Raw genomic sequence first — 909339 nt, 5'->3', positions numbered from 1 at the left:
TGAGCGAGATCGAGCTTCTGACCGGCCGCGCGCTCTCGAGGGCAAAAAGCGATTGGCGCGCGGGCGACCAATTGTACTTCGTCGCCGATACGCGCGCGATCGCCGATGCGCTTGGCTGGAAGGCCGCAATGCCCTGGCGCGAGGGCTTGCGCGACCTCTACGCCTGGCTTCACGACGATCGGGGTGCGGTCAGCAGGATCCGGCGCCAACCGCGGAGGGTCACCGCATGAGCCTTCCCGCCGTTTCCGCCGCTCGATTTGACGGCCGCCGCAGGGCCCCGGGCCCACTGCCGCGGCGGGTGTTGATGACCGTCGATGCCGTCGGCGGCGTCTGGCGCTATGCGATGGATCTCGCCGCGGCCATGCGCGATTGCGGCGTGGAGCCGCTGATCGTCGGCCTCGGCCCGCAACCTTCCCCGGAGCAACGGCGCGAGGCGAACAGCATCGGCCGGCTCGAATGGACGGCTCAGCCGCTCGACTGGATGGTCGAAGACGAGAGCGAGCTCGACCGCGTGCCGCACCTCCTGTCCGAACTTGCGCTCCGGCATTCCGTCGATCTCCTCCATCTCAACCTGCCGTCCCAGGCGGCTCGGATAACGGCGGAACTACCGCTCGTCACCATGTCGCATTCCTGCGTCGCCTCCTGGTTCGCTGCGGTGCGCGGGTCTGGTTTGCCGGAAGCCTGGGCCTGGCAGAAGCGATTGAACCGGTTGGGATTCGACCGCGCCGACCTGGTGCTCGCGCCGAGCCGAAGCCATGCCGCGACCCTGACGCGCACTTACGGCCCAATCCCCGATCTCGCAGTCGTCTACAATGCGAGCCGGAACGCATGCTCCGTCAGCACCAAGGAAAACTTCGTCTTTGCCGCCGGTCGCTGGTGGGACGAAGGCAAGAACGGCGCCGTGCTCGACAGGGCCGCCGCCGACATAGGCTGGCCGGTCGTGATGGCCGGCGCCTGCGACGGCCCTACCGGGCAGCACCTGGTGATCATGCATGCCGATCACGAAGGCGAACTCAGCCACGACCGGACGATGACGCTGATGTCGAAGGCCGCGATCGTCGTCTCTCCATCGGTCTACGAACCCTTCGGGCTGGTGGCGCTGGAAGCCGCGCGTGCAGGCGCTGCACTGGTCCTCGCCGACATCGAGACCTATCGCGAGCTCTGGGAGGGCGTTGCCCTTTTCGCCGACCCCCGTGATCCCGCCGCCTTTGCCGAAGCCGTCAACCGGCTGACGGAGGATGAAGGGCTCAGGGCCGACCTCGGGCGGCGGGCGCAGCTGCGCTCAGGCGATTTCACGGTCGAGGCTCAGCGCGACGCGGTGCTCGCCGCCTACCGGCGCGTGATGAGCGGGTCCGATCGATTGACGGCAGCGGAGTGAGCGGATGCGATTTCTCTTCTACACCCACTCATTGGTGTCCGACTGGAACCACGGCAATGCGCATTTTCTACGCGGCGTCATGCGCGAACTCATCCGGCGCGGCCACGAGGCCGTAGCGCTCGAGCCCGGCGATTCCTGGAGCCGGCGCAATCTCGTCGCAGATCAGGGTAACGCAGCGATCGCTGCCTTCCACAAGACCTTCCCCGATTTGAGCGTCGGGATCTACGGGACCGATTTCGAGCATGAAGCGGCGGCCCGCGAGGCCGATATGGTTATCGTGCATGAGTGGACCGATCCCGCTCTCGTGGCCGAGCTCGGCCGTATTCGCCTGAACGGCGGCCGCTTCACGCTCGCTTTCCACGATACCCATCACCGCGCCGTCAGCGCCGAGCGGGACATCGCCCGGCTCGACCTTTCCGGATACGACTTCGTTCTGGCCTTCGGTGAGGCGCTGCGGGAGCGTTATCTGCAGGCGGGCTGGGGAAGGCATGTCCATACCTGGCACGAGGCTGCGGATACCTCGCTGTTCCACCCGATGCCGGACGTGGAAAAGCGGGGCGAACTCATCTGGATCGGCAATTGGGGCGACGACGAGCGCAGCAGCGAGATCATGTCCTTCCTGGTCGAACCGGCGAAAAAGCTGAAGCTCAGGACCACCGTCCGCGGCGTGCGATATCCCGAGACCGCGCTCAGGGCTTTACGGTCCGCGAAAGCCGACTATGGCGGCTGGCTCGCCAATGCCGCCGTTCCGCGGGCTTTCGCCGAGCATCGGGTCACCGTGCACATTCCGCGCCGGCCTTATGTCGAGGCCCTTCCGGGCATACCGACGATCCGCGTCTTCGAGGCGCTTGCCTGCGGCATTCCGCTGATTTCGGCGCCTTGGACCGATGCCGAAGGGCTTTTCCGGCCGGGCAGGGATTTTTGCCTGGCCAAGGACGGCAAGGAAATGACGCGCCTTTTGCGCCAGTTGCTCGCCGAACCGGACTTCGCCGCGGAGATGACCGCCTCTGGGTTGGAGACGATCCGGGCGCGCCACACATGCAGCCATCGCGTCGACGAGCTTCTCGCCATCGTGGCCTCCTACAGGCCACGCTCCGGCGCGCGACAGATCATTTCGGAGGAGGTCGAGGTATGAGGCTGGCATTTTACGGATCGAGTCTCGTTTCGGCCTACTGGAACGGCGCGGCCACCTACTATCGCGGCCTGCTCCGGGCGCTTGCCGAACGGGGATATCAAATCACGTTCTACGAGCCCGATGTCTACGATCGGCAAAAGCACCGCGATATCGATCCGCCCTCCTGGTGCAGGGTCGTCGTCTATGACGGGACCGTCGAGGCGTTGAAGCGAGTGGCGCGGGAAGCAGCCAAGGCGGACATCGTCGTCAAGGCAAGCGGCGTCGGCTTCGAGGACGAACTGCTGCTCGCCGAGGTGATGGCCGCGGCAGGCCCGGCGGCGCTGAAAATCTTCTGGGATGTCGATGCACCCGCCACTCTGGCCGATCTCAGGGCCGCGCCCGACCACCCGCTTCGCCACGCGCTTTCCTCCCTGGATCTCGTGCTGACCTATGGCGGCGGCGATCCCGTGGTCGAAGCCTATCGCGCGCTGGGCGCCCGCGATTGCGTTCCGATCTACAATGCCGTCGATCCCGAGACACACCACCCGGTGCCGCCGGATCCGCGCTTTGCCGCCGATCTCGCCTTTCTCGGCAACCGCCTGCCGGACCGGGAGGAGCGCGTGGAGGCCTTCTTCCTCGAGCCGGCGCAAAAGCTCTGGCAACGGCGTTTCCTGCTCGGCGGATCCGGATGGCACGATAAGTCTCTGTCCCCGAATGTCGCCTATATCGGGCACGTACCGACCGCCGACCACAATGCCTTCAACACGACGCCGAATGCCGTCCTGAATATTTCACGCGCCAGCATGGCCGAAAACGGCTTCTCGCCGGCAACCCGCGTCTTCGAGGCCGCGGGCGCCGGCGCCTGCCTGATCACCGACTACTGGGAGGGCATCGAGCTCTTCCTGAAACCCGGAGAAGAAGTGCTGGTCGCCAGAGACGGCCGCGACGTCGCCGAACTGATGCAGCAGCTGACGGCGGCCGGCGCCCGGGAGATCGGCGAGCGGGCGCTCCGCCGCGTTCTCGCCGAGCATACCTATGCGCACCGTGCCGAGGAGGTGGACCGCGTCCTGCGGCAGGCGCGCCGCATGGAGGCTGCCGAATGAAGCGACCGCTCGACATCGTCATTCTCGGTCTCTCGCTGTCCTCCTCGTGGGGCAACGGTCATGCGACCACCTATCGCGCTTTGCTTCGCGCGCTCGACGCTGCCGGGCACAAGGTGACGTTCCTGGAACGGGACGTGCCCTGGTATGCGAGCAACCGCGATCTGGCCGCGCCGGATTTCTGCGACCTCCTGTTCTACGCGAACCCGGACGAACTCGTCTCCAGGCATGCGCACAGGCTGGCCGGCGCGGATGCCGTCGTCATCGGCTCCTACGTGCCTGATGGCGTGGAGGTCATCGACGCGGTCGCGGATCTCGCACCGAAACGCCTGTGCTTCTACGACATCGACACGCCCGTGACGCTCGCCAAGCTCGAGCGCGGCGACGAGGAGTTTCTCGCGCGAAGACAGGTTGCGGACTTCGACATTTATTTTTCCTTCTCCGGCGGCAGAACGCTCGACCGGCTGCGGGACGAGTTCTCGGCGCGGCGGCCGGTGCCCCTCTATTGCGCCGTCGACCTCGACGCCTATCGCGATACCGGTGCGGCCACCGAGTGGGACCTCGGCTATCTCGGCACCTTCAGCCCCGACAGGCAACCCGCGCTCGAACGCCTGTTGATCGAGCCGGCGCGGCGCTTGCCGCACATGCGCTTCGTCGTGGCCGGACCGAGCTATCCTGAGGACATCGACTGGCCGGAAAACGTCGCGCGCATCGAACATCTGCCGCCCGGCCAACATGCCGAATTCTACAGCCGCCAGCGATTCACCCTGAACGTAACACGGGCCGACATGGTGGCCGCCGGCTGGTCCCCGAGCGTTCGCCTCTTCGAGGCCGCCGCGTGCCGCACGCCGCTCATCAGCGACTGGTGGGAGGGAATCGAAAGCTTCTTCCCGGCCGGCGAGGCCGTGATCATCGCGCGAAACAGCAGCGATGTCGTCACGGCATTGACCCGGCTCGACGAAGAACAACGCAAAGCACTTGCCGATTGCGCCTATCGACGCGTCGCCGCCGCGCACAGTTCCGCGGCGCGCGCACGGACCTTTGTCGAGGCAATCGAAAGCGTCGCCGCCAGGACCGGTCTCGCCACAAGGCGTTCCGAGCGGCGGCTTCCGGTTTAACCCGAAAGGAGAACGGCCGATGGCTAAAAGAAACAAAGCAAGCCGAGGAAAGATCATCCTGGTTGCCGGCGGCGCCGGCTTTGTCGGGTCGCACCTCTGTACAGCACTTCTAGGCTCCGGCAACCGGGTGATCTGCCTCGACAGCTATCTCACCGGCTCCCCTGCCAATCTCGTCGGTCTGCAGGACGACCCCTATTTCGCAATGGTGGAACAGGACGTCTGCGACGAGATCGACATCGATGAACCGCTCGACCAGATCTACAATCTGGCCTGCCCCGCCTCGCCGCCCTCCTACCAGGCCGATCCCATTCACACGATGATGACAAGCGTGACCGGGACGGGAAACCTCCTCCGGCTTGCCGAAAGGCACGGGGCCACGCTGTTGCAGGCCTCCACAAGCGAGATCTACGGCGATCCCGAGGAGCATCCGCAGCAGGAGAACTACTGGGGCCACGTCAATTGCACCGGGCCGCGGGCCTGCTACGACGAAGGCAAACGCGCGGCCGAAGCCCTGTGCTTCGACAGTCTGAGGGCGGGAAGCGTCGACACGCGGGTCGCCCGCATCTTCAATACCTACGGTCCGCATATGCGCCCCAATGACGGCCGCATCGTGTCGAACTTCATCGTCCAGGCGCTGAGAAACGAGCCGCTCACCGTTTACGGCAGTGGCGAGCAGACGCGCTCCTTCTGCTACGTATCCGATCTCGTGGACGGACTGATCCGGCTGATGAACCGCGAGGAGAACCCTGCCGTGCCGGTGAACCTCGGCAATCCCGGAGAATTCACCGTCATCGAACTTGCGGAGCTGGTCCTCTCCAGGATCGAGACGGCCTCGACGATCGTCCATGAGCCGCTGCCGGCGGACGATCCGCAGCGTCGCCGTCCCGATATCGCGCGCGCCAGGAAGCTTCTCGGCTGGGAGCCGAAAGTTCCTCTGGAGGACGGGTTGGCCCATACGATCGCCTGGTTCCAGAGCGCACTTGCCGAAAGCCGCGCTGAACGCCGGTCCGGCCGCACCCGGCGCCAGCCGCAACTTTCCGTCGTCACTCAGGATCTGTGATCATGGTTCAGCAGACGAAAGACCGAACGGTCATCGCGCAAGAGATTGCGGCGCTCGGTCCCTGGTTCCACAACATGCGGATCGGAGGCATCGAGACGGCACCCGGTCACTTCCTCGGCGACTATCCCGCGGTGAAATGGAAGGCCTTCAGGCATGTGGTGCCGGAGGACCTCGAAGGAAGGAGCGTCCTCGACATCGGCTGCAATGCAGGGTTCTACGCGCAGGAGATGAAACGCCGCAATGCCGGACGTGTACTCGGCATCGACTCGGACCCGCACTATCTGCGGCAGGCGAAGTTTGCCGCGGAGCAGGCGGGGGTCGACATCGAGTACAGGCTGATGTCGGTCTACGACGCGGCACGGCTGCGCGAGAGGTTCGATCTGGTCATCTTCATGGGCGTTCTCTATCACCTGCGCCATCCGCTGCTGGCACTCGACCTCCTCTACGAGCATGTCGTCGGCGACCAGATGCTCTTCCAGTGTATGCAGCGCGGGTCGGAATCCGTGGCAACTCTCAAGGGTGATTACGATTTCCGGGAATGGGAGATCTTCGACCGGCCCGACTATCCGAAGCTGTTCTTCGTCGAACACCGCTTCGCGGATGACCCCACCAACTGGTTCATCCCCAACCGCGCCGGCGTCGAAGCGATGCTGCGAAGCGCCGGCTTCGTCATCGAAGCCAATCCCGAGCGGGAAGTCTATCTCCTGCGGCGCGGCGAGCGCCCGTATCTGGACGAGCCCACCTTGAGGATCCTCGGAAATTCAGAAGATATCGGGAACTAGTGGCTGCGGCGAACCTCCGGCCTGCAGGCCAGAGGGGCAATTCACCGTCGCCTTGGCGTTGACGGTCCGTCGCTCACGGACCTCATCCGAAGCGGCGAAGCTGCGCAGCTTCCTTCTCGAGCAGGTCGGCGACTTCCTGAAGCGTCATGTGCGTCACGCAGAGATGAATCGCACATTCGAGAAAGCGCGTCGACGAGCGCCGCAAATACATGGCTTCCTCGCGAGCGGCCAGTTCCGATAGAGGATCTTTCGATGGGCGTCGACGGTCAGGCATTTGGAGACTCCTTCGATTCGCTTGTTTGAAGAACCGCTTTCACGGCGAGAGAAGCCCGCCGGCGTAGATCAAGGCGCCTATCACGACGGCCATGGCTATGATGGCCAGGCTCAGCCCCAGCCGTTGCCTGGTCGGTGCGGCGGTTTCCGCCGCTGCAAGCGGCCGCATCGCGTCGTTGTACTCGGTAGAGGTATCGGCCGGCCTCCCCGCGGCCTGCCCGGCCCTGGCGTTTCGGACCGCTTCACTGCCGGGCGGCATACCGCCTGCTTCGTCATCGGTCTCGAGCGGCGCCGCCGCGGGGTCGAAGCCGCGCCTCTTGTCGCCCGTCCTTCCATGCTGGATGTCGCCGCGCACCTGCGCAGAATTGCTTGCCGGCTTGGACATGGTCGCTCCTTTCCGCTTCGCGACTCAACCGGCTTTCAGGATATTTGTTCCCTGCTCCTCCGCGGCGTCGGGGCTGACGTGATCGTCGCCTTCCGCTACGGCGATGTGAAGCGTTCCGGACGAAATGTGGCGAGCATCGGATGCTCAACACCCGTTGCGATCTCATAAGCCAGAAGCTCACCAACGATAAGGCCAAGCGTCGCACCGCTGTGGCTGAAGGCGACGTAGTAGCCGGGAATGGCCTTGAGCGCTCCCAACACCGGTTCGCCGTCTCCTGGAATGGGTTTGCCGCCGACGCCGATGGAGGCGATCTCGAGCTTCGGATTGCCCTCCATTACCTTTGACGCCTCGGTTAGGAGCGCATCTACGACGGCCGCATCGATGTCGCGACAACCGTCCTCATGCATCTTCACGCCTTCATCCGCCGCCCAATCGGCATCCAGCGAGAAGGTGCCGCCCGGCGCGGGGCGGACGGCGACACGCGGCGTGTTCAAGACGGCGCGCAAAGGATGGGCAAGCGGCTTCGTTCGCACCAGAAGCGCGACCGGCGTTGCATCGTCGATGGTCTCGCCGGCTTGCTCCACCATCTTCGGCACGGCTGAGCCGGTGGCCAGCAGGACGGCATCCCCCAGGAAGCGATTGCCCGCGGCCGTTTCGGTGCCAACCGCCCTACCGCCTTCGACAACGACCCTTGCCGCACCCTCATCGGTCACGAGCGTGCCGCCGAGCTTGGCAAACTCTTCGATAAGCAGGTTGATCAGGATCGGCAGATCGACCCACCCTTCACCCGGATTGAAGATCGCGCCCTGAGGCGTGATCGCGCGCGCGTTGAGACCCGGCGTCACTGCCGCGACTTCGCCCGGCGCGAGGCGCTTTGCATCATAGCCGAGCGAGACTTCATGGCGATAGGCTGCGTCGATGCCGTTGCTCGAGTCATCGGCATCCCAGGTCAGGCCACCGTCGAAGCGAAGCCAGTCCGCATCGGGGAAGCGCGCCGAGAGCGTGCGGTAGCGATCGATGCCCGCCATGCGCAGCCGGTGATAGGGTTCGGAGCGAATACGCGACGAGTTCAACCAGGAGAGCGAGCGGCCGGAAGCGCCGCCGGCCGGCGGGCCATCGTTCAGGATGGTCACGCGAATGCCCCGCCGGGCAAGCTGCACGCCCGTTGAGACGCCGAAAATGCCGGCGCCGATGATGACCGCCGAAGTGATGATGTTATCCGTCATGGTCAATTGTCTTTCGATCGGTTGGACAGGTCAGGTGATGCGAGGATGGGCCCTCATCGTCGTCTTCTCCCCTTGCCTTCAGAGCACTTCGGCGAGGAAACGCTGAAGGCGTGGGCTCTGCGGATAGTCGAAGATCGCCTCGGGCGTGCCTGCCTCGACGATGCGCCCCTCGTCCATGAAAACGACCTGGTCGGCGACACGTCGGGCAAAGCCCATCTCGTGCGTGACGACGACCATGGTCATGCCGCCTTTACCGAGATCGGCCATGAGGTTGAGCACACCCTTAACGAGCTCGGGGTCCAGCGCGCTCGTCACCTCGTCGAATAGGATGACTTCGGGTTCCATGGCCAGCGCGCGGGCTATCGCGACGCGCTGCTGCTGTCCGCCGGAGAGACCACCGGGGCGATGATGCTGGCGGCTGGCGAGACCGACATCGGCAAGCCGCACCTTTGCGATGCGTTCCGCTTCGGCCCTCGGCAGACCCTTTATCTTCGTCAGCGACAGCATGACGTTTTCGAGAGCCGTGTGATCCGGAAAGAGGTTGAAGTGCTGGAAGACCATACCCACCCGGCGGCGGAGCCGCTCCGGCTTCATTGTGAGAATGCTGTCGCCGTCGAGCAGGATGTCGCCGCACTTCGGCTCCACCAGACGGTTGAGGCAGCGCAGAAGTGTCGACTTACCCGAACCGGAAGGGCCGATAATGCAGGTGACGCTGCCGGGCCTCACCGAGAGGTCGACGCCCTTCAGCACGTCGAGCTCGCCATAGGCCATGCCGAGATCGCGGACTTCCAAACTGCCGCCCTTGAAGGCGATCTGCGAGGCGTGATCGGCGCGATCGAGTTCGCTAACCTCCTCCAGCCCGCTTGTAATGGCCGCCGATTGCTGCTTGCCAAGCCTGAGACGGCTGTCGATGGCGTTGACGAAATGCGTGAGCGGCACCGTGACGAAGAGATAGAAGACGCCCGCGAGAAGGAGCGGCGAGAGATTGCCGGTCACCACGGCCTGATCCTGGCCAACGCGGAAAATCTCGCGTTCGGAAGCCAGCAGGCCGAGGAAATAGACGAGGCTCGAATCTTTCACATTGCCGATGAACTGGTTTACCAGTGCCGGGAGGACCCTACGCACGCCCTGCGGCACGACGATAAGGCGCATGCCCTGGCCGTAGCTCATACTGAGCGCCCGGCACGCCTCCATCTGGCCGCGTTCGACGCTCTGGATGCCTGAACGGAAGATCTCGCCGATATAGGCGCCCGCTATGAGGCTGAGCGCGAGAACGCCGAGAGGATAGGGCGACGGGCCGAACAGTTCGCGGCCGATGCGCGCAAAGCCCTGACCGATCAGCAGGATGGTGACGATGGCCGGCAGACCGCGGAAGATGTCCGTATAGATGCGGGCCGGGATACGCAGCCAGGGCGACCGCGAAATGCCCATGATGGCGAGCACCATGCCGATGACGATGCCGAGTACTGTCGAGGCGGCCGCCAGGATCAACGTGTTTTTCAGACCGACCGTGATCATGGTCGGCAGGACTTCGGCCATCGCGCCCCAATCGAAGAAGCTGCGGCGAAGGTTTTCAAGCCAGTTCATCAGGCGGCCCCCTGAAGGAAAGGCCGGTCCGACCCACGACGATCGGACCGGAAAGCGGGATTTAGGGCTTCGGGAGATAATCGGCTGGCATCGGCGTGCCGGGGAACCATTTTTCGTGCAGGGTCTTCCAGGTTCCATCCTGCATGGCGGCCTGCAAAGCCTTGTTCAGGGCCTCCCGCAGGGCATCGTTGCCCTTGCGGATGACGAAACCGGCCGGCGCGTCGAAGCTCGGAATGTTCACCGCCACTTTCAGGTCCTCATACCGGCCGGCATAGTCTTTTGCCGCCTCGTAATCGAGGAAATGCGCATCGATCGTGCCGTTGTTCAGTCCGGATACGGCAGAGTTATTGTCCGGGAATTTGACGAGATCGGTGCCCGTGAAGTTCTTCTGTGCATAAATTTCCTGGAGGGTGCCTTGCACGACCCCAAGCCGCTTGCCCTTTAAGCCTTCGGCGCCGGTGATATCCGCGTCCGCGGTGAGCACGGAAAGGTAGCCTGCAAGATAGCCGTCGGAAAAGTCGACTGTTTCCTTGCGCTTCTCTGTCGTTCCGATCGCGGCCGCCGCCACGTCGAATCGGCCGTTGGCGACCGAGGGCATGAGGGCCGAGAAATCCTGCCCGGTGAAGATCACCTGTTCCCTCTCGAAGCCGATCCGCTTGGCCACGTCGAGCAGGAGTTCGATGTCGAAGCCGGTGAAATTGCCGTCAGCAGTTGAGAACGCGTATGGCTTGGCATCACCCATCGTACCGACGCTGATGGTTGTGGGGTCGATCAGACCAAAGGGATTGTCCTGAGCGGCGGCCGGTGCCAGGGCACCTGCCGCAAGGCCAAAGACTATTGCAGCGATGGCCGCGCCCAATCTGGCGAGCGGCACATGCAAGACTTGGAATGAGTTCATCGGTTTTTCTCCTCTGGTGGTGTTTTTGCAATGTTGAAAGGACAAGGCCCTCCCCGGTCGGCCGGATCACCCGCGCGTCCGGTAGCATGCCATCGCATGCCCCTATTAGAAGCTTTTGTTCTTGGAGACCGGTCTCACCCCCGTTGAGACCGGTCTCATTTCTTGTTGCAATTGTTATCTTCGTGTTTGCCAGTCGTCAATATGTCTTGTAAGGCTAGCAATTATGGACCAGAATCCGTCCCGACCCACCTCCGTCACCGTTGCCGACGTCGCGCGTCGGGCCGGCGTCTCGAAGGCGACGGCAGCACGCGTTCTGGGCGGCTACGGAACGGTTAGCGATCGGGTGCGCGAAGCCGTGACCGCCGCCGCCCGTTCGCTCGATTACCGGCCAAACGAGCTTGCCCGAAGCATGACGACGGGCCGATCAGGCACGATCGGCGTCGTGGTCGGCGACATCGAAAACCCGTTCTTCAGCCTGGCCGTGCGGGGCATCACCGACGTCGCCCGGCAAGCGGGCTTTACCGTCATCCTAATAAATTCGGGCGAGGACGTCGTCGCGGAGAAGGCGGCGATCCGTACGCTGCTTGCCAAACGGGTGGACGGCCTGATCGTCTCACCCGCCAAGGAAAGTGAACTTGACCACCTGCAGGAAGTGGCCCGCTCGGGGCGGCCGCTGGCGCTACTCGACCGCGGCAGCGAGGCACTCGACGTCGATACCGTTATCGCCGACGACAGAGACGCTGCCGAGGGCGTCACGCGTAGGCTTCTTGCGCTCGGCCACCGACGCATCGCCTATCTCACCGCCTGCGACACGCCCGATCATCTATTCCGCACGCCGGCCGATATCAATACGGGCTCGGTACGCCGACGTATCGAAGGATTTCTGGCTGTTTGCCGAGAGGCGAGCCTGGCCGAGATGGAAAGGTGGGTGCATGTCGGCGCGTCCTCGCCGGCGCATACGCACCGTATCGCCACCGACATTTTGCGGGCGAGCATGCGTCCGACTGCGATCATAGCCTCCGATAGCTTGATCGGACTCGAGGTCTTCAAGGCAAGCCGCGCGATCGGCCTTGCTATTCCCAGCGACCTGTCGCTCGTCTCGTTTCATGACGCTGACTGGACGTCCGTGACATCGCCGCCTGTCACGGTGGTTAGGCAACCGGTTTACCGATTGGGCGAAAGGGCCGCCCAATTGCTTGTTGAACGCCTCAGCGGGAACGACATGGAAGCCCGCCGGGTCGTTCTGCAAACGGAAATCGTCGAACGCGCCTCGGTCGCTGAAGCGCCGGCGTAATCCTTTCGACGCTTGGCTGGGGAAGTTCCGCTTTCAACGAAGCGCGGAACTCCCCCGGGAGGTTACTCCCGGACCGACTGCTGCAGGCGATCCTTGGCCGCGTCATGCACTTCCAGCGCCGCATCACCGGCCTTGTCGAGGATTTCCTGCCCGGCCTCCATGGCTTGCGCCACGCCGGCATTCGCCCTGGCCGCGAGATTGGACCGCACATCTTCCGCCATTTCGCCTAGTGCCTCGTCCTCGGCCTCGCTGTGGGGCAGCGCCGCCCCGATTGCCGCACCGACGGCAAAGGCGAGCGCTCCGCCGACAAGCGGCTGGTCGCGGAAATGCCTCAAGATAGCGGCGTTGAGCTGCGCGCCCTGTTCTTCGAGTGACCGGCCGGCACCCTGCATGCTGCCGGCGAGAGACCTGCCGGCTCCCGTCACCGAATCGGACATACGGCCCGCTGCGGCGCTCACCTGTCTCCACGTCCGGGACGCCCAGCCGGACGCTTCGTCGAACAGGGCGCCGGTCTCGTCCCTGATATCTTCGATCTGCTTGCCTGCCGCGTCGGTAAAGCCGCGATAGATCTTCCCGGCCGGGTCGACGAAGTGGCCGGCCCGCCGGCCGGCATCGTCCGTCAGGGCGCGGAAGCGGCTGCCGCTTTCATCCGTGAAGTGACTGTAGCGCTCGCCGAAGCTCGCCTCCACCGGCCCCACTCTCCGGACGGAGCCCCTTACGGGTGCAAGCGGGTAATCATCCGCATCGTCATTCCCCTCCCCGTGTCGCGGCGCGCGCGAGGCGGGGTTGGCGATCAGCCAGGCGAGGCTTACCCCCATCAGGGCAACCGGGATCGGGTTTGACTTGAGCGCCACGCCGAGATTGCTCAGATATTCGGATCCGCCGCTCGTTTTTGCATATTCGAGCAGTTCGTCCATTAGTTCTCCCGGCGACATGCGCTCCTGAATTTCGTGGAGCTTTTCCTCGATTCGCTGGCGATCGGCCTCTATTTCGCGCTGCAGTTCGGCAGCGGAGTGGGTGTGTGCGGAATCGTTCATTGCAGTCTCTCCTTCACCACGTTCGCGTCGCGCTGCAGGGAGGCGGCCGTCCGATCGAACTGGATGCTGCTGCCCTTGAGCGCCGAGAGGCCGCGCGAAATCATCACCCAGGCAAGCAAGGCGACAACCACGCCGACGATGGCCGCCGACAACGCATCGGCATTCGCTTCGGTCATGCCCTGAGCCACGAGGAAGGCGCCCAGACCCTGGACGACGGCACTCAGCAGCACGCCGACTGCGCCTATGGCAAAGATCAGCCCGACGAGGAGCGTCTCGAGGCTGCCGACCGCTCGATTGAGGTTCTCGGATGCCTCGGCTTTCGCGAGGTCGATTTCCTTCCGGAAAAGACCGGATATATCCGCCACCAGTCCGGTCATCAGTTCCGTCAGGGGGCGCTCGTCCCGATGATTAGCCATTATAGCGTTCCTTCTCGCTTGATTGACGGGTCCGTCCCGAAGCATCCCGTCCGTCGCGGCGTGGAGGCGAAGCGGTGAGGAACCGACTTGCGGCCAGTCCTGCGATCGCGGCCATGCCGAGGAAGGCGAGTGGCTGCTTTCGGCCGAAATCTTCGACCATTCCGGCGATCTCGCCGAGATTGCGGCCCTCTGCCTTGCGTGCGAAGCCCTGGAGCGACGTGCCGATCTGCTTTGCATAGCGGCCGATGGCCCGTTGATCCGATTGTTCGAGTTCGTTTCCGACCTTCTCGAGTGCGTCAGCAACACCGCTCAACTGGCGTGCTGCCACGTTTTTCTCATCCTCCACGGCGCGGCCGACCGCCGCCTTTGCCTGTTCCGTCTGTTCACTGGCGAACTCTTTGAACTCGTTCATGTCTTCACGCACGGCGTTCTCGAGGCTGCGGTCACCCGCCCCCCCCTGTCCGCGGGTGTCACCGGCTTGCACGCCGCTCACGCGCTCGATGCCTTGCGCGGACGTCAAAGGCCTGCCCAAGGGATCGCCGGACCCGCTTCCGCTTGTGTCATTGGTCATTGTCAATTCCTCCCATGCATAACGGGGATCGTTATCGTCTACGCAATCAAACGAGCCATTTGGAGCCTTGTTCCCTGCAAAGCGCCGCAGGCCTTCCCCTGGCGTGCTTCGCTCGTTCAGGAAGCCTCCCGTTGCAGCCATCTCGCCGCCCGGCGATCAGCGGGGCCGGTTCTCCGGCGACTGTTCGTAAAGTTCCTCGACCTTGCGCTTCTGCGCCTGCTTTTCGGCGCGCGAGAGCGGCCTCTGCTTCAAGATGGCATAGGCGATCGCAGCGCCGAGTATGAAGGCGCCACCGCCGGTGACAAAAAGCCAGAAATAGTTCGTCAACATCGTCGTATCTCCTCAATGCAGCCAACCGTGTCGGCCGCCGAAGGTTCCGGGCGGTCCTGTTTCCGCGGCATGCCCGGGCCCGTGCCGCAGCGCTCATTGCGCCGGAACCGAGTGTCTGCTCGCGGGTTTGACCGACGTCGACGAACCAAGCCAAGGAGGAGATCATGGCCAGGAACAGGAGCTGGAGCCGCGACGTCTACGAGAGCTATCCCGAATCGGACCGGCGCCGGCGCGGCCAAACCTACGAGGACGAGAGGCGCCGCGCCTTGACTGCCGGTCCGCGGCTTACGGACTACGAGAGCTCGGAGTATTTTGCCGGTAACGAGCCGGGCCGCTCCGGCACATATCGCGGCCGCGATGACAGCTGGGAACGGGAACGCGCATACGGTCCAGGTCACTTCGGCGGTGGAGGCTTTTACCGCGACGACGACTATGGCGAGGACTATCCCCGCCTCGGCAGGGGCTACGGGGAGCGCGGCTTTCTCGAACGCGCCAGCGACGAAGTCGCGTCGTGGTTGGGCGACAAGGGCGCCGAGCGTAGACGCGAGATGGACCAGCATCGCGGCAAAGGTCCTAAGGGCTACATCCGTTCGGACACCCGCATCCAGGAAGATGTGAGCGATCGCCTGAGCGACGACGGAATGCTCGACGCCTCCGATATCGCGGTCTCGGTCACCAATGGCGAAGTCCAACTGAGCGGTTTGGTCGATTCCAAATGGGCCAAACGCCGCGCCGAGGACTGCGCCGAGGCCGTCTCCGGCGTGAAGCAAGTCCAGAACAGCCTTCGCATCCGCCCGTCGGGAGGATCACCCGGCTGGAATGCCGGCAACACCGACCGCAACATCGCTTGAGAGGCAGGCATCCAGGGGAACGGCTCTTCCGGGAAAGTGTGCATCGGTCTTCCGTCCAGGAGGGCGCTGGATCAATGGCTAAAGCGGCAGCGACCGGAGGTGGGATCAACGAACAAGGCGCGCCCGACAGTTCATGGCGTGAAAAGTTCCCCATCTGCTCGCATCGAAGACTTCGCAGCCGCCCCGGCGAGCATGTGCACTGCAAGGAACTTTCTTAGGACCATCCGGTTGTAAGAATCGAGAGGCCGCACAACGGCCGATAGGAGCGGTTACCCCCGCGTGACCGACAAAGCTTATGCAAACGGCATTGTTCATCGCGATCCCCGCCCTCCCGCTGGGAGCGGCGCTCGTGCTTCTGTGGTTCGGTCCTCTGTGGCGCCAGCAAGCGAGCCCATGGAACCGCTCGTCCACCTGGTGCCCCGGATCCACCATCCTCGACCGCCAGGCGCCCTGGCGGAGCCTCGATCGGATTTGATGCAGGCGGGCCGGCGAATAAGCGTGGCCATCGTCGGCGTCGTGCGGCGAAGGCCGACGCCTTCGCCGCAGACACATGCCGTTACAAAAGTCCCGCCCGGCCGACACATCGTCAATACACGCGGTCGTTCAAATAACCGCACTGGCATCGAGGACGAGCCTCTGCCAAAGCGGAAAGGATGACCTCTATGAAGAAGACGTCTCGGATCTTGGCGGCCGCGCTGCTGGTCGTTGGAAGCGGATTGGCATTGCAAGCGGCCAATGCGCAACATGCGGGACTTCACCGCACCGATCTCTTGCAGCACGATCTCGGCCAGTCGGGCCGCGAAACGATCCAGGTGCGCGTCGATTTCGATCCCGGTGCCGTCTCCATCAAGCACTCCCATCCGGGCGAAGAGGTGGCCTATGTGCTCGAAGGCTCGTTGGAATATCAGCTCGAGGGGAGAGCGCCGGTCACGCTTCATGCCGGCGATGCCCTGTTCATTCCGGCCGGGGTGGCTCACCTCGCGAAGAATGTCGGAAGCGGCAAGGCATCGGAACTCGCGACATACATCGTCGAAAAAGGCTCCCCGCTTGTCGTTCCGGCCAAGTGAGCGTCCGTCATGGATGCCGAGAACCGCGGCGCGACAACAAACCGGCGGCTCCATGCTCCCGCCGGTCTCAACCGCGTGGACAGAGGCAGACATTTCGCCGCGTGGGAAGGGCCGGATCTCTTCAGCGCCGAGCTGCGTGCCGCTTTCCGGTCCTTGCGTTGACCCCCGCATTACGGCACAGGCATGAGCCGGTGAATACTGCTGTCACGGTATTCTCGTTCTGATAAGAAATGGCGGTCAAAGGGGTGTCTTGCCATGGAGCATATCGATCACATCCTGATCGTCGATGACGATCGGGAAATCCGCGAGCTTGTGTCGGCTTACCTGAAGAAGAACGGTTTGCGGGTGACCGCCGTCGCCGACGGGCGGCAGATGCGGACCTTCCTGGAGGCGAATACGGTCGATCTGATCGTTCTCGATCTGATGATGCCGGGCGACGACGGCCTCGTCTTGAGCCGCGAGCTGCGTGTCGGCAGACACAAGGCGACGCCCATCGTCATGCTGACCGCCCGCTCGGACGAGATGGACCGCATCATCGGGCTGGAAATGGGCGCCGACGACTATATCGCCAAACCGTTCTCGGCGCGCGAACTGCTCGCCCGCATCAAGGCGGTCCTGCGGCGCGCGCGAATGCTGCCGGCGAACCTGCAGGTCTCGGAGGCGGGTCAGCTGTTGCGTTTCGGCCAATGGAGGCTCGACACGACGGCAAGGCATCTCATCGATGCGGACGGTACTGCGATCGCGCTCAGCGGCGCCGAATACCGGCTGCTGCGCGTCTTCGTCGATCACCCCCAGCGCGTTCTCAACCGCGACCAGCTCCTCAACCTCACACAGGGGCGCGAGGCCGAACTCTTCGACAGATCTATTGATCTCCTGGTCAGCCGGGTTCGTCAGCGGCTTGGCGACGATGCCCGGGAGCCGACCTATATCAAGACCGTCCGCAGCGAAGGCTATGTTTTTTCGGTGCCGGTCGAGATCGTGGAGCCCCGCTGATGGCGGCGCGGTCGATTCTCCATGGTATTCACCTGTGGCCGCGCACACTCAGGGCGCGGCTTTTCGTTATCCTTCTCACCGGTTTGGCGGTCGCCCACGCCATGTCCTTTGCGGTTCTGTTCTCGGAACGCTACATCGCCGCCAGGTCGGTGATGTTCAATACGCTCGAAACCGACGTCGCGACGTCGATCGCCATTCTCGACCGGCTGCCCGCGAGCGAACGCGCCGCCTGGCTGGGCCGGCTCGCTCGCGGATCCTACCGCTTCGTCCTGGGGCCGGGCATGCCCGGCAGTCCCGTGCTCAATGAGGCCGACGCCGAGGTCGCCGACAAGGTCCGGGCTGCCATCGGTGCGAAATATTCGATCGAGGTCGAATCCATCCCCGGCGGCGTCCGCCGTCTTCAGGCACATCTTCGCTTGAGCGACGGCGAGCCGCTGACGATCGACGTCACGCCAAGGGGCGTCATGCCGGTTGCCGACTGGCTGCCTTACGTTCTCGTCGCTCAGCTCTCCCTTCTGGTCCTGTGCAGCTGGTTAGCAGTGCGGCAGGCCACCCGCCCGCTCGCGGATCTGGCGAAGGCCGCCGACACGCTCGATCCGAACAGCAAGACGCCGCGCCTCAGCGAGACCGGACCGAGGGAAGTCGCCTATGCGGCGACGGCATTCAATGCGATGCGGGATCGCATCGCGCAGTATCTGGAGGAGCGCGTGCAGATATTGGCCGCGATCTCGCATGACCTGCAAACACCGATCACACGGATGAAACTCCGAGCGGAAATGGCCGAAGCGTCCATCGAGAGAGACAAGCTGATGAGGGATCTGGACGAGGTCGAACGTCTCGTCCGGGAAGGTGTCGCCTATGCACGCAGCGCTCACGGCAAGGACGAAAAGGCTACCCGCATCGATCTCGCCTCGTTCATCGAGAGTTTGGCCTATGATTATCAGGATACCGGCAAGGCCGTCACTTTCGGCAAATTGGCGGACGGCGCAATCGTGACCCGGCCGCATGCCTTGAGACGGATTCTCACCAACCTGATCGACAATGCGCTGAAGTTCGGGGGCAGCGCCGAGATCGAGGTTCAGCGCCGTCCCGAGGGCACAGTGACCATAAACGTCCTCGATCGCGGTCCCGGCATTCCGGAAGACCAGCTCGAAGCGGTTCTGCAGCCCTTCTTCCGCCTGGAGCAATCACGCAGCCGGGATACGGGCGGGACCGGGCTCGGCCTCGCAATCGCCCAACAGCTCGCAACGGTCATCGGCGGCTCCCTGACCTTGCGCAACCGCGACGGCGGCGGCCTTGCCGCGGAGCTTTCCCTGGAGCGTTTCACTGTTTCATCAGAACAGTGAAACGCTCACCTTTAAAACGACGCACTTCCCGGAAGTGCTCCAAGGGCTGCCTGAGGAGCTATCGACCCCGTCTGATCCGCGAGACGGGCAGCTTACCAAAGGAACGGGGCGGTCTCGACCGCCCCGTTACACATGATCGTTTCAGGCTGCAGTGTCTCAGGCTGGCTGCGGCTCGCCGGACTGCTCCCGGACAATGTAATCGGCGTACCAGATGGGCCAGTCCTCGTCCCGGTGTCCGAGCTGCTTTTCGTACTCGCCGTGGGCTGCTTCGGCGCGGCGGAACGCGGCTGCGAGATCGGCGGCCGAACCGAACGCCGTCGCGTCCGCGTCGACGCGGCCGGGCAATCGCGTGGTGACCTCCTGGAAAAGCCAGCCATTGCCGTCCGGATCGCGGAACGAAGCGTAGGAGCGATAGCTGCGGCGCTCGGGATCAGGGCCGTCGACACGATGCGTTCCGAACAGATACGGTTCGTCGCTCCCGGCATTCACGTCGCCCGCATGGAACACCTCGCTGATATCGACGCCGCGGCCGCGCAACTCCTCGCGGGCGGCCTCGATGTCGGAAACGATGAGGTACAATCCCTGCGCAGAACCCGGTTCCGCATCGGTCACATGCCTTCCGAAGATGACCGAGGCACCCGATCCGGGCGGGGTAAACTGTATCACGCGGTAGTCGTCGGCACCGGCAAAGTCGGCGTCGAGCCTCCAGCCGAGGCTCGCGTAGAATTCCTTTGCGCGATCGACATCCGACACGGGTACGACGATAACTTCGAGCTTCATATCGACCGGCCGGGCTCTTTCGCTATTGATTGCGGTGGTCATGTCATTCTCCTCTTGTCTGGGAGGCGCAAGGCGCCATGTGCCTTCTTGGTTGACGATGCGGGACGGAAGCTGCATGCCTCGTCCGACTGTCGAGACACATATGCCGCCCCGCACGTGTATGGGATGTTTCGCAAGGGGCGGAATTTGTAAGCCAATCCGCACGGGACCGCCGGCGGATACAGTTCGATACGAGGACATTGCTCCGCAGGCGAAAGCGATCAGAAACGATCGACGTCGACGACCGCCTGGGCAAAAGCCTGTGGGGCTTCCTGCGGCAGGTTGTGACCGATACCGCCCGAGATCAGCCGGTGTTCGTACTTGCCGGAGAACTTCTTGGCATAGGCCGCGGGCTCCGGATGCGGAGCGCCATTGGCATCGCCTTCCAGGGTGATCGTCGGAACACCTATCACCGGCAGTTCGGCAAGCCGGGCTTCCAGCCCATCATATTTGCGCTCGCCGTCGGCAAGGCCGATCCGCCAGCGGTAATTATTGATGGTAATGTCGACATGATCCGGGTTGTCCAAGGCCTCAGCGCTTCGATTGAAGGTGGCGTCGTCAAAACCCCATTTCGGCGATGCGAGCTGCCAGATGAGCTTCGCGAAGTCCTTCCGGTACTGTTCGTAGCCCGCGCGCCCGCGCTCCGTGGCGAAGTAGAACTGGTACCACCAGGCAAGCTCCGCCTTCGGCGGCAAAGGCTTTCTATTGGTTTCACGGCTGCCGATCAGATAGCCGCTCACCGAAACCAATGCCTTGCAGCGCTCCGGCCAGAGTGCGGCGACGATATTGGCGGTGCGTGCGCCCCAATCGCAGCCGGCGATGACGGCCTTCTCGATGCCGAGCGCATCCATCAGGGCGACGATGTCGGCGGCGATCGCCGCCTGCTGACCGTTGCGCGGTGTGTCGGGGGATAAAAATCGCGTCGTGCCGTAGCCACGCAGATAAGGAACGACCACCCGGTAGCCCGCATTGGCGAGCAGGGGCGCCACATCGACATAGGTGTGGATGTCATAGGGCCAGCCATGCAGCAGGATGACCACGGGGCCATCGCTCGCGCCCGCCTCGGCATACCCGATGTTGAGGACACCCGCGTCGATCTGCCTGATCTTAGCGAAAGATGTATTGGTCCCCGGCGTTGTCGCCGGAATGCGAGCCTCGCTCGTTGATTTTGCGAGGGCGCCGCGTCCAACGCCGAAATGCGCCGCAGCGACGGTCAATGCCGCCATTCCCATGAACCGCCGCCGCCGCAGATTGAATTCCCCTGTCATCGAACTTCTCCGGATAGTGTGAACCACAGCCGTGAAATGCGATGGTGATGTATCTCGAATGTGAGCCCGCCCGACCGCAATTGAAAGCCCGTGTACCGTTTCACGGCCGCCGATACAGTAGGCTACAATTCACGCGCGCCAGACCTCACGGCACCGACGCGCGCTCTCCTCTCTTCTTTCATCCGAATGTAAAAACGAAGGCTTCAACGCCGGGATCGAGAAAGCGTATCTCGAACGTCCGTTCGCGCACTTCTCCCGACTGCCTTACGAGCTGATAGAGGCGCGTCTCGCCCACCGTTCCATTGCCGTCGGAATTGATGTCCGAACCGTGATCCGGGCCCGGTGCTACACCGTCGACTTTCACCTGAAAGCGCACCTTGCCGCCGTTTTTCCCAGGGCCGAGGACAAGGTGCAGATCGCGCGCGCTGAACTTGTAGGTGATTGCGCCCCCGGCCCGATTGAGTGTCGCCTGCTCTGCACCAACCGTCCAGTTGCCGGCGAGACTCCATTGATTGAGCCGAGGCTTGCCGGCGGTATAGTCGCGCGCCGCATCGGCTGCGACACGCTCCGGCGACACGAAGTTCGAAGCGCGCATGTAGCCGACATAATCCTCGCCCGACTGGAGGTGGGCGAGATCGGGCGCGGCTTCTGCACCCGTCGCATCCGGCTGCACGAAACCACTGTCGCTCCGGCTATTCCCTGCCGCTTCCGCGAGCAGCTCCTGTATAACGCGCTCCGACCGCGCATAATCGCCCTCACCGAAGTGATGGTGTCTGATCCGCCCTTCTGCATCGATGAAATAGTGCGCCGGCCAGTAGCTGTTGCCGAAGGCCCGCCAGATCGCGAAATCGTTGTCGATCGCAACGGGATAGCGGATATCGAAATCCGTCACTGCGCTCTTGACGTTGTCGATGCGCTTTTCGAAGGCGAATTCGGGCGCATGCACGCCGATCACCACCAGCCCCTGGTCCCGGTACTTCTCGGCCCAGGCGCGGACATAGGGGATCGTACGGATGCAATTGATGCAGGAGTAGGTCCAGAAATCGACGAGCACGACCTTGCCGCGCAGCTGTTCCACGCTCAAAGGCTTCGAGTTGACCCACTCGACGGCACCGTCCAGCGGCGGGAACATGCCTTCCACCGGCAAGTCGCTTCGGTAGGCCGGTCGCTCGCCGTCGGCGGCCGTTGACGCGCTCGCCCTCTCCTCGACGGGTTCGTCCCGTACACGGTCGAGGAGCGACTGCTCCAGGGCTGCGGTGCTTGCATAGGAGAGGCGCGCAAGCTGCCCCGTATCGAGCCCCAGCGCGATTGCGGCAACGCCGGCAAGGACGGCAATGCCGAGGCCCTGCCGGAGCCGCTCGCCAAGGCCGAGTGAGCGCTTCATCGCCGCAAACACTCTCCCCCCGGCAAGAACGGCCAAGGCGAGCGAAGTCGCCGCGCCGGCAGCATAGGCCGCCAGCAGAAGCGTGGTCTCGACATTCGCACCATGGAGGGCGGCGCCGGTCAGCACCAGGCCCAGAACTGGGCCTGCGCAGGGCGCCCAAAGAAGTCCGGTTGCAACACCGAGAAGGAGAGACGCTCCGACGCTCGGCTGCTGACCGGCCACCCTTTGTGAGAGCCGGCTGCCGAGTGCGACAGCCGGACGAGTGAACAGGGCCGCGGCCCGCGCCGAAAGCAGGGTCACGCCGAAACCGGCGAGCACTGCGATCGCCGCATACCGCCCGGCCACATTCGCGTTCACCGCCCAGTCCCCGCCGAGCGCGGCGAGTGTTGCCACGCCAGAGAATGTGAGAACCATGCCGACGAGCATCGGTAGAACGCTCCTGGCGAAGGGCTGGCCGGCCCGCGAAAACACGAAGGGCAAGACCGGGAGGATGCAGGGGCTGAGGATGGTCAGCACACCTGCAAGATAAGCTATCGTGAAAAGGATCATTTTCGTCCCTCTGCATTGGACCTGCGCCTCTCGCGGCGGCGGTCGCGCTTGACACGCGGAGCATGGGACCAGAGCGAGGTATCCCGATTGTGTCTCGTAACGAGGGGATCTGTATCGAAGTGCAGAAAGCCTCACGGGCCTTCTGCAGCATCAGGCCAGCCGGCAAGGATGACTACTGTAGAAGCTTCAGCAGTTCTCTGGCGGCGGATGTGGACGACGACGGGTTCTGGCCGGTGACCAGCCTGCCGTCCACAACCGTGAAGTCGGCCCAATCCTCAGCCTTCTCGTAGCGCCCGCCGAGGCGCTTCAATTCGTCTTCGACCAGGAAGGGCACGACATCGGTCAGTTGAACGGCCTCCTCTTCGGAATTGGTGAAGCCCGTGACGCGCCTTCCCTTGACGATGGGCTCGCCGCGATGCGTGACCTGCGTCAGGACGGCCGGGCCGTGGCAGACGGCGGCGACCGGCTTGCCCGCGTCGTAGAAGCCTTCGATAAGGGCGATGGAATTCCTGTCGTTGACGAGGTCCCACATCGGACCGTGTCCGCCCGGATAGAACACCGCGTCGTAGTCCTCCTGGTTGACTTCACCGAGCTTCAGAGTATTTGCCAATGCTTCCCTGGCTGCAGGGTCCTCCTTGAAGCGCTCCATCGCTGCAGTCCGGCTGGCTGGCTCATCGCTCTTGGGATCGATCGGCGGCTGGCCGCCCTTGGGCGACGCGATCGTGACCTCCGCCCCGGCGTCCTTGAACACGTAATAGGGCGCAGCAAACTCCTCCAGCCAGAAGCCGGTCGGCTTGCCTGTATTGCCGAGCCGGTCATGCGAAGTCAGAACCATCAGGATCTTCATGGTCATTCTCCTTCGTTGAAGCGCTTCCAAGCGCAGGATCGCGCGGATACGCAGCCTATTCTCGAGCCGTGACCGTATGTTGGCGAGGCTCTCGCAGGTCTGCCGGCCAGTGCAGCCTTGCCACCATCATTTGCGTATTGCCGTCTTCGGGTGAATACTCGCTTTGTGGCAGTCACTGTACCGAGGAACGGCAGAATAATGGACCGCATTGATGCAATGAAAGTTTTCGTCGCCGCGATCGACGAAGGCAGCCTCGCCGGGGCGGCCCGCCGGCTGAAGCGCTCGCCCACAGCGGTGAGTCGCGCCTTGAGCTTCCTCGAAGCGCATGTCGGCGTCGAGCTTCTGCATCGAACCACCCGCACCCTCAAACTGAGTGAAGCAGGCCAACGCTATGCGGCTGCCTGCCGAAGGGTACTAACCGACCTCGAGGAAGCCGACATGCTCGCAGGAGGCGAGCGCTCCGCACCCCGCGGGATGTTGACGATTTCGTCGCCGCCAATCCTCGGGGAGGAAATACTTCGCCCCATCCTGGATGATTTTCTCGATCTCTACCCGACCGTTTCTGTCCGGCTTCTTCTCCTCGATCGCTTCGTCAACCTGGTGGACGAAGGCGTCGACATAGCGCTGCGCATCGGCCAACTGGCAGACTCGTCGCTCATCTCCACCCGGCTTGGCGGCGATGTGCGGCGCGTCGTGGTCGCCTCGCCTCGGTACCTCGCCAATCACCCCCGCATCGAAGAACCGGCCGATCTCGCCAAGCACCAGATACTGGCCTTCACCAATTTCGGTCTGGAATCCTGGAGCTTCACACCGGCGAAAGGCTCATCCCTCCCCAGGACGATCCAGTTTAAGCCCAGGTGCATCGTCAACAGCGTGCGCGCTGCCGCCGCTTCGGCGGCTGCCGGGCGCGGCCTGACGAGGCTTTATTCCTATCACGTCGCGGAATATGTGAAGGACGGGCGCCTGGAGATCGTGCTCTCCGATGCCGAGCATCCGCCCCTGCCGGCGCATTTGCTCGCACCGCAGGGCCGAATGTCGGTCCCCAAGGTCCGCGCCTTTGTCGACTTTGCGGCGCCGCGCCTGCGCTCCGAATTTGCGCGCATGGCAGCGGAGGCGGGCACGCTTACCTGATTATGCCGAAATCCGGTCGAGTGTCTGTCAAGTGCCGGCAATTCTCCCAAAGATCGCACCGATCTAATTTCGATCGCACCAACGCCGAGGGCGGAGGGCGGACGCAGGAGGCGGCCGCTGCGATCGAGAAAGGATCACATCAATGCGTAACGAACAGAAAGTCGCCGTCATCACCGGCGCCTCGCAAGGCATCGGCGCCGGACTGGTTCGCGCCTATCGTGACCGGAACTACCGCGTCGTCGCGACCTCCCGGTCCATCAAGCCGAGCGCCGATCCGGATATCCATACAGTCGCCGGCGACATCAGTCAGCCGGAGACCGCCGACCGGATCGTGCGCGAGGGGATCGAGCGCTTCGGCCGCATCGACTCTCTGGTGAACAATGCCGGCGTTTTCCTCGCCAAGCCGTTCGTCGAAATGACCCAGGAGGATTACGACCACAATCTCGGGGTGAATGTCGCCGGCTTCTTCCACATCACCCAGCGTGCCGCAGCGGAAATGCTGAAGCAGAGTTCGGGCCATATTGTCAGCATCACCACCAGCCTGGTCGATCAGCCGATGGTCGGCATGCCCTCCGCACTCGCGTCGCTCACCAAAGGTGGCCTGAACGCGGTGACCCGATCGCTGGCGATGGAGTTTTCCAGGAGCGGCGTCCGCGTCAACGCGGTCTCCCCAGGAGTAATCAAGACCTCGATGCATCCGGCTGAGACGCATTCGACGCTCGCCGGCCTGCACCCGGTCGGCCGGATGGGCGAAATTCGCGACGTCGTGGATGCCGTCCTCTATCTCGAAAATGCGGGATTCATCACCGGCGAGATCCTTCATGTCGACGGCGGTCAGAACGCGGGACGCTGGTAAACGGCATATCGCCCTGCGACGACACACGAACCAGATCCGCAAAGGAGACTGCAATGCCTATCGTCACCGTACAGGTTACCCGCGAGGGAAGCGCATCCGGCCGCAACTCGGTCACCGCCGAGGAGAAGGCCGCGATCATCAGGGGCGTCAGCGAAGTGCTGCTCGATGTCCTGAACAAACCGCTTGAATCCACCTATGTGGTTATCGAGGAAGTCGATCTCGATAACTGGGGCTGGGGTGGCCTCCCGACGGTGCAATACCGCCGGCAGCGAGCGGAGGCGGCACAATTCTGAAACCGGCTCATCTGCCCCGCCGCTCGTGGCACGCTTCACTTTAGAAGCGTGCCGACACATTTAACGGTCATGCCCGGCCGCGATAATTCATGGCGACGACCGGCGGCGCCGAAAGCTGTTCGACTTCAAGCGTCAGGCGATCGCGAAGCGGAGACCGGGTGCAAACCGGGTCCGTTGCGCTCGCGTCGCCGGCAAGCGCCATCGCCTGGCAGCGGCACCCACCGAAATCCACCTTCTTGCGCTCGCAGCTCCGACAGAGCTCCGGCATCCAGTCCTCGCCGCGATAGGCATTGAACGCATTGCTCTCGTACCAGATGCTGGAAAGTGATTTTTCGCGCACGTTCTCGAAGGAGAGGCTCGGAATGGTTTCCGCGGCATGGCATGGAAGCACCCGCCCCGACGGAGTGACGTTCAAGCCGACCCGGCCCCAGCCGCCCATGCAGGCCTTTGGATACTTCGAATAATAATCGGCGGGCACATAGTCGATCACCAATATGCCTTGATACTTCTCGCGTGCTTCGGCGACGGTTCGCGTAGCGCGCTCGACCTGCTCGCGGGTTGGCATGAGAACCTCTTTGTTGCGCTCGGCCCAGCCGTGGAACTGCACCGTGGCGACTTCGATGCGTCGCGCCTTCAGCCGGATCGCCAGCTCGATCATCTCATCGATCTCGCCCATGTTCTGCCTGTGGCAGACGGCGTTCAGCGTCAGCGGTATAGCGGCATCTGCCGCCCAGCCCGCAACCGCCATTTTCCGTTCATAGCCGCCTTTGTACCCGCCGATCCGATCGGCGCTTTCGGGAGAAACGCCCTGGATGGAAAGTTGAATATGGTCGAGCCCTACCTCGGCGAGACTGTTCATCCTCGCCTCCGTCAGTCCCACGCCCGAGGTGATCAGGTTGGTGTAAAGGCCCAGCGAACTCGCCGCCTGCGTCAATTCGACGAGGTCCCGGCGCGCGGCAGGCTCCCCGCCGGACAGGTGCAGATGCAGAACGCCGAGATCGGCGGCTTGCGCGAAGACGCCTGTCCATTCCTCGGTCGACAGTTCTTCCTTGGCTTGCGTCAGGGCGATCGGGTTGGAGCAATAGGGACAGGCGAGCGGGCAGCGATGCGTCAGTTCGGCCAGCATGGCCATCGGCGGGGGAACACGCGGGATGGCGCGCACAATATCGGCTGGTCGGGCGATGGTATCGCTCATTGGACGATCTCCAGCATGCGGCGGACCGAGAGCTCCTGGACGAAAGTCCTGACATCCTCCGCGATCTCTTCGACCGGGGCGTCGAACTTCTCGGCAAAATCGGCGGCGATCCGGTCAAGGTTTCGTTCGCCATCGAGAGCCTGAACGATGGCGACGGCGATGTCGTCCACGGCCATGGCACGCTCCGGAGCCAGAAGCACCGTCTGGCCGCGGACCGGATCCTCATGCAGCCGGACCCCTCGTGCCAGCTTGACGACGCTCGACCCTGAAATCTCGGGCGCGTCGGCCGTCATTCCGCCGCCTCCCGTGCTCTCGGCTCGCGGATCACCCCCTCCCGGCCGTCCCAGGCACCCGGCGGAATGCGCCCCGGCGTGACATAGGCCGAATAAAGTGCATCGAGCTGGGCCCAAAGAACATCCGTCTTGAAGGTGAGAGCCTGAGCGGCAGCGTCCTGCTTTTCCCGCGTGTCGGCATGGTCGAGGACATAAGCGAGGCCGAACTCGACATCCCGGGGCGCCTCCGCCAGCCTCTGGCGGAAGTAGGCGAGCGCCGCGTCATCGGCGAAGGCGTAGTGCTCCAGCAGCCCGGTAATGCGCTCCGAGTGGATCTTCGGCGCAAAAAGCTCCGTCAGCGAGGAGGCCACCGCCTCGAGGAGCGGCTTCTCACGCACGAAGGAGACATAGGCGTCCACGGCAAACCGGGTCGATGGCAGAACGCCCCTTGCCGAGCCGACATAGGCTGGATCGAGTCCGACGGCCTCGGCCAGACGCAGCCAGCGCCGGATGCCGCCGCCCTCTTCGATGCCACCGTCGTGATCTTCGATGCGGGAGCGCCAGGCCCGGCGCATATCCGGGTCGTCGCAACGCGACAGAAAGGCCGCATCCTTCATGGGGATGCGGCTCTGGTAATAATAGCGGTTGATCACCCAGGCGCGGACCTGCGTCGTCGTGCAACCGCCGCCATGGAGCATCGCATGAAACGGATGCTTGTCATGATAGCGCTCCTTGCCGATCTCCAGCAGGCGGGCATGGAAAGCTTGTCTGTCAGTTGCCGTCGTCACAGCCGGACCTCCATGCCGTCATAGCCGATCTCGAAACCGCGGGCCTCGACGCGCTCGCGCTCGGTGCCGGCCCGCCAGATCGGGTTGGTGTTGTTGATATGGACATAGATCTTTCTGCCGATGTTCAAGAGATCGAGCGCCTCGAGACTGCCGCCCTCCCCGTCGATCGGCATGTGGCCCATGCGACGGCCTGTCTTGCGGCCGGTCCCGGTCAGGATCATCTCGTCATCGGAATAGAGCGTGCCGTCGAAGAAGACGGCATCGGCATCGCGCAGGCGCGCGGCGAGGCTGTCCGTCATCACGGCGCAGCCCGGAACATAATAGACCCGCCTGTCGCCGGCCTTCAGTTCGACACCGACCGTGTGCTCGCCCTCGATGCCCAGATCGGGCTCGCCGTCCTCGAGAAAGAGCGGCACCTTGCCCGGAACGGCGAAGAGCCGTGCATCGAGGCCCGACAGCGGAGAGAACGCCTCATCGATTTCAATGGTTTCTCTTGAAACCAGTTCCGGATCGAGGACCTGGAAGACCGGATTGTCGGCGACGATTCGGCCGACCGCGCCGGTCGAAAACAGGGTGAATGCCTGCTTCTCCCGCAAGACGAGAAGTCCTGCCAGATGGTCGATGTCGCCATTCGTCAGCACCACGCTCTCGATGGGGCTGTGACGAAGGCGGCGCGGCTGAAGCGGCCTATTGTTTTGAACCTGCTGGCGGATGTCGGGGGAGGCGTTGAAGACGGCCCAGCTCTCACCGTCGAGACTCACCGCGAGCGACGACTGCGTTTGCGGTCTGAGGCCGGAGGCCGGATCGCGCGCCATCGCGCAGTTGCGACAGCCGCAATTCCATTGCGGGAGACCGCCGCCGGCGGCGGCCCCCAAGACGATGATGCGAAGATCGGACGTTTTATTCACCGGGATACCTGATGCCTTACCGATCCTCGTCAAGCTGGCCTTCAGAAGAGGATCGGTTCATCCCCGTCCGCAGGAGCATAGCGGGTGATTTCCATAGCGCAGCTGACTTCGATGAATTTCGGTTTATGCCAGGCCATACTTCCTCCATTCGCCCGTGGGGTCGTTGTGCTCGCTCCCGTTCCGGCAGGCGCCCTTGCGGTCGGGGCGGGCATGAAACCAGGCAGGACCTATAGCAGTCGCTGCCCGGGTCAAGGGCCGGAACGGCAGTCCGCTGCTCCGGCAGAGCCCGGCGGCGCCGTAGCCGGGCTTTTAGGCATCGTAAAGTCTCCTCTTGGGGCGCATGGTAGCAAGCGATGTGGTGCCCCACAATTACGACCTAGGTGTCGGTCGCCGCCGCCTTCCGCCCACATGAAGCTCACCTCTAGCCGAATGCGTTGGCTGGATAAGGCTTGCTGACCACAGGAAGATAGCGCGCTCCGGACGCCAGCACGAACCGCTCGAAAGCCTGCATGGCCGGGGTGGCGGCACGATCCAGGCGCGACACGGTAAACCACTGCCGGCGGATCGGCGTGTCGACCACGTCGAGGATCACGAGCCTGCCGAGCTTTACCTCCTGTTCTATCGTATGGGCCGAGATGAAGGCGATTCCGAGACCGGCGATTACGGCCTGCTTGATCGTCTCGTTCGAGGCGATCTCGGTGCCGAGCTCCTCGAGCTCGTGCGGCGTGTCGCTCAGGAAGATCTCGAGGGAGATACGCGTTCCCGATCCTTTTTCGCGCACCAGGAACTGTTCCTGGGCGATCCGCTCCCGTGAAATCTCCAGCACGCCCGCGAGCGGGTGACCGGCGGGGGCGATGAAGACCAGTGGATGATCGCCGAACACCTGCGCCCGCACCTCGAAATCGCGCGGCGGCCGCCCCATCAGAGCGATGTCGATCTCGTGGTCCCGCAGCTTGGCGATGATCTCGGCCCGGTTGCCGATGAAGAGATTTATCTCCACGGCAGGAACCTGATCGCGAAAGGCGGCAATGAGCTGCGGCGCGAAATATTTCCCGGTCGACACGACGCCGAGGCGCAACCGTCCGGTTCTGAGCCCCTTGATGGCATCTATCGAGTCCTCGAGGGCAATGAGGCTGTCCTCGATCGCCCGCGCCGCTTCGAGAAAGGCAAGGCCGTAAGCCGTCGGCACCATGCCGCCACGCGTGCGGTCGAAGAGCGCAATGCCCGCATCCCGTTCCAGATGCTGGATCTGCAGGGTGAGCGCCGGTCCGGTCAGTCCCAAGGCTTCGGCGGCGAGGTTGATCTTCCCCAACCGGCAAACGGCTTCGACGGTGCGGAGCTGGCGAAAGGTCACGTTGCGCATGGATCAAAGTAAGTAAATTTAACTTATGAAGTCAAACGAATAAATTTTACAAACTCCCCTTTTACGCCATCCTTCCCTCGACAGCGTGCGGAGGAGACATCATGTCAGGCGCAACTCTCGAAGCATACCTCGCTTCATGCACGGCCCGCGGCGACGACCTTACGCGGGACGTGGCCGCCGTGATCCAGAGGCTGGCTAAGGCCGCTCTCGACATCCGCAAGCTCGTCGGCCAGGGAGCGCTCGGCACCGCTTTCAACGGCACCCACGGCAGCAGCAACACGGATGGCGATCTGCAGAAGGACCTCGACATCCTGTGCGACGACCAGTTCCTGTCGTCGCTGCAAGGCGCCCCCGTCGCATGCTACGCCTCGGAAGAACTGGAAAATCCCGTTCTGCTCGACCCGGCTGCGCGCCTCGCGGTTGCCATCGACCCGCTCGACGGCTCTTCGAACATCGATAACAACGTTTCCATCGGCACGATCTTCTCGGTGCTTCCCGCCGCCAAGGGGCCGGATGTGGACCCCTCCCAGTCCTTCCTGCAACCTGGAAACCGGCAACTGGCGGCGGGCTTCTTCATCTACGGGCCGCAGACCGCTCTGGTGCTGTCGCTCGGCAAGGGGACGGAGATCTTCGTCTTCTCCAGCAGGCTCGGATGTTTCGTCGAGGCCTGCAAGTCGGCCAGCATCCCGGAGCGCGCGCACGAATTTGCCATCAACATGTCGAACTACCGGCACTGGGAAGAAGCCATCCGGCTCTATGTCGACGACTGCCTGGCAGGCTCCGAGGGGCCTCGCGAGCGGGATTTCAACATGCGCTGGATCGCCTCGCTCGTCGCGGAAACCTATCGCATCCTCATCCGCGGCGGGATCTTTCTCTATCCCGCCGACGGCCGGAAGGGATATAGCCAGGGCCGGCTGCGGCTGGTCTACGAGGCGAACCCCATCGCCTTCATCATCGAGAATGCCGGCGGCGCGGCCACCACGTCCATCGACCGCATTCTCGATCTCGTTCCGGAAAATCTGCACCAGCGCGTGCCTCTGGTTTTCGGCTCCCGCCGCGAGGTGGCGCGCATCACCCGCTATCACGTCGACCCGAACATGATTGGCGAACGCGCTCCGCTCTTCGGCAAGCGCGGTCTGTTCCGGGCCTGAGGAGAAAAAATATGTCGGCCAAATACCCCATCATCTCCATCACAGGTTCGTCCGGCGCCGGCACCACGACCGTCAAGGACACTTTCGAGAAGATATTCAAGCGCGAGAACATCTCGGCGTCCTTCATCGAAGGCGATGCCTTTCATCGCTTCGACCGGGAAACCATGCGCAGCAAGATCGCGGAGGAGAAAGCCCGAGGCGTCGACTTCACGCATTTCTCCGCCGAGGCGAACGAACTGGAGATCCTCGAAAGCGTCTTTGCCGAATATGGCCGGCGCGGGGTCGGGCGCACCCGTCACTACGTGCACGACGAGGCCGAGGCCGCGAAATTCGGCTCGGACCCAGGCACGTTCACCGACTGGGAAGAATTCCGCGACAGCGATCTTCTCTTCTACGAGGGGCTGCATGGCTGCGCCGTCACCGACACGGTCAATCTCGCCCAGCATTGCGACCTGAAGATCGGCGTCGTGCCCGTCATCAATCTCGAATGGATCCAGAAGATTCATCGCGACAAGGCGACCCGCGGCTACTCCACCGAGGCCGTGACCGACACCATCCTGCGGCGCATGCCCGACTATGTGAACTATATCTGCCCGCAGTTCTCCCTGACGGACATCAATTTCCAGCGCGTGCCGATCGTCGACACGTCCAATCCCTTCATCGCCCGCTGGATACCGACGCCGGCCGAATCCATCCTGGTCATCCGCTTCGCCAAGCCGCAAAGCATCGATTTCCCCTACCTGCTGTCGATGCTTCACAACAGCTACATGTCGCGCGCCAATTCCATCGTGGTGCCGGGCGACAAGCTCGATCTCGCCATGCAGCTGATCTTCACCCCGCTCATCCACAAGCTGCTCGAGCGCAAGCACCGCATGTCGTGAGGAGGACATCATGAATGTTTCGCAGCAGATCGGACCCCGCGCCGCCTCGGAGCGCAGCATGGCCGATGCCATCCGGTTTCTTTCCATGGACGCCGTCGAGAAGGCCAACTCCGGCCACCCCGGCATGCCGATGGGAATGGCCGACGCGGTGACGGTCCTCTTCAACCGCTTCATCAGGATCGATCCGTCACGCCCCAACTGGCCGGACCGCGACCGTTTCGTGCTTTCGGCCGGCCATGGCTCGATGCTGCTCTATTCGCTCCATCACCTCATCGGCTTCGCCGATATGCCGATGGCCGAGCTTTCATCCTTCCGCCAGCTCGGCTCGAAAACGGCCGGCCACCCCGAATACGGCCATGCCCTCGGTATCGAGACCACCACCGGACCGCTGGGCCAGGGGATCTCGACCGCTGTCGGCATGGCGATTGCCGAACAAATGATGGCCGCCCGCTTCGGCAGTGCGCTCTGCAACCACTTCACCTACGTGGTCGCCGGAGACGGCTGTCTGCAGGAGGGGATCAGCCACGAGGCGATCGACCTTGCCGGACATTTGAAATTGCGCAAGCTCATCGTGCTGTGGGACGACAACCGGATATCGATCGACGGCTCCACCGATCTCTCCACCTCGATGAACCAGCTTGCGCGTTTCCGCGCCGCCGGCTGGGATGCGCAAGCCGTCGACGGCCACGACCCCGGCGCGGTGGCAAAAGCGATCGAGCGGGCGCGCCGGACCCGAAAGCCGTCGCTGATCGCCTGCCGCACCCGCATCGGCAAGGGTGCCGCCAGCATGGAGGGCTCGCACAAGACCCACGGCGCGGCGCTCGGCGAAAAGGAGATCGCTACCACACGCGAAAACCTCGCCTGGCCGCATCCGCCCTTCTTCGTTCCATCTGAGATCAAGGCTGCCTGGGAAAAGGTGGCGGCGCGGGGCCGCTCGGCCCGCGAGGCCTGGGAAATCCGCCTCGACTCTTCGCGCTCGAAAAAGCGCTACGAGCAGACCATAGGGCGGCAGCTCGACGGCGAGGTCGGCGATCTGCTTGCAAGATTCCGGGACGCGCATCGTACAAGGGCTACGAAGGTCGCGACGCGTCAGGCCTCGCAGATGGCTCTGGAAGTCATCAACGGCGCCACCGCGTTGACGATCGGCGGCTCGGCGGACCTGACCGGCTCCAACCTGACGCTGACCTCGCAGACCCAGCCCATTTCGTCGGGCAATTTCAAGGGCCGCTACCTGCATTACGGCATCCGCGAGCACGGCATGGCGGCCGCCATGAACGGCATCGCGCTCCATGGCGGCTTCATCCCCTATGGGGGCACTTTCCTGGTCTTTTCCGACTATGCTCGCGGTGCGATGCGCCTTTCGGCCCTCATGGGCCTGCCCGTCATCTATGTGCTGACGCATGATTCCATCGGGCTCGGCGAAGACGGACCGACGCACCAGCCGGTCGAGCATCTGGCCATGCTGCGCGCCACGCCCAACCTCAATGTCTTCCGGCCGGCCGACATCATCGAGACGGCAGAATGCTGGGAGATCGCGCTTGGCGAGAAGAACACGCCGAGCGTCCTCGCCCTTTCGCGGCAGGCCCTGCCGATGCTGCGCCGGACGGACGGGAACGAGAACCTGTCGGCGCTCGGGGCCTATGTCCTGAGGGAAGCGCGCGGCGACCGGGACATCACGCTTCTTGCCACGGGATCCGAAGTCGAGATCGCCGTAGCCGCGGCGGAGCGCCTGCAGGCCGAAGAAGGCATAGCAGCGGCGGTGGTCTCCATGCCGTGCTGGGAGAAGTTCGAGGCTCAGGACGCGGCCTATCACAGGCAGGTCCTCGGAGATGAACCGCGCATCGCCATCGAGGCCGCGGGTCGCCTCGGCTGGGACCGTTGGATGGGCCCGGACAGTGCCTTCGTCGGCATGACGGGCTTTGGTGCCTCGGCACCGGCCGGAGACCTCTACCGCCATTTCGGCCTCACCGCCGACCATGTCGTCGCAGAAGCCCTGGAGCTTCTCCGCCGGGCATACCCGGAAACGCCGCCAACAGATGCCCGGACCGGCAATCCGGTCGCCCACATCGTCAGATCATCCGAGGAGGCATGACAATGGCCCGCATCACGCTTCGCCAATTGCTCGATCACGCCGCCGAACGCAGCTACGGCGTGCCGGCATTCAACATCAACAACATGGAGCAGGGGCTTGCGATCATGGAGGCGGCGCGCGCCTGCGACGCTCCCGTGATCCTCCAGGTCTCGCGTGGTGCCCGCTCCTACGCGAACGACGTCATGCTCGCCAAGATGATGGAAGCTTTGGAAGAGATGTATCCGGACATTCCGCTCTGCATTCACCAGGATCACGGCAACAATGTCGCGACCTGCCTCACGGCGATCCAGCACGGCTTCACCTCGGTGATGATGGACGGCTCGCTGAAGGAGGATGCCAAGACCCCTGCCGATTACGACTATAACGTCTCGATCACGGCAGAGGTGAGCCGCCTCGCGCACATGGTCGGCGCCTCGGTCGAAGGCGAACTCGGCTGTCTCGGTTCGCTCGAGACCGGCCATGGCGAGGCCGAGGACGGCCACGGCTTCGAAGGCGCGCTCGACCGTTCGCAACTGCTTACCGATCCGGACGAAGCCGCCCGCTTCGTCGCCGAGACCGGCGTCGATGCGCTGGCCGTCGCCATCGGCACCTCGCACGGGGCCTATAAGTTTACCCGCAAGCCGACCGGCGAAGTCCTCGCTATGGACGTGATCGAGAAGATCCATGAGCGGCTGCCGAACACCCATATCGTCATGCACGGCTCCTCCTCCGTACCGCAGGAATGGCAGGACGTTTTCAACGCCCATGGCGGCCAGATGCGCGAGACCTACGGCGTCCCCGTCGAGGAGATCGTCCGTGGCATCCGCTTCGGCGTGCGCAAGGTCAATATCGACACCGACCTGCGCCTTGCCGCAGCCGCCGCCTTTCGCCGCGTCGCCGACACGAGCCGCACCGAATTCGATCCCCGCAAATTCCTGAAAGCCGCCATGGAAGCCATGTCGTCGGTCTGCAAGGCGCGTTTCGAGGCCTTCGGCACCGCCGGAAACGCATCCCGCATCAAGGTCGTGCCGATGTCGGAGATGGCCCGCCGCTACGCAAGCGGCTCCCTGAAACCCCAGCCTGCGCGGTCGGAAGCCGCCTGATCGCATCCATTCAGAGGAAAGGACCCCAACCATGAACGCCGACGCAAAGACAGAGATCAAGGGCCGCGAACGTTACAAGGCCGGCGTGTTGAAATACGCCCAGATGGGCTATTGGAACGGAGACTACGAGCCGAAGGACACCGATCTGATCGCGCTCTTCCGCATCACGCCGCAGGACGGCGTCGATCCGATCGAAGCGGCCGCCGCCGTCGCCGGCGAAAGCTCGACGGCCACATGGACAGTCGTCTGGACCGATCGCCTGACGGCCTGCGATCAATACCGCGCCAAGGCCTACCGGGTCGATCCGGTGCCGGGAACGCCGGGGCAGTATTTCTGCTATGTCGCCTACGACCTCATCCTCTTCGAGGAGGGCTCTATCGCGAACCTGACCGCATCGATCATCGGCAACGTCTTCTCGTTCAAGCCGCTGAAGGCGGCAAGGCTCGAGGACATGCGCCTGCCCGTCGCCTATGTGAAGACCTTTAGGGGCCCGCCGACCGGCATCGTCGTGGAGCGCGAACGGCTCGACAAGTTCGGCAAGCCGCTGCTGGGTGCCACGACCAAACCGAAGCTCGGCCTGTCGGGCAAGAACTATGGCCGCGTCGTCTATGAGGGGCTGAAGGGTGGCCTCGACTTCATGAAGGACGACGAGAACATCAATTCGCAGCCCTTCATGCATTGGCGCGACCGGTATCTCTACTGCATGGAGGCCGTCAACCACGCTTCCGCCGTCACCGGCGAGGTAAAGGGGCACTATCTCAACATCACTGCCGGCACGATGGAGGAAATGTACCGCCGAGCCGAATTCGCCAAGGAGCTCGGCTCGGTCATCGTCATGGTCGATCTCATCGTCGGCTGGACTGCAATCCAGTCCATATCGGAATGGTGCCGGCAGAACGACATGATCCTGCACATGCACCGGGCCGGTCACGGCACCTATACGCGGCAGAAGAACCACGGCATCTCCTTCCGCGTGATCGCCAAATGGCTGCGGCTCGCCGGCGTCGACCACCTGCATGCGGGCACGGCCGTGGGCAAGCTCGAGGGCGACCCGCCGACGGTGCAGGGCTACTACAATGTCTGCCGCGAAATGAAGAACGAGGTCGACCTTCCGCGTGGTCTGTTCTTCGACCAGGACTGGGCGGACCTCAAGAAGGTCATGCCCGTCGCCTCGGGCGGCATCCATGCCGGCCAGATGCACCAGCTGCTCGATCTTTTCGGCGACGATGTCGTACTGCAATTCGGCGGCGGCACGATCGGTCATCCGCTGGGCATCCAGGCAGGGGCCACCGCCAACCGCGTCGCCCTGGAAGCCATGGTGCTTGCCCGCAACGAGGGGCGCGACATCGCCCACGAAGGTCCCGAGATCCTGCGGGCGGCGGCGAAGTGGTGCAAGCCGCTGGAAGCGGCCCTCGATATCTGGGGCAATATCAGCTTCAACTACACCCCGACCGATACGTCGGATTTCGTGCCGAGCGTAACCGCGGCCTGACAGACACGAGGGCCTGACGGACCCGAACTGACGGACAAGAAGAGAAGGAGAGACGACATGCGTATCACCCAGGGATGCTTCTCGTTCCTGCCGGACCTGACCGATGAGCAGATCACGGCACAGGTGGAATATTGCCTCGGAAAGGCTTGGGCTATCGGCGTCGAATATACCGACGACCCGCACCCCAGAAACACCTATTGGGAAATGTGGGGCAATCCGATGTTCGACCTCAAGGACGCCAAAGGCGTGATGATGGAGCTCGAGGATTGCCGCAAGGCCCACCCGCAGGACTATATCCGCCTCAACGCTTTCGATTCCAGCCGCGGCCTGGAGACGGTGACAATGTCGTTCATCGTCAACCGCCCCGAAAACGAGCCGAGCCTCAGAATGACCCGGACGGAGAGCAACGGCCGCAGCCAGCATTATATGTGGGAAACGCAGCGATAGGAGGAGCGACAATGCTGATGCCGGATGCTCCATCGAACACCGAAAGCCTGCCGACTTCGGTCGACCTCGCTGAGGAATACCAAGCCTCCGGCGTCGCCGAGATCCTTGACGAACTGGACCGGGAACTCGTGGGCTTGAAACCCGTGAAGCAGCGTATCCGCGAGACGGCGGCGCTGCTTCTCGTCGAGCGGGCGCGCCGTGCAATGGGCCTCAGCCATGAGCCGCCGTCGCTGCATATGAGCTTCACCGGCAATCCCGGCACCGGCAAGACCACGGTGGCGCTGCGCATGGCCAACCTGCTGCACAGGCTCGGCTATATCCGCAAGGGCCATCTGGTCTCGGTGACGCGCGACGACCTGGTCGGGCAATATATCGGCCACACCGCACCCAAGACCAAGGAGATCCTGAAGAAAGCAATGGGGGGCGTGCTTTTCATCGACGAGGCCTATTACCTCTACCGTCCCGACAACGAACGCGATTACGGCCAGGAGGCAATCGAGATCCTGCTGCAGGTGATGGAGAACAATCGTGACGACCTGGTCGTGATCCTCGCCGGCTACGCCGACCGCATGGACCGGTTTTTCGAGAGCAACCCCGGCTTTCGATCCCGGATCGCCCATCACATAGACTTCCCCGACTATGATAACGGGGAGCTTCTATCGATCGCCGAGAGCATGCTCAGCCGGCAGGGGTACCGCTTCGACAGCAAGGCGTCTGCGGTGATGAGCGACTACATCGCGCGCCGCCGGCGACAACCGCATTTCGCCAATGCGCGCTCCATCCGAAACGCGCTCGACCGGGCCCGGCTGCGGCAGGCGAACCGCCTTTTCGAGGAAAGCGCCGGACCGGTCGATGCGGAACAGCTGTCGACCATCACGGCTCGTGACATCGCCGCGAGCCGGGTGTTCACCACAGTCGAACCCAGTCATACGGAGACATCGCCATGAATGAGAAGACCATCATAGCGCCTTCGGTTCTGTCGGCCGATTTCTCACGGCTCGGCGAAGAGGTCGAGGCCGTGTGCCGGGCCGGTGCGGACTGGATCCATCTCGACGTGATGGACGGCCATTTCGTGCCCAACATCACCTTCGGTCCCCCGGTCATCAAGGCGCTGCGGGACCGCACGGACAAGGTGTTCGACTGCCATCTGATGATCGCACCGCCCACGCCCTATCTCGGCGCCTTCGCCTGTGCCGGCTGCGACATCATCACCGTGCATGCGGAGGCGACGACGCATCTGGATCGCTCGCTGCAGGCCATCCGCGACGTCGGCTGCAAGGCGGGCGTATCGCTCAATCCCTCCACGCCGGAGAGCGTCATCGAATATGTGCTGGACCGGCTGGACCTCGTCCTCCTGATGACGGTCAATCCGGGCTTCGGCGGCCAGGATTTCATTCCGGCCGTGGTCGACAAGGTGCGGCGGGTGAAGGCGATGATCGGCGGCCGTCCGATCCACATAGAGATCGACGGCGGCGTGACGCCGGAGACCGCATCGCTGGTTGCCGCCGCAGGCGCAGATGTGCTGGTTGCCGGCTCGGCGGTATTCAAAGGCGGCAGCGAGGAGCACTACGCCAGGAACATCGCGGCCATCCGCGCCGCCTCCGATGGCGCCATCAGGAAGGCAGCGTGAGCCATGGCCGCTACACCACCCCTTTGTGATTTCGGCTGGCCAGCGATCGACGCCACGCTTCCCGGCGTCGATGGCTTCACCCGCACCATATTCGGCCAGGCCGGCCCGAAAGGGCTGGTCGTTGCCTTCATATGCAATCACTGCCCCTATGTGAAAGCGGTCATCGGCCGGATCGTCCGGGACGCCATCGACCTCAGGGCTCACGGGATCGGCTTCGTGGCTGTTAACTCCAACGACGCCGGCAATTACCCGCAGGACTCGTTCGAAAACATGAAGCGCTTCGCTTCGCAAAACGCCCTGCCCTTTCCCTACCTCCACGACGAGGACCAATCCGTCGCCAAAGCCTACCGCGCCGTCTGCACGCCCGACTTCTTCGGCTTCAACAAGGACATGAAGCTGCAATATCGCGGGCGGCTGGACGCATCGCGCAAGGAGATCGGCCCCGCCGATCTGCGACGCGATCTCTACGAGGCCATGGTCATGGTCGCGCTGTTCGGCAAGGGCCCGGCCGAGCAGCAGCCTTCCATAGGGTGTACCATCAAATGGAAGATTTCGGCTTTTCAGGTTTGATGGAACCACCCACCATCGCGCCACGCGCCTTCTGACATGCCCCGAAGCACGGACAGCCAACCAAAGGCTTGCCGCTCGTCTTCACTGACCGCACGAACCCTGGCAAGGAACTGCATCGGTCCCTCCTTTCACCTCATCCTGTGCTCGTCACGGAGATCCAGCAGCGCCGCGTCTGCGGCGCGCGGGAAGAGTTCTTTCAGCCCAAGGACTTGGTCTGGCTGGATTCCTGTGACAAGCACAGGAATGAGGAGCCGGGGATGTGCGGCAAATGCGGACGCGGAAACGCCTCAGCCCCCGCCCGTCGAAATGCCTCTGCAATAAGAGGCGACGGGCGGGGTCCGAGGGAGGAGACGGTCGGCTGGTGGAGCGGAGTCCCCAATGTTCAACAGGTCAGGCCGGCAGGGCGCCGGTCTGTTTGGCGATATGCGTGGCGATCGCGTCCATCAGCGGCGGAGACAGACAATCATAGGGCTGCAGGCCGAGCTCGGTCAGCCTTGCGCGTATCTCCGGCATGCTCTCCGGGTTCACACCGCTTTCGATGATCGAAGAAACGAAGGCCGCGAATTCGGGCGGCGACCAGCCCGTTTCGTCGCTGAGTTCGGTATGGACGAAATCGAGGCCGTAGAAGGGATGCTTGGTGTTTTCGATCCGGCCATACATGTGCGTGCCGCAATCGCGGCAGGCGTAACGCTGGATCGTCGCGCTCGGATCGACGACCTGCAGTTTCTCCGCACCTGAGGTGACGTTCACGTTGTCGCGGCCGACGACGGCGATCTGGGCGAAGATCGCACCCTCGGGCTTCCAGCATTTGGTGCAGCCGCAAGCATGATTGTGCGCCGTCTGCGAGCCGATCCGCACGGTCACCGGATTTGTGGCGCATTTGCATTTCAGCGTACCGCCGGCAAAGCCCGGACTGGCAGGCGGAAAGCCGTTGTCGATGGACGGATGTAGCTTGAGCATTGGTTCCTCCTCGGCTTTGAACGTCCTTCGTTCACAAGCAGGATCAGTTGAAATGCGGCTCGCGGCAATATAGCGGAAAGTGTCGGTTTTCGGCGCCGAACACCCCAGCAAGGGCAGGGCTCAGCCTTTCGACCGGAGCATGGCGCGGGCCGGATTATAGCCCCAAAGGGCGGCGAGCATGAACAGGACGAAGCACGCGCCGACCCAGACGAGCGCCGTCAGGTTGAGTTCGCCGTAAAGCGCGAAGCGTATCAGTTCGACCGCGTAGGTAAACGGATTGAGGGCGCAGATGTCGCGCAGCAGCGGCGAACTTTCGGCCATCTTCCAGAGCGGATAAAGTGCCGAGGAAAGGAAGAACATCGGAAAGATCACGAAGTTCATGACGCCGGCAAAGTTCTCGAGTTGCCGGACGGTCGAGGATATCAGCAGGCCGAAGGCACCGAGCATCAATCCGCTGATGAGGAGGGCGGGCAGCACCGCGACATAGCCGACGGGCGGCACGGTGATGCCGGTCAGCGCAGCGATGGCCAGGAACACCGCCACCTGCAGGATGGAGACGATCACACCGGCGAGAAGCTTCGAGAACAGCAGCCACCAGCGCGGCAGGGGCGAGGTCAGCAGGAGGCGCATGGATCCCATCTCCTGGTCATAGACCAGCGCCAGCGACGATTGCATGCCGTTGAAGAGCTGGATCATGCCGCAGAGCCCCGGAAGGATATAGACCTCATAGGTGATATAGGTCTGGTAGGGCGGGATGATCGACACGCCGAGCGCCGCGCGGAAGCCGGCGGCAAAGACGATCAGCCAGACGAGCGGGCGGACGAGTGCCGCCAGAAACCGCCCGCGCTGGCGGACGAAGCGCAGGTTTTCGCGGGTGACGATTGCGCAAAGCGCGACCAGCCATGCCTTCATGCCGAAACCTCCCGGCTCTCGGCCGTCATCGACAGGAACGCCTTGGCGAGCCCCTGCCCGCCCGCGAGTTCCGCGGCGGTGCCGTCGCTCAGCACCTTGCCGCGATGCAGAACGACGACCTGATCCTCCGGCCGGATCTCGTCGACCAGATGCGTCGCCCAGAGAACCGCAAGGCCGCTCGCGGCAAGCAGATGCACATGATCGGTGATCGCCTGCCGGGAGGCAGCGTCCAGTCCGACGGTCGGCTCGTCGAGCAGCAATATCTGCGGCTTGTGGATCAAGGCCCGCGCGATCTCCATGCGCCGCCGGTGACCGCCGTTGAGCGCACGTACCTCCTCGTCGGCCCGCTCGGCCATGCCGAGCTGTGTCAGCGCCGCTTCGATCGCCACAGCGGCCTGCCGCCCCGACAAACCATGAAGCCCGGCGAAATAGCGCAGGTTTCGGCGCACCGACATGTCGAGATCGAGCGTGGGCTGCTGGAACACCACCCCGATGCGCGCGAGCGCCGCACGCGGCTCGCGCGCAATGTCGAAGCCGGCCACGCCGATCGTGCCGGCCCTTGTCGCGAGCAGCCGCGTCAGAAGAGCGAACAGCGTCGATTTGCCGGCGCCGTTCGGCCCGAGCAGCGCGCAGAACCGACCGGTCGTGACGGAGAAGCTGACATCGTCCAGCGCCCGTGATTTTCCGTAGCTGTAGCTGACATGGCTGATGTCGAGCCCGATCATGATGCCCTTCCCGGCGCGGCCGCAAACTCTTCTATAATCGTCGCCGGTTTCCCGGCAAGGCGGAGGCAGCGCCGGGCAAGCCGCCGCGCCTCGGCTTCCGAATGGGTCACGAGAATGACGGCAGGTGCGGTTTCCGCGATCAGCGCCTCGGTCAGGGCCAGCATGTCCTCGGCCATCGCAGGATCGAGCGACACATAGGGCTCGTCCAGGACGAGAAGCTCCGGCCGACCGGCAAAGGCGCGCGCCAGCGCCAGCCGCCGCTGCTGGCCGAGCGACAGCTGGCCGGGAAAGAGCGCGGCCCTGTCGGCGATGCCGGTCCGCTCCAGCGCTGAGAGTGCAGCTTGCATCCCGAGTTGCGGATGCACCAATGTCAGGTTCTCGATGACGCTTCTCCACGGCAGAAGAACAGGCTCCTGAAAAACCATGGCAATGTTTTCCGGCCGGGTGATCTCGCCGTCGAAAGCGGTGTCGATGCCGGCGACGAGCCGAAGCAGCGTCGATTTGCCGATGCCCGACGGACCGAGGATGGCGACCGTCTCGCCGATCTCCATCTCGAAGCGGATGTCGCGCAGGACCTCCTCTTCGCCGAATGCCTTTCGTCTGACATCGATCCTGATCACGCCGTCCTCCAGCGCCGCACCCGGCGTTCGGCCGGCTGCAGGAAGAAAGCCTCCACCAGCAGCATCACGCCGATGAAGGAAAGCGCATAGACCAGCACCATGGCAACGTTGAAAAGCTGGAAATAGAAATGGATCTGGAACCCTATCCCGCTGGAGCGGCCGAGAAACTCGACCACCAGCACGATCTTCCATATCACCGCAATGCCGGATCGGGCGGCAGCGGCAATGAAAGGCGCAAGCTGCGGCATGATCACGTGTCGCAGCCGCGCCAGCGGACGCATGCGGTAAACCGCCGCCATGGAGTCGAGATCAGGGTCAAGCGCCCGCGCGCCCTCGCGCAGAAGCGTTGCGACATTCGGGATCTTGTTGAGCACGACCGCGGTGATGGCGGCCGTCTCGTTGAGACCGATCCAGATGTAGCACAACACGATGAGCACCAGTGCCGGCAGATTGAGAAACACGACAAGCCATGGGTCGAGCCATCGATCGACCGCGGCAACGCGCCCCATCAGAAAGCCGATCGCCACACCGATCACCATGGCCGGCACGAATGCGCAGATCACGCGCCAGAGCGTCATGCCCAGGTGATAGGGCAAGGCGCCGGAACTGACCGCTTGCACGAAGGGTGCCCAAAGCGTCCAGGGCTGGGGCAGGACCGACGCGTCGTCCGTGAAGCCGGCGGCCGCTATCCACAAGAGCAACAGCAGCCCCAGCGACAATGCGCGCACCAAGGCAGGATGTTGCAGCGTTCTATTCAAGGTGCAGGAACAATCCACTGGGCAGGCTTGTCGCCTTGCCGACGAGCTCTTCTCCACCAAGTTCCGCCATCAGCCGCAGAAAACGGTCGGCGGCCGCCTCGTCGATCGGCTTGCCGCTTGGAATGCCGGCGCGATAGCCGTCGCGTAGCGCAATGAATTCAGCGTCGTCGGCCGCATTCATCTTGTCCCGCAATTCCTCCCACACCTCATCGTTCTCGCGCAGCAGATCCTTGGCTGCGCGCGAGGCCTTGTAAAGCCCCTTCACGATTTCCGGATGCGTCGCGGCATATTCGCCCTTCAACACGTAGCCGAGGAGCGGCGTATCGGGATCGAGCTTGAGCGCCGCCGCCGCATCCGAGACGGAGACTAGTTCATGCATGCCCTTGGCCCGCATCTTCGCGAGGAAATGCCAGAAATTGATGGTACCCGCCGTCTCGCCGGAAAGCGCCGACTTGAAGATCAATGGCGGAGCGCCGAACACCTGCTCGGTTTCGGCTGCGAGATCCATGCCATGCTGCTGCTTGGCATAGGCGCGCAGGATCAGCCAGCTCTTGTCGAGCGGACCTCCGGCAATGCCGATCTTCTCGCCGGCAAGGTCCGGCAGCGCCTTGATGCCGCTTTCATCCTTGACCATCAGGCCGCCGACCGCGCGCGAATAGGGGATGAAGACATAATCCTTGCCGGAGGCACGCTGGTTGGCCACCCAGATCCAGTCGGCCACCATCGTGTCGGCCTCGCCGCCCTCGAAGGCGACGCGCGTCGCGCCGTTGTCCGCATAGTCCTGCACGGCCAGTTCGAAGCCGTTCTTGCGGTCGAATTCGTGGGTCTTGATGGTCGAGATTTCCCAGTTGACGGTTCCCGATGCCAGCATGGCCGCCCGCAATTGCGGCAACTCGTCGGCCGAGGCCGCAGCCGGTCCGAATGCGAACAGGCAAGCGGCCATGAACAGTCGAATAACTTTCATCTCTTCCTCCCCGGAACCGCCGCCTTCGGGCACCCTGTCCCGCGGACTTTCTCGGGCACCGTTTCACTGTATGGAAATCGATACTTTCTGGCTGTCGCCGGAGGATTCCGGAATCTTCACTTCGTAGCTGCCCGGCTTGACGGCGATGAAAGACAGCGTTGCAGTCCCGGCCTCATCGAATTCCAGGCTGTCGATCGCCATTGGGCGCACCTCGATGCCGTTGACGACGATCTCGTTCATCCAGATCGCACGGAAGAACGGCGCACCGGTGATCGCCAGCTCCGCCGATCCGTCCGCCGTGATCTGCATTTCGTAGTATGCGCCTGACTGGAGCGTAATGGCACCCTTACCGAGCGGCTTTCCGGACGCAAGCGTGATCTCGATCGGCTCTCCCCGATTGCATTTGGCCAGCAGCCCGGCAAAGCCGAGGTCGCTGCAAAGCGGCGCGGCAACGGCCGGACTCGCCAGAAAGAGCGCGGCGAGCGCCGCAAGAACCGATTTATGCACGATGAATCCTCCCCATTGGTATTTGCCCATTGCTCCGCTTCAATCCGGCGCGACTACGACGCCCCAGGGCTGCTCGCCCACCTGAACCGAGCGGATCACCTTTTCCGCCTTCACGTCGATTATGCTGATGTCATTGGAATTGCCATTGGTGGTGATCAGGAATTCCTCGCCCGGCGTGAATGCCATCTGCCAGACCCGCTGCCCGACGAGCAGATAGTCGAGCACTTCGTCCGTCGCTCCGTCGATCACTGCAACCCGGTTTGCGGGTCCAAGCGCCACAAAGATGCGCGAGCCGTCCTTGGTGGCCTTGACGCCGACCGGCTGCAGCCATTCCGGCAGGACGCCCGGGACTTCGAACGTGATCTTCTTGGTGATTTTCGGCTCGGCCGCCGACACGTCGATCACCGAAACGGTACCCCCGATCTCGGCGCTGACGTAGAGCTTCTTGCCGTCTGCCGTGAACTCCGCATAACGCGGCCTCTGATCCACCAGCACGTTGTGCACGATCTTGTAGGTCGAGGCGTCGATGAAATGCGCCATATTGGTGGTTTCGGACGTATTGATGATCGTCTTGGCATCCGGGCTGACCGCGACGCCTTCCGGCTCGACCCCGACCGGCACCTCAGCCAGTACCTGGTGCGTCTTGACATCCACGACGGTCACGAGATTGTCGTCCTCATTGGCGATGTAGAGCGGATTGCCGGAAGGATCGAGGGCGAAGAGTTCCGGATCCGGACCCGACGGCAGCGTGTGCAGTTCCCTATAGGTCTCGGGATCGAAGACCCTGACGGTGTCGTCATCCGACGCGCAGACGTAAAGTTCCTTGCCGTCCGGACTGATGGTGATGCCGCGCGGCCTGTTTCCGGCCGGAAACGTGGCGATCACTTCCCAGCTTTCACTGTCGAGCACGGTTATGTTGTTACCGCGCTCGTTGCTCACGAAGACCTTGTTGGCCTCGGCCGAACCGGCAGACAGCAGAACGGCGGACACAATCGCCAGTGCGGGTCTGAGCATCTTATCCTCCAAATGCGTGACAGGCTGTCTCGGGCGCATCGATGCCCAGCGTGTCGAGCGGCGAATGCTGGTGCAGGTAGCCGTCCTGCGGCGATACGGAAACGGTCACCCGGCCCTCGGTCAAAAGCACCGGCTGCCGCAACTGCCCGTTCCAGGTGCGGAAGGTCAATTTCTGGCCCTTGAACGCGGCAAGTTCGAAATCCTTGGAAAGGGCATAGGCCCGCACGCTCCCCGGGTCGGCCTTGCCGGACCGCGTCACCGCCTCTCCGATCACGCGCATTGCAAGCCATGCCTGGTAATCTTCCTCGCGCATGTAGCGGCCGGTGAGTTTTTCGAAGCGGCGCTGGAACTGGGTCGCACCCCAAGCCTCGTGGGCGGGATGCCAGGAGACCGGACGCAGGCCCGCAGAGCCCGCAACCGGCCTCGGATCCCAGCTGTGATAGGGCAGATAGGGCGCGAAAACGCCAGCCTCGTCGGCCGCGACGATCACGTCATATTCCTCGGCCTCCTGGGTGAAGACGGGAATCTGCTTTTGCACCAAGACATGACCGGTATCCGTGCGCCGGCTGCCGCCGGTGTCGACGAACTCCCGCTCCTCGACGATCTCAGCACCGAACTTGGCGGCCGATTTGCGGTAGCTGTCGGCAAGCAGCTTGTCTTCGGGATGCGAGCCGTGGATCAGCAGGATACGCGGCCATTTCTTCCACATGAGAAACTGAACGATGCTGTCGCTGAGCATCGAACGGCTCGGCGAGACGTGCAGCACATTGGCCCGGCAATCGGCATCGCGCAGCCCGTCGTCGCGAGCGCCCGCATTGAAAAGCAGCACGTCCGGCCCGGATTTGTCGGAGAGCGCCTTCAGTACGTCGCCTTCTGCGATCACCGCGATGAGGCCGATGCCTTCCGCCTTCAGCCCATCGAGCGCCGCCTCCGCCTCTTCCGGCGGAACCGCCTGCGTTTTCACGGTGTAGTCCATGCCGGTGAAGGCGCCGGTGGTCCGGTTGTCCTCGTTGCCAAGCATGGCGCCGGCAAAGCCAAGATCGGCGGGCGGCGCATCGAGCCGCGAGATCGGCGGACCGACGACACGATCGATCCGCAGCACAGCCGTCTTCACCTCCGCCGCCTGCACGGGAGACGTAACAAACACCGTCACCCAGAAAACGACAAGCAAAAGCGATGGGTTAGGCATTGCCGGAACGACCTCCCAATCTCCCTGACACTCCCTCGGAGATGGAGACTAACAGCGCAGTAGGTGTGGCAAAACCGATACTTAAGGAGCGTAGTTTAGCGACATGCGTGTGCTAGGCTGGATGTCATGCGGCACATCCTGACAGTCGTTGTCTCGATCCTTGTTCTGGCCCTGTCGCCGGCGCTCGCTCGTGCTGCGCTGGACAAGCCGCTGGCGCCGGGGGCCAAGGTCGCATTCCTCGGCATGACATTCATCGATCTGTCGACGGAGGGGGCCTATAACGGGGTGCGCGCCGACGAGACCGCGCGGCTCGAGCTCATGGAAAACGCGGCGCGCGACCGCTTCGTTCAGGAAGGCTTCGTCGTTCTCACGAACGAGCCAGTGGCAGCAGAACTCGCGAGCACGGTCAATCCGGCCGACTGCAACGGCTGCGACCTGAGTATGGGCAAGCGGCTTGGCGCCGACTATGTGCTGGTCGGCGAAGTGCGTAAGATCTCCAACCTTATCCTGTCGGTGGAGCTCGTACTGCGCGACGTGGACTCCGGCGAGATGCTGCGCGGCCTTGCCGTCGACATCCGCTCGAACACCGACGACAGCTGGCTGCGCGGCATCCGCTACATCCTGAAAAACCACTTCTTCAAATCCTGAAGGATGCCCGATTAAGGCCTTTTGAGATTCGGGATACCCGCCGCCTTGTTTGAGCGCTCGTCACAGGGATGACGCGAAGAGGAGAGATTGCAGTCCTCCGATACGTTCCCTCGTTTCACCGGCCGCCGGGCTCCGGCTCGATGCGCTCCGTGGGGTAGCCGGCCGCCGTCCAGCCATCGGTGCCCTGCGGATACCAGAAGACGTGGGTGTAGCCGTATTCGAGGGCGCGCTTTCCGGCATTCCAGGACATCCAGCAGCCGTCGAGGCAAAAGAACAGCACCGGCCGGCTTTTGTCGCCACCGGTCGCCTTTTCCAGGCCGGCGCGAAAATAGGCGTGCATGACGTCGGCCAGCCGGCCATAGCCGACATTCGGCAGCCATAAGGCAGATGGAATGGACAGCCGCGGCTTCTCGTTCCAGACCGTTCCCTCGGGCAGGTTGGCGGGCTTCGGCGGCTGCGGCAGGACGTCGATGAAGGCCACCTGACCGGTTTTCCACAATGCATGGGCGGCTTCGGTCGACACGACGGTCGCGCCGGAAAGCGTCGCCGGCACCTCGGCGCGGTATTCGCTCTCCCGGTAGCCCGCAGGCTCCTCGGCCGCCGCCGCCGGGAAGGCGGCAAACAAGAGCAGGACCAGCGAATGGAGCCACTGGCGGGTCATTGCTGCGCCTCGAGCGGGCCGGTTCCCATGTCGTTCAGGAGCGGCACGCCGGCCTCGGCGAGGATCGCGTTGATCTCGGACTGATTGCGACGAATGAGGGAATTGAGCTTGCGCTCCCAGACCTTCTCGCCTTGCCGCACGCCCATGGTGATGCGGTAGAAGAGCCTTGGCGGGGTGGTCTCCGACAGGAGCGGGGTCGCCTTCAGCTTCGGGTGGCTTGCCTTGACGAGCGGCCCGCCGATCGGCCCCCAGAGGATGGCTGCGTCGAGCGCGCCGGATTCCAGGTCGGCGAGCATGTCGTCGGCCGGATCCTCATAGCGCCGGTCGACCATCAGATGATATCCCTTCGCCTTGGGCAGCAGTCCGTTTCTCGCCATATGGGTCGCCGGCGGCGTTCCAGCGACGATGCCGATCCGCTTGTCCTTGAGAAGAGGGTCGGCAAGCGTCGTGACGCCGCCCAGCGGACCTTCCGAGGCAACGATCAGCACATAGGACGAGGTATAATAATGGTTGGTGTTCAGGACCAGCTCGTCGCCCTGGGCGAAACCGATGACCACATCGCAGGCATTGGCCTGCAGGGTCTTGCGCACGAATCCGGTCGCCATCGGAAACCAGGTGTACTCCACCGGCAACCCGAGCTTGGACGCCATCAGCTCGGCGATCCTGTTCTCGTATCCCTTACCCGACCGATCGGACATCGGCAGATTGGCCGGATCGGCACAGACCCGAAAAGCCGTCTTCGACACCAGGTCCGATGTCTGCGCTACCGCCGGCTGAGAGCCGGCGGCCGCCAGCAACAGAGCGCCGGCGCCTGCCAGAAGGCTACTCGTGACCGAGACAAGCCGTTTCAGCTTCCTTGATCGCATCGGATTTCGCTTCCTTCTTGGCCGGACGTCCGCGCGGCAGCGCATCGGCTCCGCGCGCTTTCAGATAGACGTAGATGTCGTCGAGATAACACATCACGTTGACGTTCTCGCCGAAGGCAGGCATCACCGAGTTCTCGGCAGCGTTCACCTTCTTGCGCCCGTTCGTGACGACATCGACGAAAGCGTAGTAGTCCATGTTTATCGCGGAGGTCTTCAAGGCCGGCGCATAGCTCGACCCCTCGCCCTCCGGGCCATGACAGACGTGACATTCCGAGTGATAGCGGCGAAAGCCCGAATAGGTGAGCCAGTCGACCGTGCCGTCCTCGGCGATCTTGAAAGTGGGAACGTCGTCGGCGGTGTAGTAGCGCCCGTTTTCGTCGCGCACAGCGGTGATGTTGTCCTTTGGCGCATCTTCTGCGCCTGCGGCGCTCGCCATAAACGTCAAAAAGGCGAGGATCATCGGTACGGCTGGTCTTGATCTGGTCATCTTGCGTCCTTTTGGGGGCTGATATGAGTTGGCGCGGGCTTGTGAGCCCGCGCCAACTCCCGGGCGAAGATTGCCTCTTATTCCGGCAGCTTGAACACGGTAAGCGTGCCGCCGAGTGCGGTGTAGTTGCTGAGGGCCGAGTAGCCGCCGACGGCTCCGAGACCTTCAGTCGGGTTGGTCAGGCCCGCTGCCAGACCGATACCGGCCCAGCCGCCGACACCCGAAAGCACGGCCACGTACTGCTTGCCGTCACGGGCATAGGTCATCACGTTGCCGATCACCCCGGAAGGTGTCTTGAAGCGATAGAGCTCCTTGCCGGTCGCCGCGTCGATCGCCTTCAGATAACCCTCGAGCGTTCCGTAGAAGACCACGTCGCCGGCTGTTGCCAGAGCGCCGGACCAGACCGAGAACGGCTCCGGCAGAGACCACTTGATCTTGCCTTCCTTGTTGTCCCAGGCAATGAAATTGCCCATGCCGCCGTGGCTGTCCTTCGGCGGGTACATCGACAGCGTGGCCCCGACATAGGGCTGGCCGGCGGTGTAGCTTACCCGGAACGGCTCGTAGTCCATGCAGACGTGGTTGGTCGGCACGTAAAACAGCTCGGTCTTCGGCGAATAGGCCGCAGGCTGCTGGTCCTTGGTGCCGAGTGCCGCCGGGCATACGCCGGTGGTGTTGGTGTCTTCGCCGTTTTGCTCCGTCGAATACTGTGCCACGACCTGAGGCCGACCGTATTTGTCGGACTTCGGATCCATGACCACTTCAGTCGCCCAGTTGACCGTGGGATCGTATTTCTCGGCCACGAGCAGCTCGCCGGTGACGCGGTCCATCGTATAGCCGAAGCCGTTCCGGTCGAAGTGGGTCAGCAGCTTGCGGTCCTTGCCGTCGATCTGCTGTTCGGTCAGGATCATCTCGTTGACGCCATCATAGTCCCATTCGTCATGGGGCGTCATCTGATAGAGCCATTTGGCCATGCCGGTATCGACATCACGCGCAAAGATGGTCATCGACCACCGATTGTCGCCCGGCCGCTGGGTCGGGTTCCAGGTCGAAGGGTTACCGGATCCGTAATATACCAGATTTTCTTCCGGATCGTAGGAGTACCAGCCCCAGGTCGTGCCGCCGCCGATCTTCCACTGATCGCCTTCCCAGGTGGTGAGGCCGGAATCCTTGCCGACCGGCTTGCCCAGATGGGTGGTCTTTTCAGGATCGATCAGCGTATCGCTGTCAGGCCCCATGGAGTAACCGCGCCACAGGAGTTTCCCGTCTGCCATCGAATAGGCCGTCACGTGACCGCGGACGCCGAACTCGCCGCCGGATATGCCGACGAGAATCTTGTCCTTCACCGGCATGACGGTGGCGGTATTCGTCTCGCCCTTGGTGGCATCGCCGTTCTTGACGCTCCAGATGACCTTGCCGGTCTTGGCGTCGAGTGCCACGACCGTCGTATCGGCCTGATGCAGGAAGATCTTGTTATCCGCATAGGCCACGCCGCGATTGACGGTGTCGCAACACATCACCGGGATTACGTTCGGATCCTGCTTCGGCTCGTATTTCCAGACGATCTGGCCATCCTTGCTGAGATCCAACGCGTAGACCGTGTTCGGGAACGGCGTGTGGACGTACATCAGGTCGCCGATGACGAGCGGCGAACCTTCGTGACCACGCAGAACGCCGGTCGAGAAGGTCCAGGCAACCTGAAGTTTGCCTACGTTGTCCTTGTTGATCTGGTCGAGCTTGGAGTAGCGCAGGTTGGCATAGTCGCCGGTCTGGATAGCCCATTGATTGGGGTCATCGATGAGCTTCTGTAAATCATCGTTGGCGAAAGCGACCTGTGCACCGCCGCCTATCGACATAATGGCAAGCATTGTAAGAAGTCGTTTCATTTCATCCTCCTCTTGGGTGCTGCCGATAGGGCCGTTGAACCCGCTCGCTCCGGGAAAACCTCGCGGTCTCCTCATCTCCCGGTATCGGCTTGCGACTCTGCCCCTGCTGCTGGAGAAAGCTCCGTCTGCTTCAGGGGTAACTTGCTACTGTCCTTGTTTTCGCTTCCTCCTCTTCGGTCAGGGAAAGGTTGCCAGATATGCGATTATATCGGCGCGCTCCTGATCCTTGCGCAGACCCGCAAAGGTCATCTTGGTGCCGGGTAGGAAGCCCTTCGGACTGGTCAGAAACTCAGCGATCTTCTCCGGCGTCCAGGTAAGCCCTGCCTCGGCCGCCTTGCTCATTGCCGGCGAGTAGGCGTAGCCTTCGGCTTTGCCGGCCGACCGGCCGATTATCCCGTTCAGCAAGGGTCCGGTCTTCGACTTGGCATCCGGACCGACGGCATGACAGGCCTGACACTTGCGGAAGACTTTCTCGCCTGCACCGGGATCTCCGACCGAAGGATCCAGAGCAAGAGCCGGCGCAGCAGCGCCAAGAATTCCACCGAACAGGACGAACGCGGTCAGTCGGGTACCAAGTCTAAAAGCCATTCTTTCCTCTCCCTTACGCGGCGTTCAGCCGCTCTGCATGCCAGCGCACGTGGTCCTCGCCGAAGCTCGCCACGAAATAATAGCTGTGATCGTAACCCGCCTGCAGCCGGACGACGCCGGCCTGTCGCCGCTCCGCCAGCAAGCGGGCCATCGCCTCGGGCTGCAGCTCGTCCAGAAACTGGTCCGCCGCGCCCTGATCGATCAGGATATCGCCATGCCAGCCGAGCTCGCCGAGAAGCAGGCAGGCGTCATAGCTGCCCCAGTCGGCCTCGTCGTCGCCGAGATACGCGGAGAACTGCTTGCGGCCCCAGTCCGACCGGGTCGGATTGACGATCGGCGCGAAGGCCGAAACGGAGCGGAAAAGTTTCGGGTTGCGGAAGGCGATCGTCAGCGCGCCGTGGCCGCCCATCGAATGCCCGGTGATCCCGTTGACGCCGTTCAGCGGCAACTGATCCTGCAGAAGAGCGGGCAATTCGGTGACGATGTAATCATACATGCGATAGTGCGGCGACCAGGGCTTCTGCGTCGCATTGACATAGAAGCCCGCACCCTGACCGAGATCGTAGGCCTCGTCGTCGGCCACGCCCTCGCCGCGCGGCGAGGTGTCGGGGAAAACCAGCGCCAGCCCCTGCTCGGCCGCGTGCCGCTGCAGACCCGCCTTGATCATGGCATTCTCATGCGTGCATGTCAGGCCCGAGAGATACCACAACAGCGGCACCGAACGCGTCCGCGCCTGCGGCGGCATGTAGAGGCCGAATGTCATCTCGACACCGCAAACCTCGGAGGCGTGGCGGTACACGGACTGGGTCCCGCCGAAACATTGGCTTTGCGTTACGAGTTCCATCTTCGCGCTCAATAGAGGACCACGCTCCGAATGCTCTCGCCGGAATGCATGAGCTCGAACCCCTTGTTGATGTCCTCGAGCGGCATGGTGTGGGTGATCATCGGATCGATCTCGATCTTGCCCTCCATGTACCAGTCGACGATCTTCGGCACGTCGGTGCGCCCGCGCGCGCCGCCGAAGGCGGTGCCCATCCAGGTGCGGCCGGTGACGAGCTGGAACGGCCTGGTGGCAATCTCCTGGCCGGCGCCGGCGACGCCGATGATCACCGACTTGCCCCAGCCGCGATGCGAGGCTTCGAGCGCCTGGCGCATGACCTTGGTGTTGCCGGTGCAGTCGAAGGTGTAGTCGGCGCCGCCGATCTGGTCGGCACCGCGCTTCGTCAGGTTGACGAGATAGGGCACGATGTCGTCGCCGACCTCCTTCGGATTGACGAAGTGGGTCATGCCGAACTTTTCGCCCCAGGACTTCTTGTCGTTGTTGAGGTCGACGCCGATGATCATGTCGGCGCCGGCAAGGCGAAGCCCCTGGATGACGTTGAGCCCGATGCCGCCGAGACCGAAGACGATGGCGGTGGCGCCGATCTCGACCTTGGCGGTGTTGATCACCGCGCCGATGCCGGTGGTGACGCCGCAGCCGATATAGCAGATCTTGTCGAAGGGAGCGTCCGGATTGACCTTGGCGAGCGCGATCTCCGGCAGCACGGTGAAGTTCGAAAAGGTCGAGCAGCCCATATAATGGTGGACCTTGTCGCCGTTGATCGAGAACCGCGAGCTACCGTCCGGCATCAGCCCTTGCCCCTGGGTGGCGCGGATGGCGGTGCAGAGATTGGTCTTGCGGCTGAGGCAGGAGGGGCAGGAGCGGCATTCCGGCGTATAGAGCGGGATGACGTGGTCGCCCTTCTTCACCGAGGTGACGCCGGGGCCGACATCGACGACGATGCCGGCGCCCTCATGACCGAGGATCGCCGGGAACAGCCCCTCCGGATCGGCCCCCGACAGCGTGAAATCGTCGGTATGGCAGATGCCGGTCGCCTTCACCTCGACCAACACCTCGCCGGCCCGGGGGCCTTCGAGCTCGACTTCGGTCACGACAAGGGGTTTTCCGGCCTGAACGGCCAGAGCAGCGCGAGTGCGCATGGATTCCTCCGGTACTACGTTATGTAAGGGCCCCTTATGAGGGCTTGTACACAGATTACAGACGGGCCAAAGCACAAAGACAATTGCGACCTTAGTGTGTAAAACGCGACCTTTGGCTTCGTCCCCGGTCACCCTATACTGGCGCCCGTGAGAACACGGAGACATCAAGAATGAGAGTCGCCTGTCACGCGCTTCGCCGGATGCGCGGTTTGCCGCTCAAGCTGGCGATCGGTCTGGCGCTTTGCCTGACGCAAGCCCCCGGCATCGCAGCAGCAATGGATTTTTCCGATCCCGACTGGCCCTGTATCCAGCGCAAGGTCGAGAACCTGTCGGCGAGCCTGATGTGGCCCGCGCCGGTGACCCGCACGCCTCTTTCGCCCGAAGCAAACGATCTCGTGGAAGCATTATCGCTTCGCCGGGTCAGCCTGGAAGAGGCCGACGCGCATGTCAGGGCCTTTGTGGAGCGGAACAAGCAGGTCGACGGTCAACTGCTCGGCAACATCTTCTACGGCGTGTTCGACAATATCGCCGCGACCCGCCAGCGGCTGATCACGGGGATAGCCCGCTATTCCCGCAGCCAGATCGCGCTCTCGTCCCGCATCGAGGAGGCGCGCGTCGAGATGGCGAAGCTTTCGCGGGAGAAAAGCCCCGACTTCGACCGTATCGACAAGCTGGAGGAACAGATCGACTGGGATGAGCGCATCTATCGCGATCGCTCGCAGGCGCTCACCTATGTGTGCGAAACACCGGTGCTTTTGGAAAAACGCGCCTATGCCATTGCACAGATGCTGCTGAAGCATATGCCGGACTGACGCCTGAACGCATCGGATCCGCCCATCGTGCCTCACGAGAAGCGATTCCGCTTTTCTCACCCCATGCTTTGAATCTGGTCACTTCCGCACGGAAGGCCCTACGCACTTTTCCTGAGAGTGCTCTAAGGATCCCACTCCATCTCCGTATAGGCGGACGTGGCGTTTTGCGGGTTCAAGAGGTCGAACAGGCGCCATCGGTCCGCTTCCCTTCGACCGATGACCTCGCTTGCTTCCCCGAGCGCCAGGCCGTCGTCGAGCGCTTTCCTGGTATCAGACTCCAGAACACGGAGGTAGCGTTCGAGCGGCGCGGCGGCCTCAGGCCAGTCGAGCAGCGGCCCTCCATGGCCCGGTACGACCTTCCGCGCGCCCAGCCCCTTCATTTCGGAAAGAGCGGCGAGCCAGCCGCGCAGCGATCCGTCGAGGGCCGGCGTGTGCCTGTCGAACAGCAGATCGCCGGCGAAAAGGATACCGGACGTCCGGTCGAAGACGGTGAGGTCGGTAGAGGTGTGCGCCGTCGGCCAGGCGCGCAGCTCCAGCACCCTGCCGCCGAGGTCGATCGCCTCCTGCTGCGCTATCGCCCGATCCGGTGCGACTATGCGGCTGCCCAGGAAAGCCGCCTCGCCGATCCGCCGGGCGTAGCTTGCGCGATAGTTTTCGGCGCGGTCGGCGAGCGCACGCGGCAAATTGGCCTGGCCGATCACTGCCGCTCCTGCTTCGCGGAGCGGCTCGGCGCCGAAGACGTGGTCCGGATGCATGTGCGTCAGGATCAGGTGACTGATCGGCAGGCGACTTCGTTCGCGGATCGCCAGATAGATCTCTTCTCCGAGCTTGCGCGCGCCGCCGGAATCGATCACGGCGACGCTGCGCGACCCCACGACGAAGCCGAAGTTGGACATGTCGCCGCCGTTTTCCGCATCCGGCTCCGCCACCCGGCCGCGATGCAGGAAGACCCCTGGGGCCGCCTCGCTGAAGGAGAGGACCGAGCTGGGCCTCGGGGCACAAAATGGCGGCTTCTCGGTCCAGTCGCCCGGCTTGCGCGTGACGGAATGCAGCGCATGCTCGCACCCCGCTTTCGTCTCCGCCGCAAAGCCGGGCAGCAGTGCCACCCGGCAGATCTCGCTCGGCGGCGCGTCAGGTGCTGCTGCAGCAAGGATGCACATCGTCACGAATGCTTCGAACACCTTGAGCCCCCGGCATTTTCGAAAAAGTGAGCGTTACCCAAACCCGGCAATCAACAAGATTGCGGCCGCCGGTCGCGTCAGACAACATATCCGAAAGGCTCGCTTCTGCTCCCGGGCATCTCGTTCTATGCTATAAGATACTCGCAGCCTGTCCAAAAAGGGGGCTTTGAACCATGAAGCTCATTCTCGCGCTTGTTCCCGCCATGCTATCGGCAAGCCTCGCACTTGCCGAGCCAGAGAAGCCGAACAACCCGCTAGCAGACGGCGCGACATGGCAAGATTTGAAGGGCGACGTCGTCGGCGAAGCGCCCATTCTCGACGGCGCCGCCCTGTTCTCCGTCACCGCGCCCTACCGCGCCAACGACGCCGCGACGGTGCCGATCACGATCGAGCAGACGGACGCCGCGGCGGATCCGATCGAATCCCTCAAGCTGGTGATCGACGAGAACCCGGCGCCGGTGGCCGCCGAAATCCGCTTCGGCCCCGCGATGGCACCGCTGAAATTCGAAACCCGCGTGCGCGTCAACCAATATTCCAACGTCCGGGCGATCGCCGAAACGCCGCGGGGCATTTTCATGAATCGCCGCTTCGTCAAGGCATCCGGCGGCTGCTCGGCGCCCGCCACAAAGGACCCGGTCGCGGCGCTGAAGGATATGGGAGAGATGCGGCTGAAGCTCTTCGACGGCAAGGGGGACGGACAGAAAGCCCGCCGCGAGGCGCAGATCATGATCCGCCATCCGAACTATTCCGGTCTCCAGCGCGACCAGATCACCCAGCTCTTCGTCGGTGCGAAATTCATCACGGAATTGGTCGTGAAGCAGGGTGACGAGCTTCTGTTCTCGCTCGACGGCGGGATATCGATCAGTGAAAATCCGGTGTTCCGCTTCAGCTATACCGATAATGGTGCCCCGGACTTCACGGTCCATGCGGTCGATACGGACGGCAATGTCTTCGACCGCGTCCTGCCGAAGACGCCGCCTGCCTGATCACGCACTTCCGGACGGAAAACCGTTACACACTTTTCCTGGAAGTGCTCTAGAAGCACAGCATCTCCGCCTCCGCCTGGGCGCGTCTCAGATCCGCGACCATGGTGCGTGGCACGACCGCCGACTTGAACATGGCCAGCTGTTCGCCGCTCCCCTGCTGGAGAGACAGCACCGTTTCAGCCTGGACATATTTGTCATAGGGCAGGATCGATGCGATCACATCGATCGAGCAGGCGCATTTGCTCAAGACGTCCCGGCTCTGGCCGTTGGCGGCCATGCAGCCGAACACATAGTCGGCCCGGACCTCGGTGGGGTAATCGTTGAGGCGCTCGGACATGCTCTGTCCGCGTGCGGGGATTGCCGCCGTCGCGATTGCGAGCGCTGTCAGGGCGGCGCGCATCATGGCCGGCCGCCCTCCTCAGCGTCTTTCAAGGTGATCGCGTGGGAATAGCCGGCCTCGGCCCCGCCCGCCGCCGAAGGAACGGTGGCCACCAGCGCATAATACCAGCCGGGAATCTCTTCCGACACGGTGACGGCGAGCGACAACTGCGAGATCCGCCCCATTTGCGCGCGCGCCTTGTCGTGTTCGAACGGCCGGATCGTCACCTCGCGCGCGGCGATTTCGCGGTCGTGATAGCGCACCGATACCGGCTCGATCTGCGCATCCCGCAGCAGGGCTTCCTTGACGCGGTTGCGCATGTAGAAGGGACTGCCGCCGGATTGTGCCGCAAGATCGGAAAGCACGCTTTCGAGAAAATACATGATCAGCGGATTGCCGACCGAGGCTGGATAGTTGCCGAGCCCCCGGGACTGGCTGCCCTGATGGAGCGTCATCGCGACATTGTCGCCAACCTTGAGGCCGATCGTGAAGCTGCCGGCTCTCTGCCCTGCATCGGCCCCCGACACGACCTTGTCGTAGAGGAGCGAACTCTGCTCGTCTCCGGAACCGTCCTTCGCCGCGGCGAGCCCTTTCAACGCCGCCGAATGGAAGAGGAGCTCGTAGGTCTCCGCAGCAGCCGCGGGTCCGTGCCCCTGCCCCAGCAGGAATAGAGCGATCAGGAGAAAAATACGCATCGCAGATCCACCGTCCGATTGTGGCCCGTTCCGAGGCTCCGTTTACCGGCTTCGAGCCTAGCAGCGGCCCCGGCAATGTCATCGGATACCTTTGTCTGTGTTTGTCTCACGCCACGCGGGCCCGGGTCTTCCAGTCGATCAGCGCCCTGAGCCGCACCAGCTGCACCGGCTTGGTGAGCACGGCGAAGGACATTTCGTTACAGAGCTGCAAGAATTGCCGCTGCCGGTTGGCGGAAATGATGATCGCCGGTATTTCGGCTCCTGCGAGCGCGCGCAGCGTATGGATGGTTTCTATGCCGTTGTCCTCTTCGTCCAGCTGATAATCGACCAGCAAGATGTCGGGGGCCGTGCCGATTTCCTGCATCAGCGCCGCCGCATCTGCAGTCGAGTCCGCCGCCAGAACGCTGGCTCCCCAGCTTTCCAAAACCTGAGTCATCGCGTGCAGCTCGTCTGCATCGTTCTCGACGATCATCACGATCAGATCGAGGCTGCCGTCGAGCATCGGCTCCATCCTCGGATCCTCGCTGACGCTGGCATGGCCGGGCGCGGCCAGCGGCACTTCGATCGAGAAGACGGAGCCCCGGCCCGGCTGCGATGCCAGCCGGATGGGGTGATCGAGATGCCGGCATGCCCGCTCGACGATCGACAGACCAAGTCCCATGCCCGGACCCTTTGCCGCGCCGCTTGCCCGGGTGAACTCCTTGAATATCCGTGTCCGGTCTTCCTCGGATATTCCGACGCCGGTATCCCACACTTCTATTCGCACGGCATCGCCCGTCAGCCGGCAACCGACCAGGACACGGCCGCGCTCCGTATATTGAATGGCGTTCACGACAAGGTTCTGGACGCAGCGCATCAGGTAGCGCTGATCGCTGCTGATCCAGCGTGAGGAAGGCACGATCCGAAGGTCGATCCCCCTTTCCGTTGCCAGGGGCGCCAGATCCTCGGCCACGCCCTGCAGCAGATTGCCGAGATTGAACGAGGTGACGTTGAATTCGGCTCCCGAGCTGTCGAGTCGCGAAATGTCGAGAAGCGCCTGCAGGAGCGATTCGATCGAGGTGAAGGATCGCTTCAGGCGCCTGACCACCTCCTCCGTGCCCGGCTGCCCCACCTTGTCCGTCAGCATCGACAGATAGAGTTTGGCGGCGTTGATCGGCTGAAGGAGATCATGACTGGCAGCCGCCAGAAAGCGGGTCTTGGATGTGTGGGCCGCCTCGGCAGCCTCCTTGGCGTGCCGAAGCGCCGCCTCGATCTTGGTCTGCTCGTCGGCGTGTATCTGCAGCAGGCGATTGGCCTCGGTCAATTCGGCCGTGCGCTCCTGCACCCGTTGCTCCAGAAGCGCCGAGGCCTGCGTCTCTGCCGTCACGTCCATGATCGAAACGATGAAACCGTCATCGGGCAGGGAATGGATGCGGATGTCGAGGCTCATGCCGTCGCGCCGGCGGAAGCGCTCCTGCACCGCCTCGCCGCGGCGCACCGCCTTGAACCAGCCGGCGACCCTGGACCGGCGCCCTTCCCGGTCGAGAATCTCGTGGCGCTCGACATGTTCGACGATGCGCTGAAAGGGACTTCCCTTTTTCAGAAGCGCAAGCGGCACGCCGAGAAGCTCACCGAAGCGCTCGTTGCGTACCAGCAATTCGCCGCCTGACGAAAACGTGCAGACGCCGAGCGACATGTGATCGAAGGCCGCCTGCAGCAGATGGGACTGCTGGTCGATCAGGCGGTTCTTCTCGCGCCGGTTCTCCCGCACGATGTCGGTGATTTCGGTCTGCAGGACCGTGATATTGCCGGAACTGGTCTGCCGATAGGAAATCTGGAACCAGCGATCGTTCCGCAGCACCATCACGAAGGACGAAAAGCGCTGGCCGGATCCCTGCCCCTTCGCCACCGGCTGAGGCCGGCCCGCCAGGCCATTCTCCTCCCGGTTCAGATACTTGCTTGCGTTGACCGCTGCGAGATAGTCGTCGAAACCGAGGCCGGGCTTGATCAGCGGCTCCACGTCGGGCAGCAAATTGCGGAACTGGGCGTTGCAGGCCTGCAGTCGTTCCTCGGAAAAAAGTGCGAAGCCGTCCTCCATCGCCACCATGGCATCGGCGAGATTTCTCTGAATCCGCTCCTGCGCCTGGTAGGCGACCTCGAGCTCGCTCGACGCCCGGTCGAGCGTATCGAGAGCCTTTTCGAGATCCTTGGTCTTTTCCCAGACCTCCGCCTGAAGGGCGATGGCGGATTCGAACAGCGAATAGGCGGAGCCCCCGACTTCGTGGCCGCGCTCGGCCCGGTTGACCAGCGCCTCGATGATCCTTGCCTGCTTGGCGATCTGAAGTTCGTAGGGCTCGTTCGGATCGATCATAGCGGCGCTCCCGCCTTCGGCCGGAAAAAGGCGACGCCGACAAAGGTCTGGTTCACGTGCACGCCGAGATGCTGTTCTCCATAGGTGTTGAAGCCGACGACCCGGCGCTGCCGCAACTGCTCGGAAACCTCGCTGTCCAGACCCTTGCGCTCGATCTCGAGCTTGCGCAGATAACAATCGAAACCGAGGATGAAATCCGGGGCCTCACCGTCATGGCCGCTGACCGCCAGCCCCGTCTCGAGCGTTCGGATGATTTCCTTGCCGCGGCCGAGGCGCAACAGCAGACCATCGTCGATCGCCGACAAGAAGGTGAGCCCGTGCTCGCCTTGAATCTGCTGGATCGCCCGCACGTGATAGAGATTGCCGTTGCGCACCAGTACCGGATTCTCGGCGAAGACCATCGGCGACAATTCGCCGACCGGCACCTTGACCAGCCGGGCATATTCCTCCGCCGCCGGCGAACCGTTGATTTCCAGGACCAGCCGTTCCTCGGGGACCGCGCGGGTAACCACCATGCGTTTGTCGGTGGGCTGAAAATGATCGAAGCCGAGACCGCTGAACTCCAGATCGGTTTCGAGCAGCAGGAGGAGCGCGGCATTGCTGTGGAATTCACCGTTGCGAAGCACCTGGGTGCGCTGGAACCGCAGCCCGTCGCCGGCCGAACCGCCAAAGACGGGAATGTCCTTCAGCCCTGCCTCCAGGGCCGCCACCAGAATATCCTCCTGCTTGGACAGTCCGTCGGCGAAGATCAGCGCCAGCCGCTTGCGGCCCGGCGTCACGCGGAACTGTGTGGCGAGCCGCTCGGTCTGCGAAACGACATCGGCAATCGAGACCGGCGAAATCGGTTGGAACAGGATCGACGCCACCCGAAAATGATGCCGCTGGAAGGCGACCGCCAGCAGAGTATCGTTTTCATAGCCGCGCGGCGTGATCTGGCCGGCTGTCGTGCAGCCGAAGACGACCGTATTCGGCAGCGACTTTCTGAGCGCAGCGGCAAGGTCTTCCGGCTGCAGCCGGTCAGGCACGAACAGAAAGATGAAGCTCGGCCTCGCCGTGGCGAGCTGCCGTCTGATTTCGGCGAGGGCGGTGAACGCATCATCGGCGCGTGATGTCGCGAGCCGCACCGCCTCGGCGGGTTTGCGGTCAAGATCGTCGACAGCCGTCATGCACCGTCACCTTCCAACTCCATCCCGGCAGGCCGGGCACACCTCACTGCAGGCTGTGGCGGATCGATACTTCGCGTACCAGCATCGCCGCCTGGGTGCGATTGTGGACGCCCAGCCGGCGCAGAAGCGCCGTGATATGCGCCTTGACGGTCGCCTCGGCCAGTTGCATCTCGTAGGCGATCAGCTTGTTCGGCATGCCTTCGCAGATCAGGCTCAGAATGCGGGTCTGCTGCTGCGACAGATGCGCGATCTTGCGCGAGATCGTCTCCACAGACTGGTCCGTCGCCGTCGCGCGCGCCGGCACCGCATAGCCCGGCGGCACATAGGTCTTGCCGTTCCAGATATCCTGCATCGCTTCCTGGAAATTATGACGGTCGATGTCCTTGGGGATGAACCCCGCGGCACCGGCGGCGATGACCGATTGAACCACGTCCTTCGACGTGAAGGCGGAGATCACGATGACCGGAATATCGGGCATCTTCTCCTTGATTTTCAGAAAACCGCTCAAGCCGGATGCATCGGGCAGGTTCAGATCCAGCATGATCAGATCGGGCGAGAAGCGCATCCTGAGCTGCTGCAACGCTTCGCTCAGCGACGTCGCCGTTCTGATGCGGCGCGTATTGAAGGTGCTTTCCATCGTCGCGGCCAGAGCATCGCAATAGAGCGGATGATCATCGATCACCAGGGCCGACTTTATCGAAAGCGAATGAACGGGCAAGGCTGTCCGCGGCATGGCTCTCCTCCCGAGATACTTCCAAGCCAACAGAGCGACTCAAGGCCACTCCGAATTCACCGAGAATATCTCTCTCCCAGGCCGTCGTACTCTCCCCAGCACGACGCGACTCGTTGTCGCACAGTTTTCCACCCCGGGCAATTCCGAGATTTGCCATGCGACGCTACACTGTCGGCGATACGCTTGCGAGATTCAAGCGCCTCGTTCAGGGGCCCAGGTATTCAGACAGGGCGGCTCGCATCCGCAACCCTGCATCGCCACTTCTTCACGCGAAGCGCCGGATGCTGCTCGGACCATTCGGCGATGTACACCGCGGACTGGAACATGCATTGATTCAACGACCTCAGGTCCTGAAACTGCAGCGTTTCCTCCCGGCATTTTTCGGGTGCCATTGCAAGGCATACGGTCAGTACGAGCGTCACCGGGTCCATGACTTCTCCCGTTTCGGATGAAGCTTACGCACGGACTAATATAACCGCCCGCGCGGGAATGCGCCAGCCGCCGGCCGAAAGCGGTGGGCATGCGCGGCCGGGGATCATCATCATCGGGGAGGCGAGCGGAGCATCCGTTGCGGGAAGGCGCGCGTTTCTTTCAGATGATCGCAAAACAGATTCTTGAAATCGCGGAATTTCCTGAAACCGAGGTGACCCGCCAGACGCACGACCGTGGCCGTGGACACGCCGCACTCATCCGCTATCGAAGTCGCCGTGCCGAAGGCGATGATGTCGGGATGGTCGAGTATGGCGCGCATGACGCGCTTGCGTTCGCCGGCAAAGACCACCTCCTTCTTCGCGATCATGGTCTTGAGTTCGCGAAGGTTGGAGGGAGGCATTCTCCCGGATCGGCAGCGCATTGCCTTGCGATCGGTTTCTTTCTCCTCGGCCGTTGCGGACAGCAAAGCCATCAACGGACATCCTCGATCAGCCGCACCCACTCCGCCGCACGGGCTGCTGCCTCGATGAGAACGGGTTTCGGGGCCTTGTACCACTCTGCGCGCGCGAGTTGGCGGCGCTCGCGAATGTGCGCGATCGCGCCGGCAAGCGTCGAGAATTCCGTAGGAAGCGTCAGGTGCAGAAACAGCGCCATGACGATCACCGAACGCGATCGTCCTCCCCGGCAATTGACAAGCACGTTGCCACGTTCCCGCCTCGGATAGGACGGCTTCTCCGGCAAGATCTGCTCCAGGGCAGCGCGCAGAATGTAATAAGCCGCGACCATCTGCGTGTCCGGGTTGCCGGAACCGTCGATCAAGCCGATCTTGTAATAGCGGATCTCCCCGGGTCCGTAGGCGCTGCCTTGGTGATCCGCTACCAAGTCAGCCTGCCGCACATAGTTGAAATCGAGGTTGACCGCACAATTGACCACGGTGGTGACGCCGTTCCGGCGCAGCAGATCGAGATCGCTCGCGCCTTCCTTGCCGCTGATGAAGAGATCGACGCCGTAGAGCGGATGCTTCTCGTAGACCAGGCTGAGCTTCGGAAGTTCGGCGTCGATCGATTGCGGGTCTGTTTCCAAGTGCTGCATGCTTTTCTCCGGCGCCGACATAAGGTCGTCGCGCTGTGTCTGAGTGCGTCGATGCGCCTGCTAATGTCCGGCCTTTGCGATCCGTGACGCCGAGATCGATCGGGCGACCCGCTCGAGGGTCGGATAATCCGCCCCTCTTCCGGTGGCGATATAGCCCGGGCACATGAAATCCGCGGCATCGACCGCCACCTTGCCGAGGGTTAGCGGCTCGTATCGCCCGCCGGCATTCCTGAGGATGAGCGTTGCGGCGGCGACGTCCCAGGCGTTGACGCCGAAGCCGGCTGCGGCGTCCGCCCATCCGGCCGCCACATGGGCGATGCTGAGCGCCGCGCTTCCGGGCCGGCGCAGTGTCGAGAAGGTTTCCGTCAATGCTCCGAAATTGGCAAGCGCCGCCTCGCGGCCGTCGAGCCGGAAATCACGCGCAACCGGGTAGCCCGTGATCAGAGTGGCGCGCTTTTCATCACCGGCGGCACGCGAAGCGAGTGCCTTGCCGTTCAGCTCCGCCTTTTCGAGATCGGCCGAGAACATGAGGTCCGCCACCGGGTCGTAGACGGCGCCGGCGAGCACGGCCCCATCCTTGACCACGGCGACCGATACGCACCAGAAGGCAATTCCGCGCGCGAAATTCGCCGTCCCGTCGATCGGGTCGACATACCACTGGAACTCGCCGTCGCCCGTCTGGCCGCCCTCCTCGCCCATGACCGCCGAGTTCGGCTCATGCTCGAATATATAAGCTCGAATGATCGCCTCCGCCCGCCGGTCGTGGACAGTCACGATGTCGTGCAGATCGGCCTTGTAGTCCACCGCCATTTCGAAACGGAACGCCTCGAGAAGGGGCGCTCGGACCGCAAGGGCTGCTCCCCGCGCGGTCTCCGCAAGGCGCTGCGAGAGAGCAACGGCATGGCGATCGGCGATCATCGGTCCGGAAGGCGGACTTTGCTGCATTGGATATCCCAGTCTGTTGGAGGAAAGCCCGGCGCGACGCCCGCGCCGGAACGCGGTCACTTGCTGTAATTGCTGCGCCAGAAGTCCTGCCACTCCTCGCGCCGGTCGAAGTCGCGGAGGCCGGTGGATGAATCGTAGCCGAAGAGCCGATCGGACACGGCCATCAATCCGGACGGCTCGTCGGCGGGCATCTTGATGTCGATGTTGGTCGGCAGCTTGCCGTCCTTCATCTGCGGGCCGATGCCTTCTTCCGTAAGGATATAGTGGACGAAGAGCCTGGCGGCGTTCGGGCTCGCTGTCTTGGAGGCGATTAGCCCGAGCTTGACGTAGGTCCAGCCGATCCAGGGGTCGAGGTCCTTGCAGATGCCGAGCTTGTATCCCTTGGCTTCGTTGTCGCGGAACTTGGCCGAGCTCAGGAGGCCGAAGAACGGCGCCTTCTGCCCCGGCGCGCCCACGGCCTCAGCCACGGGATCGTCGCCGTCCGTCGCTAGCGGCGCATTCTCCGCCAGCGCCTTGATCCAGGCGGCGGATGCGCTTTTCTCCTCCGTCTGCAAATCCTTGCCGAAATGCGCCTTGTAGGCGGCGGCGACCTTGTCGTCGCCATGCGCCTCCATCTGGTTGAACCAGTCGGTATAGGTGCTCTTCGTCAACGGGTCGACGAGCGCGACCTTGCCCTTCCACTTCGGCTCCGTCAGTTCCCATATGTTGGAAACCGGGCATTTGTCATAGGCTTCGGTGTTGTAGGCCCAGACATTGGCATTGGTCGAAATCGCCAGCGGATTTCGAAACTGCGCCGGTATCTTGGCAGTCATGTCCTCCGGCAGATAACTCTGCACGAATTCCTCCGGCAGGAGCTGCGCCAAGGCTGCCGGCGCGTCGGTGATCAGGACAACGTCGCCCTGCACATTGTCCGCCTGCGCCTCGCGGATGATCATTTCGAGCTGGCTGTTCGCCGACACCTTCATGCCGGTCGCCTTCAGCCCGTATTTGGCGCTGAAATTTTCCGCCATCTCGACGATCTTGCCGGTGCTGTCATAGATGGTGATCGGTTTTTCGTTCCTTGCCGCCGCGATCACGCGATCGAGGTCGAACCCCTCGGCCGCAACAGCCGTGGCCGAAATCGCTCCGGCTGCGAGTACGAGGGCGGCCACCGCCGTCCGCCCTATCCTGTGAATATGCGCCTTCATCATCTCCTCCCGCTTCCGGCTTCTATTTTTGATAGTGCACGCGCCAGAAATCCTGCCACGTCTCACGCGCGTCCCAGTCGTCGAGGCTGGTCGCCATGCTGTAGGGCAGAAGCTGGTCGAGAACGGTCGCTATCCCCGACGGTTCGTCCGCCGGCGGAGCCACTTCCCTGTTGGTCGACATCTTGCCGTCCACGGCCTGCGGAGCGATCCCTTCGGCCGTCATGACGTAGTGGATGAAGAGTCGCGCAGCATTTGGGCTGTCCGTGCCCTTGGTGATCAGCCCGACGCCCGGATAGAGCCAGCCGACCCATGGCTTCAGGTCCTTGCAGAGGCCGAGCTTCATGCCCTTTTCCGCATTGTCGCGGAACTTCGCGGAGCTCATCAGTCCCATGAAGGGTTCGGATTGCCCGGGCGCCCCGACCGCCTCGGCCGCCGCGGCGTCCGCATCGGTCAGGAGCGGCGCGTTGGCTGCAAGCGCCTTGACCCAGGCCGCAGTCGCGCTTGCCTCCTCGGTCTGGATATCCTTGCCGTAGAGCGCCTTATAGGCGGCAGCGACCTCTTCGTCGCCGTGCTTCGCCATCTGGTTGAACCAGTCGACATAGGATGCCTTCCCGAGCGGATCCTGCATGGCGACCTTGCCCTTCCATTCGGGCTCGGTCAGCTGCCAGATATTCGTGCCCGGGCATTTGTCGAAGAGCTCGGTATTGTAGGCCCAGACATTGGCGCTGGTGACCACCGTCAACGGGTCCTGGTACTCCGCCGGAATGTTCGCTGCGAGATCCGGGGGCAGCCAGCTCTCGGCAAATCCCTGCGGGATGAGCTGCGCCATGGCGGCCGGAGCGTCGCTGATGATGGAGACGTCGCCCTGGATGTTGTTGGCCCGGGCCTCACGGATGATCATCTCGAGCTGGGCCGATGCCTTGACCTTCGAGCCCTCCGCGCCGACGTCGTATTTGTCGGCGAAATTCTTCGCCATCTCGACGATTTTGCCGGTGCTGTCATAGACCGTAATCGGCTTTTCCTTGCGGGCCGCCTCGACAAGGGCGTCGATATCGAAAGGTTCCTCCGCCCGTGCTCCCGTGCCAAGCACGGTCAGCATCGCCGTCGCGCAAAGCAAAAATCTGCCGCTTCTCACATTCCGCTTCATATTTTTTCTCCCTCCGCAGGTTTTTCCGGTTTGTCGGTTATCAGTTGTAGGCGAGGCTTCTCAGTCGCGCGTCCGCCTCCGCGATCCGGCGGCCGTCCGTATCGAAGACATGCAGGGCCTCCGGCGGCGCGAAGAAAAACACCCTGGCGCCCTGCTCGATCCGCGGCAGAACATGGGTCGTCAGGAACAGGGTGTGGCTCTCGCTCCTGAGCTCCAGGATCCAGTTGCCTCCGGTCGGCAGAACGCCGGTCACGGTTGTCTCGCCGGAGAAGCTGCCCTTCGGCACATCCTCGATCCGCGTTGCATAGCCGATCGCCTCCGGGCGGATGCCGACGGAGCCTACCCCCGTGAGGTGCGGATAACGCGTGGCAAGATAGGCCTCCGCCTTGTCGGCCACGTCAGACGTGCCGGGCTCGCCGAAGGTCAATATGTTGATCGGGGGACTGCCGACGAACTCTGCGACGAAACGGTTCGCCGGGCGATCGTAGATGTCGTTCGGCGTGCCCATCTGCTGCAGAGTGCCTTCGTTCATGACGGCGATCGTCGTCGCGAGCGTCATCGCCTCCCATTGATCATGGGTGACGAAGACGATGGTGGTCTTGAATTCCTTATGCAGCCGCTTGAGCTCCGCCCGCATTTCCAGGCGCAACCGCGCATCCAGATTGGAGAGCGGCTCGTCGAGGAGCAGCACGCCGGGGTTGATGGCCAGCATGCGGGCAAGGGCCACTCGCTGCTGCTGGCCGCCGGACAGTTGCGACGGATAGCGGTCCCGGTATTTGGCGATATCGAGCGCCTGCATGACGCGCTCGACGCGCTCCTCCCTTTCCGCTTTGGGGAGCTTCCGCAGTCTGAGGCCGAAATCCGTGTTGCGCTCGATCGTCAGATGCGGCCACAAGGCATAGCTTTGGAAGACGAGGCCCATCTCCCGCTTCTCCGGCGGTACGAAGACCCCGCCGGCCACGCAGTCGACCACACGATCGCCGACCCTGATTTCGCCGCCCGACAGGTTCTCGAGGCCGGCAATCATCCGGAGCGTCGTGGTTTTCCCACAGCCCGATGGCCCGAGGAGGCACATGAATTCGCCATCTCGGATCTCGAGATCGAGATTGGACACGGCGTTTGCGGAATTCACGCCGTAGTTCTTCTGCGCACCGCGCAGGTTGATCGTTGGCATCAGCTTCCAAGTCCTTCTGCAAGATTTGTGCGGGTCAGCTTCTGGGCGATGAGCGTGCCGCCATAGGCGATGGCGGCGATGATGAGCACCACGGCATTCGCGGCCTGCGTGTAGTGGTAGTCGACCAGCCGCAACGAATAGGTGGTCAGCACATCCGTGCTCGGCACCGCCAGGATGACGAAAAGGCTGAGGCCCTTGATCCCGGAGATGAACGGCAGCAGCACCCCCGTCACGAGCGAGCCCTTCTGGATCGGAATGACGATCGAGATCATCCGCCTGAGCCAGCCGGCTCCGGCGACCTGGGCCGCCTCCTCCGGGTCCTTGCCGAGCTGCGTCATGGCCGAGATGCCGGCGCGCGAGGCGTAGGGCATCTGGTCGGCGATGAGCGCGAGAATGAGGATGATGACCGTGCCATAGAGCGCCGGCAATGGGCCGCGGGGAACCGCGAAAAGCGACAGATAGGCAGCGGCAAAGGCGATGCCGGGCACCAGATAGGGCAGGAAGGTCACCTGCCGAAGATAGACCGACAGGAGGCGCACCGGCGTGCGGATGACCACGTAGCCGACCAGCAGGCCGAGAATGCCGGAGGTTACCGAGGCGAGGCCGACGATCGTCAGCGTGTTCTTTGCAGCGTCCCAGAGATCGGGGCTCAAGAGGATGCCGGTCTTCAGGGCAATCGTGTCGAGATCCCGACCGATCCAGTAGTCCAGCGTGAAGTTGTCGAGCGTGAACCTCGCAGGCATCTTCATGATCGTCGACAGCAACAAGGTGAGGAGCGGCAAGCCTACGCTCAACAGAAAGACCGTGGCGGCGAATCCCGCCGCCGGCAGACGCATGCGGCCAAGGCGACTCTGCCGGTTCATCGACCCCTTCGAACCGATCGTGACGAACCGCCGTGCCTCGCGCACCAGCCGTGCATCGATCCACAGAGTGATGATGCCTATCAGCATGATCGAGCCGGCGATCACCCCGGCGACGCCCGTCTGGCGCGAGGCGATGCTGCGGAAGAGCGACGTCGAGAGAACTTCGAACTTGACCGGCAGACCGAGCACATAGGGCACGCCGAATTCGCCCAGGCACTTGGCGAAGATGAGCACCATCGAGGAGAGCAATGCCGGGCGCATCAGGGGCAGGATGATCTGCAGCGCCACCTGGTGGCGCCTGGCGCCGAGAATGCGTGCCGAATCTTCGAGCTGGGAATCGAAGCGCCTCAGCGCCGAGCCGAACAGGAGAATGACGAAGGGCGTATAGTGCAGCGCGAGGATGATGGTGATCGGAATCCGGCCATAGGCAAGCCAGTCGGGCGGCGTCAGCCCCATCGCTTCCAGCCATCCGGGCTGGCCGCCGACCGTACGGTTCTTGAAGAGCGTCGTCCAGGCGAGCGCGAAGGTCCAGGCCGGCAGCATGTAGGGCACGATCAGCGCGGTCGCGAACCAGCGGCGCCCGAACATGTCCGTCCGGCTGATGAGCCAGGCAAGCACAGTGCCGATCAGCAGCGACAGCGATATGGCGCCCACGGCTACCGAGAGCGTATTGAAGAGCGGTCGCCAGAACAGGTCCGCCGACACCGGCGAGAACAGCGCTCTGTCGAGATAGTAGAGCGTGAGATCGCCGACATCCTTGCTCAGACGCCGCTCGTGCCCGAACTGCACGCGAACGGCGTCGAGCACGATGGAAATGATCGGAACGACGATCAGGTATGTGAACAGCAACGCCGTCAGAACACCGATCAGGGTCGTGGGTTCACGCAGGGCAACCTTCAACCGATAGCGCCATGCCTGCCAGGCCGAAGGCGTGGCAGACCGGTTTTCGGCTGCCGCCTTTGCCGGTTCACTTAGAAGAGCCATTGTTCCTCCCATGGCCGCTTATGCTTGCTTCGCCGGCATCGATGTCCGTCACCGCGCGCTGAAGTCGTTTGCGGAAAGCTCGCTTCTGCTGCACCGCACCGGCAGCCCGCCTCCGTTCCTCCCGGCCATGCCGTTGCTGCGACGTCGCCGCCAACAGCTTCGCGGCGTCTCCTCCCCCTGAGACGAACGCGCCGTCGTCCGGCGCGCTGACGGAATGAAAATTCCAAATTCCGTGTCTTTATGGAACGTATGATCGATTCAGTCCGCCCGTTTGTCAATAGAAAAATGCACACGTGATCAGTCATCTATCATTTTGTATTTGTTGTATATTTTTGATAAGCACACGTGTTCATTTGCATTCCCGCTCCGCAATGGGCTCCATGTGCCTGTCGGGCCCGGGAAAGGCAGCAGGGATTGAAAGCCGGCCGGCCGCGGCCCGAGCAATTTTCCGCTTGGAACTTTTCGCGGTTCATGGCCTCTGATAGAGGGCTGATCGATGCCGAAAGGAGGACGGATGGCGAGGACTTTTGTGACGGCCGAGGAGGTCGCAAAACGTGCGGGCGTCTCGCGCTCGGCAGTATCGCGTACCTTCACTCCCGGTGCCAGCGTCTCGAAGACCGTCCGGCGCAAGGTCCTGAAGGCTGCCCGCGAGCTCGGCTATCGCGTCAATCGGCTCGCCCAGGTCTTGAACAATGACCGCTCCAACCTGATCGGCGTCGTCGGCGCCAATCTCTCCTCGCCCTTCATTTCCAAGCAGCTGGACCTGCTGAGCATCGGGCTCTTGCGCCAGGGTAAGCAATGCCTCCTTCTGAATGCCGCCGACGCCCGCCAGGACATAGCCCCTTTGATCGAGCTTCTGTTCGAGTTTCGCGCCCAGGCGATCGTCGTTCTCTCCGGCGAGCCGCCCGCCTCGATCGTCGATGAATGCATCGCCAATGGCGTGCGTCTCATCCTCATCAACCAGCGTCTCGACCGCACGGACACGAACATGGTGCTGAGCGACGACTCCCACGGCGCCGACCTCGCGGCACTGCGGCTGATTGAGGCGAAGTGCAAAAAAGTCGCCGTCGTCACGAGCGGCAGCCAGACCCCCGCCCAGCTGCGGCGCGCGAAGGCCTTCACGCAACGAATGCAGGCCGAGGGCGTGGACGTCGTCGCCTGGTCGGGCGGTCCGACGAGTTACGAGTCCGGGCTGCAGGCGGGGCGTGAGCTTCTGGTCGACAAGGCGATCGACGGTGCCTTCTGCGTGACCGATCTTCTGGCGCTCGGCTTCCTCGACGCGGCGCGGCTGGAAATGAACCGGCGGGTACCGCAGGACGTCTCTATCGTCGGCTTCGACGACATTCCGCAAGCCGGTTGGAAAAGCTACGGGCTCACGACGGTTGCCCAATCCTTCCAGGCCCTGACGGAAAAGGTGCTTTCAGCCCTGGACAGCGACGAACCGGAAACGCGGATGCAGGTCGTGCCGGTAGCCCTGGTGGAGCGGCAGACGGCGCGCTAAGGCCTGTTGATTCGGGCACGTCCGGATGGAAGACGCTGCGCACTCTTGCTGGAAGTGCTTCAGCTTCAGACGGCCTGGCGGATGCGGCTCTCGATCAGGAGGCCGCTGCCGTCGAGGATCGGGTGGGCAACCGAGGCGACATGGGCGTTGATCCGCTTCAGGTCGCGCAGCATGTCCAGATGCAGCGAACTCGTCTGCATGCTGTCCAGCCTCCCTTCGCGCAGGCGCTGCAGGTGGCATTCCGCCGATTGCTTCTCGAGCCGGCGCACCTCCTCCTTCACCTCCACGAGACGGCGTGCCAGCTCAGCGTCGCCGGTCGCGAAGACAGCCTGGGCCATGCGCAGGTTGTCGAGCGTGATCGCGAAGAGCCTTGCGAGTTCCCCCTGGCCGTCCTCGGAAAAGCGCAGGCCGAGGCTGATCTTCTTTGCGATCTCGGGATGCAGCCCCTTCTCGATGATATCGCCGATATGTTCGAGGTTGATGGCATAGTCGACGATATGCCGGGCCCGGCGGTGATCGTCTTCCGTCATATCGTCCTTGCCCACCCTCGACACGTAGAGCTTGATCTCATGCTGGATCCGGTCCACCCGCCCTTCGAGCATGCTGATATCCGCAAGCATCGAGAGGTCGTTCGTCTTGAGCGCGTCCAGGGCCCGCACCAGCATGCTCTCGATCAGGTCGCCCACCGCCATGACCTCGCGACCGGCACCGGCAAGTGCGGCGACGGGTCTCGCGAGGGCCTTCATGTCCAGGTAGCGTGGTCCGTTGTCGCTCTCCGCCTCCTGCGGGATGAGGCCGGCCGTCAGCCGATAAAGGAGAGGCGACACTGGAAAGGCGATCAGCGCCACGGCCAGGTTGAACAGAAGATGGGCATCGACGGCGAGCTTTTGCGGCGAAAGCCCTGCCAACTCCATGAATTCCGCACAATAGCCGGCCAGCGGCAGGGCGATGGCGCAGCCGGTTGCCCTGACGATGAGGTTGCCGATCGTTACGCGCCGCGCGCCTGCGGAAGCGCCGAGCGTCGCAAGCACCGGCGGCACGGCCCCGCCGAGGTTGGCACCGAGGACAAGAACGACGACGAGCGCGGTCGAGATGCCGCCCGCGGAGGCCAGCGACAGGATGAGCACCACGATGGCGAGACTGGAGGAGGCGAGAATGGCGAGTGCGGCGGCGAAGATCAAAGCCACCGGCCAGGCATTGTCGAGCATCGCCAGGAAGGCGCGGAGTGCCGGCGACTGCAGAAGCGGATCGGTCGCCGCTGAGAGCAGATGCAATGACAACAGCATGAGGCCGATGCCGACGACGGCGCTGCCGGCGCCGTTGCGCGCGCCGGACCGCGCTCGGGCGAGGGCAACCCCGGCGAGAATGAGCAGCGGCGACAGCCAGCCGAGACCGAGCGCCACGATCCACGCCGTGGCGGCCGTCCCGACATTGGCGCCCAGCAACACGAGCTGTGCCATCGCCGGCGCAATCAGGTCCTTTTCCACGAAAGAGGCGACCATGAGTGCGGTCGCAGTCGAACTCTGAAGGGCCACTGTGGCGACGAATCCTGCAGCGAACGAACGCAGCCCGCCGCGCGTGCCGGCGGCGAGGCCGGTCCTCAGCCGCGCGCCCCAGGCCCGCGACATGCCGTCCTTGACCTGTGCCAGTCCGTAGAGCAGCAGCGCGACCGCGCCGAAGAGATTGATGCCGACAATGGCCGATTCCATGAGCCCACCCTAACCTGCCTGCCAACGGGTTGACGCGACGGTGCCCTCTCTTCCAGCGCCGCATAGGCCATCCGACCACTCATGCCGGAGCGTCTTGCTGCACGGGATTCGACGCAACGACGATCTGCGTCTCGCCATTTTCCGCGCGGTCCAGAAACAGACTCAACGCTCCAAGGAATATGGCCAGAAAGCCTTTCACCGAACTGTCGTGTCGGCTCCTCGCCTCGCATCCGAACCTTTCGGCGAGAAAGCGATAGACGGGCAGCCGCGATTTTTCGATATGCGGCAAAGCGAGCGATGCCCCCTGCCGAAGGCAGTACCAATCGGCGACGAGCTCGATCATCGGCAGGCTTCTCAGCTCGGCGATGTCGATCGCCGAAGCGTGCACCAAAGCGGACAGAATCGGAGCGCCGCCGGCGCTCTCTTCGGTGAAGAGACACGCGATCTCCTCGAGCGTGACGTCTGCCACGCGCTCGACGACTGCCGGCGGCCATTCCTCGGGAAAATAGCGGTGGCTCACCAGTGCCCGCTTGTGTGCCCTGAGAAAGGCTCCGTAAGTGGAGCTTGAAAAGGCGGCCTCCGGCTCTTCGCCGAGCAGCGCGACTTCTCGTTCATAGGCGCTGCGGAGCCGCTGGTCGGCAGGCAGTCCGGACAGCTCAACCGTCTCCATGACGACGCTCCCCTCTCCCGGATGCGCGATCTTGAAGGCCGGCGGAAAGGCTACGAGCGACGGGACCGCAATATTGGTGAGCGACCGGTCGCCGTTGCCGCGGCGCGTGACGCCCTCCACATGAAGGTGCCCGCTGAAATGGAGCGACAGTCCGGCCGCAAGCAGCGCCCGCTCGACATCCTTTCGGGGTGTGCGCCTGGCGATGTTGGTCTCGCCGAACAGCGCTGCCTCGGCGCCGGTCGCGCCATCGAAAGGGTCGAGCACCGGATAGTGCGAAAATGCAAGCAGAGTCTTCCCGAGCCTCCGTGCCCGTGCGCAGACGTCGGCGATCCAAGAGACGACAAAAGGCTTGCAGCGGATCATCGCATTCCAGCCGCCCGAGGTGCTGTCTATGAAAGCCGCTTCCTCACCCCATTCAAACGTCCCGTTCACGGGTTCGAAGACATTGGCATCGATCATCAGCAGCCAGAGGCCGGGCTCGGGTTCGACCAGATAGGACGCGTCCATCAACTCGTAGCGATTGCTGCCGTCCGGTGAGGCCACCCCGTATCGGCGGTCTTCGACCGCATCGGAGGTGCCGAACGGGGTCTCCCAATGGAGATATTCGGGCCTGCGGAAATAGCCGAAGGCCGCCATCGGATCGAGGCCCGCCGGATAGCCTTCGCAATACATCCGGTCACTGACGGTGACGCCGCTGCCCGCGCCGTTCGCATCGCTGGTGACGAGAATGCCCCGGCCGTCGCGGCCGAGGAATTGTTTTGTGTGATGCCTGCCCCGCGGCCCGAAGATGTCGTGATTGCCGGGAAGCGCATAGAACGAGATGTCGAACGCATCGGCGTGCTCATGGAGAATGTCCCGCAGAGCGCTCGTGGTCGCGCGTTGGCCGTCGTCCGTATAGTCCCCGAGCAGCACGACGTGACGGATGCCGCGCCGGCGTACCTCGGCAAGGGCCGCCAGAAACGCTTCCGCGCTTTCATTGAAGACGCGTGTGGATTGCCGGGTGTCCGCCCAGCTGCGCATGGTGATTTCCCGACCCTCGACGGCCACTCTCGCAAAGCCGAAATCCGTTTCGACATCGTGGAAATGGGCATCGGCTATTACGGCGACGGCCGGCAGGGTACGCTTCAGCATGGCCTCTCCTTCTGCCGTTCGCGCTCGATCATGTCGATCCAGGCGGAGGCCCTCCTTGCTGCCTCGTAGAGCATCGGCTTCGGCGTCTCGAACCATTCATCCGGCATCAATTGCCTGCGCGTGCGGATCGCCGCCACGGCATCTTCAAGCGTCGGGTAAAGGTTCGGTTGCTGCTTGTGGAGGAAAAGCGCGACGAGCGAGACGGAACGGCTTCGTCCGCCGCGGCAGTTGACGAGAATGTTTCCGCCGTCCCGGAACGGATAGGTGGGCCGCTTCGGCATCGACTGGCGAAGCGCACCGTCGAGGATGTAATAGGCTCCCAGCATCATGGTTTCGGGGCTGCCCTCGTCATCGATCATGCCGATCTTGTAGTAGCGTATTGCCGCGAAGCCGGACGCCCTGCGCTCGCCATCTGCCTCGTCGGAAGGCCCCTCGACATAGTTGATGTCGAGGTTGATGGCACAATTGACGACGGCCGTGATGCCGTTTTGTCGCAGAAGCCCCAGATCGCGCGCGCCTTCGCTGCCGCCGATGTAGAGAGCGGAGCCGTGCGGCCCCAGTCCCTCGGCAATCAGGCTGATAGCCGGTCGGGTATGGACAGGTGCATCCATGCAGTCTCCTCTTCGCGGCCACGCCGCGTCAGCCTCCAATACGCCAATCGGCCGGTCCGCGCGCTGCTCAGGCCGGAGCCGTCTGCCGGTCCGTCGGCATCGCATATGCGGCCAGGGGTATGTTCGAGGCGCGGCTCGTGTCCGATGCGAGGCCGGGCGCCACGGCAAGAGCCGGGCCACCGGCATCCAGGCTGCCGATCTCGAGGTATGGGCAGACGACTCCGCCCGCCTCGCTCACGAGCAGAAGGCCGGCAAGGCAATCCCAGGAATTCATGTGCAGTTCAATATAGCCGTCCGAGCGGCCATCAGCGACGTAAGCGAGCGCCAATGCGCCGGAACCGGCGCGGCGAACATTGGCGCCCATCCCGAGCAGCGCTTCCATGACGCCGAGATAGGCCGTGTTCGGCACGCGCATCGACCAACCCATTTCCAGCGACGCAGCGTCGAAGCGGGCGGTTTGGGCGACCCGGATGGGAACGCCGTTCCGCGTCGCGCCCGCCCCTCGGCGCGCGAAGTAGAGCTCGTCCAGCGCCGGATTGTAGATCGCGGCGATCTCGGTCGCCCCGTTTTGGACAAAGGCGATCGAGATGCAGAAATGCGGGATGCCCCGCGCGAAATTCGCGGTGCCGTCGATGGGATCGACCACCCAGACCCGGTCGCTTATCGCTCCCCCGCCCTCTTCGCCAAAGAAGCTGTCGCCCGGAAAATGCGCGGCAAGCGCGTGGCGGATATAGGCCTCGGAGGCGGCATCCACTTCGGTCAGGAAGTCCTGAGGCCCTTTCATCGAAACGTTCTGCCTGGCCTCGCCATGAAACCCTTTGAGGGTCAATGCGCCGGCTGAGCGAATGATCTCGCGACAAAGTTCTGCACGACTATCGAGGTCATCGGAATAGGGCTGTCGACTCACCGGCGCTTCCACTTCATTGCACACGCGCGCAATATTGCACACGTGTTCATCGCATTCAAGCCCGATCGGCCAAAGTTCGCGCTCAGGATCTCGGCCTGCCTTTTTGCGGACCTACTGGACCCAACAACGCCATTACCGACGTGGAAGGCGGGGCCGTAGGCTTCCGGACCACATAGCCTGCATCCCCGAAGCAATCAGCAGCTCACGCAACGGATCATTGTTGGACGTTTTCCCGCAAAGCAAGCTCTGTTCCAAGTCCGACTAGAATGGTGCCGCCAGCGCGGGAGACGGGGCTAATTTTGCGGCATATTTGTAAATTTAAATTTGCAAATCCTTGCAATACATGTAGAAAATACGGCACGTAAGATAACAACAATCGGATTTGCAGCGTCTCCCCATGCTTGTCATTCTCGCCGATGATCTGACGGGTGCCCTCGATTCAGCGGCCCCGTTTGCGGGCCGCGGCCTTCATACGGAAGTCGCTCTCGCCCTGAACTCCGTGAATGCTGCACTGGCGGACGGACCGGACATCCTCGTCGTCAACGTGAAGTCGCGCGAGGTTTCCCCGGATGAGGCGCGCCAGGCAACATCTGACGTCCTGAAGCACGTCCCCGAAGATGCGCGGATTTTCAAGAAGGTCGACTCGCGACTGAAGGGCAATATCGAGGCCGAACTCGACGCTACTCCTTTTTCGCGCGCCCTTGTCGCGCCGGCCATCCCCGATTTCGGCCGTATCGTGGTCGGCGGCCAGGTCCGGGGGTTCGGTGTGGAGGCGCCTATCCCGGTCGCCCAAAGGCTCGGCCGGCATGCGGCTCGGGCATTGGTCCCCGATACCATGTCGCGCAAGGACATGCTCGCCGCATTGGCAACCGCCGAGACGGCCGGCTGCGATCTCATGATCGGTGCGAGAGGTCTTGCCGATGCACTTGCCCACCGGATGACGGATAGCGAAACGCTGCCGCTGATCCCGCTGCCCCGCAAGCCGATATTGATCGTCGTCGGATCGCGCGACCCGATCACCGTCGAGCAGGTCGACGTGCTGCGCGATAACCGCCCCGCCGAGTATATCCCGGCGGTCGGAGGCAGGGTGCTGAAGCCTGGCACCCCGGCAACCGGGCCGGTGACGATCATTCAGGCGGTCGAAGGCGAGACGCCGCTCAGCCCGGCCGAGGTCTCCGCCAACTTGGCCGACAGCGTCGTTCCGGCGTTCACCGGCGCGGCCACGACCCTGCTTCTTACCGGTGGCGCAACGGCCGAGGCCGTGCTGGCAAGAATGGGCGTTTCCCGTTTCCGCCTCCTCGGCGAATGCATGCCCGGAATGGCGCTGGCCTTCGCCGACGGCCGCTATATCATCACCAAGTCCGGCGGCTTCGGCGGGCCGGATACGCTGAGCCACATCGCAAGGCAAATCACGGGGGAGGCGAGATAGACGATGGGACTGCAGGAAGGGACCCCCCGCAAGGGCCTGCCCGACATCGTGTTCGAAAGAATGCACCGCGCGATCAAGTCCGGCGCCTATAAGCCGGACGAGCGTCTGCCGACGGAGCACGAGCTGGCGACGGAGTTCGAGGTATCCCGGCCGATCGTCCGGGAGGCGCTGAAGCGCCTCAGGGACCAGGGGCTCATCTATTCCCGGCGTGGCGCGGGCAGTTTCGTGAGAGCCGTGGGCCTTCGCGAGCCGCTCGGTTTCGGCCAGCTCGAAAACGTCGCCGATCTCCTGAACTGCTATGAATTCCGGCTGACGCTGGAGCCTGCGGCTGCGGCCGCGGCAGCGCTCCGGCACGACGAGACGAGCCTCGCATCGATCCGCCGGGCACTCGAACTGCTGCGCGACGCCACCAACCGGCAGTCCCACCGGGAGGATGCCGACTTCCAGTTCCATCTTGCGATCGCCCGTGCTGCCCAGAACAGCTACTTCTCGACGGCCATGGAGGCGCTGAAAGAGCACATCGCCGTGGGCATGAAGTTCCATGGCATCTCGGTGAAGCGAGAGGCCAGCGGCCTCTCCAGGGTTTTCGCCGAGCACGAGGCGATTGCCGATGCCATCGCCGCCGGCAGTGCGGAGGAGGCCCGCATGCTGATGCTGAAGCATCTGACCGGATCGCGCGACCGCCTGTTCCTGGCCTCACAGTAGAGGCAGAACCGGCCGGGGAAGGCGAAGGGAAGGAAGCATCTCCCCAATCGCAACAGGCCTTAGAACGCCGCCCGATAGATCTCCAGCACATCCGCCTCCCTCATGTCGACCGGATTGTTGTCCATCAGCCGCCGGATCGCATGCGCATCGGCGGCAAAGCGCGGCAGGTCGGACTCCTTCGCGCCATTGGCGGCCAGAGACATCTCTATTCCGAGGCTGGCGCAGAAACCTTTCGCGGCCGACAGCAGATCACGTTGCGAGAGATCTTTGCCAAGCCCCAGGGCATCCGCGACTTCCGCCGTCTTTGCCGCGACGGCCGGCTGGTTGAAGGCGAGCACATGCGGAAAGATGATCGCATTGGCGAGGCCGTGCGGCAGATGCAGCAGCGTGCCGAGCGGATAGGATATGGCGTGCCCGGCCGCCGTGTTGACGGGACCGAGGCATATGCCGCCGTAATAGGATGCCAGCATCATCCCCTCGCGCGCTTCGGTATCTTCGCCGTCGCGCACGGCACGGGCGAGATATTTGCCGACGAGGTTGAACCCCATGCGGGCGAAGCCGTCGATCATCGTATGGGCCTTGCGGTTGGTGAAGGCCTCGACGCAGTGGGCCATGGCATCCACGCCGGTCGCCGCGGTGACGGCAGGCGGCACGCTGTAGGTGAGTTGCGGATCGAGCACGGCGAGATCGGCGATCATGTGCGGACTTTCGACCGCGATCTTGCTGCCCTTGCCCGGGTCGGTGATCAGCGAACGGATTCCGGCCTCAGAACCCGTGCCGGCGGTCGTCGCGACCTGCGCAAGACGCGTGTTGCGGCCGGCCACGCGATTGGGCCCGGCGACATCGGCGAGCGATTGCCCGGAGTCCCAGAGCGACGCGACCAGCTTGGCGACATCCATCACCGAGCCGCCGCCAAGACCCACGATCAGGTCCGGGCGAGCTTTCCGCGCGGCATCCAGCGCCGCCTCGAGTGTCGCGATATCCGGTTCGCCGGGGATCGCGTCGAATAAATCGACCTTGCCCGAGAGCTTCAGGCTGTCGGCAAATCCAGACGTGACCGGCGTCGCGATGACCAGGGTGGAGCCGACCTGACCGGCCCAGGCGCCGACTTCCCCGATGCTTCCGGCGCCGACGACGAGTCGGCGCGGCTGATGGATCGTGATCATGACGCTGCCTTTCTGCTTGCCTTGCCGTCCACGAGTTTGCGCGCATAGGCGATCGCGGAATTCAGGTTGCCGTGATTGGCGATACCCTTTCCGGCAATATCGAAGGCAGTCCCGTGATCGACGGAGGTGCGGTCGATCGGAAGATCTACGGAAACATTGACCGCCGTATCGAAGGCGACCAGTTTGATCGGGATATGACCCTGGTCGTGATATTGCGCGACCACCAGATCGAAGCCTCCCGAATAGGCGCGATGGAACACGGTATCGGCGGAGATCGGGCCCTGCACATCGATGCCTTCTTCACGCGCGGCCGCCACCGCAGGCCCGATCTGATCATCGTCTTCCGTGCCGAACAAGCCGTTCTCGCCGCAATGGGGATTGATGCCGGCGACCGCGATGCGCGGGTGCTCGTAGCCGATGCGCTTCAGATGCGCGTTGCCGGCGCGGATCGTGGCAAGAACCCGCTCGGTGGTGGCGCGGCCGATCGCCTCCTTGAGCGACACATGGGTGGAGACGTGAATGACCTTGAGTCGCTCGGAGGCAAGCAGCATATAGGCGGCGCTCGATCCGGTCAGGCTGCGCAGCATCCCGGTATGGCCGTCGTAATGATGGCCCGCCCTGTTGAGTGCTTCCTTGTTGATCGGCGCCGTGACGATGCAGCCGATGTTGCCTGCCTGGGCATCGCGGACCGCGCGCTCGATGAACCGGAAGGCTGCGTCGCCTGCCACTGCCGAAAGGCTGCCCCAGGCGAGCGGCGCGCCCTCGACCGGAAGGTCGACGACATAGGGCTGAAGCTCGACCGAGAGGCCAAGTGCCTCCCTTGCAGCCTCAAGCGTCGCAAGGTTGCCGTAGATGCGGGTCGCCTCCCGGTCCGCAGCCGACATCTCAGCAAGCGACCGGACCGTGATCTCCGGTCCGACGCCACAGGGATCGCCCATGGTGATGCCGATAATCTTGCTCATCTGTTTCTCCCCTCGTCGGCCCACCCGGGCGGCAGACGGACATATTTGATTGCGCGCCGATGGTAGGTGTAGGCGACGTGCAGACTGCCGTCGTCCCCTTCCAGGAGCCACGGATAGGACATTTCCTTGTTGTGTCCGTCGGTCGAATTGTTGGAAAGGCAGGTCCCCGGACCGTCCTCGATCACGATACGGTCGGGGAAGGTGCGCCCGCCGTCGGCCGACAGGCAGACGCTCACCGGCGCCCGCGGCACGCCCCAGATCGGCACACATCCGCCTGAAGGATCGGCGTCGGGCCGGCCGTCGTCGTCTCCGAGCTCGTCGTAAAGCGATGCGCGCCGGTCGGCCGAAAGGGCCGCATTCACCGGATTGCAGATCATCGCCAACCGGCCGTCCCCGAGCCTGCCGACGGCAATCGAGGAATTGTTGTTGGGCACGTCGGTCGGCGCCGGGAGGCTCCACGTCCGCCCGCCGTCGACGCTCTCGACGCGGTAGACCTGGTCCGCCTGGCGGCGGCGGAAGAAAGCCGCGTAGCGGGTGTCGCCGACAGCCACCGGGCTCATGTGCACGCAACCGATCGAACCGGCGAGGTCGGCGAGCTGCCAGCTTCGGCCGCCATCGGTCGAAATGCCGACGGCCGCATTGTCGTGACTGCCGTTCCACTTCTGACCGGGGCGCTGGATGCAGCGAAAGATCGGCAGCAGCCATGCCCCGTCATCTCTGATGACGAGCGGCGCGCGGATGAAGCAGCCGCGCGGCAGGTCGAGATAGCGCCCCTCGGAAGCGGCAAGCCTGGTCGGATCAGCGGCATCCCTCTCGATTGCGGCCATGCGAATGCGGCATTCGTCCTGGTTGCCCGAGGGCTGCGACGTGTGGAAAAGCCAGAGCCGCCCGTCGGGCGCCGTGAACAGCACCGGGTTCTGCTCGGAGTGCTCGGCATCGAAACTCAGCCGCTGCGGCTCGCCCCATTGCGCGGCGCCGGGGGCGAGCACCGACGCGAAGATCGAAATGTCGGATTTTCCCTCGAGCGTCCCACCGAACCAGGCACAGACGAGACTTCCGTCCTCGAGCCTGTGCAGAAAGGCTGCGTGGTTCTGCACCATGGGCGAGGGCAGGAGCGATTCCAATCGCCCTCCCCCGGTCTCCCGGAGCTTGCCGGTCATTGCGTTTGCGATTTCGTCAGGCGTCATGAAAGCCTCCTCATAGATCGGACAATCGCGGAATTTCGAAAGTTGTCAAGTTTTCTATTTTTAGACGGCGCATTCTTACTCGCGTTTGACTGTCTACATGTTGCTGTTTTTACGCTATTTTTTCTGTTTCAAAATTTTTCATTCCAGACTGACGGCGAAAATAATTTGACAAACTTGATAAGAAATCGGATGGTCTGGGCAATTCGGGCGGCAGAAGGGCGCTTAGCGGCGAGGAGGCTGATTGCCGCAGCCCGCATGGAGAGAGGCGAACGAAGTCGCCGCGCCACACACAAGATCCTAGAGGGAGGAGAATGCAAATGAAAAGAACACTGATTATGGGAGCCCTGATGCTGGGCTCCGCGCTCGCCCCGGCCTTCGCGGCATCCGGGCCGGTCAAGATCGTTCTGCCGGAAGAGGCGGACCTGCTCGAACCCTGCATGGCCACGCGCTCCAATATCGGCCGCATCATCATGCAAAACGTCAGCGAGACCCTGACCGAGCTCGACCTTCGCGAGGGCAAGGGCCTGATGCCACGCCTTGCCGAGAGCTGGGAGCAGAAGGAGGATGGCAGCTGGCGCTTTCACTTGCGCAAGGGCGTGAAGTTCTCCGACGGCACCGACTTCAACGCCAAGGACGTCAAGTACAGCTTCGACCGCGTGATGAGCGACAAGAATGCCTGTGAGTCGCGCCGCTATTTCGGCGGCATGAACATCAAGATCGACGTCGTCGACGACACGACCGTCGATTTCACGGTCGATCCGGTTCAGCCGATCCTGCCGCTGCTCCTGTCGCTGCTGACGATCGTGCCGGAAGAGACGCCGATGGAATTCGTGCGCGAACCCGTCGGCACCGGCCCCTACAAGCTGACCGACTGGACGCCCGGACAGCAGATCGTGCTTTCCGCCCGCGACGACTACTGGGGCGAAAAGCCCGAGGTCACCGAGGCGACCTATCTGTTCCGCGCCGATCCTGCGGTCCGCGCCGCCATGGTCCAGACCGGTGAGGCCGATCTGTCGCCGTCCATCTCGCAGACCGAGGCGACCAACCCGGCCACCGACTTCTCCTATCTCGACAGCGAAACCGTCTATCTGCGCATCGACCATAATATCGAGCCGTTGAACGACGTCCGCATCCGTCGCGCTCTGAACCTTGCAATCGACCGCGAAGCCTTCCTCGGTACGCTGGTGCCCGACAGCGCCGTCCTCGCCACCGCGATCGTTCCGCCGCCGACGCTCGGCTGGAACCCCGACGTGAAGGTCTTCCCCTACGATCCGGAGCAGGCCAAGAAGCTCATCGAAAAGGCCAAGGCCGATGGCGTCAAGGTAGACACGCCGATCACCATTATCGCGCGTACCGCGAACTTCCCGAACGTGACCGAGATCATGGAGGCCATCCAGGCGCAGCTGCAGGAGGTCGGGCTCAAGGTCGAGCTCAAATTCGTAGAAGTCGCCGAGCACGAAGTCTATTATTCGAAGCCCTTCAAGGAAGGACGCGGTCCGCAGCTGGTTGCCGCGATGCACGACAACTCGAAGGGCGACCCCTCCTTCTCGATGTTCTTCAAATACGACTCCGAAGGCACGCAGTCGGGCTTTTCCGATCCGAAGGTCGACGACCTGATCGCCCGTGCCTCGGCTGCCGTCGGAGACGAACGCGCCAAGCTCTGGTCCGAGCTCATCGCCTATGTCCATGACGACGTGGTGGCAGATGTGCTGTTGTTCCACATGGTCGGTTTCTCGCGGGTGTCCGAGCGACTGGACTTCAAGCCCACGATGGCGACGAATTCCATGCTGCAGCTCTCCGAGATCAAGATCAAATGATCTGAACCGCGGACGAGCGGCCATTCGAAATGAAACTTCCGGCGGCGGGACCCCCGCCGCCTCATGCAAAATCGAGGGCTGCCATGCTCAGATTCATCCGCCAACGTGCGCTCGCAAGCCTGATCTCGCTCATCGGCCTGATCGTCATGGTATTCTTCCTGTCCCGGATGACCGGCGACCCGGCGGCGCTGTTTCTGCCCGTCGAAGCCTCCGCCGAGATGAAGGAGCAGTTCCGCGAGCTGCACGGACTGAACGATCCGATCCTCGTCCAGTTCGCCCGCTATGTGGGAGATGTCGTCACCGGTGATCTCGGCGAATCCCTGCGCAAGGCCCGCCCTGCGCTCGATGTCGTCCTCGAAGCCTTCACCTGGACCCTCTGGCTTGCCGTCATCACGATGACGCTCGTCACGGGAGCGGCGATCGTCGTCGGCTCGCTGGGTGCCTTCCGCTCCGGCGGTTTCTTCGACCGGCTGTCGTCGATGGTCTCGCTCATCGGCGCGTCGGTTCCGGATTTCTGGCTGGCGATCGTCGCCATCGTCATCTTCTCGATCAACTTCGCGATCCTGCCGACATCCGGCACCGGATCGGTCGTGCACTGGATCCTGCCGATCGCGGTTCTCTTCGTCCGCCCCTTCGGCATCATCGTCCAGGTGGTGCGCGGCTCCATGGTCAGCGCACTGTCCTCGGCCTACGTGAAGACCGCACGGGCAAAGGGCGTGAAGTCCGGGCCGATCATCTTCATCCACGCTCTGCGCAATGCGATGCTGCCCGTCATCACCGTAGTCGGAGACCAGGCGGCAAGCTTGCTTAACGGCGCGGTCGTGGTCGAGACGATCTTCGGCTTTCCCGGCGTCGGCAAGCTCATGATCGATTCCATCCTGCAGCGCGATTTCAACGTGGTGCTGGCGGCGATCCTCGTCACGGCCATTGCGATCTTCCTCATGAACGTGCTGATCGATCTCGCCTATGCGCTGCTCGATCCTCGCATCCGGCACTGAGGAGGCGACGGACCATGACCCTGGCAACCACCAACAATGTCATCGCCGCAGAGCCGTCCTTTCCGATACGCATGTTGCGCATGCTGCTGGCGGACAAGTTCGCGCTTTGCGCCGCGATCTTCCTTCTCGTCATCCTCGTCATAGCCGTCATCGGCCCGGCCTGGCTGGGCGACCTGGCGACGAAGCAGAACCTGCGCGGCCGCAATCTGCCGCCATTCGACTGGACACGCGCCTGGGTCTGGTGGATGGGCGCCGACGCGCTCGGCCGTCCGCTCTTCGCCCGCATCATCGTTGCGGCCCAGAACACCCTGATGGTCGCCGCCGGCGCCGTGATCCTGTCCTCGGTGATCGGCACCGTTCTCGGCCTCATCGCCGGCTTTTCCTCGCCGCGCATGAGCCAGATCATCATGCGTCTCGCCGACGTGATCATGTCCTTCCCGTCTCTGCTGATCGCGGTGATCGTGCTCTATGTGCTCGGCTCCTCGATCCTCAACCTCATGCTGGTGCTCGCCATCACCCGCATTCCGGTCTATCTGCGCACCACGCGGGCCGAAGTGCTGGAGATCCGCGAACGCATGTTCGTGCAGGCGGCCCGGGTCATGGGCGCCTCCAGCAAGCGCATCCTCTTCCGCCACATCCTGCCGGTCGTGCTGCCGACGCTGACGACGCTCGCCACCCTCGATTTCGCCTATGTCATGCTGGCGGAAAGCGCGCTGTCCTTCCTCGGCATCGGCATTCAGCCGCCGGAAATCACCTGGGGCCTGATGATCTCGCAGGGCCGGCAATATCTCACCAATGCCTGGTGGCTCTCCTTCTGGCCCGGCCTTGCCATCATTCTCACCACCATGTCGCTCAACCTGCTGTCCAACTGGATGCGGATCGCGCTCGATCCGGTACAGCGCTGGCGTCTCGAAATGAAGGGCGGCAAAAATGGCTGAACATCTGCTCGAGGTCCGTAACCTCTCCGTCGAGTTCCACACCGCGACCGGCGTGGTCCATGCGGTGAAGTCGATCTCCTATCACCTCGACAAGGGAGAGACCCTCGCGATCCTCGGTGAAAGCGGTTCCGGCAAGTCCGTCTCCTCCTCGGCGATCATGAACCTCATCGACATGCCGCCTGGCCGCATCAGCGCCGGCGAAATCCTGCTCGACGGCAGGGACCTGCTGACAATGCCTGCCGAGGAACGGCGCGAGGTCAACGGCCGCCGGGTCGCCATGATCTTTCAGGATCCGCTCAGCCATCTCAATCCGGTCTACAGCGTCGGCTGGCAGATCTCGGAAGCCATGACCACGCACGGGCTCGCCGGCAGCAAGGCGCGCGAAGAGGCGCTGCGGCTCCTTCGCCGCGTCGGGATTCCCGAGCCCGAGCGGGCAATGCGCAAATATCCGCACGAATTCTCCGGCGGTCAGCGCCAGCGCGTCATGATCGCCATGGCGCTGGCGCTCCGGCCGGACCTCCTGATCGCCGACGAACCGACCACCGCGCTCGACGTGACCGTGCAGGCGGAAGTGCTGAAGCTTCTGAAGGAGCTTCAGCGCGAAACGGGCATGGCGGTGCTCATCATCACCCACGATCTCGGCGTCGTCTCCGAGATCGCCGACCGGGTCGTCGTGATGGAAAAGGGCGCCATCGTCGAAGCGGGAACCGTGCGCGAGATCTACAAGAACCCGCAGCATCCCTACACGCAGAAGCTCATCGCCGCCGCGCCCGGCAAGGGCGTGATGCACGAACCCGGCGCGCGCGCCGAACCCCTGCTCAGCGTGCGCGACGTGCGCAAGACCTACGGCTCCTTCGAAGCGCTGAAGGGCATCTCCTTCGATCTCATGCCCGGCGAGACAATGGCTGTCGTCGGAGAAAGCGGCTCCGGCAAATCGACGCTTGCCCGGGCCCTTTTGCGTCTCGACGAGCCGGATGGCGGCACGGCGCTCTGGAAGGGCCGCGACCTGTTCGCGCTTTCGCCGGCTGAGCTCTACAAGCTCAGGCGCGACCTCCAGATGGTGTTCCAGGACCCGACCCAATCGCTCAACCCGCGCATGACGGTCTACCAGCTGATCTCCGAGGCCTGGGTCATCCATCCGGACATCCTGCCCAAGGCGAAATGGCGTGAACGCGTGGCGGAGCTCCTGGTGCAGGTCGGCCTTTCGGCCGAACACATGAGCCGCTATCCGCACCAGTTTTCAGGCGGCCAGCGCCAGCGAATCGCCATTGCCCGGGCGCTTGCGCTCGAGCCGCAGCTGATCATCTGCGACGAGGCCGTTTCCGCGCTCGACGTCTCCGTCCAGGCGCAGGTGATCGAGCTTCTCGACAGGCTGCGCCGCGAGATGGGGATCGCCTTCATCTTCATCGCCCATGACCTGCCGGTCGTTCGCGATTTCGCCGATTACGTCATGGTCATGCAGCAGGGAGAGGTCGTCGAGCTCGGCACCGTCCGCGAGGTCTTCGATACCCCGCGCCAGGCCTATACCCGCGCCCTTCTCGCGGCCAGCCTCGATCCCGATCCGGATGCAAAGGCCGGCCACCTCGCATCGGTGCCGGCCGAGGCTGCCGGCATTCCCGTCCCAAAGCGGAGTCACTGATGTCCAAGAAAGCGTTCGTCGCCCTCGTCACCTGCTTCAACGAGGACGAGACCATCAATTACGAGGCGACCCGCGCCCAGGTGCGCCGTCAGGTCGCCGCCGGCAACAATATCATGTGCGCCGGCACCAATGGCGATTTCACTGCGCTCACGCACGAGGAGAAGATCCGGCTCACCGAGGAAGTGGTCGACGAGGTCGGCGGTCGCGTCGATGTCATCGTCAATGCCGGCATGCCCGCGACCTTCGAGACGCTGCAGCTCGCGCGCGCCTTCGACCGCATCGGCGTCAGCGGCATCGCCGTCATCACGCCCTTCTTCATCGCCTGTACGCAGGACGGCCTGATCCGGCACTTCTCGACGGTCGCCGATGCCGTAGAGACCCCCGTCTATCTCTATGACATTCCCTCTCGCACCCAGAACCATATCGAGCCGGAGACGGCTCTGAAGCTTGCCTCGCACGGCAATATCGCCGGGATCAAGGATTCCGGCGGTGCGCAGGATACGCTCGAGGCCTATCTGCAGGTGGCGCGCGACGTCCCGGGCTTCGAAGTCTATTCCGGGCCCGACCATCTGGTTCTCTGGTCGCTGCAGAACGGTGCGGCCGGCTGCATTTCCGGCCTCGGCAATGCAATGCCGGAGGTCCTCGCCGGCATTCTCAGCGCGTTCAACAACGGGAACATTGCCGAGGCGGAACGCCAGCAGGCACTCTACACCGCCTTCCGCACCGAACTTTACGCCCTCGGCTTCCCGCCGGCCTTGGTCAAGCGCTCACTTTACCTGCAGGATCCCTCCGTCGGGGCCTCCCGCCAGCCGGCGCTGCTCCCGAGCGAGGAGCAGGACGCAAGCATTCGGGAGATTCTGGTGCGGCACCGGCTGTTGTGAGGCGCCCCGAGCCGTTCATCTCGAACGCTCTCGTTTTCCGGATCGGTACAGGACCCATCCGGTAATCAGCATTGAGGCTCCCCAGAGCAGAAAGCCTGTGTCCCAGTAGAGCCACTGGTCGCGCGGCACGGTTTCGTTGACGTGATGCAGGCCGAGAATCTGGTGGTTGACGGTGCCTTCGATCAGGTTGAAGGCACCAAACCCGATGAGGAAGGTACCGGCAACAAGCTTTGCCGACCAAAGCAGGGGCGTCCGCCGCCCACGGCGCCACAGGACGATCAGACCCAGCACGACGAAGACGTATGTGGCCACATGGAAGAGGCCGTCGAAAAACGTATTCAGCCTCAGATTTTCCAGGCTGTCGGGGGGAAAGCCTGCGCTGCTCAGCATGTGATGCCACTGCAGCACCTGATGCAGAATGATGCCGTCGAAGAAGCCCCCGAGCCCCAGGCCGAGGAGGATCCCGGCCGCAGCGGGAAATTCTCCGTTTTCTTTTGCGGTGTCGTCCAATATTTGTACTCCGCTCAGCAACCACTCACAGAATGCATTCTTTCGAAATATTTATTAATTGATCAGTTTGATGAAATGTACTTTTCATTCCACCTAAGCTGTCTTAGTATTCTCCACGTCAGTAGAAGCGGTCAGCCGCGTTAGTATCTCACGATACAACATCCGGTCGGGAATTGCTGGCATGCGATCGCGCAGACCGCAGCCCGACGGATCTTTCTGACCTCGCCTTCAGCAAAGTTGACGTCGAACTCCGGGGCGCTTCGCTCACGGACAATCCGTGAATTGGATTGACGGCAACTTTGGAGAGACTGATGATTATCGACATTAGCTGCTACCCGACCAAGATTGTGGATCTGGCCTGGCGGCACGATGGCGAGCCTTTTACAGGTGAGCGCCTCCTCAAGATGATGGACGGCCCTTATTATGTGAACGGGAAGCCGCGCCGCATCGACAAAGCTTTCATCCAGCCCCCGCAGGGCAACACCATTTACACCGACGGCTACGGCGATCTGACCGGCAAGGCGGCGATCCGGGACTACATGTCCTACACCGTCGAGCTCGTTCAGAAATATCCGGACCGCTTCCTCGGCTGTTTCGTCTACAATCCGCGCTACGGCACCCAGAACGGCGCCGAAGAAATCGAGCACCACGCCAAGGAATACGGCTTCAGGATGGTGCAGCTTCAGGCGAACATGCACGCCTACCGCCCCGACCGGGCGCTCGACTGGCTGCGACCCGCGATGCGGAAATGCGCCGATCTCGGCCTCATCGTAAAGGTGCATACCGGCGACGGCCCCTACAGCATCCCGACCGAATTCTATCCGATCATTCGAGAGTTTCCGTCGGTCAATTTCGTCCTCGGGCACTTCGGCGTGCAGACGGGTGGCGTCTATGTCTTCGAGCCGTTCCAGATGGCGATGGATGCGCCGAACATCTATGTCGAATCCGGCTGGTGCCTGCAGTCGCGCATCGTCGAATTCGCCAAGGAACTGCCGAAGCACAAGATCCTGTTCGGCACCGACACACCCCCGAACGAGCCGGGAATGTGGCTGCGCCTTCTCGAGGTGCTGTGCCACGAGCCGCCCCAGGGGCTGAACCTCGACGAGGATACGCTTGAGGACTACCTCGGCAACAACATCGCCCGGATGATCGGTCTCGATCCGACGCCGCCGCCGCGCAGCCTGGAGGAGGCACAGGCCCGCCTCAAGGGCACCCATGCCAGCCTTCAGCCGGCATGAGCCTTCCGCACGCGCGTTTCATGAAATCGGAGAAATAGCATGATCATCGATACCCACCTCCACCCGACCAATCTGGTCGACGAGGCATGGCGCCACACCGGCACGCCCTTCAACGGCGAGCGCATGCTGAAACTGATGGACGGACCCTATATGATCAACGGCAAGCCTCGCCGGATCGACATGGGCTTCATCCAGCCGCCGCCCGGCAATACAGGCTATCGCGACGGCAACCGCATGGGCCGCGAAGGCATCCGCGATTACATGGCGTATATCGCCGAACTTTGCCAAAAATACCCGGACCGCTTCATCGGCAACTTCAACTACAATCCCCGCTGGGGGCCGGAAAACGGCGCGGCCGAGCTCGAATTCCATGTCAAGGAATACGGCTTCAAGATGCTGAAGCTGCATGCCAACATGCATGGTTACCGGCCCGACCGGGCCCTCGACTGGCTTCGCCCGGCGATGAAGAAGTGCGCGGAACTCGGAGTGGTCGTGCTCATCCACACCGGTGACGGGCCCTACACCATTCCGACGATGTTCTATCCGATCATTCGCGAGTTCCCGATGGTCAATTTCATCATCGGGCATTTCGGGATCCAGACCGGGGGCAACTACTCGTTCGAGTCTTTCTGGATGGCGATGGATACACCCAACGTCTACTGCGAGTCCGGTTGGTGCTTCCAATCCCGCATCGTCGAATTCGCGAAAGAGCTGCCGAAACACAAGATCGTCTTCGGTACGGACTCGCCGCCGAACGAACCCGGCATGTGGCTGCGCGAGCTCGAGGTTCTCTGCCACGAACCGCCCCACGGCCTCGGGCTTTCCGAGGACGATCTCGAGGGCTATCTCGGCAACAACATCGCCAAGCTCGTCGGCATCGACCCGACCCCTCCGCCACGCAATCTCGAGGAAGCTCAGGCGCGCCTGACCGATACCTATGCGGGTCTGAGGCGAGAGGAGCGCCAGCCTACTCCTGCCTGATCGGCCCCGGTCGATCCCCAGTCAGAGCGGGATTCGGGCGGAACATCGCTCGCATTTTTCCTCATCCCGCTCCAGGGCAGCGGCTCCCTCCAAGGCCGCTGCCCGCTCATGTGAAGTAACGACACCGCGAAGGGCAGTATTATGGAGTTCGGCAGCCAGGACCTCCGCTACTTTCTCCGGGAATACCAGAAGGCGCATCCCGAAGACGTACTCACCATCGAAGACCGTATCACGGACGACCAGGACGCATCGGCGTTCATCTGGAAGCTCAACCAGCAAGGCCGGGCGCCGCTCCTGCATTTTCGCAACGTCGAGGGCGTCGGCGGCGAAGTGATTGCCAACACCTTCGGATCGCGCGAGCGGATCGCCCGGATGTTCGGTACCTCCCAGGACCGGCTGCACGAAGCCTATCAGGCACGCTCGCGGCAAGCCCTGCCGCCGCGGCTGGTCGACAGCGGACCGGTCACCGAATGCGTGGAAGAGCACGACATCGATCTAGGCACGCTGCCGATGCTGAAGCACTTCGCGACGGACAGAGCGAAATACATCACCAGCGGCATAATTATCGCCGAGCACCCCGAAACCGGCGCCGGCAATCTCAGCTATCACCGCGCCATGATCCATTCGAAGAACGAGCTGGCGACGAGCCTGCATTCGCGCGGACATCTGTGGCGGCTGCTCAACATGGCCAAGGACCGCGGCGAGAACCTGAAGGTCGCCATGGTCATCGGCGCGCACCCTCTCTTCATGATCGCAGCCTCGGCGCGCCTTGCGTTCGGTGAGGACGAGCGCGACGTCGCCGGCGGCCTCATGGGCGAGCCGCTCGAGGTGGTACGGACGCCGAAATACGGCATCCGGGTTCCGGCCTATGCCGAAATCGTACTGGAAGGGGTGATCGAGCCCGAAACGCAGGTTGCCGAAGGGCCCTTCGGAGAGTTCACGGGCTACTCGTCCGACCGATCGACGAACAATCTGTTTCGCGTCGAGACGTTGCTGCGCCGCAAGGACGCGATCCTTGTCAGCGTCGCCGGCGGCAACTCGTCCGAACATCTCAATCTCGGCCGTGTTCCGCGCGAGGCGGAGATGGTGGAAAAGCTGAAGCAACGCTTCCCGAGCGTGACGGCGGTCCACTATCCGGCATCCGGCACGCATTTTCACGCCTATGTCGCCCTCAACCAGACGAGACCCGGCGAGGCCCGCCAGATCATGCTCGGCCTGCTCGGCTGGGATGCTTATCTGAAGACCGTGATCGCCGTCGATGCCGACGTGGACATAACGCGGGATTCCGACGTCCTTTGGGCCATGTCTGCCCATTTCCAGCCGCACAAGGATGTCGTCATCATCGAAGGGCTGCCCGGGAACGCGCTCGACCCTTCGGCATCCGGTATCGGTACGACGTCCCGCATGGGCCTCGACGCGACCCGCGGGCCTGATTTTCACGGCGTGCTCGCCAGGATCGACGAGGCTGCCTTCGACCGCGCTTCGGCGATTCTCGCGAAATTCGGCCGTCCTTAGAGAAAATGGCGACGCTTGGAGGTGAAAGCGATGAAGGCGGACCGGGAACAGAGAAAGCGGATCATCGTCGGCATCAGCGGCGCCTCCGGCGTGATATACGGCATCCGGCTCCTGGAGATCCTGCGGGATCTGGACATCGAGACGCACCTCGTGATGAGCCGTGCCGCCCAGATCACGCTGGCGATGGAAACGGACTTCAAGGTCGCCGACGTCGAAGCCCTCGCCTGCTGCGTCCATTCCAACAAGGACATCGGCGCCTCGTGCTCCAGCGGTTCTTTCCGCACGCTGGGGATGATCGTTGCACCCTGCTCGATCAAGACCCTCTCGGAAATCGCGACCGGCGTAACTTCCGGCTTACTGTCCCGGGCGGCGGATGTAACGCTGAAGGAACGCCGTCGGCTGGTTCTCATGCTGCGCGAAACGCCATTGCACATCGGCCATATTCGTTCGATGGCCCAGGCGACGGAGGCGGGGGCGATCATCTGTCCCCCCGTCCCGGCCTTCTATGCCCGTCCGCAGACGCTGGACGAGATGGTCAATCATACCGTGGCACGCGTCCTTGATCTGTTCGATATCGATACCGGGCTCGCACATCGCTGGAGCGGGCGGCGCGCTGCCGTCCCTTCCCGCCCACGTGAAGATATCGAGGTGAAGATGAGGTGAGGAATACCGCCCGTTCGCCGGCCGGAGGAGGGTCGGGGTTCGGCGCTAGGCTCTTGGAAAAATAATGGGAGGAGCGAAATGAATACGGACTCGAAGTGCGATGCTATCGAAGAAATGTTTCCCGCGCCGAAACTGGCGGCGCTCGGCCTGCAGCATGTCCTGGTGATGTATGCCGGTGCCATCGCGGTTCCCCTGATCATCGGCAGCGCGCTGAATCTCTCCAAGGATCAGATCGCCATGCTGATCAGCGCGGATCTTTTCTGCTGCGGCATCGTCACCCTCATCCAGTGTCTCGGCATCTGGAACGTCGGCGCGCGTCTGCCGATCATGATGGGCATCGGCTTTACCGCGGTTCCCCCGATCATCGCCACGGGCACGGATCCGGACCTCGGAATGCCCGGCGTTCTCGGTGCGGTCATCGCATCCGGCGTGTTCACGCTTCTGGCCGCCCCCTATTTCAGCCGCTGGGTTCGCTTCTTCCCGGCGGTGGTCACCGGAACGGTGATGCTGGTCATCGGCCTGTCCCTGATGCGGGTCGGAGTAAACTGGGCGGCGGGTGGTCAACCCATGATAAAAGGCCCGGACGGGCTCATTCCCAATCCGGCCTACGGTCAGCCCTTCGCTCTTGCGGTCGCTGCCATCGTGCTGGTTTCCATTCTCCTGATGACCCGCTTTCTCAAGGGATTTCTCGCGAACCTGGCCGTCCTGTTCGGCATAGGGATCGGATTTGCCATCGCTGTCGCTTTCGGAAAGGTGGATTTCCAAGGGGTCGCCGATGCGAGCTGGATCACGGTCGTGACGCCGTTCGCCTTCGGCATGCCGATATTCGACCTGTGGGCGACGGTTGCGCTCTGCACCGTCATGATCGTCATGATGATCGAAGCGACCGGCCAGATCCTCGCCGTCGGCGACATGGCAGGCCGCACGATCAGCGAAGCCGACCTGGCGCGCGGGCTGCGCACGGATGGTCTCGGCAACATTATCGGCGGGATATTCAACACCTTCACATACACCACATATGCCCAGAATGTGGGCCTGCTCCAGATCACCGGTGTGATGAGCCGCTGGGCGGTTGCCGCGGGCGGCGTGGTGCTGATCCTTCTCGGCTGCCTGCCGAAGATCGCATTCATCACCGCGTCGATACCGAGCTATGTCGTCGGGGGCGCCGCGATCGTGATGTTCGGCATGGTCTCGGCGACGGGCGTCAAGATTCTCGCCCGGGTCAACTTCGTGGACAACCGCCGCAACCTCTACATCGTCGCCGTCAGCGTCGGCCTCGCGATGATCCCGGTGGTCGCCGACAAGATCTTCGCCCAGCTGCCGGAGTTCATCGACCGGTTCTTCCACAGCGGCGTTCTCGTCGGAACCTTCTCGGCGGTGCTGCTCAACCTGCTCTTCAACGGCGTTCCTCCGCGCGAGGAGGTGCAGCCGGATTTGGTCGGTGAGGGGGCCATGCGGCATCCCGGCTAGGCGCACCCGCAAGCGAATGCACGGCATGCACTGCCCCCGGCCATGGCCGGGGGCAGTGCGGTTTTATGCAATCAACAGCGGGTGAGGTGACCCCCTTCTGCCCTCGCCTTTTCCGGCCGGCTGCGGCAAGTGGGATCCGCTGTTCGCGCTCAAACATGACAAATCCGCCGAAGCCTCCCGGCCTCGGCGGATTGGCGTCATTCCCCCGGATCAATTATCCGTATTGCCCGCCGAGGCAAGGCAAAGCTCCAGTCCTTTTTCCAGCGCCGCCCGGTCGAGGTTGCGGCCGATGAAGACCAGCTTCGTGTAAGGCATGTCCTTCCCCCAGACATGGTCCGGACGGAAGTCCATCAGCTTGTGCACCGCCTGCAGCACGAAGAAACGAGCATCGCCGGCAATCGCTATGATGCCTTTGGTCCGGAAGATGTCGTCGCCTTCCTCCCGAAGCAGGCCCGAGAGATAGTCCGTCAGGCGGCGCTGGTCGAAAGGCCGGTCGAAGACGAAGGATTCCGAGCTGACCGTCGCGTCATGCAGATGATGGTTATGGTGGTGATGATCGTGGTGGTGATCGAGGTCGAGCAGCTTGGCACGTTCGGCGACGTAGGACGGCACGAAGCCTGAAATGCCGAGAATGCTTGACAGCTCCACCTTGCCGTAGCTCGAGCGTACGATTTCGGCGGTCTGGTTGAGCTTGCGCATGCCGCGCTCGAGCGGAGCGATCTCTCCTTCCGATACGAGGTCGATCTTGTTGATGATGATGCGGTCGGCGGCGACGATCTGGTCGACGGCCTGGTTGTCGCGTCCGTCCAGGACGGGATCGTCGATATGCTGCCCTATGTGCTTGGCATCGACCAGCGTCACGATGCCGTCCAGCGTTACGTGCTTGCCGATTTCATCATCGATGAAGAAAGCCGTCGCGACGGGGGTCGGATCGGCAAGCCCGCTGGTCTCGACCAGGATGTGGTCGAACTTGTCCTTTCGGGCAAGCAGCTTCTGCAGCACCTCTATCAAATCGTTGCGCACATCGACGAAGCAGCAAATGCAGCCGTTCTTCATCTGGTAGATCTCTTCCTCGGAGGCGAGCACGAGATCCGAGTCCACATCCACCTCGCCGAATTCGTTTTCGATCACCGCGATGCGGTGACCGTGTCGTTCCGTCAATATGTGGTTCAAAAGCGTTGTCTTTCCGGCACCGAGGAAGCCGGTCAGGATGGTGACGGGAATTTTGCTGTCCTGAAGATGGTTGGTCTGCATCACTGCCTCGTTTCGTTGACTTTGGACTTGAGGGCGTTCAACACTTGCTCCGGCGTAATCGGATAGTGGTGGAAGCGGACGCCGATGGCGTCGTAGATAGCGTTGGCGATGGACGGTCCGATCGCGATGATCGGATCCTCCCCGACGCCCTTGGCACCGTAGGGACCGCCGGGATCCGGCGCCGTCTCGAGGATGATGGTGCGGATCGACGGCATGTCCATCGACAAGGGCATCTTGTAATCGACGAAGCTCGGATTGAGGGAACGGCCATCGGTAAGGTCGATGACATAATCCTCGCTGAGGGTGTGGCCGATGCCCTGCTGAATGCCGCCCTCGATCTGTCCGGCCGCGGCGATCGGATGGATGACCCTGCCGATCTCGTGTACCGGCACGACCTCGATAACGGCGACCTCGCCGGTTTCGGTATCCACCTCGACTTCGGCGAAATGGGCGGCGAAGGAGTAGGACTTGGTCGGCATGTAGGTGCCTACGCCGACCAGTTGCACCGCCGGCATTCCCCGTTGCGGCCCGACGGCCTCGCAAAGCCGGATGCTGCGGTTCGAGCCGTTGGTGACGACGACGAAACCGTCCCGGATCGCGAGATCCTCGGGCTCGGCCTTGAGCAGGGGCGCGGCGTGTTCGAGCACTTGTCTGCGCACGTCGGCGGCTGCGAGCTGAGCCGCCCGTCCGCCGAGATAGGTCGTGTGGCTGGCGAAGGCACCGATATCCCAAGGGACGATATCGGTATCCCCTTGGACGACCGAGACGGCTTCGAAGGGCACGCCGAGTTCCTCGGCGACGATCTGCGACAACGCCGTGTGCGCGCCGGTGCCGAGCCCAGCGGTGCCGGTGATCAGCGTCACCGTTCCGTCCTCGTTCATCTTCACGATTGCGTTGCCCTGTTCCTTGATACCCGGATAGGCACTGGATCCATGCATTTCGCAGCCGATCCCGATCCCGCGGCGCCTGACGCCTTCCGGCTTCTCTCGCATGCGCAAGTCGTGCCAGTTCGTCTCCTGCATGACGCGGCGGATGCAATCCCCGAGGCCATGTCCGACGATCGGGTGCCCGGAGGGTGCCATGTCGCCCTCGCGTACGGCGTTCATCAGCTTGAACTCGGCCGGATCGAAGCCGAGCTTCTCGGCCGCCTCGTCCATCATGAGGTCGAGCGCATAATATGTCTGAACGACGCCGTAGCCGCGAAAGGCGCCGGCAATCGGCGAATTGGTATAGATGCAGCGGCCTTCCAGCCGCACATTCTCGCAGCGGTAGAGCGAGGTCAGCGCTGCAGTGCCGACATTGGTGACGCCGGGACCGTGCGAGCCGTAGGCGCCGGAGTTGAAGGTGACCCTGGCTTCGCGTGCGACGATCCGGCCGTCTTTGGTGAAGCCCTGCTTCAGCCATATCTTGCCGGGGTGACGCGAGCGGCCGCCGAGGAAGGTTTCCTTGCGGCTGAACTCCATCTTGACCGGACGCCCCGTCTGCCGCGCAAGCAGGGCGCAGAGGAATTCGTTCTGGAAAAGATCCTGCTTCGCGCCGAAGCCGCCGCCCATGTGATCGACGATAACGCGTACCTTGTTCAGCGGTACACCGAGCACTTCGGCAAGCGTGCCGCGGACCATGAATGCGCTCTGGGTCGAGGTCCACATGGTGAGTTTGCCGTTGCCGTCCCACTGGCTCACACAGACATTGGGCTCCATATAGGCCGGTGTCGGGCGGCCGAGATCGTATTCGCGCTCGAGGATCAGATCCGCCTCGGCGAAACCCCTGTCGACGTCGCCGCGGGTGACGAAGACCGGCGGCAGCACTTGGTTCCGGTCGAGACCGTTCTCATGGATCGGCGGAGCGCCGGGCTCCGATGCGGCTTCGATGGTGAAAAGGCCAGGCAAGGGCTCGTACTCGACCTCGATGAGCGCGACTGCGCGCTCGGCGATTTCCTCGCTGACGGCAGCGACGGCGGCGACGCCCTCGCCCCAATATCGCACCCTGTCATCGAGAATGTACTGGTCCTTGGTAACGGATGCCGAGCGCGGATGCGGCGAGCCCGCATGCAGGACGCGCGGGACGTCCCGGTGCGTCAGCACCGCCTTGACCCCCTCGAGCGCCAGCGCCTTGCTCGTGTCGATGCTCCTGATGCGCGCATGCGCGATGTTGCTGCGCTTCATCTTGGCATGGAGCATGCCGGGCAAGGCGACGTCGCCTGCATATCTGGCCGTCCCCGTGACCTTCTCCAGCGTATCGGACCGCTTGACGCTCTTGCCCACGACGGTGAAGTCCCGGTCGGACAGGTCTCTGTCGATCCTTTCATAGGTGTTCATAGTGTCTCCGCCTTTCTCAGTTCCTCGGCCGTGGCCCGAACAGCGTCGATGATCTTGGTGTAGCCGGTGCATCGGCAGATATTGCCGGCTAGAGCGAAGCGGATTTCGTCCTCGCTCGGGTCCGGGTTTTCGTCGAGCAGCGCCTTGGCCATCATGATGATGCCCGGTGTGCAGAAGCCGCACTGGGCACCGCCGTGCTCCATGAATTTCTGCTGCAGCAGGTGCGGCCGGTCGTAAGCCGGCTGCAGGCCTTCGATGGTCTCGATCGTCGCGCCTTCGGCCTCGACGGCGAGCACCAGACAGGCATTGACCGGCCTTCCGTCCATGATGACCGTGCAGGCGCCGCAGTCTCCGACGTCGCAGCCTTTCTTGGTTCCGGTGAGACTGCCCTCGTTGCGTAGCGCGTCGAGCAGCGTACGGTTGGGAGCAACCGCGAGTTCACGGGCCTCGCCGTTGACCGTCATCGAAACGAGCCGGTTCATTGTGCACCTCCCATGGCGTAGCCGATCGCCCGGCGCGTAAGCACGCCGACCATGTCGCGGCGGTAGGCCGCGCTTGCGCGCACATTGCCGATGGGAGTGGCTTCCTGCATTGCGCTTTCCGCAGCCTCGGCCAGCAGCGCCGCGTCGATCGTCCGTCCCCTGAGAAGGTCCTCGGTCCTGCGGGCGCGGATCACGGTCGGCGCCACGGCGCCGAGCGCGATGCGGATGTCCGAGCAGTGCCCGGCCGCGTGTTCGATACTGACGGCAACGCCGACGGTCGCGAGTTCCATCGCCTTGCGGCGGCCGTGCTTGATGTAGGCGCGGCCGCTCGTCGGGCGGGGCGCCGGCAGGGATATGCCGGTGACGATATCTCCGGGCGAAAGAACAGTCCGGCCGGGACCGGTGAAGAAGTCCTCCAGCAGAACGGTCCGCTCGGTGCCTCCATTATAGACGGTCAGGCTGGCGCCGTCGGCGATCAGGGGCGGGATCGTATCCGCCGAGGGCGAGGCGCGACAGATGTTGCCGACCACGGTCGCCCGGTTGCGCACCTGCACCGAGCCGAGGAGGCTTACCGCCTTGGCGAGGTTCGGATAGTTGCCGATGACATGCGGCGAGGTCTCTATCTCCCGGACCGTCACCAGCGCGCCAAAGCGAAGCCCGGCGGCCGGATCATAGGTAAAATCCCTCAGGTTCTGGATCTTCTTGATGTTGACGACGTGAAGGACGCTGCGAAGCTCCTCCTTCATCTCGACCAGCAGATCGGTGCCGCCCGCGATGATGCTGGCATCCTTGCCCAGCCGCCTCAGCAGATCGCTGGCCTCCGCCAGGCTTGCCGGCTCGTAATATTCGAACGGTTTCATGCATTCCTCCTCCCAAAAAACAGCGGTCGCCGCCGCGTGCCGCACTGATTCAATCGAAACCGGGGTCGCCATCCTCCCCTCGTTCGGTTTCGCCGGACCCCGCGTTAGCCTGAACGGAGCGAAACGCCTGCATGGCCGCTGCTCGATCGGCCACCAGTTCACGTTCCAGGGCCCGCAGGTGCTCCGTGTTGAGGCGGGCGGCCCTTTCGCCATCTCCGCTTGCTATCGCTTCGACGATCTCGGAATGCGCGTGATTGCCGCAGAAGCGCGGCTCGGTGTCCGGCCTTGACCAGGAGAGCAGCGGCTGGCGGTTGATGAGATCGCGTATCACCCCGGTCAGCACGTCGTTGCCGGCCATTTCCGCCAGAAGCAGATGGAACCGCCGGGACAGATGCCGGGCTTCTTCCATGCGGCCCTCTTCATAGGCGTTGCGTTCGTCCTCCACGAACGACCGCAGGCGCGCACGCTCCGCCTCGCCGATCGTGCCGGCGAGCTTCTCGACCGTCGCTGTCTCGATCACGATGCGCGCGTCGAATATCTGCCGCGCTTCGTCGGGCGAGCACATGGCGATGGACGCTCCCTTGTTGGGACTGAGTTCCACCAGCCCGGCATGCGCCAGGCGCATGAGCCCGTTGCGTATGGCCGACCTGTTGGCGCCGGAGGCGATGGCCAGCTCGCGCTCGATCAGCCTGGCGCCGGGGGCCACCCGATGATGCATGATCGCCTCGACGATGACCTGGACGACACGCTGCTCGGCCTCAGGCCCGCTCATCGCGGCCCCGGCAGGGGGACGGTATCTTGCACTCCTGGGAAAGGGCGACGCGGCCATCCGAAACACTCCAGATTAGATTGTCAACAATCTATACTTGGATGACCGGATGTCAACGTTATGTATTATTCGGCAATGTCGACACCTATATTCATGACGCCAGCGTATTTACAGCGTACGCCTTGCAGATTGCTCGCATTTCCGCCGGATTACCACGCATAAATTTGGCTGAATGAAATCACTTGCGGAATTTCATCGGTTCCAACTCCGGTGAAAAACCCGTTTTTATCCCGTTGCAACTGATTTTTCAGGGGATGGAATGGCGACTTGCATGCCATTATCTTATTTTATTTCTTTCGCAGCCGTACGCTGCACTGGGCGATGCGGAGCTGCCGGACAATTCATAAGCAAACCGAAACAATATATATCTATTATGAAATTGCCTCAATAATCGCCGCTTCTTAGTCTCCATACAGATGGAATGGGCCGGACGGAATGGGCCAGACGGAATGGAATGGAGTCACTCGATGCATACGGTTCTCGGAACCCGTCATGGCGGTGCCCGCCGTGCACTTCTCCTGCGTGGCTGCCGCATCGCCGGTGAAGCCGCGGCAGGCGCTGAACGCGACATTCTCATAGGGGAAGACGGGCGCATCGCCAGCATCGGCCATCGCCTGGAAGCAGGCCCGGATGTGATCGGCGTCGATCTCCGCGGCGCGCTCGTCTCGCCGGGCTTCGTCGACGTCCACCAGCATCTGGACAAGACTGGCGTCCTCAAATTCACGCCCAATCCCTCGGGAACCTTGCAGGGAGCGCGGGAGGCATTCGCCAGATATGCCCGCCAGGCGCCGGAAGAAGACGTGACGCGACGTGCGGCACGAACCATGGAACGCTGCCTTGCCCGCGGCACCACGGCGATCCGCAGCCACATCAATGTCGACAAGGATGCCGGCTTCAACGGCATCAATGCCTTGGCACGGCTGAGATCGGAATGGGCGGACCGGCTGACGCTGCAACTCGTCGCGTTCATGACGCCGCATCCCAACCAGGATATCGAATGGCTGGAGAAGAACATCGATGCCGCAGTCGAACAGGCCGACGCGGTCGGGGGCACCCCGGCGGTCGCCGAGGACCCGATGCGGTATCTCGACATCCTCTTCGCCGCGGCCGAGCGGCATGGCCGGCCCATCGATCTGCACCTTGACGAACACCTGAACCCCGAACGGCCGCTTTTCGACGCCGTGTTCGAGCGGGTCCGGAGATTTGGCCTGCAGGGTCGCACTCTCCTCGGGCACGCATCCGTCCTGAGCGCGCTGCCGAGGAAGGAATTCGAGCGCATACGCGACCAGATGGTCGATCTCGACATCGCCGTCGTGACACTGCCTGCGGCCAATCTCTACCTGCAGGGCCGCAGCCACGACATGTTGCCGCCCCGCGGTCTGACGCGCGTCGCCGAACTGATCCGTTCGGGGGTCGCCATCGCGACCGCATCCGACAATATCCAGGATCCGTTCGTGCCGACCGGCTCGGGCGACATGCTCGAGATCGCGCGCTGGACGCTGCTTGCCGGGCACCTGCGGGGCGACGAGCTTGCCACCGCCTATGACATGATCACCGCAATACCGGCACGCATGATGAATCTCGGCACCGATTACGGCATCCGCGAGGGCGCCTGGGCGGACCTCGTCGTCACCGATTGCGAGGATGTCAACGCGCTCGTCAGCGGGGGTCCCGACTGCATGCAGGTCCTCGTGAAAGGCCGGCCGGTTGCAGCACCCGCATCGCCTGCCATGGAGGCCATACGCGCATTGGAAGATGTCCCCTGAACGGCAACAAGCCGTCGGACGGGCATGATGAGGAGAGGAAGGGAGGAGCATCATGATGATTACGAGAAGAGGCTGTTTGGCGTCGGCGGTCGCAATGGCCGCGCTCATTGCCGCCGGGCCGGCTTTCGCCGGGGGCGCATCGTTCAAGATGGGACTGCTGGTTCCCGGCAGCATTTCGGAAGAAGGATGGAACAGGATAGGCTTCAACGCGCTCAAGGGCGTGGAGAAGGAACTTGGTGCCGAGGTCAGCTATGTCGAGCTGCAGCAGAACCCTGCATCCTTCGAGAAAGCCTTCCGCGACTTCGCCAGCCAGGGCTACAACGTCATTCTCGGGCACGGCTTCGAGTTTCAGGATGCCGCTCTCGAGGTCGCGCCGGAATATCCCGATACGGTCTTTCTCATTTCCTCGAGCTACATATCCGAGGGAAATGTCATCGGCCTCAACACGGATACGAGCCAACCTTTCTACCTGATGGGCGTGATCGCGGCCAAGACGGGGAAGAAGGCGGGTCTCGTCGGAGGGATGGAGATCCCGCCGATAAAGGAGGCCTTCGAGGGTTTCACCAACGGCGTGCGAAGCGTCGCGCCGGACTTCCCCGTCAGTGAAGTCTATATCGGCAACTTCACCGACGCGACCGCGACCAAGGAGGCAAGCCTCAGCCTGATTTCGCAAGGGGCCGACTTCGTGCTGCCGAATGCTTCAGGGGCGACGGTGGGGGGATTCCAGGCAGCCGCGGAATCCGGTGCCGACGTCAAGACGTTCAGCATCTTCAGCGACTACACCTCGGTCGCTCCCAAGAACATTCTCGGGCTTTACGTCGCCGACTATGCCCGGGGCGTCATCCGCATCGTCGGGGACATCAAGAACGGCAAAAAGCCGACGACCAATGTCGAGTTCGGCCTGAAAGATGCCGACGTCATGAGGTTCACCTACAATGATCAGGCTGCAAATCCGGTGACGGAGGACGTGCGCAAATACGTCGATGAGGTGAAGGGCAAGATCGCAGCCGGTGAAATCAAGACCCGGCAGAGATAACGTCCGCAGGTACAAGAAGGATGGGGCACTGCCCGAAGGATCGGGCCGGCCCGGCCGTTCGCATGCGCCCCATCCGGCCACGATAACCGCTTCGATCGATCGTTCGATGGAAAGCTTCAGGCTTTTCCTAATCCGAAGGCAGCAAACTCATGGCAAACAGTGAAAGCGGACAGCCGCTGGCGGTTGTCCCCCAGGCCTATGGCGCCCTCTGGCGAGGCCTGCTCGGTCCTTTACGCACGATCATCCAGCCGGTCGCCGCTGTCGTTGTGGCTCTCGCATGCGGGGCGGCGCTTCTTGCCTTCAACGGCTACGAAGCACGCGCCGTGATCGACGTGATGGTACTTGGCGTCTTCCAGGACACCCGCTCGATCGCCGAAATTCTCCTGAAGGCGACGCCGTTGATCCTGATCGGCGTCGGCCTTTGCGTCGCCTTCCGCTGCAGCATCTGGAACATTGGCGCCGAGGGGCAATTCTATGCCGGCGCCATCGCCGCAACCGCCGTGGGCGTTTCCTTCGACGGATTGAGCGCATGGGTCTATGTGCCGCTCGTCATGCTTGCAGGCGCTCTTGCCGGTGCGGCATGGGCGGCGATCGCCGGACTTCTGAAGGTCTATTTCCGGGCGAGCGAGATCGTGACGACGATCATGCTGAATTACATCGCCATCATCATGACGAGCTATCTCGTGACCGGCCCGTTGCGGGATGCGGCTGCGGCCTATCCGCAATCCGCCCGGCTGGTCCAGGAGGCGTGGATGCCGCGCATCCTGCCGAAGACCCGCCTCCACATCGGCATCCTCGTCGCCCTGGCGCTTGCCGTCGTGATGTATGTTTTCCTGTTTCGCAGCACCCGGGGCTATGCGCTGAGGGTGGTCGGCATCAGCCCGGACGCCGCGCGCTATGCCGGGATCAGCGTTCCCAGGAACATCATGCTGTCGATCTGCCTGAGCGGCAGCATGGCCGGGCTCGCAGGTGCCTTCGAGATCGCCGGCGTCACCCGGCGGCTCTTTCAGTCGATCTCTCCGGGCTACGGCTTCGAAGGGATCGCCGTCGCTCTTCTCGCAAACAACAATCCGATCGGAGCGGTCTTCTCGGGCCTCTTGTTTGCAATCCTGCGAAGCGGCTCCGAGCTCATGCAGATCACGGCGCAGGTGCCTCAGGTTCTCGTGCTCGTGATTCAGGGCATCGTCATTCTCTCGGTCGTGGGATTTGCCGTGTTGCGGATCCCGTCGATGCGCCCTTCCGAATAGGTGGACCCATGGAAGATGTAGCAAGCCTGAGCTTTCTCGCCGCGACCATCGCAGCCTCGTGGCGGCTGGCAGCGCCGCTGATGTTCGCATCAATCGGCGAAGTGTTTTCCGAGCGCGCCGGCGTCCTCAATATCGGCCTCGAAGGCGTGATGCTGGCGGGTGCCTTTGCCGGTTTCGCCGCCGCCTTCACCAGCGGAAGCATCCTGCTCGGAGTCGCCGCGGCGATCGCGGCAGGTGTTCTCGTCGGCCTGTTGTTTGCGTTCTTCACCATCACGATCAAGGCGGACCAGATCGTGGTGGGCGCTGCCATCAACCTGCTCGGTCTCGGCCTGACGGCTTTTCTGTTCCGCGCCTATTTTTCCTCGGCCGGCAAGGGCATCGAGATCGCCAAGCCAATCAATCTGCCGTGGCTGAGCGATCTGCCGTTCTTCGGCGAAGCCTTCTTCCGGCAGAACGCCTTTGTCTACAGCACGCTTCCGGTGGCCGCGCTTGCCGTGTTCGTGCTCTACAGGACGTCGTTCGGCCTGACGCTTCGCGCTGTCGGCGAGCATCCCAGGGCTGTCGACGTTTCGGGCCGCAGCGTAGCGCTCTATCGCTATGGCGCGGTGCTCATCTGCTCGGCGCTCGCGGCGCTCGGCGGCGCCTTTCTGACGCTCGCCCACTCCAACCAGTTCGTCGAAGGCATTTCCTCGGGCCGCGGCTTCATCGCCCTTGCGGTGGTGGTCTTTGCGAGATGGTCGCCGATCGGCGCCTTCATCGTCTCGCTGCTCTTCGGGGTGTTCTATGCGTTGCAGCTGCAATTGCAGGCGCAGCCGGTGCTCTTCCTCCCCTATCAGCTCTTCCAGGCGCTGCCCTACGTCATGACGATCGCGGCGCTGATATTCGTCCGAAACCGGGTCGACACACCGAGCATGCTCGGCGTCGCCTACAAGAAAAGCTGAGGGGGAGAAATGACGGGCAAGCAACTGCTTTTGATGGATGGCATCCATAAACGGTTCGGACCGCTCATCGTCAGCGCCGGCGTGACCCTCGACGTCGAAGAGAACGAAATTCACGCGCTGCTCGGCGAAAACGGCGCCGGCAAGACCGTTCTGATGAGCATTCTTTGCGGCGTTCTCTCACCCAATGAAGGGCGGATCGTCTTCAAGGGCCGGCCGCTCAAGTTGGGCTCTCCCCGCGAAGCGATCAAACATCGTATCGGCATGGTGCACCAGCACTTCATGCTGGTCCCCAACCTCACGGTCGCGGAAAACTACGTGCTGGGCCAGGGCTCGCCTTTCAGGGTGATCCGCGACATGAAGGCGGTCCATGCGCGTATTCTGGAGCTCAGCGACCGCTACGGTCTCGACGTCGCGCCCGACGCGCTCGTCTCCAGCCTGTCGGTTGGCGAACAGCAGCGGGTCGAGATCCTCAAGGTGCTCTACCACGGCATCGAACTGTTGATCCTGGACGAGCCGACCGCGGTCCTGACGCCTCAGGAAACGGACCGTCTGCTGCATCTGCTTCGCCAACTCGTCGCGGACGGTAAGACGGTCATCTTCATTTCGCACAAGCTGGACGAGGTGATGCGCGTCAGCGATCGCGTCAGCGTCATGCGCGATGCCGAGGTGGTACGTACCGTGAAAACGTCCGAGACGAACGCGCGCGAACTGGCGCGCATGATGGTCGGCAGAGACGTCCTGATGGATTTGCCGCGCGCACCTCTCGAGCCCGGTCGTGTCGTGCTGTCGGTCGAGCATCTCAGCTGCGACGGCGAAGCCGGGCTTCCGGCACTGCGAGACGTATCTTTCGAGGTCAGAGCCAATGAAATCGTCGGGATCGCAGGCGTCTCCGGCAATGGCCAGAGCGAGCTGGCGCTGGCCCTGACGGGGCTCCTTCCGGTGGCGTCCGGCAGCGTCACGCTCGACGGGACCCAACTGGCGGGCCTGTCGTCCCACGAGATCAATCAATTGCCCATGGCGCATATCCCCGAGGACCGCCACAGGATGGGCATCGTGTTGCCGCTGCCACTGACGGAGAATCTGATCCTCCAGCGGTTCGACAAGCCGCCCTTCTCCTCTCGTGGATTGCTCGACCTGAACGAGATCACGAAGCAGACCCGTGATCTCATGCGGCGCTTCAAGGTCAAGGCGTCGGGACCGGGGGACCGCATCCGGAATTTGTCGGGCGGCAATCAGCAGAAGCTCGTCGTCGGGCGGGAGCTGGACCGCCGGTTCGATTTCCTGCTGATCAATCAGCTTACGCGCGGCATCGACATCGGCGCGACCGAGCTGGTGATGCACAAGATTCTCGAGCAGCGCAGCGCCGGCAAGGCCATTCTGCTGATATCCACGGAGCTCGAGGAACTGTTCACGCTCTCAGACCGCATCCTCGTCATGTATGAAGGCCGCCTCGTCGGCGAAATTCCGCCCGACCGCAGCCGTCTGGAAGAGATCGGGTTGCTGATGGCCGGCAAATCTCCGCTGTCGGCAGCTTGACGAACCGGTCCAAGGCGATCGCGGGTACATCCATTGTTTTTGCGCCAGAAAAAGGGGAACTTGGCTCAAGCGGAACGGGAACAGGCAGCGCTGCTGCCTGGCGCGAGACAGAGAAGTACCGATGAATGTGACACTTCGCCAGTTGCAGGCCTTCATTGCCGTGGCCGAACTCGGGCGTTTCCATCTGGCGGCCGACCACCTGGGACTGACGCAGTCGGCGATCAGCATCCTGATCAAGGATCTGGAGGTTGCCCTCAAGCACCGGCTGTTCGACCGGCACACACGCATGGTCAGCCTTACGACGGCCGGAGCGGAATTTTTGCCCCAGGCCCGCAAGGTCATGTCGGATCTCGAGATCGCGGTTGCGAATGTGCACGAACTGGCAAGCCTGCAACGCGGCCGGGTCACGATCGCCGCGGCAATCGTGCTGGCCGCGACCTTGCTGCCGCCGGTCATTGCGCGCTTCGTCAAGCGTTATCCCGACATATCGGTACAGGTGCGGGACATGCCGGAGGAGGAGATCCGTTCCGCATTGAAGCGGAACGAGGCGGATCTCGGCATCGGCACCGTTTCCGCCGACGATCCGGAGATCCAGGCCAGCGTGCTGATGCGTGACCAGCTCACCTTGATCTGCCGCTCCGACCACAGGTTCGCGAAGGCGCGGCAGGTGAGCTGGGCAAGCCTCGCAGGCGAAGGCCTGATCGGACTGGCAAAGGACAACCCCCTGCGCGGGCTCGTCGATCGCGCGCTGATCGCCTCCGGTGTCGAGGTCAAGACGAGATACGAGGTGCGATTCTCGACGACGGCGATCAGCATGGTGGCGGAAGGCCTGGGTATAGCGATCCTTCCGGAAAACTCCCGCCAGCTCACGACCAATGTGGACGTCCGAATCGTCGAGCTGGTGGATCCGGTCATCAGCCGCAACATCTCCATTCTGCAATACCGCCAACCCATGCTCTCGCCGGCGGCGGCGAAAATGAAGGAATTTCTCATGGGAGCGAGCCGCAAACTCTCGTGATGCAGGCCACTTCCAGGAAAAGTGCTGAGCGACCTTCCGACCGGACGTGCGTGTGTGAGATCAACTGCCGACCGGTGCGGGGCGAAGACCTCGTCGAAGGTCGGCATGACGAGCCCGGCCGCGCGCCGGCCCGAGCCCCACGTCCATAAAGAACAGATCGGCGTCATCCGGCCGCGTCGGTTCGCCGTTGCTCTTGAAGCGCCCGGCGCATCGACTAGATCATAGATGTTGTCCGCCCCGGAGGTTCCCAACGGAGGCTCACAACGCTTCATGACATCCCGATCCAAGGAGCGTCGCTCATGAAGATAGCCCAGATCGCACCGCTGTTCGAACGTGTACCGCCGAAGCTCTACGGCGGGACCGAGCGCGTCGTTCACCACCTGACGGAAGAGCTCGTCCGGCAGGGCCATGAGGTCACCCTCTTTGCGAGCGGCGACTCGATGACCTCGGCAAAGCTCGTTCCCTGCTCGGATATGGCGCTGAGACTGAACCCTGCGGTTCTGGACCCGATTCCCTATCACATGCTGATGCTGGAGGAAGTGCGCCGGCAGGCGAACGGCTTCGACGTCCTGCACTTCCACATCGATCTCCTGCATTTTCCCCTCGTTCGCAACCTCGCCGGAAAGACGGTGACGACGCTGCACGGCCGCCTCGATCTGCCCGACCTCCAGCCCTTCTATGCCGCATTCCCGGATGTTCCCCTGATTTCGATCTCCGACGACCAGCGAAAGCCGATGCCGCCGGTCAATTGGGTCGCCACGGTCCATCATGGTCTGGCTCCGGACGTCCTTCCCTTCACCGGCCAGCCGAGGGGCGACTATCTCGCCTTCCTTGGCCGCATCTCGCCCGAAAAGCGGCCCGACCGCGCGATCGAAATCGCTGCCCGGGTCGGCATGCCGCTGAAGATCGCCGCCAAGGTCGACAAAGCGGACGCGGCCTATTGGCTGAACGAGATCGAGCCGCTTGTCCGGCGCTATCCGAACGTCGAATTCATCGGCGAAATAGACGAAGGTCAGAAGGGCGAATTCCTTGGCAACGCACGTGCCCTTCTCTTCCCGATCGACTGGCCCGAACCGTTCGGGCTGGTGATGATCGAGGCGATGGCCTGCGGCACGCCGGTGGTCGCCTTCCGCTGCGGCTCGGTGCCGGAGGTCATCGACCACGGCGTGTCGGGCTTCATCGTCGACAGCATGGAGGAGGCCGTGAAGGCGGTCCACGAACTCGACCGGCTCGATCGCCACACGGTCCGGGCGACCTTCGACAGACGCTTCACCGCCCGACGCATGGCAGATGACTATCTGGATCTCTATCGCGCCCTGGCAGGCGGCGCCCAAAGGGTCCTGCCGATCCATGCGGCGAACGAAAGCGGGGCAGGCCCCGGCTCTACCAGGGTCGCCTGATACCGGATCACGGATGAGTTCTGATCGACCTGAACGCATCGTGATCTACTCGAGGAGCGAAGCGGGATGCGCGTGGAAAACGGCACGCACCTCCCTCATTCTGCTCGCACGCAACGGAGACCGATCCGATGGGAAGCAATCTCTCCGGGGGGCCGGCCCAAGCCGCTCCCGACGTGACATCTGCGGACGACCTGGGGCCTGCAGCGGTTTCGCGTTACGAGCGAAGCTCCAGATCCCTGAAGCACGGCGATACCTTCGCCGTGTTCGATCACAACGGCGACGCATTTTCCTCTCCTTCCAATCCGGAGGGGATCTTCCACCGCGACACCCGCCATCTGTCGCAGTTCGTGCTGACGTTGAACGGCGCCCGGTCGCTGTTGCTGAGTTCCACGCTCAGGGACGACAATGCCACGCTCGACTGCGATCTCACCAATCCGGCTCTCGTGCTCGATCCCGGTGGCGAGGTGTTGAAGCATGACCTCATTCACGTGCGCCGTACCCGGTTCCTCTGGCAGGAGGCCTGCTACGAGCGCCTGGTCTTCCGAAACTTCGATGAAGTGCCGAGAAGGCTGCAGGTCGAATTGTCCTTCGCCGCCGACTTCGCCGACCTTTTCGAGGTGCGGGGCACCCCCAGGCGGCGCCGCGGCACCCATCACAGCGCGCTGGTCGGCAACGCCCGGGTCGTTCTGGCCTATGACGGCCTCGACGGCCAGACCCGCAGCACGACGCTCCGCTTCGATCCGGAGCCGGAGAGGCTCACCGGACAGGAGGCGAGCTTTGTCGTCGAGCTCGCGCCGCACCAGGCGCAATCGATCTTCATCGAGATCGTCTGCAACAGTGTCCGGGACAACCCGCACCCGCCGTCCTTCACCTTCTTTCTGGCGTTGCGGGATGCCAGGAGAGCGCTTCGCTACTCGGCCTCGCGCGCCGCTGCGGTGGTCACCTCCAATGCCGTCTTCAACGAAGCCGTCAGGCGCAGCGTCGCCGATCTCTACATGCTGCTCACGGAAACACCCGAAGGTCCCTACCCTTACGCCGGAATTCCCTGGTTCAGCACCGTCTTCGGCCGCGACGCGCTCATCACCGCGCTCGAAACACTGTGGCTCGACCCGGCAATCGCGAAAGGCGTGCTCAGGCATCTGGCCGCCAACCAGGCGACCGATTTCGACCCCGCCGCCGATGCGGAGCCGGGCAAGATCCTGCATGAGATGCGCTACGGCGAAATGGCGGAACTCGGCGAGGTGCCCTTCCGGCGCTATTACGGCAGCATCGACTCGACCCCTCTCTTCATCATGCTTGCCGGCGCCTATCTCGATCGCACCGGCGATCTCGATACCGTGCGGAGCCTCTGGCCGAACGTGGTGGCGGCACTTGACTGGATCGACCGTTTCGGCGACCGCGACGGCGACGGCTTCGTCGAATATGGAAGCCGCACCGCAAAGGGCCTGGTGAACCAGTGCTGGAAGGACAGCCACGATTCGATCTTCCATGCCGGGGGCAATCTGGCCTCGGGGCCGATCGCGGCCGCCGAGGTACAGGCCTATGTCTTCGGCGCCTGGCAGGCGGCCGCCCGATTGTCGCGCAAGCTCGGCCATGCCGAGGATGCGCTGCGGCTCGAACGACGGGCCGAAGACCTGCGCATCCGGTTCGACACGGCCTTCTACGATGATGAGCTTGGGACCTATTCGCTGGCCCTCGACGGGGACAAGAACCCCTGCCGCGTCCGCTCTTCCAATGCGGGCCATGCCCTCTTCACCGGCATCGCCCTGCCGGAGCGCGCCGGCAGGGTGGTGTCAACGCTGATGGCGCAATCCTCCTTCTGCGGCTGGGGCGTGCGCACGATCGCCGCCTCGGAAGCGCGCTACAATCCGATGAGCTACCACAACGGCTCCGTCTGGCCACACGACAATGCGCTGATCGCGGCAGGCTTCGTGCGCTACGGCTTTCAAGCAGAGGCGGCGAGCATCTTCGAAGGGCTGTTCGCGGCCTCCACCTACACCGACCTCAGACGTCTGCCGGAGCTATTTTGCGGCTTCGCGCGCCAGCGCGCCCGCGGGCCCACCTTCTATCCGGTTTCCTGCGTGCCGCAGGCTTGGGCGGCGGCGGCGCCCCTCTATCTGCTCCAGTCGATGATCGGCCTCGGCTTCGATGCCGGGAGGATGCATGTGACCTTGCACGAACCGACGCTCCCGCCCTTCCTGGACGAAGTCGTGCTGAAACGGCTGCGGGTCGGTTCGGGGATGGTTGACATAGCCCTAAGACGGTCGAGATCCCAGGTCGTGGTCGACGTCCTGGACCGGAGAGGCGGAGTGAAGGTGCTGACGACGCATTGAGTTGAAACGTCGCGGGAGCACCGCAGGCTGCTCCCGCGCCGCCGGACCTACACTAATGCATTAGTGTATTGCGCCATGTTTCCCGCCATGCTACATCGGCGTGGAAGATCCACCTGTCGGGAATATCCAAGCCAATGACATCCACACTTCGAAGCGCACGGTGGTTTGCCCCCGATGACCTGCGCTCTTCCGGTCACCGCTCCCGCCTGATGCAGATGGGCTATGACGCCAAGGACTGGGGCGAGAAGCCGATCATAGCGATCCTGAACACATGGTCGGATCTCAATCCGTGCCACGCTCATTTCAAGCACCGGATCGAGGACGTGAAACGCGGCGTGCTGCAGGCCGGCGGCTTTCCCGTCGAACTGCCGGTGCAGTCGCTCTCGGAAAGCTCGCTCAAGCCGACGACTATGCTCTATCGGAATTTCCTCGCCATGGAGGCCGAGGAATTGCTGCGCGGCCATCCGATCGACGGCGCCGTGCTGATGGGCGGGTGCGACAAGACCACGCCTGCCCTCGTCATGGGGGCCATCAGTGCCGGCCTCCCGATGATCTTCCTGCCGGCCGGCCCGATGCTGCGCGGGCACTACAAGGGCGAGCATCTCGGCTCCGGCTCGGATGCTTGGAAGTACTGGGACGAGCGCCGTGCGGGAACGATAACGGATGAGCAATGGATCGGCGTGGAGGAGGGGATCGCCCGCTCCTACGGCCACTGCATGACCTTCGGAACGGCAAGCACGATGACGGCGATCGCCGAGTCGCTCGGTTTGACGCTTCCCGGCGCAAGCTCCATCCCCGCCGCCGACGCCAACCACATCCGCATGAGCACGCGATGCGGCAGGCGGATCGTCGAGATGGTGCACGAGAAGCTGGGACCTGAGCAGATCATCACTGAAAAATCGGTCGCAAATGCGAGTGCAGTGGCGATGGCGACGGGCTGTTCGACCAATGCCGTGGTGCATCTCATCGCCATGGCGCGACGCGCCGGGGTGCCGCTGACGCTCGAAGATCTAGACCGGGTCAGCCGTACGACGCCGGTGATCGCCAATATCAGGCCCTCCGGCAAGCAGTACCTGATGGAGGACTTCTACTATGCCGGCGGGCTTCGCGCACTGATGGCCGAAATGAAGGAGCTCCTGCATCTCGACGCGATGACGGTGAGCGGATTTCCCCTGGGGGCGACGCTGGAAGGGGCGGAGGTGTACAATTCCGACGTCATCCGGCCGCTTTCGAACCCGATCTATCATGAAGGCTCGCTCGCCGTCCTGAAGGGCAATCTGGCGCCGGATGGCTGCGTCGTGAAGCCGTCCGCTTGCGAGGAGCGGCTGCGGGTCCATAAGGGGCCGGCGCTCGTCTTCGACAGCTATCCGGAGATGAAGGCCGCCATCGACGACGAGGATCTCGACGTCACGCCCGACCACGTGCTCATCCTCAGAAATGCGGGGCCCAAGGGCGGGCCCGGCATGCCCGAATGGGGCATGCTGCCGATCCCGAAAAAAATCCTGAAGCAGGGCTGCCGCGATATGCTGCGCATCTCCGACGCCCGCATGAGCGGGACGAGCTACGGCGCCTGCATCCTGCACGTGGCGCCGGAGTCCCATGTCGGCGGCCCCCTTTCGCTCGTCAGGACCGGAGACATCATCCGCGTCGACGTCCCCAACCGGACGATCGACATGCTGGTCGACGAAGCGACCTTGGCGAAACGCCGCGCCGAATGGACGCGGCCCGCCGACAGATACGAACGAGGCTATGGCTGGATGTTCTCGAAGCACATCAAGCAGGCCAATGAGGGCTGCGATTTCGACTTTCTCGAAACTGCCTTCGGCGCCCCCGTGGGCGAGCCCGACATTTTCTGATTTCACGAAATTCCAGGGAGGAAACATGACCACCTATGTTCTGTCCGACGAGACACGCAGGAAATTCGAAGGCGTAAGCTGCGCCACTTTATGCACCGCCCTCTTCAAGCGCGGCCTGCGCAACCAGTTCATCCAGGACGTTCGTCCGGTCTCGCCGAAGGCGAAGAACATGGTCGGCCAGGCCTTTACCCTTCGATACATCCCGGCCCGCGAAGACCTGAACCAGCTTTCCGTCTTTCAAAATCCCGAACACCCGCAACGCGCGGCCGTGGAGAAGTGCCCACCCGGTTTCGTCATGGTGATGGATAGCCGGAAGGATCCGCGGGCGGCTTCCGCGGGCTCGATCCTGGTTTCGCGGCTGATGGTGCGCGGCGTCGCGGGTGTCGTCACCGACGGCGGCTTCCGGGACAGCCCGGAAATCGGCGAACTCGACATCCCCGCCTATCACAGCCGTCCTTCCGCGCCGACGAACCTGACGCTGCACCAGGCGCTCGACATCAACGTTCCGATCGGCTGCGGCGACGTCGCCGTCTGGCCGGGAGACGTCGTCGTCGGGGATCGCGAAGGCGTGGTCATCGTCCCCGCCCATCTCGCCGATGAGATCGCCGCCGAAGCCGTCGAGATGACGGCCTTCGAAGACTTCGTCACCGAGGAGGTCCTGAAGGGCCGCTCCATCATCGGCCTCTATCCCGCCACCAAGGATGAGACGAAGACGGAATTTGCCGCCTGGCGCCGGGCCAAGGGACGCTAGGCATGACGATGCTTAGGGACATCACCATCCTTCAGGCCGCCGAACTGCCGGAAAAGACCGATCTGGAACTGAAGGAAACCTTCAATACCGTCCGGCTGCCGAAGGATGCCTCGGCGATCGGGCCGTTTCTTTCCGAATACGGAGCGCGGGTTCGCGGCATCGCCGTCAGGCACGCCCATATCGATGCGGCCATGCTCGACCGCCTGCCGGCGCTGGAGATCATCTCCAGCTACAGTGCCGGTCTCGACGGCATTGATGTCGAGACCGCGCATGCCCGTGGCGTCGTCGTCCGCAATACCTCGAAGATCCTTGCCGAGGATGTCGCCGATCTTGCGCTTGCACTAAGCATTTCGGCCACGCGCGGCCTCATGCGCGGCCACGATTTCGTGCGCGAGGGCAAGTGGGGCGAGAGCGCCTTCCCGCTCGGCCGCTCGCTGAGATCGATGAAGACGGGGATCGTCGGGCTTGGACATATCGGCTCGGCGGTCGCCGCCCGGCTGAGCGTGATGGGAGCGCCGACCGCCTATTACGGCCCGAGACGAAAGCCTGTCGATCTTCCCTATTTCGACGGCATCGAGGCTCTCGCGGCCTGGGCCGATCTTCTGATCGTCACCTGTCCCGCCACTCCCGAGACGATCGGCCTCGTCGACGGCGCCGTGCTCGCGAGCCTCGGCCCGGAAGGCTATCTGGTAAACGTCTCGCGCGGCACGATCGTCGACGAACAGGCGCTCATCACGGCGCTCGCCGGAAACGGGATCGCCGGCGCGGCGCTCGACGTCTTCGAGAAGGAGCCCTTCGTCCCGGAAGCGCTCCGCGCCGATCCGCGCGTCGTCCTCTCGCCGCACATGGGCAGCGGTACGCGCGAGACGCGGCAGCAGATGGGCGACAGCATGGTTGCCGCATTGGTGGAGCATTTCGAGAGCCGCCACGCGTGATCGTTCGCAAGAACCCCTCCCCACCCCCGCCCCACCTGTGAATGGGGTTGGGGAGGGGTTCGTTCCTTGCATTGCACGCTCGCGGCCCCGTCTCTATCCTCGCCTCCTCCCCTCGCGGTGAAAGAGCAACGCGATCGCCCCAAGGATGATCGCTCCGCCGATCACGACCTCCAGCCGGATCGGCTCGCCGAAAAGCACCAGGCCAAGAACGAGGGCGATCGGCAGCCGGATGAAGTCCACGATAACCAGCAGCGAAGCGTCGGCGAGCTTCATTGCCCTCGCGAAGGAGAGCTGGGCGAAAAGGCCGCCGATACCCTGCAGCGCCATGAGGGCGAGGCTGAACAGCGAAGGCGTCTGCCAGTAGGGCAGAGCCATGACGAAAGCCACGGGCACCGTCACGAGCAGGTTCAGCCAGGCGATGCTGAGCGGGTCCTCGCGCTCGGCCGAAACCTTCATCAACAGCGCGACGATGGCGAGACCGACCGCCGACCCCAGCGCCCAGGCCGCGCCTGACTGGAAGGTTGCGGCGCCCGGCCTGACGACGATCAGAATGCCGGCGAAGCCGGCAACGAGGCTGAGGACCCGGGCGACCGAGAACCGCTCCCCGAGGAAAAGTACCGACCCGAGCGCAACGAAGAGGGGCATGGTGAAGGCGATCGCGGTCGCGGAGGCCAAAGGTATCTCGGTGACGGCAATGAAGGCCGCGACGAGCGCCAGAAGCTTGACGACGGCCCTGATCGCATGGACGGAGAAATGCATCGACCGGCCGCTGAATTGCGCGATGCCGAGCGGAAATCCGCGGCGGCACAGCATCAGATAGAGCGCGATCAGGCTGGCAAGGTTACGGAAGAAGACGATGCCGATCGGGTGGACCTCCCCGGCCACGAAGCGCACGATGACGCCGTCCATCGCCGCGACCAGGGAATTTGCCCCCATCAGCAGGGCTCCGGCGACGGCCGCAGGCAGGGCGATCTTCTTCATGCCGCGTCGGCGGCTGTCTGCCACTTCGGCTTCGGAGTCGCATTGATGAGCTGGCGCGTATAGGCATGTTGCGGGTTGCGGAAGATCTCTTCCGTCGTCGCGTGCTCGACGATCTCGCCGCTCTTCATGACGACGATGCGATCGGCAAAGTGACGAACGATCGGCAGATCATGGGTTATGAAGATGTAGGCAAGGCCCAGCCGGTCACGCAATTCCGCCAGAAGGTCGATGACCTGCACCTGCACCGAGACGTCGAGCGCCGAGACGGCTTCGTCGCAGACGACGAGCTCCGGATCGCAGGCAAGCGCTCGGGCAATGGCGATGCGTTGCCGCTGGCCCCCTGAGAACTGGTGCGGATAGCGTTTGGCGTGCTCTGGGTTTAAGCCGACGAGCCCCAGCAATTCGGTGACCCGGTCGCGCCAGCGCGCCTTCTCCAGAATGTCCTTGTGGATGCGCCACGGTTCCGAGACGATGTCGAACACCGTCATGCGCGGGTTCATCGAACTGTAGGGGTCCTGGAACACCATCTGCACCTTCCGGCGGAAGGCCAGCAGTTGCTTGCGGTCCATCTTCAGCACGTCGCGTCCGTGAAACAGCGCCTGGCCGCCGGAAGCCTCGTTCAGGCCCAGAAGCACGCGCGCGACGGTCGATTTGCCGGAGCCGCTCTCGCCGACGATCCCGATCGTCTCGCCGGCTGCGACGTCGAAGCTCAGGTTCTTGACTGCATGCAAGCGCGCCGGCTTCGCAAAAAACCCGGACGAGAGCGTGTAGAACTTGTCGATGTTCTTCACTTCCAGGATCGGTTTCCCGGCCGGCCGCGGCGGCCTCGCCTTCGCTCCATCGTCGGCATGCGGGAGGGCATTGATCAGCGTCCGCGTGTAGCTGTGGGCGGGATTTTCGAAGACGGCGCGGGCTTCGCCCTCCTCCACGATGCGGCCGGCCTTCATGACGATCACCCGGTCGGCCATATTGGCGGCGACCTCGAGGTCATGGGTGATCATGATGATGGCAAGGCCCTCTTCGGCCTGCAGCTTCTTCAGAAGCTCGAGGATCTGCGCCTGCACGCTCACGTCGAGTGCCGTCGTCGGCTCGTCGGCAATCAGGATTTCCGGCCTGAGCGCGATCGCCATGCCGATCATGATGCGCTGGCGCTGGCCGCCGGAAAACTGGTGCGGATACTGGTCGATGCGCTTCTCCGGCTCCGGGATGCCCACGCGCCTCAATATGTCGACCGCCCTTTGCCGAGCCTCGGCACCGGTCGCAACGCCGTGGACACTGAACACCTCCTCCAGCTGCCAGCCGATCGTATAGACGGGGTTCAGATGGGAGAGCGGGTCCTGGAAGATCATCGCGATCCTCCGGCCGTTGAGGTCCCGCCGCTCACCCTCCGAAAACGAGGAGAGATCGCGCCCGCGATAGGCGACCGAACCCGCGCAGATATCGCCCGGAGGCGTGTCGATGAGCCCCATGATCGCACTCGCGCTGACCGACTTGCCGGAGCCGGACTCGCCCAGGATCACCAGCGTCTCGCCGGCGTCGACATGAAAGCTGACCCCGCTCGTCGCACGGAAGGCACCTCCAAGCGACAGGAAATCCACGGTCAGATCCTTGACCTCGAGGAGGTGTGGGCCGGTCATTTGCGTTTCTCCGGAATGCCCTTCTTCGAGCGGGCGAGTTCGATCCGCCACCGCTGCTGCGGATCGGCATAGGTGCGCCACCAGCTCGACAGGATATTGAGCGAAAGCGTCGTCAAAAGGATCGCCAGCCCCGGCCAGAAGGCGATCCACCAGGCGGTCGAGAGATAGCCGCGGCCGGTCGCGACCATGGCCCCCCAGGTGAATTCAGGCGCCTGGATGCCGAGGCCGAGGAAGCTCAGCGACGACTCGGCGAGAACGACGGTCGCGAAGTCGATGGCTCCGATCGTGACCAGCGTCGGCAGCACGATCGGGGCGATGTGACGGAAAAGGATGCGCGTGTGGTTGGCGCCGAGCGCGACGGCGGCGCTGACGAACATCCGCTCTCTCACCTCGAGCACTTCCGCACGCGTGGTGCGCAGATAGATCGGCACGCGGGTGATCGCCAGCACCAGGATGAGGTTGGTGACGGAAGGGCCCAGGCTGAAGAGGACGATCAGCGCCAGCAGCAGCGAAGGAAAGCTCATCACGATGTCAGCACCGCGCATGATCATCGTGCCGGCGGCGCCTCGCGAATAGCCGGCAATCAAGCCGAGCATGCCGCCGATGACGACCGAGCAGAGCACCGCAAAAAACGCAATGCCGATCGTGTTCTGCGCACCCACCACGAGGCGCGCGAGCAGGCTGCGGCCGAGCGTGTCGGCGCCGAGCACATAGGTCCAACCTTGAGACAGGCTGAACGGCGCCATGTTTCGTGCGCGGAAATTCGGTTTGTCGATGAGGTCGCCCATCAGCCACGGACCGAAAACGGCGCATGCGACCACGACCAGCAGGAAGATCACGGCGGCGAGCGCAAGCCAGTCCCGGCTGACGAGACGCAGTATCTGAAAACGCGAGACTTTCGTCTCGGGGGTATCGGCGGAAGTCGTCATGGCCGTCGCACTCATCTCGTTTCAAACCTTATGCGTGGATCGAGCCGCGCATAGACGAGGTCTATCGCGATGTTCAGGACGAAGATGGCAATCGCCGTCACCAGCACCGTCGCCTGGATGAGCGCGAAGTCGCGCCGTACGATCGCGTCGATCATGAGCTTGCCGATCCCCGGCCAGCCGAAGATGGTTTCCACGACGACGGCGCCGTTGACGAGGCTTGCGGCGAGGTCGCCGGCGACGGTGATGACCGGGAGGAGCGAGTTGCGCAGGGCGTGCCGGAAGACGATCCGGGACCGGTTCACGCCCTTGGCCCGCGCGGTCTTCACATAGGGCGAGGCAAGCGCACCCATCATCGTGCCGCGAACGACCTGGACCAGCAGGCCGAAGGGTCTGAGGGTCAGCACGAAGATCGGCATGATCCAATGCAGCGCCGTTCCCGTCCCGGAGGTCGGAAGCAGGCCCAGTCCGACGGAGAAGACAAGGATCGCCACGATCGCAACCCAGAAATCCGGGGCGCTGGCGCCCGCCAGCGACGCGGTGCTCGCGATCTTGTCGAACAGGCTGTTCGGGCGCGCCGCGGCAAGCGACCCGACGACGACGGCGAGACAGAGAGAAAGAACGATCGCGATCACGGCGAGCTTCAGCGTTTGCGGAAAGGCCTCGAGCGCTACTTCCATGGCCGGCCGGTTGCGGCTCAGCGCGTCCCCGAAATCGAAGCGCGCGAGATCGACCAGGTAACGGCCGAATTGCACGACCAGGGGATCGTTGAAGCCGTGCGCTTCCGAGAAGGCCTGACGCTGCGCTTCGGAAGAATCGAGCGGCAGATAGAGATAGGCCGGATCGCCGGTAAGCCTCGAGAGGAAGAAGACGAGCACCAGAAGTCCGATCACCGCGATCAGGCTCTGGCCGGCGCGTCTGAGAATGAAAGCGAACACGGCGTTTCCTTTCCACCGTAATCAAGGAGGGCGCCGCGACGTGAGACACGCCGCGGCGGCAGGTCGGGTTCGTCAGTCCTTGAAATGGATCTCGGAGAGCGCGATTTCGCTGTTCGTCTTGAGGTCCGGCTTCCAGTCGAGGCGCGAGCCGACGCGGACATAGCCGATCATGTGGTACATCGGCACGTCTGCGACGATCTCGTCGTGCACCTTCGCGAAGACCTCCTGAAACAGCTTTTCACGCTCGTCGCCGGTCGCAGCCATCGCCTTTTTCAGCACGACGTCGAGGTCGGGATCGGCGATCGTCGAATATTGTCCCTCGCTCAGATACATGACCGGAGCGGTAAACCCGGCGTCGCCCGTGTTGTTGTCGTGCTGCTGCTGGAAGAGCGTCGGCCCCCGTCCCTCCGGGAAGGGCTTGTCGAGATAGCGCACCCAGTCGGCCGCTTCGAGCTGGCGTATGGAGACGTTGAGCCCGATTTCCTGCCACATGGACCGCATCGCTTCGAGGCTTTCGGCCGAGTTCGGGAAGAAACCGTTGCGCCCGATCAGCACGATCTCCTTGTCGACCGGAGCACCCTCGGCCTTGGCTTGCTCGACCAGCTTCATCGCCTCTTCGGGATTGTAGGTCCATGGCTTGATATCGGGGTTATGACCGCGAACGCCCGGGACGACCATTTGCGAAGCCCGCAGAACGTCCTTGCCGAACAGCGCTTCGCCCATGCCGTCCCAATCGATGGCCATGTTGAGCGCCTTGCGGATGCGGACATCGTCGAGCGGCGGAATCTGCGCATCGATGCGCATGCGCGTCGTCTCTGAGTTCAGATAGGCAAAGTCCGACTCGGCATTGGTCGCGTCCTGCACGGCGATGGATGGGGTCATGTCCGCTTCGCCGGATTCGACCATGGCCGCCCGGATGGCCGACTCGCTGCGCCAGACATAGGTCGCGCGCGTGACGTCCGGCTTGGCGCCCCAGTAGGCATCGTGACGCTTCAGGACGATCTGCTCGTTGGACTTGCTTTCGACGACATAGGGTCCCGTGCCCACGGGATCGTTGCTTTCCTTGTCGAACGGCATGTTGGGGGAGACGATCTGCACGGTGCCGAGCAGCGTCGGCATGATCGGCACCGGGCTGTCGGAGGAGATCTCCACCGTCTGCGCATCGATCGCCTTCGGCGTCAGTTTGACGTCGCCGAATTTCGAGCGGCTGTCGCAGGTGAGGTCGGGGTTCATCAGGCGATTGATGGACTTGACCACCGCTTCGGCGTCGAATGCCGCGCCGTCCTGAAACTTGACGCCGCTCTTGAGATGCACACGCCAGGTCAGGTCGTCCACCTGCTCCCATTTTTCCGCTAGCCAGGGGCCGACGGTGCCCTTCTCCGTGTCGATGACAGTCAGGGTCTCGGTAATGTTTGAATTGATGATGCGGCCGATATCCGACCTGATGGAGCGACAGGGATCGAGATTGGCCGGCTGCTCCGGCAACACGATCTTCACCTCGCCTTCGGCCGCCATCGCGACGCCCGAAAAGAGCGTCGCGGTCAAGAGCGCCACGGCGCGGGTACAATAGCGGATGGTCATTTCTTTCTCCTCCTCGATAAAGACCAGGACGTTGCGGCGGGCCGTTTTCGGCCTCGTAGTCCTCCGGCACCGCATCCGCACTAGCGCACTAATGTATTAGTGTGTCCACACGAAAGTGTCAACTCAGGCTGAAGCGGTCGCGGCTGCCTTTCCGGAGCGCCCCATGCAGGCGGCTTCAGCCGCCTTCAAGCGCTCAACCGCTACACCGACGGGGCCAAGCTTCGCAGCGCTCAGATTGGAGATCATCGGCATCAGCGGGCCCGTGTCGGCGATCCCCGCCAGCCGCATGCCGTCATGAAGCACCTGCAAACCGCCAAGGTCTGTGCGAACTCTCTCGAACTCCAGAAACGGCCGGCTGAGCTCCAATGCCTCGGCTCCGCGCCCGGCCTTGTAGAGCGTAAGGAGTTCCATCGCGGCCGAAGGGGCAATGCAGACCGCGCCCGAAGTATAGGTCGTCATTGCGCGGCGGCCGAGATGGTCGTGGATCGGCGTTTCGCCCATGCCACTCGCCATCCGGTCTTTCCCGATCGCCGCCATGACGGCGTCGAGATAGGCGTCCTGCGCCGGATCGGCCCGCTCCACCGCATATTTGACGAAATCGACCGCGCCTTCGGAGACGAGGCGGGCAAGCTCGTCCGGATCGACATAATTCTCCCGCTTCAGATAGAGCACCAGGCCATGGCCAAGGACCGCCGCGAGGCGGCGCACGCCATTGGCGACACCGGCGGAATCTGCCGGAAACTGCGTCGGGAGCAGCATCACGTTCTTGAAACCCAGATCGCGGGCGATCGGCACCTGCGCCAGGGCCTTGCCGAAGTCCGGACCGATCGACGTGACGAGAGCGGTCTGCGGTGCAGCGCCCGCAATCACCGCCTCCATGCCCGCGCGATAGTCGTCCAGGCCGAAATGATAAAGGTTGGCATTTCCGCCATAGAGGAGAATACGCACCCCGCCTGCCTCGATATGGCGAATGATCGCCACGTTGGCGTCGGCGTTCACCGTCAGGTCCGCATTCAACGCGATGGGCGGGACCGCCACCACGGAAGCTGCGTAATCACGGGCGTCAAGTCGAGTTTGCATGAGAACCTCCTCCATAAGTCGGTTTTCATTACAACATGACCGATGATTTGTAAAATATATTTACCTATCAGGAGTCGATCGTTCCGTCCGTCATCCTTCGGCGCGCCTTGATGATGTGCGTTTCCATCGCCACCCGTGCCCATACGGCATCTTTCGTGCGGATCGCTTCGACGATCTCGGCATGTTCGGCAATGACCCGACGGGCGCGTGCCTGCGATCCGGACCGGGTGAGAGCAAGCGAGACATTCATGAAGCTGGTCAGCGAAACCTCCGAACCTTCCAGCGCCTTGGCGAAAAACTCGTTTCCTGTTCCCTCGCAGATCGCAAGATGGAAACGCCGGTCGCTTTCGGGAAGGAAAGCCCCGCGGCCGACCTCATGGGCGAAGGCCTCATGGGCTTCGAGGATGGCGGCAAGCTGCTTTTCCGTGCGCCGCTCCGCTGCCAGTGCTGCCGCTTGGCCTTCCACGTAGAAGCGAAGCTCCTGATAGCGCAGGAAACGCGAAATGTCCTCCAGGTCGGCCAGGTTCGGCAGATGTTGCGAGGGCCTGCTCAAGACATAGGTGCCGCTGCCACGCCGCGCTTCCACGAGGCCGTCGACCCGCAGGCGCGCAAGCGCCTCGCGGACGACCGGGCGCGAGACGCCGAAGCGTTCGGCAAGTTCGTTCTCCGTCGGCAGCCGCGCGCCCGGTTGAAAGATGCCGTTCAATATGTCGTGCAGGATGCGCCCGTAGACCTGATCGGCATAGCTCGACGGGCGGGTTTCGGCTAGGCTTTCGAGGATGGGCGACTTCGCGGGCACGGCGATCCTTCCTGTCCTGCCGGGCCGGCCGGCGAGATCCACTTCACACTAACACATTAATGCATTATTACAGGATCTGGAACCGTCCTGGAGGATTGGATTTTTGATATCGGAAGCTCCGGCTGCCAAGCACCGCAGCGGCCTTGACCGCACCCGGCAGATCGCGCCGCAAATCGTGGAATATCTGCGCGAGAGGATCCTCGCACTCGACCTTGCCCCCGGTACGGCGCTCTCGCGCGTCGAGTTGCAGAAACAGTTCGGTCTCAGCCAGACGCCGGTGCGTGACGCGCTGATGCGCCTGGAGGAGGAAGGCCTCGTCACCGTCTATCCGCAATATGCGACGCTGGTGTCGAAAATCGATATCAATCTGGCACGCCAGACCCACCTCATGCGCCGCGCCGTCGAGCAGGAAGCCGTCTTCAATCTGGCGGAAAAGCCCGGCAGGCGGCAGATCGCAGACCGGCTGCGAGCGGCGAACACCAGGCTGAAAGCCCTCGCCTCCAAGGAACATGCGGAGTTTCTGGCGGCCGACCGTGCGTTCCACTTCATCATCTTCGAGGAAGCGGGGCTGGAGCATATCTGGCCGATCATCCGCCGCCACAGCGGCCATATCGATCGTCTGCGGCGTCTCAATCTCGTTAATGTCGGCACCAAACGTGTGGTGGACACGCACGACATGATCATCGAAAGCATCGAAAAGGGTGCGCCGGTCGAGGCAGCGCAGGCGATGAAGACCCACCTCTCCGGCACGTTGTCGATGATCGACGACATCGCGGCGCGTTATCCGGACTACATAGAACTCGGCTAACATGCCGGGAGCCACGCGCGGCCACCTCATCGATAGGTTCGCGGACGACGGTCCCGCGGATCTCCTTGTCTGATCCGGCTCGCCTGAGGGCAAGTTCGACATGATGGATTATCTGCTCCTCGCCGCCTCGGGTTTCATCGCCTGGATCGTTTCGACGATCGGCGGCGGAGGCGGAGCCATGCTTCTCGTGCCGCTCATCGGCTTCATCGCCGGTGCTCAGGCCGTCGCTCCCGTGGCCGCGGTCGCCACCGTCATTGCGGGAGGCGGGCGCATCCTGGTGTTTTTCCGGGATATCGAATGGCGCGTCGTCGCCTGGGGTCTCCCCGGCGCGGCCCTCGGCGGCGTCCTCGGCGCCGCCGCCTTCTCCAACACCTCGGCGGAATGGCTTCAGATCGTCGTCGGTCTGTTCCTGATCTCGACAATATTCCAGTACGGCTTCGGCCGGCGGGAAAGGACCTTCGCGGCTGCAACCTGGTGGTTTTTCCCGGCACAATTCATCGTCGGATTTCTGTCCGGCCTGATCGGAGCCATGGGGCCGATCCTCAACACGCTCTATCTCAATGCCGGCATCACCAAGGAAAAGATGGTGGGGACCAAAACAGCAATCTCCCTACCCATGCATCTCGCCAAGATCGGCACCTATACGGCGTTCGGAGCATTGACAGGCAAGCTGCTGCTGTTCGGCATCGCAGCCGGGCTGGGTGCGCTTGTCTCCAACTGGCTCGCCAAGCGCGTGCTGACGAACATGAGCGAGCTGAATTTCCGCGCAATCGTGATCGGCTTCATGGCGCTGAGCGGAGCGTTGATGATCTGGGAGCAAAGGGAGACGCTCCTGCGGATTTTGCCGGGGAGCACTTGATCCCGCCGATCGAGTGCGCACGGGTTCCACTCAGGATCTGGCCCGCCTACCGGGCCGCCGGGTGCCAGCCGGACTTCTCCGGCTGGCACTGCCGATCAGGATAGATGGTGGCGTTCCTGAAGGCCATAGACCGGCGTCGATATGCCTTCGCAGCGCGCTTTCAACTGCAGCGAAAGATATTGCGAATAATGCCGCGACTGATGCAGGTTGCCGCCGTGGAACCAGAGCGCCTCCTGCTGTGTCGGCTTCCACATGTTGCGCTGCTCACCCTCCCATGGACCCGGGTCTTTCGGCGTATCGGAGCCCAGGCCCCAGACCTTGCCGACCTTATCGGCGACCTCCTTCGAGATGAGGTCCGCTGCCCAGCCGTTCATCGAACCGTAGCCCGTGGCGTAGACGACGAGTTCGGCCGGAAGCACGGTGCCGTCCTTCAGCACCACGGCATCCTCGGTCAGGTGGCTGACGTCGGAACCGGACTTCAGTTTGATGCTGCCGTCGATGACGAGGTCGCAGGCGCCGACGTCGATATAATAGCCGGAGCCTCGGCGCAGATATTTCATGAACAGGCCGGAGCCGTCAGCGCCCCAGTCGAGCATGAAGCCGGCCTTTTCGAGATCGGCATAGAACCTGGCGTCCCGCTCGCGCATTTTCTCGTAAAGCGGAATCTGGAACTCGTGCATGATTCGGTAGGGCAGCGAGGCGAAGATCAGGTCGGCCTTGCGCGTCGTCACGCCCGCGGCAAGCGCCCGCTCGGAATAAAGATCGCCGAGCCCGATCTCCATCAGCGTGTCCGATCTGACGATGTGGGTCGACGATCGCTGCACCATGGTCACATCGGCGCCGCCTTCCCAAAGTGCGGCGCAGATATCATGCGCGGAATTGTTGGAGCCGATGACCACCACCTTCTTGCCGCGATAGGCGTCCGGACCGGGATGCTGCGACGAATGTTGCTGCTCGCCCTTGAATATGTCCTGGCCTTCGAGCTTCGGCACGTTTGGCTTGCCGGACATGCCGGTTGCGAGAACGAGCTGCTTCGGCCTGAGGACGACCTCCTCGCCATTGCGCTCGACGACCACCGTCCATTCCCTGGTCGCTTCGTCGTATCGGGCCGACTTGCAGGTTGTGGAACTCCAATAATTGAGTTCCATCACCCTGGTATACATCTCCAGCCAGTCGCCGATCTTGTCCTTCGGCGCAAAGACCGGCCAGTTTTCGGGGAAGGGGATATAGGGCAGATGGTCGTACCAGACCGGATCGTGCAGGCAGAGCGACTTGTAGCGCTTGCGCCAGCTGTCGCCCGGTCGTTCGTTCTTCTCGATGATGATCGTCGGCACGCCGAGCTGCCGCAAGCGCGCGCCGAGCGCGATCCCGCCCTGGCCGCCGCCGATGATGACGGCATAGGGCTGCGTCGTGTAGCCGAGTTCGGCTGCTTCCGCTTCGCGCTTTTCCTTCCAGGTCCTGCGGTTCGGGTCATGACCGTGTTCGGCGCCGAGCGGCCGCCTGAGCCCCTTCGGCTCCTCGTGCCCCTTGAGCTCCGTCATCGTCGTCAGGAGCGTCCAGATCAGTCCGTTCTTCAGGCGGATATGGCCGTGGCCGCGCGCCACCTCGGTCTCGAACTCGAACCACCCTTCGGTGACGCCGTCGCCGGCGCTTGCCGGTTCGTTCTCGTCCTGGCGCAGGCGCGCCGGCTTGATCGCCGCGAGCTGCGTCGTCAGCATGTCGCGGATCTGGTCCTGCCCCTCCATCGTTTTGAGATTCCAGGTGAAGGCAACGAGGTCGCGCCAATAGCAGTCGGCTTGAAACAGATTGACGGCCGTATCGATGTCGCCCTGCTCAAGGGCTTTTCCGAGTTTGGCAAGCGCGGTATCGATGCGGGTGCCGGGACTTTCTTCAAGCATGGGTATCCTCCTCTTCGCTTGGATAGCACACGGGCGGCTCCTCAACCGCCCGCAGACGCCAATCGTCGAACCACCTTCTGCAATGACCGTGCCAGGGCAGAAAACCACGTATTTTCAAGGAGCAGAGAGCGTGGAGGTGTCGCATGAAGCGACGCGGCTGCAACATGTGTGGCGCCGCGCCTGTTGCACGGCAGCCACCGGGATTACGCCTCCCAACGGATATACGCGTCGAGGACTGCGGTGAGGTGTGACCGCCTCTGGCCGGCAGGCCAGGGGATATCCCGGCTGCAGGGGGCGCCGCGCCTCAATGGCGGTGCGGCTTGAGGCGGTAGCGCTTGATCTGCCGGTGCACCGTCGAGCGATCGAGCCCCAGCCGGCGGGCAGCCTCGGAAATGTTCCAGTCGCAAGCGGCGAGCGTCAGGCTCAAGGCAGCGCTCGCCTCGCTTCCGCCGACAGTGCCCGCATTCGCCAGGAGGTGGTCCGGCAGGTCGCCGGGCTCCACGACGCCGTTCTCGGCAAGTGCCGCGGCGACGGCGATGACGTTGTCGAGTTCGCGGATGTTTCCCGGCCAATCATGAGCCTTGAGCGCAGCCAGGGCCGCCGCGGATAATATCAATTCGCCGTCACTGTGCCGCTTCAGGAGCCGCTCCAGCACCCAGTCGAAGTCCGGCCTGTCCCTGAGGGCCGGGAGCGAGAGGGTAGCGGCATTGAGCCGGTAATACAGATCCTCGCGGAATGCGCCTTGCGAGACGAGTTTCTGCAGCGGCCGATGCGACGCCGAGACGACCCGGATACGCACCTTCCGCGGCGCCGTCCCGCCCACCGGCAGCACCTCGCCTTCGGCAAGCACGCGTAACAGCCGGCTTTGCAGGGAAAGCGGCATGTCGCCGATTTCGTCGAGGAAGAGCGTTCCGCCGTCCGCCTGCTCGATCAGACCCTTGCGGCCCTTGGCCGAAGCACCGGTGAAAGCTCCCGGTAAGTAGCCGAAAAGCTCGCTTTCGATCAGCTGCTCCGGAATCGCGGCACAATTGATGGCGACGAACTGGCCCTTGAGACCGCTGCCCTCGTGGATGGCGCGCGCGAGATGTTCCTTGCCCGTCCCGGTCTCGCCCTGAATGAGGATCGGCAATCGCGTCCGTGCAAGCTTTGCCGCCTTTGCCTGGAGCGCCGCGATCACGGGCGCTTCGCCGCCGAGCCGCCGCAAGGCCGGTGGAATCTGTTCGTGCGAAGCGAGCGGTGCGCGGACCTTCGAGTGCGGCTCGATCGCATGGGCGAAGAGCGCATTTCCGTCCCGGGCAAAGACGAGCCGCTCCTGGGTCGGGCGCCGGCGGGTAAGGTCGGACAGATCATCGATCTCGATGTCCAAGAAGCGCGACACCGGCTCGCCGATCAGTTGCCGTGGATCGCGCCAGTCGAGGCCCGTCGAGCGCGCTAGGATTTTCGCCCCAGCATGGGTCATGCCGGCGATCCGGCCAAGACCGTCGATTGAGATCGCCGCCTCCGGATCGACGTCGAGGAATTCGGGAGAGCGCGAGAATCGCAGGACCCATTGGTTGCGCGCTTGCGCCATGAGATTGGCAAGCTCGATGCGCCTTACGGTCGCCGTCACCAGATGCAGTGCAAGATTCTGGCTCGCCTTTAGGATTGGCGAACTCAGAAGCGAGATGTCGAGGACGGCGGAGAGTTCGCCCTGGATATCGTAGATCGGCGCGGCCGTGCAGGAGAGCGGCGTGTGGGTGTTGTCGAAATGGTCGGTCTGGTGGATCGTCAGCGCCTCTCCCGTTTCCAGGCACGCGCCCACCGCACAGGTCCCGGCGCGCCATTCGGACCACTCCGAACCCAAATAGAGCCCCGCCTTGCGCAGGCTGTTGCCGAAGAGGGGATCGCCGAGGAACTCGACCGTCACGCCTTCGCGGTCGGAAAGCAGCAGCACGTAGTTCTGCCCCGCCACCTGGCGGAACAGGTTTTCGAGCCCCGAACGGGCGATGGCGATCAGATCCTCCGATTGCTGGCGGTGTTCCCTAAGTCGCGTTTCCGGGACGATATAGGCTTCACAACTCTGCGCCGGATCGAGCCGGTGATGCTCCAGGCAGCGCAGCCACGATTTCACGACGGTCTTGTCGCGGCGCACGGGAAGACCACGGCTGACGCGTTCGATTTCGCGGATATGCTCGGAATGTGAAACCATCGCCGCCTCCCAACGGACCGCGCTTGCTCCTCCGGCAGAGTTTGCGCATGGCAGGGGCGAAAGTAAAGGAAGCGGCGGCTCGATGCACTACCGATAAAGTTGCGGATGAGCCCCATGAAGCGATTGTGACCGTTCCGTCTTGGGAGGAGCCCCCTCGAGCAGGCGGTCCACGATCATGCGGCCGATCGGAATGGCAGAGGTCGCAGCCGGCGACGGCGCGTTGCAGACGTGAAGCATCCTTTCGGTCTGTTTGAAGAGGAAGTCGTGGACGAGGCTGCCATCGGCCATGACCGCCTGCGCCCGGATGCCCGTCTGCGGGACCGCGAGGTCGTCTATCGTGAGCGACGGGCAGTATTTCCGGCACTCCCGCAGATAGCGGAACCGCGATGCCGAATTGGCGAATTCCGTGATCGCCGACCGCCAGTTCTTCGCCGCCATTTTCCAGAAGCCGGGAAACGCCGCCATGTTCGCGACATCGGCCGCTTTGAAGCTGCCCTTCGGGTAGCCCTCGCGGGCAAAGCCCAGCACCGCATTGGGGCCGACGGTCATGCCTCCGTAGATCGTTCGGGTCAGGTGAATTCCGAGGAAAGGCAGGTCCGGGTCAGGAATGGGGTAGATGAGGCGCCGGGTCACGCCGACCTTCGACGGCGGCAACACGTAATATTCGCCCCGGAACGGCACGATGCGGTGGTCAATATTAAGCCCGGCCATCAAGGCGATGCGGTCGGACTGCAGGCCGGCGCAGGCGATCAGCTTGCGCGCCTCGATGCGGCCGGATGCACTTGCGATCCGCACGCCGCCATCCTCTTCGGCAATAGCAGTGGCCTCGACCCCGCAGCGGATTTCGCCGCCTCGGGCTCCGATGCGCTCGGCCATCGCCCGGCAAACTGCCGAATAATCGACAATCCCCGTCGTATGGACGAGAAGCGCGCCGAGGCCGGCGATGTTAGGCTCTTCCGATCGAAGTTGCGACGTCGACAGGCGAGAGTATTCGATCCCATTCTGCTGCGCTCTTTCCTCCAGGCTCTCCATGCGCTCGACCTCGGCCTCGGTGGTCGCCACCAGCAATTTGCCGCAGGTCTCGAAGGGGATGCCGTTCCCGGTGCAGAATTCCTTGGTCGCCTCCGCTCCCTCGCGGCACAGCTTCGCTTTCAGGGATCCCGGTGCATAGTAAATTCCGGCGTGGATCACGCCGCTGTTGTGGCCCGTCTGGTGGCGCGCAAGCTCCCGCTCCTTTTCCAGAAGCACGATGCTGGCGCCCGGCACCCGTTCCTGCAGCGCCATGGCCGTAGCGAGGCCGACGATGCCGCCCCCGATGATGCAATAGTCGTACAAACTCGCAACCTTCCCGGCTCGTACATGTTATGCGTCCTTTGCCATGCATAGCGTTCTTGCAGGCATCGGGGAAGCACGGTGCCTGGAGCCAGGTGGGAGCCATACGATAACGAACCGCCCCGACAGAGGCGCACGCCACAACAATGCTGCTCCTGGAACAAATCACGGTTGAAAGGGATTCATTTCCAGTCGCCACGCACGGGATAGGAAGCTTGGACTGGAAAAGCGCGTTCACTGGAAATCCGGCCGGCCGACGGCGTCGGACAAGCCGGCCGATAATAAAGGAGGCGGAGAATGTCTGGCGCAGCGCGCCCGCACGGCATTTGTCCTTCCTGGTGGACGCAGCCGCCTATTATGCTTGTCTCGACAGCACGTTCGATCAGGCGGAAGAGCAGATCTGGATCACCGGATGGGACTTCGATCCGCGCATCAAGCTCAGACCCGACGACCCCCAAGCGGAATCGCTCGGCAGCAGGCTCGAGCGCCTCGCTGCACAAAAGCCGAAACTGAAGATCCGCATTCTCGTCTGGGCGATGGGACCGATCTATTCGGGAAAGTCGCTCAGGCTGTTTCGCAAGCAGCAATGGGCGGCCCATCCGCAGATCGAACTTCGTTTCGCAAGCCATCGGGCGCTGCGCGGATCGCATCATCAGAAGCTCGTCTGCATAGACGACAGCATCGCCTTTGCCGGGGGCATCGACCTGACGGCGCGCCGCTGGGACACGCCGGAGCACGCGGCCGAGAACGAGTTGAGGCGCGATCCGGACGGAAAACCCTATGATCCGGTGCATGACATACAGGTGGTGCTCGAAGGCGGGGCGAGCCGTGCCATCGGCGATCTCTGCAGATCTCGCTGGAAAGCCTCTACGGGCGACGAAATCGAGGCGCCGCCCGCGCGGGCGCTTGCATGGCCGAACGGCACGGTGCCGGTGCTCGAGGATTGCCCGGTCGCAATCGCCCGCACGGAGCCGGGCTCCGGCAAACGACGCGGCCGACAGGAGGCGCTGCGGTTGACGCTCGATGCTTTGCGCAGTGCGCGAAGTCACATCTACATCGAAAACCAGTATTTCGCATCGGGAAGAATCGGACAGTTGCTCTGCGACCGGCTGCAGGAGCCTGATGGCCCGGAAGTGGTGGTCATCACCACCCGCAGCTCGCATGGGCTTCTGGAACGCATCGTCATGGGAGGAAACCGCGACCGCCTCGTTCGGCGGCTCAAGCGGGCCGACCGCTACGGCAGGCTCAGGGTCGCCTATCCGGTCGTTCCCGCCGCCGACGGATCCGAGCAGGAGGTGATTATCCATTCCAAAGTGGTCGCGATCGACGATCGTTTTTTCCGCGTCGGCTCGTCGAACTTCAACCACCGCTCGGCAAGCCTCGACACCGAATGCGACGTCGCCGTAGAAGCCGCCAACGAAGGGCAGCGCGCCGCCATTGCCAGAGTCCGCAACGGCCTGATTGCAGAACATCTCGACGTTGAAGCGGACGCCGTTGAGAAGGCACTGAGGGAAACGAACTCTCTCGTCGCCACCCTGGACATGTTGAATACGCGCCGGCGCGGCATACGCGCCTTCGACGGAATCGATGACGACGGCGCGACCAGTCTCATCTGGGGCACGGAGATCGTCGATCCGCAGAGGCCGATCCGACCCTTTTACCGCACGCACAAGCTCGTGAGGCGCTGGATCGGTCAGCTTTTCGCCTTGCTCGCCAGGCTTTTTTCCTCATCTCGACGGGCGACGAGCTCCGTGACCGAAAGCAAGATCAAGCCGAGCGGTAGCGGCAGGAAGAAATAGATCGCCCGAAAGGCGATCAGAGCGCCCAGGCTCGCCGAACTGCCAAGCAGAAATGCGATCGTCGCCTCGAGTACGCCGATGCCGCCGGGGACATGGCTGACGATCGCGGTCACGCCGGCCCCGACATAGGCCATGGCCGTATCGATGAAACTCACCTCCTGGAAGGCGCTCAGCAACTGATGCAACGCTGCGCTGACGCAGAGGAAGTTGGCGACTCCGACGACGACCTGCAAGGCCGCAATCCCCACCGAGGGCATTTCGAAAGTCCAGCGAAAAATGCGAACCGAGCCCCGTAGAAAATAAGCGAGCAGCACGTAACCGCCCGCGGCCGCAATGCAGGCAGTGCCTAACAGAAAAGCGCCGGTCGTGGAAAATCCGGTAAGGCGCGCGGCACCCGCCGGCACGACCAGAAAACAAAGCCCGGCCAATGTGACAAGGCCGAGGCCGACGGTGACACCGCAGAAGAGAATGACCTTCGCCACCTCTTCGGCGCTCAGCCCCCAGCGCGAGTAGAAGCGGTAGCGGACGGCACCGCTGCTCAAGGCCGCACCGCCGACATTGTGGCCGATCGAAAGGCTGGTGAAGGAGGCGATGGCGATTTGCGGATAGGCGAGCTTCCGCCCGACATAGCGGATGGCGAGGGTGTCGAAGAGGGTCAGGCAGAAATAGGAAAGAAAGACGAAACCGATGCCCAGCAAGAGATTCCGGGCCGGAATCCGCATGATCGAGCCGACGATATCATGAAAGCTGTGTTGGCTGAGGGTCCGATAGATCAACCAGCCCGCCACGCAGATACCGGCAGCGATGAACAATCTCGCTAGAATTTTTCTGGACATCGGCCCTCCCTTGCGCACCCACCGGAACGAAAAGCAGGTGCTGCGTGTTCCGAAGGCGATGCGACAGCGGATACGTTTCCTCACCTACAACGTTCACAGCTGCTTCGGCACCGACCGCAGGCTCGATCCCGCGCGCATCGCCGCCGTCATCGCCGAGTGCCAGCCCGACGTCATCGCATTGCAGGAGGTCGACGTCGGCCGCGCCCGTACCGGCGGAATAGACCAGGCCCATATGATCGCCACGCATCTCAACATGGAAGCCGAGTTCCATCCGGCTCTCCACCTGGAGGACGAGAAATACGGAGACGCCGTTCTGACGGCCTTGCCTATGCGGCTGATCAAGGCAGCACCCCTCCCCTCGTCCGGCGAGCCGCGAGGCGCGCTCTGGGTGGAGATCGACGTCGCCGAAATCAAGCTTCAGGTGATCGTGACGCATCTCGGATTGCGCGGCGCCGAGCGCCTGCGCCAGGCGACCGCCCTTCTAGGTCCCGGCTGGCTCGGAGGAATGGCCAAGGGGGACGCTCACGTGGTCCTGGCAGGCGATCTCAACGCCACGGGGCGCTCGACCGCCTACAGGCTCCTGGCCCGACAGCTCAGCGACGCGCAGCTGTTGACCGGCGCCAAGCCGCGGCCGACCTTTCCATCGCGATTGCCGCTGCTGCGCATCGATCACGTGCTGATCGGCAAAGGCATAGAAGTGGCTTCCTGCAGAGTACACGGCAGCACGCTGGCGCGAAGCGCTTCGGATCATCTTCCGCTGCTTGCCGAACTGGATGTCGTCAAGCGAGACGAAAAGCAGGAGGCCTGAAAACGACAGCGCCGCGCATCTTGTTCGAGGCGCGGCGCTGCCCGCAGGTCTCGCAGGTTTCTGGTCTGAAGCGGTTTCAGTGTTTGGCCGTCACGTCCCGCTGGTCTCGCTCCAGGAATCTGCGCGTGATCTCACCGGCGTTCTCAGCCAGCCACTCGGCCATCGCGATTTCCTGCTGCAGGATGCTCTCGCAGACCCGCTTCGTCTCCTGATCGCCCGCCTGTTCGGCTGCGGCGATGAGAATCCTGTAGCTGGCGATTTCCATATGCTCGAATGTATAGCTGGCCAGCGTGCCCTTGACGACTTCGTCACTGACGAAGAGGCCGCTCAGGCCTTGCCCGAAGGCAACGATCTTGCCGCTGATATCCTTGATGCTCGAGGTTCCGCCGTCGAGCCGTTCGAGGCAGCGCTCGAGCATGGCCGCCTGGTCTTTCGTCTCCTGCAAGTGGCGGTCGATCCTGGTCTTGAGTTCTGGATAGTTTTCCAGCCGGCTCGATTGGCTGGTGAGCATCGTGATCGCCTGCTCTTCCATCGCATGTGCATCCCTGAGCCAAGCCACAAGGTGTTCGTTCGCAGTAGCCATCGGATATCCCTTTCTTTTCGCGCGCCCTCCAACCGGCGGTTTCCCGAAATGTTCCTGCAGAACGGCGCGTGACCGCGTCACCCTGCGGCTTCGGAACAATTCGACGCCTTGGTGATTGGAGACCGGAAAACCGCAGGTTTCGCGGTTCGGTCTCGACAATCGTCGGAAGGTTCACATGTCCAAGATCCTGGCTGCAGCAGTGATCGTCGTCCTGGTGGTGATTGCGGCGCTCTGGATGATGTTCCCTCTCGACCAGTCGGCCGAATCGGGGCAACCGCCGCCGCATGCTATCGACCAGTCGGAGTAGCACATGCACGAAGAGCTCAAAATATACCGTCTGTCGCCGCTCGCGGAGCCCGACGATCCTAACTGGCAGAATGCCAGCTACCAGGGCGAGGTCGTAGTGGCGGCAAGATCGAGCGGCGATGCCCGCATCGTCGCAAGCGAGGCGGAGCTCGATTTCCTCGAAATCGACGCCAAGCCGGCGGAAGGGGTGACAACCGACATGGCCAGCGCGTTTCGCAGCGAGAAGCTCTACACCGTGGTCGAGGAGGGGCCGGCCCCGGACGGCACGCAACGCGGCGTGCTCCGCGGGGAGGTGAGCGTCGACAACATCATCTCGACGCAGCTTTAACGCACCGATTCACGAGCCTCACAAACCGAACGGGAACGTATCCGGCACGCCCGCTTTTATGTGTTCCGCGCCGAGCGGTTCGACCGGCGTCGTCTGATCGAACCAGACGAAGGCGTCGAACTGCCGGGGCAGCGAGGCGTGGGCATAGTGGCTGAAGCGTTCCGTGTCCGGCCGGTAGATCACGCCGATGAAGCGCTCGAGCATCGGCTTGAGGAGACCGTCACGCAGCCGCGCGTGGCGTTCGAAGTCGATGAGGAAGCGCTCGACCCCTGAGTCGTGCATCACGCGCTCGTAGCTTCCTTCGAGCGACGGCCGGATCGGCTTCACCTCCATTTCGCCGTCCCAATCGCTTGCGGCAGCCACATGACCGCCATGCGTGCCGAAGCCGATCAGCGCTGCCTTGTCGCCAAACCGCTCGCGGCAGAGCTGACCGATGTTCAACTCCTCGCGTGCCGTGCCCATGTCGGTATGGCGAGCATCGCCGATATGGGAATTGTGCGCCCACACCACCGCCTTCGAGCGAGTGCCGCGTGCATTCAACAGGTGCTCGAGCGTCGCGAACATATGGGTGTCGCGCATGTTCCAGGACTCGGCCCCGGCATAATACATGATGCGGTAATACCGCTCGGCCGAGGCGACGAGGCGCGCGTTCTGCACCGCGTCGAGAAGCTCGTCGCCGCTGTCGCGCCCGGCTTCGAGCTGCCTCTCCAGGAGTTCGCGGCATTGCTTGACGACGGCCTCTTCGCATTTGCGGAAGCCCGCGGTCATGGCCGCACGGCCATAGGTCGACGGCTCGTTCTGCCAGGGGGTCAGGCAACCGTAGCGCTCGCGGGCAACCGTAGCGGCCTCGGGATCGGTCTCATCGAGATACCGGAGAACCGCGGCAATGGAGCCGCGCATATTATAGATGTCCAGGCCGTAGAAGCCGGCCCGGCCGGACAAGCCCCTGCGGCCGTTATGTTCGCGCATCCACTCGACGAAATCCATGACTTCGCGGTTGCGCCACATCCAGGTCGGGAACCGCTGGAAAGGCGCGTCGAGACGCATGCGTTGCATTCGATGTCGGACATAGCGGTCGACCGCCGCCGCATCCGGCCAATCCGCTTCGACCGCCACGATCGTGAACCCATGTTCCTCGATCAGGCGACGCGTGATGGATGCGCGGGCGCGGTAGAATTCCGACGTGCCGTGGCTCGCCTCTCCGAGCAACACGACCCGCCGCCCGGCAAAGCGATCGAAAAGCCGCCCGAAGGCAGGATCGTCGAAATCGGGCAGCGGCTCGGCCGACTCTGCAACCATCTCGGGCAGCGTGGGCGCCGGTCTGAGCCCCGCCCGGGACTGAACCCGCTCCTCATGCCAGCCATATTCGCCGACGAGCGGCACGAATCTGACCCCGCCGAGGTCCTGCTCCTCGAATGTTGTGGCGTTGACGCGCGTGACCTTCAGCAGCCGCTGCTCCTCCGGGGGGCCGACGGGTATGACGAGATGGCCGCCGAGGTCGAGCTGCTCCTTGAGCGCATGCGGTACCTCGGGACCTCCGGCAGCGACCAATATGGCGGTGAACGGTCCTGCCTCGGGCCAGCCGGCCGTGCCGTCGCCGACACGCACATCGATATTCCCGTAACGGAGCTCGGCAAATCGTCTCCGGGCGACCTCGGCGAGGCCGGCATGGCGCTCGATCGTATAGACATGTGCCGCGATCCGGCTCAGCACCGCCGCCGCATAACCGGATCCGGTCCCGATTTCGAGCACCGTATCGCCCGGCTGGACTTCGGCGCGTTCGATCATCAGCGCCACGATATAGGGCTGCGAGATGGTCTGGCCATGGCTGATCGAGAGGGCCGAATCCTCATAGGCGAATTCCTCGAAGCCTGGATCGACGAATGCCTCCCGCGGGACGACGCCCATCGCCTCCACGACATATCTGTCCCTTATCCCCCGTCGCGAGAGATGCGACGTGATCATCCGTTCGCGGGCGCGCGAAAAATCAATCATGGCGGAAGCCTTCCTTGCGTTTCATCGCAACCCGCCGCGCCAGATCGTGTCATTGTTTCGCCAAGGGTGGTGACCTGGCTCCTTTCGGGCGGCCGGGTTGCTTTTGCGGACCCTGACGGCAGTGTCAGCCATGCCGCGGCAGCGGTACCTGCCTGTCGCTACAGCGCCGGGCGGCTGAGGCGTTCGCGTTCGCGCTCGATCTCGTCGAGGCTATAGGGACCGGAGGCGGTGTCGAACCGGGTCCAGCCATCCTCCGTATAGGCGCGGCGCCGGACCGATATGTCGACGGCATCGCGATTTCTTAAAATCCCGTCCGCCTGTGCGACCAGAGGCTCCTCGGTCCTGACCACCACCAACGCACCGCCTCGGCGCACTCCCTCGGCGTAAAGATGCGCATCCTCCTCCTCAATCCCGGAATCGGTGAGCGAGCCGATGATGCCGCCGGCCGCACCTCCGGCGAGAGCGCCGGCCGCCGCGCCTGCGGCGGCCGACGCCAGCCACCCAGCCGCGACCACGGGTCCGACCCCAGGTATGGCCATCAGGCCCAGGCCGGTCAAAAGCCCCAGCGTGCCGCCGCCCACGGCGCCCAGACCGGCACCTGCTCCGGCACCGCTCGCCGCACCGGACCCGTCGCCCGAATAGCGGTCCCCCGCATTGTTGGCGACGATGCTTATATCTTCGGAAGGAAACCCTGCCGCCTCCAGATCGCTCACGGCCCCTCGGGCTTCCCCGTAATCGTCAAACAGCCCTGCCACGGTTCTCATCGTCTTCTTCCTTGATCTCTAAAGCGCGACTACGTTGCCCTGAAAATCGAGAGCGACGGAAACGGATTTGCCGTCCTTCATCGCGGTTGCCCGCCAGATACCCTTGTCGTCGAGCTTCAGCTCCTTGACGTCCGTGTAGCCCGCCTCCTGCATCCGTTCCCGTGCCTGGGCTTCGGTGAAGCTGTTCTTGCCGGGGACAGGTGCCGTCGGGTTCTGCGTGTCGGGAGTGGCAATGGCCGGGGTGTTGCCGGCCGTCTGCGCGAAGGCCGGTCCTGCGGCAGCGCTCAACAGTACCGCAACGCCGAAGACGATGTTCTTCATGGCCTTTCCTCTCTCGATCCTCAATCGGCCAACCAAACCGTCCGGGCCGGATTTGGTTCCGCCGGCAGTCGCCGGCACGATGGGAAGGAAAGCGGGCCGGCGCCCCGGCTTTGAAGGCCCGGAAGGAACTTTATCGCCCTTCCCCGGTTGCATCCGCTCTGCTGCTGGTTTCGGTACAGCGCTGGAGGATGCGAAATGGCTACGAACGCAAAGGACGGCAAGGCCGCCAAGAGCTCGAAAGGGACGCATGGCGGGAATCGTGCAGGCGATCAAGCGAAGAAGGACGACGTCAAGAAAAGCAGCCAGCCGGCCGGCAAGGACCCGAACCGGGACAGCCGCTGAACGGCTGGGCACGACGACCGCGAGGCAGGAACTGAACGGAAGGAGCGATTATGCTGAAGTGGGCACTGATTTTCTTCGTTATTTCACTGATAGCCGGGTTCCTCGGATTTTCCGGCGTCTCGGCCGCGACGGCGGGGATCGCGAAGATACTCTTCTACATTGCGGTTATAATCTTCCTCGTATTCCTCGTACTGGCACTGGCCGTCGGAGGTGCCGTGACCTAAGTCCTGTTGGGACTCGGGGCGGTCCCGGCGGCTTGTTTGATCGCCTCATCCTGTGCTTGTCACAGGGGTGAGGATGAAGATGAAGAGATTGCAGTCCTCCGGTCCTCCGGCCTGTTGAGATTCGGGCCACCGGCCGCGCTTGTTTGATTTCCTCATTCCTGTGCTTGTCACAGGAATCCAGCCAGACCAAGTCCTTGGGCTGAAACAACGCTTCCCACGCCGCAGACGCGGCGCTGCTTTCATCTCTGTGACAAGCACAGAGAGAGGATTAGGAGAGATTGCAGTCGTCCGAAAAGTTCCTGCAGCGCGGCGCGTCTTCAGAGGTCGCTGTAGCACTCCGTCTGACAGCCGTCCGGAATGCGCAGTCTCAATTAAAAGGCGTTTCACTGCTTCAATGAAACAGCGAAACGCCTCGGGCGAACACAATACTGCTGCGGTCAGTGCAAGCTCTTGGAGTGACTGCGCAACATTGATCTTGCCTCCATCGCCGAACTCGGCCGCATGGCTGCAACATATTGCTCGGTCAACTCCAACATGGCGAGCGCGATTTCCTGCCATGACCAGCCCGCTTCCTCGGCCAGCGCGGTAAAGACCAGGAACTCGTCCTCCATTGCGCGCTGACACTCAAGCTCCCGGCTGTTTTGCTGGGTATGGATGTTGGGGCTGATGACAGGCATATGCTCCTCCCTCAGCGGCGCGTCAACAGACGCGCGCAGTCGCTGTAGCGCTTTGTTTTACCTAATGTTTCCGCCCTTCGCTTCGGCTCCGGGCGCTCATGCGGTAGCTGCCAGACAAACGCCATGACGTGGCCGGCGGTTCCATCACGTTCGCGCCTTGGTGCTTCCCGGATAAAATGGCGGACCCAAAGTGCGTGGGCGCGAGGGGACGCAATCCCACACCATAGGGCAAGCGGAACTTCCGAAAGACTGGCGTGTTGTCAGGGAAGTCTCGTTCACTTGGATGACCAGCATGACGTCAATGCCCCCGCGCTCCCCTTCGGAACACCCGTCCGAGCCGCTCGCGCTGCCGCGTCTCGTCGACGAGGAGGCCGAAGCATTCGTTGCCGAGGCGATTGCCGAGCTGGGCCGGTCGCAAATTCCGTTCCTGATCGCTGGCACCTTCGCCGTCAGCGCCCATACCGGGATTTCGAGGCCGACCAAGGATCTCGACGTCTTCTGCAAGCCCGGCGATTACACCCGCATCCTCAATCATTTCAAGTCGCTCGGATACGCCGTCGAAATCGAGGACGATCGATGGCTGGGCAAGGTCTTCAAGGGGAAATCCTTCTTCGACGTAATCTTCTCCTCGCCGAACGGAACCATGATGGTCACCGACGCCTGGTTCGCCAATGCTCTGTTGACAGAGATCGGTGCCTCCACCTGTGCGATCGTCGCGCCTACGGAACTCGTCTGGTCCAAGGCCTTCATCCAGCTTCGCCACCGCTACGACGGCGCCGACGTCGCGCACCTGATCCTGAAGGCACATGACCGAATCGATTGGGCAAGATTGCTCGGATACATGGAAGCGCACTGGGAGGTCCTGCTCATCCACCTCCTGAACTTCCGATGGATCTATCCCTCCGAACGCGACAAGGTCCCGCTCTGGCTGATGGACGAGCTGTTGAGCAGGCTGGCGGCGCAGAGAGACCTTCCACTGCCCCTGACGAAGATCTGTCGCGGCCGAATGTACTCGCGCCCCGACTACGAAATCGATGTGAAGGAATGGGGTTTCGCCGATGTCGGAGGCGACGCCGACGTCAGCGCAGAAACTGAGGATACGGAGTCATGAGCAAGTTGAAGGTGGCCGCCGTGGCGGACCTGCATGTGAAGGAGGACCGATCGGTCTCCTATACCGACCTCTTTGCGGAAATCTCGCGCGCCGCGGACGTACTCGTGATCGCCGGCGATCTGACGGATCTCGGCAAGCCTGCGGAGGCGGAGCTTCTCGCCGCCGACCTGAAGTCCTGCACGATCCCGGTCGTCGCCGTGCTCGGAAACCATGATCATCAATGCGATGCCGTGGAGGAGGTTTCGTCGATCCTCGTCAGGGCGGGTGTGCATCTTCTCGACGGTCAGAGCGTCGAAATTTCAGGCGTCGGCTTCTGCGGAACCAAGGGTTTCATCGGCGGCTTCGGCCGGTATATGCTGGGCGCCTTTGGCGAAGCGGCGATTAAGACCATGGTCGGAACCAGCGTCGACGAAGCCATTAGGCTGGAAAACGCCTTGAGGGCTACCAGGGCGGAGCGCGCGCTCGTCGTTCTGCATTACGCGCCGATCCCTGAAACCGTTGCCGGTGAACCGAAGGAAATCTATCCGTTTCTCGGGTCGTCGCGGCTCGCGGAGACGATCGACCGCTTCAAGGTGAGCGCCGTCGTTCACGGGCATGCGCACAAGGGCGCCTATCAGGGGCAGACGCCCGGCGGCGCCCCCGTCTTCAACGTCGCCGCCCATGTGGAGAAACCGACGGGCAGGCCTTACGCCATGCTCGAACTCTGAGGCCTTTCGGACATTTTCAGGATAAACGTGTAGCGGTTTTCGTCCGGAAGCGCGCAGCTTCAAAGGAGTCCTGTCACGGCCTCAGGACGACCTTGATGCAGCCATCCTTTCTTTCGGCGAAGGTCTTGTAGAGTTCGGGGCCGTCGTCGAGCGCGCCGCGGTGGGTCACCACGAAGGACGGATCGATCTCGCCCTTCCGGATGCGGTCCAGGAGCAAAGGCAGATAACGCTGAACGGGGGTCTGGGCCATCCGAAGCGTCAGGCCGCGGTTGATCGCCGAACCGAGCGGCACCTTGTCGAGATAGCCGCCATAAACGCCGACGACGGAGACCGTGCCGAAATTCCTGCAGCAATGGATCGCCTGCCGCAATACATGCGGCCGGTCCGTTCCCATGAAGGTCGCCACCTTCACGCGGTCGACGAGCGAATCCAGGCTTGCGCGGCTGTCCGCCTCCGTTCCCACGGCGTCGATGCAGGCATCTGCGCCCCGGCCGTGGGTGATCTCCATGATCCGGTCATAGATATCCTCCGCCATGTAGTCGAGGGTCATGGCGCCGGCGGACTCCGCAAGCCTCAGGCGCTCCGCGATCGTATCGATGGCGATGACCCGTTCGGCGCCGAGCAGAAAGGCCGACCGGATCGCCATCTGCCCGACTGGGCCGCAGCCCCAGATCGCAATCGTCTGCCCGGGTTCGATGTTGCAGAACTCCGCCGCCATGTACCCGGTGGGGAAAATATCGGAGAGGAAGAGCGCCTGCTCGTCCGTAAGTTCGTCGGGAACCTTGATCGGCCCGACATCGGCGTGCGGCACGCGCAGATACTCCGCCTGTCCGCCGCTATAGCCACCGAGGAGATGGGAATAGCCAAAGAGGCCCGCGGGTGAATTGCCCCAGAGCTTCGCCGCCTTTTCCCGGTCGGGATTGGTTCGCTCGCAGGCGGAATAGAAGCCCTTCCGGCAGAAGAAGCACTCGCCGCAGGCGATGGTGAACGGAACGACCACCCGGTCGCCGACCTGCAGGCCGGCCGCGCCCTTGCCGACCTCCACGACCTCGCCCATGGTTTCATGGCCGAGGATGTCGCCATTCTCCATGGATGGAATAAGGCCGTGAAAAATATGAACGTCCGATCCGCAAATCGCACAGGCGGTGACCTTGATGACGGCGTCGCGGTCATCCTCGATCTTCGGATCGGGCACGCTCTCGCACCGGATATCGCCTTTGCCGTGCCATGTCAGGGCTTTCACGTCGGAGCTCCTTTTCGATCGCTGGAAGAAAAAGAAAAGGACGGGCGCTGCTCGTCCTTTCACATTTTTCCAAACACGGAGCCTAGGCGGGTGTTCCCTGGAGCCGGGCAGATCACACGACGAGCACGAAATCGCCCGCCGTCAGACCCGGTTGCGTCGAAAGCACGGCGAACTGCACGGCCGTATGACCGGAAAGGCTGCCGTCGGCGTCGTAGTAGAGCGCACCGCTCGTCGTGTCGTAGATGATTTTCTGGTTCACGTTCTGCGCATCCGTTGCACCGGCCGCCGCGTAGAACTGCGTCGCGGCCAGTGTCCCGCCACTCAGCGTGGTGAAGACACTCTTCGACAGGAAGAGCCTGTCTCCGGCGGTGAAATCGACGACCGTGTCAACATTCCCAGCGCCGAGAGCGAAGTCGAACTGGAAAATGTCCGCACCCGCACCACCGAAGAGGGTGTCGCTTCCGCCGCCGCCCGAAAGGAGGTTCGCGTTCGCGTCGCCGCTCAGGCTGTCGTTGCCGGTCCCGCCCCAGATGTTTTCGATGTTGCGGATCGTGTCCTCGGCTACGCCGCCGACCGTGACGGTCGTATAGCTGGCGCCGTCGAGTGCGACGGAGACGGATGCGCTCTTGTCGCGGTAGCTCGCAGTATCGGAGCCCGCCCCGCCGTCGAGAATGTCCGCTCCGCCTCCGCCCGTGAGGAGGTCCTTGCCGTCATTGCCGTTAAGGGTGTTGGCGAAGCCATCGCCGGTGAGCGTATCGTTGCCCTTGCCGCCGAACACATTCTCGATATTGCGGATCGTGTCTTCGGCGACGCCGCCGACGAAGACGAAGCTATCGCTGGCGCCGAAGAGGGTCACATCGACCGACGCCGTCTTCTCCCGGTAATCCGCAGTATCCGCGCCTGCGCCGCCGTCTATGAAATCGGCGCCGAGAGCTCCCCGGAACATATTGCTCGCGGCGTCGCCGACAAGCGTGTCGTCACCGGAACCCGAGAGAACATTCTCCACACCGCGGATAATGTCTTCGGCGACTCCGCCGACGAGGACGGTCGCGTTCGTCGCGCCGTTCAGCGTAACAGTGATCGCGTCGGTCTTCTCGAGATAATCCGCGGTATCGATACCGTTGCCTCCGTCCAGCACGTCGTTGCCGAGGCCCCCTTTCAGCGTGTCGGCGCCGTCATTGCCGATAAGGACATTGGCCAGACTGTCTCCGGTGAGCGTATCGGCGGCCGAGCCGCCGGCGATGTTCTCGAAGTTGCGGATCGTATCTTCGATCACGCCGCCCACCTTGACGGTCACAGGGTTGGCGCCGTCAAGGGTCACGACGACCGATTGCGTCTTGTCCCGGTAATCGGCCGTGTCTGCCCCGCCGCCGCCGTCCAGACTGTCGGCGCCCGCACCGCCACGTATCGTATTGTTGCCGGCGTCGCCCGTCAGCACGTCGGCACCGGCACCGCTGAAGATGTTCTCGATATTGCGAATCGTATCCTCGGCAACGCCGCCGACCGTCGCAATAGCATCGGCTGCGCCCGCCAGCGTCAGGACGACACCTACCGTCTTGTCGCTGAAGTCGGCCGTATCGGACCCCGCGCCGCCGTCGATGGTATCCTGCCCACCGCCGCCCTTGAGAATGTCGCCGCCGCCGCCGCCCAGGAGGACGTTGGCCTGTGAGTCGCCGGTCAGCACGTCCGCGACGGCGCTGCCTGTGACATTCTCGATATTGCGCAGCGTGTCCTCCGCAGCGTTGCCAACGATCACCTTGGCGTCGTTAGCGCCGTTGAGCGTCACCGCTATCCCCTTGGCTGACGCCGAATAGTCGACAGTGTCGTTGCCCGCCCCGCCGTCGAAGACGTTTTGGAACCCGTCGCCTGCGAACACGTCATTGCCCGAGCCGCCGATGACGTTCTCGATGTTGCGCAGAGTATCCTCCGCGACGCCGCCGACGAAGACCGTCACCGCGTTCGACCCGGCCAGTGTCACGACGAGCGATGCCGTCTTGTCACTGTAGTCGGCCGTGTCGCTGCCGGCACCTCCGTCCAGAAGGTCGGCGCCAAGGCCGCCGCGGAACGTATTCGCGGCGGCGTCACCGGTGAGCTGGTCGTTGCCGGATCCGCCGTTGATGTTCTCGATGTTGCGAACCGTATCCTCGGCCGTCCCGCCGACCGTTGCAACGGCATAGGTCGCCCCATTGAGGGCCAGCACGACGGATTGCGTCTTATCGCTAAAGTCTGCGGTGTCGCTGCCGGCTCCGCCGTCCAGCACGTCGGCACCGAGGCCTCCGCGAAACGTATTGGCGGCTGCATCGCCGATGATCGTGTCGGCACCCGAGCCGCCGACGATGTTCTCGATCTTCGCGATCAGATCCTCGGCAACGCCGCCAACCGTTACAGTAACAGGGTTGCCGCCATTCAGCGACACGGCGATCGCCGCTGCCTTGTCGCTGTAGTCGGCGGTGTCGCTGTCTTCGCCGCCGTCAAGGGTGTCTGCGCCGCCTCCTCCCTTGAGCCAGTCGTTGCCGCGCGCACCCGAGAGCTTGTTCGCCGCCGCATCGCCGATGAGCATGTCGTCCGCCGACCCGCCGACGAGGTTCTCGATATTGCGGATCGTGTCCTCCGCGACGCCACCGACGAAGACCGTAGCCGCGTTCGCGCCGTTGAGCTGTACGACGACTGAAGAGGTCTTTTCGCGGAGATCGAAGGTATCGATCCCGGTGCCACCGTCGGCCGTGTCGTTGCCGGCGCCGCCGGACAGGGAGTCGTCGTCGGCACCGCCGTTGAGAATGTCGTCGCCTGCTTCGCCGCGCAGGATATTGCTTCGGTCGTCACCGGTCAGCACGTCGTTGCCCGAGCCGCCATAGACGTTTTCGAAGTTGCTGATCGTGTCCTCGGCGATTCCGTTCACGAAGACGGTGGCGGGTGTCGCCCCCGTCAGAGTGACAACGACGGACTGGGTCTTATCGGTATAGTCGGCCGTATCGTTCCCAGCGGCTCCGTCGAGGACGTCGTTTCCGCCGCCGCCTCGGAACAGGTTGTTTTGAGCGTCGCCCGTAATAGTGTCGTTGCCGGAGCCCCCGTAAACGTTCTCGATGTTGCTGAGAGTGTCCTCGGCCGCGCCATTGACGAAGACCGTCGCGGCGGTCGCACCGGTCAGGGTGACTATGACTGAAGTCGTCTTTTCGCGATAGTCAACCGTGTCGACGCCCGCGCCGCCGTTGATCACGTCGGCGCCTCCAAGTCCCTGAATGAAATCGTCACCGCCGAACCCGCTAATCACGTCGTCTAGATCAGTGCCGATGAGGACATTGTTTCCGGCTGTGCCGTTAATGACTGCCATGGGAATTCCTCCCTAAAAATCTCCAGTCGGGGGCCTGGATATTGCGCCCGACGCTTGGAGAATTGCTGACGTAAAAGCCGGGCACTGGTGATGTTGCGCGTCCCCTGAGTGCAAGCGGCTCGCGCGATCATTCATTTGGTACCGGCGCGGGCTGAGAAATATGTGCGTCGCCCGTCTTACCCGTCTAGATCAATATCGATTACGTGCTGAACTTGGGGCCTCGACCGTGAACACCGTGATTTCCACGGCTCTTTTCTGGGCATGCCGTCTTCTAGGCAAGACAATAGTACGGGATAATCGCACCGCCGGCTGCGGTTGGGAATATAAAGAACCATATAGTGCAGGGGGAACCGGGAGCAGGGACAAGGCCCTGGATCTCGATGATTAAGGTTGAGCCTACCGAAAATTATGAACGTGACGGACTCCGACAGGCTGAGACGCGGGCTACCGGCGGAAGACCGCAAACACTTTTCCTTATCCCACTCTAGGTGTAGCTGCAGCTCTAGAAAGCGGCCGCCGATCGGGAACCCTGCAGCAGGGCGTAGCCCCGGAAAACGAAGCATATAAGTTTCACTATATTTCGGCATCAATGATTTGGTGTGAATATGCGTTCAGTGACGTCTGGACACTCACGGACGACACGACAAAAAACCTCGGAAAAATATCACCTTTTATAGGAAAGGGGCTACCTATGCTTACACGTAGGAGAATTGTTTCCGTATGCGCGCTGGGAGTATCCTTCCTGCTGTTGCTCCCGCTTATATCGATCACTGTATTCGACGGGTCTTCCGACAAGGCCTTTGCAGACAGCCGCGATATCGGCCACAAGAAGGGCGACAAAGGAAAACAGGATAGCGGCGGTTAGTCTACGCCGACGCGTAACAAGCTCCATGCCAGCTCGGAGGCTCAAATGCCTCCGTTTTTTTCGACTTCAAGCGGCTCAAGATCTCAAGGGATTGGTGTACTGCACATGAAGCGCAGCAAGCGTGGCGCGATTGCCGATGTCCAATTTGCGGAAGATGTTGTGCAGGTGGATGCCCACCGTACCTTCGGAGGTTCCGAGTCTCGCGGCGATCATGCGGTTGGAAAGACCGCCGCAGATCAGCGCTGCGATTTCGCGTTCGCGCGGCGTAAGCAGACTGAACCTCTCCAGCGTCGCGTCGTTACCGACCTGAGACGCATTTGCCAGCAGATCGGCCGGCAGCCACTTCCCGCCCATGGCGACCTGCCGCATGCAGTCGAGCAGCGCTTCGGGCGCATATTCCTTCAGGAGAAGACCGGAGAGCCCCATCTTCAGCGCTTCCGCGACCTGCGGGCCGCTGATCGTCGCAGTCAGGAAGATCACCCTCGGCAGACGCCGCGTGCCGCGGATCGCCCTCAGGATTTCCAATCCGCCCATGCCGGGCATGGCCACGTCGAGGACGGCAATGTCCGGCTGGAGGCGGGATATGAGCGAAATCGCTTCGACGCCGCTTGCCGTTGCGCCGACGACGTCGAAGTCCGGCGCTGCGGCGATGATGTCCTGCAATCCTCGCAGGAGCAACGGGTGATCGTCGACGAGCAGCACCGAATGCATCACCTGACCTCCAGCTTCAGCGGTAGCGCGATCTTGAGCCCTAGGCCAGGAGAATTCCGGCAGACCGCCAGCTTTCCGCCAAGCTCCGCCACCCGCTGCGACAGCGAGAGGGGCTTCATCTCGAGTTCACCCGATATTCCCGTGCCGTTATCGATGATCTCCAGGTTCAGGAGCTCCGCGCTCCTGACAAAAGCTATCCGCAACAGCGTCGCTCGTCCGTGGCGCACCGCATTGCTCGCGGCTTCGGAGATCAACTGCATTATCTCGTAAAGCATCCATTTGGGCACCACGAGCGGCGCGGGTCCGTGTGACACGTCGATTGCGCAATTCCACTGCGTTCTCAACAGGTCGAGAAATTCCGGAAGTTCCTGCTCGAGCCTGGCGAGATTACCTTCCTCTCCCGGTCGGTTCTCATCCACGAATTTGCGGACGCATTGCTGCTGTTCGAGGATGAGCGAGCCCACCTCCGTCAGCTGCGTCTTTGCGCCATCCGGGATTCCTTCTCCGATCAGTTTCAATTTGAGACGCGCCGCAGTGAGGTTCTGAAGCACGCTGTCATGCAAATCGCGGGCAAGGCGCATGCGCCCCTCGGAACGGGCGGCCTGGATAAGAGCGACACGCTCGAGCTCCGTCCCGACGCGGGTGGCGATGATCTGAGACAGATCTTTCGTGTCGTCGGCGGCGTTGGCGAAGCTGACCACGAAAACGAAACCGCGATATCGAACACTGGAGAAGGCGGCGGAAAATACCTTGCGGTCCGATTGGTCGGTGTTTGCGCGGATCTGGGGCAGATCGGCGAAGAGGCCATTCAGCGCCTCGCCGCTCTTGCGATCGCGTCCGTCGTAGTGATCGGGATCGTGACGACGCCAGAAGTCGGTGTCCCTGAGATCGGCCAGTTGGAGCGTGCCGTTAGCCCAGTATGCGACGCATCCCGATTCGAATTCCTGCTCACGCCAGATGACGAGCAGATGCGCATCGCCGAGAACGCCGGATGCATGTTCCAACAGGATACTCAGCCAGGACACCCGGTCCTCGCCGATTGCGCCCGGCGGCCACTGCGCGAGTTGCGCCAGGCGCTGCCGGCTTCGTTCGCGATAGGCTCCGAAATAGCCGAGCGTCGCCGCGATGAGCACGAAATAGGTGGACCGCATGATGAAGACGTTGAGTTCCGCGTCGCCGTCGAGAAGGTCGGGAAGGCCGACCACGAGCTGGACGAGAAGGGCGATCAGTGCTCCGAGCGCTGCACCCTTCAAACCCCAGCGCATCGTCATCGCCAGGATGACGAACGGAAGAATCGAAAAGAACGGGCTCACCAGTTCGTTCGTCAGGAACGTCAGCCAGCCGACGACCGCCGCGTCGACACCATGGATCAAGAGGTGCACCGGACTGACGAACGAGTACCGCAGCGGAAAGATCACCAGCGCAGTTGCGAGGAGAAGGTAGAGGCAAAGAACGACGCGAGAACTCGTATAGAAGCGAGTTCGGCCGAGTGGGATCGAGATAGATCGCCAGAATTGCGAAAGCGGCCGTGATCACGCGACCGAGGCAGATCAGGCGTTCCGGATCGGTGCGCAACAGCCACTCGCGCGCCCCCCCGGCGAATTCCTTGGCGGGGCGGTGAGCGCGCACAGGCGCTTCATTCCGGGTCGGCTGCGTGATCGCCATGCGCAACTCTGCCTTCGCGCGATCGCGGAAGTGAAAATTTATATTAGTATGTCGCGATCTTCACTGCGAATGGCGCGAAAGTCAACGATCCTGTACCGCCTAAGCGCGCCTGAAGAGACGCGCGACGCCGGAGCGGCTTCGGCCGACCGTCGCGCGCGGCTTGCCGAGGACAAGCGCGGCGACGGCAATGCCCAGCACGCAGACAGCGGCCGTCGTTGCGACCGGGACGCGGCGGGAGGAGCGCAGCCCGCCGTCGATGCCCCCTGGCTCGGCCGGTGCCCTGAACAGATTGCCATGGCTCCTCGCCACGCGCGGCGCGCGGCTCAGATAACGCGATGTCAGCTTCGCCATGAGCCGCGGGGTCATGTTCGGCGCGACGAAATGCGCGAACCGCGTCAGGTCGGCGACGAGGCCGACGGTCAGCGACTTGCGGGGGCGCTCCGCCAGGCGCACGATCGCCCGGGCAGCGCGGCGCGCATTGTAGACGGGCGGGGGAACACTCAGCCTGCGGCCGGTGTAATTGGCGCCGTGCCCGATCCCGGGTGTGTCCATGAAGGTCGGATAGACGTCGCAGATGTGAATGTCGCGCTCGTCCGCAAGCTCCGCCCGCAGAGCTTCCGAAAAGCCCCTCAGGCCGAATTTGCTGGCGCTGTAGGCCGCAGCAAAGGGTGCAGAGGCGAAGCCGCCGAGCGAGATCATATTGATGAAAATGCCATGCCCCTGTTTGCGGAAGATCGGGATCGCCGCGTGCGCGTCGTTTAGATGGCCGATCAGGTTGGTGCGGATGACCTGTTCATGCGCTTCGATCGGCGTTTCCTCGAAGCGGCCGACGGCGCCGACGCCGACATTGCTGAACCAGACGTCTATCTTGCCGAAGCTGATCGCCTTCCTGGCCAGGTCCTTGACCGCATCCGCGTCCGTCACGTCGGTGGGGGCCACGAGAACCTCCGCCCCGAGTTTACGGCAGGTTCTGGCGACCTCGTGAAGCGCGGCCGCATCGCGCGCCGCAAGCACGAGCTTCGACCCGCGCCGGGCAAAGGCCTCGGCGGTGGCCTGTCCAACCCCCGACGACGCCCCGGTGATGACGACCACTGCATCTTCGAGAGAATTCAACATATCGCTCCTCCATCTGCCGTCCGCACGCCGGCCGCAATCACATTACAAGCATGCCCCCGCCGCCTGTGGAACCGCGAGGGAGCGAAGATGTTCCGGCAGCGCCGGCCCTTTAACGCTTCGTCTTGCCGGCGTCCGAAACCTTGCCGCGATGCGGATCCTTCAGGTTCTCGCCGACGGCGTCCCGATCGCGTTCCGGATCATCCTTGGCGGGGAGATATCCTCTCGGGCGCGTCTCCTTCGGTCCTTCCCACCGCGGCGACTGCTCGGTGGTGCCGGGCGCACCTTCCTTTGGCGTTTTCATCGTCATTCTCCATCAAGCTGCAAGGCGAACCGAACACTGTGCATCCGGAACGCACTCATTCCTGGTCTTTCATGTCGGGCAGGGGATTGCGCTGGTCGGCATCCTCCAGGTCGGACCTGACGATGTATTCATCCCTCTTCAAACGCGCCGCCTCCCGCGCGGCCTTGGCGTTCGGGATCTCGTCCGGTTCGATCGGGGGTTTGTCGGCCTCCGGGCGCAGGTCGCTGTCATTCTCGACGGGCGGTTGCACGGTCTTCACATCAAGGGGGGCCGCGGATGGGCGCTTGGCTCTCTCCATCTTACTCTCCTGCTGTTTCATTGGGTCAGGAGGGCAACGTGAAGCCGTAGGCGAAGTTCCATCGGCGGTCCTCTCAAGGCCGCCATGGCCCGGAACAAAGCCAGTCTGCCCGAGTTAGGGTCGCGTACTCGCCGGAGGCAGCGCAGCGATGCCGATCGCCATTCCAGAAGGAGCCTTGCGAAGGAGTTCGTGACCATGGAAAAATTTCCGCACCCTCCCTTTCCCCGCCAAACCCAGGAAATGCCCGGCACCACCGATCGGATGCAGCCGCTGCCCGATCACGGGGAAAACTCCTACCAGGGTTCCGGACGCCTGAAGGACAAGAGAGCCATCATCACCGGCGGGGACAGCGGCATCGGCAGGGCCGTGGCGGTCGCTTATGCGCGCGAGGGAGCGGACGTTCTCATCAGCTATCTGAGCGAGCATGACGACGCGATGGCCACCAAGGCTTTGGTGGAGGAAGCAGGCCGCAAGGCCGTGCTTGCCGCCGGCGACATCCAGTCGTCCGACCATTGCCGCAGGATTGTCGAAACGGCCGTTCGGGAGCTCGGCGGCATCGACATCCTCGTCAACAATGCGGCCCATCAGGCGACCTTCAAGAACATCGAAGACATCAGCGACGAGGAATGGGAGCTGACGTTCCGAGTCAACATGCACGCGATGTTCTACCTGACCAAGGCAGCGGTGCCGCACATGAAGAAGGGCAGCGCCATCATCAACACCGCCTCCATCAATGCCGATGCTCCCAATCCGATCCTGCTTGCCTATGCGACCACCAAGGGCGCGATTCACAATTTCAGTGCCGGTCTCGCTCAGATGCTGGCCGAGCGGGGAATAAGGGTGAACGTCGTGGCTCCGGGACCGATCTGGACGCCGCTTATTCCCTCCACCATGCCCGAGGATACGGTCACGAATTTCGGCAAGCAGGTGCCGATGAAGCGTCCGGGGCAGCCCGTGGAGCTCGCCTCGGCCTATGTCATGCTCGCAGACCCCATGTCGAGCTACGTGTCCGGTGCGACGATCGCCGTGACCGGCGGCAAGCCGTTCCTCTGAGCGGCCGGCGGTCGGCGAACGGCTCGTCGATTGCACCCGAATGAAATGTACATTTCATCTTGATTTTCTTCAGAATTCGTATTCCATTTCCTCCCGGCTTCGCAGTCGCCCGAGGGAGGTACTTTTCATGAAACGCATATTGTCCGCTGCCGCACTGGCTCTCTTCGCCAGCGCGGCCAACGCCGAAAACATCGGCATCACCATCGCCCGCTCCGACAGCGCATTCCTGACCATCCTGCGCGACGGCATGCAGGACCAGGCCGCCAAGCTCGACGGCATCACCGTCCAGGTCGAGGATGCGCAGAACGATCCGAGCCGGCAGCTCGATCAGGTGCAGAACTTCGTCTCCTCCGGCGTCGACGCGATCATCGTCATCGCCGTCGATGGGGACAGCACACCTGCGCTGACCAAGATGGCGAGCGACGCGGGCATCCCGATCGTCTACGCGAACCACCCGCCGGCCGATGTCGACAAGCTACCCGAAACGGCTGCTTTCGTCGGCTCCAACGAGGTCGATTCCGGCACGCTGGAAACGAAGGAAGTGTGCCGGCTGCTCGGTGGCAAGGGCGCGGCCTATGTTCTCATGGGACCGCTCAACAATCACTCCTCGCTCGTCCGAACGAAGGACATCCATGACGTGATCGCCACGGACGAGTGCAAGGGCATGAGCGTCATCGAGGAGCAGAGCGCCAATTGGGATCGTCTCGAAGCCGCCAACATCATGACCAACTGGCTTTCGACCGGACGGGAGTTCGACGCCGTGATCGCCAATAACGACGAGATGGCCATCGGCGCTATCCAGGCCATGAAGGCGGCGGGCGTCGACATGTCCAAGGTCGTCGTAGGGGGCATTGACGCAACGCCGGACGGCCTGGCCGCCATGGCTGCCGGCGATCTGGACGTCACCGTCTTTCAGAATGCGATCGCCCAAGGGGCTGCCGCCATGGACGCCGCCGTCGCCCTTTCGCGCGGCCAGAAGACCGAACGGCAGATCTGGGTTCCCTTCGAACTGGTGACGCCGCAGAACATGCAGGACTACGCCACGGCCAACCAGTAGGCCCTGGTTCCCGGGACCTCATCCAGTTCTCGTCCGCCGGCCGCTTTTCCCCTCGCACCGCCTGCAGGGAAAGCGGCCGGCAGGTCGGACGACTGTTTCGCCCGGCCTCGTCGCACCGTTTGACAGCGACGAGAGTCACTTCGGGGAAAACCGGCAACCATTCGTGAATTTCATTCACAGGCATTGCGACTGGCGAGGTGCTTCTCGCGGCCGGGCGGCTGCAGCATATTGCACTGCGAAACGTCAACCATCGCCAACGTCTTCGAGTCCCGCTTCGCGACCGCGAATGGCGGGCGGAAAGGATTTGCCATGCCTTTGGCCATCTTCGCATTGACGATCGCGGCCTATGCGATTGGAACCACCGAATTCGTGATCGTCGGTCTGCTGCCGACGGTCGCGACCGACCTCGCAATTACGCTGCCGCTTGCCGGCCTCATCGTCAGCGTCTACGCGCTCGGCGTCACCTTCGGCGCGCCGGTCCTGACGGCGCTGACCGGGCGGATCGAACGCAAGCCGCTGCTTCTCGGGCTGATGGCGCTCTTCATTGCCGGGAACACGGCCGCGGCGCTCGCACCGAACTATGAAGTGCTGCTCGTCGCACGGGTGCTTTCGGCCTTCGCCCACGGCGTCTTCTTCTCGGTCGGCTCGACGATCGCCGCCGATCTCGTACCGGAGAACCGCCGCGCTTCCGCGATAGCCATGATGTTCATGGGATTGACGGTCGCGATCGTCACCGGCGTTCCTATCGGCACCTATATCGGCCAAATCTTCGGGTGGCGGGCGACGTTCTGGGGCGTTGCGGCGCTCGGTGTCGTCGCCTTTGCCGGCATCGCCGCCCTCCTTCCGGGCACGCTCACCAAAGCCGCGCCGGCGAGCCTTCTCGATCAAGTGCGGGTGCTCGGTTCCGGCCGTCTGCTCATCGTCTTCGCCATGACAGCGCTCGGCTATGGCGGCACCTTCGTCGCCTTCACCTTCCTGGCGCCGATCCTGCAAGAGGTCACCGGCTTTTCCGAACGGAGCGTCAGCCTGATCCTCGTGCTCTACGGCGTCGCCATTGCCATCGGCAACATCGCCGGCGGGCGGATCGCCAACACCAATCCGGTCAAGGCGCTCGTCGGGCTCTTCCTGCTCCAGGCGCTGGTGCTGGTGATCTTCTCGTTCACCGCCATCTCGCCGGTGCTGACGCTCGTGACGCTCGCCGCGCTCGGCTTCCTGTCCTTCGCAAACGTACCGGGTCTGCAGCTCTACGTGGTTCAGCTTGCCAAGGAGCACCGGCCCGGTGCCGTCGACGTCGCCTCGGCGCTGAACATCGCCGCCTTCAATCTGGGTATCGCGCTCGGCGCGTGGCTCGGCGGCTTGGTGGTCGCCTCTCCGCTCGGCCTCGCTGCCACGCCATGGGTCGGTGCCATTCTCGTTTCGGGCGCGCTCCTGCTCACGCTTTGGAGCGGCGTTCTCGACCGCCGCGAAACGGTGTGCGGCGAGCCCGCCACCGTCAGCGGCTGAGATTGCGAAACATCGCGCTGCCGCCGGAATTGCGGCAGCGCACAATTCATCATTGCATCGGCAGCAGCCGGTCCGTATAAAGCCGGTACTCACCCCGGACCCGGTGAAACCCCGGGTGGCTCTTCTGGCCGCCGATCCGCCAGACAACGCAACAGCATCAAACCATGACGAGCCGGCCTCCCGCCGGCCTGGTGTGCTACTCTTGCGAAGAAAATCATGAAACTGACACTTGCCAGCTATAAACGCGAATGGTTCTCCAATATCCGCGCCGACGTCCTATCGGGCATCGTCGTGGCGCTTGCACTGATCCCGGAGGCCATCGGCTTCTCGGTCATCGCCGGCGTCGATCCGAAGGTCGGCCTCTTCGCCTCCTTCGCCATCGCCTGCGTCTCCGCATTTACCGGCGGCCGGCCGGGGATGATCTCGGCGGCAACGGCCGCCACCGCCGTCCTGATGGTGACGCTCGTCAGGGATCACGGCCTCCAATATCTCTTTGCCGCCACCCTGCTGATGGGGCTCATCCAGATCGCAGCCGGCTTCCTGAAGCTCGGCCGGGTGATGCGCTTCGTCTCCCGTTCGGTTATCACCGGCTTCGTCAATGCGCTTGCGATTCTGATCTTCATGGCGCAGCTTCCGGAACTCATCGGCGTGCCGCACGTGACCTATGCGATGATCGCGGCGGGGCTCGCGATCATTTACCTGTTTCCTTACGTCACCAGGGCGGTTCCCTCGCCGCTCGTCGCCATTGCCGTTCTGACCGCGGTGGCCCTATGGACCGGCATGGACATCCGCACGGTCGGCGATCTCGGCGAACTGCCGTCGACCCTGCCGATCTTCGCGCTGCCGCAGGTGCCGCTCACCTTCGAAACGCTGCAGATCATCTTCCCCTATTCCGTGGCGCTTGCCGCCGTCGGGCTGCTCGAATCCCTTCTGACCGCTCAGATCGTCGACGACATGACGGACACGACGAGCAACAAGAGCCAGGAATGCATCGGCCAGGGCGCCAGCAACATCGCCTCCGGTCTCATAGGCGGGATGGGCGGCTGCGCCATGATCGGCCAGTCGGTGATCAACGTCACCTCCGGCGGGCGCGGGCGGCTCTCGACCTTTGTCGCCGGCGCCTTCCTTCTCTTCCTTATCCTCGTCCTCGACGACCTCGTCCGCATCATTCCGATGGCCGCACTCGTGGCTGTCATGATCATGGTCTCGGTCGGCACCTTCTCGTGGCGCTCCATCCTCGACCTGCGCCGCAATCCCCTGCCCTCCTCCGTCGTGATGCTGGCAACCGTCGTCACCACGGTCGGCACCCATGATCTCGCAAAGGGCGTTCTGGTCGGGGTGCTTCTGTCGGGGGTGTTCTTCGCCGGAAAGGTCGCCCGCCTCTTCCATGTCCGCTCGATGCTCGACGAGAGCGGCACGGTACGCACCTACCATGTCGACGGCCAGATCTTCTTCGCCTCGACCGAGGGTTTCATCGGCGCCTTCGACTTCGCCGAGCCGTTGGAAAAGGTCGTCATCGACGTCGGCGAGGCGCATCTGTGGGACATCACCGCAGTCGGCGCACTGGACAAGGTGGTGCTTAAATATCGCCGCCACGGCGTAACCGTCGAGGTGATCGGCCTCAACGAGGCCAGCGCTCATATGCTCGACCGCTTCGCCGTGCACGACAAGAGCGAAGGCGCGGCGCTCACCGCAACACATTGAATTCACGAGACCCCGGGTCGGACAGGATCAGCCCGGGGTCTCGTCCACAAGGACACGGGTTGCCCTTCCGGCGAGCACGGCCGCCTGCGGCTTTTCATTTAAAGTAAGACGGAACGATACCGAAAAAGTACCCTGCGGCTCACGACTACAGCAGCGTACCGCCGAGACACTCCCGCAGGTTCTCTACTATCTCCGCGATCCAGACATCGTTCATCAGCTCCAGCGGCGCATTGAATGAAATCGCAACATTCACTTCGTATTGGCCACGTCGCGGGACCGGTAGGCCGATGCCGCCCTCGCCGGGCAAATAATAGCCCATATTGACCGCATAGCCGCGACCGCGCGCCTCGCTTACCAGTTTCGTCACGACACCGGCATCGACGTGTCGCAGCGCCGGGTGCGTTGCATAGCGCTCGGAATTCGCTTCGATGATCTGTGCCGCATTGTCCTCGGGCAGCATCGAAAGCAAGGCCACGCTTCCCGCGGCAACGCCCATGGGCACGCGCGCGCCCACGCCCATCGTGAACTGCCTGCGCGTGGATCGGCTGACCATTTCGGCGCAAACGGCATCCACGCCTGCCTGCACCATCAGGTAGACAGTGAACCCGGTGCGCCGCGCGAATTCGGTCATGCCGGGCCGGATCAGTTGGATCTGGGACTCCAGCCGCTCCTGCCGTTTGGCGAGCATATGGATGGCCGGGCCCAGCCGGTAGTGCCCGTAGCGCCCCGCCGCCTCGGCAAAGCCTTTCTGCAGCAGCGCGGCGACACTGCGGTGGGCGGCCGACTTCGCGCTCCCCGTCCTTCGGGCAATTTCGGCCAGACTCAAGCCGTCCGGCCCTGCATCCCCGAGGACGATCAGTATCTCCAGTGCCCTCTCGGCGTTGAGGGAGGAGGCGACGCTTCCAGACATGATGTTACTTTCATTACATTCCTATAATCGGAACGATATAGGCGTTTTCGTCTCGATTAAAGGAATTTGTTTGACATGATGGACGATTGCCAGCATCGTGACCACCAAGGAAACGGAGATTTCCGGACAGGAGAGGAGGCTGTCGCTCACCGGTTTCCTGCGCCCGATCGTCGGCGCAGGCGTCGGCCGGGTATGCTTTGTCAGGCGCCTCCATCCTGCCCGGGGTCTGACAAAGGGCGAGTGTATGCTGCCATTTCTGATCAAGCGCCTGGGGTTCGCGATCCTGACCCTGTTCAGCGTGCTTACCCTGGTTTTTCTGATCGTCAGGGTTCTGCCGGGGGACCCGGCTCTCGTCATTCTCGGAGACCAGGCGAGTCCGGCCAGCATCGCTGCCCTGCATGCCCGGCTCGGCCTCGACCAGCCCGTCCTCGTGCAATACGGCCAGTTTCTCCTGCAAGCGGTGCAGGGCGACCTCGGCAAGTCGATGGTGACCGGCCGGCCGGTTTCGGAAGAAATCCTCGCAGTTCTGCCCTATACGATGGAGCTGACTATCGCGGCACTCGCCCTAGGCGTGGTGCTGGGCGTTCCCGCCGGCGTCTGGGCTGCCGTAAGGCGCAATCGCCTCCCGGACTACCTTCTGCGGTTCATTTCACTGCTCGGCCTTTCGCTTCCGGCCTTTGTCGCGGCAATCGTACTGCTGATGGTTTTTGCGATCCAGTTCCGCTGGTTTCCCGTCATCAGCGCAGGCAGCGGTGAAACGATAGCCGACCGGCTTCGGCAAATGGCGCTGCCTACACTGGCGCTTGCACTGATCATGATGGCCTACATCACCCGCGTGACCCGCTCGGCGATGCTGGAGGTGCTCAATCAGGATTTCGTGCGCACGGCACGCGCAAAGGGTGCCACCCCCGCCGCCGTGATCTGGAGGCATGCTCTCGGAAACTGCATGATCCCGATCACCACGGTCGTCGGGCTCTACCTTGGCATTCTGATCGGCAATTCGGTTCTGACTGAGATCGTGTTTTCGCGCCCCGGCCTGGGCAAGCTGATCCTCACGGCACTCACGCAGCGGGACTACACACTGCTTCAAGGCATGATCGTCATCTACACGCTGATGGTCGTCGTCGTGAACCTGCTGACCGACCTGACCTATGGCTTTCTCGATCCGAGGGTGCAGTACAAATGACCGACGCCAGCATCACACCCTCACGGCCGATCAGCCGCAGAAGCGCCTTTCGTGATTTTGCCGCACAATTGAACGCATCGACCTGGATCGGCATGCTCATCGTTCTGGCGCTGGTCCTGGCCGCGATCTTCGCGCCGCAGCTGGCGACGCACGATCCTGCAAGTCAGAACATCATGGACCAGCTGGCCGAGCCCGGCGCAAACTTCTGGCTGGGCGCTGACCAGTTCGGTCGAGACATCTGGTCGCGGATCCTCTACGGAGCACGATACTCGCTGACCATCGGGTTCTTCGCCATCCTGACGGCGCTGATCGTCGGCACGTTGATCGGCATGATCGCCGGCTATGTCGGCGGCCGCATAGACATCGTCTTCATGCAGATCATGGATGTGGTGCTGGCTTTTCCCTCGCTCATTCTCGGCCTCGCGCTCGTGGCGTTGATGGGCGCCACGCTGACCAACATCATCATCGCGATCGCATTCACGGCAACGCCCGCTTTCGCACGCATCGCCCGTGCCGGCGTCATCACACAGCGCGACCGCGAATATGTGCAGGCGTGCCAGGCAATGGGGTTCTCGGGCACGAGAATTCTCTTCAGGCACATCATGCCGGCGATCCTTCCCGAGGTGATGGTCATGGCCTCGCTGTGGATGGCCACTGCCGTGCGCACCGAAGCGTCTTTGGCGTTCATCGGTCTGGGGCTGGCGCCGCCGACGCCGACCTGGGGCGGCATGGTGCGCGACGGGTTCGACAACATACTGAGCTCTTTCCATCTCGCACTCGTCCCCAGCTTGGCGATCCTGCTTCTGGTCCTTGCCTTCAACCTGATCGGCGATGGCCTGCGCGATGCCATCGACCCCCGCCTTAAGGATGCCTCGTGATGGAGAAGAAGCCTGTCATCTCGGTCCGCAATCTCAGCGTCTCCTTCGGTCGCACCACGGTTGTTCATGATCTCAGCTTCGACATCGCTGCGGGGAGCACTCTCGCGCTGGTCGGAGAATCCGGCTCCGGAAAATCGGTTACCTCGCTTGCCATCATGCGGCTCCTGCCCGAGCGCGTCGCACGAGCCGGAGGCTCGATCACGCTTGATGATCGTGACCTCCTGACACTGGCCGAACCGGAAATGCGGCAGGTGCGCGGCGGACGGATCAGCATGATCTTCCAGGAGCCGATGACGTCGCTGAACCCAGTCCAGCGCGTGGGCGACCAGCTCGCCGAGGTGATCCGCATCCATAGGGGGCTCAAAGGTGCGGCGCTGAGGGAAGCCGTACTGGAGATGCTGCGGAAGGTGCGTATCCCCGACCCGGAAGCGCGCATGCACCAGTACCCGCACACCTTCTCCGGCGGAATGCGGCAGCGCGTGATGATCGCCATGGCTCTCGCCTGCGATCCCGCGCTGATCATCGCCGACGAACCGACGACCGCACTCGACGTGACGGTTCAGGCTCAGACGCTGGCCCTGCTGAAAGACCTTCAGCGTGAGACCGGCGCTGCGGTTCTGTTCATCACGCACGACATGGGCGTCGTCGCCGAGCTGGCCGACAATGTGCTGGTCATGCGCCGGGGACGCGAAATCGAGAGCGGCACCGTCCATGAGGTCTTCTCCAATCCGAAGGACGCCTATACCCGCAGCCTGATAGAAGCCGCTCCCAGCCTCGTGGGAAAACTCAGCGAGATCAGCGTTCCTGCTCAGCCGGTGCAAGGCGTGCCGGCCTCGATCACCGGCGAAACGCCTGTACTCGACGTTACCGACCTCACCGTGCGCTTTCCCGTACGCAGTGGATTCTTCGGTCGCCTGACGGGAATGGTTCACGCGGTCGAACGTGCATCGCTTGCCATAACGAAAGGCGAAACGCTCGGTCTGGTGGGGGAGTCCGGCTCCGGCAAGTCGACGATCGGCAAGGCCGTCATAAACCTCGCACCGATCGGTTCCGGCGATGTGCGGGTGTGCGGGCAGCGCGTGGACTATGACGACCCGCAGAGCCTCGCCCGTATGCGGCGCGACGTGCAGATGATATTCCAGGATCCCTACGGGTCGCTCGATGCCCGGCAGACGATCGGCTCTGCGATCATGGAGCCCATGCAGGTCCATGGGCTCGCCAGGGGCGCCGAAGCCTTCGAGAAGATGCAATGGCTGATGGAGCGGGTCGGCCTCGACCCTGCGCGCGCCTCGAGCCTGCCGCACGAATTCTCGGGCGGCCAACGGCAGCGCATCTGCATCGCGCGCGCACTGGCGATGTCGCCGAAGCTCATCATCGCCGACGAAGCGGTCTCCGCGCTCGATGTGGCGATCAAAGGCCAGATCATCGACCTGATGATCGATCTGCAGAAGGAGTTCGGCGTCTCCTATCTGTTCATCAGCCACGATATGGCCGCGGTAGAACGGATCTGCGATCGCGTGGCGGTCATGTATTTCGGCGAGATCGTCGAGATCGGCAAGACCGAGGACGTTATCGGCCGGCCGGGCCACGAATATACCAGGCGCCTGCTTTCGGCCATCCCGATCACCCATCCCGACCAGCGCGGCCGGCGCCCGCCCCAGGGCGTGGCCGTCACCCAGCCGCGCAGTCCCATCAAGCCTCTCGCATACCAGGCCCCGGCCCCCCGCTGGTCCATGGCCTCCGAAGGGCACTTCATCCGCAGTGCGACCTGACCTCCAACGCAGAAGGACTACCGACTTGCACACGATCGAAGAGCTTGCAGCCTTTGTCGCCGGTTGCCCGGCGGCAGACATAGGCGGACAGGCGCGTGAAGCCGCGTCGCTTCTCTTGGCCGACCTGATGGCTGCGACGGCCGCCGGCCTGCACTCGCCTCTTGCGACGGCCGCCCGCGAAGCCGCCGTCGATCTGTACGGAGCCGGACCGGCGGCAGTCTGGCTGACCGACATCAACCTTTCGCCTGCCGGTGCGGCCATGACCAATGCCGCGGCCGCCAGCGCCCTCGACATCGACGACGGCCACCGCGGTGCCGCCGGTCACGCCGGAGCAGGCGTCATCCCCGCGGCCTTGGCCGTGGGGCAGGCGTCGGGCTCGAGCGACGAGCAGATCATGAGCGCGATCGTACTCGGTTACGACGTCGCGCTGCGCGTGGCGTCGTCTCGTCCCACCTCGACCATCGACACCTACAGCAGTGGCCGCTGGGTGGGCTACGGAGCTGCCGCTGCTGCCGGACGACTGCTCGGCTTGACCGCCGGACAGCTTGCAAATGCAATGGCCATTACCGGCGCCGAGGGGCCCATAAGCTTTCCGACCGGCAGCTCGAAATATCAGGGAACCACCGTGAAGGAGGCGATCCCGCCGGCGGTGACGGCGGGGCTGACCGGCGCCTATCGCGCACGCGCCGGAGCGACCGGCCCCCTCGACCTTCTGGACAGGCCCTCGCATTTCAACCGCGAAATCCTGACCGGCGGCCTCGGGCAAAGCTGGTGGCTGCAGCAGTGTTATCTCAAACCCTATGCCTGCTGCCGGTACATGCACGCTGCAATCGACGCGGTTCTCCAATTGCGCCAGCCCGGCAAGGCGATCCGCAGCCTTCGGATCGAGACGTTCCCGCAGGGACTGAGGCTTTCGAACGCCCGCACGCCGAAATCGCTCGAAGCGGGGCAATACAGCTTCTACTTCAGCTGCGCTCTGGCTGCCTTGTACGGACCATCGGCCCTGCAACCCGTCGATCCGGACCGGTTGCAGGATCCGGAAGTGCTCGATCTCGCCGGCCGCATCGAGCTGGTAGCGCATGAGGACTTTGCCGGCTCGTTCCCCGGGGGCACGCCCTGCCGCGTGATCATCGATCAAGGCGAAGGTCCGCAGACCGCCACCGTCCTCCACCCGCTCGGCGACGTCGCCAATCCGATGTCGCGCGAACAGGTGAAGGAGAAATTCCGCAGGATCGGCGCGGCAAGCGTCGAATCCGGCTGGCTGAACGACATTCTCCCGGCACTCGACGGGATTCTGGACCATGGCTTTGGGCCGCTTTTCTCCGTGCTGAACCCTCGCCAATACAATCTGAACAAACGCAACATCATGCTAATCAAGGAGGTAGCGCAATGATGCAATTCAAGTTCCCGAGGGCTCTGGTCCTGGCGGCGATTATGGCTGGCAGCGCGCTCGCTCCCTTGCCGGCAATGGCCGCAAAGACGAAGCTCACTCTCGGCGCGGCAGCAGCCGACATCGGCAATCTCGATCCTCATTATTCGGCGAGCACCACTGACCGCACCCTGGTCGCCTGGATATTCGGCGGCCTGGTCCGCTTCGCTCCCGGCACGACCGACCCCGCCTCGATCGAACCGGACCTTGCCGAAAGCTGGGAATCCAGCCCCGACAAGCTGGTCTGGACCTTCAAACTGCGCAAGGGTGTCCAGTTCCACCACAACTATGGTGAAGTGACCGCCGAGGACGTCGTCTTCAGCCTGCAGAAGGCAGCGGATCCCGAGCGTTCGGCCTTCGCCACCGACTACGCCTCCTTCGACAAGATCGAGGCAGTCGATCCCTATACCGTGCGCATCACCCTGAAGAACGCCATTCCGAGCGTGCTGGGTCCGTTGGCGAACTATGCCGGCGGCTTCATCGTCAGCAAGAAGGCCTACGAAGAACGGGCGGAGAGCTTCTCGCGCCGTCCGGTCGGTTTCGGTCCGTTCCAGCTCGACTCGATCGAGCCCGGCGTGGCCGTGCATTTCAGTGCCCACAAGGATTATTTCCGCGGCGCGCCGAAATTGACGAAGGTGACATATCGCTTCCTCAATGCTGCGGCTGCACGCGATCTGGCGTTCCTCGCCGGTGAGGTCGACGCGGCCACAGGGCTTGCCGACCCGAATTGGCTGAAACGCACCCTGGCGGTCGACGGCACCACCGTGGACATCTTCGATCCAGCCGAATTGACCGTGCTGCACATCAACACCAAGAAAGCGCCGTTCGACGACATCCGGGTCCGTCGTGCCTTGGCCTACGCCGTGGATCCGAGCCGTGTCGCCGCCTATCGCGGAACCGAATTCACCCGCGTGGGAAAGTCGGTCATTCCCTCGAACAATCTCGGCTACACCGAGGACAACGGCCTGGTAACCTTCGATGCGGAAAAAGCCAAGGCACTGCTTGCCGAGGCAGGCCATCCGGACGGCATCACGGTCAAGATGATCTCGAGCCAGCTGCCGAGCTATGAATCCTCGAACCAGATCCTTCAGGCTCAGCTTCGAGAGGCAGGCTTCAATCTCGAGCTGCAACCGGTCGAGCACGCCACCTGGCACCAGATGATCCGCCAGGACCTGAGCCCGCTCGTGACCTACGGTGCAGCCCGCTTCCCGGTAGCGGATGTCTATCTCAGCCAGTTCTTCCATTCGAACAGCGCCATCGGATCGCCCGCTGCGGTGACGAACTTCAGCCATTGCGACGTGGCCGACAAGCAGATCGAGGCAGCCCGTGTCGAAACCGATCCGGAAAAGCAGCTGGAGCTGTGGCACGAAGCACAGCGGCTGATCATCGAGGCGGTCTGCGGGGTTCCGATAACCGAGACAGCAGGTGTGTGGGCGCGGCGCAAGAACCTCGACTGGGGCTTCGATTTCAAGGGCTCGATGTCGCTCGGGCCGCTGGTGACCGAACTCACTCATTTCACGGAATAACAATCCACGGGCTGCGGGAAACCGCAGCCCAATTCATTGTGTGATGAACCCATTATGTCCAAAGAGATTTTTCCGATCTATTCCAGCCCATGCGGCTGGAACGCAATGCTCCCGAAGCGTACACCCCGCTCACCGTTGCAGAGCGACCTTACCGTCGATTATGCCATCGTGGGTGCCGGCTACACCGGCCTGGCGATCGCGCGCCGACTCCGTGAACTCGATCCGCAGGCAAGCATTGCCGTGTTCGAGGCATCATCCGTCGGAGAAGGATCTTCGGCCCGCAATTCCGGTTTCACCGGGTCCGAAGTGCTGCCTCGCACCGCCACCCTTGCCGGCGCCGAGAAAGCGCGGCGTCAAACGGCTCTGATGAGTGAATCCTTCGACTGGCTCAAAGGCATGATTGCAGATGCCGGTATCGAATGCGAGCTGCAGAAAGTCGGATCGATCCGTGCTGCGGCGACGGAAGCCGGGGAGGCCTCGCTGAGGCAGGTCGTCGAAGTCGCGAAGGCCAACGGAATAAGCCACACGGTGCTGGGGCGGAACGAAATAGCCGAGCGCATCGGATCGGATTATTACCGCTTCGGCATTTATCTGAACGACACCTATTTGCTGCAACCGGCAGCCCTCATTCGCGGCCTTGCCGACTCCCTGCCGGACGGCATCGATCTTTACGAAAATACGGCGGTCCAACGATTGAAGCGGAACGGTGGGGGCTGGGAGCTCCTGACCGATGGCGGCGTCGTGCGCGCGCGAAGCGTCGCTCTCGCAAACAACGGGTTCATCCGGCGTTTCGGCTATCTCAAGCTCCGCATGACCACGATCTTTACCTATGCCGCGGTGACGTGCCCGGTCCCCGAGGCAGACCTCGGCCATCTCGGCCAGTCGCCGGCATGGGGTCTCCTGCCCTCTCATCGGCTTGGGACGACTTTGCGGCGCATCGGGCGCGACCGTCTCATGGTGCGCTCCCTTTATGCCCACGAGCACGAAGTGCCCGTGGAGGAGGCGTCCGCGAAGTTGCGCGACCGCTTTGTCCGGCGGTGGCCGGGTTTGGGCCATGTGGACCTGGAATATGTCTGGGGCGGCGCGACGGCGTTCACCATGAATGGCGCGCCGTGGTGGGGCAAGCTCGACGACGGCCTTTTCGCCTCCGGCGGCTGTAATGGCAGCGGGATAGCAAAAGGCACGATGCTCGGCCGGCATCTCGCCGAACTGATGCTCGGCACCGGCGATCCGGCAAGGGTCAGCGGCGCGATGGGAACGGCCAGCCTGATCGCCCCCGAACCCTTCCGCAGCATCGGCTTCCAGATCGTCTCGGCGATCGAAAGCCGCAAAGCGGGCCTGGAAGCCTAGAGAGTTTGAACGACGCACTTCCGGACGGAAAGCCGATACGCACTTTTCCTGGAAGTCCTCTAAGGGAAGAACCGATCATGAAAGTGGAACGCTTTGACGTGAACGCACGCAGAAGCCGCCTCGTGAAATACAACGGCGTCTGTTACCTCTCCGGCCAGTTTTCCGACAATGCCGGTGACGTCGCCACACAGACGCGGGAAACGCTGGCGAAAATCGACGAGTTGCTTGCACGCGCAGGCACGGACAAGTCACGCCTGCTGACCGCCGAAGTCTGGATTACCAGCATGGCCGATTTTGCCGCGATGGATGCGGTCTGGAAGGAATGGGTGGCACCGCAGAACCCGCCAACCCGATGCTGCTGCGCCGTCGAGCTCGGCGACCCGGACATGCGGGTAGAAATCATGGTGACCGCGGCCTTCGGCGATGCGGAGGTGATGGAGCTTTAGAGCGATTCAGCGCCTAAGATCGCAAACCAGCGCGAGTGCGGGAACGCTCTGCGAACCTTCCCGCACGCACGCTTGGCCAGCTAGCTCCGGCTGCGCGACGGCACTCCGGTGACGGCGCGTTCTTCGGCAAAGTAGTCGCGCGTCAGTTGGGCGATGACCGGGGACAGGAGCAGCAACGAGATAAGGTTGGGGATAGCCATCAGTGCGTTCAGCGTGTCGGCCACCAGCCAGGCAAAGTCGAGGCTGAGGGTGGCGCCGAAGAACACCGCGACGGTCCACACGATGCGGAACGGTATCGCGCTCACGGTTCCGATCAGGTATTCCCAGCACTTCTCGGCATAATAGGCCCAGCCGAGGATCGTCGTGAAGGCGAACAATGCCAGCGAGATGGTCACGAGATAATTCCCATAGCCGGGCAGCGCCGCTTCGAAGGCCGCAGAACTCAGCACCGCTCCGGTTTCGCCCGAGGCCCAGACGCCCGACACCATGATCGCCAGACCGGTCAGGGTGCAGACGATGATCGTGTCGATGAACGTCCCCATCATGCCGATGACGCCGGAGAAAACGGGATTGGCGGTCGAGCCGGCAGCCTGTGCGATACCGGCGGTGCCGAGGCCCGCCTCGTTCGAGAAGATCCCGCGCGCCACACCCATGCGGATCGCCATCAGTACAGTGGAGCCGAGGAAGCCGCCGGTGGCTGCCGTCGGACTGAATGCCTGGGTGAAGATGGTGGCGATCGCCTCGGGGATGTTGCCGGCAAAGACGATCAGGACGACGACCACACAGGTGAGATAGAAGATCGCCATGAAGGGCACGACCTTCTCGGCCACGGCGCCGATTCGCTTGATGCCGCCGAGAATCACCGCACCCGTCAAGACGGTCATCACGATGCCGCTGATCCAGGTCTCGATGCCGAAGGCGTTCTCGACCGCACTGGCGATACCGTTGGCCTGAACCATGTTTCCGATACCGAAACCCGCCAGTCCGCCGAAGATGGCAAAGGCGGTGCCCAGCCACTGCCAGTGCTTCCCGAGCCCATTTTTGATGGCGAACATCGGTCCGCCGGCGTGTTCGCCTTTGTCGTCGACCTCGCGGTATTTCACCGCTACGACGACCTCGGCGTATTTCGTCGCCATTCCGACGAAGGCGGTAATCCACATCCAGAACAGCGCACCGGGTCCACCCACCGCGATAGCGGTAGCGACGCCGGCGATGTTGCCCGTGCCGATGGTGGCCGAGAGCGCCGTCATCAGCGCGGCGTACGGCGTAATCTCGCCTTCGGCGGCCCTCCCCGGCCTGCGGCTTTTCAAGATCATGCGGAAGCCGTAGCCCACTTTGCGGATCGGCATGAAGCCCAGGCGAAGCTGAAGATACAGACCGGTGCCAATGATCAGCACGATCATGGGCACGCCCCAAACGATGCCGTTGAGCCAGTTAAAGAATTGGTTGAGTGCTTCCACGAGACTGCTCTCCTCCCTGGTGCCTGTCTTTCCGCGAGCCTGCGCACGCCTGCGGCCTGACTAACTTCACCGGCGAATATTGCAAGCCCGTCTTGTTCATGGGCCACGGGCACCTTGATTCATTTCGATCGAGGACGCCTGGGTGTCCCCCGTCTGCGAACACGCAGGCGGTACCCGTGGAGCCGATTCGTCAGGCGCGATAGGTACATGCGGGCCCCTCGGGAGCCGCGATCATACATAGAAGTCGAGGTTGGTGAATTTCATAGTTCGAATGCTTCTATTTATGAAATTGATGATGGCCGAGAGATCGGCATGGGAAAGCGGCGCGGCCGGCACGAGATTGTCAGTACTCGGCGCGCGAACATACATACCCATCCGGTTCATCCGGCCTTCGCAACGGGCCACCACCCGGCATCGCCGGCTTCCTCATCGGTGCCGGCGTCTCCTCTCCAATCGCAGGCGGTTGAAACCCGCAGAACAAGTCAGGGCGGAATGTCGAATCCCGCTCGGCGCCGCGCGCACTTCAATCGTCGATGCGGAAGCCCACCTTCATCACCACCTGGTAATGCGCGACCTTGCCATTCACGATCTGGCCGCGAATCTGGTCCACCTCGAACCAGTCGAGATTCCGGGTCGTTTTCGAAGCACGCGAAATCGCGCCTTCGATGGCCTCGTCTATCGAGTTTGGCGAACTGCCGATCAGCTCGATCTTCTTGTAGACGTGCTCGCTCACGGTTTCCTCCTGAAGCTTCTAGGTTGATTCCAGGCTCGCCGGGTCTCCTTGTGGGAGCGGCAAGGGACGGCAGCGCGATCGCCGCCAGGGACAATCATGCCCTCGTTCGGCGCGAACCGCCAGCGTTAGGGGAAAATCGGCCTGTGCCGCGCCAGGCGGCCGGCTGCCCTCGGGTTTAAAATGCTCTATGCTCGTATCACTGGCCATGTCCGAACGCGACGCCCCGCCAAGGACGCGCGAACGCTCCACGAAGGAGGCGACCATGCTGCCGACCCGACGTTCCCTGCTGAGGGCGTTTCTGGCCTTGCCCGCCCTGCCCGTCGCCGATCGCGCCGCGGCGCAGCGACCCGCATTGCCGCTCACGCCCGCCTGCGACGACGATGACGACCTGACGCCCGCGCTGACGGCGGGCCCTTTCTACAAGCCCGATGCGCCGCTCAGGCACGAACTTTCCGGCGACGCCCCGAACGGCGAACGCATCACCATTGCCGGCTACGTGCTCGACGGCAATTGCCGGCCGATCGCCGGCAGTCTCGTCGAAATCTGGCATGCGGACGAAACCGGCGCCTACGATACACGCGGCTACAGGCTGCGGGGTCACCACATGACCGACGAACGCGGGCGATGGTGGTTCAGCACCATCGTCCCGGAACTCTATCCCGGCCGCACCCGCCACTATCATTTTCGGGTGCGCCCTCCCGGCGCCGCGGTCCTGACAACGCAGCTCTTCTTCCCGAACGAACCTCAGAACAACCGTGATCACCTTTATACGCCGTCGCTGCAGCTTGACATTCGCGACACGGAGGACGGCAAGTTCGGGCGTTTCGATTTTGTAGCCTGACGCGCTCGCGGAGGTGACCGGCACGGGATGAACGATCCGGCGCTTCGCTGAATCCGGAACAGATCGCCGTCGTACAGGTTCGGGCTGAGACGAGGACGAATTGATGAAGCAGAAACTTTTGGCGCAAGACGCGAGCGAACGCACCTTCATTCTCGTACTCGAGGAGGGCGAGGAAGCATTCTCGGCCATTTCGGCCTTCGCAGCGCAGGCGGGCATCGCCGGCGCATCGGTGACGGCGATCGGCGCCTTCAGCAGCGCGACGGTGGGCTTCTTCCGTGTCGAAAGCAGAAATTACAGGAAGATCCCCGTAGCCGAGCAATCGGAAGTTCTGAGCGCGATCGGCGACATTGCCCGCGACGAAGCCGGCCGCCCGAGCCTGCATTTGCATGCGGTTCTGGGGTTGGAAGACGGGTCGACCCGTGGCGGGCACCTTCTGGAGGGTCGCGTCCGTCCGACCCTGGAGGTCATCATTCGCGAAAGCCCGACTGGATTGCGCCGGCGCAAGCGACCGGAACTCGGGATAGCGCTCATCGACCTCGACGCCGAATGAGGTTCAGCTTTTCGCGCTCGAACTCGGGTTGCGCTTGTTTCTGGCCGGCACGCGCCGGCGACCTCACGGCGACCGAAGGAGCGAGAAACCGACCGGTTCCTCGCAAACCATGCCGCCGATCTCCCGATGGCGGCAGCGCGCCCTTCCATGGACCGCACATTGTCTCCGGCAGGACGGGTCCAATTTTCACCAGGGCCGCCAGCCGCTTGACCAATAACGGCCCTTCAGATCGCTCAGCCGATCCTCGATATCGGCGATCAGGTCCTCGATGCGCGAGGAGCTTCGCGAATGCCAATAGGGCCGGCTGGTTCCTGCAATGAGCAGCCCCAGAAGACCGACTACGGCGAGCGCCGTCCAGGCGGGATGTTCCCTTGCCATCTCGCCGGCCCTGCGGCCCGTATCCGCGATGGCCCTGCCGGAATAGATGCCGAGATCGGAGAGCTTTTCGGTCAGCGCATTGACCTGCTCGCGCAACGATCTGACTTCCTCTTCCATGCTTGCCTGGTCCGGAACGCCTACCGATCCGTTCTTCGTATCGACCACGCCGCGCGGTATGGTGGATCCGAGTCGCTTTTCCTGTGCCATATGCTCATCCTCCGTGTCTGGGTCCCAACTTGTCAGAGACAGCAACCCGGAAACGGCGGCCGGGGGCCGGGAGTTCCTTTCGAGGGTGAAATTGGCCGCACATCCCCGGCCCCCTCATTCCTGTGCATGTCACAGGAATCCAGCCAGACCAAGTCCTTGGGCTGAAAGAACGCTTCCCGCGCCGCGGACGCGGCGCTGCTCTCATCCCTGTGACGAGCACAGGCATGAGGAAAAAAGAGAGATTGCAGCCCTCCGATAGGCCTCCTACAGCGCCGCGCGTCATATGAGACGCGCAAATGTCGCTGTAGCACTTTGCAGCGGACGCACGGTCGGTACTCATGGAATTCAAGCGCATCACCATGCGTGCCGACAAACCGACCAGAGCTTCAACGCCATTGTCCATCCCGCGGCAGCCGTCATAAACTCAAAGTGAATCTCCCGAAGGCCGCGAGCAGACGAGGAAGAACCTGCGGTAGAAGAATGTCCTCAGCCTGTTTCTGAGATCGGCATTCCTGCGCTGGGCCGCCGCGATCGGGCGGCGGGACGGCAACTCTATGTTCTGGAATCCCGCCTCTTCGATCAAGGGAAGAAGTCTTTCGACGGTGAGGCCATCGCCAAAGGGCAGACGCTCCATGATCTTTGCGTGGCGTTCGCTCATGGCGCCGTCGTAATGCGGGTCATGGCCGATGATCCGCTCGAGGGCAGCCACCGCGAAAGACGCCAGACGGCCGAGCGGCGTCGGCTTCGACCAGTCCCCGTCGAAGACGAGCAGCCTTCCGCCCGGTTTCAGCAGGCGGAACCATTCGGCGAAAGCCTGCTCCGGCTCCGTCAGCGTCCAGACGAGATGCCGGCAGACCACGGCATCATAGGTCTCGTCCGGCTCCAGCGTGTGCTCGGCATCGGCCAGAATGAAACGAACCCTGTCGTTCCCTGCGTGCTTGCGCCGCGCCACCGCGAGCATGGCCTCGGAGAAATCCAGCGCCGTCACTTCGTGGCCGAGCGAAAGGAGCACGTTGGTCACCTCCCCCGTCCCGCAGGCGAGTTCGAGAACCTTCAGCGGCCTCGCCCCGAGTGCGCTGCGCATCGCTGCCGCCCAGGCGTCGAGCTCCGGTCCCGGCGGGATGCGGTGGCCGAAGGCGAGGTCGAACGTTTCCGACCGCTTCGACCAGTATTCGCGGATATCTTCCTTCAGGTGGTGGTTGCGCATGTCCATGGGTCAGGTTCCGACGGCGGAGATTGCGGCAAGCGGACGCGGGCGTCTGGCGCGATAGCGGATGGAGCAGCTTCCGTCGAAGTCGTGCTCGACCTCGACCTCGATCCCGAACACCGCGCGGATGCGCTCGACCGTCAGTACCTCCCGCGGGGGCCCGAGCGCCACCAGCCGGCCGGCCTGCATCACCGCAATCCGATCGCAGAACATAGCGGCGTGGTTGAGGTCGTGGAGCGCTGCGACCACCGTCAGGTCCTGGCGGCGAACGAGGTCGAGCAGGCTGATCTGATGGCCGATGTCGAGATGGTTGGTCGGCTCGTCGAGAAGCAGGATCTTCGATTGCTGCGCCAGCGCCCGAGCAATGTGCAGCCTTTGCCGCTCGCCGCCGGAGAGCGTGTGCCACAGGCGATCGGCAAGATGCGCCATATCCACGTTTTCGAGCGCCGCCTCGACGATCGCATCGTCCTCCGGCGACCAGGGCGAAAGCGGCCCGAGATAGGGTGTGCGGCCGAGCTCTACCGCCTGGCGCGCGGTGATCCTCTCGCCGGTCTCGGCCTGCTGCTCGACCAGAGCGAGCCTTTGCGCGACCGTGCGGCGGCCGAGCGTCCCGATCGGAGAACCGTCCAGAAGCACCTCCCCCTTCTTCGGCTTGCGGATGCCCGATATGAGCGACATCAGGCTCGTCTTGCCGGAACCGTTCGGGCCGATGATGCCGAGGAACTCTCCCGTCTCGACCGTGAGGGAGACCTCCTTCAGGATGTCCACCCCGCCGGCCGACCATGAAACCCCGCGCGCCGAAAGCGTCATGCGCGGTCCCTCCTTTGTCCGAGTATCAACGCGAAGGCCGGAGCGCCGACGAGCGCCGTGATCACGCCGATCGGCAGGACCTGGCCGGGAATGAGAACGCGCGACAGTATGTCCGCGAGGATCATGAACACGGCGCCGATGAGCGCCGCTGCCGGCAGCAGGACACCGTGGCGGACGCCGACGAGCATGCGGGCCGCATGGGGGATGACGAGGCCGACGAAACCGATCGACCCGACGATGGATACCATCACCGCAGTCATCATCGCCGAGACGCCGACAAGCGCGAAATAGGTTCGCCTGACCGAGATGCCGAGCGAGGCAGCCGATTCCGACCCGAAGGTAAACGCGTCGAGGGGACGGGCATGCCAGAGACAGACGACGAGACCGAGAAGCGTCGCCGGCACGGCGAGCCAGGCATCCGGCCAGCGCACGCCCGAAAGATTGCCGAGCAGCCAGAACATGATGCCACGCGCCTGCTCGGCCGTGGCCGCCTTGGTGACGATGAAGGAGGTCAGTGCGTTGAAGAGCTGTGACCCCGCCACACCCGCCAGGATGATCGCCGCGGTGCCGCGGCCGGCCTTCACCGCCAGCAGGCTCACCAGGACGAAAGCGACCAGCGCGCCGATGAAGGCGCCGAGCGGCAGCGTCAGCATCCCGGCACCCACACCGAGGATGGCGACGCTGACCGCCCCCGTCGAGGCTCCGGCGGAGATGCCGAGAATATAGGGATCGGCGAGCGGATTGCGCAGCAGCGATTGCAGCACGGCGCCGGAGAGCGCAAGCGCCGCCCCGCAGGAAGCGGCCACGACCGCCCGGCTCAGTCGGTAGCTCCAGATGATGCCCTCGTCGATCGGGGCCAGCGGATAGCCGGCGTTCCACAGCCGATTCGCGACTGTCTGCGCAACCGTCCTGAACGGGATCGCCGTTTCGCCGATCGCAGCGCCCATCCAGAGTGCCGCGAACAGGATCACGAGCGCGGCGATGGCCGCGCCGACGCGTCCCGTCCCCGTTCGCCCGGCCAGGGTCAGCACGCGGCTCACTTGCCGAACCCACCCTTGGAAGCCGGCCCAGCCTTGGGCGCAAGTCCGGCCTCGGCGATGGCATCCGCCAGCGCTTCGATTCCTTCGATCGTGCGGATCGTCGGGTTCATCGCCTGCGCATCCATGTCGAACACATAGCCTTTGGCGACTGCCGGCATGAGGCTCGCCACGGGATCGGTCTTCAGGAATTCGAGTTTGGCGTCGAGGCTGTCGAGCGGGTAGCGTCGACGCTCCATGGAACCGGCAACGATCATGGTCGGCTCGGCCTTGGCGATGGTTTCCCAGCCGACCGTCGGCCATTCGTCTTCTGTGTCGATGATGTTTTCGATGCCGAGCGCCGCCATGATGTAGCCGGGTGCGCCGTTCCTGCCGGCGACATAGGGGTCGGCATCGGCAGCGCTGGAGAACCAGAAGACCGCCGAGAGTTTGCCCCCGGCCGAGGCGACCTTGGCGCGCGCCGCCTCTTCTCGGCTTTTCAGCTCGGCCACGACCTTCTCGCCCTTGTCCTGAACATCGTAAATCTGCGCCAGCTCGCGAATTTCCCGATAGACGAGATCCATGGTGAAGACCTGCCGGCGCACGCCGTCGCTCGCCGCCGAATTCTCCTTGCCGGTGCAATCCGAAGGCGATGTGTAGACCGGAATGCCGAGCTCCTCGAACTGCTCCGGCCGCGCAACCACGCCTTCCGGGCCGACCTGCCACTGAAATTGCACCGCCACCATGTCCGGTTTCTTGGCAAGCACGCTTTCGAAGCTCGGATCGTTGTCTGCCAGGCGCTCGACCTTGGCGTTGACCTCCTCGTAACCTTCAAGGACGGGGCCGACCCAGAGGGCGGTGCCGGCGACCTTGTCCGCAAGGCCGAGCAGATAGAGGATCTCGGTGCTGCTCTGGCCGATCGAGACGGTGCGCGTCGGCGTCTTGTCGAAGGTGATCTGCCGTCCGCAGTTCTCGAGTGTCAACGGATAGATCGTCTCGGCAGCGAAGGCGGGACGGTCAAGAGCCGCTGCGCCTGCGGAAAAGGTGATGAGACCCGCAATGAGCGGTCGTTTCCAAAAGCTGTTCATGAATAGTCCCCGAATGTGAGGCCGCTATACGGCCGTGATCGTCAGTCTGCCGATCGGGTTCGATCGGACGTGTGACGGCTGGATCTCGGGGAAACTGACGAAAGCGTGCGCCGCAAGGCGCGAAAGATGGTCATGGCTTGCTCCTGTTCCGGGCATCCCCGCCCGTGACGTTGGATCTGATTTGACGGCAGGTCTCCTGGCTCGCGGACAGAAATCGCTCATCTGCCTTCCCGCGCAACGCGCAGTGGCTGGCGCCTGGGCGCCACGAGGATGAACGACGATCCGCTTACAGTTGCGGGGGCAGCCACGGTTTTGGTCCCTTTTGGGTCGTCCGCACCGTGTTCCCTATTAATCCCCTCCACCTCACGGGTAGGGGAACCGTCAGGCTCAGTTAATTTAGAATGCAGCCTCCGGTCAAGGTGAAACGCGACGCCGCTGCATAGGGGTTCAATATGTTATGTTATTACGCTCGTCAACAAAAAGTTATGTAATAACATTTCATAAGCGCGCCGGACTTTTCCGATGAGCCTTCAACCGGTGCCGCCAGATCGGCATCGGCCATTATGGCTTTGGGCCATCGCATGGCCGCAGGACGATTGGTTCCCGGCTTTGCGCCGCGAGTTCGCGGCAGCCGCCGGCGTCGCAAAGCGTCCAGCCGGAGACGGTCGCTCCGGAGGCGGCCAGGACCAGCTCGGGAAGCGGCGGCAGGTCGGGCGTCCAGACCCACCAGCGGCCCTGGCGACGGGCATTGTCTCCCGGCTCCATTCCCGCACCCGAACCCTGCACGCGCGCCTCCTCGAGAACGAGACCCTCGGCCGTGACGGCCCAACGCTCCTGCCATTCGGTCTTCTCGACCGAATGGGTCCAGCCGAGGGTGAAGACACCCGCAGCAACGGCGACAGCCTTGCCGCCGATGATGCAGGCAAGCGCGCTCATGCCGGTTTCGCCGTCTGCCGGCCAGCCTGGCGGGCGCGCCGCCAGATCACGAAGGCGAAGAGCGCGGAGAGTGCAAAGCCGACTTCATCGGTGATCGGCAGCGCCGCCAGCAACGTGAAGGCGGCCGCGGCCGCGAGCACCCGCTCGAAAACCCCGAGCCGGACTGCGGCGAAGCCCACCACGGCGGCACCCCAGAGCGCGATCGCCAGACCGGTCTTGACGACGATATAGGCGACGGCAGCCGGATAGCCCACCGATGCGGCCATCGCGCCGCCATCCTGCAGCATCAGCGCCGGCGAATAAACGGCCATGAACGGGATGACGAAACCGGCCGCCGCCACCTTGATCGCCTGGATCGAGATCTTCAGCCCGCTTTCCCGCGCGATCGGTGCTGCCGCGAAGCAGGCAAGCGCCACCGGTGGCGTCAGATCGGCAAGAATCCCGAAATAGAAGACGAACATGTGGCTGACGATAAGCGGTACCCCGAGTTCCAGAAGCGCGGGCCCGGCGATCGACGAGGTGATGATGTAGTTCGGGATCGTCGGTATGCCCATGCCGAGCACGAGGCAGGTGACCATGGTCAGAAGCAGCGACAGAAACAGGCTTTTGCCTCCGACTGAGACGATGAACTGGCCGAAGGTATTGGCCGCTCCGGTCAGCGTCATCGTACCGATGATCACGCCGACGAGCGCGCAGGCGATCGCCACCGGAAGGGCCGTCTTGGCCCCTTCGGCAAGGGCGTCGCGACATATCACCAGGGTCTCCCGGCCGCCTTTCAGCAAGGCGTTGGCGGCAATCAGCAGCGCCAGCGCTGCGACGATCACGCCGATGCCGAACTGGAAGAAGGCGGCCGCCACGAGGCCGAGGCCGACCCAGAAGATGATGCGTATGACACCGGCGGGAAGGCCGAGCGCGAGCGAACTGCCCAGGATCAGAAGGCCGGTGAAGGCCAGGCCGACCGTACCGGCAAAAAGCGGCGTATAGCCGGAGAACAGCAGCCAGACGAGCGCGGCGAGCGGCAGGATCAGATGCCATTGTTCGAGGATTGCCGCCTTGGCCGAAGGCAGCTGGTCCTTGGGCAGGCCGAGCAGCCCGTACTTGCCGGCTTCGAGATGGACCATCCAGAAGGCGGAAGCGAAATAGAGGATCGCCGGTATGACCGCCGCCTTGACGATCTCGTAATATTCGACGCCGAGCGTCTCGGCCATGATGAAGGCGACCGCGCCCATGACAGGCGGCATGATCTGCCCGCCCATCGAGGCCGTTGCCTCGACGCCGCCTGCAAAGGCCGCTCGATAGCCGAACTTTTTCATCAGCGGGATGGTGAACTGCCCGGTCGTGACCACATTCGCGACGCCGGAACCCGAAATGGTGCCCATCAGGCCCGAAGAAATGATCGCGACCTTCGCGGGTCCGCCGCGCCTGTCGCCGACGAAACTCAACGAGACATCGTTGAAGAGCCGGATCATGCCGGCTTTTTCGAGGAAGGCGCCAAACAGGATGAAAAGGAAAATATAGGTCGAGGAGACGAAGGTCGGGATGCCGTAGATGCCTTCCGTGCCATAGGCCATATGGTCGATCACCTGCGAAAAGTCGTAGCCGCGGTGATCGAACGGCGGCGGCAGATACTCACCCAAAAGGCAATAGGCCAGGAACACGCCGGAAATGATCGGCAGAGCCGGCCCCATCAGCGCCCAGGCTGCGGCAAAGACGACGGCGAGCGCGACGACCCCGAAGACGATGTCGCGCGGCAGTGGATCGCCGGCACGCACCAAGAGTTCCGCATATTCGTAACACTGGTAAAAGGCGACCGCCGCGCCAAGGAAAGCAAGACTCCAGGCGATGATTTTTGCAACCGTGCCGTGGCCTGCGAGCGTCGCCAACAGGGGAAAGACGAGAACCGTGACAAAGCCGACATGCACCACGCGCACGATCTGGCTCGCGAAATCGACGAGATGCGCCGCGGTGGCGATCTGGAACACTGAAAAGGCAAGCGCGATGGCAAACAGGATCCGTCCGTCCCATGTCGCCGGAAACGCCCGGGTCAACGCGTCGTGCCGGTGCAGTTCGGCCGACGCAGTTGCGCTTTGTTCATTGGTATTGTGGATCATGATTCCTCCCCTGAATTCCTGAAGCCCGTCGCATTCAACCGAATTCCGCGACGCGCTTCAGGGTGTCTGCCTGTCGCTTTGAAACCGCTTTACGGTTTCGGGCGACATGGGTCAGAGCAGACCCTTTTCCTTGTAGTAACGCTCCGCCCCCGGATGCAGAGGAATAGGCATTCCCTTGAGCGCATCCTCGATGCGGATATTCTCCGCCGCCTTGTGAGCCGCCGTCAGGGCGGGGATGTTCTCGAAGAGCTGCTTCGTCATCTGATAGGCGGTTTCGTCGGAAACCTCCGAATGGGTGACGAGAAAGTTGACGACGGCGACCGTCTGCACATCGCTGTCCTGCCCCTGGTAGGTGCCGGCGGGGACGGTCGCGGCGATGTAGGGCGCGCCGAGCTTGGTGGCGATCTCTTCGGGGACTGCGACCATCTGCACGTCGAGCGACGTCGCCAGATCCTTGAACGAAGAGACGCCGAGGCCGGCCGACTGCAGCGTCGCATCGAGCTGCCGGTTCTTCATCAGCTCCACCGATTCGGCGAAGGGCAGGTATTCGGTCTTGCCGAGGTCGTCATAACTCATGCCTGCGGCGCCGAGGATCGCCCTGGCATTCAATTCCGTGCCCGACTTCGGTGCGCCGACGGAAAGGCTCTTGCCCTTGAGATCGGCGACGGTCTTGATGCCCGACTCCTTCGACGCCATGATCTGGATATAGTTCGGATAGATGGCGGCGATACCGCGCAGCTTGTCGAGCGGTGCCTTGAAACCGGCATCCGTATTGCCTTCCCAGGCAAGCTTGACCGAATCGCCGAGCGAAAAGGCGATCTCGCCGCGCCCCTGCTGCAAGAGGTTGAGGTTCTCGACCGAAGCCTTGGTCGCCTGCACCTGCGTGCGTACGCCCTCGATCTCATCGCCATATATCTTCGAAAGCGCGACGCCGAGCGGGTAGTACACCCCGGAAGTGCCGCCAGTCAGGACGTTGATGAACTCGGCTGCGCCTGTCGAAGCCGCGGAAAGGGCGAGGGACGCACTTGCGATCGCCGCGATGGCGGCGCGTTTCAATGTTCGATTCACAGAGATTCCTCCCAATCATTCAAATCTGGCGCGGAAGACCGTTCCTCCGGAAAGGGGCCGCGGCGTTACACTAGCAAGAGTTCGGCTAACTCTAAATGATTGATTTTGTGGAAGCGCAATCGACAACTTCGCCGATGCAGGCGGATCTTGCCGGTGCCCCGCAGCAATCGGCGACAATCCGCCTTCCGCTGGCTTCGGACAAATTCCTGCGCAAGCGCCGCGCGTCCGGCGACGCGCGGCGCTTGGCGTTTAGGTAGGATTTCAGCGGCGGCAGCTATCGGCCGCGCGTCCCCTTGCAGCGGCGGCGATATTCGACCGAGCCGCTCCTCTCGTCAGGCCGTGTTTGCGTTGGAATGTCAGGCTCCAACCGTCTCCCCTGGCCTGCCAGCCTCCGGCGGCCGATTCCGAGCGGCCAACCGTGGCGTCCCGTCTTGCGGAGCGCGCCTTCAATCTAGATGCAATTTCTGCAGGGTCGATCAGGATCACCAGCATGAAGCCGATCGGCGCGAGCACGTATGGGGGAATGCCTGTCGGTACGCTCGCGAAAACGGCGATCGACACGGCCACGATAATGCAGATCAGGTTCGTCAACGGGTGGGTGAGCGTCCTGAAACAGGTTTCAGAGACAGTGTTGTTCCGTCCGTAGTTCGACAATGCCATGGGAGAGATCCATCGTTGAGTTGTTCCCCTGCCGAGATCACGATGACTTTAGGCCCCGTCGACCCAAAATCATGGAACGTGATCGTGCAAGGAGCCAGAGCAGACATGGCGGCGGCAGACCGCACACTGTTCCGCTCCGGGCTCCCGCGGCGCGAATGCTGCAATATGTACCCTGAGACTCAGCTGGCAACGGGCCTAGGACCTTTGCCCTTAGGGGGTCGGACCAAGGTCCTATAGATGGGCGCGGATGGCACTCTAGCTTCCTGGCTTCCCACCTATACAAGGACCTAGATCTTTTCAGCGACACTTGAGGCGGGGCCTCGCCGCTTTGCGGGGTCCCGCTTGCGTCGTCAACCGAGGGCGGGCGGGGAATAGTTTCGCAGACATGCGAGTGCCCGCGCAGGGGATGACGCGGGCACTGCAACAGGTTGGGGTCCTGAATGTCGCTGGGGGACAGAAGCGACACCTGTTAATTCTTCAGACGAAAATTTGTTCCGCAGCCGCGGGCGCGAAAGAAGCGACGCCGTCCTCCGCGCAGTTTATCCGGCAGCCGCTACGGCGAAACGGTGCCGGTAGTCGCCCGGCGACAGCCCGACGATGCGATGGAACAGCTTGCGGAAAGCCGCAGCATCCTCATAGCCGACGGTCCAGGCAATTTGTTCGACCGAGCGTTTGGTGAACTCCAGGAGCTCACGCGCCTTGCCGACGCGCAAATGCTGCGCATATTCGATCGGCTTCATACCGGTCGCCGCCTTGAAACGGCGCAGGAACGTGCGCTCCTCCATCGCCACCACTTTGGCCATCTCCGCGACGCTGACGGCGCGGGCCTCGCGCGCCTGCAGCCAATGCTGCACCTTGAGGATCGCCTCGTCACCGTGATTGAGACGCGGCGAAAAGCTGGAATAGTGCCGCTGCTCGCGTCCGGCCGGATCGATGAGCAGGAAGCGCCCGGTCTCGACCGTCACCGTCGGACCGAACAGGCGGTCCACGAGGCGCATGCCGAGGTCCGTCCACGCCATGAGGCCGCCGGCTGTGATGAGGTCCCCGTCCTCGATGACGATCTTGTCCGGATCGAGCCGGACGTCGGGGAAACGATCGCGGAAGGCATTGGCGAACAGCCAGTGCGTCGTCGCCGGGCGACCCTTGAGCAGGCCCGTCGCCGCAAGCACGAAAGTCCCGCCGCAAGTCGATGCCAGCGTCGCCCCCTGGGCATGCCGGTCGAGCAGCCAGCGCGCATAGGGCGCTGCCTCCTCTGCTTCCATCGGTCCCGTCAGCCGGCCTGGGACAAGCAGGATCTCCGGCGCCTGCCGGGACCCGAGTTCGGGATGGGTGTCGAAACATCGTGCAAGACAGTCGTCGTCCTGAAGCCGCCAATGACTGACTCGCGCCACCGGTCCGCCGCGCTCGGCGGAGAATTGACCGGCTATGCCGATGAGATCCGTCATGCCGTGGACCATCGCCATCTGGCAACCCGGATAAAGCATGAGGCCGATCTCGGCTCTCGCTGGCAGTGCTCGTCCATTCGCCATGTCGCCCCTCTTTGTCGGTTTCGGCCCGCCTAATGTCCGATCCGCCAATCCCGATCATTTCGCAATCGGCCTAAATCTTCAAGCACGGGGCGCGGCAAGTACGGCACCCCACCCGGCAGTCTTCCAACCCGCTGAAAGGATGAAGAAAATGGCTACGATCACCACCAGGGACGGCACCCGCATCTTCTACAAGGACTGGGGCTCGCGCAATGCTCAACCCATCCTCTTCTCCCATGGCTGGCCGCTCACGGCCGACGTATGGGATGCGCAGATGGTCTTCTTTGCAAACAAGGGCTACCGCGTCATCGCCCACGACCGCCGCAGCCACGGCCGCTCGGACCAGGTGTGGGACAACAACACCATGGACCAGTACGCCGACGACCTTGCCGAACTGATCGAGGCGCTGGACTTGCGGAACGTGATCCTTGTCGGGCATTCGACAGGCGGCGGCGAGGTTACCCGCTACGTCGGCCGGCACGCCACCGGGCGCGTGGCGAAGGTGGCGCTGATCGGCGCGGTGCCGCCGCTCATGCTGAAAACCGAGGCCAACCCCGGCGGCCTGCCGATCGACGTCTTCGATGGCATTCGCAAGGGCACCTACGACGACCGCTCGCAATTCTTCAGGGATCTGACGATCCCCTTTTACGGCTACAACCGCGAGGGTGCCGTCATCTCGGAGGGAATCCGCGAGAGCTTCTGGCTGCAGGGCATGAAGGGCGGCCTCAAGGGCCAGCTCGACAGCATCCGCGCCTTCTCGGAAAGCGACTTCAATGCCGACCTGGCGAAGTTCGACAAGCCGACCCTGGTCCTCCACGGCGACGACGACCAGATCGTGCCGATCGGCGCCTCGGCGCTTTCGACCGTCAAGATCGTCAAACATGCCGTGCTGAAGGTTTACGAGGGTGCCGACCATGGCCTGACGCAGACCTATCAGGACCGCTTCAACGCCGACCTGCTCGAATTCATCGAAGCTTGATTTCAACGCCGGCGGGGCGGCGGCGGTGCCGTCGCCCTCCCCCCAGCTTCGTCCCCCTGCCTCCAGGAGATGCGCCATGATCCCCGGAATGTCCATCGAGACCCTTCTCGCCGTGCACGTCGCCGTCAGTCTGATCGGAATCGGAACCGGCCTCGTCGCCCTGCCGGCGCTCGCCGCCGGCCGCTGGCTCGGCCATTGGCACGCAGTTTTCCTCGTCACCACCGCGGCCACCAGCATCACCGGCTTCCTCTTTCCCTTCAGCGGGATCACGCCCGCACTGGTGGTCGGAGCGATTTCCGTCCTCACCCTCGTCATCGCCTTTGCCGCGCTTTATGCCTTGACGCTCCGCGGCTGGGCGCGGCCGGCCTATGTGGTGAGCGCGACATTCGCGCTCTATCTCAACCTCTTCGTTCTTATCGTGCAGAGCTTCCTCAAGGTTCCGGTGCTGCAGCCGCTGGCGCCGACGCAAACCGAGGCGCCCTTCGTCGCTGCGCAAGCCCTGTTGCTGACGGCAGGCATGGTGCTCGGCGCAACTGCGGTCATCGGGTCGCGACGGGCGGCATTGCCGCTGCCCGTGCGCCCGAGATCCAGGAAAAGTGCGTAGCGGTTTTCCGTCGGCAGGCGTAGTTTCAGTTGGAGCGTTCGGTGTTTCAAGGAAACGCTGAACGCTCCAGGCCGGGGATGACCCAACAAGCGCCGTATCGATACGGCGCGCTTCGTGCTGTCGGTCAATGCTCGTTGGCCGGCGCTCCGTGAGCGGTGACGATCGCCTGGGCTTCCTTGCCGTAGAGTTCCTCGAAATGATCGAAACTCTTGGAAAAATAGCCGATGCCCTGGGTGGCGGATCTGAGCGAGCGCGCCAGGTCGTCGAGCGCGCTGCCGGGTAGAAGGGCGCGGAAGATATCCCAGCCTTTCGCCGCTTCGTCCCGATCGAAGCCCAGCACCTGGCCCTTCAACGAGGCAACGATCGGCACGAGACTGCCCGAATAGACCGACGGGACATGGATTTCGACGCGAAAGACCGGCTGCATCAGGACGGAGGCGGCCTGCGACAGCGCCTGCCGGACGCCAAGCTTGCCGGCCGTGCGGAACGCATATTCCGAGCTGTCGACCGAATGGTGCTGGCCGTCGGTGAGCAGCACGCCGACATCGATGACCTTGAAGCCGAGGGGTCCCTTCTCCATCGCCTCGCGTGCGCCCGCCTCGACCGCAGGGATGTAATTGCGCGGCACGGCACCGCCCTTGACTGTCTCGGCAAAGGAAAATCCGTCGCCTCGCCCGTTCGGATGGACGCTGAGCTTCACATCCGCGAATTGCCCGGCCCCGCCGGTCTGCTTGCGATGGCGGTAATGAACGTCCGAGGACTTCGAAACGGTCTCCCGGTAGATCGGGCTCGGGGGCCGGTCGCTCACCTCGACATGGAAGACGTCCGACAACGTCCTGCAGACTTCGCGCAGATGCACCGGGCCTTGGGCGCAAACGAGCTGCGCCCCTGTCCCCTCCTCCTGCATCACCTTCAGGCCGCGATCTGTCTCGGCGAGTTTCGCAAGGGTCTCGGAGAGCTTGGTCTCGTCGCGTTCGCTCGCCGGCACCAGTATCCGCTCGAGCATGGGGTTCGGAGGGTTCGTCCAGTCGGGCGGAGCGAGGGCCGCACCGGCCGTCAACAGCGAGGGGACCGGCAGGTGGTCGGATTTGACCGCTCCGAAGAGCTGGCCCGCCTCGGTCACGCCCGAACCGATGGGCCGGCCGCTTGCGGGATCCTGCAGAGCGCCGAGACTTCCGCCGCCGAGCGTCGCCCCCTGCTTCACTCCGTTCTGGAGAGCGCGGGCAAGAACCGTCTTGCCGACGCTCTGGCGATAATGGGCATGGAAACTGACTGCGAGGAGCGTCGCCTCGTCGACGCCGGCACCCGCGGCAAGGCGCTTTCTCAGCGCCTCAGCGCGCGGCGCCTCGTGGCGGAGCGCCTTCATCAGCCGCATCAGACCGTTGCCGTGGCCGGCGGAGCCGAGGAGCACCGGAATGATCTTGTTTTCGTTCAGAACCCGTGTCGAGATCGAATAGATCGCGTCGCTGGCCGGCTCGCGGTCCTCGATGAGCTCTTCCAGCAGCCAATCGTCGAATTCCGAGAGGTGCTCGAGAAGCTCCGCGCGTGCCTCGTGTTCGCGCTCCACCGCGCTTTCGGGGATCTCGAAGAGAGAGGACGGCTGTCCCTCGCGATAGCGCCAGGCCCGCTCCGAAATCAGATCGCAGCTGCCGATGATCCTGTCGCCGTCGCGGATGGGAATCTGCCGCAGGATGAGCGGGCGGCTGCAGAAATCCTGCAGGGCGGCGACGATGTCCCTTATGCGCCCTCGCGGCTCGTCCATGCGGTTGATGAAGAGGATGCAAGGCGTGCCGGACGCCTCGATCATGCGCAAGTAAGGGGCGGCGAGAACCGCCTCGTCCAGTATCGGCGAAACACAGAGAACACATGCGTCGCTCGCGAGCAGCGCATGCTGCGCATGCGCCAGGGCCTCGTTATTGCCGGGAACGTCGAGGGCACACCAAGCCTCGCCGCCAAATTCGAATTCGGTGAGGCCCAGTCCATATGGCGTAACTGATTTTTTCGGCTCGCCTCCCAGCGAGCCCACCCTCTCCACGAGCGTGGATTTTCCGATCTGCGAAGGACCGAGTACAGTAAAGCAGCGCATCGGCGTTCCTCCCTCTGCCAGGATGACACTGCAGACAGGATGCCCTTCGACGAGCCAAAGCGCCAGAGATTGGTGCTTTTTCTTGCAAAAATTGCGCGTTAGCAGGAATTGACGCGGTCTATGCGGGCGCGCTCGGCGCGAACTCCGCAATGAGCTCGTGGCGATCTCCGGGATAGGTGAGCAGCACGCTGGTGACCGGTACGCCGCCGCTCCAGGTCCGTCGCTCGATGACGAGACAGGCCGCGCCGACCGCCACTTCGAGCGCCTGGGCCGTCGGGCGGCTCGCCGCGACGGCCCTGATGCGATGTTCCGCGGTGCTCCAGGGCACCTTACCGAGCAGCCACGAGCCCGGGGCAGCGGTCTCGAAGGTCTCGGTCTCGGCTTCCGGCACCGCCGAAAGATTGATCAACCGCTCCTCGAGGCAGAAAACCCGGCCGCCGGCAAAATGGCGGCAGGTGACATCGAGAAGCCGGGACGAGAGAGGCAGATCGATGCGCCCCTCATCGCCGGCACGCATCTTGCGCACCGCTCGCTCGCCGAGACGGTAGGCGTAGTCGAGTCCGAGGGACTGCACCTCTCGCTTGACGTCGTGAATCTCCATCACCGCGGATTGGACCTGCGGAAAGCTGACATAGCTTCCGGACTTGCGCCGCCGCTCGATCAGTCCCCGCTTCACGAGTTCGCTCAGGGCCTTGTTCACGGTCATTCGCGAACAGCCGTATTGCTCCGTGAGTTCGTGCTCGAAAGGAATGCGGTACCCCGGCGGCCAGTCGCCGGAAAGAATGTGGCCCTCGACCTCGCTCAGAATTTTCTGATGCAGTGACTGAGGCTGTTCCTGACGTTTTTCTTCGGTGTAGGCACGATTGCTGGAAATGGCGGGACCCTCGCTCGTAAACGACCCCGTACCTTACCCATTTCGCGCCAAGACGACAGCCCTCCCGCATGTTTCCCGACGCATCGTCTCTTCAAGAGAAGGACTTGCGACAGAGGCGTTTCAATAGAAGAGGTGCCACGGCGCCAGGAAGGCTCGAGCCCACTCCCGATCCACTTCGCCGTCACACAGCGCGTTCTCCCGGTCGGGACGGTCGTTCGCCGGCTCCTTGCTGGCCGCGGGTTTGCGGGCCACGCCGGTGCGCCGAGGTGGAACGAGGTAGCCGAGGGTCATTCCGCCGAGATAGAACATGCCTTATCCTTCTCTTATCCGACCTGCCGCGCTCGATCCTGTCACAATCCGGTCCGCTGTCAATAGTCTACTAAAATTATGATCTATAGCGACCCCGTGGCGGTTGCACCGTCAGGAGGAGATTTGCGCGACCGCTCGGATGCGCGACGCTTCGCCAACGCCAATGTCGGCCGGATCGGTCCGGCTGGACTGCTTGCGAGTTGTCCGCGGACAACCAATGAACTGCCGGATGACAAAACTGCAGCGCTCCGGCAGCACAACCGAGCTTTTTGTTAAGCGTTTGTAAAATGGCAACGAATCGGCGCATAGTATAACTGCGCAGATCAGCTCCCATTGGGGAATTTTGCGCAGTTTTTGGAGAATAGGAATGTTGCAACAGAGAATCCAGAGTCTTGAGGAGCAGGAGCATTTGCCGTCGCTCTTGTCTGCCGACGCTCAGGAACTCGCACACCAGTTGCAGGAACATCAGAAGAAGATCTTTTCTCCGTCGGCGCAAAAGACGATGCGGCTCTTCAGTCCGGCAGAGGCAGCGGCCTTCATCGGAATCGGCGAAGGCTATCTGCGCCAGATCGCCTCAGAAGGCCATGGCCCGCAGCCGCTGTCAAACGGCCGCCGCATGTATGCGATGGAGGACATCGACCGTATCCGCCGGGTTCTCGACGAAGGCAGCAAGACCGGCAAATATATTCCGCATCGCCGACCAGGCGAAAAGCTGCAAGTCATCTCCGTCATGAATTTCAAAGGCGGTTCAGGCAAGACGACGACATCCGCTCACCTCGCGCAGTATCTCGCCTTGCGCGGCTATCGGGTGCTGGCGATCGATCTCGATCCACAGGCCTCCCTCTCCGCCCTCTTCGGTCATCAGCCGGAACTCGACGTCGGCGAAGGGGAGACACTTTACGGCGCCATACGCTATGAGGCCCCCCGGCCGGTCGCGGAGGTGGTTCGATCGACCTATACCGCCAATCTTCACCTCATTCCGGGCAATCTCGAACTCATGGAATTCGAGCACGAGACTCCGAAGGCGATGATCGCGGGCTCCACCGAGACCATGTTCTTCGCGCGGATCGGCGAGGTGCTTTCCGAGATCGAGAGCTTCTACGACATCGTCGTCATCGACTGCCCGCCGCAGCTCGGCTTCCTGACCATGTCGGCGCTTTGCGCGGCGACCTCCGTGCTCATCACCGTGCACCCGCAGATGCTCGACGTCATGTCGATGTCCCAGTTCCTGTCGATGACGAGCGAGCTCATGGCCGTTGTCGAGAACGCCGGCGGGCGCACCAGCTATGACTGGATGCGCTATCTGGTCACGCGTTTCGAGCCGAACGACGGACCGCAGAGTCAGATGACCGGTTTCATGCGCGCGATCTTCGGTAACCGCATGCTGCAGAACGCGATGGTGAAATCGACCGCGATTTCCGACGCCGGCGTGACCAAGCAGACGCTCTATGAGGTGGAGCGCTCGCAATTCATACGCGGTACCTACGATCGGGCGATGGATTCGCTCTCCCTCGTCAATGCAGAGATCGAAGAGATGATCCGCAGGGTCTGGGGGAGGAAGTAACCGATGGCCCGCAAGAACCTGATCGGCATTTCCGACAGCCCCCTCACCTCCGAAGACGGGGAGCGTCCGGCCGTCGGTCGTCCGATCGCGGGCCTTGCGCCCGCCCAGCGCTCCAATGGCCTCGTCGGCGGCATCACCAGATCCCTTTCGAACATCACCCAGAAGGTCGAACGGGCGGAGGAATTGGAGCGCCAGCTTGCCGAGGGGCACGCGATCGTCGAACTGGACCCGGAGCTGATCGATTCCTCTTTCATCATCGATAGGCTGGGTGTCGCCCCCGAGGTTCAGGCCATGCTGGTTCAGCAGATCCGGGACCACGGACAACAGGTTCCGATCCTCGTACGGCCGCATCCGGCGGAGAGCGGCCGATATCAGGTCGCCTACGGCCACAGGCGGCTTGCGGCGTTGCGGGAGATCGGCACCAAGGTCAAGGCGGTCATCCGGAACCTGAACGACGAGCAGCTCGTCATCTCCCAGGGGCAGGAAAACAACGCCCGCACCGACCTCTCCTTCATAGAGCGGGCCTTATTCGCAACGCGTCTTGAAGATCGCGGCTTCTCGCGGGACACGATCATGTCGGCCCTCGGAGTCGACAAGGCGGCGCTCTCCAAGATGATCGCCGTCGTCCGCCGATTGCCGTTGGAGATCATCGAAGCCATCGGTGCCGCGCCGGGTTTCGGCAGGAGGCGATGGATCGAACTCGCCGATCTCATCGATCGCGATGACTGGCGTCCGAAGGCATTGGATTTCATCGATGCGCCCGAGTTCAAGGCGCTGGAGAGCGATCAGCGTTTCGAAAAGCTGTTCGCCTTGCTGAGCCTCGCCAGAAAGCCTTCAAGGGCGGAAACCTGGATCGCTCCGGACAAGAGCCGCGCCGTGCGAATTCGTGAAACGGATGCGGAAACGACGCTGGCCTTCAGCAAGAAGGCGGCTCCGGGCTTTGCAGAATTCGTGAGGAAGAGGCTTGAAGCGCTCTACCTCGAATATCAACGGGAAACAGGAGACTAAACAGAGCAAAAGAAAAAGGCTTCCGAACGACTAGCGCTGCGGAAACCCTTCTCTCGTGTAGCAACTAGAGAATCCCATTTCCGCGAATCAGTGTCAAGCATTTTTGACGTCGTTTCGGCGAACGAATTTCTTTTGCCTTGGAAAAGGTGAAGAAAATGGAACGTGGAAGTGTGACGACGCCCTTTGGGCGGCGGGCGATGACGCTTGGCATGCTCGCAAGTCAGATCGCCGCCGGCAACGTCCCGCCGGACCGGTCGGTGGACAAGTGGAAATTGTTCCGTTCTCTCTGTGAAGCGAAGACGGTGATCGGCGTGTCCGATCGTTCGCTTGCAGTGTTGAACGCCCTTTTGAGCTTCTACCCAGGAGCCGAGCTCTCGGGCGAAAATGGACTCGTCGTTTTCCCCTCCAATGCGCAGCTCTCGCTCCGAACCCACGGAATGGCGGGCACCACGCTCCGCCGGCATCTTGCATGCCTCGTGGAATCGGGTCTGATCCTGCGGCGCGACAGCCCGAATGGTAAGCGTTACGCTCGAAGGAGCCGCAGTGGTGCGGTAGACGAAGCCTTCGGATTCGACCTCTCCCCACTGGTGGCCCGGGCCGATGAGTTCAAAACCGCCGCTGCCGAACTTGCCGCGGCCAAACAGCATCACCGTCAGATGCGCGAAAGGCTGAGCCTCTGCCGGCGCGACATCGCCAAGCTGCTCGAGCTCCTTCGTGAATCAGGCGTGCCAGCCGGCTGGGAGCAGCAGCAGCGGCGATATGAAGAATTGTCCGCGCCTCTCTCGCGCAAGGCATCGGTCAGCGACGTCGAGGCCCTGCACGACGCTATGGCGGAAATTCGCGCCGATCTGTCCAATCGATTGGAAAAACTACTTAATTCGGAAAAAATGGATGCCAATGATCGCCATAATGGGCAGCACATACAGAATTCACATCCAGACTCTCAATTTGAATCTGAACCTGGCTTGGGAAAAGGGTCGGGGAAATTTTCGGCAAGCGCCCGAAGCTGCAATGTAGTTCCTGTAACATCGAAGGCGAAGCTCTCGGAGGTCTCGACCTATGTCGATGCGCAGACCCCTGTCGGCCCGGCGCCTCCATCTCTGCCGATCTTCCGCCTCGACCGGGAAATTCCCCTGCCCGTCCTCCTATCCGCTTGCCCGCAGATCACCGATTACGGACCACAGGGCCGTATAACGACCTGGAAGGAACTGCTGACCGCTGCAATCGTCGTCAGGACCATGCTGAACGTGAGCACGGATGCCTATGACGATGCGTGCACGGTCCTCGGCCAGGAAAATGCTGCGACCGTCATCGCCTGTATCCTGGAGAGAGCCGATTGCATAAGTTCGCCCGGCGGCTATCTTCGGGTTCTTACCGCGAGAGCGCGGCGCCAGTCTTTCTCGGTTGCTCCGATGGTCGCTGCACTGAGGCGCGCGCGAGGGCCAAACATGCCGCTTGCTCGTTGACGCCTCTCGCTCAGCGAACTCAGGCTTGCGACGCCGGCCACTGGCGGTTGCCTTGACGCTCCAGATAGGGGAAACTCTCCTCAGCTCGGGATTCGCATGCGTTTTGATTTCCGCTTTGGTGTCTGTTTCTTAACAATTTTGCTTTTATCGTAAGGCATTGGCGAAAAAGGCGATAAACCGGCAATGCGGAAGCTAAACCGCCAATCAGTTCCGTCACGCGGACACCCTTATTTCGAGGTTTGGTGACCGCTACGACGGCGGCCAACCACCTCCCCTATTCTCCGGTCGATTGAACGTCGTGCGGGCGGCCAACCAATTCGGAAGCATCGCAACCGACGATATTCAGGTGTCGATCCCTGCTGCCGTTTCCGCAGTTGACAGCTGTCAACAGTATGAACTTTGCCGCTCACTCGCGCCAGTGTTCCGCGACCCACGGGCTCGGGAGAATATAGTGCCGGAGGTAGCGGAACGGGCTCTTTTCTCTTCTGTCTGGAGAGAAGAGCCCCCGAATATGATCGATCGGCGTCGCCACCCGCCCCTTGTAGCCGAACTGACCGTCTATCGCATGTTGCGGCAGCAGACCACGCGGAAAAATAACCACGCGTGCATCCGCCGGCAGCTGTGGCGGCAGGAAGTAGTTCAAGGGGAATGGCCGCCGACAATCCTGGCGGAAATGCAGAACGAAACGCCGCGGGAAGAATTTCGCCCCTCCTGGCGCGTTGCGCGTCACGAAGCGTTGCTCGAATTCATATTCGTCCGCCACCTGTTGCGGGTCGGCGCGGAACTTCTCCTGCAATGGGACCAGCTTTCCGACAGGGAAGCGGAACAGCGACGTCTGCCCGAGACGCTCAAGCGGCGTCGTCTGATTGCGGGTCATCACGATATCGTTGGGACCGCCGATCTCGAAAAACGCGTCGAGTGATCCGACGACCACCAGATCGAGGTCGAGAAAGAGTACCGGTCCCTTGAGGCTGCCGAGTTCCGGCCCCCACAGGCGCGCTTTGGGCCAAATTCCCTTGGTATTCACCGGCATCTCGACATCGAGCAGCGGAAGGTCCTCGCAGAGTATTTCCGACCGAAGGCCTTCCCTATTGTCGGTAAAACAGGTGAAGGTGAAAGGCGGCGTGATGTTGCGGGCGACCATCGCGAAGAGGCGGTTCACGAAAGGTGCGCCGTATTTCGTTCCCCAATTTATACAGATTACCTGCTTGACGCCGCCGGAAGCGGCGAGAATATCGGATACCATAGACGCTTGCCTTTTCCTTGTGTCTAACGGCGCATCCGCACAGCTGAGCTTTGCCGAGGGGCGACTTGCTCCAGTCGGGAACTCTCCCGCTGTGCAGACAGCCGTTACGTTCTGGAGTTCCGGGAGGCGTCGGTCGCCCCGAGATCAAGGGCGCTCCGCCATGCCGGCCCGGAGTTGACAGCTGTCAACTCCATCAAGTTGGTTGGTCTTAGGCCGGTCTTAAGATCAACGCCGCCGGCGCGCAAGCGTCCTCGTGGACGGCGTGCGGGGAACAGATGTGAGCGGAGCACAATAGGGGTGGAAAACCTTCGAATAGCTGTGCCGGAACGAAGGCGCGTGTTACCTTCCGTTTCACCGCCAACGCTTTGCTTTCAAAATGAGATATGAGATCCCTGATCCGCTCGATCCGGCGCTGCTGCCGGTCCTGATTGCCGCCGAAGACGGGCTCGCCCGGCTCGACGAGCGGGCAGGGCGTCATGCCGTCGCCGAGGGCTTTCGGGAGCGCGGTCAGTTTTTCGACGCGGCGGCGGCCCTTTGGGTCGCCGGTGAACTGGTCCATGTCGAGGACCTGGTTCTACACGATTCGCATATGGACGCGCGCGCTCCGTCGCACGAGCTGACCATCGCGCACGCGGTTGTGAGGGCGCGGCGACGATTGGATTTGGCCGATGCCGACTGGGCCTTGTCGCCGCCCGGGCTGAGCGCGTTGCGCGGCGAGGCGGGTCCGGCCGTCAGGCATGACTCCCCCGACACTTCGGCTTTCCGGGACGATCCGGGCGAAACGGATGCGCCCGACATGGCGGACGGTCCGATGGACAGCTCCCTTTCCGACGCATTCGCCGAGATCGATGCGGCGATTGCCCGGTCCGCGCGGCTGCTGGACATTCATGCTGGAAGCGCGGCCATGGCGGAACAGCCCGCAATCGAAACGCAGTCGCCGAGAGTGGAGCCGACGGGCCAACTCGGCCTGCTTTTCGATGACGACTGGGATGAGGCCGCCCGGCTCGACGCGTGGCGCGCCGTGCTGCCGGTTGCCGACCAACTGCCCGCCGCGCTTGGGGCTGCCGTTCTTTTCGATGCATGGGAGCGCATCGAGCCGTTGCGTCGGCAACACTGGCTCGGCTCGCTTCTGGTCGGCGCCTATCTTCGATTTCGCGGCAAGGTCGGTTCGCACGTGCTCGCCTATAATACGGGCTTGAAGACGATCCGCCACGAGCGTCGACGCTCAAAGGACCGGCTGACGCGTCTCACCGGTTTTCTGGAGGCGATGTCCGCGGCGGCCGAACTCGGCATGAAGGAACTCGACCGTCTGTCGCTCGCCAGGACGCAGATGGAAATGCGGATCAAAGACCGCCGATCGAACAGCAATCTCCCGGGCCTGATCGATCTTGTTCTGTCGCGACCGATCGTCTCCGCACCTCTGATCGCGCGCCATCTCGGGGTCACGCCGCGCGGCGCCCTCAATCTTGTGCGCGAACTCGGGGTGCGCGAAATGACGGGCAGGGGGCGCTATCGCGGCTGGGGCGTGCTCTGAAAGAGCGAGGGGAAACGGCCGCTTCAGCTCCGCCGCAGATTGAGCTCGCTCGTCACCACGCGTTTTCCTGTCGCCGGATCCACGTCGACAGTACTGAGGCGCATTCCGTTCTCGCCGCGTTTCTGCACGATGAGCGTCGCCTTGCGATCGCCGTTGACTTCCCTTGCCCAGGTGACGCTGAGATTGATGGCGTTGCCGCGGCGGCTCCCGGACAAGGCGGACCGCCCGCCTCTCGGGCCGACATAGATGCCGGTATAGCGGGTGCCGTCGGATCGCAGATCCGCGCTGATCGAGCGTGACACCACGAGCAGGCCGCGGCAGGTTCCTCTCATGGCGAGGACGGTACCGGTCGCATCCGAGCTGAAATTGCACGAAACATTGATCGGTCCTCGGTCGATGCGAAGCAGCACCGTGCCGCCGCCGGTCCATCGGCCCTCGAGCGAATTGAGAAAGGCGACCTCGTCGGCCGGGGCAGCGCTCGTCTCCAAGGGAAGTATCCCCCCGACGAGCACGAGCCCCGCAAGCACGAATTGGGATATCGTCCGCCGCATCATCGTCATAAGCCTCCCGTTCTGGAGCGGAGTGAGGAAAGGCACGCGGTCTCCCGCAGACGCGTGGAGCGACCGGTCCGAATGAAACGGCGGATGGCTGCGAAGGTTCCGGCGGGCCGTTATCGCAACAGTATCACCGATCGGTCGCGGCGGGCAGACGCCGGCTGACTTGAGGAACGGTCGCCGGAGGTCAGGCGAATTTTCTTGCGCCGGCAACGCAGGCGACGATGGCGACCGTCGCGGCGAGCATGCCCCAGCTCACGGATTCGCCGAGCAATGTCGAAGCCAACGCAAGACCGAAGAAGGGCTGCAGCAATTGCAACTGGCCGACCGCCACTATCCCTCCCAGCGCCAGGCCGCGATACCAGAAGATGAAGCCGATGAGCATGCTGAAGACGGAGACGTATCCGAAGCCGAGCCAGGAAGCGGCGCTCAGGCCCGCAAGACTCGACGGCATGGTGGCGAGCATCAGGGCCGTCATGATCGGAAGGGAGAGGACGAGGGCCCAGGAAATGACCTGCCAGCCGCCGAGCCTGCGCGACAGCTTCGCACCCTCCGCGTAACCGAGCCCGCACGCGACAATGGCAGCGAGCATCAGGAGATCCCCGATCGGCGAGGCGGAAAAGCCCTGCCGTGCCGCGAAGCCGACGACGATCGCGCTGCCGAGGCCGGAGAACACCCAGAAGGTGGGGCGTGGACGCTCGCCGCCGCGAAGCACGCCGAAAATCGCCGTCGCAAGCGGCAGAAGGCCGATGAAGACGATGGAATGGGCGGAGGTCACGTGACGCAGCGCAAGCGCCGTCAGAAGCGGGAAACCGACGACGACGCCGAGCGAGATCACGGCCAGCGATGCGAGGTCTCCGCGGGCAGGCCGTCTTTCTCGGAACGCGAAGAGCAGGCAGAAGGCGAGAATTCCAGCGATCGTCGCCCGTGCCACGGTCAGGAAGATGGGGTCGAAGTCCATCACTGCGACGCGGGTCGCCGGCAACGAGCCGCTGAAGATCACGACGCCGATCAAACCGCTCATCCAGCCGTTCGCTGCCTTGTTCATACCTATGCTCCTTTTTCTCCGGTATCGGGCTGGATCGCTGGCCGTTCCAGAGACAGTAGGGTACAGTTGAGAAGAACTGTCATGGAGAAAGGCCCAGTACGGATGCAGCTGAAAGCGACGAGTGCCGCTGGCGAAAGCCTGATCGCCAGGGTGATGGGCACGGTGAAGCACCGGATAGCGGCGCGGAGTTTGACGCCCGGCGCGAGGCTCCCATCCATCCGTTCCTTCGCTTTGACGATGAAAGTCTCCAAGTCCACGGTGGTCGAGGCCTATGAGCGCCTTCAGGCCGAAGGTGTGATCCGCTCGCGGCCGGGCTCGGGCTTCTTCGTAGCGGCGCCGCTCGCGCCGCTCACGCTTGCCGAGATCGGCCCGCGCGTGGACCGGGCCGTCGATCCCCTGTGGATCTCGCGCCAGGCCCTTGAGCCGGGGGAGGGGGTACTCAGGCCCGGCTGCGGCTGGCTGCCGCCGCACTGGATGCCGGAGGAAGGACTACGGCGGGCGTTGCGGGGCATCGCCCGCGGCGGCGCCGCCACGCTCGTCGACTATGGTTCGCCACTCGGATTGCTGCCGCTGCGTCAGCTTCTGGCACGGCGCGTGGCGCAGCACGGCATAGAGGCGTCGCCCGATCAGATATTGCTCACCGAATCCGGCACGCAGGCGATCGATCTGCTTTGCCGTTTCCTGCTGAAGCCGGGGGATGCAGTGCTCGTCGACGATCCGTGTTATTTCAATTTCCACGCACTCCTCAGGGCGCATCAGGCAAAAATCGTCGGTGTTCCCTATACGCCCGGCGGGCCGGACATCGGCCGCTTCGCCGAAGCGCTCGCAGAACACAAACCGCGGCTCTACATCACCAATTCCGCCATTCACAACCCGACCGGCGCAATGCTGTCGCCGCTCGTCGGCCATCGTCTGCTCAAGCTTGCGGAGCAGGCCGGGCTGACGATCATCGAGGACGATATCTTCGCCGATTTCGAAGAGACGCCGGCGCCGCGCCTTGCGGCTTTCGACGGGCTCGAAAGGGTGGTGCACATAGGCAGCTTCTCGAAAACGCTTTCGGCGGCGGTGCGCTGCGGCTTCATCGTGGCACCTCGCGAATGGGTGGAGGCGTTGACCGACCTCAAGATCGCCACGTGCTTCGGCGCCGCCGGCTTCTCCTCCGAACTGGTGCTGACGCTCCTGAAAGACGGCAGCTATCGCAAGCACATGGAGACGGTGCGTCAGCGCCTGGCAGGGGCGCTGGCCGAGACTGCCCGAAGACTCGCCCGGATCGGCATCACGCCCTGGATCGAGCCGCAGGCGGGCATGTTCCTCTGGTGCCGGCTGCCCGATGGCATCGATGCCGCCAAGCTCGCGAGGCAAGCGCTCGCCAGAGGCATCGTGCTCGCACCGGGCAATGTCTTCAGTCATACGCAGACGGCCAGCGGCTTTTTGCGCTTCAATGTCGCCCAGTCGGAAGACGAGCGGCTTTTTCGCGAGCTTGCAGCACTCATGGCCGCTGCGTAGATCACGATCATTCCAGGCCCGTTCTAAGGCCTGTTGCGTCTCGTAAGACGCGCGGCGCTGTAGGAAACTTTTCGGGGGCCTGCAACCTTTCCTCGTTCCTGTGACAAGCACAGGAATGAGGAAATCAAACAAGCCGCTGGGGTGGCCAGATCTCAACAGGCCTTAGCCCGCCACCCCGATGCCTGCACCGGAGAAACCGTGGAGGCCCCTGTCAGAAACGCGTGGTCAGGCTCGTGAGCCAGGCCGGGGAAGCCTCGACCAGCGCGGCCTCCAGCTGCTTGTCCACGCCTGTCAGGATGGCGATCCCGATCACCAGCAACACGGCGCCGAATACGGCTTTTGCGACCTTGCCAAAGCCCAGCATCCGGTCCCGCCAGCGGTTGAGGACCTCACGCGACAGCTGGCCGAGGAGCAATAGCGGCGCGGCGGCCCCAAGACCGAAGGCGGCCATGGTCAGGAAGACCTGAGTGAGGTTCTCGCCCCGCGCTGCCATCAGTGACGCGGCGCCGAGGGTCGGACCGACGCAGGGGCTCCAGACGGTGCCGAGCAAAAGGCCGACGACGAATTGGCCTCTCCAGCCATCGCCCTGTTGACCACCGAAGCGGCGCTCGGTCCAATTGCCGATCGGTCCCGCTGCCGTAGCGAACCGGACCTGCATCGAGGGAAGGATGAGGACGACGCCAAGGCCGATCATCAGCAATGCGCCGAACGAGCGGAAAAAGTCGAGGTCGAGCCCGATACCGAAGCCGAGCAAGGCGACGAACATCCCGATCGCCACGAAGGAGCCGGCCAGCCCTGCCGCAAGTGCAAGATGGCCGTAGCGGTGCTTGCCGATGGCGGTCGCGAGCACGATAGGTACCAGTGGAAGAACGCAGGGCGACAGGATGGAAAGCACCCCTGCGATCGTCGCGAAAATCAGCGTTGAAATCATAGTTCAGTTCGTGAATGCCGATCTGAACAATGTCTCGATCGAGGCCGGGTCGGTATCGCCGACCGAGCGGGCCGTCTCGGAAGCTCCCTTGAAGGCGATCAGCGTCGACTGGCGCTGTGCACCGAGCGCCTGCACGACGTCCTTCTGCTTGTCGAAATCCACCTTGAAGACCGTTACTTCCGAGAAATCGGGCGATGCGGCGAGCTTTTCGACAATTGGTTCCTGGGCGGCGCAGGTCGGGCACCAGCTCGCCCAGATATCGACGACGATCGGGTTACCCGCCTGCTGCGCCGCCTCGAAAGCCGTGGTTTCGAAGGGTTTCAGTTCGCCCGCGAATGCGGTCGCCGCGATAAGGGTGACGAATGCGGTACCGGCAAACGCTGCCATGCGTGTGAAAGCTCTCATCTTTGAACTCCTCTCATGAGCCGCTACCCACGAAGCGGCCGCTGCCGAGCGACGGCTCGGGAGGGGGGTGCCCCGAAGCGCCGTTCGGTGGATTCGACAGGCCATGGCGGGGAAACGTTACGCTTTGGAGGAACACAAGATCGTGATCGGCGGCGGCGAAACGGCAAGCGGCTTTCGTTGGTCTCATCCTCGGAATTTCAGGAGGATACGCATGACAAATTCCCACTGCACGCGCGCCTTTGCCGCCGCCTGCCTGTCGCTCGCCCTTGCCGCTACTCCCGCAGCGGCCGGGGAAATCTTCGAGCTGAACGGCGTGGCCATCTCGGGCTACGATCCGGTCAGCTACTTCTCATCCGGCGGGCCAACCAAGGGCTCGCCCGAAATCAACGCTGCCTACAAGGGTGCGACTTTCCATTTCGCGACGGCGGGCAACCGCACGCTCTTCATAGCGGAACCGGAGAAGTACCTGCCGCAATACGGCGGCTACTGCGCCTACGGCACCGCGCGCGGCTATAAGGCGCCCACCGAGCCACATGCATTCACGATCGTCGGTGGGAAACTCTACCTGAACTACGACGCGGCTATTCAGGATACCTGGCGTCAGGACAAGGCGGGCTATATCTCCAAGGCGGACCAGAACTGGCCCGCGGTCAAGGATCAATAGGCTGGAGGAGAGCTTTCAGGAGCCCGTTCGCCGATCCGGACCGATATCGCGGGGATGCGGGCACGGCCTCGCTTCGCGGATCACGCCCCCATCGCGGTGGGCCACGTCGCTGCCTTCGACCAGTCCGATGATTTCGGCGCGATGCTGGTCGAGATGCGGCGGAGGGTGCTGGTAGGCAACCGGGGTCGCGGAAAGCTTCAGCGGATTGCCGAGGAGACGCACCGGCCGCCCGTCCTCCTGCTCCATGGTGATGACCATGTCCCGTGCCAATGTGTGCGGGTCGGCGAGCACTTCGTCGACACCGGCGACCTGCCCCGCGGGAACGCCCGCCTTCAGAAGGCGCTCGACCCAGACGTCCGCACCATCCGCCCGGAGCGCTTCAGTTATGATCTTCGCCAGGTCGTTCCGGTTTTCGACACGGTCGCAGTTGGCGCGGAAGCGGGCGTCGCAGCCCAGTTCCGGCAGGCCGATGGCGCGGCAGAAGCGCTTGAACTGCTCGTCGTTGCCGACGGCCACCGCGAGGTCACGATCGGCCGTGGGAAATGTCTGATAGGGGGCGATGTTCGGGTGGGCATTTCCGATCCGCTCGGGTCGCTTGCCCGATACGAGATGGTTGGTGGCGGCGTTGATGAGCCAGGCGACCTGGGTGTCGTAGAGGGAAAGATCGATATATTGCCCCTCTCCCGTCGTCTCCTTATGCCGGAGCGCCGCCAGAATTCCGATCGTGGCGTACATTCCGCACATGACGTCGGCGATGCCCACGCCGACCTTCGTGGGCTGCCCTCCCTCTTCGTCCGGGTGCCCGGTAATGCTCATCATCCCGCCCATTGCCTGGATCAGGAAGTCGTATCCGGTCCTGTCCCGATAGGGGCCGGTCTGGCCGAAACCGGATATGGAGCACCATACGAGGTCGGGTTTGATGCGCGCCATATCCTCGTAGCCGATGCCGCGGCGGGCGAGGTCTCCCGGCTTGTAGTTCTCGATCACGACGTCCGAGATCGCCACGAGCTTTTTCACGAGTTCGACCTGGGCCTTGTCGGTAATGTCGATGGCAATCGATTTCTTGTTGCGGTTGGCGGAAAGGAAATAGGCGCTGAGGTCGCTATCCGCTCCCTCCGCGCCGGGCACGAAGGGAGGCCCCCAGCGCCGGGTATCGTCGCCGAAAACCGGCCTCTCCACCTTGATGACCTCGGCGCCGAGATCGCCCAGCAACTGCGTCGCCGTAGGCCCGGCGAGAATCCGCGAGAGATCGAGGACCCGAATACCGGCGAGTGCGCCTTTTTTGCTCTGTTCCACCATAAAACTCCTTCACGCCGTCCACGGCGCCCGCTTGAACCATGCCGCCACGTAGGCTGTCGCCACCAGAATTGCGAAACCGGCGAGATTGGCAGTCGCGACCGCCAAGGCGCCCCGCCCGGAATGGTCAAGAGCGATGCCGATGAGTTGGGCGACCACCATGCCCGTCATGAAGACCGGAAGGGATTGCTGGCCGACCCTGATCAGGATCGCTGTCAGCGGCCGGACCGCCGGATGATGAAGCCGCGCGCCTTTTTCGCCGACGACCAGCATGGCGATCTGCGCAAGGGCCAGAAAATGGACCAGCCGCAGGATACCGAAATCGGTCTTGCTCGTGAGCGGGCCGATCGCCTGCGCTACCTCCCGGAAGAAGGGCGAAGCCGAAAGGATCACATGCCAGGCGAAGGGAACGGTGACGACGACAAAGGCGAGCGAAGCGATCAACAGCGGGCGGCTCCCGACCGGCCGCTTCACCGTCCCGCGCATGAGGAAAAAGCCGAGAAAGAAAATGAGCTGCCAGCCGAACGGGTCGAAGAACCAGGGACGGTCGCTCCAGGGCTCCGCCTGGAGATGAGCGAGGCCGAACTGAGCAGATAGCCACAGCGCCGCCATCAGGAAGAAGGGCAGCCACGCGGCGATGCGCTCGGCGATGAGCATGACCGGCATCAGCGCCAGGATCACCATGTACATCGGCAGGATGTCGAAGTAGTTCGGCACATAGGTGAGCGTCATCAGGCCGATGAGCAGCGGTCCGGGATCTTCGAAGAAGCGGACGAGGTTGAGGCTCTGGATATAGGAGGTGCCGTCAGGCTTGTGCCCCGCCGCCGCCATGATGGTTGCAACCGTCAGGAAGACGGCGATATGCGCCCAATAGATCTGCCAGCACCGGTGAACCACGCGCGCGGTCAGGAGCCCGAAACCTTGCCGGTCGAACAATCTGCCGAAGGCGATCGCCGAGGCCATGCCCGAGAGGAAGACGAACATCTCGGTCGCGTCGGAAAAGCCGAAGCGCGCCGGTATCCAGAGCGCCCAGGGATCGTTCGGCACATGCGCAAGAAGGATGATCAGCATGCCGATGCCACGGAAGACATCGAGCCGCGGATCGCGGGCGCGCTTGCCCGCAATGCCTGAAGCCGGCAGCGTCAGTTCAGAAGGCGTCTTGGTAAGCATCCGCATCAAACCGGCAACTGATGAGAGTGAAGGTGGAACGGCTTTCGGCCGCCCCGAGTTCGCGCTGCAGGGCAGGGGCATCGGCGACATTGACGCCGTAACCGCCGAACCCCTCGGCAATCCTCGCAAAGTCGGTCTGGCCGAGCGCGACGCCGGCGGGCGCGAGCCCGCTTGCCCGCTGCTTCAGGGCTATCAGGGCAAGGCTGCAGTCCTGGAAGACGACGACCGTCAGGGGAAACGCCAGATCCCGGAGCGTTGCCAGCTCGCCGAGCCCCATCTCCAGGCCGCCGTCTCCCATGACCGCTATGACGCGTTGCGACGGGTCGGCCACCTTCGCGCCGATCGCCAGCGGCAGCGCGGCGGCCATGGTGCAGAACCCCGCCGACTGCAGGAGCGAGAGCGGGCGCCGGCAGACCCATTTCTGGGAAAGGAGTATGCGGTGGGCGCCGCTGTCCACCGTCACGAGGGCGTCTGATCCGGCCACTTCGTTCAGCGTTTTGATGATCGCATGCGGCCCCCATGCGTGAGGAGCGCGAAAGATTCGCTTCAGTTCGTTCGCGGCCCTTGCGGGTTCCTGTTCAGGCCATGACGGATGGCCGACAACCGTGTCCGCGAGCACTTGCACCGTTGCTGCCGTATCCGCAACAAAACGGGAGCCGCAGTGATGCATGGCATGGTCGGGGGCCGCTGCCGTCAGCTCGACGATGCGGGCGGAATCAGCTGCATCGAGCCAGCCGAGACGCATTTCGATCGGATCGTAGCCGACCATCAGGACGAGGTCGGCCTCGTTGAAAAGGGCGAGCAGGACCCGGTCCGCGGCGGGCGAGAGCCCGGCCGCACCGAGCGAAAGCGGGTGCGTTTCATCGATCAGGCCCTTGCCCTTGTAGGTTGTGACCACAGGGGCCTCGATCTTCTCCGCCAGAAGGCGGATGGCCTCTCCGGCTCCCTCGCGGGCGGCTTCGAAGCCGGCGAGGATGATCGGTCTGCGGGCCGCATCCAGGCATCCGGCAAGGCTTGCGACAGCCCCGTCGTCGGCGCCGACCGAGGGGCGACGGACGGTCGGCGGCCCGACCATGCGAGGGGCTGGATCGTCCATCGCCGCTACCGCCGGCGAGAGGTCGAGATGCACGGGTCCCATCGGTTCCGCCCTTGCGATGGCGAGTGCACGCGCAACCGTGGAAGCGGCGCTCTCCGGCTCGACTTCGAAGCTCGCCTTGACGATCGGTCGGAGGAGAGCGGCGTGGTCTATCACCTGATGGGTGTAGCGCGCCCGCGTCGAGCGATCGACGACCCCCGAGAGGACGACCAGCGGAACGCGTTCCTGCAGGGCGTCCGCAATGCCGTTGACTGCATTCGCAAGGCCCGGTCCGACCGTGGTGACCAGGATGCCGGGCGCGCCGCTCGAAAGGCTGGCGCCGGCAGCCATCGAGGCTGCGGCCGTCTCGTGGCGCGCCAGTTGAAAGCGAATGCCGGCCCTTTCGAGCGCATCGACAAGCGTCACCACCTCGCCGCCCGGCATGCCGAAAGCATGCCGGGCGCCATGCGCTTGCAGGGTTGCGGCAATGGTGTCGGCTACTCTCGGAACAGGTCTTTCGCGGCTTTCATTCATGGGGTCGAATACCTTTCGCGACGACGTGAGCGGACGTGAAATTGTTGGCTCGCGGAAAAGGCGCTATGTCTACGGTTGTCCCGCCGACGGAGATCAACGCATGCGCATCGCTCCCCCGGCCGTTCTGGCCGCAATCTGCCTTCTTACGACGGGAACCGGCGCCGTCGCCTGCGGAGGCTCCGTCCCATGCCCCGTCGAAGGCGGTTCTTACCGGATCGAAATGCCCGAGGGGAGCGAGCCCAAGGGGGCCTACGTCTTCTTCCACGGCTATCGCAGCTCCGCGGAACTGCAGATGCGGCATCGGGCGCTGGTCGACACCGCGCGCCGGCACGGCCTGGCCTTCGTCGCGGTGGACGGGCTGCGGGGAACCTGGTCGCATCCGAATGCGCCGGGGCACTATCGCAATGAAGCAGCCTTCGTGCGCCGGGTTCTCGACGACCTCGACAAGCGTTTCGGTTTCGACCGTTCCAACACGCTGGTCGGTGGCTTCTCGCAAGGTGCCTCCATGGCCTGGTACAGCGTCTGCCGTTCCGGCGACCGGCTCGCAGGTGCCGTCACCTTTTCCGGCGTCTTCTGGAACCCGCTTCCGAAACCTGAGGACTGCGTACCGGACCTGCCGCCGATCATCCACTTCCATGGCCGGCAGGATGGAACCTTCCCTCTCGCCGGAAGGGCGATCGGGAGCAGGTTCCATCAGGGAGATACGTTCAAAAGCGTCGCTTTCGCGCGTGAGGCCGCCCGGTGCGAGGGAGATGTCGAGACTATCGAAGCCGCCGACCTTTCCTGCACCGTGACCGTCGGCTGCGTTCGCGGAGAGGTGACGCTCTGCCTCTACGACGGGGGACATCAGGTGAGGCCGGAATATCTCGACAGGGGCCTGACACGACTCGGATTCTGAACGTTGGGCGCTGCTGGTGGTCATTTCCCGCTCTCGCGCCAGTCGACCACAAAGGCGACGACGACGCCGAAGAGGAGGTGGCCGGCGAGCGACACCCAGGTCAGCGGTATGAAGCCGAGGAAGGCGGGAAGTCCGGCGATGAGGTGCGCCATCACGTAGAGCGCGAATATCCAGAGGCCGGTCCCGAAGCCGAGCGCGGTCAGGATCAGGGGCAGTCCGGGCAGAATGAGCCGCTGAAGCGGACGCGCGATGAAGAGATAGCCGATCGGATAGAAGACGACGCCGACGACCGCATGGATGGCTTCCGCTAGGAAACGGTTCTGGAAGCCGAAGACGCTCTGGACGAGAGCCGCCGGCTCGAGCGGGCCGCCGACCAGCATCGGCGTGATGACGCGCGCCCAGAACTCCCAGGCGAGATCGGCGGCAAGGCCGGCGAGAACGATGGTGGCGAGCAATCCTGCGGAAATTGTCGGGAAAAGCGCCTCCCGCCGGGCAGTCATCGTGTGCATGTCGGTATCTCCGATACTGGTGGGGTGAACAGACGTCCTGTGTCACGGCTCTCGTTTCACAGGGAAGCATGGGTCTCGATGGAGCCCAGCAGCCGGTCCTCGACTTTGAGGTGGCGGCGCACGCTGCAGATGCGCGAGAATGCGGCTCTGTCGCCATTGGCACCGGCGGCCTTGGCAAGGGCGAGAACGAAGAAGTCGCGTTGCGCATTGCTGCCGCCGATCTTGGGCAGGTCGGCGAGGATCGCGTCGAGCGAGCGGCGATCCCTGCCCGTCGACAACCCCGCGATGATGCGGGCAAGGGGCAGCCCGACATCGGCCGCGACGCGCGCCTGCTCGCCGGTGCCTCCGGCCTTCAGGGCGAGTTCCTCGACCATCTCTCGCACGCTGTCGGTTTCGCCGAGGGCGACCAGAGCGGCGAGCGTGTGCAGGGCGGCAAAGACGAGAGTCGTGTCGCGGCGCCGGCTCAGCGCCGTCTCCGCCAGATCCGACCAGCGCGATCCGACATCGACACCCGTCTGGCCGAGGCGCCAAAGAAGCGAAACGGCATTGGCCATGTCGCGGAAATCGTCGGTCTGCCGCGGGCGAACCTCGTCGTCGTAGATTCTCACGACCTGATCATGGTCGCCTTGCTCCAGATGCAGAAGCGCCAGATGCCAGGCCATGTGGAAGGAGAAATTGTTGCACCGGGTCCAGGACGCCCGGCCGTGTTCCAGCCAGTTTATCCCCTTCGCCGCCTCTCCGCGCATCTCGTAGACGTGCGACACGGCGTGGCGACCCCAGGCATCATCGGGCTCCAGTCCGACCGCTTGCCGGCCGACCTCCTCGGCCGCATCGTAGAAGCCGAGCTCTTCGAGCGCGAAAGCGTGGCAGCCGAGCATGAATCCGGCAGCCGGCGTGTCCGTGCTCCACTGTTCCATGACCCGGGAACTGGCCGACAGCATGCCGGCAGCATCCCCCAGCATGAACCGCAGCGCATGGGAGATCTTGAACGGCAGAAAAGTTGTCGCCCGCTCGGAAAACCCGTCATCGAGCAGTCTCGCCGCTTCGGAGAAGGAGCCGCCGACCGCTCTGTCCAGAGACTCGACGAGAATTCGCTCGTCACGCGTGCCGCCGTCACGGCTGGTCATCGCGCGCCTTGCGGCGATCAGCGCCTGCCCGGCCGGGGCGACGAGTTCCGATCGGGCAAGGATCAGGCTTGCAAATCCCTTGAGCGCGAGCGCCGCCACGTGCCCGGGATCCGCCTGCAGTGCCGCATCGAGGGCTGCACCCGTCGTCGGACGGTGGGCAGCCAGGCCGTAGACGGCTTGCTCGAATGCGGTCTGCGCCTCTTCGCTCGTCGTGCTGGTGGAAAGGTTGAAGGCATCCAGTCTCATCGCTTCGGCTCCTGTGCAGGACCTTCGCGATCAGGTGCAGTCAGGCCGAGCTTCGCATAGAGATCGCCTGGAACGTCGTCGTCCAGGCTGGCTGCGGCAAGCCTCGTGGCGATCTTCATGCCCCGCACATAAGTGCGGCAATTTCGGCACTGCAGGAGATGCAGGGCGACCAGCAGATTGGTTCGCTTCGAGCCGTCCCGGCTGACGAAGTCGCTGGCAAGATCCGGTATTTCCCTGCACTTCAGCATATTGCTCGTCTCACGATGAAGAACCTGATCGGGTCCTTCCCGTGAGACCGCCGAACTGACAGGACGTTACAGGACAGGGGGTCACGCTTTCGTGAGCGCTGTCCGGTCGCCGGTCAATTGCGTCTCGATCTCGTCGCGGATGCGCGTACGTGCCCGATGCAAAAGGGTCCGCTGGTTCTCGGGAGTAAGGTCCAGGAGGCGGCAGGTTTCCGCAGCGTCTGCCCCTTCGACGTCGCGCATCACCAGGACCGCCTTCTGAGCAGGCGGCAAGCGATCGATCATCTGCCGCACATGCTCCCAGAGATGGCGCCCGGCGACGATCCGCTCCGGCGTGAGACCATCGAAGGAGACCGGCGCCTCGCTCCAATGGCCGCTTTCGTCGAATCGGCTGCGCAGCGTCTGCTCCGGATCCCGCCCCGGGTCTTCCCCCTTTCCCAATGCGGCATAGCGGCTCTCGCGCTTCGCGTGGTTCTTCGCCTTGTTCAGGAGGATGGAAATGATCCAGGTGGAAAGGGCCGATCTGCCTTCGAAGGACCCCAGGTTGGCGATGACGGCGAGCCAGGTTTCCTGGGCCACTTCCTCCGCGACGGCCCGGTTCCTGACGATGCTGTCCGCCAGCCTGACCAAAGCACCGTGGTGCCGTGCAATCAGCTCACTCATCGCCTTCTGGTCTCCCCTGCGGAGGAGGCTCAGAAAATGCTCGTCTATGCTGAACTTGACGGCGAACGCCGCCGCCGATAACCAGAATGTAAGCCCCATCACAACCGCCCGTTGCCCCGTGCCTCCTTGAATGACACGCTACACAAGCCGGTCGTCAAATGAAACCTGCGTGACCGGGCGCCTTCAGGCGGTCATCGCCCTGAAGTGGCCGAGCATCCGCGCCGCGTCGGGTTCGAGCCCGGTGAACAGCCGAAACGCGCCGACCGCCTGGAACACCGCCATGCCGCCGCCGTCGAGCGTTTTGCAGCCACGCCGCCGGGCCTCCCCGAGAAGCGCCGTTTCCAGCGGAAAATAGACGATCTCGGCGACCCAATGGCTTCGCGAAAGAAGCTCCGCGTCGAGCGGCAATCCGGGATATTTCGCCATGCCGGTCGGCGTCGCGTGGATGAGGCCGGCGGCATTTCCCATTTCCGAGGGGAGATCGGTGCCGGCCGCCACCTCGGCTTTCGGAAAGAGAGGGGAGAGCATCCGGGCAAGCGCCTGCGCGCGGCCGGCTTCGCGGTCGAACACGACCAGCCGCTGCAAGCCGAGCGAGAGCGCGGCATAGGCCGTGGCGACGCCTGCTCCGCCGGCGCCGAGCTGGACAGCGCAGGAGAGGTCGGCATCCGGCAGGCCGCGCCGGAAGCCTTCGGCAAAACCCCACCAGTCCGTATTGTGGCCGTAGCGCCGTCCGCTTCTGAGGACCACCGTGTTGACGGCGCCGAGTTGCCGTGCCTCGGGGGCGAGCTCGTCGAGATAGGGAATGATCGCCTGCTTGCAGGGATGGGTGATATTGAGCCCGGCAACCCCCCGCCGCTCGGCGTCGGCGAGCAGGCGCGGCAGGTCCTTCTCGCTCGCCCCCAGCACGTTGAGATCGATCAGCTCATAATCGTAGCGAATGCCCTGCGCCGCACCTTCCGCCATGTGCATCGCCGGCGTCAGCGAAGCCTGGATACCCGCGCCGATCAGGCCCGCCTTCAAGGATTTTACAAGCGTTTCGGTCATGCGTCGGGTTCCGGTTGTTTCGTTTTCGGCTGCGGCCACGGCGCGCCGGCCCGCCCGGTTGCGGGCGGACCGGCATGACGATCACTGGCCGCGGGCGGTGCCGATTTCCTTGAAGAGCGCCTCGACCGTCTCCTGGCCGATATCGGCACTGAACTTCTCGATCATCGGCTTGACGGCATCGCGCAGTTTCTGCGTTTCCTCGGGGCTCAGTTCGCTGACCTCCATCCCCGTCTTGCGGATCTCTTCGAGTGCTGCGGCATCCTGCTCGCGCGAGACCTTGCGCTGGAAGTCGCGCGCTTCGACGGCTGCCTGTTGCAGTACGGCCTTCTCCTCTTCATTGAGGCCGTCCCAGAACTTCTTGCTGACGAGCACGATCTGCGGATTGTACTGATGACGGGTGAGCGTCATGTACTTCTGCACCTCGTAGAATTTTGCGTTGATGATGTTGGCGGAGGGATTCTCCTGGCCGTCGACCGTTCCCGTCTCGAGCGCGGTATAGAGCTCGGTATAGGGGAGCGGCACCGCATTGGCGCCGAGCGCGTTGAAAAGCTCGACCGGGATCGGCGACTGAATGGTGCGGATCTTCAGGCCCTTGATGTCTTCGAGCTTGGTCACCGGATGCCGGTTGTTGGTCAGGTTGCGGAAACCGAGCTCCCAATAGGCGAGGCCTACGAGCCCGGTGTCGGGCAGGCGTTCCATCAGGCCGGTACCGAAGGGACCGTCCATCACCTTGTCCGCCTCCTCGCCGCTGTCGAACAGGAAGGGGAGGTCGACCGCGCCGAACTCCTTGACGTTGCTCGCCAGAATGCCGGCGTTTAGTACCGTCATCTCGATGACGCCGCCCTGCAGCGCCGAAACGGTCTGCACGTCACCGCCGAGCGTCCCGCCCGGGAAGAGCTTCACCTCGATTTTGCCGCCGCTCTTCTCCTTCACGAGCTCGGCGAATTTCTCCATGCCGGTCACCTGCGGATGACCCTTGTTGTTCGCCGAGGCGAATTTGACCGTCTGATCGCGGATTTCTGCCAGTGCCGGCCCCGCCGTCATGAGTGCCAGTGGCACGGCTAGGCCCAGTGCCATTTTGGTCAGTCTGTCGAACATGTTTTCCTCCCAGGTTGGGCCGGTATCGTGCCGGCCTTGTTGACAGTCGAAAATCGCGCGTCAGCGCCCGAACCAGGAGACCGGAACGGTCACCAGTTCAGGGAACAGGACGAGCAGGAAAAGAACGATCAGTTCCGCGAAGAGGAAGGGCATCACGCCCTTTATGAGATTCTCCATCGAAAGCCTCGACACGCCGCAGATGACGTTCAGGACGGTGCCGACCGGAGGGGTGATCAGGCCGATCGAGTTGTTGATGATGAAGAGCACGCCGAAATAGACCGGATCGATGCCCGCCTGTTTGATGACCGGCATCAGCACCGGCGTCATGATCAGGATTGTCGGCGTCATGTCCATCGCGGTGCCGACGATCACGATCAACACCATGATCGCGATAAGCAGAGCCGTCTGGTTGCCCATCAGGGGCTCGAGGAGTGCGGCGAGCGCGCCGGGAACGTCGGCAACGGTGATCAGCCAGGCCGAAACCGCCGCGCAGGCGACGAGGAACATCACCACGGCGCTGATCTTGGCGGCCGAGACGAAGACGTGGAAGAGTTGCGCCGGCGCCAGTTCGCGATAGACGACCATCGAAACGAAGAGCGAATAGACGGCGGCGATGACACCCGCCTCCGTCGGCGTGAAGACGCCGAACTTCAGACCGACGATGATGATGACGGGCAGGAAAAGCGCCCAGAGGCTGTTGACGAAGGCCCTGAGCCGCAGCCTGCCGCTCTGCCGCGGCGGCAGGTCGAATTGCTCCTTGCGGGCGACGATCAGCCAGGTGATCGAAAGCGCCGCGGCGATCATCAGTCCCGGGAATATGCCGGCGAGGAAGAGTTTGGTGATGGAGACGCCGCCGACCACGCCGAATAGGATGAAGCCGATCGAGGGCGGTATGATCGGGCCGATTATCGAGGCGGAGGCGATGAGCCCGCCGGCACGCGCCGGGTCGTGGCCGCTTTTCAGCATCATCGGCAGAAGCAGCGCGCCGAGTGCGGCCGCATCGGCGACCGCCGAACCGGAAAGACTGGAGAGAATGCAGGCCGCGAAGATCGCGACGAAGCCGAGCCCGCCGCGGATATGGCCGACCATGGCCATGGCCAGTGCGACGATGCGGCGGGAGAGGCCGCCCGTATTCATGACCTCGCCGGCAAGCAGGAAGAAGGGAACGGCCATCAGCGGGAAGCTGTCGGCACCGTTCAGCACGTTCTGCGCCACGATCTGGGCGTCGAAGAGGCCGAGATAGAGCATCAGCGCCACGCCGCTCAGGATGAGGGCGAAGGCGATCGGCACGCCGAGAGCCATAGGTCCGAGAAGGGCGCCGAGGAAGATGGATACGGTCATCGCCGCCTCCTCAATGCTTCGCCGAAAGCGGACCGAGTGCGGGGGCAGAAAGGTCGTCGAGTGCTGCTTCGTCCTCGCTGTCGCGTACGAGATCGGTCGTGGTCACGTCGATGCGGCCGGTCGCGATCGCGAAGGCATCGGCGAGCAGGATCAGGAAGGCCGGAATGCCGAAGGCGAGGCCCGCACCGTAGAAGAAGGCCATGGAGATGCCGGTCGCCGGCGCGCCGACATGGAGGTTGATCAACGTCTGGGTCCAACTGCCGCTGATCACCAGCCAGATTGCAAAGAGCATCAGCGCGTGGCCGCAGAGCACGGCCGCCTTCGCGGCGCGCGGCGGCAGGCGCTTGATGAGCGAGTCGACGCCGAGATGGCCGTGCTCGCGCATGGCGACCACGGCGCCGAGAAAGGTGAGCCAGACGAAAAACATCCGCGACAGCTCCTCCGACACCGTTATTCCCTGGTTGAAGGCATAGCGCAGCACGACATTGCCGAAGACGAGAACGACCATGCCGGCAAGCAGCAGCGCGATCGTCACCTTCAACGCGAAGAAATAGAAATCGATGATGCGGCTCATCCGCTCCTCCCAAGCGACAGGCGAGCGACAGCCCAAGGCGCAGACCTGTCGCAGGCTTCTCCTCCCAACCAGGCGGTCGCCCGGAGCCCTCCACCACGCTCCTTCGTGGCGTTCGGCATGTCTCGTTGCAAAATGTACTAACTAGTTCGGAAAATCAATCCCGCGAGGTTGAAAGGGTTCGGCAAGGTGATATGTCTTGATCCATCGTTCGGGAGGTCCGTGGTTCGACCGCCGCCTTGCTTCGGCAAATTGGATCGGTAAACGGCTTGAGGGAGAGCGGGGGAGCAGCGCGGTGAAAATGGCGGAGCGGCAGGCAAACGGCAGGAAGAACGATCCGCAGCGGACGCAGGACGACATCCTCGAAGTCGCGACGGAGGAGTTCTCCACCCATGGCCTCGCAGGCGCGCGCGTCGATCAGATCGCCGAGCGCACCCGCACGTCGAAGCGGATGATCTATTATTACTTCGGCAGCAAGGAAGCGCTGTATCTCGCCGTCCTCGAGCGGTCCTATCGCAAGATCCGCACGCTGGAGGCCGACCTGGAGCTTGCGAACCTGCCTCCGGAAGAGGCACTTCGCACGCTGATCGCGACCACCTTCGACCATGACGAGGCCAATCCGGACTTCGTCCGTCTGGTCAGCATCGAAAACATTCATCGCGCCGCGCACATGCTGCGCTCTGATGCGATCCGCGACCTCAACGTCTCGGTGATCCAGATGATCGACGCGATCATCGAGCGCGGCCTTGGCGACGGGACCTTCCGCCGCAAGGCCGACCCGATCGACGTGCACATGCTGATCAGCGCCTTCTGCTTCTTCCGCGTGTCGAACCGCTACACCTTCGGCACGATCTTCCGTCGGGACCTGTCGGAGCCCGAGACGATCGCGCGGCATCGCACGATGATCGCCGATGCCGTGGTGAGCTATCTGAAGGGCGACGAGCCCAGCGCGGCGCTTCGCTAGATCCTCTCCGTTTTCATTTCTGCGACCAGCAGGGGAGCGAGGGCGAAAAGCATTCGCTTGTAACGTTCTCGGGATTGACAGGCATGGCTTCGGTAATGTTATTACGTCGCTATCGAGTAATGTAATAACATAGCGACTTCGGGAAGATCCGCTGCGCGAGGACTTTTCGATAGCCCGGCCGTGCCGACGGATTGCGCGGACGAAAACTGTTTCAACACAAAGAAAGGACCCCCCATGATATTGTCTCTCACCCGGGCCCGCCTGATGGCAGCAGTGGCGACCGCTTTCGTCCTGGCCGCACCCGGCGCACGCGCGGATGATCATGAGACGAAGGAGGCGTGGCGCCTGTTCGTCGCCGATCACACGCAGCCGGTGGTACGCGCCATCGACTTTTCGGACGGCAACGAATTGGGCCGCTACGACACCAACGGATATGCAGCCCTGACGGTCAGCGCATCCGGTCAGACGGTCTTCGCCGCGCAGTCGGAAGAAGACATCGTACACGTCATCAAGACCGGCATCGGGTTCTCGGATCATGGGGAGCATCGCGATCTGGAAGTCTCCGATGTGGCGCTTCTTCCGGTGGCGCTCGAGGGCAAGCGCCCCGCCCATGTGGTGCCGCATGACGATCACGCGATCATTTTCTACGATCGCGGCGGCAAGGCGGACATCGTCGATGAAGCCGCACTTCTCGAAGGCAAGGCGCAGGTCAGGACGATCGATACGACCAGGCCGCACCATGGTGTCGCCGTGAGCATGGGGCGCCACGTCCTCGTCTCGGTGCCGGACACGGAAATCGAGCCGAAGCCGGACGAACTGCCGCCGCGCGTCGGCGTGCGTGTGATCGACGAGAAGGGCGGGCAGATCGGCGAGATCAGCAAATGCACCGACCTGCATGGCGAGGCCACATCAGCCCGTCTCGTCGCCTTCGGCTGCAAGGAAGGGGTGCTCGTCGCCCGCCCCGGCGGTATCGACGGGCCGAAGCTCACAATGCTTCCCTACCCCTCGGATTTCCCGAAGGGTCACACCGGCACCCTGCTCGGAGGCAAGGCGATGCAGTTTTTCCTCGGCAATTACGGCGACGATAAAGTCGTGCTCATCGATCCCGACAGCAGCGAACCGTATCGGCTGATCACGCTGCCGACTCGGCGTGTCGACTTCCTCCTGGATCCTGCAATGCCGGCCAATGCCTACATTCTGACGGAAGACGGCGACCTTCATGTGCTGGACGTGATCAAGGGGGAAATCCTCCGCAAGGGCAGGGTCACCGAGCCATACAGCAAGGACGGCCATTGGCGTGATCCGCGCCCGCGCCTGGCGGCAGCCGACGGCCAGATCGTGATCACCGACCCGCGACACGCTCTCCTCCGGGTGACCGATGCAGAGACTCTCAAGGAGACCCGCACGATCCCCATCGAAGGTCAGCCCTTTGCGATCGTCGCCGTCGGCGGTTCGGGCGCCTCGCACTAATTTCGAGCGGCTTTCACGTCGGGCTCAGTGCAGGTGCCTCAGCTTGTCGGGGTTCCTTACGACATAGATCGCAGCGATTTTGCCGCCCTCGATGTCGAGGGCGGTGGTCTGGATTTCGCCGTCGGCTTCCATCGTGATGAAGCCGGGCAGCCCGTTGACGAAACCGATGCGCAGCAGTTTCGAGCCGTTCGCCCGAAAAAGCGCAGCCAGCTTCTCATGGACCTTCATAACGGCATCAAAGCCGACGATCGGCATGATCGCTGCCGAGCGCTTGCCGCCGCCGTCCGCATGGATGCTGACATCGGCCGCGAGCATCGCGCCGAACGCGTTCATGTCCCCGCTACGCGAGGCCTTGAAGAAGGCCTCCGCAAGCTGGAGGCCGCGCTCCTTCTCGACGTGAAAGCGAGGCCTTGCCTCCCGGACATGCGAGCGTGCGCGGGCGGCAAGCTGCCGGCAGGCGGCGGCGTCGCGCTGGATGGTCGCCGCGACCTCCTCGAAACCTAGCCCGAACACGTCGTGCAACAGGAACGCTGCCCGCTCGAGAGGGGACAACCGCTCCAGCGCCAGCATCAGCGGCAATGTGACGTCTTCCTCTTCCTCCTCCTCCACGACGGGATCGGGAAGCCAAGGCCCCACATAGGTCTCGCGCTGGCGCCGAGCCGATTTTAGCTGATCGAGGCAGAGCCGGGTGACGGTGCGGCGCAGGAAGGCCTCCGGTTCGCGCACCGCGGCGCGGTCGGCCCCCATCCAGCGGATAACGGCCTCCTGCACCATATCCTCGGCGTCGGCAACCGAGCCGAGCATGCGATAGGCGACGCGCATCAGCTTTGGACGCAGCGGGTCGAAACTCGCTGCCGCATCCGCTTGCGTAGCCTGTGTCATCAGGCGACCGCCTTCTCGGCGATTGTCTTTGCGGCTGCCGGTTCGACCCACAGGCCGAAGCCCACGGCGAGGCGGTTCCACCCGTTGATGACATTGATCATGAGCGTGAGCTTCACCTGCTCCTCCTGCGTGAACTCGGCCTTCAGCGCCTCATAGGCGGCGACGTGAGTGTGGCCCTCCGACAGCCGCGTCAAAGCTTCCGTCCAGGCGAGCGCAGCGCGCTCGCGGTCGGTATAGCACGGCGCCTCGCGCCATGCCGAGAGCAGGTAGATCCGCTGCTCGCTCTCGCCCTTGGCACGCGCCTCCGCCGTATGCATGTTGATGCAGTTTGCGCAACCGTTGATCTGCGAAGCGCGGATCTTGACGAGCTCGATAAGGCTCGACTCGAGGCTCGAAGCGATCGTGGTCGAGATGCTGAACCAGCTCTTCATCAGCGAAGGGGCGGCGGCAAAGGGATCAAGTCTGGCAGTCATGGTCGGTCTCCTTTTGTTGGTTCCGACACCATGACGAGACAGAGTTCGCCGGTGTGACATCGATGCGAATTTTTTTGCGTGGATCAACTTTTACTGTTCCAGCGAACCGCCGGAATTCCTCGGATCGTCCGCCCCGGGAGCCATCACGCCGATCCCGAAGGGGTCGAAGTGCTTCGGATTCCTAGTGACCACGACCAGGTCATGGACTTTCGCGGTGCCGGCAATCAGCGCATCGGCCATGCCGGGACTGTGACCGGCCACCACTGCGATTGCTCCCAGTTGGCCCGATCTTGTGGAAACGGTCGTGTCTATCGACAGGATCCTGTCGTCGTAGGTCGACACAAGGCCGGAAAGCCAGAGCCGAAGACTTGCTCCTCTCGCCGTGGCTCCCTTCCGCTCGAGCAGGGCGACGCCCTTTTCGATTTCGTGAACTGTCAACACGGAGAGGAATCTCGTGCCTTCCGCATCGGCCGCCTCCAGCCAGCGGATAAAACCCTCCGGCACTGTCGGTTTGGACGGCGAGAACATCGAAATGACGGTCGTGTTGAGGGATAACCGCTTACAGATCGACATCCCGGGATGGTGAACTGTTGCGTTCGAACTCACCGCCGGGGAACTTCTGCAGATGCGAGGTCAGGCTGGGCCGGATCCTGTTTAGGGCCTTGCGTGCAATCTCCGCTGCCGCAAGCGGAACCAGCGCTGCGACGGGCTTTCCGTGGCGGGTGATCGTTACGAACTCGCCGGCGATCGCCTCGTCTACATAGGCCGACAGGCGGGCCTTGGCATCTTTAAGACTCACGGTCGACATGGTTTCATCCCAGGCATGTAGTCACATGTGACTACATGAATGCGCCTGCGGGCGGAGGAATTCAAGGCTCGATCTCGGGCTCGGCCCCGCGGCGGGAAGACGACGACGAGGGCGGCAACCGCGATCCTGATGGCCGAGAGGATAACACAGGTACGATCGCGGCCGCCGAGCGGGGTGCCATAGGCGACGCGGAAGAACCGTCGCCGGTGCTTCGCTGGATGTCCCCGCGGGCGGAAAGCGGGCAACAAGGCTGCGTTGCAAAGCCGCTCACTCCGTCCTTATACTCCTCGGGCTATGGAGAAGACCTTCGTCGCGGCGCAAGAGGAACGGCCTGGGGAAGCTTGGCTTTCGCGGTTTGCCGCCGGTCGAGCCGAGGCGGAGAGCTGGTATTTCGGGCGGGCCCGACGAGCATCGGGTCCGAGCGTCAAAGAATGTCGCGAGGCCTTACGGCAGTACATGCCGGAACTCGTTCCTCACTATGAGCACGCCTGCGCTCTCGTTGGAGATGATGAGGTTGCTCATCGGATGCTCAGTCACTTTCGACCCGCGCCGGATGCTTACGGCTGCAGTCAATCTGTCTGGCTCGGGGAAGGGGGCCCGGCACTGATCCGCAATTTCGACTATCCGCCGAGTGTGGCCTCCGATCGTTTCGAAATGACCCGGTGGTCCGGGATGAAGGTGATCGCGAAGGCGCAACGCCCTTGGGGAGGCTGCGTGGACGGGATGAATGAGGAAGGACTGGTCGCAAGTGTTACTCTTGGGGGCGGACGTTCTCAGGGCAGAGGGTTCTCGATCATCCTCGTGATCCGCTACGTGCTGGAGACCTGTCACCAGGTCGAGCAGGCTGTCAAAGCTCTATGCCGAATACCTGTGGCGCTCGCGCAGAACGTCACCGTACTGGATAGTGCCGGCAATTATGCCACTCTGTTCCTCGGGCCGGGCCAGCGCCCGATCATTACGCGCCTGAAGGCATGCGCAAATCATCAGCGGGCGGCGCGACCGTCATCATTCTCGGTGGCTCGACAGCAATTTATTCTGCAAGCACTAGAGGATCCTTCCATGTCGCTGGAGAAGCTGACGGATGGCTTCCTTCGGCCGCCGCTTTATTCCGTGAGCGGCCCCCATCCCACCCTCTACACAGCCGTCTATCGACCTGCAAAAGGCAGAGTAGACTATATCTGGCCGGGGAAACGCTGGTCTCAGCGTTTCGAAGATTTCCAGACAGGCGAATACACGCACACCTTCACCGATCGATTTCCCGGTCAGTGAGGGGGCGCACGGGGCCATGCGCCCGGTGCACCAGACCGATCCGGTTCAATCCTCCTCGACGAAGACCTGCTCGCGCTTTTTCTTGATGCTCGGCAGGAAGACGACGACGAGCACGGCGAAGGCAATGAGGAGCAGGGTCGCACTGATCGGCCGGGTGACGAAGGTCGTCGGGTCGCCGCGCGAGAGGATCATGGCGCGCCTGAGGTTTTCCTCGAGCAGCGGGCCGAGCACGAAGCCGAGGAGCAGCGGCGCCGGTTCGCAGCGCAGCTTCAGGAGCAGGTAGCCGACAAGGCCGAAGAAGGCGACGGCGTAGAGGTCGTAGACATTGGAGTTGACGCTGTAGACCCCGATCGAGCAGAAGGCCATGATGATCGGGAAGAGCACGAAATAGGGGATCTTCAGGAGCTTCACCCAGAGACCGATCAAGGGCAGGTTCAGGACCACCAGCATCAGGTTGCCGATCCACATCGAGGCGATGATGCCCCAGAAAAGCGCCGGCTGCTCCACCGCCACGTTCGGGCCGGGTACGATGCCCTGGATGATCATCGCACCGATCATAAGCGCCATCACCGGATTTGCCGGAATGCCGAGGGTGAGCAATGGAATGAACGAGGTTTGCGCGCCGGCATTGTTGGCGCTTTCAGGTCCGGCGACACCCGCGACCGCGCCGCGGCCGAATTCCTCCGGCCGGTCGGAGAGGCGCTTCTCCACCGTGTAGGAGGCGAAGGCGGCGAGGATCGCGCCGCCGCCGGGCAATACGCCGAGCGCCGAGCCGATGGCCGTGCCGCGCAGGACCGGAGCGACCATCTGCCTAAAGTCCTCGCGCGTCGGCATCAGATCGGTGACCTTCGCCATCAGCACTTCGCGCGTCTTCTCGCTTTCGAGATTGCGGAGGATTTCGGCGATACCGAAGACGCCGACCGCCAGCGCCACGAAATTGAGGCCGTCCGAATATTCCCGGATGCCGAGGGTGAAGCGCGGCGTGCCGGTATAGATATCCGTGCCCACGAGGCCGAGAAGCAGGCCGAGCGCCACCATGGCAAGCGCCTTGATGACCGATCCGTGCGCAAGCGCGACCGAGGAGACGAGGCCGACGATCATCAGCGAGAAATATTCCGCCGCGCCGAACTCGAGCGCGATCTCCGTCAAAGGCGGCGCGAAGAGCGCGACCAGGAATGTCGAGACCGTGCCGGCGAAGAACGAGCCGAGCGCCGCGATCGCGAGCGCTGTGCCGGCGCGGCCCTTGCGCGCCATCTGATAGCCGTCGATGGCGGTGACGGCAGAAGAGGATTCGCCGGGCATGTTGATCAGGATCGCGGTGGTCGATCCGCCATATTGAGCGCCGTAATAGATGCCGGCGAGCATGATCAGCGAAGAGACCGGCTCAAGCTGGAAGGTGATCGGCAGCAGCATGGCGATGGTCGCAGTGGCGCCGATGCCGGGCAGCACGCCGATCAGGGTTCCGAGGAGTACGCCGATCAGACAGAAGAGCAGGTTCGCCGGCGAGGCGGCTGTGGCAAAGCCGAGGGCAAGATTGCTGAAGAGTTCCATCGTCGCCGACTCCTAGAACCGGGTCCACGGGCCGAACCGCTCGAATGGCAGGTTGAGGCCGTAGCTGAAGACGCCGACCGAAAAGATGGTCAAGGCAAGCGAGAGAGCGATCGCCCAGAGCGGCTTCATCCGGCTGGAGGCGAAACAGGCGATCAGCGCCGTGAAGAAGAGTGAGGGGACGAAGCCGAGGCCGCGCACGGTCAGCCCGAAGAAGATCGGCGCCGGAAGGATGAAGACGATGCCGCGGATGGCGATCGGCCCCATCGGCTCGCCGTGAACGCGCGCCGATTGCACCAGGATGATCAGACCGAGCAGGATCAGCACGGCGGAGAGAACCAGCGGGAAATAGCCCGGGCCCATGCGGAAGGCGGTGCCGAGCTCGAGCCCGAGCGACTGCCAGGCGAAGAACAGCCCGACGGCCGTCAGAATGCCGCCGCACAGCGCGTTGGTCGTGTCGAAAGAGATGGATTTCATCGTTTCCCCATTATTTCCGTGAGTGCCGATCCCTTTTCCGAGGAGCGTGCCGCACCGGTTTTTGGCGAATATCTTCGCATGTTCTGCTGGCTGATGCATGTCGCCCGAAAGTGGGAAGCCGAGGCATCGCCTGTTGACAGCTGTCAACGCCGGTGCGGGCGCATTCTCGCTAGGCGCCCGCACGGATTGAAGGCCTGACGCGCGATCAGTCGGCGTACTGGCCGGCGGCCTCGATCACCGGCTTCCAGCGGGCGATCTCGCTTTCGAGCTTGGCCTTCAGCGCCGCTGGGGTTGCGTCGGCTTCGCTCGACGGCTCGGTGCCGAGTTCGCCGAAGCGGGCAACCACGTTCTCGTCCTTGAGTGCCTTCTGCAGCGACTTGGAGAGGCGGTCGGTGACTTCGGCCGGCGTGCCCTTCGGCGCATAGATGCCGTGCCAGATGCCGACCTGGAAGCCCGCAAGGCCCGCTTCCTCGGCGGTCGGCAGATCGGGGAAGATCTTGAGGCGCTGCGGCGAGGTCACCGCATAGGCCTTGATCGTGCCGCCCTGGATCTGCTTCGTCGTGTTCGTCGTCTGGTCGCACATGATGTCGACCTGGCCGCCGAGCAGGTCGGTCATCGCCGGGCCGGTCCCTTTGTAGGGCACGGTCGTCAGCGGCGTTTCGATCGCGCTCATGAACATCATGCCGCAAAGATGCGACGCCGCGCCGATGCCGGCATTGGCGACCGTCACCGTGTCCTTGTTCGCCTTGACGTGTTCGATCAGGCCCTTGAGGTCGGTCGGCTCGAAATCCTTGCGGGCAACGATGGTCATCGGAACTTCGGTGACGAGGCCGACATATTCGAAGGCATTCAGCGTGTCATAGGCGAGCTTGCGATAGAGCGTCGCGCTGGTGGCCATGCCGATGTGATGCAGAAGCAGCGTGTAGCCGTCCGGATCGGCCTGAGCGACGCGGCCGGCACCGAGCGTCCCGCCGGCGCCGCCGACATTCTCGACGATGATCTGCTGGCCGAGATCCTTCGACATGGACTCGGCGACGAGGCGGGCCACCGTATCGGTCGGGCCGCCGGCCGAGAACGGCACCACCATGGTGATCGTGCGCTCCGGATAGGTTTGGGCGTTCGCCGAAGCGGCAAAAAGGGAAACGGCGGCGGCTGCGCCCAGAAGCGCGTTAAGGATTTTCATCTTTTCCTCCCGGATGAAATTATCGACCAGCCGGCATGGTTCCTCCCGCCGGTTCTGGGTTCACCCATTAGCAGGCCGGATTTTAGCACAGACAACCGCTGCCCGACGCCGTTTCATGCATTTACCGCGGATAGGCGCGTCAAATGGGTGGATTTGGAAACAAAAGCGCCTGTCGATGGGTGGACTTCGGGACATCGGGCTTGTCGCGCCGGCAAGCCGGGGAAAGCCCTCGTCAGAGCCCGGTGCGGTGTCTGAGATAAACTATCTCCGCCTCCGTCAGCGGCCGGCTTGCTCCCTTCGGCAGGTCGCCGAGGCTTATGTCGCCGATCGAGACGCGAAGGAGACGCAGGCACTCGAAGCCGAGCGTGTCGAGCATGCGGCGGATCTGACGGTTGCGTCCTTCGTCAAGCTCCACCTCGATCCAACTGTTCCTGTCTCCGCTTTTCAGGAGTTCGACCCGCACGGCGCGCAGCAGTTCGCCACCCTCCGTAACGCCTTCCAGCATCCGTGCGGCCATGGCCTCGCCGAAAATGCCGCGCAACTGAACATGGTATATCTTGCCGAGATGGGTCTCCGGATCGAGCAGACGCTGCGCCAGCACCGTGTCGTTGGTGAAGAGCAGAAGCCCCTCGCTGGCCTTGTCGAGCCTGCCGACCGGCGAGAGGGACGGAACGTCGACATTGTCGAGGCAGCTGAAGACAGTCGGCCGGCCCTCGGGATCGTCGCGGGTGGTCACGAGGCCGCGCGGCTTGTTCAGCATGAGATAGACTCTGTCTTGCGCGGCGATGACGGTTCCGTCGACGGCGATCCTGTCCGCTTCGATATCGACCCAGTGGGAGAGATCCGTGATCTTCCGGCCGGCGACGCTGACACGCCCCTCGGCGATCAGCTTTTCGGCCTGCGTCCTCGAGCAGTAGCCGAGCTTGGAGAGCGCCCGGGCGAGCGTCACCCGCTTGCCGGGCAGTTCGCCGGCTTTCGCGCCTCCGATCCGCCTTTTCGCCGTAGGGTGGCGCTGTTTCACCTTATCCGCCTCCGCGCTGTTGGATCGTGCCTCCTCTGACATAAATGGCGGTGCGAGGCCAGAGATCCGGCAGAGGTATCGGCGCCCTTTTCGATGGTGGCGCGCCTCTTCTTCCCTTGCCCGCCGATCGTCGCCGGCCCATAAAAGCGCCCATGGAAGCGGCGGGCGGAATTGTGGAGGAACTGGAGATGAGCGTGACGGGAGCTTGGGATTTCTGGGTGGATCGCGGCGGTACCTTCACCGACGTGGTCGGCCGCGATCCGGCGGGCGCCTTGCACGCGCTGAAGGTCCTCTCGGAAAATCCCGGCGCCTATCGCGATGCGGCGGTCCACGGCATCCGGCAGCATCTCGGTCTCGGCCCCCGCGATCCGGTTCCGGCGGGCGTGGTCGGCGAGGTCAGGATGGGCACGACGGTTGCCACCAATGCTTTGCTGGAGCGCAAGGGCGAGCGGCTGGCGCTCGTCACGACGCGCGGCTTCTGCGATGCGCTCAGGATCGGCTATCAGGAACGCAAGAAGATCTTCGCCACCGAGATCATCAAGCCCGAGGCACTCTATTCGGAGATCGTCGAGCTCGACGAGCGGGTGCTCGCCGACGGCACGGTCGAGCGGCCGCTCGACGAGGCGGCAGCGCGCCAGGCGCTCGAAGGCTTGAAGGCCAATGGCTACGGGGCGGTCGCCATCGTCCTGATGCACGCCTACAGATATCCCGCCCACGAGGCGATCGTCGCCCGCATCGCACGATCGATGGGATTCGAGCAGGTATCCGTCAGCCACGAGGTCTCGCCGCTCGTCAAATATGTCGGCCGTGGCGATACGACCGTGATCGACGCCTATCTCTCGCCCGTGCTCGGCCGCTACGTGGCGCAGGTTTCGGAAGAGCTGGACGTCGCCCGATCCGGCGCCCGGCTCATGTTCATGATGTCGTCCGGCGGGCTTACGGCGGCGAAGATGTTCCAGGGGAAGGATGCGATCCTCTCCGGACCTGCGGGCGGTGTCGTCGGTCTGGCGCGGACGGGCGAGGCGGCCGGATTCGGCCGCGTGATCGGCTTCGACATGGGCGGAACCTCGACCGACGTCGCCCATTTCGACGGCGAGTACGAGCGCGCCTTCGAGACCGAGGTTGCCGGCGTGCGGGTGCGAGCGCCGATGATGCTGATCCACACGGTTGCCGCTGGCGGCGGCTCGGTCCTCCATTTCGACGGCGAGCGCTTTCGTGTCGGTCCGGATTCGGCCGGCGCCAATCCCGGTCCCGCCTGTTACCGCAACGGCGGACCGCTCGCCGTCACCGATGCCAATGTCATGCTCGGCAAGCTATTGCCGGAACACTTTCCGGCGATCTTCGGGCCGGAACAGAATCTGCCGCTCGACGTGGAGACCGTGCGCGAGGGTTTCGTCGCGCTAGCGGCCGAGATCGGCGACGGGCGGAGCCCCGAGGACGTCGCCGACGGCTTCATCCGCATCGCGGTCGCCAATATGGTCGAGGCGATCAAGAAGATTTCCGTAAGCCGCGGCTATGACGTGACGCGCTATGCGCTCAACTGCTTCGGCGGCGCCGGCGGGCAACACGCTTGCCTGGTCGCCGACGCGCTCGGCATGAAGAGTATTCTCCTGCACCCGATGTCGGGGCTGCTCTCGGCCTATGGAATGGGCCTTGCCGACATTCGCGCGACGCGGCAGAAGGCGCTCGCGGCCGGTCTCGACGAGGCCGCGCCGAGGGCGCTTGCCGCACTTGCCCGGGCACTGCAATCGGAATGCCTGACGGAACTCGAGGCGCAGGGGATTTCCCGTGAGCGGATACGCACACATTTGCGCGCGCATATCCGCTATGCCGGAACCGACACGGTGCTGCCGGTGGAAGCGACCTTCCCGGATGAGGACGACCAGGCGCGGCTCCGCGCTGAATTCGAGCGTCTGCACAGGCGCCGCTTCGGATTCGTCGCCGAAAACAAGGCTCTGGTGATCGATGCGGTCGAGGTCGAAACGGTCGGCGGCGGGGCTGCGGAAATGGAAGCGGAAGGTCTTGCCGTGACGGTCGGAGATGTCGCCCCGAACCGGCGGACCCGCTTCTATTCGCAGGGTGCGTTTCACGACGCTCCGGTGGCGCTGCGTTCCCAAATCAGGCCCGGCCAGAAGCTCACCGGGCCCGCAATCATCATCGAAGCCAACCAGACGATCGTCGTCGAGGACGGCTGGCAGGCGGAACTGACGGCGAAAGACCATATCGTCCTGAGGCGGATCAGGGCGCTGCCCGAACGCACTGCGATCGGCACGAAGGCCGATCCGGTCATGCTGGAGATCTTCAACAATCTCTTCATGTCGATTGCCGAGCAGATGGGCGTGACGCTGCAGAACACCGCCTATTCGGTCAATATCAAGGAGCGGCTCGATTTCTCCTGCGCGGTCTTCGACAACAGGGGAAATCTGGTCGCCAATGCGCCGCACATGCCGGTGCATCTGGGCTCCATGGACGCTTCGGTCGCGACCGCCATCCGTGAGAACCCGGTCATCCATCCGGGCGATGTGTTCCTGATCAATGCGCCCTACAACGGCGGCACGCATCTGCCGGACCTGACGGTCTGCACGCCGGTCTTCGACAAGAAGGGCCACGAGATCCGCTTCTGGGTCGCAAGCCGCGGTCACCATGCGGATATCGGCGGTATCTCGCCGGGCTCGATGTCGCCGCTGGCCACCAATATCGAAGAGGAAGGCGTCTATATCGACAACTTCAAGCTCATCGACCGCGGCCGCTTCTGCGAGAAGGAACTGGAGAAGCTCTTGAACGGAGCGCGCTATCCGGTGCGCAACATCCTCCAGAACGTCAACGATCTCAAGGCACAGGTCGCGGCCAACGAGAAGGGCGTGGCGGAACTCACGAAGATGATCGCGCAATTCGGAGAGGATGTGGTCGAGGCCTATATGGGTCACGTCCAGGATAATGCGGCCGAAAGCGTGCGCCGCGTGCTCGACCGATTGCCGGACGGCGAATTCTCCTACGAGATGGACCAGGGCTGCCGGATCGTCGTGAAGATATCCATCGACCGCGAGAGCCGGGAAGCAACGGTCGACTTCACCGGAACGTCGCAACAGCGCTCGGATAACTTCAACGCGCCGGAGCCGGTGACGCGTGCTGCCGTGCTCTATGTCTTCCGGGTACTGGTCGAGGCCGACATCCCGATGAATGCCGGTTGCCTGAGGCCTATCCGCATCGTCATCCCGCAAGGCACCATGCTTTCGCCGCGCTACCCGGCGGCGGTGGTCGCCGGCAATGTAGAGGTCAGTCAGGCGGTCACCAATTGCCTCTTCGGCGCCGTCGAGGCGCAGGCCGCCGCGCAGGGAACAATGAACAACCTGACTTTCGGAAACGCCGACTACCAGTATTACGAGACGATCTGCTCCGGCGCGCCGGCCGGCCCCGGCTATGACGGCGCCGATGCGGTTCACACGCACATGACCAATTCGCGCCTCACCGACCCGGAAATCCTGGAGACGCGCTTCCCGGTCGTGCTCGAAGACTTCCACATCCGCAAGGGCTCGGGCGGGCGCGGCAAGTGGTCGGCGGGCGACGGTACACAGAGGACGATCCGCGCGCGCGAGCGGCTGGACTTCGCGATCCTTTCCGGCCACCGCCGCATCCGGCCCTTCGGCCTGAAGGGCGGCGAGGCGGGGGAAACCGGCCGCAATTTTGTCCGCCGCAATGACGGCCGCATCGAAGAGCTGCCGGGCTCGGCTCATACGGTGCTCGAGGCGGGCGAGACTTTCACCGTCGTGACGCCGACGGGCGGAGGTTATGGGAAGGCTTCGTAACGTCAAAGCTTCACGGATCGCCCCTCTCTCCCGGTTATGACGGAAAGGGGATCCAAGAACGTGCGGCTTGCTCCTTTCTCCCCGCCTGCGGGGAGAAAGTGGCGGTAGCCGGATGAGGGGCAGACTTCGAGTGTCCGCTCAAAGTGCTGCAAGGCAACGTTCGATGCGGCTCCAGGTGAGCCGGGCCGCCTCGGAGTCGTAATCGGCAAGCGTGGCGTCGGTATAAAGATGCCCGGCACCGGGATATATGAAGACTTCCAGTGCCACCGGCGTCCGTTCGGCATCAGCACGCCAGACGGCGACCTCGTCTGCAGGCTCGAAGATATCCGGGTCGGCGAGATGGACCTGCACCGGCAGCCCGCGACGTGCATTTGCCGGAATTTCGGCGATGCTGTGCAGAAAGAGAATTCCGGCCGCCTCGGGCCGCTTCGGCCACAGGCTGGCGGCGACAGCAGCGCCCATGGAAAAACCGCCGAGAACGGCATCGGCAGGCAGATCCGCGACCGCCCGCTCGGCGCGCTCGCAAAGGGTGCCCCAGCCGATCTCTTCCTTCAGGGCAAAGCCCTCCTCCATCGAGGAAGCAACCCGGCCTTCGTAGAGGTCGGGCGTGAACACCTCGTGGCCTGCGACAGTGAGGCGCTCGGCGACGCCCCTCTCGAACGGGCGCAGTCCATAGACGGAATGGAAAAGGATCACAGTCGTCACGGCACGGTTCCCTGGGCTGTTGGCGCAGGATGCACTTGATCACGCGGAGCCAGCGACGGCAACGGTGCATCCATGACCTGCAGGCCGTTTCGAAGAAGTGATGGCGGCGCCCCCGAGGGAGGAGAAAGGGCGCCGCCGCCTGTCGGTCGACTCTTCGGGGAGGGGGGAGGGAATGACGAGCCGACCCTCTTACGCTTCCAGTCGCTTCGGGCAAAAGCGACCGCGTCTAACGTCTCGGCCGGCGGATGGTTCCGAGAAAATCGCGACATGTGAGGGGGCGTTCGGTGCCGTAGACGGGAAAATGGGCGGGAATGCTCGAGGCGAGGGTCGCAGAGCGATACAGTTGGGGCTGGGGCGTCTTCGCTCTGCGACCCTCGCGCGCCCGGGCGGCAGTTGGGGCTTTCCGTTATCCCGAGAACGCGCAACCACTGGCATAGGTTATGGGAACTCGGCACGCAACGGTCCTAGGACCTATGGCCGGAAGCGTCGGACTAAGGTCTTAGAGCATTTCCAGGAAAAGGGCGCAGCTTCAATGATCTAGACGGGAACGGCAGTGGAGTATTTGACGCTCTTCAGCGCGAAGTGAGACGACGAGTTCGCCACTGCCTCGTGGGTGAGGATGCCGCGCATCAGCAGGCGCTCGTAGTCGGCGACATCGGCAACGAGGACCCGTAGCAGGTAATCCCAATCACCCGACATGGAATAGCATTCGAGAACTTCCTCGTGGCTTTCCACGAAGCGTTCGAAATTTCGGCGCGCAACCGGATCATGGGACTTCATGCGCACCTGGCAGAAGACGTTCAATCCGCGTCCGACCAGGTCGGGATTGACGAGGCTCACGGTCTTGACCAGCACCCCCGCCGTCTCGAGCGCCTTGATGCGCCGCCAGCAGGACGCCGGCGAGGCACCGACCGCCTCCGCCAAGGCTGCATGGCTGATGTCGCCCCGGTCCTGGAGGATTCCTAGAATCTTTCGGTCGATCGCGTCGAGATTGAATGAATTCATCATAAACTCCTCAAAACCGAAACATTCTCATCAAAGCCTAGCTAAAAAACGACCAGATTGAAACCGTTTTGCGCGTCGAGCGGCGTAGTCTTGATCTCGGAGGACCGGAGGAGACCCTGATGGCTCAGGCCGCACTCAAAAAGGACCGGCGCAACGCACCGGACGAGAGCATCGACTGGAAGAAGGTCGTGCAACTTCTGCTCCTGTCGCGCGCCCTGGACGAGATGGAAGAGCAGCGGCTGGTCCCGGAGAAAAAGGTCCTCTACCAATTTTCGGCCCGCGGCCATGACATGGCGCAGATTCTCCTGGGGCTTCACCTCACGGGCAGGCATGACGCGGCATGCGGCTATTATCGCTCGCGCCCGCTGCTGCTCGCGCTCGGCGTCGATCCGGCGGACGCGCTCGGCTCGGCGATGGGGCGCGCGGGCGGATATTCCGACGGCCGGGATATCGGTGTCGTCTTCAACTATCCCAACCCGCACGGCGCCTCGGCCCTGCCGATGTGCGGCGGCGTGGGCACCCAGTACACGCCGACGGCCGGCTGGGCGCAGGCGATCACCTATTTCAGCGAAGTTCTCGGAAAGGAGGAATATCGGAAGGATGTTGCCGTCGTGCTGGGCGGTGACGGTTCCGTTGCCTCCAACGGCTTCTGGTCCGCTCTGACGATCGCGACGACGCAGGGCCTGCCGCTGCTCTTCTATATCGAAGACAACGGCTTCGGCATCTCCGTTCCGTCGAGCTTCCAGACACCCGAGGGCAATATTGCCGGCAATCTCGCCGGCTGGAAAAACTTGACCGTTCTCGACGGCGACGGCTCGGATCCCGAAGAGGCCGCCCGGCTTACGAAGGGCGCCGTGGAACTGGTGCGCGAAGGGCGGATGCCGGTGCTGCTCAGGCTCGAGGTGCCGCGCCTCGAAGGGCACAGCTTCCAGGATACCCAGACCTACAAGAGCGAGGAGCTCGTCAGGAGCGAATGGGCACACGATCCCCTGCCGCGGCTGAGGGACTACCTCGTCCCCGCCCTGTTGAGCGCAGAGGAATGGAACGAAGCTGCGAGAGACGCGAAGGCTGCCGCCGAACGGGCGCGCATGGAGGCCGAATCCCGGCCGGTCGCCGACCCCGAAACAGTGACCAGCAATGTCTTCTTCGAAGGCCAGATGCAGGTCATGGGCGGACAGCACTCTGCCGGCTACCGTCCGCCGGAAACGACGGAAACCGTGACGGGCGACGGCCAGAGGATCAACATGGTGACGGCGATCCGCCGCACGCTCGATCACGAGATGTCGGTGAACGAGAGGGTCGTCCTCTTCGGCGAGGATATCGGCCCGAAGGGCGGCGTCCATGCCGTGACCCTCGGGCTGCAGGAGAAATACGGTACCGCCCGCGTCTTCGACACGTCGCTCTCGGAGGAAGGCATCATCGGCCGGGCGGTGGGCATGGCGCTCGCGGGGCTCGTGCCGGTGCCGGAAATCCAGTTCCGCAAATATGCCGAGCCCGCGATCGAGCAGCTCAACGATTGCGGCACGATCCGCTGGCGGACCAGCAACCGCTTCGCCGCGCCGATCGTCGTGCGGATGGCGGGGGGATTCTTCAAATGCGGCGATCCGTGGCACAGCCAGACGAACGAGGTCGCCTTCGTCCACCAGCCCGGCTGGAAGATCGCCGTACCCTCCAATGCCGAGGACGCCGTCGGGCTCCTGCGCACCGCCTTGCGCGGGAACGACCCGGTGATCTTCTTCGAGCACCGGGCCATGCTCGATCATCCCTGGGCGCGGCGGCCCTATCCCGGCGATGCCTTCGCCCTGCCTTTCGGCAAGGCGAAGTTCGCGCGTGAAGGTCGCGACATCACCATCGTCACCTGGGGCGCCATGGTGCCGCGTTGCGAAGAGGCGGCCGAGGGGATCTCCGCCGATGTGATCGATCTGAGAACCCTGATGCCCTGGGACAGGAAAGCGGTCATCGCTTCCGTGCGCCGCACCCGCCGGTGCCTCATCGTCCACGAGGACCTCGCAACGGCGGGTTTCGGCGCGGAGATTGCCGCAGCGGTCGCCGACGAAGCCTTCATCGATCTCGACGCGCCGATCTCGCGTCTCACCATGCCGGATATTCCCAGCCCCCATAATCCCGTCCTGCTCGACTGGGCGGTTCCATCGACGGAACGCATACGCCAGAAGATCACCGACCTTCTGGAGTTCTGAGAATGGGCGATCTCATCGACATTCAGGCTCCGCTGGAGCAGGAGGGGACCAAAGCGGTCGTCCGCAATTGGCTAAGGAAGATCGGCGAGACGGTCAAATCGGGCGATCCGCTGGTCGAGCTCGAGACCGACAAGGTGACCCAGGAGGTGTCGGCGCCCGCCGACGGGGTGCTCGCGGAAATCCTGATGCGAAATGGCGACGATGCCCCGCCCGGCGCCGTTCTCGGCCGGATCGGCAGCGAGGCTGCCGGGGCGGGACACGCGCCGCGTTATTCGCCGGCCGTGCGGCATGCAGCGGAAGAATATGGCCTGGATCCGGCCACCGTCACCGGCACCGGCAGGGGTGGTCGCGTCACGCGCGCCGACATGGACAGGGCGTTTACGGCCCGGCAGGAAGGCACTGCTTCGGTCGCGGCCGAGGCTGGCGGCAGGGGAGCGGCACCCAAGTCGCGCAGGATACCCCATAGCGCCATGCGCGCCGCGATCGCCGAACATATGCTCACCTCCGTCACGACGGCGCCGCATGTGACGGCGGTGTTCGAGGCCGATTTCTCGGCGGTGATGCGCCATCGGGACGAACATGGGAAGAGGCTTGCCGCTGACGGCGCCAAGCTCTCCTATACGGCTTATGTGGTTTCGGCCTGCGTGGCGGCGATGCGCGCGGTCCCCGAGGTCAACAGCCGCTGGCACGAGGATGCGCTCGAAACATTCGACGACATCAATATCGGCGTGGGTATTTCCCTCGGGGACAAGGGCCTGGTCGTGCCGGTCCTCCATCGGGCGCAGGACCTGTCGCTTGCCGAGATTGCGGCCCGGCTACAGGAGCTGACGACGCGCGCGCGTTCGAACGCGCTCTCCCGCGCGGACGTGACGGGCGGCACCTTCACTATTTCCAATCATGGCGTCTCCGGATCGCTGCTCGCGGCGCCGATCATTATCAACCAGCCGCAATCGGCGATCCTGGGCGTGGGCAAGCTCGACAAGCGGGTGGTCGTCCGCGAGGTGGATGGCGCCGACACGATCCAGATACGCCCGATGGCCTATGTGTCGCTGACGATCGACCATCGTGCGCTGGACGGCCACCAGACCAATGCGTGGCTGACGCATTTCGTCCGCGTGATCGAGACCTGGCCTACTGATCAGGGGCGATTACAGGCCCCAGATTAAAGATCTTTGCGCGTCTGATAAGACGCGCGGCTGTAAATGACCCTCCCGGCCCCTGATCGTCGCCCAAAACGGCGATTGAAATCGATTACATTTTCTGGCTTCATGTGCCGGCAAGATTTGGGAGGATCTTATGAAGAAACTTATCGCATTTGCGCTGGGCACCGTCGCGTCCATCGTCCTGTCGGCATCCGCTCACGCCGAGACCTTTAAAATAGGTCTCTCCAACGGCTGGGTCGGCAGCGAGTGGCGCACCCAGATGATCGACGAGGCGAAGGCCGCCGCTGCGGAATGGAAGGAAAAAGGCGTCGACGTCGAGGTCTCCGTCCAGAGCGCCAATGTCGACGTGCCCGGGCAGATCGCGCATATCCGCAACTTCATCGCGGAAGGGGTGAACGCCATCATCGTCAACCCCAACAGCCCGACCGCCTTCGATCCGATCTTCGCCCAGGCGAAGGAAGCCGGCATCCTGGTGATCGCCACCGACGCGGAAGTCTCTTCGCCCGATGCCATCTATGTCGGCATCGACCAGACCGCCTGGGGTGCCGCGGGCGCCAAGTGGCTCGCCGAAACGCTCGGCGGCAAGGGCAAGGTGGTTGCGATCAACGGCGTCGCCGGCCATCCGGCGAACGAGATGCGCGTCGCCGGCTACAAGAGTGTCTTCAAGGATTATCCGGATATCCAGGTCGTCAACGAGGTCAATGCCAACTGGGACCAGGCGCAGGGCCAGCAGGCGATGCAGAACATTCTTGCCACCTATCCGGACATCAACGGCGTGCTGGTGCAGGACGGCATGGCGGCCGGTGCCTGGAAATCGATCATGGACGCCGGCAAGGCCGGCGAGATCGCGGCAACCGGCGAAATCCGCAAGGACTTCATCGACCTCTGGATCAAGGAAAAACTGAACTCGGGAGCGACCGTGAATCCGCCCGGCGTCATGGCGAGTGCCCTCAACGTCGCCGTTTTGATGCTGCAGGGCAAGGAACTGAAGGAGCCGGCAAAGGCCGGACAATACGGCAACGCGCTCTACCTGCCGATTCCCTTCATCGACTCCAAGAACGTGGCGGAAGCCGCAAAGCAGCTCGAGGGCAAGCCCGGCTATTATTCCTATACGAGCTCGCTTTCGATCGAGGAGGCGGAAGCGCTGTTCAAGTGAGCCTTCGGCGGGGCGCTGAGGCATTGCGCGTCCCGTTGGGCGCGCATGCTCCCGGTAACACTTTGTCTTGCTGCATGTTTCTATCCCTAAATCCGCCAGGATTTGAGGAAACATAAAGTAGCCGATCCCGGCCAGCGCCCGCCAAACCGAAGCGAACGGACGAGTTTCCATGTCGAAATTGAAACTGAGCGGCGTGAGCAAGGCTTACGGCGCGACCCTGGCGGTCCGCCGAGGCGATCTTGAGCTCATGGCCGGCGAGGTCCATGTCCTGATGGGTTCCAACGGCTCGGGAAAAAGCACCCTCTGCAAGATCATTGCGGGCAGCGTGCGGCCCGACGGCGGCAGGATCCTGGTCGACGACCAGCCTGTGACGATCAGCGGACCGCGCTCGGCGCGAGCCCACGGCATCGGCATCTTCTATCAGGAACTCAGCCTCGCCGCGCACCGCTCGGTCGAGGAAAACATCTCGCTCGGCAAGCTGCCGGTCAAATCGCGGGTCTTCATCGACCGCTGGGAACTCAGGCAACGCGCGGCGCGCTATATCGGCCTTTTCGAAGGCGTCTGCGGCGAAGGGTTTTCCGCCGACACACTCGTCGGCAACCTGCGCCCCGACCAGCGTCAGCTCGTCGAGATCATGAAGGCGCTGGCCAGCGAGGCGCCGCTCCTCATCTTCGACGAGCCGACCTCGGCGCTCGACCGAGCCCAGGTGGAGCGCTTCTTCGAAATCCTGCGCGATCTCAAGCGTCGCGGGCGGGGCATCATCTTCATTTCGCACCGCATGGACGAGATCAAGGCGATCGGCGACCGCGTCACTATCATTCGCGACGGCGAGACCATCACCACGCTCAACCTGGGCGACACGGACCCGGCAACCGTGATCCGGCTGATGGTCGGCGGTGCCGGCGACATGCCGGCAACGCAATCCTCAGTGCCGGCGTTGGTGGAGGGTGAAGGAGGCGCCGCGCTGACGGTGCGCGATTTTTCCGGCCGCGGTTTCCGCAATGTAAGTTTCGAGGTTGGCCGCGGCGAGATTCTCGGCTTCGGCGGGCTGCACGGCCAGGGCCAATCGGCGGTGCTCAGAGCGATCTTCGGCGCCGGCTCGATCGCCTCGGGCGAAATCCTCATCGGCGACAGCCGCTTCGACGCTTCGAACCCGCGTGACGCGATCCGGCGCGGCTGCGCCTATGTCTCCGGCGACCGCATCCGCGACGGCGTCATCAGCGGAAGACCGATCATCGAGAACGTCACGCCGATCCATTATCTGCGCGACCGGCTGATGATCGCTCGGCCGGGCAAGCTGCGCGACAGGGTGGCGCCGGCGCTGGAAAGCATGCACACCAAATTCGCGAGCCTCTTCCACCCGATCGGTTCGCTTTCGGGCGGCAATCAGCAGAAGGTGATCATCGCCCGCTGGCTGATCGACCGCCCCGACGTGCTGCTGCTCGACGACCCGACCAAGGGCATCGACCTGTCCGCCAAGGCGGACCTCTTCGCGCTGATCCGGCAACTGGCGGCGGAGGGGCTCGGCATTGTCCTCTATTCTTCCGAGGATGCCGAACTGCTCGGCAACGCCAACCGCATTCTCGTCTTCAACGGCGGATCGGTCAGCCGGGAGCTTACGGGGGCGGACCGCACCCGCTACAATCTATATCAAGCCGCTTACGAGGCCGCGTGATGGCAGAGACCGCAACCGTCCCGACATACCGGCGCGCCGGCGGCATCGGCAGGCTGCTGGAGCGCTATCCTTTCCTGCCCGCGCTCGTGATCGTCGCCGTACTCCTTCTCCTCAACGGCTTCTTTTCGCCGAACAGCCTGACATTTCGGGCTCTGACCGGGCTGCTCAGCACCTATATGGCGCTGATCCTGCTCGCGATCGCACAGACCTACGTCGTCTATGCCGGCGATATCGACCTCTCTGCCGGCGCGATCCTCTCGCTGGTCAATGTCGCGATCGTGGTTCTGATGGAACGCTGGGGAGGCGGTGCCGGCGCGGTGTTCCTGGCACTGGCCATCGGTCTCCTGCTCGGGCTGGCCTGCGGGCTCGTGAACGGCCTCGTCGTCGCGGCTCTGCGGCTGCAGGCGATCGTCGCGACCTTCGCGACCAGCATCTTCTTCACGGGCCTTGCGCTTTACATCCTGCCCGTTGCCGGCACGCCGGCGCCGGCGCTCTTCTGGCGCACCTATGGCGGCCGGCTTTTCGGCGTTCCCTTCGTCTTCTACATCCTGGCGGCCCTCGTCATCCTCCTCGCGGTGATGCGCCGCACCAGGCTGGTCACGCAACTGCTTGCCGTTGGCGACGACCAGCAGGCGGCCTACCAGACCGGGCTGCCTGTCATAGCGACCCGGATCAAGGGCTATGTGCTCTGCGGCCTCTTTTCCGCGCTCGCCGCCTTCTGCATCACCGGCGATACCGCAAGCGGCGATCCGCTGGTCGGGGGCAAGATGACGCTCTACAGCGTCGCGGCGGTCGTGCTCGGCGGCAGCGCCCTCTCCGGCGGCTGGGGCACCGTCGTCGGCTCGCTGCTCGGGGCGCTGACGATAGGGCTCATCAACTCGGTCGTCTTTTTCATGGGCACGCCGTCCGAGTGGCAGAACTTCGTGCAGGGCCTCGCGATCCTCCTCGTCCTGATGGCGGGCGTGCTTGCCGGCAGGAGGGCGCGCTCATGAGCCGAGTGGTGTCCTTCGTCCGGCAGCCGATCGTCGTCGCGCTCGCGCTCATCGTGCTGCTCCTCTATCTCGGCGAGGCGCTGTCGCCGGGCTTTGCGACCGGCGGTCAGATCCTGCGGCTCCTGATCGTCGCCTCGCTGCTCGGCATCGTCGCGGCCGGTCAGAACGTCGTCATCCTCGGCGGACGCGAAGGAATCGATCTCTCGGTCGGCGGCGTCGTCTCGCTCTCGGCGATCCTCGCGGGCAACGTCATGAACGGCGCCGATGGCGGCATCTTGCCGGCCGTCGCCGCCTGCCTTGCGGCCGGCGCCTTCTTCGGCCTCCTGAACGGGCTCGGCGTCACGCTTCTCAGAATCCCGCCGCTGGTGATGACGCTCGGAATGCTGGGCGTGCTGCAGGGGCTTCTCGTCGTCATCCGGATGGGAATTCCCTCCGGCCAGGCCGCGCCGGCGCTCTCGCGCTTCGTCACGCAACCGCTCGCCTACGGCATTCCCGGCATCATCTGGCTCTGGATCGTGATCGGCATCCTAATGGCGCTCATGCTCAACCGCACCGTCTTCGGCCATCGCATCTATGCGATCGGCTCCAACGAGCACGCGGCCTACATGGCCGGCGTGCCGGTCAAGCTGGTCCGCATCGCGCTCTTCATGATCTCCGGCATGTTCGCCGCGATCGCCGGCCTCTGCCTGCTCGGCTATTCCGGCACGTCTTTCGCCAATGTCGGCGAGCAGTACATGCTCCCCTCGATCATCGCGGTCGTCTTCGGCGGCACATCGCTTGCCGGGGGCAAGGGCGGCTACACCGGCACCATGGCGGGCGCGGTCCTGCTGGTCATCCTGCAGAGCATCCTGACGACCATCAACATCGAGGAGTCCGGACGCCAGATGGTGTTCGGCGCGACGCTGCTCCTGTTGATGATGTTCTACGGACGGGGCCGGGCGATGCGCGCATGAGGGACCGGCCGAAGATCAAGGACATCGCCGAGAAGGCGGGCGTGTCGGTGGCCACCGTCTCGCGCGCCCTCGCCGCTTCGACGCTGGTGACCGCCGAGACGCGCCAGCGCGTGCTCGACCTAGCGCGCGAGCTCGATTACCGCCCGAATGTCAGCGCCCGGAACCTGCGCACCCGCAGGTCCATGACGGTGCTGATGGTCGTACGCGACGTCGGCAATCCCTTCTATCTCGACATCCTCAAGGGCGTCGAGGCGACGGCGCGCGAAGCCGGCTATGCCGTGCTGATGGGCAATACCGAGGACGACCCGGCGCGCGAGACCGAATATTTCAACATGCTGCGCGACGGGCATGCCGACGGCATGATCCTGATGACCGGCAAGCTGCCGCCAGCGGGCGGCTGGAACCATCTGCCCGTGGTGGTGGCGTTGGAAATGATCGAGGGCTCTGGCCTGCCGCATGTGCAGGTCGACAATGTCGCCGCGGCCCGCGGTGCCGTCGAGCACCTGATTTCACTCGGCCATCGGAGGATCGCTCATATATCCGGGCCGGTTCCCGAGCCGATGAGCGTCTATCGGCGGGAGGGGTTTCGCCTGGCGATGCGCGCTGCCGGGCTGCCGATTCCAGCCGGCTACGAGGTGCGGGGCGACTTCCTGATCGAAAGCGGCGAGGAATGCTGCCGCTCGCTCTTCTCTCTTTCCGATCCGCCGACCGCGCTCTTCGTCGCCAATGACGAAATGGCCTATGGTGCCGTCCACGAGCTGAGACGGATCGGACGCGACGTGCCGGGCGACGTTTCGGTCGTGGGCTTCGACGATCTTTATCTGAGCAAGGCCTTCTATCCGCCGCTGACGACGGTCGTCCAGCCTCGCTCCGAGATCGGCCGCACCGCCATGGCGGTGCTCCTTGGAATTCTGGCGGGCGGCTCGGAGGGGGCCGAACCGATCGTGCTGCCCACGGTCCTGAAGGTACGCGGCAGCACGGCGCCGCCACTTATCTGAAAGCGCATGTGAGGGCGGCTCGAGGCGGTCGCCGCTGGATGTCGGGGAGGAAGGAATGATCACATTACCGAAACAGACCTTGCGAGTAGGCTTCGTCGGCACCGGCTTTATCGCGCATTTCCACCTGAAATCGCTCATCGGGGTACGCAATGTCGAGGTGACCGGCGTCTACAGCCGCAATCCCGAAAACCGCGCGCGCTTCGCGAGCGAAGTCGGGGCGCTTGATCTCGGCGAGTGCCGCGCGCATGAGAGTCTCGAATCGCTCCTGTCCGCCGGCGACGTCGACGCGGTCTGGATTCTGTCGCCGAACTACACGCGGCTCGACGTCATGCGGACGCTCCACGGGGAGATCAAGGCGGGACGCAGCAAGATCTTCGCTGTCGCCTGCGAGAAGCCGCTTGCGCGCACCGTAGCGGAGGCACGCGAGATGCTGCACCTGGCCGAGGATGCAGGTCTCAACCATGGCTATCTCGAAAACCAGGTCTTCTGCACGCCGGTGCTGCGAGGCAAGGAGATCATTTGGCGGCGCGCCGCCTCGACCACCGGCCGGCCCTATCTCGCACGCGCCGCGGAAGAACATGCCGGTCCGCACGAGCCCTGGTTCTGGCAGGGCGACAAGCAGGGCGGCGGGGTGCTTTCCGATATGATGTGCCACAGCGTCGAGGTGGCGCGCCATCTGCTCACGGCGCCCGGCGCACCTCGCAATTCGTTGAAGGTCAAATCGGTGAACGGCACGGTCGCGAACCTCAAATGGACGCGGGCCGGCTATGCCGATGAGCTGCGCCGCCGCTTCGGTGAGGATGTCGACTACCGTCGGCGCCCATCGGAGGATTTCGCCCGGGCGACCGTGACGCTGGAGGACGAGGAGGGCAACGAGCTGATGATCGAGGCAACGACCTCCTGGGCCTATGTCGGCGCCGGCCTGCGCATTCAGCTCGAGCTCCTCGGCCCCGAATATGCGCTGGAGTATAATTCGCTCGGCACCGGCTTGAAGATCTTCCTGTCGCGGGCCGTGCAGGGCACAGAGGGCGAGGACCTCGTCGAAAAGCAGAATGCCGAGCAGGGCCTGATGCCGGTGCTGGAGGACGAAGCCGGCGTCTACGGCTATACGGACGAAAACCGCCACATGGTCGGATGCTTCCGCAAGGGGATAAAGCCGCTCGAAACCTTCGAGGACGGCCTGGCGGTCGTCGAAATCCTGATGGGCCTCTACCGCTCCGCCGAGATCGGCGCGACGCTGCATTTCCCGGCGCCGGAGCTCGAAAACTATATTCCCGTCGTGGCGCGCGTGGGGGCGTAGTTCGTGCGCTTCAACCCAGTCGGGAACCTTCCTGCCGGAGCGCGGTTTGCTTCGGCATGCCGAAAGATGCAAATCAGCCGACCGTTCTCATTACCGGCTCGAGCGGCTTTCTGGGCCAGGCGATCGCGCATCGCCTGAGGGACCGGTATCGCGTCATCGGGCTCGACCTGTCCCCGCCGAAAGGCAAGTCCGAGACCGAAGAGACGATCAAATTCGACATCACCTCCGACGAAAGCGTGAGAGAGGCGATCGAGACGGCGGGCAAGCGCAGCGGCGGGCGCCTTGCCTCCGTCATTCATCTCGCCGCCTATTACGACACCACCGGCAAGGACAATCCCAAATACGATGCCGTCAATGTCGAGGGCACGCGCCGGCTATTGGAGGCGCTGCAGGGTCTTCCCACCGAACAGTTCATCTATGCAAGCACGCTGCTGGTGCAGGCGCCCAGTCCGGCCAGGGGTGCGCGGATCAACGAGGATGATCCGCTGGACCCCGCCTGGGCCTATCCCAAATCGAAGGCCGAGACCGAGGCGGCGATTGCCAGACATCGCGGCGCAATCAGGACCGCGACCCTCCGTCTCGCTGGCGTCTATGACGAGGACTGCCGAGCCGCTTTCATCGCTCAGCAGATCGCCCGCATCTTCGAGCGGCTCCCGACCGCCTATCTGTTCAGCGGCGATCTGGATGCAGGCCAGCCCTATCTGCACAAGGACGATCTGGTCGAGGCTTTCGCGCGCACGGTCGACCGTCGCAACGACTTGCCCGATGATTGCGTGTTGCTGATCGGCGAGGAGGAAACGCTCTCCTATGGCGACTTGCAGAAGCGCATCGGCCGGCTGATCCACGGCGAGGACTGGCGCACGCTCGCTCTGCCCAAGAGCCTCGCCAAGCCGGGGGCTTGGATGCAGACCGAGGTGCTCGACCAGGACTCGGAGATCAAGCCGTGGATGGTCGAGAACTCGGACGATCATTACGAGATCGACATCTCCCGTGCCCGCAACAAGCTCGGCTGGGAGCCGAGGCACAGCCTAGCTGCGACGTTGCCGGAAATGATCCGGCGGCTCAAGCAAGACCCGACCGACTGGTACGCGAAGAACAAGCTGGAGCCCTCTGTGGTCGCCGCCTCGGATCCCGAGATCGAGCAGGCGGAGAAAAGGCTGGCGGAGCCGCTGGAACGCAGTGACGCCGAAGTCGAAGCTGCCGTGGAAGCGCACCGGTTGCGCACGCTATGGGCGCCGCTGGCAAATGTCGCTCTCGGCCTGTGGCTCGTCTCCTCGCCGGCGACGCTCGGCCTTTTCGACCCCGTCAGCGTGCCGCTGCCGCCGGCGCTCGGCCACGAGATCGACGAACCCGCCATACGCAATGCCCGTCTCGGGACAAGCGAGATCCTGTCCGGACTGCTCGTTGCCGCATTCGCGCTTTTCGGCATGTACCGGCGCTGGTCTCATGCGCAATGGATCACGGCCGCGCTCGGCGTCTGGATCATGCTGGCCCCGCTTGTCTTCTGGACGACGAGTGCCGCGGCCTACGCCATCGATACGCTTGCCGGCATGCTGATCGTGGCCTTTGCGGTGATGATTCCGCCGACGCCCGGAATAAGGCTGCGGGCGCTCGCGGCCGACGACGACCGGCCCCTCGGCTGGAGCTATTCGCCGTCCTCCTTCACGCAGCGCATGCCGATCGTCGCGCTCGCCTTTGTCGGCCTCTTCGTCTCGCGCTATCTCGCCGCCTATCAGATGGGCCATGTCGACGGGCTGTGGGACCCGTTCTTCGGGCCGGGCGAGGCACCCGTCCGCAACGGCAGCGAGGCGGTCGTGACGTCCTGGGTGTCCAAGGGCTTTCCGATCGCCGATGCCGGCCTCGGCGCCTTCGCCTATTCGCTGGACATTCTGGCCGGCGCGATCGGAGACAGCCGGCGCTGGCGCACCATGCCCTGGATGGTGCTCCTCTTCGGCCTGCTGATCGTGCCCCTCGGCGTCGTCAGCGTCTCCTTCATCATCATCCAGCCGCCGCTTATCGGGGCGCTCTGTACGCTCTGCATCATCCAGGCGGGCGTCACCGTCGTGCTCATCCCCTATTCGATAGACGAGGTGCTCGCCACCATCCAGTACCTCTGGCGCGTAAGGAAGGCGGGCGAGCCGTTCTGGCGGACGTTCTGGATGGGCGGCCCGGCCATTTCGGAGGACCAGACGCCGGCGCCCGACCTCAACCGTCCGGCGACCGAGCTGTTGAAGGAATTCATCGTCGGCGGCGTCAACTTTCCCTGGACGCTGGTCGCCAGCGCATTGCTCGGCGCGGTCCTGATGACGACGCCCTTGATTTTCGGCAGCCTCCCGCCGCTCTATCACAGCGACCACGTTCTCGGCTGCCTCGTGATCCTGGTTGCCGTCACCGCCATGGCGGAGGTCGTCCGGCCGGTGCGCTTCCTGAATGTGCTGCTCGGCGCCTGGGTGGCGGCCTCGCCCTTCCTGTTTGCCGGCGGCAGCACGGTCGCGACCCTTGCCGACGTCGCGATCGGCTTGGCACTGATCGCGCTCAGCCTGCCGCGCGGGAGGCGCAGCGAAGAACATTATGGCGGCTGGGGCCGGGCGATCGTCTGACGGACGCGCCTCAAGACAGTCAGCTCATCTGCGCAAGCACCATGACGAGCAGGAAGCCGGCGGCGTTGGCGATCGCCGAAGACTGCTGAAATTGATGCGACTCCGCTTCCGGCACGAGGTCGGTAATCGTCAGGTAGAACATCCCGCCCGCTCCCGTCGCGAAGAGAAAACCGGTGACCGGCTGGACCAGGCCTTTCAGCAGGAACCACCCTGCAACGGCGGACACGAAAAGGGAGAGGCCGATGAGGGAGGTCCATCCGAGTATCCGGCGCTTCGCGTTCTTCCGCTCCTCGTCGAGCGTCAATTCGCCGATGCTCATTCCTTCGCTGAAATTATCGATGCAGATCGCAAGACCCACGATAAGCGCCACTTTCGGCTCGAAGGTGGCGCCGACGCCGATCGTCATGCCTTCGATCAGCTCTTCCGCACTCGTGCCGCCGGCGAGCACCGCGACATTGCTCCCGCGCGGCTTGCGCCTCCGGTGCAACTGATCGACCTCGGTCTTTTGATCCGCTTCCGGCCCGGCCATTTTCCAGCGGTTGACGTAGAGGTCGAGAATATAGACGAGTCCCAGCCCGAGCAGAAATCCGGCAACGGCAAGCGGAAGACCTGCAAGTTCCATGGAGGTGGGCATCATCTCGAAAGCGAAGGTGCCCATGAGGACGCCGGCCGCGAAGCCGACCGCGATCGAGAGCACGAGGCTCGACGGCCTGAGCGAGATCGCCGCCAGGCCGCCCAGGGGCGATGCGACGGCCGCCGCTGCCGCGATTCCCAGGATGATCAGGAGATCATTGCTCATCGCTGCCCGGATCCTCGGTTTTCAAGGCGAGCCTTCAGGACGTACGATCTGCTCATAGGTACATTGGCGCGGGTCCTTGTCCGGCCGCCAGCGCATGAGTTTCGTACCGTGGCGGAAGCGCCGGTTGCTGACATGGTCGAACCGGACTTCGACGACCAGTTCCGGCCGAACCGGCTGCCATTCGCCGCTGCGTTCGCTGCTCCAGCGGCTGGGCCCGCCCGGGGCCTTGCCGGTGAAGCCCGGCGGCTCCTGCAAAGCTTCGAGCTGGCGCGTCAGGGCAGGCCGCTCCTTGTCCGAGATCGTCGCGGTAAAGCCCACATGGTTCAGCAGTCCCTCGGTGTCGTAAAGGCCGAGCAGAAGCGAGCCGACCAAAGAGCTGTCGCTCTCGTAGCGGAAGCCGCCGACGACGCAGTCGGCCGTCTTCAGCCGCTTGACCTTCACCATTGCCCTTTCGCCGCATTCATACGCGCCGTCGCGCCGCTTTGCGACGACCCCGTCGGTGGCACCCGCCTGCCATGAGGTGAGCCACCTCTCGGCCTCCTTAACGTCGAGCGTGAAGGGCGAAAGCTCGAGCATCTCCGCGACCGCGTTCTCTTTGGCGAATGTTTCGAGCCGGGCGCGCCGTGCTGTCAGGGACTGGTCGGTCAGGACCGTTCCGTCGGTGCCGGCCAGCATGTCGAACAGGATGAGTTTGGCCGGCGTCTCCTGCGAGAGCTTCTGTACGCGGCTTGCCGCCGGATGCAGGCGCATCTGAAGGGCGTCGAAGGAAAGGCGCCCGTCGACCTCGATCACCAGTTCGCCGTCGAGGACGAACATGTCCGGCTCCAGTCGGCGCAGCAGGGCGAGGATCTCGGGGAAGAAGCGCCCGAGCGGCTTGCCGGATTTCGCCCTTATGTCGACGTCCTCGCCGGACTTGAACGCAAGGCAGCGAAAGCCGTCCCACTTCGGCTCGTACTGCCATGCGTCGCCGCCCGGAAGCCCGGTCGCGGAACGGGCTTCCATCGGCGCCGTGCTGACGGGCAGGGGAAAGCTCCCCGCCTTCTTCGCCGCGCTTGACGGAGCGGCCTTCTTCGTCGGCTTTCCATGTGCGGGCGACGCCATCGTCCACTCCGTCTAAACCGTCGGCCTATTTCAGCTTGACCGAGGGCTCTCTTCCCCAGACGCGCAGCTTGCCGAGCTCCTTGAGGAAGGCGGCCGCACTCGCAGCGTCGGTGAGTTCGATCGTTCCCTCATCGAGCAGCTCCGCAATGCCGGCCCTCTCGAGAAGGGGAACGGCGGCGCCGGCATAGCCTATATATTTGCAATGGGCGAAGGCGTCGGCCACGAAATCGCGCGCGGTGGCGACGTCGATCAGATCCGCGACGGCCTCTGCGGAAGGAAGCAGGACCACCGCGTCGTAGAGTACCGACGGGCCGCCGTCGAGCATCTGGTGAGCGGCGATGCGTTTTCCGTCGGAGGCGGTAAAGCCGCCGACCTTCGGCGCGATCAGCTCGAAGACCGCCTTCTCCTTCTCGACAGCCGCTATCAGGGCGTCGAGAAGCGCGGCGTCCGCGCCGTCCGTCGCCAATATTCCGAGCTTGCGGCCCTCGAAACGCTTCGGCCCACGCTGGATGATGCTGAGGGCCGGCGAGGGGTCGAGGTCCTGGCGGGTGGCAACGGCCGCATCCGCCGGTTTCGGCATCGTCTCCAGGCCGAGGGCGTGGCCGACCTTTTTCCCCAACGTTTCATCGATATTGAGAAGATGCGCGACCATCCGTTCGCGGATCACCTGCGTCTCCACCTTGCTCAATTCGAAGGTCAGGGCATCGGCGATGTGGCGCTGCTCGGGCGGCGTCTGGCTGATGAAGAACTGACGGGCCTGGCTGTAATGGTCGGCAAAGCTCTCGGCGCGGATGCGCAGCTTCGGGCCCTGCTCCTCGGAAGGAAAATGGCGGAAGCCTTTCATGGGCGACTCGCGCGGACCCTCGCCCCAGGAATTGGGCTGGTAGTTCACGCGTCCGACCGGGTTGCGCATGGCCATGTGGCCGTCCTGCTGAAAGTGCTGGAAGGGACATTTCGGCGCGTTGATCGGAAGATGGGTGAAGTTCGGGCTGCCGAGCCGCTTCAGCTGCGTGTCGAGATAGGAGAAGTTGCGCCCCTGCAGCAACGGATCGTCGCTGAAGTCGATGCCGGGCGGCACGTTCTGCGTCATGAAGGCGACCTGCTCGGTTTCGGCGAAGAAATTCTCCGGCATGCGATCGAGTACCAGCCGGCCGACAGGCTTCGTCGGCAGCACTTCCTCCGGGATGATCTTGGTCGGATCGAGAATGTCGAAATCGAACTTGTCGGCGAAGTCCTGATCGAAAAGCTGCACATGCAGTTCCCATTCCGGGAAGTTGCCGGACTGGATGGCTTGCCACATATCGCGCCGGTGGAAATCAGGATCGGCTCCATTGATCTTCACGGCCTCGTTCCAGACGACCGACTGGAGCCCGAGCTTGGGCTTCCAATGGAATTTGACAAAGGTGGACTCGTCCTTGGCATTGACGAAACGGAAGGTGTGGACGCCGAAGCCTTCCATGAACCGGAAGGAGCGCGGGATCGCCCGGTCCGACATGACCCACATGACCATGTGCATGCTTTCCGGCGTCAGGCTGATGAAGTCCCAGAAATTGTCATGCGCGGACTGCGCCTGGGGAAACTCCCGGTCCGGTTCGGGCTTTACCGAGTGTATGACGTCGGGGAACTTGATCGCGTCCTGGATGAAGAACACCGGGATGTTGTTGCCGACGAGGTCCCAATTGCCCTCGTTTGTGTAGATTTTGACCGCGAAACCGCGAACGTCGCGGGCGAGGTCGAACGAGCCCTTGCTTCCGGCCACCGTCGAGAACCGCACGAAGGCAGGGGTTCGTTCGCCCGGTCGCTGGAACAGATCCGCCCGGGTGTAGGCTGCAAGCAACTCGTAGGTTTCGAAGAAGCCGTGCACGCCGTAGCCGCGGGCATGCACGACGCGCTCGGGAATGCGTTCGTGATCGAAGTGGAAGATCTTCTCGCGGAAGTGGAAATCCTCGATGAGCGTCGGGCCGCGTTCGCCGGCGCGCAGACTGTTCTGGTCGTCGGCGACGGGGCCGCCCTGAGCCGTCGTCAGGACGGGCGTGTCGCCTTCGGCGATCTGGTGAAGTTCTCCACCGTTGCCGCGTGTCGCTTTCTGGTCATGAATGGTGGCCGGTTTCGTATTGTTCGGCGCAGAGGGTTTCTTGGCCATGGCAGCACTCCTTGGTCGGGGGCGGATGGGCACGAAACCTTGGCGAGGGAGGTTGGTTCCCCTGCACGCAAAAATTACCCGGACATCCGGCCTGCTGCTGCCGCCGATTCCAAGAGGTGGAGCGGGATGCGATCGGAAAACCGCACGCACTTTCCTCATCCCGCTCCGGCAAGGTCGTAGCGAACAGGTATTGCGTCGGCCCGCCATACGCTGCGGCGCGGACGGAAACGCCAGTAGCGCTCGGCGCCGTCGAGAGGCACGCCGTCCGGAGCTTCGGACAGGAGCTCGGCCTCGCCGGTCATCTGCAGGAGGCCGCCCGTGGAGAAGTCCGGGAAAGTGAGCCCGGCGCGCGGATTGAGCGCGATGTTGCCGAGCGTGTTGAAGAAGCGGTTGCCGACGAAATCCGGGATCACCAGCCAGCCGTCTTCGCCGACATGCACGAATCCGGCGTGGCCGCCGCGATGGGAGACGTCGATCTGCCGGCCGCCGGCGAGATCGGCATAGGTTGCGACGAAGAACGTGTCCGCCTGCGCCACCAGAGCACGCGCGGCGGCGTTGAGCCCGAAGCTGGAAACGGGCGGTACCGAAGGCGGCACGGAAGGGTCGCGCACGAAACGGACCTGGCGGAGCTGGATGTATTTCGGACAGTTACCGAAGCTCTGGTCGACGCCGAGATCGAAACCGCGGGCATGCCGCTTAAGCGTGCCGTTCAGCCGGTTGCGCCGGCGGGTGCCGAGATCGATTCCGAGCAGGGCGAGGGGAGCGCCGTCCTCCATGCCCGCCTCGGCGGGGTCCGTCGACTCCCGCGGGAGCTCGACGGTAAGCCTTTTTTCGTCCGGCGCGTGGAGGAAGCCGGGTTCGCCCGCCCTGAGCGTCGCCCAGGCGTCGCCGTCGCGATCGACCGAGCCCAGCACGACCATCGGCAGAAGGGGATAGAATTCCCGGTGCTGGTCGATCAGGTGGTCGCGCATGACGCGGCGTCCGATCTCGTCCATGCGCGTATCCACACCCAGCCTCTTCTGCAGGGCGATTTCACCCTCATGCCAGGGCGAATGTGCGAGGATGGGAGCCTCCATGACGATTGTTTCCTTGGTTGCGTGAATGTTGGGTATCTCTGGGCTTGTTCGCGGCGATAACATCCGCCCCCGGCCCAAACTCCCTCATTCCTGTGTCTGTCACAGGAACCCAGCAGGCCAAGTCACCGGTCTGAAGGACTCCTCGCACCGCAGACGCGGCGCTGCTCTCATCCCTGCGACAAGCACAGGGAAGAGGGTGGTTGCAGTCCTTCGATACGCTTAAAAGCACGTGCCGTGCGAGATGGCTTCCCGCAAGCGGACGTCGTCATAACGCTCGCTAAGCCGCCAACCCCACCGGCGTCTTTGCGAACTCGACGAAGCCCGGCAATGCCTCGATGCGGGCGAGCCAGCCGCGGATCTCCGGATAGGGCTGGAGATCGACGTCGCCTTCGGGGGCGCGCGCCACGTAGCTGTAGAGCGCGACATCGGCGATCGTCGGCCGGTCGGCGGCAATCCAGCCTCTGCCTTTGAGCTCCTGCTCGATCAGCGCCAGGATCGCATGCGAACGAGGGATCACCTCTTCCGGTCGGTAGGGCGCCTTGAACACGTTGATGAGCCGCGCCTGGGCCGGACCATGGGCGATCTGGCCGGCAGCCACCGAAAGCCAGCGCTGAACGGCAGCCGCCCCCGCGGCGTCTTCCGGCAGCCAGTCCGTGCGGCCGGTCTTCTTTGCCAGATAGACGAGAATTGCGCTTGAGTCCGAGATGATCGTGCCGCCGTCGTCGAGCACCGGGACCTGACCGAAGGAATTGAGCTTCAGGAAATCCGCTTGCTTGTGCTCTCTCCTGGCGAAATCGACGACCACCAGCTCATGCTCGATACCGAGCAGCGAGAGGAACAAGCGGGCGCGGTGCGCGTGGCCGGAGAGGGGATGGTGATAGAGTTTCATGTCGGCCTCGTTGAATGATGGAACGACACCAAGATGATTGTTATCCGCGGAGTTGATAAGCTCCGATAGAGGCACTAGACCGTTTCACTTGATGAAATAATCGAGGAGCATTCGATGGATCGCTGGCAGGCGATGCGGATCTTCGTGGAGGTGGTGGAAAGCGGCGGCTTCGCGGCGGCCGCCAAGGTGCTGCATATGAGCCCGCCATCGGTCACCCGGGCGGTGGCGAAGCTGGAGGACCTGATCGGGACACGGCTTCTGGTGCGTACCACGCGCTCGCTGAAACTGACTGCGGCGGGCGAAGGTTACGTGGCCGATTGCCGGCGTATCCTCGGGGAGATCGCAGAGGCGGAAGCCAATGCGGCGGGCAGCTTCACCGCACCTGCGGGGTTGCTCACGGTAACGGCGCCCGCGCTCTTCGGGCGCATCCACGTGCTCCCCGTCATCCTCGACTTCCTCGATCACTATCCGGCAATGCAGGTCAAGACCGTCTTCGTCGACCGCGTGACCAATCTGGTCGACGAGGGCCTGGATGTGGCGATCCGCATTGCCTCGCTCCCGCCCTCCGGGCTCGTTGCGCGCCGGATCGGCTCGGTTCGGCAAGTGCTTTGCGGCTCGCCGGATTATTTCACCCGCTTCGGCGAGCCGGGCAGCCCGCAGGAGCTTGCCCGTCATCGCATCATCGGGCGAGAGGGCCTCTTCGGCCACTCGGAATGGCTCTTCGGACGCGACAACAGCATCCGCGTTCCGATCAGCCCTCGTCTCATCTGCAACACCAATGACGCTGTCCTCTCCGCCGCTTTGGCGGGCTGGGGATTGTCGCGGTTTCAGTCCTACCAGGTGGCACCCGACGTGAGAGCCGGCAGGCTCAAGGTCGTCCTTGCCGACCACGAGCGCGAGCCGGTGCCGATCCACATCGTGCATGCGGAAGGCCGCATGGTCTCTGCAAGGGTGCGCGCCTTCGTGGACTTCGCCGCCGGGCGTTTTCGTCGCCACGCGGGTCTTGGCACCGAGCTTTGAATACCTCTACCGGTCGTCGCCGCGCACCCGCAGCAGCACGCGTTCGAGCGCATCCGTCAGCGCCCGGTGGCCGCCGCCGCGGTCGAAGTCCGTCAAAACCTGCTCGTTCAATCCGCCGGCGGTCGAAAATTCGCGGGCGAGTTCTTCGAGCGGCGTCCCCTCGTCCCTGGCCGCCCTCTGGGAGAGACTGGCGAAGAGCGGCGCGATATAGGCGCGTGCCTTGTCGCGGTCGAGACCCTTTTCGGCGAACCAGCCGGTCGTCCGGTCGAGAATGCCGAGATAGGTCGCCATCAGAGCGCTTCCGACGGCAAGCAGGTCATATTCCTCCTTGGTCTCGCATTCGACCGCCGTTCCGAGTGCCGCAAAGATCACGGCAACGGCGCGGTTCGGTGGATAGATCGCCGTCACGCCCTCGCGCTCGGCGACGAAGGGCAGGGGGATTGCCTGGGTGAGCTCCACCTCCTCGCTGATCCAGCCGAGAAGCGTGGAACGATCGGTAGCGGCAATGACGCTGACGACCTTCTGACCCTTGCGGAATTTGAGCTTGGGGATCACGTCCTCGGCGATTTGAGGACGGACGGCGAGGAACAGCACGTCGGCCGCGTCCACCGTTTCCTGATTGTCCTTGGCGATCCGCACGAGCGGGAAGCGGCCGGCAAGCCGGGCAGCAATTTCCCGGTTGCGCGGGGAGACGAGGATCCCGGCGGCGTCGAGCCCGGAACCGACGATGCCCGTCACCATCGCTTCGGTGATGGCGCCGGTGCCGATGAAGCCAATACGCATCGCTGTTCACTCCCTTGATTCGTACCGGCGACATTAGAACAATTCCGGGAAATTGCGTCACTAACGCAGCCGTTTTCCCTCTCCGTCGAACACCAGAACCGAAACCGGATCGAAGCGGGCCGTCAGGCGGTCACCGGCCTTGAGCCCGCGGCCGTTCTTCGTTTCGACCACGATGAGCTCGCCGCTGCCGTGGCGGGCATAGGCGAAGGTCTCTCCGCCGAGATGTTCCAGCATGTCGATCGTGAGGGCTAGCCCTGCAGGACCGTCTTCATTGAAATGCTCGGGCCGGATGCCGATCGTCACCGCAGTTCCCGCCGCCGCCTGCAGGGTGACGGGGATCTTCGCGTCTCCATGATCCGGCAGGCGCGCATAGGCTCGGTCCTGGTCGATTTCGATCACGCCCTTCAGGAAATTCATCTTCGGCGACCCGATGAAGCCGGCGACGAAGAGGTTGGCCGGGTCGTCATAGAGATCGAGGGGCGAGCCCACCTGTTCGACCACGCCGGCGCGCATGACGACGATCTTGTCGGCGAGCGTCATGGCCTCGACCTGATCATGCGTCACGTAGACGATGGTGGTGGCGAGCTGCTTGTGCAGCCGTGCGATCTCGATGCGCATATGCACGCGCAGCTCCGCATCGAGGTTGGAAAGCGGCTCGTCGAACAGGAAGATCTTCGGATGGCGGACGATCGCCCGGCCGATCGCCACGCGCTGGCGCTGGCCGCCCGAAAGCTGCTTCGGTTTGCGGTCGAGCAGCGCCCCGAGTTCCAGGATATGGGCGGCCTCGTTCACCCTCTTCTCGATCTCGGCCCTGGGGACACCGGCGAAGCGGAGCGCAAAACCCATATTCTCGCGCACCGTCATATGCGGATAAAGCGCATAGGACTGGAACACCATGGCGATCCCGCGCTTGGACGGATCGACATCGTTCATTCGGCTATCGTCGATCGTCAGGTCGCCGGAGGTGATCTCCTCAAGCCCGGCGATCATCCGGAGCAGCGTGGACTTGCCGCAGCCGGAAGGTCCGACGAAAACGACGAACTCGCCGGATTTTATGTCGAGATCGACACCCTTGATGACCTCGAGGCCACCATAGGATTTACGGACATCGCTGAGTTGGAGTTGGCTCATGCGCTCGCCGCTCCTTCCGCCAGGGCGACGAGCTCGAGCTTCGCCGCGCCGAGCCGCGTCGAAGCGACCGAGACGACGACGGCGCCGGCGGGGCCCGTGGACTCCAGCCAGAAACCGGCGGAACCGCCCTGAAGGACGAGGCGGGCCGGTCCGACCAGCCGCGCCGGACCATGAACCTCGACGTCGACTGCATCGTTCAGGAAGGGCAGGACGTTGCCGGCCTGGTCGAGCGCGCGCAGGATGACGCGAACGCTGTCGCGGCCCTCCGCACGCAGCGTCTTGCTATCCGCCTCGACGTGAAGCGTCGTAGGCACGGGATCGGCGGCCATGCGGAGATCGGCGACCGGCTTGCCGGCGACGAAGCCGGTAAATTCCGCGCTTTCCCACTTCATGCCCCAGACTCCGAGCTCGTCCTTGGTGAAGTGGCGGTGGTCGATGACGACCGGCGGATGCGGCAGGTGCGGGAAATTCTCGCGATCCGGGCCGACGCGCTTGGAAAGCGAGCCGTATTTCAATTCGACCTCGTCGCAATTCGTCAGCACGATCAAGGGCAGCACGCCGCCGATATTGCGCTCGCCGCGCGCCCAGAAGGTCACCGGCTTCATCACGACTTCCTCGGAGGGATCGCACTGGCTGGCATAGACATAAGCCGCGAATTTCGGTTCGCGGAACATGTCCATGACGCCGTGATAGCAGATCCGGTCCCCGGAGCCGAAATCCTTGTGGGTGTTGTAGTCGAACATGCACCAGCCGATCGCACCGGAAATGCCGGGATCGCCATAAGCCGCATTCAGCACTTCCAGATGCCGGCGAACATGTTCGGCCTGGCGCTGCTCCTGGTCATAGATCTTCGTCGGATACATGTGCCCGCCGAATTCGGTGATGAGATAGGGCACCTTGCGGGCAAGCCCGGTGCATTCCTGCTGCGGGCGAAGCGCCGTGCGCGGCCGGTTCGAGCCGGGCAGCTCCTCGTTGCCGAGGATGAAGTCGTTCATCGTGTAGACGTCTTCCAGAAATTCGCTGTCGGTAATGTATCGCACGCCGCCCGTCTGCCGTGTCGGGTCGAGCTCGCGGGCGAGGCGATTGGTCTCGGCATAGAAGTCGTGCGAATCCTGCGACTCGTTGATGCGCACACCCCAGATGACGATCGACGGGTGGTTCCAGTCGCGCTCGATCATGCGGCGGACATTGCGGATCGCCTCCTGTTTCCATTCCTCCCCGCCGATGTGCTGCCAGCCGGGAATCTCCTCGAAGACGAGGAGCCCGATGCGGTCGCAATGGTCGAGGAACCATTTCGACTGCGGGTAATGCGAGGTGCGCACGAGATTGCAGTGAAGCCTGTGCTTCATGATCTCGGCGTCGCGCTCCTGGGCGGTGCGCCCCATGGCGTAGCCGACATAGGGGAAGGCTTGATGACGGTTCAGCCCGCGGATCTTCAGCGGGCGGCCGTTGAGCCGGAAGCCTGCGGTCGTGAACTCCGCGGTGCGGAAACCGAAATACGAGGCCAGGCGGTCGGAGCCCTGGCGGGTCCGGAGCTCGGCTTCGATCTCGTACAGCACCGGATCGTCGATGTCCCAGAGCGATAGGCCTTTCAGGCCTTCCATCTCAAGAGTGAGGCTCTCGCCGGCCGTTTCGCCGGCGACCTCGGCCAGCACTTCGCCCGCCGCATTCTTGAGGAGCGCCGAGACCGTACCCGAGAAGGGCAACCCTTGCGGATTGGAAAGGTCGCACCGGACGGAAACGGCCTTGTCGTCGGAGAGCACGTCGCGGGTTTCGATCTTGATATTGGCGATCGAAACCGGATCGGTGACCTTCAGCCAGACGTCGCGATAGATACCGGCATAGGTCAGATAGTCGATCCGGCCGCCGAATGGCGGGATCTCCGGATTCTCGCTGCCGTCGATCTTCACCGTGATGAGATTGTCGCCTTCCAGGAGCCTGTCCGTCAGGCGTGCCTCGAAAGGCGTGTAGCCGTCCTTATGCGCCAAGATCTCTTCGCCGTTGAGATACACGACCGCATCGGCCATTGCCGCGTCGAAGACGAGCGAGACCTCCCGGCCGGAGAAGTCCGGGCGCCAGGCAAGCACCTTCTGGTAGGTGAAGGCGCGCTGGTAGCATGTCTCGTCGAAATAGTTGAACGGCAGTTCGACGGCGTTGTGCGGCAGGCTGATCGACTGACCCGCCCGGAGCGTTCCGGCGTCGGCGGCGTCGAAGCCTTCGGAGAAGATCCACGAATTATTGAAGGAAGTAACAGAGCGCATCATCGTTCCTATTTGACTGAGCCCAGCATGCCCTGGACGAACTGGCGTTGCATGAAGAAGAAAACGGCTAGCGTCGGCAGTGTCGCGAGAATCGTCCCGACCATGACCACGCCGTAATCGGGGTAGTAGGCGGAGGCGAGCGACGAGATGACCAGCGTGATCGTCTTGGTCTCGTTGGTCTGGAGCACGATCAGCGGCCAGAGATAGTTGTTCCACGCGGTCATGAAGACGATGACGAAGGCGGCCGCATAGGTCGAACGCATGACCGGTACGTAGATGAAGAGGAAGATCTGCCACTCCTTGAGCCCGTCGACCTTGGCTGCGTCGCGGAGCTCGGAGGGGAAGGCCTTGGTGCTCTGCCGGAAGTAGAAGATGACGAAGGCCGAGCCGATCGTCGGCAGGACGACGGCGAGATGCGTGTTGATGAGACCCGCCTTCCCCATGATGACGAAGAGCGGGATCATCAGCGCGGCGAAGGGGATCATAAGGGTGAGCAGCATCGCCCGGTAGACGCGCTCGCGTCTTCGCGAGCGGAACATCTCGAAGCCGTAACCGGCGAGCGAGGAGACCGCGAGCGTGAGCACGGTCGCAAGGATCGCGATCTTCGCCGAGTTCCAGAAGACGAGCGGCACGTTTACCAGCGTGAAGAAGTTGCCGACATTGGTGGCAAAGGCTGCGCCCGGCAGGAATTTGCCCTTGATGATGTCTATCGATGAATTGGTTGCGCCGAGCACCATCCAAATGAACGGAAAGACGGAGAGGAAGGCCATCAGGCCGAGGAAGCCATAGGTGGCCGCCATTGCCGCGAAACGTCCAAATCCGTTCATCGGTCACGCTCCCTTGCTGCGAAGAACTGCACGAAGGCGAGGAGCGCGACGAGGACGACGATGACGTAGGAGACCGTCGCCGCATAACCGAGATTCGGCATGAAGCGGAAGGTCAGGTTGTAGATGTAGAGCGACAAGGTGAGCGTGGCATTGGACGGGCCGCCCTTGCCCTCGGTCAGGTTGTAGACCTCGTCGAAAAGCTGCAGCGTGCCGATCGTCGAAATGACTGTCGTGAAGAGGATGACCGGCTTCAGCAGAGGGATGGTGAGGTGGGTGAAGCGCGCCCAGGCCGGAACGCCGTCGATGCGCGCCACCTCGTAGATCGACTTGTCGATGTTCTGAAGTGCCGCAAGATAGAAGATCATGTTGTAGCCGGTCCAGCGCCAGGTGATGGCAAGAATGACGAGAACCTTCGCCCAGAAGGGATGCGTCAGCCACGGAATGGGCGAGGCGGCGAGACCGATCGCCTGGAGTGTCGAATTGACGATCCCGTCGGTTGCGAACATGCCCTTGAAGAGCACCGAATAGGCGACCAGCGAACTGACGCAGGGCAGGAAGATCGCCGTGCGGAAAACCCCTCGGCCGACGAGCCGCGGGTTGTTGAGGAGCGACGCCAGGATCAGCGCGAGCAGGATCATGATCGGCACCTGCACGACGAAATAGGTCATCGTGTTGGTGAGGGCCTTGATGAAGACCGGATCGTTCCAGAGCCGAACGATGTTCGCGAAGCCCGCGAACTTCATGGTCATGCCGCGGCCGGACTGGAACGACATCCAGAGGGACCACGCGATGGGATAGACCATGAACAGGGCGATCAGCCCGAGGGCCGGCGCGACGAACAGCCAGCCATTGACGTCGTAATATCGGCCGATACCGCGGCGCGCTCGAACCATGTTCCCCTCCTGGAAGGCCGGACAGCCGGAAAGTTGGCCGCGGCAAGAGCCGCGGCCGGAAACAGCGGGCGCATGCCCGCCGCCATTCACCGCATCACTGGATCTGTGCGCTGACCTCGGCCTCGATCGCCTGCAGCACTTCGTCGACCGGTGTGCCCTGCGTCACGGCCGGGAGTTGCGCAGTGACGGCAAGGTCGGCCTCGTTGGTGAAGACGCCGTAATTGACCGAGGGGACCTTCGCCAGCCAGTCGGAGAAGTTCTGCCAGACCTTCTCGCCGCCGAAGAAGGGGTCTGCCGCCTCATAGGCCGCGCCGCCGCGGGCGGCGAGCAGCGAGCCGACCGCACCGCGGTCCTGGAGGATCTTCTGATAGAAATCAATGTCCTTGGCGTAGATCTCGTTCAGGAAGTCGATGGCCTCCGCCTTCTCCTCGGAGCTTTCGAGCACGTACCAGCTGGAGCCGCCGAGATTGGAGGCATGCGTCGCGCCTTCGATCGAGAGCGCCGGAATGGGGGCGACGCCCCAGTTGCCGGACTGGTCCGGCTGCGCCTTGACGGTGCCGGTGATCCAGACGCCCGTGACGACGGTCGCGACGTCGCCGGAGGTGAAGGTGCCCACCCAGTCGGACCAGCCGTTGGCAGGCTTGTAGATATTCGCCTGCATGATCTTGCCGATGGTTTCGAGGGCCGCCTTCAGCGCCGCATTGCCGGTGATGTTCGGTTTGCCTTCCTTGTCGAAATACCATTGCCCGGCCGACTGCATGATGATGCGCACGAGACCGGCGTCGTTCGGGTCGAGGCCCATCATCTTCTTGCCGGTCTTCTCTTCGACCTGCTTTCCGATCTCGATGAAGCGGTCCCAGGTGAGATCCTGCATGTCCTGCGGCTTGAAGCCGGCGGCTTCCAGATAATCCTTGCGGTAATAAAGACCCGTGACGCCGGAATCGAAGGGCATTCCGTAGACTTGCCCGTCGAGCGTCATGAGCTCGACCTTGTAGGGGGCGAAACCGGAATAATCGACGGTGCCGGACAAGGGCGCGAAGGCGCCCGGGAAGGATTGAAGGTATTTCTGAGCGCCGTAATCCTCGATGAGCACGATGTCGGGGAGCGCGTCGGCAGTGCCGGACGAAAGCCCGGTCTGCAGCTTCTGCTCGACGTCGAGCTTGGCGAAATCGACGATGTTGAAGGTGATGTCCGGATGCGTTTTCGTATAGCGGGCGCCCGCCTCCTTCATGATCGCGACATTGAAATTCGGGTCCCAGCACCAGATGGTGATTTCCTTGGCCTGCGCCGCGGTAACCCCCAGGAAGCTTGCGCCCGCGAGAGCCAGACCGGCGATACGCGGCAGATAGGCACGCGCCTGAATGTCCATTGTTTCCTCCCGAAATCGTGTTCCCCGAGACAGTCCTATCTGTCCCGGCGGGGAGTATTTCTCAAAACTCGAGTGGGCGCAATTATTTTCAGTAAATTTTTACTTGGCACTTGCGACGCGTGCTTTGAAGGCACGTTAGCCGTCACGACCGTGCGCCAGTCGGCGCCTGATGGCATGATTGCCGCTATGGCCAGAGTGAACGCGGGCGATTGGCTACACGCGCTTTGCGGATATCGCCACGACGGGGTCGAGTCGATATCGCCCGGGATTTTTAGAACCGGCCCGCCATGTCATCTTCCTTGTTCGCTGTGTCGGCCGGTGCCGGCGTGCTGCCGCGCCAGACGATTTCCGTGCCGAAAACCACCTTCTTGGCGACCTCTCGGCCCGAAAGGCGCTCCAGCAGCAGGTCGACGGCGGTCTCTCCGATGAGCTCCGCCGGAATCTTCACCGTGGAAAGCGGCGGCCCGAGAAACTGCGCGACCGGAATGTCGTTGAAGCTCGCGACCGCGATATCCTCGGGAATCCTGAGCCCCATCTCGTGGATGGCCCTGTAGGCGCCCAGCGCCATATTGTCGTTGCAGGTGATGAGGATCTTCGGTGGATTGGGCTTCGATAGCATCGCCCTGGCAAGCTTGTAGCCGCTGTCGGGCGTCATCGGCTCCACCATGCACAATTCCGGATCATAAAGGCCGGCCTTGGTCATCCAGTCGATATAGGTGCGGCAACGGCGCTCCGAATGGATGTTGTCGGGCCCGTAGAAAGCGTCGATCCAGCCGATGAAGCCGATGCGCCGGTAGCCCATGGCATGCACCGCCTCCAGGAGCCGGGTCATCGCCAGCGAGACGTCGCTGAGCACGGTGTCCTCCATGTCTCCGGCCGGTGCGTAATCGGCAAAGACGAGGTGGCGGCTGTGGCGGCGCAGCCATTCGAGCTCGTCGCCGTAATAATGGCCGACGGCCACCACGCCGGAGGCGCCCTCCAGGATCGTCGCTTCCGGAGGATTGCCGGTGAGGAAGACCTTGACGACTTCGCTCTTCAGCGCCTGGCAGCGGCTTTCGATGCCGAGGCGGACACCGACATAGTAGGGATCGGCGAGTTCCTGGGCGGGGTCGAGAAAATGCACGAGCGCGATCTTCAGCCCGACGCCGACGCCATGCGCTGCGGCGCGGCTGCGATTGCGCGGCGTCGCATAGTTGAGCGCCTCCGCCGTTTCGATGATCGCCTGGCGTTTCCTGTTCGAGATCGACAGCGTCGGGTCATAGTTGAGGACGCGTGAGACGGTTGCCGACGATACGCCGACGGCCGACGCGATTTCCTTGATTGTGACCATTCGGTTCCGCCTGTCCTTCTGCCGTGCCGCGCTGGAGTATCCTGTTTAGTAAATTTTTATCGCAGCTTTTTCAATCGCAAGCCGCAGCCAACGTGGTCACGGATTCGTTGGTCCTCGCATTGCGGCCCGTGGCAGATACGCTCGCATACATGCCTGTGGTGCGGAACTCGGTCGGGCTCGCGCCGAAGACGCGGCGGAATACCTTGGCGAAGTAGTTGGGGTCCTCGAAGCCGGACAGGATGGCGACTTCCTTGACCGGCAGGTCCGCGGTCTTGGTCAGCAGCTTTACCGCCCTTTGCAGGCGCTTCTGCAGCACGAATTCCGCCGGCGGCATGCCTTCGCTGGCGGCGAAGACTCGGGAGAAATGGGCGCGGCTCAGCCCCGAAATGCGCGCGAGCTCCTCGACCGGAAGGGGCTTGTCGAGATTGCCCAGCACATGATCGATCACGTGCTGCATCTTCCGGTATTCGTCACTGAGAACCGGATGCGATCCGAACACGTCGTCATAAAGCGCCATCGCCGCCTCATAGGCGATCGCCGAGGCGCTGCCCGGGGTGTCGCCACCGGCCATGAGGCGCAGGCTGCAGTCGGCAAGATGTTCGACGGTATCCGGCTGCAACCTTATGATGGGACCGGTGACGGCGAGAATGGCGCGGTGGATCCTCAGCGCCTCCTCGCCGTTCATGGAGATCCAGAAGAACTCCCAGCGCCCGCCTTCCTCAAGCCAGTAGCGATGATTGTGGGGCACGAGCAGGAGCAGCGTCTCGCCCGGACGCACGCGGTGACTGCGGTTTTCATATCGCAGGTTGCCGGCCCCGCCGATCGTGTACTGCAGCACGGTGAACGGGGTTTGGCCGCGCTTGCGACCGTCCCAATCGTAGCTTGCATCGGTCCTGATCTCGTAGCCGGTGCTCGTCGGCATGGTGTGCAGGTTCTGGCGTCCCCGCGGCAGCGAGACCGTCCGCATCGCGGGTCCCCGGGCGATCAGTTGCTGCAGCATAGAATTACCCATGAAAGCACAATACCTCTCTAGTCGTGCATCCGATTATACACATAATGCCCCCAGATCGCGCAAGACATGCGGTTGCCACGGCGTTTGACGAGGGTTTGCCGAGGAGGGCACCGCTTCGCCGATCCCGGCCAGTTCAATGAATTGATTTTACCCTTTTAGCGCGAAGGTCGCAGTCTGAGGAGGAATAGCACGGCCATGGCCAGCTTTAAGATCGCCATCATCGGCGCCGGCAGCATCGGCTTCACCAAGAAGCTCTTCACCGACATCGTTTCCGTGCCGGAGCTCCGGGACGTCGAGTTCGCGTTGACGGATCTGAGCGAGCACAACCTCGCCATGATCAAGTCCATCCTCGACCGGATCGTCGAGGCGAACAAACTGCCCACGCGGGTAACCGCGACGATCGACCGCCGCAAGGCGCTGGAGGGCGCGCGCTACATCATCAGCTGCGTGCGCGTCGGCGGCCTCGAGGCCTATGCCGACGATATCCGCATACCGCTGAAATACGGCGTCGACCAATGCGTCGGCGACACGATCTGCGCCGGCGGCATTCTCTACGGTCAGCGCAACATTCCGGTGATCCTCGATTTCTGCAAGGACATCCGCGAAGTGGCCGAGCCCGGCGCCAAGTTCCTCAACTATGCGAACCCGATGGCGATGAACACCTGGGCGGCGATCGAATACGGCAAGGTCGACACGGTCGGTCTCTGCCACGGCGTCCAGCACGGGGCCGAGCAGATCGCCGAGATTCTCGGCGCCGGGGAAGGCGAGCTCGACTACATCTGCTCCGGCATCAACCACCAGACATGGTTCGTCGATATCCGCCTCAACGGCCGCAAGGTCGGCAAGGACGAACTCGTCGCCGCCTTCGAGGCGCATCCCGTCTTTTCAAAGCAGGAGAAGCTTCGGATCGACGTGTTGAAGCGCTTCGGCGTCTATTCGACCGAAAGCAACGGACACCTGTCCGAATACCTGCCCTGGTATCGCAAGCGTCCGGACGAGATCTCCAGATGGATCGACATGTCGGACTGGATTCATGGAGAGACCGGCGGGTATCTCCGCTATTCGACCGAGACCCGCAACTGGTTCGAGACCGAATATCCGCGCTTCCTCGAAGAGGCGGGCCGGCCGCTGGAAACGATCAGGCGCTCAAACGAACATGCGAGCCGCATCCTCGAAGCGCTGGAGACGGGTCGGGTCTATCGCGGCCACTTCAACGTCAAGAACAACGGCGTGATCACCAACCTTCCGGCGGATGCGATCATCGAATCGCCCGGCTTCGTCGATCGTTTCGGCATCAACATGGTGGCAGGCATCACATTGCCTGAGGCCTGTGCGGCCACCTGCATCTCGTCGGTCAACGTCCAGCGCATGTCCGTTCATGCGGCGATCACCGGCGACATCGATCTTCTGAAGCTCGCCGTGCTGCACGACCCGCTGGTCGGCGCCATCTGCACGCCGGAGGAAGTCTGGCAGATGGTCGACGAAATGGTCGTCGCGCAGGCCAAATGGCTGCCGCAATATGCCCATGCGATCGACGCTGCCAAGGAAAGGCTCGCCCGCGCTACGGTCGCCACCCGGGAGTGGGAGGGCGCTGCTCGGCGCGAAGTGCGCTCGATCGAGGAGATCCGCGCGGAGAAGGAAGCGGCGAAGCTGCGCGTGGCTGGGTAGAAGAGTGGCTACCTCTGCCCGGAATTGCCCCTCACCCTAACCCTCTCCCCGCAGGCGGGGAGAGGGGACTTCGGCGAGCGCTGCTAGTCCCCTTCTCCCCACTCGCGGGGAGAAGGTGGCCGGCGGGCCGGATGAGGGGCAATCCCCGGTCGGGGCGGATGGCAGGGCAAAGCGCCCGCAATTGAGGTAATGCGCGAGGTCACCTGCGTGAGGAGACGCGAGTGCCACGAAGGAAGAGGAGCGCCGGCCGCCCCGGCCCGGCGAAGACAGGAGGGAGAACCTGGGACATGAAAACGCATCGACTGAATATGACCGCGAGCCTGCTGATCGGCATATCCGCCTTTGCCGTGCAGGCCTTCGCATCCGAGCCGACCGTGGTGCCGGAGCAGCCGCCCTTTCCGGCGCAGGGCAAGGTCACCTATGTGTCGCGCGACTCCATTCTCGAGTTCAAGGCGCTGCCCGAATACAGGGAGCCCGAATGGGTCACCGAGAAATTCGTCAAGGCCGGCAAGCTGCCGCCGGTGGCCGAGCGGCTTCCGACGGAACCGATGGTTTACAAGACCGGCAACATGCCCGACGGCATGGGCGTCTATGGCGACGTCATGCGCCACGTCATCGGCGGCCGGCCGGAAGGCTGGAATTACAGCGCAGGCCAGACTCAAGGGTGGGGCGGTATCGACATCGGCATGTTCGAGTGCCTGACGCGCACCGCGCCGCTCTTCCAGGTCGAGGCGGACGATATGGAGCCGCTGCCGAATCTCGCGAAAAGCTGGGATTGGTCGGAGGACGGACGCAAGCTGACCATGCATCTGATCGAAGGCGCGAAATGGTCGGACGGCGATCCCTTCGATGCCGATGACGTCATGTTCTACTGGGAGGACAATGTCCTCGACTCGAGCGTTTCACCCTTGAACGGGGCGACGCCCGAAACCTTCGGCGAGGGCACGACGCTCAAGAAGATCGACCAGTATACGGTCGAATGGTCCTTTAAGGAGGCCTTCCCGCGCCAGCATCTTTTCGCGATGGCCTACGGTACCTTCTGCCCCGGCCCGTCGCATATCCTCAAGACCAAGCATCCGAAATATGCCGGCACGACCTACAACGAATACAAGAACGGCTTCCCCGCCGAATATATGAACCTTCCGGTGATGGGTGCATGGGTGCCGGTCGCCTATCGTCCTGACGACATCATCGTGCTGCGCCGCAATCCCTATTACTGGAAGGTCGACGAGGCCGGCAATCAGCTCCCCTATCTGAACGAAGTCCATTACAAGCTGTCGACCTGGGCCGACCGCGACGTGCAGGCGATCGCGGGTTCGGGCGACATTTCGAACCTCGAACAGCCGGAAAACTTCGTGGAATCGCTGAAGCGCGCCGCCAATGAGAGCGCGCCGGCGCGGCTTGCCTTCGGTCCGCGCGTCATCGGCTATAACATGCACATGAACTTCTCCGGCAATGGCTGGGGAGACCCGGACGAACGCGCTAAGGCGGTGCGAGAGCTCAACCGCAACCTGGACTTCCGCAAGGCCGTCACCATGGCGGTCGACCGCAAGAAGCTTGGCGAAGCCCTGGTGAAGGGCCCCTTCACGGCGATCTATCCGGGCGGGCTTTCCTCCGGCACGAGCTTCTACGACCGGAACTCCACCATCTACTACCCCCACGATCTCGAAGGCGCCAAGGCGCTTCTCGAAAAGGTGGGGCTCAAGGACACGGACGGCAACGGCTTCGTCAATTTCCCGGCCGACAACCTTGGCGGCCGCGACGTCGAAATCGTTCTGCTCGTCAATTCCGACTACAGCACCGACCGTAATCTTGCCGAAGGGATGGTCGGGCAGATGGAGAAGCTCGGGCTCCGGGTCGTCCTCAATGCACTCGACGGCAAGCAGCGGGACGCCGCCAATTATGCCGGCCGCTTCGATTGGATGATTCATCGCAACACGGCCGAATTTGCTTCCGTGGTGCAGAACACGCCTCAGCTCGCCCCGACCGGCCCGCGCACGAGCTGGCATCACCGCGCTCCGGAAGGCGGCGAAGTCGATGTCATGCCCCACGAGCAGGAGCTCGTCGACATCGTCAACAAGTTCATCGCCAGCAACGACAATGACGAGCGAACCGAGCTGATGAAGCAATACCAGAAGGTAGCCACCACCAATGTCGATACCGTCGGCCTGACGGAGTATCCGGGCGCGCTGATCATCAACAAGCGCTTCTCGAACATTCCTCCGGGCGCGCCGATCTTCATGTTCAACTGGGCGGAAGACACGATCATCCGCGAACGGGTCTTCGTTGCCGCCGACAAGCAGGGCGACTACGAACTCTATCCCGAGCAGCTTCCCGGCAAGCCGGGCGAAAGCGGCCCGATCAACTGAAGCTGAACCGCCTCCGCCGGCTCCGAGGAAAGGAGCCGGCGGAGGTGCAAGCCCTTCACACCGCCGCGAGCCGATGCAGGCATGGCTCTCGCGGAACTCGAGACAGAAGGAAACGGCATGTTCAGATTTCTGCTTGTCCGAATCGCCTCTGCCATTCCGGTGCTGCTCGTCCTGAGCGTGGTGACCTTCGGCATCATCCAGGCACCGCCGGGAGATTACAGCGACTACATCCGCTCGCAGCTCATCAATCAGGGCGGCGCTTCTTTCGAGGAGGCGGATGCCCAGGCGCAGGCCTACCGCAAGGAGCACGGCCTCGATAAGCCGCTGCCGATCCAGTACGTCGACTGGATAACGGGCATCGTGACGCGAGGCGATTTCGGCCACAGCCTCTACTACAACAAGCCCGTCGCTGACGTGGTCGGCGAGCGCCTGCCGCGAACGCTGGCGCTGGCGCTCGTCTGCCACATCCTGGCGTCGGTGATCGGCATCGCCTTCGGCATCATCGCGGCGACGCGGCAATATTCCTGGATAGACAGCCTGCTTTCGACCGTATCGTTCCTCGGCATGACGGTGCCGCGCTTCCTCATGGCGCTGATCATCGTCTATATCCTCGTCTTTCATTTCAATGTGAGCGAGATCAACAGCTTCCATTCCGCCCGCTACGGCGGGGCGCCCTGGTCCTTGGACAAGTTCGTCGACCTGGTCAAACATGTCTGGCCGGTCGTGGCGATCGCCACCTTCGGCGGGCTCGCCTACAATATGCGGGTGATGCGGGGCAATCTCCTCGATACGCTGAACGCGCAATATGTCGAAACGGCACGCGCCAAGGGCCTGAGCGAGGGTGCGGTCGTCATGCGCCATGCGGTGCCGAACGCTTTGCACCCGCTGATCATGTACCAGGGCGTCGTGCTTCCCTACATGCTGACCGGCGAGATCGAGACGGCGATCATCTTCGCGCTGCCGACCGTCGGGCCGGCGATCGTCGGTTCCATGTGGGTGGGCGACGTCTATGTGACGGCGACATTCATGCTGGTCCTCTCCGCAACGCTGATCGTCGGCAACATCATCGCCGACATGATGCTCGCCGCGCTCGATCCGCGCGTGCGCATGGGAGGGGGGGTATACGCATGACCGTCGAAGCCGAAGGAACTCTTCCGGTGGCGATCGAGCCCGGGGAAAAACACCACCACGAGAGCTACTCCGCCCTCGTCTGGCGGCGGCTGAAGCGTTCGTGGACCGGCCTGCTCGGCCTTGTCCTCGTCTGCCTCCTGATCCTGATGGCGGTCTTCGCCGAGTTCCTGTCGCCCGTCGATCCGAAGGCGACGGATGTGGCCTTCGCGCAGCCGCAGACGATCAGCTTCCGGGACAAGGAGGGCAATTTCGTCTTTCCGCCGAGGAGCTATCCGGTGCGGGAGACGGAGGAGCTCGATCCGGTCACCTTCCAGCCGATCATCGGACCGGATTACGACAACCCGCAGGTCCTCGGCTTCTTCGTCAAGGGCGCACCCTACAGGCTCTTCGGGCTGATCCCGGCCGAGCGGCATCTGTTCGGCGCCGTCGACGGTACGCCGGTGCATCTGCTCGGCACCGACAAGTTCGGCCGCGACGTGCTGTCCCGCATCCTCTACGGCTCGCGCATCTCGCTGATGATTGCCCTCACCGTCGTCTTCATCGTCACCGTGGTCGGGACGACCGTCGGCATGGTGTCCGGCTATTTCGGCGGGCGCTTCGATGCCTGGGTGCAGCGTTTCGTCGAGCTGGTGCTCGCCTTCCCGCAATTGCCGCTCTATCTGGCGCTCGCTTCGCTGATCCCGGTCACCGCGCCGACCAATGTCTTTCTCGCCTTCGTCATCATCGTGATGTCCGCGCTCGGCTGGGCGCAGATGTCGCGCGAGGTGCGCGGCAAGACCCTGGCGCTTGCCCGGATCGAATATGTGCGGGCGGCGATCGCCATCGGCGCCACGGACCGGCGCATCATATTCCAGCACATCTTCCCGAACGTGATGAGCCACGTCATCGTCGCGGTGACGCTCGCCATCCCGCATGTGGTGCTGCTCGAATCGTTCCTCGGTTTCCTCGGCTTTGCGGTCAAGCCGCCGCTGATCTCCTGGGGGCTGATGCTGCAGGACACGGCGAATTATTCCGCGATCGGTTCCTATCCCTGGATCCTCTCGCCCGTCGCCTTCGTGCTCGTCACCGTTTTCGCCTTCAATGCGCTGGGCGACGGCCTGCGCGACGCAATCGACCCCTATTGAGGAGCATGCCGATGGTAACGATCGAAAGTGTTGTCCCGGCACCCGAGGAACGGCGCGACCGCGATACGAAAGATGCGAGGCCGGTGATCGATGCCCGAAAGGTGGCTGTATCCTTCAAGGTCGAGAACGGCACGGTCGAGGCGGTGAAGGACGTCTCCTTTCAGCTTTACCGCGGCGAGACGGTGGCGATCGTCGGCGAATCCGGCTCCGGCAAGTCGGTGACGGCGCGCACCGTCATGGGGCTCTTGTCGAAGCGCGCTACGATCGCGCCGCAGGCGCGCATCGAATATGACGGCAGGGACGTGTTGAAATTCTCGAAGAGAGAGCGCCGGGCGCTGCGCGGCGATCGTATCTCGATGATCTTCCAGGAGCCGATGAGCTCGCTGAACCCGGTCTACACGATCGGCAGCCAGATCATCGAAGCGATCCGGGCGCATCGCCGCGTCAGCCGGCGCGCCGCCGCCGAGCGGGCGCTGGAGCTCTTGCGTCATGTCCAGATCCCCGACCCGGAAGCACGGCTCAACCAGTATCCGCATCAGCTTTCCGGCGGTCAGCGCCAGCGCGTGATGATCGCCATGGCGCTTGCCAACGATCCGGACGTGCTGATTGCCGACGAGCCGACCACGGCGCTCGACGTGACGGTGCAGGCGCAAATTCTCAACCTCATCCGCAAGCTGCAGCAGGAGCTCGGCATGGCGGTGATCCTGATCACCCATGACCTGACGGTGGTCCGCCAATTCTCCGATTACGTCTATGTCATGCAGCTCGGCGAGGTGAAGGAACACAATACGACGGAGGCGCTGTTTGCCGATCCGCAGCACGCCTATACGCGGCGGCTGCTTTCCTCCGAACCCTCCGGTTCTGCCAATCCGTTGCCGGACGACGCGCCGATCCTGCTCGACGGCCGCAATGTCCGTGTGTCCTTCACTTTGAAGAAGGGTGGGTTCTTCAGGCCGGATTTCAAAGAGCTCGTCGCGGTCGACGGGCTCAGCCTCAATCTTCGCCGGCACGAAACGCTCGGCCTGGTGGGCGAGTCCGGTTCCGGCAAGACCACTTTCGGTCAGGCGCTGATCCGGCTTCTCAACACCGATGGCGGCGAGATCTATTTCGAAGGCGAGCCGATCCACGACAAGGACCGCAAGGGCATGCGGCCGCTTCGCTCGAAGATCCAGATCGTCTTTCAGGATCCCTTCTCCTCGCTCAACCCGCGAATGTCGGTCGGCCAGATCATAGAGGAGGGCCTGATCGTCAACGGCATCGGCGAAGACCGCAAGGACAGGCTGAAGCGCGTCGAGGACGCGCTCGTCAGCGCCGGCATGCCCTCGAACATCCTTTCGCGCTTCCCGCACGAATTCTCCGGCGGCCAGCGCCAGCGCATCGCGATCGCCCGCGCCGTCGCGCTGGAACCGGAATTCATCCTGCTGGACGAGCCGACTTCGGCGCTCGACCTCTCGGTGCAGGCGCAGATCATCGAACTCCTGCGCCGGCTGCAGGACGAGCGCGGCCTGAGCTATCTCTTCATCTCCCACGACCTGAAGGTCGTGCGCGCTCTCTGCCACCGCGTGGTCGTCATGCAGGAAGGCAAGATCGTCGAAGAGGGGCCGGTGAGCGAAATCCTCAACAATCCCAAGACTGCCTACACGAAGCGGCTGGTTAAGGCCGCCTTCGAAGTGGCCGCGTGAAATCAAACAGAGGCTATCCCATGACGAGACGACCCAGGATTACTTTCATCGGCGCCGGTTCCACCGTTTTCATGAAGAACATCATCGGCGACATTTTGCAGCGGCCGGCGCTTTCGGCCGCGACCATCGCCTTGATGGACGTCAACCCCGAGCGGCTCGCCGAAAGCGAGATCGTCGCCGGCAAACTCGCGCGCACTCTTGGCGCCGATGCCAGGATCGAAACCCATTCGAACCAGCGCAAGGCTCTGGAAGGAGCGGACTTCGTCGTCGTCGCCTTCCAGATCGGCGGCTACGAACCCTGCACCGTCACCGATTTCGAAGTGCCCAAGAAATACGGGCTGCGTCAGACGATCGCCGACACGCTGGGCGTCGGCGGCATCATGCGCGGGCTCCGCACCGTGCCGCATCTGTGGAAGATCTGCGAGGACATGCTCGAGGTCTGCCCCGAGGCGATCCTTCTGCAATATGTGAATCCGATGGCGATAAACACCTGGGCGATCGCCGAGAAATATCCGGCGATCAAACAGGTGGGCCTCTGCCATTCGGTGCAGGGCACGGCCTTCGAGCTTGCCCGGGACCTCGACATTCCAGTCGAAGAAATCCGCTACCGCGCCGCCGGCATCAATCACATGGCGTTTTATCTCAAGTTCGAGCACCGTCAGAAGGACGGCAGCTATCGCGATCTCTATCCGGACCTGATCCGCGGCTACCGCGAGGGCCGCTTCCCGAAGCCCAGCCACTGGAATCCGCGGTGCCCGAACAAGGTGCGCTACGAAATGCTGACGCGGCTCGGCTACTTCGTCACCGAGAGTTCGGAGCATTTCGCCGAGTACACGCCCTACTTCATCAAGGACGGTCGCCCCGATCTGATCGAGAAATTCGGCATTCCGCTCGATGAATATCCAAAGCGCTGCGTCGAGCAGATCGAGCGCTGGAAGGGACAGGCGGCCGCCTTCAAGGAAGCCGAGACGATCGAAGTCGCGGAGAGCCGTGAATATGCCTCCTCGATCATGAATTCGGTCTGGACCGGCGAACCTTCGGTCATCTACGGCAACCTCAGGAACAATGGCTGCATCACCTCGCTGCCGGAAAACTGTGCGGCGGAAGTGCCCTGCCTCGTCGATTCCTCCGGTATCCAGCCGACCTATATCGGCGCCTTGCCGCCGCAGCTCACGGCCCTGATCCGCACCAACATCAACGTCCAGGAGTTGACTGTCCAGGCGCTCGTCACCGAGAACCGCGAGCACCTCTATCACGCCGCGATGATGGATCCGCATACCGCCGCCGAGCTCGATCTCGACCAGATCTGGTCGCTCGTGGACGATCTGCTGGCGGCGCACCGCGACTGGATTCCCGAATGGGCGCGTGTGACGAAGAAGGTAGCGGCCGCCTGATTTCTTCTCCCGGTCAGGCGCCCAGACGGCCCCGGAACCGATCGGTTCCGGGGCCGCATCGTTATGCGGACTGGCGCAGCCGCGCACTCGAGATTTCTGGGTTTTCAGGGTGAAGACCTAAGACCGGGCGCAAGCCCGTAGTCCAATAGACGTGGTCTGGGAGATGTGGGACAGCGGCTATACGGAGCGCACGCAGGCAAAATGTTTTGCGACAGGCAGCGCTTTCCGAAACTGGTCTTGGCGGCTTCAAGCCTGCTTTCGACAATGCCTGACTCAAAGGCCGTAACCCACAGTAAGGAAGCTTTAATGATTGAACGATTCCGTAACGTCCTGATCCGCGCGACAGTTGGCGGCCTCGCTTTCAGCGCTATCGCAGTGTCCGGCGCGATGGCCGAGGAGGCCAAGGGGCAGGCTCAGGCCGAGTTCGTAAAACGCGGCACACTCTCCTGCGACATTGCGGCAGGTATCGGCCTGGTCGTGGGTTCGTCGAAAGCGCTGACGTGCGTTTTCGAAGCAGACGGACAAAAGTCGCCTTACAAATATAGCGGCACGATCGACAAGCTGGGCCTCGATATCGGCGTAACGGCGGAGAGCCGCGTCGTGTGGTCGGTCTACGCGAAGCCGAAAACCAAGCTCAAGGGCGCTCTTGCCGGCAACTATTCCGGCCTTTCTGCCGAATTCGCGGCCGGGCTCGGGCTGGGCGCGAAATCCCTGGTCGGCTCGAAAAAGGAAATCGCGCTGCAGCCGGTGAAGATTGACGGCCAGACCGGACTGAATGTCGCTGTTGGAATTGCCAGCGTGAAGTTGACCCTGGTGAAATAAACGGCGCGAGGCCACCCGCCGCATTGGCCCCGCCGGTTGCGAACACCGCAACAGGCTAGGCACCGTTCACGCCAGCGCCGCGCATCTGATCAGACGCGCGGCGCTGGCTTGCTTTGATCTGCTGCATGTTTTTGTTCTTTAATCGACTACGGTTTAAAAACACGCAGCGGGTGGGGCTCGGAAGGCGGTCGGATGCAGGCGAATGGCGAAAGTTCGGCAGAGCAGGGCTCTAGGATCATCCGGGCAATTCTGGATGAAACGCCGCTCAGGGCCGCAAGCTTCATCGTTACCATCTATGGCGACGTGGTGGAGCCGCGCGGCGGCGCGATCTGGATCGGCAACCTGATCGAGATCTGCGCCGGGGTCGGCATCAGCGAGACGCTTGTGAGAACCGCCGTATCCCGTCTTGTCGCCGCCGGCCAGCTCGCCGGAGAACGGGAGGGTCGGCGCAGCTTCTATCGGCTGACGGATGCCGCACGCGCGGAATTCGCCGCGGCGGCGCAGGTGATCTTCGGACCTCCGGAGGAAGCGAGCTGGCACTTCGTGCAGCTGATGGGTTCGTCGGCCGAGGAGCGGATGCAGGTGCTCGAGCGCTCCGGTCATGCGCGCCTTGGCCCCCGGCTCGCGGTCGGCGTGCGGCCGTTCCCGAGTGCGATCATGCCCGCCGTGGTCTTCCGCGCGGAGCCTGCCCAGGGCGCGAGCGAGTTGAAGGTCTTTGCCTCGGGCTGTTGGGACCTCGCACCTCACGCGCAGGCCTACCGGCGGTTCCTTGCCTGCTTCGGCAGGCTCGCCGATCTTCCGGATACCGCTACGGCGATTGCTCCCGCTGAGTGCCTTTCTGCACGCCTACTCATGGTACACCAGTTCCGCTTCGTGACGCTCCGCGAGCCGCGCCTGCCAGCCGAAATTCTGCCCGCCGATTGGCCGGGCGACGAAGCCCGCCGCCTGTTCGCCCGGCTGTATCGCAGCCTGTCTCCCCAGGCGGACCTGCATGTCGGGCGGAACTGCGTCACGCTCACCGGTCCGCTGCCGAAGGCGACCGGCGCGACGGAGCATCGGCTTCAAATGCTGAGCGGCGAAGCTGCGCCTGGGAAAGCCGACGGCCCCGGTTAACCTGCCGCGCTCCTTCGTTCCTCATTCTGCGACGCGTACGAAGACGGACGAAAATTCCCGCCCCATCTCATTCATTAAATGTCACAGAAAAATGTGTAAATGACGTTGAAGTGTGACATGTCCTGCGCTAAATTCTAACCGATCGGTCAAAAGGAACTGCATCGACATCACTCCCGAACGCCTCCGGCGGAGGAGAGAGCAGCATGTATGCTCAAATGGTGAAGACGGATGCCCCTCGGGTCAAAAGCCGCGACGACATGGACCCGCAAGAGCGCGCTTTCCAGGAGCGGATCGACGCGGGTCAGAAGATCGAGCCGAAGGAATGGATGCCCGAAGGCTATCGCAAGACGCTCATCCGCCAGATCAGCCAGCACGCCCATTCCGAGATCGTCGGCCAGCTTCCCGAAGGCAACTGGATCACCCGTGCGCCGACGCTGGAGCGCAAGGCGATCCTGCTCGCCAAGGTTCAGGACGAGGCGGGGCATGGTCTCTATCTCTACTGCGCCGCCGAAACGCTGGGGGTGAGCCGCGACGCGCTTTACGAGCAGCTCCATTCCGGCAAGGCCAAGTATTCGTCGATCTTCAATTATCCGACGCTCAGCTGGGCGGATATCGGTGCCATCGGTTGGCTCGTCGACGGCGCGGCGATCATGAATCAGGTGCCGCTGCAGCGCTGTTCCTACGGCCCCTATTCGCGCGCGATGATCCGCATCTGCAAGGAAGAGAGCTTCCATCAGCGGCAGGGCTACGACATCCTGATCAAGATGATGAAGGGCACGCCTGCCCAGAAGGCCATGGTGCAGGACGCACTGAACCGCTGGTGGTGGCCGTCGCTGATGATGTTCGGCCCGTCGGACGACGCCTCGGTCCACTCGGCCCAGTCGATGGCCTGGAAGATCAAGCAGAACTCCAACGACGAACTCAGACGGAAATTCGTCGACCAGACGGTACCACAGGCCGAATATCTCGGACTGACTGTCCCCGATCCGGATCTGAAGTGGAACGAGGAAAAAGGCGGCTACGATTTCGGCGAGCCGGACTGGAACGAATTCTTCGAGGTGATCGCCGGCAATGGCCCCTGTAATGCCGAGCGCCTCGGCGCGCGCAGGACGGCCTGGGAGGACGGCGCCTGGTTCCGGGACGGCCTGACGGCACATGCCGAAAAGGCCGCACGTCGCGCGCAGCCGGTCGCCGCCGAATGAACATCGGGAGCGAAACGTTATGTCCAGCGAATGGCCCCTCTGGGAAGTCTTCATCCGCGGCCAGCACGGCCTGAGCCATCGCCATGTCGGCAGCCTGCACGCGCCGGATGCCGAAATGGCGATCAACAACGCCCGCGACGTCTACACCCGCCGCAACGAGGGCGTCAGCATCTGGGTGGTGCGTTCAAGCGACATAACGGCAAGCGCGCCCTCGGAAAAGGGTCCGTTGTTCGAGCCTGCGAATGCGAAGGTCTACCGGCACCCGACTTTCTTCGACATTCCGGACGAGGCAGGGCATATGTGATGGTTCAGGCAACCGCGATGCAGGCGGCCGTCGACCGGGCCGCGCTTTTCGATTTCCTGCTCGGCATGGGCGACAATACGCTGATCCTCGGCCATCGCCTTTCGGAATGGTGCGGCCACGCCCCGGCTCTCGAAGAGGACATCGCGCTCGCCAACACGGCACTCGACCTCATCGGCCAGACGCAGCTCTGGCTCGGCCTTGCAGGCGAGGTCGAGGGAAGGGGCCGCAGCGCGGACGATCTTGCCTATCTCCGCGACGTGCGAGACTTCCGCAACCTGCTGCTTACCGAGCGGCCAAACGGCGGTTACGGCGAGACGCTGATGCGCCAGTTCCTGTTCGATGCATGGCACTATCTCGCACTGAAAGGCCTTCGCAGCTCCCGCGAGCCGCGCATTGCCGGGATAGCCGAGAAGGCGTCGAAGGAGGTGGCCTATCATTTCGAACGGAGCCGCGATCTCGTGATCCGCCTCGGCGACGGAACGGCGGAAAGCCACGCCCGCATGCAGGAGGCGCTGGACGATCTCTGGCCCTATACCGGCGAGATGTTCGTGAGCGAGGCGCACGACCTCGCCCTTGCGGCTGCCGGCGTCGCGCCGGAACCGGAGAGCTTGAGGGCCGATTGGGAGGCGCTGGCCGCCGAGACACTTCGCGCGGCGACGCTCGAAAAACCGGAGGACCGCTATATGCACGGGGGCGGCAAGCGCGGCCTCCATACGGAGCATCTCGGCTATGTGCTCGCCGAGATGCAGTTCCTGCAGCGCGCCTATCCCGGCGCCAGCTGGTAGGAGGCTCATATGGCAACGGCGATACGCCCTTCGATCGCGGATGTGTGGCACTGGCTCTCGCAAGTGCCGGACCCGGAAATTCCGGTCATCTCCGTGACCGACCTCGGCATCGTCCGCAACGTCGGCTGGGATGGCGAAACGCTGGTGGTGACGGTGACGCCGACCTATTCGGGCTGTCCCGCCACGGCGGTCATCAATCTCGATATCGAGCGGCAGCTCAAGGAGAACGGCATCGAGAGTGTCAGGCTCGAACGCCAGCTCTCGCCCGCCTGGACCACCGACTGGATCAGCGCCGAGGGCCGCGAAAAGCTTGAAAGCTACGGCATTGCGGCTCCCGTCGACGGCACCGGAGCCGAGGGCAGGCTGTTGAAACGGATCGAAGGCCTCTCGGGCGGCGCGGCGCAGACGGTCTCCTGTCCGCGTTGCGGCTCCGCCCGGACCGAAAAGGTCAGCCAGTTCGGATCGACGCCCTGCAAGGCGAGCTATCGCTGCCGGGACTGTCTGGAGCCCTTCGATTATTTCAAATGCATCTGAATGCGAGGCGGGAAGAACGCTCACATGGCACGCTTTTATCCTCTTCAGGTCATCGAGGTCCGGCGCGATACGCGCGATGCCGTGGTCGTGACGCTCGAGCCGCGCGAGGAGGACCGCGCTGCCTTCGATTTCAAGCAGGGGCAATATCTGACGTTCCGCCGCCTCTTCGGCGGCGAGGAACTGCGCCGTTCGTATTCGATTTGCGCCGGTCTCGACGAAGGCGCCCTGAAGGTGGGCATCAAGCGCGTCGATGACGGCTGCTTCTCCAGCTGGGCGAATGAGGAGCTCGAGCCCGGCGACACGCTGGAAGCCATGCCGCCGATGGGGGCCTTCTTCACGCCTATCGAGCCGGAGGCCGCCAGACACTATCTCGGCTTTGCGGGCGGCAGCGGCATCACGCCGGTGCTCTCGCTCATCAAGACGGTGCTCGCGCGGGAGCCGCGGTCCGCATTCACGCTTGTCTATGCCAACCGCCACTTCAGCTCGATCATGTTCCGCGAGGAACTGGACGACCTCAAGAACCTCTATCTGGGGCGGCTTTCCGTCCTGCACGTCCTCGAGAACGAAGCCCAGGAGGTCGACCTGTTCAGTGGGCGGCTCGATCAGGAAAAATGCACTGCCCTCTTCCGCAGCTGGATCGATGTGAGGTCGGCCGATACCGCCTTCATCTGCGGGCCTGAGCCGATGATGCTCGCGGTTGCCGCAGCACTTCGCGCGCATGGCCTTGGCGACGATCGGATCAAGTTCGAGCTGTTCGCCGCCTCCCAGCCCGGCCGTGCCCGGCGCAAGGTCGAAAGCGCCGCCGGCGCCGATAGCCGGGCGCGCTGCGAGGCGACCGTGACACTCGACGGCGCCACGCGCAGCTTCACCTTTCCGAAAGAGGGGCTGAGCCTGCTCGAAGCGGCGCTCGAAAACAGAATGGACGCGCCATTCGCCTGCAAGGCGGGGGTCTGCTCCTCATGCCGCGCCAAGGTGCTGGAAGGCGAGGTGGAGATGGAGAGCAACAACGCGCTCGAAGACTACGAGGTAGAGCAGGGCTATGTGCTGACCTGCCAATCCTATCCGCTCAGCGACCGGATCGTTGTCAGCTACGATCAGTGACCGCCGATGCCGAGCCGACGCTGAAGCTGAACTGACGGGAGGACCATTCGATGAACGCAGTGGCGGACCGGCCGCGCCGGCTCGAAAGCTATATCGCCGGCACCTGGATGCGCGGAGCGAAGGACGGCGTGACCCTTTGCGACGCCGCGACCGGCGCGCCGGTGGCGCTCGTCGATTCCGGCGGCGTCGATTTCGCCGCCGCGCTTGCCTATGGACGCGAAAAGGGCGGGCCGGCGCTTCGCCGGATGTCGTTCCACGAGCGGGCGATGATGCTGAAGGCGCTTGCCCAGGCACTGATGGAGCGCAAGGAGGAATTCTATGCGCTCTCCACCGCCACCGGCGCCACGCGTGCGGACAGCTGGATCGACATCGAAGGCGGCATCGGGACACTTTTCTCCTATGCCTCGAAGGGCAGGCGGGAGCTACCGAACAGCCGCGTCCTCCTCGATGGCGGCGTCGAGGCGCTGTCACGCGACGATACGTTTTCCGCCCAACATATCCTGACGCCGTTTCAGGGCATCGCGGTGCACATCAATGCCTTCAACTTTCCCTCCTGGGGCATGCTCGAAAAGCTCGCGCCGACGCTGCTGGCGGGGATGCCTGCGATCGTCAAGCCTGCGAGCCAGACCGCCTATCTCGCCGAGCTGGTGGTGCGGCGGATCGTCGACACCGGTTTGCTTCCGGAAGGCGCGCTCCAGCTCGTCTGCGGCTCCTCGGGCGATCTTCTGGATCATGTCGGCGACCAGGACGTGGTGACCTTCACCGGTTCGGCCACGACCGGGCGCAAGCTCAAGACCCATCCCGCGATCGTCGGCAATTCGGTGCGCTTCACCATGGAAGCCGATAGCCTCAATGCGGCTGTCCTCGGGCTCGATGCGGCCCCTGGAACGGAGGAATTCGATCTTTTCGTTCGCGAAGTCGCCCGCGAGATGACGTCCAAGGCCGGGCAGAAATGCACGGCCATTCGCCGGGTGATGGCGCCGCGGGCCCATTGCGACGCGCTGGTTGCCGCTCTCGGCGAGCGGCTTGCCAAGGTTCCGCTCGGCGATCCCGCCGACGAGAACGTGCGGATGGGGCCGCTCGCAAGCCTCGGCCAGCGCGAAGAGGTGAGGGCGCGCATCCGCGATCTCACAACGGATGCAGAGATCGTTGCGGGCGATCCGGCCAGGCCGCAGCTCGTCTCCGGCGATGCGGAGGCGGGGGCTTTCCTCAATCCCGTTCTTCTCTATTGCGATCGTCCCGGCGCAGCGCGGTCGGTTCACGACGTCGAGGCCTTCGGCCCCGTGAGCACGATCATGCCCTATGATACGGCGGAAGAGGCGGCTGAACTCGTCCGGCGCGGAAGGGGGAGTCTCGTCACCTCCGTCTTCACCAATGATCCCGATATTGCGCAGGAGCTGGTGATCGGCATGGCGCCGTTCCATGGCCGCGTGATGATCGGCAACCGCCTGAGCGCGAAATCCTCGACCGGGCACGGCTCGCCCTTGCCGGGTCTCGTCCATTGCGGCCCGGGCCGGGCGGGCGGCGGCGAGGAACTGGGTGGGATGCGGGGCGTCAGGCACTACATGCAGCGCACGGCCGTTCAGGGCGCGCCAGGCCTCGTCTCGGCGGTCACCGGCCGCTGGATGGAGGGTGCGCCGGCGCGAGCCGGGGGCGAGCACCCCTTCCGCAAGTCGCTGGCAGAGCTGCGGGTCGGCGACCAGATCGTCACGGCGACGCGCACCGTCAGGCTCGAGGACATCGAGCATTTCGCCGAGTTCACCGGCGATACGTTCTACGCGCATATGGACGAGGAGACCGCCCGCGCCAATCCGTTCTTCGACGGCCGCGTCGCGCATGGTTATCTCGTCGTTTCCCTGGCCGCCGGTCTCTTCGTCGATCCCGCCCCGGGGCCGGTGCTCGCAAATTACGGCGTCGACGGACTGCGCTTCCTGGCTCCCGTCTATCCCGGCGACACGCTTCGGGTCCGCCTCACCTGCAAGGAGATCAGTCCGCGAATGAATGCCGACTATGGGGAGGTGCGATGGGACTGCCGCGTCTCCAACCAGACTGGCGCAACCGTCGCGCAATATGATGTATTGACCATGGTGGCGAAGACCGGAAGCGGGGAAGAATGATGACGGAGCAGGAGACGCGGCATCTGGTGATGACCGTCCTGATGACGCCGGACATGGCGAATTTCAGCGGCAAGGTGCATGGCGGTGCGCTATTGAACCTGCTCGACCGAGTGGCCTTCTCCTGCGCGTCGCGCTTTTCCAAGCAATATGCGGTGACGCTCTCCGTCGACCAGGTGATCTTCAAGGAGCCGATCCATGTCGGCGAACTCGTCACCTTCCGCGCGGCGATCAACTATGCCGGCCGTACCTCGATGGAGGTCGGAATAAGGGTGGAGGCGGAAAACATCCGGGCGGGCACGCGGCGGCACACCAATTCCTGCTATTTCACCATGGTCGCCGTCGACGAAGCGGGCCGTCCCGTCACGGTCCCGGAGTACCATCCGGAGACGGCAACCGAAAAACGCCGCCACCAGGCGGCCGAGCTGCGCCGCACGCTTCGGCGGGAATTCGCCCATCGGCTGAAGACGGTCGCGGAAACGGGGCGGGATGTTGGGGAGTAGACGGACTCCGATCGGATGGCGTCGATACCCTCTCCGCCCTGCCGATCCAATTCAGAGGGGGTGCCCGGCGTCAAGGTCCGCCGCATCGGTCAGCGACCCCTGAATTCCGGGTTGCGCTTCTCCAGGAAGGCTGCCACGCCCTCTGCATAGTCGGCGCTGCGGCCGGCTTCGCGCTGCAGGTCGCGTTCGAGGTCGAGTTGTTCGTCGAAGGAATGGGTGGCGGCGGCGTGGATCGCGCGCTTGGTCAGACCGAGCCCCCTGGTCGGCCCGGCAGCGAGCCGCACGGCAAGTGCGGAGGCCTCGTCCATCAGCGCCGCGTCGTCGACGGCGCGCCAGATCAGGCCCCAGCTCGCCGCCGTCTCTGCGTCCAGCGGTTCGGCCGTCATCGCCAGCGCCTTGGCTCGCGCTTCGCCGACGAGCCGCGGCAGGCTCCAGGTTCCGCCGGAATCGGGCACCAGTCCTATTTTCGCGAAGGCCTGGATGAAGCGGGCGGAGCGGGCCGCAAGCGTGATGTCGCAGGCGAAGGCGATGTTGGCGCCGGCCCCGGCGGCAACCCCGTTGACGGCGCAGACGACGGGCTTTTCCAGGCTTCGGATCAGCTTCAGGAGCGGATTGTAGAAGGTCTCGATCGTGTGGCCGAGGTCCGGCGTGCCGCCCTTGCGGGGATCGCGGTCGCCGAGATCCTGCCCCGCGGAAAAGCCGCGTCCCGCTCCCGTCAGCATCACGGCACGCACATCGTCGTCCGATCCGGCGCGCTCGAAGCCGGCGCGCAGTGCGAGATGCATTTCCTCGTTGAAGGCATTGAGCTTGTCGGGCCGGTTGAGCGTCAGGCGCAGGACGCCGGCTTCAAGCGCCGACAGCACGGTGTCGGAATCGGACATGTTTCCTCCCTGCACCCTCTGGTCCCGCCCCATAAAAGCCTTGCATGGACCGACCCGCCGGTCAATCATGACGCACGGAGGACGAGCATCGTGCCCCTCAGCATCGTGCATAGAGACGGGGTCGCCGTCGTCGCCACCGGCAACCCGCTGCGCCACGTTTTTCATGCCGAGCGCGCCGCACGCCGTCCGCCGGCGCTAGCCGGCATCGAGCCGCACCCGATCCGTTCGGCGGCGGTGATCGGCGGCGGCACTATGGGAACCGGCATCGCCGCGGCCCTGCTCAACGCCGGACTTCCGCTCGTCCTGGTCGAGCGCGACGAGGCCGCGGTAAAACGGGCGCTTGCCAGGCTGCGCGCAATCTTCGACGGCGCGGTGAAGCGCGGGCGCATCTCCGTGAGGCTTGCGGCCGAGCGCCTGGCAACCGCTACCGGTACGACGCATTATACGGCGCTGGCGGAGGCGGACCTGATCATCGAGGCGGTCTTCGAGGATCTGGACGTGAAGCGCGATGTCTTTCGAAAGCTCGCCGCCGACTGTCGCGCTGACGCCATTCTTGCGACGAACACGTCCTATCTCGATCCCGAACGGATCGCCTCGGACATCGGGAGCCCGGAGCGGTTTCTCGGGCTGCATTTCTTCAGCCCCGCGCAGGTGATGAAGCTTCTTGAAATCGTGCCCACGCAAGCGACGGCGCCCGAGGTGCTGGCGACCGCTTTCGCGCTGGCGCGGATGCTGAACAAAATCCCCGTGCGCGCGGGTATCTCGGACGGTTTCATCGGCAATCGGATTCTCAAGGTGATGCGGGCCCAGGCCGAGCGGCTGCTTCTCGGCGGCGCGACACCTGCCGCCGTCGATGCCGCCATGCACGCCTTCGGGCTGCCGATGGGGCCGTTCGAGGCGCAGGACCTCGGCGGGCTCGACATCGCCGCCTTCCAGCGCCGTGCCGCCCGCGCCCGCGGCGAGAGGACTTTTGCGCCGGTCGCCGAACGCCTTTCGGAGATCGGTCGCTTCGGCCAGAAGAGCGGCGGCGGCTGGTACGACTACGCGCCCGGCGACCGCACGCCACGGCCCTCCGCGACGGTCGCCCGCATCATCGCGGAGGAGGCTCGGGGCCGGCCCCGAAGAGCTTGGGACGAGGCCTCCATCGCCGACTGCATCCTTTGGCCGATGGTCAACGAGGCTACGCGGATTCTCGAAGACGGAACGGCTCTGAGGGCCTCCGATATCGATCTCGTGGAGATCCATGGCTACGGCTTTCCGCGCTGGCGGGGCGGGCTGATGCATCATGCCCAGGCGCACGGCCTTCACAAGGTCGCGGAGGCGCTGAGTGCGCTTGCGGAGGGCGAATTCGCCGATCCCCCTTGCGACCCGCTGCTCCAGGCTGCCGCGCGAGGCAGCTTCCTTTGACGGGCGCGCCCCGCAAGGGCCACGGGGCGGGCATTTTGTCTCGGCCGGCCGAGCCGGGTTGCGCAAACGGCCACGTTTTCCTAGGAGGACCGTTTCGGATTTAAGAACAGCAGGTCCTGCCTTGATCGAGACCCCATACTACCTCATCGACAAAGCCAAGCTTACTCGCAACATGGAAAGGATCGCCCATGTGCGCGAGAAATCCGGCGCCAAGGCTTTGCTGGCGCTGAAGTGCTTCGCCACCTGGTCGGTTTTCGACCTCATGCGCGACCACATGGACGGCACCACGTCTTCCTCGCTCTTCGAGGTGAGGCTCGGCCGCGAGCGGTTCGGCAAGGAAACCCATGCCTATAGTGTCGCCTATGGCGACAACGAGATCGACGAAGTGGTCTCTCACGCCGACAAGATCATCTTCAACTCGATCTCGCAATTGAAGCGTTTTGCCGACCAGGCGGCGGGCATCGCGCGCGGACTGCGGCTCAACCCTCAGGTCAGTTCCTCGAGCTTCGACCTGGCCGATCCGGCGCGTCCCTTCAGCCGGCTCGGCGAGTGGGACGTGGCGAAGGTCGAGCGCGTCATGGACCGGATCAACGGCTTCATGATCCACAACAATTGCGAGAACAAGGATTTCGGTCTCTTCGACCGGATGCTCGCGCGGATCGAGGAAAGGTTCGGCTCGCTCATCGCCCGCGTCGATTGGGTAAGCCTCGGCGGCGGCATTCACTTCACCGGGGACGACTATCCCGTCGAGGCCTTTTCGGCGCGCCTCAGGGCATTTTCCGACCGTTACGGCGTTCAGGTCTATCTGGAGCCGGGCGAAGCGTCGATTACCAAGAGCACGACGCTCGAAGTGACGGTGCTCGACACGCTCTATAACGGCAAGAATCTCGCCATCGTCGACAGTTCGATCGAGGCGCACATGCTTGACCTGCTGATCTATCGCGAGGCGGCCAAGGTTTCGCCGAACGAGGGGCCGCATAGCTACATGATCTGCGGCAAGTCCTGCCTCGCCGGCGACGTCTTCGGCGAGTTCCGCTTCGCCGAAGAGCTGAAGGTCGGCGACCGCATCTCGTTTCAGGACGCCGCCGGCTACACCATGGTCAAGAAGAACTGGTTCAACGGCGTGAAGATGCCGGCGATCGCCATCAGGGAACTTGACGGAAGCGTCAGGACCGTCCGCGAATTCACCTACGCGGACTACGAGCAGAGCCTCTCCTGAGGCTTCGCGCAAGCAAGACGGGTAGAAGGAGATATCCCCCGAAATGAAAAAGAACGTTCTCATCATCGGCGCCGGTGGCGTGGCACAGGTCGTGGCGCACAAATGCGCCCAGAACAGCGATGTATTGGGAGATATTCATGTTGCCTCACGCACGGTCGACAAGTGCCGCAAGATCATCGACTCCGTACGCGAAAAGAACAGCCTGAAGACCGAGGTGAAGCTCGAGGCGCATGCGCTCGACGCGCTCGACGTCGAGGCGACGAAGGCGCTCATCGTGAGCACCGGCTCTCAGATCGTGATCAATGTCGGCTCCGCCTTCGTCAACATGTCGGTGCTGCGCGCATGCATGGACACGGGTGTGGCCTATATGGACACGGCGATCCACGAAGAGCCGAACAAGATCTGCGAGACGCCGCCGTGGTACGGGAACTATGAATGGAAGCGCGCCGCCGAATGCAGGGAAAAGGGCATCACCGCCATTCTCGGCGTCGGCTTCGACCCGGGCGTGGTCAATGCCTATGCGCGCCTCGCCAAGGACGAATATTTCGACAAGATCACGGATGTTGACATCGTCGATATCAATGCCGGTAACCACGGCAAATATTTCGCCACCAATTTCGATCCGGAGATCAACTTCCGGGAATTTACCGGCGTCGTCTATTCCTGGCAAAAGGGCGCCTGGCAGACGAACCGGATGTTCGAGGTCGGCAAGGAGTTCGACCTGCCCGTCGTCGGCAAGCGCAAGGCTTATATGACCGGCCATGATGAGGTTCACTCGCTGTCGAAGAACATGGACGGGGCCGACGTGCGCTTCTGGATGGGCTTCGGCGACCATTACATCAACGTCTTCACGGTTCTGAAGAACCTGGGCCTCCTTTCAGAGCAGCCGGTCAAGACGGCCGAGGGCCTCGAGGTGGTGCCGCTGAAGGTGGTCAAGGCAGTCCTGCCGGACCCGGCGTCGCTCGCGCCCGGCTACGAGGGCAAGACCTGCATCGGCGATTTCGTGAAGGGCCTCAAGGACGGCAGGGAACACGAGGTGTTCATCTACAACGTCGCCGACCACAGGCAAGCCTATGAGGAAGTGGGCTCGCAGGGTATCTCCTATACGGCCGGCGTTCCGCCGGTGGCCGCCGCGATGCTGATCGCCAGCGGCGAGTGGGATGTGAAGCAGATGGCAAATGTCGAAGAACTGCCGCCCCGGCCCTTCCTCGACATCCTGAACCGCATCGGCCTGCCGACGCGCATCAGGGACGAGCAGGGGGATCGGGCACTCAGCTTTTCCTGAAAGACGCCGGGGCCCGAACGGGAGTCCGATTGCAGCCCGACCGTCATATGACGGCCGGGCTGCAATCGCCGCGACGCCCCCTCATTCCCGGCCCAGGAAATGCAGGATGTGATCGGCAAATTGCTCCGGATCCTGAAGCAGCGAAAAATGGCTGACTTCCGGCTGGATCAATAAACCCGCTGCGGGAATGCTGTCCGCGATGAACAGCGTGTCTTCTCGCCTGACGACCTCCTCATGGTCACCATCCACGACCCAAACGGGAACGGCGATGCTGCCGAGAGCCTCTGCGGTGAGGTTCGGTTGCGATTCCCACATCAGGTCCATCTGCTCACGGAAGTCGCCGTAGGCGCCGGGTGTGGGAGACAGTTTCACATATTCTTCGCGCGCCCTGTCGAGATAGGCTTTGAACAACACGTTTTGGTCCAGTGGGTAGAGGCCTGACGGCTTGCTGTTCGCTGCGAAAGCGAACACCCTGCTTATGCGTTCCGCATGGTCTATCGCGAGCTTCAGTCCGATGATCGCACCGTCGCTCCAGCCGACGATGGCGGCTTTCTGCAGGCCGAGGAAATCCATCAGCGCCACCACATCGGTTGCCATGAGGTCATAGCTCAAGGGTCGTTCATCCCGGGTGCTGCGGCCATGGCCGCGGCTGTCCATGACGATGACCTGATAGGAGCCGGCGAGCGTGGAAATCTGGTTTCCCCAATAGTTCGAATTGCCGAGTCCGCCGTGGAGCATGATGACGGGCTCGCCGCTGCCGTAGACCGCATGCCAGATCTTGATGCCGTTCACCGGCGCCTCTCCCTCGCGCCCTGCTGCGGGAAGGTCCGGCGTTTCCGGCAGCATCTCCCATCTCGGCTCCGCCATCGCCGTGCCAAGCGAGGCAGCGCCCGCAATCAAAGAGTACATGATTTTCGTTCCCCAGCGCTTCCCACGACCCGACTGGGTCGGGCTCTCTATTGTCGCCATCGTTTCCCCCGCCAGCGATTGTCAGTTTTCCATTCGCAGCAGCCCGCTTATTCGAAGAAGCTCCATCTGGCTTCTGACGCCTAGCTTGCCGTAGAGGCTCTTCACCTGGGTCCTGACCGTCTCCCGCGAGATGCCGGCGGCATCGGCGATCCGCGCCGCGTTCTGCCCCGAGATCAGACCCTGCATTGCCCGCAACTCCGCGGCCGTCAGACCATTCGCGCTTGCAAATCCCCTGAGATCCAGGGGCGGCTCCTTTGCTTGGGATTCGATCAGCACGATCACGGAAGGGCCTTCGAAATAGGCAGACTCGCAGTCCTTGCACGTGCGAATGAGCGTGAGCCTCGTCGAACCGAGGACGAAGGTCGTGGCCGTGTCTCCGTCGAAGCCGCGGCGGAGCATCCCATGGAGCGCCGCGTCAGCATCGCTGTCCCGGATATGCAGTTTTCCCCCGGGGGTCAGCCTCAGGACCCGTCCCGCTTCGACCATCGCCTGGCCCTGGGCGCCGAAATTGATCGCGCGAGCGCCTTCGTCGACGACGACGACGCCCAGCTCACTCTTCTGACATACGGAACGGCCAATTTCGGACGCGACGGCGCTCCGCCGGTTGGCGTACCGGAAGGCCCGCCGCAGATGCAGCGCCAACCGCGTCAGGAGATCGGCCACGTCCCGGTTCTTCTCGGGATCGGCTCTCGAGGTGGTAATCGACAGCAGCATTGACTGTCCGCGCTCTCTGGCGAGCGTCACGCCGACCGCGCTTTCCCCGACCATCGGTCGAAAGAAGTCGTTGTAGAAGGGTGTTTTCACGAATTGCTCGCGTGGCAGCATCTGCTCGGCGACGACACCGATCCCGATCTTCCGCCGAGAGGCTGCGGGCATCCACGGATTGAGCTTCGCATAGTGGCTGGCGTAGTCCGAGACGACGTCGGCCGGCAGACCCGATGTAAGCTCCCATGCCCCAGCCCCACTGTCGACGTCGTGATAGAACAAGGTCGATCGGCCGTCCGGAAGCGTAGCGGCCAAGCCGTCGAGAAAACTTTGCCACGTCGTCTCGTGAAGCAATGCGGAATAGATCCGGTCGGCAAGCCTGCTCTCGACTGCAGCTTCGATGCTCATGGCGGCCCCTCCTGCATAGTGGGCAGACCTGCTCCGGACTGCAGGTCCCCCGCCTGCAGTTCCTGAGCAGCCCAGGCTCTTACTATAGGCGATCAACCTCGAACTGGCATCACCCCGCGGGGTGAGCGTCTCGGCCGCTCGTCTGCGGCGCTCTCGGGGGAGCGTATCGTCCCGCGAAGGCCGGCCTCGCTCGTGCCGCGGGATGAGCCAGCCGATCGCTAACGCGGAACGGGAAAAATCATACTTTTTCGTGAGAAAACCTTTTCTCATCTTGACGGGCTCGCTGAGAAAAGGTTTTCTCACCTTGAGTTATATCAGGGAGGCGAAGCTGAGTTCGCAGCGCGGCAAGGGACATCGGGTCACGATTCACGATCTGGCAAGGGTTGCCGGCGTGAGCGTTTCGACCGTGTCCAAGGCCCTCAACGACAACGGCCGCATGGCCGCCGGAACGCGCGAGCGTATCAAGAATCTCGCGGCGGAAATCGGCTTTCGTCCGAACGCACTGGCGCGCGGCCTGCTCAGCAACCGCAGCTTTACAGTCGGCCTTCTGACCAACGATACCTATGGCCGCTTCACCCTTCCGGTAATGGCCGGCATTTCCGAGGCGCTGGTGGATCATGGGGTTTCGGTCTTCCTCTGCGCAATCGAGGACGACCCGGCGCTCGGGAAAATCCATGTCGACGCCATGCTGGACAAGCAGGTGGACGGCATCATCGCGACAGGCAAGCGGGTCGACAGGTCTCTCCCGGTCGATCTCGCCGGCCTGCCGGTGCCGGTCGTCTATGCTTTCACCAAGGGCGAGCCCGGCAGCGTGACGCTGACCTCCGATGACGGTCATGGCGCAAGACTGGCGGCAGAACGGCTGAAGAAGATGGGCCGCAAGCGGCTGTTGCACATCACAGGCCCGCTGGAATTTACCTCCGCGGTCGAGCGCGCCGAGGCATTTCGGGCCGTCGCCGGCGGTGGGGCGCCGGTCCTGCATGGGGTCTGGTCGGAGGCCTGGGGTCACGAGGCGATCGGCCGCATCTGGGATGCGGGCGGTGAGAGGCCCGATGGCGTCTTCTGCGGCAACGACCAAATCGCCCGCGGCGTGGTCGATGCGCTGCGCGAGCGCGGCGTCAAGGTGCCGGAGGATGTCTCCGTCATCGGCTTCGACAATTGGGAGATCATGGCGGCTCAGACGCGGCCGCCGCTGACGACCGTCGACATGAACCTGAAGGAGCTTGGGCGGGAGGCCGGGCTGATGGTGCTTGCACTTGCAGAGGGGCGGACGATCGAGCCCGGCCTGCGCAAGCTGCCCTGCCGGCTTGTCGTACGGGACTCCTGCGGAGGCGGGGGAAGACAGATCTGATTGAGGAGATGGGGTCACCCGGAGTGGCCCCGCATTTGGGAGGAATGCGAAATGTTCACGAAACTGATGGCAGCGACGGCCCTCATATCGGCCAGCATGATCTCGGTCGCATCGGCCGAGACGATCAGCATGTGGGTCCGCTCGGGTATCGGCGACTCGTTCAAGGAAGTCGTCAAGGCTTACAATGCAGGTCACGAGCACAAGGTGGAGCTCACGGAGGTGCCCTTTGCCGAGCTCGTGCAGAAATATGCTACTGCGATCGCCGGCGGCCAGGCGCCGGACGCGCTTTCGCTCGACCTGATCTACACACCGGCATTCGCTGCCGCCGGTCAGCTGGAAGACCTCACCGACTGGGCGAAGGCGCTGCCCTACTTCAATTCGCTCTCGCCCTCGCATGTGAAGCTTGGCACCTATGAGGACAAGATCTACGGCCTGCCGCTCACGGTCGAGACCTCGATCTTCGCCTGGAACAAGGACCTCTACAAAAAGGCCGGCCTCGACCCCGAAAAGGCACCGGAGACCTGGGAGGAGATCACCGCCAATGCCGAGAAAATCCGCGCGCTCGGTGGCGACACCTACGGCTTCTATTTCTCCGGGGGCGGCTGCGGCGGCTGCATGATCTTCACCTTCACGCCGCTGACCTGGGGCGCGGGCGCCGATATCCTTTCAGCCGACGGCAAGACCGCGACGCTCGACACGCCGCAAATGCGCAAGGCCGTGGACATCTACCGCAACATGGTCGAGAAGGATCTCGTTCCCGCGGGCGCCGCGAGCGACAACGGCGTGAATTTCCTCAGCTTCACCAATGGCAAGATCGGCCAGCAGAGCCTCGGCGCCTTCGCCATAGGCACGCTGGTGACGCAGCATCCGGAGATCGATTTCGGCGTGACGCTGATCCCGGGCGTCGACGGCAAGCCGTCCTCCTTCGCCGGCGGCGACAACTTCGTCGTCACCAAGGGCACGCCGAAGCTCGAAGAGGTGAAGGAATTCCTCGAATATACCTATTCGCCGGAAGGCCAGAAGATCATGGCGAAATTCGGCAGCCTGCCCACCCGCGGCGACATCGCCAATGAGGTGCTCGAAGGCCTCGACCCGCGCCTCAAGGTCGGGATGGAGGCGATCGCCGTTGCCCAGACGCCTTATACGCTGCAATTCAACGACCTGATCAACAGCGCCAACGGGCCGTGGGCGACCTTCACCAATGCTGCGATCTATGGCGACGACGTCGACGGGGCGTTCTCGAACGCACAAGACGAGATGCAGTCGATCATCGACGCCGGGCAGTAAGGCGGACACGAGGAAACTGCCGCTTCGCGGATGGCGGGTGGGGATAACCCCCTCCGCCACCAGTGCCCCGAAACTCTCGAAAGTGCATACATGACGACGTCAGCGCTCACATCCGCCAGGCACCGACGCCGCCCGAAGCGGCAACCCGGCTGGCGCGGGCTCATCTATATCGCGCCGGCGATGGCGCTCGTCACGCTCTTCTTCGTGCTGCCCGTGCTGTTCACCCTGTGGATGAGCCTGCACAAATGGCCGCTGCTCGGCGAGCCGGCCTGGATCGGCCTGCGCAACTATACGCGGATGTTCACCGATGCGCGGTTCTTCAACGCGCTCGGTTTCACCGCTCACTATACTCTGATCGTCACGATAGCGATTTTCGCGGTCGCCTTTCCGCTGGCGATTTTCGTGGAGAAACAAAGGCCGTTGGTCTCGCTCTACCGGACCATCGTCTTTCTGCCTGTCGTGGTGGGGCTCGCATCCGCCTCGCTGCTCTGGGTGTGGCTCGCCAATGTCGACAGCGGGCTTTTCGCGCCACTCTTCGATATGCTGGGCCTCACCTCCGGACGGATCAACCTGCTCGCCAAGTTCGATACCGCGTTTCTGACCATCATCGTCATGGTGGTCTGGAAGATCGCCGGCTTCACCATGATCATCCTGCTGACGGGGCTGCAGGGCATCCCGGCCGAACTGACCGAGGCCGCGCGCATCGACGGCGCCGGCCGCTGGCAACGCTTCCGCCACCTGACGCTGCCCCTGATGCGCCGGACCATGGCGCTGGCGCTCATCCTTTCGGTCACCGGCTCGATCCTCGCCTTCGACCAGTTCTACATCATGACCAGCGGCGGCCCGCAGAACAAGATGATCTCCGTCGTCTACTATATCTTCAACCAGTCCTTCGTGTCCTTCAATCTCGGCTACGGCGCGGCACTGTCGATCGCGCTCCTCCTGATCCTGGTGACGCTCAGCGTCGTCCAGCTCTGGCTGCTCAAGGTGGGGGACGAACGCCCATGAGGACGCGCCGCGAAATCCGCGCCCGCAAGGCACTCCGGGACAGGATCGTCTATCACGGCATCGGCATCGGCACGGCCTTCTTCTTCCTGGCGCCCTTTGCCGTTTCCTTTCTTGCCTCCTTCCGGCCGAACAGCGAGTCCGGCAGGCCGCCGCTGCCGCCATGGCCGATCTCGGGGCTGAGTTTCGACGCCTACCGGGCGCTCGACAGCTTCGGTGCCGGCATCTGGCAGCACATGTTCAATTCGCTCCTCGTGTCGATCGGAACGGTCGCTCTGACGGTCGCCGTCAGCGTGCTCGCCGGCTACGGCTTCTCCCGCTACCGCTTTCCCTTCAAGAACGCGCTCTTCGTGCTGATCATCGCGACGCTGATGATCCCGTTCCAGTCGATCCTGACGCCGCTCTTCATCATCCTGGCGCGGCTCGGGCTCAACAATTCGCTCATCGGGCTGATGCTCGTCTATGTGACGCTGCAGCTTCCCTTCTCCGTCTTCATGATGCGCAACGCCTTCGATGCCGTGCCGAAGGAAATCGAGGAGGCGGCGCGCATCGACGGCGCCCGCGATCTGAAACTGCTCGTGCGGGTGTTGCTGCCGCTGGTCATGCCCGGAATTGCGACCGTGTCGATCTTCGCCTTCCTCAATGCCTGGAACGAATTCTTCGCCGCGCTCGTCCTTCTGTCCAGCAACGACAATTACACGCTTCCCGTTCTGATGACCGCCGTGCGCGCCGGCCGTCTCGGCGCGATCAACTGGGGCGCGGTGCAGGCCGGCGTCGCGGTGATGGTCGTTCCCTGCCTGTTCGTCTTCCTTCTTCTGCAACGCTATTACATGCGCGGGCTGATGGCCGGCGCGGTGAAATGATCCGAGAGAAAGAAACCTCATGACAAAGACCGTGAAAGACCGCCAGTTCCGCCCCGTTGCCGTTCCCGATGTCGAACTCGGCGGATTCTGGGGCAAATGGCAGGATGCCGTCTGCCAATCCACCGCCGAAACCCTGCTCGACCGCTGCGTCGAGGCTGGCATGATCAAGGCGATCGACGTCAGTGAGCCAAGCCCCGGTATCGTCATCCCCATCCAACCCTGGGGCGGTACCACCCAGATGTTCTGGGACTCCGACCTGGGCAAGTCGATCGAGACGATCGCCTATTCGCTCTACCGCCGCCCCAATCCGGAACTCGAGGCGCGTGCCGACCGGATCATCGACATGTACGAGAAGCTGCAGGACCGGGACGGATATCTCAATGCCTGGTTCCAGCGCGTGCAGCCCGACAGGCGCTGGACCAACCTGCGCGACCACCACGAGCTCTATTGCGCCGGCCATCTGATCGAGGCTGCCGTCGCCTATTACCAGGCGACCGGCAAGCGCAAGCTTCTCGACATCATGTGCCGCTTTGCGGACTATATGATTACGGTCTTCGGGCACGGCGAAGGGCAGATTCCGGGTTATTGCGGCCATGAGGAGATCGAGCTCGCGCTCGTCAAGCTTGCGCGCGTGACGGGCGAAAAGAAGTATCTCGACCTTTCGAAGTTCTTCATCGACGAGCGCGGCACGGAGCCGCATTTCTTCACCGAAGAGGCCAAAAGGGATGGCCGCGATCCGGAGAGTTTCATCCAGAAGACCTATGAATACGGTCAGGCGCATCAGCCGGTGCGCGAGCAGAAAAAGGTCGTCGGCCACGCCGTGCGCGCGATGTATCTCTATTCCGGCATGGCCGACATCGCGACCGAATACAGGGACGACAGCCTGACGGCGGCCTTGGAAACGTTGTGGGACGACCTCACCACGAAGCAGATGTACATTACCGGCGGCATCGGTCCGGCAGCCTCGAACGAGGGTTTCACCTGCTATTACGACCTGCCCAACGACACGGCCTATGCCGAGACCTGTGCCTCCGTCGGCCTTGTCTTCTGGGCGAGCCGCATGCTCGGCCGCGGCCCGAACCGCCGCTATGCCGACGTCATGGAGCAGGCGCTTTACAACGGCGCCTTGCCGGGTCTTTCGATCGACGGCAAGACCTTCTTCTACGACAACCCGCTCGAAAGCACTGGCGGGCACCACCGATGGAAGTGGCATCATTGCCCCTGCTGCCCGCCCAATATCGCGCGGCTCGTGACCTCGATCGGTTCCTTTATGTATGCGGTCGCGGAGGACGAGATCGCAGTCCATCTCTACGGAGAAAGTACGGCGCGGCTGAAACTCGCGAACGGCGCAGAGGTCGAGCTCAGGCAGGAGACCAGCTACCCCTGGGAGGGGGCGATCGCCTTCACGACGAGGCTCGCCAGGCCGGCGAAGTTCGCGCTGTCCTTGCGCATACCGGAATGGGCGGTCGGCGCGACGTTAAGCGTCAACGGTAGGATGCTCGATCTCTCGGCTCATTTGACCGGCGGCTATGCCCGCATCGAACGCGAATGGTCGGACGGCGACCGGGTGGCGCTTTATCTGCCGCTGGCGCTTCGGCCGCAATATGCCAATCCGAAGGTCCGGCAGGATGTCGGCCGCGTGGCGCTGATGCGCGGCCCGCTGGTCTATTGCGTCGAAGCCACGGACAATGGCGAGGATCTGAACGCAATTGTGCTTCCCCGTGAACTGCCGGCTGCCGAAACGGTCGTGCTCGATGATCTGAACGGTGCGATTGCCATCGACATTTCCGTCGAGCGCGAGGAGACGGAGGACTGGGGAAAGGCGCTTTACCGACAGACGAGGCCTGAGCGCCGCCCGCACAAAGCGCGCTTCGTGCCCTATCATCTCTGGGACAACCGGGCGCCGGGAGAGATGCTCGTCTGGGTCCAGTCGGAAAAGTAGGCGACCTCCAGGATGGCGAACGGCATCAGCAACAAGAGCGTCGTGCTCAGCGACATACGCAAGAGTTATGGCGGCCTGGAGGTTATCCATGGCATCGACCTGACGATCGAGGAAGGCGATTTCGTCGTCTTCGTCGGCCCGTCGGGCTGCGGAAAATCGACCCTGCTGCGAATGATCGCGGGGCTCGAAGAGGTGACCGAGGGGGAGATCGCAATCAAGGGCAGGGACGTGACAGACCTCGACCCCTCCGAGCGCGGCATCGCCATGGTCTTCCAGTCCTACGCGCTCTACCCGCATATGAGCGTCAGCGACAATCTCGGCTTCGGGCTCAAGATGGCGCGAACGGATTCGGCCGAAATCGAGCGCCGCGTCGCACAGGTCTCGGCCATTCTCAAGATCGACCATCTGCTCGACCGAAGACCCGGGCAGCTTTCCGGAGGCCAGCGCCAGCGCGTGGCGATCGGCCGGGCGATCGTGCGCAAGCCCGACGTCTTCCTGTTCGATGAGCCGCTTTCCAACCTCGATGCGGAACTGCGCGTCTCGATGCGCATCGAGATTGCCCGCCTGCACCGCGAGCTCGGCAACACGATGGTCTATGTCACACACGATCAGACGGAAGCGATGACGCTGGCCGATCAGATCGTCGTGCTTAGGGACGGCCGGATCGAGCAGGCCGGCAGCCCCCGCGACGTTTACGAGGATCCGGCCAACATGTTCGTGGCAGGCTTCATCGGTTCGCCACGGATGAATTTTCTCGATGCGGAATGGCAGGGGGACGGGACGATCCGGGTGGGCGAGACCACACTCGAGGCAGCGATCGACGGCGGCAGCCTGAGGCACGGCGAGCGCCTGCTTTTCGGCATAAGGCCCGAACATATCGCCGTGGCGGAGCCGGGACCGGAACGGATCACTGCCCAGGTCGAGTTCTCGGAATATCTCGGTGGAACGCGCTACCTCTACTGCCAGCTCGAAGACGGCCAGAGCCTCGTCGTCGAACAGCGCGAGGGTCCGAACTGGCAGGCAGGGGAAAGACTTTCTTTCGCCGTACCGGAGGACCGAAGGCGGTTCTTTGCCGAAGACGGGCGGCGCTTGCGGTAGCGAGCCGGCGCCCCGCTCAACTGCCGCATGGCCGTGCTTGGTTATGCAGATGCAGGGGGCTACATTTAAAGAAGCGATCCACATGGAGGGCCGGCGTGCCGATCAATGTCAACAACCCCGAGGCGGATGCCCTGAGACGCGAAAGGCGTACCGATCCTGGTCACCGACGACGAGTTTCGGCAGACCGCGCTGATTAAGTGCAGCCGGAGTGTCTTCCATCGGAAAGCACCGCAAGGGGGCCTGAAGTTCCCGCCCTTGGGGGGCTCCTTCTACGAAGTATTTTCAATAGCAGCCGGCTTCCACACCAGATCCCTGTCGGCCATGCCTGAAAGATCCAAGGTTACCCGAATACCGTTCCTGATTCGCCGTCGTAAGAGATCGGTGCGATCAGGTGTCGTCCGAAGCAAAGCGCTCCGATGGAGTGCGCTCAACTGAGAGCGCGAGATTCTTAGCTCCAAGGCAAGTAAGCGATCGAGGCGCGTACTGCTCGGGAATGGAACTGAAAGCTCGATCTCCAAGTGCTCCCAATCAGCAACCTCGTGCAGCAGCTCCTTTTGAACCTCGAATTCGGAAAACTCATCGATCCTTTGCGACTTCCGCCTGAGTGCTTCGAGATTGAAAGTCTCCGCTTGAATCCAAGAGGGATCGTTGGACTGTAGTGCGTCGAGGACAGCGGGACGGATGTCGCGAACATTTCGGCGTTCGAATATTGGGCGGTTCCAGGTCCTGTCGCACGTCGAGCATTTGTAGATAAGCCATGCATCAAGCTTCCGACCATTGGCATTAAGCCTGATCTTGTTGCTGCTTTCGAAGGCTCTAACGCCGCCGCATCCGCTGCATGCTACCCAAGGCTGAGGGGGGATTAGGGGAATGATGGTCCAACGGACCTGAAGTGTATTGCACATACCGTCTTGGCCTTCCTTTCGGAAGTCCACCAAGATGGGAGCGTGAGAAAGCCCTTAGGGCACGGCATGGCGGCGTTCGGGGGGTGAAGAGCTGAGACAGCGGGGCTGCACTTGGCACATTTAAACGATGCCAGACCGGTCTCATGCCACCACCCGATGAACACATTCATACCCCACCGACTCTCGTCGGCCGGCGGCAGTACGGGTGAGAAATGGATTGAGACCGGTTTTTACTTAGGCAAAGTGGACCTCTGCATGCCAACGCTCTTCACCAAAGCGATAACAAATGATCCGCTTGAGATGGAGTCCTCATTACGGCAGAACCGACAAACATGTCGCGTGCTGCATTTTTGCAACTCTGCGATGTGGTCGGGTCGTGTAGACCACTCGTTTTCCGCGTCTGATGGCTGCGTCCACGGCGGCCGTGTTCACACGTCTTAGGAAGGTAGATTGGACGGTTTCGCTACCTTGTGTTAGCGTGTACACAACCGAATACAGGATAATGTCATGCCCGTCAGCACCACCATGACCATTCGGGTCAGCCCCGAGTTAAAGAAAAAGCTCGATCGGATCGCTAGCGCCACTTCGCGCAGCCGCTCCTTCCTCGCGGGCGAAGCCCTGGCTGCCTATGTGGACCGGGAGCTTGAAATCATCGACGGGATCAAGCGCGGCATGGCTGATGCCGAAGCTGGCCGCCTCGTTCCGCATGAAGAGGCCATGGTTGAAATTTTCGGCTTGATCCGGAAGGCCGAGACCGGCAAGGGCGATAAAGTTTGAGGCGGCCTGTTCAGTGGTCGCGTGCAGCTCTGGATGACCTCAAGGATCAGGTTTTCTTTATTGCACGGGAAGACCCGGATGCAGCGGCAAGAGTGGCGGGCCGGGTTCGCGATACGGCCGCAGCACTCGGCGAGATGGCGACCGGGAGGCCGGGGCGGGTGATCGGCACGTACGAGAAGTCCATCAACCGCTTGCCCTATGTAATCGCATATGCACTGATGAGCCACGGCGACCGCGAAAGCGTCATGATCCTGCGCGTCATCCACACCGCGCGGGAATGGACAGCCGAGGAGTGGCCGCCTTAAAGCACGTCCAGGAAAAGTGTGTAACGGTTCTCCGGCCGGAAGTGCGTTGGGTCAAATGCTCTACAGCGCCGCGTGTCAGACACGCAAAAGTCCTGCAGCACTTTGATCTGCTGCATGTCTTTGCCCTTCAATCGATTACGATTAAGGAAACGTGCCGTAGGCCTACTTTGCCTCTCGTTCAGCCCTCGCCGATGGTAAATGTCGGTGCTTCTGGCGGTTCGGATCCGCGATAGTGGCTCGGCGGCAGGCCGATCACACGCTTGAAGGCGCGGCTGAACGAGGCTTCCGAGTCATAGCCCAGGCGGCGCGCGACGACGGAGATGCGCATGCGGTCGCGGGTCAGCCATTGCCGTGCCTGATGCATGCGCACCTGCGTGAGGTAGCGGGCCGGCGTCTCGCCGACCACGGCGGCGAACTGCTGCGCGAAGCCGGAGCGCGAGGCGCCCATGAGCCTGGCGAGGGAATCCACGGTCCAGCTCTTTTCCGGATCGAGGTGCATGGCCGCGATTACGCGGCCCAGCCCGGGATGGCGGACCGCCGCCACCCAGCCATTGGTATTGCCGCATCCGTGCTCCACCCAGGAACGGATGATGAGCGCCGCGAGCACGTCGGCCAGCCGCGCCAGCACGCCGCCGGAGCCGACGCGACTGGCGCCGACTTCCCGCGCCATGGCGTCGAGCATGTGCGGGATCGCCGGCTCGCTTGCCGTCAGGGCGTCGATGCGCATCACGTCGGGCATCATGCGCAACAACGGATGCATGGCATCCATGTTGAACCGCAGACTGCCGCAGAAAAGGATGGTGGTCTTGCCGCGCCCGCCCCCGCAGACGTCGTAGACGCAATGGCATACCTCCTGGACCGAATAGGCTTCGAGCGGCGACAGCTTCTCGCCGGGCGCACTCGCCAGCGCATGCGCGCCGCCACGCGGCAGAAGCACGGCATCGCCGCGCTTCAGTTCGATCCAGTCTCCGTCGGCCACCCGCAGCCAGCAGTCTCCGCAGATGAAGTGGAAGCGTGCCGCCTCCTGCGCCGGAAATGAAATTCCCCAGGGCGCGGTCAATTCGCAACGGACGTAATCGACGCCGTCGAGGCGCAGGCCGCGCAGAAGTTCGCTGAGAAAATCCTCCGAAGCGAAAGAGAATGTTTTGGACGAATGATCAAGCATTGCGGAATTTCTAGCATGGAATGTCCAGGGCGTCACGCCTTATCTAAGCCGGACCCTCTCAAGGAGACCGCTCTTATGACAGATACAGCGACCACTTTGGACGCCACGTTCATACCGGAAAGCGAGGAGCGAATCGATCCGGCATGGGCCGGGGTCGGCTCCCTCGCGCTCGGCGTGTTCGGCCTCGTCACCGCAGAATTCCTCCCCGTCAGCATTCTCACGCCGATGGCCGCCGATCTCGGTATCAGCACGGGCACGGCCGGCCAGGCGGTGACGGCGACCGCCGTCGTCGGCGCGGTCGCCGGGCTGACGATCGCCATCGCCACGCGCCGGTTCGACCGCCGGCTCGTGCTTTGGGGCTTCACCCTGGCGCTGATCGCCTCCAGCCTGCTTGCGGCTTTCGCCACCAATCTCGCCATGCTCCTTGCCGCACGCGTCGTCCTCGGCATCGGGCTCGGCGGCTTCTGGTCGATGATGGCGGCGATCGCCTTGCGACTCGTGCCGATGTCGCTCGTGCCTCGTGCCATGTCGATCGTCTTCACCGGCGTCTCGGTGGCGACGGTCTGTGCGGCGCCTTTAGGCGCCTATATCGGCGATCTCTGGGGCTGGCGAGCTGCATTCCTGATGGCTGCGGCGGTCGGTGCCGTAACGCTGATCGTACAGATGGCGACCATACCGCGGCTGCCGCCGCAATCGGCGCCGAGCATGAAGCTTCTGTTCGACCTCATGCGCATGCCGAGCATCCGAATCGGGATCATCACCGTCCTGCTTTTCGTCTCCGGCCACTTCGCCGGCTTCACCTATGTGCGCCCGTTCCTCGAAAACGTCCCGGAGTTCGGCATCGAGGCGATCTCCCTGATCCTGCTGGCTTACGGCATCGGCGGCTTCTTCGGCAATCTCGCCGGCGGGCTCATCATCGAACGCAGCATCACGGCGGCCGTGAGCCTCGGAACGCTGCTCATCGCGGCGATGGCGTTCGCCCTCGTGACCTTCGGTTCGCTCGATGTCGTGTCGGCCGTGGCGGTGACCCTATGGGGCTTCGCATTCGGGGCGCTGCCCGTCGCCGTCCAGACCTGGATGGTGCGAGCCGCACCCGACCATGCGGAAAGCACCGGCGGTCTCATCGTTGCGACCTTCCAGGTCGGCATCGCCAGCGGAGCTGTTCTCGGGGGGCTCTTCGTGGACAGCTTCGGCCCGCTCGGTGCCATCACCTATTGCGCCGTCGCGACGCTCGCGAGCGGGCTCTATGTCATGGCCTCGCGGCGCAGCATAGAGGTCTGACTTCCGTCCGGTCGCGGCATCGTATCAGCGCCGTTCCGGGAAGAGCGCTTTAAGCCCTTCCGGCGACGGCGCGGCGATGCCGCGCTCGGTGATGAGTCCAGTGATCAGGCGCGCGGGCGTCACGTCGAAGGCGGGATTTGCCGCGGGACTGCCCTCCGGCGAGATGCGAACGCTGGCGATGGAGCCGTCGGACGCGCGTCCCTGCACGAAGCTCACCTCGTCGCCGGGCCGTTCCTCGATCGGAATTTCCTTGACCCCGTCATGGACCGTCCAGTCGATCGTGGGCGACGGCAGAGCGACATAGAAGGGCACGTCGTTATCCCGTGCGGCGAGGGCCTTGAGGTAGGTGCCGATCTTGTTGCAGACGTCGCCATTGGCCGTGGTGCGGTCGGTGCCGACGATCACCATGTCCACGTCGCCGTGCTGCATGAGATGGCCGCCGGCATTGTCGACGATCAGCGTGTGTGGCACGCCATGGCTGCTCATCTCCCAGGCGGTGAGATAGGCGCCCTGATTGCGCGGCCGCGTCTCGTCGACATAGACGTGCACCGGTATGCCTTCCTCGACCGCCATGTAGATCGGCGCCGTCGCGGTGCCGTAATCGACGGTTGCCAGCCAGCCGGCATTGCAATGGGTGAGGATGCGAACCGGCTCGCCCGGCCTCTTCTTTGCGGCGATTTCGCGGATGACGTTGAGGCCGTTCGCACCGATGGCGCGGTTGAGTTCGACGTCCTCTTCGGCGATTTCCGCGGCGCGCTCGTAGGCGGCGTCCGCGCGTCCTGCTTCCGGCAGCGGGCGGAGATGATCCCGCATCGCGTCGAGGGCCCAACGCAGGTTGATGGCGGTCGGTCGCGTTTCGTGAAGCTCGTCCCGGACGGCATCAAGATGCACATCCGATGGGTCCTCCGCCATGGCAATGGCAACGCCGTAGGCGGCGGTGACGCCGATCAGCGGCGCGCCGCGCACCCACATGTCGCGAATGGCGACGGCCACGTCGGCAACAGTCTTCAGCGTCACGACACGCAAGTCGTGCGGCAGCCACCGCTGGTCGATGATGTCGACGGAGCGGCCATCCTCGTTGAGCCAGATCGTGTGGTAATGACGTTCTCCGATTTTCACGCGAGTGTCTCCTTCTGAAGCCGCTCCGCCGTGGCGCGGATGTCCCTGAGGCTGTGGATGCGATGCCGGTTGACGGCGAGATGACGTCCAAGCTTCAACGCCTTGCTTTCGCAGGCGGCGCGGCGGTCGGGATCGGCAATCGTTTCGAAATCGGCATTGTGGGCGAGGCCGAGAATGCGGCGGTGGATCTCAATTCCGGCAAAGCCCAGCATCTCGCGCCAGATTTCCTCGATGACGATGTTGAGCGCCTGCTCGGCGCCGAGCGCGTCGTTCCTGTCCTCGAAAACGCGCGCCTGGTAAAGCATGCCCATGCGCTCGGTCCGCCAGAGTCGGGCAAATTCGGAGCGGAACGTTTCCCAGATCGTTTCGATCGTCTCGAGCAGATAGGTGCGCATGCTGTCGCGCGCGCCGGTCGTGCTCTCCTGGCCGCTCTGCGAGAAGTAGCTCATCCAGAAATTGGCGAGAAGCATCCCGACGTCGAAGCTGATCGGTCCGTAGAAGGCGAATTCCGGGTCTATGACGCGGGTCTCGGCGTCCGTGACCATCACCGAACCGGTATGCAGGTCGCCGTGGCAGAGCGTTTCGGCCTTGGCGGAGAAGAGATGCTTCAGCCGCTGCGCCTCGACCTTGAGGTCACGGTCGGAACGGAGCTCCGTCACGATCGGGTCGAGCTGCGGCGCGGTGTGGCGGTTGAGTTCGGCTTCGAAATAGGGATCGGAAAAAACGAGATTTTCGGTGATGTCGCACAGTTCGACATTGTCTGCAAATAGCGCCAGGTCCGCTTTCTTGTCGCGCGTCGCCATGGAAAGGTCCGAGCCGCGGAAAAGCGTGCGAGCGGCAAAGAGCCCGAGATCGCAGCCTATATTGGGCAATTCGCGTCCATCGATCAGCGCGCGGCGCAGGATGACGTGCGGCGTCAGATACTCCATGACGATCAGCGCCTGCGTCTCGTCGAAGAAGAAGATCGCCGGCACCATGCCGGGAGCACGCGCGGCCTGACGCACCAGCGCGTGGTATTCGAAGAAGGAGCGTTTCAGAGGCAGTGGCCAGCTCTCGCCGACAAGGCGCACATAAGGCAACGCCTGCTTCACGACCGCCGTGCCTTTGCTGCCGGTGACGATGAAGACGAGGTTGAGATTGCCGTCACCGACCTCCTTGACGGTCCAGTGCGAGACGTCCTCGCCGATCTTCTCCCTGAGAGCGGAATTGCCGCCGAGCCGATGCGGCAATGTTTCGGCGCTGAGCGCCTCGAAGACTTGCTTGTCCATATCGTCCTCCTCCTGCGCATGGCGCGGCCTCCACCACCCGCCGCCACGGCACAGCTAAGGCGCCATTCTGGCAAATGTCAATGACCTTGACATTTGATGAATGGCTATCCTAACGTGCAGCGTCGGGAGGAGACAATGAGCGGACAGGCTGTGTTTCGCATCGAGGGCGTGCGCAAATCCTTTGGACCCGTGCAGGTCCTTCAGGGGGTGGATCTCGATCTGAAGGCCGGCGCGGTAACGATTTTGATGGGCGCCAACGGCGCCGGAAAATCCACCCTCGTGCGCATTCTCTCCGGCGTCTATGCGCGCGACGCCGGCGCGATAACGCTTGCGGATGCAGCTTTCGAGCCGGTGACGCCCGCCGAGGCGATCCGCGCCGGCGTCGTCACCGTGCACCAGAACATCAACGACGGGGTCGTCGCCGACCTCGATGTCGCAACCAATCTGACGTTCGACCGGCTGAACGGGCGTGGCTCGCGGTTCTTCTTCAATCCCCGGCGCGTCCGGCGCGAGGCGGCCGCGGTCGCCGCCCATATGGGGCTCTCCATCGATCTTGCCGCCAACGTCAACGACCTGACGCTTGCCGACCGGCAGATGGTGGCGATTGCCCGGGCGATGTCGCATGAGCCGAAGGTGCTTATCCTCGACGAGCCGACCTCCTCCCTCTCGAGCGCCGAAGCGGACCGCCTCTTCGATCTGGTCGACCGGCTGAAGGCACGCGGCGTCGCCATTCTCTATATCTCGCACCGCATGTCGGATATCCGCCGTCTCGCCGACCGCATCGTCTCGCTTCGCGATGGCCGGATCACGGGCCGTTTCGACGGGCCCGACCTCGACTATGAGGGCGCCGTCGACGCGATGCTGGGCCGCAAGGTTTCGGCCGGCAAAATCGCGGTGCACAAGGCCGGCGGGCCGATCTTCAAGGTGCGCGGCCTGAAGCTCTCCGACCATGCGCGGCCTTTCGATTTCGATCTCCTCGACGGCGAGATCGTCGCGGTCACCGGCCTGGTTGGGGTCGGCAAGACGGCGCTTGCCGAAACGCTGTTTGGTGCGCGCTCCCCGCTGGCCGGCGAAATGACCCTTGACGGCTTGCGCTATGCGCCGAAGACAACCGGGCAGGCGATTGCGCGCGGCGTTTTCCTCGTTGCGAAGGACCGCGCCGAAAGCGGCATCGTGCCCGAATTCAACATCTACGAGAACATCAGCCTGCCGTTTCTGAGCAGGCTCTCCCGCTTCGGCATATCGAGCCGCAGGGCTGAAAGAGAGAAGGCGCGCGGGCAGATCACCTCGCTCGGCGTCATCTGCCGAAACGAACGCGACGAGATGCAGACACTTTCGGGCGGAAACCAGCAGAAGGTGATGGTCGGGCGCTGGCTTTGCGAGCCTTCCCGATTGCTCATCCTCGACGAGCCGTTCCAGGGCGTCGACATCGCCGCGCGCCGGGACATCGGCAACAAGCTGCGCATCTCGGCCGCGGGCCGTTCCACCATCCTCTTCCTGACCGAACTCGACGAAGCGTTCGAGGTCGCCGACCGCATCCTCGTCATGTCGGAGCAGACCATCGTCGGCGAACATCGGAACACTGAAGTCGATGTCGAGCGCCTGCTGTCGGAGATCGCCGGTCAATCCCATCAGCAGGTCATGCATTATGAGCAGTGAACAGAGCAAATCCGCCGCGGCCCCCGTACTTCCAGGCCCGTGGAGCATCAGGGAAACCGCGATCAAGTACGGCTTCCTCATGCTGCTCGCCGGCATGGTTCTTTATTTCTCGCTCGTAACCGGAGGTTTTGCCTCCCCTCAAAGCGCCGTCTTCATTTTGCAATCGGTGTCGATCACCGGCATTCTGGCCCTCGGCGTGACGGCGACGCTTGTCGTCGGGGGGTTCGACCTGTCCATAGGCTCGGTCGCCACCACGGCGATGATGGCTTCGTCCTATGTCATGGTGGTGATGGGGGGTGACGCGCTTACGGCGGCGCTCGTCTGCCTTGCCGTCGGCGCGCTCGTCGGCCTGGTCAACGGCTTCATCATCGTCTACATGCGCGTTCCGGACCTTCTGGCTACCCTCGGCATGATGTTCCTGCTGCTCGGCCTTCAGCGCATCCCGACCGAGGGCCGCTCGATTGCCGCGGGCATGACGCTGCCCGACGGTTCGGTCGCGACCGGCACTTTCAGTCCGGCTTTCCTTGCGCTCGGGCGCCACCGCTTCGATCTGGTCCTGCCGAACCTCGTGCCGGTCTCGGTCGTGGTGCTCGTGGTGCTCGCCGTGGCGATCTGGTTCTTCCTCGAATACACCCGCTTCGGCCGCATAATGTATGCGGTCGGATCCAACGAGCGCGCGGCCGCGCTCGCGGGGGCGCCGGTCAATGCCTACAAGATCTCGGCCTACGTCATTTCCGGCGTCTTCGCCTCTATCGGCGGCATTCTGCTCGCAGCACGCCTCGGCCGCGGCGATATCGCTTCCGGAAACAACCTGCTGCTCGACGCCGTCGCCGCCGCGCTGATCGGTTTTGCCGTGCTGGGAGCGGCCAAGCCGAATGCTTTCGGTACCGCCGTCGGCGCGCTTTTCGTCGGCATCCTCCTGCAGGGCCTGACGATGATGAATGCGCCGTACTACACGCAGGATTTCATCAAGGGCGCGGTACTCGTCGTCGCCCTGATCTTTACCTTTGCGCTCTCGAAAAGAGGCAAACGCTGAGGAGACCTCGGCGGACCGTCAAAGTTCATCAGTGGAGGAGACTGACATGGACATAACTCGTAGAACCCTGGGCAGATGGACGCTCGCGCTTATCGGCGCGGCTGCCTTCGCAGTGCCGTCCCTTGCGTCCGACATGCCGAAGCCGTTCGACAAGCCCGGCGACGTGAAGATCGCGCTCGTGCGTTACCTTTCGACCGGCGATTTCTTTCAGTCCTATCTCGCAGGCGTCGAAGCGCAGGCCAAGGCGCTCGGGGTGCAGCTTCAGATCTTCGACAGCCGTCAGGACGCCGCGCTCCAGGCCGATATGGTCGATCAGGCGATAGCGCTCGGAGTGGATGGCATCATCATCCAGCACGGCCTGACCGAATCCATGAAGGAAGCTGCACAGCGCGCGGTCGATGCCGGCATCAAGGTCGTCGCCTTCGACGTGAATGTCGAGAACGAGAAGATCCCGCAGATCGAACAGTCCGACCGCGACCTCGCCCGCCTCGCCCTCGAACAGGCGATCAAGGATAACGGCGAGAGCTTCAAGGCGGGTTACGTCTACGTCGCCGGGATCGCGCCGCTCGACCGCCGCGACGAGACCTGGAAGGAATTCAAGACGAAATATTCCGGCATCGAGGAAGCTGCCCAGTTCGGCACGATGGACAACCCGATCGCAAATTCCGTCGCCAACCAGGCCCGTTCCGTGATTTCAGCCAACCCGGACATCACGGTGATGTTCGCCCCCTATGACGAATTCGCCAAGGGTGTGAAGATCGCGGTCGACGAGGCGGGCCTCTCCTCCAGCGTGAAGATCTACTCGGCCGACATCTCGACCTCGGACATCGCCGCCATGCGGGAGGCGGGCTCGGCCTGGGTGGCGACCGCCGCGACGAATCCCGCCGTCGTCGGCCAGGTCTCGGTGCGTTCGCTCGCCATGCTGCTTGCCGGCGAGGATCCCGGCCGTCAGGTGATCGTGCCGCCGACGCTGATCACCCAGAAGGACCTGAGCGATCAGGACATCAAGAACATGGAAGAACTCGGCGTGAAGCTGCCGCAATTCGCTCATGCCGACGTCGCCATGCCGGCCTGGATGCCGAAGCCCTGATTGCGTGCGCCGCGCGTCCCGATGGACGCTCGGCGCGCATTTCAACGATCGCGGCTCCAGCGGTCCATGATCCGTCGCGCCATCGAGGCGGTGACGACCAGATGCGAAGCAAACCCGCCCTTCAGAGCCGCCACCAGCGGCTCGAACTTGCTGTCCTCCTGCACCACCAGCATGCGCTTCCGGATCGCGCGGATGGAGTCGAGGTCTGCCGAGATGCAGCGTCGATTATGCGCGCAGTCCATCCACTGACCGTCGAGATCGATCAGTTGTCCGGCGATGACGCCGGCTGCTCCCCTTTTGCCCATGGCATGCATGTCTTTCGCCGAAAGGGCACCGCATTTGACGAGGTGGCTGTCCTCCTCGATCCCCCCGACGGAGTAGAGTGCGAGCTTGCAGTCCGAAATCGTGGCAAGTTGCTCCCGGATGACGGGCTCGCGGCGCAACTCCTCTGCAAGCCGCCCGGATGAGAGGACGAGGGGCGCATAGAAATTGATGCCTTCGGCATTGAGACGACGGGCGATTTCCGTCGTGCACTGATCCGGGCGGTAGGAGTAGGGAGCGCCGAGATTGCCGCAGAGCTGCACGACCGACACGCCCCGAAGATCGGCGAACGGCATGACGTCCGCTATGTGATACACGGTGCGGCCCCAGGCGACCCCTATCCGGTCCCCCTTGTTGATGAGCTCCAGGAAAACCGAGGCCGCCACCACGGGCATCTCGACGGCCGGGTCCATGGCCTGCCGGTCCTCGGGGACGATCCAGACGCTCGTCAGTCCCGCGGCGTCCTCCAGCTCGCGGGCAAGGACGTCGTCGGAGAAGAGCTCCGTCGATGTGGTGATGGTGACGATGCCCATCTCGCGCGCCTTGCGCAGATACATGGCGATGGAAGCACGCGAGATTTCCAGCCGCTGGGCGACTTCATCCTGGCGCAGGCCGTGCGTATAGTAGAGCCAGGCGGCCTTGTGGATGATCTGGTCGTTGGCGCGGATCGGCATGGAGCTCTTTCGGACGGAGATGCTGACATAATTCATCACGTGTGACAAATGTCAAGTGTCGCGGCTTCGACCCGGAATAGGATGCGGCCGCGGCGACGCACCGGTTGCCAGCTGTCCAGCTCCGTTGGCGATGCCGGCGCTCTCTGGACACCCACCGGCACAAAGACATATGATCGCAATCCCGATTAAAGCGATACTCACATCATGAACATGGTCAAGCCGCCGTTGCCGCCAGAGAGCAGCCAGGGGGATAGAATCCAGTCCAATCCAGTGCGGCTAGGTGCGCGCTTGAGGCTCGCCCGCCAGACGCGAGGGCTCACGTTGAAGGGGCTGGCGCAGGCCGCCGAATGTTCGGAGAGCCTGCTTTCCAAGATCGAGAACGGCAAGGCTTCCCCCTCTCTCCCTATGCTGCACCGCCTAGTGAGGGCGCTCGATTCCAATATTGGCTGGATGTTCGAAGAGACCGACGGCGAGGAGGGGGTGGTGTTTCGCGCCGGCACCCGTCCGTTGATTGCACTCGACCCGCTACGGCGCGGCGAAGGCATATCGCTCGAACGTGTCATCCCCTATTCGACCGGTCACTTGCTCCAGTGCAACATTCATCACATCGATGCTGGAGGGCAGAGCGCCGGCCCCATCCAGCACCTCGGCGAGGAAGTGGGCTATGTTCTGGTCGGGGAAATCGAGCTGATGCTCGGTGAGCAGACGTACCGGTTGTCGGCTGGCGACAGTTTCGTGTTTAATTCCGAGCTTTCTCATTGGTACCGGAACGTAGGGAAAGAACGCGCCTCGATCTTCTGGGTCAATACCCCACCGACCTTCTGATATCTCCTGGAAACCTTTTCTCGCCCGCTTTCGCGAGGTTTATTCAAGCTACTTGACATGAATTCAAGTGGCTTGAATAATGCCTTCGTAAACGCCGTTCGAGGCTACAATCAAGGGGAACAAAAATGGGTCGAACCAGATACTTGCTCGGCTGCGCCGCAGCCGTCGTCATGACGCTATCGGCGAGCGCTTCCAGCGCCTTCGCCGATACATTCGCCGTCGTCACCATCAACCAGCAGGCACTCTTCTTCAACCAGATAAACGAGGGTGCGAACGAGGCGGCTAAGGCGGCCGGAGTCGATCTCGTCGTCTTCAACGCCAACAATGTCCCCTCTGCCCAAAATGACGCCATCGAGACCTACATTACCCAGAAGGTGGATGGCATCATCTTGATCGCCATCGACGTCAACGGGGTGAAGCCGGCGATCACCGCGGCCAAGAACGCGGGCATTCCCGTTATAGCCATCGACGCGCAGATTCCGGAGGGCGACAACGTCTCCTTCGTAGGCGTAGACAACACCAAGGCGGGTGGCGAAATTGGCAAATTCTTTGCAGACTACGTCAAGAACGAGATGGGTGGTACAGCGAAGGTCGGCGTGATTGGCGCGCTGAACTCTTTTATCCAGAACCAGCGTCTCGACGGCTTCAAGGCTGCGGTTGAGGAAAGCGGACAGAAGATTGAATTCCTCAACACCGTCGATGGCCAGAATGTGCAGGACGTGGCGCTCTCGGCTGCCGAGAACCTGATGACCGCTAATCCGGATATGACCGCGCTTTATGCCACGGGCGAACCGGCGCTGCTGGGCGCAGTCTCCGCCGTTGCCAGCCAGGGCCGTGGCGACTCCATCAAGGTGTTCGGCTGGGACCTGACCAAGTCCGCGATCGATGGTATCGATCAGGGCTTCGTGACGGCCGTGATCCAACAGGATCCGGCGGGGGAAGGCAAAGCAGCCGTCGAGGCGCTCGTCAAGCTGAAGAAAGGCGAGAAGATCGATCCGATCATCAACGTGCCGGTCACGATCGTCACCAAGGAGAACGTCGACGATTATCGCGACATGTTCAAATAAGCCGTCTGCCGCCGCTGCCCGGTCTTCAACCTGGACCGGGCGGCCGGGTTCACCGCAAGGGCCAGGGAACATGATCGAAACGCAAGTCAGCCGCGTCAGAATGACCGGCATATCGAAACGCTACGGCGCGCTGCAATCACTCGACAATGCGTCACTGAATCTTATGCCGGGAGAAGTACTGGGCCTGGTCGGCGATAACGGTGCCGGCAAATCCACCATGAGTAAGGTGCTTTCAGGCGCCGTCATTCCAGACACGGGCACGATCGAGATCGACGGCAATCCCGTATCCTTCACCTCTCCGGCGGATGCCCGCGCCGCGCGCATCGAGATGGTCTATCAGGACCTCGCGCTTTGCGACACCGTTGACGTCGCCGGCAATCTCTTTCTCGGCCGCGAGCCGAAGAGGCGGATGGCCGGCGTGCCGCTGCTCGACAAGAAGGTCATGCATGAGCGCGCGCGCGACATGCTCTCCAATTTGGGTATCGTCATTCCCGATACGCGCATGAAAGTGGAGAATCTCTCCGGCGGGCAGCGTCAGTCGATCGCGATCGGCCGCGCCGCGTCTTTCGACCCTTCCGTGCTGATCATGGACGAGCCGACGGCCGCTCTTGCGGTTGCCGAAGTCGAAGCCGTGTTGGAACTGATCCGCACGGTTTCGCAACGCGGTGTGTCCGTGATCCTGATTACGCACCGGCTACAGGATCTCTTTCTCGTATGCGACCGCATACAGGTGATGTACGAGGGCCGCAACGTCGCCGAACGGCGCATCGAAGAAACCGATATCGAGGAAGTCGTCAGCCTCATCGTCGGGCGAAAGTTCTCCGCCCGATCCGCTGGCCGCACCCAGGAGCGAGGCCTTCCCGCATGAGCTCGTCCGAAAGCAACACCTATGCCAGCCATCCGCCGCGCATGCGCGAGGCGACGATCCTCGACAAGCTTGTGGCGAATGGCGGCGTCATGTCGATTGCGCTGTTCTTCGTCGCCTGCTGCGTCTTCTTCTCGGCGACGACCGACGCTTTTCTGACTGCACCGAATCTTCTCAACGTCGTCCGTCAGTCCGCGCCGCTGCTCGTCGTCGCTGCGGCGATGACCTTTGTCATCACCACGGGCGGCATCGACCTGTCGGTGGGTTCGGTTCTCGCGCTTACCGCCACGCTCTCGGCAGCTGCACTCCAGGCCGGGGTTCCCTGGCCGCTGGCCATTCTGCTCATGCTCATGCTTGGCGGTATAGTGGGCGTGATCCAGGGCTATTTCATCGCCTATGAGCGTATCCCTGCGTTCATCGTCACGCTCGCCGGCCTTTCGGTCATCCGCGGCTTCGCGCTGCTGATCACCGGCGGCTATTCGATCCCAATCGACCCAGCAAGCCCGTTCGTGGCGATCGGTCGAGCCTGGGTATTCGGAATTCCCGCGCCTGCACTGATCGCGGTCGCCGTGCTCGCCGCCGCCTATGTCGCCTTTAACGAAACCCATTTTGGGCGCTACGTGACCGGGGTGGGGGCCAATGCCGAAGCGACGCGGCGGGCCGGCGTCAACACGCGCCGGGTCATCCTGTGGGTCTATACGCTTTCCGGCACGTCAGCGGCGGCGGCAGGCGTGATCCTTTCCGCCCGCCTCGGCTCCGGCTCCTCGAATGCAGGGCAGGGATTCGAACTCGACGTCATCGCCGCGGTCGTGCTCGGCGGCACCAGCCTCTTCGGCGGGCGCGGCTCTCTGGTCGGTACGATCCTCGGCGCGCTTACGGTCGCGGTCCTGGCGAATGGCCTCATCCTGTCGCATCTCTCGCCCTTTTTCACACCGATTGTGACCGGCTTAATCATTCTCGTGGCGATCTGGCTCAATTTCCGGCTGTTCAGGGGCGAGGCGAAGGGACGCTGATGCTGGAGGAACTCTTTACCGACCAGCCGAAGAAGAGCCATCCGATCGGCGTCTTTTCCGGCACCGCCATGACTGTGACCGGCCCCGTTCCGGTCGAGGATCTCGGCGTGACGCTGATGCATGAGCACATCTTACTCGACGGAACACGGAGCTGGATCTGCCCGTGCCATCCGGACGAAAAGGCGATTGCCGAGCAGAAGGTCGACATCGGGATCATCGGTGAACTCCGGATGAATCCCTATATAAACCGGGACAACGTCTCGCTGGACGACGGGGACTTGGCGCTATCCGAACTCAAGCGGTTCCAGACGCTCGGCGGCTGCACCGTGGTGGAGACCACGAATTTCGGCATCGGCCGCGACGCGGCGGGGCTTGCACGCATCGCCCGCATGTCCGGTCTGCGGATCATCATGGGCACCGGATTCTATCTGGAGCACACCCATCCCGAATGGCTGAGGGAGATGGATGTCGAGGAGGTGACCCAGTTCATCGTCGAGGATGTCGGTGGCGGCGAGAGTCAGCCCGAGATCATGGCCGGGATCATCGGCGAGATCGGAGTCAGCCGCCATTTCACGGCCGAGGAGGAGAAGTCGTTGCGCGCTTCGGCGCGGGCAGCCAGGATTACCGGCCTGCCGCTGTCGATACATCTCCCCGGTTGGGAGCGCTTGGCGCTCCGCGTTCTCGACGTGGTGGAGGAAGAAGGGGCCGATCCAGCCCACACCGTATTGTGCCATATGAATCCGAGTCATGGCGATCTCGACTACCAGACCTCGCTCGCCCGGCGCGGTGCCTTTTTGGAATACGACATGATCGGCATGGATTACTACTACGCCGATCAGGACGCCCAGTCGCCTTCGGACGAGGAAAATGCCCGCGCCATAGCCACGCTGATCGACAAGGGCCATGTCGGCAAACTCCTGCTGTCGCAGGACGTCTTCCTCAAGATCATGCTCACCCGCTATGGCGGTTTCGGTTACGGCTACATCCTGAAACACTTCCTGCCGCGGCTGACGAGGCACGGCGTCGATCAAGCGGCTTTCGACCGCATGCTCATAGACAATCCGAAATCCGTTTTTTCCGCCGTGCGCTGAGCCCGTCGGCCAATCGTCCAAGGAGTTCCCATGACCAAGAAGAAAGTCCTGCTCGCCGGCGAATCCTGGGTCTCGACCGCGACCCATATCAAGGGCTTCGACCAGTTCCCGACCGTGACCTATCACACGGGCGCCGACGAATTGCTGAAAGCGTTGAAGGGCAGCGACTTCGATGTCTCCTTCATGCCGGCGCACGAGGCGCAGCGGGACTTTCCGAGCACGCTCGACGGCCTTCAAGCCTACGACGCCGTTGTGCTCTCCGATATCGGCGCCAACACGCTCCTGCTTCATCCCGATACCTGGATCCATTCCCGGCGGACGCCGAACCGGCTGAAGCTCCTGCGCGACTATGTCGCCAGGGGAGGCGCACTGCTGATGTTTGGCGGCTATTATTCGTTCCAGGGGATCAACGGCGGCGCGCGGTTCCGCAATACCGCCGTCGAGGAGGTTTTGCCTGTAACGTGTTTGCCGATCGATGACCGTGTGGAAGTGCCGGAAGGCTTCACGCCCGTGGTATCTGGCGACGCGTCGCACCCAATCCTTGCCGGCCTGTCCGGCGAGTTTCCCTATCTGCTCGGTTTTAACGAGGTAACGCTGAAGGAAGGCGCCAATCAGTTGATGACCGTTTCCTCTGAATACGGATCGTTGCCTCTGCTCGTCACAGGTACCTACGGAGAGGGCAGGACAGTGGTCTGGACCTCCGACGTAGGGCCGCACTGGCTGCCGCCGGAGTTCATCGCGTGGCCCGGCTATAAGACGCTGTTTGAGCAGATGCTCGCCTGGGCAACCGCCTGACGAACCCTGCGGGAACGCGCTCATGACCATCCATATCGTCGGCAATGTCTGCGTCGATACGAGCTTTCGTCTGGAGCGGCTTCCGCGGCCGGGCGAAACGCTGAATGCGACGGTTGCAGGGGAGGGCGTGGGCGGCAAGGGCGCAAATCAGGCTGTCGCCGCCGCCCGAACCGGCGCATCCGTGATGCTGTGGGCAGCGGCCGGACGCGACGCGGCGAGCGAGTGGGTCGAGGCGCGGATCGCGGCCGAGGTCCCGGCGCTCCGGTTATGCCGCCTCGATTTTCCCTGCGACCGCTCTGTGATTTGGGTCGATAGGTCCGGTGAGAATGTCATCGTCACCGCTGCCGCCTGCGCCGCCGCCTTCGATCCGCTTGCCATGACCACGCTAGGAGAGACCTGGACCGACAGCGACATGCTGCTGATGCAGGGAAACCTTCGGCCGGAGGCAACGATGGCCTGTCTCAGTGCCGCAAGGGCTTCAGGGATTTATTCCGTCTTCAACCCCAGCCCGCTGCCGACGCAATCCCTTGACTTCTCCGCGGTGTCGCTCATCGTCGTCAACCGGCCCGAGGCCGAGGCTCTCACCGGCGAAGCCGATGACGAGCGGGCAGCGCGTCGGATGCTGGCCTCTGGGGCCGGCAGTGCGATCGTGACGCTCGGTGACGCGGGCGCCCTGCTTCTCGAAACTGCGCACGCCCCGGCGATCCGCCTTCCAGCCGCGAAGATCGATGCCATTGACGCCAGCGGTGCCGGCGATTGTTTCGCGGGAACGCTGGCCGGGCTTCTGGCGCAAGGCGCATCGCTCACCTCCGCTGCAGAAGTTGCGACGGCTGCCGCGGGACTTGCGGTGGCCCGCCCTGGCACGCTGGCTTCCTTCCCGTCGCGCGCTGAAATTGCCTCCCTGAAAAAGACAACCAAGCTGGAAGATGTGTGACCGATATGAACAACCCAATTGGACGGCAGGACAAGAATACGCTGAAGACGCTGTTTGGACGGGACAATCCGGTGATCGGCGTAGTGCATCTGCTCCCGCTACCCGGCGCTCCGCGCTATGCCGACGAGGGCGCGGAAGCGATCTATGCACGCGGCCTTTCGGACGCCCGAGCCTATCTTGCTGGCGGTTGCGACGCGCTGATAATCGAGAATCACGGTGACGTGCCATTCTCGAAGCCAGACCAGATTGGCCACGAGACTTCCGCCCACATGGCGGTGATCGCCGATCGCCTCCGCCGGGAACTCGGCCGGCCGATCGGTATCAACGTGCTCGCCAACGCGGCAATTCCCGCACTCGCCATCGCCTCCGCCGCCTCCGCCTCCTTCATCCGCGTCAACCAGTGGGCCAACGCCTATATAGCCAATGAAGGCTTCGTGGAGGGCGAGGCTGCTCGCGCGATGCGCTATCGGGCACAGCTTCGCGCGAAGGGTATCCGCATTTTCGCGGATGCGCATGTCAAGCACGGCGCGCATGCGATCGTCGCGGATCGGCCGGTGGAGGAACAAGTCAAGGACCTGGTTTTTTTTGACGCCGACGTGGTCATCGCTACGGGGCAGCGAACAGGGCATGCCGCCGGACTCGATTATATCGGCATGATCAAGGAGGCGGCCAAGCTGCCGACACTGGTCGGCAGCGGCGTGACACATGAAAATGTCAAGGACATCCTCTCCGTCGCCGACGGGGTGATCATCGCAAGCGATCTCAAATACGACGGGGTTTGGTGGAATGCCGTCGATCCCCAGCGGGTCATGCGCTTGTTCGCGAGCCTCGGACGATGAGCCAGGAACGGCTTGAGGTCATCGCCGGGCGCTTGCTGCAATCCATTTCCGATTTCGCGGCCATCGGCGCCACGCCGGCCGGCGGCGTGAACCGTCAGGCATTGAGCATCGAGGACCGCACCGCCCGCCGATTGCTCGCGGAGCGTGCGTTGGCGCGCGGTTTTACCGTGTTTCAGGACGATGCCGCGAATCTCTTCATCAGACGCGAAGGCAGGGATGCAACGCTTGCGCCACTGCTCATCGGCAGCCATCTTGACAGCCAGCCGACAGGTGGCCGCTTTGATGGCGCTCTCGGCACGCTCTGCGCTTTCGAGGTTCTGGAAGCGTTCTCCGATGCCGGCGTCGAGACGATTCGGCCGATCGAAATCGTTGCCTTCACCAACGAGGAGGGAAGCCGCTTTTCGCCAGGTTGCATGGGCTCTATGGCGTTTTGCGGCGCCGGACGCGTCGAGGACTGGCAAGCGGACGATCCCGTCTTTGCTGACGAGCTGAAAGCCACCCTGCAGGCACTGCCGGAGGCCGAGATACGCCCACCCGGTCACCTCATCTCCGCCTTTATCGAGCTGCACATCGAGCAAGGCCCGGTCCTCGAACGTGAGAACGTCCCGATCGGCATCGTTACCGGCATCCAGGGTACCAAGTGGCTCGAAGTGACCTTTTCCGGCGAGGCTGCCCATGCCGGGACTACGCCGCTCGCATTCCGCAAGGACCCGATGGCGGCGGCCGCCGTTGCCATCGCGCGCATGCAGGAGGAAATCATGCCAGCCGACGAAGAGGCACGGCTGACAATCGGTCGTATTTCCACCGAACCCGGTTCCATCAACGTCATCCCTGGCCGGGTCTCGTTCACCATCGATATTCGCCATCCGGACGCCGCCGCCCTTGCTGCCATCGAGCGACGCGTGAAGGAGCAATGTCATGCAGCCGGTAGGCGATGGGGATGCGATGCGGCAATCCGGTTGCGCGTGGACATGCCGCCCGCGCGCTTTGCGCCGTCGGTGACGGCGGTGATAGCGGACACGTGCAGATCACTTGACATCCGCAGTCGCACGATGGTTTCCGGCGCCTTCCACGACGCCCTGTTCGTCGGACGTGTCGCGCCTTCGGCGATGCTCTTCGTGCCTTGCAGGAACGGCATCAGCCACAACGAGGCGGAATTCGTATCCGACGAGCATATCGTGACCGGTGCCCGTGTTCTCCTGGGCGTTGCCCAGCGGCTGTCACAAGACCAATGTCCCAGGTCAGGATGATCGGGCGACTTCATCTCCACGCCTCCGTCTTCCGTATCCACTCCCTTGTCCTTCCCTCCGGATCGGCATTCAGCGTGATGTCCGTCACCACGGCGGCGCTGTCGGCGCCGTGTGCGAAGACGCCCTCGATCCGCTCCGTATTGAGGCCGCCGATGGCGACGAGCGGGAGCGGGTGAACGCGCTCGCGCCACCATGAAAGCCGCTCCAGCCCCTGGGGCGCCCACTTCATCTTCTTGAGGATCGTCGGATAGATGGGTCCGAGCGCGACGTAGTCCGGTTCGGCTGCGAGCGCGTTTGCCAGTTCCGCCTCGTCATGGGTGCTGACGCCGAGCTTGAGCCCTGCGGCACGGATGGCGGCAAGATCGGCCTCCGCCAGATCCTCCTGACCCAGATGGATGAAATCGCAACCTTCCGCTATCGCCAGCTGCCAGTAGTCGTTGACGATCAGCTGGCATTCATGGGCGGCGCAGACTGCCCTGGCGACCCGTAGCTGGCGGCGGATGTCTTCCGCGTTCCGGTCCTTGATGCGGAGCTGGACGAGCCTGACGCCGAGCGGCACCAGCCGTTCGATCCATTGGGCGCTGTCGACGATGAGATAAAAGGGATCGAGCTTCACGAGAAGACTGCCTTTCCGATGACGGGGGTGGACGGGACGGCCATGTCGCGCGGCTCGAGCATGCCGGCGCCGTGAGCCGCGTGCCCGGCATCGATTGCCTTGGCGAAGGCTTCGGCCATGGCGGCGGGATCGGCAGCGCCGGCAACGGCGGTGTTGAGCAGGACCGCGTCGTAGCCGAGCTCCATCACGGTTGTCGCATGTGACGGGCGGCCGATGCCGGCGTCGACGATCAGCGGCACGTCGGAAAATTCCGCGCGCATGGCGCGCAAGCCCTGAACGTTCTGCGGTCCCATGGCGCTGCCGATCGGCGCGCACCAGGGCATCAGCACCCGGCAGCCCGCCTCCAGCAGCCTTTCGGCGACGACGAGGTCGTCCGTCGTATAGGGGAAGACCTGGAAACCTTCCCCGGTGAGGATGCGGGCCCCCTCGACGAGGCCGAAGACGTCCGGCTGCAATGTGTCCTGGTGGCCGATCACTTCCAGCTTGATCCAGCTCGTGCCGAAAACCTCGCGTGCCATCTTCGCGGTCAGCACCGCCTCCGAGACCGAATGGCAGCCGGCCGTGTTCGGCAGCACGCGCACGCCGAGTTCGCGGATCAGCTCGAAGAAGGCGCCGCCCTGGCGCCCGCCGGCCGTCTCGCGGCGGAGCGAGACCGTGACGATATCGGTGCCCGACCGCCGCACCGCCTCGGCGAGCACGGCCGGCGAGGGATAGCGGGCGGTTCCGAGCAGCAGTCTCGACCGGATTTCTGTTCCATAGAATAGCGGCATGTCAGCCTCCCTGCATCGGCGACAGAATCTCGATCCGGTCGCTGTCCTGCAGCCGGTAGCTGGATCGGTCTGCCTTCTGGACCAGTTCGCCGTTGACGGCGGTCGCCAGCCAGTCGCCTTCGAAATCGAGGCGCTGCAAGACCTCGGCGAGTGTAACGGCCAGAAGGTCGTGTTCCTCGCCATTGACGGTCAGCTTCATCGGAAATCTCCTTTGCGTGTCTCGTCGCCCAGGGCCAGCGCCGCCACTTCCCGGGCCGTGGCCGGGGAGAGCAGGAAGCCATGACGATAGAGGCCGTTGACGGTAATCCTGTTTTCGCGCCGCGAGGCCCGCGGCAGGTTGTCGGCAAAGGCGGGGCGTACGCCCGTGCCGGTCTCGATCAGGCGCGCTTCGGCGAAAGCCGGATGGAGCGCATATGCGGCGTTCAGCAGTTCCATCAGCGAGCGGGTGGTGATCGGGCGGGCGTCGTCGCTCTCGATCATCGTCGCGCCGCACATGAAGAGCCCTCCGCCGCGCGGCACGATATAGAGCGGAATGCGGGGATGCAGCATGCGCACCGGACGCGAGAGCGTCACCTCGTCCGTCTGCAGATAGGCCATCTCGCCGCGCACCCCGCGTAGCCCGTCGATCTCGCCGATCCTGGACGCGCCGGTGCAATCGACGGTGAGCGCGAAATCGCGATCGTCCATGTCCTCGCCGGCGAATACCGCGCCGCGTGCCGTCAGCCCTTGCCGGAGCGCCGAGAGTGCCCGGCGCGGGTCGAGATGCGCCTCCTGCGGAAAGAACAGCGCCTGCCGGAAACGGCCGGCGAGAGCCGGCTCCAGCGCTGTGATCTCCTCTGCATCGAGCGAGCGGAAGCCGGAGGTGCGGGAGGCGAAGCGCTTGAGTTCGGCTCCGTCTCGGGGTTGCGCGACGACGAGCGTGCCGTTGCGATGCACGGAACCGGCAGGGAGCGCGGCTTCCCACCAGTCGGCGGCGCCGATCCCCAGCCTCAGGACGGTTTCCTCGGCACTTTCGCGCTCGCACCAGGGAGCGAGCATGCCGCCCGCATACCAGGAAGCGGCCCCGGTAAAGCCGGCGGCATTTTCCATGATCGTCACTGCGGCGCCGCGCCCGAGAAGTTCATGGGCGGCGGTGAGGCCGGCGACGCCGGCCCCTCTGATCAGCACGCGCATTTCATTCTCCAGCGGGCGCGGCATTGCTTTCATCGACCGGCATATAGAGGTCGCCGCCGTCGCGATATCTGGCGGCCATCGCCTCGAGGCCCTCCTTCTGCGCCTCGGCGCGGATATCGTGGGAAATCCGCATCGAACAGAATTTCGGTCCGCACATGGAGCAGAAATGCGCGACCTTGTGCGCCTCCTTGGGCAGCGTCTCGTCGTGGAAATTGCGCGCGGTCTCGGGGTCGAGCGAGAGGTTGAACTGATCCTCCCAGCGGAACTCGAAGCGGGCGCGCGACAGCGCGTCGTCGCGGATTCGGGCGGCCGGGTGTCCTTTGGCGAGATCGGCGGCATGGGCGGCGATCTTGTAGGTGATCACGCCGGTCTTGACGTCGTTGCGGTCGGGCAGGCCCAGATGTTCCTTCGGCGTCACGTAGCAAAGCATGGCGGTGCCGAACCAGCCGATCATCGCCGCGCCAATGCCTGACGTGATGTGGTCGTAGCCGGGCGCGATATCGGTGGTGAGCGGCCCGAGCGTATAGAAGGGCGCTTCTCCGCAGACGGCGAGCTGCTTGTCCATGTTCTCCTTGATCTTGTGCATGGGCACATGGCCCGGCCCTTCGATCATCACCTGGCAATCCTTGGCCCAGGCGATCTTCGTCAGCTCGCCGAGCGTTTCGAGCTCCGCGAACTGGGCCCGGTCGTTGGCGTCGGCGATGGAGCCGGGACGCAGGCCGTCGCCGAGCGAGAAGGAAACGTCATAGGCGCGGCAGATGTCGCAGATCTCCTCGAAATGCTCGTAGAGGAAGCTCTCGCGGTGGTGATGCAGGCACCACTTCGCCATGATCGAGCCGCCGCGCGAAACGATGCCCGTGACGCGATCCACGGTGAGCGGGATATAATGAAGCCTGACCCCGGCATGGATGGTGAAATAGTCGACGCCCTGTTCCGCCTGCTCGATCAGCGTGTCGCGGAAGACCTCCCAGGAAAGATCCTCGGCGATGCCGTTTACCTTTTCCAGCGCCTGGTAGAGCGGCACGGTGCCGATCGGTACCGGCGAATTGCGGATGATCCATTCGCGGATGTTGTGAATGTTGCGGCCGGTGGAAAGGTCCATGACCGTGTCGGCGCCCCAGCGGGTCGCCCAGACCATCTTCTCGACCTCCTCGGCCATCGATGAGGTGACGGCGGAGTTGCCGATATTCGCGTTGATCTTCACCAGGAAGTTGCGGCCGATGATCATCGGCTCGGCTTCCGGGTGGTTGATATTGGCCGGAATGATGGCGCGGCCGCTCGCCACTTCCTGGCGCACGAATTCCGGCGTCACGAAATCGGGGACCGAAGCACCGAAGCTTTCGCCGTCTCGGGCGAGCGCCTCCTTCGCGGCCTTCCGGCCGAGATTTTCGCGGATGGCGATGAACTCCATTTCCGGCGTGACGATGCCGGCGCGGGCATAGGCGAGCTGGGTTACCGCTTTTCCCGGCTTAGCCTTGAGCGGTTGGTGACGAATCGGGAATTCCGGCGTCAGCCTTTCACCGGTCGCAAAGCCGTTGTCTTCGGCCTTCACCGCACGGCCGTCGTAGCTCTCGACATCGCCGCGCTTGAGAACCCAGTCGCTGCGAAGGCGCGGCAGGCCCGCGTCGATGCGGATATCGGCGTTTTCGACCGTGTAGGGGCCGGAGGAATCGTAAACGGTCACCGGCGGCTCGCCGGAGGTCGGATGCAGCGCGATCTCGCGCATCGGCACGCGGATGTCGGGATGGATCTCGCCCGGCTTGTAGACCTTGCGGGATGCCGGGAGCGGTCCTTGCGTGACCGAGGGCGCCGCGGCGAGAGGCTTGATTAGATTCATCTTGAGGCTCCAATGTTTTCGCGTTGGAGACCCAGTTCTGAAGCCGGAAGGATGAAAAGACGTATCGCCGATGAATTGCCGGTAAACGGAATCCTGGCTGCTGCACGTCTGCACCGTCCCTACGCCAGTATGAACTGGATCAGGTTCAACGGGTCACTGCGCGCGCTAGCAGTATCTCAGCCCCTTGCCGGGACCCCCCTGGTGAATGGTGCAATTAGGGACGGTTATCGCCGCGGCGTCAAGATGGTTTTTGCACCGGCCAAATCCCGTGCGCAGGGCTCGCGGCATGCTTGCAAATGCAAGGTTCTAAATCTACTTACCGTCCGAGTCTGAAGCGCCATGATGCGCATAGCGAAAAGGGGTGAAGGTCTTGGGGCAGGCGGAGACGGGGACCAGGAAAAGGGGACGCAAGGCGCTTTGGGCGGCTGTTGCGGTCATCGCAATCGCGGCCGCAGGCGCGACCGGTTACAAGATTGCTGTCGAAAAGAGCGTGAACAGGCTGATCGCCGAACGGGGCGGCAGAGTGGGCACGGTCGAAGCGGACTTCTTCGGGCGCATTCACCTGCGCGACGTGACGCTGCCGCTGAAGGAAGGGTCCGAACTTCGCGTCGCCGCAATCGACGGGCGGCCCAGGATCCTTTTCCTGGACGGCATGCTCGAGGTCAGCGGCGTGGACCTCGATATGCGCCCGGGCAAGATCGCCGTGCCGAAGGTGATCGTCGAGCAGGCGGAGTTCGGTCGCGACACGCTGGCGCAAATGTTCGGCGCGGGAAGCGATCTTTCGCTGCCGAAACAGTTGGCGCTTTTTACGGCAAAGAGCGTCGCCGCCCCTGAGGTGATCATCACGCAGACGGTTGCCGGTAGCGAGCAGAAGCTGGTCTACAAGAACGTGGTCTCGGAAGGTATCGTGGATGGCCGCATCGCGCGCTATTCGGCGAGTGGTGCGAGCTTCGAAGCCGGCATAGGCGCCTCCGATGGAGAGGGCGGCGAGAAGAGGCGGCTGACGGGCTCCTTTGGAGCCATGACGGGGCAGGACGTCGATGCCGCCTATCTGGCCCGCATCTATACTGAAAAAGCCGGGCCGGGCGACGAGCAGGCAAGGCCTGTCTATGGGCCATTCTCGATCAAGGATATCGCCTTTTCGGATGGCGAGGCGAGCTTCGGCTATGACGAGGTTCGCAGCAGCGGCGTAAGCATGCGGATGCTGGACGAGCCACTTCGCGAAACTCTGGAGAAGCTCAACTCGGTCTCGTCGCCCGAGGATCTGCCCGTGGCGGAGCGTCAAGACTATTTCGCCCGGATTCTGTCGGTCGCCGATTTGACGAGGAAGGCCGACATGGAAATGCTGGGTCTGAAGATCAACGCGCCGGACAAGGATGGTGAAGAGGGCGAGAGGATCAAGCTGGCGATGGATCGCCTCGCGCTCCGGCTCGATGGCCGGAAGCTCGACGCGTCGGTGAATGGCTTCTCGATGGCGGAGGGCGCGGACTACGTCAAAGTCTCCGAAGCAAGCATTTCGGGCTTTTCCTGGGATCCCAGCGTCGAAGCGCTGAAGAAGTTCGTCGCTCTGCAGGATGGGCAGCATGAGAACTTCCCTTTCACGACGCTGCTGCCGGAGTTCGGAACGTTCCGCGTGGCGGGAATCGATGCGGATCTGCCTGACTCGGGCACCGGCGTGGAAGACTGGGACGAATACAACGACACTCCGGATGCTGGAGAGGGCGCTCGGCCGCAACGCATCCGCTTCACGATGAAGGGATACGAGCTGGCGCTCGCAAAACCGCGAAACGGCATTCCGACTGACGTCCGCGCCGGATACCAGGACTTCGCCCTTCAAATCCCGGAGCATACGCAGGACGAGACTCTCGCCAAGCTTCGCAAGCTGGGCTTCAACGAGTTGGTCCTCTCCTCCAACCTCGAAGCCGCCTGGGACGAAGCGACCGAGACTCTGGTCATCAAGGATATCTCCACGAGCGGAAAGGATATTGGCCGCTTTTCCCTCTCCGGCCTTCTGGGAGGCGTGAGCGGCGACTTCTTTTCGGGCGACGCGGCCAAGGCGCAGGCGGCGTTGTTCGGCCTCACCGCGCGGGAAGCAAGCCTGAAGATCGAGGACAAGGGCTTCACCGCCAAAGGGATACAGGTCTATGCCGAACAAAACGGCATGACGGAGGATCAGGCACGGGGCATGCTGGAAATGACGGCGTCGGTGATGCTGCAGCAATTTGCCGCGCAGGAGCCTCGGCTGCGGAACGTGATGGATGCAGTTTCGCGGTTCATCGCGAAACCGGGGACATTCACGCTGACGGCCAAGTCCAAATCCGCCAGCGGCATCGGTGCGCTCGAATTCGCGGTTGCTTCGCAAAATCCGCTCCTGCTTCTCGACAGGGTCGACTTCGAGGCGACGGCGGAATAGCGGCCCTCTCACCGCAAGCGGGGCGAAGAGGGCTCGCAGCGCCGCCTCAACTCTCTCCGGTCGAACGGGGAGAGAGTTAGAGTGGGGGCAAACTATCCACCTACGCGTCGCCACTCTTCGCGCCTGCCCGGTCGATAAAATCCGCCCGGTTGATCCCATGTCGCTGCAGCTTGTCGTAAAAAGTCTTGCGGGGGATGCCGAGGGCTTGCAGGGTCTCCTTGACGTCGCCGCGGTGCGCCGTGAGGGCCTGCTTGAGGATATCGGCCTCGTAGCGTTCCAATCTCTCCGGCAGGGTTGCTCCGCTTGGGGCGGGCGCTGCGGCCGGAGCTCCCAGGTTGCCCTCCACCCCCAGCGCGACCCGTTCGGCGAAGTGCGAAAGCTCGCGCACATTGCCCGGCCAGGAATGCGTGGCCAGGTAGGCGCGCATGGCAGCCGAGATCGCGGGCACGTCGCGGCCGAAGCGCTCCGAGGCGCGGGCCAGGAAATGGGAGAAGAGGAGGGGGATGTCGTCGCGCCGTTCGCGCAAGGGCGGGATAGAGAGCGTCACGACATTCAGCCGGTAATAGAGATCCTCGCGGAAATCGCCGCGCGCGGCCGGATCGCCGAGGTCGACCTTGGCTGCGGCGACGACGCGGATGTCGACGGGACGGGTCAGGTTGGTGCCGAGCGGGGTGATCTCGCGTGCTTCCAGCACGCGCAGCATCTTCACCTGGGTTGCCGGCGGCATCGCCTCGATCTCGTCGAGGAAGAGGGTGCCGCCGTTCGCGTGCTCGATCCTGCCGACCCGCTTCTTGACGGCGCCGGTAAAGGCGCCGGGCTCGTGGCCGAAGAGCTCGCTTTCGATGACCGTTTCCGGCAGAGCGCCGCAATTCAGTGCGACGAAGTTGCCGGTTCTGCGCCGGCTCCATTGGTGCAGCAGCGTGGCGACGACCTCCTTGCCGCTGCCCGTCTCGCCGGCGACCAGCACATCGACATCGGTGTCGGCGATGTGTTTCAAGGTCTGGCGAAGCCTCTCCATGGCCGGCGTCTGGCCGATCAGCGGCAGGCCTTCGGAGGCGGCTTCGGCCGCGCGGCGCAGCGCCCGGTTCTCCATGACGAGCCGCCGTTTCTCCTCTGCGCGCCGGGCGCTCTGGACAAGACGGTCGGCGGCAAACGGCTTGGCGATGAAGTCATAGACGCCGTCCTGGATCGCCTGCACCGCCATCGGTATGTCGCCGTGTCCCGTGACAAGGATCATCGGCAGGTCCGGATCGAGCGACAGAACCTTGCGGAAAAGGGCGAGCCCGTCCATGCCCGGCATGCGGATATCGCTGATGACGACGCCCGCGAAGTCGGCGGAAAGTTCGGAGAGCGCCTCCGTCGCGCTGGCAAAGGACGAGACGGTGAAGCCCGCAAGCTCGAGCGTCTGCTGCATCGCCTTGCGCAGATCGCGGTCGTCATCGATCAGGAACACGGATGGGGCGGCGCTCATCGCTCAGGCCTTCTTGAGATTGACGGTAAATGTCGTTCCGGAGGGACTGCTCTCGACCTCGATCGTGCCGCCATAGTCGGAGACGATCTCCTTGGAGATCGCGAGACCGAGGCCCAGCCCGTCTTCCTTCGAAGTGTTGAACGGCGTGAACAGCTCTTCGCGGACATCGGCCGCAATCCCCGGGCCATTGTCGGCGACGGTCAGCGCGATACCGCCGGCCACGTGCTCGCAGCGCACCCGGATCGCGCCGTTCTCGCTGTCGCCGATCGCTTCCAGCGCATTCTGCAGAAGGTTGATCAAGACCTGCTCCAGCCGGATGCGGTTGCCGAGTGCCTGGAGGTCATCGGGCGGCAGATCGATGCGTATTGCGTCCATCCGTCCGGCAAAACGGCTTCGGAGCAGCATGAGCGCACCCTCGACGACCTCCCTCATCGCGGTCGGCCCGGCCGCGAAATGGCCCTTGCGGGCGAAGCGGCGCAGTTCGTCGGTGATGGCGCCGACCCGGTCGGTAAGTTCGGCGATGCTTTCCATGTTCTCGGCGGCGGTGGAGCTCTGGCCACGGTCGAGAAAGGTGCGGGCATTATCCGCATAGGCGCGGATGGTGGCGACCGGCTGGTTGATCTCATGGGCAACCCCGGCCGCGACCTGGCCGAGGATCGCCAGTCGGTTCGCCTGGACGAGGTCCTGCTGCACGGCCTGGAGCTTCTCGGTGGTCTGCCGGTGGTCGGCGATCTCGGTTTCGAGACGGTCGCGCGCCATGCGCAGGTCGCGCGTCCGCTCCTCGACGCTCGCCTCAAGCGCATTGCGGGCCAGCCGCTCCTCGGCGCTGCGCATGGCGACGACCTGGCGACGGCGCAGGAGCAATGCGGCAAGTGCGAGAAGCGGTACGAGCGTGGCAAGGGTGAGGAGCTGCGCTTCCCGCGCACCCGCGGCAAGCGGCGCCTTAAGCGGCGACAACTGCTCGAGCCGCCAGTTCGTCGACGGCACCATGGTTTCCACGCGCAGGAAGGCTGCGTTGGAGTCGCCCGGCAGCAGGGCGTCCAGCGTGGAGGAGCCATCGGGCCGCGCCTCGATCTTCCGGAAAGGCAGCGGCAGCAGCGGTGCATCGCCGAACTGCAGGCTTTCGCGGATGGGTGCGAGGCGGTCTTCGGGGATCGGCTTCGTCGTCATGAAGCGCCAGGAGGGCAGGCTGGTGATGAGGACGATGCCGCGCCGGTCGGTGACATAGGCCGGCTTGCCGGAGACCTGCCAATCCGCCTCGACCCCGTCGAATTCGAGCTTGGCGACGATCACCCCCAGCGGACCGCCAGGCCCGTCGACGCGCCGGGAAATATAAAGCCCGGGCCGCTTGCTGACCGTGCCCATGGCGAAGTGTTCGGCCATGCCGTCGCGCACGGCGAGCCGAAAATAATCGCGGAAGGCATAGTCGTTGCCGACGAAGCTCGTCGGCTCCTGCCAATTGCTGGCCGCGACGGCCACGCCGCTCCGGTCGATCAGATAGGTGACCGCGGCTTCGGCGCTTGTCGCCAGCGCCTCGAGCTTGCGGTTGATACGGTCGAGCGACGGCCTGTCCGGCGAAAGCAATGCCCCACGAATGGCTGCGTCGTCGGCGAGGACAAGCGGCAGGGCGCGCTGCCGTTCCACGACTGCCCGAAGAAGCGAGGCTTTCAGGCTGGCGTCGATCCGGCTCTGACCGGCAAGGCCGGCGAGCGCCTGCGACCGGCCGTAGTCTCGCGCAAGAAGAAGGCCGGCCGCCAGAAGGGCGAGCGCGACTGCCGCGAAAATCAGCCAGGACCGTCGGGCCCGGCTGCGAAGCGCATGCGGATCGCTCGCATCTGCAGGAAGTCTGACCATGCGAGCATTGTGCATGATTTCGCCCAGCGCGCCAGCGCGTCTGTGCGGAAATCCGCACATATCCACGAACAGAAAGCGTGCGCCGCTCCCAAAAATCTCATGAATTCAATCGCATCGGCCTCCGCGGCAAACTGGCACGCATGTTGCTCACCAGCTCCACAAGGCAGCCATTGCTGTCGATCTTCGGAAAGCGGCCCGGGAGGCCCGGCATGTTGCCGGACTGGGCCTGCCACGTGGAGGACATCATGATCATCGAACATTCCGCGGAGGTCCGCGGCAAGACACCCCTTTACCGCCATCTCTATGTCCAGGTGCTGGCCGCGATCGCCGCGGGCATCCTGCTCGGGCATTTCTATCCGGACATCGGCACGGAGCTCAAACCGCTCGGCGACGCCTTCATCAGGCTCGTGAAGATGATCATCGCGCCGGTGATCTTCCTGACGGTCGCGACAGGCATTGCCGGCATGACCGATCTCGCCAAGGTCGGCCGCGTGGCCGGCAAGGCGATGATCTACTTTCTCGCCTTCTCCACCCTTGCCCTTCTCGTCGGCCTCGTCGTCGCAAACGTGGTCCAGCCGGGCGCGGGAATGCATATCGATCCGGCCTCGCTGGATGCCAAGGCGGTCGCGACCTATGCCGAGAAGGCGCACGAGCAGTCGATCACCGGCTTCCTGATGAACATCATCCCGACGACGCTCGTCGGCGCCTTCGCCGAGGGCGACATCCTGCAGGTCCTGTTCATCTCGGTGCTCTTCGGTATTTCGCTGGCGATCGTCGGCAAGAAAGCCGAGCCCGTAGTCGATTTTCTGCAGGCGCTGACGCTTCCGATCTTCCGGCTCGTTGCGATCCTCATGAAGGCCGCCCCAATCGGCGCCTTCGGCGCCATGGCCTTCACCATCGGCAAGTACGGCATCGCCTCGATCGCCAATCTCGCCATGCTGATCGGTACCTTCTATCTGACGTCGTTTCTCTTCGTCTTCATCGTGCTCGGCGCGGTCGCACGCTATAACGGCTTCTCGATCCTCTCGCTCATCCGCTACATCAAGGAGGAGCTGCTTCTGGTGCTCGGGACGTCTTCCTCGGAGGCGGCGCTTCCGGGCCTCATGAACAAGATGGAGAAGGCCGGCTGCAAGCGCTCGGTCGTCGGTCTCGTCATTCCGACCGGCTATTCCTTCAATCTGGACGGCACCAACATCTACATGACGCTTGCGGCCCTGTTCATCGCCCAGGCGACCGATACGCCGCTCTCATACGGCGACCAGATCCTGCTGCTCCTCGTCGCCATGCTGAGCTCGAAGGGTGCGGCCGGCATTACGGGCGCCGGCTTCATCACGCTTGCCGCAACGCTCTCGGTCGTTCCCTCCGTGCCGGTCGCCGGCATGGCGCTGATCCTCGGCATCGACCGATTCATGTCGGAATGCCGCGCCCTGACCAATTTCGTCGGCAACGCGGTTGCGACGATCGTCGTGGCGAAGTGGGAAGGCGAGCTCGACCAGGCGCAGCTTTCCGCAGCTCTCGGCGGCGGGGCGTCTGCCGAGGCCATCCCGGCGCTCGTCCAGCCCGCCGAATAAGCTAGCCTCCCAAGGCGAGACCGCACGCCGGTGCGGTTGGCGCGGTCCGGTTTTCCGGGCCGCGCTTTTTTGCGATGGCGTGCGGCATCCGCAACCCTCTCGGGGCTTTTCGAGAAGGTCCCCCGCCGCACGGGCCGATCAGATCCCGTGCAGCACCTGCGTCGCCTTCACTGCCGCCGAGGCCCGGTTTTCGACGCCGAGCTTCACATAGATCTGTTCGAGATGCTTGGTGACGGTGCGCGCGCTCAAGCCCAGGATCTCGCCGATGTCGCGGTTGGATTTCCCTTTGGCGATCCACAGCAGCACCTCGGACTCCCGCTGGGTCAGCCGGAAGTGCTGGCGCAGCGTTTCGTCGTCGCTCAAGCCGTTCTCGGCCGTCAGCCGGAAGAGGTATTCATTGGCGCCGACCGCGCCGAGATAGGAGATCTGCAGGCCAGTCTGGCTGGCGCGCTGCAGGGTGAAGGTCCCTTGCCTTTCGCCGGGACTGGTTTCCCGCTCCCGCATCCACTCGGCAATGCGCCCGGCGACGAAGGCGAGACCGTCGTCGCTGCCGGTGGCCGCGTTGACGAGACGGGTCGCCTGCGGCGTCGACCAGCGGACCGTTCCATCGCCTCGCACCGCCAGCAGATGCCGCCCCGCCGCGTCCAGTGCGACGCGGGCGCTCTGGGCGGAGCGCGCATTGGAGAGATGGACGCGGATGCGGGCGCGCAGCTCGTCGATATTGATCGGCTTGGTCAGGTAATCGACGCCGCCGGCTTCGAGCGCCCGCACCACATGCTCCGTCTCGGTGAGGCCGGTCATGAAGACCACGGGCACCTGGGCGACGGAAGCATTCGACTTCAGCCGGGTGCAGGTGTCGAAACCGTCCATGCCGGGCATGACCGCATCGAGCAGGATGATGTCCGGCGTGATGCGCTCGGCGATGTTGAGCGCCGCGTTGCCGGAGGTCGCGATCAATACGGAAAAGCCGGACTGTTCCAGCGCTTCGGTTAAAAAGCCGAGCGCCTCCGGTGAATCGTCGACGAGGAGTACGATATCTCGCACGTTCGCTGCCTCAGGCACGGGCATTCGCCTCCCCGGCGAGCAGGCGTTTGAGGAAGGCGTCATAGCCCGCGAGGTCGAATGCCCCGACATAGGCGCGCGCCGCCTCGGCGAAGGCTCGGTTGTCCGGGTTCAGGGCGATCTCCGTCAATTTTGCTTCGATGCCCCTCACGTACCCGATTTCGCCGAGCTCGATCAATTCCTTCAAATGATGATGGCCGGGGCTCGCCACCGCAGGGGTCATGCCGGTGCCGGACGTTTCCTGCGGGCCGTCGTCGTAGATCCATTCGAGTTTCAGGTGGATCGCGAGCTTGTCGGTGAGCTGGCGCAGGCCGAAGGGCTTGGCAAGCGCATCGTTGTGGCCGATGGCGCCGGCGGCCGAGCCGTCGCCGATATTGGCCGAAAGCATGATCGCCGGCGCGCTCTGGCCGCCTTCCCTCAGACGCATCACCAGATCCCAGCCGCTCATGCCGGGCATGGAGATGTCGATCAGGAACAGGTCCGGTTTCGTATGTTTGACGAGCGCCAGGCAGGCCGCCCCGCTCGCCGCCGCAAGAACGGTGAAACCGAGCGGCGCGAGCAGCTCGCCCATCAGGTCGCGGTGGTCCGCATTGTCGTCGACGACGACGATCGTCCGACGTGGTCCTCGATAGGACTTGATCCTGCGGACCGGGTCCTTGAGCGCGGCGGGCCGGTCGACGGCAGAGAGCATCAGCCGGACCTTGAAGGCCGTGCCCTTGTCCTTCTCGCTGGTGACGGAGATTTCGCCGCCGAGCGTCTGGGTGAGCAGGCGGGTGATGGTCAGGCCGAGGCCGAGGCCCGGCATGCGATATTCCGCCTCTCCGCGCTGAAAGGGCTCGAAGATCCTGGGCAGGTCCTTCTCGCCGATGCCGCGGCCGCTGTCCTCGATGGTGAAACTTGCAACCTGGCTGCGATAGGCGACGTCGAAGCGGATATGCCCCCGTTCCGTGAACTTCAGGGCATTGGAGAGCAGGTTGACGAGGATTTGCCGCAGGCGCTTGTCGTCGGTCCGCACATATTGCGGCAGCGAGGCTGCGCGGTTGTGCTCGAAGGCGATGCCCTTGGCCTGCGCCTGCGGGCGGAACATGTCGACGATCTGATCCAAAAAGTCCTGAATGTTGATCTCGTTGGAATAGACCTGCAGCTTGCCGGCTTCGATCTTGGAAATGTCGAGGAGGCCGTCGATCAGTCCGGAGAGATGGTCGGCGCTGCGCCTGATCGCCTTGATCGCGCCCTGCCGCGGCGGCGGTATGGTCTCGTCGCGCTCGAGGATCTGGGCGTAGCCGAGCACCGCATTGAGCGGCGTGCGCAGTTCGTGACTCAGGCCCACGACATAGCGGCTCTTGGCGCGATTGGCCGACTCCGCCCTTTCCTTCGCGTCCTGCAGCGCCGCGTCCGTCTTCTTGTGGGCGGCGATCTCCTTCAGAAGAGCCGTGTTCTGCCGGGAGGATTCCTCTTCCGCAACGACCCGGCTGTCATGGGCAAGCACGTAGAACCAGGACACGACGCCGGCAAGAATGGCGAAGACGAAAAAGACGATGGCGATGGTCCGCTGGACGACGTCGGCGGTCTCGGGAGAGGCGGCCGTGGTCTGGTGAGCGATCATCGCCAGGATGACCCCGATGCCGGTAATAGAGATCACCGCCGAAATCGCGTAACGGCCGAGCCTTGTCGCGAGCTTTGCGACGACCGTTTCCGGCAGCACTGCCTTGGCCACGGTCGCGACCTGCGCGTTCAGACGCGCCTTCGGCTTGCACATGTCGTGGCAGCGGCTGTCGAGCGAACAGCAGAGCGAGCAGATCGCCGCCGCATAGGCCGGGCACCAGGCCATGTCCTCCGGTTCGAACGGGTGCTCGCAGATCGAGCAAGTGATCTCGTTTTCGCGGAGCCAGCTCTTGCGCGGCTTGCGGGCGAGATAGAATTTCCCCTCCGTCCACCAGGCGATCAGCGGCGAGACGACGAAAGCCGTGACGAGCGCGATATAGGGTGCGAGCGAGGCGGCGATTTCGCCCGCCGCGCCGAAATGCGCGACGAGGGCGAAGAGCGTCGACACGCCCATGGTGCCGAGACCGACGGGATTGATGTCGTAAAGATGGGCGCGTTTGAACTCGATTCCGGGCGGGGCGAGACCGAGCGGCTTGTTGACGAAGAGATCGGCCGAGATCGTCGAGAGCCAGGCCATGGCGACGATCGAAAAGATACCGAGCGTTTCCTCCAGCAGACGATAGATGCCGAGCTCCATCAGGAGGAGCGCGATCGCCACATTGAAGACCAGCCAGATGACGCGGCCCGGATGGCTGTGGGTGAGCCGCGAGAAGAAGTTCGACCAGGCGAGCGAGCCCGCATAGGCGTTCATCACGTTGATCTTGAGCTGCGAGACGACGACGAAGGCTGCCATCAGCAGGAGCGCGGCCGTGTCCGATGGGAAGATGTAGCCGAAGGCCGTGTAATACATCTGCGCCGGGTCGGCGGCCCTGGTCGAGGGAACGCCGGTACTGAGCGCCAGGACGACGAGAAAGGAGCCGGCCAGCAGCTTCGGCGCGCCGACGATCACCCAGCCGGAGCCGGCAAGAAAGACGGCGATTCGGTGGCGGAGCTTGCGCTCGCCGTCAGGCGGCAGGAAGCGCAGGAAGTCCACCTGCTCGCCGATCTGCGCCATCAGAGCGAAGATGACCGCCGAGGCAGCGCCGAATTCGACGAGATGGAACGGCGCGAGCGTGCCGGGGGGGCCCGATGTGTGATGGATGCCCGCATAGGCGAGCCACAGGCCGACCTTCTCCCAGTCCGCAAACGCGATGAAGACGAAGGGAAGAATGTTCAGGACGATCCAGAAGGGCTGCGTGAGGAGCTGGAACCGGCTGATCAGCTTCACGCCATGGGTAACCAGCGGGATCACCATGACGGCGCTGACGATGTAGCCGATCCAGAGCGGTATGCCGAGCGCAAGCTCCAGCGCCCCGGACATGATCGAGGCTTCGATCGCGAAGAGGATGAAGGTGAAGCTCGCATAGATCAGCGAGGTGATCGTCGAGCCGATATAGCCGAAGCTCGCGCCGCGCGTGAGAAGGTCGATGTCGACGCCGTGACGAATGGCATAGCGGCTGATCGGCAGGCCGACGAGAAGGATCATCAGGCTCGCGACGAGGATCGCGACGATGGCGTTGGTCGTGCCGTAGGACATGGTAATGGCACCGCCGATGGCTTCCAGCGCCAGGAAGGAGATGGCGCCGATCGCCGTCTGCGAAATGCGCGCCGAGGAGAAGCGCCGCGCGCTCTTGGCGGTGAAGCGCAGCGCATAGTCTTCGAGCGTCTGGTTGGCGACCCAGCGGTTATATTCTCGCCGAACGGGAATGATGCGCTGGCGTGCCGCCATGGTCCCTCGTCATCTCAACGCCGGCCGAATGTGCCAGCCGTCCATGTCGTAACACGGACGCGCGCCCCGGGAAATTGCTGCATTGCGGAAAACGTCGACGCTCTACGAGGTCGCTTGATCAGTTTTGATCGTTTCGTATCGAATGCTCTCTTTCTTTAAACGGATTTGCTCTGCGTTCCCTTGAGGCGGACCAAGCGAATGGGCAATCCTGCCAGCCAGAGGAGATCAAATGATCAAAGAACAGCGACATGCGAGGATTCTTTCGATACTCCGCCGACAGGGCGTTGTGAGTGTGGAAGAGTTGCGCCGCTGCATGCCGGGCGTCGCGGCCGTGACGCTCCGGCGGGACCTCGCTCAACTGGATGAACTTGGGGCCGTCCGGCGTCGCCACGGGGGAGCAGTGCTCTCCGACGAGGCGCTCGTGCGCTCGAAGGGCTCGCTGCCCGGGGCGGAGGCAAGCCCGCTCGCATCCGATCTCGACTCGCTTGATGCCGTCATTCTGCCACCGATTTCCGGTCGGGGAAGCGACGCGCTCCGGCGGGAAATCATTCGCCGCGGAATACCTTTCATCGCCGAGAGTGCGGCCCAGCCGGACGGCGTCTACCTGGGTCCCGACAACTTCACTGCCGGCGTGGAACTGGGACGACTGGCGGCGTCGGGGGTGGGCGGCAGTCCCGTCACGATGCTTGTGATCGGTGTCGCCGAGTTGCCCAATACCCGCGAGCGCGTGGCGGGCTTCGAGGCAGGTCTTGCCGAAGCGGGCGTCAAACCGGCGACCGTCTATCGGGTCAATGGCCAGGGCAGCTACAGGGTCGGGCTTCGTGTCGCCCATGACGCCTTCGTCGCGAACGACGCGATCAACCTCGTCTTCGCTGTCAATGATCATGCGGCCATTGCGGGAATCGAGGCGGCGGAGCGCCTGGACAGACGGGTCGCGGTCTATTCCATGGGCGGCGAGAGCGCCGGCTTCATGGCGCGCCTTGCCGAGAACGGCCCCCTTCGCGCCGTGGGCGCTCTGTTTCCGGAGGTGGTCGGGCGCCTGGGCATCGATATGGCCGTACTGGGGGTGTTAGGGCAATCCTTGTCCGACACCATCACGCCGCACGCCATCATCACGCCCGAAACGCTCGACGACTATTTCGAGAACGGTCCGCAAGGCTGGCACCTCAAGGAGGAGGTGCTCGAACGGCTTAGCAGCGGTCGGCTCGGCTTCAAGGCGAACCTTCTGCGGTCGCGGCGGATCGGGTTCCTGCCGCACTATCCCGCGCATGACTGGTACAGGAGCATGGCGAGCGCCATGCAGACCCGTTGCCTCGTTTACGGGGCTACGCTCGTCATTTCGCCGCCGCATCATGGCATCTCGGCCGAGATCGCCAGGCTGCGGCGAGAGATTGCCCAAAGCGCGGTTCAGCTTTTCCGGCCCGGAATGGTGGCTGCGCTCAACGAGGGGCAGGCAAACGTCCTTCTGGCCGAAGAACTTCGAAGCCTCGCGGCAAACAAGCCGGAACGTCTGCAGGGCGTTACAGTCCTGACCAATTCCTTCGACGTGCTGCATGTGCTGGAGGACACCTCCGGGATCAAGGTGATCCTGACGGCCGGGGAATACCAGAAGGCCGACCGCTGCCTGGTAGGGCCGAGTCTCGGGGCGATATTCGAGCGCGTGCGCCCGCATCTCGCCTTCGTCGCTGTGGACGGGGCTACATCCGGCTTCGGCCTTTCCTCGCTTGACGAGCGGCGCGCCCTTGCGGCTCAGCGGTTCATCGATGCGGCGCAGACCACCATCGTCCTCGTCGACAGCGTCGCGCTCGGTTCCGATGCCAATCATCGCATCGCCGGAATTTCCCAGATCCGCTCGGTGCTCACCGACGATGGTGCGCTGCCCGAGGACCGTCAGCGTTTCCGCTCGGCGGGCGTCGACGTGCTGATCGCCGGGGAAGCGCTTCCCGAGCCGAGCTTCGAGACGGGCGCAAACTACCGAAGTCATTCCTGAAACAAACATATCGCGAGGGAGGAAACCATGAAGCGATCACTTTTGACGACTGTATTCCTGGGAGCGGCGTTGCTTTCCACGGGGCCGGCGCTTGCCGCCGAGGTGACGCTGCAGTTCTGGGATAACCAGCAGACCGAAAGCGGCCTTTCGGATGTGCAGAAGGCCGCCGTCGAGCGGTTCATGAAGGAAAATCCCGACATCAAGATCGAGGTCACGACCGTACCCTATCCGGAATATCAGCAACGGCTGCTGACGGCGGTGCAGGGCGGCAATGCGCCGGATATCGCCACGCTCGACCAGATCTGGGTCGGCGCCTTCGCCAAGGCCGGCGCGATCGCCGACCTGACGGATGGGGCCGCTTCCGCCGGTCTCACCCGTGACGGCTTCTTCGGCGGGGCTTGGGATTCGGCAGTGCTGGGCGGCAAGCTCTACGGCATTCCGTTCAACGTGGACGTATGGCAGTTCAGCTACTACAACAAAGACTTGCTCGCCGCTGCCAAGATCGACCCGGCGAGCCTCGGCACCTTCGACGGATTGAAAGCCGCCGCCGAAAAGCTGACTGCCGACGGCAAGTTCGGCGTCGGTCTGTTCGGCCACAAGGGCGAGGATACGGTCGTCGTCGGCGACTCTTTCATATTCTCCAATGGCGGCAAGATCCTGAACGACGACGGCAGTTGCGCCCTGACGGAGGCGCCTGCGGTCGAGGCCCTCACCTACCTTCAGGCGCTATCCAAGTTCGCCCCCGCCGGCATTCTCAATGCCTCGTCCGGCGACATGCGCGAATTGTTCCTGAACGGCTCGCTCGCCATCGAGTTCTGGCCGGCCCTCGAACAGCCGACCTTGCAGAAGAGCAGCCTCAGCTGGGGTTTCGTGAATGGAACCGCGCCGCAGGGCAAGATGCCGGTCGGAACCTTCGGCGGCTGGAACCTGGCCGTTTTCGAATCATCCGAGAACAAGGAGGCGGCTTGGAAATTCATCCAGTTCATGGTGCGTGAAGACGTGAACGGCGATGTCGTCGACCTCATTCCTGCCAACAAGAAGGCCGCCGAGGCCTTCCTCGAGGAGAACCGTCAGGATCCGCAGACGATCATGACGCATCTCGACAATGCGAAGGCCCGTCCGCTGTCGCCGCGTTATCTCGAGCTTGCTGATGCGCAGGTCGCCATGTTCCAGGACATCTATGCGGGCGGCGATCCGGCTGCGGCAGCGGCCAAGGCCTGCGACGTCATCAACACCCTCAAGTAATTCCATCTCCAGCCGCATCCCGGAGACGGGGTGCGGCCCAGGATAAGGCTTTTCCGATGCGCCAAGATCGCCGGCTCCACTGGCTGCTTCTTGCACCCGCTCTCATTCTGATGGCGGTCATGCTGTACTATCCGATGTTCGCTACGGTCTATGAAAGCTTCCACGAAACGAGCTTCCTGAACCCCGATCCCAAGTTTGCGGGGCTCGCGCTGTACCGGCGTGTCCTGGAAGGCGGCACCTTCACGCAAGTGCTGGTGAATTCGGTCGTCTGGACGCTCGGCGTCGTGCTGCTGCAGAATATGCTTGGCTTCCTCACCGCGCTTCTGCTCAATCAAAACCTGCCGATGCAGGGCGCGCTTCGCGCCGTCGTCCTCCTGCCCTTCATTCTGCCCGGAGTCGTCGCCGCCATCCTCTGGCGCTTCATGTACGATCCGCAACTGGGTCTCGTGAACTCACTGCTGCTTCAGGCGGGGCTGATCGAAAACAGTGTCGCCTGGCTTGCGGACAGCCGCATGGCCATGGCCTCCGTGATCGTCGCTGCGGTCTGGAAAGGCTTTCCCTTTTCCATGCTGATCTACCTCGCGGCCCTGCAAAACGTCGACCGAAGCCAGATCGAGGCAGCGACGCTGGACGGTGCGGGGCCTGTGCGCCGGCTCATCGATGTCACACTGCCCGCGATCCGTGACGTGATCGTCGTCAATATCGTGCTGACTCTGATCCTGACCTTCAACTACTTCGACATCATCTGGGTCCTGACCAAGGGTGGTCCGCAATCGGCGACCCACATATTCCCGACCAAAATCTTCGAGACCGGCTTTGGTCAGTTCCGCTTCGGCGAGGCTGCGACCTACGGCGTGTTTTCGATCCTCGTGCTCGCTGTCCTCGTGGCGCTCTATGCGATCGTTCAGGGCAGGGCCAATCGCCGGAGGGTTGCCGCATGAAGCAGACCCGATCGACCCGCCTCGCATTGATGCTGCTCCAGCTTCTCCTGGCCGTGCTTGTCCTGCTGCCTTTCTTCTGGATGCTTTCCGTCAGCCTGAAGCCGCCGGCCGAACCCTTTGCGATCCCGGCCCGGCTCTGGCCGGACCATCCGACGATCGACAATTACGTCACGGCGTTCCGGCCGGAATTCCGCACCTATTTCCTGAACTCGCTGGTGGTATCGCTTTCCACCGTCGTCATCAGCGTGAGCCTTGGCCTGCTTGCCGCCTACAGTTTCACGCGGGCGCAGCTTGCCGTGATGTCCGCGCTGGTCGGGATGGTGGTTCTGGCGCAGATGTTCCCGCACTCGGCGATCATCATCCCGATCTACAAGATGATGCGCGGCGCAAATCTGCTCAACACCTACTGGTCGCTTATCCTCGCCTATGTATCGGTGACGCTGCCGGTGGCGATCTGGATGCTCAGGGGTTTCCTGCTGAAGCTTCCGGCCGCACTCGAGGAATCGGCCGCGATCGACGGTGCGACGCCGCTACGCGTGTTCTGGGACATCGTCGTGCCGCTGTCGCGCCCCGGCCTGATTGCCACATCGGTCTATGTGCTCATCGTCACCTGGCAGGAGTTCCTCTTCGCGCTTTCCTTTACCTCGACAAAGGAGATGCGGACGCTGCCGGTCGGCCTCAACGATTTCATCGGCCAGTACGGAATCCGCTACGGCGAACTCATGGCCTCCTCGGTGATGGTGTCGCTGCCGGTCATGGCCGTCTTCTTCTTCCTGCAACGCTACTTCGTCGCCGGCATCACCGCCGGTGCCGTGAAAGGCTAAGCCATGGCACTGATCGAAGCGTCGGATCTCCTTCCGGGTATCCGCCAGATTCTCTTCAACCGGCCGGAAAAGCTGAATGCGCTCTCCACGCCCCTGATGCGCGAATTCGAAGCTGCGCTCGACGAGGCGGCTGCGGATACGGACGTGCGCGTCGTCGTGCTGCGCGGCGCCGGCGGCAAGGCTTTCGTCGCGGGCGCGGACATCGCCGAATACCAGGGAAACAAGCGGGCGGAATTCATTGCCTACCAGTTCAATTCCCGCCGGGTTTTCGACCGGCTCGAACGTGTCGCCAAGCCCGTGATCTGCGCCATCGACGGCTTTGCCCTCGGCGGCGGTTTCGAGATCGCGCTCTGCTGCGACATCCTGATCCTGTCCGAAACCGCGCAGCTCGGTCTGCCGGAGGGGCGGCTCGGCCTGTGCCCGGGAGGCGGGGGCACGCAGAGGCTCTTGAGAGCGATCGGGAAGTATGCGGCATCCGATCTTCTGCTCGCCGGGTGGCGGATGTCGGCGGAGCGGGCTCTCGCACTCGGGATCGCCGCGGACGTCGTTCCGCCGCAGGAGATGGAAGAGGCGATCCTGCGCCGGGCGCGCGCCTGCCTGAAGATCGCGCCGCTCGCGGCGGCCGAGATCAAACGGCTGCTCAGGGAGGGTGCTGACGCCTGCACCGAGACGGCGAAGAGCCTGGAGCAGGAGGTTCTGTTCCGCCTCTATTCGACCGCCGACGGCCAGGAGGGCATCGACGCCTTCCTTGAGAAACGCGATCCCCAGTTCAGGATGGAATAGATCATGGAATTCAAGGACAAAGTCATCGTCGTGACCGGCGGTGCCAAGGGCATCGGCCGCTCCTGCGTCGAGCTGTTCGCGGCGCGCGGGGGGCAGGTCGTCTTTTCGGACATCGACGTCGCGAGCGGAGAGGCGCTGGCTGCACGGCTCGGGGATTGCGTCGCGTTTCTGCGCGGCGATGTTCGCCGGCTTGCCGACATGCAGGCCATGGCTTCCCTCGCCGAGACCCGTTTCGGGGGCCTCGACGTGATCGTCAACAATGCAGCCGTCGCGCTCGACGGCGTGATCGACGAGATCGACGAAGAACGCTGGACGACGGTGATCGACACCAACCTGACCGGTTTCTGGCGAACGATGAAGGCCTGCGTGCCGCTCCTGCGCAGGCGCGGCGGCGGCGCGGTGGTCAATCTCTCCTCCGTCCAGGGCCTGATCGGCTTTCAGGGCTGGCCGGCCTACGCTGCCGCGAAGGGCGCGATCATCTCGCTGACGCGGCAATGCGCCATCGATCTGGCCAAGGCGGGTATCCGCGTCAACGCCGTCGCGCCAGGCACCATCATGACTCCGATGAACGAGAAGATCTTCGACGAGACCGAAGACGCACAGGCCCTGATCGACACCTGGAACCGGGCGCATCCGATCGGTCGTTTTGGCCAGCCGATGGAGGTCGCCGAACTCGTCGCCTTCCTGGCATCAGACAGGGCGAGCTTCATCACCGGCGAGATTGTGCGTTGCGACGGCGGGCTCGCCATCCGGGGCGAGTAATGCAGGATCTGTTTTCCATAGGTACGCCCTGCGGCGCGTTGCAGTTCGATCCGGCCGTCGGCAACATTCCCCTGCTGCGCTTCCACTGGGCGGGGCGCTCGATCGAGCCCCTCTATGCAGCTCCGTGGCGCGACGAACCGGAGGCGCAGGCCAATCCGGACCTTTCGCCAGCCGAGCGCCGGCTGGCGGGAGACTTCTTCTGCGCCCCCTTTGCCGAGGCGGCGGATCCGGATGTACCTGCTCACGGCTGGACCGCCAACAGCGCGTGGCAGTTGCGGGAGCATGGGGCCAGCCGGCTGCGCCTGGCGCTCGCTCGCGACGTCTCCGGGGCGCGGATCGCGAAGATCCTCGAAATTTCCGCGGACGCGCCTCTGCTCTACCAGGAGCACCGGATCGACGGAGGGGAGGGCATTCTGCCCGTCGCCCATCATCCGATGCTGCATCTTGAGGGACGCGGACGCTTCTTCACCTCGAAAAAGCGCGCAGTCCTCACGCCGGGCCAGGTCTTCGAACCGGGGCGCTCCTGCCTCGCCTATCCGACGCGCGCCGCCGAGCCGGAGCAAGTGGAAGGCGCGAACGGCGGAACGGTGGATCTGACGCGCTGGCCGATCGGCAGCCGCAACGAGGATTTCGCGATCCTGGTCGAAGCATCCGGTTCGCCACTCGGCTGGTCCGCGGTGATCCGGGAGAAGGAAGACGATATCGTCTTCTTCCTCAAGGACCCCTCCGTCCTGCCCGTCACCATGCTGTGGTTCTCGAACGGCGGGCGCGACCATGCACCGTGGAACGGGCGGTTCGTAGGGGTAACGGGCATCGAGGACGGATGCTGCGCCGGGCTGGGCGGCGAGGCGGAAGCCCGTTCGGGGAGCCCGGTTGCGGCCGAAGGCGTCGCGACCGGGCTGCCGCTGGCCGAAGGGCGCAGCCATATCGTTCGCCATGTGATTGGCGCGGTGCCGCGCCCGGCAGGATGGACCCGCATCTCGGATATCTCCATCGCAGGGAACCTGCTCACGATCTTGGACGGTGCCGGACGGCAATTGGATCTGCCGTGGCGACGCGACTTCCTGAAAGGACACGAATGATATGGCTGCAATCGAGCTGCGCAAACTGACCAAGAGCTTCGGCACCTATACCGCGCTCGGCGGACTGGATCTCTCCATCTGTGACGGCGAGTTCCTGGTCCTGCTCGGTCCGTCGGGCTGCGGCAAGTCGACCACCATGCGGATCGTGGCAGGCCTCGAGGAACCGACGTCAGGCGAGATCCTGATCGACGGGCGCCGGGTCAACGACGTCCCCGCTCGGGACCGGGACCTCGCCATGGTGTTCCAGAACTATGCGCTCTATCCCCACATGACCGTCGGCGAGAACATCGCCTATCCGCTGAAGATACGGAAAGTCGTCAGGCCCGAACGCGAGGAACTGGTGCGCGCTGCGGCCCAAAGGGTGGACATGGAACATCTCCTGACCCGCCGTCCGGCCGAGCTTTCCGGTGGCCAGCGGCAGCGCGTGGCGCTCGCCCGCGCCATCGTGCGGCGCCCGCAGGTGTTTCTGATGGACGAGCCGCTTTCCAATCTCGATGCAAAGCTGCGCACGGTGATGCGCGGCGAGTTGAAAAACCTGCAACGCGACCTCGGTGTCACGACCATCTACGTGACCCATGACCAGGTCGAGGCCATGACGCTGGCCGACCGCATCGTGGTGCTGAACAAGGCGGTCATTCAGCAGATCGGGACACCTGCGGAGATCTACGCCCGTCCCGCGAACACCTTCGTCGCGAGCTTCATAGGCTCACCCCCAATGAATCTGCTGCCCGGCCATCTGCGGGACGGTTGGTTTGCAAGCCAAGGCGGGCGCTTTCCGCTGGACCAGGCGCCGGGTGAGATAGCGCTGGGCATCCGGCCGGAACACGTGCGGATCGCGCCGGAGGGGAGCGGCCATTTCAAGGGTGCGGTGTTCTCCTCCGAACTGCTCGGCGACTGCACCATCCTGACCGTCAAGGCCGGTGATGTGTCGATCGCCGCCAAACTGCCGCCGGAGGCGGGGCTCGAGCGAGGCACGCCCGTCAGCCTGAGCTTCGCAGCAGGACGAATGCATTTGTTCGATGCCGCGACGGGCGGGCGACGGGGAGAGGCGTGATGGCTGCCCCCGTTCTCTCAGAAAACCGCGTGCGGGTCTTTTTCGACGGTATTTGGAGCGAGCCGCGCCTGAGCCACCCGGAGGGTGTCGCCATCGGGCCTGACGGCTGGGTCTGGTGCGGCAACCAGGACGGCGACATATGTCGCATCGCCCCTGATGGCAGCCGCATCGAGCGCGTAGCAGGAACCGGCGGCTTCATTCTCGGCCTCGCCTTCGACGGGGATCGGGGGCTCTACGCCTGCGACCTGAAATACGCGTCCGTATGCCGGCTGGATCTTGCGGCCGGCACGCTGGAACGACTCGACGCACCGGGTATGCGCATACCGAACTATCCGGTCATCGACCGTCGCCGCCGTCGCCTCCTCGTCTCGGACAGTCATGCTTCCGACCGGCCGGGCCCGGGCATCTGGGCCTTTGATCTTGCCGGCCGAACGGGGCATCTCTGGTGCAATTCCGACTTCACCTTCGCCAACGGGCTCGCAATGCGGCCCGGCGAAGACGCGCTCTATGTCTGCGAAACCTTCGCCAGGCGCGTATCGCGCATCGGCATCGAGCCCGATGGCGGTGCAGGGGAGATTGCTTCATTCGCAGCCGGACTACCCGGCTATCCGGACGGTCTCGCCTTCGACGAGGTCGGCAACCTCCTGATCTCTCTTTACGAACCATCGCGCATACTGAGGGTCGATGCCGGGGGCGGCGTATGTGTGCTTGCCGAGGATCCGACAGCGCATGTGCTTTGCCATCCGACCAACATCGCCTTCGACGGTAAGACGCTCTACGCAGCCAATCTCGGCCGTTGGCACATTGCAGCGATCGATTGCGACGTCGGTGCGCCTCCGCTCTGGAGGGCCACGGCATGACCTTTGAGGGCCTCACATGGGATCATCCGCGCGGCTATGACGCGCTTGCGGAGACCGCGCGGCGCGTGAACGCCCGCCGTGCGCAGCCGTTGATCCGCTGGAACAAGCAACCGCTGGAAGGTTTCGAAAGTGCCCCCATCGGCTCGCTTGCGGAGAGCAACGACCTCCTGGTCATGGATCATCCGCATATCGGCGAGGCGATCGCGGAAGGGTGTTTCCTGCCGCTCGAAGACCTCTATTCCGCAGAACAGCTGCAGGCCTGGCGCCGCGACAGCGTCGGCCCTTCTGCCGAGAGCTACCACTGGGATGGCAGAACCTGGGCGCTGCCGCTGGATGTGGCGACGCAGGTCATGGCTCGCCGGGCGGACCGGCTCGCTGCGGCGCCGAAAGGCTGGGATGACGTGCTTGCAATCGGGCAACGCCTGCCCGTGGCGCAGTCACTCGCCGGACCCCACGCGCTCCTGACCCTCATGTCCATGGCAGCCGGGGCCGGCGGCTGTGTCGGCGGGACGGAATTCCTGTCGGACACCGAGGGCGCCCCAGCGCTCGAAACCATGCAGCGTCTCTACGCGCGGCGGCCCCGGGGAAGCGAAGCGCTCAATCCGATAGCGCTTCTGGAAGCTATGGCCCGGGGCGAAGATATCGCGCTGGTGCCGCTGGTCTTCGGTTACGTCACCTATGCCGTGGCGGGTCATGCGCCCCATGCCGTTCGCTTTTCGGATACGATCCGGGTCGCCGGCGGCAGGGGCGGGGTCATCGGCGGCACGGGAATCGCATTCTCCCGCCGGTGCAAGCCGACGCCGGAGCTGCTTGCGCACATTGCGTCGCTCTTGTCCTCCGAGACGCAGATAGAGACGTTCCCGGCCTTTGGCGGGCAACCCTCCGCGCGTGCCGCCTGGCAGGACGCTAAGGTCAACCATGGCTGGAGCGATTTCTATCGCAACACGCTCGCCACCGCAGAGGCGGCACTGCTGCGCCCCCGTTTCGACGGTTACATCGCCTTTCAGGCGGCTGCCGCGGAACGAATCCGCTCGGCGCTGGAGCGGCGGGAAGAACCCGAAACCACTCTCGCTGCCCTTCGCACTCTCTGGCTGCGCGCGCGCCAGGGGGCGAGGGGACATCTCGACGACAAAAGAGGCTGATTATGACCGACACCCGGAACTCCACCCCTGCCGCCCTGGCGGGCATCCGCATCCTCGATTTTTCGCATCTGCTGCAAGGTCCGTTCGCAACGCAGCTTCTTGCCGATATGGGGGCGGACGTCATCAAGATCGAACGCCCCGGCACGGGTGACCTGTTCCGCTCGCTGACCTTTCGAAATAAATGGGTCGGTGGCAGCGAAAGCCCCAATTTCCTCGCCTGGAACCGCAACAAACGCTCGGTTGCACTCAATCTCAAATCGCCGGAGGTCAAGGCCATTCTCATGGAGATGGCGCGGAGCGCCGATATCGTCGTCCAGAACTTCCGCCCCGGAGTGATGAAGGCGATGGGCTATGGTTACGAGGATTTCCGCGCCGTCAATCCGCGGATCATCTATTGCTCCGGTTCCGGCTACGGCGAAGACGGCCCCTATGTCGACCGGCCCGGCCAGGACATGCTGGTCCAGGGGCTCACCGGCATCATGGCCGCGACGGGACAGGCGGATTCTCCTCCTACGCCGGTAGGCGCGGGCTTCTCGGACCAGATCGGCGCGATGAATATGGTCTACGGCATCCTTTCCGCGCTCTACTGGCGCGAGAAGTCGGGGCTCGGACAGGAGGTCAAGGTGAACCTTCTTGCCGGCATGCTTGCGCACCAGAACCAGGAGATGGTCATGGCGCTGAACTTCAATGAGGATTTCCAGCGTCCGCGAACGGGCATCGGGCATCCCGGCATGGATGCGCCGTTTGGCACCTATCCGACGAAGGACGGTTGGGTCACGATCGCGATGAGCCCATACCGCACACTGGTGAGAGTGCTCGGCAACGACGATCTCCTCGACTACGACGATCCCGAAAAGCTCTTCGATCAGCGGGACGAGATCTGGCGCAAGCTGGCGGCGGAGACCGGGAAATGGACGACGGCCGCGCTACTGGATGCATTGCTGGAAGCCGACATCTGGTGCGGCGAGGTAAAAACCCATCTTCAGGCGGCCGAGGATCCGCAGGTGCGCCACATGGAACTGGTGACGAGCTACGAGCATCCGCGCGCCGGCACGGTGAAGGTTGTTGCACCCGCGGTGCGCCATTCCGAAACGCCTGCGGCGGTACGCCGGCCGGCGCCGCTGGTCGGCCAGCACACCCGCGAAGTCCTGGGGCAGTTCGGCTATTCGGAAGATCAGATCAGCGCCTGGCTCGCTTCGGGCATTGCCTATGCCGACGAGGGAACAGGAAAGTGAACGGCTGGCTGTAGCGCGGGTCAAATCGGCACCCGCCCATTGCAGATCGCAGCTCTTGACAGAACGCCACGCTACTGCAATAAACCATCAAGTTAATTAACCTGATGGTTTATCAATGTTGGACCAACTCAGCAGCACCCTCTCGGCATTGGCCGACCCGACCCGCCGCGCCATCGTTGCGCGCCTCGCCGCCGGCGAGGCGACGGTGAACGAACTTGCTGCTCCGTTCGATATGAGCCTGCCGGCGGTTTCCAAACATCTGAAGGTCTTGGAACGTGCGGGGCTGATATCCCGGGGCCGCAACGCCCAATGGCGGCCCTGCCGGCTGGAGGCGGCGCCGCTCAAGGAAATCGCCGATTGGGTCGAGCGCTACCGCCACTTCTGGGAAGGCAGTTTCGACCGGCTCGACAGCTATCTTCACGAGTTGCAGCGCAACGAAAAATCGGATCACGACTGAACCGGGTTCGCCCGACCGCAAGGGAGAAGATCATGAATGCCCCGTCTCCGAAGGAAGAGATCGCGCTCACCATCAAGCGTGTCTTCGACGCGCCCGCCAAACTCGTCTTCAAAGCCTGGACCACACCCGAACACCTGGTGCGCTGGTGGGGCCCGAAGGACTTCACGGTGCCCGCGATCACTGTGGATTTCCGTGAAGGCGGCGCCTGGCGCGGCTGTATCCGCTCGCCTGAGGGCCAGGACTACTGGGCGCACGGCATCTATCGCGAGATCGTGGACCCGAGCCGTATCGTCCTCAGCTTCGCCTGGGAAGAGGAGGGCGCCATCGACACGCTGATCACGGTCACCCTTGAGGACGTGGCGGGCGGCACGCGTCTCACCTTCCGCCAGGCGCCGTTCACGAGCGCCGAGAGCCGCGATTCTCATGCGGAAGGATGGGGCGAGTGCATGGACCGGCTCGTTTCCTATGTCGCTGCCCGGAAGGAGGAAATGCAATGAAGAAGACCTATCACGGGAGCTGCCACTGCGGCGCGGTGCGCTTTTCCGCAAAACTCGACCTAGCACCGGAGGGAAAACGCTCCCCAGCGCCGCGGCCTGGCGTGTGGTGGACGACGACCTTCCGCTGCAACTGTTCCTCCTGCCTCAAGACGCGATTCTGGAAGGTGTTCGTCACGCCCGAGGATTTCTCCTTGCTTTCCGGCGAAGAGGCCTTGGCGGAGTACCGCTTCGGCGAGCGCATGATCCGCCACGTGTTCTGCCGGCACTGCGGCGTCCACCCCTTAGGCAGCGCCGACTTCGAGATCATGGGCGGGCCGTTCCATGCGGTGAATATCGCCTGTCTCGACGACGCGACCGACGAGGAGCTGGCGAATGCCCCGATCGTCTATGAGGACGGGCGCCATGATGCATGGGACCGGCCACCCGCGGTGACGGCCTATTTGTAAGGAGCGTACCGCTCCTTCGCGTCTGCCGCGGTAACGACCTGGATCCGCGGCAGAAAACCCCGGGCGGTAAGCCCAAGCTTCCTGCTTCCCCCCGGCACCTACGTAGAATGACGTATGTGCAGTGCAGCGCGGCTGCCCGATGATCCCCGAGCAAAGGCCATGGAGAACGGCCACTTGCCTTGCGGCGATCAGAACAAGGGGGTTCAATTAGATGACTATCAGGGCACGCGTCACCGGCGCATTTCTCGCTGCCGTCCTTTCGACGACGGCGTTCAACGGCGCCTTTGCCGCCGACGACACGATCAAGGTCGGCATCCTGCATTCGCTTTCCGGCACCATGGCGATCTCCGAAACGACGCTCAAGGACGCCATGCTGATGCTGATCGAGGAGCAGAACAAGAAGGGCGGCCTGCTCGGCAAGAAGCTGGAAGCGGTCGTCGTCGACCCGGCCTCGGACTGGCCGCTCTTTGCCGAAAAGGCGCGCGAGCTCGTCTCCGTCGACAAGGTGTCCGCCGTCTTCGGCTGCTGGACGTCGGTGTCGCGCAAATCCGTGCTGCCGGTCTTCGAAGAGCTGAATTCCATCCTCTTCTATCCGGTCCAGTACGAGGGCGAGGAAAGCCAGCGCAACGTCTTCTATACGGGCGCCGCTCCCAATCAGCAGGCTATTCCCGCCGTCGACTATCTGATGGAAAACGAGGAAGTCGAGCGCTGGGTGCTCGCCGGCACCGATTACGTCTATCCGCGCACGACCAACAAGATCCTCGAGGCCTACCTGATCTCCAAGGGCGTCGCTCCCGAGGACATCATGATCAACTACACGCCTTTCGGCCATTCCGACTGGCAGACGATCGTTTCCGACATCAAGAAGTTCGGCTCGGCCGGCAAGAAGACCGCGGTCGTCTCGACAATCAACGGCGACGCCAACGTGCCGTTCTACAAGGAGCTTGCCAACCAGGGGATCAAGGCCGAGGACATCCCGGTCGTCGCCTTCTCTGTCGGCGAGGAGGAACTTGCCGGCCTCGATACCGGACCGCTCGTCGGACACCTCGCTGCCTGGAACTATTTCCAGTCGGTCGACAACCCGGCCAATGCCGAGTTCATCGAGACCTGGCAGGCCTACACCAAGAACGACAAGCGGGTGACCAACGACCCGATGGAAGCCCATTATATCGGCTTCAACATGTGGCTGAAGGCGGTCGAGAAGGCCGGCACCACGGATACCGATGCCGTGCTCGACGCCATGATCGGGGTCTCGGTACCGAACCTTTCGGGCGGCTATTCGACGATGATGCCGAACCACCACATCACCAAGCCCGTGCTGATCGGCGAGATCCAGTCCGACGGCCAGTTCGAAACTGTCTGGGAAACGCCCGGCCTCGTCGTCGGCGACGAATGGTCGGACTACCTGCCGGACTCGAAGGACCTGATCTCCGATTGGCGCGCGCCCATGTCCTGCGGCAACTTCAATGTGGCCACCGGCAAGTGCGGCGGCAAGGGTTCCTGATTTCATGACGAAAGACTTGCTAAGGAAGCGGCCCGGGTCGGGTCGCTCCCCCAGACGCCTCTTTTCATGACGCACCGCTAGCTCGAAATCCCCTCCGTCCGAATGCGTCCCTTCGGACGGAGGACTGCAAGGCGAGAGACGAATGTACCGCATCATCCAAACCGTGCTGGCTGCCCTGTTCCTCTTCATTGCGATGGCTCCGGGGCTTCGCGCGGAAGAGGGACTGCGCGATCTGGTGAACGCGCTCGGCGAGGCGAAGCTGTCCGAGATGGACGAACACATCGCGGCACTGGCAAGAACCGGAAAGCCCGAAGCCGTCGCCATCCTCGAGGCGCTCGGTGAAGGCGGGCTCTATGCCCGCAAGGCGGACGGCCAGGTCTTCCTGACGAAGGAGAGCGGTTCGAACCTGACCCTCACGGATCCGATCTCCGGCGACAGCGCCGGCGAAGCGCCGAAGGCGGCACTTTCGAAGATCAGGGTGAACAACAGCGTGCGGCGCGCCGTGCGCACCGCCCTCGGCAGCCTGACGCTCCTCAGTCCCGATCGAAATCAGCGGCTCAGGGCTGCGCAGTCGGTGCTGCAATCGCCCGATCCCGACGCGCTTGGCGCCATCGAGAATGCGCTTGCTGCCGAGAAGGACGGAGCCGTTCGTGCGGTCCTCGAACAGGCGCGCGCCACGATGCTTCTTCTCTCCGACCGGCCGGTCGAGGAGAAGAAGGAGGCGGTGCGGCTGCTGGAGGAAAGCGGCGACCGCGAGGCGCTGCCGATCCTTTCTGCCGCGCTCGGCTCCGCCGACGAAAGCCTGAAGCCGGACATCGAGGCGGCGCTCGCCAGCATCGAACAGGCGCAAGCCTTCTGGAATGCGGGCCAGAACATATCGTACGGCCTGTCGCTGGGCTCGGTGCTGCTGCTTGCGGCGATCGGCCTCGCCATCACCTTCGGAGTCATGGGCATCATCAACATGGCGCATGGCGAGACGGTGATGCTCGGCGCCTATACGACATTCCTCGTTCAAGATGTCGTGCGCACCTCCTTTCCTCATCTTTTCGATTGGTCCCTGGCGATCGCGCTGCCGCTCGCCTTTCTTGTCACAGGCGCCGTGGGCCTCGCGCTGGAACGCGGCGTCATCCGCTTCCTCTACGGTCGCCCGCTCGAAACGCTGCTTGCCACCTGGGGCATATCGCTCATCCTGCAGCAGACGGTGCGGACGATCTTCGGCCCCACCAACCGCGAAGTCGGCAACCCGTCCTGGATGTCCGGCGCCTTCGAGATCGGCGGACTGGCGATCACCTGGAACCGCCTCTGGATCATCGTCTTTGCGCTTGCCGTGTTTGCAGCACTTCTCTTTCTGCTCAAGAAGACGCCGATGGGCCTGCAGATGCGCGCCGTAACGCAAAACCGGCGCATGGCCTCCTCCATGGGCATCCGCACGCCCTGGGTCGATGCGCTGACCTTCGCGCTCGGCTCCGGCATTGCAGGCATTGCGGGTGTGGCGCTTTCGCAGATCGACAACGTCTCGCCGAACCTCGGGCAGGGTTACATCATCGACAGCTTCATGGTCGTGGTCTTCGGCGGCGTCGGCAATCTCTGGGGAACGCTTGTCGGCGCCTTCTCGCTCGGCATCCTCAACAAGTTTCTCGAGCCCTACGCCGGCGCCGTGCTCGGCAAGATCCTCGTGCTCGTGCTGATCATCCTCTTCATCCAGAAGCGGCCGCGGGGGCTCTTCGCACTCAAGGGCCGGGCGGTGGAAGCATGATCACCTCGTTTCTCGTCAAATCGCTGGATCGGACCATCGTCACGGCCGTCGCGATCCTGCTGGCGCTGGCCGTCACCGTTCCCGCGCTCAACCTCCTGACCGCGCCGGACCACCCGCTGCATGTGCCGACCTATCTGGTTTCACTCTTCGGCAAGTACCTGACCTATGCGCTGCTGGCTCTGGCGCTCGATCTCGTCTGGGGTTTCTGCGGCATTCTCTCGCTCGGGCACGCTGCCTTCTTCGCGCTCGGGGGCTATGCCATGGGCATGTATCTGATGCGCCAGATCGGCTCACGTGGCTCCTACGGCAATCCGCTGCTGCCGGACTTCATGGTCTTTCTCAACTGGAAGGAGCTGCCCTGGTTCTGGCACGGCTTCGACATGTTCTGGTTCGCAGCGCTGATGGTGGTGCTGGTGCCGGGCCTCCTTGCCTTCGTCTTCGGCTGGTTCGCCTTCCGCTCGCGCGTCAACGGGGTCTATCTCTCGATCATCACCCAGGCGATGACCTATGCGCTGCTGCTCGCCTTCTTCCGCAACGACATGGGTTTCGGCGGCAATAACGGGCTCACGGATTTCAAGGACATCCTGGGCTTCAACATCCAGGCAGACGGAACGCGTGCGGCGCTTTTCGCCGCCTCCGCGCTGGCGCTCGCCGTTTCGCTCGTCGTCACCTCGGGCATCGTCCGCTCGAAATTCGGAAAGGTGCTGGTGGCGCTGCGCGACGCGGAAAGCCGCACCCGCTTCCTCGGCTATCGCGTCGAGCACATGAAGCTCTTCGCCTTCACGGTCTCGGCCATGATGGCAGGCGCCGCCGGCGCGCTCTACGTACCGCAGGTCGGCATCATCAATCCGGGCGAGTTCGCCCCCGCCAATTCGATCGAGGTGGTCATATGGACGGCGGTCGGCGGGCGCGGCACGCTGATCGGACCGATCGTCGGCGCGATCCTCGTCAACGGCGGAAAAAGCATCTTCACCGCCGCCTTCCCCGAATTCTGGCTCTTTGCGCTCGGCGGGCTCTTCGTCCTCGTCACGCTTTTCCTGCCGAAGGGGGTGGTCGGCACGGCGCAGAACTATCTGGCAAGCCGGCGCGCTTCCCACGCGGCGGCCCGGAAGGAAAGCGAGAGCGAAAAAGCGGCGACCCTTGCGGCCGCCGAAACGATGGCCGCGGAGTGATCGCCATGACCGGAAAGAAGCCCAGGAACCTGCTCTATCTCGATGGCGTCTCCGTCTCCTTCGACGGCTTCAAGGCGCTGAACTCGCTCTCCTTCGTCGTGGAGCCGGGGGAATTGCGCGCGATCATCGGCCCCAATGGCGCCGGCAAGACGACGATGATGGACATCATCACCGGCAAGACGCGGCCGGATGAGGGCGAGGTCTTCTTCAAGGGCGACATCGACCTCACCAGGAGGGACGAAGCGGCAATCGCCGAACTCGGCATCGGCCGCAAGTTCCAGAAGCCGACCGTCTTCGAGAACCATACCGTCTGGGACAATCTGGAGCTGGCGCTGAACCGCAGCCGCGGCGTCTTCGCGACGCTGTTCTATCGGCTGACGAGAGAGGACGAGAGCCGCATCGAGGAGATCCTTTCGACGGTGAGGCTCACGGCGCGCCGGGACGAACTCGCCGCCAATCTTTCGCATGGGCAGAAGCAATGGCTGGAGATCGGCATGCTGCTCGCCCAGGAACCGGAACTCCTGCTCGTCGACGAGCCGGTCGCCGGGATGACCGATGCGGAGACGGCGGAGACCGCGATCCTCCTGAAGGAGATCGCCAGGACGCGCTCGGTGATCGTCGTCGAGCACGACATGGGCTTCATCCGCGATCTCGGCGTCAAGGTGACCTGCCTTGCGGAAGGTTCGGTGCTGGCGGAAGGCTCGATCGATTTCGTCAGCAACGATCCGAAGGTGATCGAGAACTATCTCGGCCGATGAGCGGGAGGAATTGAACCGATGCTGAACGTCGAAAACGTCAGCCTGCATTACGGCGCCGCCCAGGCGCTTCGCGACGTCTCGTTCAAGGCGGAGATGGGCAAGATCACCTGCGTGCTCGGCCGCAACGGCGTCGGCAAGTCGAGCCTGCTCAGGGCCGTCACCGGCCAGCATGCGGTGACGAGCGGCACGATCTCTTTCAACGGCACGCCGCTCGACGGCATGGCGCCCTTCCGACGCGCCAAGCAGGGCGTCGGCTACGTGCCGCAGGGCCGCGAGATATTTCCCCTGCTGACGGTGAAGGAGAATCTCGAAACCGGATTCGCCCCGCTGAGGCGGGCTCAACGCTCGATCCCCGACGACATCTTCAGCCTGTTTCCGGTACTTCAAACCATGCTCGGCCGGCGGGGCGGTGACCTTTCGGGCGGCCAGCAGCAGCAGCTCGCGATCGCCCGCGCTCTCGTGACACGCCCGAAAATCCTGGTGCTGGACGAGCCGACCGAGGGCATCCAGCCGTCGATCATCAAGGACATCGGCCGCGCGATCAAATATTTGCGGGATTCGACCGGCATGGCGATCCTGCTCGTGGAGCAATATCTCGATTTCTGTCGCGAGCTTGCCGACCACGTCTATATCATGGACCGCGGGGCTTTCGTGCATGAGGGGCCGCCGGAGACGCTCGACACGCCGCAAGCGCGCCGGCATCTAACCGTTTGAACCCGCATAACGAGCCTGCGCGCGGTTTTCCACAGACCCGCAAATAGCCGGCAAAGTCAATGGTTTGGACCGAAGACCTGATCTCAGCGTCGCCTGCGGGCGACAGAAAAATCCACTTCTTTTGTGGATTGCGTTTGCCCGCTCAAGCGCTTTGACCCATACTGCACATGCATGTTCGATGATTGCTCCTGCGTGGTTCTTCGACCGGAACCGGTCGAAGGGTTAGCCCATGCAGCAGTTCAAAGTGTCACGGCGCGTTCCATGTCTCCGGACGAAACATGGTGCCGTGGCGAGTTTCGCAATCACACCCCGCTGACAGAATTGGCCATTTCGCGTTTCCGGCCTATCCAATCGGAGGAGACCCTAATGACGAATTTCCTGCCCGCCCTTCACGAAGGGCACGCCCCCATTACGCTCCAGACGCTCTTCAAGGACGCCCTCGAAGCCTATGACGATTGGGAGGAGGGCATGCCCGAACCCATCGTTTCCTTCGAGGACAAGGTACTTCCGGTCAGTGCCGTTTTCGAATGGATGAGACCCTGCACGGACCTCATGCCGGCCAATATGATCGGTATAGTCACCGATCGGCTGACGAAGCCCTGGAGCGGCGCCGGACCGCTGGACGCAATGACCTTCTCGACCGCCGCCCGGGTCATGTCCATTCTGGTGCGGCGGCGCTTGAGACGCTTCGGGCGCGGCTCCATCGAGGCCTTTGCCGACCGCTTCAGCCATCCGATGCATTCCGTTCCGTCGCCATCGCCGGATTCGGCGGGATCTCGATCGGCACGCTTATAAAGCCACCGCCCACGACCGTGGCGATGCCCGATATGGTCATCGTTGCGGCCGAGCTGCACAATCCCCCGCCGGTCGCGCCTGCCGTCGCCGCTGCCGGCCTCGGCTATCCGGGTGCCTTTGGCGCCATTCCCGTCGGTGTGCTTCGTTCGTGCCGCTCGCAGGCTGTGCGTCCGAGGCGGCCCAGGCGATGGGGACGCATATCACCTGCCGTCGATTGCGGCGGTCGTGCTCGAAGGCACGTCGATCCCTGGCGGCGGGACTCCTATCTCGGCACGGTAGCAGGCGTCTCCTGATCACGTTCCTGCTTACGGCCGCGCGCCGCCGAGCCGCTAGAGCCCTTTCATAAACCGGCACCTTCAATCCGCTGTCATGAAACCGCGATAGGGCGTCGGCGGATGGCGACGCTGCAACAGATAGCTTTTCATGCCGGCTGCTCGCTGGCGACGGTCTCACGCGTCTTGCGGGGCGAGGGGCCGGCGAGCGGCGAAATGGTGCGCCGCGTGCGCCGCGCAGCTGCCGAACTCGGCTACAGACCGGTGCCTTCCGCGGGCGCAAATAGCGGGCGCAGCCGCCCGGTCGTCGGCGTGCTGGTGCCGAGCGTGACCAACCCGGTCTTCGCGGCGTCGCTGGCGGGCATACAGCACCGCATGCAGACCGCGTCGCATGGCGTTCTGATCGCCCAATCGAACTACGATTCTTCGGCGGAAGTCCGCGCCGTCGCTGCACTTCTGGAGCAGCGCCCGACCGGGCTCATTCTGACCCTCTGCAACGCCGAGACCAGCGAGGCGCTCTCGGCCGCGCTGCCGCCGACGATCCTTCTCAACAATCGGCCGGTCCCGCGTTTTCCAGCCGCCGTGACCGTCGACAATTACCGGGCAGGATACGAGATCACCAAACACATTCTCGCCCATCGCCACCGCCGCATCCAGTTCGTCTCAGGCTATTTCGCCTCGTCCGACCGCGCGCACCTGCGCTACGCCGGCCATTCAGCGGCGATGCGGGACGGCGGGTATTCGGCACTTCCGGCGCTCCAAATCCCCTTCGTCGACGGCTACCAAGATCTGGAGCTTTCCCAGGCCATCGAAAAGCATGCGCCAACGGCGATTGTCGCATCCAACGACCTCCTGGCGCTGGGGGTAATCGCCGCGCTCCGGCGCGAAGGCCTCTCCGTTCCCGAAGACGTTTCCGTCGCCGGTTTCGACGGAATCGCGATCGGCCGGCTGATGAAGCCGTCGCTCACGACCGTGGCGATGCCGGATGCGGACATGGGTGTCGCCGCGGCCGCCATGCTGCTCGACATCGCTGAAAACAGCGTGCAATGCCGCCACCTTTGCCTCGACTACCGGCTTTATCCCGGCGAGACGGTGAGGATGGCGGGCTAAGTCTTCTGATTCTCGACGAAGGCAGCATGCCACTTGGCGAGCATCGACACGGCTTCCTGGACGACGGCCGGATGGGTGCCGGGCAGGAACTCGATCCTCGGTGCTTTGCCGTCACGCTTCAGCCGCGCGAAGACCCGCCCCTTAGCATCTTTCAGCTCCTCCGGCTTTTCCGGTTCCGGCTTGTCGCTTTGCGACAGGCGATTGAAGACGAGCTGAAAGCGCTGGTCTGAATCGACGGCGCGGAAGCGTGGCGAAGCGATCTCGTCCTGGGCTCTGGCGCGCGCCTCTTGCCTTTCAAGCAGCGTCCCGATCGCCATCCAGCGCTCGCGTCCGGCCTTCGGCGCCGGGCCGATGGCGCGGGCGACTTCGTGCGGCACGCCGTCCGCCACCTGCAGGAGGCGCGAAAGCTCGCTTTTCTGCACCGCGAGCGCATCGCCGATCACCTTGCGGTCGAAGCCGCGCGCTACGAGCGCAGCGGCGAAAAGCGCCCGTTCGATGAAAGAAAGGTTGCGTCGCTCGGCATTTTCCTTGCCTTGGGCAAGCACGAGCTCGTCGTCGGTCAGCGTCCGGACGATCGCCTTTACCTGGAGCTCGAGCCGGCGCACCGCCTTCAGGCGCCGGTGGCCGTAGGCGGTCTGGTAATGGCCCCGCTTTTCCGGGTGCGGCCGCACGAGGATCGGCGATTGCTGGCCGTTCTCGCGAATGCTCTCGACGAGCGCGAGGAAATCCGCATCGTCTACCTCGCCATCGGTCAGCCGATCCTCGACGAAGGAGCTTTCGACCAGAGCCGGATCGAGCGAAACGACGCGTTCTCCCTGGGTCAACGCCTCCCTGAGCACCCGTGCTTCCTCGGCCTCGCGGGTGATGCTGCCGAGAGAAAGCCCCATGGCCTTCACTGCGCCGGAAGCCGCACGGGGCGCATCGAGCGGGGCGGCGGGCCTGGCGTTGACAGGTGTCAACTCGGCCGGCGCCGCTTCGGCGGGGGCTTGCTGATCGCCGGCAGGCGCGCTTCCCGAAAACAGTGCCCGCAATTCGTTTTTCCGGTTGTTGCCAGCCATGACTTAGCGCCCCCATGCCGCGTGAATGAGAGCCTCGATCTCGCCGTTGACCGCGTTCAGCGATTCGATCGCGCGATCATAGGTCGCGCGGGTGAAATTCTCCCGGCCGACCTCGTAGAGCGTCTGCTTGGTGAGACCTGCATCCGAGATCGCGGTCGATTTTACCATGGCGGAGGTCAGCACCCGGTCGCCGAAGAGCGAGCGCATGAAGCCGACGATCTGCGCCTGCGGTCCGTCATTCGGCTCGAAGCGGGTGACGAGATAGCGCAGGAAATCGAAATTGAGCTCGCCGCCGGCCTCGCGCACCACGCTGAGCAGGTCCGAAGTCATGTAGAGGAACTGGTTCATCGATGCGACGTCGAGCATCTGCGGATGCACGGTGACGATGACCGACGTCGAAGCGCAGAGCGCCGAGAGCGTCAGGTAGCCGAGCTGCGGCGGGCAGTCGATGACGACGACGTCGTAGTCGTCGGCGACGCTTGCCAGCGCCGCCTGCACCCGTGCGAAGAAGAGCGGCCCCGCATCGGCACCGCTCTGCCGCGCACTGAGCGCCTGCGGCGTCGTGTGTTCGAACTCCTGCAGTTCGAGGTTGCCCGGCACCAGGTCGAGCCCGTCGAAATAGGTCTTGCGGATGATGTCCTTCAGTGGCCGCGCCTCAGCGTCGTAACGGATTGCGCCGTAGAGCGTGTCGTTGCCGGTCAGGTCCAGTTCCGGCTGGTAGCCGAACAGCGCCGAAAGCGATGCCTGTGGGTCGAGGTCGACCGCGAGCACCCGGTGACCGGTCAGAGCGAGATATTGTGCGAGATGGACCGATGAGGTCGTCTTGCCGGAGCCGCCCTTGAAGTTGGTGACCGAGATTACTTGCAGATGCTCGCTTCTCGCGGCATCGCGCCATTTGAGATAACCGCGCGCCTTGGCGCCATTGCCTTTGGCAATCGCCTGTTCGGCCAGATGCCGACGCAGCGCGTTGATATCGGAGAGCGAATAGGAGCGTCGTCCGCCGGCTCCGGTGTCGGGCTGCGGTCCCTCGCCAGCCAGCGACAGCTGGCGCAAGTATCCGTCGGAAACCCCGATGAGCTTGGCTGCCTCGCCGGAGGTGAAGCTCCGGAGCGTCTTCCTCGCTGTCGGCGCAAAGAGCCGGTCTCGCATCGCCTTCAGCTGTTCGGAAAGCGCCCGCGCGTCGGCGGCGATAGCCTCGTCTGCCGGTTTGCGCAATGCCCCGCCGGTCGCTCCTGCCGTCATCATATCCATGGTCTAAACTCCTCGTGCCCGCATGGCGCCTCGCCGCCGTGCAGATGCGCCTGCCGCATTTCCTAACAGGTAATCACTGAGCTACGCCGAAATGCGAAATATGCGGTCTATTCCGTTAGAGGAATGATTCATCCTCTGATTCGCGTCAACCATTTTTCGGAGCGCGCGCTCGGCAAAGCGATAGGCTGAAGATTGAAACTTTCATGGAGAAACTGAAAAATAACTGAGAAGGCCTGTTACCAAACTGACATGGGAGCCCCTTAAAGAGAGCGCCAAAGCGGCGCTGAGCGGGGTACGGCCTCTCATGCATGTCGCCCCTGTCAACACGCGCCGGAGGCCATGCTCCCATGAGGATCGTGCAGATCAGCGATACCCATTTCAGCCCGACAAAATCCCATTTCAACGACAATTGGGAACCCGTTGTCCGCTGGATCGAGACGATCGGCGCCGACTTCGTCGTGCATACGGGCGACCTTACGGTCGACGGCGCGGACCAGGAGGAAGACATCGTCTTCGCGATGGACCTCCTCCGCAGGCTGCCGGTACCGGTGCTGATCGTGCCCGGCAATCACGATGTCGGCCATCTGCCGGGCTCGGATCAGCAGGTCAACGCCTTGCGCCTCGCTCGCTGGCGCAGGCTCGTCGGCCCGGATTTCTGGTTCTCCGACCACGGCGGCTGGCGGCTCATCGGCCTCGACAGCCTTCTTCTCGGCTTCGACGACGCGGAAGAGGAGAGGCAGTTCCGCTGGCTGGCGGAGGCACTTGAGAGCCGCGACGGCCGCCCCGTCGCGATCTTCGCCCATAAGCCGCTTTTCGTCGACGATCCGGCGGAAGGCGATACCGGCTATTGGAGCGTGCGGCCGAAACAGCGGCAGCGGCTTTACGGGCTGATGGCGGAGAACGATGTCAAGCTCCATGCGAGCGGTCATCTACACTGGGCCTGGCAAGGCCATCATGCCGGCACCGACCTCGTATGGGCGCCGCCGACCTCCTTCATCATCGACAAGCTGGAGCGGGAAATGCCCGGCGAGCGCCTCGTAGGCGCGGTTGTCCACCACCTGGGCGAAGGACGCATCGACAGCGAGATCGTCGCGGTGCCCGGGCTGAAGCCTTACGTCCTGGATCACATGGTGGAAGAGGTCTATCCGCAGGCCGCGAAGAAGCTCGTGGGAGCGGCGCGATGAGCATTCTTTCGCTCCGCGGCATCGCCAAGTCCTTCGCCGGCAATGCGATCCTCAAGGGCGTGAGCCTCGAAGCGGAGGAGGGCGAATTCGTCGCGCTCGTCGGACCCTCCGGCTGCGGCAAGAGCACGCTTCTCCGCATCGTCGCGGGATTGGATCATGCGGATCGCGGCGAGATCGTCATCGGCGGCCGCGAGGTCTCCCCGGTCGCAGCCGCCGACCGCAACGTCGCCATGGTGTTCCAGTCCTACGCCCTTTATCCGCATCTGACCGCCGGCCAGAACATCGCAGTGCCCCTCGCCATGCGGCGGCTTTCGGCGGCTGAGCGATTTCCGTTCGTCGGCAATCTTCTTCCCGGTCAGCGCCAGATCCGCGCCGACATCCAGCGGCAGGTTCGCGAGATGGCGTCCTCCCTCAAGATCGACCATCTGCTCGATCGCAAACCCGGACAGATGTCGGGCGGCCAGCGCCAGCGTGTGGCGCTCGCCCGCGCCATGGTCCGCCGCCCTAGCGTCTTCCTGATGGATGAGCCGCTCTCCAACCTCGACGCGAATCTGCGGGTTCATGCCCGCAGCGAGATCGTCGAGTTGCACCGGCGCGCCGGGGTGCCGACGCTCTATGTCACGCACGACCAGTCCGAGGCCCTGTCCATGGCCGACAGGGTGGCGGTGATGATCGGGGGCACGCTCCTGCAACTGGCGTCGCCCAGGGAAATCTACGACGATCCCGCCCATGTCGAGGTCGCCCGCTTCCTGGGCCAGCCGCGTATCAACGTGGTGGAAACGCGGATGGATCCGTCGGGCATCGTGCGTTTCGGACCGCTCACGCTGGCTGGCGAGAAGCCGGCTTCGGGCGAGGCGTCGGTGATGCTGGCCGTGCGCCCCGAATTCGTCCGTTTTAGCGGAAATCCGGACGGCATCCTCACGGCGCGCGTAGAGCGGACGGAATTTCTCGGCTCCGAAGTGATCGTGCATGCCCGTCTCGGCGCCATTGGCGAAACGATCGTCGCCAAGATCAGCCCGGCCGAAGCTTCCTCCCTTACCACCGGCATGCCGGTGTCGGTCGAGATCGAACCGGATCGGGCGATGCTCTTCGCCGCCTCGGGCGAGCGGCTGCGGGCAAAGACAGTTGCCGCCGCCGCGGCGCTGGAGAAGGCTCATGGTTAGCATGGCGTCCGATATGCCCATGGCGAGGGCCGACCGGCGCGAAGCGCGGGTCGCCTGGTTGCTCGCCGCTCCCGCGATCGTGCTCTTGTTCCTCTTCATTCTGCTGCCGACATTCGCGGTCGTGCTCCTCGGCTTTACCGATTTCGAGCTCGGCTATGGCGGCTTCCGTTTCGTCGGGTTGGAAAACTACGCGGAACTGATCGGCGACCGCACCTTCCGCCGTTCGCTCTGGAACACGGCCGTCTATACGGCGATCGTCACGCCGGTATCGATCGTGCTGGCGCTGGGCGTCGCGCTCCTGATCGAGGCGGAGACCCGCGCAAAGGCGTTCTTCCGGACCGTCTATTTCCTGCCCGTCGCCTCGCTTCTGGTCGCAATGGCGACGGTCTGGCAATTCCTGTTCCATCCCTCAATCGGGCCGATCAACACCTTCCTGGCACAGCTCGGCATCCCCGGACCGAACTGGCTCGGCGCCTCCGGCACCGTGCTTTACGGGCTTTCGATCATCGGCATCTGGCAGTCGGTGGGCTTCAACATGGTGCTGTTTCTCGCCGGGCTGACCGCGATCCCGGGCGAGCTCTATGCCGCCGCGCAGGTGGACGGCGCGAAATCCCGGCTGGACCGGTTCCGGCTCGTCACCTGGCCGATGCTCGCGCCGACGACGCTCTTCGTCACCACCATCAGCATCATCAATTCCGTCAAGGTCTTCGAGACGGTGAAGACGCTCACCGAAGGCGGGCCGAACAAGGCTTCCGAAGTGCTGCTTTTCACCATCTACCAGGAAGGCTTCGTCTATCTCCGGGTCGGCTATGCCTCGGCGATGACGGTGATCTTTCTCGCGATCCTCGTCGTCCTGATGTTCCTGCAATACCGCGTTCTCGACCGGAAGGTGCATTACGCATGACCGTAAACAGCCTTTCTCCCGGCCGCATCCTGCGGTTCACGCTCCTGTCGCTCGGCGCTCTCATCTTCCTTGCGCCTTACATCTTCATGATCTCGACGGCCGGCAAGGCGCAGAGCGAGATCTTTTCCTCCTCGCTGTCGCTGATCCCGCAGCAATGGTCCTATGTCGAGAACTTCACCAAGGCGCTGTCGCGCGTCTCGATGCCGATCCTGCTTCTGAACGGCGTGATCGTCTGCGCGATGATCTTTATTGTTCAGGTCGTGGTCGCCATTCCCTGCGCCTATGCCATGGCGAAACTCAAGTTCCGCGCCGCACGCCTGATGATGGTGCTGGTGATGCTGGGGCTGCTCGTGCCGATCCATGCGACCGCGCTGCCGCTCTATGTCGCCTTCGACCGGCTGGCAGTGCTCAACAGCTACACGGCACTCGTCGCGCCCTTCTCGATCTCGGTCTTCGCGATCTTCCTGTTCCTGCAGTTCTTCCGCGCCATTCCCGATGACCTGATCCATGCCGCCCGGCTCGACGGCATGTCGGAGATCGGCATCGTCGCACGCGTCGTCGTGCCCAATGCCTGGCCGGCGATCACCGCCTTCGCAATCTTTTCGGTGGTGGCGCACTGGAACGACCTGTTCTGGCCGCTGGTGGTCGTCACCAACCAGAACTACGCCACCCCTCCGCTCGGCCTTCTCTATTTCCGCGCTGCGGAAGCCGGCGACGACTACGGCGCGCTGATGGCGGCCACGCTGATCATTACCCTTCCCCTCGTCGCCGCGTTCCTCGTCGCACAGAAGCGCTTCGTCGAGGGCATAACCATGACCGGTCTCAAGGGCTGATCGGTCGAACCAGGAGAACATCATGAAACATTTCACGCAACTTCTCACCGCCGCGGCGGTGTCGATGACCCTTGCCCTACCGGCCCGGGCCGAAACAGTGCTGACTGTGCATTATCCGATGCCCGGCTTCTTCAAGGACGTGATGGACACGATCTCCAAGAAGTTCATGGAGGAAAATCCGGATATCAAGATCGCCTTCGCCAATCCTTCCGCAACTTACGAGGAGGGGATCCAGACGATCATGCGCCAGGCCGGAACGGCCGAAATGCCCGACATCACCTTCATCGGGCTCAACCGTCTGCGCATGCTCAACGAACGCGACGTCCCGGTCGACCTCGGAGCCTTCATCGCCAAGGACGGCGACATGGCCGAACAGGGCTTCTCGGAGAACATCCTGAAGCTCGCCCAGGTCAACGGCAAGCAGGTGGGCCTTGCCTTCGCGACCTCCAATCCGATCATGTATTACAATGCCGATCTCGTGCGCAAAGCGGGCGGGGATCCGGATACTCCGCCGAAGACCTGGGACGAGGTGATTGCGCTCGGCGGCAAGATCAAGGCGCTCGGCGACGGCGTCGAGGGGATAGACTTCCGCTGGCAGGGCGACGACTGGATGTTCTCCGCTCTTCTCTTCGGCGCGGGCGGCCGCATGCTGACCGAGGACGAGAGCAAGGTCGCTTTCAACGGTCCGGAAGGCAAAAAGGCGATCGAAGTTCTCGACCGAATGGTCAAGGAAGGCGGCCTGCCGGTGCTCACCAAGCAGGCCGGCGAGCAGGCCTTCGTCGCGGGCAAGGTCGGTTTCGCCTTCCAGACGACCGGGGCGCTCCGCAACACGATCAAGAATGTCGGCGAAAAGTTCGACCTGCGCACCGCGGCCATTCCGCGGATCGACCCGGTGAACGGCAAGCTGCCGACCGGCGGCAACGCGGTCGTGATCCTCACGCGCGACGCCGACAAGCAGGACGCTGCGTGGAAGTTCGCCAAGTTCGCGGCCGGCCCCTATGGCGCTTCGGTCGTCGTTCCGGGTACCGGCTACGTCCCGAACAACGAGCTCGCGGCGAAGTCGCCGGAATATCTCGCAAACTTCTACAGGGAAAATCCGCTCTTCCGCGCCGGCCTCGAGCAGATGCCGGTTATGATCCCGTGGTATGCCTTCCCGGGCACGAACGGCGTCAAGGTCACGCAGACGATCGTCGAGAACCTGTCGCGCGTCGTCGAGCAGGCGGCAACCCCCGAGGAGGCGCTGAACGACGCAGCCGCGGAAGTCGAAAGCCTGCTGCCGCGCAGCTGAGCCTTGAATCCGTCATTCATAAGCCCGCCTGCGGATCATTATCCTCCGCAGGCGGACCCGTTCAGGCCGGGGCGGTACGTCCGTCCAGGCTGAAGGCACCCGCGCCGAAGGCGGCGATCTGAAGGAAGCCGCCGGTGATCGCCAGGTTCTTCATGAAGTGGATCATCTGGTTCTGGTCGGCGAAGTCGGTGTGAAAGCCGATCGCCGAGGCCAGGGTGAAGGCTGCAAGGATCAGCGCCACCCACCGGGCCCGATAGCCGAGGACGAGGAGGATGCCTGCGCCGATCTCCACGACAAGAGCAATCGCGTAGGCGACCGGAGGCAGGGGCAGCCCCGCCGAGGCGATGTAGCCGATCGTGCCGGATGGATCACCCAGTTTCCCGAAGCCGGAAAGAATAAACATGGCGGCGAGAAGCAGGCGGCCGATGAGGGCCAAGGAGCCTTGAAGTGCGGGATTGTCGCTCATGTGACGTGCCTTTCTTCACTATGGCCTGATCGCGAACGCATACCCGCTCCGGACCTTCGGAACGGCGGCAGGCGTTCGCTGCTCCATGATTGTAAATGCAGAGCCCGCGGATCGGAAATTTTCCACGGCTGAAACAGAAATTGAACGGAACGGAATTGCATCGTCAAAGCGCGGGAAAGCCTTGCGCCGCGAGCACGGAACAGCACTCGGGAGGGGTTTTCAAGGCGGCCCGGCGCCCTTCCGGCGAGGCTCCCGGAAGGAAGTTGTTAACCTTCATTTCCTATTCCGTAGGGCAGCCCCTTCGATGATGAATTTCGAGTTTTCAGGCCATGCGCATTCCCCGGACAAATTTCTCGCCTGCAGCTTTGTATGACGCAAATCACGCGGTTGATTTCGAGGAGCCGCATCCGGTTGCGCAAGGTTCCGCGGACGCTTCGGCGCCTGAGGCGGCCGCTCACGACCATCTGTTCGAAGCACCGGAAGCGCCGCGGCGCGCGCCCGGCCATCGGGACCAGGAGACAGGCTATGCGGGACGCGCCGCGCGCCTCTACGGTCATGGCTCCGCCTATGCTCCGGCCGAGGTTACCGTCTCTACGCGCGATCCGCTTCCCACGCTTGCCGAGATCACCGGCCTATCCGGCGAGCCGAGCTGGGAGAGCCATTTCTTCCTGTCGCCGAACGTGCGCTTCACGCGCACGCCCGAGCGCGAACTCATGAAGCGTCACCCGCCGGCGCCCGAAGAAAGCCGGACTGAGGCCGACGAAGCCGCGGCGGAAGCATCCGATCCCGAAACGGTGATGGACGCAGTACCGGCCGAACCCGCTCCGTCCGTGGTCGAAACGGAACTGCCGTCCTACAGTCCGTCCGAGCTCCTCCGGGTGCTGACGCAGCAACTGCCCTCCTGGAGCGCTGCACGCTCGCCGGCGCCGGAAGCGAGCACGACCGAACCGGCAATCACCGAAAGCGCGGCCGTGACGGAGGAAGAGCCCACCACTCCTGAAACGTCATCGGCCCTGCCGGTAGCGGACGAGGTGCCTGTGGTTCCGCATGCACCGCCCGTTGCGAACCTTGCGCCCCGGAGTGCCGGAGTGGAGGAGGATGTGCCCCGGCAGGCAGGCGCGCATCTGGCCTATCTGTCCGATTTTGCGTTTTTCGAGTTCATGCCGCTCGAAGCGGCGGCTGTTCCGCCGACTGCCGCGGAACCTGTGAAGGAAGCCGCGCACCTTCGCGCGCCGGTCGCAGCCGCGCCGAGGGTTTCGCCACTAAAGATCGCCGCCGCGACGCCTGTCGAGATCCGGCCGCAGCCGCCCACGGCGATAAGCTCGCTGTTCCGGGTGGTGGAATGCCGGCGGCCCGAGCCCGCCGCTGCCGAACCGGCTCCGGCCGCGCCGCAGGATGTTGCCGCTGAGCCGGCCGTCGTCGAGACAGCCGCCCCGGTTATAGCCGAAGCACCCGCTTCGGGCCCGGCCGCCGAACCCATCGTGCCCGCCGTCGTGCCCGCAAGCGAACCGCCTCCCGAAGTGCCGGTGACTAGGGCGGCGATCACCATGCCGGCCGTGATACAGCGTTCGTCGCCGTCTCTGCCGCCGATCGGCGCCATCGAGCCGCTGCAGGGCGGCGACGCCTACGAGTTTCCTTCGAAGGAACTTCTGCAGGAGCCGCCGCAAGGCCAGGGTTTCTTCATGACGCAGGAGCAGCTCGAGCAGAATGCCGGACTGCTCGAAAGCGTGCTCGAGGATTTCGGCGTCAAGGGCGAGATCATCCATGTCCGCCCCGGCCCTGTCGTCACCCTTTACGAATTCGAGCCCGCGCCGGGCGTCAAGTCCTCGCGCGTCATCGGTTTGGCCGACGATATCGCCCGCTCGATGTCGGCGCTCTCTGCCCGCGTCGCGGTGGTGCCCGGCCGCAACGTCATCGGCATCGAGCTGCCGAATGCCACGCGCGAAACCGTCTATTTCCGCGAGCTGATCGAATCCGGCGATTTCCAGAAGACCGGCTGCAAGCTTGCGCTCTGCCTCGGCAAGACGATCGGCGGCGAACCGGTGATCGCCGAACTCGCAAAGATGCCGCATCTGCTCGTCGCCGGCACCACCGGCTCGGGCAAATCGGTGGCGATCAACACCATGATCCTGTCGCTGCTCTACCGGTTAAAGCCGGAAGAATGCCGGCTCATCATGGTCGATCCGAAGATGCTCGAACTCTCCGTCTATGACGGCATCCCGCATCTGCTGACGCCCGTCGTCACGGATCCGAAGAAGGCCGTAATGGCGCTGAAATGGGCGGTGCGCGAGATGGAGGACCGCTATCGCAAGATGTCGCGGCTCGGTGTGCGCAACATCGACGGCTACAACCAGCGCGCGGCGGCCGCGCGGGAAAAAGGCGAGCCGATCCTCGCGACGGTGCAGACCGGTTTCGAGAAGGGCACCGGCGAGCCGCTCTTCGAGCAGCAGGAAATGGACCTTTCGCCGATGCCCTATATCGTCGTCATCGTCGACGAGATGGCCGACCTGATGATGGTCGCCGGCAAGGAGATCGAAGGGGCGATCCAGCGGCTTGCGCAGATGGCGCGTGCCGCCGGCATCCACCTGATCATGGCGACCCAGCGTCCCTCGGTCGACGTCATCACCGGCACGATCAAGGCGAACTTCCCGACCCGCATCTCCTTCCAGGTGACCTCAAAGATCGACAGCCGCACCATCCTCGGCGAGCAGGGGGCCGAACAGCTCCTCGGCCAGGGCGACATGCTGCACATGGCCGGCGGCGGCCGCATTGCCCGCGTCCACGGTCCGTTCGTTTCCGATCAGGAAGTCGAGCATGTGGTCGCGCATCTGAAGACGCAGGGGCGTCCGGAATATCTCGAGACGGTGACGGCGGACGAAGAGGAGGAAGAGGTCGAGGAGGATCAGGGCGCCGTGTTCGACAAGAGCGCGATCGCCGCCGAAGACGGCAACGAGCTCTACGATCAGGCGGTGAAAGTGGTGCTGCGGGACAAGAAGTGCTCGACCTCCTATATCCAGCGCCGCCTCGGCATCGGCTATAACCGCGCCGCCTCGCTGGTCGAACGGATGGAGAAGGACGGTCTCGTCGGCCCGGCGAACCATGTCGGCAAGCGCGAGATCATCTACGGCAACCGCGACAATGCGCCGAAGCCGGAAAGCGACGATCTGGACTGAGTTGTCGGTTGCTTCAGCTCCCTCCGCCTACGGGCGGGAGGGAGCTGCGGGTCACGGCCGCACGGTGATGTGGCCCTTCATGTTGGGATGGTAGCGGCAGATATAATCGAAGCTGCCCGCCTCCTGAAGCACCAGCCGGCCGGATTTCTTCGCCGGCAGAAGCACGTCCGCGCCGCCTTTGACGGTCGCCGTGTGGACGAGCGCATCCTTGTTGATCCACTCGACCTCGTCGCCCACCTTTGCCTCGATCTCCACGGGCAGGTAGACGAGGCGATCGATCGTCACACGGATGGTTTCGGCCTGAGAAGGAGTGGCCACGACGGCCGCTCCCATCGAAAATAAGACAGTTGCCGCTCGCGTCATGAACATCGCGGTCTCACTTCAATTCGGCCGCGACGTGTTCGGCATGCTGCTGATGTCCCTGGAACAGCTTAAGCCCGGTCTCGAGCAGCGATTTGAGTTCTGCATTCTGAGCCGACGGTATCAGCAGCGTTTCCAGCGCGCCGTTGACCTGCTTGTGGTAGGCGACCTCATGCGCGATATAGGCCTTGTCGAATTCCTCGCCCTTGAGCTTCGCAAGCTCCTGCCGCTTCGCCTCGGCCGCTTGCGAGAGGGTCTTGCTCGTATCGTTGTCCTCAGGCGTGACGTTGAGCTTCTTGACGAGATCGAGGGCTTGCTTGTTAACCGACTCGTGGTCGCGCAGCATGCTCTCGGCGAATTCGACGACGGTCTCGTTCTTCGACGTCGCGATCGCCTGTTTGGCGGCTTCGATGTCGAGCACGCCGGCAGTGTAGGCGATATGGGCGATCTGCGGGTCGGTCGGCTTGTCGTTGCCGAGTGCCCCGCCGGTGCCGAAAAGGAGGGCGATCACGGCCGTTGCGGTCGTCAGTCTGATGGTCATGGGATGTTCCTTTCCTCGAAGATCAAAGCGTGTTTGAACGCCACGCTTTGGATGCTTCGCGGCTCGAAGCGTTCCCGCTATTTTCCGTCTGTTTCCGGCGACCGAGGCGAAATGCGGGCAAGAACGGACTCGGTCAGACGCTCGCAGCGCTTTCCCGCGAAAGGAAAGGCATCCAGCAGAACCGGGCCGATCTGCCGCTCCAACTGCTCTTTCAGGATGCGGCGCGCCCGGTGCAGCCTTGTGCGTGCCGTTTCAGGCTTGAGACCAAGCAGGGCGGCCGCCTCGTCGTTGTCGAGCCCTTCGATGACGCGCAGCACGAATACGGTACGGTAGGTGTCCGGGAGATCGTCCGTCAGCCTTTCGACGAGATCGAGGATTTGTCGCTGTGCCATCGTCTTTTCCGGATCGCCGATGCCTGAGTTGAGGGGAAAGGCGATGATCTCCGCCTCTTGCGACTGCCGCATATCTTCGGCAAGTTTCATCAGCCGCCGTCTTTTCCGCAGGCGGCCGAGCGCCTCGTTGATGACGATCCGGGCGAGCCAGGTCGTGATCGCCGCATCGCCGCGAAAACCCTCAAAGCGCGTGAAGGCACGGACATAGGCCTCCTGCAGCACGTCTTCCGCATCGCTGTCGTTGCGCAGGATGCTCCGGGCGATCCGGTAGAGCTTGCGGTTATGTGCCTGCATGATCGCGCGGAAACGGGAGAGGTCCTGCGCAGGTGGCGGCGCATTCAGGCAAAGCTCGGTTTCAGCGATAGGCATGGTCGGGCTCCTTCTCGGATATTGGATGCCCCATCTCCGGAAATGTTCCCAGCTATGTGCCGGCCATGTTTCGGATCTTATCGCGGTCTAGTCTTGCAGGAATAACGGAATTCGGGATCGCGCTGGCTCGACGCCTCGGTGAAAGAGAAAGCCCGGCGCGGGAGGAGGTGCGCCGGGCTTTCGATCCTGACCGGCAACTGGGAGGAGGAGTGTTGCCGATCCCGCGATGGAACTGGGAGGAGGAGTGTTCCATCGACAGTTATATAATAATGCTGCAGTGCAGCATCTTCAAGGCCGAAAATGAAATTTTTTCCGGCTGATAAAAGAAAGGACCGAGGTCCCGCGCCGGAAGCGTCAGGAAGACGCTTGCCTTAGCCGCCATTTGCGCCAGATTCGAAGCGGAAAGGAGGGCAACGCCATGACGAAGGACCGCAGGGCCGCTTTGGTCAGAATTACCGGACGGGTACAGGGCGTGTGCTTTCGCGACTGGACACGCGAGGAGGCCGAAAGGCTCGGCCTTGACGGCTGGGTTCGCAACGAGAGCGACGGCTCGGTGACCGCCCTCATCGCCGGGCCGGACGGCGCCGTCAGCAGAATGCTGGATCACTTCTGGAAAGGGCCGCCCGGCGCTTCCGTCGCCGATGTCGCAAGCGAGGAGGCTTCTTCCGTCGAAGCGCCGGCGGGATTTCGCATTACACGATAACTACACCCGCTCCAGCGCCACCGCGATGCCCTGACCGACGCCGATGCACATGGTGGCGAGCGCGGCGCGGCCACCCGTCTCGGCGAGCTCCAGCGCTGCCGTTCCGGTGATGCGCGCACCCGACATGCCGAGCGGATGGCCGAGTGCGATGGCGCCGCCGTTGCGGTTGACGCGGGGATCGTCGTCGGCGATTCCCAGCGCGCGCAGGACCGCAAGTGCCTGGCTGGCAAAAGCCTCGTTGAGTTCGATGACGTCGAACCGCTCCTGCGTCACGCCGAGCCGTGTCATGAGCCTCTGCGAGGCGGGCACCGGTCCCATGCCCATGATGCGCGGCGGCACGCCTGCCGAAGCGCCGCCGAGGATGCGGGCCATGGGTCGCAGCCCATATTTTCTGGCAGCCTCCTCCGAGGCGATGATGAGCGCCGCAGCGCCGTCATTGACGCCCGAAGCGTTGCCGGCGGTGACGGTGCCGCCCTCCCGGAAGGGTGCCTTGAGTTTGGCGAGCGCTTCGATCGTCGTGGCGCGCGGATGCTCGTCGCGGTCGACGACGACGGGTTCGCCTTTCCTTTGGGGGATGGTGACGGGGACGAGCTCGCTCGCAAGGCGGCCGTTCGTCTGGGCGGCCGCGGCCTTTGCCTGGCTGCGCAGGGCGAAAGCGTCCTGGTCCTCGCGCGAGACCTTATAGTCTTCGGCGACGTTCTCGCCGGTCTCCGGCATTGCGTCGACCCCATATTGTGCCTTCATCAGCGGATTGACGAAGCGCCAGCCGATCGTCGTGTCGTGAATTTCGGCATTGCGCGAAAAGGCGCTCTCGGCCTTCGGCAGCACGAAAGGCGCCCGCGACATGGATTCGACCCCGCCGGCGATCATCAGTTCGGCCTCGCCGCATTTGATCGCCCGGGCGGCCGCAATCACGGCATCCATGCCGGATCCGCAGAGCCGGTTGATCGTCGTGCCGGGAAGGGCGACGGGCAGCCCCGCAAGTAGCAGCGACATGCGCGCGACGTTGCGGTTGTCCTCGCCCGCCTGGTTGGCGCAGCCGAAGATCACGTCATCGACCGCTTCCCAGTCGACCGACCTGTTGCGCGCCATCAGCGCCTTCAGCGCAATGGCGCCGAGGTCGTCGGCGCGCACCGAAGCGAGCGAGCCGCCGAAGCGGCCGATCGGAGTGCGGATATAGTCGCAGATATAGGCTTCGCGCATCAGGTGGCCTCTCTTCCCGCGGCCTCGTGGGCTTTTTTGGTGCGGGCGTTGATGTCGCGCAGAACGACAAGCTCGGTCTCGGTCGGTGCCGGTGTTTCGATGACGGTCTCCGCGAATTTGATCGGCCAGCCGCAATTTCCGGCGATCTGATCCCGGCTGACGCCGGGGTGCAGGGAAACGACGGTCAATTCCTTCGTCTCCGCATCCGGCTCCAGAATGCAGAGATCGGTGACGACGCGGGTCGGGCCGCTGGTCGTCAATCCAAGCCGCTCCCGATGATTGCCGCCTTCGCCGTGTCCCATGGAGGTTACGAAGGGCAGCCTTTCCACGAAGCCGCGCTTCGTCAGCGCCATGGTGATGAAGATGCGGCCGCAATTGGAGGCGATTTCCGGCGCGCCGCCGCCTCCCGGCAGGCGCACCTTGGGATGGTCATAGGGGCCGACGACGGTCGTGTTGAGATTGGCGAAACGATCGATCTGCGCGCCGCCGAGAAAGCCCGTGGTTATCCGGCCGCCCTGGAGCCAGTAGCGGAACATTTCCGGCACCGAGACGGTGAAAAGCGCGGTATCGCAGAGCTCTCCGTCGCCGATCGAGAGCGGCAGTACGTCGGGCCTGGTGCCGACGGTGCCGCTCTCATAGATCAGCGTGATATCCGGCGCATGCGTCAGCCGCGCCACATTGCAGGCGGCTGACGGAGCGCCGATGCCGACGAAGCAGACGTCGTCGTTGGAGAGCGCGCGCGCCGCGGCGACCGTCATCATCTCGGTGGGGGTGAAATCAGTCATTTTTCGCTTTCCCCTCAAGCAACCTTGGCCGCGGTCTTCGCGGCGTGGCGGGCGAAGTCCTCGGGCTTGGCGGCAAGGACGTTCTCCCTGATCCATGCGTTGAAGGTTTCCCGTTCGCGCGCAATCTCGTCCCAACGGATGTAGAAGGCGTTGGAGCGGGGATAGTAACCATGCGCATAGGACGGGAAGGCGCCCCCCGGCACATGCGCGACGGCGGTCACCGCCCACTCCGGCAGCACCACCGAATTGGGGGAGGGCGGGTCGAGTTCGTCGACGATCTCCTCCACCGTTACGATCGAGCGCCTGGCGGCGAGCACCGCTTCCTTCTGCACGCCGACGATCCCCTCGATCAGGACGTTGCCCTTGCGGTCGGCGCGTTGGGCATGGATGATCGTGATGTCCGGGCGGATTGCAGGCACCGCGGCGAGCACCTCGCCGGTGAAGGGGCAGGTCACGCTTCTGATATTGAGGTTCACCTTGGGCAGGTCGGCGCCGATATAGCCGCGGAAGGACGCAAAAGGCAGGTTCGCGGCACCCGCCTCATAAGCATTGGCCATGGCCGCATGCGAATGTTCCTCGATCTCGATCGGCCGCGGCCATTGGTTCTCGACCGCATCCCGGAAGCGGTGCAGCGAGCCGACGCCCGGATTGCCGCCCCAGGAAAACTTCATGCCCCGCGCCGCACCGACGCCGATCAACTGGTCGTAGAGGATGTCGGGCGTCATGCGCACGAGGAACAGGTCCTTCCGGCCCTGGCGAATCACCTCGTGTCCCGCGGCATAGGGGATCAGGTGCGTGAAGCCTTCCATCGCCACCGTATCGCCATCCCTGACATTCTCCGCCACCGCCTCGGCGAGAGACACTATCCGCGCCATCGTTTTCCTCCAGTGATGTTCGAGCCGAATAAGCGCCTGTTCCTCCCAGGCGTCAATTTCTTTTGTGCGAAATTTGACATTTGTTCGTATGTCGCACAAAATCGCAGGCCAGAAACCGGCGGGAGACACGATGCGGGAAACGGATTTCGTCAGCGGCTTTGCGCGCGGTCTGAGGGTGATCGAAGCCTTCGGCGAGGCGCAGCCGCGGCTTTCGATCGCCGACGCCGCGAAGATCACCGGGCTCGACCGGGCGACCGCCAGGCGATCCCTGCTGACGCTGTCGCAGCTTGGTTATGCCAATTACGACGGCAAGTTCTTCACGCTCACACCGAAGATCCTGAGGCTCGGCCATGCCTATCTTTCGGCGACGCCGCTGCCGGCCATTGTCCAGCCTTACCTGGACCAGCTCGCGGAAAGAGCCGGGCAGAGCGCTTCCGCCTCGGTGCTCGACGGGACCGAGATCGTCTATGTGGCACGCGCGTCGCAGCGCCGGGTGATGTCGATCAACCTGACGCCCGGCTCGCGTCTTCCCGCCTATTGCGCCTCGATGGGGCGGGTGTTGCTGGCCGCACTACCCGAGACCGAGGCACGCGAAATACTCGGACGTTCCGACTTGAAGGCGAACACACCGCTGACGAGAACCGACCCGGAAGAGCTGGTGGCGGAATTGCGGCGGGTTCGCGACGAGGGCTATGCGATTATCGACCAGGAACTGGAGCTCGGCCTCTGCTCGATCGCGGTACCGGTCGCCAATGATCGCGGGCAGGTGCTCGCGGCCGTGAACATCGGCGCATCCGCCGCCCATGTGCCGGCCCGCGAGATGGCCGAGCGCTTTCTGCCGCTGCTCAGGGAAACACAAGCCGCATTGCGGCTTGTATTGCGCTAGGCGTGTTGAGATCGGATACCCGCGGCGGCTTGTTTGATTTCCTCATTCCTGTGACGAGCACAGGAATGAGGGTGGAGAGGGTGCGGTTCCTCGGCGCGCTTCATAATCCGTGAAGATAGCGAGGCGGCGCGGGTCCCGCCCGTATATAGCGTCCCGCTTCGCTTCGATGCGAGAATGTAGACGTAACCTTTCATTGCGTGACGTATCCCCGGTCCCTCATTCCTGTGCTTGTCACAGGAATCCAGCCAGCCCAAGTCTTTGGGCTGGAAAGGCTCTTCCGCGCCGCAGACGCGGCGCTGCTGGATCTCTGTGACAAGCACAGAGATGAGGATGAGGAGAGATTGCAGCCCTCCGAAAAGTTTCCTGCAGCGCCGCGCGTCTTATGAGACGAGCAAAGGTCACTGTAGCCCTTTGAGCTGCTGCATGTTTTGTCCATTGACCGGCTACGAGCGGGATGGGGGCGGAAAAGCGCACGCATTTTTCCTCATCCCGCTTTAGCCATCGGCCTCAATATCCTCGCGCCGCACCTGCGCCGATGCGGCTGTCGACGGCGCCGTTGTAGCGGGCGCCGCCGCCCGCCTCGATCTCGGCAACGTTCTCGCCGCCGACGAGGATGCCCGCTGCCTGACCCCAGATCATCCAGTTCTCGTCGAGCTGAACGTCATGGCCCATGGCGGAAAGCAGTTTGCGCGTATCGGGCGAGAGAGCATAGGGCTCCATGAAGACCTTGTCCGGAAGCCACTGATGGTGGACGCGCGGCGCGTCGACGGCCTCCTGAATGTTCATGCCGTGGTCGATCACGTTGATGATCGCTTCCAGCGTGATGGTGATGATGCGGGCGCCGCCGGGGCTGCCGATCACCATGAAGGGCTTGCCGTCTTTCGAGATGATCGTAGGGCTCATCGATGAGAGCGGCGTCTTGCCGGCTTCGATCGCATTCGCCTCGCCCTGCACGAGGCCATAGAGATTGGGGGTGCCCGGCTTGGCGGTGAAATCGTCCATCTCGTTGTTGAGGAGGATACCCGTGCCGGGCGCGACGACGCCCGCGCCGAAGGAGCCGTTCAGCGTGTAGGTCACCGCAACCGCATTCCCCTCGTCGTCGATGATGGAATAATGGGTCGTCTCCTTGCTTTCGGTAAAGCCCGCCGGCATCAGCTCCTGGGAAACGCCGGCCTTGAAGGGGTCGATCTTGGCGCGGATTTCTTTCGCGTAGCTCTTGTCGACGAGCTTTGCGACCGGGTTTTCGACAAAGGCCGGATCGCCGAGCGCGGTGTTGCGATCGACATAGGCATGGCGCATCGCCTCGATCATCGCATGCACCGTCTCGGCCGAGCCGTAACCGAGATAGGAGAGCGGGTAGCCCTCGAGGATGTTGAGAATCTCGCAGATGATCAATCCGCCTGACGATGGCGGCGGCGAGGAGACGATGTCATAGCCTCGGTAGTTGCACTTGACCGGCTCGAGCTCGCGAACCTGATAGCGCTCGAAATCCTCCTTGGCGAGAATGCCGCCCTTATCCGTGCTCGCCTTGACGATCGCGTCGGCGATCGCGCCCTTATAGAAGGCGTCCGTGCCTTTTTCGGCAATGCTCGAAAGCGAAGCGGCAAGATCGGTCTGGACCAGCCGGTCACCGGCTGCAAAAGGCTTGCCGTCCGGCTTCAGGAAGATGGCGGCGGCGGCCGGATCCTTGGCGAGCCGCTCGGTCTCCCCGTCGAAAGACTCGATGTCACCCTGTTCGAGCACGAATCCATCGCGCGCGAGCTTGATCGCCGGATCGATCAGCTCCTTCAGCGGCCTTGTGCCGTAACGGCTGCGGGCGAACTCGAAGCCCATGACCGGTCCGGGCACGCCGACGGCGAGATAGCCTTCGGTGCTCAATCCCTCGACGAGATCGCCCTTGTCGTCGAGATACATGGTCTTGGTGGCGGCGAGAGGCGCGCGCTCGCGAAAATCGAGGAAGGTCGTCTTGCCGTCCTTGAAGCGGATGGTCATGAAGCCGCCGCCGCCGATGTTGCCGGCCGTCGGGTAGACGACGGCGAGGGCATAGCCGACCGCAACCGCCGCATCGATCGCATTGCCGCCCTTCTTCAGGACCTCGACGCCGATGTCGGATGCAAGATGCTGGGCGGTCACGACCATGCCGTGCTCGGCCTTGACCGGCTCTGGCGAGGCCGCCAGGACCGGCCGCGGCGAGAACGTACTCAGCGCGACGATCAGGGTAATGGACAGGGATTTCAGGCAGGGACTGCGCATGCTTTCCTCCCGGACAGGAATGTTGGCTTCAAGTTCGGCGCGGGGATGCGTTACCGCCCCCCTCAACCGGGGACTGTAGCATCAAAAATCACGAGTTGCAGTCGAAGACGAGAGCGTCAGAGCATTTCCGTTTTTCTCCGAATCGCGGACACTCTCTAATGCTTTTCCGCAATCCCGGACGGAAAACCACACTCATCCCGCGCTGGCGTCAATCGCCGGAATAGCGCTCCTCGAGCCACGGATCGCCCCGCATGTGGTAGCCGTTCCGCTCCCAGAAACCCGCCGAATCGGCTGCGCGAAAATCGATGCGCTGCAGCCATTTGGCGCTTTTCCAGAAATAGAGATGCGGGACCACCAGGCGCACCGGCCCGCCATGGGCCCGCGTAATCGGCGCGCCCTCCCAGGCGGTCGCGAGGATCGCATCCTCGGCGGCAAAGTCGGCGAGCGGCAGGTTGGTGGTGTAGCCGTCAAAGCTCGTCAGCATGACAAAGGCGGCCTCCGGCTTCGGCATGACGCGATCGAGAAGATCGCGCGTGGATACGCCACGCCAATTGTTGTCATAGCGCGACCAGGTCGTCACGCAATGGATGTCGGAGAGGCTGTCGCTCTGAGGCAACGCCTGGAAGGCGTTCCAGTCGAGCGAGAGCGGGTTCTCGACGAGGCCGGTGACGTCGAGCCGCCACGTCTCGTGGGTCAGGTGCGGCTGCTGCCCGAGATCGAGAACCGGCCAGTCCCTGACGAGATGCTGACCGGGCGGCAGGCGGTCCGTCTCCGGACGGGCAATGCGGCCGGTGAGAAACTTGCCGTCGGCCGCCCAGCGGCGCTTCGTGGAAGTCAACTTGGTTTCCGGCGCCTGTGTTTCGTCGGCCACGACTGCTCTCCCCTCATGTTTCCTTCGATCGTATCGCGATTGACGGAAAAAAGCATGCAGCAGATCAAAGCGCTACAGCCGAGCCGCCGGCGATGTACGATAGCGGAAAGAATTCGCGTGCCGATACCGGCCGGTCAACTGCAATTTCCCGGGGGAAGTGGGAGGACAATCATGCGCACTCAGGTCGTCATTATCGGCTCCGGGCCTTCGGGGCTCCTGCTCGGGCAATTGCTGACGGGAGCGGGGATTGCCAATGTGATCCTCGATCGCGCGACCAAGGATCACATTCTCGGCCGTGTGCGCGCCGGCGTTCTGGAGGAAGGCACGGTGCGGCTGATGGAGGAGGCGGGCTGCGGCGCCCGCATGCATGCCGAGGGCCTCCCGCATGACGGCTTCTCACTCGCCTTCGACGGGCGCGACCATCGCATCGACCTCTTCGGCCTGACTGGCGGAAGGAGGGTGATGATCTACGGGCAGACGGAACTCACCCGCGACCTGATGGACCATCGGGAACGGGTCGGGGCGCTCTCGATTTACGAAGCGGCGAACGTCATGCCGCGGGATTTCGACGGGCGGACACCGCATGTCGCCTATGAGAAGGACGGGATTGCGCAGCGCATCGACTGCGACTTCATTGCCGGCTGCGACGGCTTTCACGGGGTGAGCCGACGTTGCCTGCCGGAAAGGGCCATCCGCAATTTCGAGAAGATCTATCCCTTCGGCTGGCTCGGCATCCTTGCCGACGTGCCGCCGGTCGATCACGAACTGGTCTATGCCAACCACCCGCGCGGCTTCGCGCTCTGTTCGATGCGCTCGCACACGCGCAGCCGCTATTACATCCAGTGCCCGCTGGAGGAGAAGATCGAGGACTGGGACGATCAGCGCTTCTGGGACGAATTGCGCCGCCGCCTGCCCGCCCATCACGCCGAGCGCGTGGTGACGGGTCCCTCCTTCGAGAAGTCCATCGCGCCGCTCCGCTCCTTCGTCGCCGAGCCGATGCGGTTCAACCGGCTGTTCCTGGCGGGTGATGCCGCCCATATCGTTCCGCCGACCGGCGCCAAGGGCCTGAACCTTGCGGCGAGCGACGTGCACTATCTGTTCGAGGGATTGCTCGAACACTATCGGGACCGCTCGAATGCCGGCATCGACGCCTATTCGGCCCGCGCACTCGCCCGCGTGTGGAAGGCGGTGCGCTTCTCCTGGTGGATGACCACGATGCTGCACCGCTTTCCGGAGACCAGCGATTTCGACCAGCGAATCCAGGAGGCGGAACTCGATTATCTCACCCACTCGCGCGCGGCGGCGACCGCGCTCGCGGAGAACTATGTGGGGCTGCCGTTTTGAGGCCGCGCGCAAACTCCCTGGACGCTACTTGCGCGCGGATACCGGCTCTGCTCGACTGCCGCCGGTGAGGCAGCCGCCAGGGAGGGTGCGATGGGGCTTACGCTACGCCAGATCGAAGTGATCCGGGCGGTGATGATCGCCGGCACGATCGCCGGCGCGGCGCGTCTGATGAATGTCGCCCAGCCGGGCGTCAGCCGGACGATGAAGCATATCGAAAGCGCGCTGGGGATAAAGCTCTTCGTCAAGAAAGCCGGGCGTTACGTGCCGACCGACGAAGCGCGCGACATCTTCGCCCAGCTCCAGGAGGTCCATCGCAAGGTCGACGACCTGCAATTTTCCATCCGTCAGTTGGAGCGAGGACGAGGTGTGGAACTCGCGCTCGGCTCGGTGCCGAGCATTGCGAATGCGATGATGCCGCAGGCCATCGCCGGGCTTATGCGGCGCTACCCGGACATCCGCATCAATTTCGATATTCTGAGGATAGAGGAGGCGATCGATTACCTGTTGCTCGGCAAGGGAGAGCTGGTCGCGATGAGCTATCATCTCACCCATCCCTCGATCACGTTCGAGCCCCTGTCCAAAGGGCACCTCGTCTGCATCGCCGCCAGGGAGCATCCGATTGCCGGCCGGACCGAAATTTCCGCCCGCGAGATCGCCGCGCATCCGCTCATCGGTATCGACCCACGCGATCCCTACGGGGCGATCATGGCGGGCATATTCGAGAGGGAGAAGCTCGAATATCGCACCCCGATCAGGGCGCGTTTCGGCACGACGGTTTGTGCGCTGGTCAAGCGGAATCTCGGCATTGCGGTCATCGACGCCTTTACCGTGGGCGGTATCGCCGACCAGGAAATGGCCGTCATTCCGATCAGCGAGGATACGGAGTTCCAGACCTATGTCGCCTATCGCGCCGACGCCGCGCTCTCCAGCTATGCCGAGCGGCTGGTCACGACGCTGCGCCGCGTCATGGATGATTCGACGCGCCGTTCGCGCGGCGGCCGAGATACATAACAACAGGGTATGGAGGACGAAAGAAACGGTATTTGCGGTATAGATAGGAAGTGACCATCATCCTTCGGCGCGTCGCCTTTTTGCGGACGCAAGCCGGCCCTGCCACGCGGACCGGCAAAGGACGAGGCCGGCGAGAGGAGATCGGCATGAAGACCTCGATCGCGACCGTTTCCATCAGCGGCACTCTTTCGGAGAAGCTCGCCGCCGTCGCTGCGTCAGGCTTCGATGGCGTGGAGATATTCGAGAACGATTTCCTGACCTTCGACGGCTCGCCGGCGGAGGTCGGCCGCATGGTCGGCGATCACGGCCTGGAGGTGACGCTTTTTCAGCCGTTCCGCGATTTCGAAGGTCTGCCGGAACCGCACCGGTCGCGTGCTTTCGACCGGGCGGAGCGCAAGTTCGACGTGATGCAGGAGCTTGGAACGGAATTGATGCTCGTCTGTTCCAGCGTTTCCCCGCTCGCATTGGGCGGCATCGATCGCGCTGCCGACGACCTTCGGGAACTGGGCGAGAGGGCGGCCAAGCGCGGCTTGCGCGTCGGCTACGAGGCGCTTGCCTGGGGCCGCCATGTCAACGATCATCGGGATGCTTGGGAAATCGTGCGGCGGGCGGACCACCCGAATATCGGGCTGATCCTCGACAGTTTCCACACCCTGTCGCGCAATATCGACCTGCGGTCGATCCGCTCCATTCCGGGGGACCGCATCTTCATCGTTCAGCTCGCGGACGCGCCGCGAATCGACATGGATCTGCTTTATCTCAGCCGCCATTTCCGCAACATGCCCGGCGAAGGCGATCTTCCGGTCGTCGATTTCATGCAGGCTGTCGCCGCGACCGGCTATGACGGCGCCCTATCGCTCGAAATCTTCAACGACCAGTTCCGGGGCGGATCACCCAGGGCGATCGCCGAGGACGGACATCGTTCCCTGGTCTACCTGATGGATCGGGTGAAGCGGCGCGAACCGGTCGCGAAGAGCGCGGAGGCAATGCCCGACCGCGTCGAGGTGCTGGGCGTCGAATTCGTGGAGTTCACCGCCGATCGGGCAGAGGCGGAGGCGCTCGGGTCGCTTCTGGGAACCATGGGTTTTCACGCGGTTGCCTCACATCGCGAGAAATCGGTGGCGCTATGGCGCCAGGCTCGCGATCGTGGAGGCGTAAATATCGTCATCAACACCGAGCAGCATGGCTTCGCTCATTCGAGCTACCTGGTGCACGGGGCATCGGCCTATGCGATCGGCCTGAAAGTGCCCGATGCCGCGGCCGCCGTCAAACGCTCGGGCGCGCTCGGGGCCGAAATATTCCGGCCCGAGGCAAACGAAGGCGAGGGGGCGATGGCCGCAATCCGCGGCATCGGCGGCGGCTTGATCTATTTCCTGAACGAGGCCGACGACGTCTGGTCGCGCGAGTTCGTGCGGTCGGGAAAGGCGCCTCAGGGATCATCGCCCCTCGTCGCCATCGACCATGTGGCGCAATCCATGCAGGCGGAGGAGCTCCCGAGCTGGCTGCTTTTCTACACGTCTATCCTCGATGCCGACAAATCGGCAGAGGTCGATATCGTCGATCCTGCCGGTCTGATCCGCAGCCAGGTCGTGGAGAATGCGAGCGGGACGCTCCGGCTGACATTGAACGGAGCGGACAACCACCGCACGCTGGCAGGCCACTTCATAGCAGAGAGCTTTGGCTCGGGTGTCCAGCATGTGGCCTTCCGCACCGACGATATCTTTGCAGCCGCCGACCATATGCGCCGGAGCGGCTTTCGCCCATTGGCAATCTCGCGCAACTACTATGACGACATCGAGGTGCGGTTCGGGCTCGAACCTGACTTCGTCGATCGACTGAGGGAGGAGAGCATCCTCTATGATCGCGATGAGGAAGGCGAGTATTTCCAGATCTACGGCCCGACTTATGGAGAAGGCTTCTTCTTCGAAATTGTCGAGCGGCGCGCCGGCTATCGCGGCTACGGCGCAGCCAACGCGCCCTTCCGCATCGCCGCTCAGAAGCGCTCGCTTCGACCCGCCGGAATGCCGGCTCTTTAGGGTTGGCGAGGGGTTCAATTCCCCGGGTGCTACGCCGTCCTCTTTGCTTCCGCAGCCATCGCCGTCCCCGCCGCCTCGCGCAGCGTCTGCATCAGGATCGAGAGCGGCAGCGACGGGATAGCGTCGGTCCGCATGGTAAGCCCGACGGGTCCCCTCGTCTCGCTCGTGTCGACCGGCAGCGCCGCCAACACGCCATCCGCGATATCCGTGGCGACGACGCCCGCCGATATGATCCAGATGGCGTCGCTGGAGCGAACGAACGCCCGGCCGAAGGAGTCGGAAACGGTCTCGATCTGGTTCGCAAGGCCGGCGATGCCGTTGGCGATCAGGAAATGCTCGACGAAGGGGCGGATGATCGAGGCGCGGGTAGGCATCAGCACCGGATAGTCGCTCAGATGCGCGAACACAGACTGCTTGCCGGAGATGAGCGGATGTCCGGCGCGCACCGCGAAGACCACCTGTTCCGAGTAGAGATGCTCGAACGAGAAGCCGGTCATCTTGTCCGGAGCGGCGAGCCTGCCGACGACGAGGTCGAGATCGCCCACGCGCAATTGTTCGAGAAGCACTGCGTTTTCACCGGTGACGATCTTGATGCGTGCGCCGGTCTTCTCTTTCAGGAAGAGTGCGATGGCGCGCGGCATGATGCGGGTCGAAACGGTCGGAAGCGCACCGACGCGGATCGGCGGGCCTTCGCCGGACCGCTCCTGCGAGACGGAATCCAGGCCTTGGCGCAACGCCGTCAGCGCGGCGCCTGCATGGCGCAGAAAGACCTCGCCGTAGCGCGTGATCTTGATGCCGCGCCCCTCGCGCTCGAAAACCGCGACGCCCAGAACCACCTCGAGTTCCCGGATCGTCTTGGTGACCGCCGGCTGCGTGACATGCAGGAGTTCGGCCGCCTTCACCACGCTCTTCTGGCGCGCGACCTCGACAAATGTCTGCAGATGGCGAAACTTAACGCGAGCGTCGATCACGGATCGCATAACCCTCTGGTTAAGGGAAAGCCACGAAATATCATTTTACCTAACCAGATGAAACATCCAATTTGACGACGGAGGAGAGCTGCCGTGCAATTCACCCGCATCAACGACGTCACGATTCACTATCGCGTGGTCGGCGCGGTCACGGAAAGGCCCGCGCTCGTCTTCATCAACTCGCTCGGCACGGATTTCCGTATCTGGCGCGATGTCGTCCTCCGACTGGCCGGCGATTTTACCATCGTGCTCTATGACAAGCGTGGTCATGGGCTGTCCGATATCGGCCAGGTTCCCTATTCCATCGAGGACCATGCGACCGATCTCGCCGGGCTCCTCGATCGCCTCGCCGTGAAACAGGCGATTGTTTGCGGACTTTCGGTCGGCGGTCTCATCGCGCAATCGCTCTACGGCCGCCGCCCCGACCTCGTGCGGGCGCTCGTGCTTTCCGACACCGCCCACAAGATCGGCACCGCCGAGTTCTGGGACGCCCGCATCGCGGCGATCGAGGCGCATGGCATCGAGGCGGTCGCCGACGGCGTGCTCGAACGCTGGTTCACCCCGGCCTTCCGGCGACCCGAAAACCTCGCCTTCACCGGCTACCGCAACATGCTGGTCCGCCAGCCGGTGCCGGGCTATGTCGGCACCTGCGCCGCCATTCGTGACGCCGATTTCACGGAAGCCGCGGGCAGGATCGCGGTTCCGGTGCTCTGCGTCGTCGGTGACCAGGACGGTTCGACGCCGCCCGACCTGGTCCGCTCGACGGCCGATCTCATTGCGGGCGCGCGCTTCGAAGTGATCCGCGGAGCGGGACATATCCCCTGCGTCGAGCAGCCGGAAGCCTTGACGTCGGTGCTGAAACGCTTCTTCCGATCCGTGTTGTCTGGAGGCAAACCATGAGCGATGCCCTTGCGCCTTCCGGGCGCTACCGACAGGGAATGGCGACGCGACGCGCCGTTCTAGGCGACGATCACGTCGACCGGGCGGAGTCGGCATCGACCGATTTCGACCGTCCTTTCCAGGAGCTGATCACCGAGGCGGCATGGGGGCATGTCTGGTCGCGTCCCGGCTGGACGAAGCGGGAGCGGTCGATCGTCACCATCGCCCTGCTCGCCGCCCTCGGACAGGACGAGGAGGTGGCCATGCATGTCCGCGCCACGGCCAATACCGGGGCGACGCGCGAGGATATTTGCGAGGCACTGCTGCATGTTGCCATCTATGCAGGCGTTCCGGCGGCCAATCACGCGATCAAGATCGTCAAGCAGGTTTTTGCGGAAATGGATGCCGGCACGGCTGCTCGATAAGGGCGAGGGAGAAGGACGATGTCCGACAATCAAAATGGCAGACGGAAGGGCCAGCCCGAAACGGGCGCCTTTTTCGCCCGCGACCGCGCCTGGCACCCGCCGGCCTTCGCGCCCGGTTACAAGACCTCCGTGCTGCGTTCGCCGCAGAAGGCGCTGCTGTCGCTCGACGGGACCATATCCGAGATCACCGGCCCGGCCTTCGGCCATTCGATGCTTGGCGAGCTCGACAACGACCTGATCCATAACTTCGCCAGTCCCGGTGAAAGCGCGATCGGCGAACGCATCATCGTCCATGGCCGCGTCCTCGACGAACGCGGCCATCCGGTTCGGGGTGTGCTCGTCGAGTTCTGGCAGGCGAATGCCGGCGGACGCTACCGTCACAAGAAGGAAAGCTATCTCGCGCCGCTGGATCCGAATTTCGGCGGCTGCGGCAGAACGATCACCGACGAGGAAGGCCGGTACTGGTTCCGCACGGTCAGGCCCGGAGCCTATCCCTGGCCGAACGGCGTCAACGACTGGCGGCCCGCCCATATCCATTTCTCGGTCTTCGGCCACGGTTTCGCCCAGCGCCTGATCACGCAGATGTATTTCGAGGGCGATCCGATGATCTGGAAATGTCCGATCGTCGGCACGATCCCCGACCGCCGGGCGATCGAGCAACTGATCGCGGCTCTCGACTGGGGTAACACGGTGCCCATGGATGCGCGCGCCTACAGGTTCGACATCGTGCTGCGTGGCCGCCGCTCGACCTTCTTCGAAAACAGGCCGGAAGGGAATTGAGGAGGCACCGATGGTTCAGGATCCAGGCACCCTCAAGGAAACGGCGTCGCAGACCGCCGGGCCCTATGTCCATATCGGCCTGACGCCGAATTTCTGCGGCATCGGCGGCGTATATGATGGCGACCTCGGCGCTTCGATGGTCAACGACAAGACGCTCGGGCAGCGCATCACCGTGACCGGTCGCGTCATCGACGGCGCCGGAATGCCGCTCAGGGACGCACTTCTCGAAATCTGGCAGGCGGACGCAGCCGGGCTCTACAATTCCCCGTCGGAGCTGCGCGGTACGGCGGACCCGAACTTTACCGGCTGGGGACGCTCACCGACGAGCGACGAGGACGGCGTCTTCGCTTTCGAGACGGTGAAGCCGGGCCGCGTTCCATTCCACGACGGCCGGCTGATGGCCCCCCATGTCAGCTTCTGGATCGTCGCGCGCGGCATCAATATCGGCCTTCACACGCGCATGTATTTCCCAGACGAGGCGGCGGCGAATGCCGAAGATCCGTTGCTTGCCCGCATCGAGCACCACCACCGGGCCAAGACGCTTGTCGCGGCGGGTCAGGCGCCTAATTATGTCTTCGACATTCATCTCCAGGGCGAGAAGGAAACGGTCTTCCTGGATATATGATCGTTCGGCAGCCCGCCCCCCGCGTTGCCGCATGCGTGTGAGGCTCCCTTCGAATCGAAGGGCGCGAGAGCTGGAGATGCGGCATGACCTATTCGGCCTTCGATCACCCCTATCTTTCCGGTCTTCTGGGAGACGAAGCAGTGGCGGCGGAATTCTCCGTCGTCGCCGATGTTCGCGCCATGCTGGCCTTCGAGGCGGCGCTTGCGCGTGCCGAGGCGCGCCACGGCGTCATCCCCGAGGCGGCCGCCAATCGCATTGCCGAGGCATGCCGTGGCTTCTCTCCGGACGTCGGCGCCATGCGCCGGGCAACTGCCATCGACGGTGTCGTCGTTCCCGAGCTCGTGCGGCAATTGCGCCGGGCGGTCGGCGAAGAGGCGGCGGAACATGTCCATTTCGGAGCCAGCAGCCAGGACGTGGTCGATACCAGCCTCATGCTGAGGCTGAAGGCGATCGCGGAACTTTTCTCCGGCCGGATCGGCGACGTCGTGACGGCGCTCGAAGCTTGCGGGAGGCACTGGGGCGAGCGTACGCTGACCGCCCATACGCGGATGCAGCCGGCGATCCCGATTACAGTGGCCGACCGCCTGCGGAGCTGGATCGAACCGCTGTTCGACCATCAGGACAGGCTGGATGCCACGGGAACGGACATTTTTACGGTGCAGTTCGGAGGAGCCGCCGGCACGCTCGAAAAGCTCAAGGGCAAGGCCGACATCGTCCGCGCGACGCTGGCGGAGGAACTCGCGCTGGTCGACTGCCCGCAATGGCACAGCCAGCGCCTGCCGATCGCTGATTTCGCCCACCTCCTGTCGCTCGTCACCGGCAGCCTCGGCAAGTTCGGTCAGGACGTGGCGCTGATGGCGCAGGCGGGAGACGAGATCGTGCTTGCCGGCGGCGGCGGCTCCTCGGCCATGCCGCACAAGCAGAACCCGGTCGCCGCGGAGGTGCTGGTGACGCTCGCCCGCTTCAACGCGACGCAGATTTCCGCCATCCACCAGTCGCTGGTGCACGAGCAGGAGCGGTCGGGCTCCGCCTGGACGCTCGAATGGCTGGTCCTGCCGCAGATGGTCGGCGCTACGGCGGCCGCATTGAGGCTCGCCGCCGAGCTCGCCGGCAATGTCCGGCGGCTGGGGCGGGTGTGAGGTAGATTCCTCACGCCTCGACCAGCAAGGCGACAGGGAAGTCCCGCAGGATGTCCGCCAAGGCGAGAAGAGGCCGAGGCTCGGTGACGCCGCCGGTCAGGAGATTGCACATGGGCTTGAACTGGCAGCCCTCGGGCAAGGCGAGGAAGGCGTTTCGCCACAGTTCCGGACGGATGGACAGGCGGCCGTCGACCGTCTGGCCGAAGACAAGCCGCGGAACGACTGTGAGCGCAAAGCCATTCCTGCCGCGACGTATGAAAGCGGCGGCGTGACGGGCGCCCGGTCCTTCGACGCGCACCGCGCGATAGTCGCCTCTTCCAAGACAATCCGCGCCGCGCCCCCGGCGATAGTTCAGGCCTATGGAGATCAGCGTCTGCTTGCAGTCCTCGAAATCGCCGATCGCCGGCGCTTGCGGCAGCCGGGAAGGCGAGGGGCGCGGTGAAAAGCCGCGGCGGTTGTCGGGATCGACGAGGGAAAGGTCGACGCGTTCGCTGCCCTGATAGATATCGGGAATGCCGGGCGCGGTGAGCTTCACCAGCGTTTGCGAGAGGCTGTTGATCAGGCCGGCATGGATGAACGGTGCGGCCGTTTTCTCGAAATCGCCGAGGAAGGACCGGTTCCGGCGATCCAGGAGATCGCCGAGAAAGGCCTTGATCGCTGCTTCATAGCGCTCGTTCGGATCGTCCCAGCTTGTCCTGAGCTTTGCCTCCCGCAGCGCCTTCACGGCGAAATCGACCATCCGCTCCTGCAGAAAGATCAGGTCGTCTTCGTCCCCAAGCGGCGCGATGGGCCAGGCACCGAGGAGGCTCTGATAGAGGAATTGCTCGACCGAAACGTCCGGTTCCTCGCCGGCCGGGAGTCGGCCCATGTTTTCCGCACTCATCCCCTGCCAGCGGTCCACCGCTGCGGCCCAGACGTCCGGTGCCTCGCTGATGACGTGCAGCCGGGCGCGCGCATCTTCACCCCGCTTGGTGTCGTGCGTGGAAGTCGCCGACAGGCCGTGCGGCATCCGGCTTGCGCGATCCTGCATCGTCGCATGAAAGCGGCCGACGCCGCCGGGCGTCCATAAGGGGGAGGCACCCACCTCGTTCGCCGCGAGGTAATCGCCTCTCCGATAGAAGAAGGTATCCTCGACCGCCTTGGCCATGACCGCGCCGCTCAACTGCTGAAAGCGCGTACGGAATTCAGACCGCAGCTTGCCGTCGGCCGAGTCGATCGGCAGCCTGAGTGCGGGAACGATCGCTGCGATCTCGGCGCCGACGGCGGGCGCGCGCGCCGCTGCCTTCGCTGCGGCTGCGTCGAGGATGTGGCTGTCGCGCGCTCCGGCCCCCCGGTCGCCGACATAGGTCCGATAGACGGGCAGTGCGGCCATCAGCTGGGAAATGGCCTCACCGGTCCGCTCGTTCTGGTCCGGATCCCCATCGCCTGCGAAGCGAGCGGCCAGTCCGGTCAGCCGCCGGACTTCCGTTTTGAAATTGCGGCTCAGGACCTGGAGCTTGCATCCCGTGACCGCCTCTTCGGCCGCCGATCGCCTTTCCTCGCTCGAAAGCCACGAAGAGGGAGTGTCGTCGGAAAGGAGATCCGCGAGGGCCGATATGAACTCGTAGCCCGTGGTTCCGTCGACCGGCCAGTCGGACGGCAGCGTTTCGTTCTCGCCGAGTATTTTCTCGACGACGATATAGGTGCCGTCGCCGGCCTCCCGGCGGAGCCGGTCGAGATAGCCCTTGGGATCGGCCAGGCCGTCGATGTGGTCGATCCTGAGCCCATCGATCAGGCCTTCCCGGACCAGGGCGAGCGCAAGCCGGTGGGTATCCGTGAAGACCGCGTCATCTTCTACGCGCATGCCGATGAGGCCGGCGACCTCGAAAAACCGCCGGTAGCTGAGCTTGTCCCGGGCCGTCTGCCAGCTCATCAGTCGCCAGGATTGCCTCCGATGCAGCCGGTCGAGTGTGTCTGCGGAGAACCGGGCGAGACATTGGTCGAGCTCGGCAGCGAGCGATGGCGTCGCGACGACAGAGGCGATTTCCGCGTGGAATTGTGCGGCGGTGTTCCGTTCGGCCGTGCCGGCGACAGCCGCGAGCCTTTCGAGCACGGCATTGCCGTTGCGCGGGATCGCCGCATAACTGGCGGGATTGAGCGGATAGAGAGCCTCGTAATAGCGGAGCGCCAGGCAGCGGCGCTCGTGGTCGTATGCAAGGCGCAGATTGCCGGCTGCGACCTCTTCCTCAAACGAGCGCCCGAGGAAGGGGAGCGTAAGCGGCTCCCGCCAGTCGACGTCGAAATAGTGGGCAAATTCGCTAAGGCGGCCCCATTCGATCGCGCTGTGCCACCGGTCATTCTCGAGATGCGCGGCCATGTGGTTCGGGACGATGTCCAGAATGAGACCGAGTCCTTCGGCTTTCAGCGCATGAGCGAGCCGCACGAATCCGTCGTAGCCGCCCAGGGCCGGGTCGATCTCGTTGTAGTCGACGATGTCGTAGCCATGGGTTGACCCGCGGACCGCGGTGAAAACGGGCGAGGCGTAGAGGTGAGATATGCCGAGCCCGACGAGGTGCGGGATCAACTCCACGGCTTTTGCGAAGTCCATCCCGTTGCGGAATTGGAGACGGTAGGTTGCGTCGGGCAGATGCATGGCGGTCTTGCACTTGTCTGGCGGTAACACCGCGGCCGGTGCTTTGTTCCCCCAGGGAAGCCTCGAAAGCAAAGTCTTCTTGTTCGCGCATCGGGAATAGAACGGCGTTCCTTTAGTCTACTAAGATTATAGATTTTGATGAGTATCACAAAAGCACGGATCTCACGAGGAGCTAAAGCGATGCCGCAGACACGAGTGGTGGGTATTTCAGGCAATATCACGCGTCCGTCCAGGACACGCGCATTCGTGGACCATATCGTCCACCGGCTGGCGGTTGATGCAGGGGCGTCGGCGCAGACCTTCGATATCGAAGACTTCGGGGCGTCGCTGCCTCCTGCGAGAAGGCTCGACGAACTCGCACCGGAAGCGCGCTATGTCGTCGGCCAGATGCTTGCAGCCGACATTCTGGTGGTGGGGTCGCCGACCTTCAAGGGAAGCTATACCGGCCTCTTCAAGCACGTCTTCGACCTGCTCGATCCCTCCTCGCTTCGCGGCAAGCCCGTCATCCTCGCCGCCACCGGGGGCGGGGAACGCCACTCGCTGATGGTGGAGCATCAGTTGAGGCCACTGTTCGGCTTCTTCGAGGCATTGGCGATCCCGACCGCGATCTACGCTTCCGACAAGGACTTTGCCGACGGCTCTCTCGCCTCCGAGGCGATCCATGAACGCGTCGGCAGGGCGGTCGGCGAGGCAACGCAGGCGCTCGCGCGCACCGCCAGGGCAAGCCTGGCGGCTTAACCGCAATTTCAACCCAACCCGGTTTGCGTCGGCAATCGAGGCGAGTGACGCCGGCCGGCGAAGCAAATCCAACGGAGGCAGCGATGACCAGACAGATCAAGCTTGGAGCCTTTCTTCCCGGCGGCGGCCAGCATATTGCCGCCTGGAGGCATCCGGGCGCTCCGGCAGATGGTGCCACCAATTTCGAATTCCACAGAAGGCTCGCCGAGACCGCGGAGCGCGGCCTGTTCGACGCCTATTTTCTCGCCGACAACCTCTCCGTCGGGCTTGGCGGCCGCGAAGGCGGCAATGCGAAGATCGCCGGTTTCGAGCCTGTCACTCTCTTTGCAGCACTCGCGCCGCTGACGAGCCATCTGGGCTTCATCGCCACGGCATCGACGACCTATGAGGAGCCCTACACGCTCGCCCGCAAGTTCGCCTCGCTGGACCTTCTGTCCAACGGGCGGGCAGGCTGGAACGTGGTCACCTCCGCCGGGGACGAGACCGCGCGCAACTTCAACAGAGAGACGCAGCCGAGCCACGCCGACCGATACGAGCGCGCGCACGAGCACGTCGAGACCGTCAAGGCTCTATGGGACAGCTGGGAAGATGATGCCTTCATCCGCGACAAGGCGACCGGCCGCTTCTTCGATGCCGGCCGGGTTCACGACATCGACCACAAGGGCAAGCATTTCAGCGTCAAAGGACCGCTGAACGCGCCGCGTCCCGTCCAAGGACATCCGGTCGTGGTGCAGGCGGGGCAATCCGAGGACGGACGCAGGCTTGCGGCGGCCAGTGCCGAGGTGATCTTCACCGCCCATCAGAACCTCGCTTCGGCGCAGGAATTCTACCGCGACATAAAGGCACGCGTGAAGCACGCCGGGCGCAACCCCGACCATGTGCTGATCATGCCGGGGGTGGCCCCCTTTGTCGGCCGGACCGAAGAGGAGGCGCGCTCCAAATATGAAGAGCTGAATGCGTTGATCGTGCCGGAGGACGGCGTGGCGCTGTTGAATGGCCTGACCGGCGGCACGCTCGACCTGACGGGATTTCCGCTCGATGGGCCCTTGCCCGTCAGCAATGAGACAGAAGGAATGAAAAGCCGGCAGGCGCTGATCCGAAAGATCGCGGACGAGCATGGCTTCACCATCCGCCAGCTCTATCAGTGGATCGCGACCGCACGCGGTCACTGCACCGTCGTCGGCAGCGCCGAGCAGGTCGCCGATCAGCTCGAGGAGTGGTTCCTGAGCGAAGCGGCCGACGGTTTCAACATCCTGCCACCATGGCTTCCGGGCGCGCTCGACGATTTCGTCGATCTGGTCGTCCCCATACTGCAGAGACGCGGCCTGTTCCGCACCGCCTACGAGGGGCGGACGCTGCGGGAAAATCTCGGACTTCCCCGTCCGGCGAACCCGTGGACTTTGGCCCGCGCGGCCGTTCAGGCGGCCGAGTAAGAGGGGAGACACGAAAATGAGCTTGCAGGAACTCGACAGGTCGATCATCCACGAAGGCGGCAGCGTCAGCGCAAAAGCGGACGAGTATCTCCGCCGGTCAGGCGCCGCCGCCGGCAGCTGGCTGTCGCGCTACGGACTGCTCATCGCCTTTCTTGCGCTCTGGCAGGCGGCCAGCACCGCCGGCTGGATCAATCCGGCCGTGTTTCCGTCCGTCGGTGCCATCCTTTCCGCCCTGTGGACGGGAATTTCCGGCGGAGCCTTGCTCGACGACATCGCGATCAGTCTTCAGCGCTCCGGAACCGCCTTCGTCGGGGCGGTGGTCCTGGCCATACCGCTCGGTCTCTTGATGGGGGAGGTGCGTCCGATCGAGAACGCGCTCGATCCCGTCCTCCAGCTTTTCCGCCAGACGTCCGCGCTCGCTCTCTATCCGGTTTTCATTCTGCTTCTCGGACTCGGCGAGGCGTCGAAAGTCTTCGTCATCTTCTGGGCGACGCTCTTCCCGTTGCTTCTGAATACCATCAACGGGGTCAAGGAAGTGGATTCGAAGCTGATCGAGATGGCGCGCGTCTATGGCGCGTCGCGTCTCACTGTGTTCCGTCGCGTGGTTCTTCCGGGCGCCGTTCCTTCGATCTTCGTCGGCCTGCGCCTGAGTGCGACGACTGCCCTGCTGCTGCTCATCGCATCCGAGATGATCGGGGCCAATAAGGGCATCGGGTTCCAGGTCATGAACGCCCAGTACAATTTCCAGATTCCCCTGATGTTCGCGGCGATCTTCATTCTCGCCGGGCTGGGGCTCGTCTCCAACTACGCGCTGGTCTTTGCGCAGCGCCGCCTCTGCCGCTGGAGCGACGCCTCGAACTAGAGCAATTCCAGAAAAAGTGCGCAGCGGCCTTCCGCCCGGAACTGGGGCAAAACGGCCTCGACATTCGAAACTTCCAGATCATGGAAAAGGTGACATATGACGATTTCCATTCGCGCCCTCGCATTCGGCAGCCTGTTCTCGATCGGGCTTTCCAGCCTTGCAGCAGCAGAAGCTCCGGAACCGGTGACGCTGCGGTTCCTCGCGAGCCAGGGCAGCCTGTCGCCGCACGAACTCGCCTATGAGCTCGGCTATTTCGACAGCCTCGGCATCAGGCTCGAGAATGTCGGTTATGCGGGAGGCGGGCCCGCATCCCTGTTCGCGCTTGCCTCCGGCAGCGTCGACATCGGCTCGGCGGCGACCGCAGCCGTCATCAACTCGATCGCCGGCGGAAACGATTTCGTCGCGGCCTTTCCGACCAACGGCATCAACGAGCAGGTCAAGAGCATATTCTACGTGCTCGACGACAGCCCGATCAGGTCCATCGAGGACATCGCAGGTAAGACGATTGCGGTGAATACGCTCGGGGCGCATCTCGACTATGCGGTACGCGAGGCGCTGCACAGCAAGGGTTTGCCCGAAAACGCAGCAAACCTCGTCGTCGTACCCGGGCCGCAGCTCGAACAGACGCTCCGGTCGAACCAGGTCGACATCGCCGCCGTGGGATACTGGCAGGCGACCTTCAACGGCCAGATCTTGGATCACGGCGGGGTGCGCGCGGTCTTCGACGACACGGATGTGCTCGGCGAAATTGCCGGCGGTTTTGCGGTTCTCAGGCGGGATTTCGTCGAAAAGAATCCGGAGGCCGCCAAAAACTTCGTTGAACAATCCGCGCGCGCCGCCGACTGGTCACGCGAGCATCCGGAAGAAGCGCGCGCCGTGCTCGCCCGTATTCTGACCGAGCGCGGCGAAAACGGCGATCTCGCGAGGCATTGGACGGGATTCGGTCTACGAAAGGGCGCGCAAGCGACCGAGCGCGATCTGGATTTCTGGATCGGCGTTCTCGAACGCGAGGGCAGCCTGCCGCAGGGCAAATATAAGGCTTCCGATCTTCTGTTCCGGCCGGACGCGACGTCCGCCGCGGCGAATTGAGGGGGTGAAAATGGCTGAAGTCAGAAGCCTGCGCAAAGGGGAGGTGGCGTTGCGCGATCTCTCGAAATCCTTCCGGATCAACGGGCGGCGGCTCAGCGTCCTCAGGAACCTCAATCTGGACATCCGGTCCGGGGAATGCCTTGCAATCGTCGGGGCGAGCGGATCTGGCAAGACGACATTGCTGCGGGTTCTCGCGGGTCTCGAAACGGCCGATGCGGGCCGGGTATTGATCGACGGCCGGCCGGTTGCCGGTGTCGGCAAGGAGCGCGCGGTCATATTCCAGGAGCCGCGGCTGCTTCCCTGGCTGACGGTTCTCGGCAATGTGGCCTTCGGCCTGAAGGTGCGAGGCGAGGATTCCGGACGCGCCGAGGAGCTTGCACGTCACTACATTTCGCTTGTCGGCCTTGCCGATTTCCAGGATGCCTATCCGAAGCAGCTTTCCGGTGGAATGGCGCAGCGGGTCGGGCTTGCACGAGCGCTGACGGTAAAGCCCGAGATCCTGCTGCTGGACGAGCCGCTGGGCGCCCTCGATGCGATGACGAAACTGACGATGCAGCAGGAGCTCGAGCGCATCTGGCGGGAGGAGAACGTGACGATGGTTCTGGTCACGCATGATCTCGAGGAGGCCATCTATCTGGCGGATCGTGTCCTGGTACTGCCGAAGCAACAGGACGGAGCGCCGAGAGTGATCGACATCGACTTGCCCCGGCCGCGCGATCGCAGCGGCGCACGCTTCGTGCGCTACAGGCAGGAACTGCTTCGGGAATTCGGGCTGCACTGACGCACGCGCGCTTCCTCCATAACCCCCGGACAAAACAATAACCGGGGGATTATGGATTTCCGCCCATATTTCATTTTTGCATCACCGTTTGACATGGCAGACTGCCCGCTGTCGATTGCGATTGATGTAAAAGGAAGCGATGCCGGCCGGGAGTAGCGGCGTCGCGGGGGAGGAAATATGACAAGGCTCATTCTGGCCGCGCTCGCGGCTCTGGCAACGAGCGTCGCGGCGCAGGCGGATACGATCAAGGTCGGCGTCGTCGGACCGTTTTCCGGTCCCTTTGCGCTGCAGGGCAAGAACTTCAAGGCGGGCATCGACGCCTATATGGCGGTGAACGGCGCCAAGGTCGGCGACGACGATATCGAAATCCTATACCGCGACGTGCCGCAGGCGGACCCGGCCCAGTCCAAGGCGCTGGCGCAGGAGCTGGTCGTAAAGGAAGGCGTGCAATATCTCGCCGGCTTCTATTTCACGCCCGACGCGATGGCCGTCACGCCGCTGCTCGAGCAGGCGAACGTGCCGCTGGTGATCATGAATGCCGCCACGTCGGCGATCGTCACCAAGAGCCCGCTCGTGGTGCGCACCTCCTTCACGCTCTGGCAGACATCCACGCCGATCGCCAAGGTGGCGAAGGATGCCGGCGTCTCGAAGATCATCTCCGTGGTCAGCGATTACGGTCCGGGTGTCGATGCGGAGAACGCATTCAAGGCCGGCTTCGAGGCGGTGGGCGGCGAGATCGTGGAGGCGATCCGCATGCCGCTGTCGACCAACGATTTCTCGCCGATCATGCAGCGCATCAAGGATTCCGGTGCCGAAGGCGTCTTCGCCTTCCTGCCGTCCGGCCCGACGACGCTCGGCTTCGTCAAGGCGTTCAACGAAAACGGCCTCAAGGATGGCGGCATCAAGTTCTTCGCGCCGGGCGACCTCACCCAGGAGTCCGACCTGCCGGCGCTGGGCGACGCCGCGCTCGGCCTGCAGACGACCTTTCACTACGCCGTTTCGCATGACTCGCCGGAAAACAAGGCCTTCGTCGAGGCGGCCGCCAAGGCGATCGGCAATCCGGCCGAGCTCTCCTTCCCCGCGGTCGGGGCCTATGACGGCTTGCATGTCATCTACAAGATGATAGAGGCGACGGGCGGCGAGCAGGATGCTCAGAAGGCGGTCGATGCCGTGAAGGGGCTCTCCTGGACAAGCCCGCGCGGGCCGGTGTCGATCGATCCCGAATCGCGCCATATCACTCAGAACATCTATCTGCGCGAGGTCGCCAAGGCCGATGACGGCACCTATTACAACAAGGAGATCCAGACCTTCGAGAAACAGGGCGATCCGGGTCTTGCCGCGGTGAAATGATCGGCGGCCATCATCTCGACCGGTTCATAGGAGCCGCCGTATGCGACGGCTGCACTGCTGGTTTGGCGGAAGCCTTCCGGAATGAGGACCGAGGGTGAAGCCTTGCCACACCGTTAGGATGCGCTCATGCAAACCATCTCCAGCATAGCCGTCGATGCGCTCGCCTATGGCATGGTGCTGTTCGTGATCTCGATCGGCCTTTCGGTCACGCTCGGCCTCATGCGCGTCGTCAATCTTGCCCACGGCGCCTTTGCGATGATCGGCGGCTATATCGCATCCTATGCGGCGCGTGATCTCGGGCTCGGCTACGGGGTCGCGGTGCTGATCGCGGTCTTCGGCACGATCGTCATCGCCATCCCGATCGAGCGCCTGCTCTATCGCCGCATCTACGGTCAGCCGGAGCTGACTCAGGTGCTGATGACGATCGGTATCACCTTCTGCATCATCGGCATTGCCAACTACGTCTTCGGCCCGACTCTCAAGACGATCCCGCTGCCGCCGAGCCTCGAGGGCTCCGCCGATCTCGGCTTCCGCTCGATCGCCGTGCACCGGATCTTCGCCATCGTCTGCGGCCTCACCGTTGCCGGAGCCCTCTGGTTTGCCATCGAGAAAACCGCTTTCGGGGTCAAGCTCCGCGCCGCCGTCGACAATGCGGCGATGGCGGCGGCACTCGGAGTGCGCACGGAGGTCGTCTATGCCGTGAGTTTCGCCGTGGCTGTGGGGCTTGCCGCGTTCGGCGGCGTCGTCGGCGCGGAACTGCTGCCGGTCGAGCCCTATTATGCGCTCAGATACATGGTCACCTTCCTGGTGGTCGTTTCCGTCGGCGGTGCGGGGTCGATCCCGGGTGCACTTGCCGCCTGCCTCCTGCTTGGCGGCATCGATACGACGGGGCGGTATCTGATGCCGGAATTCGGAGAGTTCTTCTTCTATCTCGCCGTCATCGCCATCGTCTGCGTGTTTCCGCGCGGCCTTGCCGGGAGGATGAAGTAGGTGACCATGGCAACGATGAACGAAGCAGCCACGGCACTTTCTGCGGGCAGGCGGGGGCTCGGCCGCGATCTTGCCGGCCTCGCCGTGATCCTCGTGCTGGCCGCCATCGGCTACCTCCTCTTTCCGAACAATCTCGCGCTGCTCACCCGCATCATAGCGATCGCGCTGCTGGTCCTCTCGCTCGATCTCGTCACCGGCTATTGCGGCGTCGCGACCCTCGGCCATGCCGCGCTGTTCGGCAGCGGCGCCTATGCCGCCGGGATCGCGGCCGTGCATTTCGGCATTACCGATCCGCTCCTCATGGTCGGCGCCGGTATCCTCGGCGGTGCGGTGGCGGGGCTCGCCTGCGGGGTCGTGATCCTTCGGGCGCACGGTCTCCCGCAGCTCGTGCTCTCGATCGCGCTCATCCATCTGTTCCATGAATTCGCCAACAAGGCATCGTCCTGGACGGGGGGAAGCGACGGACTGGCCGGCATCGTGCCCGATCCGCTCATCGGCCTTTTCGCCTTCGACCTCTGGGGCCGCACGGCCTATGTCTTCGGCGTCGTGCTGCTCGCAATCGTCTTCGTGCTCCTGCGCCTCGTCGTGCGCTCGCCCTTCGGCATGCTCTGCCGCGGCATCAAGGAGGACCCGATCCGCATTCGGGCGATGGGCGCGTCGCCGACGATCGCCATCCTCAAGATGTATGTGATTTCCGGCGCCGTCGCCGGCGTCGGCGGGGCGCTCAACGCCGTCTCGACCCAGGTCGTCGGTCTCGACAGCCTCTCCTTCACGCTCTCGGCCGAAAGTCTGGTCATGCTCGTGCTCGGCGGTACCGGCTCGCTCTTCGGGGCGCTTACCGGCACGATCGTCTTCATGTTCTTCGAAGATCTCGTCTCGGCGGCCAACCCGTTCCATTGGCTGACCATGGTCGGGGCCTTGTTGATCGCGGTCGTGCTCTTTGCGCCGAAAGGGCTTTACGGCACGGTCGCAGAAATCCTCGCGCGGCGACGGGGCGCGGGCCGATGAGCGCCATATTCGAAGCCAGAAATCTCAAGCGCTCCTTCGGCGGTCTCGCCGTCACCAACAATGTCAGCCTTTCCATGGCACCGGGCGACCGCGTCGCCCTGATCGGCCCGAACGGTGCCGGCAAGACGACCTTCGTCAATCTCGTCACCGGTAATCTGAAGCCGGATGCCGGAGAGGTGCGGATCGGCGGCGAAACCGTCACCCATATCGAAGCGATCGGCCGCGTCCGCCGCGGTCTCGTGCGTTCGTTCCAGGTGACGCGCCTTTTCCAGGACATGACGCCCGCCGAGCACGTGGCGCTCGCGATCCTGCAGCGCGACGGCCGGGCGGGCCGCATGTTCGGCAATTTCCTGGCGATGCCCGGGGTGATGGCAGAGGCCGGTAGCCTGCTTGGCAAGCTTGGCCTGCGCGATCTGGCGCACCGGCCGGTGCGCCAGATCGCCTACGGCCAACAGCGGCTGCTGGAGATCGCGGTGGCGCTGGCGCTCAAACCTAAGGTGCTGCTGCTCGACGAGCCGGCAGCCGGCGTGCCGCAGAGCGACACGGGCCGCATCGAGCAGGCGCTCGCCGAACTTCCCGATGACCTTGCCGTCCTGATGATCGAGCACGACATGGATCTCGTCTTCCGCTTCGCCAAGCGCGTGATCGTGCTTGCTGCCGGCATGGTCATCTTCGACGGCTCTCCAGCCGACGTCACCAAAGATCCGCGTGTGCGCGAAGCCTATCTCGGGAGCTATGCCGATGCCGGCAGCGCCGCTTGAGGTTGACAATCTCTCCGCCGGCTATGGGCCGACGCGGGTGCTGGAGGGGATTTCCTTTTCGGTGCCTGCCGGCGCGCGGCTTGCGGTTCTCGGCCGCAACGGCATGGGAAAGACGACGCTGCTCGCTACGCTCGCCGGCCAGACGCGCCGTTACGACGGACGCATCCGTATCGGCGAGGCCGACGTCACCACGCTGTCGAGCGCATCACGCGCGTTGAAAGGCCTCGGCTTCGTGCCGCAGGCGCGCTGCGTCTTCCCGTCCCTGACGGTTGAGGAAAATCTCTTCGTCGGTCTCAAGGGCCGGCCGAAGACGGCGCTAAGCGAGGCCTATGAGATGTTCCCGCGCCTCTACGAGCGGCGCCGAAACCTCGGCTTGCAGCTTTCCGGCGGCGAGCAGCAGATGTTGTCAACCGCCCGCTCGATCCTCGGCCGCCCCTCGGTCCTGCTGCTCGACGAGCCGCTCGAAGGACTGGCGCCGGTCATCTGCGAGGAACTGATGAAGGCTTTCGCCGAGCTCGCGAAGACCGGCGACATGACCATCCTGCTGGTGGAGCAGCGCATCCAGAGCGCCCTCGATTTCGCCGACCGGGTGATCATCCTGGAGCGCGGCAGGCTCGCCTGGAGCGGAACGCCGGAGGCGCTGGCGAAGGAGCAGGCCACGGTCGAGCGGCTGCTGGGGGTCTCTTGATCTCGGCTCCGGCGCTCGTTTCGAGTTGTCCGTGAGCACCTACACGGGGAGATGGCCCGCAAGGGCCTGATCGAATATGGAAACGCCGGCAGCGTCTTTGATGATTACCGGGGTGGCAGGGTAGGCGGCAAGCGCATGGGTCGTGATCCACGCGGACGCGACCGGAGACATCCATGCGGTGAGGTTCAGGATGTCTTGGTGCAATATCGGAATCGGTTGAGCGAGAATGGGCTCATAGTGGGCGATCCGATTACGCAGCCGGCGAAGGTCGCGCAGCTTTTGCGCAATGATCGCGCGCTTGAGGCCGGCGGTCTGAAAGATCGGGCGAAGCGTTCCCCAGAGGTGGTTCGAGGAGCGACCGAACACTGAACTCCAGAACCCGAAACTCAGTTCCGCGATCATCTGGCTGTGGGTGGCCGCCTTGCCGTCGCGGAGAAGCGTCTGCTCGGCCTTCGCCACGCAATCCTGCTGGTACTTATCAGTCAATACGGCGGGGTCATGGAGCCACGCTGCACCATGGATAGCGGTCAAGGCACCGTCCACCTTGTTCCGCAAGGCAACCTCCATCATATGAAGAGAGGCGTAGAAGTCGGCGGATAGTCGAACGTTATAGCTATACAGGCGCTCGCCCAAGACCACGTCACCCTGAGCCCACCCCAAGTAGGTGGAGAAGCGATCCGCAGAGAGAATGTCGGCAAGGGGCATGTGGAGGGATTGCGGTCTGGTTGCTGAAGGATAGCTGCTAAACTAGTGCCTGTCCATAAACGCCTGTTTTTCGGCGGTTTTGAAAGGTAGTTTGCCGGCTGACACCGTTTCTTGGGACGCGCGATGGCACAAGGCGGCGCAGGTTATGTCCCGAAGAGCGATCTGGCGGCAATAGGTCATAGGGTATGGGCCGACGCTCGCCGGACTTACTCTGAACGCCACCGGATCAGGAGCGTCAGGTCGGCCTGAGGCGGGCGAAGAGGGCGAGATTGTAAGCGACCACCGAGGACCAGACATAAGCCTTGAAGTGGTCGAGCCCACGCCAGGTGCAGCGCCCCAAGCCATAAGCGCGTTTCAGGCAAGAGATGCCGGCCTCGATGCCGGCGCGGAAGTTGCGCAGCTTGCGATAGATCCGCCGGCTGCTGACCATGTCTTCGATGCTGAGGCCGCGCTTCTTGTGGAAGGCCATGTCGCGGATGCCGCGAGCTTTGGCTCCGCTCAGATTTTCGCGGCTGGCATAGCCGCCGTCGGCCGCCGCCTGACGCGGCGGCTCGCCGTAAAAGGCGATGTGGCGTTCCAGCATCGGCAGCAAGCGCTCGCTGTCGGTCGGGTTGCCGGCTTCGATGACGAGGTCGAGGATCAGTCCGCTTCTGCCGGTGGTCAGATTGAGTTTGTGGCCGTAGTCGACGTCGCGGCTGCCCTTGACGATGATGTTGGCATGCGGCTCGAACAGGCTCACCAGCTTCTCGCCGGCCGGAACCGGCTCCCCGGCCAGGACCCGCCGTTCGGTCTGGGCGATGATCCGCTCGATCAGCGGCCGGTAGTGGCGGAGTTGGGCCTGCCACAGTTCGCCGGCCGGGCCCGCCGTCAGCGGCAACTGTTCACTGGCCTGCTGCAGATAACTCAAGGTCGTGCGCGTGATCTTGAGCAGTTCGCGGTAGTGCTTGATCCGTTTAGGGCGGCCGCGGATATATTCGATCGCCCGGGCCCGCTTCTTTGCCGCGCGGCGATGGTCGTGCCATGGAATGGCGCTACCCAGTGCCTCGGCCTGCTGCAACAGCCGCACCGTCACCCGGACAGCGTCCCATAACAGGCTGCTGTCGCTCGGTTCATGGATCAGTGCGGCGGTAACGGTGCTGTCCACGCGCACGACCTTGCCACTTTCCAGCTTCTCCTGCCGGGCGCTCGCCAGCAGCACCCCGTTGATCTCTTCAAAGGTTTGCGCCCGGATCGCGCTGATCGTCTTGTGCAAAACCGACTTCTTCGGGTTCCAGCCCCACGGCAGCCGGGCAAACGCCCGGAACGAGGCGGAGTCTTCGAGGTGGAAGGCCAGTTCCTGGTAACTCAACTGGCGATGCTGCTTGAGCAGCGCGCAGCGCAGCACAGCCTCGGCTGGTAGCCCCTCGCGGCCAGTCTGTCTGAGACCATGCCGGCGCAGGTCCCGCGCCACCAGCCCGAGCAAATCGCCATGCTCATCCAGCCATTCCGACATCGCCTTCAGTTCACGACCGATCTCGTGTTCGGCGAAAAGATCAAATATGCTGGCTTGGACGGTGCGTTCTTGGCGCATTGTCGGCTCCGGCGGTGACGGGTTTGTCTTTAGAATCAGTAGCTTGATCTAAAGTATACCTGAAACCGCCGGGCTTTGCCCACGCAGATATCGCGATTCACTCAATAAATTCAGCAGTTTACCGTTTATGGACGGGCACTAAACTAGGTGTGGGTCTTGTAACGAGACGGTCTCCGTGCCATATAGAGCACGTATCCCCCGGCTGGTCACTGCTCCGCACACCGCCGGGGCAAGTTTTTTCTGGGGTAGACAGCAGGTCATAGCGTCCCCAAGTAGAGAACATTCTACTTACCACAAGGCTCGCTTCCCGCTCGATGAAAGCGTCCCCGCGGAGGTGCATGGCATGAGCATCGCCGCGCTCTTCACCACCGAAAAGCCTTTGAGACGCGACGACGCCTTTCTGCGGGCGCTGAGCCGCATCAGTAAAGCCCCTTCTTTTTCAGTTGATCCTTCTGACCTGGAGGGTTTTCGCGGCCGGCTTCGGCGGCTTGCATTGAGCGCCAAGCCCGTGATTTGCCCCTCATCCGCTATTTCAGCAGCCGTTCCCGCTCGCGCTCGTAATAGCGCGCGAGCGGCGGCAGCGCCGCCTTGAGTTCATCGAACAAACCGTCATCGGAAGCGATCTCGCCGCTGTATTTCCCGGCGAGGTAGGCGCGGTGGCGCGCGAGCGCCTGTTCCGAAGCGCCGTCGACCAGGGTGAAGACGGGGGAGACCGTGCTGCGTCCCTTGACGGTGATGCGGTCGAGCTCGGCAACCGCAAATTTCCGGGCGGCGAGTGTTGCAGTACTTTCGCCGAGGAGCAGCGGCACACCGTAGTCCTTGGAGGCACCTTCGAGGCGGGAGGCGAGATTCACCGCATCGCCCAGCGCCGAATAATCGAAGCGGCGTGCCGAGCCCATATTGCCGACGACGCATTCGCCCGTGTTGATGCCGATGCCGATCCTCAGCGCCTTCGGCGGACGCCCCGCCGCTTTCGCCTCGGCTTCGAGCTCTGCGTTGAGACCGCGGAGGGCGGCAAGCATGTCGCGCGCCGCCTGAACCGCATGGACGGCATGGTCCGGATCGTCGAGTGGAGCGTTCCAGAAGGCCATCAGGCAGTCGCCGATATATTTGTCGATCGTGCCTCGTCGGTTGAGCACCGCCTCCGAAAGAGGGGTCAGGAGCCGGTTGATGAGCGTCGTCAGTCCCTCCGGATCGTCCTTCATGTCCTCCGATATGGTGGTGAAGCCGCGAACGTCGCAGAAGAGGACGGTGAGTGTCCGCCTTTCGCCGCCGAGCTTCAGCTGGGATGGGTCGCTTGCCAGCCGCTCGACGAGGGCCGGCGAGAGATACTGCGCGAAGGCACGGGTGATTTCGCGCCGCCGCCGCCGTTCGTCCGCGTAGTCGAGGCCCGCCTGCCCCACCGCCACGGCGAGAAAGGCAAGTGCCGGGGCGAGGGGCGAGACGAGCGCATGGCCGAGGCGCATCAGGCCGTAGCTTGCAAGAAAGATCAGAGTAAGGGCGAGGGCGCCGTAACCGAGCGTTTTCCAGCTCGTCGACCTGAGGACAGCAAGGGCTGCGGCCAGGCTGGCGAGGATGATCGCCGCGATGGCAATGCCCGCGCCCGCCTGCCTGACGAACAGCCGGTGCACGAGATTGTCGTAAATGGTCGCCTGGATTTCGGCACCGGCGACGCGGCCGCGGGAGAAGACCGTGTCGGAGGTGGGGAAGGCATCGACGCCACCGCCCGCGATGGTGGGCGCGTTCTGCAGGCTCAGGCCCACGATGACGACCCTGTCGCGGAAGGTGCCCTCCGGCAGGAAATTCTCGGGGTCGAGCGCCTGATAATAGGAAACGGTCGGATAGGTCCGGGCCGGGCCGAAGGTCTGCATCAGCGCCCTTCTCGGCGGCACCGCCAGCTCGGCGCCGGCGACGGTCGCGAGCGTTGCGGCGAAACCGTCCGGATAGGCGGGGATCTGCCGGAGCGCTCCGTCGCCGCTGAGGCCGACCGAGGCGATGCCGACCTTCGCGCCCCGTGCCAGAAAGGCGGGAAGGGGCTCGGTCCTGACGAACTGCTCTGCCTGCGGTGTCCGGATCAGCGTCTCGTCGCCGGCAAGCACCACATCGGGCCCGAGAACTTCGGCGAGCGCCTGATCGTTCTCCGGCGCGGCGGCCGGTTCGGCGAAGATCACGTCGAGGCCGATCGCCCGGGCGCCGGCGGCCCTCAGGGCTTCGATCAGGCGGGCGTGCAGCGCGCGCGGCCAGGGCCATTGACTGCCGATCTCCGCCATCGAGGGTTCGTCGATAGCGACGATGACCGGGCCGTCTTCCGGTAGCGATGGCCGGCCGACGATCGAAAGATAGTCATAGGCGCGCAGGTCCACCAGCGACCACGTACCGGTCAGCGAGACAGCCGAGACGAGGGCGGCCACGACGGTCGTCAGGGCGGCAAGCTTTACCCGCCGGGAGGAAAGGCGAAGCTCGCGAAAGTCGTTCATCAGAACCGCACTTTGACGGTGCCCTTGACCGTGGGACCCCAGCCGGGCAGCCCGTCGCGCACCTCGAACTCCTCGTCCAGAAGGTTGAAGCCGGCGAGCTCGACTTCGAACCGCTTGTCGAAGGGCTCCCATTGGAGAGCGGCGTCGAGCGTCCAGAAGTCGTCGAGTGTCGTGGTGCCGTCGGTACGCTCGCCTATATAGTTGGCGGCGACGGTCGTTTTGACATTGGCTGTGCTGACAAAGGTGAGTGCTACCTGGCCTGAATATTCAGGCAGAAAGGGTAGATCGCCGCCGGCGCCGGTCGAGAGGTCCTCGCTTTCGATCCGGGCCACCGTCGCCGACAGGCCGAATCCATGTCCGAGCGCCATGTTGGCGGTTACTGCCACGCGGTCGAGACGGCCCTTGTCGAAGTGGAAATCCGTCAGTGGGAGGAAGGGGCTGGTAACTGGGGTGGCAATCGAACCGTCGCGGATTTCCTGGTGCTGGTAGTCGACAGCGGTGAAGAGCCAGTCGCTCCACTCGGCATCCCAGCGCAAGGCCAGCGTGTCGGCATAGCCTTCCGTGCCGATAAGGAACTGGTTGGGCTGCAGCCCGACGATGCCGACCGGCGCAAGCGTGGCAGAGCCGAAATTATAGCCTTCGCGCTGGAGAGCCGCGCGCAGCCAATGGCCTTCGGCTGGTGCCCAGGCGATCCCGAGCTTCGGTTCGAGCCGGATATCGTTGTCGTTGACATCCTCGATATAGCGGGCGAACAGAGCACCTTCGACCTTGAGGTCGGGGGTGATTTCGTACAGGCCGTCGATATAGGCTTTAGCCACGGCGTAGGTGTCAGAATCGAAGATAGGCGATGGTGGCACAGGCGGCGGCGGAACGGAGGTGAACGCCGTCCTGCTATCCGACCGTATTTTTCCTCCCTCCAGGCCGTAGCGCCACGTTAGATCTCCATCGCCATACATGTGGTTCATGGCGGCAATATAGGTTCGCTCCTTTGCCTCTATCTCGAGGTTTCCAGTGCCGGTGACATCCCGAACAGCAAGACTATCGACGGTGCGAAGTTCTTTGAAGAAGAGCGCGGCGTTTCCGACGTTGCGGTATCCGAATGTATGGCTCCATGCGAGCCCGGAAATGAGGCCGGAAAACTCGTCTCCTATCTCAAGGTCAGGCGGAACGGGCAGAAATTGCTGGGTCTCCTCGATATCGGAATAGTTCGCGAAGGCTACAATGCGGTCATCGGGCGTCGGACTGGCCGTAACGTAGCCGTTGCCTCCGATTATCCGCAGGTCACGTTCCAGGCGCGCGCCTCCGGATTCGACCGTATCCCGCGGCTCCTCCCACTGGAACGTACCGTAGACGCTGATGGGGAACGGCGAGACCGTAAATCCCCGAACCGCAGCTTCCCCGACCCATCCGGTATGGTCCTCATTGACGAGGAACCCGCCGCCGAGCTCCGTCTCGAAAAAGGGCGAACGCAGCAGATTGACCGTTCGCTCGCGGCTGGCGAGCATATGCGGCTCGATCAGAAGCCCCTGGATGAGAGCGGAAAAGCTTGTGGTATTGACCGTGTTCGCGACGGCGTTGGCGGTGAAATCGTAAGCGTTGAAGAAGGGATTGACGCTGCCGCGCACCGCCTGGTCGACATAGCTGGCGCCGGTGAAGGGATCGAAGACGGCGTCGCCGTAATATTGACCCCAGGCATCCAACCCCTGCAGCCGGAAGGCGTCGTTGAGCGTCGAACCTTGCTCCTGGTTGGCGCCCAGTGCCGCCGTGTCGCCGCCCTTGGCGCGGGTGCGGCGCAGGGCTTCCTGAGCATTGCGAATGGCCGCGTCGGCATCATAGGCATCGATCGCGATCGCGGTTCTGACCGTCGCCACGACGGGATCGTTCGGGTCGAGCCGGTCGGCATTGTCGAGCGCCTGAGCTGCCGGAACGCGGTCGCCCTTCTCGTAATGCGCGGCTGCGAGCAGCAGCTGTGCGTTCGAATAGGCCGGGTTGGCCGTCGAGCCGGCGAGCAGGTCTTCCACCGCCTTGTCGGCCTCGCCGTTCTGCATGTGGTAGCGGCCGCGCGCCACGAGCGCCACGTCGAAGGAGGGATCGACGGAAAGCGCGGCGTCGATCTCGCGCTTCGCCTCGGCCATCCGCATCTCGTCCATGTATTGTATTGCAAGGTTTGCGTGCGAGACGGGATCGAGCGGATCGAGCGCGATCGCCTGGTTGAAGGCGGCCTCCGCTGCACGGTTGTCGCCGCGCGCGCCCTGGACCAGCCCGAGGGCGTTCCAGATCGACGAGGAGCCTGGGGCAGTCTCGAGCGCCCTGTTCAGGTCGGCAAGGGCGGCATCGAGATCGTTCTCGATGTAAGAGCGGTAATGTGCGCGCGCCTCGAGCGCCGTCGGGTCTTCAGGGTCGATCGCAAGCGCCCGCTCGACGCCGTCGCGAAGCTCGTCGCGATCGTCCAGCAGCAGGGCGAGCTGCGCGCGTGCCGCAGGCAGGGTCGGGTCGTCGGGATATTGCTGCTCGGCCCTCTTGATCACTGCGATCGCCGCCGGAATGTCTTCGCGGAAGCCGGCGGTCCAGGCCCTGACCATGCCCGCATAGCGGCCGCTGGCATTGCGCGGCGGCTCCTCGACGCGTTCGGGGTTCGCGAGCCCGCGCGAGAAATAGCCGCCATAGGCCGCGATCGTGCGGCGGCTCGGGTCGAGGCCGCGTTCGGCCCTGGCGAACAAGCGCGCCGCCTCTTCATACCGGTTGGACGAGCCGGCGATCAATGCGCGCACGAGATCGGCACGCGCTGCCTGGGATCGGCTCAGGCCCCGTCCCGCCGCTTCCGCGAGCGCGGCCTGAGCCTTGTGGCGGCCATCGAGCGAAAGATAAATTTCCGCAAGCGTCAGCCACTCCTCGGTCGTGCGCGAGCCTGCGGGTTTCGCTTCGACGCGCGCGCGCTCCCGACGCATTTCGGGAACGCTGAAGGGCGTGGCCGGCATCCAGACGAAGGCGTTGCGGAGCGACAGATGAAAGAGCATCTGCTCGCGGTCCTTCGGGGTGACGATCACGATCTTCGTCGGTGCGCTGCCGATCGCCGCAACGGCGCCTTCGCCCTGCTTCACAGTCACGCTGCCATAGGCATTGCTGAGTTCGACGACACCTTCGAGGACGACGAGCGAGGTCTTGCCGTCGGGGCCGACCGTCAGCGTCCAATCGGTGCCGCGAATGGCGGCGGCCGCGGCCGGCGTGTCGATGACCAGGCCCTCGCCGCCGCGCTCGGCCCGGGCCCAGATCGTCCCTGATTCCAGCCCGAATTTCGTGTCGCCCGCGCCGATTTCCTTAACGCGCAGCGCGGTATTGCGCCCCAGTCTTATCTGCGTGTGATCTCTGAAGAGGACCGCGAGCGCGCCGGTGGCATTGGTGCGCAGCACATCGCCGGGAATGAGATCCTGAGCGAGGTCGACGACCCGCCAGTTGGAAACGTCGACGAAACGCACCTCCTCGCCGGACTTGCGGGCGATAACGGAGCCGGCGGCCGGCGAGGGGCGCGGAACGGGCTCGGCTTGCGCAGACAAGGGCGCAAAAAACGTCGCCGCGGCAAGCAATGCTCCCGTTCTTCTTCCCCGCATTCTCGTGTCACCCCTCGTTATACTGAATCCAGTGAATTTAGAGGGGAGAAATGTCAAGAGCCCAGTTTTGGGCGGATGTTTTTACTCGTCGAGTGTAATAAAGAGGAGACGACTAAAGGGGAGTGGCGAATGGAAGCCGGGGGTAATCTGTACAAACTCGATCTGCCAAGTGAAGGAGCCGGGCCGGAAGTGGCACTCGGCGCCTATTACGATCACATCAGGAAGATCAACGATGTCTTCGCCGATCAGATAAAGACGTCGGACCAGAAGGCGGCCTATATCTTCACCTTCATGTTCGCCTTTCTCGTCACTTCGCAAGAAGGACGGAGCGTCTTTTCCTGGCAGCGTTACGCCGAAGGCGGCGGCATGGCGCTGGCCCTGTCGGCAATGCTTGCGCTTGCTTCGGTCTTCTCCATCGTGTCGGCTATACTCGTGGTGCTGCCGAGGAAGAGCACCACCTCCACAACGCTGTTCTGGGGCGCCTGGTCCCGTCATCGCGACAGCTTCATCCGAGCGGCGGAGACCGGCGATCAGGCCTATCTCTTCCGCCAATATGCCGAGAATGCGGACGCGCTTGCGGCGATCGCCTGCGGCAAATACCGCTGTGTCAGCTTTGCTTTCCGCGGCCTGCTGGTAACGGTGCTTTCCTATATCTGCCTGCTGGCGGTGAAATGATGGCGCCGAGCGGTGATGCCCCTCTGGCCGGCAGGCCAGAGGGGGTATTTCGCTTTTGCGTCGACGCTCTAGACCGCGTCGCGCACCCGTTCCCAGGCCTTCCTCAGATGAAGCCCCAGCACTTTCGATAGCCTGGCCTTGTCGCGCGCTTCGAGTGCGGCGATCATTTCCTGATGTTCGGCGACCGCGGCGGCCCATTTCTCCGGGCCTTCATGGCCGATGAAGCGGATGCGCTTCAGTCGCGTCTGCAGCATGGCATGCATGTCGGCGAGGGCCGCATTGCCCGAAAGCCGGGCGATGGCGGTGTGAATGTCCTGGTTGAGCTTGTAATATTGCATCCGGTCGCCCGCCTCGTAGCGGCGCACCATTTCGTCGTGGAGCGCCCGCACTTCGGCAATCTCCGCATCCGTCGCGGCCTCGCAGGCAAGCCTGCCAGCGAGCTCCTCCAGGGTCTGCAGCACGGTGAGCATGTCCTGAACGTCCTTGGCGCTGAAGCGCTTGACGACGGCGCCGCGGCTCGGGACGAGCTCCACCAGGCCTTCGCTCGCAAGATACTTGATCGCCTCGCGCAGCGGCGTGCGCGATACGCCGAGCTGCTCGCCCAGTTGCCCCTCGTGCAGACGGGTTCCGGGCGGAAGGTCGCCCTCGATGATCATGTCGCGCAGATGACTGACCAGCGTGTCGTGCAGTGCGGTGCGTCGGATGGGGCCCGGGCCGCCTATGGGTCGCTGCTCCAGTGATTTGAGTTCGTTCATTTTCTCGTCTGAACCTTGGGCCCGCCGCGCGGCCCTTCCCCTTGAGTGTGCGCGATTAAATCAGCGCCGTTCATTCAAGCATGGAGACTGCCCCGGAAGTCGTCAACAGAAAATGCTGCATACAGAATACAAAAGACTTGATGCAGAATTTTGAATGACGTATGAGACATTCAAGCATGAAGCGGAGGACATCTCGAATGACGACATCTGGAGCGGACGGAACGAAGGAGCGGCGCCCTGTGATTGCGCTGGCCATGGGCGACCCCGCGGGAATCAGCCCGGAACTGACGGCGCAGCTTCTGGCCCTTTCCGACATCCGCGACGCGGCGCACATCATCGCCATCGGCGATCGCCGCATCCTCGACGAGGGCGCCCGGGTGGCCGGCGTCACGCTGGATCTGGAAGCCGCTTCGCTCGATGCGCTCGACGACGCCGGCACCGTCCGCCACGTCTTCGTGGATCTCGCCCATCTCGATCCGGCCGATGTGGTTCGCGGCGAGGCGACGCTTGCCGGCGGCACCTTCGCCACGCGTAATTTCCGCACCGCCCTCGAACTCGCCCATGCGGGCAAGGCCGATGCCGTCTGCTTCACCCCCTTCAACAAGAAGGCGATGCGCTTTGCCTATCCCGGCTATGACGACGAGATCCGCTTCGTCGCCGATGTGCTTTCCTTCACCGGAAAAGTTCGTGAATTCAATGTTCTCGAAAAGGTGTGGAACGCGCGGGTGACGTCGCATATCCCGCTCAAGGACGTGGCGTCCCACCTGTCGGTGGAGGCGATCCTGGCCGAACTCAAACTGACTCAGGCCTGCCTCAAGGATGCCGGCTACGAGGAGGCGAAGATCGCGGTTGCGGGACTCAATCCGCATGCCGGCGACGGCGGCAGCTTCGGCATGGAAGAGATCGACATTATCGAGCCGGCGGTCGAGAAGGCCAAGGCGCTCGGCTTCAACGTCGAGGGGCCGTTCCCGGCCGATACGGTCTTCCTCCGGGCGCTGAAGGAAGGCTTCAACGCGGTGATGACCATGTATCACGACCAGGGTCAGATCGCCATGAAGATCATCGGCTTCGACAAGGGTGTGACGATGATGGGCGGACTGCCGTTCCCGCTCTGCACGCCCGCCCATGGCACCGCCTACGACATCGCCGGCAAGGGGATCGCCGATATAGGCGCAACACGCGAGGCGATCCTGCTTGCTGCCCGCATGGCGAAGAAAAAGAGGACGCTTTCGGCTGCTGCCTGAATTCGCACGCTTTCGATGAATACCGGCGTGAGGGGAGGTCTCGCGCCGCAATCCAGCTCAAAGGGAGGACCACGCATGAAAAAATCCGTCTCCATCGCAGTAATCGCGGCCGCCGCTTTCGGCCTTGCCGCGCCGGCATCGGCCTTCGAGCCGAACCGCCCGGTCGAATTCGTCGTCACCGCCGGCCCCGGCGGCGGCACCGATATCTTCGCGCGCACAATCCAGGCGATCATCGGCAAGTACGAGCTGATGAAGGCACCGGTCGTCGTCACCAACAAGGGCAGCGCCGGCGGCGCGGAAGGCTTCGTCTACACGGCCGGCTACAAGGGTGATCCCTACAAGCTCGCCTTCGGTACCAACAATGCCTATCTGCTGCCGGTCCGCGCCAAGGTGCCCTATACGTCCGAGGACCTGACGCCGGTCGCCTCGCTCGCGTCCGACGAGTTCGTGCTCTGGGTCAATGGCAAGGCGGACTACGCGACGGCTGCCGATTTCGTGGCTAAAGCGAAGGAAGGCGGCCTGAAGATCGGCGGCAGCCAGTCCAAGGACGCCGACCAGATCCTGACTTCGATGATCAACGACGCAACCGGCGCCAAGATCAACTACATCCCCTTCAAGAGCGGCGGCGAGGCGGCCGTTCAGCTTGCCGGCGAGCACCTCGACGCCAATGTCAACAATCCGAGCGAGAACCTCGGTCAATGGCAGGCCGGCATGATCAAGCCACTCTGCGTCTTCAAGAGCGCGAAGTTCACGAGCGACGCCAAGGTCGCCGGCGACAAGGCCTGGAGCGATATCCCGACCTGCAAGGAAGCCGGCATTCCGATCGAGAACTACTCGATGCCGCGCACCGTCTGGCTGCCGGCCGACGTCGAGCCTGAGGTCGTCCAGTTCTATGCGGATGTCCTGCGCAAGGTCTCCGAGACCCCGGAATGGGCGAAATATCTCGCCGACAGCTCGCAGTCTCCCGGCTATATGACCGGCGACGAACTCAAAGCCGTCATCGAAAAGGATGGCGCGACGATCGGCGAAGTGCTGAAGCGCGAAGGCTGGCTCGCCAACTAAGGACCGGTCGATGGGCGCCTAGGCCCGGGGGATGAGGATGCGGGCAGAACCGCATCCTCATCCCGGCCTCTCGGACGCCCGTTCTCCGCTTGGAAAGGTCACGATCATGAGTGAGAACAGTGCGAATGGGATCAGCCGCTTTGCGGTGGAACTCGGCGTTGCCGCGCTGACGGGTGCCTTCGGCATCGCTGTCTGCTACGGCTCCCTCGACATCGGTGCGGGCTGGACCGACATGGGTCCGGATGCGGGCTATTTCCCCTTCTATATCGGTCTGCTCATCGTTCTCGGCAGCCTCGCCAATATCGCGCATGCATTCTTCAAGCATCGCGGTACAGGCGAGATCTTCCTCGACGGCGCCCGCGCCAGGGTGGTCGCCTCTTTCCTGCTGCCGGTTGCGGCCTTCGCCGCCGTTTCCGCCTGGCTGGGACTCTATGTCGGGACGGCACTCTACATCGCCGCGACCATGCTCTTCCAGGGGCGTTACAAATGGTGGATCGCGATCCCCGCAGGACTCGGCGTCTCGATCTTCTTTTTCATCGTTTTCGAAATCGGCTTCCAGGTTCCGTTGCTGAAGGGACCGGTCGAAGCCTGGTTCGGAATTTACTGACCCGCAAGGGTGCAGTGCTTGCGGGAGGAATGACATGGAAAATATCGGTCTTCTGATCGATGGCTTCGGCCACATCCTCAGCTGGAACCACATCCTGCTGATGATCGTCGGCGTGACGCTCGGCATCCTCGTCGGCGTGCTGCCGGGCCTCGGTGCGCCGAACGGCGTGTCGCTACTTCTGCCGCTTACCTTTTCCATGGACCCGATCTCGGCGATCATCCTCTTGTCCTGCATGTATTGGGGCGCGCTTTTCGGCGGCTCGACGACGTCGATCCTCTTCAACATTCCGGGCGAGCCCTCCTCGGTCGCCACGACATTCGACGGCTATCCCATGGCGAAAGCCGGTCATGCGAGCCGGGCGCTCACGCTTGCCTTCGTTTCGGCCGGCCTCGGCGCGCTTGCGGGCGTCGTCATGATCACGCTGCTTTCGGGCTGGGTGGCGAACTTTGCGCTCAAATTCTCCTCGCCCGAATATTTCGCCGTCTATTTCCTCGCCTTTGCGAGCTTCATCTCCATGGGCGCGCAGTCACCCTTCAAGACGCTCGTCTCGATGATGCTCGGCTTCGCGCTCGCCTCGATCGGCATGGATACGATCTCGGGCAATCTGAGGCTCACCTTCGACATCCCCGAACTGATCAAGGGCGTGAGCTTCCTGATTGCCGTCATGGGACTCTTCGGCATCGGCGAACTTCTGCTGACGACGGAAGAGGGGCTGCGCTTCGAAGGCATCAAGGCGCGGGTGCGTCTCTCCGAGATCGGCAGGACGCTGATCGAGATCCCGCGTTACTGGCTGACGATCGCCCGCTCGACGATCATCGGCATCTGGATGGGGATCACGCCGGCCGGCCCGACCGCCGCCTCCTTCATGAGCTATGGCGTTGCCCGGCGTTCGGCACGCGACAAATCGATGTTCGGCAAGGGCGATCCGCGCGGCATCGTCGCGCCCGAGACGGCCGATCATTCCGCCGGCACATCGGCCCTGCTGCCGATGCTGGCGCTCGGCGTCCCGGGTTCCGCCACCGCCGCGGTGATGATGGGCGGGTTGATGATCTGGGGCCTGACGCCCGGCCCGATGCTCTTCACCGATCGCCCGGACTTCGTCTGGGGTCTGATCGCCTCCATGTATCTCGGCAATGTCGTCGCCGTCTTCCTCGTGATCGCGACGGTGCCGCTTTACGCCTCGATCCTGCGCGTGCCGTTCTCGATCATCGGACCGATCATCGTCGCGGTCATCTTCTCGGGGGCCTACCAGGTCGCGAACTCCGTCTCGGACATCTTCATGGTGATCGGCTTCGGTCTCCTGGGTTATATCTTCAAGAAGCTGGACTATCCGCTGGCGCCGCTGGTTCTCGCCATGGTGCTCGGCGACAAGGCGGAAGACGCCTTCCGCCAGTCGATGCTGATGTCGGGCGGCAGCCTCAACATCTTCTGGTCGAACGGCCTTGTCTCTGCCCTGATGGCCGTTGCCCTTGCGCTGCTTCTCTCCCCGCTCTTCTTCTGGCTGATCGGCACGTTGCGCAGGCGCAAGAACGAGGTTGCCGCTTCGAGCGGCGACGGCAACGCGGCGGCCTGACCGGCCGCCTCGTCCCGTACCCCTAGATCCAATTTCTTCAAATCCCGAGGAGTCCGCCATGGCGCCGCGCAAATGGAACCGTGACAACTGGCCGATTGCGGCCGCGATGATCCAGTATCCCAACCTTTTGCCGGACGGCCGTTCGGTGCAGGACCAGCCGGTCGAGGAGTGGGCGGCGACGCTCGCCGACGTGGTGGATGCCGGCTTCACCGAACTGGATCCGACCGACAGCTGGATACGGCTGGCGGACCTTTCGGCGGAGCGTCTTGATCAGTTCGTGGGCCTGACACGGTCTCTCGGCCTCACGATACCGGCGATCTCCACCTCGCGGCGCAGCCTCATAGACCCGGAACATGGCGAGGAATACCTCGCTTACGGACACCGGGTCGTCGAGGCGGCTGCCGCCGTAGGCGCCGGCTCCGTGTCCTTCGGCTTCTTCGGCCCGCTGACGGAGGCGCAGAAGAAAGTCCTCTGGTTCTGGACGGTTGACGGCGTGAAGAACCCCGACGATGCGGGAACCTGGCAGTTGGCGGTTTCGCGTGTTCGCGAACTCGGCCGCCATGCCGAAGAACTCGGCATCGAAGTCTCGCTGGAGATGTACGAGGATACCTATCTGGGCACGGCCGACAGTTCCGTGCGCTTCGTTCAGGAGGTAGGCCTCGCCAATGTCGGCATCAATGCCGATCTCGGCAATCTCATCCGCCTGCACCGGCCCGTGGAACATTGGCAGGAAATGATGGCGAAGGTTGCGCCTTTTGCCAAATACTGGCACGTCAAGAACTACAACCGCACGGAAGATCCGGCATCCGGCGTCATCGTCACCCATCCGGCCCCGCTCGAATTCGGCCTCATCAACTATCGGGCGGCAATTCGCATGGCGCTGGCGCATGGCTTCGACAGTCCCTTCCTCTGCGAGCATTACGGCGGTGACGGCCTTTCCGTCAGCGCCGCCAATCGTGACTATCTGAGGCGCATCCTGCCTCGACAAGAAGGACATTGAAGGGGACATTGAAGCGATGACCACGATCTTTGACGCTCCGGAAGATTTCGCCACGACCGCACTCGCAGGTTTTGCAGCGATCTATCAGCGCAACGTCCGCCTGGTGAAGGGCGGCGTCGTGCGCTCGACCAAGGTGCCGAAGGGCAAGGTCGCCGTCGTGGTCGGCGGCGGCTCGGGACACTACCCGGCCTTCGCTGGCTATGTCGGACCGGGGCTCGCCGACGCGGCGGTCGCCGGCGATGTCTTTGCCTCGCCCTCGACGGCCGCGGTAGCCCGCGTCTGCCGCCATGCCGACCAGGGCGGCGGTGTATTGCTCGGCTTCGGCAACTATGCGGGCGACGTTCTGAACTTCGGGGTTGCGGCCGAACGGCTTCGCTCCGAAGGCATCGACGTGCGCATCCTGCCCGTGACCGATGACGTGGCGAGTGCGCCCGCGGAGACGTCGGCCAAGCGCCGCGGGATTGCCGGCGACCTCGTCGTCTTCAAGATCGCCGGCGCGGCAGCGGAAGCTGGCAAATCGCTCGACGAGGTCGAGCGGCTCGCGCGTCACGCCAATGAGCGGACGGTATCCTTCGGCGTCGCCTTCGGCGGCTGCACGCTTCCGGGCGCCACCGGTCCGCTTTTCACCGTGCCGAAAGGCCAGATGGCGCTCGGCCTCGGCATTCACGGGGAACCGGGCGTCAGCGAAGAGACGATTGCGACGGCGAGCGATCTCGCGAAGCTTCTAACCGGCAAGCTTCTTGCCGAGCGCCCCGCAGGCTCCAGGAAGGTGGCGGCCGTGCTGAACGGTCTCGGCTCGACCAAATATGAAGAACTTTTCGTGCTTTGGACGGCGATCGCCAGACAGCTCAGCGATGCGGGCCTCGAAATCGTCGACCCCGAATGCGGCGAATTCGTCACCAGCCTCGACATGCAGGGCTGCTCGCTCACCCTTCTCTGGCTGGACGAAGAGTTGGAGGCGCTCTGGCGCGCGCCCACGGATGCGCCGGTGCTGCGAAAGGGTGTGATCATTGCCGCCGAACCCGCGACCGACGAGATCGTAGACGCCGACGGCCCGCAGTCTTTCGGCCCCGCAGCGGAAGCCTCGAAGGAAAGCGGCAAATGCATAGCCCGGCTGATCGGCAACATTGCCGAGGCGCTGAAGGACGCGGAGGAGGAACTTGGCCGCATCGACGCCTTTGCCGGCGACGGCGATCACGGCCAGGGGATGCGCCGCGGTTCGGCCGCCGCATTCGACGCAGCAAAGGCGGCGGTCGCGGCGGGGGCAGGGGCCGCAAGCGTGCTTGCTGCCGCGGGCGACGCCTGGGCGGACCGCGCCGGCGGCACCTCGGGCGCGATCTGGGGCCTGGCCCTGCGCTCCTGGAGCAACGCCTTCAGTGATGAGGATAAGGTGAGCGACGCGGCGATCGCGAAGGGCTCCCGCCTCGCACTCGACGGCGTCACGCGTCTCGGCCGCGCGCGCGTGGGCGACAAGACGCTGGTCGACGCGCTGGTGCCTTTCGTGGAGACGCTGGAAAGGGAATCCGCCGCCGGCAGGCCACTTGTGGAAGCCTGGAACGCGGCGGCCAAGGCTGCTCAAGAGGCCGCCGATGCGACCTCCGCGCTGACCCCGAAACTCGGCCGCGCCCGGCCGCTGGCCGAAAAGAGCATCGGCCACCCGGATGCGGGGGCGGTTTCGCTGGCGCTGGTGGCTCGGGTCGCGGGTGCGTTTTTGATGGAAGCTGCGGCCGCCTGATACGCTTGCGGCGGCGGATTTGCCCCTCTCCCCGGCTTGTCCCTTCTCCCCGTCGAAACGGGGAGAAGATCGCGGCAGCGGGATGAGGGCATCATACGCGCGGCGCCTAGCTATACCGCACAAGAAACTCCTCCGCCGTCAGTTCCCGGAAATCGTCCAGCGCATGGCGTAGCTTGGTGTGGTCCCAGTCCCACCAGGCGAGCTGATCCATGGCTTCGCCGACCCGGGCCGTGAAGCGATCTCGGATGAGTCTCGCAGGTACCCCGCCGACGATCGTGTACGGTGCGACGTCCTTGGAGACGACGGCGCCGGCGCCGATCACGGCTCCATTGCCGACACTCACGCCGGGCAGGATCGTCGCGCCATGGCCGATCCAGACGTCATGGCCGATCGTCACCCGGTTCTGCCGGCGCCAGGCGAAGAGATCGTGGTCGGGCTCCGCATCGTCCCAATACATCGGTGCGCGATAGGTGAAGTGATGCAGCGTCGCCCGCCAGGTGGGATGGTTGGTGGCGTTGATGCGCACGGCTGCGGCGATGTTGACAAATTTGCCGACCGTCGCGCACCAGATCGAACCATCCTGCATGATGTAGGAATAATCACCGAACTCCACCTCGTCGAGGCGCGAGCGTTCCCGGATTTCGGTGTAGCGGCCGAGCGTCGAGTTCACGACGCTCGCTGTCGGATGGATGGTGGGTTCGAGGTCGAGTTTCTGGCTCATGCGGCGTATTTCCTCGGCGAGAATTCCGATACGTCGATGATGCGGTCGGCGACCGCCTCGCGTACCTCCTCGTCATGAAAAATACCGATCAGGGCCGTGCCGGCCGCCTTCTTCCCGGCGATCATTTCCACCACCACTGCGCGGTTCTTCGCATCGAGCGAGGCCGTCGGTTCGTCGAGGAGCAGGATCTGATGGTCGGTGATGAAGCCGCGCGCGATATTGACCCGCTGCTGTTCGCCGCCGGAGAAGGTGGCCGGCGGCAGGGCCCAGAGTTCCCTCGGCAGGTTGAGCCTCGAAAGTAGTTCGGCCGCACGCTCCCGCGCTTCGGCCGCCGTCACACCGCGCGCCTGCAAGGGCTCGGCGACGATGTCGAGGGCGGAGACGCGCGGCACGACACGCAGAAACTGGCTAACATAGCCGAGCGTCGTGCGGCGCACTTCGAGCACAGTGCGCGGCTCGGCCGTTGCGAGGTTCACCAGGCGGCCGTCATGTTCCACCAGGATCTGGCCTTCGTCGACGCCGTAATTTCCGTAGAGCATCTTGAGGATCGAGCTCTTGCCGACGCCGGAGGGGCCGCCGAGCACGACGCATTCGCCGGCCTTCACCGAGAAGGAGACGTTCGCGACCACCGGCAGGCGCACGCCGTCGCGAAGGTGCATGGTGAAGCTTTTCGCGACTTCCGAGACAACGAGGGGAGTTGGCATGGTCTTTACTTTCCGTTGCGCATTGTCAATGCGTCACACCTGAAGAATCGAGGAAACGAGGAGTTGCGTGTAGGGCTCGCGCGGATCGTCGAGCACCCGGTCGGTCAGACCCTGTTCGATGACGGCGCCGTCCTTCATCACCATCATCCGGTGCGAAAGGAGGCGCGCCACGGCGAGGTCGTGGGTGACGATGACCGCCGCAAGGCCGAGGTCGTGGACGAGGCCGCGAACCAGATCGAGCAGGCGTGCCTGCACCGAGACGTCGAGGCCGCCGGTCGGCTCGTCCATAAAGACGAGGCGGGGCGAGGTGACCAGATTGCGGGCGATCTGCAGGCGCTGGCGCATGCCGCCGGAGAAGGCGCGCGGCTGATCGTCGATCCGGTCCTCTTCGATTTCCACGCGCCTCAGCCAGTCGCCTGCCGCCGCGCGGATATTTCCGTAGTGCCGGTCGCCGACCGCCATCAAGCGCTCGCCGACATTGGCACCGGCCGACACCGTCATCCTCAGCCCGTCTGCCGGGTTCTGATGCACGAAGCCCCAGTCGGTGCGCATCAGAAAGCGACGCTCGGCCTCGCTCATGCGCGCAAGATCCCGGTACTGGCCGTCGCGCATGTGATATTCGACGATGCCGGATGTCGGCATCAGCCGGGTCGAGAGGCAGGAGAGCAGCGTGGTCTTCCCCGAGCCGGATTCGCCGACGATGGCGAGCACCTCGCCCGGATAGAGCTCGAAGGAGACGTTGCGGCAGCCGATGCGACTTCCATAAAATTTCGAAACGTCACTGACTTTCAGAAGCGGCACGGCGCTCATACTGCAGCCTCCTGGCTTTCTTTCGCGGCGGGGGCGAGCATGGCACCGGCATGGCCGTGCGCCCGGCGATCCTCGCAATGGTCGGTGTCGGAGCAGACGAACATGCGCCCGCCCTTGTCGTCGAGCACGACCTCGTCGAGATAGACGTTCTCGGCGCCGCAAAGGGCGCAGGGCTTGTCGAATTTCTGGACCTCGAAGGGGTGATCCTCGAAATCGAGGCTGACGACCTCGGTATGGGGTGGCACCGCATAGATGCGCTTCTCCCGGCCGGCGCCGAAGAGCTGGAGGGCCTCCGACATATGCATCTTCGGATTGTCGAATTTCGGCGTCGGCGAGGGGTCCATCACGTAACGGTCCTCGACCTTCACAGGATAGGCGTAGGTCGTGGCGATATGGCCGTTGCGGGCGATGTCCTCGTAGAGCTTCACATGCATGAGCCCGTATTCCTCGAGCGCATGCATCTTGCGCGTCTCGGTTTCGCGCGGTTCGAGGAAGCGCAGCGGTTCCGGAATGGGCACCTGGTAGACGAGCGTCTGCCCCTCTCTCAGTTGCTCCTCGGGAATACGGTGCCGCGTCTGGATGATCGTCGCCTCCGTCGTCCTCGTGGTGACGGCGACATCGGCGACCTTCTGGAAGAAGGCGCGGATCGAAACGGCGTTCGTCGTGTCGTCGGCGCCCTGATCGATCACCTTGAGCACGTCGTCGGGCCCGAGGATGGAGGCGGTCACCTGCACGCCGCCGGTGCCCCAGCCATAGGGCATGGGCATTTCGCGGGAGGCGAAGGGCACCTGATAGCCCGGGATGGCGATCGCCTTCAGGATCGCGCGGCGGATCATCCGCTTCGTCTGCTCGTCCAGATAGGCGAAGTTGTAAGTTGCGAGGTCGTTCATTCGGCGGCCTCCTTCATGCCGTCCCTGCCGCCGGCCTGGGCGGCGTCGTGTTCCCGGCGCATGCGCCTGACCAGGTCGAGCTCGGCCTGGAAATCGACGTAATGCGGCAGCTTCAGATGTTCGACGAAGCCGGTCGCCTGGACGTTGTCGGCATGCGAGATGACGAATTCCTGATCCTGGGCGGGGGCGACGATGTCCTCGTCGAATTCGTCGGTCCGGAGAGCCCGATCGACCAGCGACATCGACATCGCCTTGCGCTCGCTCTGGCCGAAGACGAGTCCGTAGCCGCGGGTGAATTGCGGCGGCTGCTTGGCCGAGCCTTTGAACTGGTTGACCATCTGGCATTCGGTAACGCGGATGACCCCAAGTGAAACGGCAAAGCCCAGCTCCGGCAGCTCCAGTTCGACCTCGACCTCGCCTATCCTGACCTCGCCGACGAAGGGATGCGTGCGGCCATAGCCGCGCTGCGTGGAGTAGGCGAGCGCCAGCAGGAATCCCTCGTCGCCACGGGCAAGCGCCTGCAGGCGGAGATCGCGCGCCATCGGAAATTCCATCGGCTCGCGCGTCAGGTCCCCCGCCACGTGAGCTTCCGGCATCTGGCCGTCGCCCTCGATCAGGCCTTCGCCGTCGAGAATGTCGGAGACGCGCATGACATGTTCGCCCGGCTCCTTGAGCGCCGGCTCATCGACCGGCTGTTCGCCGATGAGCGACGGGTCGAGAAGCCGGTGCGTATAGTCGAAGGTGGGGCCGAGCAGCTGGCCGCCGGGGAGGTCCTTGTAGGTGGCCGAGACGCGCCGTTCGACCTTCATTTTTGCGGTGTCGACCGGTTCGGAATAGCCGAAGCGCGGAAGGGTCGTGCGGTAGGCGCGCAGGATGAAGATCGCCTCGATCATGTCGCCGCGCGCCTGGCGCACGGCAAGCGCCGCAAGCGCACGGTCGTAAAGCGAGGCCTCGGCCGTCACGCGGTCGACCGCGAGCCCGAGCTGCTCGACGACCTGTTCTATGGTGATCGCGGGCAGCGCCCGGTCGCCACGCCGGCGGTCGGCCAGCAGCCGGTGAGCATTGGCAATGGCGGCTTCTCCGCCCTTGACGGCTACATACATGCGCTTACTCCCGCTCGAGTTTGGTGGTGCGCGGCAGGCAAAGCACTGCCTCGCGCGCCGTCAGGACGAGATCGATGCCGCGTGGAAAGATCGCCCGGTTGGCGGCCCAGAGGTCGAGGAACACGTCGGGCAGGCCCTTCGGTGCGATGACGATCCCGTTCTTGATTCCCGGTCCCCGGCCGATCAGCGGCTGCCCGCCCTCGAGCGCTTCCACCTCGACGACGAGCGTGGTGGAACGGTCGGGATATTCCTGCGTGCCGAGGGAGAACTGGTCGAAGCCCGGCACAGCCGCGTCCTTCTCGAAGAAGGCAAAGCGGGCTTCGTCCTTCGCCTCGGTGACGCCCGCGCCGGTGTGAAACGCGATCCACTTCGGCGCGGAGGATTTGGAGAGCGCCGGCGATAGCCAGACCGGCGTGTCGTGGTCGCAGAGCGTGAGCGCGACAGCTCCGCTTGCCTCTCCGAGTGGCGCCGGAGGGGCTGCAGCAGTGGAAAGCCGGCCGACGGTACCCGGGCGGGCGAAGCAGTCCATCAGGCTGCGGAACACGGACTGCGCCTCGAAGACAGGATCGGCGAAGGCGCCGCTATAGATTTGCGATTTGGCCTTCATCAATCCTCTCCGCGGACCATGGTGAAGAAGTCGACGCGGGTCGCAGCCGTTTCCTCGGCCTTGCGACGGTCTTCCGCATCAAGGCGAGCGGCCACCTGCTCGTGCAGCGCCTCGACGCTTGCGCGATGCGCAGCGCTCTGAAAAAGCGCGTCGAAGATCGCGGCAAAGCGGGCGCGTGCCTTGTCGGTGCCGAGCAGCTGCCCATGGCCGATCTCTCCGGTCGAAAGCCGCACGGTGGCGCGCGAAACGGTGGCCTCGCCGAGGTTGAAAGGATCGCCGCCGCCGCCGATCTTGCCGCGCACCATGACGAGCCCGGTTTCCGGACCGCGCACCGGCGCGACCTCCGGCTTGTCCTCGATCGCGTCCCAGGCCATGGAAAGTTCGCCGAGCGTGGCGCGCGCCAGAAGCCGCATGCCTTCCCGGCGCTGAGCGATGCCTTCATCACTTGTCTTCGCTGCGTCCATCATCTCACTCCAAAATGTCTATTGATCTAGACAACTATACATCTTATACCTTTCCATAGCCTTCGCAAATGACAGGCTTGTGACATTTGCCAAGAAACCGGCGGCGAAGAAGTGGGGCGAAGAAGATGGTGGCGAAGGTCGTCGAACGGCAGATGGGCGTGGCGCTATGGCGGCAGATTGCCGACAGGATACGGCTGGCGATCAGCAACGGCGACTATGACGCGACCGGCATGGTGCCGCCGGAGACGGCCCTTGCAGCGGAATTCGGCGTCAATCGCCACACCGTGCGCAGCGCGCTGGCAGCACTCGCGGAAGAAGGTCTGGTGCGCGCGGTGCAGGGGCGCGGCACGATGATCGAGCGCAAGGATCGTGTGAGCTATCCGATCTCGCGGCGCACTCGCTTCTCGCAAGGCCTCGGCCGCCAGGTGAAGGAAATCGGAACCGAGCTCCGGGGGCATCGCCAAGTGTCGGCAAGCGGCGAAATCGCCGCTGCGCTTGGCGTTCCCCCGGGCACCCCTCTCATCGAGCTCAGCACCGTCAGCAGCGGCGACGGGCGGCCGCTTTCGACGGCGGTCAGCTACTACCCCGCCGAGCGCTTTGCGAGGATGGCGGAGGAATATGGGCGGCTCGGATCGGTCACCAAGGCCTTTGCCGTGCATGGGCTCGACGACTACGTCCGGGTCTCGACGGAGATCGTCGCGCGGCACGCGGACGCAGAGGAACTCTCGCTTCTGAAACTCTCGCCGGGGGCGATCGTCATGGAGACGCAATCGATCAATGCGGATCTCGGAGGCCGCCCGGTCGAATATTCGCGAACGCGCTTTGCCGCCGACCGGATGAAGCTCCGGATCGAGACTTGAACTCGGCCGGACGGCGCGGACTACACGTTTCGCCGCCTGCCTTCGATCAGATCCAGCACGGCGCGCGCGGCGTCGAGCACCTGGGTGCCGGGTCCGAAGACGGCGGCGACGCCGTTCTCCATCAGATAATCATAGTCCTGCCGGGGAATGACACCGCCGCAGACGACGATAATGTCCTCGCCGCCGCGCTTCTTCAGTGCCTCTGCGAGTTGCGGCATCAGCGTCCTGTGGCCGGCGGCAAGCGATGAAACGCCGATTACGGTGACCTCTTCGGCGAGCGCCAGATCGGCGGCTTCTTCCGGCGTCTGGAACAAGGGGCCTGCGACGACATCGAAGCCGATATCGCCGAAGGCGGATGCGATCACCTTGGCGCCGCGGTCGTGTCCGTCCTGGCCGAGCTTGGCTACCATGATCTTCGGCTTGTGGCCGAGCCGCTTCGTCGCTTCCCCGAGCCGTCCGGCGAGTACGCCGAGTTCCGGATCTCCTTCATAAGCCTTGCCGTAGATGTCGGTGACGACTTCCGGAATGGCGGTGTAATCGCCGAAAGCCTCCCGCATGGCATCGGTGATTTCGCCGACGGTGGCGCGCGCCCGGGCGGCCTCGACGGCGGCGGCGAGCAGATTGCCCTTGCCGCTGCGCGCCACGTCGGCCAGCGCGTCCAGCGCTTCCTTCATCTTCCGTGAGTCCCGCCGGCGCCTCGTCTCCTCGATCCGCTTGATCTGAGCCGCCCGAACTGCGGCATTGTCGATCTGGAGGATGTCGATCGGCTGCTCGTTCTCGAGCCGGTACCGGTTGACGCCGACGATGACCTCCTCGCCCCGGTCTACGGCCGCCTGGCGCCGGGTCGCGGCCTCTTCGATCAGCCGCTTCGGCAGGCCGGCATTGACGGCCTTCGTCATGCCGCCCAGCGCCTCCACTTCCTCGATCAGGGCCCAGGCCTTTTCGGCAAGCTCGTTCGTCAGGCTCTCGACGTAATAGGAGCCGGCAAGCGGGTCGACGACCTTCGTCACGCCGGTCTCGTGCTGCAGGATCAATTGCGTGTTGCGGGCGATGCGGGCGGAGAAATCCGTCGGAAGCGCCATCGCCTCGTCGAAGGAATTGGTGTGAAGCGATTGTGTGCCGCCGAGCACGGCCGACATCGCCTCGAAGGCGGTGCGGACGATGTTGTTATAGGGGTCCTGTTCCTGAAGCGACACGCCCGACGTCTGGCAATGAGTGCGCAGCATCAGGGAGGACGTCTTCTCGGGCTTGAACTCCTTCATGATCCGCGTCCAGAGGAGCCGTGCCGCGCGCAACTTCGCCGCCTCCATGAAGAAGTTCATGCCGATTGCGAAGAAGAAGGAGAGCCGGCCGGCGAAGTCGTCGACGTTGAGCCCCTTGGCGAGTGCCGCGCGTACATATTCGCGCCCGTCGGCAAGGGTGAAGGCGAGTTCCTGCACGAGCGTCGCGCCGGCCTCCTGCATGTGATAGCCGGAGATCGAGATCGAATTGAACTTCGGCATCTCCTTCGCCGTATATTCGATGATGTCGGCGACGATCCGCATCGAGGGTTCCGGCGGATAGATGTAGGTGTTGCGGACCATGAACTCCTTGAGGATGTCGTTCTGAATGGTCCCGGAGAGCTTGTCGCGGCTGACGCCCTGTTCCTCGCCGGCAACGATGAAGGAGGCGAGGATCGGGATCACCGCACCGTTCATGGTCATGGACACGGAAATCCTGTCGAGCGGGATGCCGTCGAACAGGATCTTCATGTCCTCCACCGAGTCGATCGCGACCCCGGCCTTGCCGACATCCCCTTCGACGCGCGGGTGGTCGCTGTCATAGCCGCGGTGCGTGGCGAGATCGAAGGCGACAGAGACGCCCTGCTGGCCGGCGGCGAGGTTCCTGCGATAGAAGGCGTTGGACGCCTCGGCCGTCGAGAAGCCGGCATATTGCCGGATCGTCCAGGGCCGCCCTGCATACATGGTGGCCCGCGGGCCGCGCACGAAGGGTTCGAAGCCGGGGAGCGCGTTCAGATGACCGATGCCGGAGATGTCGTCGTTCGTATAGAGCGGCTTGACGTCGATGCCCTCGGGCGTGTGCCAGACGAGGCTTTCGGGGGAGGCCTTGAGTTCTTTTTCGGCAAGGGCTTCCCAGTCCTTGATGGTCTTGTCGGTCATTGTTTCACTCCGAATAGCTTTGGCCGGGGCTTGGCCCTCATCGGTACCGATGAAGCCGCAAGCCCCTCATCCGCCTGCCGGCACCTTCTCCCCGCAAGCGGGGCGAAGGAGACCCGCGGCGCAGTCTTAAATCCGCTCTCCCCGCGTGCGGGGAGAGGGCTAGGGTGAGGGGCAAAGCTGCCGCTCCTCACGGCGGCATCTCAGCGCCTCCTCAACGCTGCACCATCACTCGAACTCCATGATCAACTCGTCCACCGCGAGGCTCGCGCCGGCTTCGATCGCCACGCGCTTCACGATCGCACGCTTTTCCGCCCGCAGAATATTCTCCATCTTCATCGCCTCGACGACGGCAATCGCCTGTCCGGCCTCGACCGTGTCGCCGGGCTTGACGCTGATCGAGGTCACCACCCCGGGCATTGGGCAGAGCAGCATCTTGGACGTGTCGGGCGGAAGCTTCTTCGGCATCAGGCGGGCGAGCTCGGCGACGCGAGGGCTTCTGACCCTTGCGACGACGTCGATCCCTCGCCAACGCAACCTTATGCCCGGGCCGGCGAGCTCGACCTTTACGCTCATGGGCTGATTGTCGATGTTGAAAGCGGCGCGGGTGCGGCCGGGGGCCCAGTCGGTTGCGACGGAAACGGATGTCCCGTCGGCAAAGCGGACATAGGTGCCGTCGGCGGAAGCCTCGCATGTGATCTGAATGTCGTGCCCGTCGAGGCTCGCCACCCATTCATGGCCGACGATCCGGCGGTGGTTGCCGATGGTGCCGGAGATCCGGCTGGCGCGCTCCTGGAGCGTCTGGTTGACCGTAGCCGCGACGGCGGCGAGCTTGCGTGCCGAAGTCTCGTCCGGCGCCACCCCTTGAAACCCGTCCTTGAATTCCTCGGCGATATAGGCGGTGGTCAGCCGTCCCTCGCGGAAACGGTCCTGCTGCATCACGGCCGAGAGGAAGGGCAGGTTATGGCCGATCCCTTCGACTTCGAACGCGTCGAGTGCATCCGCCATCGCGCGCACGGCCGTCGGCCGGTCCGGTCCCCAGGTGCAGAGCTTGGCGATCATCGGATCGTAATACATCGAGATCTCGCCGCCCTCGCAGACGCCGGTGTCGTTGCGGATGACGGTACCGTCGGCCTGTACGCCTTCCTCCGGCGGACGATAGCGCGTCAGCCGGCCGATCGAGGGGAGGAAGTTGCGATAGGGGTCTTCGGCATAGAGCCGGCTTTCAATTGCCCAGCCGTCGAGCTTCACGTCTTTCTGGGTGAAAGCCAACTTCTCGCCGGCCGCGACGCGGATCATCTGCTCGACCAAATCGAGGCCGGTAACGAGTTCCGTCACGGGATGCTCGACCTGCAGCCGGGTGTTCATCTCGAGAAAGTAGAAGTTGCGGCCGGCGTCCACGATGAACTCTACCGTGCCGGCCGAGTGATAGCTGACGGCCTTTGCCAGCGCGACCGCCTGCTCGCCCATGGCGCGGCGTGTCTTCTCGTCGAGGAAGGGCGAGGGCGCCTCCTCGATGACCTTCTGGTTCCGCCGCTGGATCGAGCATTCGCGCTCACCGAGATAGACGATATTGCCATGTTTGTCGCCGAGCACCTGGATCTCGATGTGGCGGGGCTCGGTCACGAATTTCTCGATGAAGATGCGGTCGTCGCCGAAGGAGCTTTTCGCCTCGTTCTTCGACGACTGGAAACCCTCCCGTGCCTCGCGCTCGTTCCAGGCGATCCGCATGCCCTTGCCGCCGCCGCCGGCGGAAGCCTTGATCATCACCGGAAAGCCGATCTCAGCGGCGATGCGCGCGGCCTCGTCCGCATCCTCGATCAGCCCCATATGGCCGGGAACGGTGGAAACGCCCGCTTTCGCGGCGAGCTTCTTCGAGGTGATCTTGTCGCCCATCGCCTCGATCGCCCCGACCGGCGGACCGATGAAGGTCACGCCTTCCTTCTCCAGAGCCTCGGCGAAGGCGGCGTTTTCGGAGAGGAAGCCGTAGCCGGGGTGAACGGCATCGGCCCCGGTCCTGCGGATCGCCGCGAGGATATTCTCGATGACGATGTAGGACTGGCTGGAGGGGGAGGGGCCGATATAGACGGCCTCGTCCGCCATGCGTACATGCATTGCGTCGCGGTCGGCATCCGAATAGACGGCAGCTGTCGCTATGCCGAGCTTCTTCGCGGTCCGGATGACGCGGCAGGCGATTTCACCACGATTGGCGATGAGGATCTTCTTGAACATGTTTCCCATCGGGTTCTCCCGTCAAAGCGGGATGGTGTCGTGCTTGCGCCAGCGGGTCTCGACCTGCTTGTTGCGCAAGGAGGCGAAGGCGCGGGCGATGCGGCGGCGGGAGGAGTGCGGCATGATCACCTCGTCGATGAAGCCTCTCTCGGCGGCGACGAAGGGATTGGCGAAGCGCTCTTCGTATTCCTTCGTCCGGGCTGCGATCTTCTCGGGATCGCCGAGTTCGGAACGGTAGAGGATTTCGGTCGCGCCCTTGGCACCCATCACGGCGATCTCGGCCGTCGGCCAGGCGTAGTTCACGTCGGCGCCGATGTGCTTGGAGGCCATGACGTCATAGGCGCCGCCATAGGCCTTGCGCGTGATCAGCGTCACCATCGGCACGGTGGCCTGGCTATAGGCGAAGAGCAGCTTGGCGCCGTGCTTGATGACGCCGCCATATTCCTGGGCGGTGCCGGGCAGGAAGCCGGGCACGTCGACGAGCGTCAGAATCGGGATCGAGAAGGCGTCGCAGAAGCGGACGAAACGCGCCGCCTTGCGCGAGGAGTCGATGTCAAGGCAGCCGGCGAGAACCATCGGCTGGTTGGCGACGACGCCGACGGTCTGGCCTTCGATGCGGATGAACCCGGTGATGATGTTGCGGGCGAAGCTTGCCTGGAGTTCAAAGAAATCGCCCTCGTCGGCAATGGCGAGGATCAACTCCTTCATGTCGTATGGCTTGGCGGCACTGTCCGGGATCAGGCTGTCGAGCCGCATTTCGATACGTGAGGGATCGTCATGGAACGGCCGCACCGGCGGCTTCTCGCGGTTGTTCAGCGGCAGGAAATCGAAGAGCAGGCGGACATGCTCGAGCGCCTCGACATCGTTTTCATAGGCGCCGTCGGCGACCGAGGATTTCGTCGTGTGCGTGCGGGCGCCGCCGAGCTCTTCCGCGGTGACAATCTCATTGGTGACCGTCTTCACGACGTCGGGACCGGTCACGAACATGTAGGAACTGTCGCGGACCATGAAGATGAAGTCGGTCATCGCCGGCGAGTAGACCGCGCCGCCGGCGCAGGGACCCATGATCACCGAGATCTGCGGAATGACGCCCGACACCTCCGCATTGCGGCGGAAGACCTCGGCATAGCCGGCGAGCGACGCCACGCCCTCCTGGATGCGCGCGCCGCCGGAATCGTTGAGGCCGATCACCGGCGCACCGTTGCGCGCGGCCATGTCCATGATCTTGCAGATCTTTTGGGCATGGGTCTCGGAGAGGGAGCCGCCGAGGACCGTGAAGTCCTGGCTGAAGACATAGACCTGGCGGCCGTTGATGGTGCCCCAGCCGGTGACGACGCCGTCGCCGGGGATCTTCTGGCCAGCCATGCCGAAATCGACGCTGCGATGCGTCACATACATGTCGTATTCTTCGAAGGAGCCCTCGTCGAGAAGCACGTCGATGCGCTCGCGTGCCGTCAGCTTGCCCTTGCCGTGCTGCGCGGCCACGCGGCGTTCACCGCCGCCCGCCCTCGCTTCGGCCCGGCGGGCTTCCACCTGTTCAAGTACGGCGCGCATCGCTCTCCTCCATTTTTGCTGATTGTGCAGAGGCTTGCCTGCCTTCGCAATAGCGCCGAAGGCCTGATGGAAAAACCGCCGATGATGTGCAAATGTGGAACATATAAAATTGCGAAGCGCAAACTGCAAAGTTGCGAATACGAGTGCAAGGATGGCGATCGGGAAGCTCTATATCGGCCGCAAGGTCAGGGATCTCAGGGATGGCAAGCGACTGACGCAGGGGCAGTTCGCCGAGCGCATCGGAATTTCGACGAGCTATCTCAATCAGATCGAGAACAATCAGCGTCCCGTGTCCGCGGCGGTGCTGCTCGCACTGGCGGAGAAGTTCCAGATCGACATCGCCGAACTATCCTCGGGCGAAAGCGACCGATTGCTCTCGGCACTGTCGGAAGCTTTGAGCGACCCGCTCTTCGAAACCTATTCGCCGAGCCTGCAGGAGCTGAAGCTCGTCGCCCAGAATGCGCCGGGGCTCGCCCATGCGCTGATCTCCTGTCATCAGGCCTATCGGCGCAACAGCGAGCAGCTCGCCAGCATCGACGACACGATCGGCCGTGGTGCGTCCCTGGTGGAGACGACGCCCTATGAAGAGGTCCGCGACTTCTTCCATTTCGTCGACAACTATATTCATGAAATCGATACGCTCGCCGAGACGCTTGCGGGCGAGCTCGGCCTGGGCGATGGCGACAACCATGCGGCCCTCGCCGCCTATCTGGAGGCGCGCCACGGGATACGTGTCGTGCGCGGGGCAGCGGGTGACGAGGCGATCCGCCGTTTCGATCCCCGCGCCCGCCTACTCACGCTCAATCCTTACGCGCCGGCGGCGACACGCGACTTCCAGCTCGCATTGCAGATCGCACAGATGCACGCCCGCGAGGAGATCGACCGGGTGGCGGGAAGCGCCGGCTTCCGAACGGAGGAAGCCTATGAGATCTGCCGCATCGGTCTGCAGAACTATTTTGCGGGCGCCTTGATCCTCCCCTACCAGCCGTTCTCGAAAGCCGCACGCGACCTGCGCCACGATGTCGAGCTTCTTGCTGCCCGTTTCGGTGCCTCGCTGGAGCAGGTCTGCCACCGGCTTTCGACGCTGCAGCGGCCGGGGCAGAAGGGTATTCCGATCTTCTTCGCGCGGATCGACCGGGCCGGCAACATCACCAAGCGGCACAGTGCCGCCAAGCTGCAATTCGCCCGCTTCGGCGCAGCCTGCCCGCTCTGGAACGTGCATCAGGCCTTCGAGACACCGGGCCGCATCATCCGCCAGCTTGCCGAGACGCCGGACGGCGTGCGCTACCTCTGTCTCGCGACCCAGATCACCAAGGGCGGCGGCGGTTACCGGGCCGCGCATCCCCGCTATGCCTTGGCGCTGGGCTGCGAAATCTCCTACGCCGATGCCTTCGTTTATGCCGACGACATGGATCTCGGGAACCGCGCCGCCTACGATCCGATCGGCATTTCCTGCCGCATCTGCGAGCGCACCAGATGTGCGAGCCGTGCCGTGCCGCCGCTGAAGCGCAAGCTCATCGTCGATCATGACATGCGCGGCGCTCTGCCGTATCGTCTTAGCGAGACGTAGAGCTGCGCCTAGCGTCCTGTTCGTTTCTGAACAGATACTGTGTGCATTTGCGTCTGTGCCTGTGCGGGTTTTGCTGTAACTAAGCATTGCAGCAGCGATATGCGGGTCAGGGAGGACATGCATATGGATTTTCGCCTTTCCGAGGAACAGCAGGCCATCCGCACGATGGCGCTCGATTTTGCCCGGGACGAGATCGCGCCCCACGCAATCGACTGGGACCAGCAGAAGCATTTTCCGGTGGAGACTTTGCGCGCGGCGGCCGCGCTCGGAATGGCCGGCATCTATGTCCGCGACGACGTCGGCGGAACGGGACTTACCCGTCTCGACGCGGCAATGATCATCGAGGCGCTCGCGACCGGCTGCCCCGCAATCGCCTCCTTCGTTTCGATCCACAATATGTGCGCCGGCATGATCGATCGCTACGGCACGGACGCGCAGCGCCGGCGCCTGCTTCCGCCGCTTCTCACGATGGATGTTCTGGCGAGCTACTGTCTGACGGAGCCCGGCTCCGGCTCGGACGCGGCCGCGCTCAAGACAAAGGCGGTGCCCGAGGGTGACGCCTATCTGCTTACCGGCCAGAAACAGTTCATTTCCGGTGCCGGCGAGTCCGGCCTTTATATCGTCATGGCGCGCACGGGCGAGGAAGGGCCGAAGGGGATCTCAGCCTTTGTCGTCGAGAAGGACGCTCCTGGGCTCACCTTCGGCGCCAATGAGAAGAAGATGGGCTGGCATGCCCAGCCCACGCGGGCGGTGATGCTCGACAATGTTCGCGTTCCCGTCGAGAACCGGCTGGGTGCCGAGGGCGAGGGCTTCAGGATCGCCATGGCCGGTCTCGACGGCGGGAGGCTCAACATCGCCGCCGCCTCGCTCGGCGGCGCGCAATCCGCTTTTGACAAGGCGCTTGCCTATGTCCAGGAGCGCCGGGCCTTCGGGAAGGCGATCGGCGAATTCCAGGCGCTGCAGTTCCGCCTCGCCGATATGGCGACGGATCTGGAAATCGCTCGGACCTTCCTCTGGCGGGCGGCCTGCGCCCTCGATGCGGCGGACCCGGAGGCGCCGAAGCTCTGCGCGATGGCCAAACGTTTTGTCACAGATCGCTGCTTTGCTGTCGCCAATGACGCACTGCAATTGCATGGCGGCTACGGCTATCTCGCCGACTACGGCGTCGAGAAGATTGTCCGCGACCTGAGGGTGCACCAGATACTCGAAGGTACGAACGAGATCATGCGGCTGATCGTGTCGCGTGCGATCATGGGACGGAACTAGGAAGGATTTTCGATGGAGATGCAGACCACGCTTCCGGAGGTCATTGTCGAGCGCCAGGGCGCGATCGGCAGGCTGCGGCTCAACCGTCCGCGCGCACTGAACAGCCTCAATCGCAGGATGATCCGCGCGATCGCTGCGGCGCTGACCGAGTTCGAGCGCGACCCGGAGATTGCCGCAGTGCTTGTCACGGGCGAGGGCGAACGGGGCCTCTGCGCCGGCGGCGACATCCGGATGATCTACGAAAGCGGCCGCGAACGGCCTGAGGAGGGCGCGCAGTTCTGGCGCGAGGAGTTCGTCGTCAACAGCCGAATTTCAGCCTATTCCAAGCCCTATATCGCGATCATGGACGGGATCGTGATGGGCGGCGGCGTCGGCGTTTCCTCCCATGGCAGCCATCGGATCGTGACCGAGAGGACGCGCTTCGCCATGCCGGAAACGGGGATCGGCTATTTCACCGATGTCGGCGCGACCTGGCTCCTGCCGCGCGCGCCCGGCGAGTTCGGTACCTATCTCGGGCTGACGGGCCGCGATGTCGGTGCGGCGGCGGTCATCCATGCGCGGCTCGCCGACAGTTTCGTTCCCTCCGAGAGGATAGGCGAGCTCATCGCCTCGCTCTCTGCCTCGGCCACGGCCGATGACGTTTCGGCGGCGATCCGCGCCGTTTCGAGCGAACCCCCGGCATCGGCCCTGCTCGACCATCTGTCCGTCATCGACCGCTGCTTCGCCTTCGATGCCGTGGAGGAAATCCTCGCGGCACTGGAGAAGGACGCGTCGGATTTCGCGGGCGAGACGCTCGAACTCCTGAAGACCCGATCGGCGATCAGCCTCAAACTGACGCTGTCGCTCCTAAGGGCAGGGCGCTCCAGCGCAACGCTCAACGAATGCCTCGAGCGGGAATATGCCGCCACCCTCGCCATGCTTTCCAATCCGGATTTCTACGAGGGCGTCAGGGCCGCGGTGATCGACAAGGACAGGAATCCGAAATGGTCGGTCGGGCTGTCGGAAGCTACCCCCGAGATGCTCGCCCGCTTCGGGAGGAATGACGGCGCGCCGCTCTTCGCCGGAAAGGCATAAGGCGCGAGCAGTTCGCGACAGGTTCAGTTGAGGAGGAGAGGCAAGATGACGAAGATCGCCTTTATCGGGCTTGGCAACATGGGCGGACCTATGGCCGCCAATCTGGTGAAGGCGGGCCACGCGGTCGCCGGCTTCGATCTGTCGGAAGCTTCGCGCAATGCCGCCGCCAAGACGGGCGTTTCGGTCGCCGGCTCGATCGCGCAGGCCGTGCGTGAGATGGAATGCGTCATCACCATGTTGCCGGCGAGCGCGCATGTCCTTTATGTGTGGGACGAACTGCTCGGCTTCGTCGATCCCGGCACGCTTCTGATCGACAGCTCGACGATCGACGTCGAAAGCGCGCGCAAGGTTCACGGCCTTGCCGAAAGGGCTGGCTGCCCTTCGCTCGACGCGCCTGTTTCCGGCGGCACGGCGGGGGCGGCGGCCGCTACGCTGACCTTCATGGTCGGAGGGAGCGAGGGCGCCTTCTCGCGCGGCAAGCACCTGCTCGAAGCCATGGGCAAGAAGATCGTCCATTGCGGCGACGCCGGCGCCGGCCAGGCGGCGAAGATCTGCAACAATATGATCCTCGGCGTTTCCATGGCGGCGGTCTGCGAGGCCTTCGTGCTCGCCGAACGGCTCGGCCTCTCGCATCAGGCGCTCTTCGACGTGGCCTCTACCTCGTCGGGCCAGTGCTGGTCGCTGACGACCTATTGCCCGGTGCCCGGCCCGGTTCCGACCTCGCCTGCAAATGGTGGCTACAAGCCCGGTTTCGCCGCGAGCCTCATGCTCAAGGATCTGAAACTCTCGCAGCAGGCGGCCAGCGCCAGCGGTGCGGCGACGCCGATGGGGGCACAGGCGACACAGCTTTACAGCCTTTTCGAGAAGCTCGGTCACGGGGCAGAGGATTTCTCCGCGCTGATCCATCTGCTCAGGGGGAACGAGGAGGCGAAGGAGGGGTAGCTTGCCCCCTCTGGCCTGCCGGCATCCACCAATCCTCACATCTGCACGGTCATTCCGCCGTCGACGGTGAGCGTAATTCCGTTGACGAAGCTCGCGGCCGGCGAGGCGAGGAAGACGGCGGCGGGGGCGATCTCTTCCGGCCGCCCCCAGCGCTTCAGCGGAATGCGGACGTCGACGAAGGCTTTGAGCGCCGGATCGGCTGCGAGATGCGCATTGGTCTCGGTTGCAAACCAGCCGGGCGCGATCGCGTTGACGGTGAGATTGTCGGCGCCGAGTTCGACCGCGAGCGAGCGCGTCAGTGCGGCGAGCCCGCCCTTCGCCGCCGTATAGGCGGGATCGCCGGCCCGCGCCGCGAAGGCGGCGATCGAGGTCACGAAGATCAACCGACCGGCCGCGGAGCGCCTGAGATAGGGAAGGGCGGTCTTTGCCATGGCGTAGGCCGCGGTCAGGTCGGTGTTCAACAGAGCCGCAAATTCGTGCGGTTCCATCGCTTCCGTCCCGCGTCGGTCGCGTTCGCCCACCGCGTGGATGAGAATGTCGAGCCCGCCCGTCTTTTCGGCCGTGGCGGCGATGATCGCCGGAGCATCGCGGGTTATGTCGCCGGCCGCAATCCCGATCTCGATGCCGTCGCCTTGGAGCCGCTTGCGCGCCTCTTCCAGGCCTTGGCCGTTGCGGCCGTTGATCACCGTCCAGGCGCCGGCCCTGGCGAGCGCCTTCGCCATCTCGAGGCCGAGGCCGCGTCCGCCGCCGGTAACCAGAGCCGTCCTGCCGCTGAGATCGAACATGGCCTTCCTTCGCCCGTTCTTAGATCACGATGTTTTAAGGTCGGGTCGACCTAAAAACAGGACCGTGATCGGTTCCAAGAAGTTGAGACGCGGGATGCGGGTTGAAAACCGCATACACTTTTTTGCCTCGTCCCGCTCTAAGCCCCGTAGCTTCGAAGCGTCGCCGCCGACCCGTTCCGGAGGAGTCCATCCAGCGCCTTGATCAGCGCGGCGCGAAACGGAGCGCTCGCCGGAAGGTCCGTGCCGAAGACGTCCGTCATCGTCAGAAAGGCATCGACGATGCGATCCGGCTCGTCAATTCCCTGCGCAAGCCCGGCAATCCGGGCAGCATGCGGATCGCGCACGTCGATGGGACGCCCCGCCTCGTCCAGGCCGCGCGCATAGCGCATCCAGGCGGCGACCCCGAGCGCGAGCCGGTCATAGCCGGCCTCGGCGTGCAGCCGGTCCCTGATCGAGCCGAGGAGGCGCTGCGGCAGCTTCTGCGAGCCATCCATTGCGATCTGCCAGGTGCGGTGGCGAAGCGCCGGATTGCGAAAGCGCTGAAGGAGTTCGGCCCGATAGGCCGGAAGGTCGAAGCCGGGCAGTTCCGGAAGGGTGGGGCTCACCTCGTGGCGCATCAACCCTTCGACCAAAGCTTCCATGCCCGGAAGGGACATGGCATCCGCCACCGTCTCGGCACCGGCGAGATAGCCGAGATAGGCGAGTGTGGAATGGCTTCCGTTCAGAAGCCGGAGCTTCATGAACTCGAAGGCGGAGACGTCTTGGACGAAGAGCGCTCCCGCCTTTTCCCATGCCGGGCGGCCGAGCGGGAAATCCTCCTCGATCACCCATTGCCGGAAGGGTTCGGTCATGATCGGCCAGGCATCTTCGAGCCCCATTGCCGCTGCGACCGCACTCCGGTCACCGTCGGTGGTGGCCGGAACGATGCGGTCCACCATGGTCGAAGGCGACGCGACGTTGCGGATGACGGCGGCGAGGGCCGGATCGCGCAGTTCCGCGAACTGCGTGACGATACGCTTCAGGACATGGCCGTTCCCCGGAAGATTATCGCAGGAGAGCAGCGTGAAGGGGGCGATACCGGCGCTGACGCGACGCGAAATCGCCTCGACGATGAAGCCGATTGCCGATCGCGGCCGCGCGGGGTTTGCGAGATCGTGAACGATGTCCGGGTGGCCTTCGTCGAGCGTGCCGGTTGCCGGATTGTGGCAATAGCCCTTCTCGGTGATCGTCAGCGACACGATACGCGTGGCGGGGTCTGCCATGCGGCGAAGGACGGCTTCCGGGTCCTCCGGCGCGCAAAGGAGCTCGACGACACTGCCGATCACGCTGAGATCGGAGCCTTCGCCGTCCTGGACGGCGAGGGTGTAGAGCCCGTCCTGCGGTTGAAGCGCGTCGCGCGTTTCCGAGCTGCGCAGTGAGACGCCGCAGATGCCCCAGGACGGATTCTCGGAGAGCAGCGCATCGGTGTACGCCGCCTGGTGCGCGCGATGAAAGGCACCGATACCGAGGTGTACGATGCCGACGCTAACTGGAGCGAGGTCGTAATCGGGTCTTTTGACGGTGGGCGGCAGGCGGTCGATCGTCTTTCTCGAAAGCCGCATCAGAAGGCCCATCCGTTTCCGGTGCCTGCTTGTCCGGTGCCTGCGACCGGCATCGCGTTCGCGGGCTGCAATGTTGCGCCTCGCGCCGTCAATCGCGTGGCGATCACCTTCATGTAGTTGGGGTGTCTGGCATCCACGCGGCTTCCTCCCTGCGTCGTTCTGGCTGCAAAACTGGTATATCAGCCGCCGGAGGCGCGTCAACCGAGGTCACTTTGCTGCCTATCCGGGCATACGCTCGATCGTCGGCACGGCAAGGCTGCAGACCGGCGTGCCGCCGCTGCAGCGGTCACTCAAATGCCACAAAACTGGGGAGGCTCACGCAGGATCGAGCACGATCTTCGCCGCCCGCCCGGCGCAACCGCGCCGTTGTCTTCACCACAGCCCGAGAGGCTGTGCTTTCGGGACGGGCATCACCCTCAAGGACCTGCATGAGAAGGTTCGCCGCGACCAAAGCCGAAAAGCGAGGTTCACTGCGATGCATTCCATTCGAGACCATCTTCCTGTCTCCATCATCATAGCGAATTACAATTATGCGCGGTTCCTGAGCCGCGCGATCGACAGCGCCCTCGACCAGGACTACGCGCAGGTCGAGGTCATCGTCGTAGACGATGCGTCGACCGACGGGTCGGCGGAGGTGATCGCGTCCTACGGCGGACGGATCAAGGCCTGCCTGCGGGAGGAAAATGGCGGTCACGCAGCCGCTTTCAACACCGGCTTTGCGGCAAGTCGAGGGGCGATCGTTCTCTTCCTCGACGCCGACGACTATCTCTACCCGGCTGCCGTTTCCGAATTGCTTGCCCAATGGAGCGACGACACGGCCCAGATGCAGTTCCGGCTGCATCTGGTGGACGAGGATCTGCGCGTCAAGGACATCTTCCCGCCCCCGGAGGTCCCGTTCGACTCCGGTGACGTAACGCCGCAACTGGCGCGCCGCGCACGATATCAGACGACGGTCACCAGCGGACTGGCTTTTGCACGCTCGGCTCTCGATGTCATCATGCCGGTTCCGGAAGCCGAGTTCCGGCAGGGTGCAGACGGCTACCTTGTCACGCTCGCCCCGCTCTACGGGAAGGTGACGTCGCTCGAAGCCTGCCTCGGCGCCTACCGAATGCACGGCAGCAATCATTCTGTCTTCGCCGAAAAACTCGGGCAGAGGGCGCGCTGGCGGGTGGAGCATGATTTTCACCGACTGCATGCCCTCAACGAACAGGCGGCCGATGTCGGTCTATCGGTTTCGCCGAAAGCGAACCTGCGCGACCCGGTGCATCTGGAGGAGCGTCTTGCATCGCTCTGCGTGGACGGCGCACGCCATCCGGTGGCTGCGGATTCGAGGCTCGGCCTCGCCGCTCACGGTGCCGTCGCCAGCATGCAGATGAACGTCTCGCTGCGCCGTCGTGCCATGCTGGCAGCCTGGTTCGTCTCCGTCGGGCTGCTGCCGCGGCGCATGGCGCAGGCGGTCCTTTCATGGAAGCTCGTCGCTTCCTCGCGGCCGGCCTTCCTGACCCGGATTTCGAGAACCATTCGCCATGCGATGGGGTAGTTGCACTTGCACGCAGACGCGATCAGGGTTCACAAAGGAAAAGTAGACAGGCTGTCTGTTCGGCTGCGAAACCTGACCCATGTTTCCGCAGGTGACGGCGCCATGGCCCGTGCGTCCGATGGGACGCGCGTTACCGGGAGAAAGAGCATGCGCATCGAACCCGTCTTCCTGTTCGATCTGGACGGCACACTCGTCGACAGCGTCTACCAGCACGTGCTTGCCTGGAAGGAAGCCCTCGACGCGGAAGGGATCGACCTTTCGGTCTGGCGCATCCATCGCAAGATCGGCATGAGCGGCGGGCTCTTCACCGACCAGCTCCTGCGCGAGACGAATATGGAAATCAGCGGTGACAGGGTTGCGCGATTGCGTCAGCGCCACGCCGACGCCTACAGGCGGCAGGCAGACAGCATAAGACCGTTGCCCGGCGCGCGCGAGCTTCTAACGTGGCTCACCGATGCGAAGATCTCTTATGCGATCGCCACGAGCGGGCGGATGGAGACGGCCGCCGTCAATCTCGCCGCTCTCGGCGTCGATCCGGCGGTCGTGCCGGTCGTGACGCGAGACCTCGTCAAATATGCCAAGCCCGATCCGGATCTCTTTCTCGCCGCCGCCGAACAGCTCGGCGCCCCGATCGAGACGGCAGTGGTGGTCGGCGACAGTATCTGGGATATGCTGGCGGCGGTGCGCTGCCGTGCCCTGGCCATCGGCTTGCTGAGCGGAGGCTACGGACATGAGGAACTGCGGCAAGCCGGCGCCTACCGCATTTTCGACGACCCGGCCGATATGCTGCACCACATCGACGAGGTCGGCGGGCGGCGGTGAGCGGGAATGACCGCTCCGTTTCAGTGCTTCGTATCGTCGCTCAGGGCTTCTTCGTGATACCAGCAGCCATCGACGGCGGCGCACACGTCCGACGGTGCGAGGTCCAGTTTGCGCTGGGCTTCGGAACGCCGTTCCTCGGCCTTCCGTGACACAGCGGCCGGAAACTTCAGGATCGTCGCAGACTTGCCGTAAAGACTCGTGGCCATGCTCTGGTCTCCCGTGAGTTCTGGGGAGAAACATAGTGCAACCAGGCAGGATTTGCACATGATTTACGCGAATTGCCGAAATTTCGTTCAATTCCGTGCTGGAATTGCGAGCATTGTCCGGGGCATTCACGGATGCAACGGTCGCAAGTGCGATTTTTTAGGCAGCGGCGCCTGCCAAATAATTTTTGGGCAGAAATGTTCGGGCCGCGGACGCCGATAAGGATGAAAAGGAGAAGCGGCTCCAGGCACCTTTCCGCAAGTGAGGAGACCGCGGTATCGATTTGAATTGCTGCTTGTTTTCCTACCCAGGCCGGCCCCGAACCGCGTGAAAATGCCGGCCTTTGCGGGTCCCGCCGACGATCTTTTCCGGCTGCGTCCGCGGGGCGCGTCCGCGCCGATTCGCCCCGCCGCGGTGCCGCCGGCCGAAAAAAGTCTCTCTCCAGCGCCCAACTGGCACGCTTGATGCTTCATGGTATCCGATCCCTGGCGGTTGGGCGTTGTGTAGCGCTGAAGCTGTCAGGATTTGCTCAAACCATGCAGCACCACGTTAGAGAGATTCGCTAATGACCAAGTACAAGCTCGAGTACATCTGGCTCGATGGCTACACGCCCGTCCCAAATCTCCGCGGAAAGACGCAGATCAAGGAATTCGACGCGTTTCCGACGCTCGAACAGCTTCCGCTCTGGGGCTTCGACGGCAGCTCGACGCAGCAGGCCGAAGGGCGCAGCTCCGATTGCGTGCTGAAGCCGGTTGCGGTCTATCCCGACCCGGTCCGCACGAATGGCGCATTGGTCATGTGCGAGGTCATGATGCCGGACGGCAAGACGCCGCATCCGTCGAATACCCGTGCAACGGTCCTCGATGATGAAAGCGCCTGGTTCGGCTTCGAGCAGGAATATTTCTTCTACAAGAACGGCCGCCCGCTGGGCTTCCCGGAGCAGGGCTATCCGGCGCCGCAGGGCCCGTACTACACCGGCGTCGGCTACAAGAATGTCGGCGACATCGCGCGCCAGATCGTCGAAGAGCATCTCGACATCTGCCTGGCCGCGGGCATCAACCACGAAGGCATCAACGCCGAAGTGGCCAAGGGCCAATGGGAATTCCAGGTTTTCGGCAAGGGCTCCAAGAAGGCTGCCGATGAAGTCTGGCTGGCACGCTACCTTCTGCTGCGCCTGACGGAGAAATACGGCATCGACGTCGAGTTCCACTGCAAGCCGCTCGGCGACACGGACTGGAACGGCTCCGGCATGCACGCCAACTTCTCGACTGCCTATCTGCGCGAAGTCGGCGGCAAGGATTATTTCGAAGCGCTGATGGCCGCCTTCGAGAAGAACCTGCACGACCACATCAACGTCTACGGCCCGGACAACCACTTGCGCCTGACCGGCAAGCACGAGACGGCGCCGTGGGACAAGTTCAGCTACGGCGTGGCCGACCGCGGCGCCTCCATTCGCGTTCCGCACAGCTTCGTCAACAACGGCTACCGCGGCTATCTCGAAGATCGCCGCCCGAACTCCCAGGGCGACCCCTACCAGATCGCTTCGGTCATCCTGAAGACGATCGCGAGCGTGCCGACGGCGGTTGCCAAGGTCGCTTGATCTCTTGTTGGATGCCCGCGTGAGCTCAAAGCGCGCGGGACTGTAAAATCTTGGTGGCGCCGGCCAGTTTGCCGGCGCCATTTTTATTTGAAGATCTTCCCATTCCGGCGCCTTTTCACATTCCCTGCCAGTTCGTGACGGGGACCGTTGAACAGGCCGAAGGACGGCATCACAGCGCTGACGGATATCATCGGGACGGATTGGTCGCCCTGCACATTCACCATGAAATGGCAGTTCACCCGGGCAGGGCATGGGTCCGGTTCGAAGCGGCGAGCCGACCTGTCACACCTCGGCGCAACGGCCGGGAGGATCATTCGCGTCCGGTTGATGTTGAAGCCGTTCGGACGACGGTCGCAATGGGAGGGCAGTTCCCTGAAACAGGATCGCGTCGCCTGATGGCGACGCGATCCTGTTTCAGGCTGGGGACGCCGGGCAGGTCAGCCCCGGCGATTGCCCGGGAAGGCTGCGGGATCGATGCCGAGGGTGCGGAGATCCTGTGCTTTGGGGCGGCGATGGCCTTCGACGGCGGCGGCAGCAGCGGTTGCGGCGCCGAGTACGGCGAAGGCGCGGCCGATGAAGCCCATGCGGTTCTTGCTGGTCATCTCTTGCTCGCTTTCGTTTTCTATTCGATGAGCAAAAGATGGGTCCGGCGGGGTTGTTTTGCAATGCACAAAACCTCAGCCCAGCCATGCAGCGAAAGCAGGCCCGCACGCGTCCAGCAATAGGGGCGGCAGCCGGATCGGGGCCTGCCAGATCGTCGGAAGCCGCTCAGTCTTCGCTGGCGGCGAGTTGTGCGAGCACTTCGCCGCGGCCGCGAGCCCTGAGGATCAGCGGCACGACCAGCGCGAGCGCGGCGATCACCAGGAGCACGGCCGCGATCGGCGACGTGAAGAGCACGGTGATGTCGCCCTGGCTGATCGAGAGCGCCCTGCGGAGCTGCTGTTCGGCGAGCGGCCCGAGGATCAGGCCGACGACCACCGGCGCGATCGGATAGCCGAAGACGCGCATGACGTAGCCCAGCAGGCCGAAGGCCAGCAGCATGCCGAGTTCGAAGACCGAGGGATTGGCGCCGATGGTGCCGAGCGTTGCGAAGAGCAGGATGCCCGCATAGAGCCACGGCTTCGGGATCGTCAACAGCCTCACCCAGAGGCCGATCAGCGGCAGGTTGAGGACAAGCAGCATGAAATTGGCGATGAGGAGGCTGGCGATCAGACCCCAGACCAGCTGCGGATTGGTGGCGAAGAGCAGCGGCCCCGGCTGCAGCCCGTATTGCTGGAAGCCGGCGAGCATGATCGCGGCCGTCGCCGTGGTCGGCAGGCCGAGCGTGAGGAGCGGCACCAGCGTGCCTGCAGCGGATGCGTTGTTGGCGGCTTCCGGGCCAGCCACGCCTTCGATGGCGCCGTTGCCGAATTCCTCCGGATGTTTGGTCAGGCGCTTCTCCGCCGCATAGGAGAGGAAAGTGCCGATCTCGGCGCCCCCGGCCGGCATGGCGCCGATGGGAAAGCCGATGAAGGTGCCGCGCAGCCACGGCTTCCAGGAGCGCGCCCAATCCGTGGCGCTCATCCAGACCGAGCCCTTGACCGCTTCCACCTTGTCCGGGCCGCGGTCGCCTTGCGCGGCGATGAACAGCGTCTCGCCGATCGCGAACATGGCGACGGCGAGAGTCGTCACCTCGATGCCGTCGAGGAGGTCGGGCACGCCGAAAGAAAGGCGCGCCTGGCCGGTCAGCTGGTCGATGCCGATGCAGGCAAGGGTCAGGCCGACGAAGAGCGAGGTGAGCCCCCGCAGCGTCGAGTCGCCGAAGGCGGAGGAGACGGTGACGAAGGCGAGCACCATCAGCGCGAAATATTCGCGCGGGCCGAAGACGAGCGCCAGCTTGACGATATAGGGCGCAATGAAGGCCAGTCCGAGCGTGGCGATGAGGCCGGCGACAAAGGAGCCGATGGCTGCCGTGGCAAGCGCCGGACCGCCGCGGCCGGCACGCGCCATCTTGTTCCCCTCGAGGGCGGTGACGATCGAGGCGCTCTCGCCGGGCGTGTTGAGAAGGATCGACGTCGTCGAACCCCCATACATGCCGCCATAATATATGCCGGCGAACATGATGAGCGACCCGGCCGGATCGAGCTGATAGGTGACCGGCAGGAGCAGTGCGACGGTCAATGCGGGACCGATGCCGGGCAGCACGCCGACGGCGGTGCCGAGCGTTACGCCGATGAGTGCGTAGAGAAGGTTCATCGGCTGGGCAGCGACCAGCAGCCCCTGCAGCAGGAAATCGAAAGTACCCATGGTCGTCGGCCTTCTTTAGATCACGGTGATTCCAGGATCGAACCTGAAATCATGAACGTGATCGATCTGATAGGTTAAGAGCGGGATGCGGGCGAAAGACCGCACACACTTTTCCTGATCCCGCTCTAGAAGAACAGGCGTTCCAGCGGCCCTGCGGGCAGCGACAATTGCAGCAGCTTGGCGAAGACAGCCCAGACGATGAAACTGAACACGACGCCGACCGGCACGGTCAGCCACAATTTGCGTTTGCCGAAGCCGCGGGCCGTGAGGGCGAAGAGAATGCCGGTCGCGATCGAGAAGCCGAGCGTGTTCAAGAGCAGCATCTGCGCTGCAAGTCCGGCGACGATCCAGACAACCGGACCCGCCTGCTGGTGCTCGCGTTCGGGAAAGTCGCCCCGCCAGGCTTCGACCGCCGTCCAGACCGCAAGCGCGATGAGACAGCAGGCGATCGCGTAGGGCACGGTCATCGGCCCGACTTGCGAGTAGCCGGCAAGGCCGCTCAGGCGAGACACGTCCCAGAAGATCACACCGGCGATTGCTGCCAGAACGGCGGCGATGACCAGCGCCGCCCGGTCGGGGCGGCGCGTTTCGACGGAAGGGTTGTTCCCCTTGTTCATTTGACCAGCCCGATGTCCTTCAGGACGGTTTCCGTGGCGGAAATGTCCTTGGCGAGCTGCTCGTCGAAGGCGGCGCCAGCGAGATAGGTGTCCTGCCAGCCTTTGGTCTTCAGTACTTCCTGCCAGCCTGCGGATTTGGCAAGCTTCTCGATGTCGGCGGAGACTGCCGCCTTCTGTTCTTCCGTGAGGCCCGGGGCAGCGGCGACCATGCGCCAGTTTTCGACCACGACGTCAACGCCGGATTCCTTCAGCGTCGGCGCGTCGATACCCTCGAGGCGTTCGGCGCTGGAGACGGCGAGCAGACGGAGCGTTCCGGCCTTCACCTGGGACTCGAATTCACCGTAACCGGAAATGCCGGCGGTTACCTGGCTGCCGAGGATCGCGGCAAGCGCCTCGCCGCCGCCGGAATAGGCGATGTAGTTGATCTTGGTCGGATCGACACCAGCGGCCTTGGCAATCAGGCCTACCGCGATATGGTCGGTACCGCCGGCCGAGCCGCCTGCCCAGGAAACCGCGCCCGGATCCTTCTTCAGCGCCTCGACGAGATCTTTCATCGTCTGGATCTCGGAGGCGGCGGGAACGACGATCGCTTCGTATTCCCCCGTAAGCCGCGCGATCGGCGTCACGTCCTTGAGGGTGACCGGCGAGTTGTTGGTGAGGATGGCGCCAACCATGACGTAACCGCCGACGAGGAGCGCGTTCGGGTTGCCCTTCTGCTGGCTTGCGAACTGGGCAAGGCCGATCGTGCCGCCGGCGCCCGGAACGTTCTGGACCTGCACGTTGCCGGAAATGCCCTCCTGCTGCAGGACGGTCTGCATCGAACGGGCGGTCTGGTCCCAGCCGCCGCCGGGATTGGCCGGCGCGATGATCGTGTAGTCGGCGGCATAGGCCGGCAGAGCAATTGCGCCGGCGAGAATGGATGCGAGGAAGAAGTGTTTCAAGGTCGGTCCTCCGTGAGGCGCGCTTCGTCACGCGCACATTGATTATCGTTCGCGAAGGGGAGAAGCGGCTGGTCGACATCGACGGCGACCTTAGACCGGACTGGTGAATCCTCCCGATACGCTGCCGGCGGTCCGCCTCCACGGTTCGCCGGCGACCTTAAGCAACATAGAAAGCTGACATTAACCTGACATCAAGTCCGTTTCGCGTAAATGACTTGTTTGCCTGCTTATTATTCACTGCAGGCGCAGCATCTCGTTCCAGCGGGCAATCAGCCGCGCCCGCTTGACCTGGTCGAGATAGACCATCAGCCCGGGACTGACCGGTACGGGTTTCAACTGACCTCCGAGCATTTCCCGCATGGTGTTCGCGGTGTTCTCGCCGGCGACTTCGGGGCTGACCGCCGGGATCTGCAGCTCCCGCGCCATGATCGTCTGGCCCTCCTTCGACATGAAGAATTCGAGATAGCGGCGGCCAAGTTCGGGGGCGGCTGCGGCCTGCGGCACCAGCCCGATGCGCGACATGACGACCGTATAGTCCTTCGGCAGCACGATGCCGACATCGGGATGCCGCGATGCCCAGTCGGCCGCATAGGAGCCGAGGATGTTGTAGCCGAGCACGAAGCGCCCGTCCGAAATCCTCTCCAGGATCGCCTGACTGGTCGAATAGAGCTTCACTCCGGCCGACCCCATGGTGCGGATCACCGTCCAGATGTCGCCGAACTGCTCCTGGTCGCGCGACATGAAGAGGAAGCCGACGCCGGAGCGTTCGATGTCGTAGGTGCCGATGCGGCCGAAGACGGCGTTTCCTTTCCGCTTGAGGTAATCGACGAATTCGGCGCGCGTCGCCGGCGGCTGCTCGTGCCGAAAGCTCGGCTTGTGGTAGACGAAGACGGCCGGCTCGAAGGTGAGAGCGTAAGCCGTGTTGCGCCAGTTTGCCCAGGCAGGCCAGCGTCCGCTCATAGGCAGGTCGCTGCGTTGCGCATAACCGTCATTGCTGAGCTTGACCTGCAGGTCCATGGCGGAGGAAAAGGCGAAATCGGCGGTCTTCTCGCCGGCATCGGTCTCCTTGACGATCCTGTCGTAGATCTCGCCGGTCAGCATGTCCTCGTAGCGGACCGCGACATCGGGATTGGCCTTCTGGAAGCCGTCGATCATCGGTCTCGCCAGGGGTTCGTCGAGCGAGGAATAGACGGTTAGGACCGGTGCGGCGCCGTCACCGGAGAGAGCCGGGAAGAACGTCGGCGCGGCCTTGGCGACCGCGGCCGACAGGATCAAAAAAGCGAGAGAAATCAAGAACCGCATGAATTCACAATGCCTGAGAGCGCTGCCGTTCACAAGCAAGCTCGCGAGCGATAGAGTGATCCCGGGGAGAGGCGATATTGCGTATCTTGCTGGTTGAGGACAATCGGGCCCTGGCGGAGGGCCTTTCGACGCTTCTGCGGGGCAGCGGCTATGCCGTCGACTTCGTGAGCGACGGCGCATCCGCGCATGCGGTTGCCGCGGCCGAGAGCTTCGATCTGGTGATCCTCGATTTGAACCTGCCGGAGATGGATGGCCTGGACGTGCTGCGTGCCATGCGGGCACGGCAGAACCGCGCGGCGGTTCTCATCCTGACGGCGCGCGGTACGCCGGAGGAGAGGATCAAGGGACTCGACCTCGGCGCCGACGATTACCTGATCAAGCCTTTCGATATCGGCGAGTTCGAGGCGCGCGTGCGCGTCCTCCTGCGCCGGCAGGCGGGGTTGCGGGCCTCCGTCGTCAGCTATGGCAATGTCTCGCTCGATCTCACCTCGCGCAGTTTCTCCTCGGCAGGCATGCCGATCGAGATTCCGGCGCGCGAGCTCGGTCTTCTCGAGCTTCTGTTCATGCGCGCCGGTAAGGTCGTCGCCAAGGACGCCATCGTGCAATCGCTGACGGGCCTGGACGACGATCTGAGCCCCAATGCGATCGAGCAATATGTGAGCCGGCTGCGCAAGCGGCTGGCGCCCTTCGGGCTGACCGTACGGACCGCCCGCGGCATCGGCTATTATCTCGACAAGACGGCCGGTCCCGAATGACAGCCGCCCCCGGAAAGGTCGTCTATTCGCTGCGGCGCAGGCTGCTCGGCTGGCTGCTGATCTCGACAGCCGTGATCGGCGTCGTCGCGCTGGCGGATACCTACCGGGAAGCCGTCAAGACGGCAAATGCCGTCTCGGACCGGGTGCTTGCCGGATCGGCGCTGGCGATCGCCGAGCGCGTGGTCGTCGCCGAAGACGGCTCGTTACAGGTCGACATCCCCTATGTTGCGCTCGAGATGCTGACATCGGCGGCGCAGGACCGGGTCTTTTACCGGGTGGACGGCCCGCCCGGCGAGTTCATCACCGGTTATCAGACCCTGCCTTCGCTTTCCGAAAGCACCGGTCAATCGACGAGCTTCGCAGATGCCGTCTTTCGCGGCGAACCTATCCGCGTCGCGGCACTCAGACGCTCCGCCTCGACCGGGGTCAATTCCGTTCCCTTCGTCGTCACCGTCGCGGAGACGACGATCGCCCGGCGCCAGCTCGCGCAGACCATCATCATCCGCTCGGCCCTGCGCCTCGGACTGATGATCGCCGGGGCGGCGATGATCGTCTGGGTCGCCGTCACCTTTTCCCTGAGGCCGCTCTATCGGCTTGGCGATGCGATCGCCGAGCGCAGCCCCGACGATCTGCATCCGATCCGCGAGCAGGTGCCGAACGAAGTCCAGGGGCTCGTCGATACCGTGAACTCTTTCATGGTCCGCCTGCAATCGGCCCTCGATGCCCTGCGGCACTTCACCGGCAATGCCAGCCATCAGCTCAGAACCCCCCTTGCTATCATCCGCACGCAGCTTGCGCTTGCGCAGCGGGCGACGACGATCGAGGAAACCCGGGCGGCGGCGATGAAGGCGGACGAGGCCGTCGCCAATGCCGAGCGCATTCTCGCGCAGCTGCTGCTGATGGCCAAGATCGATGCCGCGGGCCGAGACGAGGCGCGGGGACTGGAGCGGGTCGAACTCGTCGGGCTTGCCCGCGCCGTCACGGCGGACCACGTACCGGCGGCGGGCGAAGCCGGCATCGATCTCGGCTTTGCCGGCGAGGGCGAGCACTGGATCCGCGCCGAGCCCCTGCTTATCGGCGAACTCCTGAAGAACCTGATCGGCAACGCGTTGCTTTATGCCGGCCGCGGGGCGGAGGTGACCGTGCGCGTCGGGAGCGGGGACCACGCGGTCCTGCTGGAAGTGGAGGACAATGGCCCGGGCATTCCGGCGGAGCTGCGCGAGGCGGCGCTCAAGCGTTTCCGGCGCGGCGGCGAGGAAGCCCCCGGTACCGGACTGGGCCTCCCGATCGTCGAGGAAATCGTCGGGCTTTACGGCGGGACCATGCGGCTGGACGAGGGTGACGCCGGTCGAGGGTTGAAGGTGGTGGCGGGTTTTCCGGCGGGGTGAGGCTGATTACAGGCGGCCGCGAAGGCGCCCACGGGCTACCCCCTCTGCCCGGCAGGGCAGAGGGGGTAGCCCGTTGCATAAACGCGAAAGAAAAAGACCCGCCCGAGGAGAAAGCCTCAGGCAGGCCGTGTCTTGATTAGCTCCGACGTCCGGTCAGAACGGCGAATCGGGGAAATAGAAGTCCTTGGCGTTTTCCTTGGTCACCAGCGTCGCGTCGATCGTGTAGGTGCCGCGAACCGGGACCTGGCCGTAGAAGTTGGCAACGGTCATTTCGAGTGCCGTGCCGACCATTGCCGGCGGGTAGAGCACGTCGACCGGGATCATCTTGTCGCCGTCCATGACCCGCTTGATCATGTCCTTCGAACCGGCTCCGGCGACCACATACTGGATGTCGGTGCGCTTGGCCTGATCGATCGCCTGCAGCACCCCGACGGCCATGTCGTCATCCTGACACCAAACGACGTCGATCTGCGGATACTTGGTCAGGTAGTCCTGCATGACCTTGAAGGCGTCGTCGCGATTCCAGTTGCCGTACTGGCGGTCCAGGATTTCGACCTTGGAGCCGGCGATGCCCTTGTCGAAGCCGTCCTGACGCTGCTGGTCGATCGGGATCGGCAGGCCGCGAATGACGACCACCTTGGCTTCCGGCGTCGTGGCCTTGATGTATTCGCCGGCGACCTGGCCGAGTGCCGGGTTGTTGCCGGCGACATAGAGGTCACGCACGCTGTTGTCGTTGGTCGAGGGCGCGCGGTCCACCAGCGCCACGAAGGTGCCCTTGCCCTTGATTTCCTTGATCGCATTGACCAGCGGATCGGGGTCGGTCGGCAGGATCACGAGGGCGTCGATCCCCTGGGTTTCGAGGTCCTGCACGGCGTTGGCCTGGCTCGCCGGATCCGGCGAGGTCTTGACGATGACGTTGAGGCCCGGATGCTGCTCCATGAGCAGCTTGGCAACGCGCTCGGCGTGGAACACGACGCCGGCGGTCCAGCCATGGTCGGCCGCCGGGATCGACACGCCGATCGTGACGTTCTTGTCTTGTGCATGGGCTGCACCCGTCAGTGCCATCATCGTGACGGCGGCAATGCCCATTAATCCCTTTCGCATGCTTCTTCCTCCCAATGATTCTAGGTCTTGGTTGATGTGGCCGGATCGCGCTCGATCCGGCTTGGTCACGATTTGCGTACCAGCGAGCGCTGGACGAGCATCGCGATGATGATGATCGCACCCTGCATCGCGCCGATCAGGTATTCGCTGATGAAGTTCGACAGGAGCATGATGTTTCCGACCAATTCGAGAATGAAGGCACCGCAGATCGTGCCCCAGACGCGGCCGGCGCCGCCCTTGAGCGCCGTTCCGCCGACGACGACGGCGGTGATGGCCTGCAGTTCCCAGAGGATGCCGGTCGTGGCCGAGGTGGAGCCGAGGCGCGGCACGTAGAGCAGCACGGCGACGGCGACGCAGAGACCCTGGATGACGAAGGCGATGGTGCGCACGCGATTGACGGCGATGCCGGAATAGCGAGCCACGTCGCTGTTGGAGCCGACCGCGACCACGTGCCGGCCGTAACGTGTGCGATAAAGGATGAAGGCGGCGACGGCAGTGACCGCGAGGATGATCGCGATCGGCACCGGCATGCCGAAGATGCTGCCGAAATAGGCCGGGCGATAGAGCTCCTGTATTTCCGGCTCGCGCAGGGTGATCGCGCCGCCTTGCGAAAGCCAGGTGGTAAGGCCGCGATAGATGCCCATCGTGCCGAGCGTCGCGATGAAGGGCTCGATCCTGCCGACCGTGGTGATCAGCCCGTTGGCGAGGCCGCAGGCGCTACCGGCGACGACCGCAAAGAGAACCGCGGCCGTGAGCATCAGTGCCGGATCGGCAATCACGCCGGAATTCATGAACAGGATCATCAGGCTCGCCACGAAGGCGACCATCGAGCCGACGGAAAGGTCGAGGTCGCCCGCGGAAATGACGAAGGTGGCGCCAACAGCGATGATGGCGATGAAGGCGCTGCGGGTGGCAACGTTGGCGAGGTTGTTGAGACTGATGAAGTTGGGGTTGACCATGGCACCGACGATCAACAGCAGTGCAAGGGCGGCAAACGGCGCCACGGCCCTGAGATCGACGTCCCGCCACGTCCGGCGGTGCGTTGTGCTTTGGATGCTTTCCTCGTTCACGCTCATGTCCAGATCAACCTCTCCCGCCCCCGAGCCGGGGGAAATCCTTTTCCTGTGCCTGCCTTCGCCGCGCGTCCAAGCGGTCAGGCGGCAGCCATTTTCTTCAGTCCGGCTGCGTAGCGCATGATCTCCTGCTCGGAGATCTCGTCTCCTTCGAGCATGCCGACGATGCGTCCCTCGCGCATCACCGCGACCCTGGTGCAAAGCCCGATGACCTCGGGCATTTCCGAAGAGACGACGATGATCGAGCGGCCGTCGCGCGCGAGCGCCGAGATGAAATGATAGATCTGCTGCTTGGTGCCGACGTCGATGCCGCGTGTCGGCTCGTCGATGATGATGATGTCCGGTTCCGTTTCCATCACCTTGGCGAGCAGCAGCTTCTGCTGATTGCCGCCGGACATGCGCCTGGCGACGACATTGCCGTCGCGCACGCGGATGTCGAAGCGGCGGCGGGCCCTTTCGAGCGCAGCCGCCTCGCTTGCCGGGCTGAGATAGCCGATGCGGGCATGCCGGCCGAGCGACTGCAAGGTCAGGTTCGTCGTCATGCCGGAGTTGAGCAACAGGCCTTTCGCCTTGCGGTCCTTGGTCATGTAGGCAAGACCGCGCCGGTTGGCCGCGTGCACGTCGCCTGAAGGCGCGGTCTCTCCACGGATCGTCACCTCGCCCGACAGGCGGGGCCTGAGGCCGGCGACCGCTTCCATGAGTTCGGTGCGGCCGGAGCCGATCATGCCCGAAAAGCCCAGTATTTCGCCTTTGCGCACCTCGAAGCTGGCGTCCTTCACATAGTCGGTCGAGACGGCGTCGACTCGCAGCACGACCTCTTCGTCGACGTTCGGCTCATTCTTGGCGGGATAGAGACTCGACATTTCGCGGCCGACCATGAGCTGCGCAATCGACTCGCCGTCGAGCATCGATGTCGCGGCGGTCTTCACCCACTGCCCGTCGCGCAGCACCGTCACCCGGTCGGTCAGTTCGATGACTTCGTCGAGCTTGTGCGACACGAAGACGAAGCTCGTGCCTCTATCGCGCAGCTTGCGCACCTGCCGGAAAAGGAAGTTGGTCTCCTCGCGGGAGAGAACGGCCGTCGGTTCGTCCATGAAGACGATCCGCGCGTCGCGGCTGATGGCCTTGGCGATCTCGACCATCTGTTTTTCGGCGATTGAAAGACTGCCGATCAGCGCGTTGGCGTCTACGTGGCAGCCGAGCAGATCGAGAACCCGGCGCGCCTCCGCGCGCATATACTTTCGGTCGAGCACGCCGAAACGGGTCACCTCGCGACCGAGAAACAGGCTTTCGGCAACAGTCAGATGTTCGGCGAGATTGAATTCCTGATGAATGATGACGATGCCCAGCGCTTCGGCCGCGCCGTTTGCGGGAAGCGTTACCGGCTGGCCATCGAGCAGGACCTCGCCCGAAGACGGCTGCTCGAACCCTGAAAGAATCTTGACGAGGGTCGACTTGCCGGCGCCGTTCTCGCCCATCAGGGCATGGATCTCGCCGGCGCGAAGCTCGAAATTGACACTGAAGAGCACCTGCACGCCGCTGAATGACTTGCTGATCCGCCGCGCCTCCAGCACGACGCGCGCGGCGTCTACCGTCTCCGGATTCATCGATTTCCCCCATTGCGGCTCCCGACCGCCCATGGACGTTATGTAAACCTTTACACTACCGATGTAAAGGTTTACATAACGGCATGCACAGGAATTTGCCGGACCGCCTTTGACGTTGCCCGCGGTGTGTGTAGTGTCCCGCCGTGTACAGCGCCGCGCGTTCTTGTCAGACACGCAAAGTCCGCCGTAGCAGATTGATTAGCTGCTTGTTTTTATCTCTAAATCGGGATTTAGGGAAACACGCAGTAGGGAGACGCAAGGCAGAGCGCAGTGTCGGATTCCACGCCCGCAACCATCGAAGACGTCGCCAGGATCGCTGAAGTTTCGATCGCGACGGTATCGCGGGCAATCCACAACCCGGAGAAGGTCGCCAAATCCACGCGGCTGAAGGTCAACCAGGCGATCGCGATCACCGGTTATACGACCAATGCCATGGCTCGCAGCCTGCGCCTCGGCCGCTCGAACATGATCCTGGTCGTCGCCCCGGATATCGGCGATCCGAACTTTTCGAGCATCCTGGTCGGCCTGGAAAACGAGGCACGGTCGCACGGATACGGCGTGCTGATCGGCCATACCCAGAACGACGCCCAGCGCGCGGTCGAATATCTGAAGTTTCTCAACTCCAACCAGGCGGCGGGTCTGATCCTCTTTACCGGCATCCTGCCCTTCGGCCACGAGACGATAGCGGCGCGGCTGCCGCCGAGCGTCGGCATATTCGAGCCCGTCTTCAACGGCGGCATACCCTATGTGGGTGTCGACGATGTCGAGGGCGCCCGCAAGGTGGTCGACCTCCTCATCGCCGAAGGTCATCGCAAGATCGCTTTCATCGGCGATTCGCGGACCCGCCTTGCCTATAAGCGGCGGCGCGCCGGCTATGATGCGGGCCTCGATGCGGCGGGGGTGCCGGCGGAACTTCGGCTGGTCCAGGAGGGCGACGGCACGCTCGAGAGCGGCAGGGCTGCCGTCGAGCGGCTCTTCGTGCGCGACACGCTGCCGACGGCATTCATGTGCGTCAACGATCAGACGGCACTCGGCGTGATGATCGGGCTGAAGACACGCGGCTATGACATACCGCGCGATTTCTCGGTCACAGGCTTCGACGACGTGCCGCAGGCGACATTCATGACGCCGGCTTTGACGACGATCCGCCAGCCGCGCACGCTGATCGGCAAACACGCCATGGCGCTTCTCTTGGAGCTTCTCTCCGACCGCAGCCCGGCCGAGACCGAGATATTCCTCAGGCCCGATCTCGTGGTGCGAAACTCCGTATCTTCGCCGTCTGCACGATGGGGTTGAGAAGGCTTCACTGCCGCTGCCCCGCTTCAGCCTGTGGAAACACGCAGTTCCCCATCAAAGATTCTTGAGGGCTCAGCCACGCTCAGCCGCGCGAAGTCATCCAAACGCCGACCAGCGTCACCGTCAGCCCCACCAAGACAGCCGGGGTCAGCGGCTCGGAAAACAGCGCCCAGGCCCACAGCATGGTGACAGGCGGACTGAGATAGATCGCAGCGCTGACCTGGGCCACCGGGAAGAGACGCAAGCTCGTGTAGTAGACCGAATAGGCGGCAAAGGTTGCGAACAGAACCAGCCAGACCATCCCCACGCCGAAAGCGGGCGTCAACGGCGGGGCGAGGTTCCCTTGCATCATAGCGCACAGCCCGAACAGCACCGAACCGGTGAGGGTATGGATGCAAAGGCTCTGGTGCACGGGCATGTGCCGGGTGCGCTGTCGCTTGTGCAGAACCGAGGCGAGCGCAAAAACAAGCATGGAGCCCACCGTCAATCCATAAGCCCACAACGGGGCCGTGCCGATGCTGAGGCTGTCGAACGAGACGATCAGCACACCGAGAACGGCGATTGCCGTTCCGAACCATTGCCGCGCGCTCAGGCGTTCGCCCAAAACGGGTTGCGACAGCGCGGCAATCGCCAACGGCAAGAGGTCCGAGATGAGTGCGACCAGTCCTGTCGGAACCCGCTGTTCGATGGCCAGTGCGAAGCCACCGAGATAAAGGAAGACCGACATGACGCCGAACAGCATCTGTTCCACGACGCCGCGCATCCGCAGCCGCGGACCGATGATCAGCGCGAAGGGCAGCAGGATCACCCCCGACAAAAGCGTGCGCCAGAACAGAACCAGCATTACGCTCGCCTCTTCGCTTGCATAGCGAATGCCGACGAAGCCGGAACTCCAGCCGACGACCAGTAGCGTCGCCATGAGGGGCCAGAGGAGACGATGCTGTTTCGCTGCGGGCAGCGAGATGGGCTGGTGGGTCATGGCGCTCTCGGGCGTGTCGTTCGTTTTCCAGCCTTAGGTGGCGGTGATCCCTTTTGCACATGACAAATTTCGATAACAACATGACATCGCAGCCGGATCGGCAATGTGAAATTGCCAAATTGGCACTTGGTCCGCATAATTCACGCAATATTCATGACGGGGATCGCGATGAAAGAGCTCAACGGCCGACGTTTGGAAATCGATGCGCTGCGCGCCTTGTGGGCGATCCGCCATCACGGGGGGATCACGCGCGCGGCCGAGGCCCTGGGTTTGTCGCAGTCAGCCGTCAGCCACAAGGTCAAACGGCTCGAGACGAGCCTCGATTGCGACCTGCTCGGCCGCAAGCCGGGGGGAGCGATGTTCACCGCGGCCGGGGAGGATTTGCTGGACTATGCCGGGCGAATCCTCGGGCTGCATGACGAGGCGCTTCTGAGTTTGTCGAAAACGTCGCTCAAGGGGCGCATCGCTCTCGGCCTGACCGAAGACACCGCCTGCAGCGATCTTGCGCGCATATTAGCGAGATTTCGCCGCCTGCATCCTCACGTCGCCGTCCGCACCAAGGTCCGCATGAGTTTGGTCCTGCGGGCAATGCTGGATCGGGGCGAATTGGAGGCTGCGATCCTGCAGGTCTTCGCTCATGAGGTCCGACCGACCGACGTCGTCCTGTTCCGCGAGGAGCTTCACTGGGTCAAGCATCCGGAATTGTCGCTGCCGCAGCAAGGCCCGATACCCTTCCTGTCCTTCGATGACGAATGCTTCTACCGAAGATGGGCGCTCGATATCGGACAGGATGGAGGGGTGGTTCTTGAAACCGTGTTCGAATGTGCAAGCGCGGCCGGCATCGTGGCCGCGGTAAATTCGGCCATGGGCGTAGCGCTTCTGAGCGGCCGCCACCTGCGCCCCGAGATGCAGATCGTCTCCGAGCACCTGCCGGCGCCGCCTGCCTTGGCCTATGTCGTGCGCCGCGCCAGGAAGGCGAGAAATTCCGCGCTCGAAACGCTCGTCGCCGAAATCGAGAAGGAAATCAGTCGTTACGGAGGGCTCGTCCTGGCGAGCTAGGTGGTGGCTCATAAGCGCTCAGCCAGAGTCGCATGGCAGCGAGCCTGGCTGAAGCGAGGTAGGGCCTGTTTCTACCGGCCAGCGACGTGCTAAGTTCGTTGAATGACGGCGGCCGACCGATACAGTTTTCGCAAAGCGACGGTGAATGATCTCCCTTTGCTCGCAGCATGGCGATCGAACCCGCATGTCCGCGCATGGTGGGGCTCGGACGGGTCGCACGATGCAGCAGACCTGGCTGACCCTCGCGTGGCGCGTTGGATTGTTTCAACCGCCGAACGCCCCTTTGCGTTCATGCAGGACTATACCGTCCACGGCTGGGAAAATCACCATTTCGCCAAGCTTCCCAAGGGATCGCGGGGGATCGATCAATACATAGGAGACCCCGAAATGATCGGGGTCGGGCACGGGACAGCATTTATCGGGGCGAGAATGAAGGCTCTCTTCGATGCGGGGGTACCGGTTATCGGCACCGATCCGCACCCGGCCAATGAACGGGCGATTGCCGTCTACAGGAAACTGGGTTTCGAGCCGTTCGGACCACCTCAAGAGACGCAGTGGGGCTTGATTTTGCCAATGACTGCGAGGCAGTGAGCGGCACACCATCAATCGCCCTCGACCGCTGAGACATGGCCGGCAGCGCAGTACCTGTCCTAACGTTGGCGGGAGCTGAAGAGGGCCGCCGTTTCGCGGGTCTGGACCCGCATCATCGCGCTCCAGAGCTGGAGGAGGAAGCTGGACCGGGCGTGTTTCGCAAGCTGGCGCTGCGAGGACATGGTAATTCTCCGATAGTTTTTCATTTCGGCGATATAGTCTATCGGCGCAGCGGAAGCCATAGGGCAGCCAAAGGGGCTGCCTTGCAAGACGAGCATATGTCATTCGCGACAATATAGCGGCCCAGTACCATGACGAGAAAAGAAAAGGGCCGGGATGAATGTCTTCGTCCCGGCCAGTTCTTTCGAGGAGGAGCAGTATTTTTATGCTTTTTTGCGGCCTTTCTGGCGATAAACGTCGACGACAACCGCGGCGACGATGATGATGCCCTTGACGATCTCCTGGTAGTAGGCGTCGACCCGGAGGAAGGTGAAGCCGGACGTCATCACGCCGAGGATCACCGTGCCGATCACCGTGCCGGTGATGCGGCCGACGCCGCCGGTGAGCGACGTGCCGCCGATGACGGTCGCGGCGATCGCGTCGAGTTCGTACATGACGCCCATGCCGGCCTGTGCCGTCTGGGCGCGGGCGGCGGTGACCACGCCTGCGAGGCCCGCAAGCATGCCGGCGATCGCATAGACCTTCACCAGGTGCGCTTCGACATTGATGCCGGAGACGCGCGCGGCCTGGACATTGGCGCCGATCGCGTAAGTGAACTTGCCGTAGCGGGTGTAGCGCAGCGCGATGTGGAATATCAGCGCCACGACGAGGAACACGATCACCGGCCAGATGCCCGTGCCGATGAAGTTGAACTGCTCGGTGAGGCCCGAGACCGGCTGGCCCTTCGTGTACCACTTGGAGACGCCGCGGGCCGAAACCATCATGCCGAGCGTGGCGATGAAGGGCGGGATCTTGGTCCTGGCGATGAGCTGGCCGTTGATGAAGCCGGCAAGAAGACCGATCCCGACGCCAAGGCAGATCGGCACGATGGCCGGCAGGTCGGTCAGGGACGGATAAAGCGCCCGCGGCCAGGTGGAGGCCTGCGCAACGCTCGCCGAGATCATCGCGGTCATGCCGACGACCGAACCTGACGAGAGGTCGATGCCGCCCGTGATGATAACCTGCGTGACGCCGACGGCGATGATGCCGATCACCGATACCTGCAGGATCATGATCGTCAGGCGCTGCGAATTCATCAGGAAGCTCTGGCCGACGAAGAGCCAGCCGAGAACCTCGTAGACGAGCGCGATACCGATCAGCACCAGGAAGATGTTGAGCTCGGGCGGCACGCGCCGTCTCGAGCGGGCGAGGGATGAGCTCGTGCCCTGTGCTGCGACATTGGTATTCATCTTCTTTCCTCCCTGCGGTCGGCAGTTCGCCTTGATCGGTTCCAAAGGTCGGAGCGGAATGCGTGCGGAAGGCCGCACGCACTCATCCCGCTCTATCGCGCCGCAAGCTCCATGACCTTGATTTGGGTGGCTTCCGCCCTGTCGAGAAATCCGGTGACCCGGCCCTCGTGCATCACCATGATCCGGTCGCTCATGCCGAGCACTTCCGGCATTTCCGACGAGATCATGATGACCGCGACGCCGTTGCGGGCGAGCTCGGTCACCAGCCGGTGGATCTCCGCCTTGGCGCCGACATCGATGCCGCGCGTCGGCTCGTCGAGGATCAGGATGCGCGGATTGGTGAGCAGCCAGCGGCCGATCAGCACTTTCTGCTGGTTGCCGCCCGAGAGATTCTCGACGCGCTCCTGCAGGTTCGGCGTCTTGACCCGAAGCTTGCGGCTCATCTCCTCGCAGGCGGCGGTGACCTCCCTCTCGCTGACGAAGCCGCGCTTGACGAATTTGTCCTGCAGCACGGCGATCTGCATGTTTTCGAGAATGTCGAGGATGAGCAGACAGCCGGTGTCCTTGCGATCCTCGGTCAGAAACGCCATCCGGTGGCGGATCGCCTTGTTGGCGCTGTCGATCACGACCTCTTTCCCGTCGATCGCGATCGTGCCCGAGCTGGCCGGCGTGACCCCGAAGAGCGTCTCGGCGACGTTGGAGCGACCGGATCCGACGAGGCCTGCGACGCCGAGGATCTCGCCGGCGCGCACATCGAAGGAGACGTCGCGGAAGACGCCGTCGAGGGTCAGGTTCTTCACCGACAGCACCACGTCGCCGATCGGCACCTCCTCCTTCGGGAACATCTGGGTGATTTCACGTCCAACCATCATGCGGATGATGTCGTCGCGGGTGACCTCGTTCGAGAGGTGGGTGCCGATATATTTGCCGTCGCGGAAAACCGAGAACTCGTCGGCGATCTCGAACAGCTCGTTCATCTTGTGGGTGATGTAGACGATGCCGATACCCTGCGAGCGCAGGTCACGGATGATCTCGAACAGATGGGCCACCTCGCGTTCGGTGAGCGCCGAGGTGGGCTCGTCCATGATCAACACGTCGGACTCGTAGGAGACCGCCTTGGCGATCTCGACCATCTGGCGGTTGGCGACCGAGAGGTGACGGACCTCGATCTCGGGATCAAGATCGATCTTGAGCCGCTCGAAAAGCTTTGCCGTCATGCGGCGCATCTCGCCATGGTCGACGAAGCCGAAGCGGTTCTTGGGTTCCCGGCGGATCCAGATATTCTCGGCGACGGTCATGAAAGGCATCAGGTTCAGTTCCTGATGGATCATGGCGATGCCGTTCTCGAGCGCGTCGAGCGGCGACTTCAGCCGGATGCCGGCGCCCCTGAGTTTCACCTCGCCCTGGTCGGGATGATAGATCCCGGCGAGGATCTTCATCAAGGTCGACTTGCCGGCTCCGTTCTCGCCCATGAGCGCATGCACGGTGCCGCGCTTCAGCTTGAACTCCACGTCGTCGAGTGCGACGACACCCGGAAACTCCTTGCGAACGCCTTCTGCAGTCAGAAGGTATTCGGATTTCGGAACGGCGCCGCTGGCGCGCACGGCTGCCATTGTCGTGGGACTGAGTGTCATTCTCGTTGCCTCCCATGTTCCGGTTCAACCGGAATGTCCACGCGGTGGCGGAGCATGCCTTCTTCGGTGCGAACCCGAAGCAGGCGTGGCGTTCGGGAGCGCGGCATTGCGCGCGCCCCCGGCAGCGCCGGTCAGTTCTTCGCCTGATATTGCTCCAGGTTCTCCTTCGTGACGAGTTCGAAGGGAATATAGACCTTTTTCTCCACTGGCTCGCCCTTGGCGAGCTTCAGCGCGGCGTCTACCGAGCCCTTGCCCTGGCCGGCTGCATTCTGGAAAACGGTTACGTCGAGGTCGCCGGCCGCCATGGCCGCGAGCGCGTCCTGGGTTGCGTCGATGCCGCCGATGACGACGGAATCCATCGAGCGGCCGGCCGCCTTCAGCGCCTGGATCGCGCCGATCGCCATTTCGTCGTTGTTGGAGATGACGGCGTCGAATTCGAGGCCGGCGGAAAGCCAGTTCGTCATGAGGTCCGAGCCCTGGGTGCGCGACCAGTTCGCGGTCTGCTCCTCGACGATCTCGATGCCCTTGCATTCGTCGGTCGCGATCACGTCGTGGATGTCCTTGGTGCGCATGCGGGCAGCCTGGTTGGAGAGTTCGCCCATCATGACCACGGCTTTGCCCTTGCCGCCCAGCATCTTGCAGATTTCCTTTGTCTGCAGCGTGCCGGATTCCTGTTCGTTCGACGCGACGAAGGCCTGCTTGTCCGGAAGCGTATCGACGTTCACCGGCTCGCGGTTGACATAGACCAGCGGAATGCCGGCATCCGCGGCGATCTTCGACATTGCGGCGGTCGCATCGGTGTCGACCGGGTTGACGATGATGGCATCGACCCCGGCGGCGATGAAATTCTGGATCTGGCTCTGCTGTTTGGCGACGTCGTTCTGCGCGTCTTCGACCTGCAGCTCGACGCCGTCGAGCGTCTTGGCGTAATCCTGCATGCCGGTGCGCAGCACCGTCAGGAAGTTGTCGTCGAAGAGCGCCATCGACACGCCGATGGTCTCCGCATGCGCGGCCGTCGACATCACGACGGCCATCGCAGTGCCTATGAAAAATTTCTTCATTGTTCTTCTCCTCCACTTGGTGCCGGCCACACCTTCTTCGGCCGGGAACGCGACCTTCTTCCCGAGATCGCGTTCAGACTTCGACCGGAAGCGGCACTCCCGCTACGCTTCCGATCAAAACGGAATAAAAAAACCAGTGTTTTGACATTACGGAATATGTATTCCATTTTATCGGGATGCCGTCAAGAGCGCCCGGGCGCGCCGGTTTGGAATCCAGCTCTTTCCACTGCCGGTGGCGATCAGCTCCGCGACCGAAGGTAGTCCATGCTCTCTCGCAGGGCGTCCGCCGGGTCCGCAAGTCCGTGCACCGAAGGGGCAAAGGGCTCGAAGGAAAAGGGGCCAGCATAGCCCTCGTCCCGCAGCCGGCGAATCTGGCCTTGATTGTCCAGCCTGTCGGCGGCGTCGACGAGAACGCGATGCGGATCGCGCATATCCGAGACGGCCAGGTTTTCGTCGATGACGCCGGAGATGTGTACGAGGCCGGTGAGATCCGCAAAAAACTGGTCTTCGCCAGCAAGGTGATGGTGGAACGTGTCGTGCACCAGGCGGAAGCTCGATTGACCCGAGACTGCCCGGATCGCTTCGGCGGCCTCCGCCTTGGAGCGCAGCGAACAGACCTCGAAGCCGAGCGGCTCCACGAGACCGGTGACGCCGGCCGCGTCGAGCATCGGCTTCAGCGCCGCAAGCGCCTGCCGAAGGTTGGTTTGCCGCAGGCCGTCCTCCTTGCCGCTGCCGTCATTGACGGGCACCAGCACCAGAGCCTTCACACCGCAGTCGCGTGCATAGGAGATGAGTTCGCGCGCTTCGGCTGCCCGTTGCTCATTCCATTCGTTGAAGCGCTGCAAGGCATTGATCGAGACGATCGTCAGACCGTGCTTCTCCGCAAGGGCTTTCACCTCCTCCGGAGGCGTCCCGTCGGCAATGGCGTTGGCGGTCAGGTCGTTGCGGATTTCGACCAGGGAAATGCCGAGCGATCTCGCAAGCGAGAAGAACGCGTCGACCGGGAGGCCGGGAGCGGCCATATGGTTGAGGGCGAAGGGGAGGGCGGTCATGCCGGAAGTCTCCTGGGGGAATAGTGATGCGGTGATGCCGGAACGTTTGTTCCATTTGCCGGCGCAGCCACATTCACCATTCCGCGAGACGCAGTCAAAGGCGCAGATCAGCGGCAATGTTGCATCCCTGCAAGATTGCATTTCACCGCTGATGGAATTCTGTCATGGCGCCCGGCGAGGGGCGCTCGCCCGCGCTTTCACTCGAGACCGTTCGCCTCGGCGATGAAATCCGACAGCATCGGCACATAGTCCTCGCCGCGGCCCGCGCCGACCGCCTGTGCAAATGAGTTCCGGACGGCCGCCCCCACCGGATTGGCGGCGCCGGCGGCAATGGCGTAGCCGGCAAGATAGCTCATGTCCTTGAAGCCGTTGCGGATCGCGAATTTATGGGCGTTCGGGTCGCGTTCCAGGACCCAGCGGAAGAAGGTCTGATAGAAGGGGCAATCCATCCGGCCGCCGCGAATGACGCTGTCGAAGACCTCGGGCGTCAGCCCGGCCTTGCGTCCGAGCATCAGCGCTTCGGAATAGAGCGCCGCGTAGCCCATCGACAGGAAGTTGTTGAGCAGCTTCATCGTGTGACCGGAGCCGGTCGGCCCCGTGTGAATGATCCGACCGGCGAAACATTCGAGTACCGGCCACACGCGCTGTACGTCTGATTCCGCGCCGCCAACCATCACATCGAGCGTGCCCGCGGCGGCATCGGCCGGCGTACGGCTGAGCGGCGCGTCGATCAGCGTAAGGCCGCTTGCCGCGAGATCTGCTGCAAGCTTCGTCGTGACGGAGGGATCGGATGTGGAACAATCGACGATGGTGACCGGCCTGCCCGCGCTCGCAATGCCCTCCGGGCCACCGATGACCGAAAGGACCTCAGGCGAGCCGGTAACGCAGAGGACGATGACGTCGCATTGCTCCGCCATCTCGCGCGGCGTCCTGACTTCGCGTGCGCCCTCGGCAACGAGCGTCTCCACCGGCGCCCGATTGCGATGCGCCATCACCTGGAGCGGCCAACCCTTTTTCAGAATATTTGCCGCCATCCCTTGGCCCATCAATCCGAGCCCGATGAAGCCTATGTTCGATTTCGTCATCTAATCGCCTCCTCTACCTTCATGTTCCGGACGTTGAACGACTGTATCCGCGATCTTAGAGAATTCGAGCGGGATGCGGGCGGAAAACTGCGGGCGCCTTTTTCCGGAATTCGTCTAGCGGGACTTTTCCATGCGGCCATAGCGTGTTCATGTTCTGGGACACCGGTAGTTGTCAGCCATTCCCGACCTTGTCAGCCTCCCGCCTCAGCCTCTGCAGATCGCTGGCAATGCCAAGTGCCGCTTCCGCTCGCTCGAGCGCTTCTTTCGAATGCCGCATGGCTGCATCGCGAAACCGGTCCTGGTTGAATTTGGCGAGCGTGCCGAACGCCTTCTGGAGGCGGACTCCTATTTCGACGATAGCAGCGCCGTCCCGCGCGATCGGCGTGAACAGATCGTCGAACACTTCGTCGAGCTCGATCGCCGGCACGTAGACCTTTGGATACAGCACCTCGTCCTGCAGCGCCTTCTCCACGGGCTCGGTCCAGACGGCCAACACGCGCAACGCACGGCTGATGACGTCGATGGCGGTCCCGGGGTCGTTGACGGCCGGCGACAGGGCGCGCGACGCTATTTCAGCCAGCACCGCCGCTCCGAACCTCGGATCCTGATCGAACGAACGCGTATCTCCCACCGAGAAGCACCTGGCGATCTCGGCAAGGACATGCTCGTCCTGTGCGCCATCGACGGAAGCGACGGGCCGGTTTGGATCGACAAGCTGGCCCGGTATCAACCGGACGAATATGCAGGTCTTCCTATCGCTCGCGATGGCGGAAAGCCCGCTTACGTCGAGATGCTGGATGTAGCCGATCCTGTCGATAAAGACCGGCGTGGCGGATGCGGGGATGCGTGCGGCATCGTCCAACCGGTTTCCGCCGAGGTAAGGTCGTAGCCGCCGCGATCGCATTGCCTCGATCGTGACCGCCTCGACCTGTTCCGTCGTCTCGGTAACGCGTCCGAGGCGCGATAGATGATCGATCCAGCGCAGCAGCGTCACGATGATCAGGACGATGACGCCGATCGTCACCACGAACAGAATAAGGCGGCCCTGGTCGCCGTAGGCGCCGGTGCTGAGAGCGATGATGCCGACGAGGCTGAACAGGAACGACCCGATGAAGGTCGCGAGCACGTTCTGTGTCGTGCTGTCTTCCATGAGAAGCTTCGTTGCCCGTGGCGTAACGCTATTGGTTGCCGCCGAGTAGGCCGATACCATCGTGCTTAGCGAAAATGTCGAGACCGTCAGCATGCTGGAAGCGATGATCCCCAGCACGTTGTCGACTGCGTGCGCCCCTATTCGGTTCGGAAGGTCTCGCGGAATGAACGGGCCAAGGAAAATTGCGATGAGTGCGGTTATAATCGCAAGAATGGAGAAAAGCGTGGCTCGAAACCAGATCCGCCGCGTGATCTGCGAAAACAACCATGTCCATCGCGATGTCATCAAACTCGTCCACTTACGATCAGCTCTGATCGAACCGTCGATACATTTGTCCTTTAATCTATCCGATCGGAGGACAACGACATGCAGAAGATCAAAGTGCTACAGCGATATTTCGCGTCCGATAAGACGCGCCGGGGTGTAGCTTAAGGACAGAAGCGGGTCTCCGTGTCAACTTGAACGGGTATCGGGGAACGGCTTCACCGGACCGGCGAAGCTGCTTCAGAATTTGCGGCTCACGAAGGATGAGCCGGCCAGCCCGAACCGCCAGGGCTGTTCTGCCGCCTTGGTTATGCCGACGCGGATGCCGGTGGCGACCGGTGGCTTCGTGGAGGGCGGGGTGAGGCGGAACGGCTCCTCTCCGAGGGGCAATCCGTCCAGCTCCCGGCTGATCGCCAGCGCCTGTCCGACACGTCCCGGCCCGGAACACAGCAGCCTCTCTTCACGGACGCCACGTCTCGCCCGCATCGTCTCTATGCCCCATTTCGGTTCGATCGCGCGGATCAGGACGGCGCTGCCGGGCAGGCAGACGAAATTCAGGCACCAGTGCAGGCCGTAGGAGAGATAGATGTAGGCATGCGCCGGCGGACCGAACATGGCGCGATTGCGCGCCGTGGCGCCTGCAAAACTGTGCGACGCCGCGTCGTCCGGAAGATAGGCCTCCGTTTCGACGATAACTCCGCCGACACCGGAAACGGTGAAATCGGCGCCGATCAAATCAGCCGCCACCTGGACTGCGCTGCGCGCGAAGAAGTCGACTTTTGAGGTCAAGCGATGCACCGGTCGGTTCGAGTTATCCGCATCCTCGCAAGAGATCCGGCGAGCGCCAAGGCATGAATGACGAAAATCAGATGGTCTTTTTTAGCCGCCCCCTAGGGAAAACGGGTTGAATTGAAGGCCCGGGCGCACGATTCTCCATGAAGGAATTCGAAGCGCTACAGCGACCCGGTGTGCCTCGATCGGCCATGCGGTGCTGGAGGAGAGCGAACTCATGAACCACTACCATATTTTCGAAACCGTGCGCGGTTTCTGCGGCATCGCCTGGAGCGATGCGGGCATCACGCGCTTCCAGCTGCCGACGCGAAGCGCCGAATCCACCGAGCGACTGCTTCTGCGGCGTTTGCCGGACGGAGCCCCGCAAGAGCCACCGCCGAGGGTTGCCGAAGCGGTTGCGGCGGTGAAGGCCTATTTCGAGGGAAGGGAGACCGATTTTTCCCGCTTCGATCTCGATCTGCAGGGACAGGACGCCTTCTTCGATAAGGTCTATCAGGCCGCGCGAAAGATCCCGTGGGGAAGCACGACGACCTACGGCGCGCTTGCAAAGGAGCTCGGCGCAGGCCCGGAGGCGGCCCGGGATGTCGGCCAGGCGATGGCGAAGAATCCCGTGGCACTGATCATCCCGTGCCATCGGGTTCTCGCGGCCGGCGGCAAGATCGGCGGCTTCTCGGCGCCGGGCGGTTCATCCACGAAGCTCGGAATGCTCGAAATGGAAGGCGTCAAGGTCGCTCCGCCGGAGCCCGCGCAGCAATCCCTGGGGTTTTGAAATGGCCATCACGAATCCGAGCGAGGCGAACGTCGCGGTTCAGTCTCCGACGGAGCCACACCCGCCTTTGCCCGGCGAAAGCGAGGGAACATGGCCGGCGCGGCGGCGCCGGATCATCGACTGGCTCGTCATCGAGACGCGCGATGAACGCTTCATCGACAACATCTTCGTGGAGATGTGCGACAGGCTGGTGGAGGCGGGCGTGCCCGTCGCCCGCGCCACGCTTCATTTCAGAATTCACCACCCGCAGTGGATCGGTGCACGGATTCTGTGGCGAAAGGGCCTGGCGGATGCGGAGCTCGATACCTATGCCTATGGCGTCGAGGACACCACCCAATATCTGAGCAGCCCCTTGCGCGATTTCAACGAGGGGGCGGAAGAGGTGCGCAGACGCCTTGACGACCCGATGGCCGCGGGTCCGGATTACCCGCTCTATGACGAACTGCGCGCGGAGGGACTGACCGAATACATCATCTGGCCGCTGCTCCATACGCTCGGCAAGCGGCACGCGGTGACCTTTGCGAGCGACAGGCCGGGCGGATTTAGCCCCGATGATCTCGCCTTCCTGAAGGACATTCTGCCGGCCCTGGCGCTCGTCAGCGAGATCCGGCTGAAAAACCGCTTCGCCCGCACGCTTCTCGAGACCTATGTCGGGCCGCATGCGAGCGAGCAGATCCTTGCCGGAGCGACCACGCGCGGCAGCGGCGTGACGGTGGGTGCCGCGATCCTCATCTGCGATCTGCGCGACTTCACGAAGCTGTCGGACCTGTGGCCCCGCGACGACGTCATCGAACTCCTCAACGGCTATTTCGATGCCATGTCGGAACCGATCGAACGGCACGGCGGGGAGATCCTGAAATTCATGGGCGACGGGCTTCTGGCGATCTTTCCGCTCAGCAATCCGTGTGCCTGCAGTCAGCTTCTCGGAGCCATCGGCGAGGCGCAGGCCGCTCTTGCCGTTCTCAACGAGGAGAACCTGCGCAAGGGCCACGATCCGCTCGGCTACGGCATCGGCGTCCATGTCGGCGATGTGATGTATGGCAATATCGGTTCGCGCAGGCGTCTCGATTTCACGGTGATCGGACCGGCGGTCAACATCGCCTCGCGGCTCGAAACCCTTACGAAGGAGCTGAAGCGTCCGGTGCTGCTCTCAAGAGCCTTCGTCGAAAAGGCAGGCTGTAAAGGCCAGATGGAAAATCTGGGTTCCTATGTCTTGCGGGGGCTCGACGAGCCGGTCGATGTGTTCGCGTTTTCGGGGAGAAAATAGATTGTGCCTCTCATCCGGCCGGCAGGCCGGATGAGAGGCATGCGCCGTCACTTCATCGTATAGACGTCGATGGTGAAATACTTGTCGTTGATTTTCTTGTAGGTCCCGTCGGCGCGGATCTCGTCGAGTGCCTTGTTCACCCTCTCGCGCAGTTCATCGTCCTCCTGACGGACAGCAATGCCGACGCCGTCGCCGACGAATTTTTTGTCGGTGATCGGCTCGCCGATAAGCTCGCAGCAACCCTTGCCGTCGTCATTCTTGGTGACCCAATCGAGCAGCGGCAGCATGTCGCCGACCTGCAGGTCGAGCCTGCCGTTGACCATGTCGAGATTGGCTTCGTCCTGGGTGGGATAGAGCTTGATCTCGGCATCCGGGTAGACGGCGGCGATATAGTCAGCCTGGGTCGTGCCGGCCTGGGCGCCGATCACCTTGCCCTTGAGCGCCTCGTTGCTGAAGTCGTTGATGCCGGCACCCTTAGGTGCGGCATGGGTCATCGCGGCGAGGTAATAGGGATTGCTGAAAGCCACCTGCTTCTTGCGCTCCTCGGTGATGAACATCGAGGCGATGATCATATCGTACTTCTTGGCAAGCAGGCCCGGAATGATGCCGTCCCAATCCTGGGCGACGACTTCGCACTCGACCTTCATGCGCTCGCAGAGCGCGAGGCCGATCTCCACGTCGAAACCGCCGATCTTGCCGCTGGAATCGACGAAGTTGAAGGGCGGATAGGCGCCCTCGGTTCCGATCTTCAGCTTTTCCGCAGCAATGGCGGAAGAAGACAGTGCAGTGCCGGCGAGTGCCAGTGCCAGAATGAGTTTTCGCATGTTCGTTCCCTCGGTTGCGCCTTTGTTCGGCGCTTCCAAAGAACTTTAGGGACAGATGTTACATAAGCGAAATCGATAGGCGCGATAACCGATATTCTTCGCGTTGATGCAGGCGGGGAACGGCGACGGGCACTCAGCCTTTCAGCCGCCCCTGCCTTTTCAGCTGCTGTTCGCGGAAGAAAATGAAGAGGCCCGAAGCGACGATGAGGGCGGCGCCGATCACCATCGACAACCGCGGCGTATCGCCGAAGATCAGCCAGCCGAAGAAGATTGCCCAGAAGAGCAGCGTGTACTGCAGCGGGGCGACCGTTGCGGCGTCGGCGAGCTTCAGCGCCCGGTTGACGAGCACATGGGCGATCATTGCGACGGCGCCCAGCAGGCAGATGAGCGCCGTGTCGACCGGTTTGAGAGGTGTCCAGTCGAAGGGTGCCCAGACGAGGCCGGCGACCGCGGCACCGACGATCTGCCAGAAGGCAAGCGTCGTATCCGGAGTGCCGCGCAACGACCGCCCGGAAATCATCATGAAGGCGAAGGTCATGCTGCCGAGAATCGAGATGACGGCCGGCAGCGTGAAGGCCTGTGACGACGGTTCGAGCGCGACGACGACGCCGACAAATCCGATGCCGATCGCCGTCCAGCGCCGCCAGCCGACAGGTTCTTTCAGCACCAGCGGCGAAACGGCCGCGACATAGATCGGCGCCGCCAGCCAATAGGTCATGACGTCGGCCAGCGGCAGATAGACGACAGCGAAATAGAACGCGACCACCTCGGCCGTCGAGGCGACGACGCGGGCAAACTGAAGGCCGGGCCGCTCGAGGGTGAAGAGCTTTCTCGGGCCGCTCACCCACAGAAAGGGCGCCAGCAGAAGGGCAGCGGCGATGCTGCGGATCAGGACCACCTGCCCGACCGAGTAGGTGGCGACGAGCCACTTGCCCATGACGTCGTTCACCGAGAACATCAACATGCCGAGGAGCATGACGACCACGCCGGCGCGGGCGGCGCCGTTTTCACGGGTAAGGTTGCCGGGGACGCTGTCGACGGCCATGGGTGCGAATTCCTTCAGAGCGGGACCGCGTTTTCCGCGGAACATTTGCGGACAGGAGCTCGGGCTTAAGCGAATCCGGCGTTCTGGCCTGCCGCAGCCATTCGCATATTCGGGCGGCGCAATCCATGCCGCACTGCTTATCAATTCATCACCTTTGCGAATGATAGCATTCCGCGAAATTGCGGAAGGCGGGGCACGCACCCGCTATTGCGCTGGCGCATTTCCGCTTTCCTCCGAATGCTCAGCCCTTTGCTTTCGAAGCTCCGGACGGAAGACCGCTGCGCAGTTTTCCTGGAATTTCCAGGTCAGGCGCTGCCGACCAGGCGCATGTCGGGATTGAGGAGTTCGCTGTAAAGCTCCGCATAGCGGGCCGCACTGCGATGCCACGAGCAGTCGGTTTTCATGCCCTGCCGCCGAAGTCCCTCCCAGACGCGTCGCAGCCGGTAGAGCCGGAAGGTGCGGCGCAGTGCATGGCGTAGCCCGTCCTCGTCGATGGGCGCAAACTGTATGCCCGTCGCGACATGGGCATGGAGCGCGGCATCGTTGGCATCGATGATGGTCTCAGACAGGCCGCCCGTGCGGGCGACGACCGGTACGCAGCCGTAGCGCAGAGCGTAAAGCTGCGTGAGGCCGCAGGGCTCGAACCGGGACGGAACGAGCATCGCATCCGCGCCGGCATGGATCCTGTGGGCAAGCTGCTCGTCATAACCGATGCTTACGCTTATGTTTTGCGGGTACCGTCGCATGAGATCCATGAATGCGGCCTCCAGCTTCTCCTCGCCTTGCCCATGGATAATCAGGGTGCCGCCATTCTTGACGATCTCGCCGGCGGTCGCAGCGAGCATATCCATGCCCTTCTGCCATGTCAGTCGGTTGACGCTGGCGAAGACCGGACCGCAGGTGTCCGGCAGGCCGAAATGCCGGAGCAGCACCTGCCGGTTGGGCAGGCGGCGAAGCGGCACGCGTGCCGAATAGTGATGCTCGATGCAGGGATCCGAGGTTGGATCCCACACTTCCAGGTCTATGCCGTTGACGATGCCCACGACATCCGCATGCCGCTCGTTCATCACGCCTTCGAGCCCCATGCCGAAGGCCGGAGACATGATTTCCCGCGCATAGGTGGGGCTGACGACCGTGATCGCATCGGCTGCCTGCAGGCCGCCCTTGAGGAACCCGATATCGCCGTAATATTCGACGCCGTCGATCGAATAGGCGTCCGCCGGCAGGCCGAGCTCGGGGAAGTAGTGGGCCGGGAATTGCCCCTGGAACGCGAGGTTGTGCACGGTCAGGACGCGAGGAATGATGTCGTCGCCTGCGTATTTCAGATAGACGAGGCTCATCGCCGCGTGCCAGTCATGTGCGTGAATGATATGCGGCCGCCAGTTGGGAACGAGCCCGCCCGCGATTTGCGATGCGACCAGCGAAAAGGCGGCGAAGCGCTTCCAGTTGTCCGCATATTCCCGGCCATGCCTGTCCACGTAGAGAGCCCCTTCCCGGTCATAGAAGGCCGGCGCATCGAGCACGAAGAGATCCAGCCCCTGAGCCCTGGCCGCGATAAGGGTGGCGCGTTCGCCGAACAGGTTTTCGAACGCGGCGACGGGGGTCGCGTCGCTGAGCGCGCGCATGACGCCGGGGTAGCCCGGAACGAAGCTGCGCGTGTGGATGCCGTGAGCCCTGAGTGCTTTGGGGAGCGATCCCGCTACATCTGCCAGGCCGCCGGTCTTGACGAGCGGAAAAATTTCGGCCGTGACAGACAGTATCTGCATCGCTCATGTTCCGGGAAACGTGTTGACTGCAACCGGCCCACTCGCCGCCGATGTGCCCTCCATCAACACAATCACGAGGATCAAAGTTCCGGTCGTCCGGCGAAATTTTATCCGCCTAATCGGGAGCTGTTCGTGCGGCTCGGATTTGCGGCGCCTGCCGCCTTCGGGAACACAAGTCGCGGCTCTTGGTTCTCCTATTCGCGCGAGGAGGCGCCGATGGGGCAATGCCCCGCGCTCTCGTTTCCGTAGCAGCCGCGCCGTGCGTCCCGCCGGACCTGCAAAGATTGCTGCGGCATTTGCTTGTACATGGAAGGAGGCAACTGATGACCTTCAGTCTGATCAGTCCCGTATTCGCCGACGGCCAGCCGATACCGCAGAAATACACCCGTTTCGGCGAGAACCTGTTTCCCCCGCTGAAATGGACGGGCACGCCCGAGGGAACTGAGAGTTTCGCGTTGATCGTGGAGGATCCGGATGCGGTGAGCGGTTTGTTCCGCCATTGCGGAATTATCAACATTCCCGGCAATTGGACCGAGCTCCCGCAGGCCGTCGATACCGGCCCCGAACGTGGGATCAAGTTCATGAAGAACGATTTCGGTAACGCCCGTTACGACGGGCCGCAGCCGCCTTCCGGAACAGGCGTGCACCGTTACCGATTCAGGCTCGCCGCCCTCGACGCGGTCAATCTTTCGATCCCCGACGACGTGGGCGCGGCGGAAGCCTGGGAGAGGGCCTGCAAACATCTCGTTGGAGAAGCGGAGATCGTCGGCACATACGAAGGCTAGGGTGTTTGATCCCGCGTTTTGATGGTGCATTATTTTCCGTGTAACGGAGGGAATCACCATGGGCCAGGCTCTACACGGGAGGGCAGGATCCCCCGCTCTTTGGGGAATAACGGACTGATCCGTTCAACCTGTTCTTCTGTGAGCCAAAACAGAGTGACATGGGCGATCCTCCTTGCCATTATGAATCACGATAAGCCGAGGGTTAAAATGCCTAAATACGGTAGTATAGAAGGTCATAACTGTTCGGTTGTCGAGAACTGGGTAGCAACGTACTCGGACCCTATTCAGGTCGCCAATGGCGAGACAATAGAATTGGATGGGCGAGTAGATGTATGGGATGGGCACACTTGGCTTTGGGCGAAAAATCTCGAAGGAAAAGAGGGCTGGATACCCGACTGTATCGTATCAAATGAAGCTCCCTTCAAGGCAACGGAAAGCTATAGCGCTATGGAACTCACTTGCCGAAAAGGACAAAGCTTAAAAGCGCTAAGGGTTCTGCACGGTTGGGCGTGGTGTTCAGACGAGAACGGGAAAAACGGCTGGGTGCCAGAGCGGAATCTACACATGATTAATAGGTCCTGACCCTAGATCTAAGCACTTCCAGAAACGGTGTGTCCAGCGGCTTTCCGCCGCATCCGGTCACTCGGGCAACCCGGCCAACCGCAGTCCGTCCGCGAAGCGCGCGAGATCCTCCGGGCGATGGATCGGCAGCCAGTCCTGGAGGTCGGAAAGGCGCAGCGACGGGTCGAGCCGGCGCAGGCGCTGCATCGCCCGTTGCGCTTCCTCCGTGCGTCCGGCAAGGGCATGGCTCGCCGCCACCAGGGCGACCGCGACCAAAAGGCTGGGCAGGTTCCCCAGCGCCCTTTCCGCCCAGACCAGAGCGGAATCGAAACGGCCGGCGAAGAAATGCGCGAGTGCCGTTCCGGCCTGCATCCGGAACATTTCCTGGTCCAACGGGCTCAGACGGGCTGCGTGCTCGATATGCTCGATCGCACTCTCCGGTTCACCGCGGAAAACGCGCAGGAAACCGCCTAGAAACCAGGCGGGGGCGAAGTTGGGGTTGAGCAGCCGTGCCCTGTCGATGAGCGCGATGCCGCCGTCCAGGTCTCCGACGAGATGTCCGAGCGCGTGCCCGCTTCTCGTCAGCGCTACGGCATCGTCCCGGCCGAGTTCGACCGCCCGCCGCGCCAGGCGCGCTCCCTCGGCTATTTCTTCGCCCCGATCGACCATCCAGCCATTCAGTTTGCGCCAGAAGTAACACCAGGCTGCCCCGGCATAGGCAGACGCAAATTCCTGATCGAGCTCGATCGCCCGATAGAACAAGGGCAGTGCGGCCTCGATGGCTTCATGGGTTCCGCTATGCAGTTTTGCCATTCCGCGCAGATAATAGTCGTGGGCGTCGAGGCTTTCCGTCGGCTTGCGCTTGGCGCGCTCCATTTCCGCCCGCTCGACCTGCGGTGCGATAGCGCCGACGACGCTTTCCGCCATCCGGTCCTGCAGCTCGAAAATGTCGTCCAGGGTGCCCTCGAAGCGCTCCGCCCAGAGATGCGTCCCGGTTGTCGCGTCGATGAGCTGCCCGGTTATGCGCACCCTGTTTCCGGATTTGCGCACGCTGCCTTCCAGCACGTAGCGCACGCCAAGCTCCCTGCCGACGTCCTTCACCTCCACCGCCCGGCCTTTATACCGAAAGCTCGAATTGCGCGCGATGACGAACAGCCAGCGGATGCGCGAAAGGGCGGTGATGATGTCCTCCACGATGCCGTCGGCGAAATATTCCTGCTCCGGATCGCCGCTGAGATTCTGAAAGGGCAGGACGGTGATGGAGGGTTTGTCCGGAAGGACGAGCGCGGAGGGTGCTTCTCCCGATCCGCCGGAGGCCTCTAAAGCGACGCCGGCACCGACGGGCTGTCGGACTTCTGCGGTCCCTCCGACCCTGATGTCGCCGACAAAGCGGAAGCCCTTGCGGGCGACCGTCCGGATCAGGCGCTGCTCCCCGCCGGTGTCGCCCACGGCTTTGCGAACCGCATTGATGTGGCTGGTGATCGTCGACTCCGAGACGATGCGGCCGCCCCACACCGCTTGGAGCAACTCGTCCTTGCTGACGACGCGGTCGCGGGTGCCGACGAGATGCAGCAGGAGGTCGAAGACCTGCGGTCCGACGGACACGACCTCGCCGCGCCGGGTGAGTTCCCGGCGCTCCTGGTCGAGCACGTAGTCTCCAAACATGAATTGCACTTCGGCATCCCCTGGCCGACCGCCCTCGGTTCGCTATCCGGGCAACCGGCGAATAATATCTGATAGCACGCCATCGCGTAACTGGCTGCTCCGCCGGCAGCAAGGCATGCCGGTCGAACAACCGTTCTTTGGACGAAAATCCAAGCTTCCTTGAAGGGCAATTCAAGCCCGCCACAGGGACTTCCCCGACGCGCGCAGGCACTCTCCCTTCAGACCGACGGCAATGGTTGCAGTCGAGAGAAGCGGAGACAAGCGATGAAGATCGTCGTTATCGGAGGCACCGGCCTCATCGGATCGAAACTTGTGAAGAACCTTCGCGAGCGCGGCCACGATGTGCTCGCAGCCGCCCCCAACACGGGCGTGAACACCATTACCCGCGAGGGCCTCGCGGGGGCGCTGGACGGTGCGGATGTCGTCGTCGATGTGGCGAATGCGCCGGTGTGGGAGGACAAGGCGGTCCTCGAATTCTTCGAGACGTCGGGCCGCAACCTGCTGGCTGCGGAAGCTGCCGCCGGCGTCCGCCACCACATTGCCCTGTCGATCGTCGGCAGCGAACGTCTTCCCGACAACGGATATTTCCGTGCGAAGGTCGCGCAGGAAAACCTCATCAAGGCATCCGGCATTCCCTACACCATCCTGCGTGCCACGCAGTTCTTCGAGTTCGTCGGCGGCATTGCCCAGTCGGCCGCCGTCGGCGACGAGATACGCCTGTCGCCGGCGCTGATCCAGCCGATCGCCTCCGACGACGTGGTGGCAGCGCTCGCCGAGGTTGCGGTCGCGCCGCCGGTCAACGGCACGCTCGAAGTCGCCGGGCCCGAGGCGATACCGCTCGATGAACTGGTCAGGCGCTTCCTGAGGCAGACCGAGGACCCGCGCAAGGTCCTGCCCGATGTCCACGCGCGCTACTTCGGCGCCGTGCTTGACGATCAATCGCTGACCCCCGGCAAGAACCCGCGCCTCGGCGCGATCCGCTTCGAGGATTGGCTCGGCCGCCAGGCCGCGGGCTGAAGCTCCCGCGAACAATCGAAAAGCCGACGCGGCACGGGGCCGCGCCGACACCACAAGCGCTCTCAAAGGAGAACTGAAATGTTCACGCGATTTCTCTCGGCCGTTGCTCTTGCAGCGCTCTCGTTCACTGCAGCCTCGGCAGGCGACCGGCCTGCCGGCAAGGTGACCGTCGTATTCGATCACGCCCTTCCGAACGTCCCCGGCAAAAGCATGCGGGGTGTCCTTGTCGAATACGGACCGGGCGGCGGGTCGCCCGCCCACACGCATCCGAAGTCGGCCTTCATCTATGCGACGGTGCTCGAAGGTGCGATCCGCAGCAGCGTCAATGGCTCCCCGGAAAAGGTCTATCAGGCCGGCGAAAACTTCTACGAAGATCCAGGCTCCCGACATCAAGTCAGCGCGAATGCCAGCGATAGGGAACCTGCACGGCTGCTGGCGGTGTTCGTTCTCGACACCGAGGAAACGGAGCTGACGACACCCCTCAAGGAGTGAACGGGAAGAGCGCTCATCAACGCTGCAGCTCTGGCGCAGACCCCTGCGCCGGGGCTGCGGCAACCGGCACCAACAGGAATTGAGAAGATGAAATCGCTCGAGGACAAGGTCGCGATCATCACCGGCGCAAGGTCCGGGAACGGTGTCGCCGTGGCGCGACCCGACAGGAAAAAGATGATCGGCCTGGCGCTGTGCCTGGGGGCGGCCGTCGTCGTGGTTGCCGGATGGGCCTGGGCCCGCGAGAGCGGAGCGGCGTCGACCGACAACGCCTATGTCCGGGGGGATGTTACCGCGCTTGCCCCAAAGGTCGCGGGCTACGTCACGGCGGTCGAAGTCGAGGACAACCAGGCGGTCCGGGCGGGTGAGGTGCTCTTCCGGATCGACGATCGGGACTACCGCGCAAAGCTCGCGCAAGCGGTGGCCAATGTCGAAGCGGCCAAGGCGCGGCTGGCCAACGTCGACGCGGAGATGGCGCTTCAGCATTCCCTGATCCGCCAGGCCGAAGCGCAGCGACGTTCGGTCGTGGCCGAGTTGAACCTGGCGACCAAGGCCTCCGACCGCCGCCGCGAGCTTATCCGCAGCAACACTATCAGCCAGGCACATGTCGACGAAAGCGACGCGGCGAAATCGAGGGCCGAGGCGAACCTGTTGGCGGCTTCCGCAACGGTGGAGGCTCAGCAGCAGCGCATCGCCGTGCTTGCCGCACAACGTGAAGCCGCGGTTGCTGCGGTGGCGCAGGCGGAGGCCGCGCGCGACCTCGCCCAGATCGATCTCGAGAGCACCGTGGTGCGCGCGCCCGTCGGCGGCGTCATCGGCAACCGGCAGGTCCGTGTCGGCCGGCTCGTCGCGCCGGGCGCTTCGCTGCTCGACATCGTTCCGCTCGACAATGTATGGATCGTCGCGAATTTCAAGGAAACCCAGCTCGAAAATATCCGGCCCGGTCAGCGCGCCAGCATCACCATCGATGGTTACCCGAGCGGGACGCTTGAAGGCGTGGTCGACAGTTTTGCGCCCGGCAGCGGCTCTGCCTTCAGCCTGCTGCCCGCAGACAACGCCACGGGCAACTTCGTCCGCGTCGTCCAGCGCGTTCCGGTGAAGATCCGGTTTGCCGGCAATCCGCTGTCGGGCCGCCTCGTGCCGGGCCTGTCGGCGCGCGTCGAGATCGATCTGGAGAGCGGTTCATGACCGTCGCCACCGCCACGACGGGCCGCGACACATCCGTGGCAGGGGGCCTTCTCGTCGCCGGCATAGTCCTTGCGACGCTGACCGAGGCGATCGCCAGCACCGTGCTCTCGCTCGGGCGCGGCGATATCATCGGCGACACATATGCGACGCCCGACGAGTTCGCCTGGTTGGATGTCGGCTACACGGCTTTCAAGCTTATCGGGTTCATGGCTGCCTCGTGGCTGATGAACCGCTTCGATCCGCGCAGTCTGATCGTCGGCTCGACCCTGGTAATGGGCATGGCGTGCGGCATCGCCGCCATGACGGCCCGGCTGGACCTTCTCGTCGCCCTTCGAATGATTCAGGGCTTTTCCGGCGGCACCCTGCTCGTTGGAGGCCAGGCGATCATCTTTCTCGCTTTTCCGCGGTCCCGCCAGCCGGTCCTCCAGGCCCTGTTCGCGATGGGGTCCGTCGTCGCTCCCGCAACGATCGCCCCGGCGCTCCAGGGCTGGCTGCTCGATAGCCAGTCCTGGACATGGATCTTCTTCAGCATCGTTCCGCTGGCGCTGGCGGCTGCCGGGCTTCTGCTGATCGCGCAAGCCCCGATGCCCGCACGAGGCGAGCGGCGGCCGTTCGACTGGATCGGCTTCTGCCTGATTTCCATTGCGCTCTTCTGCTTCACCTACGTGTTCAGCCAGGGCAGCCGGTGGGACTGGTTGGAAGAGCCCCGGATCCTGTGGCTGGCCGTGATCGGTACAGCCACGCTTCTGGCCTTTCTCGGTCAGCAGGTGCTCGCCAAGGGACAGGGCCTGTTGGACTTTACCCTGTTCGAAACGGAGGATTTCTGCTTCGCCTTCATCGTCAGTTTCGTCGCCGGCGCCGCATTGTTCGGGAGCGCGTTCCTGATCCCGTCCTTTGCCGTGGCCGTCCTTGCCTTCACGCCGACAGACGCCGGGCAGCTCCTGTTGCCGAGCGGTGCGCTCTTCATCGGCGCGCTCCTCATCGCCGCCTTTCTCATGCAGCTCCGCCGTGTTCCTCCGGTCGCCACCGTGCCCTTCGGCATCCTGATGATCATGGCGGCGATGTGGATGCTGTCCGGATCGACCAGCGAAAGCGGCGCGGGCGACATGATGGCTGCCCTCCTTTTGCGCGGTGCCGGCCTTGGCTTCCTTTTCCTGTCCATCACCCTGATCGCCTTCAGCAATCTCAACAGCCGCAATCTCGCCTCCGGCATCGGCCTCTTCAATACGGGCCGCCAGCTCGGCGGTCTCATAGGGGTCGGCGCACTCCAGACGCTTATCGAGCACAACGTCTCCCACAACCTCGCAGTCCTCGGCGCCAGTGTCACCGCAGGAGCCCCCAGGGTCGCCGAGCGGCTGACGACCACCGCTGCCATGCTGACGGCAAAAGGGATGGACGCGGCTGCCGCAAGCCGCGGAGCGGCGAACCTCCTCGGCCGGGCCGTGGCAGGTCAGTCTACCGTGATCGCCTTCGACACCGCCTTCAACGCGATCGCCCTCCTCTTCGTCATCGCCGCCCCCGTGCTGGTCGGCATCAAGATCGGCCTCTCACGCTATGCGAAAGCGCGTGCTGAAAAAGGCCGCGCCGGTGTGGCGGCCAGGCCATCGGGTCACCGGACCTTTCCGTCCAAGCGCGTGTCGGCATCATAAAGGTCTCGCTTTTCGAAACACCGTCAGTTACCCGTACCGTCGAGATCAGCTCGTTCAGTTCCAACGCAATCATGTCCCCCGCACCGTTGGTGAAGACCGAACGCGTGGGCTCTTTCGAAGGTACCTGTCGAACTGAAGACGGAGAATTGCCAATGACGAGTGCACAAGAAGAGACTGCCTCTCGGGCTGGAAGCCGGATCGACAGCAAGCGCGTCCGGCAATTCGCTCTGCGCATGACGTCCTGGCCGAGCGAAACCGGCACGCCGGGTGAAGCATCCTTCGCGGATCGCCTCCATGGTCTTCTCGGCGAACTCCCCTATTTTCGGGCGCATCCGCAGGACCTACGCCTCGTCGCAAGTCACGGCGAACCGCTGACCCGCAATGTCGTTGCGCTCGTTCGCGGCACGGGTAAGCGAACGCTGGTCATGGCCGGCCACTTCGACACGGTTTCGACCGACAACTATCACGAGCTCAAGGCCCTCGCATGCGACAGCCTGGCGCTCAAGGATGCACTCATCGAAAGCCTGTCGGCGCGCACCGACCGATCCGAACAGGAAGAGCGGGCCTTGGCGGATCTGGCGAGTGGCGACTTCCTCCCCGGCCGCGGTCTGCTCGACATGAAGAGCGGACTCGCCGTGGCCATCGCCTGTCTTGAAGAATTCGCGGCCGACACGGACCGACAGGGCAATCTCATGCTGGTCGCCACCCCCGACGAGGAACGCGAAAGCCGGGGAATGCGATCGCTCCGGGATGCGTTGCCCGGTTTGGTCAGGGATCTCGACATCGAAATCGCCGGGGGCATCAACCTCGACGTGACCTCGGATCAGGGCGACGGCAGCGAAGGACGGGCCGTCTACGCCGGCACGATCGGCAAGCTTCTACCCTTTGCCCTGGTGATCGGCTGCAGTTCTCATGCGAGCTATCCGTTCGAAGGGGTGAGCGCACAGGCCATCGCGGCCGGGATCCTGGCACGCCTGGAAGGGAACGCCTCTCTGGCGGATCGAGACGACAACGATATCTCGCCGCCGCCGATCTGCCTCGAGGCGAAGGATCTGCGCGACGGCTACGAAGTGACGACGCCAGAGCGTTTCTGGATAGCTTTCAACTGGCTCTACCATTCGATGACGGCGGACGCACTCTTTGCGCGCTTCCGAGAGGAAGTGCTGACCGGGGCGAACGAGGCCGTCGAGAAGTTTGCGGCACAGTCGGCGGAATACGGCAAGCTCGTCGGCGGAAGTGCGGGCGCCATACCGGCCAGGCCGCGCCTCCTGTCGTTCAAGGAATTGCGGGCGGCGGCAGCACGCGTCTTCGGAGACGGCTTTGAAGCCCTCTATGCCGAGAAGGAACGAGAATTCTCTCAGAGCGACAATCCGCTCGTCGCTACGCGGCAACTGACGGAGTGGCTGGTCGGTCTCGCGCGCCTTTCCGGCCCCGCCATCGTCGTCGGCTTCTCCGGCCTGCAGTATCCGCCCAGCCATCTGCGCCTGACCGAAGGGAACGACCGCTCCCTTCATCAGGCGATCGAGAAAGCCCGTGCCGGCCTTGGCAACGATCCCGAGCGAAGCCTCGTCTGGAAGCCGCATTTCTACGGAATCTCGGACATGAGTTTCCTTGGGCTTGCCGCAAGCGGCAGCCAGGTCGTTTCGGACAACACCCCGATCGCGCGTCTGGTCGATCGGCCACCCGAGAACGCGCTGCGGTTCCCGACAGTCAATCTCGGGCCTTGGGGACGAGAGTTCCACCAGAAGTTCGAGCGCGTCCATGAACCCTATGCCTTCGGGGTTCTCCCGGATATCGTCTCCGAAATCGCCAGGACCTTTCTCGGCGACCCCGCTCACCGAAACTGACGCTGCACGCAGACCGGCAGGAAATCGTCAGCCAACCCTCGCGAGGATTCCCGCCGCGCGACAGCAAGCCTTTGGGAATGTTCTGCTTTCTCGCGCGGATCTCCACCGGCCCCTGGGGCCGACCCGAGGACTTTGCCGGCCCGCCGGTCAGGAACTGTACCGCCGCCCTGTTTGCTCCTATGTTCCGGGTGGCATCGGAGCCAAAGCTGCGCCGTGCCCCCGTGCCGAGAGTGGTACGCCCGCCCAAGGAGCCCGATACATGATAGATGGTGCCTCAAACGCCGCGCCGCGGATAAACGGCCTTCCCGCGCTTTTCGATCTGAGCGGCCGGATTGCCCTTATTACCGGATCGAGCGGCGGGCTCGGCCTCACCATGGCGCGCGCTCTTTGCGAGGCGGGGGCGTCAGTCATCCTCAACGGGCGCGACGAGACGCGCCTTGCCGGTGCACGGGCGGAACTCGAAGAGCACGGCTTCACCGTGGGAGCCTCGGCCTTCGACGTCACCAAGTCGGCCGAGATCGGCCAAGCGGTGGCCGGTATTCTCGCCGAGCGAGGCCGTATCGACATTCTGGTCAACAATGCCGGAATACAGCACCGCACGCCGCTTCACGAATTCCCGGAAGACGCCTTCAGGCGCGTCATCGAAACCAATTTGACGAGTGCCTTTCTCGTCGGCCAGGCGGTCGTTCAGGGGATGATCGAACGCCGCGAGGGGACGATAATCAATATCTGTTCGGTGCAGAGCGAACTCGCGCGTCCCTCGATCGCGCCCTATGCTGCGTCTAAAGGCGGGCTGAAAATGCTGACCAAAGGCATGGCGCTCGACTGGGGCCGATACGGCATCCGCGTCAACGGGCTTGCGCCGGGCTACTTCAAGACGGAACTGAACAGTGCGCTGGTTTCGGACGAGAAGTTCTCGACATGGCTCGAGCAGAGAACGCCGCTTGGCCGCTGGGGCGATACCGGCGAGCTGGCAGGGGCCGCCGTGTTCCTGGCATCGGCCGCATCGAGCTTCGTCACCGGTCACATACTCTATGTCGACGGTGGCATCACCAGCTGCCTTTGAAACGGGCATTTTTCCATGGCAACCGAAAGAAGGCTGTGAGGACGCGCACCAAGCGCTATGGCAAGCCGGTCGAGGACCTTCCAACCGGTCCGAGGGTCCGGCGACCGGGAAGCGCATCCGGGAGCTGCCGATCCGCATCGACAGCCTTCTTTGATGACTGGGGGAGATATGAGGGGCGACGTTCACATTCGAGATGGCAACCACGTCGCGATCGCAGGGACGAAAATAACGAGTACAGTCAGAGCGGCGAGCGCCACAACGAACGGCAAGACAGCTTTGGAGCCTTCCAGCAAATTCACTCTTGCAATGCCGCAACTGATGAAGAGGCTGGCGCCGACCGGGGGAGTTATTAGGCCGATTGCGAGCCCCATGACCGTTATGATGCCGAAATGGACCGGGTCGATGCCTACCTTCTGCGTAAGGGGCCAGAGGACCGGTACGAGAATGATGATTGCGGCTCCGAGATCCAGAACGGCACCGGCAACCAGATAGAGCGCAAGGATGAGCAGGAGGAGGATCTGCGGATTCGTGGTGATCTGCAGGATCATCTCGGCCGCCTGCTGCGGTATCTGCTCACGGGTAATGATCAGCCCATAGAGTGTTGCGCCGGCGATCAGCAGCATCACGATCCCGGTCGTTATTGCCGCGTCGAGCACGATGCGCGGCAGGTCCCGGACGTGGATTGTACGGTACACCACCATGCCAACAACGAGTGCATATGCGACGGCGATGACGGAGGCTTCCGTCGGGGTGGCGATGCCATAACGAATGGAGCCGATGATGATGACCGGCATGACGAGGCCCCACAAGCTGGCGCGGAAGGCCTTGAGGAACGAGGCGAACTGCGGCTTCGGCCCACGGGGATATCCGGCACCGACCGAGCAGAGCCAAGCCACAGCGATCAGCGTCGCGGCCATGAGCAGACCCGGTACGAGCCCCCCGACGAAGAGCCTGCTGACCGATGCACCGGTCACCACGCCGAATATGATCAGCGGTACCGAAGGGGGAATGAGAACCGAGATGAGCGAACCGGACGCCACGACGGCAGCCGAGAAGCTGCGTGCGAAGCCCTTGTTGACCATTTCGGGGATCATGACGCCACCGATGGAGGATGCCTCGGCGACGGCCGAGCCAGTCATGCCGCCCATAATCGTGCCGCCGCCAATGCTCGCATGGGCGAGGCCGCCGCGCATCCAGCCCAGGGTCGCGTTGGCGAGATTCATGATGTCTCGCGCAATCCCGCTCTTGGACATGAGATGACCTGCCAGCAGGAAGAAGGGAATGGACAGCAGGATAAAGCTGTCGATTGCGGCCGTCATGCGCTGCCCTACCAGCGCCGGTGGGATGCCGCCGTAGAGGATGGCGGCGAGCGAGGCCAGGATCAAGGCAAAGGAAACCGGGACGTTAATGAGAAGAAGGGCGATGAACCCGAGGCCGAGGATTGCCGTCACTGTGTTTTCTCCGAAAGATCGAGCACGCTGTCGCGCTTGCCCGTGATCCAGGCACTGACAATGTCGCAGGCGATCAACAGGGTCATCACGCTGTAGCCGGCATAGATCCACCCCATTGGTATCTGCAGGATCGGCGAGGGCTGGGTCAGCGCGAGGCGGATCAGGGAAATGTTGGTCCAGAACGTGTAGACGCAGAGCGCCAGCACGAGGCCCTCGACCAGCATTCTGGACCAGCGATGAAGCGCCGGGCTGTCGATGTAAATGACGGCGTCGACCGCGATATGCAGCCGGTATTTCCAGGCGAGCCATGCGGCGAGATAGCTCACCCAGACGAAGATGAACCGTGCCAGTTCCTCGGTCCAGTTCAGCGGGTGATGGAAGAAATACCGGGCAACCACCTGCCCGAGGCAGGCGACGACCATGATGGCGACCCCGATGATCAGCAGAGCCTGCATCAGGCGTTCGATCCATTTCCAGCCAATTATGAGCATAAGCGTCCCATCGTTTGAATGGGGCGATGACGCAAGCCTGCGCCACCGCCCGAGAAGGTCGGGTTGGGCCTTGCGCTATTGAACCGACTGGATCTTTTCCAGAAGGGCCGGGTCTATGTTCTGTTGCGACGCCGCAAGATCGCGAAGCGCATCCCGGAACGACGTCGTGTCGATTTCGACCACCGTCATGCCCTTTTCCTTCAGCTTGGCGAGATAATCCTTCTCAAGCTCGGCAGCCTTCTCGCGCTGAAATCCGGTTGCCTCGGCGGCTGCTTCGGAGACGGCCGCCTGCTGTTCCGGCGTCAGGCTGTCCCATTTCATCTTGCTGAAAAGCGCAACATGCGGGCCATAGACGTGTCCGGTCAGCATGAGATGGCTTTGAACTTCCCAGAGCGAATTGACGTAGATGACCGTAATCGGGTTCTCCTGCGCATCAATGACGCCTTGGCCAAGGCTGGTGAAAACCTCACCCCAGACCATAGGCACGGGAGATGCGCCAAGTTTCTCGAAGGCGGCCATGTGCACCGGGTTCTGCATGGTCCGCAGCTTGAGGCCCGTCAGGTCTTCCGGCTTGGAGATTTCCTTCTTCGCCGTTAGGTGGCGCCAGCCGTTCTCCCACCAGGCCAGACCGTGAATGCCCCTGGTGTCAAACTTTCCAAGCAGGTCCTTGCCCACATCGCCGTCGAGCGTTGCATAGACGTGCGGGGAATCTCGGAAAAGGAAAGGCAGGTCGACAATGCCGATCTCCGGCGCAAAGGCCAGAAGCGGGCCGGTCGAGACGACCGCCATGTCGACGGAGCCGAACTGCAGCCCCTCGACCATTTCGCGTTCTTCGCCGAGCTGGCGGTCGGGGTAGACTTCGACTTTCACGTCACCATTCGTCTTTTCGCTCACGAGTTCGGCAAAGCGAACGAGCGCGAAATGCGTCGGGTGGCCCGTCGTTGTGCCGTGCCCTGCCTTGATGACGGTTTCGGCAGCGGCAGGAAGCGCCAGTGTGGTTGCAAGTGCGGCGGCGCACAACAGACGTCTGAACATGAAGATTCCTCCCAGTTGGGCGGGGGTCCTCCTCGGACTCCCCGCGAAGATGTATGCTTATAGGCTTATCATACGAGTGTACTGTGCTCTCGATGATCTTTGGCGTCAGGACGCCCCATTTCCGGGCCGGAAGTTCGGGCGTTACTTGCCTCCCGGTCCGAGATAGGGAGGCGGTGAAGACTTCTATCGCATCCTCCCTCCCGTGCCGGCCACGGCGAGAACGGCGATGATGACGACGCCCTGAAGAATATCCTGGATACCGGGGGGCAACCCCGCAATCTGCAGGGTGGTAACGATCATCACGAGAAGAACCGCCCCGAAGAGCGTGCCCATTGCAGTTGCACTGCCGCCGGCGATCAAGGTTCCGCCGAGCACGACGGCGCCGACGGATTGCAACAGATACGGGGTGCCCATCTCGAGAAATGCACCTGCGGCGTAGCCGGAAAGCAGCATGCCGGTCAGTGCGGAGAGAAGTGCGCTTGTCACGAATGTCGAGCAGACGATGCGGCCGGTGCGGATGCCGGTGAGGCGTGCGGCCTGGACGCTCTGGCCGACCGCGAGCAGCTTTCGACCATGGGCGGAAAAACCAAGCATCAGGCCGATGAGGATGGTCAGGGCCAGTACGATGAGGAAGATCAGCGGGAAGCCGCCGATCTTGGCGGTAGCAAGCCATGCCAGAAGGGGCGGCGTCCCCATGCGCGTCACCATCGCATTCACGACGAGGGTCAGGGATGCAAGGATGTAGCCGGTTGCAAGCGTCGCGATCATGGCCGGGATGCGCATCAGGACGACAAGACCCGCGTTGACGAGGCCTATCGCCAGCGCGGTGCCAAGAACGGCGCCGGTGGCCGCCGGAAGGCCGGCATCGGTGCCGCCTGACATCACGACCGAGATGTAGGCGCTCAAGGTCACGGTGCTCGGGATCGAAAGATCGATGTTGCCGCGGCCCGTCGTGATGACGAGCATCTGGCCAAGGGCCGGAAACAGCAGAAAGGACGCTGAGGTCGCCACGCCCGTCAGGCTGTAGATGCTCAAGCGCTCCGTCAGCATGACAAGGGCTGCCCATAACAGCAGGATGCCGGCAAGCGGCAGGACCCAGCGGCGCTCCGCGATCTGATCAAGCATTTCTGTGCCTCCTGACGAGAAGCGCCTGGAACCCGAGGATCAGGATCAGCAATCCTCCCTGGACGGCGGCGTTTACATCTGTGCTGACCCCGAGGGAGGCGAGAAGCGCGCCGATCAGGGAGAGCGTCACGGCCCCTGCTACGACGCCAGCCGGCGCGATCATGCCGCCGAGCAGCTGGCATCCCCCCATGACGACCGCAGCAATGCTCAGAAGCGTGAAGGATGAGCTCGCATTGATATCGCTGGCATTGTTGGTGGCGGTGACATAGAGCCCGGCCACCATTGCGAAGATGCAGGCGATTGCATAGCGATAGACGGCGTAGCGGACGGGCGACCAGCCCGCACGTGTAAGCGCCGAAGCATTGGCGCCGAACCCGCGCAGGATGGTGCCGAGTGCCGATCCGTCGACGAAGAGCGCGGCCGCGGCCGCGAGGAGGATGAGAGCGAGGGGGGTCGGCAATCCCGGAATGCTCCACGAAAACAGCGCCGTCAGCCATTCCGGACTGCTGCCTCCGGGAGACGCTTGCAGCGTCTGCCCCGTCCCGATCCAGATGAAGGATGCGCCGAGCGTCACGACGATGGCAGGGATGGCGCGCGCCTGGATTAGGATGCCCATGAGGGCATAGCCGGCAAGGCCGGCCATTAGCGCCGCTGCGCCGAGGAAGGGGCTGGCCACCAGCAGCGTAGCGCTGATGACGTTGACGAGGCCGGTAAAGGCGCCCGCGCCAAGATCGATCTCACTGCCGCCCACCACGAACATCTGGGCAAGGGCGATGAGCACGAGCGGCACGGCAGGTGCCAGAAGAAGTTCCAGGCCGAAGGAGGATGCGACCAGCGGGTTCTTCATCGACATCGCGGCGAAGACGAGGATCAGGCTGGCAAACGGGATGGCCTTCATGATCGTGGGGCCGAGACGTCGCGGCGCGTTTCCGTCCTGTCCCGGTTCTTCGCTCGTCTTTCCGTGCTCGGCAAAAGACGATGCGACGATGGTGTCCTCGTCAATGTCCGTTCCGTGCAGTTCCCGGATGATGCGGTTCTTGGAAAAGACGAAGACGCGGTCGCATTCCAGGAATTCGAGATCTTCGGTCGAATACCAGATCACGAGGCGGCCGGCCTTCGCGATCTCTCGCACCAGGCGATAGAAGTCACGCTTCGCCCCTATATCGACGCCGCGAGTGGGGTCGTCGAGCAGAAGGACGTCGAAATCATCAGCGAGTGCCCGGGCAACGAGCGCCTTCTGCTGGTTGCCCCCGCTGAGTTCCAGAATTTTCGAGCCGAGGCGATTTTCATCGAGCCGAAGCCTTGCGGCAAGCGAGGCAGCGGCGGGGCGTTCGACTGCATCGCGAACCGCAGCGAAAGGACCGCGTGCCGCAATGCTGCCGATGGAAATATTCTGCAGCACCGTCCAGAGCGGAAAGACGCCCTCATTGGCCCGATCGCCGGATATGTAGCGGACGCGGCTTCCGGGTTTGAGGCCGCTCGTCCGGGGCTGCGAGAAGAGAGCCTGGAGCAGAGCTCGCTGGCCGCTGCCTTCGAGGCCGGCGAGGCCGACAACTTCACCACTCCGGAGTAGGAGAGCCCCCACCTGTTCCGTTGTGCGGGAGCGATCGAGCGTTACGAGAGCGTCGCCCGTGGCGGCCGCTCCGCTCCGCGCTTCGCGCTGCGGTGTGTCGTGCGCGCCGGGGCCGCCCATCGCCTCCACCATTTGCGGAACGGAGGCTTCTGCCGAAATCGCGCGCCAGACGATCTGCCCGTTCCGCATCGCGATGACGCGGTCCGATACGTCCAGCACCTCCGCCAGTTTGTGGCTGATGAAGATGGTGGCCAGGCCTTCCGACGCTCGCTGCCGGACGTAGCGGCGAAGCTGCGCGCTGCGCTCGGCGCCAAGCGAGGACGTCGGCTCATCGAGGATGAGGAGGCGCAGCGAAGGGTCGGCGGCAACGCGGGCAATTTCGACCATCTGCCGTTCGGCAAGGCTGAGATCGGCGACGAGCGCGCTGGTGGAAACTTGTGCGCCGGGAAAGATCGCCTCGATGCTGGCGCGGGCGAGGTTGTGATAGACGCGGCGCCATAGCGGACGGCGGCCGGCAAGCTCCGGGCGTTCAACGTAGAAATTGTCAGCGACGCTGAGATTGCCGCAAAGCGACAGTTCCTGCCAGACGATCCGGACGCCCTGGCTCTGCGCAACGCGCGCCGAGAACCTGTGGGGATCGAGGGCAGTGCCGTTCCAGTGCACCGAGCCCTCGTCCGGCCGCGTCACACCGCAGACGATGCGCATCAGGGTGCTCTTGCCTGCACCGTTGGCGCCGATCAGGCCGATGACCTCGCCGGGGTGGACGTCCAGCGTGAGATTGTCATTGGCACGGGTGCTGCCATAGGCCTTGCCGATGCCCCGAAGCGAAAGCAATGCGGGTCGGTCACCCTCTGACGGTCGATAGTCCTCAGCTGGGGATATGGCGGCAGTCGGCTGCATGCTAGGTCCTCTTATGTCGCGAGATGTCCCGCCGCGTTGCGAGGGCGGAACATCTCTTCCTGCGCTTTTTACTTTGCTGTCTTGATCAGGTTCTCGTTCACCCATTCCTGGCTGAAGCTCGGGCTGATGATGAGGCCGGGCTTCAGGTCTTTCGCGGTCTCTGCGAGGTTGCTTTCGTCAACGGTGGCAACCGGCATGGTCATCTCCTTGGCGGGCGTCGCGCCCTTGACGATCTCGTAGGCAAGCCAGAATGCGGCGCCGCCGATGCCGGGCGTCGTGTTCATGGATGTCGTCTTGTAGCCCTTGGCTGCCTGTTCGGCCCACCAGATCACGAAATCGCTGGAGCCGCCGCCCTCGATGACCGGGAGCTTTTCAGCATAAGGACCGCCGGCCTGAACGAAGGCCTGCGCGATGCCATAGTCGTCGCTGCCGCCCTGGCCGAGAACCGCGTCCACCTGGCCGAGGCTCGGCAGCACGTTGGCGATTGCCGACTGCGCGACGGATGCCGTGGCTTGCCCGAAAACTTCGGCAACGACCTTGACGTCCGGATTGGCGTCGAGAACGGCTTTCTGGGCGCTGTACATCAGGTTGTCGGGACCGGAACCCTTCACGCCGCGCACAACGATGACGTTGCCTTTGTTGCCGATCAGTTCGAGCGTCTTCTTGGCCTGTTCGGTCTTGTAGCCCGTGAAGTCGAAGGAGAGCTTGTAAGCGCAGTCTGCCGTCAGGAGCGAATCGAACGCGATGATCTTGATGCCGGCGGCGCATGCCTTCTCGGCAAGGCCGTTCAGCGCGGTTTCCGAGGCGGCGTTGATGGCGATCGCATCCACGCCGCGCAGGATGAGCTCCGCCATCTGGCTGTTCTGCTGGTTGACGCTGCCATCGCCGTTCAGCACGACGAATTCGGCGATCTTGCCGTCCGCCTTGGCTTTTTCAGCCTCAGCTGTGAAGGCGTCGACCATCTGGCGGCGCCAGGTGTTGCCGTAGAACGAGTTGGACAAGGCGATTACCGGCTTGTCTGGCGAGGCGACGGCGACCTGAGGTGCTATCGCCAGCATCGAAATCGATGCCAGGCAGGCGAATGTGAAGCTGCGACGCAATGTGGACATGGAGACCTCCCGTTCCGTGTGTCAGGCCGTCTTTCCGCGATCGAAAGACTGCCTGGGTTTCTGCTAAGCTTCCCTTGGCGGATCAGATGTCGCGAACGACCGTAAAATAGGCATCCGTGCCTACCTGGCCGCCCTTGAATGCGATCTCTAGTTGTTCTCCCTCCGTCTTCAGGAATCCGGTGCAAAGCGGCGAGCCGGGGCATGCCGGCAGTGGCGCGAGCAATTCGAGTGCGAGTATGGATAGCTGCTTGATCGCGTGGCTTGACGTGTCGCCACCCGCGACGACGGCTCGCTTGAGGCCGTGGCCACGCACGAGCCCGGCAAGGATCAGTCCCAGCCCCTGTCCGATCAGGTGTCCCTCGAGCCCGGCGACCCGCATGTCTGCAATGCCGAGCGCGGTGTAGAGAAGGGGGCTTCGGCCGCTGCGGAGCACGGTGCTCGCCGCCTCGATGGCGGCTTGAACGGTCGCCTCGGTCTGCGTCGTCAGGGCGGAAGCATCGACATGGATGCCATCGAAGCCGTTGTCGATCGCGTGCCGGATCTGCCGTTCCGTGGTCGGTGAGCAACTGCCGGAGACGACGGCAATCGGCCCCCGGCCGCCCGGGCCCGCAACGGATCGAGCCTCGCCGCTGAGTGGCGTTCCGGCGTCCTTAGCCACGAGCGCGTACTCGACGCCCGAGGAACCGGTGACGAACCGGCACTCTTCTCTGAGCGACCACAGATGGCGGCCCGTTGCGGCCTTGGTTTCCTCGTCGAGCACGTCGAAAAGCAGGATGTCTTCCTGTCTGGCACGTTGCGACAGCTCTTCCGGTGCCAGACCGTTCTTCAGACGCAGGAAGTCGATGAGGCCTATGGACTTGTCCGTCTGGCGGCCGAGATGGACGCGCAGGTCGGCCTCATCCATCGGCGTCACGGGATGACGGCTCATCACGGGATGCCGATCGATACGAAACACGTCCGGCCCGAAATGCGCGTAGAGATTGCCGAAGGCGGTATAGCGCTTGAGTTCCGGCGCGCCGACGACGAGCGGCATGCAGGTCTGCCGGAAGACGGAAGCCGCGATGTCCATCGCCCTGCCGATACTGCCGACGGAGGGGCTGGAATCGAAGGTCGAGCAGACCTTGTAATGGCAGAGGGCCGCGCTGGAATGCTTCATCCATTCGAAGACCGGCGGCAGGTTCTCGTCCATCCACTCCGGCGTTTCGCTGCGGCTGGTGCCGGCAATGCCGATGACCCTTCGGCCAGGGAAGCGTTTCATCTCGTCGGCCGTGGGTATAGCGGTGAAGAGGATCGTGGGCGTGCCACGTGTCGCCAGCGCCTCCATCACATCGGTGGACCCGGTCAGATCGTCGCCGTAGTAGCAGAGCAGGAGATCACCGCTCACGAGACGCCCTCCAGCCGGTGTTTCGCAAGGCCGTAGGGGCCGAGTTCGATGGCTGTCGCACCGTCGACGATGACACGCACCTTTTCAGGGGTGATATTGGCGACGAGCACCGTATCGCCGCCGCCGACGGCGAGAACTCTGCTCGGGTCCGAGCTTTCGACGTGCACGGCGTCACGTCCGGCAAGGGAGCTGATCCATTGTGCCGCCTTGAAGGCCGGAGTCGGGCTTCCCGCTTCGAGAACGCCGAAAGGACCCGTCAGACTGCCGAGCGAAAGCACGTCCAATGATGCGTCGGCCGTCGCCGCGGCATATCCGACCACCCAGGCGGCCGCGAAATCCGTCGGCTGCCGCGGGTCGTCGGCCGTCATCGTCATGCGCCGGCGATCCGGGTTGGCGCTGAGCGATGCGCCATAGGGGTTGCTGCGCATGCCGATGGACGACGGCCCGATCCGGTAGGGCATGTCACCGGCGAAAGCGCGGACGGACGCGGTGATGAAGGGCAGGGCCTCCAGCGTCTCCATCACGCTGCGATCGTCTGCGGCATGCACTAGCGGCGACGTCGTGTGAGTGATGAAGTCAAGCCGATCAAGGGGTGGGCGCTTCCTGTTGAGTTCGGTGAAATAGCTGAACATACCACCGCCGAGCGGTAGGTCCGGGAAGGCCTCTCTTGCAGCCGCATAGACCTCGTCCAGCGCCGGGCAGTCCGGCCATGCGCTACCGGGTGGCGTCGATCTCAGGTCTGGCGCCGGGCTGACAGCGATCGCCGAAAGGCCGAGCCCCGCGTCGCGAACCCGTCGCGCGAGATGGGTCAGTTCAACCCGCGGTGACTGCTCGCAGGCCAGCACATATTCCAGCGTCGCTGCCGCGGGATAGGCCGAGAGGAGGCGGGCATATCCTTCAAGGGCGGAGACGCTGTGCCCGGCCAGCGGGTTGAAGGCAAGGATGAGGTGCTGCGGCGCAATCGCCCTCAGTTGATCGATATTGTCCAGCGTATCCGCCAGGTCCTCCGGACGGACGCCAAGGCCAAAGTCCGGGTTGCGGCCGGCTCTGGCGACGGTCGAGAGGTTGACGGCCTCGTCCCGTTGCGCGTGGGTCTGAACGATGTCCGGCTCCCCGCTGAAGATCACGGTGATTGTCTGGCGCACTGGCACACCTTCGGGGAGCGTGTAGGGCCAGGGCAGGGCGAGGGGGCGGACATAGGTCTTGTAGGAGGCATCCGACCAGTTGCGCTGGTCCTCCATCTCGAACGTGTCGCCATCCATCCGGCACTGCGCCGTCATGCCCGGCGCAATCTCATGGGTGATCGCACGCAGATCGAAGAACGGCTGCGCTGGCGCGATGACATCGGGAAAATGTGCCTCTTCCCTACGGCCGTCCGTGTGTTCGACAACGACCGGCTGCCCTGCCACGCCCACGATGGGGTGGAGGATGCAGAAGCCGCAGCGGTTGGTCACGAAGTCGCCGTTCGGAACGGCCTCGGCATCGAAGACCAGCTTGCCGCCGGCGCTTCCGGAGATATGGACGTCGATGGCGAGGCCGGCGCTATCGCTCTTGCACTCGGCCCTGTAGCGAACAGAAAAGTCGGCCCTGGTTTCCTTGATGCTTAGCCCGGAAATGGCGAGCGCATGATTGCCCCAGTTGGCATCGCGAACGAGATAGGAGATGGCCCGAATCGCTTCCTTGCCATGCCACCGAACGGCACGAAGGTTGCCGTCCTCCAGCTCCACGGACAGTGGTCCGGCTGTCAGGCGCTGGACGGTGCCCGCCTCGTTGTTGCCCGCCTGCGGGGTCGGATAGGCTTCGACCATGTCAGACATCCCTCAACTGGATGGTCGCGCCCGTTGCGGCACTTTCATAGGCGGCATTCACGAGCGCGAAGGTCTTCAGATTGTCGTCACCCGACGTGCTGGGTCTCGTTCCCGCAAGCAGGCACTCTACCCAGTGTTTCTGGATCAGCAGGACGCTCTCCTGCACATTGTGCCAGGGCTTGCTCGCCCAGGGGAGCAGCGGCGGGGAGAGATCGTGTCTTTCGACACCTCCCGTACGGCTGGTGAGCGTGAGCTGGTAGCCGGCAGACAGGCGCAGCGATCCTTCGCTTGCATCGATCTCGACGAGCGTTTGCGGAAAGAGCTCCTCTTCCAGCCTGGTCGCGTAGCTGCAGTCCACAACGGACGTTACGCCGTTTTCGTGGGCCAGCATCATGGTCGCGACGTCCTCGCCGGCGATGTCCGGGTTGACGCGGGCGAGCCGGGCCGTGAGGCCCAGAACGTCGCCGAACAGGAAGCGGGCCACATCAAGGACATGGACGCCAAGATCTTCGACGATGAACCGCTTGCCCGTCGCAAGATAGGGCTGGCCTGCATAGACGTCGAACGCCGACCGGAAGGAGACCCGGCCCCAGAAGGGGCGGCCGATGCGCCCACTTGCAAGAATATCTCTCACGGCCATGAGGGGCGACTGCCAGCGGAAGTTCTCGTGAACCATCAGCGTAATCCCGGCCTTTTCGCAGGCATCGACGATCGCGCGCGCATCCTCGATGGTCGGAGCGAGGGGCTTCTGGCAAATGGCCGGCAGCTTCCTCGATGCGGCCAGTTCAACGAGCGCGCGGTGGCTGGGAGCGGTCGTGCAGATATCGACGAAGTCCAGGGTTTCCCGCTCCAGCATTTCGGCCGCGTCGGTATAGGTGCGGGAAATTCCGAACGCAGCGGCGACCTCCGCAAGCCGCTCGGCATTGGTATCGCAAAGAGCGACGATGTCGGCACTGCCATCACGCGCAGCGATGTCGCGCCAGGCATTCAACTGATTGATCGCGAAAAACCCGCAGCCGATGAGGGCGCCATGCAACATGCCGTTCGTCCTCACGTGATCCGCCGAATGCTTTCGGTCAGCTCATCCCGGTTGAAGATGCGCTTCCAGTCATCCTTCATGAGAACGGGGATGCCGAATTCGATCGCCTTGTTGCAGGCATCGGAAAAAACGCCCGGCGTTTCCTCGAAGATCACGGCGCCGAGCACGTTCATGTGGCCGAGCAGGAAGTCGCGAGCCGCCTCCTTTGGAACCCCTCGCGAAACGCACTCGTCCATCGCCTGGCGCATCACCATGAGCAGGCTGGCGCACAATGTTTCCGAAAGGCCCGGCTCCAGCATCGCCATCTGATCGACGGTGATGCGGTGCGACCGCATGACGGGCGCCCAAATGACTTTGGCGATCTCCTCGCCAAGCGCATAATGCGCCTCCGGTCCCTGCATCAGCGCCGAGACGATGTGCTGCTTTGCAGCCACGCCGCCGAAGAAGTCTCGCTTGGCGGCGGGATCGGTCTCGTCGTTGAAGATCGGTGGATGGCAGGGATGGGTGACGAAATAGGTCAGGTCGTCGCGGTTCGGCAGATGGCCGGCAAAGGGAGCGGCGGCGTCGAGAATGACAAGCATCGTGCCGGCGGCGAGCTTGTCCGCGATCCCGGCAGCGACCTTGCCTATGGCGGTGTCCGGCACGGCGAGAATGACAGCGTCGGCGCCCTCCAGCGCGGCGTCCGCAGGAAGTGTGGAGAGCCCCAGTTCGGTTTGGAGGCGAGCCTTCCCCGCCTCGCTCACTTCCACATGGCGCACGTCGAAACGCGAGCCTTGGAGATTCTTTGCAAGACGGCAACCCATCTTGCCGCCGGCGCCGAACAGGGCAATCGAAGTCATTGGGAGATGTCCTTTCGTTATTCCGTTCACCTGTCTGTCAGCGGACGGACGGTCCGCCGCTCCAGCTTGTCGATGATCCGTGTGCGCAGGCCGTCGATCGCAACGGCGATGAAGATGATGGCCGCGGTTACCAGCGGGTAGATGTACGGGTCGGCATTGATGATGTTCAGGCCGTTCTGCACGGTCTTGATGAGGATCGCCCCGAACACGGTGCCAATCACGCTGCCCCGTCCGCCAAAGAGCGAGACGCCCCCGAGGACGGCCGCCGCGATTGCCGAAAACTCGATCTGGTCTCCATATTTCGGGCCGACTGCACCGATCTGCGTGATCGAGACGAAGCCGCCAATGCCGGCGCAAAGCCCTGCGATGATGAAGCAGAAGAGGACGATACGGCGAACCGGGAGCCCGGCCTTTCGCGCCGCTTCGGTGTCGCCACCGACCGCATAGACCTGACGGCCGAAGGCTGTCTGATGCAGGATCAGCCAGGCGGCCGCAAATACGGCGACGAAGGCAACGATGGCGGACGGAATGCCGAGCACGGAGGCGCGGTTCAGGTCGGTTATCTGGTCGGGAAACATGAGCGTCCGTGTGTTGGACAGCCACATCGCGATGCCGCGCAGGATGAAGAGCGTGGCGAGTGTCACGATAAAAGAAGCCACGCCGAGCCGGGTTACCACGCTACCATTGACCGCGCCGATGACGCCCGCCATCGCCATGACCGCCAGAAGCCCGAGCGGCCACGGAATGCCGGGCAGGTAGATCGCCAGAACGCTCGCCGTGAGATACATGCTCGCGCCGACCGACAGGTCGATCTGGCCCGTAAGCAGCACGAACGTCATCCCGATGGCCAGGATCGCGATCGGGGTCGCCTGTATGACGATGTTCCGGAAGTTGGCGAAGGCGAGGAAGCGGTCGGAGACGAGCCCGAACAGGATCAGGAGAACGATGAAGAGAATATAGGGCGCGTTCTGCAGGAGCAGCAGGACAAGTCGGTTGCCTGTTTTCATGCCTGCACCTCTCTTGGCCCGGAAAGGCCCGTGGCAGAGGTCATTATGGCCTCCCGGTCGAAGTCACGGCGCGCGAAGCTGCCGGTCAGTTCGCCGCGGTTGATGGTGAGGATGCGGTCCGAAAGGCCGATGAGTTCCTCGATCTCGGACGAGATGAGCAGAACGGCGCTTCCGCTCTCAACGAGGCTGTTGATGATGCGGTAGACTTCCTGCTTCGCCCCGACGTCGATGCCACGCGTCGGCTCGTCGAGGATGAACAGGCGAGGCTGGCGGAGAAGCCATTTGCCGATGACGACCTTCTGCTGGTTGCCGCCCGACAGGTGCTTGACCATCGTGTCGTCGACCTTGGCCGTCGAAAGATGCATCGCACGGCCCATCTCGGCCGCGACAGTGCTGATCCGCCTTCGATCGACCAGGCCGAATGCGCCGGCGACTGTCGGCAGCGAAGCGAGCACCATGTTCTCGGCGATCGTGAAATCCATGACGAGGCCCTCGCCACGGCGGTCCTCGGTCAGGAACGCGACGCCGGCGGCCATCGCCGTTGCAGGCGTCGGATCGGCAAGCAGCCTGCCGTCGATGCGGATTTCCCCGCGCGCAAATCGATCGAGGCCGAACAGCATTCGAGCGAGTTCCGATCGACCGGAACCCATAAGCCCTGCGAGGCCCACGACCTCCCCGGCGCGAATCTCGAAGGTGATGTTTTCCGCCACGCCAGGCTGGCTGAGGCCCGAGACGGAAAGAACGATGTCGCTCGTCGGTTTGACGGAGCGCTCCGGGTAGATGGCGTCGATCGACCGCCCTACCATCAGGGAGATGATGCGCTGCACGTCGATCGCAGTTGTTTCCGCGGTGCCTGCGACATGCCCGTCACGAAGGACTGCGATGCTGTCGCAGACCGCCATCACGTCTTCCAGCGCATGACTGATGTAAATGATGCCGATGCCACGGCTCTTCAGCCGGCCGATGATAGCGAACAGGCGTTCGACTTCCGGGCGCGTCAGAGAGGTGGTCGGCTCGTCGAAAATGATGAGCCTGGCATTGCGCGACAACGCCTTGGCAATCTCGACGAGTTGTCGCTCACCCTGGCTGAGTTTCGACACCGGCGTCGATGGCTGGTGCGAAATATCGACCTGCGCCAGGTACTCTTCCGTCTGCCGCCGGATCTGCGCACGGTTGATGAAGGGCAGGATATTTCGCCGGGGGAACCTGTCGATGAAGAGGTTTTCCTCGATCGTCAGGTTCGGGAAGAGGTTGAGCTCCTGGTGAATGAACGCGATTCCGGCCGCCGAAGCATCCTTCGGATCGGCCGGGGCATAGATAGCGCCATCGAGCCGCATACTCCCGGCGTTCGGCTTGTGGACCGCGCCGAGGATGTTCATGCTGGTCGACTTGCCGGACCCGTTTTCACCGACAAGCCCCAGTGCCTTGCCCTTTTCGACCGAGAAGCCGACGCCGTGCAAGACGGTTACCCCGAAGAACGATTTGGTCAGGCCTTCGACTTCCAGAAGTTTCGTCATCGCCCGTCCTATCGGTTTACCAGGAGGTGATGGCGAAACGTGTCGACCGTCGCTGCAAGCAGGATGACGCCGCCCTTTATGATGTAGATCATGAAGAGCGACGACCCGAGCAGCTTCATCGACGTGTCGATGAGCAGCAGGAAGAGCACGCCGAATACCGTCCAGACGATCTTGCCCTTGCCGCCGAAAAGGCTCGTGCCACCGATGACCACCGCGCCAATGACGTCGAGCAGGATGTTCTCGCCGGCGATCGGGGAGCCGGTCTGCATGCGCGAGGCGTACATCATCGCTGCGACGGAGGCGCAGGCGCCGCTGATGAGGAAGGTCAACAGGATGGTGCGGCTGACCGGCACGCCGGAAATCCGGGCGGCGCTGGAATTTGCGCCGACCGCATAGACCCACCGCCCGAACTGTGTGTGCGACAGCAGGACATGGGCAGAAAGGCCGATAAATACGGCGAGTGCCACCGTGTAGGGAACGCCGAGGACGGCCCCGGTCGCAAAGGACGTGAAGCCCTCCGGAAGATTTGCGATGGAGGACGATGTCGAATGGAAGGTCACGTACCAGATTGCGAGACCTGCGAAGAACATTCGCGTGGCAAGCGTGACGATGAAGGAGGGCATGTTGAGCTTCACGACGGAGAGCCCGTTGACGGCGCCGACCAGCACCCCGACGGCCAGCATGGCGACAATTGCGGCGGGAACGGCGAGGGCGGAGCCCGACAGATAGCCGTCCGTGCCCGTCATCACCGAGGCGCCGACGACGGCGGCCATGGAAATGATCGCGGTGATGGAGAGGTCGATGCCGGCAATGATGAGGACGAAGGTCTGCCCGATGCCGACGACCAGCAACGGCATCATGTCGCCCAGAATGTTAGACGCCACCTCCCAGGAAAGGATCTCGGGCACGAAAGGGTAGATTGCCGCTACGTAGACGACGCAGAGGACGAGGACGAAATATTCCGAGAGAAGGATTTTCGCCCAACGCAGTGCTCTCGGTCGCTCAGTAGGTGCCGCAAGCGTGTCGCTTGACGCTGAAAGTGGCATTTCGGCCTCGTTGTCGAACTCATCGAATGGTGGGCGGACACGCGGCTCCACCTGTCTGCTATGGACTGCAGCAGGAGGAGCCGCGCCGCCCGGGAGAATTGTGGCGGACCGGGAGATCGGCGGAACGCGCGTCCGCGTGCCGGAAGCCCGGAAATCAGCCGGGGTTCTTTTCCTTCCAGAGAACGTAGCCCCACATCTCGGCCGCCTTCTCGCTCATGTTGGCCTGGGTGATCGCGAAACCGGGATCGAGGAGCAATCGATCGACCGTCTTGCCCTCCTGCAGGTCCAGAATGGCCTGGATGGCGAGTTCGGTTTCGAAGAACAGGTTCTGAACGCCGCAGGCATCCATGTAGCCGTCCTTCATCAAGGCATAGGCATCCGGGAAACCGTCGAAGCCGGTGAAGATGACGTGGCCTTCTTCGCCGACCTTGTGCCACTTGTCCGCAGATTTCAGCGCCTGCTGGATCTGCGGGATCAGGAAATCCGATGATGTGAACAGGAACGAAATGTCTGGATTGGCCTGCAGGGCATTGGTCAGGCCCGCAAACGCGGTATCGGCGTTCCATTCCGTCGGGATCTTGGCGACCACCTCGATCGTGTCGGCGAACTGGGCGACCGCTTCTTCGAAACCGTCGCGGCGCTGGATGGCGTTGGGATCGCCGAGATCGCCGATCAGGATTGCGGCCTTGTGCTTCTGACCGGATTTCTTCGCCACCTCGCATGCGTAAGTCACGGCATCGCGCGCGATCTTCTGGTTGTCCGCCTGAATGGCGACCGAGAAAGCCTCCGTCTTGGCCGGCGGGCGGTTGAAGTGCACCATCGGGATCTTGGCCTCGTTTGCAGCCTTGATCGCCGGGATGACCGCGTTGGAATCCGTCTGTACAATGATGATGCCGTCTACCTTGCGGGCGATTGCTGCACGAACCTGCTCGAACTGCTTGTTGTCGTCCTGGTCGGAGATCGCTTCCATGATCTCGAAGCCGCGCTTCTTGAGATCGTCGCGAATGATCTGAATGCCCGCCACCCAGAATTCCGAGTAGAGCCCGTCGAAAAGGACGGCAATCGTCTTCTTGCCCTGCGCCCGGACAGCAAGGGTCATGCCGCTCGTCGCCGCAAGCCCTGCCAGTGTGGCGACGGTGAATTCACGTCTTGTCAGTGTCATTGCGCTCTCCTCCCAAAGAACTTGTTCAGATGGCACCGCCATCTACCGATCGGGTTCTCCTCAATCGTGTACGGCTGGACGTTAGGTCATCATATATGTAATGTCAATCTTGCTCCACGCCTGTTTGCCGCGGAGATTCGGATTGCTATGAAGAACGCGGCAAGGTGGTTGCGCCGTCTTTGGAGAGTCGAATGGAGCCAGTTCAAAAAAAGAAGCTTTACGTCGAGGTGCTCGACCGGCTGATGGAGGCGATCTCGACCTCTGAGTTTCCGCCTGGTTCGCAGCTCCCTTCGGAAAAAGAGCTGATGAACATGATCGGCGTCGGGCGCCCCTCGATTCGCGAGGCCATGCTGGCAATGCAGCAAATGGGCCTGATAAAGATCTCCCACGGGGAAAGGGCGCGCGTCATCAACCCCACGCCGGACGTCATCGTTGCTCAGATCTCGGCGGCGATGATCATGATGCTGGCCACCAATCCCAGGGGCTTGCAGGAGTTGAAGGAGGTGCGGCTCCTGCTCGAAACCGGTCTGGTGCGCGTCGCGACACGGCGTGCGACGGCGCGCGACCTCGATCGTCTCGCTGACTCCATCCGTCAGCTTCAGGAGGCTCGGGGCGACCAGGCGCGCTTCGTCGCTGTCGATATGCAGTTCCACGTGATCATCGCCGAGATGAGCGGAAATTCGATGATCGCTGCCGTTTCGAAAGGCATGCTCGACTGGCTTTCGCGCTTCAAGCGCGATCTCGTCGCCATGAAAGGCGCGGAGCGCCTGACGATCGAAGAGCATGAGCGCATCTACAAGGCAATCGCCGGCGGCGACGCGGAGGCCGCCGCTGCGGCGATGGCCGAGCACATCGATCGGGCAAACGAGCTCTATTCGAAACTGAAGACCTCCGCACAGCCTTAAGCGCTCAAGCCGGCCTCAACAAAATTCGTGGCCGGCAAACTCATATGATGACATAAACTCTTTTTGGTGCTACTTCCTCCGTATAGTCATGCGGTCAGCGCCAGGAAGTGCCCGTGGAATCTCGAATTGTCGCCACCTACCTCATTGAAACGCGCTATCCGCTGGAGGTTGCCGCGGCCGCCATGGCCGGTGAGCAGTCGAGCGGAACCTTCCGTCCCCTTCCGGGCGAGACCCCGGAGCTCCTGAGCCGGTACGGGGCGCGAGTCGAGGCGATCGACGATCTTGGCGAGGCGGATGTCCCGTCCCTGCCTCATTCCCGTCCGCCCAAGGGTCATTCTTCTGCCCGGCCGCGGCGCGCCAGGGTCACCCTGTCCTGGAGCCTCGACAATACGGGCACGATCCTTTCTTCCGTCTGGTCCACGGTGCTCGGTAATCTCTTCGAGCTCCACCACTTCTCGGCGATGAAGCTTCTCGATCTCGTGCTGCCGGACGCCTTCGCCGATGCCTATCCTGGGCCTGCCTTCGGCATCGAGGGGACGCGGCGGCTGACCGGTGTCACCGGCCGACCGATCATCGGCACGATCATCAAGCCGAGCGTCGGGCTGACGGTCGAGGCGACGGCTGCGCTTGCAGACACGCTCATCTCCGCGGGACTCGATTTCATCAAGGACGATGAACTCATGGGTGATCCGCCGCACTCACCGTTCGCCGAGCGTTTCGGTGCCGTCATGGACGTTATCGACCGCCATGCGGACCGCACCGGCCGCAAGGTCATGTTCGCCGCGAATATTTCCGGTGACATGGACCAGATGCGCCGTCAGCTGGACCTGATTGAAAAGCGTGGCGGCACCTGCGCCATGCTCGTCCTCAACTCGGTCGGCCTGCCGGGCGTCATCGACGTCCGGCGCCACTCTTCAGTTGCAATCCATGGACATCGCGCCGGCTGGGGTCTCTTCAGCCGCTCCCCCGATCTCGGCCTCAGCTACACCGCATACCAGAAGTTCTGGCGCCTGGCGGGAGTCGACCACATGCATGTCAACGGCCTGTCGAACAAGTTCTGCGAAACCGACGCCTCCGTCATCGACTCCGCCCGCTGTTGCCTGACCCCGATGTTTTCCCGTCCCGACCGCCCGGACACGGTGATGCCCGTCTTCTCCTCCGGTCAGTCGGCGGTGCAGGCGGAGGCGACCTATGCCGCGCTTGGAACCAACGATCTCATCTATTGCTGCGGCGGAGGCATCATGGCCCATCCGGGCGGGATCGCGGCAGGCGTGCGCAGTCTTCAGGAGGCATGGGAGGCGGCCGCCAGGGGTGTTCCCGCCCGCGACTACGCGGCAACGCATCAAGACCTCGCCGCAGCGCTCGAGACCTTCGGCGCGGGTGCCGGACGATGACAGTTCACGAAGATACCGGCGCGCAACATCGAAGCGCCGGAGCAACATGGGAGAGAAACGATGACGATTTCTGTGGCAGTGCTCGGTGCAGGCGGCAAGATGGGATTCCGCGTCACCCGCAAGCTTGTCGAAGCGGGATATGACCTTCGTGCCGTCGAGATCGGCGATGCCGGCCGCGACCGCCTGTTGGAGGCGAACATTAAGCCGGTTACGTCGGAAGAGGGCATTCCCGGCGCGAAGGTCGTGGTCATGGCGCTGCCCGACAACATGATCGGGGAGGTCGCGCGGCAGATTTCGCCGATGCTGCAATCCGGCGCGATGCTGCTTATCCTCGATGCCGCGGCACCCTACGCGGAGGACCTTCCGAAGGATCGTCCCGACCTCACCTACTTCGTCGGCCATCCTTGTCATCCGCCGCTATTCAACGACGAGACGGAATGGGACGCGCGGCGGGACTATCACGGCGGCATCGCCAAGCAGTCGATCGTATGTGCGCTGATGCAAGGACCGGAGGAGCACTACGCGCTCGGCGAGGAAATCTGCAAGGCCATGTGGTCGCCGATCATCAACAGCTACCGCGTCAGCGTGGAGCAACTCGCCATCCTGGAACCGGGACTGTCGGAAATGGTTGCCATGCCGTTCGTCGACACGATGGTCGAGGCGGTCGAAGAATGCGAGAAGAAGTACGGTATCCCGCGCGAGGCCGCGCTCGATTTCCTGATCGGCCACCTGAATGTCGAGATCGCCATGTGGTTTGGATATTCACCGAAGGTGCCTTCCGATGCAGCGCTACGCCTGATGCGTTTCGCCAAGGGCGTCGTGGTGAAGGACACCTGGCGCGACGCGCTTTCGCCTGCGAGGGTCAAAGAAGCATCTGAACTCATCGTTTACGGCAAGGGGGCCTGACGCTGGTTTCCAACTCTCGCATCGTTTCGGTTTCGACGGCGCTCTTCGACGGCTACCCCATGGAGATGGCAGTCGAGGAGATCGCCGACGCCGGTTGCCTCCACGTAGAACCAGCCTTCATCAAGGGCTACGTCGATTTCGATGAAACAGCGTTCTCGCCTTCGGCGGCCGCGCGCCTCAGCAACCTTGCGGTTGCCAGAGGGGTGCGCATCCACGCGGCCTCGGCACATCTGGACCTATCGGAGCCGGATGCTGCGGCGGCCCTGATCCGGCGGCTCGATTTCGCCGCCGATCTCGGTGCTTCATTCCTGATCACCAATTCCGGACCGGCAGGCAAGCGCGATGCCATCAGAGCGACGGTAGAGGCAGTGATCCCCCAACTGGAGGCAAGCGGCCTCACCCTCGCTCTCGAGAACCCGGGACACGGAAGCGGCAATCTCACGGGTATCGTCTCTGATGCGGCCATTTTCCTGGGCGAAATCGGGTCACCGCGCGTCCGTCTCAATCATGACACGGGAAATGTCTTCACCTACAGCAGCGAAGCACGCCAGCCTGCGGAGGATCTCGCCGCGGCGCCGAATTTGGTGGCGCATGTTCATCTGAAGGACGTGAAGTCTACGAATGAGGGCTGGGTGTTTTGCGCACTCGGCGATGGCGACGTTGATCTTGCGAACTACTGGTCGGCGATGCCCGTAGGTCTCCCCGTCACCATCGAGCTCCCACTTCGCCTTGGCCGGCCACGGCGAGCTGATCCGCAGAGGTATCCAAGGCCGCTGGACCTTGCCACGATACGAAGAGAGCTGACAGCCTCACTTCGGTATATAGGCACCCTTGAGGCTGTTCCGGACTGATTGGCGGACGTTTTATCTGTTGTGCCTGGCTCGTCGCTGCGTTCAAAGCTCACCTTGGCCGTTGAAGTGGTGGCTGAGAATGGTTTTCTTCAAAATCGTATGCCGATCATCCTTGATCCGTCAGTGATGCCGGGACTGAACATCTAATCCCGCAGCGACACCCATACCGGCGCGTGGTCGCTCGCTCCTTCAAGCGCACGGATCTCCCGGTCGATGCCGGCGCCGGTCAGGCGGCGCCGGAGCTTGCGGCTCAAGAGAATGTGGTCGAGGCGAAGGCCGGCGTCGCGCTGCCAGCGGTTGCGGCGGTAGTCCCAGAAAGTGAAGAGCTGATCTTTCGGGTGGATCTTGCGCAGCGCGTCGAGCCAGCCCTGATCGATAAGGCTCCGGAAGGCTGCGCGGCTTTCCGGCTGGACGAGGGCGTTGTCGTCATAGGAGCGGGTCGGATAGATGTCGCGCGGTTCCGGAACGATGTTGTAGTCGCCGGCGAACACCACCGGCACCCCCGTCTCGAGCAGCGCGGCGGCGTGCTGGTTGAAGCGCAAGTGCCAGGCGAGCTTGTAGTCGAATTTCGGCCCGGGCTGCGGATTTCCGTTGGGCGCATAGAGCGACGCGATGAGGATGCCGTTCACCGCCGCCTCGATGTAGCGGCTCTGCGTATCCGAGGGGTCCCCGGGCAATCCGGTTCGCGTGAGCACCGGCTCGCAACCGCGGGCGAGAATGGCGACACCGTTCCAGGCGGCTTGGCCCCGCCAGACGGCGCCGTAGCCGGCTTCTTCGATCGCGGCCTTCGGAAACTGTCCGTCCGTCGCCTTGAGCTCCTGCAGGCAGACCACGTCCGGCTCGGCCGCAGCGAGCCAGGTCAAGAGGATGTCGAGCCGCTTGTTCACCCCGTTGATGTTGAAGGTCGCGATCTTCATGAGGAGCTCAAGGGGCGAGGCGATCCGCCCATCTCGCAACCGCCTCGGCCAGCGTCTTCAGGTGATCCGCGGTCGAGAAGCCCGAGACCTTCTTGCGTGGCTTCAGGTCGTGGTCGCCGTCCTCCAGCCAGAGAAGTTCGATCCTGTCGGAGAGCGCGTATCGCGAAACCTCGTCGCGGGTGCCGAATTCGTCGCGGGTCCCTTGGCAGATCAGTGCAGGCGTCTTGAGATCGGCGAGATGCCGGGTGCGCAACTGCTCCGGTTTTCCGGGGGGATGGAAGGGATAGCCGAGGCAAAGGAGCCCGGCGATCTTCCCTTCGGCATGAAGGTCGTCGGCGACCATGCTGGCGACGCGACCGCCCATGGACTTGCCGCCGATCACGAGAGTGCCTTGGGCGCCGAGTTCGGCAATGGCCGCGCGATACTCCGGATTGAGGGTTTCCGCACGCGGCGGGGGCTTGCGTCCGTCGGCAGTGCGCCGCGCTGCCATATAGCCGAACTCGAAGCGGGCGACGCGAAAGCCCACCCCTGCAAGCGCCAGGGCGGCCGCGGTCATCGAGGTCGAATCCATCGGCGCGCCGGCTCCGTGCGCGAGGAGAATGGTGACGGCCGCATCGCCCGGCCCATCGAACAGGAATTTTCCGTGCATGTCAGCCAGCCGTTCTGGAGAGGAGATGCAGGTTCACGAACTGCACGCCGCGTTCTGCGGCGCGTGCCCATTCGGAATGCTGATCGAGCTCGAGGTAACGCGTCCACCAGCGGCGGGCCTCAGCGAGATTGCCGGCATCGAACTCCAGCTTCGCCAGATTGAAGATGGCATCGGCGTAATCGCCATCGATTTCGATCGCTCTCCTCAGATGCCGCCTGGCCGTGTCCGTGCGGCCGCGTTCGCCCATCAGCCCGGCCAGGTTGAACCAGGCCTCGACGAAGCAAGGATCGAGCTTGATGGCGCGGACATAGTCCTGGGCCGCTTCGGCCTCCCGCCCCGCGGCCCTGAGGCAGTTGGCTCGGTTGAAGGCTGCAACCTCGTCGGTGCGGTCGATGCCGAGATAGCGCTGGTAGAACGCGGCCGCCTGGTCGTATTCCCCCGCTTCTTCGGCCGCTTCGGCCTGAGCGAACAGATCTTCGAGCGCCTCCTCGTCGGGAGAGCCGATGTCGAGCAGCAATTGACCGTCGAGCTCGCTCAGGCCTTCGGCGCGTCGCGCATAGATCGCATCCTTGCGTTCATGGTGCAGCGAGAGCGCCGTGAGGGAGGCAACGTTTCCGGAGCGGTGGACCGAGCGCGCGATCGCGCTCCAGCCGGCGCCGCTAGCCATCAGGCCGGCATATTTTCTGGCGAGGATCAGATCGCGGAAGGAATAGGGCTCGCCGTCATGCTCGAAAGCGTCGAACAATGACAGAAGATCGAGGTAGCGCGGGGAGATGCCGGACTGGTCGACGAGCGATTGCCGCGTCAGCGCCGATGTTTCCGGGGCGCTCGCAAGTCCGAGCAGGCGGAGGAAGCCGTTCTCGCTGAGCACGCACCGACGCTGCCCGCTTTCGCTGTCGAAGCGGGCCTCGATCTCCGCTTCGGACGCCTTTGCGAGCAGCCCGCGCCCGAAGACCACGAACTTCGTCTGCCTGTTGACACCGCGCCTGAGGTGTCCGCCCTGGCGCTCGACCTCGCGCGCCGCCAGCCGCCGCGGAAAGGCGGCGAGCGCGCCCACGATACCGAATGTCCTACCGGCAACCGCCATCAGGCTTTCTTCTTGGCCGCGGGTTTTGCCGTCACGCGTTTCGCCGCCGCGGCTTTGGCAGCGGGCTCCTTTGCTGCGGGCTCCGCCTTGGGCTTGCTCCTGGCCGGCGGTTTGGCCTGCGAAAGGCTCGCCTTGAGGGCATCCATGAGATTGACGACGTTGCCGCGTTCGGGCGCCTGCGCGATGATCGGCTTGTGACCCTTGAGCTTCTCGCGGATCATCTGCATCAGCGCGACCTCGTAGCGGTCTTCGTACTGCTTCGGATCGAAGGTCGTCGTCTTCTGCTCGATGAGCGCTTCGGCAAGCTGCAGCATCTCGGGATCCGGTTTGCCCACCGGAATGTTGCCGAAATAATCCGCCGTGCCGCGCACCTCGTTGGGATTGCGCAAGGTGCAGACGAACATTCCGGTCTCGCGCGGACCGATGGTCACTACCCTTTCGCGGCTGGACAGCACGAGGCGGGCGATCGCGAGCTTCCCGCTTCGGCGCAGAGCTTCACGCAGGACGACGAAGGTTTCCTCGGCCATGGCCCCGTCCGGCGCCAGATAATAAGGGGCGTCCTGGTAGATGACGTCGACAGAATCGGCATCGACGAAAGCCTCGATGTTCATGGTGTGATTGGATTCGATCCGGACGCTTTCCAGATCCGAGTCTTCGATGATGATGTATTTCTTGTCTTCGTATTCGTAGCCCTTCACGAGGTCCGAACGCTCGACGAGGCCGAGCTCCGGATCGACGGGCTTCATGTTGATCCGGTTATGGGTGTCCTTGTGAAGCTGATTGAAGGAAATGCGCTCGCTTGCGCTGGTGGCGGGGTAAAGCCTCACCGGACAGCTCACGAGACTCAGTCTGATATAGCCCTTCCAACTTGCCCTGGGTGCCATGGTTGTCTCCTACGCGGCACTACGATCACATCTGCCAGAGCGGGATGAGGAAAATGCATGCGGTCTCCGCCTGCATCCCGCGCTCAACGACTACAGTATAGACAGATCCCTCGCGAAGTCGTCGATATCGACCCAGGGATCGCCGGACGTGGCCAGAAGGCCCGGCAGCGAAGAATAGTTCAAATCCGCCGGAGCGTCGATAGTCTCCAGGTCCGCCCAGCTGAGCGGGGTCGAAGCGGGCAGATTGGTGCGGGCGCGCAGCGAATAGGGGGCCGCCCAGGTATGGCTGCGGGCGTTGCGATGGAAGTCGATGAAAATGCGCCTTACGCGGTTGTCCTTGCCCATGGTGGTGGTGAAGGTGTCCGGAGCGGTGGCCGCGAGACGGGTCGCGAGCGCGCTCGCCGCCTGATGGAATTTTTTCCAGTCGAGCTTCGGCACGACCGGTACGACGACGTGCACTCCCCTGCCGCCCGATGTCTTTACGAAGGGCACGAGGGCAAGCGCCTCGAGTTCGGCCTTGATGTGGATCGCGGCCTCGACCACTTCGCGCCAGGCGATGCCCTCGCCGGGATCGAGATCGAAGACGATGCGATCCGGCTTGCCGAGCAGCTTGCGTGTCGTTCCCCAGTTGTGGAATTCGACGACGCCGAACTGCGCCAGCGCCAGGTATCCTCTCGCGTCCTCGACCGACAGGTATGTTTTCGCCTCGCCTTCCGAGTTGGTTGCCTGGAACGTCGCGACCGAAGGCGGCATGCCGGTAAAGGGATGCCGCTGGAAGAAGCAATCCTGCGTCCGGCCGGTAGGGCAGCGTACCAGCGAAACGGGACGGCCGAGAATATGCGGCAGCATGAAATCCCCGATCATCGCGTAGTAGACGGCGAGGTCGAGCTTGGTCGGGCCGGACCTGCCGAAGAGCCGCCGGGTCGGGTTGGTGATCGATATGCCTGCGAGGTCCGCGTCCGAGATCAGGCGCTTTCTCGACATGGAAACCGGCGTCGACAGCTCGACGTCGCGCAGCCCCTTGAAGACGGCGTGCCGCAGGACGTTGTCGGTTGTCCGGTTGCCATAGTGGATATGCGCCCGGAGCAAGGGCCGCACCCAGATGATCTCCCGGGGCGCTCCTTCGAGCGTTGCGGCGCCGGCCCGCAAGGGCTCGAGCCCCACCAGCAACTCCTTGAGCATCTGCGCGTCGAAGCCGGTTCCGACCTTGCCGCGATATTCCAGCTCGCCGTCGGCCCACTCTCCGAGGGCAAGCGACGCAATGCCCTCGGCCGCCTCCGAAACGGTGTAGCCGACGATCACGAAATCCTCCGCCTTCAGCGCCTTCGTCTTGGTCCAGGTCTTCGACCGGCCGCTTCGGTAGGGGGCGGAGATGCGTTTGGAGACGATCCCTTCCAGGCCCATCTCGGAGGCCCGGTCGTAAAGCGCGCGCCCTTCGCCCACCACATGATCGCTGAACTGGATCGCCGAGCGGCTTGGGATCTGCCCTGCAAGCAATTTCTTCAACAGTGCCTTGCGCTTCTCGAGCGGGACGTCGAAAAGATTCCAGCCGTTGAGATGCAGGAGGTCGAAGGCGTAGAAGACGAGGCTGTTGCCGGCGCCGGTGGAAAGCGCATCCTGCAACAGCGCGAAGCGGCTGACCCCCGTCTCGTCCAGCACGACGATCTCGCCGTCGATGACGGCATCGCGGCACGGCAGCCGCCGGAAAGCCTCCGGCAGGTCTCCGTAGCGCTTCGTCCAGTCGAGCCCGCCGCGAGTGACGAGGCGCACCTTTCCTTCCGCAATGTGGGCCATGGTGCGATAGCCGTCGAACTTGATCTCGTGCAGCCAGAGCTCGGGCTTTTTCGCGTTCTTTTCGGCTTCAGGGGGGAGAATCGTCTGTGTTGCGAGTTGAGGTTCGATGCGTTCGGCCGGTGCGCCCTTGGCCGCACCGGCCAGCGCCCCGGGATTGAGCTTGACCGGCTTTGCCGGTGCCTTCGGCTTCTCCACCAGTTCCTCGATCCGCCGGCCGGATTTGACGCTTTCCGGCCGGGCGGCAAGGATGTCGATCGATGTGTCGGCGGCCGGATCGCGCTCCTTGAAAAGGAGCCAGTTGCGATGATCCTCTTCGCCCGGGCGAGGCTTCAGACGGGCCAGCATCCATCCGCCGTTGAGCTTCTCCCCTGCCAGGCGGAACTTGAAGGCGCCCTTGCGCAGGTCGTCTTCGACATCGCCCATCGGCGCCCAGACGCCCTTGTCCCAGACGATCATCGGTCCGCCGCCATATTCGCCTTCGGGGATCACGCCCTCGAAGTCGATATAGTCGAGGGGATGGTCCTCCGTCTCCACCGCTAGCCGCTTGTCGGCCGGGTTGAGCGACGGACCCTTCGGCACCGCCCAGCTTTTCAGGACGCCGTCGACCTCGAGCCGCAAATCGTAGTGGTCGGCGGTCGCATGGTGCTTGTGCACGACAAATCGGTTGCCGCCGCCGGTCAGATTTCCGACCGGCTCCGGCGTCTTCGAAAAATTCCGCTTCTTGCGGTAGGCCTCCAGCTTCGGCGTCGCCATGCACCCAAGCTATGGCGGATCACGGCAGGCTGCAATATCAGGCGAGCCTGCCCGGATTGCCGAGCGTCATATGGCGGTTCACGTCCTTGTAGAGCAGATAGCGGAATTTGCCCGGTCCGCCGGCATAGCAGGCCTGCGGGCAGAAGGCCCTGAGCCACATATAGTCGCCGGCTTCCACCTCGACCCAGTCGTTGTTGAGGCGGTAGACGGCCTTGCCTTCGAGCACGTACAGTCCGTGTTCCATCACATGGGTTTCCATGAACGGAATGACGCCGCCGGGCTCGAAGGTCACGATCGTGACATGCATGTCGTGGCGCATGTCGGAAGGATCGACGAAGCGGGTGGTGGCCCAGCGCCCGTCCGTTTCCGGCATGGGCGAGGGGGGGATGTCGCGCTCGTTGGTGACGATCGGTTCGGGAAGGGGAACCCCGTCGACTTCCTCATAGGCCTTGCGAATCCAGTGGAATCGCGTCGGCGCACCGGATTCGTTTCTGAGGCTCCATTTGGTGCCCGGCGGAATGAAGGCATAGCCGCCGGACTGCATCAGATGCGTCTCATCTCCGAGCGTCAGATGGAACTCGCCGTCCACCACGAACAGCACGGCCTCGGCGCGGGGATCCGTCTCCGGCCGGTTGCTGCCGCCGGAAGGGCCGACTTCCATGATATATTGCGAGAAGGTCTCGGCGAAGCCGGAAAGCGGGCGCGACAGCACCCAGAGCCGTGTATTCGTCCAGAAGGGCAGATAGCTCGTCACGATGTCGCGCATGACGCCCTTCGGAATGACCGCATAGGCCTCGGTGAAGATGGCGCGGTCGGAAAGCAGGCTGGTCTGAGGCGGGTGGCCGCCTTCCGGAAAATAGTAGTTCTTCTGCATGTGAATCCCATCGAATGCCAGGTGAAACGGGTTCTTCCGCCTCTCCACCAGAACTTTACAGGCTTGATCCGCGATACGTCCAATATATTGTTCCACTCGATCCAGAGGAATGATGTATCGATAGGACTTCGCGATGGAGCTACGTCACCTGCGCTATTTCGTTGCTGTCGCCGAGGCCGCCAGTTTCACGGCGGCAGCGAGGAGTCTCAACATCTCCCAGCCGCCATTGAGCCAGCAGATCAGGGATCTGGAGGCGGAAGTCGGCACGCGGCTGTTCGAGCGTTCCAGCCGCAATGTCGAACTGACCGAGGCGGGCGCCGACTTTCTCGAACACGCCCGGATGATTCTCGGCCAGGTGGAGCATGCGACCCGCCAGGCGCGCGCCATCGGTTCCGGGCAGGTAGGAGCGCTGAACATTGCGACGACCGGCTCGGTGCTGCTGGGGCCGTTGTCCAACCTGATCGCGCGGTTCCGGGATGCGTGGCCCGGCGTGTTCGTCCGTATCCATGAAATGGACCCCGAGGCGCAGGAGGCGGCCTTGCTGTCCCATCGCACCGACCTCAGTTTCGTGCGCAGGCCTCGAAACCATCCGGATCTCGTCGCGAATGTCGCCTGGCATGAGAAGGTGGGTATCGCCTTGCCCGAGCACCATCGCCTGGCGGATTTCGGGAAAATCGCGCTCGGCGACCTGCGGCAGGAAAGTTTCGTCTTCCTGCGGCTCGCGGACTCCCGCTTTGCCCGCTACCTGCATGATTGCTGCGTGGCGGCGGGATTCGTACCTGATATCACGAACGAGGTCGTGGAATCCTATTCCCTCACCAGCCTCGTTGCCGCGGGGCTCGGCGTCGCACTCGTCCCGGAATGCATCAGGACTCTTTCGCGACCGGGGGTCGTCTACCGGCCGCTCGCCGACCCCGCGCCGGAAGCCGACGTGTACGTCATCAGCCGGCCGAACCCCGGACCCGTCATCGCAGCATTTCTGGAGGCCGCGCAAGGCTCGCCGGGCAAAAGGATCGATGCCGGGGTGAGATAGGTCGAGGTCGAGCCGCTTGCCCTCGCTTCCGCTTCCGCGTTCTGCCTGCGGCATCCGCCGCGGATAGGGCCTTCGAAGCATGGCGCACCAGACCAACTGGATGCGGAGCGCCTTCAGCCTTCCTCCGGCCTATGCCCGCCGATCGCGCGCGTCAATTCGTCCGCCGTGCGGCGCACGGCGGGGCCGAGGATGCCGAGTCTCTCGTCGTCGATACGGACGGTGGGGCCGGAGATCGAGATGCCGCCGATCGCCTCGCCGTACTCGTTGAAGAGCGGGGCTGCGATGCAGCGCATGCCGAGCGTGTGCTCTTCGTCATCGACCGACCAGCCGCGAAAGCGGATCTCCTGAACATTGCGTATCAGGTCCTGCAGCGTGGCGAGCGTCCGACCGGTAAAGCAGGGCAGCGTTCTGCCGCTCAAAGTCTTGGCGATCTCCGTATCGGACCAAGTCGACAGAATGGCCTTGCCGATGCCGGAAGCGTGGATCGGGCCGCGCCGCCCGGGACGGAAGAAGGCGCGCATCGGCGCGTGGCTTTCGACCTGGGAAATGAAAACGACGTCGCCGTCTTCCTCAATGCCGATATTCGCCGTCTCGCCGCTTTCGTCCATGAGCCGCTTCAGGAAAGGACGGCTGATCGTGCCGAGCTTGCGGAAGCGCAGGAAGGCGTTGCCTATCTCGAAAGCCTTGACGCCGACGGTCCACGTGCCGGCCTCAGCGTCGTTCGCCACCATCCCGTGCTGGGCGAGCGACGTCAGCAGCCGGTGCACGGTCGAAGGCGCCATGCCTGAGCGCTCCGAAAGCGCGGTCAAGGTTGAGCCGTCCCCTTCGGCGATGATCGCCAGCAGGGACAGGCTCCTGTCCAGTACCTGAACGGAAGCCGGGGCGGCGTTCTCTCCCGCCTTGCGCCCTCTCTTTCCCCTGCCGTTCGCCTCCATGCCAGTCTCCAAATCAGTTGCCGCCTGAGATCATGCTCTACAGCCATTGCATCCGATTTTCTCCTATTTGTTGAAAATCTTTATTTCCATATGATGGGAATGATTTCCATAAATACGTTGAAACAGGTGCGCTATGGATTTACCTTCCAATCAAACAGGAGGAGTTCCCATGGCCAAGATGCGCGCAGTCGATGCAGCGGTTTATGTTCTGGAAAAAGAAGGGATTGATTGCGCCTTCGGCGTACCCGGCGCGGCGATCAATCCATTCTATTCGGCCCTCAGGGCGCGCGGATCGATCCGTCACATCCTCGCTCGCCACGTCGAGGGGGCTTCGCACATGGCGGAGGGCTATACCCGCGCCAAGCACGGCAATATCGGTGTCTGCATAGGCACCTCGGGCCCGGCCGGCACGGACATGATCACCGGCCTCTACTCGGCATCCGCGGATTCGATCCCGATCCTCTGTATCACCGGGCAGGCGCCGCGTGCGCGTCTCGACAAGGAGGATTTCCAGGCGGTCGACATCGCGAAAATCGCGGCGCCGGTCACCAAATGGGCGGTCACCGTCATGGAGCCGGCGCTGGTCCCCTTCGTCTTCCAGAAGGCCTTCCACCTGATGCGCTCGGGTCGGCCGGGGCCGGTCCTCATCGACCTGCCGGTCGACGTCCAGCTTGCCGAGATCGAATTCGATCCGGAAACCTACGAGCCGCTCTCCGCCTACAAACCCGCCGCCACCCGTGCGCAGGCCGAAAAGGCGCTTGCCATGCTCAATGAGGCAGAGCGGCCGCTGATCGTCGCCGGCGGCGGCATCATCAATGCGGACGCTTCGGATCTCCTGACCGAGTTCGCCGAGATCACCGGCGTTCCGGTCGTTCCGACACTGATGGGCTGGGGCGTCATCCCGGACGACCATCCGCTGATGGCCGGCATGTGCGGCCTGCAGACCTCGCACCGTTACGGCAATGCGACGCTGCTCGCCTCCGATTTCGTCTTCGGCATCGGCAATCGCTGGGCAAACCGCCACACCGGTAACGTCCCGACCTATACGGAGGGCCGCAAGTTCATCCATGTCGATATCGAGCCGACGCAGATCGGCCGCGTCTTCGCGCCCGATTTCGGCATCGTCTCCGACGCAGGCGCCGCGCTCAAGCTCTTCCTCGACGTCGCAACCGAATGGAAGACTGCCGGCAAGCTGCGCGACTGGTCGGCCTGGGCCGAGGAGTGCCGCGAGCGCAAGCGGACGATGCTGCGCAAGACCCATTTCGATCAGACACCGCTGAAACCCCAGCGTGTCTACGAGGAGATGAACAAGACTTTCGGCCGCGACACCTGCTACGTCTCGACCATCGGCTTGAGCCAGATTGCCGGCGCGCAATTCCTGCACGTCTACAAGCCGCGCAACTGGATCAATTGCGGCCAGGCCGGTCCGCTCGGTTGGACGCTGCCGGCAGCTCTCGGCGTGCGGGCCGCCGATCCGAACCGGAAAATCGTTGCGCTTTCCGGCGATTACGATTTCCAGTTCCTGATCGAGGAGCTCGCGGTCGGCGCCCAGCACAAGCTGCCTTACCTGCATGTCGTCGTGAACAATTCCTATCTCGGGCTGATCCGTCAGGCGCAACGCGGCTTCAACATGGATTTCGAGGTCAGTCTGGCCTTCGACAACATCAATGCCGACGGCGATGCGGAGAAGGGTTACGGGGTCGACCATGTGGCGGTTGCCGAGGGGCTCGGCTGCAAGGCAATCCGCGTCAGGAGCCCGAATGAATTCGCCGACGCCTTCGATCGGGCGCAGGCGCTGATGGAAGAGCACCAGGTGCCCGTCGTCATCGAATTCATCCTGGAGCGCGTCACCAACATCGCCATGGGGGCGGACATCAACGCGGTCGTCGAGTTCGAGGAACTCGCCGAGCGCGGCGAGGATGCCCCGACCGCGATTGCCGCCCTTCTCGATTGAAGAACGTCCTGCGCGGTTCCGCCCGCATCCCGCTACCACAGAGGAGTGATCGCATGCCGAGATTTGCTGCGAACCTGACGATGCTGTTCAACGAGGCGCCGTTCCTCGACCGTTTCGCACTGGCCGCCAATGCCGGGTTCGAAGGCGTGGAATATCTCTTCCCCTACGAATTCGAGAAGGTGGCGCTGCGCGGCGAACTCGACCGCCACGGCCTGACGCAAGTGCTGCACAACCTGCCGGCCGGCGACTGGGCCGGCGGCGAACGGGGCATCGCGATCCTGCCGGATCGGATCGACGAATTCCGCAAGGGGGTCGCAACGGCCATCGACTATGCGACCGCGCTCGGCTGCCGTCAGGTCAATTGCCTCGTGGGGATTGCCCCGGACGGTGTGCCCGACAGCGTGCTGCGCACGACACTCGTCACCAATCTGAAGCTTGCGGCGGCCGAACTCGGCAAGTGCGGCATCCGCCTCCTGATCGAACCGATCAACCGCTTCGATATTCCCGGCTTCTATCTCAACACGGTCGGGCAGGCGGCGTCGATCATCGAGGAGGTGGGGAGCGACAACCTCTTCGTCCAGTACGACCTCTACCACCAGCAGCGCACCGAAGGCGAACTCGTCGGCACCTACAGGCGCTACCGAGAAAAGATCGCGCACATACAGCTTGCGGACAATCCCGGACGCAACGAGCCGGGGACCGGCGAGATCAACTACCCCTTCGTCTTCGACGCGCTGGAAGCCGCCGGCTACGACGGCTGGATCGGGTGCGAATACAAGCCGCTGAGGACCACCGCGGAAGGACTTGGGTGGCTCGGCACCGAGCACCGGCGCAAACAATCCGCAGACATCATCCAAATCAGGAGCTAAGCACGATGGCATCTATCGGTTTCATTGGACTGGGTATCATGGGCACGCCGATGGCGCGCCACCTTCAGGATGCCGGTCACAAGATCATCACGTCCAAATTCGCCATCCCGCCGCGCCAGGAGCTCGTCGACAACGGGCTGGAAATCGTCGAAACGCCGAAGGCGCTCGCGGAAACGGTCGACACGATCATCCTGATGCTGCCGGATACGCCGGAAGTGAAGGATGTCCTGTTCGGTGAGAATGGCGTCTATTACGGCCTGGGCGAGGGCAAGCTCGTCATCGACATGAGCTCCATCTCGCCGATCGAAACGAAGGAGTTCGCCAAGAAGGTACGCGAAACCGGTGCCGAATATATCGACGCCCCGGTTTCCGGAGGCGAGGTCGGCGCCAAGAACGCCTCTCTCAGCATCATGGCCGGCGGCAAGCCGAGCTCGTTTGAACGCGCCCTGCCGCTCTTCAAGCTGATGGGCAAGAACATCACGCTCGTCGGCGATTGCGGCGACGGTCAGGTCACCAAGGTCGCAAACCAGATCATCGTGGCGCTGACCATCGAGGCAGTCTCCGAGGCTCTGGTCTTCGCGTCCAAGGCAGGAGCCGATCCGGCACGTGTCCGCGAGGCGCTGATGGGCGGGTTCGCATCGTCGCGCATTCTCGAGGTCCATGGCGATCGGATGATCAAGCGTACCTTCGAGCCGGGCTTCCGCATCTCGCTGCACCAGAAGGACCTGAACCTCGCGCTGCAGGGAGCGAAAAGCCTCGGCATCTCGCTGCCGAACACGGCGGCGACCCAGGAGCTCTTCAACAATTGCGCCGCCAATGGCGACAGCGGGCTTGACCACTCCGGGCTCGTGCGGGCGCTCGAGCGGATGGCGAACCACGAGGTCGCATAAGTCGCGATCGAGGACGCGCATGATCGGCCGGCGGCCTCATCCGTCGGGGAGATCATGCATCCGGGCGGCGGAAGGAGGAGCCGCCGCCCGCGTATTTCCAACGGGAGGAACAATGGCCGCCATCGCCAACCCGCGTCAATTCCTGGAGAGCCTGTTCGCCTCTGCGGTGTCCGCTGCTGATCCGGAACGCGTCATCGCCGCAAATCTGCCGGAGCGGCCGAAGGGGCGCACGGTCGTCATCGGAGCCGGCAAAGGCGCTGCTCAGATGGCCCGGGCGTTCGAATGCGCCTGGGAGGGGCCGCTCAGCGGCGTGGTCGTCACGCGCTACGGTTTCGGCGCGCACTGCCGCCAGATCGAGGTGCTCGAAGCCTCCCATCCCTTGCCGGACGAGGGCGGGCTGAAGGCATCCAAGCGGCTCCTCGCGGCGGTCAGTGGCCTGACCGGGGATGACCTGGTCGTGGCGCTGATCTGCGGCGGCGGTTCGGCGCTCCTGCCCGCACCACCACCGGGGCTTTCGCTCGAGGATGAAATCGCCGTCAATCGGGCGCTTCTTGCGTCAGGCGCGCCGATCAGAGCGATGAACGCGGTGCGCAAGCATGTTTCCTTGATCAAGGGCGGCCGCCTTGCCGCCGCGGCCCATCCGGCAAGGGTCGTCTCTCTCGTCGTCTCCGACATTCCCGGCGACGACGCGGCGCTGGTCGCATCCGGCCCGACGGTCGCCGACGCAGCCAGCCGCCACGACGCCCTGAAGATCGTCGAGCGCTATCGCCTCGCTTTGCCGGAAAAGGTCATGCGCTGGCTGGCGAGCGCTGCGGCGGATGCGCCGAGACCTTCCGATCCGCGCCTTGCCCGCAACGAGGTGCGGCTGATCGCTTCGGCAGGCGCCTCGCTGGAGGCCGCGGCATCCAAGGCCCGGTTCGCGGGCGTAGAGGCCGTCATTCTTTCCGATGCGATCGAAGGGGAGGCACGCGATGTCGGGCTCGTTCATGCGGCCATCGCGCGCGAGACGGCGCTGCGCGGCCGTCCCTTTCCGAAGCCCGCCCTCATCCTTTCCGGCGGCGAAACGACGGTGACGGTCCGGGGCGAAGGTCGCGGCGGGCGCAACAGCGAGTTCCTGCTGTCGCTGGCGCTCGGCATCGACGGTATCGGCGGGATCTCGGCGCTCGCCGCGGATACCGACGGCATCGACGGATCCGAGGACAATGCCGGCGCCTTCGCCGATCATACGACGATCGCGCGCCTGCTGGCGCGGCGCCTGGATGCCGCCGCGCTGCTTCAGAAGAACGACAGCTGGGTGGCCTTCGATGCGCTTGGAGACCTTTTCAAGCCGGGGCCGACGGGCACGAACGTCAATGATTTCAGGGCGGTGCTGATCCAGTGATCGGTGCCGGCACCCAAAGGCAATTGGTCAACCAGGGAGGAAAGACCATGATACCTCTACCGATCCGCCCGCTTTCGCACGGCGAGTTCGCGCCCTTCGGCGACGTCATCGAGCCTGACGATGCGAAGAGCTTTCCGATCAACGCCGGCAAATGCATCCGCTATCACGACCTTGCGAAGGTGGAGACGAGCGGCCCGGAAGCCCGAACGCTGGTCAGCCTCTTGAAGGGCGAGCCCTACGAGATCCCCCTGACGCTGAAGATGGTGGAACGGCACCCGCTCGGAAGCCAGGCCTTCATCCCGCTGACGGGAAATCCCTTTCTCGTGGTCGTCGCGCCCGACGAAGGCGGGGAACCCGGAGAGCCGATAGCCTTCGAGACCGCGCCGGGCCAGGGGGTCAACATCGCGCAAAATGTCTGGCACGGAATTCTGACGCCGCTTCGTTCGACCTCCGAATTCGTCGTCATCGACCGCGGCGGCAGCGGGTGCAATCTCGAGGAGCATTTCTTCGAAAAGCCTTATCAGGTCGAATACGCTTGACCGACGCGTGCCCCGCACTTGTTGCGGGGCGCTCGAACTCTTAGGTTCGGTGCTTCCGAGTCCGTGATCTTTGAGCAATGCAGCACTTCGCCAGGAAAATGTGGGGAAAAACCGGTTGGGGCATGCCGACCTCGCTCGCCCTGCACCTGGCGCTCGCCTTCTTGCTGCTGGTTCGGCTGCCGGAATTGTCTGCGCCGGCAAAGGAGCAAAGCGTCAGCGTCGAGCTCGTTGCGCAGCCGAAGAGTGCGGAAAAGCCCGAGCAAAAGCCGAACGTGGCCAAGAGCGAGCAAACGCGTCCTCAGCCTGAGGCATTCGAGTCGGCCGCAGCGCCGGTCGAAACGGAAAAGCCGCCTCGGCCCGAATTGCCTCCGGCCGCGCCGAAGAAGTCCGAAACGCCGAGCGAGAAGCCGGAGGCCTCGCGTCCCGCCCCGGCAAAAACGGAAAACACCGCCAGCGAAAAGCCGGCGGAAAGCAGGACCGCGCTTGCGGAATTGCGCGTCGATGCCCCGAGCGCAGCGAAAGAGGCGGCCGATGCCGCAGCCACGCCGCAGGCTGCAGCTGTTCCCCAGGAGAAACCGGTTCTGGAGGAAGCAAGGGCGGACCCGGCGCAAAAGCCGGCCGAGGCCATGGCCGAACACCAGTCGAACCAGCTCGTCCAGGCGAAGGAACTCTATTCTGAAAACGCCCTGTCGGACCCCCGTGTGAAACAGGCGATTGGCAGGTTGCCGCCGAAGAAGCGGATCGTGCAGCTCTGCAGCATCGAAGCGCTCGAGCAGGTGCGGCGCGAAATGCCCGGCGCCTTTCCGGATATGCTCGTTCCCTTCGGCCCTTCGGGGGGCTTCATCTCGCCGACAGGCCTGAACGCCGATGGCGGCGCCTTCCGCAGCCGGTCGACATGGTACGCCATCGACTTCGAATGCGAAGTGAGCCCCGAGACGACATCGGTCACTTCCTTCAGCTTCGCGATCGGCAAGGCGATCCCGAAGAGCGAGTGGGCCGCGCGACAGCTGCCGAGCAATTAAACACGGACGGATGGAGGGACAGAATGGCAAGCGCGTATCGCTGGCTGAACGAGCCGGCAAGCTGGGAGGGCGACGAACGCGATCTGTCGCTCAAGACCGACGCCAAGACGGATTTCTGGCGCGAAACCTTCTACGGCTTCGTGCGCGACAGCGGACATGCCTATCTTCGTCCGGTTTCAGGCGATTTCACCGCCTCGGCGACGATCGTCGGCCAGTATGAGCAGCTTTACGACCAGGCCGGTCTGATGCTGCGGCTCGACGAACAGAACTGGATCAAATGCGGTATCGAATATACTGACGGGCTGATGCATTTCAGCGTGGTCGTGACACGCGGCGTATCGGACTGGTCGGTCATTCCGTTGCACGCAAGGGCGCCTTCGGACCCACTGGAGGTGCGGCTAACGCGGCATGGCGATGCGGTGCGGGTGCAATTCCGCTTTGGCGAGGAACGGTGGCAGATGGCGCGGCTCTGTCCCTTTTCCGCCGCTGATGCCGAGGCCGGCGTCACGGCCTGTTCGCCGGAGCGCGCGGGCTTTGCGGCAAGGTTCCGCGATTTGAATTTCGGCCCGCCGATCGCTCGCGCCTTGCACGACGACTGACGCCCCGATAACGCGATCCTTGTGCGAAAATGGGTCAGGCGATCGCGCGCGGCGTCAGGCTGCCGGCCGGCCGGCAGGAGTCGCGAATCACCAGTCTTCCCTGAAGCACGAGCCGGCGTGGCGCTTCCGGGCTAGCGCCGGAAAGGCGGTCGAGCACGAGCTGCGCGGCCTGTTCGCCGATCGCCTGGACTGGCTGGGCGATCGTCGTCAGATGCGGCTGGAAGACGTCGGCCCAGGGAAAATCGTCGAAGCTTGCGACCGAAACGTCGTCCGGGCAGCGAAGGCCGATATCCCGGATCGCCTTCATCACCCCGATGACCATCAGGTTGTTGGCGGAGAAAATCGCCGTTGGCCGCTCGGGACTTGTCAGCAGCTGGATCGCCGCGGTGTAGGCGTCCTTCTCCCGAAAATTGCCGATCCGGATCAGGTCCTCCTCGCAGGGGAGGCCCGCCGCCTCCAACGCTGCCCGATAGCCGGCAAGACGCTCCCGTCCGGTCGAAGTGTCGAGCGAGCCCGAAATATAGCCGATGCGCCGATGGCCGAGGCCGAGCATATAGACCGTTGCATCCTGAACCGCGCGACGATTGTCGAGCACGACCGCATCGGTGTCGATGCCGTCGCAAAGCCTGTCGATCAGCACGGTTGGAAGATTGGCGCTAGCGATCATGCGCTTCAGCGTCTCGTCGTCTCCGGCCGGCGCGATGATCAGGCCGTCCACGCTCCGGTCGATCAACAGGGCGATCTGCTCGTCCTGCAAGGCAACGTCCTCGTCATTGCAGCAGAGCATCACGGCGTAGCCGGCCCGATGCAGCACGTCCTGGATCACTGCCACGACATCGGTGAAGAAGGGATTGGTGATATCGGCAACCATCAGGCCTACGGTGCGGGTCGTGCCGAGCTTGAGGCTGCGGGCGATCGCGTTGCGCTTGTAGCCTATGAGGCCGATCGCCTGCTCTATGCGGCTGCGCAATTCCGGACTGACCGGGGCCGAGCCGTTGATCACGGCCGAGACCGTCGCCACAGAGACATGCGCCGCCTTGGCGACGTCGAGCATGGTCGGTGCACCGGATTTCCGAGAATTTCGTCGCTGCTGCATTTCTTCTGAAACGTTTAGATGATTTGCTCGCGAAACTGTATTTGAATTGCTGGAATTAGGCAATCAAGTCCGGAACCGCCTGCTTGACAGTGTCGAAACGTTTAGAATAGGCTGCAGGAAATAGGCGAATAGAGCGTCAGATGTCGGCGGTAGGGAGGCTGCCAATATCATGCGCGATGCTATCCCCCGTGATTCGGTCACCAAAGAATCCGGCCGGCCAGTTCTGGCGGCCGAAGCGGTTTCGAAATCGTTCGGCGTCGTCGCGGCGCTCAAGGATGTGCGCTTCGAACTGCGCGCGGGCGAAATCCATGCGCTCATGGGCGAGAATGGCGCCGGCAAGTCGACGCTGATGAAGGTCTTGTCCGGCGTCTACCCGGACTACGAGGGCACCTTCCGCGTCGATGGAGAAACCGCCCGCTTCTCCAATGTGCGCGATGCCGAGGCGGCCGGAATCGCCATCATCCATCAGGAACTCAACCTCGTCCCCGAACTCGGCGTCGCCGACAACATCTTTCTCGGCCGCGAACGGGTGATCGCCGGTCTTTTCGTGGATCGCAAGGCGAGCCTGGAGGCCGCACGAGGGCTGTTGAACCGTCTCGGCATCGAACTCGACCCGGAGGCGCGCGTCGGGCAGTTGCGGGTGGGCGAACAACAGCTCGTCGAGATCGCGAAGGCCCTTTCCGTCGAAGCGCGCATTCTGATCATGGACGAACCGACCTCGGCGCTTTCGCCCGGCGAGTGTCGGCGCCTCTTCAAGATCATGCGGCAACTCGCGGCCGACGGCGTCGGCATCATCTATATTTCGCACCGGATCGACGAGGTCATGCAGCTCAGCGATCGGGTCACCGTCTTCCGCGACGGCCGGCATGTCTGGACCCGGCCGATGGCCGGACTGGACGAGAATACGATCATCGCCGCAATGGTGGGCCGCAACCTCCTCGACGCGCACCCGGCCGACCGGGGCAACGGCGAGGGCGAGCCCGTCCTTTCGGTAAGGGACCTGTCGCTTGCCGTGCCCGGACGCCATGGCTGGCGCGACGTGCTGAAGGGCGTGAGCTTCGACGTTCGCGCCGGCGAGATCCTCGGCATCGGCGGCTTGCTCGGCGCGGGGCGCACGGAAATCCTGGAGACAATTTTTGCATCGAATGAAGGCCTTCGCGGCGGTGATATCCGGCTGGACGGCATCGCCGTCGATATCCGCTCGCCACGCGATGCTCGCCGCCTCGGTTTTGCTCTGGTGACGGAGGACCGCAAGGCGAAGGGGCTGCATCTTCACGAATCGATCAGAGACAATGTGGCCCTGCCGCTTGTTGGAAGGCTCGCCCGATTCGGGCTGCGCTCCTTCGAAGGCGAGCGTGCGCTCGCAAAAGGGGCAGTCGATGCGCTCGGCGTGCGCTGCGCGAGCACCGACCAGGCGGCCGGAACCCTGTCCGGCGGCAACCAGCAGAAGGTCGTCATCGGCAAGTGGCTGGCGACCGGTCCGCGTGTCCTTCTTCTCGACGAGCCGACGCGCGGCATCGACGTCGGTGCGAAGCGCGAGATCTACGATCTCATCTTCAAGCTCGCCGGCGACGGGCTGGCGATCGTGGTGGTCAGTTCCGAACTGCCGGAGCTTTTGCTCCTCGCCGACCGCATTCTGGTGATGGCCGAGGGACGGCAGACCGGGCTCGTCTCCCGGGAGGAGGCGAGCGAGGAGCGCATCATGCAGCTCGCCGCCCCGCGGAGCGCACGCGGAAGGGCGGTTGCATGAATTTCCTGAGGGCTCTCTCCCGTACGAAACTCTATTGGGGGCTGATCGCCATCTTCCTGATCGGAGTCCTGTCCTCGCCGGTAACGTCGTCGGGCAGAAACATCTTTCTCTCCTCCGGCAATCTCCTCGACGTGTTGCGGCAGGTATCGACCACCGGGCTGATCGCCACCGGCATGACGGCCGTCATTCTGACCGGCGGCATAGACCTTTCGGTCGGCTCGCTGATGGCGATCTGTACCGTCGTCTGCGCAATGCTCCTGACCGTTCCGGGGGACACGGCCGCCCTCTATCTGGGGCTGCCGTCCGTCGGGCTTGCCGTTCTGGTCGGCGGTGCGGCGGCAGTACGCTTCGTCTTCCTGAATATCGAGAAATCACGTGCGGGCGTGACACATGTCCGCGACATCCGGCTTGACCGGACCCGCGGTACCGTTCTGCCCGCCGCAGCCGGCATCGTTCTCTGTGCCCTGGTTCTAAGTTTCCTCTTGCCTCAGATGCAGACGAAATTCGGCGTGCTCGGCGTTCTGCTCGTGGCGCCGGCGGTCGGACTCATGTTCGGCGCGGTCAACGGCGCGATCATCGTGGTCGGACGATTGCAGCCCTTCATCGTCACGCTTGCCATGATGGTCACGGCGCTCGGCATCGCCCGGCTCACCGCCGGGCAGAACAACGCCGTTCTGCCGGTCTATACCGGCAGCAATGCGACCGCCGATTTCGATATGCTGCGGCAGCTCGTCTTCGGCATCGTGCCGATGCCCGGCATATTCTTCATCGTCGCGATTCTTCTCTATGGCGCGGTGCTGCGGTTCACCCCCTTCGGCCGCTATGTCTATGCGATCGGCGGAAACGAGGAGGCGGCGCGCCTTTCCGGCATCAATGCGGGCCGGGTGAAGATCGTCACCTATGCGGTATCGGGTCTTCTCGCGGGCATCGCCGCGGTCCTCTATGTGGCGCAGTACCGGCAGGGCAAGCCGGACGCCGGCGCGGGCCTCGAACTGGATGCGATCGCGGCGGTGGTCATCGGCGGGACGAGCCTGATGGGAGGGCGCGGGAGCCTTGCCGGGACGTTCTGCGGCGTCCTGATCTTCGGCCTGCTCTCCAATATCCTGCAGCTCCACAACATCAATTCCAATCTTCAGCTGGTGCTGAAGGGCGTGATCATCATCGGCACGGTGCTCGTTCAGGAGCGCAATGCCTACGACCTTCTCGCGCAATTGCGGCTGCCGGGCGCAAGCCGGCGCCCGACTCAAGGAGATACGTCCGCCGAGGAGCGGACGTCCGGAGAGACGTTATCCATGACAATGGGAGGAAAGAAGAAATGAAACGCCGTGACATCATCAAACTGACGGCGGTCGCCGCCGTTCTCGCCGCGACGACCGTGCTCATGCCGGCGCACGACGCCCTGGCCCAGGACAAGAAGTTTCGCATCGGCTTCAGCCAGGCGACGACGATCGAACCGTGGCGTGCGCAGTTCAACAAGGACATCATCGCCGAGGCGGCAAAGCATCCGGACGTCGAGCTGATCATAACCGACGGTGAGGACAGGACGGAAAAGCAGGTGGCCGACGTCGAGAACCTCATTCGCCAGGAGGTGGATGCCTTGCTCGTGTCGCCGAAAGAGTCCGCAGGGCTCACCGGCGTGGTGCAGCAGGCGATCGATGCCAAGATCCCGGTCTTCGTTCTCGACCGAAACGTCGAGACCGACCAGTACACCCAGTTCGTCGGCGGCGACAACAAACTGATCGGCCGCGCGGCCGGCGAATATGCGGTCGAGCTTCTCGGCGGAAAGGGCAAGGCTCAGGGCAATATCGTCGAGATATGGGGCGGCATGGGCACCCAGCCGGCGCACGACCGCCACGACGGCTTCCACGAGTTCACCGACAAGGAGCCTGGCATCAAGAACCTGCTCGATCAGCAATCCGGCGACTGGAAGCAGGACCAGGCCTACAACATCATGGCGACGGCGCTGCGCAACAACGAGAAGATCGATCTCGTATACGGCCACAACGATCCGATGGCCTATGGCGCCTATCTGGCGGCGAAGGACGCAGGTCGTGAGAAGGAAATGAAGTTCATTGGCATCGACGCGCTCCCGAACGAAGGCGTGACCTGGGTCAACAATGGCGAACTGACCGCGACCTTCCTCTATGCGACGCCGGGAGCAGAGGGTCTACGCCAGGCGGTGAAGTTCCTGAAGGGGGAAAAGGTCGAAAAGACCGTCACGCTCGACACGATGAAGGTGACCAAGGAAAACGCCGCGCAGATCCTGAAGGACAACGGCCTGTAAGAGCCGTCGCGCGGACGCGCTGCGGCAAACGCAAAGTCTGCATGCTCTACTCGGTCCGATTTGAGGAAGCGTGCAGCGGGCGGGCGGCGGATACGAGGGGGACCGCCCGCCTTCTCTCTCACCGCATCATCGACAGCGCCGTGGCGAAGAAATCCTCGCCGCCGAAGTTGCCCGATTTCAGCGCCAGCAACATCTCGTTTCCGGCAGTGCCGATCGTCCTCAGCACGGGGACGCCGGGCGCGATCTCCGGACCGATCAGGAAAGCCGGAATGCCGAGCCTGTCGACGGTCGCGCCGGAGGTCTCTCCGCCGGCGACGACGAGGCGTCTCACGCCGCGCTCTACCAGTTCGCCGGCGATCGCGGCGGTCGCCGTTTCGATCGCGTGCCCGGATGCCTCTCGCCCGTAGCGCGCCTGCAGACGCGAAACGACCTCGGGCGCGGCACTCGCGGCGATGGCGACGGGGCCTTGAGCAATCCGTTCCCCGGCCCAGCCGACGGCTGCGGAAATCTCGTCCGATCCGGCGAGGAGCTTTTCCGTGTCGAGCCGCAGCACCGGCATATGGCGTTCCGCCGCGTCGAGCTGCTTCAGCGTTGCCGCCGAACAGCTGCCTGCGACCACCGCGGCAAGACCGCCGACGGGGCGGATGGCGTCGCTTTCCCCGTCGCTTGCCGAAGCGCGGCCGGAGCGCAGAAGCGCGCGAGCGAGGCCGAGACCCAGGCCGGACGCGCCGGTGGAGACGGGCATTTCGAGCGCCGCTTCGCCGAGCGTTTCGAGATCGCGTTCGAAGACGGCATCCGCGATAGCCGCGGCGGCGCCTTCGGCGCGTAACCGATCGAGCCGTGCCTTTACCGCATCGGCTCCGCGCGTGACGGTCGGCAGGTCGATGAGGCCGGCCTTGCCGCGCGACTGGCGGGTGAGCACCCGCACCAGATTGGCATCGCGCATCGGGTTGAGCGGGTGGTCTTTCAACGGGCTTTCGTCAAGCGGCTGGCCGTTGACGAAAAGATGGCCGAGATAGACGGTTCGCCCCGTTTCCGGAAAGGCCGGCGTAACGAGGGCGATGTCGCCGCCCGAGACGCTCAGAAGCGCTTCGGTCACCGGCCCGATATTGCCGAGATCCGTCGAATCGAAGGTGGAGCAGATCTTGTAGAGCACATGGGCGGCGCCTCGGCCGCGCAGCCAGCTTTCGGCCGCGAGAGCGGCGGCCACGGCCTCCTCCGCTGCGACCGACCGGATCTTCAGGGAAACGACCACCGCATCGACGTCGGGCAGGGCGAGCGACGGATCGGGAATGCCGACCGTCTGCACGGTGCGAAGCCCGTTCTTCGTCAGCGTATTCGCGAGATCGGAGGCGCCCGTGTAGTCGTCGGCGATCGATCCGAGCAGGATTGTCATGGGTCAGCTCCGTCGAAAGGGTTTGAACCAGCCGAGGCCGTCCAGCGTCCGGCCGCGCGGGTTATATTCGCAGCCGACGAAGCCGCCATAGCCGAGCCGGTCGATTTCATCAAAGAGGTAGCGATAGTTCAATTCCTCGCCATCGGGCTCGTGCCGCGAGGGCACGCTGGCGATCTGGATGTGGCCGGTGACCGGCATCAGTTGGCGGAGCGCCATTGCGACGTCGCCGTGCAGGATCTGACGGTGATAGATGTCGAACTGCAGCTTCAGGTTGGGGAGCGCCAGTTCGGCGATGAGCCGCTCGGCGGTCCCGAAATCGTTGAGGAAATATCCCGGCATGTTGCGCCCGTTGATCGGCTCGACGAGGAGATCGATGCCCTCGTCGGCCAGGCGCCCGGCGGTATAGGCGACCGAGCGGCGGTAACGGGATGCGGCCTCCGGGTCGCGCGGATCAGCAAGACCAGCCATCAGGTGCAGGCGCTTGGCGCCGGTCGCCGCCGCGTAGTCGAGCGCCTTGTCGACATCCGATTTCAACCCGTCGAAGCGGCTGGGCAGGGCGGCGATTCCGCGCTCGCCGGCTGCCCAATCGCCCGGCGGCAGGTTGAACAGCGCCTGCTCGAGCCTGTTGCGGGCAAGCCGTTCGGCGATCGCTTCCGGCGGCACCTCGTAGGGAAAAAGGTACTCGACGGCGGCGAACCCGGCGTCGGCCGCCGCGTCGAAGCGGTCGAGGAACGGCCACTCGGTGAACATCATCGTCAGATTGGCGGCAAAAACGGGCATGCGCGTCTTCCTTAGGGGTTATTTGTGCCGGGCAACGTGGCCCCGGAGAGCTGGGCGTAGAGCCGCGCGAGGGAGGAATCGTCGTCGCGCCCCATGCCTGCGCCCGAGGCTGCAAGATACATCTGCAGTGCGGCCGCCACGAGCGGCACCGGATAGCGCTCCGCGCGCGCCATATCCTGGACGATGCCGAGGTCCTTCACGAAAATCTCGATGGCGCTCAGCGGGGCGTAATCTCCCGCCAGCACATGCGGGATGCGGTTCTCGAACATCCAGGAATTGCCGGCCGAGGCGGTGATCACCTCGTATACTTTGTCGAGGTCCAGCCCTTGTTTCGCCGCGAAGGCGATCGCTTCGCAGGCGGCCGCGATGTGCACGCCGGCGAGAAGCTGGTTGATCATCTTGAAGGCGGCGCCGGTCCCGGCGGTCTCGCCGAGTTCGTAAACCTTGGCGGCCATGGCGTCGAGGGCCGGTCGGGCGGCGGCGAAGGCCTGCGGCGATCCCGACGCCATGATCGTCAGTTCGCCCTTCGATGCCTTTGCCGCGCCACCTGAGATCGGCGCGTCGAGATAGTGAAACCCCAGTCCTTCGAGCCGCTGCGCCAGGTCGCGCGCGATCGCCGGATCCATTGTCGCGGACGATATGAAGACGGCGCCGGGCTTCATCGCGTCTGCAACGCCGTCCCGGCCGAACAGAACGGCTTCGGTCTGCGCGCCGCTCACGACCACCGAAACGACGATGTCGGCGCCCGTCACGGCTTCGCCTGGCGTGCCCGCTCCGCGACCGCCTTCGGCGACGAAACGTTCCACTGCGGGCGGGGCAACGTCGTAGCCAAACACGTCGAGGCCCGCGCTTTTCAACGAGCACGCCATACCGAAGCCCATCGAGCCGAGCCCGAGCACTGCGATCTTCGATGTCATTTCGTCTCCCTCCAGTTGCCGCTCACTCGTTCTAGGGATTTTTGGCAGCGCTGCCAACCAAAATTGGTAGCGCTGCCAAAAAAATCCGCCTATGAAGTCGATGAGAGCCGTGAACGGTCTCGTCAAACTGGACAGGCGCGAAGTGGCGACGGACTTCAAGCAGCAGACACCCGTAACGCTCGCAGAGGTGGCGGAAGCCGCGGGCGTGGGTGAGAGCACGGTTTCCCGCGTGCTGCGCAATCACGGCTCGTTCTCCGGCAAGGCCCGCGAGCGCGTGTTGGATGCGGTCGAGCGGCTTGGCTACGTGCCGAACCGGATTGCCGGAACCTTGGCCTCGGCCGGGTCCCGGCTCGTTGCCTTCGTCATCCCGTCGCTCACCAACATCGTGTTCCCGGACGTGCTGCGGGGTGCAGGCGCCGTTCTGGAGGAAAATCGCTATCAGGCCGTCTTTTCCGTGACGGACTATGAGCCGGAGCGCGAGGAGGCCCTCGTCGCCGCCATGCTCGCCTGGCGGCCGACGGCGGTGATGCTTGCCGGATTCGAGCATACGGAGGGCACACTCAAGATGCTGCGGGCGAGCGGCTGTCGCGTCGTCGAACTGCTCGACATCGACGGGAGCGCCATAGACCTGGCGGTCGGCTTTTCCAATCGTGAGGCGGGTCGGGCGAGCGCCGAATTCCTGTTGAAGCGCGGTTATCGCCGGATCGGCTATGTCGGCCACGATCTCGACCGCGACACACGCGCCGGCAAACGCTTCGACGGCTTCCGTGAAGCGCTGAACCTGGCCGGCGTCGCCCTTGTGGATCGGGAAATCCGTCCGGGCGCTTCTTCGGTTGGGAGCGGTCGGGCGGGGCTCGATCAGCTTCTTCGAAGGGCGCCGGGACTCGATGCGGTCTATTTCTCGAACGACGACATGGCGCTCGGCGGATATTTTCATTGTCTTGCACGCGCCATTTCCGTCCCAACCAGGCTCGCCCTTTTCGGCCATAACGGCCTCGATATCGGCCAGGCCACGCCGCAGCCTCTGACGACCATTCGCACGCCTCGCGTCGCGACGGGAAAGCTGGCGGCCGAGTTGGTCATCAACGATCACCCGTCTCACATCGCCGATCTTGGATTTGAACTGATCGAAGGCGATACAGCCTGAACGAAAGGACCACCAATGTCCGAAACGCGTCTTCGCGAGGAAATCTGCCGCTACGGCCGGTCCCTCTTCGAGCGGGGCCTGACCCCCGGCTCTTCCGGAAACATATCGATGAGACTCGATGACGGCGGCTGGCTGGTGACGCCCACCAATGCCTCGCTCGGCTTCCTCGATCCAGCGCGTATTTCGCGCCTCGATGCCGGCGGTCGGCTTGTCTCGGGCGACAAGCCGACCAAGGAGATCCCGCTTCATTCCGCCCTCTACGAGACGCGCGGCAGCGCCCGCGCCATCGTGCATCTCCATTCGACCCACGCGGTCGCGCTGACGATGCTGCCGGAGATCGATCCGCAAGCGGCCCTTCCGCCGATGACGCCCTATTACCTCATGCGGGCCGGGGAGACTGCGCTCGTACCCTATTACCGCCCCGGAGACCCGGCAGTCGCCGATGCGATCCGCGGGCTTGCGGGCAAATATTCCTCCGTGCTGCTTTCCAATCACGGTCCCGTCGTCGCCGGCGACAGTCTGGAGGCCGCGGTCTTTGCGACGGAGGAACTGGAAGAGACCGCAAAGCTCTACCTGCTGCTGCGCAACCTCAATCCCCGCTATCTCAGCCCGCAGCAAGTCGCCGATCTTGCCAAAACCTTCAGCCTCGACCTGCCGTCGCTCGGCGACCATGAGGGACATGATCACGGATAGAGTGCCTCCCTGCGTCTATTCTCAACCGGTCTGGATCCGCATTTTGCCCCTCACCCTAGCCCTCTCCCCGCCGGCGGGGAGAGGGGACCTGCCCTGAAAAATCCTTGGGGCCACTAAGCTGGCCGGCTAGTCCCTTCGCCCCGCTTGCGGGGAGAAGGTGCCGGCAGGCGGATGAGGGGCAGGCCGAGCGTGTCCGGTCCCGCGGCGCCGCACAACGGCGCCGTGCATTATTGGTGCGCTGCCGCAACGAACCTGTCTTGACCGCACCTTCCGATAAGCCCTCTATTCGTCATACTGATCTGCTGGACCAACCAGTGGATCAGTTGGGAGGCCGCGGTGAACGGAAGTCCAATCCTCACGCATATGCCGAAAGTCGGGAAGAGCCTCGAGCGCCGTACCGCGCGCGACCTCATCGCCGACAAGCTTATGGTGCTGGTTGCGACCAACATGCTGAGGCCCGGCGACGTGCTGCCGGGCGAACGCGAGCTTGCGAGCGTGCTCCATGTGAGCCGCGAGACCGTGCGCGGCGCAATCCAGACGCTGGCGGCGCGCGGTGTGGTCGAGGTGTCGCAAGGAAGCCGAACCCGCGTCGGGAATGTCGATCTCAGCCATGTCACAGTGACGATCGCTTCACCGAACGCGATCGACAGCTACGATCTCGAGGACGTTCACGCCGCAAGACTCCATATCGAGTTGAAGGTGGTCGGCGACGCGGCCGAAAACATCGACGAAGAGGCGCTGCGCAAGCTTGACAGCCTTCTCGATGCGCAGAAGATCTGCGGTGACGACGCGATGCGCTTTCTGATCTGCGACCGCGAGTTCCACGTGGCGATCTACCGGGCCTGCGGCAATCCGCTGCTCTCCGATTTTGTCACCGACCTTTACACCTATATGATGGACTACCGGCGCAGCGCCATGTCACGGCCGGGAGCAATCGAAGCGAGCTACAAGGATCACAGCGACATCGTCGCCGCCTTGAGGCGGCATGACCGGGCGGCCGTCGTTGCCGCCTTTCACCATCATCTGATCCGGATCTATGAGACGACGAAGGCTCTGCTGGCGGACGAGGAGGCAGACGGAACGAACAGAAAGTCAAGCTGAGCAGGACCGACCGGGTGGCTGAACAGGAGGAGGTTCGCCGAATATGCATGTAATGGTCATAGGTGCCGCCGGCATGATCGGCCGGAAGCTGGTCGAAAGGCTGGCCGCGGAGCCCGGATCTCTGGGACGCGAGATCGCCAGCCTGACGTTGGCTGACGTGGCTGAGCCGCCCGTGCCTCCGGCGCTTTCGTCGCTTGCGACGACGCTTGCCATCGACCTGTCCACCGAGGGCAGCGCAGAGCGCCTGATCGCGTCGCGGCCCGACGTGATCTTCCACCTCGCGGCGATCGTCTCGGGAGAGGCGGAGGCCGACTTCGACAAAGGCTACCTGGTCAATCTCGACGGCACGCGTGCGCTCTTCGAGGCGATCCGCCGCGAGGGACAGCGCGAGCGCTACCTCCCGCGCGTCCTCTTCGCCTCCTCTATCGCCGTCTTCGGCCAGCCGTTCCCGGAAAAGATCGGCGACGAGTTCTTCACGACGCCGCTCACCAGTTACGGGACGCAAAAGGCGATCTGCGAGCTGCTGCTCGCCGATTATACCCGCCGCGGCTTCTTCGACGGTATCGGCATTCGGCTGCCGACCATCTGCATACGGCCCGGAAAGCCGAACAAGGCCGCATCCGGCTTCTTCTCCAACATCCTGCGCGAGCCGCTCGTCGGCCAGGAGGCTATCCTGCCCGTGGACGAGAATGTCCGGCATTGGTTCGCGAGCCCGCGCTCGGCCGTGGGCTTCTTCATCCATGCGGCGCGAATGGATACCGATATCATCGGACCGCGGCGAAACCTCACCATGCCGGGGCTTTCGGCGCTGGTCGGCGAGGAGATCGAGGCGCTCGGCCGCATTGCCGGCCGGAAGGCCGTGGGCCTCATCCGCCGCGAACCGGACCCGGTGATCCGCACGATCGTCTCCGGCTGGGCGACCGACTTCGATGCCCGCCGTGCACGAGAACTCGGCTTTACGGCCGAAAGCAATTTCGACGAGATCATCCGCATCCATATCGAAGACGAACTCGGAGGAAGGATCTGAGATGGCCCAGGCGAAGGGATCGGGCGAGGGCAGGATCGCGCTGGTCACGGGCGGCGGGACCGGTGTCGGCCGGGGCATAGCCCAGGCCTTGAGTGAGGAAGGCTACAGCGTCGTCATCACCGGCCGCCGTCCGGATGTACTCGAGGCTGCGGCCGGCGAAATAAGCGGGCGGACCGGCAATATCGTCCGCGCGGTCGTCTGCGACGTCGGCGATCCGGATCAGGTCGCGGCTCTCTTCGCCGCCGTCCGGGCGGAATTCGGCCGGCTGGACCTCCTCGTCAACAATGCCGGCTCGAACGTGCCGCCCGTGCCCCTCGAAGAGGTGAGCTTCGAACAGTGGAACGGTATCGTCGCGGCGAACCTGACGGGCGCCTTTTTGTGTACGCAACATGCCTTCCGGCTGATGAAGGCGCAAACGCCGCGGGGCGGCCGGATCATCAACAACGGCTCGATTTCCGCGCAGACGCCGCGGCCCAATTCGGCGCCCTATACCGCGACCAAGCACGCCATTACCGGCCTCACGAAATCGACGGCGCTCGATGGCCGGATGCACGACATCGCCTGCGGTCAGATCGACATAGGCAATGCTGCGACCGACATGACGGCGCGGATGAGCACCGGCGTGCTGCAGGCCAATGGCGAGGTTGCGGCGGAGCCGACGATACCGATCGAGCACATCGCCGAGGCGGTCGTCTACATGGCGAGCCTGCCGCTCTCGGCCAATGTTCTAACGATGACCGTGATGGCGACCAGGATGCCGCTGGTCGGCCGCGGATAAAAAGAGGTTTTCAGCCTGGCGCGATCGCGCAAACGATGAATTTGGCGACCGCAAGGGTAAAGATCAGTTCTGGGAGGAACGCAAATGGCAGGCGTGGATTTTGTCGATGTTCGGAAGTCCTTCGGTGCTTTCCCTGTCATCAAGGGCGTGAACATCGAGATCGAGGACGGCGAGTTCGTCATTCTCGTCGGCCCTTCCGGTTGCGGCAAATCCACCTTGCTGCGGATGCTGGCGGGTCTCGAAAACATCACCGCGGGCGAAATTCGCATCGGCAATCAGGTGGTCAACCGATTGCCGCCGAAGGACCGCGACATCGCCATGGTGTTCCAGAACTATGCGCTCTATCCGCATATGACTGTCGCCGACAACATGGCCTTCTCCCTGATGCTGGCAAGCAGACCCAAATCCGAAATCGACAAGCGCGTCGGCGTGGCGGCCGAAATCCTCGGCCTTGCGAAGCTGCTGGACCGTTATCCGCGTCAGCTTTCCGGCGGTCAGCGACAGCGTGTCGCCATGGGGCGGGCGATCGTGCGCGACCCGCAGGTGTTTCTCTTCGACGAACCGCTTTCCAACCTCGACGCGAAGCTGCGCGTCGCCATGCGCGCCGAGATCAAGGAATTGCATCAGCGGCTGAAAACCACGACCGTCTACGTGACGCACGACCAGATCGAGGCGATGACCATGGCCGACAAGATCGTCGTCATGCATGACGGCATCGTCGAGCAGATCGGCGCACCGCTCGAGCTCTACGACAACCCCGCCAATCTCTTCGTGGCCGGTTTCATCGGCTCGCCTGCGATGAACATGCTCAAGGGCCGCCTCGATCCGGACAATCCGAATGCCTTCCTCACCGCCGACGGAACGGCTCTGCCCGTGGCGCAGCCGGCGGCAGCGGCCCAAGGGCGCGATCTCGTCTACGGTCTCAGGCCCGAATACATGGCGCTCGACCCGAACGGGCTGCCGGCCGAAATCGCGGTGATCGAGCCGACCGGCTATGAGACGCAGCTGATCGCAAGGCTCGGCGGGCACGATGTGACCTGTGTTTTCCGCGAGAGGGTGAATGCCAAGCCCGGCGAAACGATCCATCTCGCGATCGATGCCGCGCATGTGCACTTGTTCGACGCCGGAACGGGACGGCGGCTGGTCGGCTGACGTCGCTGACGAAGGGAGGAGCCTTCGTGGCCCATAAAGATGCCAGGCAATCGCCGGCATCGCTCAAGCCGCATTCGCCAAGCGGGACGGTGAATGCCGGAGGAAGACGCTCCCGCATTTTGAGGAGGAGTAGCATGCCGATAAAGAGACGTGATTTTCTCGCAACCTCCGCCGCACTCGCCGGCGTTGCGGGTCTGGGCATCCGCCCGTCCTTCGCGCAGGCCGAGCCGAGCTACAAGCCGGAGGAGGGGGCAAGCCTCAGGCTTCTCAGATGGACGCCCTTCGTCAAGGGCGATGAAGACGCCTGGATCGCCAACACCAAGAAGTTCACCGAAGCCACGGGCGTCGAAGTTCGCATCGACAAGGAAAGCTGGGAGGACATCCGGCCGAAGGCCGCGGTTGCCGCCAATGTCGGCTCCGGTCCGGATATGGTGATGTGCTGGTTCGACGACGCACATCAATATCCCGACAAGCTCGTCGACCTGACGGAGCTCGCCGACTATCTCGGCAACAAATATGGAGGATGGTACGACGGCCTGAAGGGGTATGCGAGCCGCGACGGCCAGTTCATCGCCATGCCGCTGGCCGCGATCGGCAACGCCGTCTGCTACCGCGAGAGCCACATGAAAGCGGCCGGCTTCAGTGAATTCCCGAAGGACACGGCCGGCTTTCTCGAACTCTGCAAGGCCCTCAAGGCCAAGGGAACCCCGGCCGGTTTCCCCCACGGCAAAGCGGTCGGCGACGGCAACAACTACGCCCATTGGCTGCTGTGGAGCCATGGCGGCAAGATGGTCGACGAGAGCGGCAAGGTCACGATCAACAGCCCGGAGACGCTCGCAGCGGTCAACTACGCAAAGTCGCTATACGAGACCTTCATCCCGGGCACCGAAAGCTGGCTCGACATCAACAACAACCGCGCCTTCCTTGCGGGCCAGGTATCGCTGACGGCAAACGGCGTCTCGCTCTACTATGCGGCCAAGAAGGACGCGGCCCTTGCGGAGCTTGCGGCCGACATCCGCACGACCAACTTCCCGGTCGGTCCGGTCGGCCAGAGCGTCGAACTCCACCAGACGAGCTCGATCCTGCTCTTCAAGCACAGCAAGTATCCCGAGGCCGCCAAGGCCTATCTCAAGTTCATGATGGAAGCCGACCAGATGAACGCCTGGATCGAGGGATCGAGCGCCTATTGCTGCCAGCCGCTGAAGGCCTTTGCCGACAACCCGGTCTGGACCTCGGACCCGATCCACGCGCCCTATGCGCGCGCCTCGGAGACGCTGCGGCCGAACGGCTACGCCGGACCGCTCGGCTATGCCTCGGCAGGCGTAATGGCCGACTACGTCCTGGTCGACATGTTCGCCAGTGCGGTCACCGGCCAGGCAACGCCGGAAGACGCCATCATCGAGGCCGAACGGCGGGCGAACCGCTATTATCGCGTCTGACGCGGCCCACGGGCCGCCTCAAGCCGGCAGCAAACGCTGCCGGCAAATGCCTCGAGATCCGTTCCTCCAGCCGGAGAAGCCCGATGTCCTCCATAACGCCGTCCGGAAAGCCATCCACCACGGCTTCGCTGATGCAGAACAACAATGTGCTCGGCTTCCTTTTCATGCTGCCGGCAGCCGTCTTTCTGATCTGCTTTCTGACCTATCCGCTCGGGCTGGGCGTCTGGCTCGGCTTCACCGACACACGCATAGGCCGCGACGGCGTCTTCATCGGGATCGAGAACTACGAGTTCCTGGCCCGGGATTCGGTCTTCTGGCTCTCGGTCTACAACACGCTGCTCTACACCTTCGTGGCGTCGATCCTGAAATTCGTGCTTGGGCTCTGGCTGGCGCTGCTGCTGAACGAAAACCTGCCTTTCAAATCCTTCTTCCGCGCGATCGTGCTCCTGCCCTGGGTCGTGCCGACGGTGCTTTCGGCGCTCGCCTTCTGGTGGATCTACGATTCGCAGTTTTCCATCATCTCCTGGTCGCTGATGCAGCTCGGCATCATCGACGGGCCGATCAACTTCCTGGGCGACCCGAACAACGCGCGCGCTTCCGTCATCGCCGCTAATGTCTGGCGCGGCATTCCCTTCGTGGCGATCTCGCTTCTGGCCGGCCTGCAGACGATCCCGGCTTCGCTGCAGGAGGCAGCCTCGCTCGACGGCGCCACCAGCTGGCAGCGTTTCCGCTATGTAACCCTGCCGATGCTGACCCCGATCATCGCGGTCGTCATGACCTTCTCGGTGCTCTTCACCTTCACCGATTTCCAGCTGATCTACGTGCTGACCAAGGGCGGGCCGGTCAATGCAACCCACTTGATGGCGACGCTTTCGTTCCAGCGCGGCATTCCGGGCGGGCAGCTCGGGGAGGGGGCGGCGATCGCCGTCGCCATGATCCCCTTCCTGCTTGCCGCCATCATGTTCAGCTTCTTCGGTCTGCAACGCCGCAAATGGCAGCAGGGCGGCCAGGATTGAGCGGGAGGACAAAATGAACACGACCACACGAACCGATGACGAGGTCCTCACCGACACGGCCGAGGGCATGAGCTACCTGAACCGCCTGCCGCGGCGGATCGTCGTGCTTTACCTGCCGATGGCGGTCTTCGTCTTCGTACTGCTCTTCCCCTTCTACTGGATGGCGATCACGGCGGTGAAGCCGAACGCGCAGCTGACCGACTACAACAATTACAGCCCTTTCTGGGTGGTCCGTCCGACGCTCGACCACATCAAGTATCTGCTCTTCGAGACCTCCTATCCGGGCTGGCTCTGGAACACGATGCTGGTGGCCGTAGGCTCGACCATCCTGTCGCTGGCCGCATCGGTTTTCGCGGCCTATGCGATCGAGCGGGTGCGCTTCACCGGCGCGCGGCCCGTCGGGCTGCTGATCTTCCTCGCCTATCTGGTGCCGCCGTCGATCCTGTTCATTCCGCTCGCCTTCATCGTCTTCAAATTCGGCATCTACGATTCCAAGCTGGCGCTGATCTTCACCTATCCGACGTTCCTCATACCGTTCTGCACATGGCTCCTGATGGGCTATTTCCGCTCGATCCCCTTCGAACTGGAAGAAAGCGCGCTGGTGGACGGAGCCACGCGCTGGCAGATTCTGGTCAAGATCATCCTGCCGCTCGCCGTGCCGGGCCTGATATCGGCCGGCATCTTCGCCTTCACGCTCTCGTGGAACGAGTTCATCTACGCGCTGACATTCATCCAGTCTTCCGAAAACAAGACAGTACCGGTCGGCGTGCTGACGGAACTCGTGCGCGGCGACGTCTTCGAATGGGGCGCACTGATGGCGGGTGCACTCTTCGGTTCGCTGCCCGTGGTCATTCTCTATTCCTTCTTCGTCGATTATTACGTCTCGTCGATGACGGGAGCGGTGAAGGAGTGAGCTCCCGTCAACGTCTGACGACGAGGAGGACAAATGTCGCGACGATCACCGCGAGTGGCACCCAGGCGCCTGCATCCTCCATGGCCAGAAGGGTGAGCGCGCTGAAGACGCACCAGAGGACCGGAATGGGCAGAAGCAGCCACAGCTTCTGCGGCATGAGCGCCAGAAGGGCGCCGAGGGTCACGGCAACGGTCGGGTCCGGCATTGCCCCGAAGGTTTCGGCCGAGGCGGGCGCGCGGCCGGCAAGCAGCGGGCCGAAAGGATAGCCGAGCGAGCCGAAGACCATCAGGCCGATGCCGCCACGGCGGCGCAGGCTGTTCGCGGGCAATACGCCGCCTTGCGTCCACCGGACCGCGAGAAGCAGCAGACCGGCCTGCAGCATGAAGGCCGCCGTCGCATAGGACATCGCCCAGTTTATGGTGGAGTAACGCAGCCAGAGAAATTGCCACGCGCAGAAGAGCCAGGCCAGGGCGAGCGTCGCCATGGCCGCGGCGCGGGCGCGCCGTCCGTCCGTCGCAGTGGCGAAAAGGATGGCAAGCGCGCCCGCGACGAAGACCGGCTGAAGCGGCCAGAGTCCCTGATTGTAGCGTTCGACAAGGCGGAAATAGACGCGCGGCGAAAACATCAGGAAATCCGCGAGCGTGTAGGTCCCCCAGTCCGACATCACGTCAAATCCATATCACGTGCGACAGGATCGTGCTTCACAGCGCCTCCACATGGGCGGCCATGCGGCGGCGCAGCTTCTCGTCGGGCAGGATGCCTCTCGCAGCCTCCAGGTTCTCCCGTACATGGTCGACGCGCGTAGTCGCGGGGATTGCGCAGGTGACCGCCGGATGCGAAATGATGAACTTCAGGAGAAACTGCGCCCAGCTGCGGGCGCCGGTCTCCGCAAGCCAAGCCGGCAACGGTTCGTCTTCGACCTGCCGGATCAGATCGCCCTGTCGGAACGGCCGGTTGACGATCACGGCAATGCCCTTCTCCTGCGCCAGCGGCAAGATGCGCTCCTCCGCCTCGCGGTCGAGGATATTGTAGGTGACCTGGACGAAATCGATCGGCCGGGTCGCCATGACCTCCTCGATCTCGCGGTGCCTGCGCCCCTCCGAGGTGGTGATGCCGACATAGCGCAGCCGGCCTGCCGCCTTCATGTCTAAGAGCGCGGGCAGGTGCTCTTCCCAGGAGACGAGATTGTGAACCTGCATGAGATCGAATTTCTCGACGCCCCAGTATTCCTTCGATGCCTCGATCTGGGCCGCGCCGTCGCCGGGATCCGATATCCAGACCTTTTCCGCCGAGAAGAGCCGCTTCGGATGTCCGAGCTTACGGAGGCCGTAGCCGATGGTCGGCTGGGAGGATCCGTACATCGGCGAGGAATCGATCATGCGACCGCCGCCTTCGAAGAAGGCAGCGATCACGGCGGCACATTCGTCCATCAGGACGGGGTCGTCTCCGACGTTGAAAGTGATCCAGGTGCCGAGGCCGACCAGCGGCAGCGCTTCTTTGCTCTTCGGTATGACCCGCGTCGTGAGGTCGGCAGCCTGGCCCCACGCCCCCGGCATGAGCGGCAGCGACATACGGATACCTAGCCCCTGAACGACTGCGCGCCGCGTGAAGGTCATCGATCGCTCCCTTCGGCCTGAAGCTCTCGAGCCTGTGGCTCATGGGGCGGGATAATAACCCCTGCGGCGCTACTCTGCAGCCACGAAGTCGTGAGCGCGGTGCCGTTAAAGACCGGGAAAGGATCGAGAGGACCGGCTTCGAGCGCCGTGAAATTCTGGTCGTCGAGGCTGAATTCGATCACCGTGACGCTGCCCGGCGGACTGCTGGATGTTTCGGCGGGCGCGGTGGTGCTGCCCGATATGGCGGAATTCCGGATCGTCGATAGTAGAACGCGATGATTGGTAATCTGGGGGGACGAAGCGGACTAGCTCCTATGGGCGTTCCGCGGAATCGCGGAGGGCTCCAGTTCATTGATACCGTCGATGCGCTGGTCGTTCGCAGGAACGGCCTCGATCTCGAGATTGTGCTTTGCATGGCGCATGTGCTGCCATTCCTTCTCGAGGCGCAGGAATACGTCCGTCGGCATGAATTTTCTCTGCATTCGACCCTCCACGCGGCTGCGTCGAAGAACACGCAAGGAACTGCTTTGTTCCCGCGCCATTACGCAAAACGTGAAAATATAGCGTCCTGGTATGTCTCGAACTGGCCTGACCCGATAGGTGAACCCGCGCTGCTGCTGATCGGTTATGCGGCGGGGTCCACCTATCGTCCCCTCGAAACTGGTGAGGCCGCCTCCTCAATAGCATTCGGCGGGCGGCCTCAAGGCATACGCCTCAACCCGGATTTCACTCCCGGCGGGCGCTCGCGTCAAGGTTTAGCGTTTACTCAATTCGAGTTAGAAAAGATGTATCGGGCGCGTTTGCCTGCCGGGCAAGCCGAATGCGAGACGGCCTAAGTCCTGTTGAGATTCGGTCCACCCGCCGCGGTTTGTTTGATCGCCTCATTCCTGTGCTTGTCACAGGAATGCAGCCAGACCAGGTCCTTGGGCTGAAAGAACGCTTCCCGCGCCGCAGACGCGGCGCTGCTGGATCCCTGTGACGAGCACAGGGATGAGGGTAGAGAGGGTGCAACCCCTCGGCGCGTTTAGTTGCGTCACAGGCTGATCATTCCCCGCATATTCGCAAGTGAAAGCTGTAGCAGTCGCACATCCCCGGTCCCTCATTCCTGTGCTTGTCACAGGAATCCAGCCAGACCAAGTCCTTGGGCTGAAGTGGCGCGCGGTCGGTACTCAAGGAATCCAAGCGCATCGCCATGCGTGCCGACAAAGCCGACCCGGGCGTCAACGCGAATATCCATCTCGCAGCAGCCGTCATAAACTCGAAATGAATCTCAACAGGCCTAGATGGTCTGCAACGTCCAGGATGCCGCGCCGGCGATAAGCCCAAGGGCGAGGGCAATGGCGATCGCATATCTCATCATCTTCATCCGACGTGTCCGCTCGCCGGTCCAATCGTAGCTCATCATGTGCTCCGAGATGTGCAGCTCAAACGTTAAGATTGGACGCTTTTTCTTAACAAAATGGAAACTGCGCGGTTCCACGCCTCGAGGCCTGCAATGTGAAAGAACCTGGGTGGCGCGCGGTCCCGTTATCCATCCGTTAAGATTGGATGATTTGTTGATGCATCCCATTTTAGTAAAATAAGCATAAAAACGTATCAAAGTAAATGTGAATATTATGCGGGAAGGGATGCGGTAATTATTATCGAGGCCAAGAAGACAATTTACCATTATTGAAAAAAGCCCCGCTGATTAACTATTCTCGCCGGTATTCAGTCTATATTTAGGGTGTCATTGCGGGCGTGAGAGCGAATAGGCATGTGCGGACTCGGCGGGTATCTTGGTTCAATACGGGACGGTAAGCCCCTTCTCGAGAGGATGACGGCCGCGATCGGCCACCGCGGGCCGGACGAGCGTGGGATCTTCACCGTGCCGGGTGCGGGCCTCGGTCATGTCCGGCTGTCGATTGTGGGGCTTGGGGACGGCCAGCAGCCGATGTCCGACCCGAGCGGCGAGCTGACGATCGCCTTCAACGGCGAAATCTTCAACTATGTGGAGTTGCGCGATGACCTGCGCGCCAGGGGCCGCCGTTTCCGCACCTCCAGCGATACGGAGGTGATCCTCCATCTTTACGAAGAGATGGGCGCGGATTGTCTTTCCCTCCTCAACGGCGACTTCGCCTTTGCGATCTGGGACGCACGCCGGCGCCGGATGGTGCTCGCGCGCGACCGCATGGGTGTGCGTCCACTCTTCCACACGTTGAAAGGCGGCACGCTCTATTTCGCATCCGAGGTCAAGGCGCTCCTCGAAGTTCCGGGGGTTTCCGCGGAGATCGACCCGATCGCGCTCGACCAGATATTCACGCTGTGGGCGCCGATCGCGCCGCGCACACCCTTCCGTGACATCCACGAGCTCGAGCCCGGGCATCTGATGATCGCCGATCAGAACGGCATCACGACACGGTCCTATTGGCAGCTCGATTATCCGGACCGCGACGAGCGCTCTGCCTACGCGGAGGAAAGCCGCGCTGCGGACGAACTGCGCGCGCTCCTGACGGACGCGACGCGGATCCGCATGCGGGCCGATGTGCCCGTCGGCGCCTATCTTTCCGGCGGCCTCGATTCGTCCATAATCTCGGCGTTGGCGGCTGGGATGACGTCCCAAGGCTTGCGCACCTTCTCCGTCACCTTCGACAGCGCGGAGCATGACGAAAGCGCATTCCAGGAGGAGATGGCAGCGGCACTCGGAACCGAGCACAGGGCTGTCGCATGCCGCGCCGGCGACATCGCCAGGGACTTTCCCGATGTCATCCGCTTTACGGAGAAGCCGATCATCCGCACGGCGCCCGCACCGCTCTACAAATTGTCCGGCCTGGTGCGGGAAGCGGGTCTGAAAGTCGTGCTGACGGGCGAGGGCGCCGACGAGGTGTTCGCCGGTTATGACATCTTCAAGGAAGCGCGCGTTCGCCGCTTCTGCGGCCGGCAGCCCGGCTCGCGCCTCAGGCCGCACCTCTTCCGCAAGCTCTACCCCTATCTGCCCGGTTTGCAGCAGCAGTCGGCCGAGTATCTCGCCGCCTTTTTCGGCGCCGGCGACGTTGCCCTCGACGACCCGCTCTTTTCGCATCGACCACGCCTCAAAGGCACGGCGGCAACCAAGATGTTCTTCTCCTCGGACCTGCGCGCCGAACTCAAGGGTTATGATGCGGCGGAAGAATTGGTCAGCCGGCTCCCCGCCGCCTTCGGCCGCTGGCATCCGCTGCATCAGGCCCAATATCTCGAAAGCCGCTTCCTGCTGCCCGGATATATTCTCTCGAGCCAGGGCGACCGCATGGCGATGGCGCATGGGATCGAGGGCCGTTTCCCGTTCCTCGACCACCGCCTCATCGAATTCGCCGCAAAGCTGCCGCCGGACATGAAACTCAGAGGGCTCGTCGAGAAGCATATCCTGCGCGAAGCGACGAAAGATCTGCTGCCGCCGGCGATCGGCCGGCGGACGAAGCAGCCCTATCGCGCTCCGGACAGCCACTCCTTCAGCGGCGCGGGCGAACTCGACTATGTGCGGTCGGCCATGAGCGAGGACGCGGTCGCCGCCGGTGGGCTCTTCAATGCCAAAGCGGTAACGAAACTCTACGAGAAATGCCGGTCGCGCCCGGCCTCCGGTTTCCGCGACAACGCGGCCTTCGTCGGCGTCCTCTCGACGCAACTCTGGCTGCAGACATTCACCGGCACCAGCCTTCGCAAGGCTGAGGCCGCGTAAAAACCCTTGGAGAAAAGGATAGTGAAATGACCCAAGCGATTAAGGACAAGGTCAAGGCATTCGTCATCGAGAACTTTCTCTTCGGCGACAGCGCATACGAACTCGCCGACGACGCTTCGCTGATCGAGAACGACATCATCGATTCGACCGGCGTTCTGGAACTGGTCGCCTTCATCGAAGACGATTTCGGGATCGTGATGGCCGATGCCGACATCGTCCCGCAAAATCTCGACTCGCTCGCGCGGATTTCGGCGTTCATCGAAGCGAAAGCCGCCGTGCCGGTCTCGGCGTAAGCGGCGAAGGGCGGGGGCATCACGATCATGCGGTTCGAGCAATTCCTCATCAGGAACGCCGCGGCAAACGGGGCAAAGACGGCGCTGGTCACCGATCGCCGGCGGCTGGGCTATGCCGAACTCGACGATCTTTCGAGCCGCCTCGCCGCCGCTCTTGCCGAAAGCGGCGTGAAGCGGAACGACCGGGTTCTGGTCTTCATGGACAATTGCTGGGAGGCGGCCGTCGCGATCTTCGCGATCCTCAAGGCCGGTGCGACCTTCAGCCCGATCAATGCTTCGACCAAGGCGGACAAGCTTGCCTATATCGTCGCCGATTGCGAGGCGGCGGCTATCCTGACGCAGGCCAAGCTGATGCCGGTCGTTGCCGAGGCGCTGGCGCTTGCTCGGGGCCATGCGCCATTCGTCGCTTCGACCGCGGGTCCGGGGGGGCGCTTCCCGGACGGTGCCGCTTCCTTCGAGGAATGCCTGACGGTTGCGCCCGCGCCCATCGGCCACGGCGGCATCGACGTCGATCTCGGCATGCTGATCTATACCTCGGGCTCGACGGGCCGTCCCAAGGGCGTGATGATGACGCATCGCAATATCGATGCGGCTTCGGAGTCGATCACATCCTATCTCCAGAACACGCCTGACGACATCATCCTGAACGTGCTGCCGCTCGCCTTCGACTACGGGCTCTATCAGCTGCTGATGGCGATCCGGCTCGGCGCGACGCTCGTACTCGAAAAGTCATTCGCCTTCCCGCAGGCGATCTTCGACCGTATCCGGACCGAAGGGGTTACCGGCTTCCCGCTGGTGCCGACCATGGCGGCAATGATCCTGCAGATGCGTGACCTCGAACCCGGCTTTCTCCCGAGCCTTCGTTTTCTCTCCAATACCGCGGCAGCACTGCCGCCGGCGCATATCGCCCGCTTGAGAGAGCTTTTCCCGGGCGCCCGGCTCTATTCCATGTACGGACTGACGGAATGCAAGCGCTGCACCTATCTGCCGCCGGAAGAGCTCGACCGGCGGCCGGGTTCCGTCGGGATCGCGATACCGAACACCGAAGCCTTCGTGGTCGATGACGAGGGGAACCGGGTACCGCCCGGTGTAGCCGGCGAACTGGTCATTCGCGGCCCGCATGTGATGCAGGGCTACTGGCGCAATGACGCCGCGACCGAGCGCATGCTCCGCCCCGGCCCCAATCCATGGGAAAAGGTGCTTCACACCGGTGACCTGTTCCGTACCGACGAGGAGGGTTTCCTCTATTTCGTCGGCCGCAAGGACGACATCATCAAGACGCGCGGCGAAAAGGTCGCGCCCAAGGAGGTCGAGACCGTGCTGCATGCGCATCCCGGAATTGCCGAGGCCGTGGTCATCGGTGTTCCCGATCCGGTGCTTGGGGCCGCGATCGGCGCTCTCGTCGTGCTGTCGGACCCGACGCTGACGGAGAAGGACATCATCCGTCATTGCAGCCGCCATCTCGAGGATTTCATGGTGCCGAAGATCGTCGAATTCCGCACCGAATTGCCGAAGACGGATACAGGAAAAGTCAGCCGCCGCCTTGCGGCCGAAACATTGGAGCCCGCAGAATGAATATCCGACCGGACCAGAACAGGCTCGTCTTCTCGGCCGACACGCTGAAAATCGACGAAGCTGCGGAAGCCGAACGTATAGTTGCCGGATTGCGGGCCCAGTTGCGCAGCCTGCGCAAACGCGGCCTCGTCCTCGGCCTTTCCGGCGGCATCGATTCGAGCGTCTCGGTCGCGCTGGCCGTGCGCGCCGTCGGTGCGAAGAACGTCTTCTGTCTCTTCATGCCGGAAAACGATTCCGATCCGGAAAGCCTGCACCTCGGCCGGCTGGTCGCCGAGACGTTCGGTGTAGAGGCGGTGGTCGAGGACATCGGACCGACGCTCGACGCCATGGGCTGCTATCGGCGGCGTGACGCCTTCATTCGCGAACTCGTCCCCGATTACGGGCCGGGCTGGGCGTCGAAGATCGTCATCGCCAATGCGCTCGAAGGCGACGGCTACAACATTTCCTCGCTCGTGGTGCAGGACCCCGAGGGGAAGCAGACGAAGCTGCGCATGCCGCCTTCCGTCTATCTCGGCATCGTCGCCGCGACGAACATGAAGCAGCGCACCCGCAAGCAGATCGAATACTACCATGCCGACCGGCTGAACTTTGCCGTGCTCGGCACGCCGAACAGGCTGGAATACGATCAGGGCTTCTTCGTCAAGAACGGCGATGGCGCGGCGGACGTCAAGCCGATCGCTCATCTTTACAAGTCGCAGGTCTATGCGCTTGCCGGTTATCTCGGCGTTCCCGAGGAAATCCGGCGCCGGCCGCCGACCACCGACACCTATTCGCTCGAGCAGACGCAGGAAGAGTTCTATTTCTCGCTGCCTTATGACCGAATGGATCTGTGCCTCTTCGGCCTCAACAACGGGCTCAGCGCCGACGAGGTCGGACGCGCGGCAAATCTAGACGCGGCTCAGGTCGAGCGCGTCTGGGCGGATATTGCCGCCAAGCGCAAGGCCACGCGCTACCTGCATCTCGGGCCGCAGCTGGTGCAGCCGGTCGAGGAGATCGAGTAAGAATCCGATCGCACGCCCCGTCCCTAAACGGGGCGTGCGATCGGCCGGCTTTATTGAGAAGGTGCAGGTGTCGTCGGTGCCGGTGCCGGTTCTGTGGGCGCGGGCTCCGTCGTCGCCGGGGGAGTCGTTTCGGTCGCCGGGGGCGTTTCAGCCGTCCCTGGCATGAAGAATATGACCGCGAGAATGATAATCGCGAGCACGATAATGCCAATGATAACGTTGCGGTTCATGGTGTTTTCTCCGCTGCTGACGATCATCTTCGATCGACTGCACGACGGCGAGTAGATAAGCGGCCGCCATGCGTTCAACCGGAGATGCGCCGTTAGCGTAACATGAGTCTCGCCAAGCAATAATAGATGCAGTTGAACGACGTGCCTTGCCGCACGGATGCGCCTTCTCATGGGAAGACTGTTGTATTCCCGCAACAGGGATGAAGCGCCGATTGCAATTCGAAATTGAGTGCTTGCCGATCGGCCTGTCTCGTGCGAGGATCACCTCATCCGCAATTCAAATCAGAGGAGGCGTAAGATGAATTCCAATCTCGTGTTTGTGCGCCTCTGTGGCGGAACGGCTATCGTGCCTTCGATGCGACGCGCATCTGGCTTCAGCCGCTACTGATCTGAGGCTCACAAGCCCGCATCTCCGCCATTTGGCGCTTCCCTTTTAACTGACGTGACCGGCTGACGGGACAATTGTTCGCATTGTTTCGTTCCGCATCCGCACGTCTTCTGATCCTCGAAAGGACCTGGCTGCATCACCGCGCCGGGACGGACAGTCATGCGTGAACCACAAGCAATAGTTGTCGAACCCCTCGCGGCGGCGGCCGATGAGCTTTACCGTAAATTCGGCGTCTGGAAGACCGCACGGGCACTGATGTCGGCCGCATGGAGGCGCCATCAGGCGCAAAACCAGATCTCTCACCTGTCGAATCGGATGCGCCGCGATATCGGCCTTCCGGAGGCGGAGGAGGAATTTCCCATCTGGGACATAGACGCCTTCATGGCGGCCAGGGCAAGGCATCCGGATTGATCTGGAGGCAAACCCTGAGAAGTGCGGGGGGGGGGAGAGGTTCGCAGTCTCTCTCTCCCCCCGATTACGGGGCAGCGGTCAATTCTTCCCGCATGGGCATCCCGCCTTCGTCAGCCCTGTGCAAGCTCCCCTCTTCACCATGCTGCCTAGAACTGGTCGCCGGTTCCGTCGAGTCTCATCTTGGACAGACGGTCTCGCGCGTGACGGAAACTTCACGTCGTGCAGGGGCGAAACGGACCGAAGATCAGGCAAAGAAGGAGGCCCGGTTAACTGTTTGTTAACCATGGCTCGCCTACATCTTGGCAACCAAAAATTAACGAAGATGACCAAAGTGCTAACAGACGCTCGCTCGATCCGCATCAAGGGCCGCTCCTTCCTGGCGCTGGTGCTTTCCCCCGAACTGCCGCTCGACTGGTGGCTTGGCCGGCTCGATGACCTCGCTTCGCGTTCGGCGGGCTTCTTCCTGGGGCGCCCGGTGGTGCTCGATGTGGCAGATCTCGAGATCGACCGGAAACAGTTGAAGAGCCTGCTCGACGAGCTCGGCCAGCGCAATGTCAGGGTCATGGGGATCGAAGGCGGACGTCCCTCGCTTTTCGAGCCGGGGATGCCGCCTGCCATGAAGGGCGGCCGGCCGGCTCCCGATTTCGAAGTACCCGAGGCCGATCCGGCCGATCCGCCGAAGGCCGGCAAGGGAAAGGCCGCTGCGCCGATTACGTCGGAGGACGTTCAGCCGGTTCGGGCGACGGCATCGATCATCGTCCGGGAACCGGTTCGGTCCGGACAGTCGGTCATCTTCCCGGAAGGCGACGTGACGGTGGTTGGCTCCGTCGCATCCGGCGCGGAGATCGTCGCAGGAGGTTCAGTCCATATCTACGGGACGCTCCGAGGGCGGGCGCTGGCAGGCTCGGTCGGAAACGCGTCTGCGCGCATCTTCTGCCGCCGGCTCGAAGCGGAACTGCTGGCAATCGACGGCGTCTACAAGACGGCCGAGGACATGGCCCCCAATCTGCGCGGGCAGTCGGTCCAGCTGTGGCTGGAAGGCGATTCGATCATGGCAGAAAGACTGAACTGAGCCGGTCGCCGGCTGATTTATAGAATTAGAGCGGGGATGCGGGCGGAAACCGCTCACAGTTTTCCTCCCGCTCTGACAACAGGAGCGGGAAGATGGCGAAAGTAGTTGTAGTTACATCTGGAAAGGGCGGCGTCGGCAAGACGACGTCAACCGCCGCACTGGGTGCGGCGCTGGCGCAGCGCAACGAGAAAACGGTCGTCGTCGATTTTGACGTCGGGCTGCGCAATCTCGACCTCGTCATGGGCGCCGAGCGCCGGGTCGTCTACGACCTCGTCAACGTGATCCAGGGCGACGCGAAGCTGCCGCAGGCGCTGATCCGCGACAAACGGCTCGACACCCTCTTCCTGCTGCCGGCATCGCAGACCCGCGACAAGGACAGCCTGACCCCCGAGGGCGTCGAGCGGGTGATGGAAGAGCTCAAGAAACACTTCGACTGGATCATTTGCGACAGCCCGGCCGGGATTGAGCGCGGCGCGACGCTCGCGATGCGCCACGCCGACCTCGCCGTCATCGTCACCAATCCGGAAGTCTCATCGGTCCGCGACTCCGATCGCATCATCGGCCTGCTCGATGCCAAGACCGAAAGGGCAGAGCGCGGAGAGCGGGTCGAGAAGCACCTGCTGCTGACGCGCTACGACGCCGTCCGCGCCGAGCGCGGCGACATGCTCAAGGTCGATGACGTTCTCGAGATCCTGTCGATCCCGCTCATCGGAATCGTTCCCGAAAGCATGGACGTTCTCAAGGCTTCCAACCTCGGTGCCCCGGTGACGCTCGCCGACAGCAGCAGCGCTCCGGCACGCGCCTATCTGGATGCCGCGCGCCGCCTTGCGGGGGAAACGGTGCCGATGACCATTCCCGGCGAGAAGCGCGGCTTCCTGGGCAAGATATTCGGACGGAGGGCAGCATGAGCATTTTCCGTTTCTTCAGCAAGCAGACCTCGGCGCCGACGGCGCGCGAGCGCCTGCAGGTGCTGCTGGCGCATGAGCGGGCGTCGGTCGGCCAGTCGGACCTCGTTGCGGTGCTCCGGGAAGAAATTCTCGCGGTCATCGCCAAGCATGTCCAGGTCGACCGCGACAAGGTCAACGTCACGATGGAACGCGGCGAGCACGTCACCACGCTCGAAGTCGACATCGAGATACCGATGAAGGCGGGCGTGCGGGCGGCCTGAGCCGGCCGCAGCGGCACCATGGTCCGGCCAGGTTGCGCGAATGGCAACCGGATGGATATCCCTTCCTGCAGCCTCTCGTCCGGGAGGCTGCAGTACGGCTTTCGCCTGGCCACCGCGCCCCGTCGTCGGACTTTCGTCCGAATCACATCGGACGATCGTCCGACCGGCAAAAGCGAAACGTCTGAGACACCCCGATTGCAGTTGACGCACCGGTCAGGCCGTGACCAAAGATGGCGCAACAGCCGGCGAAAGCGAATGTCGGGCTTTCCCGGTGGACTGTTGTCGGGTCGGCGACGACGCCGACGATCGGTGATAGCGTCAAGGCATTCGCGAGACCGCGATCAGGCGCATCCCGGTAAAAACTCTTCAGGAGGAGCGTGATGGTCACGCGTCGAAACTTTCTTGCAGCACTGTGCTGGGTTTCGGTCGGCCTTCCCGTCGCCGTATCGCCTTACAAAATCGCGCTGTCGGGCTCAGGCATCGAACTGGAACCGCAATCCGCTCTCGCCAAGGGCGGTGGTAGCGGCGGCGGGCGTGGCGGTGGCGGCGGCGGCGGCGGACGAGGCGGTGGCAACGGCGGCGGACGAGGCGGTGGCAATGGCGGTGGAAACGGGGGCGGCGGCGGAAACGGTAAGGGCGGCGGCAATTCGAATTCCGGCCGGGCAAGCGGAAGAGCAACGACGTCCGTGGAAGGGGGCGGCTCCATCCTGCGCGTACGTCACCGGGACGGCATCAGCGAGGTGATCGAAGACGCCCGTTACATCATGAAGGATTCGCGCGGGCGCACTATTGTCAACCGGCGGGCGACGTCGGCCGACCGGAGACGGCTTCTCTCCTTCATTGACTGACCGGACGCCAGTCGAGCGCGTCGCGCAGCACCATGGCGGCCTCCGTCCGGTTGGCGACGTCGAGCTTCGCCATGATCTGCGTCATGTGATGTTTCACCGTTTTCTCGTGCAGATCGAGCTTTCGGGCAATCTGCTTGTTGCTCATTCCCGAGGCGACGAGGTGCAGGACCTCCTGTTCGCGCCGCGTCAGCTCGGCAACGAGGTTGGATTTGGCCGGTGCGGGATTGGCCAGCTGGCCCGTCAGCAGCTTGGCGGAAAGGGTGGGGGCGACATAGCTCTCGCCTGAGGCGACGGTGCGAATGACGTCCGCCAGCGCCCTCGCACCGATCCCCTTGAGAATGTAACCCTTCGCGCCTTCCTTGAGAGCTGCAGCGACGTCGTCATTCGCCTCGGAAACGGTCAGCATGACGATCTTCTGCGCGGGCGCGACGCTCAGGATCGCCGGAATCGCGTTCAGCCCGCCGCCCGGCATGGAGATGTCGAGCAGCATCACATCAGGGTTGAAATTTTGCGCGATCGCGATCGCCTCGTCCCGCGACCCGCCTTCGGCAACGACCTCGAACCCGTCGATCTCCGACAGGCTCCGTGTCACACCCTCCCTGAACAAGGGGTGGTCATCGACCACGGCTACTCGAATTCCCGTCATCATGCCTGCTCCGTTTCCTCAAAACCGATCGACATCCGGACAATCGTGCCGGGCGCGTTGGGGTTGATCTCGAATGTTCCGCCGAGGCTCTCGACCCGGCCTTCAAGGCCCGCGAGACCGAGGCTCGTCGGCCGTACGTCTTTGGGGTCGAAGCCCGGCCCGCCGTCTGCAACCTCGACGGTAACCTTGTCACCCTTCGTACTCTGCGTCACGCGCTGCGCGATGCCGCCGCCGTGACGGTAGGCATTGTTAAGCGCTTCCTGCACGAAACGGTATATGCAGATCTTCGCCGATGCCGAAAGGCGCTCGGGCGGGTCGGTCATCGACAACTCCACGGTGGTTCCCGTTCGTTGTTCATGGGCGTGGACGCAGCGCTCCAGAATTTTCCTCAGGCCGGCGGTCTCTATCTGCGGCAGGACCAGCCCGCTGCACAGCGTTCTGATCTCGTTCATCGCCTCGTCGAGGCTGCCCTTGATGGCGGCGATCTCACGCTCGCGCAGTTCGGCGGGCGTCGTGGGGCTGACAAGCTTGTTGCTGTCCAGTCGCAGGGAAGCATAGGCCACGAGTTGCGCCGGCCCGTCATGCAGATCGGCGCCGATCCGCCGCAACAGGGTCTCGTTCAGCGCGGTCGCTCGCTGGGAGGCCTGGCGCAGGCGCCCGCGCAGTGTCTCGTTCTGCGCAAGCAGCGCCGAAAGCTCGTCGACGCGCTGCGCAAGCGCATGGCGCTGCTTCTCTATCGTTCTGCTGCCGCGCAGGACGATGGCCGAAAGGGCGATGAAGAAGGCGAGCGTGAAGCCGGCAACGGCGAGCCACGTGTGAAGCCTCGCCCGATTGAGGCTCTGCTCGAATTCGTCGGCAATCTCGTGGAATTCCGAGACGGCGACCACCTCGCCGGACCAGGGTTGGAGAAGGGGATTGTAGATCTCCAGGAGAGGACTGCTCGAAAGGCGCTCCGTCTCGCCGTCGGCCTCGTCGAGAGGCATGAAACGAGCGACCATGCCGCCGTCGAATGCCGCCGTCAGCTCCGGACCCAGCTCATACTTCTGACCGACCATGGCCTTGTCGCTCGAATAGAGAACCGTGCCGTCGGCACGCCAGAGGCGAAATGAAGCAAGCCGATCACCCAAAGCGCCCTGCCCAAGCGTTTCGTCAAGCGCCCGTGCCACCGAATCGTCGAGCACCTGCGTCGTTTGCATGTCGGGCAGAAGCGGCGCAATCACGCTATCGACATAGAGCGCCGTGGTGGCCGCGGAGTTGCGCGTCACGGCGTCCTCTATAAGGCTCGTCACGAAGGCGCCGACGACGAGCATCGCCGCGGCGGCTACAGAGCCACCGATAATGAGGAACTGCTTCGCCAGCGGCTGAGAGTTCCACCGTCTGATGAGGGCGTCGACGTGCACGAGAGATCTCACGATGGCCCGCTCAATTCGTCGCCGGCACTGCTGCGTTCTTTGCAACCGCCAAATTAGCATTTCCGGCCGGCCGGTCAACGCGCGCCATCCCTTACCCCTTGGTCATAGCGCATCTTGGGACTTTTGACGACCGGGCCCACGGACCTAAGTCCAATCAACCGGCGCATTGGTCCGGCGGCGGTGGAACCCGCACCAGTTGCACGCTATCGCTTAATCAATTGAAGCAGAAAATCGGCCGCAGCAACAACGGCCGCGACTTTCGATAGGAGGCCCTCATGCCTATTTCCAAATTCGTCGGACGAGGTCTTATTGCGCTGGCGCTCGCAGGCGCTCCCCTGGCGGGCCTTGCACCCGGCATGTCGGACATCGCATTCGCCAAGGGCGGCAATGGCAACGGTGGCGGCAATGGTGGCGGCGGCAACGGCAATGGCGGCGGCAATGGCGGGGGCCACGGCAATGGCGGCGGCCACGGCAAGAGCGGAAGCCACGGCAATAGCGGAAGCCACGCGAAGGCCCGATCCGATTCGGGCAGATCGGGCGGCGAGCGCGCGGGCACGCCGCGCTTCCTCCAGGACCTGTTCAAGCACGGCAGGAAGTCCGGAAAAGCGGCGCACGGCAAGTCCGGGAAGTCCGGTAAGGTAGTAAAGGCCAGGGTGACGGAAACGGCTGTCCCGACGCCGAAGCCCAAGAATCCGCAGGCCGAAACGGCAAAGCTGAGCTCGCTCGGCCGGAACTATCACGCCTACCTGAACTCGAACGATCCGCGAATGGCGGCAATCTCCGCCTATGCGATCGCCTATGCAGAGTTCGAGGCGGAGTTCGGCTCGGACGTCATCCCGACCGATCCGGCTCTCAGCGATGAAGCGCTGCGCGAGGCGATTGCAAGCTTCACGAATGGCGGCGAAGTGACGGATGCGACACTTGAGGACGTCAAGGAAACGCTTGGCGTCGGATCGTCCGTCGGGAAGATAGACGATATTCGTGAGCACCTTCTCGACACGACGCCCGATGAGGACGTCGTGATCGAAGACTGACCGGGCGAGGCGCGTCGCCGGATGGAACATCTGAGAAGATTCGACCGTGTCGTCGGCGCCGTGACCCAAGCGATGCGGGAGGGACGGATAGGCTTCTCGCTGCAACAGGTCAATGCGGTCGGCGATACGGGCGAGGTGCTCTATTCGGAATGCCTAGGCAGGCTCGTAGAACGTGACGGAGCGGTCAGGACGAGCGAGGAATTCACGGCTTTTCTCGAAGCGTCGGGACGCGTTGCGTCATTCGATCGATACATGCTCGGTCTCGCATTCGAGTGGCTCGACTGCAATCCGTCAGGCGTGTTGGGTTGCGATATCTCGGCCGGGAACATTCTCGACGAGAACACTTGGTCGGAACTCTACGATCTGCTTTCGCGAAATCGGGAAATGGCCTCGCGCCTGGTTCTCGAGATAACGGAGTGCCTGCCGCTGGCCACCCTGCCGATGGCGGCGGAGTTCATTGAAGGCGCGCGCGAACTGGGCTACAGAATCGCCCTGGACAGTTTCGGAACGGGTCACTCGACGCCGGAATCGCTGTTGTCCATTCCCGTCGACATCGTGAAACTGGACGCATTCTTCATCGGCCGCGGCCAGGGCGGGGGCAAGGGGTTCCTCCATCATTTGGTGGGGCTCGCTTCCTGCGTTGCGCCGACGGTGGTCGTCGACGGCATCGAGACCTACGGACAGCTCGAAGCCGTCAAAAAGGCCGGCGCAACGCATGTGCAGGGCTTCCTTCTGTCCGAGCCGACGCTGTACCCGGTCTATTGCGGCCAGCCCGCGCCGCTGCCGGCCGCCATACGCAGATCTGCGGGATCGCGGCAGCTGCATTCCTAGGCACGATGCTTTCAGGTCGGGTCGGCTAGAAGCATAAACGTGATCAAATCCAGGAATAAAGCGGAATGCGGGCGCAAAACCGCACACACCTCACCCCTCCGGCTGGCGGGCGACCCTCCGCGCGATGCTTGCAGATATCGAACATGTGATTGGCCGTGAGTTTGGCAATCCAGGCGAGTCGGCTACACGTCTACACGCGACCCCTTTTCTCTCTTCGTACCTGCTTGAGATGTTTAGCAAAATTCAATTACGACGACGCACGCTTCTTCTGGGAGCGATTTCCGCAACGGCAGCCGTCGCGGGGTGCTCGACCTCTGCGCCGCAAGCGCAGCGCGCCCCCGTGCCGCGTCTGGTGAGCCGCCCGATCGGGCTGGCGAGCGATGCCGAACTGGAAGCCAGATATGCTGCCGTCGAAGATGGCGGGCACTTCATTCCGGCAGTCCCCTATAGGGAGATGGATCCGAAATATTTTCGCCAGCGGGTGCCGGACCCCACCGGCGAACCGGCGGGGACGGTCGTCGTAGACACGCCCGGGCGGTTCCTCTACCTCATCGAGCCTGGCGGAACGGCGATGCGCTACGGCGTCGGAATTGGGCGCGAGGGCTTCGCCTGGCAGGGCGAAGGGATCATACACTGGCGCCAGCCCTGGCCTCGGTGGAAGCCTCCGGCCGATATGATCGCCCGCCGTCCGGAACTCGAAAAATACTCCGTCGCAAATGGCGGCATGGCCCCCGGCATAGACAATCCCTTGGGTGCCCGCGCGCTCTACATCTTCCAGAACGGGCAGGACACGCTGTACCGTCTGCACGGCACGCCGGAATGGAAATCGATCGGCAAGGCAGTTTCGTCAGGGTGCGTTCGGCTGGTGAACCAGGACGTCATCGATCTTTACAAGCGTGTACCCTATCACGCCCCGATCGTCGTCTATCAAAAGCCTCTCGCCGAGCAGCTTCAGGTCTAGGGCTGTTCAGATCCGGCATACCCGCCGCGGTTGTTTGATGATTTTAGGCCGACCCGGCCTGAAATCATCGTGATTTAGAGCACTTCGAACGGCGCATTCCCGGACGCAAGACCACTCTGCGCCTTCTTGGAAGTGCTTTAGATCCGGTTGAACGTCCCGCCGATCAGCCGGCTCCAGTGTTCCCCCGCCAGCCCGTTGATGAACCCTCGTGCGTGACGGAAAGCGTCGACGAGTTCCTCCTCGCGGGAGTGGACGACGGTCGAGGCGGCATGGACGAAGCCGATACGGCGGCCCATCATGGCCTCAAGCAGCGCCGGCTGGGTTCGACCGCGCACAGCAGCGGCTCCGCGCGCGGCCGCGTGCTCTATCAGGCAGTCGAGGATCGGCCCGGCCTGTCCCGGCTGGGCGAGGACCTGGAGAACCCTGGCAGTTCCGCCGGGCTGCAGGTGGTAGAAAAACGCTCCGACGGGCGCACCACTTCGCGTTCTGACGGCCGCAAGCACCGGCTCGCCGAATTCCGGCTTCTTCTCCGCGTCTTCGAGGATATGGTCTAGCTGGCCCTCGGTCCAGGCCGGCTGCACGGCAAACTGCCTGGTCAAGGGGGCGAAGAGCTCGGCGAAGCCATGCCGGTCGATGTCGGCGACCTGCAGCGGTCCTTGGGTGGCGGCCTCGGGCACGCCCGACCAGCGCAGCTCGCCGCGTCGCAACTTGCCGCGATGGCGGCGATCGAATGCATGAGCCAGCGGCCGGAGTGCGCGGGCGGGACCGAACCGGCTCGCGACGAGATCGACGCCGAACGATGCCGGCCGGATGACGCGTATCCAGTCGAGGCTGTATTGCGGCAGCACGACTCCCCGCAGCTTCGTCCACATCTGCGTCGAAACTTCGCTCGCCGTTTCGCTGAAGGAAAGGTCCTGCGGTCCTGCAAGGAACGCTTTCAGCAGCCGCGCGCCGGCCATCGGATCGCTTTCGCGGCCTTCGACCATCAGCGAGCCGCAGATGGCGGCGCGCAATGCCCTGCCGCGATACGTCATGGCCAGAGTGTTCGCTCCGACGAAGCCGGAAATCCGGCCGCCATCGTTGCTATACACGAGCGGGCGGATTTCCGGGTCGTTGCCCGGGGCATCGATATAGAGTTGCCGAAGATATTCGATGAACGCAGGCGACGGCTCCTCCGCGCTGTTGCGGAAGACCTTCTGAAAGAGCCGCGCGACAGCCGGAATATCCTCGGCTGCGAGCGAACGGATGTCGCTCATCTGTCCGCCCCGTCAGCCGCGGCGGCTGCCGCTGCACCGCCCAGCCTGCGCGCCAGTGCGACTCGCGGCTTTCCGGCCGAGTCCTCGGCGAATGTCACTGCCTCATAGGCCTTCGTCCGGGCGAGAAGCGCCGTGGCCTGGCGATCCTGTCCCTCTCCGAACTCGAAGAGAAGCCAGCCGCCCGGCTTGAGGAAGGCGGCGGCTTCGCGGATCAGCCGCTGATGGATGGATATGCCGTAGGGCCCGCCATCGAACGCCTCCCGCGGCTCGCTTGCGAGAAGATGCGCGCTGTCGCCTTCCAGGCGGGATGTCGAGATATAGGGCGGGTTGCAGACGATCATGTCGACGGCGCCCGCGAGGTCCTCTCCCGCGAGGGCCGCGAACAGGTCGCCCTGGCGGATGACGACGCGGTCTCCAAGCGAGAGGCGCTCGACATTGCGCCTCGCAAGCGCGACCGTGCTGTCGGTGAGGTCTGCAGCCCAGACACGCGCGAGCGGTACCTCCGCGGCGATCCCCAGAGCGAGATTTCCGGATCCGCAGCACATGTCGATCACGGTCGCCGGTCCGGCGCGCTCGATCAGGATCGCTGCGGCGTTCCGCCCGAGGAGTTCCGTCTCCTCCCTCGGCACAAGCACGTCCGGCGCCAGTTCGAGGTCGACGCCCATGAATCGTACGAGCCGTGGCGCGCGACCCTCGGTCCGGCCGTCAAGATGATTGTCGCCCTGCAGCACGAAGGCTCCTTCGGTTATCGGATGGGATGTCGGTCCGGCGCACACTAGCGCGTGCAGGTAAACGGAAGCTGAAATGCAGGGCGTCCGACAACACATGGCGCCACAATGCTTATGTTAACCGGCCAATCACTTATCCTCGCTAGTGTGCGCCTCAATCGGCGAGGGGGGCGTTTCGCAGCCCGGTGCCGGCCTTTAAGTCGATTTGTCAAGGCAGAACGGATGGTCTCGGAAGGTGTAACGGAACAGCGCGGTGACAGACCATTCCTGCCGATGGTCATGTCCTATCTCGCCTCCGGCGGCAGTCTGGTTCTCGGTTCTGCGGCGCAACTCCTTACCTTTGCCATCCTTGCCCGCTGGCTCGGCGTCCACGAGTTCAGCGTGTTCGTCGCAATTACTGCGGTCGCCAATATAGCCGTCCATCTCTGCGGGCTCGGGGCGATGGAATGCCTGGTGCGCCGGGTCGCGCGCGACCGCGCGATCTACCCGCAGATGCTCGGGCACAATGTCATCCTGACGGTGGCGAGCGGGGCAGCCCTGGTCCTGCTGGGAGCGGTGGTCCTGCCGTTCTTCTTCACCCTTTCGCCGGACCGCGTGACGAACGTCGCCGTGATCACGCTGATGCTCGTCACCAATATCCTGCTGGTCCGGGTCATCGTGCTCACCGAGCAGATATTTATCGCTCACACGGATTTTGCCTCCGCCAACAAGGTCGTCGTCGGTTTTGCGGCGGCGCGCACGGTTGCGGCGGCACTTGCCTGCATCGCCTTCGGCGTCACCAGCGTCGCATCCTGGGCGGTGTGGCAGTTTCTCTGCCATGTCCTCGTGGCGCTCATGTGTATGCGGGCAATCCGGGAACTCGGTGCGCCGCGCTACCGCATCGTGCGGGAGGAACTCCCGCAAGGCCTTTACTTCAGCATTCCCTTCATCCTGCGTGCGCTGCGCCAGAATGCCGACCTGCTTGTCCTGAGCCTCGTCACCACCGCCGAGGTCGTCGCAAGCTACAGTGTCGCTCGCCGCATGCTGGAGAGCAGCTATCTTTCGGTGGAAGCGCTCAACCGGCTTATCTACCCGGGTTCGGCGAGGGCGACGGCGGCGGGGCTTCACCACGCCCTCCATCGGGTGCGCCGGGTGCTCGCTGCCGCAATCGTCATCAGCCTGGCTGCGGCCGTCACCGTTTTCGTTCTGGCGCCGGTCCTGCCCTACCTCTTCGGCAAGGACTATCTCTCGCTGGTCGGCTTCGTCAGAAGCCTCTGCTGGGTCGTGGTGCCGCTCGCGATGTGGTCCGTCGCGGTCGAGGCGCTCGGTGCCTCCGGCGCACACGCGGCCCGCGCGACCGTCATGGGGCTCGGCAGCATCGCCGGTGCCGGCCTTGCCGCATGGGCAAGCTGGTACGCCCCGCCGATGGGAACTTTCCTGTCCTTCTACGCAATCGAAATCGCGATGGTCGTCGCCTCCTGGAGCGTGTTCCTGCACTTCGTGCGGCGCGACCGCCGCCAGGCTGCGCTCACTCTTGGAGCGGGCGCCATATGACGATGGAGGCGAATGAAATTCGCGTATCCGAGAGCGTGCCGGTCGATGCAGGGCAGCGCCGCGGTACGCGGCTCATGGCGCCCGACGACGTTCCGGCGGTCGGACGGCTTTTCAACAGGATTTTCCGAAGGCACGATCAGGCATCCGACGATGACCTCGGACGGTATCTGCAGACCGTCTTCTTCGGCAGCCCTCACTATTCTCCGGAACTCGGCAGCGTCGTGCACGAGAACGGTGCTAACGGCATAGACAGCGCCATACTCTCGGTACCGATGGCGTTTATGATCAATGGCCGCCCGACCATGGCCCGCCTTCTCTGTGCCTTCATGGCGGATGGCAAGGCCGGCGCCGTTGGAGCGGCACGTCTTGCGCGCACCATGCGGGCGGCTCGCCAGGACATGTGCTTCTCCGACAATGCGTCGCCGGTCAGCGCCGACCATTGGGTTGCGGGAGGCGGCATCGTCCTGCCGATCCAGAGCCTCGAATGGCAGCGCTCGTTTCTGCCGTTGACCGCGGCGGCGATCCTTGCGGGCCGTCACTTCCCAATCGCGCGCTCGCGTGTTCTCGTCGGCGTCCTCAGGCCGATTGACCGTGCACTGCGCCGGTTGCGGCCCTCCATGCGGCCGAAGGCCGAGGGCGAATGCAGGAGCGAGGCAGCGGGCGTCGAGGAGTTCCTCCAATGCGCGAGCCCGATGCTGGAACGCTTTGCGATCCGCCCGGCCTGGTCGCCAGCCGAATTCGACTGGCTCGTGCGCGTCGCTTCGATGAACCGCAACCTCGGGACGCTCCAGTGCAGGAAAGTCGTTCTGCCGGACGGTCGCACGATTGGCGCCTTTCTTTTCTTCGGCAAGCAAGATGCCGCGGCCACGGTGCTCAATCTCGTCTGCGAGGAGGGGCGTGAGCGCGACGTCGCCGCGGCGATGTTCGCGCAGCTCGATGCGGAAGGCTATGCCGTGGCGGTCGGCATGGCTCAGCCGTTCCTGATGAACGCTATCTCGCGCCAGCGATGGCTGTCATTCCGGCACCGCGGCTACTTCTGCATGGTGACCCGCCATGCGGACCTCAAGGAAGCGGCAGAGCGCAACGACATCTATATCGGCGGCCTCGCCTCGGAGACCTGGAGCCGGCTGCTGACGGATTTTTAGCCCGGTTGAAATTTCAAGGCCGATGATTCCAGGGATTGATGATAGTTACACCGGTGTCAGCGAGATCCGCGACATTACGGGTTGCCACGGAGGCGAGCCAGCCTCTACCGCGACGGAGAGGGTGGCTGCCAACAGCTCCGACGGCACATTGGTATCGAGATAATCACTCGGAGAAATCCGGTGCGTAGCGGATGGGCTCGCGCTGCGGAAGGTCAAGCATGACGCCTGCGAGCGGCGCCATTCGGATGCGGATTACTGTAGCGAGATTGGCCGGTCGGTTTTCGGTAGTCGAAAGCGCGGCGCGAAGGATGTCCCGCGCTTCGTCCTCCATCGAACGCCCATGCTCCGCGGCGCGAATGCGCAGGCGCTTCTTGAGCCCGTCATCGAGGTTGCGGATCGTCACGTTCGCCATGCGGCTTCCTTTCTTCATTGATGGCAATTTATCGTTGACTGCAGCGGGCGGCAACACGCCTACGAGTGACCCGGAGCGGGCTGCCGACGGATTTTTGGTTGCATGTCTTGCCGGCAATCATTCGCGGTTATATGAGCGAGGCCTGTTCTGGCGCAGTCGATGGGAAATGACGATGGCACCTGCGGCTTTATTTGATGGCCTGTCAGCGTTCCCGCCCACACCCGCCGATGTGGGCGGCAAGGTTTCGGAAGAGGCGCTGTCGCGACTGCTCGAGCGTATCCGACTAGCACGCGCGGACTCGATTGGATTGCTCGGCAGCACAGGGGCTTACGCATTTCTCTCGCGCGGTGAACGGCGACGGGCAGTGGAGATCGCTGTCGAATGCGTGGGAGGCAGAGTTCCCCTCATCGTCGGCGTCGGCGCACTCAGGACCGACGAGGCTCAGGCGCTCGCGCGCGACGCGAATGAAGCCGGGGCAGATGGACTTCTCCTGGCTCCCGTATCCTACACGCCTCTGACTGAGGAGGAAGTTTATCAGCATTTCGTTGCCGTTGCCGGCGTTTCCGACTTGCCGCTCTGCATCTACAATAATCCGGGCACGACCAGGTTCGTTTTCAGCGAGGAACTGATCACACGGCTCTCGCAGGTGCCGAGTATTGCCGCAGTGAAGATGCCGTTGCCTGCCGACGGAGATTTCGCGGGTGAGATCGCTCGACTGCGTGCGAACACGTCTGCAGCTTTTGCTATCGGCTATAGCGGCGATTGGGGCGCAGCAGGTGCGCTCCTGTCCGGTGCTGATGCGTGGTTCAGTGTCGCGGGCGGGCTTTTGCCCGTGGCTGCAACGAAACTCACTCGGGCGGCGAAAGGGGGCGATCGCGCGGAAGCGCATCGGATCGACACCGCATTTCAACCCTTATGGGCACTGTTCAAGGAGTTCGGCAGTTTCCGCGTGATGTACGCTATCGGGAGCATCCTCGGACTGTTCCAGGCATTGCCCCCGCGGCCGATTTTGCCGCTTGGACCTCGTGACAATGTACGGGTAGAAGAAGCTGTTCAGAAACTGATCGACTTTTAAGAGTGCTCTTGAGGAATTACGCTTTACCCGGAAGTGCTCCAGCCGGTCCTGATCATCGGTGAAGGGCGGGCGCGACTGGAGAAAGCAGCAACCGTATGCCAAGCGCGATCATGATGCTGCCCGCAATGCGCTGCTGCCACGCCACAAAGGCACTGCTGTGCGACAACCAATTGCTGAATGTGCCTGAGGTGAGGGCCACCGCACCAAGGACCAGCAGCCCGGTGGCTTTCATCGTAACTCCGAGGATGAAGAATTGCAGGGCCGGCGATCCGGCGGACGGTGCCACGAACTGCGGAAGGATCGCGAGCATAAAGGAAAGCGACGTCGGATTCGTCAGATTGCAGATCACACCCTGCCTGAAGAGGGCGAGAAGCGATGGAGACGTGGCGCGGCCCGGCGCTTCGCGCAGGAAGGTCTTACTGCTGGCCGTCAAGAACCGCACCCCGACATAAATCAGATAGGCCGCTCCGATAAATTGCATGGCCTTGTAGAGGAGCGGCGAGGACGCCACGACCGTGGCAAGGCCCATGGCAAGCAAGGGTATCTGGACGAAGCCCGCCGCGACGCATCCGATAGCGGTTGCAAGCGCAGCCCGTCGGCCCTGGCCGATGCCGCGGCTGATGACAAGCATCATGTCCGGGCCGACTCCGGACAATTGATAGGCAAGCACGGCGCCCAGAAACGCGGCATAGCTGGTCAGGTCGGGCATTCTACAGAAACTATGGAAGCAGGTCGAAGTTCCCCAGCGGAAACGAACCAGTGCCCGTAGAGGAGCATTGGCCTGCCCAAAAGGTTACCGTCCGAACAGTTCCGCTTAACCGAATATTCACCCTGCAGGCCCTAAATCCGCATGGGGAATTGCTTATACGGCAATAAGCACCTTGGTGGCTCCGAGGGGATGGGGAAAGCGGATGTATCGGCGCAGCGAGCCCGAGGGACTGGGATTACGCCTGGAAAGGCCACATCAGCGCCTTCGCGCGGGCGGAGGGTCGTTGCTCGACCTCGTGCCCGCGGTAACGGAAGAGGCCGCTCGCGAAGAGGCCCCCGCGGAGGCAGAGGATGGCACCTCCGCCCGCGTGGTGGATATTCCCGTCCCCGCCCATCAGGCGCGCGCTCTTGAGGAGCAGCCTTCCTCCGTCGCGGATTTCTTCCCGCAACTCCACCTCCTGGGCAGCATCGGGGTTAATGACCTCATCGCGTGGCTGCGCAACGGCGCCCGCTGGATCGTGCTCGCGCTCGTCCTCTCGGTTGCCGCCGCCTTTGCCTATGCCGTGGCGGCGACCCCGCGATACACGGTCTATACCGATCTCGTGGTGGACCCTTCCAATCTCAACGTCGTCAGCGACGACGTCTTTACGACCAATCCTCAGCGCGACGCGCAGTTGCTGGAGGTCGAGAGCAAGCTCCGGATCCTGACCTCGCGCAACGTCCTCCAACGCGTCATCGACGAGTTGCGGCTTGCGGACGATCCCGAATTCGTCAGGCCGACAATCCTCGACTGGATGAAGACGCTCATTGCGCCGCGGGACGCCAAGGCGGACAAGGAGCTGGCGGCCATGCGCGCTCTGTCCGAGAGGGTCGAGGCGCGCCGGGAGGAACGTTCCTTCGTCGTGATCCTGAAGGTGTGGAGCGAAGAACCGGCCAAGGCAATCGCCCTTTCGGACGCGATCGTCGAGGCATTCGAGGCGGAACTCTTTCAGTCGGCCGCCGAGAGCGCCGGCCGCGTGGCGCAGAACCTGAACGAGCGACTCGACGAGCTGCGGCGCAACGTCACCGAAGCGGAGAAGAGGGTCGAGGATTTCCGGCGTGAGAACGGCCTGCAATCCACCAATGGCGAGCTCGTCAGCAACCAGCTTTCGAGTGAGCTCAACACCCAGGTTCTCGACGGTCAGCAGCGTTTCATCCAGGCGGAAACGCGTTACAGGCAGATGAGTGCGGCCGTTGCCGAGGGCCAGACCGCCAGCGCCTCGGTGTTCGAGTCGGCAAACATGACCAATCTGCGCCAGCAGTATAATGCCTTGCAGCAGCAGATCGGCTCCATGCAGCTCACTTATGGCGAGCGGCATCCGCGGCTCGTTGCCGCGCGCTCGGAGCGCACGGCGCTGGAAGCGGCGATGAAGGATGAAGCCCGCCGCATTCTGGAGCGCGCGAAGGCCGACTTCGACCGGGAGCAAAAGGCGCTCGATGCGCTCCGCGGCAAGGCGGATGACGAAAAGTCGAACGTCTTCACCGATAACCAGGCCCAGGTGCAGCTTCGTGATCTCGAACGCGACGCGCGCAGCAAGGCGGCGATCTACGAAACCCATCTGGCACGCGCGCAGCAGATCACCGAACGCCAGCAGATCGACACCACGAATATTCGCGTCATCTCGCGGGCCCTGCCGCCAAACGCGCGAAGCTGGCCCCCGCGTACCTTGATCCTGCTGATCGGCGGCGCCGTTCTGGGTCTCGCAATCGGCATCGCCGCGGCACTTGCCCTCGGCCTCTGGAAATTCCTTCGCGGCAAGACCCACGTGGCTGCCTGAGGAGCCCGGGAGATGGATCGCGCGGGCTACGGAGAGGTCGAGCCGACGAATGCGGTAAAGGCGCGTGTCGGTACCGTGCTGTTCATGGCGATCTTCCTGTTCTTCTGGATCTCCATCAATCCATTCGTGGATCTGACGGGCGAGGCGGTGCTGGACCCTTCCGCCGGCAATTCCAACCGGCTGAACCAGATCATCTCGCTCCTGCTTTTCACCGGAATGCTGGGCTACGGCCTGGTCCACCCTTTGCGGCAAACGATACTGCAGCCGCGCGCGCTGCTGGCGATTCTCCTTTCCTGGTTCATCTTTGTTTCGCTGGTGTCGGCGCATCCGATGCTCGGCATCAAGGGTGCGATCCTCGCGTTGATGGTTACCGTCAATGCCAGCGTCTACCTGTTGTTGCCCGCTTCGGAACGCCACTTCGCCAAGATGCTCGGCATCGGCATCCTCATCATGCTCGCGGTCGCCTACTACGGCATTGTCTTCAAGCCGTTGCTCGCGATCCATCAGGCGTCAGAACTGCGCGAGCCGATGAATGCCGGCCTGTGGCGCGGCCACTTTCCCCACAAGAACAGCGCCGCGGCTGCCATGGTGATCGCAGCCTTCATCGGCCTTTACGTCATGAACGTCTGGTCGAGGTTTGCCGGGATCGTCATCGTCGCGCTGTCCTTCGTCTTCCTCGTCAATACCGGGGGTAAGACGTCGACCGCGATGCTGCCGGCCATTCTGCTGCTCGCGCTCATCTTCGAGAAGGTGCGCTTTCTCCGCCTCCCGATTGCCGTCGGCGGCGTCGGTCTTTTCAATCTCTTCGCGGTGGGCTCCGCCGTCTTCTCCCCGCTCGGCGAGTTCATCAGCGGGCTCGGCATCGATGCGACCTTTACCAATCGCGCCGATATCTGGCGTTTCGCCTTCGGTGCGCTCGCCGAACAGCCTCTCACGGGCTATGGCTTCAAGGCCTTCTGGCAGACGGAAGAACTGGTCTATAGCGGCGGCTCGGTCGAGACCTGGGCCGTCGCTGCCGCCAACGGTCACAATTCCTATCTCGACATTGCCCTGATGACGGGCTTCCCGGGCCTCGCCCTGACCCTGATCTGGATCCTTTTCCTGCCGCTTAGAAAGATCGCCCGCATCGCTCCGGAGCGCGAGCATTCGCATCTGACGAGGCTGTTCGTCCGCATATGGCTCTACACGATCTTCAACGCCGGCCTCGAAAGTCTCTTCTTCGAGGGCGGGAGCCTTCTATGGTTCACATTCATGGTCGCGCTCTATGGACTGTCCTTGCAGTCGAGCGCGGAACTGGCGGCTGCTCCTGCACGCGTTCGTCAGGGGAGGGTAGCGCATGCTTGAGAAGCTGAGCGGGCTCGGTCCGCTCGTCGACAGGCTGGCTAACCGGGCGATCTGGAAGCTGGCGGGAGCCCGGCGCCGGTTGGAGACGGAGGTTCCGCTCGTCTCCTTCACCTTCGACGATGTTCCTGACAGCGCACTTGGCGCGGGCGCAGCCATCCTCGAGAAGTATGGAGCCCGCGGCACCTTCTATATTGCGGGCGGGCTAGCCGGGCAGGTGGAGCCGGATCGAAGGCTGATCACGCCCGAAGGGTGCAGCGAGTTGCTCGCCCGCGGACACGAAATCGGCTGCCACACCTTCGCCCACCGAAGATTGCGTGACATTGCCGGCCTTGGCACCGATCTCGACCGCAATGCCGAGTACCTGAAGCAGGTCGGCGTTTCTCCGGCTGCATCGAATTTTGCCTTCCCCTACAACGCTGCCTGGCCGTTGGCACGGGCCGAGCTCCGCCGCCGCTACCGAACGTGCCGGGCAGGGGGCGAGGACATCAACCGCGGTGCCGTCGACCCGATGATGCTCAAGGGCGTCGAGATACGCCAGCCGGAGGATAGGGCGCGCGCGCTGACGCGCTGGATAGACGATGTCGCCGAGCGTCCCGGCTGGCTGATCTTCTTCACTCACGACATTGCCGCGCAGCCCACGAACTACGGCTGCACACCCGATACCTTCGATCATCTGGTCCGCTACGCCGCCGAAAAGGGATGCTGCATCCTGCCCGTCGACAGCGCCGCTGACCGGATCGGCTGGTAAGGAGGCTCTGGTGACCGGGAAGCGCCTTCTTGCGATCAACAACTATTTCTACCGCCGCGGCGGAGCGGAGGCGGTCTTCTTCGACCATATGAGCATGTTCGGCGAGATCGGCTGGGACATTGTTCCCTTCGCCATGCAGCATGATCTCAACGACTCCTCGCCCTGGTCGGATTATTTCGTCTCGGAGATAGAATACGGCCGCCGAACCGGTCTCCTGCGGAAGGCCGTCCAGGCGGCGAGTGTCATCTATTCGCTCGAGGCGCAGCGCAATCTCGGCCGGCTCATAGAACGCGCCCGCCCTTCGGTCGCCCACGCGCACAATGTCTATCATCACCTGTCGCCGGCGATCTTCTCGACCCTGAAAGCCGCCGGCATTCCGGTGGTGATGACGGTCCACGACCTGAAGCTCGCCTGCCCCTCCTACAAGATGCTTCGGGACGGCAGGGTATGCGAGGACTGTCGCGGCGGCAGGGTCTACAATGTCCTGCGTCATCGCTGCGTGAAGGGTTCGGCCCCTCTGAGCGCGGTGGTGCTCGCGGAAACGGTGCTGCACCGCTTGCTCGGGCTCTACCGCGACAAGGTGGACCGGCTGGTCGTGCCAAGCCGCTTCTATCTGGAAAAGCTCGCCGAATGGGGCTGGCCGCGCGAGAAGATGGTTCATATCGCCAATTTCGTCGATGTCACGGCTCTTTCCGGTGATTGGCCGGAGGGCGATTATTTCGCCTTTGCCGGCCGGTTGGCGCCGGAAAAGGGCCTCACGACCCTGATCAAAGCGGCGGCTTTGTCGAACCAGCGGCTGGTCATCGCCGGCACCGGTCCGGAGGAGCAAACACTTCGCCGCCTCGCGGCCGAGCTCAAGGCGGACGTGACTTTCGCCGGCTATCTCTCGGGCGAGAAGCTGCACAAGTTGATCGGCGAGTCCCGCGCGCTCGTGCTGCCGTCGGAATGGTACGAAAACGCGCCGATCAGCGTGCTCGAAACCTACGCGCTTCGGCGCCCGGTGATCGGCGCGGCGATCGGCGGCATTCCGGAAATGGTCAGGGAAGGCGAGACCGGTCTGCTTGCGGCTCCGGGGGACGCCGGGGACCTCGCCAGAGCCCTGTGCGAAATGGCGGCACTTTCGCCGACGGAACGCGCCCGCATGGGGGCGGCCGCCCGGTCCTGGGTCGCGAGCGAATTCTCCGCCGCCGCCTACCGCGAGAGGACGCTCGAGCTTTATGGGGCGATCGGCGTGGCCTGAGGCTTCTCCTCCGATCCTCATTCCTGTGACGAGCACATTCGCCACGCTCGCCCATCACCGTCTGATTTTCGGTCAGACCTCTACGAATCTAATGACCGTCTTACCGGGATGGTAAGTCTTCTGCTCGTAAAAGATGCGAATTGGGTTATCGCTGGGGCGCAACAACCATGAGCAGAAGATCGGGGGTTTCCCGAGATCGGCCTTCGGCAGGGCCGGATGCGTCGGCAATGCCGGGCGGGGCGACCGCGAGCATGCCTGCAAGCGCTTATCGTGCACTGCCGATAGAGCGCCGCCGCGTGATGATGCTCGGGCTTCGTGGAATTCCGAACGTTCAGGGCGGCGTGGAAAAGCACGTGGAGATGCTCGCAGGCAGGCTGGTCGCGCATGGTTGGGATGTCGAGGTCGTCGGACGCCGGCGCTATCTTCCGGGCCGCGCGCCGCATTCCTGGAACGGAATTCGCGTCACTTCCCTCTGGTCTCCACGTATGATGGCACTCGAGGCCATCGTCCATACCTTCCTCGGTGTATGCTATGCGGCGCTGCGGCGCCCGGATATCCTGCACATCCACGCCGTCGGCCCGGCGCTCCTGGTACCGCTCGCCCGGCTGATGCGCCTGAACGTCGTCGTGACCCACCACGGCTATGACTACGACCGACAGAAATGGGGGGCTTTCGCCAGGAGGATATTGCGAGCGGGTGAACGCATGGGCATGCGGCTCGCGCAAGGCCGCATCGCAATCTCCAGGGATATCGCCGTTACGATGGGCGAACGCTATCGCGTACCGGTGTCTTTGGTACCGAATGGCGTCACCGTTTCGCGCCCCAGCGGCGAAACCGGCATTCTCGGCGAATTCCGTCTGTTGCGACGGCGCTATATCCTGCTTGCGGCGCGGCTTGTTCCGGAGAAGCGGCAGATCGATCTCATCCAGGCATATGCAAAACTTGAAAATAGCGGATTCGATCTCGTGCTTGCGGGCGGTGCGGAATTCGCGGGCGCCTACGAAGAGGAAGTACGGGCGCTGGCCAGCCGCGTGCCGGGCGTCGTCCTGACGGGGTTCCAGACTGGCGATCGCCTGGCGGAACTCTTCGCCAATGCGGCGCTCTTCGTGCTGCCGTCGAGCCATGAAGGCATGCCGATCGCGCTTCTGGAGGCGATGGCCCATGGTCTCCCGGTTCTGGCAAGCGACATCGTTGCCAACCGGCAGCTCGGCCTGCCCGCCGACGATTATTTTCCGCTGGGGAACGTCGACGCGCTTTCGTCTGCCATCGCCGAAAAGATCGCCAATCCCCCCGACGAACAAGAGGTGCTCGCGCAGACCGAGCGCGTCGAAACCGTCTATAGCTGGTCGAGCGTGGCACTGAAGACGCTCGACGTCTACCGGGCGGTGACGAAATGAATGTCAGGCGCATCGCATCGGTACTTGCGTGGCTGCTTCTTGGCGTCATTGCCTATTCGACCCTTTCTCCGCTCGACCTGCGCCCGCACATGGGCAGCTCGGTGCAGGTTGAACGGTTCGGAGCATTCGGGCTGACGGGTCTCATGTTCGCGATCGCCTATCCCCGGCACGTGCTTGCCGTTCTGGCGGCTATGCTCGCGGCGGCAATCGGGCTGGAACTCACGCAGATGCTCGCCGCCGACCGCCATGCACGGTTGATCGACCTTTCGGTCAAAATGGCGGGGGCGGGCTGCGGTGTCGGCGCCGGCTGGCTGCTCGTCCGCCTTTGGCACCGGTTTCAGCCGAAAATCGCGGGCATGAACCAAAGCGCAAACCACCGCGGATAGATCTTCGCCGCGCGATTTTGGGGGCTCTCTTGACCATATCCATCATCATCAAGACATTGAATGAAGAGAAGCGGATTGCCGCAACCGTCGAGAGCGCGCTCGCAGCGCTTCGCGACGTGGGCGGCGAGGTCATCATCGCCGACAGCGGCTCCTGCGACCGCACGGTCGAAATCGCCTCGCAATATCCCGTCATCATCGCCCAGATCGCCCCGCCCGCGCGACCGAGCTGCGGCATCGGTCCGCAGCTCGGCTTCCAGCATTCCCGCCACGATTACGTCTGTCTCATCGACGGCGACATGCTGCTCGACGCTGCCTTCCTCAAAGACGCCGTCCGCTTCCTGGCCGACAATCCGGCCATGGCAGGCGTTACCGGACATGTGGAGGAAATGCACATCTCGAACCTCGAATTCGCGCGCCGCGTCAGCCGCAATGCGCCCGAGAACCGGACGGGTCCGATCGATCGCATGAACGGCGGCGGGCTCTACAGGCGCAGTGCCGTCGAGGACGTCGGCTACCTCTCGGACCGCAACCTGCACGGCTACGAGGAATTCGATCTCGGCATCCGCCTCAGAAGTGCCGGCTGGAGGCTTTACCGGCTCGACCGCCGTTTCGTCCAGCACTTCGGCCATACGGTCAATTCCTACCGGCTGCTCGTTCGACGCTGGAAGACCAAATATCTCTACGGGATAGGCGAGCTTCTGCGCGCTTCTCTCGGCAAGCCCTATTTCTTTCAGCTGTTGCGGGAACTGCCGGAGCTGAAACTCTGGGCTCTCGTCTATCTCTGGTGGCTCGCCTGCCTCGGCCTGATCCTGCTGCTGCCCGATACGCTCATGGCCCTCGCCGCCGTCTGCGCGAGTTTCGCGGCCGCCGTTCTCGCCGTCAGCTTCCGAAAGGGCGGCCTCAGCATGGGCCTCTATACGGTCGTCGCCTGGTTCTTCCATGCGGCAGCCCTTCCTGTCGGCTTCCTGCGAAGCCGGCGGCTGCCTGCCGAACCGATCGAAAGCACGATCCTCGCAAAGGGTCGTCTCGGGGAGTCCTCTCCCGGCGAACCGGTTCTCGGAAAGATGGCATGAGGAGGCCATCCCTCGCGGCGGCGCTGCTTTGCACGTGGCTGTCCCCGGCCGCAAGTGCCTCTGAATGGGTGCCGGTTCGCGAGGTCTCGCTCGAAGTCCGCGCCGGCAGTCCGCTCGATTTCTCGTCCTTGCTGCCGAACGCTTCGATCGACGCGGACAGCCGCCTCGTTGCAGGTCCGGATGGCCGGCTGGCCTTTGCCAGGGCGCCGGAACAACCGGTCAGAATGTTATGCGCGTCGCTCGCCTGGAGTCCGGCATCCGGCGGCTTTCCGGACCATGACGGCGCCGAGCGCTACGCCCGCCAGCTTGCGATGCACGGATACAACATCGCCCGGCTCCATTTCGTCGATGCCAGCCTTATGTTCGGCAGGCAGAAGGATTTCGATTTCGATCCGGAGACGCTGGATCGTGTCCATTACCTGCTGGCGGCGCTGAAGCGCAACGGCATCTACTGGATCATCGATGGACTTTCGTCTCCGCGCGGCGCCTACGGCGGCCACGACGACCGATGGGACGCAAACGGCGATCTCAAGCTCCGGCTGCACCTCGATGAAGAGGCCGTTGCGCACTGGAGCAAGCTGCAGGAGACGTTTCTCGCGAGCGTCAATCCCTATACGGGGACGGCGACCATCCGCGACGACGCGCTCGCATTGGTGATCCTTGCCAATGAAAACGGCATGGAGTTCGACAGCGTCGTGCGTGAGCGGCCCGAAAAGCCCGCCTATGATGAGGCGCTGGCGGAACCATTCAACCGCTGGCTTTCGGCACGCTACGGCACGACGGAAGCGCTCGCGAGCGCCTGGGGAGATCTCGGTGCCGACGAGCGGGTCGAAACGGCATCGGTGAGGCTTCCCGCCAATCGCTACGCAGACGGTCCGCGGATGCGCGATCTCCAGGCCTTCTTCGTCGAGACCGAGCGCGCCTCCGCCGCACGCATGAGCCAGGTCCTGCGCGATTTGGGCTATCGCGGCCTGATCAGCACCTACAACAATTGGCCGACGGTGCAGACGGCGCTCAGCCGGCGCGATCTCGACGCCGTGACCATGAACACCTATCACGATTGGGTCGGGGGTTATTCTGCGGGAAGCGCTTTGACGCAGGCAAGTTCGCTTGCAGACGGCGCCAGCTACATGCGCATGATCGCCGCGGCGCGGTGGCTTGGAAAACCTTTCATCGTCAGCGAATACGACCATCTCTTCTGGAACCGCTATCGCTACGAGGCGGGCCTGACAATGCCGGCCTACGCTGCACTCCAGGGCTGGGACGTGCTTTGCCGTCACGGCCACGGGCCGATCGCGCTCGCCTATGGCGAACCGTTTCCGCACAAGAAGGCGATGCTTCCCTATGCGATTGCGCTCGATCCCGTGGCGCGTGCCGGCGAGACGCTCAGCGCACTCGTCTTTCGTCGCGGCGACGTGACGACCTCCGCCATTACGATCCCCTTCCCAATTCGCGGCGAGGAGGATCTCGGCGAGGACATGCAGGCCCGCGAGCCGGAGCGACTGACCGATCTGGCGCTGGTCGGGCGCATCGGCCTGCTGCGGGCAGACCCGTCCGGTGGAGAAAGCGGTGTCACGCAACCACGCGACCGGGACGCCGGAACAATCCTTGCCGCACTCCGCGACGAACATATGCTCGCGACCGAAAATCGCACCGACACCACAAGCGGAGTTTACGAAAGCGATACAGGCCAGGTCCTGCTCGACCGCCGGGCAGGGCAGCTCCGTGTTTCGACGCCCGCTACGGAAGCTGCAGCCTTCTCCTCTCTGCGTGAACCGATCGATCTCGGTCTCATGCGCATCGGACAGGCGGACGGCAACGGTCTCGTGGCGCTTTCGGCTATCGACGCTGAAGGCACGCTTTCCGAAAGCCGGCGCCTGCTTTTGATCTTTGCAACAGATGCGCAGAACACCGGCATGGTCTTTCGCGACAGCGAAGAGAAGGTGATCGAGGATTTCGGCGCGCTGCCGGCGAGAATCCGGAAGGGCTATGTCGATCTCGAACTGGCACGAACCGCTGCCAGATGGAGCGTGTCACCGGTAGGCCTGGACGGCACCGTCTATCCGCCCGTCGACAGCGGCAGCGGGCGCGTCGCCTTCCGCCTCTCGAACGACACGCCCTATGGGCCCACTCCCTATTTTCTCGTGGAGATGTAGGCTCAGCCGGCAGCGCCCCGGTCGTGTCCGGCGGGCTGAGCCGGTTCGGCTCCCTCTTGGTTCCTGGCATCTTCTGCCGCATCGCCTGCCGTGTGTGACGACAGGCCGGCGAGCTTGTGCCCCCTCTCGCGCAGCCACTGGAATACGACATAGAGCGCGGGAATGATGAAAATTCCGAGGAGCGATGCGGCGAGCATGCCCCCGGCAACCCCCGTGCCGACGGCACGGCGGCTGAGCATGCCGGCGCCTTCGGCCGTGACGAGCGGGATCAGCCCCATGATGAAGGCGAAGCTGGTCATCATCACCGCACGGAAACGGGTACGCGCGCCCTCCACGGCGGCATCGACGATCGGCACCCCCTTCTCCCGCTGGAACTTGGCGAATTCGACGATCAGGATCGCGTTCTTGGACGCGAGCGCGATCAGCACGACGAGGCCGATCTGGGCATAGATGTCGAAGGAGAGCCCTGCCAACAGCACGGCGACGAGAGCGCCTGCTACGCCGACGGAGACCGAAAGCAGAACCGGTATGGGGATCGTCCAGCTTTCGTAAAGAGCCACGAGGAAGAGATAGGCGAAGAACAGGGCCAGTGCCAGGATCACCGTCGTCTGGCCCGCGGCTTCGAGTTCCTGCAGCGCCGTCCCCGTCCACTCGAAGCTGTAGCCCGGCGGCAGCGTGGCGGCGGAGACCTGTTCCATTGCGGCCAGCGCTTCACCCGAGGAGACGCCCGGCGCCGGCTGGCCGTTGAGCGTGATGGAGCGGTAATTGTTGTACCGCACGATGGATTGCGGCCCGACGATGTAGTCCACGCGCGCGACCGAGGCCACGGGGACCATATCGCCCGCGGCATTGCGTACATGCAGCCGGGAGATGTCGTCGACGGCATCGCGATCCGCTTCGGCGGCCTGCATGGTGACTTTCCAGCTCCGGCCGAAAAGATTGAAGTCGTTGACGTAATAGGATCCGAGCGTGCCCTGCAGCGTCGCGAAAAGATCGCTCACAGAGACCCCGAGCGCCTGCAGGCGATCGCGGTCGAGATCCAGATAAAGCTGCGGCGAGCTCGCGGAATAGGTGCTGAATGTAGGTCCGAGCTGCGGGTTCTGGTTGGCGGCCACCATCAATCCGCCTGCCGTCGCGGCAAGCTCGGCCGGCGATCGGCCCTGGAGGTCAAGCAGCTGATACTCGAAGCCGGAGCCGGTGCCGAGACCGATAATGGGCGGCAGGTTGAAGGCGAAAACCTGGGCATTGCGGATTGCCGCACCCTTGGCCATCACCGTGCCGATCGCGGCATTGACAGATGCGCTTTCGCTCTGGCGTTCGGCGAAGGGCTTCATGGTCACGATCGCGAACGCGCTGCTGGATTTGGCGATTCCGTCGAGGAAGCTGTAGCCGGTGACGGTCGTGACGTTCGCCACGCCCTCGATTTCGCCGAGCATTGTTTCGACCTCGCGCACCACGGCGTCGGTCCTGTTGAAGGAGGCACCTTCCGGAAGGCGGATTTCGGCAAAGAAGGCGCCTTGATCCTCGCTGGGGAGGAACCCGGTCGGCACGACCCGGAACAGCCAGCCACTGGCGCCGATCGCAACGGCAAGGAGGACCAAGCCGATGACGGCCCTGCGCGCAATGCCGCCTGCGACATGCGCATAGCCGTTGCGGGTACGGTCGATACCCCGGGAAATCCATCCAAGGACGCCGCGCTTCGGCCCGTGATGGGGCTTCAGGAGGATCGCGCAGAGGGCCGGGCTGAGGGTCAGTGCGTTGATCGCGGAAATGACCATCGACACCGATACGGCGACGGCGAACTGCTGGAAGAGCTGCCCGCTCAGGCCAGGAATGAATGCCACCGGTACGAATACCGAAAGCAGCACGAGCGTGATGGCGACGATCGCCCCGGTGATTTCTCCCATGGCGAGGCGCGCGGCCTGCGCCGCGCTCATGCCGGGGTTTTCCTCCATGACGCGCTCGACGTTTTCCACCACCACGATCGCATCGTCGACGACGATGCCGATGGCGAGCACCAGCGCCAGAAGCGAAACCGTGTTGAGCGAAAAGCCCATCGCCAGGATCACGGCGAAGGTGCCGACGAGCGCCACCGGGACGGCGATGAGCGGAATCAGTGTCGCGCGCCAATTGCCGAGAAAGAGGAAGACGACGACGATGACGAGTGCGAAGGCTTCGAACAGGGTGTGCTCGACATTCTCCACGCTCGCCTCGACGAAATCGGACGTGTCGTAGGAGACCGTATAGGTGAGCCCCTCCGGGAAGGCCTGGGCCAGGCGCTCCATCGCCTGCTGCACGCCCTCCGTGGCGGCGAGCGCATTGGCGCCCGGCGCCTGATAGGTGCCGATCATCGCCACGGGCTTGCCGTTGATGCGGGCGGTGGAGTCGGAGGTCACAGAACCCAGTTCGACGCGCGCGACGTCGCGGATGCGCACGAAGGACCCGTCCGCCTCTGCCCGAAGCACGACGTCCTCGAACTGGGCGGGATCGGTGAGCCGGCCCTGCGTCTGTATGTTCAGCTGGAACAGCGGATCGTCGGTCATCGGCTGCGCGCCGATGCGGCCGATCGCCGCCTGGACGTTCTGGGTCTTCAGGGCGTTGACCACATCCGTCGGCGTCAGCCCCAGATTTGTCAGCCGATCGATGTCGAGGACGATCCGCATCGAATAGTCCTGGGCACCGAAGAGCGTCGCGTCGCCGACCCCCGGCACGCGCTTGATCGTGTCGAGCACGTTGATCGTGGCGTAGTTCGAGAGGAACAGATTGTCGAACTCGTCATTCTCGCCGTGGATGGCGATCACCTGCATGAGCGAGGATGACTGCTTCTTGACGCTGACGCCGCTCTGCTTGACTTCGGCCGGCAGCACCGGCTCGGCAAGCGCGACGCGGTTCTGCACGTTGACGGTGGCGATATCCGGATCGGTGCCGACGGCAAAGGTCACCGTCAGCGAGTAGGTCCCGTCGGCGCCGCTCGTCGATTTCATGTAGAGCATGTTGTCGACGCCGACGACCTTGCTTTCCAACGGCTGAGCGACGGTGGCCTCGACCACGTCGGCGCCTGCGCCGGGATAGCTCGCGGTCACGCTGACCTGCGGCGGGACGATATCGGGGAACTGTGCAATCGGCAGCCTCGTAAGGGCGATCAGCCCCGCGAGCGTGAGCACGATGGAAATGACCGCGGCAAAGCGCGGACGATCGATGAAGATCCCGGAGATCATGGCTCAGCCACCCGTCGTGGTTGCGGCGACGGCGTCCACCACGATGCCCGGCCGAACCTTGCCCACACCCTCGGTTATGACGTTTTCTCCCTCCTTCAGTCCCTTGGCGACGACGGCCTGGCCGCGGCTGGAGCGGCTGACGTCGACGCGGCGAAGCTCGACCTTGGAGTTGGCGTCGACCACCATGACAAAGGCGCCCTGCTGGTCGCGCTGGACCGCCTGTTGCGGTACGGCCAGCACGTCCTGCCGATCGGACTGCTCGAGAACGACCCTGACGAGCGTCCCGTCGAGAAGCGTCCCGCGGGGATTGGGAAACTCGGCGCGAACCGTAACGGTGTCGGTCCCTTGCGAGACCGTGCTCGCGACGAAGTCTATTGTGCCTTTTTCCGGGTAATCGGTACCGTTCGGAAGCGTGATGCTGACATTGGCGCCGCCGGACATCTCACCCTTTTCGACGCGCTCGCGGTAGGAGAAATAAAGGGATGTCGCTACGGGAAACTCGACATAGATCGGGTCGAGACGCGTCAGAGTCACGAGCGCTCCGCTGTCCGGCGTGACCAGGGCGCCGACATCGACGCTGGTCAGGCCGACGACGCCATCGAACGGCGCGAGGATCTTCGTGTAGGAAAGATTGAGCTCGGCATTCTGCTTACTGCCCTTGAGGCGCAGTATATCGGCCTCGGCCTTTTTCAGTTGCGCATTCGCAGTGTCGAGCGTCGCCTGCGCGACGGTATTGGTGGAGATCAACCGCTGGGCACGGTCACGTTCGAGAACGGCGAGGTCCCGTTGAGCCTCCGCTGCCGCGATCGAACCGTCGATCTCCTGCAGCGCGGCGCGATAGGCACCGTCTTCCACCTGGTAAAGGACTGTTCCCGCCGAGACCTTCTGCCCATCCTCGAAATTGACCTTCTCGAGGAATCCGGACACGCGGGCGCGGATGTCCACCTTTTGAACGGCGACGACCTTGCCGGTCAGGCCGACGCTTTCGCGCAGGTCCATGACCGCGGCCGGCGCGACGGTAACCGAGGGAGGCGGCTGTTGCGCCTGCGCATTTCCCGCCATGACGCTGACTGCGAGCAGTCCGCAAGTCAGACCGGCAGCCAGAATTCTCGAAACACGCATGCAATGCTCCCCTCAAGCGGACCCCGCACGCGTCGCGTGGATCACACCATCTATCTCGGCTCAAGCCACCCCTTCACTTCGAGCGGCGCAACTTGAAATTGCTTCTCTTTCTCATGCTAGCGGGGCTGCGGCAAATAGGGAAGCGGGTTTGTCACTGCAAATCAGGCCGATGGGATACTCCGAGGCCTGTCGACGCCGGCCGCAGGCGTCGCGTCGAACGTCCTGCGGTGCCGCGCCCCTGCGGCTGCGCAGCCACTTGCTTTCGATTGTAATATGCGATGCTGCAAGGGGTGGTTGCGTCCTGTATGTGTCCAGCCGGTCTAGAGGACGAAATAGCCCTTCTGGAGGGTGACGGCATCGTCCAGGTGTATCGCGAAATCCGCCTTCCTGTCGCCGTTCACGTCGCCGTAGATATAGGTGTCGGAGACATCGCGGACGTAGCGTAGCTCACCCTTCTTGCCGCTGAAGGCGGCGCTTCCGACGAAGCCAAACGCCTGGTCGCCGGCGGAGGACGTATTGGCATCGATCGCAGAGAGATCGATCCTGTCGGACTTTGCCGTAAAATCGAAAATGGTGTCGCGCCCGGACTTTGCCACCGTCGAATCCGAGAGCGCCTTGAAAGTGAAGCTGTCGCTACCGCTGCCCCCGTTCAGACGATCCGCGCCCGCGGCGGCATAGAGCAGGTCGTTGCCGGATTCCCCGTAGAGCTTGTCGTTGCCTTTTCCGCCGTAGATTCTGTCGGAACCGGAGCCGCCATAGAGCGTGTCGTTGCCCGTGTCGCCGTTCAGCCTGTCATTGCCCCCGTAACCCCACAGCACATTGGCTGCCTGGTTGCCCATGATCGAGTCGCCGGACGAACCTCCCTTGACGTTTTCGATCAGTGAGCGCGCATCGCCATGGTAAAGCAGCGCATTGAAAATGTTGCCGGCGGCAAAGCCGCCATTCGGGCCGCCGCCGAGCCAGGCCAGCTGGTCGATGCTGAAGGTCGAAGCGCTGCCCGGCCTGAGATCGATCTTGAGGGCGTTGGTATAGGCGCTCAAATCGTAGGTGTCGTTGCCGCCGCCGTCCCAGATGGTTGCGAAGATGCGGTTCGCGCCGGGCGAAATCCCGGCCCCGCCGTTCACGAAAGTGGTGCCGCCGCCCGGCGTCCACTTATACACCGTATTGCCGGCATTGGTCGTGAAATCGGCGCCGTACATTTCCTGAAGCGCGGCGATGTCGGCCATCATGAAGGTCTGCGGCGCGCCGAACTGCTCGTAATAGTAGCCCTCGTCGGCGCCGATATAGCCGCGATAGGTCATGATCGAATATTCGATCGAGTCGTATCGTGCAGGCGAGGCGCCGTAGACGTCACCTTCATGGCCGTGCTTCAGGCCGAGTGCGTGGCCGAGCTCGTGCAGGAGCGTGTGCCATGCGTAATTGCCCGCAATCGGCTTGCGGTAGTCGTCCGCCGTGCCGGCATAGGCCGTGCCGAACCAGATGTCGCCGCCGGAGGCATCGAGCGCCGGCAGGTAAGCATAGGCGGTGTCCGGCAGCCACGATTGCGCGAACCGGATCGTCGCGGTGCTGGCGCTTCCCGCCTTGAAGCTGGCATTGGTGAATCCTTCGACCGAAAAGCCGTCATTGGCCGCCGAACCGTAGGATTGCTCCATGGCGAAAAGCGCTGTTTTCGCCTGTGCCGCCGATATCGAAGTAAACCCGTAGTATTTTTCGAACCCGTAGCCGTAGCTTCCGCGCCATGTCGGGAATGCGTAGGTTATCGTACCGCCCCATGCGTCTCCTGTCAGCAACGAATCAACGACGCTGTTTCCGGTTGCTTTGACGAACTTAAGAGACTTTCCGGCACCGCTCATTCGAAATTCCCGCTATTGTTGTATTTTCTGATTAGCAATTATCAGAGACATTGGCTACTATTATCGTAGGGATGCCGCAAAAGGAGCGGTTCGTGACATTTCGCAAAATTGCGCAGTTGCTTGTGCTGGGATTGACGGCAATGTCTCCGGCCATGGCGCAAGGCGCGATGAAGCCAAGCGGAGCGGAGATGCAGAAGCCACCCGACTACGAGCGGGCCGTGCGATCGGAGTTCGAGGCCGCACGGGCGGAAAATACGGTGGAGGCCTACGAGCGCTTCATCCGCCGTCATCCCGGCCATGCGCTCGTCGAGGATGCTCGAAAGGCGATGTTGCGTCTGCAGGCCCGGTGAAGCGGTGCCACCCCGGCGGGGAATGGTCAACCTGTGACGCAATGAATCGCGCCGAGGGGCCGCACCCTCTCCCTCCTCATCCCCTGTGCTCGTCACAGGGATGAGAGCAGCGCCGCGTCTGCGGCGCGGGAAGCTTTCTTTCAGCCCAAGGACTTGGTCTGGCTGGATTCCTGTGACAAGCACAGGAATGAGGGACCGGGGATGTGCGGCTACTACATCGAAGCGAAACGGGACGCTGCATACGGGCGTGACCCGGGACCGTCCGCGCCGCCTCGCTATCTTCACGGTTTATGAAAGCGCGCCGAGGGACCGCACCCTCTCTACCGTCATTCCTGTGTCCGGGCTAGACAACGAGCACGGGAATGAGGCGACCAAACAAGCGGCGGCGGGTGGCCCGAACCTCGACAGGGCTTAGACGGCTTCTTCGCTCTCTTTTGCCCGCAGAAGCATACCGAACAGGTCGCGCGGGTCATCCGGGTCGGCGATCATGTCGAGGTTCTGATAGAAGTCGGTTCCGGGGAGGCGATCGCGGACGTAGCGGAGCGCAGAGAAATCCTCGATCGCGAAGCCGACACTGTCGAAGAGGGTGATCTGGCGGGCGTCGCGCCGGCCCTGCGCCTCGCCCGTGACGACCTTCCAGAATTCGGTCACGGGAAAATCGGGTGCCATCTGCTGGATTTCGCCCTCGATCCGGGTCTGCGGCGGATATTCGACGAAGACGTCCGAGCGCTTCAGGATATCGCGATGCAATTCCGTCTTGCCGGGGCAATCGCCGCCGATTGCGTTGATGTGGACGCCGGCGCCGACCATGTTGTCGGTGAGAATCGTGGCGAACTGCTTGTCGGCCGTACAGGTGGTGACGATCTCGGCGCCTTCGATCGCTTCCTGGGCGGACCTGCAGGACACGATCCTGAGCCCGGAACCGTCGAGGTTGCGGGCGGCCTTTTCCGTTGCACGCGGGTCGATATCGTAAAGGCGGATGGTGTCGATGCCGCAGACGGCCTTCATCGCCAGCGCCTGGAACTCGGCCTGCGCGCCGTTGCCGATCATAGCCATGGTGCGTGCATCCTTCGGCGCCAGGTGCCGGGCAGCCATTGCCGAGGTTGCGGCAGTTCTGAGCGCCGTCAGTATCGTCATCTCGGTCAGAAGTGCCGGATAGCCCGTCGAAACCTCGGCGAGCAGCCCGAAAGCAGTCACCGTCTGCAGCCCCTCGGCGGTGTTCTTCGGGTGACCGTTGACATATTTGAAACTGTAGATCCTGCCGTCCGAGGTCGGCATCAGCTCGATCACGCCGTCGCGCGAGTGGCTGGCGACGCGCGGCGTCTTGTCGAAACTTTCCCAGCGGCGGAAGTCCGCCTCGATGGCGTCCGTGAGTTCCGCCAGAACCGTTTCCACACCGAGGTGATGCACGAGGCGCATCATGTTGTCGACGCTGACGAAGGGCACCATGGCCTTGGCTGAAGGAAGCGGGGAGAACATGGAGATTCCTCTTGGCGGCTTGCTGTACTCCAGGACAGGGTAGCGATTGCGTGCGCTGGTCGAAAGCGCAAACATGTGCTAATTTCGGCACCGAATTGAGCGATTTTTCCAGTCGGATTGTGCAATATGAGCAGAACAGCGGTTGGCGATTCAGTCGTTGCAAAATACACCCCGGATGATCTGGACCGCCGGATCATTGCGCATCTGCGCGCCGACGGCCGGGCATCACTTTCCAAACTTTCCGACGCGCTGGGCGTGGCGCGTGGCACCGTGCAAAATCGCCTGGATCGCCTGCTGGAGACCGGGACGCTTCTCGGGTTCACGGTGCGCGTCAGGGAAGACTACGACCTCAACACGGTTCATGCGGTGATGATGATCGAGGTTGTGGGGAAGTCGACGACGCAGGTTGTTCGCAAACTGCGCGGCATGCCCGAGATTTATACGCTGCACACCACCAACGGCAACTGGGATCTGGTCGCCAACATACGGGCAGCTAATCTCTCCGAATTCGACCGGATCCTGCGCGAGGTGCGAATGATCGACGGCGTGGCCAACAGCGAGACCAGTCTCCTGTTGAGCAGCGTCTGACCGGCAGCTGCCGCGCAGGGGCAGATCGGGACGATTGAAAGCCGGACCCATCCCCGTTAGGTTGCGCCCGCATTCAATGAAGGTTTTCGTGGGGGTTGGCTTGGCGGGCCGTCGAACTTGTTTTCTGTTGGCCTGTCTTCTGCTGATGCCGGCGGCCGCCCGGGGGGAATGGCGGGCGGTCGAAAAGACAGAGACTTACGCGATCACCGGTCAGTCCGGGCCGGAGCTCTATGCTTCCATCGGCGAACGAGGACCGCAGGTGGGCGGCCTCGGGCGCGCGATCGCCCATACGAGCTTCAAGCTCACCTGGAGGCGGAAATATGAGGAGCGAGACGGGGCCTGCGTGCTGGCGTCGGCGCTGCCGAAGCTCACCATCACCTATACGCTGCCGAAACTTGCCGGAAAGCTGCCGGCCAATATTGAGGCCCACTGGCAGACCTTCATCGCCGGCGTGAGAAAGCATGAGCTGGTCCATGGCGACTTCATCAAGGAGATGGTGAGCGCCATCGAGGCCGCCACCGTGGGCCTCACCGTTGCCGACGATCCCCAATGCCGCAAGATCAAATCCGAAATGACGAAGCGGCTCGGCGAAATCTCCCGCACGCAAAGACAGAAGAGCCGCGACTTCGACAGGGCCGAGCTCAGCGACGGCGGCAATGTTCACCAGCTCATCCTCAATCTCGTCAACGGCGGCTGATGCGCGTGGCAAATCCGTTCGAGGCGTCGCGCTTCAGGCTTTGGCCGAAAGGCAACACTTCTGCGCAAAAGTAAGTTGTTGTCGAGCCTGCCTCCGAATCGTCTCAATGCAACGAAAACGTGAGCCCGCCTGAGTGGCAGGCATAGCGGCACGATAGCTTTCCGTGCGGCTGACATTACTGAATTTGTTTCGGACGATCGGCCGGGGTTTCTGCCGATCATGAGCCGAAAAGGAGAAGATGCATGAAAAAGACTCTCGCCAAGGCGTTTTTCGCGGTCACGATCGCGTCTGCCGCCGCGGGCACCAATGCCGCCGATCTGACCTATCAGGAGCCGGCGCCGCCGCCGGCGGTGCAGGACGCGCGCGGCGGTGTGAAGATAGGCTATCTGGAATGCGACATCGGCGGCGGCGCCGGCTACGTGCTCGGTTCGTCCAAAGAGGTCGAGTGCGCTTTCCGGTCGCTGGGCGGCGACGTGATCGAGGATCGCTACACGGGAGAAATTCGCAAACTCGGGATCGACGTGGGTTTCACGATGCGCAGCCGGTTGATCTGGGCCGTGTTCGCGCCGACGGCAGGCTACCACCATGGTTCTTTGAGCGGTATCTATAAGGGCGCGAGCGCCGAGGCGACGCTCGGTGCGGGTGTGGGCGCCAACGTCCTCGTCGGCGGCACCTCCGGCTCTATCCACCTCCAGACGGTCAGCGTCACCGGCCAGCTCGGTCTCAATGTCGCGGCCGCGGGCACATCGATGACCCTCAACTCCGCGAATTGATGTCTTGGCCGGCGCGGCCGTTACGCCGCGCCGGGGCCGATCTCCTCGCCGTCCTCCACAAAATCACCAGCATGCCTGCCGTCATGGCCGCGAGACCGTACCATGTGACGGCATAAACGAGGTGATTGTTCGGGAAGACGACGCGCGTCAGGCCTCCGACGGGAAGCCCGCCGCGATTGGGGACAGCATCCGCGTCGACGAAGTAGGGCGCGACCTCGGAGAGGCCGCGCGCCGCAGCGATCGCACCCACGTCGCGCGAATACCAACGGTTTTCCCCGGCCTTGTTCGACTGAAGGAGTGAACCGTTCGGCTCGTCCATGCGCATGAGGCCGATGACCTTCGCCTCGCCCTCGATCTGGCCGTCCCGCCGCGTCGATGCCTCACGCCTCTCCGTCGGGACGAAGCCGCGGTTTACGAGCACGGTCGTCCCATCGGCCGCCGCAAGCGGCGTTACGACCCAATAGCCGGCACCGCGCTCGGTTGCGGCATAGACCAGCGTTTCCTTCTCATGGAGGAAGCGGCCCTGGAGAGTGACGTGCCGGTATTCGTCTCGCGCGGCGGTGACGTTTGGCCAGTCGCTGCGGGGCGGCACAGGCACGGGTGCCGCCTGGACGCGCTCCTCGACCCGGGCGATCAGGTCGAGCTTCCAGGAGAGGCGCTTGAGCTGCCACGTGCCGAGCGCAGAAAAGGCCGCGATGAGCAGGAGGCCGAGGATGCTGAGGATCGCAAGCGAGAGCCGGGAGTGCTGTCTTGATGCGGCTTCGACGTCTACCATTGCAAGCTTGTCTTTGAATTCGATCTGCTGGCGCCCCTCATCCGCCTGCCGGCGCCTTCTCCCCGCAGGCGGGGAGAGGATCCGGTGAGGGGCGAAGCTCCGACTCACGGCATGTTCTTCATCATTTCCGGGCTCATCGGCATCATGTTCGTGTTCAGGTGATGCATGACCCAGAGCGAGCCGGAAAGCGCGATGGCGACGAGAAGGATCGTGAAGATCAGCGCCATCATCGTCCAGCCGCCTTCAGAGCGGGTGTTCATGTGCAGGAAGAAGATCATGTGGACGACGATCTGGACGGCGCCGAGAGCCATGATGATCGCGGCGGTGAGGACGGCGCTGTCGAGAACGTCGGCCATTACCAGCCAGAAGGGGATCGCGGTCAGGACGACGGAGAGGACGAAACCGGTCACGTAACTCTTCAGCGTTCCGTGTCCCGCGTCGTGACCATGGCTGTGGCCATGATGGGCCTCGAAAGCGTCCTCGTGCGAAGGTGCGTGCGTACTCATCCGAGAACTCCCATCAGATAGACGAAGGAAAAGACGCCGATCCAGACGACGTCGAGGAAGTGCCAGAACATCGAAAGGCACATGAGGCGGCGCTTGTTTTCCGAGATCAGCCCGCGTTTTGCGACTTGCGCCATGAGCACGAACATCCAGACGATGCCGGCTGTCACGTGCAGGCCGTGCGTGCCGACGAGCGTGAAGAAGGAGGACAGGAAGGCGCTGCGCTGCGGTCCGGCGCCCTCATGGATCAGATGCGCGAATTCGTAGAGCTCGAGCCCGACGAAGGCGATGCCGAAGAGCGCGGTGACTGCCATCCAGGCGAGCGTCGCTTTTTTCTCGTAACGTTCCATCGCCAGCATGGCGAAGCCGTAGGTGATCGAGGAAAAAAGCAGCATCGACGTGTTCACCGCGACGAGCGGCAGGTCGAAGAGATCGGCGGGCGAGGGGCCTGCGGCATAGTTTCGGCCGAGAACCGCATGGGTGGCGAAGAGAACCGCGAAGATCAGGCAGTCGCTCATCAGATAGAGCCAGAAGCCGAGCATCGTGCTTCCTTCGGGGTGGTGTTCCTCCGTCAGGTAGAAGGTCGGCGCCTCGTCCGCATCAAGCGCGCTTTCGGTACGGAACTCGGTCATGCTTGCACCTCGGCGGCAAGCACTTCTGTGCGCTTGCCCTCTGTGTCGGCGACGACGTTTGCGGGAATGTGGAAGTCGCGGTCATAGTTGAAGGTGTGACCGACGGCGATCACCACCATGGCGACGAAGGAGAGGATCACGAGCCACCACATGTACCAGACCATGGCGAAGGCGAAGACGACGCTGATCGCCCCGAGGATGACGCCTGTGCCGGTGTTCTTCGGCATGTGGATCGGCTTGAAGCCTGCAAGCGGCCGGCTGTGGCCGCGCTTTTTCATGTCCCACCAGGAGTCCTGATCGTGGACGAGCGGAGTGAAGGCGAAGTTGTAACCCGGTGGTGGCGAGGCGGTCGACCATTCGAGCGTGCGCCCGTCCCAGGGGTCGCCGGTCGTGTCGCGCAGTTCTTCGCGCCGCACGAAACTGACGACGAGCTGGATCAGCATCGACAGGATGCCGAGCGCGATCAGGAAGGCGCCGAAGGCCGCGATGACGAACCAGATCTGCAGAGAGGGATCCTCGAACTGGCTGACGCGGCGCGTGACCCCCATGAGCCCGAGCACGTAGAGCGGCATGAAGGCGAAGTAGAAGCCGGTCAGCCAGAACCAGAAGGACATCTTGCCCCAGAACGGATCGAGCCTGAATCCGAAAGCCTTCGGGAACCAGTAGACGACGCCTGCCATCAGCCCGAAGACGACGCCGCCTATGATGACATTGTGGAAGTGGGCGATGAGGAACAGCGAATTGTGCAGCACGAAATCGGCAGGCGGAACCGCAAGCAGAACGCCGGTCATGCCGCCGAGCACGAAGGTCACCATGAAACCGATGGTCCAGAGCATCGGCACCTCGTAGCGGATGCGGCCGCGATACATGGTGAAGAGCCAGTTGAACATCTTCGCTCCGGTCGGGATCGAGATGATCATCGTCGTGATTCCGAAGAACGCGTTGACGCTCGCACCCGAGCCCATGGTGAAGAAGTGGTGCAGCCAGACGATGTAGGAGAGGATGGTGATGACGACCGTCGCATAGACCATCGAGGCATAGCCGAAGAGCCGCTTGCCGCAGAAAGTCGCGACGACTTCCGAGAAAATGCCGAAGGCCGGCAGGATGAGGATGTAGACCTCCGGATGGCCCCAGATCCAGATGAGGTTGACATACATCATCGGATTGCCGCCGAGGTCGTTGGTGAAGAAGTTCGTGCCGGCATACCGATCGAGCGTAAGCAGCGCCAGCGTCGCGGTCAGCACCGGGAAGGTGGCGACGATCAGCACGTTGGTGCAGAGCGAGGTCCAGGTGAAGACCGGCATCTTCATCATCGTCATCCCGGGGGCGCGCATCTTCACGATGGTGGCGATGAGGTTTATCCCCGACAGCGTCGTTCCGATGCCGGCGATCTGCAGGCCCCAGATGTAATAGTCGACCCCGACGCCGGGGCTGTAGTCCGCGCCCGACAGCGGCGGATAGGCAAGCCATCCGGTCCGCGCGAACTCGCCGACGAAGAGCGAGAGCATGATGATGATCGCGCCGGCCGTCGTCATCCAGAAGCTGAAATTGTTGAGGAAGGGGAAGGAGACGTCGCGCGCGCCGATCTGCAGCGGCACGACGAAGTTCATCAGCCCCGTCACGAAGGGCATCGCCATGAAGAAGATCATGATGACGCCGTGTGCGGTGAAGACCTGGTCATAATGATGCGGCGGCAGGTAGCCTTCCGAGCCGCCGAAGGCCATCGCCTGCTGCAGCCGCATCATGATAGCGTCGGAAAATCCGCGCAGCAGCATCACCAGCGCGAGGATGATGTACATGATGCCGATCTTCTTGTGGTCGACGCTCGTCAGCCAGTCGCGCCAGAGCGTCCCCCAGAAGCGGTAATAGGTGATGAGCCCAATCAGCGCGATGCCGCCGAGCGCGACGGCGAGAAAGGTCACGACGAGGATCGGCTCGTGATAAGGGATCGCGTCGAGGGTAAGCCGGCCGAAGATGAGCTTCAGAAAATCTGGATCGGAGAACATGGGAAACCTGTTCAATCGTTGGCGCAACGCGCCATGTTCAATGGTTGAGCTGCGGCGGTGCCGGATCGCTCTCATGGTTCATGCCCGGCATCGAGTGTCCCTCGTGTCCCCCCATGGGCATATCGTGCTGCATCGGCTCCTCTGCGCCGGTGCCCTGCGGCTCGTGCTGGCTGCGCGCGGGTGTGCCCGTCGCCGGGTGCGTTGCGGCCGGCGCTCCTTCCGCAAGGGAATGCCTGTTGTCGTATTCCAGCTTTTCCCGGTTCTCGGCGCTCTCCTTGCCGGCGCCCCCCATCATGTCGATGTGCATCATCTCCTCCATGCACATCTTGCCGGGTGCGACGCATAGGTTGAGGATTGCCCGATACAAGCCGTCCTCGACCGCGGCGTAATAGCGGACCGGCTCCCTTTCGCTCGGCTTTTCGAGCTTCAGATAGGCGTCGCGGTTGAGCGCGGTCCCCTGCGCCTTCACCCGCGCCACCCAGTCGTCGAAGCCCTGCCGGTCGAGCCCGTGGAACTTGAAACGCATGTGGGAGAAGCCGTCGCCACTGTAATTGGCCGAGAAGCCTTCATATTCGCCCGGCTTGTTGATCACCGCGTGGAGCTTCGTTTCCATGCCCGGCATCGCATAGATCTGGCCGGCAAGGGCCGGAATATAGAAGGAGTTCATCACCGAGGAGGCGGTGATCTTGAAGCGGATCGGAACGTCGACGGGCGCTGCGAGCTCGTTGACGGTCGCGACCCCGAGGTCGGGATAGAAGAACAACCATTTCCAGTCGAGCGCCACGACCTCGACGTTCAGCGGTCTGGCGTCCGCGGGTATCGCCCTTTCCGCATCCAGCCGGTCGAGCGGCCGATAGGGGTCGAGCTTGTGCGTGCTGATCCAGGTGACCGCCCCGAGCGCGATGATGATCGCAAGCGGTGCCGACCAGATCACCACCTCGAGCGCCGTCGAGTGGTGCCACTCCGGATCGTAGGTGGCGTTCGTGTTGGCCCGCCGATACCGCCAGGCGAAGAAAAGCGTCAGGAAAACGACCGGGACGATGATCAGCAGCATGAGGATCGTCGATATGACGATCAGATCGCGTTGCTGCGCAGCGATATCGCCGGACGGCGACATCACCACCATGTCGCATCCCGCCATCACGAAGAACAGCGGCAAAACGGCGAGGCGGCGGGAAAACTTCAACAGTTCTGGCACGGCTCGAAGCTCTATTTGTTTCGACGGCTTTGCGACTAAAGTAGAGTGGGCGGGAAAGGTATGAGGTCGATGGTCGCACTGCAGCAATCCGCCGCAGTCGTTTTGCGACGCAGCATCTTCCGCCGCTTGCAGGTAGCGAGGACGTGAAACGCATTATTTCGCGTTTCTCCCCTTGATATGAGCGGTTGATTGGTCAAGATCCCACCAAGGGGGCCTTGCGCTCTCACCTTGAGAGTACGAGCGGGTGCGTCGGAACACCGCATGTTCCTAGCCCCCGTGCGAGCGCGGGAGGCGTTTGATGAGCAGTGCAATGCAACAGTCCCTGGGACCGTCGTCCTCTTCGATGGAGCGCGACGCGCGGCGCATTCACGACGACACCTCCGTATCTGCTGGCAATATCGCCATCGGCGTCGTTATCGGCCGGGCAGCGGAATTCTTCGACTTCTTCGTCTATGGCATTGCCTCCGTGGTCGTCTTTCCCCAGCTCTTCTTTCCTTTCGCTCCGGATCGGTTGACGGCGACGCTCTACTCCTTCGCGATTTTTTCACTTGCCTTCGTTGCAAGGCCGGTCGGTTCGCTGGTCTTCATGGCCATCGACCGCACTTACGGCCGAGGCGTCAAGCTGACGATCGCGCTTTTCCTCCTCGGCGGTTCGACGGCCTCGATCGCCTTCTTGCCGGGCTATGAGACGCTCGGCGCCTGGTCCATCGCGCTGCTTGCCGTCTTTCGTCTCGGTCAGGGATTTGCGCTTGGCGGCGCCTGGGACGGGCTCGCCTCGCTTCTCGCTCTGAACGCGCCGCAGCACCATCGCGGCTGGTACGCGATGATTCCGCAGCTCGGCGCGCCCCTTGGTTTCATGCTCGCCAGCGCCCTCTTCGCCTATTTTCTCGTTTCGATTTCCGAGGCGGACTTTCTCGCCTGGGGTTGGCGCTACCCGTTCTTCGTAGCCTTTGCGATCAACGTCGTCGCGCTGTTCACGCGCCTGCGGCTCGTCATGACGAAGGAATTCGGAACGCTGCTCGACATGCACGAGCTTCAGGCGGCCCGGGTCACGGAAGTGCTCAGGGTAAATGGAGGCAACGTCCTCATCGGCGCCTTCGTCCCGCTGGCAAGCTTCGCCCTCTTCCATCTGGTGACCGTGTTTCCGCTCAGCTGGGTGGAAATCTACACGGATCACGGCGCAAGTTCGTTCCTGATGGTGCAGTTCCTCGGCGCGGTCTGCGGCATCCTGGCCATCGTCGCTTCCGGGCTGATTGCCGATCGCATCGGCCGGCGCAATCACCTCGGAATTTGCGCGGTCCTGATCGCGATTTTCAGCTTCGTCGCCCCGATTCTGCTCCAGGCTGGCGCCACCGGTCGCGACGTCTTCGTGATCGTCGGTTTCACGATCCTCGGCCTCTCCTTCGGCCAGGCCGCCGGAGCCGTCGCGTCGCGCTTCGGCAAAGCGTACCGCTATACGGGGGCGGCGCTCACCTCGGACCTGTCCTGGCTGATCGGCGCAGGCTTTGCGCCGCTGGTGGCGCTGGGGCTGACCAGCCGCTTCGGGCTCGCCTTCGCGGGCTACTATCTTCTCTCCGGCGCTCTTTGCACGGTCCTCGCGCTGGTCTTCAGCAAGAAGCTCGAGATCGACAACGAATAGAGCGAAGGCGAGAGGCTCGGAAAGCCCCTTCGTTTCCGTCCCGCCATGCGCCCCCCGAGCTTCCGTCATTGTTTCGGCTTGCCGATCAGAACCGTAAAGCTGGCTCGAGCGGGGGAACATAATCGAGTCTCGCCGGTTCCGGCAGCGACGCGGTGCGGGAGCGAACTCCGTGCATTGCGGTGAGTGCCATGCACCGAAAGGAGAAAGGAGCCATGCCTGCAAAGTCGAAGGCGCAGCAGAAGGCTGCCGGCGCGGCCCTTGCCGCCAAACGAGGCGAAAAGAAGAAGAGCGAACTCAAGGGCGCCTCCAGGGGCATGGAAGAGTCCATGACCGAGAAGGAACTCGAGGAAATGGCCTCGACCAAGCGCAAGGGAAAGAAGGAACACGTCTCGGACAAGTAACCGCGCATGCTGAAGCGCATTGCGCTTGCGGAACGCGCCGGTAAACGGTATTCGGGCCGAGGTATAAAAGTCCCGGTTTGCCCTCACGGTCGGAAGAATGTTTCAGCTCACCATGGCTGTAGCCCTTTCACGCCCGCCGTTTTGATGATGTACAGCGCCAAGCGGGAACAATATTCTGTAGCAGGATCCGGGTCGTGGTTAAGGACGGGCGAATGGACGATAGCAGGGTTTCCGCGGATGCGGACGCGGAAAAAGCCGTTGATGAGCGGATTGCGTCGCTCGTCCAGAAGATGCGCAAGGAAGCAGTCCCGGAGCGACTTCTCGAACTGGCGCGGGAGTTGCAAAAAGCCCTTGACGAGCGCAAGCGCTGACCGAAAGCCGGTTTGCTCTCGTGGAGCCGCTCGTCCGCTCAGTCAGTTCAGCGGATTGCCGTGCATTTGCGCCGTCAGTTCGTCACGTGCCCGGCTGAGCCGGCTCTTGATCGTACCGATCGCGCAGTCGCATATGTCAGCGGCTTCCTTATAGCTCATTCCGAACCCGGCAACGAGCACGAGGACTTCGCGGTGCTCGGGTGAAAGAGCCCCAAGCGCGCTACGCAGCTCGCCGTTGAGCACGGACCACTCCTGCGACGGCGCGGTTGGAATCGGCAATTCGGCGCAATTGGTGCTCCCCGGGCTTTCCCGCGTGCGGATCTTGTACTGCGTACGAAATGCATTTCGCATGATCGTAAACAGCCAGGACTTGAGGCTCGTACCGGGCTCGAACTGCTCGATGCTTCTCAACGCCCGGAACAATGTCTCCTGAACGAGGTCGTCGGCCTCGAACGACGCTGACGTGAACGTTCGAGCGAACGCCCGCAGAGCGGGAATCAGATCGACGACTTGCTCCTCAAGCAGCGGTGATTGTTGCGATGCGTGACCGCCGATAGCAGGCATGTCGAATATTGCCCTTCTGCCTATGAAGATTTCTCTAGGTGACGTTGGGAAATGCCTTTCCGGCCCTTTGGTTCCTGAGAGCCGGGGGATATTTCCCGGACGGGCTCAATGCGGCATCTGATCGCGCGGCCTACACCGGGAGAGATCTCCGCCGCTCGACACGGGAACCAAAAGCGACATCACCAGTTTGAGTGGTCTAGGGACATCCAGTTGAGTGGAAGGAGAACGCCATGAAGAGATTTGCATCTATGACTGCTGCACTGCTTTTGATCGGTTCATCGGCCGTCGCGCAGACGACAGTCGTCCTGCCCGGCGAAGTAAGAACCTATGTGATGGAGCAGAAGACGCCTTCTATCACCTATGAAGGCGAGATTGTCGTCGGGCAACCGATTCCGGAAACGGTGGAGATCCACACGATCCCGGACCAGCCCGATTTTGCCTATGCGATCGTCAACGAAAAGCGCGTCGTGGTAAATCCGAAGACGCACACGGTCGTGGAAGTCTTGGAGTAGCATTGCGCGTCTGACGGAGACGCGGCGCTGGATGTGCGCAGCATGCATGCGCAAGTCTGCTTGGTGCGGCTCCTGTCCCTGAATTACGAGCGTGGCGGCATGCGCCGCCACGCAAGCCCTTGAGGGCAATACATGGAAAATCAAAGCATCGAGTTTCGCCTGGCGGCGCACAGAGAAATCCTTGTTGCCGTCCTATCCGCGCTTTACCGCCACAAGGACGTCTGGGCGGAAGTCAACCGCGCCCTGGAAGAGGTCCCGATCGTTCAGGATCATGAGGAAGATCCCGGCGTCGTACCCTCGGAAGCCTTTGCCAGGCAGAACGCGATGACGACGGAAATCGCTTCCATGCTGCAGGATGCGAGGGACCGGACGGATCTGGACCCTCAGCCGCCTTGACACGCCTGCCGGGGCAATTAGACCGGAACCCCTTCTACCTTCGTGCGTTAATCAAAAGGCTGCGTTTTCAGCCCCCCGCATGTCCACGCAAGAGAAGGGAGCGTATCGTGCGCGTTCGACTGAAACAGAAGCGTCCGAACTTTGCCCGGCCGCCTGAAAATCCAAATCCGAAGAAATCGGGGCGGAATACCTGGCAACCTCAGGTCATTGGCCCTTACCGTGTCGACCTCACTCCAAAGAAGTCGACGGCAGATGAAGTGGCAATTCCGGCCTCGATCAATGGGAGGAGTCTCATCGATGGCCGGCCATGAGGACAAGATGGTCCGTGTTCGGGACGTAATGTCTCGGCAGGTTTTCACCGTTTCTCCCACCGATACGGCGCAATCCGTCGCCCGGCTCATGGCCGAGACAGGGGTTGGCGCGGTGCCGGTGGAAACGCCGGGTGTCGGAACGATCCTCGGGATCGTCACCGATCGGGATATCGTCACCTCCGTCGTCGCGCAGGGGCTATCCAGTTCGACGGCCGTGTTCGAGTTCATGACAGTCGCTGCCGAATCCTGCGAGGAGGACGACAGCCTCCTGCTTGCCGCCCAGAAGATGCACGACCTGCGCATCCGGCGCCTCGTCGTCGTCAATGGGAAGCGACACGCGGCCGGCATCGTGGCTCTTGCGGACATCAGCCGGGTCAATCCGGAACTCGGCGGTCTCGTTCTCGAGGGAATCAACCGGCCCGCGCCCGTCGATAACCAACTTGAAGGAATGTCGACATGCTGACGCAGGATCGCCTCTGGAGCGAGGCGGTGATTCTGGAGGCCGGTGAGAACCGCGTCCTACGGGTACAGAGCACCCGCGACGCTTTTCTTTGCCTCAAAAATCACTGGCCGGTTGCCGACGGAGACGCAAAGCGCGAGGCCTTCGCAGCATGCGAGCGCGTGATCGACGGCGATGACGAGCCCGATGTCGCACGTGCCGCCTTCATAAAGGCCGCCGAGGAAGCACAGTTCAGCGTACATAGCTGGACCGGGTGATTTATCCGGCGTTACAAGGATCGAGGCATCATGGGCGGCTGTCGGAGCGGTTCCGGGCCGCAGGCTCCTGATAGCGTTCGGCGATAGCGATCTGGACTTCCGCCTGGAACGCGAGGACCTCGTTTCGGATATCGTCCTCGCGTAGACCGAGTGCGGAAAGCTGCTCGGCGAGCTTTCGGCACTCGCTCTTCCAGTAGTCGACGGCAGCGGGCCCGTGTATCCGGTCGAGTTCGCGTGCGCAGCGATCGACATCGCCTGCGCGTGCCGCCAAAGGAAACGCGACCACTTCGCCGCCCCGGACCATGGCTCGTTCACCAAACTCAGCTGCCATCGAATCACCCTACGTTCATCACCAGCCACGTCTATCGGCTAGATGGTTAACGATTCATTCGCCCGCCATCGCTTGCCCTCTGGCGGTATCGTCCGGGAAAACCCGGAAGCGACAACATTATCCGGTGCGAAGGGAACAAACGCATCGCTGCACGGTTTGATAGTCGGACCGCGTGGAATCAAGTTCCCTCTCCGCAAAGCCCCTACGGATCCACGCGCTCCTCAATAATAACGAACAAAATAGTGGGCCCCGCCGCCCCGGGCGGGGCCCTTTCCTGTGCGGCTTTGCGTGTCGAAGTGTCGCGAGGGGAACGCATCTCAGGCGAGACCAGGAAAGACGGCCGGCGAGCGAGCGCGGAACGCATTCTTGTCGATCATGATCTGTGACGAGGGGAGGGACTATCGCAGCAGGCCCTGGCCGCCGTCGATCCAGACGGGGCTTCCGGTCACGTGGCGCGCACGCTCGGAGACGAGGAAACGGATAAGCTCCGCCACGTCTTCGCTGCGCCCCGGTTGCCCGTCGGTGATAGGCACCTGCCCCTCCGGCCATTCGACGGGAATTGCCGTTTCCGCTTCGTGGCGCAGCTTGGTGTTGTCGTTGATGTTCGTCTCGATCTCGCCGGGGCAAACGGCGTTGACCCGGATGCGGTGCTTGCCGAGCTCCAGCGCCAATTGCTGAACGATCGCGACCTGTGCCGCCTTCGTGGCGGTGTAGGCCGTGGCACCCGGTGTCGTGAAGGTCCGGGTGCCATTGATCGACGAAACGACCACGATGGCGCCGCCCCCGCGCTGTTTCAGGTAGGGAACCGTCAAATGCAGGGTGAGGAACGTGCCGCGCAGGTTGACGGCGATCGTCTCGTCCCATTCGAAAGGCTTCAGGTCATCGATCGGTGCCCAGACGCCGTTGATGCCCGCATTGGCGACGACGATGTCCAGATGACCGAACTTGAGCACAAGATCTCTGACTGCGTTGCGCATCTGCAGCTCGTCGGAGATATCCGCCTCCAGCGCGATCGCCTGGCCGCCGGAACCGACGATCTCATCGGCGACTTCCTCCACCTCCATGCGGGTGCGTCCCAGCGCTCCGACCTTCACGCCGTCTGCGGCAAGCGCAAACGCGGTGGCTCGGCCGATGCCGGACCCGGCACCGGTGATCAAGGCGACGGGCGAGGACTGGTTCATGGCTGGCCGTTCTTCGCGCGGTCGGTCGGGATCGTGGAAACCGTAACGGATACCGGATCGCTGGCGGGGAATGTGTCCTCGAGGCCCTCGTCGAGCTGCCTTTCCATTTCATCCGTGTCTTTCGCGCCACGTGCGCTGCGGTGGATTTTCGAGGTCTCCTGGGACTCCTCGATCGCGCTGCAATCGGCGGACGCGAGCTCACGCATGACGGCTTGCGCCTTCTCGATGGCGTTGAGCCGGTTGAGGTTTGCGGCCGCGTCGTTGCGCATCGAGACCGAAACGATCTCACCGCCGTCGCCGACGAATTCGACCGTGAAGCCGGCTTTCCCGCCCTGTTCGGGGATCACTTGTGTACCTACAAGATGCATACGGCACCTCCTCGTTCGCTGCGGCGCTTCCATGCCGCATTGGGTTCTGCGGTCGCCCGCCATTCGTCAGGCAAACGGATGCGGTGTGTTTTGGTTCCGACGCCTAGCTCCGGGTCGGCGGCCGCCGGCTGAGAACGTTCGCGACCTTTTCCCGAAGCGTATGATCGTCTTCGTCGTGGGCGTGCTGCTGGAGTATCTCGCCCAGGCGTTTCAGCTCTTTCTCGTCGAGCCTCTCAATGCCTACGTAACTGTTCTCAGCCGAGCTCGTCAGAATGAGCTCGTCGAGCTTCGTCTGAAGCGCTCGGCCGTCCCGGTTCTGCGTGTTCTGAAGGACGAAGACCATCAGGAAGGTGACAATCGTCGTGCCGGTATTGACGACGAGTTGCCACGTCTGGGAAAAACCGAAGATCGGGCCTGTGAGGGCCCATACGGCTATCAATACAAGGGCGAGGACAAAGACGGCGGGGCGCCCGGCATACTCCGCCACCGCACTTGCAAACCTGCTGAAACCATTGGCCTTTGGCATCGGATATCCCACGTTTGTTGATCCGCTGATCAACACGCGAGCAGGCGAAGAGTTCCCACCCGACGCCAAGCTCCGTCAGGCGCGCAACGCTTCGTAGGCACCTTGAATCGTGGGTGCGCGCGGGAAGCCGCATGCGGTGTCCTCCCGCGCATGTATCGGTCAGCTTACGATATTGACCTGCGCCTCTTTGGCGGCAGCGACGAAGGCCGCCCGCGCGACATAAGCGGGGGATTCGCGTTCGAGCACCGCCATGCAGATGTCGATTGCCGCCTGGTAAGCCTGGCCGTGGCTGACCGGCCACCGCTTCGTCAGCAATTCGACCGCCTGTCGGGTGTTCGACACCATGTGAATCTGCGGATCATCGGGCATCCGCACGGGGACGCATTCATTCCAAGGGCCGGGGTCCATGACCTTCCTCCTGCAGCGGCACGACCGTCAGAAAGGCCTCCCGCAAAGCGGCGATGAAGGCAGCCCGCGCATCTTCCGGCCTCTTTCTGCGCTTGAGCGCCGCATTGCATGCACGGATGGCGCAGCCGTAATAGGCGCCGTCCCGCACCGGCCATTCGCTTTGGAGGCAGTGCATCGCGTCGAGCGGGCCGACAACCGTGCGGCACCTGCCATCGAGCATGTTGATATTGACGGGCTTGCTCCATGGAATCTCGTACATCGTTCTTCCTCGCCCAATCCGAAGGCCGCCAGCACGGCGCCTCCCGCGTCCCACTCCGAAACTCGATCGACCGCGTCTTTCGACGCGTTGGAATCTAAATTGTCCTGGTCTAATGGCTGCGGATCGAAATATGTGCCTCTTCCGCTGCCTTTATAAAGGCCCTGCGGGCCCTTTCGGTCTTTACCTTGCCATCCAGAGCCTGGAGGCATACGCGCTTGGCTGCGGCCAGCGCCGGTCCATCCCGACGCGGCCATCGCTGCAACAGGCATTCTACGGCCTCGCGCGTGCTTTTCACGTCGCGATATTTGCCCTCGGTTCCGAGTTCCAATTCGACACTCTTATCCCACCAGAAACAATGCATGACGCTAGCCTCGCGGGGTTGTTGCCGGTTGGAAATGAAACTTGGGAAACGGGCTTTTGGTTCCGCTGCGAGCACGCGCCTGCCCCTTGACGCAAGGCGCGGCATTGCTAAGTAAGAGACGTCCCGCTCTTGGACATCGGAATGCGGGATGAACATTGGTGCCGGGCCCCTCTGGCGAGAGTTTACGGCGCTCTCGTGATGTCGGTACCGCCAGCAAGTCACGCCGGCGGATATAGCTACCATGAAAACTGATCTCATGCCTCACGCATGTGCCCATACGGCTGTGCGTTTTTTTGTCTCTGGAAATCTCCCTTTCGTCCACGCTTCGACAGCGCGTGGAGGGGAGGTTCGCCCATGACCGGATCCAGCACACAGACAACCGCCCTCGGTTATTTCAAATGGGCGTTCATCGTTACGGCTGCCGGGCTTCTGCTCGGCGGATGGCTCGGCTGGCAGTCGACCGGCACCATCGGCGGAATGATGACGGTGTTCTTTATCTGCACCGTGCTTGCCGTCCTGGAAATCTCGTTGTCCTTCGACAACGCCATCGTCAATGCCAACAAGCTCAAGGACATGACCCCCGTCTGGCAGCAACGCTTCCTGACCTGGGGCATCCTCATCGCCGTTTTCGGAATGCGCATCGTCTTTCCGCTGCTGATCGTGGTCATCGCCGCGGGTATCGGTCCGATCGATGCCGTCATTCTCGCAGCGGCCCGGCCCGAGGAATATTCCCGGATCATGCACGAGGCGCATCTGCCGATCGCCGCATTCGGCGGTACATTCCTGATGATGGTCGGTCTCACCTATTTCTTCGATCATGAGAAGGACGTTCACTGGATTGCATGGCTGGAGAGCCGGATGGCACGCTTTGCGACCATCAAAGGCGTCGAAATTGCCTTCGTGCTGGCGCTCATACTCGGCTTTTCGAGGCTGCTCGAAGCGGAAGAAGCCGTGGTCTTCGTTCATGCCTGCGTTTACGGCCTCCTCACCTTCCTGGCCGTCGAGGTGGTCGGCGGTCTGCTCGACGCCTCGCAGCAGACGATGAGCGCCGCGGCGAAGGGGGGCTTCGGGGCTTTCCTTTATCTGGAAGTGCTCGACGCCAGCTTTTCCTTCGACGGAGTGATCGGCGCTTTCGCTTTGACCCAGAACCTTTTCATCATCGCCATAGGACTCGGCATCGGGGCGATGTATGTCCGCTCCATGACGATCATGCTGGTCGAGAAGGGCACGCTCAGTGAATACCGTTACCTGGAGCACGGCGCCTTCTACGCTATCCTGATCCTTTCCGTGGTCATGTACTTCCAGACGCTGATCCACATTCCCGAAGTCATTACCGGCCTCGGCGGGGCGGGCCTCATAGGTCTTTCGCTCTGGTCGTCGATCCGGCACAACAGGCGGGAAATGGAGCAGGTCGAGGGCGACACGCGCGGGCGCAGACGCCTCGAGGCCTGAGCCAAGCGCGGGTCATTGGATCCATCCGGCCGAAAGGTCTCATCAGGACGAGGAACGACCCGGCGGATATTCCGCCGGGTCGTTCTTTTTCGTGCGCCGCATTTTCTCCCGCCTTGCCGGAAAAGTGCCAAAGTCTTGGGCAATTGGGGCCGGCCCTGCCGGCGGCGAGTCCCTGCGCCGTCGGGCTGAAGAAATTGCGCGGAGGAATGCTTGTGAACGCCAGTCCGAACGATCTTGCCCTGATTGCGGTAATGCGCCGGTATTTTTCGCTGAAGGAGGAGGCGGGCGCCTTGAAGGGGCGGCTCGAGGCCGCCCGCAGGAGCGCCGGCGACGAGATAGGCCGCTTCTATGATCCGCGCACCAATGAGACGCACGCGGACGAGATTCTCGCATGGCATCGCCTCCGGCGGGAAATGGAGGAACTGATGAGCCTTGCCGCGACATGGGGAAGGGGCGGCAGCATCGAGGGAAGCTCTCTGGCAGCGACGGCCGAGCCTATCCCTCCGACCGTGTCCGCCCCTCTGGCCGAGGCCGCAGCTTCGATGGAGTGATGGCGCGAATGCCGGCGGCAAGCGCGGCATTCGCAGTGACCGGTAGTCAATTAAGCAAGTTTGGCGTACATCATTATATTTTCGGGAACAACTCTTCCTTGCGAGCTTTGGAAGTATGAGCCGGCACGATCCAGACAACGGGACAAAAAAGCGTCGATGCGGATGGCCGGTCTCCGGTGTTCGGCGGCGGATGAAGAGAAAAGGAGCCGCATGCACCTGAAACCCGATAGCGAGATATCAGCCGGTGCCTGAGTTCATGGCTACATCCAAGGGCAGGAATGCCGATCCAGCCGCGGCACTTCGCGATTGCCGGGCGGCCTTTATCGGCGTCGGCATCGCCAGCGCGCTCGTCAATCTTCTCTATCTCACCGGTTCGTTCTTCATGCTCGAAGTCTACGACCGGATCCTGCCGAGCCGCAGCATTCCGTCGTTGATTGCCCTCTCTCTCCTCGCGCTGTTGCTTTATGCCTTTCAGGGAGCCTTCGAGCTCATCCGCGGGCGGATGCTGGTGCGCATCGCCGGCGCCCTCGACGAGAGCCTGAACGGACGCATTTACCGGGCCATCGTGAAGGCGCCGTTGAAGCTCAGAATGCAGGGAGACGGCCTCCAGGCGCTGCGCGACTTCGATCAGGTCCGGTCGTTCCTGTCGGGCGTCGGTCCGGCCGCGCTCTTCGACCTGCCCTGGCTGCCTTTCTACATCGCGATTTGTTTTCTTTTTCACCCGGTCATCGGGTTGATCGCGATCATCGGCGGGTTGATCCTGACGTTGCTCACCTATCTCACCAACCGCGGCACGCAGGCGCCTGCCAAGAAAGCGTCCGAAGCCGGAGGGCTGCGCAACGCCTTCGCTCAGGCCTCCCAGCGCAATGCCGAAGTGGTGCATGCCATGGGCATGTCCGCGCGGCTCACCGGGCTGTGGGAGCGCCGCAACACGGAATTCCGTGACGAGAACCGGCGTACGTCCGACATCGGCAACGGCTACGGCGCGTTGTCGAAGGTCTTCCGCATGGCGCTGCAATCCGGCGTTCTGGCGGCCGGCGCCGTTCTGGTGATCCGGGGCGAAGCTTCGCCCGGCATCATTATCGCCGGTTCGATCCTGACGGCCCGGGCTCTTGCGCCCGTGGAACTTGCGATCGGCAACTGGCGCGGTCTTGTCGCGGCACGTCAGAGCTGGCAGCGTCTCAAGGAATTGCTCAAAGCCCTGCCGGAGGCCGACGCGCCGCTCCAGCTTCCGGACCCGCGCGAACGCCTCACGGTGGAGGGGCTGGCAAGCGGTCCGCCTGCGGCACAGCGCCTCATCGTCTCGGATGTGAACTTCACCGTCCGTGCCGGCGGCGCCGTCGGCGTGATCGGCCCGAGCGCCTCGGGAAAATCGTCTTTGGCGCGCGCCATCCTCGGAATCTGGCCCGCCTATCGCGGTTCCGTTCGGCTCGACGGCGCGGCGCTCGACCAGTGGGACAGCGACGCGCTCGGCAAACATGTCGGATACCTGCCGCAGGACGTGGAACTGTTCGCCGGGACGATCGCGCAGAACATCTGCCGCTTTGCGGAAGACGCGACATCGGAGGCGATCGTCGCCGCCGCGAAGGCGGCGCGTGTCAACGATCTGATCCTGCGCCTGCCGAACGGCTATGACACCGAGATCGGCGATGGCGGCATGACGCTTTCGGCCGGCCAGCGTCAACGGGTGGCTCTGGCGAGGGCCCTTTACGGCGATCCCTTCCTCGTCGTTCTCGACGAGCCGAATTCCAATCTCGATGCGGAGGGCGAGCAGGCGCTCAGCGAAGCGATCATGAGCGTGCGCAGCCGCGGCGGCATCGTCATCGTCGTCGCCCATCGGCCGAGCGCGCTTGCAAGCGTCGATCTCGTACTGATGATGAACGAGGGTCGCATGCAGGCCTTCGGGCCGAAGGAGCAGGTTCTCGGCCAGGTGCTTCGCCCGCAACAGGTGGAGCGACAGAATGCCCTGAAAGTCGTTACGGAAGGGCAGGAGGCGAAGCAATGAAGGGCTGGATCCAGCAGCAGAGGCCGACTGCACGCCGGTCGCTCTCCCGCCATTTGATCGGCGTCTCGGTCCTTGCGCTTGCCCTCGTTGCCGGTGTCGGCGGCTGGGCCGCGACGACGGAGCTTTCGAGCGCCATCGTTGCCGGCGGCGTCGTGATCGTCGACGACAACGTCAAGAAAGTCCAGCATCTGACCGGTGGCATCGTCGGCGAACTCCTGGTCAAGGAAGGCGATCGGGTCGAAGCGGGCCAGGTGCTGATCCGCCTGGACGGTACCACCGTGCGTGCCAATCTGGCGATCATCGAGAGCACACTGGCGCAGTTCTACGCCCGACGCGCCCGGCTGCAGGCGGAGCGGATCGGCGCCGCATCCTTCGAAATCGAGGAGGATCTTGCCGAGTTCATCCCCGGCACGGCGGCGGCGAAGCTCATAGAGGGCGAACAGCGGCTCTTTGACAGCCGCCGGTCGGCGCTTTCCGGCATGAAGGGACAGCTCGAATCGAGAAAGGCGCAGCTCGCCGATGAGGTCGAGGGGCTCACTGTGCAGTTGAACGCGATCGAGGAGGCGCTGAAGCTGATTGCGGAGGAGCTGACCGGAGTCGATTCGCTTTTCGGCCAGGGGCTCGTGCCTATGCAGCGGGTAACGACGCTGAAGCGCCAGCGGGCGGAACTGGAGGGTGGACGCGGCAGGCATATCGCCGCCCGGGCCCAGGCCCGCGGCAAGTCGAGCGAGATCGACCTGCAGATCCTGCAGCTGGACGAGGACCGGCGCAGCGAGATATCGAAGGAACTGACGGACGTCGAGGCGAAGATCGCCGAATATGAGGAGCGCCGCACCGCCGCGACCGACCAGCTGCGCCGCCTCGATATCACCGCGCCGCTTCCCGGGCGCATTTACCAACTGGCGATCCATACCGTCAATGGTGTCGTCAATCCGGGCGAAACGCTGATGCTTGTCGTGCCCGAGGCCGAGGACCTGACGGTCGAGGCGAAGGTAGCGACCCACGACATCGACCAGATCCGTGTCGGCCAGCCGGTCGAAATCCGCTTCAGCGCCTTCAACCAGCGCACCACGCCGGAGGTCGAAGCCGAAGTCGTGACCGTCGCTCCTGATCTCGTCACGGACGAGCGCACCGGCGCCAGCTACTACCCGCTGCGCATCCGGCCGAAAGCGGAGAGCCTCGCCAAGCTGAAGGGCCTTTCGCTCTATCCGGGCATGCCGGCCGAGGTGTTCATCAAGATCGCCGACCGGACGGTGATCTCCTATCTGACCAAGCCCCTTACCGACCAGATGCGGCATGCCTTCCGGGAAGATTGAGATCGGCGCGGGCGGTATTGGACGTTTCCCGGAAGTGCTCTGGCTAGAAGCGCCGGTGCGACTGCCTCAGCGAAAGCGGATAGCGCGTCGGATGATAGGCTGCCGCGCTGATATTGACGGTACGGTTGTGATTGTCATAGGCGATCTGATCGAGCGTCAGGACGGCCGCCGGCCGCTCGAGTTGGAGCAGGGACGCCTCCAGGTCGGATGCAAGCCGCGCGCTCAAGGTCGATTGTCCGCGCGTCGGGACGATGCCGTAGCGGTTCTCGAATTCGCCGTAAAGCGACCTGTTCTCGACCGTCCAGTCGATGTCGAGAATGCCGGGCGCGAGCGAGGCGGAGAACCAGTCCCGCTGCACGACCACCGGTAAATCGTCGAGAAGGCGCAGCCTCTCCAGAAAGACCACTTCGGCGCCGGTCGGCAGCGAAAGCGGTCTTGCGACCTCCGGATCGGCCCCGACGATCTCCGCCCTGAGGAGCCGCATGCCGGGCTTGCGATTGTTTGCATGGGCCGTCTGGGTGAAGCTGCGAACGACTTCCAGTTCGTAAAACGGCGCGGGCGCTGTGACGTAGATGCCCTTTCCGGGCCGCGTCTGCAGGTAGCCGAGATTTTCGAGTTCCTTGATCGCCTGGCGCACGGTGATGCGGCTGACGCCGTAGGCGGCCACCAGCTCCCGCTCGGAAGGGAGCTTATCGTTCACCGACAGCTCGCGCCGCTCGATCATGCCTTTCAGAAGATTTCGCAGCTGCGCGTAAAGCGCATCCGGATGGTTGCGATCGATGGGGCTTTCGTCCGGTAGGTTCGCTTGTCGTGCCATGCTCTCTTGTTTCAGCCGCCGGTTTCCGGATGTTCTTTTGCATTGCACCTGTCCGGACCGAAGACAAGTACCAAGCGCCTTTTCGGATCGCCGGCAGGCGCCGCTGACTAGTCCGGCGATCGGCAGTGGAAACCGGGAAAACGGCTTCCGCCCGAATTGACATAACTGGTTATATCCAGTAGCGATACCACGATCGGAACGGCGGAGTAAAGAATGAAACTGACCTTGATCGGCGGCGGCGGAGTCCGGGCACCCCTTTTTGTCGGTTCGGCGCTGAGGCGCGCGGAGAGAAGCGGCCTGACCGAGATCTGCCTGCAGGACATCAACGAGCGCAAGCTCGAGCTTTTCGGGCGTATAAGCCAGGAACTGGCGCGGCGCATGCAGTCACCGGTCCGGATCACCATGGCGGCCGACGCAGAACGCGCGCTCGACGGCGCGCGCTATGTGGTCACGACGGTTCGCCCCGGCAACGAGGATGGGCGTATCAAGGACGAGCGCATCGCGCTGGCCCACGGGGTGCTTGGCCAGGAAACCACCGGTCCCGGCGGGTTCGCCATGGCCCTTCGCAGCATTCCGGTCATCCTGAAATATGCCGAGATCCTGAAGAAGGTCAGTCCCGATGCGTGGCTGTTCAACTTCACCAATCCGGCGGGACTCGTGACTCAGGCGCTGCAGAACGAGGGCTATCATCGCACCGTCGGCATCTGTGACGGGGCGAACGGTGCGCAGGAGGCGCTGGCGCACTGGCACAAGGTGCAGCAGAACGACGTGCGCTGCGAGGTCTATGGGCTCAACCATCTGTCCTTTACCAGGCGCGCGACGATCGACGGCAAGGAAGTCCTTCAGTCGCTGCTCGATGACGACGGCTTTCTTCGCTCCACCTCGCAGCGCATGTTCGATGCGAGCCTCATCAGAAGCCAGCGCAACTGGATCAACGAATATCTCTACTACTACTATTATGCGGAGAAGGCGGTCGAGGCGCTCAAGGCCGATGCACGCACGCGCGGCGAGGAGGTCAAGGACCTGAACGCAGCGCTGATCACGCGGCTCAGCGCGATGGATTTGAATACCGGCGCGGATGCGGCGCTCGCCGCCTATTACGCTTACGAGCGGCGTCGCAACGCTACCTATATGCATTATGCGCTGACGGACGCCCCCAGCATGGAAGAGGCCGACCGGCTGGTCGAAGGCCTTGCCGCCGCGGAGACGGGAGAGGAGGGCGAGGGCTATGCCGGCGTCGCGCTCAATCTGGTCGATGCGCTTGAGACTGGCAAACCCTGCTATACCGGCCTCAACGTGCGCAACGAAGGCGCCATCGAAGGCTTGCGGGACGACGATGTCGTCGAGGTGAGCTGCGTGGTCGACGGGGAAGGTATCCGGCCGCTGAAGATCGGTGCGATGCCGGAAGCGCAGTCGCAGCTCGTCCACAATGTGAAGCGCTACGAACGGCTGGCCGTGCGGGCGATCAGGGAACGCAGCCGCGATCTTGCGGTCCAGGCGCTCATGGCTCACCCCCTTGTGCTTTCCTATTCACGCGCCGTGCCTCTCGTCGATGAGTATCTGGCGGCACACGCCGAGTTCGCAGGGGAATGGTCGTGATCGGCGCCGGCCCCGGTTCGCGCAATGACGTCATGGTGGTCGGAGAATACTACTTCGACCTGATCTTCCGTGGCCTCCCGGAGGTGCCGAAGATCAGCGCCGATCTCTGGGCGGAGGAATTCGAGTGGGTGCCGGGTGCCGCCTATTCAACGGCGCTGGCATTCGCGCGGCTTGGAACGAGTGCCGGGTGGTGGTGCCAGTTCGGCAACGATATCTTCAGCCGCATGATCCTCGAGGAAGCGCGCCGCGAGAATATCGACGATCGCCTCTTCATCCATATCGACAGGCCGCTGCGCCGCGTGAGTGCAGCCTTTTCCTTCGCGCATGACCGCGGCTTCATCAGCTATGCCGAAGAGCCGGACCCCTTGCCGACGCCGGAGGATCTGGCGCGGATCAGGCCGCGCATACTGCTTCTGCAGGGGTTTTCGCTCGACAATGAAAGACGGCGGCTGATCGAGGCCGCGCGCGAACTCGGGATCACCGTCTGTTCGGACTGCCAGCATGTCGACTATCGGCTCTCGACGCCCGGAATGGAGGACATGCTGGGACTGATCGACGTCTTTCTGCCGAACGCATCGGAAGCGAAGGCGCTGACGGGCGAGGAGGACGTGCAGCGTGCGCTGTCGTCGATCGCCCGCTTCTGCCCGACCGTCGTGATCAAGTGCGGAGCGGACGGAGCGATCGCTTCCTCCAAGGGCCGGACGACCCGCGTGCCGGCGCTTGCCGTCGAGGTCTTCGATACGACGGGCGCAGGCGACAGTTTCAACGCCGGCTTCGTTCATGGGCTCCTCACCGAGCCCGACATCGGCGGCGCGATCGAGCTCGGCGTGATCTGCGGCTCGCTGGCCGTGACGGGATATGGCGGCCGCAACCTGCCTTTCAAAGAGGATCTGACGAAATATCGGCGGCGGGAGGCCGCGATATAGCTTGCGTTCACAAGCGAACAAATGAGGGAACGAACATGAAGCATATGTTGAAAACACTCGCAGGCATGACCGTTTTTGCCGTCGCATCGGCCTTTCCGGCAAAGGCGGACACCGTGTCGATGTTCTGTTCGGCGACCGATTACGAACTTTGCGAGAAGGCCGTCCAGAAATGGACGAAAGACACCGGGCACGAGGTGAAGCTCAACCGGATGCCGCAGAATCTCGACGACGCCATTCCGATCTATCAGCAATTGTTCGCGGCCCAGTCGTCCGACATGGACGTCCTCTATATCGACGTCATCTGGCTCGGCATGTTCAAGGATCATCTCCTCGATCTGACCTCTCTCGTACCCGAGAACGAGGTGAAGGCGCATTTCGCCTCTGCCGCGGATGCGGCGCGCCTCGACGGCAAGCTCCTGTCGATGCCCTTCTATATCGATACGGGCCTCATGTTCTACCGCAAGGACCTTCTGGAGAAATACGGCAAGCAGCCGCCGAAAACCTGGGATGAGCTGACGGCGACAGCCAAGGAGATCCAGGACGCGGAGCGCAAGGCCGGGAGCCCGGACATCTGGGGCTATTCCTGGCAGGGCAGGAGCTATGAGGGCCTGACATGCGATGCTCTGGAGTGGATCGCTTCCGCCGGCGGCGGCACCATTCTTTCCGACGACGGCGAGGTGACGATCAACAATCCGCAGACGGAGGCGGCGCTCACCCGTGCCCGCGGCTGGATCGGTACGATCTCGCCCGAGGGGGTCTTGAACTATGACGAGGAAAACTCACGTGCCCTCTTCGAGAGCGGCAATGCCGTCTTCCACCGCAACTGGCCCTATGTTTGGGGAACGTCGCAGGCCGAGGGCGGCAAGCTCGTCGGCAAGGTCGGAGTGAGCGCGCTTCCCGTCGGTGCGGACGGGCAGAAGTCGAGCGGCGCGCTCGGCACGGCCTATCTCGGCGTCTCCAAATATTCCAAGAAGCCGGAGCTTGCCGCGGAGCTGCTGCGCTATATGGTCGGCGCGGAAGACCAGAAGATGCGTGCGATCGAAGGCGGCTACAATCCGACCGTCGAGGCGCTCTACGAGGACGCCGATGTGCTGGCTAAGATCCCCTTCCTGAGCATGGCGAAGACCGCCTTCGAGGAATCGGTCGCACGTCCGTCGGCTGCGACCGGCAAGAACTATAACCGCGTTTCCCGCACCTTCTACCGGGCCGTACACGATATCATCTCCGGCAAGGACGATGTCGCCAAGGAACTCGCCGACCTCGAGCGCCGCCTCGAGCGCGACGTGAAGGCGAAATGACGAGAGCTCGCCCTCGGCCCGGCCGGGGGCGCCTCATCGAAACCGGCTGCGTTGGACGCGCTGCCGCGAAAGGCCTGGAAGGGAAATGGAATGGCTTCGGTCTCCCTGAAGAACGTCAGCAAGACCTTCGGCACCTATGACGTGATCCGCTCCATCGATCTCGAGATCGAGGACGGGGAGTTCGTCGTCTTCGTCGGCCCATCCGGTTGCGGGAAGTCGACGCTTCTGCGACTGATCGCCGGCCTCGTGCCGGTTTCCGGCGGCGACGTGTTTATCGGCGGCGACCAAGTGACGGACGTGCCGGCGTCCAAACGTGGACTGGCCTTCGTCTTCCAATCATACGCGCTCTACCCGCATATGAATGTGGCGCGAAACATCGGCTTTGCGTTGGAAACGGCGCGGCTCGGCAAGGATGAAATCCGTCGCCGTGTCGCAAGGGTCGCGGACATGCTGAAGATCGGTCACCTGCTCGAGCGTCGGCCGCGCCAGCTTTCCGGCGGTCAGCGACAACGCGTGGCGATCGGCCGGGCGCTGGTCGGCCAACCGGAAGTCTTCCTCTTCGACGAGCCGCTTTCCAATCTCGACGCGGACCTGCGCATGGAAATGCGCTTCGAGATCGCCAAGCTGCACGCCGACGTCAAGACGACGATGATCTATGTCACCCACGACCAGACGGAAGCGATGACGCTCGCCGACCGGATCGTCATTCTAAACCACGGGCAGATCGAGCAGGTGGGGCGGCCGCGCGAGCTTTACGACCGGCCGGAAAATCGCTTCGTTGCCGGCTTCCTCGGCAGCCCGAGAATGAATTTCGCCCCGCTCGAAGCGACAGGCTCCGCCGCTACGGTTCTGAGGGGGGCAGGCGGCTTCGCCTACGCCGCGGAATATCTCGCGGCCGAAGGAAGGCCTGCGGAAATCGGCTTGCGGCCGGAGGCTTTGAAGCTTGTCGGTGCCGACACGAAAGGCGCGATCCGCGGAACCTTCGAGCGGATCGAGGACCTCGGCTATGAATATGTCTGCTATGTGCGGCTCACCGAGACGCTGGTCTGGACGGTTCGTTCGACGGGAAGTCCACCGCAAGTCGCCCCCGGCGACCCCGTCGGCCTGAGCTGGCAACCGGAAAGTCTCTACCTCTTCGGAGAGGATGGCCGGCGCATCGATCACCGCGCGAGCGTTCCATTGGCCCTTGGAGCATCGTCGTGAACGCCGCCCGCCGGATGGAGCGGCAGCAACGCCGCACCGCATGGATATTCCTGCTCCCGTTGCTGCTGACGCTGGTGGCGGTGGCGATATGGCCGCTCGTCCGCAGCATTTTTTTCTCCTTCACCGACGCTTATCTCGATGCCCCTTCGGATTACGAATTCGTGGGTTTCGAGAATTTCGTGGAAGTTGCAGAAGACCCGGTGTTCTGGGGCGCGGTCAGGAACACGCTCGTCTTCACGCTGGTATCCGTCGGGTTGGAGACGCTTCTCGGACTTGCGATCGCCTTGCTCCTTCACCGCGCTTTTCCCGGCCGCGGCATCGTGCGGGCGGCGATCCTCATTCCCTGGGCGATGCCGATGGTCGTCTCGGCCCGGATCTGGGAATGGATGCTCAACGATCAGTTCGGGCTGATCAACAAGCTCCTGGTCGCGTTGGGACTCGTCGAAAAGGGCGTCGCCTGGACAGCCGATCCTTCGCTGATCCTCGGGACGGTGATCTTCATCGACGTCTGGGTGACGACGCCCTTCATGGTGCTCCTCATTCTTGCCGGCCTGCAACTGATCCCCGAGGAAATCTACGAGGCAGCGGACGTTTCCGGCGTGCCGCACTGGAAACGCTTCTGGTCCATAACCTTGCCGCTCGCGACGCCGGCGATCGGCGTCGCGATACTCTTCCGCGCGCTCGACGCGCTCCGCATGTTCGATCTGAGCTACGTGCTTGCGGCCAACAACGAAAACACGATGACGATGTCGATCTATGCGCGCGACCAGCTCATCAGCTTTCAGGACCTCGGCCTTGGAGCCGCTGCTTCCACCTGGGTGTTCATGATCATCGGGCTGATCGCCATCGTCATCGTCGGGCTTTTGCGCCTCGATCGGGCGACGGGCTGAGGGGGTATCGATGACGGTGAGCGCAGCCATGACGAGACGCTATTCGAACGCGACGTACCGGACCTTGCGCCGCGTCAAGACGGCCGGATTCTATGCCGGCGTGGCGGCCGTCCTCGTCTACATGCTGTTTCCCTATTACTGGGCGATCGTCTCTTCGACCAAGACGGGGCAGGCGCTTTACCAGTTCACTCTGCTGCCGGCGCTCGATTTCAGCAACTACAGTCAATTGTTCGACAATCCGGTATTCATGGGCGCGCTCGTCAATTCCGGCGTGGTCGCGCTTGTCAGCACGGCGATCTCCCTCGTCATCGGCATTCTCGCAGCTTACGCGCTCGGCCGCCTGCATTTTCCTCCGGGCCGCATCGTTCTGATCGCCGTTCTCATGATCTCGGTCTTCCCGCAAGTGGTGGTGCTTTCGGGAATGTTCGAGGTGATCGGATGGCTCGGGCTCTACAATCGGCCGTCGGCGCTGATCGTTTCCTATCTCATTCTCACTTTGCCCTTTACGACATGGATCCTGACGAGCTTCATCCGTGACCTGCCGAACGAATTGGAGGAGGCGGCGCTCATCGACGGCTGTTCGCGCCTGCGCATTCTCACCCATGTGCTGCTGCCTCTGATGGGGCCTGCGATTGCCAGCACCGGTCTGCTGTCGTTCATCCTCGCATGGAACGAATTCCTCTTCGCGCTCACCTTCATCCTGACCGACGAGAACCGGACGGTTCCGGTCGCGATCGGCCTTCTGACGGGCAGCAGCCGCTATGAATATCCGTTCGGCCAGATCATGGCCGCGTCCGTCACGGTGACGCTGCCGCTGCTCGTTCTCGTCCTGATCTTCCAGCGCAAGATCGTCGCGGGGCTGACGTCCGGCGCCGTCAAGGGGTGACGAGCGCCGCCGCGTGCGACGCCATGCGCCAAATTTGGCATGATCTATTTTCGTGATTGGACTTCCCGACCGGTTGGAGTCACGCTGATAAGGCCTACGAGGTGGAAATTGGGGGACCAACTATCGTAAGAGTAGGAGGTCGCAATGAAGCACCAAGCAATCGAGCAGTTACAGGGCGTCGCCGAGGTCAAGCAGGACCTGCCGCGACGGACGTTATCGCGCAAGGAGCGCCTTGAGCGTTGGGCGGAACTCCTGGAACGTGATCCTCACAGACGCCTTTCGACGCTGCACGAGACAGAGTATCAGCCGGCGAGAGTCCGCGCGGCCATGCGCGGCGACGGTTCGCCGATCTCCGTCGCCTTCGAGGATCCGGTCTTCCGGACCGCCGGGATGGAGAACGACAGCTACGGCGAAGCCAGGCGGTTTTTCGAGCTGAGCGACGAGCAATTACATAAGGTCATCTGCTATTGCCATTTCGGCGCGACGGTCAGCGCATCGACGGCCGCCCGCCACATCCGCGCAATGCTTGTCGAGAAACAGCCAGGCCTGTTTGCTCGGTTGCGCCAGATGTTTGTCGGCTAGGGCAGGCGACGGCATATCGAGGGTCGTGATCGAAGGCGGCCGCCGGAGGAGGCGGGCCGCAGTGCGAAGGCTTAACCGCTCGCACTGCGGTGCTCCCATCGCCTCCGGCTGGCGGATTGCCTTCGATCCGCGGCGTCGTCCTCCGAGGGCTTGGGTTCGCACTCGTTCTCAAGGTTGTCTTCGTGCGCGGCGCGTCCTCGTGCCTGCGTTTTTCGCTTCGTGCTCCAATTTCCACTATGTTAAGTGGGTCGGCGCGGCGCCTGATGGCGACGCGCCCTGTCGGTCGGGACGCAGAACGGAAACACTATGGCTCAAAGAGCAGGCAATGCGGATCTCCCGCTGCATGGCGGCCGCGTGCCGCGATGGCTCGGCGACCGTATGACGCGCCTCGGCGCGCTGGTCACCGAAGCGGTGGTTCATCACTATGGACGCGACGAGTTTCTAAGGCGGCTTGCGCATCCGTTCTGGTTCCAGTCCTTCGGTGCTGTCATGGGCATGGACTGGCATTCCTCCGGTATCACCACGAGCGTCATCGGTGCGTTGAAACGCGGTCTCACCCCGCTTTCCGGCGAGCTGGGCATCCATGTCTGCGGCGGCCGCGGCCAGCACTCCCGCAAAACGCCGGGCGAACTCATGTCGATCGGCAATCGTGTCGGTTTCGATGGCGGCGCATTGGCAGAAGCGAGCCGCCTCGTCGCCAAGGTCGACAGTGCGGCCGTTCAGGACGGCTTCGATCTGTACTTGCACGGTTTCGTCGTCACGGACGATGCCAGGTGGGTGGTCGTCCAGCAGGGCATGAACGGCGACCGCCGGCAGGCGAGGCGCTATCACTGGCTCTCGGAGGGCCTGACAAGCTTCGTCGACGCGCCGCATAGCGCGATCGAAGGCAGAGAACAGGGCGAGATCGTCAATCTGGCCGACCGCCGCGCCGCCGCCTCGAGGACTGCGCAGCTCGATCTCCTCCAGTCATTCGGGCCCGACGGGCTCTTGCGCGAGGTCGCCCGGATCGAGTCTCGGGGGGCTCCTCTGGCCTCGCCGGCACAGCCGATGCTGCCGCATCTCTTCATGCCTGCCCATCACGATGTACGCGAAAGCGACGTCAATCTCCGGCGCCTGCACGGCAACTTCGCCGCCGCCGCCGACCGTGGTCCGGCGGATTTCAAGGACCTGCTGCTGGTGCCGGGCGTGGGCGCGCGGACGGTCAAGGCGCTGGCAATGGTCGCGGAGGTGGTCCACGGGACGCCTTGCAGGTTCTCGGACCCTGCCCGCTTTTCGCTCGCCCATGGCGGCAAGGACCGCCATCCGTTCCCCGTGCCGGTGAAAGTCTACGACGAGACGATCAGGATCATGAAGTCCGCGGTCAGCAAGGGCCGGCTCGGGCGCGAGGAAGAGCTTGCGGCTCTGAAGCGGCTCGACGAGCAATCGCGCCGGCTGGAGCGCTACGTCATGGGGCCCGACCTCAAGGAGATCGTCGCGGGCGAATTCAGGGACTCCGCGCGTTTCGGCGGGCTCAGCATATTCGGCTGGGAACCGCACGACGACGAGGCAACCGCCGCGGAGCCAAGCGACCGCACACGGCGCTGAGGCGGAACAATAAGCGCAGCGATCGATTTACACAGCTGGGGCGCGTTGAGCGCACACCGCGTTCGCTGCCGCTGAGGATGGCGCTTCGGATACGGAGGCGCCGCCGGCATACCAGTTGATGGAGTTTCCGATGACCGCTGCGATGACTACGATCGACCACGACACGATCCGCAATTGGATAGAAGCCCGCAAGGGGCAGCCGGCGCGCGTGAAGGGCGCGACCGAAGGGGGTGGTGGTCTGCTTCGCGTTGATTTCGGCAAACCGGAAGACACGCTGGAGAAAATTTCCTGGGACGAATTCTTCAAGATCTTCGACGACGAGAACCTGGCCTTCCTCCATCAGGACATGACTGACGACGGGCAACCCAGCCGCTTCTGTAAATTCATTAACCGGGACTGACCCGAAGACGGATCTCGGAGGAGAAGCGGAAGGAGCACTTGAGGCCGGAATGCCTTTACGGCGGAAAGGATCTCGCGATGCTTACGATCAAAAAACCGGAACCCGCGACGGAACGCGAAGGGCGCCCTGTGCCTCCTTTTACCGGCATCGAGCCGGCGCCTGCAAAGATCCGGAAGCCTTCGACCGACGATTGCGAGCGCCTCGATGACCCGGATTCGCTTTTCTGGCGCGGCGTATGGATGACCGTATTTTAGGTCCGGAAAACTAGGCGTTACCGCCAAGTGTCTGCTCGATCTCTTCGAGACGCGCGGTCAGTCGCTTGATCTCGTCGCGCTTTTCGGCGACCACGTCTTTTGCTGTTTCGAGCCTGTCGCCTCCGGGCACCGTGCCCACGGCCGTATGGGTCTCGGTCGCGATGGCGTCGATTTCGGATTGTAGCCGGGCGATGCGCTCGCGTAGTTCGTCGAGTTGGTTCCCGACCCCCGGCGCGCTCATCCGATCTCGCCCCCAGGCGTCGATCGGCTCGTCGACGCTCGGTGGGTCGAGCGGGCGCGCATCAGCCCCGGGGCGCGGTTCTCCATGTTTGTTCGTGCTCATGACTGAACTCCCGTAAGCGTCATCAACTCGAAAGCGACGTCTATGTTCCGTCGGCAGCGCTGACCGTCGCACCAATCGGCGGGCAGCATGGAACTTCCCGCGACGGCTGCCGTTTTCCTTATCGCCACCTGGGAGGGTCCCATGCATTCCGAAGAATACCTCGAGCTTCACTACGATCTGCTGAGCCACAGGGCGCTCCTGTCGTGTGGCCGTAAGGCATACGTCCTGCCGGACATCTACGAGACCAAGGAAATGGCACAGATCGCTGCCCAGAAATTCGCCTGGGAAAAACTGGGACTGAAAGAGCGGGCAGCGGGCTGCCGCACCGCCGCCGACCTCCCGGTCTGGCTGCGCTGACGACTGCGGCGCGTGATCAGTGGCCCTGTGCTTCGCCGAGACCGTCCCCCGCATGCATGGCGGACTGCCACAGGGTGACCGCAGGTCCTTCTGCGCCGAGAATGGGGTCCAGGCTCGGCAGCGGCACCGAGGCGATTGCCTTACGGTCATCCGCGGTCGCGGCGCCGCTCTGGATCTCGGCATCCTGACCCGGCGGATAGCCGCCGACGACCAGGAAATCCATGCTCGCCTCGTTCCGGCGGTGGCCCGTACCTGCCGGGAGGAGGATGACGTCGCCGGCTGCGACCTCGACCTCCTGTCCCTCCGGCCCTCCGATCAGCAGCCGTGCCCGGCCTTCCGCGATCCCGAGAACCTCGTGCGCACCGCAATGGTAATGGTGATGGGCAAAGACGCCGTTGCGCCACAGGCCGCGCCAACCATTGGCCCGGAAGCGTTCCTCTATCTGTGTGGCTCCATTTTCCGTAACGTCGACCGCTTGACGATAGACCAGGACCGGCAGGCGCGGGTTGTTCGGTACGCCGCCGCTTTCGGCGAACATGAGCTCTTCGATTTTCATTGGTTTTCTCCTCGGCGCAGGATGTTCCGTTCCCTGCCGAACCGGAACGAATTGCGCGGCTGTATGTTTCCTTCAATCGTGCTCAGAATAGACTCCGGCCGCGAACAAAGATGAATGCTGGCAAAGAAGGGGACCTTTCATGCCATACAAGCTCTATTACTGGGATGGTATTCCCGGCCGCGGTGAATTCGTGCGCCTCGCGCTGGAGGAGGCCGGCGCGGATTACGTCGACATTGCCCGCCAGCCGGGCGGCACGAATGAAATGCTGAAGCTTATGAAGGAGCCCGGTGAAGCCGCCGCTCCCTTCGCTCCCCCGTTCCTCGTCGATGGCGACCTCGTCATAAGCCACGTCGCCAACATCCTTTTTTATCTCGGGCCGAGGCTCGGCCTTGTTGCCGAGGACGAGGGACTTCGAACCCTTACCAATGGTCTGCAGCTGACGATCACCGATTTCGTCGCGGAGATTCACGACACGCATCATCCGATCGCCGTGTCTCTCTATTTCGAGGACCAGAAGCCCGAAGCGCTGAGGCGGTCGGCCGATTTCCTCTCCGAGCGCCTGCCGAAGTTTCTCGGCTATTTCGAACGCGTGCTCACACAGAACCCCAAAGGGCCGAGCCATATGGTCTCGGACCGGTTGAGCTACGTCGATCTTTCGCTTTTCCAGGTGATCGAAGGCCTCCGCTATGCCTTTCCCAAGGCGATGGATGCCTATGAGGCAAACATTCCCGGACTGGTCGCCTTGCATGATGCCGTTCGTGCACGGCCGAGAATTCTGAGCTATCTGGCCTCGGAGCGGCGGCTCGCCTTCAACGAATCCTGCGTCTTCCGCCACTATCCGGAACTCGACCGGCAGTCCTGACCGTCAACCGATGCGAGCCTTGATCTTGGCGAGATCGTCGACAAACCGGGCGCGTTCCGCTTCGGGGTCGGATCTGCCTCGGATTCTCAGAAGATAGGAGGGGTGGATGGTCACGAGAACGGAGAAGCCCCCGGGCGCCGTCAGAAGCTCGCCGCGGTTTCTGGTGACACCCACGCTTCGCCCGAGCAGGGACATCAGCGCCGTGGCCCCGAGCGCGACGACGATTTCGGGGCGGAGCTCATCGAGTTCGGCGCCGAGCCACCAGGCGCAGGCCTGAATCTCACCGGCATTCGGCCGCGAATGCAGCCGGCGCTTGCCGCGCTGTTCGAATTTGAAGTGTTTGACGGCATTGGTGAGATAGCACTCCGAACGATCGATGCCGGCTTCGTGCAGGCATTCGTCCAGGATGCGCCCGGCGGGTCCGACGAACGGGCGCCCGGCAAGGTCCTCGCGGTCGCCGGGCTGTTCGCCGACGAGCACGACACGGGCGTCGACCGGACCCTCGCCGAAGACCAGTTGGGTGGCGTTCTTGTAGAGGTCGCAGCGCTCGCAACTCTCCGCCTGCCGCCGCAATGAGGCAATCGTGGTTGCCTCGGCGTGTTCGCCGGCAAGGGCCGGTCCAAGTTTCGCAGGCTGTTTCGGCATCGTTCCTCGAGGCGCTCTCCCTTTATTCTCGCCGCGGCGTCTAACCGTGAGGCTCAAGGCATGTTCCCCTGTCTGCCGATGGCGTGTCACCGCGCAATGGCGACGGCGATGCCTGGACCGGCCAACTCGCTGCCGTCGGCGGTCTCGCCCCCGGACGTTTCGCTCGTGAAGATCGGCTGACCGCGAATTGCGGGAACGGCCTGTCTCTCCTGCAAAAGATTGACGCGCAGTTCCAGGCAAGCCTCCCCGAACTGCCAGTCGACGGCGATGATGCCGTCCTTGGTCTCGTATGCACGGCAATCCGGTACGGCGGTGCCGGCGATCAGCGGCACGATGTGCCGCTGCCTTATCCCGGCGAGGTCGCGCATATAGGCAAGATGCCGCTCGCCGGCAGGGCTTGTCGCGCGGCTCCAACGCAGCTTGGAGCCGGCAAAGACGTCCGGGTCGAGCGGATCGGGCAGATCATCCATCGTCTTGCCCTCTGGAAGGCCGCCGAAGTTTTCGGCTTCGTCCCGGCGTCCCAGCCGGATAGCCTCGGCTATTTCCCCCTGGTAGTCGGCGAAGAAACAGAAGGGCTGCGTCTCGCCGTATTCTTCACCCATGAACAGGAGAGGGATTTGCGGCGTCAGCATGTGCATAGCCGCCAAAACGCGCAGCCTGTCCTCCTGGAGGAGCGAGGCGAGACGTTCACCGAAGGCGCGGTTGCCGATCTGGTCGTGGTTCTGCAGGAAATTCACGCGGCCTTGCGGCGGCACGCGGGCTCGGCTCCCCTCAGGAGAGAAATTGTCTTCCTTTGCCGGCACGGCGAAGCCATCGGCCAACGCGCTGCGGATCTTGCCCCAGGGCTCGTCGGCGAAAGGGCGATAGTGGCCCTTGGTTTCGCCGGTCGCCACGACGTGGAGAGCATTGTGAAGATCGTCGTTCCATCCCGCATCGAAGAGCATGCGTGTGCCGCTCGCGTCGCGCCGCAGAAGGCTCCTTCGGCGGTGAGCGTCTTCCAGCACCAGGTGGATCTGGCGCTCGGCGAACGTTTCCCGAACCTCGTGCTCCAGCGCGAGGAGAAAATGCGGCCTGGTCGTATCGCGGATCTGTTCGGTCGCATCGAGACGCAATCCGTCGAAACGGAATTCGCCGAGCCAGTAGAGCGCGTTCTCGATGAAGTAGCGCCGGACCGCTTCCTCCTCGAAGGCGATCGACGCGCCCCACGGTGTCGGGCGATCCTTGTTGAAGAAGCGGCTCGCATAGCGGGAAAGGTAATTTCCCTCCGGCCCGAAGTGGTTGTAAACGACATCGAGCAGGACCGTCAGACCAAGCGAATGGGCCGCATCCACGAGCGCCTTCAGATCATCCGGCTTGCCGTAGGCATTATGCGGAGCATAGTGCAGCACGCCGTCGTAGCCCCAGCCCCGCATCCCGGGGAATTGCGCGACGGGCATGATCTCGATCGCGGTGATTCCGGCCCCGGCCAGATGCGGCAAGCGCTCGATTGCAGCGCGGAAGGTGCCCTCCGGCGTGAAGCAGCCGACATGCAACTCCGAAATGACCGTCTCCTCCCAGGGCCTGCCGCGCCAGGAGGAAGCCTGCCATTCATAGGCGGCGTGATCGACGACGATCGACTTGCCTGAAGCTTCCCGCTCCTGTGCCGAGGAGGCGGGATCGGCGACCTCGGTGCCGTCGGCAAGGCGGAAGCTATAGCGCTCCCCCGCCTTCGCCCCGAGCGTGATTTCGAACCAGCCGCCATCGAGTGACTGCATCTTATGCGCGGCCCCGCCGAGAACCAGATCGAGGTCCCGCTCGTCGGGAGCCCACAACCGAAACCGGCATGTGTCCCCGTCGATGAAATTCGCGCCCCAGCTATTTCTGAAATGTGCACGTGTCGAACTCGCCGGCATCGATATGTCCCTCGAGATGAAAGGCGAGGAACTGGCCAAGCGCGGGGAAAGTTCCCCCGGCACTCGTCCGGGAGGAGGAACAAATGCCTGCCCGTTGCGTTGCATCAAAGCTGCCGGGCAAGGCGGTAGAGGGCGCGACTGAATGAACCTGACTTTTTCCGAACTCGATTTCATGAAACCTGAACTCGGTGCAGAATACACCGGGCAGGGAACCCATTTTGCGGTCTTCTCGGCGCATGCGGAGAAGATCGAGCTCTGCCTGTTTTCCGAGGACGGGCGCGAGGAAACGGCGCGCATGCCGCTGCCGAAGCGCGAGGGCGACATCTGGTCCGGTTACATCGAGGGTATCGGTCCCGGCACCCTCTACGGCTACCGCGCCCACGGACCTTACGATCCGCACAATGGTCACCGCTTCAATCCGAACAAGCTGCTGCTCGATCCCTACGCCAAGCTGGTCGCGGGTGAGCTCATCTGGGATGATGCGCTCTTCGGATACACGATCGGCAGCCCCGAGGGCGATCTTTCCTTCGACGAGCGCGACAGCGCCCCCTTCATGGTGAAGGGCGTCGTTCAGGACCCGACTTTCGACTGGGCGGGCGAAGAAGCGATCCGCCGTCCCTGGACGGAAACGATCATCTACGAGGCGCACGTCCGCGGCATGACCATGACGCATCCCGGCGTGCCGGACGAGCTGCGTGGCACGTTTCTCGGCATGGCGAGCGATCCGATCATCGAGCACCTGACGAAGCTCGGCGTTTCGGCGATCGAATTGATGCCGGTGCAATATTTCCTCGACGACCGTTACCTGGTGGAGCGGAATCTCAGAAACTATTGGGGATATCAGACGCTCGGATTCTTCGCTCCGCACGAGCGCTATCTCAAGGGCGACCGCTTTACCGAATTCAAGACGATGGTGAAGCGGTTTCATTCCGTCGGCATCGAGGTTTTGATGGATGTCGTCTACAACCATACGGCCGAGGGCTCGGAACGGGGCCCGACCTTGAGCTTCCGCGGGCTCGACAATTTCAGCTATTACCGCCAGTCGCCGGACGAGCCGCGCCACACCTACGACACGACCGGTACCGGCAACACGCTCAACGTTGCCCATCCCCTGGTGCTGCGCATGGTCCTCGACAGCCTGCGTTACTGGGTGGGCGTGATGCATATCGACGGCTTCCGCTTCGATCTCGCAAGCACGCTCGGCCGCGAATACATGGAGTTCGATCGCGAAGGCGGCTTCTTCGACGCGATCCGGCAGGATCCTATCCTGGCGGGTGTGAAGCTGATCGCCGAACCCTGGGACGTCGGCGAGGGCGGCTATCAGCTCGGCGGCTTCCCACCGCCGTTCCGCGAATGGAACGACCGGTTCCGCGACGACGTCCGGCGCTTCTGGAAGGGAGACGGCGGCATGGTTCCGGTGCTTGCCGAGCGCATTCTCGGTTCGCCCGTGCAGTTCAGGCACTCGGACCGTGCCGCGACCTCGTCGATCAACCTGGTGAGCGCCCATGACGGCTTCACCCTGATGGACACGGTCTCCTACGGCGAAAAGCACAACGAGGCGAACGGCGAGGAGAACCGGGACGGTCACTCCGACAATCATTCCGACAACATGGGCGCCGAGGGCCCGACCGACAACGGGGAGATCATCGAGGCGCGCAAACGGCGGCGGGCGGCCATGCTCGCCACCCTGATGATCAGCCAGGGCGTGCCGATGGTGCTCGGCGGCGACGAGCTGGGAAACAGCCAGCAGGGCAACAACAACGCCTATTGCCAGGATAACGAGATCGGCTGGCTCGATTGGAGCGGAGCGGAGGATAGCTTCGTGGATTTCTGCCGCAAGCTCCTCGCCTTCCGCAAGGACCATCCTGTCTTGCGGCAGGAGCGATTCCTCGACGGAGAGCCCGACGAGAATGGACGGGTCGAAATCGCCTGGTACAAGGCGGATGGCAGTCCCATGGACGAGGATGCCTGGCACGACGCCGAGCTCCGCCTGATTTGCGCCTATATATGCCGCGTCGGGCAGGGCGAAGCTTCGCCGGCCGGCGAGATCGTCCTCGTGCTCAATGCAGGCGGTGATTGCGAGATAGCCCTTCCCCGCGGAAACGGAAGCAGGCGCTGGCAACGCGTGCTCGACACGGCAGCCGAAGAACCGTTCGGCACGTTCGCCAGCGCGGATCGCGACACTATCCCGGCGCAGAGCGTCGTCGCCTTCGTCCCGCAGGAGGGAGGCAATGGCTAGAGCAACGATGGTCGACGTGCTCGAACCTCCGCCTTGCGTGATCGTGGATGGCCCGCGGAACTTGGCGGCGGCCGGTCTCGTGCCCGAGGAAACCGGGCTCGTCTATGTCAGCGACAGCGAGCCGGGCATCCGGCGGCAAAGGCGTGGCAAGGGGTTTGTCTACCGAATGCCGGACGGCTCGATCGTTACCGATCCGTCGATCAAAAGCCGCATAGCGGCGCTGGGCCTGCCGCCTGCCTATGAAGACGTCTGGATCTGCCTCGAAGAACGGGGGCATCTGCAGGCCACGGGCTATGATGCACGCGGACGAAAACAGTACCGCTATCACAGCGCGTGGCAGGCTCTCAGGAGCGCCGACAAATTCGCGCAACTGGTGGAATTCGGCAAGGCGTTGCCCAGGATACGCCGCACCATACGGCGCCACATGCAGGGTGACGTGGAAAACATGCAAACCGTGCTCGCCGCGCTGGTCGCGCTGCTGGACGAAGCCCATCTGCGCACCGGCAACCAGGCTTACGTGCAGGCCAATGGGAGCTATGGTGCCACGACGCTTTTGAAGCGGCATCTCAGGCTGGGCGACGGCTTCATAGAGCTGAAATTCATCGGCAAGGGCGGCAAGCGCGTCCAGCGGCTGCTGCGCCGCCCCAAATTGCAGCGGTTGCTCGAAGAGATCGCGGATCTGCCGGGCAGACAGCTTTTCGTCTGGAAGGATGAAAACGACGCCCTGCGGCCGGTCGATTCCGGCCGGCTCAACCGATACCTTTCAGAGGTGGCCGGAACAGCGGTATCTGCAAAGACATTCCGGACCTGGGGCGGCACTCTCGCGGCTTTCACGGCCGCTCGCACCGCGATCGAACAGGGTGAGTGGCCGACGATCAAACAGATGAGCGAAGCGGCTGCGTCCGTTCTTCACAACACGCCCGCCATCAGCCGGAGCAGCTACATTCATCCGGATGTGCTCGCTCTCGCCGACAAGTCGGCCTCGATCTCCGCGCGACAGCTTCAGGCGCGCGGGCGCTCGGACAGCGAACTGCGTGTGGAGGAACAACGCTTGCTGAGTTTTCTTCGGCGCTCGGCGCACTCGAGGGCGCGGCAGGCAAGATCTGCCCCGGAGCAGCGACGAGCTTCCAACTAAGGGCTGTTTAGATTCATGGTGCCGACCGTGCGCTATTGATCGTAGCCGAACAACAAAAGCATGCAGCAGCTAAGACGCGCGGCGCTGTAGGAAACTTTTCCGAGGACTGAAATCTCTCCGCCTCATCCCTGTGACGAGCAGGGACGAGGCGATCAAACGACCCTCGGCTCGCACGCCCGCAATCGCCTCAACTAAGATCGGTGAGGTTCGGGTTCTGCTGAATAGTGCCCGTATCCGCCGTCTCGATGCGCAGATTGTTTTGTACATTCGTGACGCCAGATACATTTTCGGCACAGTCCTCGGCGCGGCGTTTCGCCCATTTGGAGCTCACCGAACCATTGAGCTGTACTTCGCCGTTCGACACGCTCACTTCGATGTTGGAGGCGTCGAGAGCGCCGTCGTCACTCAGGCGGTCGCTGACATCTTCCTGGATGCGGCCGTCGGTGCGCCTGTAGCCTTTTGGGCCCTTGCCGCGGTGCCGGTCCATCTCCCGCCTGCGTTCGGCATCTTCGTCACCGAACCAGGAAGCGACCTCGTCGCTGGCGCGGTCGAGAAAATCCCGGTCGTGACGATAATCGCGCGTTTCGCCGTAACCTCCATAGCCGCGGTAACGGCCCTCGCCGCGATAGCCATAACCGGGCCCGTGATAATCCCGGAAATAGCGCTCGCGGCCTCTGCGATCGTAGTCGTCGTCGCTCCAGCGTTCGCGTTCGCCGCCGCGGTAGCTCCCGGTCGGCCAGTTCATCGAGCTCTCGTAGTCGGCGCCACGCGGCTCCACATCTTCGTCGAAGCGGCTGCGCGCCCGACCGCGGCGCTCGGACCCATAGTTGTAAGGGTCGCGCTGGCGCTCGTTCTCCCAGTCGCGGCGGGCCCAATCGCGACGGCCGTAGGGATCGTATCTGCCATAGTCCGGATGTCTGGGCATGGGCTCTCTCCTGGCTTTTGCTCTTGCTGATGTTGGGTCAAACCCGCGATCGGCCCAAAGGGTTCCGCGCTTCTCCCCGTTCCCCGCGCCGCCGGCGGAACAATCCCGCACGGTCGGGATTGTCCCCGAAAGAGGGGTGTCGCCCCCGCATGCCCAAGGGAGACGAAAATGCCGAACCCGCGTCAGCCGGAACCAGTACCGGAGCCGCCGCCGCCAGACTTGCCGCCCTGGTATCCCGAGCCGCCGATCGAGGAGCCCGATCCGGACCGCCTTCCGGATGAAATTCCGGTCCCTAATCCGGACGAAAATCCGGAGCCGCCAAAGCACATTTGAAGGTCCCCGCGGATGGCGCCGCGGGCGGAACAAATGGACGGTCGCGCCGTTTGAAACTCGCCATCAACGAAGTCCAGCGGCGAGGTAAGGGACATGGACGAGCGAAGGGACATAGACAACGAACGCGAAGAGCTTATCAGGCGCAGAGCCTATGCGATCTGGGAGCAGGAGGGCCGGCCGGACGGGCAGCATCAGCGCCACTGGGAGCAGGCCGCCAGAGAAATGCAGGGACCGGAAACGCAAGGACCGGAAACGAAGGGAGACGGCTCCGCGCCGGAGAGCGGGAGCCAGGGCAACGGCAGCAGGCGGCGCGAAAAGCAGACCGCGGCGGGGGCTGGGGCGCCCGCTTCGCCCGAGGGAAATCCGGCGGCCCGCCCGGACGGCGGGCGCTGAGCGGCCGTAACGGCGGCTCGAGCCTTCCCGGGCTGCCGATGAAACCGTGCCGATGAAACGTGAAGGAGAAAACAAATGCGTGTATCGGAGATCATGACAAGAGACGTTCATCTTGCAAGCCCCAACGACACCATAACGGCTGTTGCGCGGCAGATGGCGGAAAACGATATCGGCTTCATGCCGGTCGGAGACGATGACCGCCTGATCGGCATGATAACGGACAGAGACATCGTCGTGCGCGGCGTTGCCGATGGTATGGACCCGCAGGCACGGGTGGCCGACATCATGACCACGGACGTGAAATATTGCTTCGACGACGATGAGGTGGACGATGTCGCGCGCAACATGGGCGACATCCAGGTTCGACGGCTGCCCGTGGTGAACCATGACAAGCAGCTGGTCGGGATCGTTTCGCTTGCCGACGCGGCCCGTGAACAGCCGCAAATGGCCGGCACCGGCCTGAAGGGCGTGACCGAACCCGGTGGATCCCACAACCAGTCCAACCGAAGCGGCTGAACGATCCGGCGGTTGGGCACGGATGGGGGCGCGATGGCGCCCCCTTTCTCATTTTGCACAAGGGAGGCCAACTATGGCGGGGAAACAGGAAAGCATGCCGATCCGGACTGGTCTCGCTCCCGGCGGTGCCGCGGAGCCCGACGATCACGTCGCCGATGCGGGCGATTCAGGAAGCGGTGCGCCGTATCTCGGCGAGGTGGATCGGGCGCGCCCCGACCCGCCACAGCCGCATCCGCGCAATCTTAGTGCAGGCGACGGAAAGGTCGCGATGACGCTTACGAATACGCCGACCGAAGCGGGCGCCGAAGCGAACGACGCCACTGGCGGCGAATACTGGAATCGGGTGCTCGGCGACAATACGAACGCCGGCACGCTGCGTTTCCTAGCCGCTGTTGGACTGTTCGTTCTGATAGCCGCGGCACTGTTCTGGCTCGTCAGCTGAAGAGCTCGGATCGTTTCACGCAATGGTGAAACGATCTAAGTCTTTGAAATGCGCAACTCCGGACAGAAAATCGCCACGCGATCTTCTCGGAGTTGTGGAAGCCGTGCTTATTGCTGCTGCGGCTGCTGCGGCGTGGACGTCTGGAGCTTTTCCTGAACCTTCTGGGCAAGCGCGGGATCACTCTGCGCAGCCTTCAGGATCGTCGTATATTCCTCCACCGACATGTTCGGCGCGGTCTCTACGGCCTTGACCATTTCCTGACTGGCTTCGTTCTGCAGCTTCGCCTTCGCGGCCTCGTCGGTGGTAGCCCCGATTTTCGTGGAGTACTCCTGCCTTACCTTGTCGACCTGAAGATAGGCCACTGCAAAGGCCTCGATCTTCTGATCGCTGATCGGGGCGCCTGTGCCGCCGGCGTCGGGTTGGGTCTGTGTCGGCTGCGCCTGTTGCGCCTGCGCGATTTCCAGCGCCGAAGCCGGGCTGAGAAGCATTAAACTGGAGGCTGCTACGGTCAGCGATGCAACGAGTGTATAGCGAGTAATCATGTTCTGTCCTCCATGACGTGCATGACTTGATCGGCAGCAATACCGCCTTGCTCGTTCGCTCCGCCGTCGAAACGACGCAAGCGACTCGGGGAGCATGTACGCCCCGGAAGTGCTCGGTGCGGCGACGACGGGGCAATTTGCTGACCATTAGGCGGCAGCTTTGTGGCTCCCTCCGGGGCATGCGGAACAAGATGCAGGGGCTTGGAACGCAATATACGCTACGGCTATACATTGCTCGAAACGTGGCGCAAACGGTATCTCCCACACAACCGGTACGATCTGCGCCGATAAAAGGGTCAGGCGATATGAAGCACGAAATCATTGAAATCCCTGTGATTTCCGAAGCAATCCGAAGACTGGGCGCGCCGACCTCCGCGTTGACCCGCGTCGGCGGTCTTCTCTATACGTGCGGGATGCCGCCGATCGACCTGAACACAGGCGAGATCGTCAGGGGAGACATGACCATCCAGACGCGCGCCTGCATGGACGCGCTCTCGTTCACCCTCCGCCATGCTGGCTCCTCGCTCGACAATGTCTTCAAATCGCTCGTCTTTATCACCGATAACGATTTGGCGGCGGAGATGAATGCGGTCTATCGCGCGTATTTTCCCGGCGGCTTTCCGGCCCGCAGTTGTGTGGCGATCAAGCCTTGGACGCATTTCGATATCGAGATCGAATGTATCGCCACCGTGGAGTGATGCGATCTTTTCTCACAGGAAATCGCAGCCACTCCCATAAGCGGACTCAATGTTTGTCATTGAGTCCGGCTATTTGCGTTGCGGGCATCATGCCCGCCTAATATGCCCAGAATAAACGCAACAAATGAGGGCGCTATGAAACTGGGCATTTCGAAAATTTCCCGCGGTCTTGCCGCCACCGTGATCGCTGGCATCGTCGGACTTTCCGCTCATACGGCTGCCATGGCCGAAACAACGATCCGTCTCGGCCACGTGCTTGCCGACACCCATAGCTGGCACAAGGCCTCGACGGACTTCGCCAAGGAGGTCTCGGAGAAGACGGAAGGCCGCGTCAAGATCGAGATCTTCCCCTCCGGCCAACTCGGCACGGAGAAGGAAGTCATCGAGGGCATGCAGATCGGCACCATCCAGGGCGGCCTGATCGGCAGCGGCTCGTTCCAGTTCGTCGAACCGAAGTTCGGCATCATCGAAATGCCCTATGCCTGGACCAGTCGCGAACAGGCTTTTGCCGCGCTCGACGGCAAGCTCGGCACAGCGCTTGCCGATCTGCTTCGGCCGAAAGGCATCGAGGTTCTCGCCTGGTGGGAAAACGGCTTTCGCAACATCACCAACAACAAGCATCCGATCGTCAAGCCGGCCGATCTCGCCGGCATCAAGATCCGCGTAACCCCGGACAAGGTTCGGCTGGCGACGTTCGAACGTCTCGGCGCGCAGCCGGCGCCGCTGGCCTTCGGCGAGCTATACTCGGCCCTGCAGCAGGGCGTGTTCGACGCCCAGGAAAATCCGCTCTCGATCATCGATGCCTCGTCGTTCTACGAAGTACAGAATTACGTTTCGATGACCGGCCATATCTGGGGGGCCGCATGCCTGACGGTGTCGAGCATGACCTGGGCGCAGGTTTCCCCCGAGGACCAGGCCATCGTGAAGGAAGCGGCCGTCAAGTGGGGCAACGCCCAGCGCCAGATGGTTGCCGATAACGAGGTCGCGCTGATCGAGAAGCTGAAATCGAAAGGCATGCAGTTCAACGAGGTGGACAAGGCTGCCTTCGTCGACGCCCTGAAGCCGATCTGGGAGAGCGAGAAGGACGTCTTCGGTCCCGAGCTGCTTGAAGTCATGGACAGCTACCGCAAGTGATGCGGTCGTCCTGCCCGCCGGTTGCGGGCAGGACGTTTCCCATCGCCGGGCCATGTCCGTCCGTCCACACCAGCGAGGCTTCCATGCAAGACGCATCGACACCGCGCCCGCGGATTTCCAATGCCATAGACAACGTAGCCCGCGCGGCGGGCGGCCTGGCCATCGCCACCTTCACCGCCATCATCGTCTACGTCGTCATTTGCCGTTATGCCCTTTCCTTCACACCACGCTGGTCGGAGGAGATCCCGCGTCTTCTCTTGGTTTGGGTGACGTTCATCGGTGCGGTTTCCGCCTTCGTCCGCAACACGCATCTTTGCGCCGGCCTGACGGACCTGCTCGTTGCGCCCGGCCGGTTCCGTTCCTTCCTGGCCGTACTCGCGCGTCTGGCATCCCTCCTGTTCCTGGTCGTCGTCATCTGGTCCGGATGGAAGATAACGGTGTTGACATGGTCGCATGAAACCACGGTCCTGAGCTGGCCCGCCGGGCTCGTCTATCTCGCGCTGCCGGTCACCGGCGCCACCGCCTTCGTTGCCCTCGTTGCCGCGGAACTGCGCAAATGAGCCTTGCCCTTCTCGTCCTCTTTGCCGTCTTCATTCTTTTGCTCCTGATCGATGCACCGATCGCGATTGCGCTTGCGCTTTCCTCGGTCGCTTATCTGCTGGTCGGCGATGTCTTGCCGCTGATGGTGGTCGCGCAACGCATGGTCGCGGGGATCGACAGCTTCACGCTGCTTGCAATCCCGCTTTTCCTGCTCGCCGGTTTGCTGATGGTGCATGGGGGGCTCGCCCCGAGGATCGTCAATCTCTGCGCGGCTGTCGTGGGACAGCGGACGGGTGGTCTCGCCATCGTGATGATTGCCGCCTGCATGATGTTCGGCTCGCTCTCGGGATCGGGTGTCGCTGACGTGGTGGCGATCGGTTCCATGCTGCTGCCGGCCATGAAGGAGCGCGGCTACGATCCGGGCTTCTCCGCCGCAGGTCTCGGCTGCGCCGGTTCGCTTGGCACGGTCATTCCGCCGTCTATTGTCCTGATCGTCTACGGAACGGCGACCGGAACGTCGATCGGGCAGCTTTTCATCCACTCGATCGGTCCAGGTATTCTGCTCGGTCTCGGGCTGATGGTCGTCGCGTGGTGGATTTCCCGCAAAAACGGTTGGAAGGGCGGGGAACCGTTCAGCTGGACTCGGCTGGGAACCGCTCTGCGCGAATCCGTGCTTGCCCTGCTCGCGCCGGTCATCATCGTCGGCGGCATCCGCTTCGGCATCTTTACGCCGACGGAGGCGGCGGGCATCGGCGTCGCCTATGCGCTGCTCGTCGGGGCTTTCGTCTATCGCCAGCTGACGCTCGCCAAGGTCTTCAACCTCTTGCGCGAAACGACGGAAATGACCGGTTCCATCCTCATCGTCATCGCGGCCGCCTCAGTCTTCGGCTGGATCCTGACGGTCGAGCAGGTTCCGCAGCTCGTCGTCAATGCCATCACCGGCGCGACCGAGAGCGCCACGGTCGCTCTCATACTGATGATGGTCGCGGTCCTGGTCCTTGGCACTTTCATGGAATCGATCGCCATCATTCTCATCCTTGCGCCCGTTTTCCTGCCGGTGCTGCGGGTCTTCGAGATCGATCCGGTCTATTTCGGCGTACTGCTGACCATCAACCTGGCGATCGGCGCCAACACACCGCCACTCGGCATCGACCTGATGGCCGCGTGCCGCACCGGTGGCATTCCGATGTCGGCGTCCTTCCGCTACCTGCTGCCGTTCATCGGCGTCATGGCGCTCATCATGTTCCTCCTCATTCTCTTCCCGGGGCTGATGACACTGATGTCGCTCGGAATGTGAGCCGCTTCGTCCGCAATTGCATTTGAAAGGTGAACCATGTCGTTCGCATCGAACACCCGTGCCAACATCGATCGCTTCTGGTCGACCATCGAGACTTCCGCCGAAATCGGCCAGGGGCGGCCGGGCGGTCTCGCCCGCCTCACGCTGACGGACGATGATCGCAGAATGCGCGACCTGTTCGTCAACTGGTGTCGTGATGCGGGTTTGAGCGTGGAAATCGATGAACTCGGCAACATCTTCGGGCGGCGCGAAGGAAGCGACCCGTCGCTGCCGCCGGTGCTGATCGGCAGCCATCTCGATACCCAGATCAACGGTGGTCGCTTCGATGGGATTGCCGGCGTTCTTTCCGGACTAGAGGTGATCCGTACGCTGAACGACGTCGGTCACGTCACCCGCCGTCCGATCGTCGTCGTCAACTGGACGAATGAGGAGGGAGCGCGCTTCTCGCCGCCCATGGTCGCATCCGGCTGCTTCGTCGGGGCCTATGACGGGGACTGGGTCAAAGAGCTCGTCTCCGACGACGGAGCGCGTTTTGGCGCCGAGCTCGAGCGCATCGGTTACAACGGAAACAAGCCCTGTCGTGCCGGTGAGATCGATGCCTATTACGAATTGCATATCGAGCAGGGGCCGATCCTCGACCTCGAGAAACGCGATATCGGAGTGGTTACGGGCGGATATCCGAGCTACGGGATGAGGGTGCGCTTTACGGGCAAGACGGCGCATACCGGCCCGACGCCGATGGACCTGCGCCGCAATGCGCTGATCGCGGGCGCACGCTGGCTGACTGCCGTGGATGACATCGGCTGGGACTTTGCCGTCGGCGACGGCAAGGCGACAGGCGCCCGGCTGGCGGCGTGGCCGAACAAACCGGGCATCCTCTCCGACACGGCCCAAGCGATCTGCGACGTTCGCCATCCCGATGCGGCGACCGCGCGCGTCATGGGTGAAAAGATGCGCCGTGCCGTCTTCGAAAGCGCCGCCCGCGCCGGCTGCGACGCGGTGATAGAGGACGAGTGGTTTTGGGGCGGGGACATCTTCGATCACGCGATGGTGGATGGAATCCGGGCTGAAGCGGTCCGGATGGGCTACGACTGGCGTGACATCCAGTCCCAGGCAGGCCACGATGCCTATTTCCTCGCGCGGCATTGCCCGACGGCAATGATCTTCACGCCCTGCAAGGGCGGCATCACCCACAACAACGAGGAAGACTGCGACCGCGACGATCTTGCGCCGGGCCTCAATGTCCTGTTGCACGCGGTCGTGGCGCGCGCCGACCGCTGATCGATCGGAGCACTTCCAGGGAGATTGCGTACCGGCTTTCCGCCGGGACGCCCTCAGTGCATTTCCGGGTAGAGCGAACGTAGCTCCTGCATCAGGTCGATGAAATGTTGCTCGGCGCGGGAATAGTCACCTTCCGGATGCGTCACCAGAAACACGTCCGCGCCGAGCGGATAACCCTTGATTTCGAGCGGCCAGAGAAGTCCGCTCGCGACTTCGTCGTGAACGGCCGTCAACGGGAGAATTCCGATCCCGAGGCCGGCGACGATCATGCGTCTTACCTCCTCGAGATTTGGGCTTTGCCCGCTGATCCGTTCGCCGAGACCGAGGCTTTGGCTGAGCACCGCCATCGGCTCGAGACCCATGCCTTCGGTGGCGCAGGTAAAGGAAACAAAGGATTCCTGCCGCAATTCCCTCTTCTCCACCTCCTTACGGCCGAAGAGGGGATGCTCAGCGCCGCAATAGACGCTGAATTCTTCGCGAAACAGCAACTGACAATTCAGGCTGAAGACGGGGCGCGACAGGAGACATAATCCTATTCCGCATTTCTCCGTCTGAATCCGCTTGACCGTGTCCTGGCTGTTCTGGACCTCCATCACCCAGGTTACGGAGGGATAGCGCTGATGGTAGAGACGCAACGCTTCGTTTATGAGCGGGGACTCGAGGTTCGAGATGATCTGGATGCGCACCTCGCCGAACTCTTCGGCGGTTCTTTCCTGCGTGAGCTGGCCAATCCGCTCGACGGCACGGAAGATCTCACCGCATTCCTCGTAGATTTTCTGCCCTCGGGCCGTCAGCTCGAACTTCCGGCTGCCGCGAAGGACGAGCTGACAGGCCAATTGCTCCTCCAGTCGTTGCAGCGCCTGACTGACCGATGGCTGGCTCATGTTCAGCCGGGCCGCTGCCCGCGTGAGGCTTCGCTCTTCGGCGATCATGAAAAACGACCGCAGGAGATTGAGATTGAGATCTGTCGACATCGTACGGGCCTATCCAATTGCAACTCCACTCACGTGGGGTCGGCACCAGCTGCTGTACCACGATGGCAGTGCAGCTTCCCGGAGAGATAGAGCACCGACGCGTCGAAGCTCAAGAGTGCTGAATTGGCCCGCCGCCGCGCGCAGCCTTTCAGTAGGCCGGCATCAGGCCAGGGGTTTGCTAGCGCGGATCGCAAAGCGATGCTGGCTTCTGCGCGCAAGGCCCTTGAACAGATTCCAGTTCTTTGCCTGCATCCGGTGTATCTCTCCGAGATCGGTATCGACGGTGATGTCGGCGAAACCGGCGGCCCGCAGCAATTCGACGACGGCCTCGGCGCGCGCTCCTTGCGAGAAGTGGACGCGGGCAAGAATGCTTCGATGCGTTTCCAGCATCTCGCGCGGCTGTGATGGAGCCTCGAGCCCGAGTAGGCCGACACGCTGCCCCCAGGCGTTGAGCGACGAAAAGAACCGCTCGAGCCGGGTCGAATTGACGAAATCGCCGTCGACGACGAGAAGCCTGCCGCCGGGCTTGAGGACGCGAAGCCATTCCCTGAAGGCTGCGGCCGGGTCCACCAGCGTCCATACGAGATGCCGGTTCACGACGACGTCATAATGGTCGTCCGGCTCCATGGTATTTTCCGCGTCGCCAATGCGGAAGGAAATGTCGCGTCCGCGGCTCTTCGCTTTTTGCCGCGCGCGTTCCAGCATCGGCTCGGCCCAGTCGATACCCGCCACCCGGAAGCCGAGATCGTCGAGAAGGTGCGAGACCACTCCGGTCCCGCTCGCAAGATCGAGCGCCGAGCGACCGGCTCCCTCGCCGAGATGGCGCAGGACGAGCCGATGCCAGGCGGCGCGTTCCTCCTCGGAAAAAATCTCGTGGCCGGGAGAGAGATCGAAAGTGGCCGCACGTTGCGACCAATAGGCTTTGATTTCATCGCGAAGATCATAATTGGGCCGCGTTGCAACGTCGCTCATTTTCAGTCCCGGTGTCGTCTGTTTGGAAGCGTTCTAAAAGATATATGTTGACTGGTAAAGTCATGAAATATTAGAAGGCACCGAATTTCGAAGGAGCAGGGAACGATGAAGGTTTTCAACATGGTGGCCGCTGCCGCCGCGGGTTTCTGCACGCTTGTTTCGAGCGCCGCGTTCGCCGACGCCATCAAGGTAACCGATGTCACCGGTCGCGAGGTCGAAGTCAATGTGCCGGTCGAGCATGTGATCCTCGGAGAGGGGCGCCAGATCTACTTTGTCGGCGCTCTCGACAAGGACGAGCCGTTCAAGCGGGTCGTCGGCTGGCGCGACGACCTCACCAAGGCGGATCCCGAGACATACGCCGCCTTTCTCGAGAAGTATCCCGAGATTGCCAAGCTGCCGACCTTCGGCGGCATGAAGGACGGCACCTTCGACGTTGAGCAGGCGGTGGCGCTGAAGCCGGACGTCATGCTGATGAATATCGATGCCAAGACGGCGACGGAGGAAGCGGGCTACATCGAGAAGCTCGAAAAAGTCGGCATTCCGCTCGTCTATGTCGATTTCCGCGAAAAGCCGATGGAGAACACCGAACCGAGCATGCGCCTTATCGGCAAGCTGTTCGGCGAGGAGGCAAAGGCCGAGGAATTCATCAAGTTCCGTGCCGACAGCATCGCCAAGGTGACCGATACCCTCGCCAAGGCCGATCCGAAAAAGCCGCTCGTGTTCATGGAGCGCGCCGGGGGCTATTCGGATGACTGCTGCATGTCGTTCGGCAACGAGAACTTCGGCAAGATGGTCGAGCTCGCAGGCGGCGTGAACATGGCGAAGGACATCATTCCCGGCACCTTCGGCACCGTCAATCCGGAGCAGGTCATCGCGTCCAATCCCGACCAGATCATCATCACGGGCGGCAACTGGGAGGGTTACGTTCCTGGCGGTGCCTGGGTCGGTGTCGGCTACGGCGCTGACGAGAAGGAGGCGCAGCGCAAGCTCGATGCCCTCACCACCCGTCCTGCCTTCACCGGTGTGAAGGCGGTCAAGGACGGCAATGTCCATGCCATCTGGCATCAGTTCTACAACAACCCCTACCAGTTCGTGGCCATACAGCAGATAGCGAAGTGGCTGCATCCGGAGCTGTTCAAGGATCTCGATCCGGAGGCGACGTTCAAGGAACTGCACGAGCGCTTCCTGCCATTGCCCTACAAGAGCGGCTACTTCGTCTCCCTGAAGTAAGGCTCCAAGTTCGGAAGGCGTCAGCCTTCCGATTTCCTGTTCGCGAGGTTCCGATGCGGATACTAAGGAAGGCTCTTCTTGCGCTTGCCGCCGTCGCAATTGCCGCGGCGCCGGTGATCGCGGCGGAAATCACCGACGTCACCGGACGAAAGATCGAACTCGATCTCCCGGCAAAACGGATATTGCTGGGAGAGGCGCGCCAGATTCACATCGCGGCGGCACTGAAGCGCGAATCCGTCTTCGATACGATCGTCGGCTGGCGCGACGACCTGATCAAGAAGGATCCGGACTCATATGCGGGTTACCTCGAGCGCTTTCCGGAAATCGAAAAACTGCCGCGTTTCGGTTACATCCCGAGCGGTGATTTCAGCCTGGAGGCGGCAATCGCGCTGAAGCCCGATGTGCTGACGCTCAATCTCGAAGCCGAAGAAGCAGTCGAAGAGTCGGGCTTCATCGAAAAAGCGGCAGCCGCGGGCATAGCCGTGGTCTATCTCGACTTCCGGGTGGACCCGTCGAAGAACAGTGAGAAATCCATCCGGATTCTGGGCCAGCTCTTCGGCGCGGAGACACGGGCGGACGAGTTCATCGAGTACCGGCGCGCGCAGATCGCTGTCGTGAGCGAGCGGTTGGCCAAAGCCGGAGCGGTCGACCGCCCCACGGTCTTCATCGAGCGCTCGCCCGGAATAACGGGTGAGACAGCATGCTGTCGGACCTTCGGCCCGGCGAATTTCGGCGAGATGGTCGAAAAGGCCGGCGGTCACAATATCGGATCCGACGTATTCACGACCACGTTCGGCGATCTCAATCCCGAGCAGCTCGTCGTCGCGAATCCCGAGCATGTGATCGTCACCGGCAGCAACTGGTCGGCCGAGTCGGACCTGAACCAGTTCGTGAGCGTCGGACGCGGCGCCGATCCAGCGGCGGCACGGGAGCGGCTGAAGGGCCTGATGCAGCGGCCGGCTTTTGCGAACCTCGAAGCGGTGAGGGTTGGCAGGGTCTATGCCGCCTGGCACCAGTTCTATGGCGCGCCCTATGAGTTCGTGCCGATCCAGCAATTCGCCAAATGGTTCCATCCGGACCTTTTTGCGGATATCGATCCGGACCGGACCTTCCGCGAATTCCACGAGAAATTCCTTCCGGTTGCCTATCGGCCGGGCTATTTCGTGTCGCTGACCGACGGAGAGAAATGATGGCCGCTATCGCCGAGGAGACCGCAGGCATCGAAGGGCGCGGTCGGTACCGCGCTCTCGTCTTTCGCCGGCTCTTCATGCTGTCGGGACTCGTCGCCGCGCTGTTCATCTCCGTCGCCGTCGACATGGCGCTCGGGCCGGCCAATTATTCCCTTTCGGACGTTCTGACGGCCCTGTTTCATGCCGAGACGGTAACCGATCAGCTTCGCGTCGTGATCTGGGACATACGCATGCCCATCGCGCTGATGGCCGTGACGGTCGGCGCATCGCTCTCTCTCGCCGGCGCGCAGATGCAGACGATCCTGGCCAATCCGCTGGCAAGTCCGTTCACGCTGGGCATCTCGGCCGCGGCCGGCTTTGGCGCGGCGCTCGGCCTCGTCGCGGGCGTTGCCGTCTTCCCGGTCGCCGTTCAGTACATGGTGCCGCTCAATGCCTTCCTGATGGCTATGATAGCGGCGCTCTTCATCCATTTCGCCTCCACCATGCGCGGGGTCACCGTCGAAACGATCGTCCTTCTGGGCATCGCACTCGTCTTCACCTTCAACGCGGCGCTGTCGCTGCTCGAATATCTCGCTTCAGAACAGGCGCTTGCGGCGGTCGTGTTCTGGACGATGGGCAGCCTTACCAAAGCGACATGGCCGAAGGTCTGGGTCACGGCCGCCGTACTGCTCGTCGCGGTGCCGGTCTTCGCACGCCGCGCCTGGGCGCTGACGGCGCTCCGGCTCGGCGACGACAAGGCGGCGAGCTTCGGCATCAATGTCCGCCGCCTCAGGCTCGAAACGATGCTGACGGTCAGCCTGCTCGCGGCCATCCCGGTGTCCTTCGTCGGAACGATCGGTTTCGTCGGTCTCGTCGGACCGCATATCGCCCGCATGCTCGTCGGCGAAGACCAGCGGTTCTTCCTGCCGGCCTCCGTCCTTTGCGGCGCGCTGCTGCTCTCCGTAACGTCGGTGGTCAGCAAGATGATCATTCCCGGAGCGGTGCTGCCGATCGGCATCATCACCGCGCTCGTCGGCGTACCCTTCTTCTTCGTGCTGATTTTCACCAACAGGAAGCGCGCATGGTAAGCCTCGCCCTCAAGGATGTCGGCGCCACCTATGGCCGGCGTGTGGTCCTTTCCGACATCAACACAGGCACATTGAGGGGCGGGCAACTCACCGCCGTCATCGGTCCGAACGCGGCTGGGAAGTCGACGCTGTTCAAGCGGATCGCCGGCCTTGCCGCCGGTCCAGGCCTCGTCCATCTTTCCGATACGGCCAAGGGCGCGGAAGCAATCTGCTACATGCCGCAGGATACCGGCGCCAATGCCGTCCTGACGGTCTACGAGTCGGTGCTGCTTTCCGCCAAACAGGGTTCGGGCTGGAAGGTCGAGGACGGCGAACTGGCGGAAATCGACCGGGTGCTTGCGGCGCTCAAGATCGAGGATCTCGCCTTTCGCGGCCTTGGCGAACTTTCCGGAGGACAGCGCCAGCTCGTCTCCATCGCGCAGGCGCTGGTGCGCAAGCCCGAGGTCCTGCTGATGGACGAGCCGACCTCGGCGCTCGACCTCTTCCGCCAGATCGAGGTGCTCGGCTTCATGAAGCGGCTCGCCTCTCAATCCGGCATGGCGGTGCTGATCGCCCTGCACGACCTGAACCACGCGCTGCGCTACTGCGAGGATACGATCGTGATCAGCGGGGGATCGGTCGTGGCCAGCGGCCCGACCCATGCCGTCGTCACCGCCGACATGCTGAAAACGGTCTATCGCGTCGAGGCGCGCGTCGAAGCCTGTTCTCGCGGGCGGCCGGTCATCATCGTCGACGACTCCCTCGCCTTCGGGTGAAGTGCCGCCTCAAGCGGAGATGAAGGCAAAGGCACGGTCGCGCTCCGACATCTGCGCCACTTCGAGCGGCCAGGAAATGGCGAGGTGCGGGTCGAGCGGATTGAGCCCGCCTTCCGCTTCGGGCGCATAGGGCTTGTCATGCAGGTAGACGAGTTCGCAATTCTCGCTCAGCGTCTGAAAGCCATGGGCAAACCCGCCGGGGATCATCATCGAGCGGGCATTCTCCGCGCTCAGGATTTCACCGTGCCATTGCAGATAAGTGGGCGAATCCGGCCTGATGTCGACGGCGACATCGAATACGGTGCCGGCCAGGCACGAGACGAACTTCGCCTCGTCATGGGGCTGCCGCTGGAAGTGCATGCCACGGATCGTGCCCTTCGCTCGCGTCAGGGTGTGGTTGATCTGCGCGATCGTTCCGTCAGCGCCGAAATCGCGCAATTCGTCCCGGCAGAAGAAGCGTGAGAAAAAGCCGCGTTCGTCGCCGGTTTGCTTGCGCTCGATTACCGTGAGGCCGGCGAGAGACGTGGAGAGACGATTGAAGCGCGACATGAATTCCTCGATACAGCGTTCCCGACCGATGCTTCTTGCACGATCCGGCGTTGACGCGGCAAGCGCTAACTGGAAAAGAGGACACCGAGACAGCCCTCTATCGCGCCGAGCGTCTCATCAGATGCGCAAAGGCTGGAGCGGGATGCGGGCGGAAAACCGCACACACTTTCCTCATCCCGCTCTCGAAATATCGGAGTCATCATGATCGAGGTGCATCCCTCGGCTAAGATCAGCCCCCTCTGCGATATCGAGGATTCCGTGCGGGGCACACGGATTGTCGTCGGAGACGCATCGGTCATCGACAGCTTCGTCAAGATCAAACCGGCGGGCGGCACCGGCGACCTCACGATCGGCCGCTTCTGTTATGTCAACAGCGGCTGCGTCTTCTATACCGGTAACGGCATAAGCATCGCCGACAATGTCTTGATCGCGGCCAATTGTACCTTCGCTCCGGTCAATCACGCCTATGGCGACCGGGATCGCCTGATCCGGGAACAGGGCTTCCTGCCGAGCCGCGGCGGCATCGTGGTCGAGGAGGATGTCTGGATCGGGGCGAATTCGGTGATCCTCGACGGCGCCCTGTTGCGCAAGGGCTGTGTCATCGCTGCCGGGTCCATCGTGCGCGGCGAGGTCGAAGCCTACACCGTCTGCGGCGGCAATCCGCTGAGGCGCCTGGGGGTGCGATCGTGATGTTCACGGTTTTCGGCGGCTCCGGTTTCATCGGGCGCAATCTCGTCCGCCGATTGCGCGAACGGGGTGCCGAGGTGCGTGTTCCCTCCCGCGCCGACATGCCGGCCTCCGGCGAGGACCTCGGCCATGTCATCTATGCCATCGGCCTTACGGCCGATTTCCGCACTCGGCCATTCGACACGATCGAAGCGCATGTCTCGCTCGCAGCGAAGCTCCTGCGTGAGAATGCGTTTTCGTCCTTTCTCTATCTCTCGTCCACTCGAGTCTATGCCGGCAGCGAGGATACGCGCGAGGAAGCCCGGCTGTCGGTTTCGCCTCTCGATCCTTCGGATCTCTACAATCTCTCCAAGTTGACGGGGGAAGCGATCTGCCTCGCCTCCGGCCGCGAGAAGGTGCGGATCGCGCGCTTGTCGAACGTCGTCGGGCCTGACGAGGCGAAGTCGGACACGTTCCTCGGCGCGCTGTGCCGCGAGGCGGGCAGCGGCCATATCCAGCTCCAAACCGCGCTCGATTCGAGCAAGGACTATATCTGGATAGACGATGCCGTGGACCTCCTCTTGCGGATCGCGCAGGAGGGCCGCAATTCCGTCTACAACGTCGCAAGCGGCCGTCAGACGAGCCACGCCGAGTGGTGCGCAGCCATCCAATCCCGGACGAAATGCTCCGTAGCTGTGGACGACGGTGCGCCGACAGGTTCATTCGCATCGATCTCCGTCGACAGGTCGAAGGACGAGTTCGCTTTTGCTGCAGCACCTGTGCTAGAGCGCATCGCAGAAATCCTGGGCGAGGGAGAGCCGGATACCGGTTGCCACCCGCGGCCCTCCAGAAGAAGCAGGATCTGACATGGACCCTATCGAACAATTCCGCACCGAGCGGGCGGCCGCGATCGACGGCTACGGCCGTGACGGCGATTTCCAGGCGCTGTCGAACCAGTGGCGCGAAGCTTCTATGGCGAAGCGTTACGTCTATAATTTTGATTGGCTGGGGCGCCCGATCATTCAGTATCCGCAGGATATCCTGGCGATGCAGGAACTGATCTGGGCGACGCGGCCCGATCTGGTGATCGAGACCGGGATCGCGCATGGAGGCTCGGTGATCATGAGCGCCTCGCTGCTCGCCATGCTCGACATGTGCGATGCGATCGAGGCGGGCGTTTCATTCGACCCCGGCCGGTCCAAGCGCAAGGTCATCGGTATCGACATCGACATCCGCGCCCACAACCGCGCGGCGATCGAGAGCCATCCGATGGCGAGCCGCATCCAGATGTTCGAGGGATCGTCCATCGATCCGGACATCGTCGCGCAGGTGCGTGAGGCGTCGGTCGGCTACAGCCGCGTCATGGTATGCCTCGATTCCATGCACACCCACGCGCATGTGCTCGCCGAGCTCGAAGCCTATGCGCCGATGGTGACGGCCGGCTGCTATTGCGTGGTCTTCGACACTCTGGTCGAAGACATGCCCGCGGGATTCTTCGACGACCGCCCCTGGGACGTGGGCGACAATCCGAAGACCGCCGTGCATGAGTATCTGAAATCGCACCCTGAGTTCGAGATCGACCGGTCGGTTCAGAACAAGTTGATGGTGACGGTTGCGCCGGATGGCTTCCTGAAGAGGCTTTGACAGGTCCGCTTCCCTTTTGAGGGAGATCGCCCCGCCTGCAAGTGTCTGATTTAAGTCATCGTGATCGATTCAAGAGGTTAGAGCGGGATGCGGGCGGAAAACCGCACTCACTTTCCTAAGTCCGTTGAGATCGAATACCCGCGGCCGCTTGTTTGACTTCCTCATTCCTGTGACGAGCACGGAGAGGTTGCAGTCCTCCGATACGTTTCCTCAGCGCCGCGCGTCTTATGAGACGCGCAAAGGTCGCTGTAGCACTTTGAGCTGCTGCATGTTTTTGTCCATTGATCGGCTACGATCAACATGCAGTGGCGCACGGTCGGTACTCAATGAGTTCAAGCGCATCGCCATGCGCGCCGACAAAACCGACCAGAGCTCGCGGCAGCCGTCATAAACTCAAAATGAATCCCGACAAGCCTTAGACTAGTGCCTGTCCATAAACGCCTGTTTTTCGGCGGTTTTGAAAGGTAGTTTGCCGGCTGACACCGTTTCTTGGGACGCGCGATGGCACAAGGCGGCGCAGGTTATGTCCCGAAGAGCGATCTGGCGGCAATAGGTCATAGGGTATGGGCCGACGCTCGCCGGACTTACTCTGAACGCCACCGGATCAGGAGCGTCAGGTCGGCCTGAGGCGGGCGAAGAGGGCGAGATTGTAAGCGACCACCGAGGACCAGACATAAGCCTTGAAGTGGTCGAGCCCACGCCAGGTGCAGCGCCCCAAGCCATAAGCGCGTTTCAGGCAAGAGATGCCGGCCTCGATGCCGGCGCGGAAGTTGCGCAGCTTGCGATAGATCCGCCGGCTGCTGACCATGTCTTCGATGCTGAGGCCGCGCTTCTTGTGGAAGGCCATGTCGCGGATGCCGCGAGCTTTGGCTCCGCTCAGATTTTCGCGGCTGGCATAGCCGCCGTCGGCCGCCGCCTGACGCGGCGGCTCGCCGTAAAAGGCGATGTGGCGTTCCAGCATCGGCAGCAAGCGCTCGCTGTCGGTCGGGTTGCCGGCTTCGATGACGAGGTCGAGGATCAGTCCGCTTCTGCCGGTGGTCAGATTGAGTTTGTGGCCGTAGTCGACGTCGCGGCTGCCCTTGACGATGATGTTGGCATGCGGCTCGAACAGGCTCACCAGCTTCTCGCCGGCCGGAACCGGCTCCCCGGCCAGGACCCGCCGTTCGGTCTGGGCGATGATCCGCTCGATCAGCGGCCGGTAGTGGCGGAGTTGGGCCTGCCACAGTTCGCCGGCCGGGCCCGCCGTCAGCGGCAACTGTTCACTGGCCTGCTGCAGATAACTCAAGGTCGTGCGCGTGATCTTGAGCAGTTCGCGGTAGTGCTTGATCCGTTTAGGGCGGCCGCGGATATATTCGATCGCCCGGGCCCGCTTCTTTGCCGCGCGGCGATGGTCGTGCCATGGAATGGCGCTACCCAGTGCCTCGGCCTGCTGCAACAGCCGCACCGTCACCCGGACAGCGTCCCATAACAGGCTGCTGTCGCTCGGTTCATGGATCAGTGCGGCGGTAACGGTGCTGTCCACGCGCACGACCTTGCCACTTTCCAGCTTCTCCTGCCGGGCGCTCGCCAGCAGCACCCCGTTGATCTCTTCAAAGGTTTGCGCCCGGATCGCGCTGATCGTCTTGTGCAAAACCGACTTCTTCGGGTTCCAGCCCCACGGCAGCCGGGCAAACGCCCGGAACGAGGCGGAGTCTTCGAGGTGGAAGGCCAGTTCCTGGTAACTCAACTGGCGATGCTGCTTGAGCAGCGCGCAGCGCAGCACAGCCTCGGCTGGTAGCCCCTCGCGGCCAGTCTGTCTGAGACCATGCCGGCGCAGGTCCCGCGCCACCAGCCCGAGCAAATCGCCATGCTCATCCAGCCATTCCGACATCGCCTTCAGTTCACGACCGATCTCGTGTTCGGCGAAAAGATCAAATATGCTGGCTTGGACGGTGCGTTCTTGGCGCATTGTCGGCTCCGGCGGTGACGGGTTTGTCTTTAGAATCAGTAGCTTGATCTAAAGTATACCTGAAACCGCCGGGCTTTGCCCACGCAGATATCGCGATTCACTCAATAAATTCAGCAGTTTACCGTTTATGGACGGGCACTAGACTAGATCACCCGCACTTTCGGAATGGCGACCACGAAGCGGCCATCCCAGGAGCGGATATAGGCGTGGGCGGCGACGATCTCGTCGGTCAGGTTCCAGGGCAGGATGACGATATAGTCGGGTTTTTCGGCCTCGATCCTGGCGGGATCGTAGATCGGAATGTGGCTGCCGGGCGAGAGCTTGCCCTGCTTCAGATCGTTGCGGTCGACGATGAAGTCGATATCCGACGCGGTGACCCCGCAGACGTTCAGGAAGGTGTTGCCCTTTGCTGCAGCGCCGTAAGCCGCTACGCGCTTGTTTTCGCTTCTGGCCTGCGCGAGAAACGCGCGGAATCCCTCGCAGACCGCGGCGATGCGCCGCCCGAAGGCGGCGTAGGTGGGCATCTGCGTGAGTCCGGCGCTTTCCTCCTCGGCCCGCACTTCGGCGAGCTTCGCGGTCGCCGGTCTGTTTCCGGACACCGCCTGGGCGTAAACGCGCAGCGAGCCTCCATGGGTCGGCAGTTCCTCGACATCGAAGACCTTCAGCCCGCAAGCGGCGAAGATACGTTCGACGGCCGCGAGCGAGAGGTAGGAATAGTGCTCGTGATAGATCGTGTCGAATTGGATGCCTTCGATCAGCCGCAGGAGGTGCGGAAACTCGAAGGTAGCGACGCCGTCCGGCTTCAGGAGGATCGCAAAGCCGCTGACGAAATCTGCGATATCCGGCACATGGGCGAGAACATTGTTGGCGGCGGTGAGATCGGCGCGGATGCCGCGGGCGACGAGCGCGTTGGCCGTGTCGCGGCCGAAGAAGGCGACGTGGGTCGGCACGTTGCGGCCTTCGGCGATCCTCGCGGCATTGGCCGCCGGCTCTACGCCGAGCACGGGAATTTGCTTGGCCGCGAAATATTGCAGCAGGTAGCCGTCGTTCGACGCGACTTCCACCACCTGCGAGCTGCCGTCGAGAGCGAGGCGGTCGGTCATCGCCTCTGAATAACGGCGCGCATGGTCGAGCCAGCTCGTCGAGAATGACGAGAGATAGTGGTAGTCGGCGTTGAAGATTTCGTCCGCCGGGACCGTCTCGGTCGTCTGGACGAGCAGGCATTCGGAACAGACCATCACCTTCAGCGGAAAGGCCTTCTCGCGGGCGATCGCCTCCTCAGTCGGCTCGAGGAACGAGTTGGACCAGGGTGTCGCCCCGAGATCGGCCACGACGGTTTCAAGCGGGGTCGAGCAGAAGCGGCAGGAGTGGGACATCGTGGATCAAAGGCCTTTCGTGAATGCTTCTATCTGGTCGAGCGTGAGTTGACGCGCAGCTTCGCCGCGGCGCCAACCGTCGTACCAGCGCGCGGTCCACTCGATCGCCTGCTTCTGGGCGAGGCGCGGGCGCCATGCGAGGTTCTCGCCGGCGAGAGCCGGATCGAGGCCGAGCGTCTGCATCTCGCGCGGCTGTTCGAGCGCCGAGACGTCGTCCCATTCGGGGTCGAGCCCCATCGCGGCCTGCACGGCGTTCGCTACGTCGCGCACGGGGATCGCCGGCTCGGATGGCGAGGGGCCGAAATTCAGCGCATCGACATCGCTTTCGCCCTTGTAGAGTGCCTCGGCAAAGAGAAAATAGCCGTTGAGACAATCAAGCACGTGCTGCCAGGGACGCGTCGCGAGCGGGCTGCGAATATTGAGTCGCGAGCCGGAAAGGGCGGCGCGCACGACGTCCGGCACGAGCCGGTCGTCGGAAAAATCGCCGCCGCCGATCACATTGCCGCCTCGTGCCGTGGCGACACGAATGCCGCGCTCCTTAAGGTAGGCGCTGCGCCAGGTTGCGACGGCAAGCTCGCAGGCTGCCTTGGAGCCCGAATAGGGGTCATGCCCGCCAAGCGTATCGCTCTCCCGGAAATGCCGCCCGCTCTCGTCGTTGCGGTAGACCTTGTCGGTCGTAACGACGAGGACGGCCTTCACGGAAGGCGTCGCGCGCGCCGCTTCGAGCAGCCGGACCGTGCCCATGACATTGACGTCGAAAGTCTCGGCAGGCTCCGCATAGCTTTCGCGGACCAGCGGCTGCGCAGCCATGTGCAGGACGATCTCCGGCTCGCTCTTGCGTGCGATCGTCGCGAGCGCTTCACCGTCGCGAATGTCGCCGAATTGACCGCCCGGTGCTCCGTTCGGATGCAACAGGCCATGGAGCGACGGCCGAGAGGCGGGCGGCAGTGCATAGCCGGTCACATGCGCGCCCATTTCCTTGAGCCACACACCCGCCCAGCTTCCCTTGAAGCCCGTATGGCCGGTCAGCAGGACGCGCTTTCCCGCCCAGAATCCCGGATCAGGGAGACGGCTCATGCCCAGACTTTCCAGGGCGCGCGGTTCTGCTGCCAGAGTTCTTCGAGCTGGGTCTTGTCGCGCAGCGTGTCCATCGGGCGCCAGAAACCTTCATGCGGGAAAGCCATCAGCTGCCCATCGCGCGCCAGGCCCTCGAGCGGCGCGCTTTCGAAGGGGACGTGATCTCCCGCGATGCGGTCGAGCACGGAGCGATTGAGAACGAAAAAGCCGCCATTGATGCGGCCGTTGTCGCCGGCCGGTTTCTCGGTAAAGCTCATGACCTGCCCGGCTTCGGTGGCGAGCGCACCATAGCGCCCCGGCGGCACGACGCTCGTCACCGTCGCTTCGCGGCCGTGACGCAAATGGAATTCGGTGAGCGCGCGGATATCGACATCGGCGACGCCGTCGCCATAGGTCAGGCAGAAGGTCTCGCCGAGATAGCCGGCGACACGCTTCAAGCGGCCGCCGGTCATGGAGTCCGGTCCCGTATCGACCAGCGTCACCCGCCAGGGTTCGGCACTCTTCGTGTGATAGGCTGTCTCGCCCGTCGTCATGTCGAAGGTGACGTCGGAGGAATGCAGGATGTAGTTGGAGAAGTACTCCTTGATCATGTAGCCGCGATAGCCGAGGCAGATCACGAAATCCGAAAAGCCGTAATGGCTGTAGATCTTCATGATGTGCCAGAGGATCGGGCGCCCGCCGATCTCGATCATAGGCTTCGGCCTGAGGTGGCTCTCCTCCGAAATGCGGGTGCCGTATCCGCCGGCGAGAATGACCACCTTCATGCCCACGACTTCCCTCTCCATACTGCCTTCGACCGCCATTTCGCGGATTGCCGCGCCGGCGGTTCATTGGAGCATTTTAGCCGCGATTGCAAGAATCGCGCTGGCGGGAAGCCGTGTTGGCGCCCTGCAAGCTAACCCCAAAGGACTAGGGACGGCGACCGCGGGTCTGCTTGCCGGGTGTAGGGCAAAGGCGCAGAATGCCCGCCGCTGGGGGCAATGGTTCACCGCGGGAGGAGCGAATCATGAACGACATGAGCCTCATCAATCTGCAAAACGGAATAACAATGATCAGCGCCGCGGCAATCGAGGCCTTTGCTGCGCGCCTTCGCGGGCGCGTCCTGATTGCGACCGACGCCACCTATGACGAGGCGCGCACGATCTGGAACGGCATGATCGACCGAAGGCCCGGGCTGATCGTGCAATGCGCCGGAGCGGCCGACGTCGTCAATGCGGTGCGCTTCGCGGCGGAGAACCGGTTGCTCGTCGCGGTGCGCGGCGGCGGTCACAACATCGCCGGCAACGCGGTCTGCGACGGCGGCATGGTGATCGACCTCACGCCGATGAAATCGGTGCGGGTCGATGCGACAACGAAGACGGCCTGGGTCGAGCCGGGGGCGACGCTTGCCGATCTCGACGTGGAGACGCAGGCCTTCCGTCTTGCATTGCCGACCGGCATCAACTCGACGACCGGTATCGCCGGCCTGACGCTCGGCGGCGGGTTCGGCTGGATCACGCGCAAATTCGGATTGACGATCGACAACCTGCTATCGGCCGATGTGGTTACGGCCAACGGCGAACTGGTGCGCGCGAGCCCCACCGAGCACCGCGACCTGTTCTGGGCCATCAGGGGCGGCGGCGGCAATTTCGGGGTCGTGACGGCCTTCGAATTCCGCCTGCACGAACTCGGCCCCGACGTGCTCTCCGGGCTCGTTGTCCATCCCTTTGCCGAAGCCGAAAGCGTGCTGCAGCAATACAGGCAGGCGCTCGAAAATGCGCCGGACGAACTCACCTGCTGGGTGGTGATGCGCCAGGCGCCGCCGCTGCCCTTCATACCGGCCGAATGGCACGGCAAGGAGGTCGTCGTGCTCGCCATGTGCTATTGCGGCGATCTCGAGGCGGGCGAGAAGGCGGTGGCGGAGCTGCGGGCGATCGGCAATCCGATCGCCGACGTGGTATCGCCGCATCCCTTCGTCGGCTGGCAGCAGGCTTTCGACCCCTTACTCGCTCCGGGTGCCCGCAACTACTGGAAGAGCCACGACTTCATGGAGCTTTCCGATCAGGCGATCGGCATTCTCACCGAATCGATCCGGCAGTTGCCGGGCCCGGAATGCGAGGTATTCATCGCCCATGTCGGCGGCGCCGCCGGCCGCGTTGCGGCAGAGGAAACCGCTTTCCCGCAGCGCAACTCGCACTTCGTCATGAACGTGCACGGCCGATGGCGGGACGCGGCGATGGACCAGACCTGCATCGACTGGGCGCGGCATCTCTTCGAGGCAGCAAAGCCCTATGCCGCCGGCACGGCCTACGTCAATTTCATGCCTGAAGACGAGATGGACCGGGTCGAGGCGGCCTACGGCGCGAACTATGGCCGGCTCGTCGAGGTCAAGCGGCATTACGACCCGCTTAATCTCTTCCGGATGAACCAGAACGTTCGGCCGATAGAGGAACGCGGGGCGGCCTGAAGCGGGTGGCCTCGTTCGTAGGTAACGTCTGGAGGCAGTTCATGAAGGAGCAAACGACCGGCGAAATTCTTCAACGCGCGGCGGAGCACGCCGCGCGTTTCCGCGAGAAAATTACGGAGCTGCCGCAGCGGCCGGAGCAATCGTATCCGGCCGCATTGAAGATGTTTCGGGAAGCTCTGCCGGAACGGGGAAGCGCCGGTACAATAGTGATCGACGAGCTTGCCGCGAAAGCGGAGCCGGGGCTTCACGCGATGACGGGGCCACGCTTCTTCGGCTGGGTCATCGGCGGTTCCCATCCGGTCGGGGTTGCGGCCGACTGGATGACGAGCGCCTGGGGACAGAATGCCGGCAACCATCACGCGGCGCCGGCCGCAGCCGCCGCCGAGGCAATCGCGGCCAACTGGCTGCTCGATCTTCTCGATCTCCCGCGGGAGAGTTCCGTCGGCTTTGCGACCGGGGCGACGCTTGCCAATTTCATCTGCCTCGCCGCAGCGCGCGGAGAGGTGCTGCGGCAGGACGGATGGGATGTCGAGGCGCAGGGCCTCTTCGGCGCGCCGCCGGTCGCGGTGCTGATCGGCGACGACGCGCATGCGACGGTCTTTTCGGCGCTGCAGTTCCTGGGCTTCGGGCACGACCGCGTGCTGCGCGTCCAGACCGACGACATGGGTCGCATCACCGGCTCGGCTTTCGCCGAGGCCGCGGCGCAGGTCTCCGGTCCCTGCATTGCGATACTGCAGGCAGGACAGATCAATACCGGTGCCTTCGACGATTTCGCCGGCATCATGCCGATTGCCCGCGGCCTGGGCGCCTGGGTTCATGTCGACGGCGCCTTCGGCCTCTGGGCGCGCGCCACTCCCGGAAAGCGCGGGCTCACCGACGGGATCGAAGAAGCACATTCCTGGGCGACCGATGGCCACAAATGGCTGCAGACGCCCTATGACTGCGGATATGCCATCATCCGCGATCAGGAAGCCCATCGCCGGGCGATGACGATCGCCGCGAGCTACCTGCCGCCGACCACCGAGGGCGAGCGGGACCCGAGCCATTTCGTGCCCGAACTGTCGCGCCGAGCCCGCGGTTTTGCCACCTGGGCGATGATCAAGCATCTGGGACGCGAAGGCATCGCCGCCATGGTCGACCGGCATTGCCGCGTCGCCCGCGCCATCGCCGAGCGGCTGAGCGGCGAAGACGGCATAAACGTCCTGAACGAGGTGGTCCTCAATCAGGTCCTGGTACGTTTCGAAGCGGCGATGCCGGGCGATGAAGGCGACCGGATGACCCAGGCGACGATCGCCAGGCTGCAGGCCGACGGCATCCTGTTCGCCGGCGGCGCGGTCTGGCGCGGCCGCAAGGTGATGCGGCTCTCGGTCATCTCCTGGCTGACGGACGACCGCGCCGGCGAGAGGGCCGCCGGGGCGATCATCGCTGCCTGGCGCGCCGTTCGTGATGGCACTGAGGTGTAAGGCGTTTTTGCCCGGCACCGAAAGAAGGGCGGCCGGTATCGGAACCTCTCCACGCCCTTGCGGTTAGCAGGCGATGGGGCGGCTGTTTTATGACCGCGGCGAAGCCGCCGCGCCGTCTGAGGACAATGCAGCCGCTACCGCACACCGACGTGCAACTCGAGGAGGAGCTCACATGTCACTGATGAAATTTCCGACCGTGACGGCCCTTGCCGCCATCATGGCCATCAGCGCCGCAACGGCCACTGCCGCCCAGGCACCCGCTCCAATTCCGCCCGCAGGAGAAATGCCGGCCCAGGACCAGGGCATTGAACCCGACATGCAACCCGGCGATCAGGGGGGCGGCGGAAGCGTCACCCAAGGCGATCAACCAGACATGATGCGCGAGGACATGATACGTGGCGACGGGAAGCGCGGCGACCGGATGCGGCACCGCGACCGGATGCGGGGCATGATGATGCACCGGCAGACGATGCACCGTCAGATGATGAAAATCATGTTCGCCATCACCGATGCGGACAATGACGGCGCCCTTTCCTTCGAGGAGATCAGCACCATCCACAAGCGGGTTTTCGACAAGGTCGATATCAACCGCGACGGCAAGGTCACGCCGGAAGAGATACAGGGCTTCTTCCACGATTAGCAAGGCTCCGCTACGCTGGATGAAGCAGTTTTCCTCCCCGGGACGGTTGCGGCCGCCCCGGCACGCATCGTGGGGACCCTATGGCATCACTCCAGTTGAAGCGTGTCTACCAGGCGCCGGGCGCGTCCGACGGTACGCGCATCCTCGTCGACCGGCTCTGGCCGCGCGGCGTCGCCAAGGAAAAGGCCGGCATCGACCTTTGGCTCAAGGACATCGCGCCGAGCGACGCGCTGCGCAAGCGGTTTCATGGGAAGCCGCAGGATTGGGATGCGTTCTGCGTCGCCTATGCGGAGGAGCTCGAGAGCGGGGCCGCGCAGGCGGCGGTAGCGGAGTTGCGCGAACGATGGAAAGAGGGGCCGCTGACGCTGCTTTATGCCGCGCGTGACGAGGCGCACAACAATGCGGTTGCGCTGAAGGCGTGGCTGGAGCGGGGAGGGGCCTCTTAGTCCCTATGATTGCAGGTCGGATCGGCCTAGAATCGTAGTCGATTCTGGTAAGCAGGGCGGCATAGGGGCGGAAAACCGCACATAGTTCGCCTCGTCCCGCTCCGAAGACGTGGACAATGACCGCCCTTGTTCACGCGACATTCCGTCCGCGGTTGCCGGTATCAACCCGGGCATGCGGTAGCCGCATAGTAGCCATTCCTTGCATTCGCCGTGCCTGATACCGATTTATGCAATGAAAGCTTCGACCCGTACTCCAACAATAAACGTGGCATACGTCCGCCCGGCCGACCGGCCGCGCCTGCGGAGGCCGCCTTAACGACCAAAGGAGCCAGCAATGCGGGATTCTGCCAAGACCCTGAATGAGATGACGCCTCGCGAGCGCGCAAACCTGATGACCCTTGTCGCGGACGCACTTGAAGCCACCGCGGACGAGGCACAGGAAATCGGCGATGATCGGTTTGCAGCAAACTCGATCAGTCTCGCCAGAATTATCAGCGGTTGCGCCGAAGATGTCGCGACAATGGATTTGCCGGCCGCGGAACTTCTTTTGCAGCACGGTATCTCGCTGATCGCCCTGTTCCGGCGTCAAGCGCCGCCAGTTCTGCATTAAGGCCTGTTGAGCAGCTCAAAGTGCTACAGCGACCTTTGCGCGTCTCACAAGACGCGCGGCGCTGTAGGAAACGTATCGGAGGACTGCAATCTCTCCTCGCCTCATTCCTGTGCTTGTCACAGGGATGAGAGCAGCGCCGCGTCTGCGGCGCGGGAAGCGTTCTTTCAGCCCAAGGACTTGGTCTGGCTGGATTCCTGTGACAAGCACAGGAATGAGGAACTCAAACAAGCCGCTGCGGGTGGCCCGAATCTCAACAGGCATTAGTTCATGTGCCTATGCTGGCCAGGCGGACCGGCTGAGAATGTCGGTGCAGGCGATCGCGAGCGGCTCGATCACGGAACGGTGCCCCGGCAGGCCCAGGCGACGTTCGCAAAGGAGCGCGGACCGTCGGGCCGTCCGGCTTCGTAGGCGTCGCGCACGGCGGCACTGGTGCGTGACCGCTCCTCCGCATCGAGCGTTGCCACATATTTTCCGAGCGGCCCTTCGCCCGCGCCGATCGGCGCCCAGTAATCGTCGAAGTTCCGGTAATCCATGCGGATCATCAGCTCGGTTTCCGCAACGTTTGCGAGACCCTGCTCGACAAATGTCCGCTTCATTTCTCCCGGCCGCATCATCGGCTGGGAGCAGTAGCGGGCGCGAAGTGCGCGCCCGCCTTCGCCGAGCGCCGCCACCGTGTCGACCATCATGCGCATGCCGGGCATTCCGCCGAAATGGTCCCACACCGCCGCCGCGACGACGCCGCCGGGACGCACCGCGCGGCGCATCTCGGCCACGGCCTTGCCTGCTTCGGGTACGAAGTGGAGCACGAGAAGGGCGAAGGCGCGGTCGAAGGTCCGGTCTTCGAACGGCAGGGCGCAGGCATCCGCTTCTCTTATCTTTATGCGCGGATCGGTGTTGCGCCGGATCGCCTCCTCCACGAAGACGGGCGAATAGTCGATCGCGGCGATCTCTTCGAGCCTGGCGGCGTCGGCGAGTGCGAAGGTGAGACTGCCGGTTCCGCAGCCGACATCCAGAACCTTCTCTCCATCGGCGACGCCGGCAAAATCTATGAATTTCGGCGCAAGCTTCCGGCTCCAGCGGCCCATGAGCTGCTCATAACCGGCTGCATCATGCACGTTGAAGCTTGATGTCATAAGGGCCTCCCTCGCCGCGGGGAGCTAATTTAAACCTGTGAGAAGGGGTTGCCAAGGCGGCACGCATCACGCGCGTCGGCAGACCTGCGCCGTGCAGCTGCTGGGGACGACGTGCTGATTTCTGAAGAAGCTCAAAGCCGCCGAGAGTCCGGCAACCGAACGAACTGAAGCCTATTTTTTCCTGCTGATGCTGCTTTTCAATTTTCTAGAACGAAAGCAGAGAAATTATACAACTACATGCACGCTCCGTCCCTTTGTAAATCATGGATCACGGTCTCGGCCCTGAAGAATTCGGGTCGGCCGAAACGAGTTAACAGCAGGAGATCTACGATGAGCATCACCGCCACCACGACGCCCGGCAAGACGTTGCTGTCCCCGACCGATCATGCGCTCGTCCTTATCGACTTCCAGTCGCAGATGGCGTTTGCGACCAAGTCCATCGCGCCGGAACTGCTTCGCAACAACGCGGCCCTCATTTCCCGCGCGGCAGCCGGCTTCGAGGTGCCCACCATCCTGACGACCGTCGCCGAAAAGAGCTTCTCGGGCCCGATGTTTGCGGAAGTCACGGACGCCTTTCCCGGCCAGCGGCTTCTTGACCGTACCTCGATGAACACCTGGGAGGATGCGGCCGTCATCGAGGAGGTGAACCGTATCGGCAAGGATCGGATCGTGTTCGCCGGCCTCTGGACGTCTGTTTGCATCGTCGGCCCGACGCTATCGGCGCTCGACCAAGGCTTTGAAGTCTATGTGATCACCGATGCCTGCGGCGATGTCTCGGCCGAGGCCCACGAGCGTGCGGTGGAGCGCATGGTCCAGGCCGGGGCCCGCCCGGTGACCTCGGTGCAATACCTTCTCGAATTGCAGCGCGACTGGGCCCGGGCCGACACCTACGAGCTCACGACCGGCATCGCTAAGAAGTGGGGCGGCGCCTATGGCATCGGGATCACCTATGCCAAGGCCATGTTCGGCGCCTCCGAGGGCGGTCACGGCTAGAGCGGAACGAGGAAAGGCGATCCTCGGCGCCGCAATCCGGCGGCAGGCCGACCGTGGTCCTCGGAAAGCGCGCGCAGCCTTCCGGGGGCGGGCGGAGCCATCCCGGAATCGATCTAAACGCAGGGAAGGAGAGACCGCATGAAGATCTACCTGCTCTCGCTCGGCGCCGGCCTGCTGGTGGGCGTAGTCTATAGTCTGCTCGGCGTCCGCTCGCCGGCGCCGCCCGTCGTCGCCCTCGTCGGCTTGTTCGGCATGCTGCTCGGCGAGCAGATGCTACCGATCGCCAAGCGTGCCTTCGCCGGTCAGGACGTGACTTCCTTCGTCAAGACCGGTTGCGCCGAGCACGTGCTCGGGCCGATGCCTCACAATCGGGAGAAAGACTCATGAGCTTCACCCGTCGCCAGACCATCGCCGGCGTCGCCGCGGCGGCGCTCTCCTCGCCATTCCGAGCCTATGCCAAGGAGACTCCCATGCCCAATAATGACCTGGTCCTCGTCAACGCCAAGGTGACCACGCTCGATCGTCAAAACCCGTCCGCCATGGCCATAGCGATCCGCAACGGGCGTTTCCTGGCGGTCGGTCCCGAAGCCGAGGCGCGGGCCGCAGCACCCGATGCAAGCATCATCGACGTGAAAGGGCGCCGCGTCATTCCGGGGTTGATCGACAGCCACACGCACGTCATCCGTGGTGGGTTGAACTACAATATGGAGCTGCGCTGGGATGGCGTGCCCAGCCTCGCTGAGGCGATGGCGATGCTCAAGGAGCAGGTCGACCGGACGCCTGCGCCGCAATGGGTGCGTGTCGTAGGAGGTTTTACCGAACACCAGTTCGCGGAGAAGCGTCTGCCGACCATCGGCGAACTGAACGCAGCCGCGCCGGATACGCCGGTTTTCATCCTCCACCTCTACGACCGGGCGCTGTTGAATGCGGCGGCGCTGCGCGTTGTCGGCTACACGAAGGATACGCCCAATCCGCCCGGCGGCGAGATCCTGCGCGATACGGCCGGCAATCCGACCGGCCTTCTGCTCGCTCAGCCGAACGCGACGATCCTCTATTCAACGCTCGCCAAGGGGCCGAAGCTGCCGCCCGAATACCAGCTCAACTCGACCCGCCACTTCATGCGCGAGATCAATGCGCTTGGCGTCACCAGCGTAATCGACGCCGGTGGGGGCTTCCAGAACTACCCCGATGACTATGAGATCGTTGAAAGGCTGCACCGCGACGGCCAGCTTACCGTCCGCATCAGCTACAATCTCTTCACGCAGAAGCCCAAGCAGGAACTCGCCGATTTCTCCTCCTGGGTGAAGCAGGTCTCACCGGGTAAGGGAGATGACAGTTACCGGCATAACGGTGCCGGCGAGATGCTGGTTTACTCAGCGGCCGACTTCGAGGATTTCCGCGTCGAGCGGCCGGAGATGCCGCCGAATATGGAGGCTGACCTCGAGCCGGTCATTCGCCTGCTGGCGGAGAACCGCTGGCCGTGGAGGCTCCATGCCACCTATGACGAGACGATCGGCCGCGCGCTCGATGTCTTCGAGAAGGTGAATCGGGACATCCCGTTCACCGGCATCAACTGGTTCTTCGATCATGCCGAGACGATCAGCGATCGCAATATCGACCGCATCGCCGCGCTTGGCGGTGGCATCGCCGTGCAGCATCGCATGGCCTATCAGGGCGAGTATTTCGTCGAGCGTTACGGCGCGAAGGCGGCCGAACGCACGCCGCCGATCCGGAGAATGATGCAGGCAGGGATTCCCGTGGGCGCCGGAACCGACGCGACGCGGGTGGCGAGCTACAATCCCTGGGTGTCGCTCTCCTGGCTGGTGACGTCAAAGACCGTCGGCGGTCTGCGTCTTTATCCGCAAGCCAATCGCCTCGACCGCGAGACCGCGCTTCGGCTCTGGACCGAGGCAAACACCTGGTTCTCCGGCGAGCAAGGCAAAAAAGGTCAGATAAAGGTGGGGCAACTTGCCGATCTGGCTGTGCTCTCCGACGACTATTTCGCTGTGCCGGATGACGACATCGTGCATCTGCGGTCAGTGCTCACTCTTCTCGGCGGTAAGGTTGTGCATGGGGACGGCGAATACACCCCGCTTGCGCCGGAGCTTCCTAAACCGATGCCCGACTGGTCGCCCGTCAGCACCTTCGGCGGCTACCATAAGACGCCGGAGGCGCGCGCCAAGTTGTCGCTGCGCTGCGGATGCGCGAACGGCTGTGCCGTGCATGGCCACGACCACGCCGCCGCGTTTGGCGCCAGTGTTCCCACGGCCGATTCCAGAACGTTCTGGGGTGCATTGGGCTGCGGCTGTTGGGCAGTGTGACGGTGACAGGTCAATACGCTCCTCGAGCATCTCGGTTGATCGGGGAACTCATATCGATTGCCATTTCCAGCCATCGGACGGAGCTGACATGACTGCACACCAATCTGCCGCGGCAAGTAAGGCCGGCCCGCTGAGCTTTCCGGTTTTCCGGGCGCTGTGGATCGCAACCATCGTTTCCAACATCGGCACCTGGATGCACGATGTCGGCGCCGGCTGGCTGATGACCTCGCTGTCGCCGAGTCCTCTGCTGGTTGCGCTCGTGCAGGCAGCGACCACCTTGCCGATGTTCCTGCTCGCGCTGCCCGCGGGCGCGCTGGCCGATACTGTCGACCGGCGTCGCATGCTGCTGGCGAGCCAGACGCTCGGTCTGGTTGCCGCGGCAGTCCTGGCCGGGCTGACCTGGCAGGGCCTGACGACGCCCTATGTGTTGCTGGCCGCCACATTGGTGCTAGGGATATCCGCCGCCCTTACCGCGCCTGTCTTCCAGGCGATTGTACCGGAAATGGTCGATCAGCCCACGCTGCCGGATGCCGTCGCACTCAACAGCCTTGGGATCAATATCGCCCGCGCGATCGGCCCGGCGCTCGGTGGTGTGATCGTTGCCGTGGCCGGAACCGCCGCTGTCTTTGCGCTCAATGCGCTATCGGTCATTGCGGTGCTCGTCGTGCTCGTCAGATGGAAGCGTCCGGCCGACTCGCACGCCCTGCCGCCGGAGCACTTCGTCGGCGCGCTGAAGGCCGGATATCGCTATGCCCGGCATGCGCCGGCACTTCGTCTGGTGCTCGTCCGCGCCGTCGGCTTCTTCGTCTTCAGCAGCGCGCTGTGGGCCATGCTGCCGCTGGTCGCGCGGCGCGGTCTGGGGCTCGACGCAGCCGGATATGGCGCCCTGCTCGGCTGCATGGGTGCCGGAGCGGTTGTCGGGGCGTTGCTGCTCAAGAAGCTGCGCCGGCATGTTCCTGCCAACACGCTCTCCATCGGCGCGACGCTGCTCTTCGCTCTCGCCACCCTGTTGCTGGCCATCACGTCGAACGCCTGGGCGGCGGGCGCCGTCATGGCGATTGCCGGCCTTGCATGGATCGCCATGCTGACATCTCTCAACGTCGCCGCGCAGATGGCCTCGCCCGGCTGGGTGAAAGCGCGCGCGCTTGCTGTCTATCTTCTCGTCTTCCAGGGAGCCATGACGGGCGGCAGTGTCCTGTGGGGCTCGGTCGCCGCACGAACCGATGTCACGACGGCGCTCACCATCGCGGCCATCGGCCAGGCGGCGGCACTCGTTCTCGCGGCGATCTGGCGTCTTCCCAGGGATGCGGGCGCCGACTTGGCGCCCTCGCACCACTGGGCTGAACCCGTGGTCTCGGTTCAGCCCGCCGGCGATCGCGGGCCAGTTCTGGTCGAGATCGAGTATCGGATTGCACCCGAGAGGACGGCCGAGTTCGTCGCGGCCCTGCGTCGCTTCCGATCGGTACGGCAACGCGACGGAGCGATCCGCTGGGATGTGTGGGAAGACGTTGCCGAGCCCGGGCGGGTTGTCGAGAGCTTCGTGGTCGAAAGCTGGCTGGAGCATCAGCGCCAGCACGCCCGCGTCACCCATGCCGATCAGATCGACCAGCAGACGCTCAACGCCTTTCATATCGGTGATCACCCGCCGATCGTGCGTCATCTGCTGAGACCGTTGTAATCTTCACCCGAGACCACACCGGACGGGAACACTTCTCCCGGAAGTGCTTTAAATGTCGGAAAGTCCGGCTTCCTCGATGTCAGCGGCTCCGAGTATCACGAACTGGTTCAGCAGCCACGCCGCGGCCGGTCCCGGCGGGGTATCCCGGCGCCAGATGCCGCCGAACCGGTAGATGCCACCCCTGTGATCCGGCATGGAAAGCCGGAGCAACGCGCCGCTTGCCAGATCGGGTCGTATGAGTGGAAGAGGCATGTTTCCCCAGCCGATTCCCTCGCGCAGCAGCGCATGCTTCACGCCAAGATCCGCAAGCCGCCAAGTACGCGGGCTGTGCACGAAAAAGTCCCGGCCTGCGGTAAAAGGGGAACGGTCCGTCAGCACAAGCTGGACATGATCGCGGGCATCGCCAGGCGCTATCCGCTCCATGCGCCCGAGCGGGTGATGGGGTGCCGCCACCGGGACCATTGATACGGAGCCTGCCGCGATGCACTCCACGCCTCGAACACCGGTCGCCAAGGGACCGGAGATGCCGATCATCGCCTTGTGGTCCAGTACTGCCGCAGTCACCCCTCCGAGCGCCTCGACATGCAGTCGCAGCGATACCGTCGGAAAGGCTTCGGCGAAGGCTCGCAGCACCTTTCCCAGCCGCTCCGTCGGCAGCATCACGTCGACGGCCATATCCACTTCTGCTTCCAGGCCGTCATGCAGCGCCTTGACCTTGGCGCGCAGGCCCTCGATGCCCTCGGCGAGGCCGCGCGCTTCGGCGAGCACTGCGCGCCCCGCGGCCGTGAGTTGCGGTTTGCGCGTGCCCTTGCGCTCGAACAGCTCAAGGCCAAGCTGCGCTTCGAGATTGGCCACCCCGTAGGTTATGACCGAGACTGCACGGTTGAGCTTGCGCGCGGCCCCGGCAAAGCTTCCGCTATCGACTACCGCCAGAAAGACGCGGAGCTGCTCGAAGGTCGGAGTTCCTGGATTCGACACTTTCCAACTTCCTGGAACAATACGAAGAAAACCATTCAATTATACCCACCATATCGGCAAGGCTACACTTGCGATAGCCGCCGCACGGATGCCGCGACCGACCCGGCGATATTGGATGAACCGATGTTGCCACCCTCGGGGTACCCGGATCGCTCCGGAAACGCATGCCGCTCGCCTCAAGACTTCTTGCCACCGGGTTTCTTTTTCTCGAGGCTTCCCTTGAGCGCCGCCATGAGGTCGATGACATTTCCGGCGTGGACCGGCTCTCCCTCCTTGCCTTTCGGCTTGGCTACCTTCTTCGCATGCTTCCGCTTGCTTTCTATGATTTCGAGCAGCTTTTCCTGAACGGGATCGCTGACCATATCCGGGTTCCATGGCTTGCTGCGTTCTTCGATCAGCGAGGTGACGAGGCTCATCAGCTTCGGATCGTCATCCCCATCGCCAATATCGGCGAAATAAGTCTCCGGCTTGCGCACCTCGTCGCCATAGCGAAGGGTCCATACAATGATGCCTTTGCCGCACGGTTCCAGCATCACGGCGCGTTCGCGCCGGCCGATCACGAGCCGGGAAATGCCGGCGACCTTCTCGGCTACCATGGCGTCGCGGATCACGCTGAAAGCTTCGTGGCCGACCTCGTCCGAGGGCGTAAGGTAGTGAGGCTTCTCCAGCCAGATCCATTCTATCGCCTCGCGCGGAACGAACTTCTCGATGTCGATCGTCCTGGCGCTTTCGAGCGCCACGCTCTCAAGTTCTTCGTCCTCGATTACGAGGAAGTCGTTTTCGCCGCGCTCGTAACCTTTCACCTCGTCGTCTTCGTCGACCTCTTTGCCGGTCACCGCATCGACGTACCGGGAGACGACACGGTTGTTGGACTTGCGGTTGAGCGTGTGGAAGCGGACCTTTTCGGACTCGCTGGTCGCCGGCATCATCGAAACGGGGCAGGTGACGAGCGAGAGTTTCAGGTAGCCTTTCCAATATGGACGCGGGGGCGCCATCGTTCACCTCCCTGGATCATGATGTTTTTAGGTCGGTTCGACCTGAAAACATGTACGTGACCGGTTCCAACAGTAGAGCGGGATGCGGGCAAAAAATCGCAATACTTTCCTCATCCCGCTCTAGCTTGCGCGGCGGCGCTGGGCGGGCGCGCTCTTTGCAGCCGTTTTCGCCTTGGTCTTTGCCGCGCTTTCCTTGCTCGCGCGCTTCTTCGATGCCGCCGGCGGCTTTTTCGTCCCGGCGCTCTGGCGGAGCGCCTCAAGCAGATCATTGGCTTTCGAGACCTTCGGCGGCGCGCGTTTCGGCAGCGACTTGCCTTCGAGCTTGGCCTTGATCAGTTCGGCGAGCGCAGCCTCGTAGCGATCGTCAAATTCTTCGGTCGAAAAGGTGCCCTTCTTCATGCCGATGATGTGCTTTGCAAGGTCGAGCATCTCGCCCTCGATCTTGATGTCCGGAATCTCCTTGAAGGCCTCCTTGGCGCTCCGAACCTCGTAGTCGAAGTTCAGGGTCGTCGCGATCAGTCCCTTGTCATGCGGTCGAAGCAGAACGGTGCGCATGCGGCGGAAAAGGACCGTTTGGGCGATCGCGGCGACCTTCTTCTTGCGCATGCCTTCCCGAAGCAAGGCAAATGCGTCGGTGCCCATCTTGTCGGGTGTCAGATAATAGGGCTTGTCGAAATAGACCTTGTCGACGTCGTCGCAGGTAATGAATGCCTGGACCCGCAACGTCTTGTCGCTCTCCGGAACGGCGGAGGCGACTTCCTCCGGCTCGAGCACCACATATCGCTCGTCGCCGATCTCGTAGCCCTTGACCTGATCTTCCTTTTCCACCGGCTTGCCGGAGACACTGTCGACGAACTCGCGCCGTACCCGGTTTCCGGTTTCGCGGTTGACCGTGTGGAAGGCGATCCGGTCGGAGGTCGACGTGGCGGTGTACAGCGCCACCGGCGCAGTGACTTCACCAAATCGGAGATAGCCCTTCCATTGGGCTCGTGCCGAGACTGCCATGGCTAACTCCCTGTATATCCGGGGAGTCAACCGAATCGCATTCCGCTTTGTTCCGGTACGGGGCAAATCTCTCTGAAGATTTACGCAGCCCAGCAGAATGGGGATGACGAGGCTCGACAAACGATCGGCTCACAAAGCGCCGGTCAAGATTCTCGTCATCCCCGCTCGGATCAGCCCGCGTGCCGTGGCACCGGCGTGTTGAGCAGTTGCTGCTCCCACAGGAAGGCGATGCCGCTGCCGGCGGCATGCTGCACGAGCACCTCCGAAAGCTCGGCGGCATGCTCCGTGCGGGCCCAGTCGCGCTGCCATTCCGCAGCCACCGACAGCCACGTCATCATGTTCGCGCCAGCCATGATCATGCGCTGGATGGCGACCTCATGGGCCTCGACCGAAGTGCCGCCGGACGCATCGGTGACGACCGTCACGTCCCAACCTTCGCCGAGCGCCTGGATCGTCGGCATCGCAACGCATATTTCGGTCCACAGGCCCGCGATGATGAGCTGCTTGCGTCCGGTGGCCTTGACCGCGTCCACGACCTTCTCATCCTCCCAGGTGTTGATGAACGTCCGATCGATCACTTCCTGGCCGGGAAACACGTCAGTGATCTGGGGGAAGATGCGGCCGCCCCGATCAGCGATCACGCTCGTCAGAATCGTGGGCACGGCAAAGGCCTTGGCGGCCTTCGCCAGAGCCGCCGCATTGTTGACCACCATCTGCGGCTCGTGGCTGTTCACGTTTGTGAGCTGATAGGGCTGGTGGTCGATCAGAACGAGGACCGAGTCTTCGGGACGAAGAAGCGAATCAAGTCCGTTACGAGGGGTCATCAAGACTTCCTTTCTCTGCCGCTATGGACGGCAACGGGTTTCACGGGAGACATGCGCCGGCGGGCGACGTTGCCTGGACTCAATTTGCTGTTCCTTTTGGTGGTGCGATAGTGCCATAGTCAGACAAGCTGTGTCGCGAAACGAGGAACGCCGGATTGGATATCGAGGATCTGCAGACATTCGTCGCAGTGGCCGATGCCGGGGGCGTATCGGCTGCCGCGCGCCGGCTCGGCGTCTCCAAATCGATCGTCAGTCGGCGGCTCATTCGGATTGAAGCGGAGCTTGGGGTCCAGCTTCTTGCACGAACGACCCGCGGCGCCGCGCTTACAGAAGCGGGAGTGACGTTCAGAGACCATGCGGCCCGAGCCAGCGCCGAGATCGATGCGGCCAGGGAAACGATCCTCCCCACCGGTGAGTTGCGTGGCCGCCTGAGGGTTGCCATGCCGCTTTCTTTCGGCCCGACCCACTTCGCCCCCGTGCTTGCGCAAATGGCGCAACAACACCCGCAACTGAACATCCATACCTCCTACAGCGACCGCTTCGTCGATCTCATCTCCGAAGGTTTCGATTGCGCGATCCGGGTTGGTTACCTTCAGGACTCCAACCTCATCGCGAAGCGCGTCGGGCCGATCTATGGAAAGCTTGTCGCAAGCCCGGCCTATATCGAAGCGCACGGTTCACCTGAGACGCCGGAGCAACTGGTCAACCATCAGGCCCTGATGCAGGGAACGGAAACCTGGCAGTTCATGGATGGCAGCAGGATTGTCACGGTTCAGCCGCAGGGCAGGTTCAAGGCCGACAACGCTACGGCCCTTGCCGCTGCCGCGGCGGCAGGACTCGGCATCGCCTGGCTCCCCGATTGCATCACACACCAGTATGTGGCCTCCGGCGCGCTCGTCCCGGTCATGAGACGCTACCCCCCACCTTCGGCAGGCGCGTATGTCGTCCGACCGCCGGGTCAGCACCCCGCCCGGAAAGTCCGTGTCCTCGTAGAAATGCTGATCGAGTACTTCGCACGAAATCCGGACGTTTGGGGCCTCGACCGTTAGAACACGAACGGGCGAAGCGCTTTGTCAATGAATTCGACGGTCGCTCTGCTGCGAGCTTCTTTACCGCCTAACACCGTTGAGCGATAGAATAGCTCGCTATCACTCAATATTGTTGATATTGTGAGTTATAAAAAGGCGCCCTATAACTCATGATCTGGAACTGGCAGCAGGTCGATTGGCCAAAACTCACGTTTGACGCGGCAGCGATTGAACCGCTCGAAAAGCAATTCCTGTTGCGCTCGGGCGAATTCCTTGGTGCGTATCGGCATATCCGACCGGATGAGCGAGACATGCTCCGCATCGAGCTTATCAGCGATGAAGCCTTGAAAACCTCGGAAATCGAGGGTGAGATGCTCAATCGCGACAGCCTGCAATCCTCACTCCGTAATCAATTTGGTCTCGGTATCGATGACCAGCATATTCCGCCGCAAGAGCGCGGTATCGCGGAAATGATGGTCGATCTCTATCAAGGTTTTGCCAATCCGCTTTCCGACGAGGCGCTTTTTGCCTGGCACAGGATGGTCATGGCCGGGGAGCGGCGCATTGAAACCATCGGGGCGTACCGCGCCCATAGCGACCCGATGCAGGTGATATCGGGTAGTATCGGCCGGCCCAAAATCCATTTTGAAGCACCGCCATCCAAACAGATACCAACCGAGATGGAGAGGTTCATTGCCTGGTTCAATCGGACGGCATCTGATGGGGATGCACCACTATCGCCTCTGATCCGCAGCGGGATGGCGCATATCTATTTCGAGAGCATTCATCCGTTCGAGGACGGCAATGGCCGAATAGGGCGTGCGCTCTCTGAAAAGGCTCTGGCGCAAAGCCTAGGGCAACCCAGCCTGATTTCTCTGGCCTTTACCATCGAGCGGAACCGAAAGCGTTATTACGATATGCTTGAGGCGAGTAACAAAGGCACAGAAATAACCGACTGGCTCGTCTATTTTGGGCAAACGGTTCTGGAAGCCCAACAGACCACGATGCGGCGGGTCAATTTCTACATTGCCAAAGCACATTTTTACGGGCGGCTTGGCGGCCAACTTAACGAGCGGCAAAGCAAAGCGATTGCCCGCATGTTCCGCGAGGGGATCAACGGTTTCAAGGGTGGGCTGAGCGCCGAAAATTATATCAGCATCACCAAGGCGTCACGCGCGACCGCCACGCGTGATCTGCACGAGTTGGTGGAAATCGGCGGACTGACCAGAACGGGAGAACGCCGCTACACGCGCTACCACCTCAATATCGATGCCGATAGTGAGGAGGTCGGCCCACGATGAGATCGTGTCCCGGGAGGTGGTGTAGGTGACGGCTTGGTCGCCGTGCTCTCAGGCACTGACCGGGGGCGGACGGCCTGCTTGATCGATTTTGTCGAAGCGGCTAGGGGGACATCGTGGCGAGGATGGCGCCCTGATGTTTGGTCATCGTGGAGTTGGACAGAATGTCTGTGCCCCAAGCTGTCTTGAGCCTGTACTTCTTCGCCAGCCCGTAGGCTGTGTCGGTGCCAGTGAACCCTCCCGTCGCTCTTCATTTTAGCGTAAATGCTTCCACCGTGCCTATCGTTTCGCCCTGAACGGCGCCAGCCGAAGCTTGCTTCGATGGTCGTCGGGCGCATCATCGCCGGACGGATACTTCCCTCGAAAATAGGTCTTCTGCCACTTCTTCCTCGCCGCCTCGGAATCCGGATTGGACAGCGCAGCGTTGAACTGGAAGCGGCCGGCCGCCCATGCCGCGTGTTCGGCCTCGAGCTCAGGGTTCTCCGAGAGCCTGGCGATCCGTGGATCGAGGTTTTCGAATTCCCGTCGCGCCACCGGAAAGACGTGGCAGAACGGTTCGCCTTCCTCGAAATGGACGCGCTGGGCCGCGCGGGTGAACTGCCAGTTCATCGTGAAGGTGTAGGGCGACCAGTCCGTTTCGACTATGCCCGTCAGCGGAGCGATCGCATCCTTCGGCCGGTTGATCGGGCCTGTCGCGAACATGTCGACGCCCGGATCGGTCCTGAACACGCATGGCACGTGAAAGGTGAGGATGCCCCCGCCGAAATGGCTTATCGCGGGCGCGTTGCCGGACTTGCATTTGATCCGGATCGCGTCCGCCGCCTTCCGGCCGTCCCACAGGGCCGAAAAGCTCGTCGGGCAGAGAATCTCCCAGCCATGCGCGTTGGCGATGTTGAGTGGCAGGCAGCGATAGGCGAAGCGCTGGTCGCTCGCATCCATCCAGTCGCGCTCGAGCGGCGCGGGCCGGATCAGCAGTTCGTGTCCGTCGATGACGTAGGCAGTGAGTTCCTTCATGGGAAGGAACCTATCATGACACACGCGCACCGATAACGCCTTCTGTCTCCGGATCTACCATCGGATTTTGAGCCCGATCTGACCGCCGATCGAGTCGTGATCGCTGTCTTCGACATCGAAGGAGTAGCTCACATCGCCGAATGCGACGACATTCTCACTAATCGAATAAGCCGCGCCTGCATTGAACTCCAGCAATGTCCCTTCGCTTTCTACAAATACTGGGAAGTTGTCGAATGAGACAGCGGATTCGTCTTGCGAAAATCCGTGCCAAAGATTGACTCCGAGGTGAGCAAGAAGCGCGCCGCTGTTGCGCTCGAGGCGCGCGCCAAGCCGCCCCGTCAACGAGTCGAACGCTTCATGGCTGATCTCGGCAAACCGGTCGCCGCCGTCGTCGAAATCGATCCGCTGCCAGATCAACTGCGCCTGCGGCTCGATCGTCCAGCCTTCGGCGAGGACGAAAGGCACACCTGTCTCGATCGACGCCCCAAAGCTATGGCCCTTGATGTCAGCGCCGATGTCGCGATTGGACTCGGTTGAACCGTTGAGCCAGCCGTATTTGGCCACGGCGTCCACATACCAGCCGTCGGGCGACAGGTGGGTCCAGTATGCAGCGATACTGTCCTCGGCCAAATCGAGGCTGCCTGCATCAAAGTCGAAGCGACCCAGAACATTGGCGCTGATGTCGCCGGATGCTTCGGCATGTGAGTAGAACAACCCGAAGCGGTCCACATGGCCGTTACCGTGCTCGATGCCGACGAGGTCGCTACCAATCTGCAATCCCCAATAATTGCCATCGAACGAGGGCGCGATATCGAAGCCGGCGACGGTCACCTTCGCGCCCGAGCTCAAATCGCTCTCCACACCGAACACGCGCGTCCAGGCAGCAGGCGATGGCAGGGGCTCATCCGACGGCACATCGGCGCCTTGCGGTTCCGGAACCCGATAGATCAGGGCGCCGTCGCCGATAAGCAGCGATTGATCGCCGCGCCGTTGATGGAACGTCCCGATCGTCAATAGCCCCATCCGCTCGGCCACGAGCGGCGCCATGACGTGTCCAGGAACTTCCGGCCTGACATTCGGCATTGGCCCCGGCCCCGGCGGCGGCGGCGGCGGTGGAGGCGGCGGCGGCGGCGGCGGTGGCGGTGGCGGTGGCGGCGGCGGCGGCGGTGGCGGCGGCGGCGGCGGCGGCGGCGGTGGAGGCGGCGGCGGCGGCGGCGGCGGCGGCGGTGGCGGCGGCGGCGGCGGCGGTGGAGGCGGCGGCGGCGGTGGCGGCGGCGGCGGTGGCGGCGGCGGCGGTGGAGGCGGCGGTGGCGGCGGCGGCGGTGGCGGCGGCGGCGGTGGAGGTGGTGGCGGTGGCGGCGGAGGTGGTGGCGACACCGTGTTGCGCAGGAACCAGTCGTCGTCGGTTTCCGAATTCGCGGTCAGGCCACCCCGATACAGATAATAATCGAATGCTCCGGCCGAAACAGGCGCGCCGAGGACGAAAGCCCCGGCCGTGGTGGTGCCACTGTTGATTGCGTCGACAACGAGTATGCCGTTTGCAACCGTAAGACCCCCGGGCCCGCCAACATTTGTGACAAAGAGATTGGTCGAGCCGCTTCCTTCCCCGCCGTCGATGACAAGTCGATCCGAGGGAGAGTCGTCGGATCCCAGGTAGGTCTGCAGGTAGAGGTTGCCCCCGTTGCCGACGTAGTCTCCCTGGACGACAAATCTGTCCGTAGCGTTTGAGTTGTTATTGGTAAGGTCGATCGTACCCCAATTGTTGACGGTCACGGACAGGACATCGGAGAACGACGCGACCGTATGCGTTCCGTTGCCGGCATACACGATGCTTGTTTCATCAATGGCAAGCGTGCCGGCACCGGTTCCTGCGTCGCCGAGTGTCAAAGTGGCGTAGTTTTCGAACGTCAGTTCGGAGCCGTCCTGCAGTTCGAACAGTTCCCAGTTGGTATAGCGGGCGACATCGCCGCCGACAGTCCCGGTCCACAGCAGCACGTCGTCCGACCCCGACCCGCCATTGACCGGAAGGCCTGTCTTCAGATTGGTCGGGGTGAGACCTATGAAGTGAGCGAAGTCGGTGCCGGCCCCCATATCCAGGCCGATGATTTCGCCGCCCGTCCAGACGACGTGGTCGTCGCCGTCCCCGCCCAGGACAGTGTTCGTGATCGAGCCGTCGCGGATAAACCCTTGGTCGTCACCCGAACCCAAGGTGACGTTTCCGTTGATCGTGCCGGCCAGCATATCGAACACGTCGTCGCCATTGCCCATGTCGACGGCATTGGAAATCGTGCCGCTGTTGACGAGGACGTCGTTCCCATTGCCCAGGGCCACGGCCTGGTTGACCTGACCGTTGTTGTAGACGAAGTCCCGCGCCTGGCCGTTGCTCGTGATACCCTGCATCACGCCGGTTCCACGGTTGATGACAAGGTTTTGCCCATCGCCGTTCAAGGTGATGGCGCTGTTGAATGTGCCGAAGTTGTCTACGAAGTTGCGCGGACCGGTAAGGCTGAACGTGCCGCTCACGGAACCGCCACCGCGGATGATGACGGAGTTCAGCTCCGTCGCGGTCATCGTTAGGCCGGCGTTGAATGTTCCCTGATCATCGACGAAGTTTCTGGCACCCTCAATGCTCGCCAGGCCGTTGACGCTCTTGCCGGCAAAGATGTTCAGCGTGTTCTGGCCGTTGCCGGTAATCGTTATGCCACCGCTGTTGAGCGCCCCGTTCTGGTTGATGACGATGATACCGTCGCCGGATCCCACGATGCCGGCATTGAGCGTTCCGTCATTGTTCAGCGTCTTGGAAAAACCGGCTACGCCGTTGAACACGACGGAAGACGTGCCCCCAACGGTGCCGAGATTGTTGACGAAGCTGTCGCCCGATCCCGAAACGTTGATTCCGGTGCCGGTGACCGACGCCCCGCTTTCGACATTGATCGTCACTGCCGTATTCGCCGGCGCCGTGTAACCGTCATTATCCGTGGCGGAACACGTCACCGTGCCGCCCGAGCCGGGATTCGGCGGTTCGCACGCGGCGAAGGCACGACCGCCGGCCACGCAGATCAACGCAATAGAAGCAACGGATTGAAGAAGCCGAGCACGAAGGCGCAGGCGATGCCGGCTTCCCTGCGGAACGGTCCCGGGACAGATTATTTCGAGGCGGGGGCCGGAAGCAATGGCTCGTCCATGCTGCGCTGGGCGAGTTCCGCAATCGGCTTTGGAACGAGCATAAAGGGGACGCCGTCGGTAGATCATAGTACCGCCTCTATAGTGCCGTTGCAGCTTTGTCGCGTTAAGGCACAATTTCTGTCAACGCCCTACCGATGGTAGCGATGAAGAAAGCGAAGCAACCGTGGCAAACGAGCAACATCCATTTTCCTCAGGCCCCCGCTGGGGCTTGCGATGAAGTGTCCCAGTTTGTTTTCTCGTTTAAACGTACCAGTGCGCAAGCTTGCGGGAGAGCCGATGCTTACGGCATCCCATCAATTCCCAATGGCGGATTTGCTTCTACAGCATGCGACATGGCCGCCAATCACGCGCGGGCTTTTCGTCACCCGTTGGATTCCTCCCACGCAGTAAAGTAAGGTGATACACGACTCGGGAAAATCTTCCCGTCGCCCTCGAACTCGTGTTCGGGGATGAGGGCGACTCTGCAACAGTGCTTGTTGCCGCGTTATCGTCTTGGAGCTCGATGGGTCAAATAATCCCGGGGAAGCCTGCTTCGGGCTGATCGTCGGGCTCAGGCAATGTCGGCGTTGGCTCGATAGGCCGTGTCGCTAAAGCTTTGAGGTCCTCGGAGAGGCCGGCAAGCTGCGCCGCAAAGTCCAGAAGATTTGAATCCGCGCACCGTGCCGCGATTTCTGAGAGGGCAGAAGCCGGCTCTATTCCGCCGGCGCTTTTCGCTTCTCTATCGTCCATGTCCAAGTCCCTTTCCATCGATGTGGATCAATGGCGAGGCCCGACAAGGGTTGCGGCCGGTGACGAGCCTCCCGGCCGCCTACGAGGGGCGAGACGACCACTTTCAGTTTAGGCCTGAACACTGCGAGCCGCCATTAACCAGTGCGGCTTAGCCCGCCTGACTCTTCCCAACGACAATCAGGAGACTTCAATGAGCGCCATCACCGCTCAGTCGCTCATTTTCGGGGCGTTCCCAGAGAAAGTTTAGAGATCGCCATCCCAGTTCTCCGCTCCAGATGGAGCCATCCCATCGATCGCCGATGAGGAAGCATCAGCAACCGGCAATATCCTCACCTCAAAGCGTCCGAAGGTCGATCTGGACAACTGCGCCGACCTTCTTCGCGGCCCGAAAGATCCGCTCCAGGTCGGCTTGTCTGAAGGCGCCCCTACTCATTACGCTTCAGTGCCGCCAGCCTCAGGCGGACTGCCTCTTTCGCAGTGATGCCTTGCGGCGGCCTTGCCGAGCTCACCGGAGAGGGTAGCGTACACCGCGCGATCATCCGCTTGATCGCATTCCTCGCGACGAAGTTTTTGTTCGCAATCCGGATGATTTCGAGATTTCCCTTGCGGGCTTCCGTGCGCAGGGCGGATTTGGTGAGTTCTCCGCGAAAGAACAGCTTCGCAGCCTTTGAGAGGGAAACGAGTTCATCGTCTCCGATGTCGTCAGACATGTGCTTGTTCTCAGGTGATCGGCGCTTCCTATATGCTTCCTGCGCCTGATCCAAATCATTCATATTTTTCGGTAAGACACTGTCTGGACCGCCACATAAGCGCGGATTCCGGTGCGTTGAAATTACACGCTTATTCGTCGTTCTTCGATTGCATAAACTCGGACTTAGAAGCCATAAGTGCGGATTCGAGATCCCGTTTCCGGCATAAATGTGGATTCCGAATTCAGGCCTCTAACAGCTCAAGATGCGGGATCGGTTCATGTATTAGCGAGCGCAACTAGCGACTCGTCAAGAAGGTATTTTGAAAGGTAGAATTGCCATGTTTACGTCGGACTTTCTCACAGCACTCGGACGATGGCTGCGCGGATGGAACCAGGATCCGGCGCTTAGGGATGAAATTGCAGAGATCCTGATCGCGAGATCTCGTGATCTGCCTTTGCGGTTCCGGCAACACGATGGTACTCCGCTCTATCGCAAGCGGCATCTTTACAACGTTCCGGGTAAAGAAGAATTGCTGCCTCTCTTTCTCGATGGAGTCCTCCACGAGGGGCCAGCCACGAGCTGGACGAGGAACCGCAATATAGCCGAAATGTTCGACCGGATATTCGATGACACCAATCCACAGTCAGTCGCGGGTGCGGTTTTTCGCCATGTCCCTGTTGAGCAGGAAGTAGTGTTGAACATCCACAGCCTATGGCAGGATCGAGACTTCTTGGCGGCCGTCGCTTATCATGTTGGCAATGGAAGGCCGGAGGCGGCGGCTCTCCAAAACTTCGGAAAGAACCAGCAGGAAGAAGTCATTCTCAATGCACCCCTGAGACGAGACGAAATCTTGCTCCTTAGCAGGGTAAGCACCTTCGAGAGTCTTGCCGCCGACACTGGCGCTGTTACGCCCGCAGGCCAGGATGCACTTCAGGATCTCTTGCTTGCAGCCAACGTACATCCGGAGGATCCGAGGTTCCTGAATGAAGGAGCCACCCAACGTGTCATCGAAAACCTTCTCATGAAAGTCGATGAAAGGATCCAAAAGGCGAAGGCAGACGGCAGCTACATCAACAAATGAAAGATGCAGCCGGGATCGCTCCCGGCTGTTCGCTCTCAGTCTGACACGCACAAAATCAGGGCATCTGATACCGAAAGTGGTTCGTCACTTCGCCGATTTCCCTGGTGATGACGTCGATGTCGTTGCGGGAAGATGCCCTGACCGTCGCAGTCAGCCATTTTTCGCCCGACTCCCACTGAAACGACGACAGGATTTCTCGCATCCTGTCTCCGTGTTCTTGGTAGATCTTCCACATTCGCGTGGATTGATTGGCTCTGAAGACGATCTTGAAGACGAGCGATTCATTCTCGATGGTGACACGAAACACCCATTTCCGGCTCGTGGTGTAGATCTTCGTGCTTCCGTCGCCGGGGACGTGCGGGATCATCGATGACGGGCAGTTCTTTCCGGCAAGATCCACGAAATCGCGCCACATTTCGAGTCCTCTCGGCGTGATCTGCCGTAAAGGGCCAATCCTTTCCGATAGGCCGGCTCTTCTAACGATCAGCGCCTGAACGGCTTCGTATGAGAATTCGCGGGTGAGTGCGAGATCCTGCGCTATCAGGACATTCACACGCAACTGAGTCTCGTCAGCGTTTAGATATTGCACGACGTTCACGAACTCGCGGTGGAAAGCGACCGCGCTATCCCGATCAAGGAGTATGTCAGACATGATGTGCGCGCGGACATATCCTGTCGATACAAGATGTGAAATGCCACGCGATGCGATGCCCGTCATGGCGGTGAACTCGGCTTTAAGCATCGCGTTCCCAGGGATAGGCCTGCGTCCGATCTCGGCAGCAAGGCCCCGCGGTTTGGCGAACTGCCGCCGGAACCTGAGCGAGGCGAAGCCCCGCCCCGATCCATCCTGGAAGCACTCGACTTTCCCTGCGAGCACCTCTGCCATGATGTGCGCCATGGACTTGAGCGCGTATTTCCGGAATTTCTCAATCCCGATGACCTGCATTCCCTCGGGGACCCCTGGGAACGCGGTAAGGCGTTGAACAATCCTGTCTACTTCACTCTTGAAATAATGCCTTACCATCCTCGGCCCCCGTCGAAGAGAGACGCATCCGGACCAGCCGGCGGTCGCGGCCAGATGTCGCGCGAGGAGGTTCGCTTCGGAAGCCGTGCAGCCAAGCTGGTTCGATGCAACCTCCAGCGAAACCAGGTCAACCAACTCCCGACGAACCCGATCGACTATTTCGGGCGTGAAGTGCAGCGTACCCTTGTCCGTCCTTTCCGGCGTGATGCACAGTTTTGTCAGTATTTCGTGCAGTCCCTTGGCTGTCATGCTGAACGACGAATGGACCTGCCGGAAGGTTGGAAGCTGGCCAAGTCCCTCTCGGGAAATGACCGCCCTCGGAAGGCTGCCATGTCGCGAGCACGCCCGTAGCTGGGCGGTAGCCACAAGGTCGGGAAGGTTGCCCTCGGTGAACAGCTTGTGGCACATATTCCTGCCATGTCCGAAGACCGCTGTCGCGGCGCCTCGGTGGAGGTCGTCGGTCGAGACGTTTTCGATTATCCATTCGGAAAGGCGGTCCTCGAGGTGGACCATGTCCCTCGACATCGCCTCGAAGCCGAGAATGTTGTCTCCAAGCGATTCGCAAGGGAGCTTGGACGACCGTGGATTCCCGAGGAGGCGCCCCATCTTCGGGACGAACTTCAACACCATGTTCAGGCTCTCGCCGTCCAGCAGAGGTCTTTCCGTGGATCTCTCCACGACACCGAGCCGCTCGAGGACGTACCCCTCCAAGGACGATCGCCCTGTCTCGGAGAGCGAGGGGAGTGGAGAAAGACCACCCCTGACGAAACCATAGAACGGCGAATGCCGGCCACGATAAGGGCGGGTGAGTTCGATATCGTGAACGGGGCAGATCTCGAAACCTTTCAGATCCCACCACACCCTGTGGTAGGGAGCATCCTCGACGCATTGGCTGCAGAACCGCCCATGCCTCACAAACCGCCACCGAGAAATCGCCAGCCTGTTCAGCGTCCAGTTCTTTCCCTCGTCGATCGGTGTCCAGCAAACCAGCGACTCCTTTTCTGCCGCCGTCAGGGGAAGCCGGAGAACTTCCTCAAGCATCCGGGCGATCGGCTCGCCAGTGTTCGCCAAACCCCACAGCGCCATGTATCTTTCGGGAAGGCACTCCGCGTTGTCGCGTACCAACCTAGTGAAGTAGGTTTCGGCGGATTCGCCATGATGGGGACGAACTCTCCATGACGAGAAAATGCGGTCGGTGCGAAACAGATCATGCAGCATCCCGGAATCCTCCGAAGTAATCATGATCGTCGCCCTTCCGGCGACGGGTGGCGACGGCTTCCCGGAAGTGTTCGATCATGATCATCGATGTCCCCTGGTTGATCGCCTTAAAGGCCGCGGGCCGGACAAGATTCATCACGCGTCCGATCATGCCGTTGGAGTATCGGTACATCTCACGCGCGATGTATGGGTTATCGAGGCCACTGAGGTTCGCGAACGGGAGGCGCCTGTCAATCGCGCCGAGCAGCTTCTCAAACCGCTTCATGTCCGCCTTTCCTGCCGACAGGGATTTCAGGACATGGGAGTTGTAGCCGCGGTTGACGAAGGCATCGATCGAGTTGACGTAGTCATCCACCCGCTCTTCGCCCACCAGCATGATGCTCAAAGAGTTGTAATCAACGATCGTCTTGATGAGCTTGAACATGTTGGCTGCCGTCTTCGACGTCCGCTCGAAGAACAGGTATTGGGCATCATCGATGATGAGGAGTTCCGTCCGCACCTTGAGGAGGCGAAGCAGGGCGTTGTTCACGTATGCACCAACGCCGCCGTGCATCCTGGCGTACCGCGCGGCCGTGAGCCGATTGAGTTCATGGGCGAACTCGACGGGAGACATGTTAATGCTGGCAGTCATGTGGATGACGGGAAAGATCTCTCCTTCCTCGTCGTAGGTCGCCGGGTGCATGGCGGAGTAAAAGCTGCAGACCGCGGTCTTGCCCGTGCGGGACTCACCCAGCATGGCCCCTACTGCGCCGGTAGAATGAGTGCCTCCCGCCACTGGGTAGTGGTTCTCGGACATGACAGCGTAGCCCTCATTGAAGACGGGGTATTTGACGATCAGGTTCTTGATCATCCACTGCCGCCGCGCGGCGGGAAGCCTTGATGCCGCGACCCGATCCTGATCGGTCTCGAACGCCTCGGTGTGGAAACGGACACTGGCATTTGACTGGTTGTTGGTTTCGATATTGGTCATGGGGTCAACTCCTTACTCAAAGATCCCAGTCTGCGATGTCATCCGGCACGCCATCGTCGAACTTGTCTAACGTCGGGGCTGGGCTCGGCTCACCCGTCACCGCGCGGATGGCGACGGCCTTCGGCTGCGCGCCCAGCACTTCTTCTCTCGTGGTCGGCATAACACCGACAGCGCGGCTGCTGATGCGGGGCGGCGGGTTGCGCTCAGGCATGGAAGCGAAATCGAGGCGGCCACCGGAGTATTCGACACGTCCCATCTCAACGATCCGCGAGCGGGCGGCCTTGCGGACATTGGCATCGTAGAAGCGAGCCAGCAGTGTCGCAGTGCGATGCTTTTTCCGCTGGGCGTGAAGATCGACGAGCGCGGCCTCCATTTCCTGCTGGGCCTGCCGAAGCATGATGTCTCGGTCGGCCTTCTTTGCCTGCTCACGCTTGTACTTCACGATGGCGCGGTGGACGTGAAGCTTCATGCCTTTCGCGTACCCGGCGTCCGCATCGCATGCCGGAGCTTTGATCCAGCGAGGCGGCTTGGAATACGGGTCTTCGATGTCGATGCTGCCGAGGTCACCGGGATCCCGGCGGGCATTGTATTTACGCCCAGTCTTATGACCGGGGTTTGTTGTCAGCACCATCAGCTCCGGGCAGGCATAGGTGATGTATTCCCAACGAGCGCCCGTAGCCCCCAGGGTGACGGTGCCGACATCACCCGCGAGACGGGTGAAGATGTCAGGATCGATCAGGGGTGCCTGGGGCGCGTTCTTGATGTTGTTCGCCCACAGGTCGGCGGGAATGCCCTTCAATGTCGCCAGCTCATCAAGCCCCTGCGTGGGCTGGTGATGGTGGATGTACGCGAAGTAGTAGTCGAGATATCCCTTGAGCTCCTGAAGGTTCAGGACGGGCCGAGCCATGTCCTTGTCGTCATCAAAGTCGTTGCGATCGTCGGGATCACTCATGGTGGCTCCTGGGACGCGATGCACGATCTTCTGGCTGAGGATGCCGAACAGCCGCTCAAGCGCTCCTTTTTCCCACGGCCGGCCGGGCCGATATGCTACAGGAATGAATCCTAGCTCCTGGGCGGCTGCGCGGGCATTGAGGCCGATGAGATGCTTTGCGTTGTCGACGCCGAGGGCTAGGGAGCGGCCCCACCATGGATAGCTGAAGCCACCCATGGTTTCAGGGTCCTTCTCGAACATCATGTGGCGCAAGCCGTCCAAAAACGTCTGATAGCTCGGGGCGCCGAACGTAATGGCATATCCGACGATGATGCCACTGAAACGGTCCCGGAAGACGATGATGTCCGGCCTGCCATATGCGATAGGGAATTCGGCGTCGTATACAACGCAGTCCATCGTCGAATGGTCCACGTCAACAATGTGAAGAGGCGCCTCGGGCCGCACCTGTTTGATCGCGTACATGTGCACGCGTTCTGCGTAATCGGGACCGTGTTCGAGGAAGTCCCGGACGAACTGGTTCATAGAACCTAGGACGCGCTGGATCTTTTTCTCCGGAATATGGCACAGACCGTCATCATCGACGATTTGACTACGGAGGTGGAAGTACATCCCTCCGGGCTTGGCCCACCTTTCAAGGATGGCTCGCATGCTCTTCCAGTCGCCGCGCGACGAAACAGCCTCCTGGGCAGCATCCGCGATGGCTTCAGCGATCGCACGCCCGTAACGGGGCGTGCGGTTTCCTTTTGCGGCGTCGTTGTCTGCGAAGCTGACGAGGCGGTCGTACTGGTTGCCGGTCCGCGCGATCTTGATGATTTTGTACCATCCGGAACGTCCGGGAGGATCATCATCGCCGATCTGCTCCGCGACGGCTCTTACGATACTGGCTTTCTGCTCGTCTGTTAGGGCCCAGACATTGTTTACCCGCATGAACTCTTCGAAGCCGTCGGCGTAGGCAAGTTTCTTGCGCGCCTTCTTCTGCTGCTTCGGTGTCAAGTTGTAGCTCGATCCAGGAACGTTGCGAGGCCCGTCCCCAGGTCCCAGTACTGGACGGATCCTTCCTGCCCGCACGAGCTTGTTGATCTGCCAGTCCGATAGGAAGATCTGGTCGTTGGTGCCGATATGTACGAACTGGTACTGCGCAGTAGAGTCCCGCGTCGCCTGGATAACTGCAACGTAGGAGAATAGGCCGTACTTTGTTCTCGGAGGATTTAGGAGCATGAAGTTTTCGCGCTCCTTGAAGCTCCACGCCTGCGAAGGGGGGGCATCCTCGCGATCGGCCGGAAGTTCCAGCTCGTGGTGGGTCTTGATTTTGCTCCAGATGATGTCGTCACGCATGAGCCAGCTCCTTTCGTGCGACCGTGGTCGAAGGGGAGAAGCGCTTGGTGAGGTCGACGTCGAGTTCGCCGGCCATCGCCAATTGCATCACGGCTGTGAACACTGGGCTGCATTCAGTTACGTGGCGGGCAGCGGACTCGTCCTCGTCGCTCCACCTCGCAATGATGGCGTTCGAAGGCATCGTGCGCACGAGATCCTCCATCGTTGCAGGATACGAAGTGTCGCGCAGGGCTTGTCTGATCTGCGCCATCCCATTGAGGTCGTGGCCCGATGACTTGTGCATCCACATGAGTTTCAGGTTGTTGAGGAGTGGCTGCAGGCGGATCGAGGTTTCATCCAGGAGGAGGTAACGAGCCCCGAGCTTGTCATAGTGAGCCGTCAGCGCCTCTCTTCGACGCTGGATCCATGGAATGTCCTGCTGAACATTCCATGGCACAACATCGATCACGAATACGCGCCCGTCACGACGAAGGGCGGCGAGATCCGGAATGTGCTCCTTGGTGAGAACGGTGCCGTCCAGCCGACGCACATGATAGTTCGTCTTGATCGGAAATTCCGCGACGACCCGGATCGCCGGATCGGTGTCGAGATGGATCAAGAGATCCGCCATGAGCGGCTCTCGCGTCCTAACGCGCCCACGGACGTTTTTGCTGGTCGGAAACCATCCCGGCAGCGTACGGTACCTGCTGCCCGGCTTGATCTCGCGTTGGGGCTCATTGTTGGGGCCGAACACGTCGAGCCAGAAGGCTTCATTGGAGAGTTGAGTCTCGAAATCGTGGCGGGGATGCTCATGCATTCCTTGTTTCCTTCTTGATGAGGATCTGTGGACGGGACTTCGTCTTTGCTCGTCTGGCTATTCGTCTCCGGGCCTTCTCGAATTCGGCCTCGAACCACTCTTCGACTTCTCCGACTGTCATCGTCGATGAGAGCACCTTGGGTTTTCTGGTAATCTTGCATGTGGACATAGCTTCTCCGTTCATGCCGAGACGGGGGCGCCATCGGCATGTTGAATGAGTTGTTGTGTCTGACTGCCGTCTCCCGGGATGCCCTGGAGACAGCCTTACGAGAACACAGATCTTCTAAAAAGCAATCCACCGCTCATGCAGGCGCTTCTACGAATCCTTTGATTACGTTCGATAAATCGCCGCAAGGCGTGCGATTTCCACGCCAAGGACTCGTCCCGGAGTCTTGCTCGAATTGTCTCGCCAAGTATTCCCCGATAGCATCTCAAAATCAGCGAATTCTGATGCGGAAGATCAACTGCAACAGATACTCAAGACGCGAACCAGGGCTGCGATCGGCGTCGCAGGATTCGATTCAGAGGATTAAGTCCTTGGGGATTGCGCGTGCGGCATCGCGCCCGTTCGGTGGGCGATGGTGCACGTCTTCAGCGACGACCTATTCGTATTCGCATTACCATCGTGGCGCCTCCATCATGGAGCGGTAGTCGTTCGTGGTTACGCGCATATGTTCCTGGTTTGTTCGTTTTGTCAATAGTGACCGGTATCTGGATACCGGTCCGTTGGCGCCATCCTCTTTCCGGGATAGCGTCGCGCGAGCGATGGTGGAGAATCGGCGGCGTGACGGACTACGGCGACAAAGGCTATGAAATAGACGGTCTTCCAGTCTGGTATCATCCGTACAGGTTCGATGCCTGGTTCGCGCTCGGCGACATCCAGCGGGCGAACCTCCGCAAGCGTATACGGGAATACCTCGAGTTCACAGCGACCCCCGACCTGGAGGCCATGACCGAGAAGCTCTATAAAGAGCAGGCGTATGCCGACCGCCGAAAAAGGGGCAGCGAGTACGGGCCGATGTTCCTGAGAGACATCCGAAACCACCATATCGAGAACGATGGCATCGTGTTCGATATGGCGAACCTGGGGCCGCACCTTGAAGCGACCTGGTTCGACGGCGTGACACTTCGCAATGTTTTCCCATACCGAACAGGCATCTATGTGCATGTCGGGGAGACGCTGGAGGACGACCCCGACAATCCGGCGGCGCTGATCGAAGGCTTCTACATCACGCATACCGATAGTCCCGTCCGCGGATGGCTCATGACCTTCGTAACCAACTATCCGCAGTGGGACCAGCGCGAGCAGCACATGCCGGGCCAGACGAGGGCGAACTTCAACCGCTTCTTCGCCTTCACCATCCCCGAGGACGCCGACGTGGCGAAGCTGAACTACAAGAAGATGGAGATCATCGGAGACAAGGCCCTGGCGAGGAAGGCCAGCCTCTGGCATCTGGCGCGGCTTGCGACGAACGCGATGCTGTACCTGTCGCGTGCCCGGCCCGATCTGCAAGGGACGATGTCGTCCCTCCGTGTCGAGACTGAAGGAACGAAACGAACAACGATTTACGAATGCGGATGCGACGAAGTCGACTGGAACATCGACTGGTCGAACACGACCCTTGTCCCCGGCCGATGGATCATCGACGATCCCGGCGGCGAGGGGGAGTTCATGGTGACCCGCTGGGTACCGCCGAAAGTTGTGTGGCCCGAGAACAGGGATGCCTACCTGCGGAATGGCGGCAAGGTGCTGGAGTTCAGAGCGAAACTGAAACACTGACATGTGCCAGTGTGCAGTGGCTTGGTTCTACTGATTGGCGCGTACGCAGTTTAATCGCACCAAAGGATTCGCCCCTCGCGAACCCAGAAGTGAGACCTGCATCCTGACTTTCGCCAGACTGATGGGTGGAGCGATGGCTCACCGGCCTTATTGACGCTGACGTCCCAGCGGGGCCTAGCCTCCTTCAGGATCATCAGTTCGATCCCTTCTCCGCAACCGCACGGGCACCGCATGCCGATACTCCAATCATCGCCGTCATCTCGCGTGAGAACCAGGTCGCGAGAGGGAAGATCAGACGGAAGTGTGTCGCCCTCGATGACCAGCAGTCGGCGAGCGGGGCCGTACTTGCCCCACAGTCTCCGAAACCATCTCATGATCCTCATGCGGCAACCTTCCTTGGCTTGCGAAACAGCGGCAGCCCGAGCAGTGGCTCGGCGGCTCCACGACCAAGCAGCGCGTTCTCACTCCGATCGAAGTCGTCCTCCGTGTGATGATCTTCGTCGCAGGCCGCGAGGCTGAACGAGACCCGGGCGTAGTTCCGGTTCGGCTCCTGGCGGTAGGGATACGCCCGCGCGATGAATTCGTTCATCATGGCAGATGCCGCCCGCATGTTGAGCGTTATCACCGACGGCGCCTCTTCAAGGATGCCCTTGATATAGCCTGCCTCGAGCTCGGCACGGAAGGTGTCCGGGTCGGTGCGGTACAGGTATTCGGCGCGCAGGCTTTCCTGTGTGTAGACCCCGCGGTCGGCGAGCGTGGAGCCGCCAGGCTGGACGTAGTCGATCCGGCCGCTAACATCGGCGATGGCGACAATGCCGCCGTCGAGGAACGTCGGTATCGTGACGCCCACGTCGAACAGCGGAATGACGAATGCGGAAGCGATCAGGTCGGCATACTGTCGGCCCTCCTTGCTGTCGACGCAGCAGAAGATCACGTCGCACTGGCCGACGGCCTCGATCGCTTCACGCGTCCCAAGTGTGTCAGCGATGGAAACCGCTACACCATCACCGCGATGCTCCCGAATGGCTTGCGAGAACATGTCGACCTTGAGCCGACCGCGCGCCGCATCCGTCGAAGTCGAATTGAGGATACGGTTGAGGTTCTTCTTCTCGATCTTGTCGGGATCGACGAGCGTCACCGAGCCGAAGCCGAGCCGAGCCGCCACTTCAGCACCGATGGAGCCGGTGCCGGAAACACCGATCACGGCAGCGGACAACCGGCCGAGTTCCCCGGTCATCGCGCCGGTGAAGGGAAGCGGCCGACCAGCCGGGACGGCGTCCACGATGCCGTCGTTCCACCAGTAAACGATGTCATCGCCGGCGATTGTCACGAGATCGACGGGGCGCGATTCCATGTCGGGTGAATAGAGACGGACACGGATTGCGCCTTCAGGGGTCATAATAGCCGAACCGTGGCATTGTCCGAACGCCTGAAACAGGCCCGGAAATACACGGTGGTCGCTCTCATTGTCGACATGCGAGAACTGCAACCAGCCGCCCGGATGCGAGTGCAGGAGAATGATGACGAGTCCTCCCGGCTCTGCGATATCGATCGCGTCCTCGATATAGGCACCGGGCCAGACGAGCGCGTCCGGCTTGCGCAGGGGACAGGCATCGTGCGGAACCAGGATGGCCTGCCGCACGACCAGGCGCTCACGGGGGCCGGGCGAGGGGGCGCAGATCAGGATTGCAGCCGCCTCATTCCCGTCGGACAGAAGATGGCCCTTGAGAACCGAATGCGTGGCGCCGGCCATCGCCAGAGTGCTTGCGGGCATCATTCGCCAACCTCCTTGGCAAGAGACGATTCGACCAGAGCCAGGTGGGAGACGACGTTGTCGCATTGCGGATTCCACGGAACGACCGAGCCGCGATGGCGCGACCAGCGCTGGAAGGGAAGTCCACCAATGCTCTGGGTCGCCTCCGTGGCCGGGATCGAACCACCCGCCTTTCGCTGAAGCGGCGGGTAGGCATAGAACATGTCGATTTCGGTCTGGGGGTAGGTCGGAGGGATCATCAGCGCCATCGTGGTCGTCTCGGCGGTGTAACCGTCGGGAACAGGGTAATCGCGAATGATCAGCCAGCGGTGTCCGTCGCTGTTCCTCGTTTCCCACTGAATGCCGAGGCCGTCGAGGTAGGTTTCGTCAACCTCGAGAAGTGCGAAGTCACGGGAAGGCGCTGCGCGCGCCTCGCCGTTGCTCACGTCCTTTGCGGTCAGGCGGATCTTCTCGATCCCCGGCGCGCGCAGGTCGATCTCGTCGCCAACCGAAAGCTGACGCTTGGGCTGGCCTGCGACCTTCAGGATAATGATCCAGGCGTTAGGATCGAATCCTGCACGGGTGAGCGCGTCCACGACCGAAATCATGGGTGCCGTTGAGACGATCTTCTTGCCCTGCACGTTCAGTTCCCACACCTGGGGCTTGGCGCTGCGGAACTGTTCGATGCCATCCTTCTTGATCTTGATGACGTCGTCGTCGCCGACGAGGCGGTCAGGCTCGTCCGTGCGCTCGAGATAGACGGTGAGTTCCGCAGGGATGCGTCCCAGCTTGCGAACGACGGCACCGGCGATTTCGTCCGCAGGCCAGTCGAAGGATTCACCCTCGATTGCGATGCGGTTGGTGCCATCGCTCACAGCGACGATGAACTTTGCGCCGTTACCGAGATCCGCTTCTTCCTGCGCACGGATTTCCTCGAGATCGCCGTCATCGCGCCACTGCAGGACGTACGGATACTGGTCCGCGACGAAGCCGGCGACCTTCGCGATCTTGCCACCAGTGGGCGTACGGGTATCCAGCGCAAAAGCGTGGAAGTTGAGGTCGAGCCCCGCGATTTCGATGTTGGTGTTCTTGCCGCGGTCAGTTTCCTGATGTTCGATAGTCATGGTCTTTGATTCCTAGCTGACAGAGTTTGGGAGGACACGTTCGTCCACATTGGTTGCGTGCAACGCCGACGATTCCGACACGAAAAAGTTTTGTCGGAATCGGCGTGGCCGCGCGCAAACAGAGTGAAGATCAAGGAGGAGGTCGGTACATGAGCAAGAATAAGCGGAGGAGCTGGTGGGACAGCCTGACGAAGAACATTACTCCCCGGAAGAAGCCCTTGCGGTGTTCCGGAACCTTTCCGAAGTCGAGCTGGATAAGCTTGGCCGGATAGCAAGCTTCATTGCAGGCTCTGGCGGCTACGCGCCGCCCCAGGAGTTGATCAATGAAGCATTCATTAGGATTGCCGAAGGCAAACGGAAATGGCCGAGGAACCTCGCATTCCTCGCGTTTGTTGGTGGCGTAATGAAGAGCCTCGCGACCGACGGGAAGTTAATCCCTGAGGAAAGAAAGCTCGTGCGCCTGAAGCAGGGTTTGACTATCGTGAACTCTGAAGACCTCATGATGGTTGCGGCTAACGACGACAGTGCGGATCTTGCCAAGAAGGAGCGGCTTGAGAGCGCAATGTCGAAGTTGCAGAAACACTTCGCCGGCGACGGCGAGATGGAGATGCTGCTCATGGGTATCGAGGATGGCCTGCGAGGCAAGGAATTGCAGGATGCGGTCGGGGTTGATGCCAAGCGCTTGGAAGCGCTGCGAACCCGCATGAACCGCCACATCGAAAAGCTCGCCAACGAAAGTTGGGCGACAGAAGGACGTCCGTGATGAGCGACCAGAAGAAGGATGCGGTAGACAACTTCATCGACTTCATACTTTCCGATGACACCCCACTTGGACCAGAAGATGCGGCGAATGTGCAGATGGTCAGAGGCGCTATCGAACAAGCGGAAATGAAGCTCGCGAAGTCGCGTTTAGAACGCGCGCGCGCTGGTGCGTTCTCCAGCAATATGACTCCCAAGTTAAATGATCTCGACGTTGAGCGCGCTAAACGTCGATATGATCGTGCAAAAGCAGGCGATGCCACGGCGGGCCTAACGCTCGCTGCTCGCTTTGGTGATGGTTCTATGAACGATGATCTCGAAGCAATTCTTGAAGATCTCGCGGAATTGGAAGACGAAGATAACGACAATGAAGAGAATTGATCCAATCCCGACTAATTTGTCTCCAGATGCACTACTCCGTTCCTTGGGAATTACGGAACCACGCGACATCGATGTAGAGGCCATTGCTTATTATGTCGGCCTACGTGTGAAACGTCGCTGCCTCAAATGCTGTGAGGCAATGATCACAGGCCTCGGAAATAAGGGCATCATCTCCGTGAACCTAGGCGGCATGCCCCAACGCGAGCGCTTCTCGATTGCACATGAACTCGGCCATTGGGCTCATCATCGAGGAGAAACGGTTGCGTGCCGCTCGACCGACATCGGCAAGTTTTCGCAGACCAACAATGTCGAACGCGCTGCCGACCAGTATGCGGCCGATCTCCTGATGCCATGGCCCATGTTCAAGGCCGAATGCCGCAAGCATCGGACATTGAACCTCAACGCGCTGAAAGAGGTGGCCGGAGCGTTCAAAACTAGCCTCACCGCCACACTGATCAGGATGATCGACAGTGACATCTATCCAGCATCAATGGTCATCTGTCACGGCACCACTGGGAGAAAATGGCATAGATCTGCCCCCAAGATGAACACCCGGTGGTTCCCCAGAGAGGAGTTGGATGCGGAGAGCTTCGCGTTTGAATTACTCCACAGTCAGAACCAGGAAGAGCAGCGCTTTCCCCGGAAGATCGGAGCGGATGCTTGGTTCGATAAAGCTTCGGCAGCGAGATACGAGATCACCGAACAGTCATTTCGAATTCCCGGCGAAGGTGTCGTAACGATCCTGAACCTTGATCCCAACATGGTGGGGTGAACGTTGCTCTGACCTTCCGGTCATCTCTGGAAGGTCTGGGCGTACGCCAACCATCCCCGGCGCCGGAGAGCCTTGTCGACGGCATCAACGATGCCAGGCCGACCGCTCTTGAAGAGGGATGTGTTCCCGGCAAAGCCGTCATAGCCAAATCGATCTGCGGCGCCGACCGACAACAGTCGACACCATTCACGGATCGAGGCGATGCGGGCGAGTAAGGCTTCTCGGTCGAGACTTTGGCCCGTCTGCTGACCGTGGAAGATCTTCTGTCTGTTCCGATAGCAGACTCCGATCTCCTTCTTAAGAGGTCGGTAGTGATCTCCGATCAGTTCGCTGACGGAAATGCCACTCAAATAGTGTATCGCTCCGATGAAGCTGGTGTAGTCCAGACTACCATGCCCGTAAAACGCTTCGCGGATTTTCCCGGCATCGGCGGCTTTGATATCCGATGCCTGGTAGATGAGATTAGCCGTGAGCTTACGCAACTGCCTTTCGAGTTTGATCCACGCGAGACAGAAACCATCCACGCCTCTGCTTTGGCACTCCGATTCAAGCAGGAGATCAACCGACTTAAATTCGCTCTCAAAACCTCGGCTCATTGCTTGCCCCTCGTGGCTGATCAAAATTCGTTTGAAGCACTTCTCTCTAGGCCATTTCAAGGTCCTTGACGCCATCCTGCATGTTCTATATTCGTTCCCGCCCATGAACACCCTCGCGCGCCACTCGATACGAATACGCTGACGCACTCCGGCTTCGTCCGGTGTCGCCCAGTTCTGCGTTTCGTTTCCGAGGGATGCCATGAAGGTAATCTCGACTGACCGGAGGGACGGTGCCGTCCCGCACAAGGCCACGCTTTCACCGATTTACTCACCGATGGCGACCATCAAGTGCGATGGCCGCGCCCAGTTCCGTTCGCAGCAAGCTCGGGACTTCGCATGCCTGCTCGATCTCGACCCGGAGGTCGCCCGATGGAGCACGGCACCGCCGCTGTTGCGAAACGGCGACGACGAATATCAGCTCGATTTCGTCGTTCTGACCGAGAACGGATCTTTCCTGATCGACGTTGGGCAAGATGGACCGTCGCCGCCGGTCTGGCTGTCTGCCGTGATCGAATCCATGGGGCATCGATACCACCCTGTGGCCATGATCGACTTCGCCGATAGCTTCCGCCTGCGGAATGCGAAAGATCTTCTTCGATACGGCTTCTATCGACCACCTCTTGGTGACAGGATTCGTCTTCTCGCCGGCTTGGAGGAGATGGGGTCGCTGACCATCGCGGAATGCCTGTCGGCGATCCAGGAAGGGCGGCCGATGCCGACACTGGCCTCACTCATCCTCCAAGGGTTCCTGGAGATCGATCTGGACGATGCCCTGATCAGCCCGGAAACGCAGGTGCGCCGGATACGGGGATGACGTGACGCAACCAAGCGCCAGCAATCGTCATTTCTAATCCGGAAACACACCAATGAAAAACATCTCACGCACCTGGGACGGCTTTGCGCTGCCCGAATTCTTGGCATACGCAACCCTGAGCCGCGCCATGCGGCCGTTCAGGCGAGCAACCCGCTATTCCATCGGCATCATCATTCCCGACTGGGATCGCCGGGTCACGTACATGCGCGCGGCGCTCGTCGTTCTCGACCGGGAGCTGGATTTCCGCTTCCGGGATCAGGTGAAGGCCTTCGACGATGAGAAGGCCGAATCCTCGATCGAGTCCGTGATGGACATGCTGCAGAACCTAAAGACCGTCATCCTCTTCAGGTCAGACGAAGCGGTGCCATCCGAACTCCGGTACGCTCTTGATGCGATCGTGCATGTTCCGCCTCCAGATGCACGTCTGGTCCGCGGCGTCGTTCGCTGGGCGTACGGCCACACCGTCAGCGAACAGCAGGCGGAGATCATCGCGCACAGCAACTGGAAGCGTCTCAAGCTTGCGATGACACGCGGTCGGCCGATCTCTCGGGTCTTCTCCATCCTCGAGAAGATGTCAAAGACGGAGCCTGTGAAAAAGCGGCCGAAGGATTCCGCGGGCATCTCCGACATCTCGCTTGAAGACCTCGCGGGGTATGGAGAGGCGAAGGAGTGGGGTCTCGATCTAGCACGCGACCTGGCAGACTGGCGCGCCGGGACGATTTCGTGGGAGGACGTCGACAAGGGAGTTCTCCTGTCCGGCCCGCCAGGAACGGGCAAGACCATGTTCGCTCGCGCGCTCGCCGCCACATGTGAGGTTAAGCTGATCGCCACCTCGTATGCCAAGTGGCAAGCGAAGGGGTATCTTAATGATTTCCTGAAGGCGATGCAGAGATCGTTCAAGGATGCGAAAGAGGCCGCCCCGACAATTCTATTCATCGACGAGTTGGATGCCTTCGGCTCACGCGATGGGGCCGCTGGGAGCAACGCATCCTACGACATCAAGGCAATCAATGGCCTGCTCGAAGAACTGGACGGCATCGAGGGCAGGGAAGGCGTGATCGTTGTCGCCGCCTGCAATCATCCTGACATGGTCGACGTAGCCATCCTGAGAGCGGGACGGCTCGATCGCCATGTTGTAGTCTCACTCCCGGACGAACACGCCCGCGAGGCAATCTTCAGGATGCACCTGCACGACAGCCTGACTGCCTTTGATCACCGCGACTTCGCGGCATCGACCTCAGGACTTTCCGGCGCCGAGATCGAGAAGATTGTCCGTAATGCCCGCAGGTCAGCACGGCGGCGGCGTGGGCCGATCACGAAGGGTGATGTGATCCTTCATCTGCCTTTCATGGCGGACGTCCCCCCAACCATCTTGAAGGCTAGTGCCGTCCACGAGATCGGACATGCAGTCGTCGGCGCCGTCCTCGGCATGAATCTCGTGAGAGTTTCCATCGCAGATCGGATCAGGGTCGACAACAGCTTGCAGTCCCTAGGCACTGCGCGATTCAAGCGTGGCACATGGATTCGGCGGACGAAGGAGCACTATCTGGATCTGATTGCCATGACGATGGCTGGCATGGCTGCGGAGGAGGTGTTCCTGGACGGCCACGATGACGGTGTCGCAGGTACTGATGGATCCGATCTCTTCGAGGCGACGAAGACGGCGATCGCCTTGGAACGATCCTTCGGCATGGGCGAAAAGCTCGCCTCCTATGGCGACCTCAGTCGGCGCCGCATCGAAGAGATCGGCCATCTGGATCCTGAGTTAATGGCACGGGTCGACCGCATTCTCCAGGAGCAGCTCGATCGGGCGAAAGGAATCCTTGAGCGGTATCGGAGCGCCTGCATGATGCTCGCCGATGAACTTGTCGCCCGGCTCGAGCTGCCGGGGAAAGAGGTCTTGGACGCAATCGAGGAAGGGAAGCCGTCTCAACGAGTGGCCACGTGACCGCTCTGCCGGCGGCCTGTTGTGGCAGGCCGCCGCAGCACTCTGTGTGGGCATCGCGAGAGGTTCATAAGCGAGCAACGACGCTCTATCGCTTTTTGGTGGGCGCGATGACTATTAGAGCAGTCGTGAAGGCGGCGCCACCACCAATCCATAGAGCGCTGGCGACTCCAAGGTGATCGACCGCGAAACCGCCAACCAACGCGCCTGCTCCAATGGCAAGCTGTGCAGTCGAAACAAACAACGCTGCCACGCTTTCGAGCTGGTCAGGCGCGGAGCTGAACATATAGGTCTGCATGGCGATAGGAAGCATTCCAAAGCCGAAGCCCCAAGCCAGCGTCCAGATCGTCGCGGCCACGGCGCTATCTCCAGTTGCCGCAAGGCCGAACGCCGACAAGCTGATCAACGCAGCAGTCCCGGATAAGGCACGATTCAGGTGTTTCCCTACTGCCCAGCCGCCGAACAGATTCCCGATGAAGCCGGCAACACCGTATCCAAGAAGGAGCGCGCTGAGCGCGGCGGCGTCGATATGCGATACCTGATTGAGAAAAGGTGTGACGTAGGTGTAGGCGGCGAATTGCCCGATGAATATCAGGACAGCGGCAAGCAGGCCCACTTGCGTCTTTCTGTTTCGAAGTACGGCTGGGACTTGGGCCAATCCGGATGACTGCTGTGGCTTGATCGAGGGCAAGAGCAACAGGAGTGCCGCAACCACGAGAATGGCTACTCCAGATGCCAGTCCGAATGACAGGCGCCATCCCAGTAGATTCCCGACGAGTGCGCCCGCCGGAACGCCAGCGACCGTTCCCAGCGACACACCGGAATAGATCAGAGACGTCGCACGTCCGCCCTCCGCTCCGGGGCGAAGGCGCGGACCAAGTGATCCCCCGATCGTCCAGAAGCCACCGACCCCGATTCCCAGCAGAACGCGGCCGAGCATCAGCACCTGGAAACTGGTCGCCGCCGCGACAATTGCATTTGACAGCACAAGTAGTCCTAGAAGGAAGACCAGAACGTGCTTGCGGTCGAACCGACCCGCAAGGCCTATGGTGAGAGGGGCGGCGATGGCGGCGAGGATACCTGGTGTCGTGACCATCAGGCCAGCTTGTCCCTCGCTGATGCCGATGTCTGCTGCGATCTGCGGCAGCAGTCCAACGGGTAGGAATTCCGTGGTGACGAGAGCGAATGCGCCAACTCCGACGCTGGCAACTGCGGCCCAAGATGCAAGTGGGGTATCGTGCGCCCGAGTTTGCGAATAACTGGAAGAAACAGGCATATCCATCTGAAGGTCCTTATCCGTGAGAGCGTTCGGCCGGAAGCTCACGCCTCCGGCCGAATCTCGTCATCCAAACTTCACGAGGTTAAGTGCTGGGAGCGGACCGCCTGGAAACTGCACCAGTTTTCCACCGATCGAGACCGGACCGAGGTCAATCCCCGCGAAGCCCAGCTTGGCGATCAGCGCGCCCACCTCGGCCTTCGACCGCGCGTCGTCTCCCGAATAGAAGAGGACGCGGCTGCCACCTTCGGCGCGTGGATCACCAGAGAGCAGATGCGGCGGGAGATGGTTGAACGCCTTTACGACACGAGCCCCCGGCACCAGGCTTGCGAAGACTTCCGTCGACAGCCGGCCATTGAGTTCGGCCGGCTGAAAGAGCGGACGCTCGATCGGGTTGTTGGCGTCGATGACGATGCGGCCGGCCCAATCCGGAAGACCGGCCAATGCCTTTGGCAACTTCGACCAAGGCACGGCGACCAGCACGAGATCGGCCTTGGCCGCTTCCTCGATGGTGCCTGCCGTGATGTGTGGCGTCAGTTCGGCTGCGAAGTCCCGAAGCGTCTCGGGACCCCGACTATTGGAGATCGTTGCGGCGATACCGTTCCGGGCAAGCGCGCGGGCGAATGCGGAGCCGATCTCGCCGGCTCCGATGATACCGATAGACATGGGGAGTCTCCAGGTTGGATTTATGATCAGGCGGTGAAGCCGCCGTCGGCGACGATGTCGGCACCGGTCACGAAGGCAGCCTCCGGACTGGCGAGATAAGCCACGACGCTTGCAACCTCATAATCCTTGCCGTAGCGGCCGATCGCCATTCCGGGGCCGACGATCTTCGAAACGGGACCTCCATCGGGGTTCATGTCGGTGTCGGTCGGGCCGGGGTGCACGGTGTTCACGGTGATCCCCTTGGGGCCGAGGTCGCGAACGAGGCTGCGGTTGAAGCCTGCGACAGCTCCCTTCGTCAGCGTGTAGAGAGAGGCAGTCGGGAAGGCCGCATAGCGGACCATCGACGAGCCGATATGGATGATCCGTCCGCCCGACTTCATGCGGCGCGCAGCTTCCTGCGTGCCGACGAACACACCTGTCACGTTGACCGCGATCATGCGCTCGTAGTCTTCGAACTTGATGTCCTCGATCGGACCACCGAGTGCGATGCCGGCATTGTTGACAAGGATATCCAGGGAGCCGAAGGTTTCCTCGGTCTTGGCCACGGCGGCCCGAACCGATTCAGGATTTCCGGAGTCGGCATGGATGGCCATCGCACGTCCGCCTGCGGTTTCGATTTCCTTTACAACTGCCGCTGCCTTTTCCGGCGATGCGCTGTAGGTGATCGCTACTGCGGCTCCATCAGCAGCAAGACGCTTTGCGATGGCGGCACCGATCGAACGGGACCCGCCGGTGACGAGAGCGGTCTTGCTGGACAGTTTCAGAGAGGTGTTGGTCATTGCGATAGCTCCGTTGCTTGGTTTCGATGGAGTGAATATCGCCCTCTTATTCCTCTTTGATTAGATGAAATTGGCTGTTATTACTTTCAAGTAATCGTTGAAAGAGGCATCATGGAAACACTGGCAAATCTGGAGTCCTTCGTCCGCAGTGCCGAGCTTGGCAGCTTCTCTTCCGCAGCCCGTCGGATTGGGTTGACACCAGCAGCGGTCAGCAGGAACGTCGCGATGCTCGAATCCAACCTGAAGCTCAGGCTCTTCCAGCGCAGCACACGAAGTTTGACGCTTACTGAGGCTGGCGAGCGCTTCCTTCATTCTGTTCGTGATCACTTGGAGAGCCTTCAAGGAGCGATCGCCGAGGCATCCAATGGCCAGAGCGAGCCGGCAGGCGTGCTGAGGCTGAGCATGAGCCCCACGTTCGGAAATGAATATATTCTCCCGGCCTTGCCCGAGTTCATGCGCCGATACCCCCTGATCACGCCGGAATGGATGTTCGAAAACCGACAGGTCGACCTGATTGCCGAGGGATACGATGCGGCAATCGGAGGCGGATTCGAGCTGACGCCGGGCATCATCGCAAAGACGCTGGCATCGGCCCATATCATCGCGGTTTCTTCGCCGGCCTATATGCATGATCGCGTTCCGCCCCACGACCCATCCGGCCTGATCGAGCTGGACGGCATTGTCATGCGCTCGATGCGCACTGGTCGAATCCGGCAATGGCAGATGCGAAACGTTGCCGGCGAGGAGCAGCCAGCGGCGCTGAAGGAAAGGATTGTCGTCAACGACCCAGCCGTAATGCGGTCGGCTGCGGTTCTCGGACTTGGCGTCGCCATGATCGCGAAACCTGATGCACTGCCCTACCTGGAGAGCGGCAAGCTTGTGCGGCTGACACCTGCTTGGTACGCGGACGCTGGGCCAATTTCGATCTACTACGCGAACCGGACCTTGCTACCCGCAAAAACCCGCGTGTTTGTTGATTTCATCAGCGAGGTCTTTGCACGTGAGAGGTGGCCAGAGAGGTTCGCAGGCACGTTGGGATAGCGTCCGTGGGACGCCCGAAATGAAGATAAAGACAACCGCAGTATCGTCACTCTGAGCGACCAGCTCGACATCTGGAAAACCCCCGACGCCGCTCCCATCTCCTTTGCATCACGAACTCAGGGAGGTTGCGATGCCCGGACCTACCGCGCGCGCTGTCGAGAATCTAGTGCCTGAAATACTGGCTCCAAGGCCCGCCTGTCATAGCACCATCGTCTGCGATTGCTGTCGACGGGCAAGAAGCGCGGACAACTTCGGTGAGGACTGCTTCGGCATCTGCAGCGACTGTATCGATTCCGACGCGCTGCTTGTTGAACTGGATCCGAGCATCGCGCTCAGGCCGTCCGCACATTCCTGAGCGGGTACATTCAGGCCAGATAGACAGACGGCATTTCGGAGGCTTCCTGCGGCTCTTCATCGAACCTGATAGGCAGCCACATCCAGGTCCCCAGTTTCGGGAAGACGGGTAGCGGTGATACACCGAGGTGCCGTTCATAGTGCTTCGTCATGGCTTTCAGGCGGCGCTCGAAAGCGTCCTTGCCGGGAGCCGCGGGATCATCGAACCTGTTCTCCCTCCTCGATAGAGGGTGAAGGCGTGAAGAAGGCTGGCCATCTCCCGTTCGGGGTACCTGACATCGACGCCGTCCTTCCAGGAGGGGGTGATCACGCAGGCAGCGCCACCATTTCGGCGATGTCCGACAAAGAGCCCAGCTCGATGTTGAATGCCGCTGCAGGCATCTGGCTGGCAGTTGGAAAAGCGCATAGGCGCCACTCCCGCTGGTAGGCGAACTGGAAATGCTTGAGGTGAACCGGCTTCTCTTTCCTGTGCACGAACGAGCACGGATCATAGTATGTCACAGGGCCGACCTTGATCTTCACCCCTAGCCAGACCTTTCGTAGGCCGCTTCCGAACCGCGATGCGAAGACATCGGGCTTGCGTATGATGAGCGCTGCATCAGCATTGAAGTCATCCGGCATGCGGCGATCGATGTCACGGCAGGCGCACCAGAGGACGTATTCCGGGCATCGGACAGTCTCCTTGATGAAGCCGTCCTCGATGGGGCCAGAGAAGCCAGTCGTGGTTTTGGCGTGTGTTCGGCCAGCTCGGACCGCGTCATGGGCCGGATGGTGGAACTGGCGCTCACTTTCCAGGTCGTGCATGGCTTTCGATAGGCTTGCCTGGGAATAGAACGTGGACGGCGTAACACGCACTTCGCCGTCGTGGAGCATCTTCTCGATATGCTCCCGCTTGCCAAACTTGACGATCACGCCACCAAGGCTCTCGGGGTAGCCATTGAAAAGGCGCACGCCAGTCGGTTCGCCTTTCTCGAAATACTTGCCCAACATTTCGTTGCTCTCGGAGATGAGCTTCGTCGGAACGCCACCTCGCGTCCCGAACTCCATCATTAGATGGGCGAAGAGGGGGCCGAACATGCCTCTTCCATCTGCAAAGTCCTGACGCGGCGCAATCTGCCCATTCGCTGTCAGGCGGACATTATTGTGATTTTGGTCGAGCCATCGCCGGGCCAGGTACTCATCGCTCGCGAGCATGAGGTAGGGTGTCTGGCAGTATTCGTAGCGCCACCAGTCGCTGCGGGGTAGGGCGCCGTTCTTCTCGGACGTCGCCTTGTAGCGTTGTGCTGAATCTCTCCAGTAGGCCGCTTTCCGCTCCAGTACTCCACTCCAAGCCATTGTACGAATCCTGTTGGCTGCACTTGTTCATCGATATCTCCGCCAACGGCTCCTCGCAACGAAGACGGGCAAGAGCATCGGTGGACAACTACTTGACTCCCGCTGCCGCTCATATCGAATCCTCGGATAAACAGGAGGTGAGTCGTGGAGCAGGAATTGTCTTACAGGCAGAAGGCGGACGCCGCCGTGCGCGATCTCCTGCTGGAGTTCGAGTGCCAGCCAATTCTGTTCGTCGGCAGCGGCTTGTCCAGGAGATATTTCGGCGCCCCCAACTGGCACGAACTCCTGAAGGCCATATTCAACCGGATACCCGACGGCCCCGACACATACGAGTACCTCCGGCAGAAGCATGACGACGACCCTGTCGCGATCGGTTCTGTCCTATCAGACATGGTGTTCGAGTGGGCATGGAAGGAAGCGCGAGGCGAGTTCCCAGAGGAGTTCTTCAACTCCAAGGTCAGCAAGGATTCGTTCCTCAAGCATTTGGCCTGCCAGCACATGGCTCAGATCACGCCGGCAATAGCCGACATCAAAGATGCTGCGATCCAGAAGGAGCTGGAGGCGCTGGCGGACATCAAGCCGCACGCCATCATCACCACCAACTACGATCTCTTTCTCGAGCAGGTGTTCGACGGCTACGAGCCGATCAGTGGCCAGACCATCCTGCGATACAACACCAACAGCTTCGGCGAGATTTTCCACATCCACGGAGAAGTGTCGGATCCCACGTCGATCGTTCTAACCAAGCGGGACTACGACGAGTGGACGGAAAAGAAGAAGTATGTCTCGGCAAAGCTGCTGACCTACTTCGCGGAGCATCCGGTATTCATTGTCGGCTACGGCCTCAATGATCCCAACGTAAAGGCGATCCTCCGGGATATCGGCGAGCTCGTGGCGGACGAGAATGGATTGATACCCAACGTCTACCAGATCATCTGGCGGCAGGAAGCCATCGAAAAGCATCCGCCGGATCAGTCGATCTTCGCGGTCGAAGGGCGGGAGTTCCGGATCCGCGCGATCCATACGAACGACTTCGACTGGATCTTCAAGGCACTAAAGAGCCAGTCGGCTCTCACTTCGATTAATCCGAAGCTGGTTCGCGCTCTGGCGGCCCGCACAATGAAGTTGATTCGGCACGACATTCCTTCGGGATCCGTTCAGGTCGACTACGATGTCCTGGAACGCGTCGCGGGCGAGAAGGATTTTCTTCCGAAGCTTCTGGGTATCACTGTCATCGACAATCCCAATCAGTCTCACCCCTACACGCTGACGCAGTTGTCCCAGCGCATCGGCTTGCCGAACTGGCAGGCGGCGAACCACCTCTTGAACAGAATCAAGGACGATAAGGGCATCGACCTGCGGTCATCGGACAACCGCTATCACTGCAAGATCAAGACCGGGAACAAGGCCTCGAGCATGGCCCGGAAGTGGTCCCACGAAGGAGTCGCCCTTTTGAAGAAGGTCCAGGATGGCGAGGACTATGAAGTAGCCCTGCAATAGCAGATGACTGCTTGAGCGACAGGATCGAATCCTTCGAGCTGACATCGGCCGTCGCGAGCCTGCTGGGCGGGTTTCGATCGATAGTTCGTCCGACCATTGGTGACTCAAGGACTCGTTAAGTATTAACCTTTGCCTCCTGCTTCACTTCTGTAGCGATCGATCGATTTGCATGCAGATACTGTTGCCGTTGCGGGCTCCGAAGTATTTTAATCGGGCAGGCTGCGGCCCTATTCTTCCTGCGGGAAGCTCGTCAGAGCGGAAATTTCGGCTGCTTACAGTTCTTTAACCATAAACTACATCGAATCCTTGGATTGGCCGAGTCCTAGGAAAAGCGCCGCCTCGTCTGCCCGGTGGACGTTTAGAACTCCGTGTCTGAGGTATCAAACCAACATCGACTGCTGGGCAAAGATCCCCGCCATCGCGCCTTGCCATATTGCCGTGGTGACCGAGGGGATGCCGGGGTTGGCAAGGTCACCGGCGGCGTAGATGCCTGGCACGCTGGTTTCGCGGCGCTCGTCGGTCCCGAGGGCGATGCCTATTGGCGTACTGACCGTGGCGAGCCCCAGTGCGTCATGAAGGCTTGCAGACGGCTTGTTGCGCGGATGCGCGAACAGGATCTCGACCGCGACATCGGGTCCGTTATCGAGCTTGACGGTGGCACCATGGCTCCCGTGACGTGCGATCCCGGTGATCCGGCCATCCACGAGAGGTACTTGGCGGCCCGCCAGATCGGCCCGGATGTCGGGTGCAATGTCGTGACCATTGCCGAAGACAGTCAACCTGTCGGTCCAATCCTGAAACAGCCTGACCTGATTCATCGACTGCGGGCCAGACCAGACGAGGCCCCAATGCTGGTCAGCGACTTCGAAGCCGTCGCAATAGGGGCATGGGATGACGGATGTACCCCAGTTCTCGGCAAAACCCGGAACATCAGGCATTTGGTCAACAACGCCATAGCTCAGGATCAGGCGGCGCGCGCCAAGGGTTTCACCATCGCCAGTGATGACGGAGAAATTGTCGATGGTACCGGAGATGCTGTCGGCGCGGGCGTTGACCATCCTGATAGCAGGGTAGCGAGCGAGTTGCTGCCGAGCCTCGGCCAGGATGTCGGACGGTGGCTTGTCATCGTGGCCGAGCACACCGTGCGAGCGGCCAGCGAAGCGGTTGCGCTGAAGGCCGGTATCGAAAACGATGACTTTGCGGCGGGCACGGCCAAGCTGCAGGGCGGCGGCTAGACCAGCAAAGCTGCCGCCGATGATTATGACGTCATCCATGGTGATTAGCTCCGTGTTGTGGATGGAGTTGATTGAGTTGGACCTGGCGCGCAATGACATCCAGATCCACGCATTCGATATCGCTGTAGATCCGATCGGAATCTGAGATGGCGGACACGGTGAAATCCAAGCTTTCAATTTATGTAACTCGGTGGTATCGTAATTCAGCAATAACGATACTGTCAAGGATCTTAATTATCGTGCTCGAAGAAAACGCCCGCGCCCGACGCGGCCGGCCGGCCAATGAGGCGCTTGCCCAAACGATTGTCGACGCCGCTGGCGAACTTTTTGCGGAGTTGGGGTTTCAAGCGACGACATTGGAGAAAGTCGCCCAGCGAGCGAAGATATCCAAGCTCAGCATCTATCGGCACTTCGCGGACAAGGAAGCGCTGTTCGGAGCAGCGTTTTCGGCCCGCTGCCAGCAGCTAATACCGCAGGCCCTCTTCGAAGGCGTCGACGGCTCGGCCGAGGATCGGCTCATGGCGGTGGGATCATCACTGCTTCGCACGCTCCTGCGCCCGGAAGTGCGCGGTGTCGAAGCCATGGTAACGGCCGACGTCGCGAGCCAAGTGTCGTTGGGCAAGCTCCATTACGAATCTGGCCCGGCCCATATCATCGCTCAAATCGAGGCCCTGTTGCGCCAGTTGCACGCGAAGGCACTTCTAAACGTGCCTGATCCTCTCCAGTCTGCCCGCTTGTTCGCCGCCCTTTTCAAAGGCTCCGATCTGCTGCTCATCGCACGCTTCGATGAGGCAAAAGCACAGGACGACAACGAGATCCAATCCTATTGCCGATCGGCCGTCGCCATGTTCATCGCGGCGCACGGTCAAACCGATCACCCGCGGGGATAGCTCGCTTGAAGATCAGAGCAGGGATCATGCCATGACAGAGAATGATGTTTATCAGGTATCCGACTGGAAAGGCCAGGGCGGGGAGAGCTGGGTCGCCTACCAGGCCCGGCTCGATGCGATGATGGCGGTGTTTGGCGAGGCCGCGATCGAGGCCGCCGCGCCCGTCGCGGGTGAACGCGTGCTGGACATCGGTTGCGGCGCGGGGGCATCTAGTCGAGACTTGGCCAACCGGGTCGGCGCGGGCGGCCAAGTCGTCGGCGTGGACATATCCGAGCCGCTGATCGACAAAGCGCGCGCGCTAGCGCCGCAGCATTCTGCCGCCTCGTTCCAGGTGGCCGATGCCAGCAGCGCCGAGCTTCCGCCGGAGGCGTTCGACATTCTGTTCTCGCGTTTTGGGGTGATGTTCTTTGACGATCCCACGGCGGCCTTCACTCATATGCGCCGCGCACTCCGGCCGGGCGGACGGATCGCTTTCGTCTGCTGGCGCTGCATAGCCGAGAACGACTGGGTGGGCTTGCCGATTGGCGCGATGGAAGGAATCATCCCGCCGATGACGCCGCCGGGTCCGGAAGCGCCCGGCCCGTTCTCGTTCGGCGACCAGGGGCGTGTGGCGCGTATTCTAACGGCGGCGGGCTTCACCGATGTCGCTATCACGCCCTTCGATGCATCCATCCCGTTCGGCAAGGGGGAGACGCGGGATGCGGCGCTCGACGACGCAGTGAAGATGACACTCGAGGTCGGCCCGCTGGCTCGCTCTCTCGTTGATCAGCCCGACGATATCCGCGTCCGCGCTGCGGTTGCGGTTCGCGCCGTCTTCGCGGGGTTCACTCGCGAGCGATCAGTGATGATCGACGGCGCGGCGTGGATCGTCACCGGCCGCAATCCGGCAAGCTGAGCGGGATTGATACGACGACAACTGCTGGGAGGACTGGCGCAAACTGGAAACCCAGCTTTGGCATCATGCCCACCGAGAGCAGAGACTGTAATATTGGGTCTGATTGTTGAGGATGCGTATGGATCCGCACTTATGGTGTCACAGTCCGCGCTTAGTGGCATCTAGTCCGCGATTATGTGGCGATCAAGACACTGAAAAGATTGGCGCACCCGACAGGATTCGAAATTGGCAAAATACCTAACGAATTCAATTGCGTTGGGGTAAGCTTGTCAAGCAAAACGTAGCAAACGATAGGCGAAAATCGTAGCAAATCGGAGAAGCCGAACAGTGCCTTAGGTGGCAACGTAATGACCGGCTGCTACTCGGAGCCGTCGGCTCGCTCAGGGTAATACGCAATAGACGATATCAACCTGGTCGTCGTGCGTTCCGAGCTTATGCCATTTGGCGTTAGACGTGACGTGGCAGACAACGGTGAACTGTGCTGCAACATGATGTTCTTCAAGTCGGAGAACAAACTTGGGCCCATGCTGGACGGTCGGGATATTAGTGTTCGCGATTAGCCATTTGATTTCGTAAGTGGAAGCATCAAAAGTTGGATCGATATCGACTTCGATTGAAAGGGTATCCCCGCAATGCAGGATGTCTTTGTCGTCGCGGGAGAAGTCTAGGGCAGCGGCGGCGGTGCGATTTGGATCAGACAAGGGACGATCGTGCCCGAGTGAATCAGTCACGCGAATGATCGTCTGGGCGTTGAACAGCCGCGCCATGTTCACAGCCTTGTAGTAGTCCTTGAAGGACTGGATGACGTCATGGGTATAGCAGAGCACACGGTAGGCATCATGCACCGAAATCGTGTTCGAATGCGACAGCGCATTGCGGATTGGAATAAGTCTCTCCAGAAATGTACGGGCCTCGTCGTTACCTTGGGGAAATGCACTCTTCAGAGCATCGACAAAGTGTTCCTTGTATAGTTCTGGGTTGCAGAGTAGTGAAATCTCGTCTTCGAGTAGGGCGGCACTGATCAGAGTCGGGTAGCGCTCCGGTTCCTTCGCCATCCTCTCGGTAAGCGTTTTCGCAATAGCCTTGTTGATGACGCGTTCACCGTTCGTACGTTTCGCATTGAGATAGTCCGCACCGTAGGAATTCGTCAATTTCTGATCAATCAGGCGACGCATCCACTGTTCAAGAGTCTCAATGGCGCGCTTGCAGTGATCGCGCAAATCTTTTTCGGCGAGACTGTAGAGTGGCATAAGGTAGGGTCCCGAGTTCTGGGGCGCTTAGTCGAGTCGCACGCATTTCCCGACTTCCATGTATGGGGTCAGCTGAGAAAGATCGTACAGGAAACCGCCATCGCTGACCGTTTGATATCTCAGGTTTTCGAGATCGATTGACAACTTCGCTTCCTGAGTGTCGCAGAATGCGATTGTCGTGAACATAGGTACCGTGCCCATCGGCTTACCTGGCACAAGTTCGCTTCGGCAGCCGTAACCATCGCCGGGGAGACCAACCCGCTTTATGGTTACCCGATATAGCCGATACTGCGGATTGTGCGATTTGCCCGCGCCTTGGTCTTCAAGCGCCCTGAATTTGATGAGGTGTTCTCTGTCGGTAGTGTCGAACGTGACGGCTTGCCAGTGTTTCGACCCTTCATCATACCGCATCCCGGCAATCCCGATTGGGCGACACAAATAAGACCCCGAATAGTCCTTTAGGGAACCGTCCTGCGCAGTTGCAGACAGCGGAACCAAAATTGACAAAACAAATGCCAGCCTGCGCATGATTTCCCCTTACCCTAACCCGACAGCAGCAGCCTGCGTCTAGATACGTTAGCCTCAGACCAGGCCCTTGTTTCCTGGACGAGACTGTCTTCTGAAATTGTGATCACGGACCATTCTCACGTTCTGCACTTTAAGTTGATTTGAATGCAGGCGATCCAGTGTCACCTACTTCAAGGCGTTGGACGATCCGGTCGTGAACGCAACTCCTTGAGGCCCGCTTGGATAAGTGGCGAATTCTTGCCATGATGTGCTTCGCGGTGATGCGACGGACACACGCAGGCGACGTTTTCTACGCGGTCTTTTCCCCCTTCACCCAATGGAACGATATGGTGGACTTCGACAAAGCGTCTGCCGTGTTTCGTTTCGAACAGGGGTATTTGACAGCCAGAAACTTCACATTTGTTCCCCGCTCGGACCCTTGCATACGCCGCAACTGCCGGATCACGGGGGTGACCGGCAACTACTATCTTAGAGGTTTTTTCGTCTCGATCTTTCGGTGCCTTCGCAATTATTCTCTCTAATTCTTCGAGGCTTCTGTCTTGCAGTGATGCAACCTGCCGCTCAAGCTGATCCCGTGCAGCCTCGTCGAACTTACCTTCAATATCAACCGGTTGCCGGACGGTGGTCCTTACGATTTTAGGGTTCACATGGAGCCGCCACAGATGGGCTAACTCTTCGGCTTCATCGGAGGACAGATTGAAATTTACGCCTTGTGCGCCATCAAAAACGCCTTTGGCTGCGAGTAGCGGAATTGTGTGGATCAGACCTTGTCGTAGGTGTTTTCCCATTTCCGCATATTCGAGGATTTCTAGGCGCGTGTGTTCGTCTTCAAACGCCTTAGATAGTTCGCCGACCCAATAGCCATCGAACTCGGACGGAGCCAACTTTCTCGGCTTCTCGGTGACCGTCGCTATCGCATGGACCCCGCGAAATTTTTCATCTTTACCTTTGCCTTGCCACATGAAGACACGGTCCCCAACATCGATATCGTTTTTGAGCCGTGTCGTCCGCCACCAAAAATCTCTTTTGCCGTCGGCGAGCGCTTCAACAAGTCGAAAGCTCTCTGGGAGGTTGAGGAATACGAAGTTCTTCATTCGCGCGCCAACTGAGCGAGTGCATCGCCGACCGTCCCAGCGGCGAAGAGCGCTTCTGACCAAGCCTTCACTTGCCCATACATCGCTTGCAGTTGGTCGCCCTCGACGGGGCTACTTAGAAAGTCCGTGAGGCTCCGCTGTGCGATAAAAAGAGTGTGGGTATTTTTATTTGCACCATCTCCTACGAGGCGGACGACACCGCCTGCTCCACGAACTGCCGTCATTCTCGCTTTAATCGCCGTATTTACGGAATTCCGCTCTTTCGCTTTCGCGGCTTCAATCCGCATCACCAGATCGATGCTGTTTGATGTGCCATCGGCAAATGGCACGGCGTGGTCGTTGTTGTCGTAAAGGAACCCGATGGTGATCGCGCCATTCCAGCTTGGCACAAACTCAATTGCCACCCTCCCATATCGATCACGTACCTTCGCGCTCTCAGTGTCGCGGTGCGTCGCGGGGAGAATCGTCCAATCAAATTCGCGGAGCAGCTTCTCAGCGTATCGATGAAAGCGTTTAAAGATCGGCTTTGAGGCGATATAGCTTTCTGTTATTGACGTAGAGATTGGCTGCCCAGGACTCAAACCGTGATGATCCATAAAGCCGAGTAGCTCCTTAGAGATTTGGCAATCCGCTGCGGCACTCTGAAGCACCACGAAAACAGATTCCCACAAAAGCGGATGAAATTCAGAATGTACAAAGCTACCCGCGTCCTTGACGGCGCTTCGGTAGTCAGCTCCGCGCGCGCACAGAAACACAAGGTGTGGGTTTGGCTTTGACGCTAACAACCGATCATATTTGACCAGTTGCAATGGAGCATACGGAGCGCCCCACTTTATCTCGATCAAAAGCGTGAACGGCTTTCCAGATGCAAACTCGCCACGAATATCAACATCAGGAAATATGGTTGTTCCTGAGCCGATATTCGCGTGAGAAGCCCGGGTGTCGATGACGAGACTGCTGTCGTCTATCGGCTGACCAAGGAGCTGCGCTAGCCACTTTGATCGGAAGGCGGCGTTGACACGCAATGTGTGAACAAAGGCTTCCGTTAGAAAGTTCTCTCCCGGTGTGATGTCATCTCGTGGTCGCCATGTGAAAAGGCTTACGAGCAGATTGGGAATTGTGGGCTGCATGTGTACCGCTTCGTATTCGTCGCCACTAATCGCGCCCTTCTTCAGCATTGTGAGCTTCCAAAAGGCTAAGTTGCCGAACGCCTCATCGAAGACAAAGGCGTTCGCCTTTTTCAGGAAAGATTTTAGACCTTACCCTTCTTCGCTAGCACGTCGGCGGCATCGAATGCGCCGCGGGCACCCGCCTCATTCGCATGGAACATGATGACGGTCACGCCAATCTGTCGGGTCGGTGCATACATCGGCGTCGAGAAAGACGAGCCGGAATAATTCCCGTAAACGCTATTGCCAACGACGTTGGCGGTTCCATACCCGCTCGTTTGGGTGTTCATCCCTACGAACTGCGAACCCGATGCAGTTTGAGCCTGATCAAGTCTGAAGTGCGTGTAGCCACGACTTAACGTCGCTTCCGCTGCTTTTTTCATTGTGATCGCACCGGCTGCACTGGTGAACAGCAAACCTGAAGCGTTTGTATCGAGCCGGACCATGTTTTGAGCGAGCGGCATTTCGCTCGTGGTGGCACAGCTACTAACCAGCGCCGCCGAAAGCAGCGCGCTCGTGATGATGCGTTTCATAAAATCCCCCAGCAAATGCGAATCGGAAAACCGCATTCCTAGAACAGGATTGGGCGTTTAAAATTGCAAGCCTTTGCGAGCGCAATCCCCGCTGTAACGATTGGGCGGAATATGGAACCGCACATCGCCGAAAAATGGCGCGGGGTAAGGGCTTGAGGAATGGCGACAATCGATCTTTGAGCGCCAACAGCGTTGGCGTGCTGCTACACGACTTCCTTCCGCAGCTTGGATGCTGGGTAGCCATCCGCGTTAGTTTTCGCGTTGCAATTTATGGGCGAAAGCTGCGGTTACTGTCTTGACTTTACTGTTGATTCTCAGCGACGCTAATCGCGGGGATTTTTGGGGGAATAAATGGGGTCCGACAGTCTTTGGACTGATTGTAAGACGTGCAGCAAGAAAATCTCGACATCGGCAAGGTCCTGCCCACATTGCGGCGCGCGGCGCCCTCGTTTTGGCATTACCAAATGGATTGGGGGCGGAGCGATTGCGATATTCGTGCTGGCTGCTATCGCGGGGCCTGACAAGTCCACACAAAATCAAACCGATACGATCAACGCCGAGCCTACGATTGCGGCAGCGGCAACTACGTTGTCTCAACCCGAGCAGCAGAGCCGTTTCTTGAGTGTTACGACTGAGTACAGCGATCGCTTCCGATCAGCAGCCAATGAGCTTCAACAGAGCGTATTGCGAGACGAAAGGCGAGCGGCTCTCGTCAAGGCACTCGGTTCGCAGCGCAGCGTTGATGGATGGATCGGGACCATTAGGCGGCTGGAAACGACCAGTGAGGGGAAGGCGATATTGGCTGTTCGCCTTTCGCCCAATACCGAGATTGCAACGTGGAACAATGCGCTTTCCGACATCGTGGACGGCACATTAATCGACAAGGGCACGCCACTATTCAATGCGCTGCTGAACATGTCAGTCGGAGACACTGTTGCGGTGTCTGGTGACTTTGTTGCTTCAGATGCGGATGGGGTGAAGGAAACCAGCCTGACAATTCGCGGATCGATGAGCGAGCCCGAATTCTTGTTTCGTTTTCAAAATGTTTCAAAACACTAGGGAGACTTGAAATATGGCAATGATTAGTTGCCCTGAATGCCAGCAAAGCGTAAGCGACAGCGCATTCAAATGCCCCAAATGCGGCGTTCAATTGAGGAAGCCCAAGCGCGGCTTCATCGGGAAGCTCTTTAAGTGGACGTTCATCGCTTTCAATATTCTGATGGCGATCTGGGTCGTTGGTGGCTCAAGTGCGGCGACCAAGGGCTATGACACCATGTCCAGCGCTGAGCAGGCTGGAACGGCGATTGGTGCGGGAATAGGGATCGCCTTGCTTCTGGGCATCTGGGTGATCGGAGATATCATTCTTGGGCTGTTCGTACTGTTCACTCGTCCCAAAGCTGGATAGCTGCAGAGCCACGCGGCGATTGTAGCTCAGATCCTATCTTTCCGCGATGCCAGTCGTGCCGGGAAAATAGTGCAGGGGTTCCAAGGGGGGGCGATCATGCGCCCCTTTGTTGCATCCGCAGCGCCATAACGGCGGCGAGGCGATTTATGCAGCCGCTGACAAGCTTCCAAAGCCGTGTGCGGCAAGACTCGTTCCATCATTAATTTAAGTGAACACAGGAACAATTCATGCTGAAAAAACTTCTTGCGTCCGCCGTGATTGTTGTTGGTCTCACATCGTCCGCAAGCGCGATGACGTGTATTTCCGAAGCCAATTTCAGAGGACAAAAACCAAACCTGAATTCCTATGTTCATAAAATCAGCCGCGAAGACGGCGCCGAGATTAGCCTATACCTAAAAGGTCAGCTTTCCACCGAGGATCTGTTTCTGGAGGTTATCCGCCAGGGGCATTGCATCATTTCTATGGAAGTTCTGAACGAGAAGCAGATTGACGAACGGTATCAACTCTTCGCGTCTTGGTCTGAATTAGAGGAAGGGGCATTGGGAGAGGGAGACGAAGGCGAAGGGGTCGCCGAGCCGTTCCTCACCGAAGATGACCTTTTTCCGTTTCTCTCACCGGACCGCTATGCGGTGCGCAAAACCTATCATGGTCCCATGGGGCGCCCCGATTTTAAAGAGAGAGACAAGGGTTTCGCGGATTTTAGGACGCGCATCTTGGAAGGAATGAAGAAAGGCGTAAATTTTTCCGGAGAGTACGCACTCACCCAAATCGGATGTGGGTCGGGTTGCTCGTTCGCAATTCTGAGCAATGTCAGGACGGGTGAACAATTCAATTTTCCGCGCGGCGGAGAAGAGGTCGGTCCGCTTTCCCTAAAATTTAGTGCAGGTAGCAGTCTAATGATTGCTACGTGGACAAGCGGATACGACGGTGAATGCTTTCTTGAGTCACTTTTGTTTAACGATAAGCAATGGGTGACGTTGGCAAAGTCGTCTTTAGGCAAGGCTGAGCTTTGTTACGACGATTTCGAAGCGAACATTAAGCGGTATAAAAGCAATTCAGGGCTTGCTGTCGCGCAGAAAAACTACAAGTCAAAGCATAATACCGAAAGTGCTGGTGATGATACGCCTAAAGGCGGAGAAAAGAATGCTGATAAGCTCAGGGACGCGTATGAACGCTACATGTATGTACGCGCCTGCTACGAGTCCAGGAAGGGAAATCTAATGACATATTTGGATGAGCCTCAGATGGACAAAGCCAGAATCGCAATTAAGTACATAGAAAGAAAACTGACTGAAGGTAATAATATAGACAGAGAGATGGTTTGGGGCAAGGCTCAAAATAGCGCAACGGAAACCGTTAACCTTATGAATTCTTCTTCGGCAATCTTTAACAAGGACATGAAAGAACTTTGCGCCCTTATTTATTCATCCGTGATTTCGCAGGGTGGTGACCAATCTGAGGTTATCGAAAAGGATTTTTGATTTCGATATGACAGGAGCTTGTGAGAGCAGCGGCTTGACCGGTGCGGGGAGTGACCCGCGATTAAATGGCGGTAACTGAATGCCAGTGAGGCACTCAAGCCAGGTTACCAGAGGGACGGCGAACTGCCCTCAAAGCGTAGGAAAATGAAATGAAATCAAATTCATTTGGGAGCTGGCAACAAAAAATCATCATCCATGTTGACGGCAGTTACTCTGAAGAGGTGGGAAGAAGGCTTGGTGCGTCTGAGCCCTTCAAACGGCAGGGAGACCCTGAGCGCGCCTACTTCGAATGGACCCGGTTCACTACGAGGCGCGGTGATGACGAGGATGTAGTTTTCGAAGTGTGCATGTTGCTCGGTAATCCGCCGAGCCAGTATGATTGGCACATCGACTGGAACGATTCAGAGTATTGACGATAATTGCCGTCTCTGAACTCAGATGGCATCGGCAGATGCATCTGAGTTGGAAATCAAGCCCGCCAAATTGACCGTGAAACATTGAGGAGGGAATTTTTGGGCGCAGTCAAGAATTCTGTGATCATCAGCCAGTCGGGCAAGATATGGACGGTGACGGTCTATGACGGAGGGCATCTTCCGAAAGAACGTAGATTCTCCGATGAAGCCGCCGCTAAGCAGTTTGTAGCCGATGAACAAAAGCGTCTCGGAATTGGGATGCGATGACAGATGACAATTCTCCGCGACCGGAGCGACGAACAGTGATCGTGGGGAAGAAGTGGCCTTTATTCAAGAAGGCCCAATTGTCCCAGATATCCGGTAAGTCGTCACCCTAAGCTCATTGGTTATGTCGAATAACTGGGGGGAGATGGGATTTTCATAGTGCATATTTCTCCCGCCGCCGTAATGGCAGCCGTCCAGCGAGAAGAGCTGCAACAATGTGTGTAAGAACTAGAGGTCAAGATCGCAGCCGTGCTGGAAGTAGGGTAGGAAATGCGGCATCAGCGCAGTTCTGGGCGCCACATCACATGATCTACACTGAGGCAACGACATGAAAAAATCCGCAATACTTCAGGCAACAACTCTATGCCTATTAACCGGTACTTCTGCCAATGCGGAGTGCGCTTCCGAGATTGGGAAAAAAATAGAGATGGAGTTGCCTTACTTTATATATGAAACGCTTGCGCAGATTAATGCGAAGAAAGATGAATTTGAGACTACCGATAGTTTCACACTTCGAAGATCTAATAAGATTGCTGAATTCCTGGGAAAGAGGTTTATATCGGAAATACAACCTTGGAATTCGTTCAATGAGTATGACGCAGACGATAAGAGACTTAAGATAAGTGCTTACTCTTGGATGCTTAATAGCGGAGGATTTCAGGACGTTTTTACTAAGGGCAATGGGTACGGCGTACCAGAAATCACCACCTCCACTTCCACCCACGGTCTTGGCTTGCTGGAGATCACAATTTCCGGAGGCAGCTACCGGGGGACAAACGTTTTTGGCGCCACTACCACGGTCAATTCTGGGAGCGCAAAAATTTACAGTCTTTTCGACCGTATTTCGAAGCCGAACGAGATGACCTGGAAATTAGATTTTCCACCTTCAGGCGATTTCACTAACGGTACATATAACCCGGGCGGCGTCTATTTGGACATGGAGCCAGCGAGGGCTCGCGCTTTGAAAGATGCGCTTGTTTTTGCAGTTGAATTTACCGCAAAGGAGCCATTTGTAGCGGAGGGGGGGCGTCAGATCTTACCGACGCTTGAAGCGCCTTCGTCGATCACAACAAACGTGCATACTATATTCGGCAAAATCGAGTGCGCGATTATCGCAGACGAAACGCGCACCATTCTCAGAACCATACCTGTTGCGTACAAATAAGTTCACACGATCCCCGCTTAGAATGTAACTTACTCCGCGCTATGCTAGCGACGTACGCGCGTGAGGAATGAGAGGGCGGAATAACATCTCGCATTGTCGGGCAACGCGTTAAGTTAGTTCTCGCCGTTCGGCAGTCCAAGTTGGCTATCCTGCCATTCTTTCAGCGTTTGACCCGTTTCCGCCAAGCGCCACGAGGTGCGACCGTTCGTGTTGCGGTTCTTTATCACCGCAGCGGCTGCGCTCGGGCTAGCGAAGGTAACATCCTCTAGGAATTCAACGAAGTTCGGATCTTCTGTGGAAGCCAGTCGCCCGTCGTCAATCAGCTGCTGCCGCAATGCTCCATATATGTTTGTTGTAAAATTCTCGGTTGTTCCCCGCGAGCCCGTTAGAACCGTGATTTCCCCGTCGATTTCAACGGCACGCGCTTCATACCCATATTTTCCGCTTGTCATAACAAGGTGGAGACCAGTGCCTGAAACGGGCGCCAACTCTTCCGCTGTAGTGACGATCTTCGCACTTGCCTTCGGTCGCAGGAAGTCGAAGCCAACGACTGGCAATATTACCTGCACTTGGGAGATGAAAAACTCCATGTCCGCTATGTCGCTTTCGGGCAGGCTCTTACGACCAGGCTCATTTCCGTTGGCAACGTTCGCACGGTCCGCCGACTTCGTGAGTTCAACAAAGCGGTTTTCTAGATACCGGACGTGAGCCTTCGTAAGGTTCGTGTCTTTCGAGGTGACTAGGCAAGCACGCGTCCAGAAGTCTTTCTGACCATCTTTGGCGTGTGACTTGATTCGATCAACGACGCTGTCGCCTTCTCCGATGTACACCCTCGACTTGCTCGGCTGGTCGGGATCATCTCCGACCAGAAAATACACTCCGGTCCTCGTCGCTTCTCCCCTTTGCAGTGCCTCGGGAAGCCGAGAACGTGGGGTCACGAGGACGTGTCCCGTCCAATTCATAATTTCTGCCGTCATGATCCCAGTTGGAGATCCGTCGACCAAATAAAGGCGTACACTGCGTCCGTGAATCATCTTGCCTCCCGGTTATGATGCTGGAAAATTTTCTCGTAAAAGCCTCATCGACACGCCTTAACACATCCGTGGTTTTCAACTGCAAACCGCGCTGTGGTCAACGATTGGTGTCAACGCAAGTACAGAAAGCGAGACCTTTCTAAGGGGAGGCAGAAGGTACTCTTCAGACGGAAATTCCCAGTGTAAGTTTGCGATGTAGAACACGGTGGCAATTGGCGCACAAGCATTTGAGGTCCTCGGTGGTTGACAAGTGACCGGGCTGCATTGCGGCGACGTGCGTTCTGTGATGATGAACCTCGATACATGCTGACCCAGCTTCCCCACCATAGTGCTCTGAAGGATCAAGTCCGCAGTCCTCGCAGAACAAACGTCCATGCTTTGCAATAAACTCTTCGCGCTTCCTTTTCGCTAAACCGGGTTGGCGCTCGCGCTTTAGGTGAGAAACGATCTTCGGATTGCCTTCAATCCAGCTTCTTTCCTCTTCCGTCGGTATGAGGCCCATCAGCTCTGCCTGCACCGCCGATGATTTGGGCTTTGGTCGTGCCGCGGCACCATTTTTTGGTACGATCCAGAGGCCCGCTTCTTCGAGCAGCTCAAAGCTGATCTGTCCCCATCCTGCGCTAAAATGTGCAGGATAAGCTTCAATTCCGAGCGCCTCTTGAAGCGCCAGACCGAATACTTTCTTTGGAGCGAGGGGAATCCCGTCGGCGGTCATCGCGTCGTAATCGCGTGATGCGGAGAAGTTGGGTGCGTCACCACCATCTCGGAGAATTGCGACTGCACGCTCGATGTGATCAGCGCGGACCTTTCGCAGTTCGCTCGCGGGCAATCGGGAAGCATTACGTTCAGTGTCAGAGGCTCCAACGATTGAAGGTAGGCTGATTGGGTTTGTGCCTGGTGTCGCGATGAGCAGCCTTCGCCAAGCCCCGTGACTGGCGGTTCCCGCGTTCATCCCCCGCACAATGTGATCGAACCGTTCTGTTACTGGTGCCTGCCGATCGAACGAAAGTCGGCGCTCAGCAAGAGGGACGTGCTGGACAGGCTTGCTATCCAAATAGATCTCGTAATCGACATCAGCGCCATCCAAACGAGCCATCAACAATTCAAGTGCTGCTCGATAGTCACGGTTTCTTGTTGTGCCGCTGCGACTGTGGAGAGCGATGCCGAGCTCGTGCGGCTCAAGCATGGCATTAAGCGTCTTTCCATCGTCGGTAGTCAAAAACATGCGGATGCCTTGCCTTTGCGACCCTGATCGCCAAGCCTGGTGTGAATCATCTTGTCGAACATGGTTGTTATCCGAGGCGGGAAGTTCCCGCACTGTCTGGTTCATCGCTGTTGTTATGCGGATCGCTCAGTTACAGAACCCGTTGATGCAAGTAGAGGTCCAACCTTCGCCGTCCTTATCGATGCCGTTGTGAAAGGTGGAGTTGCCAATCGTGGTGCTTGTCTGAGACCAGTTAGAGCCGGTGCTGGCATTGGAGCCGTTCATAAAGGTCGTGTTGCCCATCCGCGTGACCGTGTAGTTATTGCCGGTTGCATCGGTACAGGACGAAAGGGTTTCTGTGCCGACGCACAATGCGAAAGCTGGGGCGGAAATCAGAGAAAATGCCAAACTCGCAATAACGATCTTCATGAATGTGCCTCTCCATTGGGCGGGAATCCAACCAACGAACGTTAACGTGTAAGCGGATGAAAATGCAACGCTTTGTTGATCGCTCGGATGCGCTACTTGCAGCCGAAAGGGAACGCGCCAAATATTAGGGATGACTAAACGAATAGAGAAAGGTGATGCTGTTCTAATTCGAGCCCACGTTACACGCGTGTGGGAGAAGGGAATGGTCTCCCTGAAGCTCCCCGGATTTGATTTTCCGGTCACCGTGCATGAGAAATACCTTGGCGAGGTTAGGCACCGCCGAAGCCAGCGAAGCCCAAGGCGAAGAAGCCGCTGATTGATAAGCCACTTGAGTGGTAATGTCTCAAAATGTGTACACGGTGCGACCGTTTCACGAACGGTTATTGACGTGTCTCGTTTTATGTCTCATAACGTAGCCATGCAAAGTCTATGGAGTTTTGAGACATGGCAGTTATCGGATATGCCCGTGTATCGTCGGTAGGACAGGCGCTTGATGTGCAGCGGGAAAAATTGCTTGCCGCTGGTGTCGAACCGGATCACCTGTTTGAAGAGAAGCGTTCTGGTGTGGACGCTAATCGACCGGCATTGCAGGAAGCTCTTCGGTTCGCTCGCAAGGGCGATGTGTTTGTTGTCTCCCGTGTGGATCGTTTGGCGCGATCTGCTGCCGATCTGCATAGGATTGTAAAGGAGCTTGGCGACAAGGGTGTTGAGTTCAAATGCCTTGATCAGGCGGAAATCGACACGACAACGAAATACGGCAAGCTCATGCTTGGAATTCTGGCGTCTATCGCTGAATTCGAGAACGATCTACGCAAAGAACGCCAGATGGACGGTATTGCCGCTGCCAAGGTGAGGGGAACCAAGTTCGGGCGGAAAGCGAAGGCGACAGAGGATGTATCGGCGGACATCCGGAAGATGCGTGATGATGGGCTGTTGATCCGGGAAATCATGTCGAAAACGGGTTTGAGCAAGGCGACCGTCTATCGAGCATTGGCGGAATAGCCAAGGAATCGACGGCAGTTAGGGAAGGGCGGTTCGGGGGATCGCTCTTCTTTTTGCATGCCCATTACTCACAAACGACAGCCCGGAACACAAGCGGAACAGCCTGTCTGTGGGAAACGCCCGCGAAACCCCTTGCTATAGCGGCTATTTCCTGCGTTGTTGCGCAGCAAGCAGCACACGAATTCCAAATGGAGAAGTGTGCATGGCGAAATCCCGCAAAGAGAATGACAAAGAACGGCTGCACATCAACTTGCTTGGCGTGCTGCAAGGGTCCGCGACCGGTTATTACTCGATAACCTTCTCTTCGTTTTCGCGCTCGTGTGTGTGGTCATATTCAAGCTGTGGTGATCCTTTTGCGGGATCGGGCGGCATCCGGAAAATGTTCAATATTGAACGGTTGTGGCGGGTTTCCAGGGCGAAACGGCGGCGCGGGCGGTTTAAGTAAGTGGTCCGCGACAGAACTCGACTGATTGTGTTTGCAAGCAGTTCAGGATAAGTTCTTATGTATATGCATATCAAATCACGGTGTGATCTTGCGGCACTCAATCGGCTTTTGCGGCACTCAATCGTACGATCTTGCGTCACTCAATGCAGGGGAAGAACTTCTACCGGTACAGGGTGAATTTTCGCGGCGTTCAATCGATCCCACGGGATTCCTATCAATGTAGGAAGGATATCTAATGAATCCGTCAATTAACAAATTAAACATTACCTTTTCGAGCGAGCGAAGCGAGCCACGAGCCGAAGGCGAGTGAAGATCAACGTCCATAAGGTTCAGCTTGTTAACTGGTAGCGATCCATTAGATATTCTTCTGTGTCGATTCAATAAAGGTTGAATTCTTCTGGTTCGCTAGTGATCACAAGATTCAATAAGTGAATACCTACAAATGTCTTACTGTTCGATATGTTCCTTATGGAATCCTTCTTTTATTGAAGGTTCACTCGCAAGCTCGTGAAATGGTCTCGCCTTCGGCGATCCCATATTAACAGGTGATGTAGGATTCTTTATTGGTAAATCATCCAAAGATGTCACGGGGATATTCCGTAAGAAAGACTCCTTACGGGTTAAGTGTGTGACAGGTGATTGAATGGCGCAATGTGACATAATATTGCTGCCAAACTTAATATGAATTCAACCTATCCCATCTCCATTCCGGTTGACTATCAGATCGAAATATTGTTAAATATTGTAATCCAAAAGAACATCACATGTATTTTTTGTGATGAGGTCCATAAAAACTACATTTCTGGACGGTCTGAACGGAGAAAATCCATAAATATAACAGTTGGAAGCAAAGTCGGGCGAATGGCTTGGTATCCAACAGGTCATTCGGAAGGCTTTGGTTCCTGATCCTCAAATAGCACTACGCATGCGTACGTCTGTCAAAGGTCTCTGTGTTCCTCGCCCGACGCACAGAGACCTTTTTTATTTGCGCTATTTTTTAATTGAGGATCACTATGAACAAGAAAAATACTATTCAGACGGTTTCCGGCAACGTTGGATCGCGAAAGACCCTGACAACGCTTCAGTGGTATGACGATCTGGTTTCGCAGAATATGGGATGTCCCGTCCCGGCAACCATCGCCACTCCCACCAACGGTTTGTCTAAGATGTACCGCGACCTTCTTGCGGGATATGGCATTCGCTGTCTCGTCATTTCACAGGAAGAAGGCTTTCGTTCTGCTTCCGAAGAGTACGCGCGCCAATGTGCTGCTGGCTATGAAGGCGTACTTATCGTCAATCACTCTGTTGCGCTTGGTGCCAAGGCGAACACTGCTGATCGTCTTTTGATGAAGGATGAAGTGGTTTCGCCAGTCCTGAACATCCGCATCAAATTCGATAAGGCTGAAGACCTTCAGAAATTGTCGGTAATCGATACGCCTGCTGTTGATGGATTTTACGAGCTAACGCGCTCTGTTGTGACAGAAGACATGGTTGAGTCAGTCAAAGACTATAAAGGCATGGACTTCCTTCACTTCGGAAAGAAAGCCCAAGAGCTTGGTAGATACGCCAATGACGAGCATTACCGGGTAATCATCGACAAAGAAAGCTTGGATAAGGCTGCTTCCGGGGAATCCTTCAAGAAAAGCAAGACCGGCAAAGTGATCCTTCAGTTCACGATTTTCATGCTGGCTTCCATTATGGCTGGCTATAAAGATGCCCTGATCATATCTGCCGAATTCGATAAGACCTTGCTTGGTTTGATGTGGGCAAAGGACGTTGATTTCCAGCCGAATGAATGGATCGAATCCCGCCTTGATAATGATTATTTGAGCCGCAAGGCACCTTCCGTTGAACTCCATCATGTCGCGGTCAAGAACCTGTCCAAGACCTTTTTTAAGCGGCTTGGAGACAACGACAGGGATCGTGGCAATCAAATCTTTCTTCATATGGTCGCCGAGTGCCTTGCCGTCATGTTCCCCGGCAAGAGCCATATCTTCTGTACGAACGAACCCGACTCCGTTGAGGCTTATAATTGGAAGCTGGAATGCCCTTGCCTTGGTAAAGATGAGAATTGCCAATGTGAGGGGTATGGCAAGCGCGTGATTGTGAACCCCCATGGTTGGAACCACCTTCAGGGCTATGACATGGGGGTTTTTATGGCGGGTATCAATTTTGATCCCGATACCATTGACCGTCTCTTTGCCTTCTACGGCATCACCGAGAAGCAAGCCAAGGAAGCGCTCTGCTATCAGATGGCACTTCAATTCCTTGGACGCACCAGCCTTCGAAATAAGGACAGCAACAACCCCATTATTCTGATCGCCCCCGATGAAGGTGTAGCCACCTATCTTCAGCGCATCTTGAATTGTGCCCCATCGACTCCGCTCCCAATCGATTTCGAGAAGCGTCCGCGCAAGACCCGTTCTGACAAGAAGAACAAGACCCCGGAACAGAAGCGGCAGGAAGACGCCGAAAGGCAGCGCAAAAGCAGGGCGGCAAAGAAAGCCGCTGAAGCTGCACGAGAACAGCCATTTCTGCCCTGGTGATGCGGTGATAGATCAGGAAGGCACTGGACGTCGCCAACAATCAGAAGCAAGCCGATGATATGTAGAGGTGCAGTTGGGAAGGCATCGGCTATTTACGAGCCGATCCGCTGCCGGAAACCTTCACCACCTATCGTCACGCTGCTTTACGATCCTGAAATCTTTGAACGCGGGTCTACTTTGAAACGCATCTACATCGGGACCAGCAAGCTGTTCCACCGTTGCCCTAGTGGCATCCGACCTAAAGCCAACGATCACTTGCCGAAGCACCATCCGTTCCGAGAAGGCATGGAAGTACAACCCTGTGGAAGGATCAGGGTCTTTCAGGTCCGCGAGAAGGCGGTATTCCTTTTCATATTCCCACGCTTTGAACTTCGTCAGCGAGATGTCTTCCCATTGTTCATCGGTTATTTCATCAAGCGTTTTGACGCCGTAACGCGCCAACGAGGGCCTCACAGCCTGATATCGCACCTCATGCCAATCTTCGTTTTCGACATCGAAGCCTAGGCAGATTCCTTTGTGTTTGTCGGCGTAATGTCCCCACAACAGCGGCTCCTGCCATGTCGTGCTCATGCAGACAATGCCGTTTACTTTGTCCACTTCTGCGCGGGCTTTGTTCAGATAGTAGCGCTGCGATGGAAGATCGACGGCTAACCCAAGGAAGTCGAATGGGTCATTCAGTTCAGTGAAGCGAGCAACCTTGATCCGTTTATAGCGGATGCTTTCCAGCGCGTATTTTTCGCTGGTGAAATAATAAAGGCGTCGGATCAATCGATCTTCTCACACTTACTAATGCTGACGCATGGGATGTGCCGATCCTGATGCACGACTGATCCCATCACTTGTTGCACGGGAATGCTTCGATCAGCGCTTGAGCGCCTAAGAAGTGGGCGGGATCATGTCTCGCTTCGGGATGATTGGTCAAATAGCCACAAATGATGTCGTGCAGTTGCCCCGTCGTGACCTTTGAGGGGATGCATGCATCCTTCCTCATTTCGGTCATTACCCAATCACTCACGGCAACTGTGTATCCAAGCGATACGCCGTTTCTCTTCTCGCACAATTCGTGCAGCTTGTTGCCCGTGTAGAATTGCGCGGCGGCTGGAACCGAGTAGGTGAGAGCCAATATGGCAGCAAACGATCTGATCATCCGCGCGCCACCTATTTCGATCCCTGTTCAACCAACACGCCTGCGGCAACCCAGATCGGCTGTAAAGGGTTGTGCGTGCAGTAGTTAGTCATCCACAATTCTATTGCGTTCGCGTCTGCTCCGTTCAACAAGTCAATCTCTTCATCCTGAACAGGTATGTCGTTCCAGCGACCATAATTCATTGCAGTGATGTAGCCCAACACCCATTGAATCAGTAGCGATTGCCGCATCTCAGGTTCGCTAACCCAAGTGCCGCAAGAGGCTGTGCCGGCTCCCCGAATTTTCATATTCCCTGCATATGTCATCGTCGACAACAGCATGAAAGCGAGTGCTGCCGCTCGCAGTGTTCCCTTGCGCATAGGCCTACTTGGCTTCATCCGCTATCTTTTTCGCTCGCTTAGCTGCCGCTTCGGCTTCCAATTGCCTATTGGTCTCGTATATCGATACAGCGACGTATCCGAGAAATGCGACAATAGGCACCCAAATGAGTAGGGTAAGCCAGCCGGGAATTGGCATCCCGCTTGTAAGCTGCTTGCCTATCCCAACAACAGCAGCGATTCCGCCTGCCACCAGCATATTCGTCTTAACGCTCATTTTGTTCCCCCAAAAGGTGTGATCGATTATTCACGAGATTGAGCCGATGAATGTCAAAGAACTCTTTGCATTTCGCGCTGTACATTAATTGTCTGCATCAACCCGGAGCCGATGGGCAGTCCGAATTCGGCGCTCGCTCCCGCCCCGATGACGAAAACCGTGTTGTCCTTGAACATGCCCCAGCCTTCACCACCGCGTTTGCTAGGAACTATACTTGAGCGGGTGATTCGGGGAAGGCTATCGCATTAATGGAAGCGATCAGAGACGGGGGATGCAGTGGACAAATCGGTGGTAGTTGGATTTGCCTTTTGGGCGGGGTTGGTGGTCTCCGGGTATTTTGCCACCCGTGGTGTCGGTGGCGCGGTGAAAGACCTTGAAGTACAGCCCGACCAGCTAGAAGCGTCTGCTCGGCAATCGCGACAGGATATCGCGTCGATAGTGTGGGTCTTGGCGTTCACCAATGCTCTTCTGGCTGGCATTCTCGGAGCGCTGGTTTATCCGATGGTCTGATTGGAAAGCTCCCTAAGATGATCATTAAGAAATCGGTCCTAGCCATTCTGTACGGCGCTCATTTGGTTAGTCGGGGAGACCATGGGGCCTGTGATTGCTGCCACGATGGTTGCCATCACCACCGTTTCATGCTGATCGCAAGATGGCACAGCCTGAGAAGCGTTTGGGTAGACCTGTCTTGGCGGCTTCGCCACGTGCTTAGAGACGAATAGAAAAGATGCCCATCCATGCGACTGATATCACTGCTGCTTTCTTTACTGATTGCCACACCTGCCGCCGCGATTGAGGATTTGCCTCGTTTCAAGATCAGCTATTACATTGAGGCTTGGAGCGGCACGAGCGAAAACCAGATGAAGGGTCGCCAGACTGTCGTGAACTACTTGTCGGGCGTTCGTGATCTTCTGTGGTGGCAGTGCGAATATGACACGACAATCGCGGAACTGCTTGCAGGGGCTAACTCGCAGATCAAGGCGGCTCGCATCCTGATGGATGACGAAGCCTTTGATAAATTCCTTCAGGACACCGCCTTCGGCGACATGGTCTTCCTTTCCCTCGGTAATGAGGCGCTGTACGGGAAACCAAAACCATGCTCGAAGTAATCGCTGGCGGGAATGAATGGACAAGACGTTGTGGTGAGAGGCGCCTTATAAGTTGTGGCGTCGTCTTTGATAATGACTGTGGGTTTGTCAAAAGCCAAACGCAACCCAAGTTCAAACATGACGTTCGGGTTCTTCCCGCTGACATCAACCACGACGATTTCATTTTCCTCGCTCTCGCTCACCATTCGAGGCTTGAAACCAGCCGCTTCGATAGCCCGATCAAGGATTCGCCGGACTCGTAGCCAGTGCGCTTCGTCGTAATAGCCCATTGCGGAAATCGGCATCACGATTCCGCATACTGCGGGTTCCTTTGCTGGCACCTTCACAACGTGTTCTTCTGCTGGTTTCGGCGATTGCTTGTTCATGTTCTGGACTCTGATCATTCGACTTCGATAATGTCTTCACGCACCGCCCGAAGCTGCTTTTTGAAGCCGTCCACTGAATACGCCAGCTTCAAAGGCAACCCCATGTCCCGAAACCTGCGCAATTCGGGTTCAAAAAAATCCATTGCTTCGACAACCTCGTCATACCTTACGTCCGTGCCCATCGATACGTTCATGCCTTTCTGGATGCGGGCTGCTTTACGTGCGATTTTCTGTGCGCGTACAGCGCCTCTCACGAAGCCGAAAAACAGGCGATCATCGATGGGAACTGCGTAATCGTGATAAGCCCTCTTGTCTTCATTGAAGAGAAGCTGAGCAGCACGTGGACCGGCGTTCGCCGCAAAATGTTGAGTGTAAGCCATCCTCAAAAAGGGATCCGACTCATTCTTGATGCGCGTAAAGATCGCGTCTCGGTTTTGAGAGAAGAAGCGTCTTGTCATCACAGGTGGAATGCAAAGTTTTCGAATATCTTTGTTTTCGTGACCAAGGTGCAGCAAGAGAATTCGATTTACGATAGGATCACTCGCAAATCTTTTGCCAAGGATGTCAATCACACCTCTGAGCGATCTTTGCGTAATTTGAGGATCAATTATTTGGTTTAGCAGAAATTCTTTGTACTCTTCCTCTGTCCTAAAAGTGCTCCGAATTCCATACAGAATCTGGTTCTTGTACGTTTCGTCCTTGACACTGGCATAGAGATATTTGGCTATTTTCGCGGATACCTCAAAATTCTTCGAAGTTCGACGCAAGTTTTCGCCGACCCACAGCGCTCCCGTCGTCCAATATTCCTTTTGGAGCCGAGTGAAGAGCGCAAGATGGTCTTTGTGCATAGAGAAGAATTCACGTTTTTCCTTCTCCAATGCGAAGATCGAAGACGAAACATTTGCACCGGTTAAATCGGTGGTTTCGTCTATTTGAAAGCTCACGCCGTAGCACCCGGAAAGATCGGCGTCAGTGAAGTTGAAGCCCCTCAAGTCGGAATTTGAGAAATCGACGTTGGACAGGTCGGCTCCGATAAAGTCGTCGGATTTTGATAAGCCGGAAAGGGAAACCAGCGTCGAAAAATTGGTCCCCTCGTATTCGGCGATTGCGGACAGCTTTTCTTTGTCCGCATCGGATATTTCCGGAGTGAGATTAATCATTCGGATCGTAGCTGCTGATCTTTGAAAGTTGCACGTGAACTTTTGGATTAAGGTCTTCTTTCCCGCCCACCATCACCTTGCCAAGGAGGATTTTGAAGACCTTTTCCTTGTTTCGGTTCTCTCCATTTAGAAGAGAGAACCGCGATTTCTTTTCCTCGGGGGAAGCGATGACCAAGTCGTTCTTGTGCGCGTACAAATGAGCCTGAACGCCAGCCCGGTTCGTTTTCGGCTTTGGCTTTACCAAGCACAGCGCGTGCTCTGTCGTCAGATATTTCGCCGAAAGCGGTTCGTTCGCACTAAGTGATGAAATTTCCCATTTCCCGTTGGGCTTTGCTGTCACGTGACGCGACGTGCTGAACGTGTCTGTCTCGCTCTTGGTGGATGTAGACCGTGAAGCTTCCCCGGAGAGAGCAGCCGCGAGGGGAAGGCCATTCAGGGCGGTGCTCGTATCCAGCTTTAAGCCACCTTCTGCCGTGGCTTTAATGGTCGTATCCTTTTGGATATTGTGCTTCGTAGTGATATCGTTCGAAGGGGTGGTGTCGCCGTAACGGTCGCCGAGTGCTATTTCGGTGCCGTGACAGTCAAGCTTGAGCGTCACTTTGTTAAAGCCGACAAAGACCCTACGGCAATCAAGATCAAGCTCATAAGTGCCGGCGTACAGTTCAAGCCGCAATTCTGTGTCGCTGGCAAAACTGCTGTCGGTCGCGGTGTCGTCTACCCGCAATTCTGCAATGTCAGCCCAATTGTTTCTGGTGTCCCAAGCCATGCCGCACCCCGCTTGCGGCTGAATAAACCACGGGTTGTTGGCGCATGGCAATCTGTTTGTAGGCTCTCATGAGCTACACGGCAATTCCCAACAATAAAGCTGGCGACTTCTCTTGTGCGGTCGCCGACGTAGCGAGCGCAAGACGGTTCATCCCTCACCCCAACTCGATTTGTAGGATTCGACAATTTCAATCCCCGACGATTGAGCTATACCTGCACGGGTGATCTTTGAAAGGAGTGAGATGGAAACCGTCACGCTGTACGCCTATCAGATTTCGCCGGGAAACGACGACCTACTCTATTTCGCAGAGACCCTTGAAGAGTGCCAAGCCGCCGCGTTGGAGCAACGTCGGGACTTTAATGAGAATGACCCCGACGAGGACGAGCTTGCCGCGATGGCAATTTATCGGTGTTCGGTGAGAATGCCCGATCAACAAACGCTGCTTCGCGTGCTGAATGACGAAAACAGTCTCATTGAGGCTTGTGTGGTTGAACGCAAATTGGTCGCGCTGGTCACGGATTAGAACAAAAAGAGGGCACCGTTCTTCGTGCCCCTATCTTCATTGGCTTTTCGCTGCTGTCACGCTGCCTCAATAGCTTCGTCTTATCAAAAATCGGCTTCCTGCCGCGCTGCTTCTGCTGCCAATCGTTCTTGCTTGGTTTTAGGGTAGTTGGACAAGACAAATTCAAAATCGGGATCGCTTAGCACCGCCATCGCGGACGGACTCACCCTGTTTCTCAATTCTCCGATCTTAAGCAAGCGTTGTTCCAGGGCGTAGACTTCAGTTAGTTTGCCGTAAGCCAGCCACGCGACGTCAACTCCTTGCTCTCCAAGTCGAAGGTTCGCGATTGAGACGGCGATACGTCGGATCAATTCAGCGAAATAGGTGGTCGGCTCCGCCGGCATCTCGGCGGTGAGATAGCCGGTATCCTTTCGCTCGCTAAGGGGATTACCGTTCTCCGAGTACCCGGCATGAACCTCTTTGAAGTTCGAATAGGTTCTTTCAACCCATACCCTGAGAACGCGCACCCGCTCTCGGAACTCTTCGGTTGCACGCTCTTGCATCAACGCTTCTGTTTGAGCTGCAAACGAGTCTGCTTGTCCTTTGAGCACGTCACGGTTCAGTTTGAATTCCTCGCGAGTCAACGCCAATTCTTTACGCTGCTCTGCCAATTCCCGAGATTGTATGAAGACGGCGGTCACCAACCAAATGAAAGCAACCGGTGCAGAAACACCCGCAAGATAATCGCCCCACTCATTCGCAGAGAGACAGCTAAATGTGCCGCTGCAATCGCCGGGACTATTGGCGGTCCAACCGGCGATGAACGCCCCAAGCATTAGCGCCACCGATAGCGATACCGCCAAGACCACCGGTACGTTCATTTTGCCTTCCAGCCGCATTGCTCTCGAAAATCCTTGATGACGCGAATATGGATTGTGGCGGGAATAGCCTTGAATCCTTCAGCGAGAAAGCCCCACTCACCAGAGTTGGAATGAGCATTTCGTAGGTGATATCGGTTGCTTCATGGTATGTGCGTGTTCCCTCAATCATCAGCTAACAGCGCCAAGTCCTCGTTGAGCTGGTTTGTTAGCTGCTTTCTCTTTCTCGCATGCATCAGGGCGATTTCGATAAATCCCTTGCTTTTAAGCAGCTTAATAAGCCGCTCCTGTTGGAAGAGAAATTCGGTTCTTGCCTTCTTATTTGTGAGTAAAGTTTTGTAGTCATATCCTTGCAATTGCGCATATTCCTCAATGGGAACATGCCTTCGTACATGATCTAGTGTAGGGCGGTATTAAGCCGCTTTCTTCGCTTCGGGCATATTTGGTTGTTGGTTAGGGGTTTGGTTCTTCAGTTGCTTCTGTTTCTTCTCTGCGAGGGCAAGCGCCTTCTTCAATGTCTTATGTTTGTTGGGCATGTCGTAACCATCGCCATAGCGCATGGTCATTCCCGGTGAATGGTGCCCCATCAGAGAATTCTTCATCGTGTCCACGCATCCGGAGTTTCTGAGAAGGTCCGCAATGCGATGGCGGTATGAATAGGTTGTTGCGTCGTCGGCAACTTGCTTGATTAACTTGTTTGCCGCCGCTGAGAGCGCTTCAGAGCCACCGGGACGCGCGTAGCGGGGGAAGCCTTTGGGGAACTGCTTTGCCGCTTCGAAGGCTTTTCCGATCAACGGAATGTCGCGGTGTCTGGATTTGCCGGTCTTTACGTATTTGCGGTGTTTGTTCGGTCCGATTGCGATGAACGGGATTGGCTCATGCAAATGGAAATCGGACTCGGTCAACAAGCATATTTCCTTCATGCTTGCCCCCGTGCATTCGGAAATCGCAAGGATCGCCTTCAGTTCATCGTTGGCGTGGGACGCTGCAAGCTTGTCATTAAGCGCGATGATTTCGGCTTCGGAGAACGGGCGGCGCTTGCCAGTCTCAACAGCGCCATTGCATTCAATCTTGGCGTCTTCGAACGGATTGGTTTTCGTCGGGTAGTCCGATTGGAAAACTTTGCGGACGAACATGCCCACGTGCTGAAGCTTCTTCTGTGCGGTCTCAAGCTCGATCTCTTCGCTTGCAACGCGTTGGGTGAGCTTTGCGGCAAACTCGAATGCTTCCTTGGAAGTCATCTTGACCACATCGATTTCACCCATGATGGCGACGAAATCGGTAGCCGCCGCCTTGTACCGGTTCACTTTCTTGTCGCGTGCCCGCTTATCGAGACCAAGAAACTTGTCGCCGGACAGTTCAACGAACCGGTCAAACAGTTGGAGCATGTTCAGGGCGGGTGGTTCGACCGCACCGCCGATTGCCGCGATTTCGGCAATGTCGGGATTCTTGATCTTCGCTAATGCCTCGATACCGCCGCTCATCATCGCGACGTAGTCTTGCAGCGATGCCGCTTCGTATGCTTCGGCGGTGTGACACTCAACCCCGATTGAGGCGCCCTTTTGCCGGATTAGCGGCATGGTGAGCGGAGCCGAGTCGGAAATCTCGTCAGCCTTAAACAGCCTTTTGTAGTGGTTGAGAAGGGAAGCGGCTTTGATAATCGCTTCCACCCTGTCTGTTGTTTCCAAGGTTACCCAAAATTCTCCTTTGCCGAACTTCGCGCGTTTGGCTTTGGGAACTGTAACGCGAAAGCTGTATTTTCCGTTCTTTCTCGGAACGACGTAATCAAGGCTCATAACGAATTGCCATTGGTCAAATTGAAGTTGTGTTAGAATAGACCTTTATGCATTGAAGGCAGAATTGAAGTCAAGAAGTATTTTCGAAAGCCGTGGATATTCTTGAAAGTTGTTTTGAAAACAAATTCTCTATTCTTGCCAAAGCGCAAGAGTGGAATAATTTCCCAAGGGGGCGCCGTTTCGCCGCTTGTGCAGGGGCAAAAACGTAGCAAAGCGTAGCCGAAAAACGTAGCAAAACAGCCGTTTTCGGACCTAAGTCATTGATTTTATTGATCATTAGTGGCGCACCCGACAGGATTCGAACCTGTGACCTTTGGAATCGGAATCCAACACTCTATCCAGCTGAGCTACGGGTGCATCCGTTTGGCGGCAGGGCCGCCGAAGCAGGCTGTGAGCGGTTCTTAGCCTAGCTTGCGCGCCGCTTCAATGGTGATTGACGGGGTTTGCAGCGGAAATTTGCGTTTGGTGTCTGCAGGAGGCGGCTTTTGCGAAGAAAATGCCGCGTCCGTCGACGCGGCATTGACGGGGTTTGTACCGCCTCACGCCATCTGCATGGCGCCGGGGCCGGGGATGGCCTTGGGGGGCACCTTGCCCATGATAATCATGCCGAGCACCTCGTCCTTGGTCACGTCCTCGGTGCGGGCGTGGCCGACGACCTGGCCGTTCTTCATGACGGAGACGCGATCGGCGAGGTCGAAGACGTCGTGGATGTCGTGGCTGATCAGGAAGATGCCGATGCCCTCGCGCTTCAATTGCTTGATGAGCTCGCCGACCTGCGCGGTTTCCTGCGGACCAAGTGCCGCGGTCGGCTCGTCCATGATCAGGATGCGGGCGTCGAAGAGGATGGCGCGGGCGATCGCCACCGATTGCCGCTGACCGCCGGAAAGCGCCTTCACCGGTTCCTTGAAGCGCTGGAAGTTGGGGTTGAGACGGCCCATCACTTCGCGGGCCTTGGCTTCCATCGCCACGTCGTCCAGCGTGCCCCAGGGGGTGCGCAGTTCGCGGCCGAGATAGAGATTGGCGGCAGCGTCGACGTTGTCGGCGACGGCGAGCGTCTGATAGATCGTCTCGATGCCGTATTTCTTGGCGTCGCGCGGATTGTTGATCTCGGCCGGTTCGCCGTTGATCAGGATCTCGCCGGCATCGCGCTTGTAGGCGCCGGAGAGAATCTTGATGAGCGTCGACTTGCCGGCGCCGTTATGGCCGAGGAGGGCGACCACCTCGCCCGGATAGAGGTCGACGGAGGCATCGTCCACCGCATGGATGCCGCCGAAGGAGATGGAAATGTTCTTCATTTCCACGAGCGGAGTGCGTTGTTCAGTCATGTTCGAACTCCTGATTATTTTGCGCGGGCGCGGTAGACGGTGTCGAGCCAGACGGCGGTGACGAGCACGACGCCGACGACGATCCGCTGGAAGGGCGTATCGATTCCCAGAAGGACCATGCCCGACTGCAGGGATTGCATGACGAGCGCGCCGATCATCGCGCCGGCGATGGTGCCGACGCCGCCGGCGAGCGAGGTCCCGCCGATGACGGCGGCAGCGATCGTATAGAGCTCGTCGAGTTCGCCCTGGGCATTGGTCGCCGCGTTGAGGCGCGCCGTCGAGATGGCCGCCGCAATGGCGCAGAGCACGCCCATCAGCGTGAAGATCTTGACGGTGACCCAGCGCGTCTTGATGCCGGCGAGCTCGGCCGCTTCGGGGTTGCCGCCGAGCGCGAAGACGTAGCGGCCGAAGCGAAGGCGGGTGGCGATGAAGGTCATGACGATACCGACGACAATCGCGACCAGAACGGGAATGGCGATGCCGTGCGAGATCTGCAGGCCGCCGTCCGGCCAGGCGATGCCGTTCGCATCGGCATATCTGCGGGCGATATTCACCGGCCAGTAATAATGGTTGGCCACGGCCACGGCGCCAAGCACCAGAGCGCAGCCGAGGATCGCCAGGAAATACTCGGCCCAGACGGGGCGCAGCGGGAAGCCGAAGCGCTTGCGCTGCTTGCGCGAATTCAAAATGGCGCCGACGATGGCGAAACAGGCGAGAAAGCCGACGATCCAGCTGGCCGTCGCGCCAATCGAGCCCTCGGTGCCGCCGCCCATGAGACGGAAGGTGGCGTCCATCGGGGCAACCGTCTGGCCGCTTGTCACGAACCAGGTGGCGCCGCGCCAGACCAGCAGGCCGCCGAGCGTCACGATGAAGGCGGGAACGTTGAGGAAGGCGACGATCGAACCGTGAAGCGCGCCGATGGCGCCGCCGACCGCGATGCCGCAGGCAAGGGTGATCGCCCAGATGGCGGGATGGCCGAGCCCGAGATATTGCGGCAGGACCTGCGCCTGCAGGACGCCCATGATCATGCCGCAGAAGCCGAGCACCGAGCCGACCGAGAGGTCGATGTTGCGGGTGACGATGACCAGCACCATGCCGGTCGCCATGACGGCGACGGACGAGGTCTGGACGGTCAGGTTCCACAGGTTGCGCGGTTTCAGGAACAGGCCGTCGAACAGTCCGCCGGTCATCACCTGGAAACCGAGCCATATGATGACCAACGCGCCGACCATGCCGAGCAGGCGGGTATCGATTTCGGTGGCACGGAAGAAGCGTTTCACCGGGTTTTCGTCCGTCGTGCGGGCGCGGCCGGCTTGCGTGCCCGGTATCTGATCGGCCCCTGTCTGGTTGGCTTTTGTGATGTCGGCCATGGCCATGCCATCCCCCACTTATCTGTCGATGTCGTTCGGTCCGCTTCGCACCTTGCAAGAGCGCCGCAACGGTGTGCGTTGCGGCGCTCTTGAAGACCAGAGATCGGCCATGTCGTTGCGGTTATTTGCAGGCAGCAACGTCGCTCTTGGCGCCCTGGCAGGCTTCTTCCTTGGAAATCCAGCCGGCGTCGATGACGACGTTCAGATTGTCCTTGGTGATCGCCAGCGGCGCGAGAAAGACGGACTTCATGGCGACGCCCTTCGGCCCGCCGTTGAAGGTCTGTACGCCTTCGACTTCGTCCATGGTTTTGCCGCCGGCAAGCGCCACGGCGATTTCGGCTGCCTTCTTGCCGAGCTCACGGGAGTCCTTCCAGACCGAAACCGTCTGCGTGCCGAGCGCCACGCGGTTCAGCGCAGCCTTGTCGGCATCCTGGCCGGAAACCGGAACCGAGCCGGCAAGGCCCTGGGCGTCGAGTGCCGCGATCGCGCCGCCGGCAGTGCCATCGTTGGAGGCCACGACCGCGTCGACCTTGTTGTCGTTGGCGGTCAGGAACTGCTCCATGTTCTTCTGGGCGTTCTCCGGCTTCCAGCCGTCGGTATAGGCTTCGCCGACGTTTTTGATCTTGCCCGCGTCGATCGCCTCCTTCAGGACTTCCAGCTGCCCGGAGAAGAGGAAATCGGCGTTCGGATCGGCGGAGGAGCCTTTGATGAAGACGAAGTTGCCTTCCGGCTTCTGCTTGAATACCTCGCGCGCCTGAAGGCGGCCGACTTCCTTGTTGTCGAAGGTGATGTAGAAGGCGTCGGGATTTTCGATCAGGCGATCATAGCCGACGACCGGAATTCCCTCGGCGGCTGCCTTCTCGATCGCCGGGCCGATTGCGTCGGAGTCCTGCGCAAGCACGATGAGCGCGTTGGCGCCCTGGGCGATCAGCGACTCGATGTCGGTGAGCTGCTTGGCGGCGGAAGACTGTGCGTCGGCCGAGATATATTTGTCGCCGGAAGCTTCGAGCGCGGCCTTAATGGCTGCCTCGTCGGTCTTCCAGCGCTCTTCCTGGAAATTGGACCAGGAAACGCCGATGACCAGATCCTTGGCGATCGCCGCGGAATGCATGGACGTTATGATGGCAGCCCCCGCCAACAGCTTCAAAATGGATTTCATCCTATCCTCCCAAATGGCCCGGCCGCGCGCACGAACCTCCCGCACGCATCCCCGACGAGCCTCCAGATGCTGTCGCTATCGCGTCGCCGCGTTTTTTCTCGACAGTCGAGAAAATAAATGTCAGAGTTTCCGCAAGCTGTCAACAAGGCCGCCGCAGCGTGTGAATCATTGCCGCAGCAGCTTGAAATCACTGCGTAAATGACGAATGCGCCTTGTCCTGTAGGCCGCCAAATGCTTTGGGAAGGGCATGTCTTCGAGGGACCCGCTACCGCTGATGCATGTTTCACTTGATCGCACAGGTTCAGGGATTGAACATGCGGCACCCTGAAGAGCGACAGCGCCCTTTGAGCGCCTCGTCCGGCGCGCGGCGCTGCAAGGGTAAACGATGCTGACCAAATCCAGCACCGAGCTTGTGCGTCAGCAGAACAGCGCCCTGGTTCTCTCGGCGCTCCGCCGTAAAGGATCACTCTCCCATACGGAGATTGCGGCACAGACGGGTCTTGCCTCGGCGACGATCTCCGTCATCACCGCTGAGTTGGAGCGGTCGGGGATCATCGCCAAGACCGAGCAGCACGTCCAGGTCGGCCGAGGCCGCCCGCGGGTTCTCTTCGAGCCGAGACGCGGCTGCGGCTACGTGATCGTCGTGCGCATTTCCTCCGACGTCGTGCAATATTCGCTTGCGGACTATGGCGGCATCCTGCTCGACCGTTTCGAGGATCCGCGCAGCCACGACCTTCGCGGCACCGCCGTTTTCGGGGAGGTTCTGGCAGCAGCGCTCGAACGCCTGCTCGTCCGCTCGAATATCTCGAAGGACGAGGTGCTTGCCATTTCGATCAGCAGCAAGGGGCTCGTGGCCGGCGACGGCGCGCGGCTCATCTGGTCGCCGGTTTTCGGCAGCGAGCAACTCGACTTCGTGGAACTACTCCGGCCCGCCTGGCGCGCGAGGATCATGCTCAGCAACGAGTCGCTGCTGGTGGCGCACGCCCTCGCGGTAAGGGAAGAGGAAAGCGAGAGCGGCTTCCATGCGCTTGCGGCCGTTTCGCTCGGCCACAGCATCGGCCTCGGGCTTGCCAGAAGGGGCAGGTCCGGCGAGCTCGATGTCTCGGCGCCGAATTTCGGTCATATGCTGCATCAGCCGTCCGCGGGGCTTTGCCGCTGCGGCAGCTATGGCTGCATCGAGGCGGCAGCGGGCTTCTACGGGATACTGCGCACGGCTTTCGAGGTGCCCTCCGACACCATACCGGCGAAGTTCGTTCCGCCTTCGGAGATGGACAAGATCGCCGCGAGCACGCGCCAGGGGAACCGGATGGCCGGCTATGCCTTCCGCCAGGCCGGCTTGGCGCTCGGCAACGGCATTTCGCGGATGCTCAGTCTCTATGAGCCGATGCCGATCTTCGTGACGGGGCCGGGCACGCGCTATTTCGATCTTCTGGAGAAGGGACTGGAGGAGGGTCTCGCGCAATCACTGCAGGTCCGCCTGCAGGGCATGCCGCAGATAAGGGTGGTCCCGGACGAGCAGCGGCTCGTTTTCGACGGTCATATCGATCGGGCGCTCGGCGCGATCGACGGCGACATTGCAGCAGCAGGACATCCGTGAGGCGGCGGGTCTGCCGGGTCGGCGTCGCAGAATTCCGGCAGACGCGAGTGCTGCGCAGTCTTCAATTTACGGTTATTTAGAGTCTCGTTGCCAAGCTGTCTTCGGCTTGGGGGACGGCGATGTTTTCAGTGATTGCATGCATACGCGATGATCATGACTGGCGCCTGATCGTGGTGGCGACGGTCGTCTGTCTGGCCGGCAGCGTCGCGACGATGCTGCTTCTCGAGCGCGCCCGGCGCAGCGCAGGCAGTCAGCGGCGCCTCTGGATTGCAGTCTGCGCCTTTGCCTGCGGCATCGGCGTATGGTCGACGCATTTCATCGCGATGCTCGCCTATGACGGGGGAATCCCCATCGCCTACGGGGCCGGAGGCACGAGCTTTTCCATTGCGGTCGCGATCGCGACGTCCTGGGTTGCCTTCTCGGTCGGCCTGGCCGGAGGCTCTCGCCATGCTCCGGCCGTGGGCGGTTTGCTGCTCGGGCTCGGAATCGCCGCCATGCACGTGACCGGCATGCGTGCCATAGAGGTGCAGGGACGGGTCGCATTCGATCCGGAAACGAGTTTCGCCGCCGTTCTTCTCGGCACGTCGATCGCCGCGCTCGCCTTGCATGCGTTCCAGGCGCTGCGCGGCGTGCGCGGGCTCGCCGCATCCATCCTGCTCCTGGTGGTGGCGATATGCGTCCTGCACTTCACGTCGATGAGCGGCGTCGTCCTGATCCCCGACCCGAGCGTCGCCGCAACGGACGTCTTCGATCCGTTCTGGCTCGCGGGGGGCGTCATCGCCGCATCAACCACGCTCATTCTTACGGCCTTCGGCGCTCTCTTCGTCGACAGGCACCTGACGGACCTCAAGGGACTCGCCAACGCCTCGCTGGAGGGCATGGTGATCCTTCGCGGCGGCGAGGTCATCGAAGTTAACGAACGGTTCGCCACGCTCTGTGGTCGAAAGCCCGCCGAGCTCATCGGCAGGCAACGGCGGGAGCTGTTCGCGGAAGCGCCCGGAAGACGGAGCCCGCACGACCTTGGCGCCGGAGAGGGGGCAAGCGAGGGAGAGCTCCTTCACGCGGACGGCGGATACGTGCCCGTCGAAAGGGTCTGCCGAACGATCGAATACAAGGGCCGGCAATGCGACGTGATCTTCGTGCGGGATCTGACGGCGCGCAAGGATGCCGAACGGACGATCGAACACCTCGCTCACCACGATGCGCTGACGGATCTTTCCAATCGAAGCTCCTTTGACCGCCGCCTGAAACAGGCCCTGGCCGCCGCCGTCCACCACAATGAAGCGCTGGCGGTCCTGTGTCTCGACCTCGATCGCTTCAAGGCCGTGAACGACATTTTCGGCCACGGGGAAGGCGACCGTATCCTCAGGAAGGTGGCCGATATCCTCCGGGCGGCGGCAGGAGAGGCCGACACGATCGCGCGACTGGGCGGCGACGAGTTCGCCATCGTCCAGAGCGGAGCGGCGCAGCCGGAGGCCGCGCGACTCCTGGCGGACCGTATCCTCAAGCTCTTTTCGGAAGAGATGGATACGCGGCGCGATCCGATGGCGGTGGGGGTCAGCATCGGCGTAGCGATCTGTCCGGGCGACGGGACCACCGCGGAGCGGCTCTACGGCAATGCCGATACGGCGCTCTATCGGGCTAAGCAGACCGGCAAGGGCATCGCCTGCTTCTTCGACGCCGAAATGGACGAAGCCGTGCGCACGCGCCGGCAGATCGAGAACGATTTGAGGCATGCGGTCGTCAGGCGGCAGCTCTTCCTCGAATATCAGCCGCTTGTAGATGTGCGGGACGACCGGATCGTCGGTTACGAGGCGCTGTTGCGCTGGCGCCATCCCGATCGCGGTCTCGTCGGCCCGAATGTGTTCATTCCGATTGCCGAAGAGAGCGGCTCGATCATTCAGATCGGCGAATGGGTGCTGGAAGAGGCCTGCATGGAGGCGGTGCGCTGGCACCAGCGGCTGCCGGTCTCGGTCAATGTCTCACCGGTGCAATTCCTCCTCCCGAACCTTTTCGACCGGATCGAATCCACACTGCTGCGGACGGGGCTGGAGCCGAGGCGGCTCGAACTGGAAATCACCGAAGCCGCGCTGATGCATAACCGCGACGACGTCCTCGCAACTCTCGTCCGGCTGCGCCTCCTTGGCGTCAGGATCGTGATGGACGACTTCGGCACCGGGCACTCCTCGCTCAGCAATCTCCAGACGTTTCCATTCGACAAGCTCAAGATCGACTGCAGCTTCACCGCCTCGCTCGACAAGGACCCGGCAGCCCATGCCATAATCCGCGCGATCATCGCGCTCGGCCACAGCCTCAACCTTCCGGTCGTCACCGAAGGCGTCGAAACGGAGCGGCAGAGACAGATCATCGTCGACGAGGGTTGCCGGCATATCCAGGGCTTTCTGACCGGCCGACCCGGGCTGGCACCGAGCGTGGACGCGGCCTCATCATCCTCCACGGTGCCGCATCGGATGGGAGCCTGAAGCGCGATGAGACGAAAAAAGGCCGGACACTGCCCGGCCTGTCTTTTCAATAGGGCGGCAGTCGTCAGGCTATGCTGATCTGGCGCTTTTCCTCAACGGAGCGGACCGCCGCATCGGCGAGCGCCAGCGCGGCAAGGCCGTCCTTGCCCGACGGGGCGATCTCGGCGCCTTTTTCTATTGCGGCGATGAAGCTTTCGATCTCGTTGGCGTAGGCTTCCGTGTAGCGCGTCATGAAGAAATCGTGCAGCGGCGGGCGCGTGTAGCCTTCGCCGGTCGCGATCTCGATCGAAACGGGGCGCTGGTTTTCAGCGGCGACGGCGCCCTTGGAGCCGTGAACCTCGATACGCTGGTCGTAACCATAGGTGGCGCGGCGCGAGTTCGAGATAATCGCCTGCTTGCCGGATGCCGTCTGCAGGATGACCGAGACGCTGTCATGGTCGCCGGCTTCGCCGATCGCCTTGTCGACGAGCACGGCCGCAGTCGCGGTGACGGAAACGGGCTCCTCGCCCAGCAGAAAACGCGCCATGTCGAAATCATGGATTGTCATGTCCCGGAAGATCCCGCCCGAACGCTTGATGTAGTCGACCGGCGGCGCACCGGGATCGCGCGAGGTGATCGTCACCATCTCGACCTCGCCGATGCGCCCGTCGTCGATCGCCTTGCGTACGGCCATGAAATGCGGGTCGAAACGACGGTTGAAGCCGACCATCAGCTTGGCCTTGGTCTCGGATACGACCTTCAGGCAGCCCCTGACGCGCTCGACGTCGAGATCGATCGGCTTTTCGCAGAAGATTGCCTTGCCGGCACGGGCGAAGCGCTCGATCAGATCGGCATGGGTATCCGTCGGCGTGCAGATCACCACGGCGTCGATGTCGCCGGCGGCCTCGATCGCATCGATCGTCCGGACTTCGCAGCCATAGGCGCCGGCGATCGCTTCCGCGGCGGCCGGAAAGGCATCCGCCACCGCGACGAGGCGGGCATCGGCATTGCCGCTGACGGCTTTCGCATGAACCTTGCCGATACGCCCGGCGCCCAGAAGACCAAATCTCACTGTCATCATTGTCGTCCTTGAATTCCGGTGCGCGACCGGGTTGGCACACGATGATTGACGCTCATCGCGCAAAGGCGTCGCGGGCCATCCGCGGAGGAACTGGAATGAAACGGCCAATTATTGCCTATGCGGAATATTTATTCCAATCGGCTTGGCGCCGTCAAGTATCAACCGCGGTCGGTTCACTGGTCCGGCCCAAATCCTCGCCCCGGCCCTGATCGAGCAAAAGAGGCGCGGCCGGGCGAGGCCGGCTTTTGGCGATTACGGGCGGCCCGTTGCCGAGCCGCTCACGCCGGTGTCTCCCAAGGATTGATCAGTGACGCGCCCGTGTCTTCAAAATCCTTGACGTTGCGCGTGACGAGGATCAGATCGTGGACGATCGCGGTCGCGGCGAGGAGCCCGTCAATATCGCCACGCGACCGAATCGTGGCGATGCGGCCCCATTCGACGGCGATCTGGTCGGTCACCGGAAGGATGCGGTCGCCATGGTCGTGGCGCAGCTTGCGCAGCCATTCGGTGAGGTGAGCGGCAGCCTTCGGATCCGACTTCTGTTTCAGTGCGATGCCGCGCATGATCTCGCCAAGGGTCAGTGCACTCAGATGGATGCTGAGCGGATCGACGGAACGCAACCAGGACAGCGCCTGCGGCGTGCCGCGTCGCGCCTCCGAAACGATGTTGGTGTCAACCAGATACATCAGAAGGCCACGCCGCGACTCGGCGTTTTGGCGCGCGCTTCGATGGCATCGGCGAGCTCGTCGTCCCAAGGGGGACCGCCAAGCAGATCGTCGACCAGGGTCGGCCGGCCGGCGCGCAGAGCGTCATAGTCGTGGGCGGACAGCACCACGGCCGTGCGCTCGCCACGCAGCGTGACGATCTGCGGCCCTTCGTTGCGCGCCTTCTGCACCACTTTCGAGAAGTGGTTCTTCGCGTCCTGCAGCTGCCAATCCATTATTTTGCTCCGACCTAGCTAGCCTGTCTAGCTTATAGGCCTGTTTGCCAACGATTTGAAGTGCCGCTCTGTTGCGAGCAGCGGAAATGCGGAAATCGTCCGCTTCGTTCTGCGCCGCCGAACGGCAGATCTCTGCGCGCTTTTGCTGCATTTGCTCTCATTGCGGAAATGTGCAGTAGATGAATTCGATATCAAGTCTCCCAAAGGAACCAGGATGATCAAATTCATCGATCCGGATCACCCCTTCTATCGTCCCTTGTGGATCCGGCTGCTGATCATCGTGTTCTGCGCCGTGTGGACGGCGGTGGAATTCTACGGCGGGCAGGTGATGTGGGGGACGATCTTTATGGTCGTGACCGCCTATGCGGGCGCGTCCCTTCTCCTCTTTTACCGGCCGAAGGAGGAGAGCCAGAGCAAAGGCGAAGCCGCCGGCGACACCACCGACGGAACGAACTGACGCTTATCCAGTCACCTTCCGCCCTTCGATCCGCCTCAAAGCCTCGTCGATGAGCATGTTAGCAAGCTTCATGCGCAAGGTCGCATTGAGCCGCGCTTCCACCGGCAGCCTGTCGGGATGGTTCGCCGCGGCGAAACGCCTCCGCTTGGCGGCGAGCGTCAGCGCGGTTTCCGTTTCGCCCAGCGAGAGCTCGGAGGCGACCTCCGCAAGGCCTGTGCGCTTCAGATGATCGGGCATGGAGAACGGTTCGGATCGTTCCTCCGCCGCCACTGCGCGATAGGCCTGCTCCACCGCGCTGCGGGATGCCCAGGTGTGGGCCGCGTTTTCGGCAACGAAGCCCGGCGCCGCGCCGATGGCGGTGCCCCGCCATCCGTCGCTGGCCTCGTCCGACAGCCCGTCGTCCTGCTCGGCCTTGAGGCGCTCGAGCACCGAGTGGAATACCGACATGCCGAACATCAAGTCTCTCCGGGCAGGCACTGAGTTGGCCGGAGCTTGCGATATCAAGATTATGCGGACCTGATCACGCCCTGCTCTGCTTCAGGATCAGATCGTAAAGCAGCTTTGCGCTCGGGGGGAGGGCCCGGCCTTCGGCGGTGATCAGCCCATAGGGTTTGATGCGGATCGCAAATTCGGTCGGCAAAATCCGGATCTCGCCGGCTTCCGTGCCGTTGCCCGCGACCAGCCTGGCGACGTCGAGCGCAACGGGAGCGATCGCATTGGTGTTCCGCACGATCGACAGCGTCAGGATGGTCGATGAAGTATTGATGACCGTCGCCGGAAGCCGGACGCCGGCGGAAGCGAAACTGTCTTCGACCGCGCGTCGAAGCAGTGTACCGGGCGGCTGGAACACCCAGTCGTAGCCCGGGAGGTCGTGGGCGCTGGCTGACGCCTTGTCCAACAGCGGGTGGCCCTCCCGGACGATGAGGCAGACCTCCTCGAAACCGATTTCGACCAGGTTGAACAGCCGCGGATTGAGGTCGTCGGGGATCCGCCCGACGATGAAATCGTGCCGCGCCGCCAGAAGCTCCCGCGTCAGCACGTTGCTGTTGTCGATCTGAACGTTGATCTCGATGCCGGGATAGGCCGTCGACACCTGGCGGATCGCCGGCACTGCGAGATTGAGCCCCGGGCCGGTGACCGATCCGAGCGAAACCGACCCGCCGCTGCCGGTCTTCAGCTCGTTGATCTCGCGCGCAGCCTCGCGCAACTCGAGGAAGATGGTGCGGGCCCGGCGTGCCAGGGCCTCGCCGTAGCGGGTCAGTTCGACGCCGCGCGCCACGCGCTCGCATATCGGCGCCTTCACGATCGCTTCGATCTCCGCGAGCATGCGTGAGGCTGCCGGCTGCGAAATCCCAAGCGAGTCGGCCGCGGCGCTGATGCGCCGATGGTCGTCGATCGCCAGGATGAGCCGCAAGTGGTTGATCTTCAAGCCGGAGCGGAAAAGCCCCGTCTCCAGCAGTTCTCCCGTAAGCCCGGCTGCATTCTGCCTGCCATCGAGCATCGCATTGGGTTCCGTTTTCAAGAGTTTCAAAAATCACACTCTTTTAGAGCGATATATCAATTTTGGTATGCACGCAAAGCGATATTGTATTTGACAGTTATGGCAATTGATTCCAGTTTCCCAGCATATGCGCCAGCGCATGCGGGAGTATGATAAGACGGGGAGGGCTTCCTTTATCTTGAACCACCGCCGGGGGTCACGCTCGCGACGGTGGTCGCTGCGCATAGACGGAGGCCCCGTGCCTGCCGGTTCAACACTCAGGGAGAGATCTGATGAAATTCTTTACTTCGCTTCTCGCGGCTGCGGCGATCACGGTCGCCGGCTTCGCCGCGCCGGCAGTCGCCCAGGAAAAGGGCATGGTCGGCATCTCCATGCCGACCAAGACGTCGACGCGCTGGATCTCCGACGGCGAGACCATGGAGAAGCTGTTCAAGGAAGCCGGCTATACGCCGGACCTGCAGTTCGCCGACGATGACATTCCGAACCAGTTGGCGCAAATCGAGAACATGGTGACCAAGGGCGCGAAGGTTCTCGTCATCGGCGCCATCGACGGCACGACGCTTTCCGACATTCTGCAGAAGGCGGCCGATGCCGGCGTCAAGGTCATCGCCTATGACCGCCTGATCCGCGATTCCGGCAATGTCGACTATTACGCCACCTTCGACAACTTCCAGGTCGGCGTGCTGCAGGCGACCTCGCTCGTCGAAGGCCTGAAACTCGACAGTGCCACCGAGCCGAAGAACATCGAACTTTTCGGCGGCTCGCCGGACGACAACAACGCCTTCTTCTTCTACGACGGCGCGATGTCCGTTCTGCAGCCTCTGATCGACAGCGGCAAGATCGTCGTCAAGTCCGGCCAGATGGGCATGGATCAGGTCGGCACGCTGCGCTGGGATGGCGCCGTGGCCCAGGCCCGCATGGAAAATCTTCTGTCGTCCGCCTATACGGACGCGAAGGTCGATGGCGTTCTGTCGCCCTATGACGGTCTGTCGATCGGCATCATTTCGGCTCTGAAGGGCGTCGGTTACGGCTCCGGCGACATGCCGATGCCGATCGTCACCGGTCAGGACGCCGAACTGCCGTCGGTCAAGTCGATCCTCGCCGGCGAACAGTATTCCACGGTCTTCAAGGACACCCGAGAACTCGCCAAGGTCACCGTCAACATGGTCAACGCGATCATGGATGGCAAGGAGCCGGAGGTCAACGACACGAAGACCTACGAAAACGGCGTCAAGGTCGTTCCGTCCTATCTCCTGAAGCCCGTTTCCGTCGACAAGTCCAATGCCAAGGAGGTTCTCGTCGGTTCCGGCTACTACACGGAAGATCAGCTCAACAACTGATGCGGCGAACCGGGAGGGTGCGCGACACGCTCGCGCACCCTCTTAATCCAGGCGGCATGCGTCTCGTCGCAATGTCGCTGTAGCACTTTGGCCCGCCGCGTGGTTTTATTTCGTATCGGAGCCGGTCGAAAGAACCGCGCAGCACGGGAGAGCGCCTGCAGTCTCTCCGACTGCAGCTGGAATGGCTGAGTATGGACAATATCATTCTTGAAATGCGGGGCATCACGAAGACGTTTCCGGGCGTCAAGGCCCTGGACAATGTCTCGTTCAAGGTCCGCGAAGGCGAGATCCACGCGCTTGTCGGGGAAAACGGCGCCGGCAAGTCGACCTTGATGAAGGTGCTGAGCGGCGTCTATCCGGCCGGTACCTATGAGGGCGAGATCCATTACGACGGCGAGCCTCGCCGGTTCAGCACGATCTCGGACAGCGAAGAGCTCGGCATCATCATCATCCATCAGGAACTGGCGCTCGTTCCGCTGCTTTCGATCGCCGAGAACATCTTTCTCGGCAACGAGGTGGCCGAAAAGGGCGTCATTCACTGGCCGCAGACCTTTGCCCGCACCCAGGAACTCCTGAAGAAAGTGGGCCTGAACGAGTCTCCCACGACGCTGATCACCGACATCGGCGTCGGCAAGCAGCAGCTGGTGGAAATTGCCAAGGCGCTTTCGAAGAAGGTCCGCCTGCTGATCCTCGACGAGCCGACCGCATCCCTCAACGAAAACGACTCCGACGCGCTTTTGAAGCTGCTTATGGAGTTCCGCAGCCAGGGCATGACGTCGATCATCATCTCTCACAAGCTCAACGAGATTAAGAAGGTTGCCGATCAGATCACCATCCTGCGCGACGGCGGAACGGTAGAGACGCTCGACTGTCATAAGGAAGACATCAGCGAGGACCGGATCATCAACGGCATGGTCGGCCGGGCCATGGAAGACCGCTATCCGCCGCGCGAACCGAAGATCGGCGACACGCTGCTCGAGGTGAAGAACTGGAACGTCTATCATCAGCATCACCGCGACCGGCAGTTTCTGCACGACGTCAGCTTCAAGGTCCGCGCCGGCGAGGTCGTCGGCATCGCCGGACTGATGGGCGCCGGACGCACCGAGACGGCGATGAGCCTCTTCGGCAAGTCCTGGGGCCACAAGATCACCGGCGAGGTGACGATGCATGGCCGGCGGGTGGACGTGAGCACGATTCCCAAGGCCATCAAGGCCGGTCTTGCCTATGTAACGGAGGACCGCAAGCAGCTCGGTCTCGTGCTGATCAACAACATCATGCACAACACCACGCTCGCCAACCTGCACGCGGTCGCATCGAACGGCGTCATCGACGAGCGCAAGGAACGCAAGGTCGCCGCCGAGTATCGCTCGAAGCTCCGCATCCGTTCCCATTCGATCTATCAGGAGACGGTCAACCTCTCCGGCGGGAACCAGCAGAAGGTCGTCCTGTCCAAGTGGCTGTTCACCAACCCCGAAGTCCTCATACTCGATGAGCCGACGCGCGGTATCGATATCGGCGCGAAGTATGAGATCTACACCATCATCAACCAGCTCGCGGCCGAGGGCAAAGGCATCCTGATGATCTCGTCGGAGATGCCGGAGCTGCTCGGGACCTGCGATCGCATCTATGTCATGAACGAGGGGCGCATTGTGGCCGAGCTTTCCAAGGAGGAAGCAAGCCAGGAATCGATCATGCGCGCCATCATGCGTTCAGGGGAGAAACACTAATGGTCGCCGATACGAGCACCGAAACCACCAAACCGTCGATCGGTGACTACCTCAGGAACAACATTCGCGAATACGGCCTGCTGGTCGCGCTCGTCATAATCATGCTGTTCTTCCAGTTCGTCACCAACGGCGTCCTCTTCAGGCCCGTCAACATCACGAACCTGGTGCTGCAGAACTCGTTCATCGTCATCATGGCGCTGGGCATGCTGTTGATCATCGTTGCCGGGCACATCGATCTGTCGGTCGGCTCCATCGTGGCCTTCATCGGCGCGATTTCGGCGATCATGCTCGTCAAATGGGGCTTGCCTGCCTTCGTGGTCATTCCCGCCTGCCTGATCGTCGGCGGCATCATGGGCGCGGCGCAGGGCTACTGGGTCGCCTATCAGAAGATCCCGGCCTTCATCGTCACGCTGGCCGGCATGCTGGTGTTCCGGGGAATGACCTATGTGGTCCTCGGCGGCCGCCCGATCGGACCGTTTCCGAAGGACTTCCAGATTCTCTCGACGGGATTCGTTCCCGACTTCCTTTATTTCCTCAACCCGAGCCCGGAGACGATCAAGAACATGGTCGCGCTGGTCGCCGTGCTGTTGCTCGTCGGCTATGCGGTCTTTGCCGGGATTCGCAACCGCCGGATCAACGACCAGCACGGCACGGAGAACGAGCCGTTCGCCTTCTTCGCGATCCAGATGGCGGTCATCAGCCTGGTGGCCCTGTTCCTCGGCTTCCAGCTTTCGACCTATCGGGGCCTGCCCAACGTCCTGGTCGTCATGGGCGTGCTGATCGCCGTCTACACCTTCGTCACCACGCGCTCGACGATCGGCCGGCGGATATACGCGATGGGTGGCAACGAGAAGGCGACCAAGCTCTCCGGCATCAATACCGAGCGGCTGACCTTCTACGCCTTCGTGAACATGGGCGCGCTCGCGGCGCTTGCCGGCATGATCATCACCGCGCGTCTGAATTCGGCGACCCCGAAAGCCGGCGTCGGCTTCGAACTCGACGTGATCGCGGCCTGCTTCATCGGCGGGGCGTCCGCCTCGGGTGGCGTCGGCAAGATCACCGGTGCGGTGATCGGCGCTTTCATCATGGGCGTGATGAACAACGGCATGTCCATCATGGGCATCGGCATCGACTACCAGCAATTGATCAAGGGCCTCGTGCTGCTCGCAGCCGTGTTCTTCGACGTTTACAACAAGAACAAGGGCAAGGGCTGACCGGCTTCCGCTCGGCCCCGATGATCGCAACAGAAAAACGCGGCATGTTTGCCGTAACCGGGTGGCGTAAGCCACTCTCGGGCGAAGCGTTGCTTTTCCGCAAGGGAAGGCATCGTGGGAGCCAATTCATCAGGAAGGACAGAACGTGCTGATTTCTCAGGTCAGGAAAGAAGACGGTTCGGTTACCGTCGCCGTGCGGGCCCCGGGCGAGACGGCGCGTGCCGTCAGGGGAGCGGAGAGCGTCTATGCTCTGGCGATGGAAGCGGCCAATAGCGGCAGGAGCCTCAGGGACGTCGTCGACGCCAAGGGCCTTGGCGAAACGATCGATCTCGAGGAAGCCTATTCCCAGGGGCGGCTGCTTTCCCCGATCACGCATCCCGATCCCGCCCATCTGCATCTGACGGGGACCGGGCTCACGCATCTTGGCTCCGCTGCAACCCGCGACGCGATGCACAAGAAGGCGACCGAAGCCGCCGAGGAAACGCTGACCGACTCGATGAAGATGTTCCGCATGGGGCTCGAAGGCGGCAAGCCGAAGTCCGGTGAGAAGGGCGTGCAGCCGGAATGGTTCTACAAGGGCAACGGGACCACGGCTGTGGCCCCCGGCGAGCCGCTCGTGTCTCCGTCCTTTGCGGAGGATGGCGGCGAAGAGCCCGAAATGGCCGGCATCTATGTGATCTCCGACAAGGGCGTCCCCTTCCGGCTCGGCTTTGCGGTTGCCAACGAGTTCTCAGATCACAAGACCGAGCGGGTCAATTATCTGTGGCTCGCACATTCGAAGCTCAGGCAGGCGAGCTTCGGGCCGGAAATCCGCATCGGCGCGGCTCCAGAGGATATTCGCGGGGCATCGCGCATCCTTCGGGGCGGCAAGGTGCTGTGGGAGAAGCCTTTCCTTTCCGGTGAGGCGAACATGTCGCACAGCTTCGCCAATCTCGAATATCACCATTTCAAGTACGGCCTCTTCCGCGCACCGGGAGACATCCACGTCCACATGTTCGGCACGGCGACGCTCTCTTTCGGCGACGGCATCCGCACGGAGGAGGGAGACGTATTCGAGATCGAAGCCAAGGAATTCGGCCTGCCACTGCGCAATCCGCTGGCGATCGCGGCGGAGGAAGAGGTCGCTGTCCACCAGCTCTGACATATCTCCAATGGCAAGCGCGAGGCAGTGACCGCGGCCGCTTGCGGCAAGAAGACAAGGAGGCTGAAGCCCATGACACTTCACCAGAACCTGATCGCCGGCGAATGGGTCGGCGGAGACGGCGTTGCGAACATCAATCCGTCGAACACCGATGATGTCGTCGGCGAATATGCCCGCGCCAGCGCCGAAGACGCGAAAGCCGCGATCGCCGCGGCCAAGGCCGCCTTTCCCGCCTGGTCGCGCTCCGGCATTCTCGAACGCCATGCGATCCTGAAAAAGACCGCCGACGAGATCCTGGCGCGCAAGGACGAGCTCGGGCGCCTCCTCTCGCGAGAAGAGGGCAAGACGCTCGCCGAAGGTATCGGAGAGACGGTGCGCGCCGGCCAGATTTTCGAGTTCTTCGCCGGGGAAACCCTGCGTCTTGCGGGCGAGGTTGTTCCCTCGGTCAGGCCGGGGATCGGCGTCGAGATCACCCGCGAGCCGGTCGGCGTCGTCGGCATCATCACGCCCTGGAACTTCCCGATCGCCATTCCCGCCTGGAAGATCGCTCCGGCTTTGGCTTACGGCAACACCGTCGTCTTCAAGCCGGCAGAGCTGGTGCCGGGCTGTTCTTGGGCGATCGTCGATATCCTCCATCGCGCGGGTCTGCCGAAGGGCGTCCTGAACCTCGTCATGGGCAAGGGTTCCGTCGTCGGCCAGGCAATGCTCGACAGCCCCGACGTCAACGCCATCACCTTCACCGGCTCGACCGCCACCGGGAAGCGGGTGGCCGTCGCTTCGGTCGAACATAACCGCAAGTACCAGCTGGAGATGGGCGGCAAGAACCCGTTCGTCGTGCTCGACGATGCCGATCTGTCCGTCGCCGTGGAAGCGGCGGTCAACTCCGCCTTCTTCTCGACCGGCCAGCGCTGCACCGCCTCCTCACGCATCATCGTTACCGAGGGCATTCACGACCGGTTCGTCGCCGCGATGGGTGAGCGGATCAAGGGTCTCGTCGTCGACGACGCGCTGAAGGCCGGCACCCATATCGGTCCGGTGGTCGATCAGAGCCAGCTCAACCAGGACACCGACTATATCGCCATCGGCAAGCAGGAAGGCGCCAAGCTCGCCTTCGGCGGCGAGGTGATCTCGCGCGACACGCCCGGCTTCTACCTGCAGCCGGCGCTGTTCACCGAGGCGACCAACCAGATGCGCATCTCGCGCGAGGAAATCTTCGGGCCGGTCGCGGCCGTCATCCGCGTCAAGGATTACGACGAGGCGCTCACTGTTGCCAACGACACGCCGTTCGGCCTGTCTTCGGGCATCGCCACCACCAGTCTGAAGCATGCGACGCACTTCAAGCGCAATGCCGAGGCCGGCATGGTGATGGTCAACCTGCCGACGGCGGGCGTCGATTTCCACGTGCCGTTCGGCGGCCGCAAGGCTTCCTCCTACGGCCCGCGCGAGCAGGGCAAATACGCCGCAGAGTTCTACACCAACGTCAAGACAGCCTACACGCTTGCCTGAAGAAACCGGGCGTAAAGCCGGCATGTCCAGCCCGCGCAGGGCGCAAGGAAGGAAGAAATGAAGAAGAAAGCTGAGTGGCCGCGCAAGCTCCGTTCGCAGGAGTGGTTCGGCGGTACTGGCAAGAATGCCATCATGCATCGCTCCTGGATGAAGAACCAGGGGCTTCCCGCCGACACCTTCGACGGGCGGCCGATCATCGGCATCTGCAACACCTGGTCCGAGCTCACGCCCTGCAATGCGCATCTGCGCGACCTCGCCGAGCGTGTGAAGCGCGGGGTTTACGAGGCGGGGGGCTTCCCGGTGGAATTCCCGGTCTTCTCGACCGGTGAAAGCACGTTGCGCCCGACGGCGATGATGTTCCGCAACCTGGCGGCGATGGATGTCGAGGAATCGATCCGCGGCAATCCGGTCGATGGCGTCGTCCTGCTCGGCGGCTGCGACAAGACCACGCCCAGCCTGTTGATGGGTGCGGCCAGCGTCGACATACCGGCGATCGTCGTATCCGGCGGTCCCATGCTCAATGGAAAGTGGCGCGGCAAGGACGTCGGGTCCGGCACGGCGATCTGGCAGTTTTCCGAAATGGTGAAGTCCGGCGAGATGTCGCTGGAGGAGTTCATGGACGCCGAGCAGGGCATGGCCCGTTCCGCGGGAAGCTGTATGACCATGGGCACGGCCTCGACCATGGCGTCGATGGCCGAAGCGCTCGGCATGACGCTTTCGGGCAATGCGGCCATTCCCGCGGTCGATGCGCGCCGCCGGGTGATTTCGCAGCTTACCGGCCGCCGCATCGTCGAGATGGTCAAGGAGGATCTGAAGCCCTCCGACATCCTGACCAAGGAGGCCTTCGAGAACGCCATCCGCGTCAACGGCGCCGTCGGCGGCTCGACCAATGCGGTGCTGCATCTGCTCGCGCTTGCGGGCCGTGTCGGCGTCGATCTTTCGCTGGACGATTGGGACAGGCTCGGCCGCGATGTGCCGACCATCGTTAACCTCCAGCCCTCCGGCAAATATCTGATGGAGGAGTTCTATTATGCCGGCGGTCTGCCGGTCGTGATCAAGGCGGTCGCGGAGATGGGCCTCCTGCACAACGACGCCATCACCGTCAGCGGTGACACGATCTGGAACGACGTCAAGGCCGTCGTGAACTACAACGAGGACGTGATCCTGCCGCGGGAAAAGGCGCTGACGAAATCGGGCGGCATCGCCGTCCTGCGCGGCAATCTGGCGCCGCGCGGCGCTGTTCTGAAACCTTCGGCCGCCTCGCCGCACCTTATGCAGCACAAGGGCCGTGCGGTCGTATTCGAAAGCATCGAGGACTATCACGCACGCATCAACCGTGAGGATCTCGACATCGACGAGACCTGCATCATGGTGCTGAAATATTGCGGTCCCAAGGGCTATCCGGGCATGGCCGAGGTGGGCAATATGGGCCTGCCGCCGAAGGTCCTGAAGAAGGGGATCACCGACATGATCCGCATTTCGGATGCGCGCATGTCGGGTACGGCCTACGGCACCGTCATCCTTCATACCGCGCCGGAAGCTGCGGAAGGCGGACCCCTGGCGCTCGTCGAGAATGGCGACATGATCGAGGTCGACATCCCGAACCGCACGCTGCATCTCCATGTTTCCGACGAGGAACTTGCACGACGCCGTGCGGCCTGGGTATCGCCGGTAAAACCGCTCACGGGCGGCTATGGCGGTCTCTATCTCAAGACCGTGATGCAGGCGGATTCCGGCGCCGATCTGGACTTCCTGGTCGGCGCGCGTGGATCGGTGGTCGAGCGCGACAGCCACTGATGCGATGAACCGCGGCGGAGCGTTCGGGTACGAATCTCCGCCGCAACCAAATCACCGGGCGGGCGGTTGCGTACTGCGCCGCCTCGACAAGTTGTGCGCCTTCCGCCTGTTCGTGAAACTTATTCGCGTGTTCGGAATTATCCTCAATCGGGCAATCGCTTTCCGTTGCAAGAGGAAGTGAACATGCGGAAGAAAGCCTTCGTTCTCTCTGTCGGTCTCATGACGAGTCTGACCTTTATTCCCAGTACTCCCGGCTTTGCCCAAAGCGTCGGAGGCAATGGTGGCCTGAACGTCGGAGTGTCTCTCGGAGGTTCGCGGGGCGTCAACGCCAATGTCGGCGCATCGCTTGGCGCATCCAGAGGTGTCAGCGCCGACGTCGATGCGTCCGTCGGAGGATCGCGCGGGGTCAATACTTCGGCCACGGCATCCGTCGGCGGCAGCCGCGGCATCAGCGCCAATGCCAATGCAAATGCGGGCGGCAGCCGCGGCCTCAACAGCACTGTCAGCGCAAATGTCGGCGGCGGCAACGGCATCGACGCCGATGCGGACGTTTCGCTCGGAGGCAGCCGCGGTCTCAACGCCAATGTGAGTGCGAATGCCGGCGGCGGAAGCGGAGCCGGATTGGATGTTGGCCTCGGTCTTGGCGGCGGCAGCGCGGGCGGCGGAGGTGGTCCCGGCAACGGCGGCAGCGGTGGCAGCGGTGGCGGACCGGGTGCCGGTGGGGGCGCGGGCGGTATAGGCACCCCCGGCCAGACCCCGATCGCAGCTTTCAACGCCATGTCCCCCAACGAGCGGCGCACGGTACTGAAGCGCTGCCGTGATGTCGTCAGTGGCGGCTATGACCGGGGACTGGTCGCTCTTTGCCGGATCCTGCAGTCGACTGCATCGCGGTAAGTGGAGCTGGAGGCCTGCCTGGATCCTTTCCCGCGTTCAATGAAACGTGAAAGGATCCAACCTCTTCCACAACAGAGCATTTCAATGGAAACACTGAAATGCTCTATCCATTTTGATCGACGCACTTGCGGACGGAAAACCCGTTACACACTTCTCCCGGAAGTGCTCTAAGGGCCGCTTCAATTCTGAGCTTGGCTCTGTCCTTGTTGCTCGACCGTCACAGCCACCTTCAGGGTCTCGGTGCCTGTACCGTGCACCAGTCCCGAAACCGGCGAAGCATCGCGGTAACATAGTCCCGAGGCGATGCGGACATAGCGGTCGTCCGGGCAGACCTTGTTGGCGGGATCGAACCCGACCCAGCCAAGGCCGGCAATGTGCACGTCGGCCCAGGCGTGGCTTGCGGTCTGCTGCGGATGATCCTCCATCATGAGATAGCCGGAGACGTAGCGTGCGGGCAGGCCAAGGGTGCGCGCGGCGGAGATCAGGACATGGGCATGATCCTGGCATACGCCCTTGCCGCGCTCCAGTGCCTCCTCGGCGGAGGTCCCGACCTGGGTCTCGCCCGGTTCGTAGCGTACGGTCTCGTGAATGAGCGTCATAAGCGCGTGCATGCGCTCGAGTTCAGTGGCGCCTCCGGCGGCTTTCGCGAGTTCGCGGATACGCTTGCCCGGCTTGGTGAGCGGGGTTTCGCGGGCGTAGAGCCACAGCGGTACATAGGACTGGTGAGCGCCGAATACGCCGGCCCGGTCTTCCGTTTCGACTTCGCCTCTCGCCTCTACGCAAAGGGTCGTTCGATCGGCGTCGACGCTGACGAGATGCGTGCGGTTGCCGAACTGGTCGTCATAGCTCACCTCGATGGCGGCCCCGTCCACCAGCGTCTTCCAGTTCCGCACCGTCTGGCCCGGCAGATTCACCGGCGTGAGGCGCAGTCGCTGCAATGCGTATTGTACCGGTTGGTCGTAATGATACTCGGTCGTGTGGCTGATTTTCAGATACATCTACGCCCCCTGAAGCTCATTGATAGAACCGGTAACCATCTGAGATTTCCTGGCCGAGGCGATTGTTCTGGCTAATGAACTCCTTGAGATATTGGTGTAGCCCCTGATCCATGATTTCCGCGATCGACTGGCTGCGCAGCAAGCCGAGCGTCTGCTCGGCGGTCTCGTGAGCCGCGTGACGCTCGCCGTATTCGCGCGCGAGATAACCGAGATTGGAGACGAGCTTGTCGTAGCAATAGGCCAGCGAGCGCGGCATGCGGCCGTTTGCGATCAGGAAGTCGGCAATATTTGCGGGCCTGAGTTCGGCGTCATAGACCCAGCCATAGGAGCGGTGTGCGGAGACCGAGCGCAGGATCGATTCCCATTGGACGTTGTCCATGGACGATCCGACCGCGGAGACTGCCGGCAGAAGCACGTAATATTTGACGTCGAGGATGCGTGCGGTGTTGTCGGCCCTCTCGATGAAGGTGCCGATGCGAGAGAAGTTGAAGATCTCGTTCCTGAGCATCGTGCCGTGGAAGGCGCCCCGGATAAGCCCGGCCCGCCGCTTGATCGTGTCGATGATCTCCGGCATGTCGGTGGTCTTCGCCCTCCTGGCGAGGATCCCCTTCATTTCGATCCAGCATTCGTTGATCGCTTCCCATGTCTCGCGCGTGAGCGCCGTGCGGACCATGCGGGCGTTGTTGCGCCCAGCCTCGATGCACGACATCACGCTTGACGGGTTGGCGCGGTCACGCAGGAGGAAGTCGATCGCGTCGCTGCTGGTCAATCCTTCGTGGACCTGGTCATAGAGCTCTCGCACGTCCGCGCTTTGCAACACCCCGTCCCAGTCGTCCTCGGCCGCTTCGCTGCGCGTGAGCGACATGCGCAATCCGGCATCGATGAGGCGGGCGCTGTTCTCCGCGCGCTCGATATAGCGGAACATCCAGTAGAGGCCGTTCGCAGTTCTTCCCAGCATGGCCTCAGTCCTCCAGCACCCAGGTATCCTTGGTCCCGCCGCCCTGGCTGGAATTCACCACCAGGGAGCCTTCTTTCAGGGCCACGCGGGTCAGGCCGCCCGGAATAATCTGAACCTTGTCGGAGACGAGCACATAGGGACGCAGATCGACGTGGCGCGGCGCAATGCCCTTTTTGACCATGATGGGCACCGTCGAAAGCGACAATGTCGGCTGGGCGATGTAGTTGCCGGGGCGGGATTTGAGCTTCTCGGCAAAGGCTGCACATTCCTTTTTTGTCGCGGTCGGGCCGACGAGCATGCCATAGCCGCCGGAGCCGTGAACCTCCTTGACGACGAGTTCGGCGAGATGCTCGAGTACGTATTTGAGGCTCTCCGGTTCCGAGCAGCGCCAGGTGGGCACGTTCTCGAGCAGGGGTTTGCGGCCGGTATAGAACTCGACGATTTCCGGCATATAGGAATAGATCGCCTTGTCGTCGGAAATGCCGGTGCCGGGGGCATTGGCGATGGTGATGTTGCCGGCGCGATAGACATCCATGATCCCCGGTATCCCGAGGGCGGAATCCGGGCGGAAGGTGAGGGGGTCCAGGAAATCGTCGTCGACGCGCCGGTAAAGTACGTCGATCGCCTCGTAGCCGCGCGTCGTGCGCATCTTTACCCTGCCGTCGATGACGCGCAGGTCCGAGCCCTCCACCAGTTCGACGCCCATCATATCCGCCAGGAACGCGTGCTCGTAGAAGGCCGAGTTGTAGATGCCGGGCGTGAGGACGGCAACGCGCGGCTTGCCCTCGCAGCCGGCCGGGGCGAGCGAGGAAAGGCTCTGGCGAAGCAGATTGGGATAGTTCTCCACCGGTCGCACGCGGTTCTGGTGAAACAGCTCCGGAAACATCTGCATCATGGTTTCGCGGTTTTCCAGCATATAGCTGACACCGGAGGGCGTGCGGGCATTGTCCTCCAGAACATAGTACTGGTCTTCGCCGGTGCGTACGATGTCGGTACCGACGATGTGGGTGTAGACGCCGCCCGGCGGCCGGAAGCCGATCATCTGCGGGAGGAAGGTGTCGTTCTTCTCGATCAGTTCGCGCGGGATGCGACCGGCGCGGATGATCTCCTGCTTGTGATAGATGTCGTCGAGAAAAGCGTTGAGCGCGATGACGCGCTGTTCGATGCCTTGGGCGAGCCGGCGCCATTCGCGCCCGGAGATGATGCGGGGTATGAGATCGAAGGGGATCAGTTTTTCGGAGGAATCCGCGTGTCCGTAGACTGCGAAGGTGATGCCCGTCTTACGAAAAATCTTTTCGGCTTCCTTCGATTTCGCGATGAGCCGGTTTCTGTCCTGACTGGCATACCATTGATGATAGGTCGAATATGGCTGGCGCGGACTGCTGTCCGCATTGATCATTTCGTCAAATACCAAAGGCGTGATCCCCTTATTTTCGACCATTTGAATACAACGCAGAGTGCAATGCAAGAAGCGTGCACATTTGCGATCGAAGAATTTTGGCGGGTGGCGGCGCGGCCGTTTTCCGCGTTTCCGGGCGAAAACCGGGGCAGGGGCACGCGCAGCCTGGACTTCGGGCTGCGCAGAAAAAACAGGCTGATGCCCGGATTTTAGGCCCATAGGATTCGAGGAGACGCGTTCAGCAGGTTGTGGAGCGGCCGTTCCGATTCGCTGATACTATCGATCAGAAAAATTCCTTTGACCGGGCGCTGTCGCCGCTCTATCGCGGCAGCGGCGATCCTGCTCGGATCGTCCCCTATCCATTTGCTCAGGAAAGATTTCATGCTCGCCCGCCTGGCCCCGGCCATCTTCGTGCTGCTCTGGTCGACAGGCTGGGTCGTTGCAAAATATGCGGCCATCTTCGCCGATCCGCTGACCTTCCTGGCGCTGCGCTATAGCTTCGCCATTCTGCTCTTCATCGGCTTCTGTCTCCTGAGCGGGGCGCGCTGGCCGCGCTCGGCGACGGCGATCGGCCATGCCGTCGTGTCCGGCGTCTTCCTCCACGGCCTCTATCTCGGTGCCGTCTGGTGGGCGATCGGGCAGGGTGTGCCCGCGGCGATCTCCGGCATCATTGCCGGCTTGCAACCCCTGATGACGGCTGCGGCCGCGCCTTGGCTGATCGGCGAGAAGCTGGCGGGCCAGCAGAAGCTGGGCCTTATCCTCGGCTTTTGCGGCATCGCGCTTGCGGTCGCGCCGAAAATGCTGGCGATCGACTCGGCCGCAACGCCGATCCACCTGCTGCCGCTGGCCGTCAACGTTCTCGGCATGGCCGCCGTCACCTACGGGACGCTCTATCAGAAACGGTACCTGCAGACTGGCGACATCCGGTCGATTGCAGCGTTGCAATACGTGGGAGCGCTCCTCGTGACCATCCCTCTGGCGCTCATGCTCGAGGACCTGCGGGTCACCTGGAATATCGAACTTGTCGCGGCGCTCGCCTGGTCGGTGCTGGGCCTCTCGATGGGAGCGATCGCACTCCTGCTCTATCTCATTCGGCGCGGGCAGGTATCGCGCGCGGCATCGCTGATTTATCTGGTGCCGCCGCTCGCCGCCGGCGAGGCGGCTCTGTTCTTCGGAGAAGCGCTGACCTGGCCGATGATCGTCGGCACGGTAATTGCCGTCACAGGGGTCTATCTCACCAACCGCAAGCCGGCCAACGGAACAGCCGCGAGCGACAGCGCAAAGGAAGCGCAGGCGGTTTGACGAACGCGATGACGGGGTGCACTCGAAGCCCTGTCGATCGCACTGCCCGGTATCGTCGGCCGCAACTCATGGTGTGGGCGGTCGAACGGGTCCGGCCGGGTCCGGGTCGGAGGTCATGCAGTGGATCGCTGTCCCGATGATCGGCGGAATGGTATCCTCGACGATCCTCACCTTGGTGGTCATTCCGGCCGTTTATGGCGTCGTGAAGGGCTGGCGGCTGCCCTCACCGGGTGCATCGACGAAAGCCGGCCATTTCAATGCCGCACAACACGCGTACAATGGAGAGCAGCGATGAGAAGAAGAGCGTTTCTGATTTCCGCGGCCGCGACCGCGTCGGTTTGGATGATCGGGCCGGCCTTGGCAGCCGGGCGCGTAATGGTCGTCTACAAGGATCCCAATTGCGGCTGCTGCCATGAGTGGGCCGCGGCGATGAAGGGAGCCGGCTTCCAGGTAAAGATCGAGAACGTCGACGACCTGTCTGCGATCAAGCAGCGCCATGCGATCCCGGATGAGATGCAGGGTTGCCATACCGCCGTGGTCGGCGGTTATTACGTGGAGGGCCACGTGCCGCTCGATGCCGTCGAAAGGCTTCTCGCCGAGCGTCCGGACATTGCCGGCATCGCGGTCCCGGGCATGCCCGTCGGATCGCTGGGCATGGGAGACGACCCGCGCGCATCCTATGACGTGTTCGCGGTGAACAGGGACGGCACCAGCGCGATCTATCAGTCTGTCAGGCCCAAGGGCTGACCGGCGCAGGTGATGCAGGGTGTCGAAACGGCGGGGATCTACCCGCCGTGTCCACGACGCTTGGCGCCTAAGAGCGTTCAATGCATTGAAACATCAAACACTCGAAGTCTTTGACGCTATGCACTTATCCTCGAAGTGCTCTAGCGCTGATGGCCGCGACCGTCGGCACGCTGCGGTCGATTGCCGCCGCCATTGCGTTCGCCGGACTGTTCGCTTCCGCGGCGGCCGGCCTGCTGTGGACCGGGCCGCCCATGGTGCTTCTGCGCCTTGTGATTGCGGTGGCCTTCCGGCCTTCCGTCCGCCGGTCCATGCCCGGCAGCGCGCTGGTCGCGGCGCTCGTGCGAGCGCTCGTCGCGCAGCAGGTCGTCGCCGGCGAATCCGCCCGCTGCCGCCTGGCGCTCCGGCCGATCGCGGCGAGGTCCGCCCTGGCGCTGTCCTGCGCCATTGCCGCGAGGCTGGCCGTTACCGCGAGGCTGACCGTTGCCGCGGCCGCCACGGCCCTTGGAGGGGCGGGCCTGGTCGGCCGGCGCTTCGCCGCTGGCGACAGCGATCTGGATGCCCATCAGCTTTTCGATGTCGCGGAGCAGGCGGATTTCGTCCGGCGCGCAGAAGGCGATCGCGATGCCGTCTCGGCCGTTGCGGGCCGTACGGCCGATACGGTGCACATAGGCGTCGGGCACTTCCGGCAGGTCGTAGTTGTAGACGTGGGTGACGCCCGGAATGTCGATCCCGCGGGCGGCCACGTCCGTCGCCACGAGCACGCGGATCTCACCGTCGCGGAATGCCTTCAGCGCACGCTCCCGCTGACCCTGGCTCTTGTTGCCATGGATCGAGGCGGCCTTGAAGCCGACATGGTCGAGATGCTTCATCAGCTTCTCGGCACCATGCTTGGTGCGGCTGAAAATCAGCGACAGCCCATCGGGATTGGCAGTCAGAGTCTGCTTCAGGATCGTCGTCTTCAGGTCCTTGCCGGGGACGAAATGCACATATTGTTCGACCTTGTCGGCGGCTTTGCCCGGAGGCGAGACTTCGACCTTGACCGGGTCGGTCAGGTATTCGCCGGCAAGCTCGGCAATCAGCTTGGGCATGGTTGCGGAGAAGAGCAGCGTCTGACGGTTCTTCGGCACCAGCTTGGAAATCTTGCGCAGGTCATGGATGAAGCCGAGATCAAGCATCTGGTCGGCCTCGTCGAGAACGAGATAGCGAGCCTGGGTCAGCGTCACCGCCTTGCGCGAAACGAGGTCGAGCAGGCGGCCAGGGGTCGCGACGAGAATGTCGACGCCACGGGCGAGCTGTTCGGTCTGCTTGTTGATCGAAACGCCACCGACGACGAGGCCGATCTTGAGCGGGCTCTTCTTCACGAAAAGCTTCAGGTTGGTCGCGATCTGATTCACCAGTTCGCGCGTGGGGGCAAGCACGAGCGCGCGGATGTTGCGCGGATCGGGGCGTCTGCCATCGGCGACGAGCTTTTCGATCATCGGCAGGCCGAATGCAGCGGTCTTGCCGGTGCCCGTCTGCGCAAGGCCGATCAGGTCATGGTCTTTCAGGACCAGCGGAATGGCTTGAGCCTGGATGGGCGTCGGCTTTTCGAAACCATTGGCGGAGAGTGTCGCCACAATGTGCTCGGAGAGGCCAAGCTCTTTGAAAGTGGTCAATGCATATACCTTTCGGGGCGCCAAACGCTCTCGCCGGAACAGCAGGATGCGGTTCCGGTGTCATCTGGCGTCAAGAACCCCGCGTGAATTGGGAACTTGTGGGTTAATAGAAAATCGTCAGGCGCCTGTGCTGCCGCGGAGGGCGGCGATGTTTCGCGCTTTTCCTTCTTCACGGCTTCGAAGTGATGCCGAGGGCGCGCTCACGCGGCGGCCGGAAGGTGACGCAGGCCTTAGATCGTTGTTTTGCGCCGGAAAGTCAAGCTGCATCTTTTCGCAGCTGCGAAAGCATGCCGTCTCGTCGCGCCGGCAGGCGCGAAACGGCGCCCCCGGGCGAAAGGGCATGACCACACGCCTGCATCCGCGCCATAGCCGGCAAAGAAGCAGCGCGTCACCTATGTTCCCCTTGCAGAAGAAGGGCCTCAGCGTACAATCTAGCCGCTTGACCTCGCCGATTGTCGGCTGCTGACGGGCTGGTGATGCGAGCGGGCCGCGCGACACGGAATGCGCAGATGTTCGGCGGCAAGGAACCTGACGCGGCCTCAGCCGTTCTGTCCGTGTACCTCGCCAACCTATCTGCCATCTACACGGGGAGACAATAGTGCGGAACCGGATCTGGATTTTGACAGCCGATGGAAACACGGCGCGCATCGTGAAGGACGTCAACCTGCTGAAGGATGGCAGGCAGCAGCCGGAGGAGGAGACATTTCAAATCGAGACCAAGCGTCGCCAGGACATCATGGCCGACAAACCCGGACGCAGCCATTCGTCCGTCGGTCACGGCCGTTCGGCGATGGAATATAGCAGCGACCCCGTACGTGAGGAGCAACATCGCTTCGCCGTGGAGATCGCCGGGAAGCTCGAACACTATGCCCACGACCAGGCCTTCGAAAATCTCGTGATTTGCGCGGCACCCAGGACGCTCGGCGACCTGAGGAAGCTGCTCTCGCACCAGGTCAAGGAAAAGACCCTTGCCGAGATCGACCGCAATTGCGTCGCGGTTCCGACCGATCAGTTGATCGCGACGGTCAAGTCCGTAGTCTTCCCCGGATAAGCACGTCCGGATTCGGGCAATCAGGCTTTGTCGCCGCGCAGCATCTCCCGCTTGCCGGCAAAGCCGGGACGACGTTCGACGGTGAAACCCGCCGCCGCCAGGTTGCGGCGGACAAAGCCGGCTGCGGCATAGGTCGCGAAGCTGCCGCCTGAGACGGTCCTGTCGAACACCAGCCGCATGAGTTCTTCCGACCACATGTCCGGATTGCGAGAGGGTGCGAAACCGTCGAGATACCAGGCGTCGAAGTCCGGAGGGGAGGCTGACACGCCGTCGAACGCCGTGCCGATCACCACCGTGAGCCGAACCTCTTCGCTGAATGCGATGTCGACCTGGCCGGCCGGGTTCGTGGGCCAATTGGCAACGAGCGCCTGCCGCTCTTCGTCGATTTCCGGCCAATGCGCCAGCGCCCGGCCGATATCCACGGCTTGCATGGGAAAGCGCTCGAAGGAAACGAAATGGAGGCTCCTGGCCGCGGCCGGCGATTGTTTCCAGCGGCGCCAGGTTTCGCAGAAATTGAGCCCCGTGCCGAAGCCGAGTTCGCCGATCGTGAACGGGCCGCCCGCCTGCCAGCGTTCCGGCAGCCGGTTGCCGGCAAGAAAGACGTGGCCGCATTCGAGCCGCCCGTCGGTGCGGCAATAAAAGTGATCGCCAAATTCCTTCGAATAGGGCATATCGCCCTCGTGCCATTCGAGGTTTTGCCGCGAGGGTGAAGGGCTCTGGCCGGGATCGGTTCCTGTCATGGTGAACCCGATAATTCTCCGGCCCGGGAAGGTCAATCGATGTGCGAAGTTTTGATCGTGGGCGGCGGCGTCATGGGGCTCTGGGCCGCCGTGATGGCCGCCCGCGCCGGGTTCGCGACGCGGCTCCTCGAGCGCAGGCTGATAGGTTCCGGCGCGAGCGGCGGTCTCCTCGGCGCGCTCATGCCGCATATGCCCGACCGGTGGAACGAGAAGAAGCAGTTCCAGTTCGATGCCCTGGTGTCGCTCGAAGGCGAGATTGCCGAGCTTGAAACAGCCACGGGCCTCTCGGCAGGCTATCGTCGCTGCGGCCGTGTCATGCCCCTCGGTAAGCCGCATCTGCGGGAGATCGCCCTTGGTCGCAAGCAGGATGCGGCGCAGAATTGGCATACTCCGGCACGCCCGTTCCATTGGCAAGTCCGCGATGCCGATGCAGTCGGTTGGCCGGCCGCCGATGCGGCGCCCTTCGGTGTCGTCAATGACACGCTGGCAGCCCGGTTGGCGCCGCGCAGCCTGCTTGCGATGCTGCGGGCTGCCTTGGACCAGTTTCCGCATGTCCGATGCGAGGAAGGGGCGGAAGTCGTCTCGCTCGACCCGGCGGTCGGCCGGCTTGCGCTAGCCGACGGGCGCGATTTGACCTTTGAGCGCCTGATCCTCGCCGCGGGCGTCGAAAGCTTCTCCTTCATCGACCGTTTGACCCAGCCGCGGCGGGCGCCGAGCGGCGGTGCGGTCAAAGGACAGGCCGCGCTGCTTCGCGCCGACATCGATCCGGCCTTGCCCATCATCTTTGCCGACGGTCTCTATGTCGTCCCGCATGAAAGCGGCCACGTGGCGGTCGGCAGCACGAGCGAGAACCGGTTCGAGGAACCCTTTTCCACCGATGGCCAGCTCGATGCACTGCTTGCCCGCGCAACGGCTCTTGCACCCGCATTGCGCGGCGCCCCGGTGGTCGAGCGCTGGGCGGGCCTGCGCCCCAGATCTACGGAGCGCGAACCCATGGTCGGCCGTCACCCCGATCACGAACGGGTCTTCGTGCTGACGGGCGGCTTCAAGGTGAGCTTCGGATTGGCGCATGCTCTGGCGCGATCCGTGGTCGACGAGATTGCCGGCCGTCCAGCCGTCGCGCTTCCGGAAACGTTCCACTGTGCGCACCATATCGCGGCATTGCGATAGGCGAGACAGGCTTCACGACTCCGTTATGGCCGGCGCAATTCGTCAATCTGTCACGCAAATCACTTAACACGCCGCCATTGGACCTCGAACGGGATGCGGGCGGAGCGCACGTTTCCCCATTCCGCTTTCACGGACTTCCGGAGCTTGCGCCATGCGCTATGCGATCTGTTTCACCCCGCCGATGGGAGACCCGCTTTCTGCGGCGGCTGCCAGCTGGCTCGGCCGCAGCGTCTATTCCGGGGAGGCCGTGGAACTGCCGTCGATTGCCGGCCTCGCCGTTTCGGAGATGGCCTTCTACACGGCCGTTCCACGCCGCTTCGGCTTTCATGCGATGATCATGGCGCCCTTCCGCCTGAAGCCGGATATGGACGAAGCGCAATTGCTCAAGGCGATGATGCTCTTCACGAGCGGGGAGACGCCGTTTCAAATCGAGCGGCTGGAGGTTGCACGCCTCAGCCAGTGCTGGGGGTTGATGCCGGAGGTGCCCAGCCAGTCGATGCACCTGCTCGCCGCCCGCGTCCTGCAGGCGCTGGACCGGTTCCGCGCTCCGCTGAGTGAGGACGATATCGAGCGGGCGGACCCGGACAGGCTCACGGCTCCGCAATTCACCAATCTGCATCGCTGGGGCGATCCCCATGTGATGGACGAATATCGTTTCCACATGCCGCTGACCGGCCCCCTGAACGGCGATGTGGGGCGGCGGGTTGAGGCACCCTTGCGCGGATTGTTCGAACCGCTGCTGACCGAACCGCTCCTGATCGGCAGCCTCGCTCTGTTCATCGAGCACGAGCCCGGAGCGCCGATGCGGGTGCATTCGCAGCATCCGCTTGGAAAGATTTCCGCGCGCCCGCGCGCCAAGGCAGGACTCTCGATCGGGCAGCGCCCCGGCCCCGACACTCGGGCCACACCGCCGGTCGCGGTGACCGCCTCGCTTCCCGGCGGGCCGTAACTTCGGAATCGCCATTTTTCCCATCTCGACAATCCGGTGCGGGATGCTACCGTTCCGGAAAAGTCGAAGGGTGAAATCATGTCCGAGAATTCCTATCCGCGCGACCTCGTCGGCTATGGACGCAGGCCGCCTGAGGTGCGTTGGCCGGGCGACGCCAATATCGCCGTGCAGTTCGTGCTGAACTATGAGGAGGGCGGCGAAAGCTGCATTCTCGACGGCGATCCGGCGTCCGAATGTCTGCTGTCGGAGATCGTCGGCGCTCAGCCATGGGCTGGACAGCGAAACCTCAATATGGAGTCGATCTACGAATATGGCGCCCGCGCCGGCTTCTGGCGGTTGTGGCGGATGTTCACGAGCCGGGGCGTGACGCTGACGGTCTATGGCGTGACGCTTGCCATGGCACGCAATCCGGAAGCCGTCGCCGCCATGAAGGAGGCCGGCTGGGAGATCGCCAGCCACGGCCTGCGCTGGCTCGAATACAAGGACGTTCCCGAAGACATCGAGCGCCAGCACATCCGCGAGGTCGTGCGGCTGCACACCGAACTGACCGGCGAGCGTCCGCTCGGCATCTATCAGGGCAAGCCCTCGGCAAACACGCTCAAGCTCGTACTGGAGGAGGGCGGCTTCCTCTATTCCTGCGACTCCTATGCCGACGAGCTTCCCTATTGGGTCCCCGGACTGACGCCGGGCAATCCGCATCTCATCATTCCCTATACGCTCGACGCCAACGACATGCGTTTCGCGACCAATCAGGGTTTCAACTCCGGCGACCAGTTCTTCACCTATCTCAAGGACACGTTCGACGTGCTCTATGCGGAGGGTAAGGAAGGCAGCCCCAAAATGATGAATATCGGCCTGCACTGCCGCCTGGTCGGGCGTCCCGGTCGCGCTGCGGCGCTCGCGCGGTTCATCGACTATGTGATGTCCCACGACAAGGTCTGGGTGCCGCGCCGCATCGACATCGCGCGCCACTGGTACGAACATCACAAACCCAACGGTACGCGCTGATGTCGGGGCGCGATGATTTCATCAAACGCTTCGGCGGCATCTTCGAGCACTCGCCCTGGGTGGCGGAACGCGCCTATGATCGTGCGGCTTCCTCCGGCTTGACCGCAGGCAATGTCCATTCGGCGCTCTGCAACGCATTCCGCGCGGCTTCCCCGGCCGAACGACTCCGGGTATTGCGGGCACATCCCGATCTCGCAGGCAAGCTTGCGGTGGCCGGCGAGCTCACGGCCGATTCGAAAGCCGAGCAGGCGTCTGCCGGTCTCGACCGGCTCTCCGCCGAAGAGCATGCGCGCTTCACCGGGCTGAACACGACCTACACCAGGAAATTCGGCTTTCCTTTCATCATCGCGGTGAAGGGGCTGACCAAGGAAGACATCCTCGCCGCTTTCGAGAGGCGCATTGACAATTCCAAGGAAGAGGAATTTGAAACGGCCTGTGCCGAGGTGGAGCGGATCGCCCGCCTGCGGCTCCGATCCATGCTTCCGGGAGATGACAATGCCTGACACCCTTCCTGATCTGTCCGACCGCGCGACGGGGATGACGCGTTCAGCGTCCGAGCCTTCGGGCGCCAGCGCACAGAGAGCCGGAACGGCAGGCTGATGTCGCATATGCTTTCGATCGAGCCTCTGACCAGGGAGGCTTTCGCGCCGTTCGGCAGCATCATCGAGGCCGACCCGGCCTCGATGCGCTTCATCAACGGCGGCAATACCGAGCGGTTTCACGCGCTCGCACGTGTCGATGCGGCGGGAGAGGGCGCCGGCGTCATCATCAACATCTTTCGCGGGCAGCCCCGGGCATTTCCCTATTCCGTGACGATGATGGAGCGCCACCCGCTCGGCAGCCAGAGCTTTTCGCCGCTCCGGGACCGGCCGTGGCTGGTTGTGGTCGCCGAGGATGAAGGCGACCGTCCCGGCCGGCCGAGAGTCTTCCTCGCGAATGGCAGGCAGGGTGTCAATTACGGCCGCAATGTCTGGCATCATCCGTTGATGTCAGTGGGCGCCGTCAGCGAGTTCATCGTCGTCGACCGCGAGGGGCCGGGCAACAACCTGGAAGAGTTCCATTACGACGAGGCTTTCGTCATTCCCGATCCATCCAAAGGGTGAACGCGATGAGCAAGTCAGGCCGCCTGACGACCCATGTTCTCGACACCGCGCTCGGCAGACCCGCTCACGGGCTGAAGATCGATCTCTACCGGCTCGAAGGCGATGGGCGGCACCTGATCCGTTCGGTCCATACCAATAGTGACGGCCGCGTCGACGAGCCGCTCATGAAAGGGGACGGGTTTGCGACCGGGACCTACGAACTGGTCTTCCATGCCGGTGACTATTTAAGGTCAACCGGCGTGACGCTTCCGGATCCCGCCTTTCTCGAGCTCGTTCCCCTTCGCTTCGGCATTGCAGATGCCGACAGCCATTACCACGTGCCGCTGCTGCTCTCGCCTTACGGCTATTCCACCTATCGCGGCAGTTGATAACGCGTCGGCGGAAAAGCACACTGCCGCCGAGCGGCTGATGTAACTGGACCAAGCAGCGGTTCGGCCGATAAGCTGGCGTGACCCGGCCCACTTCCGCGCCACCCTCAAAGAAGTCGTACAAGCCATCCTTGATCACACTCCGCCGGCACCGGGACATGTGAACACATGGCGTGGTCCAGAGAGCGCAGCCTGATATTCGCTCTACCGGTCTTGGCCAGCCGGGCTCAGGCAAGCAGCCTGTTGAAACGGGCAAACATGGGGGAGAGCGTTTCCATCGCATCGATATAGGAGGCGATATAGGGAGCATATGTTTCGGTCAGATCGCGGCGTGCCGTTGCGAACTGGTTCGGCTCTCCTGCGAATTCGCGGGCAGTCTGGCGCAGATCGGGGAACAGTCCGACGGCATGTCCGGCGACGATAGCACTGCCCAGAGTGCCGAACTCCTCGCGGTTAAGCGTTCGATAATCAAGGCCCAGGGCATCCGCCTTGATCTGCCGGAGCACGGCGGAACGGGCGCCGCCGCCAATATTGATCGCAAACTTCGGATGATAGTCCGGTGCGATCTCGCGGACGGCGCCGAGATAGAACGCATATTCGTAGGCGATGCTCTCCAGGATCGCCCGCACCATATGCGGCTTGCCGTGTCGCCAGCTGAGGCCCAGGAAGGCGCCCCGCATATCGGGATCGTTCGGCGTGTTGCGCCCGGACAGATGCGGCAGGAAGATCAACTTCTCGGATCCGGCGGAAATCTCCTCGGCAGCGCTGGCGAGCGCCTCATAGGGATTTACCCCAGCCATTTCCCATTCGGCTTTCTCCTTGGCGGAAATCGCATCCCTGAACCAGCGCAGGTTCAGCCCGCCGCCGGCAAGATAGGCCATCGGGAAATACAATCCGGGTATGACATGCGGGCATGTCATCAGGCAGCGATAGGCGCTGTCGACCCCGAACCTGTCGATGACAGTGGCAAAAACCGATGCGGTACCGGACGTGTCGAAGACGGCGCCGGGATCGACCAAGCCGGCGCCAAGCACATTGGCGCTCTGGTCGCCGCAACCGGCCGCAATAGGCGTGCCCGCGGCGAGGCCCGTAACAGCAGCCCATTCGGGCTGCAGGCTGCCGATGATGTCCCAGGGCTGGACGATCTTGGGAAGCTTCTCCGTCGTCAGTCCGAAACGCGACAGCAGGTCCTCGTTCCAGACTGAATGTTCGCTGCTGCCAAAGCCCGTGAACACCAGGTAGGTCCGATCCATGAAAGCATCTTTGCCTTTCAGGCCTGCCAGCTTTCCGGCGGCATAGGCGGCAGGCTGCACGAAGCTGGCGATGCGATCCCAGACGTCAGAGCGTTCGCGCCAATAGAGAATTTTCGGTGCGTGATTGAAGGCCAGCGCCATGCCGCAGGTCTTGAGGATATCATCCTCATGCGGCCGCAACTCTTCAAGATAGGGTGCGCAGCGTGTGTCCAGCCAGCTGTCGTAATGCGTGACCGGCTGCCAGTCCTCGTCGACTGCCATGATGCCCGCCATCTGCCCATCCAGGGCGATGGCCGCAATCGAATCAGGCGACAGGCCTGCCGTGTCCATCGCCGCCTTGATGGTATTCACGACGGAGCGGAATATTTTCTCCGGATCCTGTTCCACCTCGCCGGAGCGCGGATAGTGAAGCACCGATTCCTCCCAGGCCTCCCCAAGAAGACGCCCATCCTTGTCATAGACGCCTGTTTTTGTGCCTGTCGTACCGATATCGATACCGATAACATTGCTTTTCATGACGCCCTCCCGTCCTGCGGCCTTAGCTCCGTCCGAATAGTCCCGCTTCGTCCTTGCTGCTCCAGCCTCCGACTGGCGTCAGGGGCAAGCCCGACTGTTGGGGATAGATGACGATCTTGCCGGACACGTCGCCGTCGGCAACCGCCTTCAGCGATTCGGGAAGGGCATCCAGCCCTGCGACCGCAGCGATGTTGGGCGACAGGTCCAGCGTGCCGGCCTCGACCCGGGCCAGAACCTCGCGCATATCGTCCACGGAACATCCCGTCGAACCGGTCAGTCGCATGCTGCTGAGCGCTACCGCGGCCAGGTCGAAATCGATGGATTGGCCATAAGGAAAGCCCGCGAACAGCGACAGCAGCCCATCGGGAGCAAGATAGCCGACGACATCCGCAATTGCCGAAGCACTCGGCGCGACGATCACGGCGTCGTCGATACCGCGCGGCGCATGCACGCCGACAACGTCAGCCAATGTATCCGCACCGACCACGACGAGATGCCTGCCGTTAGCTTGTGCCAGGCCCGCGAAATCAGCCTCGATATCGTTCAGGCGCTGACCCTTGCGAGACGTGGCGATAACTGTTTTCGGCCCATGCGGCAGTTGCAGCAGGCGATGCACATGGATGCGACCCATTGCGCCGCCCGCGCCATGGACGAGAGCGACGCCATTGGGACGGGCGTCGAACCGCGGCACTCCAGGCAAAAAGGCGGTGTTCAGGTCCAGCGAGGATGTGCCGAGCAAGCTGAGCCGGTCGTAGTGAAGCCGGGCGGGATCAATCGGCACCAGACCGGGCGACGGTCCGATCCTGCCCTGCAGCAGCAGCCCCCCATTCGCCATTAAGGCGTAGAGCTTGCCGAGATCTGCCGCGGAAAGGTCGCCCAAAGCCAGGATATCGTCGAAACGTCCCTGCAAGGCGCCGATATTCTCCACCAGCGTCACGGCGCGATGTTGCAAGAACGCCGGCACCTCGCCGATGACGGTGATCTCAGCCCAGTCCGGCACATCGGCAAGATGAAAGCTGCCACCGGCCGAGACCACCAGCGCCCGCCCCTCCGGCATAAGGTTGCAACGGACATTCGGTCGCCAGCTTTTCTCGACGCAGCCATAGGGCTCCAGCAGGGCGACGGCGGCGGCGGATACCGTCTCGGGAACGTCGAACACATAGCCGCTGAGCGCGTCGGGACCGAGCCGCAGATATTGCGAGAATGCGCCCGGAAGACCCATGCCAATGATGATCCGTTCGCCATTGGTGACGATGGCCGGCTGCAATCCAAGCCGTTGCCCCACATGGAAGCGTCCTGCCTGGGATTCGCCGACGGCGTGGACGCGAAGGCAGGCTTCGTGTCCCAGTACGGTGTCGATAGCTCCTTCCTTTCCGGCAAACAGCGGATGGCTCAATCCCATCTTGACGATCTTGATATCGGAGGAGCAGATCGAGACGGCCTCGACGCGGGCAATCACCTCGTCGGCCGCCGGTGGCAACAATGGGGCTTCCTCGGGCAGCTTTTCCATCAGCGCCTCCAGCGTGCCGCCGCGATGGGGCCAATAGCGGTTCGTATGCCGATGCATTTCCCTACCCTCAATCCACGTCGTTCTGGCGCCGCAGGCTGCGGCTGTTCTTGATGACGGCATTGCCTCTGCGCACGGCGTCGGCGGACTCGTCGAAATTCTGCACCGCCACCAGCGAGTAGAGAACATCGATGGCGACCAGCTGGCCGAACTTGCTGACCATGCTCTCGTAGATCGGTTCCTCACCGGCAGGTGTGTAGCCGGCTGGCGTTCCGAGCACGAGATCGGCGTGCCGCGTCAACGGCGAATCCGGAAAGGCCGTTATGGCAATGGTCATGGCACCCGCCTGCTTGGCGGCCGCAAGAGCCGTAACGGTCTGATTGGTTCGGCCAGAATCGCTGATGCCAATGGCAAGCGCACCCTTGAACAGCGAGCCCGCAATCAGCAGCTGGTTGTTCCGGTCGCGGTGAAAGATGGCCGGCTTGCCGATGCGGCCGAAGCGCAGAAGTGCATTCTCTGCCGCCATTGCCGACAGGCCGGCCGCGAAGAAATAGACCACCTGAGCCTTGCACACCATATCGGCGGCGCTCCGCATGGCAGCAGTATCCAGGGTCGACAGGCAGGCGCGCGCGGTATCGGCGACGCGATGCGTGACCTTGGTCAGGATCGTCGCCGCGGTATCGTTCCTGCCGATATTTTCATAGATGTCGCCCTCGGACGGCGACAGGTCGCGCGGCATGGACCGGTGGGCACCATCCTCGACCATGCGCAGCTGGAACGCCCGGTAAGACGGCAATCCAAGGCTGCGGACGAAACGGCTTATCGACGCCTCGGAGACTGCCGTCGTCGCGGCAAGCTCCTTGATGCTCAAGCCGCGCGTGCGTTCCGGGCTTGCCAGTATCGCATCCGCCACCAATTGCAGCGTGGGTTTGAGGCCACCTCGTAGGCTTTGAATATGTTCAAGAATTCCGATCTCTGGATCCAACTCTTCGATTCCTGCTTTTCGAGCGGCGATGTCAGTCCTGTGAAATGTGCATTCTTTAAAAATTACTTTCAAGGAATAAATTTTTGTAGACATGTAATTTTCACGCTGTTAGCGTTCCGATCCATCAGCACGGCTGGATGGGGGAGGTCCGCGCACTGATGGCAGGGCAGCGCAACCGCTGCCTGACAATGGGAGGAGAATTTCATGAAATTGAACAAGACAGCATCGCTTTTCCTGAGCGCATCGCTGGCCGGCACGGCAATGCTGCTCGCGGCAGGGGCGGCCTCGGCACAGGATGCCGGCAAGAGGACCTACATCTATGCGTCGCAGCTCCAGGGCCATCCCTATCTGCTCGACAGCCTTCTCGGCATGGACTATGCGCAGTCCAAATTCGACGTGACGGTCGAGCGCCTCGGACCGCAGGGATGGGATCCCGTTGCCGGCGCCCAGGCGGTGGAGCAGGCCGTTGCCCGCAAGCCGGCCGGCATCATCACCACGCTCTGGGAGCCCGGTGCGGTCCCCGGTATTCGGCTGGCCATGAAACAGGGCATCCCGGTCGTCGTCATCGAGGCGGTGACGGCGGACAACGGCGGGGCGCTCACCTTTATCGGGCTGGACAATTATCAGGCCGGCGTCGACACCGCCAAGGAGCTCATCGAACGCGGCGGGTCTGAGGGCAAGCTGGCCGTCTCGGGCAATTGGGGCGCATCCAATACCGATGCCAAGCTTCAGGGTCTGACGGATTACCTGAAAGCCAACAGCAAGTGGGAAATCGTCGGCCGCGTCGATGACAAGGCCACGACTTCGACCGCAATCGACGCTGCCAAGGCGATGTTCAACACCTATCCCGATATCACGGGCGTTGTCGGCCTCGACAGCTCGTCGGGAACAGGCATTTGCCTCGGCGCTGAAGAACTCGAAAAGGACATTGCGGGCCTGACCGTCATCGTTCACGACCGCGAGGATTCCGTTCTCGAATGCGTCGCCGACGGCGTGATCGACGCCACGATCGTCAACAAGACGGCCCTGCAGGCCTATATGGCGGTGCAGATGCTTGAGGCCTATAACGACCAGAAGGTCGGCCTGGCGGATGTGCCGATCTCGGCGGGCAACATGGCGGCCGGCGTCAATCCGTTCCCTGCCGCCATCTATATGGGCACGGAAGTGATCGACCAGAAAAATGTCGACAAGTTCCTGCGCGGCAACCTGCCCAAATTCTGATGCCATCCCCGGGGTTGCCCTTCAGGGCAACCCCGTTCCTGCGTTCCAACGGAAGACGACCGCACGCGGATTGAGGCAACGACGCATGAAAGTTGAACCGACCCTTTCCCTATCCGGCGTCTCAAAATCCTACGGCGCTGTAAAAGCCTTGAGGAATGTCAGCTTCGACGTACAGAAAGGAGAGGTCCACGCCATTCTGGGCGAGAACGGCGCCGGCAAGAGCACGACGTTGAAAATCATCAGCGGCGGGGTGGAGCCTGACGAAGGCACGGTAAAGCTTTCGGGCCATGACGTGAAAGCTACGGCGCAATCGCATGGCGACGTGTCCATGGTGCACCAGGAACTTGCGGTTTTCCCCAACATGTCGGTCGCCGAGAATATCTTCCTGGATCGAATGCCGAGAATGGGCATACGCATCGATAGCGCCCGCATGAATGCCCGCGCGTCCGAGCTGCTGATGCTGTTCGGACTGCAACTCGATCCGCGGATGCTTCTCGGGGAACTTACGACCGGGCAGCAGCAGATCATCGAAATCCTGCGCGCCATCGAGCGCAACTCGAGCCTGCTCATTCTCGATGAGCCGACATCCGGCCTGAACAATACCGAAGCGGAAACGCTTATGGGCCTGATCAAGCATCTGCGCGCCAAGGGCCACACGGTCCTCTATGTTTCGCATCGGCTTCATGAAGTGCTCGACATTGCCGACAAGATCACGGTGCTGCGCGACGGCCAGTATGTCGATACGCTCGTCAACGACAATCTGACCGAGGACGATCTGATCCGCCGTATGGTTGGTCGCGACCTTGCCCTTGCGGAGGTGGCAGGACGGAACGCGCCCGCTGACACACCGGTGGCGCTTGCCGTCGACGGCCTGTCATTGCCAGGAAAATTCGAAAACATGTCACTCGATGTCCGCCAAGGCGAGATCGTCGGCGTCTTTGGACTCGAGGGTTCGGGTGCTGAAGACTTTTCACGCGCGCTCTACGGCATCGAGCTGGCGATCGGCGGGCGTATCGAACTGCTGGGCAAGCCGGTGCCTCACCCCGCACCCGCAGAAATGATGCTACGCGGCATGAGCTACCTCAATGGCAACCGCAAGCAGGCCGGGCTCTATATGGACCGGAGCATCGCCGATAATGTCTCGGCGCCGGTGCTCGACCGGGTTTCGCGCTTCGGCCTGGTCAATAGCGGAGAGATCAGGGCAAGGGCGAACGCGGATATCAAGCGCTTTGCCATTCGCGTGCCGAGTGCCGATGGCCGACCAGGAGAACTCTCCGGCGGCAATCAGCAGAAGGTCATGTTGTCTGCCTGTTTTGCCAGCGCGCCTGAAGTCGTCGTGCTGAATGAACCGACACGCGGCGTCGATGTCGGAGCGAAAGCGGAGTTGCATGAAGCCGTTCGCCGCGAAGCCGCGACGGGCAAGTCCTTCCTGGTGTTTTCCTCGGATCTACCCGAATTGCTCAGGCTCGTGCACCGCATTGTGGTGATGCGGTCGCGCCGTCGTGTCGGCGAAGTGGCGGGGCGGGACATGAGTGAAGAGGCTGTCATGGCGCTTGCCGCCGGCCGCAGCTGAACGACGAGAGGAACATGACAATGTCAACCGTGAGCCGGGACCACACTGCCGAAAAGCCGAAGACCAGAAACGGCTCCGGTTTCGGGTCCAACATCCTGCCGCTGACGACGGTCACACTGGCGATCTTCGTCTTCCTGGCTCTGACGCGCGACAATTTTGCCAGCAGCCAGAATCTGAGTTCCATCCTGTTCGGCGTGTCGGTTGATTTCATGGCCATTGTCGGCTTCACCTATGTGATGGTGATGCGGGAGATCGACCTCTCCGTCGGATCGGTGTTTGCGCTGGCGGGCACGCTGATGGGCGCGCTGCTCGTTGCCGGCTGGCCTATGTGGATGGCGGCCATCGTCGTGCTGGCCCTGGCTGCAACGATCGGCCTGATGAACGGGTTTCTGGTCGTTCGGTTCAATATCAATTCACTGATGCTGACCATCGGCACGATGCTGCTGGTCAGGGGACTGTCGAATGTGCTGGTGAACGAACTGGGTGGACAAACCTATCCGCGCGCCTTTCGCAGCCTGTCGCGCACGAGCTTGCTGGACGTGAAGCTGACCGTGATCATCATGGTGGTGCTCGTACTCGCCGGATGGGCGTTCGAGCGCCGTTCCGCGCTGTTCAGGAAAATGTGTTTCATCGGCGACAATGTTCGTTCAGCCACCGTTCATGGCATACGCGTGGGACGGATCAAGATGGGCGCCTTCGTGCTGAGCGCTGTAATGGCCGGTGCAGCCGGCATCTTCACCGCCTCCCGCATTGCCAGCGCCGATATCCGCATGGGGCTCGGCCTGGAATTCGTCATGGTAACGGCTGCCATCGTCGGCGGCGCCAGCCTCTTCGGGGGACGCGGCCATCTGCGCGGCTCGGCACTGGGTCTGCTGCTGCTGGCCTTGGTGCTAAATGGAATGATCATGTACAATATCGAACCCGTCTTCCAACAATTCATCATCGGCTTCCTGCTGATCCTGACGGTAGCGATCGATACGCTGCTCAACCGGAGCAAGGGTCAGGACCATGGCTGAGATCCGCAAGACCACTTTCCTGCGCTCGGCCCGACTGGAACAGGAGGCGCTCACCCTCGTCGTCGCTCTGATGATGGCGGTCGTCCTGGCATTCCTGTCGCCGGCTTTCCTTGACGTCAACAATCTCGTGTCGCTGCAGACATCGGTGGCCCCAAACCTGATCGTCGCCATCGGCATGATGACATTGTTCATGATCGGCCGTTTCGATCTTTCCGTCGGTGCCGTGATGGGGATTTCGGGCATCGCGGCGGCGATGGCGCTGGATGCCGGCGCGACGGTGCCGCTCGCGGTCGCGGCAGGCCTCATGACCGGCATAGCCATCGGCGCGTTCAACGGCCTGATGGTGGCTTATATCGGCATCAATCATCTCATCGCCACGCTTGGCGTTCTCTATATGACGCGCGGCGTCATCGAAGTCATCATGGTCGGCGAAAAGCTGGCCGGCTTCACCGGGTTTCCGCCCGAATTCACCGGCCTGGCGCAGTGGACGTTGCCTGGCCTCTCCGGCCTGTTCTTGTTTTCGGTGCTGCTATGCCTGGGTTTCGAGGCATTTCTTCGCACAACCGTTACGGGTAGAAGGCTGCTGTTTCTCGGCGGCAATCCGCAGGCCGCCACGGCGATCGGATTGAATGCACGCCGGATCCAGTTCCTCGCCTTCCTCCTGTCCGGCGGCCTGGCCGCCCTGGCGGGGGTGTTGATGACGGCACGCGCCGGCATGGCGAACCGCTACATGGGTGAAGGCTTGGAAATGCAGATATTCATCGCCTGCCTGATCGGTGGCGGCTCGATCGCCGGCGGCAAAGGCTCCTATCTGGGTGCCTTCATCGGGGTAGTCTTCATCACGGTGCTGACCAATGCCTTCAACCTTCTGACGGTTCCGTCCGAATGGCAGGCTGTCGCGATCGGCACATTCCTGATTGCCGTCGTGGTCATCGATGCCGTCATCGTCCTGCGGAAGTCCGGCCGACCTTGGCGCAGTTTGGTCTGGAGAAGCTGACGGCACGGGTCGTCGCCTCACCTTGCCCATCGCCTCCTGCCGCCGGCGCAGCCTGCCGGTGGGGCGTGCGCGATGGTGCTGTCGAGCATCAGATTCTGAACGTCGATCGGCTCCAGCTAAGGTCTGTTGAGGTTCCGGCCACCCGCGGCGGCTTGTTTGATCGCCTCATTCCTGTGCTCGTCACAGGGACGAAGGTGCTGACGGGGAACACCAGACAGGGTCCCCGACAGTCTTCAGTCAACTCTCGACATGATGTCTTCTACAAGCGACTGGTGTCTCCCTGAATAACCGGCGTTATCGACTGTGGTCCATCCACCGTTCCCGTCATCCACAATACGGCTCCGCATTCCCCCCGCCTTCGCAATGATGTCGTAGTCCTGACCGGCATCCGCGGGATAGGAAAATGTCATTACAAGTGGTTCCAGGCCGACGTTGACGGAACGGTGGATCCAAAAGGGTGGCACATAGCACATAGTCCTTGCGCGTATTTCGATCGTGCGAATCTCGCCATGGGGCGATTCCAGCAGCATCACGCCTACCCCAGCCTCGCCATAATACATCTCCGGCCGATTGGGTGTGGCATGGATGTGGCCCCGCGTCATGAAATACTCGTCACCGATCTTCCCAGGCTCCATGCGCGTGACGCCGATGATGATGTCACCGGCATTGGCCGATGGCTTGTAATCCGTAACCTCATAGGCGACGTCATCACCGCGGGTTGCGATAAGCGCCTGATATGCGCTCTCGTCTCGATACAGCCCTGCAAGATCCCGGAAGGTTTTGACATAGCGGTTCGTCGCACCCTTCAACTGGCCTGTTGCAACATCGACCTGACAGACTCCCGGCTCAAATAATATCAACACTTTTCTCCTGTTCTCAAATTTCGTAGCAAAACTACCAAATAAAACTGCGAGCGCAAGTCCCTGCGCCTGCTGCAGGGGAAACCTGGTCGTTTTCTGCCTGTTGCAGCGCAAAATTTGTCACTTATGTGGCGCCATATCAAAAATGGGGCTGATTTTGCTTGACCATTCTCAAGGCGTGTAATTAGACTACGTAATGGAAGCCGAAACTGCTTCCTGTCTCATGGAAATCGGAGGAGTTACCCATGAAGAAATCAATCGCAGGATGCATGTTGGCTCTCATGGCGAGCGTTGCTTCCGTTGGCATCGCAAACGCCGCCGACTGCAAGGTTGGCATCGCCATGTACACGCTTGGCGCACCTTATTTCGCCGCTCAGGTGGCGGCAGCGGAAGATCAGGCCAAAAAGGCCGGTTGTGAAGTTACCAGCGCCGACGGCCAGAACGACATGACCAAACAGATTGCGGATGTGGAGGACATGGTGGCGCGGGGGGTTAATCTGCTGATCCTCAACCCGCGCGATCCGGAAGGCCTTGTCGCGGCCGCAGACGCTGCAACGGCCGCTGGCGTGAAGGTCGTGGTCATGGACTCCTCTATCAACACGAAAGCCAACGTCGTCACCCAGGTCCGCTCTTCCAATGACCAGAACGGCGTGCTTGTCGGCCAATGGCTTGCCAATGCCATGAAGGGCAAGCCGATGAAGATCATCCTTCTATCGGGAGACAAGGGTAACGAAGTGGGCCGCGATCGCCGCCTCGGCGTCTTCAAGGGCCTTGTCGAAGGCCAATTGGTCAACGACGGCAAGGTCAGTTTCGAAGTCGTGGGCCAGGGCTGGGGTGGCTGGGCCCATGAAGGTGGCCTCGCCGCGATGGAAGACCTTCTGACAGCGCATCCGGACGCCAATGTCGTTCTTGGCGAAAACGACTCGATGGTGCTTGGCGCCATGAAGGCTCTCGAAGCACAAGGCAAGACCGACGTTCTCGCTCTTGCCGCAGCGGACGGCCAGAAGGAAGCATTGGCACTGATCAAAGAAGGCAAATACGGGGCAACCGGGCTTAACGACCCGGACCTGGTCGCGCGTACCGCGGTCGATATCGGGCTCAAAGCAGTCAACGGCGAACTGCCGACCGACTTCCCGAAGCTCAATCTGACGACACCGGCCGTCATCACCAAAGAAAACGTCGACAAATATTATCGCGCCGACGCCGTTTTCTGATCTGCTCCTCCCAGGAGGCTGCAAAGCCGCCGCGGACTGGACAACGGGGCTCCTGCCTCGTTGTCTGCAGCCATTGTTAGGAGGGCCATGGTGACCGAACTTGCCAATCTGAAATCAATCTCCAAGTCCTTCGGGGGCATTCACGCGCTTCGGTCCGTGAATTTCGACGTGCGGCCGGGGGAGGTTCATGCCCTTCTCGGCGAGAACGGTGCTGGAAAATCCACCCTTATGCGCGTTCTGGGCGGCGAGATTATCCCCAGCCAGGGAGAGGTCGTCATTAATGGAAAGCGCACCGAGCTTCGCGATCCTCGAGACGCACGCGCACTTGGCATCGTCGTGATCCACCAGGAGCTTGCCCTTGCCCCTGACCTCAGCGTGGCAGAAAACATTTTTCTCGGAGAACTGCCGGCTTTTATTTCCCGATTCAGCCTGCGAAGACGCGCAAAACAGCTGATCGACCGTCTGGGTTTCGATATCGATCCCGGGCGCCTTGTCGGCACACTGTCCGTCGCCCACCAGCAGGTGGTCGAGATCGCCAAGGCGCTTTCGCAGGACATCAAGATCATCGTCTTCGACGAGCCGACCGCAGTGCTCGGTGCTCAGGATGCGATGAAACTGCACCAGATCATCCGGGGCCTGCGCGATCATGGAGTCGGCATCGTCTATATTTCGCATCGCCTCGATGAAGTGTTCGATATCGCCGATCGAATGACAGTAATGAAGGATGGGGAGACGGTCGGAACGGTCGCGACGACGGACGTCAAGATCGACGATATCATTCGCATGATGGTCGGCCGGCCAATCGCCAACATGTTCCCAAAGCGCTCGCAGCGCACCATCGGCGCCGAGCTGCTCAACGTGAAAAAACTCAATGCGGGCCGGATGGTCCGCGATGTCAGCTTTTCTGTCCGCGCCGGTGAGATCGTCGGGCTTGGAGGCCTGATCGGATCAGGCCGCACGGAAGTCGCACGCGCGATTTTCGGCGCTGATCCGCTGGACAGCGGCACGATCAGCCTCAAAGGGAAGGCCCTCAAACTCAAATCGCCCAGAGACGCGGTGAAGGCCGGTATCGGGCTCGTCCCGGAAGACCGCAAGGAGCACGGCGTCGTCATCGACAAGCCGATCCGCGTCAATGCAACCATGGCCAGGATGTCGTCGGTCGTGAATGCCTTGGGCTTCCTCAAGCCAGGCTTGGAGCGCACCGACGTCACCGCACTTGGCAAGAGCTTGCGGCTCAAGGCTTCCAGTATCGATGCGCCGGTTTCCAGTCTGTCGGGCGGCAACCAGCAGAAGGTCGTGCTGGCGAAATGGTTCCACGCCGGTGGCGACGTCATCATTCTGGACGAACCCACACGCGGGGTCGATGTCGGCGCGAAGACCGAAATCTATGCTCTGATCAACAAGCTCGCCGAAGACGGCAAGGCAGTTCTGGTGATTTCCTCTGAACATCAGGAACTCTTTGGTCTTTGCGATCGCGTTCTGGCCATGGGCCAAGGGCAGATCCGAGGCGAACTGACACCCAGCAACTACTCGGAAGAAAATCTGCTTGGCCTGTCGATGATGGGCGGAGCCAGAGCGAGCAACCAAGGCAGCCAGGTATGACCCACACAACAGACACAGCGACGCCGCAGGAACAGAAGGGTTTTGTCGACTATCATTCCATCGTTCAGCGTTTCGGGACCCTGGCCATCTTTTTCGTGCTCGTCGCCGTAGCGACCTGGTGGTCGGACAGTTTTCTCACGCGCGGCAACCTCCTCAACGTATTGCGGCAGGTTGCCTCGACAGCCGGCATTATGGCCGTCGGCATGCTGTTCGTCATCCTGACGCGCGGCATCGACCTTTCGGTCGGATCGGTCATGGCCCTGGGTTCCGTACTCACGGGCTACTTCTGCGCGATGTTAGGCTATGGCACCGGGGCGACCATCTTTCTTGTCTTGTTGTGCGGCGCTGTCTGCGGCCTGGTAACGGGCGGTTTCATCGCGTATCTCAGGCTGCCGTCCTTTGTCATGTCGCTTGCCATGATGGCAGTCGCGCGCGGCCTTTCCCTGATCATTTCCGAGGGGCGACCAATTCCGCTCAGCGATGCGGGCGCAGCTTTCAGCAGTTTCGGTTCCGGCTTCGTGCTGGGCATTCCCCAACCAGTCATTTTGATGTTCGCAATCTATATCGCCGGCGGTGTCGTCCTCAACTTCACCCGGTTCGGACGGGTCATTACGGCAATCGGTTCCAATGAGGAGGCTGTCCGGCTCTCCGGTATCGCCGTCTCGCGCTATATCGTCGCCGTCTATGTGATCTCCGGTTTGCTCGCCGGTTTGGCAGGTATCATCGCCGCGAGCCGCACAGGCGTCGGCTCTGCTCAGGTAGGCATCGGGGCCGAACTCAATGTGATCGCCGCCGTCGTCATCGGCGGGGCGAGCCTGATGGGCGGGAAGGGTGGCGTCATCAACACGCTGCTTGGCGCTTTGGTCATGGGAATTATCACCAACATCATGAACCTTGCAGGCGTACCCGGCTATCACCAGCAGGTTTATATGGGAGCGATCATCGTCGTTGCCATGCTGTTGCAGTACAGCACCGGCTCTCTGAAGCGATGAAATCATTCTCCGGCAGATAACGACGTAACAGTTGCAGAGCCCGGCTTAATGAGACGGACGGCATGAAGGCCGCCCGTCGACAGGTCCACGTCGCGAAAGTTCTCGCATGTGATTAATCGTCACGAATGTGACTTACGCATTGACAGCTGTTCTAGCAAAGGTAAGCAAATGACGCAGATGCTAACAGGAGACGCCATGCGCGCCATCGTGCTCCACGCCCCGGGCGATATACGGCTTGAAAAGCGGCCAAAGCCGGTGGCTGGCCCCGGAGAGGTCCTGCTGCGCGTCGCATCCGTCGGCGTGTGTGGGTCGGATCTGCCCCGCATGCTGGTCAAGGGCGCATGGAAGATGCCTGTCATCACAGGCCACGAGTTTTCCGGCCATATCCATGCGCTCGGTGAAAACGTCGAAGGCTGGGAAATCGGCGAGCTGACCGCTATTGCGCCGCTGATGCCGTGCAATCAATGCATAGAATGCAAGACAGGCAATTTTTCCCGATGCCGCGACTATGATTACTTCGGTAGCCGCCGCGACGGCGCTTATGCGGAATTTGTCGCCGTCCCGGTCGAAAATCTCATCAAGACACCGCAGCACGTCGATCCCAGGGCTATCGCCATGACCGACCCTGCCTCGATCGCTCTCCATGCCATCTGGAAGGCCGGCGGTATAACGGCCGGCCAGACCGGGGCCGTCGTCGGGTGCGGCCCGATCGGTCTGTTCGCGATCCAGTGGATGCGCACCATGGGGGCCTCCAGGGTGATCGCCGTCGATGTCACGGAGGAGAAACTCGCCTTGGCGCGTCAGGCGGGCGCCGATCTATGCATCCTGTCTGCCGATTTTGCCGACAACAAGGAACGAGCCGATCTTGTGATCGAGGCCGTCGGTATCGATTCGACGATCAACGCTGCCGTCATGCTGGCTGCGCCGGGCGGACATGTCACGTTTATCGGGATACCTGTCCCCGATGTGAAGCTTTCGAACGCGACGTTCCAGAGGTTCTTGCGTCAGGAAGTTTCACTGCACGGCTCGTGGAACAGTTTCGGCGCGCCTTTTCCCGGCCCGCAGTGGACGACAACCGTCCAAAAATTCGCGACCGGGGAACTGAAGTGGGAATTCATGATCTCGCATGATCTCGACCTTGCCGAACTGCCTGGTATCTTTCAGCGCTTCGCGGCGAAGGACCTGCACTTTTCGAAAGTGTTGTTCCGCCCCTGATCGTTCGGGAGACGATGGGGCAAACAGGGAGGCAAGTTAGGGATGGTCGCAGTTCTCAGTCTGGATTTTGGAACCGGCGGCGCGAGGGCAGCGATCTTCGACACGCAGACGAACCACATCGTTGCACGTGGCGAGGCGCCTTACCGAACGCAGCATCTTCCGCCCAACCGCGCCGAGCAGAATCCTGAAGACTGGATAACCGCGCTCGTCTCGCTCGTCCCCGATGTCGTTGCAAAGGCTGGTTCGCCCGATATCGCTGCGGTTTGCGTAGCGACCTTCGCCTCGACGGTTGTACTCTGCGACCGGTCTGGCAAGCCGATTGCCCCTGCCGTGCTCTGGATGGACGCGCGCGCGGCCGACGAAGCCGCGTTCACCGAAACCGTGGACCATCCCATTCTCGCAGACAGCGGAGGCTCGGATGCCGTCGAGTGGCTGGTCCCGAAAGCCATGTGGTTCGCGCGCCGAAAGCCCGACCTCTGGGCACGCACGGAAGTCATTTGCGAGGCTCTGGATTTCGTCAATCACCGGTTAACCGGTGTATGGGCCGGCTCTCTGATGAATGCCACATGCAAGTGGAACTACGATAGCCGGAACCGCAAGTTCTGCGAGGATCTCTATGCCCTGCTCGGCGTGCCGGACCTTGGGGCCAAGCTTCCGCAGCGAATTGTGGACATAGGAGACGTCGTCGCTCCCATGCTTCCCGAGATGGCACGTACGCTTGGCATTCCGGGTAATCCTGTCGTGGTGCAGGGTGGCATAGACGCGCATATGGGAACATTCGGTGCCGACGCGGTGACGCCAGGCTCCATGCTGTTCATCGGCGGGACATCGAATGTCCACCTCACGCAGGTACCGGATGACGGGCGTGATATCCGCGGGGTCTGGGGTCCTTACCCCAACGCTTTGACGCCCGGCTTGAGAATGATCGAGGGCGGCCAGGTCTCGGCTGGTTCCATTCTTCAGTGGCTGAGCAACACCATCTTCGGGCTTGATGATGCCGGCTTCCGGTCGCTTTGCGCGGCCGCTGGCGCTATCGAGCCGGATTCCACCGGGCTCCTGGCGCTGGATTATTGGATGGGCAACCGTACACCCTACCGTGATGCACGGCTGCGTGGCGCGTTTTTGGGTTTGTCGCTGTCTCACGACCGGGCCAGCATCTACCGTGCTGCTGTGACTGCGGTCGCACTCGGGGCGGCCAATGTCGTCTTCGATCTGGAAAAGCAGGGGGTGGCGATCGATCGGATCGTCATGTCTGGCGGCATCATGAAAAACCGTCTTTGGCTCGAGGCAACCATCGATGCAATAGGTAAGCCCGTGGAGCTTGCACTCGATGACAACCTGTCACTGCATGGCGGCGCCGTCGCCTGTACGGTGGCGCTTGGACTGTTTCCGGACCTGACGACCGCGGCGCATGCGTTGCGCGCGCCTGTCGTGAAAAGAACGCCCGATTTCAATCGTCATAGACAATATCTCGCTATGCTTGCCGACTACCGCGAAGCTACGGATATCCTGACGCCCGTCTTCCATAGGCTTTCCGGGACAGTCGAAAGCACACGGACGGAGAGAGTATGAAAGACGAAAGCGAACGCGCCAGCAATCGCCTGCCGATGGACGAAAGCCGCGAGCACCTGATGGTCAAGGTTGCGCGCATGACCTACCAACAGGAACTGAATCATTCGGAAATCGCTGCTGAGACCGGCTTGAACCGCTGGCAGGTTAGCCGTCTCCTGCAGGAGGCGCGCGACCTCGGCATCGTGCGCATCGAAATCATTCCACGCTCGCCGCGCCGCCCCGACCTGGAAACGGCCTTGCAACAAACCTTCAACCTGAACGATTCTGTCGTGGTTTCCAGCGACGGCGAACAGGCGCAGAGTTTGGACACCGTCGCTCAAGCCGCCGGCCAGTACATTGCTTCCATCAAATCCAATGGCGCAACCGTGGGCGTTTCCTGGGGGCGTACGATGGGCGCCGTTGCGCATTGGCTTCCGCTTCAATGGAGCGATGGCGGCGAGGTCGTACAGATCAATGGAACGGTCGCACCCATTTCCGGCGTCACGTATCATAACGATGTCGCCGGGATCTTCGCACGCAAGGCAGGTGCCCGCCTTGTGCCGCTGCCAGTGCCGGCAATTGTCGGCCAGCGCGTCACTCGCGAGGTGCTCGAACGCGACCGGATCGTCGCCGATGTTCTGACCAAGGCGCGCTCGGCACAGATTCTCGTTTTTTCCTGCGGAAACCTGAGCGAGGAATCGGTCCTTGTCCGCTCCGGTAACATTTTGAAGGACGAACTGGCCACGCTTCTTTCAAAAGGTGCGGTGGGCGATGTGCTTGGCCGTTTCATCGATGGCAATGGCGAGATCGTCGACGCGGAATTGGACGCCCGCACGATCGGCCTTTCGCTTTCCGAGCTGAAAACGAGTGGAAAGGCTATCGGCATCGCGGCCGGCAGCGAAAAATTCAATGTGGTCCTTGGTGTGCTTCGCGCCGGCCTGGTCAATGTCCTCGTCACCGACGAGGCAACAGCGACATTCGCGTTGGAGCACGCATGAGTGCCGACCATTCTCAAGGCTCTAGGCCTAATATCGCCCGTAATCGGGACCGCGCTCGGATCCGAGATGTTCGAGGGTTACGCCATCGACCGGCGCCGGATGAAGAGGGCTCCGGCTTCGCCGAGGTCGATGATATTGGCGTGTTGGTACGCCTGACAGTTCGGCAGCGGCATTGTTGCCCGCGAAGGCGCCCATGCGTGTGGCGTGCTGGCGCGACATAAGTGCGTAGTTGCCGCAGTCGTCGCAAGCAGCGCACTTGCTACTCGGCGATGATGTCGCGGCCGACCTCCGTGATGCGGCGTTTGCCGCAGAGCGCCATGGTCGTATCCATCTCCTTGCGGATGATGTCGAGCGCGAGCGTGACGCCTTCCTTGCCGAGCGCGCCGAGGCCGTAGAGGAACGGGCGGCCGATATAGGTGCCTTTCGCACCGAGCGCGATCGCCTTCAGGACGTCCTGGCCGGAACGAATGCCGCCGTCGAGGTGTACCTCGATCTGGTCGCCGACGGCGTCGACGATGCGCGGCAACATGCTGATCGAGGAATGCGCGCCGTCGAGCTGACGGCCGCCATGGTTCGAGACAATGATCGCGTCGGCGCCGGTCTTAGCCGCCATTTTCGCGTCTTCCGGATCGAGAATGCCCTTGAGGATCAGCGGACCGCCCCAGCGCTCCTTGATCCACTCGACGTCCTTCCAGGAAAGCTGCGGGTCGAACTGCTCGTTCGTCCAGGCCTGAAGCGAGGAGAGGTCGGTTACGCTCTTGGCGTGGCCGAGAATGTTGCGGAAGGTACGGCGGTTGGTGCCGAGCATCTTCATGCACCAGCCGGGCCGCGTCGCCATCATCCAGAGGTGTTTCGGCGTCAGTCGCGGCGGCGCGGACAGGCCGTTGCGAAGGTCCTTGTGGCGCTGGCCGAGGATCTGCAGGTCGAGCGTCAGGACCAGCGCGGAACACTTCGCGGCCTTGGCCCGGTCGATCAGATTGAGGACAAATTCGCGCTCGCGCATGACATAGAGCTGGAACCAGAACGGCTTCGTCGTTACTGAGGCAACGTCCTCGATCGAGCAGATGCTCATGGTCGACAGCGTGAACGGGACGCCGAAAGCCTCGGCCGCCTGGGCCGCCAGCATCTCGCCGTCGGCATGCTGCATGCCCGTCAGGCCGGTGGGGGCGAGCGCGACCGGCATCGAGACCTTCTGCCCGATCATCGTCGTTTCGAGCGACCGGTCGGACATGTCGACCAGCACCCGCTGACGCAGCTTGATCCCGGCGAAATCCTCCTCGTTGGCGCGGTAGGTTCCCTCCGTCCATGCGCCGCTGTCCGCATAATCGAAGAAAAGCTTCGGCACGCGCCGTCTGGCCAGGGCCTTGAGGTCCCGTATTTCGAGAATCTGCGTCATGGATCGGCCTCATCGAGTGAATGACAGGCGAGCCCTTATCATGATTTCGGAGGACTTGTAATAGACGCAGAAAACAAGAGGTCAAAAAATCTTACCTCTTGTTTCCAGGGCTGCTCAATCGGCGCCAAGGGCCGATTTGCAAGGCTTTCCGGCGACGTAGGTCTCGACCACGGCGCGGTCGTCGCCCATCGTCTGCAGCAGAAAGAGTTCGTCGGCCAGCGAATTGACCACTTCGGCCCTGAGCGCCATTGCGGGCGTCGCCGCCATGTCGAGCACCGTAAGGTCCGCATCGGATCCGGGCTCGAGCGTGCCGATGCGGTCGGCAAGAGACAGTGCCTCGGCATTGCCGCGGGTCATCATGTAGAAGCTGTCTAAGGGGTTCAGCCTTTCGCCCTGCAACTGCAGGATCTTGTAGGCCTCGTCGAGCGTCTTCAGCATCGAGTAGCTGGTGCCGCCGCCGATGTCCGAGGCGACGGAAACGCGCACCGGTTTTTGGCGGCGCTTCAGCGCCCGCAGCGGAAACAGGCCGGAACCGAGGAAGAGATTGGAGGTCGGGCAGAAGACGGCCACCGAGCCGGTCTCGCTCATCGCATCCGCCTCGCGCTCGGAGAGGTGGATGCAATGACCGAACAGGCTTTTCGGTCCCAGCAGACCATAGCGGGCGTAGACGTCGGTATAGTCGGTCGCCTCCGGATAGAGTTGCGAGGTAAAGGCGATTTCGTCGCGGTTCTCCGAGAGATGCGTCTGCACATGCAGGTCGGGAAACTCGCCGACGAGCGATTTTGCGACCTCCATCTGCTCCGGCGTCGAGGTGATGGCGAAACGGGGGGTGATCGCCACATGGTTGCGGCCCTTGCCATGCCAGTCGGCAATGACGGCGCGGGTCTCGTCATAACTCATTTCCGGCGTGTCGAGCAGGCCCTGAGGCGCATTGCGGTCCATCATCACCTTGCCGGCAACCATGCACATGCCGCGCTTCAGGCTCTCGGCGAAGAAGGCGTCGGCGGAGGTCTTGTGCACCGAACAGTACGCCGTCGCCGTCGTCGTGCCGTGGCGGATCATCTCATCGAAGAAATGGCGGGCGATCCGCTCCGCATGCGCCGTTTCGACGAAGCGGCATTCCTCGGGAAAGGTGTAGGTGTTCAGCCATTCGAGCAGATCGGCCGCGTAAGAAGCCATTACCTGCATCTGCGGAAAATGCAGATGCGTGTCGATGAGCCCCGGCACGATCAGATGCGGGCGGTGATCGAGCTCGGGGACATCCTCGGGTGCTGCCGCCTTGACCGCTGCATAGGCGCCGGATGCCATGATCACGCCGTTCTCGACGAGAAGGGCGCCGTCGCTTTCGTAAGCATAGGCAGCACTGTCTTCGATGCCTTGAGGTTCGCGATGGAAGCTCAGCAGGCGGCCGCGAATGAGGGTGGATGTCATCGTGTCTCCCCGACGGCGCTTTCGAACCAGGCCGTCACCAACCTGCGCTCTTCCACCGTCATGTCGCTTATGTTGCCGGGCGGCATGGCATGGCTGCGTCCCGCCTGGATATAGATTTCCCGCGCACGGGCAGCAATTTCGGCGTCGCTTTCGAGCATGACGCCGTTGGGAGCCCGAACGATTCCTTCATAGACCGGATCGGCCGCGTGGCACATGCTGCAGCGGGTCGAGATCGTTTCCCGGACTGCGGGGAAATGCGCGTTTTCCGCAAAGCGCCTGAAGGCCGGTGCCGTCTCGGCTCGCTCTTCTCCCGTCAGTATTTTCGGCGCCGTCGAGAGCCACATGATCAGGATGAACAGGAGTGTGGTGACGAGCCAGGTCCAGGTCGGCTTACCCTTGCGCGCATGCGTGGTGTTGAACCAATGACGGATCGTCACGCCCATCAGGAAGACGAGCGCCGCGATGATCCAGTTGAAGGCCGTCGCGAAGGCGAGCGGATAGTGGTTCGAGAGCATGAAGAAGATGACGGGCAGCGTCAGGTAGTTGTTGTGCAGCGAACGCTGCTTCGCCTGCGCGCCGAGCCGCGGATCCGGCATGCGGCCGGCGATCAGGTCGGCGACCACGATCTTCTGGTTGGGGATGATGATCAGGAAGACGTTGGCCGACATGATGGTGGCGGTGAAGGCGCCGAGATGCAGGAAAGCGGCGCGGCCGGTGAAGACCTGGGTATAGCCCCAGGCCATGGCGACCAGGACCAGATAGAGCAGCGCCATCAGTCCCCAGGTGCTCTTCCCGATCGGCGATTTGCAGAGAAGGTCATAGAGGACCCAGCCGAGACCGAGCGAGGCCAGCGAGATCAGGATCGCGGTGGTGGCCGAAATGTCCAGGACATGCCGGTCTATGAGGAAGAGGTCGGCGCCGCCGTAATAGACGATGCAGAGCATGGCGAAGCCCGAGAGCCAGGTCGCGTAGGACTCCCACTTGAACCAGGTGAGGTGCTCCGGCATGGCGGCCGGCGCCACCAGATATTTCTGGATGTGATAGAACCCCCCGCCATGGACCTGCCACTCCTCGCCATAGGCGCCCGGAGGCAGATGGTCGCGTTTTACGAGACCGAGATCGAGCGCGATGAAATAGAAGGACGAGCCGATCCAGGCGATGGCGGTGACGACATGCAGCCAGCGGACGGCGAAGGCCAGCCATTCCCAGGCAATGGCGAATTCATACATTCGGGGTCCCTTTTCTCTCCGTTGACGCAGCTTGCGAGAAAAAGCCGAAACGGGAAAGGGGCGTTCTCGGCAATCCACTCTGCAGGTTCAGGCGCCGCAATCCTGATTGAATTCTGAAAGAATCCAGTCGCGAAAATTGCGGATCTTCGGGACATTGCGTCGAGCATGCGGATAGACCAGCCAATAGTCGTGGCCATCGCTGCCGCGCAAATCGAAGGGTTGATAAAGCCGACCGAGCGCGACGTCATCGGTATAGAATTGAGGAGTGAGGATCGCAACGCCTTGCCCGGCGATCGCGGCGCCTGCTTCGAAGGACTGGGCGCCGAGCCGTGTCGGAACCCGACCGTCGAGGTCCGCGTCGTGGACGCCGGCAGCGCGAAACCACTGCGGCCACCAGCGGTCCTGAGGGTCGATGATGCGCAGCTTCAGGAGGTCGCGCGGTTCATTCACGCCGCCGATCGTCGCGGCGAGCGCGGGACTGAGCATCGGCGTAAATTCTACTTTCATCAGTCGATGGCTGACGAGACCCGGCCAAACGCCCAACCCGGACCGGATTGCCACGTCCACTGCCTCTTTGCTGAAGTCGATCATCGCATCATTCGCCGACAGCCGAACGGCCATGTTCGGCTGGGCGAGTTGGAAGGTGCCGATATGGCGGGCGAGCCATTGCGAGGCGAAGGTCGCAGTCGAACTGATGAGCAGGGCGGACGCTGCATCGCCGCGCGCGGAGGCGACCGCCTCCTGCATCAGTTCGAAGGCTTCCGTCACCTTCGGCGCCAGGCGTTGGCCGACTTCGGTCAGTGCGATCTGGCGGGGCCGCCTCAGGAACAGCGGCTCGCCGACGCTCTCTTCGATGAGTTTGATCTGGTAGCTGACGGCCGTCTGGGTCATGCCGAGTTCGTTGCCGGCTTTGGTGAAGCTGCCGAGCCGGGCGGCGGCTTCGAAGACCCTCAGCGCATTCAGCGGGAACTGCTTCGACATCTTCATGGATAAGGTCTCTTGATGCATACAGACGGATGTTCGATTGGAATTCGAGCATCTTTCCCGGCATCCTGCAAGTCAACTTCACCGCTTGCAAAGGGTGCTCAGATGTCTTGCGATACATTGGAATATACTGAAAGAAAACCGCTCCTCTCGTTGAACGGGGCGATGCGGCTTGCCGCATCAGCCCTGCGGCGGGTGCGAGGGCGCAGCGCGCGGCTCGATCTGGAATCGACATCCGATTACATGAAGAGAGATTTGGGCTTCATGGATGGTCGCGAACCGCGGCCGGACGATGAAATCCTGCGATAGGGGGAATATCCTCGAGGCGGTTCAGGTCCCTCTAAGCCGCTCCACCGCCATCAGGACACGCTCGGGCGTTGCCGGCGTATCGAGCCGGGGGCACTCGCGATAGTCGGCGACGCTGGCGACGGCCATCGACAGGGCCTCGACCACCGAGATCGGCAGCATGAGGGGCGGCTCTCCCACGGCCTTCGACCTGCCGATCGTCTTTTCCGCGTTTTCCGACCATTCGGCGAGGCGCACGTTGAAGATCTTCGGCCGATCCGAGGCAAGGGGTATCTTGTAGGTCGAGGGCGCATGCGTCCTCAGCCGTCCCTTCTCGTCCCACCAGAGCTCTTCCGTCGTGAGCCAGCCCATCCCCTGGACGAAGCCGCCCTCGATCTGGCCGAGATCGATCGCCGGATTGAGTGAACGGCCCACGTCATGCAGCACGTCGACGCGATCGACCATGTATTCGCCTGTCAGCGTATCGATTGAGACCTCGGAAACGGCCGCGCCATAGGCAAAGTAGTAGAAGGGTGTGCCGCGGCCGGCGGCCCTGTCCCAGTGGATGCCAGGCGTCGCATAGAAGCCGGCGGCGGAGAGCTGGACACGTGCACCGTAGGCCTCCTGCACGAACTGTGCAAACGGCACGAGCTCGTCACCGATCCTGACATGATTGGCGATGAAGCTGACGTTTTCGGCCGTCGTCTGCCAGCGCTCGGCCGCAAAGGCGACGAGCCGCTCCTTGATCTGACGCGCCGCATCGAAGGCAGCCATGCCGTTGAGGTCGGAGCCGGAGGAGGCGGCGGTCGCAGACGTATTCGGCACCTTGCCGGTCGTCGTCGCGGTTATTTTCACCCGGTCGATGTCTATCTGGAAACTGTCTGCAAGCACCTGCGCCACTTTCGTATAGACGCCCTGGCCCATTTCGGTGCCGCCGTGGTTCAGGTGGACCGAGCCGTCCGTGTAGATGTGGACGAGGGCGCCGGCCTGGTTCAGATGGGTGAGGGTGAAGGAGATGCCGAATTTCACCGGCGTCAATGCAATCCCCTTGCGGATCACGCGGCTCGTTCTGTTGAACTCGATGATTGCCGCCCGGCGCGCCTGATAGTCGGCGCTCGCTTCCAGCTCATCGACGATCCGGCCGATGATGTTGTCTTCGATCTTCTGGTGATAGGGCGTGACGTTGCGGCCGGAATGCGCGTCGCCATAGAAGTTCAGTTTGCGGATTTCGAGCGGGTCCTTCCCGAGGGCGTAAGCGATCTCCTCGACAATCCGCTCGCCGCCGAGCATGCCCTGCGGCCCGCCGAAGCCGCGAAAGGCAGTGTTGGAGACCGTGTTGGTCTTAAGCGGTTGCGAGGTGAGCTTCACATGCGGATAGAAGTAGGCGTTGTCCGCATGGAAAAGGGCGCGGTCGGTGACCGGGCCGGAGAGATCGGCGGAGAAGCCGCATCGCGCGGCATAATTCGCCTGGACCGCCTGGATGCGTCCCTCCTCGTCGAAGCCGACATCGTAATCGACCAGAAAATCGTGCCGCTTGCCGGTGGCGGTCATGTCGTCGTCCCGGTCCGGGCGGAACTTGACGGCGCGGCGAAGCTTACGCGCGGCGACGGCAGCGAGTGCCGCAAACTGGTTGCCCTGCGTCTCCTTGCCGCCGAAGCCGCCGCCCATGCGGCGGACATTCACCGTGACGGCGTTGGATGGAACGCCAAGCACTTGCGCGACCATACGCTGGACTTCGCTCGGATGCTGCGTCGACACCCAGACTGTCATTTCGTCATCCTCGCCGGGAATAGCGAGGGCGATATGGCCTTCCAGATAGAAGTGCTCCTGGCCACCGATTCGCATGTGCCCCTGGATGCGGCGGGGCGCGCGCTCCAGCTCGCCTTCGGCGTCGCCGCGCTCGAGTGTCAGCGGGGGGGTCACCAGTTCGCCGCCGGTTGCCACGGCATCGATGACATCGATCGCCGGCAGGAAGTCACGATAGGTGATCCTGGCGAGCCGCGCGGCGCGACGGGCGATGTCGCGCGTTTCGGCGATGACCGCGAAGGCCGGCTGGCCATGGAACTCCACCCGCCCGTCGGCTAGCACCGGCTCGTCGTGCAGATGGGTGGGGCTGATGTCGTTGGAATGCGGCATGTCCCTGGCGGTGATCACGCAAACGACGCCGGGCACCGCCGCGACGTCGGAGAGGTCCATCTCCAGGATTTCCGCATGCGCCCGGTCCGTGAGGCCGAGCGCGCCATGCAGCGTGCCGGCGGGTTCCGGCATGTCGTCGATATAATCGGCGGTGCCCGCCACATGCTTGTGGGCGCTATCGTGACGGAGCGGTGAGTGCATCGGGCCGGTGATGGTGCGGACTTCGAGGGTGGACTTATCCATGCCGCGAGCTCCCATGCATGGAGAGGCCCCTCATCCGGCCTGCCGGCCACCTTCTCACCGTTTTGACGGGGAGAAGGGACGTTGCCGCGCCGCCCTCGTCCGCTCTCCCCGCCAGTGGGGAGAGAATTAGGGTGGGCAGCCATTCCCAACAACCGGTGAGGGGCAATTTCGACTCGCCGATATTGCGACGGGTACTCATGCCACCTCCTCGAACCGCTGAAGCTGCACCGTTTCCCCCATGCTCTCGAGGAAAAAGCGCATCAGCAGGTTTTTCGCCGCCAACATGCGATAGGCGCCGGTGGCGCGCCAATCGGTGATCGGCTGGTAATCGGTCTCGAAGGCGGCTTGCGCCTTGCGGATCGTCTCCTCGTTCCATGGCTGACTGACAAGGGCGGCTTCGACGGTTTTCGCCCGCTTCGGCGTTGCCGCCATGCCACCGAAGGCTATTCGTGCGGCTTTCACCCGCTCGCCGTCGAACGAGATACGGAAGGCGCCGAGTAGGGCGGAAATATCTTCGTCGCGGCGCTTCGAGATCTTGTAGGCGGCAAAACGCTCGTCCGCGGGCAGAGCCGGGACGAAGAGGCTCTCGACGAATTCTCCGGGCCTGCGATCCTGCTTGCCATAGGCGATGAAGAAATCCTCGAGCGGAAGCGTGCGCCGACCGTCCTTCGAGCGCAGGGTAACCGTCGCGCCGAGAACGATCAGGGGCGGCGGGCTGTCGCCGATCGGCGAGCCGTTGGCGATATTGCCGCCGATCGTGCCCATGTTGCGCACCTGGTCGCCGCCGATGCGGTCGAGCAGCCGGCCGAAGGACGGATAGGCTGAGGAAAGGGCCTCGTGCGCCGCCGTATAGCTTACGCCTGCACCGATCGTCAGGCCTGCTTTCGAGCTTTCGACCCGCTGCAGTTCGGCGATGCCGTTGATGAAGACCACCGGATTGAGGGTGCGCATCTGCTTCGTCACCCAGAGCCCGACATCGGTGCAGCCGGCGACGATCGTCGCGCTCGGATGATCCGAGAGAACGCCTGCAAGATCCGCGGCATCCACGGGTACGATCAGACAGTCCGCGCCGCTGCGGACGACGATCCTCTCCGTTTGCCCCAGCGCCTGGAGGCGCGCCGTAACCGCTTCCCGCGTGCGGGTGATCGGGTCGAAGAGAACGGCCGGGCGCTCCGCCGCCGCGGCTTCCGCCGCGCGCACGATCGGTTCGTAGCCGGTACAGCGACAGAGATTGCCCTGCAGCGCCTTTTCTATCGCCCCGCGGCTTGGTTTTTCAGTGGTAAGCCAGAGCCCGTAAAGCGACATCACGATCCCCGGAGTGCAGAAGCCGCATTGGGAACCGTGAAAATCCACCAGTGCCTGCTGCACCGGATGAAGCGTGCCGTCTGCGGCGGCCAGGTGCTCGACCGTCACCACATGCGTGGCATTCAGCGATCCTGTGAAGCGGATGCAGGCGTTGACGCTTTCATAGACGAGGTTTTCGGCTCCGCTGCCATCCCTGGAAAGCCGGCCGATGAGCACCGTACAGGCGCCGCAATCGCCCTCCGCGCAGCCTTCCTTGGTGCCGGTGAGGCGCCGCTCCAGCCTCAGAAAATCGAGCAGCGTCGCTGTCGGCGCCACGTCGGAAAGGGCGATCTCGGTGTCGTTCAGGATGAAGCGGATGCTGTCGGATGCCTGTGCCATGCCACTTCCTTGTCCCTCAGCCGTCGATTATTGCGCCGTCCAGCCGCCATCCATCGAGACATGCGTGCCGGTGATCTGGGCGGCATCGTCGCTTACAAGATAAAGCGCCAGGGAGGCAACCTGTTCGACGGTGATGAACTTTTTCGTCGGCTGTCCCTTGAGCATCACCTCGTTGATCACCTGCTCCTCGGTGATGCCGCGCGTTCTCGCCTGATCCGGTATCTGCTTTTCGACGAGCGGCGTCAGAACGTAGCCGGGGCAGATCGAGTTCACACTGATGCCGTTCTCCGCCACCTCCAGCGCCACGGTCTTCGTCAACCCCATGATACCATGCTTGGCGGCGACATAGGCGGACTTGAAGGGGGAGGCCACGAGCCCGTGTGCGGACGCGATATTGATGATCCGGCCCCAGCCTTTTGTCTTCATCGGCGGAATGGCGGCGCGAATAGTGTGAAAAGAGGAGGAGAGGTTGACGGCGATGATCCGGTCCCATTGCTCGACTGGAAAATCCTCGATCTTTTCGACGAACTGCACGCCGGCATTGTTGACGAGGATATCGGCGCCGCCGAAGCGATCGGCAACAGTCGCCATCATGTCGGCAATTTCGGAGGGCTTGGTCATGTCGGCCGGGTGATGAAGCACCGTACCGGAACTCAGGCTTGCGACTTCGTCCGTGACGGTCCGGATCTCGTCCGGCGCACCGAAGCCGTTCAGGACGATATTGGCGCCGGTCTTTGCCAGGGTCCGGGCGATCGCCAATCCGATGCCGCTCGTGGAACCCGTTATCACCGCAGTTCTGGTCATTCCCGCTCTCTCCGTCCTGATGCCGCACAGGTTATTGCGACGCAACAGCATCAGCCTACGCGCAAATGCGCGGCAGTGACAATTGTGTTTTTCCGCCCCGCAAAGCAGAGTCCCTGTCCCCGGGAGCACTTGGCAAAAGTTGCGTTTTGTTTTCGTTTGACATTCGTTTTTCTATCGTATTGAAGTCTTTCGAATGTCGCCCTCGAGGAAGGGCGAGGGGGCGGTATAAGGAAAGCGTATGCGGGCTTCCGCTCGCATTCCGGTCGGCCTTTTCAATCGCGTGCCGAGGAGGGGCATATGGGCGGATTTATTCTCGCGATCGATCAGGGCACGACGTCGACGCGCGCGATCGTTTTCGACGGCAACCAGAAAATCGCAGGCGTCGGGCAGAAAGAGTTCAAGCAGCACTTTCCGAAATCGGGCTGGGTGGAGCACGACCCGGAGGAGATCTGGCAGACGGTCGTCAGCACGGTCAAGGAAGCGATCCAGAAGGCCGGCATCACCGCGAACGATATTGCCGCGATCGGCATCACCAATCAGCGGGAGACTGTGGTCGTCTGGGATCGCGAGACCGGCAAGCCGATACACAATGCCATCGTGTGGCAGGATCGCCGTACTGCCGCCTTCTGCGACAAGCTCAAGAAGAAGGGACTGGAAAAGACCTTCGTCAAGAAGACCGGCCTGCTGCTCGATCCCTATTTTTCGGGAACGAAGCTCAACTGGCTGCTTTCCAATGTCAAGGGCGCGCAGGCGCGCGCCGCCAGGGGCGAACTCTGCTTCGGCACCATCGACACCTTCCTGATCTGGCGGCTGACGGGCGGCAAGTGCTTCTGCACCGACGCGACGAATGCCTCGCGTACCCTCTTATACAATATCGCCGAGAATGCCTGGGACGAGGAGCTCACCGACATTCTGCGCGTGCCGAAGGAGATGCTGCCCGAAGTGAAGGACTGCGCGGCCGACTTCGGCGTCACGGAGCCCTCCCTCTTCGGCGCCGCGATCCCGATCCTCGGCGTTGCCGGCGACCAGCAGGCGGCAACGATCGGTCAGGCCTGTTTCAAGCCGGGCATGCTGAAATCGACTTATGGTACGGGCTGCTTCGCCTTGCTCAACACCGGCAAGGACATGGTCCGCTCGAAGAACCGTCTCCTGACCACCATTGCCTACCGCCTCGACGGCGAAACGACCTACGCGCTCGAAGGCTCGATCTTCGTGGCCGGTGCTGCGGTCCAGTGGCTGCGCGACGGGCTCAAGGTGATCAAGGCGGCCCCCGATACGGGCTCGCTTGCCGAAAGCGCCGATCCCTCGCAGGAGGTCTATCTCGTGCCGGCCTTCACCGGCCTCGGAGCGCCCCATTGGGATCCGGATGCGCGGGGCGCGATCTTCGGCATGACGCGCAATACCGGCCCGGCAGAGTTCGCGCGGGCGGCACTCGAGGCGGTCTGCTACCAGACCCGCGACCTGCTGGAGGCCATGCACAAGGATTGGCGCCGCAACGGCAATGATACGGTCCTGCGCGTCGATGGCGGCATGGTCGCCTCCGACTGGACGATGCAGCGCCTTTCGGATCTGCTCGACGCTCCGGTCGACCGCCCGGTCATTCTCGAAACCACGGCGCTTGGCGTCGCCTGGCTTGCGGGCAGCCGCGCCGGCGTCTGGCCGAACCAGGAAGCGTTCGCCAAGTCCTGGGCCCGCGACCGCCGTTTCGAACCGGATATGGACGAGGCCACGCGCAAGGTGAAGCTCAAGGGCTGGCGCAGCGCGGTCAAGCGGACGTTGATTGCGGCTTGAATAGGCCGCTGTCTGTCTACGATGCGAAGGCGGCACCCCCTCTGCCCGGCAGGGCAGGGGGGTAGGATATCGATAACATTCAACGCATCGCTATCAGGGTATTGCTTCCAGTGCTCCGCGGTAAGCTGGGTAAAGTCTCGAACGAACGCCTTGACTCATCCATAGCTCATTGGCTATAGATTAACCCATAGCCAACCGGGTATATATCCCAGATGTCCGACGCGCACGACATGCTCTTCAAAACGCTTGCCGATCCCACGCGGCGGGCTCTCTTCGAGCGGCTGTGCCGGGAAGGGGAGAGGACGGTCGGGGCTCTGACGGCTCGCGCCGGTGTCTCGCAGCCGGTCGTCTCCAAACACCTCGGCGTCCTGAAGCAGGCTGGATTGGTGCGCGACCGCCACGAAGGCCGCCACACCTTTTATAGCGCGCAACTCGGTGCGCTCGCTCCGCTGGTCGATTGGACGCGTGAGATGGCCGGTTTCTGGCAGAGCCGCTTCGACGATCTCGAAGACCTACTGAAAAGGATGGACCAATGAACGAAACGTCGAGCGAAACACGTTCCGTCGTCGTCGAGCGGGAGATCGCTCATCCGCCGGAGAAGATCTGGCGCGCGCTCACCCAACCACACCTGATGGAGGAGTGGCTGATGAAGAACGACTTCAGTCCTGTCGTCGGGCACCGTTTCAACCTGCGCGGCGAGTGGGGTGGCGTGCTGGACTGCGAGGTCCTCGTCGTGGAGCCGAACAAAAGGCTGAGCTACGCCTGGAATTTCGCTCATGAGGATCCGGCCTACGACTTGAAGAGCGTGGTGACCTTCACCCTCGTCCCGACAAGCACGGGAACCCAGCTGCGCATGGAGCAGGTTGGATTCCGGCCGGATCAGCGACAGGCCTATGGCGGCGCCAGGGCCGGGTGGCAGCAGTTCTTCGAAAATCTGGAGCGCGTTCTCGCGGGTATGAACTGAAACCCGACCGTCGGGCCGATCGGGGCTCGCTCGCTTCATGTCAATGGGAGATCATTCAATGGATTGGAACGCCTGGATACGTCAGATCCACCGGTGGTTGTCTATCGTCTTCACGGTAACCGTCATCGCCAACTTCGCGGCCATGGGATTGGGAGAACCTCCTGCATGGGTGGTCTATTCCCCGCTGCTGCCGCTCTTCCTGCTGCTGTTCACCGGCCTCTATATGTTCGTGCTACCCTATGCCGCGAGGAGGCGCAGCGGCCGGCCCGCGGCGCAATGAGGTGAAGACGATGGTCGGCAAGACGCCCGGGAAGAGCAGGAATGTTGCGAAGAAGGCCGCCGCCGAGCCGGCCTCGGGACGGCCGACCCTGCTTTCGGGCGGCAACCCCCAGATCGCGAAGGGCTATGGCGATGCTCCCGTGCAGGCCTACATCGCGGCGATGCCGGGCTGGAAGAGCGATGTCGGGCGGCGCCTCGATGCTCTGATTGTTGAGGCCGTTCCCGGCGTGCACAAGGCGGTCAAGTGGAACTCGCCTTTCTACGGTGTCGAGGATAATGTCTGGTTTCTCAGCTTCCACTGCTTCACCAAATACATCAAGGTGACGTTCTTCCGCGGCACTGCGCTCGATCCTGTGCCGCCCGGCAAGTCCAAATATCCGGAAGTACGCTACCTCGATGTTTACGAGGGGCAACTCGACGAAGCTCAATTCTCCGCCTGGGTAAGGCAAGCCAGCCGATTGCCCGGCGAACGTATGTGAGCCACAACGACTATCAGGCCGGCGAACGTATGTAACCCACAACCATCAGGAAAGTGACGGCCATGGAGAACAGGACGAGCGGTTCGAACGAAGCGTCTCCCTCCAAACTGATAGATGCGAAAATCGATGCTCTTGACGATTGGCGCGGTGAGACGCTCGCCAGGATCCGGAAACTCATCCAGCAGGCCGACCCGGATGTGATCGAGGAAGTAAAGTGGAGAGGGGTCCCCGTGTGGGAACACGCCGGGATAATCTGCACCGGCGAAGTCTACAAGGCGGTTGTGAAGACAACCTTTGCCAAAGGTGCCTCGCTGGAAGACCCTTCGGGCCTTTTCAACTCCAGCCTGGAAGGCAATACGCGGCGCGCGATCGATTTCCGTCAGGGCGAGAAGATCGATGAAGAGGCGTTCATCGCGCTCGTTCGTGCCGCGGTGGCGCTGAACATATCAGTACGCACAGGCGCCCGTTCGCAGAAGAAGCCGAAGAGCGCCTGACCCCAGCGGACATCAGCGGGAAACAGTGCGTTTCCCAAAGGCGCATTTGCGACCTGGTCCTGCGCCGATTATCTCTAGCCTCACGCTAGATCCAATAAGTTGAGGCGCGGAATGCGGGCGGGGAGCCTCACGCACTTTTCCTCATCGCGCGCAGACCTCGCAGGAAGTCAGTCATGGAACTCGGACTCTATACATTCGCCGATGTCGATCCGAATGCAGCCGACAAGGGAGCCGAGGGGCGCCGGCGTCTGGCCGATCTCCTGGAGGAGATCGAGCTTGCCGACCAGGTGGGCCTCGACGTTTTCGGCCTCGGCGAGCATCACCGGCCCGACTATGCGGCGTCGGCACCGGCGGTGATCCTCGCGGCGGCTGCCGCACGCACCAGCCGCATCCGGCTGACGAGCGCGGTCACGGTGTTGAGCTCCGACGATCCCGTCCGCGTCTTCCAGCAATTCGCCACCCTCGACCTCCTATCGAACGGACGCGCCGAGATCATGGCCGGACGTGGCTCCTTCATCGAATCATTCCCGCTCTTCGGCCAGTCGCTGGACGATTACGACCAGCTTTTCGCCGAAAAGCTCGATCTCCTTTTGGCGCTGCGCGATCGTGAAAGGGTCACCTGGTCGGGTGCGCTGAGATCTCCGATCAACGATCGGGGCGTTTATCCGCGCCCGCTGCAGGACCCGCTGCCGCTCTGGATTGCGGTCGGCGGCACGCCGCAGTCGGTTGCGCGTGCCGGTGCGCTCGGCGTGCCGATGGCGCTTGCGATCATCGGCGGCGAACCGGCGCGGTTTGCGCCGCTCTTCCAGCTCTACCGCGAAGCTGCGCGCCGTTCGGGGCAGGATCCGTCGAAGCTGAAGACGAGCATCAACGTCCACGGCTTCATCGCCGATAACACGCAAGAAGCTGCAGATCAGTTCTATGGGCCGCAGGCCGAGGTGATGAACCGCATCGGACGCGAACGCGGCTGGGGGCCGACCAGCCGAGCCCATTTCGATCAGGCGATCGGCCCGACGGGCAATCTCTTCCTCGGCGATCCGGAAACCGTTGCCAGGAAGATCGTTGCGCATCGGAAGCTCTTCGAAAACGATCGCTTCCTGCTGCAGATGGCGATCGGCCCGATGCCGCATGACCGGATCCTGCACGGCATCGAACTTTACGGCACCAAGGTCGCGCCTCTGGTACGCGAGATGCTGGCGGAGGAGCGCGCTTCCTAAGCCGGCCGCTTCCGTCGGCACTGGCATATGCGGCGGCGTAGCGCTAAATGTGGCCGCGAAAGCGAGACATCCATGACCCTCAACAACGACGAAGACCTCGAAAGGCTGAAGGAAATCGGCCGGATTTGCGCCAATGCGCTACAGGCGATGGGCGAGGCGCTGGAACCCGGCATTACCACGGCCGAGCTCGACGCGATCGGCCGCAAGGTGCTGGAGGAGGCAGGCGCCCGTTCGGCACCCGAGCTTTGCTACGATTTCCCCGGCGCGACCTGCATCAGCGTCAACGAGGAGATCGCCCACGGCATACCCGGCCTCCGGGTGATCCAGCCGGGCGATCTCGTCAATATCGACGTTTCCGCCGAAAAGGGCGGGCTCTTCGCCGATACGGGGGCGTCCTTTCCCGTGCCGCCGGTCAAGACCGAGATCGACCGGCTCTGCCGCGACGGCAAGCGGGCGATGTGGGTGGGTTTGAAACAGGTCAAGCCAGGCCAGTCGCTTGCCGCGATCGGCAATTCGATCGGCGAGTTCGCGCGCAAGAACCGCTACTCCCTCGTCGCCAATCTGGCGAGCCACGGCATCGGCCGGTCGCTGCACGAGGAACCGAGCGAAATTGCAACCTGGCCGGACCCGTCCGAGCGGCGGCGGATGACCGAGGGTATGGTCTTCACGGTTGAACCCTTCCTGTCGATGGGCGCGCAATGGGCTGAAGGAGGCAACGACGACTGGACCCTCTACAGCGAACCTCGCGCACCGACTGTACAATATGAGCACACGGTGGTCGTCACCCGCAGCGGGCCGCTGGTCGTGACGCTGCCGGGCTAGGCAACTTAGGATGGCTCACCCCCTCTGCCCGGGCAGGGCAGAGGGGGTATCACACCCGCTCCCGCTTTTCTCAGCGCAGATCATTCGATTCCATCAATGGACCGTTCAATTATAATGATTTGCCGCTCTCTTGCTGCGATGCAATAAGGGGGCATGAGCACTCTCCAGAGACGGCAGGACCGTAACGAACCGGCGCCCAAGCACTCGACAGAGCCGAGCGGCTTCGAGTCCGCCGGCAGCGGCTCGAGCGGAAGTCTCGCAGCGACCGCGATCGCCGGTGCGGTCGCCATGGCGGTGGCCATGGGCTTCGGCCGGTTCTCGTATACGCCCATCCTGCCGGCGATGATGATCGACACCGGCCTTTCTCCTGCTGATGCAGGCGTGGTCGCCTCGGCGAATTTCATCGGATATCTCGCAGGCGCGGTGCTTGCCGGCTATGGCTGGGCGCACGGCCGCGAGCGCGGGGTCGGTCTCGCGGCTCTCGTCGCGACGACCGTGCTGCTTGCCGCCATGGGACTTACATCCTCGGTGCTCGCCTATTCCATCATCCGCTTTCTTGCGGGTCTGGCGAGCGCCTTTGCGATGATCTTCATCTCGGGGATAGTGCTGGGGCAGGGGCTCGCCGCCAGATCCGAGCACGTGCCTTCGGTGCATTTCGGCGGCGTCGGTTTCGGCATCGCGCTTTCCTCCGTCGTGGTCTGGATCGCGCCGCTCGCAGGCGTCGCGGACCTTTCGAAGTCGCAGGCCGACTGGTTCGCGGGCGGTCTGGTCGCGCTGGCGGGAACGGTTCTGGTGGCCGCGATGCTGCCGGCGAGCCGTCACGCCGCCATCGGCGGTCCACCGGAGGCGCGGCTCGTCCGATCTCGGCCGCTCATGACGATGACGCTGACCTACGGCCTCTTCGGGTTCGGCTACGTGATCACTGCCACGTTCCTCGTCGCCATGGCCCGCGACGCGAGCGGCGGCCACAGCATCGAGTTTCTTTCCTGGCTGATCACCGGAGTGAGCGCCGCCCTGTCGGTTTATCTCTGGCGCTTCGCCGTGCCGCGTCTCGGATTGGCCGGGGTCTATGCGGCCGGATTGCTGGTAGAGGCGGCAGGCCTCATTCTCACGGTTTCGTTGCCTTCCCCCTTTGCGCCGCTCGTCGGCGGGCTGATGCTGGGCGCCACCTTCATGATGGTCACGGCCTATGGACTGCAGATCGGACGACAACTCGCCCCCGAAAGTCCGCGCCGGGCCCTCGCCTTCATGACCGCTGCCTTCGGGGTCGGCCAGATCGTCGGGCCGCTGGTCGCCGGCTGGCTCGCCGAGCGCACCGGAAGCTACGCTTTGCCGACCCTGGTCGCCGCCGTCGTTCTCATGATCTGCGGGATCGTCGTGCTCGCCGAATTGCGCCGGATAAGTGAAGCCCTGGCACGATGACGGGTCCTCACTAAGCCGGGCAGGCAGCGTCGGCAGCCACATGAAATAACAGTAACATTCGCATTCCGTAATTGTTGCGCAATGTGATTTGCCCTAGTTTCGGCGCATCAGGAGGCAAGTCCTTGACCTCCCCGAAACGAGAGTGCCGTCCCTTGTTCCAATCCTTCTTTCCCAAGCCGAAGCTGTTTTTCATATCTTCCGCCGTCTGGAGCCTTCTTGCCGTTCTCGTATGGTATGGCGGCGGACGGGATATCGGCGCCTATCTCGGTTTGCCGCAGCTGCCGCCCGGCCAGGAGCCTATCATCGGGGTGTCCGTCTTCTGGTCGACGCCCTTTCTTTGGTTCTACATCTATTATGCGGTGGTCGTAGGGATATTTGCCGCGTTCTGGTTCGTTTACAGCCCGCATCGGTGGCAGTATTGGTCCGTTCTCGGCACGGCGCTGATCATCTTCAACACCTACTTTTCGGTTCAGGTCAGTGTCGCCTTCAATGCCTGGTACGGCCCGTTCTATGATATGATCCAGCAGGCGCTCGCGCGAACGGCACCGGTCACTGCCGAACAACTCTACATTGGAATGATCGGCGTCTCAGGCATTGCCTTTCTGGCGGTGACCGTAGGCGTGCTGAACCTCTTCTTCGTCAGCCATTACATCTTTCGCTGGCGTACCGCGATGAACGAATACTATGTCTCGCACTGGCCGAGGCTGCGCCAAGTCGAAGGCGCATCGCAGCGTGTACAGGAAGACACGATGCGATTTTCCAGCACGATGGAAAGGCTGGGCGTCGGCCTGGTGAGCTCAGTTATGACCTTGATCGCCTTTCTCCCGGTTCTCTTCAGGTTTTCCGAGCAGGTAAACGTGCTGCCGGTCGTCGGAGAAATACCGCATGCGCTCGTCTGGGCCGCCGTCTCCTGGTCGCTGTTTGGAACGGTCTTCCTCGCCGTGGTGGGTATCAAGCTTCCGGGCCTCGAATTTCGCAATCAGCGCGTCGAAGCGGCATACCGGAAGGAACTCGTCTATGGCGAGGATCATGAGGACCGCGCCGACCCGATAACGCTCGCGCAGCTTTTCGACAATGTCAGGCGCAACTATTTCCGCCTCTACTTCCATTATATGTACTTCAATATCGCGCGCATTTTCTACCTGCAGGCCGACAACATATTCGGCACGCTCGTGCTGATACCTGCGATCGTGGCGGGAAAACTCACGCTCGGCGTTATGAATCAGGTGTTGAACGTTTTTGGGCAGGTTCGGGAGTCCTTCCAATACCTGGTCGGCTCCTGGACGACCATCGTCGAGCTCCTGTCGATCTACAAACGTCTTAAAGCCTTCGAGTCGGTGTTGGTCGACGAGCCGCTGCCGGAGATCGACCGGCAGTTCATCGACGCTGGCGGTAAGGAAGAGCTGGCTCTGTAGCGGCGGCATCAGAAGGCGGAGCGATCCGCCTTCTTTCTTGCAGCCTCGATCATCGGCAACGCCTCGGCATAGCTGACGCAGGCGACGTCCGGCTTGTTGCAGGTCTCCGAGAGAAAGCGATCGAGCGCCCGCCAATAGGCGCCGCCGTTCATCTCGACGAAGTGGAAGCCGAGCTGAAGAGGGATCCGCTCGCCTTCATATTCTTTACGGAAGGCATTGCGGAACGCCGCAAGCGTCCGCTCCTCGAAGCGGACGCTGTCCTTTCTGTTCTCGACTCCCATCGAATGGCGGACGAAGAGATTGTAGTCCATGCCGATGACCGGCCGGTGCGAAGGGCCTTCGGGAATGAGCGGCAGGCCGAAGCGCGGCAGACCGTCGGCGAAGCTGGGCCAGCCGGGGCCTTTGGTGACGAGGCTCGCATCATAGCTGAAACCGAACGCCTCGAGTGCAGGCACCAGGCCGTCGCTGAGTGACAGATAGGGGGCGCGAAAGCCCTTTATGCCGTTCTTCGCGAAATCGGCCCAGCCTTCCGGCTCGGCTTCCGGCTTGCCGGCCCTCTTCCAGGCTTCGGCGAGCGCCGCGCGGAACGCTGAAAACTCCCGCTCCCAATCGGCCTTGCTCCATCCTTTGCCGTCGAAATGGCCGCAGGCGTGGCTGCCGAGGTCGTGACCATCGCGATGCGCCTGCCAGATATGGCCGACGCGGATCGCGATCTCTTCGCGGCTCTGTGCGAAGCCGACATTCGAGCGTCCCTGCTTCTGTCCGGGCGCCCGGTAGATCTGCTTCCCGTCGGCCTTCGTCATCAGGAAGGTGCAGGAGAGGAAATAGGTGAAATGCGCGCCCGTTCGCCTTGCCATGCCAAGGCTTTTCTCCCAAAGCGCATTGTCGTGCGCGCCGTCGAAGGAGATGACGACGAGCTGTTTGCCGTCCGGCGACGGGGGTGCCGGCGGCGGATCGGCGAGGGCGAGAGCGGGAAAAAGAGCGAGTGATAAAGCCAGGAAAATACGAATCATGTTTCAACTGTGACGTTTGGTTTCGTCGCAGTTGTCCGGAAATTGCGGCAATCCTTTGATTGGGCTGGAAAACAGGCGCTATCGAAGGTAGTGCGTAGTCAGGTGGATCGGCAAAGCGCGGCGCTGTAGCGGTCCGACATTCTCGAACAAGCGGTGACCCATGGCCATACTCGTTCTCGGCATCATCATATTTCTCGGCATGCACCTCGTCCGCGTGGTTGCGCCCGGCTTTCGTGCCGGCATTATCGAAAGCCGCGGCAAGGGCACTTGGATGGGGCTCTATACGATCGTCAGCCTCGTCGGCCTCTGTCTGATCATCTACGGTTTTGGTCAGGCGCGCGGCGAAACGGGCATACTCTACGATCCGCCGATATTCCTGCGCCATATCGCCCTTCTGTTGATGCTCGTCGCCTTCATCGTGCTTGCCGCCGGCTTCCTGCCGGCTGGCCGCATCGCCGTCGCGCTCAAGCATCCGCAGGTCCTCTCGATCAAGATATGGGCGCTGGCGCACCTCCTTGCGAATGGCGAGACGTCCTCGGTTCTGCTTTTCGGTTCCTTTCTCGCCTGGGCGGTGATCCTGCGCATCTCGTTGAAACGGCGCGAGCGCGCCGGTGAGAAGGTGCTTCCCGTGTTTAAATCGACGCGCAACGACGTATTGGCGGTTCTTATCGGCCTCGTCGCCTTTGTGCTCTTCGTCTGGAAGCTGCATGAACTTCTGATAGGCGTTCAGCCGGTCGTTCTCTAAATGTCGATCTCCCCCTTACATCAGGCGTAAAATCGGGTAGAACGCGCCAACTTCTTCACATCAGGGCCGGGCGGCCGGGACGGGACATGGTAAACCAGGACGACAGCTTTATCCGCGAGGTCAATGACGAACTCCGTTCGGACCAGATGAAGGCCGTCTGGACGCGCTTCGGCGGTATCATCATCGGGATTGCCGTTCTGATCGTGCTCGGCACCGTCGGCAAGGTCGGATACGATTATTGGCAGGAGGCCTCCTCGTCGCAATCGGGCGACACCTTCCTCGCGGCGCTCAACCTTGCCCGGGAGAACAAGTCGGACGAGGCGCTCGCCGCTCTGACCGAGCTCGAAAAGGACGGTTACGGATCCTATCCGGTTCTGGCGCAGTTGCGCGTTGCGACGCTGCAGGCGCAAAAGGGTGAAACGGATGCGGCAGTCGCGGCGTTCTCCGAAATCGGCAGGGATACGCGTATTCCGGCCGCGCTTCGCGATGCGGCGCGGCTGCGTGCGGCCTATCTGCTTATCGACGCAGGAACCTACGAGCAGGTGTCCTCCGAGGTCGAGCAACTGGCCGTTCCGCAGAACGCCATGCGTCATTCGGCGCGCGAGGCGCTCGGCCTTTCGGCCTACAAGGCCGGTGACTATACCAAGGCGAAGAGCTGGTTCCAGCAGATCGTCGACGATGCGCAAAGCCCGCGCGGCATCATGAATCGGGCGCAGATGCTGCTGGATGTGATCGCGTCGACAGGCAAGGCCTGACGCAGGCATGTCGCCCAAAAGTGCGTAGCGGTTTTGGGGTAACGACATGCGCAAGAAAAGCATGTCGCCCAAAAGTGCGCAGCGGTTTTGGGATAACGACATGCACAAGAAAAGCATGTCGCCCAAAAGTGCGCAGCGGTTTTGGGGTGACGACATGCACAAGAAAAGCATGTCGCCCAAAAGTGCGCAGCGGTTTTGGGGTGACGACATGCACAAGAAAAGCATGTCGCCCAAAAGTGCGCAGCGGTTTTGGGATAACGACATGCACAAAAACAGAAACTTAAAGCGCGTCGCGTGACCACTGACCGCGAGGCGCTTTAGCACGGATGTCAAGATGACCTTCACCGTCGCCATTATCGGGCGCCCCAATGTCGGCAAGTCCACCTTGTTCAACCGCCTGGTTGGCAAGAAGCTGGCGCTCGTCGACGATACGCCGGGGGTTACCCGCGACCGGCGTCCGGGCGACGCGAAGCTGGTCGACCTCAAGTTCCGCATCATCGATACGGCCGGTCTCGAGGAATCGTCACCAGACAGCCTCCAGGGGCGGATGTGGGCGCAGACGGAGGCGGCTATCGACGAGGCGGATCTCTCGCTCTTCGTCGTCGATGCCAAGGCCGGCCTGACACCGGCAGATCAAACGCTCGGCGAGATGCTGCGCCGCCGGGGCAAGCCCGTCGTCGTCGTCGCCAACAAGTCCGAGGCCCGCGGCTCCGAAGGCGGATTCTACGACGCCTTCACGCTCGGCCTCGGCGAACCCTGCCCGATCTCGGCTGAACACGGCCAGGGCATGCTCGACCTGCGTGACGCGATCGTCGCCGCACTCGGCGAGGAGAGGGCGTTCCCGCCGGCGGAAGACGTTGCCGAGACGAATGTGGATATCCGCCCCGTTGCCGGTGAAGGTACCGAGGACGAGGAGGTCGAGCCCGCCTATGACGAGACCAAGCCGCTTAGGGTGGCGATCGTGGGCCGGCCGAATGCCGGAAAATCGACTCTGATCAACCGGTTCCTTGGCGAAGACCGGCTGCTGACGGGGCCGGAGGCGGGCATTACCCGCGACTCCATTTCTGTCGAATGGGACTGGCGCGGCCGCACCATAAAGATGTTCGATACGGCCGGCATGCGCCGCAAGGCGAAGGTTCAGGAGAAGCTCGAAAAGCTTTCGGTTGCGGATGCGCTGCGGGCGATCCGCTTCGCCGAGACCGTCGTCATCGTCTTCGACGCCACGATCCCTTTCGAGAAGCAGGACCTGCAGATCGTCGATCTGGTGCTGCGCGAGGGGCGTGCAGCCGTGCTTGCCTTCAACAAATGGGATCTGGTCGAGAACTGGCAGGCACTGCTTGTAGATTTGCGCGAAAAGACCGAGCGGCTGTTGCCGCAGGCGCGCGGCATCCGTGCAGTGCCGATTTCCGGGCACACCGGCTACGGCCTCGACCGGCTGATGCAGGCCATCATCGAAACGGACAAGGTCTGGAACCGGCGCATCTCCACGGCGCGCCTCAACCGGTGGCTGGAAACGCAGCAGGTGCAGCATCCCCCGCCGGCCGTCTCGGGCCGCCGCCTCAAGCTCAAATACATGACGCAGGTCAAGGCGCGGCCACCGGGTTTCATGATTTCCTGTACACGTCCCGAGGCGGTGCCGGAGTCCTACACCCGCTACCTCATCAACGGCTTGCGAAACGACTTCGACCTGCCGGGCGTGCCGATCCGCGTGCATTTCCGCGCGTCCGAGAATCCCTTCGAGTCGAAGGCGCGCAAAAGGCGCTGAGAGCTCCGGCGGCAGCAAACGAACTCACGATTCGTTTCGCACTGCGGCGCTTTTTGATGCCATCTACCGCGCTAATAGAGTAAATCTATGTAGCAGGTGAATTGATTTCCTTGCCGCCAAATTAGGCTTGATCTATAACTGAATCCTAGGATGCCGAAGTTGGCGAGCCGTGGCAGATTGGCTCGGCAGGCTGGGAAACGGCACTTGGCTCTGCGAGAATTGGACGATCCGCGTCGTCGGGATCGATGTGTCTGGGGCGCGGTCGCGGATGAAGATCGCGTTCTTTTCTCGTTTGCCGCGATCCGTCTCGAAAGCGATGTTCTCATGCTGACAAAAAAAGGAAAGTACGGTTTGAAGGCGATGGTCGATCTTGCCCAGCTTCAGCCGGGCGAAACGGCTTTCATCACGGAAATCGCCGTTCGCAACAACTTGCCGAAGAAGTTTCTCGACACGATCATGCTCGAACTCAGGAATGCCGGCTTTCTTCGCTCGAAGAAAGGCCCCGGCGGCGGCTACGCGCTGGCGCGGCCCGCATCCGAGATCCGCGTCGGTCAGGTGATCCGCACGCTTGACGGGCCGCTGGCGCCGATCCGTTGTGCGAGCCGCACCGCCTATGAAGTCTGCGATGACTGTTCGGATCCGGAAACCTGTCACGTGCGCCGTTCGATGATCGTCGTGCGCGATGCCGTGGCCGACATTCTCGACAACATGACGCTCGCGCAATTCGCAGCAAGCGAGAGAGAGGCCGCCGTAGCGCCGCTTCTCAGCGAAGCGGGCTGAGCGCGGAGGGTGCGGTCCCCCCGCGGCAGACTTAGGTGTACGTCCGTTCCTCATCAATGCGAGCGTTCATCCTCACAGTGACCCGCTGCGCGGCTTTACGCCCTTGAGGTGGTAGTTGCCGACAAGGTGATGTTTCCAGCGCACCGGGTCCTGCAGCGTGTGAGCGCGGGCGTTGCGCCAATAGCGGTCGAGATTGAGCGCAACTTTCGCAGAGGCGGAGCCGGCGAGATCGAAAAGCGCATTGGCTGCCTCCAGCGCGGCCGCGGCGGCAAGGACCTTGGCGGCGGTAACCGAGAGGCTGGCTTCGACCGCGTGTTCCTCGGTCGGATCGACCTGAGCGGTATCGACCTTGCGACCGGCATGCTCGATGAGCGCGGTGGCGGCCTCGATGCGTATTGCGACTTCGCCGACCCTTGCGATCGTCAAAGCATCCTCCGATGCCCGCTCCAGCACATCGCTCTTGGCTGCTGCCGCGTTTCGGACGAGATCGAGGGTCTCTCGGAACGCCGCCCGCGCGATACCGAGATCGACGCCGGCATGGATGATCTCGCCGACGGAACCGATCGTGTTCGGTCGCTCGAAGCCGCGGTGATGCGGCACGACAGAACCGAGATCCACATGAACGTCCTCAAGGACCACGGTGCCGCTGCCGGTGACGCGCTGCCCGAAACTGTCCCAGTCGTCGATGATCCGGACGCCGTCCGTCGCGCGCGGAACGAACGACATGGTCATGCGGTCGGCGGGATCGAGCGCGGAGATGGCGAGCCAGTCGGCGAAGAGAGCGCCCGTGGAATTTTGCTTCCGGCCGTTGATCCGGTAGCCGGCGCCATTCCCGGTGATCCGGGCTTTTTCGTCGCCGCTTTCCGAAAGTGCGCTGCCGAAGCGGTCGCCTGCCATGGCGCGCCCGAAGAAGAACCGTTTCTGTTCTTCGGTGGCATGCTGACGCAGCGCCTCGAGGACGTAAAAGTGGCCTTGCGGGATCTGACCAATGGAGCTGTCGGCCTCCGCCAGGATCGCCGTTATCTCGGCAAGCACGACGTTGGAGACGTCGATGCCCTCGTATTCCGATGGAATGCTGATCGCCAGCAGTCCCGATTGGGCCAACTGGTCGAGTTCGTCGTGAGGAAGGACGCGCTCCAGGTCGCGCTCGATGGCGCGGTCGGAGAACCGGAGTGCCAGCTCCCTTGCAATCGCCAGGGCCTCTTCCTCGCTCTCGATGCGGTGCGGCGTCGGCTTGGTCTTTCCGGCGAATTGCGAGATGTTCCCCATCCTTGTCCCTCCGTGGAGCATTGCCGCCGCCCTTTAGTATGGAGCAGGCGCTATTTTCTTCCAGTCCCTCCCGGAGGCGGTCGCGCAGGTGGACGCCCGGTAAGGGAATCGCTTTGGAAAATGAAAATTTCCCCGTAAGATCAATGGGTTGTGCGTGACGACGGCGCGTTGTTGCGGTTACCTTTAGAAAAATAGCTTGCCGTGGGGTGCATTTGCAATAGAATACAAAAATTATAGACTACTTCCGAAAAGGATGACCGTCAGGCCGAAACGCTGCTGCATGTTTCTTACGTCGGAGCCGATTTGAGGGTACAACATGCAAGAACTGGAAGTGCTGCAGCGGTCATTGCGCGCGTTAGGCGGTATTCGACCGGAGTATTATTTCGCTTGAAGCGGGAGGGAGGCGGCGCAAGGCGTTCTTGGCTGGCGCGTCGTTCCGGAAAATCCCGACGGGCGAGCGGTATACGAGCCCGTGAAATTCACCAGAGCTTTTGTGTGTCTCGAAGTCCTGCTTAAGAGTTGCCCCGACCACGGAGCGACAGCCAGCTCGCGAAAGGAGCTCACATGACCGTTCGTGGATTGTTTGCCGGCAGGTCAGCGGCGGCCGCCTCGTCCTCGCAGCCGGAAATTGCGATCGTCGGCCGTGGATTTTCCGGCATCATGATGGCGATCGCGCTGATGAAGTCGATGCGGGGAACTTTTCACCTCACCATGTACGACCCGCATCCATCGATCAGCGGCGGCCAGGCCTTTTCCGCGGCGCAGCGCTGCGAGATCCTCAACAGCCGGGTGCGCGACCTGTCGGTCGCGGCCGGCCAGCCCGACGATTTCAACGACTGGCTTTGCGCCAATGATGAGTTCCGAACAGCCGTTCCGGCGGCCATTCCCGGCTTTCGGCAGATTTTCGTGCCGAAAGGCATCTTCAGCGACTACGTGCATCAACGCTTTTCCGAGGCGCTTGCCCGACGTTCCGACATCACGGTGAGGTTTTCCCACCAGCAGGTCACAGGCTTGCGCAAACTCGCAAGCGGTCGCTTCAGTCTTGTGCGTGACGGCGGACATGACGCATGCGACATCGTCATTCTTGCAACGGGCTTCGGCGTGCATCCGCGCGACCTCGAGGTTTCTGACGAGGAGCGACCGCTTGTGCGGACGCGCCGCCTCGTCGACCCGCGCCACGCGGTCCTGCTCGGCAGCGGCATTCGCGTGGTCGACCAGCTTTTCCAGATGCGCGATAACGGTTATGCGGGAGAAATCACGCTCGTTTCGCGCCACGGCTTCCTGCCACAGGCGCATACGCAGCTCGCAGCAGCCCCGAGTTTCCCGGTCGATCCGATGCCGCAAGGGCTGCGCCGGATCGTCCGGTTCGTGCGTCAGGCCTGCGCCGAAGCCGAAGCGAAGGGGCAAAGCTGGCAGTCGGCCATGAACGGCCTGCGCCGGCGGGCGCGCTCGCTCTGGCAATCGCTCTCGGCGCAGGAAAAGCGGCAGTTCAACCGCCACCTGCGGGCCATCTACGACAGCCACAGAAACCGCCTCCCGGCGGCTGTCCACGCGCGGCTGCAGCAGGAACTTGCCGAGGGGCGGACCGTGCTTCGCCGCGGACGGGCAGGGCGGCGCCTGCCGGAAGGCATCATGGTGCGCTGGGCGGGTCGGCATGCCGAGGAACTGCTCAGGGCAGATCAGGTGATCGAATGCCGCTGTTCCGCCCCGGAGCTTGATACGCCCTTGCTCCGGAGTCTTTTTGCGGGTGGGCTTGCCGAACCCGATGAACTCGAGCTCGGCGTCGCGGTCAGTCCGACGGGAGAAGTCTTGAGCCCGTCTGGACGCACGCCGAACCTCTTCGCGATCGGTCCGCTCGGATTGGGAAGCCTGCCCGACATCGACCTGGTGCCTGAGATCGTCACCCAGACCTATGCGGCAGCACGGCTTATCGCGACAGGCAAGCGACTGGCGCTGAAGGCCGGATAGACACGACCGCGGCGGCCGGAATGGCGGCCGACGAATGCCGGTGATCCGGCCCGTTGCAGGCAGTAGCGGTCAGGCAAATGCAAACGGTAGACTCAACGACGACAGGGTCGTCGCTGCGCAGCAGGTCTTCGATATGACGGATGCCGTCGGCCATTACCTCACGCGCCCCACCGTCGCAATCATCGGCGGCGGCTTCACCGGTGCCGTGGTCGCGACGCACCTGGCGCGGTCTCGCGCCATGGATGGCTGGCAGATTTCCGTCTTCGAGCCGCGGGAGCGGCTGGGATGCGGCCTTGCCTATGATACCGCTGAGCCCGCGCATCGCGTCAATGTCCCGGCCGCACGCATGAGCATCGATCCGGGCGATCCCGACCATTTCATGCGCTGGCTCGAGCTTCGGGGCGAACCGCGCGACGATCCCGAGGCGCTTGCCTGCGACGGCCATCTCTATCCGGCCCGGCAGCTCTTCGGCCGCTATGTCGCCGAAACGATCGCGCCGTTCCTGGAACACGGGCGCATCGCACACCATCGGGAGAGAGTGATCGCCGTCGAGCGTCAGGGAGCGGCCTGGGCGGTTCGCGGCGACGGCGGGACCCTAAGCCGCGCCGACGTGCTGGTGGTGGCGACGACGCACCCGGCTCCGGAGGCTCCCGCAGGCGTAGGCGCCATCCTCACGGGGCACCCCCGCTACGTGCCCGATTCGACCGAGCCCGGCGCGCTCGACAGAATCCGGACCGGTGACCGCGTGCTGATCATCGGTACCGGGCTGACTTCGGCCGACGTGATCGCCACCCTGCGCAGAGGCGGGCATAAGGGGCCGATCACCGCCTTTTCCCGGCGCGGTCTGCGTTCTCGTGGACATTCCGACCGGGCGCAGGACCCCTATGGCGACTTCATCTCACGGCCTTGGAGATCGGCCGCGGAGTTGCTCTCCCAGGTACGCCGGACGATCCGCGACGCGGAAGCGGAAGGCTTTACATGGCATGCGGTCCTCGATGCCCTCAGAGCACAAGGCGGTGAGATCTGGCGCAATCTGCCGATGAGCGAGCGGCGGCGGCTTGTCCGTCACGTGCGGCCTTTCTGGGACGTGCACCGTTTTCGTGTAGCTCCGCAAATCGATGCGGTCGTGAGCGCGGGGCTGAGGGACGGCGATATACGCGTCCTCGCCGGTTCGGTCGCTCATATGGCGCGCGTCGGCGAGAATGTCGCGGTCACTTTCCGGAGGCGGCGGGCTGGTGGAACGGAAGAAGGGGAATTCGATGCCGTCGTGATCACCACCGGCCCGGCGCACCGGTCGATCCTGCAAAGCCAATCCTGGCTGGATTCGCTCGGAGCCGCAGGTTATCTGCGCCCCGATACCGTTGGGCTGGGCCTCGCCTGCAGCGAAACGAGCAGGGCGCTCGACAGCGAAAACAGGGAGGTGGACGACCTCTTCGTCGCCGGTCCTCTCGCCCGCGGCACCTTTGGCGAACTTATGGGCCTGCCGCAGGTCAACGACCACGCCATTTTCGTGGCGGCGCAGATATCTGCGCTGGCGCAGGCGCGCCGAGTGCACCGGCGCGCGCGTCCGCGCTCGGCCGCGGCACCGGCCCGCTGACCGAGCGGCGACGACGATGCAACTTCTGCGGCAGCATGCCTGCGGCATCGCTTACGCTTTCCGCGATTCTGCACTATATTAGGATGTGTTGATTTCGACGAAAGGTGGAGCGGGCGAGGTGGTTTGCAGCTATCCGCCTGCGCCCGCAGACGAGAAGCCGTGAGGTATCGACGGCGAATGGCCCGCATCCTCATCCTGTTGTTCAGTCTCCTGTCGGCCTTCGCATTTCCTGTCACGCCGGTGCCCGGAGCCGAGCGCACGGCAATCGTCCTGCACGTCAACGGAGCCATCAGTCCCGCCGCGGCAGAATATGTGACGCGCGGTCTTCAACAGGCCAGGGATCGCGGTGCCGCGCTGGTGGTCCTGCAGATGGACACGCCCGGCGGACTGGATACGTCGATGCGCGACATCATACGCGCCATCCTCGATTCGCCCGTGCCGGTCGCGAGTTTCGTCGCGCCCAGCGGAGCGCGGGCAGCAAGCGCCGGCACCTATATCCTTTATGCGAGCCATATTGCGGCCATGGCCCCGGGGACGAATCTGGGCGCGGCGACGCCGATCGCCATCGGCGGAGGACTGTTTGGCAATGACGAGCAGGAAGGCGAGGAAAAGACGGGCAAGCCGGACGAGCCGGAACCTCGCAAACCGGCCAATGCCGGCGAAGCGAAACTCATCAACGATGCGGTCGCCTATATCCGCGGCCTGGCGGAATTGCGCAACCGCAACGTCGATTGGGCGGAGCGCGCCGTGCGCGAGGCTGCGAGCCTTTCCTCCGCCGCAGCCGCGCGCGAGCAGGTCATCGACTTCACCGCCGTCAGCGTCGACGACCTTTTGAAGCAGGCCCACGGCCGCCCCGTCCGCATCGGCCAATCCGACGTTCGGCTCGATACGTCCGGGCTCGCCATAGAGGATCTTCCGCCGGATTGGCGGACGCGGCTGCTGTCGGTGATCACCAACCCGAACGTCGCCCTCCTCCTGATGATGGTCGGAATCTACGGGCTCATCTTCGAGTTTCTCGCGCCCGGCACAGTGGTGCCGGGTACAATCGGCGGCATCAGCCTCCTGCTCGGTCTCTACGCACTTGCGGTGCTGCCGGTGAGCTATGCCGGCGTGGGCCTTATCCTCCTTGGGGCGGGACTGCTGGTGGCGGAGGCGCATGCGCCGTCATTCGGCGTGCTCGGCCTCGGCGGCACCGTGGCCCTGGTGCTGGGCGCTGCTATTCTCTTCGACACGGACATGCCCGGACTGCAGGTGTCCTGGCCTGCACTGAGCGGTATTGCGATAGCCAGTCTGGCGTTCAGCCTGCTGGTCGCGCGTCTCGCCCTTGTTTCGCGCCGGCACAGGGTCGCCACCGGCGCGGAAGAGATGATCGGCATTTCCGGCAAGGTCGACAGTTGGGCGGGAGCGGACGGCTACGTGATCGCCCACGGCGAGCGGTGGAGAGCCGTCAGCAGCGAACCGCTTGGACCGGGCGAGGACGTCATGGTCGTCGGCCGGGAGGGCCTCACGCTCAAGGTGGCGCGCAAACCGGCTGGGGCGGGATGATGAAAAGCATGCGCGGTTTTCCGCCCGCGTCCCGCACCAACTCCCCAATCGACCACGGGGGAAAAGGAGACCGTTCATGACCTGGCTTGGAAATCTTGCGCCCTTTGCCGCCGCGCTCCTGTTCCTGCTGATCGTCATCGCCTTTGCGATCAGGATTCTCCGGGAATATGAACGCGGCGTGATCTTCACGCTCGGCCGTTTCACCGGCGTCAAGGGACCGGGGCTGATCCTGCTCCTCCCCTATGTGCAGCAGATGGTGCGCGTCGATCTCAGGACCCGTGTTCTCGACGTGCCCAGCCAGGACGTGATCTCGCGCGACAATGTTTCGGTGCGGGTCAGCGCTGTGATCTATTTCCGCGTCATCGACGCAGAGAAATCGACGATCCAGGTCGAGGATTTCATGGCCGCGACGAGCCAGCTCGCCCAGACGACGCTGAGATCCGTGCTCGGCAAACACGATCTGGACGAGATGCTGGCGGAGCGCGACCGTCTGAACGAGGACATTCAGAAGATCCTCGACGTGCAGACGGACGCATGGGGCATCAAGGTCGCTACCGTCGAGATCAAGCATGTCGACATCAATGAATCGATGATCCGGGCGATCGCCCGCCAGGCCGAGGCCGAACGCGAAAGGCGCGCCAAGGTGATCAATGCCGAGGGCGAGCAGCAGGCCGCTGCGAAACTGCTGGAGGCGGCAGAAATTCTCGCCCGGAAACCCCAGGCCATGCAGCTGCGCTATCTCAGCACCTTGAATGTCATCGCCGGCGAAAAGAACTCGACGATAATCTTCCCGTTCCCGATGGAGATCGCCGACATGCTGGCGACGAAGAAGGAGGGTTCCTCCTGAGGCCGGTTGAGATCAGAGCCGCCGCCGCTTGTTTGATTTCATCGTTCCTGTGCTCGTCACAGGAATCCAGCCAGACCAAGTCCTTGGGCTGAAAGAACTCTTTCCGCGCCGCAGACGCGGCGCTGCTCTCATCCCTGTGACAAGCTCAGAGGATGAGGCGAGGAGAGATTGCAGGTCGCTGTAGCACTTTGAGCTGCTGCATGCTTTTGTCCATTGACCGGCTACAATCAATGGACACATGGATTGGCGCTCGGTGCCGCTTCAGACAGAGGTCGAAAATGCCGAAGAGAAGTGCGGGCGTTCTGCTTTATCGGTACGAGGCGAGCGACCTCCTGGTTCTGCTCGTCCATCCGGGCGGGCCATTCTGGATGAACCGGGATCTCGGCGCCTGGTCGATCCCGAAGGGTGAGTATGATGCCGATGAAGAGCCGGAAGCCGCTGCGCGCCGGGAGTTCCTCGAGGAGACCGGCATCTCGATAACGGGCCCCTTGGAGTTTCTCGGCGAGGAGCGCCAAAAGGGCGGCAAGCTCGTCACCGCCTATGCGCATGAGAGCGAATTCGACGTCGCCAGCCTGCGCAGCAACGTGTTCGAGACAGAGTGGCCGCCACGGAGCGGCAGGATGCAGGTCTTCCCGGAGGTCGACCGCGCCGGATGGTTCACGCTCGAAGAGGCGCGCGGCAAGATAAATGTTTCCCAACGCCCGTTCATCGATCGGCTGGAGGCTTCGCGGAACGCCAGCCGCTCCGCGGGTTCCGCCTCCTGAGCGGTTGCGTACGCCCGATCTGCATCAATGGGCAGCGCGCAGGTCCGGCTGCGAGACTTCCCTCCTGCGGAAGGCCACCTGGATTACGTCGGAACGGCAAGGTGCCGCCTCGACACCCGGCACGATCTCGACAGGAATTCCAAGGCTCTCAAGCGCTGCGATCTCCTCGACGGCACCGGCAAGCGCCATCGGGTTCCCGGACCGAAGGCGCACCACGCGTTTCCCTTCCCCGACGAGGGCCGCGATGTCTCTGCTATCCGTGGCGCTCGGCGCGACGGGGACGCGCCTTGCCTCCCGGCGCGCCAGTTCCAGGACGTCGTCAGGGATCCATTCGTCAAAGAGGATCACGTCAGCGGCTTGCAGGGCGCGAACTGCCTTCAAGGTGAGGAGTTCCGCGTCGCCGGGGCCGGCGCCGACGATGGTGACGCGGCCGATGGCGGAGGGGCGCGTGACCAGACGATCCACCTCCGCCATCAGCCGCGTCTCTACACCCTCCTCCGGTGTATCCAGAAAGACCCTGTCGACGAAGCGCTCCCAGAAGGCGCGGCGCGCGGCACCGGGTTTCAGGCGCGCGTTCACGCGGTCGCGGATCGCCTGCGCCACCGTTGCCCACTGTTTAAGTGCGGGCGGCAGCAGGGCCTCGATCCGCCGGCGGATCGCCTGTGCCAGGATCGGTGCCGCGCCATCCGTCGAGATCGCAACGACCACGGGCGAGCGGTTCACGATCGATCCGAACTGAAACGCGCAGAAAGCCGGCTTGTCGATGACGTTGACGGGCACGCCGGCGCTCCGACCGGCTCGAAAGAATGCTTCTGCGTCGGCCTCGTCGTCGCAATCGGCAATGGCGATTGCGACATCGCGAAATACACCCACATGCCACGCCTGGTCGTGGTGAACGAGCAAACCGTGTTCATGCGCGGGCCCACGGGCGAGGAGTTCGAGGAAGAGATCGCTCAGCGACGTCCGCGGCGCGTAGACATGAACTTCCGCGCCGCAGGCCGCCAGCAGTTCGGCCTTCCAGGCGGCCGCATCGCTGCCGCCGGCGACAACGGCCCGTTTGCCGTTCAGGGGCCAGAAGAGCGGCAGCGTCGCGAGTGCGGTCACGCGCTGAGGCTTTTGGGCCGGATCACTCAGCAGCGAGGGTGAGGCAGCCATTTATGATCCCCCTGATCTCGGCGCGGCAGGAGCCGCAATTGGTGCCGGCGCTGAGCCTCTCGCCCACCGCTTCGACGCTATGGCAACCGTCGCGGACGGCCGCAGTGATCTGGTTGACTCCGACGCTGAAGCACGAGCAGACGGTCGCGCCCGGATCGGGCGTATCGGCGCCCGGGCGGCCGGCGGTGACCGCAAAGCGCTTGGCGAGGTTGTGGTGCGAAGCGCCGAGCTGCGATACCGCCCAGCTGCGCGCCACGGCGACCGGCCGCGGAGAAAGGAACAGGCTGGCGAGCAGCCGGTCCCCTTCGAAAAAGGCCAGGCGAAGCTCGCCGGAGGTGCGGTCCGTATAGCCGATCGGTTCGATCTCTGCGGCGATCGCAAAAGTCTTCCGGCACCAGTCGAGCCAGTCGACATTCGTTTCGGCGAAGGCGAGTTCCACCCGCCACCCGCGCTCGGCTCTCGCGAGCGCCCAATAGGCGGCGTCGAGTTCCCTTGGTTTACGCGCCGAAACCGCGAAGCCATAGGCGGCAGCCGCAAAGCGGCTCGCGCGGACCGGCATGTTCTTCGACGCCGGCTGGCCGGAGACCGGGTCGGTTACCGGCGCAACCAGCGCATCGATCCGCGCCCTGGAGGCGAACTGGTCGTTCCAATGCATGGGCACGAAGAGATTGCCCTCCGCCTGCCGGTCGGTGACCAGCGCCCGGACGATCGCCGCGCCGTGCGGACTTTCCAGGGTGACGAGGTCGGCGTCGCTGATGCCGAGCGCCTGTGCGTCACGCGGATGAATCTCGACGAAGGGCTCGGCGAGATGACCCGACAGCCTGGCGCTCTTGCCCGTGCGCGTCATGGTATGCCAGTGGTCGCGCACCCGGCCGGTGTTGAGCGTGAAGGGGAAGGCATCGTCGGCGCTTCTTGGCCGTGGCACCTCGACGGCGACGAAGCGCGCGCGGCCATCCGGATGATAGAATTCACCCTCGGCAAAGAACCGCCTCTCGTGCGGCGCGCTGCCCTTGGGCTGCGGCCACTGAAACGGCCTCAGCCCTTCATAGGCAGGGCCGTCGATCTCCGCGTGGGCGCTGATGTCGAAGTCGCGGCGTCCGTCGTTTTCGAAGCCCGAAAGCGAGGCATGCTCGGCGAAGATCTCGGCTGGTGAAACATGGGCGAAGGCCGCGGCGAAGCCCATGCGCCTGGCGACTGCGGCGATGATGCCACCAGTCGGGCCGCGCTTCGCCGGGCAGCTGCGCAGGAAGGCGCGCTGGCGCGAGATGCGGCGCTCGGAATTGGTGACCGTGCCGTCCTTCTCGCCCCAGCCGAGCGACGGGCAGGAGCACCTGGGCGTGCCGGGTGGTGTCGGTGTCTCTCATGATGTCGGACACGACCACGAAGGGACAGGCTTTGATCGCCGCTTCGACGGCATCGGCGTCGGGCATCGAGACGACCGGGTTGGTCGCCATGATCCACAGCGCCTTGATGCGCCCGTCGGCGACGGCGCGGAACATATCGACCGCCTTGAGGCCGGGCCCGTTCGCGACCGCCGGCGCGCCCCAGAAGCGCGCGTACCGGTCGATGCCCGGTCGGAGTGATTTTTCGATGTCCATATGGGCGGCGAGCATGTTCGCGAGTCCCCCGACCTCGCGCCCGCCCATCGCATTGGGCTGGCCCGGTGACGCGAGAAGGGCCCCATGCCCGGCCGGCCGATGCGGCCGGTCGCAAGATGGCAGTTGATGATGGCGTTGACCTTGTCGGTCCCGGTAGCGGACTGGTTGACGCCCTGGCTATAGCAGGTCACGACCTTTTCGGTCGTCTCGAAAAGACGGAAGAATGCGCGAAGCTGCGTCGGCGTCAGCCCGGTCGCCTTGGAAAGTGACGGGGGATCGAGCCTCGATGCGGCCGCGACGGCCTCGTCGAAGCCGCCTGTGTAGTTCGAAACGTAGTTCCGGTCGACCGCACCGCTTGCGGCGAGATGGGCAAGCAGCCCGCTGAAGAGGGCGACGTCTCCGTCGGATGCGATCCCCAGATGCAGGTCGGCGATGTCCGCCGTCATCGTGCGGCGGGGATCGATGACGACGATCTTCATCTCCGGGCGGTTCGCCTTGGCTGCGGAGAGGCGTTGATAGAGCACCGGGTGGCACCAGGCGAGATTGGAGCCCGTCAGCACCACGAGATCGGCGAGTTCCAGGTCCTCGTAAACGCCCGGCACGGTGTCGGAACCGAAGGCCCGGCGGTGGCCCGCGACGGAGGAGGACATGCAGAGCCGGGAGTTGGTATCGATATTCGCCGAGCCGATGAAACCCTTCATCAACTTGTTGGCGATGTAATAGTCCTCCGTCAGCAATTGTCCCGAGACGTAGAAGGCAACCGAATCGGGACCGTGATTGGCGATACTGTGCGAAAAGCGTTCGGCAACGAGATCGAGCGCCTCGCTCCAGCCTGCGCGACGGCCGCCGATTTCCGGGTGAAGGAGGCGGCCGTCGAGATCGAGGGTCTCGGCGAGTGCCGACCCTTTCGAACAGAGCCTGCCGAAATTGGCCGGATGTTCCGGATCGCCCTTGACGCTCACTGCACCGTCATCATCCACGCGGGCAATGACACCGCAGCCGACACCGCAATAGGGACAGGTGGTCTTGACCTCTTGCGCCATGCTTATTCCGCCGCTGCCAGCGAGAGGCTCTCAAGAGCGACGAACAGCGCGCCATTGTCGTTGCGGATGGGGATCGTGCGCACCTCGCCCTCGTCGGCGCCGAGCGCTTTGCCGGTCTCGAGCGAGATCACCCAGTTGTGCAGCGGGCAGGTGACGGCCGTGCCGTGCACGATGCCCTGGGAAAGAGGGCCCCCTTTATGCGGGCAATGGTCCTCGATCGCAAAGACCTCGTTCTCGGCGGTCCGGAAGACGGCGATCTTGCCGTTGGGCGTCCTGACGCAGCGGGCCCCCCGCAGCGGGATGTCGTTGATGTCGCCGATTGCAATCCAGTTCATCTTCATCGTCACTCCGCTGCCTGATTGAAGCCGACCGTCGCCATCGGCCGGAACTCGTGCTTGTCCTTGCCGGAGACGCGCTCCGACCAGGGATCGACCTGGGCGAATTTCTGGCTGAAGACGAAGCGGTCGAAATAGGCCCTGCGCTTTTCCGCATCCTCGATGATCTGCCGGCGGATCTCGTCCAGTCCGATGCGCTTTGCCCATTTGTAGATGCGCTCGAGATAGCGGGCCTGCTCGCGATACATCTGCGTCAGCGCGACGATATGTTCGAGCGCCTCGTCCTCGGTCCTGACCAGACCCAAAACCTCGGTGCCCTTGATGTCGAGGCCGGCCGCCCCTGCGAAATGGATCTCGAAGCCGGAGTCGACGCAGATGACCCCGACGTCCTTGCAGGTCGCCTCCGCGCAGTTGCGCGGGCAGCCGGAGACGGCCATCTTCAGCTTGGCCGGCGTCCAGGAGCCCCACATGAATTTCTCGATGCGGATACCGAGGCCGGTCGAATCCTGTGTGCCGAAGCGGCACCAATCGGAGCCGACGCAGGTCTTCACCGTTCTGAGCCCCTTGGCGTAGGCCTGACCCGAAACGAAGCCCGCCTGACCGAGATCGGCCCAGACGGCGGGCAGATCCTCCTTCTCGATGCCGAGCAGATCGATGCGCTGACCGCCTGTCACCTTCACCAGCGGCACGTTGAACTTGTCGACGACATCGGCGATGGCGCGAAGTTCCTTCGCATTGGTGACGCCGCCCCACATGCGGGGTACGACGGAATAGGTGCCGTCCTTCTGGATGTTGGCGTGGACACGCTCGTTGATGAAGCGCGACTGGTAATCGTCGGCATATTCGTCCGGCCAATCGCAGACGAGATAGTAGTTGAGCGCCGGGCGGCACTTTGCGCAGCCGCAGGAGGTCTTCCATTCCAGCTCCTGCATGACGGCGGGAATGGATCTTCAGCTTCTTCGCCTTGATCAGGCGCCGCACGTCGTCATGGCCGAGCATCCGTGCAGGTGCACATCGGCTGCACCGCAGCCGGATTGTAGGTGTCGCCGAGCGTCAGCGACATGATCTGCTCGACCAGGCCGGTGCAGGAGCCGCACGAGGCGGAAGCCTTGGTATGGGCGCGCACGTCGTCGAGCGAGGTCAGGCCCTTGGAGACGATCGCTGCCGACGATCTTGCCCTTGCACACGCCGTTGCAGCCGCAGATTTCCGCATCATCCGGCAAGGCTGCAACGGCCGCCGTAGGGTCCAGCGGAAGATCCCCCCTGATAGGCCTGGCCGAAGATCAGGGTGTCGCGCATTTCGGAGATGTCCGTGCCGCGCTTCAAAAGATCGTTGAACCAGGCGCCGTCGGCGGTGTCGCCGTAGAGCACGGTACCGATGATGCGGTTGTCTTTCAGTACGAGCCGCTTGTAGATGCCCGCGGTGCGCGTCGCGCAGTACGATCTCCTCGCGGTCCGTCGCCATCGGCGAAGTCGCCGACCGAATAGAGGTTGATGCCCGTCACCTTCAATTTCGTCGGCGTGTCGGAATGCGCGAAGCGCGGCGCGGCGGTCGCCGGCGAGGTGGGAGGCGGCGACGCGCGCCATTTCGTAGAGCGGCGCGACGAGGCCGTAGACCATGCCGCCGACTTCGGCGCATTCGCCGAGCGCCAGGATGTCCGCGATCGGACGTCTGCATTCCGGTCGTCGACGACGATGCCGCGATTGACGGCCAGACCGGCCTCCTTGGCAAGACGCGGCATTCGGCCGGATGCCGACAGCCATCACCACCAGCGTCGCCGGAATGATCCGGCCATCGTCGAGCTCGATGCCCTGGACCTTCTCCTCGCCGAGGATGCGTTTTGTGTTCGCCTTGGTGACGACCTTGATGCCGCGTTCTTCGACGGCCTTCTGCAGGAGGTAGCCTGCGGCCGGATCGAGCTGGCGTTCCATCAGTGTCGGCATGACATGCAGAACGGTGACGTCCATGCCGCGCGCCTGAAGACCAGCTGCCGCCTCCAGCCCGAGCAGGCCGCCACCGATGACGACGGCCTTTTCGCGCGATTGCGCCGCGAGCAGCATCGCCTGCACATCGTCGAGGTCGCGATAGGTGATGACGCCGCGCAGTTCCTTGCCTGGCACAGGGATGATGAAGGGCACCGAACCGGTGGCGATCACCAGCTTGTCATAGCTTTCCGTAACGCCGTGGTCGGAAGTGACGGTCTTGGCGTCGCGATCGATCGCAACGATTTTGTGGCCCTTGTAGAGGGTAATGCCGTGCTTGATGTACCATCCGTCGCCATGGATGATGATTTCTTCATACTCCTTCTCGCCGGATAGCACCGGCGAAAGCATGATGCGGTCGTAATTGACGCGCGGCTCGGCGTTGAAGATCGTCACGGCATAACGCCCGGGCGCCTTTTCGAAGAGCTCTTCCAGCATCCGGCCCGGAGCCATGCCGTTGCCGACGATGACGAGTTTTTCGAGTGCAGTTTCAGTCATGTGGTCACTCCGCAGCTTTTACGAAGCGGCCGCTCATAGAAGAATTCGAGCAGTGCTTCGCGGCAGTTCAGGTCGGTTCGATTTGGCCGGCCGAAAACCGGCATAAAAAAACGCCGCTCGGAAATTTGCGCTCCGGGACCGGGAGGAAACCCTTACGGAGGCAAAGACCTTGCGACGTCGGTGTCTTCGGCAGGCGTATGTGGCGCCTGGCTCGCTTCAATCGCCGTTGACCGAAGCAGGTGTAGGAATGCAAGTGCCGTGCCAGATATCCGCCTTCCGGCCATCTCCTTGAAAAATCTGCAAAAGGCGGACAACGCCCTTTGTCTTCGAAGTAAGCCCGTTGATTTAAAAATAAGCCGTTTGCGTGCAGTGATGAAATTTTGTGCGGCTCGCCTTGATCAGCCGATTGTGCACGGGTCTCGCCGCGCCCGTTCTTGCCTAACGCCGTCATCCTTCGGCTTGACCTTGGTCAAGGATGACGCTGTGAGAAGCCGGAGGATCGCGGGCTGCGGAAGGATTGACTGCACGCGCTCCAGATCCCGACGGTCCGAAAAATTTATTTGGGAATGGATTGTTCGCGCAATCTGGAACCCTGGCGATGTGAAAAGCCTGAAGGTTTTCTTTGTCCTCATGGCCTTTGAGCGACGATTCACGGCTTGACGCCATTCGTTCATTTGTGAATATATTATTCAAACTTGTGAAAGTCCGGAGGCGGAGTCCGGAATAGGGAGGACAGCATGAAGACCTTGATCGCTGCGGCCGCAATGGCTGCATTGTCGTTCTGCGGCATTGCCAACGCGCAGGAATACAGCCTGCGATTTTCGACCTCGCAGGTGAATCCGGACGAGCCGATCATCAAGGCCATGAAAACCTATGCCGAGCGTGTCGGTGAGCGCTCCGGCGGACGCATCGCCATTACCGTCATGACGGGCGATCAGCTCGGCGCGCAGAAAAAGGTCAACGAGATGGTCATGAGCGGCGCAAGCCTGCTCAGCGCCACCGACTATGGTCAGCTCGGCCAGTTCGTGCCGGATCTATCGATCCTTGCCGGACCCTATGTCTATCCGGATCTGGCGGCGACGGACCGTCTCTTCGCTTCGGATCTCTATAGGGACCTTTCCAGCAAGCTGGAGGCGCGGGGCATCAAGATCATCATGCCGAACGGCCTGTTCGGCTACCGCCACATCATCGCCAACAAGCCGGTTCGCTCACCCGCGGACCTGGCCGGCGTCACCATTCGCGTGCCCTCCTCGCCGATCATGATGGCGACTTTCGGCAATTACGGTGCAAGGCCGACGGAATTGCCGTGGGGAGACGTCTACAATGCGTTGCAGACCGGAGTCGTCGACGCGGCCGAAGGCCCCTTCGGCTCGATAGCCGGAGCGAAGCTGAACGAGACCCGCAAGGTCATTTCGAAAACCGGCCACCAGATCATGTTCACGGCCTGGGTGGCTTCCAGCCAGCTCTTCAACAGCCTGCCCGAAGACCTGCAGAAGATTCTTCTGGAGGAAGGGCAGACAATTGCCAAAGAGCTTACGCAGATGACGCTGGACACGGACGATGCCTATGCAAAGCAGCTCGCCGCCTCCGGCGTCGAGATCGTGACCGATGTCGACATTCCGGCATTCATCGAGGCCTCGCGTGCAGCCTATGAGAAGGTGCCGAACATCACGCCCGGCATCTACGATCAGGTGCAAAAGGCGATGGCAGAGTAGGCGACGCCGTTTCGAGCGGGATGCGGGCGGAGAGACCGTATACACGTCATCCCGCTCTTGGACGCTGCTGCCGCGGGGGGCCGTCTTCGCCGGCCGGGATCGCGCTCCGAACGTCAATCGGGCCCTGCATCGACGCCAGCTCGGATTGCCCCTCAACAATCGAGGCATCATGGAAAGCTCACGCCCGCCGGAGGAGATAATTCCTCTCATCAGCCTGCGCCGCGCCGATGAGGCAATCGGCGTCGTGGCGCTCCTCGTCATCGTCTTCTCGATCCTTTGGGGGGTCGTCAGCCGTTATGTCTTCCCCCAGCCGGCCGCCTGGACCTATGAGCTGGCGATGATGGCCTTCGCCTATCTCGTCTTCTTCGGTGCCGTCGCCGGCGTCCGTCTCGGCACGCACGCGGCGATCGACGTGCTTGTCGCGGCTCTCCCGGACAGCTGGCGAAAAGCCGTCGCCTGGTTCAACTATCTGCTGCTGGCACTCTTCTTCATCGTCATGACCATCCTCTTCGCGTGGCAGGCCTGGATCTCACGCAATGTGCATACGATCGCCCTCGATCTGTCGCGCAGCCTGTCCTATGCGCCTCTGGCGCTCGCCTCTGCCGGGATGTTCGTCCAGCATCTGATCGTGGAGAGGCCCTGGACCGTCCGTCAGCACCGCAATTTGGAATCGTCGATATGACCCTGTTCCATTTGGCCGGTCCCTCGCTTCTCGTCGTCGTCCTGTTTTTGCTGTCGACGCCGATCACCTGGGCCATGGCGATCGGAGCGTTCGCTTTCTTCCTCATCAATATGGACATGATCCCGCTCGCCAATTTCGCCCAGGAAATGGCGGAAGGCAGCCAGTCCGTGTCCTTGTTGGCGCTGCCGCTGTTCGTTCTTGCCGGCTGCATCATGAACGCGTCCGGCATCACCCGGCGCCTTTTGGCGCTTGCGGACGTGCTTGTCGGCCACATGACGGGCGCGCTGGCGCAGATGTGCACCGTGCTCGGCACCTTGCTCGGCGGACTTACCGCATCTGCCAACGCCGATGCGGCGATGCTCGCCAAGACGCTCGGCGTCGAGATGTCGCAACGGGGCTACAGCCGGGCCTTCGCCGCGGTCATCACATCGTCGGCGGCCATCATCACGAGCCTCATTCCGCCGTCGATCGGTCTTATCGTCTATGGTTTTCTCGCGGAGACGTCCATCGGCCGGCTCTTCGCAGCGGGTGTGGTGCCTGGCCTCGTGCTGGCGACCGGGCTCATGGTCACCACCTATTTCATCGCCCGCAAACGCGGTTACAAGCCGTTGCGCAAGGAGCGTGCCACCCGCGCGGAGGGCACCCGGGCGCTGATCGACGGGCTCTGGGCGCTGTCGATCCCGGTGGTGATCTTCGCCGGTACGCGATACGGTCTTTTCACGACCACAGAAGCCGGTGCGGTGGTCGTCGTCTATGTGCTCTTCGTCGCCGTGTTCGGTTACCGCGAATTCACCTTCCGCCAGATCCCGGAGGTGCTTGCCGAGGCGGTGCGCGATTCGGCCGTGGTCATGATCATGATCTGCGCGGCGGCAGCCTTCGGTTTCTATCTCGCCTGGGAGCAGGTGCCGCAGGTCATGTCCGGCTGGCTCGGCGAAGCCACCGACAATCCGCTCCTGATGCTGCTCCTCATCAACGTCCTGCTGATCGTCATCGGCACGGCGATCGAGGGGTCGGCGGCACTGATCATTCTGACGCCGATGCTGATTCCGATCATCGATGGCGTCGGCATCGATCGCGTGCATTTCGGCGTCGTGTTTATCACGAACCTGACCATCGCCGGCATCACGCCGCCAGTCGGGGGATTGATGTACATTTCGTCCATGGTGCTGAAAGTGCCGATGATGGCCTATGCCCGCGAGGTGCTGCCATACTTGGCGATGATGATGGTCATTCTCGTCATGCTGAGCATGTTCCCGCAGCTGTCGCTTTGGCTGCCGAACCTGGTCTATGGGACGACGGCGGTCCAATAGCGCGACGAATAAGCCTCTTCGCCATGGTGGCGCAGAGGCCGGAAACGGCTCCGATAATCCCGACTTCTTACGCAGGTACTGATCATGGATGAGTTCACGCCCACCGTCGGAGTTTCTTCGACACGTCCCGCCGACATGCCGGAAGACCATGCCGCCTTGCCGGTCTGGAACGCCGAAAACTGGTTCTACGAGGATTGGCCCGTCGGTCAGCGCATCCGGTCGTTACGCCGCACGATTGGCGAGAGCGATAGCCACCTCTTCAACACCCTGGTCGTCGACATCCATCCTTATGTCCAGGATCAGATGTTTGCGGAGCGGGAAGGCATCTTCGGCCGTCGTCTCGTTGCCGGCGCCTTCGTGTTCTCGGCCGGTCTCGGCCTCGTCGCCACCAATTGCGTCAACGCCTTTTCCTATGGCTACGACAAGCTCCGGTTCATCAAGCCGGTCTTCATCGATGACACCATCTACACGATCCGGACCAACATGGAAAAAACGCCCCGTTACAAAGACCTCGGGCTCATTCGCGCCAGCTACCAGGTCTTCAAGAACGAGGGCGAGCTGGTGCTCTACTGCGAGCATCTGCAAACGGTGAAATACAAGAACCCGGCGGATTTTGTCGGCAAGACCGAGAAGTAGAAAACAGAAACCGAAGAAAACGAGCGTTCGCTTGCCGGCGTCGCCGTAATCGGCATGAGCTCGTTTCCCTGGCATCCTGTTGCACCGCCGGGTCTCGTAGCGCAGCCATTCTCCAGAATTCCGTCCGCCGACATATTCCATCGATCGCATGTACTCATGCGGACACGGAATAAAAACGTTTATATTTTTCATTGAAATCGTTTTTATCAGCTGATACGGCTTTCGTCGGGAGGCCGATCATGGAAAACACGCAGTCGCCGCGCGCACGGCCGGGGATCAAGGCTCTGGCCGAGGCCACGGGCTATTCCATTGCGACCGTGTCGAAGGCGCTCAACGGCTCTCCCATGGTTGCCCCGGCCACGAAGGCACTCATCCATCGTGCCGCGGCGGAGATCGGCTATCGTGCCAACGCCCGCGGCATGGCGCTGAGGACCGGCCGGACCTGCCAGGCTGCCGTGCTCATGCCGGTAACGGCTGCGCGCGACTATGAATGGGACGGCGTCGAATATACCCAGATACTCAGCGGCATCAGTCAGGCGCTGGAAGGTAGCGACTATCGCATGTCGGTCCATGTCGTGCGCAATGTGGAGGACGGCTGCGAGGCGGCGCGCCGGGTCATCGATGAGGGTCTGGCGGACGGACTGATATTCTCAGGCATACGCGCCGACGACCCGCGCATCGATCTTCTGGTCGAGAGCCGGTTTCCCTTCGTCTCTCTCGGTCGCTGCCGGAAACCCCTCGATTACGCACATGTCGATATCGACAACGAATGGGCGGCCCATGCGGCGACCGCCCGGCTGATTGCCGGCGGACACCGGCGGATCGCGCTCGTCAATCCGCTCCGGCATCTCTCCTACGCCGAGGACAGGGTGGACGGCTTCATGCGGGCTTTTCGCGAGGCGGGGCTATCACCGTCCGACGATCTGATCGCCGAAGGCGATCTCTCTACCCAGTTCGGCCGCGAGAGCGCGCTCGGTCTTCTCGACGCGGCGCGGCCGCCGACGGCCTTCGTCTGCAGCAACGAGTTGACCACGCTCGGAGTGCTTTCGGGCCTGGGCTCGCGTGGACGGCGGATCGGCGTCGATGTCGACGTGGTCGCCTATGACGACATCAATGTCAGCGCCTATTTCACGCCGCCGATCACGACCTTCTATCAGCCCATCGAGATACTCGGGCGAACCCTCGGGGAGTTTCTGCTGCGGCGCATGGCGGGAGAGGACGCGCAAACGTTGAAGCAGGTTTTCAGGCCAACGCTGATCGAGAGGCAGCCCGACAATCTCGGCGGGCGCCTGGCGCAGTCGGCGTAGGAAAAGAATTCACAACGGAGGAGAACCAAGGTGAAAACACTCGTAATTGCACTTGCGATGGCGGCCCTCGTCTCAGGCGGCGCGTCGGCCGCCGATCTCGGCGGGAAGCTGCTGAAGGTCGGCTCGGACACGACCTCGCCGCCGATGGAGAGCGTCGATCCCGCGACCGGCCAGATCGTCGGTTTCGATATCGACGTGGTGAATGCGATCTGCGCAAAGATCAACTGCCAGGCGGAATTCGTGACCACCGGTTGGGACGGTATTTTCGCAGCGCTCGATCAGGGCAACTTCGATCTCGTTGCCTCGGGCGTGTCGATCACCGAGGAACGCAAGAAGGCCATGGATTTCTCCGATCCCTACATCGTCAACAGCCAGGCGGTGCTGATGCGGGTCGAGGACCAGGGCGTATCACTGGAGGACTTCAAGTCGAAGGGCAAGAAGCTTTCCGCCCAGGCCAACACCACGGATGCGCAGGTCGCCGAAGGGGTGGTCGGCAAAGAAAACGTCGTCGCCTATGACAGCTTCAGCGCCGCGATCATCGCGCTCAAGAACAAAGATGTCGACGGCGTCGTCATCAACGGAGCCAATGCTGCCGCTTACGAACGCGAGTTCGTCGGCGAACTCGTGGTCGCGATCCGGGACCTCGAATCCGATCCGCTCGGCCTCGTCTTCCGCAAGGGCGATGCCAATGTCGCCGCCTTCAACGAAGGACTGAAGATGATCCGCGACGACGGCACGCTGGATCAGCTCGTCAACAAATACTGGGGCGTGAAGTAACCTCATCCGAACACCCCGGAGCGGTCTGCGCTCCGGGGCCGAATTTCTGCGCAGAATCCCCGGAGGGATGAATGTCGTTCCTGAGAACCGTGCGGCCCAGCAATCTGATCATTCTGACAGCGCTGCCGTTCATCATCTATCTTTTCGCCTCCTCCGGTGACTACCAACGTTCGCTGAGAGCCATTCTCGGAGTCGAGAACGGCTCGTCCGCCTTCGTACCTGGCTTCCTTGCCCTGCTCGTCGCCTTCGGCTCGGGTATCGCCGTTCTCGTCTTTTCGCGAGTCAAGGCGCCGCGGCCGCGGCTGGCGCTCGCTGCCGCCGTGCTCAATCTCGCTGCGGCGGCCATCCTGCTTCTGAGCGACGCGGTTCATCCCTACCTTGCGTCGGTCGTCGCCAATGCCGTCGATCCCTTCACGTCCGATCTCGTCGTGAAAGGGCTTAGCCCCCGGCGATTGACGGACGCCGCGGACATGACCCTGCGCGGCATCGAAGCCGTGCTTTTTCCGGCCTATTTCGCGCTGACCCTGTTCGGCTCCATGCTTTTCTTCGGTGCCGGCAAGGCATCTGCGCGGGAGAGCATCCTGCATCGCGCAGGAGCGTGGAGCATCGGCCTCGTCAACGGTACGGGGCTCCTGTTCATCCTCTTCCTTGCGCATATCGCCTTTGCCGCCGGCGTGGCGACCACGGTCCGCGCGGCCATTGCCGCCTATCTTCTCGCTGCGATCATCGGCCTCATCTGGGTCGGATTGCTTCAGTTGCATTATACGGCGCGCACCAGCCTCTTCTTCGCGCTCGCGACCCTCGGCTTGGTGCTCGTCGCCGCCTGGTTCCTGTTGCAGTCTCGCACGGCCTATGTGCTTGCGGGGCGGCTCGACGGCAGGGTCGCGATCGTCAGCAACACGCCGTCCGGCCTCATAGGCGCGGTGCGCTTCGGCCAATATCCGGGCGCGCCCGCTGAAGAGGCGGCCGTACGAACCTTCCTTGGCCCGGCGGAGGCAGTCGCGGCGATGGAAAAGGACGAGGTGAGGGCCGCGCTTCTGCCGGCGGAAGCCGTGCCCGGGGGCTTGCCGCTCCTTTGGGAAACGGCGGCTCTGAACGATCGAGACCGGGCCGCAGGCATCACTTTCGCCGTCCTGGCAATCATCCTCGGTCTGCTCACCTTCGGCGGCTATCTGCACCGTCGTCATCCCCTGGCGATCGGCTCGGAATTCGTCGTCGATACGATCCGCGGCATTCCGATGCTGGTGATCGTGCTCTATGTCGGCCTGCCCTTGAGCGGGGCGTTGAAGGATGTGACGCAGGGCGTGCTCGATCCGCCGAATCTGATGCGCGGCATCGCCGCCATGGCGCTTGCCTATTCCGCCTATCTGGCGGAAATCTTCCGCTCCGGCATCAACGCCATCCCGGTCGGCCAGATCGAAGCGGCGCGCAGCATCGGGCTCAACCGGTGGCAGACGGCGCGGCTGGTGGTCCTGCCGCAGGCGTTCCGGATCATCATTCCACCGCTCGGCAACGAGCTGATCGCGATCCTCAAGGACACGTCGCTCCTGTCGATTCTGTCGATCCGCGACATCACCCAGCGCATGCGCGAGTTCCAGTCGGCGAGTTTCCTGCCCTTTGCGCCCTATAACTCGGCAGCCATCTTCTACATCTTCCTGACGCTCGCGGCGGCGAGCCTCATCAACATGATCGAGCGGAAATATGACATCAAGCATCGATAGGAGACGGGAAGAGGGGCCGCGCACGGTGCTGATCACCGGTGCATCGCGGGGCCTGGGTCAGGAACTTGCACGGCAATATGCAGCCGCCGGCTGGCAGGTGATCGCCTGCGTCCGCCAACCGTCGGCGAGGGATGGGGAAACCGGCATCGAACGTCGGATACTCGATGTCACGGACGCGAGGTCGATGGCGGCGCTTGCCGAAAGCCTCGGCGAGCAGCCGATCGATGTCCTCATCAATAATGCCGGAGTCCGCGGCGACACAGGCGGACTGTCGACCGTCAGACCCGAGGATTTCCTGGAGGTCATGCGCGTCAATGCCCTGGCGCCGATCCTGGTCGTGCAGGCGCTGCTGGGAAATCTCCTCGCTGGCTGCGATCGCATCGTCGCCAATATCAGCAGCCGCGCAGGATCGCTCGCCGAGGGCACGCTCGACGATGACGAAGGAGACTATGCCTATCGTTGCTCGAAAGCGGCGCTGAACATGGCCACGGTCAAGCTCGCGCAGGATTTGCATCCCCACCGGGTCACCGTGCTGTCGCTCCACCCCGGCTGGGTCAGAACCGATATGGGCGGCCATCAGGCGAGCGTGCCGGTTGCGGAAAGCGCCGCCGGCCTGAAGGCGATCATCGACAGGGCCGGGCTCGCCGAGAGCGGCAGCTTCCGGGCCTTCGACGGAAGAACGGTATCGTGGTGAAGCGAGTGGGACGATGACGACGAGCGAGTTCAAGAACGTGCAGGAAATCGAAGCAATCGAAGCGCTGCTTGCCCGCGAATACGGCGTCGCGGGAGAAACCGTGGCGCTGCCCGGCGAGCACGATCTCAATTTCCGTATTCAGGCGAGCGACGGTCGCGCGTTCCTCCTGAAACTGCATGCCCTCGGCGCGCCCGAGGAGCTCGACATGCAGATTGCAGTTCTCGACCATCTCGCGCGCGAGGCGACGGATCTGCCCGTCTCGAAGGCCTTGCCGAGCCGCTTCGGCGCCTCGTTCACCCGCGTCGAATTCAAAGGAGAGCGTGTCGCACGTCTGCTGACGTGGCTGCCCGGGGAGATCTGGGCACGAGCCGCCAACCGCTCGAGCAACAGCGTCGAGACCCTTGGGGCGCTGCTCGGCAAGCTCGACCGCAGCCTCGCCGGTTTCTCTCATCCCGGCGCCAGGAGAGAGTACGCCTGGGATATCGCCCGGGCGGAAATGCACCTCGCCAACGTCGATCTGATCGAGGATGTGGAGAAGCGGAGCGCGGTTCGCGCGATCCTCGATCACTTCGTCTCCACCGTGCTGCCGCGCCTTGCGGCGTGCCCCCGGCAGGTCATCCACAACGATGCCAATGACTATAACGTGCTCGTCGGCGCCGACGGCTGCGTCAGCGGACTGCTCGACTTCGGCGATATGGTCGAGAGCTATCGGGTGGTGGAAGTGGCCGTCGCCTCAGCCTATGCGCTGATCGGTTCGCCGGATCCGATCGGCGCCATCGCGCGGCTGGCGGGCGCCTATCACGGCGTCAATCGGCTCGGCGAAACGGAGGCCGAGATGATCTTCGATCTCGTGCGCACCCGCTACGCCGTCAGCATGTGCATGGCGGCAAGGCAGATCCGCGACGACCCCGAGAACGCCTATCTGCTCGTCAGCCAGGAGGACGTCTGGCGCGAACTGAGACGCCTCGAGCAAGAGAACCGCTCGTTCGCCATCGCCCGCCTTCGCGACGCCTGCGGCTTTGCACCCATCCCGAGGGCCGCACGGGTGGTGCGGTGGCTGGAGCGCAATGCGCATGATTTTTCGGGCGTCATCAAGCCGGGCATTGCAAGACCGAAGGCAGCCGTCTTCGATTTCTCGGCGAACAGCTCGGAGAACTGGCTAGGTCTCGACAAGGACGTGGCGCAAGCGCGCATCGAAGCACATATTCAGGCGGAGGGGGCGGATTTCGGCCTTGGCCTCTACGGGGAGGACAGAGCGGTCTACAAGGGTGACGCCTACCAGGCGACTGCAAGCCTGCGGCGCACGATTCACCTCGGCATCGATCTCTTCGCTCCCGCCAACGAGCCGGTGCATGCACCCTGCGCCGGCAAGGTCGCCTTCTACCATGACGACGCGGTCCCTTACGGTTTCGGGCCGACAATTCTGCTCGAACACACGACGTGCGAGGGCGACACGTTCTGGACGCTCTACGGGCATCTCTCCCGTGAAAGCGCCTCACGGCTTTCGATCGGCCAGCCGGTCGCCAGGGGCGAAGCTTTCGCGACCCTGGGGGATCGCGCCGAAAACGGCGGCTGGGTTCCGCACCTGCATTTCCAGATAGTCACCGATCATCTCGGCCTCGAGGGCCGCATGCACGGCGTCGGCGTCAGAGAGCAGTGGCAGGTCTGGCGGGAGATCAGCCCCGATCCGAGCGTCGTGCTCGGCCTTTCCGTTCCGGCGTCGGTGATCGTCGAGTGCGACAAGGCGTTCCTGGTGCGCGAACGCCAGCGCCGCATCGGTCGTTCCTTAAGCATCGCCTACGGCGCGGCGCCTCTGAAGATCGTCGCCGGCGAGGGCGCCTACCTGATCGATGACGAGGGTGGGCGCTGGCTCGACATGGTCAACAATGTCTGCCATGTCGGCCATTGCCATCCACGCGTCGTGAAGGCGGCGCAGATGCAGATGGCGCGGCTCAATACCAATTCGCGCTATCTGCATGACAGTCTGGTGGAATATTCCCGACGGCTTGCGGCGCTCTTCCCTGATCCGCTGAACGTCTGCTTCTTCGTCAATTCCGGCAGCGAAGCCAACGATCTCGCGATCCGGCTGGCGCGCGCCTATACCGGCAACCGCGACGTCATCACCGTCGATCACGCCTATCACGGCCATCTGACGAGCCTGATCGATGTCAGTCCCTATAAATTCGCGGGCAAGGGCGGGGAAGGGCGGCCTGCGCATGTGCGGGTTGCCGAGATGCCGGACCTCTATCGGGGACGCTATCGCTATGGCGATACGGACGCGGGGCGCAAATATGCCGGGGATGTGCAGCGGCAGATCGATGCGCTGGCGGCGGAAGGGCGCAAACCCGCGCTCTTCTTCAGCGAGGGCATTCTCGGCACGGGCGGCCAACTGGTTCTGCCGGATGGCTATCTCAGCGAGGCCTATGCGCATGTGCGTGCGGCCGGCGGGCTGTGCCTCGCGGACGAGGTTCAGGTGGGGTTCGGCCGCGTCGGCAGTCACATGTGGGCGCATGAGACGCAAGCGGTCGTGCCCGACATCGTCACCATGGGCAAGCCGATCGGCAACGGCCACCCGATGGCGGCTGTGGTGACCACCGAGGCGATTGCTGCGGCCTTTGCAAACGGAATGGAATATTTCAACACTTTCGGCGGAAATCCGGTATCGGCCGAGATCGGCCTCGCTGTACTCGACGTCATCCGCGACGAGCGCCTGATGCACCATTGCGCGGTCGTCGGAAACCGTCTGATGGATGGAGCGCGCGAACTCGCCAGCCGCCACGCGATCATCGGCGACGTGCGCGGCTATGGTCTCTTCAACGGCATCGAGCTCGTGCGCGATCGCGACACCCTCGAACCGGCCGCAGCGGAGCTCGACTTCGTCATTGCCGAGATGAAGGACAGGCACCGCATCCTGCTGTCGAGCGAGGGACGGCAGCACAACGTACTGAAGATCAAGCCGCCCGCGCCCTTCAGCGCGGACGATTGCGACCGTTTCCTCGATGCCCTCGACGCGGTGCTGGCACGGGTAGAGGCCGGCTGACGAAAGTTTTCCCTTTACAACTAAGTTAAACGTTTTTATTTCTGATAAAAACGTTTAACAGGCTGACGAGCAGGCAGTTGATCCGCCGCCTGTCGGGAGGAGAGTTTGGCCGCTATTCGCATCGACAATCTTCGCAAGTCCTTCGGCTCGCATGAAATTCTGAAGGGCATCGATCTCGAGATCGCCAGCGGCGAGTTCGTCTGCTTTCTGGGGCCGTCCGGCTGCGGCAAGAGCACGCTCCTGCGCTCGATCGCGGGACTTGAAAATCTCGACGGGGGATCGATCCGCCTCGGCGAGCGCGACATCACCGATCTTCCGTCCGCCAGGCGCGACATTGCCATGGTCTTCCAGAACTACGCGCTCTATCCGCATATGAACGTGCGCAAGAATCTTTCCTTCGGCCTTGCGCTGAACGGCATGAAGCGAAACGAGATCGAGCGGCGTGTCAACAATGCGGCCGAGATTCTGAGGATCACGGAGCTCCTGGACCGCAAGCCCCGCCAGCTTTCCGGCGGCCAGCGCCAGCGTGTGGCGATCGGCAGGGCGATCGTGCGCGAGCCGAAGCTCTTCCTGCTTGATGAGCCGCTCTCCAACCTCGATGCCGGTTTAAGGGTGACGATGCGCGTCGAACTGGCGTCGCTGCACGAACGCCTCGGCGTGACGATGATCTATGTGACGCATGACCAGGTGGAGGCCATGACTCTGTCGGACCGGGTCGTGGTGCTCGACAAGGGACGCGTCAGCCAGTTCGGCACGCCGCTCGAACTGTTCTACCGTCCGGCAAATATCTTCGTTGCCGGCTTCATCGGCTCGCCGCGGATGAATTTCCTGCCGGCGGGTGTCGCGGATCAGGGCGCAACCGGCGTGACGCTTGCCGGAGGCGGCTTATCGCGGCCGGTGACACTCGATACGGGTTCGTCCGAACCGATCGACCGGGTTCGTCCGGTCACCCTGGGAATTCGCCCCGACAAACTCGAACTGACCTCGCCGGAGGAGGCGCATCTCGCTGGCACGGTGAGGCTCGTCGAGCGGCTCGGCACCGAAAGTCACGTTCACATCCGTGTCGAGGGCGGTGGTGATCTGACTGCTGTGGTGCGCGGCACCCATCCCGTCGCGAGCCGAGATCAAGTTCATCTCCGCCTTCCCCCCGAGCACTGCCATCTGTTCGATGCAGAAGGCACGGCGATCGCGAGGCGGCTCGATCCGGAGACGAAGGCACTTATCGATAACGAGAAGGCAAGGGGCGCGCGTGCGCCGGTTTTGGAGGAGAGACATGCCTGATATGAAAACGACGATCATCGGATCGCTTCTGGCCCTGTCGGTTGCCGGCGCGGCGACTGCGCGCGCAGAGGAGGTCTTGCGTTTCGCGACCTGGGACACGGGCGAGAGCCTTGCCATCCAGCAGGCCATCGCCAAAAAATTCGAAGCAAAGCACCCGGGCGTGAAGGTTCAAGTCGAGCCCTATGCCGAGGGCTACGACCAGAAGCTCGTCGCCGCCTTCGGCGCGGGCAATCCGCCCGATGTCATGTATATGTGGAACTTCCCGCAATACTACACGTCGCTGATGCCGCTCGATGAGCTGATCGCGCGCGACTCGGCCGAGATCAAGCCGGACGATTTTCCGGAAGGCCTGATGAACACGGCGCGTATCGAAGGCAAGACCTACGGCATGCCCTCGGGTTTCACCACCCAGGTGGTCTTCTACAACAAGGAAATGTTCGCAAAGGCGGGTGTGGAAGAGCCGAAGGAGGGCTGGACCTGGGACGATCTGCGCGCCAAGGCAGCCAAGTTCCGCGACAAGGCCGGCAAGGTCTACGGGTTCGCCGTCGACGCCAAGCCGGACCCCTATGATTTCGAGCAGTTCCTCTGGTCGAACGGCACGAAATACATCTCGGACGACGGCAAGGAGATCGACGGCTACATGAACAGCGACGCGGCTGCCGCGGTGCTCGGCATGTTCGCCGACATGGCCCGGAAAGAGGAAGCCGTGACACTGCACCTCGGAGACGAAACGGGGGGTGACACGCTGTTCCAGGGCGGCAAGATCGCCATGCTCCAGAGCGCCATGTGGGACAAGGCAGATATCGATGCCGCCGGCTTCAGCTATGGCGTCGCACCGCTGCCGACATTCGGCGACCGCCCCGCCCATTCGGCACTCGGCGTTTCGGCGATCTCCATCGCCAAGGACGCCGCCCATCCCGACCTCGCCTGGGAATTCGTGAAATTCTTCTCCTCGCCCGAGTCGGTCGCGATGCGCGTCAACGACCTGCCGGTGCGCAAGAGCGTGGCCGAGGCGAAAGGGATGACGAAGGACCCCGTCTACAAGCCTTTCTTCGATATTCTCGCCACCTCCAACACCGAAAGGCACGCCTATCTGAAGAACGCCAACTGGAGCAAGATCCAGGACAATCTGGCGCGCGCCATCGAGGCGACGATGATCGAGCAGGGCAATGCCAAGGCCCATCTCGACGATGCGGTCAAGCGCTCCAAGCGCCTGCTGAAGTAAGGAGTGCGGGGGATGGACATGGCTGCCCATGCTGGACCGAAGGTGGAGGTCGTTCGGCGCAGACGAGCGAATGCCGGACGGCATCTTGCGCCCTTCCTGTTCATCTCCCCATGGATCCTCGGATTCCTCTTCTTCACCCTCGGCCCGCTCTGCTTCTCGCTGACGATGAGCTTTTTCGACTGGCCCGTCGTCGGCGAGCGCACCTTCGTCGGACTCGACAACTACCGCTCCATGTTCATGGAGGACCCGCAATTCCGGGAGAGCCTCTGGATCACGGTGAAGTTCGCGGCGATCTACGTGCCGTTCAACATCGTCATGTCGCTTCTGCTGGCGCTGTTGCTGCACCATGCGACTTTCGCCAGCGGCTTCTTTCGCACGGTGTTCTATTTGCCGAGCGTGATCTCGGGCGTTGCGCTTGTGACGATCTGGAGCTGGATCTACAGCAGGGAATACGGGCTGCTGAACTTCATGCTGTCGCTCGTCGGCATCGATGGACCGAACTGGCTCGGCGATCCCAGCCTGGCCCTCGTCGCCATCATCGTCGCAAGCCTCTGGGGCCTCGGCGGTACGATGCTGATCCTTCTGACCGGTCTCAAGGCCATTCCGAAAGAGCTCTATGAGGCCGCGACCGTCTCGGGCGTTCCGGGCTGGGCGCAGATGCTGTTCATCACCCTGCCGATGCTCGGGCCGATGCTGATCTTCACCTTCATCACCTCGATCATCTCCGCATTCCAGCAGCTGACGATAGCGCTTCTGCTGACGAAGGGCGGCCCTCTCGGCTCCACCTATTTCTTTGCCATGTACATCTACGACAACGCCTTCAAATATTTCGACATGGGCTATGCCGCCGCGGGCTCCTGGGTGATGTTCGCGATCGTGCTGACACTCAGCCTGGTCGTCATGCGCTGGTCCGCCGCATGGGTCTATTACGAGGGCGAGGTCCGGCCGGCCGATGGAGACCGCGATGCGTAAGACAGTCCTCTATGCGACGCTGATCCTGCTGTCCGCCCTGTTCATCGCGCCGTTCTACTGGACCTTCATGACGGCGGTCAAAAGCACGGCGGAGCTATATCAGTTCCCACCGGTCCTCTGGCCGTCCGAGTGGCACTGGGAGAATTTCGCAGCCGCCTGGAACAAGCAGCCCTTCGGCACCTATCTTTCGAACTCGCTGATCGTCGTCGTCCTTTCGACGCTCGGCCAGCTTCTGTCGAGCTCGCTCGTCGCCTTCGGCTTCGCCCGCTTCCGGTTTCCCGGACGCGACGCCCTGTTCGTGCTGCTGCTCGCGACCATGATGATACCCTGGGACGTGAAGATGATCCCGCTCTACATGGAATTCAACATGCTGGGCTGGATCAACACGCTCAAACCTCTGATCGTGCCGGCCTATTTCGCCGACGCCTTCTTCGTCTTCCTGCTCCGCCAATACATCATGACGATACCGATGGAGATCGACGAGGCTGCCCGCATGGACGGTGCCAACAGTTTCGACATCTACTGGCGCATCCATCTGCCTCTGATGCTGCCGGCCCTGGTGCTGGTCGGTACCTTCCATTTCATGAATGCGTGGAACGACTATCTGGGGCCACTGATCTTCCTCAACGATCAGTCGAAATACACGCTCACCCTCGGGCTTTCGATGTTCAAGGGCCTGCATGAGATCGACGTCACCTCGATCGCGGCGATCACCGTCATCCTCTGCCTTCCGCCGCTCGCCCTCTTCTTCCTGGCGCAGCGCTATATCATGGATGGAGCCGTCGGCTCTTCGGTGAAGGGATAGGCGATGCTGTTCGACATCGACCATGTTCCTTTCAGCCGAAAGGGGCGCTTCCTGACGCTGTCGACCATGCGTGTTCCCGGGCGCGACGGCGAGCGTGCGCTTTATCTCAGATGCGTCAGCGGCGGCGATGAGCGTCCTTCCCTTGGACGGCTGTGCCGGGTCGAGTTGCTGGACGGGAACGGCCGACCGGCGGCGGCGCGCTTCGAACTGTCGCCGGACCAGCTTGTGGCGCGGACCGGCGAGGGCATCGTCCGCTTCGTCATCGGAGACGGCGAACGCTTGCACATTCGCGGCGAAAATGCAGGCGTGCGTTTCCATGTCGAAGGATCGCGCTACGATTATGTCTACCGCACGCCCGGCGGCGAATACTGTCTCGTGGCAGCAAGTGAGAACGTGAAACTCATTCCGCGGGCCTGTCTCGGTGATCTGGCCGTTTCCGGCAAATGGGACAGGGACCGGTCCACCGACGTTTCCTTCACGCTCTCGGGCGAGGGGACATTCGAGGGCAATGTCGATTTCTTTCGCGCCCTCCCGCCGCCGAAAAGCCCCGGCAGCTTCGAGGTGGCGCATGCAGCCGTCGCAGCCGAGTTCAGCGCCTGGTATCGATCGATCCCGGCGGGTGTCCCCGGACAGGAGGAAGCGCAACGCCTCGCGGCCTATCTCCTCTGGGCGAATACCGTGCCGGCCGAAGGCGTGCTGACCCGGCCGGCGATCTACATGTCGAAAAACGCCATGATCAACATCTGGAGCTGGGACAATGCCTTTTCGGCACTTGGCGTGGCCGGCTTCGACGAAGAGCTCGCCTTCGACCAGTTCGCAGCGATCTTCGACCATCAGGACGCTTCCGGCCTGCTGCCTGACTACGTGAACGACCGCGAAGCGCTCTTCGCCTTCACCAAGCCCCCGGTTCACGGCTGGGCCGTGTCCTGCCTGGCGCGCGAAAATCCCGCCTTCCTGACACCGGAGCGACGGGCCTATCTGCGCGATGCGATCGGCAGGCAGGTCTCCTACTGGCTGACCCACGGCCGCGCGGGCGGCGGCGTGCTGCCGAGCTACTTCCACGGCAATGACAGCGGCTGGGACAATGCGAGTTTTTTTGCCGAAGGCGGCCCGGTTCTGTCACCCGACCTTCCGGTCTTCCTCATCCTGGCCTGCGAGGCGCTTGCCAACCTGCTGGAGGACGATCCGGAAAAGGCAGCCCGCTGGCTTCGCACCGCAGACGAACTTCAAGCGCTCCTCGTCGGCACGCTCTGGACCGGCGAGACTTTTGCCGCGCGTCTTGCCGCCGACCCAGAACGAATTCTCCCTGGGGATAGTCTGATCCAGTTCATGCCGCTGCTGCTGGGCTCCCGCTTGCCGGCAGCGATGTGCCGCCAGCTCGTCGCCCGGCTGGTCGAAGGCGCATTTATTACCGATTGGGGCCCGGCGACGGAAAGCCCCCGGAGTTCCTATTACGAGGACGATGGCTATTGGCGCGGGCCTATCTGGGCGCCGACGACCTATCTCCTCTGGGACGGACTGCGCCGCCAGGGCGAGGGTGCATTGGCGCGGGAAATCGCGCAGAGGTTCTGTGCACTTGCCAATGCACACGGTATGGCCGAAAACTTCGACGCGCGCTCGGGCAGGGGCCTTCGGGATCGGGCATTCGCCTGGACGTCTGCAGTCTACCTGCTGCTGGCGCCATCCCTCCGCGACGAAAACCGGTGAAGAGTTGAAGCCGTCATGCAACGACCGACCATAAAGACGATAGCGCGGGAGACGGGACTGTCGATTGCGACGGTCTCCAAGGCTCTGAAGCATTCTCCGCAGGTTCGCCCGGAGACGAGGGCCATCGTGCTCGATGCGGCCGAGCGCGTGGGCTACGAGCTCAATCTACATGGCGTGCAGCTGCGCACCGGCAAGACTTATCAGGTTGCCGCCATCATGACGGCGCCGGGCCCGAAGGAAAACGAATGGGAGGGCGTGGAATATGCGCAGCTCCTCAGCGGTATTTCCTGGGCGCTGGAAGAAAGCCCCTATCGCGTCTCGCTCTACGCCGTGCGCGACTTCGAGGAAAGCCAGGAAACGATCAGGCAGATCGTTGCGATGAAGAAGGCCGACGGCATCATCATTTCGGGCACGCGCGCCGACGATCCGCGTATCCGGTTGATGCAGGAAGCGGAGTTCCCCTTCGTGACCTACGGCATGAGCATCCACAATGCGCCGCACGCCTATGTCGACGCCGACAACGCACAGATGATCCGCCTGTCCATGGCGCGGCTGATCGAGCGTGGCCACAGGCGCATCGCGCTGCTCAATCCGAAAGAGCAGTTCACCTACGGTGTCGTTCGCCTGGAAAGCTATCGCAAAGCGCTCGAAGAGGCAGGCCTGTCCTACGATGCCGCGCTCGTCGCTCATGGTCGGCTGACGCCCGCATTCGGTAGGGAGAATGTGGTGGCCATGTCTGCGCTCGCCGATCCTCCCACCGCCTATATCTGTGCCAACGAAGCTACTGCGCTCGGCGCCTTTTCCGGCTTCCATGCGCGCGGGCTGGTGCATGGGCGTGACGCGGTCATCAACGCGACCGACGACCTGAACGTCAGCCAGTATTTCGCACCGCCGATCACGAGCTACTACCTGCCGATCGGCGAGCCGAGCGCGCTGCTCGGCAAATTCATCCTGCGGCGGATGGAGGGAGAGCCGCCTGAAGCCCTGCAGACGCTCCTGATGCCGGACCTCATCGAGCGCTCGGACGACCGACTGAGGCCGAAGCTATGAGCGACCAATCCGCCATCGAGGCCGCCGGTTAATATAAACGTTTAATTTCCCTCCGGCCGTGTCGCGCCTGCTCGCCACGTGCGTCCGCCGCCGATCCAGAAAAACGACAAAGGACTTTACCTTGCACATGCCGCTGACGAGCCCCAATCGCTTCAACTCCGACCTTCGGACGCCTGACAAGCTCGAACTCGGCGTGTGCTACTACCCCGAACAATGGCCGCACGAGAAATGGGCGGAAGACGCCGGGCGGATGATCGAGCTCGGCCTCTCCTGGGTTCGCATCGGCGAATTCGCCTGGGCGAAGATAGAGCCGCGGTCGGGCGAATTTCATTGGGAATGGCTGGACGAAGCGATCGACGTTCTGGGCAAGGCCGGCCTCAAGGTCATCCTCGGCACGCCGACGGCGGCCCCGCCGAAATGGCTCGTGGACCGCTATCCCGACATTCTGCCGGTGGATGCGACGGGGACGGTGCGTAAATTCGGCGCGCGACGCCACTATTGCTTCTCGAGTCGGCGCTACCGCTCCGAGGCGGCGCGCATCACCGAGGCGATGGCGCGCCGCTATGGCGAACACATCTATGTCCATGCCTGGCAGACGGACAATGAATATGGCGACCACGACACGATCTACAGCTATTCCGCCGAAGCGGTGAGGGCATTCCGCCTGTGGCTGGCCGAACGCTACGGCTCGATCGAGGAACTGAACCGCGCCTGGGGCACGGCGTTCTGGTCGATGAACTACAACAGCTTTGAGGAAATCGATCTGCCGAACAGCCTGGTGGAGGAGCCGAGCCCGACCCACGGTGTTGATTTCATCCGTTTCTCTTCCGATCAGGTGAAGAGCTTCAACAAGGTCCAGGTCGATATTATCCGGGCGCATTCGCCCGGCCGTCCGGTGACGCACAACTTCATGTCGCAGAATACCGATTTCGACCATTACTCCGTCGGCGAGGACATCGACATTGCCTCCTGGGACGTCTACCCGATGGGCGGCCTGCTCAACGGGCGGCTCGCAGCGAAGGACAAGGAGCATTATCTCCGGGTGGGGGATCCCGACCAGCCGGCCTTCAACCACGACCTCTACCGAGCCGTCGGCCGCGGCCGCGTCTGGGTCATGGAGCAGCAGCCGGGGCCCGTGAACTGGGCGGCGCACAACCAGTCGCCGGCCGACGGCATGGTTCGGCTCTGGACCTGGCTCGCCTATGCCCATGGGGTCGACATGGTCTCTTATTTCCGCTGGCGCCAGGCGCCTTTCGCGCAGGAACAGTTTCACGCGGGCCTCCTTCTTCCAAACAGCGAGGCGGATCAGGGCTATCTTGAAGTCGCCGAAGTCGTCGCGGAAATGAAGCGCCTGCCCGGGGGAGAGGTGCGTGGCAAGGCGCAAGTCGCGATCCTTCTCGACTACGAATCGCGCTGGGCGACACGCGTCCTGCCGCAGGGGCGGAGCTATTCCGCTTCGGCGGTTGCGCTCGATTGGTATTCGACGGCGGCTCGTCTGGGCGTCGATGTGGATTTCATAGGCCAGCACTCGGACCTCGACGGATACAAGCTGATCCTCGCGCCGGATCTCGTCATTGCCGAGGAGGCTTTCGTCGAGCGGCTCGCGCGAGCGGACGCCAAGGTGGTCTTCGGCGCGCGCAGCGGCAGCAAGACGAAGGACATGCACATCCCCGAGGGACTGCCGCCGGGACCGCTGGCGAAGCTCATCGATATCAGCGTCTCGCGGGTCGAGTCGCTGCCGGAGTTTCATAGCGAGACCGTTCTCTACGGCAACGAGGCTTATCAGGCGGCCGGCTGGCGCGAGACGGTAAGGACGAACGAGACCGTTCTCGCAAGCTTCGACGGGGAGTATCGCAACGGCGCTCCGGCGCTCGTCGGCAACGACAAGGCACGCTATCTGGCCGTTGCGGCCAACGGCGCATTGCTCGACAAGGTGATCGGCGACGCGCTCGGCTGGGCTGGACTGGAAAGCCTGCCCGACCTCGGCGATCTTCGCGTGACGCGCCGCGGCAATCTCCGTTTCGCCTTCAATTTCGGCCGGATCCCCGCGGAGGTGCCCGCAGGGCCCTCGGCCGAGTTCTACCTGGGCGGCCGCACGCTGAAACCCGTCGATGTTGCGATCTGGAGGGAATGAACCCCGAGCATCGATGTAGCCGACCTTCAGGCAAGGTCACATCGTCGTGAGCTTGGACTGTACTTGATGACTTGTCGTGCCATTCGCCCTAGGTCGAACGCATGACCATGCTCGTTGTTACGTTCCTTGCGCTCTTCGGTTTCCACTCGGCGGCAGCCGCGCAGGATCAGTCCGTCAGCACCTTGCTGACGGCCCTGGCGACCAGAGAAGAGTTGAAACCGCTGAAGACCGTGGTCGTTGCCAGGGACGGGGAGACGATTGCCGAGAAGGGTTATCGCGGCCACACTCCCTCGGAGTCGACCAACATCAAGTCGGCGTCGAAATCGATCTTATCCGCACTTGTGGGCATTGCGATCGACAAGGGTCTGCTCGACGGCCCGGAGCAGAAGATCGCGCCGCTCCTGAAGGAAGACCTCCCGTCGCAGGCCGACCCCCGGATCAACGACATCACCATCGGCAACCTGCTTTCGATGCAAGCGGGACTGGGGCGCATGTCCGGACCGAATTACGGCCGCTGGGTGTCGAGCCGCAACTGGGTTCGTTTCGCACTGGCACAGCCCTTCGACGACGAGCCCGGAGGTCGGATGCTTTATTCGACCGCCTCGACCCATCTGCTCTCGGCAATACTGACCAAGGTCGGCGGCAAGTCGACACTGGCGCTTGCGCGCGAATGGCTCGGTCCTGTCGAGGGTTTCCGGATCGGCGCCTGGGAGCGGGATCCCCAGGGCATCTATCTCGGGGGCAACCAGATGGCGATGAGCGCGCGATCGCTGCTTGCCTTCGGTGAGCTCTATCGCAACCGCGGCCGCACCGCAGACGGACGGCAGGTCGTCCCGGCCGATTGGGTGGAGCTTTCCTGGCAGCCGCGCACGGCCTCCCGTTTTACCGGCGACGGCTACGGATATGGCTGGTTCACGCGCCGGATCGGCGACGAGGATGTGTATTACGCTTGGGGCTATGGCGGCCAGATGCTCTACATAGTGCCGTCCCTTGACCTGACCGTGGTCATGACGTCGGATGAAAGCGGCCCCTCGGCACGCAACGGCTATCGCGACGCTCTGCACGGGGTTCTGGCGGAGATCATCTCCATCGCCAAAGCGGATTGAGGCAGATGGTTCTGCTCTGAGCGCGTTAAACAACCATGTTAGCAAAAAGCGCCAAGGGCGCGTCGACCTTGATGAATTGACGCGCCCGATCGACTGACTCTTCGCAGCGGGTTTGCTTAGGCCGTTGGCTGCTTCGTCTTCCGGAGATAGGGAAGCACGGTGTCGAACGACCCGAAACGCTGCACGGCGTCCTCGTTGGAGACGGCGGCCGTGATGATGACGTCCTCGCCCTGCTGCCAGTTCGCGGGTGTTGCCACCTGATGCTTGGCGGTGAGCTGGATCGAGTCGATGGCGCGCAGGATCTCGTTGAAGTTGCGGCCGGTGGTCATCGGATAGGTGAGGATCAGCTTGATCTTCTTGTCGGGGCCGATGACGTAGACCGAACGCACGGTGGCGTTATCCGCAGGCGTCCGGCCCTCGGACGTCTCTCCGGCGCCGGCCGGCAGCATGTCGTAAAGCTTTGCCACCTTCAGATCGCGGTCGCCGATCAGCGGGTAGTCGACCTCGAAGCCGGTCGCGACCTTGATGTCGTTCTTCCACTTGGTGTGACTTTCGACCGGGTCGACCGAAATGCCGATGATCTTGACGCCGCGCTTGCGGAACTCCGGCTCGATGCCGGCCATGGCGCCGAGTTCCGTGGTGCAGACGGGAGTAAAGTTCTTCGGATGGGAGAAAAGGACAGCCCAGCCGTCGCCGATCCATTCATGGAAATTGATCGTGCCCTGCGTTGTCTCGGCGGTGAAATCGGGGGCGGTATCGTTGATGCGCAAACTCATGGCGTGTTCCCTCCTGTACGACGAAATTTTGCTAAGAATAACGCAATCGCCGCCGTTTTCGAGGAGGAAACGAGCGATTGACGGCGGCAGAAGGAATGACTGCATCATAGGTGGCCAGGCTGCGGGTATATTTTTGCCGGCTGGCCTAAAAGCCAGGTCTTACAAGCCTTTGCGCGGGCGCGTTGACATCGCTTTGGCACAGCCGCATAGATAGCGCATTCCGAGGGGAGCACCAGACGGTGCTGAGATGGCGTTGAGCCGGACCCTTGAACCTGATCCGGGTCATGCCGGCGTAGGAACGGAAAGAAGGCCGCCAGCGGCAAGTTCTCCTTTTCATCGCCTTTCCTGGATCTCCGTGATGTTCCGTCTGGAGATCGATCGATGACGTCCACTGCCGTACCGCTCGCAAGCATCATCCGCCCTCGTGCGAAGGAGGACTGGGCATGACGGCGATTGCACTCACCATCGCCGGCTCGGACTCCGGCGGCGGCGCCGGTATTCAGGCGGACCTCAAGACGTTTTCAGCGCTCGGCGTTTACGGCGCCAGCGTCATCACTGCGATCACGGCCCAGAACACCAGGGGTGTGACGGGCGTCGAGGATGTCTCCGCTGAAATCGTGTCGGCGCAGATGGACGCCGTCTTCTCCGATCTCGACGTGAAGGCCGTCAAGATCGGCATGGTCTCGCGTCGGGAAACAATCGCCGCCATTGCCGATGGATTGCGCCGGTCCGGAAAACGGGCGGTCGTGGATCCGGTCATGGTTGCGACCTCCGGCGACGCGTTGCTTCGGCCGGATGCCGTTACGGCGCTCATCGAAGAGCTGTTGCCGCTGGCGCTCGTCGCCACGCCCAATCTTGCCGAGGCCGCGCTCATGACCGGGCGCGCAATCGCCGAGGACGAGGCGGAGATGGCGCGCCAGGCGGAAGCGATCATGCGGACCGGCGCATATGCGGTTCTGGTCAAGGGCGGGCACCTGAAGGGCCAGGAGGCCACAGACCTCTTCTTCGACGGCGACACTCTTGTCCGCCTTCCCGCCGCGCGGATCGAGACGCGCAACGACCACGGCACCGGCTGCACGCTGTCGGCAGCCATTGCCGCCGGCCTTGCGAAAGGCTTGCCGCTGGTCGAAGCGGTGAGTGCCGCCAAGTCCTATCTGCATGCCGCAATCTCCGCGGCCGACCGCCTGGAGATAGGTCAGGGGCGCGGCCCGGTCCATCATTTCCACCGGTGGTGGGAAGATTGACTGCCGGGTGACGGCTCGGGGGAGCTGAAGTGCCTCGCTATCGCCACTGTTGTTCAGCAGCATGACCGCGTCCATGGCTTCGATTGGCGATCGGTTCTCGCGATATGCATTTTCTTACCCGCCGGCTGGAGGCTTTCAACCGTGACGACCTGCCGGATTGGCGGCGGTCGCCTGGCAGGGTGCGGCGTTGTCTTTCGATGCTGCCGTCGCTGGTCGAATATTCGCTTTTCTATGCGCTGGCACTCGTTGCCCTTACGGCGGTCATCGCGCTAATGTTAGCCGCTTGGATCGTCGATCGCCGCAAGGCCTGACGGCGAAGGGCGAAAAGGCCGCGCACAGGTGGCGCGGCCGCGGTCGCCTCAAGCGGCGTTGTTTTCCGTAATCGTATTCTCGACGTAATATTTGCCGTAGCGGTGGCGGTATTTCTCCGCCCCGTCGAAGTCGCTGTATTTGCCGAGTTCGTTCATGTCCGTCTTGTTGAGGATGACGCCAAGCACCTTTGAGTTGATCAATGGTTCCGAGTTGAGCAGATCGCGTACGAGCCGCGAAGGCGTCCTTCCCCACTCGACCACGAAGAGAATACCGTCGGCAAGCGGCGCGAAAGCCTTGGCGTCGACGACGGGAGCGAGTGCGGCAAGATCGACGACGACGTAGTCGAAGGCGTTGCGGGCGTTCTCGATGAGGTTCGCCATGGCCGGGGAGGCGAGCAGTTCATTGCTCTGATGCCGCTGATGCGATGCGCCGCCGGCCGGAAGGATTGCGAGCTTGGTGCGCTGGTCCACCTTGATTCCGGCGGGCCAGGTGGCTTCTCCGGTCAGCGTTTCGACGAGCCCGGTGCGCGGGGCGGGCGTGATCATCTGAGTCAGTCCCGGCTTGCGTATATCGGCATCGATGAGCAGGGTCCGCTTGCCGCTCGCCGCCAGAAGTGCGGCGAAGTTCGCGGCAATGATCGACTTTCCCTCGTCCGGAAGGGCCGATGCAATGGCGATCACGCGGCTTTCGCTGCCGGCGAGCATCTGGTCGCAGGCAAGCTTGGCGTTGCGGAACGTCTCCGCGAAGGTCGAACGCGGCGCATCGACGACAATGCGCGAAAGTCGTTGGAACGGCATCGTGTCGTCGACAGCGTCGTCATGTCTTTTCACCGAGCCGAAATGCGCATGGACCAGTTGTGCCTTCTTCTTCATGCGCGTTCCGAGCAGCGGGACGTAGCCGAGCGAGCGATGGCCGAGGATCGAGCGTATGTCGCCTTCCAGGCGGAAAGTCCGTTCGCGGAATTCGAGGAAGGCCGCGTAAGCCCCGCCGACCATCATGCCGAGTACGGCCGAGAGAGCGAGAGTCATCGTTTTCTTGGGGCTCGACGGTGACACGGGCACGCCGGCCTCGGAGATGACGCGCGCCTTGGCGATCGGGAAGGATTGCTGCTGCGTCGCCTGTTCGTAGCGGCCGAGATAGGATTCGTAGAGCGTCTTCAGAGCCGCTGCCTTCTGTTCGAGCTCCCTTAATTGAACAAGTTGCTCGCTGGCGTCGGAGGTCTTGCCGGCAATGCCCTGGATGCTCTTCCTGAGCGATGCCTCGCGCGATTGCGCGACCTCGTATTCGTTCTTGTAGCTTGCGGTGAGTTGCTGCAGTTCCTGGTAGATCTGCCGCGCGACATCCTCCTGCTCGGCGCGGAGCGATACCGCCTGCGGGTGGTCGGCGCCGAAATTATCCGAGACTTCCCGCTCACGCTTGCCGACGGTGAGATAGCGGGTCCTAAGGTCACGGATCACCGAATTGTCACCCTCCTTTGAGGAAATGGTGGCGTTCTTGACCGCGTTCTCCGGTCCCTGATCGACGATCGACTTGTACTGGTTGTAACGGGCCGACGCACTTGCCGTATCGGCCTGGGCGACGATGAGCTGGCTGTTGAGATCGGCCATCTGCTGCTCGGACATCAGCTCGCCCCGTGCAGCCGTCAGACCGTTCTCGGCCCTGAAATGCGCGACTTCGAGCGCGGCGGCCTGCGAGCGCTGCTGAAGATCCATAAGCCGTTCCTGCAGCCAGACGGATGCGCGCTCGGTCGCCTCGAAATTGGCGTTCAACTGATCCGTCAGATAGGCACTTGCGTAACCGCGCGCGATGGTCGCCGCAAGCAAGGGGTCGCTTGAGCGAAAGGCAACGGCCACGACCGAGCTGCGCGAAACACGCTCGACCGCGAGCGATTGCTGTATGATCGCGGCTGCCTTCTGCCGCCGTCCGTTGCGCGCCTGTTCTTCCGTAACGTCGGGACCGCCGGAAAAAAGCCCGGTTGCCGATTTCAACCAGTCCTTGACGACGGCAACGGGCGACTGCGGCGGATTGAGTATCGTATCGTTTTCGTCGAGTTTGAGCTTGTCGACGACGCGCAATGCGAGTTCGCCGGACTTCAGGATCTCGACCGCACTCGCAATCTGCGTGTCGAGCATCTGGCTGTTTACCGGGGTAGGCTCCTCCTCGGCATATTTGGACAGGTTTTCGTCGAGAAGGATCTGCGTCATCGACGTGTAATAGGGCGTGGCAAATAGGAGATAAGCGACCCCCAGCGCAATGAAGAGCAGGACGAATGCGGCCACGAGCCGGGCACGACGAAAGACTGCGGCGACAAGCCGGTCGAGATCGATAAAGCCGTCTGACTGTTCTTCGCTGGGCATGATGCTGCTCAATGGAACGCTTCTTTGTTTCATGGGGGCCGTTCTGTTCATCTTCTTCTCCGGTCCTTGTTCCGGCAGTCCCGAAGGACTGCCGGAAGCCGCCGCTTATGCCGCCCGGATGCGGCTTTCGTGAGACAGAACCATGTCGCGGACGGATTCGAAAACGATATCGCCGATGTCCGCACGAGCAAGCGCGAAGGCGACATTGGCTTCGATGAAGCCCTGCTTCGAACCGCAGTCGAAGGTGCGGCCCTCATAGGGATGCGCGTGGAAGGACTGGGATTGCGAAAGCGTCAGCATGCCATCGGTCAACTGGATCTCATTGCCGGCGCCGCGCGTCTGGTGGGCCAGAATCGAGAAGATTTCCGGCTGAAGAATGTAGCGACCATTGAGATAATAGTTGGACGGCGCCTTTCCTGCGGCGGGCTTTTCCACCATCTCGGTCACGGAGAAACCGTGCCGGACCGTCTCGCCCTTGCCGACGATGCCGTATTTCGATGCTTCCTCGGGGGCGCATTGCTCGACGCCGACGACGTTGCCGCCAACCTCGTGATAGAGATCCATGAGGCCGGCCATGCAACCGCGCGCGCCGAAGGAGACCATGTCGGGCAGCAGAAGCGCGAACGGCTCGTCGCCGATCAGGTCACGCGCACACCATACCGCGTGCCCGAGGCCGAGGGGGGCCTGCTGGCGGGTAAAGCTGACCGAGCCGGCTGCCGGCAACATGGCCTCGAGTTCGGAAATCTGCGCGCTTTTGCCAGAGCGTGAAAGCGACGAGATGAGTTCCGGCGCGTCGTCGAAATGGTCCTCGATCACCTGCTTGTTCCGGCTGGTGACGAAGACGATATGCTCGATTCCGGCCTGGCGGGCCTCATCCACGGCATATTGAACGACTGGCCGGTCGACGATCGTCAACATCTCCTTGGGCACTGCCTTTGTCGCCGGGAGGAACCTCGTTCCGTTTCCGGCAACCGGGATTACTGCTTTTCTGACGGTCCTGACACGGTCCATTTTATCATCCTTTGCTTATTGGGGGTCGTTGCCCAGCGGGGATCGTTCAGCCGCCGCCGTCATGGGGGCGGCACGGGGGGCCGAATGGGAGGAGGGATGCACGAATCGCGCGGCAAGGCGGCGCAATCGGGCAGCGATCGGCATGCTGAGATGCCGGAGCGCAAGTGGGTCGGCCAGCGCGGTCTTGAACGCACCGGCCAACGATCTCTTTTTCAACTGCTCGACAAGGACCAGAAACGAGCGAGCTTCACGGAAGCCGCGCATGCGCCTGCGCTGCATTTTCTGCGCCGGGCCGTCGAGCGCGTAGCGGCGCAGGAAGGCTTCGTCGGCGGCGATCATCGCGTCTATATGATCGAGCCTCAACACACGCGAGATGGAACCCTCGCGGATATGATAGATATAGCCGGCGGACGGCTCGACCGCGCAGCGCCCGCCAGAGGCAAGGGCCGATGCCAGCAGGATGTAGTCCTCGCCGATGCGCAGCGTCTCGTCGAAGCGAAGCTGCTGGTTTTCCAGAAAACGGCGCTCGAAGATCGGTTTCATGTAGCCGAAATTGTGCTCGGATCGAAAGAGCACGTTGGATTCGATGAAGGCGGGAAGCGTGAGCTGCGGCAGCCGGGCGAGGTCGGCTTCGGAGAACATCCTGAGACTGCGCCCGTCCAGCGACACGACGTCGAGATTGTCGACCGCGATCTGCGCCCCGGCCGTGTCCGCTCGTTCGATCATCCGCCTGAGCCGGTCCGCCCGGACCGTGTCGTCCGAAATCGAGAACGGCGATCCACCGGCCGCGCGCCGCGTCGATGCCGGCATTGCGCGCGCCGCCCGGACCGCGGTTGCGATCGAGGGCGATCAGGCGGACCCGGGGATCCGGGATCGCCGCCACGAGCGCGGGCGTCGCATCTGCCGAGCGATCGTCGACGACGACGACCTCGACGGTCACGCCTTCCTGCGCCAGTGCGCTTTCGATCGCGCGCACGATCGTATCCGCGGAATTATACGCGGCCACGACGAATGTGACGTCGGGGACCTTATCGATCGCCGGAGGGTTCATGCCGAGGTCACCTCGCGGGCTCCGTATTGTTCGATTTCCTTCAGCCCCAGCAGGCCGCTGATGACGCCGGCATGCAGTACGGCGCGTAGCGCAAAGCGGTTCCGCCTTGCGGCCGAAGGAAAGCAGAGGACCGCGGCAGTTGCGCAAAAGCCGGACTTTGCGCCGGCAAGGGCGACATTCCAGGCCTGACGCAAGCCATTGGCTTTCTCGGCGAGAAGGCGTCCATGGGTCTGTCCGGAGCGGAAACGGCGCTTCGCGAGCCAGGCAAGCGAGGCCCTGTTTTCCGGTACCGGCTCATGCACCCAGGCTTCCGGCGAAAAGGCGATCATTCCGCCGGCGCTGTGCATTCCGGCGAAGAAATCCGTGTCCTCGCCGCCGCTCTTGCCGAGCGAAAGCTTGAAGCGCCGGCCATGGAGCGAGGCCGCATCGCGCCTGAGCAGCGCATTGCAGGTGTATCCGGTCCGGATTTCTCCCTTTACCCAGACCGGCAGTGTCGAGTGGAAATCCCCGTTGCGCATCCAGCCGGGAGCCGTAGGCCCGTAATGCGCCCTGACGGGACCGAGCACGGCGGCGGCGCCCGTGATGCGCGCCGTTTCCAGAAGCCGGATCAGCCAGTCGCCGGAAACGGTCTCGTCGTCATCGAGGAAGGCAAGGAAGTCGCCGGTGCTGTTGTCGAGGCAGCAATTGCGGGCGATCGAGATATTCGAGTGCGGGCAGTGAACGTAGAGGATGTCGAACGGCATCTGCGGCCGAAGCCCTTCGACTAGAGCCCTGGCGCTCGGTTCCGCGTCGTTGTCGGCGACGATGACGCGCAAGCTGGCGCGCTCCGGCACGTTCATCGCAGCCAGCGAGCGAAGCGTTTCGGCAAGCTCCGGCCGGCGGTACGTGCAGACGCCGATGTCGATGTGAAGCGTTTCGTTCGGCATCAGGCCACCCTGCGGCGGAAGTCGAGGAGTTCCCGCCAGAACCCGGCGGACCAGGCAAGGTGCATGACCATGGCTGCAACGGCTGCAAGCGGTCCGTAAGGATTACGCTGGCCGAGCGCCATCCAGACGCCATAGCCGAGGCACGCGGCAGCCCAAACCCCCACCGGCACCACGGCCATCCAGTTGACGATCGCGAGAAGCGCGCCGAAAGCGATGGGTGCCACCGCAAGCGGCAGCATCTGCCTGAGCCCCGGCATTGCCCGGTGCTTGAGGAAGTTCTTTGCCCGGCCGCGGCCGTAGCCGAAATACTGCCAAAACAGCGGGACGAGCTTGGCACGGGGATAGTAGACCATGCTCGTCTTGTCGGTCATCCAGATCCGGTAGCCCGCTTTTCCGAGGCGATAGTCGAGTTCGGCGTCCTCGTTGTGGCTGAAGCTCTCGTCATAGCCTCCAACAGCCTCGAAGGCTTCGATGCGCATCAATGCATGATGACCGTGCTCGGCCCAGTGCCCGACGGCACCGGTGCGGTGCTTCGAGCCGCCATTGCCGAGCTTGGAGTTCTGCGCGAAGGCCGTTGCCTTCTGGAAGGTGCTGAAACCGACGGTCTGCATGGCGACCACGACCGAATCCGCGCCGGTCGCCAGCGCGTCCTCGACAAGCCGCTCGCAATAATCGTCCGGATAGGTCCCGTGGGCGTCGATGCGGATCAGGTAGTCGCTGCCGGCGCCGAGTTCGGCGACGGCGCGATTGACCGCCGCGCTTTGTATGCGCTTCGGATTGTCGAGGAAGAGCACCCGCGGATCCTCAGTGGCAAGGCGACGGGCGATCTCCCGCGTTCCGTCCGTGCTGCCGCCGTCGGCAATGACCACCCGCGCGTTCAAGGGCGTGAGCGACGGACGCAGCTTTTCGATCAGCGCCTCGATATGCGAGGCCTCGTTGAGGCAGGGTATGACGATAAGGCTCGACGTGGACGTCAGTTCATCGGAGCTCATAGAAATCCACCTTCGTTGTGGCTGGAACCGGCCATCGCGACTACGGGAGCGGTCTGCGGCGCCTGGAGCGTGAGCGCTGCCAGCTGCCGCACCAGGGTTTCGCAATCCGCCCGGTCGAACACCCAGGATCCCGGATTGCAGCGGCTGATACGCTCTGCGGCGTCGGCATAGCGTTTTGGCGTCAGCGAGCCGAGAGTTGTGGCGAGGCTCTCGGGGTCGGCTCCCTCGAGAACGAAGCCGATGCTCCGCACGGACAGGAAACGAGCGGTCTCCGTCCCCTTCATGGCGATCGGAATTCGGCCGTGGCGGCAGCCTTCATAAAGCCTGTTCGGCAGCAGCCAGGCAGAATTCTGGCCCTCCTCGAAGAAGTCGATCGCCCAGGTGAAGTGGACCTCGCCATAGATTTCCGCCAGGTCTTCAGGATTGCGATAGGCGCCTTCGAACCGCATGAAGGGCTCGTTGCGAACGAAGCCGTCGAAATCGTCGAATTCGGAATAGGCGGGCCTGCCGCGCAGAACGATCTCGAAGCGGCCCTCCATCTTTCGCGAGAATTCCGCGAGAAGGGCGAGCGACCTGCGGCAGCGCAGCGCTCCGAACCAGCCGATCTTCCAGGGTGCGCCGGGCGGCGGGCATTCGGCCGGTGAGGCCGTCCGCCGCTCGACCGTGCCGTCGATTTCGAGCACCTTGTTTTCCAGAAGCATCGGCGGAGCGCCGATGCCGGAAAGGGGCCGGAAGTAATGCTCGATGAAGGCGGGGGAGCTGGTGATCAACAGGCGCGCATCCTTGCCGAGTTGGCTTTCGGCTCCGCGCAGCATCCGCCCGACGATATCCTTGCGCAGCATGAGGCGGTGGATATCGAGGCATTCGTAGACGATAGGAACCGTACCGCCGAAGAACGCGACCGCTCTCCTCGCCACGGCAAGCATCTCCAGATTGCGCGCGATGATCACATCCGGCTTGCGGACATGGCCGAGCTGGCGTTGCAGCGACAGGCAGGCGCGAGCGACGGCACCGATCCGCTGGGCGAAACGGCCGTCGGCGGTGGTTCCGAGTTCGATCGGCTCGACGCCGTCGATGGCGGCCAGAGGATTGTCGCCGCGGCGGAATCCGGCGAGCGTCACGCGTGCGCCGCCGGCGACGAGCGTTAGGGTTCTCCGGCGCACTGCGGGATCGGCAAGATCCTGTGCCAGATAGAGTATCTGCAGCATGAAAACGTCCGTTTTCCTGCCCAGCCCGGGGCTGAGCTTAGTTCAATTCTTTGTGCACTGCAACAAAATGGATAAATTACTCAGTTACCCGCCATTCACTCGGATTGCGCCCGCTCCAGCTGGCACGCTACCGACTCGGCGAACTGGCACTCGTCGCCGGCAGCAGTGAAGGCGACCCGATCGACCTGGAGCTTTGTCGGCTCCTTGTAGGAGAAGGTGCCCATCCAGTCGGTGAGCGTGTCAGTCCCCCACAGGCTGAAGAAGATCTTCTGGGCGTTTACCGGGATCTTCGCCGGATCGGTCACTTCGTGAACCAGTTCGCCGTTGACGTAGTAGCGGATGCGATTCTTTTCCCAGACGAAGGCGTAGTCGTTGAAACCCTGGTTGGCGCCGCCCGGAACGTCGGCGAGAAATTCGTTGCCGCCCTTTGCCGATACATACTGGTTGATCTGGACCTTCGCCGTGTTCTTTCCGAGAACCTCGAAATCGATCTCGTCATGCGGCTTCTTGTCGGTCGGACCGATATAGGTGAAGAAGGCCGAGTTCAGCCCGGAACCGTCGGCCGCCTTTATCCGCGCCTCGTAGGTGCCGTAGCCGAAGCGCTTGCGCGTCTGGATTTCCCCGCAGGCGAAGTTGCGCTCCTTTGCCTTCTTCTCCTCGAAGGTCAGTTCCAGAATGCCGTCGACGGTCTTCACCTGCTTCTTCGACCAGGTGCAATTCTGATGCCCGCCATTGTTCCATCCGTCCGAGACGAACCAGACGCGGGTGTCGAGAGTGTCGAAGTCATCCTTGAAGGAGGTGCCGTTGGCGCCTTCCTGCGCGGCCGCAGCGTCTGCAAGGCCGGCGAGAGGGAGCGTTGCGATGAAAGCGAGACGGGCAAAGCGTCTGTAGCGATCGATTGTCATGGTCGTTACCTTTGCTGGGGCGAATAGCCTGCCTGCGCGCCTTGCGGCTGCTGCGTGGCCATTCGTTTCGTACCTGTTCGGCTGCCGGTAAGCACTCCAAGCAGATCCGGCGCCAAGCGCCCTACGAGATTGTGGGACGCGACGAGGATCGCAATGGCGATGAACGGCGCGGTGAAATAGAAGAGCGGGTAATAGCTGAGCCCGGTGCGGTTCCAGATCATCCAGAACAACACGAGCAGCGGATAGTGGCCGCAGAAGATCCAGAAACTCAGTCCACTCCCGCGGCCAAATCTTTCACCGAAGCGGGTGCGCACGAGCAGCTCCGAGATCGCCCAGGAGCCGATGATTCCCGCAATCGACGTCAGGCGAAGTGCCATGTCGAGCCAAAGCGGGAAATCCGGGCCGGTGTAATAGAGGCCGACGGCGATCACGACTGCGATTGCCAGGAACCCGGCCGCGATCGGTGCAGCGAAGCGATCAAGCATTTTGATGTTCACGCCATGCAGGCTCGCACAGATTCCAGCCGAGAAGCCGAACAGGATGGATTTCTTGAGAAATATTCCGTTTGGCAGCGGCAGTATCGCATAGGCGAGCAGTGCAAGGAGCGTCACGCGCGGATAACGGCTTACCAGCAATGCCAGAAGCGGCGACAGCAGGATACAGAGCATCAGGTCGCGCAGGAAATACAGGGGCAGATTGACGGGCGTTGCCTCGATCGCGAAGGCCATGCTCAGCCACTGGCGCGGGGTCGCATTGATCGTGTCGGGCAGATAGCCGAAGCCGAGGCCCTGGCGCTGGATGGCGTAGACCACCACAAAGAAGGAGACGCTCCAGATAAGGAACGGCAGGAGAACGGTCCGCGCCTTGGTCTTCAGCGTCTTCCAATAGTCGAAATCGGCAAGGCCCCTGCGAAAGAGAAGATAACCGGAGATCGCGCTGAGGCAGGGCACACCGATCCGAAACAGGCTTTCGCCGAGAAAGACGCGAATCCAGTCCAACATGCCGTAGTTGCCCAGAAAGGGACTCCACTGCGGATTGTACGGGACGTGCACGAATACGATGCCGGAGATCAGCAGAATGCGCATCAGGTTGATGCGCGCCGAGACATTCGCGTCCATACTCACGATATCAGTCACTCCCTATCGGGCAGCGCTTCGCGGCAGCCGTTTCAACAGAGCAGACCTCAGCCCGCAGGATGAGAAACTAGGGCACTCCCGAAGAAAAAATATGGCGTTGCAGCAGAAAAGCGAACAGAATCATGCTGCAGTGCACCTAAGCCGCGAGCTCGCGCAAAGAAGATAGCCGCCGGCAGGCGGGCCGCATTCTTGAAAAATCCCGGTTTCGCGGCATGTTGCAGAAATTGCGCCCCGCAATATTTTGGGGCAATCGCCGGTTGAGCGACGCAACTGTGAATTTTCAAAGTTGGGCGCGTTTTCCTGGAGGATGGACCGCGATTGAGGCAGGCACCGGGCGAAATGCGGCAAGGTTGGGGCGCATGTTGGGGGTCTGAGGCCCGTTGAGATTCGAAGATTCCCGCCGCGGCTTGTTTGATGTCCTCATCGCTGTGCTCGTCCACCAGCCAGACCACGTCCCTGGGCTGAGAGAACTCTTTCCCGTGCCTACGCGCCGAAAGAACCGACCAGAACTGCAACGCCGCCATTCATTCCGCAGCAGCCTTAAATCAGCTCGGAACGCTCCGACTTGTCGGCGTAGTTCATCATGCGATGAAAGCTCATGGAGATGTGGGCCCGGCGGATGAATCCGATCGCCTCCCAATCACCTATTTCGGCTGCCGACAGGATCGCCTGCATTTCGCTGCGGAAGGCCGAAAACTCTTCCGCCAGACCCAGCTTCGGCATCATTTTAAGCACCACGCGGACAACCTGATAGTACAGCCGCTCGCTGATCTCCCGCAGCGGCAGGTTTCCGGTCAACGCCCTTATTTCGGCAAAGAATGCCATGTTCAGGTGCAGGAAGGCCTTCTGCGTGGGATTTTTCATTTCTTCGTCGCAGCGGGTTATGAGCGCTCTGATCCGTTCAAGATCCTCGGCGCTGCGCGGGACGGGCGAAAGCTTGCCGATGAGAAGGGCAAGTTCCATGCGCAAATGATAGATCTGCACCAACTCGCCGAGATCGGGATCGGTTACGATTGTCCCGACGCCATGCACCGATTCAACCAGCCCCTCGGATTCGAGCCGCGACAGCACACGCCTGACAGGTGTGCGACTGGTGGAGAACTCCTTCGCCAACTCTTCCTCGGACAGGCGGCTGCTCGGCGCATATTCGAGCATGCAGATCCGGTCCCTGATCGTATGGTATATCCGATCGAACCTTTCCCTGACGGATACCGGCTGGGAAGACTCGATTGGTTCGGGGCTGTCGGGCAGCTCAGGGTGCAAGGTTATCCTGCTTCCAAGACAGCGTTGAGAAACTGCCTTGTCCTTTCGTTTTCTGGGTCTCCGAAAATTTTCGCCGGGGCACCCTGTTCGCAAATCTTGCCTTGATAGAAGAAACACACTCTGTCTGAAAATTCCTTGGCGAAGCCCATCTGGTGGGTGACCATGAGCATGGTCAAGTCGTGCTCACGGCCGATCTTCCTTATAACCTGCAGGACTTCGCCCACAAGCTCCGGATCGAGCGCCGACGTTACCTCGTCGAACAGCATGATCTCCGGCCGCATCGCGAGAGCTCGTGCGATTGCCACACGCTGTTGCTGCCCGCCCGACAGCTGTGAGGGATAGTGGTCCTTCTTGGCCGACAACCCGACCATGTCGAGCAGCTCCGCCGCGCGTTCCTGAGCCTCCGGGCGTTTCATCCCGAGCACCGTTATCGGAGCTTCGATGCAGTTGCCCATGGCGGTCATGTGCGGGAACAGGTTGAAGGATTGGAACACCATACCGATTTTTGCGCGGATCCGACGTATGTGCTTCGTGGACGCCGGCACCAGCTGACCATCCTGCATCATGTGGGTCATCGGCTCGCCATCGACCCAGATCACGCCGTCATTGATGGTTTCCAGCGTCATGAGCATGCGCAGCACAGTCGTCTTGCCGGATCCCGAAGGACCGATGATCGACACTTTCTCGCCGCGTCCGATATCGAGGTTGAGATTGTCGAGAACGCTGAGCGCACCATAGCGCTTTGAAACATTCTCGAAACGAACCATGGGCATGTCGTTCATTCTTCTATCTCCGCTGCAACCGCGATTCGAGCATCCGGACCATGCCCGCCGAAACGAGACTCATAAGCAGAAAGAACACCCCAACGAGCGTCACGGGCTCGGTATAGCGGAAGGTTTCGGATCCGATAATCTTTGCAGTCTGCATGAGCTCGAGGACGGCGATGGCCGAGAGCAGGGGCGTCTCTTTGAAAAGCGCGATCAGGTAGTTTCCGAGCGCGGGAACGACGGGCGGCAGGGCCTGGGGCAGGATGATGTCCTTGAAAGTGCTCCACGGAGAAAGATTGAGAGCGATCGAGGCTTCCCATTGGCCCCTCGGAACGCTCTCGAAGCCGGCCCGATACACCTCGGAGCAGTAGGCGGCGTAGTGAATGCCGATGGCCGTCACGCCAGCCGTGAAAGCGTCCATCACGATGCCCGCTCTCGGCAGGACGAAGTACAGGAAGAATATCTGTATGAGCAGGGGCGTGGACCGGATGAGTTCCACCAGGATCGTGATCACGATGCCGGCGCTCGGAAAAGCCAGCCTGACGGAGGCGAGCACGAGACCGAGTGTCGCCGCGATGACGAAGCCGAGAGCGGTGGCTTCGACCGTTACGATGGCGGCCCGGCCGAGTACCGGCAGGATCTCGAATGTGAATGACCAGTCCCACATCAGGCAACCCCTCCGCGTGCCAAGCCCTTGGCGGCGCGCTGCTCCAGCATGCGCATTGCAATGGAGACGCTCAGCGAGATGGCCAGATAGATCAGCAGCACCAGGGTGAACACCGGTACCGTCTTCAACGTCGTCTGGTTCATTTGCTGGGCCTTGAAGGTGAGGTCCGCCAGGGTAATCAGGGAAACGAGCGACGTGGATTTCACCAGCTCGATGAAAAGGTTGCCCCATGGAGGGATCATCGCCGCGAAGGCCTGCGGCAGGATGATCCGCCGCAGCATCTGCGCTTTCGACATGTTGAGTGCGATCGAGGCCTCCCATTGGCCGCGCGCTACGGAGAGAATGGCGCCCCTGACCACCTCGGCCCCGTAGGCTCCAATGTTCAGGCCGAGCGCCAGAACCGCCACGAGGAAGGCGTCCAGAAAAACGCCGAATTGCGGCAGGACGAAATAGAGCCAGAACAGCTGCACCAGAGCGGATGTCCCTCGGAAGATTTCGATGTAGGTCGAGGAAAGCCACCTTATCGGCAGAGGTCCGTAGAGCTTTGCGAGCGCCGCGACCAGCGCCATCACGACAGCGACCACGGCTCCGAGCAGAGTTATCTCGACCGTCAGCACGGCCCCCTGAAGCAGGCCCGGCATGAACAACCGGTATTCGTCACTGGCCGAGAGCAGCGCGATCAGCAGCAACGTTGCCGCAAGCATCGCGGCGAGCATACGAATCCACATCTGGTTCCCTCATGAAAGCAGGGACGGAAGTGCGGCGCTTTCGCGCCGCGGTCCAGAAGGCGTTACTCGCCTGCGCAAAGTTGCTCTGTCGTCTTGTTCGGCAGATAGCCCTTTCCGAAACCCAGCGGTTCGACGAGAGCGATGTGCTCCGGGGTGCCCAGGAAGGCGGCGAGCTCCTTGTTGAAGGCCTCGACGAGATCCGTGTCCTCCTTGCGGAAACCGAAGCCGCCGTGACCCTTCACCGATTTTCCGGCAACTTCGCCGAAGGGCTCGGTCGATTCCACGCCTTCCGCTTTCTTGGCCATGTCGGCGATCGAAAGCGCGGTCAGCGCTGCAGCATCGGCGCGCCCGGCCTGAATGGCGGCGACGAGGCTGGATTGATCGGGCAGCGAAACGATCTGCTCGGCGGAGACACCCGCATCCTTCGCGTAGCCGCCTTCCACGGCACCAGCCATCACGGCGAGCTTCAGATCCTTGTTGGATGCGATCGTGGAATAGTCCTTTACGGCCTTGGGGTTGCCCTTCGGCACCAGCATGGCCTGGCCGATGCCGTAAGAGGGTTCCGAGAAGGTGATTTCGGCGCAGCGCTTGGGATTGATGAACATGCCCGCCGCAATGATGTCGAAGCGACCGGCCTTCAAGCCTGGAATGAGTGAGCCGAATTCGGTGAGCACGCCGTCCACCTCTGCGATGCCCATCTTCTTCAGAACTGCCCTGGCGACTTCAGGAGCTTCTCCGGACAGCTTTCCGTCCGGCGTCGCGAAGCCGAAAGGTGCCTCGTTGGCAAAGCCGATGCGGATGTAGCCGGCGGCCTTTGCCTTATCGAGGGTCGATTCCGCATGGGCGTAGCCGCTGAAAGATACGGCGGCGGCGAGGGCTGTGACCCTCAATGCGTTTCGGCGGGAAATGAGAGATTTGAACATGGGTTCCCCTTTTTTTGAGACGGTGCGCATCTTGGACGGCGCAAAGCCTAGTGAGCGACAGAAGTATACATCTGCGGCGATGATTGGCAAGAGCTTCGCGGAAGCGGCGAATTAAAACGCACCCTGTTGCGCAAAACGCAAAATGATGTACACATCTTGTGGCATACGCGACGAAAGGAGATGTCGTGAACAGGGCAGCTGTATTTACCGCGGCGGAGTATTCCCGCCGGCTCCGTGACGTGAAGGCGCGAATGGAGCGGGCAGGCTTCGATCTCGTCATATGCCAGGACCCGGCAAATATGGGCTGGCTCACCGGCTATGACGGTTGGTCGTTCTATGTTCCGCAATGCGTGCTGGTGCATCTGGACGAGGATCGGCCCATCTGGTTCGGCCGGGCGCAAGACGAAAAGAGCGCGCTTCTGACCACCGGCTTGCCTTCGGAATATGTCGTGCCGTTCTCGGAACATCTGGTGCAGAACCCCGATGGACATCCCTTCGACGAACTTGCCGCTCTGGTGCGCACCCGCGGCTGGGGCAGGGCACGCATCGGTGTGGAGATGGACGCGCACTACTACACGGCGCGATGCCATGCCCATCTCGTCAAGGGTCTTCCGGACGCGCGCTTTTTCAACAACGGCGACCTGGTCAATTGGGCGCGCCTGGTCAAGTCGGAGCCGGAACTCGCCTTGATGCGCGAGGCCGGTGCTATTTGCTCCCACGCCATGGAGAGGGCCATCGGGAAAATGCGCCCCGGTGTGCCGCAGAACGAAGTCATCGCCGAACTCTATCATGCCCAGATCATGGGCGTGGACGGCCTGGGCGGCGACTATGCCGCGATTTGCCCGTTGATGCCTGTCGGCGAGGGCACCGCAACCCCGCACCTGACATGGACCGAAGAACCCCTGCCGCAATCCGGCCTAGCGATACTCGAGATCGCCGGCGTAAGGCGACGCTATCATTCGGCGCTTACCCGCACAGTGCACTTCGGCCCGCCGCCGCAGATCTATCTCGATATCGCCAAGGCTATCGTGGACGGCGTGGATGCCGGGCTTGAGAAGGCGCGATCCGGCAACACCGCCGAGGAGGTCGAAGCCGCATGGCAGGCGGTTTTGCGCAGCCGGGGACTGAAGAAGGAGAGCCGGGTCGGATATCCGATCGGTCTTGCCTACCCGCCGGACTGGGGCGAGCGCACCGTCAGCCTCCGGCCCGGCGACAGGACCGAACTGCAGCCTGGCATGTGCTTTCATATGATGGCCGGCGTCTGGCTCGGCGATTTCGGCCTGGCGATATCCGAGTCCTTCACCGTCACCGACAGGGGCGGAGAGAAGCTCTGCACGTCGCCGCGGGAGTTGATCGTCGTCGAATAGACGGCCGCTGATATCCATTCAAAGCGCCGCCGGCAAAGGGCGGAAGAAAAGAGAGAAACCATGGACGGTAATCCCTTTACCGACGGCGAAATTGCGCGCCGCCTCGATGCCGTAAGGGCTGGGCTGATGGAACGTGGGCTCGATGCGGCTCTTTTCGCATCGCCGGAAAACATCTTCTATCTGACGGGTCTCGATCACTGGGGCTACTTCGCGCCCCACCTTCTCATCGTCCCGCTTAATGGTGTGCCGACTCTCGTCACCCGCGCAATGGAGCGGGTGACGATCGAAAGTCATGTACGGGCGGCGGAATTCCGCGGCCACAGCGACAGCGAGACCGCGGCCGATCTCGCTTCGCGCATTCTCAAGGATCAGGGTTTCGCTGGAAAGCGGCTCGGACTCGAACAGTGGACATCCGGGCTCAGTCATGGGCTCGGACGGCGGCTGGAGTCGCTGGTGTCCGCCGAATGGAGCGACGTCTCCGATCTGGTGGATCGGCTCAGACTGGTGAAGAGCGCCGAGGAACAGGTCCTCCTCCGGCGCGCTGCCGCGATCACCGATGCGGCGGCCAGCGCCGCCATCGGGATGATCGCCGACGGTGCACGCGAATGCGACGTCGCGGCCGAATGCATCGCTGCGATGACCCGCGCCGGAGGCCACGTGCCGGGCTTCGGCCCCTTCATACGTCCGGCGTCCCGGCTGGGAGAGGAACACACGACCTGGGGATCCGGCAACTATCGAAAGGGTGAGCCGGTCTTCGCGGAGCTTTCGGGATGCGTCTCGCGCTACCACGCTCCCCTGGGACGGCTGATCCGGCTGGGAGGCATCAGTGACGCCGATCAGAGTATGGCCGAAGTGACGGCGGCGGCCTTCGATGCGGTGGTCGGGGCGCTCAGACCCGGCGCGCTCGCCCGCGATGTCTACGCCGCCTGGCAGGGTGTCGTCGACGATGCGGGCCTATCCCATTACCGGCGGCATCATTGCGGCTACTGCGTCGGTGTCGGCCAGCCGCCGTCCTGGACGGGGGGGAATACGGTGACGGGCCTTCGGCACGATTCCGATCTCGAGATTCGCACAGGAATGAGCTTTCACATCCTTTCCTGGCTCATGGGCACCGGCAAGGGAGACGATTTCGTCTCCAATACCGTGCTGCTGACGGAAAGCGGACCAGAGGTGCTGACGCGCACGCCGCTCGGCCCGATCGTTCGGTAGGACTTCCGTCATGAGCCGCTATTCGGTCTTCTCGCTGCTGCGCCACGCAGCAACAGGCAACAGGGGATGGCAGCGCGCCTGGCGCGCCGCCACGCCGAAGTCCGCCTATGACGTCGTCATCATCGGCGGCGGCGGACACGGCCTCGCAACCGCTTTCTACCTCGCTGAGAACCACGGCGTCCGCAATGTCGCCGTGCTGGAAAAGGGCTACATCGGCGGTGGCAATGTGGGGCGCAATACCACGGTCATCCGCTCGAACTACCTGCTCGACGGCAATACCCAGTTCTACGAATTTTCCATGAAACTCTGGGAGGGAATGTCCGCCGCCCTCAACTTCAACGTCATGTTCTCGCAGCGCGGCCAACTTGTAACGGCGCATTCGGCGGATCAGCTCGACACGTTCAGCCACCGCGCCAACGTCATGCGCTCGAACGGCATCGATGCGGAGATCCTTGGCCGTCAGGATGTGCGCAAGCTCGTGCCCTATCTCGGCTTTTCCGACACGGCCCGCTTCCCGATCCATGGAGCGATTTTTCAGGGGCGGGCCGGCACCGCCCGCCACGATGCCGTGGCATGGGGCTATGCGCGCGCGGCAAGCGGCCACGGCGTAGACATCATCGAGGGCTGCGAAGTGACGGACTTCGTGCGGCAGGGCGAGCGGATCGTTGGCGTCGAAACGCCCCGCGGCCGTATCGGTGCCGGCCGGGTCGGTCTGGCGGTGGCCGGTCACACCTCCGTCCTTGCCCAGAAGGCAGGGCTGGAACTCCCGATCGAGAGCCACCTGCTCCAGGCTTTCGTGACCGAGCCGGTCAAGCCGCTGGTCGACCATGTTATCGCTTACGGGGCGGACCACTTCTATCTCAGCCAATCGGACAAGGGCGGCCTGGTCTTTGGCGGCAATCTCGACGGATACAACTCCTACTCGCAGCGCGGCAATACCGGGGTGCTGAAGGAGGTTTGCGAAGCGGCGATCGCGCTGATGCCGAACATCTCACGTCTGCGCCTGCTGCGACACTGGGGCGGCATCATGGACATGACTCCGGATGCCAGCCCGATCATTTCGCCGACGCCCGCCGACGGCCTCTACCTGAACGGCGGCTGGTGCTACGGCGGCTTCAAGGCGACGCCGGCATCCGGCTGGTGCTTTGCCGAGATGCTGGCGACGGGCGAGACACCGCCGCTTGTCCGCGGCTATGGGCTGGGACGTTTCCGCAGCGGGCACATTATCGACGAAGCGGGTGCCGGCCCCTTCGCCTGGCTTCAATAGGAGAGCGACATGCTTCGCATAGACTGCCCCTGCTGCGGCGTGCGCGATCATACCGAATTCCGTTACGGGGGCGACGCGACTGCCGAGCGGCCCGCCCAAGACGATCCGGATGCCGATGCCTGGTACCGCTATGTGTATGTGCGGACCAATCCGAAAGGCGTGCATCGGGAATACTGGCAGCACGTTCTGGGCTGCCGGCAATGGCTCGTCGTCGAGCGCGATACCGTCACGCATGCGATCCATTCGGTCAGTTTTTCAAGAAGGCAGCGGGCATGACAATCACCGAAAAGCGGCTTGAGTCAGGCGGGTATCTCGACCGCTCGCAGGCCCTCGAGTTTACGTTCGATGGCCGCCGATATACGGGATTCAAAGGCGATACCCTCGCTTCCGCCCTGCTGGCGAGCGGGGTCTCGCTGGTCGGCAGAAGCTTCAAATATCATCGCCCCCGCGGCATCCTCTCAGCCGGCGCGGAAGAGCCGAATGCTTTGGTGACGGTCGGGGCGGGTGCGCTTCGCGAGCCGAACCTGCCGGCGACGATGCTCGAGCTGACATCCGGCCTGGCAGCGGCAAGCCAGAACAACTGGCCATCCCTGCATTTCGATATCCAAAGCGTCAACAGCCTCTTCGGTCCGCTTCTTTCCTCGGGGTTCTATTACAAGACCTTCATGGGACCGGGTCGACGGGCCTGGATGTTCTATGAGCACTTCATCCGGAAAGCTGCGGGTCTCGGCAAAGCGACGACGATGCCTGATCCGGACCTGTACGACGCCCGTGACGATTTCACGGATGTGGCGGTCGTCGGCAGCGGGCCCGCCGGACTTTCCGCCGCCTGGACCGCCGCCCATGCCGGCGCACGCGTGCTGCTGGTAGAGCAGGACTTCGCGATTGGAGGGCAGTTGCTCTGCGAAGCCGCGGGAGCGACATGGCTCGACGCGATGCGGACCGAGCTCGAGGCCATGCCGAACGTGCGCGTCATGCGGCGCACGACCGCTTTCGGGCTCTATGACGGGAATACGCTCGCCCTGATCGAAAATGCGGACCCCTTCGCCGGCGGCGGCACAGGCAAGGCAAGGAAGACCTTCACGTTGCTGCGCGCGCGGAGCATCGTGTTCGCGACCGGCGCGATCGAGCGGCCGATGGTCTTCTCGAACAATGACAGGCCCGGCGTCATGCTGAACTCGGCGATCAGGACCTATGTCAATCGCTATTCGGTCCTGCCCGGCCGGAACGTCGTCATCGCGGCCGCCGATGACAGCGCCTACCTCACCGCGTTCGATCTCCTCGCAAAAGGGGCACGCGTCACGATCGCAGACGCCCGGGCGACTTTGGAACCGACGCTGCGGGAGAAAGCGATGCAAATGGGCGCAGAGGTTCGTGTCGCGACGAATGTGGTGGATGTGAAAGGCAAACTCGCGGTAAGGGGTGTCGTCCTCGCAGGAAAGGAGGGCACGACCAGCGTCGGCTGCGATCTGGTCGGTATGTCCGCAGGCTGGTCACCGGTTCTGCACCTGACATCGCATCAGGGGGCTAGACCAGTCTACCGGGCCGATATCGACGCATTTGTTCCGGGAAGGCTCCCTGACAGCCAGTTCGTTGCGGGTGCGGCGGCAGGGAGCATGAGCGTGTCTGCGGCCATTGCCGAGGGTTCCCGGGCAGGCGGCGCGGCGGCGGCCGTTGCCGGACGGGTCGGGACCTTGCCGGATGCCCCCGCATTGGAGATCGACGAAGCGGAGGCGCCGACAACGTCCTACAAGCCGGTCCTCGGTCAGCGCAAAGCGTTCGTCGATTTCCAGATGGACGTCACGCTCGACGACATCCAGCTGGCGCAGCGGGAAGGCTACGAATCGGTCGAGCATCTCAAGCGCTATACGACGCTCGGCATGGGAACGGACCAGGGCAAGACCAGCAACATCAACGCCTTGAAGGTGATGGCGAAGCTGCGCGGCATTGCGGTGCCGGATTCGGGAACGACCACCTTCCGTCCGCCCTACACCCCGGTGGCGATCGGCGCGATTGCCGGGCGTTCGACCGGTCGTCACTTCCGGCCTTACCGACTTACGCCGATTCATGACTGGCATAGGGCAAACGGCGCACAGATGACCGAGGTCGGCCTCTGGATGCGCCCGTGGTTTTACGAAGCCTCCGGGAAGGACGTGAACGCGGCTTACGTCGGCGAAATGCGGCATGTTCGGTCCGCGGCGGGCATCATGGACATCTCGACGCTCGGAAAGATCGACATCCAGGGACCGGACGCGGCAGTCTTTCTCGACAGGGTCTACGCCAACGGTTTCGCAAGTCTCAGGGTCGGGCGGGCGCGTTACGGCGTCATGCTGCGCGACGACGGCATCGTCTTCGACGACGGAACGACGACGCGTCTCGGACCGGACCGCTTCTTCATGACGACCTCGACCGCCAAGGCGGCGGACGTGCTTTCCTGGCTCGAATTCCTCCTGGATACGGCGTGGCCGGATCTGCGTGTCTCCGTTTCGTCGGTCAGCGACGAGTGGGCGGGCATGTCGGTCGCGGGACCCGAGAGCCGCAAGGTCATCGCGGCGGCATTCCCGGATATCGATTTTTCCAGCGAAGCGCTGCCGCACATGGCTCTCGTGGAGGGAACGTTCAAGGACAGTCACTTGATGATCATACGCCTCAGCTATTCGGGCGAGCGCGCCTACGAGGTCTACGTCGGGGCCTCGAACGGCGAGAATGCCTGGCGTCACCTCATCGATGTCGGCGCGCCCCATGGACTGAAACCCTACGGCGTCGAGGCGCTTGGTGCTCTGCGCATCGAAAAGGGCCACGTGGCCGGGCCCGAAATCGACGGCAGAACGACGCTTTCGGACCTGGGCATGGGACGGATGGTCGCCAAGCGCAGCGGCTATGTCGGAGAGGCCCTGAGCCGCCGGGTGGCCTTTCAGGTTCCCGATCGTCAACGGCTGGTCGGCCTGAAATGCATCGAGACCGGCAAACGGCTTCGCGGCGGAGCGCTTCTGTTCGCGCCGGGAGAGCCCCTCGAAGGGCACGGCCGCGGCCGCATGACGTCCGTCACCTACAGCCCGGAGCTGGATTGCTACATCGGCCTGGGCCTCCTCGCCGCCGACTTCGAAGGCGACGAGGTGATTGCTTCCTATCCCATGAAGGACGAAGTCGTGCGCGCTCGCGTCGTTTCGCCCGTCTTTCTCGATCCGGCCGGAGAACGCATACATGGTTGATATCCCATCCGCCGCGCGCATGGTGCTGAAGCAATCGCCATGTCCGCTCATTCAATGCGATGCATGGGACGGCGCATTGGCGGCGTTCGAGCCGGCGCTCGCCCGGGAGATCGGTTGCCCGTTGCCAAAGCAGGTCGGCGAAATGGTCGGCCGCGAAGGGTTGAAGGTCGTGCGCGCCGGACCGCGCCGTTTCTGGATTTTCCCCGAGGGACGCTCATCGGCGATCGGCTCAGGCATCCCGGCCGAACTCGGCTGCAGGCTGGATCTCGGCGAGGGGCGGGTGCGTATCGAGATCGCTGCGCCTGATCTGCGTGAAGTCATATCCAGGTGCCTGGCGATTGACTGGGACCGGACGCTGGGATTTGCCGCCTTTTCCTCGCTTCACCGCATCCCGGTGATGTTCACACGATCCTCGGAGCGCGACGGAGAGTTCGTCGTGCCACGAAGCTTCGCGAAGAGTATCTTCGCGTGGCTGGAGGGGTGCTAGATCACAATGCTTTCGGGTCGGGTCGACCGGAAATTCTGAACGGGATCGATGCCGATAAGGCGGGGATGCGGGCGGAAAACCGCACACGCTTTTCCTCATCCGCCAGGTGATGGCGCTCGGCTCAGGCCGTCGTTTCGAACCCGTGCGGGTCGGTGACCATCGGCCAGATGTCGCGCCTTGCGCGCCGATAGGGAGTCCTCGCCGGGTCGTTGGGGTAGGGTGTCCCGGCAGAGCAATAGAGGATCTCGGACGCGATCCTGGAAAATGACGCGAAGAAGTGGTTCGTGGATTTGATCACGAGGATCTTTTTCGACGTGGGGTCGATGCCCATCACGGAGAAAAGGCTCGGGTCGAAGCTCTGGGCGCGCGTCGTGTTCAGGATGATGTCGATGCCGTGGACGCGTATGTGAACGGCGTCGCCGAAGGGAGCGAAGCTCTCGCCGAAGCGCATTTCAGCATTGCGCACCAGCTTGACGACCTTGACGATGCCATCGATCGGCCGCCCCGTGCCGGGCGCGGATTTCGCGCCGAAGCGCAAGGGGATCTCGGCGCCTTCGCCGGCCGCCATGCAGATCTGCACGGCCATTGGATCCCAGATCGTGCCGATCGCCGTGTCGGTCGCGTTCTTCGCAATGAGTTCCTCCAGCACGACCGTCGCATCGCCCGCCGTGCCGCCGCCTGGATTATCCCACATATCGGCAATCACCACAGGCCCGGCTGGAGCCGCCAGCGCCTGTGCCACCGCCTGGCGTTCGTCGATCTCCGGCATGCGATAGGTGCCCCGCCGGGAGAAGAGCTCCAGACCCAGTTCACGGGCGAGTGCCTCGCCTTTCTCCGCCTTGCCGTTGGTCACGACCAGCATCTTGGTACCCATTTCCGCCACGTCGCCGGCCATGAAGCCATGCACGACGGACAATGACAGCACATCGGCATCGTCCCGCTCGATCTGTATCAGCTTGTCGACGAAGCTGCGCATGGGCTCGCGCGAGGTGGGGAAGACGTCGATCATCCGGCAGTCGAAGATGGACATTACCGGCTCTACGCGGCCCTCGAGCTTATCGATCGCGATCCGCCAGAGGTCTTCGGCGCGCTCGACGAAATCGGTGTGCGGGAACTCCTTGAAGAAGACGAAGAAATCCGCGGCCGCCGCTCTCCTTGCAGTGAGGTGGCTGTGTGGGTCGAGTTCGGCGCAGACGAGCACGTCCGGACCGACGATTTCGCGCACGCGCTGAAGCAGGTCGCCTTCGGTATCCTCGCAGCCGTCCGCGACCATTGCCCCATGCAGGCCGAGAACGACGGCATCGACGGGCAGGGCGGCACGCAATTGGCCGAGAATCTCGTCACGCAGATCCTCATAGGTCTGCCGATTGACGAGACCGGCAGGATCAGCCCAGGCAGCGGTGCCTTCGATCAGTTCCCAGCCTTTTTGCGCGGTCACGCGGCGGCCGACCGTGATCGGCGCCGTGCAGAGCGTCGGAGTTTCCGGGTGCTTTCCTGGCGGAGCGTAAAGCGATGCCTCGAATGCGCGCCTGTCGATCCAGATGGGAGAGAAAGTGTTCGTCTCGGTCGCGAGCGCCGCCGTGAAGATGCGCAATGGCTTCGCCTTGTCCCTCAACTCAGTTCGACCCCATCGGATTGGGGAGATAGCCGGTGAAGCCGCATATTTTCCACCGGCCCCGGTGGAGGCGGCAATAGTAAACCGTCTGCCACTTCATTATATCGAACGTGCCGTCCGCTTTCTTCAATCCCCCGTCGAATTTCTTGCGCGCAAGGGCAAGCTCACCGTCGACCTCGATGTCTTCCAGGGTCGTGGTGGCGAAGATCGCTTCCCGCGGATCCTCGGCAAAGGACTGCCCGGCGAAGTCCCGCGCCTGGCGCAGCCATTCGTCCCGATAGACGGCGAGCGAGGGAAAGGTGAGCCGCCATTTGTCCGGGTTCGTCTCCCGCCGTCCGTCGATGCCGATGAAGCTCTCCTCGACGAAATCGTCGGCTACCATCGACCAATCGGCGGCCAGGAATGCGTCGATATCGCGGGTGACCAGCATCTCCCATATGGAGTGGCGGGCCGTGTCGCTATCTGGAAACGGATTCTGGAAGGGATTCCGCATGTATTTTCGCCTGGATTGAAATTCTTTTCATAAATGATGATTTTCACTGGTCAAATTCCGTATTCTATGGTCATTTGTCAACGGATAAAGAAAATAATTTGCAGAACGGGTCCTCGATGTCGATCAAGCGCTATGGTGCCGAACAGGTTGGCGCAGGCGGAAAAACATTGCCTTTCGCACGTGCCGTCGAGGCGGGCGGCTGGCTTCACGTCTCGGGTCAGGTGGCGATGGAAAACGGCGAGATCATCGGCGGCAACATCGTCGCCCAGACTCACAAGGCGATCGGCAATCTTCTGGCCATCTTGAAAGAGGCCGGTTACGGTGTCGAGCACGTGGTGAGAGTTGGCGTCTGGCTGGACGATCCGCGCGATTTCTGGAGCTTCAACCGGATCTATCAGGAATATTTCGGAGCTCATCCGCCGGCGCGCGCCTGCGTACAGTCCTCCATGATGGTCGATTGCAAGGTGGAGATCGATTGCGTCGCCTACAAGCCGAAGGACGCCTGAATAGGGAAGGGCGCCGTTCGATGGATATTTTCGCGACACTGCAGGAGGAGAAGGGGCGGTTATCCCAATCGGAAAACCGCATTGCCGATATCCTGCTCAATGATTTCGAGTTTGCGGTGAACGCTTCCATCATCGAGCTTGCCGGCAAGGCCGACGTTTCGCCGCCGACGGTCACGCGATTCTGCCGACGCCTCGGCTGCGAGAGCTTTTCCGATTTCAAGGTGCAGCTGGCACGCACCCCCTATGTCGGCATGCGCTACCTGAAGCCCGAGCCGAAGAGCCAGGAGCCCGGCGATGTGGCGCAGGACATCATCACCAAGGCGCAGAATGCGCTCTTTCTGCTGCACCGTTCGCTCGACCTTGCAGCGATCGAGCGCGCAGCCGACCGGCTCGCGCAAGCGGAAATGATCTATGCCTTCGGCTCCGGCGGCAACTCCTCGATGATCGCCGGGGAGTTCCAGAACCGTCTTTTTCGATTGGGATTGCGCATCACCGCGAGTTCCGATCACAGCATGCAGATGATGATGGCGGCGGCCGCGCGGCCGGCCGACGTCATTGTTGGTTCCTCCTTTTCGGGACGCAATGCGGAGATGGTGCGCGCCTTCACGCTTGCGCGCGAGGCCGAGGTGCCGACGATCGCCCTTACCCAGAGCGGCAGTCCGGTCGCGCAGGCCGCCGATATCACCGTGCCGGTCGACCTGCCGGAAGGAAACAACATCTATCGTCCGACCTCCACCCGTATCGCCTATCTCGCAGTGCTCGATATCGTCGCGAGCCTCGTCGCCTATCGCGTCCAGCCGCAGGCGACGGTGACGCTCAGGCGCATCAAGCAGCAGCTGGTGGTGCACAGGGATGGCGACGACCGACAGCTTCTCGGAGACTGACGTGTCAGAAGGAAGGCCCATGCCGAAATCCGTAGCGATCGTCACAGGAGCTGCCGGCGACATCGGCCGCGCCATTGCCGCGCGCCTGGGCGACGGACACGATATCGTTCTCCTAGCCGACATCAACGGTGAGGCGGCGAAGAAGACGGCGCTTGATCTCGGCGGAACGGAGCGCTTCCTGTCCGTTTCCTGCGATGTGACGGACGCCGCAAGCGTGGCCGCAATGGCGGAGGCTGCCGCATCCGTCGGTACCGTGCGCACCCTCGTGAACAATGCGGGTGCCGCCCGCGCGGTCAGCCTGCACGACACCACGCAGGACATCTGGCGCATGGACAACGCACTCAACCTCGAAGCGGCCTTTCTCTGTTTCCGGGCAGTCGAGGAAATGCTGAAAGAGAGCAGGGGCTCGGTCGTCAACATCGCCTCCGTGAACGGCATGAATGTTTTCGGCCATCCTGCCTATAGCGCCGCCAAGGCGGGCCTTCTGCACCTGACGCGACTGATCGCCGTCGAATACGGCAAGTTCGGCATCCGCGCGAATGCGGTGGCGCCGGCGACGGTGCGCACGCAGGCCTGGGAGGCACGCGCGGCCGCCAATGCGCAGGTCTTCGAGGAGGCGAAGCGCTGGTATCCCTTGCAGCGTATCGTCGAGCCGAAGGACGTCGCCGAAGCGGTGCATTTCCTTGCCAGCCCCGCCGCCGGAGCCATTTCCGGCATCTGCCTGCCGGTCGACTGCGGGCTGACCGCAGGACAGGCGGAAGTCGCGCGGACCTTCTCGCAATCGATCCATTACTGACAAACCCAGCTTGGGAGGATGTTCATGCTGCCGGTTCTCTATCGCCTTGAATCTGCCTGGCAACCGGATGGCGGCCCGTTCGGGCGCTTCACCTTCAGCCTCTTCAATCTCTCGGGCGGGCCGCTCAGCGCCTTCCGGCTGGTTTACACATCGCTCACCCGCGTCATCGACGGGGCCGCTTGCGAAAACGCGGTCTTCCTGCGCCGCAACGCCAATTTCCATGAATTCGCGCCACCCGACGGACTGACGCTCGCCCATGGCGAACACTGGACGTTCACCGTCAGTGGTCTGCACCGCGAGGCGAAGCATTGCACCGACGGGGCGAAATCGGCCTATCTGACGCTCGCCGATGGCAGACATGTTCCTGTGGCGGTCTCCGATCTGCGTCTCGAAGGCGCCATGAGCGAACCGCCGCCGGTGCGTCTTCCGGAAGGCTGGCTCGAACTTCCTTTCGCACTGCAGCCCTGGCCTGCCGAGATCGACGCGGCGCCCGGGGACGCGGTCCCGGACGTCCTCTATCCCGCAGCGGGCAGCAATGCGGACGAGATCGATGCCGTTTCCAACGTCCTTGCGCTCTTCCATAGGCTGTTTTCGGCCGGACATGCTCCCTTCAGTCTTGCGCCGTCCTCGCAAGGGCTGCCGATCGTCTTCACGAAGAAAGCGGAACTCGAAGGCGAAGCCTACAGGCTTGCCTTTTCCGAGCGGGAGATACGGCTTGAATATGGAGCGGCGGCAGGCAGGCAATATGCCCTGACGACGCTCGCGCAGTTGATCGACGGCGCGCGAAACCACGGAGGCGAATTCAGGTTTCCCGCCGCCGGCGCAATCGCGGATCGGCCACGCTACGGCTGGCGCGGCTGTCATCTCGACGTCTCGCGGCAATTCTACCCTCCCGCCGACATCCTGCGCCTCATCGATATTCTCGCCTGGTTCAAGCTCAACATCTTCCACTGGCACCTGACCGACGACGAAGCCTGGCGGCTGGAAATCAAGGCCTATCCGACGCTGACGACACTCGGCGTCATGCGCGGCCCGGACGAGCCCATGCTGCCTCAACTCGGCAACGGCGCCGAACCGGTCGGCGGCTTCTATAGCCAGGCGGACGTGAAGGCGATCGTCGCGCATGCCGAGGCACTCAGCATCGAAGTCGTCCCGGAGATCGACATACCCGGCCACAGCACTGCCGCGCTCGTGGCTCTTCCCGAACTCTCCGACGGCCAGGAGGCGCCGGAAAGCTACCACTCGGTCCAGGGCTACCCGAACAATGCCCTCAACCCGGCCATCCCGCTCACCTACGAATTCCTCGAGAAGGTGTTCGACGAAATGGTCGAGCTCTTCCCCAGCCGATATATCCATATCGGCGGCGACGAGGTGGCCGACGGCTCGTGGCTCGCGTCACCGCTGGCGCGAAAACTCATGGGGCAGGAAGGGATTTCCGGCACCTTCGCGCTGCAGTCCTATTTTCTCAAGAGGGTGAAGCAGATGCTGACGGCGCGCGGGCGCAAACTCGTCGGCTGGAACGAGGTCGCGCATGGCGGCGGCGTCGGAACCGAGGGTACGCTGCTGATGGCCTGGGAGAACCCGAAAGTCGGCATCGAGCTCGCGCGCGAAGGCTACGACGTCGTAATGACCCCTGGCCAGGCCTATTATCTCGACATGGCCCAGTCGGATGCCTGGCAGGAGCCCGGCGCGAGCTGGGCCGGCACGGCGACGCCGGCGCACACCTATGCCTATGAGGCGGAAGGAGAGTTCCCGGAAGAGCTGAAGAGCCGGATGAAAGGAGTTCAGGCCTGCATCTGGTCCGAGCATTTCCTGTCGCGCGGATATTTCAACCGCCTCGTTTTTCCAAGGCTGCCGGCAATCGCCGAGGCCGCCTGGACCCCGAAGGACAAGAAGGATTGGCTGCGCTTTGCAGCGATCGCGCCATTGAGCCCCATTCTGTGAGTTGAGCCATGCGGATCGCGGTCGGTGGAATCCATACGGAATGCAGCACCTATTCGCCCGTCCTGATGACGGCCGAAGATTTCCGGGTGTTGAGGGGAGAGGACCTCTTGCGGTCGGATTATTTCGGCTTCCTCAGCGCCGAAGGGATAAGCCACTTTCCGCTCCTGCATGCGAGGGCCGTCCCCGGCGGACCGGTTTCGCGCCCGGCCTATGACGCCTTCAAGACCGAGTTCCTGGAGCGCCTGAAAGCGGCGCTCCCTCTCGACGGCCTCTATCTCGCCATGCACGGCGCGATCAAGGTCGATGGGATGGACGACGCCGAGGGCGACTGGATCACCGCCGCCCGCGCCGTCATCGGCGCCGATTGCCCGCTTGCAGTGAGCTACGATCTCCATGGCAATGTCAGTCAGCGAATCATCGACCAGGTCGATATCTTCGCGGCCTACCGGACCGCGCCGCATATCGATACGCGCGAGACCATGGTGCGGGCATGGTCGATGCTGGTGGAAACGCTTCGTTCCGGGAAGCGGCCCGGTGTCGCCTGGGCACCTGTTCCGCTTCTCCTTCCCGGAGAACGCACTTCGACGGAGGACGAGCCGGCGGCGAGCCTCTATCGCGTCCTGCCTGAATTCGACAGGCGGCCCGGCATCCTCGACGCCAATCTGATGGTGGGCTACGTCTGGGCCGATGAACCGAGAGCGACCGCCTGCGCCGTCGTCACCGGCTCGGACAAGGCCGCCGCCTCGAAGGCGGCTGAGGAAATCGCTGCAAACTATTGGCACCAGAGGGACAATTTTCGTTTCGGATCGCTCACCGGCTCGCTTGCCGACATGCTCGACATCGCCGAGCGGGCGACCACGGCGCCGGTAATCCTCGCCGATTCCGGCGACAACCCCACGGGTGGCGGGGTCGGCGACCGGGCGGATGTGTTGGTCGCGCTTCTCGAGCGCGGCTGGCGCGATGCGTTGATCGCCGGCATCGCCGATAGGCCGGCCGTTAATGCCTGTTTCGCGGCTGGCGCGGGTGGGACGCTGGCCTTGCGGATCGGCGGCAGTCTCGACCCGTCCAGCCCGTCCGCAGAGGTCGAGGCCAAAGTGGTGCATCTGAATGATCCGGGAGCGGTTGCCGAGCGGCAGGCGGTGGTTCAGGTCGGGGGCATAGCGGTCGTGTTGTCGGCGCGGCGCCGCCCCTATCATAACATCGAGGACTTTGCCCTCCTCGGTCTCGATCCGAAGACCGTGCGGCTGCTCGTCGTCAAGTCCGGTTATCTCTCGCCGGAGCTTGCGCCGATCGCCAATCCGAACCTGATGGCGCTGACGAACGGCGTCGTCAATCAGGATATCGAGAAGCTGGAAAGCTTGCGCCGGCAGCGGCCGATCTTCCCCTTCGACCGCGATTTCGAGTTTCACCCCAGCGCCAGCCTGTCAGCCCGCTGGACCTGAGATAGTAAACCCGCCCTGGTCTCCGGGCGGGTTTCATGAAGACGTTCCCCTTCCGCGGACTTTCCCCCCCTGATGTCTTCCCCGCTCTCGATCGCCATGCGCAACCCGGTCATCCGGACAAGCATGATCGCCATCGTTCTGTTCGGCTTTTCGGGGGCCGCGACGTCGCCCTACCAGTCGGTCGTCGGCATCACCGAACTGGGATTGAGCGACGGGTTCTATTCGGCGCTGATCTTCGCAGCGGCGCTGGTCAATGTTGCGGTCAGCGTGACGATCGGCATCGTCGCCGACCGCGTCGGCAATTACCGGACACTGATGCTGGCGGTCATTCTCTGCGGGGTCGTGGGTTACGGGGCGGTGTATCTGCTGCCGACGAAGGGGAGCTTCGTGGTCGCGGCCCTCATGCTGTTGCCGGTTCACGGCGCACTCAATCCGCTGCTCTTCGCCTATGTCCGCACGGCTGCGAAAGACATGGGCGGCAGGCATGCGGCTGTCGTCAATTCCGGCATTCGCGCGGCCATATCGCTTTCCTGGGTATTGGTTCCCGGACTGGTCGGATTGGTGCTATCGGCGCGCGGCAGCATGCTGCCGGCCTATCTTCTGGCAAGCCTCGGCTGCCTCGCCAATTTCGTGCTCGTCTTGCGGCTGCTGCCGGAGAAGGCGGGCGTGGACGGTGCTTTGGGCAAACGCCTCTCGTTTCTCGCGTCCTTCGGCGAGATATTGTCGCTGCGCGTTCTGGCGCGGCTTCTCGCCACCGCCCTGATCTCGTCAATGCTGCACGTCAATGCGGCGGTGCTGCCGCTGATCGTCACCGGTGCAGCCGGCGGCAAGGTGAGCGACATCGGCATCATCGTCGGTATCGTCGCTTTGCTGGAGGTGGTGTTCATCGTGGTCTGGGGACGTATCCAGTACCGGCTCAGCCATATCTATGCGCTCGCGCTCGGCACGGCGATCTATGTCGTCAACATGGCCCTGCTCGGGCTTTCGACCGAGCGCTGGCACATTTATGCGTTGACGCTGATCAGCGCTTTCGGCGCAGCGGCGCTGATCAGCATTCCGATCACCTATCTGCAGGAACTGATCGCGGACCGGCCCGGTCTGGGCAGTTCGTTGATCTCGGTGAACGTCTTCCTGGGCGCGGGGTTCGGCGCCGTTCTTTTCGCGCTCGGAACGCGCATCAGCGATTATTCGGGAACTGCGCTTTTAAGCTCCCTTGCGGGCGTCGCCGGCCTCTCGCTGTTGCTTTTCCTCGACGGCGACGGCCGAGGAAAAGCGTCTGCGTCCTGAAGAAGACGCGGCAGAAGGATGCCGTGGCGACCTGTCCGCTTTTTATTCGCCCAATATGCCCGGCAGGCGCAGGCCTTTTTCACGAGCACAGTCGAGCGCAATGTCATAGCCCGCATCGGCGTGGCGCATGACGCCGGTTGCCGGGTCGTTCCACAGGACCCGCTCGATGCGGCGCGCCGCATCGTCCGTACCGTCGCAGCAGATCACCATGCCGGAATGCTGCGAGAAGCCCATGCCGACGCCACCGCCATGATGCAGCGACACCCAGGTTGCGCCTGAGGCGGTGTTGAGAAGCGCGTTCAGGAGCGGCCAGTCTGAGACGGCGTCGGACCCGTCCTTCATCGCCTCGGTCTCGCGGTTCGGCGAGGCGACCGAGCCGGAGTCGAGATGGTCGCGGCCGATGACGATGGGGGCCTTCAGTTCGCCGCTGCGCACCATTTCGTTGAAGGCGAGGCCGAGGCGGTGACGATCGCCGAGGCCGACCCAGCAGATGCGTGCGGGCAGGCCCTGGAAAGCGATGCGCTCGCGCGCCATGTCGAGCCAGTTGTGCAGGTGCTTGTTGTCCGGCAGCAGCTCCTTCACCTTCCGGTCGGTCTTGTAGATGTCTTCCGGATCGCCGGAGAGCGCCGCCCAACGGAACGGGCCGATGCCCCTGCAGAACAGCGGACGGATATAGGCCGGCACGAAGCCGGGGAAATCGAAGGCGCGCTCGAGGCCTTCGTCCTTGGCCACCTGGCGAATGTTGTTGCCGTAGTCGAGGGTCGGGACGCCGGAATCCCAGAAGGCGAGCATCGCCTCGACATGGTCGCGCATCGAGGCGCGGGCGGCCTTTTCGACCGCCTTCGGGTCGCTCTCGCGCTTGGCCTTCCATTCGGCCATCGTCCAGCCCTTGGGCAGATAGCCGTTGATCGGGTCGTGAGCCGAGGTCTGGTCCGTGACCATGTCGGGGCGGATGCCGCGACGGACCATTTCGGGGAGGATTTCCGCCGCATTGCCCAAAAGGCCGACCGATTTCGCCTCGCCGGCCTCGGTCCAGCGTTCGATCATTTCCATGGCTTCTTCGAGCGTCTCGGCCTTCTCGTCGAGGTAGCGCGTGCGCAGGCGGAAATCGATCGAGTCAGGGTTGCATTCGACGGCAAGGCAGCAGGCGCCGGCCATGACGGCCGCAAGCGGCTGGGCTCCACCCATGCCGCCGAGACCGCCCGTCAGGATCCACTTGCCTTTGAGGTTGCCGCCATAATGCTGGCGGCCGGCCTCGACGAAGGTCTCATAGGTGCCCTGCACGATGCCTTGCGTACCGATATAGATCCACGAGCCGGCGGTCATCTGGCCGTACATGGCGAGACCCTTCTTATCCAGCTCGTTGAAATGATCCCAGGTCGCCCAGTGCGGCACGAGATTGGAGTTGGCGATCAGCACGCGCGGAGCATCCTTGTGCGTGCGGAAGACGCCGACCGGCTTGCCGGACTGGACGAGGAGGGTCTCGTCTTCGTTGAGGTCCTTCAGCGACGCGACGATGCGGTCGAAATCGGCCCAGGTTCGGGCTGCGCGGCCGATGCCGCCATAGACGACGAGTTCGTGCGGGTTTTCGGCGACATCAGGGTCGAGATTGTTCATCAGCATGCGAAGCGGCGCTTCCGTCAGCCAGCTCTTGGCGCTGATCTCGGTGCCGCGCGGGCTGCGTACTTCGCGAATATTGTGGCGCGGATTGTTCATGTTCATGCCTCGCTCCCTGTCCTTTTGAGCTCGTTAGCGACTGTTTCGATGCGTTCCAGAATAGTTTTCAGCGGACGGCGAAGCCTGTCGGCTTTCGCCTTGTCCAAAGCGAAGGGCGGTGCTTCCGTCGCCAGATGCGTCGATTGCGCCAGTTCCATCTGGATCGCGTGCACGCCCTGTTCCGGGCGGCCGTAGTGACGGGTCGTCCAGCCACCTTTGAAGCGGCCGTTGAGAATATGGCTGTAACCGTCTGCCCCGGCTGCGATTTCTGCGGTCACCTGCTCAATTTCAGGAGCGCAGGTCTTTCCCGCATCGGTGCCGATATTGAAGTCCGGCAGGCGGCCTTCGAAGAGGAAGGGAATATGCGAGCGGATAGAATGGCAATCGTAGAGCACCGCCACGCCGTGGATCGCCTTGACACGGGCGATCTCTGCGGCGAGCGCCGCGTGATAGGGCGCATGGAACACGCGCAGGCGCTCCGCGATGTCGGCCTCCGTCGGTCCTTCGCCTTCCTTCCAGATAGGCTGACCGTCGAAATCGGTTTCGGGCACGAGCCCGGTGGTGTTCTGGCCGGGATAGAGGCTGACGCCTGCAGGGTCGCGATTGGCGTCTATGACGTAGCGGTGAAAGGTCGCGCGAACCGTCGTCGCGTCCGGCAGAAGGCCTTCGTAGAGATCGTGGATGTGCCAGTCCGTGTCGGCGAGGACGCGGCCGTTGTCGTTGAGGCGTTCCCGGATGGAGGCAGGCACGTCGGTGCCCGTGTGAGGAAAGCCCAGGATGACGGGCGAGCTGCCCTGCCGGACTTCGAAGACGGCCATGTCAGTTCTCCAGTTTCGGAAGAATGCCCGCGGAGACGGCGGCAGCCAGCCGGCCCGACGCGACGAGATCGCCCGCGGCCTTGAGGTCGTCGGCCATGTAGCGGTCTTCCTCGATACTGGAGGAGACGCTGCGCACGGCTGCGGCGGCCTTCTGAAGTTCCGGGCTGGTGGTGAGCGGGGCGCGGAATTCGATGCCCTGCACCGCGGCGAGCGCCTCGATGCCGATGATCGAAAAGAGGTTTTCCGTCATCTGGAGCAGCCGGCGCGCACCGTGGCAGGCCATGGACACGTGGTCCTCCTGGTTCGCCGAGGTCGGCGTCGAGTCGACGGAGGCCGGATGGGAAAGCTGCTTGTTTTCCGACATCAGTGCCGCCGAAGTGACCTCGGCGATCATCAGTCCGGAGTTGAGGCCCGGCTTCCTGGCCAGAAAGGCCGGCAGGCCGTAGCTGAGCGCGGGGTCGACCAGAAGGGCGATGCGGCGCTGGGAGATGGCGCCGATTTCGCACACCGCGAGCGCGATCTGGTCGGCGGCAAATGCGACCGGCTCGGCATGGAAGTTGCCCCCGGAAACAACGGAATTGTCCGAAAGCACCAGCGGATTGTCGGTGACGGCATTGGCTTCGATCGTCAACGTGGCTGCGACGGAGCGCAGGAGATCGAGGCAGGCGCCGTCGACCTGGGGCTGGCAGCGGATGCAATAGGGATCCTGAACCCGCTCGTCGCCCTCGATATGGCTCTGGCGAATTGGGGAGCCGGTCAGCAGCTGCCGTAAGGCGGCGGCCGTGTCGATCTGGCCCTTATGGCCGCGCAGCGTGTGAATATCCGGATGGAAGGGGGCGGAAGAGCCCATGGCCGCATCGGTTGAAAGGGCGCCGGTGATGAGAGCGGCCTGGCCGGCGCGGTGCGCACGGAAGAGCCCGGCAAGCGCGAGAGCCGTAGAGACCTGCGTGCCGTTGATCAGCGCCAGGCCTTCCTTGGCGGCAAGCGTTACAGGGGAGAGCCCCGCCGCCTTCAATGCAGCGTCGCCTTTCATGCGTTCTCCGGCAAAGAAGGCTTCGCCATGGCCCATCATGACCGCAGCCATATGGGCAAGCGGCGCCAGGTCGCCAGAAGCACCGACCGAGCCTTTTTCGGGAATGAGCGGGATCACGCCCTTGTCCAGCATCGCTTCGATCAGCCGGACAAGCTCCAGCCGCACGCCGGAGGCGCCGCGGCCGAGCGAGATCAGCTTGAGCGCCATGATCAGGCGCACGATGTTTTCCGTGAGCGGCTGGCCCACGCCGCAGCAATGCGAGAGGATCAGATTGCGCTGCAACGTCGCCACGTCGGCGCTGTCGATCTTGATCGAGGCCAGTTTGCCGAAGCCGGTATTGATGCCGTAGACGGGCGCATTGCCCGCCACGATCTCGGCGATCCGCGCTGCGGCCTTGGCAATACCGGTATCGAAGGCGGGGTCGAGGCGCGCCGGCGCGCCGGTCCAGTAGATCGTTTCGAGGTCACTGAGCGAAACGGAGCCGGGACTGAGAATAACGGTCATCGGAGAATCCTTTCACCCTTGAAGATCCGCTCCCGAAGAGGATTGAAACCGATGCGGTAGATCAATTCCGCCGGCTGATCGATGTTCCAGATGGCAAGATCCGCAGACTTGCCGGATTCAATCGTGCCGGTCTCTCCGAGGATGCCGAGCGCACGGGCGGCCTCGCGGGTAACGCCTGCGAGGCATTCCTCCAGCGTCAGGCGGAAAAGCGTCGCGGACATATTCAAGGTGAGGAGCAGCGAGGTCAGCGGCGAGGTGCCGGGATTGCAATCGGTGGCGATGGCGATGCGCGTTCCGTTTTCTCGGAGTGCTTCGACAGGCGGAAGCTGCTTTTCCCGGAGGGTGTAGAAAGCCCCGGGCAGGAGGACGGCGACCGTGCCGGACTTCGCCATGGCGGCGGCTCCCGCAGCGTCGAGATATTCGAGGTGGTCGGCCGACAGAGCGCCGTAGGAAGCAGCGAGCTTTGCGCCGCCGAGATCCGAAAGCTGTTCGGCGTGAAGCTTCACGGGCAGGCCGAGCGACCTCGCCTTGTCGAAGACCGAAGCGATCTCCGCCGGCGAAAAGGCTATGCCTTCGCAGAAGCCGTCGACGGCGTCGGCTAGCCCTTCGGCGTGAGCCGCAACCAGGCCCGGCAGGACGACCTCGGCGATGTAGTCGCCGTTGCGTCCGCGATATTCCGGCGGGGTCGCATGGGCTGCGAGATAGGTGGTGACGATGCGCACCGGGCGCAGGCTTTCCAGCCGGCGGGCTGCGCGGAGCATCTTGAGTTCGGCCTCGACGTTGAGGCCATAGCCCGACTTGACCTCGACGGTGGACACGCCTTCGGCGAGAAGGGCATCGAGCCGTGGAAGTGCGGCCTCCACGAGTGCGTCGACGGAAAGGGCGTTGGTTGCCGCGACGGTCGAAGCGATGCCGCCTCCGGCACGGGCGATCTCCTCATAGGTCGCGCCTTCAAGGCGGAGCTGGAACTCCCGAGCGCGGTTGCCGCCATGCACGATATGCGTGTGGCAGTCGATCAGCGCCGGGGTGACCCAGCGGCCTTCGCAATCGAAGACCTGGTCGGCGCGAGCAAGCTCCGATGGCAGACCGGCCTCCGGGCCGGCATAGACGATCCGCTCGCCGCGCAAGGCGATGACGCCGTTTTCGATGACCCCGAGTGGCCCCAGGTCCTCGCGAAGTGTGGCAAGGCGTGCATTGCGCCAGAGACTGGTTCCGGCAGAATTTGGGTTGTCGTTTCCGTCCATCTATACCGCCCTTTCTTCGCTGTTAATGTATATACATAACGCCGGCGATGACAAGTGGGAATATGGTCCGTGAGATAACGCGGTGGGAGCTGCCGGCCAGAAGCACGGAAAAAAGCACAGAAAAGCCCCGAAACTTCCGTCCGGGGCTTATCGAGAGAACCGAGGCTGGCCTGCCTCGGCGACTATGCGGAAACGGGAAGCTGTTTCGCGGCGGCCCGCGTACCATGTGCGTCTATTCCGCCGCCGCAGTTGCCAGGCGCCGCCGATGGGATCTCAGCCCTGCATAAAGGACGGCGAGCGAAGCCACCGGAAACAGCGCCGCGAAGAAGCCGAGATCGGCGGCAGCCGTATTCTCGAGCACCCGTCCGCCGATCGCCGTGCCGGTCGCGATGCCGAGATAGATCGCCGAGGCGTTGAGCGACAGGGTCAGATGGGCAACCTCCGGCGCGAAGCCGACGATGCGGCTCGCCTGGGCCGGCGGGAACGCCCATCCTACGATCCCCCATGGCACCATTATGCCGATCAGCAGCAGGGCGGCCAGATCGCGCGTGAGGAAGTGCAGGCCAAAGGCGATCATCAGCGAGACAGCGAGCGCGGAGATGAGCGAAGCTGTCACCACGCGCGTGGCGCCGAGCCGGTCGGCCAGATAGCCGCTGGAGAGATTGCCGATCACCGCGCCGACCCCGAAGGCGAGCAGCAGCCCCGGCAGCGCCAACTGCGAAAGCCCGGCTCCGTCGATCGCCAGCGGCGCGAGATAGGAGATGATTATGAAGCCGCCGGTAAGATAGAGAAACGTCACCATGAGCGACGAGGCCACGCCCGGACGGCCGATGGCGCCGAAGCGCTCGGACATTGTCAGCTTCGTTCCGCTGAGGCCACGCGGCAGGCGCAACCAGAGCACGGCAGCGCAGGTGAGCCCAAGCAGCGCGACCGCCCCGAACGTGCCGCGCCATCCCCAGAAGGCGGCAATCAGCGCGCCGAGGGGCGCGCCGAGCGCCACCGCGAATGTGGTGCCGCCCACCACGATGGAAATCGCCAATGCGCGGTGCTCCGGTCCTGCCAGTGAAACCGCCGTCGCTTGAGCCGTGGCGGCGAACAGTCCGCTTGCCATTCCCATCACGATCTGGGCGAGCAGCAGCGTGGTGAAGGAGACGCTCATCGCCGCGATGCAGTTGCCGACGACGAAGACGAGCATTGCAGCCACCAGCAATCGACGCCGGTCCGCCGCGCCTGCCAGGGCCGAAAGCAGCGGCGCACCGATGGCGTAGGAAAGCGAGAACAGCGTGATCAGGTGCCCCGCATGGGGAATGGTCGTGTGCGTGTCGGCGGCGATCGACGGCAGAAGGCTGGAAAAGACGAAGCCGACCGTGCTCATCGTGAAAGAGCCAACGGCGAGCCAGATGATGCGCCTGTCCATCGGGAGACCTCGCTTGTTCAAAAGATATTGAACTATTGAACTTGGTTGCTCGCCGTGTCAATATGCCGAGACTGCTAATTGTTGATCCAATGACCCTACCGCATCCCACCGCCGATCAGATCACTCTGCCCAATGTCCTCGCGGCCCTCGGCGATCCGACGCGCCTGGCGATCGTGGGCTATCTCGCCCGCCGCGACGGACGGCCGACCATGTGCCTAAACTTCACGGATTTCGGCTCCAAGACCAATATCAGCTATCATCTGGCCAAGCTGCGCGAGGCGGGCATTACGCGTACCGAGGTCTCCGGCACCAGCCGGTTGATCACGCTGCGGCGGGACGATCTCGACATCCGCTTTCCCGGCCTCCTCGATTCCATTATCGCCGCCGCGGTGGACCTGCCCATGGTCAAGAAGATCGAGGATGCAGAGGAAGCTTTGGCACAAGGCGAGGCGCGATAAAGGGTTACCTAACCGCTCGCCCCTTCTTCAGGCAGGGTGATGGCTCTTGGCCGAGTGGCGCTCGACCAGCGCGACGAATTGCCGGCCGGCCACATCAAGCCTGCCGCTGTTGTCGATCACCGTTACGTCGGGATCGGCGATGACGTCGGGTGCCTGCCGCGTCAGGCGGCGCAACACGTCTTCCTCGCTCTCGCGGCCGCGCTCGGCCAGCCGCTTCGCCAGCACCGGCGGCTCGGCGGTGATCACCGCAACGGCAATCGTACCGAACGCCTGACGAATGGCCGGGAGGGCGGCACGGCTGCCGTTTACGATCGCGGTCATGCCTCTGGCGATCTTTTCGGCGATCTCCGCCGGGATGCCGTAGCTCAACCCATGCGCCTGCCACGAAACGGCGAAAGCGCCGCTCCGGCTCATCTCCTCGAATTCGGCGTCGGACACGCTTTCGTGCACCTCGCCGCCTGCATCCGACGGTCGTGTGATCGCCCGCCGGACGAAGAGAATATCGGGCCGCTGCGCGAAATGGCGGGCGGCAAAACCCATGACGCTGTCTTTGCCCGCACCGCTCGGACCGACGACGACGATGAGCGTTCCGGATCCCCGATCGGCGGTCATGCGACACGCCGTCCTTCGCGCCAGACCGAGCGGACGACCGGTATTCCCTCCGGCCGGCGGACGCGCGCGATGTCGGCGCGGAGCCCAACGGCGATCCGGCCGCGATCTTCGAGCCCGACAGTGCGCGCCGGCGTTGCCGTCACCATCGCGATGGCCTGGGGGAGGTCGATCGAGTCGACCTCATCTGCCAGAATGAACGGCGCATGGATGAGGCTGAAAGGTACGTAATCCGAAGAAAGCACGTCGAGAACGCCGCGCTCGGCGAGATCACGCGCGGCGATGTTGCCGGAATGCGATTTGCCGCGCACGATATTGGGCGCCCCCATCAATACGCTGAGACCGGCGCGATGGGAGGCTTCGGCCGCCTCGAAGCTCGTCGGGAACTCCGCGAGCCGGATGCCGTAGCCGATCGACTCGTCCACATGCTCGAGCGTCGCATCATCATGGCTGGCGACCGTAATGCCCCGCTCGGCGCAGGCTTTCGCGAGCGCGATGCGATGAGGGGTCGCATAGCGCGCCGATAGCGCTTGCTGGCGGTCGATGAACGCGGCAAAGGCTTCGTCGGTAAGGCCGCGTTTGACTTTGTAGTAGATTATGTACTGATCCATGGTCTGGAACTGGCGCTGCCCGGGAGCGTGGTCCATCAGAGAGACGAGACGAACCTGCGGATCGTTCCGGAAATCCTCATAGTGCTCCAGCACGTCGGCGGTCGACACTTCGCAGCGCAGATGGATCAGGTGATCGGCCCGCAAACGGCCCTCCTGCTTGGCCTGGGCGAGCGCATCGGCCATGCTGCGCATCTCGCCCTTCGGAAAGCCGCTGTCCTCGTCCGAGCCCAGGCGCAGACAATCGAAGACTGTGGTGATGCCGGAGGTGACGACCTGGGCGTCATGAGCCTGGATCGCCGCGATCTTCAGCCAGCGAACCCCGGGGCGCGGAGAATAGTGCGCCTCGAGATGGTCGGTGTGCAGTTCGACGAGCCCGGGCAGCAGGTAGTCACCCTCGAAATCCTCGCCCGTGGCACTCGCCCCTTCGGAGATGTCGGCGATCCTGCCGTCGCGGATCAGCACCGAACCGTCGAGGATCCGGTCCTCCAGAACGATGCGGGCGTTGGTCAAAATCTGTTCTTTGGGCATGTCATGCAATCTTTCGTTCGGATGCGCCGCCAAGCGGCAGCAGGGAATGGACGGTGAAAGGAGCGCCGCGGCGCTCTTCGGCGAAAAGGGCAATCGTCGAGACGGCAAGCGGCTTGCCGATGAATTCGGCGAAGACCGTTTCAAGCGCCTTTCTCATGGGCCGCTGCATGTCTTCCGGCACCGGCCCAGTCAGCGTCAGATGGAACTGGAACTCCTCGAAGACGTATGGGTAGCCCCATGCCGCCAGGTACTCGCGCTGACGCTGCGTAAGCCTGTCCGGATTGCGGCGGGCGAGATCGGCTTCCGAAAGCGGCGCCCGGAATGGCTCGAAACGGCGAACCGCCTGCTCCGCAAGGCGCTGCAGAGGCGGGCAAGGATCGGCCGAGACGAGCGCGAAGAAGGGGCCGATCTGATGCAAGGCGATCTCCGGCACTTCGAACGGCTCGATCTCCGCGGCGAACTCGTCGAAAGCCGCGATCAAGTCGGCTTCACCGCGGCCGGAGGTAAGCTCGAACGGTGCTTTCAGGGTCCCGTGGAAGCCGTAACGGCGGGGCTCGGTCGTCAATGCCATCTGCTCTTCACGTCCTACTGCCGGATTTTCCGGGCAGTCCAGGGCGCCGCCGGTGAACGCGTCGCGTCCCAGCCAACGGGAAGCGGTCTGCGACAGCCGGTCATCGGACGGCGGCGCGAAGTAGATTGCATAGCGCACGAATTCACACTTTCTTCATCAGTCGCTTCGACGCAGTTGCCCCGAGTCGACGGTTTCCGGGATGAAATGCGCAGCTAGCCGATTTGCATGACAACATCATGATGACATCGGCCCAGAACGCAAATCGGTTGGGAGCGGGATGGATTTGTTTGCAGCTTCGCCTGCTCCCGCGCCAGTGATCGGAATCAGTCATCATTATCCGAATCGGCCGGTCCGTTTCTAGACCACGATGATTTTAGGTCGGAACAACCTGAAATCATGAGCGGGCGGAAAACCGCACACACTTTTCCTTATCATCCCCGGTTCCTCATTCCTGTGCTTGTCACAGGAATCCAGCCAGACCAAGTCCTTGGGCTGGAAAGGCTCTTCCGCGCCGCAGACGCGGCGCTGCTGGATCCCTGTGACGAGCACAGGGATGAGGTAAAGGAGAGATTGCAGTCCTCCGAAAAGTTCCTACAGCGCCGCGCGTCTTATGAGACGATCTGCTGCATGTTTTTGTCCATTGATCGGCTACGATCAATGGAAACATGCAGTGGCGCACGATCGGTACTCAAGGAATTCAAGCGCATCATGCCGACAAGACCGACCAGAGCTTCAACGCCATTATCCATCTCGCAGCAGCCGTCACAAACTCAAAATGAATCTCAACGCGCGCTAGCGTGTACGGCCCATGAGACGCGATCGGCAAAGATTGGAAATGCTGTCGAAAACGAAGACGACCATCAAGATCAGCAGCACCATATAGGCGACATTTTCCCAATCCGAATTTGTGCGCATCGCCTCCCACAGCTTCAGGCCGATCCCGCCGGCGCCGACGGCGCCGATAATGGTGGCCGAACGCGTGTTCGACTCCCAGAAGTAGAGAGCCTGGCTGGCAAAGATCGGCAGGACCTGCGGCAGCACGCCGAAGCGCTGCACGGCGACCGGCGCGGCGCCGACCGATTTGACGCCCTCACGCTGCTTGTCGTCGATGTTCTCGAGGGCTTCGGAGTAGAGCTTGCCGAGCGTGCCCGTGTCGGTGAAGAAGATCGCCGAGATGCCCGCGAGCGGTCCAGGCCCGAAGGCGCGCGTGAAGAACAGCGCCCAGATGAACATGTCGACCGACCGCAGGAAGTCGAAGAAGCGCTTCACGAACTGATTGGTGAGTCGGCTCGGCGTGATGTTGCGCGCCGCGAGGAAGCAAAGCGGGAAAGCAATGAAGGAGGCGAAGAGCGTTCCGACGAAAGCCATGACGATCGTCTGCAGGAGCTTGGTCCAAACATCCAGATGCTGCCATTCCGCATTGTAGAGGATGTTGTTCCAGGCAAGCGAGAGGTTTGAGCGCGCCGGATCGATCCGTTCTCCGGAGACGATCAAGGAGGCAACGTCGCTGTAGGACTTCCCGAAAAAGGGCGAGTTGGTGTCGAAGAGGAAATTCACCCAGCCGAAGAAGCGATTGCGGATGGAGACCTCGTCGCCCTCCACCTGGGCCCAGCCGGTGGCGCCGAAGGACAGCGTCACCTTCTCGCCCGGACGTTTCTGGACGGCCCAGGAGGGAAGGGCACCTTCAGGCGTGACAGTGTCCGCGCCGTCGACCTTCAGTCGGAGCGTTTCGCCGGCATGCGTGACCGTGACGAGCTTTTCGGCAACTTCGATGCGGGTCGAGCGGTCGTAATTCACCACCGCGTGCGTGACGACCTCCTCTGTGCGGGTCGTGACGACCTCTTCCTGTGGCGCTGACTTCGTATCGCCGCCGCGCGCCGCGTTCGGCGTCATAAAGCTGAAAGAGGAGGCGCTCTTCGGCTTCGGGGCCTGCTTCGGGGCCGTCGACGTATCAACGGTGCGCGTGACCGTCTCTTTTTCGAGCGTGACCCATTCCGGGCTCGGATTGTCTCCAAGCGGCGAATTGCGTCCGTATGAGATGCTCATCGCTCCATCGGGTGCGATGGCGATCTCCGGCCGGACTTCGTAGGAAACCCAGTCGGCGAGGTAGATGCCGGCAATTCCCCAATTGGCGTTGGCGAGCACGTGCCCGATCGAGAAGAACCACCAGCTGAAGATCATGTAAAGAACGACGCCTGCCGTTATCAATGCCTTGCTGCGCCGCTTGGCGGCCGACGACTGCAGAAGATGCGGGTGGCGCGCGGCGATAGCTTCCATTTCGCGCGCGTCGAGGTTGGTCGAGGCAATCATGAGGCGGTCCTATTGCGCAAGCTGAAAGGCCTGGTCGCCGACGAGGCGGCGGCGAAGCCAAGCGGAGAACTGATCGACTGCGAAGATCGTGGCGAAGAGCAGGAGGACGATCGCGAGCGTCTTTGCTTCATGGCCCTGGCCGATCGACAGGCGCAGGAGTTCGCCGATGCCGCCCCCGCCGACGGCGCCGATGATCGTCGAGGCGCGCACGTTGATTTCGAGCCGGAGCAGAAAATAGCTGGTGAAGTTGGGCAGCACCTGGGGGACCATGCCGAACCAGACCCGCTCGATCCAGTTGGCGCCGACGGCACGCAGACCTTCCTCCGGTTTCATGTCGGCATTCTCGACCACTTCGAAGAACAGCTTGCCGAGCGCGCCGATCGTGTGGATCGAGACCGCAGCGATGGCGGGAATAGGCCCAAGCGAAAGGATTGCCAGGAAAAAGCCGGCGATGACGACTTCCGGGAAGGCGCGCAGGATTTCCATCAGCCGGCGCACGATGCCCCTGATCCAGGGATTGGGCATCAGATTTCGCGCGGCGAGGAAGCACAGGATGAAGCCGAAGAACACGCCGATAACCGTCGAAAAGATGGCGATGTTCACGGTCTCCAGCATCTTGTGCACATATTCCGGAATGTAGATGCTCTCGGTCAGGTAGAGGCGGCCCTCCGGGTAATTGTATTTGAAGCTGCCGTCGTCATAGGGTGAAGGCAGATCGAAGAGGGCGCGAACGATCTCTATCGGATCGCGCGGCATGAGATGGCCGACGAAATCGAAGAAGTGCGGCAGCCGGTCGAAGAACTTGCCCGCGTTCGACTCGTTCGCGAACCAGAGCGAACTGACAAGCGTCAACGCGAGAAATGCGAGACCGAGCCAGGTATAGAGACGCCGGCGATTGTTGAGCTCCTGCCAGTGACGCTCGATAAGGGCGCCGTTCTCGCTGAGGTGTCGTGTTGACACGGAAGTGGCCATTGGGTTTCCGGCAAGGGGCCGGCCTCTAGAGCGCTTCCGGGAAGAGGAAGTGCGTCGTTTCAAAAAGTAGGATCGCTTGATCGAGACGATCCGGGAGCGGGCGGCTGCAGCTGCCCCGATAGTCGAACGCCGGCCGCAGCTTGGCGGCCGGCGCAGGATGATGCGTTCGGCAATCAGCCGCCGATCGTCGCCTTGCGGGCATCGATGATCGGCTTGTAGAAATCGCTATTGACCTCGACGAAACCGGTGAAGTCGCCGCCCTGGATGGCGGAGAAGCAGGCGGCGTCGGTCTTCGGCAGATCCATCATGAATTGCTTGAACTTGGCCTTCATGTCGTCGTTCAATGCGGAACGCACGACGATCGGGCCGTTCGGGATCAGCGGCGACTTCCACAGTTCGACGAGGTCGTTCATGTCGACGATACCCTTGTCGACCATCTTGCGCAGGTTGCCCGAGGTGTAGCCGTCCTTGAACTCGCCGACGCCCGAGCCGAAGGTCGTACCGGCATCGAAGGTACCCTTAACGACTTCAAGCACGAGGTTCTCGTGGCCGCCGCCGAAGCCGGTTTCACCGAAATATTCCTTGATCGGCGCGCCGATCGCTTCCGGCAGCGTTACGAGGGGAACGAGATAGCCCGAGGTCGAGTCCGGATCGGCGAAGCCGAGCTTCTTGCCCTTCAGGTCTTCGAGCTTTGTAATGCCGGAGTCCTTGCGGGCGACCATGATCGAATGATAGCCCGTGGAGCCGTCGGTCTGGACGGTCGTCAGGATCGGTTCGACGGCGTCAGCCTTGGCGAGATAGATCTTGGCATAGCCGGAGGCGCCGAGTTCGGCGTAATCGAGCGTGCCGCCGAGGAGGCCCTGGATCACGCCGTCATAGTCCGCCGCCGGAAAGAGGGAGACCTTCTCGACGCCGATGGCTGCCGGGAGCTGATCGACGAGGCACTGGTAGTTGCGCAGGCGGTCGGCTTCGTTTTCGCCGCCGATGATGCCGACGCGGAATTCCTTCAGGTCTTCGGCCTGTGCGTGGCCGACGAGGGCGAAAAGCGCGACCGCGCTCAGAAGAGCTTTTTTAAGCATTGGGTTCGTTCTCCCGTTTCCCGGACGCGCCGGGTCTTTCTCGGTTTCGAAAAGGCGCCCTTGACGCGGGCATTCGATCGCGGCGGACCTTAAGGGCCGGCCAGTGCCAGCGGCTTCAAGCCGGCCGATGCTGTTTCCTGCGGTGCTTCCGCGGGGATGTTGATGCTGGTCGAGGTCATCGACTCCTCGATCGCCGTTTCCGCGCCGTAGATCGCCGCGACCGCGGCGGCGGTCAGGTCCTTCGGCTGTCCGTCGAAGACGACCTGACCATGCGCCATGCCGATAATCCGCTCGCAATAGTTCCGCGCGGTATCGAGTGTATGCAGGTTGGTAATCACGGTGATGCCGTCGCGCTCGTTGATGTCGCGCAGCGCGTCCATCACGATCTTGGCGTTGAGCGGGTCGAGCGACGCGATCGGCTCATCGGCGAGCAGCATCTTCGGCTGCTGCATCAGCGCGCGGGCGATTGCGACGCGCTGCTGTTGTCCACCCGAGAGCGTGCCGGCCGGCTGAAGGGCGGTCTGTTCGATCCCCAGACGCTCCAGTGCACCGATCGCCATGATGCGCTCTTCGCGGCTGAACATGTTGAGGACGCTCAGTACGGTGGATCGATGGTTGAGCCGCCCGAGGAGAACATTGGTCAACACGTCGAGGCGAGGCACCAGATTGAACTGCTGGAAGATCATGGCGCAGTCGCGCTGCCACTCGCGCAGGGCCGCGCCCCTGATCGAGGAGACCTGTACGCCGGCGAATTCGATCGAGCCGGAGGAGGGGTCCACCAGACGGTTTATCATGCGCAGGAGTGTCGACTTGCCGGCGCCGGAGCGGCCGATAATGCCAACCATCTGGCCCTGTGGAATGTCGAAGGTAACCGAGCTGACGGCTGTCTTCTTGCCGAACTGGCGGGTTACGTTCTTCAACTGAAACATTGGCAGCTTCCTCTTTCGGGGAGACCGATCATCGGTATGACCCTGCCATATCCGCGCTTCATGAAGGCGCAGTGTCAGTTTCGTGTAGGTTCTGTAACAGTGCACGGGTGCGGTTCATGAACCTCGAACGCACCGGCCGAAGTCATCGTGACAGGTGACATCCGTCACCCCCGCAGCCTGCAGCGCAGGTCGGCTTCCAGCCGCGGATCGAACGGCAGCGGAAGTGCGGAATGGTCGGTGCCGAAGCCGTAGCTTTCCGACGTGCAGCAAAGGACCTCGTTCGAACTCCGAGCTGGGCACGTCATAGACGAATCCTCGGGAAACAGCCTGATGCGAGGAGAGGGCCAATCATTGCGTCGAGATCACGCGGCGACAAAGTGCCCCGGCGAAACCTCGTGGTACTGGATTGGTACAGTCTTGTAATCGACCGGACGGATCGGGCTTTTTATCTCCTCATTGCCGATTTGGCCCTTTCCACGGCGGCGATCCGGGTCGGGGACCGGCACCGCGGAAATCAGTTTCTTCGTATAAGCGTGCTGCGGATTGCCGAAGACCGCAGCGCGAGGGCCGACCTCAACGATTTCACCAAGGTACATGACTGCAACGCGATGGCTGACGCGCTCGACGACGGCCATATCGTGGGAAATGAAGAGGAAAGCAAGATTGAGGCTCTGTTGCAGATCCAGCAGCAGATTGATCACCTGCGCCTTGATCGAAACGTCGAGAGCCGAGACGCTCTCGTCGGCGACGATCACCTTCGGATCGAGCGCCAGCGCCCGGGCGATACAGATGCGCTGACGCTGGCCTCCGGAAAACTCGTGCGGGTAGCGCGAAGCCATGTCGGCTGTCAGTCCGACCTTGACCAGGAGATCGGCCACCAGATCACGTGCCTGTTTGGCGGTTCCCATCTCGTGTTCGAGATAGGGTTCGGCGATTGCAGCACCTATCCGCATGCGTGGGTTGAGGCTCGCGAAAGGATCCTGGAAGATCATCTGGACCGTCTTGCGCATCTCGCGCATTCCGCTTGCATCAAGCGTCAAGATCTCGGTTCCATCCACCAGAACGGAGCCGGCCTGCGGCTCGATCAGGCGCATAATCGCACGGCCGGTCGTCGACTTGCCGCAACCGGATTCACCGACCAGAGATAGAGTCTCTCCGGCATGGAGGTCGAAGGAAACGTTTTCGACCGCATGGACGCGGCCACTCAAGCGGCTGAACAGGCCGGAATGGATGTCGAAATGCTTGGTGAGGTTCCTGACTTCGAGCACCGGGCGTTTCCCGAGTGCAACCGTATCTGCCGTCTCGACCGGAATATCGGAGAGCCCGGTCGCCGTATCGACGACAGGAAAGCGCATGGGCCGATCCCTGCCGCCCATCGAGCCAAGGACAGGAACGGCGGACAGAAGCGCTCGCGTATACGGGTGTCTGGCGCGGAAGAAGATATCGCTCGTTGGGCCTGATTCCACCTGCTCGCCGCGATACATTACCACCGTCCGGTCGGCAATTTCGGCAACGACGCCCATATCGTGCGTGATGAAGAGCACGGAGGTTCCCTCTTCCTCCTGCAGCGTCTTGATGAGATCGAGAATCTGTCCCTGGATGGTGACGTCAAGTGCTGTCGTCGGCTCGTCGGCAATCAGCAGCTTTGGTCGTGAGGCAAGTGCCATGGCAATCATTACGCGCTGGCGCATACCACCCGAAAACCGGTGCGGATATTCATCGAAACGGGAGGCGGCGGATGGAATGCGCACCTTTTCCAACAACCGGATGGTCTCGGCCCTGGCGTCCCGCTTGCTCATCTGCGAGTGGCAGAGAAGCGCTTCGGAGATCTGGTCGCCGATGGTGAAGAGCGGGTTGAGGCTTGTCATAGGCTCCTGAAAGATCATCGCAACATCGTTTCCGCGCACCTGCCGCATCGTGGTCTCAGGCAGTTGCAGAATATCGCGGCCGTCGAGCACGACCCTTCCCGCGATACGGCTGGTATCGGCCGGGAGCAGTCGCATGACCGACAGCGAGGTGACGCTCTTGCCGGAGCCGGATTCTCCGACGATCGCCACGGTCTCGCCAGGGGCCACCGTGAACGACATATCCCGCACAACGGACCTCCACTCCCCGTCGACGATGAACGACGTCGTCAGGTTCTCCACGGACAAGATCGGCGGCACGGGTTCTGTTTGTAGGGCGGGGAGGGTTGCCATGTCGGGATCCTTCTTCGGTTTCAGCCGTCGGTTCAATCCGGCCAGCGCAGTGCGCCATCGAAACGGTGCTTGCTGCGGTTTTCCAGCGGTGTGGCGATGATGTCGTTCGAGGCGCTGGCCTTGTCGAGTTCCTCGGCCAGACGGTTGGCAACGATGGTCTCCTGACCCGGATGCAGGTTGCAGGGATCGAGGTAGAAGTAGTGATGCTCGACCTCGTGGTCGCGCACGATGACAGGCGGCGTACCGCGCGCCAGCGCAGCGGCAAGATCCCACGCCGTGATATGGGCTTCGTGCGCGCTCACGATCACCCGCAGCCTGTCGAGTGGATTGCCGGTCGGATCGGGCTCGATCAGCGCTGTGACGCCTGGTCGGTTCTCCAGCGTGTCGCGCCAGAGATGGAGATAGCTGGTCTCGCGGGCGCGGATACCGTCATGATCGCGCTTTTCCCAGGCTTCCAGGGCCGCCATGAGGCCGAAGACGCTCTCCTTGCCGACTTTCATGCCCCGCCCAATCCCCATATTCTGAAGGAAGGCGTTGCGCACGAGGTCCTTCCTACCAGCCACGATGCCGGAAGTCGGGCCGCCCAGAAATTTGTGACCGGAATAAAGCACGATGTCCGCTCCCTGCTCGAGAAAGCTACGCAGATCGTATTCCGATGCCGCATCAACGATGACGGGCACTGATTTCGCGTGGGCGATTTCCACGAATTCCGTCAGCTTCAAAAGGCCGTAGTCCACGACGTGATGCGAGACGACGTAAAGGGCCGCAGCCGTCTTTTCCGTGATCGCGTTCTCCATGTGGTACCGATGGGTCGAGGTCGCTTGCCCGATCATCACGGTCTTGGCGCCCGCCAGACGAATGGACTGATCGACCGGCGCGCCGTAACTGACGATATGGCCCATCTGCACAAGGATCTCATTTTTTTCTGTGCTGACGCTGGGCAGTTTCTCGATGGCGAGCAGGTCGCTGCCGGTGATGGTTCCGGCAATGGCAAGGGTGATGCCTGCCGCGCACGATGCCGTCACGAAACCGGCTTCGCCGCCGGTCAGCCGCGCGATCACGGCACTTGCTTTTCGCTGCAGGTCATTCATCTCGACGAATTGCGGCAGGATGGATGTCATAGCGGCAATCGCTTCCGGAACCACGATCGATGCCCCCAGGCTTGTCATCGTGCCTGAAACATTGATGACCGGACGCAGTCCGAGGGATGTGCGAATGTCTTCACTGGGCATTGTGCTCTCCGAAATTATTGCGGCCGAAAACGGAGGGGATTGCCTTCCAATCATCGACAGCTATGCCATTACAATGTAATAACAGTCCAAAATCATCATGTGAGTTCGTGTCTTGAACGCCAAAATCCACCCCATTTCCGTGATCGATGAGGACAGCGTGAAAAGCGGAAAACGCTCTCGGGTCAGCGGCATAGACCGGGCCCTGCAGGTTCTTGATCACCTCTACGAGACCGGCGCGCCCTGTAGTGCCTATGCTATTGCCAAGGCAATTGGCGCGCCGCTTTCCACGGTCTACGTGATTGTCGATGATCTGGTAGAAAAGAACCTTTTGACGCGCGGTGCCGATGGCTTGATCTGGCTTGGAGCGCGGCTTTACCACTTCGGTCTTGCCTATGCCCGCTCGCTGGATTTCATGAGTGTCGCCACCCATGAAATGCACGATCTCTGTCGCCAGGTCGGTGAAACCGTCCAGCTTTGTGGCCGTGACGGCGACCATATGCTGGTGCTTGCGATGGCGGAAGGTCCAAGCCATTTCCAGGTCGCCTCGCGCGTTGGAACCCGTGTGCCGCTGAACTGGACCGCGTCCGGCCGGCTTCTGGTGGGTCATCTGCCGGACGATGAGCGGCTCGAGCTCTTCAGGCGATGCGCCCGCTCCTCGCCGACCGGACGCGCCGATGTCGATCCGGCCAAGCTGTCTGCCGCGGCCGTGGACGCGATGAAGGCGCGACTTTCCATTCAGGCGGGCGAATCCGACTATGCCGTTGCCTGCATCGCGTCGCCGATCTGCGACCGCGATGGCCGGTGCGTCGCGACCATCTCGATCGTTCTGCCGGAGCAGAAGGCCTTTTCCGACGAAACGCATTACACTTCGCATGCGCGCGCTTCCGCGGACAGGATCGAAAAACTGATGGGCTGGCGCGGTCACTGACATGCTTTTTCTTAACCGTGCAGGGCGACGATCGCTTCGATCTCGACGGTGATATTGCCGGGCAACGACCCGAAGCCGACCGCGGACCGGGCATGCTGCCCGGCATCGCCGAAGACCTCGACGAAAAGGTCCGAGCACCCATTGATGACGCCGGGATGATCCTCGAAGTCTGGTGTCGCATTGACCATGCCGAGCAGCTTGACGACGCGCCGTACCCGGGAAAGGTCTCCCAGTGCCTCCTGCAGGACGGCCAGCAGGTTGATGCCTGTCAGTCGCGCGTGGCTATAGGCATCGGCGACATCGACGCCGCCCGGTCCCACCTTGCCGGTATGCATGAAACCATCGGCCTCACGCGGACCCTGGCCGGAAAGATAGATCAGATTGCCTTCGCGCACATGCGTCACGAAATTGGCTATCGGCGGCGGGGGGGGCGGCAACACGATGCCGAGCGACGTCAGCCGGTCGGCAGGCGAACCCGTCCTGTCGGCGGCGGTTGCCGTGGAACTGTTCACGCGAACTCCTGTGTCCTGTAAAATGAGAGTGGCCCCGGCTTAGCGGTATGAATAGCCGTGGCTGTGACGCACGAGTTTTCGCGCGCGCGGGATATAGCGGCTGGCTGACACAGCTTCCGCGCCGATGATGGCATAGCGCGGTTCGAAAATGCGGGTGAGCACCGAGACGTCACCATTCGAATCGGTCGCCTCGATATCGGCATCGACCAGATCGAAAACGGTGAAATCGGCCCGCTCGCCAACGGTGAGGCGGTTTTCCATCGGCAGCTTGATAACGGACGCCGGCGCCTGAGTAACTGCCTCCACCACCTTGTCGAACGGCATGCCGACCACCAGCAGTTTTGACATGGTCGTCGCCAGATCCCAGACCGGGAAGTTCATCGAGTGGTCGTGCAGATCGGTCGAGATAGAGAATGGCAGAAGACCCCGCTTGATTGCCGCCTCGGCAACCTTGAACGAGAAGGACGCCCCGCCATGGCCGATATCCAGCCGGATACCGTCGCCGGCACATCGCTCGGCGAGATCGAACAGATCCTCGTCTTCCATGATGCTCGAGCCGGCCTTGCCGTTGAAGCAATGGGTGACGATGTCGCCTGGGCCGAGGATTTCCAGCACTTCGTCATAGAGCGCCGGAGGTTCACCGACATGCACCATCATCGGTATCTTGAGGATCTTGGCGATTTTCTTTCCGAGCTTCACCGGCGTCACGCCCCAGGATCCGGTGATGACGTGGCTCGCTCGGACCTTGATGCCGACAATATGCTCGCTGTTTTCGGCGTAGACCTCAAGAATGCGGTCGAGATTGATGTCCTGAATGCTTCTGAGTTCCGGCACGCGGTTGCAGGCGACAAGACCGATGGAGCCGAGATTGATGAAAGCCTTGATACGCTCGCGCGACGGCTCGATGATATATTCGCGAAAACCATGGAAATTGGCTTCGCCGGCAGAGCCGGCATCCACCAGGGTCGTGACGCCACGCTCCGCGCCGCATTCGGACGGGCGCAGGGAAATATCCGTGCCGCCGTGCCAGATGTGCACGTGCAGATCGATCCAGCCGGGCGAGATCCACGCGCCGTTGCCATCGATGCGCTGCACCTCAGTGGATACGGCAAGCGACGGGCCGACTTCGGCAATGCGGCCGTCAGCATTGATCAGGATATCGATCGGGCCGTTTGGTGTGCTGGCGCCGAAGGCAATGGGTTTGACATTGGCGAGGAGCACAGGCCCCTTCGCCTCATATCGATAAGACATGTTTCATAAGTCCTTTCGAAGCCTTGGATCGAGAAGATCGCGCAATCCGTCGCCAACCATCTGCAGCGACAGCACGGAGAGAATGATGGCGAAGCCAGGAAACAGCGTCATCCAGTCGGCTTGGCCGATATATTGCCGGCCGGCGGAGATCATCGTGCCCCAGGTCGGGATTTCCGGGCTGACGCCAAGCCCGAGAAACGAAAGTCCCGCTTCGGCCAGCATGGCGCTCGCAAAGAGAAATGTCGCCTGCACGAGGATCGGCGACAGCAGGTTGCGCAGCACATGCCGCGTCATGATGTGGCGCGTCGAAATGCCAAGCGCCCGGGCGGCCTCGATATAGGGAAGCTCGCGGATCACCAGGGTCGACGCACGGACGATACGCGCCAGGCGCGGCGCGTAGACGATGCTGAGCGCGATGATGACGGTGGTCAGCGATGGCCCCAGTGCGGCCACAAGCGCGATGGCGAGAAGAATGTCCGGAAAGGCCATCATCGCGTCAATCAGACGGGCGATCGGCGCATCGAATTGCTTGAAGAATCCGGCGATCAGCCCGAGCGTCACACCGATGATCGCGGACAATGTCACGACGGCGGCGCCGACCAGCAATGACAGCCGCGCCGAATAGATGGTCCGCGAAAACACGTCGCGGCCGAACTCATCGGTACCGAAGATGAACGTGCCGCCCGGCGGTTTCAACCGGTTGACGATGGACAGTTTTGACGGCGAATAAGGCGCGATCAGCGGGGCAAAGATGGCAAGCAGCACGAAGATCGTCAGAACGATCAGTCCGAAGGCCACGGTCTTGCGCTTCAGCAGGCGCCGGATGAATTTGTTGCGCTCGCTGAGCGCCGGTTTCGAGACGATTGCTGTCATCAGTAACGCACCCTCGGATCGACCAGCAGGTAGAGCATGTCGATGGCAAAATTGATCAGGACATAGAGTGCGGCAATGACCAGCAGCGCCCCCTGGATGACCGGATAATCGCGCCGGAGCACGGCGGATACCACCAGGTTGCCGACGCCGGGCAGGCCGAACACGGTCTCGGTCACGACGGCGCCTGAGACGAGAACCGCCGCAGTCAGGCCGATCACCGTGAGGATCGGAACCAGCGCGTTCTTCAACGCATGCTTGAGGATGACACGCCGCTCGATCAGACCCTTGGCGCGGGCAGTCCGGATATAGTCATCTCCGAGCACATCGAGCATCGAGGCGCGGGTGAAGCGCAGGACCAGCGCCGAGGAGACGATGCCGAGCGCAAACGCCGGCAGCGTCAGATGATGCATCCGCTCAGCAAACGTCGATCCCGGTCCGCCGTAGCCCGACACGGGGAACAGATCGAGACGGACGGCAAAGACCTGCATCATGATCAGGCCAAGCCAGAAGCTCGGAATGCTGGCAGCCAGCATCGCCAGCGCTGTTGCTGCCTGGTCGAAGAGCGAACCACGCCGATAGGCCGCATAGATCCCGATCGGCAAGGCGATGGCGCTGGCGATGAGCAGCGAGAACACCGTAAGGAAAAAGGTCGGTTCGGCCCGCTCGAGCAGGGCCGATGCGACCGGCATGTTGAGGAAGATCGATTGGCCGAGATCGCCCTTCAGCAGCTGACCCATATAATAGATGTATTGAACGCCCAGCGAACGGTCGAGGCCCAGCCGTATGCGCAGCTCCGCAATATCCTGGGCGCTGGCGTCCGGCCCGAGCATGACCGCTGCCGGATCGCCGGGCGTCACCCGTACGATCACGAAGACGATCGTGACGACAAGGAACATCACGACGATCATGCCGAAGAGGCGCTGGAGAATATACCGTATCATGAAAGCCTGATCCTCATGCTCCGGAGAGCGCGCAGGTCTGTAAAGGACACCGGCTCGAGCGAGCCGATGTCTCCGACTGAGGAATGATCATTTCGTAATCGACGCGTTCCAGAAAAATGGCCAAGGGGCCGGATCGACGCCTTCCAGTTTTGTCGACTTGGCAGCCACCGCGTTGAAATTACCGATCTTCATGAAGGCCGCGTCGTCATAGATCGCTTTTTGGACATCGGCGAAGAGCGCGACACGCCTGTTTGGATCGACCTCAGAAGTGAATGCATCCACGGCTGCCTTGCGGGCAGGGGTGTTCCACCAGCCCGGCGAACTGGTCGAAAGCGAGCCGATCAGAGCCGGCTCCGGCAGGAACGGGCTGTGGGTGATATAGACGTCCCAAAGCTTGGGATCGGCCCGGCGCTGCGTCAGCGTTGCCCAGTCGACCACCTGCATATCGACGGTAAAGCCGGCAAGCTTGAGATATTCCGCCGCGACCTGGGCCATCTTGTAATGAAATTCATATTGGCGGCTGGTGAGAATCCGCAGTGGCTCGCCATTGTAACCGGCGGACTTCAGCGCTGCCGCCGCGCCTTCCGGGTCCGCCACATTGTAGGCTCCGTCAGTGCCCGCTTCGGTATGCCAGGAATAGGCCTCCGGGTAGATCGCGCCATCGAGGGAAAAGAAGTCCGGGCTGCCGAAGGCCGCAGCCATCATGTCTTCCATGCTGAGCGCCTGGCGGATGGCCTTGCGCACGGCGACGTCCTTGTTCAGCCCCTCGGCCGTATTGAAGACAAAAACCGGATAGCCGAACGGCTTGAGCATGATCGGCTGCGTCGAGGCCGAAGCCTTGACCTTGTCGAAAGATTCGACCGGGATGGAATCCACATAGTCATACTGGCCCGATACTGCAGCTTCGACGCGCGTGTTCGGATCAGGAACGGGGACAAAGCGGATTTCGTCGAGATACTGGTGTCGAGCGCCGCCGTAGCCATCGCTCTCGCCGTCCCGGGACTTGTAGCCCTCGAAACGGGTCAGCTGGATATATTGGTCGGCCTTGCGCTCCTTGAGCATGTAGGGACCTGTACCAATGAAGTCCTTCATCACGTCATCCTGCTTTTCCGACGGGATGATGATGGCTGCCGAATTGTTGAAGGCGAGCAGGGACGCCAGCGGCGCGTAGGGCTGCGTCAGGGTGATCTTCACCGTTGCCGGATCGGCAGCTTCGATGGAAGCAATGAAGCCTGCTGCCTGCTTGCCGCGCGAGGCAATCTTTTCCCAGCGAGCAAGAGAGGCGACAACATCCTCGGATGTCATGTCCGTATCATCGTGGAATTTGATGCCGGTACGCAGCTTGATTGTGTAGGTTTTACCGTCGGCGCTGATGTCCGGCAGGCTATCGGCCAGAAGCGGCGTGACGTTCCAGTTCTTGTCGAATGTGTAGAGGGTCTCGAAAATATGCTGCGTGACGATACCGACGAGATCGGCCGTCGATGACATCGGATCAAGCGTCGGCGGCTCACCGATCGTGGCGACATTGACGATGCCGCCCCTTTCTTGAGCGAGAAGGCCGGAAGGAAGGATTGTCAGTGCAGTTCCCAGTAGAAGTGCAGTCACCTTTTTCACGTTGAAGTTCCCCTTGTTCCACTATTATGTTATATGTGTTCTTATAAAAGAATATTGGATAAGCGGTGGCTGTCAATCGAAAATTGAACTGCCACACGTTTCCATTGTCCGATCAGCGGCTGATCGCCCCCGGAGCTTCGCCCATGGCGCCGCCTAAGAGCTCGGATTTAACGGAGTTCAACATTGTGCGCGCAGACGCAGATCTTTTGTGGCCGTTGCACAGTAGGCCCGGGGAACCTTCCTCGCTGCGCGCCTTTCCGGGGTGATTTCGTTGAGAGCTTGAACACCGAAAGGATCGGCACTTCGCGAACGATGCGAACGTGGGCAGCCTGATCGATGTCAGGAACGGCTCCTCAGTCGCAAGACGGCAGCTCGAAGACGATAAATGGAATTGTGGCCTGTGGTTTCGGAATTTACCGCGATTGCGGTCCGGCTCGCAAAATTGCTTCAGCTCGGCAGGCGACGCGGGTCGAACTGTCGGGGATCGAGCTCTTCGGCCCGGAAGGCTGCGGGCGGTGCGGTGTCGCGCAGAAGGGCAGCCGCCAGAGCGCCCAGCGCAGGCGAGGTGAGAATCCCGTAGCCTCCCTGGGCGGCCAGCCAGAAGAAATCCGGGCAGCCTGGCGCAAAACCGATGACCGGCAGCCGGTCAGGGGAAAAGCTGCGCAGACCCGCCCAGCTCTTGACGATTCTTCTTACCGGGACCGTTGTCGCCTCTTCGACGTAGTGTGCGGCCCAGGCGACGTCGATCTCCTCCGGCTGTACGTCCGATGCTTCGCAGGGCGTGGCGTCGGCGGGCGAGGCGAGCAGCCTCCCACCCTCGGGCTTCATGTAAAAGTCTTCATCTATCTCGTTGATTTCAGGAAGCTTTGCTGCATCGATGCCTGCCGGAAGGTCAACGGTGATGGCGGTGCGCCGATGTGGAACGATGCCGCTCGGCCTTACGCCGAAGACCGCAGCAACCGGGTCCGCCCAGGCACCGGCCGCGTTGACGACGATCCTGGCTCCGATCTCACCGGCCGCCGTGCCCAGCAGCCAGCCCGATCCATGATGCCGAGCGGCGAGGATTTCATGGCGCTCCAGGATGTCGCAGCCGTTGCGGCGGGCGCCCTTGACGTAGCCCTGGAGCAGGTTCTCGACCTCGATGTCCCAGAAATTCGGGTCGTGGAAGGCGGCTGCGACATAGTCGGGCTTGAGGATCGGAACGCGGGCAAGCGCCTCGTCCTTCGTGAGCCGTTCGATTTCAGGTGTGAATTCGCGTTCTTCGGCGAGCATCTTTTCAAATCGGTCGAGTTTCCCGGCACCCGCGATCATCACGCCGCCGCGTTGCCTTAACAGCGGCACGTCGCTGAAGCCTTCCGGCGGCCGATCGAAAAAGGCTTTCGATATCGTCGCGAGTTTGCAGATTTCCGGCGCGTTGTATCTGAGCACGAACTCGGCGGCCGAGCGGCCGGTGCTGTGATAGCCGAGCGCCTCCTCCCGTTCCAGGACGGCGACGGAACGATGCGGGCTCAGGAAATGGGCGAGCGACAAGCCGGCGATCCCGCCCCCGATAATCACAACGTCGTAGTTTGGCATGTACCGCTCCCGCAACTTGACGGCGGAGAATAGGGACGGTGCGGGTGCCGCTCAAATTTATAGTGGTAAATGTCGTTATCAATCCTGCTGATGGTCGCAATGATCCAGCGCTTCGGTGTCGGCGACGTGGGCGAGGAAGGCGGCTTCGGCCGGATTGAGGATGGAGTTTGGATTGGAAATGCGGAAGACGTCGGTCGTCGGCAGGTCGCGATAGGGGGGCAACTGCCACAAATCTCCCGCCGCGACGGCCTCGCGGGCGATATGATCGGGCAGCATGCCGATGCCGACATCGGCGGCGATCAGCCGCATGACCTCCTCGACGTTGCAGGAGACGCCCCGAACCTGCTGGCCGAAGGAGCCTACGGCGCGGACTGCGGTCACGGAATTCATGTGCTGACCGCCGAGTACATCGGCTATGAAGGCGATGTAAGGATCGCCGCGCAGATCGTGGAAATCAACGCCCTCGACGCCGAAAAGCCGGTGGCCGCGGCCGCAGTAGAGCGCGTAGCGCTCGCGTATGTGGAAGCTCTTGTTCAAGCCCTCCGGTATGATGCCGTCGCAGAGGCCCATCGTCGCAATGTTGCGCTCGACGGCGCTCAACACGTCGACGGTCGTCGCCACCGTCATCGATATCGTGACCTTCGGATGCATGCGAAAGAAGCTGCCGAGCTTCCGGTCCCAGGCGGGATTGTGGGCGTGGCTCACCGCATGGATGTTGAGATGACCGGTGATCTCCTCGCCCGCCGTTTCCAGAACATGCGGCAGGCGAATGACGGCCGCGAAGATATCGCGGCACTGGAGGTGCAGTTTCTCACCTGCTTCCGTCAGATCGAAACGCCCCGGGCGGCGATCGATCAGTTTCTGCCCGATGGTCTGCTCGAGCCGTTTGAGGGCCATGCTGACGGCGGGCTGCTGCAGGAGCAGCCGGTTTGCGGCCGCCGTGATGCTGCCCTCCTCGACGACCACCACGAAGGTGCGCAACAGGTTCCAATCGAGATTGTGGGCGAAACGTTCAAGGCGGTTGTTGGTCATGGTGGCCGGCGGAGCGATGATGTACTTTATGCATATTCAGAAGAATGGTCGCTTGCACAAGGCCAATCGCCACGGGGCCGATCAGATGAATCATGCAGCAGGCGCATGAGCCAGTGTCTCAATTTCGTTTGAAAGCCTTGACCCGGCTTGTCATAACACAGGCGCGACAATGCGACGGGAGATAGAGATGGCCGGCAAAAGCCAATTCCAGTGGGACGATCCGTTCCTCCTCGAAGATCAACTGAGCGAAGACGAGCGGATGATCCGCGATACGGCGCGCGCCTATGCCCAGGAAAAGCTGCAGCCGCGCGTGATCGAAGCTTACCGCGAGGAGACGACGGACCCGGCGATCTTCCGCGAGATGGGCGACCTCGGCCTGCTCGGCGTGACCGTTCCCGACACCTATGGCGGTGTCGGCGCGTCCTACGTCGCCTACGGTCTCGTCGCACGCGAGGTGGAGCGCGTCGATTCCGGCTATCGCTCGATGATGAGCGTGCAATCGTCGCTCGTCATCTATCCGATTTTCGCCTACGGCTCGGAAGAGCAGAAGCGGAAGTTCCTTCCGAAGCTTATCAGCGGCGAGTGGATCGGCTGCTTCGGGCTGACCGAGCCGGACGCCGGTTCCGATCCGGCGGGCATGAAGACCCGGGCGATCAAGACCGAAGGCGGCTACCGTCTCGTCGGCTCCAAGATGTGGATATCCAATGCGCCGCTCGCCGATGTCTTCGTCGTCTGGGCGAAGTCGGAAGCGCATGACAATGCCATCCGGGGCTTCGTGCTGGAAAAAGGCGCGAAAGGCCTTTCCGCACCAAAGATCGCAGGCAAGCTCTCGCTGCGCGCCTCGATCACCGGCGAAATCGTCCTCGACAATGTCGAGGTCGCAGACGACGCGCTGCTGCCGAATGTCGAGGGGCTGAAGGGACCATTCGGCTGCCTCAACCGTGCTCGCTACGGAATTTCCTGGGGGGCGCTCGGCGCGGCCGAATTCTGCTGGCATGCGGCCCGTCAGTACGGTCTCGACCGCAAGCAGTTCAACCGACCGCTCGCCCAGACCCAGCTTTTCCAGAAGAAGCTCGCCGACATGCAGACCGAGATCGCGCTCGGGCTGCAGGGCTCGCTCAGGGTCGGACGGCTGATGGACGAGGGCCGCATGGCCCCGGAGATGATCTCGATCGTCAAGCGCAACAATTGCGGCAAGGCACTCGATATTGCGCGCATGGCCCGTGACATGCACGGCGGCAACGGCATTTCCGAGGAATATCAGGTCATGCGCCACATGATGAACCTCGAGACCGTCAACACCTATGAGGGCACGCACGACGTGCATGCGCTGATCCTCGGCCGCGCCCAGACCGGGCTGCAGGCCTTCTTCTGAGCGGCGCCGCCATGGAAGCGCCGCTCAAGGGCATCCGGGTGCTCGAACTTGCCCGCATACTGGCAGGCCCCTGGACCGGGCAGACCCTTGCCGATCTCGGCGCCGACGTCATCAAGGTCGAGAGCCCGGCCGGAGACGACACCCGGACCTGGGGACCTCCCTTCGTGAAAGGCGAAGACGACGAAAGGCTGGATGCCGCCTATTTTCACGCGTGCAACCGCGGCAAGAGGTCTGTCGTTCTCGACTTTACGACCGCAGAGGGGCAGGAGGCGGTGCGCCGGCTTGCCGCGCAATCCGACGTCTTGCTCGAGAACTTCAAGGTCGGCGGCCTCGCCAAATACGGTCTCGATTATGAAAGCCTGAGGAAAGTCAATCCGCGGCTCATCTATTGCTCGGTCACCGGCTTCGGGCAGGACGGGCCCTATGCTCACCGCGCCGGCTACGACTACATCGTCCAGGGCATGAGCGGCATCATGGACCTGACGGGCGAGCCGGATCGTGAACCGCAAAAGATCGGCGTTGCCTTCGCAGATATTTTCACCGGGCTCTATGGTGTTATCGCGGTGCAGGCGGCCCTGGCACAGCGGGAACGCACGGGCGAGGGCCAGCAGATCGACATGGCGTTGCTCGACTGCATGACGGGCGTGCTCGCCAATCAGGCGCTGAACTTTCTCGTTTCCGGCAAGGCACCGCGGCGGCTCGGCAATGCCCATCCGAATATCGCACCCTATCAGGTGTTTCCGACCGCCGACGGGCATCTGATCGTCGCAGTCGGCAACGACCGCCAATTCGTGAAATTCTGCGAACTCCTCGGCCGGCCGGATCTCGCCTCGGATGCCCGCTACCATACGAATGCAGACCGCGTGCAGCACCGCGAGAGCCTGACACCGGAGCTCGCGGCGGAAACAGCGAAGTTCGAGCGGGATACATTGCTCGCCCGGCTCGAAGCCGCAGGCGTCCCCGGTGGCCCGATCAACTCCGTCGCCGACGTTTTCGCCGATCCGCAGGTCGTCCACCGGCAGATGCGGGTGGAGACACCCCATACCGGCGCGGCGGCAGGAACGTCGCCGGGCGTCCGCACGCCGATCCGCTTCTCCGGTGCAACGCTTTCGCTCGAGCGCGGCGTGCCCCGGCTCGGGGAACATACGGATGAGGTGCTGGCGGAGATCGGAATGGTCTTGTCGAAAGACCGGTAAGTCAGGCCGGCATCAATCTCCTTCGCCCCGCCTGCGGGACGAAGGAGCCTTTCTCTTGAGCCTAAACCTTCAAGGCTCGATCGAACACGCGGGAAAGCCGCTCTGCAAAGGCGCGGGGGTTTTCGGGCTTGTCGCCGTCGAGAACGCGGGCCTGGTCGAGGAGAAGTTTGACCGCGTCCTCCCGGAAGCCCTTGTCCTCCGCGGAGCAGGCGGCAAGCGCGGCGATCAGGTTATGGCCGGGATTGATCTCGAGGACTGGCTTGGGAGCGCTCTCCATACGTCCGGCGCCTTGGAGCATTTTCTGGAGCTGAAGGTCAGGCCCCTGTTCGGGCGCAACAAGGCAGACGGCGCTTTCCGTGAGGCGGTCGGAGGTCCGGACGTCCGAAACCACGTCGCCGAGCGTCTCCCTCGCGAAGGCCACGAAGTCGGTGACGGCGGCGCCCGCTTCCGTCGAAGCGGCGGCCCCATCGTCCTTTTTGGCGATGGCGGCGAGATCGGCCGCACCCTGGGTGATCGACTTGAACGGCTTTCCTTCGAAATCGGGAGCGGTCGTCACCCAGAAGCTGTCGACCGGGCATGTCAGGAGCAGCACCTCGATGCCGCGGGCGCGAAAACCTTCGAGCTGGGGCGACGCCTTCAGCTGGGCGAGGTTGTCGCCGGTCAGGTAGTAGATGGCCGACTGGCCGTCCTTCATCTCCTTGACGTAGTCGCTCAAACCGCGCGGCTTGTCGTCATCCGCGGTCGTGCGGAAGCGCGACAGCGCCAGGAGCTGGCCCCGCCGCTCGAAATCTTCGTAAATGCCCTCCTTGATCACGCTGCCGAAGTTTTCCCAGATCTTGGCGAAGGCCTCGGGATCGCTTTCCGCAAGCTTTTCGATGCTGGTCAGCACGCGGTTCGTCAGCCCCTTGCGGATATTTGCGAGAAGAGGACTTTCCTGAATCATTTCCCGCGAGACGTTGAGCGGCAGGTCCGCCGTGTCGACGAGGCCGCGCACGAAGCGCAGGTACCGCGGCAGCAGTTCCGCCTCGTCGGTGATGAAGACGCGCTTGACGTAGAGCTTCATCCGGCCCTTGCGATCGGGGTCGAAAAGATCGAACGGCTTCGAGCCGGGCACGAAGGCAAGCGCGGTATATTCGTGGCGCCCCTCGGCGCGGAAATGAACCGTCAGCGCCGGATCGTCGTACTGCCCGGCAACGCCGCGGTAGAAATCGGTATAATCGTCCTTGCTGATCTCGCTTTTCTGCTTCGTCCAGAGCGCCGTGCCGTCTGCTACCTGTGCCGGTTCTGCACCGGGCTTCTCGACGATCGAGATCGGAACCGGCACGTGACCGGACTGCTCCTTGATGATGCGCTCGACCGTCCAGCGCGAGGTGTAGGTCTTGGCGTCGTCCATCAGATGCAGCGTGATGCGCGTACCGCGCGACGGCGCGTCCGCGAGATTGACCGCCGAAACCGTGTAGCTGCCCTTGCCGTCGGATGCCCAGTGCCAGGCCTTGTCGGTGCCGGCGCGGCGGGAAACGACATCGACGTTGTCGGCGACCATGAAGGCCGAATAGAAGCCGACACCGAACTGGCCGATGAGCTGGGCGCCGTCCTTGTTCTGCGCTGCTTCAACCCGCTCCATGAAGGCACGCGTGCCGGAGCGTGCAATCGTGCCCAGCGATTCGACAAGCTCGTCGCGGCCCATGCCGATGCCGTTGTCCTCGATGACCAGGCGGGCATTCTCCTCGTCGAGCGTCAGAGTGATGCGCGAGGCGGGATCGCTGCCGAGGAGCTCGGGGGCGACGATCGCTTCGTAGCGCAGCTTTTCGCAGGCGTCGGCCGCATTCGAAATCAGCTCGCGGAGAAAGACGTTCTTATCGGAATAGACGGAGTGCACCATCAGGTGCAGCAGCTTCGCCACGTCGGCTTCGAAGACATGTTTCTCTACGGACGTTTCGACTTCACTCATTGCGTTTTCGGACCTCGTTGACGTTTGCTCCCAATTGGCAAGCCGCGGCCTGAATTTCAAGGGTCGTCTTGCGGCAGCCCCGCTTCGGTGCGAAGCTCCTGTCAGATGGAAGCGCTGCTCGTCATCAATGCCGGCTCGTCCAGCCTGAAGTTCCAGATATTCGGGATCGCCACGGCGGGGCTCGAGCGGCAGGTTCGTGCGAAACTGGACGGCATCGGAACCCGGCCGCGCCTGAAGGCGACGGCAGCCGACGGCACCGAGCTCATCGATCGGAGCTTGGACAGGACCGATGTTCGCGACCTTCCCGCGGCCCTGTCGGTCGCACGCGACTGGCTGGCGACGCTTCGCGGCTTCGACCTCCGGGCGATCGGCCATAGGGTGGTGCATGGCGGTCCGGATTACGTCCGGCCGGTGCTGATCGACCCGACGGTGCTCGACCGTCTGTCAAGCTATCAGGACCTCGCACCGCTGCACCAGCCCAACAATCTCGCGCCGATCCGGCTCGCTATGGAAATCAAACCCGACGTGCCGCAGGTCGCCTGTTTCGACACGGCCTTCCATCGAGGGCGCGCCGAGCATACCGATTGCTACGCCCTGCCGCGCGCCTTCTATGAGCAGGGTGTGCGGCGCTATGGCTTTCACGGAATTTCCTATGAATATATCGCCGGCCGACTGCGCGAGGTGGCGCCCGAGGTCGCCCGCGGCCGGGTGATCGTCGCCCATCTCGGCAGCGGCGCGTCGATGTGCGCGCTGAACGACGGACGCAGCGTCGAAACGACGATGGGCTTTACCGCACTTGACGGGCTGCCGATGGGCACGCGGCCGGGCCAATTGGATCCCGGCGTCGTTCTCCACCTGCTCCAGGACATGAGTGCACAAGCTGTGTCGGACCTGCTCTACCATCGGTCCGGCCTGAAAGGTCTCTCCGGCATATCGAACGACATGCGCGAGCTTCTGGAGAGCGAGGACCCGCGCGCTTCCTTCGCGATAGACCATTTCGTGCACCGCTGCACGCTCAACGCCGGCATGCTGGCCGCAGCCTTGGGAGGCCTCGATGCATTTGTCTTTACCGCCGGTATCGGCGAAAACGCGGCGCCGATCCGGGCCCGTATTTCCGAAGGCCTGGCCTGGCTCGGCGCGCAGCTCGATCCGGCCGCAAACGATGCAGGCGCCTCGGTCATCTCGAAGGCAGGAAGCCGCGTCGCGCTCCACGTCATGCCCACCGACGAGGAGCTGATGATCGCCCGCCATACGCTTGCGATCATCCGTGCTCCTTGAAGAGCCGGCCCGAAATCTTGTCGTTCCGACAGCTCCCCTCCCGATACGGAACGCCTCTACATGTGGCATGCTTCGGCTGAAGCGTGAACCGTGCCGCAAATCGTCTCCCCCTTGTGGGGGAGATGGCCGGCAGGCCAGAGGAGGCGTCTCGGGGGGCGTCCTGGCGGTCGGCAGGCGCCCGGTCAGATGTTGCCCATGCAGAGATATTTCATCTCGAGATAGTCCTCGAGACCGTGGCGGGAGCCTTCCCGGCCGATGCCGGATTGCTTGATGCCGCCGAAGGGAGCGGCCTCAGAAGACATGCGGCCCGTATTGATGCCGACCATGCCGTACTCCAGAGCCTCGGCGACATGCCAGACCCGCTTGAGGTTCTCGGCGTAGAAATAGGCAGCAAGACCGTAGATCGTATCGTTCGCCTCGGCCACCACCTGTTCGGCGGTCTCGAAGCGGATGATCGGGGCGATCGGCCCGAATGTCTCTTCCTGGGCGATGCGCATGTCGTGCGAGATGCCGGTAAGCACCGTCGGTTCGAAGAAGGTGCCGGTCGTTCCGATCCGGCTGCCGCCCGAGCGCACTTGCGCTCCCTTGGCTACCGCGTCGGCCACATGCGCTTCGATCTTGTCGATCGCGTGAACGTCGATCATCGGACCGATGGCGACGTCGGGAGCAAAACCGTCACCGACCGTGAGTTCGCGCACGCGCGCGACGAACTTGTCGGCAAACGCGTCATGCACCGCGGATTGCACATAGATGCGGTTCGCCGAAACGCAGGTCTGGCCGGCATTGCGGAATTTCGCCTGGAGCGCGCCGTCCACCGCCTCGTCGATATCGGCGTCGTCGAAGACGATGAACGGGGCGTTGCCGCCGAGCTCGAGGCTTACCTTCTTGATCTGGTCGGAGCATTGCCGCATCAGGAGCCTTCCGACCTCCGTCGATCCGGTGAAGCTGATCTTGCGAACCTTGGGATTGCTGCAGAGCTCGCGCCCGATCGGGGCGCCTTCGGAGGCGTAGAGAAGATTGAGCACGCCTTCGGGAAAGCCCGCCTTCTCGGCAAGCGCGAACATCGCGCCGGCTACCAGCGGCGTCTGTTCGGCGGGCTTCAGGACGATCGTGCAGCCGGCGGCAAGCGCCGGGGAAATCTTGCGGGCGACCATCGAGGCTGGGAAATTCCAGGGCGTGATCGTGCCGACCACGCCGACCGGCTGCTTGATCACGAGCATACGCCGATCGTTGGCGGGTGCCGGGAAGGTTTCGCCGTAGACGCGCTTGGCTTCCTCCGCGTACCATTCGATATAGGATGCGGCGTGCAGGACTTCGCCCTTTGCCTCGCCGACGGGCTTGCCCATTTCGGCAGTCAGGATAGAGGCGAGGTCGTCGGCATGCTCGACGAGCAGGTCGTGCCAGCGGCGCAGGATGATGCTGCGATCCTTGGCCGGCTTGCCGGCCCACAGAGGCTGGGCGAGGGCGGCCGCGTCGATAGCCGCGCGTGCGTCATCGATTCCCATGTCCGGAAGCGTCGCGAGCAGTTCGCCGGTCGATGGGTTGGAAACATCGAAGGTGGGGCCGGCCGGCTGTCCGGAAGACCGCGTGACTTCGCCGAGGGAGGCGAAGACCTTCGGTCGCCGGATGTGTCTGGTGAGTGCGGGCGTCAGGGCCATGGGCGTCCTCCCGCGATGCCTGCGGCGACCGCAGGCTTCGCTTCTATTCCTTGTGAGGGCGCGGATCGTGCGCCCCGGCTTGGACGAGCGCGATAGCGGCCGGTCCGGCAGCCGTCAACCGCGTGCTTCGAGGATCGATGCCTCGATAATGTCGAGGGCTTCTGCGAAGACCTCGTCCTGGATCGTTATCGGCGCCAGGAAGCGGATGACATTGCCATGGACGCCGCAGGTCAGCAGGATCAGCCCCTTTTCGAGGGCAAGGAGGCGGACCTTGTTTGCGAATTCGGCGCTTGGCAGGTTCGTCCTCACGTCGTTGAATTCGACGGCGTTCATGAAGCCGGGTCCGCGGATGTCGACGATTTCCGGTGCTTTCTCGCGGATGGCCGCAAGGCGCTGCTTCAGCCGGTTGCCGAGCTGGTTCGCCCGCTCGCACAGGTTCTCCTCGGCAATCACGTCGAGGACCGCATGCGCGGCGGCGATGCCGAGCGGATTGCCGCCATAGGTCCCGCCGAGGCCGCCCGGCCCGGGCGCGTCCATGATCTCGGCTCGGCCGGTGACGGCCGCAAGCGGGAAGCCGCCGGCGAGGCTCTTCGCCATCGTCGTCAGATCCGGCGCGACACCGTGATGTTCCATGGCGAAGAGCTTGCCGGTGCGGGCAAAGCCGGTCTGCACCTCGTCGGCGATCAGCAGGATGCCGTGCTGGTCGCAGATCTCGCGAAGCGCCTTCATGAAGGCGGTCGGGACCGGGTAGAAGCCGCCTTCTCCCTGAACCGGCTCGATGATGATCGCCGCGACACGGGCCGGATCGACATCGGCCGCGAAGAGCTTCTTCAGCGCCGAAAGCGACTGCTCGACAGTCACGCCGTGAAGCTCGATCGGGAAGGGGGCGTGGAAGACGTCTGCCGGCATCGCGCCGAAACCGACCTTGTACGGGACGACCTTGCCCGTCAGCGCCATGCCCATGAAGGTGCGGCCGTGGAAACCGCCCCCGAAGGCGACAACCGCCTGGCGGCCCGTCGCGGCGCGCGCGATCTTGACGGCGTTCTCGACGGCTTCCGCGCCGGTCGTGACGAAGATGGTCTTCTTCGCGAAGTCGCCCGGCACGATCGCGTTCAGGCGCTCTGCCAGATGCACGTAGTTTTCATAGGGCACCACCTGGTGGCAGGTGTGGGTGAAGCGATCGAGCTGCGCCTTGACGGCAGCGATCACCTTCGGGTGGCGGTGGCCGGTATTGACCACCGCGATGCCGGCGGCAAAGTCGATGTAGCGGTTGCCTTCCTTGTCGAAGATCTCCGCGTTTTCCGCGCGCTCGGCATAGACCTGCGTGGTCATTCCGACACCGCGGGAGATGGCTGCATTCTTGCGATCTGTGAGGCTCGTCATCGTTGTCGTCCTGGTCGAGAGGGAATATATTGCATTTTTTCTGCAACTTTTCTCAGGAAGAGGTACATTTTTCAGGATGGATTGCAAATCAAATTTGCTGATCGAGACAACACCCGGATTGATGGGCGCTTCTTGTGCAGCCGCCGCGCTCGCGGCTAGATAGCCGCCAGCGATCGGCGGCACGGATCCGGCAGGGTGATGAGGATATGAATTGATGGGCGGTATTGGCACCATTCGCTACAAGGTTGCCGAGGCGGCAAGGCTAGCGGGCGTGTCCGCCTCGACGCTCAGGCTTTGGGAAACGCAAGGTCTCGTCGTGCCGGAGCGTTCGGTGACGGGACATAGACAATATACAGATGCCGATCTCGCCCGGCTGAAGCGCATTTCCTGGTTCCGCTCCGAACGCGGCCTCAACCCCGCAGCGATCAGGGAGGCTCTGGAGGCTGAAAGCGCCTTTACCGAAGACGAAAATGGCTCCGCCACGCCGACCGACGACAATGGCGACCTGCAGGTCGGGCGGAAGCTGCGCAGTCTGAGACATGCCGCAGGCAAGACGCTGGAGCAGGTGGCCGGCGACATCGGCATCGCGGCATCCGTGCTCTCGACCCTGGAGCGGACGTCGCAGGGCGTCTCCGTCGCCGTTCTGCACAACCTCGCCGAATATTTCGGAACCACCGTATCGAGCCTCTCCGGCGAAGGGGAGACAAGAGCGCGCGCGCTCGTGCGGGCCGGCGAATGGCGCAACTGGCCGCGCACGACACCGGGGGTGACGGTGCAGTTGCTGGCCGAAGGCAAGAACCAGATGGATTGCCATCGCTTCGTTCTGGCACCAGGCGCCTCGAGCGAGGGCGCCTACCGGCATGAGGGGGAGGAATTCGTCTACGTTCTTTCCGGACGCGTGGAGTTCGTGCTGGATTCGGATCAGTTCTACGATCTCCACCCGGGCGACTCCCTTTATTTCGAGAGCCGCCGCCGCCATGCCTGGTCGAACAGGCACGACGGCGAAACCGTGTTGTTGTGGATCAATACGCCGCCGACGTTTTGATAGAAGACATCGGCACTTACAGCGTGAAAATAATTCAGATGTTTATGTGCTGACAGATGTATTCCGACGTAATGAGTCGGGCCGCTGCCAACCACAACGCCTACTCAATCGCGCCGACGCTGAATATTGCGCGCAAGACACACTCCCGGCGTCTTGGGGATCGGCCGACTATGTTGATGAAGGGCGGAACAAAGTTTGGCCCGATTCCCCCGTTCAGCCTCGAACAGTTCTTTAGCCTGCCCGACTGCTTGCTTCCGTCGCCAAGCGTTCAACGAACCTGATTGCAGACGATGCACCTGTTTGCGATTCGACGGAAGAAAGCTCGAACGGAGAGGGAGTGTTGATGCAGATGGTGCGCGACCAGCAGCTGGACGGCCTGAGAGCCGTAGCGGTCACAATGGTGCTCTACGCGCATTTCTTCGCGGCTGATGGATCCCATTGGGGCCATCTCGGCGTTCGGCTGTTTTTCGTATTGAGTGGCTTCCTGATAACGCGGCTGCTGCTCGATGCGCGCGACACTGCCCGTTTCGAGCCGGCGACGGCACTCAAATCCTTCTACGCGCGCCGCGCACTTCGCATCTTCCCCCCTTACTTCGCCGTCCTCGCCGCCGTCTTTTTCCTTGATCTGGAACGATCGAAGGAGGTCATGGCGTGGCACGCCCTCTATCTGTCCAATTTCTGGTACGCGCTGCAGAACGAATGGACGCCGTGGGTTCTCTGTCATACGTGGAGTCTGAGCATCGAGGAGCAGTTCTACCTCGTATGGCCATTGATCGTGCTGCTCGTGCCGCGCCGGTCGGTTGCCGGGGTTTGCATCGGCGTTATCGTTTGCTCGCTCGCCTACCGCTTTTACTGGCCGCTCACCGGTACTCCATCACTCGCGCGGGATCTTTTGCCGCCGGCGTCGATGGATGCGCTGGCCGTGGGCGCGCTGCTCGCCGCCCGCCCATCCTGGCGAGTCGGTTGGCCGGCATGGGCAAAACTGAGCTGGATGCCGCTTTCGCTCGCTTCGCTCGTCTTCGTGTGGTCGAAGCCCGTTGCCATGTCACCGGTCGTCGCGTGGTTCGCCTGGATTGGCCTGGAGGTCCTCCCGCTCCTGCCGCTCGCCATGCTGGTCGGCGGCTGTTCGAAGGGGATCGGCGGGCTTGCCGGTCGGCTCGTCGCGCTTTCGCCTTTGGCGGCGCTCGGCCGGATCAGCTATGGCGTCTATCTTTTCCACGCGGTCGTGCTGGCCCTGGTCGTTCAAGCGCAGCCTTTCATCCCGGTCAATGTCTCGGATCAGGGGGCAGGGCGGTTCGTCGTTGCGGGCTCCCTGACCCTGATGCTCGCCTCGGTTTCCTGGCTGTTCTTCGAAAAGCCGCTCAACGGGCTGAAGCGGCACTTTCCCTATATTCGTTCCGACGGCGGAGCCGGGGCGGCAGTCGCTATCCCTGGCGCCGGTCGTGACGAAGCCCTGCAGCCCCAGAACCTTCGATAAGCTCACGAGCCGAACCATGCCGACGCCCCTCGTCTCCATCGTCCTGCCTGTCTACAATGCGGAGCCGTACATCGCCGCAGCTATCGAGAGCGTGTTGCGCCAGGACTACGAGCGTCTGGAGGTAATCGCGATCGACGACGGGTCGACGGATCGGTCGCGGGACATTCTCGAACGCTATCGCAAGAGCGATTCTCGCGTTTCCATCATTTCCCGCGAGAACCGCGGCCTCATAGCGACACTGAATGAAGGCCTCGCGCTTGCAAAGGGCGAGCTTGTCGCGCGAATGGATGCCGACGACATCGCCTATCCGTCGCGCCTGTCGCGGCAGGTCGCATTGTTTTCCGCAGAGCCCCGGCTCGCCCTTTCCGGCACGGGCATCGACATGCTGATCGGCAATCGGATCATCCGCGGCAAGCCCAATCCCATATACCGCCCCGGAAGCCTGCGAATCCTGTCGATGTTCTTCACCATCTTCATGCATTCGACCGTTGTCTATAACCGTAACGTCATCCCGGAAGAGATGCTCCGCTACGACCCGAACTATGTGCATGCGGAAGATTTCGATCTCTTCAGGCGGGTCGCGGATCGTTTCCCAGTCCACATGATCGACGAGGCGCTGGTCGCCTATCGCATCCATGAGGATAGCGTGACCAGCAAGCACAAGCGGCAGATGCGCCGAACCCATTTGACCATCGTCGCCGAGAACCTGGCGCGGGATGCCCTTCTCGGAGAATCCGCAGCCCTCGAAGCGATCGGCGCCGCGGTGACGAGCGAGACGGTGGCACGTCTTGCCGACTGGGTCCTGGCGCTAGAGGGTGAGATTTCGGCCCAGCCGGGCGAGGTTCGGCGTGCCTATGAGGACGGCGCCCTTTGCTTCTTCTACTTCCTCTACCAGCTCATCGCCGACGAGGAGCAGCCGCGACTGACCCATGAGTTCCTGACGCGGACCGGGAAATGGGGGCTCATTCGCCGCCGCGAGCGATACGGGCTGCTTGCGGCGGCTCGCGCACCCTGGTGCAGCCGGATTTCGCTCGCCGCGAGCAAGCGGGTGGATCGGCTCGCGCGCCACCTGCAGTCGGTGCCCGCCGCGAGCGTGCTTTCCGGGCGTGGTTGGACCTGACATGGCCGTCGAACAGCCTGCAAAAGCGCAGAAACCTCCAAGAGCAGCGGCTGCTCGGCACTCGGTGGCCGCTTCATTGTCCGAAGCGTCGGAGCCGTTGGTCAGCTTTATCGTCTGCACGCGCAACCGCGTCCGGGCGCTTGGCGCCTCGATCCGATCGATCGAGGCCGCATGCCATGCCCATGCGGCGAACAGGAGCGAACTCGTCGTCGTCGACAACGGCTCCACGGACGGCACCCCGGAAGAACTCGCACGCATGGCAGCAGCCTCGACAATGCCGATCACGCTCGCCACCGAGCCTCGCCCGGGCCTCGCCGCGGCACGCAATACAGGGATGGCGCGCGCGCGGGGCCGGATTTTCGTCTTCATCGACGACGACTGCGAGGTGGACAGGAACTATCTCGCCGACCTCCAACGGCACTACGCCAGTGGCGACGCGCGGGTCATCCGCGGAGGACGCGTGGAACTCGGCGACCCTGCCGACCTGCCGTTCACCATCAAGCGGTCGAAAGTCGCGGCACGTCTGACCCGCGACGTCCACCCCGGCGGCTTCGTGCTCGGCTGCAACATGACCATGCATCGCGACGTCGCGGCACGCATCGGTCCTTTCGACGAGCGCTTCGGCGCAGGCGCGCCGCTGAAGGCCGCGGAAGATACGGATTACCTGGTCCGGGCATTTCGGCTCGGCATTCCGGTCGAATACGTGCCGGACATGATCGTCCATCATCATCACGGGCGCCGTTTTCGTGCGGCGATCGAAGAACTGCATCGTAATTACAGCCTCGGCAATGGCGGGCTCTGTCTGAAGCACCTGCTCGGCGCGCCCTGGCTCCTCAAGCATTTCGGCTGGACCGTCAGGTCCGCATGCGGCGAAGTTTTCGGAGGCGCCCGCTTCGACCCGAAGCTGCAACTGTCACATTGGCCGATCGTTTCGATGAACATTGTCGGCGCCGCGCGCTTCGCGCGGATTGCCATGGCAAACGCGGCGCAGCCGACCGAACGGCGCCAGCCCGAACAAGCAGCACCGAAGCTCAGGTGAGGACCGCATATGCGTAGATTCCTATTGCCGGGACTGGAGGTCCTGCGCGGCGCGCTGGGGCGGCAACTACGCCTGCTGCCGGTCGTCGTCATTCTCGGCCTTGCCAGCGCCGCGCTCGAAGGCGCCGGCATCGGCCTCATCATTCCGATGCTGGGCATCATCGCAGGAGATGGACAAGCCAACGGCTTGAGCGGCATTTCCGCTTACTTTCAGGCGGTAGGAGCGGGCTTGGGAGACGGCGAACGCCTGCTGGTCATTGCGGCCGCCGTGCTCGCGCTGATCGTGCTCAAGAATATCCTCGCCTTCGCCAACACGCTGCTCACGACCTTCATCTACGGCAAGGCCAGCCACGCCATCCGCAGCGCGCTTTCGGATCAGCTCCTGCGGATTGGATATCCGTTCTTCATGCAGCAAAGTCCCGGCCGGCTGCTCAACATCATCTCCAACGAGTCATGGCGCGCGTCCGACGCGATCCAGACGGTCCTTTCGTCTATCGTGCACGGCTCGGCGGCGGTCATCCTGCTCGCCTTTCTCTTGCTCATGTCCTGGCAGATGACGCTGTTCGTGGCGCTCGGCCTCGTCCTTGTCCAGCTTGCGCATGCAGCGCTCTCCGCGACGCTCAAGGGCCCAAGCCGCCATGTGACCTCCTTCAACAGCGAGCTTGCCGCCAGAATGCTGCATCTCGTTCATGCCGGAAGGCTGATCCGCGTGTTCGGCCAGGAAACACGCGAGAAGGATGCATTCGATTCCGCGTCCGACGCCGTTCGCCGTGCCGGCTTTGCGCTCCAGTCACGACAGGGGGCGCTGCCGCCGCTGACCGAGGTGCTCCACTCGGCGTTGTTTCTGGCCGTGGTGGTAAGCGCCTGGTCCGTCGGCGTCAGCTTTCCGGTGATCGTCGCCTTCGTCGTGCTGCTATATCGACTGCAGCCGCATATGCGCGCCCTGCAGATGTCCTGGAGCCAGATTCAGGGCTGGAGCGGATCGCTCGAAGAGGTGCGTTGGCTTCTCGACTCCTCCGACAAGCCGAAGCCTCCTCAGGGCAATGCCCCGGTCGACGGCCTGCACGAGGGCATGAAATTCGACCGGGTGACCTTCAGGTATCCCGGTTCCGAGGTGCGTCCCCTGGTGCTGCATTCCGCAAGCTTCGAAATCCGCAGCGGCCGTTCCACCGCAATCATCGGCCGTTCCGGCGCCGGAAAGACGACGATCGTCAATCTCCTCTGCCGTTTCGTGGAGCCGGATGAAGGACGCATCCTCGTCGATGGCGTGCCGCTCGACGAGCTCGATCCCGTTCAGTGGCGGCGCCAGATCGCGGTCGCCAGCCAGGACCTCGAACTGGTGGACGGCACCATCCTGGAAAACATCACCTACGGTCAAAGCGCCACACCTGCAGAAGCGGAACGCGCCGCGAAGCTTGCCGAAGCACACGGCTTCATCGAGCAGCTGCCGCAGGGCTATGAGACGCTCGTCGGCTACAGGGGTGCAAGCCTCTCGGCAGGCCAACGCCAGCGCATCGCGCTTGCCAGAGCGCTGGTGCGCGATCCGGCGATCCTGATCCTCGACGAGGCGACGAATGCGGTGGACGGCCTGTCGGAGGCGGCGATCGTCGAGACGTTGAGATCGAGGGCCGGCAGGCGCACGACGATCGTGATCAGCCATCACCGGAGCACGATCTCGTTCTGCGACGACGTCGTGGTCCTCGGCTCCGGGCGCGTCAAGGGCCAGGCCGCGCTGGCGGACGTCGCGTCGCTCAGCATGGACCAGCTCTACGAGCATGAGACCGGCACGGGGGGCGGAGGGTAGAGGTTTGCGGCACGGGCGCAGACTGCCGGATGCAGGGCGCGCGAGGACCCCGGCTGCTTGTCCATCGACCCTGGTTGCGGGCGCTGAGGCGCGGCCCCTCTACCCGCTGCCGCGACCTCCCCGTTTGGACGGGGAGAAGGGGCCGGCAGGCGGAGGGGGGCTCTGATCTGAAAATTATGCGGCGGCGTAGCGCTTGGCCATCTCCGGCAACCGCAGCACCCGGATCTTCGATGCCTGGCCGGCGGCGTGGAAGGCCTCGAAGCGCTCCTTGCAGACCTCGGTCATGTGGGCAATTGCCGGCTTCAGATAGTTGCGCGGATCGAAATTATCCGGATGTTCGATATGGTGCTTGCGGATCTCGCCGGTAAAGGCGAGGCGGAGGTCCGTGTCGATATTGACCTTGCGCACACCGAGCGGAATGGCCTTCTGAATCTCGGACACCGGAACGCCCCAGGTCTTCTTCATCTTGCCGCCATAGGCGTTGAAGAGTTCCTGGAGATCGGCGGGGACGCTCGAGGAACCGTGCATGACGAGGTGGGTGTTCGGCAGACGCTTGTTGATCTTGGCGATAGTCTCGATCGAGAGGATCTCGCCGTCGGGTTCGCGGGTGAACTTGTAGGCGCCGTGGCTGGTGCCGATGGCGACCGCAAGAGCGTCGACGCCGGTCTTCGAAACGAAGTCGAGGGCCTGCTCGGGGTCGGTCAGCAGTTCCTCGCGTGAGAGCTTGCCTTCAAATCCATGGCCGTCCTCCTTGTCGCCGGCACCCGTTTCCAGATTGCCGAGGCAGCCGAGTTCCCCTTCGACGGAAACGCCGGCAGCATGGGCGATCTTCACGACTTCCGCGGTGACGGCGACATTATATTCGTAGCTCGCGACGGTCTTGCCGTCCTTCTCCAGCGAGCCGTCCATCATCACGGAGGTGAAGCCGTTGGTAATCGCCGAGATGCAGGTCGACGGCTGGTCGCCATGGTCGAGGTGGAGGCAGACGGGGATATGCGGATATTCTTCCGCAGCGCCGAGGATCAGATGGCGCAGAAACGCATCGCCGGCATAGGCCCGCGCGCCGCGGCTTGCCTGCAGGATGACAGGAGAGTCGGTCGCATCCGCGGCCCTCATGACGGCCTGGATATATTCGAGATTGTTCACATTGAAGGCCGGCAGTGCGTAATTGTTCTCTGCCGCGTGGTCGAGCAGTTGCCGCAATGTGATCAATGCCATTCTTAACTCCCTGATGCTCCGCGCCACTCCAGGCGCCAGTTCAAGCGCACAATAATTCATGCGGGGCGTTTGGCAACCGGGCCGGCGGTCGTGCCGGTCGCTTGATGGACGTGCGTCAGACCAAATTGCTGTGGATGAGAAATCCCCCTGCCAGAAATCGCTACTTTCGCCCTCTGGTGGTGTTGCCAATCTCAGTTGTGCCCGCAGAGCAGCCGCGGGTTTTCGCGGCCGGCGGCAGCTTCGGTCCGGAACGTGGCGGCGTTCGGCGTCCGCGTGAGGGGGAGCCGATGTGCAAAAAGATTGCAGCGATTGGGGCAATTTTTTATGCATATTACGTAAAGTGCCGCTACAATTCATGAAGGTTGCATGACTGCTCTTTCGGAGCATTCTTCCGTAACGAAGCGCAATATGCCGAAGCGATCTACAACGTTGCAGGTGGATCTCCGCGCGCCGGGGCCGGCCGGCAGACCTGCGTCGTGAAAGGGAGGAAATTCGTCGCAAACGCCTATACAACCTCAGCGATTATCGGCGTTCGCGTTTTAAAGAGAAGGCTGCAATTTTCCGGGCAGATCGCTTGCGTTCGCTGAAAATTTGCACTTCTCTCCTGCGATCAATGAACCCAAAACGAGGGGAAGGAGAAGAAAAATGGCTTCACTGAAACTCAATCTCAGGGCCGCTGCGCTCATAGGCTCGCTGCTCATCGGGGCAAGCCCCGCGCTCGCCGACGCGGTACTTCACCGCGGCAATGCCGGCGAACCGCAGACGCTCGACCAGGCCCACACCTCCATCAACATCGAGGAGTTCATCCTCAAGGACCTCTATGAAGGCCTGACGATCTACGATGCCGCGGGCAAGATCGTTCCGGGCGCCGCCGAAACCTGGGAGCTTTCGGACGACGGTACCGTCTACACGTTCAAACTGCGTGCCGATGCCAAGTGGTCGGACGGATCGCCGGTGACGGCAGAGGATTTCGCCTTCTCCTTCCGCCGCGTGGAGGATCCGAAGACCGCGGCCGAATACGCCAACATCCTCTTCCCGATCAAGAACGCCGAAAAGGTCAACAAGGGCGAAGTGCCGGTCGACCAGCTCGGCGTAAAGGCCGTCGACGAAAAGACCCTGGAGGTTACCCTCGAACGGCCGACGCCCTTCTTCCTGGAACTGCTCGCACACCAGACGGCGCTTCCGGTCAGCAAGGCGAGCGTCGAAAAGAACGGCGCGGACTTCGTCAAACCGGGTGTGATGGTTTCGAATGGCGCATTCAAGCTGACGGCGCATGTGCCGAACGACAGCCTGACGGTGGAGAAGAACACCAATTATTGGGATGCCGCCAATGTCAAGCTCGACAAGGTGATCTTCTATCCGATCGACGATCAGGCGGCCTCTGTCCGTCGTTTCGAAGCGAAGGAAATGGATCTCGCCTACAACTTCTCCGCCGACCAGATCGAGCGCCTGCGCACGTCCTATGGAGAGCAGGTGCACGTTTCCCCGACGCTTGCCACCTACTACTACGCTTTCGACACCCGCCAGGAGCCCTATAGCGATGTACGCGTCCGCCGGGCACTTTCGATGGCGGTCGACCGCGACTTCCTTGCCAAGGAAATCTACAGCGGTTCGCAGCTGCCGTCCTATTCGATGGTCCCGCCGGGCATCGAGAGCTACGGCGATCCCGCCAAGGCCGACTTTGCCGACATGTCGCAACTCGACCGCGAGGACAAGGCGATCGAGTTGATGAAGGAAGCCGGTTACGGCGAGGGCGGCAAGCCGCTCAACATCGAAATCCGCTACAACACCAATCCCAACCATGAGCGTGTCGCGACGGCGGTCGCCGACATGTGGAAGAACACCTTCGGCGCCAAGGTCTCGCTGGTGAATCTCGACGTGTCGTCGCACTATGCCTACCTGCAGGAGGGCGGCAAGTTCAACGTCGCGCGTGCCGGCTGGGTCGCCGATTACGCCGATGCCGAGAACTTCCTGGCACTGAGCCTCAGCACCAACAAGACCTTCAACTACGGCCATTTCGAAAACGCCGAATTCGATGCGCTGATGAAGAAGTCCTATGAGGAACAGGATCCGGCGGCACGATCGAAGATCATGCACGAGGCTGAAACTCTGCTGATGAAGGAGCAGCCGATAGCGCCGTTCCTGACCCAGGCGGACCTCTGGCTCGTTTCGGAACGGGTCAAGGGCTGGCAGGACAATGCGCCGAATGCGCATCTGAGCAAGTTCCTGAGCATCGCCGAATAACGAACTGAGGCGACGCGCGGGCACCCGCGCGTCGCCTCCGGAGCAAAGTCAATGATCTCCTTCATCCTTCGCCGGCTGGCGAGTGCGGTGCCGACGCTGTTCATCGTCGTCACCATATCCTTCTTTCTGATGCGTTTTGCCCCCGGTGGGCCCTTCAACCTCGAGCGTCCTCTCCCGCCCTCCACGATGGAGAACCTGATGAGGACCTATCACCTCGATCAGCCGCTCTGGCGCCAATATGCCACCTATCTCGGCAATGCCGTCACGGGCGACTTCGGTCCGAGCTACATTTACCACGACAACAATGTCGCGCAGCTGATCGGCAAAGGACTGCCCTATTCGATGGAGCTCGGCTTTTACGCGCTGTTGCTCGCGGTCGTCGGCGGCGTCATAACGGGAACGATCGCCGCCTTGCGGCAGAACAGCTTCCTGGATTTCGCGGTCATGTCGGTTTCCACGATCGGGGTCACCGTGCCGAACTTCGTCGTCGGTCCCGTGCTGACGCTGATCTTTGCGATCGTGCTCGCGTGGCTGCCCGCCGGCGGCTGGGGCGACGGTTCTCTCCGCTTTCTCATCCTGCCGATGATCGCGCTCGCGCTTCCCCAGCTTGCGGTCTTCGCCAGGCTCACGCGCGGCTCGATGATCGAGGCCCTCAATACGGATCATATCCGCACCGCGAAAGCCTATGGCCTGCCGTCCCGCGCCGTGGTCGTGACGCACGCCATGCGCGGTGCCATGCTGCCGGTCGTCTCCTATCTTGCTCCTTGCGCCGCCGCCCTCCTTACGGGCTCGGCCGTGGTGGAAACGATCTTCACTATACCGGGCGTCGGGCGCTACTTCGTGCTCGGAGCGATCAACCGCGACTATACCCTGGTAATGGGCACCGTGATCCTCATCGCCATCTTCGTCATCCTCTTCAATCTTCTGGTCGATATTCTCTACGGCCTGCTCGATCCGAGGGTTCGCCATGACTGATATCGCTCAGATCCCGGCATCGATGCCCGAAACCAAAGGCCGCAGCCTCTTTCAGCTTGCAACGCTGCGCTTCCGCCGCAACCGCCCGGCCATGGCCGGTTGCGTCATGCTGGTGCTCATCGCGCTCTTTTCCTTCGTGGGGCCGCTTTTTTCGCCTCACAGCTACGATCAGGTCTTTCCGTCCTATGTCACGATCGGCCCCAGCCTCGAGCCGCGTCCGGACACCTCGACACTTCAGGACGTGATGGAAGGCGTGGCGACCCGTGCACGCGTCACGCTCACGGAATTCAACGTCGAAGGCCAGACCTTCACCGCCACGGTGACTTCGGACGAGCCTATCGATCCTCGCGCCACACGCTATTTCGACCGGGCGAACGAGTTCGAGAACACCGAGGTGGTCGCGACGGAGAACGATGGCCGTACCCTGAAGGTCGAGGGCGAGGTGGCTCGGGAATATTTCCCCTTCGGCACCGATTCCAACGGCCGCGACCTACTTGTCCGGGTGATGCTGGGCGGCCAGATCTCCATCGCCGTCGGCCTGCTGGCGAGTCTCGTTTCGCTCGGCATCGGCGTCGTATACGGGGCGACATCGGGCTATATCGGCGGGCGCGTCGATAACGTCATGATGCGCCTGGTCGAGATCCTCTATTCGCTGCCCTTCGTTTTCCTCGTCGTAGTGCTCGTCGTCTTCTTCGGCCGCAGCTTCATCCTGATCTTTCTGGTGATCGGGGCTGTCGAATGGCTGGATATGGCCCGTATCGTGCGCGGCCAGACGCTGGCGCTCAAGCGGCGTGAGTTCGTTGGAGCGGCGCAGGCGCTGGGTCTGACCGACTGGCAGATCATCCGCCGGCACATCATCCCGAATACGATCGGTCCGGTCATCGTCTTCGTCACCGTCGTCGTGCCGAAGGTCATCCTGCTCGAGAGTTTCCTGTCGTTCCTCGGGCTGGGCGTGCAGGCGCCGCTTACCAGCTGGGGTGCCCTGATCTCGGAAGGTGCAAACAATATACAGTCGGCGCCGTGGCTCTTGATCTTCCCCGCCATCTTCTTCGTCGTGACGCTGTTCTCGCTGAATTTCGTCGGCGACGGCCTGCGCGATGCGCTCGACCCGAAGGACCGCTGACATGACAGAGATGAAGGACTCCATTCTCGCTGTGCGCGGCCTGAAGGTCGACTTTTCCACCCCTGACGGCACCGTCGAAGCGGTCAAGGGCATCGATCTCGACGTCCGTTCCGGCGAGACGCTCGCAGTTGTCGGCGAATCCGGTTCGGGCAAGAGCCAGACCATGATGGGCATCATGGGTCTGCTCGCCAAGAACGGGACGGTGACGGGTTCGGCGCGCTATCGCGGCCAGGAACTCGTGGGCCTTGCACCGAAGGCACTGAACAAGGTGCGCGGCTCGAAGATCACCATGATCTTCCAGGAGCCGATGACTTCGCTCGACCCGCTTTACACGATCGGCCGCCAGATCGCCGAGCCGATCGTCCATCACCGGGGCGGCAGCTTCAGGGAGGCGCGCAGACGCGTCCTCGAGCTCCTGGAGCTCGTCGGCATTCCCGAACCGGGGCGGCGCATCGACAGCTATCCGCACGAGCTTTCCGGCGGCCAGCGCCAGCGCGTCATGATCGCCATGGCGCTTGCCAACGAGCCGGACATCCTGATCGCCGACGAGCCGACGACCGCCCTGGACGTGACCATCCAGGCCCAGATCCTCGATCTGCTCAAATCGCTGCAAAGGCGCTTCGGCATGGCGATCGTTCTGATCACCCACGACCTCGGCATCGTCAAGTACTTCGCCGACCGGGTCGCGGTCATGCGCCGCGGCGAGGTCGTGGAGCAGGGGGTGACGGCCGATATCTTCGAGCGGCCGAAGGCGGACTATACCAGGATGCTGCTCGAGGCCGAACCGAGCGGGCGCAAGCCTCCGCCTTCCGACAATGCCCCGATCATCCTGGAGGGTCGCAATGTCGCGGTGGACTATACGATCCCTGGCGGCCTCTTCCGCGGAGCCTCAGCCGCTTTCCGTGCAGTCGACGGCGTCAATCTGAGGCTCAGGCAGGGCCAGACGATCGGGATCGTCGGCGAATCCGGCTCCGGGAAGTCGACGCTCGGCCGGGCGCTGCTGAGGCTTCTGCCGAGCAGCGGCTACTACCGTTTCGGCTCGACCGACATTTCCGGCTTCGACCGCGGCGCGATGCGACCGCTGCGCCGCCAGCTGCAGCTCGTCTTTCAGGACCCTTACGGGTCGCTCTCCCCACGCCGGACCGTGGGGGAGATCATCACCGAAGGCCTCCATGTGCATGAGCCCGACCTGAGCCGTGCCGACCGCGACCGCAGGGCCATCGCAGCGCTGAAGGAAGTCGGCCTCGACCCCGCCTCGCGCAACCGCTATCCGCATGAATTCTCCGGCGGACAGCGCCAGCGCATCGCGATCGCCCGCGCGATCATCCTGAAGCCGAAGGTCGTCATTCTCGACGAGCCGACTTCGGCCCTCGACCGGTCGGTGCAGGGGCAGGTGATCGAACTCCTGCGCGGTCTGCAGGAAAAGCACGGTCTCTCCTACATCTTCATCAGCCACGATCTTTCGGTGGTGAAGGCGATGTCCGACTATGTGATCGTGATGAAGAACGGCCGGATCGTCGAAGAGGGGGAAACGGACGCGATCTTCGATGCACCGAGGGAGCCCTATACCAAGACGCTGATCGGAGCCGCTTTCAACGTGTGAGGCAGGCAATCTCGTGCCGGATTGCCCTCATCCCGCTGCCGCGTCCCTTCTCCCCGCAAGCGGGGAGAAGGGGCTATACGGCCCGAATTCGTCAACATGACCGCACATTTTCAGGGCACGTCCCCTCACCCCGCGTGCGGGGAGGGTGAAGGGCAGCCTGGCCCTCGGAGCATTACCGCTCCTCCGATAACGCCTTCTTGTCGAGCCCGAACTTCTGCATCTTCTCGTAGAGCGTCTTGCGTGAAATGCCGAGCGACTCGTAGACGGGCTTCAACGCGCCGCCATGGGCCGCGAGAGCGCTGGCGATGACGCTCTTTTCGAAGGCGGCCACCTTGTCGGCCAGGCGCCGGCCGTTCGCCGATGCAAGCACTTCTTCGCGTTCGGCTTCGAGCCCGAGGACCAGACGCTCTGCGGCATTGCGCAACTCGCGCACGTTGCCGGGCCACTCGCGTGCGGCCATTTCGGATGCGAGCGCGGGCGAGACGACGATGTCGTCCCGGCCGTAGCGAGCGGCGGATTCGCGGACGAGCTGCATGAAGAGCAGGGAGATATCGGAACGGCGCTGCGAAAGCGTCGGCACTCTCAAGGTTGCGACGTTCAACCGGTAAAGCAGGTCGGCACGAAAGCGGCCGCTTGCTACCTCGCGTTCTAGGTCGACCTTGCTAGTCGCGATGAAACGAACATCGAGCGGTACGGTCTCGTTCGAGCCGAGGCGGGTTATGACCCGCTCCTGCAGCACGCGAAGGAATTTCGCCTGGAGATCGTAAGGCATGGAGCCGATCTCGTCGAGCAGGATGGTGCCGCCGCGGCCATGCTCGAATTTGCCGTAGCGCGGCCTGAGCGCTCCGGGGAATGCGCCCGGTTCGTGCCCGAAGAGCTCGCTTTCGATCAGGTTTTCGGGAAGGGCGGCGCAATTGATGGCGATGAACGGGCCGCTCGCGCGGCTGCTCAAATCGTGGAGCGCGCGGGCGACGACTTCTTTTCCAACTCCCGTTTCGCCGATGATCAGCGTATCGGCGTCGGAGGCGCCGATCGCCCTGATGCGGTAGCGCAGGTCGACCATTGCCTGGCTTCGCCCGGGCAGCCGCTGTTCTATGTCGTCGCGTTTGCCCGCAACGGCCCGCAGGCGGCGGTTCTCGAGCACGAGACCACGCCAATCGAGCGCGCGGCGAATGGTGCCGGCAAGCATCTGGGCGGTGAAGGGCTTTTCGACGAAATCATAGGCGCCCTCGCGCATCGCCCGGACCGCCAGCTGCACATCGCCGTGTCCGGTCACCAGGATCACCGGCAGTTCGGCATCGATCTCGCGGATACGCTGCAGAAAGGTCATTCCGTCCATTCCGGGCATGCGGATATCGCTGATGATGACGCCGTGGAAGCTGAAGGCGATGCGTTCGAGCGCATGCTCGGCGCTGGCAAACGTATCCACCCGGAAGCCGGCGAGTTCCAGCGCCTGAGCGCTGGAGCGACGCAGTTCCTCTTCATCGTCGACGAGCAGGATGCGGGTTTCGCTCATTCGGCTGCCTCCCGCCCGGTTTCTCCGGCAACGGCAAGCTCGATACGAAACACCGCGCCACCCTCCGGATGGTTCGACACGGTGAGGCTTCCTCCGAAATCCTTGATGATGTTGTAGGAAATGGACAGGCCGAGGCCGAGGCCTCTTCCCACGCCCTTGGTCGTGTAGAACGGATCGAAGATGCGTTCAGCAACTGCCGGAGCAACGCCCGCGCCGCGATCGCGCACCGTCAGCACGATCCTGCCGCCTTCGCGCCAGGCGCGCACGGACAGCTTGCGATCGTCAAGTCCTTCGACGGCGTCGGCGGCGTTCGAGATCACGTTGACGAGCACCTGCTGCAAGCGGACCGAACCGGCGAGGACCGCCAGCTCATCGCCGAGATCGGTATCCGTTTCGGCGTCTGCCGCTTTCAACCGGACTGCCACGATCTCCAGCGTGTCGCGCATCACCTCGTCGAGACGAACCGGGCCGAGCTTTTCATTGGGTTTTCGCGCAAAATTGCGCAGGTGACGGCTGATCGAGGCCATACGGTCGATCAAGCCCGAAATCCGCCGGACATTATCGCTCGCCTCGGCCGTGCGGCCACGCTCGATGAGCAGCGCGGCGCTGTCGGCATAGGTCTTGGCGGCGGCGAGCGGCTGGTTGAATTCGTGAGACAGGGCAGCGGACATCTGCCCGAGGCCGGCGAGTTTGCCCGCCTGGATGAGATCGGCCTGGGTCTGGCGCAACTGCTGCTCGGTGAGCCGCCGTTCGGCGATCTCCGCTTCGATCTGCGAATTGACGCGTGCAAGATCCGCCGTGCGCTCCTCGACGCGGCGCTCGAGTTCCTCCTGCGCCTGCTCCTGCATCAGAATGCGTTCCCTGAGCCTTGCGCGCCGTTGGATGATGATCGCGATCGCCAGGCCGGCGAGGCAAAGGAGCAGCATGACGGCTGCAACCGTGGTCAGGGCCTGGGTCCGCACGGATGCCGTGTCCGTAAGAACGTTCACGGTCCAATCCGCCTCCGGCATATAATGCGAGAGGGCCAGATATTCCCGCTCGCCGCCCTCGGACACCTTTAGCAATCGATGTCCGGAAAGCTCGCTTTGTACGACCGGCAGGGGGCGGAGCGTGGCGTCCGCATAGCGCCTCGAGCCCTCCGTCCGGGCAAGCCGGTCAGGCGTCAGCGGCAGGATCCCGGCATAGAGCCATGCAGGATTGCCGCTCATGAAGATGATGCCTTCGGGGTCGGAGACGAAGATCCGGTATTCGCCACCCTGCCAGGAGGCTTCGATGGTTTCGATATCCACCTTGAACACGATCACGCCGCGGATGTCCCCTCCGACGCGGACCGGCGCACCGAAATAGTAACCGCGCTTCAGCGATGTCGTGCCGAGAGCATAGAAGCGGGACTGGTTCCCCTTGAGTGCGTCCTGAAAATAGGGGCGGTAACTGAAATTCTCGCCGACAAAGCTCGTCGGTCCATCGTAATTGCTGGCGGCGATCGTGTTGCCGTCCGGTGTGATGACGTAGATGTCGGAAGACTTGAGGAGTTCGTTGATCTCCTTGAGATACGAATTGACGGCCCCGCGCAGCCGCCGATCGCGCGGACGCGTAACCAGTTCCTTGACGTCATCATGGTCGGCGATCAGCGCGGGCAGGGCCTGATAGCGGTTCAGGTGACCGCTAAGGGCCGCAACCGCCAGCCGCAGAGCCGTGTTCGCCTGCGACGAGGCCTCCTGCATATAGCTGCGCGTGGCGACGGCGGTTCCCTGGACGGCGATCAATCCTGCGGCTGCCGGCAGGAGAAGGAGGGCAAGAACGAGACGGTATTTCACGGGATGGCCGGGCTCCTCCTCCCGCTCGCGGTGTTGGCCGCAGGATCGAATGTTGCCGGCCGCCGCGATGCTAAATGGCGCTCTGACGCGTGGCAAGCTGCCATGCAGGCAGTCCTCTCCGGTCTGTGGTCGTAATTGTTAACGGTCATCCTGTCGTGTCAACATCCCATTGACAATCCGTTCTTTCGCAACGGTCTTTCGCTCTCGGCGTCCAGAGAGCATCTAACCGACATCAACGCACCCCGCAAAGCGCGGGCAGAAAGGAAGCGGATCATGCTTGACCAGATCAAAGGCCTGCATCACGTAACGTCGATGGCGGACGACGCCCGCACGAACAACCGGTTCGTCACCGATACGCTCGGCCTGCGCCGCGTCAAGAAGACGGTGAACTTCGACTCGCCGGACGTCTACCATCTCTACTATGGCGACGAGACCGGCACCCCCGGCACGGTGATGACCTATTTTCCCTTTCCGCAGATGCCGCGCGGCCGCGCGGGCACCGGAGAGGTCGGGACGACCGTCTTTTCAATCCCGCGGGGCTCGCTCGGCTTCTGGCAGGAGCGCCTGGCGGCACTCGGTGCAAGCGGTCTCAAGCAGACGGAAAGCTTTGGCGAAAAGCGCCTGAACTTTGCCGGTCCGGACGGCGACGGCTTCGCTCTCGTCGAGGTCGAGGATGACCCGCGTACGCCCTGGACCGAAGGCGGCATCTCCTCGGATCACGCCATTCGCGGCTTCCACTCGGTCGCCATGCGGCTACGCGACGAAGGCGCGACTGCGGAACTGCTGAAGTTCATGGGTTACGAGGAACTCGACCGCAAGGACGGCGTAACCAGGCTGATCGTGCCCGGCGGCAACGGCGCGAGCCTCGTCGATCTGGAGACGCTGCCAAACATCAGCCGCGCCGCACAGGGTGCCGGCTCGGTTCACCACGTCGCATTCGCCGTCGACAACCGCGAGAAGCAGTTGGAGGTGCGCAAGGCGCTGATGGACACCGGCTACCACGTGACGCCGGTGATCGACCGGGACTATTTCTGGGCGATCTATTTCCGCACGCCCGGCGGCGTTCTCTTCGAGATCGCCACGAACGAGCCCGGTTTCGACCGGGACGAGGACATCGCGCATCTGGGAGAGGCGCTGAAGCTGCCGCAGCAACACAAGCATCTGCGCCCGGTTCTCGAAAGCCATTTGCAGAAGCTGGACGCCTAGCGGCCAGCACCCTGTACGCTCCTTCCGCTGGCGCAGGAAGGAGCGCACTTCTTTAGATAGAAGAAGTGTTCGCAACCACGCGCACACAAAGGAGAAATCGATGGTCGATCATGGCTATGTGCACACATTGAAATCCGGCAGGCCCGGCGGTCCGATCCTTTTCGTACTTCACGGGACGGGCGGCGACGAGAACCAGTTTTTCGGCTTCGGGGCGCAGCTCCTGCCGGAGGCCACCGTTGTTTCGCCGCGGGGCGACGTATCGGAACACGGGGCCGCCCGCTTCTTCCGGCGAACGGGCGAGGGCGTTTACGACATGGCGGACCTCGCGCGTGCGACGGAGAAGATGGCGGGTTTCGTGAAGGCGCTCGCTGGCGAACACGACGCCTCGGAGATTGTCGGTCTCGGCTATTCCAACGGTGCCAACATTCTCGCGAATGTACTGATCGAAGAGGGCCTCTTCGACAAGGCCGTGCTCATGCATCCGCTGATCCCGTTCCGTCCGGAGGACAATTCCGCGCTCGCCGGCCGCAAGATCCTGATTACGGCCGGAGAACGCGACCCGATCTGCCCGGCCCCGCTGACACGGGCGCTCGGGGACTACTTCACGAAGCAGAAGGCGAAGGTGGAATTCGAGTGGCATTCCGGCGGCCACGACATCCGCCAGAACGAGATCGCCGCCATCGAAGCGTTCGTTAAAGGCTGAGACCATAAGTGCGGTGGCGCGGTATCTTGAAAAGACATGTGGAGTGAACTAAGTTTAGTGAACTAAGTTCGATTACGAGGACTCCAATGGAAACCGTCAACATTCACGAAGCGAAAACCCACTTATCGCGACTGATAGAGAAGGCGGCGCAGGGGCAGCCCTTTATCATTGCAAAAGCGGGAAAGCCGATGGTGAAGGTGATCCCGATCGATCAGCCTTCCGATGCGAAAGTGCAGCGGATCGGCTTCATGGCGGGTCAGTTTACGGTACCGGACGACTTCGATCAGATGGGCCGTGACGAGGTTGCAGATCTTTTTGGCGCATGAATATTCTTTTTGATACGCACATTCTCCTCTGGGCGGCCGGTGTACCCGGCCGCTTGTCGAAAGAGGCCCGCGCTCTTATCGAAAGCTCCGAGAATACGCTTTACTTCAGTGCGGCGAGCGTGTGGGAGATCGCGATCAAGCGTGGCTTGGGGCGGATGGACTTCGATGCCGATCCACGGCTCCTGCGTCGAGGTTTGCTGGACAATGGTTACCGGGAACTGCGGGTCGACGGCACCCATGCGGTGGCGCTTGATCAACTCCCCCTGATCCACAAGGACCCATTCGACCGCATTCTCATCGCGCAGTCTCTCGTCGAAGGACTTACGCTCGTCACGTCCGATGAAGTCGTCAGCCGCTACCCCGGTCCTATCCGGCTTGTTTAGTCTTCATTCGAGCCGCCTGCGGAACAGCCACGCGGCGGAGGAGAGGGTGACGATCGCGATCAGGCAAAGCGGCAGCGTCTGGTGGACGACTTCGGCAAGGGGAATGTCCTTTAGAAACACACCTTTCACGATCACCAGGAAATAGCGCAGCGGATTGATCAGCGTCACTGGCTGCAGCCAGGAGGGCATATTTTCGATCGGCGTCGCGAAGCCGGATAGCAGCATGGCAGGGACCATGAAGAGGAAGGCCCCGAGGATTGCCTGCTGCTGCGTCATGGACAGCGCCGAGATGAAGAGACCGAGGCCGACGACGGCGGCGAGATAGAAGATGGCGCTCCCATAGAGCAGGAACAGAGAGCCGCGCAGCGGCACGCCGAAGATGAAGACCGCGGCAAGGATATAGATGGTGATGTGGAAGAGGCCGATCATCATCGGCGGGATGAGCTTGCCGAGCAGGATCTCGTGGGTGCGCAACGGTGACACGATGAGCTGGTCGAAAGTGCCGAGCTCCCGCTCGCGCGCGACCGACAGCGCCGTGACGATAAGCCCGATCAGGAGAGCGATGCTCGCGACCAGGTTCGGCACCATGAACCATTGGTAGGTGAGGTTCGGATTGAACCAGTTGCGGACCTCGACCCGGATCGTCTCGGAGGCCGCACGCCTGCCCGCCGGCGTTTCGGCCGCGACGACGCCGACGATTCGGCCGAGATAGCCGGAGACGATCTGCGACGCGTTGGAACGCCGGCCGTCGAGGATCATCTGCACTTCCGCCGGTCTCCCCGCCTCGATATCGCGGGAGAAGGTGGGGCCGATCTCCAGTGCGGCCAGGACTCGCTGGGTATCGATCGCGAGGCGGACCTGGTGAGGGCTGCTCGCGAGCTCTATCGAGCGAAAGGTCGGAGAGCCGCCGATCTGCTGCACGAGTTCCTGGCTCCATTGGCCGCTGTCACGGTTGAGCACCATGAGATCGACGTCAGTCACCTCGAGCGTCGCCGCATAGGAGAAGACCAGGAGCTGGATGATCGGCGGGCCGATCAAAACGGTGCGGCCCTTCGGATCGCGCAGGACCGCGAGCAGCTCCTTGACGATCAGGGCTTTCAGCCGCGTCCACCACATGTCAGCCGATCCTCTTTCTGGTGCTGCGCGCCGCCAGCGCGAAGAACATGCAGCCGATCAGGAACATCACCGTGATGGCGCGTGCGAACATCGGCCAGATATCGCCGGCGAGAAACACGGTCTGCAGACTGGGAATGAGGTAGCGCGCCGGGACGGCATAGGTGACCCATTGGATGACGGTGGGCATGGAATTGATCTCGAAGAGGAAGCCGGACAGCAGGAAGGCCGGGAGGAAGGCCGAGATCAGCGCGAGCTGCGAAGCGAGAAACTGGTTCTTCGTCGCGGCCGAGATCAGCAGCCCTTGTCCGAGCGCCGGCATCAGGAAGGTGGCCGAAAGGGCGTAGAGCGCCGCCACCGATCCCCGGAAGGGGACATCGAAAAGAAAGACCGCCACAAGCACGCAAAGCGTCATCGACGTAAGGCCGAGGACGAAGTAGGGCAGCAGCTTGCCGGCGAGCAGCTCGGCGGCGGAGACGGGCGTCGCCATCATCGCCTCCATCGTGCCGCGCTCCCATTCGCGGGCGACGACGAGCGAGGTGAGCAGCGTGCCGACCAGCGTCATCACGATCGCGATCGAGCCCGGAACCAGGAAGTTGCGGCTTGTCAGCTGCGGGTTGAACCAGAAGCGCTGTTCGGCGGAGATCGCCGGAGGCGGGCTCCGGCCCTCGCTCAAGCGCTGGCGCTCCCAATTGGCAACAGCACCCTGTGCATAGTTCTGCACGAAATTGGCGGTGTTCGGATCGGAGCCGTCGACGATCACCTGGACCGACGGATGGCGCCCCGCCGCGTGGTCGGCGGCAAAGCCGGCGGGGATCACGAGGATGCCGCGCACCCGTCCGAGGACAAGGTCGTCCTCAAATTCCCTGCGGTCGCGTCCGGTGACGACGGAAAAGTAGCGCGATGCCTCGAAGCTGGCAGCGAGATCGCGCGTGAGCGGGGTCGCCTCCTCGACCACGAGGGCGACACGCGTGCGCGTCGTATCGAGCGACACGCCATAACCGAAGAGGAAGAGCAGGACCAATGGCAGGACGAAGGCGATCAGGATACTGCTCGGATCGCGTACGACCTGATAGGTTTCCTTGCGCACCAGGGCGGCAAAACGCCGGGCCCGGCCCGCGGGTTCGTACGCTTTCGCCATTTTCCTCTCGGCGTTCATGCAGCCTCCTTCGCCTCGGAGCCTTGAACGAGCGCGATGAACGCGTCCTCCATGGTCGGGTCGGGGAGATCCTTGCTTGCGACACGGGCCTTCATGTCGTCCGGCGAGCCGAGTGCGATCGAGCGGCCGCGATAGATGAGTGATATGCGGTCGCAATATTCCGCCTCATCCATGAAATGCGTGGTGACGAGCACGGTCACGCCCTTTTCGACAAGGCCGTTGATATGGGTCCAGAACTCGCGCCGGGTGATTGGATCGACGCCGGAGGTCGGTTCGTCCAGGAAAAGCACTTCCGGTTCATGGAGCACGGCACAGGCAAGCGCCAGACGCTGCTTGAGACCGAGCGGCAGGTCCTTGGCCGACATCTCGAGGATCGTGCGGAAGTCGAAGATTTCGCTCATCAGAGCGATGCGTTCGCGTTTTCTCGCGCCGGACAGCCCGTAGACGCCGGCAAAGAAATTGAAGTTCTGGATGACGCTCAAATCACCGTAGAGAGAGAATTTCTGCGCCATGTAACCCAGCCGATTGCGCGCCTCGGGGGCGTTGCGCCTGAGGTCGAAGCCGGCGACGCGGCCTTCGCCGGCGGTCGGCTTCAGGAGGCCGCAAAGCATTTTGAACGTCGTCGACTTGCCGGCGCCGTTGGGGCCGAGGAGGCCGAAAATCTCGCCGCGTGGAATATCGAAGGTGATGTTGTCGGCGGCGGTAAAGTCGCCGAAGCGTTTCGTCAGACCCCGCGCCTCGATCACGGGTCTGCCGGCGTCTTCGGCGAACTCGCGCTGTGTTTCCGCAAGCCTCGACCGGCCGCCGGGACCTCCGCCGAGCATATCGACGAAAGCGTCCTCGAAGCGGGGCGGGGTGATCGCTGCGTGAGCGGCATCGGCCGTGTCGCCGAGCGGCGGTGAAAGACCCTGCTTCATGACGAGACGTATGGCTTCGCCCTGGATCACGCCGTCGACCACGCCTTGCTCTTCGAGGAGGCGCGCAAGCGCTTCGCGGCGGCGGCCGCGGATGCCGGAGAGGCGAAAGACGCGGTCCTCGACGCGGCCGGTCATCTCCGCCGGCGGGCCGGAAAACATGAGCCTCCCCTGATTGAGCAGGAAAACATGGTCGCAGGCTTCCGCCTCTTCGAGATAGGCGGTCGACCAGACGACGGCGATGCCCTCCGCCCTCAGATTTCCGACCATCTTCCAGAGGTCGCGCCGCGAAATCGGATCGACGCCGACGCCCGGCTCGTCGAGAAGCAGGAGCCGCGGCTTGCGCAGGAGCGCGCAGGCGAGGCCGAGCTTCTGTTTCATTCCGCCGGAGAGCTTGCCGGCAAGCCGCGTCGTGAAGCGGGCAAGATCGGTGAAGTCGAGCAACTCGCCGAAGGTCCGGCTGCGCTCGGTCTTCGGCAGGCCGCGCAGATCGGCGTAGAGGTCGAGGTTCTCCTGGACCGACAGGTCTTCATAGAGGCCGAAGCGCTGCGGCATATAGCCGATTGCCGCCTGGATACTGGCGGGATCCCTCCGGGTATCGTAGCCGAGCACTTCTATGGTGCCTGCATCCGGCAGCATCAGGCCGGTCATCAGCCGGATCAGCGTCGTTTTGCCTGCGCCATCCGGACCGACGAGACCGGTTACCCATCCGCCGAAGATTTCACCCGCAACTGCGTCGAGCGCCGGGGGCGCGGTACCGAACCGCTTGGTGACGGCGTTCAGCCGAACGAACGGGGCCGTACCGGGCTCCGTTGCGGGGGCGGGCATCAGGAAGCCTCCTTCGCTTCCGGCAGGTGCACGGTGACCGGCATGCCCTGGCGAAGATCCTTGCCCGGATTGGCGATCACGATGCGCAGCCTGTAGACGAGATCGGTTCTGAGCTCGGGTGTCTCAACCGATTTAGGCGTGAACTCGGCGACCGGGGATACGAAGCCGACGGTTCCCTCATAGTTGCGATCGGGCGCGGTGTCGGAGGTGATCGTCACCTTCATTCCCGGATGCACACGGCCGAGGTCGGGCTCTGCGACATAGGCGCGGACCCAGACCGGTTCCGTCAGCGAAAGCACGTAGACGATATCGGCGGGCGAGACGATCGCGCCGGTTTCACGCACGCGGGATATGATGACGCCGTCGCTCGGGGCGGCAAGTTGGGTGTCATCGAGCGAGATGCGGGCGCTCTCGGCCTTTGCCGTCGCGGCATTCGCCTGGGCCGCTGCTGCCGCTATGTCCTCGGCGCGATTTCCCTCTTCGAGAAGCACCAAAGCCTCGCGGGCCGACCTTGCGCGTGCGTCCGCCGCTGCACGGCTGGCGTTTGCCTGGTCGAGCTCCGCCTGCGAGATCGTGCCGTTCGGACGCAGCTGCTTTGCGCGTTCATAGGCGAGCTTCGCATTCTCAAGCTCCGCAAGGCGTTCTTCATGCGTGGCGCTCGCCTGGGCGATTTCGGCTGCGCGGGCGCCGGCCTTGAGTTTTGCCAGCGTCGCCCGGGCAGCCTCGGCGTCCGCTTCGGCGGCACCGAGTGCCTGGCGGAACGGCTCGGCGTCGAGACTCGCGATCACGTCGCCTGCCTTCACGCTATCGCCCTCGTCGACGCGCAACTCAGCGATCCGCCCGCTCACCCGAAAGCCAAGCGACACCTGCCGAATGTCAACATTGCCGTAGAGCACCGCCTGCCGCGGCTCACCCGCAAAGCCGAGGCGCGCCGGCAGGTCGAACCACCAGGCACCGGCGAGTGCTGCGGCGACGATTGCAACGAGTATGGCGACCTTCCTCATGACCGGCGGTCCCTCTCGGCACCGAGCACCGCCACGAGCTCGGCGGCATGGCGGTGCAATGTCTCGATCTCCTTCGGTCCGGCAGATTCCCATTCGAGCTGGGCATAGACGGCTGCATGCGCCATTCGAAACACCAGAACGCTTCCGACGAAGGAGAGAGTTCTCAGACGAATGTGCTCCGAAGCCGGGTCGTCCCCGATGATCGCGCCGATCAGCCGGCTCGCCATGTCGATCATCGGCCCCATGATGCTGCCGTAGATGCGTTTGAATGCTTCGGTCGGCTCCATCTGCTCGCGAATGATGAAGCGTGCCCAGCTTTCCGATTCCTTGCTGACGAAGAGAGCGATCATCCTCTGGACCATCTGGGTCAGGAAATGCCGCGCTTCCATCGGCGTCATCGCAGCGCCTTCGGCGTCGAGTTCGGCAAGGCGGGTGACGATCATGCTCCGCAGGTCGCCGACATGGCCGCCGATGATCGACGCAAGGTGCTCGGCGGCGGCTACATAAAGCCCTTCCTTGCCGCCGAAATAATAGGGAATCGCCTGGAGATTGACGCCCGCTGCATCGGCGAGCTTTCGCGTGGTCGCGCCATCGAAGCCATAGCGTCCGAAGACGTCGATGGCCGTGTTGAGCAGCTTTTCCCGCGTCGCGTCGCCGCGGTCCGCTCGGAGCACAGTGGGTCGGTTTCCATTCTTGATCATGCATCGATGATGCGCCAATCAATCGACTAAGTCAATCGATCGAATGAAATGAAGTGACTGTCTTGCAACGCCATGTTTCCTTTGATCGTAGCCGATCAATGGACAAAAACGTGCAGCAGTTCGAAAGGCTACAACAGCCTTTGCGCGTCTTATAAGACGCGCGGCCCTGTAGGAAACGTATCGGAGGACTGCAATCTCTCCTGCTCGTCACAGGGATCCAGCAGCGCCGCGTCTGCGGCGCGGAAAGAGTTCTTTCAGCCCAAGGACTTGGTCTGGCTGGATTCCTGTGACAAGCACAGGAATGAGGAAATCAAACAAGCGGTGGCGGTGGCCCTAATCTCAACAGCCCTTAGCGATCTCACAAGACGCGCGGCGCTGTAGGATTCGGAGGACAGCAATCTCTCCTCATCCTCATCTCTCTATGCTTGTCACAGAGATCCAGCAGCGCCGCGTCTGCGGCGCGGGAGAGCCTATACAGCCCAATTACTCGGTCTGGCTGGATTCCCGTGACGAGCACAGGAATGAGGAAGTCAACATAAGTCGTCGCGGGTATCCGATCTCAACGGGCCTTAGGCAGCCGCGGCGAAATCGATGGTGATTTTCGTCCCTCCACCGGGAACCGTATCGACCGCGATCCTCGCTTTGTGAAGCTCGCCGATGCGGTGAACGATCTTGAGGCCGAGGCCAAGCTGGCCGGAGCGTTTGACGTAGCCGAGATCGTCATTGTGCTCCGGCAGATCGACGAGACCCCTTCCGTTGTCCTCGACAGACACCAGAGGTCCGGGACCACAGGCGAGCACTATGCGCGTATTGGGCGGATTATGCTTCACCGCGTTTTCGATCAGGTTGCGCAACATGTTCTCGATGAGCGGCGCAATCACGCTTACGGGCGGTGTGCCGTGGTCTACGAATTCGATGGACTTGCCGTTGTCGAAAACAAATGGCGCAGTCGTCTGCGCGACCTCCGCCCCGATCGCCGAGAGGTCGGCGCGCTGAAAGGCCGAGGGGTCCACAGAGTCGGCCCGGGCAAGCGAGGTCAATTGCTCGAGAATGTGGGTCAGCGCATCGAGATCGCGCTCCGCATTGCGGGCGCGCGGATCGTCGATGCGGCTCAGCTCCATCTTGGCGATCGAAACCGGTGTGCGGATCTCGTGGGCGATCGAGGAGGAAAAGACCTTCTGCGCCTGGATGAGATCTGCAACGCGCGCCAGGAGACGGTTGACGGCCGCGACAAGGCGTTCGATCTCCTCCGGCATGCGCGACGAGGGGAGGCGGGCATTGCCATCGCGCGGATCGATCGCATCGGCCGCCCGCACCGCTGCTGCCACCGGTTTGAGCGCACTGCGGATCGACCAGATCGTGGCCCCGATCACGAGGCAGAACATCAGCGTCATGGGCACGATCATGGAATCGAACATTTCGCGCAGCAAAACGCTGTACATGAAGCCGTTGGGGTCCTTCAGGACGGCCAGCTCTACGAGCACGATCTCTCCATAACGCTCGAACGATTGGCCGCCGGCAACGCTGAAGGGTTTGCCGGGTGCGATCAGCCGTTTCCAGAAAGTCGGTGCGTTGACGGCGAGCGGAAGAAAATGCTCCGAACATTCGGCCGAGCAATTGGTGAAGAGCACCGAGCCGGAAGCGGTGCGCACCCTCACATAGATCGCACCCGGTCCATCGCGTTCCAGGTAACGCTCTTTCAGTTCGTGACTGAGCTTGAATGTCAGCTCCCCATCCTGCTTCGCGATTGCGGTCGACAGGGTGTCTGTCTCCTCCTGCAGCATCAGGACGCTGAGCTCGTCATCGTCGAACCAGTAGTCGGCGAAGACGACGCCGACCTGCAGGATCATGGCGAGCAGTGAGAAGGCGATGACGCGGCGGGCGACGATGCCGATGAGCGACGGGTTCCAGCTCTTCATCAAACCGTCCGAAGCAGATAACCAATGCCGCGCACGGTTTCGATCTGCACGCCGGTTTCCGCCGACTGCAGTCGCTTGCGCACCCTGGAGACGGCGAGTTCCAGCGCATTCGAGCTCAGTTCCTGGCCATATTCCGAAAGGGCCGTTTCGAGCCTGCGCTTCGGGACGACACGCCCGACCTCGCGCAACAGGATTTCGATCAGCGAGCGCTCGCGC

The 909339-nt window shown here is 62.7% G+C and carries 838 protein-coding genes, 1 tRNA gene, 8 pseudogenes, 3 riboswitches and 1 other annotated feature (1 of these 851 running past the window's edge); of the genes and pseudogenes, 443 read left to right on the top strand and 404 right to left on the bottom strand.

What is annotated here, in order from left to right:
- The 7 genes and pseudogenes from AC5J09_RS12025 to AC5J09_RS11995 all read left to right on the top strand — a co-directional run.
- Positions 1-230: pseudogene (locus tag AC5J09_RS12025) on the top strand (CDP-paratose 2-epimerase); the annotation flags it as partial.
- Positions 227-1378, top strand: coding sequence for a glycosyltransferase family 4 protein (locus AC5J09_RS12020; protein WP_275600086.1), 1152 nt, complete (start codon positions 227-229; stop codon positions 1376-1378). The pseudogene AC5J09_RS12025 and the gene AC5J09_RS12020, both read left to right, overlap by 4 nt.
- 4 nt (positions 1379-1382) lie before the next feature.
- Positions 1383-2513: a CgeB family protein gene (locus AC5J09_RS12015; RefSeq protein ID WP_494297654.1), complete on the top strand. Its 1131-nt coding sequence runs from the start codon at positions 1383-1385 to the stop codon at positions 2511-2513.
- The gene (locus AC5J09_RS12010) at positions 2510-3595 is read left to right on the top strand and encodes a CgeB family protein (RefSeq protein WP_494297653.1); all 1086 of its coding nucleotides are present in this window, start codon (positions 2510-2512) and stop codon (positions 3593-3595) included. Before AC5J09_RS12015 ends, AC5J09_RS12010 begins: the two co-directional genes overlap by 4 nt.
- Complete coding sequence (locus AC5J09_RS12005; RefSeq protein ID WP_275599677.1) at positions 3592-4710, top strand: CgeB family protein; 1119 nt, start codon at positions 3592-3594, stop codon at positions 4708-4710. Before AC5J09_RS12010 ends, AC5J09_RS12005 begins: the two co-directional genes overlap by 4 nt.
- Before the next feature lie 19 nt (positions 4711-4729).
- Positions 4730-5770 carry a UDP-glucuronic acid decarboxylase family protein gene (locus AC5J09_RS12000; RefSeq protein WP_275599676.1) on the top strand — a complete coding sequence of 347 codons (1041 nt, stop codon included), beginning with the start codon at positions 4730-4732 and terminating at the stop codon, positions 5768-5770.
- 2 nt (positions 5771-5772) lie between these two features.
- Positions 5773-6552 carry a TIGR04290 family methyltransferase gene (locus AC5J09_RS11995; RefSeq protein WP_100672524.1) on the top strand — a complete coding sequence of 260 codons (780 nt, stop codon included), beginning with the start codon at positions 5773-5775 and terminating at the stop codon, positions 6550-6552.
- 82 nt (positions 6553-6634) lie between these two features.
- On the opposite strand, the gene AC5J09_RS11990 is transcribed toward AC5J09_RS11995, so the two are convergent.
- The 5 genes from AC5J09_RS11990 to AC5J09_RS11970 all read right to left on the bottom strand — a co-directional run bounded on the left by AC5J09_RS11990 (position 6635) and on the right by AC5J09_RS11970 (position 10921).
- Complete coding sequence (locus AC5J09_RS11990) at positions 6635-6826, bottom strand: hypothetical protein (RefSeq protein ID WP_033046178.1); 192 nt, start codon at positions 6824-6826, stop codon at positions 6635-6637.
- Positions 6827-6865: 39 nt separating this feature from the next.
- The gene (locus AC5J09_RS11985; RefSeq protein ID WP_324764296.1) at positions 6866-7210 is read right to left on the bottom strand and encodes a hypothetical protein; all 345 of its coding nucleotides are present in this window, start codon (positions 7208-7210) and stop codon (positions 6866-6868) included.
- Positions 7211-7305: 95 nt separating this feature from the next.
- Complete coding sequence (locus AC5J09_RS11980; RefSeq protein ID WP_324764297.1) at positions 7306-8436, bottom strand: NAD(P)/FAD-dependent oxidoreductase; 1131 nt, start codon at positions 8434-8436, stop codon at positions 7306-7308.
- Between the two features lie 78 nt (positions 8437-8514).
- The gene (locus AC5J09_RS11975) at positions 8515-10023 is read right to left on the bottom strand and encodes an amino acid ABC transporter permease/ATP-binding protein (protein ID WP_494297652.1); all 1509 of its coding nucleotides are present in this window, start codon (positions 10021-10023) and stop codon (positions 8515-8517) included.
- A gap of 61 nt (positions 10024-10084) precedes the next feature.
- Positions 10085-10921 carry an ABC transporter substrate-binding protein gene (locus AC5J09_RS11970; protein ID WP_324764298.1) on the bottom strand — a complete coding sequence of 279 codons (837 nt, stop codon included), beginning with the start codon at positions 10919-10921 and terminating at the stop codon, positions 10085-10087.
- Positions 10922-11144: 223 nt separating this feature from the next.
- Between AC5J09_RS11970 and AC5J09_RS11965 the strand changes: the two genes are divergently transcribed.
- Positions 11145-12215, top strand: a complete 1071-nt coding sequence (locus AC5J09_RS11965; RefSeq protein WP_324764299.1) for a LacI family DNA-binding transcriptional regulator — start codon at positions 11145-11147, stop codon at positions 12213-12215.
- Positions 12216-12277: 62 nt separating this feature from the next.
- On the opposite strand, the gene AC5J09_RS11960 is transcribed toward AC5J09_RS11965, so the two are convergent.
- From AC5J09_RS11960 to AC5J09_RS11945, 4 genes are all read right to left on the bottom strand, one after another.
- Positions 12278-13252, bottom strand: a complete 975-nt coding sequence (locus tag AC5J09_RS11960; protein ID WP_324764300.1) for a DUF3618 domain-containing protein — start codon at positions 13250-13252, stop codon at positions 12278-12280.
- Positions 13249-13668, bottom strand: coding sequence for a phage holin family protein (locus AC5J09_RS11955; RefSeq protein WP_018098028.1), 420 nt, complete (start codon positions 13666-13668; stop codon positions 13249-13251). The genes AC5J09_RS11960 and AC5J09_RS11955 overlap by 4 nt, the downstream gene beginning before the upstream one ends.
- Positions 13661-14239, bottom strand: a complete 579-nt coding sequence (locus AC5J09_RS11950) for a nutrient deprivation-induced protein (RefSeq protein WP_494297651.1) — start codon at positions 14237-14239, stop codon at positions 13661-13663. Before AC5J09_RS11950 ends, AC5J09_RS11955 begins: the two co-directional genes overlap by 8 nt.
- Positions 14240-14395: 156 nt before the next feature.
- Complete coding sequence (locus AC5J09_RS11945; RefSeq protein WP_324764302.1) at positions 14396-14569, bottom strand: hypothetical protein; 174 nt, start codon at positions 14567-14569, stop codon at positions 14396-14398.
- A 164-nt stretch (positions 14570-14733) separates the two neighbouring features.
- Here AC5J09_RS11945 and AC5J09_RS11940 point away from each other — a divergent pair, with 164 nt between their 5' ends.
- The 5 genes from AC5J09_RS11940 to AC5J09_RS11920 all read left to right on the top strand — a co-directional run bounded on the left by AC5J09_RS11940 (position 14734) and on the right by AC5J09_RS11920 (position 18826).
- Positions 14734-15420, top strand: a complete 687-nt coding sequence (locus AC5J09_RS11940; protein ID WP_324764303.1) for a BON domain-containing protein — start codon at positions 14734-14736, stop codon at positions 15418-15420.
- Between the two features lie 295 nt (positions 15421-15715).
- Positions 15716-15895, top strand: coding sequence for a hypothetical protein (locus tag AC5J09_RS11935; protein ID WP_324764304.1), 180 nt, complete (start codon positions 15716-15718; stop codon positions 15893-15895).
- Between the two features lie 187 nt (positions 15896-16082).
- Complete coding sequence (locus tag AC5J09_RS11930) at positions 16083-16487, top strand: cupin domain-containing protein (RefSeq protein WP_494297650.1); 405 nt, start codon at positions 16083-16085, stop codon at positions 16485-16487.
- Between the two features lie 255 nt (positions 16488-16742).
- The gene (locus AC5J09_RS11925; RefSeq protein WP_100672535.1) at positions 16743-17480 is read left to right on the top strand and encodes a response regulator; all 738 of its coding nucleotides are present in this window, start codon (positions 16743-16745) and stop codon (positions 17478-17480) included.
- Positions 17480-18826, top strand: a complete 1347-nt coding sequence (locus AC5J09_RS11920) for an ATP-binding protein (RefSeq protein ID WP_494297649.1) — start codon at positions 17480-17482, stop codon at positions 18824-18826. Before AC5J09_RS11925 ends, AC5J09_RS11920 begins: the two co-directional genes overlap by 1 nt.
- A gap of 156 nt (positions 18827-18982) precedes the next feature.
- Here the strand turns inward: AC5J09_RS11920 and AC5J09_RS11915 are convergent, their stop codons facing one another.
- The 4 genes from AC5J09_RS11915 to AC5J09_RS11900 all read right to left on the bottom strand — a co-directional run bounded on the left by AC5J09_RS11915 (position 18983) and on the right by AC5J09_RS11900 (position 23693).
- Positions 18983-19723, bottom strand: coding sequence for a VOC family protein (locus AC5J09_RS11915; protein ID WP_494297648.1), 741 nt, complete (start codon positions 19721-19723; stop codon positions 18983-18985).
- Between the two features lie 143 nt (positions 19724-19866).
- Complete coding sequence (locus AC5J09_RS11910) at positions 19867-20913, bottom strand: alpha/beta fold hydrolase (protein ID WP_494297647.1); 1047 nt, start codon at positions 20911-20913, stop codon at positions 19867-19869.
- Between the two features lie 178 nt (positions 20914-21091).
- Complete coding sequence (locus AC5J09_RS11905) at positions 21092-22846, bottom strand: cytochrome c biogenesis protein DipZ (protein ID WP_494297646.1); 1755 nt, start codon at positions 22844-22846, stop codon at positions 21092-21094.
- A gap of 172 nt (positions 22847-23018) precedes the next feature.
- Complete coding sequence (locus AC5J09_RS11900; protein ID WP_180980824.1) at positions 23019-23693, bottom strand: type 1 glutamine amidotransferase domain-containing protein; 675 nt, start codon at positions 23691-23693, stop codon at positions 23019-23021.
- A 198-nt stretch (positions 23694-23891) separates the two neighbouring features.
- Here AC5J09_RS11900 and AC5J09_RS11895 point away from each other — a divergent pair, with 198 nt between their 5' ends.
- From AC5J09_RS11895 to AC5J09_RS11885, 3 genes are all read left to right on the top strand, one after another.
- Positions 23892-24824: a LysR family transcriptional regulator gene (locus AC5J09_RS11895; RefSeq protein ID WP_018098040.1), complete on the top strand. Its 933-nt coding sequence runs from the start codon at positions 23892-23894 to the stop codon at positions 24822-24824.
- Between the two features lie 142 nt (positions 24825-24966).
- Entirely contained in the window at positions 24967-25680 is a 714-nt protein-coding gene (locus AC5J09_RS11890; RefSeq protein WP_494297645.1) for an SDR family NAD(P)-dependent oxidoreductase, read from the top strand.
- A 53-nt stretch (positions 25681-25733) separates the two neighbouring features.
- Positions 25734-25973, top strand: coding sequence for a tautomerase family protein (locus tag AC5J09_RS11885; protein ID WP_494297644.1), 240 nt, complete (start codon positions 25734-25736; stop codon positions 25971-25973).
- 67 nt (positions 25974-26040) lie between these two features.
- On the opposite strand, the gene pqqE is transcribed toward AC5J09_RS11885, so the two are convergent.
- From pqqE to AC5J09_RS11855, 6 genes are all read right to left on the bottom strand, one after another.
- Positions 26041-27168: a pyrroloquinoline quinone biosynthesis protein PqqE gene (gene pqqE, locus AC5J09_RS11880; RefSeq protein WP_379940440.1), complete on the bottom strand. Its 1128-nt coding sequence runs from the start codon at positions 27166-27168 to the stop codon at positions 26041-26043.
- Positions 27165-27461: a pyrroloquinoline quinone biosynthesis peptide chaperone PqqD gene (pqqD, locus tag AC5J09_RS11875; protein ID WP_018098044.1), complete on the bottom strand. Its 297-nt coding sequence runs from the start codon at positions 27459-27461 to the stop codon at positions 27165-27167. The genes pqqE and pqqD overlap by 4 nt, the downstream gene beginning before the upstream one ends.
- A complete protein-coding gene (gene pqqC, locus AC5J09_RS11870) occupies positions 27458-28228 on the bottom strand; it encodes a pyrroloquinoline-quinone synthase PqqC (protein ID WP_494297643.1) in 771 nt (256 codons plus the stop codon). Before pqqC ends, pqqD begins: the two co-directional genes overlap by 4 nt.
- The gene (gene pqqB, locus AC5J09_RS11865; RefSeq protein WP_494297642.1) at positions 28225-29136 is read right to left on the bottom strand and encodes a pyrroloquinoline quinone biosynthesis protein PqqB; all 912 of its coding nucleotides are present in this window, start codon (positions 29134-29136) and stop codon (positions 28225-28227) included. Before pqqB ends, pqqC begins: the two co-directional genes overlap by 4 nt.
- Before the next feature lie 41 nt (positions 29137-29177).
- On the bottom strand, positions 29178-29273 hold the full coding sequence (gene pqqA / locus AC5J09_RS11860) for a pyrroloquinoline quinone precursor peptide PqqA (RefSeq protein ID WP_003528714.1): 96 nt from the start codon (positions 29271-29273) through the stop codon (positions 29178-29180).
- A gap of 284 nt (positions 29274-29557) precedes the next feature.
- The gene (locus AC5J09_RS11855) at positions 29558-30499 is read right to left on the bottom strand and encodes a LysR family transcriptional regulator (protein ID WP_100672546.1); all 942 of its coding nucleotides are present in this window, start codon (positions 30497-30499) and stop codon (positions 29558-29560) included.
- A 101-nt stretch (positions 30500-30600) separates the two neighbouring features.
- On the opposite strand from AC5J09_RS11855, the gene AC5J09_RS11850 reads away from it, so the two are divergent.
- From AC5J09_RS11850 to AC5J09_RS11810, 9 genes are read left to right on the top strand one after another with little or no spacing between them, the layout of a single operon-like run.
- Positions 30601-31650, top strand: coding sequence for a class 1 fructose-bisphosphatase (locus AC5J09_RS11850; protein ID WP_100672547.1), 1050 nt, complete (start codon positions 30601-30603; stop codon positions 31648-31650).
- Between the two features lie 11 nt (positions 31651-31661).
- Entirely contained in the window at positions 31662-32531 is an 870-nt protein-coding gene (locus AC5J09_RS11845) for a phosphoribulokinase (RefSeq protein WP_100672548.1), read from the top strand.
- Between the two features lie 10 nt (positions 32532-32541).
- Positions 32542-34623, top strand: coding sequence for a transketolase (gene tkt, locus AC5J09_RS11840; protein ID WP_494297641.1), 2082 nt, complete (start codon positions 32542-32544; stop codon positions 34621-34623).
- 2 nt (positions 34624-34625) lie between these two features.
- Positions 34626-35705 carry a class II fructose-bisphosphate aldolase gene (fba, locus tag AC5J09_RS11835; protein ID WP_026168919.1) on the top strand — a complete coding sequence of 360 codons (1080 nt, stop codon included), beginning with the start codon at positions 34626-34628 and terminating at the stop codon, positions 35703-35705.
- 31 nt (positions 35706-35736) lie between these two features.
- The gene (locus AC5J09_RS11830; protein ID WP_494297640.1) at positions 35737-37197 is read left to right on the top strand and encodes a form I ribulose bisphosphate carboxylase large subunit; all 1461 of its coding nucleotides are present in this window, start codon (positions 35737-35739) and stop codon (positions 37195-37197) included.
- 57 nt (positions 37198-37254) lie between these two features.
- Positions 37255-37644, top strand: coding sequence for a ribulose bisphosphate carboxylase small subunit (locus AC5J09_RS11825; RefSeq protein WP_018098053.1), 390 nt, complete (start codon positions 37255-37257; stop codon positions 37642-37644).
- Between the two features lie 11 nt (positions 37645-37655).
- Entirely contained in the window at positions 37656-38591 is a 936-nt protein-coding gene (gene cbbX / locus AC5J09_RS11820) for a CbbX protein (RefSeq protein WP_275599653.1), read from the top strand.
- Positions 38588-39274, top strand: a complete 687-nt coding sequence (gene rpe / locus AC5J09_RS11815) for a ribulose-phosphate 3-epimerase (RefSeq protein ID WP_100672552.1) — start codon at positions 38588-38590, stop codon at positions 39272-39274. Before cbbX ends, rpe begins: the two co-directional genes overlap by 4 nt.
- 3 nt (positions 39275-39277) lie before the next feature.
- Positions 39278-39844, top strand: coding sequence for a thioredoxin family protein (locus tag AC5J09_RS11810; RefSeq protein WP_018098055.1), 567 nt, complete (start codon positions 39278-39280; stop codon positions 39842-39844).
- A gap of 390 nt (positions 39845-40234) precedes the next feature.
- Here the strand turns inward: AC5J09_RS11810 and gfa are convergent, their stop codons facing one another.
- From gfa to AC5J09_RS11765, 9 genes are all read right to left on the bottom strand, one after another.
- Positions 40235-40804, bottom strand: coding sequence for an S-(hydroxymethyl)glutathione synthase (gene gfa / locus AC5J09_RS11805; protein WP_015008668.1), 570 nt, complete (start codon positions 40802-40804; stop codon positions 40235-40237).
- A 120-nt stretch (positions 40805-40924) separates the two neighbouring features.
- Positions 40925-41716, bottom strand: coding sequence for an ABC transporter permease (locus AC5J09_RS11800; protein ID WP_100672554.1), 792 nt, complete (start codon positions 41714-41716; stop codon positions 40925-40927).
- Positions 41713-42441, bottom strand: a complete 729-nt coding sequence (locus AC5J09_RS11795) for an ABC transporter ATP-binding protein (protein WP_494297639.1) — start codon at positions 42439-42441, stop codon at positions 41713-41715. Before AC5J09_RS11795 ends, AC5J09_RS11800 begins: the two co-directional genes overlap by 4 nt.
- Positions 42438-43061, bottom strand: coding sequence for an ABC transporter ATP-binding protein (locus AC5J09_RS11790; RefSeq protein WP_275599650.1), 624 nt, complete (start codon positions 43059-43061; stop codon positions 42438-42440). Before AC5J09_RS11790 ends, AC5J09_RS11795 begins: the two co-directional genes overlap by 4 nt.
- On the bottom strand, positions 43058-43819 hold the full coding sequence (locus AC5J09_RS11785; RefSeq protein WP_164866750.1) for an ABC transporter permease: 762 nt from the start codon (positions 43817-43819) through the stop codon (positions 43058-43060). Before AC5J09_RS11785 ends, AC5J09_RS11790 begins: the two co-directional genes overlap by 4 nt.
- Positions 43812-44783, bottom strand: coding sequence for an ABC transporter substrate-binding protein (locus AC5J09_RS11780; protein WP_275599649.1), 972 nt, complete (start codon positions 44781-44783; stop codon positions 43812-43814). The genes AC5J09_RS11785 and AC5J09_RS11780 overlap by 8 nt, the downstream gene beginning before the upstream one ends.
- Before the next feature lie 63 nt (positions 44784-44846).
- Complete coding sequence (locus tag AC5J09_RS11775) at positions 44847-45290, bottom strand: cupredoxin domain-containing protein (RefSeq protein ID WP_033047678.1); 444 nt, start codon at positions 45288-45290, stop codon at positions 44847-44849.
- Positions 45291-45329: 39 nt separating this feature from the next.
- Entirely contained in the window at positions 45330-46304 is a 975-nt protein-coding gene (locus tag AC5J09_RS11770; RefSeq protein WP_338284121.1) for a YVTN family beta-propeller repeat protein, read from the bottom strand.
- Between the two features lies 1 nt (position 46305).
- Complete coding sequence (locus tag AC5J09_RS11765; protein ID WP_494297638.1) at positions 46306-47493, bottom strand: ABC transporter substrate-binding protein; 1188 nt, start codon at positions 47491-47493, stop codon at positions 46306-46308.
- A 126-nt stretch (positions 47494-47619) separates the two neighbouring features.
- Between AC5J09_RS11765 and AC5J09_RS11760 the strand changes: the two genes are divergently transcribed.
- A complete protein-coding gene (locus AC5J09_RS11760) occupies positions 47620-48141 on the top strand; it encodes a DUF3280 domain-containing protein (protein ID WP_494297637.1) in 522 nt (173 codons plus the stop codon).
- Positions 48142-48256: 115 nt separating this feature from the next.
- Here the strand turns inward: AC5J09_RS11760 and AC5J09_RS11755 are convergent, their stop codons facing one another.
- The 7 genes from AC5J09_RS11755 to AC5J09_RS11725 all read right to left on the bottom strand — a co-directional run bounded on the left by AC5J09_RS11755 (position 48257) and on the right by AC5J09_RS11725 (position 54606).
- A complete protein-coding gene (locus AC5J09_RS11755; RefSeq protein ID WP_100672561.1) occupies positions 48257-48802 on the bottom strand; it encodes a PQQ-dependent catabolism-associated CXXCW motif protein in 546 nt (181 codons plus the stop codon).
- Positions 48799-49668 carry a substrate-binding domain-containing protein gene (locus AC5J09_RS11750; RefSeq protein WP_100672562.1) on the bottom strand — a complete coding sequence of 290 codons (870 nt, stop codon included), beginning with the start codon at positions 49666-49668 and terminating at the stop codon, positions 48799-48801. The genes AC5J09_RS11755 and AC5J09_RS11750 overlap by 4 nt, the downstream gene beginning before the upstream one ends.
- The gene (locus AC5J09_RS11745; protein WP_100672563.1) at positions 49625-50155 is read right to left on the bottom strand and encodes a c-type cytochrome, methanol metabolism-related; all 531 of its coding nucleotides are present in this window, start codon (positions 50153-50155) and stop codon (positions 49625-49627) included. The genes AC5J09_RS11750 and AC5J09_RS11745 overlap by 44 nt, the downstream gene beginning before the upstream one ends.
- Positions 50156-50232: 77 nt before the next feature.
- Entirely contained in the window at positions 50233-52038 is a 1806-nt protein-coding gene (gene xoxF5, locus AC5J09_RS11740; protein ID WP_324764326.1) for a lanthanide-dependent methanol dehydrogenase XoxF5, read from the bottom strand.
- Between the two features lie 177 nt (positions 52039-52215).
- Entirely contained in the window at positions 52216-52626 is a 411-nt protein-coding gene (locus AC5J09_RS11735; RefSeq protein WP_100672565.1) for a c-type cytochrome, read from the bottom strand.
- A gap of 13 nt (positions 52627-52639) precedes the next feature.
- Positions 52640-53470: an S-formylglutathione hydrolase gene (gene fghA / locus AC5J09_RS11730; RefSeq protein WP_324764327.1), complete on the bottom strand. Its 831-nt coding sequence runs from the start codon at positions 53468-53470 to the stop codon at positions 52640-52642.
- 8 nt (positions 53471-53478) lie between these two features.
- Positions 53479-54606, bottom strand: coding sequence for an S-(hydroxymethyl)glutathione dehydrogenase/class III alcohol dehydrogenase (locus AC5J09_RS11725; protein WP_494297636.1), 1128 nt, complete (start codon positions 54604-54606; stop codon positions 53479-53481).
- 170 nt (positions 54607-54776) lie between these two features.
- Between AC5J09_RS11725 and AC5J09_RS11720 the strand changes: the two genes are divergently transcribed.
- Complete coding sequence (locus tag AC5J09_RS11720) at positions 54777-55418, top strand: hypothetical protein (RefSeq protein WP_102761423.1); 642 nt, start codon at positions 54777-54779, stop codon at positions 55416-55418.
- A gap of 122 nt (positions 55419-55540) precedes the next feature.
- Here AC5J09_RS11720 and AC5J09_RS11715 read toward each other — a convergent pair whose 3' ends face one another.
- Positions 55541-56599: a quinoprotein relay system zinc metallohydrolase 2 gene (locus AC5J09_RS11715; protein ID WP_494297635.1), complete on the bottom strand. Its 1059-nt coding sequence runs from the start codon at positions 56597-56599 to the stop codon at positions 55541-55543.
- 173 nt (positions 56600-56772) lie between these two features.
- Here AC5J09_RS11715 and AC5J09_RS11710 point away from each other — a divergent pair, with 173 nt between their 5' ends.
- A complete protein-coding gene (locus tag AC5J09_RS11710) occupies positions 56773-57585 on the top strand; it encodes a quinoprotein dehydrogenase-associated SoxYZ-like carrier (protein WP_324764329.1) in 813 nt (270 codons plus the stop codon).
- 49 nt (positions 57586-57634) lie between these two features.
- On the opposite strand, the gene AC5J09_RS11705 is transcribed toward AC5J09_RS11710, so the two are convergent.
- From AC5J09_RS11705 to AC5J09_RS11645, 13 genes are all read right to left on the bottom strand, one after another.
- Positions 57635-57988: a hypothetical protein gene (locus AC5J09_RS11705; protein ID WP_324764330.1), complete on the bottom strand. Its 354-nt coding sequence runs from the start codon at positions 57986-57988 to the stop codon at positions 57635-57637.
- Positions 57985-58659, bottom strand: a complete 675-nt coding sequence (locus AC5J09_RS11700; protein WP_494297634.1) for a hypothetical protein — start codon at positions 58657-58659, stop codon at positions 57985-57987. The genes AC5J09_RS11705 and AC5J09_RS11700 overlap by 4 nt, the downstream gene beginning before the upstream one ends.
- Before the next feature lie 106 nt (positions 58660-58765).
- Positions 58766-61009 carry a PAS domain-containing hybrid sensor histidine kinase/response regulator gene (locus tag AC5J09_RS11695; protein WP_324764332.1) on the bottom strand — a complete coding sequence of 748 codons (2244 nt, stop codon included), beginning with the start codon at positions 61007-61009 and terminating at the stop codon, positions 58766-58768.
- On the bottom strand, positions 61006-62175 hold the full coding sequence (locus AC5J09_RS11690; RefSeq protein WP_018095882.1) for an FIST signal transduction protein: 1170 nt from the start codon (positions 62173-62175) through the stop codon (positions 61006-61008). The genes AC5J09_RS11695 and AC5J09_RS11690 overlap by 4 nt, the downstream gene beginning before the upstream one ends.
- 43 nt (positions 62176-62218) lie before the next feature.
- On the bottom strand, positions 62219-62908 hold the full coding sequence (locus tag AC5J09_RS11685) for a response regulator (RefSeq protein ID WP_003532082.1): 690 nt from the start codon (positions 62906-62908) through the stop codon (positions 62219-62221).
- A gap of 221 nt (positions 62909-63129) precedes the next feature.
- Positions 63130-63339 (bottom strand): hypothetical protein, encoded by a 210-nt coding sequence (locus AC5J09_RS11680; RefSeq protein WP_100670804.1) that lies wholly within the window; start codon positions 63337-63339, stop codon positions 63130-63132.
- Positions 63340-63449: 110 nt separating this feature from the next.
- Positions 63450-63812, bottom strand: coding sequence for a MurR/RpiR family transcriptional regulator (locus AC5J09_RS11675; RefSeq protein WP_494297633.1), 363 nt, complete (start codon positions 63810-63812; stop codon positions 63450-63452).
- A complete protein-coding gene (locus AC5J09_RS11670; RefSeq protein WP_416385277.1) occupies positions 63812-64453 on the bottom strand; it encodes a dual specificity protein phosphatase family protein in 642 nt (213 codons plus the stop codon). Before AC5J09_RS11670 ends, AC5J09_RS11675 begins: the two co-directional genes overlap by 1 nt.
- A 39-nt stretch (positions 64454-64492) precedes the next feature.
- Positions 64493-65377, bottom strand: a complete 885-nt coding sequence (locus tag AC5J09_RS11665) for an inositol monophosphatase family protein (protein WP_275599637.1) — start codon at positions 65375-65377, stop codon at positions 64493-64495.
- A gap of 56 nt (positions 65378-65433) precedes the next feature.
- Entirely contained in the window at positions 65434-66564 is a 1131-nt protein-coding gene (locus tag AC5J09_RS11660) for an ABC transporter substrate-binding protein (RefSeq protein WP_324764336.1), read from the bottom strand.
- Positions 66565-66586: 22 nt separating this feature from the next.
- Entirely contained in the window at positions 66587-67711 is a 1125-nt protein-coding gene (locus AC5J09_RS11655; protein WP_494297632.1) for an ABC transporter substrate-binding protein, read from the bottom strand.
- A gap of 40 nt (positions 67712-67751) precedes the next feature.
- Positions 67752-68885: an ABC transporter ATP-binding protein gene (locus AC5J09_RS11650; RefSeq protein ID WP_100670815.1), complete on the bottom strand. Its 1134-nt coding sequence runs from the start codon at positions 68883-68885 to the stop codon at positions 67752-67754.
- Positions 68885-70732, bottom strand: a complete 1848-nt coding sequence (locus tag AC5J09_RS11645; RefSeq protein WP_324764338.1) for an ABC transporter permease — start codon at positions 70730-70732, stop codon at positions 68885-68887. The genes AC5J09_RS11650 and AC5J09_RS11645 overlap by 1 nt, the downstream gene beginning before the upstream one ends.
- Positions 70733-71246: 514 nt before the next feature.
- Between AC5J09_RS11645 and AC5J09_RS11640 the strand changes: the two genes are divergently transcribed.
- Positions 71247-72233 (top strand): LacI family DNA-binding transcriptional regulator, encoded by a 987-nt coding sequence (locus AC5J09_RS11640; protein ID WP_324764339.1) that lies wholly within the window; start codon positions 71247-71249, stop codon positions 72231-72233.
- Between the two features lie 65 nt (positions 72234-72298).
- Here AC5J09_RS11640 and AC5J09_RS11635 read toward each other — a convergent pair whose 3' ends face one another.
- The 4 genes from AC5J09_RS11635 to AC5J09_RS11620 all read right to left on the bottom strand — a co-directional run bounded on the left by AC5J09_RS11635 (position 72299) and on the right by AC5J09_RS11620 (position 77261).
- A complete protein-coding gene (locus tag AC5J09_RS11635; protein WP_324764340.1) occupies positions 72299-73942 on the bottom strand; it encodes a Na/Pi cotransporter family protein in 1644 nt (547 codons plus the stop codon).
- 79 nt (positions 73943-74021) lie between these two features.
- Positions 74022-75743 carry a metallophosphoesterase gene (locus AC5J09_RS11630; protein WP_324764341.1) on the bottom strand — a complete coding sequence of 574 codons (1722 nt, stop codon included), beginning with the start codon at positions 75741-75743 and terminating at the stop codon, positions 74022-74024.
- Positions 75737-76354 (bottom strand): dual specificity protein phosphatase family protein, encoded by a 618-nt coding sequence (locus AC5J09_RS11625; protein WP_100670826.1) that lies wholly within the window; start codon positions 76352-76354, stop codon positions 75737-75739. The genes AC5J09_RS11630 and AC5J09_RS11625 overlap by 7 nt, the downstream gene beginning before the upstream one ends.
- A gap of 67 nt (positions 76355-76421) precedes the next feature.
- Positions 76422-77261: an inositol monophosphatase family protein gene (locus tag AC5J09_RS11620; protein ID WP_275599629.1), complete on the bottom strand. Its 840-nt coding sequence runs from the start codon at positions 77259-77261 to the stop codon at positions 76422-76424.
- Positions 77262-77658: 397 nt separating this feature from the next.
- Here AC5J09_RS11620 and AC5J09_RS11615 point away from each other — a divergent pair, with 397 nt between their 5' ends.
- Positions 77659-78690, top strand: a complete 1032-nt coding sequence (locus tag AC5J09_RS11615; protein WP_324764342.1) for a four-carbon acid sugar kinase family protein — start codon at positions 77659-77661, stop codon at positions 78688-78690.
- A 3-nt stretch (positions 78691-78693) separates the two neighbouring features.
- Entirely contained in the window at positions 78694-79395 is a 702-nt protein-coding gene (locus tag AC5J09_RS11610) for a FadR/GntR family transcriptional regulator (RefSeq protein WP_003532059.1), read from the top strand.
- A gap of 59 nt (positions 79396-79454) precedes the next feature.
- Here the strand turns inward: AC5J09_RS11610 and AC5J09_RS11605 are convergent, their stop codons facing one another.
- Genes AC5J09_RS11605 through AC5J09_RS11595 form a run of 3 tightly spaced genes read right to left on the bottom strand, consistent with a single transcriptional unit; the run spans position 79455 to position 82710 of the window.
- Positions 79455-80561, bottom strand: a complete 1107-nt coding sequence (locus AC5J09_RS11605; protein ID WP_324764343.1) for an iron-containing alcohol dehydrogenase — start codon at positions 80559-80561, stop codon at positions 79455-79457.
- Complete coding sequence (gene pdxA / locus AC5J09_RS11600) at positions 80558-81523, bottom strand: 4-hydroxythreonine-4-phosphate dehydrogenase PdxA (protein ID WP_494297631.1); 966 nt, start codon at positions 81521-81523, stop codon at positions 80558-80560. Before pdxA ends, AC5J09_RS11605 begins: the two co-directional genes overlap by 4 nt.
- Entirely contained in the window at positions 81520-82710 is a 1191-nt protein-coding gene (locus AC5J09_RS11595) for a sialidase family protein (RefSeq protein WP_324764345.1), read from the bottom strand. Before AC5J09_RS11595 ends, pdxA begins: the two co-directional genes overlap by 4 nt.
- Before the next feature lie 317 nt (positions 82711-83027).
- On the opposite strand from AC5J09_RS11595, the gene AC5J09_RS11590 reads away from it, so the two are divergent.
- From AC5J09_RS11590 to AC5J09_RS11570, 5 genes are all read left to right on the top strand, one after another.
- Positions 83028-84527 carry an ABC transporter substrate-binding protein gene (locus tag AC5J09_RS11590; RefSeq protein ID WP_494297630.1) on the top strand — a complete coding sequence of 500 codons (1500 nt, stop codon included), beginning with the start codon at positions 83028-83030 and terminating at the stop codon, positions 84525-84527.
- Positions 84528-84610: 83 nt separating this feature from the next.
- Positions 84611-85525 (top strand): ABC transporter permease, encoded by a 915-nt coding sequence (locus AC5J09_RS11585; RefSeq protein ID WP_003532054.1) that lies wholly within the window; start codon positions 84611-84613, stop codon positions 85523-85525.
- A gap of 14 nt (positions 85526-85539) precedes the next feature.
- Entirely contained in the window at positions 85540-86463 is a 924-nt protein-coding gene (locus AC5J09_RS11580) for an ABC transporter permease (RefSeq protein ID WP_324764347.1), read from the top strand.
- Entirely contained in the window at positions 86456-88102 is a 1647-nt protein-coding gene (locus AC5J09_RS11575; RefSeq protein WP_324764348.1) for an ABC transporter ATP-binding protein, read from the top strand. The genes AC5J09_RS11580 and AC5J09_RS11575 overlap by 8 nt, the downstream gene beginning before the upstream one ends.
- Complete coding sequence (locus AC5J09_RS11570; protein WP_275599618.1) at positions 88102-88983, top strand: dihydrodipicolinate synthase family protein; 882 nt, start codon at positions 88102-88104, stop codon at positions 88981-88983. Before AC5J09_RS11575 ends, AC5J09_RS11570 begins: the two co-directional genes overlap by 1 nt.
- A 15-nt stretch (positions 88984-88998) precedes the next feature.
- On the opposite strand, the gene AC5J09_RS11565 is transcribed toward AC5J09_RS11570, so the two are convergent.
- Entirely contained in the window at positions 88999-89493 is a 495-nt protein-coding gene (locus AC5J09_RS11565) for a DUF2243 domain-containing protein (RefSeq protein ID WP_324764350.1), read from the bottom strand.
- Between the two features lie 311 nt (positions 89494-89804).
- Here AC5J09_RS11565 and AC5J09_RS11560 point away from each other — a divergent pair, with 311 nt between their 5' ends.
- The 5 genes from AC5J09_RS11560 (at position 89805) to AC5J09_RS11540 (ending at position 95360) form a co-directional block, all read left to right on the top strand.
- Positions 89805-90731: an amidohydrolase family protein gene (locus AC5J09_RS11560; RefSeq protein ID WP_324764351.1), complete on the top strand. Its 927-nt coding sequence runs from the start codon at positions 89805-89807 to the stop codon at positions 90729-90731.
- A 39-nt stretch (positions 90732-90770) separates the two neighbouring features.
- Positions 90771-91712: an amidohydrolase family protein gene (locus AC5J09_RS11555; RefSeq protein WP_003532048.1), complete on the top strand. Its 942-nt coding sequence runs from the start codon at positions 90771-90773 to the stop codon at positions 91710-91712.
- A 141-nt stretch (positions 91713-91853) separates the two neighbouring features.
- Positions 91854-93227 (top strand): UbiD family decarboxylase, encoded by a 1374-nt coding sequence (locus AC5J09_RS11550; RefSeq protein ID WP_494297629.1) that lies wholly within the window; start codon positions 91854-91856, stop codon positions 93225-93227.
- A gap of 30 nt (positions 93228-93257) precedes the next feature.
- Entirely contained in the window at positions 93258-93890 is a 633-nt protein-coding gene (locus AC5J09_RS11545) for a UbiX family flavin prenyltransferase (protein ID WP_324764353.1), read from the top strand.
- A gap of 78 nt (positions 93891-93968) precedes the next feature.
- Complete coding sequence (locus AC5J09_RS11540; protein ID WP_338284173.1) at positions 93969-95360, top strand: nucleobase:cation symporter-2 family protein; 1392 nt, start codon at positions 93969-93971, stop codon at positions 95358-95360.
- Between the two features lie 210 nt (positions 95361-95570).
- On the opposite strand, the gene AC5J09_RS11535 is transcribed toward AC5J09_RS11540, so the two are convergent.
- From AC5J09_RS11535 to AC5J09_RS11515, 5 genes are read right to left on the bottom strand one after another with little or no spacing between them, the layout of a single operon-like run.
- Positions 95571-96614, bottom strand: coding sequence for a CobW family GTP-binding protein (locus tag AC5J09_RS11535; RefSeq protein WP_494297626.1), 1044 nt, complete (start codon positions 96612-96614; stop codon positions 95571-95573).
- Positions 96614-98932: a xanthine dehydrogenase family protein molybdopterin-binding subunit gene (locus tag AC5J09_RS11530; protein ID WP_494297625.1), complete on the bottom strand. Its 2319-nt coding sequence runs from the start codon at positions 98930-98932 to the stop codon at positions 96614-96616. Before AC5J09_RS11530 ends, AC5J09_RS11535 begins: the two co-directional genes overlap by 1 nt.
- On the bottom strand, positions 98929-99414 hold the full coding sequence (locus AC5J09_RS11525) for a (2Fe-2S)-binding protein (RefSeq protein WP_100670864.1): 486 nt from the start codon (positions 99412-99414) through the stop codon (positions 98929-98931). The genes AC5J09_RS11530 and AC5J09_RS11525 overlap by 4 nt, the downstream gene beginning before the upstream one ends.
- Positions 99411-100274, bottom strand: a complete 864-nt coding sequence (locus AC5J09_RS11520; protein ID WP_324764357.1) for an FAD binding domain-containing protein — start codon at positions 100272-100274, stop codon at positions 99411-99413. The genes AC5J09_RS11525 and AC5J09_RS11520 overlap by 4 nt, the downstream gene beginning before the upstream one ends.
- Positions 100275-100323: 49 nt before the next feature.
- Complete coding sequence (locus tag AC5J09_RS11515; protein ID WP_324764358.1) at positions 100324-101103, bottom strand: GntR family transcriptional regulator; 780 nt, start codon at positions 101101-101103, stop codon at positions 100324-100326.
- 467 nt (positions 101104-101570) lie between these two features.
- Here AC5J09_RS11515 and AC5J09_RS11510 point away from each other — a divergent pair, with 467 nt between their 5' ends.
- From AC5J09_RS11510 to AC5J09_RS11460, 11 genes are all read left to right on the top strand, one after another.
- Positions 101571-102869, top strand: a complete 1299-nt coding sequence (locus tag AC5J09_RS11510; protein WP_324764359.1) for an amidohydrolase family protein — start codon at positions 101571-101573, stop codon at positions 102867-102869.
- 52 nt (positions 102870-102921) lie between these two features.
- Positions 102922-103905, top strand: a complete 984-nt coding sequence (locus tag AC5J09_RS11505) for a BMP family protein (RefSeq protein WP_275599609.1) — start codon at positions 102922-102924, stop codon at positions 103903-103905.
- 149 nt (positions 103906-104054) lie between these two features.
- The gene (locus tag AC5J09_RS11500) at positions 104055-105152 is read left to right on the top strand and encodes an ABC transporter permease (protein ID WP_324764360.1); all 1098 of its coding nucleotides are present in this window, start codon (positions 104055-104057) and stop codon (positions 105150-105152) included.
- An 8-nt stretch (positions 105153-105160) separates the two neighbouring features.
- Positions 105161-106093 (top strand): ABC transporter permease, encoded by a 933-nt coding sequence (locus AC5J09_RS11495; RefSeq protein WP_100670876.1) that lies wholly within the window; start codon positions 105161-105163, stop codon positions 106091-106093.
- A gap of 9 nt (positions 106094-106102) precedes the next feature.
- Complete coding sequence (locus AC5J09_RS11490; protein ID WP_324764361.1) at positions 106103-107629, top strand: ABC transporter ATP-binding protein; 1527 nt, start codon at positions 106103-106105, stop codon at positions 107627-107629.
- A gap of 121 nt (positions 107630-107750) precedes the next feature.
- Positions 107751-108647 carry a LysR family transcriptional regulator gene (locus tag AC5J09_RS11485; RefSeq protein WP_013850166.1) on the top strand — a complete coding sequence of 299 codons (897 nt, stop codon included), beginning with the start codon at positions 107751-107753 and terminating at the stop codon, positions 108645-108647.
- 299 nt (positions 108648-108946) lie between these two features.
- Positions 108947-110047 carry a glycosyltransferase family 4 protein gene (locus tag AC5J09_RS11480; RefSeq protein WP_324764363.1) on the top strand — a complete coding sequence of 367 codons (1101 nt, stop codon included), beginning with the start codon at positions 108947-108949 and terminating at the stop codon, positions 110045-110047.
- A 128-nt stretch (positions 110048-110175) separates the two neighbouring features.
- The gene (locus tag AC5J09_RS11475) at positions 110176-112380 is read left to right on the top strand and encodes an amylo-alpha-1,6-glucosidase (protein ID WP_324764364.1); all 2205 of its coding nucleotides are present in this window, start codon (positions 110176-110178) and stop codon (positions 112378-112380) included.
- Between the two features lie 134 nt (positions 112381-112514).
- The gene (gene araD / locus AC5J09_RS11470) at positions 112515-114236 is read left to right on the top strand and encodes an L-arabinonate dehydratase (protein WP_494297622.1); all 1722 of its coding nucleotides are present in this window, start codon (positions 112515-112517) and stop codon (positions 114234-114236) included.
- A 25-nt stretch (positions 114237-114261) separates the two neighbouring features.
- A complete protein-coding gene (locus AC5J09_RS11465) occupies positions 114262-114987 on the top strand; it encodes a ribonuclease activity regulator RraA (protein ID WP_127708420.1) in 726 nt (241 codons plus the stop codon).
- Positions 114988-114989: 2 nt separating this feature from the next.
- Positions 114990-115922: a 2-hydroxyacid dehydrogenase gene (locus AC5J09_RS11460; protein WP_324764366.1), complete on the top strand. Its 933-nt coding sequence runs from the start codon at positions 114990-114992 to the stop codon at positions 115920-115922.
- Positions 115923-116015: 93 nt separating this feature from the next.
- Here AC5J09_RS11460 and AC5J09_RS11455 read toward each other — a convergent pair whose 3' ends face one another.
- From AC5J09_RS11455 to AC5J09_RS11425, 7 genes are all read right to left on the bottom strand, one after another.
- Positions 116016-116903 carry a DMT family transporter gene (locus tag AC5J09_RS11455; protein WP_324764367.1) on the bottom strand — a complete coding sequence of 296 codons (888 nt, stop codon included), beginning with the start codon at positions 116901-116903 and terminating at the stop codon, positions 116016-116018.
- The gene (locus AC5J09_RS11450; protein WP_494297621.1) at positions 116900-118540 is read right to left on the bottom strand and encodes an ABC transporter ATP-binding protein; all 1641 of its coding nucleotides are present in this window, start codon (positions 118538-118540) and stop codon (positions 116900-116902) included. Before AC5J09_RS11450 ends, AC5J09_RS11455 begins: the two co-directional genes overlap by 4 nt.
- Entirely contained in the window at positions 118537-119469 is a 933-nt protein-coding gene (locus tag AC5J09_RS11445; protein ID WP_026168691.1) for an ABC transporter permease, read from the bottom strand. The genes AC5J09_RS11450 and AC5J09_RS11445 overlap by 4 nt, the downstream gene beginning before the upstream one ends.
- 11 nt (positions 119470-119480) lie before the next feature.
- Entirely contained in the window at positions 119481-120404 is a 924-nt protein-coding gene (locus AC5J09_RS11440; protein ID WP_003532182.1) for an ABC transporter permease, read from the bottom strand.
- A gap of 72 nt (positions 120405-120476) precedes the next feature.
- On the bottom strand, positions 120477-121985 hold the full coding sequence (locus AC5J09_RS11435) for an ABC transporter substrate-binding protein (protein ID WP_018095929.1): 1509 nt from the start codon (positions 121983-121985) through the stop codon (positions 120477-120479).
- A gap of 123 nt (positions 121986-122108) precedes the next feature.
- Positions 122109-123080 (bottom strand): dihydrodipicolinate synthase family protein, encoded by a 972-nt coding sequence (locus AC5J09_RS11430; protein ID WP_494297620.1) that lies wholly within the window; start codon positions 123078-123080, stop codon positions 122109-122111.
- 52 nt (positions 123081-123132) lie between these two features.
- Positions 123133-123864: a FadR/GntR family transcriptional regulator gene (locus AC5J09_RS11425; RefSeq protein WP_324764370.1), complete on the bottom strand. Its 732-nt coding sequence runs from the start codon at positions 123862-123864 to the stop codon at positions 123133-123135.
- Between the two features lie 103 nt (positions 123865-123967).
- On the opposite strand from AC5J09_RS11425, the gene AC5J09_RS11420 reads away from it, so the two are divergent.
- The gene (locus tag AC5J09_RS11420; protein WP_275599597.1) at positions 123968-124672 is read left to right on the top strand and encodes a GntR family transcriptional regulator; all 705 of its coding nucleotides are present in this window, start codon (positions 123968-123970) and stop codon (positions 124670-124672) included.
- A 100-nt stretch (positions 124673-124772) separates the two neighbouring features.
- Positions 124773-125531, top strand: coding sequence for a sulfite exporter TauE/SafE family protein (locus AC5J09_RS11415; protein ID WP_324764371.1), 759 nt, complete (start codon positions 124773-124775; stop codon positions 125529-125531).
- A 95-nt stretch (positions 125532-125626) separates the two neighbouring features.
- On the opposite strand, the gene AC5J09_RS11410 is transcribed toward AC5J09_RS11415, so the two are convergent.
- From AC5J09_RS11410 to lhgO, 3 genes are all read right to left on the bottom strand, one after another.
- On the bottom strand, positions 125627-127429 hold the full coding sequence (locus AC5J09_RS11410; protein ID WP_127708408.1) for an NAD(P)/FAD-dependent oxidoreductase: 1803 nt from the start codon (positions 127427-127429) through the stop codon (positions 125627-125629).
- Between the two features lie 304 nt (positions 127430-127733).
- Entirely contained in the window at positions 127734-129617 is a 1884-nt protein-coding gene (locus AC5J09_RS11405; RefSeq protein ID WP_494297619.1) for a sigma-54-dependent Fis family transcriptional regulator, read from the bottom strand.
- Positions 129618-129704: 87 nt separating this feature from the next.
- Complete coding sequence (lhgO, locus tag AC5J09_RS11400; protein WP_324764373.1) at positions 129705-130952, bottom strand: L-2-hydroxyglutarate oxidase; 1248 nt, start codon at positions 130950-130952, stop codon at positions 129705-129707.
- Between the two features lie 143 nt (positions 130953-131095).
- Here lhgO and AC5J09_RS11395 point away from each other — a divergent pair, with 143 nt between their 5' ends.
- Positions 131096-132748, top strand: a complete 1653-nt coding sequence (locus tag AC5J09_RS11395; protein WP_324764374.1) for a phospholipase D-like domain-containing protein — start codon at positions 131096-131098, stop codon at positions 132746-132748.
- Here the strand turns inward: AC5J09_RS11395 and AC5J09_RS11390 are convergent.
- The gene (locus AC5J09_RS11390; RefSeq protein ID WP_324764375.1) at positions 132643-133584 is read right to left on the bottom strand and encodes a putative bifunctional lysylphosphatidylglycerol flippase/synthetase; all 942 of its coding nucleotides are present in this window, start codon (positions 133582-133584) and stop codon (positions 132643-132645) included. The two genes, AC5J09_RS11395 and AC5J09_RS11390, sit on opposite strands and share 106 nt — an antisense overlap.
- Before the next feature lie 10 nt (positions 133585-133594).
- Between AC5J09_RS11390 and AC5J09_RS11385 the strand changes: the two genes are divergently transcribed.
- Positions 133595-134392, top strand: a complete 798-nt coding sequence (locus AC5J09_RS11385) for an endonuclease/exonuclease/phosphatase family protein (protein WP_324764647.1) — start codon at positions 133595-133597, stop codon at positions 134390-134392.
- A 76-nt stretch (positions 134393-134468) separates the two neighbouring features.
- Here the strand turns inward: AC5J09_RS11385 and AC5J09_RS11380 are convergent, their stop codons facing one another.
- Entirely contained in the window at positions 134469-134975 is a 507-nt protein-coding gene (locus tag AC5J09_RS11380; protein ID WP_100670916.1) for a ferritin-like domain-containing protein, read from the bottom strand.
- Positions 134976-135150: 175 nt separating this feature from the next.
- On the opposite strand from AC5J09_RS11380, the gene AC5J09_RS11375 reads away from it, so the two are divergent.
- Positions 135151-135282: a hypothetical protein gene (locus tag AC5J09_RS11375; protein WP_018095947.1), complete on the top strand. Its 132-nt coding sequence runs from the start codon at positions 135151-135153 to the stop codon at positions 135280-135282.
- A 3-nt stretch (positions 135283-135285) separates the two neighbouring features.
- Positions 135286-135609 carry a hypothetical protein gene (locus AC5J09_RS11370; protein WP_100670920.1) on the top strand — a complete coding sequence of 108 codons (324 nt, stop codon included), beginning with the start codon at positions 135286-135288 and terminating at the stop codon, positions 135607-135609.
- Positions 135610-135627: 18 nt separating this feature from the next.
- On the opposite strand, the gene AC5J09_RS11365 is transcribed toward AC5J09_RS11370, so the two are convergent.
- The 3 genes from AC5J09_RS11365 to AC5J09_RS11355 form a co-directional block, all read right to left on the bottom strand.
- Positions 135628-137604, bottom strand: coding sequence for a protein-L-isoaspartate(D-aspartate) O-methyltransferase (locus AC5J09_RS11365; protein WP_324764377.1), 1977 nt, complete (start codon positions 137602-137604; stop codon positions 135628-135630).
- A 158-nt stretch (positions 137605-137762) separates the two neighbouring features.
- Positions 137763-138368, bottom strand: coding sequence for a general stress protein (locus tag AC5J09_RS11360; protein WP_324764378.1), 606 nt, complete (start codon positions 138366-138368; stop codon positions 137763-137765).
- 18 nt (positions 138369-138386) lie between these two features.
- On the bottom strand, positions 138387-138689 hold the full coding sequence (locus tag AC5J09_RS11355) for a PepSY domain-containing protein (RefSeq protein WP_275599589.1): 303 nt from the start codon (positions 138687-138689) through the stop codon (positions 138387-138389).
- A gap of 195 nt (positions 138690-138884) precedes the next feature.
- Between AC5J09_RS11355 and AC5J09_RS11350 the strand changes: the two genes are divergently transcribed.
- Positions 138885-139031, top strand: coding sequence for a hypothetical protein (locus tag AC5J09_RS11350; RefSeq protein WP_324764379.1), 147 nt, complete (start codon positions 138885-138887; stop codon positions 139029-139031).
- Between the two features lie 50 nt (positions 139032-139081).
- Positions 139082-139255 carry a DUF1328 domain-containing protein gene (locus AC5J09_RS11345; protein WP_010975005.1) on the top strand — a complete coding sequence of 58 codons (174 nt, stop codon included), beginning with the start codon at positions 139082-139084 and terminating at the stop codon, positions 139253-139255.
- A 437-nt stretch (positions 139256-139692) separates the two neighbouring features.
- Here AC5J09_RS11345 and AC5J09_RS11340 read toward each other — a convergent pair whose 3' ends face one another.
- Positions 139693-139932: a hypothetical protein gene (locus tag AC5J09_RS11340; protein WP_100670924.1), complete on the bottom strand. Its 240-nt coding sequence runs from the start codon at positions 139930-139932 to the stop codon at positions 139693-139695.
- A 292-nt stretch (positions 139933-140224) separates the two neighbouring features.
- Between AC5J09_RS11340 and AC5J09_RS11335 the strand changes: the two genes are divergently transcribed.
- Both AC5J09_RS11335 and AC5J09_RS11330 read left to right on the top strand, forming a co-directional pair.
- Positions 140225-141043: a hypothetical protein gene (locus AC5J09_RS11335; RefSeq protein WP_324764380.1), complete on the top strand. Its 819-nt coding sequence runs from the start codon at positions 140225-140227 to the stop codon at positions 141041-141043.
- Positions 141040-141750 carry a metallophosphoesterase family protein gene (locus AC5J09_RS11330; protein WP_018095956.1) on the top strand — a complete coding sequence of 237 codons (711 nt, stop codon included), beginning with the start codon at positions 141040-141042 and terminating at the stop codon, positions 141748-141750. The genes AC5J09_RS11335 and AC5J09_RS11330 overlap by 4 nt, the downstream gene beginning before the upstream one ends.
- Before the next feature lie 73 nt (positions 141751-141823).
- Here the strand turns inward: AC5J09_RS11330 and AC5J09_RS11325 are convergent, their stop codons facing one another.
- The 7 genes and pseudogenes from AC5J09_RS11325 to AC5J09_RS11295 all read right to left on the bottom strand — a co-directional run bounded on the left by AC5J09_RS11325 (position 141824) and on the right by AC5J09_RS11295 (position 151280).
- Entirely contained in the window at positions 141824-142993 is a 1170-nt protein-coding gene (locus AC5J09_RS11325) for a zinc-dependent alcohol dehydrogenase (protein WP_494297618.1), read from the bottom strand.
- Between the two features lie 112 nt (positions 142994-143105).
- Entirely contained in the window at positions 143106-146324 is a 3219-nt protein-coding gene (locus AC5J09_RS11320) for a beta strand repeat-containing protein (protein WP_324764382.1), read from the bottom strand.
- 940 nt (positions 146325-147264) lie between these two features.
- Positions 147265-147900, bottom strand: a complete 636-nt coding sequence (locus AC5J09_RS11315) for a response regulator transcription factor (protein ID WP_324764383.1) — start codon at positions 147898-147900, stop codon at positions 147265-147267.
- Positions 147900-149565, bottom strand: a pseudogene (locus AC5J09_RS11310) (sensor histidine kinase). Before AC5J09_RS11310 ends, AC5J09_RS11315 begins: the two are co-directional and overlap by 1 nt.
- 99 nt (positions 149566-149664) lie before the next feature.
- On the bottom strand, positions 149665-150681 hold the full coding sequence (locus AC5J09_RS11305) for an SDR family oxidoreductase (RefSeq protein ID WP_324764385.1): 1017 nt from the start codon (positions 150679-150681) through the stop codon (positions 149665-149667).
- 109 nt (positions 150682-150790) lie between these two features.
- Complete coding sequence (locus AC5J09_RS11300; RefSeq protein ID WP_003532118.1) at positions 150791-150982, bottom strand: hypothetical protein; 192 nt, start codon at positions 150980-150982, stop codon at positions 150791-150793.
- A gap of 55 nt (positions 150983-151037) precedes the next feature.
- Positions 151038-151280 (bottom strand): hypothetical protein, encoded by a 243-nt coding sequence (locus tag AC5J09_RS11295; RefSeq protein ID WP_324764386.1) that lies wholly within the window; start codon positions 151278-151280, stop codon positions 151038-151040.
- Positions 151281-151475: 195 nt separating this feature from the next.
- Between AC5J09_RS11295 and AC5J09_RS11290 the strand changes: the two genes are divergently transcribed.
- From AC5J09_RS11290 to AC5J09_RS11275, 4 genes are all read left to right on the top strand, one after another.
- The gene (locus AC5J09_RS11290) at positions 151476-152333 is read left to right on the top strand and encodes an SDR family oxidoreductase (RefSeq protein WP_324764387.1); all 858 of its coding nucleotides are present in this window, start codon (positions 151476-151478) and stop codon (positions 152331-152333) included.
- A 127-nt stretch (positions 152334-152460) separates the two neighbouring features.
- Positions 152461-153390, top strand: a complete 930-nt coding sequence (locus AC5J09_RS11285) for a sugar ABC transporter substrate-binding protein (protein ID WP_324764388.1) — start codon at positions 152461-152463, stop codon at positions 153388-153390.
- A 309-nt stretch (positions 153391-153699) separates the two neighbouring features.
- Positions 153700-154893, top strand: a complete 1194-nt coding sequence (locus AC5J09_RS11280; protein ID WP_324764389.1) for an MFS transporter — start codon at positions 153700-153702, stop codon at positions 154891-154893.
- 93 nt (positions 154894-154986) lie between these two features.
- Positions 154987-155042, top strand: a sequence feature (sul1 is cis-regulatory element that is thought to sense ions involved in sulfur or methionine metabolism; They are found in Alphaproteobacteria).
- Positions 155043-155109: 67 nt separating this feature from the next.
- The gene (locus AC5J09_RS11275; protein WP_100670946.1) at positions 155110-156597 is read left to right on the top strand and encodes a SulP family inorganic anion transporter; all 1488 of its coding nucleotides are present in this window, start codon (positions 155110-155112) and stop codon (positions 156595-156597) included.
- Between the two features lie 145 nt (positions 156598-156742).
- Here AC5J09_RS11275 and AC5J09_RS11270 read toward each other — a convergent pair whose 3' ends face one another.
- The gene (locus AC5J09_RS11270; RefSeq protein WP_324764390.1) at positions 156743-157507 is read right to left on the bottom strand and encodes an IclR family transcriptional regulator; all 765 of its coding nucleotides are present in this window, start codon (positions 157505-157507) and stop codon (positions 156743-156745) included.
- 244 nt (positions 157508-157751) lie between these two features.
- On the opposite strand from AC5J09_RS11270, the gene AC5J09_RS11265 reads away from it, so the two are divergent.
- From AC5J09_RS11265 to AC5J09_RS11235, 7 genes are all read left to right on the top strand, one after another.
- A complete protein-coding gene (locus tag AC5J09_RS11265) occupies positions 157752-158693 on the top strand; it encodes an ABC transporter permease (RefSeq protein WP_026168699.1) in 942 nt (313 codons plus the stop codon).
- Complete coding sequence (locus AC5J09_RS11260) at positions 158690-159571, top strand: ABC transporter permease (RefSeq protein WP_324764391.1); 882 nt, start codon at positions 158690-158692, stop codon at positions 159569-159571. The genes AC5J09_RS11265 and AC5J09_RS11260 overlap by 4 nt, the downstream gene beginning before the upstream one ends.
- Positions 159571-161343: an ABC transporter ATP-binding protein gene (locus AC5J09_RS11255; protein ID WP_324764392.1), complete on the top strand. Its 1773-nt coding sequence runs from the start codon at positions 159571-159573 to the stop codon at positions 161341-161343. The genes AC5J09_RS11260 and AC5J09_RS11255 overlap by 1 nt, the downstream gene beginning before the upstream one ends.
- Positions 161344-161368: 25 nt before the next feature.
- Entirely contained in the window at positions 161369-162736 is a 1368-nt protein-coding gene (locus AC5J09_RS11250) for an MmgE/PrpD family protein (RefSeq protein WP_324764393.1), read from the top strand.
- Complete coding sequence (locus AC5J09_RS11245; protein WP_324764394.1) at positions 162733-164298, top strand: ABC transporter substrate-binding protein; 1566 nt, start codon at positions 162733-162735, stop codon at positions 164296-164298. The genes AC5J09_RS11250 and AC5J09_RS11245 overlap by 4 nt, the downstream gene beginning before the upstream one ends.
- 54 nt (positions 164299-164352) lie before the next feature.
- Entirely contained in the window at positions 164353-165648 is a 1296-nt protein-coding gene (locus AC5J09_RS11240) for an NAD(P)/FAD-dependent oxidoreductase (RefSeq protein ID WP_494297616.1), read from the top strand.
- A gap of 77 nt (positions 165649-165725) precedes the next feature.
- Complete coding sequence (locus tag AC5J09_RS11235) at positions 165726-166094, top strand: RidA family protein (protein ID WP_100670960.1); 369 nt, start codon at positions 165726-165728, stop codon at positions 166092-166094.
- An 80-nt stretch (positions 166095-166174) separates the two neighbouring features.
- Here the strand turns inward: AC5J09_RS11235 and AC5J09_RS11230 are convergent, their stop codons facing one another.
- The 3 genes from AC5J09_RS11230 to AC5J09_RS11220 form a co-directional block, all read right to left on the bottom strand.
- A complete protein-coding gene (locus tag AC5J09_RS11230; protein ID WP_275600100.1) occupies positions 166175-167554 on the bottom strand; it encodes an alanine/glycine:cation symporter family protein in 1380 nt (459 codons plus the stop codon).
- A gap of 231 nt (positions 167555-167785) precedes the next feature.
- The gene (locus tag AC5J09_RS11225) at positions 167786-167929 is read right to left on the bottom strand and encodes a hypothetical protein (RefSeq protein WP_324764396.1); all 144 of its coding nucleotides are present in this window, start codon (positions 167927-167929) and stop codon (positions 167786-167788) included.
- Between the two features lie 148 nt (positions 167930-168077).
- Positions 168078-168287: a dodecin gene (locus AC5J09_RS11220; protein ID WP_003527838.1), complete on the bottom strand. Its 210-nt coding sequence runs from the start codon at positions 168285-168287 to the stop codon at positions 168078-168080.
- A 262-nt stretch (positions 168288-168549) separates the two neighbouring features.
- Here AC5J09_RS11220 and AC5J09_RS11215 point away from each other — a divergent pair, with 262 nt between their 5' ends.
- Positions 168550-169128, top strand: a complete 579-nt coding sequence (locus AC5J09_RS11215; protein ID WP_494297615.1) for a dioxygenase family protein — start codon at positions 168550-168552, stop codon at positions 169126-169128.
- Between the two features lie 103 nt (positions 169129-169231).
- On the top strand, positions 169232-169678 hold the full coding sequence (locus AC5J09_RS11210; RefSeq protein ID WP_324764398.1) for a PPC domain-containing DNA-binding protein: 447 nt from the start codon (positions 169232-169234) through the stop codon (positions 169676-169678).
- 186 nt (positions 169679-169864) lie between these two features.
- Here AC5J09_RS11210 and AC5J09_RS11205 read toward each other — a convergent pair whose 3' ends face one another.
- The 10 genes from AC5J09_RS11205 to AC5J09_RS11160 form a co-directional block, all read right to left on the bottom strand.
- The gene (locus AC5J09_RS11205) at positions 169865-170263 is read right to left on the bottom strand and encodes a hypothetical protein (RefSeq protein ID WP_010974988.1); all 399 of its coding nucleotides are present in this window, start codon (positions 170261-170263) and stop codon (positions 169865-169867) included.
- A gap of 424 nt (positions 170264-170687) precedes the next feature.
- Positions 170688-171476 (bottom strand): class I SAM-dependent methyltransferase, encoded by a 789-nt coding sequence (locus AC5J09_RS11200; RefSeq protein WP_324764400.1) that lies wholly within the window; start codon positions 171474-171476, stop codon positions 170688-170690.
- 3 nt (positions 171477-171479) lie between these two features.
- Complete coding sequence (locus tag AC5J09_RS11195) at positions 171480-172280, bottom strand: ABC transporter ATP-binding protein (protein ID WP_324764401.1); 801 nt, start codon at positions 172278-172280, stop codon at positions 171480-171482.
- A complete protein-coding gene (locus AC5J09_RS11190; protein WP_324764402.1) occupies positions 172277-173320 on the bottom strand; it encodes a FecCD family ABC transporter permease in 1044 nt (347 codons plus the stop codon). The genes AC5J09_RS11195 and AC5J09_RS11190 overlap by 4 nt, the downstream gene beginning before the upstream one ends.
- Positions 173317-174384 carry an ABC transporter substrate-binding protein gene (locus AC5J09_RS11185; protein WP_324764403.1) on the bottom strand — a complete coding sequence of 356 codons (1068 nt, stop codon included), beginning with the start codon at positions 174382-174384 and terminating at the stop codon, positions 173317-173319. Before AC5J09_RS11185 ends, AC5J09_RS11190 begins: the two co-directional genes overlap by 4 nt.
- A gap of 169 nt (positions 174385-174553) precedes the next feature.
- A riboswitch (cobalamin riboswitch) is annotated at positions 174554-174783 on the bottom strand.
- A 162-nt stretch (positions 174784-174945) separates the two neighbouring features.
- Positions 174946-175320, bottom strand: a complete 375-nt coding sequence (locus AC5J09_RS11180) for a DUF1850 domain-containing protein (RefSeq protein ID WP_102763796.1) — start codon at positions 175318-175320, stop codon at positions 174946-174948.
- Entirely contained in the window at positions 175317-177431 is a 2115-nt protein-coding gene (locus AC5J09_RS11175; protein WP_324764404.1) for a TRAP transporter permease, read from the bottom strand. The genes AC5J09_RS11180 and AC5J09_RS11175 overlap by 4 nt, the downstream gene beginning before the upstream one ends.
- A 111-nt stretch (positions 177432-177542) precedes the next feature.
- Positions 177543-178487 carry a TAXI family TRAP transporter solute-binding subunit gene (locus tag AC5J09_RS11170; RefSeq protein ID WP_324764611.1) on the bottom strand — a complete coding sequence of 315 codons (945 nt, stop codon included), beginning with the start codon at positions 178485-178487 and terminating at the stop codon, positions 177543-177545.
- Positions 178488-178760: 273 nt separating this feature from the next.
- The gene (locus AC5J09_RS11165) at positions 178761-179159 is read right to left on the bottom strand and encodes a hypothetical protein (protein WP_324764405.1); all 399 of its coding nucleotides are present in this window, start codon (positions 179157-179159) and stop codon (positions 178761-178763) included.
- 539 nt (positions 179160-179698) lie between these two features.
- On the bottom strand, positions 179699-180688 hold the full coding sequence (locus AC5J09_RS11160; RefSeq protein ID WP_324764406.1) for a GlxA family transcriptional regulator: 990 nt from the start codon (positions 180686-180688) through the stop codon (positions 179699-179701).
- Positions 180689-180836: 148 nt separating this feature from the next.
- Here AC5J09_RS11160 and AC5J09_RS11155 point away from each other — a divergent pair, with 148 nt between their 5' ends.
- Positions 180837-181664 carry an alpha/beta fold hydrolase gene (locus AC5J09_RS11155; RefSeq protein WP_324764407.1) on the top strand — a complete coding sequence of 276 codons (828 nt, stop codon included), beginning with the start codon at positions 180837-180839 and terminating at the stop codon, positions 181662-181664.
- A 76-nt stretch (positions 181665-181740) separates the two neighbouring features.
- Positions 181741-182268, top strand: coding sequence for a hypothetical protein (locus AC5J09_RS11150; protein WP_324764408.1), 528 nt, complete (start codon positions 181741-181743; stop codon positions 182266-182268).
- 124 nt (positions 182269-182392) lie between these two features.
- Here the strand turns inward: AC5J09_RS11150 and AC5J09_RS11145 are convergent, their stop codons facing one another.
- The 3 genes from AC5J09_RS11145 to AC5J09_RS11135 form a co-directional block, all read right to left on the bottom strand.
- Positions 182393-184354, bottom strand: coding sequence for an elongation factor G (locus tag AC5J09_RS11145; RefSeq protein ID WP_324764409.1), 1962 nt, complete (start codon positions 184352-184354; stop codon positions 182393-182395).
- A gap of 118 nt (positions 184355-184472) precedes the next feature.
- Positions 184473-185159, bottom strand: a complete 687-nt coding sequence (gene hutC, locus AC5J09_RS11140; RefSeq protein WP_234835674.1) for a histidine utilization transcriptional repressor HutC — start codon at positions 185157-185159, stop codon at positions 184473-184475.
- 189 nt (positions 185160-185348) lie between these two features.
- Entirely contained in the window at positions 185349-185537 is a 189-nt protein-coding gene (locus AC5J09_RS11135; protein ID WP_324764410.1) for a hypothetical protein, read from the bottom strand.
- A gap of 370 nt (positions 185538-185907) precedes the next feature.
- Between AC5J09_RS11135 and repA (AC5J09_RS11130) the strand changes: the two genes are divergently transcribed.
- The 3 genes from repA (AC5J09_RS11130) to repC all read left to right on the top strand — a co-directional run bounded on the left by repA (AC5J09_RS11130) (position 185908) and on the right by repC (position 189575).
- Entirely contained in the window at positions 185908-187101 is a 1194-nt protein-coding gene (gene repA, locus AC5J09_RS11130) for a plasmid partitioning protein RepA (RefSeq protein WP_375341903.1), read from the top strand.
- A 3-nt stretch (positions 187102-187104) separates the two neighbouring features.
- The gene (repB, locus tag AC5J09_RS11125) at positions 187105-188109 is read left to right on the top strand and encodes a plasmid partitioning protein RepB (RefSeq protein ID WP_324764411.1); all 1005 of its coding nucleotides are present in this window, start codon (positions 187105-187107) and stop codon (positions 188107-188109) included.
- A 155-nt stretch (positions 188110-188264) separates the two neighbouring features.
- Positions 188265-189575, top strand: a complete 1311-nt coding sequence (gene repC / locus AC5J09_RS11120; RefSeq protein ID WP_324764612.1) for a plasmid replication protein RepC — start codon at positions 188265-188267, stop codon at positions 189573-189575.
- Positions 189576-189981: 406 nt separating this feature from the next.
- On the opposite strand, the gene AC5J09_RS11115 is transcribed toward repC, so the two are convergent.
- Positions 189982-190821: a glycosyl transferase gene (locus tag AC5J09_RS11115; protein WP_324764412.1), complete on the bottom strand. Its 840-nt coding sequence runs from the start codon at positions 190819-190821 to the stop codon at positions 189982-189984.
- Positions 190822-191197: 376 nt separating this feature from the next.
- Here AC5J09_RS11115 and AC5J09_RS11110 point away from each other — a divergent pair, with 376 nt between their 5' ends.
- A complete protein-coding gene (locus AC5J09_RS11110; RefSeq protein ID WP_324764413.1) occupies positions 191198-192355 on the top strand; it encodes an RHE_PE00001 family protein in 1158 nt (385 codons plus the stop codon).
- Between the two features lie 23 nt (positions 192356-192378).
- Here the strand turns inward: AC5J09_RS11110 and AC5J09_RS11105 are convergent, their stop codons facing one another.
- Together AC5J09_RS11105 and AC5J09_RS11100 are read right to left on the bottom strand one after the other, a co-directional pair.
- On the bottom strand, positions 192379-192909 hold the full coding sequence (locus tag AC5J09_RS11105) for a hypothetical protein (protein WP_494297678.1): 531 nt from the start codon (positions 192907-192909) through the stop codon (positions 192379-192381).
- Between the two features lie 187 nt (positions 192910-193096).
- On the bottom strand, positions 193097-193957 hold the full coding sequence (locus tag AC5J09_RS11100) for a DMT family transporter (RefSeq protein ID WP_324764414.1): 861 nt from the start codon (positions 193955-193957) through the stop codon (positions 193097-193099).
- Between the two features lie 81 nt (positions 193958-194038).
- On the opposite strand from AC5J09_RS11100, the gene AC5J09_RS11095 reads away from it, so the two are divergent.
- A complete protein-coding gene (locus tag AC5J09_RS11095) occupies positions 194039-195463 on the top strand; it encodes an aminotransferase-like domain-containing protein (RefSeq protein ID WP_324764415.1) in 1425 nt (474 codons plus the stop codon).
- A gap of 211 nt (positions 195464-195674) precedes the next feature.
- On the opposite strand, the gene AC5J09_RS11090 is transcribed toward AC5J09_RS11095, so the two are convergent.
- Together AC5J09_RS11090 and AC5J09_RS11085 are read right to left on the bottom strand one after the other, a co-directional pair.
- Positions 195675-196394, bottom strand: a complete 720-nt coding sequence (locus AC5J09_RS11090; RefSeq protein ID WP_324764416.1) for a cytochrome c biogenesis CcdA family protein — start codon at positions 196392-196394, stop codon at positions 195675-195677.
- 3 nt (positions 196395-196397) lie between these two features.
- A complete protein-coding gene (locus AC5J09_RS11085; protein ID WP_324764417.1) occupies positions 196398-196799 on the bottom strand; it encodes a thioredoxin family protein in 402 nt (133 codons plus the stop codon).
- 211 nt (positions 196800-197010) lie between these two features.
- On the opposite strand from AC5J09_RS11085, the gene AC5J09_RS11080 reads away from it, so the two are divergent.
- Complete coding sequence (locus tag AC5J09_RS11080; RefSeq protein WP_324764418.1) at positions 197011-197463, top strand: YHS domain-containing (seleno)protein; 453 nt, start codon at positions 197011-197013, stop codon at positions 197461-197463.
- A 15-nt stretch (positions 197464-197478) separates the two neighbouring features.
- On the opposite strand, the gene AC5J09_RS11075 is transcribed toward AC5J09_RS11080, so the two are convergent.
- From AC5J09_RS11075 to AC5J09_RS11065, 3 genes are read right to left on the bottom strand one after another with little or no spacing between them, the layout of a single operon-like run.
- On the bottom strand, positions 197479-198762 hold the full coding sequence (locus AC5J09_RS11075; RefSeq protein WP_324764419.1) for a CaiB/BaiF CoA transferase family protein: 1284 nt from the start codon (positions 198760-198762) through the stop codon (positions 197479-197481).
- 9 nt (positions 198763-198771) lie between these two features.
- Positions 198772-199929 carry an OpgC family protein gene (locus AC5J09_RS11070; RefSeq protein WP_324764420.1) on the bottom strand — a complete coding sequence of 386 codons (1158 nt, stop codon included), beginning with the start codon at positions 199927-199929 and terminating at the stop codon, positions 198772-198774.
- Positions 199907-201538: a thiamine pyrophosphate-binding protein gene (locus tag AC5J09_RS11065; RefSeq protein WP_324764421.1), complete on the bottom strand. Its 1632-nt coding sequence runs from the start codon at positions 201536-201538 to the stop codon at positions 199907-199909. The genes AC5J09_RS11070 and AC5J09_RS11065 overlap by 23 nt, the downstream gene beginning before the upstream one ends.
- A 100-nt stretch (positions 201539-201638) precedes the next feature.
- Between AC5J09_RS11065 and AC5J09_RS11060 the strand changes: the two genes are divergently transcribed.
- Positions 201639-202436, top strand: coding sequence for a CE1 family esterase (locus AC5J09_RS11060; RefSeq protein ID WP_324764422.1), 798 nt, complete (start codon positions 201639-201641; stop codon positions 202434-202436).
- 20 nt (positions 202437-202456) lie between these two features.
- Here the strand turns inward: AC5J09_RS11060 and AC5J09_RS11055 are convergent, their stop codons facing one another.
- From AC5J09_RS11055 to AC5J09_RS11020, 8 genes are all read right to left on the bottom strand, one after another.
- Positions 202457-202936 carry a hypothetical protein gene (locus tag AC5J09_RS11055; RefSeq protein ID WP_494297677.1) on the bottom strand — a complete coding sequence of 160 codons (480 nt, stop codon included), beginning with the start codon at positions 202934-202936 and terminating at the stop codon, positions 202457-202459.
- A gap of 65 nt (positions 202937-203001) precedes the next feature.
- The gene (locus AC5J09_RS11050) at positions 203002-204318 is read right to left on the bottom strand and encodes a tetratricopeptide repeat protein (RefSeq protein ID WP_494297612.1); all 1317 of its coding nucleotides are present in this window, start codon (positions 204316-204318) and stop codon (positions 203002-203004) included.
- Positions 204315-204566: a hypothetical protein gene (locus tag AC5J09_RS11045; protein ID WP_324764424.1), complete on the bottom strand. Its 252-nt coding sequence runs from the start codon at positions 204564-204566 to the stop codon at positions 204315-204317. Before AC5J09_RS11045 ends, AC5J09_RS11050 begins: the two co-directional genes overlap by 4 nt.
- A gap of 81 nt (positions 204567-204647) precedes the next feature.
- The gene (locus tag AC5J09_RS11040) at positions 204648-205226 is read right to left on the bottom strand and encodes an RNA polymerase sigma factor (RefSeq protein WP_160167969.1); all 579 of its coding nucleotides are present in this window, start codon (positions 205224-205226) and stop codon (positions 204648-204650) included.
- Between the two features lie 183 nt (positions 205227-205409).
- The gene (locus tag AC5J09_RS11035; RefSeq protein WP_324764425.1) at positions 205410-206270 is read right to left on the bottom strand and encodes a shikimate dehydrogenase; all 861 of its coding nucleotides are present in this window, start codon (positions 206268-206270) and stop codon (positions 205410-205412) included.
- Positions 206271-206351: 81 nt separating this feature from the next.
- Positions 206352-207368 carry a TRAP transporter substrate-binding protein gene (locus AC5J09_RS11030; RefSeq protein WP_324764426.1) on the bottom strand — a complete coding sequence of 339 codons (1017 nt, stop codon included), beginning with the start codon at positions 207366-207368 and terminating at the stop codon, positions 206352-206354.
- Between the two features lie 60 nt (positions 207369-207428).
- Complete coding sequence (locus AC5J09_RS11025; protein ID WP_494297611.1) at positions 207429-208709, bottom strand: TRAP transporter large permease subunit; 1281 nt, start codon at positions 208707-208709, stop codon at positions 207429-207431.
- 10 nt (positions 208710-208719) lie between these two features.
- Positions 208720-209283 (bottom strand): TRAP transporter small permease, encoded by a 564-nt coding sequence (locus AC5J09_RS11020; RefSeq protein WP_275599560.1) that lies wholly within the window; start codon positions 209281-209283, stop codon positions 208720-208722.
- Between the two features lie 298 nt (positions 209284-209581).
- Here AC5J09_RS11020 and AC5J09_RS11015 point away from each other — a divergent pair, with 298 nt between their 5' ends.
- Together AC5J09_RS11015 and aztD are read left to right on the top strand one after the other, a co-directional pair.
- A complete protein-coding gene (locus AC5J09_RS11015; protein WP_100671012.1) occupies positions 209582-210244 on the top strand; it encodes a TetR/AcrR family transcriptional regulator in 663 nt (220 codons plus the stop codon).
- A gap of 234 nt (positions 210245-210478) precedes the next feature.
- The gene (gene aztD / locus AC5J09_RS11010; protein ID WP_324764428.1) at positions 210479-211714 is read left to right on the top strand and encodes a zinc metallochaperone AztD; all 1236 of its coding nucleotides are present in this window, start codon (positions 210479-210481) and stop codon (positions 211712-211714) included.
- A gap of 24 nt (positions 211715-211738) precedes the next feature.
- Here the strand turns inward: aztD and AC5J09_RS11005 are convergent, their stop codons facing one another.
- The 4 genes from AC5J09_RS11005 to AC5J09_RS10990 all read right to left on the bottom strand — a co-directional run bounded on the left by AC5J09_RS11005 (position 211739) and on the right by AC5J09_RS10990 (position 213877).
- Positions 211739-212596 carry a sigma-70 family RNA polymerase sigma factor gene (locus AC5J09_RS11005; RefSeq protein ID WP_494297610.1) on the bottom strand — a complete coding sequence of 286 codons (858 nt, stop codon included), beginning with the start codon at positions 212594-212596 and terminating at the stop codon, positions 211739-211741.
- Positions 212596-213069 carry a carboxymuconolactone decarboxylase family protein gene (locus tag AC5J09_RS11000; RefSeq protein WP_494297609.1) on the bottom strand — a complete coding sequence of 158 codons (474 nt, stop codon included), beginning with the start codon at positions 213067-213069 and terminating at the stop codon, positions 212596-212598. Before AC5J09_RS11000 ends, AC5J09_RS11005 begins: the two co-directional genes overlap by 1 nt.
- A gap of 90 nt (positions 213070-213159) precedes the next feature.
- Positions 213160-213642 carry a type II toxin-antitoxin system VapC family toxin gene (locus AC5J09_RS10995; protein WP_324764429.1) on the bottom strand — a complete coding sequence of 161 codons (483 nt, stop codon included), beginning with the start codon at positions 213640-213642 and terminating at the stop codon, positions 213160-213162.
- Complete coding sequence (locus AC5J09_RS10990; RefSeq protein ID WP_324764430.1) at positions 213629-213877, bottom strand: type II toxin-antitoxin system Phd/YefM family antitoxin; 249 nt, start codon at positions 213875-213877, stop codon at positions 213629-213631. Before AC5J09_RS10990 ends, AC5J09_RS10995 begins: the two co-directional genes overlap by 14 nt.
- 294 nt (positions 213878-214171) lie before the next feature.
- Between AC5J09_RS10990 and AC5J09_RS10985 the strand changes: the two genes are divergently transcribed.
- Positions 214172-215146, top strand: a complete 975-nt coding sequence (locus AC5J09_RS10985; RefSeq protein WP_100671022.1) for a C45 family peptidase — start codon at positions 214172-214174, stop codon at positions 215144-215146.
- 45 nt (positions 215147-215191) lie between these two features.
- Here AC5J09_RS10985 and AC5J09_RS10980 read toward each other — a convergent pair whose 3' ends face one another.
- From AC5J09_RS10980 to AC5J09_RS10965, 4 genes are all read right to left on the bottom strand, one after another.
- On the bottom strand, positions 215192-216697 hold the full coding sequence (locus tag AC5J09_RS10980; RefSeq protein WP_100671024.1) for a tripartite tricarboxylate transporter permease: 1506 nt from the start codon (positions 216695-216697) through the stop codon (positions 215192-215194).
- Positions 216698-216709: 12 nt separating this feature from the next.
- A complete protein-coding gene (locus AC5J09_RS10975) occupies positions 216710-217171 on the bottom strand; it encodes a tripartite tricarboxylate transporter TctB family protein (protein WP_100671026.1) in 462 nt (153 codons plus the stop codon).
- Positions 217172-217376: 205 nt separating this feature from the next.
- Positions 217377-218354 (bottom strand): tripartite tricarboxylate transporter substrate binding protein BugD, encoded by a 978-nt coding sequence (locus AC5J09_RS10970; protein ID WP_100671028.1) that lies wholly within the window; start codon positions 218352-218354, stop codon positions 217377-217379.
- A 232-nt stretch (positions 218355-218586) separates the two neighbouring features.
- Entirely contained in the window at positions 218587-219417 is an 831-nt protein-coding gene (locus AC5J09_RS10965; protein ID WP_324764431.1) for a pseudouridine synthase, read from the bottom strand.
- Between the two features lie 146 nt (positions 219418-219563).
- Here AC5J09_RS10965 and AC5J09_RS10960 point away from each other — a divergent pair, with 146 nt between their 5' ends.
- Positions 219564-223181 carry a hydantoinase B/oxoprolinase family protein gene (locus tag AC5J09_RS10960; RefSeq protein WP_494297608.1) on the top strand — a complete coding sequence of 1206 codons (3618 nt, stop codon included), beginning with the start codon at positions 219564-219566 and terminating at the stop codon, positions 223179-223181.
- Positions 223182-223319: 138 nt separating this feature from the next.
- Here AC5J09_RS10960 and AC5J09_RS10955 read toward each other — a convergent pair whose 3' ends face one another.
- Complete coding sequence (locus AC5J09_RS10955; RefSeq protein ID WP_100671032.1) at positions 223320-223886, bottom strand: dienelactone hydrolase family protein; 567 nt, start codon at positions 223884-223886, stop codon at positions 223320-223322.
- 537 nt (positions 223887-224423) lie between these two features.
- Positions 224424-224894 carry an Lrp/AsnC family transcriptional regulator gene (locus tag AC5J09_RS10950; RefSeq protein ID WP_010974948.1) on the bottom strand — a complete coding sequence of 157 codons (471 nt, stop codon included), beginning with the start codon at positions 224892-224894 and terminating at the stop codon, positions 224424-224426.
- A gap of 116 nt (positions 224895-225010) precedes the next feature.
- On the opposite strand from AC5J09_RS10950, the gene AC5J09_RS10945 reads away from it, so the two are divergent.
- From AC5J09_RS10945 to AC5J09_RS10905, 9 genes are all read left to right on the top strand, one after another.
- Positions 225011-227089, top strand: a complete 2079-nt coding sequence (locus AC5J09_RS10945; RefSeq protein WP_324764433.1) for an alpha-ketoacid dehydrogenase subunit alpha/beta — start codon at positions 225011-225013, stop codon at positions 227087-227089.
- Between the two features lie 2 nt (positions 227090-227091).
- Positions 227092-228255 carry a dihydrolipoamide acetyltransferase family protein gene (locus AC5J09_RS10940; RefSeq protein ID WP_100671038.1) on the top strand — a complete coding sequence of 388 codons (1164 nt, stop codon included), beginning with the start codon at positions 227092-227094 and terminating at the stop codon, positions 228253-228255.
- Between the two features lie 130 nt (positions 228256-228385).
- Positions 228386-229408: an ABC transporter substrate-binding protein gene (locus tag AC5J09_RS10935; RefSeq protein ID WP_018096043.1), complete on the top strand. Its 1023-nt coding sequence runs from the start codon at positions 228386-228388 to the stop codon at positions 229406-229408.
- A gap of 169 nt (positions 229409-229577) precedes the next feature.
- Positions 229578-231083 (top strand): sugar ABC transporter ATP-binding protein, encoded by a 1506-nt coding sequence (locus AC5J09_RS10930; protein ID WP_324764434.1) that lies wholly within the window; start codon positions 229578-229580, stop codon positions 231081-231083.
- Entirely contained in the window at positions 231083-232075 is a 993-nt protein-coding gene (locus tag AC5J09_RS10925; protein ID WP_494297607.1) for an ABC transporter permease, read from the top strand. Before AC5J09_RS10930 ends, AC5J09_RS10925 begins: the two co-directional genes overlap by 1 nt.
- Complete coding sequence (locus AC5J09_RS10920) at positions 232072-233028, top strand: ABC transporter permease (RefSeq protein ID WP_100671044.1); 957 nt, start codon at positions 232072-232074, stop codon at positions 233026-233028. The genes AC5J09_RS10925 and AC5J09_RS10920 overlap by 4 nt, the downstream gene beginning before the upstream one ends.
- On the top strand, positions 233025-234026 hold the full coding sequence (locus tag AC5J09_RS10915; protein WP_100671046.1) for a LacI family DNA-binding transcriptional regulator: 1002 nt from the start codon (positions 233025-233027) through the stop codon (positions 234024-234026). Before AC5J09_RS10920 ends, AC5J09_RS10915 begins: the two co-directional genes overlap by 4 nt.
- Before the next feature lie 55 nt (positions 234027-234081).
- The gene (locus tag AC5J09_RS10910; RefSeq protein ID WP_324764436.1) at positions 234082-235326 is read left to right on the top strand and encodes a Gfo/Idh/MocA family protein; all 1245 of its coding nucleotides are present in this window, start codon (positions 234082-234084) and stop codon (positions 235324-235326) included.
- 56 nt (positions 235327-235382) lie between these two features.
- Positions 235383-237926, top strand: a complete 2544-nt coding sequence (locus AC5J09_RS10905) for an NAD-dependent epimerase/dehydratase family protein (RefSeq protein ID WP_324764437.1) — start codon at positions 235383-235385, stop codon at positions 237924-237926.
- Between the two features lie 19 nt (positions 237927-237945).
- Here AC5J09_RS10905 and AC5J09_RS10900 read toward each other — a convergent pair whose 3' ends face one another.
- From AC5J09_RS10900 to AC5J09_RS10880, 5 genes are all read right to left on the bottom strand, one after another.
- On the bottom strand, positions 237946-238725 hold the full coding sequence (locus tag AC5J09_RS10900) for a ZIP family metal transporter (RefSeq protein WP_324764438.1): 780 nt from the start codon (positions 238723-238725) through the stop codon (positions 237946-237948).
- 21 nt (positions 238726-238746) lie between these two features.
- Positions 238747-239826, bottom strand: coding sequence for an ATP-dependent DNA ligase (locus AC5J09_RS10895; RefSeq protein WP_324764439.1), 1080 nt, complete (start codon positions 239824-239826; stop codon positions 238747-238749).
- A 25-nt stretch (positions 239827-239851) separates the two neighbouring features.
- Positions 239852-241969, bottom strand: a complete 2118-nt coding sequence (katE, locus tag AC5J09_RS10890; RefSeq protein WP_494297606.1) for a catalase — start codon at positions 241967-241969, stop codon at positions 239852-239854.
- A 155-nt stretch (positions 241970-242124) separates the two neighbouring features.
- Complete coding sequence (locus tag AC5J09_RS10885; protein WP_324764441.1) at positions 242125-243045, bottom strand: pyridoxamine 5'-phosphate oxidase family protein; 921 nt, start codon at positions 243043-243045, stop codon at positions 242125-242127.
- Positions 243046-243322: 277 nt separating this feature from the next.
- Entirely contained in the window at positions 243323-243934 is a 612-nt protein-coding gene (locus tag AC5J09_RS10880) for a glutathione S-transferase family protein (RefSeq protein ID WP_100671600.1), read from the bottom strand.
- Between the two features lie 114 nt (positions 243935-244048).
- Between AC5J09_RS10880 and AC5J09_RS10875 the strand changes: the two genes are divergently transcribed.
- Positions 244049-244954, top strand: coding sequence for a LysR family transcriptional regulator (locus AC5J09_RS10875; RefSeq protein WP_100671060.1), 906 nt, complete (start codon positions 244049-244051; stop codon positions 244952-244954).
- A gap of 6 nt (positions 244955-244960) precedes the next feature.
- Here AC5J09_RS10875 and AC5J09_RS10870 read toward each other — a convergent pair whose 3' ends face one another.
- The 8 genes from AC5J09_RS10870 to AC5J09_RS10835 all read right to left on the bottom strand — a co-directional run bounded on the left by AC5J09_RS10870 (position 244961) and on the right by AC5J09_RS10835 (position 254560).
- Complete coding sequence (locus AC5J09_RS10870; RefSeq protein WP_100671062.1) at positions 244961-245737, bottom strand: pyrroline-5-carboxylate reductase; 777 nt, start codon at positions 245735-245737, stop codon at positions 244961-244963.
- A 60-nt stretch (positions 245738-245797) separates the two neighbouring features.
- Complete coding sequence (locus AC5J09_RS10865; protein ID WP_324764442.1) at positions 245798-246868, bottom strand: ABC transporter ATP-binding protein; 1071 nt, start codon at positions 246866-246868, stop codon at positions 245798-245800.
- Entirely contained in the window at positions 246865-249129 is a 2265-nt protein-coding gene (locus AC5J09_RS10860; RefSeq protein WP_324764443.1) for a glycoside hydrolase family 2 protein, read from the bottom strand. Before AC5J09_RS10860 ends, AC5J09_RS10865 begins: the two co-directional genes overlap by 4 nt.
- Before the next feature lie 8 nt (positions 249130-249137).
- Entirely contained in the window at positions 249138-249956 is an 819-nt protein-coding gene (locus AC5J09_RS10855) for a carbohydrate ABC transporter permease (protein ID WP_494297605.1), read from the bottom strand.
- A complete protein-coding gene (locus tag AC5J09_RS10850) occupies positions 249953-250849 on the bottom strand; it encodes a carbohydrate ABC transporter permease (protein ID WP_100671066.1) in 897 nt (298 codons plus the stop codon). The genes AC5J09_RS10855 and AC5J09_RS10850 overlap by 4 nt, the downstream gene beginning before the upstream one ends.
- 94 nt (positions 250850-250943) lie before the next feature.
- Positions 250944-252218, bottom strand: coding sequence for an ABC transporter substrate-binding protein (locus AC5J09_RS10845; protein ID WP_324764444.1), 1275 nt, complete (start codon positions 252216-252218; stop codon positions 250944-250946).
- A gap of 271 nt (positions 252219-252489) precedes the next feature.
- Entirely contained in the window at positions 252490-253548 is a 1059-nt protein-coding gene (locus tag AC5J09_RS10840; RefSeq protein ID WP_324764445.1) for a LacI family DNA-binding transcriptional regulator, read from the bottom strand.
- Between the two features lie 70 nt (positions 253549-253618).
- Complete coding sequence (locus AC5J09_RS10835) at positions 253619-254560, bottom strand: AraC family transcriptional regulator (protein WP_275599535.1); 942 nt, start codon at positions 254558-254560, stop codon at positions 253619-253621.
- Positions 254561-254755: 195 nt separating this feature from the next.
- Between AC5J09_RS10835 and AC5J09_RS10830 the strand changes: the two genes are divergently transcribed.
- The 15 genes from AC5J09_RS10830 (at position 254756) to AC5J09_RS10760 (ending at position 272406) form a co-directional block, all read left to right on the top strand.
- A complete protein-coding gene (locus AC5J09_RS10830; RefSeq protein WP_324764446.1) occupies positions 254756-256228 on the top strand; it encodes an alpha-glucosidase/alpha-galactosidase in 1473 nt (490 codons plus the stop codon).
- A 287-nt stretch (positions 256229-256515) separates the two neighbouring features.
- The gene (locus AC5J09_RS10825; protein WP_324764447.1) at positions 256516-258597 is read left to right on the top strand and encodes an ABC transporter substrate-binding protein; all 2082 of its coding nucleotides are present in this window, start codon (positions 256516-256518) and stop codon (positions 258595-258597) included.
- A gap of 117 nt (positions 258598-258714) precedes the next feature.
- Positions 258715-259728 (top strand): ABC transporter permease, encoded by a 1014-nt coding sequence (locus AC5J09_RS10820; protein WP_324764448.1) that lies wholly within the window; start codon positions 258715-258717, stop codon positions 259726-259728.
- On the top strand, positions 259725-260852 hold the full coding sequence (locus AC5J09_RS10815; RefSeq protein ID WP_324764449.1) for an ABC transporter permease: 1128 nt from the start codon (positions 259725-259727) through the stop codon (positions 260850-260852). The genes AC5J09_RS10820 and AC5J09_RS10815 overlap by 4 nt, the downstream gene beginning before the upstream one ends.
- A gap of 11 nt (positions 260853-260863) precedes the next feature.
- Positions 260864-262534 (top strand): ABC transporter ATP-binding protein, encoded by a 1671-nt coding sequence (locus AC5J09_RS10810; protein WP_100671079.1) that lies wholly within the window; start codon positions 260864-260866, stop codon positions 262532-262534.
- A 20-nt stretch (positions 262535-262554) separates the two neighbouring features.
- Entirely contained in the window at positions 262555-263928 is a 1374-nt protein-coding gene (locus tag AC5J09_RS10805; RefSeq protein WP_018096068.1) for an alpha-glucosidase/alpha-galactosidase, read from the top strand.
- 306 nt (positions 263929-264234) lie between these two features.
- On the top strand, positions 264235-264750 hold the full coding sequence (locus AC5J09_RS10800) for a DUF992 domain-containing protein (RefSeq protein ID WP_338282121.1): 516 nt from the start codon (positions 264235-264237) through the stop codon (positions 264748-264750).
- A gap of 192 nt (positions 264751-264942) precedes the next feature.
- Positions 264943-265863 carry a phenylacetic acid degradation operon negative regulatory protein PaaX gene (gene paaX / locus AC5J09_RS10795; protein ID WP_324764451.1) on the top strand — a complete coding sequence of 307 codons (921 nt, stop codon included), beginning with the start codon at positions 264943-264945 and terminating at the stop codon, positions 265861-265863.
- Between the two features lie 203 nt (positions 265864-266066).
- Positions 266067-267065, top strand: coding sequence for a 1,2-phenylacetyl-CoA epoxidase subunit PaaA (gene paaA, locus AC5J09_RS10790; protein WP_494297603.1), 999 nt, complete (start codon positions 266067-266069; stop codon positions 267063-267065).
- A 19-nt stretch (positions 267066-267084) separates the two neighbouring features.
- On the top strand, positions 267085-267369 hold the full coding sequence (gene paaB, locus AC5J09_RS10785; RefSeq protein ID WP_324764452.1) for a 1,2-phenylacetyl-CoA epoxidase subunit PaaB: 285 nt from the start codon (positions 267085-267087) through the stop codon (positions 267367-267369).
- The gene (gene paaC, locus AC5J09_RS10780; RefSeq protein WP_494297602.1) at positions 267369-268154 is read left to right on the top strand and encodes a 1,2-phenylacetyl-CoA epoxidase subunit PaaC; all 786 of its coding nucleotides are present in this window, start codon (positions 267369-267371) and stop codon (positions 268152-268154) included. Before paaB ends, paaC begins: the two co-directional genes overlap by 1 nt.
- Positions 268155-268163: 9 nt before the next feature.
- The gene (paaD, locus tag AC5J09_RS10775; protein ID WP_100671089.1) at positions 268164-268688 is read left to right on the top strand and encodes a 1,2-phenylacetyl-CoA epoxidase subunit PaaD; all 525 of its coding nucleotides are present in this window, start codon (positions 268164-268166) and stop codon (positions 268686-268688) included.
- Positions 268689-268712: 24 nt separating this feature from the next.
- On the top strand, positions 268713-269789 hold the full coding sequence (gene paaE, locus AC5J09_RS10770; RefSeq protein WP_100671091.1) for a 1,2-phenylacetyl-CoA epoxidase subunit PaaE: 1077 nt from the start codon (positions 268713-268715) through the stop codon (positions 269787-269789).
- Positions 269790-269839: 50 nt separating this feature from the next.
- Complete coding sequence (gene paaZ, locus AC5J09_RS10765; RefSeq protein ID WP_494297601.1) at positions 269840-271906, top strand: phenylacetic acid degradation bifunctional protein PaaZ; 2067 nt, start codon at positions 269840-269842, stop codon at positions 271904-271906.
- Positions 271906-272406: an acyl-CoA thioesterase gene (locus AC5J09_RS10760; RefSeq protein WP_018096076.1), complete on the top strand. Its 501-nt coding sequence runs from the start codon at positions 271906-271908 to the stop codon at positions 272404-272406. The genes paaZ and AC5J09_RS10760 overlap by 1 nt, the downstream gene beginning before the upstream one ends.
- An 89-nt stretch (positions 272407-272495) precedes the next feature.
- On the opposite strand, the gene paaG is transcribed toward AC5J09_RS10760, so the two are convergent.
- Entirely contained in the window at positions 272496-273287 is a 792-nt protein-coding gene (paaG, locus tag AC5J09_RS10755) for a 2-(1,2-epoxy-1,2-dihydrophenyl)acetyl-CoA isomerase PaaG (protein WP_440852496.1), read from the bottom strand.
- Positions 273288-273377: 90 nt separating this feature from the next.
- Between paaG and AC5J09_RS10750 the strand changes: the two genes are divergently transcribed.
- From AC5J09_RS10750 to AC5J09_RS10740, 3 genes are all read left to right on the top strand, one after another.
- A complete protein-coding gene (locus AC5J09_RS10750; RefSeq protein WP_494297600.1) occupies positions 273378-274694 on the top strand; it encodes a 3-hydroxyacyl-CoA dehydrogenase family protein in 1317 nt (438 codons plus the stop codon).
- 121 nt (positions 274695-274815) lie between these two features.
- Positions 274816-275913, top strand: coding sequence for a carboxynorspermidine decarboxylase (gene nspC, locus AC5J09_RS10745; RefSeq protein WP_494297599.1), 1098 nt, complete (start codon positions 274816-274818; stop codon positions 275911-275913).
- 43 nt (positions 275914-275956) lie between these two features.
- Positions 275957-277198: a saccharopine dehydrogenase family protein gene (locus AC5J09_RS10740; RefSeq protein ID WP_100671101.1), complete on the top strand. Its 1242-nt coding sequence runs from the start codon at positions 275957-275959 to the stop codon at positions 277196-277198.
- Positions 277199-277279: 81 nt separating this feature from the next.
- On the opposite strand, the gene AC5J09_RS10735 is transcribed toward AC5J09_RS10740, so the two are convergent.
- Complete coding sequence (locus AC5J09_RS10735; RefSeq protein WP_494297598.1) at positions 277280-278107, bottom strand: alpha/beta fold hydrolase; 828 nt, start codon at positions 278105-278107, stop codon at positions 277280-277282.
- A gap of 81 nt (positions 278108-278188) precedes the next feature.
- The gene (locus tag AC5J09_RS10730) at positions 278189-279280 is read right to left on the bottom strand and encodes a helix-turn-helix transcriptional regulator (RefSeq protein WP_494297597.1); all 1092 of its coding nucleotides are present in this window, start codon (positions 279278-279280) and stop codon (positions 278189-278191) included.
- A 391-nt stretch (positions 279281-279671) separates the two neighbouring features.
- Between AC5J09_RS10730 and AC5J09_RS10725 the strand changes: the two genes are divergently transcribed.
- The 6 genes from AC5J09_RS10725 to AC5J09_RS10700 all read left to right on the top strand — a co-directional run bounded on the left by AC5J09_RS10725 (position 279672) and on the right by AC5J09_RS10700 (position 286826).
- Positions 279672-280631 carry a LacI family DNA-binding transcriptional regulator gene (locus AC5J09_RS10725; protein WP_494297676.1) on the top strand — a complete coding sequence of 320 codons (960 nt, stop codon included), beginning with the start codon at positions 279672-279674 and terminating at the stop codon, positions 280629-280631.
- 51 nt (positions 280632-280682) lie between these two features.
- Positions 280683-281918: an ABC transporter substrate-binding protein gene (locus tag AC5J09_RS10720; RefSeq protein ID WP_018096084.1), complete on the top strand. Its 1236-nt coding sequence runs from the start codon at positions 280683-280685 to the stop codon at positions 281916-281918.
- 90 nt (positions 281919-282008) lie between these two features.
- Positions 282009-282926, top strand: a complete 918-nt coding sequence (locus AC5J09_RS10715) for a carbohydrate ABC transporter permease (protein ID WP_494297596.1) — start codon at positions 282009-282011, stop codon at positions 282924-282926.
- On the top strand, positions 282923-283786 hold the full coding sequence (locus AC5J09_RS10710) for a carbohydrate ABC transporter permease (protein ID WP_275599522.1): 864 nt from the start codon (positions 282923-282925) through the stop codon (positions 283784-283786). Before AC5J09_RS10715 ends, AC5J09_RS10710 begins: the two co-directional genes overlap by 4 nt.
- A gap of 19 nt (positions 283787-283805) precedes the next feature.
- A complete protein-coding gene (locus tag AC5J09_RS10705; protein WP_494297595.1) occupies positions 283806-285728 on the top strand; it encodes a glycoside hydrolase family 127 protein in 1923 nt (640 codons plus the stop codon).
- Positions 285729-285740: 12 nt separating this feature from the next.
- Positions 285741-286826, top strand: coding sequence for an ABC transporter ATP-binding protein (locus tag AC5J09_RS10700; protein WP_324764468.1), 1086 nt, complete (start codon positions 285741-285743; stop codon positions 286824-286826).
- A gap of 269 nt (positions 286827-287095) precedes the next feature.
- On the opposite strand, the gene AC5J09_RS10695 is transcribed toward AC5J09_RS10700, so the two are convergent.
- Positions 287096-287731, bottom strand: a complete 636-nt coding sequence (locus AC5J09_RS10695) for a DUF1062 domain-containing protein (protein ID WP_494297594.1) — start codon at positions 287729-287731, stop codon at positions 287096-287098.
- Between the two features lie 507 nt (positions 287732-288238).
- On the opposite strand from AC5J09_RS10695, the gene AC5J09_RS10690 reads away from it, so the two are divergent.
- Both AC5J09_RS10690 and AC5J09_RS10685 read left to right on the top strand, forming a co-directional pair.
- On the top strand, positions 288239-288508 hold the full coding sequence (locus AC5J09_RS10690) for a CopG family ribbon-helix-helix protein (protein ID WP_100671119.1): 270 nt from the start codon (positions 288239-288241) through the stop codon (positions 288506-288508).
- The gene (locus AC5J09_RS10685; RefSeq protein WP_275599518.1) at positions 288505-288813 is read left to right on the top strand and encodes a type II toxin-antitoxin system RelE/ParE family toxin; all 309 of its coding nucleotides are present in this window, start codon (positions 288505-288507) and stop codon (positions 288811-288813) included. Before AC5J09_RS10690 ends, AC5J09_RS10685 begins: the two co-directional genes overlap by 4 nt.
- Before the next feature lie 178 nt (positions 288814-288991).
- On the opposite strand, the gene AC5J09_RS10680 is transcribed toward AC5J09_RS10685, so the two are convergent.
- Entirely contained in the window at positions 288992-289978 is a 987-nt protein-coding gene (locus AC5J09_RS10680) for an AraC family transcriptional regulator (protein WP_494297593.1), read from the bottom strand.
- A 75-nt stretch (positions 289979-290053) separates the two neighbouring features.
- Here AC5J09_RS10680 and AC5J09_RS10675 point away from each other — a divergent pair, with 75 nt between their 5' ends.
- Positions 290054-291259: an MFS transporter gene (locus tag AC5J09_RS10675; protein WP_275599517.1), complete on the top strand. Its 1206-nt coding sequence runs from the start codon at positions 290054-290056 to the stop codon at positions 291257-291259.
- 24 nt (positions 291260-291283) lie between these two features.
- On the opposite strand, the gene mtnA is transcribed toward AC5J09_RS10675, so the two are convergent.
- Positions 291284-292378, bottom strand: a complete 1095-nt coding sequence (gene mtnA / locus AC5J09_RS10670; protein ID WP_494297592.1) for an S-methyl-5-thioribose-1-phosphate isomerase — start codon at positions 292376-292378, stop codon at positions 291284-291286.
- Positions 292375-293646: an S-methyl-5-thioribose kinase gene (gene mtnK, locus AC5J09_RS10665; protein WP_494297591.1), complete on the bottom strand. Its 1272-nt coding sequence runs from the start codon at positions 293644-293646 to the stop codon at positions 292375-292377. The genes mtnA and mtnK overlap by 4 nt, the downstream gene beginning before the upstream one ends.
- Positions 293647-293781: 135 nt before the next feature.
- On the opposite strand from mtnK, the gene AC5J09_RS10660 reads away from it, so the two are divergent.
- Genes AC5J09_RS10660 through AC5J09_RS10650 form a run of 3 tightly spaced genes read left to right on the top strand, consistent with a single transcriptional unit; the run spans position 293782 to position 297431 of the window.
- On the top strand, positions 293782-295305 hold the full coding sequence (locus AC5J09_RS10660; RefSeq protein WP_338282084.1) for a sugar ABC transporter ATP-binding protein: 1524 nt from the start codon (positions 293782-293784) through the stop codon (positions 295303-295305).
- The gene (locus tag AC5J09_RS10655; RefSeq protein WP_275599513.1) at positions 295295-296341 is read left to right on the top strand and encodes an ABC transporter permease; all 1047 of its coding nucleotides are present in this window, start codon (positions 295295-295297) and stop codon (positions 296339-296341) included. Before AC5J09_RS10660 ends, AC5J09_RS10655 begins: the two co-directional genes overlap by 11 nt.
- Before the next feature lie 46 nt (positions 296342-296387).
- Complete coding sequence (locus AC5J09_RS10650) at positions 296388-297431, top strand: substrate-binding domain-containing protein (RefSeq protein ID WP_494297590.1); 1044 nt, start codon at positions 296388-296390, stop codon at positions 297429-297431.
- Between the two features lie 41 nt (positions 297432-297472).
- On the opposite strand, the gene AC5J09_RS10645 is transcribed toward AC5J09_RS10650, so the two are convergent.
- Complete coding sequence (locus AC5J09_RS10645) at positions 297473-298462, bottom strand: sugar-binding transcriptional regulator (protein ID WP_494297589.1); 990 nt, start codon at positions 298460-298462, stop codon at positions 297473-297475.
- Positions 298463-298636: 174 nt separating this feature from the next.
- Here AC5J09_RS10645 and AC5J09_RS10640 point away from each other — a divergent pair, with 174 nt between their 5' ends.
- The 9 genes from AC5J09_RS10640 (at position 298637) to AC5J09_RS10600 (ending at position 307105) form a co-directional block, all read left to right on the top strand.
- A complete protein-coding gene (locus tag AC5J09_RS10640) occupies positions 298637-299251 on the top strand; it encodes a cupin domain-containing protein (RefSeq protein ID WP_411926822.1) in 615 nt (204 codons plus the stop codon).
- A gap of 125 nt (positions 299252-299376) precedes the next feature.
- Positions 299377-300318, top strand: a complete 942-nt coding sequence (locus AC5J09_RS10635) for an ABC transporter substrate-binding protein (protein WP_494297588.1) — start codon at positions 299377-299379, stop codon at positions 300316-300318.
- Between the two features lie 70 nt (positions 300319-300388).
- Complete coding sequence (locus AC5J09_RS10630) at positions 300389-301186, top strand: ATP-binding cassette domain-containing protein (protein WP_102763723.1); 798 nt, start codon at positions 300389-300391, stop codon at positions 301184-301186.
- 41 nt (positions 301187-301227) lie between these two features.
- On the top strand, positions 301228-302196 hold the full coding sequence (locus tag AC5J09_RS10625; protein ID WP_494297675.1) for an ABC transporter permease: 969 nt from the start codon (positions 301228-301230) through the stop codon (positions 302194-302196).
- Positions 302196-303287 carry a phosphotriesterase family protein gene (locus AC5J09_RS10620; RefSeq protein ID WP_494297587.1) on the top strand — a complete coding sequence of 364 codons (1092 nt, stop codon included), beginning with the start codon at positions 302196-302198 and terminating at the stop codon, positions 303285-303287. Before AC5J09_RS10625 ends, AC5J09_RS10620 begins: the two co-directional genes overlap by 1 nt.
- Positions 303288-303317: 30 nt before the next feature.
- Entirely contained in the window at positions 303318-304082 is a 765-nt protein-coding gene (locus AC5J09_RS10615) for a glutamine amidotransferase (RefSeq protein ID WP_494297586.1), read from the top strand.
- Between the two features lie 22 nt (positions 304083-304104).
- Positions 304105-305016 (top strand): PfkB family carbohydrate kinase, encoded by a 912-nt coding sequence (locus AC5J09_RS10610; RefSeq protein ID WP_411926517.1) that lies wholly within the window; start codon positions 304105-304107, stop codon positions 305014-305016.
- A 5-nt stretch (positions 305017-305021) separates the two neighbouring features.
- Positions 305022-305855: a BtpA/SgcQ family protein gene (locus AC5J09_RS10605; RefSeq protein WP_494297585.1), complete on the top strand. Its 834-nt coding sequence runs from the start codon at positions 305022-305024 to the stop codon at positions 305853-305855.
- Positions 305852-307105 carry a Zn-dependent hydrolase gene (locus tag AC5J09_RS10600; RefSeq protein WP_494297584.1) on the top strand — a complete coding sequence of 418 codons (1254 nt, stop codon included), beginning with the start codon at positions 305852-305854 and terminating at the stop codon, positions 307103-307105. Before AC5J09_RS10605 ends, AC5J09_RS10600 begins: the two co-directional genes overlap by 4 nt.
- A 10-nt stretch (positions 307106-307115) precedes the next feature.
- On the opposite strand, the gene AC5J09_RS10595 is transcribed toward AC5J09_RS10600, so the two are convergent.
- Genes AC5J09_RS10595 through thiC form a run of 5 tightly spaced genes read right to left on the bottom strand, consistent with a single transcriptional unit; the run spans position 307116 to position 311501 of the window.
- On the bottom strand, positions 307116-307721 hold the full coding sequence (locus AC5J09_RS10595; protein WP_379936942.1) for a thiamine phosphate synthase: 606 nt from the start codon (positions 307719-307721) through the stop codon (positions 307116-307118).
- Positions 307718-308491, bottom strand: coding sequence for a thiazole synthase (locus AC5J09_RS10590; protein WP_338282065.1), 774 nt, complete (start codon positions 308489-308491; stop codon positions 307718-307720). The genes AC5J09_RS10595 and AC5J09_RS10590 overlap by 4 nt, the downstream gene beginning before the upstream one ends.
- A 1-nt stretch (position 308492) precedes the next feature.
- A complete protein-coding gene (gene thiS / locus AC5J09_RS10585; protein ID WP_275599498.1) occupies positions 308493-308690 on the bottom strand; it encodes a sulfur carrier protein ThiS in 198 nt (65 codons plus the stop codon).
- Positions 308687-309664, bottom strand: a complete 978-nt coding sequence (gene thiO / locus AC5J09_RS10580; protein ID WP_494297583.1) for a glycine oxidase ThiO — start codon at positions 309662-309664, stop codon at positions 308687-308689. Before thiO ends, thiS begins: the two co-directional genes overlap by 4 nt.
- A 1-nt stretch (position 309665) precedes the next feature.
- Positions 309666-311501 carry a phosphomethylpyrimidine synthase ThiC gene (thiC, locus tag AC5J09_RS10575; protein WP_102763713.1) on the bottom strand — a complete coding sequence of 612 codons (1836 nt, stop codon included), beginning with the start codon at positions 311499-311501 and terminating at the stop codon, positions 309666-309668.
- A gap of 98 nt (positions 311502-311599) precedes the next feature.
- A riboswitch (TPP riboswitch) is annotated at positions 311600-311711 on the bottom strand.
- Between the two features lie 160 nt (positions 311712-311871).
- On the opposite strand from thiC, the gene AC5J09_RS10570 reads away from it, so the two are divergent.
- The gene (locus AC5J09_RS10570) at positions 311872-313914 is read left to right on the top strand and encodes an aq_1923 C-terminal domain (RefSeq protein ID WP_494297582.1); all 2043 of its coding nucleotides are present in this window, start codon (positions 311872-311874) and stop codon (positions 313912-313914) included.
- A gap of 100 nt (positions 313915-314014) precedes the next feature.
- Here the strand turns inward: AC5J09_RS10570 and dctD are convergent, their stop codons facing one another.
- Together dctD and AC5J09_RS10560 are read right to left on the bottom strand one after the other, a co-directional pair.
- A complete protein-coding gene (gene dctD / locus AC5J09_RS10565) occupies positions 314015-315385 on the bottom strand; it encodes a C4-dicarboxylate transport transcriptional regulatory protein DctD (protein WP_494297581.1) in 1371 nt (456 codons plus the stop codon).
- Positions 315386-315388: 3 nt separating this feature from the next.
- Positions 315389-317254: a sensor histidine kinase gene (locus AC5J09_RS10560; protein ID WP_494297580.1), complete on the bottom strand. Its 1866-nt coding sequence runs from the start codon at positions 317252-317254 to the stop codon at positions 315389-315391.
- Positions 317255-317484: 230 nt separating this feature from the next.
- On the opposite strand from AC5J09_RS10560, the gene AC5J09_RS10555 reads away from it, so the two are divergent.
- Complete coding sequence (locus AC5J09_RS10555; RefSeq protein ID WP_033047415.1) at positions 317485-318810, top strand: dicarboxylate/amino acid:cation symporter; 1326 nt, start codon at positions 317485-317487, stop codon at positions 318808-318810.
- 138 nt (positions 318811-318948) lie between these two features.
- Here AC5J09_RS10555 and AC5J09_RS10550 read toward each other — a convergent pair whose 3' ends face one another.
- The gene (locus AC5J09_RS10550; protein WP_494297579.1) at positions 318949-319878 is read right to left on the bottom strand and encodes a response regulator; all 930 of its coding nucleotides are present in this window, start codon (positions 319876-319878) and stop codon (positions 318949-318951) included.
- A complete protein-coding gene (locus AC5J09_RS10545) occupies positions 319865-323245 on the bottom strand; it encodes a hybrid sensor histidine kinase/response regulator (protein ID WP_494297578.1) in 3381 nt (1126 codons plus the stop codon). The genes AC5J09_RS10550 and AC5J09_RS10545 overlap by 14 nt, the downstream gene beginning before the upstream one ends.
- A 229-nt stretch (positions 323246-323474) precedes the next feature.
- On the opposite strand from AC5J09_RS10545, the gene AC5J09_RS10540 reads away from it, so the two are divergent.
- The 22 genes from AC5J09_RS10540 (at position 323475) to AC5J09_RS10435 (ending at position 344644) form a co-directional block, all read left to right on the top strand.
- Complete coding sequence (locus AC5J09_RS10540) at positions 323475-325235, top strand: substrate-binding domain-containing protein (protein ID WP_494297577.1); 1761 nt, start codon at positions 323475-323477, stop codon at positions 325233-325235.
- 27 nt (positions 325236-325262) lie between these two features.
- Positions 325263-326480, top strand: a complete 1218-nt coding sequence (locus tag AC5J09_RS10535; protein WP_494297576.1) for an ABC transporter substrate-binding protein — start codon at positions 325263-325265, stop codon at positions 326478-326480.
- 56 nt (positions 326481-326536) lie between these two features.
- Positions 326537-327421 (top strand): carbohydrate ABC transporter permease, encoded by an 885-nt coding sequence (locus AC5J09_RS10530; RefSeq protein ID WP_494297575.1) that lies wholly within the window; start codon positions 326537-326539, stop codon positions 327419-327421.
- Entirely contained in the window at positions 327418-328245 is an 828-nt protein-coding gene (locus AC5J09_RS10525; RefSeq protein WP_494297574.1) for a carbohydrate ABC transporter permease, read from the top strand. The genes AC5J09_RS10530 and AC5J09_RS10525 overlap by 4 nt, the downstream gene beginning before the upstream one ends.
- 3 nt (positions 328246-328248) lie before the next feature.
- The gene (locus AC5J09_RS10520) at positions 328249-329028 is read left to right on the top strand and encodes an enoyl-CoA hydratase/isomerase family protein (RefSeq protein WP_494297573.1); all 780 of its coding nucleotides are present in this window, start codon (positions 328249-328251) and stop codon (positions 329026-329028) included.
- Positions 329029-329031: 3 nt separating this feature from the next.
- Positions 329032-329790 (top strand): SDR family NAD(P)-dependent oxidoreductase, encoded by a 759-nt coding sequence (locus AC5J09_RS10515; protein ID WP_494297572.1) that lies wholly within the window; start codon positions 329032-329034, stop codon positions 329788-329790.
- Positions 329790-330872, top strand: coding sequence for a hypothetical protein (locus AC5J09_RS10510; RefSeq protein ID WP_494297571.1), 1083 nt, complete (start codon positions 329790-329792; stop codon positions 330870-330872). Before AC5J09_RS10515 ends, AC5J09_RS10510 begins: the two co-directional genes overlap by 1 nt.
- A 1-nt stretch (position 330873) precedes the next feature.
- Entirely contained in the window at positions 330874-331926 is a 1053-nt protein-coding gene (locus AC5J09_RS10505; protein WP_494297570.1) for an ABC transporter ATP-binding protein, read from the top strand.
- Complete coding sequence (locus AC5J09_RS10500; RefSeq protein ID WP_494297569.1) at positions 331926-332786, top strand: SMP-30/gluconolactonase/LRE family protein; 861 nt, start codon at positions 331926-331928, stop codon at positions 332784-332786. Before AC5J09_RS10505 ends, AC5J09_RS10500 begins: the two co-directional genes overlap by 1 nt.
- Positions 332783-333928: an extracellular solute-binding protein gene (locus AC5J09_RS10495; protein ID WP_494297568.1), complete on the top strand. Its 1146-nt coding sequence runs from the start codon at positions 332783-332785 to the stop codon at positions 333926-333928. The genes AC5J09_RS10500 and AC5J09_RS10495 overlap by 4 nt, the downstream gene beginning before the upstream one ends.
- Before the next feature lie 2 nt (positions 333929-333930).
- Positions 333931-335163 carry a CaiB/BaiF CoA transferase family protein gene (locus tag AC5J09_RS10490; protein ID WP_494297567.1) on the top strand — a complete coding sequence of 411 codons (1233 nt, stop codon included), beginning with the start codon at positions 333931-333933 and terminating at the stop codon, positions 335161-335163.
- 118 nt (positions 335164-335281) lie between these two features.
- The gene (locus AC5J09_RS10485) at positions 335282-335620 is read left to right on the top strand and encodes an ArsR/SmtB family transcription factor (protein WP_018096111.1); all 339 of its coding nucleotides are present in this window, start codon (positions 335282-335284) and stop codon (positions 335618-335620) included.
- Positions 335621-335652: 32 nt separating this feature from the next.
- Positions 335653-336117: an SRPBCC family protein gene (locus AC5J09_RS10480; protein WP_494297566.1), complete on the top strand. Its 465-nt coding sequence runs from the start codon at positions 335653-335655 to the stop codon at positions 336115-336117.
- Complete coding sequence (locus AC5J09_RS10475) at positions 336114-336563, top strand: GFA family protein (protein WP_324764486.1); 450 nt, start codon at positions 336114-336116, stop codon at positions 336561-336563. Before AC5J09_RS10480 ends, AC5J09_RS10475 begins: the two co-directional genes overlap by 4 nt.
- Before the next feature lie 211 nt (positions 336564-336774).
- On the top strand, positions 336775-338067 hold the full coding sequence (gene urtA, locus AC5J09_RS10470; protein WP_018096114.1) for an urea ABC transporter substrate-binding protein: 1293 nt from the start codon (positions 336775-336777) through the stop codon (positions 338065-338067).
- A 142-nt stretch (positions 338068-338209) separates the two neighbouring features.
- Entirely contained in the window at positions 338210-339823 is a 1614-nt protein-coding gene (gene urtB, locus AC5J09_RS10465; RefSeq protein WP_494297565.1) for an urea ABC transporter permease subunit UrtB, read from the top strand.
- On the top strand, positions 339820-340995 hold the full coding sequence (gene urtC / locus AC5J09_RS10460) for an urea ABC transporter permease subunit UrtC (protein ID WP_494297564.1): 1176 nt from the start codon (positions 339820-339822) through the stop codon (positions 340993-340995). Before urtB ends, urtC begins: the two co-directional genes overlap by 4 nt.
- Positions 340996-341000: 5 nt before the next feature.
- The gene (gene urtD, locus AC5J09_RS10455) at positions 341001-341753 is read left to right on the top strand and encodes an urea ABC transporter ATP-binding protein UrtD (protein ID WP_100671184.1); all 753 of its coding nucleotides are present in this window, start codon (positions 341001-341003) and stop codon (positions 341751-341753) included.
- Between the two features lie 18 nt (positions 341754-341771).
- Positions 341772-342467 (top strand): urea ABC transporter ATP-binding subunit UrtE, encoded by a 696-nt coding sequence (gene urtE, locus AC5J09_RS10450; RefSeq protein WP_100671186.1) that lies wholly within the window; start codon positions 341772-341774, stop codon positions 342465-342467.
- A 366-nt stretch (positions 342468-342833) separates the two neighbouring features.
- Entirely contained in the window at positions 342834-343262 is a 429-nt protein-coding gene (locus AC5J09_RS10445) for a BRA0787 family protein (RefSeq protein ID WP_102763705.1), read from the top strand.
- Positions 343263-343285: 23 nt separating this feature from the next.
- Entirely contained in the window at positions 343286-343555 is a 270-nt protein-coding gene (locus AC5J09_RS10440) for a hypothetical protein (RefSeq protein ID WP_324764490.1), read from the top strand.
- Between the two features lie 102 nt (positions 343556-343657).
- A complete protein-coding gene (locus AC5J09_RS10435; protein WP_324764491.1) occupies positions 343658-344644 on the top strand; it encodes a substrate-binding domain-containing protein in 987 nt (328 codons plus the stop codon).
- Here AC5J09_RS10435 and repB (AC5J09_RS10430) read toward each other — a convergent pair.
- Positions 344641-345702, bottom strand: a complete 1062-nt coding sequence (gene repB, locus AC5J09_RS10430; protein ID WP_324764492.1) for a plasmid partitioning protein RepB — start codon at positions 345700-345702, stop codon at positions 344641-344643. The two genes, AC5J09_RS10435 and repB (AC5J09_RS10430), sit on opposite strands and share 4 nt — an antisense overlap.
- A gap of 3 nt (positions 345703-345705) precedes the next feature.
- Complete coding sequence (gene repA / locus AC5J09_RS10425) at positions 345706-346953, bottom strand: plasmid partitioning protein RepA (protein ID WP_338282027.1); 1248 nt, start codon at positions 346951-346953, stop codon at positions 345706-345708.
- 347 nt (positions 346954-347300) lie between these two features.
- On the opposite strand from repA (AC5J09_RS10425), the gene AC5J09_RS10420 reads away from it, so the two are divergent.
- From AC5J09_RS10420 to AC5J09_RS10400, 5 genes are read left to right on the top strand one after another with little or no spacing between them, the layout of a single operon-like run.
- Positions 347301-348137 carry a metallophosphoesterase family protein gene (locus tag AC5J09_RS10420; RefSeq protein WP_494297563.1) on the top strand — a complete coding sequence of 279 codons (837 nt, stop codon included), beginning with the start codon at positions 347301-347303 and terminating at the stop codon, positions 348135-348137.
- Positions 348134-349300: an ABC transporter ATP-binding protein gene (locus AC5J09_RS10415; RefSeq protein WP_494297562.1), complete on the top strand. Its 1167-nt coding sequence runs from the start codon at positions 348134-348136 to the stop codon at positions 349298-349300. The genes AC5J09_RS10420 and AC5J09_RS10415 overlap by 4 nt, the downstream gene beginning before the upstream one ends.
- Positions 349293-350204: a carbohydrate ABC transporter permease gene (locus AC5J09_RS10410; RefSeq protein WP_494297561.1), complete on the top strand. Its 912-nt coding sequence runs from the start codon at positions 349293-349295 to the stop codon at positions 350202-350204. Before AC5J09_RS10415 ends, AC5J09_RS10410 begins: the two co-directional genes overlap by 8 nt.
- Positions 350201-351037 carry a carbohydrate ABC transporter permease gene (locus AC5J09_RS10405; protein WP_275599478.1) on the top strand — a complete coding sequence of 279 codons (837 nt, stop codon included), beginning with the start codon at positions 350201-350203 and terminating at the stop codon, positions 351035-351037. The genes AC5J09_RS10410 and AC5J09_RS10405 overlap by 4 nt, the downstream gene beginning before the upstream one ends.
- Before the next feature lie 22 nt (positions 351038-351059).
- A complete protein-coding gene (locus AC5J09_RS10400) occupies positions 351060-352325 on the top strand; it encodes an ABC transporter substrate-binding protein (protein WP_338282020.1) in 1266 nt (421 codons plus the stop codon).
- Positions 352326-352386: 61 nt separating this feature from the next.
- Here AC5J09_RS10400 and AC5J09_RS10395 read toward each other — a convergent pair whose 3' ends face one another.
- On the bottom strand, positions 352387-352791 hold the full coding sequence (locus AC5J09_RS10395; RefSeq protein WP_102763696.1) for a DoxX family protein: 405 nt from the start codon (positions 352789-352791) through the stop codon (positions 352387-352389).
- A 329-nt stretch (positions 352792-353120) separates the two neighbouring features.
- On the opposite strand from AC5J09_RS10395, the gene AC5J09_RS10390 reads away from it, so the two are divergent.
- Entirely contained in the window at positions 353121-355964 is a 2844-nt protein-coding gene (locus AC5J09_RS10390; RefSeq protein ID WP_494297560.1) for a DNA translocase FtsK, read from the top strand.
- 51 nt (positions 355965-356015) lie between these two features.
- Here the strand turns inward: AC5J09_RS10390 and AC5J09_RS10385 are convergent, their stop codons facing one another.
- The 3 genes from AC5J09_RS10385 to AC5J09_RS10375 all read right to left on the bottom strand — a co-directional run bounded on the left by AC5J09_RS10385 (position 356016) and on the right by AC5J09_RS10375 (position 357626).
- Entirely contained in the window at positions 356016-356333 is a 318-nt protein-coding gene (locus AC5J09_RS10385; RefSeq protein ID WP_100671194.1) for a cupredoxin domain-containing protein, read from the bottom strand.
- A gap of 7 nt (positions 356334-356340) precedes the next feature.
- On the bottom strand, positions 356341-356865 hold the full coding sequence (locus AC5J09_RS10380; protein ID WP_100671196.1) for a DUF4142 domain-containing protein: 525 nt from the start codon (positions 356863-356865) through the stop codon (positions 356341-356343).
- A gap of 77 nt (positions 356866-356942) precedes the next feature.
- Positions 356943-357626, bottom strand: a complete 684-nt coding sequence (locus AC5J09_RS10375) for an RNA polymerase sigma factor (protein ID WP_494297559.1) — start codon at positions 357624-357626, stop codon at positions 356943-356945.
- A gap of 418 nt (positions 357627-358044) precedes the next feature.
- Between AC5J09_RS10375 and AC5J09_RS10370 the strand changes: the two genes are divergently transcribed.
- Positions 358045-358329: an acylphosphatase gene (locus AC5J09_RS10370; RefSeq protein ID WP_100671198.1), complete on the top strand. Its 285-nt coding sequence runs from the start codon at positions 358045-358047 to the stop codon at positions 358327-358329.
- Here AC5J09_RS10370 and pcaF read toward each other — a convergent pair whose 3' ends face one another.
- The 3 genes from pcaF to AC5J09_RS10355 are packed head-to-tail and all read right to left on the bottom strand — an operon-like array spanning position 358330 to position 361192.
- On the bottom strand, positions 358330-359532 hold the full coding sequence (pcaF, locus tag AC5J09_RS10365) for a 3-oxoadipyl-CoA thiolase (protein ID WP_494297558.1): 1203 nt from the start codon (positions 359530-359532) through the stop codon (positions 358330-358332).
- The gene (locus tag AC5J09_RS10360; RefSeq protein WP_494297557.1) at positions 359532-360317 is read right to left on the bottom strand and encodes a CoA-transferase subunit beta; all 786 of its coding nucleotides are present in this window, start codon (positions 360315-360317) and stop codon (positions 359532-359534) included. Before AC5J09_RS10360 ends, pcaF begins: the two co-directional genes overlap by 1 nt.
- Positions 360318-360331: 14 nt before the next feature.
- A complete protein-coding gene (locus tag AC5J09_RS10355; protein ID WP_494297556.1) occupies positions 360332-361192 on the bottom strand; it encodes a CoA transferase subunit A in 861 nt (286 codons plus the stop codon).
- A 130-nt stretch (positions 361193-361322) separates the two neighbouring features.
- Here AC5J09_RS10355 and AC5J09_RS10350 point away from each other — a divergent pair, with 130 nt between their 5' ends.
- On the top strand, positions 361323-362078 hold the full coding sequence (locus AC5J09_RS10350; protein WP_494297555.1) for an IclR family transcriptional regulator: 756 nt from the start codon (positions 361323-361325) through the stop codon (positions 362076-362078).
- 507 nt (positions 362079-362585) lie between these two features.
- On the opposite strand, the gene ggt is transcribed toward AC5J09_RS10350, so the two are convergent.
- Both ggt and AC5J09_RS10340 read right to left on the bottom strand, forming a co-directional pair.
- Positions 362586-364331: a gamma-glutamyltransferase gene (ggt, locus tag AC5J09_RS10345; RefSeq protein WP_494297554.1), complete on the bottom strand. Its 1746-nt coding sequence runs from the start codon at positions 364329-364331 to the stop codon at positions 362586-362588.
- Positions 364332-364539: 208 nt separating this feature from the next.
- Positions 364540-365202, bottom strand: coding sequence for a sulfite oxidase-like oxidoreductase (locus AC5J09_RS10340; protein WP_100671208.1), 663 nt, complete (start codon positions 365200-365202; stop codon positions 364540-364542).
- A 171-nt stretch (positions 365203-365373) separates the two neighbouring features.
- On the opposite strand from AC5J09_RS10340, the gene pobA reads away from it, so the two are divergent.
- The 3 genes from pobA to AC5J09_RS10325 all read left to right on the top strand — a co-directional run bounded on the left by pobA (position 365374) and on the right by AC5J09_RS10325 (position 369593).
- Positions 365374-366546, top strand: coding sequence for a 4-hydroxybenzoate 3-monooxygenase (pobA, locus tag AC5J09_RS10335; protein WP_440852461.1), 1173 nt, complete (start codon positions 365374-365376; stop codon positions 366544-366546).
- 90 nt (positions 366547-366636) lie between these two features.
- Positions 366637-367557, top strand: a complete 921-nt coding sequence (locus AC5J09_RS10330) for a LysR family transcriptional regulator (RefSeq protein WP_494297553.1) — start codon at positions 366637-366639, stop codon at positions 367555-367557.
- 146 nt (positions 367558-367703) lie between these two features.
- Positions 367704-369593 (top strand): bifunctional sugar phosphate isomerase/epimerase/4-hydroxyphenylpyruvate dioxygenase family protein, encoded by a 1890-nt coding sequence (locus AC5J09_RS10325; RefSeq protein WP_494297552.1) that lies wholly within the window; start codon positions 367704-367706, stop codon positions 369591-369593.
- A gap of 29 nt (positions 369594-369622) precedes the next feature.
- Here AC5J09_RS10325 and pcaQ read toward each other — a convergent pair whose 3' ends face one another.
- Positions 369623-370564 (bottom strand): pca operon transcription factor PcaQ, encoded by a 942-nt coding sequence (gene pcaQ / locus AC5J09_RS10320; protein WP_494297551.1) that lies wholly within the window; start codon positions 370562-370564, stop codon positions 369623-369625.
- Positions 370565-370657: 93 nt separating this feature from the next.
- Here pcaQ and pcaD point away from each other — a divergent pair, with 93 nt between their 5' ends.
- From pcaD to AC5J09_RS10295, 5 genes are all read left to right on the top strand, one after another.
- The gene (gene pcaD, locus AC5J09_RS10315; RefSeq protein ID WP_275599466.1) at positions 370658-371464 is read left to right on the top strand and encodes a 3-oxoadipate enol-lactonase; all 807 of its coding nucleotides are present in this window, start codon (positions 370658-370660) and stop codon (positions 371462-371464) included.
- Positions 371461-371868 (top strand): 4-carboxymuconolactone decarboxylase, encoded by a 408-nt coding sequence (gene pcaC, locus AC5J09_RS10310; protein WP_018096140.1) that lies wholly within the window; start codon positions 371461-371463, stop codon positions 371866-371868. The genes pcaD and pcaC overlap by 4 nt, the downstream gene beginning before the upstream one ends.
- An 18-nt stretch (positions 371869-371886) precedes the next feature.
- The gene (gene pcaH, locus AC5J09_RS10305) at positions 371887-372648 is read left to right on the top strand and encodes a protocatechuate 3,4-dioxygenase subunit beta (RefSeq protein ID WP_440852457.1); all 762 of its coding nucleotides are present in this window, start codon (positions 371887-371889) and stop codon (positions 372646-372648) included.
- Between the two features lie 10 nt (positions 372649-372658).
- Positions 372659-373273: a protocatechuate 3,4-dioxygenase subunit alpha gene (gene pcaG / locus AC5J09_RS10300; RefSeq protein WP_275599463.1), complete on the top strand. Its 615-nt coding sequence runs from the start codon at positions 372659-372661 to the stop codon at positions 373271-373273.
- Between the two features lie 83 nt (positions 373274-373356).
- A complete protein-coding gene (locus AC5J09_RS10295; protein WP_494297550.1) occupies positions 373357-374412 on the top strand; it encodes a 3-carboxy-cis,cis-muconate cycloisomerase in 1056 nt (351 codons plus the stop codon).
- 10 nt (positions 374413-374422) lie between these two features.
- Here AC5J09_RS10295 and AC5J09_RS10290 read toward each other — a convergent pair whose 3' ends face one another.
- Positions 374423-377044, bottom strand: a complete 2622-nt coding sequence (locus AC5J09_RS10290; protein ID WP_494297549.1) for a malto-oligosyltrehalose synthase — start codon at positions 377042-377044, stop codon at positions 374423-374425.
- Positions 377045-377224: 180 nt separating this feature from the next.
- Between AC5J09_RS10290 and msuE the strand changes: the two genes are divergently transcribed.
- From msuE to AC5J09_RS10240, 10 genes are all read left to right on the top strand, one after another.
- The gene (gene msuE, locus AC5J09_RS10285; protein ID WP_275599460.1) at positions 377225-377782 is read left to right on the top strand and encodes an FMN reductase; all 558 of its coding nucleotides are present in this window, start codon (positions 377225-377227) and stop codon (positions 377780-377782) included.
- Between the two features lie 83 nt (positions 377783-377865).
- Positions 377866-379215, top strand: a complete 1350-nt coding sequence (locus tag AC5J09_RS10280) for an LLM class flavin-dependent oxidoreductase (RefSeq protein ID WP_494297548.1) — start codon at positions 377866-377868, stop codon at positions 379213-379215.
- A gap of 16 nt (positions 379216-379231) precedes the next feature.
- Positions 379232-380077 (top strand): ABC transporter permease, encoded by an 846-nt coding sequence (locus AC5J09_RS10275; protein ID WP_494297547.1) that lies wholly within the window; start codon positions 379232-379234, stop codon positions 380075-380077.
- Between the two features lie 96 nt (positions 380078-380173).
- A complete protein-coding gene (locus AC5J09_RS10270; protein WP_494297546.1) occupies positions 380174-381166 on the top strand; it encodes an ABC transporter substrate-binding protein in 993 nt (330 codons plus the stop codon).
- A 10-nt stretch (positions 381167-381176) separates the two neighbouring features.
- Positions 381177-381947 carry an ABC transporter ATP-binding protein gene (locus AC5J09_RS10265; protein WP_275599458.1) on the top strand — a complete coding sequence of 257 codons (771 nt, stop codon included), beginning with the start codon at positions 381177-381179 and terminating at the stop codon, positions 381945-381947.
- 177 nt (positions 381948-382124) lie between these two features.
- Positions 382125-383297, top strand: a complete 1173-nt coding sequence (locus AC5J09_RS10260; RefSeq protein ID WP_018096150.1) for an ABC transporter substrate-binding protein — start codon at positions 382125-382127, stop codon at positions 383295-383297.
- A 126-nt stretch (positions 383298-383423) separates the two neighbouring features.
- The gene (locus tag AC5J09_RS10255) at positions 383424-384287 is read left to right on the top strand and encodes a branched-chain amino acid ABC transporter permease (protein ID WP_494297545.1); all 864 of its coding nucleotides are present in this window, start codon (positions 383424-383426) and stop codon (positions 384285-384287) included.
- A 6-nt stretch (positions 384288-384293) separates the two neighbouring features.
- Complete coding sequence (locus AC5J09_RS10250) at positions 384294-385295, top strand: branched-chain amino acid ABC transporter permease (protein ID WP_494297674.1); 1002 nt, start codon at positions 384294-384296, stop codon at positions 385293-385295.
- A complete protein-coding gene (locus AC5J09_RS10245) occupies positions 385292-386056 on the top strand; it encodes an ABC transporter ATP-binding protein (protein WP_494297544.1) in 765 nt (254 codons plus the stop codon). Before AC5J09_RS10250 ends, AC5J09_RS10245 begins: the two co-directional genes overlap by 4 nt.
- Positions 386037-386744 (top strand): ABC transporter ATP-binding protein, encoded by a 708-nt coding sequence (locus AC5J09_RS10240; RefSeq protein ID WP_494297543.1) that lies wholly within the window; start codon positions 386037-386039, stop codon positions 386742-386744. Before AC5J09_RS10245 ends, AC5J09_RS10240 begins: the two co-directional genes overlap by 20 nt.
- 39 nt (positions 386745-386783) lie before the next feature.
- On the opposite strand, the gene AC5J09_RS10235 is transcribed toward AC5J09_RS10240, so the two are convergent.
- The 4 genes from AC5J09_RS10235 to AC5J09_RS10220 form a co-directional block, all read right to left on the bottom strand.
- A complete protein-coding gene (locus AC5J09_RS10235) occupies positions 386784-387449 on the bottom strand; it encodes a hypothetical protein (RefSeq protein WP_494297542.1) in 666 nt (221 codons plus the stop codon).
- 235 nt (positions 387450-387684) lie between these two features.
- A complete protein-coding gene (locus AC5J09_RS10230; RefSeq protein ID WP_324763945.1) occupies positions 387685-389019 on the bottom strand; it encodes an ISNCY family transposase in 1335 nt (444 codons plus the stop codon).
- Positions 389020-389546: 527 nt separating this feature from the next.
- Positions 389547-391496, bottom strand: coding sequence for a CHASE2 domain-containing protein (locus AC5J09_RS10225; RefSeq protein WP_494297541.1), 1950 nt, complete (start codon positions 391494-391496; stop codon positions 389547-389549).
- Positions 391496-395104 (bottom strand): FecR domain-containing protein, encoded by a 3609-nt coding sequence (locus tag AC5J09_RS10220; protein ID WP_494297540.1) that lies wholly within the window; start codon positions 395102-395104, stop codon positions 391496-391498. The genes AC5J09_RS10225 and AC5J09_RS10220 overlap by 1 nt, the downstream gene beginning before the upstream one ends.
- A gap of 129 nt (positions 395105-395233) precedes the next feature.
- On the opposite strand from AC5J09_RS10220, the gene AC5J09_RS10215 reads away from it, so the two are divergent.
- A complete protein-coding gene (locus tag AC5J09_RS10215; protein ID WP_100671250.1) occupies positions 395234-395779 on the top strand; it encodes a Pycsar system effector family protein in 546 nt (181 codons plus the stop codon).
- 68 nt (positions 395780-395847) lie between these two features.
- Here AC5J09_RS10215 and AC5J09_RS10210 read toward each other — a convergent pair whose 3' ends face one another.
- Positions 395848-396534, bottom strand: a complete 687-nt coding sequence (locus AC5J09_RS10210; protein ID WP_494297539.1) for a GntR family transcriptional regulator — start codon at positions 396532-396534, stop codon at positions 395848-395850.
- A gap of 197 nt (positions 396535-396731) precedes the next feature.
- Here AC5J09_RS10210 and AC5J09_RS10205 point away from each other — a divergent pair, with 197 nt between their 5' ends.
- The 6 genes from AC5J09_RS10205 to AC5J09_RS10180 all read left to right on the top strand — a co-directional run bounded on the left by AC5J09_RS10205 (position 396732) and on the right by AC5J09_RS10180 (position 403755).
- Positions 396732-397778 carry a 4-hydroxythreonine-4-phosphate dehydrogenase PdxA gene (locus AC5J09_RS10205; protein ID WP_324764524.1) on the top strand — a complete coding sequence of 349 codons (1047 nt, stop codon included), beginning with the start codon at positions 396732-396734 and terminating at the stop codon, positions 397776-397778.
- A 75-nt stretch (positions 397779-397853) separates the two neighbouring features.
- The gene (locus tag AC5J09_RS10200; RefSeq protein ID WP_494297538.1) at positions 397854-398840 is read left to right on the top strand and encodes a tripartite tricarboxylate transporter substrate binding protein; all 987 of its coding nucleotides are present in this window, start codon (positions 397854-397856) and stop codon (positions 398838-398840) included.
- 106 nt (positions 398841-398946) lie between these two features.
- On the top strand, positions 398947-399447 hold the full coding sequence (locus AC5J09_RS10195) for a tripartite tricarboxylate transporter TctB family protein (protein WP_100671613.1): 501 nt from the start codon (positions 398947-398949) through the stop codon (positions 399445-399447).
- Positions 399448-399481: 34 nt separating this feature from the next.
- Positions 399482-401020 (top strand): tripartite tricarboxylate transporter permease, encoded by a 1539-nt coding sequence (locus AC5J09_RS10190; RefSeq protein ID WP_018096164.1) that lies wholly within the window; start codon positions 399482-399484, stop codon positions 401018-401020.
- Positions 401021-401078: 58 nt separating this feature from the next.
- Positions 401079-402020: a sugar phosphate isomerase/epimerase family protein gene (locus AC5J09_RS10185; RefSeq protein WP_100671256.1), complete on the top strand. Its 942-nt coding sequence runs from the start codon at positions 401079-401081 to the stop codon at positions 402018-402020.
- Between the two features lie 16 nt (positions 402021-402036).
- Positions 402037-403755: a dihydroxyacetone kinase family protein gene (locus AC5J09_RS10180; protein ID WP_494297537.1), complete on the top strand. Its 1719-nt coding sequence runs from the start codon at positions 402037-402039 to the stop codon at positions 403753-403755.
- A 106-nt stretch (positions 403756-403861) separates the two neighbouring features.
- Here AC5J09_RS10180 and AC5J09_RS10175 read toward each other — a convergent pair whose 3' ends face one another.
- Genes AC5J09_RS10175 through phnG form a run of 7 tightly spaced genes read right to left on the bottom strand, consistent with a single transcriptional unit; the run spans position 403862 to position 409054 of the window.
- A complete protein-coding gene (locus AC5J09_RS10175; protein WP_275599446.1) occupies positions 403862-404476 on the bottom strand; it encodes a DapH/DapD/GlmU-related protein in 615 nt (204 codons plus the stop codon).
- Positions 404473-405180, bottom strand: a complete 708-nt coding sequence (phnL, locus tag AC5J09_RS10170; RefSeq protein ID WP_018096168.1) for a phosphonate C-P lyase system protein PhnL — start codon at positions 405178-405180, stop codon at positions 404473-404475. The genes AC5J09_RS10175 and phnL overlap by 4 nt, the downstream gene beginning before the upstream one ends.
- 33 nt (positions 405181-405213) lie before the next feature.
- Complete coding sequence (gene phnK / locus AC5J09_RS10165; RefSeq protein WP_010976255.1) at positions 405214-405990, bottom strand: phosphonate C-P lyase system protein PhnK; 777 nt, start codon at positions 405988-405990, stop codon at positions 405214-405216.
- Positions 405987-406880 (bottom strand): alpha-D-ribose 1-methylphosphonate 5-phosphate C-P-lyase PhnJ, encoded by an 894-nt coding sequence (locus AC5J09_RS10160; RefSeq protein ID WP_275599444.1) that lies wholly within the window; start codon positions 406878-406880, stop codon positions 405987-405989. Before AC5J09_RS10160 ends, phnK begins: the two co-directional genes overlap by 4 nt.
- Positions 406877-407983, bottom strand: coding sequence for a carbon-phosphorus lyase complex subunit (locus AC5J09_RS10155; protein WP_494297536.1), 1107 nt, complete (start codon positions 407981-407983; stop codon positions 406877-406879). The genes AC5J09_RS10160 and AC5J09_RS10155 overlap by 4 nt, the downstream gene beginning before the upstream one ends.
- A gap of 4 nt (positions 407984-407987) precedes the next feature.
- On the bottom strand, positions 407988-408590 hold the full coding sequence (phnH, locus tag AC5J09_RS10150; protein ID WP_275599442.1) for a phosphonate C-P lyase system protein PhnH: 603 nt from the start codon (positions 408588-408590) through the stop codon (positions 407988-407990).
- Positions 408590-409054, bottom strand: a complete 465-nt coding sequence (phnG, locus tag AC5J09_RS10145; RefSeq protein ID WP_198516666.1) for a phosphonate C-P lyase system protein PhnG — start codon at positions 409052-409054, stop codon at positions 408590-408592. The genes phnH and phnG overlap by 1 nt, the downstream gene beginning before the upstream one ends.
- 125 nt (positions 409055-409179) lie before the next feature.
- Here phnG and phnF point away from each other — a divergent pair, with 125 nt between their 5' ends.
- Positions 409180-409914 (top strand): phosphonate metabolism transcriptional regulator PhnF, encoded by a 735-nt coding sequence (gene phnF / locus AC5J09_RS10140; protein ID WP_100671270.1) that lies wholly within the window; start codon positions 409180-409182, stop codon positions 409912-409914.
- Between the two features lie 20 nt (positions 409915-409934).
- Here the strand turns inward: phnF and scpA are convergent, their stop codons facing one another.
- From scpA to AC5J09_RS10125, 3 genes are all read right to left on the bottom strand, one after another.
- Entirely contained in the window at positions 409935-412073 is a 2139-nt protein-coding gene (gene scpA / locus AC5J09_RS10135; RefSeq protein WP_324764528.1) for a methylmalonyl-CoA mutase, read from the bottom strand.
- A gap of 225 nt (positions 412074-412298) precedes the next feature.
- On the bottom strand, positions 412299-414311 hold the full coding sequence (locus tag AC5J09_RS10130) for an acetyl/propionyl/methylcrotonyl-CoA carboxylase subunit alpha (RefSeq protein ID WP_324764529.1): 2013 nt from the start codon (positions 414309-414311) through the stop codon (positions 412299-412301).
- 12 nt (positions 414312-414323) lie between these two features.
- On the bottom strand, positions 414324-415856 hold the full coding sequence (locus AC5J09_RS10125) for an acyl-CoA carboxylase subunit beta (RefSeq protein WP_100671276.1): 1533 nt from the start codon (positions 415854-415856) through the stop codon (positions 414324-414326).
- Positions 415857-416007: 151 nt separating this feature from the next.
- On the opposite strand from AC5J09_RS10125, the gene AC5J09_RS10120 reads away from it, so the two are divergent.
- From AC5J09_RS10120 to mmsB (AC5J09_RS10105), 4 genes are all read left to right on the top strand, one after another.
- Positions 416008-417426 carry a helix-turn-helix domain-containing protein gene (locus tag AC5J09_RS10120; protein ID WP_102763672.1) on the top strand — a complete coding sequence of 473 codons (1419 nt, stop codon included), beginning with the start codon at positions 416008-416010 and terminating at the stop codon, positions 417424-417426.
- 123 nt (positions 417427-417549) lie between these two features.
- Entirely contained in the window at positions 417550-418692 is a 1143-nt protein-coding gene (locus AC5J09_RS10115) for an isobutyryl-CoA dehydrogenase (protein WP_324764530.1), read from the top strand.
- Between the two features lie 12 nt (positions 418693-418704).
- Entirely contained in the window at positions 418705-419766 is a 1062-nt protein-coding gene (locus tag AC5J09_RS10110) for an enoyl-CoA hydratase/isomerase family protein (protein WP_324764531.1), read from the top strand.
- 45 nt (positions 419767-419811) lie between these two features.
- Positions 419812-420708 carry a 3-hydroxyisobutyrate dehydrogenase gene (gene mmsB, locus AC5J09_RS10105; RefSeq protein WP_018096180.1) on the top strand — a complete coding sequence of 299 codons (897 nt, stop codon included), beginning with the start codon at positions 419812-419814 and terminating at the stop codon, positions 420706-420708.
- Positions 420709-420743: 35 nt separating this feature from the next.
- On the opposite strand, the gene AC5J09_RS10100 is transcribed toward mmsB (AC5J09_RS10105), so the two are convergent.
- Together AC5J09_RS10100 and AC5J09_RS10095 are read right to left on the bottom strand one after the other, a co-directional pair.
- On the bottom strand, positions 420744-421493 hold the full coding sequence (locus AC5J09_RS10100; protein ID WP_100671284.1) for an SDR family oxidoreductase: 750 nt from the start codon (positions 421491-421493) through the stop codon (positions 420744-420746).
- A gap of 137 nt (positions 421494-421630) precedes the next feature.
- On the bottom strand, positions 421631-423106 hold the full coding sequence (locus tag AC5J09_RS10095; RefSeq protein ID WP_324764532.1) for a mannitol dehydrogenase family protein: 1476 nt from the start codon (positions 423104-423106) through the stop codon (positions 421631-421633).
- Positions 423107-423569: 463 nt separating this feature from the next.
- Between AC5J09_RS10095 and AC5J09_RS10090 the strand changes: the two genes are divergently transcribed.
- Both AC5J09_RS10090 and AC5J09_RS10085 read left to right on the top strand, forming a co-directional pair.
- Complete coding sequence (locus AC5J09_RS10090) at positions 423570-424634, top strand: glycosyltransferase family 2 protein (RefSeq protein ID WP_324764533.1); 1065 nt, start codon at positions 423570-423572, stop codon at positions 424632-424634.
- A 147-nt stretch (positions 424635-424781) separates the two neighbouring features.
- Positions 424782-425456, top strand: a complete 675-nt coding sequence (locus AC5J09_RS10085; RefSeq protein ID WP_018096186.1) for an HAD family hydrolase — start codon at positions 424782-424784, stop codon at positions 425454-425456.
- Between the two features lie 20 nt (positions 425457-425476).
- Here AC5J09_RS10085 and AC5J09_RS10080 read toward each other — a convergent pair whose 3' ends face one another.
- The gene (locus AC5J09_RS10080) at positions 425477-425662 is read right to left on the bottom strand and encodes a DUF2735 domain-containing protein (RefSeq protein WP_018096187.1); all 186 of its coding nucleotides are present in this window, start codon (positions 425660-425662) and stop codon (positions 425477-425479) included.
- Positions 425663-426225: 563 nt separating this feature from the next.
- On the opposite strand from AC5J09_RS10080, the gene AC5J09_RS10075 reads away from it, so the two are divergent.
- Positions 426226-427260, top strand: coding sequence for a glutamine synthetase beta-grasp domain-containing protein (locus AC5J09_RS10075; RefSeq protein ID WP_018096189.1), 1035 nt, complete (start codon positions 426226-426228; stop codon positions 427258-427260).
- 147 nt (positions 427261-427407) lie between these two features.
- Positions 427408-427656: a DUF6065 family protein gene (locus tag AC5J09_RS10070; RefSeq protein ID WP_494297535.1), complete on the top strand. Its 249-nt coding sequence runs from the start codon at positions 427408-427410 to the stop codon at positions 427654-427656.
- Between the two features lie 41 nt (positions 427657-427697).
- Here AC5J09_RS10070 and AC5J09_RS10065 read toward each other — a convergent pair whose 3' ends face one another.
- From AC5J09_RS10065 to AC5J09_RS10045, 5 genes are all read right to left on the bottom strand, one after another.
- Positions 427698-427862 (bottom strand): hypothetical protein, encoded by a 165-nt coding sequence (locus AC5J09_RS10065; protein WP_198516669.1) that lies wholly within the window; start codon positions 427860-427862, stop codon positions 427698-427700.
- A 166-nt stretch (positions 427863-428028) separates the two neighbouring features.
- Positions 428029-429546: a tripartite tricarboxylate transporter permease gene (locus tag AC5J09_RS10060; protein WP_018096191.1), complete on the bottom strand. Its 1518-nt coding sequence runs from the start codon at positions 429544-429546 to the stop codon at positions 428029-428031.
- A gap of 125 nt (positions 429547-429671) precedes the next feature.
- Positions 429672-430163, bottom strand: a complete 492-nt coding sequence (locus tag AC5J09_RS10055) for a tripartite tricarboxylate transporter TctB family protein (protein ID WP_275599429.1) — start codon at positions 430161-430163, stop codon at positions 429672-429674.
- Positions 430160-431104 carry a Bug family tripartite tricarboxylate transporter substrate binding protein gene (locus AC5J09_RS10050; protein ID WP_018096193.1) on the bottom strand — a complete coding sequence of 315 codons (945 nt, stop codon included), beginning with the start codon at positions 431102-431104 and terminating at the stop codon, positions 430160-430162. The genes AC5J09_RS10055 and AC5J09_RS10050 overlap by 4 nt, the downstream gene beginning before the upstream one ends.
- Positions 431105-431338: 234 nt before the next feature.
- A complete protein-coding gene (locus AC5J09_RS10045; protein ID WP_324764534.1) occupies positions 431339-432406 on the bottom strand; it encodes an ABC transporter substrate-binding protein in 1068 nt (355 codons plus the stop codon).
- Between the two features lie 77 nt (positions 432407-432483).
- Between AC5J09_RS10045 and AC5J09_RS10040 the strand changes: the two genes are divergently transcribed.
- Entirely contained in the window at positions 432484-433161 is a 678-nt protein-coding gene (locus AC5J09_RS10040; protein ID WP_324764535.1) for a response regulator transcription factor, read from the top strand.
- Positions 433158-434549, top strand: coding sequence for a sensor histidine kinase (locus tag AC5J09_RS10035; RefSeq protein ID WP_324764536.1), 1392 nt, complete (start codon positions 433158-433160; stop codon positions 434547-434549). The genes AC5J09_RS10040 and AC5J09_RS10035 overlap by 4 nt, the downstream gene beginning before the upstream one ends.
- A gap of 153 nt (positions 434550-434702) precedes the next feature.
- Here the strand turns inward: AC5J09_RS10035 and AC5J09_RS10030 are convergent, their stop codons facing one another.
- The 3 genes from AC5J09_RS10030 to AC5J09_RS10020 form a co-directional block, all read right to left on the bottom strand.
- Positions 434703-435653 (bottom strand): substrate-binding domain-containing protein, encoded by a 951-nt coding sequence (locus tag AC5J09_RS10030; RefSeq protein WP_026168723.1) that lies wholly within the window; start codon positions 435651-435653, stop codon positions 434703-434705.
- A gap of 65 nt (positions 435654-435718) precedes the next feature.
- On the bottom strand, positions 435719-436729 hold the full coding sequence (locus tag AC5J09_RS10025; RefSeq protein WP_324764537.1) for an ABC transporter permease: 1011 nt from the start codon (positions 436727-436729) through the stop codon (positions 435719-435721).
- Between the two features lie 77 nt (positions 436730-436806).
- On the bottom strand, positions 436807-438333 hold the full coding sequence (locus tag AC5J09_RS10020; RefSeq protein ID WP_026168724.1) for a sugar ABC transporter ATP-binding protein: 1527 nt from the start codon (positions 438331-438333) through the stop codon (positions 436807-436809).
- Between the two features lie 270 nt (positions 438334-438603).
- On the opposite strand from AC5J09_RS10020, the gene AC5J09_RS10015 reads away from it, so the two are divergent.
- Positions 438604-439629, top strand: a complete 1026-nt coding sequence (locus tag AC5J09_RS10015) for a LacI family DNA-binding transcriptional regulator (RefSeq protein WP_324764538.1) — start codon at positions 438604-438606, stop codon at positions 439627-439629.
- An 82-nt stretch (positions 439630-439711) separates the two neighbouring features.
- Here the strand turns inward: AC5J09_RS10015 and AC5J09_RS10010 are convergent, their stop codons facing one another.
- A complete protein-coding gene (locus AC5J09_RS10010; protein ID WP_324764539.1) occupies positions 439712-440608 on the bottom strand; it encodes a DMT family transporter in 897 nt (298 codons plus the stop codon).
- A 168-nt stretch (positions 440609-440776) separates the two neighbouring features.
- Between AC5J09_RS10010 and AC5J09_RS10005 the strand changes: the two genes are divergently transcribed.
- A complete protein-coding gene (locus AC5J09_RS10005) occupies positions 440777-441667 on the top strand; it encodes a LysR family transcriptional regulator (RefSeq protein ID WP_198516670.1) in 891 nt (296 codons plus the stop codon).
- 102 nt (positions 441668-441769) lie between these two features.
- Positions 441770-442258 (top strand): GNAT family N-acetyltransferase, encoded by a 489-nt coding sequence (locus AC5J09_RS10000; protein ID WP_324764540.1) that lies wholly within the window; start codon positions 441770-441772, stop codon positions 442256-442258.
- A 383-nt stretch (positions 442259-442641) separates the two neighbouring features.
- Here the strand turns inward: AC5J09_RS10000 and AC5J09_RS09995 are convergent, their stop codons facing one another.
- The 7 genes from AC5J09_RS09995 to AC5J09_RS09965 form a co-directional block, all read right to left on the bottom strand.
- Positions 442642-443667 carry an ABC transporter permease gene (locus AC5J09_RS09995; protein ID WP_018096205.1) on the bottom strand — a complete coding sequence of 342 codons (1026 nt, stop codon included), beginning with the start codon at positions 443665-443667 and terminating at the stop codon, positions 442642-442644.
- A gap of 92 nt (positions 443668-443759) precedes the next feature.
- Positions 443760-445301 carry a sugar ABC transporter ATP-binding protein gene (locus AC5J09_RS09990; RefSeq protein ID WP_275599423.1) on the bottom strand — a complete coding sequence of 514 codons (1542 nt, stop codon included), beginning with the start codon at positions 445299-445301 and terminating at the stop codon, positions 443760-443762.
- Between the two features lie 131 nt (positions 445302-445432).
- On the bottom strand, positions 445433-446362 hold the full coding sequence (locus AC5J09_RS09985) for a sugar ABC transporter substrate-binding protein (RefSeq protein ID WP_100671316.1): 930 nt from the start codon (positions 446360-446362) through the stop codon (positions 445433-445435).
- A 239-nt stretch (positions 446363-446601) separates the two neighbouring features.
- On the bottom strand, positions 446602-447414 hold the full coding sequence (locus tag AC5J09_RS09980) for a TIM barrel protein (RefSeq protein ID WP_324764541.1): 813 nt from the start codon (positions 447412-447414) through the stop codon (positions 446602-446604).
- A gap of 197 nt (positions 447415-447611) precedes the next feature.
- A complete protein-coding gene (locus AC5J09_RS09975) occupies positions 447612-448499 on the bottom strand; it encodes an NAD(P)-dependent oxidoreductase (RefSeq protein WP_324764542.1) in 888 nt (295 codons plus the stop codon).
- A 172-nt stretch (positions 448500-448671) separates the two neighbouring features.
- Positions 448672-449934, bottom strand: a complete 1263-nt coding sequence (locus tag AC5J09_RS09970) for a DUF2254 domain-containing protein (protein ID WP_324764543.1) — start codon at positions 449932-449934, stop codon at positions 448672-448674.
- Positions 449935-450153: 219 nt separating this feature from the next.
- Positions 450154-450711, bottom strand: a complete 558-nt coding sequence (locus AC5J09_RS09965; RefSeq protein ID WP_324764544.1) for a DNA-3-methyladenine glycosylase — start codon at positions 450709-450711, stop codon at positions 450154-450156.
- A gap of 211 nt (positions 450712-450922) precedes the next feature.
- On the opposite strand from AC5J09_RS09965, the gene AC5J09_RS09960 reads away from it, so the two are divergent.
- Together AC5J09_RS09960 and AC5J09_RS09955 are read left to right on the top strand one after the other, a co-directional pair.
- Positions 450923-451474, top strand: coding sequence for a methylated-DNA--[protein]-cysteine S-methyltransferase (locus tag AC5J09_RS09960; protein ID WP_324764545.1), 552 nt, complete (start codon positions 450923-450925; stop codon positions 451472-451474).
- Position 451475: 1 nt separating this feature from the next.
- A complete protein-coding gene (locus AC5J09_RS09955; protein WP_324764546.1) occupies positions 451476-452741 on the top strand; it encodes an adenylate/guanylate cyclase domain-containing protein in 1266 nt (421 codons plus the stop codon).
- 47 nt (positions 452742-452788) lie between these two features.
- Here the strand turns inward: AC5J09_RS09955 and AC5J09_RS09950 are convergent, their stop codons facing one another.
- The 3 genes from AC5J09_RS09950 to glgA all read right to left on the bottom strand — a co-directional run bounded on the left by AC5J09_RS09950 (position 452789) and on the right by glgA (position 456376).
- Positions 452789-453565: an ABC transporter substrate-binding protein gene (locus tag AC5J09_RS09950; RefSeq protein WP_324764547.1), complete on the bottom strand. Its 777-nt coding sequence runs from the start codon at positions 453563-453565 to the stop codon at positions 452789-452791.
- 133 nt (positions 453566-453698) lie between these two features.
- A complete protein-coding gene (locus tag AC5J09_RS09945; protein ID WP_324764548.1) occupies positions 453699-454610 on the bottom strand; it encodes a DMT family transporter in 912 nt (303 codons plus the stop codon).
- Between the two features lie 305 nt (positions 454611-454915).
- Positions 454916-456376 carry a glycogen synthase GlgA gene (gene glgA / locus AC5J09_RS09940; protein WP_324764549.1) on the bottom strand — a complete coding sequence of 487 codons (1461 nt, stop codon included), beginning with the start codon at positions 456374-456376 and terminating at the stop codon, positions 454916-454918.
- A gap of 323 nt (positions 456377-456699) precedes the next feature.
- Here glgA and AC5J09_RS09935 point away from each other — a divergent pair, with 323 nt between their 5' ends.
- Positions 456700-457161 carry a YbhB/YbcL family Raf kinase inhibitor-like protein gene (locus AC5J09_RS09935; RefSeq protein ID WP_324764550.1) on the top strand — a complete coding sequence of 154 codons (462 nt, stop codon included), beginning with the start codon at positions 456700-456702 and terminating at the stop codon, positions 457159-457161.
- Positions 457162-457182: 21 nt separating this feature from the next.
- The gene (locus AC5J09_RS09930) at positions 457183-457743 is read left to right on the top strand and encodes an SH3 domain-containing protein (RefSeq protein WP_494297534.1); all 561 of its coding nucleotides are present in this window, start codon (positions 457183-457185) and stop codon (positions 457741-457743) included.
- 57 nt (positions 457744-457800) lie between these two features.
- On the opposite strand, the gene AC5J09_RS09925 is transcribed toward AC5J09_RS09930, so the two are convergent.
- Positions 457801-459396: a winged helix-turn-helix domain-containing tetratricopeptide repeat protein gene (locus AC5J09_RS09925; RefSeq protein WP_324764551.1), complete on the bottom strand. Its 1596-nt coding sequence runs from the start codon at positions 459394-459396 to the stop codon at positions 457801-457803.
- A gap of 255 nt (positions 459397-459651) precedes the next feature.
- On the opposite strand from AC5J09_RS09925, the gene AC5J09_RS09920 reads away from it, so the two are divergent.
- From AC5J09_RS09920 to AC5J09_RS09895, 6 genes are all read left to right on the top strand, one after another.
- Positions 459652-460404, top strand: a complete 753-nt coding sequence (locus tag AC5J09_RS09920) for an SDR family oxidoreductase (RefSeq protein WP_100671338.1) — start codon at positions 459652-459654, stop codon at positions 460402-460404.
- A 78-nt stretch (positions 460405-460482) separates the two neighbouring features.
- Positions 460483-460896: a cupin domain-containing protein gene (locus AC5J09_RS09915; protein WP_324764552.1), complete on the top strand. Its 414-nt coding sequence runs from the start codon at positions 460483-460485 to the stop codon at positions 460894-460896.
- An 87-nt stretch (positions 460897-460983) separates the two neighbouring features.
- Complete coding sequence (locus tag AC5J09_RS09910) at positions 460984-462081, top strand: HlyD family secretion protein (RefSeq protein ID WP_324764553.1); 1098 nt, start codon at positions 460984-460986, stop codon at positions 462079-462081.
- Positions 462078-463730, top strand: a complete 1653-nt coding sequence (locus AC5J09_RS09905) for a DHA2 family efflux MFS transporter permease subunit (RefSeq protein WP_324764554.1) — start codon at positions 462078-462080, stop codon at positions 463728-463730. The genes AC5J09_RS09910 and AC5J09_RS09905 overlap by 4 nt, the downstream gene beginning before the upstream one ends.
- A 152-nt stretch (positions 463731-463882) precedes the next feature.
- Positions 463883-465577, top strand: coding sequence for a M20/M25/M40 family metallo-hydrolase (locus AC5J09_RS09900; RefSeq protein WP_324764555.1), 1695 nt, complete (start codon positions 463883-463885; stop codon positions 465575-465577).
- Between the two features lie 259 nt (positions 465578-465836).
- On the top strand, positions 465837-466643 hold the full coding sequence (locus tag AC5J09_RS09895) for a glucose 1-dehydrogenase (RefSeq protein WP_324764556.1): 807 nt from the start codon (positions 465837-465839) through the stop codon (positions 466641-466643).
- 182 nt (positions 466644-466825) lie between these two features.
- Here AC5J09_RS09895 and AC5J09_RS09890 read toward each other — a convergent pair whose 3' ends face one another.
- The 14 genes from AC5J09_RS09890 to AC5J09_RS09825 form a co-directional block, all read right to left on the bottom strand.
- Positions 466826-468094 carry a TRAP transporter large permease gene (locus AC5J09_RS09890; RefSeq protein ID WP_324764557.1) on the bottom strand — a complete coding sequence of 423 codons (1269 nt, stop codon included), beginning with the start codon at positions 468092-468094 and terminating at the stop codon, positions 466826-466828.
- Complete coding sequence (locus AC5J09_RS09885; RefSeq protein ID WP_324764558.1) at positions 468091-468585, bottom strand: TRAP transporter small permease; 495 nt, start codon at positions 468583-468585, stop codon at positions 468091-468093. Before AC5J09_RS09885 ends, AC5J09_RS09890 begins: the two co-directional genes overlap by 4 nt.
- Positions 468586-468660: 75 nt before the next feature.
- Complete coding sequence (locus AC5J09_RS09880; protein ID WP_324764559.1) at positions 468661-469620, bottom strand: TRAP transporter substrate-binding protein; 960 nt, start codon at positions 469618-469620, stop codon at positions 468661-468663.
- A 183-nt stretch (positions 469621-469803) separates the two neighbouring features.
- Positions 469804-470745: an ABC transporter permease gene (locus tag AC5J09_RS09875; protein WP_324764560.1), complete on the bottom strand. Its 942-nt coding sequence runs from the start codon at positions 470743-470745 to the stop codon at positions 469804-469806.
- Entirely contained in the window at positions 470738-473218 is a 2481-nt protein-coding gene (locus tag AC5J09_RS09870) for an ATP-binding cassette domain-containing protein (RefSeq protein ID WP_324764561.1), read from the bottom strand. The genes AC5J09_RS09875 and AC5J09_RS09870 overlap by 8 nt, the downstream gene beginning before the upstream one ends.
- A 68-nt stretch (positions 473219-473286) precedes the next feature.
- Positions 473287-474327: an ABC transporter substrate-binding protein gene (locus AC5J09_RS09865; RefSeq protein ID WP_102761629.1), complete on the bottom strand. Its 1041-nt coding sequence runs from the start codon at positions 474325-474327 to the stop codon at positions 473287-473289.
- A gap of 82 nt (positions 474328-474409) precedes the next feature.
- On the bottom strand, positions 474410-475711 hold the full coding sequence (locus tag AC5J09_RS09860) for a four-carbon acid sugar kinase family protein (protein WP_324764562.1): 1302 nt from the start codon (positions 475709-475711) through the stop codon (positions 474410-474412).
- The gene (gene apnL / locus AC5J09_RS09855; RefSeq protein ID WP_416385284.1) at positions 475708-477528 is read right to left on the bottom strand and encodes a D-apionate lactonase; all 1821 of its coding nucleotides are present in this window, start codon (positions 477526-477528) and stop codon (positions 475708-475710) included. Before apnL ends, AC5J09_RS09860 begins: the two co-directional genes overlap by 4 nt.
- On the bottom strand, positions 477521-478558 hold the full coding sequence (locus AC5J09_RS09850) for a Gfo/Idh/MocA family protein (RefSeq protein ID WP_324764564.1): 1038 nt from the start codon (positions 478556-478558) through the stop codon (positions 477521-477523). Before AC5J09_RS09850 ends, apnL begins: the two co-directional genes overlap by 8 nt.
- Positions 478559-478569: 11 nt before the next feature.
- A complete protein-coding gene (locus AC5J09_RS09845) occupies positions 478570-479397 on the bottom strand; it encodes a phosphogluconate dehydrogenase C-terminal domain-containing protein (RefSeq protein WP_324764565.1) in 828 nt (275 codons plus the stop codon).
- Between the two features lie 26 nt (positions 479398-479423).
- Positions 479424-480404 carry an ABC transporter permease gene (locus AC5J09_RS09840; RefSeq protein ID WP_018096235.1) on the bottom strand — a complete coding sequence of 327 codons (981 nt, stop codon included), beginning with the start codon at positions 480402-480404 and terminating at the stop codon, positions 479424-479426.
- A complete protein-coding gene (locus AC5J09_RS09835) occupies positions 480401-481921 on the bottom strand; it encodes a sugar ABC transporter ATP-binding protein (RefSeq protein WP_324764566.1) in 1521 nt (506 codons plus the stop codon). Before AC5J09_RS09835 ends, AC5J09_RS09840 begins: the two co-directional genes overlap by 4 nt.
- Before the next feature lie 8 nt (positions 481922-481929).
- Entirely contained in the window at positions 481930-482967 is a 1038-nt protein-coding gene (locus AC5J09_RS09830; protein WP_324764567.1) for an ABC transporter permease, read from the bottom strand.
- A gap of 154 nt (positions 482968-483121) precedes the next feature.
- Complete coding sequence (locus AC5J09_RS09825) at positions 483122-484129, bottom strand: sugar ABC transporter substrate-binding protein (protein WP_324764568.1); 1008 nt, start codon at positions 484127-484129, stop codon at positions 483122-483124.
- Between the two features lie 191 nt (positions 484130-484320).
- Between AC5J09_RS09825 and nanR the strand changes: the two genes are divergently transcribed.
- From nanR to AC5J09_RS09805, 4 genes are all read left to right on the top strand, one after another.
- Complete coding sequence (gene nanR, locus AC5J09_RS09820; protein ID WP_324764569.1) at positions 484321-485034, top strand: transcriptional regulator NanR; 714 nt, start codon at positions 484321-484323, stop codon at positions 485032-485034.
- Positions 485035-485141: 107 nt separating this feature from the next.
- The gene (locus tag AC5J09_RS09815) at positions 485142-486428 is read left to right on the top strand and encodes a ribulose-bisphosphate carboxylase large subunit family protein (RefSeq protein WP_494297533.1); all 1287 of its coding nucleotides are present in this window, start codon (positions 485142-485144) and stop codon (positions 486426-486428) included.
- 60 nt (positions 486429-486488) lie between these two features.
- Positions 486489-487334: a phosphogluconate dehydrogenase C-terminal domain-containing protein gene (locus AC5J09_RS09810; protein ID WP_324764571.1), complete on the top strand. Its 846-nt coding sequence runs from the start codon at positions 486489-486491 to the stop codon at positions 487332-487334.
- Positions 487335-487393: 59 nt separating this feature from the next.
- Positions 487394-488185, top strand: coding sequence for a sugar phosphate isomerase/epimerase family protein (locus AC5J09_RS09805; protein ID WP_324764572.1), 792 nt, complete (start codon positions 487394-487396; stop codon positions 488183-488185).
- A 143-nt stretch (positions 488186-488328) separates the two neighbouring features.
- On the opposite strand, the gene xth is transcribed toward AC5J09_RS09805, so the two are convergent.
- The 6 genes from xth to AC5J09_RS09775 form a co-directional block, all read right to left on the bottom strand.
- A complete protein-coding gene (gene xth, locus AC5J09_RS09800) occupies positions 488329-489102 on the bottom strand; it encodes an exodeoxyribonuclease III (protein ID WP_324764573.1) in 774 nt (257 codons plus the stop codon).
- Positions 489103-489109: 7 nt separating this feature from the next.
- Complete coding sequence (locus AC5J09_RS09795; protein WP_324764574.1) at positions 489110-489751, bottom strand: alpha/beta hydrolase family protein; 642 nt, start codon at positions 489749-489751, stop codon at positions 489110-489112.
- A gap of 1 nt (position 489752) precedes the next feature.
- Positions 489753-490838 carry a tetratricopeptide repeat protein gene (locus AC5J09_RS09790; RefSeq protein WP_324764575.1) on the bottom strand — a complete coding sequence of 362 codons (1086 nt, stop codon included), beginning with the start codon at positions 490836-490838 and terminating at the stop codon, positions 489753-489755.
- Positions 490838-491722: a non-homologous end joining protein Ku gene (ku, locus tag AC5J09_RS09785; RefSeq protein WP_018096241.1), complete on the bottom strand. Its 885-nt coding sequence runs from the start codon at positions 491720-491722 to the stop codon at positions 490838-490840. Before ku (AC5J09_RS09785) ends, AC5J09_RS09790 begins: the two co-directional genes overlap by 1 nt.
- A gap of 90 nt (positions 491723-491812) precedes the next feature.
- The gene (gene ligD, locus AC5J09_RS09780; RefSeq protein ID WP_494297532.1) at positions 491813-494269 is read right to left on the bottom strand and encodes a DNA ligase D; all 2457 of its coding nucleotides are present in this window, start codon (positions 494267-494269) and stop codon (positions 491813-491815) included.
- Between the two features lie 37 nt (positions 494270-494306).
- Entirely contained in the window at positions 494307-495143 is an 837-nt protein-coding gene (locus AC5J09_RS09775) for a bifunctional allantoicase/(S)-ureidoglycine aminohydrolase (RefSeq protein WP_379937031.1), read from the bottom strand.
- A 133-nt stretch (positions 495144-495276) separates the two neighbouring features.
- Between AC5J09_RS09775 and AC5J09_RS09770 the strand changes: the two genes are divergently transcribed.
- Positions 495277-496176: a LysR family transcriptional regulator gene (locus tag AC5J09_RS09770; protein ID WP_494297531.1), complete on the top strand. Its 900-nt coding sequence runs from the start codon at positions 495277-495279 to the stop codon at positions 496174-496176.
- A gap of 113 nt (positions 496177-496289) precedes the next feature.
- On the opposite strand, the gene AC5J09_RS09765 is transcribed toward AC5J09_RS09770, so the two are convergent.
- Positions 496290-497111 (bottom strand): IclR family transcriptional regulator, encoded by an 822-nt coding sequence (locus AC5J09_RS09765; RefSeq protein WP_018096245.1) that lies wholly within the window; start codon positions 497109-497111, stop codon positions 496290-496292.
- A 169-nt stretch (positions 497112-497280) separates the two neighbouring features.
- Here AC5J09_RS09765 and gcl point away from each other — a divergent pair, with 169 nt between their 5' ends.
- The 7 genes from gcl to AC5J09_RS09730 all read left to right on the top strand — a co-directional run bounded on the left by gcl (position 497281) and on the right by AC5J09_RS09730 (position 504365).
- Positions 497281-499065: a glyoxylate carboligase gene (gene gcl / locus AC5J09_RS09760; protein WP_494297530.1), complete on the top strand. Its 1785-nt coding sequence runs from the start codon at positions 497281-497283 to the stop codon at positions 499063-499065.
- A gap of 53 nt (positions 499066-499118) precedes the next feature.
- Positions 499119-499934: a hydroxypyruvate isomerase gene (gene hyi, locus AC5J09_RS09755; RefSeq protein ID WP_494297529.1), complete on the top strand. Its 816-nt coding sequence runs from the start codon at positions 499119-499121 to the stop codon at positions 499932-499934.
- A gap of 5 nt (positions 499935-499939) precedes the next feature.
- Positions 499940-500824: a 2-hydroxy-3-oxopropionate reductase gene (locus tag AC5J09_RS09750; protein WP_275599383.1), complete on the top strand. Its 885-nt coding sequence runs from the start codon at positions 499940-499942 to the stop codon at positions 500822-500824.
- A 112-nt stretch (positions 500825-500936) separates the two neighbouring features.
- Positions 500937-502205, top strand: a complete 1269-nt coding sequence (locus AC5J09_RS09745; protein ID WP_494297528.1) for a glycerate kinase type-2 family protein — start codon at positions 500937-500939, stop codon at positions 502203-502205.
- 47 nt (positions 502206-502252) lie between these two features.
- A complete protein-coding gene (locus AC5J09_RS09740; protein ID WP_275599381.1) occupies positions 502253-502744 on the top strand; it encodes an ureidoglycolate lyase in 492 nt (163 codons plus the stop codon).
- 98 nt (positions 502745-502842) lie between these two features.
- Positions 502843-503766 carry a DUF930 domain-containing protein gene (locus AC5J09_RS09735; RefSeq protein ID WP_494297527.1) on the top strand — a complete coding sequence of 308 codons (924 nt, stop codon included), beginning with the start codon at positions 502843-502845 and terminating at the stop codon, positions 503764-503766.
- A 23-nt stretch (positions 503767-503789) separates the two neighbouring features.
- Positions 503790-504365: a DUF1349 domain-containing protein gene (locus AC5J09_RS09730; RefSeq protein WP_018096252.1), complete on the top strand. Its 576-nt coding sequence runs from the start codon at positions 503790-503792 to the stop codon at positions 504363-504365.
- Between the two features lie 34 nt (positions 504366-504399).
- Here AC5J09_RS09730 and AC5J09_RS09725 read toward each other — a convergent pair whose 3' ends face one another.
- Positions 504400-505419 (bottom strand): LacI family DNA-binding transcriptional regulator, encoded by a 1020-nt coding sequence (locus AC5J09_RS09725; protein ID WP_324764583.1) that lies wholly within the window; start codon positions 505417-505419, stop codon positions 504400-504402.
- A gap of 211 nt (positions 505420-505630) precedes the next feature.
- Between AC5J09_RS09725 and AC5J09_RS09720 the strand changes: the two genes are divergently transcribed.
- Genes AC5J09_RS09720 through AC5J09_RS09710 form a run of 3 tightly spaced genes read left to right on the top strand, consistent with a single transcriptional unit; the run spans position 505631 to position 509495 of the window.
- Complete coding sequence (locus AC5J09_RS09720) at positions 505631-507211, top strand: sugar ABC transporter ATP-binding protein (RefSeq protein WP_494297526.1); 1581 nt, start codon at positions 505631-505633, stop codon at positions 507209-507211.
- Positions 507208-508530 carry an ABC transporter permease gene (locus AC5J09_RS09715; RefSeq protein ID WP_494297525.1) on the top strand — a complete coding sequence of 441 codons (1323 nt, stop codon included), beginning with the start codon at positions 507208-507210 and terminating at the stop codon, positions 508528-508530. Before AC5J09_RS09720 ends, AC5J09_RS09715 begins: the two co-directional genes overlap by 4 nt.
- Entirely contained in the window at positions 508527-509495 is a 969-nt protein-coding gene (locus AC5J09_RS09710) for a substrate-binding domain-containing protein (protein ID WP_324764586.1), read from the top strand. The genes AC5J09_RS09715 and AC5J09_RS09710 overlap by 4 nt, the downstream gene beginning before the upstream one ends.
- A gap of 118 nt (positions 509496-509613) precedes the next feature.
- Here AC5J09_RS09710 and otnK read toward each other — a convergent pair whose 3' ends face one another.
- From otnK to ltnD, 3 genes are read right to left on the bottom strand one after another with little or no spacing between them, the layout of a single operon-like run.
- Complete coding sequence (gene otnK, locus AC5J09_RS09705; protein WP_494297524.1) at positions 509614-510891, bottom strand: 3-oxo-tetronate kinase; 1278 nt, start codon at positions 510889-510891, stop codon at positions 509614-509616.
- Positions 510892-510894: 3 nt separating this feature from the next.
- On the bottom strand, positions 510895-511671 hold the full coding sequence (otnI, locus tag AC5J09_RS09700; RefSeq protein ID WP_127708091.1) for a 2-oxo-tetronate isomerase: 777 nt from the start codon (positions 511669-511671) through the stop codon (positions 510895-510897).
- 11 nt (positions 511672-511682) lie between these two features.
- A complete protein-coding gene (gene ltnD, locus AC5J09_RS09695) occupies positions 511683-512588 on the bottom strand; it encodes an L-threonate dehydrogenase (protein WP_324764588.1) in 906 nt (301 codons plus the stop codon).
- Between the two features lie 142 nt (positions 512589-512730).
- On the opposite strand from ltnD, the gene AC5J09_RS09690 reads away from it, so the two are divergent.
- From AC5J09_RS09690 to AC5J09_RS09650, 9 genes are all read left to right on the top strand, one after another.
- Positions 512731-513735, top strand: a complete 1005-nt coding sequence (locus tag AC5J09_RS09690) for a LacI family DNA-binding transcriptional regulator (protein ID WP_100671616.1) — start codon at positions 512731-512733, stop codon at positions 513733-513735.
- A 15-nt stretch (positions 513736-513750) separates the two neighbouring features.
- A complete protein-coding gene (gene otnC, locus AC5J09_RS09685; protein ID WP_324764589.1) occupies positions 513751-514428 on the top strand; it encodes a 3-oxo-tetronate 4-phosphate decarboxylase in 678 nt (225 codons plus the stop codon).
- A 336-nt stretch (positions 514429-514764) separates the two neighbouring features.
- On the top strand, positions 514765-515529 hold the full coding sequence (locus AC5J09_RS09680) for a FadR/GntR family transcriptional regulator (RefSeq protein ID WP_018096267.1): 765 nt from the start codon (positions 514765-514767) through the stop codon (positions 515527-515529).
- A 43-nt stretch (positions 515530-515572) separates the two neighbouring features.
- Positions 515573-516556, top strand: a complete 984-nt coding sequence (gene denD, locus AC5J09_RS09675; protein ID WP_324764590.1) for a D-erythronate dehydrogenase — start codon at positions 515573-515575, stop codon at positions 516554-516556.
- Between the two features lies 1 nt (position 516557).
- Positions 516558-517334: an SDR family oxidoreductase gene (locus AC5J09_RS09670; RefSeq protein ID WP_494297523.1), complete on the top strand. Its 777-nt coding sequence runs from the start codon at positions 516558-516560 to the stop codon at positions 517332-517334.
- A gap of 84 nt (positions 517335-517418) precedes the next feature.
- Entirely contained in the window at positions 517419-518486 is a 1068-nt protein-coding gene (locus AC5J09_RS09665) for an ABC transporter ATP-binding protein (RefSeq protein ID WP_494297522.1), read from the top strand.
- A 134-nt stretch (positions 518487-518620) separates the two neighbouring features.
- Positions 518621-519925, top strand: coding sequence for an ABC transporter substrate-binding protein (locus AC5J09_RS09660; protein ID WP_018096271.1), 1305 nt, complete (start codon positions 518621-518623; stop codon positions 519923-519925).
- 83 nt (positions 519926-520008) lie between these two features.
- Entirely contained in the window at positions 520009-520941 is a 933-nt protein-coding gene (locus AC5J09_RS09655; protein WP_010976183.1) for a carbohydrate ABC transporter permease, read from the top strand.
- Positions 520942-520954: 13 nt separating this feature from the next.
- A complete protein-coding gene (locus AC5J09_RS09650; RefSeq protein WP_003526374.1) occupies positions 520955-521854 on the top strand; it encodes a carbohydrate ABC transporter permease in 900 nt (299 codons plus the stop codon).
- Positions 521855-521861: 7 nt separating this feature from the next.
- Here AC5J09_RS09650 and AC5J09_RS09645 read toward each other — a convergent pair whose 3' ends face one another.
- The 3 genes and pseudogenes from AC5J09_RS09645 to AC5J09_RS09635 all read right to left on the bottom strand — a co-directional run.
- On the bottom strand, positions 521862-522518 hold the full coding sequence (locus AC5J09_RS09645; RefSeq protein WP_324764593.1) for a DUF6064 family protein: 657 nt from the start codon (positions 522516-522518) through the stop codon (positions 521862-521864).
- Between the two features lie 37 nt (positions 522519-522555).
- On the bottom strand, positions 522556-523470 hold the full coding sequence (locus tag AC5J09_RS09640; RefSeq protein WP_494297521.1) for an aldo/keto reductase: 915 nt from the start codon (positions 523468-523470) through the stop codon (positions 522556-522558).
- 116 nt (positions 523471-523586) lie between these two features.
- Positions 523587-523736: pseudogene (locus AC5J09_RS09635) on the bottom strand (VOC family protein); the annotation flags it as partial.
- A gap of 48 nt (positions 523737-523784) precedes the next feature.
- Between AC5J09_RS09635 and AC5J09_RS09630 the strand changes: the two are divergent.
- Complete coding sequence (locus AC5J09_RS09630; protein WP_494297682.1) at positions 523785-524306, top strand: hypothetical protein; 522 nt, start codon at positions 523785-523787, stop codon at positions 524304-524306.
- A gap of 443 nt (positions 524307-524749) precedes the next feature.
- On the opposite strand, the gene AC5J09_RS09625 is transcribed toward AC5J09_RS09630, so the two are convergent.
- The gene (locus AC5J09_RS09625) at positions 524750-524872 is read right to left on the bottom strand and encodes a hypothetical protein (RefSeq protein ID WP_013850378.1); all 123 of its coding nucleotides are present in this window, start codon (positions 524870-524872) and stop codon (positions 524750-524752) included.
- Positions 524873-525226: 354 nt separating this feature from the next.
- Between AC5J09_RS09625 and asnB the strand changes: the two genes are divergently transcribed.
- From asnB to nadE, 4 genes are read left to right on the top strand one after another with little or no spacing between them, the layout of a single operon-like run.
- Complete coding sequence (gene asnB / locus AC5J09_RS09620) at positions 525227-527164, top strand: asparagine synthase (glutamine-hydrolyzing) (protein ID WP_324764595.1); 1938 nt, start codon at positions 525227-525229, stop codon at positions 527162-527164.
- A gap of 26 nt (positions 527165-527190) precedes the next feature.
- Entirely contained in the window at positions 527191-527457 is a 267-nt protein-coding gene (locus AC5J09_RS09615) for an acyl carrier protein (protein WP_010976177.1), read from the top strand.
- Between the two features lie 27 nt (positions 527458-527484).
- Positions 527485-529032 (top strand): class I adenylate-forming enzyme family protein, encoded by a 1548-nt coding sequence (locus AC5J09_RS09610; protein WP_324764596.1) that lies wholly within the window; start codon positions 527485-527487, stop codon positions 529030-529032.
- The gene (gene nadE, locus AC5J09_RS09605) at positions 529029-530033 is read left to right on the top strand and encodes an NAD(+) synthase (RefSeq protein WP_324764597.1); all 1005 of its coding nucleotides are present in this window, start codon (positions 529029-529031) and stop codon (positions 530031-530033) included. The genes AC5J09_RS09610 and nadE overlap by 4 nt, the downstream gene beginning before the upstream one ends.
- A 50-nt stretch (positions 530034-530083) precedes the next feature.
- On the opposite strand, the gene AC5J09_RS09600 is transcribed toward nadE, so the two are convergent.
- A complete protein-coding gene (locus AC5J09_RS09600; RefSeq protein ID WP_014527798.1) occupies positions 530084-530263 on the bottom strand; it encodes a hypothetical protein in 180 nt (59 codons plus the stop codon).
- Positions 530264-530810: 547 nt separating this feature from the next.
- Here AC5J09_RS09600 and AC5J09_RS09595 point away from each other — a divergent pair.
- From AC5J09_RS09595 to AC5J09_RS09575, 5 genes are all read left to right on the top strand, one after another.
- Positions 530811-531062, top strand: a complete 252-nt coding sequence (locus AC5J09_RS09595; RefSeq protein WP_324764598.1) for a YjiS-like domain-containing protein — start codon at positions 530811-530813, stop codon at positions 531060-531062.
- A gap of 322 nt (positions 531063-531384) precedes the next feature.
- Entirely contained in the window at positions 531385-532134 is a 750-nt protein-coding gene (gene minC / locus AC5J09_RS09590; protein ID WP_324764599.1) for a septum site-determining protein MinC, read from the top strand.
- Positions 532135-532226: 92 nt separating this feature from the next.
- Positions 532227-533042 carry a septum site-determining protein MinD gene (minD, locus tag AC5J09_RS09585; protein WP_003526353.1) on the top strand — a complete coding sequence of 272 codons (816 nt, stop codon included), beginning with the start codon at positions 532227-532229 and terminating at the stop codon, positions 533040-533042.
- A complete protein-coding gene (gene minE / locus AC5J09_RS09580; RefSeq protein WP_003526351.1) occupies positions 533039-533302 on the top strand; it encodes a cell division topological specificity factor MinE in 264 nt (87 codons plus the stop codon). Before minD ends, minE begins: the two co-directional genes overlap by 4 nt.
- 380 nt (positions 533303-533682) lie before the next feature.
- Positions 533683-534150, top strand: coding sequence for a hypothetical protein (locus AC5J09_RS09575; protein WP_324764600.1), 468 nt, complete (start codon positions 533683-533685; stop codon positions 534148-534150).
- Here the strand turns inward: AC5J09_RS09575 and AC5J09_RS09570 are convergent.
- Together AC5J09_RS09570 and AC5J09_RS09565 are read right to left on the bottom strand one after the other, a co-directional pair.
- A complete protein-coding gene (locus tag AC5J09_RS09570) occupies positions 534140-534799 on the bottom strand; it encodes a LuxR C-terminal-related transcriptional regulator (RefSeq protein ID WP_100671425.1) in 660 nt (219 codons plus the stop codon). The genes AC5J09_RS09575 and AC5J09_RS09570 overlap by 11 nt on opposite strands.
- Positions 534796-536208 (bottom strand): sensor histidine kinase, encoded by a 1413-nt coding sequence (locus AC5J09_RS09565; protein WP_324764601.1) that lies wholly within the window; start codon positions 536206-536208, stop codon positions 534796-534798. The genes AC5J09_RS09570 and AC5J09_RS09565 overlap by 4 nt, the downstream gene beginning before the upstream one ends.
- A gap of 275 nt (positions 536209-536483) precedes the next feature.
- On the opposite strand from AC5J09_RS09565, the gene AC5J09_RS09560 reads away from it, so the two are divergent.
- From AC5J09_RS09560 to AC5J09_RS09550, 3 genes are all read left to right on the top strand, one after another.
- Positions 536484-537242 carry a hypothetical protein gene (locus tag AC5J09_RS09560; protein ID WP_324764602.1) on the top strand — a complete coding sequence of 253 codons (759 nt, stop codon included), beginning with the start codon at positions 536484-536486 and terminating at the stop codon, positions 537240-537242.
- 21 nt (positions 537243-537263) lie between these two features.
- Positions 537264-538073 carry an EAL domain-containing protein gene (locus AC5J09_RS09555; RefSeq protein ID WP_324764603.1) on the top strand — a complete coding sequence of 270 codons (810 nt, stop codon included), beginning with the start codon at positions 537264-537266 and terminating at the stop codon, positions 538071-538073.
- A gap of 229 nt (positions 538074-538302) precedes the next feature.
- On the top strand, positions 538303-539034 hold the full coding sequence (locus tag AC5J09_RS09550; protein WP_324764604.1) for a L,D-transpeptidase: 732 nt from the start codon (positions 538303-538305) through the stop codon (positions 539032-539034).
- A gap of 137 nt (positions 539035-539171) precedes the next feature.
- Here the strand turns inward: AC5J09_RS09550 and AC5J09_RS09545 are convergent, their stop codons facing one another.
- Positions 539172-540290, bottom strand: coding sequence for a GNAT family protein (locus AC5J09_RS09545; RefSeq protein ID WP_324764605.1), 1119 nt, complete (start codon positions 540288-540290; stop codon positions 539172-539174).
- On the bottom strand, positions 540287-541021 hold the full coding sequence (locus AC5J09_RS09540; RefSeq protein WP_275599355.1) for a N5-glutamine methyltransferase family protein: 735 nt from the start codon (positions 541019-541021) through the stop codon (positions 540287-540289). Before AC5J09_RS09540 ends, AC5J09_RS09545 begins: the two co-directional genes overlap by 4 nt.
- A 219-nt stretch (positions 541022-541240) precedes the next feature.
- On the opposite strand from AC5J09_RS09540, the gene AC5J09_RS09535 reads away from it, so the two are divergent.
- Positions 541241-542551 carry a lipopolysaccharide biosynthesis protein gene (locus tag AC5J09_RS09535; RefSeq protein WP_494297520.1) on the top strand — a complete coding sequence of 437 codons (1311 nt, stop codon included), beginning with the start codon at positions 541241-541243 and terminating at the stop codon, positions 542549-542551.
- Positions 542548-543696, top strand: coding sequence for a GNAT family N-acetyltransferase (locus AC5J09_RS09530; protein WP_494297519.1), 1149 nt, complete (start codon positions 542548-542550; stop codon positions 543694-543696). Before AC5J09_RS09535 ends, AC5J09_RS09530 begins: the two co-directional genes overlap by 4 nt.
- A 163-nt stretch (positions 543697-543859) precedes the next feature.
- Here AC5J09_RS09530 and AC5J09_RS09525 read toward each other — a convergent pair whose 3' ends face one another.
- Positions 543860-544108, bottom strand: a complete 249-nt coding sequence (locus AC5J09_RS09525) for a FitA-like ribbon-helix-helix domain-containing protein (protein ID WP_100671443.1) — start codon at positions 544106-544108, stop codon at positions 543860-543862.
- 172 nt (positions 544109-544280) lie between these two features.
- Between AC5J09_RS09525 and AC5J09_RS09520 the strand changes: the two genes are divergently transcribed.
- A complete protein-coding gene (locus tag AC5J09_RS09520) occupies positions 544281-545183 on the top strand; it encodes a dihydrodipicolinate synthase family protein (protein ID WP_324764618.1) in 903 nt (300 codons plus the stop codon).
- A gap of 52 nt (positions 545184-545235) precedes the next feature.
- Here the strand turns inward: AC5J09_RS09520 and AC5J09_RS09515 are convergent, their stop codons facing one another.
- A complete protein-coding gene (locus AC5J09_RS09515) occupies positions 545236-545892 on the bottom strand; it encodes a LysE family translocator (protein ID WP_324764608.1) in 657 nt (218 codons plus the stop codon).
- 202 nt (positions 545893-546094) lie between these two features.
- Between AC5J09_RS09515 and AC5J09_RS09510 the strand changes: the two genes are divergently transcribed.
- From AC5J09_RS09510 to AC5J09_RS09475, 8 genes are all read left to right on the top strand, one after another.
- Positions 546095-547708 carry a GumC family protein gene (locus AC5J09_RS09510; RefSeq protein ID WP_324764609.1) on the top strand — a complete coding sequence of 538 codons (1614 nt, stop codon included), beginning with the start codon at positions 546095-546097 and terminating at the stop codon, positions 547706-547708.
- Between the two features lie 12 nt (positions 547709-547720).
- Positions 547721-549052, top strand: a complete 1332-nt coding sequence (locus tag AC5J09_RS09505) for an O-antigen ligase family protein (RefSeq protein ID WP_324764610.1) — start codon at positions 547721-547723, stop codon at positions 549050-549052.
- Complete coding sequence (locus AC5J09_RS09500; protein ID WP_324763485.1) at positions 549045-549800, top strand: polysaccharide deacetylase family protein; 756 nt, start codon at positions 549045-549047, stop codon at positions 549798-549800. The genes AC5J09_RS09505 and AC5J09_RS09500 overlap by 8 nt, the downstream gene beginning before the upstream one ends.
- 10 nt (positions 549801-549810) lie before the next feature.
- The gene (locus tag AC5J09_RS09495) at positions 549811-551040 is read left to right on the top strand and encodes a glycosyltransferase family 4 protein (protein ID WP_494297518.1); all 1230 of its coding nucleotides are present in this window, start codon (positions 549811-549813) and stop codon (positions 551038-551040) included.
- A gap of 227 nt (positions 551041-551267) precedes the next feature.
- The gene (locus tag AC5J09_RS09490; protein ID WP_494297673.1) at positions 551268-552437 is read left to right on the top strand and encodes a glycosyltransferase family 4 protein; all 1170 of its coding nucleotides are present in this window, start codon (positions 551268-551270) and stop codon (positions 552435-552437) included.
- On the top strand, positions 552434-552823 hold the full coding sequence (locus AC5J09_RS09485; RefSeq protein WP_494297517.1) for a VanZ family protein: 390 nt from the start codon (positions 552434-552436) through the stop codon (positions 552821-552823). The genes AC5J09_RS09490 and AC5J09_RS09485 overlap by 4 nt, the downstream gene beginning before the upstream one ends.
- A 29-nt stretch (positions 552824-552852) precedes the next feature.
- Positions 552853-553896 carry a glycosyltransferase family 2 protein gene (locus AC5J09_RS09480; protein WP_494297516.1) on the top strand — a complete coding sequence of 348 codons (1044 nt, stop codon included), beginning with the start codon at positions 552853-552855 and terminating at the stop codon, positions 553894-553896.
- Positions 553893-556052 carry a glycoside hydrolase gene (locus tag AC5J09_RS09475; RefSeq protein ID WP_494297515.1) on the top strand — a complete coding sequence of 720 codons (2160 nt, stop codon included), beginning with the start codon at positions 553893-553895 and terminating at the stop codon, positions 556050-556052. Before AC5J09_RS09480 ends, AC5J09_RS09475 begins: the two co-directional genes overlap by 4 nt.
- 2 nt (positions 556053-556054) lie before the next feature.
- Here AC5J09_RS09475 and AC5J09_RS09470 read toward each other — a convergent pair whose 3' ends face one another.
- The 3 genes from AC5J09_RS09470 to AC5J09_RS09460 form a co-directional block, all read right to left on the bottom strand.
- A complete protein-coding gene (locus AC5J09_RS09470; protein ID WP_440852957.1) occupies positions 556055-559270 on the bottom strand; it encodes an efflux RND transporter permease subunit in 3216 nt (1071 codons plus the stop codon).
- 3 nt (positions 559271-559273) lie between these two features.
- The gene (locus tag AC5J09_RS09465; protein WP_324763491.1) at positions 559274-560392 is read right to left on the bottom strand and encodes an efflux RND transporter periplasmic adaptor subunit; all 1119 of its coding nucleotides are present in this window, start codon (positions 560390-560392) and stop codon (positions 559274-559276) included.
- Positions 560393-560712: 320 nt separating this feature from the next.
- A complete protein-coding gene (locus AC5J09_RS09460) occupies positions 560713-562245 on the bottom strand; it encodes a M10 family metallopeptidase (RefSeq protein WP_494297514.1) in 1533 nt (510 codons plus the stop codon).
- Between the two features lie 92 nt (positions 562246-562337).
- Between AC5J09_RS09460 and AC5J09_RS09455 the strand changes: the two genes are divergently transcribed.
- Positions 562338-562595 (top strand): hypothetical protein, encoded by a 258-nt coding sequence (locus AC5J09_RS09455; protein ID WP_324763493.1) that lies wholly within the window; start codon positions 562338-562340, stop codon positions 562593-562595.
- 411 nt (positions 562596-563006) lie between these two features.
- On the opposite strand, the gene ocd is transcribed toward AC5J09_RS09455, so the two are convergent.
- The gene (ocd, locus tag AC5J09_RS09450) at positions 563007-564074 is read right to left on the bottom strand and encodes an ornithine cyclodeaminase (protein WP_100671619.1); all 1068 of its coding nucleotides are present in this window, start codon (positions 564072-564074) and stop codon (positions 563007-563009) included.
- A 126-nt stretch (positions 564075-564200) separates the two neighbouring features.
- On the opposite strand from ocd, the gene AC5J09_RS09445 reads away from it, so the two are divergent.
- The 3 genes from AC5J09_RS09445 (at position 564201) to AC5J09_RS09435 (ending at position 566132) form a co-directional block, all read left to right on the top strand.
- Positions 564201-564662, top strand: coding sequence for an Lrp/AsnC family transcriptional regulator (locus AC5J09_RS09445; protein WP_018099044.1), 462 nt, complete (start codon positions 564201-564203; stop codon positions 564660-564662).
- 76 nt (positions 564663-564738) lie between these two features.
- Positions 564739-565359 (top strand): DUF922 domain-containing Zn-dependent protease, encoded by a 621-nt coding sequence (locus AC5J09_RS09440; RefSeq protein ID WP_198516674.1) that lies wholly within the window; start codon positions 564739-564741, stop codon positions 565357-565359.
- Between the two features lie 242 nt (positions 565360-565601).
- A complete protein-coding gene (locus AC5J09_RS09435) occupies positions 565602-566132 on the top strand; it encodes a DUF992 domain-containing protein (protein ID WP_494297513.1) in 531 nt (176 codons plus the stop codon).
- Here the strand turns inward: AC5J09_RS09435 and AC5J09_RS09430 are convergent.
- From AC5J09_RS09430 to cyoA, 5 genes are all read right to left on the bottom strand, one after another.
- Positions 566116-566907 (bottom strand): SURF1 family protein, encoded by a 792-nt coding sequence (locus AC5J09_RS09430; RefSeq protein WP_494297512.1) that lies wholly within the window; start codon positions 566905-566907, stop codon positions 566116-566118. The genes AC5J09_RS09435 and AC5J09_RS09430 overlap by 17 nt on opposite strands.
- Positions 566908-567011: 104 nt before the next feature.
- Positions 567012-567413, bottom strand: coding sequence for a cytochrome o ubiquinol oxidase subunit IV (cyoD, locus tag AC5J09_RS09425; protein WP_100671475.1), 402 nt, complete (start codon positions 567411-567413; stop codon positions 567012-567014).
- Positions 567410-568042, bottom strand: a complete 633-nt coding sequence (cyoC, locus tag AC5J09_RS09420) for a cytochrome o ubiquinol oxidase subunit III (RefSeq protein ID WP_494297511.1) — start codon at positions 568040-568042, stop codon at positions 567410-567412. The genes cyoD and cyoC overlap by 4 nt, the downstream gene beginning before the upstream one ends.
- The gene (cyoB, locus tag AC5J09_RS09415) at positions 568039-570048 is read right to left on the bottom strand and encodes a cytochrome o ubiquinol oxidase subunit I (RefSeq protein ID WP_494297510.1); all 2010 of its coding nucleotides are present in this window, start codon (positions 570046-570048) and stop codon (positions 568039-568041) included. Before cyoB ends, cyoC begins: the two co-directional genes overlap by 4 nt.
- Positions 570049-570085: 37 nt before the next feature.
- Positions 570086-571246 (bottom strand): ubiquinol oxidase subunit II, encoded by a 1161-nt coding sequence (gene cyoA, locus AC5J09_RS09410; RefSeq protein ID WP_494297509.1) that lies wholly within the window; start codon positions 571244-571246, stop codon positions 570086-570088.
- 298 nt (positions 571247-571544) lie between these two features.
- On the opposite strand from cyoA, the gene AC5J09_RS09405 reads away from it, so the two are divergent.
- The 3 genes from AC5J09_RS09405 (at position 571545) to AC5J09_RS09395 (ending at position 573657) form a co-directional block, all read left to right on the top strand.
- Positions 571545-572885, top strand: a complete 1341-nt coding sequence (locus tag AC5J09_RS09405; RefSeq protein WP_494297508.1) for an MFS transporter — start codon at positions 571545-571547, stop codon at positions 572883-572885.
- A gap of 212 nt (positions 572886-573097) precedes the next feature.
- Entirely contained in the window at positions 573098-573286 is a 189-nt protein-coding gene (locus tag AC5J09_RS09400) for a DUF3008 family protein (RefSeq protein ID WP_003526298.1), read from the top strand.
- 212 nt (positions 573287-573498) lie between these two features.
- Entirely contained in the window at positions 573499-573657 is a 159-nt protein-coding gene (locus AC5J09_RS09395; RefSeq protein WP_018099036.1) for a hypothetical protein, read from the top strand.
- Between the two features lie 42 nt (positions 573658-573699).
- Here the strand turns inward: AC5J09_RS09395 and AC5J09_RS09390 are convergent, their stop codons facing one another.
- Positions 573700-574221 carry a sigma-70 family RNA polymerase sigma factor gene (locus AC5J09_RS09390; RefSeq protein ID WP_018099035.1) on the bottom strand — a complete coding sequence of 174 codons (522 nt, stop codon included), beginning with the start codon at positions 574219-574221 and terminating at the stop codon, positions 573700-573702.
- A 230-nt stretch (positions 574222-574451) separates the two neighbouring features.
- Here AC5J09_RS09390 and AC5J09_RS09385 point away from each other — a divergent pair, with 230 nt between their 5' ends.
- The 4 genes from AC5J09_RS09385 (at position 574452) to AC5J09_RS09370 (ending at position 576157) form a co-directional block, all read left to right on the top strand.
- A complete protein-coding gene (locus AC5J09_RS09385) occupies positions 574452-574733 on the top strand; it encodes a DUF1236 domain-containing protein (RefSeq protein ID WP_100671487.1) in 282 nt (93 codons plus the stop codon).
- A gap of 132 nt (positions 574734-574865) precedes the next feature.
- The gene (locus AC5J09_RS09380) at positions 574866-575129 is read left to right on the top strand and encodes a hypothetical protein (protein WP_338281716.1); all 264 of its coding nucleotides are present in this window, start codon (positions 574866-574868) and stop codon (positions 575127-575129) included.
- A gap of 297 nt (positions 575130-575426) precedes the next feature.
- Positions 575427-575903, top strand: a complete 477-nt coding sequence (locus AC5J09_RS09375; RefSeq protein WP_018099032.1) for a CBS domain-containing protein — start codon at positions 575427-575429, stop codon at positions 575901-575903.
- Positions 575897-576157 carry a DUF982 domain-containing protein gene (locus AC5J09_RS09370; protein WP_018099031.1) on the top strand — a complete coding sequence of 87 codons (261 nt, stop codon included), beginning with the start codon at positions 575897-575899 and terminating at the stop codon, positions 576155-576157. The genes AC5J09_RS09375 and AC5J09_RS09370 overlap by 7 nt, the downstream gene beginning before the upstream one ends.
- 28 nt (positions 576158-576185) lie before the next feature.
- Here the strand turns inward: AC5J09_RS09370 and AC5J09_RS09365 are convergent, their stop codons facing one another.
- The 7 genes from AC5J09_RS09365 to AC5J09_RS09335 form a co-directional block, all read right to left on the bottom strand.
- Positions 576186-576488: a DUF6074 family protein gene (locus AC5J09_RS09365; protein WP_100671495.1), complete on the bottom strand. Its 303-nt coding sequence runs from the start codon at positions 576486-576488 to the stop codon at positions 576186-576188.
- A gap of 398 nt (positions 576489-576886) precedes the next feature.
- Positions 576887-577669 carry an SDR family oxidoreductase gene (locus AC5J09_RS09360; RefSeq protein ID WP_100671497.1) on the bottom strand — a complete coding sequence of 261 codons (783 nt, stop codon included), beginning with the start codon at positions 577667-577669 and terminating at the stop codon, positions 576887-576889.
- Positions 577666-578037 carry a hypothetical protein gene (locus AC5J09_RS09355; RefSeq protein WP_198516676.1) on the bottom strand — a complete coding sequence of 124 codons (372 nt, stop codon included), beginning with the start codon at positions 578035-578037 and terminating at the stop codon, positions 577666-577668. The genes AC5J09_RS09360 and AC5J09_RS09355 overlap by 4 nt, the downstream gene beginning before the upstream one ends.
- Positions 578038-578140: 103 nt before the next feature.
- Positions 578141-578563, bottom strand: a complete 423-nt coding sequence (locus tag AC5J09_RS09350) for a low affinity iron permease family protein (RefSeq protein WP_275599332.1) — start codon at positions 578561-578563, stop codon at positions 578141-578143.
- Between the two features lie 159 nt (positions 578564-578722).
- Positions 578723-578971 (bottom strand): DUF982 domain-containing protein, encoded by a 249-nt coding sequence (locus AC5J09_RS09345; protein ID WP_013850416.1) that lies wholly within the window; start codon positions 578969-578971, stop codon positions 578723-578725.
- Entirely contained in the window at positions 578949-579230 is a 282-nt protein-coding gene (locus AC5J09_RS09340) for a DUF982 domain-containing protein (protein WP_003526277.1), read from the bottom strand. The genes AC5J09_RS09345 and AC5J09_RS09340 overlap by 23 nt, the downstream gene beginning before the upstream one ends.
- Before the next feature lie 109 nt (positions 579231-579339).
- Entirely contained in the window at positions 579340-579591 is a 252-nt protein-coding gene (locus AC5J09_RS09335) for a DUF982 domain-containing protein (protein ID WP_013850417.1), read from the bottom strand.
- A 354-nt stretch (positions 579592-579945) separates the two neighbouring features.
- Here AC5J09_RS09335 and AC5J09_RS09330 point away from each other — a divergent pair, with 354 nt between their 5' ends.
- The 4 genes from AC5J09_RS09330 to AC5J09_RS09315 all read left to right on the top strand — a co-directional run bounded on the left by AC5J09_RS09330 (position 579946) and on the right by AC5J09_RS09315 (position 584915).
- Positions 579946-581043, top strand: coding sequence for a DUF475 domain-containing protein (locus tag AC5J09_RS09330; protein ID WP_275599331.1), 1098 nt, complete (start codon positions 579946-579948; stop codon positions 581041-581043).
- Positions 581044-581249: 206 nt separating this feature from the next.
- Complete coding sequence (locus tag AC5J09_RS09325) at positions 581250-581594, top strand: hypothetical protein (RefSeq protein ID WP_275599330.1); 345 nt, start codon at positions 581250-581252, stop codon at positions 581592-581594.
- Between the two features lie 256 nt (positions 581595-581850).
- Entirely contained in the window at positions 581851-583599 is a 1749-nt protein-coding gene (locus tag AC5J09_RS09320; protein WP_275599329.1) for a type I secretion system permease/ATPase, read from the top strand.
- Positions 583596-584915, top strand: coding sequence for an HlyD family type I secretion periplasmic adaptor subunit (locus tag AC5J09_RS09315; RefSeq protein ID WP_100671507.1), 1320 nt, complete (start codon positions 583596-583598; stop codon positions 584913-584915). The genes AC5J09_RS09320 and AC5J09_RS09315 overlap by 4 nt, the downstream gene beginning before the upstream one ends.
- A 43-nt stretch (positions 584916-584958) precedes the next feature.
- Here AC5J09_RS09315 and AC5J09_RS09310 read toward each other — a convergent pair whose 3' ends face one another.
- A complete protein-coding gene (locus tag AC5J09_RS09310) occupies positions 584959-585732 on the bottom strand; it encodes a GntR family transcriptional regulator (RefSeq protein WP_275599327.1) in 774 nt (257 codons plus the stop codon).
- 213 nt (positions 585733-585945) lie between these two features.
- Here AC5J09_RS09310 and AC5J09_RS09305 point away from each other — a divergent pair, with 213 nt between their 5' ends.
- The 9 genes from AC5J09_RS09305 to AC5J09_RS09265 all read left to right on the top strand — a co-directional run bounded on the left by AC5J09_RS09305 (position 585946) and on the right by AC5J09_RS09265 (position 595100).
- Positions 585946-587331: a 6-phospho-beta-glucosidase gene (locus AC5J09_RS09305; RefSeq protein ID WP_324763503.1), complete on the top strand. Its 1386-nt coding sequence runs from the start codon at positions 585946-585948 to the stop codon at positions 587329-587331.
- The gene (locus tag AC5J09_RS09300; protein WP_440852945.1) at positions 587322-588257 is read left to right on the top strand and encodes a carbohydrate kinase family protein; all 936 of its coding nucleotides are present in this window, start codon (positions 587322-587324) and stop codon (positions 588255-588257) included. The genes AC5J09_RS09305 and AC5J09_RS09300 overlap by 10 nt, the downstream gene beginning before the upstream one ends.
- A 35-nt stretch (positions 588258-588292) precedes the next feature.
- Positions 588293-589555: an ABC transporter substrate-binding protein gene (locus tag AC5J09_RS09295; protein WP_440852944.1), complete on the top strand. Its 1263-nt coding sequence runs from the start codon at positions 588293-588295 to the stop codon at positions 589553-589555.
- Positions 589556-589645: 90 nt separating this feature from the next.
- Positions 589646-590758, top strand: a complete 1113-nt coding sequence (locus AC5J09_RS09290; RefSeq protein ID WP_275600138.1) for an ABC transporter ATP-binding protein — start codon at positions 589646-589648, stop codon at positions 590756-590758.
- Complete coding sequence (locus tag AC5J09_RS09285; protein WP_494297507.1) at positions 590755-591648, top strand: carbohydrate ABC transporter permease; 894 nt, start codon at positions 590755-590757, stop codon at positions 591646-591648. The genes AC5J09_RS09290 and AC5J09_RS09285 overlap by 4 nt, the downstream gene beginning before the upstream one ends.
- 10 nt (positions 591649-591658) lie before the next feature.
- A complete protein-coding gene (locus AC5J09_RS09280; protein WP_494297506.1) occupies positions 591659-592534 on the top strand; it encodes a carbohydrate ABC transporter permease in 876 nt (291 codons plus the stop codon).
- A gap of 144 nt (positions 592535-592678) precedes the next feature.
- Positions 592679-593116 carry a hypothetical protein gene (locus AC5J09_RS09275; RefSeq protein WP_018099016.1) on the top strand — a complete coding sequence of 146 codons (438 nt, stop codon included), beginning with the start codon at positions 592679-592681 and terminating at the stop codon, positions 593114-593116.
- A 306-nt stretch (positions 593117-593422) separates the two neighbouring features.
- A complete protein-coding gene (locus AC5J09_RS09270) occupies positions 593423-594700 on the top strand; it encodes a DUF763 domain-containing protein (protein ID WP_494297505.1) in 1278 nt (425 codons plus the stop codon).
- A gap of 130 nt (positions 594701-594830) precedes the next feature.
- Entirely contained in the window at positions 594831-595100 is a 270-nt protein-coding gene (locus tag AC5J09_RS09265) for a hypothetical protein (protein ID WP_086017526.1), read from the top strand.
- Between the two features lie 264 nt (positions 595101-595364).
- Here AC5J09_RS09265 and AC5J09_RS09260 read toward each other — a convergent pair whose 3' ends face one another.
- Positions 595365-595697: a hypothetical protein gene (locus AC5J09_RS09260; RefSeq protein ID WP_494297504.1), complete on the bottom strand. Its 333-nt coding sequence runs from the start codon at positions 595695-595697 to the stop codon at positions 595365-595367.
- Positions 595698-595838: 141 nt separating this feature from the next.
- On the opposite strand from AC5J09_RS09260, the gene AC5J09_RS09255 reads away from it, so the two are divergent.
- A complete protein-coding gene (locus AC5J09_RS09255) occupies positions 595839-596054 on the top strand; it encodes a hypothetical protein (RefSeq protein WP_026169042.1) in 216 nt (71 codons plus the stop codon).
- A gap of 16 nt (positions 596055-596070) precedes the next feature.
- On the opposite strand, the gene AC5J09_RS09250 is transcribed toward AC5J09_RS09255, so the two are convergent.
- The gene (locus AC5J09_RS09250) at positions 596071-596610 is read right to left on the bottom strand and encodes a cupin domain-containing protein (RefSeq protein WP_494297503.1); all 540 of its coding nucleotides are present in this window, start codon (positions 596608-596610) and stop codon (positions 596071-596073) included.
- Between the two features lie 139 nt (positions 596611-596749).
- On the opposite strand from AC5J09_RS09250, the gene AC5J09_RS09245 reads away from it, so the two are divergent.
- Positions 596750-597472 (top strand): glutathione S-transferase, encoded by a 723-nt coding sequence (locus AC5J09_RS09245; protein ID WP_324763511.1) that lies wholly within the window; start codon positions 596750-596752, stop codon positions 597470-597472.
- A gap of 3 nt (positions 597473-597475) precedes the next feature.
- Here AC5J09_RS09245 and AC5J09_RS09240 read toward each other — a convergent pair whose 3' ends face one another.
- Positions 597476-598117, bottom strand: a complete 642-nt coding sequence (locus AC5J09_RS09240; protein ID WP_494297502.1) for a UdgX family uracil-DNA binding protein — start codon at positions 598115-598117, stop codon at positions 597476-597478.
- An 86-nt stretch (positions 598118-598203) separates the two neighbouring features.
- Complete coding sequence (gene treZ, locus AC5J09_RS09235) at positions 598204-600009, bottom strand: malto-oligosyltrehalose trehalohydrolase (protein WP_494297501.1); 1806 nt, start codon at positions 600007-600009, stop codon at positions 598204-598206.
- A 142-nt stretch (positions 600010-600151) separates the two neighbouring features.
- On the opposite strand from treZ, the gene glgX reads away from it, so the two are divergent.
- Both glgX and AC5J09_RS09225 read left to right on the top strand, forming a co-directional pair.
- Complete coding sequence (gene glgX / locus AC5J09_RS09230; protein WP_494297500.1) at positions 600152-602248, top strand: glycogen debranching protein GlgX; 2097 nt, start codon at positions 600152-600154, stop codon at positions 602246-602248.
- Positions 602241-603383 carry a DNA topoisomerase IB gene (locus AC5J09_RS09225; protein ID WP_324763515.1) on the top strand — a complete coding sequence of 381 codons (1143 nt, stop codon included), beginning with the start codon at positions 602241-602243 and terminating at the stop codon, positions 603381-603383. Before glgX ends, AC5J09_RS09225 begins: the two co-directional genes overlap by 8 nt.
- Before the next feature lie 187 nt (positions 603384-603570).
- Here the strand turns inward: AC5J09_RS09225 and AC5J09_RS09220 are convergent, their stop codons facing one another.
- Positions 603571-604308 carry a BON domain-containing protein gene (locus AC5J09_RS09220; protein ID WP_102761718.1) on the bottom strand — a complete coding sequence of 246 codons (738 nt, stop codon included), beginning with the start codon at positions 604306-604308 and terminating at the stop codon, positions 603571-603573.
- A 168-nt stretch (positions 604309-604476) separates the two neighbouring features.
- Here AC5J09_RS09220 and AC5J09_RS09215 point away from each other — a divergent pair, with 168 nt between their 5' ends.
- The 4 genes from AC5J09_RS09215 (at position 604477) to AC5J09_RS09200 (ending at position 605992) form a co-directional block, all read left to right on the top strand.
- Positions 604477-604641 carry a hypothetical protein gene (locus tag AC5J09_RS09215; RefSeq protein WP_018099003.1) on the top strand — a complete coding sequence of 55 codons (165 nt, stop codon included), beginning with the start codon at positions 604477-604479 and terminating at the stop codon, positions 604639-604641.
- A gap of 93 nt (positions 604642-604734) precedes the next feature.
- On the top strand, positions 604735-605034 hold the full coding sequence (locus tag AC5J09_RS09210; protein ID WP_338281666.1) for a DUF2934 domain-containing protein: 300 nt from the start codon (positions 604735-604737) through the stop codon (positions 605032-605034).
- A gap of 75 nt (positions 605035-605109) precedes the next feature.
- Positions 605110-605550: a CBS domain-containing protein gene (locus AC5J09_RS09205; protein ID WP_010976090.1), complete on the top strand. Its 441-nt coding sequence runs from the start codon at positions 605110-605112 to the stop codon at positions 605548-605550.
- Between the two features lie 73 nt (positions 605551-605623).
- Positions 605624-605992, top strand: a complete 369-nt coding sequence (locus AC5J09_RS09200; protein ID WP_324763518.1) for a hypothetical protein — start codon at positions 605624-605626, stop codon at positions 605990-605992.
- A 107-nt stretch (positions 605993-606099) separates the two neighbouring features.
- Here AC5J09_RS09200 and AC5J09_RS09195 read toward each other — a convergent pair whose 3' ends face one another.
- Complete coding sequence (locus tag AC5J09_RS09195) at positions 606100-606534, bottom strand: DUF4168 domain-containing protein (RefSeq protein WP_100671545.1); 435 nt, start codon at positions 606532-606534, stop codon at positions 606100-606102.
- 305 nt (positions 606535-606839) lie between these two features.
- Between AC5J09_RS09195 and AC5J09_RS09190 the strand changes: the two genes are divergently transcribed.
- From AC5J09_RS09190 to AC5J09_RS09170, 5 genes are all read left to right on the top strand, one after another.
- Positions 606840-607232, top strand: a complete 393-nt coding sequence (locus tag AC5J09_RS09190; protein ID WP_018098999.1) for a RidA family protein — start codon at positions 606840-606842, stop codon at positions 607230-607232.
- Positions 607233-607367: 135 nt separating this feature from the next.
- Complete coding sequence (locus AC5J09_RS09185; RefSeq protein ID WP_494297499.1) at positions 607368-608366, top strand: TRAP transporter substrate-binding protein; 999 nt, start codon at positions 607368-607370, stop codon at positions 608364-608366.
- An 83-nt stretch (positions 608367-608449) separates the two neighbouring features.
- Entirely contained in the window at positions 608450-608926 is a 477-nt protein-coding gene (locus AC5J09_RS09180; protein ID WP_324763521.1) for a TRAP transporter small permease, read from the top strand.
- Entirely contained in the window at positions 608923-610203 is a 1281-nt protein-coding gene (locus tag AC5J09_RS09175; protein ID WP_275599308.1) for a TRAP transporter large permease, read from the top strand. The genes AC5J09_RS09180 and AC5J09_RS09175 overlap by 4 nt, the downstream gene beginning before the upstream one ends.
- Positions 610204-610239: 36 nt before the next feature.
- Positions 610240-611484 (top strand): Zn-dependent hydrolase, encoded by a 1245-nt coding sequence (locus AC5J09_RS09170; RefSeq protein WP_275599307.1) that lies wholly within the window; start codon positions 610240-610242, stop codon positions 611482-611484.
- Between the two features lie 53 nt (positions 611485-611537).
- Here the strand turns inward: AC5J09_RS09170 and AC5J09_RS09165 are convergent, their stop codons facing one another.
- Together AC5J09_RS09165 and AC5J09_RS09160 are read right to left on the bottom strand one after the other, a co-directional pair.
- Complete coding sequence (locus AC5J09_RS09165) at positions 611538-612458, bottom strand: LysR family transcriptional regulator (RefSeq protein WP_018098994.1); 921 nt, start codon at positions 612456-612458, stop codon at positions 611538-611540.
- Positions 612459-612620: 162 nt separating this feature from the next.
- On the bottom strand, positions 612621-613430 hold the full coding sequence (locus AC5J09_RS09160) for a class I SAM-dependent methyltransferase (RefSeq protein WP_494297498.1): 810 nt from the start codon (positions 613428-613430) through the stop codon (positions 612621-612623).
- A gap of 105 nt (positions 613431-613535) precedes the next feature.
- Here AC5J09_RS09160 and AC5J09_RS09155 point away from each other — a divergent pair, with 105 nt between their 5' ends.
- The 4 genes from AC5J09_RS09155 to AC5J09_RS09140 are packed head-to-tail and all read left to right on the top strand — an operon-like array spanning position 613536 to position 617672.
- Positions 613536-614660 (top strand): ABC transporter substrate-binding protein, encoded by a 1125-nt coding sequence (locus tag AC5J09_RS09155; protein WP_494297497.1) that lies wholly within the window; start codon positions 613536-613538, stop codon positions 614658-614660.
- A 53-nt stretch (positions 614661-614713) separates the two neighbouring features.
- Positions 614714-615850: an ABC transporter substrate-binding protein gene (locus AC5J09_RS09150; protein WP_494297496.1), complete on the top strand. Its 1137-nt coding sequence runs from the start codon at positions 614714-614716 to the stop codon at positions 615848-615850.
- A complete protein-coding gene (locus AC5J09_RS09145; RefSeq protein WP_033047834.1) occupies positions 615847-616917 on the top strand; it encodes a FecCD family ABC transporter permease in 1071 nt (356 codons plus the stop codon). The genes AC5J09_RS09150 and AC5J09_RS09145 overlap by 4 nt, the downstream gene beginning before the upstream one ends.
- The gene (locus AC5J09_RS09140) at positions 616911-617672 is read left to right on the top strand and encodes an ABC transporter ATP-binding protein (protein WP_494297495.1); all 762 of its coding nucleotides are present in this window, start codon (positions 616911-616913) and stop codon (positions 617670-617672) included. Before AC5J09_RS09145 ends, AC5J09_RS09140 begins: the two co-directional genes overlap by 7 nt.
- 9 nt (positions 617673-617681) lie before the next feature.
- Here AC5J09_RS09140 and rfbC read toward each other — a convergent pair whose 3' ends face one another.
- Complete coding sequence (gene rfbC, locus AC5J09_RS09135) at positions 617682-618221, bottom strand: dTDP-4-dehydrorhamnose 3,5-epimerase (protein ID WP_494297494.1); 540 nt, start codon at positions 618219-618221, stop codon at positions 617682-617684.
- 201 nt (positions 618222-618422) lie between these two features.
- Here rfbC and AC5J09_RS09130 point away from each other — a divergent pair, with 201 nt between their 5' ends.
- From AC5J09_RS09130 to AC5J09_RS09120, 3 genes are read left to right on the top strand one after another with little or no spacing between them, the layout of a single operon-like run.
- On the top strand, positions 618423-618911 hold the full coding sequence (locus AC5J09_RS09130) for an acyltransferase (RefSeq protein WP_275599301.1): 489 nt from the start codon (positions 618423-618425) through the stop codon (positions 618909-618911).
- Positions 618911-619753, top strand: coding sequence for an NAD-dependent epimerase/dehydratase family protein (locus AC5J09_RS09125; RefSeq protein WP_275600143.1), 843 nt, complete (start codon positions 618911-618913; stop codon positions 619751-619753). The genes AC5J09_RS09130 and AC5J09_RS09125 overlap by 1 nt, the downstream gene beginning before the upstream one ends.
- 1 nt (position 619754) lies before the next feature.
- Positions 619755-620531, top strand: coding sequence for a cephalosporin hydroxylase family protein (locus AC5J09_RS09120; protein WP_102761731.1), 777 nt, complete (start codon positions 619755-619757; stop codon positions 620529-620531).
- 613 nt (positions 620532-621144) lie between these two features.
- On the opposite strand, the gene AC5J09_RS09115 is transcribed toward AC5J09_RS09120, so the two are convergent.
- The 4 genes from AC5J09_RS09115 to rfbF form a co-directional block, all read right to left on the bottom strand.
- Positions 621145-622479, bottom strand: coding sequence for an ISNCY family transposase (locus tag AC5J09_RS09115; protein ID WP_324763945.1), 1335 nt, complete (start codon positions 622477-622479; stop codon positions 621145-621147).
- 143 nt (positions 622480-622622) lie between these two features.
- Positions 622623-623855 carry a methyltransferase domain-containing protein gene (locus tag AC5J09_RS09110; protein WP_494297493.1) on the bottom strand — a complete coding sequence of 411 codons (1233 nt, stop codon included), beginning with the start codon at positions 623853-623855 and terminating at the stop codon, positions 622623-622625.
- A 6-nt stretch (positions 623856-623861) separates the two neighbouring features.
- The gene (gene rfbG / locus AC5J09_RS09105) at positions 623862-624932 is read right to left on the bottom strand and encodes a CDP-glucose 4,6-dehydratase (RefSeq protein ID WP_494297492.1); all 1071 of its coding nucleotides are present in this window, start codon (positions 624930-624932) and stop codon (positions 623862-623864) included.
- Positions 624929-625696, bottom strand: a complete 768-nt coding sequence (gene rfbF, locus AC5J09_RS09100; RefSeq protein ID WP_100671623.1) for a glucose-1-phosphate cytidylyltransferase — start codon at positions 625694-625696, stop codon at positions 624929-624931. Before rfbF ends, rfbG begins: the two co-directional genes overlap by 4 nt.
- 242 nt (positions 625697-625938) lie before the next feature.
- Here rfbF and AC5J09_RS09095 point away from each other — a divergent pair, with 242 nt between their 5' ends.
- From AC5J09_RS09095 to AC5J09_RS09075, 5 genes are all read left to right on the top strand, one after another.
- Positions 625939-627378 (top strand): FAD-binding oxidoreductase, encoded by a 1440-nt coding sequence (locus tag AC5J09_RS09095; protein ID WP_494297491.1) that lies wholly within the window; start codon positions 625939-625941, stop codon positions 627376-627378.
- A gap of 41 nt (positions 627379-627419) precedes the next feature.
- Positions 627420-628841, top strand: a complete 1422-nt coding sequence (locus AC5J09_RS09090; RefSeq protein ID WP_494297490.1) for a pyridoxal phosphate-dependent decarboxylase family protein — start codon at positions 627420-627422, stop codon at positions 628839-628841.
- Positions 628842-629013: 172 nt separating this feature from the next.
- Complete coding sequence (locus AC5J09_RS09085; protein ID WP_275599296.1) at positions 629014-629481, top strand: EF-hand domain-containing protein; 468 nt, start codon at positions 629014-629016, stop codon at positions 629479-629481.
- 80 nt (positions 629482-629561) lie between these two features.
- Positions 629562-629927: a DUF488 domain-containing protein gene (locus AC5J09_RS09080; RefSeq protein WP_100671573.1), complete on the top strand. Its 366-nt coding sequence runs from the start codon at positions 629562-629564 to the stop codon at positions 629925-629927.
- Positions 629928-630261: 334 nt separating this feature from the next.
- On the top strand, positions 630262-630537 hold the full coding sequence (locus AC5J09_RS09075; RefSeq protein ID WP_018098276.1) for a hypothetical protein: 276 nt from the start codon (positions 630262-630264) through the stop codon (positions 630535-630537).
- Between the two features lie 332 nt (positions 630538-630869).
- Here the strand turns inward: AC5J09_RS09075 and AC5J09_RS09070 are convergent, their stop codons facing one another.
- A complete protein-coding gene (locus AC5J09_RS09070) occupies positions 630870-631670 on the bottom strand; it encodes a class I SAM-dependent methyltransferase (RefSeq protein ID WP_018098277.1) in 801 nt (266 codons plus the stop codon).
- A 336-nt stretch (positions 631671-632006) separates the two neighbouring features.
- Here AC5J09_RS09070 and AC5J09_RS09065 point away from each other — a divergent pair, with 336 nt between their 5' ends.
- The 4 genes from AC5J09_RS09065 to AC5J09_RS09050 all read left to right on the top strand — a co-directional run bounded on the left by AC5J09_RS09065 (position 632007) and on the right by AC5J09_RS09050 (position 636662).
- Positions 632007-632663, top strand: a complete 657-nt coding sequence (locus tag AC5J09_RS09065) for a hydrolase (RefSeq protein WP_146032664.1) — start codon at positions 632007-632009, stop codon at positions 632661-632663.
- 138 nt (positions 632664-632801) lie between these two features.
- On the top strand, positions 632802-633050 hold the full coding sequence (locus AC5J09_RS09060) for a XapX domain-containing protein (RefSeq protein ID WP_324763538.1): 249 nt from the start codon (positions 632802-632804) through the stop codon (positions 633048-633050).
- Positions 633047-634984, top strand: a complete 1938-nt coding sequence (locus AC5J09_RS09055; protein WP_494297489.1) for an amidohydrolase — start codon at positions 633047-633049, stop codon at positions 634982-634984. Before AC5J09_RS09060 ends, AC5J09_RS09055 begins: the two co-directional genes overlap by 4 nt.
- Positions 634985-635072: 88 nt before the next feature.
- Positions 635073-636662, top strand: coding sequence for an MFS transporter (locus tag AC5J09_RS09050; protein WP_494297488.1), 1590 nt, complete (start codon positions 635073-635075; stop codon positions 636660-636662).
- 48 nt (positions 636663-636710) lie between these two features.
- Here AC5J09_RS09050 and AC5J09_RS09045 read toward each other — a convergent pair whose 3' ends face one another.
- The 4 genes from AC5J09_RS09045 to AC5J09_RS09030 all read right to left on the bottom strand — a co-directional run bounded on the left by AC5J09_RS09045 (position 636711) and on the right by AC5J09_RS09030 (position 640464).
- On the bottom strand, positions 636711-637640 hold the full coding sequence (locus tag AC5J09_RS09045; protein ID WP_275599290.1) for a LysR family transcriptional regulator: 930 nt from the start codon (positions 637638-637640) through the stop codon (positions 636711-636713).
- A gap of 176 nt (positions 637641-637816) precedes the next feature.
- Positions 637817-638635: a non-homologous end joining protein Ku gene (ku, locus tag AC5J09_RS09040; protein ID WP_324763541.1), complete on the bottom strand. Its 819-nt coding sequence runs from the start codon at positions 638633-638635 to the stop codon at positions 637817-637819.
- 120 nt (positions 638636-638755) lie between these two features.
- Positions 638756-639640, bottom strand: a complete 885-nt coding sequence (gene ku / locus AC5J09_RS09035; protein ID WP_494297487.1) for a non-homologous end joining protein Ku — start codon at positions 639638-639640, stop codon at positions 638756-638758.
- 170 nt (positions 639641-639810) lie between these two features.
- Positions 639811-640464, bottom strand: a complete 654-nt coding sequence (locus AC5J09_RS09030; protein ID WP_494297486.1) for a hydrolase — start codon at positions 640462-640464, stop codon at positions 639811-639813.
- Between the two features lie 155 nt (positions 640465-640619).
- Here AC5J09_RS09030 and AC5J09_RS09025 point away from each other — a divergent pair, with 155 nt between their 5' ends.
- Together AC5J09_RS09025 and AC5J09_RS09020 are read left to right on the top strand one after the other, a co-directional pair.
- Positions 640620-641513 (top strand): LysR family transcriptional regulator, encoded by an 894-nt coding sequence (locus tag AC5J09_RS09025; protein ID WP_494297485.1) that lies wholly within the window; start codon positions 640620-640622, stop codon positions 641511-641513.
- A gap of 149 nt (positions 641514-641662) precedes the next feature.
- On the top strand, positions 641663-642793 hold the full coding sequence (locus AC5J09_RS09020; protein WP_494297484.1) for a Fic family protein: 1131 nt from the start codon (positions 641663-641665) through the stop codon (positions 642791-642793).
- A gap of 276 nt (positions 642794-643069) precedes the next feature.
- Here the strand turns inward: AC5J09_RS09020 and AC5J09_RS09015 are convergent, their stop codons facing one another.
- From AC5J09_RS09015 to AC5J09_RS09000, 4 genes are all read right to left on the bottom strand, one after another.
- On the bottom strand, positions 643070-643804 hold the full coding sequence (locus tag AC5J09_RS09015; RefSeq protein ID WP_494297483.1) for a DUF6065 family protein: 735 nt from the start codon (positions 643802-643804) through the stop codon (positions 643070-643072).
- Between the two features lie 54 nt (positions 643805-643858).
- Positions 643859-646858, bottom strand: a complete 3000-nt coding sequence (locus AC5J09_RS09010; RefSeq protein ID WP_494297672.1) for an autotransporter family protein — start codon at positions 646856-646858, stop codon at positions 643859-643861.
- A 639-nt stretch (positions 646859-647497) separates the two neighbouring features.
- Positions 647498-647719: a hypothetical protein gene (locus AC5J09_RS09005; RefSeq protein WP_494297671.1), complete on the bottom strand. Its 222-nt coding sequence runs from the start codon at positions 647717-647719 to the stop codon at positions 647498-647500.
- Positions 647720-648144: 425 nt separating this feature from the next.
- The gene (locus AC5J09_RS09000) at positions 648145-648429 is read right to left on the bottom strand and encodes a hypothetical protein (RefSeq protein ID WP_494297482.1); all 285 of its coding nucleotides are present in this window, start codon (positions 648427-648429) and stop codon (positions 648145-648147) included.
- Between the two features lie 319 nt (positions 648430-648748).
- On the opposite strand from AC5J09_RS09000, the gene AC5J09_RS08995 reads away from it, so the two are divergent.
- On the top strand, positions 648749-649492 hold the full coding sequence (locus AC5J09_RS08995) for a hypothetical protein (protein WP_494297481.1): 744 nt from the start codon (positions 648749-648751) through the stop codon (positions 649490-649492).
- A 55-nt stretch (positions 649493-649547) separates the two neighbouring features.
- Here the strand turns inward: AC5J09_RS08995 and AC5J09_RS08990 are convergent, their stop codons facing one another.
- The 4 genes from AC5J09_RS08990 to AC5J09_RS08975 are packed head-to-tail and all read right to left on the bottom strand — an operon-like array spanning position 649548 to position 655787.
- Complete coding sequence (locus AC5J09_RS08990; protein ID WP_494297480.1) at positions 649548-651734, bottom strand: TniQ family protein; 2187 nt, start codon at positions 651732-651734, stop codon at positions 649548-649550.
- Positions 651724-652704, bottom strand: coding sequence for an AAA family ATPase (locus tag AC5J09_RS08985; protein ID WP_494297479.1), 981 nt, complete (start codon positions 652702-652704; stop codon positions 651724-651726). The genes AC5J09_RS08990 and AC5J09_RS08985 overlap by 11 nt, the downstream gene beginning before the upstream one ends.
- Positions 652705-652720: 16 nt before the next feature.
- A complete protein-coding gene (locus AC5J09_RS08980; RefSeq protein ID WP_494297478.1) occupies positions 652721-654991 on the bottom strand; it encodes a TnsB C-terminal domain-containing protein in 2271 nt (756 codons plus the stop codon).
- Positions 654984-655787 (bottom strand): hypothetical protein, encoded by an 804-nt coding sequence (locus tag AC5J09_RS08975; protein ID WP_494297477.1) that lies wholly within the window; start codon positions 655785-655787, stop codon positions 654984-654986. The genes AC5J09_RS08980 and AC5J09_RS08975 overlap by 8 nt, the downstream gene beginning before the upstream one ends.
- Positions 655788-656571: 784 nt before the next feature.
- Between AC5J09_RS08975 and AC5J09_RS08970 the strand changes: the two genes are divergently transcribed.
- A complete protein-coding gene (locus AC5J09_RS08970; protein ID WP_494297476.1) occupies positions 656572-657567 on the top strand; it encodes a hypothetical protein in 996 nt (331 codons plus the stop codon).
- A 50-nt stretch (positions 657568-657617) separates the two neighbouring features.
- Here AC5J09_RS08970 and AC5J09_RS08965 read toward each other — a convergent pair whose 3' ends face one another.
- From AC5J09_RS08965 to AC5J09_RS08955, 3 genes are read right to left on the bottom strand one after another with little or no spacing between them, the layout of a single operon-like run.
- The gene (locus AC5J09_RS08965) at positions 657618-657941 is read right to left on the bottom strand and encodes a ubiquitination-like system serine protease family protein (RefSeq protein ID WP_494297670.1); all 324 of its coding nucleotides are present in this window, start codon (positions 657939-657941) and stop codon (positions 657618-657620) included.
- A gap of 5 nt (positions 657942-657946) precedes the next feature.
- The gene (locus AC5J09_RS08960; RefSeq protein WP_494297475.1) at positions 657947-659344 is read right to left on the bottom strand and encodes a ThiF family adenylyltransferase; all 1398 of its coding nucleotides are present in this window, start codon (positions 659342-659344) and stop codon (positions 657947-657949) included.
- Positions 659341-660444 (bottom strand): multiubiquitin domain-containing protein, encoded by a 1104-nt coding sequence (locus AC5J09_RS08955; RefSeq protein ID WP_494297474.1) that lies wholly within the window; start codon positions 660442-660444, stop codon positions 659341-659343. Before AC5J09_RS08955 ends, AC5J09_RS08960 begins: the two co-directional genes overlap by 4 nt.
- A gap of 175 nt (positions 660445-660619) precedes the next feature.
- On the opposite strand from AC5J09_RS08955, the gene AC5J09_RS08950 reads away from it, so the two are divergent.
- From AC5J09_RS08950 to AC5J09_RS08940, 3 genes are read left to right on the top strand one after another with little or no spacing between them, the layout of a single operon-like run.
- Entirely contained in the window at positions 660620-661207 is a 588-nt protein-coding gene (locus tag AC5J09_RS08950; protein WP_494297473.1) for a transposase, read from the top strand.
- A complete protein-coding gene (locus AC5J09_RS08945; protein WP_494297472.1) occupies positions 661207-661584 on the top strand; it encodes a hypothetical protein in 378 nt (125 codons plus the stop codon). The genes AC5J09_RS08950 and AC5J09_RS08945 overlap by 1 nt, the downstream gene beginning before the upstream one ends.
- The gene (locus tag AC5J09_RS08940; RefSeq protein WP_494297471.1) at positions 661571-662356 is read left to right on the top strand and encodes an ImmA/IrrE family metallo-endopeptidase; all 786 of its coding nucleotides are present in this window, start codon (positions 661571-661573) and stop codon (positions 662354-662356) included. The genes AC5J09_RS08945 and AC5J09_RS08940 overlap by 14 nt, the downstream gene beginning before the upstream one ends.
- Positions 662357-662376: 20 nt before the next feature.
- On the opposite strand, the gene AC5J09_RS08935 is transcribed toward AC5J09_RS08940, so the two are convergent.
- A complete protein-coding gene (locus tag AC5J09_RS08935) occupies positions 662377-663153 on the bottom strand; it encodes a hypothetical protein (protein WP_494297470.1) in 777 nt (258 codons plus the stop codon).
- Here AC5J09_RS08935 and AC5J09_RS08930 point away from each other — a divergent pair.
- Both AC5J09_RS08930 and AC5J09_RS08925 read left to right on the top strand, forming a co-directional pair.
- Positions 663152-663766, top strand: a complete 615-nt coding sequence (locus AC5J09_RS08930) for a hypothetical protein (RefSeq protein ID WP_494297469.1) — start codon at positions 663152-663154, stop codon at positions 663764-663766. The two genes, AC5J09_RS08935 and AC5J09_RS08930, sit on opposite strands and share 2 nt — an antisense overlap.
- A gap of 202 nt (positions 663767-663968) precedes the next feature.
- The gene (locus AC5J09_RS08925) at positions 663969-665714 is read left to right on the top strand and encodes an AAA family ATPase (protein WP_494297468.1); all 1746 of its coding nucleotides are present in this window, start codon (positions 663969-663971) and stop codon (positions 665712-665714) included.
- 85 nt (positions 665715-665799) lie between these two features.
- Here AC5J09_RS08925 and AC5J09_RS08920 read toward each other — a convergent pair whose 3' ends face one another.
- The 3 genes from AC5J09_RS08920 to AC5J09_RS08910 are packed head-to-tail and all read right to left on the bottom strand — an operon-like array spanning position 665800 to position 668432.
- Positions 665800-666993, bottom strand: a complete 1194-nt coding sequence (locus AC5J09_RS08920) for an MFS transporter (protein WP_494297467.1) — start codon at positions 666991-666993, stop codon at positions 665800-665802.
- A gap of 60 nt (positions 666994-667053) precedes the next feature.
- Positions 667054-667653, bottom strand: a complete 600-nt coding sequence (locus tag AC5J09_RS08915) for an NADPH-dependent F420 reductase (RefSeq protein ID WP_494297466.1) — start codon at positions 667651-667653, stop codon at positions 667054-667056.
- A gap of 26 nt (positions 667654-667679) precedes the next feature.
- On the bottom strand, positions 667680-668432 hold the full coding sequence (locus AC5J09_RS08910) for a 3-oxoacyl-ACP reductase family protein (RefSeq protein ID WP_494297465.1): 753 nt from the start codon (positions 668430-668432) through the stop codon (positions 667680-667682).
- A 111-nt stretch (positions 668433-668543) separates the two neighbouring features.
- On the opposite strand from AC5J09_RS08910, the gene AC5J09_RS08905 reads away from it, so the two are divergent.
- Positions 668544-669473 carry a LysR family transcriptional regulator gene (locus tag AC5J09_RS08905; RefSeq protein WP_494297464.1) on the top strand — a complete coding sequence of 310 codons (930 nt, stop codon included), beginning with the start codon at positions 668544-668546 and terminating at the stop codon, positions 669471-669473.
- A 660-nt stretch (positions 669474-670133) separates the two neighbouring features.
- On the opposite strand, the gene AC5J09_RS08900 is transcribed toward AC5J09_RS08905, so the two are convergent.
- On the bottom strand, positions 670134-671162 hold the full coding sequence (locus tag AC5J09_RS08900; RefSeq protein WP_494297463.1) for a hypothetical protein: 1029 nt from the start codon (positions 671160-671162) through the stop codon (positions 670134-670136).
- Positions 671163-671306: 144 nt separating this feature from the next.
- Here AC5J09_RS08900 and AC5J09_RS08895 point away from each other — a divergent pair, with 144 nt between their 5' ends.
- Complete coding sequence (locus tag AC5J09_RS08895; RefSeq protein WP_494297462.1) at positions 671307-672662, top strand: SIR2 family NAD-dependent protein deacylase; 1356 nt, start codon at positions 671307-671309, stop codon at positions 672660-672662.
- Positions 672663-673042: 380 nt separating this feature from the next.
- Here AC5J09_RS08895 and AC5J09_RS08890 read toward each other — a convergent pair whose 3' ends face one another.
- On the bottom strand, positions 673043-673936 hold the full coding sequence (locus AC5J09_RS08890) for an NAD(P)/FAD-dependent oxidoreductase (RefSeq protein WP_494297461.1): 894 nt from the start codon (positions 673934-673936) through the stop codon (positions 673043-673045).
- Between the two features lie 197 nt (positions 673937-674133).
- On the opposite strand from AC5J09_RS08890, the gene AC5J09_RS08885 reads away from it, so the two are divergent.
- Both AC5J09_RS08885 and AC5J09_RS08880 read left to right on the top strand, forming a co-directional pair.
- On the top strand, positions 674134-674787 hold the full coding sequence (locus AC5J09_RS08885; protein WP_494297669.1) for a TetR/AcrR family transcriptional regulator: 654 nt from the start codon (positions 674134-674136) through the stop codon (positions 674785-674787).
- Between the two features lie 31 nt (positions 674788-674818).
- Positions 674819-675682: a class I SAM-dependent methyltransferase gene (locus AC5J09_RS08880; protein WP_494297460.1), complete on the top strand. Its 864-nt coding sequence runs from the start codon at positions 674819-674821 to the stop codon at positions 675680-675682.
- 380 nt (positions 675683-676062) lie between these two features.
- On the opposite strand, the gene AC5J09_RS08875 is transcribed toward AC5J09_RS08880, so the two are convergent.
- From AC5J09_RS08875 to AC5J09_RS08855, 5 genes are all read right to left on the bottom strand, one after another.
- Entirely contained in the window at positions 676063-676932 is an 870-nt protein-coding gene (locus AC5J09_RS08875) for a hypothetical protein (protein ID WP_494297459.1), read from the bottom strand.
- 27 nt (positions 676933-676959) lie between these two features.
- The gene (locus AC5J09_RS08870) at positions 676960-677460 is read right to left on the bottom strand and encodes a hypothetical protein (protein WP_494297458.1); all 501 of its coding nucleotides are present in this window, start codon (positions 677458-677460) and stop codon (positions 676960-676962) included.
- A gap of 170 nt (positions 677461-677630) precedes the next feature.
- Positions 677631-678554, bottom strand: coding sequence for an HNH endonuclease (locus AC5J09_RS08865; protein ID WP_494297457.1), 924 nt, complete (start codon positions 678552-678554; stop codon positions 677631-677633).
- Positions 678551-679732: a hypothetical protein gene (locus AC5J09_RS08860; RefSeq protein ID WP_494297456.1), complete on the bottom strand. Its 1182-nt coding sequence runs from the start codon at positions 679730-679732 to the stop codon at positions 678551-678553. The genes AC5J09_RS08865 and AC5J09_RS08860 overlap by 4 nt, the downstream gene beginning before the upstream one ends.
- A gap of 74 nt (positions 679733-679806) precedes the next feature.
- The gene (locus tag AC5J09_RS08855) at positions 679807-680256 is read right to left on the bottom strand and encodes a hypothetical protein (protein ID WP_494297455.1); all 450 of its coding nucleotides are present in this window, start codon (positions 680254-680256) and stop codon (positions 679807-679809) included.
- 495 nt (positions 680257-680751) lie between these two features.
- Between AC5J09_RS08855 and AC5J09_RS08850 the strand changes: the two genes are divergently transcribed.
- From AC5J09_RS08850 to AC5J09_RS08825, 6 genes are all read left to right on the top strand, one after another.
- Positions 680752-681315 carry a hypothetical protein gene (locus AC5J09_RS08850; protein ID WP_494297454.1) on the top strand — a complete coding sequence of 188 codons (564 nt, stop codon included), beginning with the start codon at positions 680752-680754 and terminating at the stop codon, positions 681313-681315.
- 13 nt (positions 681316-681328) lie between these two features.
- Entirely contained in the window at positions 681329-681661 is a 333-nt protein-coding gene (locus AC5J09_RS08845) for a zinc ribbon domain-containing protein (RefSeq protein ID WP_494297453.1), read from the top strand.
- Positions 681662-681888: 227 nt separating this feature from the next.
- Entirely contained in the window at positions 681889-683142 is a 1254-nt protein-coding gene (locus AC5J09_RS08840) for a hypothetical protein (RefSeq protein ID WP_494297452.1), read from the top strand.
- A gap of 149 nt (positions 683143-683291) precedes the next feature.
- The gene (locus tag AC5J09_RS08835; protein ID WP_494297451.1) at positions 683292-683555 is read left to right on the top strand and encodes a hypothetical protein; all 264 of its coding nucleotides are present in this window, start codon (positions 683292-683294) and stop codon (positions 683553-683555) included.
- Between the two features lie 99 nt (positions 683556-683654).
- Positions 683655-683822, top strand: a complete 168-nt coding sequence (locus AC5J09_RS08830) for a hypothetical protein (RefSeq protein ID WP_494297450.1) — start codon at positions 683655-683657, stop codon at positions 683820-683822.
- A 325-nt stretch (positions 683823-684147) separates the two neighbouring features.
- Entirely contained in the window at positions 684148-684984 is an 837-nt protein-coding gene (locus AC5J09_RS08825) for a hypothetical protein (RefSeq protein WP_494297449.1), read from the top strand.
- Between the two features lie 113 nt (positions 684985-685097).
- Here AC5J09_RS08825 and AC5J09_RS08820 read toward each other — a convergent pair whose 3' ends face one another.
- The 3 genes from AC5J09_RS08820 to AC5J09_RS08810 form a co-directional block, all read right to left on the bottom strand.
- Positions 685098-685862 (bottom strand): GIY-YIG nuclease family protein, encoded by a 765-nt coding sequence (locus AC5J09_RS08820; protein WP_494297448.1) that lies wholly within the window; start codon positions 685860-685862, stop codon positions 685098-685100.
- Between the two features lie 319 nt (positions 685863-686181).
- Positions 686182-687243 (bottom strand): HNH endonuclease, encoded by a 1062-nt coding sequence (locus tag AC5J09_RS08815; protein ID WP_494297447.1) that lies wholly within the window; start codon positions 687241-687243, stop codon positions 686182-686184.
- Positions 687244-687369: 126 nt separating this feature from the next.
- On the bottom strand, positions 687370-687651 hold the full coding sequence (locus AC5J09_RS08810) for a hypothetical protein (RefSeq protein WP_494297446.1): 282 nt from the start codon (positions 687649-687651) through the stop codon (positions 687370-687372).
- Between the two features lie 444 nt (positions 687652-688095).
- On the opposite strand from AC5J09_RS08810, the gene AC5J09_RS08805 reads away from it, so the two are divergent.
- The 3 genes from AC5J09_RS08805 to AC5J09_RS08795 all read left to right on the top strand — a co-directional run bounded on the left by AC5J09_RS08805 (position 688096) and on the right by AC5J09_RS08795 (position 691644).
- Entirely contained in the window at positions 688096-688653 is a 558-nt protein-coding gene (locus AC5J09_RS08805; RefSeq protein ID WP_494297445.1) for a recombinase family protein, read from the top strand.
- 202 nt (positions 688654-688855) lie between these two features.
- Positions 688856-689098 carry a hypothetical protein gene (locus AC5J09_RS08800; RefSeq protein WP_494297444.1) on the top strand — a complete coding sequence of 81 codons (243 nt, stop codon included), beginning with the start codon at positions 688856-688858 and terminating at the stop codon, positions 689096-689098.
- A gap of 1013 nt (positions 689099-690111) precedes the next feature.
- The gene (locus tag AC5J09_RS08795) at positions 690112-691644 is read left to right on the top strand and encodes a hypothetical protein (RefSeq protein WP_494297443.1); all 1533 of its coding nucleotides are present in this window, start codon (positions 690112-690114) and stop codon (positions 691642-691644) included.
- Positions 691645-691764: 120 nt separating this feature from the next.
- Here AC5J09_RS08795 and AC5J09_RS08790 read toward each other — a convergent pair whose 3' ends face one another.
- The 5 genes from AC5J09_RS08790 to AC5J09_RS08770 all read right to left on the bottom strand — a co-directional run bounded on the left by AC5J09_RS08790 (position 691765) and on the right by AC5J09_RS08770 (position 693561).
- A complete protein-coding gene (locus AC5J09_RS08790) occupies positions 691765-692412 on the bottom strand; it encodes a DUF2971 domain-containing protein (protein WP_494297442.1) in 648 nt (215 codons plus the stop codon).
- A gap of 67 nt (positions 692413-692479) precedes the next feature.
- Entirely contained in the window at positions 692480-692791 is a 312-nt protein-coding gene (locus tag AC5J09_RS08785; protein ID WP_494297441.1) for a Rap1a/Tai family immunity protein, read from the bottom strand.
- An 11-nt stretch (positions 692792-692802) separates the two neighbouring features.
- Complete coding sequence (locus tag AC5J09_RS08780; RefSeq protein WP_494297440.1) at positions 692803-693150, bottom strand: hypothetical protein; 348 nt, start codon at positions 693148-693150, stop codon at positions 692803-692805.
- Positions 693151-693154: 4 nt separating this feature from the next.
- Positions 693155-693385: a hypothetical protein gene (locus AC5J09_RS08775; protein ID WP_494297439.1), complete on the bottom strand. Its 231-nt coding sequence runs from the start codon at positions 693383-693385 to the stop codon at positions 693155-693157.
- 53 nt (positions 693386-693438) lie between these two features.
- A complete protein-coding gene (locus tag AC5J09_RS08770) occupies positions 693439-693561 on the bottom strand; it encodes a hypothetical protein (RefSeq protein ID WP_494297438.1) in 123 nt (40 codons plus the stop codon).
- 100 nt (positions 693562-693661) lie between these two features.
- Here AC5J09_RS08770 and AC5J09_RS08765 point away from each other — a divergent pair, with 100 nt between their 5' ends.
- Together AC5J09_RS08765 and AC5J09_RS08760 are read left to right on the top strand one after the other, a co-directional pair.
- The gene (locus AC5J09_RS08765) at positions 693662-693895 is read left to right on the top strand and encodes a hypothetical protein (protein WP_494297437.1); all 234 of its coding nucleotides are present in this window, start codon (positions 693662-693664) and stop codon (positions 693893-693895) included.
- A 227-nt stretch (positions 693896-694122) separates the two neighbouring features.
- Positions 694123-694494 (top strand): hypothetical protein, encoded by a 372-nt coding sequence (locus tag AC5J09_RS08760; protein ID WP_494297436.1) that lies wholly within the window; start codon positions 694123-694125, stop codon positions 694492-694494.
- Here AC5J09_RS08760 and AC5J09_RS08755 read toward each other — a convergent pair.
- From AC5J09_RS08755 to AC5J09_RS08745, 3 genes are read right to left on the bottom strand one after another with little or no spacing between them, the layout of a single operon-like run.
- Positions 694410-694859 carry a hypothetical protein gene (locus AC5J09_RS08755; RefSeq protein ID WP_494297435.1) on the bottom strand — a complete coding sequence of 150 codons (450 nt, stop codon included), beginning with the start codon at positions 694857-694859 and terminating at the stop codon, positions 694410-694412. The two genes, AC5J09_RS08760 and AC5J09_RS08755, sit on opposite strands and share 85 nt — an antisense overlap.
- Positions 694860-694873: 14 nt before the next feature.
- On the bottom strand, positions 694874-696019 hold the full coding sequence (locus tag AC5J09_RS08750; protein WP_494297434.1) for a pentapeptide repeat-containing protein: 1146 nt from the start codon (positions 696017-696019) through the stop codon (positions 694874-694876).
- On the bottom strand, positions 696012-696785 hold the full coding sequence (locus AC5J09_RS08745) for a hypothetical protein (protein WP_494297433.1): 774 nt from the start codon (positions 696783-696785) through the stop codon (positions 696012-696014). The genes AC5J09_RS08750 and AC5J09_RS08745 overlap by 8 nt, the downstream gene beginning before the upstream one ends.
- Before the next feature lie 241 nt (positions 696786-697026).
- On the opposite strand from AC5J09_RS08745, the gene AC5J09_RS08740 reads away from it, so the two are divergent.
- Entirely contained in the window at positions 697027-697308 is a 282-nt protein-coding gene (locus AC5J09_RS08740; RefSeq protein WP_494297432.1) for a hypothetical protein, read from the top strand.
- 83 nt (positions 697309-697391) lie between these two features.
- Here the strand turns inward: AC5J09_RS08740 and AC5J09_RS08735 are convergent, their stop codons facing one another.
- The 7 genes from AC5J09_RS08735 to xylF form a co-directional block, all read right to left on the bottom strand.
- The gene (locus AC5J09_RS08735; protein WP_494297431.1) at positions 697392-698168 is read right to left on the bottom strand and encodes a hypothetical protein; all 777 of its coding nucleotides are present in this window, start codon (positions 698166-698168) and stop codon (positions 697392-697394) included.
- A 161-nt stretch (positions 698169-698329) separates the two neighbouring features.
- Positions 698330-698521, bottom strand: coding sequence for a hypothetical protein (locus AC5J09_RS08730; protein WP_494297430.1), 192 nt, complete (start codon positions 698519-698521; stop codon positions 698330-698332).
- Between the two features lie 57 nt (positions 698522-698578).
- The gene (locus tag AC5J09_RS08725) at positions 698579-699961 is read right to left on the bottom strand and encodes a DUF6538 domain-containing protein (RefSeq protein ID WP_494297429.1); all 1383 of its coding nucleotides are present in this window, start codon (positions 699959-699961) and stop codon (positions 698579-698581) included.
- A 280-nt stretch (positions 699962-700241) separates the two neighbouring features.
- Positions 700242-700318, bottom strand: a tRNA-Arg gene (locus AC5J09_RS08720).
- A 182-nt stretch (positions 700319-700500) separates the two neighbouring features.
- Positions 700501-701286 carry an ATP-binding cassette domain-containing protein gene (locus AC5J09_RS08715; protein WP_003535549.1) on the bottom strand — a complete coding sequence of 262 codons (786 nt, stop codon included), beginning with the start codon at positions 701284-701286 and terminating at the stop codon, positions 700501-700503.
- Between the two features lie 14 nt (positions 701287-701300).
- On the bottom strand, positions 701301-702662 hold the full coding sequence (locus tag AC5J09_RS08710) for a sugar ABC transporter permease (protein ID WP_494297428.1): 1362 nt from the start codon (positions 702660-702662) through the stop codon (positions 701301-701303).
- A 115-nt stretch (positions 702663-702777) separates the two neighbouring features.
- Positions 702778-703815, bottom strand: a complete 1038-nt coding sequence (gene xylF, locus AC5J09_RS08705; RefSeq protein ID WP_100670065.1) for a D-xylose ABC transporter substrate-binding protein — start codon at positions 703813-703815, stop codon at positions 702778-702780.
- 385 nt (positions 703816-704200) lie between these two features.
- Here xylF and AC5J09_RS08700 point away from each other — a divergent pair, with 385 nt between their 5' ends.
- Both AC5J09_RS08700 and AC5J09_RS08695 read left to right on the top strand, forming a co-directional pair.
- Positions 704201-705412: an ROK family transcriptional regulator gene (locus tag AC5J09_RS08700; RefSeq protein WP_494297427.1), complete on the top strand. Its 1212-nt coding sequence runs from the start codon at positions 704201-704203 to the stop codon at positions 705410-705412.
- A 119-nt stretch (positions 705413-705531) separates the two neighbouring features.
- Positions 705532-707895 carry a bifunctional diguanylate cyclase/phosphodiesterase gene (locus AC5J09_RS08695; RefSeq protein WP_494297426.1) on the top strand — a complete coding sequence of 788 codons (2364 nt, stop codon included), beginning with the start codon at positions 705532-705534 and terminating at the stop codon, positions 707893-707895.
- Positions 707896-707959: 64 nt separating this feature from the next.
- Here AC5J09_RS08695 and iolG read toward each other — a convergent pair whose 3' ends face one another.
- From iolG to AC5J09_RS08680, 3 genes are all read right to left on the bottom strand, one after another.
- On the bottom strand, positions 707960-708952 hold the full coding sequence (gene iolG, locus AC5J09_RS08690; protein ID WP_494297425.1) for an inositol 2-dehydrogenase: 993 nt from the start codon (positions 708950-708952) through the stop codon (positions 707960-707962).
- A 281-nt stretch (positions 708953-709233) separates the two neighbouring features.
- Complete coding sequence (locus tag AC5J09_RS08685; protein ID WP_324763549.1) at positions 709234-709641, bottom strand: type II toxin-antitoxin system VapC family toxin; 408 nt, start codon at positions 709639-709641, stop codon at positions 709234-709236.
- Positions 709641-709895: a type II toxin-antitoxin system Phd/YefM family antitoxin gene (locus tag AC5J09_RS08680; RefSeq protein ID WP_494297424.1), complete on the bottom strand. Its 255-nt coding sequence runs from the start codon at positions 709893-709895 to the stop codon at positions 709641-709643. Before AC5J09_RS08680 ends, AC5J09_RS08685 begins: the two co-directional genes overlap by 1 nt.
- 214 nt (positions 709896-710109) lie before the next feature.
- Between AC5J09_RS08680 and AC5J09_RS08675 the strand changes: the two genes are divergently transcribed.
- Positions 710110-710352, top strand: a complete 243-nt coding sequence (locus AC5J09_RS08675) for a hypothetical protein (protein WP_026168958.1) — start codon at positions 710110-710112, stop codon at positions 710350-710352.
- A 3-nt stretch (positions 710353-710355) separates the two neighbouring features.
- Here AC5J09_RS08675 and AC5J09_RS08670 read toward each other — a convergent pair whose 3' ends face one another.
- Together AC5J09_RS08670 and AC5J09_RS08665 are read right to left on the bottom strand one after the other, a co-directional pair.
- Positions 710356-710808: a hypothetical protein gene (locus AC5J09_RS08670; protein ID WP_275599279.1), complete on the bottom strand. Its 453-nt coding sequence runs from the start codon at positions 710806-710808 to the stop codon at positions 710356-710358.
- 64 nt (positions 710809-710872) lie between these two features.
- The gene (locus AC5J09_RS08665; protein ID WP_100670719.1) at positions 710873-711853 is read right to left on the bottom strand and encodes a LysR family transcriptional regulator; all 981 of its coding nucleotides are present in this window, start codon (positions 711851-711853) and stop codon (positions 710873-710875) included.
- Positions 711854-712125: 272 nt separating this feature from the next.
- Between AC5J09_RS08665 and chvE the strand changes: the two genes are divergently transcribed.
- The 7 genes from chvE to AC5J09_RS08630 all read left to right on the top strand — a co-directional run bounded on the left by chvE (position 712126) and on the right by AC5J09_RS08630 (position 721472).
- On the top strand, positions 712126-713193 hold the full coding sequence (gene chvE / locus AC5J09_RS08660; protein WP_100670072.1) for a multiple monosaccharide ABC transporter substrate-binding protein: 1068 nt from the start codon (positions 712126-712128) through the stop codon (positions 713191-713193).
- Positions 713194-713384: 191 nt separating this feature from the next.
- Positions 713385-714920: a multiple monosaccharide ABC transporter ATP-binding protein gene (mmsA, locus tag AC5J09_RS08655; RefSeq protein WP_494297423.1), complete on the top strand. Its 1536-nt coding sequence runs from the start codon at positions 713385-713387 to the stop codon at positions 714918-714920.
- A complete protein-coding gene (mmsB, locus tag AC5J09_RS08650; protein WP_494297422.1) occupies positions 714920-716134 on the top strand; it encodes a multiple monosaccharide ABC transporter permease in 1215 nt (404 codons plus the stop codon). Before mmsA ends, mmsB (AC5J09_RS08650) begins: the two co-directional genes overlap by 1 nt.
- 145 nt (positions 716135-716279) lie before the next feature.
- Positions 716280-717275, top strand: a complete 996-nt coding sequence (araD1, locus tag AC5J09_RS08645; RefSeq protein ID WP_494297421.1) for an AraD1 family protein — start codon at positions 716280-716282, stop codon at positions 717273-717275.
- A gap of 72 nt (positions 717276-717347) precedes the next feature.
- On the top strand, positions 717348-718781 hold the full coding sequence (locus AC5J09_RS08640; protein ID WP_324763553.1) for an aldehyde dehydrogenase family protein: 1434 nt from the start codon (positions 717348-717350) through the stop codon (positions 718779-718781).
- 57 nt (positions 718782-718838) lie between these two features.
- A complete protein-coding gene (araD, locus tag AC5J09_RS08635; protein WP_018098306.1) occupies positions 718839-720578 on the top strand; it encodes an L-arabinonate dehydratase in 1740 nt (579 codons plus the stop codon).
- A gap of 183 nt (positions 720579-720761) precedes the next feature.
- Positions 720762-721472, top strand: a complete 711-nt coding sequence (locus tag AC5J09_RS08630; RefSeq protein ID WP_494297420.1) for a hypothetical protein — start codon at positions 720762-720764, stop codon at positions 721470-721472.
- Between the two features lie 179 nt (positions 721473-721651).
- On the opposite strand, the gene AC5J09_RS08625 is transcribed toward AC5J09_RS08630, so the two are convergent.
- The 3 genes from AC5J09_RS08625 to AC5J09_RS08615 are packed head-to-tail and all read right to left on the bottom strand — an operon-like array spanning position 721652 to position 724827.
- Positions 721652-722470 carry a transglutaminase family protein gene (locus tag AC5J09_RS08625; protein WP_494297419.1) on the bottom strand — a complete coding sequence of 273 codons (819 nt, stop codon included), beginning with the start codon at positions 722468-722470 and terminating at the stop codon, positions 721652-721654.
- 16 nt (positions 722471-722486) lie between these two features.
- Positions 722487-723428 carry an alpha-E domain-containing protein gene (locus AC5J09_RS08620; protein WP_494297418.1) on the bottom strand — a complete coding sequence of 314 codons (942 nt, stop codon included), beginning with the start codon at positions 723426-723428 and terminating at the stop codon, positions 722487-722489.
- A 4-nt stretch (positions 723429-723432) separates the two neighbouring features.
- On the bottom strand, positions 723433-724827 hold the full coding sequence (locus AC5J09_RS08615; protein WP_018098310.1) for a circularly permuted type 2 ATP-grasp protein: 1395 nt from the start codon (positions 724825-724827) through the stop codon (positions 723433-723435).
- A 381-nt stretch (positions 724828-725208) separates the two neighbouring features.
- Between AC5J09_RS08615 and AC5J09_RS08610 the strand changes: the two genes are divergently transcribed.
- The 3 genes and pseudogenes from AC5J09_RS08610 to AC5J09_RS08600 all read left to right on the top strand — a co-directional run bounded on the left by AC5J09_RS08610 (position 725209) and on the right by AC5J09_RS08600 (position 726876).
- Positions 725209-726129, top strand: coding sequence for a DMT family transporter (locus tag AC5J09_RS08610; RefSeq protein WP_494297417.1), 921 nt, complete (start codon positions 725209-725211; stop codon positions 726127-726129).
- Between the two features lie 97 nt (positions 726130-726226).
- Positions 726227-726424 (top strand): annotated as a pseudogene (locus AC5J09_RS08605) (efflux RND transporter permease subunit); the annotation flags it as partial.
- Positions 726421-726876 carry a DUF411 domain-containing protein gene (locus AC5J09_RS08600; RefSeq protein ID WP_026168960.1) on the top strand — a complete coding sequence of 152 codons (456 nt, stop codon included), beginning with the start codon at positions 726421-726423 and terminating at the stop codon, positions 726874-726876. The pseudogene AC5J09_RS08605 and the gene AC5J09_RS08600, both read left to right, overlap by 4 nt.
- A gap of 140 nt (positions 726877-727016) precedes the next feature.
- Here the strand turns inward: AC5J09_RS08600 and AC5J09_RS08595 are convergent, their stop codons facing one another.
- Positions 727017-728531 carry a DEAD/DEAH box helicase gene (locus AC5J09_RS08595; protein WP_494297416.1) on the bottom strand — a complete coding sequence of 505 codons (1515 nt, stop codon included), beginning with the start codon at positions 728529-728531 and terminating at the stop codon, positions 727017-727019.
- Positions 728532-729129: 598 nt separating this feature from the next.
- Here AC5J09_RS08595 and AC5J09_RS08590 point away from each other — a divergent pair.
- Positions 729130-729582 carry a host attachment protein gene (locus AC5J09_RS08590; protein WP_018098317.1) on the top strand — a complete coding sequence of 151 codons (453 nt, stop codon included), beginning with the start codon at positions 729130-729132 and terminating at the stop codon, positions 729580-729582.
- A gap of 20 nt (positions 729583-729602) precedes the next feature.
- Here AC5J09_RS08590 and mnmC2 read toward each other — a convergent pair whose 3' ends face one another.
- On the bottom strand, positions 729603-730322 hold the full coding sequence (gene mnmC2 / locus AC5J09_RS08585; protein ID WP_324763559.1) for a tRNA (5-methylaminomethyl-2-thiouridine)(34)-methyltransferase MnmC2: 720 nt from the start codon (positions 730320-730322) through the stop codon (positions 729603-729605).
- A gap of 39 nt (positions 730323-730361) precedes the next feature.
- On the opposite strand from mnmC2, the gene AC5J09_RS08580 reads away from it, so the two are divergent.
- The 6 genes from AC5J09_RS08580 to uraH all read left to right on the top strand — a co-directional run bounded on the left by AC5J09_RS08580 (position 730362) and on the right by uraH (position 734920).
- Positions 730362-731492, top strand: coding sequence for an NAD(P)/FAD-dependent oxidoreductase (locus AC5J09_RS08580; RefSeq protein ID WP_494297415.1), 1131 nt, complete (start codon positions 730362-730364; stop codon positions 731490-731492).
- A 151-nt stretch (positions 731493-731643) separates the two neighbouring features.
- On the top strand, positions 731644-732441 hold the full coding sequence (locus tag AC5J09_RS08575; RefSeq protein WP_494297414.1) for a DUF1045 domain-containing protein: 798 nt from the start codon (positions 731644-731646) through the stop codon (positions 732439-732441).
- A 78-nt stretch (positions 732442-732519) separates the two neighbouring features.
- Positions 732520-733449: an allantoinase PuuE gene (gene puuE / locus AC5J09_RS08570; RefSeq protein WP_100670085.1), complete on the top strand. Its 930-nt coding sequence runs from the start codon at positions 732520-732522 to the stop codon at positions 733447-733449.
- Complete coding sequence (gene uraD, locus AC5J09_RS08565; RefSeq protein ID WP_100670086.1) at positions 733449-733952, top strand: 2-oxo-4-hydroxy-4-carboxy-5-ureidoimidazoline decarboxylase; 504 nt, start codon at positions 733449-733451, stop codon at positions 733950-733952. The genes puuE and uraD overlap by 1 nt, the downstream gene beginning before the upstream one ends.
- A 96-nt stretch (positions 733953-734048) precedes the next feature.
- Positions 734049-734552 carry an ureidoglycolate lyase gene (locus AC5J09_RS08560; protein WP_100670087.1) on the top strand — a complete coding sequence of 168 codons (504 nt, stop codon included), beginning with the start codon at positions 734049-734051 and terminating at the stop codon, positions 734550-734552.
- A 5-nt stretch (positions 734553-734557) separates the two neighbouring features.
- Entirely contained in the window at positions 734558-734920 is a 363-nt protein-coding gene (uraH, locus tag AC5J09_RS08555) for a hydroxyisourate hydrolase (RefSeq protein ID WP_494297413.1), read from the top strand.
- 227 nt (positions 734921-735147) lie between these two features.
- Here the strand turns inward: uraH and AC5J09_RS08550 are convergent, their stop codons facing one another.
- From AC5J09_RS08550 to AC5J09_RS08540, 3 genes are read right to left on the bottom strand one after another with little or no spacing between them, the layout of a single operon-like run.
- The gene (locus AC5J09_RS08550) at positions 735148-736689 is read right to left on the bottom strand and encodes an FGGY-family carbohydrate kinase (protein ID WP_494297412.1); all 1542 of its coding nucleotides are present in this window, start codon (positions 736687-736689) and stop codon (positions 735148-735150) included.
- Between the two features lie 22 nt (positions 736690-736711).
- On the bottom strand, positions 736712-738256 hold the full coding sequence (locus AC5J09_RS08545; protein WP_494297411.1) for an alcohol dehydrogenase catalytic domain-containing protein: 1545 nt from the start codon (positions 738254-738256) through the stop codon (positions 736712-736714).
- A gap of 10 nt (positions 738257-738266) precedes the next feature.
- Positions 738267-739181 (bottom strand): MurR/RpiR family transcriptional regulator, encoded by a 915-nt coding sequence (locus AC5J09_RS08540; protein ID WP_494297410.1) that lies wholly within the window; start codon positions 739179-739181, stop codon positions 738267-738269.
- Positions 739182-739385: 204 nt separating this feature from the next.
- On the opposite strand from AC5J09_RS08540, the gene AC5J09_RS08535 reads away from it, so the two are divergent.
- The 4 genes from AC5J09_RS08535 to AC5J09_RS08520 all read left to right on the top strand — a co-directional run bounded on the left by AC5J09_RS08535 (position 739386) and on the right by AC5J09_RS08520 (position 743988).
- A complete protein-coding gene (locus AC5J09_RS08535) occupies positions 739386-740402 on the top strand; it encodes a substrate-binding domain-containing protein (protein ID WP_494297409.1) in 1017 nt (338 codons plus the stop codon).
- Between the two features lie 85 nt (positions 740403-740487).
- On the top strand, positions 740488-741975 hold the full coding sequence (locus tag AC5J09_RS08530) for a sugar ABC transporter ATP-binding protein (RefSeq protein ID WP_494297408.1): 1488 nt from the start codon (positions 740488-740490) through the stop codon (positions 741973-741975).
- Positions 741976-741989: 14 nt separating this feature from the next.
- Positions 741990-742991, top strand: coding sequence for an ABC transporter permease (locus AC5J09_RS08525; RefSeq protein ID WP_494297407.1), 1002 nt, complete (start codon positions 741990-741992; stop codon positions 742989-742991).
- The gene (locus AC5J09_RS08520; protein ID WP_494297406.1) at positions 742984-743988 is read left to right on the top strand and encodes an ABC transporter permease; all 1005 of its coding nucleotides are present in this window, start codon (positions 742984-742986) and stop codon (positions 743986-743988) included. The genes AC5J09_RS08525 and AC5J09_RS08520 overlap by 8 nt, the downstream gene beginning before the upstream one ends.
- 233 nt (positions 743989-744221) lie before the next feature.
- On the opposite strand, the gene AC5J09_RS08515 is transcribed toward AC5J09_RS08520, so the two are convergent.
- Positions 744222-744848 (bottom strand): glucose-6-phosphate isomerase, encoded by a 627-nt coding sequence (locus AC5J09_RS08515; RefSeq protein WP_494297405.1) that lies wholly within the window; start codon positions 744846-744848, stop codon positions 744222-744224.
- 245 nt (positions 744849-745093) lie between these two features.
- On the opposite strand from AC5J09_RS08515, the gene AC5J09_RS08510 reads away from it, so the two are divergent.
- The 6 genes from AC5J09_RS08510 to AC5J09_RS08485 all read left to right on the top strand — a co-directional run bounded on the left by AC5J09_RS08510 (position 745094) and on the right by AC5J09_RS08485 (position 752420).
- Positions 745094-746062, top strand: coding sequence for a sugar ABC transporter substrate-binding protein (locus AC5J09_RS08510; protein WP_494297404.1), 969 nt, complete (start codon positions 745094-745096; stop codon positions 746060-746062).
- An 87-nt stretch (positions 746063-746149) separates the two neighbouring features.
- The gene (locus AC5J09_RS08505) at positions 746150-747664 is read left to right on the top strand and encodes a sugar ABC transporter ATP-binding protein (protein ID WP_494297403.1); all 1515 of its coding nucleotides are present in this window, start codon (positions 746150-746152) and stop codon (positions 747662-747664) included.
- A complete protein-coding gene (locus AC5J09_RS08500) occupies positions 747661-748656 on the top strand; it encodes an ABC transporter permease (protein ID WP_494297402.1) in 996 nt (331 codons plus the stop codon). Before AC5J09_RS08505 ends, AC5J09_RS08500 begins: the two co-directional genes overlap by 4 nt.
- Before the next feature lie 195 nt (positions 748657-748851).
- A complete protein-coding gene (locus AC5J09_RS08495; protein ID WP_494297668.1) occupies positions 748852-749871 on the top strand; it encodes a galactitol-1-phosphate 5-dehydrogenase in 1020 nt (339 codons plus the stop codon).
- Positions 749872-749913: 42 nt separating this feature from the next.
- A complete protein-coding gene (locus AC5J09_RS08490) occupies positions 749914-751443 on the top strand; it encodes an FGGY-family carbohydrate kinase (RefSeq protein ID WP_494297401.1) in 1530 nt (509 codons plus the stop codon).
- Positions 751440-752420, top strand: a complete 981-nt coding sequence (locus AC5J09_RS08485; RefSeq protein ID WP_494297400.1) for a sugar-binding transcriptional regulator — start codon at positions 751440-751442, stop codon at positions 752418-752420. Before AC5J09_RS08490 ends, AC5J09_RS08485 begins: the two co-directional genes overlap by 4 nt.
- Positions 752421-752515: 95 nt before the next feature.
- On the opposite strand, the pseudogene AC5J09_RS08480 reads toward AC5J09_RS08485, so the two are convergent.
- The 8 genes and pseudogenes from AC5J09_RS08480 to AC5J09_RS08445 form a co-directional block, all read right to left on the bottom strand.
- A pseudogene (locus tag AC5J09_RS08480) lies at positions 752516-752672 on the bottom strand (NAD(P)/FAD-dependent oxidoreductase); the annotation flags it as partial.
- Positions 752673-752679: 7 nt separating this feature from the next.
- Positions 752680-753816, bottom strand: a complete 1137-nt coding sequence (locus tag AC5J09_RS08475; protein ID WP_100670100.1) for an alpha-hydroxy acid oxidase — start codon at positions 753814-753816, stop codon at positions 752680-752682.
- Positions 753817-753930: 114 nt separating this feature from the next.
- On the bottom strand, positions 753931-755247 hold the full coding sequence (guaD, locus tag AC5J09_RS08470; protein ID WP_324763574.1) for a guanine deaminase: 1317 nt from the start codon (positions 755245-755247) through the stop codon (positions 753931-753933).
- The gene (locus tag AC5J09_RS08465; RefSeq protein ID WP_379939238.1) at positions 755244-756476 is read right to left on the bottom strand and encodes a urate hydroxylase PuuD; all 1233 of its coding nucleotides are present in this window, start codon (positions 756474-756476) and stop codon (positions 755244-755246) included. Before AC5J09_RS08465 ends, guaD begins: the two co-directional genes overlap by 4 nt.
- A gap of 87 nt (positions 756477-756563) precedes the next feature.
- Positions 756564-757463: a LysR substrate-binding domain-containing protein gene (locus AC5J09_RS08460; protein WP_198516614.1), complete on the bottom strand. Its 900-nt coding sequence runs from the start codon at positions 757461-757463 to the stop codon at positions 756564-756566.
- 327 nt (positions 757464-757790) lie between these two features.
- A complete protein-coding gene (gene xdhB, locus AC5J09_RS08455) occupies positions 757791-760124 on the bottom strand; it encodes a xanthine dehydrogenase molybdopterin binding subunit (protein ID WP_494297399.1) in 2334 nt (777 codons plus the stop codon).
- Positions 760125-760319: 195 nt separating this feature from the next.
- Positions 760320-761807: a xanthine dehydrogenase small subunit gene (xdhA, locus tag AC5J09_RS08450; protein ID WP_275599258.1), complete on the bottom strand. Its 1488-nt coding sequence runs from the start codon at positions 761805-761807 to the stop codon at positions 760320-760322.
- Positions 761808-761834: 27 nt separating this feature from the next.
- Entirely contained in the window at positions 761835-762611 is a 777-nt protein-coding gene (locus AC5J09_RS08445) for a 3-hydroxybutyrate dehydrogenase (protein WP_494297398.1), read from the bottom strand.
- A 297-nt stretch (positions 762612-762908) separates the two neighbouring features.
- Between AC5J09_RS08445 and glpK the strand changes: the two genes are divergently transcribed.
- The 10 genes from glpK to bacA all read left to right on the top strand — a co-directional run bounded on the left by glpK (position 762909) and on the right by bacA (position 771494).
- Positions 762909-764402: a glycerol kinase GlpK gene (gene glpK / locus AC5J09_RS08440; protein WP_275599256.1), complete on the top strand. Its 1494-nt coding sequence runs from the start codon at positions 762909-762911 to the stop codon at positions 764400-764402.
- Between the two features lie 212 nt (positions 764403-764614).
- Positions 764615-764938: an ArsR/SmtB family transcription factor gene (locus AC5J09_RS08435; RefSeq protein WP_275599255.1), complete on the top strand. Its 324-nt coding sequence runs from the start codon at positions 764615-764617 to the stop codon at positions 764936-764938.
- Positions 764935-765366, top strand: a complete 432-nt coding sequence (locus AC5J09_RS08430; protein ID WP_018098334.1) for an SRPBCC family protein — start codon at positions 764935-764937, stop codon at positions 765364-765366. Before AC5J09_RS08435 ends, AC5J09_RS08430 begins: the two co-directional genes overlap by 4 nt.
- A gap of 58 nt (positions 765367-765424) precedes the next feature.
- A complete protein-coding gene (locus AC5J09_RS08425; protein ID WP_275599254.1) occupies positions 765425-765646 on the top strand; it encodes a hypothetical protein in 222 nt (73 codons plus the stop codon).
- 10 nt (positions 765647-765656) lie between these two features.
- A complete protein-coding gene (locus AC5J09_RS08420; RefSeq protein ID WP_494297397.1) occupies positions 765657-766124 on the top strand; it encodes a DUF1801 domain-containing protein in 468 nt (155 codons plus the stop codon).
- 62 nt (positions 766125-766186) lie between these two features.
- A complete protein-coding gene (locus AC5J09_RS08415; protein ID WP_494297396.1) occupies positions 766187-766618 on the top strand; it encodes a DUF1801 domain-containing protein in 432 nt (143 codons plus the stop codon).
- A 173-nt stretch (positions 766619-766791) separates the two neighbouring features.
- Entirely contained in the window at positions 766792-767835 is a 1044-nt protein-coding gene (locus AC5J09_RS08410; RefSeq protein ID WP_494297395.1) for an LLM class flavin-dependent oxidoreductase, read from the top strand.
- Between the two features lie 72 nt (positions 767836-767907).
- Positions 767908-768657 carry a type I methionyl aminopeptidase gene (map, locus tag AC5J09_RS08405; RefSeq protein ID WP_102762492.1) on the top strand — a complete coding sequence of 250 codons (750 nt, stop codon included), beginning with the start codon at positions 767908-767910 and terminating at the stop codon, positions 768655-768657.
- Positions 768658-768810: 153 nt separating this feature from the next.
- Positions 768811-770079, top strand: a complete 1269-nt coding sequence (locus AC5J09_RS08400; RefSeq protein WP_494297394.1) for an MFS transporter — start codon at positions 768811-768813, stop codon at positions 770077-770079.
- A 152-nt stretch (positions 770080-770231) separates the two neighbouring features.
- Positions 770232-771494, top strand: coding sequence for a bacteroid development protein BacA (gene bacA, locus AC5J09_RS08395; RefSeq protein WP_324764620.1), 1263 nt, complete (start codon positions 770232-770234; stop codon positions 771492-771494).
- Positions 771495-771502: 8 nt separating this feature from the next.
- Here the strand turns inward: bacA and AC5J09_RS08390 are convergent, their stop codons facing one another.
- Complete coding sequence (locus tag AC5J09_RS08390; RefSeq protein WP_494297393.1) at positions 771503-772507, bottom strand: polysaccharide deacetylase family protein; 1005 nt, start codon at positions 772505-772507, stop codon at positions 771503-771505.
- A gap of 160 nt (positions 772508-772667) precedes the next feature.
- On the opposite strand from AC5J09_RS08390, the gene AC5J09_RS08385 reads away from it, so the two are divergent.
- The 5 genes from AC5J09_RS08385 to AC5J09_RS08365 all read left to right on the top strand — a co-directional run bounded on the left by AC5J09_RS08385 (position 772668) and on the right by AC5J09_RS08365 (position 776552).
- Positions 772668-773252, top strand: coding sequence for an NnrU family protein (locus tag AC5J09_RS08385; protein WP_100670116.1), 585 nt, complete (start codon positions 772668-772670; stop codon positions 773250-773252).
- Between the two features lie 86 nt (positions 773253-773338).
- Positions 773339-774007, top strand: coding sequence for a tetratricopeptide repeat protein (locus AC5J09_RS08380; RefSeq protein WP_100670117.1), 669 nt, complete (start codon positions 773339-773341; stop codon positions 774005-774007).
- A 46-nt stretch (positions 774008-774053) separates the two neighbouring features.
- Positions 774054-774305 (top strand): hypothetical protein, encoded by a 252-nt coding sequence (locus AC5J09_RS08375; protein ID WP_494297392.1) that lies wholly within the window; start codon positions 774054-774056, stop codon positions 774303-774305.
- 36 nt (positions 774306-774341) lie between these two features.
- The gene (gene der / locus AC5J09_RS08370) at positions 774342-775772 is read left to right on the top strand and encodes a ribosome biogenesis GTPase Der (RefSeq protein ID WP_275599247.1); all 1431 of its coding nucleotides are present in this window, start codon (positions 774342-774344) and stop codon (positions 775770-775772) included.
- 324 nt (positions 775773-776096) lie between these two features.
- The gene (locus tag AC5J09_RS08365; RefSeq protein ID WP_033047739.1) at positions 776097-776552 is read left to right on the top strand and encodes an RrF2 family transcriptional regulator; all 456 of its coding nucleotides are present in this window, start codon (positions 776097-776099) and stop codon (positions 776550-776552) included.
- 72 nt (positions 776553-776624) lie between these two features.
- Here the strand turns inward: AC5J09_RS08365 and AC5J09_RS08360 are convergent, their stop codons facing one another.
- Positions 776625-777821: an SfnB family sulfur acquisition oxidoreductase gene (locus AC5J09_RS08360; protein ID WP_494297391.1), complete on the bottom strand. Its 1197-nt coding sequence runs from the start codon at positions 777819-777821 to the stop codon at positions 776625-776627.
- A gap of 564 nt (positions 777822-778385) precedes the next feature.
- Here AC5J09_RS08360 and AC5J09_RS08355 point away from each other — a divergent pair.
- The 5 genes from AC5J09_RS08355 to AC5J09_RS08335 all read left to right on the top strand — a co-directional run bounded on the left by AC5J09_RS08355 (position 778386) and on the right by AC5J09_RS08335 (position 784542).
- Positions 778386-779789 carry an FAD/NAD(P)-binding protein gene (locus AC5J09_RS08355; protein ID WP_100670120.1) on the top strand — a complete coding sequence of 468 codons (1404 nt, stop codon included), beginning with the start codon at positions 778386-778388 and terminating at the stop codon, positions 779787-779789.
- A gap of 133 nt (positions 779790-779922) precedes the next feature.
- A complete protein-coding gene (locus AC5J09_RS08350; protein ID WP_494297667.1) occupies positions 779923-781386 on the top strand; it encodes an FAD/NAD(P)-binding protein in 1464 nt (487 codons plus the stop codon).
- A 177-nt stretch (positions 781387-781563) separates the two neighbouring features.
- Entirely contained in the window at positions 781564-782931 is a 1368-nt protein-coding gene (locus AC5J09_RS08345; RefSeq protein ID WP_275599244.1) for an NfeD family protein, read from the top strand.
- Between the two features lie 76 nt (positions 782932-783007).
- Positions 783008-783778, top strand: coding sequence for a slipin family protein (locus tag AC5J09_RS08340; protein WP_018098351.1), 771 nt, complete (start codon positions 783008-783010; stop codon positions 783776-783778).
- Between the two features lie 278 nt (positions 783779-784056).
- A complete protein-coding gene (locus tag AC5J09_RS08335; RefSeq protein ID WP_100670123.1) occupies positions 784057-784542 on the top strand; it encodes an NUDIX hydrolase in 486 nt (161 codons plus the stop codon).
- A 24-nt stretch (positions 784543-784566) separates the two neighbouring features.
- Here AC5J09_RS08335 and AC5J09_RS08330 read toward each other — a convergent pair whose 3' ends face one another.
- The 8 genes and pseudogenes from AC5J09_RS08330 to AC5J09_RS08295 form a co-directional block, all read right to left on the bottom strand.
- A complete protein-coding gene (locus tag AC5J09_RS08330) occupies positions 784567-785697 on the bottom strand; it encodes a siroheme synthase family protein (protein WP_494297390.1) in 1131 nt (376 codons plus the stop codon).
- On the bottom strand, positions 785669-786880 hold the full coding sequence (locus AC5J09_RS08325) for a nitrate reductase (protein ID WP_494297389.1): 1212 nt from the start codon (positions 786878-786880) through the stop codon (positions 785669-785671). The genes AC5J09_RS08330 and AC5J09_RS08325 overlap by 29 nt, the downstream gene beginning before the upstream one ends.
- A gap of 85 nt (positions 786881-786965) precedes the next feature.
- Positions 786966-787295, bottom strand: a pseudogene (locus AC5J09_RS08320) (molybdopterin-dependent oxidoreductase); the annotation flags it as partial.
- A 77-nt stretch (positions 787296-787372) separates the two neighbouring features.
- Positions 787373-788338 (bottom strand): annotated as a pseudogene (locus tag AC5J09_RS08315) (molybdopterin-dependent oxidoreductase); the annotation flags it as partial.
- Between the two features lie 2 nt (positions 788339-788340).
- A complete protein-coding gene (gene nirD, locus AC5J09_RS08310) occupies positions 788341-788679 on the bottom strand; it encodes a nitrite reductase small subunit NirD (protein WP_100670125.1) in 339 nt (112 codons plus the stop codon).
- A 2-nt stretch (positions 788680-788681) separates the two neighbouring features.
- A complete protein-coding gene (locus tag AC5J09_RS08305; RefSeq protein ID WP_494297388.1) occupies positions 788682-789605 on the bottom strand; it encodes a ferredoxin-like domain-containing protein in 924 nt (307 codons plus the stop codon).
- 53 nt (positions 789606-789658) lie between these two features.
- On the bottom strand, positions 789659-789889 hold the full coding sequence (locus tag AC5J09_RS08300) for a (2Fe-2S)-binding protein (protein WP_494297387.1): 231 nt from the start codon (positions 789887-789889) through the stop codon (positions 789659-789661).
- Positions 789886-791154: an NAD(P)/FAD-dependent oxidoreductase gene (locus tag AC5J09_RS08295; protein WP_494297386.1), complete on the bottom strand. Its 1269-nt coding sequence runs from the start codon at positions 791152-791154 to the stop codon at positions 789886-789888. The genes AC5J09_RS08300 and AC5J09_RS08295 overlap by 4 nt, the downstream gene beginning before the upstream one ends.
- 737 nt (positions 791155-791891) lie before the next feature.
- Here AC5J09_RS08295 and AC5J09_RS08290 point away from each other — a divergent pair.
- The 17 genes from AC5J09_RS08290 (at position 791892) to AC5J09_RS08210 (ending at position 813316) form a co-directional block, all read left to right on the top strand.
- Positions 791892-792869, top strand: a complete 978-nt coding sequence (locus tag AC5J09_RS08290) for a C4-dicarboxylate TRAP transporter substrate-binding protein (protein WP_100670127.1) — start codon at positions 791892-791894, stop codon at positions 792867-792869.
- Between the two features lie 169 nt (positions 792870-793038).
- The gene (locus AC5J09_RS08285; RefSeq protein WP_494297385.1) at positions 793039-793551 is read left to right on the top strand and encodes a TRAP transporter small permease; all 513 of its coding nucleotides are present in this window, start codon (positions 793039-793041) and stop codon (positions 793549-793551) included.
- Positions 793548-794861 carry a TRAP transporter large permease gene (locus tag AC5J09_RS08280; RefSeq protein WP_494297384.1) on the top strand — a complete coding sequence of 438 codons (1314 nt, stop codon included), beginning with the start codon at positions 793548-793550 and terminating at the stop codon, positions 794859-794861. The genes AC5J09_RS08285 and AC5J09_RS08280 overlap by 4 nt, the downstream gene beginning before the upstream one ends.
- 84 nt (positions 794862-794945) lie before the next feature.
- Positions 794946-795497, top strand: a complete 552-nt coding sequence (locus AC5J09_RS08275; protein ID WP_324763593.1) for a MaoC family dehydratase — start codon at positions 794946-794948, stop codon at positions 795495-795497.
- Between the two features lie 239 nt (positions 795498-795736).
- Positions 795737-796804, top strand: a complete 1068-nt coding sequence (locus AC5J09_RS08270) for a LacI family DNA-binding transcriptional regulator (protein ID WP_494297383.1) — start codon at positions 795737-795739, stop codon at positions 796802-796804.
- 30 nt (positions 796805-796834) lie between these two features.
- Complete coding sequence (locus AC5J09_RS08265; protein ID WP_275599235.1) at positions 796835-797581, top strand: transporter substrate-binding domain-containing protein; 747 nt, start codon at positions 796835-796837, stop codon at positions 797579-797581.
- A gap of 71 nt (positions 797582-797652) precedes the next feature.
- Positions 797653-799302, top strand: coding sequence for an amino acid ABC transporter permease (locus AC5J09_RS08260; RefSeq protein ID WP_494297382.1), 1650 nt, complete (start codon positions 797653-797655; stop codon positions 799300-799302).
- 25 nt (positions 799303-799327) lie between these two features.
- A complete protein-coding gene (locus AC5J09_RS08255; RefSeq protein ID WP_102762506.1) occupies positions 799328-799996 on the top strand; it encodes an SDR family oxidoreductase in 669 nt (222 codons plus the stop codon).
- 13 nt (positions 799997-800009) lie between these two features.
- Entirely contained in the window at positions 800010-803036 is a 3027-nt protein-coding gene (locus AC5J09_RS08250; RefSeq protein WP_494297381.1) for an aminotransferase class III-fold pyridoxal phosphate-dependent enzyme, read from the top strand.
- A gap of 105 nt (positions 803037-803141) precedes the next feature.
- On the top strand, positions 803142-804317 hold the full coding sequence (locus tag AC5J09_RS08245) for an ABC transporter ATP-binding protein (protein ID WP_494297380.1): 1176 nt from the start codon (positions 803142-803144) through the stop codon (positions 804315-804317).
- Entirely contained in the window at positions 804310-805542 is a 1233-nt protein-coding gene (locus AC5J09_RS08240; RefSeq protein ID WP_494297379.1) for an ABC transporter substrate-binding protein, read from the top strand. The genes AC5J09_RS08245 and AC5J09_RS08240 overlap by 8 nt, the downstream gene beginning before the upstream one ends.
- Positions 805543-805554: 12 nt before the next feature.
- Complete coding sequence (locus AC5J09_RS08235) at positions 805555-806514, top strand: carbohydrate ABC transporter permease (RefSeq protein ID WP_411922868.1); 960 nt, start codon at positions 805555-805557, stop codon at positions 806512-806514.
- A complete protein-coding gene (locus AC5J09_RS08230; RefSeq protein WP_102762627.1) occupies positions 806507-807319 on the top strand; it encodes a carbohydrate ABC transporter permease in 813 nt (270 codons plus the stop codon). The genes AC5J09_RS08235 and AC5J09_RS08230 overlap by 8 nt, the downstream gene beginning before the upstream one ends.
- 3 nt (positions 807320-807322) lie before the next feature.
- On the top strand, positions 807323-809026 hold the full coding sequence (locus AC5J09_RS08225) for an amylo-alpha-1,6-glucosidase (protein ID WP_494297378.1): 1704 nt from the start codon (positions 807323-807325) through the stop codon (positions 809024-809026).
- Between the two features lie 15 nt (positions 809027-809041).
- Positions 809042-810076 (top strand): LacI family DNA-binding transcriptional regulator, encoded by a 1035-nt coding sequence (locus AC5J09_RS08220; protein ID WP_018098371.1) that lies wholly within the window; start codon positions 809042-809044, stop codon positions 810074-810076.
- A 121-nt stretch (positions 810077-810197) separates the two neighbouring features.
- The gene (locus tag AC5J09_RS08215; RefSeq protein WP_494297377.1) at positions 810198-812210 is read left to right on the top strand and encodes a beta-galactosidase; all 2013 of its coding nucleotides are present in this window, start codon (positions 810198-810200) and stop codon (positions 812208-812210) included.
- A 101-nt stretch (positions 812211-812311) separates the two neighbouring features.
- Positions 812312-813316, top strand: a complete 1005-nt coding sequence (locus tag AC5J09_RS08210) for a serine hydrolase domain-containing protein (protein ID WP_494297376.1) — start codon at positions 812312-812314, stop codon at positions 813314-813316.
- Between the two features lie 116 nt (positions 813317-813432).
- Here the strand turns inward: AC5J09_RS08210 and AC5J09_RS08205 are convergent, their stop codons facing one another.
- Positions 813433-814092: a peroxiredoxin gene (locus AC5J09_RS08205; RefSeq protein ID WP_018098374.1), complete on the bottom strand. Its 660-nt coding sequence runs from the start codon at positions 814090-814092 to the stop codon at positions 813433-813435.
- Positions 814093-814305: 213 nt separating this feature from the next.
- Positions 814306-814408: riboswitch (TPP riboswitch) on the top strand.
- Between the two features lie 127 nt (positions 814409-814535).
- Here AC5J09_RS08205 and thiD point away from each other — a divergent pair.
- Both thiD and AC5J09_RS08195 read left to right on the top strand, forming a co-directional pair.
- The gene (gene thiD / locus AC5J09_RS08200) at positions 814536-815336 is read left to right on the top strand and encodes a bifunctional hydroxymethylpyrimidine kinase/phosphomethylpyrimidine kinase (protein WP_494297375.1); all 801 of its coding nucleotides are present in this window, start codon (positions 814536-814538) and stop codon (positions 815334-815336) included.
- Positions 815337-815440: 104 nt separating this feature from the next.
- Complete coding sequence (locus AC5J09_RS08195) at positions 815441-815647, top strand: hypothetical protein (RefSeq protein ID WP_494297374.1); 207 nt, start codon at positions 815441-815443, stop codon at positions 815645-815647.
- Positions 815648-815695: 48 nt separating this feature from the next.
- Here AC5J09_RS08195 and exoP read toward each other — a convergent pair whose 3' ends face one another.
- The 14 genes and pseudogenes from exoP to ehuB form a co-directional block, all read right to left on the bottom strand.
- Positions 815696-818056 (bottom strand): succinoglycan biosynthesis transport protein ExoP, encoded by a 2361-nt coding sequence (gene exoP / locus AC5J09_RS08190; protein WP_494297373.1) that lies wholly within the window; start codon positions 818054-818056, stop codon positions 815696-815698.
- A gap of 54 nt (positions 818057-818110) precedes the next feature.
- Positions 818111-819016: a UTP--glucose-1-phosphate uridylyltransferase gene (locus AC5J09_RS08185; RefSeq protein WP_004434891.1), complete on the bottom strand. Its 906-nt coding sequence runs from the start codon at positions 819014-819016 to the stop codon at positions 818111-818113.
- A 15-nt stretch (positions 819017-819031) separates the two neighbouring features.
- Positions 819032-820067: pseudogene (exoO, locus tag AC5J09_RS08180) on the bottom strand (succinoglycan biosynthesis glycosyltransferase ExoO).
- Positions 820064-820993, bottom strand: a complete 930-nt coding sequence (gene exoM / locus AC5J09_RS08175) for a succinoglycan biosynthesis glycosyltransferase ExoM (RefSeq protein ID WP_494297372.1) — start codon at positions 820991-820993, stop codon at positions 820064-820066. Before exoM ends, exoO begins: the two are co-directional and overlap by 4 nt.
- Positions 820993-821985, bottom strand: a complete 993-nt coding sequence (gene exoA / locus AC5J09_RS08170) for a succinoglycan biosynthesis glycosyltransferase ExoA (RefSeq protein WP_324763611.1) — start codon at positions 821983-821985, stop codon at positions 820993-820995. The genes exoM and exoA overlap by 1 nt, the downstream gene beginning before the upstream one ends.
- Positions 821982-823193 carry a succinoglycan biosynthesis glycosyltransferase ExoL gene (exoL, locus tag AC5J09_RS08165; protein WP_494297371.1) on the bottom strand — a complete coding sequence of 404 codons (1212 nt, stop codon included), beginning with the start codon at positions 823191-823193 and terminating at the stop codon, positions 821982-821984. The genes exoA and exoL overlap by 4 nt, the downstream gene beginning before the upstream one ends.
- Before the next feature lie 95 nt (positions 823194-823288).
- Positions 823289-824098, bottom strand: a complete 810-nt coding sequence (exoK, locus tag AC5J09_RS08160) for an endo-1,3-1,4-beta-glycanase ExoK (RefSeq protein ID WP_494297370.1) — start codon at positions 824096-824098, stop codon at positions 823289-823291.
- 5 nt (positions 824099-824103) lie between these two features.
- Positions 824104-825216: a succinoglycan biosynthesis protein ExoH gene (gene exoH / locus AC5J09_RS08155; protein ID WP_494297666.1), complete on the bottom strand. Its 1113-nt coding sequence runs from the start codon at positions 825214-825216 to the stop codon at positions 824104-824106.
- 65 nt (positions 825217-825281) lie between these two features.
- Entirely contained in the window at positions 825282-825758 is a 477-nt protein-coding gene (locus tag AC5J09_RS08150; protein WP_494297369.1) for a hypothetical protein, read from the bottom strand.
- Between the two features lie 16 nt (positions 825759-825774).
- Positions 825775-826497 (bottom strand): GntR family transcriptional regulator, encoded by a 723-nt coding sequence (locus tag AC5J09_RS08145; RefSeq protein WP_494297665.1) that lies wholly within the window; start codon positions 826495-826497, stop codon positions 825775-825777.
- Positions 826498-826499: 2 nt separating this feature from the next.
- Complete coding sequence (gene ehuA, locus AC5J09_RS08140; RefSeq protein WP_494297368.1) at positions 826500-827279, bottom strand: ectoine/hydroxyectoine ABC transporter ATP-binding protein EhuA; 780 nt, start codon at positions 827277-827279, stop codon at positions 826500-826502.
- 4 nt (positions 827280-827283) lie between these two features.
- Entirely contained in the window at positions 827284-827934 is a 651-nt protein-coding gene (gene ehuD / locus AC5J09_RS08135; RefSeq protein ID WP_494297664.1) for an ectoine/hydroxyectoine ABC transporter permease subunit EhuD, read from the bottom strand.
- Positions 827931-828659 carry an ectoine/hydroxyectoine ABC transporter permease subunit EhuC gene (gene ehuC / locus AC5J09_RS08130; RefSeq protein WP_494297367.1) on the bottom strand — a complete coding sequence of 243 codons (729 nt, stop codon included), beginning with the start codon at positions 828657-828659 and terminating at the stop codon, positions 827931-827933. The genes ehuD and ehuC overlap by 4 nt, the downstream gene beginning before the upstream one ends.
- A 62-nt stretch (positions 828660-828721) precedes the next feature.
- A complete protein-coding gene (ehuB, locus tag AC5J09_RS08125; protein ID WP_494297366.1) occupies positions 828722-829582 on the bottom strand; it encodes an ectoine/hydroxyectoine ABC transporter substrate-binding protein EhuB in 861 nt (286 codons plus the stop codon).
- 185 nt (positions 829583-829767) lie between these two features.
- Between ehuB and AC5J09_RS08120 the strand changes: the two genes are divergently transcribed.
- From AC5J09_RS08120 to AC5J09_RS08095, 6 genes are read left to right on the top strand one after another with little or no spacing between them, the layout of a single operon-like run.
- Positions 829768-830949 carry a M24 family metallopeptidase gene (locus AC5J09_RS08120; protein WP_494297365.1) on the top strand — a complete coding sequence of 394 codons (1182 nt, stop codon included), beginning with the start codon at positions 829768-829770 and terminating at the stop codon, positions 830947-830949.
- A gap of 60 nt (positions 830950-831009) precedes the next feature.
- On the top strand, positions 831010-832158 hold the full coding sequence (locus AC5J09_RS08115) for a M24 family metallopeptidase (RefSeq protein WP_494297364.1): 1149 nt from the start codon (positions 831010-831012) through the stop codon (positions 832156-832158).
- A 10-nt stretch (positions 832159-832168) separates the two neighbouring features.
- A complete protein-coding gene (locus AC5J09_RS08110) occupies positions 832169-833425 on the top strand; it encodes a sarcosine oxidase subunit beta family protein (RefSeq protein ID WP_494297363.1) in 1257 nt (418 codons plus the stop codon).
- Between the two features lie 9 nt (positions 833426-833434).
- Positions 833435-833701 carry a sarcosine oxidase subunit delta gene (locus tag AC5J09_RS08105; RefSeq protein ID WP_494297362.1) on the top strand — a complete coding sequence of 89 codons (267 nt, stop codon included), beginning with the start codon at positions 833435-833437 and terminating at the stop codon, positions 833699-833701.
- Positions 833698-836637 (top strand): sarcosine oxidase subunit alpha family protein, encoded by a 2940-nt coding sequence (locus AC5J09_RS08100; RefSeq protein ID WP_494297361.1) that lies wholly within the window; start codon positions 833698-833700, stop codon positions 836635-836637. Before AC5J09_RS08105 ends, AC5J09_RS08100 begins: the two co-directional genes overlap by 4 nt.
- The gene (locus AC5J09_RS08095; RefSeq protein WP_494297360.1) at positions 836630-837124 is read left to right on the top strand and encodes a sarcosine oxidase subunit gamma; all 495 of its coding nucleotides are present in this window, start codon (positions 836630-836632) and stop codon (positions 837122-837124) included. The genes AC5J09_RS08100 and AC5J09_RS08095 overlap by 8 nt, the downstream gene beginning before the upstream one ends.
- A gap of 121 nt (positions 837125-837245) precedes the next feature.
- On the opposite strand, the gene AC5J09_RS08090 is transcribed toward AC5J09_RS08095, so the two are convergent.
- Together AC5J09_RS08090 and AC5J09_RS08085 are read right to left on the bottom strand one after the other, a co-directional pair.
- The gene (locus AC5J09_RS08090; protein ID WP_494297359.1) at positions 837246-838718 is read right to left on the bottom strand and encodes a M81 family metallopeptidase; all 1473 of its coding nucleotides are present in this window, start codon (positions 838716-838718) and stop codon (positions 837246-837248) included.
- A gap of 22 nt (positions 838719-838740) precedes the next feature.
- Entirely contained in the window at positions 838741-839232 is a 492-nt protein-coding gene (locus AC5J09_RS08085; protein WP_338281384.1) for a hypothetical protein, read from the bottom strand.
- 116 nt (positions 839233-839348) lie between these two features.
- Between AC5J09_RS08085 and AC5J09_RS08080 the strand changes: the two genes are divergently transcribed.
- The 6 genes from AC5J09_RS08080 to AC5J09_RS08055 all read left to right on the top strand — a co-directional run bounded on the left by AC5J09_RS08080 (position 839349) and on the right by AC5J09_RS08055 (position 846091).
- Positions 839349-839738, top strand: coding sequence for a RidA family protein (locus AC5J09_RS08080; protein WP_003534336.1), 390 nt, complete (start codon positions 839349-839351; stop codon positions 839736-839738).
- Between the two features lie 20 nt (positions 839739-839758).
- Positions 839759-840622 carry a MurR/RpiR family transcriptional regulator gene (locus tag AC5J09_RS08075; RefSeq protein ID WP_494297358.1) on the top strand — a complete coding sequence of 288 codons (864 nt, stop codon included), beginning with the start codon at positions 839759-839761 and terminating at the stop codon, positions 840620-840622.
- 19 nt (positions 840623-840641) lie between these two features.
- Positions 840642-841418, top strand: coding sequence for an SDR family oxidoreductase (locus tag AC5J09_RS08070; protein ID WP_494297357.1), 777 nt, complete (start codon positions 840642-840644; stop codon positions 841416-841418).
- Between the two features lie 24 nt (positions 841419-841442).
- The gene (locus AC5J09_RS08065; protein ID WP_494297356.1) at positions 841443-843362 is read left to right on the top strand and encodes a beta-N-acetylhexosaminidase; all 1920 of its coding nucleotides are present in this window, start codon (positions 841443-841445) and stop codon (positions 843360-843362) included.
- A gap of 8 nt (positions 843363-843370) precedes the next feature.
- Entirely contained in the window at positions 843371-844804 is a 1434-nt protein-coding gene (locus tag AC5J09_RS08060; protein ID WP_494297355.1) for a M81 family metallopeptidase, read from the top strand.
- A gap of 72 nt (positions 844805-844876) precedes the next feature.
- Positions 844877-846091 (top strand): MFS transporter, encoded by a 1215-nt coding sequence (locus tag AC5J09_RS08055; protein WP_494297354.1) that lies wholly within the window; start codon positions 844877-844879, stop codon positions 846089-846091.
- 42 nt (positions 846092-846133) lie between these two features.
- Here the strand turns inward: AC5J09_RS08055 and hutU are convergent, their stop codons facing one another.
- The 5 genes from hutU to AC5J09_RS08030 form a co-directional block, all read right to left on the bottom strand.
- Complete coding sequence (gene hutU, locus AC5J09_RS08050) at positions 846134-847807, bottom strand: urocanate hydratase (RefSeq protein WP_494297663.1); 1674 nt, start codon at positions 847805-847807, stop codon at positions 846134-846136.
- Between the two features lie 2 nt (positions 847808-847809).
- Positions 847810-848625, bottom strand: coding sequence for an N-formylglutamate deformylase (gene hutG, locus AC5J09_RS08045; RefSeq protein WP_494297353.1), 816 nt, complete (start codon positions 848623-848625; stop codon positions 847810-847812).
- A gap of 1 nt (position 848626) precedes the next feature.
- A complete protein-coding gene (hutH, locus tag AC5J09_RS08040; protein WP_494297352.1) occupies positions 848627-850162 on the bottom strand; it encodes a histidine ammonia-lyase in 1536 nt (511 codons plus the stop codon).
- On the bottom strand, positions 850159-851406 hold the full coding sequence (gene hutI / locus AC5J09_RS08035; RefSeq protein WP_494297351.1) for an imidazolonepropionase: 1248 nt from the start codon (positions 851404-851406) through the stop codon (positions 850159-850161). Before hutI ends, hutH begins: the two co-directional genes overlap by 4 nt.
- Before the next feature lie 232 nt (positions 851407-851638).
- The gene (locus AC5J09_RS08030) at positions 851639-852823 is read right to left on the bottom strand and encodes an MFS transporter (RefSeq protein ID WP_494297350.1); all 1185 of its coding nucleotides are present in this window, start codon (positions 852821-852823) and stop codon (positions 851639-851641) included.
- Positions 852824-852912: 89 nt separating this feature from the next.
- Between AC5J09_RS08030 and AC5J09_RS08025 the strand changes: the two genes are divergently transcribed.
- Positions 852913-853281 carry an ArsR/SmtB family transcription factor gene (locus AC5J09_RS08025; protein WP_494297349.1) on the top strand — a complete coding sequence of 123 codons (369 nt, stop codon included), beginning with the start codon at positions 852913-852915 and terminating at the stop codon, positions 853279-853281.
- 27 nt (positions 853282-853308) lie between these two features.
- Here AC5J09_RS08025 and phnN read toward each other — a convergent pair whose 3' ends face one another.
- The 9 genes from phnN to AC5J09_RS07980 form a co-directional block, all read right to left on the bottom strand.
- Positions 853309-853893, bottom strand: coding sequence for a phosphonate metabolism protein/1,5-bisphosphokinase (PRPP-forming) PhnN (gene phnN / locus AC5J09_RS08020; RefSeq protein WP_018098395.1), 585 nt, complete (start codon positions 853891-853893; stop codon positions 853309-853311).
- Complete coding sequence (locus AC5J09_RS08015) at positions 853890-855029, bottom strand: alpha-D-ribose 1-methylphosphonate 5-triphosphate diphosphatase (protein ID WP_494297348.1); 1140 nt, start codon at positions 855027-855029, stop codon at positions 853890-853892. Before AC5J09_RS08015 ends, phnN begins: the two co-directional genes overlap by 4 nt.
- A gap of 1 nt (position 855030) precedes the next feature.
- Positions 855031-855738 (bottom strand): DUF1045 domain-containing protein, encoded by a 708-nt coding sequence (locus AC5J09_RS08010; protein WP_102762528.1) that lies wholly within the window; start codon positions 855736-855738, stop codon positions 855031-855033.
- Positions 855739-856392: 654 nt separating this feature from the next.
- Positions 856393-857910 (bottom strand): phosphonate ABC transporter, permease protein PhnE, encoded by a 1518-nt coding sequence (phnE, locus tag AC5J09_RS08005; RefSeq protein ID WP_494297347.1) that lies wholly within the window; start codon positions 857908-857910, stop codon positions 856393-856395.
- Positions 857911-857919: 9 nt separating this feature from the next.
- On the bottom strand, positions 857920-858882 hold the full coding sequence (gene phnE, locus AC5J09_RS08000; RefSeq protein WP_100670168.1) for a phosphonate ABC transporter, permease protein PhnE: 963 nt from the start codon (positions 858880-858882) through the stop codon (positions 857920-857922).
- 173 nt (positions 858883-859055) lie between these two features.
- Positions 859056-859961, bottom strand: a complete 906-nt coding sequence (phnD, locus tag AC5J09_RS07995) for a phosphonate ABC transporter substrate-binding protein (protein WP_100670169.1) — start codon at positions 859959-859961, stop codon at positions 859056-859058.
- Positions 859962-860050: 89 nt separating this feature from the next.
- Complete coding sequence (gene phnC, locus AC5J09_RS07990) at positions 860051-860890, bottom strand: phosphonate ABC transporter ATP-binding protein (RefSeq protein ID WP_100670170.1); 840 nt, start codon at positions 860888-860890, stop codon at positions 860051-860053.
- A 362-nt stretch (positions 860891-861252) separates the two neighbouring features.
- Positions 861253-863088 (bottom strand): ABC transporter ATP-binding protein, encoded by a 1836-nt coding sequence (locus AC5J09_RS07985; RefSeq protein WP_494297346.1) that lies wholly within the window; start codon positions 863086-863088, stop codon positions 861253-861255.
- A gap of 32 nt (positions 863089-863120) precedes the next feature.
- Positions 863121-864320: an aminotransferase class V-fold PLP-dependent enzyme gene (locus AC5J09_RS07980; protein WP_494297345.1), complete on the bottom strand. Its 1200-nt coding sequence runs from the start codon at positions 864318-864320 to the stop codon at positions 863121-863123.
- 112 nt (positions 864321-864432) lie between these two features.
- On the opposite strand from AC5J09_RS07980, the gene AC5J09_RS07975 reads away from it, so the two are divergent.
- Positions 864433-865248, top strand: coding sequence for an IclR family transcriptional regulator (locus tag AC5J09_RS07975; RefSeq protein ID WP_100670173.1), 816 nt, complete (start codon positions 864433-864435; stop codon positions 865246-865248).
- An 11-nt stretch (positions 865249-865259) separates the two neighbouring features.
- On the opposite strand, the gene AC5J09_RS07970 is transcribed toward AC5J09_RS07975, so the two are convergent.
- The 7 genes from AC5J09_RS07970 to AC5J09_RS07940 all read right to left on the bottom strand — a co-directional run bounded on the left by AC5J09_RS07970 (position 865260) and on the right by AC5J09_RS07940 (position 873046).
- Complete coding sequence (locus AC5J09_RS07970) at positions 865260-865760, bottom strand: RidA family protein (protein ID WP_275599201.1); 501 nt, start codon at positions 865758-865760, stop codon at positions 865260-865262.
- A 39-nt stretch (positions 865761-865799) separates the two neighbouring features.
- Positions 865800-867011, bottom strand: coding sequence for an amidohydrolase/deacetylase family metallohydrolase (locus tag AC5J09_RS07965; RefSeq protein WP_100670175.1), 1212 nt, complete (start codon positions 867009-867011; stop codon positions 865800-865802).
- Positions 867012-867014: 3 nt separating this feature from the next.
- On the bottom strand, positions 867015-867884 hold the full coding sequence (locus AC5J09_RS07960; RefSeq protein ID WP_324763629.1) for an ABC transporter permease: 870 nt from the start codon (positions 867882-867884) through the stop codon (positions 867015-867017).
- Positions 867884-868825: an ABC transporter permease gene (locus tag AC5J09_RS07955; RefSeq protein ID WP_198516622.1), complete on the bottom strand. Its 942-nt coding sequence runs from the start codon at positions 868823-868825 to the stop codon at positions 867884-867886. The genes AC5J09_RS07960 and AC5J09_RS07955 overlap by 1 nt, the downstream gene beginning before the upstream one ends.
- Positions 868826-868912: 87 nt before the next feature.
- Positions 868913-870430 carry an ABC transporter substrate-binding protein gene (locus tag AC5J09_RS07950; RefSeq protein ID WP_494297662.1) on the bottom strand — a complete coding sequence of 506 codons (1518 nt, stop codon included), beginning with the start codon at positions 870428-870430 and terminating at the stop codon, positions 868913-868915.
- A gap of 456 nt (positions 870431-870886) precedes the next feature.
- Entirely contained in the window at positions 870887-872014 is a 1128-nt protein-coding gene (locus AC5J09_RS07945) for an NAD(P)/FAD-dependent oxidoreductase (protein ID WP_494297344.1), read from the bottom strand.
- A gap of 78 nt (positions 872015-872092) precedes the next feature.
- On the bottom strand, positions 872093-873046 hold the full coding sequence (locus tag AC5J09_RS07940) for a LysR family transcriptional regulator (protein ID WP_018098412.1): 954 nt from the start codon (positions 873044-873046) through the stop codon (positions 872093-872095).
- Positions 873047-873233: 187 nt separating this feature from the next.
- Here AC5J09_RS07940 and AC5J09_RS07935 point away from each other — a divergent pair, with 187 nt between their 5' ends.
- Both AC5J09_RS07935 and AC5J09_RS07930 read left to right on the top strand, forming a co-directional pair.
- Positions 873234-874421 carry an acyl-CoA dehydrogenase gene (locus AC5J09_RS07935; RefSeq protein ID WP_018098414.1) on the top strand — a complete coding sequence of 396 codons (1188 nt, stop codon included), beginning with the start codon at positions 873234-873236 and terminating at the stop codon, positions 874419-874421.
- Positions 874422-874432: 11 nt separating this feature from the next.
- The gene (locus AC5J09_RS07930; RefSeq protein WP_494297343.1) at positions 874433-875617 is read left to right on the top strand and encodes a CaiB/BaiF CoA transferase family protein; all 1185 of its coding nucleotides are present in this window, start codon (positions 874433-874435) and stop codon (positions 875615-875617) included.
- A 61-nt stretch (positions 875618-875678) separates the two neighbouring features.
- Here AC5J09_RS07930 and htpG read toward each other — a convergent pair whose 3' ends face one another.
- A complete protein-coding gene (htpG, locus tag AC5J09_RS07925; protein WP_494297342.1) occupies positions 875679-877568 on the bottom strand; it encodes a molecular chaperone HtpG in 1890 nt (629 codons plus the stop codon).
- A gap of 105 nt (positions 877569-877673) precedes the next feature.
- On the opposite strand from htpG, the gene AC5J09_RS07920 reads away from it, so the two are divergent.
- Positions 877674-878846 (top strand): acetate/propionate family kinase, encoded by a 1173-nt coding sequence (locus AC5J09_RS07920; RefSeq protein WP_494297341.1) that lies wholly within the window; start codon positions 877674-877676, stop codon positions 878844-878846.
- Between the two features lie 182 nt (positions 878847-879028).
- Here AC5J09_RS07920 and AC5J09_RS07915 read toward each other — a convergent pair whose 3' ends face one another.
- Both AC5J09_RS07915 and AC5J09_RS07910 read right to left on the bottom strand, forming a co-directional pair.
- Positions 879029-880504, bottom strand: coding sequence for an NAD-dependent succinate-semialdehyde dehydrogenase (locus AC5J09_RS07915; protein ID WP_494297340.1), 1476 nt, complete (start codon positions 880502-880504; stop codon positions 879029-879031).
- 114 nt (positions 880505-880618) lie between these two features.
- Entirely contained in the window at positions 880619-881887 is a 1269-nt protein-coding gene (locus AC5J09_RS07910) for a 4-aminobutyrate--2-oxoglutarate transaminase (protein WP_494297339.1), read from the bottom strand.
- 214 nt (positions 881888-882101) lie between these two features.
- On the opposite strand from AC5J09_RS07910, the gene AC5J09_RS07905 reads away from it, so the two are divergent.
- The 5 genes from AC5J09_RS07905 (at position 882102) to AC5J09_RS07885 (ending at position 888371) form a co-directional block, all read left to right on the top strand.
- Positions 882102-882932 (top strand): MerR family transcriptional regulator, encoded by an 831-nt coding sequence (locus AC5J09_RS07905; protein ID WP_324763635.1) that lies wholly within the window; start codon positions 882102-882104, stop codon positions 882930-882932.
- A 343-nt stretch (positions 882933-883275) separates the two neighbouring features.
- Positions 883276-884409, top strand: coding sequence for an acyltransferase family protein (locus AC5J09_RS07900; protein ID WP_494297661.1), 1134 nt, complete (start codon positions 883276-883278; stop codon positions 884407-884409).
- 16 nt (positions 884410-884425) lie between these two features.
- On the top strand, positions 884426-885529 hold the full coding sequence (locus AC5J09_RS07895) for a glycosyltransferase family 2 protein (RefSeq protein WP_494297338.1): 1104 nt from the start codon (positions 884426-884428) through the stop codon (positions 885527-885529).
- 1 nt (position 885530) lies between these two features.
- Positions 885531-886568, top strand: a complete 1038-nt coding sequence (locus AC5J09_RS07890; RefSeq protein ID WP_494297337.1) for a glycosyltransferase family 2 protein — start codon at positions 885531-885533, stop codon at positions 886566-886568.
- Positions 886569-886577: 9 nt separating this feature from the next.
- Positions 886578-888371 (top strand): ABC transporter ATP-binding protein, encoded by a 1794-nt coding sequence (locus tag AC5J09_RS07885; protein WP_440852875.1) that lies wholly within the window; start codon positions 886578-886580, stop codon positions 888369-888371.
- A gap of 174 nt (positions 888372-888545) precedes the next feature.
- Here AC5J09_RS07885 and fba (AC5J09_RS07880) read toward each other — a convergent pair whose 3' ends face one another.
- Positions 888546-889589: a class II fructose-bisphosphate aldolase gene (gene fba / locus AC5J09_RS07880; RefSeq protein WP_018098425.1), complete on the bottom strand. Its 1044-nt coding sequence runs from the start codon at positions 889587-889589 to the stop codon at positions 888546-888548.
- A gap of 645 nt (positions 889590-890234) precedes the next feature.
- Here fba (AC5J09_RS07880) and AC5J09_RS07875 point away from each other — a divergent pair.
- From AC5J09_RS07875 to AC5J09_RS07860, 4 genes are read left to right on the top strand one after another with little or no spacing between them, the layout of a single operon-like run.
- Positions 890235-891833, top strand: a complete 1599-nt coding sequence (locus AC5J09_RS07875; RefSeq protein ID WP_494297336.1) for a peptide ABC transporter substrate-binding protein — start codon at positions 890235-890237, stop codon at positions 891831-891833.
- A 51-nt stretch (positions 891834-891884) separates the two neighbouring features.
- Positions 891885-892808, top strand: coding sequence for an oligopeptide ABC transporter permease OppB (gene oppB / locus AC5J09_RS07870; RefSeq protein ID WP_003529067.1), 924 nt, complete (start codon positions 891885-891887; stop codon positions 892806-892808).
- Positions 892801-893931: an ABC transporter permease gene (locus tag AC5J09_RS07865; protein ID WP_411922830.1), complete on the top strand. Its 1131-nt coding sequence runs from the start codon at positions 892801-892803 to the stop codon at positions 893929-893931. Before oppB ends, AC5J09_RS07865 begins: the two co-directional genes overlap by 8 nt.
- 1 nt (position 893932) lies before the next feature.
- Positions 893933-895534: an ABC transporter ATP-binding protein gene (locus tag AC5J09_RS07860; RefSeq protein ID WP_494297335.1), complete on the top strand. Its 1602-nt coding sequence runs from the start codon at positions 893933-893935 to the stop codon at positions 895532-895534.
- Positions 895535-895706: 172 nt separating this feature from the next.
- Here AC5J09_RS07860 and AC5J09_RS07855 read toward each other — a convergent pair whose 3' ends face one another.
- Together AC5J09_RS07855 and AC5J09_RS07850 are read right to left on the bottom strand one after the other, a co-directional pair.
- Positions 895707-897050, bottom strand: coding sequence for a sigma-54-dependent transcriptional regulator (locus tag AC5J09_RS07855; RefSeq protein ID WP_494297334.1), 1344 nt, complete (start codon positions 897048-897050; stop codon positions 895707-895709).
- Positions 897047-898867 carry a sensor histidine kinase gene (locus tag AC5J09_RS07850; RefSeq protein ID WP_494297333.1) on the bottom strand — a complete coding sequence of 607 codons (1821 nt, stop codon included), beginning with the start codon at positions 898865-898867 and terminating at the stop codon, positions 897047-897049. Before AC5J09_RS07850 ends, AC5J09_RS07855 begins: the two co-directional genes overlap by 4 nt.
- 273 nt (positions 898868-899140) lie before the next feature.
- Here AC5J09_RS07850 and AC5J09_RS07845 point away from each other — a divergent pair, with 273 nt between their 5' ends.
- The 4 genes from AC5J09_RS07845 (at position 899141) to AC5J09_RS07830 (ending at position 901485) form a co-directional block, all read left to right on the top strand.
- Positions 899141-900073, top strand: coding sequence for a VOC family protein (locus tag AC5J09_RS07845; RefSeq protein WP_494297332.1), 933 nt, complete (start codon positions 899141-899143; stop codon positions 900071-900073).
- 100 nt (positions 900074-900173) lie between these two features.
- Entirely contained in the window at positions 900174-900776 is a 603-nt protein-coding gene (locus AC5J09_RS07840; protein WP_411922826.1) for an alpha/beta hydrolase, read from the top strand.
- An 86-nt stretch (positions 900777-900862) separates the two neighbouring features.
- Positions 900863-901102, top strand: coding sequence for a type II toxin-antitoxin system Phd/YefM family antitoxin (locus tag AC5J09_RS07835; RefSeq protein WP_100670198.1), 240 nt, complete (start codon positions 900863-900865; stop codon positions 901100-901102).
- Positions 901099-901485 carry a type II toxin-antitoxin system VapC family toxin gene (locus AC5J09_RS07830; protein WP_100670199.1) on the top strand — a complete coding sequence of 129 codons (387 nt, stop codon included), beginning with the start codon at positions 901099-901101 and terminating at the stop codon, positions 901483-901485. Before AC5J09_RS07835 ends, AC5J09_RS07830 begins: the two co-directional genes overlap by 4 nt.
- Before the next feature lie 3 nt (positions 901486-901488).
- Here the strand turns inward: AC5J09_RS07830 and AC5J09_RS07825 are convergent, their stop codons facing one another.
- The 7 genes from AC5J09_RS07825 to AC5J09_RS07795 all read right to left on the bottom strand — a co-directional run.
- Positions 901489-902601, bottom strand: coding sequence for an ABC transporter permease (locus tag AC5J09_RS07825; RefSeq protein ID WP_494297331.1), 1113 nt, complete (start codon positions 902599-902601; stop codon positions 901489-901491).
- A gap of 1 nt (position 902602) precedes the next feature.
- On the bottom strand, positions 902603-903757 hold the full coding sequence (locus tag AC5J09_RS07820; protein WP_018098437.1) for an ABC transporter permease: 1155 nt from the start codon (positions 903755-903757) through the stop codon (positions 902603-902605).
- Positions 903754-905499: an ATP-binding cassette domain-containing protein gene (locus AC5J09_RS07815; protein WP_275599182.1), complete on the bottom strand. Its 1746-nt coding sequence runs from the start codon at positions 905497-905499 to the stop codon at positions 903754-903756. The genes AC5J09_RS07820 and AC5J09_RS07815 overlap by 4 nt, the downstream gene beginning before the upstream one ends.
- Entirely contained in the window at positions 905499-906503 is a 1005-nt protein-coding gene (gene hlyD / locus AC5J09_RS07810) for a secretion protein HlyD (RefSeq protein WP_494297330.1), read from the bottom strand. Before hlyD ends, AC5J09_RS07815 begins: the two co-directional genes overlap by 1 nt.
- Positions 906500-907204: a CerR family C-terminal domain-containing protein gene (locus AC5J09_RS07805; protein WP_494297329.1), complete on the bottom strand. Its 705-nt coding sequence runs from the start codon at positions 907202-907204 to the stop codon at positions 906500-906502. The genes hlyD and AC5J09_RS07805 overlap by 4 nt, the downstream gene beginning before the upstream one ends.
- A 569-nt stretch (positions 907205-907773) precedes the next feature.
- Complete coding sequence (locus tag AC5J09_RS07800; RefSeq protein ID WP_494297328.1) at positions 907774-909123, bottom strand: sensor histidine kinase; 1350 nt, start codon at positions 909121-909123, stop codon at positions 907774-907776.
- On the bottom strand, positions 909123-909339 hold the end of the coding sequence (locus AC5J09_RS07795; RefSeq protein WP_275599177.1) for a response regulator. 455 nt of this gene lie beyond the right edge of the window; only the last 217 of its 672 coding nucleotides appear in the window; its start codon lies off the right edge, out of view; the stop codon is at positions 909123-909125. Before AC5J09_RS07795 ends, AC5J09_RS07800 begins: the two co-directional genes overlap by 1 nt.

This window comes from Sinorhizobium sp. (assembly GCF_059070375.1).
Note: the sequence above shows the minus strand (reverse complement) of the source record. Positions and strands in the feature narration are given on the sequence as shown.

Bases quoted from the DNA above. Each gene is read 5' to 3' on its own strand.
- AC5J09_RS10700 (WP_324764468.1), top strand. From the start codon at position 285,741: ATGGCGAACGGCATCAGCAACAAGAGCGTCGTGCTCAGCGACATACGC.
- AC5J09_RS09665 (WP_494297522.1), top strand. From the start codon at position 517,419: ATGGCAGGCGTGGATTTTGTCGATGTTCGGAAGTCCTTCGGTGCTTTC.
- AC5J09_RS08955 (WP_494297474.1), bottom strand. From the start codon at position 660,444: ATGACTATCGAACATCAGGAAACTGACCGCGGCAAGAACACCAACATC.
- AC5J09_RS08920 (WP_494297467.1), bottom strand. From the start codon at position 666,993: ATGGATATGCCTGTTTCTTCCAGTTATTCGCAAACTCGGGCGCACGAT.
- thiO (WP_494297583.1), bottom strand. From the start codon at position 309,664: ATGCGCGTGCTGATCAGAGGGGCCGGCGTCGCCGGCCTCACCGCCGCC.
- treZ (WP_494297501.1), bottom strand. From the start codon at position 600,009: ATGCCGGCGAGTTCGACACGTGCACATTTCAGAAATAGCTGGGGCGCG.
- AC5J09_RS11390 (WP_324764375.1), bottom strand. From the start codon at position 133,584: ATGTCCAGAAAAATTCTAGCGAGATTGTTCATCGCTGCCGGTATCTGC.
- repB (WP_324764492.1), bottom strand. From the start codon at position 345,702: ATGGCTGGCAACAACCGGAAAAACGAATTGCGGGCACTGTTTTCGGGA.
- AC5J09_RS09165 (WP_018098994.1), bottom strand. From the start codon at position 612,458: ATGTCGACAGATCTCAATCTCAATCTCCTGCGGTCGTTTTTCATGATC.
- AC5J09_RS10410 (WP_494297561.1), top strand. From the start codon at position 349,293: ATGGTTAGCATGGCGTCCGATATGCCCATGGCGAGGGCCGACCGGCGC.
- AC5J09_RS09140 (WP_494297495.1), top strand. From the start codon at position 616,911: ATGGTAAGCCTCGCCCTCAAGGATGTCGGCGCCACCTATGGCCGGCGT.
- AC5J09_RS07820 (WP_018098437.1), bottom strand. From the start codon at position 903,757: ATGAACGCCGAGAGGAAAATGGCGAAAGCGTACGAACCCGCGGGCCGG.
- AC5J09_RS11825 (WP_018098053.1), top strand. From the start codon at position 37,255: ATGCGTATCACCCAGGGATGCTTCTCGTTCCTGCCGGACCTGACCGAT.
- AC5J09_RS11905 (WP_494297646.1), bottom strand. From the start codon at position 22,846: ATGATCCTTTTCACGATAGCTTATCTTGCAGGTGTGCTGACCATCCTC.
- mtnK (WP_494297591.1), bottom strand. From the start codon at position 293,646: ATGGACAAGCAAGTCTTCGAGGCGCTCAGCGCCGAAACATTGCCGCAT.
- AC5J09_RS11500 (WP_324764360.1), top strand. From the start codon at position 104,055: ATGGCAAACAGTGAAAGCGGACAGCCGCTGGCGGTTGTCCCCCAGGCC.
- AC5J09_RS11575 (WP_324764348.1), top strand. From the start codon at position 86,456: ATGGCTGAACATCTGCTCGAGGTCCGTAACCTCTCCGTCGAGTTCCAC.
- chvE (WP_100670072.1), top strand. From the start codon at position 712,126: ATGAAATTCTTTACTTCGCTTCTCGCGGCTGCGGCGATCACGGTCGCC.
- AC5J09_RS11595 (WP_324764345.1), bottom strand. From the start codon at position 82,710: ATGACGCCTGACGAAATCGCAAACGCAATGACCGGCAAGCTCCGGGAG.
- AC5J09_RS09125 (WP_275600143.1), top strand. From the start codon at position 618,911: ATGTTCACGGTTTTCGGCGGCTCCGGTTTCATCGGGCGCAATCTCGTC.
- AC5J09_RS11005 (WP_494297610.1), bottom strand. From the start codon at position 212,596: ATGACACAGGCTACGCAAGCGGATGCGGCAGCGAGTTTCGACCCGCTG.
- AC5J09_RS09050 (WP_494297488.1), top strand. From the start codon at position 635,073: ATGACTGCACACCAATCTGCCGCGGCAAGTAAGGCCGGCCCGCTGAGC.
- AC5J09_RS08275 (WP_324763593.1), top strand. From the start codon at position 794,946: ATGGATGAGTTCACGCCCACCGTCGGAGTTTCTTCGACACGTCCCGCC.
- AC5J09_RS10125 (WP_100671276.1), bottom strand. From the start codon at position 415,856: ATGCGCGCCGTACTTGAACAGGTGGAAGCCCGCCGGGCCGAAGCGAGG.
- AC5J09_RS08550 (WP_494297412.1), bottom strand. From the start codon at position 736,689: ATGAAAAGCAATGTTATCGGTATCGATATCGGTACGACAGGCACAAAA.
- AC5J09_RS10525 (WP_494297574.1), top strand. From the start codon at position 327,418: ATGAAGCAGACCCGATCGACCCGCCTCGCATTGATGCTGCTCCAGCTT.
- AC5J09_RS12010 (WP_494297653.1), top strand. From the start codon at position 2,510: ATGAGGCTGGCATTTTACGGATCGAGTCTCGTTTCGGCCTACTGGAAC.
- AC5J09_RS08785 (WP_494297441.1), bottom strand. From the start codon at position 692,791: ATGATCAGATCGTTTGCTGCCATATTGGCTCTCACCTACTCGGTTCCA.
- AC5J09_RS08880 (WP_494297460.1), top strand. From the start codon at position 674,819: ATGACAGAGAATGATGTTTATCAGGTATCCGACTGGAAAGGCCAGGGC.
- exoA (WP_324763611.1), bottom strand. From the start codon at position 821,985: ATGAGCTCCGATGAACTGACGTCCACGTCGAGCCTTATCGTCATACCC.
- AC5J09_RS09900 (WP_324764555.1), top strand. From the start codon at position 463,883: ATGACGAGTGCACAAGAAGAGACTGCCTCTCGGGCTGGAAGCCGGATC.
- AC5J09_RS09505 (WP_324764610.1), top strand. From the start codon at position 547,721: ATGGATCGCGCGGGCTACGGAGAGGTCGAGCCGACGAATGCGGTAAAG.
- AC5J09_RS10675 (WP_275599517.1), top strand. From the start codon at position 290,054: ATGACAGATACAGCGACCACTTTGGACGCCACGTTCATACCGGAAAGC.
- asnB (WP_324764595.1), top strand. From the start codon at position 525,227: ATGTGCGGACTCGGCGGGTATCTTGGTTCAATACGGGACGGTAAGCCC.
- AC5J09_RS11670 (WP_416385277.1), bottom strand. From the start codon at position 64,453: ATGTCGGCGCCGGAGAAAAGCATGCAGCACTTGGAAACAGACCCGCAA.
- AC5J09_RS10395 (WP_102763696.1), bottom strand. From the start codon at position 352,791: ATGAGCGACAATCCCGCACTTCAAGGCTCCTTGGCCCTCATCGGCCGC.
- AC5J09_RS08435 (WP_275599255.1), top strand. From the start codon at position 764,615: ATGTCCGACGCGCACGACATGCTCTTCAAAACGCTTGCCGATCCCACG.
- ku (WP_324763541.1), bottom strand. From the start codon at position 638,635: ATGGCGCCCCCGCGTCCATATTGGAAAGGCTACCTGAAACTCTCGCTC.
- AC5J09_RS09985 (WP_100671316.1), bottom strand. From the start codon at position 446,362: ATGAAGAAATTTTTCATAGGCACTGCGATGGCCGTCGTGATGTCGACG.
- AC5J09_RS07985 (WP_494297346.1), bottom strand. From the start codon at position 863,088: ATGGCAACCCTCCCCGCCCTACAAACAGAACCCGTGCCGCCGATCTTG.
- AC5J09_RS09905 (WP_324764554.1), top strand. From the start codon at position 462,078: ATGACCGTCGCCACCGCCACGACGGGCCGCGACACATCCGTGGCAGGG.
- AC5J09_RS07830 (WP_100670199.1), top strand. From the start codon at position 901,099: ATGAATATTCTTTTTGATACGCACATTCTCCTCTGGGCGGCCGGTGTA.
- glpK (WP_275599256.1), top strand. From the start codon at position 762,909: ATGGGCGGATTTATTCTCGCGATCGATCAGGGCACGACGTCGACGCGC.
- AC5J09_RS09530 (WP_494297519.1), top strand. From the start codon at position 542,548: ATGACGATGGAGGCGAATGAAATTCGCGTATCCGAGAGCGTGCCGGTC.
- AC5J09_RS11615 (WP_324764342.1), top strand. From the start codon at position 77,659: ATGCTTGTCATTCTCGCCGATGATCTGACGGGTGCCCTCGATTCAGCG.
- AC5J09_RS09405 (WP_494297508.1), top strand. From the start codon at position 571,545: ATGAGCAGTGCAATGCAACAGTCCCTGGGACCGTCGTCCTCTTCGATG.
- AC5J09_RS08300 (WP_494297387.1), bottom strand. From the start codon at position 789,889: ATGATGCGGAAATCTGCGGCTGCAACGGCGTGTGCAAGGGCAAGATCG.
- AC5J09_RS08600 (WP_026168960.1), top strand. From the start codon at position 726,421: ATGAGAAGAAGAGCGTTTCTGATTTCCGCGGCCGCGACCGCGTCGGTT.
- AC5J09_RS09445 (WP_018099044.1), top strand. From the start codon at position 564,201: ATGAGCAGAACAGCGGTTGGCGATTCAGTCGTTGCAAAATACACCCCG.
- AC5J09_RS10115 (WP_324764530.1), top strand. From the start codon at position 417,550: ATGGATTTTCGCCTTTCCGAGGAACAGCAGGCCATCCGCACGATGGCG.
- AC5J09_RS09200 (WP_324763518.1), top strand. From the start codon at position 605,624: ATGGCGGGGAAACAGGAAAGCATGCCGATCCGGACTGGTCTCGCTCCC.
- AC5J09_RS08610 (WP_494297417.1), top strand. From the start codon at position 725,209: ATGCTCGCCCGCCTGGCCCCGGCCATCTTCGTGCTGCTCTGGTCGACA.
- AC5J09_RS09365 (WP_100671495.1), bottom strand. From the start codon at position 576,488: ATGGCAGCTGAGTTTGGTGAACGAGCCATGGTCCGGGGCGGCGAAGTG.
- AC5J09_RS07865 (WP_411922830.1), top strand. From the start codon at position 892,801: ATGACTGATATCGCTCAGATCCCGGCATCGATGCCCGAAACCAAAGGC.
- AC5J09_RS11960 (WP_324764300.1), bottom strand. From the start codon at position 13,252: ATGAACGATTCCGCACACACCCACTCCGCTGCCGAACTGCAGCGCGAA.
- AC5J09_RS09625 (WP_013850378.1), bottom strand. From the start codon at position 524,872: ATGAGCTACGATTGGACCGGCGAGCGGACACGTCGGATGAAGATGATG.
- AC5J09_RS10885 (WP_324764441.1), bottom strand. From the start codon at position 243,045: ATGGAGGCTCCCATCCTCGCACATTCGCCCTGGCATGAGGGTGAAATC.
- AC5J09_RS10520 (WP_494297573.1), top strand. From the start codon at position 328,249: ATGGCACTGATCGAAGCGTCGGATCTCCTTCCGGGTATCCGCCAGATT.
- AC5J09_RS10260 (WP_018096150.1), top strand. From the start codon at position 382,125: ATGACAAGGCTCATTCTGGCCGCGCTCGCGGCTCTGGCAACGAGCGTC.
- AC5J09_RS11465 (WP_127708420.1), top strand. From the start codon at position 114,262: ATGACCACCTATGTTCTGTCCGACGAGACACGCAGGAAATTCGAAGGC.
- AC5J09_RS09615 (WP_010976177.1), top strand. From the start codon at position 527,191: ATGACCCAAGCGATTAAGGACAAGGTCAAGGCATTCGTCATCGAGAAC.
- AC5J09_RS10090 (WP_324764533.1), top strand. From the start codon at position 423,570: ATGCATTCCATTCGAGACCATCTTCCTGTCTCCATCATCATAGCGAAT.
- AC5J09_RS11035 (WP_324764425.1), bottom strand. From the start codon at position 206,270: ATGACCGAAACGCTTGTAAAATCCTTGAAGGCGGGCCTGATCGGCGCG.
- AC5J09_RS11890 (WP_494297645.1), top strand. From the start codon at position 24,967: ATGCGTAACGAACAGAAAGTCGCCGTCATCACCGGCGCCTCGCAAGGC.
- AC5J09_RS08990 (WP_494297480.1), bottom strand. From the start codon at position 651,734: ATGCTGCATGATCTGTTTCGCACCGACCGCATTTTCTCGTCATGGAGA.
- AC5J09_RS11810 (WP_018098055.1), top strand. From the start codon at position 39,278: ATGGCCGCTACACCACCCCTTTGTGATTTCGGCTGGCCAGCGATCGAC.
- AC5J09_RS10720 (WP_018096084.1), top strand. From the start codon at position 280,683: ATGTTCACGAAACTGATGGCAGCGACGGCCCTCATATCGGCCAGCATG.
- AC5J09_RS08975 (WP_494297477.1), bottom strand. From the start codon at position 655,787: ATGCATGAGCATCCCCGCCACGATTTCGAGACTCAACTCTCCAATGAA.
- AC5J09_RS11550 (WP_494297629.1), top strand. From the start codon at position 91,854: ATGGAGTTCGGCAGCCAGGACCTCCGCTACTTTCTCCGGGAATACCAG.
- AC5J09_RS11570 (WP_275599618.1), top strand. From the start codon at position 88,102: ATGTCCAAGAAAGCGTTCGTCGCCCTCGTCACCTGCTTCAACGAGGAC.
- AC5J09_RS09280 (WP_494297506.1), top strand. From the start codon at position 591,659: ATGACGGTGAGCGCAGCCATGACGAGACGCTATTCGAACGCGACGTAC.
- AC5J09_RS10645 (WP_494297589.1), bottom strand. From the start codon at position 298,462: ATGAATTATGTCAGCATCTCCGTCCGAAAGAGCTCCATGCCGATCCGC.
- AC5J09_RS10215 (WP_100671250.1), top strand. From the start codon at position 395,234: ATGGAAGCCGGGGGTAATCTGTACAAACTCGATCTGCCAAGTGAAGGA.
- AC5J09_RS09990 (WP_275599423.1), bottom strand. From the start codon at position 445,301: ATGACACTCAGTCCCACGACAATGGCAGCCGTGCGCGCCAGCGGCGCC.
- AC5J09_RS08630 (WP_494297420.1), top strand. From the start codon at position 720,762: ATGCGGAAGAAAGCCTTCGTTCTCTCTGTCGGTCTCATGACGAGTCTG.
- AC5J09_RS10265 (WP_275599458.1), top strand. From the start codon at position 381,177: ATGGCTGAAGTCAGAAGCCTGCGCAAAGGGGAGGTGGCGTTGCGCGAT.
- AC5J09_RS10225 (WP_494297541.1), bottom strand. From the start codon at position 391,496: ATGAACGACTTTCGCGAGCTTCGCCTTTCCTCCCGGCGGGTAAAGCTT.
- AC5J09_RS07900 (WP_494297661.1), top strand. From the start codon at position 883,276: ATGCAGATGGTGCGCGACCAGCAGCTGGACGGCCTGAGAGCCGTAGCG.
- apnL (WP_416385284.1), bottom strand. From the start codon at position 477,528: ATGTCTGACATGGTCGAAGCCTATCCGACCCCGCAGGCGGGCAACAAC.
- phnL (WP_018096168.1), bottom strand. From the start codon at position 405,180: ATGCCAACTCCCCTCGTTGTCTCGGAAGTCGCGAAAAGCTTCACCATG.
- AC5J09_RS11435 (WP_018095929.1), bottom strand. From the start codon at position 121,985: ATGACCATCCGCTATTGTACCCGCGCCGTGGCGCTCTTGACCGCGACG.
- AC5J09_RS08400 (WP_494297394.1), top strand. From the start codon at position 768,811: ATGAGCACTCTCCAGAGACGGCAGGACCGTAACGAACCGGCGCCCAAG.
- phnC (WP_100670170.1), bottom strand. From the start codon at position 860,890: ATGTTTCAGTTGAAGAACGTAACCCGCCAGTTCGGCAAGAAGACAGCC.
- AC5J09_RS09595 (WP_324764598.1), top strand. From the start codon at position 530,811: ATGCGTGAACCACAAGCAATAGTTGTCGAACCCCTCGCGGCGGCGGCC.
- AC5J09_RS08900 (WP_494297463.1), bottom strand. From the start codon at position 671,162: ATGGCTTGGAGTGGAGTACTGGAGCGGAAAGCGGCCTACTGGAGAGAT.
- AC5J09_RS09375 (WP_018099032.1), top strand. From the start codon at position 575,427: ATGGCCGGCCATGAGGACAAGATGGTCCGTGTTCGGGACGTAATGTCT.
- pcaG (WP_275599463.1), top strand. From the start codon at position 372,659: ATGGTTCAGGATCCAGGCACCCTCAAGGAAACGGCGTCGCAGACCGCC.
- AC5J09_RS09920 (WP_100671338.1), top strand. From the start codon at position 459,652: ATGAAGATCGTCGTTATCGGAGGCACCGGCCTCATCGGATCGAAACTT.
- AC5J09_RS09765 (WP_018096245.1), bottom strand. From the start codon at position 497,111: ATGGAGGCGAACGGCAGGGGAAAGAGAGGGCGCAAGGCGGGAGAGAAC.
- AC5J09_RS08185 (WP_004434891.1), bottom strand. From the start codon at position 819,016: ATGGACCGTGTCAGGACCGTCAGAAAAGCAGTAATCCCGGTTGCCGGA.
- AC5J09_RS11145 (WP_324764409.1), bottom strand. From the start codon at position 184,354: ATGCGCTGCTTTACTGTACTCGGTCCTTCGCAGATCGGAAAATCCACG.
- AC5J09_RS11460 (WP_324764366.1), top strand. From the start codon at position 114,990: ATGACGATGCTTAGGGACATCACCATCCTTCAGGCCGCCGAACTGCCG.
- AC5J09_RS09370 (WP_018099031.1), top strand. From the start codon at position 575,897: ATGCTGACGCAGGATCGCCTCTGGAGCGAGGCGGTGATTCTGGAGGCC.
- AC5J09_RS08195 (WP_494297374.1), top strand. From the start codon at position 815,441: ATGCATTTTCTTACCCGCCGGCTGGAGGCTTTCAACCGTGACGACCTG.
- gfa (WP_015008668.1), bottom strand. From the start codon at position 40,804: ATGCTCAAGCTACATCCGTCCATCGACAACGGCTTTCCGCCTGCCAGT.
- AC5J09_RS11540 (WP_338284173.1), top strand. From the start codon at position 93,969: ATGAATACGGACTCGAAGTGCGATGCTATCGAAGAAATGTTTCCCGCG.
- AC5J09_RS11405 (WP_494297619.1), bottom strand. From the start codon at position 129,617: ATGGTTTCACATTCCGAGCATATCCGCGAAATCGAACGCGTCAGCCGT.
- AC5J09_RS08575 (WP_494297414.1), top strand. From the start codon at position 731,644: ATGCGCTATGCGATCTGTTTCACCCCGCCGATGGGAGACCCGCTTTCT.
- AC5J09_RS11990 (WP_033046178.1), bottom strand. From the start codon at position 6,826: ATGCCTGACCGTCGACGCCCATCGAAAGATCCTCTATCGGAACTGGCC.
- AC5J09_RS10650 (WP_494297590.1), top strand. From the start codon at position 296,388: ATGGACATAACTCGTAGAACCCTGGGCAGATGGACGCTCGCGCTTATC.
- AC5J09_RS10695 (WP_494297594.1), bottom strand. From the start codon at position 287,731: ATGTGCAATACACTTCAGGTCCGTTGGACCATCATTCCCCTAATCCCC.
- AC5J09_RS09950 (WP_324764547.1), bottom strand. From the start codon at position 453,565: ATGCGAAAACTCATTCTGGCACTGGCACTCGCCGGCACTGCACTGTCT.
- AC5J09_RS09525 (WP_100671443.1), bottom strand. From the start codon at position 544,108: ATGGCGAACGTGACGATCCGCAACCTCGATGACGGGCTCAAGAAGCGC.
- AC5J09_RS09945 (WP_324764548.1), bottom strand. From the start codon at position 454,610: ATGGCCGTCGACAGCGTCCCCGGCAACCTTACCCGTGAAAACGGCGCC.
- AC5J09_RS09745 (WP_494297528.1), top strand. From the start codon at position 500,937: ATGGCCGCCATCGCCAACCCGCGTCAATTCCTGGAGAGCCTGTTCGCC.
- AC5J09_RS08380 (WP_100670117.1), top strand. From the start codon at position 773,339: ATGGTAAACCAGGACGACAGCTTTATCCGCGAGGTCAATGACGAACTC.
- AC5J09_RS10005 (WP_198516670.1), top strand. From the start codon at position 440,777: ATGAAAGAGCTCAACGGCCGACGTTTGGAAATCGATGCGCTGCGCGCC.
- AC5J09_RS09970 (WP_324764543.1), bottom strand. From the start codon at position 449,934: ATGACATCGCGATGGACATGGTTGTTTTCGCAGATCACGCGGCGGATC.
- AC5J09_RS10490 (WP_494297567.1), top strand. From the start codon at position 333,931: ATGACCGACACCCGGAACTCCACCCCTGCCGCCCTGGCGGGCATCCGC.
- AC5J09_RS08085 (WP_338281384.1), bottom strand. From the start codon at position 839,232: ATGCGGAATCCCTTCCAGAATCCGTTTCCAGATAGCGACACGGCCCGC.
- AC5J09_RS09175 (WP_275599308.1), top strand. From the start codon at position 608,923: ATGAGCCTTGCCCTTCTCGTCCTCTTTGCCGTCTTCATTCTTTTGCTC.
- AC5J09_RS10045 (WP_324764534.1), bottom strand. From the start codon at position 432,406: ATGCGGTTCTTGATTTCTCTCGCTTTTTTGATCCTGTCGGCCGCGGTC.
- AC5J09_RS11350 (WP_324764379.1), top strand. From the start codon at position 138,885: ATGGCTACGAACGCAAAGGACGGCAAGGCCGCCAAGAGCTCGAAAGGG.
- AC5J09_RS09360 (WP_100671497.1), bottom strand. From the start codon at position 577,669: ATGAACCAGTCCTCGCCCGTCGCCTTGATCACCGGTGCCGGGTCCGGC.
- paaA (WP_494297603.1), top strand. From the start codon at position 266,067: ATGTATGCTCAAATGGTGAAGACGGATGCCCCTCGGGTCAAAAGCCGC.
- AC5J09_RS11920 (WP_494297649.1), top strand. From the start codon at position 17,480: ATGGCGGCGCGGTCGATTCTCCATGGTATTCACCTGTGGCCGCGCACA.
- AC5J09_RS08525 (WP_494297407.1), top strand. From the start codon at position 741,990: ATGACAATGTCAACCGTGAGCCGGGACCACACTGCCGAAAAGCCGAAG.
- AC5J09_RS09955 (WP_324764546.1), top strand. From the start codon at position 451,476: ATGGCCATCACGAATCCGAGCGAGGCGAACGTCGCGGTTCAGTCTCCG.
- AC5J09_RS09460 (WP_494297514.1), bottom strand. From the start codon at position 562,245: ATGAGCGGTGCCGGAAAGTCTCTTAAGTTCGTCAAAGCAACCGGAAAC.
- AC5J09_RS09805 (WP_324764572.1), top strand. From the start codon at position 487,394: ATGGAGATGGCAGTCGAGGAGATCGCCGACGCCGGTTGCCTCCACGTA.
- AC5J09_RS10965 (WP_324764431.1), bottom strand. From the start codon at position 219,417: ATGTCAGAGGAGGCACGATCCAACAGCGCGGAGGCGGATAAGGTGAAA.
- ocd (WP_100671619.1), bottom strand. From the start codon at position 564,074: ATGTTCTCCCCGCTTCCTTCAGCCAAGGCCATGGTGCCCTTCGTCAGC.
- AC5J09_RS10085 (WP_018096186.1), top strand. From the start codon at position 424,782: ATGCGCATCGAACCCGTCTTCCTGTTCGATCTGGACGGCACACTCGTC.
- AC5J09_RS10505 (WP_494297570.1), top strand. From the start codon at position 330,874: ATGGCTGCAATCGAGCTGCGCAAACTGACCAAGAGCTTCGGCACCTAT.
- AC5J09_RS09630 (WP_494297682.1), top strand. From the start codon at position 523,785: ATGGGCGTTCCGCGGAATCGCGGAGGGCTCCAGTTCATTGATACCGTC.
- urtD (WP_100671184.1), top strand. From the start codon at position 341,001: ATGACCGGAAAGAAGCCCAGGAACCTGCTCTATCTCGATGGCGTCTCC.
- urtA (WP_018096114.1), top strand. From the start codon at position 336,775: ATGACTATCAGGGCACGCGTCACCGGCGCATTTCTCGCTGCCGTCCTT.
- AC5J09_RS09895 (WP_324764556.1), top strand. From the start codon at position 465,837: ATGATAGATGGTGCCTCAAACGCCGCGCCGCGGATAAACGGCCTTCCC.
- AC5J09_RS08775 (WP_494297439.1), bottom strand. From the start codon at position 693,385: ATGAGCGTTAAGACGAATATGCTGGTGGCAGGCGGAATCGCTGCTGTT.
- pqqD (WP_018098044.1), bottom strand. From the start codon at position 27,461: ATGACGGCCGACGCGCCCGAGATTTCAGGGTCGAGCGTCGTCAAGCTG.
- AC5J09_RS11545 (WP_324764353.1), top strand. From the start codon at position 93,258: ATGAAGGCGGACCGGGAACAGAGAAAGCGGATCATCGTCGGCATCAGC.
- pdxA (WP_494297631.1), bottom strand. From the start codon at position 81,523: ATGAGCAAGATTATCGGCATCACCATGGGCGATCCCTGTGGCGTCGGA.
- thiD (WP_494297375.1), top strand. From the start codon at position 814,536: ATGACGGCGATTGCACTCACCATCGCCGGCTCGGACTCCGGCGGCGGC.
- AC5J09_RS10405 (WP_275599478.1), top strand. From the start codon at position 350,201: ATGACCGTAAACAGCCTTTCTCCCGGCCGCATCCTGCGGTTCACGCTC.
- AC5J09_RS09390 (WP_018099035.1), bottom strand. From the start codon at position 574,221: ATGCCTGCTATCGGCGGTCACGCATCGCAACAATCACCGCTGCTTGAG.
- AC5J09_RS09400 (WP_003526298.1), top strand. From the start codon at position 573,098: ATGCCTGCAAAGTCGAAGGCGCAGCAGAAGGCTGCCGGCGCGGCCCTT.
- minE (WP_003526351.1), top strand. From the start codon at position 533,039: ATGAGCATTTTCCGTTTCTTCAGCAAGCAGACCTCGGCGCCGACGGCG.
- AC5J09_RS09320 (WP_275599329.1), top strand. From the start codon at position 581,851: ATGGCTACATCCAAGGGCAGGAATGCCGATCCAGCCGCGGCACTTCGC.
- AC5J09_RS08700 (WP_494297427.1), top strand. From the start codon at position 704,201: ATGCTGACCAAATCCAGCACCGAGCTTGTGCGTCAGCAGAACAGCGCC.
- pcaC (WP_018096140.1), top strand. From the start codon at position 371,461: ATGAGCGATGCCCTTGCGCCTTCCGGGCGCTACCGACAGGGAATGGCG.
- AC5J09_RS07855 (WP_494297334.1), bottom strand. From the start codon at position 897,050: ATGAGCGAAACCCGCATCCTGCTCGTCGACGATGAAGAGGAACTGCGT.
- AC5J09_RS09000 (WP_494297482.1), bottom strand. From the start codon at position 648,429: ATGTCTGACGACATCGGAGACGATGAACTCGTTTCCCTCTCAAAGGCT.
- AC5J09_RS10995 (WP_324764429.1), bottom strand. From the start codon at position 213,642: ATGTCGATCTGTAAGCGGTTATCCCTCAACACGACCGTCATTTCGATG.
- AC5J09_RS10195 (WP_100671613.1), top strand. From the start codon at position 398,947: ATGAGTGAGAACAGTGCGAATGGGATCAGCCGCTTTGCGGTGGAACTC.
- AC5J09_RS10075 (WP_018096189.1), top strand. From the start codon at position 426,226: ATGACCAAGTACAAGCTCGAGTACATCTGGCTCGATGGCTACACGCCC.
- AC5J09_RS10000 (WP_324764540.1), top strand. From the start codon at position 441,770: ATGACGGCGGCCGACCGATACAGTTTTCGCAAAGCGACGGTGAATGAT.
- AC5J09_RS11295 (WP_324764386.1), bottom strand. From the start codon at position 151,280: ATGGAGAGAGCCAAGCGCCCATCCGCGGCCCCCCTTGATGTGAAGACC.
- AC5J09_RS10910 (WP_324764436.1), top strand. From the start codon at position 234,082: ATGATCACATTACCGAAACAGACCTTGCGAGTAGGCTTCGTCGGCACC.
- AC5J09_RS07945 (WP_494297344.1), bottom strand. From the start codon at position 872,014: ATGCCAAACTACGACGTTGTGATTATCGGGGGCGGGATCGCCGGCTTG.
- AC5J09_RS11050 (WP_494297612.1), bottom strand. From the start codon at position 204,318: ATGAGACTGGATGCCTTCAACCTTTCCACCAGCACGACGAGCGAAGAG.
- AC5J09_RS08620 (WP_494297418.1), bottom strand. From the start codon at position 723,428: ATGCTGGGAAGAACTGCGAACGGCCTCTACTGGATGTTCCGCTATATC.
- AC5J09_RS09750 (WP_275599383.1), top strand. From the start codon at position 499,940: ATGGCATCTATCGGTTTCATTGGACTGGGTATCATGGGCACGCCGATG.
- nadE (WP_324764597.1), top strand. From the start codon at position 529,029: ATGAATATCCGACCGGACCAGAACAGGCTCGTCTTCTCGGCCGACACG.
- AC5J09_RS10805 (WP_018096068.1), top strand. From the start codon at position 262,555: ATGACGAGACGACCCAGGATTACTTTCATCGGCGCCGGTTCCACCGTT.
- AC5J09_RS09560 (WP_324764602.1), top strand. From the start codon at position 536,484: ATGCCTATTTCCAAATTCGTCGGACGAGGTCTTATTGCGCTGGCGCTC.
- AC5J09_RS08475 (WP_100670100.1), bottom strand. From the start codon at position 753,816: ATGACGCAGATTCTCGAAATACGGGACCTCAAGGCCCTGGCCAGACGG.
- AC5J09_RS09725 (WP_324764583.1), bottom strand. From the start codon at position 505,419: ATGCTCGACGTCGCCAAGGCGGCGCATGTCTCTGTGGCGACGGTCTCG.
- AC5J09_RS09470 (WP_440852957.1), bottom strand. From the start codon at position 559,270: ATGATCTCCGGGATCTTCATCGATCGTCCGCGCTTTGCCGCGGTCATT.
- AC5J09_RS08980 (WP_494297478.1), bottom strand. From the start codon at position 654,991: ATGCGTGACGACATCATCTGGAGCAAAATCAAGACCCACCACGAGCTG.
- AC5J09_RS11660 (WP_324764336.1), bottom strand. From the start codon at position 66,564: ATGAAGGCGCATATTCACAGGATAGGGCGGACGGCGGTGGCCGCCCTC.
- AC5J09_RS11115 (WP_324764412.1), bottom strand. From the start codon at position 190,821: ATGGTATCCGATATTCTCGCCGCTTCCGGCGGCGTCAAGCAGGTAATC.
- guaD (WP_324763574.1), bottom strand. From the start codon at position 755,247: ATGACATCCACCCTCATTCGCGGCCGCCTGCTGAGCTTCCATCGCGAA.
- AC5J09_RS10245 (WP_494297544.1), top strand. From the start codon at position 385,292: ATGAGCGCCATATTCGAAGCCAGAAATCTCAAGCGCTCCTTCGGCGGT.
- AC5J09_RS10530 (WP_494297575.1), top strand. From the start codon at position 326,537: ATGCGCCAAGATCGCCGGCTCCACTGGCTGCTTCTTGCACCCGCTCTC.
- AC5J09_RS12015 (WP_494297654.1), top strand. From the start codon at position 1,383: ATGCGATTTCTCTTCTACACCCACTCATTGGTGTCCGACTGGAACCAC.
- AC5J09_RS08745 (WP_494297433.1), bottom strand. From the start codon at position 696,785: ATGGCTTGGGACACCAGAAACAATTGGGCTGACATTGCAGAATTGCGG.
- AC5J09_RS11175 (WP_324764404.1), bottom strand. From the start codon at position 177,431: ATGATCCACAATACCAATGAACAAAGCGCAACTGCGTCGGCCGAACTG.
- AC5J09_RS11245 (WP_324764394.1), top strand. From the start codon at position 162,733: ATGATGCAATTCAAGTTCCCGAGGGCTCTGGTCCTGGCGGCGATTATG.
- AC5J09_RS11530 (WP_494297625.1), bottom strand. From the start codon at position 98,932: ATGAACACCTATGAAAGGATCGACAGAGACCTGTCCGACCGGGACTTC.
- xdhB (WP_494297399.1), bottom strand. From the start codon at position 760,124: ATGGATAAGTCCACCCTCGAAGTCCGCACCATCACCGGCCCGATGCAC.
- AC5J09_RS11225 (WP_324764396.1), bottom strand. From the start codon at position 167,929: ATGGGTATGTATGTTCGCGCGCCGAGTACTGACAATCTCGTGCCGGCC.
- AC5J09_RS08735 (WP_494297431.1), bottom strand. From the start codon at position 698,168: ATGAACGTACCGGTGGTCTTGGCGGTATCGCTATCGGTGGCGCTAATG.
- AC5J09_RS10540 (WP_494297577.1), top strand. From the start codon at position 323,475: ATGATCAAAGAACAGCGACATGCGAGGATTCTTTCGATACTCCGCCGA.
- AC5J09_RS11610 (WP_003532059.1), top strand. From the start codon at position 78,694: ATGGGACTGCAGGAAGGGACCCCCCGCAAGGGCCTGCCCGACATCGTG.
- AC5J09_RS09910 (WP_324764553.1), top strand. From the start codon at position 460,984: ATGAAATCGCTCGAGGACAAGGTCGCGATCATCACCGGCGCAAGGTCC.
- AC5J09_RS11850 (WP_100672547.1), top strand. From the start codon at position 30,601: ATGTCAGGCGCAACTCTCGAAGCATACCTCGCTTCATGCACGGCCCGC.
- AC5J09_RS07930 (WP_494297343.1), top strand. From the start codon at position 874,433: ATGGAAGCGCCGCTCAAGGGCATCCGGGTGCTCGAACTTGCCCGCATA.
- AC5J09_RS11695 (WP_324764332.1), bottom strand. From the start codon at position 61,009: ATGATCGATCCGAACGAGCCCTACGAACTTCAGATCGCCAAGCAGGCA.
- AC5J09_RS09085 (WP_275599296.1), top strand. From the start codon at position 629,014: ATGTCACTGATGAAATTTCCGACCGTGACGGCCCTTGCCGCCATCATG.
- AC5J09_RS10605 (WP_494297585.1), top strand. From the start codon at position 305,022: ATGAACAACCCAATTGGACGGCAGGACAAGAATACGCTGAAGACGCTG.
- AC5J09_RS09790 (WP_324764575.1), bottom strand. From the start codon at position 490,838: ATGGCGGTTGCCGGTAGGACATTCGGTATCGTGGGCGCGCTCGCCGCC.
- AC5J09_RS11030 (WP_324764426.1), bottom strand. From the start codon at position 207,368: ATGTTCGACAGACTGACCAAAATGGCACTGGGCCTAGCCGTGCCACTG.
- AC5J09_RS10550 (WP_494297579.1), bottom strand. From the start codon at position 319,878: ATGCCCGTGCCTGAGGCAGCGAACGTGCGAGATATCGTACTCCTCGTC.
- ggt (WP_494297554.1), bottom strand. From the start codon at position 364,331: ATGCGCAGTCCCTGCCTGAAATCCCTGTCCATTACCCTGATCGTCGCG.
- repA (WP_338282027.1), bottom strand. From the start codon at position 346,953: ATGGATATGATGACGGCAGGAGCGACCGGCGGGGCATTGCGCAAACCG.
- AC5J09_RS10445 (WP_102763705.1), top strand. From the start codon at position 342,834: ATGACGAATTTCCTGCCCGCCCTTCACGAAGGGCACGCCCCCATTACG.
- rfbG (WP_494297492.1), bottom strand. From the start codon at position 624,932: ATGAGCCGTCTCCCTGATCCGGGATTCTGGGCGGGAAAGCGCGTCCTG.
- AC5J09_RS08505 (WP_494297403.1), top strand. From the start codon at position 746,150: ATGGTGACCGAACTTGCCAATCTGAAATCAATCTCCAAGTCCTTCGGG.
- AC5J09_RS11735 (WP_100672565.1), bottom strand. From the start codon at position 52,626: ATGGCTTTTAGACTTGGTACCCGACTGACCGCGTTCGTCCTGTTCGGT.
- AC5J09_RS11955 (WP_018098028.1), bottom strand. From the start codon at position 13,668: ATGGCTAATCATCGGGACGAGCGCCCCCTGACGGAACTGATGACCGGA.
- AC5J09_RS11025 (WP_494297611.1), bottom strand. From the start codon at position 208,709: ATGACCGTATCCATCTTCCTCGGCGCCCTTCTCGGACCTATGGCTCTC.
- AC5J09_RS08725 (WP_494297429.1), bottom strand. From the start codon at position 699,961: ATGAGCCTTGATTACGTCGTTCCGAGAAAGAACGGAAAATACAGCTTT.
- AC5J09_RS09075 (WP_018098276.1), top strand. From the start codon at position 630,262: ATGCGGGATTCTGCCAAGACCCTGAATGAGATGACGCCTCGCGAGCGC.
- AC5J09_RS10715 (WP_494297596.1), top strand. From the start codon at position 282,009: ATGACGACGTCAGCGCTCACATCCGCCAGGCACCGACGCCGCCCGAAG.
- AC5J09_RS11410 (WP_127708408.1), bottom strand. From the start codon at position 127,429: ATGCTTGAAGAAAGTCCCGGCACCCGCATCGATACCGCGCTTGCCAAA.
- AC5J09_RS09240 (WP_494297502.1), bottom strand. From the start codon at position 598,117: ATGCCGAAACAGCCTGCGAAACTTGGACCGGCCCTTGCCGGCGAACAC.
- AC5J09_RS08935 (WP_494297470.1), bottom strand. From the start codon at position 663,153: ATGGCATCCCTCGGAAACGAAACGCAGAACTGGGCGACACCGGACGAA.
- AC5J09_RS10535 (WP_494297576.1), top strand. From the start codon at position 325,263: ATGAAGCGATCACTTTTGACGACTGTATTCCTGGGAGCGGCGTTGCTT.
- AC5J09_RS11745 (WP_100672563.1), bottom strand. From the start codon at position 50,155: ATGACCAGATCAAGACCAGCCGTACCGATGATCCTCGCCTTTTTGACG.
- AC5J09_RS11360 (WP_324764378.1), bottom strand. From the start codon at position 138,368: ATGAGAACCGTGGCAGGGCTGTTTGACGATTACGGGGAAGCCCGAGGG.
- AC5J09_RS08250 (WP_494297381.1), top strand. From the start codon at position 800,010: ATGACGACGAGCGAGTTCAAGAACGTGCAGGAAATCGAAGCAATCGAA.
- AC5J09_RS11645 (WP_324764338.1), bottom strand. From the start codon at position 70,732: ATGGCTCTTCTAAGTGAACCGGCAAAGGCGGCAGCCGAAAACCGGTCT.
- AC5J09_RS10815 (WP_324764449.1), top strand. From the start codon at position 259,725: ATGACCGTCGAAGCCGAAGGAACTCTTCCGGTGGCGATCGAGCCCGGG.
- AC5J09_RS10290 (WP_494297549.1), bottom strand. From the start codon at position 377,044: ATGCATCTGCCCGACGCAACCTACCGTCTCCAATTCCGCAACGGGATG.
- AC5J09_RS10625 (WP_494297675.1), top strand. From the start codon at position 301,228: ATGCGCGAGGCGACGATCCTCGACAAGCTTGTGGCGAATGGCGGCGTC.
- urtB (WP_494297565.1), top strand. From the start codon at position 338,210: ATGTACCGCATCATCCAAACCGTGCTGGCTGCCCTGTTCCTCTTCATT.
- AC5J09_RS08855 (WP_494297455.1), bottom strand. From the start codon at position 680,256: ATGAAACGCATCATCACGAGCGCGCTGCTTTCGGCGGCGCTGGTTAGT.
- AC5J09_RS10510 (WP_494297571.1), top strand. From the start codon at position 329,790: ATGCAGGATCTGTTTTCCATAGGTACGCCCTGCGGCGCGTTGCAGTTC.
- AC5J09_RS08240 (WP_494297379.1), top strand. From the start codon at position 804,310: ATGCCTGATATGAAAACGACGATCATCGGATCGCTTCTGGCCCTGTCG.
- AC5J09_RS11495 (WP_100670876.1), top strand. From the start codon at position 105,161: ATGGAAGATGTAGCAAGCCTGAGCTTTCTCGCCGCGACCATCGCAGCC.
- AC5J09_RS08740 (WP_494297432.1), top strand. From the start codon at position 697,027: ATGGAAACCGTCACGCTGTACGCCTATCAGATTTCGCCGGGAAACGAC.
- AC5J09_RS10620 (WP_494297587.1), top strand. From the start codon at position 302,196: ATGCTGGAGGAACTCTTTACCGACCAGCCGAAGAAGAGCCATCCGATC.
- AC5J09_RS08280 (WP_494297384.1), top strand. From the start codon at position 793,548: ATGACCCTGTTCCATTTGGCCGGTCCCTCGCTTCTCGTCGTCGTCCTG.
- AC5J09_RS11065 (WP_324764421.1), bottom strand. From the start codon at position 201,538: ATGAATGAAAGCCGCGAAAGACCTGTTCCGAGAGTAGCCGACACCATT.
- AC5J09_RS09510 (WP_324764609.1), top strand. From the start codon at position 546,095: ATGTATCGGCGCAGCGAGCCCGAGGGACTGGGATTACGCCTGGAAAGG.
- AC5J09_RS11285 (WP_324764388.1), top strand. From the start codon at position 152,461: ATGAAACGCATATTGTCCGCTGCCGCACTGGCTCTCTTCGCCAGCGCG.
- AC5J09_RS10600 (WP_494297584.1), top strand. From the start codon at position 305,852: ATGAGCCAGGAACGGCTTGAGGTCATCGCCGGGCGCTTGCTGCAATCC.
- AC5J09_RS10210 (WP_494297539.1), bottom strand. From the start codon at position 396,534: ATGAACGAACTCAAATCACTGGAGCAGCGACCCATAGGCGGCCCGGGC.
- AC5J09_RS11090 (WP_324764416.1), bottom strand. From the start codon at position 196,394: ATGATTTCAACGCTGATTTTCGCGACGATCGCAGGGGTGCTTTCCATC.
- AC5J09_RS09340 (WP_003526277.1), bottom strand. From the start codon at position 579,230: ATGTACGAGATTCCATGGAGCAAGCCCGTCAATATCAACATGCTCGAT.
- AC5J09_RS08580 (WP_494297415.1), top strand. From the start codon at position 730,362: ATGTGCGAAGTTTTGATCGTGGGCGGCGGCGTCATGGGGCTCTGGGCC.
- AC5J09_RS11485 (WP_013850166.1), top strand. From the start codon at position 107,751: ATGAATGTGACACTTCGCCAGTTGCAGGCCTTCATTGCCGTGGCCGAA.
- AC5J09_RS09170 (WP_275599307.1), top strand. From the start codon at position 610,240: ATGTCGTTCGCATCGAACACCCGTGCCAACATCGATCGCTTCTGGTCG.
- AC5J09_RS11950 (WP_494297651.1), bottom strand. From the start codon at position 14,239: ATGACCAATGACACAAGCGGAAGCGGGTCCGGCGATCCCTTGGGCAGG.
- AC5J09_RS08290 (WP_100670127.1), top strand. From the start codon at position 791,892: ATGAAGACCTTGATCGCTGCGGCCGCAATGGCTGCATTGTCGTTCTGC.
- AC5J09_RS11895 (WP_018098040.1), top strand. From the start codon at position 23,892: ATGGACCGCATTGATGCAATGAAAGTTTTCGTCGCCGCGATCGACGAA.
- AC5J09_RS10970 (WP_100671028.1), bottom strand. From the start codon at position 218,354: ATGAAAATCCTTAACGCGCTTCTGGGCGCAGCCGCCGCCGTTTCCCTT.
- rfbF (WP_100671623.1), bottom strand. From the start codon at position 625,696: ATGAAGGTGGTCATTCTCGCCGGCGGATACGGCACCCGCATTTCGGAG.
- AC5J09_RS09215 (WP_018099003.1), top strand. From the start codon at position 604,477: ATGCCGAACCCGCGTCAGCCGGAACCAGTACCGGAGCCGCCGCCGCCA.
- AC5J09_RS10280 (WP_494297548.1), top strand. From the start codon at position 377,866: ATGACCAGACAGATCAAGCTTGGAGCCTTTCTTCCCGGCGGCGGCCAG.
- xoxF5 (WP_324764326.1), bottom strand. From the start codon at position 52,038: ATGAAACGACTTCTTACAATGCTTGCCATTATGTCGATAGGCGGCGGT.
- cyoC (WP_494297511.1), bottom strand. From the start codon at position 568,042: ATGACCGAGTTCCGTACCGAAAGCGCGCTTGATGCGGACGAGGCGCCG.
- AC5J09_RS09555 (WP_324764603.1), top strand. From the start codon at position 537,264: ATGGAACATCTGAGAAGATTCGACCGTGTCGTCGGCGCCGTGACCCAA.
- minC (WP_324764599.1), top strand. From the start codon at position 531,385: ATGACCAAAGTGCTAACAGACGCTCGCTCGATCCGCATCAAGGGCCGC.
- AC5J09_RS08305 (WP_494297388.1), bottom strand. From the start codon at position 789,605: ATGCAGGAGCTGGAATGGAAGACCTCCTGCGGCTGCGCAAAGTGCCGC.
- AC5J09_RS07955 (WP_198516622.1), bottom strand. From the start codon at position 868,825: ATGATACGGTATATTCTCCAGCGCCTCTTCGGCATGATCGTCGTGATG.
- AC5J09_RS10975 (WP_100671026.1), bottom strand. From the start codon at position 217,171: ATGAAATCCATCTCTTTCGACACGACCAACGCGCTGTGCGGCGGCATT.
- AC5J09_RS11300 (WP_003532118.1), bottom strand. From the start codon at position 150,982: ATGAAAACGCCAAAGGAAGGTGCGCCCGGCACCACCGAGCAGTCGCCG.
- AC5J09_RS10435 (WP_324764491.1), top strand. From the start codon at position 343,658: ATGGCGACGCTGCAACAGATAGCTTTTCATGCCGGCTGCTCGCTGGCG.
- msuE (WP_275599460.1), top strand. From the start codon at position 377,225: ATGCCGCAGACACGAGTGGTGGGTATTTCAGGCAATATCACGCGTCCG.
- AC5J09_RS10835 (WP_275599535.1), bottom strand. From the start codon at position 254,560: ATGGGTAATTCTATGCTGCAGCAACTGATCGCCCGGGGACCCGCGATG.
- AC5J09_RS11430 (WP_494297620.1), bottom strand. From the start codon at position 123,080: ATGGAGGAGGTTCTCATGCAAACTCGACTTGACGCCCGTGATTACGCA.
- AC5J09_RS08520 (WP_494297406.1), top strand. From the start codon at position 742,984: ATGGCTGAGATCCGCAAGACCACTTTCCTGCGCTCGGCCCGACTGGAA.
- AC5J09_RS08680 (WP_494297424.1), bottom strand. From the start codon at position 709,895: ATGGATTGGCAGCTGCAGGACGCGAAGAACCACTTCTCGAAAGTGGTG.
- AC5J09_RS11455 (WP_324764367.1), bottom strand. From the start codon at position 116,903: ATGAAGAAGATCGCCCTGCCTGCGGCCGTCGCCGGAGCCCTGCTGATG.
- AC5J09_RS11625 (WP_100670826.1), bottom strand. From the start codon at position 76,354: ATGGATGCACCTGTCCATACCCGACCGGCTATCAGCCTGATTGCCGAG.
- rfbC (WP_494297494.1), bottom strand. From the start codon at position 618,221: ATGTCGCGCTTCAATCGTCTCTCCACGTCTCTCGCCGGCCTCACGGTA.
- AC5J09_RS09115 (WP_324763945.1), bottom strand. From the start codon at position 622,479: ATGCGCCAAGAACGCACCGTCCAAGCCAGCATATTTGATCTTTTCGCC.
- AC5J09_RS11345 (WP_010975005.1), top strand. From the start codon at position 139,082: ATGCTGAAGTGGGCACTGATTTTCTTCGTTATTTCACTGATAGCCGGG.
- AC5J09_RS11165 (WP_324764405.1), bottom strand. From the start codon at position 179,159: ATGGCATTGTCGAACTACGGACGGAACAACACTGTCTCTGAAACCTGT.
- AC5J09_RS10295 (WP_494297550.1), top strand. From the start codon at position 373,357: ATGACCTATTCGGCCTTCGATCACCCCTATCTTTCCGGTCTTCTGGGA.
- AC5J09_RS09020 (WP_494297484.1), top strand. From the start codon at position 641,663: ATGATCTGGAACTGGCAGCAGGTCGATTGGCCAAAACTCACGTTTGAC.
- AC5J09_RS10240 (WP_494297543.1), top strand. From the start codon at position 386,037: ATGCCGGCAGCGCCGCTTGAGGTTGACAATCTCTCCGCCGGCTATGGG.
- AC5J09_RS09500 (WP_324763485.1), top strand. From the start codon at position 549,045: ATGCTTGAGAAGCTGAGCGGGCTCGGTCCGCTCGTCGACAGGCTGGCT.
- AC5J09_RS10330 (WP_494297553.1), top strand. From the start codon at position 366,637: ATGGGGCTTACGCTACGCCAGATCGAAGTGATCCGGGCGGTGATGATC.
- AC5J09_RS09740 (WP_275599381.1), top strand. From the start codon at position 502,253: ATGATACCTCTACCGATCCGCCCGCTTTCGCACGGCGAGTTCGCGCCC.
- AC5J09_RS08810 (WP_494297446.1), bottom strand. From the start codon at position 687,651: ATGAAGATCGTTATTGCGAGTTTGGCATTTTCTCTGATTTCCGCCCCA.
- AC5J09_RS08715 (WP_003535549.1), bottom strand. From the start codon at position 701,286: ATGACTGAACAACGCACTCCGCTCGTGGAAATGAAGAACATTTCCATC.
- ku (WP_018096241.1), bottom strand. From the start codon at position 491,722: ATGGCACCCAGGGCAAGTTGGAAGGGCTATATCAGACTGAGTCTCGTG.
- fba (WP_018098425.1), bottom strand. From the start codon at position 889,589: ATGGCATTGATCACATTGCGGCAACTGCTCGACCACGCGGCAGAGAAC.
- AC5J09_RS08800 (WP_494297444.1), top strand. From the start codon at position 688,856: ATGGCGAAATCCCGCAAAGAGAATGACAAAGAACGGCTGCACATCAAC.
- AC5J09_RS10925 (WP_494297607.1), top strand. From the start codon at position 231,083: ATGGCAGAGACCGCAACCGTCCCGACATACCGGCGCGCCGGCGGCATC.
- AC5J09_RS09310 (WP_275599327.1), bottom strand. From the start codon at position 585,732: ATGGCACGACAAGCGAACCTACCGGACGAAAGCCCCATCGATCGCAAC.
- AC5J09_RS09645 (WP_324764593.1), bottom strand. From the start codon at position 522,518: ATGTCGGACTGGGGGACCTACACGCTCGCGGATTTCCTGATGTTTTCG.
- AC5J09_RS09875 (WP_324764560.1), bottom strand. From the start codon at position 470,745: ATGCTTGATCAGATCGCGGAGCGCCGCTGGGTCCTGCCGCTTGCCGGC.
- AC5J09_RS08495 (WP_494297668.1), top strand. From the start codon at position 748,852: ATGCGCGCCATCGTGCTCCACGCCCCGGGCGATATACGGCTTGAAAAG.
- AC5J09_RS08325 (WP_494297389.1), bottom strand. From the start codon at position 786,880: ATGGGCTTCGCCGCGGCCTTCGCCCATGTTTCACCAGCCGAGATCTTC.
- AC5J09_RS11720 (WP_102761423.1), top strand. From the start codon at position 54,777: ATGAGAGTCGCCTGTCACGCGCTTCGCCGGATGCGCGGTTTGCCGCTC.
- cyoD (WP_100671475.1), bottom strand. From the start codon at position 567,413: ATGAGTACGCACGCACCTTCGCACGAGGACGCTTTCGAGGCCCATCAT.
- AC5J09_RS10630 (WP_102763723.1), top strand. From the start codon at position 300,389: ATGATCGAAACGCAAGTCAGCCGCGTCAGAATGACCGGCATATCGAAA.
- thiS (WP_275599498.1), bottom strand. From the start codon at position 308,690: ATGAAGCTGACCGTCAATGGCGAGGAACACGACCTTCTGGCCGTTACA.
- AC5J09_RS11110 (WP_324764413.1), top strand. From the start codon at position 191,198: ATGAGATATGAGATCCCTGATCCGCTCGATCCGGCGCTGCTGCCGGTC.
- htpG (WP_494297342.1), bottom strand. From the start codon at position 877,568: ATGAGTGAAGTCGAAACGTCCGTAGAGAAACATGTCTTCGAAGCCGAC.
- AC5J09_RS08030 (WP_494297350.1), bottom strand. From the start codon at position 852,823: ATGGACAGGCGCATCATCTGGCTCGCCGTTGGCTCTTTCACGATGAGC.
- AC5J09_RS11445 (WP_026168691.1), bottom strand. From the start codon at position 119,469: ATGACGACTTCCGCCGATACCCCCGAGACGAAAGTCTCGCGTTTTCAG.
- AC5J09_RS11375 (WP_018095947.1), top strand. From the start codon at position 135,151: ATGTCCAAGATCCTGGCTGCAGCAGTGATCGTCGTCCTGGTGGTGATT.
- AC5J09_RS10920 (WP_100671044.1), top strand. From the start codon at position 232,072: ATGAGCCGAGTGGTGTCCTTCGTCCGGCAGCCGATCGTCGTCGCGCTC.
- AC5J09_RS11845 (WP_100672548.1), top strand. From the start codon at position 31,662: ATGTCGGCCAAATACCCCATCATCTCCATCACAGGTTCGTCCGGCGCC.
- AC5J09_RS10615 (WP_494297586.1), top strand. From the start codon at position 303,318: ATGACCAAGAAGAAAGTCCTGCTCGCCGGCGAATCCTGGGTCTCGACC.
- AC5J09_RS11255 (WP_324764392.1), top strand. From the start codon at position 159,571: ATGGAGAAGAAGCCTGTCATCTCGGTCCGCAATCTCAGCGTCTCCTTC.
- urtE (WP_100671186.1), top strand. From the start codon at position 341,772: ATGCTGAACGTCGAAAACGTCAGCCTGCATTACGGCGCCGCCCAGGCG.
- AC5J09_RS11900 (WP_180980824.1), bottom strand. From the start codon at position 23,693: ATGAAGATCCTGATGGTTCTGACTTCGCATGACCGGCTCGGCAATACA.
- urtC (WP_494297564.1), top strand. From the start codon at position 339,820: ATGATCACCTCGTTTCTCGTCAAATCGCTGGATCGGACCATCGTCACG.
- AC5J09_RS09535 (WP_494297520.1), top strand. From the start codon at position 541,241: ATGGTCTCGGAAGGTGTAACGGAACAGCGCGGTGACAGACCATTCCTG.
- AC5J09_RS11800 (WP_100672554.1), bottom strand. From the start codon at position 41,716: ATGAAGGCATGGCTGGTCGCGCTTTGCGCAATCGTCACCCGCGAAAAC.
- araD (WP_494297622.1), top strand. From the start codon at position 112,515: ATGACATCCACACTTCGAAGCGCACGGTGGTTTGCCCCCGATGACCTG.
- xylF (WP_100670065.1), bottom strand. From the start codon at position 703,815: ATGAAATCCATTTTGAAGCTGTTGGCGGGGGCTGCCATCATAACGTCC.
- AC5J09_RS09810 (WP_324764571.1), top strand. From the start codon at position 486,489: ATGACGATTTCTGTGGCAGTGCTCGGTGCAGGCGGCAAGATGGGATTC.
- aztD (WP_324764428.1), top strand. From the start codon at position 210,479: ATGATATTGTCTCTCACCCGGGCCCGCCTGATGGCAGCAGTGGCGACC.
- AC5J09_RS08825 (WP_494297449.1), top strand. From the start codon at position 684,148: ATGAAAAAATCCGCAATACTTCAGGCAACAACTCTATGCCTATTAACC.
- AC5J09_RS07815 (WP_275599182.1), bottom strand. From the start codon at position 905,499: ATGCCCGCCCCCGCAACGGAGCCCGGTACGGCCCCGTTCGTTCGGCTG.
- AC5J09_RS08670 (WP_275599279.1), bottom strand. From the start codon at position 710,808: ATGTTCGGCATGTCGGTATTCCACTCGGTGCTCGAGCGCCTCAAGGCC.
- AC5J09_RS11975 (WP_494297652.1), bottom strand. From the start codon at position 10,023: ATGAACTGGCTTGAAAACCTTCGCCGCAGCTTCTTCGATTGGGGCGCG.
- AC5J09_RS09825 (WP_324764568.1), bottom strand. From the start codon at position 484,129: ATGACACTGACAAGACGTGAATTCACCGTCGCCACACTGGCAGGGCTT.
- AC5J09_RS11605 (WP_324764343.1), bottom strand. From the start codon at position 80,561: ATGATCACGATCCATCAGCCGCGCCGACTCGTCGTCGGCGCCGGAAGC.
- ehuC (WP_494297367.1), bottom strand. From the start codon at position 828,659: ATGTGGATTCGTATGCTCGCCGCGATGCTTGCGGCAACGTTGCTGCTG.
- AC5J09_RS08060 (WP_494297355.1), top strand. From the start codon at position 843,371: ATGCGGATCGCGGTCGGTGGAATCCATACGGAATGCAGCACCTATTCG.
- AC5J09_RS07960 (WP_324763629.1), bottom strand. From the start codon at position 867,884: ATGACAGCAATCGTCTCGAAACCGGCGCTCAGCGAGCGCAACAAATTC.
- AC5J09_RS08665 (WP_100670719.1), bottom strand. From the start codon at position 711,853: ATGCTCGATGGCAGGCAGAATGCAGCCGGGCTTACGGGAGAACTGCTG.
- AC5J09_RS08295 (WP_494297386.1), bottom strand. From the start codon at position 791,154: ATGACTGAAACTGCACTCGAAAAACTCGTCATCGTCGGCAACGGCATG.
- AC5J09_RS09180 (WP_324763521.1), top strand. From the start codon at position 608,450: ATGCAAGACGCATCGACACCGCGCCCGCGGATTTCCAATGCCATAGAC.
- AC5J09_RS11040 (WP_160167969.1), bottom strand. From the start codon at position 205,226: ATGAGTGAGCTGATTGCACGGCACCACGGTGCTTTGGTCAGGCTGGCG.
- AC5J09_RS10380 (WP_100671196.1), bottom strand. From the start codon at position 356,865: ATGACCATCAGACTGACGACCGCAACGGCCGTGATCGCCCTCCTTTTC.
- AC5J09_RS09290 (WP_275600138.1), top strand. From the start codon at position 589,646: ATGGCTTCGGTCTCCCTGAAGAACGTCAGCAAGACCTTCGGCACCTAT.
- AC5J09_RS11705 (WP_324764330.1), bottom strand. From the start codon at position 57,988: ATGATGCGCGCCGCCCTGACAGCGCTCGCAATCGCGACGGCGGCAATC.
- AC5J09_RS11095 (WP_324764415.1), top strand. From the start codon at position 194,039: ATGGAGAAAGGCCCAGTACGGATGCAGCTGAAAGCGACGAGTGCCGCT.
- AC5J09_RS07890 (WP_494297337.1), top strand. From the start codon at position 885,531: ATGGCCGTCGAACAGCCTGCAAAAGCGCAGAAACCTCCAAGAGCAGCG.
- AC5J09_RS11985 (WP_324764296.1), bottom strand. From the start codon at position 7,210: ATGTCCAAGCCGGCAAGCAATTCTGCGCAGGTGCGCGGCGACATCCAG.
- ltnD (WP_324764588.1), bottom strand. From the start codon at position 512,588: ATGACATCGAAGATCGCAGTGCTCGGGCTCGGCTCGATGGGCTTCGGT.
- AC5J09_RS08945 (WP_494297472.1), top strand. From the start codon at position 661,207: ATGAGCGACCAGAAGAAGGATGCGGTAGACAACTTCATCGACTTCATA.
- AC5J09_RS09845 (WP_324764565.1), bottom strand. From the start codon at position 479,397: ATGACTTCGATTGCCCTGTTCGGCGCCGGCGGCAAGATGGGTTGCCGT.
- AC5J09_RS10900 (WP_324764438.1), bottom strand. From the start codon at position 238,725: ATGAGCAATGATCTCCTGATCATCCTGGGAATCGCGGCAGCGGCGGCC.
- AC5J09_RS10025 (WP_324764537.1), bottom strand. From the start codon at position 436,729: ATGAGCGTGAACGAGGAAAGCATCCAAAGCACAACGCACCGCCGGACG.
- paaB (WP_324764452.1), top strand. From the start codon at position 267,085: ATGTCCAGCGAATGGCCCCTCTGGGAAGTCTTCATCCGCGGCCAGCAC.
- AC5J09_RS11490 (WP_324764361.1), top strand. From the start codon at position 106,103: ATGACGGGCAAGCAACTGCTTTTGATGGATGGCATCCATAAACGGTTC.
- AC5J09_RS08835 (WP_494297451.1), top strand. From the start codon at position 683,292: ATGAAATCAAATTCATTTGGGAGCTGGCAACAAAAAATCATCATCCAT.
- AC5J09_RS08205 (WP_018098374.1), bottom strand. From the start codon at position 814,092: ATGAGTTTGCGCATCAACGATACCGCCCCCGATTTCACCGCCGAGACA.
- AC5J09_RS10735 (WP_494297598.1), bottom strand. From the start codon at position 278,107: ATGTACTCTTTGATTGCGGGCGCTGCCTCGCTTGGCACGGCGATGGCG.
- AC5J09_RS10420 (WP_494297563.1), top strand. From the start codon at position 347,301: ATGAGGATCGTGCAGATCAGCGATACCCATTTCAGCCCGACAAAATCC.
- AC5J09_RS09670 (WP_494297523.1), top strand. From the start codon at position 516,558: ATGGCCCAGGCGAAGGGATCGGGCGAGGGCAGGATCGCGCTGGTCACG.
- AC5J09_RS11080 (WP_324764418.1), top strand. From the start codon at position 197,011: ATGACAAATTCCCACTGCACGCGCGCCTTTGCCGCCGCCTGCCTGTCG.
- AC5J09_RS08750 (WP_494297434.1), bottom strand. From the start codon at position 696,019: ATGATTAATCTCACTCCGGAAATATCCGATGCGGACAAAGAAAAGCTG.
- paaG (WP_440852496.1), bottom strand. From the start codon at position 273,287: ATGTCCGATTCCGACACCGTGCTGTCGGCGCTTGAAGCCGGCGTCCTG.
- phnG (WP_198516666.1), bottom strand. From the start codon at position 409,054: ATGGACGCAGCGAAGACAAGTGATGAAGGCATCGCTCAGCGCCGGGAA.
- AC5J09_RS09055 (WP_494297489.1), top strand. From the start codon at position 633,047: ATGAGCTTCACCCGTCGCCAGACCATCGCCGGCGTCGCCGCGGCGGCG.
- AC5J09_RS11980 (WP_324764297.1), bottom strand. From the start codon at position 8,436: ATGACGGATAACATCATCACTTCGGCGGTCATCATCGGCGCCGGCATT.
- AC5J09_RS11520 (WP_324764357.1), bottom strand. From the start codon at position 100,274: ATGAAACCGTTCGAATATTACGAGCCGGCAAGCCTGGCGGAGGCCAGC.
- AC5J09_RS11000 (WP_494297609.1), bottom strand. From the start codon at position 213,069: ATGACTGCCAGACTTGATCCCTTTGCCGCCGCCCCTTCGCTGATGAAG.
- AC5J09_RS08095 (WP_494297360.1), top strand. From the start codon at position 836,630: ATGGTTGATATCCCATCCGCCGCGCGCATGGTGCTGAAGCAATCGCCA.
- AC5J09_RS08075 (WP_494297358.1), top strand. From the start codon at position 839,759: ATGGATATTTTCGCGACACTGCAGGAGGAGAAGGGGCGGTTATCCCAA.
- AC5J09_RS08390 (WP_494297393.1), bottom strand. From the start codon at position 772,507: ATGATTCGTATTTTCCTGGCTTTATCACTCGCTCTTTTTCCCGCTCTC.
- AC5J09_RS10130 (WP_324764529.1), bottom strand. From the start codon at position 414,311: ATGGGAAACATGTTCAAGAAGATCCTCATCGCCAATCGTGGTGAAATC.
- AC5J09_RS08465 (WP_379939238.1), bottom strand. From the start codon at position 756,476: ATGTATGAATTCGCCATTGCCTGGGAATGGCTGGCCTTCGCCGTCCGC.
- AC5J09_RS09160 (WP_494297498.1), bottom strand. From the start codon at position 613,430: ATGAGCGACGTTGCAACGCGGCCCAATTATGATCTTCGCGATGAAATC.
- AC5J09_RS08100 (WP_494297361.1), top strand. From the start codon at position 833,698: ATGACAATCACCGAAAAGCGGCTTGAGTCAGGCGGGTATCTCGACCGC.
- AC5J09_RS09980 (WP_324764541.1), bottom strand. From the start codon at position 447,414: ATGACCGCCCTCCCCTTCGCCCTCAACCATATGGCCGCTCCCGGCCTC.
- AC5J09_RS10880 (WP_100671600.1), bottom strand. From the start codon at position 243,934: ATGAAACTCTATCACCATCCCCTCTCCGGCCACGCGCACCGCGCCCGC.
- gcl (WP_494297530.1), top strand. From the start codon at position 497,281: ATGGCCAAGATGCGCGCAGTCGATGCAGCGGTTTATGTTCTGGAAAAA.
- AC5J09_RS08055 (WP_494297354.1), top strand. From the start codon at position 844,877: ATGTCTTCCCCGCTCTCGATCGCCATGCGCAACCCGGTCATCCGGACA.
- AC5J09_RS11475 (WP_324764364.1), top strand. From the start codon at position 110,176: ATGGGAAGCAATCTCTCCGGGGGGCCGGCCCAAGCCGCTCCCGACGTG.
- AC5J09_RS08960 (WP_494297475.1), bottom strand. From the start codon at position 659,344: ATGATGCCCGCAAGCACTCTGGCGATGGCCGGCGCCACGCATTCGGTT.
- AC5J09_RS12020 (WP_275600086.1), top strand. From the start codon at position 227: ATGAGCCTTCCCGCCGTTTCCGCCGCTCGATTTGACGGCCGCCGCAGG.
- AC5J09_RS10200 (WP_494297538.1), top strand. From the start codon at position 397,854: ATGAAAAAATCCGTCTCCATCGCAGTAATCGCGGCCGCCGCTTTCGGC.
- xth (WP_324764573.1), bottom strand. From the start codon at position 489,102: ATGAAGATCGCGACCTTCAACATCAACGGGGTGAACAAGCGGCTCGAC.
- AC5J09_RS10065 (WP_198516669.1), bottom strand. From the start codon at position 427,862: ATGACCAGCAAGAACCGCATGGGCTTCATCGGCCGCGCCTTCGCCGTA.
- AC5J09_RS11665 (WP_275599637.1), bottom strand. From the start codon at position 65,377: ATGCAGCAAAGTCCGCCTTCCGGACCGATGATCGCCGATCGCCATGCC.
- AC5J09_RS10800 (WP_338282121.1), top strand. From the start codon at position 264,235: ATGATTGAACGATTCCGTAACGTCCTGATCCGCGCGACAGTTGGCGGC.
- AC5J09_RS10960 (WP_494297608.1), top strand. From the start codon at position 219,564: ATGAGCGTGACGGGAGCTTGGGATTTCTGGGTGGATCGCGGCGGTACC.
- AC5J09_RS08890 (WP_494297461.1), bottom strand. From the start codon at position 673,936: ATGGATGACGTCATAATCATCGGCGGCAGCTTTGCTGGTCTAGCCGCC.
- fba (WP_026168919.1), top strand. From the start codon at position 34,626: ATGGCCCGCATCACGCTTCGCCAATTGCTCGATCACGCCGCCGAACGC.
- AC5J09_RS09090 (WP_494297490.1), top strand. From the start codon at position 627,420: ATGAAGGAGCAAACGACCGGCGAAATTCTTCAACGCGCGGCGGAGCAC.
- AC5J09_RS09485 (WP_494297517.1), top strand. From the start codon at position 552,434: ATGAATGTCAGGCGCATCGCATCGGTACTTGCGTGGCTGCTTCTTGGC.
- AC5J09_RS11415 (WP_324764371.1), top strand. From the start codon at position 124,773: ATGATGGATTATCTGCTCCTCGCCGCCTCGGGTTTCATCGCCTGGATC.
- AC5J09_RS09655 (WP_010976183.1), top strand. From the start codon at position 520,009: ATGTCCTCCATAACGCCGTCCGGAAAGCCATCCACCACGGCTTCGCTG.
- AC5J09_RS09640 (WP_494297521.1), bottom strand. From the start codon at position 523,470: ATGACCTTCACGCGGCGCGCAGTCGTTCAGGGGCTAGGTATCCGTATG.
- AC5J09_RS11265 (WP_026168699.1), top strand. From the start codon at position 157,752: ATGCTGCCATTTCTGATCAAGCGCCTGGGGTTCGCGATCCTGACCCTG.
- AC5J09_RS08350 (WP_494297667.1), top strand. From the start codon at position 779,923: ATGACGGATGCCGTCGGCCATTACCTCACGCGCCCCACCGTCGCAATC.
- AC5J09_RS10235 (WP_494297542.1), bottom strand. From the start codon at position 387,449: ATGCCCCTTGCCGACATTCTCTCTGCGGATCGCTTCTCCACCTACTTG.
- AC5J09_RS07980 (WP_494297345.1), bottom strand. From the start codon at position 864,320: ATGCCCAGTGAAGACATTCGCACATCCCTCGGACTGCGTCCGGTCATC.
- AC5J09_RS08270 (WP_494297383.1), top strand. From the start codon at position 795,737: ATGGAAAACACGCAGTCGCCGCGCGCACGGCCGGGGATCAAGGCTCTG.
- AC5J09_RS09070 (WP_018098277.1), bottom strand. From the start codon at position 631,670: ATGACATCAAGCTTCAACGTGCATGATGCAGCCGGTTATGAGCAGCTC.
- AC5J09_RS10980 (WP_100671024.1), bottom strand. From the start codon at position 216,697: ATGGAACTCTTCAGCAATCTTGCCCTCGGCTTTGCCACAGCCGCCTCG.
- AC5J09_RS07860 (WP_494297335.1), top strand. From the start codon at position 893,933: ATGACAGAGATGAAGGACTCCATTCTCGCTGTGCGCGGCCTGAAGGTC.
- AC5J09_RS09840 (WP_018096235.1), bottom strand. From the start codon at position 480,404: ATGAAAACAGGCAACCGACTTGTCCTGCTGCTCCTGCAGAACGCGCCC.
- AC5J09_RS10480 (WP_494297566.1), top strand. From the start codon at position 335,653: ATGAATGCCCCGTCTCCGAAGGAAGAGATCGCGCTCACCATCAAGCGT.
- AC5J09_RS09935 (WP_324764550.1), top strand. From the start codon at position 456,700: ATGACCTTCAGTCTGATCAGTCCCGTATTCGCCGACGGCCAGCCGATA.
- AC5J09_RS09270 (WP_494297505.1), top strand. From the start codon at position 593,423: ATGGCTCAAAGAGCAGGCAATGCGGATCTCCCGCTGCATGGCGGCCGC.
- der (WP_275599247.1), top strand. From the start codon at position 774,342: ATGACCTTCACCGTCGCCATTATCGGGCGCCCCAATGTCGGCAAGTCC.
- AC5J09_RS10990 (WP_324764430.1), bottom strand. From the start codon at position 213,877: ATGTCGACCGTGAGTCTTAAAGATGCCAAGGCCCGCCTGTCGGCCTAT.
- AC5J09_RS08695 (WP_494297426.1), top strand. From the start codon at position 705,532: ATGTTTTCAGTGATTGCATGCATACGCGATGATCATGACTGGCGCCTG.
- AC5J09_RS10270 (WP_494297546.1), top strand. From the start codon at position 380,174: ATGACGATTTCCATTCGCGCCCTCGCATTCGGCAGCCTGTTCTCGATC.
- AC5J09_RS11630 (WP_324764341.1), bottom strand. From the start codon at position 75,743: ATGCTGAAGCGTACCCTGCCGGCCGTCGCCGTAATAGCCGATGCCCAT.
- AC5J09_RS08865 (WP_494297457.1), bottom strand. From the start codon at position 678,554: ATGAAGAACTTCGTATTCCTCAACCTCCCAGAGAGCTTTCGACTTGTT.
- AC5J09_RS08805 (WP_494297445.1), top strand. From the start codon at position 688,096: ATGGCAGTTATCGGATATGCCCGTGTATCGTCGGTAGGACAGGCGCTT.
- AC5J09_RS11280 (WP_324764389.1), top strand. From the start codon at position 153,700: ATGCCTTTGGCCATCTTCGCATTGACGATCGCGGCCTATGCGATTGGA.
- AC5J09_RS09295 (WP_440852944.1), top strand. From the start codon at position 588,293: ATGAAGCATATGTTGAAAACACTCGCAGGCATGACCGTTTTTGCCGTC.
- AC5J09_RS09210 (WP_338281666.1), top strand. From the start codon at position 604,735: ATGGACGAGCGAAGGGACATAGACAACGAACGCGAAGAGCTTATCAGG.
- AC5J09_RS11335 (WP_324764380.1), top strand. From the start codon at position 140,225: ATGACGTCAATGCCCCCGCGCTCCCCTTCGGAACACCCGTCCGAGCCG.
- AC5J09_RS11135 (WP_324764410.1), bottom strand. From the start codon at position 185,537: ATGTTCTATCTCGGCGGAATGACCCTCGGCTACCTCGTTCCACCTCGG.
- AC5J09_RS12005 (WP_275599677.1), top strand. From the start codon at position 3,592: ATGAAGCGACCGCTCGACATCGTCATTCTCGGTCTCTCGCTGTCCTCC.
- uraH (WP_494297413.1), top strand. From the start codon at position 734,558: ATGAGCAAGTCAGGCCGCCTGACGACCCATGTTCTCGACACCGCGCTC.
- ku (WP_494297487.1), bottom strand. From the start codon at position 639,640: ATGGCAGTCTCGGCACGAGCCCAATGGAAGGGCTATCTCCGATTTGGT.
- araD (WP_018098306.1), top strand. From the start codon at position 718,839: ATGAAGAAGAAAGCTGAGTGGCCGCGCAAGCTCCGTTCGCAGGAGTGG.
- AC5J09_RS09195 (WP_100671545.1), bottom strand. From the start codon at position 606,534: ATGATTACTCGCTATACACTCGTTGCATCGCTGACCGTAGCAGCCTCC.
- AC5J09_RS11640 (WP_324764339.1), top strand. From the start codon at position 71,247: ATGGCGAGGACTTTTGTGACGGCCGAGGAGGTCGCAAAACGTGCGGGC.
- paaD (WP_100671089.1), top strand. From the start codon at position 268,164: ATGGCAACGGCGATACGCCCTTCGATCGCGGATGTGTGGCACTGGCTC.
- AC5J09_RS09830 (WP_324764567.1), bottom strand. From the start codon at position 482,967: ATGCCACTTTCAGCGTCAAGCGACACGCTTGCGGCACCTACTGAGCGA.
- AC5J09_RS10740 (WP_100671101.1), top strand. From the start codon at position 275,957: ATGAAAAAGAACGTTCTCATCATCGGCGCCGGTGGCGTGGCACAGGTC.
- AC5J09_RS11580 (WP_324764347.1), top strand. From the start codon at position 85,540: ATGACCCTGGCAACCACCAACAATGTCATCGCCGCAGAGCCGTCCTTT.
- AC5J09_RS10610 (WP_411926517.1), top strand. From the start codon at position 304,105: ATGACCATCCATATCGTCGGCAATGTCTGCGTCGATACGAGCTTTCGT.
- AC5J09_RS07835 (WP_100670198.1), top strand. From the start codon at position 900,863: ATGGAAACCGTCAACATTCACGAAGCGAAAACCCACTTATCGCGACTG.
- AC5J09_RS08915 (WP_494297466.1), bottom strand. From the start codon at position 667,653: ATGTCTATCGGTATCATCGGAGCCGGCGAGATCGGCTCCGCATTCGCC.
- AC5J09_RS09205 (WP_010976090.1), top strand. From the start codon at position 605,110: ATGCGTGTATCGGAGATCATGACAAGAGACGTTCATCTTGCAAGCCCC.
- AC5J09_RS10760 (WP_018096076.1), top strand. From the start codon at position 271,906: ATGACGGAGCAGGAGACGCGGCATCTGGTGATGACCGTCCTGATGACG.
- AC5J09_RS08430 (WP_018098334.1), top strand. From the start codon at position 764,935: ATGAACGAAACGTCGAGCGAAACACGTTCCGTCGTCGTCGAGCGGGAG.
- AC5J09_RS11635 (WP_324764340.1), bottom strand. From the start codon at position 73,942: ATGGAATCGGCCATTGTCGGCATCAATCTCTTCGGCGCGGTCGCGCTG.
- hutH (WP_494297352.1), bottom strand. From the start codon at position 850,162: ATGACCGTTATTCTCAGTCCCGGCTCCGTTTCGCTCAGTGACCTCGAA.
- denD (WP_324764590.1), top strand. From the start codon at position 515,573: ATGCATGTAATGGTCATAGGTGCCGCCGGCATGATCGGCCGGAAGCTG.
- AC5J09_RS09095 (WP_494297491.1), top strand. From the start codon at position 625,939: ATGAACGACATGAGCCTCATCAATCTGCAAAACGGAATAACAATGATC.
- AC5J09_RS10825 (WP_324764447.1), top strand. From the start codon at position 256,516: ATGAAAACGCATCGACTGAATATGACCGCGAGCCTGCTGATCGGCATA.
- AC5J09_RS08640 (WP_324763553.1), top strand. From the start codon at position 717,348: ATGACACTTCACCAGAACCTGATCGCCGGCGAATGGGTCGGCGGAGAC.
- paaX (WP_324764451.1), top strand. From the start codon at position 264,943: ATGCAGGCGAATGGCGAAAGTTCGGCAGAGCAGGGCTCTAGGATCATC.
- hutI (WP_494297351.1), bottom strand. From the start codon at position 851,406: ATGGACGGAAACGACAACCCAAATTCTGCCGGAACCAGTCTCTGGCGC.
- AC5J09_RS10945 (WP_324764433.1), top strand. From the start codon at position 225,011: ATGGCTCAGGCCGCACTCAAAAAGGACCGGCGCAACGCACCGGACGAG.
- exoH (WP_494297666.1), bottom strand. From the start codon at position 825,216: ATGGACGCGAATGTCTCGGCGCGCATCAACCTGATGCGCATTCTGCTG.
- AC5J09_RS08235 (WP_411922868.1), top strand. From the start codon at position 805,555: ATGGACATGGCTGCCCATGCTGGACCGAAGGTGGAGGTCGTTCGGCGC.
- AC5J09_RS11780 (WP_275599649.1), bottom strand. From the start codon at position 44,783: ATGAAAGTTATTCGACTGTTCATGGCCGCTTGCCTGTTCGCATTCGGA.
- AC5J09_RS09275 (WP_018099016.1), top strand. From the start codon at position 592,679: ATGAAGCACCAAGCAATCGAGCAGTTACAGGGCGTCGCCGAGGTCAAG.
- fghA (WP_324764327.1), bottom strand. From the start codon at position 53,470: ATGGAACTCGTAACGCAAAGCCAATGTTTCGGCGGGACCCAGTCCGTG.
- AC5J09_RS10940 (WP_100671038.1), top strand. From the start codon at position 227,092: ATGGGCGATCTCATCGACATTCAGGCTCCGCTGGAGCAGGAGGGGACC.
- AC5J09_RS10390 (WP_494297560.1), top strand. From the start codon at position 353,121: ATGCGCATTCCCCGGACAAATTTCTCGCCTGCAGCTTTGTATGACGCA.
- AC5J09_RS10730 (WP_494297597.1), bottom strand. From the start codon at position 279,280: ATGAGCATCGAAGCTGCAGTCGAGAGCAGGCTTGCCGACCGGATCTAT.
- exoM (WP_494297372.1), bottom strand. From the start codon at position 820,993: ATGCCGAACGAAACGCTTCACATCGACATCGGCGTCTGCACGTACCGC.
- AC5J09_RS09305 (WP_324763503.1), top strand. From the start codon at position 585,946: ATGAAACTGACCTTGATCGGCGGCGGCGGAGTCCGGGCACCCCTTTTT.
- AC5J09_RS09395 (WP_018099036.1), top strand. From the start codon at position 573,499: ATGGACGATAGCAGGGTTTCCGCGGATGCGGACGCGGAAAAAGCCGTT.
- AC5J09_RS10160 (WP_275599444.1), bottom strand. From the start codon at position 406,880: ATGAACGACCTCGCAACTTACAACTTCGCCTATCTGGACGAGCAGACG.
- exoL (WP_494297371.1), bottom strand. From the start codon at position 823,193: ATGCTGCAGATACTCTATCTGGCACAGGATCTTGCCGATCCCGCAGTG.
- AC5J09_RS08965 (WP_494297670.1), bottom strand. From the start codon at position 657,941: ATGAGATGGTTTCGGAGACTGTGGGGCAAGTACGGCCCCGCTCGCCGA.
- AC5J09_RS09385 (WP_100671487.1), top strand. From the start codon at position 574,452: ATGAAGAGATTTGCATCTATGACTGCTGCACTGCTTTTGATCGGTTCA.
- thiC (WP_102763713.1), bottom strand. From the start codon at position 311,501: ATGAATCTAATCAAGCCTCTCGCCGCGGCGCCCTCGGTCACGCAAGGA.
- AC5J09_RS10475 (WP_324764486.1), top strand. From the start codon at position 336,114: ATGAAGAAGACCTATCACGGGAGCTGCCACTGCGGCGCGGTGCGCTTT.
- AC5J09_RS09520 (WP_324764618.1), top strand. From the start codon at position 544,281: ATGGCACCTGCGGCTTTATTTGATGGCCTGTCAGCGTTCCCGCCCACA.
- AC5J09_RS10710 (WP_275599522.1), top strand. From the start codon at position 282,923: ATGAGGACGCGCCGCGAAATCCGCGCCCGCAAGGCACTCCGGGACAGG.
- AC5J09_RS10190 (WP_018096164.1), top strand. From the start codon at position 399,482: ATGGAAAATATCGGTCTTCTGATCGATGGCTTCGGCCACATCCTCAGC.
- AC5J09_RS08815 (WP_494297447.1), bottom strand. From the start codon at position 687,243: ATGTTTTTGACTACCGACGATGGAAAGACGCTTAATGCCATGCTTGAG.
- AC5J09_RS10220 (WP_494297540.1), bottom strand. From the start codon at position 395,104: ATGCGGGGAAGAAGAACGGGAGCATTGCTTGCCGCGGCGACGTTTTTT.
- scpA (WP_324764528.1), bottom strand. From the start codon at position 412,073: ATGACCGACAAGACCATCAAGGACTGGGAAGCCCTTGCCGAAAAAGAA.
- AC5J09_RS09835 (WP_324764566.1), bottom strand. From the start codon at position 481,921: ATGACGAAACTTCTGGAAGTCGAAGGCCTGACCAAATCGTTCTTCGGG.
- AC5J09_RS10415 (WP_494297562.1), top strand. From the start codon at position 348,134: ATGAGCATTCTTTCGCTCCGCGGCATCGCCAAGTCCTTCGCCGGCAAT.
- exoP (WP_494297373.1), bottom strand. From the start codon at position 818,056: ATGAACAGAACGGCCCCCATGAAACAAAGAAGCGTTCCATTGAGCAGC.
- AC5J09_RS11590 (WP_494297630.1), top strand. From the start codon at position 83,028: ATGAAAAGAACACTGATTATGGGAGCCCTGATGCTGGGCTCCGCGCTC.
- AC5J09_RS11210 (WP_324764398.1), top strand. From the start codon at position 169,232: ATGAAGCAGAAACTTTTGGCGCAAGACGCGAGCGAACGCACCTTCATT.
- AC5J09_RS10185 (WP_100671256.1), top strand. From the start codon at position 401,079: ATGGCGCCGCGCAAATGGAACCGTGACAACTGGCCGATTGCGGCCGCG.
- AC5J09_RS10355 (WP_494297556.1), bottom strand. From the start codon at position 361,192: ATGGCGCGGATAGTGTCTCTCGCCGAGGCGGTGGCGGAGAATGTCAGG.
- AC5J09_RS11690 (WP_018095882.1), bottom strand. From the start codon at position 62,175: ATGACGGCTGTCGACGATCTTGACCGCAAACCCGCCGAGGCGGTGCGG.
- AC5J09_RS10385 (WP_100671194.1), bottom strand. From the start codon at position 356,333: ATGTTCATGACGCGAGCGGCAACTGTCTTATTTTCGATGGGAGCGGCC.
- AC5J09_RS10010 (WP_324764539.1), bottom strand. From the start codon at position 440,608: ATGACCCACCAGCCCATCTCGCTGCCCGCAGCGAAACAGCATCGTCTC.
- AC5J09_RS10690 (WP_100671119.1), top strand. From the start codon at position 288,239: ATGCCCGTCAGCACCACCATGACCATTCGGGTCAGCCCCGAGTTAAAG.
- AC5J09_RS08260 (WP_494297382.1), top strand. From the start codon at position 797,653: ATGTCGTTCCTGAGAACCGTGCGGCCCAGCAATCTGATCATTCTGACA.
- AC5J09_RS07910 (WP_494297339.1), bottom strand. From the start codon at position 881,887: ATGACGAGCCTCACAGATCGCAAGAATGCAGCCATCTCCCGCGGTGTC.
- AC5J09_RS11290 (WP_324764387.1), top strand. From the start codon at position 151,476: ATGGAAAAATTTCCGCACCCTCCCTTTCCCCGCCAAACCCAGGAAATG.
- AC5J09_RS08360 (WP_494297391.1), bottom strand. From the start codon at position 777,821: ATGGGGAACATCTCGCAATTCGCCGGAAAGACCAAGCCGACGCCGCAC.
- AC5J09_RS11915 (WP_494297648.1), bottom strand. From the start codon at position 19,723: ATGCAGCTTCCGTCCCGCATCGTCAACCAAGAAGGCACATGGCGCCTT.
- hyi (WP_494297529.1), top strand. From the start codon at position 499,119: ATGCCGAGATTTGCTGCGAACCTGACGATGCTGTTCAACGAGGCGCCG.
- AC5J09_RS11270 (WP_324764390.1), bottom strand. From the start codon at position 157,507: ATGTCTGGAAGCGTCGCCTCCTCCCTCAACGCCGAGAGGGCACTGGAG.
- AC5J09_RS10870 (WP_100671062.1), bottom strand. From the start codon at position 245,737: ATGCGTATTGGCTTCATCGGCACCGGCGCCATCACCGAAGCGATGGTG.
- AC5J09_RS08930 (WP_494297469.1), top strand. From the start codon at position 663,152: ATGAAGGTAATCTCGACTGACCGGAGGGACGGTGCCGTCCCGCACAAG.
- AC5J09_RS08210 (WP_494297376.1), top strand. From the start codon at position 812,312: ATGACCATGCTCGTTGTTACGTTCCTTGCGCTCTTCGGTTTCCACTCG.
- AC5J09_RS10895 (WP_324764439.1), bottom strand. From the start codon at position 239,826: ATGGCGTCGCCCGCACATGGAAAGCCGACGAAGAAGGCCGCTCCGTCA.
- map (WP_102762492.1), top strand. From the start codon at position 767,908: ATGACCCTCAACAACGACGAAGACCTCGAAAGGCTGAAGGAAATCGGC.
- AC5J09_RS07920 (WP_494297341.1), top strand. From the start codon at position 877,674: ATGGAAGCGCTGCTCGTCATCAATGCCGGCTCGTCCAGCCTGAAGTTC.
- pcaH (WP_440852457.1), top strand. From the start codon at position 371,887: ATGTCCGACAATCAAAATGGCAGACGGAAGGGCCAGCCCGAAACGGGC.
- AC5J09_RS11365 (WP_324764377.1), bottom strand. From the start codon at position 137,604: ATGATTGATTTTTCGCGCGCCCGCGAACGGATGATCACGTCGCATCTC.
- AC5J09_RS10080 (WP_018096187.1), bottom strand. From the start codon at position 425,662: ATGGCCACGAGTCTTTACGGCAAGTCTGCGACGATCCTGAAGTTTCCG.
- puuE (WP_100670085.1), top strand. From the start codon at position 732,520: ATGTCCGAGAATTCCTATCCGCGCGACCTCGTCGGCTATGGACGCAGG.
- cyoB (WP_494297510.1), bottom strand. From the start codon at position 570,048: ATGTTCTCCGATCCAGATTTTCTGAAGCTCATCTTCGGCCGGCTTACC.
- AC5J09_RS11940 (WP_324764303.1), top strand. From the start codon at position 14,734: ATGGCCAGGAACAGGAGCTGGAGCCGCGACGTCTACGAGAGCTATCCC.
- AC5J09_RS09380 (WP_338281716.1), top strand. From the start codon at position 574,866: ATGGAAAATCAAAGCATCGAGTTTCGCCTGGCGGCGCACAGAGAAATC.
- AC5J09_RS08995 (WP_494297481.1), top strand. From the start codon at position 648,749: ATGTTTACGTCGGACTTTCTCACAGCACTCGGACGATGGCTGCGCGGA.
- AC5J09_RS08070 (WP_494297357.1), top strand. From the start codon at position 840,642: ATGCCGAAATCCGTAGCGATCGTCACAGGAGCTGCCGGCGACATCGGC.
- AC5J09_RS09885 (WP_324764558.1), bottom strand. From the start codon at position 468,585: ATGCTCATAATTGGCTGGAAATGGATCGAACGCCTGATGCAGGCTCTG.
- nanR (WP_324764569.1), top strand. From the start codon at position 484,321: ATGGAGCCAGTTCAAAAAAAGAAGCTTTACGTCGAGGTGCTCGACCGG.
- AC5J09_RS10680 (WP_494297593.1), bottom strand. From the start codon at position 289,978: ATGCTTGATCATTCGTCCAAAACATTCTCTTTCGCTTCGGAGGATTTT.
- AC5J09_RS10950 (WP_010974948.1), bottom strand. From the start codon at position 224,894: ATGATGAATTCATTCAATCTCGACGCGATCGACCGAAAGATTCTAGGA.
- AC5J09_RS11315 (WP_324764383.1), bottom strand. From the start codon at position 147,900: ATGCATTCGGTGCTGCTCGTCGACGATCACCCGTTGCTCCTGCGAGGA.
- AC5J09_RS11070 (WP_324764420.1), bottom strand. From the start codon at position 199,929: ATGCTTACCAAGACGCCTTCTGAACTGACGCTGCCGGCTTCAGGCATT.
- AC5J09_RS10100 (WP_100671284.1), bottom strand. From the start codon at position 421,493: ATGTTCGATCTCAGCGGCAGGACGGCTCTGGTTACCGGCGGCGGACGC.
- AC5J09_RS08445 (WP_494297398.1), bottom strand. From the start codon at position 762,611: ATGACCAGAACTGCGGTGATAACGGGTTCCACGAGCGGCATCGGATTG.
- paaE (WP_100671091.1), top strand. From the start codon at position 268,713: ATGGCACGCTTTTATCCTCTTCAGGTCATCGAGGTCCGGCGCGATACG.
- AC5J09_RS09145 (WP_033047834.1), top strand. From the start codon at position 615,847: ATGATGGCCGCTATCGCCGAGGAGACCGCAGGCATCGAAGGGCGCGGT.
- AC5J09_RS08420 (WP_494297397.1), top strand. From the start codon at position 765,657: ATGGTCGGCAAGACGCCCGGGAAGAGCAGGAATGTTGCGAAGAAGGCC.
- phnD (WP_100670169.1), bottom strand. From the start codon at position 859,961: ATGCTTAAAAAAGCTCTTCTGAGCGCGGTCGCGCTTTTCGCCCTCGTC.
- AC5J09_RS11380 (WP_100670916.1), bottom strand. From the start codon at position 134,975: ATGGCTACTGCGAACGAACACCTTGTGGCTTGGCTCAGGGATGCACAT.
- AC5J09_RS08870 (WP_494297458.1), bottom strand. From the start codon at position 677,460: ATGCGCAGGCTGGCATTTGTTTTGTCAATTTTGGTTCCGCTGTCTGCA.
- AC5J09_RS09325 (WP_275599330.1), top strand. From the start codon at position 581,250: ATGCTTGTGAACGCCAGTCCGAACGATCTTGCCCTGATTGCGGTAATG.
- AC5J09_RS11935 (WP_324764304.1), top strand. From the start codon at position 15,716: ATGCAAACGGCATTGTTCATCGCGATCCCCGCCCTCCCGCTGGGAGCG.
- AC5J09_RS10370 (WP_100671198.1), top strand. From the start codon at position 358,045: ATGACGAAGGACCGCAGGGCCGCTTTGGTCAGAATTACCGGACGGGTA.
- AC5J09_RS11750 (WP_100672562.1), bottom strand. From the start codon at position 49,668: ATGCGATCAAGGAAGCTGAAACGGCTTGTCTCGGTCACGAGTAGCCTT.
- AC5J09_RS09015 (WP_494297483.1), bottom strand. From the start codon at position 643,804: ATGAAGGAACTCACTGCCTACGTCATCGACGGACACGAACTGCTGATC.
- tkt (WP_494297641.1), top strand. From the start codon at position 32,542: ATGAATGTTTCGCAGCAGATCGGACCCCGCGCCGCCTCGGAGCGCAGC.
- AC5J09_RS08780 (WP_494297440.1), bottom strand. From the start codon at position 693,150: ATGCGCAAGGGAACACTGCGAGCGGCAGCACTCGCTTTCATGCTGTTG.
- AC5J09_RS11510 (WP_324764359.1), top strand. From the start codon at position 101,571: ATGCATACGGTTCTCGGAACCCGTCATGGCGGTGCCCGCCGTGCACTT.
- AC5J09_RS11015 (WP_100671012.1), top strand. From the start codon at position 209,582: ATGGCGGAGCGGCAGGCAAACGGCAGGAAGAACGATCCGCAGCGGACG.
- AC5J09_RS09080 (WP_100671573.1), top strand. From the start codon at position 629,562: ATGGCATCACTCCAGTTGAAGCGTGTCTACCAGGCGCCGGGCGCGTCC.
- AC5J09_RS11795 (WP_494297639.1), bottom strand. From the start codon at position 42,441: ATGATCGGGCTCGACATCAGCCATGTCAGCTACAGCTACGGAAAATCA.
- AC5J09_RS09650 (WP_003526374.1), top strand. From the start codon at position 520,955: ATGAACACGACCACACGAACCGATGACGAGGTCCTCACCGACACGGCC.
- AC5J09_RS08685 (WP_324763549.1), bottom strand. From the start codon at position 709,641: ATGTATCTGGTTGACACCAACATCGTTTCGGAGGCGCGACGCGGCACG.
- ehuA (WP_494297368.1), bottom strand. From the start codon at position 827,279: ATGAACGACATGCCCATGGTTCGTTTCGAGAATGTTTCAAAGCGCTAT.
- AC5J09_RS09255 (WP_026169042.1), top strand. From the start codon at position 595,839: ATGCATTCCGAAGAATACCTCGAGCTTCACTACGATCTGCTGAGCCAC.
- AC5J09_RS07905 (WP_324763635.1), top strand. From the start codon at position 882,102: ATGGGCGGTATTGGCACCATTCGCTACAAGGTTGCCGAGGCGGCAAGG.
- AC5J09_RS09315 (WP_100671507.1), top strand. From the start codon at position 583,596: ATGAAGGGCTGGATCCAGCAGCAGAGGCCGACTGCACGCCGGTCGCTC.
- exoK (WP_494297370.1), bottom strand. From the start codon at position 824,098: ATGACAATCGATCGCTACAGACGCTTTGCCCGTCTCGCTTTCATCGCA.
- AC5J09_RS08490 (WP_494297401.1), top strand. From the start codon at position 749,914: ATGGTCGCAGTTCTCAGTCTGGATTTTGGAACCGGCGGCGCGAGGGCA.
- AC5J09_RS08365 (WP_033047739.1), top strand. From the start codon at position 776,097: ATGCTGACAAAAAAAGGAAAGTACGGTTTGAAGGCGATGGTCGATCTT.
- AC5J09_RS07915 (WP_494297340.1), bottom strand. From the start codon at position 880,504: ATGGCCCTGACGCCCGCACTCACCAGACACATCCGGCGACCGAAGGTC.
- AC5J09_RS11505 (WP_275599609.1), top strand. From the start codon at position 102,922: ATGATGATTACGAGAAGAGGCTGTTTGGCGTCGGCGGTCGCAATGGCC.
- AC5J09_RS11725 (WP_494297636.1), bottom strand. From the start codon at position 54,606: ATGCGCACTCGCGCTGCTCTGGCCGTTCAGGCCGGAAAACCCCTTGTC.
- AC5J09_RS09730 (WP_018096252.1), top strand. From the start codon at position 503,790: ATGGCAAGCGCGTATCGCTGGCTGAACGAGCCGGCAAGCTGGGAGGGC.
- AC5J09_RS08545 (WP_494297411.1), bottom strand. From the start codon at position 738,256: ATGCATCGGCATACGAACCGCTATTGGCCCCATCGCGGCGGCACGCTG.
- AC5J09_RS09770 (WP_494297531.1), top strand. From the start codon at position 495,277: ATGGAGCTACGTCACCTGCGCTATTTCGTTGCTGTCGCCGAGGCCGCC.
- AC5J09_RS11910 (WP_494297647.1), bottom strand. From the start codon at position 20,913: ATGACAGGGGAATTCAATCTGCGGCGGCGGCGGTTCATGGGAATGGCG.
- AC5J09_RS08840 (WP_494297452.1), top strand. From the start codon at position 681,889: ATGCTGAAAAAACTTCTTGCGTCCGCCGTGATTGTTGTTGGTCTCACA.
- AC5J09_RS07885 (WP_440852875.1), top strand. From the start codon at position 886,578: ATGCGTAGATTCCTATTGCCGGGACTGGAGGTCCTGCGCGGCGCGCTG.
- AC5J09_RS08500 (WP_494297402.1), top strand. From the start codon at position 747,661: ATGACCCACACAACAGACACAGCGACGCCGCAGGAACAGAAGGGTTTT.
- AC5J09_RS10440 (WP_324764490.1), top strand. From the start codon at position 343,286: ATGCCCGATATGGTCATCGTTGCGGCCGAGCTGCACAATCCCCCGCCG.
- AC5J09_RS08755 (WP_494297435.1), bottom strand. From the start codon at position 694,859: ATGAACAAGCAATCGCCGAAACCAGCAGAAGAACACGTTGTGAAGGTG.
- AC5J09_RS10590 (WP_338282065.1), bottom strand. From the start codon at position 308,491: ATGCCGCTATTCTATGGAACAGAAATCCGGTCGAGACTGCTGCTCGGA.
- AC5J09_RS11925 (WP_100672535.1), top strand. From the start codon at position 16,743: ATGGAGCATATCGATCACATCCTGATCGTCGATGACGATCGGGAAATC.
- AC5J09_RS08375 (WP_494297392.1), top strand. From the start codon at position 774,054: ATGCGCAAGAAAAGCATGTCGCCCAAAAGTGCGCAGCGGTTTTGGGAT.
- AC5J09_RS08710 (WP_494297428.1), bottom strand. From the start codon at position 702,662: ATGGCCATGGCCGACATCACAAAAGCCAACCAGACAGGGGCCGATCAG.
- AC5J09_RS10915 (WP_100671046.1), top strand. From the start codon at position 233,025: ATGAGGGACCGGCCGAAGATCAAGGACATCGCCGAGAAGGCGGGCGTG.
- AC5J09_RS08795 (WP_494297443.1), top strand. From the start codon at position 690,112: ATGAACAAGAAAAATACTATTCAGACGGTTTCCGGCAACGTTGGATCG.
- AC5J09_RS09245 (WP_324763511.1), top strand. From the start codon at position 596,750: ATGCCATACAAGCTCTATTACTGGGATGGTATTCCCGGCCGCGGTGAA.
- AC5J09_RS11525 (WP_100670864.1), bottom strand. From the start codon at position 99,414: ATGAACCGGCTCGTTTCGATGACGGTCAACGGCGAGGCCCGTGAACTC.
- minD (WP_003526353.1), top strand. From the start codon at position 532,227: ATGGCGAAAGTAGTTGTAGTTACATCTGGAAAGGGCGGCGTCGGCAAG.
- AC5J09_RS09515 (WP_324764608.1), bottom strand. From the start codon at position 545,892: ATGCCCGACCTGACCAGCTATGCCGCGTTTCTGGGCGCCGTGCTTGCC.
- AC5J09_RS11160 (WP_324764406.1), bottom strand. From the start codon at position 180,688: ATGGCGAATGGACGAGCACTGCCAGCGAGAGCCGAGATCGGCCTCATG.
- AC5J09_RS11085 (WP_324764417.1), bottom strand. From the start codon at position 196,799: ATGAGAGCTTTCACACGCATGGCAGCGTTTGCCGGTACCGCATTCGTC.
- AC5J09_RS11370 (WP_100670920.1), top strand. From the start codon at position 135,286: ATGCACGAAGAGCTCAAAATATACCGTCTGTCGCCGCTCGCGGAGCCC.
- AC5J09_RS11330 (WP_018095956.1), top strand. From the start codon at position 141,040: ATGAGCAAGTTGAAGGTGGCCGCCGTGGCGGACCTGCATGTGAAGGAG.
- AC5J09_RS07935 (WP_018098414.1), top strand. From the start codon at position 873,234: ATGGCCGGCAAAAGCCAATTCCAGTGGGACGATCCGTTCCTCCTCGAA.
- AC5J09_RS11685 (WP_003532082.1), bottom strand. From the start codon at position 62,908: ATGCCGCGGACAGCCTTGCCCGTTCATTCGCTTTCGATAAAGTCGGCC.
- AC5J09_RS07965 (WP_100670175.1), bottom strand. From the start codon at position 867,011: ATGTCTTATCGATATGAGGCGAAGGGGCCTGTGCTCCTCGCCAATGTC.
- AC5J09_RS11305 (WP_324764385.1), bottom strand. From the start codon at position 150,681: ATGTTGAATTCTCTCGAAGATGCAGTGGTCGTCATCACCGGGGCGTCG.
- AC5J09_RS09120 (WP_102761731.1), top strand. From the start codon at position 619,755: ATGGACCCTATCGAACAATTCCGCACCGAGCGGGCGGCCGCGATCGAC.
- AC5J09_RS08340 (WP_018098351.1), top strand. From the start codon at position 783,008: ATGACCTGGCTTGGAAATCTTGCGCCCTTTGCCGCCGCGCTCCTGTTC.
- AC5J09_RS08225 (WP_494297378.1), top strand. From the start codon at position 807,323: ATGCTGTTCGACATCGACCATGTTCCTTTCAGCCGAAAGGGGCGCTTC.
- AC5J09_RS11970 (WP_324764298.1), bottom strand. From the start codon at position 10,921: ATGAACTCATTCCAAGTCTTGCATGTGCCGCTCGCCAGATTGGGCGCG.
- AC5J09_RS09185 (WP_494297499.1), top strand. From the start codon at position 607,368: ATGAAACTGGGCATTTCGAAAATTTCCCGCGGTCTTGCCGCCACCGTG.
- AC5J09_RS10850 (WP_100671066.1), bottom strand. From the start codon at position 250,849: ATGGTTCGAGCGCGCCGCGGTATCGGCCGATATTACGACGTCAATGGC.
- pcaF (WP_494297558.1), bottom strand. From the start codon at position 359,532: ATGCGCGAAGCCTATATCTGCGACTATATCCGCACTCCGATCGGCCGC.
- AC5J09_RS09575 (WP_324764600.1), top strand. From the start codon at position 533,683: ATGGTCACGCGTCGAAACTTTCTTGCAGCACTGTGCTGGGTTTCGGTC.
- AC5J09_RS10155 (WP_494297536.1), bottom strand. From the start codon at position 407,983: ATGTATGTAGCCGTCAAGGGCGGAGAAGCCGCCATTGCCAATGCTCAC.
- AC5J09_RS08355 (WP_100670120.1), top strand. From the start codon at position 778,386: ATGACCGTTCGTGGATTGTTTGCCGGCAGGTCAGCGGCGGCCGCCTCG.
- AC5J09_RS10985 (WP_100671022.1), top strand. From the start codon at position 214,172: ATGGAGAAGACCTTCGTCGCGGCGCAAGAGGAACGGCCTGGGGAAGCT.
- AC5J09_RS11765 (WP_494297638.1), bottom strand. From the start codon at position 47,493: ATGCCTAACCCATCGCTTTTGCTTGTCGTTTTCTGGGTGACGGTGTTT.
- AC5J09_RS08535 (WP_494297409.1), top strand. From the start codon at position 739,386: ATGAAATTGAACAAGACAGCATCGCTTTTCCTGAGCGCATCGCTGGCC.
- AC5J09_RS10180 (WP_494297537.1), top strand. From the start codon at position 402,037: ATGACCACGATCTTTGACGCTCCGGAAGATTTCGCCACGACCGCACTC.
- AC5J09_RS09735 (WP_494297527.1), top strand. From the start codon at position 502,843: ATGTGGGGAAAAACCGGTTGGGGCATGCCGACCTCGCTCGCCCTGCAC.
- AC5J09_RS10400 (WP_338282020.1), top strand. From the start codon at position 351,060: ATGAAACATTTCACGCAACTTCTCACCGCCGCGGCGGTGTCGATGACC.
- AC5J09_RS10860 (WP_324764443.1), bottom strand. From the start codon at position 249,129: ATGCGCTCTGTTACTTCCTTCAATAATTCGTGGATCTTCTCCGAAGGC.
- AC5J09_RS11710 (WP_324764329.1), top strand. From the start codon at position 56,773: ATGAAGCTCATTCTCGCGCTTGTTCCCGCCATGCTATCGGCAAGCCTC.
- AC5J09_RS09915 (WP_324764552.1), top strand. From the start codon at position 460,483: ATGTTCACGCGATTTCTCTCGGCCGTTGCTCTTGCAGCGCTCTCGTTC.
- AC5J09_RS10325 (WP_494297552.1), top strand. From the start codon at position 367,704: ATGAAGACCTCGATCGCGACCGTTTCCATCAGCGGCACTCTTTCGGAG.
- AC5J09_RS11650 (WP_100670815.1), bottom strand. From the start codon at position 68,885: ATGCCAACGATCAACCTGCGCGGTGCGCAGAAGAACTACGGCGTGAAT.
- AC5J09_RS10375 (WP_494297559.1), bottom strand. From the start codon at position 357,626: ATGCCTATCGCTGAAACCGAGCTTTGCCTGAATGCGCCGCCACCTGCG.
- AC5J09_RS11180 (WP_102763796.1), bottom strand. From the start codon at position 175,320: ATGAGCGCGCTTGCCTGCATCATCGGCGGCAAGGCTGTCGCCGTTGCT.
- AC5J09_RS08410 (WP_494297395.1), top strand. From the start codon at position 766,792: ATGGAACTCGGACTCTATACATTCGCCGATGTCGATCCGAATGCAGCC.
- AC5J09_RS08770 (WP_494297438.1), bottom strand. From the start codon at position 693,561: ATGTTCAAGGACAACACGGTTTTCGTCATCGGGGCGGGAGCGAGCGCC.
- AC5J09_RS11655 (WP_494297632.1), bottom strand. From the start codon at position 67,711: ATGAAGCGGAATGTGAGAAGCGGCAGATTTTTGCTTTGCGCGACGGCG.
- AC5J09_RS09600 (WP_014527798.1), bottom strand. From the start codon at position 530,263: ATGAACCGCAACGTTATCATTGGCATTATCGTGCTCGCGATTATCATT.
- AC5J09_RS10250 (WP_494297674.1), top strand. From the start codon at position 384,294: ATGGCAACGATGAACGAAGCAGCCACGGCACTTTCTGCGGGCAGGCGG.
- AC5J09_RS07895 (WP_494297338.1), top strand. From the start codon at position 884,426: ATGCCGACGCCCCTCGTCTCCATCGTCCTGCCTGTCTACAATGCGGAG.
- AC5J09_RS11150 (WP_324764408.1), top strand. From the start codon at position 181,741: ATGATCCCCGGAATGTCCATCGAGACCCTTCTCGCCGTGCACGTCGCC.
- AC5J09_RS11555 (WP_003532048.1), top strand. From the start codon at position 90,771: ATGATCATCGATACCCACCTCCACCCGACCAATCTGGTCGACGAGGCA.
- AC5J09_RS09490 (WP_494297673.1), top strand. From the start codon at position 551,268: ATGCCGGGCGGGGCGACCGCGAGCATGCCTGCAAGCGCTTATCGTGCA.
- AC5J09_RS10655 (WP_275599513.1), top strand. From the start codon at position 295,295: ATGAGCAGTGAACAGAGCAAATCCGCCGCGGCCCCCGTACTTCCAGGC.
- AC5J09_RS07845 (WP_494297332.1), top strand. From the start codon at position 899,141: ATGCTTGACCAGATCAAAGGCCTGCATCACGTAACGTCGATGGCGGAC.
- AC5J09_RS08110 (WP_494297363.1), top strand. From the start codon at position 832,169: ATGAGCCGCTATTCGGTCTTCTCGCTGCTGCGCCACGCAGCAACAGGC.
- AC5J09_RS09865 (WP_102761629.1), bottom strand. From the start codon at position 474,327: ATGTCCACATTGCGTCGCAGCTTCACATTCGCCTGCCTGGCATCGATT.
- AC5J09_RS08675 (WP_026168958.1), top strand. From the start codon at position 710,110: ATGATCAAATTCATCGATCCGGATCACCCCTTCTATCGTCCCTTGTGG.
- AC5J09_RS11700 (WP_494297634.1), bottom strand. From the start codon at position 58,659: ATGCGTATTTTTCTCCTGATCGCTCTATTCCTGCTGGGGCAGGGGCAC.
- AC5J09_RS08285 (WP_494297385.1), top strand. From the start codon at position 793,039: ATGGAAAGCTCACGCCCGCCGGAGGAGATAATTCCTCTCATCAGCCTG.
- AC5J09_RS11045 (WP_324764424.1), bottom strand. From the start codon at position 204,566: ATGCTGAAGTGCAGGGAAATACCGGATCTTGCCAGCGACTTCGTCAGC.
- AC5J09_RS10120 (WP_102763672.1), top strand. From the start codon at position 416,008: ATGGCGATCGGGAAGCTCTATATCGGCCGCAAGGTCAGGGATCTCAGG.
- AC5J09_RS07840 (WP_411922826.1), top strand. From the start codon at position 900,174: ATGGTCGATCATGGCTATGTGCACACATTGAAATCCGGCAGGCCCGGC.
- AC5J09_RS09430 (WP_494297512.1), bottom strand. From the start codon at position 566,907: ATGGTAGACGTCGAAGCCGCATCAAGACAGCACTCCCGGCTCTCGCTT.
- AC5J09_RS09330 (WP_275599331.1), top strand. From the start codon at position 579,946: ATGACCGGATCCAGCACACAGACAACCGCCCTCGGTTATTTCAAATGG.
- AC5J09_RS09715 (WP_494297525.1), top strand. From the start codon at position 507,208: ATGAATTTCCTGAGGGCTCTCTCCCGTACGAAACTCTATTGGGGGCTG.
- paaZ (WP_494297601.1), top strand. From the start codon at position 269,840: ATGAACGCAGTGGCGGACCGGCCGCGCCGGCTCGAAAGCTATATCGCC.
- AC5J09_RS11930 (WP_494297650.1), top strand. From the start codon at position 16,083: ATGAAGAAGACGTCTCGGATCTTGGCGGCCGCGCTGCTGGTCGTTGGA.
- hutG (WP_494297353.1), bottom strand. From the start codon at position 848,625: ATGGCCGTCTTCGAAGTCCGGCAGGGCAGCTCGCCCGTCATCCTGGGC.
- AC5J09_RS10930 (WP_324764434.1), top strand. From the start codon at position 229,578: ATGTCGAAATTGAAACTGAGCGGCGTGAGCAAGGCTTACGGCGCGACC.
- AC5J09_RS11885 (WP_494297644.1), top strand. From the start codon at position 25,734: ATGCCTATCGTCACCGTACAGGTTACCCGCGAGGGAAGCGCATCCGGC.
- AC5J09_RS11020 (WP_275599560.1), bottom strand. From the start codon at position 209,283: ATGAGCCGCATCATCGATTTCTATTTCTTCGCGTTGAAGGTGACGATC.
- AC5J09_RS10175 (WP_275599446.1), bottom strand. From the start codon at position 404,476: ATGAGCCAGAAACTCGACCTCGAACCCACCATCCATCCGACAGCGAGC.
- AC5J09_RS09870 (WP_324764561.1), bottom strand. From the start codon at position 473,218: ATGCAGCCGACTGCCGCCATATCCCCAGCTGAGGACTATCGACCGTCA.
- otnK (WP_494297524.1), bottom strand. From the start codon at position 510,891: ATGACAATCCTGCTCGGATCGATCGCCGACGACTACACGGGCGCCTCC.
- glgA (WP_324764549.1), bottom strand. From the start codon at position 456,376: ATGCAGATACTGTCTGTCACGGCCGAAATTTTTCCGCTCGTCAAGACC.
- AC5J09_RS10350 (WP_494297555.1), top strand. From the start codon at position 361,323: ATGCGGGAAACGGATTTCGTCAGCGGCTTTGCGCGCGGTCTGAGGGTG.
- AC5J09_RS11155 (WP_324764407.1), top strand. From the start codon at position 180,837: ATGGCTACGATCACCACCAGGGACGGCACCCGCATCTTCTACAAGGAC.
- AC5J09_RS10845 (WP_324764444.1), bottom strand. From the start codon at position 252,218: ATGGACATTCAGGCGCGTGCCTATCTGCCGCGTATCGCCGGTCTGGCT.
- AC5J09_RS07825 (WP_494297331.1), bottom strand. From the start codon at position 902,601: ATGTGGTGGACGCGGCTGAAAGCCCTGATCGTCAAGGAGCTGCTCGCG.
- AC5J09_RS08985 (WP_494297479.1), bottom strand. From the start codon at position 652,704: ATGACCAATATCGAAACCAACAACCAGTCAAATGCCAGTGTCCGTTTC.
- AC5J09_RS11260 (WP_324764391.1), top strand. From the start codon at position 158,690: ATGACCGACGCCAGCATCACACCCTCACGGCCGATCAGCCGCAGAAGC.
- AC5J09_RS09345 (WP_013850416.1), bottom strand. From the start codon at position 578,971: ATGGACCCCGGCCCTTGGAATGAATGCGTCCCCGTGCGGATGCCCGAT.
- phnN (WP_018098395.1), bottom strand. From the start codon at position 853,893: ATGACCGCCGATCGGGGATCCGGAACGCTCATCGTCGTCGTCGGTCCG.
- AC5J09_RS08845 (WP_494297453.1), top strand. From the start codon at position 681,329: ATGGCAATGATTAGTTGCCCTGAATGCCAGCAAAGCGTAAGCGACAGC.
- phnK (WP_010976255.1), bottom strand. From the start codon at position 405,990: ATGAGCGCCGTGCCGCTTCTGAAAGTCAGTGACGTTTCGAAATTTTAT.
- AC5J09_RS08615 (WP_018098310.1), bottom strand. From the start codon at position 724,827: ATGATCAATGCGGACAGCAGTCCGCGCCAGCCATATTCGACCTATCAT.
- AC5J09_RS11075 (WP_324764419.1), bottom strand. From the start codon at position 198,762: ATGGTGGAACAGAGCAAAAAAGGCGCACTCGCCGGTATTCGGGTCCTC.
- AC5J09_RS10500 (WP_494297569.1), top strand. From the start codon at position 331,926: ATGGCTGCCCCCGTTCTCTCAGAAAACCGCGTGCGGGTCTTTTTCGAC.
- phnE (WP_100670168.1), bottom strand. From the start codon at position 858,882: ATGGCCACTTCCGTGTCAACACGACACCTCAGCGAGAACGGCGCCCTT.
- AC5J09_RS09335 (WP_013850417.1), bottom strand. From the start codon at position 579,591: ATGCATTGTTTCTGGTGGGATAAGAGTGTCGAATTGGAACTCGGAACC.
- glgX (WP_494297500.1), top strand. From the start codon at position 600,152: ATGAACCTGACTTTTTCCGAACTCGATTTCATGAAACCTGAACTCGGT.
- AC5J09_RS11515 (WP_324764358.1), bottom strand. From the start codon at position 101,103: ATGGCCGCGTCGCCCTTTCCCAGGAGTGCAAGATACCGTCCCCCTGCC.
- AC5J09_RS11275 (WP_100670946.1), top strand. From the start codon at position 155,110: ATGAAACTGACACTTGCCAGCTATAAACGCGAATGGTTCTCCAATATC.
- AC5J09_RS08530 (WP_494297408.1), top strand. From the start codon at position 740,488: ATGAAAGTTGAACCGACCCTTTCCCTATCCGGCGTCTCAAAATCCTAC.
- AC5J09_RS08425 (WP_275599254.1), top strand. From the start codon at position 765,425: ATGGATTGGAACGCCTGGATACGTCAGATCCACCGGTGGTTGTCTATC.
- AC5J09_RS11395 (WP_324764374.1), top strand. From the start codon at position 131,096: ATGCTGCTCCTGGAACAAATCACGGTTGAAAGGGATTCATTTCCAGTC.
- AC5J09_RS10935 (WP_018096043.1), top strand. From the start codon at position 228,386: ATGAAGAAACTTATCGCATTTGCGCTGGGCACCGTCGCGTCCATCGTC.
- AC5J09_RS09930 (WP_494297534.1), top strand. From the start codon at position 457,183: ATGGTGCATTATTTTCCGTGTAACGGAGGGAATCACCATGGGCCAGGC.
- AC5J09_RS08875 (WP_494297459.1), bottom strand. From the start codon at position 676,932: ATGCCACTCTACAGTCTCGCCGAAAAAGATTTGCGCGATCACTGCAAG.
- AC5J09_RS09545 (WP_324764605.1), bottom strand. From the start codon at position 540,290: ATGAGCGACATCCGTTCGCTCGCAGCCGAGGATATTCCGGCTGTCGCG.
- AC5J09_RS10855 (WP_494297605.1), bottom strand. From the start codon at position 249,956: ATGAACGGATTTGGACGTTTCGCGGCAATGGCGGCCACCTATGGCTTC.
- mmsB (WP_494297422.1), top strand. From the start codon at position 714,920: ATGGTCGCCGATACGAGCACCGAAACCACCAAACCGTCGATCGGTGAC.
- mmsA (WP_494297423.1), top strand. From the start codon at position 713,385: ATGGACAATATCATTCTTGAAATGCGGGGCATCACGAAGACGTTTCCG.
- AC5J09_RS10030 (WP_026168723.1), bottom strand. From the start codon at position 435,653: ATGCGAAAGGGATTAATGGGCATTGCCGCCGTCACGATGATGGCACTG.
- AC5J09_RS10865 (WP_324764442.1), bottom strand. From the start codon at position 246,868: ATGAGCCAACTCCAACTCAGCGATGTCCGTAAATCCTATGGTGGCCTC.
- AC5J09_RS09440 (WP_198516674.1), top strand. From the start codon at position 564,739: ATGAAGGTTTTCGTGGGGGTTGGCTTGGCGGGCCGTCGAACTTGTTTT.
- AC5J09_RS08230 (WP_102762627.1), top strand. From the start codon at position 806,507: ATGCGTAAGACAGTCCTCTATGCGACGCTGATCCTGCTGTCCGCCCTG.
- AC5J09_RS07875 (WP_494297336.1), top strand. From the start codon at position 890,235: ATGGCTTCACTGAAACTCAATCTCAGGGCCGCTGCGCTCATAGGCTCG.
- AC5J09_RS07940 (WP_018098412.1), bottom strand. From the start codon at position 873,046: ATGACCAACAACCGCCTTGAACGTTTCGCCCACAATCTCGATTGGAAC.
- AC5J09_RS11235 (WP_100670960.1), top strand. From the start codon at position 165,726: ATGAAAGTGGAACGCTTTGACGTGAACGCACGCAGAAGCCGCCTCGTG.
- AC5J09_RS11205 (WP_010974988.1), bottom strand. From the start codon at position 170,263: ATGGCACAGGAAAAGCGACTCGGATCCACCATACCGCGCGGCGTGGTC.
- AC5J09_RS11450 (WP_494297621.1), bottom strand. From the start codon at position 118,540: ATGACCGGCCCACACCTCCTCGAGGTCAAGGATCTGACCGTGGATTTC.
- AC5J09_RS11200 (WP_324764400.1), bottom strand. From the start codon at position 171,476: ATGGACATGCGCAACCACCACCTGAAGGAAGATATCCGCGAATACTGG.
- uraD (WP_100670086.1), top strand. From the start codon at position 733,449: ATGTCGGGGCGCGATGATTTCATCAAACGCTTCGGCGGCATCTTCGAG.
- AC5J09_RS10635 (WP_494297588.1), top strand. From the start codon at position 299,377: ATGGGTCGAACCAGATACTTGCTCGGCTGCGCCGCAGCCGTCGTCATG.
- AC5J09_RS10020 (WP_026168724.1), bottom strand. From the start codon at position 438,333: ATGAATCCGGAGACGGTAGACGCCGCGCGCGTCGTGCTGGAGGCGCGG.
- AC5J09_RS11680 (WP_100670804.1), bottom strand. From the start codon at position 63,339: ATGGACCCGGTGACGCTCGTACTGACCGTATGCCTTGCAATGGCACCC.
- AC5J09_RS09960 (WP_324764545.1), top strand. From the start codon at position 450,923: ATGAACCACTACCATATTTTCGAAACCGTGCGCGGTTTCTGCGGCATC.
- AC5J09_RS08115 (WP_494297364.1), top strand. From the start codon at position 831,010: ATGGACGGTAATCCCTTTACCGACGGCGAAATTGCGCGCCGCCTCGAT.
- AC5J09_RS11830 (WP_494297640.1), top strand. From the start codon at position 35,737: ATGAACGCCGACGCAAAGACAGAGATCAAGGGCCGCGAACGTTACAAG.
- AC5J09_RS11755 (WP_100672561.1), bottom strand. From the start codon at position 48,802: ATGACCCGCCAGTGGCTCCATTCGCTGGTCCTGCTCTTGTTTGCCGCC.
- AC5J09_RS11760 (WP_494297637.1), top strand. From the start codon at position 47,620: ATGCGGCACATCCTGACAGTCGTTGTCTCGATCCTTGTTCTGGCCCTG.
- AC5J09_RS08015 (WP_494297348.1), bottom strand. From the start codon at position 855,029: ATGCCCAAAGAACAGATTTTGACCAACGCCCGCATCGTTCTGGAGGAC.
- otnC (WP_324764589.1), top strand. From the start codon at position 513,751: ATGTCCGAAACGCGTCTTCGCGAGGAAATCTGCCGCTACGGCCGGTCC.
- AC5J09_RS09265 (WP_086017526.1), top strand. From the start codon at position 594,831: ATGACCGCTGCGATGACTACGATCGACCACGACACGATCCGCAATTGG.
- AC5J09_RS09570 (WP_100671425.1), bottom strand. From the start codon at position 534,799: ATGATGACGGGAATTCGAGTAGCCGTGGTCGATGACCACCCCTTGTTC.
- AC5J09_RS11105 (WP_494297678.1), bottom strand. From the start codon at position 192,909: ATGATGCGGCGGACGATATCCCAATTCGTGCTTGCGGGGCTCGTGCTC.
- phnF (WP_100671270.1), top strand. From the start codon at position 409,180: ATGGTGGCGAAGGTCGTCGAACGGCAGATGGGCGTGGCGCTATGGCGG.
- hutU (WP_494297663.1), bottom strand. From the start codon at position 847,807: ATGAACAATCCGCGCCACAATATTCGCGAAGTACGCAGCCCGCGCGGC.
- AC5J09_RS07800 (WP_494297328.1), bottom strand. From the start codon at position 909,123: ATGAAGAGCTGGAACCCGTCGCTCATCGGCATCGTCGCCCGCCGCGTC.
- AC5J09_RS09850 (WP_324764564.1), bottom strand. From the start codon at position 478,558: ATGTTGCATGGCGCCCTCATCGGCTGCGGGTTTTTCGCGATCAATCAG.
- AC5J09_RS11100 (WP_324764414.1), bottom strand. From the start codon at position 193,957: ATGAACAAGGCAGCGAACGGCTGGATGAGCGGTTTGATCGGCGTCGTG.
- AC5J09_RS10360 (WP_494297557.1), bottom strand. From the start codon at position 360,317: ATGACTGATTTCACCCCCACCGAGATGATGACGGTCGCCGCGGCGCGC.
- AC5J09_RS10875 (WP_100671060.1), top strand. From the start codon at position 244,049: ATGGATCGCTGGCAGGCGATGCGGATCTTCGTGGAGGTGGTGGAAAGC.
- AC5J09_RS09880 (WP_324764559.1), bottom strand. From the start codon at position 469,620: ATGTTCAGACGTCTGTTGTGCGCCGCCGCACTTGCAACCACACTGGCG.
- AC5J09_RS10905 (WP_324764437.1), top strand. From the start codon at position 235,383: ATGCCGAAAGATGCAAATCAGCCGACCGTTCTCATTACCGGCTCGAGC.
- AC5J09_RS09300 (WP_440852945.1), top strand. From the start codon at position 587,322: ATGGTCGTGATCGGCGCCGGCCCCGGTTCGCGCAATGACGTCATGGTG.
- AC5J09_RS10830 (WP_324764446.1), top strand. From the start codon at position 254,756: ATGGCCAGCTTTAAGATCGCCATCATCGGCGCCGGCAGCATCGGCTTC.
- AC5J09_RS10560 (WP_494297580.1), bottom strand. From the start codon at position 317,254: ATGCACAATGCTCGCATGGTCAGACTTCCTGCAGATGCGAGCGATCCG.
- AC5J09_RS10255 (WP_494297545.1), top strand. From the start codon at position 383,424: ATGCAAACCATCTCCAGCATAGCCGTCGATGCGCTCGCCTATGGCATG.
- iolG (WP_494297425.1), bottom strand. From the start codon at position 708,952: ATGACAGTGAGATTTGGTCTTCTGGGCGCCGGGCGTATCGGCAAGGTT.
- AC5J09_RS10545 (WP_494297578.1), bottom strand. From the start codon at position 323,245: ATGGCGGCACGCCAGCGCATCATTCCCGTTCGGCGAGAATATAACCGC.
- ehuB (WP_494297366.1), bottom strand. From the start codon at position 829,582: ATGTTCAAATCTCTCATTTCCCGCCGAAACGCATTGAGGGTCACAGCC.
- AC5J09_RS09465 (WP_324763491.1), bottom strand. From the start codon at position 560,392: ATGCGTGTTTCGAGAATTCTGGCTGCCGGTCTGACTTGCGGACTGCTC.
- AC5J09_RS11480 (WP_324764363.1), top strand. From the start codon at position 108,947: ATGAAGATAGCCCAGATCGCACCGCTGTTCGAACGTGTACCGCCGAAG.
- ligD (WP_494297532.1), bottom strand. From the start codon at position 494,269: ATGGCGACGCCGAAGCTGGAGGCCTACCGCAAGAAGCGGAATTTTTCG.
- AC5J09_RS11355 (WP_275599589.1), bottom strand. From the start codon at position 138,689: ATGAAGAACATCGTCTTCGGCGTTGCGGTACTGTTGAGCGCTGCCGCA.
- AC5J09_RS08560 (WP_100670087.1), top strand. From the start codon at position 734,049: ATGTCGCATATGCTTTCGATCGAGCCTCTGACCAGGGAGGCTTTCGCG.
- AC5J09_RS08940 (WP_494297471.1), top strand. From the start codon at position 661,571: ATGAAGAGAATTGATCCAATCCCGACTAATTTGTCTCCAGATGCACTA.
- AC5J09_RS08335 (WP_100670123.1), top strand. From the start codon at position 784,057: ATGCCGAAGAGAAGTGCGGGCGTTCTGCTTTATCGGTACGAGGCGAGC.
- AC5J09_RS09225 (WP_324763515.1), top strand. From the start codon at position 602,241: ATGGCTAGAGCAACGATGGTCGACGTGCTCGAACCTCCGCCTTGCGTG.
- AC5J09_RS08925 (WP_494297468.1), top strand. From the start codon at position 663,969: ATGCGCGCGGCGCTCGTCGTTCTCGACCGGGAGCTGGATTTCCGCTTC.
- AC5J09_RS09030 (WP_494297486.1), bottom strand. From the start codon at position 640,464: ATGACCCCTCGTAACGGACTTGATTCGCTTCTTCGTCCCGAAGACTCG.
- AC5J09_RS11855 (WP_100672546.1), bottom strand. From the start codon at position 30,499: ATGCGCAACGTGACCTTTCGCCAGCTCCGCACCGTCGAAGCCGTTTGC.
- hlyD (WP_494297330.1), bottom strand. From the start codon at position 906,503: ATGAGGAAGGTCGCCATACTCGTTGCAATCGTCGCCGCAGCACTCGCC.
- AC5J09_RS08105 (WP_494297362.1), top strand. From the start codon at position 833,435: ATGCTTCGCATAGACTGCCCCTGCTGCGGCGTGCGCGATCATACCGAA.
- phnE (WP_494297347.1), bottom strand. From the start codon at position 857,910: ATGATTGCCTCGACCAACCTCGACGCGCGCGAAATGGAAGCTATCGCC.
- AC5J09_RS11585 (WP_003532054.1), top strand. From the start codon at position 84,611: ATGCTCAGATTCATCCGCCAACGTGCGCTCGCAAGCCTGATCTCGCTC.
- AC5J09_RS10055 (WP_275599429.1), bottom strand. From the start codon at position 430,163: ATGAACAAGGGGAACAACCCTTCCGTCGAAACGCGCCGCCCCGACCGG.
- AC5J09_RS09435 (WP_494297513.1), top strand. From the start codon at position 565,602: ATGAAAAAGACTCTCGCCAAGGCGTTTTTCGCGGTCACGATCGCGTCT.
- AC5J09_RS08385 (WP_100670116.1), top strand. From the start codon at position 772,668: ATGGCCATACTCGTTCTCGGCATCATCATATTTCTCGGCATGCACCTC.
- AC5J09_RS08025 (WP_494297349.1), top strand. From the start codon at position 852,913: ATGACCCTACCGCATCCCACCGCCGATCAGATCACTCTGCCCAATGTC.
- AC5J09_RS10230 (WP_324763945.1), bottom strand. From the start codon at position 389,019: ATGCGCCAAGAACGCACCGTCCAAGCCAGCATATTTGATCTTTTCGCC.
- AC5J09_RS09995 (WP_018096205.1), bottom strand. From the start codon at position 443,667: ATGAATACCAATGTCGCAGCACAGGGCACGAGCTCATCCCTCGCCCGC.
- AC5J09_RS11340 (WP_100670924.1), bottom strand. From the start codon at position 139,932: ATGCCTGTCATCAGCCCCAACATCCATACCCAGCAAAACAGCCGGGAG.
- AC5J09_RS10840 (WP_324764445.1), bottom strand. From the start codon at position 253,548: ATGGTCACAATCAAGGAAATCGCGTCGGCCGTCGGCGTATCGTCGGCA.
- AC5J09_RS10495 (WP_494297568.1), top strand. From the start codon at position 332,783: ATGACCTTTGAGGGCCTCACATGGGATCATCCGCGCGGCTATGACGCG.
- AC5J09_RS09260 (WP_494297504.1), bottom strand. From the start codon at position 595,697: ATGAGCACGAACAAACATGGAGAACCGCGCCCCGGGGCTGATGCGCGC.
- AC5J09_RS11215 (WP_494297615.1), top strand. From the start codon at position 168,550: ATGCTGCCGACCCGACGTTCCCTGCTGAGGGCGTTTCTGGCCTTGCCC.
- AC5J09_RS11535 (WP_494297626.1), bottom strand. From the start codon at position 96,614: ATGCAGACCAACCATCTTCAGGACAGCAAAATTCCCGTCACCATCCTG.
- AC5J09_RS08910 (WP_494297465.1), bottom strand. From the start codon at position 668,432: ATGACCAACACCTCTCTGAAACTGTCCAGCAAGACCGCTCTCGTCACC.
- AC5J09_RS09975 (WP_324764542.1), bottom strand. From the start codon at position 448,499: ATGACGAAATCGAACATAGGCTTCATCGGGCTCGGATTGATGGGCCAA.
- AC5J09_RS11945 (WP_324764302.1), bottom strand. From the start codon at position 14,569: ATGTTGACGAACTATTTCTGGCTTTTTGTCACCGGCGGTGGCGCCTTC.
- repC (WP_324764612.1), top strand. From the start codon at position 188,265: ATGGAACGTGGAAGTGTGACGACGCCCTTTGGGCGGCGGGCGATGACG.
- AC5J09_RS10820 (WP_324764448.1), top strand. From the start codon at position 258,715: ATGTTCAGATTTCTGCTTGTCCGAATCGCCTCTGCCATTCCGGTGCTG.
- AC5J09_RS11195 (WP_324764401.1), bottom strand. From the start codon at position 172,280: ATGACGCTTTCGGCGCGCGGGGTTTCATGGTCGGCCGGCGGGGTGGAC.
- AC5J09_RS11675 (WP_494297633.1), bottom strand. From the start codon at position 63,812: ATGGCTTTGCTGTCCGCAACGGCCGAGGAGAAAGAAACCGATCGCAAG.
- AC5J09_RS08510 (WP_494297404.1), top strand. From the start codon at position 745,094: ATGAAGAAATCAATCGCAGGATGCATGTTGGCTCTCATGGCGAGCGTT.
- AC5J09_RS09475 (WP_494297515.1), top strand. From the start codon at position 553,893: ATGAGGAGGCCATCCCTCGCGGCGGCGCTGCTTTGCACGTGGCTGTCC.
- AC5J09_RS10060 (WP_018096191.1), bottom strand. From the start codon at position 429,546: ATGGGTACTTTCGATTTCCTGCTGCAGGGGCTGCTGGTCGCTGCCCAG.
- AC5J09_RS08065 (WP_494297356.1), top strand. From the start codon at position 841,443: ATGCTGCCGGTTCTCTATCGCCTTGAATCTGCCTGGCAACCGGATGGC.
- AC5J09_RS10660 (WP_338282084.1), top strand. From the start codon at position 293,782: ATGAGCGGACAGGCTGTGTTTCGCATCGAGGGCGTGCGCAAATCCTTT.
- pqqE (WP_379940440.1), bottom strand. From the start codon at position 27,168: ATGAGCGATACCATCGCCCGACCAGCCGATATTGTGCGCGCCATCCCG.
- AC5J09_RS08330 (WP_494297390.1), bottom strand. From the start codon at position 785,697: ATGGCTGCCTCACCCTCGCTGCTGAGTGATCCGGCCCAAAAGCCTCAG.
- AC5J09_RS10110 (WP_324764531.1), top strand. From the start codon at position 418,705: ATGGAGATGCAGACCACGCTTCCGGAGGTCATTGTCGAGCGCCAGGGC.
- AC5J09_RS09150 (WP_494297496.1), top strand. From the start codon at position 614,714: ATGCGGATACTAAGGAAGGCTCTTCTTGCGCTTGCCGCCGTCGCAATT.
- nirD (WP_100670125.1), bottom strand. From the start codon at position 788,679: ATGAAGATGAACTGGATTGCAATCGGCGACATCAACGACATCCCGCTG.
- AC5J09_RS10095 (WP_324764532.1), bottom strand. From the start codon at position 423,106: ATGGGCCTTCTGATGCGGCTTTCGAGAAAGACGATCGACCGCCTGCCG.
- AC5J09_RS11995 (WP_100672524.1), top strand. From the start codon at position 5,773: ATGGTTCAGCAGACGAAAGACCGAACGGTCATCGCGCAAGAGATTGCG.
- AC5J09_RS11560 (WP_324764351.1), top strand. From the start codon at position 89,805: ATGATTATCGACATTAGCTGCTACCCGACCAAGATTGTGGATCTGGCC.
- AC5J09_RS09190 (WP_018098999.1), top strand. From the start codon at position 606,840: ATGAAGCACGAAATCATTGAAATCCCTGTGATTTCCGAAGCAATCCGA.
- AC5J09_RS09155 (WP_494297497.1), top strand. From the start codon at position 613,536: ATGAAGGTTTTCAACATGGTGGCCGCTGCCGCCGCGGGTTTCTGCACG.
- AC5J09_RS08860 (WP_494297456.1), bottom strand. From the start codon at position 679,732: ATGCTGAAGAAGGGCGCGATTAGTGGCGACGAATACGAAGCGGTACAC.
- AC5J09_RS11770 (WP_338284121.1), bottom strand. From the start codon at position 46,304: ATGCTCAGACCCGCACTGGCGATTGTGTCCGCCGTTCTGCTGTCTGCC.
- repB (WP_324764411.1), top strand. From the start codon at position 187,105: ATGGCCCGCAAGAACCTGATCGGCATTTCCGACAGCCCCCTCACCTCC.
- AC5J09_RS08080 (WP_003534336.1), top strand. From the start codon at position 839,349: ATGTCGATCAAGCGCTATGGTGCCGAACAGGTTGGCGCAGGCGGAAAA.
- mmsB (WP_018096180.1), top strand. From the start codon at position 419,812: ATGACGAAGATCGCCTTTATCGGGCTTGGCAACATGGGCGGACCTATG.
- AC5J09_RS08905 (WP_494297464.1), top strand. From the start codon at position 668,544: ATGGAAACACTGGCAAATCTGGAGTCCTTCGTCCGCAGTGCCGAGCTT.
- AC5J09_RS09130 (WP_275599301.1), top strand. From the start codon at position 618,423: ATGATCGAGGTGCATCCCTCGGCTAAGATCAGCCCCCTCTGCGATATC.
- xdhA (WP_275599258.1), bottom strand. From the start codon at position 761,807: ATGGCACAGGCATCCGACAGCATCCGCTTCATCCTGAACGACACCGAG.
- AC5J09_RS10205 (WP_324764524.1), top strand. From the start codon at position 396,732: ATGACGACATCTGGAGCGGACGGAACGAAGGAGCGGCGCCCTGTGATT.
- AC5J09_RS08150 (WP_494297369.1), bottom strand. From the start codon at position 825,758: ATGGCGGCGTTGCAGTTCTGGTCGGTTCTTTCGGCGCGTAGGCACGGG.
- AC5J09_RS08460 (WP_198516614.1), bottom strand. From the start codon at position 757,463: ATGAAGATGTCGAAGCAGTTCCCGCTGAATGCGCTGAGGGTCTTCGAA.
- AC5J09_RS11060 (WP_324764422.1), top strand. From the start codon at position 201,639: ATGCGCATCGCTCCCCCGGCCGTTCTGGCCGCAATCTGCCTTCTTACG.
- AC5J09_RS09220 (WP_102761718.1), bottom strand. From the start codon at position 604,308: ATGCCCAGACATCCGGACTATGGCAGATACGATCCCTACGGCCGTCGC.
- AC5J09_RS08625 (WP_494297419.1), bottom strand. From the start codon at position 722,470: ATGTATCTGAAAATCAGCCACACGACCGAGTATCATTACGACCAACCG.
- dctD (WP_494297581.1), bottom strand. From the start codon at position 315,385: ATGAGCGCCGCCCCATCCGTGTTCCTGATCGATGACGACCGCGATCTG.
- AC5J09_RS08760 (WP_494297436.1), top strand. From the start codon at position 694,123: ATGCGACTGATATCACTGCTGCTTTCTTTACTGATTGCCACACCTGCC.
- paaC (WP_494297602.1), top strand. From the start codon at position 267,369: ATGGTTCAGGCAACCGCGATGCAGGCGGCCGTCGACCGGGCCGCGCTT.
- AC5J09_RS10035 (WP_324764536.1), top strand. From the start codon at position 433,158: ATGACAGCCGCCCCCGGAAAGGTCGTCTATTCGCTGCGGCGCAGGCTG.
- AC5J09_RS08415 (WP_494297396.1), top strand. From the start codon at position 766,187: ATGGAGAACAGGACGAGCGGTTCGAACGAAGCGTCTCCCTCCAAACTG.
- AC5J09_RS11965 (WP_324764299.1), top strand. From the start codon at position 11,145: ATGGACCAGAATCCGTCCCGACCCACCTCCGTCACCGTTGCCGACGTC.
- AC5J09_RS11240 (WP_494297616.1), top strand. From the start codon at position 164,353: ATGTCCAAAGAGATTTTTCCGATCTATTCCAGCCCATGCGGCTGGAAC.
- AC5J09_RS11185 (WP_324764403.1), bottom strand. From the start codon at position 174,384: ATGAACAGCTTTTGGAAACGACCGCTCATTGCGGGTCTCATCACCTTT.
- AC5J09_RS09250 (WP_494297503.1), bottom strand. From the start codon at position 596,610: ATGAAAATCGAAGAGCTCATGTTCGCCGAAAGCGGCGGCGTACCGAAC.
- AC5J09_RS08345 (WP_275599244.1), top strand. From the start codon at position 781,564: ATGGCCCGCATCCTCATCCTGTTGTTCAGTCTCCTGTCGGCCTTCGCA.
- AC5J09_RS09060 (WP_324763538.1), top strand. From the start codon at position 632,802: ATGAAGATCTACCTGCTCTCGCTCGGCGCCGGCCTGCTGGTGGGCGTA.
- AC5J09_RS09355 (WP_198516676.1), bottom strand. From the start codon at position 578,037: ATGCATCTTGTAGGTACACAAGTGATCCCCGAACAGGGCGGGAAAGCC.
- phnH (WP_275599442.1), bottom strand. From the start codon at position 408,590: ATGAAGGCCAAATCGCAAATCTATAGCGGCGCCTTCGCCGATCCTGTC.
- AC5J09_RS11055 (WP_494297677.1), bottom strand. From the start codon at position 202,936: ATGACTGCCCGGCGGGAGGCGCTTTTCCCGACAATTTCCGCAGGATTG.
- AC5J09_RS09660 (WP_018096271.1), top strand. From the start codon at position 518,621: ATGCCGATAAAGAGACGTGATTTTCTCGCAACCTCCGCCGCACTCGCC.
- AC5J09_RS12000 (WP_275599676.1), top strand. From the start codon at position 4,730: ATGGCTAAAAGAAACAAAGCAAGCCGAGGAAAGATCATCCTGGTTGCC.
- AC5J09_RS10555 (WP_033047415.1), top strand. From the start codon at position 317,485: ATGATCATCGAACATTCCGCGGAGGTCCGCGGCAAGACACCCCTTTAC.
- AC5J09_RS10275 (WP_494297547.1), top strand. From the start codon at position 379,232: ATGAGCTTGCAGGAACTCGACAGGTCGATCATCCACGAAGGCGGCAGC.
- AC5J09_RS09710 (WP_324764586.1), top strand. From the start codon at position 508,527: ATGAAACGCCGTGACATCATCAAACTGACGGCGGTCGCCGCCGTTCTC.
- otnI (WP_127708091.1), bottom strand. From the start codon at position 511,671: ATGCCCGTTTTTGCCGCCAATCTGACGATGATGTTCACCGAGTGGCCG.
- AC5J09_RS09550 (WP_324764604.1), top strand. From the start codon at position 538,303: ATGTTTAGCAAAATTCAATTACGACGACGCACGCTTCTTCTGGGAGCG.
- AC5J09_RS09350 (WP_275599332.1), bottom strand. From the start codon at position 578,563: ATGCCAAAGGCCAATGGTTTCAGCAGGTTTGCAAGTGCGGTGGCGGAG.
- AC5J09_RS08485 (WP_494297400.1), top strand. From the start codon at position 751,440: ATGAAAGACGAAAGCGAACGCGCCAGCAATCGCCTGCCGATGGACGAA.
- cbbX (WP_275599653.1), top strand. From the start codon at position 37,656: ATGCTGATGCCGGATGCTCCATCGAACACCGAAAGCCTGCCGACTTCG.
- AC5J09_RS10640 (WP_411926822.1), top strand. From the start codon at position 298,637: ATGGTCAAGCCGCCGTTGCCGCCAGAGAGCAGCCAGGGGGATAGAATC.
- AC5J09_RS09110 (WP_494297493.1), bottom strand. From the start codon at position 623,855: ATGTCCCACTCCTGCCGCTTCTGCTCGACCCCGCTTGAAACCGTCGTG.
- AC5J09_RS09005 (WP_494297671.1), bottom strand. From the start codon at position 647,719: ATGGACGATAGAGAAGCGAAAAGCGCCGGCGGAATAGAGCCGGCTTCT.
- AC5J09_RS09775 (WP_379937031.1), bottom strand. From the start codon at position 495,143: ATGCAGAAGAACTACTATTTTCCGGAAGGCGGCCACCCGCCTCAGACC.
- AC5J09_RS09720 (WP_494297526.1), top strand. From the start codon at position 505,631: ATGCGCGATGCTATCCCCCGTGATTCGGTCACCAAAGAATCCGGCCGG.
- rpe (WP_100672552.1), top strand. From the start codon at position 38,588: ATGAATGAGAAGACCATCATAGCGCCTTCGGTTCTGTCGGCCGATTTC.
- AC5J09_RS10810 (WP_100671079.1), top strand. From the start codon at position 260,864: ATGGTAACGATCGAAAGTGTTGTCCCGGCACCCGAGGAACGGCGCGAC.
- AC5J09_RS07805 (WP_494297329.1), bottom strand. From the start codon at position 907,204: ATGATCAAGAATGGAAACCGACCCACTGTGCTCCGAGCGGACCGCGGC.
- pqqA (WP_003528714.1), bottom strand. From the start codon at position 29,273: ATGGCCTGGCATAAACCGAAATTCATCGAAGTCAGCTGCGCTATGGAA.
- AC5J09_RS09795 (WP_324764574.1), bottom strand. From the start codon at position 489,751: ATGCACGGAAAATTCCTGTTCGATGGGCCGGGCGATGCGGCCGTCACC.
- katE (WP_494297606.1), bottom strand. From the start codon at position 241,969: ATGGCCAAGAAACCCTCTGCGCCGAACAATACGAAACCGGCCACCATT.
- pobA (WP_440852461.1), top strand. From the start codon at position 365,374: ATGCGCACTCAGGTCGTCATTATCGGCTCCGGGCCTTCGGGGCTCCTG.
- mnmC2 (WP_324763559.1), bottom strand. From the start codon at position 730,322: ATGACAGGAACCGATCCCGGCCAGAGCCCTTCACCCTCGCGGCAAAAC.
- oppB (WP_003529067.1), top strand. From the start codon at position 891,885: ATGATCTCCTTCATCCTTCGCCGGCTGGCGAGTGCGGTGCCGACGCTG.
- AC5J09_RS09610 (WP_324764596.1), top strand. From the start codon at position 527,485: ATGCGGTTCGAGCAATTCCTCATCAGGAACGCCGCGGCAAACGGGGCA.
- AC5J09_RS08220 (WP_018098371.1), top strand. From the start codon at position 809,042: ATGCAACGACCGACCATAAAGACGATAGCGCGGGAGACGGGACTGTCG.
- AC5J09_RS10515 (WP_494297572.1), top strand. From the start codon at position 329,032: ATGGAATTCAAGGACAAAGTCATCGTCGTGACCGGCGGTGCCAAGGGC.
- AC5J09_RS10705 (WP_494297595.1), top strand. From the start codon at position 283,806: ATGACAAAGACCGTGAAAGACCGCCAGTTCCGCCCCGTTGCCGTTCCC.
- AC5J09_RS11320 (WP_324764382.1), bottom strand. From the start codon at position 146,324: ATGGCAGTCATTAACGGCACAGCCGGAAACAATGTCCTCATCGGCACT.